Source organism: Acetivibrio saccincola (assembly GCF_002844395.1).
In the GTDB taxonomy this organism is placed as follows: Bacteria; Bacillota; Clostridia; order Acetivibrionales; family Acetivibrionaceae; genus Herbivorax; species Herbivorax saccincola.
In genome coordinates this window covers 115,343-1,038,088 of sequence record NZ_CP025197.1, presented here as the reverse complement: position 1 = coordinate 1,038,088, position 922,746 = coordinate 115,343, and the positions used below count along the sequence as shown (strand labels likewise).

819 protein-coding genes, 7 tRNA genes, 1 other RNA gene, 43 pseudogenes, 4 riboswitches and 2 other annotated features (1 of these 876 running past the window's edge) are annotated in these 922,746 nt (G+C 35.0%); of the genes and pseudogenes, 191 read left to right on the top strand and 679 right to left on the bottom strand.

What is annotated here, in order from left to right; genetic code table 11:
- Window positions 1-374: 374 nt before the first annotated feature.
- The 7 genes from HVS_RS04740 to HVS_RS04710 form a co-directional block, all read right to left on the bottom strand.
- The gene (locus HVS_RS04740; protein WP_101299700.1) at window positions 375-806 is read right to left on the bottom strand and encodes a hypothetical protein; all 432 of its coding nucleotides are present in this window, start codon (window positions 804-806) and stop codon (window positions 375-377) included.
- Between the two features lie 932 nt (window positions 807-1,738).
- Entirely contained in the window at window positions 1,739-2,413 is a 675-nt protein-coding gene (locus tag HVS_RS04735; RefSeq protein WP_101299697.1) for a hypothetical protein, read from the bottom strand.
- Window positions 2,398-3,258: an ABC transporter ATP-binding protein gene (locus HVS_RS04730; protein WP_101299696.1), complete on the bottom strand. Its 861-nt coding sequence runs from the start codon at window positions 3,256-3,258 to the stop codon at window positions 2,398-2,400. The genes HVS_RS04735 and HVS_RS04730 overlap by 16 nt, the downstream gene beginning before the upstream one ends.
- 34 nt (window positions 3,259-3,292) lie before the next feature.
- Window positions 3,293-5,341, bottom strand: a complete 2,049-nt coding sequence (locus HVS_RS04725; protein WP_101299695.1) for a hypothetical protein — start codon at window positions 5,339-5,341, stop codon at window positions 3,293-3,295.
- 66 nt (window positions 5,342-5,407) lie between these two features.
- Complete coding sequence (locus HVS_RS04720) at window positions 5,408-5,800, bottom strand: hypothetical protein (protein WP_101299694.1); 393 nt, start codon at window positions 5,798-5,800, stop codon at window positions 5,408-5,410.
- Window positions 5,801-6,230: 430 nt separating this feature from the next.
- On the bottom strand, window positions 6,231-7,622 hold the full coding sequence (locus HVS_RS04715) for an IS4 family transposase (protein WP_101298708.1): 1,392 nt from the start codon (window positions 7,620-7,622) through the stop codon (window positions 6,231-6,233).
- Window positions 7,623-7,735: 113 nt separating this feature from the next.
- Window positions 7,736-8,464, bottom strand: coding sequence for a transposase zinc-binding domain-containing protein (locus HVS_RS04710; RefSeq protein WP_242971688.1), 729 nt, complete (start codon window positions 8,462-8,464; stop codon window positions 7,736-7,738).
- Between the two features lie 34 nt (window positions 8,465-8,498).
- Here HVS_RS04710 and HVS_RS04705 point away from each other — a divergent pair, with 34 nt between their 5' ends.
- Window positions 8,499-9,035, top strand: a complete 537-nt coding sequence (locus HVS_RS04705; RefSeq protein WP_101299693.1) for a transglutaminase-like domain-containing protein — start codon at window positions 8,499-8,501, stop codon at window positions 9,033-9,035.
- A 27-nt stretch (window positions 9,036-9,062) separates the two neighbouring features.
- Window positions 9,063-9,650 (top strand): transglutaminase-like domain-containing protein, encoded by a 588-nt coding sequence (locus HVS_RS17075; RefSeq protein ID WP_242971687.1) that lies wholly within the window; start codon window positions 9,063-9,065, stop codon window positions 9,648-9,650.
- A gap of 395 nt (window positions 9,651-10,045) precedes the next feature.
- On the opposite strand, the pseudogene HVS_RS04695 reads toward HVS_RS17075, so the two are convergent.
- The 8 genes and pseudogenes from HVS_RS04695 to HVS_RS04660 form a co-directional block, all read right to left on the bottom strand.
- Window positions 10,046-11,074, bottom strand: a pseudogene (locus HVS_RS04695) (phage portal protein); the annotation flags it as partial.
- A 94-nt stretch (window positions 11,075-11,168) separates the two neighbouring features.
- Entirely contained in the window at window positions 11,169-11,591 is a 423-nt protein-coding gene (locus tag HVS_RS04690; RefSeq protein ID WP_101299692.1) for a hypothetical protein, read from the bottom strand.
- A 210-nt stretch (window positions 11,592-11,801) separates the two neighbouring features.
- Entirely contained in the window at window positions 11,802-12,155 is a 354-nt protein-coding gene (locus HVS_RS04685) for a hypothetical protein (RefSeq protein ID WP_101299691.1), read from the bottom strand.
- A gap of 50 nt (window positions 12,156-12,205) precedes the next feature.
- Window positions 12,206-13,807, bottom strand: a complete 1,602-nt coding sequence (locus HVS_RS04680; RefSeq protein WP_101299690.1) for a terminase large subunit — start codon at window positions 13,805-13,807, stop codon at window positions 12,206-12,208.
- A 106-nt stretch (window positions 13,808-13,913) separates the two neighbouring features.
- Window positions 13,914-14,138, bottom strand: coding sequence for a DUF7678 domain-containing protein (locus HVS_RS04675; RefSeq protein WP_034615564.1), 225 nt, complete (start codon window positions 14,136-14,138; stop codon window positions 13,914-13,916).
- Between the two features lie 33 nt (window positions 14,139-14,171).
- Complete coding sequence (locus tag HVS_RS04670) at window positions 14,172-14,348, bottom strand: DUF5049 domain-containing protein (protein WP_101299689.1); 177 nt, start codon at window positions 14,346-14,348, stop codon at window positions 14,172-14,174.
- Window positions 14,338-14,469: pseudogene (locus HVS_RS04665) on the bottom strand (DUF4314 domain-containing protein); the annotation flags it as partial. The pseudogene HVS_RS04665 and the gene HVS_RS04670, both read right to left, overlap by 11 nt.
- 198 nt (window positions 14,470-14,667) lie before the next feature.
- On the bottom strand, window positions 14,668-15,903 hold the full coding sequence (locus HVS_RS04660) for a transposase (protein ID WP_101299687.1): 1,236 nt from the start codon (window positions 15,901-15,903) through the stop codon (window positions 14,668-14,670).
- A 34-nt stretch (window positions 15,904-15,937) separates the two neighbouring features.
- On the opposite strand from HVS_RS04660, the gene HVS_RS04655 reads away from it, so the two are divergent.
- Window positions 15,938-16,876: a transglutaminase-like domain-containing protein gene (locus HVS_RS04655; protein WP_242971686.1), complete on the top strand. Its 939-nt coding sequence runs from the start codon at window positions 15,938-15,940 to the stop codon at window positions 16,874-16,876.
- A gap of 42 nt (window positions 16,877-16,918) precedes the next feature.
- On the opposite strand, the gene HVS_RS16680 is transcribed toward HVS_RS04655, so the two are convergent.
- The 6 genes from HVS_RS16680 to HVS_RS04625 all read right to left on the bottom strand — a co-directional run bounded on the left by HVS_RS16680 (window position 16,919) and on the right by HVS_RS04625 (window position 22,844).
- The gene (locus tag HVS_RS16680) at window positions 16,919-17,404 is read right to left on the bottom strand and encodes an Arm DNA-binding domain-containing protein (protein WP_169926528.1); all 486 of its coding nucleotides are present in this window, start codon (window positions 17,402-17,404) and stop codon (window positions 16,919-16,921) included.
- Between the two features lie 107 nt (window positions 17,405-17,511).
- Window positions 17,512-17,628 (bottom strand): NINE protein, encoded by a 117-nt coding sequence (locus tag HVS_RS17620; RefSeq protein ID WP_341456963.1) that lies wholly within the window; start codon window positions 17,626-17,628, stop codon window positions 17,512-17,514.
- Window positions 17,629-17,978: 350 nt separating this feature from the next.
- Window positions 17,979-18,527, bottom strand: a complete 549-nt coding sequence (locus HVS_RS04640; protein WP_101299686.1) for a DUF4352 domain-containing protein — start codon at window positions 18,525-18,527, stop codon at window positions 17,979-17,981.
- Between the two features lie 558 nt (window positions 18,528-19,085).
- Window positions 19,086-20,525: an ISLre2 family transposase gene (locus HVS_RS04635; RefSeq protein WP_242971685.1), complete on the bottom strand. Its 1,440-nt coding sequence runs from the start codon at window positions 20,523-20,525 to the stop codon at window positions 19,086-19,088.
- A gap of 213 nt (window positions 20,526-20,738) precedes the next feature.
- Window positions 20,739-21,050: a hypothetical protein gene (locus tag HVS_RS04630; protein WP_159063392.1), complete on the bottom strand. Its 312-nt coding sequence runs from the start codon at window positions 21,048-21,050 to the stop codon at window positions 20,739-20,741.
- A 345-nt stretch (window positions 21,051-21,395) separates the two neighbouring features.
- Entirely contained in the window at window positions 21,396-22,844 is a 1,449-nt protein-coding gene (locus HVS_RS04625) for an IS91 family transposase (RefSeq protein ID WP_101299640.1), read from the bottom strand.
- Window positions 22,845-22,878: 34 nt separating this feature from the next.
- Here HVS_RS04625 and HVS_RS04620 point away from each other — a divergent pair, with 34 nt between their 5' ends.
- Window positions 22,879-23,199, top strand: a complete 321-nt coding sequence (locus HVS_RS04620) for a hypothetical protein (protein ID WP_159063391.1) — start codon at window positions 22,879-22,881, stop codon at window positions 23,197-23,199.
- The gene (locus HVS_RS04615) at window positions 23,184-23,414 is read left to right on the top strand and encodes a hypothetical protein (RefSeq protein WP_101299682.1); all 231 of its coding nucleotides are present in this window, start codon (window positions 23,184-23,186) and stop codon (window positions 23,412-23,414) included. The genes HVS_RS04620 and HVS_RS04615 overlap by 16 nt, the downstream gene beginning before the upstream one ends.
- Here HVS_RS04615 and HVS_RS17065 read toward each other — a convergent pair.
- Window positions 23,376-23,486: pseudogene (locus HVS_RS17065) on the bottom strand (histidine phosphatase family protein); the annotation flags it as partial. The gene HVS_RS04615 and the pseudogene HVS_RS17065 overlap by 39 nt on opposite strands.
- A gap of 27 nt (window positions 23,487-23,513) precedes the next feature.
- Here HVS_RS17065 and HVS_RS04605 point away from each other — a divergent pair.
- Both HVS_RS04605 and HVS_RS17730 read left to right on the top strand, forming a co-directional pair.
- Window positions 23,514-23,720, top strand: coding sequence for a hypothetical protein (locus HVS_RS04605; protein WP_101299681.1), 207 nt, complete (start codon window positions 23,514-23,516; stop codon window positions 23,718-23,720).
- Window positions 23,721-23,733: 13 nt separating this feature from the next.
- Window positions 23,734-23,979 (top strand): transposase, encoded by a 246-nt coding sequence (locus HVS_RS17730; protein WP_101299680.1) that lies wholly within the window; start codon window positions 23,734-23,736, stop codon window positions 23,977-23,979.
- A gap of 431 nt (window positions 23,980-24,410) precedes the next feature.
- Here HVS_RS17730 and HVS_RS04590 read toward each other — a convergent pair whose 3' ends face one another.
- The 4 genes from HVS_RS04590 to HVS_RS04575 form a co-directional block, all read right to left on the bottom strand.
- Window positions 24,411-25,139, bottom strand: a complete 729-nt coding sequence (locus tag HVS_RS04590; RefSeq protein ID WP_101299678.1) for a hypothetical protein — start codon at window positions 25,137-25,139, stop codon at window positions 24,411-24,413.
- Window positions 25,140-25,398: 259 nt separating this feature from the next.
- On the bottom strand, window positions 25,399-26,250 hold the full coding sequence (locus HVS_RS04585; RefSeq protein WP_101299677.1) for a hypothetical protein: 852 nt from the start codon (window positions 26,248-26,250) through the stop codon (window positions 25,399-25,401).
- A gap of 205 nt (window positions 26,251-26,455) precedes the next feature.
- Window positions 26,456-27,538, bottom strand: a complete 1,083-nt coding sequence (gene xerA, locus HVS_RS04580; protein ID WP_101299674.1) for a site-specific tyrosine recombinase/integron integrase — start codon at window positions 27,536-27,538, stop codon at window positions 26,456-26,458.
- A 172-nt stretch (window positions 27,539-27,710) separates the two neighbouring features.
- Window positions 27,711-29,159: an IS91 family transposase gene (locus HVS_RS04575; RefSeq protein ID WP_101299671.1), complete on the bottom strand. Its 1,449-nt coding sequence runs from the start codon at window positions 29,157-29,159 to the stop codon at window positions 27,711-27,713.
- A gap of 34 nt (window positions 29,160-29,193) precedes the next feature.
- Here HVS_RS04575 and HVS_RS04570 point away from each other — a divergent pair, with 34 nt between their 5' ends.
- The gene (locus HVS_RS04570; protein WP_101299669.1) at window positions 29,194-31,389 is read left to right on the top strand and encodes a Tn3 family transposase; all 2,196 of its coding nucleotides are present in this window, start codon (window positions 29,194-29,196) and stop codon (window positions 31,387-31,389) included.
- Between the two features lie 120 nt (window positions 31,390-31,509).
- Here the strand turns inward: HVS_RS04570 and HVS_RS04565 are convergent, their stop codons facing one another.
- Window positions 31,510-32,325 carry a hypothetical protein gene (locus HVS_RS04565; RefSeq protein ID WP_242971684.1) on the bottom strand — a complete coding sequence of 272 codons (816 nt, stop codon included), beginning with the start codon at window positions 32,323-32,325 and terminating at the stop codon, window positions 31,510-31,512.
- A 117-nt stretch (window positions 32,326-32,442) separates the two neighbouring features.
- On the opposite strand from HVS_RS04565, the pseudogene HVS_RS04560 reads away from it, so the two are divergent.
- From HVS_RS04560 to HVS_RS04520, 8 genes and pseudogenes are all read left to right on the top strand, one after another.
- Window positions 32,443-33,186, top strand: a pseudogene (locus tag HVS_RS04560) (DUF4143 domain-containing protein); the annotation flags it as partial.
- Between the two features lie 449 nt (window positions 33,187-33,635).
- Window positions 33,636-35,213, top strand: coding sequence for a spore germination protein (locus HVS_RS04550; protein ID WP_159063390.1), 1,578 nt, complete (start codon window positions 33,636-33,638; stop codon window positions 35,211-35,213).
- Window positions 35,214-35,332: 119 nt separating this feature from the next.
- Window positions 35,333-35,590, top strand: a pseudogene (locus HVS_RS04545) (IS30 family transposase); the annotation flags it as partial.
- Window positions 35,591-35,997: 407 nt separating this feature from the next.
- Window positions 35,998-36,414 carry a hypothetical protein gene (locus HVS_RS04540; protein WP_101299665.1) on the top strand — a complete coding sequence of 139 codons (417 nt, stop codon included), beginning with the start codon at window positions 35,998-36,000 and terminating at the stop codon, window positions 36,412-36,414.
- A 118-nt stretch (window positions 36,415-36,532) separates the two neighbouring features.
- Window positions 36,533-37,675: an ABC transporter permease gene (locus HVS_RS04535; RefSeq protein WP_159063389.1), complete on the top strand. Its 1,143-nt coding sequence runs from the start codon at window positions 36,533-36,535 to the stop codon at window positions 37,673-37,675.
- Window positions 37,676-37,688: 13 nt separating this feature from the next.
- The gene (locus HVS_RS04530; protein ID WP_101299661.1) at window positions 37,689-38,963 is read left to right on the top strand and encodes an ABC transporter permease; all 1,275 of its coding nucleotides are present in this window, start codon (window positions 37,689-37,691) and stop codon (window positions 38,961-38,963) included.
- A 1-nt stretch (window position 38,964) separates the two neighbouring features.
- A complete protein-coding gene (locus HVS_RS04525) occupies window positions 38,965-39,681 on the top strand; it encodes an ABC transporter ATP-binding protein (protein ID WP_038290140.1) in 717 nt (238 codons plus the stop codon).
- A 25-nt stretch (window positions 39,682-39,706) separates the two neighbouring features.
- Window positions 39,707-40,123, top strand: coding sequence for a hypothetical protein (locus HVS_RS04520; protein ID WP_038290137.1), 417 nt, complete (start codon window positions 39,707-39,709; stop codon window positions 40,121-40,123).
- A gap of 105 nt (window positions 40,124-40,228) precedes the next feature.
- On the opposite strand, the gene HVS_RS04515 is transcribed toward HVS_RS04520, so the two are convergent.
- Window positions 40,229-40,441, bottom strand: coding sequence for a hypothetical protein (locus tag HVS_RS04515; protein ID WP_101299658.1), 213 nt, complete (start codon window positions 40,439-40,441; stop codon window positions 40,229-40,231).
- 187 nt (window positions 40,442-40,628) lie between these two features.
- On the opposite strand from HVS_RS04515, the gene HVS_RS04510 reads away from it, so the two are divergent.
- On the top strand, window positions 40,629-41,543 hold the full coding sequence (locus HVS_RS04510) for a spore germination protein (protein ID WP_159063388.1): 915 nt from the start codon (window positions 40,629-40,631) through the stop codon (window positions 41,541-41,543).
- Between the two features lie 189 nt (window positions 41,544-41,732).
- Here HVS_RS04510 and HVS_RS04505 read toward each other — a convergent pair whose 3' ends face one another.
- The gene (locus tag HVS_RS04505) at window positions 41,733-43,181 is read right to left on the bottom strand and encodes an IS91 family transposase (RefSeq protein WP_101299654.1); all 1,449 of its coding nucleotides are present in this window, start codon (window positions 43,179-43,181) and stop codon (window positions 41,733-41,735) included.
- Between the two features lie 34 nt (window positions 43,182-43,215).
- Between HVS_RS04505 and HVS_RS04500 the strand changes: the two genes are divergently transcribed.
- Window positions 43,216-43,665 (top strand): hypothetical protein, encoded by a 450-nt coding sequence (locus HVS_RS04500; RefSeq protein ID WP_159063387.1) that lies wholly within the window; start codon window positions 43,216-43,218, stop codon window positions 43,663-43,665.
- A gap of 26 nt (window positions 43,666-43,691) precedes the next feature.
- Here the strand turns inward: HVS_RS04500 and HVS_RS04495 are convergent, their stop codons facing one another.
- A complete protein-coding gene (locus tag HVS_RS04495) occupies window positions 43,692-44,078 on the bottom strand; it encodes a ribosomal maturation YjgA family protein (protein ID WP_101299650.1) in 387 nt (128 codons plus the stop codon).
- 434 nt (window positions 44,079-44,512) lie between these two features.
- On the opposite strand from HVS_RS04495, the gene HVS_RS04490 reads away from it, so the two are divergent.
- A complete protein-coding gene (locus HVS_RS04490) occupies window positions 44,513-44,764 on the top strand; it encodes a hypothetical protein (RefSeq protein ID WP_159063386.1) in 252 nt (83 codons plus the stop codon).
- Between the two features lie 231 nt (window positions 44,765-44,995).
- On the opposite strand, the gene HVS_RS04485 is transcribed toward HVS_RS04490, so the two are convergent.
- The 5 genes from HVS_RS04485 to HVS_RS04470 all read right to left on the bottom strand — a co-directional run bounded on the left by HVS_RS04485 (window position 44,996) and on the right by HVS_RS04470 (window position 49,443).
- Complete coding sequence (locus HVS_RS04485) at window positions 44,996-45,718, bottom strand: hypothetical protein (protein WP_101299646.1); 723 nt, start codon at window positions 45,716-45,718, stop codon at window positions 44,996-44,998.
- Between the two features lie 346 nt (window positions 45,719-46,064).
- Window positions 46,065-46,235 carry a hypothetical protein gene (locus tag HVS_RS16480; protein ID WP_159063385.1) on the bottom strand — a complete coding sequence of 57 codons (171 nt, stop codon included), beginning with the start codon at window positions 46,233-46,235 and terminating at the stop codon, window positions 46,065-46,067.
- Between the two features lie 243 nt (window positions 46,236-46,478).
- On the bottom strand, window positions 46,479-46,751 hold the full coding sequence (locus HVS_RS04480) for a hypothetical protein (RefSeq protein ID WP_101299644.1): 273 nt from the start codon (window positions 46,749-46,751) through the stop codon (window positions 46,479-46,481).
- A 96-nt stretch (window positions 46,752-46,847) separates the two neighbouring features.
- Window positions 46,848-47,822 (bottom strand): DUF4020 domain-containing protein, encoded by a 975-nt coding sequence (locus HVS_RS04475; protein ID WP_101299642.1) that lies wholly within the window; start codon window positions 47,820-47,822, stop codon window positions 46,848-46,850.
- Between the two features lie 172 nt (window positions 47,823-47,994).
- Complete coding sequence (locus tag HVS_RS04470; protein WP_101299640.1) at window positions 47,995-49,443, bottom strand: IS91 family transposase; 1,449 nt, start codon at window positions 49,441-49,443, stop codon at window positions 47,995-47,997.
- 34 nt (window positions 49,444-49,477) lie between these two features.
- On the opposite strand from HVS_RS04470, the gene HVS_RS04465 reads away from it, so the two are divergent.
- Together HVS_RS04465 and HVS_RS17060 are read left to right on the top strand one after the other, a co-directional pair.
- Window positions 49,478-50,014 carry a transglutaminase-like domain-containing protein gene (locus HVS_RS04465; RefSeq protein WP_101299638.1) on the top strand — a complete coding sequence of 179 codons (537 nt, stop codon included), beginning with the start codon at window positions 49,478-49,480 and terminating at the stop codon, window positions 50,012-50,014.
- Window positions 50,015-50,041: 27 nt separating this feature from the next.
- Window positions 50,042-50,548 (top strand): transglutaminase-like domain-containing protein, encoded by a 507-nt coding sequence (locus tag HVS_RS17060; protein WP_242971683.1) that lies wholly within the window; start codon window positions 50,042-50,044, stop codon window positions 50,546-50,548.
- On the opposite strand, the gene HVS_RS17725 is transcribed toward HVS_RS17060, so the two are convergent.
- Window positions 50,463-50,948, bottom strand: a complete 486-nt coding sequence (locus tag HVS_RS17725) for an Arm DNA-binding domain-containing protein (RefSeq protein ID WP_169926528.1) — start codon at window positions 50,946-50,948, stop codon at window positions 50,463-50,465. The genes HVS_RS17060 and HVS_RS17725 overlap by 86 nt on opposite strands.
- Window positions 50,949-50,980: 32 nt before the next feature.
- Here HVS_RS17725 and HVS_RS04455 point away from each other — a divergent pair, with 32 nt between their 5' ends.
- Entirely contained in the window at window positions 50,981-51,373 is a 393-nt protein-coding gene (locus HVS_RS04455) for a hypothetical protein (RefSeq protein ID WP_101299636.1), read from the top strand.
- A gap of 73 nt (window positions 51,374-51,446) precedes the next feature.
- On the opposite strand, the gene HVS_RS04450 is transcribed toward HVS_RS04455, so the two are convergent.
- From HVS_RS04450 to HVS_RS04370, 18 genes are all read right to left on the bottom strand, one after another.
- On the bottom strand, window positions 51,447-52,433 hold the full coding sequence (locus HVS_RS04450) for a dTDP-glucose 4,6-dehydratase (RefSeq protein ID WP_101299634.1): 987 nt from the start codon (window positions 52,431-52,433) through the stop codon (window positions 51,447-51,449).
- A gap of 15 nt (window positions 52,434-52,448) precedes the next feature.
- The gene (gene pseC, locus HVS_RS04445; RefSeq protein WP_101299632.1) at window positions 52,449-53,618 is read right to left on the bottom strand and encodes a UDP-4-amino-4,6-dideoxy-N-acetyl-beta-L-altrosamine transaminase; all 1,170 of its coding nucleotides are present in this window, start codon (window positions 53,616-53,618) and stop codon (window positions 52,449-52,451) included.
- Window positions 53,605-54,687, bottom strand: coding sequence for a UDP-2,4-diacetamido-2,4,6-trideoxy-beta-L-altropyranose hydrolase (gene pseG / locus HVS_RS04440; RefSeq protein WP_101299630.1), 1,083 nt, complete (start codon window positions 54,685-54,687; stop codon window positions 53,605-53,607). Before pseG (HVS_RS04440) ends, pseC (HVS_RS04445) begins: the two co-directional genes overlap by 14 nt.
- A 27-nt stretch (window positions 54,688-54,714) precedes the next feature.
- Window positions 54,715-54,909 (bottom strand): VOC family protein, encoded by a 195-nt coding sequence (locus tag HVS_RS17055; RefSeq protein WP_242971682.1) that lies wholly within the window; start codon window positions 54,907-54,909, stop codon window positions 54,715-54,717.
- Between the two features lie 17 nt (window positions 54,910-54,926).
- A complete protein-coding gene (locus HVS_RS17050) occupies window positions 54,927-55,115 on the bottom strand; it encodes a VOC family protein (RefSeq protein WP_242971681.1) in 189 nt (62 codons plus the stop codon).
- Window positions 55,112-56,767, bottom strand: a complete 1,656-nt coding sequence (locus tag HVS_RS04430; protein WP_242971680.1) for an HAD-IIIC family phosphatase — start codon at window positions 56,765-56,767, stop codon at window positions 55,112-55,114. Before HVS_RS04430 ends, HVS_RS17050 begins: the two co-directional genes overlap by 4 nt.
- Window positions 56,764-56,979, bottom strand: a complete 216-nt coding sequence (locus tag HVS_RS04425) for an acyl carrier protein (protein WP_101299626.1) — start codon at window positions 56,977-56,979, stop codon at window positions 56,764-56,766. The genes HVS_RS04430 and HVS_RS04425 overlap by 4 nt, the downstream gene beginning before the upstream one ends.
- Window positions 56,980-56,984: 5 nt before the next feature.
- Window positions 56,985-57,596 (bottom strand): UDP-4-amino-4,6-dideoxy-N-acetyl-beta-L-altrosamine N-acetyltransferase, encoded by a 612-nt coding sequence (pseH, locus tag HVS_RS04420; protein WP_101299623.1) that lies wholly within the window; start codon window positions 57,594-57,596, stop codon window positions 56,985-56,987.
- On the bottom strand, window positions 57,578-58,630 hold the full coding sequence (pseI, locus tag HVS_RS04415; RefSeq protein WP_101299620.1) for a pseudaminic acid synthase: 1,053 nt from the start codon (window positions 58,628-58,630) through the stop codon (window positions 57,578-57,580). The genes pseH and pseI (HVS_RS04415) overlap by 19 nt, the downstream gene beginning before the upstream one ends.
- A gap of 24 nt (window positions 58,631-58,654) precedes the next feature.
- The gene (locus tag HVS_RS04410) at window positions 58,655-59,398 is read right to left on the bottom strand and encodes a TylF/MycF/NovP-related O-methyltransferase (RefSeq protein ID WP_101299618.1); all 744 of its coding nucleotides are present in this window, start codon (window positions 59,396-59,398) and stop codon (window positions 58,655-58,657) included.
- 60 nt (window positions 59,399-59,458) lie between these two features.
- Window positions 59,459-60,769 (bottom strand): DUF4910 domain-containing protein, encoded by a 1,311-nt coding sequence (locus tag HVS_RS04405; protein WP_101299616.1) that lies wholly within the window; start codon window positions 60,767-60,769, stop codon window positions 59,459-59,461.
- Window positions 60,766-61,560, bottom strand: a complete 795-nt coding sequence (locus HVS_RS04400) for an AAC(3) family N-acetyltransferase (protein WP_159063384.1) — start codon at window positions 61,558-61,560, stop codon at window positions 60,766-60,768. Before HVS_RS04400 ends, HVS_RS04405 begins: the two co-directional genes overlap by 4 nt.
- Window positions 61,561-61,576: 16 nt before the next feature.
- Window positions 61,577-62,329 carry a cytidylyltransferase domain-containing protein gene (locus HVS_RS04395; RefSeq protein WP_101299612.1) on the bottom strand — a complete coding sequence of 251 codons (753 nt, stop codon included), beginning with the start codon at window positions 62,327-62,329 and terminating at the stop codon, window positions 61,577-61,579.
- Between the two features lie 375 nt (window positions 62,330-62,704).
- Window positions 62,705-63,472 carry an SDR family NAD(P)-dependent oxidoreductase gene (locus tag HVS_RS04390; RefSeq protein WP_101299610.1) on the bottom strand — a complete coding sequence of 256 codons (768 nt, stop codon included), beginning with the start codon at window positions 63,470-63,472 and terminating at the stop codon, window positions 62,705-62,707.
- A 54-nt stretch (window positions 63,473-63,526) separates the two neighbouring features.
- Window positions 63,527-63,742 (bottom strand): phosphopantetheine-binding protein, encoded by a 216-nt coding sequence (locus HVS_RS04385; RefSeq protein ID WP_101299608.1) that lies wholly within the window; start codon window positions 63,740-63,742, stop codon window positions 63,527-63,529.
- Window positions 63,743-63,803: 61 nt separating this feature from the next.
- Complete coding sequence (locus HVS_RS04380; protein ID WP_101299606.1) at window positions 63,804-64,814, bottom strand: ketoacyl-ACP synthase III; 1,011 nt, start codon at window positions 64,812-64,814, stop codon at window positions 63,804-63,806.
- Window positions 64,815-65,854: 1,040 nt separating this feature from the next.
- Window positions 65,855-66,352, bottom strand: coding sequence for a polysaccharide biosynthesis protein (locus HVS_RS04375; RefSeq protein ID WP_101299604.1), 498 nt, complete (start codon window positions 66,350-66,352; stop codon window positions 65,855-65,857).
- 172 nt (window positions 66,353-66,524) lie between these two features.
- Complete coding sequence (locus HVS_RS04370; RefSeq protein WP_101299602.1) at window positions 66,525-67,973, bottom strand: IS91 family transposase; 1,449 nt, start codon at window positions 67,971-67,973, stop codon at window positions 66,525-66,527.
- Window positions 67,974-68,007: 34 nt separating this feature from the next.
- Here HVS_RS04370 and HVS_RS04365 point away from each other — a divergent pair, with 34 nt between their 5' ends.
- Window positions 68,008-69,057: a DUF4349 domain-containing protein gene (locus HVS_RS04365; RefSeq protein ID WP_101299600.1), complete on the top strand. Its 1,050-nt coding sequence runs from the start codon at window positions 68,008-68,010 to the stop codon at window positions 69,055-69,057.
- On the opposite strand, the gene HVS_RS04360 is transcribed toward HVS_RS04365, so the two are convergent.
- Window positions 69,001-70,164 carry an ISAs1 family transposase gene (locus HVS_RS04360; protein ID WP_101299598.1) on the bottom strand — a complete coding sequence of 388 codons (1,164 nt, stop codon included), beginning with the start codon at window positions 70,162-70,164 and terminating at the stop codon, window positions 69,001-69,003. The two genes, HVS_RS04365 and HVS_RS04360, sit on opposite strands and share 57 nt — an antisense overlap.
- A gap of 255 nt (window positions 70,165-70,419) precedes the next feature.
- On the opposite strand from HVS_RS04360, the gene HVS_RS04355 reads away from it, so the two are divergent.
- Together HVS_RS04355 and HVS_RS04350 are read left to right on the top strand one after the other, a co-directional pair.
- The gene (locus tag HVS_RS04355; protein ID WP_101299595.1) at window positions 70,420-70,710 is read left to right on the top strand and encodes a DUF503 domain-containing protein; all 291 of its coding nucleotides are present in this window, start codon (window positions 70,420-70,422) and stop codon (window positions 70,708-70,710) included.
- Window positions 70,711-70,788: 78 nt separating this feature from the next.
- Window positions 70,789-70,864, top strand: a tRNA-Ala gene (locus HVS_RS04350).
- 1,099 nt (window positions 70,865-71,963) lie between these two features.
- On the opposite strand, the gene HVS_RS04340 is transcribed toward HVS_RS04350, so the two are convergent.
- Complete coding sequence (locus HVS_RS04340) at window positions 71,964-73,403, bottom strand: ISLre2 family transposase (protein ID WP_242971560.1); 1,440 nt, start codon at window positions 73,401-73,403, stop codon at window positions 71,964-71,966.
- Between the two features lie 131 nt (window positions 73,404-73,534).
- On the opposite strand from HVS_RS04340, the gene HVS_RS04335 reads away from it, so the two are divergent.
- From HVS_RS04335 to HVS_RS04320, 3 genes and pseudogenes are all read left to right on the top strand, one after another.
- Entirely contained in the window at window positions 73,535-74,860 is a 1,326-nt protein-coding gene (locus HVS_RS04335) for an ISLre2 family transposase (RefSeq protein ID WP_159063382.1), read from the top strand.
- Between the two features lie 211 nt (window positions 74,861-75,071).
- Entirely contained in the window at window positions 75,072-75,368 is a 297-nt protein-coding gene (locus tag HVS_RS04330) for a hypothetical protein (RefSeq protein ID WP_101299591.1), read from the top strand.
- Between the two features lie 466 nt (window positions 75,369-75,834).
- Window positions 75,835-77,319, top strand: a pseudogene (locus tag HVS_RS04320) (peptidase domain-containing ABC transporter); the annotation flags it as partial.
- Between the two features lie 198 nt (window positions 77,320-77,517).
- On the opposite strand, the gene HVS_RS04315 reads toward HVS_RS04320, so the two are convergent.
- Window positions 77,518-78,966, bottom strand: coding sequence for an IS91 family transposase (locus tag HVS_RS04315; RefSeq protein ID WP_101299585.1), 1,449 nt, complete (start codon window positions 78,964-78,966; stop codon window positions 77,518-77,520).
- A gap of 34 nt (window positions 78,967-79,000) precedes the next feature.
- Between HVS_RS04315 and HVS_RS04310 the strand changes: the two genes are divergently transcribed.
- Window positions 79,001-79,537 carry a transglutaminase-like domain-containing protein gene (locus HVS_RS04310; RefSeq protein WP_101299583.1) on the top strand — a complete coding sequence of 179 codons (537 nt, stop codon included), beginning with the start codon at window positions 79,001-79,003 and terminating at the stop codon, window positions 79,535-79,537.
- A 27-nt stretch (window positions 79,538-79,564) separates the two neighbouring features.
- Complete coding sequence (locus HVS_RS17040) at window positions 79,565-80,257, top strand: transglutaminase-like domain-containing protein (RefSeq protein WP_242971679.1); 693 nt, start codon at window positions 79,565-79,567, stop codon at window positions 80,255-80,257.
- Window positions 80,258-80,364: 107 nt separating this feature from the next.
- Here the strand turns inward: HVS_RS17040 and HVS_RS17720 are convergent.
- A pseudogene (locus HVS_RS17720) lies at window positions 80,365-80,472 on the bottom strand (hypothetical protein); the annotation flags it as partial.
- A gap of 248 nt (window positions 80,473-80,720) precedes the next feature.
- On the opposite strand from HVS_RS17720, the gene HVS_RS04300 reads away from it, so the two are divergent.
- A complete protein-coding gene (locus HVS_RS04300; RefSeq protein ID WP_242971678.1) occupies window positions 80,721-81,185 on the top strand; it encodes a transposase in 465 nt (154 codons plus the stop codon).
- A gap of 244 nt (window positions 81,186-81,429) precedes the next feature.
- Here the strand turns inward: HVS_RS04300 and HVS_RS04295 are convergent, their stop codons facing one another.
- Window positions 81,430-83,268: a transposase gene (locus HVS_RS04295; protein ID WP_159063380.1), complete on the bottom strand. Its 1,839-nt coding sequence runs from the start codon at window positions 83,266-83,268 to the stop codon at window positions 81,430-81,432.
- Between the two features lie 272 nt (window positions 83,269-83,540).
- Between HVS_RS04295 and HVS_RS04290 the strand changes: the two genes are divergently transcribed.
- Window positions 83,541-84,389: a hypothetical protein gene (locus tag HVS_RS04290; RefSeq protein WP_207654801.1), complete on the top strand. Its 849-nt coding sequence runs from the start codon at window positions 83,541-83,543 to the stop codon at window positions 84,387-84,389.
- A pseudogene (locus HVS_RS17505) lies at window positions 84,388-84,501 on the top strand (carbon storage regulator CsrA); the annotation flags it as partial. The gene HVS_RS04290 and the pseudogene HVS_RS17505, both read left to right, overlap by 2 nt.
- A 123-nt stretch (window positions 84,502-84,624) precedes the next feature.
- On the opposite strand, the gene HVS_RS04280 reads toward HVS_RS17505, so the two are convergent.
- A complete protein-coding gene (locus HVS_RS04280) occupies window positions 84,625-85,182 on the bottom strand; it encodes a hypothetical protein (protein WP_101299579.1) in 558 nt (185 codons plus the stop codon).
- Between the two features lie 448 nt (window positions 85,183-85,630).
- Here HVS_RS04280 and HVS_RS04275 point away from each other — a divergent pair, with 448 nt between their 5' ends.
- The 3 genes from HVS_RS04275 to HVS_RS04265 all read left to right on the top strand — a co-directional run bounded on the left by HVS_RS04275 (window position 85,631) and on the right by HVS_RS04265 (window position 89,669).
- The gene (locus HVS_RS04275) at window positions 85,631-85,879 is read left to right on the top strand and encodes a hypothetical protein (RefSeq protein WP_101299577.1); all 249 of its coding nucleotides are present in this window, start codon (window positions 85,631-85,633) and stop codon (window positions 85,877-85,879) included.
- Window positions 85,880-85,963: 84 nt separating this feature from the next.
- The gene (locus tag HVS_RS04270) at window positions 85,964-89,203 is read left to right on the top strand and encodes an S-layer homology domain-containing protein (protein ID WP_101299575.1); all 3,240 of its coding nucleotides are present in this window, start codon (window positions 85,964-85,966) and stop codon (window positions 89,201-89,203) included.
- Window positions 89,204-89,432: 229 nt separating this feature from the next.
- The gene (locus HVS_RS04265; protein WP_101299573.1) at window positions 89,433-89,669 is read left to right on the top strand and encodes a hypothetical protein; all 237 of its coding nucleotides are present in this window, start codon (window positions 89,433-89,435) and stop codon (window positions 89,667-89,669) included.
- Window positions 89,670-89,858: 189 nt separating this feature from the next.
- Here HVS_RS04265 and HVS_RS04260 read toward each other — a convergent pair whose 3' ends face one another.
- Window positions 89,859-91,307 (bottom strand): IS91 family transposase, encoded by a 1,449-nt coding sequence (locus HVS_RS04260; protein WP_101299571.1) that lies wholly within the window; start codon window positions 91,305-91,307, stop codon window positions 89,859-89,861.
- A gap of 34 nt (window positions 91,308-91,341) precedes the next feature.
- Here HVS_RS04260 and HVS_RS04255 point away from each other — a divergent pair, with 34 nt between their 5' ends.
- The 3 genes from HVS_RS04255 to tnpB (HVS_RS17035) all read left to right on the top strand — a co-directional run bounded on the left by HVS_RS04255 (window position 91,342) and on the right by tnpB (HVS_RS17035) (window position 92,266).
- Window positions 91,342-91,752 carry a hypothetical protein gene (locus HVS_RS04255; protein ID WP_159063379.1) on the top strand — a complete coding sequence of 137 codons (411 nt, stop codon included), beginning with the start codon at window positions 91,342-91,344 and terminating at the stop codon, window positions 91,750-91,752.
- Window positions 91,749-92,084, top strand: coding sequence for an IS66 family insertion sequence element accessory protein TnpA (tnpA, locus tag HVS_RS04250; protein ID WP_101299566.1), 336 nt, complete (start codon window positions 91,749-91,751; stop codon window positions 92,082-92,084). The genes HVS_RS04255 and tnpA (HVS_RS04250) overlap by 4 nt, the downstream gene beginning before the upstream one ends.
- A 71-nt stretch (window positions 92,085-92,155) precedes the next feature.
- Window positions 92,156-92,266, top strand: coding sequence for a transposase (gene tnpB, locus HVS_RS17035; RefSeq protein ID WP_242971723.1), 111 nt, complete (start codon window positions 92,156-92,158; stop codon window positions 92,264-92,266).
- Window positions 92,267-92,592: 326 nt separating this feature from the next.
- Here tnpB (HVS_RS17035) and HVS_RS04240 read toward each other — a convergent pair whose 3' ends face one another.
- The 3 genes from HVS_RS04240 to HVS_RS04230 form a co-directional block, all read right to left on the bottom strand.
- Window positions 92,593-93,393, bottom strand: coding sequence for an ExeA family protein (locus HVS_RS04240; RefSeq protein WP_101299048.1), 801 nt, complete (start codon window positions 93,391-93,393; stop codon window positions 92,593-92,595).
- 2 nt (window positions 93,394-93,395) lie between these two features.
- Window positions 93,396-94,754 carry a DDE-type integrase/transposase/recombinase gene (locus HVS_RS04235; protein ID WP_101299562.1) on the bottom strand — a complete coding sequence of 453 codons (1,359 nt, stop codon included), beginning with the start codon at window positions 94,752-94,754 and terminating at the stop codon, window positions 93,396-93,398.
- 169 nt (window positions 94,755-94,923) lie between these two features.
- The gene (locus HVS_RS04230) at window positions 94,924-95,517 is read right to left on the bottom strand and encodes a hypothetical protein (protein ID WP_101298571.1); all 594 of its coding nucleotides are present in this window, start codon (window positions 95,515-95,517) and stop codon (window positions 94,924-94,926) included.
- A 140-nt stretch (window positions 95,518-95,657) separates the two neighbouring features.
- Between HVS_RS04230 and tnpB (HVS_RS04225) the strand changes: the two genes are divergently transcribed.
- Both tnpB (HVS_RS04225) and tnpC (HVS_RS04220) read left to right on the top strand, forming a co-directional pair.
- A complete protein-coding gene (gene tnpB, locus HVS_RS04225; RefSeq protein WP_101299560.1) occupies window positions 95,658-95,843 on the top strand; it encodes an IS66 family insertion sequence element accessory protein TnpB in 186 nt (61 codons plus the stop codon).
- Window positions 95,844-95,938: 95 nt separating this feature from the next.
- The gene (gene tnpC / locus HVS_RS04220) at window positions 95,939-97,588 is read left to right on the top strand and encodes an IS66 family transposase (RefSeq protein ID WP_101299558.1); all 1,650 of its coding nucleotides are present in this window, start codon (window positions 95,939-95,941) and stop codon (window positions 97,586-97,588) included.
- A gap of 761 nt (window positions 97,589-98,349) precedes the next feature.
- Here the strand turns inward: tnpC (HVS_RS04220) and clpB are convergent.
- The 4 genes from clpB to HVS_RS04200 all read right to left on the bottom strand — a co-directional run bounded on the left by clpB (window position 98,350) and on the right by HVS_RS04200 (window position 105,683).
- A complete protein-coding gene (gene clpB, locus HVS_RS04215; RefSeq protein ID WP_101299556.1) occupies window positions 98,350-100,938 on the bottom strand; it encodes an ATP-dependent chaperone ClpB in 2,589 nt (862 codons plus the stop codon).
- Between the two features lie 182 nt (window positions 100,939-101,120).
- On the bottom strand, window positions 101,121-102,047 hold the full coding sequence (locus HVS_RS04210) for a DnaJ C-terminal domain-containing protein (RefSeq protein WP_101299554.1): 927 nt from the start codon (window positions 102,045-102,047) through the stop codon (window positions 101,121-101,123).
- A 216-nt stretch (window positions 102,048-102,263) separates the two neighbouring features.
- Window positions 102,264-104,513, bottom strand: a complete 2,250-nt coding sequence (gene helD / locus HVS_RS04205; protein WP_101299552.1) for an RNA polymerase recycling motor HelD — start codon at window positions 104,511-104,513, stop codon at window positions 102,264-102,266.
- A 159-nt stretch (window positions 104,514-104,672) separates the two neighbouring features.
- Window positions 104,673-105,683 carry a glycosyltransferase family 4 protein gene (locus HVS_RS04200; RefSeq protein ID WP_101299549.1) on the bottom strand — a complete coding sequence of 337 codons (1,011 nt, stop codon included), beginning with the start codon at window positions 105,681-105,683 and terminating at the stop codon, window positions 104,673-104,675.
- A gap of 699 nt (window positions 105,684-106,382) precedes the next feature.
- Between HVS_RS04200 and HVS_RS04195 the strand changes: the two genes are divergently transcribed.
- Window positions 106,383-107,843, top strand: coding sequence for a glycoside hydrolase family 130 protein (locus HVS_RS04195; RefSeq protein ID WP_101299547.1), 1,461 nt, complete (start codon window positions 106,383-106,385; stop codon window positions 107,841-107,843).
- Window positions 107,844-107,934: 91 nt separating this feature from the next.
- On the opposite strand, the gene ubiB is transcribed toward HVS_RS04195, so the two are convergent.
- The 6 genes from ubiB to recD2 (HVS_RS04165) all read right to left on the bottom strand — a co-directional run bounded on the left by ubiB (window position 107,935) and on the right by recD2 (HVS_RS04165) (window position 120,837).
- Window positions 107,935-109,626 carry a 2-polyprenylphenol 6-hydroxylase gene (gene ubiB, locus HVS_RS04190; RefSeq protein WP_101299545.1) on the bottom strand — a complete coding sequence of 564 codons (1,692 nt, stop codon included), beginning with the start codon at window positions 109,624-109,626 and terminating at the stop codon, window positions 107,935-107,937.
- Between the two features lie 133 nt (window positions 109,627-109,759).
- Complete coding sequence (locus tag HVS_RS04185) at window positions 109,760-110,797, bottom strand: glycoside hydrolase family protein (protein ID WP_101299543.1); 1,038 nt, start codon at window positions 110,795-110,797, stop codon at window positions 109,760-109,762.
- Window positions 110,798-111,005: 208 nt separating this feature from the next.
- Window positions 111,006-112,184 (bottom strand): glycosyltransferase family 4 protein, encoded by a 1,179-nt coding sequence (locus HVS_RS04180; protein WP_101299541.1) that lies wholly within the window; start codon window positions 112,182-112,184, stop codon window positions 111,006-111,008.
- A gap of 90 nt (window positions 112,185-112,274) precedes the next feature.
- The gene (locus HVS_RS04175) at window positions 112,275-113,318 is read right to left on the bottom strand and encodes a nucleotidyltransferase family protein (protein WP_101299539.1); all 1,044 of its coding nucleotides are present in this window, start codon (window positions 113,316-113,318) and stop codon (window positions 112,275-112,277) included.
- A gap of 372 nt (window positions 113,319-113,690) precedes the next feature.
- A complete protein-coding gene (locus HVS_RS04170) occupies window positions 113,691-118,517 on the bottom strand; it encodes a RecQ family ATP-dependent DNA helicase (RefSeq protein ID WP_101299536.1) in 4,827 nt (1,608 codons plus the stop codon).
- 181 nt (window positions 118,518-118,698) lie between these two features.
- Window positions 118,699-120,837, bottom strand: a complete 2,139-nt coding sequence (gene recD2 / locus HVS_RS04165; protein WP_101299533.1) for an SF1B family DNA helicase RecD2 — start codon at window positions 120,835-120,837, stop codon at window positions 118,699-118,701.
- Window positions 120,838-121,110: 273 nt separating this feature from the next.
- Here recD2 (HVS_RS04165) and HVS_RS04160 point away from each other — a divergent pair, with 273 nt between their 5' ends.
- Both HVS_RS04160 and HVS_RS04155 read left to right on the top strand, forming a co-directional pair.
- Complete coding sequence (locus HVS_RS04160) at window positions 121,111-122,841, top strand: RICIN domain-containing protein (protein ID WP_235827596.1); 1,731 nt, start codon at window positions 121,111-121,113, stop codon at window positions 122,839-122,841.
- A gap of 202 nt (window positions 122,842-123,043) precedes the next feature.
- Entirely contained in the window at window positions 123,044-124,132 is a 1,089-nt protein-coding gene (locus HVS_RS04155) for a Gfo/Idh/MocA family protein (protein WP_101299531.1), read from the top strand.
- A 72-nt stretch (window positions 124,133-124,204) separates the two neighbouring features.
- Here the strand turns inward: HVS_RS04155 and HVS_RS04150 are convergent, their stop codons facing one another.
- On the bottom strand, window positions 124,205-127,060 hold the full coding sequence (locus tag HVS_RS04150; protein ID WP_101299529.1) for a glycoside hydrolase family 9 protein: 2,856 nt from the start codon (window positions 127,058-127,060) through the stop codon (window positions 124,205-124,207).
- Window positions 127,061-127,114: 54 nt separating this feature from the next.
- Window positions 127,115-129,235 carry a glycoside hydrolase family 9 protein gene (locus tag HVS_RS04145; RefSeq protein WP_101299527.1) on the bottom strand — a complete coding sequence of 707 codons (2,121 nt, stop codon included), beginning with the start codon at window positions 129,233-129,235 and terminating at the stop codon, window positions 127,115-127,117.
- Window positions 129,236-129,793: 558 nt separating this feature from the next.
- On the opposite strand from HVS_RS04145, the gene HVS_RS04140 reads away from it, so the two are divergent.
- The 7 genes from HVS_RS04140 to HVS_RS04115 all read left to right on the top strand — a co-directional run bounded on the left by HVS_RS04140 (window position 129,794) and on the right by HVS_RS04115 (window position 136,681).
- Complete coding sequence (locus HVS_RS04140) at window positions 129,794-130,660, top strand: AIM24 family protein (protein ID WP_101299525.1); 867 nt, start codon at window positions 129,794-129,796, stop codon at window positions 130,658-130,660.
- A 39-nt stretch (window positions 130,661-130,699) separates the two neighbouring features.
- Window positions 130,700-131,275, top strand: coding sequence for a TerD family protein (locus HVS_RS04135; protein WP_101299522.1), 576 nt, complete (start codon window positions 130,700-130,702; stop codon window positions 131,273-131,275).
- Between the two features lie 569 nt (window positions 131,276-131,844).
- Window positions 131,845-132,423, top strand: coding sequence for a TerD family protein (locus HVS_RS17715; RefSeq protein ID WP_101304070.1), 579 nt, complete (start codon window positions 131,845-131,847; stop codon window positions 132,421-132,423).
- Window positions 132,424-132,601: 178 nt separating this feature from the next.
- A complete protein-coding gene (locus tag HVS_RS16470; protein WP_157942981.1) occupies window positions 132,602-132,739 on the top strand; it encodes a hypothetical protein in 138 nt (45 codons plus the stop codon).
- 212 nt (window positions 132,740-132,951) lie between these two features.
- On the top strand, window positions 132,952-133,884 hold the full coding sequence (gene speE / locus HVS_RS04125) for a polyamine aminopropyltransferase (RefSeq protein WP_242971677.1): 933 nt from the start codon (window positions 132,952-132,954) through the stop codon (window positions 133,882-133,884).
- A 439-nt stretch (window positions 133,885-134,323) separates the two neighbouring features.
- On the top strand, window positions 134,324-135,772 hold the full coding sequence (locus HVS_RS04120) for a tryptophanase (RefSeq protein ID WP_101299520.1): 1,449 nt from the start codon (window positions 134,324-134,326) through the stop codon (window positions 135,770-135,772).
- Between the two features lie 180 nt (window positions 135,773-135,952).
- Window positions 135,953-136,681: a DUF554 domain-containing protein gene (locus HVS_RS04115; protein ID WP_101299518.1), complete on the top strand. Its 729-nt coding sequence runs from the start codon at window positions 135,953-135,955 to the stop codon at window positions 136,679-136,681.
- On the opposite strand, the gene HVS_RS04110 is transcribed toward HVS_RS04115, so the two are convergent.
- Both HVS_RS04110 and HVS_RS17500 read right to left on the bottom strand, forming a co-directional pair.
- Complete coding sequence (locus HVS_RS04110) at window positions 136,678-137,160, bottom strand: methylated-DNA--[protein]-cysteine S-methyltransferase (RefSeq protein ID WP_101299515.1); 483 nt, start codon at window positions 137,158-137,160, stop codon at window positions 136,678-136,680. The two genes, HVS_RS04115 and HVS_RS04110, sit on opposite strands and share 4 nt — an antisense overlap.
- 166 nt (window positions 137,161-137,326) lie before the next feature.
- A complete protein-coding gene (locus tag HVS_RS17500; RefSeq protein ID WP_278278676.1) occupies window positions 137,327-137,449 on the bottom strand; it encodes a hypothetical protein in 123 nt (40 codons plus the stop codon).
- 229 nt (window positions 137,450-137,678) lie between these two features.
- On the opposite strand from HVS_RS17500, the gene HVS_RS17495 reads away from it, so the two are divergent.
- Complete coding sequence (locus HVS_RS17495) at window positions 137,679-137,804, top strand: hypothetical protein (protein ID WP_268876578.1); 126 nt, start codon at window positions 137,679-137,681, stop codon at window positions 137,802-137,804.
- 91 nt (window positions 137,805-137,895) lie between these two features.
- Here HVS_RS17495 and HVS_RS04100 read toward each other — a convergent pair whose 3' ends face one another.
- From HVS_RS04100 to HVS_RS03755, 73 genes and pseudogenes are all read right to left on the bottom strand, one after another.
- The gene (locus HVS_RS04100) at window positions 137,896-138,618 is read right to left on the bottom strand and encodes a YIP1 family protein (RefSeq protein WP_101299510.1); all 723 of its coding nucleotides are present in this window, start codon (window positions 138,616-138,618) and stop codon (window positions 137,896-137,898) included.
- 241 nt (window positions 138,619-138,859) lie between these two features.
- The gene (locus HVS_RS04095) at window positions 138,860-139,594 is read right to left on the bottom strand and encodes a polymorphic toxin-type HINT domain-containing protein (protein ID WP_242971676.1); all 735 of its coding nucleotides are present in this window, start codon (window positions 139,592-139,594) and stop codon (window positions 138,860-138,862) included.
- 301 nt (window positions 139,595-139,895) lie between these two features.
- Window positions 139,896-140,441, bottom strand: coding sequence for a hypothetical protein (locus tag HVS_RS04090; RefSeq protein WP_101299505.1), 546 nt, complete (start codon window positions 140,439-140,441; stop codon window positions 139,896-139,898).
- Window positions 140,442-140,718: 277 nt separating this feature from the next.
- A complete protein-coding gene (locus tag HVS_RS04085; RefSeq protein WP_101299503.1) occupies window positions 140,719-141,135 on the bottom strand; it encodes a polymorphic toxin-type HINT domain-containing protein in 417 nt (138 codons plus the stop codon).
- 426 nt (window positions 141,136-141,561) lie between these two features.
- The gene (locus HVS_RS04080) at window positions 141,562-142,074 is read right to left on the bottom strand and encodes a DUF4240 domain-containing protein (RefSeq protein WP_101299501.1); all 513 of its coding nucleotides are present in this window, start codon (window positions 142,072-142,074) and stop codon (window positions 141,562-141,564) included.
- A gap of 66 nt (window positions 142,075-142,140) precedes the next feature.
- Window positions 142,141-142,752 carry an immunity 26/phosphotriesterase HocA family protein gene (locus tag HVS_RS04075; RefSeq protein WP_101299499.1) on the bottom strand — a complete coding sequence of 204 codons (612 nt, stop codon included), beginning with the start codon at window positions 142,750-142,752 and terminating at the stop codon, window positions 142,141-142,143.
- Window positions 142,753-142,774: 22 nt separating this feature from the next.
- Window positions 142,775-145,378, bottom strand: a complete 2,604-nt coding sequence (locus tag HVS_RS04070; RefSeq protein WP_101299496.1) for a polymorphic toxin-type HINT domain-containing protein — start codon at window positions 145,376-145,378, stop codon at window positions 142,775-142,777.
- Window positions 145,379-145,503: 125 nt separating this feature from the next.
- Window positions 145,504-145,638 (bottom strand): hypothetical protein, encoded by a 135-nt coding sequence (locus tag HVS_RS17490; RefSeq protein WP_278278675.1) that lies wholly within the window; start codon window positions 145,636-145,638, stop codon window positions 145,504-145,506.
- Between the two features lie 54 nt (window positions 145,639-145,692).
- Window positions 145,693-146,172, bottom strand: coding sequence for a hypothetical protein (locus HVS_RS04065; RefSeq protein ID WP_101299494.1), 480 nt, complete (start codon window positions 146,170-146,172; stop codon window positions 145,693-145,695).
- A gap of 216 nt (window positions 146,173-146,388) precedes the next feature.
- Window positions 146,389-146,856: a hypothetical protein gene (locus tag HVS_RS04060; RefSeq protein WP_101299492.1), complete on the bottom strand. Its 468-nt coding sequence runs from the start codon at window positions 146,854-146,856 to the stop codon at window positions 146,389-146,391.
- Between the two features lie 7 nt (window positions 146,857-146,863).
- Window positions 146,864-147,094 carry a hypothetical protein gene (locus HVS_RS17030; RefSeq protein ID WP_242971675.1) on the bottom strand — a complete coding sequence of 77 codons (231 nt, stop codon included), beginning with the start codon at window positions 147,092-147,094 and terminating at the stop codon, window positions 146,864-146,866.
- Window positions 147,095-147,247: 153 nt separating this feature from the next.
- Window positions 147,248-147,529 (bottom strand): annotated as a pseudogene (locus HVS_RS17025) (polymorphic toxin-type HINT domain-containing protein); the annotation flags it as partial.
- 32 nt (window positions 147,530-147,561) lie between these two features.
- The gene (locus tag HVS_RS17020) at window positions 147,562-147,903 is read right to left on the bottom strand and encodes a hypothetical protein (RefSeq protein WP_242971674.1); all 342 of its coding nucleotides are present in this window, start codon (window positions 147,901-147,903) and stop codon (window positions 147,562-147,564) included.
- Between the two features lie 457 nt (window positions 147,904-148,360).
- Window positions 148,361-148,939 (bottom strand): hypothetical protein, encoded by a 579-nt coding sequence (locus HVS_RS04050; RefSeq protein WP_159063378.1) that lies wholly within the window; start codon window positions 148,937-148,939, stop codon window positions 148,361-148,363.
- Between the two features lie 31 nt (window positions 148,940-148,970).
- Complete coding sequence (locus HVS_RS17015) at window positions 148,971-149,459, bottom strand: polymorphic toxin-type HINT domain-containing protein (RefSeq protein ID WP_242971673.1); 489 nt, start codon at window positions 149,457-149,459, stop codon at window positions 148,971-148,973.
- Window positions 149,460-150,150: 691 nt separating this feature from the next.
- A complete protein-coding gene (locus HVS_RS04040) occupies window positions 150,151-151,590 on the bottom strand; it encodes an ISLre2 family transposase (RefSeq protein WP_242971672.1) in 1,440 nt (479 codons plus the stop codon).
- 226 nt (window positions 151,591-151,816) lie between these two features.
- Complete coding sequence (locus HVS_RS04035; protein ID WP_101304066.1) at window positions 151,817-152,272, bottom strand: hypothetical protein; 456 nt, start codon at window positions 152,270-152,272, stop codon at window positions 151,817-151,819.
- An 87-nt stretch (window positions 152,273-152,359) separates the two neighbouring features.
- Window positions 152,360-152,794: a polymorphic toxin-type HINT domain-containing protein gene (locus HVS_RS04030; RefSeq protein ID WP_235827564.1), complete on the bottom strand. Its 435-nt coding sequence runs from the start codon at window positions 152,792-152,794 to the stop codon at window positions 152,360-152,362.
- A gap of 335 nt (window positions 152,795-153,129) precedes the next feature.
- Window positions 153,130-153,420, bottom strand: coding sequence for an immunity 53 family protein (locus HVS_RS04025; protein ID WP_101299484.1), 291 nt, complete (start codon window positions 153,418-153,420; stop codon window positions 153,130-153,132).
- A gap of 20 nt (window positions 153,421-153,440) precedes the next feature.
- Window positions 153,441-153,995, bottom strand: coding sequence for a polymorphic toxin-type HINT domain-containing protein (locus HVS_RS04020; protein ID WP_101299482.1), 555 nt, complete (start codon window positions 153,993-153,995; stop codon window positions 153,441-153,443).
- 95 nt (window positions 153,996-154,090) lie between these two features.
- Window positions 154,091-154,543 carry a hypothetical protein gene (locus HVS_RS04015; RefSeq protein ID WP_159063377.1) on the bottom strand — a complete coding sequence of 151 codons (453 nt, stop codon included), beginning with the start codon at window positions 154,541-154,543 and terminating at the stop codon, window positions 154,091-154,093.
- Window positions 154,544-154,563: 20 nt separating this feature from the next.
- A complete protein-coding gene (locus tag HVS_RS04010; protein ID WP_235827558.1) occupies window positions 154,564-154,878 on the bottom strand; it encodes a hypothetical protein in 315 nt (104 codons plus the stop codon).
- Window positions 154,879-154,923 (bottom strand): annotated as a pseudogene (locus HVS_RS17010) (hypothetical protein); the annotation flags it as partial.
- 74 nt (window positions 154,924-154,997) lie between these two features.
- Window positions 154,998-155,144, bottom strand: a complete 147-nt coding sequence (locus HVS_RS16465) for a hypothetical protein (protein ID WP_159063376.1) — start codon at window positions 155,142-155,144, stop codon at window positions 154,998-155,000.
- Window positions 155,145-155,353: 209 nt separating this feature from the next.
- Window positions 155,354-155,626 carry an Imm32 family immunity protein gene (locus HVS_RS04005; RefSeq protein ID WP_101299476.1) on the bottom strand — a complete coding sequence of 91 codons (273 nt, stop codon included), beginning with the start codon at window positions 155,624-155,626 and terminating at the stop codon, window positions 155,354-155,356.
- 14 nt (window positions 155,627-155,640) lie between these two features.
- Window positions 155,641-157,215, bottom strand: a complete 1,575-nt coding sequence (locus HVS_RS04000; protein ID WP_242971671.1) for a polymorphic toxin-type HINT domain-containing protein — start codon at window positions 157,213-157,215, stop codon at window positions 155,641-155,643.
- Window positions 157,216-157,525: 310 nt separating this feature from the next.
- Complete coding sequence (locus HVS_RS03995) at window positions 157,526-157,765, bottom strand: MafI family immunity protein (RefSeq protein WP_101299474.1); 240 nt, start codon at window positions 157,763-157,765, stop codon at window positions 157,526-157,528.
- Between the two features lie 371 nt (window positions 157,766-158,136).
- Window positions 158,137-158,349 (bottom strand): annotated as a pseudogene (locus HVS_RS17005) (polymorphic toxin-type HINT domain-containing protein); the annotation flags it as partial.
- Window positions 158,350-158,387: 38 nt separating this feature from the next.
- Window positions 158,388-158,600 carry a hypothetical protein gene (locus HVS_RS16460; protein ID WP_159063375.1) on the bottom strand — a complete coding sequence of 71 codons (213 nt, stop codon included), beginning with the start codon at window positions 158,598-158,600 and terminating at the stop codon, window positions 158,388-158,390.
- Window positions 158,601-158,719: 119 nt separating this feature from the next.
- Window positions 158,720-159,361: a hypothetical protein gene (locus HVS_RS03985; protein WP_101299471.1), complete on the bottom strand. Its 642-nt coding sequence runs from the start codon at window positions 159,359-159,361 to the stop codon at window positions 158,720-158,722.
- A 17-nt stretch (window positions 159,362-159,378) separates the two neighbouring features.
- Window positions 159,379-159,699, bottom strand: a complete 321-nt coding sequence (locus tag HVS_RS03980) for a DUF6572 domain-containing protein (RefSeq protein ID WP_101304062.1) — start codon at window positions 159,697-159,699, stop codon at window positions 159,379-159,381.
- 28 nt (window positions 159,700-159,727) lie between these two features.
- Window positions 159,728-163,090: a polymorphic toxin-type HINT domain-containing protein gene (locus tag HVS_RS17610; RefSeq protein ID WP_423230880.1), complete on the bottom strand. Its 3,363-nt coding sequence runs from the start codon at window positions 163,088-163,090 to the stop codon at window positions 159,728-159,730.
- A 45-nt stretch (window positions 163,091-163,135) separates the two neighbouring features.
- A pseudogene (locus HVS_RS17605) lies at window positions 163,136-164,845 on the bottom strand (phage/plasmid primase, P4 family); the annotation flags it as partial.
- A gap of 135 nt (window positions 164,846-164,980) precedes the next feature.
- On the bottom strand, window positions 164,981-165,118 hold the full coding sequence (locus HVS_RS16675; RefSeq protein ID WP_169926535.1) for a hypothetical protein: 138 nt from the start codon (window positions 165,116-165,118) through the stop codon (window positions 164,981-164,983).
- On the bottom strand, window positions 165,111-165,500 hold the full coding sequence (locus HVS_RS03945) for a cytochrome P450 family protein (protein ID WP_101299469.1): 390 nt from the start codon (window positions 165,498-165,500) through the stop codon (window positions 165,111-165,113). The genes HVS_RS16675 and HVS_RS03945 overlap by 8 nt, the downstream gene beginning before the upstream one ends.
- Before the next feature lie 180 nt (window positions 165,501-165,680).
- Window positions 165,681-166,253 carry a HEAT repeat domain-containing protein gene (locus HVS_RS03940; protein WP_101299467.1) on the bottom strand — a complete coding sequence of 191 codons (573 nt, stop codon included), beginning with the start codon at window positions 166,251-166,253 and terminating at the stop codon, window positions 165,681-165,683.
- A gap of 14 nt (window positions 166,254-166,267) precedes the next feature.
- Window positions 166,268-166,516 carry a putative toxin gene (locus HVS_RS03935; protein ID WP_235827755.1) on the bottom strand — a complete coding sequence of 83 codons (249 nt, stop codon included), beginning with the start codon at window positions 166,514-166,516 and terminating at the stop codon, window positions 166,268-166,270.
- A 182-nt stretch (window positions 166,517-166,698) separates the two neighbouring features.
- Window positions 166,699-167,955 (bottom strand): IS110 family RNA-guided transposase, encoded by a 1,257-nt coding sequence (locus tag HVS_RS03930; protein WP_101299463.1) that lies wholly within the window; start codon window positions 167,953-167,955, stop codon window positions 166,699-166,701.
- A gap of 353 nt (window positions 167,956-168,308) precedes the next feature.
- Complete coding sequence (locus HVS_RS03925; protein ID WP_192876523.1) at window positions 168,309-168,611, bottom strand: hypothetical protein; 303 nt, start codon at window positions 168,609-168,611, stop codon at window positions 168,309-168,311.
- Window positions 168,612-168,922: 311 nt separating this feature from the next.
- Window positions 168,923-170,236 carry a phage major capsid protein gene (locus HVS_RS03920; RefSeq protein ID WP_101299459.1) on the bottom strand — a complete coding sequence of 438 codons (1,314 nt, stop codon included), beginning with the start codon at window positions 170,234-170,236 and terminating at the stop codon, window positions 168,923-168,925.
- 271 nt (window positions 170,237-170,507) lie between these two features.
- A complete protein-coding gene (locus HVS_RS03915; RefSeq protein ID WP_242971721.1) occupies window positions 170,508-172,676 on the bottom strand; it encodes a phage/plasmid primase, P4 family in 2,169 nt (722 codons plus the stop codon).
- 131 nt (window positions 172,677-172,807) lie between these two features.
- Window positions 172,808-172,948 (bottom strand): hypothetical protein, encoded by a 141-nt coding sequence (locus tag HVS_RS16455; RefSeq protein ID WP_003519487.1) that lies wholly within the window; start codon window positions 172,946-172,948, stop codon window positions 172,808-172,810.
- Window positions 172,938-173,327 (bottom strand): hypothetical protein, encoded by a 390-nt coding sequence (locus HVS_RS03910; RefSeq protein WP_101299455.1) that lies wholly within the window; start codon window positions 173,325-173,327, stop codon window positions 172,938-172,940. Before HVS_RS03910 ends, HVS_RS16455 begins: the two co-directional genes overlap by 11 nt.
- A 175-nt stretch (window positions 173,328-173,502) precedes the next feature.
- Window positions 173,503-173,730, bottom strand: coding sequence for a hypothetical protein (locus HVS_RS16995; protein ID WP_242971670.1), 228 nt, complete (start codon window positions 173,728-173,730; stop codon window positions 173,503-173,505).
- A 150-nt stretch (window positions 173,731-173,880) separates the two neighbouring features.
- Complete coding sequence (locus HVS_RS03900; RefSeq protein ID WP_159063374.1) at window positions 173,881-174,201, bottom strand: hypothetical protein; 321 nt, start codon at window positions 174,199-174,201, stop codon at window positions 173,881-173,883.
- Between the two features lie 30 nt (window positions 174,202-174,231).
- Window positions 174,232-174,366 carry a hypothetical protein gene (locus tag HVS_RS17485; RefSeq protein ID WP_014254453.1) on the bottom strand — a complete coding sequence of 45 codons (135 nt, stop codon included), beginning with the start codon at window positions 174,364-174,366 and terminating at the stop codon, window positions 174,232-174,234.
- A gap of 256 nt (window positions 174,367-174,622) precedes the next feature.
- Entirely contained in the window at window positions 174,623-174,898 is a 276-nt protein-coding gene (locus HVS_RS03895) for a DUF1871 family protein (protein WP_207654800.1), read from the bottom strand.
- Between the two features lie 12 nt (window positions 174,899-174,910).
- Window positions 174,911-178,393: a polymorphic toxin-type HINT domain-containing protein gene (locus HVS_RS03890; RefSeq protein WP_101299451.1), complete on the bottom strand. Its 3,483-nt coding sequence runs from the start codon at window positions 178,391-178,393 to the stop codon at window positions 174,911-174,913.
- A gap of 213 nt (window positions 178,394-178,606) precedes the next feature.
- A pseudogene (locus HVS_RS16990) lies at window positions 178,607-179,905 on the bottom strand (IS91 family transposase).
- Window positions 179,906-180,010: 105 nt separating this feature from the next.
- Window positions 180,011-181,387, bottom strand: a complete 1,377-nt coding sequence (locus HVS_RS03875) for a phage NrS-1 polymerase family protein (protein ID WP_101299445.1) — start codon at window positions 181,385-181,387, stop codon at window positions 180,011-180,013.
- A gap of 130 nt (window positions 181,388-181,517) precedes the next feature.
- Window positions 181,518-181,658 carry a hypothetical protein gene (locus tag HVS_RS16450; RefSeq protein ID WP_159063373.1) on the bottom strand — a complete coding sequence of 47 codons (141 nt, stop codon included), beginning with the start codon at window positions 181,656-181,658 and terminating at the stop codon, window positions 181,518-181,520.
- On the bottom strand, window positions 181,648-182,037 hold the full coding sequence (locus tag HVS_RS03870; protein ID WP_101299443.1) for a hypothetical protein: 390 nt from the start codon (window positions 182,035-182,037) through the stop codon (window positions 181,648-181,650). The genes HVS_RS16450 and HVS_RS03870 overlap by 11 nt, the downstream gene beginning before the upstream one ends.
- 195 nt (window positions 182,038-182,232) lie before the next feature.
- Window positions 182,233-182,592 carry a hypothetical protein gene (locus tag HVS_RS03865; RefSeq protein WP_101299439.1) on the bottom strand — a complete coding sequence of 120 codons (360 nt, stop codon included), beginning with the start codon at window positions 182,590-182,592 and terminating at the stop codon, window positions 182,233-182,235.
- Entirely contained in the window at window positions 182,592-183,428 is an 837-nt protein-coding gene (locus HVS_RS03860; RefSeq protein WP_101299437.1) for a polymorphic toxin-type HINT domain-containing protein, read from the bottom strand. Before HVS_RS03860 ends, HVS_RS03865 begins: the two co-directional genes overlap by 1 nt.
- An 89-nt stretch (window positions 183,429-183,517) precedes the next feature.
- On the bottom strand, window positions 183,518-183,913 hold the full coding sequence (locus HVS_RS03855) for an RHS repeat-associated core domain-containing protein (RefSeq protein ID WP_101299436.1): 396 nt from the start codon (window positions 183,911-183,913) through the stop codon (window positions 183,518-183,520).
- The gene (locus HVS_RS03850; RefSeq protein WP_101299434.1) at window positions 183,913-184,401 is read right to left on the bottom strand and encodes a hypothetical protein; all 489 of its coding nucleotides are present in this window, start codon (window positions 184,399-184,401) and stop codon (window positions 183,913-183,915) included. Before HVS_RS03850 ends, HVS_RS03855 begins: the two co-directional genes overlap by 1 nt.
- Window positions 184,402-184,547: 146 nt before the next feature.
- Window positions 184,548-185,519, bottom strand: coding sequence for a polymorphic toxin-type HINT domain-containing protein (locus HVS_RS03845; RefSeq protein WP_101299432.1), 972 nt, complete (start codon window positions 185,517-185,519; stop codon window positions 184,548-184,550).
- A 257-nt stretch (window positions 185,520-185,776) separates the two neighbouring features.
- On the bottom strand, window positions 185,777-186,124 hold the full coding sequence (locus HVS_RS03840; protein ID WP_101299430.1) for a hypothetical protein: 348 nt from the start codon (window positions 186,122-186,124) through the stop codon (window positions 185,777-185,779).
- A gap of 539 nt (window positions 186,125-186,663) precedes the next feature.
- Window positions 186,664-187,251 carry a DUF2247 family protein gene (locus HVS_RS03835; protein ID WP_101299428.1) on the bottom strand — a complete coding sequence of 196 codons (588 nt, stop codon included), beginning with the start codon at window positions 187,249-187,251 and terminating at the stop codon, window positions 186,664-186,666.
- Complete coding sequence (locus HVS_RS03830) at window positions 187,235-187,705, bottom strand: polymorphic toxin-type HINT domain-containing protein (RefSeq protein WP_242971669.1); 471 nt, start codon at window positions 187,703-187,705, stop codon at window positions 187,235-187,237. Before HVS_RS03830 ends, HVS_RS03835 begins: the two co-directional genes overlap by 17 nt.
- A 215-nt stretch (window positions 187,706-187,920) precedes the next feature.
- Complete coding sequence (locus HVS_RS03825; protein ID WP_101299424.1) at window positions 187,921-188,391, bottom strand: hypothetical protein; 471 nt, start codon at window positions 188,389-188,391, stop codon at window positions 187,921-187,923.
- 3 nt (window positions 188,392-188,394) lie between these two features.
- The gene (locus HVS_RS16670) at window positions 188,395-193,434 is read right to left on the bottom strand and encodes a phage/plasmid primase, P4 family (protein ID WP_242971719.1); all 5,040 of its coding nucleotides are present in this window, start codon (window positions 193,432-193,434) and stop codon (window positions 188,395-188,397) included.
- Window positions 193,435-193,565: 131 nt separating this feature from the next.
- Window positions 193,566-193,706 (bottom strand): hypothetical protein, encoded by a 141-nt coding sequence (locus tag HVS_RS16445; protein ID WP_003519487.1) that lies wholly within the window; start codon window positions 193,704-193,706, stop codon window positions 193,566-193,568.
- Entirely contained in the window at window positions 193,696-194,085 is a 390-nt protein-coding gene (locus HVS_RS03795) for a hypothetical protein (protein WP_101299422.1), read from the bottom strand. Before HVS_RS03795 ends, HVS_RS16445 begins: the two co-directional genes overlap by 11 nt.
- Window positions 194,086-194,265: 180 nt before the next feature.
- Window positions 194,266-194,595, bottom strand: a complete 330-nt coding sequence (gene imm40, locus HVS_RS03790; protein WP_101299419.1) for an Imm40 family immunity protein — start codon at window positions 194,593-194,595, stop codon at window positions 194,266-194,268.
- A 22-nt stretch (window positions 194,596-194,617) separates the two neighbouring features.
- Window positions 194,618-194,827 (bottom strand): hypothetical protein, encoded by a 210-nt coding sequence (locus tag HVS_RS03785; protein WP_207654799.1) that lies wholly within the window; start codon window positions 194,825-194,827, stop codon window positions 194,618-194,620.
- A 155-nt stretch (window positions 194,828-194,982) separates the two neighbouring features.
- Window positions 194,983-196,239, bottom strand: a complete 1,257-nt coding sequence (locus tag HVS_RS03780) for an IS110 family RNA-guided transposase (RefSeq protein ID WP_101299414.1) — start codon at window positions 196,237-196,239, stop codon at window positions 194,983-194,985.
- 148 nt (window positions 196,240-196,387) lie between these two features.
- The gene (locus HVS_RS03775) at window positions 196,388-197,494 is read right to left on the bottom strand and encodes a phage major capsid protein (protein WP_242971668.1); all 1,107 of its coding nucleotides are present in this window, start codon (window positions 197,492-197,494) and stop codon (window positions 196,388-196,390) included.
- A gap of 271 nt (window positions 197,495-197,765) precedes the next feature.
- A complete protein-coding gene (locus HVS_RS03770) occupies window positions 197,766-199,919 on the bottom strand; it encodes a phage/plasmid primase, P4 family (RefSeq protein ID WP_242971718.1) in 2,154 nt (717 codons plus the stop codon).
- 130 nt (window positions 199,920-200,049) lie between these two features.
- The gene (locus HVS_RS16440; protein WP_159063372.1) at window positions 200,050-200,190 is read right to left on the bottom strand and encodes a hypothetical protein; all 141 of its coding nucleotides are present in this window, start codon (window positions 200,188-200,190) and stop codon (window positions 200,050-200,052) included.
- Window positions 200,180-200,569 (bottom strand): hypothetical protein, encoded by a 390-nt coding sequence (locus tag HVS_RS03765; protein ID WP_101299409.1) that lies wholly within the window; start codon window positions 200,567-200,569, stop codon window positions 200,180-200,182. The genes HVS_RS16440 and HVS_RS03765 overlap by 11 nt, the downstream gene beginning before the upstream one ends.
- Window positions 200,570-200,761: 192 nt before the next feature.
- Window positions 200,762-201,061 carry a hypothetical protein gene (locus HVS_RS03760; RefSeq protein ID WP_069196061.1) on the bottom strand — a complete coding sequence of 100 codons (300 nt, stop codon included), beginning with the start codon at window positions 201,059-201,061 and terminating at the stop codon, window positions 200,762-200,764.
- Entirely contained in the window at window positions 201,061-208,008 is a 6,948-nt protein-coding gene (locus HVS_RS03755) for an S-layer homology domain-containing protein (protein ID WP_101299407.1), read from the bottom strand. Before HVS_RS03755 ends, HVS_RS03760 begins: the two co-directional genes overlap by 1 nt.
- Window positions 208,009-208,343: 335 nt before the next feature.
- Between HVS_RS03755 and HVS_RS03750 the strand changes: the two genes are divergently transcribed.
- From HVS_RS03750 to HVS_RS03740, 3 genes are all read left to right on the top strand, one after another.
- Complete coding sequence (locus HVS_RS03750) at window positions 208,344-211,232, top strand: S-layer homology domain-containing protein (protein ID WP_101299405.1); 2,889 nt, start codon at window positions 208,344-208,346, stop codon at window positions 211,230-211,232.
- Window positions 211,233-211,395: 163 nt separating this feature from the next.
- On the top strand, window positions 211,396-211,734 hold the full coding sequence (locus HVS_RS03745) for an SMR family transporter (RefSeq protein WP_101299403.1): 339 nt from the start codon (window positions 211,396-211,398) through the stop codon (window positions 211,732-211,734).
- Between the two features lie 98 nt (window positions 211,735-211,832).
- The gene (locus tag HVS_RS03740) at window positions 211,833-212,237 is read left to right on the top strand and encodes a GtrA family protein (protein ID WP_101299401.1); all 405 of its coding nucleotides are present in this window, start codon (window positions 211,833-211,835) and stop codon (window positions 212,235-212,237) included.
- 86 nt (window positions 212,238-212,323) lie between these two features.
- Here HVS_RS03740 and HVS_RS03735 read toward each other — a convergent pair whose 3' ends face one another.
- Window positions 212,324-214,186, bottom strand: coding sequence for a heavy metal translocating P-type ATPase (locus tag HVS_RS03735; protein ID WP_101299399.1), 1,863 nt, complete (start codon window positions 214,184-214,186; stop codon window positions 212,324-212,326).
- Between the two features lie 11 nt (window positions 214,187-214,197).
- On the bottom strand, window positions 214,198-214,566 hold the full coding sequence (locus tag HVS_RS03730) for an ArsR/SmtB family transcription factor (RefSeq protein ID WP_101299396.1): 369 nt from the start codon (window positions 214,564-214,566) through the stop codon (window positions 214,198-214,200).
- A gap of 475 nt (window positions 214,567-215,041) precedes the next feature.
- Here HVS_RS03730 and HVS_RS03725 point away from each other — a divergent pair, with 475 nt between their 5' ends.
- The 3 genes from HVS_RS03725 (at window position 215,042) to HVS_RS03715 (ending at window position 217,561) form a co-directional block, all read left to right on the top strand.
- Window positions 215,042-215,308: a metal-sensing transcriptional repressor gene (locus HVS_RS03725; protein WP_101299394.1), complete on the top strand. Its 267-nt coding sequence runs from the start codon at window positions 215,042-215,044 to the stop codon at window positions 215,306-215,308.
- 93 nt (window positions 215,309-215,401) lie between these two features.
- Window positions 215,402-215,554: a sporulation protein YjcZ gene (locus HVS_RS03720; RefSeq protein ID WP_101299392.1), complete on the top strand. Its 153-nt coding sequence runs from the start codon at window positions 215,402-215,404 to the stop codon at window positions 215,552-215,554.
- Between the two features lie 231 nt (window positions 215,555-215,785).
- Entirely contained in the window at window positions 215,786-217,561 is a 1,776-nt protein-coding gene (locus tag HVS_RS03715) for a transglycosylase SLT domain-containing protein (RefSeq protein ID WP_101299390.1), read from the top strand.
- Between the two features lie 37 nt (window positions 217,562-217,598).
- Here the strand turns inward: HVS_RS03715 and HVS_RS03710 are convergent, their stop codons facing one another.
- From HVS_RS03710 to cas1, 3 genes and pseudogenes are all read right to left on the bottom strand, one after another.
- The gene (locus HVS_RS03710; RefSeq protein WP_341456960.1) at window positions 217,599-217,844 is read right to left on the bottom strand and encodes a DUF4846 domain-containing protein; all 246 of its coding nucleotides are present in this window, start codon (window positions 217,842-217,844) and stop codon (window positions 217,599-217,601) included.
- 87 nt (window positions 217,845-217,931) lie between these two features.
- The gene (gene cas2 / locus HVS_RS03705; protein ID WP_101299385.1) at window positions 217,932-218,213 is read right to left on the bottom strand and encodes a CRISPR-associated endonuclease Cas2; all 282 of its coding nucleotides are present in this window, start codon (window positions 218,211-218,213) and stop codon (window positions 217,932-217,934) included.
- Window positions 218,214-218,236: 23 nt separating this feature from the next.
- Window positions 218,237-218,692, bottom strand: a pseudogene (cas1, locus tag HVS_RS03700) (CRISPR-associated endonuclease Cas1); the annotation flags it as partial.
- 560 nt (window positions 218,693-219,252) lie between these two features.
- On the opposite strand from cas1, the gene HVS_RS16985 reads away from it, so the two are divergent.
- The 3 genes from HVS_RS16985 (at window position 219,253) to HVS_RS03690 (ending at window position 221,110) form a co-directional block, all read left to right on the top strand.
- Window positions 219,253-219,972 (top strand): hypothetical protein, encoded by a 720-nt coding sequence (locus HVS_RS16985; RefSeq protein ID WP_235827465.1) that lies wholly within the window; start codon window positions 219,253-219,255, stop codon window positions 219,970-219,972.
- A 101-nt stretch (window positions 219,973-220,073) separates the two neighbouring features.
- On the top strand, window positions 220,074-220,310 hold the full coding sequence (locus HVS_RS16980) for a hypothetical protein (RefSeq protein ID WP_242971667.1): 237 nt from the start codon (window positions 220,074-220,076) through the stop codon (window positions 220,308-220,310).
- 2 nt (window positions 220,311-220,312) lie between these two features.
- Window positions 220,313-221,110, top strand: coding sequence for an ExeA family protein (locus HVS_RS03690; RefSeq protein ID WP_101299380.1), 798 nt, complete (start codon window positions 220,313-220,315; stop codon window positions 221,108-221,110).
- A 63-nt stretch (window positions 221,111-221,173) separates the two neighbouring features.
- Here the strand turns inward: HVS_RS03690 and HVS_RS03685 are convergent, their stop codons facing one another.
- A complete protein-coding gene (locus tag HVS_RS03685; RefSeq protein WP_101299378.1) occupies window positions 221,174-221,323 on the bottom strand; it encodes an HTH domain-containing protein in 150 nt (49 codons plus the stop codon).
- An 891-nt stretch (window positions 221,324-222,214) separates the two neighbouring features.
- Complete coding sequence (locus HVS_RS03680) at window positions 222,215-223,081, bottom strand: metallophosphoesterase (protein ID WP_101299375.1); 867 nt, start codon at window positions 223,079-223,081, stop codon at window positions 222,215-222,217.
- A 278-nt stretch (window positions 223,082-223,359) separates the two neighbouring features.
- On the opposite strand from HVS_RS03680, the pseudogene HVS_RS17710 reads away from it, so the two are divergent.
- Window positions 223,360-223,493: pseudogene (locus HVS_RS17710) on the top strand (sulfate ABC transporter ATP-binding protein); the annotation flags it as partial.
- A gap of 26 nt (window positions 223,494-223,519) precedes the next feature.
- On the opposite strand, the gene HVS_RS03670 reads toward HVS_RS17710, so the two are convergent.
- The 19 genes and pseudogenes from HVS_RS03670 to HVS_RS16235 all read right to left on the bottom strand — a co-directional run bounded on the left by HVS_RS03670 (window position 223,520) and on the right by HVS_RS16235 (window position 239,938).
- A complete protein-coding gene (locus HVS_RS03670) occupies window positions 223,520-223,945 on the bottom strand; it encodes a single-stranded DNA-binding protein (RefSeq protein WP_101299373.1) in 426 nt (141 codons plus the stop codon).
- Between the two features lie 214 nt (window positions 223,946-224,159).
- On the bottom strand, window positions 224,160-225,311 hold the full coding sequence (locus tag HVS_RS03665; RefSeq protein ID WP_101299371.1) for a DUF6198 family protein: 1,152 nt from the start codon (window positions 225,309-225,311) through the stop codon (window positions 224,160-224,162).
- A gap of 96 nt (window positions 225,312-225,407) precedes the next feature.
- Complete coding sequence (atpC, locus tag HVS_RS03660) at window positions 225,408-225,839, bottom strand: ATP synthase F1 subunit epsilon (RefSeq protein ID WP_101299369.1); 432 nt, start codon at window positions 225,837-225,839, stop codon at window positions 225,408-225,410.
- Window positions 225,836-227,242, bottom strand: coding sequence for a F0F1 ATP synthase subunit beta (atpD, locus tag HVS_RS03655; protein WP_101299367.1), 1,407 nt, complete (start codon window positions 227,240-227,242; stop codon window positions 225,836-225,838). The genes atpC and atpD overlap by 4 nt, the downstream gene beginning before the upstream one ends.
- A complete protein-coding gene (gene atpG / locus HVS_RS03650) occupies window positions 227,239-228,156 on the bottom strand; it encodes an ATP synthase F1 subunit gamma (protein WP_101299365.1) in 918 nt (305 codons plus the stop codon). Before atpG ends, atpD begins: the two co-directional genes overlap by 4 nt.
- Before the next feature lie 14 nt (window positions 228,157-228,170).
- Window positions 228,171-229,976: a F0F1 ATP synthase subunit alpha gene (gene atpA / locus HVS_RS03645; RefSeq protein ID WP_108593937.1), complete on the bottom strand. Its 1,806-nt coding sequence runs from the start codon at window positions 229,974-229,976 to the stop codon at window positions 228,171-228,173.
- Window position 229,977: 1 nt separating this feature from the next.
- Window positions 229,978-230,457 (bottom strand): ATP synthase F0 subunit B, encoded by a 480-nt coding sequence (locus HVS_RS03640; protein WP_157942971.1) that lies wholly within the window; start codon window positions 230,455-230,457, stop codon window positions 229,978-229,980.
- 13 nt (window positions 230,458-230,470) lie between these two features.
- A complete protein-coding gene (gene atpE, locus HVS_RS03635; protein ID WP_101299361.1) occupies window positions 230,471-230,827 on the bottom strand; it encodes an ATP synthase F0 subunit C in 357 nt (118 codons plus the stop codon).
- Window positions 230,824-231,624, bottom strand: a complete 801-nt coding sequence (locus HVS_RS03630; protein WP_235827542.1) for a F0F1 ATP synthase subunit A — start codon at window positions 231,622-231,624, stop codon at window positions 230,824-230,826. The genes atpE and HVS_RS03630 overlap by 4 nt, the downstream gene beginning before the upstream one ends.
- A 744-nt stretch (window positions 231,625-232,368) precedes the next feature.
- Window positions 232,369-233,808 carry an ISLre2 family transposase gene (locus HVS_RS03625; protein WP_235827484.1) on the bottom strand — a complete coding sequence of 480 codons (1,440 nt, stop codon included), beginning with the start codon at window positions 233,806-233,808 and terminating at the stop codon, window positions 232,369-232,371.
- Between the two features lie 368 nt (window positions 233,809-234,176).
- A complete protein-coding gene (locus HVS_RS03620; protein WP_159063371.1) occupies window positions 234,177-235,907 on the bottom strand; it encodes a M56 family metallopeptidase in 1,731 nt (576 codons plus the stop codon).
- Window positions 235,908-236,025: 118 nt separating this feature from the next.
- Entirely contained in the window at window positions 236,026-237,210 is a 1,185-nt protein-coding gene (locus HVS_RS03615; RefSeq protein ID WP_159063370.1) for a hypothetical protein, read from the bottom strand.
- Between the two features lie 104 nt (window positions 237,211-237,314).
- Window positions 237,315-238,133 (bottom strand): hypothetical protein, encoded by an 819-nt coding sequence (locus HVS_RS03610; RefSeq protein ID WP_101299353.1) that lies wholly within the window; start codon window positions 238,131-238,133, stop codon window positions 237,315-237,317.
- Between the two features lie 41 nt (window positions 238,134-238,174).
- Window positions 238,175-238,234, bottom strand: a complete 60-nt coding sequence (locus HVS_RS17705; RefSeq protein ID WP_423230879.1) for a hypothetical protein — start codon at window positions 238,232-238,234, stop codon at window positions 238,175-238,177.
- Window positions 238,235-238,271: 37 nt separating this feature from the next.
- Window positions 238,272-238,721 carry a S8 family serine peptidase gene (locus HVS_RS03605; RefSeq protein ID WP_101299351.1) on the bottom strand — a complete coding sequence of 150 codons (450 nt, stop codon included), beginning with the start codon at window positions 238,719-238,721 and terminating at the stop codon, window positions 238,272-238,274.
- Window positions 238,690-238,920: a S8 family serine peptidase gene (locus tag HVS_RS17480; RefSeq protein WP_101299348.1), complete on the bottom strand. Its 231-nt coding sequence runs from the start codon at window positions 238,918-238,920 to the stop codon at window positions 238,690-238,692. Before HVS_RS17480 ends, HVS_RS03605 begins: the two co-directional genes overlap by 32 nt.
- A gap of 14 nt (window positions 238,921-238,934) precedes the next feature.
- Window positions 238,935-239,105 (bottom strand): hypothetical protein, encoded by a 171-nt coding sequence (locus HVS_RS16435; protein WP_157942969.1) that lies wholly within the window; start codon window positions 239,103-239,105, stop codon window positions 238,935-238,937.
- A gap of 439 nt (window positions 239,106-239,544) precedes the next feature.
- Window positions 239,545-239,688, bottom strand: a pseudogene (locus HVS_RS16240) (UPF0236 family transposase-like protein); the annotation flags it as partial.
- 34 nt (window positions 239,689-239,722) lie between these two features.
- Complete coding sequence (locus HVS_RS16235; RefSeq protein ID WP_159063369.1) at window positions 239,723-239,938, bottom strand: UPF0236 family transposase-like protein; 216 nt, start codon at window positions 239,936-239,938, stop codon at window positions 239,723-239,725.
- Window positions 239,939-239,995: 57 nt separating this feature from the next.
- Here HVS_RS16235 and HVS_RS03590 point away from each other — a divergent pair.
- Window positions 239,996-240,819 (top strand): annotated as a pseudogene (locus HVS_RS03590) (IS4 family transposase); the annotation flags it as partial.
- Between the two features lie 284 nt (window positions 240,820-241,103).
- Here HVS_RS03590 and HVS_RS03580 read toward each other — a convergent pair.
- From HVS_RS03580 to HVS_RS03390, 43 genes and pseudogenes are all read right to left on the bottom strand, one after another.
- The gene (locus HVS_RS03580; protein WP_101299050.1) at window positions 241,104-241,394 is read right to left on the bottom strand and encodes an ArsR/SmtB family transcription factor; all 291 of its coding nucleotides are present in this window, start codon (window positions 241,392-241,394) and stop codon (window positions 241,104-241,106) included.
- The gene (locus HVS_RS03575) at window positions 241,366-241,971 is read right to left on the bottom strand and encodes a 4Fe-4S binding protein (protein WP_101299344.1); all 606 of its coding nucleotides are present in this window, start codon (window positions 241,969-241,971) and stop codon (window positions 241,366-241,368) included. The genes HVS_RS03580 and HVS_RS03575 overlap by 29 nt, the downstream gene beginning before the upstream one ends.
- The gene (locus tag HVS_RS03570; protein WP_101299342.1) at window positions 241,968-242,165 is read right to left on the bottom strand and encodes an ATP-binding protein; all 198 of its coding nucleotides are present in this window, start codon (window positions 242,163-242,165) and stop codon (window positions 241,968-241,970) included. Before HVS_RS03570 ends, HVS_RS03575 begins: the two co-directional genes overlap by 4 nt.
- 686 nt (window positions 242,166-242,851) lie before the next feature.
- The gene (locus tag HVS_RS16975) at window positions 242,852-243,061 is read right to left on the bottom strand and encodes a transposase (protein WP_235827750.1); all 210 of its coding nucleotides are present in this window, start codon (window positions 243,059-243,061) and stop codon (window positions 242,852-242,854) included.
- A pseudogene (locus HVS_RS16970) lies at window positions 243,057-243,579 on the bottom strand (IS256 family transposase). The gene HVS_RS16975 and the pseudogene HVS_RS16970 overlap by 5 nt, the downstream one beginning before the upstream one ends.
- The gene (locus tag HVS_RS16965) at window positions 243,560-243,715 is read right to left on the bottom strand and encodes a hypothetical protein (RefSeq protein ID WP_235827530.1); all 156 of its coding nucleotides are present in this window, start codon (window positions 243,713-243,715) and stop codon (window positions 243,560-243,562) included. The pseudogene HVS_RS16970 and the gene HVS_RS16965 overlap by 20 nt, the downstream one beginning before the upstream one ends.
- Window positions 243,716-243,881: 166 nt before the next feature.
- The gene (locus tag HVS_RS03560) at window positions 243,882-244,412 is read right to left on the bottom strand and encodes a reverse transcriptase domain-containing protein (protein WP_101299339.1); all 531 of its coding nucleotides are present in this window, start codon (window positions 244,410-244,412) and stop codon (window positions 243,882-243,884) included.
- A gap of 98 nt (window positions 244,413-244,510) precedes the next feature.
- Window positions 244,511-244,663: a hypothetical protein gene (locus HVS_RS16430; RefSeq protein ID WP_159063368.1), complete on the bottom strand. Its 153-nt coding sequence runs from the start codon at window positions 244,661-244,663 to the stop codon at window positions 244,511-244,513.
- Window positions 244,664-245,346: 683 nt separating this feature from the next.
- Window positions 245,347-246,396: a DUF5991 domain-containing protein gene (locus HVS_RS03550; RefSeq protein ID WP_101299333.1), complete on the bottom strand. Its 1,050-nt coding sequence runs from the start codon at window positions 246,394-246,396 to the stop codon at window positions 245,347-245,349.
- Window positions 246,397-246,431: 35 nt separating this feature from the next.
- On the bottom strand, window positions 246,432-248,780 hold the full coding sequence (locus HVS_RS03545) for a peptidoglycan-binding protein (protein ID WP_159063367.1): 2,349 nt from the start codon (window positions 248,778-248,780) through the stop codon (window positions 246,432-246,434).
- A gap of 147 nt (window positions 248,781-248,927) precedes the next feature.
- Complete coding sequence (locus HVS_RS03540; protein WP_101299261.1) at window positions 248,928-249,227, bottom strand: WXG100 family type VII secretion target; 300 nt, start codon at window positions 249,225-249,227, stop codon at window positions 248,928-248,930.
- Between the two features lie 202 nt (window positions 249,228-249,429).
- Window positions 249,430-249,738 (bottom strand): WXG100 family type VII secretion target, encoded by a 309-nt coding sequence (locus HVS_RS03535; RefSeq protein WP_101299327.1) that lies wholly within the window; start codon window positions 249,736-249,738, stop codon window positions 249,430-249,432.
- Between the two features lie 213 nt (window positions 249,739-249,951).
- Window positions 249,952-251,238 (bottom strand): hypothetical protein, encoded by a 1,287-nt coding sequence (locus HVS_RS03530; protein ID WP_101299324.1) that lies wholly within the window; start codon window positions 251,236-251,238, stop codon window positions 249,952-249,954.
- A 110-nt stretch (window positions 251,239-251,348) separates the two neighbouring features.
- Window positions 251,349-252,026, bottom strand: coding sequence for a LysM peptidoglycan-binding domain-containing protein (locus tag HVS_RS16750; RefSeq protein WP_242971665.1), 678 nt, complete (start codon window positions 252,024-252,026; stop codon window positions 251,349-251,351).
- Between the two features lie 47 nt (window positions 252,027-252,073).
- Window positions 252,074-253,879: a peptidoglycan-binding domain-containing protein gene (locus tag HVS_RS03520; protein ID WP_101299321.1), complete on the bottom strand. Its 1,806-nt coding sequence runs from the start codon at window positions 253,877-253,879 to the stop codon at window positions 252,074-252,076.
- A 154-nt stretch (window positions 253,880-254,033) separates the two neighbouring features.
- On the bottom strand, window positions 254,034-254,333 hold the full coding sequence (locus HVS_RS03515; protein ID WP_101299261.1) for a WXG100 family type VII secretion target: 300 nt from the start codon (window positions 254,331-254,333) through the stop codon (window positions 254,034-254,036).
- A gap of 202 nt (window positions 254,334-254,535) precedes the next feature.
- Window positions 254,536-254,844: a WXG100 family type VII secretion target gene (locus HVS_RS03510; protein WP_101299259.1), complete on the bottom strand. Its 309-nt coding sequence runs from the start codon at window positions 254,842-254,844 to the stop codon at window positions 254,536-254,538.
- A 131-nt stretch (window positions 254,845-254,975) separates the two neighbouring features.
- Complete coding sequence (locus HVS_RS03505; protein WP_101299318.1) at window positions 254,976-258,104, bottom strand: DUF5704 domain-containing protein; 3,129 nt, start codon at window positions 258,102-258,104, stop codon at window positions 254,976-254,978.
- Window positions 258,092-258,292 carry a hypothetical protein gene (locus HVS_RS03500; RefSeq protein WP_101299315.1) on the bottom strand — a complete coding sequence of 67 codons (201 nt, stop codon included), beginning with the start codon at window positions 258,290-258,292 and terminating at the stop codon, window positions 258,092-258,094. Before HVS_RS03500 ends, HVS_RS03505 begins: the two co-directional genes overlap by 13 nt.
- Window positions 258,289-258,504 (bottom strand): hypothetical protein, encoded by a 216-nt coding sequence (locus HVS_RS03495; protein WP_101299313.1) that lies wholly within the window; start codon window positions 258,502-258,504, stop codon window positions 258,289-258,291. The genes HVS_RS03500 and HVS_RS03495 overlap by 4 nt, the downstream gene beginning before the upstream one ends.
- A complete protein-coding gene (locus HVS_RS03490; protein WP_159063366.1) occupies window positions 258,501-259,298 on the bottom strand; it encodes a copper amine oxidase N-terminal domain-containing protein in 798 nt (265 codons plus the stop codon). Before HVS_RS03490 ends, HVS_RS03495 begins: the two co-directional genes overlap by 4 nt.
- A 182-nt stretch (window positions 259,299-259,480) precedes the next feature.
- Window positions 259,481-260,737: a hypothetical protein gene (locus HVS_RS03485; protein ID WP_101299308.1), complete on the bottom strand. Its 1,257-nt coding sequence runs from the start codon at window positions 260,735-260,737 to the stop codon at window positions 259,481-259,483.
- 116 nt (window positions 260,738-260,853) lie between these two features.
- Window positions 260,854-261,591, bottom strand: coding sequence for a hypothetical protein (locus HVS_RS03480; RefSeq protein WP_101299306.1), 738 nt, complete (start codon window positions 261,589-261,591; stop codon window positions 260,854-260,856).
- Between the two features lie 5 nt (window positions 261,592-261,596).
- Entirely contained in the window at window positions 261,597-262,913 is a 1,317-nt protein-coding gene (locus HVS_RS03475; protein WP_101299303.1) for a peptidoglycan-binding protein, read from the bottom strand.
- Window positions 262,914-263,037: 124 nt separating this feature from the next.
- On the bottom strand, window positions 263,038-263,205 hold the full coding sequence (locus HVS_RS16425) for a hypothetical protein (RefSeq protein WP_159063365.1): 168 nt from the start codon (window positions 263,203-263,205) through the stop codon (window positions 263,038-263,040).
- Window positions 263,184-263,975, bottom strand: a complete 792-nt coding sequence (locus tag HVS_RS03470; protein ID WP_101299300.1) for a copper amine oxidase N-terminal domain-containing protein — start codon at window positions 263,973-263,975, stop codon at window positions 263,184-263,186. The genes HVS_RS16425 and HVS_RS03470 overlap by 22 nt, the downstream gene beginning before the upstream one ends.
- Before the next feature lie 20 nt (window positions 263,976-263,995).
- Window positions 263,996-264,187, bottom strand: coding sequence for a hypothetical protein (locus HVS_RS03465; RefSeq protein ID WP_101299295.1), 192 nt, complete (start codon window positions 264,185-264,187; stop codon window positions 263,996-263,998).
- Window positions 264,160-264,873 (bottom strand): hypothetical protein, encoded by a 714-nt coding sequence (locus HVS_RS03460; protein ID WP_101299293.1) that lies wholly within the window; start codon window positions 264,871-264,873, stop codon window positions 264,160-264,162. The genes HVS_RS03465 and HVS_RS03460 overlap by 28 nt, the downstream gene beginning before the upstream one ends.
- An 87-nt stretch (window positions 264,874-264,960) precedes the next feature.
- Window positions 264,961-266,946 carry a glucosaminidase domain-containing protein gene (locus tag HVS_RS03455; protein WP_159063364.1) on the bottom strand — a complete coding sequence of 662 codons (1,986 nt, stop codon included), beginning with the start codon at window positions 266,944-266,946 and terminating at the stop codon, window positions 264,961-264,963.
- Window positions 266,939-267,124 (bottom strand): hypothetical protein, encoded by a 186-nt coding sequence (locus HVS_RS03450; protein WP_101299286.1) that lies wholly within the window; start codon window positions 267,122-267,124, stop codon window positions 266,939-266,941. The genes HVS_RS03455 and HVS_RS03450 overlap by 8 nt, the downstream gene beginning before the upstream one ends.
- Window positions 267,125-267,345: 221 nt before the next feature.
- Window positions 267,346-268,884 (bottom strand): FG-GAP repeat domain-containing protein, encoded by a 1,539-nt coding sequence (locus HVS_RS03445; RefSeq protein WP_101299281.1) that lies wholly within the window; start codon window positions 268,882-268,884, stop codon window positions 267,346-267,348.
- A 153-nt stretch (window positions 268,885-269,037) separates the two neighbouring features.
- Window positions 269,038-269,184: a hypothetical protein gene (locus HVS_RS16420; RefSeq protein WP_159063363.1), complete on the bottom strand. Its 147-nt coding sequence runs from the start codon at window positions 269,182-269,184 to the stop codon at window positions 269,038-269,040.
- A 96-nt stretch (window positions 269,185-269,280) separates the two neighbouring features.
- Window positions 269,281-271,617 carry a peptidoglycan-binding protein gene (locus tag HVS_RS03440; RefSeq protein WP_101299278.1) on the bottom strand — a complete coding sequence of 779 codons (2,337 nt, stop codon included), beginning with the start codon at window positions 271,615-271,617 and terminating at the stop codon, window positions 269,281-269,283.
- 187 nt (window positions 271,618-271,804) lie between these two features.
- A complete protein-coding gene (locus tag HVS_RS03435; RefSeq protein ID WP_101299276.1) occupies window positions 271,805-272,104 on the bottom strand; it encodes a WXG100 family type VII secretion target in 300 nt (99 codons plus the stop codon).
- Between the two features lie 133 nt (window positions 272,105-272,237).
- On the bottom strand, window positions 272,238-272,546 hold the full coding sequence (locus tag HVS_RS03430) for a WXG100 family type VII secretion target (RefSeq protein ID WP_101299273.1): 309 nt from the start codon (window positions 272,544-272,546) through the stop codon (window positions 272,238-272,240).
- A 143-nt stretch (window positions 272,547-272,689) separates the two neighbouring features.
- Window positions 272,690-273,841, bottom strand: a complete 1,152-nt coding sequence (locus HVS_RS03425) for a hypothetical protein (protein WP_101299270.1) — start codon at window positions 273,839-273,841, stop codon at window positions 272,690-272,692.
- 91 nt (window positions 273,842-273,932) lie between these two features.
- Window positions 273,933-274,511 carry a hypothetical protein gene (locus HVS_RS03420; protein ID WP_101299267.1) on the bottom strand — a complete coding sequence of 193 codons (579 nt, stop codon included), beginning with the start codon at window positions 274,509-274,511 and terminating at the stop codon, window positions 273,933-273,935.
- 13 nt (window positions 274,512-274,524) lie between these two features.
- Window positions 274,525-276,720 carry a peptidoglycan-binding protein gene (locus tag HVS_RS03415; RefSeq protein WP_101299264.1) on the bottom strand — a complete coding sequence of 732 codons (2,196 nt, stop codon included), beginning with the start codon at window positions 276,718-276,720 and terminating at the stop codon, window positions 274,525-274,527.
- 146 nt (window positions 276,721-276,866) lie between these two features.
- Complete coding sequence (locus HVS_RS03410) at window positions 276,867-277,166, bottom strand: WXG100 family type VII secretion target (protein WP_101299261.1); 300 nt, start codon at window positions 277,164-277,166, stop codon at window positions 276,867-276,869.
- 200 nt (window positions 277,167-277,366) lie between these two features.
- Window positions 277,367-277,675 (bottom strand): WXG100 family type VII secretion target, encoded by a 309-nt coding sequence (locus HVS_RS03405; RefSeq protein ID WP_101299259.1) that lies wholly within the window; start codon window positions 277,673-277,675, stop codon window positions 277,367-277,369.
- Between the two features lie 131 nt (window positions 277,676-277,806).
- Window positions 277,807-278,373 carry a hypothetical protein gene (locus HVS_RS03400; protein ID WP_101299256.1) on the bottom strand — a complete coding sequence of 189 codons (567 nt, stop codon included), beginning with the start codon at window positions 278,371-278,373 and terminating at the stop codon, window positions 277,807-277,809.
- The gene (locus HVS_RS03395) at window positions 278,334-278,918 is read right to left on the bottom strand and encodes a substrate-binding domain-containing protein (RefSeq protein WP_101299253.1); all 585 of its coding nucleotides are present in this window, start codon (window positions 278,916-278,918) and stop codon (window positions 278,334-278,336) included. Before HVS_RS03395 ends, HVS_RS03400 begins: the two co-directional genes overlap by 40 nt.
- Window positions 278,919-279,112: 194 nt before the next feature.
- Complete coding sequence (locus HVS_RS03390) at window positions 279,113-280,150, bottom strand: NAD-dependent epimerase/dehydratase family protein (RefSeq protein ID WP_101299250.1); 1,038 nt, start codon at window positions 280,148-280,150, stop codon at window positions 279,113-279,115.
- Window positions 280,151-280,488: 338 nt separating this feature from the next.
- On the opposite strand from HVS_RS03390, the gene HVS_RS03385 reads away from it, so the two are divergent.
- Window positions 280,489-280,716, top strand: coding sequence for an anti-sigma factor domain-containing protein (locus tag HVS_RS03385; protein ID WP_157942967.1), 228 nt, complete (start codon window positions 280,489-280,491; stop codon window positions 280,714-280,716).
- A 5-nt stretch (window positions 280,717-280,721) separates the two neighbouring features.
- On the opposite strand, the gene HVS_RS03380 is transcribed toward HVS_RS03385, so the two are convergent.
- Both HVS_RS03380 and HVS_RS03375 read right to left on the bottom strand, forming a co-directional pair.
- Window positions 280,722-281,216, bottom strand: coding sequence for a type II secretion system protein (locus HVS_RS03380; protein WP_101299244.1), 495 nt, complete (start codon window positions 281,214-281,216; stop codon window positions 280,722-280,724).
- Between the two features lie 453 nt (window positions 281,217-281,669).
- Complete coding sequence (locus HVS_RS03375) at window positions 281,670-282,782, bottom strand: TMEM165/GDT1 family protein (RefSeq protein ID WP_101299241.1); 1,113 nt, start codon at window positions 282,780-282,782, stop codon at window positions 281,670-281,672.
- Between the two features lie 172 nt (window positions 282,783-282,954).
- Between HVS_RS03375 and HVS_RS03370 the strand changes: the two genes are divergently transcribed.
- Window positions 282,955-284,310, top strand: coding sequence for a PTS transporter subunit IIC (locus HVS_RS03370; RefSeq protein ID WP_242971664.1), 1,356 nt, complete (start codon window positions 282,955-282,957; stop codon window positions 284,308-284,310).
- An 80-nt stretch (window positions 284,311-284,390) separates the two neighbouring features.
- On the opposite strand, the gene HVS_RS03365 is transcribed toward HVS_RS03370, so the two are convergent.
- Window positions 284,391-285,356, bottom strand: a complete 966-nt coding sequence (locus HVS_RS03365) for a phosphotransferase (protein WP_101299236.1) — start codon at window positions 285,354-285,356, stop codon at window positions 284,391-284,393.
- 121 nt (window positions 285,357-285,477) lie between these two features.
- Window positions 285,478-286,968: an L-fucose/L-arabinose isomerase family protein gene (locus HVS_RS03360; protein ID WP_101299232.1), complete on the bottom strand. Its 1,491-nt coding sequence runs from the start codon at window positions 286,966-286,968 to the stop codon at window positions 285,478-285,480.
- A gap of 336 nt (window positions 286,969-287,304) precedes the next feature.
- On the opposite strand from HVS_RS03360, the gene hemZ reads away from it, so the two are divergent.
- A complete protein-coding gene (gene hemZ / locus HVS_RS03355; RefSeq protein WP_101299229.1) occupies window positions 287,305-288,813 on the top strand; it encodes a coproporphyrinogen dehydrogenase HemZ in 1,509 nt (502 codons plus the stop codon).
- A gap of 23 nt (window positions 288,814-288,836) precedes the next feature.
- Here hemZ and leuD read toward each other — a convergent pair whose 3' ends face one another.
- From leuD to HVS_RS03320, 7 genes are all read right to left on the bottom strand, one after another.
- Complete coding sequence (leuD, locus tag HVS_RS03350; RefSeq protein ID WP_101299227.1) at window positions 288,837-289,361, bottom strand: 3-isopropylmalate dehydratase small subunit; 525 nt, start codon at window positions 289,359-289,361, stop codon at window positions 288,837-288,839.
- A complete protein-coding gene (locus HVS_RS03345) occupies window positions 289,361-290,662 on the bottom strand; it encodes a 3-isopropylmalate dehydratase large subunit (protein ID WP_101299225.1) in 1,302 nt (433 codons plus the stop codon). The genes leuD and HVS_RS03345 overlap by 1 nt, the downstream gene beginning before the upstream one ends.
- Before the next feature lie 375 nt (window positions 290,663-291,037).
- Window positions 291,038-291,547 (bottom strand): ferritin family protein, encoded by a 510-nt coding sequence (locus HVS_RS03340; protein ID WP_105367986.1) that lies wholly within the window; start codon window positions 291,545-291,547, stop codon window positions 291,038-291,040.
- Window positions 291,548-291,617: 70 nt separating this feature from the next.
- Window positions 291,618-293,492 carry a sialate O-acetylesterase gene (locus HVS_RS03335; RefSeq protein ID WP_202861492.1) on the bottom strand — a complete coding sequence of 625 codons (1,875 nt, stop codon included), beginning with the start codon at window positions 293,490-293,492 and terminating at the stop codon, window positions 291,618-291,620.
- A 41-nt stretch (window positions 293,493-293,533) separates the two neighbouring features.
- Window positions 293,534-294,442, bottom strand: a complete 909-nt coding sequence (locus HVS_RS03330) for an AEC family transporter (RefSeq protein WP_101299213.1) — start codon at window positions 294,440-294,442, stop codon at window positions 293,534-293,536.
- 227 nt (window positions 294,443-294,669) lie between these two features.
- Window positions 294,670-294,930, bottom strand: coding sequence for an AbrB/MazE/SpoVT family DNA-binding domain-containing protein (locus HVS_RS03325; protein WP_101299210.1), 261 nt, complete (start codon window positions 294,928-294,930; stop codon window positions 294,670-294,672).
- Between the two features lie 600 nt (window positions 294,931-295,530).
- Window positions 295,531-296,970, bottom strand: a complete 1,440-nt coding sequence (locus HVS_RS03320) for an ISLre2 family transposase (protein ID WP_242971560.1) — start codon at window positions 296,968-296,970, stop codon at window positions 295,531-295,533.
- 319 nt (window positions 296,971-297,289) lie between these two features.
- On the opposite strand from HVS_RS03320, the gene HVS_RS03315 reads away from it, so the two are divergent.
- The 4 genes and pseudogenes from HVS_RS03315 to HVS_RS03305 all read left to right on the top strand — a co-directional run bounded on the left by HVS_RS03315 (window position 297,290) and on the right by HVS_RS03305 (window position 299,890).
- Window positions 297,290-297,610, top strand: coding sequence for a YggT family protein (locus HVS_RS03315; protein ID WP_101304052.1), 321 nt, complete (start codon window positions 297,290-297,292; stop codon window positions 297,608-297,610).
- Window positions 297,611-297,714: 104 nt separating this feature from the next.
- Window positions 297,715-297,930, top strand: a pseudogene (locus HVS_RS17820) (dockerin type I domain-containing protein); the annotation flags it as partial.
- Between the two features lie 204 nt (window positions 297,931-298,134).
- A pseudogene (locus tag HVS_RS17815) lies at window positions 298,135-298,761 on the top strand (expansin EXLX1 family cellulose-binding protein); the annotation flags it as partial.
- 148 nt (window positions 298,762-298,909) lie between these two features.
- Window positions 298,910-299,890, top strand: coding sequence for a glycoside hydrolase family 43 protein (locus tag HVS_RS03305; protein ID WP_101299203.1), 981 nt, complete (start codon window positions 298,910-298,912; stop codon window positions 299,888-299,890).
- Window positions 299,891-299,957: 67 nt separating this feature from the next.
- On the opposite strand, the gene pyk is transcribed toward HVS_RS03305, so the two are convergent.
- Both pyk and HVS_RS16950 read right to left on the bottom strand, forming a co-directional pair.
- Complete coding sequence (gene pyk, locus HVS_RS03300; RefSeq protein ID WP_101299200.1) at window positions 299,958-301,703, bottom strand: pyruvate kinase; 1,746 nt, start codon at window positions 301,701-301,703, stop codon at window positions 299,958-299,960.
- A 334-nt stretch (window positions 301,704-302,037) separates the two neighbouring features.
- On the bottom strand, window positions 302,038-302,208 hold the full coding sequence (locus tag HVS_RS16950; protein ID WP_242971663.1) for a hypothetical protein: 171 nt from the start codon (window positions 302,206-302,208) through the stop codon (window positions 302,038-302,040).
- Between HVS_RS16950 and HVS_RS03295 the strand changes: the two genes are divergently transcribed.
- Both HVS_RS03295 and HVS_RS03290 read left to right on the top strand, forming a co-directional pair.
- The gene (locus tag HVS_RS03295) at window positions 302,189-303,868 is read left to right on the top strand and encodes an LTA synthase family protein (RefSeq protein WP_242971662.1); all 1,680 of its coding nucleotides are present in this window, start codon (window positions 302,189-302,191) and stop codon (window positions 303,866-303,868) included. The two genes, HVS_RS16950 and HVS_RS03295, sit on opposite strands and share 20 nt — an antisense overlap.
- 184 nt (window positions 303,869-304,052) lie before the next feature.
- Window positions 304,053-305,699 carry a cellulase family glycosylhydrolase gene (locus tag HVS_RS03290; protein ID WP_242971717.1) on the top strand — a complete coding sequence of 549 codons (1,647 nt, stop codon included), beginning with the start codon at window positions 304,053-304,055 and terminating at the stop codon, window positions 305,697-305,699.
- 85 nt (window positions 305,700-305,784) lie between these two features.
- Here HVS_RS03290 and HVS_RS03285 read toward each other — a convergent pair whose 3' ends face one another.
- From HVS_RS03285 to HVS_RS03255, 7 genes are all read right to left on the bottom strand, one after another.
- Complete coding sequence (locus tag HVS_RS03285) at window positions 305,785-306,555, bottom strand: carbohydrate binding domain-containing protein (protein WP_101299191.1); 771 nt, start codon at window positions 306,553-306,555, stop codon at window positions 305,785-305,787.
- Window positions 306,556-306,590: 35 nt separating this feature from the next.
- On the bottom strand, window positions 306,591-307,880 hold the full coding sequence (locus HVS_RS03280) for an NAD(P)/FAD-dependent oxidoreductase (protein ID WP_101299189.1): 1,290 nt from the start codon (window positions 307,878-307,880) through the stop codon (window positions 306,591-306,593).
- A complete protein-coding gene (locus tag HVS_RS03275) occupies window positions 307,877-309,244 on the bottom strand; it encodes a hypothetical protein (protein WP_242971661.1) in 1,368 nt (455 codons plus the stop codon). The genes HVS_RS03280 and HVS_RS03275 overlap by 4 nt, the downstream gene beginning before the upstream one ends.
- 85 nt (window positions 309,245-309,329) lie before the next feature.
- The gene (locus tag HVS_RS03270; protein WP_235827517.1) at window positions 309,330-309,845 is read right to left on the bottom strand and encodes a GtrA family protein; all 516 of its coding nucleotides are present in this window, start codon (window positions 309,843-309,845) and stop codon (window positions 309,330-309,332) included.
- Between the two features lie 174 nt (window positions 309,846-310,019).
- Window positions 310,020-310,775 carry an ABC transporter ATP-binding protein gene (locus HVS_RS03265; RefSeq protein ID WP_101299187.1) on the bottom strand — a complete coding sequence of 252 codons (756 nt, stop codon included), beginning with the start codon at window positions 310,773-310,775 and terminating at the stop codon, window positions 310,020-310,022.
- Complete coding sequence (locus tag HVS_RS03260; protein WP_202861491.1) at window positions 310,768-311,808, bottom strand: FecCD family ABC transporter permease; 1,041 nt, start codon at window positions 311,806-311,808, stop codon at window positions 310,768-310,770. Before HVS_RS03260 ends, HVS_RS03265 begins: the two co-directional genes overlap by 8 nt.
- The gene (locus HVS_RS03255; RefSeq protein ID WP_101299185.1) at window positions 311,798-312,769 is read right to left on the bottom strand and encodes an ABC transporter substrate-binding protein; all 972 of its coding nucleotides are present in this window, start codon (window positions 312,767-312,769) and stop codon (window positions 311,798-311,800) included. The genes HVS_RS03260 and HVS_RS03255 overlap by 11 nt, the downstream gene beginning before the upstream one ends.
- 211 nt (window positions 312,770-312,980) lie before the next feature.
- Window positions 312,981-313,160, bottom strand: a riboswitch (cobalamin riboswitch).
- Between the two features lie 372 nt (window positions 313,161-313,532).
- Between HVS_RS03255 and HVS_RS03250 the strand changes: the two genes are divergently transcribed.
- Both HVS_RS03250 and HVS_RS03245 read left to right on the top strand, forming a co-directional pair.
- Window positions 313,533-314,453, top strand: coding sequence for a M23 family metallopeptidase (locus HVS_RS03250; RefSeq protein WP_101299183.1), 921 nt, complete (start codon window positions 313,533-313,535; stop codon window positions 314,451-314,453).
- 90 nt (window positions 314,454-314,543) lie between these two features.
- Window positions 314,544-314,972, top strand: a complete 429-nt coding sequence (locus HVS_RS03245; RefSeq protein ID WP_101299181.1) for a bactofilin family protein — start codon at window positions 314,544-314,546, stop codon at window positions 314,970-314,972.
- A gap of 14 nt (window positions 314,973-314,986) precedes the next feature.
- Here the strand turns inward: HVS_RS03245 and yunB are convergent, their stop codons facing one another.
- Together yunB and HVS_RS03235 are read right to left on the bottom strand one after the other, a co-directional pair.
- Complete coding sequence (gene yunB, locus HVS_RS03240) at window positions 314,987-315,664, bottom strand: sporulation protein YunB (RefSeq protein ID WP_101299179.1); 678 nt, start codon at window positions 315,662-315,664, stop codon at window positions 314,987-314,989.
- A gap of 79 nt (window positions 315,665-315,743) precedes the next feature.
- The gene (locus tag HVS_RS03235) at window positions 315,744-316,193 is read right to left on the bottom strand and encodes a helix-turn-helix domain-containing protein (RefSeq protein ID WP_101299177.1); all 450 of its coding nucleotides are present in this window, start codon (window positions 316,191-316,193) and stop codon (window positions 315,744-315,746) included.
- Between the two features lie 280 nt (window positions 316,194-316,473).
- On the opposite strand from HVS_RS03235, the gene HVS_RS03230 reads away from it, so the two are divergent.
- Complete coding sequence (locus tag HVS_RS03230; RefSeq protein ID WP_101299175.1) at window positions 316,474-319,050, top strand: transglycosylase domain-containing protein; 2,577 nt, start codon at window positions 316,474-316,476, stop codon at window positions 319,048-319,050.
- A gap of 134 nt (window positions 319,051-319,184) precedes the next feature.
- Here the strand turns inward: HVS_RS03230 and HVS_RS03225 are convergent, their stop codons facing one another.
- The 19 genes from HVS_RS03225 to HVS_RS03135 all read right to left on the bottom strand — a co-directional run bounded on the left by HVS_RS03225 (window position 319,185) and on the right by HVS_RS03135 (window position 342,550).
- Complete coding sequence (locus HVS_RS03225) at window positions 319,185-320,324, bottom strand: TolC family protein (protein ID WP_101299171.1); 1,140 nt, start codon at window positions 320,322-320,324, stop codon at window positions 319,185-319,187.
- 11 nt (window positions 320,325-320,335) lie between these two features.
- Complete coding sequence (locus HVS_RS03220; protein WP_101299169.1) at window positions 320,336-321,547, bottom strand: TolC family protein; 1,212 nt, start codon at window positions 321,545-321,547, stop codon at window positions 320,336-320,338.
- A gap of 30 nt (window positions 321,548-321,577) precedes the next feature.
- Window positions 321,578-322,408: a glutamate 5-kinase gene (proB, locus tag HVS_RS03215; RefSeq protein WP_101299167.1), complete on the bottom strand. Its 831-nt coding sequence runs from the start codon at window positions 322,406-322,408 to the stop codon at window positions 321,578-321,580.
- Between the two features lie 84 nt (window positions 322,409-322,492).
- Window positions 322,493-323,038: an LOG family protein gene (locus HVS_RS03210; protein ID WP_101299165.1), complete on the bottom strand. Its 546-nt coding sequence runs from the start codon at window positions 323,036-323,038 to the stop codon at window positions 322,493-322,495.
- Between the two features lie 210 nt (window positions 323,039-323,248).
- Entirely contained in the window at window positions 323,249-324,430 is a 1,182-nt protein-coding gene (locus tag HVS_RS03205; RefSeq protein ID WP_101299163.1) for an oxygen-binding di-iron domain-containing protein, read from the bottom strand.
- Between the two features lie 262 nt (window positions 324,431-324,692).
- Window positions 324,693-325,223: a hypothetical protein gene (locus HVS_RS03200; protein ID WP_101299161.1), complete on the bottom strand. Its 531-nt coding sequence runs from the start codon at window positions 325,221-325,223 to the stop codon at window positions 324,693-324,695.
- 180 nt (window positions 325,224-325,403) lie between these two features.
- Window positions 325,404-327,518: an ATP-dependent helicase gene (locus tag HVS_RS03195; RefSeq protein ID WP_101299159.1), complete on the bottom strand. Its 2,115-nt coding sequence runs from the start codon at window positions 327,516-327,518 to the stop codon at window positions 325,404-325,406.
- 91 nt (window positions 327,519-327,609) lie between these two features.
- Window positions 327,610-328,041 (bottom strand): hypothetical protein, encoded by a 432-nt coding sequence (locus HVS_RS03190; RefSeq protein WP_101299156.1) that lies wholly within the window; start codon window positions 328,039-328,041, stop codon window positions 327,610-327,612.
- A 105-nt stretch (window positions 328,042-328,146) separates the two neighbouring features.
- On the bottom strand, window positions 328,147-328,923 hold the full coding sequence (locus HVS_RS03185) for a YdcF family protein (protein ID WP_101299153.1): 777 nt from the start codon (window positions 328,921-328,923) through the stop codon (window positions 328,147-328,149).
- Between the two features lie 183 nt (window positions 328,924-329,106).
- Window positions 329,107-331,512 (bottom strand): ATP-binding protein, encoded by a 2,406-nt coding sequence (locus HVS_RS03180; protein WP_101299150.1) that lies wholly within the window; start codon window positions 331,510-331,512, stop codon window positions 329,107-329,109.
- 184 nt (window positions 331,513-331,696) lie between these two features.
- Window positions 331,697-332,152 (bottom strand): ribosomal protein S18-alanine N-acetyltransferase, encoded by a 456-nt coding sequence (gene rimI, locus HVS_RS03175; RefSeq protein WP_101299146.1) that lies wholly within the window; start codon window positions 332,150-332,152, stop codon window positions 331,697-331,699.
- Between the two features lie 15 nt (window positions 332,153-332,167).
- Window positions 332,168-332,884 (bottom strand): tRNA (adenosine(37)-N6)-threonylcarbamoyltransferase complex dimerization subunit type 1 TsaB, encoded by a 717-nt coding sequence (gene tsaB, locus HVS_RS03170; protein ID WP_101299144.1) that lies wholly within the window; start codon window positions 332,882-332,884, stop codon window positions 332,168-332,170.
- A gap of 1 nt (window position 332,885) precedes the next feature.
- A complete protein-coding gene (gene tsaE, locus HVS_RS03165; protein WP_101304045.1) occupies window positions 332,886-333,359 on the bottom strand; it encodes a tRNA (adenosine(37)-N6)-threonylcarbamoyltransferase complex ATPase subunit type 1 TsaE in 474 nt (157 codons plus the stop codon).
- Window positions 333,346-334,545, bottom strand: a complete 1,200-nt coding sequence (locus HVS_RS03160; protein WP_101299142.1) for an amidohydrolase — start codon at window positions 334,543-334,545, stop codon at window positions 333,346-333,348. Before HVS_RS03160 ends, tsaE begins: the two co-directional genes overlap by 14 nt.
- Before the next feature lie 165 nt (window positions 334,546-334,710).
- The gene (locus HVS_RS03155; protein WP_101299139.1) at window positions 334,711-335,538 is read right to left on the bottom strand and encodes a hypothetical protein; all 828 of its coding nucleotides are present in this window, start codon (window positions 335,536-335,538) and stop codon (window positions 334,711-334,713) included.
- Window positions 335,539-335,640: 102 nt separating this feature from the next.
- Window positions 335,641-338,610: a chitobiase/beta-hexosaminidase C-terminal domain-containing protein gene (locus HVS_RS03150; RefSeq protein ID WP_101299137.1), complete on the bottom strand. Its 2,970-nt coding sequence runs from the start codon at window positions 338,608-338,610 to the stop codon at window positions 335,641-335,643.
- A gap of 62 nt (window positions 338,611-338,672) precedes the next feature.
- Entirely contained in the window at window positions 338,673-339,944 is a 1,272-nt protein-coding gene (locus HVS_RS03145; protein WP_101299135.1) for a vWA domain-containing protein, read from the bottom strand.
- Between the two features lie 14 nt (window positions 339,945-339,958).
- Window positions 339,959-342,064, bottom strand: a complete 2,106-nt coding sequence (locus tag HVS_RS03140; protein ID WP_101299132.1) for an S-layer homology domain-containing protein — start codon at window positions 342,062-342,064, stop codon at window positions 339,959-339,961.
- Window positions 342,065-342,370: 306 nt separating this feature from the next.
- Window positions 342,371-342,550: a hypothetical protein gene (locus HVS_RS03135; RefSeq protein ID WP_159063362.1), complete on the bottom strand. Its 180-nt coding sequence runs from the start codon at window positions 342,548-342,550 to the stop codon at window positions 342,371-342,373.
- A 274-nt stretch (window positions 342,551-342,824) separates the two neighbouring features.
- Between HVS_RS03135 and tnpA (HVS_RS03130) the strand changes: the two genes are divergently transcribed.
- The 6 genes and pseudogenes from tnpA (HVS_RS03130) to HVS_RS03105 form a co-directional block, all read left to right on the top strand.
- Window positions 342,825-343,160, top strand: coding sequence for an IS66 family insertion sequence element accessory protein TnpA (tnpA, locus tag HVS_RS03130; RefSeq protein WP_101299127.1), 336 nt, complete (start codon window positions 342,825-342,827; stop codon window positions 343,158-343,160).
- Window positions 343,161-343,231: 71 nt separating this feature from the next.
- Window positions 343,232-343,504: an IS66 family insertion sequence element accessory protein TnpB gene (gene tnpB / locus HVS_RS03125; protein ID WP_242971660.1), complete on the top strand. Its 273-nt coding sequence runs from the start codon at window positions 343,232-343,234 to the stop codon at window positions 343,502-343,504.
- 95 nt (window positions 343,505-343,599) lie between these two features.
- On the top strand, window positions 343,600-343,830 hold the full coding sequence (locus tag HVS_RS03120) for a CCDC90 family protein (RefSeq protein WP_101299123.1): 231 nt from the start codon (window positions 343,600-343,602) through the stop codon (window positions 343,828-343,830).
- Between the two features lie 57 nt (window positions 343,831-343,887).
- Complete coding sequence (tnpC, locus tag HVS_RS03115) at window positions 343,888-344,469, top strand: IS66 family transposase (RefSeq protein WP_101299121.1); 582 nt, start codon at window positions 343,888-343,890, stop codon at window positions 344,467-344,469.
- Window positions 344,470-344,675: 206 nt separating this feature from the next.
- Window positions 344,676-345,326 (top strand): annotated as a pseudogene (locus HVS_RS03110) (IS256 family transposase); the annotation flags it as partial.
- 1 nt (window position 345,327) lies between these two features.
- Window positions 345,328-346,392: pseudogene (locus tag HVS_RS03105) on the top strand (IS1634 family transposase); the annotation flags it as partial.
- 218 nt (window positions 346,393-346,610) lie between these two features.
- Here HVS_RS03105 and HVS_RS16415 read toward each other — a convergent pair.
- The 36 genes and pseudogenes from HVS_RS16415 to HVS_RS02955 form a co-directional block, all read right to left on the bottom strand.
- On the bottom strand, window positions 346,611-346,778 hold the full coding sequence (locus HVS_RS16415; protein WP_157942966.1) for a hypothetical protein: 168 nt from the start codon (window positions 346,776-346,778) through the stop codon (window positions 346,611-346,613).
- Between the two features lie 120 nt (window positions 346,779-346,898).
- The gene (locus tag HVS_RS03100; RefSeq protein ID WP_242971659.1) at window positions 346,899-347,279 is read right to left on the bottom strand and encodes a sugar phosphate isomerase/epimerase family protein; all 381 of its coding nucleotides are present in this window, start codon (window positions 347,277-347,279) and stop codon (window positions 346,899-346,901) included.
- A complete protein-coding gene (locus tag HVS_RS16945) occupies window positions 347,245-347,442 on the bottom strand; it encodes a hypothetical protein (protein ID WP_242971658.1) in 198 nt (65 codons plus the stop codon). The genes HVS_RS03100 and HVS_RS16945 overlap by 35 nt, the downstream gene beginning before the upstream one ends.
- A 56-nt stretch (window positions 347,443-347,498) precedes the next feature.
- On the bottom strand, window positions 347,499-348,242 hold the full coding sequence (locus HVS_RS03095) for a DUF1835 domain-containing protein (RefSeq protein WP_101299117.1): 744 nt from the start codon (window positions 348,240-348,242) through the stop codon (window positions 347,499-347,501).
- Between the two features lie 312 nt (window positions 348,243-348,554).
- Window positions 348,555-348,878, bottom strand: a complete 324-nt coding sequence (gene tnpA, locus HVS_RS03090) for an IS66 family insertion sequence element accessory protein TnpA (protein ID WP_101299115.1) — start codon at window positions 348,876-348,878, stop codon at window positions 348,555-348,557.
- Window positions 348,879-349,084: 206 nt separating this feature from the next.
- The gene (locus HVS_RS03085) at window positions 349,085-349,996 is read right to left on the bottom strand and encodes a sensor histidine kinase (protein WP_242971657.1); all 912 of its coding nucleotides are present in this window, start codon (window positions 349,994-349,996) and stop codon (window positions 349,085-349,087) included.
- A 14-nt stretch (window positions 349,997-350,010) separates the two neighbouring features.
- Window positions 350,011-350,781: an ABC transporter permease gene (locus tag HVS_RS03080; RefSeq protein ID WP_101299110.1), complete on the bottom strand. Its 771-nt coding sequence runs from the start codon at window positions 350,779-350,781 to the stop codon at window positions 350,011-350,013.
- A complete protein-coding gene (locus tag HVS_RS03075) occupies window positions 350,774-351,697 on the bottom strand; it encodes an ABC transporter ATP-binding protein (protein ID WP_101299108.1) in 924 nt (307 codons plus the stop codon). The genes HVS_RS03080 and HVS_RS03075 overlap by 8 nt, the downstream gene beginning before the upstream one ends.
- Before the next feature lie 83 nt (window positions 351,698-351,780).
- Window positions 351,781-352,473: a response regulator transcription factor gene (locus HVS_RS03070; RefSeq protein WP_101299106.1), complete on the bottom strand. Its 693-nt coding sequence runs from the start codon at window positions 352,471-352,473 to the stop codon at window positions 351,781-351,783.
- A gap of 292 nt (window positions 352,474-352,765) precedes the next feature.
- Window positions 352,766-353,332, bottom strand: a complete 567-nt coding sequence (locus HVS_RS03065) for a GNAT family N-acetyltransferase (protein ID WP_101299104.1) — start codon at window positions 353,330-353,332, stop codon at window positions 352,766-352,768.
- 149 nt (window positions 353,333-353,481) lie between these two features.
- Window positions 353,482-353,583, bottom strand: coding sequence for a GNAT family N-acetyltransferase (locus HVS_RS17700; RefSeq protein WP_157942965.1), 102 nt, complete (start codon window positions 353,581-353,583; stop codon window positions 353,482-353,484).
- Window positions 353,584-353,593: 10 nt separating this feature from the next.
- On the bottom strand, window positions 353,594-353,815 hold the full coding sequence (locus HVS_RS03055; RefSeq protein WP_101299100.1) for a hypothetical protein: 222 nt from the start codon (window positions 353,813-353,815) through the stop codon (window positions 353,594-353,596).
- Between the two features lie 255 nt (window positions 353,816-354,070).
- Window positions 354,071-354,205 (bottom strand): annotated as a pseudogene (locus HVS_RS17600) (arsenical-resistance protein); the annotation flags it as partial.
- Window positions 354,206-354,296: 91 nt separating this feature from the next.
- On the bottom strand, window positions 354,297-355,157 hold the full coding sequence (locus tag HVS_RS03040) for an AraC family transcriptional regulator (protein WP_101299098.1): 861 nt from the start codon (window positions 355,155-355,157) through the stop codon (window positions 354,297-354,299).
- Between the two features lie 163 nt (window positions 355,158-355,320).
- On the bottom strand, window positions 355,321-355,860 hold the full coding sequence (locus tag HVS_RS03035) for a transposase (RefSeq protein WP_159063360.1): 540 nt from the start codon (window positions 355,858-355,860) through the stop codon (window positions 355,321-355,323).
- Window positions 355,824-356,483 (bottom strand): nucleotidyl transferase AbiEii/AbiGii toxin family protein, encoded by a 660-nt coding sequence (locus HVS_RS03030; protein WP_242971656.1) that lies wholly within the window; start codon window positions 356,481-356,483, stop codon window positions 355,824-355,826. Before HVS_RS03030 ends, HVS_RS03035 begins: the two co-directional genes overlap by 37 nt.
- Window positions 356,470-357,228: a type IV toxin-antitoxin system AbiEi family antitoxin domain-containing protein gene (locus tag HVS_RS03025; RefSeq protein WP_101299094.1), complete on the bottom strand. Its 759-nt coding sequence runs from the start codon at window positions 357,226-357,228 to the stop codon at window positions 356,470-356,472. The genes HVS_RS03030 and HVS_RS03025 overlap by 14 nt, the downstream gene beginning before the upstream one ends.
- Before the next feature lie 390 nt (window positions 357,229-357,618).
- On the bottom strand, window positions 357,619-357,903 hold the full coding sequence (locus HVS_RS16230) for a hypothetical protein (RefSeq protein WP_108593932.1): 285 nt from the start codon (window positions 357,901-357,903) through the stop codon (window positions 357,619-357,621).
- Between the two features lie 82 nt (window positions 357,904-357,985).
- On the bottom strand, window positions 357,986-358,321 hold the full coding sequence (locus tag HVS_RS16940; RefSeq protein WP_242971716.1) for a radical SAM protein: 336 nt from the start codon (window positions 358,319-358,321) through the stop codon (window positions 357,986-357,988).
- A gap of 18 nt (window positions 358,322-358,339) precedes the next feature.
- A pseudogene (locus tag HVS_RS16745) lies at window positions 358,340-358,471 on the bottom strand (nitroreductase family protein); the annotation flags it as partial.
- A 132-nt stretch (window positions 358,472-358,603) separates the two neighbouring features.
- Complete coding sequence (locus tag HVS_RS03015) at window positions 358,604-359,218, bottom strand: hypothetical protein (RefSeq protein WP_101299091.1); 615 nt, start codon at window positions 359,216-359,218, stop codon at window positions 358,604-358,606.
- Window positions 359,187-360,434, bottom strand: a complete 1,248-nt coding sequence (locus HVS_RS03010) for an ABC transporter permease (RefSeq protein ID WP_101299089.1) — start codon at window positions 360,432-360,434, stop codon at window positions 359,187-359,189. The genes HVS_RS03015 and HVS_RS03010 overlap by 32 nt, the downstream gene beginning before the upstream one ends.
- Window positions 360,434-361,312: an ABC transporter ATP-binding protein gene (locus HVS_RS03005; protein WP_101299087.1), complete on the bottom strand. Its 879-nt coding sequence runs from the start codon at window positions 361,310-361,312 to the stop codon at window positions 360,434-360,436. The genes HVS_RS03010 and HVS_RS03005 overlap by 1 nt, the downstream gene beginning before the upstream one ends.
- Before the next feature lie 64 nt (window positions 361,313-361,376).
- Window positions 361,377-362,387 (bottom strand): sensor histidine kinase, encoded by a 1,011-nt coding sequence (locus HVS_RS03000; RefSeq protein WP_101299085.1) that lies wholly within the window; start codon window positions 362,385-362,387, stop codon window positions 361,377-361,379.
- A 71-nt stretch (window positions 362,388-362,458) separates the two neighbouring features.
- A complete protein-coding gene (locus tag HVS_RS02995; RefSeq protein ID WP_101299083.1) occupies window positions 362,459-363,157 on the bottom strand; it encodes a response regulator transcription factor in 699 nt (232 codons plus the stop codon).
- A 93-nt stretch (window positions 363,158-363,250) separates the two neighbouring features.
- Window positions 363,251-363,820 (bottom strand): NADase-type glycan-binding domain-containing protein, encoded by a 570-nt coding sequence (locus HVS_RS02990; RefSeq protein ID WP_101299080.1) that lies wholly within the window; start codon window positions 363,818-363,820, stop codon window positions 363,251-363,253.
- Window positions 363,798-363,953 carry a hypothetical protein gene (locus HVS_RS16410; RefSeq protein ID WP_159063359.1) on the bottom strand — a complete coding sequence of 52 codons (156 nt, stop codon included), beginning with the start codon at window positions 363,951-363,953 and terminating at the stop codon, window positions 363,798-363,800. The genes HVS_RS02990 and HVS_RS16410 overlap by 23 nt, the downstream gene beginning before the upstream one ends.
- A 2-nt stretch (window positions 363,954-363,955) precedes the next feature.
- Window positions 363,956-364,318, bottom strand: coding sequence for a BlaI/MecI/CopY family transcriptional regulator (locus tag HVS_RS02985; RefSeq protein WP_101299076.1), 363 nt, complete (start codon window positions 364,316-364,318; stop codon window positions 363,956-363,958).
- A 42-nt stretch (window positions 364,319-364,360) separates the two neighbouring features.
- Complete coding sequence (locus HVS_RS02980) at window positions 364,361-364,564, bottom strand: hypothetical protein (RefSeq protein ID WP_101299073.1); 204 nt, start codon at window positions 364,562-364,564, stop codon at window positions 364,361-364,363.
- Between the two features lie 50 nt (window positions 364,565-364,614).
- A pseudogene (locus tag HVS_RS17695) lies at window positions 364,615-364,717 on the bottom strand (M56 family metallopeptidase); the annotation flags it as partial.
- 239 nt (window positions 364,718-364,956) lie between these two features.
- Entirely contained in the window at window positions 364,957-366,078 is a 1,122-nt protein-coding gene (locus HVS_RS02975; RefSeq protein WP_101299071.1) for a HigA family addiction module antitoxin, read from the bottom strand.
- Complete coding sequence (locus HVS_RS02970) at window positions 366,047-366,394, bottom strand: type II toxin-antitoxin system RelE/ParE family toxin (RefSeq protein ID WP_101299069.1); 348 nt, start codon at window positions 366,392-366,394, stop codon at window positions 366,047-366,049. The genes HVS_RS02975 and HVS_RS02970 overlap by 32 nt, the downstream gene beginning before the upstream one ends.
- A 330-nt stretch (window positions 366,395-366,724) precedes the next feature.
- A complete protein-coding gene (locus HVS_RS02965) occupies window positions 366,725-367,750 on the bottom strand; it encodes a helix-turn-helix domain-containing protein (protein ID WP_101299066.1) in 1,026 nt (341 codons plus the stop codon).
- Between the two features lie 187 nt (window positions 367,751-367,937).
- Window positions 367,938-368,096 carry a hypothetical protein gene (locus HVS_RS16405; RefSeq protein ID WP_159063358.1) on the bottom strand — a complete coding sequence of 53 codons (159 nt, stop codon included), beginning with the start codon at window positions 368,094-368,096 and terminating at the stop codon, window positions 367,938-367,940.
- A 17-nt stretch (window positions 368,097-368,113) separates the two neighbouring features.
- Entirely contained in the window at window positions 368,114-369,256 is a 1,143-nt protein-coding gene (locus HVS_RS02960) for an ISLre2 family transposase (RefSeq protein ID WP_242971715.1), read from the bottom strand.
- 356 nt (window positions 369,257-369,612) lie between these two features.
- Window positions 369,613-371,343 carry an IS1634 family transposase gene (locus HVS_RS02955; RefSeq protein WP_101299064.1) on the bottom strand — a complete coding sequence of 577 codons (1,731 nt, stop codon included), beginning with the start codon at window positions 371,341-371,343 and terminating at the stop codon, window positions 369,613-369,615.
- Window positions 371,344-371,595: 252 nt separating this feature from the next.
- Here HVS_RS02955 and HVS_RS02950 point away from each other — a divergent pair, with 252 nt between their 5' ends.
- Window positions 371,596-373,035, top strand: a complete 1,440-nt coding sequence (locus tag HVS_RS02950) for an ISLre2 family transposase (protein ID WP_242971560.1) — start codon at window positions 371,596-371,598, stop codon at window positions 373,033-373,035.
- Window positions 373,036-373,425: 390 nt separating this feature from the next.
- Here HVS_RS02950 and HVS_RS02945 read toward each other — a convergent pair whose 3' ends face one another.
- The 9 genes and pseudogenes from HVS_RS02945 to HVS_RS16930 form a co-directional block, all read right to left on the bottom strand.
- Window positions 373,426-374,190 carry a prolipoprotein diacylglyceryl transferase gene (locus HVS_RS02945; RefSeq protein ID WP_101299060.1) on the bottom strand — a complete coding sequence of 255 codons (765 nt, stop codon included), beginning with the start codon at window positions 374,188-374,190 and terminating at the stop codon, window positions 373,426-373,428.
- 520 nt (window positions 374,191-374,710) lie between these two features.
- On the bottom strand, window positions 374,711-375,547 hold the full coding sequence (locus HVS_RS02935; RefSeq protein ID WP_101299058.1) for a sugar phosphate isomerase/epimerase family protein: 837 nt from the start codon (window positions 375,545-375,547) through the stop codon (window positions 374,711-374,713).
- Between the two features lie 420 nt (window positions 375,548-375,967).
- On the bottom strand, window positions 375,968-376,087 hold the full coding sequence (locus HVS_RS16935; RefSeq protein ID WP_242971655.1) for a response regulator: 120 nt from the start codon (window positions 376,085-376,087) through the stop codon (window positions 375,968-375,970).
- On the bottom strand, window positions 376,075-376,677 hold the full coding sequence (locus HVS_RS02925) for an RHS repeat-associated core domain-containing protein (protein ID WP_242971654.1): 603 nt from the start codon (window positions 376,675-376,677) through the stop codon (window positions 376,075-376,077). The genes HVS_RS16935 and HVS_RS02925 overlap by 13 nt, the downstream gene beginning before the upstream one ends.
- Window positions 376,678-376,893: 216 nt before the next feature.
- Window positions 376,894-378,660, bottom strand: a complete 1,767-nt coding sequence (locus tag HVS_RS02920; protein WP_235827747.1) for a M56 family metallopeptidase — start codon at window positions 378,658-378,660, stop codon at window positions 376,894-376,896.
- 12 nt (window positions 378,661-378,672) lie between these two features.
- Window positions 378,673-379,047, bottom strand: a complete 375-nt coding sequence (locus tag HVS_RS02915) for a BlaI/MecI/CopY family transcriptional regulator (RefSeq protein ID WP_157942961.1) — start codon at window positions 379,045-379,047, stop codon at window positions 378,673-378,675.
- Window positions 379,048-379,221: 174 nt separating this feature from the next.
- Entirely contained in the window at window positions 379,222-379,419 is a 198-nt protein-coding gene (locus HVS_RS02910) for an RNA 2'-phosphotransferase (protein WP_108593931.1), read from the bottom strand.
- 91 nt (window positions 379,420-379,510) lie between these two features.
- Window positions 379,511-379,801 carry an ArsR/SmtB family transcription factor gene (locus tag HVS_RS02905; RefSeq protein ID WP_101299050.1) on the bottom strand — a complete coding sequence of 97 codons (291 nt, stop codon included), beginning with the start codon at window positions 379,799-379,801 and terminating at the stop codon, window positions 379,511-379,513.
- Window positions 379,773-379,961, bottom strand: a pseudogene (locus HVS_RS16930) (4Fe-4S binding protein); the annotation flags it as partial. The pseudogene HVS_RS16930 and the gene HVS_RS02905, both read right to left, overlap by 29 nt.
- A 108-nt stretch (window positions 379,962-380,069) precedes the next feature.
- Between HVS_RS16930 and HVS_RS02895 the strand changes: the two are divergent.
- The 8 genes and pseudogenes from HVS_RS02895 to HVS_RS02875 all read left to right on the top strand — a co-directional run bounded on the left by HVS_RS02895 (window position 380,070) and on the right by HVS_RS02875 (window position 384,739).
- Entirely contained in the window at window positions 380,070-380,510 is a 441-nt protein-coding gene (locus HVS_RS02895; protein WP_159063347.1) for a transposase family protein, read from the top strand.
- 70 nt (window positions 380,511-380,580) lie between these two features.
- On the top strand, window positions 380,581-381,567 hold the full coding sequence (locus HVS_RS02890) for a transposase (RefSeq protein ID WP_242971653.1): 987 nt from the start codon (window positions 380,581-380,583) through the stop codon (window positions 381,565-381,567).
- Window positions 381,568-381,579: 12 nt separating this feature from the next.
- Window positions 381,580-381,849 carry a transposase gene (locus tag HVS_RS16925; RefSeq protein ID WP_242971652.1) on the top strand — a complete coding sequence of 90 codons (270 nt, stop codon included), beginning with the start codon at window positions 381,580-381,582 and terminating at the stop codon, window positions 381,847-381,849.
- Between the two features lie 132 nt (window positions 381,850-381,981).
- Window positions 381,982-382,507 (top strand): annotated as a pseudogene (locus HVS_RS02885) (IS21 family transposase); the annotation flags it as partial.
- A gap of 151 nt (window positions 382,508-382,658) precedes the next feature.
- Complete coding sequence (locus tag HVS_RS16395) at window positions 382,659-382,829, top strand: hypothetical protein (RefSeq protein WP_157942960.1); 171 nt, start codon at window positions 382,659-382,661, stop codon at window positions 382,827-382,829.
- A 49-nt stretch (window positions 382,830-382,878) separates the two neighbouring features.
- Window positions 382,879-383,598, top strand: coding sequence for a hypothetical protein (locus tag HVS_RS16920; RefSeq protein ID WP_235827417.1), 720 nt, complete (start codon window positions 382,879-382,881; stop codon window positions 383,596-383,598).
- Between the two features lie 101 nt (window positions 383,599-383,699).
- Window positions 383,700-383,936 (top strand): hypothetical protein, encoded by a 237-nt coding sequence (locus HVS_RS16915; protein WP_242971651.1) that lies wholly within the window; start codon window positions 383,700-383,702, stop codon window positions 383,934-383,936.
- Window positions 383,937-383,938: 2 nt separating this feature from the next.
- Window positions 383,939-384,739, top strand: a complete 801-nt coding sequence (locus HVS_RS02875) for an ExeA family protein (protein WP_101299048.1) — start codon at window positions 383,939-383,941, stop codon at window positions 384,737-384,739.
- Window positions 384,740-385,082: 343 nt separating this feature from the next.
- On the opposite strand, the gene HVS_RS02870 is transcribed toward HVS_RS02875, so the two are convergent.
- The 16 genes from HVS_RS02870 to HVS_RS02795 form a co-directional block, all read right to left on the bottom strand.
- A complete protein-coding gene (locus HVS_RS02870; RefSeq protein WP_101299045.1) occupies window positions 385,083-386,330 on the bottom strand; it encodes an HlyC/CorC family transporter in 1,248 nt (415 codons plus the stop codon).
- Between the two features lie 817 nt (window positions 386,331-387,147).
- On the bottom strand, window positions 387,148-387,882 hold the full coding sequence (locus tag HVS_RS02865; RefSeq protein ID WP_101299043.1) for an ABC transporter permease: 735 nt from the start codon (window positions 387,880-387,882) through the stop codon (window positions 387,148-387,150).
- Window positions 387,883-388,842: an ABC transporter ATP-binding protein gene (locus tag HVS_RS02860; protein ID WP_101299042.1), complete on the bottom strand. Its 960-nt coding sequence runs from the start codon at window positions 388,840-388,842 to the stop codon at window positions 387,883-387,885.
- Window positions 388,843-388,882: 40 nt separating this feature from the next.
- A complete protein-coding gene (locus HVS_RS02855; RefSeq protein ID WP_101299040.1) occupies window positions 388,883-389,251 on the bottom strand; it encodes an ArsR/SmtB family transcription factor in 369 nt (122 codons plus the stop codon).
- A 287-nt stretch (window positions 389,252-389,538) separates the two neighbouring features.
- Complete coding sequence (locus tag HVS_RS02850; RefSeq protein ID WP_159063356.1) at window positions 389,539-392,946, bottom strand: DEAD/DEAH box helicase; 3,408 nt, start codon at window positions 392,944-392,946, stop codon at window positions 389,539-389,541.
- Complete coding sequence (locus HVS_RS02845) at window positions 392,939-393,793, bottom strand: hypothetical protein (RefSeq protein ID WP_101299036.1); 855 nt, start codon at window positions 393,791-393,793, stop codon at window positions 392,939-392,941. The genes HVS_RS02850 and HVS_RS02845 overlap by 8 nt, the downstream gene beginning before the upstream one ends.
- A 590-nt stretch (window positions 393,794-394,383) precedes the next feature.
- Window positions 394,384-395,823 (bottom strand): ISLre2 family transposase, encoded by a 1,440-nt coding sequence (locus HVS_RS02840; protein WP_235827484.1) that lies wholly within the window; start codon window positions 395,821-395,823, stop codon window positions 394,384-394,386.
- Between the two features lie 167 nt (window positions 395,824-395,990).
- Window positions 395,991-396,821, bottom strand: coding sequence for a tyrosine-type recombinase/integrase (locus HVS_RS02835; RefSeq protein WP_101299034.1), 831 nt, complete (start codon window positions 396,819-396,821; stop codon window positions 395,991-395,993).
- Between the two features lie 269 nt (window positions 396,822-397,090).
- On the bottom strand, window positions 397,091-397,447 hold the full coding sequence (locus HVS_RS02830; RefSeq protein WP_101299031.1) for a hypothetical protein: 357 nt from the start codon (window positions 397,445-397,447) through the stop codon (window positions 397,091-397,093).
- A 176-nt stretch (window positions 397,448-397,623) separates the two neighbouring features.
- Complete coding sequence (locus tag HVS_RS02825) at window positions 397,624-397,959, bottom strand: hypothetical protein (protein WP_101299029.1); 336 nt, start codon at window positions 397,957-397,959, stop codon at window positions 397,624-397,626.
- A gap of 206 nt (window positions 397,960-398,165) precedes the next feature.
- Window positions 398,166-400,208: a protease Lon-related BREX system protein BrxL gene (gene brxL / locus HVS_RS02820; RefSeq protein ID WP_101299027.1), complete on the bottom strand. Its 2,043-nt coding sequence runs from the start codon at window positions 400,206-400,208 to the stop codon at window positions 398,166-398,168.
- A 24-nt stretch (window positions 400,209-400,232) separates the two neighbouring features.
- Window positions 400,233-402,788 carry a BREX-1 system phosphatase PglZ type A gene (gene pglZ / locus HVS_RS02815; protein ID WP_101299024.1) on the bottom strand — a complete coding sequence of 852 codons (2,556 nt, stop codon included), beginning with the start codon at window positions 402,786-402,788 and terminating at the stop codon, window positions 400,233-400,235.
- 13 nt (window positions 402,789-402,801) lie between these two features.
- Window positions 402,802-406,464 (bottom strand): BREX-1 system adenine-specific DNA-methyltransferase PglX, encoded by a 3,663-nt coding sequence (gene pglX / locus HVS_RS02810; protein ID WP_101299021.1) that lies wholly within the window; start codon window positions 406,462-406,464, stop codon window positions 402,802-402,804.
- A 17-nt stretch (window positions 406,465-406,481) separates the two neighbouring features.
- Entirely contained in the window at window positions 406,482-410,036 is a 3,555-nt protein-coding gene (gene brxC / locus HVS_RS02805; protein ID WP_101299018.1) for a BREX system P-loop protein BrxC, read from the bottom strand.
- 15 nt (window positions 410,037-410,051) lie between these two features.
- Window positions 410,052-410,633: a DUF1788 domain-containing protein gene (locus HVS_RS02800; RefSeq protein ID WP_101299015.1), complete on the bottom strand. Its 582-nt coding sequence runs from the start codon at window positions 410,631-410,633 to the stop codon at window positions 410,052-410,054.
- Window positions 410,634-411,230 (bottom strand): DUF1819 family protein, encoded by a 597-nt coding sequence (locus tag HVS_RS02795; RefSeq protein ID WP_101299013.1) that lies wholly within the window; start codon window positions 411,228-411,230, stop codon window positions 410,634-410,636. It lies immediately after the preceding gene.
- A 349-nt stretch (window positions 411,231-411,579) separates the two neighbouring features.
- Here HVS_RS02795 and istA (HVS_RS02790) point away from each other — a divergent pair, with 349 nt between their 5' ends.
- Genes istA (HVS_RS02790) through HVS_RS02780 form a run of 3 tightly spaced genes read left to right on the top strand, consistent with a single transcriptional unit; the run spans window position 411,580 to window position 414,211 of the window.
- Window positions 411,580-413,118: an IS21 family transposase gene (gene istA, locus HVS_RS02790; protein WP_157834867.1), complete on the top strand. Its 1,539-nt coding sequence runs from the start codon at window positions 411,580-411,582 to the stop codon at window positions 413,116-413,118.
- Window positions 413,108-413,866 carry an IS21-like element helper ATPase IstB gene (gene istB / locus HVS_RS02785; RefSeq protein WP_027621357.1) on the top strand — a complete coding sequence of 253 codons (759 nt, stop codon included), beginning with the start codon at window positions 413,108-413,110 and terminating at the stop codon, window positions 413,864-413,866. The genes istA (HVS_RS02790) and istB (HVS_RS02785) overlap by 11 nt, the downstream gene beginning before the upstream one ends.
- Before the next feature lie 57 nt (window positions 413,867-413,923).
- Window positions 413,924-414,211 carry a TIGR04540 family protein gene (locus HVS_RS02780; RefSeq protein ID WP_101299011.1) on the top strand — a complete coding sequence of 96 codons (288 nt, stop codon included), beginning with the start codon at window positions 413,924-413,926 and terminating at the stop codon, window positions 414,209-414,211.
- A 44-nt stretch (window positions 414,212-414,255) separates the two neighbouring features.
- Here HVS_RS02780 and HVS_RS02775 read toward each other — a convergent pair whose 3' ends face one another.
- The 6 genes from HVS_RS02775 to HVS_RS02750 all read right to left on the bottom strand — a co-directional run bounded on the left by HVS_RS02775 (window position 414,256) and on the right by HVS_RS02750 (window position 419,550).
- Complete coding sequence (locus HVS_RS02775; RefSeq protein WP_242971650.1) at window positions 414,256-415,065, bottom strand: TnsA endonuclease C-terminal domain-containing protein; 810 nt, start codon at window positions 415,063-415,065, stop codon at window positions 414,256-414,258.
- Window positions 415,066-415,738: 673 nt separating this feature from the next.
- Window positions 415,739-416,131 carry a 30S ribosomal protein S9 gene (rpsI, locus tag HVS_RS02770; RefSeq protein WP_101299007.1) on the bottom strand — a complete coding sequence of 131 codons (393 nt, stop codon included), beginning with the start codon at window positions 416,129-416,131 and terminating at the stop codon, window positions 415,739-415,741.
- A 27-nt stretch (window positions 416,132-416,158) separates the two neighbouring features.
- Window positions 416,159-416,593, bottom strand: a complete 435-nt coding sequence (rplM, locus tag HVS_RS02765) for a 50S ribosomal protein L13 (RefSeq protein ID WP_101299005.1) — start codon at window positions 416,591-416,593, stop codon at window positions 416,159-416,161.
- Between the two features lie 463 nt (window positions 416,594-417,056).
- The gene (locus tag HVS_RS02760; protein ID WP_101299002.1) at window positions 417,057-417,764 is read right to left on the bottom strand and encodes a hypothetical protein; all 708 of its coding nucleotides are present in this window, start codon (window positions 417,762-417,764) and stop codon (window positions 417,057-417,059) included.
- 28 nt (window positions 417,765-417,792) lie between these two features.
- Window positions 417,793-418,626 (bottom strand): ATP-binding cassette domain-containing protein, encoded by an 834-nt coding sequence (locus HVS_RS02755; RefSeq protein ID WP_101299000.1) that lies wholly within the window; start codon window positions 418,624-418,626, stop codon window positions 417,793-417,795.
- A gap of 225 nt (window positions 418,627-418,851) precedes the next feature.
- Window positions 418,852-419,550 carry a GTP pyrophosphokinase gene (locus HVS_RS02750; RefSeq protein ID WP_101304043.1) on the bottom strand — a complete coding sequence of 233 codons (699 nt, stop codon included), beginning with the start codon at window positions 419,548-419,550 and terminating at the stop codon, window positions 418,852-418,854.
- Between the two features lie 319 nt (window positions 419,551-419,869).
- Here HVS_RS02750 and HVS_RS02745 point away from each other — a divergent pair, with 319 nt between their 5' ends.
- Window positions 419,870-421,309, top strand: coding sequence for an ISLre2 family transposase (locus HVS_RS02745; RefSeq protein ID WP_235827484.1), 1,440 nt, complete (start codon window positions 419,870-419,872; stop codon window positions 421,307-421,309).
- A gap of 644 nt (window positions 421,310-421,953) precedes the next feature.
- Here the strand turns inward: HVS_RS02745 and HVS_RS02740 are convergent.
- The 6 genes from HVS_RS02740 to HVS_RS02715 all read right to left on the bottom strand — a co-directional run bounded on the left by HVS_RS02740 (window position 421,954) and on the right by HVS_RS02715 (window position 426,975).
- Window positions 421,954-422,661, bottom strand: coding sequence for a PHP domain-containing protein (locus HVS_RS02740; protein WP_101298996.1), 708 nt, complete (start codon window positions 422,659-422,661; stop codon window positions 421,954-421,956).
- Entirely contained in the window at window positions 422,658-422,987 is a 330-nt protein-coding gene (locus tag HVS_RS02735; RefSeq protein ID WP_101298994.1) for a DRTGG domain-containing protein, read from the bottom strand. Before HVS_RS02735 ends, HVS_RS02740 begins: the two co-directional genes overlap by 4 nt.
- Before the next feature lie 41 nt (window positions 422,988-423,028).
- Entirely contained in the window at window positions 423,029-424,309 is a 1,281-nt protein-coding gene (locus tag HVS_RS02730) for a [Fe-Fe] hydrogenase large subunit C-terminal domain-containing protein (protein WP_101298992.1), read from the bottom strand.
- A gap of 30 nt (window positions 424,310-424,339) precedes the next feature.
- Window positions 424,340-424,759 carry an ATP-binding protein gene (locus tag HVS_RS02725; RefSeq protein ID WP_169926551.1) on the bottom strand — a complete coding sequence of 140 codons (420 nt, stop codon included), beginning with the start codon at window positions 424,757-424,759 and terminating at the stop codon, window positions 424,340-424,342.
- An 11-nt stretch (window positions 424,760-424,770) separates the two neighbouring features.
- Window positions 424,771-425,124 (bottom strand): DRTGG domain-containing protein, encoded by a 354-nt coding sequence (locus HVS_RS02720; protein ID WP_101298988.1) that lies wholly within the window; start codon window positions 425,122-425,124, stop codon window positions 424,771-424,773.
- Window positions 425,125-425,301: 177 nt separating this feature from the next.
- Window positions 425,302-426,975: a nucleoside kinase gene (locus HVS_RS02715; RefSeq protein WP_101298986.1), complete on the bottom strand. Its 1,674-nt coding sequence runs from the start codon at window positions 426,973-426,975 to the stop codon at window positions 425,302-425,304.
- 285 nt (window positions 426,976-427,260) lie between these two features.
- Between HVS_RS02715 and HVS_RS02710 the strand changes: the two genes are divergently transcribed.
- Window positions 427,261-428,862: a peptide chain release factor 3 gene (locus HVS_RS02710; RefSeq protein ID WP_101298985.1), complete on the top strand. Its 1,602-nt coding sequence runs from the start codon at window positions 427,261-427,263 to the stop codon at window positions 428,860-428,862.
- A 155-nt stretch (window positions 428,863-429,017) separates the two neighbouring features.
- Here the strand turns inward: HVS_RS02710 and HVS_RS02705 are convergent.
- The 27 genes and pseudogenes from HVS_RS02705 to HVS_RS02575 all read right to left on the bottom strand — a co-directional run bounded on the left by HVS_RS02705 (window position 429,018) and on the right by HVS_RS02575 (window position 455,931).
- Window positions 429,018-429,093 (bottom strand) — tRNA-Lys (locus tag HVS_RS02705).
- Window positions 429,094-429,096: 3 nt separating this feature from the next.
- A tRNA-Gln gene (locus tag HVS_RS02700) sits at window positions 429,097-429,171 on the bottom strand.
- A gap of 6 nt (window positions 429,172-429,177) precedes the next feature.
- Window positions 429,178-429,254 (bottom strand) — tRNA-His (locus HVS_RS02695).
- A gap of 150 nt (window positions 429,255-429,404) precedes the next feature.
- A pseudogene (locus HVS_RS02690) lies at window positions 429,405-430,676 on the bottom strand (sulfate adenylyltransferase subunit 1); the annotation flags it as partial.
- 190 nt (window positions 430,677-430,866) lie between these two features.
- Window positions 430,867-431,667: a sulfate adenylyltransferase subunit CysD gene (gene cysD / locus HVS_RS02685; protein WP_101298981.1), complete on the bottom strand. Its 801-nt coding sequence runs from the start codon at window positions 431,665-431,667 to the stop codon at window positions 430,867-430,869.
- 27 nt (window positions 431,668-431,694) lie between these two features.
- Entirely contained in the window at window positions 431,695-432,009 is a 315-nt protein-coding gene (locus tag HVS_RS02680) for a 4Fe-4S dicluster domain-containing protein (protein WP_101298978.1), read from the bottom strand.
- The gene (locus HVS_RS02675; RefSeq protein WP_101298976.1) at window positions 431,993-433,681 is read right to left on the bottom strand and encodes an adenylyl-sulfate reductase subunit alpha; all 1,689 of its coding nucleotides are present in this window, start codon (window positions 433,679-433,681) and stop codon (window positions 431,993-431,995) included. The genes HVS_RS02680 and HVS_RS02675 overlap by 17 nt, the downstream gene beginning before the upstream one ends.
- Before the next feature lie 17 nt (window positions 433,682-433,698).
- Entirely contained in the window at window positions 433,699-434,928 is a 1,230-nt protein-coding gene (locus HVS_RS02670; protein WP_101298973.1) for an O-acetylhomoserine aminocarboxypropyltransferase/cysteine synthase family protein, read from the bottom strand.
- Complete coding sequence (locus HVS_RS16910; RefSeq protein WP_235827745.1) at window positions 434,928-435,119, bottom strand: sulfurtransferase TusA family protein; 192 nt, start codon at window positions 435,117-435,119, stop codon at window positions 434,928-434,930. The genes HVS_RS02670 and HVS_RS16910 overlap by 1 nt, the downstream gene beginning before the upstream one ends.
- A 170-nt stretch (window positions 435,120-435,289) precedes the next feature.
- Window positions 435,290-436,156, bottom strand: coding sequence for a 4Fe-4S binding protein (locus HVS_RS02660; protein WP_101298968.1), 867 nt, complete (start codon window positions 436,154-436,156; stop codon window positions 435,290-435,292).
- Complete coding sequence (locus HVS_RS02655) at window positions 436,156-436,569, bottom strand: M67 family metallopeptidase (protein ID WP_101304041.1); 414 nt, start codon at window positions 436,567-436,569, stop codon at window positions 436,156-436,158. The genes HVS_RS02660 and HVS_RS02655 overlap by 1 nt, the downstream gene beginning before the upstream one ends.
- 50 nt (window positions 436,570-436,619) lie before the next feature.
- The gene (locus HVS_RS02650) at window positions 436,620-437,429 is read right to left on the bottom strand and encodes a HesA/MoeB/ThiF family protein (protein ID WP_101298966.1); all 810 of its coding nucleotides are present in this window, start codon (window positions 437,427-437,429) and stop codon (window positions 436,620-436,622) included.
- Window positions 437,378-438,040: an ABC transporter permease gene (locus tag HVS_RS02645; RefSeq protein WP_159063355.1), complete on the bottom strand. Its 663-nt coding sequence runs from the start codon at window positions 438,038-438,040 to the stop codon at window positions 437,378-437,380. The genes HVS_RS02650 and HVS_RS02645 overlap by 52 nt, the downstream gene beginning before the upstream one ends.
- Window positions 437,985-438,824: an ABC transporter ATP-binding protein gene (locus HVS_RS02640; RefSeq protein ID WP_101298961.1), complete on the bottom strand. Its 840-nt coding sequence runs from the start codon at window positions 438,822-438,824 to the stop codon at window positions 437,985-437,987. The genes HVS_RS02645 and HVS_RS02640 overlap by 56 nt, the downstream gene beginning before the upstream one ends.
- A gap of 210 nt (window positions 438,825-439,034) precedes the next feature.
- Window positions 439,035-439,289 (bottom strand): DUF1266 domain-containing protein, encoded by a 255-nt coding sequence (locus HVS_RS02635; protein WP_242971648.1) that lies wholly within the window; start codon window positions 439,287-439,289, stop codon window positions 439,035-439,037.
- Window positions 439,290-439,351: 62 nt separating this feature from the next.
- Window positions 439,352-441,283 (bottom strand): NAD(+) synthase, encoded by a 1,932-nt coding sequence (locus HVS_RS02630; RefSeq protein ID WP_101298957.1) that lies wholly within the window; start codon window positions 441,281-441,283, stop codon window positions 439,352-439,354.
- Between the two features lie 266 nt (window positions 441,284-441,549).
- Window positions 441,550-442,842 (bottom strand): glutamate-1-semialdehyde 2,1-aminomutase, encoded by a 1,293-nt coding sequence (gene hemL / locus HVS_RS02625; RefSeq protein ID WP_101298955.1) that lies wholly within the window; start codon window positions 442,840-442,842, stop codon window positions 441,550-441,552.
- On the bottom strand, window positions 442,843-443,844 hold the full coding sequence (gene hemB / locus HVS_RS02620) for a porphobilinogen synthase (RefSeq protein ID WP_101298953.1): 1,002 nt from the start codon (window positions 443,842-443,844) through the stop codon (window positions 442,843-442,845).
- The gene (gene cobA, locus HVS_RS02615; RefSeq protein ID WP_101298951.1) at window positions 443,786-445,339 is read right to left on the bottom strand and encodes a uroporphyrinogen-III C-methyltransferase; all 1,554 of its coding nucleotides are present in this window, start codon (window positions 445,337-445,339) and stop codon (window positions 443,786-443,788) included. The genes hemB and cobA overlap by 59 nt, the downstream gene beginning before the upstream one ends.
- 1 nt (window position 445,340) lies before the next feature.
- Window positions 445,341-446,210, bottom strand: a complete 870-nt coding sequence (gene hemC, locus HVS_RS02610) for a hydroxymethylbilane synthase (protein ID WP_101298949.1) — start codon at window positions 446,208-446,210, stop codon at window positions 445,341-445,343.
- Window positions 446,207-446,692: a precorrin-2 dehydrogenase/sirohydrochlorin ferrochelatase family protein gene (locus HVS_RS02605; protein WP_101298947.1), complete on the bottom strand. Its 486-nt coding sequence runs from the start codon at window positions 446,690-446,692 to the stop codon at window positions 446,207-446,209. The genes hemC and HVS_RS02605 overlap by 4 nt, the downstream gene beginning before the upstream one ends.
- A 140-nt stretch (window positions 446,693-446,832) precedes the next feature.
- Window positions 446,833-448,017: a glutamyl-tRNA reductase gene (gene hemA, locus HVS_RS02600; protein WP_101298945.1), complete on the bottom strand. Its 1,185-nt coding sequence runs from the start codon at window positions 448,015-448,017 to the stop codon at window positions 446,833-446,835.
- Between the two features lie 152 nt (window positions 448,018-448,169).
- Entirely contained in the window at window positions 448,170-450,812 is a 2,643-nt protein-coding gene (locus HVS_RS02595) for a valine--tRNA ligase (RefSeq protein WP_101298943.1), read from the bottom strand.
- Window positions 450,813-450,826: 14 nt separating this feature from the next.
- Window positions 450,827-451,066, bottom strand: a complete 240-nt coding sequence (locus HVS_RS02590; RefSeq protein WP_101298941.1) for a hypothetical protein — start codon at window positions 451,064-451,066, stop codon at window positions 450,827-450,829.
- A 40-nt stretch (window positions 451,067-451,106) separates the two neighbouring features.
- Window positions 451,107-451,351 (bottom strand) — a binding site (T-box leader).
- A gap of 146 nt (window positions 451,352-451,497) precedes the next feature.
- Window positions 451,498-453,228: a copper amine oxidase N-terminal domain-containing protein gene (locus tag HVS_RS16905; RefSeq protein ID WP_235827471.1), complete on the bottom strand. Its 1,731-nt coding sequence runs from the start codon at window positions 453,226-453,228 to the stop codon at window positions 451,498-451,500.
- A 204-nt stretch (window positions 453,229-453,432) separates the two neighbouring features.
- The gene (locus tag HVS_RS02580; RefSeq protein ID WP_101298939.1) at window positions 453,433-455,553 is read right to left on the bottom strand and encodes a methyl-accepting chemotaxis protein; all 2,121 of its coding nucleotides are present in this window, start codon (window positions 455,551-455,553) and stop codon (window positions 453,433-453,435) included.
- A 39-nt stretch (window positions 455,554-455,592) separates the two neighbouring features.
- Window positions 455,593-455,931, bottom strand: a complete 339-nt coding sequence (locus HVS_RS02575) for a hypothetical protein (protein WP_101298937.1) — start codon at window positions 455,929-455,931, stop codon at window positions 455,593-455,595.
- A 272-nt stretch (window positions 455,932-456,203) separates the two neighbouring features.
- Here HVS_RS02575 and nagZ point away from each other — a divergent pair, with 272 nt between their 5' ends.
- Window positions 456,204-457,556: a beta-N-acetylhexosaminidase gene (gene nagZ, locus HVS_RS02570; protein ID WP_242971647.1), complete on the top strand. Its 1,353-nt coding sequence runs from the start codon at window positions 456,204-456,206 to the stop codon at window positions 457,554-457,556.
- Here the strand turns inward: nagZ and HVS_RS02565 are convergent.
- The 9 genes from HVS_RS02565 to HVS_RS02530 all read right to left on the bottom strand — a co-directional run bounded on the left by HVS_RS02565 (window position 457,548) and on the right by HVS_RS02530 (window position 467,729).
- Window positions 457,548-458,513 (bottom strand): tetratricopeptide repeat protein, encoded by a 966-nt coding sequence (locus tag HVS_RS02565; RefSeq protein WP_101298935.1) that lies wholly within the window; start codon window positions 458,511-458,513, stop codon window positions 457,548-457,550. The two genes, nagZ and HVS_RS02565, sit on opposite strands and share 9 nt — an antisense overlap.
- A complete protein-coding gene (locus HVS_RS02560; protein WP_101298933.1) occupies window positions 458,503-459,447 on the bottom strand; it encodes an OmpA family protein in 945 nt (314 codons plus the stop codon). The genes HVS_RS02565 and HVS_RS02560 overlap by 11 nt, the downstream gene beginning before the upstream one ends.
- 11 nt (window positions 459,448-459,458) lie before the next feature.
- Window positions 459,459-460,931 carry a methyl-accepting chemotaxis protein gene (locus HVS_RS02555; RefSeq protein WP_101298931.1) on the bottom strand — a complete coding sequence of 491 codons (1,473 nt, stop codon included), beginning with the start codon at window positions 460,929-460,931 and terminating at the stop codon, window positions 459,459-459,461.
- A 249-nt stretch (window positions 460,932-461,180) separates the two neighbouring features.
- Window positions 461,181-462,161, bottom strand: a complete 981-nt coding sequence (locus HVS_RS02550; RefSeq protein ID WP_242971714.1) for an FAD:protein FMN transferase — start codon at window positions 462,159-462,161, stop codon at window positions 461,181-461,183.
- Between the two features lie 468 nt (window positions 462,162-462,629).
- Window positions 462,630-464,948, bottom strand: a complete 2,319-nt coding sequence (locus HVS_RS02545; protein WP_101298927.1) for an ATP-dependent Clp protease ATP-binding subunit — start codon at window positions 464,946-464,948, stop codon at window positions 462,630-462,632.
- Window positions 464,949-465,570: 622 nt separating this feature from the next.
- Window positions 465,571-466,026 (bottom strand): ATP-binding protein, encoded by a 456-nt coding sequence (locus tag HVS_RS02540; protein WP_242971630.1) that lies wholly within the window; start codon window positions 466,024-466,026, stop codon window positions 465,571-465,573.
- A gap of 2 nt (window positions 466,027-466,028) precedes the next feature.
- Window positions 466,029-466,265, bottom strand: a complete 237-nt coding sequence (locus HVS_RS16900) for a hypothetical protein (protein WP_242971646.1) — start codon at window positions 466,263-466,265, stop codon at window positions 466,029-466,031.
- 101 nt (window positions 466,266-466,366) lie between these two features.
- Window positions 466,367-467,086 (bottom strand): hypothetical protein, encoded by a 720-nt coding sequence (locus HVS_RS16895; RefSeq protein WP_235827417.1) that lies wholly within the window; start codon window positions 467,084-467,086, stop codon window positions 466,367-466,369.
- A gap of 49 nt (window positions 467,087-467,135) precedes the next feature.
- On the bottom strand, window positions 467,136-467,729 hold the full coding sequence (locus tag HVS_RS02530) for a hypothetical protein (protein WP_101298925.1): 594 nt from the start codon (window positions 467,727-467,729) through the stop codon (window positions 467,136-467,138).
- A gap of 332 nt (window positions 467,730-468,061) precedes the next feature.
- Window positions 468,062-468,149, top strand: a riboswitch (cyclic di-GMP riboswitch).
- A gap of 111 nt (window positions 468,150-468,260) precedes the next feature.
- A riboswitch (cyclic di-GMP riboswitch) is annotated at window positions 468,261-468,348 on the top strand.
- A 16-nt stretch (window positions 468,349-468,364) separates the two neighbouring features.
- Here HVS_RS02530 and HVS_RS02525 point away from each other — a divergent pair.
- Complete coding sequence (locus tag HVS_RS02525) at window positions 468,365-469,225, top strand: transglutaminase-like domain-containing protein (protein WP_101304035.1); 861 nt, start codon at window positions 468,365-468,367, stop codon at window positions 469,223-469,225.
- A gap of 273 nt (window positions 469,226-469,498) precedes the next feature.
- Here the strand turns inward: HVS_RS02525 and HVS_RS17470 are convergent, their stop codons facing one another.
- A complete protein-coding gene (locus HVS_RS17470; protein ID WP_101298923.1) occupies window positions 469,499-470,773 on the bottom strand; it encodes an S-layer homology domain-containing protein in 1,275 nt (424 codons plus the stop codon).
- 672 nt (window positions 470,774-471,445) lie between these two features.
- Window positions 471,446-472,084, bottom strand: coding sequence for an S-layer homology domain-containing protein (locus HVS_RS02515; protein ID WP_423230878.1), 639 nt, complete (start codon window positions 472,082-472,084; stop codon window positions 471,446-471,448).
- On the opposite strand from HVS_RS02515, the gene HVS_RS16885 reads away from it, so the two are divergent.
- The gene (locus tag HVS_RS16885; RefSeq protein WP_242971645.1) at window positions 471,972-472,526 is read left to right on the top strand and encodes a hypothetical protein; all 555 of its coding nucleotides are present in this window, start codon (window positions 471,972-471,974) and stop codon (window positions 472,524-472,526) included. The genes HVS_RS02515 and HVS_RS16885 overlap by 113 nt on opposite strands.
- 96 nt (window positions 472,527-472,622) lie before the next feature.
- Window positions 472,623-473,471, top strand: coding sequence for a hypothetical protein (locus HVS_RS16880; protein WP_242971644.1), 849 nt, complete (start codon window positions 472,623-472,625; stop codon window positions 473,469-473,471).
- A 121-nt stretch (window positions 473,472-473,592) separates the two neighbouring features.
- On the opposite strand, the pseudogene HVS_RS17690 reads toward HVS_RS16880, so the two are convergent.
- Window positions 473,593-473,943, bottom strand: a pseudogene (locus HVS_RS17690) (cohesin domain-containing protein); the annotation flags it as partial.
- On the opposite strand from HVS_RS17690, the gene HVS_RS16875 reads away from it, so the two are divergent.
- Window positions 473,931-474,380: a hypothetical protein gene (locus HVS_RS16875; RefSeq protein ID WP_159063353.1), complete on the top strand. Its 450-nt coding sequence runs from the start codon at window positions 473,931-473,933 to the stop codon at window positions 474,378-474,380. The pseudogene HVS_RS17690 and the gene HVS_RS16875 sit on opposite strands and share 13 nt — an antisense overlap.
- Window positions 474,381-474,513: 133 nt before the next feature.
- On the opposite strand, the pseudogene HVS_RS17685 reads toward HVS_RS16875, so the two are convergent.
- From HVS_RS17685 to HVS_RS02495, 3 genes and pseudogenes are all read right to left on the bottom strand, one after another.
- A pseudogene (locus tag HVS_RS17685) lies at window positions 474,514-474,825 on the bottom strand (cohesin domain-containing protein); the annotation flags it as partial.
- A gap of 168 nt (window positions 474,826-474,993) precedes the next feature.
- Window positions 474,994-476,859, bottom strand: a complete 1,866-nt coding sequence (locus tag HVS_RS02500) for a cohesin domain-containing protein (RefSeq protein WP_101298917.1) — start codon at window positions 476,857-476,859, stop codon at window positions 474,994-474,996.
- A 135-nt stretch (window positions 476,860-476,994) separates the two neighbouring features.
- Complete coding sequence (locus HVS_RS02495; RefSeq protein ID WP_159063352.1) at window positions 476,995-483,537, bottom strand: cohesin domain-containing protein; 6,543 nt, start codon at window positions 483,535-483,537, stop codon at window positions 476,995-476,997.
- Window positions 483,538-484,509: 972 nt separating this feature from the next.
- Here HVS_RS02495 and HVS_RS02490 point away from each other — a divergent pair.
- A complete protein-coding gene (locus HVS_RS02490) occupies window positions 484,510-486,606 on the top strand; it encodes a glycoside hydrolase family 9 protein (protein ID WP_101298913.1) in 2,097 nt (698 codons plus the stop codon).
- A gap of 103 nt (window positions 486,607-486,709) precedes the next feature.
- Here HVS_RS02490 and HVS_RS02485 read toward each other — a convergent pair whose 3' ends face one another.
- From HVS_RS02485 to HVS_RS02460, 6 genes are all read right to left on the bottom strand, one after another.
- Entirely contained in the window at window positions 486,710-487,360 is a 651-nt protein-coding gene (locus tag HVS_RS02485) for an HAD family hydrolase (protein ID WP_101298911.1), read from the bottom strand.
- A 60-nt stretch (window positions 487,361-487,420) separates the two neighbouring features.
- Complete coding sequence (locus tag HVS_RS02480) at window positions 487,421-488,314, bottom strand: phosphatidylserine decarboxylase (RefSeq protein WP_101298909.1); 894 nt, start codon at window positions 488,312-488,314, stop codon at window positions 487,421-487,423.
- A 243-nt stretch (window positions 488,315-488,557) separates the two neighbouring features.
- Window positions 488,558-489,985, bottom strand: coding sequence for a peptidoglycan D,D-transpeptidase FtsI family protein (locus HVS_RS02475; RefSeq protein WP_235827463.1), 1,428 nt, complete (start codon window positions 489,983-489,985; stop codon window positions 488,558-488,560).
- The gene (locus HVS_RS02470; protein WP_101298905.1) at window positions 489,963-491,228 is read right to left on the bottom strand and encodes an FtsW/RodA/SpoVE family cell cycle protein; all 1,266 of its coding nucleotides are present in this window, start codon (window positions 491,226-491,228) and stop codon (window positions 489,963-489,965) included. Before HVS_RS02470 ends, HVS_RS02475 begins: the two co-directional genes overlap by 23 nt.
- 16 nt (window positions 491,229-491,244) lie before the next feature.
- On the bottom strand, window positions 491,245-491,688 hold the full coding sequence (locus tag HVS_RS02465) for an FHA domain-containing protein (RefSeq protein WP_101298903.1): 444 nt from the start codon (window positions 491,686-491,688) through the stop codon (window positions 491,245-491,247).
- Window positions 491,689-491,720: 32 nt separating this feature from the next.
- On the bottom strand, window positions 491,721-492,542 hold the full coding sequence (locus tag HVS_RS02460; protein WP_101298901.1) for a rhomboid family intramembrane serine protease: 822 nt from the start codon (window positions 492,540-492,542) through the stop codon (window positions 491,721-491,723).
- Window positions 492,543-492,745: 203 nt separating this feature from the next.
- On the opposite strand from HVS_RS02460, the gene carB reads away from it, so the two are divergent.
- Window positions 492,746-495,967 carry a carbamoyl-phosphate synthase large subunit gene (gene carB, locus HVS_RS02455; protein WP_101298899.1) on the top strand — a complete coding sequence of 1,074 codons (3,222 nt, stop codon included), beginning with the start codon at window positions 492,746-492,748 and terminating at the stop codon, window positions 495,965-495,967.
- Between the two features lie 68 nt (window positions 495,968-496,035).
- On the opposite strand, the gene HVS_RS02450 is transcribed toward carB, so the two are convergent.
- Window positions 496,036-498,342 carry a DNA translocase FtsK gene (locus HVS_RS02450; RefSeq protein ID WP_101298897.1) on the bottom strand — a complete coding sequence of 769 codons (2,307 nt, stop codon included), beginning with the start codon at window positions 498,340-498,342 and terminating at the stop codon, window positions 496,036-496,038.
- Between the two features lie 310 nt (window positions 498,343-498,652).
- On the opposite strand from HVS_RS02450, the gene yfbR reads away from it, so the two are divergent.
- On the top strand, window positions 498,653-499,255 hold the full coding sequence (gene yfbR / locus HVS_RS02445) for a 5'-deoxynucleotidase (protein WP_101298894.1): 603 nt from the start codon (window positions 498,653-498,655) through the stop codon (window positions 499,253-499,255).
- 5 nt (window positions 499,256-499,260) lie between these two features.
- On the opposite strand, the gene HVS_RS02440 is transcribed toward yfbR, so the two are convergent.
- The 5 genes from HVS_RS02440 to HVS_RS02420 form a co-directional block, all read right to left on the bottom strand.
- Entirely contained in the window at window positions 499,261-501,639 is a 2,379-nt protein-coding gene (locus HVS_RS02440; RefSeq protein WP_101298892.1) for a transglutaminase-like domain-containing protein, read from the bottom strand.
- A 31-nt stretch (window positions 501,640-501,670) separates the two neighbouring features.
- Complete coding sequence (locus HVS_RS02435) at window positions 501,671-502,948, bottom strand: DUF58 domain-containing protein (RefSeq protein WP_101298890.1); 1,278 nt, start codon at window positions 502,946-502,948, stop codon at window positions 501,671-501,673.
- Between the two features lie 19 nt (window positions 502,949-502,967).
- A complete protein-coding gene (locus HVS_RS02430) occupies window positions 502,968-503,909 on the bottom strand; it encodes an AAA family ATPase (protein ID WP_101298888.1) in 942 nt (313 codons plus the stop codon).
- Window positions 503,910-503,948: 39 nt separating this feature from the next.
- The gene (locus HVS_RS02425) at window positions 503,949-505,313 is read right to left on the bottom strand and encodes a glycosyltransferase family 39 protein (RefSeq protein WP_101298886.1); all 1,365 of its coding nucleotides are present in this window, start codon (window positions 505,311-505,313) and stop codon (window positions 503,949-503,951) included.
- 151 nt (window positions 505,314-505,464) lie between these two features.
- On the bottom strand, window positions 505,465-505,674 hold the full coding sequence (locus HVS_RS02420; RefSeq protein ID WP_202861487.1) for a DUF896 domain-containing protein: 210 nt from the start codon (window positions 505,672-505,674) through the stop codon (window positions 505,465-505,467).
- Between the two features lie 383 nt (window positions 505,675-506,057).
- Here HVS_RS02420 and HVS_RS02415 point away from each other — a divergent pair, with 383 nt between their 5' ends.
- Window positions 506,058-507,248, top strand: coding sequence for a 3-phosphoglycerate dehydrogenase family protein (locus HVS_RS02415; RefSeq protein WP_101298883.1), 1,191 nt, complete (start codon window positions 506,058-506,060; stop codon window positions 507,246-507,248).
- A 153-nt stretch (window positions 507,249-507,401) separates the two neighbouring features.
- Here the strand turns inward: HVS_RS02415 and HVS_RS02410 are convergent, their stop codons facing one another.
- Window positions 507,402-508,640, bottom strand: a complete 1,239-nt coding sequence (locus HVS_RS02410; protein WP_101298881.1) for a putative glycoside hydrolase — start codon at window positions 508,638-508,640, stop codon at window positions 507,402-507,404.
- A 366-nt stretch (window positions 508,641-509,006) separates the two neighbouring features.
- On the opposite strand from HVS_RS02410, the gene HVS_RS02405 reads away from it, so the two are divergent.
- Complete coding sequence (locus HVS_RS02405) at window positions 509,007-511,445, top strand: ATP-binding protein (RefSeq protein ID WP_101298879.1); 2,439 nt, start codon at window positions 509,007-509,009, stop codon at window positions 511,443-511,445.
- A 20-nt stretch (window positions 511,446-511,465) separates the two neighbouring features.
- On the opposite strand, the gene HVS_RS02400 is transcribed toward HVS_RS02405, so the two are convergent.
- Together HVS_RS02400 and HVS_RS02395 are read right to left on the bottom strand one after the other, a co-directional pair.
- Window positions 511,466-511,687, bottom strand: coding sequence for a hypothetical protein (locus HVS_RS02400; RefSeq protein ID WP_101298878.1), 222 nt, complete (start codon window positions 511,685-511,687; stop codon window positions 511,466-511,468).
- An 80-nt stretch (window positions 511,688-511,767) separates the two neighbouring features.
- On the bottom strand, window positions 511,768-512,742 hold the full coding sequence (locus HVS_RS02395; protein ID WP_101298876.1) for a hypothetical protein: 975 nt from the start codon (window positions 512,740-512,742) through the stop codon (window positions 511,768-511,770).
- A gap of 130 nt (window positions 512,743-512,872) precedes the next feature.
- Between HVS_RS02395 and HVS_RS02390 the strand changes: the two genes are divergently transcribed.
- Window positions 512,873-513,562 (top strand): response regulator, encoded by a 690-nt coding sequence (locus HVS_RS02390; RefSeq protein WP_101298874.1) that lies wholly within the window; start codon window positions 512,873-512,875, stop codon window positions 513,560-513,562.
- A 137-nt stretch (window positions 513,563-513,699) separates the two neighbouring features.
- Window positions 513,700-514,812 (top strand): response regulator transcription factor, encoded by a 1,113-nt coding sequence (locus HVS_RS02385; protein WP_101298872.1) that lies wholly within the window; start codon window positions 513,700-513,702, stop codon window positions 514,810-514,812.
- Between the two features lie 207 nt (window positions 514,813-515,019).
- Here HVS_RS02385 and HVS_RS02380 read toward each other — a convergent pair whose 3' ends face one another.
- The 3 genes from HVS_RS02380 to HVS_RS02370 all read right to left on the bottom strand — a co-directional run bounded on the left by HVS_RS02380 (window position 515,020) and on the right by HVS_RS02370 (window position 518,438).
- Window positions 515,020-516,387 carry a citrate/2-methylcitrate synthase gene (locus HVS_RS02380; RefSeq protein WP_101298871.1) on the bottom strand — a complete coding sequence of 456 codons (1,368 nt, stop codon included), beginning with the start codon at window positions 516,385-516,387 and terminating at the stop codon, window positions 515,020-515,022.
- Between the two features lie 33 nt (window positions 516,388-516,420).
- Window positions 516,421-517,476, bottom strand: coding sequence for a peptidylprolyl isomerase (locus tag HVS_RS02375; RefSeq protein WP_157942958.1), 1,056 nt, complete (start codon window positions 517,474-517,476; stop codon window positions 516,421-516,423).
- A gap of 122 nt (window positions 517,477-517,598) precedes the next feature.
- On the bottom strand, window positions 517,599-518,438 hold the full coding sequence (locus tag HVS_RS02370) for a stalk domain-containing protein (RefSeq protein ID WP_101298867.1): 840 nt from the start codon (window positions 518,436-518,438) through the stop codon (window positions 517,599-517,601).
- Between the two features lie 251 nt (window positions 518,439-518,689).
- Here HVS_RS02370 and HVS_RS02365 point away from each other — a divergent pair, with 251 nt between their 5' ends.
- Window positions 518,690-519,349, top strand: coding sequence for a cell wall hydrolase (locus HVS_RS02365; protein ID WP_207654796.1), 660 nt, complete (start codon window positions 518,690-518,692; stop codon window positions 519,347-519,349).
- A gap of 78 nt (window positions 519,350-519,427) precedes the next feature.
- Here HVS_RS02365 and HVS_RS02360 read toward each other — a convergent pair whose 3' ends face one another.
- From HVS_RS02360 to HVS_RS02245, 24 genes are all read right to left on the bottom strand, one after another.
- On the bottom strand, window positions 519,428-521,404 hold the full coding sequence (locus tag HVS_RS02360; protein WP_159063351.1) for an S-layer homology domain-containing protein: 1,977 nt from the start codon (window positions 521,402-521,404) through the stop codon (window positions 519,428-519,430).
- Window positions 521,405-521,704: 300 nt separating this feature from the next.
- Window positions 521,705-522,475: a tryptophan synthase subunit alpha gene (trpA, locus tag HVS_RS02355; protein ID WP_101298863.1), complete on the bottom strand. Its 771-nt coding sequence runs from the start codon at window positions 522,473-522,475 to the stop codon at window positions 521,705-521,707.
- Window positions 522,468-523,652, bottom strand: a complete 1,185-nt coding sequence (trpB, locus tag HVS_RS02350; protein WP_101298862.1) for a tryptophan synthase subunit beta — start codon at window positions 523,650-523,652, stop codon at window positions 522,468-522,470. Before trpB ends, trpA begins: the two co-directional genes overlap by 8 nt.
- A gap of 100 nt (window positions 523,653-523,752) precedes the next feature.
- A complete protein-coding gene (gene gmk / locus HVS_RS02345) occupies window positions 523,753-524,310 on the bottom strand; it encodes a guanylate kinase (RefSeq protein WP_101298860.1) in 558 nt (185 codons plus the stop codon).
- 32 nt (window positions 524,311-524,342) lie between these two features.
- Entirely contained in the window at window positions 524,343-525,431 is a 1,089-nt protein-coding gene (locus HVS_RS02340) for an AI-2E family transporter (protein ID WP_101298858.1), read from the bottom strand.
- Window positions 525,432-525,756: 325 nt separating this feature from the next.
- A complete protein-coding gene (locus HVS_RS02335; RefSeq protein ID WP_101298856.1) occupies window positions 525,757-527,046 on the bottom strand; it encodes a homocysteine synthase in 1,290 nt (429 codons plus the stop codon).
- Between the two features lie 111 nt (window positions 527,047-527,157).
- Window positions 527,158-528,207, bottom strand: a complete 1,050-nt coding sequence (locus tag HVS_RS02330) for an aldose epimerase family protein (RefSeq protein WP_101298854.1) — start codon at window positions 528,205-528,207, stop codon at window positions 527,158-527,160.
- A 107-nt stretch (window positions 528,208-528,314) separates the two neighbouring features.
- A complete protein-coding gene (gene xylA / locus HVS_RS02325; protein ID WP_101298852.1) occupies window positions 528,315-529,634 on the bottom strand; it encodes a xylose isomerase in 1,320 nt (439 codons plus the stop codon).
- A 58-nt stretch (window positions 529,635-529,692) separates the two neighbouring features.
- Window positions 529,693-531,222: a xylulokinase gene (xylB, locus tag HVS_RS02320; RefSeq protein WP_101298850.1), complete on the bottom strand. Its 1,530-nt coding sequence runs from the start codon at window positions 531,220-531,222 to the stop codon at window positions 529,693-529,695.
- Between the two features lie 46 nt (window positions 531,223-531,268).
- The gene (locus tag HVS_RS02315; protein ID WP_101298848.1) at window positions 531,269-533,440 is read right to left on the bottom strand and encodes a glycoside hydrolase family 3 C-terminal domain-containing protein; all 2,172 of its coding nucleotides are present in this window, start codon (window positions 533,438-533,440) and stop codon (window positions 531,269-531,271) included.
- Window positions 533,441-533,450: 10 nt separating this feature from the next.
- Complete coding sequence (locus HVS_RS02310; RefSeq protein WP_101298846.1) at window positions 533,451-535,502, bottom strand: alpha-glucuronidase family glycosyl hydrolase; 2,052 nt, start codon at window positions 535,500-535,502, stop codon at window positions 533,451-533,453.
- 58 nt (window positions 535,503-535,560) lie between these two features.
- Window positions 535,561-536,475, bottom strand: a complete 915-nt coding sequence (locus HVS_RS02305; RefSeq protein WP_101298844.1) for a carbohydrate ABC transporter permease — start codon at window positions 536,473-536,475, stop codon at window positions 535,561-535,563.
- Window positions 536,476-536,487: 12 nt separating this feature from the next.
- Window positions 536,488-537,477 carry an ABC transporter permease gene (locus HVS_RS02300; RefSeq protein ID WP_101298842.1) on the bottom strand — a complete coding sequence of 330 codons (990 nt, stop codon included), beginning with the start codon at window positions 537,475-537,477 and terminating at the stop codon, window positions 536,488-536,490.
- 132 nt (window positions 537,478-537,609) lie between these two features.
- Entirely contained in the window at window positions 537,610-539,298 is a 1,689-nt protein-coding gene (locus tag HVS_RS02295; RefSeq protein ID WP_101298840.1) for an extracellular solute-binding protein, read from the bottom strand.
- Between the two features lie 123 nt (window positions 539,299-539,421).
- Window positions 539,422-541,017 (bottom strand): response regulator transcription factor, encoded by a 1,596-nt coding sequence (locus tag HVS_RS02290; RefSeq protein WP_101298838.1) that lies wholly within the window; start codon window positions 541,015-541,017, stop codon window positions 539,422-539,424.
- Between the two features lie 44 nt (window positions 541,018-541,061).
- On the bottom strand, window positions 541,062-542,891 hold the full coding sequence (locus HVS_RS02285; protein WP_101298836.1) for a sensor histidine kinase: 1,830 nt from the start codon (window positions 542,889-542,891) through the stop codon (window positions 541,062-541,064).
- A 33-nt stretch (window positions 542,892-542,924) separates the two neighbouring features.
- The gene (locus HVS_RS02280) at window positions 542,925-544,517 is read right to left on the bottom strand and encodes a response regulator transcription factor (RefSeq protein WP_101298834.1); all 1,593 of its coding nucleotides are present in this window, start codon (window positions 544,515-544,517) and stop codon (window positions 542,925-542,927) included.
- A 158-nt stretch (window positions 544,518-544,675) separates the two neighbouring features.
- On the bottom strand, window positions 544,676-545,923 hold the full coding sequence (locus tag HVS_RS02275) for a hypothetical protein (protein WP_101298831.1): 1,248 nt from the start codon (window positions 545,921-545,923) through the stop codon (window positions 544,676-544,678).
- Between the two features lie 125 nt (window positions 545,924-546,048).
- Entirely contained in the window at window positions 546,049-547,071 is a 1,023-nt protein-coding gene (locus HVS_RS02270) for a sugar kinase (RefSeq protein WP_101298829.1), read from the bottom strand.
- Between the two features lie 59 nt (window positions 547,072-547,130).
- Window positions 547,131-547,772, bottom strand: a complete 642-nt coding sequence (locus tag HVS_RS02265; protein ID WP_101298827.1) for a bifunctional 2-keto-4-hydroxyglutarate aldolase/2-keto-3-deoxy-6-phosphogluconate aldolase — start codon at window positions 547,770-547,772, stop codon at window positions 547,131-547,133.
- Entirely contained in the window at window positions 547,769-548,854 is a 1,086-nt protein-coding gene (gene uxuA, locus HVS_RS02260; RefSeq protein WP_101298826.1) for a mannonate dehydratase, read from the bottom strand. Before uxuA ends, HVS_RS02265 begins: the two co-directional genes overlap by 4 nt.
- A 131-nt stretch (window positions 548,855-548,985) precedes the next feature.
- On the bottom strand, window positions 548,986-550,602 hold the full coding sequence (locus HVS_RS02255; RefSeq protein ID WP_169926532.1) for a mannitol dehydrogenase family protein: 1,617 nt from the start codon (window positions 550,600-550,602) through the stop codon (window positions 548,986-548,988).
- Window positions 550,603-550,794: 192 nt separating this feature from the next.
- Window positions 550,795-551,913, bottom strand: coding sequence for a M50 family metallopeptidase (locus HVS_RS02250; protein WP_101298824.1), 1,119 nt, complete (start codon window positions 551,911-551,913; stop codon window positions 550,795-550,797).
- Window positions 551,914-551,931: 18 nt separating this feature from the next.
- Window positions 551,932-552,834 carry a hypothetical protein gene (locus tag HVS_RS02245; RefSeq protein WP_101298823.1) on the bottom strand — a complete coding sequence of 301 codons (903 nt, stop codon included), beginning with the start codon at window positions 552,832-552,834 and terminating at the stop codon, window positions 551,932-551,934.
- A 319-nt stretch (window positions 552,835-553,153) separates the two neighbouring features.
- Here HVS_RS02245 and HVS_RS02240 point away from each other — a divergent pair, with 319 nt between their 5' ends.
- Window positions 553,154-553,798, top strand: a complete 645-nt coding sequence (locus HVS_RS02240; protein ID WP_101298822.1) for an FMN-dependent NADH-azoreductase — start codon at window positions 553,154-553,156, stop codon at window positions 553,796-553,798.
- A gap of 65 nt (window positions 553,799-553,863) precedes the next feature.
- On the opposite strand, the gene HVS_RS02235 is transcribed toward HVS_RS02240, so the two are convergent.
- The 8 genes from HVS_RS02235 to HVS_RS02200 all read right to left on the bottom strand — a co-directional run bounded on the left by HVS_RS02235 (window position 553,864) and on the right by HVS_RS02200 (window position 561,900).
- Window positions 553,864-554,061, bottom strand: a complete 198-nt coding sequence (locus HVS_RS02235) for a DUF3006 domain-containing protein (protein ID WP_101298821.1) — start codon at window positions 554,059-554,061, stop codon at window positions 553,864-553,866.
- Window positions 554,058-555,053 carry an MBL fold metallo-hydrolase gene (locus tag HVS_RS02230; protein WP_101298820.1) on the bottom strand — a complete coding sequence of 332 codons (996 nt, stop codon included), beginning with the start codon at window positions 555,051-555,053 and terminating at the stop codon, window positions 554,058-554,060. The genes HVS_RS02235 and HVS_RS02230 overlap by 4 nt, the downstream gene beginning before the upstream one ends.
- A 203-nt stretch (window positions 555,054-555,256) precedes the next feature.
- Window positions 555,257-555,484: a heavy-metal-associated domain-containing protein gene (locus tag HVS_RS02225; RefSeq protein ID WP_101298819.1), complete on the bottom strand. Its 228-nt coding sequence runs from the start codon at window positions 555,482-555,484 to the stop codon at window positions 555,257-555,259.
- A gap of 19 nt (window positions 555,485-555,503) precedes the next feature.
- Window positions 555,504-557,357 (bottom strand): heavy metal translocating P-type ATPase, encoded by a 1,854-nt coding sequence (locus tag HVS_RS02220; protein ID WP_101298818.1) that lies wholly within the window; start codon window positions 557,355-557,357, stop codon window positions 555,504-555,506.
- A gap of 40 nt (window positions 557,358-557,397) precedes the next feature.
- Entirely contained in the window at window positions 557,398-557,628 is a 231-nt protein-coding gene (locus HVS_RS02215) for an iron-sulfur cluster repair di-iron protein, ric (protein WP_242971643.1), read from the bottom strand.
- A 415-nt stretch (window positions 557,629-558,043) separates the two neighbouring features.
- A complete protein-coding gene (locus tag HVS_RS02210; protein ID WP_101298817.1) occupies window positions 558,044-559,279 on the bottom strand; it encodes an L-lactate MFS transporter in 1,236 nt (411 codons plus the stop codon).
- A 204-nt stretch (window positions 559,280-559,483) separates the two neighbouring features.
- On the bottom strand, window positions 559,484-560,731 hold the full coding sequence (locus HVS_RS02205; protein ID WP_242971642.1) for a putative bifunctional diguanylate cyclase/phosphodiesterase: 1,248 nt from the start codon (window positions 560,729-560,731) through the stop codon (window positions 559,484-559,486).
- Between the two features lie 26 nt (window positions 560,732-560,757).
- Complete coding sequence (locus tag HVS_RS02200; RefSeq protein ID WP_159063350.1) at window positions 560,758-561,900, bottom strand: histidine kinase N-terminal 7TM domain-containing protein; 1,143 nt, start codon at window positions 561,898-561,900, stop codon at window positions 560,758-560,760.
- Window positions 561,901-562,180: 280 nt separating this feature from the next.
- On the opposite strand from HVS_RS02200, the gene HVS_RS02195 reads away from it, so the two are divergent.
- On the top strand, window positions 562,181-563,320 hold the full coding sequence (locus HVS_RS02195; RefSeq protein ID WP_235827459.1) for a GerMN domain-containing protein: 1,140 nt from the start codon (window positions 562,181-562,183) through the stop codon (window positions 563,318-563,320).
- A 28-nt stretch (window positions 563,321-563,348) separates the two neighbouring features.
- Here HVS_RS02195 and HVS_RS02190 read toward each other — a convergent pair whose 3' ends face one another.
- From HVS_RS02190 to HVS_RS02175, 4 genes are all read right to left on the bottom strand, one after another.
- Window positions 563,349-563,621: a hypothetical protein gene (locus tag HVS_RS02190; protein WP_159063349.1), complete on the bottom strand. Its 273-nt coding sequence runs from the start codon at window positions 563,619-563,621 to the stop codon at window positions 563,349-563,351.
- Window positions 563,622-563,648: 27 nt separating this feature from the next.
- Window positions 563,649-563,975, bottom strand: coding sequence for a hypothetical protein (locus HVS_RS02185; protein ID WP_101298812.1), 327 nt, complete (start codon window positions 563,973-563,975; stop codon window positions 563,649-563,651).
- Window positions 563,976-564,211: 236 nt separating this feature from the next.
- Window positions 564,212-565,063: an ABC transporter permease gene (locus HVS_RS02180; RefSeq protein WP_101298811.1), complete on the bottom strand. Its 852-nt coding sequence runs from the start codon at window positions 565,061-565,063 to the stop codon at window positions 564,212-564,214.
- Between the two features lie 83 nt (window positions 565,064-565,146).
- The gene (locus HVS_RS02175) at window positions 565,147-565,830 is read right to left on the bottom strand and encodes an ABC transporter ATP-binding protein (RefSeq protein WP_242971641.1); all 684 of its coding nucleotides are present in this window, start codon (window positions 565,828-565,830) and stop codon (window positions 565,147-565,149) included.
- 340 nt (window positions 565,831-566,170) lie between these two features.
- Between HVS_RS02175 and HVS_RS02170 the strand changes: the two genes are divergently transcribed.
- A complete protein-coding gene (locus HVS_RS02170) occupies window positions 566,171-567,361 on the top strand; it encodes an FtsH/Yme1/Tma family ATP-dependent metallopeptidase (RefSeq protein ID WP_101298810.1) in 1,191 nt (396 codons plus the stop codon).
- A 7-nt stretch (window positions 567,362-567,368) separates the two neighbouring features.
- Here HVS_RS02170 and HVS_RS02165 read toward each other — a convergent pair whose 3' ends face one another.
- From HVS_RS02165 to HVS_RS02130, 8 genes are all read right to left on the bottom strand, one after another.
- Window positions 567,369-568,481 (bottom strand): iron-containing alcohol dehydrogenase family protein, encoded by a 1,113-nt coding sequence (locus HVS_RS02165; protein WP_235827452.1) that lies wholly within the window; start codon window positions 568,479-568,481, stop codon window positions 567,369-567,371.
- A gap of 46 nt (window positions 568,482-568,527) precedes the next feature.
- Window positions 568,528-569,331 carry a sensor histidine kinase gene (locus HVS_RS02160; protein WP_133161628.1) on the bottom strand — a complete coding sequence of 268 codons (804 nt, stop codon included), beginning with the start codon at window positions 569,329-569,331 and terminating at the stop codon, window positions 568,528-568,530.
- Window positions 569,332-569,496: 165 nt separating this feature from the next.
- Window positions 569,497-569,814, bottom strand: a complete 318-nt coding sequence (locus HVS_RS02155) for a hypothetical protein (protein WP_101298808.1) — start codon at window positions 569,812-569,814, stop codon at window positions 569,497-569,499.
- The gene (locus tag HVS_RS16870) at window positions 569,801-569,974 is read right to left on the bottom strand and encodes a winged helix-turn-helix domain-containing protein (protein ID WP_101298807.1); all 174 of its coding nucleotides are present in this window, start codon (window positions 569,972-569,974) and stop codon (window positions 569,801-569,803) included. The genes HVS_RS02155 and HVS_RS16870 overlap by 14 nt, the downstream gene beginning before the upstream one ends.
- A complete protein-coding gene (locus HVS_RS02145) occupies window positions 569,949-570,476 on the bottom strand; it encodes a response regulator transcription factor (RefSeq protein WP_101298806.1) in 528 nt (175 codons plus the stop codon). The genes HVS_RS16870 and HVS_RS02145 overlap by 26 nt, the downstream gene beginning before the upstream one ends.
- A 180-nt stretch (window positions 570,477-570,656) precedes the next feature.
- A complete protein-coding gene (locus HVS_RS02140; RefSeq protein ID WP_101298805.1) occupies window positions 570,657-571,646 on the bottom strand; it encodes a hypothetical protein in 990 nt (329 codons plus the stop codon).
- A complete protein-coding gene (locus tag HVS_RS02135; RefSeq protein WP_101298804.1) occupies window positions 571,636-572,418 on the bottom strand; it encodes a hypothetical protein in 783 nt (260 codons plus the stop codon). Before HVS_RS02135 ends, HVS_RS02140 begins: the two co-directional genes overlap by 11 nt.
- The gene (locus HVS_RS02130; RefSeq protein ID WP_101298803.1) at window positions 572,402-573,100 is read right to left on the bottom strand and encodes an ABC transporter ATP-binding protein; all 699 of its coding nucleotides are present in this window, start codon (window positions 573,098-573,100) and stop codon (window positions 572,402-572,404) included. The genes HVS_RS02135 and HVS_RS02130 overlap by 17 nt, the downstream gene beginning before the upstream one ends.
- A gap of 276 nt (window positions 573,101-573,376) precedes the next feature.
- On the opposite strand from HVS_RS02130, the gene HVS_RS02125 reads away from it, so the two are divergent.
- On the top strand, window positions 573,377-575,089 hold the full coding sequence (locus tag HVS_RS02125) for an AMP-dependent synthetase/ligase (RefSeq protein ID WP_101298802.1): 1,713 nt from the start codon (window positions 573,377-573,379) through the stop codon (window positions 575,087-575,089).
- Between the two features lie 155 nt (window positions 575,090-575,244).
- Here HVS_RS02125 and HVS_RS02120 read toward each other — a convergent pair whose 3' ends face one another.
- From HVS_RS02120 to HVS_RS02090, 8 genes are all read right to left on the bottom strand, one after another.
- Window positions 575,245-576,126 (bottom strand): Mrp/NBP35 family ATP-binding protein, encoded by an 882-nt coding sequence (locus HVS_RS02120; protein ID WP_101298801.1) that lies wholly within the window; start codon window positions 576,124-576,126, stop codon window positions 575,245-575,247.
- Window positions 576,127-576,467: 341 nt separating this feature from the next.
- A complete protein-coding gene (locus HVS_RS02115; RefSeq protein ID WP_101298800.1) occupies window positions 576,468-577,292 on the bottom strand; it encodes an MBL fold metallo-hydrolase in 825 nt (274 codons plus the stop codon).
- 38 nt (window positions 577,293-577,330) lie between these two features.
- Entirely contained in the window at window positions 577,331-577,684 is a 354-nt protein-coding gene (locus HVS_RS02110) for a DUF134 domain-containing protein (RefSeq protein ID WP_101298799.1), read from the bottom strand.
- Between the two features lie 91 nt (window positions 577,685-577,775).
- Window positions 577,776-578,084, bottom strand: a complete 309-nt coding sequence (locus HVS_RS02105) for a DUF5320 domain-containing protein (protein WP_101298798.1) — start codon at window positions 578,082-578,084, stop codon at window positions 577,776-577,778.
- A gap of 448 nt (window positions 578,085-578,532) precedes the next feature.
- Window positions 578,533-578,664: a hypothetical protein gene (locus HVS_RS17465; protein ID WP_278278674.1), complete on the bottom strand. Its 132-nt coding sequence runs from the start codon at window positions 578,662-578,664 to the stop codon at window positions 578,533-578,535.
- A 101-nt stretch (window positions 578,665-578,765) separates the two neighbouring features.
- Window positions 578,766-579,110, bottom strand: a complete 345-nt coding sequence (locus HVS_RS02100) for a hypothetical protein (protein ID WP_101298797.1) — start codon at window positions 579,108-579,110, stop codon at window positions 578,766-578,768.
- Window positions 579,068-580,801, bottom strand: coding sequence for a hypothetical protein (locus HVS_RS02095; RefSeq protein WP_101298796.1), 1,734 nt, complete (start codon window positions 580,799-580,801; stop codon window positions 579,068-579,070). The genes HVS_RS02100 and HVS_RS02095 overlap by 43 nt, the downstream gene beginning before the upstream one ends.
- Window positions 580,779-581,765, bottom strand: coding sequence for a copper amine oxidase N-terminal domain-containing protein (locus tag HVS_RS02090; RefSeq protein WP_101298795.1), 987 nt, complete (start codon window positions 581,763-581,765; stop codon window positions 580,779-580,781). Before HVS_RS02090 ends, HVS_RS02095 begins: the two co-directional genes overlap by 23 nt.
- A 551-nt stretch (window positions 581,766-582,316) precedes the next feature.
- Here HVS_RS02090 and HVS_RS02085 point away from each other — a divergent pair.
- The gene (locus HVS_RS02085; RefSeq protein WP_101298794.1) at window positions 582,317-582,574 is read left to right on the top strand and encodes a hypothetical protein; all 258 of its coding nucleotides are present in this window, start codon (window positions 582,317-582,319) and stop codon (window positions 582,572-582,574) included.
- Between the two features lie 74 nt (window positions 582,575-582,648).
- Window positions 582,649-582,840, top strand: a complete 192-nt coding sequence (locus HVS_RS02080; RefSeq protein WP_101298793.1) for a DUF6485 family protein — start codon at window positions 582,649-582,651, stop codon at window positions 582,838-582,840.
- An 86-nt stretch (window positions 582,841-582,926) separates the two neighbouring features.
- Here the strand turns inward: HVS_RS02080 and HVS_RS02075 are convergent, their stop codons facing one another.
- Together HVS_RS02075 and HVS_RS02070 are read right to left on the bottom strand one after the other, a co-directional pair.
- On the bottom strand, window positions 582,927-584,414 hold the full coding sequence (locus tag HVS_RS02075; RefSeq protein WP_101298792.1) for a S41 family peptidase: 1,488 nt from the start codon (window positions 584,412-584,414) through the stop codon (window positions 582,927-582,929).
- A 151-nt stretch (window positions 584,415-584,565) separates the two neighbouring features.
- Complete coding sequence (locus tag HVS_RS02070) at window positions 584,566-585,345, bottom strand: hypothetical protein (RefSeq protein WP_101298791.1); 780 nt, start codon at window positions 585,343-585,345, stop codon at window positions 584,566-584,568.
- Between the two features lie 409 nt (window positions 585,346-585,754).
- Between HVS_RS02070 and HVS_RS02065 the strand changes: the two genes are divergently transcribed.
- Entirely contained in the window at window positions 585,755-586,195 is a 441-nt protein-coding gene (locus HVS_RS02065; protein ID WP_159063347.1) for a transposase family protein, read from the top strand.
- Window positions 586,196-586,265: 70 nt separating this feature from the next.
- Window positions 586,266-587,435 carry a transposase gene (locus tag HVS_RS02060; protein WP_242971640.1) on the top strand — a complete coding sequence of 390 codons (1,170 nt, stop codon included), beginning with the start codon at window positions 586,266-586,268 and terminating at the stop codon, window positions 587,433-587,435.
- A gap of 130 nt (window positions 587,436-587,565) precedes the next feature.
- Here the strand turns inward: HVS_RS02060 and HVS_RS02055 are convergent, their stop codons facing one another.
- The 16 genes and pseudogenes from HVS_RS02055 to HVS_RS02000 form a co-directional block, all read right to left on the bottom strand.
- Window positions 587,566-588,549 carry a bifunctional DNA primase/polymerase gene (locus HVS_RS02055; protein WP_242971713.1) on the bottom strand — a complete coding sequence of 328 codons (984 nt, stop codon included), beginning with the start codon at window positions 588,547-588,549 and terminating at the stop codon, window positions 587,566-587,568.
- Window positions 588,550-588,679: 130 nt separating this feature from the next.
- On the bottom strand, window positions 588,680-588,817 hold the full coding sequence (locus tag HVS_RS16665; RefSeq protein ID WP_014254768.1) for a hypothetical protein: 138 nt from the start codon (window positions 588,815-588,817) through the stop codon (window positions 588,680-588,682).
- Window positions 588,810-589,199: a hypothetical protein gene (locus HVS_RS02050; protein WP_101298789.1), complete on the bottom strand. Its 390-nt coding sequence runs from the start codon at window positions 589,197-589,199 to the stop codon at window positions 588,810-588,812. The genes HVS_RS16665 and HVS_RS02050 overlap by 8 nt, the downstream gene beginning before the upstream one ends.
- A gap of 149 nt (window positions 589,200-589,348) precedes the next feature.
- The gene (locus HVS_RS02045) at window positions 589,349-589,735 is read right to left on the bottom strand and encodes a hypothetical protein (protein WP_101298788.1); all 387 of its coding nucleotides are present in this window, start codon (window positions 589,733-589,735) and stop codon (window positions 589,349-589,351) included.
- Window positions 589,736-589,743: 8 nt separating this feature from the next.
- A complete protein-coding gene (locus tag HVS_RS16370) occupies window positions 589,744-589,890 on the bottom strand; it encodes a hypothetical protein (protein ID WP_159063346.1) in 147 nt (48 codons plus the stop codon).
- 272 nt (window positions 589,891-590,162) lie between these two features.
- Window positions 590,163-591,420 (bottom strand): annotated as a pseudogene (locus tag HVS_RS02040) (IS110-like element ISCth6 family transposase).
- Window positions 591,421-591,769: 349 nt separating this feature from the next.
- Window positions 591,770-592,072, bottom strand: a complete 303-nt coding sequence (locus tag HVS_RS02035; RefSeq protein ID WP_041734483.1) for a hypothetical protein — start codon at window positions 592,070-592,072, stop codon at window positions 591,770-591,772.
- Window positions 592,073-592,361: 289 nt separating this feature from the next.
- Entirely contained in the window at window positions 592,362-593,675 is a 1,314-nt protein-coding gene (locus HVS_RS02030) for a phage major capsid protein (protein WP_101298785.1), read from the bottom strand.
- 316 nt (window positions 593,676-593,991) lie between these two features.
- Window positions 593,992-596,232 carry a phage/plasmid primase, P4 family gene (locus HVS_RS02025; RefSeq protein WP_101298784.1) on the bottom strand — a complete coding sequence of 747 codons (2,241 nt, stop codon included), beginning with the start codon at window positions 596,230-596,232 and terminating at the stop codon, window positions 593,992-593,994.
- 133 nt (window positions 596,233-596,365) lie between these two features.
- Complete coding sequence (locus HVS_RS16660; RefSeq protein ID WP_003513997.1) at window positions 596,366-596,503, bottom strand: hypothetical protein; 138 nt, start codon at window positions 596,501-596,503, stop codon at window positions 596,366-596,368.
- Window positions 596,496-596,885 (bottom strand): hypothetical protein, encoded by a 390-nt coding sequence (locus tag HVS_RS02020; protein WP_101298783.1) that lies wholly within the window; start codon window positions 596,883-596,885, stop codon window positions 596,496-596,498. The genes HVS_RS16660 and HVS_RS02020 overlap by 8 nt, the downstream gene beginning before the upstream one ends.
- A gap of 129 nt (window positions 596,886-597,014) precedes the next feature.
- The gene (locus tag HVS_RS02015; RefSeq protein WP_023062615.1) at window positions 597,015-597,419 is read right to left on the bottom strand and encodes a YxiG family protein; all 405 of its coding nucleotides are present in this window, start codon (window positions 597,417-597,419) and stop codon (window positions 597,015-597,017) included.
- Window positions 597,420-597,423: 4 nt separating this feature from the next.
- Entirely contained in the window at window positions 597,424-599,451 is a 2,028-nt protein-coding gene (locus HVS_RS02010) for a polymorphic toxin-type HINT domain-containing protein (RefSeq protein ID WP_479715006.1), read from the bottom strand.
- Between the two features lie 142 nt (window positions 599,452-599,593).
- Window positions 599,594-599,749 carry a hypothetical protein gene (locus HVS_RS16365; protein WP_157942906.1) on the bottom strand — a complete coding sequence of 52 codons (156 nt, stop codon included), beginning with the start codon at window positions 599,747-599,749 and terminating at the stop codon, window positions 599,594-599,596.
- A gap of 338 nt (window positions 599,750-600,087) precedes the next feature.
- Window positions 600,088-600,546, bottom strand: coding sequence for a hypothetical protein (locus HVS_RS02005; protein WP_101298781.1), 459 nt, complete (start codon window positions 600,544-600,546; stop codon window positions 600,088-600,090).
- A 1-nt stretch (window position 600,547) separates the two neighbouring features.
- Window positions 600,548-601,342 carry a polymorphic toxin-type HINT domain-containing protein gene (locus tag HVS_RS02000; RefSeq protein WP_101298780.1) on the bottom strand — a complete coding sequence of 265 codons (795 nt, stop codon included), beginning with the start codon at window positions 601,340-601,342 and terminating at the stop codon, window positions 600,548-600,550.
- Window positions 601,343-601,737: 395 nt separating this feature from the next.
- On the opposite strand from HVS_RS02000, the pseudogene HVS_RS01995 reads away from it, so the two are divergent.
- Window positions 601,738-603,026 (top strand): annotated as a pseudogene (locus HVS_RS01995) (IS110-like element ISCth8 family transposase).
- Between the two features lie 142 nt (window positions 603,027-603,168).
- Here the strand turns inward: HVS_RS01995 and HVS_RS01990 are convergent.
- From HVS_RS01990 to HVS_RS01950, 10 genes are all read right to left on the bottom strand, one after another.
- Window positions 603,169-603,957, bottom strand: coding sequence for an RHS repeat domain-containing protein (locus HVS_RS01990; RefSeq protein WP_159063345.1), 789 nt, complete (start codon window positions 603,955-603,957; stop codon window positions 603,169-603,171).
- 264 nt (window positions 603,958-604,221) lie between these two features.
- Window positions 604,222-604,698, bottom strand: a complete 477-nt coding sequence (locus HVS_RS01985; RefSeq protein WP_101298778.1) for a WapI family immunity protein — start codon at window positions 604,696-604,698, stop codon at window positions 604,222-604,224.
- Window positions 604,699-604,709: 11 nt separating this feature from the next.
- Window positions 604,710-605,318 carry a polymorphic toxin-type HINT domain-containing protein gene (locus HVS_RS01980; RefSeq protein WP_101298777.1) on the bottom strand — a complete coding sequence of 203 codons (609 nt, stop codon included), beginning with the start codon at window positions 605,316-605,318 and terminating at the stop codon, window positions 604,710-604,712.
- A complete protein-coding gene (locus HVS_RS01975; protein ID WP_101298776.1) occupies window positions 605,315-605,731 on the bottom strand; it encodes a Hint domain-containing protein in 417 nt (138 codons plus the stop codon). Before HVS_RS01975 ends, HVS_RS01980 begins: the two co-directional genes overlap by 4 nt.
- Window positions 605,732-605,845: 114 nt before the next feature.
- Complete coding sequence (locus tag HVS_RS01970; RefSeq protein ID WP_101298775.1) at window positions 605,846-606,673, bottom strand: bifunctional DNA primase/polymerase; 828 nt, start codon at window positions 606,671-606,673, stop codon at window positions 605,846-605,848.
- 121 nt (window positions 606,674-606,794) lie between these two features.
- On the bottom strand, window positions 606,795-606,932 hold the full coding sequence (locus HVS_RS16655) for a TFIIB-type zinc ribbon-containing protein (RefSeq protein WP_169926531.1): 138 nt from the start codon (window positions 606,930-606,932) through the stop codon (window positions 606,795-606,797).
- A complete protein-coding gene (locus tag HVS_RS01965) occupies window positions 606,925-607,314 on the bottom strand; it encodes a hypothetical protein (protein ID WP_101298774.1) in 390 nt (129 codons plus the stop codon). The genes HVS_RS16655 and HVS_RS01965 overlap by 8 nt, the downstream gene beginning before the upstream one ends.
- Window positions 607,315-607,605: 291 nt before the next feature.
- Window positions 607,606-607,833 (bottom strand): hypothetical protein, encoded by a 228-nt coding sequence (locus tag HVS_RS01960; protein ID WP_101298773.1) that lies wholly within the window; start codon window positions 607,831-607,833, stop codon window positions 607,606-607,608.
- A 2-nt stretch (window positions 607,834-607,835) separates the two neighbouring features.
- A complete protein-coding gene (locus tag HVS_RS16360; RefSeq protein ID WP_207654793.1) occupies window positions 607,836-609,953 on the bottom strand; it encodes a glycohydrolase toxin TNT-related protein in 2,118 nt (705 codons plus the stop codon).
- Between the two features lie 281 nt (window positions 609,954-610,234).
- Window positions 610,235-610,672: a hypothetical protein gene (locus HVS_RS01950; protein ID WP_101298772.1), complete on the bottom strand. Its 438-nt coding sequence runs from the start codon at window positions 610,670-610,672 to the stop codon at window positions 610,235-610,237.
- A gap of 189 nt (window positions 610,673-610,861) precedes the next feature.
- Here HVS_RS01950 and HVS_RS01945 point away from each other — a divergent pair, with 189 nt between their 5' ends.
- Window positions 610,862-612,244, top strand: a complete 1,383-nt coding sequence (locus tag HVS_RS01945) for an ISLre2 family transposase (RefSeq protein ID WP_101298771.1) — start codon at window positions 610,862-610,864, stop codon at window positions 612,242-612,244.
- Between the two features lie 44 nt (window positions 612,245-612,288).
- Here HVS_RS01945 and tnpA (HVS_RS01940) read toward each other — a convergent pair whose 3' ends face one another.
- The 7 genes and pseudogenes from tnpA (HVS_RS01940) to HVS_RS01915 form a co-directional block, all read right to left on the bottom strand.
- Window positions 612,289-612,468, bottom strand: coding sequence for an IS66 family insertion sequence element accessory protein TnpA (gene tnpA / locus HVS_RS01940; RefSeq protein ID WP_101298770.1), 180 nt, complete (start codon window positions 612,466-612,468; stop codon window positions 612,289-612,291).
- Between the two features lie 336 nt (window positions 612,469-612,804).
- A pseudogene (locus HVS_RS01935) lies at window positions 612,805-613,083 on the bottom strand (IS66 family transposase); the annotation flags it as partial.
- Window positions 613,084-613,676: 593 nt separating this feature from the next.
- Entirely contained in the window at window positions 613,677-614,201 is a 525-nt protein-coding gene (locus HVS_RS01930) for a hypothetical protein (protein WP_101298769.1), read from the bottom strand.
- Entirely contained in the window at window positions 614,198-625,171 is a 10,974-nt protein-coding gene (locus HVS_RS01925; protein WP_101298768.1) for a DUF3289 family protein, read from the bottom strand. Before HVS_RS01925 ends, HVS_RS01930 begins: the two co-directional genes overlap by 4 nt.
- A complete protein-coding gene (locus tag HVS_RS01920) occupies window positions 625,069-625,722 on the bottom strand; it encodes a hypothetical protein (protein ID WP_101298767.1) in 654 nt (217 codons plus the stop codon). Before HVS_RS01920 ends, HVS_RS01925 begins: the two co-directional genes overlap by 103 nt.
- A 192-nt stretch (window positions 625,723-625,914) precedes the next feature.
- Entirely contained in the window at window positions 625,915-626,040 is a 126-nt protein-coding gene (locus HVS_RS17460; protein WP_278278673.1) for a hypothetical protein, read from the bottom strand.
- A 180-nt stretch (window positions 626,041-626,220) separates the two neighbouring features.
- Window positions 626,221-627,696 (bottom strand): ISLre2 family transposase, encoded by a 1,476-nt coding sequence (locus HVS_RS01915; protein WP_101298764.1) that lies wholly within the window; start codon window positions 627,694-627,696, stop codon window positions 626,221-626,223.
- A gap of 494 nt (window positions 627,697-628,190) precedes the next feature.
- On the opposite strand from HVS_RS01915, the pseudogene ltrA reads away from it, so the two are divergent.
- Window positions 628,191-629,607: pseudogene (gene ltrA, locus HVS_RS01905) on the top strand (group II intron reverse transcriptase/maturase).
- Window positions 629,608-629,853: 246 nt separating this feature from the next.
- Here the strand turns inward: ltrA and HVS_RS01900 are convergent.
- The 3 genes from HVS_RS01900 to HVS_RS01890 all read right to left on the bottom strand — a co-directional run bounded on the left by HVS_RS01900 (window position 629,854) and on the right by HVS_RS01890 (window position 635,373).
- On the bottom strand, window positions 629,854-632,487 hold the full coding sequence (locus tag HVS_RS01900) for an S-layer homology domain-containing protein (protein WP_101298766.1): 2,634 nt from the start codon (window positions 632,485-632,487) through the stop codon (window positions 629,854-629,856).
- A gap of 29 nt (window positions 632,488-632,516) precedes the next feature.
- Entirely contained in the window at window positions 632,517-633,365 is an 849-nt protein-coding gene (locus HVS_RS01895) for a hypothetical protein (protein WP_101298765.1), read from the bottom strand.
- A gap of 532 nt (window positions 633,366-633,897) precedes the next feature.
- Window positions 633,898-635,373, bottom strand: coding sequence for an ISLre2 family transposase (locus tag HVS_RS01890; protein WP_101298764.1), 1,476 nt, complete (start codon window positions 635,371-635,373; stop codon window positions 633,898-633,900).
- Window positions 635,374-635,553: 180 nt separating this feature from the next.
- Between HVS_RS01890 and HVS_RS16355 the strand changes: the two genes are divergently transcribed.
- Window positions 635,554-635,877: a YkgJ family cysteine cluster protein gene (locus HVS_RS16355; RefSeq protein WP_159063344.1), complete on the top strand. Its 324-nt coding sequence runs from the start codon at window positions 635,554-635,556 to the stop codon at window positions 635,875-635,877.
- A gap of 208 nt (window positions 635,878-636,085) precedes the next feature.
- Here the strand turns inward: HVS_RS16355 and HVS_RS01885 are convergent, their stop codons facing one another.
- Window positions 636,086-636,289, bottom strand: coding sequence for a hypothetical protein (locus HVS_RS01885; RefSeq protein ID WP_101298763.1), 204 nt, complete (start codon window positions 636,287-636,289; stop codon window positions 636,086-636,088).
- Between the two features lie 40 nt (window positions 636,290-636,329).
- Window positions 636,330-636,911 carry a hypothetical protein gene (locus HVS_RS01880; protein ID WP_101298762.1) on the bottom strand — a complete coding sequence of 194 codons (582 nt, stop codon included), beginning with the start codon at window positions 636,909-636,911 and terminating at the stop codon, window positions 636,330-636,332.
- A gap of 511 nt (window positions 636,912-637,422) precedes the next feature.
- On the opposite strand from HVS_RS01880, the gene HVS_RS01875 reads away from it, so the two are divergent.
- Window positions 637,423-638,712 (top strand): IS110-like element ISCth8 family transposase, encoded by a 1,290-nt coding sequence (locus HVS_RS01875; protein WP_101298761.1) that lies wholly within the window; start codon window positions 637,423-637,425, stop codon window positions 638,710-638,712.
- 142 nt (window positions 638,713-638,854) lie between these two features.
- On the opposite strand, the gene HVS_RS01870 is transcribed toward HVS_RS01875, so the two are convergent.
- The 13 genes and pseudogenes from HVS_RS01870 to HVS_RS01815 all read right to left on the bottom strand — a co-directional run bounded on the left by HVS_RS01870 (window position 638,855) and on the right by HVS_RS01815 (window position 655,709).
- Complete coding sequence (locus HVS_RS01870; RefSeq protein WP_101298760.1) at window positions 638,855-639,139, bottom strand: hypothetical protein; 285 nt, start codon at window positions 639,137-639,139, stop codon at window positions 638,855-638,857.
- Window positions 639,140-639,253: 114 nt separating this feature from the next.
- Window positions 639,254-640,081 (bottom strand): bifunctional DNA primase/polymerase, encoded by an 828-nt coding sequence (locus HVS_RS01865; protein ID WP_101298759.1) that lies wholly within the window; start codon window positions 640,079-640,081, stop codon window positions 639,254-639,256.
- 121 nt (window positions 640,082-640,202) lie between these two features.
- Window positions 640,203-640,340, bottom strand: a complete 138-nt coding sequence (locus tag HVS_RS16650; protein ID WP_169926531.1) for a TFIIB-type zinc ribbon-containing protein — start codon at window positions 640,338-640,340, stop codon at window positions 640,203-640,205.
- On the bottom strand, window positions 640,333-640,722 hold the full coding sequence (locus HVS_RS01860; protein ID WP_101298758.1) for a hypothetical protein: 390 nt from the start codon (window positions 640,720-640,722) through the stop codon (window positions 640,333-640,335). Before HVS_RS01860 ends, HVS_RS16650 begins: the two co-directional genes overlap by 8 nt.
- 151 nt (window positions 640,723-640,873) lie before the next feature.
- On the bottom strand, window positions 640,874-641,185 hold the full coding sequence (locus tag HVS_RS01855; protein WP_101298757.1) for a hypothetical protein: 312 nt from the start codon (window positions 641,183-641,185) through the stop codon (window positions 640,874-640,876).
- A 19-nt stretch (window positions 641,186-641,204) separates the two neighbouring features.
- Window positions 641,205-641,705, bottom strand: a complete 501-nt coding sequence (locus HVS_RS16865) for a polymorphic toxin-type HINT domain-containing protein (RefSeq protein ID WP_278278683.1) — start codon at window positions 641,703-641,705, stop codon at window positions 641,205-641,207.
- Window positions 641,706-641,829: 124 nt separating this feature from the next.
- A complete protein-coding gene (locus tag HVS_RS01845) occupies window positions 641,830-642,231 on the bottom strand; it encodes a DUF6258 family protein (protein WP_101298756.1) in 402 nt (133 codons plus the stop codon).
- Window positions 642,232-642,245: 14 nt separating this feature from the next.
- Window positions 642,246-650,927 (bottom strand): S-layer homology domain-containing protein, encoded by an 8,682-nt coding sequence (locus HVS_RS01840; RefSeq protein WP_101298755.1) that lies wholly within the window; start codon window positions 650,925-650,927, stop codon window positions 642,246-642,248.
- A 474-nt stretch (window positions 650,928-651,401) separates the two neighbouring features.
- Entirely contained in the window at window positions 651,402-651,632 is a 231-nt protein-coding gene (locus tag HVS_RS01835; RefSeq protein ID WP_101298754.1) for a glutaredoxin family protein, read from the bottom strand.
- A gap of 13 nt (window positions 651,633-651,645) precedes the next feature.
- Entirely contained in the window at window positions 651,646-652,530 is an 885-nt protein-coding gene (locus HVS_RS01830; protein ID WP_101298753.1) for an NAD(P)/FAD-dependent oxidoreductase, read from the bottom strand.
- 121 nt (window positions 652,531-652,651) lie between these two features.
- Window positions 652,652-653,953 (bottom strand): annotated as a pseudogene (gene trxB, locus HVS_RS01825) (thioredoxin-disulfide reductase).
- Window positions 653,954-654,002: 49 nt separating this feature from the next.
- A complete protein-coding gene (locus HVS_RS01820; protein ID WP_101298752.1) occupies window positions 654,003-654,821 on the bottom strand; it encodes a TlpA disulfide reductase family protein in 819 nt (272 codons plus the stop codon).
- A gap of 195 nt (window positions 654,822-655,016) precedes the next feature.
- Window positions 655,017-655,709, bottom strand: a complete 693-nt coding sequence (locus HVS_RS01815; RefSeq protein WP_101298751.1) for a cytochrome c biogenesis CcdA family protein — start codon at window positions 655,707-655,709, stop codon at window positions 655,017-655,019.
- A 233-nt stretch (window positions 655,710-655,942) separates the two neighbouring features.
- Here HVS_RS01815 and HVS_RS01810 point away from each other — a divergent pair, with 233 nt between their 5' ends.
- From HVS_RS01810 to sleB, 4 genes are all read left to right on the top strand, one after another.
- Window positions 655,943-656,269, top strand: coding sequence for a membrane trafficking protein (locus HVS_RS01810; RefSeq protein WP_101298750.1), 327 nt, complete (start codon window positions 655,943-655,945; stop codon window positions 656,267-656,269).
- Window positions 656,270-656,313: 44 nt separating this feature from the next.
- The gene (locus HVS_RS01805) at window positions 656,314-656,712 is read left to right on the top strand and encodes a hypothetical protein (RefSeq protein WP_101298749.1); all 399 of its coding nucleotides are present in this window, start codon (window positions 656,314-656,316) and stop codon (window positions 656,710-656,712) included.
- 13 nt (window positions 656,713-656,725) lie between these two features.
- A complete protein-coding gene (locus tag HVS_RS01800) occupies window positions 656,726-657,028 on the top strand; it encodes a hypothetical protein (RefSeq protein ID WP_101298748.1) in 303 nt (100 codons plus the stop codon).
- Window positions 657,029-657,125: 97 nt separating this feature from the next.
- Window positions 657,126-657,818: a spore cortex-lytic enzyme gene (gene sleB, locus HVS_RS01795; protein WP_101298747.1), complete on the top strand. Its 693-nt coding sequence runs from the start codon at window positions 657,126-657,128 to the stop codon at window positions 657,816-657,818.
- Between the two features lie 45 nt (window positions 657,819-657,863).
- Here sleB and HVS_RS01790 read toward each other — a convergent pair whose 3' ends face one another.
- The 3 genes from HVS_RS01790 to HVS_RS01780 form a co-directional block, all read right to left on the bottom strand.
- Window positions 657,864-658,766 (bottom strand): hypothetical protein, encoded by a 903-nt coding sequence (locus HVS_RS01790; RefSeq protein WP_101298746.1) that lies wholly within the window; start codon window positions 658,764-658,766, stop codon window positions 657,864-657,866.
- 61 nt (window positions 658,767-658,827) lie between these two features.
- Window positions 658,828-660,984 carry a Tex family protein gene (locus tag HVS_RS01785; RefSeq protein WP_101298745.1) on the bottom strand — a complete coding sequence of 719 codons (2,157 nt, stop codon included), beginning with the start codon at window positions 660,982-660,984 and terminating at the stop codon, window positions 658,828-658,830.
- Between the two features lie 162 nt (window positions 660,985-661,146).
- Window positions 661,147-663,600, bottom strand: a complete 2,454-nt coding sequence (locus HVS_RS01780) for a mannose-1-phosphate guanyltransferase (RefSeq protein ID WP_101298744.1) — start codon at window positions 663,598-663,600, stop codon at window positions 661,147-661,149.
- 597 nt (window positions 663,601-664,197) lie between these two features.
- Between HVS_RS01780 and HVS_RS01775 the strand changes: the two genes are divergently transcribed.
- Both HVS_RS01775 and HVS_RS01770 read left to right on the top strand, forming a co-directional pair.
- Window positions 664,198-665,283 carry a peptidoglycan-binding domain-containing protein gene (locus HVS_RS01775; protein ID WP_101298743.1) on the top strand — a complete coding sequence of 362 codons (1,086 nt, stop codon included), beginning with the start codon at window positions 664,198-664,200 and terminating at the stop codon, window positions 665,281-665,283.
- 99 nt (window positions 665,284-665,382) lie between these two features.
- The gene (locus tag HVS_RS01770; RefSeq protein WP_242971637.1) at window positions 665,383-666,594 is read left to right on the top strand and encodes an NAD(P)/FAD-dependent oxidoreductase; all 1,212 of its coding nucleotides are present in this window, start codon (window positions 665,383-665,385) and stop codon (window positions 666,592-666,594) included.
- Window positions 666,595-666,825: 231 nt separating this feature from the next.
- Here HVS_RS01770 and HVS_RS01765 read toward each other — a convergent pair whose 3' ends face one another.
- The 10 genes and pseudogenes from HVS_RS01765 to HVS_RS01720 all read right to left on the bottom strand — a co-directional run.
- Window positions 666,826-668,301, bottom strand: coding sequence for a S41 family peptidase (locus HVS_RS01765; protein ID WP_101298741.1), 1,476 nt, complete (start codon window positions 668,299-668,301; stop codon window positions 666,826-666,828).
- A 36-nt stretch (window positions 668,302-668,337) separates the two neighbouring features.
- The gene (locus HVS_RS01760) at window positions 668,338-669,891 is read right to left on the bottom strand and encodes an S-layer homology domain-containing protein (protein ID WP_101298740.1); all 1,554 of its coding nucleotides are present in this window, start codon (window positions 669,889-669,891) and stop codon (window positions 668,338-668,340) included.
- 14 nt (window positions 669,892-669,905) lie between these two features.
- Window positions 669,906-672,875, bottom strand: a complete 2,970-nt coding sequence (locus HVS_RS01755; protein WP_242971636.1) for an S-layer homology domain-containing protein — start codon at window positions 672,873-672,875, stop codon at window positions 669,906-669,908.
- 181 nt (window positions 672,876-673,056) lie between these two features.
- Window positions 673,057-673,950, bottom strand: coding sequence for a helix-turn-helix domain-containing protein (locus HVS_RS01750; protein WP_159063343.1), 894 nt, complete (start codon window positions 673,948-673,950; stop codon window positions 673,057-673,059).
- A 70-nt stretch (window positions 673,951-674,020) separates the two neighbouring features.
- A complete protein-coding gene (gene argS, locus HVS_RS01745; RefSeq protein WP_101298737.1) occupies window positions 674,021-675,715 on the bottom strand; it encodes an arginine--tRNA ligase in 1,695 nt (564 codons plus the stop codon).
- Entirely contained in the window at window positions 675,678-676,148 is a 471-nt protein-coding gene (locus HVS_RS01740; RefSeq protein WP_101298736.1) for a YwiB family protein, read from the bottom strand. Before HVS_RS01740 ends, argS begins: the two co-directional genes overlap by 38 nt.
- A gap of 246 nt (window positions 676,149-676,394) precedes the next feature.
- Window positions 676,395-677,201: a glutamate racemase gene (gene murI, locus HVS_RS01735; protein ID WP_101298735.1), complete on the bottom strand. Its 807-nt coding sequence runs from the start codon at window positions 677,199-677,201 to the stop codon at window positions 676,395-676,397.
- 182 nt (window positions 677,202-677,383) lie between these two features.
- Window positions 677,384-678,502, bottom strand: a complete 1,119-nt coding sequence (locus HVS_RS01730; protein WP_101298734.1) for a D-alanine--D-alanine ligase family protein — start codon at window positions 678,500-678,502, stop codon at window positions 677,384-677,386.
- A 323-nt stretch (window positions 678,503-678,825) separates the two neighbouring features.
- The gene (locus HVS_RS01725; protein WP_101298733.1) at window positions 678,826-681,381 is read right to left on the bottom strand and encodes a tetratricopeptide repeat protein; all 2,556 of its coding nucleotides are present in this window, start codon (window positions 681,379-681,381) and stop codon (window positions 678,826-678,828) included.
- Between the two features lie 493 nt (window positions 681,382-681,874).
- Window positions 681,875-682,827: pseudogene (locus tag HVS_RS01720) on the bottom strand (IS110 family RNA-guided transposase); the annotation flags it as partial.
- Between HVS_RS01720 and HVS_RS17680 the strand changes: the two are divergent.
- Both HVS_RS17680 and HVS_RS01710 read left to right on the top strand, forming a co-directional pair.
- A complete protein-coding gene (locus HVS_RS17680; protein WP_101304031.1) occupies window positions 682,753-683,196 on the top strand; it encodes a transposase family protein in 444 nt (147 codons plus the stop codon). The pseudogene HVS_RS01720 and the gene HVS_RS17680 overlap by 75 nt on opposite strands.
- Window positions 683,192-684,535: an ISL3 family transposase gene (locus HVS_RS01710; RefSeq protein ID WP_341456970.1), complete on the top strand. Its 1,344-nt coding sequence runs from the start codon at window positions 683,192-683,194 to the stop codon at window positions 684,533-684,535. Before HVS_RS17680 ends, HVS_RS01710 begins: the two co-directional genes overlap by 5 nt.
- A gap of 584 nt (window positions 684,536-685,119) precedes the next feature.
- On the opposite strand, the gene HVS_RS01705 is transcribed toward HVS_RS01710, so the two are convergent.
- From HVS_RS01705 to HVS_RS01695, 3 genes are all read right to left on the bottom strand, one after another.
- Window positions 685,120-685,848 (bottom strand): dockerin type I domain-containing protein, encoded by a 729-nt coding sequence (locus HVS_RS01705; RefSeq protein ID WP_101298731.1) that lies wholly within the window; start codon window positions 685,846-685,848, stop codon window positions 685,120-685,122.
- A 123-nt stretch (window positions 685,849-685,971) separates the two neighbouring features.
- On the bottom strand, window positions 685,972-688,083 hold the full coding sequence (locus HVS_RS01700; protein WP_101298730.1) for a hypothetical protein: 2,112 nt from the start codon (window positions 688,081-688,083) through the stop codon (window positions 685,972-685,974).
- 59 nt (window positions 688,084-688,142) lie between these two features.
- On the bottom strand, window positions 688,143-688,967 hold the full coding sequence (locus HVS_RS01695; protein ID WP_101298729.1) for a copper amine oxidase N-terminal domain-containing protein: 825 nt from the start codon (window positions 688,965-688,967) through the stop codon (window positions 688,143-688,145).
- Between the two features lie 517 nt (window positions 688,968-689,484).
- Here HVS_RS01695 and HVS_RS01690 point away from each other — a divergent pair.
- From HVS_RS01690 to HVS_RS01640, 11 genes are all read left to right on the top strand, one after another.
- Entirely contained in the window at window positions 689,485-690,303 is an 819-nt protein-coding gene (locus HVS_RS01690) for a motility protein A (protein ID WP_101298728.1), read from the top strand.
- Between the two features lie 11 nt (window positions 690,304-690,314).
- Entirely contained in the window at window positions 690,315-691,109 is a 795-nt protein-coding gene (locus tag HVS_RS01685) for a flagellar motor protein MotB (protein WP_101298727.1), read from the top strand.
- Between the two features lie 57 nt (window positions 691,110-691,166).
- Window positions 691,167-692,153: a DUF1385 domain-containing protein gene (locus tag HVS_RS01680; RefSeq protein ID WP_101298726.1), complete on the top strand. Its 987-nt coding sequence runs from the start codon at window positions 691,167-691,169 to the stop codon at window positions 692,151-692,153.
- An 88-nt stretch (window positions 692,154-692,241) separates the two neighbouring features.
- Window positions 692,242-693,189 (top strand): peptide chain release factor N(5)-glutamine methyltransferase, encoded by a 948-nt coding sequence (prmC, locus tag HVS_RS01675; protein ID WP_101298725.1) that lies wholly within the window; start codon window positions 692,242-692,244, stop codon window positions 693,187-693,189.
- Window positions 693,190-693,436: 247 nt separating this feature from the next.
- Window positions 693,437-694,750: an electron transport complex subunit RsxC gene (rsxC, locus tag HVS_RS01670; protein ID WP_101298724.1), complete on the top strand. Its 1,314-nt coding sequence runs from the start codon at window positions 693,437-693,439 to the stop codon at window positions 694,748-694,750.
- Between the two features lies 1 nt (window position 694,751).
- Window positions 694,752-695,765, top strand: coding sequence for an RnfABCDGE type electron transport complex subunit D (locus HVS_RS01665; RefSeq protein WP_101298723.1), 1,014 nt, complete (start codon window positions 694,752-694,754; stop codon window positions 695,763-695,765).
- A complete protein-coding gene (locus HVS_RS01660; RefSeq protein WP_101298722.1) occupies window positions 695,758-696,333 on the top strand; it encodes an RnfABCDGE type electron transport complex subunit G in 576 nt (191 codons plus the stop codon). The genes HVS_RS01665 and HVS_RS01660 overlap by 8 nt, the downstream gene beginning before the upstream one ends.
- A 1-nt stretch (window position 696,334) precedes the next feature.
- Window positions 696,335-697,012: an electron transport complex subunit RsxE gene (gene rsxE / locus HVS_RS01655; RefSeq protein WP_101298721.1), complete on the top strand. Its 678-nt coding sequence runs from the start codon at window positions 696,335-696,337 to the stop codon at window positions 697,010-697,012.
- A complete protein-coding gene (gene rsxA / locus HVS_RS01650; RefSeq protein WP_101298720.1) occupies window positions 697,012-697,587 on the top strand; it encodes an electron transport complex subunit RsxA in 576 nt (191 codons plus the stop codon). Before rsxE ends, rsxA begins: the two co-directional genes overlap by 1 nt.
- A gap of 139 nt (window positions 697,588-697,726) precedes the next feature.
- The gene (locus HVS_RS01645) at window positions 697,727-698,527 is read left to right on the top strand and encodes an RnfABCDGE type electron transport complex subunit B (protein WP_101298719.1); all 801 of its coding nucleotides are present in this window, start codon (window positions 697,727-697,729) and stop codon (window positions 698,525-698,527) included.
- Window positions 698,528-698,783: 256 nt separating this feature from the next.
- A complete protein-coding gene (locus tag HVS_RS01640) occupies window positions 698,784-699,062 on the top strand; it encodes a hypothetical protein (RefSeq protein ID WP_101298718.1) in 279 nt (92 codons plus the stop codon).
- A 217-nt stretch (window positions 699,063-699,279) separates the two neighbouring features.
- On the opposite strand, the gene HVS_RS01635 is transcribed toward HVS_RS01640, so the two are convergent.
- From HVS_RS01635 to mgtE, 3 genes are all read right to left on the bottom strand, one after another.
- Window positions 699,280-702,582 (bottom strand): DUF5702 domain-containing protein, encoded by a 3,303-nt coding sequence (locus HVS_RS01635; RefSeq protein ID WP_242971635.1) that lies wholly within the window; start codon window positions 702,580-702,582, stop codon window positions 699,280-699,282.
- Window positions 702,583-702,957: 375 nt separating this feature from the next.
- The gene (gene tadA / locus HVS_RS01630) at window positions 702,958-703,422 is read right to left on the bottom strand and encodes a tRNA adenosine(34) deaminase TadA (RefSeq protein ID WP_101298716.1); all 465 of its coding nucleotides are present in this window, start codon (window positions 703,420-703,422) and stop codon (window positions 702,958-702,960) included.
- Between the two features lie 77 nt (window positions 703,423-703,499).
- Window positions 703,500-704,834 carry a magnesium transporter gene (gene mgtE / locus HVS_RS01625; protein WP_101298715.1) on the bottom strand — a complete coding sequence of 445 codons (1,335 nt, stop codon included), beginning with the start codon at window positions 704,832-704,834 and terminating at the stop codon, window positions 703,500-703,502.
- Between the two features lie 524 nt (window positions 704,835-705,358).
- On the opposite strand from mgtE, the gene HVS_RS01620 reads away from it, so the two are divergent.
- The 4 genes from HVS_RS01620 (at window position 705,359) to HVS_RS01605 (ending at window position 709,066) form a co-directional block, all read left to right on the top strand.
- Window positions 705,359-706,330, top strand: coding sequence for a metal ABC transporter solute-binding protein, Zn/Mn family (locus tag HVS_RS01620; RefSeq protein ID WP_101298714.1), 972 nt, complete (start codon window positions 705,359-705,361; stop codon window positions 706,328-706,330).
- A 112-nt stretch (window positions 706,331-706,442) separates the two neighbouring features.
- Entirely contained in the window at window positions 706,443-707,243 is an 801-nt protein-coding gene (locus HVS_RS01615) for a metal ABC transporter ATP-binding protein (protein WP_101298713.1), read from the top strand.
- Window positions 707,240-708,160 carry a metal ABC transporter permease gene (locus HVS_RS01610; RefSeq protein WP_101298712.1) on the top strand — a complete coding sequence of 307 codons (921 nt, stop codon included), beginning with the start codon at window positions 707,240-707,242 and terminating at the stop codon, window positions 708,158-708,160. The genes HVS_RS01615 and HVS_RS01610 overlap by 4 nt, the downstream gene beginning before the upstream one ends.
- Before the next feature lie 18 nt (window positions 708,161-708,178).
- On the top strand, window positions 708,179-709,066 hold the full coding sequence (locus HVS_RS01605) for a metal ABC transporter permease (protein WP_101298711.1): 888 nt from the start codon (window positions 708,179-708,181) through the stop codon (window positions 709,064-709,066).
- A 13-nt stretch (window positions 709,067-709,079) separates the two neighbouring features.
- Here the strand turns inward: HVS_RS01605 and HVS_RS01600 are convergent.
- Window positions 709,080-709,155 (bottom strand) — tRNA-Arg (locus HVS_RS01600).
- 138 nt (window positions 709,156-709,293) lie between these two features.
- On the opposite strand from HVS_RS01600, the gene HVS_RS01595 reads away from it, so the two are divergent.
- Together HVS_RS01595 and pepF are read left to right on the top strand one after the other, a co-directional pair.
- Window positions 709,294-712,713 carry a fibronectin type III domain-containing protein gene (locus HVS_RS01595; RefSeq protein WP_101298710.1) on the top strand — a complete coding sequence of 1,140 codons (3,420 nt, stop codon included), beginning with the start codon at window positions 709,294-709,296 and terminating at the stop codon, window positions 712,711-712,713.
- A 201-nt stretch (window positions 712,714-712,914) separates the two neighbouring features.
- Complete coding sequence (pepF, locus tag HVS_RS01590) at window positions 712,915-714,711, top strand: oligoendopeptidase F (RefSeq protein ID WP_101298709.1); 1,797 nt, start codon at window positions 712,915-712,917, stop codon at window positions 714,709-714,711.
- A gap of 53 nt (window positions 714,712-714,764) precedes the next feature.
- On the opposite strand, the gene HVS_RS01585 is transcribed toward pepF, so the two are convergent.
- From HVS_RS01585 to HVS_RS01525, 13 genes are all read right to left on the bottom strand, one after another.
- Window positions 714,765-716,156 carry an IS4 family transposase gene (locus HVS_RS01585; protein WP_101298708.1) on the bottom strand — a complete coding sequence of 464 codons (1,392 nt, stop codon included), beginning with the start codon at window positions 716,154-716,156 and terminating at the stop codon, window positions 714,765-714,767.
- Between the two features lie 152 nt (window positions 716,157-716,308).
- The gene (locus HVS_RS01580) at window positions 716,309-716,617 is read right to left on the bottom strand and encodes a type II toxin-antitoxin system RelE/ParE family toxin (protein ID WP_101298707.1); all 309 of its coding nucleotides are present in this window, start codon (window positions 716,615-716,617) and stop codon (window positions 716,309-716,311) included.
- A complete protein-coding gene (locus HVS_RS01575; protein ID WP_101298706.1) occupies window positions 716,610-716,870 on the bottom strand; it encodes a type II toxin-antitoxin system Phd/YefM family antitoxin in 261 nt (86 codons plus the stop codon). The genes HVS_RS01580 and HVS_RS01575 overlap by 8 nt, the downstream gene beginning before the upstream one ends.
- Before the next feature lie 73 nt (window positions 716,871-716,943).
- Window positions 716,944-718,509 carry a terminase large subunit gene (locus tag HVS_RS01570; protein ID WP_242971711.1) on the bottom strand — a complete coding sequence of 522 codons (1,566 nt, stop codon included), beginning with the start codon at window positions 718,507-718,509 and terminating at the stop codon, window positions 716,944-716,946.
- 448 nt (window positions 718,510-718,957) lie between these two features.
- Window positions 718,958-719,644, bottom strand: coding sequence for an ATP-binding protein (locus tag HVS_RS01565; RefSeq protein WP_101298704.1), 687 nt, complete (start codon window positions 719,642-719,644; stop codon window positions 718,958-718,960).
- Window positions 719,637-721,109, bottom strand: coding sequence for an IS21 family transposase (istA, locus tag HVS_RS01560; RefSeq protein ID WP_101298703.1), 1,473 nt, complete (start codon window positions 721,107-721,109; stop codon window positions 719,637-719,639). Before istA (HVS_RS01560) ends, HVS_RS01565 begins: the two co-directional genes overlap by 8 nt.
- 163 nt (window positions 721,110-721,272) lie before the next feature.
- Entirely contained in the window at window positions 721,273-722,364 is a 1,092-nt protein-coding gene (locus tag HVS_RS01555; protein WP_101298702.1) for a hypothetical protein, read from the bottom strand.
- A 62-nt stretch (window positions 722,365-722,426) separates the two neighbouring features.
- Entirely contained in the window at window positions 722,427-725,624 is a 3,198-nt protein-coding gene (locus HVS_RS01550) for a type I restriction endonuclease subunit R (protein ID WP_101298701.1), read from the bottom strand.
- A 30-nt stretch (window positions 725,625-725,654) separates the two neighbouring features.
- The gene (locus HVS_RS01545) at window positions 725,655-726,794 is read right to left on the bottom strand and encodes a restriction endonuclease subunit S (RefSeq protein WP_101298700.1); all 1,140 of its coding nucleotides are present in this window, start codon (window positions 726,792-726,794) and stop codon (window positions 725,655-725,657) included.
- Window positions 726,791-727,819 (bottom strand): virulence RhuM family protein, encoded by a 1,029-nt coding sequence (locus tag HVS_RS01540; RefSeq protein WP_101298699.1) that lies wholly within the window; start codon window positions 727,817-727,819, stop codon window positions 726,791-726,793. The genes HVS_RS01545 and HVS_RS01540 overlap by 4 nt, the downstream gene beginning before the upstream one ends.
- Window positions 727,809-729,311, bottom strand: coding sequence for a type I restriction-modification system subunit M (locus HVS_RS01535; protein ID WP_101298698.1), 1,503 nt, complete (start codon window positions 729,309-729,311; stop codon window positions 727,809-727,811). The genes HVS_RS01540 and HVS_RS01535 overlap by 11 nt, the downstream gene beginning before the upstream one ends.
- Before the next feature lie 13 nt (window positions 729,312-729,324).
- Complete coding sequence (locus tag HVS_RS01530; protein WP_159063342.1) at window positions 729,325-730,746, bottom strand: SEFIR domain-containing protein; 1,422 nt, start codon at window positions 730,744-730,746, stop codon at window positions 729,325-729,327.
- Between the two features lie 16 nt (window positions 730,747-730,762).
- A complete protein-coding gene (locus HVS_RS01525) occupies window positions 730,763-732,346 on the bottom strand; it encodes a restriction endonuclease subunit S (RefSeq protein ID WP_101298696.1) in 1,584 nt (527 codons plus the stop codon).
- Between the two features lie 333 nt (window positions 732,347-732,679).
- Here HVS_RS01525 and istA (HVS_RS01520) point away from each other — a divergent pair, with 333 nt between their 5' ends.
- Together istA (HVS_RS01520) and istB (HVS_RS01515) are read left to right on the top strand one after the other, a co-directional pair.
- On the top strand, window positions 732,680-734,164 hold the full coding sequence (istA, locus tag HVS_RS01520) for an IS21 family transposase (RefSeq protein WP_101298695.1): 1,485 nt from the start codon (window positions 732,680-732,682) through the stop codon (window positions 734,162-734,164).
- Window positions 734,164-734,922, top strand: coding sequence for an IS21-like element ISCth9 family helper ATPase IstB (gene istB / locus HVS_RS01515; protein WP_101298694.1), 759 nt, complete (start codon window positions 734,164-734,166; stop codon window positions 734,920-734,922). Before istA (HVS_RS01520) ends, istB (HVS_RS01515) begins: the two co-directional genes overlap by 1 nt.
- A gap of 417 nt (window positions 734,923-735,339) precedes the next feature.
- Here istB (HVS_RS01515) and HVS_RS01510 read toward each other — a convergent pair whose 3' ends face one another.
- The 36 genes and pseudogenes from HVS_RS01510 to HVS_RS01345 form a co-directional block, all read right to left on the bottom strand.
- Window positions 735,340-736,440: a hypothetical protein gene (locus tag HVS_RS01510; protein WP_101298693.1), complete on the bottom strand. Its 1,101-nt coding sequence runs from the start codon at window positions 736,438-736,440 to the stop codon at window positions 735,340-735,342.
- Window positions 736,437-737,876, bottom strand: coding sequence for a hypothetical protein (locus HVS_RS01505; RefSeq protein WP_101298692.1), 1,440 nt, complete (start codon window positions 737,874-737,876; stop codon window positions 736,437-736,439). The genes HVS_RS01510 and HVS_RS01505 overlap by 4 nt, the downstream gene beginning before the upstream one ends.
- A gap of 127 nt (window positions 737,877-738,003) precedes the next feature.
- Window positions 738,004-738,444 carry a hypothetical protein gene (locus tag HVS_RS01500; protein ID WP_101298691.1) on the bottom strand — a complete coding sequence of 147 codons (441 nt, stop codon included), beginning with the start codon at window positions 738,442-738,444 and terminating at the stop codon, window positions 738,004-738,006.
- A 28-nt stretch (window positions 738,445-738,472) separates the two neighbouring features.
- Entirely contained in the window at window positions 738,473-738,724 is a 252-nt protein-coding gene (locus HVS_RS01495) for a hypothetical protein (RefSeq protein ID WP_207654792.1), read from the bottom strand.
- Window positions 738,725-738,886: 162 nt separating this feature from the next.
- Entirely contained in the window at window positions 738,887-740,185 is a 1,299-nt protein-coding gene (locus HVS_RS01490) for an IS91 family transposase (RefSeq protein WP_101298690.1), read from the bottom strand.
- 315 nt (window positions 740,186-740,500) lie between these two features.
- Window positions 740,501-740,713 carry a hypothetical protein gene (locus HVS_RS01485; RefSeq protein WP_101298689.1) on the bottom strand — a complete coding sequence of 71 codons (213 nt, stop codon included), beginning with the start codon at window positions 740,711-740,713 and terminating at the stop codon, window positions 740,501-740,503.
- Window positions 740,714-740,981: 268 nt separating this feature from the next.
- On the bottom strand, window positions 740,982-741,158 hold the full coding sequence (locus tag HVS_RS16350; RefSeq protein WP_159063341.1) for a hypothetical protein: 177 nt from the start codon (window positions 741,156-741,158) through the stop codon (window positions 740,982-740,984).
- 623 nt (window positions 741,159-741,781) lie between these two features.
- Window positions 741,782-742,675: a methyltransferase domain-containing protein gene (locus HVS_RS01480; RefSeq protein ID WP_101298688.1), complete on the bottom strand. Its 894-nt coding sequence runs from the start codon at window positions 742,673-742,675 to the stop codon at window positions 741,782-741,784.
- Window positions 742,676-742,939: 264 nt separating this feature from the next.
- Window positions 742,940-743,833: an aldo/keto reductase gene (locus HVS_RS01475; protein ID WP_101298687.1), complete on the bottom strand. Its 894-nt coding sequence runs from the start codon at window positions 743,831-743,833 to the stop codon at window positions 742,940-742,942.
- 14 nt (window positions 743,834-743,847) lie between these two features.
- Window positions 743,848-744,537 carry a cytidylyltransferase domain-containing protein gene (locus HVS_RS01470; protein WP_101298686.1) on the bottom strand — a complete coding sequence of 230 codons (690 nt, stop codon included), beginning with the start codon at window positions 744,535-744,537 and terminating at the stop codon, window positions 743,848-743,850.
- Window positions 744,538-744,547: 10 nt separating this feature from the next.
- Window positions 744,548-745,279 (bottom strand): SDR family oxidoreductase, encoded by a 732-nt coding sequence (locus tag HVS_RS01465; RefSeq protein WP_159063340.1) that lies wholly within the window; start codon window positions 745,277-745,279, stop codon window positions 744,548-744,550.
- 68 nt (window positions 745,280-745,347) lie between these two features.
- Window positions 745,348-746,499 (bottom strand): UDP-4-amino-4,6-dideoxy-N-acetyl-beta-L-altrosamine transaminase, encoded by a 1,152-nt coding sequence (gene pseC / locus HVS_RS01460; RefSeq protein WP_101298684.1) that lies wholly within the window; start codon window positions 746,497-746,499, stop codon window positions 745,348-745,350.
- A gap of 18 nt (window positions 746,500-746,517) precedes the next feature.
- Window positions 746,518-747,588: a UDP-2,4-diacetamido-2,4,6-trideoxy-beta-L-altropyranose hydrolase gene (gene pseG, locus HVS_RS01455; RefSeq protein WP_101298683.1), complete on the bottom strand. Its 1,071-nt coding sequence runs from the start codon at window positions 747,586-747,588 to the stop codon at window positions 746,518-746,520.
- Window positions 747,589-747,595: 7 nt separating this feature from the next.
- Window positions 747,596-748,280 (bottom strand): annotated as a pseudogene (locus HVS_RS01450) (PIG-L deacetylase family protein).
- A complete protein-coding gene (locus tag HVS_RS01445) occupies window positions 748,273-748,968 on the bottom strand; it encodes a formyl transferase (protein WP_101298682.1) in 696 nt (231 codons plus the stop codon). Before HVS_RS01445 ends, HVS_RS01450 begins: the two are co-directional and overlap by 8 nt.
- A gap of 12 nt (window positions 748,969-748,980) precedes the next feature.
- Window positions 748,981-750,030 carry a pseudaminic acid synthase gene (gene pseI, locus HVS_RS01440; RefSeq protein ID WP_101298681.1) on the bottom strand — a complete coding sequence of 350 codons (1,050 nt, stop codon included), beginning with the start codon at window positions 750,028-750,030 and terminating at the stop codon, window positions 748,981-748,983.
- 108 nt (window positions 750,031-750,138) lie between these two features.
- Complete coding sequence (locus HVS_RS01435; protein ID WP_101298680.1) at window positions 750,139-750,780, bottom strand: formyltransferase family protein; 642 nt, start codon at window positions 750,778-750,780, stop codon at window positions 750,139-750,141.
- 160 nt (window positions 750,781-750,940) lie between these two features.
- Window positions 750,941-751,680 (bottom strand): annotated as a pseudogene (locus tag HVS_RS01430) (cytidylyltransferase domain-containing protein).
- 23 nt (window positions 751,681-751,703) lie between these two features.
- Complete coding sequence (gene pseB / locus HVS_RS01425; RefSeq protein WP_101298679.1) at window positions 751,704-752,717, bottom strand: UDP-N-acetylglucosamine 4,6-dehydratase (inverting); 1,014 nt, start codon at window positions 752,715-752,717, stop codon at window positions 751,704-751,706.
- Between the two features lie 134 nt (window positions 752,718-752,851).
- Complete coding sequence (locus HVS_RS01420) at window positions 752,852-754,537, bottom strand: motility associated factor glycosyltransferase family protein (protein ID WP_159063339.1); 1,686 nt, start codon at window positions 754,535-754,537, stop codon at window positions 752,852-752,854.
- 172 nt (window positions 754,538-754,709) lie between these two features.
- Window positions 754,710-755,009, bottom strand: a complete 300-nt coding sequence (locus HVS_RS01415) for a hypothetical protein (RefSeq protein ID WP_101298677.1) — start codon at window positions 755,007-755,009, stop codon at window positions 754,710-754,712.
- A gap of 59 nt (window positions 755,010-755,068) precedes the next feature.
- Window positions 755,069-756,280 (bottom strand): flagellin N-terminal helical domain-containing protein, encoded by a 1,212-nt coding sequence (locus HVS_RS01410; RefSeq protein WP_101298676.1) that lies wholly within the window; start codon window positions 756,278-756,280, stop codon window positions 755,069-755,071.
- 203 nt (window positions 756,281-756,483) lie between these two features.
- Window positions 756,484-756,705, bottom strand: coding sequence for a carbon storage regulator CsrA (csrA, locus tag HVS_RS01405; RefSeq protein WP_101298675.1), 222 nt, complete (start codon window positions 756,703-756,705; stop codon window positions 756,484-756,486).
- Entirely contained in the window at window positions 756,656-757,156 is a 501-nt protein-coding gene (gene fliW, locus HVS_RS01400; RefSeq protein ID WP_101298674.1) for a flagellar assembly protein FliW, read from the bottom strand. The genes csrA and fliW overlap by 50 nt, the downstream gene beginning before the upstream one ends.
- A 13-nt stretch (window positions 757,157-757,169) precedes the next feature.
- Window positions 757,170-757,751 (bottom strand): DUF6470 family protein, encoded by a 582-nt coding sequence (locus tag HVS_RS01395; protein WP_101298673.1) that lies wholly within the window; start codon window positions 757,749-757,751, stop codon window positions 757,170-757,172.
- Window positions 757,752-757,784: 33 nt separating this feature from the next.
- The gene (gene flgL, locus HVS_RS01390; protein ID WP_101298672.1) at window positions 757,785-758,696 is read right to left on the bottom strand and encodes a flagellar hook-associated protein FlgL; all 912 of its coding nucleotides are present in this window, start codon (window positions 758,694-758,696) and stop codon (window positions 757,785-757,787) included.
- A 22-nt stretch (window positions 758,697-758,718) separates the two neighbouring features.
- On the bottom strand, window positions 758,719-760,287 hold the full coding sequence (flgK, locus tag HVS_RS01385; protein WP_101298671.1) for a flagellar hook-associated protein FlgK: 1,569 nt from the start codon (window positions 760,285-760,287) through the stop codon (window positions 758,719-758,721).
- A gap of 6 nt (window positions 760,288-760,293) precedes the next feature.
- A complete protein-coding gene (flgK, locus tag HVS_RS01380) occupies window positions 760,294-761,763 on the bottom strand; it encodes a flagellar hook-associated protein FlgK (protein WP_101298670.1) in 1,470 nt (489 codons plus the stop codon).
- A gap of 56 nt (window positions 761,764-761,819) precedes the next feature.
- The gene (locus HVS_RS01375) at window positions 761,820-762,320 is read right to left on the bottom strand and encodes a flagellar protein FlgN (RefSeq protein WP_101298669.1); all 501 of its coding nucleotides are present in this window, start codon (window positions 762,318-762,320) and stop codon (window positions 761,820-761,822) included.
- Window positions 762,321-762,459: 139 nt separating this feature from the next.
- Window positions 762,460-762,747 carry a flagellar biosynthesis anti-sigma factor FlgM gene (gene flgM / locus HVS_RS01370; protein WP_101298668.1) on the bottom strand — a complete coding sequence of 96 codons (288 nt, stop codon included), beginning with the start codon at window positions 762,745-762,747 and terminating at the stop codon, window positions 762,460-762,462.
- 369 nt (window positions 762,748-763,116) lie between these two features.
- Window positions 763,117-763,533 carry a MerR family transcriptional regulator gene (locus tag HVS_RS01365; RefSeq protein ID WP_101304029.1) on the bottom strand — a complete coding sequence of 139 codons (417 nt, stop codon included), beginning with the start codon at window positions 763,531-763,533 and terminating at the stop codon, window positions 763,117-763,119.
- A gap of 81 nt (window positions 763,534-763,614) precedes the next feature.
- On the bottom strand, window positions 763,615-764,214 hold the full coding sequence (locus HVS_RS01360) for a ComF family protein (protein ID WP_242971634.1): 600 nt from the start codon (window positions 764,212-764,214) through the stop codon (window positions 763,615-763,617).
- Window positions 764,215-764,274: 60 nt separating this feature from the next.
- The gene (gene recD2, locus HVS_RS01355; RefSeq protein ID WP_101304025.1) at window positions 764,275-766,482 is read right to left on the bottom strand and encodes an SF1B family DNA helicase RecD2; all 2,208 of its coding nucleotides are present in this window, start codon (window positions 766,480-766,482) and stop codon (window positions 764,275-764,277) included.
- Between the two features lie 85 nt (window positions 766,483-766,567).
- The gene (locus tag HVS_RS16735; RefSeq protein WP_202861475.1) at window positions 766,568-766,882 is read right to left on the bottom strand and encodes a hypothetical protein; all 315 of its coding nucleotides are present in this window, start codon (window positions 766,880-766,882) and stop codon (window positions 766,568-766,570) included.
- A gap of 5 nt (window positions 766,883-766,887) precedes the next feature.
- A complete protein-coding gene (locus HVS_RS16730; protein ID WP_207654791.1) occupies window positions 766,888-767,163 on the bottom strand; it encodes a hypothetical protein in 276 nt (91 codons plus the stop codon).
- A gap of 11 nt (window positions 767,164-767,174) precedes the next feature.
- Window positions 767,175-768,500, bottom strand: coding sequence for an AAA family ATPase (locus tag HVS_RS01345; protein ID WP_101298666.1), 1,326 nt, complete (start codon window positions 768,498-768,500; stop codon window positions 767,175-767,177).
- Between the two features lie 251 nt (window positions 768,501-768,751).
- Here HVS_RS01345 and HVS_RS01340 point away from each other — a divergent pair, with 251 nt between their 5' ends.
- Window positions 768,752-769,126 carry a glycosyltransferase family 2 protein gene (locus HVS_RS01340; protein WP_101298665.1) on the top strand — a complete coding sequence of 125 codons (375 nt, stop codon included), beginning with the start codon at window positions 768,752-768,754 and terminating at the stop codon, window positions 769,124-769,126.
- Window positions 769,127-769,197: 71 nt separating this feature from the next.
- Here HVS_RS01340 and metK read toward each other — a convergent pair whose 3' ends face one another.
- From metK to pheA, 9 genes are all read right to left on the bottom strand, one after another.
- Window positions 769,198-770,391 (bottom strand): methionine adenosyltransferase, encoded by a 1,194-nt coding sequence (gene metK, locus HVS_RS01335; RefSeq protein ID WP_101298664.1) that lies wholly within the window; start codon window positions 770,389-770,391, stop codon window positions 769,198-769,200.
- 108 nt (window positions 770,392-770,499) lie between these two features.
- A riboswitch (SAM riboswitch) is annotated at window positions 770,500-770,606 on the bottom strand.
- Window positions 770,607-770,727: 121 nt separating this feature from the next.
- Window positions 770,728-772,539 carry an ATP-dependent zinc metalloprotease FtsH gene (gene ftsH / locus HVS_RS01330; RefSeq protein ID WP_101298663.1) on the bottom strand — a complete coding sequence of 604 codons (1,812 nt, stop codon included), beginning with the start codon at window positions 772,537-772,539 and terminating at the stop codon, window positions 770,728-770,730.
- A gap of 120 nt (window positions 772,540-772,659) precedes the next feature.
- Window positions 772,660-773,199 carry a hypoxanthine phosphoribosyltransferase gene (hpt, locus tag HVS_RS01325; protein ID WP_101298662.1) on the bottom strand — a complete coding sequence of 180 codons (540 nt, stop codon included), beginning with the start codon at window positions 773,197-773,199 and terminating at the stop codon, window positions 772,660-772,662.
- A 207-nt stretch (window positions 773,200-773,406) separates the two neighbouring features.
- Complete coding sequence (gene tilS, locus HVS_RS01320) at window positions 773,407-774,855, bottom strand: tRNA lysidine(34) synthetase TilS (protein WP_242971632.1); 1,449 nt, start codon at window positions 774,853-774,855, stop codon at window positions 773,407-773,409.
- 46 nt (window positions 774,856-774,901) lie between these two features.
- Window positions 774,902-776,239: a replicative DNA helicase gene (gene dnaB / locus HVS_RS01315; protein ID WP_101298661.1), complete on the bottom strand. Its 1,338-nt coding sequence runs from the start codon at window positions 776,237-776,239 to the stop codon at window positions 774,902-774,904.
- 6 nt (window positions 776,240-776,245) lie between these two features.
- A complete protein-coding gene (gene rplI / locus HVS_RS01310; protein WP_101298660.1) occupies window positions 776,246-776,701 on the bottom strand; it encodes a 50S ribosomal protein L9 in 456 nt (151 codons plus the stop codon).
- An 80-nt stretch (window positions 776,702-776,781) separates the two neighbouring features.
- On the bottom strand, window positions 776,782-778,797 hold the full coding sequence (locus tag HVS_RS01305; protein ID WP_101298659.1) for a DHH family phosphoesterase: 2,016 nt from the start codon (window positions 778,795-778,797) through the stop codon (window positions 776,782-776,784).
- A gap of 61 nt (window positions 778,798-778,858) precedes the next feature.
- Window positions 778,859-779,200 (bottom strand): MazG-like family protein, encoded by a 342-nt coding sequence (locus tag HVS_RS01300; RefSeq protein WP_101298658.1) that lies wholly within the window; start codon window positions 779,198-779,200, stop codon window positions 778,859-778,861.
- Between the two features lie 166 nt (window positions 779,201-779,366).
- Window positions 779,367-780,203 (bottom strand): prephenate dehydratase, encoded by an 837-nt coding sequence (pheA, locus tag HVS_RS01295; protein WP_101298657.1) that lies wholly within the window; start codon window positions 780,201-780,203, stop codon window positions 779,367-779,369.
- 412 nt (window positions 780,204-780,615) lie between these two features.
- On the opposite strand from pheA, the gene HVS_RS01290 reads away from it, so the two are divergent.
- The 9 genes from HVS_RS01290 (at window position 780,616) to HVS_RS01250 (ending at window position 789,264) form a co-directional block, all read left to right on the top strand.
- The gene (locus tag HVS_RS01290; protein ID WP_101298656.1) at window positions 780,616-780,942 is read left to right on the top strand and encodes a F0F1 ATP synthase subunit B family protein; all 327 of its coding nucleotides are present in this window, start codon (window positions 780,616-780,618) and stop codon (window positions 780,940-780,942) included.
- Complete coding sequence (locus HVS_RS01285) at window positions 780,929-782,893, top strand: V-type ATP synthase subunit I (RefSeq protein ID WP_101298655.1); 1,965 nt, start codon at window positions 780,929-780,931, stop codon at window positions 782,891-782,893. Before HVS_RS01290 ends, HVS_RS01285 begins: the two co-directional genes overlap by 14 nt.
- Window positions 782,894-782,906: 13 nt before the next feature.
- Complete coding sequence (locus HVS_RS01280; protein ID WP_101298654.1) at window positions 782,907-783,377, top strand: V-type ATP synthase subunit K; 471 nt, start codon at window positions 782,907-782,909, stop codon at window positions 783,375-783,377.
- A 31-nt stretch (window positions 783,378-783,408) separates the two neighbouring features.
- Complete coding sequence (locus HVS_RS01275; RefSeq protein ID WP_101298653.1) at window positions 783,409-784,005, top strand: V-type ATP synthase subunit E; 597 nt, start codon at window positions 783,409-783,411, stop codon at window positions 784,003-784,005.
- A 62-nt stretch (window positions 784,006-784,067) separates the two neighbouring features.
- Window positions 784,068-785,081 carry a V-type ATP synthase subunit C gene (locus HVS_RS01270; protein WP_101298652.1) on the top strand — a complete coding sequence of 338 codons (1,014 nt, stop codon included), beginning with the start codon at window positions 784,068-784,070 and terminating at the stop codon, window positions 785,079-785,081.
- Window positions 785,074-785,394, top strand: a complete 321-nt coding sequence (locus tag HVS_RS01265; RefSeq protein ID WP_101298651.1) for a V-type ATP synthase subunit F — start codon at window positions 785,074-785,076, stop codon at window positions 785,392-785,394. Before HVS_RS01270 ends, HVS_RS01265 begins: the two co-directional genes overlap by 8 nt.
- Window positions 785,395-785,489: 95 nt before the next feature.
- A complete protein-coding gene (locus HVS_RS01260; protein ID WP_242971710.1) occupies window positions 785,490-787,214 on the top strand; it encodes a V-type ATP synthase subunit A in 1,725 nt (574 codons plus the stop codon).
- The gene (locus tag HVS_RS01255) at window positions 787,207-788,580 is read left to right on the top strand and encodes a V-type ATP synthase subunit B (RefSeq protein WP_101298649.1); all 1,374 of its coding nucleotides are present in this window, start codon (window positions 787,207-787,209) and stop codon (window positions 788,578-788,580) included. The genes HVS_RS01260 and HVS_RS01255 overlap by 8 nt, the downstream gene beginning before the upstream one ends.
- 21 nt (window positions 788,581-788,601) lie before the next feature.
- Window positions 788,602-789,264, top strand: a complete 663-nt coding sequence (locus HVS_RS01250; protein ID WP_101298648.1) for a V-type ATP synthase subunit D — start codon at window positions 788,602-788,604, stop codon at window positions 789,262-789,264.
- Between the two features lie 228 nt (window positions 789,265-789,492).
- Here HVS_RS01250 and HVS_RS01245 read toward each other — a convergent pair whose 3' ends face one another.
- From HVS_RS01245 to HVS_RS01220, 6 genes are all read right to left on the bottom strand, one after another.
- Window positions 789,493-789,705, bottom strand: a complete 213-nt coding sequence (locus HVS_RS01245) for a hypothetical protein (RefSeq protein WP_159063338.1) — start codon at window positions 789,703-789,705, stop codon at window positions 789,493-789,495.
- On the bottom strand, window positions 789,662-789,871 hold the full coding sequence (gene rpmE / locus HVS_RS01240; protein ID WP_101298646.1) for a 50S ribosomal protein L31: 210 nt from the start codon (window positions 789,869-789,871) through the stop codon (window positions 789,662-789,664). Before rpmE ends, HVS_RS01245 begins: the two co-directional genes overlap by 44 nt.
- 151 nt (window positions 789,872-790,022) lie before the next feature.
- The gene (rho, locus tag HVS_RS01235; protein ID WP_101298645.1) at window positions 790,023-791,918 is read right to left on the bottom strand and encodes a transcription termination factor Rho; all 1,896 of its coding nucleotides are present in this window, start codon (window positions 791,916-791,918) and stop codon (window positions 790,023-790,025) included.
- A 280-nt stretch (window positions 791,919-792,198) separates the two neighbouring features.
- Window positions 792,199-792,870 carry a hypothetical protein gene (locus HVS_RS01230; RefSeq protein ID WP_101298644.1) on the bottom strand — a complete coding sequence of 224 codons (672 nt, stop codon included), beginning with the start codon at window positions 792,868-792,870 and terminating at the stop codon, window positions 792,199-792,201.
- Between the two features lie 232 nt (window positions 792,871-793,102).
- Window positions 793,103-793,178 (bottom strand) — tRNA-Thr (locus HVS_RS01225).
- Window positions 793,179-793,288: 110 nt separating this feature from the next.
- Window positions 793,289-793,364 (bottom strand) — tRNA-Pro (locus HVS_RS01220).
- A gap of 318 nt (window positions 793,365-793,682) precedes the next feature.
- On the opposite strand from HVS_RS01220, the gene HVS_RS01215 reads away from it, so the two are divergent.
- Window positions 793,683-796,508 (top strand): phosphodiester glycosidase family protein, encoded by a 2,826-nt coding sequence (locus tag HVS_RS01215; RefSeq protein WP_101304021.1) that lies wholly within the window; start codon window positions 793,683-793,685, stop codon window positions 796,506-796,508.
- 146 nt (window positions 796,509-796,654) lie between these two features.
- Here HVS_RS01215 and galU read toward each other — a convergent pair whose 3' ends face one another.
- Entirely contained in the window at window positions 796,655-797,524 is an 870-nt protein-coding gene (gene galU, locus HVS_RS01210; RefSeq protein WP_101298643.1) for a UTP--glucose-1-phosphate uridylyltransferase GalU, read from the bottom strand.
- Window positions 797,525-797,704: 180 nt separating this feature from the next.
- Between galU and HVS_RS01205 the strand changes: the two genes are divergently transcribed.
- Window positions 797,705-798,568 (top strand): YihY/virulence factor BrkB family protein, encoded by an 864-nt coding sequence (locus tag HVS_RS01205; protein WP_101298642.1) that lies wholly within the window; start codon window positions 797,705-797,707, stop codon window positions 798,566-798,568.
- Window positions 798,569-798,693: 125 nt separating this feature from the next.
- Here HVS_RS01205 and HVS_RS01200 read toward each other — a convergent pair whose 3' ends face one another.
- The 4 genes from HVS_RS01200 to rpsF form a co-directional block, all read right to left on the bottom strand.
- Window positions 798,694-798,957, bottom strand: a complete 264-nt coding sequence (locus HVS_RS01200) for a hypothetical protein (protein WP_101298641.1) — start codon at window positions 798,955-798,957, stop codon at window positions 798,694-798,696.
- 1 nt (window position 798,958) lies between these two features.
- Window positions 798,959-799,228: a 30S ribosomal protein S18 gene (gene rpsR / locus HVS_RS01195; RefSeq protein ID WP_101298640.1), complete on the bottom strand. Its 270-nt coding sequence runs from the start codon at window positions 799,226-799,228 to the stop codon at window positions 798,959-798,961.
- A gap of 85 nt (window positions 799,229-799,313) precedes the next feature.
- Complete coding sequence (locus HVS_RS01190) at window positions 799,314-799,739, bottom strand: single-stranded DNA-binding protein (protein WP_101298639.1); 426 nt, start codon at window positions 799,737-799,739, stop codon at window positions 799,314-799,316.
- 9 nt (window positions 799,740-799,748) lie between these two features.
- On the bottom strand, window positions 799,749-800,036 hold the full coding sequence (rpsF, locus tag HVS_RS01185; RefSeq protein ID WP_101298638.1) for a 30S ribosomal protein S6: 288 nt from the start codon (window positions 800,034-800,036) through the stop codon (window positions 799,749-799,751).
- 562 nt (window positions 800,037-800,598) lie between these two features.
- On the opposite strand from rpsF, the gene HVS_RS01180 reads away from it, so the two are divergent.
- Window positions 800,599-801,816 carry a sensor domain-containing diguanylate cyclase gene (locus HVS_RS01180; protein ID WP_101298637.1) on the top strand — a complete coding sequence of 406 codons (1,218 nt, stop codon included), beginning with the start codon at window positions 800,599-800,601 and terminating at the stop codon, window positions 801,814-801,816.
- 64 nt (window positions 801,817-801,880) lie between these two features.
- Here HVS_RS01180 and nagA read toward each other — a convergent pair whose 3' ends face one another.
- Window positions 801,881-803,050: an N-acetylglucosamine-6-phosphate deacetylase gene (gene nagA / locus HVS_RS01175; RefSeq protein WP_235827381.1), complete on the bottom strand. Its 1,170-nt coding sequence runs from the start codon at window positions 803,048-803,050 to the stop codon at window positions 801,881-801,883.
- Between the two features lie 361 nt (window positions 803,051-803,411).
- Here nagA and glgB point away from each other — a divergent pair, with 361 nt between their 5' ends.
- Window positions 803,412-805,631, top strand: a complete 2,220-nt coding sequence (glgB, locus tag HVS_RS01170; protein ID WP_101298635.1) for a 1,4-alpha-glucan branching protein GlgB — start codon at window positions 803,412-803,414, stop codon at window positions 805,629-805,631.
- A 105-nt stretch (window positions 805,632-805,736) separates the two neighbouring features.
- Here the strand turns inward: glgB and HVS_RS01165 are convergent, their stop codons facing one another.
- From HVS_RS01165 to HVS_RS01120, 10 genes are all read right to left on the bottom strand, one after another.
- Window positions 805,737-806,126 (bottom strand): hypothetical protein, encoded by a 390-nt coding sequence (locus HVS_RS01165; protein ID WP_101298634.1) that lies wholly within the window; start codon window positions 806,124-806,126, stop codon window positions 805,737-805,739.
- A 253-nt stretch (window positions 806,127-806,379) separates the two neighbouring features.
- Window positions 806,380-807,957, bottom strand: a complete 1,578-nt coding sequence (cimA, locus tag HVS_RS01160; protein ID WP_101298633.1) for a citramalate synthase — start codon at window positions 807,955-807,957, stop codon at window positions 806,380-806,382.
- A 2-nt stretch (window positions 807,958-807,959) separates the two neighbouring features.
- Window positions 807,960-809,489 carry a 2-isopropylmalate synthase gene (locus HVS_RS01155; RefSeq protein ID WP_101298632.1) on the bottom strand — a complete coding sequence of 510 codons (1,530 nt, stop codon included), beginning with the start codon at window positions 809,487-809,489 and terminating at the stop codon, window positions 807,960-807,962.
- A gap of 374 nt (window positions 809,490-809,863) precedes the next feature.
- On the bottom strand, window positions 809,864-810,865 hold the full coding sequence (gene ilvC, locus HVS_RS01150) for a ketol-acid reductoisomerase (protein ID WP_101298631.1): 1,002 nt from the start codon (window positions 810,863-810,865) through the stop codon (window positions 809,864-809,866).
- Window positions 810,866-810,873: 8 nt separating this feature from the next.
- A complete protein-coding gene (gene ilvN / locus HVS_RS01145) occupies window positions 810,874-811,386 on the bottom strand; it encodes an acetolactate synthase small subunit (RefSeq protein ID WP_101298630.1) in 513 nt (170 codons plus the stop codon).
- Between the two features lie 150 nt (window positions 811,387-811,536).
- A complete protein-coding gene (gene ilvB / locus HVS_RS01140; RefSeq protein ID WP_101298629.1) occupies window positions 811,537-813,165 on the bottom strand; it encodes a biosynthetic-type acetolactate synthase large subunit in 1,629 nt (542 codons plus the stop codon).
- Window positions 813,166-813,237: 72 nt separating this feature from the next.
- Window positions 813,238-813,485 (bottom strand) — a binding site (T-box leader).
- A gap of 123 nt (window positions 813,486-813,608) precedes the next feature.
- Entirely contained in the window at window positions 813,609-814,073 is a 465-nt protein-coding gene (locus tag HVS_RS01135) for a nucleoside deaminase (protein WP_101298628.1), read from the bottom strand.
- A 132-nt stretch (window positions 814,074-814,205) separates the two neighbouring features.
- Complete coding sequence (locus HVS_RS01130) at window positions 814,206-814,310, bottom strand: hypothetical protein (protein WP_242971631.1); 105 nt, start codon at window positions 814,308-814,310, stop codon at window positions 814,206-814,208.
- Window positions 814,311-814,360: 50 nt separating this feature from the next.
- Window positions 814,361-814,801 (bottom strand): phospholipase D-like domain-containing protein, encoded by a 441-nt coding sequence (locus HVS_RS01125; RefSeq protein ID WP_101298626.1) that lies wholly within the window; start codon window positions 814,799-814,801, stop codon window positions 814,361-814,363.
- 108 nt (window positions 814,802-814,909) lie between these two features.
- The gene (locus tag HVS_RS01120) at window positions 814,910-815,698 is read right to left on the bottom strand and encodes an S-layer homology domain-containing protein (protein ID WP_101298625.1); all 789 of its coding nucleotides are present in this window, start codon (window positions 815,696-815,698) and stop codon (window positions 814,910-814,912) included.
- 28 nt (window positions 815,699-815,726) lie between these two features.
- On the opposite strand from HVS_RS01120, the gene HVS_RS01115 reads away from it, so the two are divergent.
- From HVS_RS01115 to HVS_RS01100, 4 genes are all read left to right on the top strand, one after another.
- Entirely contained in the window at window positions 815,727-815,909 is a 183-nt protein-coding gene (locus HVS_RS01115; RefSeq protein WP_101298624.1) for a hypothetical protein, read from the top strand.
- On the top strand, window positions 815,906-816,307 hold the full coding sequence (locus tag HVS_RS01110) for a hypothetical protein (RefSeq protein WP_101298623.1): 402 nt from the start codon (window positions 815,906-815,908) through the stop codon (window positions 816,305-816,307). Before HVS_RS01115 ends, HVS_RS01110 begins: the two co-directional genes overlap by 4 nt.
- Window positions 816,308-816,486: 179 nt before the next feature.
- Window positions 816,487-817,332 (top strand): copper amine oxidase N-terminal domain-containing protein, encoded by an 846-nt coding sequence (locus HVS_RS01105; RefSeq protein WP_159063337.1) that lies wholly within the window; start codon window positions 816,487-816,489, stop codon window positions 817,330-817,332.
- A gap of 25 nt (window positions 817,333-817,357) precedes the next feature.
- The gene (locus HVS_RS01100; RefSeq protein WP_101298621.1) at window positions 817,358-819,991 is read left to right on the top strand and encodes an Athe_2463 domain-containing protein; all 2,634 of its coding nucleotides are present in this window, start codon (window positions 817,358-817,360) and stop codon (window positions 819,989-819,991) included.
- Window positions 819,992-820,339: 348 nt separating this feature from the next.
- Here HVS_RS01100 and HVS_RS01095 read toward each other — a convergent pair whose 3' ends face one another.
- Together HVS_RS01095 and HVS_RS17810 are read right to left on the bottom strand one after the other, a co-directional pair.
- On the bottom strand, window positions 820,340-820,795 hold the full coding sequence (locus tag HVS_RS01095; protein WP_242971630.1) for an ATP-binding protein: 456 nt from the start codon (window positions 820,793-820,795) through the stop codon (window positions 820,340-820,342).
- A 2-nt stretch (window positions 820,796-820,797) separates the two neighbouring features.
- Window positions 820,798-821,735: pseudogene (locus tag HVS_RS17810) on the bottom strand (transposase family protein).
- Between the two features lie 682 nt (window positions 821,736-822,417).
- Here HVS_RS17810 and HVS_RS01085 point away from each other — a divergent pair.
- The 3 genes from HVS_RS01085 (at window position 822,418) to HVS_RS01075 (ending at window position 826,738) form a co-directional block, all read left to right on the top strand.
- Window positions 822,418-822,594 carry an IS3 family transposase gene (locus tag HVS_RS01085; RefSeq protein ID WP_101298620.1) on the top strand — a complete coding sequence of 59 codons (177 nt, stop codon included), beginning with the start codon at window positions 822,418-822,420 and terminating at the stop codon, window positions 822,592-822,594.
- Between the two features lie 632 nt (window positions 822,595-823,226).
- A complete protein-coding gene (locus HVS_RS01080; RefSeq protein ID WP_159063336.1) occupies window positions 823,227-824,075 on the top strand; it encodes a copper amine oxidase N-terminal domain-containing protein in 849 nt (282 codons plus the stop codon).
- Between the two features lie 26 nt (window positions 824,076-824,101).
- On the top strand, window positions 824,102-826,738 hold the full coding sequence (locus HVS_RS01075) for an Athe_2463 domain-containing protein (RefSeq protein WP_101298618.1): 2,637 nt from the start codon (window positions 824,102-824,104) through the stop codon (window positions 826,736-826,738).
- A gap of 290 nt (window positions 826,739-827,028) precedes the next feature.
- Here HVS_RS01075 and HVS_RS01070 read toward each other — a convergent pair whose 3' ends face one another.
- Both HVS_RS01070 and HVS_RS01065 read right to left on the bottom strand, forming a co-directional pair.
- Window positions 827,029-827,829, bottom strand: coding sequence for an ExeA family protein (locus HVS_RS01070; protein ID WP_101298617.1), 801 nt, complete (start codon window positions 827,827-827,829; stop codon window positions 827,029-827,031).
- Window positions 827,830-827,831: 2 nt separating this feature from the next.
- Complete coding sequence (locus tag HVS_RS01065; RefSeq protein ID WP_242971628.1) at window positions 827,832-829,022, bottom strand: DDE-type integrase/transposase/recombinase; 1,191 nt, start codon at window positions 829,020-829,022, stop codon at window positions 827,832-827,834.
- Window positions 829,023-829,585: 563 nt separating this feature from the next.
- Between HVS_RS01065 and HVS_RS17675 the strand changes: the two genes are divergently transcribed.
- The 6 genes from HVS_RS17675 to HVS_RS01040 all read left to right on the top strand — a co-directional run bounded on the left by HVS_RS17675 (window position 829,586) and on the right by HVS_RS01040 (window position 835,053).
- Window positions 829,586-829,762: an IS3 family transposase gene (locus tag HVS_RS17675; protein ID WP_101298615.1), complete on the top strand. Its 177-nt coding sequence runs from the start codon at window positions 829,586-829,588 to the stop codon at window positions 829,760-829,762.
- 369 nt (window positions 829,763-830,131) lie between these two features.
- Window positions 830,132-831,571 (top strand): ISLre2 family transposase, encoded by a 1,440-nt coding sequence (locus tag HVS_RS01055; protein ID WP_242971627.1) that lies wholly within the window; start codon window positions 830,132-830,134, stop codon window positions 831,569-831,571.
- Window positions 831,572-832,474: 903 nt separating this feature from the next.
- Window positions 832,475-833,323 (top strand): copper amine oxidase N-terminal domain-containing protein, encoded by an 849-nt coding sequence (locus tag HVS_RS01050; RefSeq protein ID WP_159063335.1) that lies wholly within the window; start codon window positions 832,475-832,477, stop codon window positions 833,321-833,323.
- Between the two features lie 23 nt (window positions 833,324-833,346).
- Complete coding sequence (locus HVS_RS01045) at window positions 833,347-833,538, top strand: hypothetical protein (protein WP_159063334.1); 192 nt, start codon at window positions 833,347-833,349, stop codon at window positions 833,536-833,538.
- A gap of 41 nt (window positions 833,539-833,579) precedes the next feature.
- Window positions 833,580-833,753: a hypothetical protein gene (locus HVS_RS16345; RefSeq protein WP_159063333.1), complete on the top strand. Its 174-nt coding sequence runs from the start codon at window positions 833,580-833,582 to the stop codon at window positions 833,751-833,753.
- A gap of 79 nt (window positions 833,754-833,832) precedes the next feature.
- Window positions 833,833-835,053: an IS256 family transposase gene (locus tag HVS_RS01040; protein ID WP_101298611.1), complete on the top strand. Its 1,221-nt coding sequence runs from the start codon at window positions 833,833-833,835 to the stop codon at window positions 835,051-835,053.
- A 41-nt stretch (window positions 835,054-835,094) separates the two neighbouring features.
- Here HVS_RS01040 and HVS_RS01035 read toward each other — a convergent pair whose 3' ends face one another.
- The 12 genes from HVS_RS01035 to HVS_RS00985 all read right to left on the bottom strand — a co-directional run bounded on the left by HVS_RS01035 (window position 835,095) and on the right by HVS_RS00985 (window position 846,099).
- Window positions 835,095-835,340: a hypothetical protein gene (locus HVS_RS01035; RefSeq protein WP_101298610.1), complete on the bottom strand. Its 246-nt coding sequence runs from the start codon at window positions 835,338-835,340 to the stop codon at window positions 835,095-835,097.
- Between the two features lie 506 nt (window positions 835,341-835,846).
- Window positions 835,847-835,993 (bottom strand): hypothetical protein, encoded by a 147-nt coding sequence (locus HVS_RS16340; RefSeq protein ID WP_157942918.1) that lies wholly within the window; start codon window positions 835,991-835,993, stop codon window positions 835,847-835,849.
- Between the two features lie 95 nt (window positions 835,994-836,088).
- Complete coding sequence (tnpB, locus tag HVS_RS01030) at window positions 836,089-836,361, bottom strand: IS66 family insertion sequence element accessory protein TnpB (RefSeq protein ID WP_235827384.1); 273 nt, start codon at window positions 836,359-836,361, stop codon at window positions 836,089-836,091.
- A gap of 237 nt (window positions 836,362-836,598) precedes the next feature.
- Complete coding sequence (gene tnpA / locus HVS_RS01025; protein ID WP_101298609.1) at window positions 836,599-836,781, bottom strand: IS66 family insertion sequence element accessory protein TnpA; 183 nt, start codon at window positions 836,779-836,781, stop codon at window positions 836,599-836,601.
- Window positions 836,782-836,860: 79 nt separating this feature from the next.
- A complete protein-coding gene (locus HVS_RS01020; protein ID WP_101298608.1) occupies window positions 836,861-837,283 on the bottom strand; it encodes a hypothetical protein in 423 nt (140 codons plus the stop codon).
- 293 nt (window positions 837,284-837,576) lie between these two features.
- Entirely contained in the window at window positions 837,577-840,207 is a 2,631-nt protein-coding gene (locus HVS_RS01015; RefSeq protein ID WP_101298607.1) for an Athe_2463 domain-containing protein, read from the bottom strand.
- A 25-nt stretch (window positions 840,208-840,232) separates the two neighbouring features.
- Window positions 840,233-841,078, bottom strand: a complete 846-nt coding sequence (locus tag HVS_RS01010) for a copper amine oxidase N-terminal domain-containing protein (RefSeq protein WP_157942927.1) — start codon at window positions 841,076-841,078, stop codon at window positions 840,233-840,235.
- A gap of 80 nt (window positions 841,079-841,158) precedes the next feature.
- Window positions 841,159-843,855: an Mbeg1-like protein gene (locus HVS_RS01005; protein ID WP_159063332.1), complete on the bottom strand. Its 2,697-nt coding sequence runs from the start codon at window positions 843,853-843,855 to the stop codon at window positions 841,159-841,161.
- A complete protein-coding gene (locus HVS_RS01000; protein WP_101298604.1) occupies window positions 843,852-844,586 on the bottom strand; it encodes a hypothetical protein in 735 nt (244 codons plus the stop codon). Before HVS_RS01000 ends, HVS_RS01005 begins: the two co-directional genes overlap by 4 nt.
- A gap of 3 nt (window positions 844,587-844,589) precedes the next feature.
- Window positions 844,590-845,192 carry a hypothetical protein gene (locus tag HVS_RS00995; protein ID WP_101298603.1) on the bottom strand — a complete coding sequence of 201 codons (603 nt, stop codon included), beginning with the start codon at window positions 845,190-845,192 and terminating at the stop codon, window positions 844,590-844,592.
- A 63-nt stretch (window positions 845,193-845,255) separates the two neighbouring features.
- A complete protein-coding gene (locus HVS_RS00990; protein ID WP_101298602.1) occupies window positions 845,256-845,576 on the bottom strand; it encodes a hypothetical protein in 321 nt (106 codons plus the stop codon).
- 232 nt (window positions 845,577-845,808) lie between these two features.
- Complete coding sequence (locus tag HVS_RS00985) at window positions 845,809-846,099, bottom strand: WXG100 family type VII secretion target (protein ID WP_101298601.1); 291 nt, start codon at window positions 846,097-846,099, stop codon at window positions 845,809-845,811.
- A gap of 555 nt (window positions 846,100-846,654) precedes the next feature.
- Here HVS_RS00985 and tnpA (HVS_RS00980) point away from each other — a divergent pair.
- The 4 genes from tnpA (HVS_RS00980) (at window position 846,655) to HVS_RS00970 (ending at window position 848,328) form a co-directional block, all read left to right on the top strand.
- A complete protein-coding gene (gene tnpA, locus HVS_RS00980; protein ID WP_101298600.1) occupies window positions 846,655-846,990 on the top strand; it encodes an IS66 family insertion sequence element accessory protein TnpA in 336 nt (111 codons plus the stop codon).
- Window positions 846,991-847,061: 71 nt separating this feature from the next.
- Window positions 847,062-847,334, top strand: a complete 273-nt coding sequence (gene tnpB, locus HVS_RS00975) for an IS66 family insertion sequence element accessory protein TnpB (protein ID WP_235827384.1) — start codon at window positions 847,062-847,064, stop codon at window positions 847,332-847,334.
- Window positions 847,335-847,429: 95 nt separating this feature from the next.
- Window positions 847,430-847,576, top strand: coding sequence for a hypothetical protein (locus HVS_RS16335; protein WP_157942918.1), 147 nt, complete (start codon window positions 847,430-847,432; stop codon window positions 847,574-847,576).
- Between the two features lie 506 nt (window positions 847,577-848,082).
- Window positions 848,083-848,328, top strand: coding sequence for a hypothetical protein (locus HVS_RS00970; protein WP_101298598.1), 246 nt, complete (start codon window positions 848,083-848,085; stop codon window positions 848,326-848,328).
- Between the two features lie 41 nt (window positions 848,329-848,369).
- Here the strand turns inward: HVS_RS00970 and HVS_RS00965 are convergent.
- The 22 genes and pseudogenes from HVS_RS00965 to HVS_RS00860 all read right to left on the bottom strand — a co-directional run bounded on the left by HVS_RS00965 (window position 848,370) and on the right by HVS_RS00860 (window position 867,886).
- Window positions 848,370-849,633, bottom strand: a pseudogene (locus tag HVS_RS00965) (IS256 family transposase).
- A gap of 140 nt (window positions 849,634-849,773) precedes the next feature.
- Window positions 849,774-850,256, bottom strand: a complete 483-nt coding sequence (locus HVS_RS00960; protein WP_101298597.1) for a hypothetical protein — start codon at window positions 850,254-850,256, stop codon at window positions 849,774-849,776.
- 158 nt (window positions 850,257-850,414) lie between these two features.
- Window positions 850,415-850,642, bottom strand: coding sequence for an Imm74 family immunity protein (locus HVS_RS00955; protein ID WP_101298596.1), 228 nt, complete (start codon window positions 850,640-850,642; stop codon window positions 850,415-850,417).
- Window positions 850,643-850,647: 5 nt separating this feature from the next.
- Window positions 850,648-851,220 (bottom strand): hypothetical protein, encoded by a 573-nt coding sequence (locus tag HVS_RS00950; protein ID WP_101298595.1) that lies wholly within the window; start codon window positions 851,218-851,220, stop codon window positions 850,648-850,650.
- 128 nt (window positions 851,221-851,348) lie between these two features.
- A complete protein-coding gene (locus tag HVS_RS00945; RefSeq protein WP_192876498.1) occupies window positions 851,349-851,660 on the bottom strand; it encodes a hypothetical protein in 312 nt (103 codons plus the stop codon).
- A 600-nt stretch (window positions 851,661-852,260) separates the two neighbouring features.
- The gene (locus tag HVS_RS00935) at window positions 852,261-852,584 is read right to left on the bottom strand and encodes a hypothetical protein (RefSeq protein WP_101298588.1); all 324 of its coding nucleotides are present in this window, start codon (window positions 852,582-852,584) and stop codon (window positions 852,261-852,263) included.
- Window positions 852,585-852,746 (bottom strand): hypothetical protein, encoded by a 162-nt coding sequence (locus HVS_RS16330; protein WP_157942928.1) that lies wholly within the window; start codon window positions 852,744-852,746, stop codon window positions 852,585-852,587.
- 164 nt (window positions 852,747-852,910) lie between these two features.
- The gene (locus HVS_RS00930) at window positions 852,911-853,294 is read right to left on the bottom strand and encodes a hypothetical protein (RefSeq protein WP_101298594.1); all 384 of its coding nucleotides are present in this window, start codon (window positions 853,292-853,294) and stop codon (window positions 852,911-852,913) included.
- A 13-nt stretch (window positions 853,295-853,307) separates the two neighbouring features.
- Window positions 853,308-853,670: a hypothetical protein gene (locus HVS_RS00925; protein ID WP_101298593.1), complete on the bottom strand. Its 363-nt coding sequence runs from the start codon at window positions 853,668-853,670 to the stop codon at window positions 853,308-853,310.
- Window positions 853,648-853,806 carry a hypothetical protein gene (locus HVS_RS16325; RefSeq protein ID WP_157942929.1) on the bottom strand — a complete coding sequence of 53 codons (159 nt, stop codon included), beginning with the start codon at window positions 853,804-853,806 and terminating at the stop codon, window positions 853,648-853,650. The genes HVS_RS00925 and HVS_RS16325 overlap by 23 nt, the downstream gene beginning before the upstream one ends.
- A gap of 18 nt (window positions 853,807-853,824) precedes the next feature.
- Complete coding sequence (locus tag HVS_RS00920) at window positions 853,825-854,136, bottom strand: hypothetical protein (RefSeq protein ID WP_101298592.1); 312 nt, start codon at window positions 854,134-854,136, stop codon at window positions 853,825-853,827.
- Between the two features lie 128 nt (window positions 854,137-854,264).
- On the bottom strand, window positions 854,265-854,576 hold the full coding sequence (locus HVS_RS00915; protein WP_192876499.1) for a hypothetical protein: 312 nt from the start codon (window positions 854,574-854,576) through the stop codon (window positions 854,265-854,267).
- Between the two features lie 17 nt (window positions 854,577-854,593).
- The gene (locus tag HVS_RS00910) at window positions 854,594-855,478 is read right to left on the bottom strand and encodes a glycohydrolase toxin TNT-related protein (protein WP_101298591.1); all 885 of its coding nucleotides are present in this window, start codon (window positions 855,476-855,478) and stop codon (window positions 854,594-854,596) included.
- 127 nt (window positions 855,479-855,605) lie between these two features.
- Window positions 855,606-855,917 carry a hypothetical protein gene (locus tag HVS_RS00905; protein ID WP_101298590.1) on the bottom strand — a complete coding sequence of 104 codons (312 nt, stop codon included), beginning with the start codon at window positions 855,915-855,917 and terminating at the stop codon, window positions 855,606-855,608.
- 600 nt (window positions 855,918-856,517) lie between these two features.
- The gene (locus HVS_RS00895; protein WP_101298588.1) at window positions 856,518-856,841 is read right to left on the bottom strand and encodes a hypothetical protein; all 324 of its coding nucleotides are present in this window, start codon (window positions 856,839-856,841) and stop codon (window positions 856,518-856,520) included.
- A 325-nt stretch (window positions 856,842-857,166) separates the two neighbouring features.
- Window positions 857,167-857,550: a hypothetical protein gene (locus tag HVS_RS00890; RefSeq protein ID WP_101298587.1), complete on the bottom strand. Its 384-nt coding sequence runs from the start codon at window positions 857,548-857,550 to the stop codon at window positions 857,167-857,169.
- Between the two features lie 13 nt (window positions 857,551-857,563).
- Window positions 857,564-858,022: a hypothetical protein gene (locus HVS_RS00885; RefSeq protein WP_159063331.1), complete on the bottom strand. Its 459-nt coding sequence runs from the start codon at window positions 858,020-858,022 to the stop codon at window positions 857,564-857,566.
- Between the two features lie 3 nt (window positions 858,023-858,025).
- Window positions 858,026-858,289, bottom strand: a complete 264-nt coding sequence (locus tag HVS_RS00880; protein ID WP_159063330.1) for a hypothetical protein — start codon at window positions 858,287-858,289, stop codon at window positions 858,026-858,028.
- Window positions 858,290-858,411: 122 nt separating this feature from the next.
- On the bottom strand, window positions 858,412-858,795 hold the full coding sequence (locus HVS_RS00875) for a hypothetical protein (protein ID WP_101298584.1): 384 nt from the start codon (window positions 858,793-858,795) through the stop codon (window positions 858,412-858,414).
- A gap of 13 nt (window positions 858,796-858,808) precedes the next feature.
- The gene (locus tag HVS_RS00870) at window positions 858,809-862,933 is read right to left on the bottom strand and encodes a transglutaminase-like domain-containing protein (RefSeq protein ID WP_101298583.1); all 4,125 of its coding nucleotides are present in this window, start codon (window positions 862,931-862,933) and stop codon (window positions 858,809-858,811) included.
- A 23-nt stretch (window positions 862,934-862,956) separates the two neighbouring features.
- On the bottom strand, window positions 862,957-863,319 hold the full coding sequence (locus tag HVS_RS00865) for a hypothetical protein (RefSeq protein WP_101298582.1): 363 nt from the start codon (window positions 863,317-863,319) through the stop codon (window positions 862,957-862,959).
- The gene (locus HVS_RS00860; RefSeq protein WP_101298581.1) at window positions 863,309-867,886 is read right to left on the bottom strand and encodes an S-layer homology domain-containing protein; all 4,578 of its coding nucleotides are present in this window, start codon (window positions 867,884-867,886) and stop codon (window positions 863,309-863,311) included. Before HVS_RS00860 ends, HVS_RS00865 begins: the two co-directional genes overlap by 11 nt.
- A gap of 1,604 nt (window positions 867,887-869,490) precedes the next feature.
- Here HVS_RS00860 and HVS_RS00850 point away from each other — a divergent pair.
- Window positions 869,491-870,198, top strand: coding sequence for a type II toxin-antitoxin system PemK/MazF family toxin (locus tag HVS_RS00850; RefSeq protein WP_094549718.1), 708 nt, complete (start codon window positions 869,491-869,493; stop codon window positions 870,196-870,198).
- A 228-nt stretch (window positions 870,199-870,426) separates the two neighbouring features.
- On the opposite strand, the gene HVS_RS00845 is transcribed toward HVS_RS00850, so the two are convergent.
- The 9 genes from HVS_RS00845 to HVS_RS00805 all read right to left on the bottom strand — a co-directional run bounded on the left by HVS_RS00845 (window position 870,427) and on the right by HVS_RS00805 (window position 883,678).
- Window positions 870,427-871,629, bottom strand: coding sequence for a hypothetical protein (locus tag HVS_RS00845; RefSeq protein WP_101298580.1), 1,203 nt, complete (start codon window positions 871,627-871,629; stop codon window positions 870,427-870,429).
- Between the two features lie 259 nt (window positions 871,630-871,888).
- Window positions 871,889-873,601, bottom strand: coding sequence for a TnsD family Tn7-like transposition protein (locus HVS_RS00840; RefSeq protein WP_101298579.1), 1,713 nt, complete (start codon window positions 873,599-873,601; stop codon window positions 871,889-871,891).
- The gene (locus tag HVS_RS00835) at window positions 873,598-875,286 is read right to left on the bottom strand and encodes an ATP-binding protein (RefSeq protein ID WP_242971626.1); all 1,689 of its coding nucleotides are present in this window, start codon (window positions 875,284-875,286) and stop codon (window positions 873,598-873,600) included. The genes HVS_RS00840 and HVS_RS00835 overlap by 4 nt, the downstream gene beginning before the upstream one ends.
- Window positions 875,234-877,423: a Mu transposase C-terminal domain-containing protein gene (locus tag HVS_RS00830; RefSeq protein WP_101298578.1), complete on the bottom strand. Its 2,190-nt coding sequence runs from the start codon at window positions 877,421-877,423 to the stop codon at window positions 875,234-875,236. Before HVS_RS00830 ends, HVS_RS00835 begins: the two co-directional genes overlap by 53 nt.
- Window positions 877,404-878,261 carry a TnsA endonuclease C-terminal domain-containing protein gene (locus HVS_RS00825; RefSeq protein ID WP_101298577.1) on the bottom strand — a complete coding sequence of 286 codons (858 nt, stop codon included), beginning with the start codon at window positions 878,259-878,261 and terminating at the stop codon, window positions 877,404-877,406. Before HVS_RS00825 ends, HVS_RS00830 begins: the two co-directional genes overlap by 20 nt.
- A 467-nt stretch (window positions 878,262-878,728) precedes the next feature.
- Window positions 878,729-879,103, bottom strand: coding sequence for a hypothetical protein (locus HVS_RS16725; protein ID WP_242971625.1), 375 nt, complete (start codon window positions 879,101-879,103; stop codon window positions 878,729-878,731).
- On the bottom strand, window positions 879,070-879,192 hold the full coding sequence (locus tag HVS_RS17450) for a hypothetical protein (RefSeq protein ID WP_278278670.1): 123 nt from the start codon (window positions 879,190-879,192) through the stop codon (window positions 879,070-879,072). Before HVS_RS17450 ends, HVS_RS16725 begins: the two co-directional genes overlap by 34 nt.
- Before the next feature lie 119 nt (window positions 879,193-879,311).
- Complete coding sequence (locus HVS_RS00810) at window positions 879,312-882,782, bottom strand: DEAD/DEAH box helicase (protein WP_101298576.1); 3,471 nt, start codon at window positions 882,780-882,782, stop codon at window positions 879,312-879,314.
- Window positions 882,761-883,678, bottom strand: a complete 918-nt coding sequence (locus HVS_RS00805; RefSeq protein ID WP_101298575.1) for a Hachiman antiphage defense system protein HamA — start codon at window positions 883,676-883,678, stop codon at window positions 882,761-882,763. Before HVS_RS00805 ends, HVS_RS00810 begins: the two co-directional genes overlap by 22 nt.
- Window positions 883,679-883,928: 250 nt before the next feature.
- On the opposite strand from HVS_RS00805, the gene HVS_RS16320 reads away from it, so the two are divergent.
- Window positions 883,929-884,348: a hypothetical protein gene (locus HVS_RS16320; protein ID WP_159063329.1), complete on the top strand. Its 420-nt coding sequence runs from the start codon at window positions 883,929-883,931 to the stop codon at window positions 884,346-884,348.
- Between the two features lie 432 nt (window positions 884,349-884,780).
- Here the strand turns inward: HVS_RS16320 and HVS_RS00800 are convergent, their stop codons facing one another.
- A complete protein-coding gene (locus tag HVS_RS00800; RefSeq protein WP_242971622.1) occupies window positions 884,781-886,220 on the bottom strand; it encodes an ISLre2 family transposase in 1,440 nt (479 codons plus the stop codon).
- A gap of 367 nt (window positions 886,221-886,587) precedes the next feature.
- On the opposite strand from HVS_RS00800, the gene HVS_RS00795 reads away from it, so the two are divergent.
- Entirely contained in the window at window positions 886,588-887,064 is a 477-nt protein-coding gene (locus HVS_RS00795; protein WP_242971624.1) for an ExeA family protein, read from the top strand.
- Window positions 887,065-887,349: 285 nt separating this feature from the next.
- On the opposite strand, the gene HVS_RS00790 is transcribed toward HVS_RS00795, so the two are convergent.
- The 3 genes from HVS_RS00790 to HVS_RS00780 form a co-directional block, all read right to left on the bottom strand.
- Window positions 887,350-887,685 (bottom strand): hypothetical protein, encoded by a 336-nt coding sequence (locus HVS_RS00790; RefSeq protein ID WP_101298573.1) that lies wholly within the window; start codon window positions 887,683-887,685, stop codon window positions 887,350-887,352.
- Window positions 887,686-887,858: 173 nt separating this feature from the next.
- Window positions 887,859-888,167: a hypothetical protein gene (locus tag HVS_RS00785; protein ID WP_003514290.1), complete on the bottom strand. Its 309-nt coding sequence runs from the start codon at window positions 888,165-888,167 to the stop codon at window positions 887,859-887,861.
- Between the two features lie 1,662 nt (window positions 888,168-889,829).
- Complete coding sequence (locus tag HVS_RS00780; RefSeq protein ID WP_101298572.1) at window positions 889,830-891,524, bottom strand: RNA-binding domain-containing protein; 1,695 nt, start codon at window positions 891,522-891,524, stop codon at window positions 889,830-889,832.
- 507 nt (window positions 891,525-892,031) lie between these two features.
- Here HVS_RS00780 and HVS_RS00775 point away from each other — a divergent pair.
- The 4 genes and pseudogenes from HVS_RS00775 to HVS_RS17805 all read left to right on the top strand — a co-directional run bounded on the left by HVS_RS00775 (window position 892,032) and on the right by HVS_RS17805 (window position 894,536).
- The gene (locus HVS_RS00775) at window positions 892,032-892,625 is read left to right on the top strand and encodes a hypothetical protein (protein WP_101298571.1); all 594 of its coding nucleotides are present in this window, start codon (window positions 892,032-892,034) and stop codon (window positions 892,623-892,625) included.
- A 49-nt stretch (window positions 892,626-892,674) separates the two neighbouring features.
- Window positions 892,675-893,394 (top strand): hypothetical protein, encoded by a 720-nt coding sequence (locus tag HVS_RS16845; RefSeq protein WP_242971623.1) that lies wholly within the window; start codon window positions 892,675-892,677, stop codon window positions 893,392-893,394.
- Window positions 893,395-893,495: 101 nt separating this feature from the next.
- Window positions 893,496-893,732: a hypothetical protein gene (locus HVS_RS16840; protein WP_242971601.1), complete on the top strand. Its 237-nt coding sequence runs from the start codon at window positions 893,496-893,498 to the stop codon at window positions 893,730-893,732.
- A 2-nt stretch (window positions 893,733-893,734) separates the two neighbouring features.
- Window positions 893,735-894,536, top strand: a pseudogene (locus HVS_RS17805) (ExeA family protein).
- Window positions 894,537-894,852: 316 nt separating this feature from the next.
- Here the strand turns inward: HVS_RS17805 and HVS_RS00760 are convergent.
- The 6 genes and pseudogenes from HVS_RS00760 to HVS_RS00740 form a co-directional block, all read right to left on the bottom strand.
- Window positions 894,853-895,185 (bottom strand): annotated as a pseudogene (locus tag HVS_RS00760) (anti-phage BREX system Lon protease BrxL); the annotation flags it as partial.
- A 63-nt stretch (window positions 895,186-895,248) separates the two neighbouring features.
- Entirely contained in the window at window positions 895,249-896,466 is a 1,218-nt protein-coding gene (locus tag HVS_RS00755; protein WP_101298570.1) for a hypothetical protein, read from the bottom strand.
- A 26-nt stretch (window positions 896,467-896,492) separates the two neighbouring features.
- A pseudogene (locus HVS_RS17800) lies at window positions 896,493-896,675 on the bottom strand (hypothetical protein); the annotation flags it as partial.
- A gap of 683 nt (window positions 896,676-897,358) precedes the next feature.
- Window positions 897,359-898,798, bottom strand: coding sequence for an ISLre2 family transposase (locus tag HVS_RS00750; RefSeq protein WP_242971622.1), 1,440 nt, complete (start codon window positions 898,796-898,798; stop codon window positions 897,359-897,361).
- Window positions 898,799-899,222: 424 nt separating this feature from the next.
- Complete coding sequence (locus HVS_RS00745) at window positions 899,223-899,507, bottom strand: hypothetical protein (RefSeq protein ID WP_101298568.1); 285 nt, start codon at window positions 899,505-899,507, stop codon at window positions 899,223-899,225.
- Window positions 899,508-899,511: 4 nt separating this feature from the next.
- Window positions 899,512-900,420 carry a ParM/StbA family protein gene (locus HVS_RS00740; protein WP_101298567.1) on the bottom strand — a complete coding sequence of 303 codons (909 nt, stop codon included), beginning with the start codon at window positions 900,418-900,420 and terminating at the stop codon, window positions 899,512-899,514.
- Between the two features lie 525 nt (window positions 900,421-900,945).
- Here HVS_RS00740 and HVS_RS00735 point away from each other — a divergent pair.
- Window positions 900,946-901,350 (top strand): four helix bundle protein, encoded by a 405-nt coding sequence (locus HVS_RS00735; protein WP_101298566.1) that lies wholly within the window; start codon window positions 900,946-900,948, stop codon window positions 901,348-901,350.
- Window positions 901,351-901,646: 296 nt separating this feature from the next.
- Here HVS_RS00735 and HVS_RS00725 read toward each other — a convergent pair whose 3' ends face one another.
- The 20 genes from HVS_RS00725 to HVS_RS00635 form a co-directional block, all read right to left on the bottom strand.
- Window positions 901,647-902,210: a DUF2703 domain-containing protein gene (locus tag HVS_RS00725; protein ID WP_101298565.1), complete on the bottom strand. Its 564-nt coding sequence runs from the start codon at window positions 902,208-902,210 to the stop codon at window positions 901,647-901,649.
- 113 nt (window positions 902,211-902,323) lie between these two features.
- Window positions 902,324-902,551: a thioredoxin family protein gene (locus HVS_RS00720; RefSeq protein ID WP_014256055.1), complete on the bottom strand. Its 228-nt coding sequence runs from the start codon at window positions 902,549-902,551 to the stop codon at window positions 902,324-902,326.
- Between the two features lie 121 nt (window positions 902,552-902,672).
- Entirely contained in the window at window positions 902,673-903,689 is a 1,017-nt protein-coding gene (locus tag HVS_RS00715; RefSeq protein WP_101298564.1) for a permease, read from the bottom strand.
- 108 nt (window positions 903,690-903,797) lie between these two features.
- On the bottom strand, window positions 903,798-904,199 hold the full coding sequence (locus tag HVS_RS00710; protein WP_101298563.1) for an arsenate reductase ArsC: 402 nt from the start codon (window positions 904,197-904,199) through the stop codon (window positions 903,798-903,800).
- Between the two features lie 113 nt (window positions 904,200-904,312).
- A complete protein-coding gene (locus tag HVS_RS00705; RefSeq protein ID WP_101298562.1) occupies window positions 904,313-904,693 on the bottom strand; it encodes a hypothetical protein in 381 nt (126 codons plus the stop codon).
- Window positions 904,694-904,762: 69 nt separating this feature from the next.
- Window positions 904,763-905,353 carry a hypothetical protein gene (locus HVS_RS00700; RefSeq protein ID WP_101298561.1) on the bottom strand — a complete coding sequence of 197 codons (591 nt, stop codon included), beginning with the start codon at window positions 905,351-905,353 and terminating at the stop codon, window positions 904,763-904,765.
- Between the two features lie 392 nt (window positions 905,354-905,745).
- Window positions 905,746-906,180, bottom strand: coding sequence for a DUF134 domain-containing protein (locus tag HVS_RS00695; protein ID WP_101298560.1), 435 nt, complete (start codon window positions 906,178-906,180; stop codon window positions 905,746-905,748).
- Window positions 906,181-906,331: 151 nt separating this feature from the next.
- Complete coding sequence (locus tag HVS_RS00690; protein ID WP_101298559.1) at window positions 906,332-907,162, bottom strand: Mrp/NBP35 family ATP-binding protein; 831 nt, start codon at window positions 907,160-907,162, stop codon at window positions 906,332-906,334.
- A gap of 186 nt (window positions 907,163-907,348) precedes the next feature.
- Window positions 907,349-907,579, bottom strand: coding sequence for a PF20097 family protein (locus tag HVS_RS00685; protein WP_101298558.1), 231 nt, complete (start codon window positions 907,577-907,579; stop codon window positions 907,349-907,351).
- Between the two features lie 315 nt (window positions 907,580-907,894).
- A complete protein-coding gene (locus HVS_RS00680; protein ID WP_159063328.1) occupies window positions 907,895-908,344 on the bottom strand; it encodes a hypothetical protein in 450 nt (149 codons plus the stop codon).
- A 113-nt stretch (window positions 908,345-908,457) separates the two neighbouring features.
- Window positions 908,458-909,132, bottom strand: a complete 675-nt coding sequence (locus tag HVS_RS00675; RefSeq protein ID WP_101298556.1) for a hypothetical protein — start codon at window positions 909,130-909,132, stop codon at window positions 908,458-908,460.
- 173 nt (window positions 909,133-909,305) lie between these two features.
- Window positions 909,306-909,614 (bottom strand): hypothetical protein, encoded by a 309-nt coding sequence (locus HVS_RS00670; protein ID WP_003514290.1) that lies wholly within the window; start codon window positions 909,612-909,614, stop codon window positions 909,306-909,308.
- A 1,427-nt stretch (window positions 909,615-911,041) separates the two neighbouring features.
- Window positions 911,042-911,641, bottom strand: coding sequence for a recombination mediator RecR (recR, locus tag HVS_RS00665; RefSeq protein WP_101298555.1), 600 nt, complete (start codon window positions 911,639-911,641; stop codon window positions 911,042-911,044).
- A gap of 25 nt (window positions 911,642-911,666) precedes the next feature.
- Window positions 911,667-912,008, bottom strand: a complete 342-nt coding sequence (locus HVS_RS00660; RefSeq protein ID WP_101298554.1) for a YbaB/EbfC family nucleoid-associated protein — start codon at window positions 912,006-912,008, stop codon at window positions 911,667-911,669.
- Between the two features lie 89 nt (window positions 912,009-912,097).
- A complete protein-coding gene (dnaX, locus tag HVS_RS00655; protein ID WP_101298553.1) occupies window positions 912,098-913,762 on the bottom strand; it encodes a DNA polymerase III subunit gamma/tau in 1,665 nt (554 codons plus the stop codon).
- A gap of 306 nt (window positions 913,763-914,068) precedes the next feature.
- Window positions 914,069-914,332: signal recognition particle sRNA large type (ffs, locus tag HVS_RS00650), an RNA gene on the bottom strand.
- A gap of 110 nt (window positions 914,333-914,442) precedes the next feature.
- Complete coding sequence (locus HVS_RS16645) at window positions 914,443-914,604, bottom strand: hypothetical protein (RefSeq protein WP_169926530.1); 162 nt, start codon at window positions 914,602-914,604, stop codon at window positions 914,443-914,445.
- Window positions 914,605-915,211: 607 nt separating this feature from the next.
- Window positions 915,212-915,322, bottom strand: a complete 111-nt coding sequence (locus HVS_RS00645) for a cyclic lactone autoinducer peptide (RefSeq protein ID WP_242971734.1) — start codon at window positions 915,320-915,322, stop codon at window positions 915,212-915,214.
- A gap of 64 nt (window positions 915,323-915,386) precedes the next feature.
- On the bottom strand, window positions 915,387-916,247 hold the full coding sequence (locus HVS_RS00640; RefSeq protein ID WP_101298551.1) for a hypothetical protein: 861 nt from the start codon (window positions 916,245-916,247) through the stop codon (window positions 915,387-915,389).
- 187 nt (window positions 916,248-916,434) lie between these two features.
- Entirely contained in the window at window positions 916,435-916,773 is a 339-nt protein-coding gene (locus tag HVS_RS00635; protein ID WP_101298550.1) for an STAS domain-containing protein, read from the bottom strand.
- Between the two features lie 361 nt (window positions 916,774-917,134).
- On the opposite strand from HVS_RS00635, the gene HVS_RS16640 reads away from it, so the two are divergent.
- Window positions 917,135-917,275 carry a hypothetical protein gene (locus HVS_RS16640; RefSeq protein WP_169926529.1) on the top strand — a complete coding sequence of 47 codons (141 nt, stop codon included), beginning with the start codon at window positions 917,135-917,137 and terminating at the stop codon, window positions 917,273-917,275.
- Between the two features lie 182 nt (window positions 917,276-917,457).
- Here the strand turns inward: HVS_RS16640 and rd are convergent, their stop codons facing one another.
- Together rd and yyaC are read right to left on the bottom strand one after the other, a co-directional pair.
- Window positions 917,458-917,616, bottom strand: coding sequence for a rubredoxin (gene rd / locus HVS_RS00630; protein WP_101298549.1), 159 nt, complete (start codon window positions 917,614-917,616; stop codon window positions 917,458-917,460).
- 90 nt (window positions 917,617-917,706) lie between these two features.
- Window positions 917,707-918,321 (bottom strand): spore protease YyaC, encoded by a 615-nt coding sequence (yyaC, locus tag HVS_RS00625; RefSeq protein WP_101298548.1) that lies wholly within the window; start codon window positions 918,319-918,321, stop codon window positions 917,707-917,709.
- Window positions 918,322-918,494: 173 nt separating this feature from the next.
- Between yyaC and HVS_RS16835 the strand changes: the two genes are divergently transcribed.
- A complete protein-coding gene (locus HVS_RS16835; RefSeq protein WP_242971621.1) occupies window positions 918,495-918,776 on the top strand; it encodes a hypothetical protein in 282 nt (93 codons plus the stop codon).
- Entirely contained in the window at window positions 918,692-919,654 is a 963-nt protein-coding gene (locus HVS_RS00620) for a PP2C family protein-serine/threonine phosphatase (protein WP_242971620.1), read from the top strand. Before HVS_RS16835 ends, HVS_RS00620 begins: the two co-directional genes overlap by 85 nt.
- Window positions 919,655-919,782: 128 nt before the next feature.
- Here HVS_RS00620 and HVS_RS16215 read toward each other — a convergent pair whose 3' ends face one another.
- Window positions 919,783-922,113, bottom strand: coding sequence for a YcdB/YcdC domain-containing protein (locus tag HVS_RS16215; protein WP_242971619.1), 2,331 nt, complete (start codon window positions 922,111-922,113; stop codon window positions 919,783-919,785).
- Window positions 922,114-922,293: 180 nt separating this feature from the next.
- Between HVS_RS16215 and HVS_RS00610 the strand changes: the two genes are divergently transcribed.
- Window positions 922,294-922,746, top strand: partial view of an amidase domain-containing protein gene (locus tag HVS_RS00610; RefSeq protein ID WP_101298547.1) — the 5' end (the start) only. It continues 657 nt past the right edge of the window; 453 of the gene's 1,110 nt are visible here — the first part of the coding sequence; the start codon lies at window positions 922,294-922,296; its stop codon lies beyond the right edge, outside the window.

Sequence of the window (922,746 nt, the reverse complement as noted above, 5' to 3'; positions counted from 1 at the left end):
AACTTATACCAATTGCTTGATTTGACTTTTTGATACTTTCATGAATACCGATGTCTGAATGCTTAAGATAAACAAATAACATATTTATTCATAACGCCCGCATGTCCAAGAATTGTTTTTCTTATACAAGATAAGTTAAACGTTTTTCTATCCTATTTTATCACAATTTATGTTTTTAACAAGTTATTAATAAAATTTTTTTTTACATTTCATCATGAATAATATTTACAATATGATTAGTGTTATCTTTTAGTACTCATATGCAAAACCATCTACTTTTTCCAAGTATCATCTAATTGTTTCTCTCAATAATGCAAGCCATCATCAGCTTTTAAAATAAATCTGTCATTCCCATCCCATTCTAAGCAATCTATTTACTCTGGCCAAATACCTGCCACATAATTTTCCAACTCTTTGATTGCATCTTTAGATAGAAATGGCTTCACTACATCATAAAAAATATCGTTTTCTATAATTTCAACCCCATTGACAAATATGCTGTTGTTTTCTCCGCCCCACATAGAAACATCTAATAACTCACCATTTTTCTTGCTTTCAAGCACATAATACAATCGAGCATCTATATATGATTTATCTTTAACCGGTATTAAGTCATCATTTTCTATTTGCTCAAATAAAGCAATATGTTCTTTTAGACTATCGCCTTCAATAACAATTTTTTGTGCCTTGCTCGAGTTAATTAAATCATTTACACTTAAAGGTTGACGCGTAAGAATAAATGGACTCATATAATAGATCGTTAAACTAATATTTTCAACATTCTCATTTTTTATTGCTTCAGACAATTTTTTCTAAATACGTCATCCCTCCTACAACTGGTTAAAATAGTGTTAATGAGTATAAGAAAAACAAAAAGCCAAAAAATATGTTTTCTTGCGTCCATTTCTATTCCTCCATATCAAAATCATTTTCTTATTTCCTTTAAAGAAATTACTCAGCTGACCTTATTGATGTGCCTATAAATGGTAATTGGTTATGATGTATAATATACTTATTTGATTTATCCCAATTTTTAGGATTTAAATAAATCCTAAATTATAAGTATGAGTAGTTGTGTAGTGTTTAGAATTGTGCATTCTATATGTTCCTTTGTGACTATCATAATTCTTGCGTATAGGTTCAGCTAGTTGCTTCGCAATAGGAGTTTCATGTCTCTTTAAATTATCCGCTTCTATCTCATCTCTTGTTTTCCCAGAAAGAAGTCCATCTAAATCTTGTGAACATGCCCCATCTCATGAGCTAGACCAAGTGCTGCACTTTGAGTAGATGTCCCGTCAGTCATAACGAGTCCGCTTCTAATATCCCAATATATAATTTATATTTAATGACGTTATAACTCCATTTCGTTATGTATAATATTACTTTTATAAAATAGCTTATATCACCTATTTTTTATCTAATCTAATATAAGCCTCCTGTATTTGCTGTAAAATAAAAATGGTTGTTGCTGATCTAAAAGAAGATGGAACCGTTGTTGCAGTCGGTCCTTATGTTCCTAATGTCAAGATACTCGCAGAAACAATATTGCGGTACAGCAGTTTTTAAATCCGGATTTGCTTTGGCATATTCCGCATTGATTTGAATAGATTTCTATTGCAGTTTTTCCGGAGTATTACATTGCTATTCTGTTTTCTGGCTTGATATCAAAGGAATACAAAAAAGAAGAAAAATCATTCAAGAACTCATCATATCATCAAGCTACATTGTTTTAAAACATTTATCCCATTAGATACTCACGCTGTTTAATAATAAAAGCTGATATTATATATAACACCATCCCTGTTATCCAATGGGATACAGCATATTTCAATGATGATTCAAAAGGATTAGGATTAATCCAATGGCATGTATGCCATAACCAACTAGCCCCACCCCTATAAAAAAAGCTTATTGAAACCCACAAAATAGGAATACCATAACCTATTACAAGATTCTTGCTTATTAAAAATACTGTCATTCCTAATCCTGAGATAAAAAAAACTGCTCCTGAAATTAAAAACACCTCAACAATACCATATTCTAATCTATTTTCGTTACCAATAACATATACTACAAATAGCAAAGTCAAAACAAATACGGTATATAGTGCAAACAATCTTACCATTCTAAGAAAACCAAATGTAAGTCCATCTATAGGTAGAGATAGTATTAATTCTTTGCTTTCTGGCTTTACAACCTCCACATAAGCAGGTAAAATCCAAACCAATACACCAACAACAGATATAATAAATACTGTTGTCTGAAGTGAAATATATTTAGTTGCCGATCCCCCCATAAGCATTAAATGAAATATTATAGTTGCTGCAAAGGCTAATAATATAAAATATCCACCATAACCTACTGTTTTTAAATCAAAAGATAGAGGTATCATTTTATTTATGCGTTTATCCATGTCAAATAACCCTCCTCCACTGTTGGTTCAACTGCCACAGCATCTTCTGACGGTTTCACTTCAGAATAAATCCTAATTTCCAAACCATTAGCGTTTGTATTAGTTGACAATATTTTATATTTCCCATCTATTTTGTGAAAATCGTCACTGTCTACAACCATTTTCCACACCTTACCCTTTGCCATGTTCTCTAATTCTTCAAAATTATTGAATTGCTTAATTTTCCCATTATTTATTAATGCTAATCCATCACAATTATTTTTAATGTCCTCAATAATATGAGTGGATAGTAATATTGCTCTATTTGTTGCAAACTTTCTTATAAATCCTCTAAATCTAATACGTTCCTCTGGATCTAACCCAGCTGTAGGTTCATCAACCATTATAAATGAAGGATTTCCTAACATAGCTTGTGCAATTCCAAGCCTTCTTCTCATACCACCTGAAAGAGCCCCAACTTTTTTCTTATATTCATCACTTAAATTTACTTCACAAAGAATCTTTTCTATTTGTTTTTTTCTTTCAGATGCGTCTATTCCTTTTAAAACACCTATTGTATCAAGACATTCTTTTACTGATATACTTCTGTAACATCCAAACTCTTGAGGCAAGTAACCAATTTTATATCTGAAATTATCAATATTCTTTAAAACATCTTCCCCATCAAAAACAACTCTACCTTCATCTGGTGTTATAAGTCCTGCAAGAATTCTCATTAAAGTTGTTTTTCCTGCTCCGTTAGGACCTAACAATCCATAGATTCCATTTGAAACAAATAAATTAACAGAATCAAGAGCTTTTTTATCTTTATAACTTTTTGATAGTCCCTCTATTTCTAACCTCATGATTAACATCTCCCTTTCTTTTTGAAAAATAAGCTTATTCCTCCGACTTAAAAGAACTACTCAAAGAATCTATAGAATCCCCCAAGTTATTTACTGTTACCCATTTTCTCAATATTTCATATGCTATCTTGCTTATTTCTTCTTTAGATTCAGCTTTTATAAGTCTTTCAATTTCATATACATCATTTAAATCATTTTCCCAGACTATTTGTTTTTCATCATCTTCTTCCCACCACTGTATAAAGTACTCTTCCAAATCTCCTTTTTCACCAGTCTCAGCTATTTCAATCATAGTATGGAAAAGCGCCGGTGCAATACTACTTTCCATGTACAGACCTGTTCTCCAAAAACACTCCATCAGTACAATGGGTCTTAAACTCTCACATATTATTCTTATATCATCTGCAATATCAGGAGAAGCAGATAGCCATGAAGAATAATTCAAATATACTGCATCTTGATTAATACAAACAGATTTACTTAAATTAACTAAAAAAACCTGATTATATTTATTATAAGAACAATAACTCTCCTCAATTCCTAATGAATCTTTAAAATCTCTTTTATACTCTATAAATAAACTAGGTATTTTGTTTATAGATTCTTTGTAAAAATCATATATAGAAGGGGGTGCAACAAAGTGTATTCCTTCAATATTTCCACTTTTATAGTCTCCCTGTATAACTGCTGGTCCTGTTGCTTGACCATTAAATTCTGTGCCACTATCACAGGATAAATTAGTTATTATATTTCCTCTATAACTTTTTACTATAATCTCATATGGTTTTTCTCTTGCTAAACTATTAGGTAAAAAATCAACCGTAAGCACAGGAAGTATTGTTTTATGCTTCCCTAATACAGGATACCAAGGGAAATCTGGCATCAGCAACATTGTACGATCTGTTACTTCTCCAAGTAAATAAGGAAGTCTTCCTGAAACATTAATTTCAATTTCCACTTCTCCTTCTATATTGTTCTCCAAAATAATCCAATCACCATCACGAATATATTTACTATATTCAAGCCCATTAACTTTTAAATCTATGACATCAAGACTTCTATATAAGGTAAATATAATTGAATCTTTTGTAACATTATCAATATTTATTTTTGCATAATATTCTAATAAATCACCTTTACTGTCACCTATCTCTAAATGGAGCAATTTCATTTGTCCATTACTATACTCTGATTCAAGTTTCTCCTTAGCTTGTTCTAAAAGTTCTCCCCTCCATCTTCTATTATTAAGGTTCCATATAACTCCTTGAGAATGGGGTTTTGATGAAACAACCGCTAATGGTACAGAACCAATAATCAGTAAAATTGCTGTAACTCCTGCTATTTTAGCCTTAGCATTTTTAAAAGTTGTAGTACCTGAACTAAATAAATTTACAAAGATATATCCTGACATACTAAACATTAATAACCACAATTTCCTTGACAATAATCCCATGTTCATTTCAAGCCCGTAATGCACAAGACTTTGGTTACCATGGGGCTCCTCAACAAATTGACTTAATATAATTAATGTACTGTCCAAATTATTTTTAAAAGGCGAAATAACATACCATATTAATAGTAAAAGAGGCCAACCTATTATTGGTTTAAAAATCTTTTCTATAGAATATGCAATAATCCATGTAGATATCATAGGTATACCAAAATTTACACAAATATATGGTATAACTTGCAAAGCATACTTCCATAATTCATTTCCTCCATTAGCAATCCAACCTGTACACAGCATTATAAGTATAATGCAATAAACAAACGAACAAAATGACCATGCAAAAACCTTAGATATCTGACGTATCCAAAAAGCTGGCAATGTATTTATCAACTCGTCAAATTTCTCATTTTTTTCTTGTCTGGCATTTATAACCCCATAGCACATGGCTAACATTGTTAAAACCATCATAACAAAGCCACTTGTTCTTATAAATGAAAATCTATCAAGTCCATCTTGCATTACATAATATCCGTAAAACATGTAAAAAAAAGTTAGCAACAAAGGAATTATTAAATAATATCTTTTGACAAATAACTTTATTTCAAGCGTAAACATTCTTTTGAAAACTTCCATAATTGCACCTCACAAAAAGTTCAAGACCTAGACCATCTGACTAGGTCTTGAACTTATTTTTATGTATTACTGATAAACTTCAAACTCGCCTTTTCCCTTTGCTGATTTATCTCCTTCTACTCTTACATAATATCCTACATCAACTGTTCTCAAGGGGAAAGGCGGTGATGCTGTCCAAATATTAGAATTAGTTTCTACTGTCTCAAGAGTTTGATCAAACCAACCTACTCTAACCCTCATAGCCTTTGCTGTAACAGATTCGCCATTATAAGATATAACCCTTAGTCTTCCAGTTCCTGATGTACCCCATAAAGCAACCAAATTGCCCGTACTTGAAGTTTGAGTATCGCTTAGTGTAGCACTTGATGTTCCAATAAGAGCAGCACTAACAGTAACACTTCCAATAATAACACAAACTGCTACTAAAAAAAAGATTTTACTTAAATTTGTTTTTTTCATAGTTATCCTTCTTTTTCATTTTAGTTTTTTGTATTATTTTTCATATGTGTACACAATTGTAACACTTCTCATATCAGCTGATATCTTTTAAAATTATAAAAACACAGACTATATTCTGTCTATATTGATATTATATATATATATATATAATGTCAATACTTTTTTATAGTTTAAATATTTTGATAACAAAGAATTAAACACCTTTTATTCTTTATTATGTAAACTTGTATGTGATAAGTTTTTTATTCCTCATTATTCTTTCAGTAATATTTATTATTTAACATATTTTCTTCCTAAATCTTATAAGTTATTTCCTAAAAAATATATTAATTACATTTTAGTATATTATATTTTAACATTAAAAACATTAACTTGCAAAAAAATTTTACTAAAATCTAACAAATGAATGAAGCTCATAAAAATAATAATATCAACTTTCGCAGGAAACAACTGATAGCTTTGCCTTGATATAATCGGGCAAAGAAGAGACAAAGTAGCCCAAAAGTTCGTTAATTGTCTCCTTTGACAAAAACAGTTTTTCCTGTAAAGTTACTTTTAAAGCTTCTATTATGAGCTGCAATGCTTCAACAAATTTGATATCCTCAAGTTCATCGCAGCAGTAGTAGAACAAAGCACCAATCGTACGCAAATCAGTATTATTGCGGTTTTCAACCGCTAACATGATGTACCTTGAAAAAACAATAGTAGTATGGGCAACCATCATATCGTACGAACGGCCTTGGAATTCCTTTGCAAGCTTTAAGTATGACTTGCACATTTTAAAGAACACCTCGATGTCCCAGCGTTTTCCATATATCCTGATTATCTCTGACTCAGGAAGATTCATATCCGTTGAAATTAGAGCCAGCCATTTGCTCCTATTTCTTCGGTCACGTACAAAGACAATTTTTGCTGGAACAAGGTTATCTTCTTTGTCGTGCAGTTCTACCGCGACAGACGCCAAGTATTTTGCCCTTCCTCTACGTTTCCTGACAGTTCGGTATATCTCGCGTAATGATTTCTTTTCACCATTGAACGTGTAGTAAATCTTTGGCGTGTCTTTTAACATGGCTATTACATTAAGATTCATTTTGCAAATCTTGATAATAGTAGCCGGAAAGGAGAACCAACTGTCAAACAGGACGTATTTTGCCTTAATGCCCACAGACATAGCTTGTTTCAGCATTGAAAGAGCAGATTCCGGCGAAGTAGTCAAGGCATTTTGACGACGTTTAAACCCAACAGTTCTTTTATCTATACATTGTCTCGCTGGATTGATACGAACCTTTGAATTTGCTGAACTTAAGAGGTTAAAGGCTACAGGAACAAATGAATTGCCGTCTGTCCAACCAAGAGTAAGCATACGAAAGCCTTTTTTGTTTTTATTACCGTCAGCATGATCTTTGACCCAGCATAGGAGTTCTACTGCTTTGCTTCTTGTCCTGCTAAAGAAGGAATCGTCTATCACAAATGCATCAGCTCGTTCATCTGTTGTTAGTGGAGCAATATGATGGTTTATAACCTTAGCAGAAAGTAACAAGAGAAATCTCTGCCAGTTGATATGCATAGAATTCAGGAATCTGTAAGCTACATCCTTTGCAAATGGTATATCAGAATTTTCGGTTTCATAATTCATAAACAAGTTCATACCTGTAAAAACAAGTTTGAATAATACTTTGAAAACTTTGACACAAGGGACACCCTTTTCTTTATATGCATTTGCCTGTTTTAGCAATGAGCCTACAGAAAACTTTTTGAAAAAGTTATCAACTGTCATAGAAAACCTATTTTCTGCTTTCATCTTATGTGATATAATAGACATGTTCAAGAACCTCCAAAGTGTTGATTTTAATGGGTTTTATTCACTTCTATTATATCACATATAAGAGGTTTCTTGAGCTTCTTTATTGCCCAAAACTATTGATTTTTCAATGTTCACTGCACATTAACTATGTGCGAAAGTTGATTAAATTGATTAATTTTCCCCTCTTTTTTGAGCATCTTTAGTACTTCTGACTGAAAAACCTTCTCAATATCTTTTCCTTGAGGTAATACTGATTTTATAAAATCTCCGTCCCCTTTAAAACAACCATCTGTTGCAATTACATGTAAATGAGGATTAAAGTTTAAAAAATCTCCAAATGTTTGTACAGCTATAACAACACCAGGAACTGAATCTTTATCTCCAGATGAACTTTTAAGATAATCACATAAGACTTTCCATGCACATCTTGATAGTTTTGCAAGTAGCTTTCTGTCATACATAAAATAGCATCTAAGTCTTTTGGGTATACTAAAGACCCACTGCCTGTGGGAAACTTCTTTTAAAACCTCAGTGTATAAAAACTCTCCAAATTCAACTACTCTTCTCTGATGACATGAAGGACAGAACGCCCTCCGTTTACATGAAAAAGGCAATAGATACTCCTTGTTACAATCTTCACACTTAACACGGGCAAACCCTAGATGCAAATTCCCACAATCAAGGTAATCATATATAACATCTAGAATATGGGATCTCCAATAACCGTATGTATTTTGGTACCTATCATCCCACACTCTCTCCAAAACTTCAAAATTCTCTTCTACACACCTATAATAATAATTTTTCCGTGGCTCTCTTGGAGAATATATCCCCTGATTATTCGAACTTTCATAAAGCATTAGTACTCACACTCTTAAAACATATATAGAACAAATGTTCTATATATGTTTTAACACAAATATTGTATTATGTAAATCTTTTTATCATAAAATAGTAATAAAGAAAATTGTAGAGTTGGGTAAGCTTATAAAGCCTGTTCAGGCAAATCAGACTTTAGGTAGCAGTCTACCGCATAAAAATGTACAAGTTGAACCTTCTATATTGTCAAAAGATACACAAATAACCGGTATAAATAAGATGAGTTCGACGGAAAAGAAGGCTTCAGTTTTTTCAAATATACCGGCAGAAGAAGATTTGAAAGAGACTTCAGAAGCTCAATTTACAGAAGAAATAAAAGAGTTGGCTGAGAGTTTAAATTCTGTTATAGAGATTTATGAATATGTCCGGAATAATATAAATTTCGAGGCATATTACGGGTCGAGAAAAGGTGCAGTGGGAACCCTTGACCAAATGGCAGGGAATGATATTGACCAGGCATCGCTTCTTATTTCCCTTCTTCGATATAAAGGAATTCCTGCTCGATATGTGAGAGGAACAATTGAGATACCTGTAGAGAAGGTGATGGGATGAACTGGAGGGGAAACACCACAGGATGCAGTGAGAATTCTGGCATCTCTTGGAATACCAACAGTTTCTGTCGTCAGTGGCGGAAAGATATCTCACGTCAGAACAGAACACGTATGGGTTGAAGCTTATGTGCCTTATCAGTACTACAGAGGTGCAGGACCTATGAAGGGCCAAAAAATATGGGTTCCTTTAGATCCGAGCTTCAAACAGCATGAAAAAATTGAAGGCCTTGACTTGAGCAGCATTATAGACATTGATACAGAAGCTTCAATAGAGGGTTTTAAGGATGGCATCATTGTATCAGATAAATTGCTTTCAGTTTCAAGAGTAAATGTCCAGAGCGTTTCAGAAAAGATAGAGAATGTAGATGCTAAAATTGAAGAATTTATTAATCAAAAGGGTTTGGAAAAAATAAAGAGTGAGGAATTAATTGGAGGGAAAAGGATTATTCCTCAAGACCTTGATATGCTGCCTCTCTCACTTCCATATAAGGTTGATGCTGTATATGAGAAGACAAGTGTTGTGCCAAAAGAATTGAGAGAGAATATAGTATTTTCTATAGGCTCGAATTATACAGGAAGCAATGATTTTAAATATGAAGCATATATCTTAGATTAGACTGTTCTTTTGTCTACCTTCAATAGAACTTTTAACATGGTTTTTTATTCTTAACATAAATTAAATGCACTCGTGTGTAATTTTAATATAAACAGAGTAAATATTTTAGGTATTCCACAAGGGGGCGGTTATTCCTTTTATAACTACAGAAAAGGTATTCAAAAACATATTTGTTATAACCTCAAAGAATGCGAAGATAGAGTTCTAAGGATTAATATTCAAAATTCTGTGTATTATTTGCTGGGTGAATATAACCTAGAATTAGGAATTAAAAAAAGAATGAAATTGCTTTTAAAATATTAAAAAAAGTACAGAGGCCAATGAATTTACTTCTGAGGCCTCAAATATTTTCATCTCAAAAACTATTAATTTTTCAAATCTTCATACGATAAAAGCTTATTAAACACCTTCTGCTTTTCGCTTTCCGTAAGAAGAACACGGAACATGGACTGTTCCCAGCGCACAACCCACGGATCAAGTGTGTACTTCACAAACTCCAAGGACTGTTGCTCGATATTTGAAAAGCTACTTTTTTCAAGGTCAGCCAACATATGAGGCGGCACACGGAAAATACGGGCGATTTCATTGATCTGGAACTTCCGTGTTTCAAGAAACTGCGCTTGTTCGGGCGAAATGCCTATCGGCTGATACTTCATGCCTTCTTCCAAAACTGCTACCCTGTGGGAGTTTCTTGAACCTTGATAAGCAGCGTTCCAGCTGTCCTTTACCTTTTGCGGGTCTTTGATTGTGCCAGGATGTTCAAGCACACCACCCGGTGCGGCACCGTTGGCGAAGAATTTCGCTCCATATTCCTCGGTTGCAATCGCCAATCCCACGGCATTTTTAGCCATAGCAATCGGTGAGTAGCCGACAAGTCCGTCAAAGCCTAAGCCGGGGATGTGTAGGACATCGGACGGAGTAAGGTAGACCTGACTGTCCTTTCCGAGAGAAGGTGTATCTTCTCTACTGCGTTGATACAAATAGAAAAGCCGACCGTTTGCATCACGATCGACTGTCATTTTATTTGGCATTAAAGGATAGAGAGCAATAACCTCACCACGTGCATTTCGGATAATCTGGGCATAAGCATTTCCCCATAATAAAAGATGACTCATCAGTGTTTCTCGAAACGCAAATGAAGTCATCTCCGGATTAGGCTCGTCATGGAGCAGCTTATATAAGGGATGTTTCAGGTTTTTCTCCTTTCCACCTGAATCATTATATCTGTACACATGGAGCGGGAGTCCCGCTAATGTTTCAGATAATATTCTCACACAAGAGTAAACCGCCGTCATCTGCATGGCTGTATGTTCGTTAACCGGCTTTCCAGCACTTGTGCTTCCAAAAAAGAAACTATAACGGCTACCGCCAAGACTATCCTTAGGCTTATCACGCGCCTTAAATATTCCTTGTAGGATTCCCATAGACATCACTCTCCTTAAAAATGAGCTAGAAAAAAGCACCTCATATGAGATGCTTTTGAAGTTTTTATCTTACCACGGTAGATGCTCGTGGTTTTTAATAGTCTATGTCAACGATTTTTTCTTGTTTTGCTTTATCATTATTTGAGGTTTCCACTGTTATTATGTACTTACCTTTGGGTATAGATTCACCCTGTTTTGAAAATGGCTCAGACATATAGATTCCATCTTTCACTGTATCTTTGCTTGATGCAATGTAATCATTTTCTTCACTAACCACCGATATGAGAACTTCTTCTCCATCAGGTAAATCAGTTTTACCGGCGATAGTCATGTGAGTTTCCCCACCATAAGGTTTATTAAATTCAACCTCAATATCGATAGTGTACTTTGTCTCGCCAGATTCTAAGCCATCCTTAAAACCTTCTTTAGCACTACTACAACCAATAAGTACAGTAGAAATGCAAAAAATAATTAATAAAAGTACCAGAATTTTCTTCATTTTATTCTCTCCCTTCATTTTATTCTCTCCCTTAAAAGTATTATATAACCATTTTCATCAAAAGTCAAAATCCCACGATCATTTTTCCCACCAAGCACCTCACTTGAGATGCTTTTGAAGTTTCTTTTACCACTTCTTTTATATTAATCCCGCGAAGAGGCCAATAGTAAAAAAGAGGACGAACACTATGATTTCAAAGAATCATGCATGACCATATAATCGCTAGAACTATTTATTCTTTTCGTAGTCAACTAAGAATTCTTTCAACTGATCTAATCTTTTTAGGTATTCTTCAGCTCTACTATGAACTAGAGCTGAATTCCAACCCTTGGATTCAAAGTGCTTTACTAATGCCCGATGATAATTAGTTCTTCCTTCATCTTCATCTGAAATAATTTCTACTATATCAAGTCCCAAAGATGGATTGTTTCCAATAAATATTGCATCTGAAAAATAGGTATCTACAGTGTTAACATCAGGGTAATTACGATTAAGCCACTCTATAAATAGCTTTTTTAGATAATCTTTTTCTGGATTGTTTCTCTTTTTTGAAAAATCAACACGCTTTATTAATTCATACATACTAGAAACCCCCTTTATTCTGGGTTCATTATAGCACGTTCCCCAATTCATCACAAAATAAGTAAACCCCTATCATCATAAACGGAATCACCTGTATCTCCACCACATCTAATAGCTCTATCAAGTGCCATAATAGTGGCCACAGCCCCATCGATCTTCTCGGTTGATTTTTCCTTGTCAGCCTTGATATTTCCTGCAGGGTCCGTTCGGATAAATATGTTGTCCATCATCCACCGAAGGACCGGATGCCCGCCATGCGCGATTTTCTTTTCCAATGTCAGCTTCATCAGTTCTTTGGTGGGCGGGCTCATATCCTTGAAACCCTGACCGAATGGTACGACTGTGAAACCCATGCCTTCAAGGTTTTGCACCATCTGCACAGCGCCCCAGCGGTCGAAGGCAATTTCTCTGATGTTGTATTTCATGCCAAGGTCCTCGATAAGGGCTTCAATAAAACCGTAATGCACCACGTTGCCCTCGGTGGTTTGGATGAATCCTTGCTTTTTCCATACGTCATAATTCACGTGGTCGCGTCGTACGCGCAAATCGATGTTATCCTCCGGTATCCAGAAGAACGGCATAACAGTGTATTTATCATCCTCATCCAATGGTGGAAAGACCAGCACGAACGCTGTAATATCGGTGGAAGAGGAGAGGTCAAGTCCGCCGTAGCAGACACGACCTTGCAGAGCTTCCGGGTCAACTGCAAAAGCACAGGCATCCCATTTATCCATTGGCATCCAGCGGACAGCTTGTTTGACCCATTGGTTGAGCCGAAGTTGCCGGAAGCTGTTCTCCTCAGCAGGGTTTTGCCTTGCGGATTCAAATGCCGCCTTGACCTTATCCATACTGACCGTGATGCCCAGCGACGGGTTCGCCTTCTTCCACACTTTCGGATCTGTCCAATCATCTTCCAGTGCTGCTCCGTATATAACTGGATAGAAAGTGGTGTCTTTCTTTCTGCCATTTATGATATCCAGGGCCTTCTGGTGTACTTCCCAACAGATGCTGTTCTGGTTGTCCCCAGCAGTAGTTATAAGGAAATACAGAGGCTGCATACGGGCATCACCGCTACCCTTAGTCATAACATCAAAGAGTTTTCTGTTTGGCTGCGTGTGCAGCTCGTCAAACACCACGCCGTGGGTATTGAAGCCATGTTTGTTTCCGACATCGGCTGAAAGTACCTGATAAATACTGCCTGTCGGCTGATAGATGAGTCGCTTCATGGAGTCCAGGATTTTCACTCGCTTGGACAGAGCAGGACACATTCGCACCATATCCGCTGCAACATTAAAAACGATAGATGCTTGGTTACGGTCGGCAGCACAACCGTAAACCTCGGCACGTTCTTCGTTATCTCCACAGGTGAGCAACAGGGCAACAGCCGCCGCAAGCTCACTTTTTCCCATCTTCTTAGGTATTTCTACATAAGCGGTATTGAACTGCCGATAGCCGTTCGGCTTCAGAATTCCGAATACATCGCGGATTATTCGCTCTTGCCAGTCGATTAGTTCAAAAGGCTTACCCGCCCATGTGCCCTTGGTATGAGATAGTGCCTCGATGAATGCGACTGCATAATCGGCCATATCTTTGTTGTAATAAGCGTCCTTCGCTTTAAAAACAGTTGGTTTGTATTTTTTGAGTTTTCGGATATGCAGTTACCTCCTTCAAAAGGGCATAAAAAATAGACCACAATGGGTCTTTCTTAACGAAGAACAGAGCCGCAAGGCCCCATTCCGGGATTCGATTTTTATCAGGTTAGTTGTGTTCTTTCATCAGAATCGCAAGGGCAATCTCTGCATCGGAATCGAGTGGTTCTATATCCCAACCTCTGTCATAATTGGCGATGATCTCACCATCGCGTTTTAGCATGAGTTTGGAAATGCGGCCCTTTTCGATGCCGTACTGCGATCCTTCTTCAAAACACTTCACCCAGTAGTGAATGATGCTACTTCCAACCTTGATGCTTCCTTCTTTCCACATGGTAATGCTCTCCCTTCGTTTTGTATGTGTATGTTACGTCTCGCCGGTCAGGATGAAATGGGCATATTCCTTACGATTCTCTTCGAGGTACACTACCAGCTCATAAAACCCCATGTCGTTTGCGATACGCTGTACCGCCACCACATCAAACATATTCGTCAGGCCAGTGTCTCGAATAGCCAGGATCTGCGTACGCACCTTATCGTTCATCGTCGCACCTCCGGCAAAAGTCATCGCCATAGACCACGTTCAGTCCGCTGCCGCTGTCCCAGTTAACCAGGATGCTTGCGGTGTCATCCACGCCGGTTACGGTGCCCTTGGTGCCAATAGGTATAGATAGGTATTTGCTTTTTTCATAATATCATATTAAATTCTGTTTTTCACTACTAAAATCAAAAATCATCCAAAACAATATACATTTGCTTCATTTTTAAATAATAATCCCAAAATAATATTATCTTTAAGTATTGAACCTCCTGCACAAAACAAAAAATAGCACTACAAACTTAAGGTTATAAGAATTTATTCTTTAAAACCAGTCCTCATATTTTGGCATTTCATCACAAGTTTCATAATCAGGAAAAACATTATTAGAATTGTGTTCTTCATAATTACCGTCTTTATTTTTGCCCATATTTTCATTACTTTTTTCATTGTTTCCAATTAGCAATGAATTGGCCAATATAAAATGTTCAAATTGTTGTGGTATTTTGAAATGATTAGGCGGATCATGATTCTGAATTCCCCAAAGCTTCAAATGTTTCAAAATCTTCTCGATAGTTTCTTCATCCTCTACAAACGAAATTATTCTCATTTTCCCATTGCAATATTTACATTTTAGAGGATCAACATTATAAACCTTTTGAATAAGTCTTGCCCAGTTTTTACGAAAAGCTTTTTTAGATAAATCACTACTTACAATTGCAGGTACTTTATCATCTGTCTCAGCTTTTTTCCTTTGTCCTCTACTCTTATTTGAATAATAACCATAATATCTTACAAATTGCTCTCCCTTATTTGGGATATGAGTTACCAATCGTGCTAACCAATCCAAAGCATCAAAAGCTTGAATTTCTCTGCTATTTTTACCCTTGTAAATAATTTTCCCAACTTCATTTGAACTTTCTTCTGGTGGTATGTAAAACATTCTTTCCTGAGAAATTGGAGCACGAACTACATATTGAGCAAGTTTTTCAATACTCTCCTGTTCCTCTGCGTATATTGCCTCCCCACAATAAACATTAAATCCAGTATTTTCCCAACTAAGCATGTTATCTATAATAAATTGATTAATTTTCCCCTCTTTTTTGAGCATCTTTAGTACTTCTGACTGAAAAACCTTCTCAATATCTTTTCCTTGAGGTAATACTGATTTTATAAAATCTCCGTCCCCTTTAAAACAACCATCTGTTGCAATTACATGTAAATGAGGATTAAAGTTTAAAAAATCTCCAAATTCAACTACTCTTCTCTGATGACATGAAGGACAGAACGCCCTCCGTTTACATGAAAAAGGCAATAGATACTCCTTGTTACAATCTTCACACTTAACACGGGCAAACCCTAGATGCAAATTCCCACAATCAAGGTAATCATATATAACATCTAGAATATGGGGTCTCCAATAACCGTATGTATTTTGGTACCTATCATCCCACACTCTCTCCAAAACTTCAAAATTCTCTTCTACGCACCTATAATAATAATTTTTCCGTGGCTCTCTTGGAGAATATATCCCCTGATTATTCGAACTTTCATAAAGCATTAGTACTCACACTCTTAAAACATATATAGAACAAATGTTCTATATATGTTTTAACACAAATATTGTATTATGTAAATCTTTTTATCATAAAGTAGTAATAAAGAAGATTGTAGAGTTGGGTAAGTTTATAAAGCCTGTTCAGGCAAATCAGACTTTAGGTAGCAGTCTACCGCATAAAAATGTACAAGTTGAACCTTCTATATTGTCAAAAGATACACAAATAACCGGTATAAATAAGATGAGTTCGACGGAAAAGAAGGCTTCAGTTTTTTCAAATATACCGGCAGAAGAAGATTTGAAAGAGACTTCAGAAGCTCAATTTACAGAAGAAATAAAAGAGTTGGCTGAGAGTTTAAATTCTGTTATAGAGATTTATGAATATGTCCGGAATAATATAAATTTCGAGGCATATTACGGGTCGAGAAAAGGTGCAGTGGGAACCCTTGACCAAATGGCAGGGAATGATATTGACCAGGCATCGCTTCTTATTTCCCTTCTTCGATATAAAGGAATTCCTGCTCGATATGTGAGAGGAACAATTGAGATACCTGTAGAGAAGGTGATGGGATGGACTGGAGGGGAAACACCACAGGATGCAGTGAGAATTCTGGCATCTCTTGGAATACCAACAGTTTCTGTCGTCAGTGGCGGAAAGATATCTCACGTCAGAACAGAACACGTATGGGTTGAAGCTTATGTGCCTTATCAGTACTACAGAGGTGCAGGACCTATGAAGGGCCAAAAAATATGGGTTCCTTTAGATCCGAGCTTCAAACAGCATGAAAAAATTGAAGGCCTTGACTTGAGCAGCATTATAGACATTGATACAGAAGCTTCAATAGAGGGTTTTAAGGATGGCATCATTGTATCAGATAAATTGCTTTCAGTTTCAAGAGTAAATGTCCAGAGCGTTTCAGAAAAGATAGAGAATGTAGATGCTAAAATTGAAGAATTTATTAATCAAAAGGGTTAAAATAAAGAGTGAGGAATTAATTGGAGGGAAAAGGATTATTCCTCAAGACCTTGATATGCTGCCTCTCTCACTTCCATATAAGGTTGATGCTGTATATGAGAAGACAAGTGTTGTGCCAAAAGAATTGAGAGAGAATATATCAGCTTTCATTTTGTTATATGCTCTTTGCAATATCTCGCTTGATAGATCCATTAAACGAACCGAACCTACCGATAGCCCTTTAATTCTATTAAGCGTGTATTTATATTTTTCCTTTGTATTTATTTTTGTTAGCGTTGGTTCTTTGTATAGTTCATACCATTTTTTGCAGTAGGAGTATAGCGATTCGTTTGACAGGGATACATATTTGCCCCTATTTAGAGCACTTAACTCATCTTGCATAAAGGCAATTGCATCTTTTTTCTTAGAAAAATATGAAGCCTTCTGTATCCTTTTTCCGTTCTCATCTATACTTACGTCATACCGTACTTGATATTTTTTAAGTCTTTTAATATAGGTCAATGATCCTTCACCTTTTGACCTCCTCATTTATTCCACCTCTTTTTTTTGTATTTTTCTCTAAAACTCCTAACGCTCCTATTTCTTCTAGGTTAACCTAAGGCCATCCGAATCCCTGAATCCCCCCGTTAATATACTTATAATATCCAATATTTGACCAATTCCAAAAAACCAAAAGTAAGAAGCCATAAGACTCCCGTTCCCACTTTGCCAACATAAAACCTATGTATGCCACATAGTCCTAATGCCCCCAACTAGAGACAGGATTAATGCGGTGCTTCTGCTCTTAGTACTTTGGTTGGTGGCATTATTTGCCTGAGTAGTATTAACATTGTTATTTGAGATGTTTATCACTGGATGTTCCGTTGTTTTTTTTGCTTGGCTTCATTTACAATATTGGTAACGTCCGATTTACAATAGAATTTACCGTTGACTTCAACCAAACAGTCCTCACAAAAGAATTTACCGCAATAAACACACACCGATTGCTTCCTTGCCCTGATGATAAGTACAATTCATTTCAAATTACCCCCTTTTGTATTTTTCATAGATTACAAAAGCCCTGTAAGTCAGGGCCTTTGCTTTAGTGCTTATGTATATAATTTTATCTATCGAGTTTTACTATTATCACGCCACTTCCAAACAAGGAAGGATCAATCTGCAATTCGAGTCCTTCTGAGTCTTGTGGTATTTCAAAGGCAATTTCGCCCCGTAGTTTCCTACCAGGAGGTACTTCTCCATCCACAGATCCGGTTGTATCCGGTCCCAAAGTTACACTATAGCTGTAACCCTCGCTATCGAACAGCTTAAACATCATCAGAGAACTTGAGTGAAAAGTTTCCTGTCCTTTGTTCTCGATTGTAACATCTACTACATACCAGATACTGCCTTCTTTGGGTTTAATGAAGTCTTCTCCAGGAGCTTCACGAACACTGTTTACTGTATAGTGCATATCCTTAGCTTCTATTACGTCACCAATATCAAAGACCTCGGTTTGTGGTGCATCTACACCTGTACCTTCATTTGTCTCTGTTGAAGATTCGCCTGTGGTATTAGCTGTTGGCTCAACCTTTTCAGGCGTAACCGTTTCACATCCTCCAAATAAAAAAGAAAAGCAAAAACAGATAAGAAATAGCATAAACAATTTTTTCATACCTATCAACCCCCTTATATTTTTTGTCAATTATACCATATTGACTAGCTAAAATCAAACATAATATGAGTGTTGATAGCGTCAATTTATTGTAGGAAAAAGAAAAGTAGATGGCATCCCATTTTTTATTTGTGCAACTATTTCAAATAACGGTCTCTTAGTAACGAAAGTGTTTTACATCATTTTGAGCCTTATTTTCTTTTATAATTCCTCTAACTTATTGTCTATTATACCATATAACTCTTTCTTTCTATAAAGAATTCATTTTACTCAATACTTGTGACAAATTAGTACGTTTTGTTATCTATGTTCCTTCACATTTTAACGCTACTTTTAAAAGAAAAAAGTATTTCTATTGTACCATTTTCCATTTTGTCAAGGCTAAAACAAGCGGGCAAAGCCCGGCCTTGACAAGTAGTAGGGCTCCGCGGGTCATGGTACTAAAGTTTTGCTTTTTTCTTTTCTTTTTCTTTGTCTTTTTTTAGATATGTATAATTCCTATTGGATAGGCTTACTTGTAAACTTTCCCGTAATTTTTGCTTTATTATTACCTCATCCCTATCCGCATATACCTATAATACGCCTTAATTCTTTATATAAACCAGTTTTACACCCCTTATGAATAACAGTTAAATTACTATTCCATACACTCTCATACCTGTTTGATGACTTCTTTAATTCCTTAATTAATTTTTCCTGAATTTCTTGCCTACTAGATGCTAACTTTTTTTGTTTTTGTGCCATAACTATGTCATATACCTTACCGCCATTCTTCTTGTATATTATCAGCTTTGACATCTTTTCTACACCTTTTCTCGACCAGCCTTTAGGTCTTGAACTTAAACGGGATGAAAATACATGACTCACATGACCTTCAGCACTACAACCCACTATTCCTCTGTTTGACCTTATTTCTATACCATCCCAATTATTTAAAATATATCGCTTTGCATTTTTTATAGCCTTTATTTTACTTTCATTATCGCCTGTCTTTTCGATTATCTTTTTAAAAACCTTTGTTAGCTTTTTTTTATCAGATAAATTCAATGCGTCCTGTAAATCTTGGCTTATTGCTTCATCATTTAAATGTGTGGTTGCAACTCTTACGTATTTTTGAAGATGGTATCTATCAAGTACAAATTTACTTTTTGAAAGCCAGTTAACTCCTTGCCTTATCCATGACGCCCCATCTCCTGATATATACACCGTCTCTAAAAAATCAACGTCATATTGTTTATATATGTATTCCGATACTTCAAGCCACAAATTTTCTGAATTATTATACACACCCCCAAAATATCGAACATTCTTTAATACTTTTCTCTTCTTATTACTTTTTTCAAAGTCAATTCCCTCATGCACATATACAAGTTTTGGCATAATTGTATTTCTCTTACCCTTCTCATTCTGTCTTAATGTGCTTTTTTGTTGTAATGCTACATGATCCTCGTCTGCCTCAACATACAATATTTTTACTTTTCTCTTTTTATCTACTTTTATTTCAGGCTCAACTATTTCAATATTATGTATTTTATTCATCACAGCTTGTTTGCTGATTTCATCAATATATGTCGCCTTTTCTCCTGCCTTTCTGTAGCTGCTGTCAGCTGCTTCTTCTATTGCATTAATTACAACATCGGCACTTACTCTGTCATGTGGTTCTACACCTACAATCCTGTCGACCAGGTGTTGTCTATTACCATTTTCCTTATGCTTAAAATATGTCCTGTTATAACTTAGTGTTCCAAATGTCGTTAAAATAGCTGTTTTATCTTTTCTTATAATTTCCCAATACTGTTTCCTTATTTCACAGTTACGGAAATATTCATCCATATCTTCAAGCACTTCTTTAAGTATATCGCGTCCAAGTTTAAATAAATCTTCTTTTAGACCAAGAACAAGATCAGCTAAGTCTTTTCCTTCTTCAATAAAATTTTTTATCTTTTTTTCAATTCTTTTTACCCCAAATTCATTAAAATGTTGTATACTATTATACATAGAAGATGTCATCCTTTCTATTTATTATTTTTGGTTAATTAATATCTTAACAGGATGTCATCTTCTTTTCAATTATATATGGTATTTTATGTCTCATTCCCTACAATAACTTTACGCTAACATGAGTGTTTGCGTAAAAAGATGCCAAAAAACACTCGTATTATATTGAGAAGAGTCTAATTCATCCATGTTTTAATGATTGCCTCAATAGTTCTAGCTTTTTTTCATGGCTCTCTTGTATTTTTTTGAATTTTTCTTAGTTCTTTTTGAAATTCTTACAGGGATTATAATCAGTGGTTTTCTAGTGTTTTTAATCGAAACCGCCACATCTATCTTATTAACAATTTCTACAGATTTCTTTTTTGCAGTAACACCGCCTATTACAGTACCAATTGGGCGTATGAGAGAACCAATAAAAGCCCTTCCAAGCATACTTACAGTTCCCGTTTTTGATATAGAGTTTCCATTTTCATATATTTCAACACCCAGTATATCATCTCCTCTCCTTTTTAAAATCCTCTTCACAAAATAGAACATATGTTCTATAATAAATATATCGTTACCTTAGAACGAGCAGATATTTAAGGGATTTGTCCCGACTAAAGGAAAAAGACCAATTGAATCAATCCGGGGGAGAACTGAGTTTTATCCCCTGGAAGAAGTAAAACATTTAATAGATAGGTATTTGCTTTTTTCATAATATCATATTAAATTCTGTTTTTCACTACTAAAATCAAAAATCATCCAAAACAATATACATTTGCTTCATTTTTAAATAATAATCCCAAAATAATATTATCTTTAAGTATTGAACCTCCTGCACAAAACAAAAAATAGCACTACAAACTTAAGGTTATAAGAATTTATTCTTTAAAACCAGTCCTCATATTTTGGCATTTCATCACAAGTTTCATAATCAGGAAAAACATTATTAGAATTGTGTTCTTCATAATTACCGTCTTTATTTTTGCCCATATTTTCATTACTTTTTTCATTGTTTCCAATTAGCAATGAATTGGCCAATATAAAATGTTCAAATTGTTGTGGTATTTTGAAATGATTAGGCGGATCATGATTCTGAATTCCCCAAAGCTTCAAATGTTTCAAAATCTTCTCGATAGTTTCTTCATCCTCTACAAACGAAATTATTCTCATTTTCCCATTGCAATATTTACATTTTAGAGGATCAACATTATAAACCTTTTGAATAAGTCTTGCCCAGTTTTTACGAAAAGCTTTTTTAGATAAATCACTACTTACAATTGCAGGTACTTTATCATCTGTCTCAGCTTTTTTCCTTTGTCCTCTACTCTTATTTGAATAATAACCATAATATCTTACAAATTGCTCTCCCTTATTTGGGATATGAGTTACCAATCGTGCTAACCAATCCAAAGCATCAAAAGCTTGAATTTCTCTGCTATTTTTACCCTTGTAAATAATTTTCCCAACTTCATTTGAACTTTCTTCTGGTGGTATGTAAAACATTCTTTCCTGAGAAATTGGAGCACGAACTACATATTGAGCAAGTTTTTCAATACTCTCCTGTTCCTCTGCGTATATTGCCTCCCCACAATAAACATTAAATCCAGTATTTTCCCAACTAAGCATGTTATCTATAATAAATTGATTAATTTTCCCCTCTTTTTTGAGCATCTTTAGTACTTCTGACTGAAAAACCTTCTCAATATCTTTTCCTTGAGGTAATACTGATTTTATAAAATCTCCGTCCCCTTTAAAACAACCATCTGTTGCAATTACATGTAAATGAGGATTAAAGTTTAAAAAATCTCCAAATGTTTGTACAGCTATAACAACACCAGGAACTGAATCTTTATCTCCAGATGAACTTTTAAGATAATCACATAAGACTTTCCATGCACATCTTGATAGTTTTGCAAGTAGCTTTCTGTCATACATAAAATAGCATCTAAGTCTTTTGGGTATACTAAAGACCCACTGCCTGTGGGAAACTTCTTTTAAAACCTCAGTGTATAAAAACTCTCCAAATTCAACTACTCTTCTCTGATGACATGAAGGACAGAACGCCCTCCGTTTACATGAAAAAGGCAATAGATACTCCTTGTTACAATCTTCACACTTAACACGGGCAAACCCTAGATGCAAATTCCCACAATCAAGGTAATCATATATAACATCTAGAATATGGGATCTCCAATAACCGTATGTATTTTGGTACCTATCATCCCACACTCTCTCCAAAACTTCAAAATTCTCTTCTACGCACCTATAATAATAATTTTTCCGTGGCTCTCTTGGAGAATATATCCCCTGATTATTCGAACTTTCATAAAGCATTAGTACTCACACTCTTAAAACATATATAGAACAAATGTTCTATATATGTTTTAACACAAATATTGTATTATGTAAATCTTTTTATCATAAAGTAGTAATAAAGAAGATTGTAGAGTTGGGTAAGCTTATAAAGCCTGTTCAGGCAAATCAGACTTTAGGTAGCAGTCTACCGCATAAAAATGTACAAGTTGAACCTTCTATATTGTCAAAAGATACACAAATAACCGGTATAAATAAGATGAGTTCGACGGAAAAGAAGGCTTCAGTTTTTTCAAATATACCGGCAGAAGAAGATTTGAAAGAGACTTCAGAAGCTCAATTTACAGAAGAAATAAAGAGTTGGCTGAGAGTTTAAATTCTGTTATAGAGATTTATGAATATGTCCGGAATAATATAAATTTCGAGGCATATTACGGGTCGAAAAAAGGTGCAGTGGGAACCCTTGACCAAATGGCAGGGAATGATATTGATATATCTTCAAATAAGAAAAAGCCCGAAAATAGTCCGAGCTTGTTTAACCACGAAAATTATTTATATAGTTTTCAATACAACTGCATGCGTCACAATTAATACATTATTTCCGCCGGCTTTTATTATCTCATCCCAAGCATTTCTTACCCTGACTAATAACTCCTCAAAACTTTCACCATCCTCTTGCGGCTTATATAGATGAGGTCTCTCAAAAAAGTTAGTATACTGTTCAAAGTATCAGATATTTTTAAATATCTTTGGTCAGATAATAAAGAAAAAGTCAATGATGATATATTTGAGAAGGTTGTATTGAAATATCTTAAAGTTAAGGAAATAGAGGATTGTATTAATGATTTCCGTGAGATATTTGATAAAAAAGCATACCACTTCTTAATGAGTTTATAAACAAGTATAAAAAATCAAATATCAGGTCCATATCAGGATTTACAGGTGCTTAACAAAAGATAAGAAGGCTGTTGAAAATTCTGTAACATCACAATATAGTAACGGTTTTGTTGAAGGAAATAATAACAGATTAAAGTTGATAAAGCGGCAAATGTATGGAAGAGTAAAGTTAGCTTTGCTAAAAGCGAAAATAATAATTCCTTCTCTTAAAGACATTTTTTTGCTTTATCCTAGTATTACTTTTCGAATTTATAGATGATACAACAAGTTCGCAGGATTTTTATTGAATAAATATTTGAAAAACACTATACTAGATAAATACTAAACTTTTCTTTGGAGAGTGTGCTCATGAAACTTTTTTTGGCCCCAATACAGGGTATGACAATAGCATGTTACAGGAAGCTTTCTGTTCCATTCCATATTACCTCCATTTATATTAATAATATTCTTAAGACAATTCTTCAAAGCTTTGCCATATCAAAACTCCGCCATGGATGGCGGACAAATCAGGATATGTCGGAGATCGGTCCCGTGTTCCCGACGCCCCTGGGCCTTAAGACGCAGCCTGGGGCTTATGTTTTGCTTGCAAATCTTAGCCTCAGGCAAGTCGGGTCATGCATGACTTAGGCCCAGGGGTGTGGCGCGTCTGCTCCAAACTCATGCCCCGCGTGCCCTTGCGGGAACATTGTGTTAGGCGAAGTTAATTAAATCAGATATATCTTTTGAAAAGCCTAATTCATAAAACACTATCCCTAATTGGGTAATTTTAGTATGCCTTCCAAGATGAATACTATCTCCAACATCAGCCATCGCTTCAACCAAAACAGCGCCTATGGCATTAAGTCTAGTAACTGCACTTTCAAAAGAAGAACTATCTATAGTTGCATCGCTAAAAGTTTCTATATGAATCATGTCCCCATCTCTTCTGTCATATAAATATTTTAATACTATAAAATCAGACACAAAAACTAAATCCAAGCAACTGGATAATTCAATAAATTTGACCCAGTTGATTGTTCCTTCGGCATACGCTTTAAATAATCTCCCTAATATTTTTGCTTTTTTGTCATCGACAAATTTATCTAAAAGTACTGAAATCATAGTAATTACTTTGTCTCGATACTTTTTGTCCCTTTGCATTTTCTCCCTGAAAGCAATAATATTTTCTGTATTTATATCTCCCTTGTTAATTTCACTTAAGAAAACCAATAATTTTTTTAAAAAGTATTTTTCCCTGTAAGCAATACCTATTTTTACAGCGGCTACTACTGTTTTTACTATAGGAATTTCTCTAACAACAGCATCATCAAATAAACTGTCCAGCGTTATTTCACTGTAATCTATTGATAAATCGAATGATTTATTAAATATCTCCCTAAATGTTAGCTCGTTAATCGATTCAATTGGTATTAATTGCATAAACACCTCTCCAAAAAAGTAATTTCGCCTAACGGTCCGTTTTCACGAAGCCGACGAACCGGACCAACGGAGCCTTTCCCTTTAGCGGCGCTTGCCGCCCGGTGAGACGGTTTGGCAGCAATGACCCATGAGCACGCCCGAAGCGTGAAAATTTTGTTATAAGAAGTGGGGCGCACATTTTAGCTGCTTGTCCGATAAAATCCTGCTTGTTTCTTACGTAATACGCAATATATAAATAAAGTTTCTAAACTCATAATCTTCATTTGATGATAACCTCCCCTTTATAATCAACTGTACTACCCCAAATTTCATCAAACGTAACCAAGTCCCCTTTTAGGTTTCGTCCGTTCTCGCCAATTATTTCTTGTACCGAAGCGGGCTGTACATTTGCAGTTGGTGTGCTTATTTCAAGGGTATATGTACCGTTAGCAAGGGAATTCCCTTTGTTTGAAAATTGAGCTGAAGTAAACATACCATTACTAACCGATATAGAATCTTGAGCCAAATATCCACTTCCTTCTAGGGATAACATTAACTGAGTTCCTTCTGGAAGATTCGTTGTTCCCTGGATTACTACCATTCCATTGCTTATTATTGGGTTAACCGTCATAGTAACGTTTATTTCTTTATTTGGCTCTGCTTCTTTCTGTTTCATATTATCTGGAATTGGTAAAGGTTCACCCATGTTAACTTCTTTACCTTCAAAATTCCATTTCCCATTTTCCTCTTTGAACCCCAAATCAGCTAACCGTTTCACCCCAACTACATCAATTTCATTCTCAGTCATATTAATATTAATTTTCTTGTTTTCTATATAAGTATAAGCCCTATATGCCTCAATTATTGTTATATTTAATGCTTTTGAAACATCGATGTATACAAGACTTTCTGCTTTATCAACTGAATATTTTGCTTCATAGGAATCCCAAATACTGTCCATATAATCATGTATCTTTTGATATTCACTTTCTTTTGTTGAGTTTTCCGTACTTAGTGAACTTGATGGTTTTTCCGAATTACCACTTCTTGTTGTTTCGTTTTGTATAGTGCAAGCTGATATAAATAATATAACTAAGCATAAAATTAGAGAAAACTTGGTTCTTGAAAACATTAAATCATCTCCTTTAATTCATAATACATACAGAAGAATTATGATATTCATTCTAGCCACCCGGTAATAAAGCAAAACCCTGATCTTATAGGATTGAATATAGTATCCCAACGCCCCATTTCTTATAACTTCGTCATCTACGAACATAGGTTCGTAAATACTCTTTTATACATGGTATCTACGAACATAAGTTCGTGAATACCCATTATCTTTTTTCTTTATCACTCATAATTCTATCTAATGGACTTTGAATCTTTCCAAAATCCTTTTCACTTACGTGAGTATATATTTCAGTTGTTTTTGAACTTTCATGCCCTAGTAATTCTTGAATGTACCTTAAGTCTGTCCCATTTTCTAGCAAGTGCGTTGCAAACGAATGTCTCAATGTATGTACTGATACTTTTTTATTTATTCCTGCTTTAAACACAGCTTTCTCAAAAACTTTTTGTATAGATCTTTCTGTAATATGCCTCCCTTCCTTCCCACCTTCAAAAAGCCATTTTTCCGGTTTATAAATCTTAAAATAGTCTCGTAGCATTTCTAATGCTACATTGGATAAAAGGGTGTATCTATCTTTTTTACCTTTAGCTCCTTTTATGAAAATTAAATTTCTTTCACTGTCAATATTTTCTACTTTTAATTTTGCTACCTCGCTAACTCTTAATCCTGCCGAATATATCACCATAATAATTGCTTTATGTTTAATATTTTTTATTGCTTCAATAATTTTAAACACTTCAATTACACTCAAAACACTAGGTAAACTTTTCTCTTTCTTTGGTCTTGGTATATCAAAATTAAACTTATTACTTCCTTTTGTCTCTGTAAATAAAAATTTAAGAGCACTAAAAGCCTGATTAACATATGAAATTGCTTTCCCTTCTTCAATTTCCTTTATCAAATACATCCTTACATCATTTTTGTTAATGTCTTCAATTTTTCGATTGTTATAATAATCAAAAAACCTTTTAATATGATTTAAATAAGCTTTTTGTGTTTGAAAACTATAATTTCTAAGAATCAATTCATGTTTTAATTCTTCCATCATCACATCATTTAAACTATTATACTTCACTATGTTGTATACAACATTACAACTTTTAAACAACTTACATAAATTTTCAATTAATTCTTTTTTGTTTGGTATACTCCATATTTTATCAGATTTCTCCCATCTTCGTCCACTGATTTGTTTAATTTTTTCAACATTTTCAAAAGAATATGGAACCTCTACCGCTAGTCGTCCTTTAGAATAACTTTTTAATAGATAGGTATTTGCTTTTTTCATAATATCATATTAAATTCTGTTTTTCACTACTAAAATCAAAAATCATCCAAAACAATATACATTTGCTTCATTTTTAAATAATAATCCCAAAATAATATTATCTTTAAGTATTGAACCTCCTGCACAAAACAAAAAATAGCACTACAAACTTAAGGTTATAAGAATTTATTCTTTAAAACCAGTCCTCATATTTTGGCATTTCATCACAAGTTTCATAATCAGGAAAAACATTATTAGAATTGTGTTCTTCATAATTACCGTCTTTATTTTTGCCCATATTTTCATTACTTTTTTCATTGTTTCCAATTAGCAATGAATTGGCCAATATAAAATGTTCAAATTGTTGTGGTATTTTGAAATGATTAGGCGGATCATGATTCTGAATTCCCCAAAGCTTCAAATGTTTCAAAATCTTCTCGATAGTTTCTTCATCCTCTACAAACGAAATTATTCTCATTTTCCCATTGCAATATTTACATTTTAGAGGATCAACATTATAAACCTTTTGAATAAGTCTTGCCCAGTTTTTACGAAAAGCTTTTTTAGATAAATCACTACTTACAATTGCAGGTACTTTATCATCTGTCTCAGCTTTTTTCCTTTGTCCTCTACTCTTATTTGAATAATAACCATAATATCTTACAAATTGCTCTCCCTTATTTGGGATATGAGTTACCAATCGTGCTAACCAATCCAAAGCATCAAAAGCTTGAATTTCTCTGCTATTTTTACCCTTGTAAATAATTTTCCCAACTTCATTTGAACTTTCTTCTGGTGGTATGTAAAACATTCTTTCCTGAGAAATTGGAGCACGAACTACATATTGAGCAAGTTTTTCAATACTCTCCTGTTCCTCTGCGTATATTGCCTCCCCACAATAAACATTAAATCCAGTATTTTCCCAACTAAGCATGTTATCTATAATAAATTGATTAATTTTCCCCTCTTTTTTGAGCATCTTTAGTACTTCTGACTGAAAAACCTTCTCAATATCTTTTCCTTGAGGTAATACTGATTTTATAAAATCTCCGTCCCCTTTAAAACAACCATCTGTTGCAATTACATGTAAATGAGGATTAAAGTTTAAAAAATCTCCAAATGTTTGTACAGCTATAACAACACCAGGAACTGAATCTTTATCTCCAGATGAACTTTTAAGATAATCACATAAGACTTTCCATGCACATCTTGATAGTTTTGCAAGTAGCTTTCTGTCATACATAAAATAGCATCTAAGTCTTTTGGGTATACTAAAGACCCACTGCCTGTGGGAAACTTCTTTTAAAACCTCAGTGTATAAAAACTCTCCAAATTCAACTACTCTTCTCTGATGACATGAAGGACAGAACGCCCTCCGTTTACATGAAAAAGGCAATAGATACTCCTTGTTACAATCTTCACACTTAACACGGGCAAACCCTAGATGCAAATTCCCACAATCAAGGTAATCATATATAACATCTAGAATATGGGTTCTCCAATAACCGTATGTATTTTGGTACCTATCATCCCACACTCTCTCCAAAACTTCAAAATTCTCTTCTACGCACCTATAATAATAATTTTTCCGTGGCTCTCTTGGAGAATATATCCCCTGATTATTCGAACTTTCATAAAGCATTAGTACTCACACTCTTAAAACATATATAGAACAAATGTTCTATATATGTTTTAACATAAATATTGTATTATGTAAATCTTTTTATCATAAAGTAGTAATAAAGAAGATTGTAGAGTTGGGTAAGCTTATAAAGCCTGTTCAGGCAAATCAGACTTTAGGTAGCAGTCTATCGCATAAAAATGTACAAGTTGAACCTTCTATATTGTCAAAAGATACACAAATAACCGGTATAAATAAGATGAGTTCGACGGAAAAGAAGGCTTCAGTTTTTTCAAATATACCGGCAGAAGAAGATTTGAAAGAGACTTCAGAAGCTCAATTTACAGAAGAAATAAAAGAGTTGGCTGAGAGTTTAAATTCTGTTATAGAGATTTATGAATATGTCTGGAATAATATAAATTTCGAGGCATATTACGGGTCGAGAAAAGGTGCAGTGGGAACCCTTGACCAAATGGCAGGGAATGATATTGACCAGGCATCGCTTCTTATTTCCCTTCTTCGATATAAAGGAATTCCTGCTCGATATGTGAGAGGAACAATTGAGATACCTGTAGAGAAGGTGATGGGATGGACTGGAGGGGAAACACCACAGGATGCAGTGAGAATTCTGGCATCTCTTGGAATACCAACAGTTTCTGTCGTCAGTGGCGGAAAGATATCTCACGTCAGAACAGAACACGTATGGGTTGAAGCTTATGTGCCTTATCAGTACTACAGAGGTGCAGGACCTATGAAGGGCCAAAAAATATGGGTTCCTTTAGATCCGAGCTTCAAACAGCATGAAAAAATTGAAGGCCTTGACTTGAGCAGCATTATAGACATTGATACAGAAGCTTCAATAGAGGGTTTTAAGGATGGCATCATTGTATCAGATAAATTGCTTTCAGTTTCAAGAGTAAATGTCCAGAGCGTTTCAGAAAAGATAGAGAATGTAGATGCTAAAATTGAAGAATTTATTAATCAAAAGGGTTTGGAAAAAATAAAGAGTGAGGAATTAATTGGAGGGAAAAGGATTATTCCTCAAGACCTTGATATGCTGCCTCTCTCACTTCCATATAAGGTTGATGCTGTATATGAGAAGACAAGTGTTGTGCCAAAAGAATTGAGAGAGAATAGAAATTTAAAACTTGGGAAAATAAGCGATATTCCATATCAGCAGCTGTTGGATGTTTATTATAAGTATTTTCGTAAAGCAACACTTCAAGAAGCAAATAAAATTATTAGCAATGAAATGAGAGAATTATCTATTTTTCCATATTACTCTTTTGACTTAACAACTCTTTATGGAAGTGTTGATGGACAAAAGTTGGGAGTAAAACATCCTACAATAAAAGCAAGACATTCCAAAAAGTATTTTGGAAAAGGAAGAGGAATGGTTTCTTATGGGATGCTTGTTAACCATAATTATGTAATAGGAGACACCATTGGTGCTAATGAGCATGAAAGTTATTTTGTTTTTGATATTCACTATAATAACATTACGGATATTGTACCGGATGCAATTACTGGTGATATGCACAGTATTAATAAAGCAAATTTCGCTATATTGCATTGGTTTAAAGTATATTTCAGACCGAGATTTACAAATTTAGAAACTCAATTGAAACATCTTTACTGTGGGGATGAGCCTGAGAATTACCATGATTATTATATAAAGCCAGTTGGACAAACGCAAATTGATAAAAAATTAATTGTTGAAGAATGGCCTAAAATAAAACAGATTATTTTAACACTTGCAAATAAGGAAATTACACAAAATAAGATTATTAAAAAGCTTTGTACTTATAAGCAAACACGAACACTCAAAGCAATTTTTGAGTTTGATAAATTAATACGAAGTATTTATACTTTAAAGTACTTAATGGATCCTAAATTACAGCAAGATGTACATCGTTCTCAAAACCGTATAGAATCTTTTCACCAATTACGGGCTGCAATAGCAAGTGTTAATGGGAAAAAGCAGCTGAGTGGGAAAACAGATATAGAAATTGATATCAGTAACCAATGTGGACGCTTAATTGCAAATATCATTGTTTATTATAACTCTGCCTTATTATCACTTATACTTGAAAAATATAAATCCTGCAATAATACTAAAGCTATTGAAAAGTTAAAAAGAGTCTCACCTGTGGCTTGGCAGCATATTCATTTACTTGGGCATTATGCATTTTGTAGCAACAAATGTCCAATTGATTTAGAAGAGATAATATCTGTTCTTCAAATAAAATAGATGCAATTGGTAATGTTTGCAAATATCAAAAATTTGGAGGGGTTGTGCCTATAACCCCTAGATGCAAAAAAATCCCCCAAACTTTATGTAAAATAGCTTGAGGGATAATAGATTTTTGTCTTAAGTAATAATATAAGAAAATGTCACAACAGGTTCTGAATTACTGTCTGTGTTGTAATGTAGCCTTTTAAAGGTGTCCTTTAAGCCGCCTTTCATGTAATCCTTTCTTTCATAATAGAATTCCAGAATTTCATTAAATTCAGGATTAATTTCTACTTCTTCACTTGCAATAGAATGGGCAATTTCCTCCGCCGACCTTAGATCTGGCTCTGATTTATCCACTTGTTTTGTCTCGGGATTTACCTTTACTGAACCGCCTTCCCAAGGGAATATATAAGTCTGGCTCATAAAGCCGCAAATATCAGGTGTTATCAATGAATTATCCAACCAATTGTGATTAAGTGCAAACGTCACAGTGTTGCCTCTAATATTAACAAGTTCTGGATAATCATTAAATTCACTTGTATCTCCCGCGACAATTAAACCATTTTGTACCGGTGTATTTCTAATGTATTGTATGCAATCCACACCCAATATCTTTGAAATTGCTTTGCTAAGAATTTCAGAGTTTCGACTTGGCAGAATATATACTGTTGTCGGAACCTTATCTAGTTTTATAAGGTATTTCTCTAGTTTGCTTATGACCAGCTTTACTTCTTTATATGAACCGAATTTAGCTACATATCGGCCTCCTGCAACCTGTAAAGCATTTTCAGCTACGCTGTTGTCAAAATAATCGAGAATAGCACTGCCGTACTGAATGTAATGCCAAATTCGAATTATATATTCTGGATTTTGTACTGTTTTATATCTATTCAGACATTCTTCTAATTTATCAATTGCAGCAAAAACAGCTGCTATATTTTTATCTTGCATATTTAATCTATCTTTAAATTGTTTTTTTGTATTGCTGATAAATTCCTCAATTCCATCGGGCTGACTTGATAACAGTGAGCACCAATGCAGTTGGCACAAAGCCCAAAAATTATTGTCTATTACTTCGTTGGCGGTATGCCGGAGGCGGTTCAAAGCTTTGTAGATGATAAGGACTTTAACGAAGTACGTAATATTCAAAAGCAGATTTTGGCGGCATATGAGCAGGATTTTTCCAAGCATGCACCAAACGAAATCGTTCCTAAAATCCGCATGGTCTGGAACAGTATCGCTTCCCAGCTTGCCAAAGAGAACAAGAAATTCTTTTACGGTCTTGTACGTGAGGGTGGACGGGCCAAAGAATTCGAAACAGCAATAATGTGGCTTGTTGATTGCGGTCTTGTGCACAAGGTCAGCCGTGTAAATGCGGCTCGCATTCCACTCAAAGCCTATGAGGATTTGAAAGCTTTCAAACTGTATATGGTCGACGTGGGACTTCTCGGCTGTATGACCGGTTTGCGCCAGCAAACACTTCTTGACGGGAACGATTTGTTTACCGAATTCAAGGGCTCTTTGACAGAGCAATATGTATGCCAACAGTTGAAAACAATAAATGATTTAGGTGTTTATTATTACACTAATGATCGTGGCTCTTGTGAGGTTGATTTTGTTATCGATACCGGAGAACAGATCATTCCGATTGAAGTCAAAGCAGAGGTCAATCTTAAAGCCAAGAGCTTGCGGGTATATAAGGATAAATACAATCCTGAAATATCAATCCGCACATCCATGGCGGACTATAAAAAGGAAGATTGGCTTGTTAATCTGCCGCTGTTTGCAATAGAAAATGTAGTAAGCAAATAAGATATTCCATTTCAAAAGCTAAAAATCTAAAACTTGAGGGTTCTTTGCAGCAGGAGCAGTGAACCAGAACATACTTGTTAATAGAATCAAATATACCGGTAAAACTTTTTTTGAATGCAAATATAACAATCGGTATTATAAATAGGGGTTTCATATACCAGCCTAATACCTTATGATGTCTTTCAAATTTCCAATTAAAAAACACATCATTGGTCAGTAATAGTATTATGAAAAATACTATGGCAGCAACTGCAAATAACATTCCGAATATAAAATCTATTTTCTTCTTAGTAAGCCTACTTGTATTTTAATTACTTTTATTCCGGATTCCATTAAATAGTATATGTAAGAGAGAATCCACAAAGTTGTCAAAGGCTTTATTTTTCAGTTTATGAATAAATTACTGATGCATGCAAAAAATAAATAAAACTGCTTGGAAAGGATTGTTTATGTTCAGATATATTTATAGGAAAATTCGCTGTTCATTATTAAAAAATATAGAAAAACGCATGCATCAGGATGCTTTAGCGGGTAAGAACAACAGTGAACCGATATTCCCTGACTTAAAAAGGAACCTGGAAGCAATTAAAGGTATTTTGCACAACAGCAGCGATGTGACAATACACGAGTTCAACTTTGGGCATGACAGAAGATTCAAAGGTGCCGTGATTTTTATCAATAGCATGGCAGATAAGGGAGAAATCAATAAAAATATACTGGAGCCTTTAATGTATGGCGCATTACTGCTTAAGAAGGATGCGGATATAGATTTTACCGATATTGATTGCGTAAGAAAGAACTTGATTCCTATAACGGATAGCCGGAAAGTGACACTGTTCAATGATTTGATTGAATGTTTATTGGCAGGGTCAACCATTCTATTGATAGACGGCTCAAAAGAGGCTTTGGTTATCAATTCCGGGAAGCGCGAATCCCGTGCTATAGACGAACCGGTAACAGAGGTTGTTGTACGCGGGCCCAGGGAGGGCTTCAATGAAAACGTAAATGTAAGCATTGCCCTTATTCGCCGTAAAATTAAAGATCCCGATTTATGTGTAGAAAAAATGATTATCGGTGATAAATCAAAAACAGATGTATATATTGTATATATAAAAAGTGTAGCAGATCCGAAGCTGATCGAAGAAGTCAGAAGACGGCTGAACAGAATAAAAATAGATGCTATTCTGGAATCAGGGTATATTGAACAATTTATTGAGGATAGTTCCTACTCTATTTTCCCTACTGTTTCAAACAGCGAAAAGCCTGACAGGGTTGCAGCCAAAATACTTGAAGGACGTGCTGCGATTTTGGTTGACGGTACACCTTTTGCTCTTATAGTACCCATGTTGTTTATTGAAAGCTTTCAAAGCAGTGAAGACTATTATTCCAGACCGTTTCATGCAAGCATTATGCGTATAGTAAGGTTTTTGTCCTATATCATCAGTATTTTAGGACCTGCAATTTATGTGGCATTGACTGTTTTCCACCAGGAGATGATACCTACACAGCTTTTGATATCCATAGCGGAAGGACGTGAAAAGGTACCTTTTCCGGCAATTTTGGAAGCTTTTTTGATGATGTTTACCTTTGACATTTTAAGAGAAGCAGGAGTACGATTACCGAAATCGGTAGGACAAACAATCGGTATTGTCGGAGCAATTGTACTGGGGCAGGCATCCGTTGAGGCCGGGCTTATAAGTCCTATTATGGTAATTGTCGTATCTTCAACAGCCATTGCAAGCTTTACCGTTCCGGCACAGACTGATTCCGGAACGATTCTTAGGTATATATATCTTGTACTTGCCGGACTTGCCGGAGGTTTTGGTGTAATTATGGGTCTTTTGGTAACGTTGTTTCATATGGCATCTTTAAGGTCTTTCGGAGTACCGTATTTATGGCCTGTTGTACCGTTTGATTTTTCAAGTTTGAAGGATGTTTTTATAAGGATGCCCCTGTGGAAATTGAAAAAACGTACAAAGGTTATCGTTTATGACGGTTCCGATTCTTACAAACGTAATCCGGGTTGATGTAGTTACAATTAAGGAAAGCAATTGTGATTCTACATAAAAGGAGCGGGCTGCGATGGGAAATAAGATGAATTTACCGATTATGAAATTGATTTGAATTTGCTGGTTTGGATAGACAAGGGCTCAATGTATATTACGCTCATCCATATTCTGCGTGGGAAAGGGGTACTAATGAGCGACATAATGGTCTTATACGGCGGTTCATACCTAAGGGAAAAGCTATTAAGGACCTAACCCTTGAGCAGATAAAACGAATTGAAAACTGGTGTAATAACCTGCCCCGGAAGATACTGGGCTACCGTACACCGGCAGAACTATTTAACGACGAAATACAGCGTATACTTGAGATCGTTCCAGACATGCAGTCTGTTAGTTAAGGACATACATTCCAACCCTTTACGAGTATAACAGGCGGGTGAAATGGTATCAAGGGGAAAACCGCCCTTGACACCATTTCACCCGCCTGTTGAAGAATGGTTAAGGTTGGAATGATAAATATCATCAGGTTTCTTTAAAAAGTGTTGCATTTAATATTGCAATTTAAGAATCTTTTTAAAAAGAAACTATTGACAAGTAATAATATTATATTTATGCTTTATTAAGTAAATAAATAATAACTGCTATATTAAAATAAAATGCATTTTATATTAAATAATGCTTCCCAAACTAATATAATCTATGCTATATGTTTGGGGAGCAAAGAAACAGTCTACAAAGATAGGTTACCTGGGTAAACTAATGTTTTGTAGAAAAATTTATAAAAAACAAGAATGGAGGAATGACAATGAAATTAAATAAAATGAAACTAAAATTTGGTGCAGCTGTTCTTGCGGCTACAATGTCTTTAGGTATCACAGCGTTTGCAGCTAGTGGAACTATAACTTATAAAGATATTTCTGCAGAATATTCTTTGAAGTGCGATTTTGGATGGAAAATTTTTAAGGATGATGATTCTGCTAAAGCAGACACTAAAATGGTTGGCGGCAAAAAAAGTGGACATAGAGTTGCCTGCAGGCTTGAAATGTGGGAAGATAGTTCTGGTGTAACTACATACAAATATGAGAGTGATGATGTATGGGCACAGTGCAATATAACATATTCAGATGTATACTGCTTTAAAAGCAGGCATTCAATAGATAACTCTAATAATACTAAAGAGTTAGTAGTTAAGGCATTATCAGAAAAAGAGCCATTAAATTAATAGTAGCTTACTTTTTGCTTGAAAATAAACATATAGTGGTTTTACCACTATATGTTTATTTTCAAACACTGAATCTTTTAGACATTAAATTACATTGCATAGGAGTATGATAGATTTCATGAAAAAAGTAATTAGAATGTTAATCAGACAGATTACAGCTTATCCGGTTTCGTCAATTTTTATAATAATTGGATTTGTTATTTCTCTGACATTGATTTCTTTTGGCACAACAAGCATTATAGAAATGGCTGAGAAATTGTCAGCTAAATTAAATTATGAGCCTCAAAATGCTATTAAAATAAGAGTTTCTTTACATAAAGACATAGAGGAAAAGGATGTTTTAAGCTTGTTTGGCGGGATTTCTGAAAATACTGGTGTTATTTTTAATAATATTTATTCTTTTATTGATAAATTGGAAGATAGAGGCATGATAGCTATTGAAGGTGAATATTATTCAAAGGATATTGTAAGGAGATATCCTTTGCTAAAGGGACGATACTATACAAGAAGTGAGTTAAATAATGGAGATAATGTAGTTTTAATAGGAAAAGAATTGGAGAAATATAGTGAAGAAAAAGGCAAAGAAAAAATTATTATGATTCAAAATATTGAATATAAAGTTATTGGAATAATTGGAGAAAGAGAAAAAAAGTCAATTCTGGATTATAAGGTAGTTATGCCTATTACATCTATACCTGAGGTGCATAAAGACAGAATTAAATATTCAAAAGAACTTGATTTTACTATACATAGTAATTATGGCGACACATATAAAGATTATAAAATTATTCGCCAAAATATAAATATGTTTGATGCAACATCGTCGATTGAAGAAAATATTATAGAAAACGATGTGGACATTGTTACAAGTATTTTGTCAAGACCAAGTATGCAGGTTTCACTATCCGTATTAGTATATATTTTTTCAATAATAAATTGTATAAACCTTACATCTTATTGGATAAATAAAAGGAGATATGAAATAGGTGTAAGGAAAGCTTTTGGGCAAACAAACTTCGATATTATTTATCTTCTTTTTAAGGAAATGCTGATTATTTCTGTATTCTCATATATATTAAGTTTAATAATACAGTTGTTCTTAAAGCTCTTTTTTACAGAGATTATAGGGATGCAAATTGAAATATCGGTAACACACTTTTTGACTTCAGCTTTTTTTGTCTTATTATCATCAGTACTAACGGTAATTATACCTGCGTTAAAGTCGATAAAGATGCAGCCGGTTGATGCGATGAAAGTTTAGAGAGGAGACGAATATGAGTTATTTTAAGATTATTTTTTCATCTTTTCTCAAAAGAAAACTAACTTATTTGCTCATAGTAATACAGCTTGTAATCACTTTTCTTATGTTAATAAAAGTATTTACAAATATTAGTGTTTTTTACTACCAGGAAAATAGTATTAAAAAATATACGAATTTAGATATGAACAAAACAGTCAGAGTAATATTTGAATATTCAGAAGAAACTCCAAGCTTTGTGGATAAGTTTAATGTGTTAAAACAATACATTAATAGTCTTGAAGGAGTAAGAGGCTATGGCGGGTATGATGGTACAGGCATGTATATTAATGATTTGGCTGAAAACGAAGATTATATTAATTTAAATAAAAAAATATATAAGAACACTTTCAGGGAGGAAAATCCCGGTATTTCGGAAATATTTTATACCGACGAAATTTGTTACAATATTCTTGATATTGAGATATATGAAGGTAGAAGTCTTAACAAAGATGACTTCAATACGGATAATGTTGAAGAGATACCTATTTTGGCCGGTTATAAATATAAAGATATAATAAAATTAGGTACTGTGCTTACAGTCGGGGATCAAAAAGAAAAATTTAAAGTAGTAGGAATAATGAAACCAAATAATAAATGGTTTTCAGATGACGATTATATAAGACTGCCATTAGAAGATATCGACAGCAGGTTTATAATTCCATTTACTCCTACTCAAAAAAACGATTTAATGTCTACATTATGTATGCTGCATAAGATGTTTTTTGTTCTGGACTCATCAGATGATTTTTTAACGCTCTCGGAACAAATAGAAAGAAAAGCCTTGGATTTGGGACTTAAAGTGAGTTGTGTGACAATGGCCCAGGAATTACAAGAGTATAAAAATGAAAAATTAGAAACTTTTAAAATTAATATATTTATTAGTATATTCTTTATGATAGCTGCTTTATCAGGGACGACAGCTGTAATTCTATCTTCAATAATTCAAAGAAAACGTGAGTTCGGTATCAGATTGGCAACAGGCGCAAGTATAAATAGCCTTAAAATCATCATTGTAGGAGAAATTATGCTAATAACTATTATTTCAGCCATTGTAGCGTTTGCTATTTCTTACTTAAATAATTATACTTCTATCAGTTTATATAAGGAAATTGTGTTTGATTTGTTCAAGGATGAAGTGCTGCTTTTTATTCTAGCATCTATAATTATAATGACTTTTGCTTCATCTATATTGCCAATAATAAAAATAAACAGATTACAGCCGAGAGAATTGATTGGGGGAAGAGAGTGATATGGAGATAATTAGGTTAGAAAATATAGGAAAGATATATGGAAAAGACAGTTATAAAACAATAGCGCTGCAAAATGTTAATTTAAAAATTAATGCCGGTGAGTTTGTATCTATTATGGGGGCATCAGGTTCCGGAAAGTCAACTTTGCTTAATATAATTGGATGTATGGATATTCCGACAAGTGGAAGCTATTATTTGAAAGGAAGTTTAGTTAATGGATATGGTAATTCAAAACTAAGCAAAATTAGAGGTTCTGTAATTAGCTTTGTTTTTCAACATTTCGCGCTTTTGAATGAATACACTGTTTATGAAAATGTAGAGCTGCCGTTGTTAAATATTAAGATCTCAAGAAGAGAAAAGAAAGAGAGGATATACCATTATCTGGAACAGTTGAAAATTAAAGACTTGGCGAATAAAAAACCAACACAAATATCGGGAGGACAACAGCAAAGAGTTGCAATAGCAAGAGCACTCGTGAGCGAGCCTGAAATAATACTTGCAGACGAACCTACAGGTGCTTTGGATCAAAAAACAGGCATTGAACTGCTAGAGATAATGAAAGCAATAAATAATGAGGGAAAAACTTTAATAATAGTTACCCATGACAATAAAGTAGCTTCGTATTCTAAACGGATAATTACTATAACGGATGGGAAGATAGATTCAGATGTGACTAATAATAGTGACTTGGAGGAAAAGATATCAAAATCATCATAATTTATTTAAAAAGAGGGGGATAAGAATGAGAAAAAAGATAATATCTATTGTAATAATAGTGATTGTTTTAATATCATCAGCTTTATTCTTTAGTTTTAGGTATAAAAATGATGTTAAGTTAGAAGAAAATCTGGAAGGATTATTTTTAGCAGAAGATTTTGATCCAAATTATACAACTTTTTATCAGGGAATTAATATTAATAAATCCAATATAAAGGAATTGACTGTTGATTTAGAAGTTGTTCTCGATGGAGGAAGTGTTGTGTTTGAGTTGAAATCTCCGGATAATGCAGTACAATGGACAGGAACTGTAAGCAAAGAGAGTATCTTTTCTGAGCAAAAAGTAATAAAAGTTAATAACTCAATTGGAAAATGGTATTTATATTTTTATGTGAATGAAGAGACTAATGGCAAATATAGTGCTCATGTAATAGGCAAGTAAAGGAATAAAAATATATAGAATCTTGATGTTCCAAATAAATTTGATTGCCACTTTAACCGGGCTCATCGCCCGGTCAAAGTGGCAATTATTATAAATATATAAATCTTATTTTAAGCGGGATTTATCCTTTTCATCAAATCTTGGCTTTAGAACAATGGTTGCAAGAGGTGGAATGCGGAGCTTCATAGAATAAATAAATAGGGGTTTCATATACCAGCCTAATACCTTATGATGTCTTTCAAATTTCCAATTAAAAAACACATCATTGGTCAGTAATAGTATTATGAAAAATACTATGGCAGCAACTGCAAATAACATTCCGAATATAAAATCTATTTTCTTCTTAGTAAGCCTACTTGTATTTTAATTACTTTTATTCCGGATTCCATTAAATAGTATATGTAAGAGAGAATCCACAAAGTTGTCAAAGGCTTTATTTTTCAGTTTATGAATAAATTACTGATGCATGCAAAAAATAAATAAAACTGCTTGGAAAGGATTGTTTATGTTCAGATATATTTATAGGAAAATTCGCTGTTCATTATTAAAAAATATAGAAAAACGCATGCATCAGGATGCTTTAGCGGGTAAGAACAACAGTGAACCGATATTCCCTGACTTAAAAAGGAACCTGGAAGCAATTAAAGGTATTTTGCACAACAGCAGCGATGTGACAATACACGAGTTCAACTTTGGGCATGACAGAAGATTCAAAGGTGCCGTGATTTTTATCAATAGCATGGCAGATAAGGGAGAAATCAATAAAAATATACTGGAGCCTTTAATGTATGGCGCATTACTGCTTAAGAAGGATGCGGATATAGATTTTACCGATATTGATTGCGTAAGAAAGAACTTGATTCCTATAACGGATAGCCGGAAAGTGACACTGTTCAATGATTTGATTGAATGTTTATTGGCAGGGTCAACCATTCTATTGATAGACGGCTCAAAAGAGGCTTTGGTTATCAATTCCGGGAAGCGCGAATCCCGTGCTATAGACGAACCGGTAACAGAGGTTGTTGTACGCGGGCCCAGGGAGGGCTTCAATGAAAACGTAAATGTAAGCATTGCCCTTATTCGCCGTAAAATTAAAGATCCCGATTTATGTGTAGAAAAAATGATTATCGGTGATAAATCAAAAACAGATGTATATATTGTATATATAAAAAGTGTAGCAGATCCGAAGCTGATCGAAGAAGTCAGAAGACGGCTGAACAGAATAAAAATAGATGCTATTCTGGAATCAGGGTATATTGAACAATTTATTGAGGATAGTTCCTACTCTATTTTCCCTACTGTTTCAAACAGCGAAAAGCCTGACAGGGTTGCAGCCAAAATACTTGAAGGACGTGCTGCGATTTTGGTTGACGGTACACCTTTTGCTCTTATAGTACCCATGTTGTTTATTGATAGATAGGTATTTGCTTTTTTCATAATATCATATTAAATTCTGTTTTTCACTACTAAAATCAAAAATCATCCAATACAATATACATTTGCTTCATTTTTAAATAATAATCCCAAAATAATATTATCTTTAAGTATTGAACCTCCTGCACAAAACAAAAAATAGCACTACAAACTTAAGGTTATAAGAATTTATTCTTTAAAACCAGTCCTCATATTTTGGCATTTCATCACAAGTTTCATAATCAGGAAAAACATTATTAGAATTGTGTTCTTCATAATTACCGTCTTTATTTTTGCCCATATTTTCATTACTTTTTTCATTGTTTCCAATTAGCAATGAATTGGCCAATATAAAATGTTCAAATTGTTGTGGTATTTTGAAATGATTAGGCGGATCATGATTCTGAATTCCCCAAAGCTTCAAATCTTTCAAAATCTTCTCGATAGTTTCTTCATCCTCTACAAACGAAATTATTCTCATTTTCCCATTGCAATATTTACATTTTAGAGGATCAACATTATAAACCTTTTGAATAAGTCTTGCCCAGTTTTTACGAAAAGCTTTTTTAGATAAATCACTACTTACAATTACAGGTACTTTATCATATGTCTCAGCTTTTTTCCTTTGTCCTCTACTCTTATTTGAATAATAACCATAATATCTTACAAATTGCTCTCCCTTATTTGGGATATGAGTTACCAATCGTGCTAACCAATCCAAAGCATCAAAAGCTTGAATTTCTCTGCTATTTTTACCCTTGTAAATAATTTTCCCAACTTCATTTGAACTTTCTTCTGGTGGTATGTAAAACATTCTTTCCTGAGAAATTGGAGCACGAACTACATATTGAGCAAGTTTTTCAATACTCTCCTGTTCCTCTGCGTATATTGCCTCCCCACAATAAACATTAAATCCAGTATTTTCCCAACTAAGCATGTTATCTATAATAAATTGATTAATTTTCCCCTCTTTTTTGAGCATCTTTAGTACTTCTGACTGAAAAACCTTCTCAATATCTTTTCCTTGAGGTAATACTGATTTTATAAAATCTCCGTCCCCTTTAAAACAACCATCTGTTGCAATTACATGTAAATGAGGATTAAAGTTTAAAAAATCTCCAAATGTTTGTACAGCTATAACAACACCAGGAACTGAATCTTTATCTCCAGATGAACTTTTAAGATAATCACATAAGACTTTCCATGCACATCTTGATAGTTTTGCAAGTAGCTTTCTGTCATACATAAAATAGCATCTAAGTCTTTTGGGTATACTAAAGACCCACTGCCTGTGGGAAACTTCTTTTAAAACCTCAGTGTATAAAAACTCTCCAAATTCAACTACTCTTCTCTGATGACATGAAGGACAGAACGCCCTCCGTTTACATGAAAAAGGCAATAGATACTCCTTGTTACAATCTTCACACTTAACACGGGCAAACCCTAGATGCAAATTCCCACAATCAAGGTAATCATATATAACATCTAGAATATGGGATCTCCAATAACCGTATGTATTTTGGTACCTATCATCCCACACTCTCTCCAAAACTTCAAAATTCTCTTCTACGCACCTATAATAATAATTTTTCCGTGGCTCTCTTGGAGAATATATCCCCTGATTATTCGAACTTTCATAAAGCATTAGTACTCACACTCTTAAAACATATATAGAACAAATGTTCTATATATGTTTTAACATAAATATTGTATTATGTAAATCTTTTTATCATAAAGTAGTAATAAAGAAGATTGTAGAGTTGGGTAAGCTTATAAAGCCTGTTCAGGCAAATCAGACTTTAGGTAGCAGTCTATCGCATAAAAATGTACAAGTTGAACCTTCTATATTGTCAAAAGATACACAAATAACCGGTATAAATAAGATGAGTTCGACGGAAAAGAAGGCTTCAGTTTTTTCAAATATACCGGCAGAAGAAGATTTGAAAGAGACTTCAGAAGCTCAATTTACAGAAGAAATAAAAGAGTTGGCTGAGAGTTTAAATTCTGTTATAGAGATTTATGAATATGTCTGGAATAATATAAATTTCGAGGCATATTACGGGTCGAGAAAAGGTGCAGTGGGAACCCTTGACCAAATGGCAGGGAATGATATTGATATTTTTAATTAGGTTATGTATTATTATCTCACATTTTATTAGATAGAATTCTTTGAAAAAAATCTACTTTGTAATACTTCCCATACCATTAAGATGATACAACCAATTAAGTAACAGAGAATATCTTTTATATCAAAGGTAGCTCCAATAATTGTAGACAGTACTTTATTATCCTGTACATTTAAAATTTCTACAACATTAAAGTACTGCAAAATTTCTACCATTACAGAAAATATAAAAATATAAAGTGGTAAAAATTTTATTGGCTTTTTAACAAAGGACTTTATAAATGTGTATAACAAAATAACAACCAATATGTCTCCAACATATGGCCTGATAATATTGTCTCTTATAAAAAGTGCAATTATTACCTCTATAATTAAAAAAATAAAAAAAGCTATTAAATATTTTTTATTTATTCCCAAAACACAATACTCCTAAATTTCAACATCTAAGCTCACACAAAATGATGCAGCAAAAACACGGCATGTTTTATCCTTGATTGAGTTTAATCTATAATACATATTCTCATATCATCTTTTTTAGCTTTCGTTAGCTTCCCTTGTCGATAGCCAAGAAATGTCTAAAATTATTTCCAAATTTCAAAAGTAAAATTTGAATAAAAAAATACAAGTAGTATTTTTCAATAACATATTATCATAGGATATGTTGTTTGTGCAATGATTGCATTCAAAACTTAGTTTTTTATTTTTATTGGATAGACAAAATATAAAAATAATTATATACTATTTTTATATAATGGTTTTTCTTAGTTGACTATTATATAATTTACAAATAAGCCGTAACGGGTGAACGCATAAGAAGCTATAAAGGTCATTTTTCGTCTGTTTATAGAGCAATGTACAGTATGGATGGCAAACGTATACTATCTACTTCTTGGGGTAAGAGCATAACGGAATGGGATGTATTAACAGGTGAATGCATAAGAAGTATTATAAACACATCCGGATTAATGATTAGAGGCTGTTCATTCAAAGCCCTTCATAAGGATAGTGATATGTCTCAGCAATGCATGGAAATAATGGAAATGTATGGGGTAGAAGAAATTAACATTGAAGAAAATTCTGTAGAAAATGATAATTCAAAATGAACTTTAATAGATGTTAAGAACTTACATAAAATTACAGCATATATCGTACAATATATAAGAATTTACGAATTGAAAGACCTAGTAGATTAAAGACATTGAAAAATCCTCTAAATCCTCTCACGGCTAACGCATGTATGTAATTATATGGAATACATATTTAAATATTAATAATATGTAATAATATGCTAATGAAAATAAGATTTTAGTGTATATTATTTTATACAGCTTAATTTAATTCTGTTCCTTATCTTCAACTATTTTTTGATTTTCATAATCGATCTTAAAACGCTTTTTTTGTCCGTCAACTATAGCATCAAAGCTAACTACATATGCGTCTTTTGCATTAATCCGATAATTCTCAGTACCTACTTCTATTTTTATGTAAAATTTTTTTCTGAGAAAATACTGCTTATATTCTCTCTTTTCTGCTTCCTCTTCATAAATAGACAGACCATACTTACTGCCCCCTGTAGCTTCACTTAAGTAACGGCGGTTTCCTACTATCCAAAAAAAATCATAATAATAAGGTATTATAAGATAAATTTGTGAGATAATATAATCGGTATTATTATAAATATAAGCATCTCCCTGATAATAGTTATTATATTCATGAACATATTCGAACTCAATTCTAAATGGTTCAAACTTTTTTGATTCTACTACACTTGCTTTAGGAGTAGGAAGCGATGTAATTGTTGAAAATGTTGATGTAGTGTAATTTGCATTATTATGTGTAGGAAGCGATGTAACTGTTGAAGATGTTGCTGTAGTGTAATTTGCATTGTTATGTGTAGGAAGCGATGTAATTGAAGATGTTGATGTAGTTGATACAGAAACATAGGTTGTTTTCGGACTTCTGTTTTGTGAAAGAGAAAAGAATATAAGACTAATACCTATACCAAAACTAATTAACATTGTTATAGCAACTGCAATTATTGTTTGCTTTATTGTCATGTGTATATCACCATCCTAAAAGTCGCATTGTTAATATTAAAGGTAATTTTTTTGATTTATTATTAATCATATCGGAATAAAACAAGGATACTTTTATATGAAATTGGATTATATATACAGTAAGTGCTTCAAAAAATGACAGCATTAGCTTATCGCAATGATAGTTATATTGCTATACGTCATCTTTTGAAGCACTTACAAAAAGGTGTGTTAATTTTTGAATATATTCATAAATTAATTTCATACCTTTTCGAACACAAAATAAATACCCTTTTAGCACTTTTTAAAGTAACCAAAAATGTATACCTTTTTGAAATATTATAATGATATATAAATTAATAATCTATTATTGTGCTTGATTTATTTCGAACCTATTACTACATTTTAAACAGTCATAAGTATGCGTGTGTTCCGGCCCTTTTTTTGTTTTCATTTTATCTCTTGGAACATTTTGAAGGTCTCCTTTACAAATTGGGCAGTATTTTATTTCTGGTTGAGGTCCTGATATATTTGCCATTTACTTTTTCTCCTTTAGGTTTAATTATAAAAACATTCCTTACCCTTACACAACACTGATATTATTTATTTAATCTATATACGATCGTCATCATAAGTTTACGGCTATAGCGGTTCAATTTATGGATATAAAAGTTATACCACCAGGTCAGGCTTACCAACAAGATATTGTGTTAAAATTCAAGTTATAGCTTCACATTTGGATTAATAAAAAAATCGATATGGCCTTTCAAAAAAATCAATTTTATTTCTTACTCCATTTTTCAGGGTTTAAGTAATACTTTTTTTCAAAGTTACCTGTTATAGTAGTAACATTATTTGTAATATCTTCATTAGATAAAATAAATAGCCTTCTATGAAGATTATCAATTGCACAATAAACAGCATTTTCGCTAACATTCATCTTTTCTTGAACTTTTTTATATATATAAAAATTAGTTGCACTTTCGATTTCATGTAATACTTCTAGAATAGATACTTCTAGAACTTGATCACCAGTCAAATAATATTCTGTCATTGTTCATCTCTCCTTAAAATTTAATTAAGTCTTCAAAAAATTTCAACACGATTTTAACAAAATTTAAAGATACATTATTATATAGAGTATTACACATTACATATCAGCAATTTTAATACCAAGCCGCACCAATTCTTCTACAATTAAATTTCTAACAATACTATCATTTACACTATTGAGAATTTTTCCACTGAATTTTGTAATTAAATTCTTTTCGTAAGGTGCACATAGAGCTGAAACACCCTTTATCAAATGGTAAAAATATTTACCCACACTGTCTGGATGCTTATTTATAAGGTCCCTGCCCTCATTCCATAAAGCATGTATTATAAAAATATTAAATGAAATATCATTCTGAGTTATATATTCTACAACTTCGTTAAAATATTTATCAAAACAAAAAACCCAGTACATCATTTCATTTATCTCAGATGTACTAAGTTTAATGGGAATATTCCTATTACGATTACTGAAATAATCACGAATCCAATCATCCCATAGTCGATCATTTTTATTTGTATCAAGACTAGAAAGTTCTCTACGAAGTACCTTTGCAAAAATCGCTCTAACATGATCACTTACAACACTCATCATTTCTATTATCCACTTTTTATCTTTTGTTTCATCTATTTCACAAAAAATTGCAATATAAACAGCTTTATCACAAAATGCTTCAATATAATCATCATCTTCTGTCGAAATATCACTATACAATTTTTTAAAGTTATCAAACAACTTTTTTATTACACCATCATTACATTTACCCATTTTAAGGAATTCTTCCCACATTAATCTTGCACAATCTCTATCAATATTTATATCAAATGATTCAATCATCCTATCAGCTAATGCAGGTCTGTAATAATTAATAAAAGCATATTCACGTGCTATTATTGATTTCGCACCCATAGAAAATTTAGATTCATCAATAGTAACTTCTTCGACAAAATCAAATAATTTATTTGCTAGGCTAGAAGCCAACTTTTTATCGTCTTCCATGATAATAATAAATATTCTAAAAATACTCATTATCAAGTTATTTGATAATAGATAGGTATTTGCTTTTTTCATAATATCATATTAAATTCTGTTTTTCACTACTAAAATCAAAAATCATCCAAAACAATATACATTTGCTTCATTTTTAAATAATAATCCCAAAATAATATTATCTTTAAGTATTGAACCTCCTGCACAAAACAAAAAATAGCACTACAAACTTAAGGTTATAAGAATTTATTCTTTAAAACCAGTCCTCATATTTTGGCATTTCATCACAAGTTTCATAATCAGGAAAAACATTATTAGAATTGTGTTCTTCATAATTACCGTCTTTATTTTTGCCCATATTTTCATTACTTTTTTCATTGTTTCCAATTAGCAATGAATTGGCCAATATAAAATGTTCAAATTGTTGTGGTATTTTGAAATGATTAGGCGGATCATGATTCTGAATTCCCCAAAGCTTCAAATGTTTCAAAATCTTCTCGATAGTTTCTTCATCCTCTACAAACGAAATTATTCTCATTTTCCCATTGCAATATTTACATTTTAGAGGATCAACATTATAAACCTTTTGAATAAGTCTTGCCCAGTTTTTACGAAAAGCTTTTTTAGATAAATCACTACTTACAATTGCAGGTACTTTATCATCTGTCTCAGCTTTTTTCCTTTGTCCTCTACTCTTATTTGAATAATAACCATAATATCTTACAAATTGCTCTCCCTTATTTGGGATATGAGTTACCAATCGTGCTAACCAATCCAAAGCATCAAAAGCTTGAATTTCTCTGCTATTTTTACCCTTGTAAATAATTTTCCCAACTTCATTTGAACTTTCTTCTGGTGGTATGTAAAACATTCTTTCCTGAGAAATTGGAGCACGAACTACATATTGAGCAAGTTTTTCAATACTCTCCTGTTCCTCTGCGTATATTGCCTCCCCACAATAAACATTAAATCCAGTATTTTCCCAACTAAGCATGTTATCTATAATAAATTGATTAATTTTCCCCTCTTTTTTGAGCATCTTTAGTACTTCTGACTGAAAAACCTTCTCAATATCTTTTCCTTGAGGTAATACTGATTTTATAAAATCTCCGTCCCCTTTAAAACAACCATCTGTTGCAATTACATGTAAATGAGGATTAAAGTTTAAAAAATCTCCAAATGTTTGTACAGCTATAACAACACCAGGAACTGAATCTTTATCTCCAGATGAACTTTTAAGATAATCACATAAGACTTTCCATGCACATCTTGATAGTTTTGCAAGTAGCTTTCTGTCATACATAAAATAGCATCTAAGTCTTTTGGGTATACTAAAGACCCACTGCCTGTGGGAAACTTCTTTTAAAACCTCAGTGTATAAAAACTCTCCAAATTCAACTACTCTTCTCTGATGACATGAAGGACAGAACGCCCTCCGTTTACATGAAAAAGGCAATAGATACTCCTTGTTACAATCTTCACACTTAACACGGGCAAACCCTAGATGCAAATTCCCACAATCAAGGTAATCATATATAACATCTAGAATATGGGATCTCCAATAACCGTATGTATTTTGGTACCTATCATCCCACACTCTCTCCAAAACTTCAAAATTCTCTTCTACGCACCTATAATAATAATTTTTCCGTGGCTCTCTTGGAGAATATATCCCCTGATTATTCGAACTTTCATAAAGCATTAGTACTCACACTCTTAAAACATATATAGAACAAATGTTCTATATATGTTTTAACACAAATATTGTATTATGTAAATCTTTTTATCATAAAGTAGTAATAAAGAAGATTGTAGAGTTGGGTAAGCTTATAAAGCCTGTTCAGGCAAATCAGACTTTAGGTAGCAGTCTACCGCATAAAAATGTACAAGTTGAACCTTCTATATTGTCAAAAGATACACAAATAACCGGTATAAATAAGATGAGTTCGACGGAAAAGAAGGCTTCAGTTTTTTCAAATATACCGGCAGAAGAAGATTTGAAAGAGACTTCAGAAGCTCAATTTACAGAAGAAATAAAAGAGTTGGCTGAGAGTTTAAATTCTGTTATAGAGATTTATGAATATGTCCGGAATAATATAAATTTCGAGGCATATTACGGGTCGAGAAAAGGTGCAGTGGGAACCCTTGACCAAATGGCAGGGAATGATATTGACCAGGCATCGCTTCTTATTTCCCTTCTTCGATATAAAGGAATTCCTGCTCGATATGTGAGAGGAACAATTGAGATACCTGTAGAGAAGGTGATGGGATGAACTGGAGGGGAAACACCACAGGATGCAGTGAGAATTCTGGCATCTCTTGGAATACCAACAGTTTCTGTCGTCAGTGGCGGAAAGATATCTCACGTCAGAACAGAACACGTATGGGTTGAAGCTTATGTGCCTTATCAGTACTACAGGGGTGCAGGACCTATGAAGGGCCAAAAAATATGGGTTCCTTTAGATCCGAGCTTCAAACAGCATGAAAAAATTGAAGGCCTTGACTTGAGCAGCATTATAGACATTGATACAGAAGCTTCAATAGAGGGTTTTAAGGATGGCATCATTGTATCAGATAAATTGCTTTCAGTTTCAAGAGTAAATGTCCAGAGCGTTTCAGAAAAGATAGAGAATGTAGATGCTAAAATTGAAGAATTTATTAATCAAAAGGGTTTGGAAAAAATAAAGAGTGAGGAATTAATTGGAGGAAAAGGATTATTCCTCAAGACCTTGATATGCTGCCTCTCTCACTTCCATATAAGGTTGATGCTGTATATGAGAAGACAAGTGTTGTGCCAAAAGAATTGAGAGAGAATATATCAGCTTTCATTTTGTTATATGCTCTTTGCAATATCTCGCTTGATAGATCCATTAAACGAACCGAACCTACCGATAGCCCTTTAATTCTATTAAGCGTGTATTTATATTTTTCCTTTGTATTTATTTTTGTTAGCGTTGGTTCTTTGTATAGTTCATACCATTTTTTGCAGTAGGAGTATAGCGATTCGTTTGACAGGGATACATATTTGCCCCTATTTAGAGCACTTAACTCATCTTGCATAAAGGCAATTGCATCTTTTTTCTTAGAAAAATATGAAGCCTTCTGTATCCTTTTTCCGTTCTCATCTATACTTACGTCATACCGTACTTGATATTTTTTAAGTCTTTTAATATAGGTCAATGATCCTTCACCTTTTGACCTCCTCATTTATTAATTTTGAATTTACATCGGATATTTTCATGGGAACTTCTTATGTGTGCATGCTTCCTACATCGAAAAATTACGGAAGATATGCTTTATTTAAAGAGTCCGGGAATATTTATACCACTCCTCCGGTAGGTGAAACTCTTTCAACAAACGACATTCCGAATTTTTTAGGGAAAGAGGCAGCAACAACGGTTGAGGTATGGGGTGATGCCAAGCCTTCTTACAAATTTATCACTTCAATTAGGGACAGTGAAATGGTTGATAATTTTAAAAACGAGTTAAAAACATTTTATTGGGATTTGAATGAGTATGGCAATAAACTGTATTTTTCAAGGTTCGATAATGAAAACTCACAGAAAATAGAAAAGGGTACCAAATGGGAAAATTATAGTGAATGGTATATTGAAATAAAGGATAGACCATAAAAATTTTTAAAGGATGTGGTATCTGTCATTTGGCAGGTTTCCCACATCCTTTTATTTATTACCTCATACTTAATTACCTCATACTTAGAGCTTTGCCTCCGCAACACCCTGCGGTTTCAAGCTCCATCTGCTCTTTTATCCACTCGGTTGTCTTAATTATTCCCTCTTCTAAATTCGTCTTCGGCGACCATCCTAAAAGTTCCTTTGCTTTTCGATAATTACATAAAAGCTTCGGTATCTCGCTTTGAGGATGTATATGAGGAACATGCTTTATTTTACTCTTATCTTGAGCTATCAAAAGTGCCAGGTCATTTATGGTTATATCCCTTCCAAGCCCCGCATTGACTATTTCGCCGTTTACCCTGTCAGAATAACCGGCTTTTACAACAAAATCCGCACAGTCCTCAACATAAAGCAAATCCCGGGTCTGGAAGCCATCACCGTAAATATTGAGAGAAAGTCCTTCAAGGTTTCTCTTAATAAAAATCGCTACAACACCACCTTCACCGCTGGACTTTTGCATGGGGCCATAAGTGTTGAAGGGTCGTATAACCACTGCCGGCAGCTTATAGGCATACCAGTAGGAAAGCACCATATTCTCCCCTGCAATTTTGCTGCCAGCATAAGGAGAAGCCGGCTTTACAGGATGTTCTTCGGTTATCCCGTTTTCATCGGTTGCCCTGTCATAAACCATACAGGTGCTCATGAATACAATTTTGGTATTGTGTTTTCTGCATTGCTCCAACACATTAAAGGTTCCTACCGTATCATTTTGAAATGTCGTTCCAGGATCATCAATACTGTCCTGCACATTAATACTAGCCGCCAAATGATAGCAAATATCAAATTTGTTTTCGAAAAGCCTCTCAAGAGCACAAATGTCTTTTATATCACCCTCAATAAATTCAACAAAGTTGGGGTTGTCAAAAAACTCTTCTAAATTTGACACCCGGTCGTTTGAAAGGTCATCTAAACCCCAAACCCTGTGACCGTCATCCAAAAGCCTCTTAACCACCCAACGGCCGATAAATCCTGCACCGCCTGTAACCAGTATATTCAAATCACATCATCCTCTCTATATTGCATGGTTTTGGATTACCTCTTTCACATTTGAAATTACGTACTCAACATCTTCTTTTTCCATTCTAGGAAACAACGGAAGGGTTATTATGCTTTCATAAAGCTCTTCCGCTCTCGGGCATAAGCCTTTATTGTAGCCCAACTGCCTGTAATAAGGATGGTAATATACCGGAATATAGTGGACATTTACTCCTATTCCTCTTTCGTTAAGCTCTTCAAACACCTGCCTTCTGCCACAATTCATTTTTTCCAGTTTAAGCTTTATAATATACAAATGCCATGCAGAATTTGTGTTTTCAAGTTGATAAGGAGTTTCTACCTCCTCTACCGCACTGAAAGCTTCATTATATTTTCTGACATAATCTCTTCTTACGGCAAGAAACCTTTCCAGCTTGTCCAACTGGCTGATACCCAGTGCAGCCTGAATATCCGTAATCCTGTAATTATAGCCTAAATGTTGCTGCTCATAATACCACGGACCTTTATCTTTTAATAAAATATCCTTGTCCCTTGTTATACCATGGGTCCTGAAAAGTACAAGTTTCTTATATAACTCGTCATTATTTGTTGTAATTGCTCCACCTTCACCGGTTGTGATATTTTTCACCGGGTGAAAACTAAAAGTGGTCATATCTCCTATGCTCCCGATTTTTCTCCCGTTATATTCTGCTCCAAGAGCATGGGCTCCGTCTTCAATTATTGTAAGATTATATTCTTGTGCAATTTTTTGTATTTCATCCATATCACAAGGCTGACCGGTAAAGTGAACCGGAATAATAGCCTTGGTTCTTTCAGTTATCTTAGACCTTATTTCGTCCGGATCAATATTGTAAGTCTCAGGATTTATATCGGCAAATACGGGCTTTGCCCCCATATACAGCACACAGTTGGCTGAAGCAGCAAAGGTAATAGGGGTTGTAATTACCTCATCCCCCTCTTTTATTCCGGTTGCAAAACAAGCAGCATGAAGTGCCGCAGTACCGTTTGAAATTGCAACAGCATATTTTGCACCGGTGTACTGTGCCAACTTCTCTTCAAATTCCCTGATTTTCGGTCCGGTGGTTAAATAATCGCCTTTTAATACTTCAATGACAGCGTTAATGTCATCCTCATCAATCCACTGCCGTCCGTAAGGAATAAACTTTGCATTATTAATTCTGTCCATTTGTGTTTCTCCCTGTTCTCATTATTTCTTCAACTACACGCCTTACTCCTTCTCCGTCAACCAGTTTTTGCATCTTTCTGCTAACGGATACCCTCCTGTCATAATCTTTACACAAAAGCTTTAAACTATCCAATACTTTACGGTCTGAAAGTTCGCTGTACCATCCAAGACTGGTAATGTAGCCTTCAGAAGCCAACATATCCACTACTTCCCTCTGATTGTCGGCAATCACAATCCCCAAGGTAGGTGTCCCGCAGGCACAAAGCTCATACAATGTACTTCCTCCGGCCGATAAGGCCATATCTGACCTGAGCATTATTTCAGAGATCCTCGATACATTCTCATACAGAACTACGTTTTTATTGATTTTGCACAGTTTTCTAAGATTATCGACATCGGTAAACCCGCTTCCGACAACTATATTAAGCCTTATACCTTTAAATCCTTCATCCGACAGAATTATGTTAGCCAGTATTAGGCTTAGATTAAAGGGATCGGAGCCCCCCGTTGTTATCATTATTTCTTTTACTTCCCTGTTTATTATTCTCTCAGGCAAGCCTCTGAATTCATCCCTTATAAGATTGTATTTCAAGCCTAAAAGCATAAGCTGGTCATTGCTGTATCTGATATAATTTAAGGTCGTTCCGGTAATATTTCCATTTATCAAAACATCCACAGGATATGGGAATTTATTCACATCATCAATGTAGCAAAGTTTTTTTACATGGGTCTTCAACTCTAAAAAAAACTCTTCGGTTACATTGTAAGAGTCAACGATTAACACATCCAAGTTAAATGCCTTAATACCGGCTATTATCTGCTGTGCATCCTCTTTTAGCTCGGAAATATCTCCATAGGAAAAGCCTTTTGGATTTTCGCTCTTTCGGTATGGCATTTCGATAACTTCAAACCCATCCTGCCGTATTCTTGCTGTTCCCTGTTCATACCGGCTCATAAAATATACTTTGGCACCGGCATCTCTAAATCCCTTGGCCAGTGACAGGCAACGCATTATATGACCCATGCCGATATTGGTACTGCCGTCAGCTCTAATTCCTATATTCAGCATACTAACCTCTCACATATGTTATTCTCATTAAACATGTTCGTTTTCTTCTACCAGTTCAATTATTCCCATATGCTTGTTATAAAGAAATGCAACCTTATTGGAATCAATAGCAATCGCACAGGAGGGTTTCTCCATCAAAACATAGCCTTCATTTTTCAGTCTCTCAACCGCTTCATCTATATTATCAACACTATAGCATATATGATACGGAGTATTGCCCAATTTGGTAATAATGCCGTTTATTGAAGAAGCGGCATTCTCGGTGCAACCAACTCTATACAGTAATTCCCAAGATTCATAAACTGAATCATAACCCCTCTTGCTTCATCAGCTACGGTTTCTCCTACTCTCTCATATCCCAATTTTACAAATTCCTCAATGGAAACATCCATACTTTTAACTGCATAACCAAGATGGTGTATCCTCATAATATCATCAACTCCCCGAATTTCTTTCTGGAGTCTATGCTTGATTTTTCCAGATCCAGAATGTATTTTTTGTTGCCTGCTGAATCCACATCTAAAACCGAATAGCCCAATCTTTCAAAAAAATCCTTTACCGGAGCATTTTTTTCCGTGGGTTTATAGTATGTAACCAACCTTTTATATCCCGACTTTTTATATAAATCTTCAATAAAACCTATTATCTGCTCTTCGATAAACCTGCCCATAACCCTGCAGCTTAGCAAAAACGTATCCAATTCAATTTCAGTGTCGGTCTTACGTTTTGTTATTACAACACTGACCATGCCGTTATCGCCAAATCTATCACTGACATAAGCTACAAATCCTTCAAACCCCTCCTCATCTATCAAAGCCAAGAGTTCCTGTTCACTATATCTCTTTGTAGTCAAGTTGAATTGATTAGTTTTTTGCGTAAGTTGAGCAGCTCTTTGAACATTTTCTGCACTTATCCTACGAATCTCGATCTTGGTTTCTAAAGATTTTAAAAAGTCTTCATAAGAAGCACTGGATTTTTGTGCATCCCTTCGCTTCATGTTCTGACGATATATTTCGGTTTTCACCGTATCTTCATCCGTTATATCTAATGTATAAAAATAATTATGATAAAGTTCAACCGCAAAATTCAAAAGCTCCGAAGTATCTTGCGGAAAACCAGGAACCGTTACCTCAGGCAGTTCTCTTTTTACGCTTTCCCTTTCCACCGGATTATCGTCAATAAATACAATGGAATCAAGACCAATATTGAGCTCTTCGGATAAATCCCTTATGTTTTGAGATTTCAAATCCCAGTTTATTTTTAGTGCAACAAAATCTTCCTCCTTCAGTACCATGTGTTTATGTTCTCTTATAACCTTTATCGCATCATCAAAATTGTTTTTAGACACCACAGCAAGTATTATTCCTAAATCTTTTATTTCTTTCAGCTTTTTTTGAAAATCCTTATATCTGGCTCCTTCCTTATAATCCGATAGTTCTATTCCTTCCATACCAACTTCCCCTACAACACCACCCCACAAGGTGTTATCTAGGTCTAAGACCATACACTTTTTCCTTTTGCCTTTAACAGAATCAACACATCTGTTTATATACTGCTCCAACACTTTTTCTGCCTTCATCGAGAACTTTATTCCGCCTAAATACCATAACTTCTTAGAGTAAAACTGTTCTCTTCCTATATCCTCCACAATGCTTTTCAAATCAAAAACATATAGATTTCTATATTTCCTGCTTAGCAAAAAAAGGCCATCTTCCCACAGGAATTCAAGCCCTCTTTCCTTTGAGCCGGCCTTTGCACTATCAATCTTTCTTGTCCATAAATCGATATTACTTACAAAGAAGGTTATATCAGGATTGTTTTTTACTGTTTCTTCAATATAATTTATATTCATATCAATTGTGCTGTTATTTCTACTTTGACCTTTGAACATTTCTTCTCCGTCAATAATAATAAAAACCGCCTGCGGTCCAAAAGAATACAACCCGGAATTAGGGTTGATTATCTCCTGTACCCACGTTCCGTACCCTTCGGTTTTGTATACATCATTGAGCTTTGATAACCTGCCGACAAGAGAATCCAGATTTATGTTAGAAAGCACTGACAGTCTCAAAGCAATCACTCCTTAATATAATTTAGAAAATCACCAACTTTTTTTATATCCGGTACTTTTTCAAAAGGAATTTTTATGTTTAGCTGTTCTTCAACCTCAGCCACCAATCTGATGTGATTTAGTGAATCCCATGCAGGAATGTTTTCTCTTGTAGTTTCAAGACTTATACTCTCTTTATCAAGATTTAATACATCGGCCATCAATTCAATCAGTTTTTCCATTCAAATCAACCCTCCCTGTTTATAGGACCAATTCTGTCAATGTCCACTATTACCCTAATATACTTCTCAATCTTTTCCTTTTTTTGCGCCCACATGCTTTCAGTTATAGCCTGTAAAGTTATATCATCATAACCCCCAATTGTTTTTACATGCTGTTTCAATATTCCTTCCGTCACAAAACCAAGTTTCGTATGCAAACTCACAACCTTTTCATTGCTCGCAAGCGTCCTGCAAAACACTTTATTTACCTTTAAGTCATAAAACGCATGATTTAACAACGAATACTCCATAACTATTCCGAGTCCGCTATTTATAAGATCTTGCTCAATCAGGTAATAACCGAATTCAAGATTATTATTTTTTTTATCGAAATCATAACACAATACACCAAAAGGCCTGCTTCCCAAAAAGCTTATGTAATATCTTTTTTCTTTATTATTCTTCAGATGCTCAATAAATCCGGCATGTTCCTCTTCCGTAATAATCTCCTGGTTAAACATTCTTTGTCTTACAAAATCCTGATTGCGCCAGTCTCGCAAATTTTTAATATATATATCGTCAAGCTCAAGAATATTTATAAAACTTACATACCCGTCTTTCAGCTTATCATTGTCCACTTCAGCGGTGTCCCCCTTTCAATATTCTCTGACGCCTTCCTGTTTAAAACCTGTTCATAGTATTTCGGCTCCAAACCATCTGCAGGTCTTATTACTTTTATGTTTTCCTCTGTAAATGCTTCCCCCCTTTTTATATCCTTCACAACAAAAATCGATCTTCTGTGGCTGCGGCTGACAGCTTCATTTTCTGAAATACTGTAACTTACTTTCCCTATTGATTTTTCCGCAGCCCTTATATCTTCAACCATTCTTTTGAACTCGTCCGGTTCCATGGAAAAAGTAGAATCGGGACTTTTAATTTCTCTGCTCAAGCAAAAATGTTTTTCAATAATGCTTGCTCCCATGGCAACTGCCACAACTGCAGACACCGAACCTAAAGAATGATCTGACAAACCTACCGGAACATTAAATGTGTTCTTCAGATGAGATATGGTTTTTAAATTCATCTGTTCCGGTACCGCCGGATAGGCACTGGAACACTTCATAAGACAGAATTGGTTATTTCCCTGTGCCTTAATGGTTTCCACAGCCTCCTCAATTTCTCCCAAAGTTGCCATACCTGTTGACATAATAATAGGTTTTTTCTTTGACGCAATATATTTTATCAGGGGAATGTCTACAATCTCAAAAGATGCTATTTTATAAAACTCAACCCCCAGTTCCTCCAAAAAATCCACAGCCGATTTGTCAAAAGGAGTTGAAAAAAAATGAATTCCTGTTTTTTCAGCTTCTTCTTTGAGCCGTCCATGCCATTCCCAGGGGGTATTGGCCTTCTGATACAAACCGTACAAATTTTCGCCTTTCCAAGTGCCGTCATCTATATGAAAGTACTTTTTATCAGAATTTATAGTCATAGTATCCGGCGTATAAGTCTGTATTTTTATGCAATCAGCACCGGCTTCTTTTGCTGCATGTATTATTTCTACTGCTCTGTTCAAATCTCCTGCATGATTCGCAGACATTTCTGCAATAATGTAACAGGGACATCCCTCACCGATTTCCCGATTCCCAATTTTAATTCTTTTGTTCTTCATAAATCACCTCTACATATTATCTTTCTAATCAATTTCAATATAAGATTGTAATGGGCTTATCGGCAGCCTTTGTATTCTGTAAGAGCTCAGACCTAAAACTTCTTTAAGGGCTACAGTCTCTCCCGGAAAATCACTTGTGTTTAGTTCGTCAAATCCTATTATAGTTCCTTTTGTAATATGATCTTTTATTAATTTCAAACACTCCTTGGTTGGCTCATAAATATCAAAATCAAAATAAGCCAATGCAATTACAGTATGGGGATTGTTCTTTAAATACTCTTTTAAGGTTACAGTTGCATCTCCTTTAATCAATTCATACTTTTTCATGTGTGAAATTGGGCTTTCTGACTCATGATAATCCAGCACCTTCGCAAGATATTCCTCATAGTTTTCAAATACACCATAATCACCCTTTTTAAGTCCTTTGTCTATGCATGTAACCGATGGGAAACCGTTAAAGGTATCAAATCCTATAATCTTTCTGTTGTAATTAAACGGCTCGTACATACCTCTGAAATTCTCAAATAATGCAAGGTTCTGTCCCCATCTTACCCCAAACTCCATAACAACTCCATGAACATTAATTATTTTTTTATAAATCTCATTCATAAAAAGTATTCTTGATAAGGTTTGCCTGTTGGTGTAAAGGCCCAGATTTGAAAGCAATTCATTTTCCGGTATAGGACTATTCTTAAATAAATTGTAAAACTCACTACGTATACATTTCTCTTTATCACTACTATTGTTTTTTGTGCTATAAGGTGACATAAAATGTACCTCCCTGCCACTTTATTTGTTAATACACTTTTTTTCTTAATAATCTGTATATTACATCACTTCTACTGCTTCTTTAGTCAACAATCCACTACCTTCAAGTTTCTCTATAATAGGATACAAACTTCTTGCCGGCACTCCTATAATATTACTTATATCAATCAAATCGTTTTTACCATCTGCATATGCAATAAAATTCATCATATCCCTTACGATCCGACCTGAATCCTTTGTACTTAATGTAGGATATAATCCTCTCTTCCCAAGCTGAGGTTCCCCTAAGCATTTAATCTTATATTTTTCATTTCTTTCTATCAACTCTATGCATTCCTTATATATATCAAAACTTCCCTGCAATCCTTCTGATGAAACCAAATCTAAATTGTCCAATGATGTGTGATATTCAGGATACTCTCCATATTTAGTTCTCATTATACTGGCAACAGGCAAATCTATACCTGGACTGCAGTATTGACGCTCATCACTTCCTCTTTGCAGATATGAATATTGTATAAAATCCGGTTGACTGTATCTCAATACATTCAACGCCACTTTGTCAGCATAGGTATTACCATATCTGGATGGCATAAAAGAATATGCCCTGTTATCTCCTACGCATGTTAAATTATAACCGGCAATAATGTTTTCTTTCATCTCTTTATAATTCTGGCTCAAATAAGTAATCGAACCTATTGTTTCAGGTATAAAAACCAACCGATAAGAAAATTTTCGCGGCTCACTCATAACCCACTTTGCCAAATAAGTCAGAAGTACAGGACCTGACAGTTCATTATTTGCCATTGAAGGATGGCAAATATATGTCGATAAAAATATTTCTTTACTGGTTCTTCCCGGAATAATCAACTCGGCATAATTTAAATATCCATCTTTAAGGCTACTGTCAATATAAACTCTATAATTACCGTCTTTTAATTTCTTTCTTTGATTGTGCGATATGCAAAATCCCCAGCGTTCCTTATAATAAGAAGTTATGTACGGGATGGCCTCCGGCTGATCTTCTATTGAATACAAGTGAGACTCAAGTTCTTCCAAGTTGACAGTTTTATCTACCGGTATTGAATATCCTACAACATGAAGATTGTTCTTTTTAAAGTCGACTATTTTATTTCCTTCTTCATCCATAATATATGCGTCTTTTATATTCCACTCTTTAGGAACCTCCCAATCAAAAACCTTTGTTCCCGATGGTATTCCATGTATTTTTATAGGGATATGTTTTTGAATAATTCTTAATGTTTCCCTCACACCTTCTCCGGTTATACTGCGGCATATTGGAAACAATTCCTTTAATAACTGATACATATATTCCCCGACTTTTGAATAATCCATTTCAGTTGAGGTCATTTAACATCAGCCGCCCTTTCCCGTTTGTGCAACTTCTTGCCTTCATTATTTATAATGTCATCTTTTATTACCTCATAAGCCTTTTTAAGATCCACATTAATAATCTCTACGTTGTTTATCGTGTAATGCTTTGCTGCACCACTTTCTTTCATTTCGTTTTCCAAATCAAATTTAGTTTCAACTCCCAGTTCAAGATTTCTCACATACATGGAATAAGTTCTAATGCTCTCTTCTCCTTTTTCATCGATATACTTACTTGTAAAACTTTTTAAATACCTATACGGTGCTTTTTCCATTTCCTCTACATGATGCATAAAAGTGAATGAGTTTTGATATGACACCCCAATAATAAGCATTTTAGCACCATTTTCCTTCATATACGCAAAGGGAGAATCCTTCCCAAAAGAACTGATATTATTCATGTGATACAGCTTATCACTGTCTCGTCCCCATACCGCAAAAGAATATATGGGATGTTTTGTTCGTACAAAATCTTTTCTCTTTAGAGCTGCATTGCTCAATGAGCCCGTCCGAGAAACGGTGTTTTTATAATCAAAAGTTTCTCCTTTGCAAAATCCCCAGTTATAAGTTGGAAACAGTAACGTTCCTTTTTGACCTATTTTCCTGATTATACTGTCTATAAACTTGTTTGGCTCAAATTGTTCACCATTATAATAAGCATTTAATCCCAAAAGGGTTATGTCAGAACCAACCAGAAGGATATCTCCTTCATTAATGTCTAAATAATCAACTACTTTTTCGTAAGGAATATAGTCAGACAATATTCTCACCGACCTTGTAAAAATTTCATTTATTAATTATAAACCAGCTTTTTTGCTGAACATGAGCATTAATCATGCTTAACTCAGGATTAGATTTCATCAACTCTAAAACTTCATAAAGACCGAAGTTGCTGCCATACTTTTTATACAATCTATCATAAATTGCACTAATCAATGCATAATCTTCATCGGTATCCAAAGTCCACCTGAAATTAGAATAATCAACATCATTTTTATAATAGTAGATACTGTCAAAATATGTTTCATATAAATAAGGCGTAACATGCTCTCTCTGATAACTTTTTTGAGCATTATTAAAGGCGTATTCCAACATACTGAAGGAAAACACCTCAACATCCAATCCCCTTGGAAATGTCCTTTGCTCAAAATTAATTCCTGCATTCGTAACCAATGTATAATTGTTGCTCATATAGAAGTCAACAACATTATCTAATATTACCGGATCAATTAAAGGACAATCTGACATAACACGAACTACTACATCAAGATCGTTTTCTTTAGCCGCACAATAATACCTTGACAATACATCATCCTCACTACCGCAAAACCATTTTACTCCGTTCTTTTTAGCTTGTTCCACAACTACCTTGTCTCTCTCTAGTGTAGTTGTCGCAATGATTATTTCATCCGAAAGTCTTGACCGCTTTAACCTATCTATTACATGATCTATAACAGGTTTACCGCATAAATCCATCATAACCTTACCGGGCAATCGTGTTGACCCCATTCTTGTTTGTACAATAACCCCTGTTTTCATATGCTCCTCCTGGAATCATTAGTATTATCTTTCCCTTTACATAAAGTCGTTTACTTTTCTTTAATTAAAATTTCAAAAGCAATAAACCCTACAATTTATGTTCCTTTCATATATCGAGTTCAACAACTTTTTTGATTTCTCGCATGTCATCAATTTTTCATAAAGTTTTCAATTTTCTATCTTTATCGGCAAAATGATTACTATTCTTTAATAAAATTTTAATTAGTATCCATAGAAAATAGTATTTTTTAAAATTCACACTTGGGAAGCATATAGATTTTCTGTATCTTGACATTACCAATATCCATTATTCGTACTGCCTTATCTAAATTCTACATGTATTGAGTCTTTTATCGGATAAACTCAAATCAATATTTATTTCTTCAACAGATAACCGCCATCCACAACCATATTCGTACCAGTAATCCATTTTGCTGCATTAGATAGCAAAAATACTATAGGATTTGCAATATCAGCTGGCTCTCCTAAACCAAGAGGTATTTTTGACATAAGTACGTTTATTTGTTCTTCTGTAATCATTCGACTCATTCTTTTAAACATCTCAGTATTGACGTATGCTGCCACTACTGTATTAAACCTGATATTCAAAGGTGCAAATTCCAGTGCAAATGTCTTTACTACATTATCCATAGCTGCCTTGCTTGCAGCATATGCAGTTAATCCCGGAGCAGGAATGGAGCCCATTACTGAAGACACAGCCACAATACTTGCACCGTTTTTCGAGTAATTGTCTTTCTTTGTAAAACCCTTAACCAATTCAATAAAGCTGAACAAGTTTAAGTCAAAGAGTTGGCTGTAATTTTTATATTTAGTAAGTTTCAAAGGTGCCGTATAATCAATACCGGCACAATGAACAAGGCCATCCATTGGCCCTGCTTTTGCAACAATGCCATCCACTAATTCTACTATTCCGTTTATATTTGTTAAATCAAATGGAACAGAAATATGTCCTGTCCCATCCAACATATTCTTTGTATTTTCGAGATTATACTCGTTCCTGGATACAAGAACAACAAGTGCTCCTAATTGAGATAATAACTTAGATGTTTCTCTACCAATACCCGATGATGCACCCGTTACCAATATTCTTTTACCTTTAATGTCTATTGGATCATATGGCATACGTTCTCTCCAAATAATAATTTTCTAATAATAATGAATTTTACTAATACTGAACTACAAAAGAAGATCAACTAAATCTCCTATTGTCCTACAACTTTTAATATTTGAAACACTAATACTTTTATTAAATTTATCGTCTGCAAAAGCAATAAAAGCGATTACAGCCATTGAATCCCACTGTTCCAACTTGTCTAATTCAGCATCAAACCCCAAATCATCTTCTATCTCTAAATTATCCAATATCATCTTCAAAATCTCTTTTTTATCCATATTAGTAATACCTCCATTAAAAATTGAAATTCTTACTTCTTTGTTGTTTAAAATCACATTACTACAAGCTAACAACACATGCTCCCCACGAATAGCCCACCCCAAAACCAACCAGCATCAATTTGGAACCCTTTTTAATAAAACCTTTATTTAATGCCTGTGAAACAGCAATAGGAATAGTTGAAGACACTGTGTTTCCGGTAGTTTCCATATCCAAATAAAATTTTTCTTCCGGTATGTTAATTTTTTTCCTCAAATAATCCAGCATATATTTATTTGCCTGATGAAATATAAAATAATCTATATCACCCATTTCCAAATTGTTTTTTATTAGTGTTTGCTCAACAAGCTTTGGAACAACGTTTATTGTAAAGCTAAATACTTCAGATCCATTCATATACAAATTATCTTTAGAACGGATGTTTCCATTTTCATCCACATACTCTCTGGCTGTTTCATTACTTCGACTAAGTTTTAAACCTCCAGAAGGTATAATCAAGTTTTGTGCACCCGATCCATCACTTCCAAGTACAAACTCATCTATCGAACCTCCATCTGAACTTTTACATATCCATATTGCTGCGGCACCGTCACCAAAAATTGTTCTTGTACTCATATCCTTTGGATGAATATGTTTTGTATAGGTTTCAGACGTCAGTAATAGAACGTTATTAGCAATTCCTGTAGCAATTAAGCCTTTTGACAAAGCTAACCCATATATAAAGCCTGAACATCCTAAATTATAATCTAGTGCCCCACAGGTCTTTGGAATACCAAGCCTATCCTGAAGAATACAAGCAGATGTAGGAATTAAATAATCCGGACTCTGAGTACATAACATCATAAAATCAATTTTATTTCTTAAATCAGGATTCCTATTAAAAAGCTGTATTGAAGCCTTTTCAGCCAAATCTACAGCAGTATCATTGTCAGATGCAATATGTCTGCATTTTATACCTATCTTATTAAATATTTTTTCCGAATCCCACTTATCATATTCCTTTTCCAGTTCTTCATTCGTCAGCACTTTTTCAGGCAAATAATACGCAATATCCTTAATGCATATATTCATTATAAAAGACTCCCTCCTTAGAACAATTGTGCAAAGGTGTAATAATTTTAATCATTATAGATCATTACCTTGTTTATTCTTATAAATGTTTCTTCGCTTTATTGTTCAAATATTATTCTCTAAGGTAGATCTTAAAGTTTTGCGGCAGTGAATTCTCGAAGATTTTATAGTATGAAGTAACTACAAAATGTGACCATATAGTATTCCGTTTATATTTTCCGAGAAATCTTGAGCCACAACTTCTATCCCGGTTACAAGTGCATTTTGAATAGATTTTGGAACCATTTTTGCTCCCTTCGGAAGTAACAATGCCTAAAACCGTTTTATATAATTGATTAAAATTGTGTTTGTTTCTATCACTTTCTCAGGCACAAAATTACCTCCATGGAAATAGTTAGGTTCTTTATCAATTTAAACAATACCACACTCGGTTAACTTATGCTTTTGCTTCCCATCTTATTGGTAATGTAACTATTTACTTTTCAATGCACAACTCCAGTAATAGGACAAAATTAACTATTATATATGTTTACCATCTAAGTTTAACTTTATTATGCTGGTTTCAACTTTTTTGCGCTAATATTTTTATTAATAGTTTTAGTACTTACTTTAACTGCAAACCAAAGGATATGGTAAGTGACAAAAAGAAAGTGACATGGTATATCAGATAGGAATATGATAGAATCATTATAATTACGGTTGAAAAAATTGAAAAGCAATGAACCCGTCCGAAAAACGGTATTTTATAATCAAAGGTTTCTCCTTTATAAAAATCTCAGTTATAAATGGGAAACAGTAACGTTCCGTTTTGGCATATTTGCCTGATCATACTGTCATTAAATAACTTTTTTAAGTATAATTAAAGGCGTTTTCCAATGTACTGAAGGAAAACACCTCAACATCCAATCCCCTAGGAAATGTACTTTGTCCAAAATTAGTCCCTGCATTCGTCATCAAATACTAAATCATTGACAATTTATTAAATTTAAATTTCAATATATACATTGAGCTTCACAGATGTTTACATAATCAAAAAAATATTATATTATTTCTTCTTTCAATATAAGTTCCTTTAATTCCTGCTTTGTTAAAGGAATTTGGTTATGAGAAGAATAATTCTGCACCTTTGCTAAAGGAGCTCCTTCATTTTCTCCGCTGAATTTATTGGAATAAAGGGAAGGTATAACAAACATTCTGTCTAGCTCAACAGCATTTTTTGACTCCTCACATGTCATCAACTCTTCATAAAGCTTTTCCCCAGGTCTTAATCCAATCTCCTTAATTTTGATCTCCTCACTATTTACATTGTATTTTTTGGAAACCTCTTCAATGGTAACATCTACCAGATCTTTAAGACATATAACAGGCATCTTTAACACGAAAATTTCTCCCCCCTGCGCCCTCACACATGCTTCCAACGTCAAGTCTACCGCCTCAGAAAGAGTCATCATAAACCTTGTCATATTAGAATCGGTTACTGTTATTTCTTTACTTTCTAGTATTTGTTTTTTAAATAGATAGGTATTTGCTTTTTTCATAATATCATATTAAATTCTGTTTTTCACTACTAAAATCAAAAATCATCCAAAACAATATACATTTGCTTCATTTTTAAATAATAATCCCAAAATAATATTATCTTTAAGTATTGAACCTCCTGCACAAAACAAAAAATAGCACTACAAACTTAAGGTTATAAGAATTTATTCTTTAAAACCAGTCCTCATATTTTGGCAATTCATCACAAGTTTCATAATCAGGAAAAACATTATTAGAATTGTGTTCTTCATAATTACCGTCTTTATTTTTGCCCATATTTTCATTACTTTTTTCATTGTTTCCAATTAGCAATGAATTGGCCAATATAAAATGTTCAAATTGTTGTGGTATTTTGAAATGATTAGGCGGATCATGATTCTGAATTCCCCAAAGCTTCAAATGTTTCAAAATCTTCTCGATAGTTTCTTCATCCTCTACAAACGAAATTATTCTCATTTTCCCATTGCAATATTTACATTTTAGAGAATCAACATTATAAACCTTTTGAATAAGTCTTGCCCAGTTTTTACGAAAAGCTTTTTTAGATAAATCACTACTTACAATTGCAGGTACTTTATCATCTGTCTCAGCTTTTTTCCTTTGTCCTCTACTCTTATTTGAATAATAACCATAATATCTTACAAATTGCTCTCCCTTATTTGGGATATGAGTTACCAATCGTGCTAACCAATCCAAAGCATCAAAAGCTTGAATTTCTCTGCTATTTTTACCCTTGTAAATAATTTTCCCAACTTCATTTGAACTTTCTTCTGGTGGTATGTAAAACATTCTTTCCTGAGAAATTGGAGCACGAACTACATATTGAGCAAGTTTTTCAATACTCTCCTGTTCCTCTGCGTATATTGCCTCCCCACAATAAACATTAAATCCAGTATTTTCCCAACTAAGCATGTTATCTATAATAAATTGATTAATTTTCCCCTCTTTTTTGAGCATCTTTAGTACTTCTGACTGAAAAACCTTCTCAATATCTTTTCCTTGAGGTAATACTGATTTTATAAAATCTCCGTCCCCTTTAAAACAACCATCTGTTGCAATTACATGTAAATGAGGATTAAAGTTTAAAAAATCTCCAAATGTTTGTACAGCTATAACAACACCAGGAACTGAATCTTTATCTCCAGATGAACTTTTAAGATAATCACATAAGACTTTCCATGCACATCTTGATAGTTTTGCAAGTAGCTTTCTGTCATACATAAAATAGCATCTAAGTCTTTTGGGTATACTAAAGACCCACTGCCTGTGGGAAACTTCTTTTAAAACCTCAGTGTATAAAAACTCTCCAAATTCAACTACTCTTCTCTGATGACATGAAGGACAGAACGCCCTCCGTTTACATGAAAAAGGCAATAGATACTCCTTGTTACAATCTTCACACTTAACACGGGCAAACCCTAGATGCAAATTCCCACAATCAAGGTAATCATATATAACATCTAGAATATGGGGTCTCCAATAACCGTATGTATTTTGGTACCTATCATCCCACACTCTCTCCAAAACTTCAAAATTCTCTTCTACGCACCTATAATAATAATTTTTCCGTGGCTCTCTTGGAGAATATATCCCCTGATTATTCGAACTTTCATAAAGCATTAGTACTCACACTCTTAAAACATATATAGAACAAATGTTCTATATATGTTTTAACACAAATATTGTATTATGTAAATCTTTTTATCATAAAGTAGTAATAAAGAAGATTGTAGAGTTGGGTAAGCTTATAAAGCCTGTTCAGGCAAATCAGACTTTAGGTAGCAGTCTACCGCATAAAAATGTACAAGTTGAACCTTCTATATTGTCAAAAGATACACAAATAACCGGTATAAATAAGATGAGTTCGACGGAAAAGAAGGCTTCAGTTTTATGCAGTTTTTGTAGGGTCGGTAAAAGTCCCCTGTATCACTGGAGCAATAAGGGAAAACCTAAAATATGCCATATCAATGGCAGCTTTGTCAGTAATGCAAATATAAGCGTAGAAGTTGATAACTTTGATGCAGCCTACGGCAAAATCGAGTATATAATTTCCAATGTAGGATATGTCCAGGAATCAAAAATAAATAAGACAAAACACTATGTAGATAATAAAGAAGTTCTCGTTACAAGCGGAGTAATAATTATAAGAGTTGATTCAGATAAATTCAGCAGCGTACTAAAAGATATAAAAGGTCTGGGCTTATTGACTGATGAAAACATAAAAACTGACGATGTTACTGAAAAATTCTTTGATATTGATTCTAGATTAAGACTTATCAGATATGAAGAAAGCAGACTTGAAGAATATTTGAAAAAAATTCAAGACCCCGATACCATATTTAAAACCGAAAAAAGACTAACTGAAATAAGACACGAAATTGAACAACTTACTGGCACTCTAAACAAACTTTCTAACTTAGTTAAACTCTCAACCATCACAATAAACATGAATGAAAAAGCTCCCGATTCTAAAATAGAACCTGTTGAACCTACATATGTCAGCAAACTAAAAGACAACTTTTTAGATAGCCTCAGCGGAGTAATAGAATTTTTAGGAAACCTTCTTATAATCGTAGTTGCTGCATTACCGGTATTGGTACTCTTAGGACTAATGCTTCTAATAGTATACTTTGTAAGCAAAAAGTTCTTAAAGCTCAAAATTAAGAAGCCGGAGAAGAAATCTGACAATACTGAGAACGAATGATATTGTTACATATTTTAAAGAGGCAAGAAAACGTCTGGACCTCAAACTTCTTTTAGGGTATCTTTCTTGATCTTTTTTCACCATATTCATCGACATTCTCTTCAGTAACGCTAAGTTTTGTGGAGCTTGCCCAGTTCTGGTCCTGTTGGCATCTTCTCTAAATGTAACATCCAGGCTCCAATGCATGCTCTCTACACCCCAGTGCTTTCGTACTCCGCTTGCATATTCTTCAACTGTTGCGACACTGCTCAAATGGTATGCACGCTCTTCTGTCACTTTACCCTTTTTTTCACACCTGCGAATGACCATTCCTATTCCAGTAAGCTTTGTCCAATCTTTACGTGCATCCATCCATTTAATGTCCGTAGAATAATAGTACTTCCTATCTTCTATTCGTCCATGTCCTTTATCTAATGTGCGGTAATGCCCTATGCCTTGAAAATCATTTTGTTCTGCGTCTTTAAAGTATGCTTCAACTTCCTCATGCAATAGGGGATGGTTTTCTTTGAGCGATAAAACATAGTCAGCTTTTTTGGTCTTCGCTATTTTTGTTGCTATGTCTTTTTGACAACCCATAGCATCTATAGTCACAATTGCACCTTTTATAAGCAGTAAATCCAAAAGTTCAGGAATCGCAGTAATTTCATTACTCTTGTCTTTCGTTTTTACCTGTCCCATAACAAGATTGTTCTCACTGCACCACGCACTAACAATATGAACAGCTCTTTTACCCGATTTCTCATCATCAGTGCCCCGCATTGTCTTACCATCTATGGCTACAACAGTACCTTCTTTCATTTTGGTGATTTGCCTTACCCAACCCGCAAAGCACTTTTCAAACTGCTTAGGGTCTATTACATCAAAAACTCGTTTTATCGTATACCATGAAGGAATTCCGTTGGGAAGTTCTAAGTACTGACGTAGCCATTCTTCGTTTTGTGTAGCCCAGTCTTCCATGTCCAGCCACTCGTTGCAGTAGCATATGCTAGCAGCTACAGCGATGAACAGTATATCTATCAATTTATGCCGGACTTTCCCTTCCTGCCGTGGATCATATATTATTATAAAATGTTTGAAAAAGCTCCCTTTGTATAATTTCTTACCCATTTAGTATAACCCCACTTTTCATTATCTATGGGTAACATCTTACTACAAAGGCTCAATAAAGTTTATCTGTAATTTATGCCATGGCTTAATCTTCCTTCATGATTTCACCGTGGTTGCATATCATATGCAAACATAACCGTTTTTTCAGGCGGTTTATTAAATACCGGCAAGGGATTTGTGAAACATAATGCATAAAGTATGCTATAATATATAATCGTATAAACTGATACAATACTTGAGTAACAGGTGATGAATATGGTTATTGGTGTTTGCCGTGTGGTTTTATATATCAATGAGGTGTTTTCGTTGAAAGAAAAAAGGCATATTGTAAAAAGCATTGTACAAAGACTCAGATCCAGGTTTAATGCGTCTGTTGCAGAAGTTGATCTGAATGATAAATGGAAGAATGCGGTTATTGGCATATCCTGTATTTCAAATGAAGCGGCACATGTGGACAGTATGATGGCGAATATGGTAAATTTCATTGAAAATGACGGCAGGGTTGTGCTTACTGATTACAGCACTGAAAGCATATATGTGGATTAAGGTTTGGAAATTCCATAAAAAAAGGTTATTGAATTTTAACCGGAATTGTATTACAATATTCCTTGCGGTATTAATTTTGGGGCTATAGCGCAGCTGGGAGCGCGCTTGAATGGCATTCAAGAGGTCAGGGGTTCGATCCCCCTTAGCTCCACCAAATAAAGACTCTGATTTTGATACAATCGAAAACCCTTATTGCAAGGGTTTTTCGGCATTTAGAAGGATTTTATAACTCAAGGCGTTTGCATTCATCACTAGGATATAAATCTCCAAGAGAATATATAAATGACTATTATAGGAATCAGAAAAAAGTAGCCTGATGCGAAACAAAGAAGAAGTGGCGAAGCTTTCCTTTACAATAAGAGGAATCTGTATGATACCCTGCTAAAGGCGGTAGCCACCTATCGCCAGAGGCCTACCACATATAATGTGGTTGCGCTTTGGCTGCTAAAATCATACGGGAGATGCTTGTTGTCAAGGGCACTCCGGAAATAAACAATTGACCTAACGAAAGACAGAGGAATTTTGAGAATGAGGTAGTAAACTAACGTAATTGCATGTCCAGTTTAATCAGGACAGACCACATAGTGTAAAATAATTGTAGGACATTTTAAGGATAAAAAAACAAGAGATCCTCACTTTTTGATACAATAGAATCACCATCAAAAACCTTTGAAAAGGAGGATCTCTTGTGAATACTATTGTAATACAAAACTGCAAAAATTTCATCCATAAAATCATGAATGATAGCGTCAATTTATTGTAGGAAAAAGAAAAGTAGATGGCATCCCATTTTTTATACAACTATTTCAAATAACGGTCTCTTAGTAACGAGAGTATTTTGCATAATTTGCATGCTGAGCTAATTATTTTCTTTTATAACTCCTCTAACTTATTCTCTATTATACCATATAACTCTTTCTTCCTATAAAGAATCCATTTTACTCAATGATTGTCACAAATCAGTACATTTTGTTATCTATGTTCCTTCACATTTTAACGCTACTTTTAAAAGAAAAAAGTATTTCTATTGTACCATTTTCCATTTTGTCAAGGCTAAAACAAGCGGGCAAAGCCCGGCCTTGACAAGTAGTAGGGCTTCGCGGGTCATGGTACTAAAGTTTTGCTTTTTTCTTTTCTTTTTCTTTTTTTATGTTTTTTCTTTTTCTTTGTCTTTTTTTAGATATGTATAATTCCTATTGGATAGGCTTACTTGTAAACTTTCCCGTAATTTTTGCTTTATTATTACCTCATCCCTATCCGCATATACCTATAATACGCCTTAATTCTTTATATAAACCAGTTTTACACCCCTTATGAATAACAGTTAAATTACTATTCCATACACTCTCATACCTGTTTGATGACTTCTTTAATTCCTTAATTAATTTTTCCTGAATTTCTTGCCTACTAGCTGCTAACTTTTTTTGTTTTTGTGCCATAACTATGTCATATACCTTACCGCCATTCTTCTTGTATATTATCAGCTTTGACATCTTTTCTACACCTTTTCTCGACCAGCCTTTAGGTCTTGAACTTAAACGGGATGAAAATACATGACTCACATGACCTTCAGCACTACAACCCACTATTCCTCTGTTTGACCTTATTTCTATACCATCCCAATTATTTAAAATATATCGCTTTGCATTTTTTATAGCCTTTATTTTACTTTCATTATCGCCTGTCTTTTCGATTATCTTTTTAAAAACCTTTGTTAGCTTTTTTTTATCAGATAAATTCAATGCGTCCTGTAAATCTTGGCTTATTGCTTCATCATTTAAATGTGTGGTTGCAACTCTTACGTATTTTTGAAGATGGTATCTATCAAGTACAAATTTACTTTTTGAAAGCCAGTTAACTCCTTGCCTTATCCATGACGCCCCATCTCCTAATATATACACCGTCTCTAAAAAATCAACGTCATATTGTTTATATATGTATTCCGATACTTCAAGCCACAAATTTTCTGAATTATTATACACACCCCCAAAATATCGAACATTCTTTAATACTTTTCTCTTCTTATTACTTTTTTCAAAGTCAATTCCCTCATGCACATATACAAGTTTTGGCATAATTGTATTTCTCTTGCCCTTCTCATTCTGTCTCAATATACTTTTTTGTTGTAATGCTACATGATCCTCGTCTGCCTCAACATACAATATTTTTACTTTTCTCTTTTTATCTACTTTTATTTCAGGCTCAACTATTTCAATATTATGTATTTTATTCATCACAGCTTGTTTGCTGATTTCATCAATATATGTCGCCTTTTCTCCTGCCTTTCTGTAGCTGCTGTCAGCTGCTTCTTCTATTGCATTAATTACAACATCGGCACTTACTCTGTCATGTGGTTCTACACCTACAATCCTGTCGACCAGGTGTTGTCTATTACCATTTTCCTTATGCTTAAAATATGTCCTGTTATAACTTAGTGTTCCAAATGTCGTTAAAATAGATGTTTTATCTTTTCTTATAATTTCCCAATACTGTTTCCTTATTTCACAGTTACGTAAATATTCATCCATATCTTCAAGCACTTCTTTAAGTATATCGCGTCCAAGTTTAAATAAATCTTCTTTCAGACCAAGAATAAGATCAGCTAAGTCTTTTCCTTCTTCAATAAAATTTTTTATCTTTTTTTCAATTCTTTTTGCCCCAAATTCATTAAAATGTTGTATACTATTATACATAGAAGATGTCATCCTTTCTGTTAGATTTTTTTTGTATTAATATCTTAACAGGATGTCATCTTCTTTTCAATTTTATATGGTATTTTATGTCTCATTCCCTACAATAACTTTACGCTAACATCATGAATTTCATGAGCGAACCTAATGCTAAGAAACTAGAAGAACTGGAAACTGGACTAGAGACCATCACCTTTGACTTCATACTAAATATGATGAAAATCTACGTGGAAAACCTTGATAAGGAGATAAAAGCCGATAAGAAATGGCGAAGAAAAAACGGCATTGTAGTAGAGCGAAATAGTGATAAACGAGAAATCTTTACAAAGTTCGGAGTGCTCACATACCACAGGACCTACTTTTACGATAAGAAAAATGATACATATATATACCTAGTCGATACAGTCTTAGGAATAGACCCCTATGATAGAATATCAACAGCGGTAGCAGCTGACATGGTAGAATACTCCGGCGATAACTCCTACGCTAAAAGCAGTCAATATACAACCGGTGGCCTGATAAGTCGGCAAACAGTAATGAACAAAACGAGAAAACTAAAGGAAGAAAAACTAAAGATGGAAGCTGAAGGGCCAAAGCGCAAAATGCAGGTTATACACATAGATGCCGATGAAGACCATGTTGCTCTGCAGAATGGCAAAAACGCCATAGTTCCACTGATTACCATATACGAAGGCACAAAAAGAATAGGAAAACGGGGAAAATGTATAAATCCCTACCACATACATGGATACGGTCAAAATCCTGAAGAAACATGGTTAAAAGTTGCCAACTACATTTATGACAGATATGACATAGACTATTTAAAGCGCATCTATATTCACGGAGATGGTGCCCTTTGGATAAAAACCGGCCAAGAATGGTTACCCAAATCCAAAATGGTCCTAGACAAATATCACCTAAACAAAGCCATCCTCAAAGCTACAGCAGGTCAAGAGCAATACAGAAAATCAATATACAGAAGTATTTACGAAGGCAATTGGATTGAATTTTGTAAACTAGTAACAGAGCTTAAGCATGGTGTTCAAAGCCCTAAAAAGCGAGAGAGAATACATGAATTTAGAACCTACATAAAAAACAACTGGGAAGCCATCACTATATACAAAGAAGAAGGAGTAAGTGGCAGCTGCACAGAGGGTCATATTAGCCATATATTATCCAGCCGTTTTAGTTCTCGACCTATGGGCTGGAGCAAGAAAGGTCTAAAAACCATAGCAGATATAAGAATCTATTGCCAAAACGGTGGGAAGATAACTCCAAATCATTTTACAAAAGTAAATTTACAATACAAGATAAAAAAAGAAACCATAAAAAAGGGCAAAGAAGTATTTAGTAAAACTACACATGAGAAATTAAACAACATACCCGCTTTTAACATGGGTAAAAAAACTCCAATATCAACAATTTTAAAGGGCATACAACGCAGCGGGTATGTGATATAGCCCGTTGTATCAAAAAGATGGGGATACCTTTAAGTTTAATTATCCTACAACAAATTGACACTATCGACAGACCATATGGTTGTTGACAAAGGACTTTTATGTGTGTTAAAATTTAGAAAGTAAATTGGAAAAATTATTTAATCAAAATTATTAATTTTAGAATACAATTAACATTAAAAATTATAAGAAAAGTGTGGTGTATAAAATCCATATGGCTGATATAGAAACAAATAAGAGCATTACCCTTGAAAATTTGCTTAGTTTAAGAAAGAAAATGTTGAGTACTGAAATAAATGAGGAAATGATAAAAATAAGTAAGTTATTTGCAGCGAATGGAATAAAAAAAGCAGGACCTATAGTTACAACTACTTTTGCAGTACTAGAAAACAATGTTCTTGATAATGATGCTATGACTAAAACTAATAAATTTGATGATAAATTTCAAACGCATCCTTCGTTTGAAAAAAGAATAAGTTGGCTGCTAAACAGCGTTCCAAATAAACAATAAGTGGATGGTAGTTGAAATTTTAGAGTAACTATTTACTAATTAATAAATAAATGTCATGAAAAAAGGTTTGATATTGTATAGATAACAAGGAATACTTAGGGTAAATCTACAAAATAACTTGAAAGAATCAAGAAGCCAGATAAAATAAAGTTTAATAATTACTCTAACAGAAGCTTTTATTACTTTTTGTACATTTCATTAGAGGAAGGGATGGGTTTAAATATGAATATTAATTGTTTGAAATGCAATAATAAGATGACAAAATCTAGAGCATCAAGTCTTTCAGGAAAACTAACATTAATAAAGGAGCCAATTAAGTATTTTACCACTAAAGAGAGTAGCATAGTAATTCCTTATGTGTGTTCACAATGTGGTTTAGTTGAGTGGTATGTTGATAAACCACAAAACTTCAATGAGAGAACATAAGTTAAGTTAGGTTTATATTTTTAAAGGTGAGGTTTAAATTGTGCTATTTAAGAAGTATTACTGTATAAAACAATATGATATAACTGACTGTGGTGCTGCATGTCTTGCCACTATCAGCAAACAGTATGGATTGAAGATTCCAATTACAAAAATTCGTGAAGTAGCCGGGACTGACAAACAAGGGACTAATGCATATGGTGTCGTTAAAGCAGCTGAACAATTAGGTTTCACGTCTAAAGCTGTACGTGGCAATAAGGAGGCTTTTTTTTCTGAATTTCCGCTTCCTGCAATTGCCCATGTAGTGGTTGATGGAAGCTTACTTCATTATGTTGTAATTCATAAAATAACAAAAAACCAAGTAGTTGTTGCTGACCCGGGAAAGGGCATTGTCAAGTATACCCTAGAAGAGTTTTTTGAAGTCTGGACAGGTGTGCTTATTTTGCTTGTACCATCAGCACAATTCAAAAAAGGCAATGAAACAAAGGGGATATTCTCACGCTTCTTCGGGTTATTGATCCCTCAAAAGAAGTTGATTATAAATATATTTCTGGCATCCCTTATTTATACTATCTTAGGGATACTGGGGTCTTTCTATTTTAAATTCATGATGGATGATATACTGCCAAACAATTTAATGAAAACATTACATATTGTTTCGGTGGGTATCATTCTCTTAAGCATTTTCAAACTTCTGTTAAATGCGTTCCGATCACATTTGCTTCTATACCTCAGTCAAAAGCTAGACATATCCTTAATCCTTGGCTATTACAACCATGTTCTTCAACTACCCATGAATTTCTTTGGAACTAGAAAAGTTGGTGAAATTATATCGAGATTTATGGATGCATCAAAGGTGAGAGAAGCCATATCTGGAGCAACACTTACAATAATGATTGATACCCTAATGGCAATAGCGGGTGGAATAATACTCTATTCTCAAAGCTCGTTTTTATTTGCCATTGCCTTCATTATGGTTATAGCCTATGCAATCATTGTATTTTCCTTTAATAAGCCTATAAGAAAAATTAACCGGGTGCAGATGGAGAACAATGCACAGCTTACATCATATTTGGTTGAGTCCTTAAATGGTATTGAAACAGTAAAGACCTTTAACGCCGAACGTAAGGCAAATATCGAAACCGAGAAAAAGTTTGTAAAGCTTTTGAAGAGCATTTTCAAAGGTGGTTGGATAAACAATCTTGAGAATTCCCTTACAGGATTTGTTGCTTCAGTAGGAGGAATTGTAATCCTTTGGGTAGGCGCATACAGCGTTATAAAGGGTGATATGTCAGTTGGACAGCTGTTGGCTTTTAATGCATTACTAGCATATTTCCTCGACCCTATAAAAAATCTGATTAACCTTCAGCCTATGATGCAGACAGCTATTGTTGCTTCTGATAGATTGGGAGAAATATTGGATTTGGAACTTGAAAAGAGTGAAAATGAAGACAAAAAAATAGCACCAAGCACACTTAAGGGATTGATAGAATTTAAAGAGTTGGATTTTCGTTACGGTACCCGACAGTATAGATAGGTATTTGCTTTTTTCATAATATCATATTAAATTCTGTTTTTCACTACTAAAATCAAAAATCATCCAAAACAATATACATTTGCTTCATTTTTAAATAATAATCCCAAAATAATATTATCTTTAAGTATTGAACCTCCTGCACAAAACAAAAAATAGCACTACAAACTTAAGGTTATAAGAATTTATTCTTTAAAACCAGTCCTCATATTTTGGCATTTCATCACAAGTTTCATAATCAGAAAAAACATTATTAGAATTGTGTTCTTCATAATTACCGTCTTTATTTTTGCCCATATTTTCATTACTTTTTTCATTGTTTCCAATTAGCAATGAATTGGCCAATATAAAATGTTCAAATTGTTGTGGTATTTTGAAATGATTAGGCGGATCATGATTCTGAATTCCCCAAAGCTTCAAATGTTTCAAAATCTTCTCGATAGTTTCTTCATCCTCTACAAACGAAATTATTCTCATTTTCCCATTGCAATATTTACATTTTAGAGGATCAACATTATAAACCTTTTGAATAAGTCTTGCCCAGTTTTTACGAAAAGCTTTTTTAGATAAATCACTACTTACAATTGCAGGTACTTTATCATCTGTCTCAGCTTTTTTCCTTTGTCCTCTACTCTTATTTGAATAATAACCATAATATCTTACAAATTGCTCTCCCTTATTTGGGATATGAGTTACCAATCGTGCTAACCAATCCAAAGCATCAAAAGCTTGAATTTCTCTGCTATTTTTACCCTTGTAAATAATTTTCCCAACTTCATTTGAACTTTCTTCTGGTGGTATGTAAAACATTCTTTCCTGAGAAATTGGAGCACGAACTACATATTGAGCAAGTTTTTCAATACTCTCCTGTTCCTCTGCGTATATTGCCTCCCCACAATAAACATTAAATCCAGTATTTTCCCAACTAAGCATGTTATCTATAATAAATTGATTAATTTTCCCCTCTTTTTTGAGCATCTTTAGTACTTCTGACTGAAAAACCTTCTCAATATCTTTTCCTTGAGGTAATACTGATTTTATAAAATCTCCGTCCCCTTTAAAACAACCATCTGTTGCAATTACATGTAAATGAGGATTAAAGTTTAAAAAATCTCCAAATGTTTGTACAGCTATAACAACACCAGGAACTGAATCTTTATCTCCAGATGAACTTTTAAGATAATCACATAAGACTTTCCATGCACATCTTGATAGTTTTGCAAGTAGCTTTCTGTCATACATAAAATAGCATCTAAGTCTTTTGGGTATACTAAAGACCCACTGCCTGTGGGAAACTTCTTTTAAAACCTCAGTGTATAAAAACTCTCCAAATTCAACTACTCTTCTCTGATGACATGAAGGACAGAACGCCCTCCGTTTACATGAAAAAGGCAATAGATACTCCTTGTTACAATCTTCACACTTAACACGGGCAAACCCTAGATGCAAATTCCCACAATCAAGGTAATCATATATAACATCTAGAATATGGGATCTCCAATAACCGTATGTATTTTGGTACCTATCATCCCACACTCTCTCCAAAACTTCAAAATTCTCTTCTACGCACCTATAATAATAATTTTTCCGTGGCTCTCTTGGAGAATATATCCCCTGATTATTCGAACTTTCATAAAGCATTAGTACTCACACTCTTAAAACATATATAGAACAAATGTTCTATATATGTTTTAACACAAATATTGTATTATGTAAATCTTTTTATCATAAAATAGTAATAAAGAAAATTGTAGAGTTGGGTAAGCTTATAAAGCCTGTTCAGGCAAATCAGACTTTAGGTAGCAGTCTACCGCATAAAAATGTACAAGTTGAACCTTCTATATTGTCAAAAGATACACAAATAACCGGTATAAATAAGATGAGTTCGACGGAAAAGAAGGCTTCAGTTTTTTCAAATATACCGACAGAAGAAGATTTGAAAGAGACTTCAGAAGCTCAATTTACAGAAGAAATAAAAGAGTTGGCTGAGAGTTTAAATTCTGTTATAGAGATTTATGAATATGTCCGGAATAATATAAATTTCGAGGCATATTACGGGTCGAGAAAAGGTGCAGTGGGAACCCTTGACCAAATGGCAGGGAATGATATTGACCAGGCATCGCTTCTTATTTCCCTTCTTCGATATAAAGGAATTCCTGCTCGATATGTGAGAGGAACAATTGAGATACCTGTAGAGAAGGTGATGGGATGAACTGGAGGGGAAACACCACAGGATGCAGTGAGAATTCTGGCATCTCTTGGAATACCAACAGTTTCTGTCGTCAGTGGCGGAAAGATATCTCACGTCAGAACAGAACACGTATGGGTTGAAGCTTATGTGCCTTATCAGTACTACAGGGGTGCAGGACCTATGAAGGGCCAAAAAATATGGGTTCCTTTAGATCCGAGCTTCAAACAGCATGAAAAAATTGAAGGCCTTGACTTGAGCAGCATTATAGACATTGATACAGAAGCTTCAATAGAGGGTTTTAAGGATGGCATCATTGTATCAGATAAATTGCTTTCAGTTTCAAGAGTAAATGTCCAGAGCGTTTCAGAAAAGATAGAGAATGTAGATGCTAAAATTGAAGAATTTATTAATCAAAAGGGTTTGGAAAAAATAAAGAGTGAGGAATTAATTGGAGGGAAAAGGATTATTCCTCAAGACCTTGATATGCTGCCTCTCTCACTTCCATATAAGGTTGATGCTGTATATGAGAAGACAAGTGTTGTGCCAAAAGAATTGAGAGAGAATATATCAGCTTTCATTTTGTTATATGCTCTTTGCAATATCTCGCTTGATAGATCCATTAAACGAACCGAACCTACCGATAGCCCTTTAATTCTATTAAGCGTGTATTTATATTTTTCCTTTGTATTTATTTTTGTTAGCGTTGGTTCTTTGTATAGTTCATACCATTTTTTGCAGTAGGAGTATAGCGATTCGTTTGACAGGGATACATATTTGCCCCTATTTAGAGCACTTAACTCATCTTGCATAAAGGCAATTGCATCTTTTTTCTTAGAAAAATATGAAGCCTTCTGTATCCTTTTTCCGTTCTCATCTATACTTACGTCATACCGTACTTGATATTTTTTAAGTCTTTTAATATAGGTCAATGATCCTTCACCTTTTGACCTCCTCATTTATTCCACCTCTTTTTTTTGTATTTTTCTCTAAAACTCCTAACGCTCCTATTTCTTCTAGGTTAACCTAAGGCCATCCGAATCCCTGAATCCCCCCGTTAATATACTTATAATATAGTTGTTTATAAAATGCTGTAACCCTTGAAACCAAAGGGTTTTAGCAGTATATTTTTATTGTTTTCCCCCTCTAAATAGTGTAAAATATAGTTGACAAATCCAATTTTTCCACAAAAAAAGGAGGAAAACAAATGGTAAAACTTTTTAATCAAATTTCACTTTCTGACACTTTTGAAGAATGTAAAGATATCTATCAAAATGATAAACCCAAATTTCTTGAGTTACTCACTGAGCATCTTGATTTATCTTCTTTAATTCCTCAGGAATTCTACTGGGCTTACCACAAACATTTAGGACGAAATAGAGATTACTCTATCGCTTCTATGCTTTCAGCCTTAATATTACAGAAACTACTCGGGATTCCTACAGTCTCACTTTTAATAATTTTTCTTACTCTGTGCAAAGAAGCCCGTGAATTTTGTGGCCTTTCCAAAGTTCCTGACAATTCTCAGTTCACTCGTTTTAAACAAGATTTTGTTTCACATCTCGAAAATTTCTTTAATCATCTTGTAGATATTACTGAGCCTATTTGTCAGAAAATAGACCCTACTCTTGCATCAACTATCGCTTATGATACTTCCGGTATCGAAGCTTAAGTTAATTTAAGAACTAAGTTCTTTATTCCAGTAATTACAAATCAATACTTATGGGCAAAACATTATTAGTATTTTTGTCCATGGGTATTGAGTATAAATAATCCAATTCTAAAACCAAATAACTACTACTAGACCTCTACAGTTCGGAAGTTTCATTCTAAAATATGGTGCTAATGTAGAGATTAAATTTTGCAAATCAGTTTTTGGCAAAAACTTCACTTCACTCCTTTCAATGTATATAATCTCAAGCAGAATCTTTGAGTTTAGAGGTTGCTTTTTTGTTATAAAGCTTTTTTGCTAAAGAAGGATTCCTATGTTCAATAGTTGCTTGTAAAATTAAACCCATAATTTTTTTCAACATTATAACAATACAGCACAATGCAACTCTTGCAGCATACGCTTCTAAAGTTCGAAGCCTTAAATTGGACATACCTGTCCATTCTTTACCATAACCATTAGTTCTCTCAGATGATGTCCTCAATGCCTTTATCTTTTTATACTTCTTTGTGCCCCTTGGAATTTCAAGTATTAATCGAGGCAGTTCCTTTATTGTCATCCATTTTGTATACCCACACTTGTTTTTTCTATAACTACATTTACAAAGTTTGTCTAAATCCTTACTTTTCAAACACTGCTTATTACATGTGTTCTTTAATGCATTTCTAGAAGAATCAAATCCATTAGGTGTACATACTCTGCCGCAGGGAGCATATGGATAACCATTTTGGTTATATCCTCTTTTTTTCATGCTTTTCTCATCAAGCTTTTCACGTCTTTTGTTGTAGTCTATTATAGGTTTTCCATTGCCATTGCGTATATATGAATATACATACTCGTAATCATAGCCACTGTCTAACACTTGATACTCTGTTTTAAAGCTTACATGCCTTTTAAGCTCTTGATGCAGGTTAACAAATGTTTGTGCCTCACTGATATTTCCCGAACCTGTTATTACTGCAACTGGTATTTCAAGATTAAATTCAGCTTCTATACTTGTAATTATTACCGCCTTATATCCAAATACTTTTTCTGTCTTGCTTGGATTATCTTTACTACGCCTATATCCTATTCTTGCAGATACATCTTTACATGATTTGGGACATTCAAATATCAATTTTTCATTTTGATCAAGTCTAATAGCACAGGATATTACTTCAAGACTATATCCATCAGGTGATTTGAAACTTTCTCCAAATATACTGCGAAGATATTTACTGTGTGCTTTAAATTCAGATATAGTTCCTTTAATAACACGGAGCTTTATTATTGAAAAAGTCCCTATATTTTCTATTAATGCATCCTTGTCTTTTTTCTTAACCATTTCAATTATTTTTTGTATTATTTCAGTTCTTGGACACTGCATTTTCATTACTGCTACAGCTGATTTTTTATCCTTTTCTTCTATCTCTTTAACTGCTCCGTTTATGCTTGTATTTACGTCATCAACTATACTTTCAGGACAAGAAATACATTTACAGCAGTCTTCCATATAATTACACCCTCTGTATCTTGCAAATGCTTTTAACAGAGTTCCGTCAGTGCAGAGTATTTTACCTGATATGATTTCTACCATTGTAAATATCTGTACTAAAAAATTCATTATATCCTTGAATTTTTCTTCTCCCAACCTGTCTCTAAAGTTGTGAAGAGTGGCATCAGTTGGAACATTTTCAGCATCAATGCCTGTATAATATCTGTATTGAGCACCTTTTTCCTTATCCTCTAAGTCCTTCAAGAAATCTGGGTAGTATTGATACCTTTCCCATATTTTTATTACTTCTAAGAGTATTAGTGAAACTGGGTCATAACAATTTCCACCTTCAACACTATAACAATCAGCTATCAGACTTCTCACAAATGTAAAATCTATCAAACTAAACAATAGACGTAATAAACCACCTTTAATACTTCCGTCTTTATCAATATGAATCTTAAATTCTCTGTACACATAACTTGAGAGTAGTCTTTCGGGTTCTTTAGGAAATTCAACTTTTAGCTGGGTTGAAAGTTTTTCAATAGCTTGCCTAACTTCTTTCCTTATATTACTAAGCCAAAACCTCTTTACTTTTTTATTCAAATACATTATCATATCCCCCATGTTCTGAGTTTGCTTTTTAGAATAGGGGTTGGCATGATAAGTGTCAACCTTTATTTTTTTCCATAAGGTGCAAGCATGTATGAACTTTTGGGTTGATTTAATTTTCTATGTCCAATAAAATATACATATATCATTGTTTGCAAGTTCTTAAATTAACTTAAGCTTTTGTAACCGAGAATAATCCCAAGTTCATTAATTCTATTATAAAAAAGCTTAAGGCTTTCTATAAAAACAATCCAGACGTTGATGTCTACAAAATGGCTTATGGCCTTATGCCTTCTTGTGCATCTGCCAATGAAGAAATTAAGCAGCTTTACATAAACGGCTATTTCTGTTATGTTTACAAGTTTGGCATTATCACTAATGGCCTTGGTATTCCAAGAAATATAACCTTTTTAGATAATGATTTCAAGCAAAAACACCCTGAAATGCAGATTGATAAAAAATCAGATTCTCCTGATGAAGATAAATCTATTAGTGATTCAAAATCCCTTAAACCAGTACTTACAGACTTCTTCAATCTTCACCCGGATTTTAAGCCTCATACCTTTCTAGGGGACTCTATTTTTGATACCTATGCCACTTATCCCTTGCTTCTAGGTGATTTTAAATTCAAAAGAGCTCTAATCCCTCTAAACTCAAGAAACTCCAATCCTGACATCCCTGAAATTAAGTACGATGTAAACGGATGGCCACTTTGCTTTAAAGATCCATCAGTAACTATGAAACCCTTTGGATGGACCCGGGAAGCAGGACGTAGTGATAGATTTAAATGGCGGTGTCCCCTTGTAAAAAGAATTAATGGCAAATGGATTACATCCTGTGAAAACCCCTGTAACGGAAAGCCTTGTGGAAGAATAACTTACACATCTCCTGCTCAAGACCAACGCATGTATCCAGGTGCAATACGTGGCTCTGAAGAATGGATTTCGGATTACAAAATCAGAGTTGTAGTCGAAAAAAATATCCAGTATTTAAAAGAGCCCATGGCCTGTGGCAAGCTTAAAACAAGAGATAATCAAACAATCAAGGCGGACTTATACATCGCAGGCATTACACAGTTGATAACTGTAATCCTTGCAGATAAAATACATGAGCATAAGTAATGCTCCTAAAAGTGTTTCTATTTATAGAAAAGAGATATTTTTAGAAATACAGGCTGAAAATAAAAAGGCTGCCGATGTAAAGTCGGTAGACCTGAAGAATTTGTTGAAATAAACACAATTGGTTGACAAAAAGCAATAAAATGTTTTTTTGATTATTATTTTCGCTTTGAGTAAAGGTGGCTTTGCTCTTTCGCACTACTGTATGGGGATTGGTAATGTCTCTGCTAGTAACTCCTTAATTGGTATCCCAGAAATTCTCTGACATATTAATAACGTCATCATTAGAGAATTCTTTGGTAATATCAATAGTAGGGGTGGGAGACGGTATAGTCTTTTCGTCGGTATCCCAGAAATTTTCGGATTTATTAATAACGTCATCGTTAGAGAATTCTTTGGTAATATCAATAGTAGGGGTGGGAGACGGAATGCTCTTTTCATCGGTATCCCGGAAATTTTCGGATTTATTAATAACGTCATCGTCAGAGAATTCTTTGGTAATATCAATAGTAGGGGTGGGAGACGGAATGCTCTTTTCGTCGGTATCCCAGAAATTTTCGGATTTATTAACAACGTCATCGTCAGAGAATTCTTTGGTAATATCAATAGTAGGGGTGGGAGACGGTATAGTCTTTTCGTCGGTATCCCAGAAATTTTCGGATTTATTAATAACGTCATCGTCAGAGAATTCTTTAGTAATATCTACATTGTCAGAGGAATCTAAGTCAGCTTTATACTTGCATGATACAATCAACAATACAACTATTAATAGAATTGGAAATATAGAGAACTTCATGAACTTATCCTCCTTTATTATTGCTGATTAGCAATATCTTAATTACATTAATATTATATACTACTTATAAGTGAAATGCAATTTTTATTTACATATTATAACTGAAGAGTTGCAATAGTGTTGAAATAGTAAAAACTTATTTGAGCGACTTCTTTATTTCTGAATAATGATTATTTCTTATTTCCAAAGAATTGCTAAAATTTTACCAAAAAATCTATTGTATATATTATAATTTTATGGTATAATATACATGATGTTTTTCCACATATATACAACTACAATTAAATACTTATTTCTAAAGTGTAGTTTGAGTAATTTGATGGTATTAAAATTTTTATTTTTCAGTGAGATACAAAATAACTGGTGAAAGCCAGTGAAATAAAGATTTTGATCAAAATTTAATTATGTTTTAATATAATATTAAAAGATATTAAAAGGGGAGATAAAAATGAATCACAGTATTAAAAAAGTTGTATCATTCTTATTAGTTTTTACTATCCTTATTACAACCTGTACTACGGTTCTTGCTTCCACAGGTACAAGTGGCAGTATTACCGGAGGTGTAATAGACTTAAGAGTAATGATACTGGATGACACAGATTCAACCGACAAGTACGGTCAGGATCCAAGTGACATAGTTGAAAAGGTAAAGGAAAGTTTTATTGAAGCTTCAAATTACTTGTATGAAGCTACATAGGGACAGAACAGATTTGGCAAAATAACAATTTATGTTCCGGCAGCAAGAGAAGGCGGATGGCCTGAAATTCAAGGTGCACTTCCAATGGACAATTTTAACCCTGAAGATTCTGATGTTTATATAAGACCCGGAAGAGGAGCGTCTGCTAATCTTGCGGGATTTATGGGTTCAAAAGAATCGCACATGTATATTGGAATTGACAAGGCATTTGATACTAATGGAACTCATTCATTAGGGAAAACGATTGTACATGAGTTTGGACACTATGGTTACGGCCTGGGAGATGAGTATTGTGATTATGAAACCAAAAATGGAAGAAGTTATCAGGTGTTCGGCACACTTAATGCTGATGGGAGTATTACGTGGAACACTTGTGAATCGCAGGCCAGTATGTTAATGAGAGATTCTAACGGCAATACAATTACAGAAGTTGTACAAGGAGAGAATTATAGACCGAGTTATAATTCTAATGGTGCTAAAGCAAGTATTATGTGGATACAGCATGAAAGCAGCATAGTAGATTTTTGCGATAGCAGCCATAATTCATCGGCTCCCAGTCATCATAACAGAATTCATGGAAACAAATCTTGTTGGGAAGTAATGGTTGAAAATAAGAAATTTAATTTAACTGCTCCTGGGGGAAATATTCAACCAATTGAAAAGAAAGATCCGGTGTTTGAAGTAAGGCAAAATAATAAATGGAACGATATAGCTTTAGTTATCGACAAATCAGGGTCGATGAGAGGATCAAAAATTCAATTAGCCAAAGGTGCAGCGAAAATGTTTGTAGACTGTTTAGAGCTTCCGCAAGAAGGACAGTTGGGAGACGGCATTAGTGTTGTTTCTTTTGAGAACAGTGCAACATTGAATCATTCATTGACAAGAGTAGCTACGATATCGGATAAGAGTGCCATAAAATCAAAAATCGATAATATTTCTTCGGGTGGAGGAACCAATATAGGAGCTGGCTTATGGAATGCCTTAAATGACATGATATCTAAAGACTACAGAAAAGGTGCAGGAGCTATTATACTTTTATCAGACGGGCAAGCTTCTCTACCATCGACAGAGATTTCCATGCTTCAATCCGAAGGTATACCTGTATATACTATCGGAGTGGGAAGTGGAGCTGATGCGAATTTACTGACTAGTATTGCTAAAGAAACAGGAGGAGAATACTATTTTGTTTCTTCTGCTGGTGATATTAGCATGATTTACAAGACAATAAAGAATAAGTTAAGTATCTTTGACAGGCTAATAAAATTCATACGTAGAGTATTTAGTTCTATGGAAGAATCAACCGAAGTTGTTTTTGTAGATAGCTCAATGAAACAGGCAGTATTTACAATAAGTTCGGTAAATGCAGGTAATGTTTCTTTCACATTAAAAGCTCCGGATGGTACTATTTATTCTCCGGACAGCACAAATGGTGCATCTTATATGATTGAAGATACATATCAGATATATATAATAGATAATCCCCAGATAGGTGCTTGGGAGGTTAATATCAAAAACAATTCTCAAGCCAATACGGAGATTTCCTTTGATTTTTCAGGTAGAACAACTCTGTCTCTTCAAGGTAGTACAGATGATATTACATATACTTATCCGACTCCCGTTAAGATAACAGCATTATTAAGCAAAAACGGAAAGCCCGTGATAAATGCAAATGTGTATGCAAAAGTAATAGCACCTGACAACTCAGAAACAATTGTAACTCTTTATGATAATGGTCAGATGGGCGACCTTATGCCGGGAGATGGTTTATATACAGCCTTTTTCTCGGAATTCAAAGGTGATGGGGGATATCAGATATCAATCCATGCTAATAATGATGATTTAAAGGCCATAGAAGGTGAGGCTTTTGTTGATATTGAGCCTGACGAAAACGGAATGGTGAATGTGCCGGAAGTAGTTTATTTAAATGAAAATTTCACCAGGAGTCTCACTCTTCCCACCATAACTGTCAGTGGAACTTCCAACCAGGTAAGTATTGTGCAGCTTGACAATGATGTGTATACGTTGGATGAATCGAATCAGAGTGCTTTAGTGACTGTTCGAAGGAGTGGTAACCTGCGTGGAACTATGAGTGTAGATTATTCTACAAAAGACGGATCGGCAGTTGCTGATGTTGATTATGCTGCTCCCAGCGGAACACTGACTTTTGAAGCCGGAGAGGCTGAAAAAACAATTGAAATAAAATTACTTAAAGTACCTTCACAGAATGAAGCAAGAACCAAGAATTTTAAATTAACTTTGGAAAATCCGGTTAATGCTGTGCTAGGGGTACCTTCTGTTGCGGAAATATATATTAATAGAATAAAGCTTTCAAATAATGCAGATCTTAAGAACCTTGTAACCGATTGTGGTTCTTTTGATAAGCCTTTTTCACCTGATGTAACTGACTATAAGATTTCTGTTCCATATAGTACCGATAAGATTAGTGTAACTGCTTCAGTATATGATATTCGTTCTAAATTGACTATCAATGGAAATCCTGTTTTATCGGGATATCCCTCCGCAGGTATTGACTTGAATACAGGTACAAACAAGATTCCCGTTGTGGTTACAGCTGAAAACGGTGAAACAAAAAAAACATACATGATAACAGTTTATAGGGCTTCAAAGCCATCCGGTGGTACTTCTTCCGGCTCAAAAAATACTCCTGAACCTACTTCAACACCTACGCAGTCTCCTACGCCTACCCAGACATCTACACCTACATCTACACCGACTGCCACGCCGGATATTACGGAGAAACCGATTGAAGATATTCCGGGAATAAGTGGAACCGATGCAGAAGGACATTGGGCTGAACCATATATATTAGATTTGCTTGGCAAAGGCATTATAAATAAGTATCCGGACGGTTCTATAAAGCCTGATTCCGAAATAACAAGAGCAGAAGCTGTCACGATACTTGTTAACAGCTTAAATTTAAAAGCCCAAAATCCGGATAAATTAGATTTTTCTGATGCGGATGAAATTCCTGAATGGGTTAGAGAGGCTGTGGCTGCGGCGCAAGAAAATGGAATTATAAAGGGATTTGAAGATAAGAGCTTCAGGGCTGACAGCAAACTGACCAGGAATCAGGCCTGTGCCATGATAATGAATGCGTTTAATTTGGGAATTTCAGAAGGAGAAACCGATTTTGAAGATGATAAGGATATAGCCCTATGGGCAAAAGGCTTTGTTAAAAAGGCTAATGAGTTAGGAATAATTAAAGGATATGAGAATAACTATTTCTTGCCAGAAAGAATCGTCACAAGAGCAGAAATGTTCACAATGATTTACCATACGATGAAGATTGTTAATGCGGAATAAATATATTATTGTATGATGAGTATAGCAATTTAGCGGTTTTAAAATAATTTTCAAAAAGCTAAGTTCATAATAAGATATGAATTATGAACTTAGCTTTTTTAACTAATATTGCACGGATGACAGGCTTTTTGCTATTAAAATGGCAGCTTGAAACATAAGGTACATTTTAGTAATATTATATTAGTGGAATTAGAATAATTTTGAAACAGTAATATGGGAGGATTGGATAATGAACATGAAAAAATTTTTATTGATGACCGTAGCGGTTGTTATGATTATGTCAAGCTTGTTAGTAAATGCAAAGAGTATTGAGGATATAGTAGGAAAGGATCCGGATATAAACAAGGTAAATGAAAAGTTGGAGGAGCTTCAAAAATATACAGTGGAAAAGTTTTCTGATGTTAAATCCGATTCATGGTTTTTAAGCAGTGTATCAAAGCTTACGGCTTTAAAAGGGGATAGATAGGTATTTGCTTTTTTCATAATATCATATTAAATTCTGTTTTTCACTACTAAAATCAAAAATCATCCAAAACAATATACATTTGCTTCATTTTTAAATAATAATCCCAAAATAATATTATCTTTAAGTATTGAACCTCCTGCACAAAACAAAAAATAGCACTACAAACTTAAGGTTATAAGAATTTATTCTTTAAAACCAGTCCTCATATTTTGGCATTTCATCACAAGTTTCATAATCAGGAAAAACATTATTAGAATTGTGTTCTTCATAATTACCGTCTTTATTTTTGCCCATATTTTCATTACTTTTTTCATTGTTTCCAATTAGCAATGAATTGGCCAATATAAAATGTTCAAATTGTTGTGGTATTTTGAAATGATTAGGCGGATCATGATTCTGAATTCCCCAAAGCTTCAAATGTTTCAAAATCTTCTCGATAGTTTCTTCATCCTCTACAAACGAAATTATTCTCATTTTCCCATTGCAATATTTACATTTTAGAGGATCAACATTATAAACCTTTTGAATAAGTCTTGCCCAGTTTTTACGAAAAGCTTTTTTAGATAAATCACTACTTACAATTGCAGGTACTTTATCATCTATCTCAGCTTTTTTCCTTTGTCCTCTACTCTTATTTGAATAATAACCATAACATCTTACAAATTGCTCTCCCTTATTTGGGATATGAGTTACCAATCGTGCTAACCAATCCAAAGCATCAAAAGCTTGAATTTCTCTGCTATTTTTACCCTTGTAAATAATTTTCCCAACTTCATTTGAACTTTCTTCTGGTGGTATGTAAAACATTCTTTCCTGAGAAATTGGAGCACGAACTACATATTGAGCAAGTTTTTCAATACTCTCCTGTTCCTCTGCGTATATTGCCTCCCCACAATAAACATTAAATCCAGTATTTTCCCAACTAAGCATGTTATCTATAATAAATTGATTAATTTTCCCCTCTTTTTTGAGCATCTTTAGTACTTCTGACTGAAAAACCTTCTCAATATCTTTTCCTTGAGGTAATACTGATTTTATAAAATCTCCGTCCCCTTTAAAACAACCATCTGTTGCAATTACATGTAAATGAGGATTAAAGTTTAAAAAATCTCCAAATGTTTGTACAGCTATAACAACACCAGGAACTGAATCTTTATCTCCAGATGAACTTTTAAGATAATCACATAAGACTTTCCATGCACATCTTGATAGTTTTGCAAGTAGCTTTCTGTCATACATAAAATAGCATCTAAGTCTTTTGGGTATACTAAAGACCCACTGCCTGTGGGAAACTTCTTTTAAAACCTCAGTGTATAAAAACTCTCCAAATTCAACTACTCTTCTCTGATGACATGAAGGACAGAACGCCCTCCGTTTACATGAAAAAGGCAATAGATACTCCTTGTTACAATCTTCACACTTAACACGGGCAAACCCTAGATGCAAATTCCCACAATCAAGGTAATCATATATAACATCTAGAATATGGGATCTCCAATAACCGTATGTATTTTGGTACCTATCATCCCACACTCTCTCCAAAACTTCAAAATTCTCTTCTACGCACCTATAATAATAATTTTTCCGTGGCTCTCTTGGAGAATATATCCCCTGATTATTCGAACTTTCATAAAGCATTAGTACTCACACTCTTAAAACATATATAGAACAAATGTTCTATATATGTTTTAACACAAATATTGTATTATGTAAATCTTTTTATCATAAAGTAGTAATAAAGAAGATTGTAGAGTTGGGTAAGCTTATAAAGCCTGTTCAGGCAAATCAGACTTTAGGTAGCAGTCTACCGCATAAAAATGTACAAGTTGAACCTTCTATATTGTCAAAAGATACACAAATAACCGGTATAAATAAGATGAGTTCGACGGAAAAGAAGGCTTCAGTTTTTTCAAATATACCGGCAGAAGAAGATTTGAAAGAGACTTCAGAAGCTCAATTTACAGAAGAAATAAAAGAGTTGGCTGAGAGTTTAAATGTAAGCGTAAAAGAATTAACGGATATAAATACTAAAAAATTTGCTATACAATTGAATTATCAAAAGTATAGGGGGTTTTTTAATTGAATCAAATAGAGACAAATGAATATTGGAAGGATATTTTAGAAAAATTCTCAAAATATGAAGGAACAATATCTGGTTTTTGTAGAGAGTATGATGTAAATATCCATAGGTTATATTATCAAAGAAAAAAACTAAGGAAGAAAAACGAATCAATATTTCATGCTATTAATTTAAATGGTAGGAAAAATAAAATAGAGAACTCACCTGATGTAAAAAATAATCTTAACCCATCTAATGAAATAAGAATAGAAATTGGAAAGGCTAAAATATATATATCTAATTCAGATGAGTTATCTTTATCAAATGCACTAAAGGAGATAGTAAGAAGTTGTTAAATATTAATGAGATAGATACTGTATATTTAGCTAGTGGTGTCACGGACTTAAGAAAAAGTATAGATGGGTTAATGGTTATAATAAAGATGGAGCTTAAGCTAGATCCTTATGAAAAGGCACTATTTGTTTTTTGTAACAGACAGATGAACAAACTAAAAGTATTACACTTTGATAATGTGTAAATTTTCAAATTAAATTAGATAATATTTTCAAATTATTTTAGGTCAATTTTACCACAAATTAGTGAATATTTTCAAATTAAAATAGGAACGCGATAATCAAATTTTCAAATTCCAGTAGGATTCAAAATAAAATTTGGAAAAATAAGTATTGCATAACACTTTCAAATTTGTATAATAAAAATGAGCAGATTAACTGCTCTTAAAATTTTAATCAAAATATTGATAATAGAAAACTTTTAAGTATAAATTCAATAAGTTCACAACATTTATTACTTAAACGGTTTATAACCGTTGTACTAAGGCTGCCGGTTAAAGATAAAAGTATTTTAGATATCAAAATCTTTTTGTCCTTGGTATACGATTTCTTCATCTACATGCTTTTGCTTTATTGAACAAGCATACATAAGGCTTGAGGTTGCAAGACTGTTAACAAGGCGGGGTACGCCTTTTGATGCAGAATAAATAGCTTCAATTGCAGCCTGGGTAAATATATTTTCATGTAAACCGGCAGACTTTAGCCTTGTAAAAATATAGTCTGAAAGTTCCTCAGGCTTTAACCCCTGCATTACGTATTTTACGGCTATACGCTGCTTTAAAGGTGCATTTACCGCTAACTGTAATTTGTTCCTGATTTGCGATTGCCCCGACAATATTAATATAAAAGGATTTTCAGAGTCCATTTTAAAGTTAAATAAAAGCCTTAATTCTTCAAGTATGCTGTTTGACAGCATCTGTACCTCGTCAAGGATAATAACCGGAGTAATTTTTTGATTATAGTACAAAGACATTATTGCTTGTTGTATCTGATGAAACATTGTAACCTTCTTATGTGAAGGCACTTCTCCTAAAGATATTAAAAGACCCCGGTAAAAATCCATAACGGTAACTGTTGAGAGAGAAAAATAGCAGGGTTTGTAAAGTCCCGGATTTAACCCGGCTGAAAATTTTCTTAAGGCGGTGGATTTTCCCATTCCCGGTTCACCGACTAAAAGAAACATTCCCCGGATGTTTTGAATATATTTAAATCTTGAATTTAATTCCTTAATATCTTCACTTTCATAAACATCAGAAATATCAATTTCTTTTCCAAAAGGATTGTATTTTAGTCCAAAAAACTGTCTGAACATAATTATTTCTCTCCTTCCATAATTGTTTTAAATGAAATTGTTTGTTTTGATTTAGGCATGTCAGCATGTGTTACAGATACTTCGTTATTTTGTAAATCCACTATTAACTCAGAATTTTTAGGTCTGCCCCTTCGTTTCATATGGGCATTGTCATGAAAATTAACCTGCAAGGCTTCACCGATTTTCTTGCCTTCATAGTATATGAATACCGGCCAAAAAGGTATGTCAAGCCGTTGAGGGTCATATCTGACTTCAACTCTTAAACCTGCAAACTTAATGTCAGTTTCATACAGTATATTGTTTATGGAAAATGTGCCGTCATGGTTAATTTTGCGTTTTACACGTAAAAGAAGCTTTTCTTCTAACTGTGCAGGGTCAGTACATTGTTTTATTCTTGAAGCCTGTGACATAAAAAAGTCTAACGGTGTTACCCCTTTAAGTGATGAATGAGGCTTCTTATGGTAATCCTCATCAAGCCATTTCCAAAACTCAAAATTCAGGTCTTCTAAACTCTTAATTTTATTCATATTAAGTTGGGATAAAAATCTTTTTCTAACTGTTAAAAAGAACCTTTCTATTTTTCCCCGGCTATGTGCAACAAAGGGTTTCGAATGTATAAGAGCGCATCCTACGTCCGCGCACATAAATTCAAACTGCTGTGAACGGTAAATCTTCCCATTGTCCGTATAGAGCAAGGAAGGTATGCCTCTTTTTAACACCGCTTCTTTAAATGAATGCCTTAACGATTCTAAATTTTGTGTATAGTAAAATTCTCCGTGAGGTACAAGTCTTGATGCATCATCTATATATGCTAATAAGTATGTGGCTCTTTTCTTCCTGCCTTCCTGTATGTAAGGTCCATACATTAAATCCCCATACCACAACTCATTTATATATTGATGTGCAAATCTTTTAATTTCTTTTTTCTCTTCAGTTTCATAAATGCTTTCATGATTTGAAAATTTTAAAAACCTGTATAGTGTGGTAAGTGATATTTGCCCTTCTTTTAATATGCCTTTTTTTATTAGTTTATCATAGATGATTGTAGTAGGCGCTTTAGGATATTTTCTTTTCGTCTCAAGGATTTTTTCAGCAAGTTCTGTATCTATTTTTCTACAATTACCCCTGTCTTTCCGGTATCCGGGTTTTAATGCATCCAATCCTCCACGCATGTAATCACAGTACCAGGACTCTATTGTTTTAGGTGAATATTTTCTTATGCCATAGTGTGGCATTTCTACGGGTTTTGATGAAATTTGAGCATAATAGTCCTTACGATTATTCACTTGTCCATTTAGGATCGGACTTATCAGTGAAAATCTTTTTAACGCAATGGCATTTCTTACCTCTTCACTTAACATATTCCTGACCTCCTGTTGCATTTTTAGGAAGCCATGACCGGTCAGGCTGTTCTTTACCACGGATGTTACCATAGTTATTTGCTCAAGTAAAGGAAAATATGGTGTTGCGGTTGATTTCATTAAAAATTTTTCATAAGACGCTTTTTAAAATCCTATTTTAATGTTATAATCATGCTGCAAGAAATGTTTTAGCGGTAGCTTGATAGTATTTTTGAGAGAATAGTTGAATGTTGGGGAATTCTCTTACTACTATTGCTAAAACGTTTCTTGCTTTTTCTGTGTTTCCAAGTGTTTCATCCGGTAATTTCACTTTGTGTATTATTTGTCTTAATCCATTTTGTATTGTATTGAGATTTTTAATGAATTTTTTTCTGTAATAGTATAGAATTTGCCTTGAAAACTGTACGTTGTTTTTTAGATTTAGTTGTTTTATAACTGAATTAATACTACCTTTACGATAAAATAAATTATATATGTATTCAAAAATATGATTTATTGCATTAATAAATCCGGGTAAACAAAAGTTAGGAATATATGATATGGTGCATCCACATAGAGGACATATATAGCGTCTGATTACTATTTTCCCTTTATATTCTTTTGAGTAATAATATCTTTCATAGAAGCCATGTTTGCGGAAACTAACTAATTTATTGCATTTTGGATTGTGACATCTTTTAGTTGGTGGCGGTGGAAAAGGATAATTTCTCCCAAGTTTAATATATTCATGAATTCCTTCATGAACATTGAAGATATATTGCATTTTTACATCACCCTCCGCAATATATTATAAAAAATAATCCTACTGTAAAGTGAAAATATTTTTTCAAATTGCGGTAGGGTTAAAAATTTTTTTCACCTATTTTAATGTGATAAAATAAGGGTAGATTTACCTAAATTAAAATGAAAATCTACAACAATGGATTTTGGTTGTATTACTACCGATTAGAAGAAAATAAATTTAAATGGCCAATGACAAAAAATGAGGCTCTTAAAGTAGACGTAGACGAGTTAAAGTGGTTATTAAAAGGATATGAAGTAAGAACAACTTCAAAATTTAAATCCGTCAAAGGTAGAAAATATTTTTAAAAATTTTACAAACAAAACCCTTTAAAAGCTGGTAATATAAAGGGTTTTGTGATATAATATAGTTATAAAAAATAAGAGATTAGAGGTTATTATAAGTGCAAAAAATTCACGATGAAATCCAGCTTGATGAAAATACAAGAAAATTAATTTTTGATATAAATAAAGAATTAGAATCGAAAGACAAAGAATTAAAATCGAAAGACAAAGAATTAAAATCGAAAGATATAGAAATTAATGCATTAAAAATCGAAATAGAAAATTTAAAAAGTATAATTTTAAATAGAAATAAAAAGATTTTTGGAAAATCAAGCGAAAAATTTTCTGGTGAGCAATTATCTCTCTTTAATGAAGCTGAACTTTATAGTGACCTCAAGAAAGAAGAGCCAGAAAAAGAAGAGATTAAATATATACGAAACAAGTCTTCTAAAAAGAATACTAAAAAAGAGAACTTATCAGAATTAGAAAGGGTAACAATTCATCACAAACTTGAAGAAAATGAAAGGCAGTGTGATTGCTGCTCTACCCCTATGGATTTTATAGGAACTACTTCTAAAGAAATATTAAAATATATTCCAGCCAAACTATATGTAGAAGAACATATAAACTATAGTTATGCATGTAAATCTTGTCAACCAGAAGAGGAAAAAACAAATATAATTACTTCTAAAGCACCAAATACTTTACTTTCTAAGAGTATGGCCTCAAATGAAATATTAAGTCATGTAATGAGTCTTAAATATCTTTATGCGCTACCTCTATATAGACAGGAAAACTATTTTAAGATGCTTGGATTAAGCTTATCTAGACAAACATTATCAAATTGGATAGTTAGAGCTGCTAATGAATTTGAACTAATTTATAAAATAATGAAAAAAGAGTTACTTAAAAGAAATTACATTCAAGCTGATGAAACTACTTTGAAAGTTTTAGAGAAAAATGGAGATGAATCAAGAACTAAGCACTATATGTGGTTATATAAAAGTGGAACTAATATAAATCCAATAATTTTGTATGAATATCAAAGGACAGGATCAGGAATAAATCCTAAAAATTTTCTCAAGAAGTTTTCAGGATATCTTCAAACTGATGGATATGCCGGTTACAATCGAGTAAAAAATGTAAAGCAGCTTTATTGCTTAGCCCATATACGGCGAAAGTTTCATGACATAGTAATAACGCTAAGTAAGGAAGCCCGAGAAGAATCATTAGCATATAAAGGGTTTGTTTACTGTGAAAAACTTTATAAAATAGAAACGGAGCTTCGAGAAAAGTACAGTAAAAATGATGACTACTTTGACATTCGTTATAATGTCAGGCTAGAAAAATCTGCTCCCATAATTGATGAATTTATAGAATTTATAAATGCTAACATATATAATTCCTTAGGGCAAAGTGCATTAGGAAGGGCTTTAGAGTATGCAAAAAATCATGTACCAAATTTCAAGATATTTTTAGAAGATGGCTCATTAGAAATTGACAATAATGCTTCAGAAAGGGCAATAAAACCTTTTATAATTGGACGTAAAAATTGGCTTTTTTGTAAAACCGAAAAAGGTGCAAAGGCTAGCAGTATTATATATAGTATAATGGAAACAGCAAAAGCTAATAAACTAATGGTGGAAAAATATTTGACATATTTAATAAATGCCTTGTCCAATCTAAAAATAAATGATAAGTCTAAATTAAAGGATTTAATGCCTTGGTCTAAAAGTTTGCCAGATAACTTAAAAATACCTACTAAATAATTTTCATAGCTAAATATTATTAAAATTTCAACGTTCAATATAAAATAATTTTTTATAAATAAAACTATATCATTTATTAAAGTTTAATTCTAGACGTTAATTTCTTGACGCTTACGTATAATTTGTCTGCAGAGTTGACTTTTCCGGAAACACAATATATTTTGTCTCTTTTAAAGACATGTTTTTTCCTGAAGTCATAGAGTAAATAAACCCGGTTAGTGTCAAGATCCTTCATTGTAAAAATATTGTATCTATCTAATTCTTTGCAATTTATCACTACCATGTTATTAGCACTAAAATTAAACACTGCAAAGCTCCTTCATCATAAAAAATATAGAATCTTATATAGGATTTTATACGCTTCCCTGAAACTTGTATGGTTTCAGCCCGGTTGTAGGTTCCCTGTTGCTTCCCAGCATTGCAGGGTATCGGCAGAGCCGGGCCTCAATAGAATTATTGACAAAAAGCAAATTAAATTAACATTGTACTTTTATGTTTTTACTTTTTTAAATTTGCTAGACAAATAAGTATTGCCAATTATTAAAAAATTTATGTATAAAACTTTAATAATTGGCAAAACTCTATAATGAAAAACAAAATGCAGTTATATATTCTGTAAACTAAAATTAATTAATGTTTCTTGCTGAGAAGGATTTACATAAAATCTAAACCCACAAAATTATTTACACTCCCTTTTTTAAAGTGTTCAGACTGTTAATATTCAGACTGCAATATTCAAACTGTAATATTCAGGCTGTTTTTTATACCACTATCTTTAATTTATTATCCACCAGATCAATTTTTACATCTGTTCCGTCACTTATATCGCCTTTTATTATCATTCTTCCTATCTCCGTCTCCACAAACTTCTGTATATATCTTTTTAAAGGCCTTGCACCATAAACAGGGTTGTATGAATTGTCCACAATATACTCTTTAGCTTCCCTTGTCACATTAAGTTTTATCTGTCTGTCATCAAGCCTTCTTTGAAGGTCCTTTAAAATAATGTCTATTATCTGTATTATCTCGTCTTTTCTCAAAGGTTTAAATATTACAACCTCATCCACACGGTTTAAAAACTCAGGTTTAAAATGCATGTTTAAACTTTCCGTTACTTTATCCCTTACACCTTCTTCTAATTCCCCGTCTTCTTTAATGCCATCTAAAAGATACTGGCTTCCTATGTTTGAAGTCATAATTACAACTGTGTTTTTAAAGTCCACCGTTCTTCCCTGGCTGTCAGTAAGGCGTCCATCATCTAAAAGCTGCAGCAGCACATTAAAAACTTCCGGGTGAGCCTTTTCAATTTCATCAAAAAGTATTACACTATAAGGCTTTCTCCTCACTGCCTCTGTAAGCTGCCCTCCCTCATCATATCCCACATATCCGGGAGGTGCCCCGATTAATCTTGCAACTGCATGTCTTTCCATATACTCAGACATGTCAATGCGCACTATATTTTCCTCACTGTCAAAAAGAGCCTCAGAAAGTGCCTTTGCAAGCTCTGTCTTACCAACTCCCGTCGGACCTAAAAATATAAAGGAACCAATAGGTCTTCTGGGGTCTTTAAGCCCTGACCTTGCCCTTATGACAGAGTCAGTCACGGCTTCCACTGCCTCATCCTGTCCTACAACCCTCTGGTGCAGTATATTGTCAAGATTTAATAGCTTATCCCTCTCATTTTCAACAAGCTTTGTTACAGGAATACCTGTCCACCTTGAAACAATTTCTGCAATTTCTTCTTCTCCCACTTCTTCTTTTAACAAAGTCCCTTCATTTGACTCTTTGCGCTTCTTTGCTTCTTCTAACTGTTTTTGAAGTTCCGGAAGCTTTCCGTGCTTTAAAATAGCCAATTTGTCCAAATCATACTGCCTTTCAGCTTCCTCTATCTGTCTTTTCACCTCTTCAATTTCCTCTTTTAAATGCTTCTCCTTTTTAATATCTTCCTTTTCCAATTCCCACTGCGCCTTCATTCTGTCATATATTTCCTTGTTGTCTGAAATTTCCTTTTCCAATGCCAAAAGCCTGTTTTTAGAAACTTCATCCTCTTCTTTTTTAAGTGCCTGCCTTTCAATTTCCAGCTGCATTATTTTTCTGGATATCTCATCTAATTCAGCAGGCATGCTGTCAATTTCCGTCCTTATCATTGCCGCCGCCTCATCCATAAGGTCTATGGCCTTGTCCGGCAAAAACCTGTCGCTTATATACCTGTTTGAAAGGACAGATGCGGCAATAATTGCACTGTCAGTTATTCTTACCCCGTGGTGGATTTCAAAACGCTCTTTAAGCCCTCTTAAAATTGAAATTGTGTCTTCCACTGTAGGCTGGTCTATTAAAATAGGTTGAAACCTTCTCTCCAACGCTGCATCTTTTTCAATGTATTTTCTGTATTCATCCAATGTAGTAGCCCCGATACATCTTAGCTCCCCTCTTGCAAGCATTGGCTTTAGTATGTTCCCTGCATCCATTGCCCCTTCTGCCTTTCCTGCACCTACAATATTATGAAGCTCATCTATAAAAAGTATAATCCTTCCGTTGGAGCTGTTTACCTCATTTAAAACGGCTTTAAGCCTTTCTTCAAATTCACCCCTGAACTTTGCCCCTGCAATTAATGCACCCATATCAAGGGCAAATATTGTCTTGTCCTTTAATCCTTCCGGTACATCCCCTTTTAGTATTCTCTGGGCAAGTCCCTCCACAACGGCAGTCTTACCCACCCCCGGCTCTCCAATGAGCACAGGGTTGTTTTTTGTCCTTCTGGACAAAATCCTTATAGCCCTTCTTATTTCAGCATCTCTTCCAATTACAGGGTCAAGCTTCCCTTCCCTTGCAAGATCCAACAAATCACGTCCAAACCTTTTTAAAGCATCATAAATGGCTTCAGGGTTTTGGGAAGTAATTCTCTGGTTGCTCCTCACTTTACTAAGGGCAGACATAAACTTTTCCAAAGTTATGCCGTAGTTTTTAAAAATTTTCTGTGAAGGGGTACCCCTTTCCTTTAAAAGTGCTATATAAATGTGCTCCACACTTGTATAATCATCTTTAAAACGCTTTGCCTCATCCTGGGCGTTAAGAAGAATCTGGCTGAATCTTCTGGTTAAGTAAAGGTTTGAAACGCTGCTTCCATGTACACTTGGAATTCTTGAAAGCTCCTTTTCCAAATCTGCCACATACCATTCAACATCCTGACCCATATAGCTTATAAGCTTTGGTATAAGCCCGTCTTCCTGGGTTACCAGTGCATAATGCAAATGCTCCCCGTCTAATTGCTGATGGCCTTTTTTTATCGCCACATCCTGGGAAGTACTAATTGCAGCTTGGGCTCTTTCTGTAAACTTTTCTAAATTCATATTTTACACCTCCGCTTCATGCCATACTTTCCTGCTAATTTATACTTTAATCGCTTATTATACTTACAGCTTATTTATGCTTTGCCGCCTATTTATACTTTGCTGCTTATTTATATTTTGCTGCTTATTTATATTTTGCCGCCTATTTATACTCTGCTGCTTATCTCTACTTTAATACTTATTTAAACTTTATTACTTATTCTGTCCAATTCTTTGAAGAGTTTTTTCATTTCAGCAGTTATTATTTTTGGGTTAACTATACGGATTTTTATATATAAATCCCCTCTTTTACCGTTTTTGTCAATGTATCCCTTTCCAGCCACCCTTATTTTACTGTCCGACTGTATCCCCTCAGGAATTTTTATTTTTATCCTGCCATCTAATGTATCTACATCCGCTTTACCGCCTAATGCAGCAGTCCAGGGCAGTATATCTAATGTGGTTGTAATATCATTTCCCTCTAATGTATAATTACCTTCCTGCTTTATTTTCACTGACAAAATCAAATCTCCGTTTGGACCTCCGCCAGTTCCTTCCCTTCCCTGACCCTTAAGGCGTATCTTCTCACCATCTTTTACACCCTTGGGCACTTTGAAAGTTATCTTTTTCTCACCTTTTACACTTCTTAAATTCAGCCTTTTTTCAACTCCCTTGTAACCTTCCTCCAGTGATATCTCTATTTGAACTTCTACATCTTCTCCTTTTCTGGAATAACGCCCGGCACCTCTGAATTCGCTAAAAAAGCTGCTAAAATCAAATCCACTGTCCCTACCAAAAAACATATTGAAAAAATCGCTGTAGCCCTGGCTGTCCCCCGTTGTTCTGTACTCATATCTCACATTCCCGAAACCAAACTGGGAGGGATCAAAATCATATCCATCCTGGAAATTATAATGGCTTCCAAAAGTATCATATTTTTTTCTTTTTTCTTCATCACCCAAAACTTCATATGCTTCATTTACCTCTTTAAATTTCCTTTCAGCTTCCTTATTATTTTTATTTACATCCGGATGGTACTTTTTAGCAAGTTTTCTATATGCCTTTTTTATCTCATCCTGTGTAGCATTTTTATCAACGCCCAAAATTTTGTAGTAATCTTTATACTCCATTTATTTCCCTCCTTTTCCTGTAATCAATATGCTTAATTTACCATAAATCCTTTAAAATACAACACCGAATCATTAAAAAACAGAAAGTTTGACTTTGACTTTCTCTGATCTTAAATATATAATACTAGAAATTTTCAAAAAAATCAATAAAAAACTTATTTTTAAAGAAACATATATTAGAAATACACAGAAAAAATTATTTTATAAATAGAAAATCTATTTCTCAATGGAATAAAAATCCTTTCTTATATCTTTCAAGTAGGAAAATGGCTCTCCAACAAAATATATCCTTAAATGGTGCAGCGCACGGGTACATATTGTATAAAACAGTTTTCTGTCCTCCCCTAAGTAGTAATTTTCATAATTTGCATTGTAGACAAGTACAGCGTCGTACTCTAACCCCTTTATAAGATAGCTTGGAATTATAATTGTGCCCTCCGGAAATTCACTGTCCTCATTTCCCACAATATTTACATCAATACGTCCCTTTAACATGCTGTATGCTTCTTTGCACTCTGCATACGTTTTACACACAATTGCTATTGATTTGATACCCTTTTCTTCGTAGTCCTTTACATGGGCTATAATTTTATCAATAAGCTCATTTTTGTCTTCACACTTTATTAAAATTGGTTTTTCCCCTGGTCTGGACACCACCTCATAAACTTTTTCTTTAAAAAGAATATTTTGGGAAAAATCTGAAATTTCCTTTGTAGACCTGTAGCTTTTGTCTAAATTCACTATAAAAGGCGGTTCTTTTTCCCCTGTTATTTCTCCAAAAGTACCCACATTATAGTAGGGATGAATTGTTTGATTTAAATCACCTAAAATGGTAATATTGCTTTTTTCAAAACATTTAAAAAGCACTTTATACTGTATAGGTGAGTAGTCCTGAGCTTCGTCTATAATTACATGTTTTATTGCATGACTTTTTCTTACTACTTGAGAAAAGTATTCTAAGTATATAACAGGTGCGATGTCTTCATAGGAAACTATGTTATTATTCAGCCTGTTTACTGTACTTTTTCTTATATAATCTATTTCTGAAGGCAAAGAAATGCCCTTAGATACTTTGCTAAATACCTCATCATTTTCAAAAAGCATCTTGTATAAATCAATGGAGCGGTACCTTGTAAATTCAATTATTTTTGATTTTAATTCTTCAGTTTCATTTTTTACAATTGTTCTTGCCATATATCTTATTTCACCGGAAGATAAACCAACATGCTCAGGGTCATTTTCAAGTTTTTGAGCCAATTCCCTTATGGTTCTGTCATTATACTTTTCCAGCATTGTAAACAGCCTTTGACGGATTAACTTCAGGCGTTCTCCATAGGGGTATGATTTATAGCTGTCATTATAGAGATTGGATATCTCCTCTGAATTTACAATGGTCTCACCCTTATAAACTATATCAGGGAATTGCATTTTTTTGTTTTGTAAATAATCAATATAATTATCCATTAAATCCACAAATTCTTTCCCTGATTTAAACTGTATCTCCTTTGCCTTCTTTTCATCCCTGAAGCAAAGAAGTTTTTCCAGTTGGGAATTAAAACTCTCTAATTTCATATCACTGCTAAAAAATTTTGCGGCAAAATCCATAAAAGAAGTCTGCTTTATATTTTCTTCTCCTAATTCAGGTAATACATTGGAAATATAACTGCTGAATATCTTGTTGGGTGAAAAAATAATTATATTTTTAGCAGTTATTGTGTCCCTGAATCTATATAAAAGATAAGCCGCCCGGTGGAGTGCAACTGATGTTTTGCCACTCCCCGCAGGTCCTTGAACAACTAAAATAGGGCTTTCTTCATTTCTAATTACCCTGTTCTGTTCTTTTTGAATGGTGCTTACAATTGTCCTCATTTTGTTGTCCACATTTTTACTTAGGATTTCCTGAAGTATGTCATCATCTATTTTTACATCGGTATTAAACATGTATTCAATTTTGTCTTTATATATTTTAAATTGTCGCTTTAAAAGTATTTCACCTTCAATTATCCCGTCCGGACATTTATAGCTGGCATTTCCAATTTCATATTCATAGAAAATGCTGCAAATAGGTGCCCTCCAGTCGTAAATGAGTATGTCATCCTTGTAAAAGAGAGTAGAAATTCCTATATAAACCTCCTCAGCTTCCCTGTGGTCTTTTTCTAAAAAATCCACCCTTGCAAAGTAAGGAGACTTTTGGAGTTTTTCCAGTTGAGCCTTTCTCCTGTTAAAAAACTCCCGCTTTTCACTAAAATTCTTTAATATATCCAAATACTGCTTTGTTTCAACCAGCCTGTCAAAGTCATCTGTGAAATGTGCAGTGTCTTCCCACATCATCTTATTTGTAGCAATTAATTTTCCTTTGAAGCTTTCTAAGTATTTATCCATTACTTCTATATTTGCCTCAATTATTTTATATATTTTTTCAAGCCTCTGCTTCTCATATACCCAGTCCCTTTCACTTATCTGCATAATTTCCTCCTTGCAATGAAAAATAATCCTTCCAAAGTCCTTTTAAACACCTACTAAAATGCTTATCTTGTATTTCTATCTTATTATTTTTATCTCGTATCTTTATTTTATATTTTATTTTATATTTTTGCTTTATATTTTTGTACTGTATTTTAATTTTTATCTAGTATTTAATATTTCTTCGTAAACTTTAATATATTCCTTTACCATTTTTTCTTGACTAAATCTTTCTACTACAGTCTTGCGGCACTCTTTTCTGGATATCTTTTTTACATCTTTTATCTGTTCACACATTTCATCAATACTTTCTGATATAAACCCGTTTACACCGTTTTGAATTAATTCTGGCATGGAACCTTTGTTAAATGCCAATACAGGAGTTCCGCAGGCCATTGATTCAACAACGCTTAAACCAAAAGGTTCGTTGAAATTAATTGGATGAAGGAGTGCATATGCATTTCCTAAAATCTCATCTCTTTTTTCAGGTCCTACAGATCCTATGTACTCAATATCATCTCCTAAATGAGGTTTAACAAATTCTTCATAATATTTTTCATCCTGGATAATGCCGGCGATAATAAGTTTCATCCCTGCTTTTTTTGCTATTTCTATTGCTTCTTTAGCTCCTTTGTCATGGTGAATTCTTCCAAAGAAAAGAAGGTATTTCCCCTCTTCCTCTTTCAATGTGAAGTTATTAATGTCAATACCGTGATATACAGTTCTTATATAGTCAAGTTCAGAGCTTCTGTCAGCATCACTAATGGAAACGTAATAGGTTTTCTTGTTGTACTTTTTGTATACAGGCAAAATTTTAGGTGATGAAAACCCGTGAATGGTTGTAACCATAGGTGTTTTTATAAGCCCGCTGTAGGTTAAGGGCAAAAAATCAAAATTATTGTGAATTATATCAAACTCGTCTGCCTGTTCCATAATTTCAGATATGTGAAGGCATTCCCACACTTTAGGGTCTATACTTTTGTCCTCTTCATAGGGTCTTTCACAAATTCCCCTTAGCTTTGCCTTTGTTACTGAATCCTTTGTTGCATAAAGGGTTACATCAATATTTTCCTTTACCAGTCCTTCCGTCAAAAGGGACACAACCCTTTCCCACGGTCCGTAGTGCCTTGGAGGTGTCCTCCATGCAATAGGTGATAATATTGCTACTTTCATATCTAAAACCCCTTTCTACTGTGATTATTGCTGTAAAACCACTCCTATTACACAGACGCTTATCATTTTATTTTATAATATTTTGCATGTATTGTATAGTGAAATATGTATAGTGAAAAACTAAAGCTTCTACATATATTTAATTGTTCCATATTGACAATTCAACACCGGCCGCCATTCCTTCCTATTAGCTGTTTCCGTTCCAGCAGCTGTTTTTTTTACCCGTATGTCTTAGGACCGGCATGCACATTCTAAAAGTATAGCAAATGGTAATAACAGTATAAATAGTATAATATACAACATGTCAACCTCATGCCATCCAGTAAATTTATTTTTAATTTTTTGAAAACTTAAATAATAACTGAACACCTTAATATATCATAAAATTACAAGAACTAACCTCTTTAAATAGTTTATCACTTTTCCTTCATCATCTTCAAGTATTATCTGCCACCTCCACTCCATGTAATTGCGTGTTTTTTTAATCTTTCCTGTGACAAAATTTTATTTTTATATCTTTCATAAATTTGCAGGAATTTTTTTAAACTTGTAGTATCTATACAATTATGTGCGGAAAGTTCATGGAATGGCACATTTTTTTTATTATTAATAATATCATATATTGAAATTAGTATTTATTATCCGGAAAAAATATTGTATAATGAACATAGAGATGTATTTATGTAAAGGAGAGTTCATATGGCAGTAAACGTTAACCGTATGCAACCCAAATTCTTCCTAGATAAGAGCAGAGTTATCGCCAAACTATACCGCCCCAGAGAAGATGAAAGAGTAAAAAACGTCCTAAACAGAATCATGTCCTTTTCTGAAAGTGAAGTGCAGTCAATTCTTGACAAAGTTATAGAAAATTTCTCCCACAGACATAAAAATATATGGCGTATTTTTGATAGAAATTTCAATGCCATAAAGCATTTAATACCGGAAGGCGTTCATTTAAGTGATTCTAGAAGGGCACTTATCGGAGCATCTTTCACAAATGAATATTCAATACAGGCTGCTGCTTTTTTTAACCCATCCATTGTACCGCATTTTAACCAGCATGGATTGCCTGACGGCTCTTTGAGATTTATATTAAGTTTCCGCTCCACGGGCGAAAATCATATTTCTTCTATTGAATTTAGAAGCGGTGTAATTGACGAAAATCTATCCATAAAACTTGATGAAGTAAGCAGATTTGCTGAAACACCTAAGGTTTTGAAAAACCCTACTTATGACAAACACACTTTTTTAATGAAGCTTAAGGAAATGAATTGCATGGATTACCATGTAAATGAGGTCTTTTCATACCTGGGTGATAGTTTTACACTATCAGAACTTTTAGCGTCAATAAATCTTATACAAAAACGTGAAGTTTCTTTGACTTCTGCATTTGAAAAGACAATCAGTGATATAAAATGGCTGGCAGAGTCAAATTATGAAATACAATTCAGTTTTGATCAAAAATTATCAGAAAGAGTAATTGTACCTGTGTCAAGTAATGAAAGCAACGGGATTGAAGATGCAAGGTTTGTAAAATTTGTAGATGACAATGGAAGCGTTACCTATTATGCAACTTATACCGCATACAATGGTAAGAGTATTTTGCCTCAATTACTTGAAACTAAAGATTTTCTTTCTTTTAAAATGATAACATTAAACGGAAAGTCAGTAAAAGACAAAGGCATGGCTTTGTTCCCACGAAAGGTAAACGGCAAGTATATGATGATATCCAGGATAGACGGAGAACAGTTGTTTATAATGGAGTCTGACAATATACATTTTTGGAATGAACACAAGCTTTTGAAAAAACCTGAGTTTCCATGGGAAATAATGCAGATTGGCAATTGTGGTTCTCCTATCGAAACAGATGAAGGCTGGATTTTGCTCACCCACGGGGTAGGACCTATGCGTCAGTACTGCATCGGTGCAATTTTACTTGATTTAGAAGATCCTTCAAAGGTAATCGGTGTTCTTGAGGAGCCTCTTTTGACCCCGACAGAGGAGGAACGTGAAGGGTATGTGCCAAATGTGGTATACTCCTGCGGAGCTCTCCTTCATAATGACCACTTAATTATACCTTATGCAATGTCTGACACCAATTCAGGTTTTGCATCTGTACCTGTAAAAGAACTCTTTGATAATTTTAAAATGTTAAAATAAATTAGATATTCTAAGTGGTAAAAACCCCAGGTGAGAATATTCCCCTGGGGTTTTATATGTTCCGTGAATATTTCATAGTTTTTTTCATCCTTTAAGGATTTTTTGACTTTAACATTGAAATCGCCATTACAATAACTATAATTGACGCCACCGCCAAACTCACTCTTAATATTACAACATTTAAAAAGGATGTCTCACTTCCTACTCCCGCTGTAGCACTTAAACTTGAACCTATTATAATCCCGGCAATTATAATACTTATGGAAAGCAAAACCAGACTAAAGGACATCCTGTTTAACGCTCTTTCAAACCTTTTTTGTATCTCCCCTATTTCTTTAAGCTCCAGCTGAAGAGTAAAATTTTCATTTTCCATCTTCATTAAAAAATTTAGCATTGCAGAGGGAAGCTCAGACAGCAGCTCCCTGTAATTCCATAAATTCTTTCTTATATCCCTGCTTATTCTCTCTAAGGTAAAAGATTTATAAATAAGCCTTTTTGCAACTGGCTTAATAATTATAGCAGGGTTAATATCCGGGGACAGTTTTTCAAGTACCCCTTGAAGTGTGCCTAATGTCTTTGCTAAAAGTGCAAATTCCCTTGGGATTCTAATTTGGTTTGAATGTGCTATATTAAAAATCTCATAAACCGCTTCATCAATTTTTATTTCCTTTAGAGGCATTGTCAGGTATTTATCTATAATTTCATCCACATCTTTTTCAAACATTTTTAAATTACTTTTATTTTGTATTGCCCCCATATCAACTATTGACTTAACAACTAACTTGCTGTTTCTAGAGGTAACCCCTATGAAAAATTTTAATATCATATTTTTTCTGGACTCACTTAAAGTACCAACCATTCCTAAGTCTAAGAAAATTATGGTACCATCAGGTAAAATCCGTATATTCCCCGGGTGTGGGTCTGCATGAAAAAAACCATCCCTTAATATTTGATTGCAGATAGAAGTTGCAAGCCTTTCTGCAATTTCATTCCTGTCTAAACCGGCCTTGTCCAGTTTCTCATGGTCATCTATTTTAATACCTTCCACATACTCCATAGTAAGAACACGTTTTTTGGTGTAAACCCACTTCACATTTGGCACAATAACACCTTCATCCTTAGCAAAATTCTCTTTAAACCTGTCTAAATTTTCTGCTTCTTTAGTAAAATCCAATTCATTTTTAATTACTCCTTCCAGCTCTAAAACCATTTCCTTAAAGCTGTAGGTTTTGCCGTACTTGGTATGGTTGTCCACAAAACTTGCCAAGTCTTTTAGAATATTTATATCCTGCTTTATTATTTTTTCTATTTCAGGTCTTTGTACTTTAACAGCAACTTCTTGACCTGTAATAAGCCTTGCCCGGTGTACCTGGGATATGGAAGCTGCTGCTATCGGTTCTTCTTCAAATTCTTTGTAGATATTTTTCAGCTCTTCTTTAAACTCTTCTTCTATTACTTTTTTTACTTCATCAAAGGAAATTGAAGGAACTGAATCCTGAAGCTTCTTCAGCTCTTCTACAATATCTGCCGGCAAAATATCCGGCCTTGTGCTCAATACCTGTCCTAGCTTAATAAATGTAGGTCCAAGCTCTTCTAATGACAAGCGGAGCCTCTCCCCTGTAGAAAGCTTGACCTTATCACTTCTCGCATCTTCTGAATTTAATTTTTTCATTTTTAAATATTTAAAAATTCCAAGCTGGTCTAATAGCAGACCAAAACCGTGCTTTGTCAGCACTGTGATTATCTGTCTGTATCTTGTTATACTGATTTTCCTGTTTAACATAATATCATTCCTTGTTCCTTGAAAGCCCGTATTATTTTTTATATTAAAAAGTGAAATGTCTAGCTAAAACTAAATATTTAGTTTTAGCTAGAACATTTATCAACACTAATCTTTTATTTTATAACAAATACTGCTATATGTCTACAGTGCTAAGATAGGAAATATAGTAAGAAATGAGGCTTTCAGAACCTTTATTCCGGTTATACCCATCCTCTGTAAGACCGTCAAAACATCCGCCTGTTTCAGTATCTATCAGGCTTATGCCTTTAATATTTTCACCTTCATACCATTTGTGACACCTTTTTGCCTGATCTTTGTACCTTACATTGCCTGTAATATTATAACCTTCTAAATATGTTAAAACAGTTTCACAGGCTTCGACAGGCTGCTCATCAAATTTAGCAGGCTCTTTGCCCTTCATGAACCACCCGCTACATCCTACAGGCTTAAATAAACCGTCTTTAAAAGTTACACTTTCTAAAAATCCAAGGCTTTCTTCTGCAACTTCTAAAAACTCTTTATTACCTGTAACTTTGTATGCTTTAAAAAGTGACCAGGGCAATACACTGTTGCTGTAAGTTATACAATCTTCAAACCATTTCCAGTCACTGCTTCTGCTTTTATAGTAGCTGTCACTAAGTTCTTCTGCCAGTTTCAAAATATATTCCTTTAAAGAAGCATCACCTGAATACTCCATTCCTATAATGGAATAGGCTTTAGCCCTTAGGTGCTGCAGAGATGTAACGTTGGGCAGGGCTTTTTTAAATATATACCTTAAAGCCCCCTTTACTCCTGAAGGGATGTGCTGGTTGGAAATGGCATAACCTAAAGCCCAAAGTGACCTTCCATAGCTGTCTTCTGACCCCTCTTCTTCAAGCCATTTCCTGTCATAGCTCATAAAGTTTCTAAATCTTCCTCTTTCATTTAAAGCATTTAGCATGAAAGAAGAATATCTGTGTATTAAATCGAAATACTTTTTCTCCCCGTACCTTTCATACAGCATAACTGCCATAATTAAGGCACGGGCATTGTCATCAGTTGTATATCCGTATCTAGGGTCGGGCACCCCGTATTTTGAATGTTGAAATATACCTGTATCATCAGTTAAGAGGAAAATAAAATGGTCATTTATCTCTTTATTTTCTTCTTTACCTGGTAATGTATTCTCCATTACTGTATCACCTTTTGCTATTTTTTATTGTATTGCTTCTTTGCTAAATTGTGCTGCCTTTTAGCTTATCACGGCACTTTTATTACACCACTTTACTATATTTACACCACTATATATACTTTTACGCCACTACACTATTTTACGCTGCTCTACTGTTTACATCACTTTATTGCTTACACCACTATACTATTTTACGCCGCTTTACTGTTTACACCACTACACTGTCTTTCAGCCTTACTTCTTCAACCGTTTTAATGAACATTTTAGCATATTGCCTAGCAATATCTTCCCACATCATTGTCCTGCCAAGACTTAGGGTCTTGTTTTCCATTTCTTTTTTCTCTTCAGGATTTTCAATAACATATTTCAACTTTTCAGCTAAAGAATCAGAGTTCCTAAACTCTGCTAAAAGACCGCGGCCTTCTGACAGCATTTCTTCTGCATATCTATACGGGGTTGAAACTATTACCCTGCCATATCCCACAGCATAAGCAAGGGTACCGCTTACTGCCTGGTCTTTGCCTAAATACGGTGTCATATATATGTCTGACATTCTTAAGTATTGGATGATTTCATCCTTTGTAAGGTATTTATCAACAAATATAACATGATCCCCGATTCCTAGTTCGTTAACTTTGGCAATAAGCTTTTCCCTGTATTCTTCACCTGATCTCTTTTTAATAGCAGGATGTGTCTGGCCTAAAATGAGATACACCATATCCTTGTGCTCTTTTACAACTTTAGCAACTGCTTCTATTCCGTATTCAAGTCCTTTCCCAGGGCTTAAAAGTCCAAAAGTACTTATTACATTTTTACCTGAAAAACCGTGTTTTTCTTTAAGCTTTTCCCGGGACTCCAAAATCCTGTAGGGAACTCCATGGTGAATAACCTCTACCTTGGACAAATCCATTTCATAAACATCTTTTAAAAGAGGCTTTGTGTTTTTAGCCATGGTAACAACTTTTGCACTTCTTTTACCAAGCTCTCTTAACACTTCCCTTTCCTTTTCTCCCGGACATGGAAGCACTGTGTGAAGGGTTGTAACAAAAGGTATTTCTAAATTCTTTGCAAAGTCTAAAATATACTCTCCCGCTTCCCCACCAAAAATTCCATACTCATGCTCTATTACAACCAATTCTATATCGGATTTGTTTATTTGCTTTGCTGCTTTAATATAACTATTCCTGTCATACTGTGAAATTTCCATTATCACTCTATCACTATATTGATACTCATCACTATCACTTACCGCAATTACTTTAGGGCTGTCTATCAGATCCACATCGTCTAAAGCCCTGACCAAGTCCTGTGTAAATGTTGCCAGTCCACACTCCCTTGAAGGATATGTGCTCAAAAATGCCACGTTTCTTATTCTGTTTAATGTCATATCTTATACCTCCTTATTGTTCTTCAGTTAATTGTATTTTTTAATTTAAGACTGGGGAAAGACCCTGTCTTAAGGGTCCTATCCTGCAATTTATACCGCAATCGGGTGGCAAACACCTTCAGTTAGTATTACATTGCGCTCTTCAGTATTCATATCAACTTTGCAATTTGACATTATAACTGAATTGGCAATTAAAGCTCCTTTTTCCACCCTTGCATTGTCCCAAATTACACTTCCTATAATCTTTGAACTAGCGCCCACACGTGAATTGTCACCTAAAAATGTATCAGGTCCCACTACAGCATGGGCACCAATCTCAACATTCTCACCAATATAACACGGCCCTACAATTTTTGCATTTTGATGTATTTTAGCAGTACTGCTTATATACTGAGGGCTTTTCTTAAAGTCATGATTTAACATTTTAAAATCCCCGTTTAGTATGTCCTTATGAGCCTTTATATATTTATCAGGCGTTCCAAGGTCTAACCAATATGAACACTTATTATACACCGCTATTTTTTTCCCTTTTTCAAGAAGCTGAGGATACGTTTCCCGCTCTATTGAAACCGTTCTGCCTGAAGGTATTTCATTGAATAATTCCGGCTCAAATATATAAATACCCGCATTTATAAGATTTGAGTCTGTCTCATGAGGCTTTGGCTTTTCCTTAAAAGCAGTAACAAACCCTTTTTCATCATATTCAATAACCCCGTACGCTGATGGATCGTCCACTTCCGTTGTTGCTATGGTAGCAAAAGCACCCTTTTCCTTGTGCCATCTAATCATGTCTGAAATATTTATATCGCTTAATATATCTGCATTAAAAACAATAAAGGTGTCATCAAAAAACTCTTCCGCATTTTTTATTGCGCCGGCTGTCCCTAAAGGTATGTCCTCTGATATGTAGTTTATTTTTATTCCCAGCTTCTCCCCGTTGCCAAAATATTTTTCAATTTTATAAGGCTTATAGCATGTACTAAGTACCACTTCATCTACACCATGTTCTTTTAGTCTTTCTATATTCCTTTCCAACAGAGGTTTTCCAACAACTGGTACCATAGGCTTTGGCAATTCATTTGTAATGGGTCTTAGCCTGGTACCTTTCCCACCTGCTAAAAATAATGCTTTCATTGCTATCCCTCCTAAGTGCTTTTATTTATAGTGCATATATTAAATCTAATGGTGTTCATGTTTATTGCCCATTTCAGTAGTAATTCTATATACTATTCATTAGCGGTGAACCTGTTATTTATTTGCAATTGGCTAATAGACACACCTTTAAAGCTTTAATAATAAAATCAAAGCCTAAAAGCAATACAGAAATATGAAAATAGGCACTGCATTTAAAAAACAAAAATATCTTTTTACAAGTGATTGTACTAAAAAAAAACAGCATTAAAAAGAGTACTTTAGAATAAATAAATACATGCGGTTAAATAAACGATGCATTTATATTATAGACACTTGCTTTAGCACTCACTTCCTCTGAGTGCTAATACTATTTTATGTGATATTTTCCTTTTTGTCAATAGGGTTAAAAGTAAAACGTATTTCAGGAAGCACTATACGTATTTTATAATCTGAATCTTCCCTTTGCCAGTAAACGATAAATTTAATCTTTGCACCGCAGGGCACATAGCCCGCTTCATTTATAGACCGGATTTTATTTTTAAACTGTTTTGAAAAACATAAAATTTTTTGTCCCTTTAAATTGCAGCAATAATCACCGTCCACTATAAGTTCGTCCCCGGTATTAAGATTAAAAATCAGGTTTTGGGAGTGTATAAAAAAGTCCAGCCAAACATCCTTAAATCCCGGCTGTACCACCAATTCATCCGGCGGAAAATATGTATTCTCATCTTTTATTACTTCCATTTTTTCCGCCTTAATATATTTAAAATAATCCCCGTTGTGGTGAATTGTCAAATTCTCTTTTGCCCTTGTCATAGCAACGTAGAGAAGTCTCAAATCCTCATCAGACCTTATATTAAATCTGTCCAGCATCAAGTACACATTGTCAAACTCCCTTCCCTTTGCCCTGTGAAAAGTTGATACCAAAATTGTTTCTGCCCTTCCCCTATAAAAATCTTCAAGCTTTGACTCCCGGATGAAAACTTCCAAATCTGTTTTGTATTTATTTTTGTTATTTACACATTCAAAATCCTTTATAAGATTAGCGCAAATTTCATAATTGGGACTTTTAGCATAGGTTTCTTTCAGATTCCCCTTTGCTTTTTCCCAGACTTCCTCACTTATCATGTAAGAATCATCAAGTTTTAGCTGATTTAAAAAGAAACTTACCTCCAAAAGATTTTGTATGCCAAACCCTTCATTTGACTGTATTAATTTTGCCTCCATCCCGTTTTTCAGAAGCAGTGCCGTAATCTGCAGCGCCTCATCATTGGTTCTGGTAAGTACACAGGTGGAACCTGAAAGGTCTTCAGACAGTATATCTGCCACCAAAGGCGTGATAAGATTGGAACTTTTATATTCCACCAGTTTTATTTTCCCGTTGTCATTTTGAAAAGGAACAATAGGGGTGCTTTTTAGCCTGTAAGATATTCTTTTTACAAACTGGTTTGTAAAATCAACTAAATTTCTTTTGCTCCTGAAATTTTCTAAAAGTTCGTAGACTTTTGCTCCTTTTCTTTTTATCAAATATTCCATATACTTTGAGCTGGAACCCCTGAATTCATAAATATTCTGGTCATCATCCCCCACTGCAATTACCCGCATATTTTCATTGTGTTCCATCAGGGCATTTATAAGGGCAAATTCATCCCCGTCCATGTCCTGGGCTTCATCAATTACCAAAACCGTCTTTGTTATTTTCCTTCTTTCAACTTCTCCCTTTTTAATTTTTTCCACCGCTTCCCTTACTATTCTGTCCGACTTCTCCAAAGTCCCCACCCTCCCCAACAAATCAAAGGAGTAGGAGTGAAAAGTTTTTATATCAACAAAATTTGCGGCATTCCCAATAAGCCCCAACAAGCGTTTTTTAAATTCGGTGGCTGAAGACCTGGAAAAGGTGAGCATCAACAGCTGTTCATGCTTCACATCTTCCATAAGAAGAAGGGAAGCTAATTTATGAACCAAAATCCTCGTCTTCCCGCTACCTGGCCCTGCCGCCACAACAATGCACTCAGACTCTTTGTCATTTATAATTTTCAACTGTGACGGGGAAAGCTCCCCAAAAATCTGTCTAAACTTTTCCGGGGTAATATTTCTTTTAATTTCGTTTTGTCTGCCTCCTTTAAAATATTTATTTAAAAAAGAACTGTAATTAAGTTTAAAATAATCATCCACAAATTGAAGGGCTTCTTTGTAGTCCTCTATCATTTTCTTTGCATATTCCCCTACTATGTGGATTTGCTGCACTTTATTTTCATAGTATTCCCTTAGTTTTTCGTAGTGTTCCAGCCTGTATCTCTTTTTATTGTCTTTTTCTATACGCTCTATTTCCATGGGATTGTATAAAACCAAAAATCCTCCCTCAATTAACAAAATCTCTATTTTGGACAAGTAAAAAATAGCATCTTCTACGTCCTCAGTGGTTATTTCAGTTTTAAAAAGAGTTATCCTGTTTTGAAAAGCCCTTTTTAATTCAAAAACCGAAAAATTTACTACCTCCGTATTTTTATCATTTTCCTCCTTCTTTTTATCTTTACTCTTTTTATCATAAAGATATTCTAAAATAAATTGGGACAATTCATATCTTTTTGAAAGCTTTTCTTTTAAGTCTTCTATTTTGGAATTGCAGTAAATCACCATTAGATCTTTAGAGTGGCTAAGTACCTGGCTTTTTATCCAGCCTTTGATTTTCCAAAAATTTATGATGGTTTTTATGCTTTCAGAACTAATGTTTTCAATTCCTTCCTCTTCTGCCTGTTCATTTAGCTCTTTAATGTTGTAAACTTTTTCCCCGTACTCCAAATTTGACAATAAAAATTTTTCAATACGCAAAAAGGTTTTTAATATGCGTAATGCACGTTTTTCATTTGCGCCTTCCTTCATATAAATCTTTAAATCTTTTAAATCCGCCAAAATATTTTCTTCTTTAAGTAATTCTACAATCTCCACCACTTCTCTTTTTTCAAGTCCTAAATGGTCTGCTATATAGTCAATCCTTGATTCTGCTTCTTCATCACCTGGTTCTTTGGTGTATTTATTAGAAATAAGCTTTCTTATAATTCTAACTGCCTTTTCTTTTTGTTTTTTATTGAATTTGTCAGACCTGTTTATTTTAGAAATCGCCTCACATGCATTTCTTGCAAGAATGCTGTTGGCATACACCCTTGGCATGTTCTGCCCTCTTTTTATATAACCTGCATCCTCTAAGGCTGCAATGGCGGTCTTTACCCTTGTTTCTATTCCCTCAATACCGTCATCCCATCCGGCTTTCCTTGCAATTTCCAGTGCAGACTGGGAAACTTTTAACCGGAATTTTGTTATGTCTTTTATGGCTTTCCACACCTGCTGGATTTCTTTTATACTGACCTTTGTTTGGTTTAACAGTATAAAGTGCTTGTCTAAATCCTCTTCATCGAAAAGCACATAGCAGTCGGCTGTTATATTCTCATCCCTGCCTGCCCTTCCGGCTTCCTGTACGTAGTCTTCCAGTGAACTTGAAATTTCATAGTGGATAACCATTCCTACATCCTTTTTATCGACTCCCATTCCAAAGGCAGATGTAGCCACTATAATCTGAACCTGACCCTTTATAAATTCTTCTTGATTTTGGCTTCTTTCCTTTTTGTCCATTTTGCCGTGGTAAGGCTTTGCACAATAACCGTCCTGTGTAAGCCGTTCTGCCAGGTGGTACGCTCGTCTTGTGCGTGAAACATAGATAATCGTAGGGCATCTTTTTTCTTCAAGAAGTTCCCTTACACACTGGTATTTTTCCTCTTCAGACTTTTTATTAAGTACCTTGTAGCGGAGGTTGGTTCTTGAAGCATCAGCCCTGAAAACCTCCAACTCAAGAGAAAGCTTTTCTTTAAAATAATTGCATATATCTTCAATCACCCTCTGCCTTGCCGTTGCAGTAAAGCAGGAGACGGGAATTGGTTTTTGCAAATTTTTCTTTTCCATTAGTGATTTTATAAAATCCCCAATGTAAAGGTAGTCAACCCTAAAGTCCTGTCCCCAGGCTGAAAAACAGTGGGCTTCATCTATAACAAACCTGACAACATTCCGGCCTAAAAGAAGCCGTTCCATTGTCTTTGAACGCAAAGACTCCGGTGAAATGTAAAGGATGGAAGCAGAGCCGTTTTCAATCCTTTCAATGGACACTGCCCGCTCAATAGGGTCAAGGAGTCCGTTTATAGTTACCGCCTCCGTTATACCCTTCCTTTCTAAGTTGTCCACCTGGTCTTTCATTAAAGACTGCAAGGGGGATATAACCACCGTTAGACCTTTTACATTTTCTCCGCTCATTAGTGCAGGCAGTTGAAATGTAATGGATTTTCCCCCGCCGGTGGGAAATACAGCAAGAAGGGATTTGTTTTCCACGGCAGCCTTTACAGCCTTTTCCTGCAAGGGCTCACCTCCGTATTTTCTAAAAGAATCAAATCCAAAAAATTTTTTTAATCCCTTGTAAATATCATGGGCTTTATTACAATAAGGGCAGCCCTTAAGGCACGGGTTGTCCCTCAAAAGAAACATAACCTTTCTTGTTTCAGGAAACTGCTTTAACACCCAGGGAGGGGTAATTGAATATTTTATTCCCGCATTTATCAAAGCCAGACAGTATGCAAGCTCTATGGGATGGTCTGAAATTATTTTTGAAATATCGGCATTTTTACATATTTGTGCATTAAATTTATTTTCAATTAGTTTTTCTGCATTTATTTCGTTATTGTTGTATTTGATATATTCAAAAAAAGCGCTAAATTCCTTTTTGTCTTTTAATAAAATATAAAATATTTGTTTTAGTTCTTCATCTATATTTTTAAAGGCTTCAACTTCATCATAGAAAAGATCCCTTGCTTTTATTGCATCGTTTAAGGGATTGTTCATCTCCTCTGTCTGAATCTTATCGTCTTTTAGTAAAGAGTGGTAAGGTTTTGCCGGAAATAACAGAGGTGAAAGAAAAACAGTGTCAATAACCTTTAAATTACCTGTCTTTTTGCCTATCAGTGCATCTTTAATATATTTTAAATCGTGATTTAGAATATTGTGACCACAGATAAATTCAGAATCCTTTATAAAGTCAATAAAATCAGTAACAGAACCAGAGTGAAAAGGACTGCCGTCTTCCTTAATACCCCCTGTGTCAATGACCTTTCTGCTTTTTGGATGAATTTCTGTATCAATAAAAACAATTAAACTCATATTATCCCGTTTGACATTTTAATTTTTTTAATCATTGCCATTTTGTCATATTATATAATCTGTCTTATTTTATAGTCTTTCTTATTTATATTTTATAATCTTTTTTATTGGTTTTCAAACTTTTTTGCAAATTTTGCAATAAACCAAATACAATCAACAAAATAAAAATAAAAGAAATAGCCTATTCTTTGATTTTAAGTCTTTCTGAAAGCATTGTATTCCTCTCTTGAATTTTATTGTTTGAAACAGCTATAGCCACCGCCTTTTTAGTCCCCACCAGTACAAAAGCCTTCTTTGCCCTGGTGACGCAGGTATATAAAAGATTTCTTTGAAGCATCATATAATGCTGGGTTGTAAAGGGTGCAACCACAATCTGGTATTCACTTCCCTGGCTTTTATGAACTGTGGTGGCATAAGCCAAAACCACCTGGTCAAGTTCAGTTTGGTCATATTCCACATCATTTTCATCAAAGCTTATTATTAATGTTTTGTCCTCCAAGTCTATATGGGTAATGATTCCTATATCACCGTTAAAAACATTTTTATCGTAATTGTTTTTAATCTGCATCACTTTGTCATTTAAGCAGTATACCGTCCCGCCGTATTTAATTTTAACATCTGACGGATTTAACGCTTCCTGCAAAACCACATTCAAATTATGTGCTCCTGCCACTCCCCTTTGCATAGGTGTCAGCACCTGGATATCATTTACGGGATCCACATTAAAATAAGAGGGAAGCCTTCTTGTACAAAGTCCTTTAATTACTTCAGGTATTTTTTCCGGGTCTTCCTCTTCTACAAAGAAAAAGTCACTCTTTTTGCCGCATTTAAGCCTTGGCTTAATGCCTTTGTTTATAAGATGGGCATTGGTTATTATTGCACTTCCCAAAGCCTGCCTGAATATCCTGGTGAGTCTTACAAATGTTACCTGACCCGAATCAATAATGTCTTTTAAAACGTTGCCCGCCCCAACAGAGGGAAGCTGATCCACGTCACCTACCAAAATGACAATTGTCTCATCTTTTACAGCCTTTAATAAATTATACATTAATATTATGTCTACCATGGAAGTTTCATCAATTATTAACACATCACATTGCAATTTGTTTTCTGCATTTTTTTGATATCCTTCCAATGGACTGTATTCTAAAAGCCGGTGTATAGTCTTTGCCTCCATACCGGTTGTCTCTGACATTCTCTTTGCCGCCCGCCCTGTAGGTGCTGCAAGAAGCACCGTCTTTCCCATCTTTTGAAATATTTTAATTATTGCAAGGGTTGTTGTGGTTTTTCCCGTCCCGGGGCCGCCCGTTAAAACCATAAACTTTGAAGCGGCAGCCGCCTTGATTGCATCTATTTGCACCTTGTCGTATACTATATTGTATTCTTTTTGTATATCATCAATTATCTTATCTAAGTCTGACAAAGCCAACGGACATTTAGCATTTACTATTTCCCGTATTCTCTTTGCCGTTCCCGCTTCACTATGGTAAAAAGGCGGAAGGTAAATAGAATTGTTTTCATCAGGTATTACCAATTTGTCCTCTATCATTTTATCCAAAGTACCTTCAACTAAATTTTCTTCTATCTCCAGCATTTTTACCGTCTCTGATATTAGCTGCTCCCTTGTTGCATAACAGTGGCCGTCATTGGAAAGCTGATTTAGTACATAAGCTATACCTGACCTGCAGCGCTCAAATGAATTTTTATCAAATCCCAGTTTCTGGGCAATTTTATCCGCCGTCTTAAAGCCTATGCCCCAAATATCATCTGCTAAGCGGTAAGGGTTGTCCCGGACAACATTTATACTTTCATCCCCATAGGTTTTATAAATTTTTACGGCATATCCTGTAGATACCCCGTGGCTTTGCAAAAAAAGCATGACATTTTTTATTTCCTTTTGTTCCTGCCAGGCTTTTTTTATCATCTCCAGCCGTTTTTTACCTATACCTTCAACATTAATAAGTTTATCCGGTTCTTCTTCAATAACACGCAGGGTGTCTTCTTTAAAATATCTTACAATTCTTTTTGCATATTTAGGACCAATACCTTTTATAAGCCCGCTTCCTAAATATTTTTCAATCCCTGCAATAGTTGCAGGAACAACTTCCCTGTAGTCAAAGGCATTAAACTGCCTGCCGTACTTGCTGTCCATTTTCCACTGACCTTTAAGCTTTAAAATTGAACCCACATTGACAGAAGCAAGGTTTCCCACAACTGTTACCAGGTCACTAAAGCCTTTAGACTTTATTTTTATAACACAAAAACCATTTTCTTCATTTGCAAATGTAATTCTCTCAACAACCCCACTTATATACTCCATAACCCCCACCTGTATTCACTATTTATTATTAGACTAACACTTTTACGCCTGCCTTTCAACAGTTTTAAAGGACAGGGCTTTTTTTAACAAGGTTCTTTTAAAATTCGCTGCTTTTATATAATTTTCTACTTTTACATAAAAATTAATATATATCTTTAATATAAAATTAATATATATTAAAATGTATATAAGGAGCTTGACTCAAAATTAGTTGTCTCTACGAATTGTAATTTAGTGGATAATAATTATTTTTTATTTCAGGAGGGGGAAATCTTGTTTAAGGGGAAAATCTTGTCTAAAAACAAAATAAAATTATGCCTAATTATTATCACCGCCATTGTTCTTTCCGGTAGCCTAGGAAACATTTCAGGTTTGGGAAATGCTTTTGCCGAAACATCCGGCAACAATGTGATTATAAACGGGACACAGTTCAAAGACACCTCAGGCAACATCATTCATGCACATGGCGGAGGGTTTTTAAAATATGGGGATTACTACTACTGGTACGGGGAATACAGAGACCAATCAAACCTTTTTAAAGGAGTCCGCTGCTACCGTTCTAAAGATTTGGTAAATTGGGAATACAGGGGGGAAGTTTTGTCTCCTGATTCACACCCTGAGCTAAACAGGGTAAATATAGAACGTCCTAAAGTTATGTACAATCAATTTACAAAAGAGTTTGTAATGTGGATGCACTGGGAAAACGGTATCCACTATGGTGAAGCAAGGGCTGCTGTTGCATACTGCAGCACCCCCGACGGCAAATATACATATAAGGGAAGTTTCCGTCCCTACCAAAACTCAGGGGTTGAGGACCATGGTCGTCCAGGCTACATGTCCAGGGACTGTACTGTTTTTGTGGATACAGACGGAAAAGGCTACTTTTTGTCCTCTTCCAATGAAAACATGGACTTGCATTTATATGAATTAACCCCTGACTACAAAGATATTGCCTCCCTTGCTGCCAAACTATATGTGGGAAAACAAAGGGAAGCACCATGCCTTTTTAAGAGAAATGGCTACTATTATCTTGTAACATCAGGATGTACAGGCTGGGATCCAAACCAGGCCAAATATGCCTACTCAAAAGATTTAAGGAGTGGGTGGTCCGAACTTTACAATTTAGGAAACTCAACTACATACAGGTCACAGCCCACTTATGTTTTACCTGTCCAGGGTACATCCGGCACATCATACCTCTATGCAGGAGACAGGTGGGCAGGTGCATGGGGCGGACGTGTAAATGAATCCCAATATGTATGGCTTCCACTTGTATTTCTTTCTGACACAAAGCTGGTTCTGCCTTATTACGATGCCATTGAAATTAATGTCCAGGCAGGAACCATCACAGAATACATGCCGGATAAAACCCGCTACAAAATTGTAAACAGACACAGCGGCAAAGTTTTGGACGTAAAAGATTCTTCAACGGATAATGCGGCACCAATTGTACAGTGGAGTGATAACGACAGCCTGAGCCAACAGTGGTATATAGTGGACGTAGGAAACGGGTACAAAAAAATTGTAAACGCTAAAACAGGATTTGCCCTTGATGTTAAAGATGAATCCAAAGACAACGGCGGTTTGCTCATACAGTATACAAGCACCGGCGGTCACAACCAGCACTGGGAGTTCATTGATATAGGAAATGGATACTATAAGATAAAAAGCCGTGGAAGTGGTAAACTACTTGATGTATATAAGTGGTCCACCGATGATGGTGCAACCGTTCAGCAGTGGTCTGATGCAAACGGCGAAAACCAGCATTGGAAGCTGGTAAAGGTGGAGGACACCCCTCAATATATCATTGGTGATATTACAGGGGATGGTATAATTGACTCTAATGATTGCGTTTTGCTTCAAAGGTATATTTTAGATATTATTGATTCCTTCCCTAATAGTAACTGGCAAATTGTTGCTGATATTAACAAAGATGGTATTATAAATACACTGGACTATGCTCTTTTAAGCCGTCATATATTAGAAATTCAAAGCATAACCTGATTAATACGATTTCGGTTTACCTTGTATACATACCTGTTACTTATACCTGTTATGCACATATGTTATAAGTCTATTTTGCATATCCGGTGCATATTTATTACATACATACGGAATTACATACATACGGAATAATTATCAGTCTTTAAGGAAATTATATTTAGCACAAGTAATTTACACAAGCACATTTAAAGGGTGATTAAAAATGAAAAAAATCCGTCTTGGAGTAATAGGAACAGGAATGGCGTGGGAAAGACTTCATTACCCTGCTATTTCAGAACTTGGGGACAAATATGAAATAGCAGCCCTCTGCAACAGAACTTTTAAAGATGCAGAAAATTTTGCAAAAAAAATAAACCTTGATATAAAAAATGTTTATGATAACTTAGATGAAATGCTTAAAAGACCGGATATCGATGCAGTTGATATTCTCGTTCCCATTGAATACAATTATGAAATATCAGAAAAAGTTGCCAGGGCCGGAAAAGACTTCATTTGCGAAAAGCCAATGGCATCTAACATGGATGATGCAAAAAAATACTTAGAACTTTCAAAAAAGTATAATGTAAAAATAATGATTGCCGAAAACTTCAGGTACAATGAAGAGAACAATATAATAAAAGAACTTGTGGAAAGTAAAAAAATAGGGGATGTTATATACTTTATTCGTAATAATGTCAGTTGCTTCCCCTGCGAAATGACAAAGGACACCTTTGCAGCTGCTGAGTGGAGGCAGCATCCTAAATTTGAAGGGGGTGCCTTTTTAGATGCAGCCCTTCATGATATTGCTGCAATGCGCCACATTTTTGGGGCCGTACAATGCGTCCATGCCTTTGGAAAACCTCAGCCGCATGATTTTAACCCCTATTATTCTATAAACTCCAATATACTTTTTGAAAACGGTATAATAGGTCAGTATACTTATTTCCCGTCCGGAATTGAAACTCAGAAACCTCCGGTAGGATTCAGGATTTACGGAACAAATGGTCAAATATATTTAGAAGATAAATCCTGCGGGATTATAAATATCTTTTATAATGAGGGCACTTCCGAACAAATAAAATACACCCCTGAAAGAGGTTTTTACAATGAGCTTTTAAACTTTTATAATGCCCTGAACGGCACTGAGGAAATATCAGTTACACCTGAGGTTGAATACGGGGATGTTAAAATGGTTTTTGATATTTTAAAATCCATTTCAAGTAAAGAAGTAATTTATGTTGACACCCCTCCTCCTTTTAAAGATATAAAGCTAAAAGAAATTCAAGAATCCACAGCGCCTTATATACAATAGATTAAACAGATAAACCCCTGGATGTGCAGACTTTTACCAGTTAGCACATCCAGGGGTTTATTAGTGCTTTTCTTAAAAAGAATTTATAATTTCTAAAACATATCTTTGTATCAACATATAATCCATTGAATCCACAACATTATCTTTATTTACATCCGCCACTTTAATATATTTGTCATCCATAGCTTTAATTTCAAGTATATGCCTTTGCATAATGGCTAAATCTATTGTGTCTATACTTCCGTTGCCATCTACATCCCCAAGGATAACAGTACTCACCTCAACAGGCTCAATTCCGTATTTAAGCTCTCCATTTATATAAGCTGTTATTTTTTCGTTTTTGCCAAGTTCCGTCATTGTCAGTACAGCTGAATAGTCATTTTCCTGATTATAGACAGACTCACCGCATTCAATTCTAAATGGTATTTCTCCTGTACTTGCCCCCACCGGAAGCCTGCCTGCTTCACTTGTAAAGCTGATTTCACAATATGTATCTGCACCCTCAACAGGGTTTTCTATATAATGTATTTCTCCTATAACATTTCCCTCTCCAAAAGGCGCATATTCACATGTAAAAATGTTTTGTTCATTGCCGTCATTTGTGAACCAGTAGCGCAGGGTTATATCGGATAAATCTATTGGAACATTTCCCACATTCTTAATGTTAACTGCAGCACGTATTGTGTTTTGGGTATTATCTTTTGCACCGCATCTGTATTCTACATCTATTAAAGCTACTTTTTCAACCGGATTATCAGGATCATCCTCAGGTTCCGGCAATTCAGTAAGTTTTGGCGGCTCTTCTCCAAACACCTTTACACCATTTATATATACCGGTATATTCCTGTTAATTTCAAAAGTATCTGTAACACCTTTTCTACTATAGTCATTGCTTGAATCCCAGTGGGTCATATAGTTGGAGTCTTGTTTTGCTGTAAAGGAAATTTGCAATTCCCTGTCACCGTATATTTCATTTCCACTCCAATCCAATTCATAATAATATGTTCCGCCGTCATCCCATTTAAAAGGTCCTCTGTACTCTACAGGATTTTGCTGCATGGAAAGCTGTTCGTCATACTCAATGGCAAATACCACATCATCTATGCTCTGTTCATTTAATATAAGCTCACTAATGTTGAAAAAATATTTTACCATCAGTCCGGTTTGATAGCGCGGAGGCTGAGTGGTCTCATTGTGTACTCTCAATACAATTTGTGTGCTTGACTCAGTTTCCCTCTCAATACGCGACATACAGAAGTAATCATCAACTCTTTCTTCTTTATGAGGGAAATCCGGTATAGGTTCATGTCCTTCACCATAGTAATGATACAGTCCGGCACAAGCCCCTACAAAAGCGGCATTATAGTCAGAAGCTACTTCATTATACGCATATTCTGTGGTTGAATCTATGTGATAGTCATTTAAGTCCGGTCCTCCTGCAAGTGCCCCCCATAAAATATGCCTGTGTTCTTCAGGGTCATTCATACTGTTTGTCTTTGAACCGTGAGCAGCTCTGTGGTGTGGATGTTTTGCAAAAGGCAATCCCCGCTCATATCCGTAACCAACTATATATGAATATCCCATAGGGTTTCTTCCCATCAGATATTCCATCTGCCCCTTTGCCCACTCACCAAAATCCGTTCTTTCAGGATTGTATTTCATATATACAAGGGCACACAGCTGGATGGCAGTATTGTAGCGGGCAGAGCCCCATCCGTTTAACATTGTATATCCTGCAGGGGATGTTATAACGTAATTTACATCACTTGGGTCTTCATGCTTTGCCGCACCGCCGGATAAATACTCCACATTCCAGCGTGCGATAAATTTATACAGCTCATTTTCAGGAAACAGCTGATGTAGTTTTAAAAATGCACCTGCCCATACAGTGTCCCAGCAATGTGTCCATGAATTGTACCAAATATTTGTATTATAAGTTTCCGGTATAATTCTTTTTATATATCCGGTATACTCGCCACTTTCGTCAGTCGACATAATATCGTCTATGTATTCCATGTTTCCTGTACATTCATAAAGCCATGCTGCAGCCCATGACATCTCATCTTCATCATAACTGGATATGTAGTAACCATCAGCAGTACTCAAACCCCTGTATTTCTTTGCAAACTCATACAATGCCTTAGCAACGGTGAGACATTCTTCTGCATATTCCGGATCTGAATCTTTAAAAATCAAATATGATGTGCAAAGGGATGCTGCGGTGCTGGCACAAACATCACTTCCCGGAGCTTCTTCAGTTGCAAATTCCGCAGGTCTTGGAATGTAGTCAGGATACAGTTCCGGAGGACCCCAGTAAGTGTGGTCTGCATCCCCTTCCCCTATCATGTATGCAAATGCAATAACATTGCCGTCTTCATCAAGAAAGGTACACCTTAAATATGTATCTGTAAAATGTTTTAAAATTTCCAGCATATGTTCTTCTTCCCCGATTGCCTTAAAGGAGTCTCTGAATTCCAGAAATCCCCATCCTAAAGTACCGGAGGTATAACTTTGCGGCAAGCCAAATCTTACGTGGTCTCCTGCATCGTGAAACCCTCCGTGTAAATCCATTGTCCCGTCTCCGTCAGGGTCTAAAATATGCTTGTACTTTTCAATAAATTCTTCTGAAAGGTTTGACTCTGTAAGAGGAATTCTTGCATCATCTTCGTGACATGCACCCCTCCACTCAAGCCTTCCTCCGTTCTCACAATCAGCCTCCGGGCCGCATTTTTGTGCATCGTAAAAATAAATTGATTTTTGCAGCGCCTCGGCAAAGTTAAAATAATCATAGTCCTCCCAACCCGGAGCCGGGGTAAAATCCTCCGGCGGTGCTGAATGTGCAAAGCTTAAGCTGGTTAACTGTCCTAAAATAAATATAAATGTTAAAAAAATTGAAAATTTACTTCTCCCTTTTTTTATTTTTATCATAAAACATCATCTCCCCTCTGTGCTAGCGCACAATTTTAAAGTTATTATTTACCTTTACTTACCCTTAGGAAATTCAGTAATAATACCTAAAACATATCTGCTTATATAAGCATAATCCACTGTATTAACATCGCCGTTTCCGTCAACATCCGCTGCTTTTAAGGCATGTTCATAGGAAAAATCAGTTGTAATCTCTAAAAGGTATCTGGATAATAAAACACAGTCTCTGGAATCAACCAATTCATCCCCGTTTAAATCCCCTAAAAGATATTCAGACGGTAAAGGTTCTGTTGCCTCATTTCCTGAAGGATCTTTTCCATATACCATAACCCCGTCTTTGTAAATTGGTATGGTTTCTATTTTTGAATAAGTATCTGTTATCTCCTTTGTTGAAAAGTCATTGGAAGAATCCCATAATTTGTTTTCATAGAAATTTATAGCAAACTGTACATAGGTTCTTACATACAACCCTTCACCAGGGAAAGTTACCTCTACATAATAAATGTTTTTATCCTCATCCCAAGGCTTAAGCCCTGATATTTGCGCATTGGCCGGGGAATAGTACACATCTGTGGTGAATTTTGAAATATTTATTCCCTCTTCAACATACTCTGATAAATCAAGAAAGTATTTAAATGACAGTCCCTCTTCATACTGGGGCGGTGATGTAACTATATTGTACAAATTAAGGTCGATGGTAACCCCTGTTGATGTTTCTTCATATATCTTTGCTTCAATATAATATTCTGTCGGCTCACCTTCTATACCCGGAGTATCTTCAGGAAACTGATTCTGACCAAAATACTTGGACATACCTGCTAATGCACCAACAAAACCAGCATTGTAATCTAGCCCTGTCTCAGTATGAACATAAGCATCAACATCATCAGTGTATTCATCATTCATATCAGGTCCACCCACCAAAGCACCGTAAAGTATATGCCTCTGAGGCATTGATTTATGTTCATCAGCAGGCGGTCCCTCCAACCTTCCGCTTGAAGCTCTGTGGTGGGGAAATTTAGGGTAGTTTTCCCCAAAACCTACCATGTATGACATGTTTTTAGGATTATCTCCAAGAATGTAGTCAATTTGACTTTTTGCAAAATCAAGATATTTCTTATCCTTCTCCCCTGTATCCTTGTAATATACAAGCTGAACAAAACTTTCTGCTGCAGGATATTTTGCAACTCCCCAGCTGTCCAGAAATTTCAGACCTCCGGGAGTGGATCTTATACCGTTTTGCCAGTAGTCAAAATGTTCTTCGGCAATCTCCTTATACATTGGATTAGGCGACAAAGTAGCAAGCTTCGTAAATACACCAGTCATAACATAATCCCAGCACTGTGTCCAATGGTCATTAAAGCGGTTGCCGTCAGTGATGTTTTTGTCCGCCATTAATGATTCAAGGTTGTCCATGTATTTCTGGTCATTTGTAGCAACATACAGCCAGATAGAACCCCACATAAGCTCGTCCAGGTAATCCATGGGTCTGTAGTAAGTTTGTCCTTTACTGTTTCCCCTGTACTTCATTCCAAATTCATAAAGGTCTTTTGCGTATTTAAGGCACTTTTCTGCATATTCCAAATCCCTGTCTTTATAGTTTAAGTACATTAGTGCCAGGGTTGCCGCTGCACTTCCTGCCACGTCTGAACCAGGGTTCTCCGGGGTTGCAACATAATATGTAGGTCTTTCACATTTTTGAAGTTCCGGAGGTCCCCAGTACTCATGGTCTATGTCACCATCTCCCACCTGGTAATAAAATGTCTCTTTGTCAGGAAAACATCTCATAAAGTAGTCACAAAAATTTTTTAAAATATTCAGCATGTATTCATCCTGACCTTTTTCAATAAATACATCCTTAAACTCATAATATGCCCACGCAAGTGTGGACGCTGAATTACATTGGGGCAATCCGAATTTTACATGGTCCCCGCAATCGTGAAAACCGCCTGTTAAATCAAGCCCAACATCTTTTCCATCATCAACATGACATGGACCCCGCCATTTAATCCTGTTGTTTCCTGCATCAGGTCCACACCAGTTTGCTTCATAAAAGAGAATTGATTTAGCAAACGCATCCACGTAATTGAATTTTGCTTCCTCTCCCCAAACCCATTGGGGCATTATGTTTACAATACTAAGAATAACCAAGATGGCCAGGCTGACCTTCTTCATACATACACCTCCATAAAAAATTTTAAAATTATATGTAAACTTGCAATAAATGCTTCTATATTAAATGCTTCTATATTATATTTTACACTAATAAATAAAACATTGCACCAACTTTTCACCTCCAATTTCCAACCTCTAATCTCTAACCTCCCACTTCTCACCCCCCACCTCTAATAATATAATTCGCACTCTCCTTTATTTATAATGCATATACAAATAAAACACTTAAGTACCGGCTTTTTAAAAGATAGAAATAAAAAAATTTTTTCTAAAGTGATATATTTTTTGAAAAAATTGTTGAAATTTAATCTATAAAAGAATATAATATTATTGTGATTAATATGACTTTTTTATTATTCAACATATTAATCTGAAATGTAGCCCCCACTATGCTTTACATGGTTTTATCGCTCCTTTTATTTATTCTTTGACAAATTATGATAAATATTATTCTTTTGATAAGTAAACTTAATCTGCTTTTTCTGTAATGGTGATATTTATCAAGAGAATTTTGCTTTAATAAAACATACCATAATAAAAATTAAAGAGGTGAAACACATGTTTAATCTGCAAACTGTAAATGAGTTGAGTCTGTTTGCTCAAGGACAAGGTCTCATGTATGCAAAAAAAGGTGCCATGATAGCATACCAGGGACATTTTAAATTTGAAAAGCTATTAATAGGACCTGGTAAAAATCTTGTTTCAGCAATAATTAGCAATATCGCCAGAAGATTAACAGGAGAATACATGGAACTTATGAAAGTGACAGGTCAGGGAAATTGTTTTTTTGCTGAATTAGCAAAACACGTTACAGTTATAAACCTGAATCCTGGTGAAAGTATAGGTGTGGAAAGTGAAAACTTACTTGCATTTACAGATACCTGTGATTACGGTGTAAGGCCAATAGGTGTTGGAGTAATATCCCAGAAGGGTTTGTTTACTTCCAAACTTACAGGAAAAGGTCCTAATGCACAGGTGGCTGTGTTAAGTGACGGAAACCCTCTGGTTCTAGATTCTCCATGCTGTGTTGACCCGGATGCGGTAATATGCTGGACAGGTCCGGATCCAGGATTTAAACTTGATTTGAACTGGAAGACATTTATTGGGCAAACATCCGGGGAATCATATATGCTTGAATTTAAAAACCCAGGTCAAAAAGTTCTGGTGCAGCCTTCTGAAAGAGAATCAGGTCTTAAAATCGGCATTGATGATAAAAGATATAGACCGGATACCCAGTCAAGTGCGTTTCAAAATACAAGACAAAACTTGCAAAATACCTTTGGAAGCTTTAACTCCAATCAAAACCAAAGCTTTAGCAGCAATCAAGGATTTGGAGGTAACCAGGGATTTGGAAGCAGTGGAAGCGCCGGAAGTGGCGGAGGCATTGGAAATTTATTAGGTAATATATTAAGCGGGCGTTTTTAATTATTAAAAAACTATCATTATAACTTGAGGTGAAGCATTATGAATATAGTACAAAGAGACCAAAAGGTAAAGCTATCAGACTTATTGCCGGATTTTGAAGTATTGAAAGTAGGTTTAGGATGGAAAGTAGACGCTTCTGGAGAAGAATTCGATTTAGACGCCAGTGCATTTATGCTTACCCATGATAACCAGGTAAGAAACAAAAAGGACTTTGTTTTCTACAATAATTTATCCGATATATCAGGCGTCCTGCAGCACAGTGGGGACAATGTAACCGGAGGGGAAGGAGATTGTGAACAAATTACAGTAAACATGAAAGCAGTACCTCCGGAAATTGGTCATATCACATTTGTGGTGACAATCCACAAAGCCCTTGAAAGACAGCAAACCTTTGGAAGAGTTAACGATGCATACATAAGAGTTGTTGATGCCAAAACAGGAAAAGAAATACTAAGATACAATTTGGAAAAAGAGTTTTATAGTGCTACCTCTGTGGTAATTGCAGATATTGCAAAGTTTAATAACGAATGGTATTTTGACGCTGTAGGAGTACCTTTTTCAGGAGGATTAGAGGCAATTGCAAATGATTTTGATTTGGATCTTACAAAAAAATGATTTAGTAATTGCTTTTCAGGAAGGAGATAAATATGGATTTTGGAGTGAAGAATAATACCAAACCGGCTTTCTCATTTAGTTCAGGCAGCCAAAATGATAATCAAATAAATTCAGATCAGAATAATTTACAGCAAATAAACCAGCAACAAATGCAACAACCTCAAATGGCTCAGCCGCAAATGGGACAGCCCCAAATGCAGCAACCCCAGATGGCTCAACCTCAGATGGGACAGCCCCAAATGCAGCAACCCCAGATGGCTCAACCTCAGATGGGACAGCCGCAAATGCAGCAACCTCAAATGGCTCAACCTCAGATGGGACAGCCGCAAATGCAGCAACCTCAAATGGCTCAGCCTCAGATGGGACAGCCCCAAATGCAGCAACCCCAAATGGCTCAGCCGCAAATGGGACAGCCCCAAATGCAGCAACCCCAAATGGCTCAGCCTCAGATGGGACAGCCCCAAATGCAGCAACCCCAAATGCAGCAACCCCAAATGGCTCAGCCGCAAATGGGACAGCCCCAAATGCAGCAACCCCAAATGGCTCAGCCGCAAGGTGGAAGTGGCTCTGTGGGAGTTTCACTAAAAAAAGGCCAAAAGGTAAGTCTCACAAAGTTCAACAACAATTTGGACAATATATTAGTTGGATTAGGATGGGATACAGCACAAAATACCGGTATACCATATGATCTGGACGTAGAAGTTTTCATGCTGGGAGCAAATGATAAGGTAATTGGAGACGACTGGTTTGTTTTCTATAACAAACTTACCAGCCCTGATGGAAGTGTTGTACACTCCGGGGACAACAGAACAGGATTTGGTGAAGGTGACGATGAAACTATAAAAGTTCAGTTGTCAAAAGTATCACCGCAAGTTCAAAAACTTGTATTTGTGGTTACTATAGATGATGCTGTCGCCAGAGGCCATAATTTTGGACAAGTTTCCAATGCCTATATCAGGATAGTTGACCTGTCTTCCAACAGAGAGCTTGTAAGATATAACCTTACGGAATATTATCCAAATGTTATTTCCATGGTGGTTGGAGAAATCTACCGATATAATAATGAATGGAAATTTAATCCTGTGGGAGACGGTACAGCAGACGACCTAATGGGATTATGCATAAGGTACGGAGTAAGAGTACAATAAATTATGTATATAAAACAAAGGAGCTGTTGCACTAATTTATCGGTGCACAGCTTCTTTTTTTGTGCAAAGCTTTTTAAGGTCCCTCCTACCCTCCTCATTTAATTTAATGCAACCTATTTAAACAAAATCTGTCTTAATAGGTGAAGGACTCATCAAAATAAAAGAAAGGGGTAAAAACATGGAGAATTGTGAAATTATAGAGCTATACTGGGTAAAAAATGAACAGGCTGTTGAAGAAACTAAAAAGAAGTATGCCCTTGTAGTGGAATTGAGCCATGAATTGGAAAATTGCATTACATCTCCGTTTTTTGGTTGAATTACCCAGCATGCAACTGGACAATTGTCTAAAACCTATGTCGCCTATTGTGTTCCGGCAGTTTCAAAAGAGTATTTATTTAATATGCCAATGTACGGTGGAAGCTTTATCATCAGGTTTCTTATGAATATTATAAATCCGCCGGTCTTAAAGTGGCTTTAAACTGTTTATTGTGGTATAATACAAATTAATTAATTTTAAGCACATATTTTTTGGCACATAAGAGAGGAGGGAAAAAACCGGTATTTGATATTTTATACAAGATACCGGGAAAATTGGCAATGAAGGAATTAGGCAAATATTTTAAATACGAAGACGGAGACATCTGGTTTGTGGAAACTGACAGAAATAACATGAAATTAGAGTACAGGGCTAAGGAGTTAATCTCATCTGTAAAGTCACCATTCCAGCAAATAGATATAGTGGATTTATACGATTTTGGAAAATGTTTGGTGCTTGACGGGGCAATCCAATCTACAGTATTGGACGGTCATATATATAATGAAATGATTTCCCATATACCCATTGTAACCCATGATAACCCGCAAGATGTACTGATAATCGGGGGCGGGGACTGTGGTGTTGCAAATGAAGTACTAAAATATGAAGAGGTTAAGAAAGTTGATTTTGTTGAAATTGATGAATTGGTGGTAAAGGAATGTGTTGAACATATTCCCGAAATTGCGGGGACAACATCCCAAGACAACAGAGTGAATTTTATATTTACAGACGGGGTAAAATTTGTAGAAGATAAAAAAAACCTTTATGACGTGATATTAGTGGATTCATCCGACCCTGTAGGTCCGGCAGTTCAATTGTTTTCAAGGGAATTTTATCAAAATGCAAAAAATTGCCTTAAAGAAGACGGGATAATGGTATGCCAGAGCCAATCCCCCCTGTTTAATAAAGATATACTTAGAAACACCCATAAAATTTTAAATGAATTATATCCTATAGTAAGAACATATTATGCCATTGTGCCAAGCTATCCTGGCGGCATATGGAGCTTTACCCTTGCTTCTTTAAAGAATGACCCTCTTGAGGTGGATGTAATGAAACTTAAAACCAATACAAAGTACATCAATGAGGGTGTTTTTCAGTCCTGTTTCAAATTACCTAATATGTTCAAGTATGTTTTAGAATAATTTAAAAGTCTTTAGATACTACAAGGGGGCGGGAAAAAATTTTCCGCCCCCTTAAAATTATGTTCATTAAATTTATAGCCATTGAATTTTTTGATAATTAGTTATAAAATATAGTTAGTAGCATGGTATTATAGTAGAAAGTTTTGTTAAGTATGTAAGGTTTCCGGTCAACATAGTTTATACAGCTAGATAACCTTGTATGCGGGTAGCACGGTTTGCAGATTTTTTATTGCAATAATCCAGCAATACAAAGACCACATAATAATAACCATATAAGAATCAGATATTTAAAACTTTCTCTATAAATACCCTTATAAAGGGTGTTTTTGTATTTTACAGTAATTTTTAAGCATAGTACTCCATTACCCAATTAATGATTATAATACTATAATACCATCCTTAAAAATTCATATAAAAATAAATTAGGGGGTATTTATTTATGTCTGAAGTTAAATTTTTTTATGGCGGCAACGTACCTTTAGAGATGCATAAGGTAAGAATTGTACAAAAGTTAGATCTTGTTCCCATTGAACGCCGCCTTGAAGCCATAAAAGAGGCTGGTAACAACACTTTCTTATTAAAAAACCAAGACATTTATCTTGACATGCTCACTGATAGCGGTGTAAATGCCATGAGTGATAAGCAGCTGGCTGCTATGATGGAATCAGATGACAGCTATGCGGGTTCTGCATCCTATACAAGACTGGAAAACAAAATTAAAGAAATTTTTGGAATGGAATATTTTCTTCCGGCCCACCAGGGAAGGGCTTGTGAAAACATCATTTCCCAGGCATATGTTAAGCCAGGAACTATTGTTCCTATGAATTACCACTTTACTACAACTAAAGCCCATATTACGTTAAATGGTGGTACAGTTGAAGAATTAATTATAGATGAAGGATTAAAAACAACCAGTGACTATCCTTTTAAAGGCAATATGGATGTTGAAAAACTAAGAGCTCTTATTGCTAAGCACGGTCCTGAAAAAATTGCCTTTGTACGTATAGAAACAGGTACAAATCTAATCGGAGGTCAGCCTCACTCCCTTGAAAATATGCGGGAAGTTAAAAAAGTCTGTGATGAATATGGTATTATGCTTGTCTTAGATGCAAGTCTTTTAGCAGACAATCTTTACTTTATCAAAAAACGTGAAGAAGCATGTAAAGATATGAGCATAAGGGAAATTACCCGTGCTATAGCTGAACTTTCAGATATTATTTACTTTTCAGCACGAAAACTTGGATGTGCACGGGGCGGCGGTATTTGTACAAATAACAAAGATGTATATATGAAACTTCGTGAACTGGTTACACTATATGAAGGATTCCTCACATACGGTGGAATGTCCATAAGGGAAATAGAAGCCATTGCTGTAGGACTTGAAGAAACCATGGATGAAAACATGATAAATCAAGGACCTCAGTTTATTGCTTATATGTGCGAAAAACTTAAAGAACATGGCATACCTGTTATTACACCGCCAGGGGGCTTAGGATGCCACCTTAATGCTATGGAGTTTGTTGACCATATTCCTCAAAGCCAGTATCCTGCCGGTGCACTTGCGTCAGCACTGTACCTTGTAAGTGGCGTACGTGGTATGGAAAGAGGAACTATATCTGAGCAAAGAAACGAAGACGGAAGCGAACATTTTGCCAACACGGAATTGCTGCGCTTGGCTCTTCCAAGACGTGTATTCACCCTTTCACAGGTGGAATACGCTGTAGACCGAATCAGATGGCTTTATGAAAACCGCAAACTAATCGGAGGATTATCCTTTGTAGAAGAACCTAAAGTTTTACGCTTCTTCTTTGGTAAATTAGAGCCTGTTTCAGACTGGCAGACTAAATTAGTTGAAAAATTCAAAGCTGATTTTGGTGACAGTTTATAATATTTATATTATAATTTTATGTATTATTTTAAAATAATCATAATCACAAAACAAAATTAATGCTTAAAGTCATTTAGAAAACCCACGGCTTGACCACAGACTTTCGTCGCCGTGGAGTTTTCTTGATATTGGCATATAAAATGTTTTATGATAATATTTTTGTGTTTAAGGGAGGGTTTTATGATGCCTAAAGGAAGTATAGTAAATGCCGTTGCTGTAATAGCCGGTACCATGTTAGGTATACTTATAAAAGGTAAATTATCTGAAAAATTCAAAACAACCATAATGCAGGCATTAGGTTTAGCTGTTATCATTATTGGGTTATCCGGCACACTTTCTGCTATTTTCAAAGTTGCTTCAAACGGCACTCTTGAAAACAACAATATAATGACAATGATAATTTTTCTTGTTTTAGGCTCTATAATAGGTGAAGCCATAGATATTGAAGAAAAACTCAACAGGTTTGCAAACTTTGCTCAAAAGAAGCTTCCCGGTTCAGAAGGTAATTTCTCTGTAGGCTTTGTAACCGCTACCCTCCTTTTTTGTGTAGGAGCAATGGCAATTGTAGGTTCTTTAGAAGAAGGCCTGACCGGAAATGCCGATACACTTTATGCCAAGTCAATTTTGGACGGTACAAGCTCTATAATTTTCAGCGCTACTTTAGGTATAGGAGTTCTTTTTTCATCTGTTCCGGTTCTCCTTTACCAGGGCTCAATTACCCTCCTTGCAGGAATTTTAAAACCCTTACTGACTCCTGATGTGATAAATCAGATGTCCCTTGTGGGAAATATTCTTATTTTAGGTATTGGTTTAAATATCCTAAAAATCCGCACTATTAAAGTAGGCAATATGCTTCCGGCGGTGTTTTTGCCGATTATTTATTATTTAATTCGAATTTTAATTGGCTAAAAGGCATTTATATGTTTTTTCTCGTGGTCAAGCAGCCACTTTTTTCTCCACAACCCTGCTGCATAGCCGGTTAATTCCCCTCCTGCACCTACAACCCTGTGACAAGGAACTATTATAGATATCTTATTTTTGTTGTTGGCATTTCCAACTGCCCTGCAGGCATTATCTTTTCCTATCTTACAAGCAACTTCTTTATATGAAGCAACTTCCCCGTAGCCTATATTTAATAATTCCTGCCACACTTTTTTTTGAAAATCCGTGCCCTCAAGACGGATTTTGCATGTAAAATTATGCCTTTTTCCCTCAAAATATTCTTTTAATTCTTTTCTACACTTTTCCACTTCTTCTGAAAGGCAAGAAGTTTTAGATTTTTTATCAGTAAATGAAACAGAAACTATTTCTTTTTTTGTACCCTTGATTTCAAGCAATCCTATGGGAGTATCAATATAACCGGTAAAAGTTTCTTCTGTTCTGCTCATATTTACTAAGCTCCTTTAAAATAATGATACGGCATATTTAATACCATTATACTTTATGTCTCTTTCTTTTTTAACAGGTTAATAAAATAATTTATGCTTTATAAAATTTTCTAATTTACTAATTTAATTTACAATTTTGGTGGAACTTTTTACATTAGCATGCGTCTTATAAATAAAAGGAGGTTTTATAAGAGAGCTTTGAAGAGGTTGTTGATTTTTGTGCAGAATTTATAATAGGTGTTGTTGCAGCACTTCCAGCTTTATTTCTCCTTGGAATTATTTTTATCATAGTATTTCTTATATACAAAAGATTTATCAGAAAAAAAATTAAACAAAAAAGTGATAAAAAACTCAAGTATAATGATAAAATCTCCGGTTCTAATGATGAAGACCCCGGTTCTAATAATAAGGACTCTGATGTTAAGTAACCGGTTGAATGTGATAGCCTATATAAAAAATGACATTGTTTATAAAACCAGTGTATAATGTTGTCAATAAATACAAAAAGAGTTTGTGATATGCTAAAAAAATTCATAAATATTTTTCTTGTTGTAATTATGGCAACGTTAATATTGCTGCCGGAGGCTGTTTATGCATATGATGAAGATTTAGTTTCAGTTGCGGTCTTGCAAGGGTTAAAATAAACGGTAGGTATAATTTTATAAATAAAAAAGGAAGCTTATGTTTTTTAATCAATCCTATTAAAATCCTATTAATATGCTGTGTAATGTAACATTACACAGCATTCATAACACCTGCCAGCAGCAATGTTGCAAGGTATACTCCCCCTGCAATTGCATATGATTTGCCTTTGCCAAAACCACTCACTTCTGAAGTGCCTATACCAATGACAAAATACTGCCAAATAGTAAAAATTTCTACATTATTTAATACTCCATAAATAAAAGTTCCCTGTAAACTTTCAGGTATAATAACCGCCAAACTTGTTATGGAAACATCCAAAGTAAATTTCCCCATGATAAATGATACTACAGATATCACTATAAAAACCAAAAGTGATATCAATCCTGCATGGGACACAATTGATATATATTGCTTTAATTCCCCTCCGCCTTTAAATAATTTTATTATTCCCCACAATAACAGAGAGATAGTTAATATATCCAAAAGCACCGTTCCCACTGCTCCCATTATTGCCCCTGCCGCCAAAAAAATCTCCAGTATCCTTTCTGTTCCCGGAATAAGTTCTTCACCCATATTTGCCAGTTCGGTTTCTATAGCTGTCATCAACGCTTCTTTAAAAGATGGGTAGTTTAAAATCAATGTAAACAAAGGTACTATAGCACTTATTATTATCGGCAACAGTATCTTTGGGTTTTTAGCCAGCCACTTCATTACTTTCCCAGGTGATATAAAAACTCCTGTAATTCTTTCTAAAACACTCAATTCTTCTAAATCTTCTGATTGTTCCTGTCTTGCAATGTTTGCTTTATTCATATATATCCTCCTGTCTATCCCCTTCCGCTTATTATAGAGTGTAATCTTTATAAAGATATTCGTATTAATTATCTTATATTATTACTGTATTAGTTATTTTATATTATTACTTCTTTTAATTTTAGTCAATAATTCAATTTTTAACAAACAATATTCTTCAAAAAAACCCGTTCTTTCTATTTGAACGGGTTTTTTGAAGAAAACTATGAGTTACTTATCCAGAGAAGTTTCTACAGTATTTTTACTGTATAACCCACCCTTTTCCTATTACCCAAAACGGATGGGTGGGTGTTGTCTCTATCTCTTCATCTCCTACATAAATCCTTACTATAACGCCGGTTTCATTTACAAATACATTGGTTACTCTCTTAAGTCCCTTTTCTCCTGTCAGCGGGTCTTCTGAGTAAACTAAATCCCCTACCTCTATATCTTTAATTTCTTTATAGCCATCCTCCGTCTTAATTAGGGTATCCTCAGTGAAACATACCTTTCCTATTATTGTAGTCAGTATTACCGTTTCTGTAAGTACTGCCAGATACCTTGGTACCTGTTCTTGCGCCATTCCCCCGTTGATCATTTCAATACTCAAGTTAATTGACTGATAAAAGCTCCACAGGGACATGATTACTCCTATAAATGCCACTACTTCGCATGCCAGTTTTTTGGCTATTGCTTTTATCCCCAATCCTACTATCGTTCCCATTCCAATACCTATGGCCGCCTCTATCCATACATCTTCAGAGCATAATGCTGAAATGTAATCCAACACTGATACTTTATTTACTATTGCAAGGTATATTCCCGTGAAAACAGGTATTGCTATGGAAGCTATTGTGGCAGTAATTGTTATCGCCGTCATTACTCCTAAAATCGAAAAGTGTCCTGACGGGTCAATTTTATTTACCGGGTCGCAATCTGCATACAGGTATTTATGCAGGGTAATTGGGTCAGTTATAATACCTCCCCATGAATCCATTGTCAGGAATCTTCCCAATGCCGGATTCATATAAAAAATAGATATCTAAAATTTACATCGTGCCTATTTGTTAGAAAACCGGTTATTGTTCTTTTTTGTTTTGGGAATTTTTTTAATAATTCTCCAATATTCGTTTGTTTCTGTTCGATTTTATTTTAAAAATTCCCAACATAAATTGATAATAATTCAATTTATATTAGGAATTTTTTTATTTTTATACCTGCCCAACATTTATTACAAACATGAAAAAGAAAGCATATCAACTGAAATTGTATAATCTATATCTAAAATATTTATTATTTCAACGCCCATGACTAAAAAAATTAAAAAAACCGGCTTTAAAAAATTCTTTTTCATAATCCATAAGAAACTGCTTATCCCACTTTTCTCTATAAGGTCTAATGTATATTTTCCAGTATGTCTTTGGTTTCCATTGTTTTTTGCTTATTAATGCCTCTGGCAAACAATGAATAGCATCAACCAAATCATATGCTCTATCGAAATTTTTTTGTATTAGTTGTCTACATGCTTCTAAAGCTGTCTCACTTATAATTGATAAATAGCGGTTTATTTCACATAAATTATTAGTAATAAAACTGATTTCACAAACCTTTAGTGCATTTTCAAGTAACTTCTTAGTTTCCTCATACTCTTTTACAACTTCAATAATTTCCGATTTAAAAGTCTCAAATTTAGTCGAATGGCCCTCTTTTAATAATAAACAATACTTACTTATTTTTTCAAGTAAACCTATATTATAAGGGTTTTTAATACTTGAACGAATCACTATGAAAATGCGTTGAAATCCTAACATAAAGCATGTAACATTTTTATACTTCTCGTTCATTTTTATCCTCCTAATAACCAATTTGCACATCTACAGCACGGCCATTCTGTATAGCATCTTTAAGGCGATGATGACCATCAAGTACATTGCCATTTCTATCTACTATGATAGGTTTATCTCCCGCATACTTAATAGCATTCTTTTGCCTAATTGGGTCTAGTGTATCCAGATCCTTTACAGGTTTTAAGGTATTTGGATCAATGCCCTCTTGTACTGTTTTCCCTTTAGGGTCAAATTCTTTTCCAATAGGCTTCTGAGTTTTAGACGTTCCCTTTTCTCAGCAGCTATTATGTACAAATACGTCCTGCTCTGATACAAAGTAGGTATGCCAGTCTTCAACTTCAAAGTTATATACCTTTATTGGCGTATCTAAATACTCAAATCTTACTTCTTTTACTTCTCTTCCTTCTCCTGAATATAAGTATACCTTATCTCCTGCTTCTATGTCACCTGCTGCTACCCAGCCTTTTTCTATTACCCAAAACGGATGGGTGGGTGTTGTTTCTATTTCTTCATCTCCTGCATAAATCCTTACTATAACGCTGGTTTCATTTACAAATACATTGGTTACTCTCTTAAGTCCCTTTTCTCCTGTCAGCGGATCTTCTGAATAAACCAGATCCCCTACCTCTATATCCTTAATCTCTTTATAGCCATCATCCGTCTTAATTAGGATATTCCCACGTTTATCCAATACCTATGGTCGCCTCTATCCAAACATCTTCCAAAGACAATGTTACATGGTAATCCAATACTAACAATTATTGTCACCACAATGATGTTCCCATGAAAAATAGTTATTGTTATGGAGACTATCGTGGCAGAAACCGTAATCACCTTCATTACCCCTAAAATTGAAAATTGTCCTGACAGGTTAAATTTATTTACCGGGTCCCAATACGCATACAGGTATTTATATAGGGCAAAGTGCATTTTCTAGTTACTTCTTAATTTATTAATTTTATCCATTATTTTGTATGAGCATACTACAATCTTTATCTGTAACACTAGGCAAAATCTGTTAATACAAAAGAGTATAAATTTCTCTCATGATGTTGTTATTCACTCCAGTTAAGTGTCTACTAAGCTAAAACTACACAAAAGCAAAATTATAAAACATCTACTTCCAAAATTTCTTTATAAGTTTTGGAAACATTTTCTCCAGCTCTCTTTCATCCTCACTCCAATTTAATTCTATTTCGGGATACTCTGATACTTCAACTTTGTCATAAAAATCATCTTTTCCGGTTTTTAGTTTGTAGGCATCATAAGAAACAGACAGTATATCTTCAAGTTCGATATCACCGGCCTCATCTTCACTTATATCTTCAGCAAGACTCTGTGGGTCTTTTAGAGCGTTTTCGTAAACTTCTCTTCCCTGGGCTATCAACCATCCTCTAAAATAGTCAAATCCATCATCAGAACATCCACCATTTATAATATACGCTGCCGCCCAAAGTTCAGATGTGTATGAAGCAAAGTAATATGTATTGAATATTCTATCAAATTCATAGATTTCTTCTTCAGGTAACTTTGCAATATTAGAAACTAAAATCTTAATTTGCTTTTCTGGATCACCTTCACTCTTTTTTTTACTATCTTCAATTAGTTCCCAAAACTTATTTGCATCCATGATACTTCCTCCTTGTATTTGTTTTCAATAAACATTCATTAATCAAAACTCTCTGATCATAAATAATTAATCAAACTCCAGTAATTTAGGATTAATTATTAACTCTTTTTCAACTAGCCGAGCAATCCCAGTTATTGTCGTAATTCCATAAAGTCCAAGAATTTTAGGCTTGGTTTCTAACACAGTTCCATCTTCTTTACAATACCAATCTGACTTAATACCTATTCTATAAAAACCATAATCTAAATTTTTTTCATAGTCAGATATACCTGTATTTCCCACATTATAAAAGAAACCTTTATTCCAGTAACTTATATCCACAATAGCAGGTCTAATCAGTAATTGGGAATAATCCGGTTTAAAATCATCTATACTGGGTACGGTGGTTTTATTTTTAAAAATAAATACTACATTTTTTCCATGTACAAAAGTATCTTTTTCTTTATGATCTATATTTGTCTTCAGGACTTTACCGTAAAAATAAATATTTTCTCTGGGACTTAAAACAAAAACATCCCCCTCTTTTAACTTTACTTTCGTTTTTTTAATTACCCGTAATTGGTATTTCTTGGGATTTATTTGATACAATTCGTCCAGCTTTTGTTTTATGTCTGCAGGTTGTTCCGAATACCTTTTTTCCCATTCCTTCGCTAGTGGATTTTCATTTTTCTTAATCATATATATCCTCCTCTTCCCATTTTCAATTTCCAATAAAGTTCTTTGCCCATTTCAAAGCTTCTGAGTAATATTTTGATTTTGGACTTATACTATTAGCCTTATTTAGTGCATTGGCAGTACCATTTTCAATAAAATATTGTTCTATAGCCCTCGCTTGGTTTCTTGTAAGTCCAACATATTGTTCTGACAAACTGTCAAAATTTTTGCCATTATAGTTATGCTGATACAGTCGTTTATTTAAATCTTGTTTGGTAATTCCTGTATATGCTCCTTTTTCATTTTGCATTCCATAATAAACAGTATTCTCAGGATCTCCTTTATTTAGCCATTCGAGTGTTTCATCTGACACATCACAACTATTATGTACAAATACATCCTGCTCTGATACAAAATATGTATGCCAATCTTCAACTTCAAAGTTGTATACCTTTATTGGTGTATCTAAGTACTCAAATCTTACTTCCTTTACTTCTCTTTCTTCTCCTGAATATAAGTATACCTTATCTCCTGCTTCTATGTCACCTGCTGCTACCCAGCCTTTTCCTATTACCCAGAATGGATGGGTCGGTGTTGTTTCTATTTCTTCATCTCCTACATAAATCCTTACTAAAACGCTGGTTTCATTTACAAATATATTAGTTACCCTCTTTAGTCCTTTTTCTCCTGTCAGCGGGTCTTCTGAGTAAACTAAATCCCCTACCTCTATATCTTTGATTTCTTTATAGCCGTCCTCCGTCTTAATCAGGGTATCCTCAGTGAAACATACCTTTCCTATTATTGTAGTCAGTATTATCGTTGCCGTAAGTACTGCCAGGTATCTGGCTACCTGCTCCCGTGATACCCCTCCCTTTATCATATTAATACTTAAATCAATTGACTGGTAAAGGCTCCACAGGGACATAATCACTCCTATAAATGCCACCACTTCACATGCTAGTTTTTTGGCTATTGCCTTAATCCCCAATCCTAATACTGCTCCCATTCCAATACCTATGGCCGCCTCTATCCATACATCTTCCGAACACAGTGCTGAAATGTAATCCAACACTGATACTTTATTTACTATTGTAAGGTATATTCCTGCAAAAACAGGTAATGCAATAGCTGCTATTGAGACTGTATACGTTACAAGTGCCAAGGTTCCTAAAATCGAAAAGTGTCCTGACGGGTCGATTTTATTTACCGGGTCACAATCTGCATACAGGTATTTATGCAGGGTAATTGGGTCAGTTATAATACCTCCCCATGAATCCATAGTCAGGAATCTTCCCAATGCCGGATTCATATATCTTGCCCTCAAATAGTAGAAGTTTACATTTGCATCGTACTGCTCTCCTGTAAAGAGATAGTCGTTTTCTGTTGTTCCTGTCCTGGATGTCAGCATTCCAAAGGAGTCATATGTGTATGTGTCCGTTATGTTTCCATGTATATCGGTTAATGCCCTGGTACTTCCTATTCCGTCATAGTGGTAATAACTAAAACTATCCCCTCTTTTTTGGCTTATCAAATCGTCACCGTAAATATAGCTTACTGTTAAGTTGCCTTCGCCGTCCCTTTCTTCTAATACCTGGGCATACAGTCTGTTTTCATCAACCAGATAATTAGTTATATTCGTTCCGTCAACTACCTTTTGAACTCTTATACCATCTACATTATAAGCATATTCAACTGTGGATGCGTCTTTAGCACCTGTAATATTAACTTTTGTAAGCCTATTATTGTAATCATATGTATATGTTACTTCTTCTCCTGTATTTGTCTTTTTAGACAGTGTGTTTCCGTTTTTGTCATAGGTATAGACAGTCTGCCCTTCGGTTATAAGCCTGTTGTTTGCGTCATATGTGTATTCTGTCACCACACCGTTTACGGATTTTGAAAGCCTGTTTCCAACTGCATCATATGTATACTCTATTATTGTCTTGTCTCCGTCAGGGTTTTCTATTTCCTCTTTAATCAATTTGTAAGTATCATCATATGTGTATTTTATTACCCTTCCGTTGTTTTCTTCCGTCCTGATTCTGTTGCCTGCAGGACCAAGGGTATATTTATACGATGAAATTATTTCCCCTGCTTCATTGCGGTTTAGCAGGGATATCAATCTGCTTAAATAGTCATATTCATATTCGGTTGTTGTTTTATTAGGATAAGTAACGCTTTTTCTGTTGCCTATGGCATCGTATGTATAAGTAGTTGTGTTTCCGTCCGGGTCTGTAACGGACTTTAGCCTGTTTAACTCATCATATGTGTAATATGTGGTGCCTGACGGAACGGTAACACTTGTACAATTGCCGGCTTTGTCGTATGTATACGTTATTTGGGTTCCATCCGGATTTATTTGTTTTATTAATCTGTCCATCAAGTCATATTCATAATAGGTAGTACCCCTTTCATCAGTAACGGACTCCCTTTGTCCTGAAAGGGTGTATGTGTAAACTTCACTCTTTCCGTCAGGATATGTTTTCTTTATCAGGTTTCCATCGACATCGTATTCAAATTCTATTTTGCTGCCGTTAAAATCCGTTTTTGACATTACCCTGCCTTCACCATCATATGTGATTACTTCTTCATAGCCTAACGGTAGTATTTGCTTTGTTACATTTCCTATTTTGTCATATTCAAATCTCACTTTGTTTCCATTGGCATCCGTCTGGGAAATTCTATTTCCCTTAGCATCATACTCAAAGCAGGTTTCATTTCCTAACGGGTCAATAACCTTCGGTATAGTATCTTTCGCTGCTTCATAGGGTTAATTTATAAAGGCTTCAATGGCTGCATCTGCATTACGGAGCACCAGTACAGCAGCTTACCCATTAGTGCAAGGTCGGCTTCACTCTCACTGGTGCATTTGTCGCTTTGGTATTCACCGTTCCAAAGAGCCTTGAACACAGCATCCTGGCAAGTCCGATTGAAAGGTAGTCCTTTGCGTTACTGGAACAAGGATTATTTGACTTCAAAGACTTTCCTACACTCAGGGCATTTGATTTCAACATCAGCATAATCGGCATCAAATACTCTGTGATTGCAGCGGGGCATCTCACAGTATACATTTTGTTTCTTTTTGTCATTACCTTTACCCCCTTTGAATTTCTCCAAAGCTTCTATCTCTGTCATTTCACTTTCCCAGTATGCAAAGGAATCATCCTCCTGCTCTTTTTGAACACTGCCATACTTATGCCTATACTTTTCATAGAAAGCTTTGTCATCTTCATTCTTAAGCGGAATACCTGCGGAAATTTTATTCTGCAACATTGCCGCACGCTCCTTCGCTTCTGTATCAAAAGCTAACTGATAAGCCATTTCATACAGTTCCTTTGGTGGTATTGTGCCAGCCTCTGTAGTTGAAAACTCGATAAGTACTTCGGGATTACTTCCCCACACTGCTGCTTTGGCAGCGTCCTGCGCCCAGCGTTTGATAGTCATGTTCTGCTGTCCTTTGTGAGTCTAATATTGATTAAATCCGGCATTTATATAGCCTCCTTTGTTATTTGATAGATTAAATGTATCACATTATGTTTTAAATATAAGTACTAATCTTCTATTAATGTATCTACTATTTATTTTTAAGCAGAAGGAAAGACGGCTACCTGTTTATAGATAACCGTCTTCAAATAGCTATTATACTGACCAAGTAAATTTTTACGTTTGTATACCCTGCTCTTCTATGCTCATATTTATTTCTATATCAGATTTTGATGAATCTAGTATAAAAACTTCACTTCTAGCAGTGTATTTATAATTACTAGCATTTTTATATTTCAAAATATCTTCATCACTAATATCTAATTCATCTTGGTATAATTCCATGGCTGATATTGCTCGTGAAAGTGAGTTTTTATCTAGTATAATTATTTCTATCTGCGATTTACAGTCTTCTAACTCCGATGAATAATCCATTATGAACATATTTTTTTCTTTTTTAATTTCTTCGCTCAACCACCTCTTTGTGATAACAATGCGGCCTTTATCATCTGAAAGTGGCAATATAAAGTAATAATCGTTCTTATGGTTAGAAAACAATCTTACCTTTGCTGCTATTCCAGCTACTGATGTATTTCTTATCTTATCTAATATCTTTATTGTTATATTATCGGGGAATATACTCATATAGCACCTACCTTAACCTAAATATTTTTGACAAATCAACAGGTATTACCTGTTCGGTAATAAGCTCAATTCCTGTACCGCCTTGAACATTTCCACCGTACTTAAATTTTACTGCACTCATATCAAATTCCACTCTATACATAGGAGAATCTGTTGCACCAAATGGATTTTGTTTTCCTATCTGCAAACCTTTTTCTGCGCCTGAAACTGTATTATACTTATTGGGAGATACAAACACATCTTTAAGGTTTCCTGCCCTATCAGTATTTGGTATTGTACCTGTCTTTTTTATAACATTTAATTCCCCTTCACTTACATATCTGTATCCTGTAGTCTTACTCGTTCCCTTACCCTTACAACTATTATGTACAAATACATCCTGCTCTGATACAAAATATGTATGCCAGTCTTCAACTTCAAAGTTGTATACCTTTATTGGTGTATCTAAGTACTCAAACCTTACTTCCTTTACTTCTTTTCCTTCTCCTGAATATAAGTATACCTTATCTCCTGCTTCTATGTCACCTGCTGCTACCCATCCCTTTCCTATTACCCAAAACGGATGGGTCGGTGTTGTCTCTATTTCTTCATCTTCTACATAAATTCTTACTAAAACGCTGGTTTCATTTACAAATACATTGGTTACTCTCTTTAGTCCTTTTTCTCCTGTCAGCGGGTCTTCTGAGTAAACTAAATCCCCTACCTCTATATCTTTGATTTCTTTATAGCGTCCTCCGTCTTAATAAGGGTATCCTCAGTGAAACATACCTTTCCTATTAATGTAGTCAGTATTATCGTTGCCGTAAGTACTGCCAGGTATCTGGCTACCTGCTCCCGTGATACCCCTCCCTTTATCATATTAATACTTAAATCAATTGACTGGTAAAGGCTCCACAGGGACATAATCACTCCTATAAATGCCACCACTTCACATGCTAGTTTTTTGGCTATTGCCTTAATCCCCAATCCTAATACTGCTCCCATTCCAATACCTATGGCCGCCTCTATCCATACATCTTCCGAACACAGTGCTGAAATGTAATCCAACACTGATACTTTATTTACTATTGTAAGGTATATTCCTGCAAAAACAGGTATTGCAATGGAAGCTATTGTGGCAGTAGCCTTTATTGCCGTCCCTTTCCTCTAATTCCTGAGCATACAGTCTGTTTGCATCAACCAGATAATTAGTTACCTCTGTGCCGCCAACTATCTTTTGAACTCTTATACGATTTACATCATAAGCATATTCAACTACGGATGCGTCTTTAGTTCCTATAATGTTAACTTTTGTAAGCCTGTTATTGTAATCATGTGTATATGTTACTTCTTTCTCTGTTTTTTCTTATATATTTTTTAAATATCTCACTATATCATTTGTTTTGAGGATTTTAACTAAATTTCAAAAATTTGTTTTGTTATATTTACACTATCTTTTATTTAATGTTATATAATAAAAAAATTAGTATTTACAGTTAAGCACTTAAGTATTTCTTTTTTGCCCTTACTTTTTATAATTATAAATCATCTGTTGTCTAAAATCTTTTGAAATAATTTGATCCTTAAAAGATAATTTTATCCAAAACTCCAATGCATTTTCTACTGTTTCCCAAGTTTTTAAAGTGTGAGCATTTTTTATTTGATATCCCACCTGACATCCAAAAATACAAATCTCATAGCTCCTATCTCCCCAAATCGCCCATTTTGCTGACGGAACAATCCAAACAATTTTTTGCGAATTATAAAGAATACTATCTGCAACACTTTCCTCCGGATAATGCATTAAAGCCTCTAAATAATATTTTCCTAATTCATCAGTAGGTATTTTAAACCAATTAAAATAGCCAAATTCATTTAAATAATAATCAAATGGGTCTGGCTCTATTACTGCAGTTAATACAAATGGGTCATTTGTCTCTTTTGTCAATTGCTTTAGCTTTTCAGAAAATTCTTCAGTCATTGTCCAATCAAATTCTTCAAATAAAAAGTTATTGTAGCAATCCCTAAAAATATTTTCAGGAAGATCAACAGATGTTTTGAATACATTATTAATTAAATTAATAAATTTTTTATACTCATCCACATCGTATATAAATAAGTTCTTCACGTTCATACTAATTTCCACCCAACCTTATCTTTATATAAAAGGACTTACTTCCTGCTTTATAAAAATCCGCTGTTGGTCCACCAGTTGATTTAGAAAAATCTCGAAGCACATATTTTGCTCCATCTTTCTCAAGAATTATCGTTTTACCATCCTTACTTATAGACTTAGTCCAACCATTTTCTAATAAATTTTTTTCAAATTCCACTTTAGTTACATCTGTTGATTTGTTGGTGTAACGACTGCGTTTAGATGTAATATCTTCATATTTTGAACTAGTTCTGCTATTTCCCTTACCCTTACAACTATTATGTACAAATACATCCTGCTCTGATACAAAATATGTATGCCAATCTTCAACTTCAAAGTTATATACCTTTATTGGCGTATCTAAATACTCAAACCTTACTTCCTTTACTTCTCTTCCTTCTCCTGAATATAAGTATACCTTATCTCCTGCTTCTATGTCACCTGCTGCTACCCATCCCGATAGCGTCAATTTATTGTAGGAAAAAGAAAAGTAGATGGCATCCCATTTTTTATTTGTGCAACTATTTCAAATAACGGTCTCTTAGTAACGAAAGTGTTTTACATCATTTTGAGCCTTATTTTCTTTTATAATTCCTCTAACTTATTGTCTATTATACCATATAACTCTTTCTTTCTATAAAGAATTCATGATAGCGTCAATTTATTGTAGGAAAAAGAAAAGTAGATGGCATCCCATTTTTTATACAACTATTTCAAATAACGGTCTCTTAGTAACGAGAGTATTTTGCATAATTTGCATGCTGAGCTAATTATTTTCTTTTATAACTCCTCTAACTTATTCTCTATTATACCATATAACTCTTTCTTCCTATAAAGAATCCATTTTACTCAATGATTGTCACAAATCAGTACATTTTGTTATCTATGTTCCTTCACATTTTAACGCTACTTTTAAAAGAAAAAAGTATTTCTATTGTACCATTTTCCATTTTGTCAAGGCTAAAACAAGCGGGCAAAGCCCGGCCTTGACAAGTAGTAGGGCTTCGCGGGTCATGGTACTAAAGTTTTGCTTTTTTCTTTTCTTTTTCTTTTTTTATGTTTTTTCTTTTTCTTTGTCTTTTTTTAGATATGTATAATTCCTATTGGATAGGCTTACTTGTAAACTTTCCCGTAATTTTTGCTTTATTATTACCTCATCCCTATCCGCATATACCTATAATACGCCTTAATTCTTTATATAAACCAGTTTTACACCCCTTATGAATAACAGTTAAATTACTATTCCATACACTCTCATACCTGTTTGATGACTTCTTTAATTCCTTAATTAATTTTTCCTGAATTTCTTGCCTACTAGCTGCTAACTTTTTTTGTTTTTGTGCCATAACTATGTCATATACCTTACCGCCATTCTTCTTGTATATTATCAGCTTTGACATCTTTTCTACACCTTTTCTCGACCAGCCTTTAGGTCTTGAACTTAAACGGGATGAAAATACATGACTCACATGACCTTCAGCACTACAACCCACTATTCCTCTGTTTGACCTTATTTCTATACCATCCCAATTATTTAAAATATATCGCTTTGCATTTTTTATAGCCTTTATTTTACTTTCATTATCGCCTGTCTTTTCGATTATCTTTTTAAAAACCTTTGTTAGCTTTTTTTTATCAGATAAATTCAATGCGTCCTGTAAATCTTGGCTTATTGCTTCATCATTTAAATGTGTGGTTGCAACTCTTACGTATTTTTGAAGATGGTATCTATCAAGTACAAATTTACTTTTTGAAAGCCAGTTAACTCCTTGCCTTATCCATGACGCCCCATCTCCTAATATATACACCGTCTCTAAAAAATCAACGTCATATTGTTTATATATGTATTCCGATACTTCAAGCCACAAATTTTCTGAATTATTATACACACCCCCAAAATATCGAACATTCTTTAATACTTTTCTCTTCTTATTACTTTTTTCAAAGTCAATTCCCTCATGCACATATACAAGTTTTGGCATAATTGTATTTCTCTTGCCCTTCTCATTCTGTCTCAATATACTTTTTTGTTGTAATGCTACATGGTCCTCATCGGCCTCAACATACAATATTTTTACTTCTCTCTTTTTATCTACTTTTATTTCAGGCTCAACTATTTCAATATTATGTATTTTATTCATCACTGCTTGTTTGCTGATTTCATCAATATATGTCGCCTTTTCTCCTGCCTTTCTGTAGCTGCTGTCAGCTGCTTCATCTATTGCATTAATTACAACATCGGCACTTACTCTGTCATGTGGTTCTACACCTACAATCCTGTCGACTAGGTGTTGTCTATTACCATTTTCCTTATGCTTAAAATATGTCCTGTTATAACTTAGTGTTCCAAATGTCGTTAAAATAGCTGTTTTATCTTTTCTTATAATTTCCCAATACTGTTTCCTTATTTCACAGTTACGGAAATATTCATCCATATCTTCAAGCACTTCTTTAAGTATATCGCGTCCAAGTTTAAATAAATCTTCTTTTAGACCAAGAACAAGATCAGCTAAGTCTTTTCCTTCTTCAATAAAATTTTTTATCTTTTTTTTAATTCTTTTTACCCCAAATTCATTAAAATGTTGTATACTATTATACATAGAAGATGTCATCCTTTCTATTTATTATTTTTGGTTAATTAATATCTTAACAGGATGTCATCTTCTTTTCAATTATATATGGTATTTTATGTCTCATTCCCTACAATAACTTTACGCTAACACCCAGCCTTTTCCTATTACCCAAAATGGATGAGTTGGTATTGGATTTTAAAATTACCCAATTAATTAATTTTTAAAAATCTACCAATAAATATATTAATATAAATCACAAACTATAAACTGTAATAAAAAATTCCCCATCATCTTCTTCAAAAAGATGCACCTTTAATTTTTTTTCAGGATAGTTTTTTTCAAAAGATATTTCCCAAAAAAATTTCAAAATCCTTCCCAATGCTTTAAATTTTTCGTTTTCGTTTTCTGAATCAATAGTATTAATATGAAAAAAGTCTCTTATTTGATAAATGTTCATCATTTTCTCTACACATTCTTTATTATTTTGACACGATCTTTTCCAACCTTCAAAAACATTTGGAGAAAATTTATCTTTTAATAAACAATATCCTTCAATCTCCAATAATTCTGGAGAATAAAATTTAGCAAACGCCAATGCAGTATCTATATCAGCTTTTATATTTACAAAATTCCACCATGTAAAATTATCGGGATTAGCATTTTTCCATTCCAAAAACTCTCCCACTATTTCATCTTTAAATAAGCTCATAAAATCACCTTTTTCTATAAAATTTATTTTTTTCAAATATCTTTGTTTTTAAACATCATTAATCTTGATAACTGTACTGCCCATATATTATTTGGGCAGTTCCCATTCTTCAATTGCTCTCACTATGTAACGATTTAAAAAAGTTTCACCTGTTTTGGGATTCGTGTTGAAATCTGGTATTTTAACATTTGGTCTAGGAATATTACCGTGTTCCTTTCCTGTTATCCTCACTTCTTTTACAAATTCTCCGTTTGGTCCAAATTCAGTATATTTTGTAATATTCCCATTTGCATCTCTTTGAATCTCAACAGAATTGGGGTGTCCCGATTGTTTAGGCTTATTTCTAGATTTATCTCCACAGCTATTATGTACAAATACATCCTGCTCTGATACAAAGTAGGTGTGCCAGTCTTCAACTTCGAAGTTGTATACCTTTATTGGTGAATCTAAATGCTCAAACTTTAACTCCTTTATTTCTCTCGCATCACCTGAGTATAAGTATACCTTATCTCCTACTTCCATGTCACCTGCTGCTACCCAGCCTTTTCCTATTACCCAAAATGGATGGGTTGGTGTTGTTTTTTTGTAGCCATCTTCTGTTTTAATCAGAGTATCTTCCGCAAAACATATCTTCTCTATTATTTAAGCCAGATATTTAGCTGTGCTTTTAACTAAATATCTGGCTTCCTGCTATTGGAATCCCACACCGTTTATTATATCAATACTTAAATCTACTACTCCACAGGGACATAATTGCTCCTAAAAAAAATCACCTCAACACTGCACAATAGTTTCTTATATGTACTTCAATTCTTATTCCATTATAGTACCGTACCATTTTATCATATTAATTTTTATTAATTACTTTCGACCCACTGTTTAAATACAGATAACATTTCTCCGAGATTTCTAGGGCCACCAATACATTGGAAAACATTGTTTTTAACTTTACATATGAACCAATCGTTTTTATCCCTGTTAAATTCAACCTTTTTAAAATCTTTATTTTCCAAAGGCGTATCAATTAAATCAATATTAATTGTCCATCCTGGATTATCAATATTATCTATTTTAACTCCATAACAATGTTCCCAGTCATTATTACAATTGCTTAAATACCATTCTTCTATCCACTTAATTAAATCCATGAATTTATCCTCCTTTTGTTTTAGTATCCGAAAGGTATTTCCCATAGAAATGGTTCCCTAACACCCCCTAGGATAGTTTTATCATGAACGTGTGGTAATAGTTTTTCTCCTGTAACTTTATTAAAATGTGGTTTACCTGTTCCGTCAAACCTTATTTTACTTTCAAAAGGATTGGGGTTTCTTGGGTCAGTTTTTCCCCATGTTTCATAATTGGTTATTTTCCCCGTATTAGGATCTCTTTTAAATGTCGTATGAGGACCTGTAGCTTCTGCATCGGGTTTTAACTTATTACCCGATCTTCCTTTTCCATCTGCTCCCTTGCCTCCACACGCATTATGTACAAATACATCCTGCTCTGACACAAAATATGTGTGCCAGTCTTCAACTTCGAAGTTGTATACCTTTATTGGTGAATCTAAATGCTCAAACTTTAACTCCTTTATTTCTCTTCCTTCACCTGAATATAAGTATACCTTATCTCCTACTTCCATGTCACCTGCTGCTACCCAGCCTTTTCCTATTACCCAAAATGGATGGGTTGGTGTTGTCTCTATTTCTTCATCTTCTACAAACATCCTTACTATAACGCTAGTTTCATTTTCAAATACATTTGTTACTCTCTTCTAATTGCATTTTACTGCATTTTTAGAATTAATAATTTTACTATTTATTAATCTATTCCCAAAAGCTTTTTTGCATCATCTCCACTTATAGGTTTTGCTGAATTACTAGCAATTATAGTCAATGAACCATCCACTCCTAATATTTTATTATCAGACAATTCAATATGCAAATGACTAACAGGTGCACAAAAATCTTTATAATATTTAAGGATAAATGCTAAAATTACATCAACAGAATTATTACTTAAGCGTACTTTGTAACTTTTATCAATAACCTTAATTATAGAATCATTTCCCACATCTGACATGCTTATATTAACATCACAAAAAGTACTTGAAGATTTTATTGTAACAGTTTCACATAATTCTGACTTAAGTAGCTGGAGTTCCATATAAAATGAAACAATGTCTTCTGGATTTATTTCAATTATTAATTCCCAAGACTTTGATTCATAACTTTTTAATAACATCTCTCCAGTAATACTAGTATATCTTTTCACTAAAAAAACCCCTTTCATCACTACCAATATAAATGCCAGTTTTCTATTATTTCTCCTGTAATTGGATCGAGCTTCTCTAAGTGAATATGAGGTTGCCCTTTCCCATGACCTGATAATTCTCCTGGCTCACTACGATATTGCCATTTACCGTTTTGACTTCTCAGTTTATTATCTCCAATATTTACAGGATCTCTCCCAACCTTTGTTCTTGCAATTGAACGTGCTTCTCCTTGGCTGTTAAATTTCGCACCTTTTTGTGCTGTCTTATTGGATTGAAAATCTTTTGGATATTTGCCTCCACAACTATTATGTACAAATACATCCTGATCTGACACAAAGTAGGTGTGCCAGTCTTCAACTTCAAAATTGTATACCTTTATTGGTGAATCTAAATGTTCAAACTTTACCCCCTTGATTTCTTAATTAGTTAGTATTAAAATTTAAAATTACCACATTAATTAATTATAAAAAACCTAACGGTATATTTACGTAATTCTTCAAAATTATACAATTTTAGTAGTATGTTCAGATACTCACCAAAGGCTTTCTTTACCTTAAGTATGTCCCCTGAGTATATTACAAACCTGTCATCAGTTTTCAAACCTCCCTGAATCTACCCATTCTATACCTTCAACCCTGAGTGTGCTGAAATCATATAGGCGTTAGAATTAGCGTTAAAATTGTCTTTGCAACAAAGGGGTCATAATGGGAGTTGAATTTTATAAAATAACGTATTGTTTCAAAGGTTTTAGAGGAGTCATTGCTGACCCCTCTGGTTTTTAATTGAAATATGTAAAAATAGGTACAAACTCAATCATTTTGCCACGGAGCCTTGATAAGCTGTATAACTAAAGGTTTATCGCATTTATTCGCCATTCCTGCTCCATCCAAATGATAATGACTTCCCAATTGCTCATTCTCACAAAGTGTAATAATTTCTTCTACCAGTAATAGTAATCCTTCTTTATTAGCGGATAATACGATCTCATCTCTATCCGTTACTTCAATATAGCACTTACTATAAATGCCCTCTCCAAAGAGTTTTTTGTAACACATTTTCAGTTCTTTAATTTTTTCATTCAACAATTTTTCCTCCTTTAATCTGTTAGATAAATATGAATGTTGTCAGTTACTTTAAACGTCACTCTTCCATTTGGGTTAGTAATTGACTTACCAATTTCAAAATTCATATGAGGACCACCACCATGTGCACCCGTAATATCTGAATTCGTCATCCTTATCTGTCGTAATCTATCTTTCGAACGAAAAACTCCTGGTGCCACCTCTTGATACCCTGCCCCAAGAAAATTATCTGCTCCACTCAGTGCTTGATTGGTTGTCATATTTTCACCATCAATAAGGTTATTACCCCCACAGCTATTATGTACAAATACATCCTGCTCTGATACAAAATATGTGTGCCAGTCTTCAACTTCGAAGTTGTATACCTTTATTGGTGAATCTAAATGCTCAAACTTTAACTCCTTTATTTCTCTTCCTTCACCTGAATATAAGTATACCTTATCTCCTACTTCCATGTCACCTGCTGCTACCCAGCCTTTTCCTATTACCCAAAATGGATGGGTTGGTGTTGTCTCTATTTCTTCATCTTCTACAAACACCCTCACTATAACGCTAGTTTCATTTACAAATACATTTGTTACTTTCTTAAGTCCCTTCTCTCCTGTTAGTGGATCTTCCGAGTAGACTAAATCCCCTACCTCTATATCCTTAATTTCCTTATAACCATCATCCGTCTTAATCAAGGTATCCTCAGTAAAACATACCTTCCCTATTATTGTAGTCAATATTACTGTTGCTGTAAGTACAGCTAAGTATCTGGCTACCTGCTCTCGTGACACTCCTCCATTTATCATGTCAATACTTAAATTAATTGACTGATAGAGACTCCACAAGGACATAATCACTCCTATAAATGCCACCACTTCACATGCTAGTTTTTTGGCTATTGCCTTAATCCCCAATCCTAATACTGCTCCCATTCCAATACCTATGGCCGCCTCTATCCATACATCTTCCGAACACAGTGCTGCAATGTAATCCAACACTGATACTTTATTTACTATTGCAAGGTATATTCCCGTGAAAACAGGTATTGCTATGGAAGCTATTGTGGCAGTAATTGTTATCGCCGTCATTACTCCTAAAATCGAAAAGTGTCCTGACGGGTCAATTTTATTTACCGGGTCGCAATCTGCATACAGGTATTTATGCAGGGTAATTGGGTCAGTTATAATACCTCCCCATGAATCCATTGTCAGGAATCTTCCCAATGCCGGATTCATATACCTTGCTCTTAAATAGTAGAAGTTTACATTTGCATCGTACTGCTCTCCTGTAAAGAGATAGTCGTTTTCTGTTGTTCCTGTCCTGGATGTCAGCATTCCAAAGGAGTCATATGTGTATGTGTCCGTTATGTTTCCATGTATATCGGTTAATGCCCTGGTACTTCCTATTCCGTCATAGTGGTAATAACTAAAACTATCCCCTCTTTTTTGGCTTATCAAATCGTCACCGTAAACATAACTTACTGTTAAGTTGCCTTCGCCGTCCCTTTCTTCTAATACCTGGGCATACAGTCTGTTTTCATCAACCAGATAATTAGTTATATTCGTTCCGTCAACTACCTTTTGAACTCTTATACCATCCACATCATAAGCATATTCAACTGTGGATGCGTCTTTAGCTCCTGTAATTGCAACCTTTACAAGCCTGTTATTGTAATCATATGTATAGGTTACCTCTTCTCCCGTATTTGTCTTTTTAAATTTTTAAATATCTCACTACACTTCATTTATTTTAAACATCTTGACTAATCCTGGAAAAAATTAGTTTTAGCGTACAAAAAGTGTATGGCTTATTAACAGTAAAAATGTGATTGATTTATAATTTGAATTATTCAATCCATGTAATTATTGTATTATAAACTTGAATAACTACTAAGTTAATCTTTATTTACACTTATTTCTTATGTTTTAAACATCTCCACAATTTTTTATCCATATTCATAATATTTCCAATCTCTTCAATCAATGCATAATCATCTTCTGTTATAACTATTTCTTCATCTTCAATTGCACTACAAAGTTGTTCAAAAGCAATTCCCCACTCTCTATGTTCGAGATACTCTCTAATAGTTTCAATGTCGTTATGTGGTAAATTATTTCTTTTCGCAATAACTAAAATTTTATTAAAGTCCATGTAACATCCTCCTTAATATATAGGAAAGGCAGTAATTATGTCTATACCATCTGTTATAACTTTTATTTTTATACCATCCCTTATACCAACAACCTCATATCTTTGTATACTATTAATAACTCTTCCTTTTTTTTAAATTATTTCCGGTTCTGTTGCAATATCAGACACATTATGCATTACCTTATTAGCATCCCATGATTCTGGGAATACCGATTTACCGGACTTTCCAGGCCACAAATGTCCTCCACCTGTTTCATCCCATAAAGAATATGGTTTGTTCTAGAATCGCTTGCTAAATTTACAAATTCTTCAGGTTTTTCCGTTCCCTTACCCTTACAACTATTATGTACAAATACATCCTGCTCTGATACAAAGTAGGTATGCCAGTCTTCAACTTCAAAATTATATACTTTTATTGGTGTATCTAAATACTCAAACTTTACTTCCTTTACTTCTTTTCCTTCTCCTGAATATAAGTATACCTTATCTCCTGCTTCTATGTCACCTGCTGCTACCCAGCCTTTTCCTATTACCCAAAACGTATGGGTCGGTGTTGTCTCTATTTCTTCATCTCCTACATAAATCCTTACTATAACGCTGGTTTCATTTACAAATACCTTCGTTACTTTTTAAGTCTCTTTTCCCTAGTTATAGAGTCTTCTTCCGAACATAGAACTGCAAGGTATACTCCCGTGAAAATAGATATTGCTATAGAAGCTATTGCAGTAGTAACCGTTATCGCCGTCATTACTCCTAAAATTAAGAAGTATCCTGGCTGGCCAATTTTTTTCACCAGGTCCAAATCTACATACAGGTATTTATGTTTACAACACATAATTATAGACAAAAGAAAGCTATAACACCGTTATTAGCTATGCAAGGGTTAATAATTATCCACATAAGCTTATATGATGTTATAGCTTTCCTTTTTGATATATTGCCTCAGATATACAATTACTTTAACTGTTTCCCTCTACAATACATTAGAACATATTCATTAATATAAATTCCTTTGTTTTGAAATCTACCTCCTCGTCCTTGTTCTAATTCTGTATTAGCAATAATTTCAGCGGCTTCATACTTTTTCATATTAATATAAGCCAGCATTTTAAGTAGCTTCTCATCCATTATTCCTTCTTGTTTTAAAACATAGGAATCAAAACTACCATATTCGGATAAGATTTTATTTATAATTATTTTACTCTGAATATTAAAGTCATTAATCGCCTCGATACAAACTAGTTCCGCTTCATTTATGTTTGTTATTGTATATGTTTTTTCGTCCCACTGTATGGAAGGTGCAACATATGCACCATTTGCTCTTAAGCTGTCTTTTTGGAATGCGTTCTCTTTCATGTCTATAACATCCCAAAATATATTATCGTAGCAGTATAGCTTAATATTGTACCGAAGAGTTAATTTGTACTGATTATAACTGAAATGCACAAAGTATATCGCACTTATAAAATAATCATCGAGTTTTTTATAAATGCTGTTTGATACCAATTTGCATTCTGCTCGGCTTACATTTTGTTTAATACCACGCTTTACTGCCTTCTGGATTTCTTTTAAAACTTCCTTTTCCTCTTTTGTCATCTTATCACTCCTCAAAATTATACAACTATTGTTTCAATAGTAATGTGATTTTTTTTAAGCTGTTCATTGACTACATTAATAAACTTCAAGCAATTTGAAGACAATTCATATTTAAAGTGGATTTCAATACAATAATGCTCAAATTGCTTATTGGGGTATACCTCTTTATACTGCTCAGTTTCCAAAAAATTTATATAAGCATTAATCTTATTTTGCAAATGAATTATATGCTCATACTCATTTGTCCAATCAAGATGGTCTGTAATAAGTAGCATAAGTTTATTACCATCTTTGCTTATTCCTATACCATCAACTTTGTTAATATCAACTACTGACATAACTACTCCTTTCATCAATCAGATTTTTTTATGGTCTAACTATTATCACCTCTATTCCAGGAGATATTTGATAACCTCCAGTAAACATCCCTTTTTCTTTGCCAACAACGGTACCTCCACCACTAAACAATTCAGGAAATCCAATTTTTTGGTTTTGTGTTAACGGTGCTGTAGTCGACGATTTAAACTCATTTATAACAATATTTCCATTTGCATCTAACCCAATTGCATCAACTCGTATTTTTGTTCCATTAGATGTTTTAATTGTAATTTGTTCTACAGCATTTGTATTGTTGCTACTAAACTTGGCAAATTCCTGCTGCTCAAAGGCTCTTCCTTGTGCACGATTATTTGCCAATACATCAGCTTGTGAACTTCCATTAGAATTACTCTTTCCCTTACAACTATTATGTACAAATACATCCAGCTCTGATACAAAGTATGTATGCCAGTCTTCAACTTCAAAGTTATATACCTTTATTGGCGTATCTAAATACTCAAACCTTACTTCCTTTACTTCTCTTCCTTCTCCTGAATATAAGTATACCTTATCTCCTGCTTCTATGTCACCTGCTGCTACCCATCCCTTTCCTATTACCCAAAACGGATGGGTGGGTGTTGTTTCTATTTCTTCATCTCCTGCATAAATCCTTACTATAACGCTGGTTTCATTTACAAATATATTAGTTACCCTCTTTAGTCCTTTTTCTCCTGTCAGCGGGTCTTCTGAGTAAACTAAATCCCCTACCTCTATATCTTTGATTTCTTTATAGCCGTCCTCCGTCTTAATAAGGGTATCCTCAGTGAAGCATACCTTTCCTATTATTGTAGTCAGTATTACCGTTGCCGTAAGTACTGCCAGGTATCTGGCTACCTGCTCCCGTGATACCCCTCCCTTTATCATATTAATACTTAAATCAATTGACTGGTAAAGGCTCCACAGGGACATAATCACTCCTATAAATGCCACCACTTCACATGCTAGTTTTTTGGCTATTGCCTTAATCCCCAATCCTAATACTGCTCCCATTCCAATACCTATGGCCGCCTCTATCCATACATCTTCCGAACACAGTGCTGAAATGTAATCCAACACTGATACTTTATTTACTATTGTAAGGTATATTCCTGCAAAAACAGGTAATGCAATAGCTGCTATTGAGACTGTATACGTTACAAGTGCCAAGGTTCCTAAAATCGAAAAATGTCCTGACGGGTCGATTTTGTTCACCGGGTCACAATCTGCATACAGGTATTTATGCAGGGTAATTGGGTCAGTTATAATACCTCCCCATGAATCCATAGTCAGGAATCTTCCCAATGCCGGATTCATATACCTTGCCCTCAAATAGTAGAAGTTTACATTTGCATCGTACTGCTCTCCTGTAAAGAGATAGTCGTTTTCTGTTGTTCCTGTCCTGGATGTCAGCATTCCAAAGGAGTCATATGTGTATGTGTCCGTTATGTTTCCATGTATATCGGTTAATGCCCTGGTACTTCCTATTCCGTCATAGTGGTAATAACTAAAACTATCCCCTCTTTTTTGGCTTATCAAATCGTCACCGTAAATATAGCTTACTGTTAAGTTGCCTTCGCCGTCCCTTTCTTCTAATACCTGGGCATACAGTCTGTTTTCATCAACCAGATAATTAGTTACCTCTATACCGTCAACTACCTTTTGAACTCTTATGCCATCTACATTATAAGCATATTCAACTGTGGATGCGTCTTTAGCACCTGTAATATTAACTTTTGTAAGCCTGTTATTGTAATCATATGTATATGTTACTTCTTCTCCCGTTTTTGTCTTTTTAGACAGTGTGTTTCCGTTTTTGTCATAGGTATAGACAGTCTGCCCTTCGGTTATAAGCCTGTTGTTTTCGTCATATGTGTATTCTGTCACCACACCGTTTACGGATTTTGAAAGCCTGTTTCCAACTGCATCATATGTATACTCTATTATTGTCTTGTCTCCGTCAGGGTTTTCTATTTCCTCTTTAATTAATTTGTAAGTATCATCATATGTGTATTTTATTACCCTTCCGTTGTTTTCTTCCGTCCTGATTCTGTTGCCTGCAGGACCAAGGGTATATTTATACGATGAAATTATTTCCCCTGCTTCATTGCGGTTTAGCAGGGATATCAATCTGCTTAAATAGTCATATTCATATTCGGTTGTTGTTTTATTAGGATAAGTAACGCTTTTTCTGTTGCCTATGGCATCGTATGTATAAGTAGTTGTGTTTCCGTCCGGGTCTGTAACGGACTTTAGCCTGTTTAACTCATCATATGTGTAATATGTGGTGCCTGACGGAACGGTAACACTTGTACAATTGCCGGCTTTGTCGTATGTATACGTTATTTGGGTTCCATCCGGATTTATTTGTTTTATTAATCTGTCCATCAGGTCATATTCATAATAGGTAGTACCCCTTTCATCAGTAACTGACTCCCTTTGTCCTGAAAGGGTGTATGTGTAAACTTCACTCTTTCCGTCAGGATATGTTTTCTTTATCAGGTTTCCATCGACATCGTATTCAAATTCTATTTTATTGCCGTTAAAATCTGTTTTTGACGTTACCCTGCCTTCACCATCATATGTGATTACTTCTTCATAGCCTAACGGTAGTATTTGCTTTGTTACATTTCCTATTTTGTCATATTCAAATCTCACTTTGTTTCCATTGGCATCCGTCTGGGAAATTCTATTTCCCTTAGCATCATACTCAAAGCAGGTTTCATTTCCTAACGGGTCAATAACCTTTGTAACCCTTCCTGCTGCATCATATTCATAAACCGTAATTAACCCTGCCTGATCCCGCTCTGATATTTTTTGACCTATGCTGTTGTATTCATAAGATGTATAAGTGCCGTCCGGGAAAATAGTTCTTACCGGGTTATTGTCGCTGTCGTATTCAAAGGTAATAACATTTCCGTTGGCATCAATCATTTTTGTCCTGTTGCCGTTTTTGTCATACTCATATTTTGTCACGTTTCCAAGGGCGTCAATAACTTCAGTTGTATTGCCAACTTCATCATACTTATATTTTGTTACATTTCCCCGCTCATCTTTTACGGATATTATCCTGCCTAACGGGTCATATTCATTTTCAACACAAGAACCGTCAGGGTTTATAGTCTTTATCAACCTTCCCAGTTTATCATACTCATACCTTGTGGTTCTGCCCAATCTGTCCGTTGATGAAGTCTCTCTTCCTTCTGCATCATAAGTAGACTTTTCAGTGGTACCGTCAGCATATCTAACAAGTATAAGATTTCCAAAGGCATCATACTCATATTCCGTTCTGTTGCCGGTTTTATCAATAAGGGCTGATTGCTGTCCTGCCGCATTGTACTCAATTCTTATACTTTTTCCGTTGCCGTCAATCATTCCTATAAGCCGGTTCATTGAGTCATAAATATATTCTGTCTTAATTTCTTTTCCGGTAACTTTGTCAATCTCTGTTTTTGACGTCATACAACCATTACTGTTATATTTGTATAAAACTTCATTTCCGTTGGCATCCGTTTCGGAAATTTTATTTCCCATTGAATCATATTTATAACTCTTCGTATTGCCTTCAGGGTCTGTTTCTGAAATTAAATTACCTCTGCTGTCGTACTTGTAAACGGTTTCTTTACTTGCGATATCATTTCCTATCGCTTCTATTCTTTTAGCCATAAAGGTTTCGGACGGAGTATTTCTTGCATAATCTCCCAACAGTTCGGAGATGGTGTTTAGAAATGTGCTTTTTCCGTTTGCTCCTGTTCCATAAAGGACGAATAAGGCTTGCTCTGAAATATCTCCGCTTAAAGATGAGCCTACAGCTTTTTGAAGGTATCTTACAAGCTCGTTGCTTCCTCCCGTAATGGTATTCAGAAAATCCATCCATCTGGGAGCCTTGCTGCTTGGTTTATATTCAACAGGGCAGATTTTGCTCATATAGTACTCCCGCTTATGAGGAAGGAGCTCCCCTGTCTTTAAATTTACGACACCATTCTTACAGTTCAGCTTCCATATATCTGCATCCAGCTCATCTGGCATGATTACCAAGCCTTCAAGGTTTGAAGCAACATCAATCATGGCTTTAAGCCTGCCTGCGTTTTCAGACTGCATGGCATGGCGCACTAATTCTTTCCTCATGGCTTCATCTTCTATCCGGCTTGCTTCTGCGAGCATGTCTCTTGCTGTTTTTATAGCAAACTGCATAAGTTCTCCGGTTTCTCTCTTCCAGCAGCAACCGTCATATACCAACCAGTATTTGAAAGCCGGACAATACCTTATGATTGAACCAAACCGGTCACGCAGCCTTTCTGCATTACCGCTGTCTGTCCTGTGGTAATGCTTCTTCATCGGAGGATTTGGCTGGTATCGGCTGACACTGTGCGCTATCTTTTTAACTTCCGCTTCATCAAGCGGAGGATTGCACCTTGCGTTGTTTTCAGCAAGCAATGCTGCATAGATGCTCTCTTCTGTCATTCCTCTTGCCCTCATGGTTCCTGCAAGGCTTGTCAGGGTACTGTTTCGGCTGCCTTCCTTAATCTCGGCTGCAATACTGCTACCTTCAAAGGGTGTAAGCAATACTTCCACCCTTTCCATGAGCTTTAATAACCATGCTGGAGCTTCTGCCGGGGTTCTGTCAAAGGGAGAATGATCCTTTATCCATTCATACCGATTACCGCTTACATGAATGCTTGGAGATACGACAATCAGTCCACCTGTTGAACGGGTATCAAGTCCCGGTGCGAACTTTGTTTTATTAGGAATGCTCCTGCATTGAGGGTATTTAAAGATATAATGACGACCACCACTTCCTGTAACAGCAGTTACAGTGTTCTTAAGTTTTCCATGTATTGCCTCAAGTGCAGATAGGGTTTCATTGCCGCCATCGTCCACATCAAGCACCAGCCAGCCGGACTTGTCACCTGTAGGAATGCCTATATTGGCATTGGGTGTTTTCGTCCATCATTTCTTTATTTGCTCAACATCAGTAGTGGAATTCTTGTACCAGCCGGTATATAGCGGATGCTTTCCCTTGCTGTCGCAATCACTCCCTGCCTTGCAGGAGCAGGAGCCATCCGCACAAATCCAGTGCAGAGGTATAACCGGGATATTGGCTTCTGCATATTTTAATGCTGCGTCCATCATTGTCACTTTCAAATTCTCACCTCCTCCGAGAACATAAATAGAGCCTTACAAATAGTTTTTAAGACTATCTGCCAGGCTCTATAGGTGAGTCATTCGCTCCCTTTGTGGCTCTGTGCCAGATTTATTCACTTTTTACCCCGCCTTTTTCTCCAGCTTTACTTCAAAAACCTTTCTGCACACCAGGCATTTGATTTCAACATCAGCATAATCGGCATCAAATACCCTGTGATTGCAATGAGGGCAGCGTACAATGTACTTTTTCTTACTCACCTGCCTTCACCTCCGGTTTTTTTGGTTTCATGAGGCTTGCCATCTTCATCATCACTGGCTCTAATATCTCTCCAACCATGTAATGAACCGTTGGTGAGTAATTCTCCTTTGTTTCGTCAAACAACTTGGAAAGAAGGTCGTAGAGATTCTTTATGTCCTCTTCTGTGGCATCTGCTGTGCTGATTTCAATGAAAATCTTTGTTCCGTCACGCTTGGCGATATGGTCGATCACATACTTCTCCAGAGCGTATCTTGCTATGCTTGATGTGGTAACGCTTGCTTCCGGCATCTGAGCCTGAAGCTCATTAATGATGGCATCCAATTCATCCGACTGCCTTTTTGTAAGCCTTACCCGTAACATACTATCCTTTTCTGTAGACACTATTGCACCTCCTGTATTTCTTGTTGGTTTTATCGTATTACAATGTATTGCATTTTGTCAAGCATAAGTAAAAAGAAACCCGGCTTACCGTTTTATTGGCTTGCCTGGTAGGTTTTATCTCATATTATCAGTGTATACAAGAATGAAACCACTTCAGCCGAAATTGTGTGGCCTGAAATATTAGGCCTTTTCAAGCTTTTTTATTGCTTTTCGCGCTTCATTTCTGATCCATTTAATTTTATATGTTATAAATGGTTCAATATACTTTATTAAGTCCTTATCTCCAGTTTTTGAAATGCCTGAGATTGCGTGTCCAACTACATCATCATCATTTAGTAATTTTACTAATACAGATTTTACATCTTCTCTTTTAAACGCCCCTAAACCATCAACTATCATTTGTCGTGCAATACCGTGCTCCTTTTCTTGTGCTATTTTAATCATTTCTGGTAAAGATTCCTCATCTGCGATAATTGATAGACTGTTGCCAATTGCCCACTTAAAACTAACATTGTTTGATTTATAGAATTCACTAATTAATGGCTTAGCAGCTTCGACAAAGCCTTTCACCCCTAAGCATCTTACTATAAATTCCTTATCACTTTCATCAGTGACTTCATTCAAGTGTTTTAGAAGTATAGGAACTAAGTCCCTATACTTCATATTGATTTTCATTAAATCATTGATATTAGTGATTTCAACACCTTTTTCTCTAACCTCTTGAATTAACTTTTCTTTATCAAGTCTTCCCATATGCATCCTCCAAACTACTGACCAATATACTTTAGTATTATTTCACCATTTTTAATTGCCTCCTGAAGTGGTCCTGATAATTTTGCTCCTGGTCTTACTTCAAGAATAAATTGGTACCCATTCTGCTTTGCCCATGCATTAAAATCTTTTAGCTGATTTGTATAGCTTTGGCTACTAACATTTTTAATTTCTCTTAATATTTTTTGGTCATGCAAAAGCTCATCAGGAATTCTGTATTTTGCAGTACCAGATAAGGACGGTATTCGTTGTTTAGGATTTATGATTCCCGCTGCTGCTTCTCCCTCTTTCCCAAGCTGCCGTGCTAAATCTGTACCAGTACTACGCGTTCCCTCACTACAAGGACTATATCTATTATATAATTCCTGCTACCATAACTCAATCAAAAAAGAATTTTCTTCCATCGCTTTACTTCCAGAATATGAAATCAGTTCTTGTCATCAACCTTTTCATATGGCCTGTATTCAGTCTTAGTTTTCATCATGCCGTAAATTATCCTCACAAGCCGCCTTGCCACGCACACAAGCGCCTGTGGCTTGTTCTTGCCCTCTTTAACTTTCTGCTCAAAATACTCCCTGAATACCGGGTGTCTTGGCTTTCCTGAGGCCGATACTGCTACCATCTGGATTGCGAGAAAGTGAAATATCGCATTTAGTGCCCTGTTGCCATTCCTGCATCTTTGGTCTTTACCCTTTCCGGCAGAGCTGAATTGCACCGGTGCCAAGCCCATAAACCGAGCCAGCTTGTCTGAGTCAGGGAAACGGTTAATATCCCCGATTTCAGATATTATTTGCGCTTCTGTAACAAGGTCGATTCCCGGCATTGTATGTAGCTTATAGCCTGTCAAAGGTATCAGCTTTCTTAGTTCATCGTCAATTTCGGCAATCAACTCCTTGTTGTGCCTGATATCCTTTACGATGTTTCTGACTATAAAATCTCTTTCGGGCTGATAGTCCTTTCTTGTGTCTCCATCCCTTTCAATCATGGATATAATCTCATGAATGCGCTGTATTTTAAGTGCCTGATGCACCGGCTTTATTGTGTGATATATTTCTTCCGGTGTTGTGTTCCATATATACTCTGGTGACGGGTAGTTCTCCCAGAAACATAAGGCACTCTTGGAATCAATTATGGCAAAGAATTTCCTGTAAGACGGGTAGCTATAAGCAAGCTGGCTGTGGAGCTGGTTCTTGTTCATCACATTGCTCTTTACAATCAAATCCCGCCTTTTAACTATCTGCCGTATTGTCCAGAATATATCCTCATGTTTGGCATCCTGCAGAGTGTCTACCATATCCCGAAGAACCCTTGCCACACAATAGGCATCATAGGAGTCATCCTTGTAAATGATAGGGTTTGCAAGCCTTACAGCGCTTGTATATGCAGGGTTTACGTGCTTGACTTCAAACTTCCTGCCCACCAGATAGGCAGCAAGGTTTCTGCCAAAGCCTCTGGTATCTTCAAGTCCGAATACAATTTCCTTTGTCCCGCAAATCTTCCTAACATCCTCAACGAATGCAGGGTATCTGGATGGTCTGTTTTCAAAGTTAATCTCACCCAGTTTATTCATCCAGCAATCTATAACAACTGCACAGTGGGTATCCTTGTGCATATCAATTCCAACAAAGCAGGTGTTTCGTTTATGATAAATATTTATCCTCTCCTTTTCCAATGTCTCCACCACTCATACCGGCAACCTCAATTTAAGAGCGTTAGATTCGATTAGGGACATTTCTTGTAAAGAAGTGTCCTTCAACCTTAATCCTCGCAAGGGAACGCCAACCTATCTATTCCTGGTGTGACAAATTACGTGATTTAAGGCATCACGAGCCTTAGTTCATTTGATTTCAAAGGTCTTTTACTGCTTCGCATGGACACAAATTTCTTAACATTTCTGACTGATATAACTTCTGTACTTATAACTGCTGCAACCGCAACAAAATCCTCTTTATTTGCCCTTTCTGTTTCAACAAAGCTTACGGCTGCAACCTACGCTTTTACGTTTCAGGGAGCAATACAGAGTTCTTTTACTGGCTGCTAAACCTTCTTCCAGCCTTTTGCTTTTAGGCTTTCAGGTGTGTAATCATCCGGCCTGCAGTTCTCCATGGCTTTTCTGCACTTGATGTTTTCGTACAGAATAGAATCCCCTTTGAGAACCAGTTTCTTTATCCAGCCGCTGGGCAACGATTTTTCCCATACTTCACTTTGAATACTGGTAAAATACAACTCCAGAGCCCTTTCAATAATGGCATTGGCACCAGACAAACCCTCTTGTTTAGCAAGTACCTTGGCTTGATTTAATAAGGCTTCCTCTATGGTTGTGGTAATCTTTGCTCTCACGCTTTCACCCCTTCCTACGGTTAAAGCCTTTATTCCGCAGTAACATTCATCACTCTGAACCACTGATATAGCAAGTCAATTCTACTCATGAATCCAGTATTCTTAAGAGTTTCAAGAGATTAAAGCATACCAGTGGGTAAGGTCACTACCCCTGTCAAAAGCCTTTCTCAGCAGGAGCAGCACTTCCAATTTGCTCATTTCACCCTAAGTATTGCTTATGCTCAAATTGGGTTCTGTGGCAATGAAATAAGTATTCACTCATTTACCCCAAAACTGGGTTCAGTGATGACTTTGGATAAAATTTCAGCAGACTATCTCGCTTCCAGAGCTACTGCCCATGAGAGCGTTGCTCCGTTTTTCGGTGTTATAGGTTTATCCCAGGTTCCCTGACCATCTACACGCACAATCACTCTGTAGTCGGTCATATCCTCCATCCAGCCGGGAACATTGGAACGGTCAAGAGCAATCTCTTTCCTCATGCCTATGGCATACTGAGAAAGATCTGCTAGAATTAAATCTCCCTTAGCACCCAATGCGGGGCATTTCTCAGTGAATAAAACCTCTTTACCCAGAAGTGTGAATTTCCCGCTCTCTTCCCTGAATACCGGTATCTGAGCGCCACCGGTACCAATGGTGATAGTCATGGTAAGTAGTTGTGGTATTACCGATGGATTGGCGAGCCATACCGCATTGGTAAAACAGGACGGAGCAAGCCTTGAGAACATATTGACAACATTCTGATAGGTAATTGTAGCTGGTTCTTGAGAGTCCTCTTTATTTACAGTAATCAGCGCCGGGTCATTTATAATACCAAGAGGCTGGCCTTCACCGGTTCCATTGATAAATGCATAGTCCATGTACCAGCCCAAGCCTTTAATGAGTGCTCCAGCTAACATTTCTTCAAAGGACATCCCATCTGCAATAAGTTCATTGGATGCCTGTGAGAAACAAGCCAGCTTCTTGGCTTTTAACTGGATCAGCCTTAGCTTGGCTGTTTTTCGTGTGCCTGTCTGCCCTTCCTCCATCCATTCTCCTGAGATACCGCCGAATAGGTGATTGGTCCTGTCTGCTCCATCGAAGGCTGGTACTTTCTTTGTTTCACTTCCCATTGCCCATACTGTTGCTCTGGGACGGATGATTTCATTCTCCAGGGATTTATCCATCAGGAAGGCTCCGTATTCCTCCGGTACGGAATATCCGCCGAATTCAGGTATCCCTTCCACCATACTGGCATTTATTAGCCTGTTGTCGGCTCTGCCTGAGTGAAGTGTTCTCAGGAATTCATCCATGGAATGAAAACCATTGTTGCTTAAGCTCACAGTTTCGTTTCCATAGAACATCCCTCTGAATGATTTTGATACGGCTTTTGTTACAGGTGTTTTTGATTCTTCAATAGGAGATACAGCTTTTTGTGGTGTAATTAGAATTGGCTCAGAGGTTCTGATATTTAATAATTCCTCATCAATGCTTTCATTAATGCTCTTTATTTTGTCTGTGTAGCGATTAAACTGTCGCTCCTGTTCCTTCGTCAAACTTCCACCCGCTTTTTCAGCTTCCTGCAAAATGGCTTCTGCTTTTTTCACCAATTGCTTTTTCTCATGTACCAAATCTGCTATAAATCTCATGTTTAAACCTCCATTTTCATAATTGTTTTTTTGTTAATATGGTCTGGGGTTAATACCCCGTTTGAACCTGCGTTTTTTTACGCGGTGCTGCCAGCCCGTTGCCCTTATGCTTTACTGTAGAGATTTGACCTCCCCCTCCCCTCTGCATCAGGGTACTGAGATTTTACTGACGTACTGACTCTTACTGACTCTTTTTTCATAAATTTCACATAAGAAAAAATATATATAAAAATTTACGGAATTGACGTCAGAAACCGTCAGTCGTCAGTAATCACAAAAGTATCCCCTCATCCGCAAGACCAATGCCATGCCAGTCCCTGCTGCCATTGGCTCCGCTGCGTTTGACAGCAAAGCCGCGCTCCGTCATTTTTGCATTGAACAGCTTTTGACCAAGAGGATAATCTCCGTTCTCCCGGCACCATGTTTCGTAAGCGTACCTGATGCTCCGATTGGAGACTTTCCTGCCCTCCTCCACAATGCAGCATTCCTCAATGAACGATGAGAAAGTATCCATTTCCTCCCGGTACCCTTCTGTAGCTGTTTTGACTTCATCAGGCATTTCAAGTCCTTCCTTCTGCCAAAGAAAGCAGCCCTCTACTGCCCACGACAATATGCCGGACAGCTCCTCTCTCAGCTTAGCTGGTAGCTGCTTATCCTTTTTATCCTCGGGTATGGTGACGGTAAATGGAATCAGCTTAATGCGTCTCCAAATACTGTGGCTGGTATCTCTTATGACAGGTCTGTGGTTTACTACGAGAAATGGGGTAAACTGCGGCTGGAAATCAAAGTATTCTCCATAAAGGAACCTTGCTGTGATTCTGTCTCCGCCTGTAAAGCTCTTAATCAATGCCTCAGAGAGCCTTTGTCCCTCATTTATTTCTATGGCAGTAACGAGCCTTGCTCCCTGAAGCCTTGCGATATCATTTCCTATCGCTTCTATTCTTTTAGCCATAAAGGTTTCGGATGGAGTGTTTCTTGCATAATCTCCCAACAGGTCAGAGATGGTGTTTAGAAATGTGCTTTTTCCGTTTGCTCCTGTTCCATAAAGGACAAATAGGGCCTGCTCTGAAATATCTCCGCTTAATGACGAGCCTACAGCTTTTTGAAGGTATCTTACAAGCTCGTTGCTTCCTCCCGTAATGGTATTCAGAAACTCAATCCATCTGGGAGCCTTGCTTTCTGGGTTATATTCAACAGGACAGATTTTGCTCATATAGTACTCCCGCTTATGAGGGAAAAGTTCTCCTGTCTTTAGGTCTACCACACCATTTTTACAGTTCAGCTTCCATATATCTGCATCCAGCTCATCAGGGTTTATTATCAAGCCTTCAAGGTTTGAAGCCACATCGATCATGGCTTTCAGTCTGCCTGCGTTTTCAGACTGCATAGCATGGCGCACCAGTTCTTTTCTTGCAGCCTCATCCTCTATCCGACTTGCTTCTGTGAGCATATCTCTTGCTGTTCTAATAGCAAACTGCGTAAGTTCTCCGGTTTCTTTCCTCCAGCAACAGCCGTCATATACCAGCCAGTACTTAAAAGCTGGACAATACCTTATGATTGAGCCGAACCTGTCACGCAGCCTTTCTGCATTCCCGCTATCTGTCCTGTGGTAATACTTTTTCACCAGAAGGTTTGGCTGGTATCGGCTAACACTGTGCGCTATCTTTCTAACTTCCGCTTCATCAAGCGGAGGATTGCACCTTGCGTTGTTTTCTGCAAGTAATGCCGCATAGATGCTCTCTTCTGTCATTCCTCTTGCTCTCATACTCCCGGCAAGGCTCGTCAGGGCACTGTTACGGCTCCCTTCATCAATTGTTGCAGAAATACTGCTGCTCGCTCTATTCGGATTATCAAAGGGCGTAAGCATAGATTCCTTCGCTTCCATAAGCATTAATAGACACTCCGGAGCTTCTGCCGGGGTTCTGTCAAAGGGAGAATAATCCTTTATCCATTCATACCGATTACCGCTTACATGAATGCTTGGAGCCACGACAATCAGTCCACCTGTTGAACGGGTATCAAGACCCGGTGCAAACTTGGTCTTATTAGGAATACTCCGGCCTTTAGGGTATATAAATACATAGTGCCGACCTCCACTTCCTGTAACAGCAGTAACCGTATCCGGAGGTTTTCCATGTGTTGCCTCAAGTGCAGATAGGGTTTCATCACCACCATCGTCCACATCAAGCACCAGCCAGTCGGATTTCTCACCTGTAGGAATTCCGATATTGGCATTGGGGGTTTTCGTCCACCATTTCCTTATTTGCTCAACATCAATAGTGGAATTCTTGTACCAGCCGGTATATAGCGGATGCTTTCCCTTGCTGTCGCAATTTTTCCCTGCCTTGCAGGAGCAGGAGCCACCCTCATAAATCCAGTGCAGAGGTATAACGGGGATATTGGCTTCTGCATATTTTAATGCTGTGTCCATCATTGTCACTTTCAAATTCTCACCTCCTGACTTGCCGGAAAATAAATAGAGCCCGACAAATAGTTTTTTAGACTATCTGCCAGGCTCTATAGGTGAGTCATTCGCTCCCTTTGCGGCTCTGTGCCAGATTTATTCACTTTTTACCCCGCCTTTTTCTCCAGCTTTACTTCAAAAACCTTCCTGCATACCGGGCATTTGATTTCAACATCAGCGTAATCGGCATCAAATACCCTGTGATTGCAGTGAGGGCAGCGGACTGTGTACTGTTTCTTACTCACCATCCCTCACCTCCGGTTTCTTAGGCTTCATGTGGCTTGCCATCTTCATCATCACAGGCTCTAAAATCTCTCCAACCATGTAATGAACCATTGGTGAGTAATTCTCCTTTGTTTCGTCAAACAGCTTGGAAAGAAGGCCATATAGATTCTTTATGTCCTCGTCTGTGGCATCTGCGGTACTGATTTCAATAAAAATCTTGGTTCCGTCACGCTTGGCAATATGGTCGCTCACATACTTCTCCAGAGCGTATCTTGCTATGCTTGATGTGGTAACGCTTGCCTCCGGCATTTGTGCTTGAAGCTCACCAATAATCGCATCCAATTCATCCGACTGCCTTTGTGTAAGCCTTACCCGAAGCATACTATCCTTCTCTGTAGACATCATTGCACCTCCTGTATTTCTTGTTGGTTTAATTGTATCACATTGTATTACAATTTGTCAAGCATGGATAAAAAGAAAACCCGACTTGCCGTTGTATTGGCTTGCCGGGAAAAACATATGCTTAAGAAGCTCCCTGATGTAGCATACAAAGAAACCGCTAATTGGTTAATTTCTTTTAAATTTCAATATTATTCTCTAATGCATGAATGTATTTATTTATTTTTTTTTGAGTTAATTCTTTTCCATCCTCATCAATTTCTTCTAGTTCATTCATCACACTGGCAATACAATCACAATTTTCATCACAATATTCAAATAAGCCAGAAAACCACACAGTATTTACCCAATCTAGAAGCCATTGTTTAGAAATAACACCTTTTTGATAGCTCTCTAGCAGCAACAATACATGTCTATTACATACTTCTACAGGTTTATCAGTTTTTATTTTTTTAGTTCCAACGGTAGCAACTGAATCAATGTATTTTTATCTATCACTAAATCTCTGAACTGTTCAAGTATTTGAAGCACCATTATAAGTTCTTCTTCCTACAGCTTACTTTGGTTTTGTATGGACAAGATTACCGGCAGGGTCAAATGTATCTTTATAGACTTTAATAGTAGTTCCGTCTGGCGAAATTTCTTTATAGTAAATAGCTTTTGAACCTGGAACATCACCCGGCTTAGTCATCTTTGCCATATAATTACCATTCGGCATCTTCTCAACTGTAAAGTCATTGTATTTATTTGAGCCACCTTTAAAGAAGCTCTTTACATTGCTTTGAATATTTGAAGGTAAATCATCTACAGCTTTCAAATCATCTGCTTTAGAACCTGCATTTAATACCGATTGAGTACTACACGTTCCTGTAGACATAGCTTGTAATATATGTATTGTCGGCGGAATTCACAGTTTTTTAGTAAGATTTCCATAGCCGTCATATTCGTAATCAGTAATTATAGGGTTGATTACGCCGTTCTTGATATACCTTCTTGTTTCCTTTGTTATGCTTCCGTTATTGTCTATTTCATAGTAAAGCATCAAACTGCGCCCACCTACATCAGTTTGACGATTTACTGTACACTATCTCATTAATTCTGCAAAAGTCCAGAATATTTTTAGACCATTGAATAAGGAGCAGGGTCATAAACGCCCTACTCCAGCTCACACAGCCCCGCAATGGGGGGCGGGGTTGATTTCAATCGTGGTGGGATTTCACGCTTTGGAGTCGTAACGATGTTTATGGTTTACGAAAATCCGCATTTGCCAAAGAGCAAATAGGGAGCATGGGCGACCCCTATAGTGTATCCTCTGATAGAATTAAACCTGCTATTTCTACACATTTATTTACATTAAACTTAAAAACGTCATCCCCAAATTCATCAACAAACACCTTATATATGAGTCTACCAAGGGCTTCTTTATCGCATACTTTGTCGCACGAATTATAAATTTTTTCTATCTCTGTCCTGTATTCATCTGGTGGAGAATATGGAAACAAATTTATTGGATCCCAGTCATTTATAATTTTTTCGATTTTATTATATTTCACTGTCATTTTATTATATTTCACTGTCGCAGCCTCCTAATTCCCAAATAACTTGTTAACAACATTTCCCATCACTTCATCAAAGTCATACTTTGACATAACTGTTATAAGCTTTCCGTTTGGATTAACAACAGCAGCACCCTCTCTTGTCACGAACAGGTATTGTCCTCCGCTTTGTTGAAGAACCTTACCATTTCTTACCCAGTCATTAACCATATCTGTTGTTACATTTCGTTCCATCATCCTTCCTAATCCATGTTTGGAATATTGACCCCAGTCAACTTTTAACCCAGGGTTTTCCACAACCTTTCCTAATTTACCAAAATCATCTCCTATCTTTACTGAAGTCTTACTCGTTCCCTTACCCTTACAACTATTATGTACAAATACATCCTGCTCTGATACAAAATATGTATGCCAATCTTCAACTTCAAAGTTATATACCTTTATTGGCGTATCTAAATACTCAAATCTTACTTCTTTTACTTCTCTTCCTTCTCCTGAATATAAGTATACCTTATCTCCTGCTTCTATGTCACCTGCTGCTACCCAGCCTTTTCCTATTACCCAAAACGGATGGGTCGGTGTTGTCTCTATTTCTTCATCTTCTACATAAATCTTTACTATAACGCTGGTTTCATTTACAAATACATTGGTTACTCTCTTTAGTCCTTTTTCTCCTGTCAGCGGGTCTTCTGAGTAAACTAAATCCCCTACCTCTATATCTTTGATTTCTTTATAGCCGTCCTCCGTCTTAATCAGGGTATCCTCAGTGAAACATACCTTTCCTATTAATGTAGTCAGTATTATCGTTGCCGTAAGTACTGCCAAGTATCTGGCTACCTGCTCCCGTGATACCCCTCCCTTTATCATATTAATACTTAAATCAATTGACTGGTAAAGGCTCCACAGGGACATAATCACTCCTATAAATGCCACCACTTCACATGCTAGTTTTTTGGCTATTGCCTTAATCCCCAATCCTAATACTGCTCCCATTCCAATACCTATGGCCGCCTCTATCCATACATCTTCCGAACACAGTGCTGAAATGTAATCCAACACTGATACTTTATTTACTATTGTAAGGTATATTCCTGCAAAAACAGGTAATGCAATAGCTGCTATTGAGACTGTATACGTTACAAGTGCCAAGGTTCCTAAAATCGAAAAATGTCCTGACGGGTCGATTTTGTTCACCGGGTCACAATCTGCATACAGGTATTTATGCAGGGTAATTGGGTCAGTTATAATACCTCCCCATGAATCCATAGTCAGGAATCTTCCCAATGCCGGATTCATATACCTTGCTCTTAAATAGTAGAAGTTTACATTTGCATCGTACTGCTCTCCTGTAAAGAGATAGTCGTTTTCTGTTGTTCCTGTCCTGGATGTCAGCATTCCAAAGGAGTCATATGTGTATGTGTCCGTTATGTTTCCATGTATATCGGTTAATGCCCTGGTACTTCCTATTCCGTCATAGTGGTAATAACTAAAACTATCCCCTCTTTTTTGGCTTATCAAATCGTCACCGTAAACATAACTTACTGTTAAGTTGCCTTCGCCGTCCCTTTCTTCTAATACCTGGGCATACAGTCTGTTTTCATCAACCAGATAATTAGTTACCTCTATACCGTCAACTACCTTTTGAACTCTTATACCATCTACATTATAAGCATATTCAACTGTGGATGCGTCTTTAGCACCTGTAATATTAACTTTTGTAAGCCTATTATTGTAATCATATGTATATGTTACTTCTTCTCCTGTATTTGTCTTTTTAGACAGTGTGTTTCCGTTTTTGTCATAGGTATAGACAGTCTGCCCTTCGGTTATAAGCCTGTTGTTTGCGTCATATGTGTATTCTGTCACCACACCGTTTACGGATTTTGAAAGCCTGTTTCCAACTGCATCATATGTATACTCTATTATTGTCTTGTCTCCGTCAGGGTTTTCTATTTCCTCTTTAATCAATTTGTAAGTATCATCATATGTGTATTTTATTACCCTTCCGTTGTTTTCTTCCGTCCTGATTCTGTTGCCTGCAGGACCAAGGGTATATTTATACGATGAAATTATTTCCCCTGCTTCATTGCGGTTTAGCAGGGATGTCAATCTGCTTAAATAGTCATATTCATATTCGGTTGTTGTTTTATTAGGATAAGTAACGCTTTTTCTGTTACTTATGGCATCGTATGTATAAGTAGTTGTGTTTCCGTCCGGGTCTGTAACGGACTTTAGCCTGTTTAACTCATCATATGTGTAATATGTGGTGCCTGACGGAACGGTAACACTTGTACAATTGCCGGCTTTGTCGTATGTATACGTTATTTGGGTTCCATCCGGATTTATTTGTTTTATTAATCTGTCCATCAGGTCATATTCATAATAGGTAGTACCCCTTTCATCAGTAACTGACTCCCTTTGTCCTGAAAGGGTGTATGTGTAAACTTCACTCTTTCCGTCAGGATATGTTTTCTTTATCAGGTTTCCATCGACATCGTATTCAAATTCTATTTTGCTGCCGTTAAAATCCGTTTTTGACGTTACCCTGCCTTCACCATCATATGTGATTACTTCTTCATAGCCTAACGGTAGTATTTGCTTTGTTACATTTCCTATTTTGTCATATTCAAATCTCACTTTGTTTCCATTGGCATCCGTCTGGGAAATTCTATTTCCCTTAGCATCATACTCAAAGCAGGTTTCATTTCCTAACGGGTCAATAACCTTTGTAACCCTTCCTGCTGCATCATATTCATAAACCGTAATTAACCCTGCCTGATCCCGCTCTGATATTTTTTGACCTATGCTGTTGTATTCATAAGATGTATAAGTGCCGTCCGGGAAAATAGTTCTTACCGGGTTATTGTCGCTGTCGTATTCAAAGGTAATAACATTTCCGTTGGCATCAATCATTTTTGTCCTGTTGCCGTTTTTGTCATACTCATATTTTGTCACGTTTCCAAGGGCGTCAATAACTTCAGTTGTATTGCCAACTTCATCATACTTATATTTTGTTACATTTCCCCGCTCATCTTTTACGGATATTATCCTGCCTAACGGGTCATATTCATTTTCAACACAAGAACCGTCAGGGTTTATAGTCTTTATCAACCTTCCCAGTTTATCATACTCATACCTTGTGGTTCTGCCCAATCTGTCCGTTGATGAAGTCTCTCTTCCTTCTGCATCATAAGTAGACTTTTCAGTGGTACCGTCAGCATATCTAACAAGTATAAGATTTCCAAAGGCATCATACTCATATTCCGTTCTGTTGCCGGTTTTATCAATAAGGGCTGATTGCTGTCCTGCCGCATTGTACTCAATTCTTATACTTTTTCCGTTGCCGTCAATCATTCCTATAAGCCGGTTCATTGAGTCATAAATATATTCTGTTTTAATTTCTTTTCCGGTAACTTTGTCAATCTCTGTTTTTGACGTCATACAACCATTACTGTTATATTTGTATAAAACTTCATTTCCGTTGGCATCCGTTTCGGAAATTTTATTTCCCATTGAATCATATTTATAACTCTTCGTATTGCCTTCAGGGTCTGTTTCTGAAATGAACTTATCGCCCTATCGGGCGGACTTTTTTAATCCACACATTCATATGTTAAGCATGAACAAATGGGACATTCAAGTACGGGCATTAACCCCCTTGAACATTTTGTCCTTTTCTTAGTCCAACCGAAAGCCACATCTACATTGGCCTCATTCATTGTGTTCTCAAAGTGACAATGAGAACATCGATATTTGTAATATTCTGGTGCACCCCCGAAGGGTACATCCTCCTCTATCTCTTGGTTTAGAATATTTTTCATACTTTCCCTGTCTGATATTTTTCTCTTCGTCATATATTACTCCATATATCGGATGCCATATTTTCCATACTTTCATTTCACTCCCGCAAAAAGGACACTTTAACGGGTCCTTCCCACTACTTTCTTTATATCTTTGTCTATAATTCCTAGATTCAATTACTTCATAAACTCCTTGTACTGCTTTACAAAAGTTCTTAAGACCTTCTTTTATCACTTGACTCCATTTTTCATATGTTTTTGTTGCCTGCAAACCATAATATCTTATACGTTGAAATCCCTTCGGAAGTATATGCTGTACCATACGACCTATAAAGGTCAACACATCCAAACTCTCTTCTTTTCTAGCTTTTGTTTCATGATCATTATACCAATATGTTACTGTTTCACCGTCATATCTGATGATTCTCCTTACACTGATTGGTGGTGATGCCATCTACTTTGCCAAATATTTTGCAAGACCTTTTGCTTTCTCAGGTGCTTCCCCCTTACTTACATTTGCAACAAATCCCTTTGTATATAACTTATACAAATTGTCTACCATTTTATTCATCTCTTTGGTGGGTACTTGTTCTCTTATCATGTTCAATAAATGATACTGCCATTTCGTATGGATAATCTCAAAAGGCAGGTACCCCAATTCCTTCCACTCTTTCCTCTCTTCATTTATTCCTCCACTTGTCAAAAGTATATGCAAGTGGGGATTATAGTGTCCTGATCTTCCATGGGTTTGCAGCACCATTATCATGCCTATTTTCACTTTCCTTTTTACTGCTGTTCCTACTACTTCTTCCACACATCTGTAGCCTGTACGCATTAATTCAGACAATATTTCCCCGTTATGTCTATACTTATAAAATACTTCTCTTAATTGCTCTGGAATTGTCAGCACCACATGTCGGTACTTCATTCCAGACCTTAGCATCTTACTAACTTGGCTTACTACTTCATCTGTATAAACTTTTGAACACGAAAGACAAAAACAACTTTTACAGGTAAATGGTATACGCCTCATCCCCTGTCCGCATTCCATACATCTATACTCCGTATATCCTCCCTGCTCTGACCCACATAGCAATGTCTTTTTTATAACTTCTTCATAATACGGTTTGTTATACGATGGGTACTTCTTTTTGAAGTCTTCCCAGTTCTCTTCTATTATCTGCTTAAATATATTCTTGTCTTTCTTTTCTTCTTCTGTTATCACTTTTATTCTTAAAAACTATAACCCACCTTTTATACATATATTCCACTTTATTTTATACAAATTTTGCAATCCAATCAACAATTTTATTTCTCTGACATGTATTTTTTACCTACTAAGACCAAAGGCTAAAATGCAAATTCCTATACTATCAAGGTAATCCAGCCATCTTGGGCATTTAGCACTTGGATTGTAACTGGCATTGCTGATTTGAGTTATCATATAGTCGGGATTGTGTGGATAAAGCTTGTCTGATTTCAAATCAAGGACTCCATTTTGAAGGTTCAACAGCCACACATCCTTGTCAAAGTCTGCCGGAATAACAGGTATACCCTCCAAGTGCTTTGCTCCCTCAATCATTGCTTTTCTGCCCGCAATAGAGCGAGTCTTTGCTGCATGCTTCAGAAGTTTGTCTCTCTTGTCTTGATCTGTAAGCTTTATAGCCTCTGTATACATGGCTTCAACGGTATTATCCGCAAGACGGTTGATTGCTCCTGTCTCATCCTCCAGCCAAACCTTACCGTCCCAGCAGTACCAATTATTTTTAATATAACTGAAACGGATGCTGTTACCACACATGGCTACAAGCCTTCTGGCATTACCCATATCATCAAGGGTGAATTCCTGCTGTTTGCAATACTGCTCATCATCCCCGGCAGCAGTGGAGGTCAAGCCTTGCATCGCTTTCACAGCGGTTCTTTGGAGATAGTCAGACCGTTCCAGCTTGGTTGTGTGCTTGTCATCCTTTCCTGCTACATAGGGGGATTTGATAAAGGCTTCAATGGCTGCATCTATATTGCCGGAGCACCAATAGAGCAGCTTACCCATCAGTGCAAGATCTGCTTCACTCTCGCTGGTACACTTCTCACTTTGGTATTCACCATCCCAAAGAGCCTTGAACACAGCATCCTTGGCAAGTCCGATGGAAAGATAGTCCTTTGCAGAACTGATACAAGGATTGTTTGTACCAACAGATTTTCCCGATTTGGAATCGGAGAAATATTTACCAAATAACTGTTTGACTTGCTCTGTGCGCTCATTTATAGGCTTTTCATCACCATAGACATTACCTGTCATGGTAAAATACCTTTTGGCTTTATACATTTCAATAAAGCCTTTCTTCCTGCCATCTACAGGGATATCACCCTTGACGAATATATGAAATCCTTTGCCACTGGGAGAATACTCTGTGTAGCTGTCTAGCATTGCTACAATCCCAACCGCTTCGTCAGATAATGAGCCATTCTCTGCAATAACATGATCTAGATCTATACCCACAATGCCGTTATTGTTAAATTCAAAGCCGATACCGTCATAGCCTCCGCCATCCAAAGCATTCACACAATCCTCAAAACTTGCCCACGTCACAGGCTGTCCTGCCTTTGCTGGTGCTCCTGTCAACGGATTAAATGGTACCTTATTTCTATGGCATACCCATTGTGGTAACTGTTTCAATTCCTCTGGAATGTTTTCATATTGGTTCATTTTCTTTTCTCACCTCCTGTGTTGCCGGGAAAACAAATAGAGCCCGACAAATAGTTTTTAGACTATCTGCCAGGCTCTATAGGTGAGTCTTGTGCTCCCTTTGTGGCTCTGTGCCAGATTTATTCACTTTTCACCCCGCCTTTTTCTCCAGCTTTACTTCAAAAACCATTCTGCATACTGGGCATTTGATTTCAACATCAGCATAATCGGCATCAAATACTCTGTGATTGCAATGGGGGCAGTGGACTGTGTACTGTTTCTTACTCACCATCCCTCACCTCCGGTTTCTTAGGCTTCATGAGGCTTGCCATCTTCATCATCACAGGCTCTAAAATCTCCCCAACCATGTAATTAACCATTGGTGAGTAATTTTCCTTTGTTTCATCAAACAGCTTGGAAATGAGGTCATAGAGATTCTTTATATCCTCTTCTGTGGCATCTGCTGTACTGATTTCAATGAAAATCTTGGTACCGTCGCGCTTGGCAATATGGTCGCTTACATACTTCTCCAGAGCGTATCTTGCTATGCTTGATGTAGTAACGCTTGCCTCCGGCATTTGTGCTTGAAGCTCACCAATAATCGCGTCCAATTCATCCGACTGCCTTTGTGTAAGCCTTACCCGAAGCATACTATCCTTTTCTGTAGACATCATTGCACCTCCTGTATTTCTTGCTGGTTTTATTGTGTCACAATGTATTACATATTGTCAAGCGTAGATAAAAAGAAAACCCGACTTGCCGTTATATTGGCTTGCCGGGTATTAAGTATTATAATGCTTTATTTTTACTTTATTAAGCAAGGTAGTCCCTCAGATAAGATAACATTTACTAAAAATATGAACTTCTTAAAATGTTAAAGTGCCTTTATCTTTCCACACTTTAAGAGTCATTTTAGCTTCAAAACTTGGTGCCTCATTCGCAGGTAAGTTTGAAATAAACAATAATCTACTTTCTGCTTCGTCTTTCATAAAGCCTAAACCAAGACTATGCGCTGATGCCCAAGTTTGAACAGCATAATCATTATCATTTATTAGCTGCGGTAAAACTGATTCCAATATTTCTCTATTTCCCAGAAACAATTTATAAATTTTAGTTAACCTAGAATAGTATTTATTTGCTGTTTTGTGGTCACCTTCACAAGAGGCTTTCCAGTGATTAACAGCACTATTCCTGTAATCCTCAATAATTTTGCTAATATCTTTCATTATTTTATCACCCCAAATTTTTTCAGTACATCTATTCCAAACTCAAATTGTGCTTCAAAACTTTGTCCTGCCAACCAGTCTCTTACAGTCTTGCCACCAGTGAATGCTTGTTTTGAAGAATAATATCCGCTAATCTTCGCATGTGTGGCTTTGTCAACAGCAATTAGATTGTTGGTATTATGGATCTGAGTTGGGTCAAAGCCGGATTTTTTTATTTGAGATTGTTCAACAATATGATGCCACGCATTACCTTCTCCTGGTGAACCCAATGCTTTCTTAGCCTCATTAAATGTCTTAAATCCTTGTCCAGTACTACTCGTTCCCTTACCCTTACAACTATTATGTACAAATACATCCTGCTCTGATACAAAATATGTATGCCAATCTTCAACTTCAAAGTTGTATACCTTTATTGGTGTATCTAAGTACTCAAATCTTACTTCCTTTACTTCTCTTCCTTCTCCTGAATATAAGTATACCTTATCTCCTGCTTCTATGTCACCTGCTGCTACCCAGCCTTTTCCTATTACCCAAAATGGATGGGTCGGTGTTGTCTCTATTTCTTCATCTCCTACATAAATCTTTACTAAAACGCTGGTTTCATTTACAAATACATTGGTTACTCTCTTTAGTCCTTTTTCTCCTGTCAGCGGGTCTTCTGAGTAAACTAAATCCCCTACCTCTATATCTTTGATTTCTTTATAGCCGTCCTCCGTCTTAATCAGGGTATCCTCAGTGAAACATACCTTTCCTATTAATGTAGTCAGTATTATCGTTGCCGTAAGTACTGCCAGGTATCTGGCTACCTGCTCCCGTGATACCCCTCCCTTTATCATATTAATACTTAAATCAATTGACTAGTAAAGGCTCCACAGGGACATAATTACTCCTATAAATACCACCACTTCGCATGCCAGTTTTTTGGCTATTGCTTTAATCCCAATCCTACTATTGTTCCCATTCCAATGCCCATAGCAGCCTCTATCCAGACATCTTCCGAACACAATGCTGCAATGGAATCCAACACTGATACTTTATTTACTATTGCAAGGTATATTCCCGTGAAAACAGGTATTGCAATGGAAGCTACTATGGCGGAAACTGTTATCGCCGTCATTACTCCTAAAATTGAAAAGTGTCCTGACGGGTCAATTTTGTTTACAAAATCACAACCTGCATACAGATATTTATGCAGGGTAATTAGGTCAGTTATAATACCTCCCCATGAATCTTTTCTCTTAAAAAATACATTAGAGTTCCAAAGTGAAAGTTTCCATTTTATTAATATATACCTTAATACAATTAAAGTAATCAAATTCATTAAAACTCTTCAAATATTACCAAATGCTCCTTTTTATTATTATCTATAAATCTCCAATATTCATTTTTTTTATTTTTATCCGTAATTGCTTGGAACCTCAAATTTTTGCTTAACAATATATTTAAAGATCCATCTTCGCTTATATCAACATCTCTAACAGTTACTGGTAACACCTTTTTTATGAATTTTTCACACTTATCATCAAATAAAACATTATCTTCTTTTAATTGTTTTTCACCCTTCTTATTTCCTAATTCTAATATATCATTACTCGATAACAAAATATTTTCGTTTTGCATAAAACTCCAAGGACCCTGGACATGAATTGCATATTCGCTTTTTCTAACTTCTTCTCCTTTATAGTTTTTAGCGGTTATAAAATTTCCATATTGAATCCATAACATATCAGCAGCCCTGCCAATGTTAGTCATATGAATCCCTATAAGCTTTCTTTTAATTATATCTTTAACTTCAGTATAATTTATCATTTTAACCTCCCTATTGTAGGTGTTAGGTTTTAATGTAATTCATAAACCTAACACCTGTTTTTTACAACACTATATGCTAAAATTTGCTTATATGGCATATATTATCTATGATTTTTATATTTAAATACCCATACTCCTAAATATTGTTACCAAAACATATCTTTCGCTATAGATAAAATTTCTTGATATGAATAGTTTTGCCCGGTAATCTCTTCGTGTAATAATCTTTGTTGATTTTTATTTAATTTTAATTTTTTTACTATATCTCTAAATTGTTTATTTTGAGCTTGATTATTACGTGGAGTTCCTTTTTTTTGCTTATCATACCCTTTGCAACTATTATGTACAAATACATCATGTTCTGATACAAAATATGTATGCCAGTCTTCAACTTCGAAGTTGTATACCTTTATTGGTGAATCTAAATACTCAAACTTTAACTCCTTTATTTCTCTTCCTTCACCTGAGTATAAGTATACCTTATCTCCTACTTCCATGTCACCTGCTGCTACCCAGCCTTTTCCTATTACCCAAAATGGATGGGTTGGTGTTGTTTCTATTTCTTCATCTTCTACAAAAACCCTTACTATAACGCTAGTTTCATTTACAAATACATTTGTTACTTTTTTAAGTCCCTTCTCTCCTGTTAGTGGATCCTCCGAGTAAACTAAATCTCCAACCTCTATATCCTTAATTTCCTTATAGCCATCTTCCGTCTTAATCAGCGTATCTTCAGTAAAACATATCTTCCCTATTAATGTAGTCAATATCACTGTTGCTGTAAGTACTGCTAGGTATCTGGCTACCTGCTCTCTGGACACTCCTCCATTTATCATATCAATACTTAAATTAATTGACTGATAGAGACTCCACAGGGACATGATTGTTCCTAAAAATAGTACCATATTAGCTGACAGTTTTTTGGCTATTGCCTTAATTCCAATCCCAGCTACAGTACCAATTCCAATACCTATAGCTGCCTCAATCCAAACATCTTTAGAACATAATGCTGCTATATAATCTAATACCGACACCTGATTTACTATTGCAAGATATATTCCAGTGAAAACAGGTATTGCAATTGAGGCTATTGTGGCACCAATTGTTATACCTGTCATTACTCCTAAAATTGAAAAGTATCCTGATAGATCTATTTTATTTACAGGGTCACGATCTGCATACAGGTATTTATGCAGTGTAATTGGATCTGTTATACTTCCTCCCCATTAATCCAAAGACTGTAAGCAGATTGTTAATTTATACATCTTGCTTACAGTCACATATTTTTATTAAAATTCAAAGGTTTTATAGTCCGCTTTAAGTTTTTAATTAAACACTTTCCCTCATGTTAAATGCTAAAGAATTAAAGATTATACTAAACAGTATCTTGACACTGATATATCATTTCAGATGCAATTATATTTATTTTATCCCCAGAATTCATTAACACTTCAAAACTCAAATAATCTTTAGCTAGTTGAACTGTTAATTCATTAATATAAATTCCTTCACCCCAAGGTTCATAAATACTTACATCAATTTTTTTTACATTGATAAACTCCAATTTCAAAGGAACACCTTTTTCATTAGGATTCTGTAAAGTTATCGGGATAACAACTATATGCTTGTCATAATTACAATATATTTCTTTAAGCTCAGAATCATGAACATCTAAATCCTTTAGGTATTCTATTGTATTTTTATTAATTGATATTTTTTTCATTGAACAAAACCTCACTTCAATTAAATGTTATTATATTCTTTCAATATAATCAACTTTGTTTAACTTAGAAAAAATCTTAAAAAAATAATATCACCTGGCCACAAATGAGTATCTCCTGTATTCGGATTAGTAAATCTATTTTTACCATCAGGTGTTCTATGAAAGTGTTCTCCATATTTCATATCCTTATTCCATTCAAATAGAGCTTTTCCACTTTTAAGATCATGCCATTTAATTATTTCACCATTTTTATAGTCTTTTCTAATTAACCCTTATGGATTACTAGATATCTTTTTCCCACAGCTATTATGTACAAATACATCCTGCTCTGAATCTTTTAAAAAGAAAAACTTCTATGACCCATTATTATGAATTATTTCAGAAGTTTTTTAATTTCCACTGTTAAAGTCCGATAATAAAAAGAAACTTTGCAAAGCAGTTTTTAACTGTTTGTGCAACAGCTCCTTTAATTTATATTAAGCTATCATTAACTTCAAGAAATTATATTTCTATCCGAGTTCAAATGGCACTAATAGCAATTACTTCTTCCAGTAAACAACTTGTTTGTCTAAGTATGTTTCCCAATTTCTGTATAGACGTTCTTTGTTTAATTCAACTGTTCCTAAATTGGGTTGGTTGGAAGGCATATATCTAACAAAATTAGATATTGTTTCTGGAAAACCAAAATCATCATATATAATCTCAACTACCTTAAATGGGTCTGAATAATTCTCTCTATGTTCAAACACCCAACTTAGCAAAACATACATAATCTTATTTTTCGATTGCCTTTTTAACTGCTCGCATGTTAAATTTGCCAATTCCTTAATATATGGATAAATTGATTCTACTTGTATTGTCTGAGTTGGGAATAAGCATGCTAAATCAAAAATCGCCTGTGAATAATTCTCATTCTTTTCAATCTCAGCTATAGCATGTTCAATAGCTGATTGATGAGTAAAATAACCATTCTCAATTGCAAATAACATATCACTCCAGTTTAAATCAACTAATTTTAATGCATATGAATATGGTATGAAAATACTCAATGAATTCATTGGAAATTTACTTTCAAGAATTAATTTGTCTATTTGCTTATCAGTCAATTTTTTAATTTGGTACTCCATTTATTATACCCCCTGGTTTAAAAATTTGATGAGTAACTATCCCATCAGATCCTATAATATATTCAAATATTCCTGTTTTGCCATTTAATTCTCCAGAAACTTGTAATAATGTTCTATCAACACCATCACCACCAGTAATAGAAAAAGTCGTTCCCTGTGAAAGCTGACCTTCTGATAAATAGCTAGCAGAACGATGGTATACGTCAGATTTTAATCCCGAACCTGTTCTTTCAGCACTTGTTATTTTCTCAGAAGCCTCTGAAGGACTTAATGCCTTTCCCTTGCCTCCACAGCTATTATGGACAAATACATCATGCTCTGATACAAAATATGTGTGCCAGTCTTCAACTTCAAAGTTGTATACCTTTATTGGTGAATCTAAATGCTCAAACTTTAACTCCTTTATTTCTCTCGCATCACCTGAGTATAAGTATACCTTATCTCCTACTTCCATGTCACCTGCTGCTACCCAGCCTTTTCCTATTACCCAAAATGGATGAGTTGGTGTTGTTTTTTTGTAGCCATCTTCTGTTTTAATCAGAGTATCTTCCGCAAAACATATCTTCTCTATTATTTAAGCCAGATATTTAGCTTTATTTTCAGCTAGATATCTGGCTTCCTGCTCTCGTGAAAATCCTCTATTTATCATATCAATGCTTAATTTGTATACTAAAACACTTCATAAATAATAGGATTCTCATATCCTTCTAGATCCTCCTTTATCCACAATCCTTCATTTTCTCTGTATGTATGAAATCTTAATACTACATGATTATTATCAATTGATATTATAATACAAAATTTTCTTGTGCAGTACATTTTAGATAATCCCAACTTTAAATAATTAAGTATGCGGGATACCATATAAAACTCTTCTTGCTTAAATGATATATAATCAGTTATTCGAATTTCATTACATGCTACCTCATATCCAGTCCAGTCTCCACAAAATTTTAATATTTTTTCAAAGTTTATATTTTTCTCTTCTAAATCATTCTTTTCATCAAAAATAATACAATTTTTTATAATTTTTGTTTTTGATAAAATATAATCACAAAATTGTGGAATTTTATTATCATTTCTCATATTCAAAGCATTTTTTTTTAATATATCTTTCATCTTTTTATTCATATTAATCATAATTTACACTCCTAATACTTTTAATGCTTTTTTTATTCCTTGTATAAAACTTGAGTCTTTTAATAATTTTTGTATTTTATTAGGTGCTAAATTTCCTGTTTTCTGGTCATAAAATTGATTGTTATCAATATCATAATACCATTTAGTATTATTAGGCTCATGATAGTGAATCTGTCCTGGCCTCTTTCCAGGAGCTGGGTTTTCCACATCAATTCTTTCAGTTTTACCTCTACTCCAAGTAGTCTTGCTTGATGTTTGACTTCCTTTTGAACCTAACATGTCATCTCCACAGCTATTATGTACAAATACGTCCTGCTCTGATACAAAATATGTATGCCAGTCTTCAACTTCAAAGTTGTATACCTTTATTGGTGTATCTAAGTACTCAAATCTTACTTCCTTTACTTCTCTTCCTTCTCCTGAATATAAGTATACCTTATCTCCTGCTTCTATGTCACCTGCTGCTACCCAGCCTTTTCCTATTACCCAAAACGGATGGGTCGGTGTTGTCTCTATTTCTTCATCTTCTACATAAATTCTTACTAAAACGCTGGTTTCATTTACAAATATATTAGTTACCCTCTTTAGTCCTTTTTCTCCTGTCAGCGGGTCTTCTGAGTAAACTAAATCCCCTACCTCTATATCTTTGATTTCTTTATAGCCGTCCTCCGTCTTAATCAGGGTATCCTCAGTGAAACATACCTTTCCTATTAATGTAGTCAGTATTATCGTTGCCGTAAGTACTGCCAGGTATCTGGCTACCTGCTCCCGTGATACCCCTCCCTTTATCATATTAATACTTAAATCAATTGACTGGTAAAGGCTCCACAGGGACATAATCACTCCTATAAATGCCACCACTTCACATGCTAGTTTTTTGGCTATTGCCTTAATCCCCAATCCTAATACTGCTCCCATTCCAATACCTATGGCCGCCTCTATCCATACATCTTCCGAACACAGTGCTGAAATGTAATCCAACACTGATACTTTATTTACTATTGTAAGGTATATTCCTGCAAAAACAGGTAATGCAATAGCTGCTATTGAGACTGTATACGTTACAAGTGCCAAGGTTCCTAAAATCGAAAAGTGTCCTGACGGGTCGATTTTATTTACCGGGTCGCAATCTGCATACAGGTATTTATGCAGGGTAATTGGGTCAGTTATAATACCTCCCCATGAATCCATAGTCAGGAATCTTCCCAATGCCGGATTCATATATCTTGCCCTCAAATAGTAGAAGTTTACATTTGCATCGTACTGCTCTCCTGTAAAGAGATAGTCGTTTTCTGTTGTTCCTGTCCTGGATGTCAGCATTCCAAAGGAGTCATATGTGTATGTGTCCGTTATGTTTCCATGTATATCGGTTAATGCCCTGGTACTTCCTATTCCGTCATAGTGGTAATAACTAAAACTATCCCCTCTTTTTTGGCTTATCAAATCGTCACCGTAAACATAACTTACTGTTAAGTTGCCTTCGTCGTCCCTTTCTTCTAATACCTGGGCATACAGTCTGTTTTCATCAACCAGATAATTAGTTATATTCGTTCCGTCAACTACCTTTTGAACTCTTATACCATCCACATCATAAGCATATTCAACTGTGGATGCGTCTTTAGCTCCTGTAATATTAACTTTTGTAAGCCTGTTATTGTAATCATATGTATATGTTACTTCTTCTCCCGTATTTGTCTTTTTAGACAGTGTGTTTCCGTTTTTGTCATAGGTATAGACAGTCTGCCCTTCAGTTATAAGCCTGTTGTTTTCGTCATATGTGTATTCTGTCACCACACCGTTTACGGATTTTGAAAGCCTGTTTCCAACTGCATCATATGTATACTCTATTATTGTCTTGTCTCCGTCAGGGTTTTCTATTTCCTCTTTAATCAATTTGTAAGTATCATCATATGTGTATTTTATTACCCTTCCGTTGTTTTCTTCCGTCCTGATTCTGTTGCCTGCAGGACCAAGGGTATATTTATACGATGAAATTATTTCCCCTGCTTCATTGCGGTTTAGCAGGGATATCAATCTGCTTAAATAGTCATATTCATATTCGGTTGTTGTTTTATTAGGATAAGTAACGCTTTTTCTGTTGCCTATGGCATCGTATGTATAAGTAGTTGTGTTTCCGTCCGGGTCTGTAACGGACTTTAGCCTGTTTAACTCATCATATGTGTAATATGTGGTGCCTGACGGAACGGTAACACTTGTACAATTGCCGGCTTTGTCGTATGTATACGTTATTTGGGTTCCATCCGGATTTATTTGTTTTATTAACCTGTCCATCAGGTCATATTCATAATAGGTAGTACCCCTTTCATCAGTAACTGACTCCCTTTGTCCTGAAAGGGTGTATGTGTAAACTTCACTCTTTCCGTCAGGATATGTTTTCTTTATCAGGTTTCCATCGACATCGTATTCAAATTCTATTTTGCTGCCGTTAAAATCTGTTTTTGACGTTACCTTGCCTTCATCATCATATGTGATTACTTCTTCATAGCCTAACGGTAGTATTTGCTTTGTTACATTTCCTATTTTGTCATATTCAAATCTCACTTTGTTTCCATTGGCATCCGTCTGGGAAATTCTATTTCCCTTAGCATCATACTCAAAGCAGGTTTCATTTCCTAACGGGTCAATAACCTTTGTAACCCTTCCTGCTGCATCATATTCATAAACCGTAATTAACCCTGCCTGATCCCGCTCTGATATTTTTTGACCTATGCTGTTGTATTCATAAGATGTATAAGTGCCGTCCGGGAAAATAGTTCTTACCGGGTTATTGTCGCTGTCGTATTCAAAGGTAATAACATTTCCGTTGGCATCAATCATTTTTGTCCTGTTGCCGTTTTTGTCATACTCATATTTTGTCACGTTTCCAAGGGCGTCAATAACTTCAGTTGTATTGCCAACTTCATCATACTTATATTTTGTTACATTTCCCCGCTCATCTTTTACGGATATTATCCTGCCTAACGGGTCATATTCATTTTCAACACAAGAACCGTCAGGATTTATAGTCTTTATCAACCTTCCCAGTTTATCATACTCATACCTTGTGGTTCTGCCCAATCTGTCCGTTGATGAAGTCTCTCTTCCTTCTGCATCATAAGTAGACTTTTCAGTGGTACCGTCAGCATATCTAACAAGTATAAGATTTCCAAAGGCATCATACTCATATTCCGTTCTGTTGCCGGTTTTATCAATAAGGGCTGATTGCTGTCCTGCCGCATTGTACTCAATTCTTATACTTTTTCCGTTGCCGTCAATCATTCCTATAAGCCGGTTCATTGAGTCATAAATATATTCTGTCTTAATTTCTTTTCCGGTAACTTTGTCAATCTCTGTTTTTGACGTCATACAACCATTACTGTTATATTTGTATAAAACTTCATTTCCGTTGGCATCCGTTTCGGAAATTTTATTTCCCATTGAATCATATTTATAACTCTTCGTATTGCCTTCAGGGTCTGTTTCTGAAATTAAATTACCTCTGCTGTCGTACTTGTAAACGGTTTCTTTACTTGCGATATCATTTCCTATCGCTTCTATTCTTTTAGCCATAAAGGTTTCGGACGGAGTATTTCTTGCATAATCTCCCAACAGTTCGGAGATGGTGTTTAGAAATGTGCTTTTTCCGTTTGCTCCTGTTCCATAAAGGACGAATAAGGCTTGCTCTGAAATATCTCCGCTTAAAGATGAGCCTACAGCTTTTTGAAGGTATCTTACAAGCTCCTTGCTTCCTCCCGTAATGGTGTTCAGAAAATCCATCCATCTGGGAGCCTTGCTGCTTGGTTTATATTCAACAGGGCAGATTTTGCTCATATAGTACTCCCGCTTATGAGGAAGGAGCTCCCCTGTCTTTAAATTTACGACACCATTCTTACAGTTCAGCTTCCATATTTCTGCATCCAGCTCATCTGGCATGATTACCAAGCCTTCAAGGTTTGAAGCAACATCAATCATGGCTTTAAGCCTGCCTGCGTTTTCAGACTGCATGGCATGGCGCACTAATTCTTTCCTCATGGCTTCATCTTCTATCCGGCTTGCTTCTGCGAGCATGTCTCTTGCTGTTTTTATAGCAAACTGCATAAGTTCTCCGGTTTCTCTCTTCCAGCAGCAGCCGTCATATACCAACCAGTATTTGAAAGCCGGACAATACCTTATGATTGAACCAAACCGGTCACGCAGCCTTTCTGCATTACCGCTGTCTGTCCTGTGGTAATGCTTCTTCATCGGAGGATTTGGCTGGTATCGGCTGACACTGTGCGCTATCTTTTTAACTTTCGCTTCATCAAGCGGAGGATTGCACCTTGCGTTGTTTTCAGCAAGCAATGCTGCATAGATGCTCTCTTCTGTCATTCCTCTTGCCCTCATGGTTCCTGCAAGGCTTGTCAGGGTACTGTTTCGGCTGCCTTCCTTAATCTCGGCTGCAATACTGCTACCTTCAAAGGATGTAAGCAATACTTCCACCCTTTCCATGAGCTTTAATAACCACTCCGGAGCTTCTGCCAGGGTTCTGTCAAAGGGAGAATGATCCTTTATCCATTCATACCGATTACCGCTTACATGAATGCTTGGAGCTACGACAATCAGACCACCTGTTGAACGGGTATCAAGACCCGGTGCAAACTTTGTTTTATTAGGAATGCTCCTGCCCTTAGGATATTTAAAGATATAATAACGACCTCCTCTGCCGGTAACAGCAGTAACCGTATCCGGAAGTTTTCCATGTGTTGCCTCAAGTGCAGATAGGGTTTCATCACCACCATCGTCCACATCAAGCACCAGCCAGCCGGATTTCTCACCTGTAGGAATGCCTATATTGGCATTGGGGGTTTTCGTCCACCATTTCCTTATTTGCTCAATATCAGAAGTAGAATTCTTGTACCAGCCGGTATATAGCGGATGCTTTCCCTTGCTGTCGCAATTTCTCCCTGCCTTGCAGGAGCAGGAGCCATCCTCACAAATCCAATGCAGAGGTATAACCGGGATATTGGCTTCTGCATATTTTAATGCTGCGTCCATCATTGTCATTTTCAAATTCTCACCTCCTGTCGTGCTAGAAAATTTAAAGAGCCTGACAAATAGTTTTTTAGACTATCTGCCAGGCTCTATAGGTGAGTCATTCGCTCCCTTTGCGGCTCTGTGCCAGATTTATTCACTTTTTACCCCGCCTTTTTCTCCAGCTTTACTTCAAAAACCTTCCTACATACTGGGCATTTGATTTCAACATCAGCGTAATCGGCATCAAATACCCTGTGATTGCAGTGAGGGCAGCGGACTGTGTACTGTTTCTTACTCACCATCCCTCACCTCCGGTTTCTTAGGCTTCATGAGGCTTGCCATCTTCATCATCACTGGCTCTAATATCTCTCCAACCATGTAATGAACCATTGGTGAGTAATTCTCCTTTGTTTCGTCAAACAACTTGGATAGAAGGTCGTAGAGATTTTTTATGTCCTCGTCTGTGGCATCTGCGGTAGACACTTCAATAAAAATCTTGGTACCGTCACGCTTGGCGATATGGTCGCTCACATACTTCTCCAGAGCGTATCTTGCTATGCTTGATGTGGTAACACTTGCCTCCGGCATCTGAGCCTGAAGCTCATTAATGATAGCGTCCAATTCATCCGACTGCCTTTGTGTAAGCCTTACCCGTAGCATACTATCCTTTTCTGTGGACATCATTGCACCTCCTGTATTTCTTGTTGGTTTTATTGTACCACAATGTGGTACACATTGTCAAGCATAAAAAAGAAAACCCGACTTGCCGTTGTATTGGCTTGTCGGGTATTTGTTCATCTTTTACTATTTATGTATAACCATTATAGTGGCATTAATCGAAACTGTGTGGCTTATTTCTGATTATTCTGATTCAAATATAATACTATAAAGATAACAATCTCCATTATTCTTGCTGTATTCTTTAATATACTCGTGTGACTTGATCCTACTTTCTTCAATAAAGCTCTTACTTACAGTCTTATTTATATACCAGCTATCATATGTTGATTCAATTCCATTTTCATCCTGTTTATAAACATCCCCGCCAAGAATTGCATAACCTTTACTAGTTAAGAAATCTATTACTTTTAAAGCATCTTGACTTTTCCAAGCCATCTCAAATATACCTATAGGCTCAAGGCTTAGTCCTACATTCAATAATTCTTTTGGCAAACAAGTATATTTATTCATCCAATTCACCTTCCTGAATTTACTATTTATTTGGTCTAAATAATCTATGATTACACGTTACACCATCAGGCTCAATGATATATTCAAATATACCTTCTTTACCTTGGTAACTCCCTGGTATTTCAACCTTTGTTCGGACTACATTATCTCCTCCTGTTATCTGAGTAACTTTTCCATCTGCGCCAAAAGCATCTACACTTTCCGGGAAACTATGGTAATCGCCTTGCTTCATTTGTGCTTTTACTTTATCAGTGTACTTTATATTCTCTAAAGGATTAGTCTTACGCGTTCCCTCACTACAAGGACTATAACTATTATATAATTCCTGTTACCATATCTCAATCAAAAAAGAATTATCTTCCAACCCTCGGTTTCCAGAATATAAAATCAGTTCTTGTCATCAGTCTTTTCATATGGCCTGTATTCTGTCCTGGTTTTCATCATACCGTAAATAATCCTCACAAGTCTTCTTGCCACGCACACAAGCGCCTGTGGCTTGTTCTTGCCCTCTTTAACTTTCTGCTCAAAATACTCCCTGAATACCGGGTGTCTTGGCTTTCCTGAGGCCGATACTGCTACCATCTGGATTGCGAGAAAGTGAAATATCGCATTTAGTGCCCTGTTGCCATTCCTGCATCTTTGGTCTTTACCCTTTCCGGCAGAGCTGAATTGCACCGGTGCCAAGCCCATAAACCGAGCCAGCTTGTCTGAGTCAGGGAAACGGTTAATATCCCCGATTTCAGATATAATCTGCGCTTCTGTAACAAGGTCGATTCCCGGCATTGTATGTAGCTTATAGCCTGTCAAAGGTATCAGCTTTCTTAGTTCACCGTCAATTTCGGCAATCAACTCCTTGTTGTGCCTGATATCCTTTACGATGTTTCTGACTATAAAATCTCTTTCGGGCTGATAGTCCTTTCTTGTGTCTCCATTCCTTTCAATCATGGATATAATCTCATGAATGCGCTGTATTTTAAGTGCCTGATGCACCGGCTTTATTGTGTGATATATTTCTTCCGGTGTTGTGTTCCATATATACTCTGGTGACGGGTAGTTCTCCCAGAAACATAAGGCACTCTTGGAATCAATCATGGCAAAGAATTTCCTGTAGGATGGGTAGCTATAAGCAAGCTGGCTGTGGAGCTGGTTCTTGTTCATCACATTACTTTTTACAATCAAATCCCGTCTTTTCACCATTTGCCGTATTGTCCAGAATATATCCTCATGCTTGGCATCCTGCAAAGTGTCCACCATATCCCTGAGCACCCTTGCCACACAATAGGCATCATAGGAGTCATCCTTGTAAATGATAGGGTTTGCAAGCCTTACAGCGCTTGTATATGCAGGGTTTACGTGCTTTACTTCAAACTTCCTGCCCACCAGATAGGCAGCAAGGTTTCTGCCAAAGCCTCTGGTATCTTCAAGTCCGAATACAATTTCCTTTGTGCCGCAAATCTTCCTAACATCCTCAACAAATGCAGGGTATCTGGATAGTCTATTCTCAAAGTTAATCTCACCCAGTTTATTCATCCAACAATCTATAACAACTGCACAATGTGCATCTTTGTGCATATCAATTCCAACAAAGCAGGTATTTCGTTTATGATAAATGTTTATCATCTCCTTTTCCAATGTCTCCACCACTCATACCGGCAACCTCAATTTAAGAGCGTTAGATTCGATTAGGGACATTTCTTGTAAAGAAGTGTCCTTCAACCTTAATCCTCGCAAGGGAACGCCAACCTATCTATTCCTGGTGTGACAAATTACGTGATTTCAGGCATCACGAGCCTTAGTTCAAATTTCTTAATGGTCTTTTACTGCTTCGCTTGGACACAAAACCCAGAAGTGTGAATTTCCCGCTCTCTTCCCTGAATACCGGTATCTGAGCGCCACCGGTACCAATGGTGATAGTCATGGTAAGTAGTTGTGGTATTACCGATGGATTGGCGAGCCATACCGCATTGGTAAAACAGGACGGAGCAAGCCTTGAGAACATATTGACAACATTCTGATAGGTAATTGTAGCTGGTTCTTGAGAGTCCTCTTTATTTACAGTAATCAGCGCCGGGTCATTTATAATACCAAGAGGCTGGCCTTCACCGGTTCCATTGATAAATGCATAGTCCATGTACCAGCCCAAGCCTTTAATGAGTGCTCCAGCTAACATTTCTTCAAAGGACATCCCATCTGCAATAAGTTCATTGGATGCCTGTGAGAAACAAGCCAGCTTCTTGGCTTTTAACTGGATCAGCCTTAGCTTGGCTGTTTTTCGTGTGCCTGTCTGCCCTTCCTCCATCCATTCTCCTGAGATACCGCCGAATAGGTGATTGGTCCTGTCTGCTCCATCGAAGGCTGGTACTTTCTTTGTTTCACTTCCCATTGCCCATACTGTTGCTCTGGGACGGATGATTTCATTCTCCAGGGATTTATCCATCAGGAAGGCTCCGTATTCCTCCGGTACGGAATATCCGCCGAATTCAGGTATCCCTTCCACCATACTGGCATTTATTAGCCTGTTGTCGGCTCTGCCTGAGTGAAGTGTTCTCAGGAATTCATCCATGGAATGAAAACCATTGTTGCTTAAGCTCACAGTTTCGTTTCCATAGAACATCCCTCTGAATGATTTTGATACGGCTTTTGTTACAGGTGTTTTTGATTCTTCAATAGGAGATACAGCTTTTTGTGGTGTAATTAGAATTGGCTCAGAGGTTCTGATATTTAATAATTCCTCATCAATGCTTTCATTAATGCTCTTTGTTTTGTCTGTGTAGCGATTAAACTGTCGCTCCTGTTCCTTCGTCAAACTTCCACCTGCTTTTTCAGCTTCCTGCAAAATGGCTTCTGCTTTTTTCACCAATTGCTTTTTCTCATGTACCAAATCTGCTATAAATCTCATGTTTAAACCTCCATTTTCATAATTGTTTTTTTGTTAATATGGTTTGGGGTTAATACCCCGTTTGAACCTGCGTTTTTTTACGCGGTGCTGCCAGCCCGTTGCCCTTATGCTTTACTGTAGAGATTTGACCTCCCCCTCCCCTCTGCATCAGGGTACTGAGATTTTACTGACGTACTGACTCTTACTGACTCTTTTTTCATAAATTTCACATAAGAAAAAATATATATAAAAATTTACGGAATTGACGTCAGAAACCGTCAGTCGTCAGTAATCACAAAAGTATCCCCTCATCCGCAAGACCAATGCCATGCCAGTCCCTGCTGCCATTGGCTCCGCTGCGTTTGACAGCAAAGCCGCGCTCCGTCATTTTTGCATTGAACAGCTTTTGACCAAGAGGATAATCTCCATTTTCCCGGCACCATGTTTCGTAAGCGTACCTGATGCTCCGATTGGAGACTTTCCTGCCCTCCTCCACAATGCAGCATTCCTCAATGAACGATGAGAAAGTATCCATTTCCTCCCGGTACCCTTCTGTAGCTGTTTTGACTTCATCAGGCATTTCAAGTCCTTCCTTCTGCCAAAGAAAGCAGCCCTCTACTGCCCACGACAATATGCCAGGCAGCTCCTCTCTCAGCTTAGCTGGTAGCTGCTTATCCTTTTTATCCTCGGGTATGGTGACGGTAAATGGAATCAGCTTAATGCGTCTCCAAATACTGTGGCTGGTATCTCTTATGACAGGTCTGTGGTTTACTACGAGAAATGGGGTAAACTGCGGCTGGAAATCAAAGTATTCTCCATAAAGGAACCTTGCTGTGATTCTGTCTCCGCCTGTAAAGCTCTTAATCAATGCCTCAGAAAGCCGTTGTCCCTCATTTATTTCTATGGCAGTAACGAGCCTTGCTCCCTGAAGCCTTGCGATATCATTTCCTATCGCTTCTATTCTTTTAGCCATAAAGGTTTCGGATGGAGTGTTTCTTGCATAATCTCCCAACAGGTCAGAGATGGTGTTTAGAAATGTGCTTTTTCCGTTTGCTCCTGTTCCATAAAGGACAAATAGGGCCTGCTCTGAAATATCTCCGCTTAATGACGAGCCTACAGCTTTTTGAAGGTATCTTACAAGCTCGTTGCTTCCTCCCGTAATGGTATTCAGAAACTCAATCCATCTGGGAGCCTTGCTTTCTGGGTTATATTCAACAGGACAGATTTTGCTCATATAGTACTCCCGCTTATGAGGGAAAAGTTCTCCTGTCTTTAGGTCTACCACACCATTTTTACAGTTCAGCTTCCATATATCTGCATCCAGCTCATCAGGGTTTATTATCAAGCCTTCAAGGTTTGAAGCCACATCGATCATGGCTTTCAGTCTGCCTGCGTTTTCAGACTGCATAGCATGGCGCACCAGTTCTTTTCTTGCAGCCTCATCCTCTATCCGACTTGCTTCTGTGAGCATATCTCTTGCTGTTCTAATAGCAAACTGCGTAAGTTCTCCGGTTTCTTTCCTCCAGCAACAGCCGTCATATACCAGCCAGTATTTGAAAGCCGGACAATACCTTATGATTGAACCAAACCGGTCACGCAGCCTTTCTGCATTACCGCTGTCTGTCCTGTGGTAATGCTTCTTCCCCGGAGGATTTGGCTGGTATCGGCTGACACTGTGCGCTATCTTTCTAACTTCCGCTTCATCAAGCGGAGGATTGCACCTTGCGTTGTTTTCAGCAAGCAATGCTGCATAGATGCTCTCTTCTGTCATTCCTCTTGCCCTCATGGTTCCTGCTAGGCTTGTCAGGGTACTGTTTCGGCTGCCTTCCTTAATCTCGGCTATACTACTGCTACCTTCAAAGGGTGTAAGTAATACTTCCACCCTTTCCATGAGCTTTAATAACCATGCTGGAGCTTCTGCCGGGGTTCTGTCAAAGGGAGAATGATCCTTTATCCATTCATACCGATTACCGCTTACATGAATGCTTGGAGCTACGACAATCAGACCACCTGTTGAACGGGTATCAAGACCCGGTGCAAACTTTGTTTTATTAGGAATGCTCCTGCCTTCTGGGTATTTGAAGATATAGTGCAGACCGCCACCTCCGGTAACAGCGGTAACCGTATCAGGAAGTTTTCCATGTGTTGCTTCAAGTGCAGATATGGTTTCATCACCGCCATCATCCACATCAAGTACCAGCCAGTCAGACTTCTCGCCTGTAGGAATGCCTATATTGGCATTGGGGGTTTTCGTCCACCATTTCCTTATTTGCTCAACATAAGCAGTGGAATTCTTGTACCAGCCGGTATATAGCGGATGCTTTCCTTTGCTGTCACAATTACTCCCTTCCTTGCAGGAGCAGGAGCCATCCTCACAAATCCAATGCAATGGTATGACTGGGATATTTGCTTCTGCGTATTTTAATGCTGCGTCCATCATTGTCACTTTCAAATTCTCACCTCCTGTCGTGCTGAAATAAATTGAGCCCGACAAATAGTTTTTTAAGACTATCTGCCAGGCTCTATAGGTGAGTCATTCGCTCCCTTTGCGGCTCTGTGCCAGATTTATTCACTTTTTACCCCGCCTTTTTCTCCAGCTTTACTTCAAAAACCTTCCTGCATACCGGGCATTTGATTTCAACATCAGCGTAATTAGCATCAAATACCCTGTGATTGCAGTGAGGGCAGCGGACTGTGTACTGTTTCTTACTCACCATCCCTCACCTCCGGTTTCTTAGGCTTCATGAGGCTTGCCATCTTCATCATCACTGGCTCTAATATCTCTCCAACCATGTAATGAACCATTGGTGAGTAATTCTCCTTTGTTTCGTCAAACAACTTGGATAGAAGGTCGTAGAGATTCTTTATGTCCTCTTCTGTGGCATCTGCTGTACTGATTTCAATGAAAATCTTGGTACCGTCGCGCTTGGCAATATGGTCGCTTACATACTTCTCCAGAGCGTATCTTGCTATGCTTGATGTAGTAACGCTTGCCTCCGGCATTTGTGCTTGAAGCTCACCAATAATCGCGTCCAATTCATCCGATTGCATTTTTGTAAGCCTTACCCGTAACATACTATCCTTTTCTGTAGACATTATTGCACCTCCTGTATTTCTTGTTGATTTTATTGTATCACATTGTAATACATATTGCCAAGCATAGATAAAAGAAAACCTGGCTTGTCTTTTTTAGGTTAGCCAGGCTATCTCTCGGTATTTGTCTTCAATTACATGTTTTATATTTATTAAGAAATGAAAACATCATTCGCTGTTGTGTAATTTATTTTTTTATTCAACAATAATCCCTACTGCAACCTTTTTATTGCCCTCAAAAAGCTCAAATTGATTCCCTTTTACTAGATAATCAATTGGTGCATACTCAGATAAAAATGTAAAATCAACTATAGCACTATGATTTTTATCAACTTCAGAGCATACAAAATCAGCACTCCAATATTCACCATTTTTCCCTTTCATATTTTTAAATTTTACTATAGGACAATATCGTGTTCCTGCAAGAGGGGGATGCTTTCTCCCGCCATCTGAATATGAAATCCATGTAATCTGTGCTTTTACTGTTTTTTTCATTATCGTAATACCTCCTTAATAGATTGGATGATACTATTAATAAGATCTCGTTCAGCACAATATGCCGGTCCAATATTGTCTAGTTTTTCAACGAAGTACATTTGCCTTAGAGAGTCTGTAGGAACTTCAATTTCTACTATTTTGTAATTTCCATCAGGATAGAATGCTTTGCCCCATTCGACTGCGTCTTTAGTATTGGTTGCAAACCATTTGGAATCCATAGCTCTATCATATTCAGTAAACTGTCTATTACTCATTAAAGATTCGTATTCCCCTTCACTCATCACCCTATAAAGCTTTGTAGTCTTAGGCGTTCCCTTACCCTTACAACTATTATGTACAAATACATCCTGCTCTGATACAAAGTATGTATGCCAGTCTTCAACTTCAAAGTTATATACCTTTATTGGTGTATCTAAGTACTCAAATCTTACTTCCTTTACTTCTTTTCCTTCTCCTGAATATAAGTATACCTTATCTCCTGCTTCTATGTCACCTGCTGCTACCCAGCCTTTTCCTATTACCCAAAACGGATGGGTCGGTGTTGTCTCTATTTCTTCATCTTCTACATAAATTCTTACTAAAACGCTGGTTTCATTTACAAATACATTGGTTACTCTCTTTAGTCCTTTTTCTCCTGTCAGCGGGTCTTCTGAGTAAACTAAATCCCCTACCTCTATATCTTTGATTTCTTTATAGCCGTCCTCCGTCTTAATCAGGGTATCCTCAGTGAAACATACCTTTCCTATTAATGTAGTCAGTATTATCGTTGCCGTAAGTACTGCCAGGTATCTGGCTACCTGCTCCCGTGATACCCCTCCCTTTATCATATTAATACTTAAATCAATTGACTGGTAAAGGCTCCACAGGGACATAATCACTCCTATAAATGCCACCACTTCACATGCTAGTTTTTTGGCTATTGCCTTAATCCCCAATCCTAATACTGCTCCCATTCCAATACCTATGGCCGCCTCTATCCATACATCTTCCGAACACAGTGCCGAAATGTAATCCAACACTGATACTTTATTTACTATTGTAAGGTATATTCCTGCAAAAACAGGTAATGCAATAGCTGCTATTGAGACTGTATACGTTACAAGTGCCAAGGTTCCTAAAATCGAAAAATGTCCTGACGGGTCGATTTTGTTCACCGGGTCACAATCTGCATACAGGTATTTATGCAGGGTAATTGGGTCAGTTATAATACCTCCCCATGAATCCATAGTCAGGAATCTTCCCAATGCCGGATTCATATACCTTGCTCTTAAATAGTAGAAGTTTACATTTGCATCGTACTGCTCTCCTGTAAAGAGATAGTCGTTTTCTGTTGTTCCTGTCCTGGATGTCAGCATTCCAAAGGAGTCATATGTGTATGTGTCCGTTATGTTTCCATGTATATCGGTTAATGCCCTGGTACTTCCTATTCCGTCATAGTGGTAATAACTAAAACTATCCCCTCTTTTTTGGCTTATCAAATCGTCACCGTAAATATAGCTTACTGTTAAGTTGCCTTCGCCGTCCCTTTCTTCTAATACCTGGGCATACAGTCTGTTTTCATCAACCAGATAATTAGTTATATTCGTTCCGTCAACTACCTTTTGAACTCTTATACCATCCACATCATAAGCATATTCAACTGTGGATGCGTCTTTAGCTCCTGTAATATTAACTTTTGTAAGCCTATTATTGTAATCATATGTATATGTTACTTCTTCTCCCGTATTTGTCTTTTTAGACAGTGTGTTTCCGTTTTTGTCATAGGTATAGACAGTCTGCCCTTCAGTTATAAGCCTGTTGTTTTCGTCATATGTGTATTCTGTTACTACACCGTTTACGGATTTTGAAAGCCTGTTTCCAACTGCATCATATGTATACTCTATTATTGTCTTGTCTCCGTCAGGGTTTTCTATTTCCTCTTTAATCAATTTGTAAGTATCATCATATGTGTATTTTATTACCCTTCCGTTGTTTTCTTCCGTCCTGATTCTGTTGCCTGCAGGACCAAGGGTATATTTATACGATGAAATTATTTCCCCTGCTTCATTGCGGTTTAGCAGGGATATCAATCTGCTTAAATAGTCATATTCATATTCGGTTGTTGTTTTATTAGGATAAGTAACGCTTTTTCTGTTGCCTATGGCATCGTATGTATAAGTAGTTGTGTTTCCGTCCGGGTCTGTAACGGACTTTAGCCTGTTTAACTCATCATATGTGTAATATGTGGTGCCTGACGGAACGGTAACACTTGTACAATTGCCGGCTTTGTCGTATGTATACGTTATTTGGGTTCCATCCGGATTTATTTGTTTTATTAACCTGTCCATCAGGTCATATTCATAATAGGTAGTACCCCTTTCATCAGTAACGGACTCCCTTTGTCCTGAAAGGGTGTATGTGTAAACTTCACTCTTTCCGTCAGGATATGTTTTCTTTATCAGGTTTCCATCGACATCGTATTCAAATTCTATTTTGCTGCCGTTAAAATCTGTTTTTGACGTTACCTTGCCTTCATCATCATATGTGATTACTTCTTCATAGCCTAACGGTAGTATTTGCTTTGTTACATTTCCTATTTTGTCATATTCAAATCTCACTTTGTTTCCATTGGCATCCGTCTGGGAAATTCTATTTCCCTTAGCATCATACTCAAAGCAGGTTTCATTTCCTAACGGGTCAATAACCTTTGTAACCCTTCCTGCTGCATCATATTCATAAACCGTAATTAACCCTGCCTGATCCCGCTCTGATATTTTTTGACCTATGCTGTTGTATTCATAAGATGTATAAGTGCCGTCCGGGAAAATAGTTCTTACCGGGTTATTGTCGCTGTCGTATTCAAAGGTAATAACATTTCCGTTGGCATCAATCATTTTTGTCCTGTTGCCGTTTTTGTCATACTCATATTTTGTCACGTTTCCAAGGGCGTCAATAACTTCAGTTGTATTGCCAACTTCATCATACTTATATTTTGTTACATTTCCCCGCTCATCTTTTACGGATATTATCCTGCCTAACGGGTCATATTCATTTTCAACACAAGAACCGTCAGGGTTTATAGTCTTTATCAACCTTCCCAGTTTATCATACTCATACCTTGTGGTTCTGCCCAATCTGTCCGTTGATGAAGTCTCTCTTCCTTCTGCATCATAAGTAGACTTTTCAGTGGTACCGTCAGCATATCTAACAAGTATAAGATTTCCAAAGGCATCATACTCATATTCCGTTCTGTTGCCGGTTTTATCAATAAGGGCTGATTGCTGTCCTGCCGCATTGTACTCAATTCTTATACTTTTTCCGTTGCCGTCAATCATTCCTATAAGCCGGTTCATTGAGTCATAAATATATTCTGTCTTAATTTCTTTTCCGGTAACTTTGTCAATCTCTGTTTTTGACGTCATACAACCATTACTGTTATATTTGTATAAAACTTCATTTCCGTTGGCATCCGTTTCGGAAATTTTATTTCCCATTGAATCATATTTATAACTCTTCGTATTGCCTTCAGGGTCTGTTTCTGAAATTAAATTACCTCTGCTGTCGTACTTGTAAACGGTTTCTTTACCGTTTTTACTTTCTGAAATCCGGTTCCCCTTTGAATCATATGTATAGATTGATATGTTTCCTTCAGCGTCTGTATAGCTTAAAACCCTTCCCTTGCTGTCATATGTATAGGAAATTGTGTTTCCTAAAGCATCTGTCCGGGTCAACATATTGCCATAAGCGTCATAGGTATACTTTGTTTCATTTCCTAAGGCGTCAACTTCTGAAATTTTGTTTCCTTTGTCATCATAAGAAAATGAAGTTTTGTTTCCAAGAGCATCAATTGTAGTTAATATGTTGCCATCGTCATCATATTCGTATACTGTTATATTTCCAAGCCTGTCTTTTATTATCTCCTGTCTGTTTTCAATATCCCTGTCATATTCTATCCTATTTCCATTTATATCCACATGGGCAATTAACCTGCCGTTATCGTCATACTCATTTCTTGCAGGTTTAATTCCCCTTGGGTCAATTATATCAACCAAGCCGTGGCTTGAATTGTATGTAAATCTGGTAACATTGCCTTCTTGGTCGGTTACAGCAACAAGATCACCATAGGCATCATACTCATATTTTATGCTGTTCCCCATTGGGTCGGTTATCTCTGTAATCCGGCCTTCGCTGTCACGTGTAAATGTAACACTTTTTCCTGCTGAGTGAATAATACCGTCTTTTTCAAAAGTTATTGTATTCCCGTTCGGCTCGGTTATGCTCTTTACCCCGGTATTCTTGTTTATTATATATTCAGTCCCGTCTTGGGTAACAAGCTTAAAGTTTACAGGATCATATAGGTTAAAATTCCCACCTAGCAGTTCATACCCTGTACTGCCTGACATTATGAAGCAATTATTATCATCCAATGAAATCAGTTTTGAATATGTTCCATCCTTTGGAACAAACGATACCGTTGTCTCTAACAATGGTGTTAATACTTGATTGTCTGGAGTACACTTCACATAAAATTCATCTGTTCTGCCATCACTATAAGTTACGGTAATTATATGCCTTTTTGAATCAACTAGATTATAATTAGGAAGCCCTAGGGGTCCTTGAGAAGTTACAAATTTCCAGTGTTTTCCTAAAGGATAATTTGAACTTATTTTTATATCCTGTATTCCTAATGTCCAACCAATTCCAAAGTCACCTTTATCTTTATTTCTGCTGTCATAACTTCTGTTTATAACTATAGGTATTCCCGCCATTGGCAATTCAAGGTCTGTAAAAGCTAAGGAGAAATTACCCACTTTTGCTTCCCCATCAATTTGATAGGTTGTAGTTATTGTTGAAATATTTCCACTCTTATCCTCAGCAGTAAGCCTTACATCATAAATACCGTTTCTCATTAGTGTAGGATCTATTACACCAAGAACATCGTTTTCTACTGACTTAGTTCCCCTTGAAATCTCTATATAATTGTTTTCACCTTTTATTGAATACTCAAGTTTATACATAGTAAGATTTTCATCGCTGGCAGTACCTATAATTTCTGTAGGCATGGTAAGCTTTGTATCAGGTTCAGGGGATATAAATTCAACCGTCGGAGGCGTTGTGTCCCCTTCTTCTATAAATCTTATCTCTTTGCTTGAATATCCTTCGTTTCCTGCCTCATCATATGCATAGGCAACTATCTTAAATACACCTGGGGAATCTGATGTGTATTTTGTCTCATTAGATTCATTTAATTTAACAGGAACATCATTTATTTCTACTATTTTTTCCACTACTCCAACATCATCATATGCATTCAGCGTAATGGTAACTTCATCATCAACATTTAAAACATCTGCACTTGTCTTTATTTCTACAACAGGTCTCGTAAAATCACCTGTTATATCTGATGTTGGTTCCGGTTCTATAGTAGGTTCCGGTGTCGGTTCCGGAGCTTTTACATTTACACCGCCATTATTAAACGTAACAATCATTATATTTAAGTTGGCATCTATAAACTCTTCTTTAACTAACTCTACTGGACTGAATCCAATATTTTCAGTCTCATTTATTAATGCCTTTATATTCGCAAACTCTCCGTCTACTTTTATAGATCCTGATCCTGTATCATCTGAAAATACAAACCTTATAGTTCCCTCTTCTCTGTTAATAGTTGAACCAAAACTTGAAGCAGTATAATCAATTATATTTCCTGCAATAACCTCTTGTACTTCTAAAACATCAGGGTCAAAGGACAATATAAAATCACAGCTTTGTACTCCGCTTTTTGAAGCACCTTTAAAAGATACAGGAATTGTTATCTCTTCATTTATTTCTCCTTCAACTTTTCCTATATTCAGTTGCAAAGTACCCGGTGTTGGAGTCGGTGTTACAGTCGGTGTTACAGTCGGTGTTACAGCCGGTGTTGGCGTTGGAGTAGTCGTTGGTGTTGACGTCGGTGTTGCAGTCGGTGTTGACGTCGGTGTTGCAGTCGGTGTTGACGTCGGTGTCACTGTTGGTGTTGGTGTCTCTATTGGTGTTTCCGTAGGTGTTGATGTTGGAGCCGGAGTATGGGTTGGTGATGGTTTTGGCGTTGACTTACTTCCTCCTGTACTTCCACCTTTAGAAGAAGTTGAAGTTGGTGTAGAGCTTGATACCGGAGTAGGTGTAGCTGTTGGTTCCGGTGTCGCCGTTGGACTTGGAGTCTCCGGTGGAACCAATGGCAAATCATCAGGCTCCGGAACCTCAATAAAGTTTGTCACCACATCAAGCATCTTTACCGCTTCTGCCCTGGTTATTAAATTAAAAGGCCTGAAAGTCCTGTCCGGATATCCTTTAACTATTCCGTGAGATGCAAGATTTTTTATGCTTTGGTAAGCATACTCAGAAAAGGTATCTTCATCTTCAAATATTATATCTACACCCTTTTCAAAAAATTCTATATTAAAAAGATTGGCTACCAGTACAGCAGAGTCTTGCCTGTACATATTTTCCATAGGTTTAAAAGTCCCGTCTTCATAGCCGATAATTAAACCTTCACTAAAAGCATAAGACACTGCATCATAAAACCAATCATCTTTATTTACATCACTAAAACCAGGTTCTTTTATATCAACATCTTTTTTAAATATGTTTACCACCATGGCAGTAAACTCAGCCCTGGTCACAAAACTGTCCGGTCTGAACAGGCCGTCATCATAGCCTGCAACCCAGTTTTTTCTTAAAAATTTCTCTATGGTGTCCTGGCACCAGTGATTTTTTATATCGGGAAAACTTTGACTTTCCCCACTGATATTAGTATTGCTAACATTAGCATTAGATGTGTTTTGCACATCCCCACTATAAAAATTTTCTCCATAAGTACCAATTCTATTTGATGAATTTAATCCTTCAGCGGCGTGAGCCAATCCTGTCATTATCATTGAAATAATAAGCAAATAAGAAATGATTTTTGTTATTTTAGTTCCCATTTTAAAAATTACCCCCCAAAAAACATTTTTTCGAATATCATTATATAATATTATAACTTATTATGGAAGTATTTTTTTTTAATATAAGCTTGACCTTTTTATGTCTATTATTGTTGACTGTAAAATTAATTTGGTAACCTGTAATTAATTATGTCATTTTTGTATATATGTTTTGATTTTCTAGCATATAATGTACTATTGTATACTTTCATTATAATTTTTATTTTTTTACTTGAAAATAGTTAACTAAATGTATATTATAATATACAGAATAATAAATAGGAAAAACAAACCACTAGATGTAATTAAAAATTTAAAAAGGGAGTGAATGTAAGATGAAGGTTGTTTGTAAGAAAACTGCTTTTTTAATTGTTTGCATTTCTTTGCTGGTCACATCTGTATTAGGCAACGGAGTATTCGCAGACCCAGAATTTCCTGACTTCATAAAAAGTATTGAAGACATAGGAACTGATGAATTTGGAGCACCTTTAAAAAGTGTTGTTGTATCAAATGCTCAGGGCTTTTTACAGCCTAAAAACACATTTTCTATGCCCATTAATAAGTTAGAAAATTTCTTCTCTGTCTATGGTGAAGTACAAACAAACAACGGTACCGCCTCAGTTATTCCCCCAGACGACAATTTAAGAATACTTGTTGATAATGGGGAACCGGAAATAAAAAGGGCAACAATAAATGAATATATTACTAGTGACATAAATATGTTCCCTGATACTATAACACAGCCCGGCACTGTTCCAAATCCTCAAAATCCTTTCTTTGCAGGTGTTTTATATAAAGATGGGGACAGCTATTTTGAAAATGGCAAATATGTTCAATGGTACAGTGTAACTGACGATTTTAAATACTATAATTATGAAGTAACTTTTAAATACACTGAAAACGTACCTTCTGATTTAACTGTCTCTTCTCCTTTGAATAATTCTTTTACTAATAAAAACAGACTTTATATAGACGGTAATGTTAAAGACAAAAATAACAGTGATAAAATAAACATTTTTTACAACATTAAAAAAACCGGCAGCAGCCAGGATGAAGATGGTGAAACTGACGAAGAAAATGATGACAGTATATTAAATAAAGACACACAGCTTAACATAGAACCCATTATCATAGAAAATGACAGCAGCACATATACGGTGTTAGAGCATCCTTTCGATGGTTCCATCGATATTTCCGGTCTAGAAGACGGAGATTACACTATTGATTTTTGGGCACTGGATAAAAACCAATTATCTTCAGAAATTATTACAATTTCATTTACCGTTGACAGGACTCCGCCTGCAAAACCAATAATCACTCAGGATCCTGACAACGATACACCTACAAATGGCACTGTTATAGTTGAAATAGAATATCCTGATGATCCGGCAGAAAAGAAATATAAAATTGGCGATGATGATGATTGGAAAGATTATGTAGGACCTATTGAAGTAGATGAAAATGATACCATTTATGCTAAATCAGAAGATGAAGCCGGAAATGAAAGTGAAATTGCAGAACACGAAGTTACAAACATTGACACTACACCTCCGGGGCCGCCTACTATCATAACAAGTGCAGATTCAACAATTGAAATACCTATATATGTTACAATTGAACCTGGTATAGATGAAGGTTCCGGAGTTAACAGGGTTGAATTCCGCCTATATGATCCTAATAACGGCATAGAACTTGATGCTAATGTTTATGATGAAGAAGATGAATTTGATGAAGCGGACGAAGCAAATGAAGAAGCTGAAAGCGGTGAAGGGGAAAAAGCTGACCAAGGGGATGAGAATAGTGAAACGGACGCTGACGAAACTGATAATGAAGATGAATACGGTAAAGATGATGAAACTGATAGTGAAGATGAGTCCGATAAAGCTGATGAAACCGGTGAAACAGACGAAGCAGATGAAACTGACGATACTGAATTGCCAAAATGGACTATATATAAAGGCGAATTTGAAATAAACAGAATTGGAACAACCAGAATAATTGCAAGAACAATTGATAATGCAGGCAATATATCCGAAGAAGCTGTTAAAGACGTTAAAATTAGTAAAAAGCCTACTCCTTCTCCAAAGCCTTCCACTCCACCAAAGGACAATGACAGACCTCCAAGCGGTGGCGGCGGTGGCGGTAAATCTTCTGACGATGACGATACCGTAAAAGAACCAAATAACACTGTACCTGGCACTACTACCGGTTCTCCCGTGGACCTGGCGGTATTTTTGCACACTGACAAGTCAATTTATGGAGAAGGCGAAATAATAACATTTACAATAGAATACAAAAATAAATCATCAAACACAGCATACGGTGTTGCTATTGACGCAGAAATACCCAAAAACACTACCCTTGACAACCCTTCAGAAGGAGAAGTTAACGAGGATAAAAATAAAATCACATGGAAAATCGGTACTCTTTCCGGTAAAGCCTCCGGTAAAATAGAGTATACAGTTAAAGTAAATGAGTTAGACAGGGCTGAAATAAAAACAACCAATACAGCAACTATTTCATTCTCTAACTCTGCTTTAAACCCTGATGACGATACATCAACAGTATCATTCCTCCTTTATTCTGACAGGTTTAAGGATAATTATCACACAAAATATATTTACGGCTATGAAGACAATACTTTCAGACCCGGCAATAACATAACAAGAGCTGAAGTGGCTGCTATAATGTTCCACATACTTGAGTTAAAGGAAAGCGATATAGTGGCAAAAGACTATCCGGATTTAAATGAAAACCACTGGGCTTACAAACAAATACAAGCGGTGACAGGTGCAAATATCTTTACAGGATATGAAGACGGAAGCTTCAGACCTGATAATTACATAACAAGAGCTGAATTTGCTACAGTATTGGCAAATCATTTAGGTCTTAAAAATGTAGAATCCCTCAAAGTTAACTTTGCAGATATCGAAGGACACTGGGCTAAAAATTTCATAGAAGAAATATACAGGGTAAGACTTATTCAAGGATATATTGAAAATGACGTAAGAGTATTTAAACCAGACAACCACATTACAAGGGCAGAAGCTGTTACAATAATCAACAATATGCTCTTTAGAGGACCCCTCTTAGGTGCAGAAGTTCCTTTTGACGACGTACCGGAAAATCACTGGGCATACGGACATATTTTAGAAAGCTCCGTTGACCACTACTACACCAGAAATAATGATGAAACTGAAACAATAGTGTTAAAAGAAGAGTAATTTAAAGTTTTTAAAAGGGAGAGTAAACACTCTCCTTTTTTTATTTTCTTTTTTCCAAAACAATTGACATCCATAAGTATTAAAGCTTAAAATAAATAATGATATTTAGGCAAAACTATAGCAAAACTATAATTATAATAATTTTTAAGGAGTTTTAAAATTGATGCCAAAAGTATATCTGTTTTTATCAATATTATTAGGTGCCCTTGGTCAGGTAATGTTTAAAATGGGAATTGATAAAACCCAGGAGACCAATTTAAAATTTTTTCTTGAATTGGCAACAAACAAGTGGGTTATATCGGGTTTTCTCAGTTATGGTTTTAGTTTTCTCTTGTGGATGCTTGTATTAAAACATTATGACCTAAGTTATGCCCGTCCTCTTAACAGTATAGGATATGTAATTACTTATATACTGGCAATTTTAGTTCTTAAAGAAAATTTCAGCTTGCAGAGCTTTGCAGGTGTTATTCTTATAACCCTTGGAGTTATGCTGTTAAAGTGATTTTATTTAAAGTGATTTTTTATTGATAAAATAATTTGATTCATTTGTTTGGTTTTGTCAAAGTAATTTGTCAAAGTAATTTAAAGAAGGGAAGTTTTATGGAATCTATAGCTTTAAAATACACTATTTTTGCAATTATTTCAATGTTAAGCAACCTTTCCACTCAGCGCATTGTTGATTTTGCAATTGAAAATGTTATCAGCGAAAAATATGCCATCTATATATCCATGTTTTTTGGTACACTTGCCGGGCTTGTAATAAAATATATTCTTGATAAAAAATACATATTTTATTATCACACAAAAAATCAAAAGGAAAACGCAAAAAAGTTTATTTTATATTCCTTTATGGGGGTATTTACAACTTTAATATTTTGGGGATTTGAAATTTTATTTGACAAGTTGTTTGAGCATGAACTGTCTAAATATGCCGGAGCTGTTATAGGACTTTCAATAGGATATATAGTAAAATATAATTTAGATAAAAAATTTGTTTTTAAGTAAAAAGTAAAACCCTTTAAAAATCCCTTTTAAGCCCCGGCAAAAGCTACAAAATCAGAAAATTAATTATCTTAAACGGAAATCCCCGGTTAGTTTTGGGGTCTTATAATTCGCATTGCGTTTACAACCGCCAACAGTGCAACCCCCACATCTGCAAATACAGCTTCCCACATTGATGCTATGCCTCCGGCTCCAAGAAGTAAAACAGCAAATTTTATACCAAAAGCAAAAATTATATTTTGCCATACAATTCTTCTGGTTTTTTGGGCAATTTTTATTGCTGTTATAAGCTTTGAAGGTTCATCTGTCATCAGTACAATATCCGCAGCTTCAATTGCAGCATCAGAGCCAAGTCCTCCCATTGCTGCGCCTATGTCTGCCCTTGCAAGGACAGGAGCATCATTAATCCCGTCACCTACAAATAAAAGCTTTCCCTTAGGAGGCTTTTCTTTTTCCAAAAGCTCCAGCTTTTCAAATTTCTCATGGGGTAAAAGCTCTGCATATACTTTGTCCAAATTTAAAATACTTCCAACTTTTTTGGCAACATTTTCGCTATCCCCGGTAAGCATTGAAATCTTTTTTACTCCCATTTTCCTTAAATCTTCTACAGTCTCTTTGGCATCTTCTTTTAACTCATCAGATATCACCAAAACCCCTGCATATTTTCCACCTACAGCTATATGGACAGTTGTACCGATATAATCTTCCTCTTTATATTTTACATTTAATAAATTCATAAGTTTTGCATTTCCTGCATATATATCAATTCCTTTTATTTTTGCCTTTATTCCCATACCTGAAATTTCTTCATAGCTGTCAATATTGCTTCTGTCTACTTTTTTTCCATAGGCTTTTTTAATTGAATCCGCTATTGGATGAGTGGAATATTCTTCTGACATAGCTGCATATTTTAACAGTTCATCTTTGCTAAAGCCATTTTGGGGATATACTCCTGCAACTTCAAAAATTCCTTTTGTAAGGGTGCCTGTCTTGTCAAACACAACGGTATGAAGGCTGTTTAAAGCTTCTAAATAGTTCCCCCCCTTTACCAAAACACCATTTCTGGATGCACTTCCTATGCCGCCAAAAAAACCTAATGGTATAGATATAACAAGGGCACATGGACATGAAATTACCAAAAATACCAAACTCCTATATAGCCACTGGGAAAACGTAGCTTCATGGATAAGAAGAGGAGGCGCTATTGCCAGTGCTGCAGCAATTCCCACAACTGCCGGTGTGTAGTACTTTGCAAATTTTGTTATAAACTTTTCTGCAGCAGCTTTTTTGCCGGCTGCATTCTCCACAAGATTTAATATCTTAGATACTGTGGACTCTTCAAATTCTTTTGTAACTTTAACTTTAAGAACACCGTTTTTATTTATAAACCCTGAAAGAATCTCATCTCCCTCTTTAACTTCCCTGGGCACAGATTCCCCTGTAAGTGCTGTGGTATCCACAACTGATTTTCCCTCAACTACCTCCCCGTCTAAAGGCACTTTTTCACCTGGCCTTATAAGTATTATATCTTCTGTCTTTACCTCTTTAGGAGACACTTTTTTAGTTTTGTTCCCTATAACAAGGTTAGCATAATCAGGTCTTATATCCATAAGTTCTGCAATGGAATTTCTTGAACGGCTCACCGCAATATCTTGTAAAAGCTCTCCCACCTGGTAAAATAGCATAACTGCAACAGCCTCAGGATATTCCTTAATTGCAAAGGCACCTATTGTTGCAATTGCCATAAGAAAATTTTCGTCAAATATCTCTCCCCGTGAAATATTTTTAATGGATTTTAAAAGAACATCCCCGCCAATTATAATATAACTTGCTAAATATATACCAATATTAGCCCAGTAAGGAAGATCAGCTAATAAAGCTGTAAAAAAAAGAACCCCCCCAACTGCAAGTTTTATAATATTAGCTTTATCCAAGTCTATTTTTCTTTTCATATATAAATCCCTCACTTTTCTTTTACATGTAAAAGACCTGTGTTAAAAATTTCCTTTATATGTTCATCGTCCAATGAATAGTATACAACCTTGCCTTCCCTTCTAAATTTAACTAACCTGGCCTGTTTTAACACTCTCAGCTGGTGGGATATAGAGGATTGGGTCATATTTAAAAGAACTGCAATATCACATACACACATTTCGCAGTTAAGCAAGGCGCATATTATTCTTATTCTTGTACTGTCACCAAATACTTTAAAAAAGTCCGCCAAATTATATAAATCTTCCTCTTCCGGCATTATACTTCTTACTTTCTCGACTACATCTTCATGTATAACAGTGCAGTCACATTTGTCAAATTGTTTTTCCTTTTCCTCCATTATTTCATCTCCTTTTGCATTAATATTTTGCTAATTTTGTTAACTCTTTTTAATAAATTAGCATTTTATTAAATTGGTATTTTCCTAAACTAATATTTTGCTAAATTAACATTTTACTAATCAATGCTTTGGTAAATTATAAGCCGTTTAAAAAATATTGTATATATGCATTCATAAAATATTGTATATACGAATTCATATGAATATATGTTCATATGTTCATATGTTCATATGTTCAATTATTATTATATTACATTGTTAATTCCCTGTCAAGCAATATTAAAAAACAATATCCGAACTAAATCCGAACCAAGTAAAGCCATGGACTTCCGGATTTTATTCCCTGTCAAACAGTTAAAAAAAACAATAATAAAAAGCAAAAACGGGTATTATTGAATATACCCTTAAAAAAGTATAAAATATATGCAGAAACCCAAAATAAAATTCAAAATTTCTATGAAACGAGGTTTGTAAATTGGTTAAAAAAGATAAAGAAATAATGAACTTATTGAAAACTTCCAAAGGACAACTGGAAGGAATAATAAAAATGGTTGAAGATGACAGATATTGCGTTGATATATCAAAGCAAATTTTAGCTGTACAGGCCCTTCTTAGAAAAATTAATCTTAAAATACTTGAAAAACATATAAAAAACTGCGTCCGCCAGGCTTTTGTTGAAGGTAACGGTGATGAAAAAGTGGACGAAATTATTGATATCATAAGCAAATACACCAGACAATAAAACAAAAAATTTTGTAACACTTACAATACCATATGAATAATATGTACTGTAAATATCAAACATATCAACTTAAAATTGAAAGGAGCATGCAATATGTCATTTGACGAAAGAGTAGCAGTATCAGGCGGCGGAGGTTGTTTTGGCGGTTCATTTGTAATTTTCCTTATCATCCTGATTATAATTATTCTCCTACCTCTATTTGGTTCCGGATCTTGCGGAGGCTTTGGCGGTGTCGCACACGAATAAGAAGTTCTATACCAATAAAAATAAGTACTTATAAAACCATAACATTTACAAAACATGCCACAAATATTTTGAATTATTTGTGGTATTTTTTTGTTTTTGCTGACTTTTTGTCTTTTTTACTCCCATAAATGAATAAAATGTGTTAGTATATCTTATATATTAGTTTTATAGAATAATAAATATTATTTTATATTAAATATTATTTTATATAATGAAAGGAATACTAATGCTATGAAGGCTAAATTGTTGATAAGTATAACAGGTATTCTGATATTGCTGGCTGTTTTGGGCGGGGCATTTTATTATTACCGCCAACATTACCGTCAGCCTGATTACAATACTGAACTTGAAAATCTTGTTAATGAAAATGGCGAATACCAACCGGATAATGCAATAGATATTATAAATCTTTTATTGGACGTTCAAAAAGGCAGACAACAGGTGAGGGATGAGTTTTTATTAAAACTATCAAAAAACAAAAATGCAATAGGGTATTATTCAAATGTTATTTTGGCAAATAACTACAATATAAAAAACAAAGATGCTGAAGGGTTTTATGAAACTGCTTTGGAGTTATATCCTACAAATGATGTAAGATTTAACTATGCATCTTTCTTGGCTAAAAACAACAAGAGGGAAAAGGCTATAGATGAATATCTTAAAATACTCCCTCAGGAAAGGGCCTTGCAGGCACTAATAGATTTAGAAGCGGATAATGAAGAAATTTGTAAAGCCCTGGTGGAAACTAAAAGCTGGGACACCCTTGAAAATTTCACAAAACCCAGAAGTGAAAATGATTTTGTAATGAAAAAGTATTATGCCCGTGCACTTTTTGAAAAGCAGCAATATACAAGTGCTATACCGGTACTGGAAAGCTTGTATGAGCACAATCCGGAAGACAGTGATATAGGCTGGTGGTATGGCAGGGCTTTAGAGCTTACTGAAGAAACGGAAAAAGCAAAAGAAATATACTCCTCTATAGGTGAAAAAGGGGCTTACCGTTTGGGAATCATCCTTGAAAACGAAGGCATGACTGATGCTGCATTAGAAGCTTTCAAAAGCAGCAATGAAGCCGTTTCCCTTTGGAAAGCCGCACGTATGCAGGAAGAATCCGGCATGAAGGAAGCTGCACTTAAAACCTACCTTAAAGTAACGGAGCTTGAAGGTTCTTACCAGGATGACGCTGCTTACAGGGCATATATACTTTCTAAGCGCATGAATAAAAACACTGATAATTTACTGGAAATACTTTCAAAGCATCCGTCCTGGATGAAAAGAATCCAACAGGAATATTCATGGGATGATATTGTGGATATTGAATATGAAAAGCCTGAGTTTTTGGAAATGGTGGAATTATATAAAGAAAACGGACTTGAAGAGGCATCTGAAATTGAACTTTCAATAGGAAGTAAATTTGCCAAAGTGGAAGAAAAGCTTGCCCTTGGGGACTGGTACCTTAAAAAAGGTGATATTTACCAGTCAGTAGTCTGGGGACTTCGTTCCTTAAATGATAAACCAAACAGGCAGGGCTATAAACTTGCCTATCCCCTTCCTTTTGAGGAATATGTAAAAAAATCAGCTGAAAAATATAATGTAGACCCTTATTTAATCTGGGCCGTTATGAGAGAGGAAAGCTACTACAGGGCTGATGTTGTTTCATGGGCCGGTGCCATAGGACTTATGCAAATTATGCCTGCCACCGGACAAGACATTGCATCAAGACTAAATATGACAATTGAAGACAATGACCTTACCAACCCTGAAATAAATATAGAATTTGGAACATTTTACATCCGTTCTATGCTGAATATGTTTTCAGAAGATGTGGACAAAGCTTTAGCTGCCTATAACGGAGGACCCGGCAATGTTTCACGCTGGAGTAACAGTCCTCTTGGAACCTCCAAAGAAGACTTTCCCACAGCAATTACATTTTTTGAAACCCAGGAATATATAACAAAAGTTAAAAATTCTTATTATATATATAAGTGGCTCTATGAAAATGAGTAATTATAAGGAGAAGTAATTATTAATATGAGAAGGTTTACTAATCCTCTTCTGCCATATCAACAACAATAACACAATGGCCGGGAAGCGGTGCTTCCATAAACACGTCACCAATCTGCATATCTTTTACATCCACGCATTTTAGCTGTCTTTCCAAATTTACTGTATTTGCATATGCAAAAACCATATCAAAATAATTTCTAAAACTTCTAAAATCATTTGAGTACTCTGCCTGCTGTACCCAATATGCATGGTTTCCTTCAACTACAATTCTATTCCCTTCCATCCAGGTTGCATAATCTGCAACAAATGCATTTACAAATTTAAACTGTATTTTATCATAATAATGTAGATTAGTTACAGGCTGAAAAAGTTAAAAAATTAGCGATTCACTCTGCTTAATATCCTTACCCAGAGTCTCTTCTTCAAAAGTATATCTGTTTAGAAGTTTTATAATGGTTACAAAATCTTTATCTTCATCAATTACTTTTTTCAACTCATTTTTTAATTTTATGAGATTTGCAGGTGTTATATTTCCGCGAAAAACAGATTTTTGATGATGCTTAAAATACTTTTTGCATATTTTAAATACTTTATGTACTCTTTTTTCACCTATATCATAAAATAAAAAAGCATAATTATAATTATTGCTCATACAGATTCTCCTATATCAAATGGTTAAAATGGTTTGCCTTCTAAAATAAATTTAATCAATTTATACCCATCTAGTTTTATTGCATTTTTATAAGTAGTTTTTCTTTTTAACTGTTTGTGCTCAAAAACACTGTTAATTCTCTCCTCAAATGCCTGTATAAATATCTTTTTTCCAGTTTCATTAAGTATGCAATAATTTAGCTTCTTTTCAAAATGCTTTGATACCTGTATTCTTCTATTATTTACACATTCAAATATAGTTCTGAATACAATTATAGGTTTAAATGCCTCTGCTAAATCAAGACTAAGAGAAAAACGCCCCTCACTAGGTTCATGTAAAAAACTTATTGATTGGTTGAGGTGAGTATGGTAAATCTGAGTTATCGTCTTTGAATACAAAAGACTATTCCCAAAAGAAATCAGTGCATTAATGGGGTTGTCAGGTGGTCTTTTTACTCTTTTACTCATAATAAAATCTTCTAATTGTAGATTTTCATTTTAATTTAGGTAAATCTACCCTTATTTTATCACATTAAAATAGGTGAAAAAAATTTTTAACCCTACCGCAATTTGAAAAAATATTTTCACTCGCTATATATGTCCTCTATGTGGATGCACCATATCATATATTCCTAACTTTTGTTTACCCGGATTTATTAATGCAATAAATCATATTTTTGAATACATATATAATTTATTTTATCGTAAAGGTAGTATTAATTCAGTTATAAAACAACTAAATCTAAAAAACAACGTACAGTTTTCAAGGCAAATTCTATACTATTACAGAAAAAAATTCATTAAAAATCTCAATACAATACAAAATGGATTAAGACAAATAATACACAAAGTGAAATTACCGGATGAAACTCTTGGAAACACAGAAAAAGCAAGAAACGTTTTAGCAATAGTAGTAAGAGAATTCCCCAACATTCAACTATTCTCTCAAAAATACTATCAAGCTACCGCTAAAACATTTCTTGCAGCATGATTATAACATTAAAATAGGATTTTAAAAAGCGTCTTATGAAAAATTTTTAATGAAATCAACCGCAACACCATATTTTCCTTTACTTGAGCAAATAACTATGGTAACATCCGTGGGAAAGAACAGCCTGACCGGTCATGGCTTCCTAAAAATGCAACAGGAGGTCAGGAATATGTTAAGTGAAGAGGTAAGAAATGCCATTGCGTTAAAAAGATTTTCACTGATAAGTCCGATCCTAAATGGACAAGTGAATAATCGTAAGGACTATTATGCTCAAATTTCATCAAAACCCGTAGAAATGCCACACTATGGCATAAGAAAATATTCACCTAAAACAATAGAGTCCTGGTACTGTGATTACATGCGTGGAGGATTGGATGCATTAAAACCCGGATACCGGAAAGACAGGGGTAATTGTAGAAAAATAGATACAGAACTTGCTGAAAAAATCCTTGAGACGAAAAGAAAATATCCTAAAGCGCCTACTACAATCATCTATGATAAACTAATAAAAAAAGGCATATTAAAAGAAGGGCAAATATCACTTACCACACTATACAGGTTTTTAAAATTTTCAAATCATGAAAGCATTTATGAAACTGAAGAGAAAAAAGAAATTAAAAGATTTGCACATCAATATATAAATGAGTTGTGGTATGGGGATTTAATGTATGGACCTTACATACAGGAAGAGGCATACCTTCCCTGCTCTATACGGACAATGGGAAGATTTACCGTTCACAGCAGTTTGAATTTATGTGCGCGGACGTAGGATGCGCTCTTATACATTCGAAACCCTTTGTTGCACATAGCCGGGGAAAAATAGAAAGGTTCTTTTTAACAGTTAGAAAAAGATTTTTATCCCAACTTAATATGAATAAAATTAAGAGTTTAGAAGAGCCGGTATTCATATACTATGAAGGCAAGAAAATCGGTGAAGCCTTGCAGGTTAATTTTCATGACAATGCCCATATGAAACGAAGGGGCAGACCTAAAAATTCTGAGTTAATAGTGGATTTACAAAATAACGAAGTATCTGTAACACATGCTGACATGCCTAAACCAAAACAAACAATTTCATTTAAAACAATTATGGAAGGAGAGAAATAATTATGTTCAGACAGTTTTTTGGACTAAAATACAATCCTTTTGGAAAAGAAATTGATATTTCTGATGTTTATGAAAGTGAAGATATTAAGGAATTAAATTCAAGATTTAAATATATTCAAAACATCCGGGGAATGTTTCTTTTAGTCGATGAACCGGGAATGGGAAAATCCACCGCCTTAAGAAAATTTTCAGCCGGGTTAAATCCGGGACTTTACAAACCCTGCTATTTTTCTCTCTCAACAGTTACCGTTATGGATTTTTACCGGGGTCTTTTAATATCTTTAGGAGAAGTGCCTTCACATAAAAAGGTTACAATGTTTCATCAGATACAACAAGCAATAATGTCTTTGTACTATAATCAAAAAATTACTCCGGTTATTATCCTTGACGAGGTACAGATGCTGTCAAACAGCATACTTGAAGAATTAAGGCTTTTATTTAACTTTAAAATGGACTCTGAAAATCCTTTTATATTAATATTGTCGGGGCAATCGCAAATCAGGAACAAATTACAGTTAGCGGTAAATGCACCTTTAAAGCAGCGTATAGCCGTAAAATACGTAATGCAGGGGTTAAAGCCTGAGGAACTTTCAGACTATATTTTTACAAGGCTAAAGTCTGCCGGTTTACATGAAAATATATTTACCCAGGCTGCAATTGAAGCTATTTATTCTGCATCAAAAGGCGTACCCCGCCTTGTTAACAGCCTTGCAACCTCAAGCCTTATGTATGCTTGTTCAATAAAGCAAAAGCATGTAGATGAAGAATTTGAAAATTTGATTATCGCGTTCCTATTTTAATTTGAAAATATTCACTAATTTGTGGTAAAATTGACCTAAAATAATTTGAAAATATTATCTAATTTAATTTGAAAATTTACACATTAAATCTTCTTTATATCTACGTATGGTGCGCTCTTTGACCTCTAAAATATCTGCTAATTCTTTTGCTTTCATTTTACCTCTGCTTTTAAGAAGTATAAGCATATTCAATGCATTTCCGACTTGGCTCATTTTGATACCCCCTAAAAAATTAATAATATCATTAACTTAAAATTATATATTTACAAAACACATACTACACATATACTATCTAATTAGAATAGCACTTGAAATTTAAAGATTTGTATTTATTTTGTTGACAATTATTATTCTATATTACTTTTTTAGATATGTCTAGAACATTTAACATTCTTCGGCTAAACCAATGGGATTATATTTTTATACACTACTATCGTAATTGTAAATATCTTAACATAGGTTACTTTAATTGAAAAAATTTTAGCCTGGTAAATTTATTAATATTTTGACACATATAGTTTTTTTGTAAATACAATAAGCATATTTTTAAATCTCTGAACACATTATTTAAGTGCATTTACAATTGATAATACTATATATTAAAACTTTCTTTTTCTATTTTTTTGATATTTATTTATATATTTAAATAAGTCTTTATGTGAAACTCTACTTATACAATTGACCAATTATAATTTCATGAATAAACATTTACATTGTCTCTATCATTTTATTTTTCTGTAATTTTTTACTAAATACTAACTTTTACTACAAGAAAAAAACAGGAGCCCACCTATTTTTTTAATATTTTTTAATAAATATGATGCTTCTAAAAAAAGATATAAAATCAAAAATAAGGCTCTAAACACTTGGATTTTTTCCAAGTAAACCCCATTAACAAAGTCTTCTACATATGTATTTATAGCTTATAAAAACTTTTTTTGACTTTTTGGCAAAACAGTTGGAAAAAAATTTTGAATTATAGTATAATTATGACCTAGAAACATTATGTCATTTTTTAATTTCAGATTTGATGTTGGTTGAACCGGGACATGAGATGTATTTAAACAGGAAATAAAATCTAATTGAACCGGGACATGTGATGTTTTAATTACAAAGGGTAATTACCAATATCTCAGGACGGTTGAATATTCTAAGTGCAAAATTACTGTTGCCTAATCCTCTGTTTACAATTAATATTTTGTCATCAACCTGATACATGCCTCCGTCATATTCAGGGAAAAACTTCTTTTCAGGAGAAAACACCCCGCCTGCAAAAGGTATCCTTATTATACCTCCGTGAATATGTCCGGACAGGGTTAAATCCGCTCCCCAGTCAGAATAAGTATCAGCATACAGCGGATTATGAGTTAATAAAATGTTATATGAATCAGTATTCGGCTTACCTAAAATTTTCTTAATTTGTTCTTCCCCAAAAAAAACATCCTTTGTATACTCATTGCTTGAATCTTTATAATATCTAAGATTAAACCATAGCCCATACAAATTAATGCTATCCTCGCCTTTTGTAATTGTAACTTTTTCATTATCAAGAACCTTAACGCCAAATTCAGTAAGGGTGTCTGTTAACATTTTTCGTCTTTTCTTACTTAGGCTTTGTTCATGATTACCCAGAATATAGTAAGTATCATAGTTTTTGCTTATCTCCCCGGCCAAATCAGTAAACACATCAAAATCAGTATCTTTTGAATCAACCATATCACCTGTCATAACAACAATATCAGGATTTTCACCGTTAATTTTTTCCATGAGTTTAATATTTCCGTCCCCAAAACTCTTACTGTGCAAATCTGATAGTTGCAGTATCTTAAAACCATCAAAGGAATCCGGGATTTTATTTGATGTTACTTTATACCTTGATATTTCCAATAAATTATTATCAACATATATCCTTGCAGCAAATGCCAGCAATAAAATTACAACGAATAAAATTTTTCTTTTTCCAGCCTTCATTTTTTATCTACCTTTTTCTTAATACATTTACATTGTTTTTAAAGTTAAACTATCATTAAAATGGAAGTCACTGTCTGTTATTTTAACATATATACTACAGGAAATAAACCTTTTTTATTCCTAGCTTCCTCACCCTTCTATTGCTTCATCCGTCCGTCAAGATATATTTCCCCTATATTTCTTATATATAGCAGCCTGTTTTTTAAAATTTAATTCAACTAAACCGATAGAAATTATAATTTTTATAAAAAATCTATTGACATGGGATAAAATTCCGCATAAGCTACATCAGACCCCACGATATTGAAATAAGCCTTGAAGCACAGGAAAATGAGTTTATTGGGGCAGAAATTATTTTTATCAGAGCAGTAGATCCTATTTTGTCAATCTCGAGCTAAAAAGGCTGGACAGCGGTTTTATATAAAACTTAAGTTGTTGCTAAAATGGAAGATCGTCATCTTCTGCTAGATAAAAGCCTCCGCTATCCTGTACATTTGAAGTATCAAAATTGTCATTACCAGTGATATTATTGCCACTTCCTGAACTACTTTTACTATCTGCAAAGTACACTTCTTCTGCCACTATTTCAGTTATGTAGCGTCTGTTGCCTTCCGGGTCGTCCCAAGTTCTGTTTTGAATTCTTCCTACAATCCCAACTTGTTGACCCTTTTTAAAATAGTTGTTACAAAATTCTGCAGTTTTTTCCCATGCTACTACCGGAAAAAAGTCAGCCTGCTGCTCATCACCTTCTCTTGCGAATCTTCTCTTTACTGCAATTCTAAAGCTGCATACAGATTTTCCAGTTGTAGTATGCCTCATTTCAGGATCTGCTGTTAACCTTCCAATGAACATTGCTTTGTTCAACATTACCACTCCTTAAAAAGTTTATGTTTGCCTGTTATTTTAACATAACCTCTGTCTAAAATAAACAATAAAAAATAAAAAATGACAGGATAAACAGGCAGGACTAACCACAGCTATGTCAAAAACAAACAGATAACAATCAAAACCCTTAAGTCAGAGCAACCAAGGGACTAATTACAGCTATATTAATAATAAACACAGTAAATCAATCCGATTATTGACAGACACAGGTTTTCTGGCAAGTACATTTTTTTCTGTATTTGCCGTTCTTACAAATTACAACAGCCCGCTGGGCAACTTTGTGCAGCAATTTATAAAAAAGTTCCCTTTCAGCCTCTGTCATACCTGATGTCACATCTTTAGTCCAACTTGAAACAATTTCTAGTGTTTTTGGAATCATTTTGGTACTTTTCTGAGTAAGAGTCACCAAATAAGAGCGGGCATCGTCAGGATTTACCGTCTTTGATACAAAACCATTTTTTTCTAAAGGTATCAATGCTTTTGCAACGGTACTTTTATCCATCCCAAGTTCTTTACATAAGTCAGCCTGTGTCATTCCCCCATTAGCATAGAGGTGCTTCAATAATCTTGACTGTGCATTGGAAAGTCCGATTTTCATAAGCCTTTCATTTAGTTCAATATTCATTTTACGATACAATAAAGATATCGTTTTTGGAAGATCCATATGTTGTATCCCCTCATATTTTACCACTCGGCCAGGTATAGGTTTACTAATTACCCGGTCAAGTAAATTATTTAATCCTTTAATTTCTCTTAAACCGCTGATTATTTTCCCAACAAATATAGCGGCAACAACTGTACCAATTCCTACTTGGAAAAATTCCCGGTACAAAATCCATGAGCCAGTGGCTGCAATTATAGTTAATAAACTGTCAAAGACAATTTTAACTTTTCCATATTCTTTATTATATCTTACAGATATTACTTTTACCAGTGCATCTTGAGGAAGCATTATAAATTCAGCTTTAAGCATGGTGAATACACCCAAGGCAAGGGTAACAGTTCCCAAGCCACAGTAAATTACCTGTGTCCACAATGTACTGTCAGGAAAAATGGATATAATGCCGGATGTTAAATCCACAAAGAAACCGTATACAACAGTGGCGACTAACTGCATAAAATGAGAAGATCTAAACTCCTTTTTTAAAATAACCATTTGCGCTATAAAGAACAAGCCGAGTAAAATTGACATTCCCGTTCCTGTTGTTATGCCAAAATATGGACTGAATACTGCAGGGCATACACCCACCGGAGTTGCACCAAGCCTTGCTTTTATAGAAAAACTTACACCAAGGGATGAAAGAAAAAGACCTATTAACATTACTACAGCTTTTCTCGAAATCATTTTTATTTTGTAATTTATTACTTCTTTTTTGTTGCGAATTTTTAAGTCATAGATTTTTGCGATTTTTTATACCTCCCATCATTATTTTGAATTATCTTATTCTTCTACCCTGTTTTTTAAAGTATCATATTTGTCTTTTACCCGCAATCTACTCATTGCCCGTGCTAAATGTGCCTGGGCTGCATAGTACTCTTGCTTGCTTTTACTTCGCAAAAGTTCCTGCTTTGCTGCTTGTACTGAGTATTTTGCCCTTCGGGCATCTATTTCCTCCGGTCGTTCTGCTGAGCTAACCAGCAACAAAACCTCATTATTCTCCACTTTTAAAAAGCCATGGGAAACTGCTGCAACCTTCATTTCTTCCCCAGGTACCCGGTAAAAAACCGCTCCGGGAATTACTGCTATAATAATATTGCTGTGGTTAGCCATAATGCCATATTTACCCTGTGGGGTGGGTACGATTAATGATTCACAGGGACCTGTATAAAAAGGCTTGTCTGCAGCTAAAATCTTTAACTTAAAAGTCTTCACAGTATTTTTCCACTCCTTATCCCTTCAGCTTTTTTCACCACATCGTCAATTGTTCCCACATTGAAAAATGCAGCTTCAGGATAAGAATCCATTTCCCCGCTTATAATAGCTTTGAAGCCTCTTATTGTTTCATTTAGCGGCACATATATGCCGGAAACTCCTGTAAACTTTTCTGCCACATGAATTGGCTGTGATAAAAACCTCTGTATTCTTCTAGCACGGGTTACAATTTGCCTATCCTCGTCCCCCAACTCATCCATACCTAAAATAGCAATTATATCCTGCAATTCATTGTATTTTTGAAGTATTTCCTGAACCTCCCTTGCAGTTTCATAATGTTCTTCCCCCACTATGTCCGGCTCTAAGATACGGGAGGTTGATTCAAGGGGGTCAACAGCAGGATAAATACCCTGTTCTGCAACCTTCCTGCTTAGCACAGTGGTGGCATCAAGATGTGTAAAAGTTGCAGCAGGTGCCGGGTCTGTTAAATCATCAGCAGGTATATAAACCGCTTGCACTGAAGTGATGGAACCCTTATCTGTAGATGTAATTCTTTCTTGAAGTTCACCCATTTCCTCCGCCAAGGTAGGCTGGTAGCCTACTGCGGATGGCATATGACCCAGCAAGGTAGAAACTTCACTTCCTGCCTGCACAAAGCGGTAAATGTTGTCGATAAACAATAGCACATCTTTTTGCTCGCTATCCCGGAAATACTCCGCCATTGTCAAACCGGAAAGTCCCACCCGCATTCTGACACCCGGGGATTCATTCATTTGTCCAAACACCAGCGCCACTTTCCCTGCAACGCCGCTTTCCTGCATTTCCCTCCAAAGCTCATTCCCTTCACGGCTTCTCTCCCCGATGCCCACAAAAATAGAATAACCACCGTGCTTCATCGCAACATTGTGAATAAGTTCTTGAATTAAAACGGTTTTTCCAACTCCTGCTCCCCCAAAGAGCCCAATTTTTCCGCCTCTTGGATAAGGTCCTAAAAGATCTATAACTTTAATTCCTGTCTCTAATATTTCAGTAGAAGGACGTAAGCTTTCAAATGAAGGAGCCTTTCTATGAATTTCCCACCTTTTTTCTGTATCTAAAATAGGAGGACCACCGTCAATTACCTCTCCAAGTACATTAAACATCCGACCTAAAGTACATTCACCTACCGGGACACGAATACAACTCCCGGTTGCTGTTACCTTCATATTACGTGCAAGATTTTCACTTTCGCTGAGCATAATACAGCGGACTGTATTTCTTCCTACGTGCTGTGCTACTTCCATAACACGCACTTTGCCGTTTACATTGACAGTCAGGGCTTCCCTTATTTTAGGCAAACACCCTTTCTCAAATTCCACATCTACAACTGAACCGGATATCTGTACAATTTTTCCTGAGTTCACGGCTGCAACACCTCCTTTTCATGTTTTCTTCTCTGTGCTTTTGCACCGGCTATCACCTCTGTTACCTCCTGGGTGATGGCTGCCTGGCGCATTTGATTATATTCAAGAATAAGTGACTCCAAAATCTTTTCTGCATTTTTATTAGCCGAGTTCATGGCTGTCATACGGGCACTTTGTTCACTGCAAAAACTGCTAACTAAGGCACTGTAAATAAAACCAGAAAACAAACTCTTTACAACATTATTTAAAACTTCCTCAACTGAAGGATAAAATTCAAAAGGTATAGATGCTTCACCCTCTATGCCGTTCCCTGCAGAAGATACAGGCTGGTCTGGACAAAGGGGAAGAAGCCTGGTGGTCACCACTTGTGTAGTAAGGCTGTTTTCCAAATCGGTATAAATTACAAAAATTTTGTCCAGTTCTCCTTTATCAAACAACTCCAAAAGCACCATGCTAATTTCCCTTGCTCTGTCCATTGTTGGATTTTGTGCCGTAAATGAGAAGTCTTCTACAACAGGCGCTTTCTGACGTAAGAAGAACCGCTGCCCATATTCCCCCACAATAAAGAGCTTAGTATCCGGGTGCCTGGACATAAATTTTTGTGTTTCTTTAATTACGCTTTTGTTGTATGACCCAGCCAATCCCTTGTCCGCAGTAATCGCCAAAACACCATAAGCCACGTCAAGCTCATCTCTCCTGCCTGTGGGGTGAAAGTATCTGCTGTCTACATTTTCCATTCTTTGGTGCAAATGTTTGATTTCGCTTTGCAGTGCATCAAAATATGGTCTTGTGGAGTCCAATTGTTTTTTGGCTCTCTTCATCTTAGCTGAAGCAATCATGTACATGGCGTTCGTAATTTTCCTCGTATCCTGAATGCTTTTAATACGGCTTTTTATTTCTTTAGCATTTTTCATTTGTTTATCACCGCCTATTTTCCACCGCCATGAAAAATATTTAAATATTCCTGTGATATTTTTATAATTTCTTCTTTAACTTTTTCATCAAACTCGCCATTTTCAATTTTCCTTATTATATGAGATCCCTCTTTTTCAATGTAATTTAAAAGCCCATACTTAAATCCGCTAATTTTCTCAGGAGGAACACCCATCATTATGCGGTTTAGTGCCGCCACCAGAATGATAATTTGCTCATACTCCTTCATTGGACGGTGTTTTTCCTGGCGGAGTACCTGCATAAGGCTGTGACCATAGTCCAGCTGCTGCCTTGTAGTATCATCCAGATCACTGGCAAACTGCATAAAAACTTCCATCTCATGGTACTGAGCCAGCTCTAAACGGAGAGTTCCTACAGCACGCTTCATTGCTTCAGTCTGTGCATCGCCCCCTACACGGGAAACAGACAAACCAATGTTCACAGCCGGACGCTGACCGGAAAAGAACAACTCGCTTTCTAAAAATATTTGACCGTCTGTAATAGAAATAATATTTGTTGGTATATAAGCCGAAACATTACCAGCCTGCGTTTCCACTATAGGCAGTGCAGTCATACTGCCCCCTCCCTTTTCATCAGAAAGCTGTGCCGAACGTTCTAATAAACGGGAGTGAAGGTAAAAAACATCACCAGGATAGGCTTCACGTCCTGGAGAACGCTCCAGTAAAAGACTTAGAGAGCGATACGCAGTGGCGTGTTTTGTTAAATCATCATAAACTATAAGCACCCGCTGCCCCTTACGCATAAAGTATTCACCCAATGTACAACCTGCATAGGGTGCTATATACTGAAGTGGCGCAGGCTCACTTGCAGATGCATTAACCACAATTGAATATTCCATGGCACCATGCTTCCGGAGTATATCCACCGTATGTGCAACGGAGCTTGCCTTTTGACCAATTGCCACATAAATACAAATTACATTTTTGCCTTTTTGATTGAGTATGGTATCCAGCGCAATTGTGGTCTTTCCCGTCTGTCTGTCGCCTATAATAAGTTCACGCTGCCCATGGCCAATGGGAAACAAAGAATCAATTGCCAAAATTCCCGTCTCTAAAGGCTTGCTAACGGGCTTACGGTCAATAATGCCAGGAGCCGGGGACTCAATTGGGAGATAGTCCTCTGCTTTTATTGGTCCCTTGCCATCGATAGGACTTCCCAGTGCATTAATCACACGACCGGTAAATTCATCTCCCACCGGCATTCCTGCAGTTCTTCCGGTTCTTCTAACGGTGCTGCCTTCAGCAACACTTTGATCCTCATCAAAGAGAATACAGCCGGTTACATCACGATTAAGTTCCACAACCTTCCCCCGAACACCGGAGGAGAAAACCACAATCTCCCGGTAAGCAGCATTGTTAAGACCGCTTATGGTAGCAATTCCGTCACCCACCGCCAATACCGTTCCTATTTCCTGCTCCAGTGCTTTCGGAGTCCAGTTTTTTATTGTTTCTTTCATCAAAGGAATGATATTGCTGCCCCCGGCTGAAAGCTGGGCTATATCATCCTTTAATTGCTGTAATCTGCCCTTTAAACTCCAGTCGTATACAGAGTCTAGTTTCCAATTACTGTGAGGATCATCACCCTCCACCCTTCCAACTTCTATACGGAAACCATCTGACAGCTCAACGTCTTCTACCCAAGTGAGTGTAACATCACTATTATATTTTTTTCTCAAAAAACTGATGAGCTCTTGCATTTGCCTATCATTTGGAGCTTCAGCACTGTACAAAAACGCCTCAATTTTTGCGCCTTTGCTATATATTATGTTATTTATTTTCATTTCACTCCTTTTTTACAACATCTAAAAATTGGTTAAGTACACTTGACGATGATTGTGCAAGTAATTTTTCTACAGCAGAAACTGCCATATCAGCTATCTCCTGCTGTGCATCTTCTAAAATTTTAGCACGCTCTTGCCGTGCTGCTTCTTTGGCATCTGAAATTAGTTTTTCAGCCTGGATTTCAGCTTCTTGCAAAAGTTTATCAGCTGCTTCTTTTGCCTCTTTAACAGCACATGCCTTTTTTTCTTCAATCTCTTTTTCTATACCTTCCAAACGTTCTTGGTAAGATGCCTTTAAATCACCGGCTTGTTTTAATTTCTCTAATGCTTCGCTGTCTAATTTGTTATAATACCCCGCCCTTTCATCCATGAATTTTTTAACAGGGCTATATAGCAACAAATACAGTCCTAAAGTTAATATTAAAAAGTTTAACAAGTGTAAAAGTATTTGCTGCCAATCTATATTTAAAGGAATTTTCAATTTATGCCACCTCCTACAATACAAATATAATCATGATGGCAATTACCAAGGCATAAATAACAACCGTTTCTATAAATATAAGTCCTAAAAGTAAACTGGTTCTAATACTGTCTCTTGCCTCAGGCTGACGGGCAATACTTTCTGATGATTTTGCAATTGCAATACCCATGGCAATTGCTGCGGCTACAGCCCCAAGACTTATGGTAGCAGCAGCAGAAATTGCTTTTGTACTTGTAGAATCCACTGCCCCTGCTGCCACACCTTGCCCTTCAGCTGGAACAGCATATGCAATAGTAGAAACAGAAATAACGAATAATACCAATATGCAGAATAAAATTTTTTTTGGAAAAACTGATCTTTTAATTGTCATAACCCCCTAACAGCAGGCTCTTGCCTGCATATTTCTTTTTTTGTTTGTTGTTTAGGTTTTGATACCTCTCCATAGGAAGAGGATGTAAGCATAACCAATACATATGTCTGAACTAAAGCATGCACTAAAGTGAATAATACACCTATTATAATTGGTAGACCAAAGCTAAGGTACAGATAATAATAAACCAGCTCGGTTACCAGCACTCCACTGAGCATTGACCCAAACAGGCGGAAGCTCATAGAAAGAGGCATTGAAAAGTCTTTTAATGCTGTTCCCAGTCCTCTCAGGCCATTTGCCCTTATACCCCCGGACAAAATCACTGAATAGGACAGGAAGCCTAAAGCAATTGCCCCATTTATGTCTGATAGAGGTGCCGGAAGGGTAATGGAGTGCCCAGTTGTGGTAATCCCTTGAAAGCCAAGGAGTTCAAACAGGGTTCCAAAAAATATATACATACCTGCACCAAAAATATAGGCTCCCAAAAACCCATTGCGATGCGGACTGTTCTTTTTTGCAAAATTATCAAACAATCTAACCACTTCTTCCAAAATCAATTGGAATTTGCCGGGAATACGTTTGAATTTAGGAATTGCAAACAGCCGTACAATTAATGCAAAAGTCAGCATAATTGCAGTTACTGTAAATGCTGAAATAAGTCCCGGATTAACATCTTTTATTCCAAAAAAACTTATTTTATTTACATCATGCATTACGGCATCCCGCATCATTTCTTTAACTGTTTCGTGTTTTTCTGCCTGATTGTTTGTAAGTAAAACCCCTGCAAACAAGGCCAATATAACACATATCCATACGACAATAACTACTGCTTTTTTATTTTTTATCTTAAAGTACCTCCCTTCTTATAAATACATCTTTATATATTGTAAAAAAATTATCCTCTATTTAGTTGGTCTGCCAACTATATGGGCATAAAAACAGACAACCCATCAGAACATAGATAGCCCCGATTTGTTGACATGATTTGATTATACAACTTATTTTTTCCCTTGTCAAACTATTGTCAAGGTTAGATAGCGTCAATTTATTGTAGGAAAAAGAAAAGTAGATGGCATCCCATTTTTTATTTGTGCAACTATTTCAAATAACGGTCTCTTAGTAACGAAAGTGTTTTACATCATTTTGAGCCTTATTTTCTTTTATAATTCCTCTAACTTATTGTCTATTATACCATATAACTCTTTCTTTCTATAAAGAATTCATTTTACTCAATACTTGTGACAAATTAGTACGTTTTGTTATCTATGTTCCTTCACATTTTAACGCTACTTTTAAAAGAAAAAAGTATTTCTATTGTACCATTTTCCATTTTGTCAAGGCTAAAACAAGCGGGCAAAGCCCGGCCTTGACAAGTAGTAGGGCTCCGCGGGTCATGGTACTAAAGTTTTGCTTTTTTCTTTTCTTTTTCTTTTTTTATGTTTTTTCTTTTTCTTTGTCTTTTTTCCAGATATGTATAATTCCTATTGGATAGGCTTACTTGTAAACTTTCCCGTAATTTTTGCTTTATTATTACCTCATCCCTATCCGCATATACCTATAATACGCCTTAATTCTTTATATAAACCAGTTTTACACCCCTTATGAATAACAGTTAAATTACTATTCCATACACTCTCATACCTGTTTGATGACTTCTTTAATTCCTTAATTAATTTTTCCTGAATTTCTTGCCTACTAGATGCTAACTTTTTTTGTTTTTGTGCCATAACTATGTCATATACCTTACCGCCATTCTTCTTGTATATTATTAGCTTTGACATCTTTTCTACACCTTTTCTCGACCAGCCTTTAGGTCTTGAACTTAAACGGGATGAAAATACATGACTCACATGACCTTCAGCACTACAACCCACTATTCCTCTGTTTGACCTTATTTCTATACCATCCCAATTATTTAAAATATATCGCTTTGCATTTTTTATAGCCTTTATTTTATTTTCATTATCGCCTGTCTTTTCAATTATCTTTTTAAAAACCTTTGTTAGCATTTTTTTATCAGATAAATTCAAAGCCTCCTGTAAATCTTGGCTTATTGCTTCATCATTTAAATGTGTGGTCGCAACTCTTACGTATTTTTGAAGATGGTATCTATCAAGTACAAATTTACTTTTTGAAAGACAGTTAACTCCTTGCCTTATCCATGACGCCCCATCTCCTGATATATACACCGTCTCTAAAAAATCAACGTCATATTGTTTATATATGTATTCCGATACTTCAAGCCACAAATCTTCTGAATTCTTATACACTCCCCCAAAATATCGAACATTCTTTAATACTTTTCTCTTCTTATTACTTTTTTCAAAGTCAATTCCCTCATGCACATATACAAGTTTTGGCATAATTGTATTTCTCTTGCCCTTCTCATTCTGTCTCAATATACTTTTTTGTTGTAATGCTACATGGTCCTCATCGGCCTCAACATACAATATTTTTACTTCTCTCTTTTTATCTACTTTTATTTCAGGCTCAACTATTTCAATATTATGTATTTTATTCATCACTGCTTGTTTGCTGATTTCATCAATATATGTCGCCTTTTCTCCTGCCTTTCTGTAGCTGCTGTCAGCTGCTTCATCTATTGCATTAATTACAACATCGGCACTTACTCTGTCATGTGGTTCTACACCTACAATCCTGTCGACTAGGTGTTGTCTATTACCATTTTCCTTATGCTTAAAATATGTCCTGTTATAACTTAGTGTTCCAAATGTCGTTAAAATAGCTGTTTTATCTTTTCTTATAATTTCCCAATACTGTTTCCTTATTTCACAGTTACGGAAATATTCATCCATATCTTCAAGCACTTCTTTAAGTATATCGCGTCCAAGTTTAAATAAATCTTCTTTTAGACCAAGAACAAGATCAGCTAAGTCTTTTCCTTCTTCAATAAAATTTTTTATCTTTTTTTCAATTCTTTTTACCCCAAATTCATTAAAATGTTGTATACTATTATACATAGAAGATGTCATCCTTTCTATTTATTATTTTTGCTTAATTAATATCTTAACAGGATGTCATCTTCTTTTCAATTATATATGGTATTTTATGTCTCATTCCCTACAATAACTTTACGCTAACTCAAGGTTAAAGTTTTTACTTTCAAACATTACCTCGTAATCATCCGTCTTTAAGAAGTAAATGTACACGTTACTGTTCTCTTCCCTGTGTTTATATCTTGAAAAAATTCTCATATACTGCATTTAGTGTGCTAAAAACTCAAAATGCACATATGAGTTTTACGTTTTTATATTAATTGCAGCAGGTGTACCTTACTGTTTTTTGGCTTAATATGCCGTAAACTTAATTCAAGATAGAATAACAACCCTTATGGCACATAGCGTCCAAAAACAATTTTTACTTTTCCATCACTTCCGATAATAAAATCATAGTAAAAATGCTTGCAATTATCGTATTTTTTTAAAAAGCTACTGTCTAATAACGGCATTTCATAAAAACCATAGTTACTGTTATTTGGAGGTACCAACGGTACAATTTGCGTTCCGATATCCAATGGATAAGTTTCAATTTTATTTAAAACTTCAATACGAAAACCGTTAGGATTATTATCGCCTGTTCCATCAGGAATAAACTCCATCACATTTATTTTAACAGCCACAGGTTCGCCTTTTTCCATTTCAAAATCTTCTATCTTTCCGAATACTTTTTTGCCTCCCCGGGCAAGATACTGTTCCCCTTGTGTCTGCAAATCAACTACATTAAAAGGACCGCTTACAAACTTAAAGCTGTTTTTTATCTTATCAATTATATCCTTATCAACACGTTTTACATCAAAAAATATTGTAGCTCCCCTTAATGTCTCATCATCATACAAAAGCACAGGGACTTCACCATAGCTGTCTTTATATTTTCCTTCCGACTTGCCGTCAAAGTCATATGGAACTAAAGCAATTGCACCTACATCCCCCTTTCCGGTCTCATCATAAATATACCACCTAGGTTCAGACAGTGCTTCTTGTTTGATATCCCAATTGTCCGGTATTTCTACAGTAAAGAAACTTGAACCCACTACCTTAAATCCTTCGTTTGACGCCTTTGGCTTTTCATCTCCCAAAAGGCTGATACTCTTAGCCACTTTTGAAACCTGTCTGGACATAGCCATATAATCATCGCTCAATTCTTCTTCCATAGGTGACTGAACATCAGAAGGCCACCTTATATAATAGGTATAGCCATTGCCTTGAAGAAGAATTTGCTGCATCTGAGGAGCCTGCTGCATATCTTGTTCTGTTATTAATTCTCCTACATCCCTGACTATGGTAAATAAAAGACCCATACCATTATATTGCTGGTATACTTTCTTGCTGAAAAAACCAATACTGTTTTCCCATTCTTCTACTACATACCTGTCCTCCCATTCATCTGGCAGCTCTAATGAAAATCCAAGAACTTTATTTTCATAAACTATGGTCCGTTTACCTTCTGCACCGGTATTTCCATCACTTTCCGCTCCCGTTTTATGATTTTCGTCTACTCTGTTTTTTGTCTCATCTCCTGCTTCCGCTGTTTTACTGCAGCTTATACATAATCCCATGATACCTATGAGTAAAACTACAAGTATCAGTGAAATTACACCTTTTTTCTTTTTGCGCAAATCAAATAAACTAGCAAACCTTTTTTTTAGCATTTTCTTTCCTCCTCCAAAATACGTTAAAAAAACAGCCTTTGACCTGTTCCCGCTATAAACTGACATAAGTATTGCTTCACTGTAGTCCTTTCGGTAATCCACATTTTGGTTTTTAACCACTGCAGCATCACACGATAACTCTACATCTTTGTTTGCTTCCACCGACATAATATGTACTAAAGGATTAAACCAATGAGCTGCCCTGGCAAATAAAATCACTGTCTTGTATAAAATATCCCTGCGTTTTATATGAATGGCTTCATGGCGCAGTATCATTTGTAAATGTTCCTTTGTAAAATCTATATCCGGCAATAAAAGAATTGGATTCCAAAAACCTAGAACCATAGGACTTTTTATTACCTTGCATATCTTTATAGGTATATTTTTATTAACCTTTATCTCTTCTAACACCCTTTGGTAAATATTCTGTAGATTTTTGATTTTTGCTACACTCACGAGGGTTCAGTGGGCAGGGGATATAAAAAAGGTAAAAAATACAGTTTTAATAATTAAACTCTTCTTATCATGGCTATTTAATATCGTTTATAATAACACAGAACTTCTTTATATCACCATCAGTGCCTGCAATATAAAACAAAGCATAATTACTAAACCTGTCATACATAACTATGGTATTATCATGAGTATCCTCTGTACCGTCATATATTTCTATAAATTTATTGTTTTTATAGTCATAGATAAAACGATTACTAAAACCTCCTGAATTACTCCAACTAATATATTTGGAGTCAATTTTCGGGCTACACCTAACCATTTCATCTTCCTTTCTTCTATAGCAAGGTGAATCCTCATGGACAATAGTATTAAATTTTTTATCATTTAAATTCATTAAAACAACTTCGGAATTATATGCAGTCTGATTTGGTTTATTTGGTGGTACATATATTGCAACTACTTTATCTTCAAAAATATAAGCATCGTGGTAGAAATCATCCTTTGTAAGTTGCTCTGTTTTGTCTGTTTTGATATTATAAATATATAAATCACTATATTTATACCTTGTAAATCTATACTCATAATCATCATTTAGTTCTCTGAATCTGCTCCACACAATATTATCACCGTAAATGTTGCATTCCATTATTAACTCCTTTATAACGTCACTTGTCTGTGCAATAACCTTTCTTTCTTTTGATTTGATGTCGTAACAAATCAATTCGCTTATGATTTTTGCTCCCCTGAAATCATTTCTACAGTAAACAACGACATCCTCGTTAGAAATGCTAACTTTATTTGGTGTGTAGTCAATATGCATAGGCACTTCAAACTTATTGCTAGAAAACGGACTTTTGTCAATAACTATTTGTTCCCCTGTCAATATATTTTGTGCAACAATCTGCCATTTAAAAGGTTTATTTGATGTATCCATAATTAAAACTTCATTTTCAACCCATACAATCCAATCAGAATTACACGATAAGGATTTAATAAAATTGCCTTCATCTTTTACTCTAATTATTTTTTTTAGAGAGTTATTATTTATATCATAAGCATATATATCCTTCAAATCTCCCTTAACTCCAAGAAAAACGCCTTCTCTTAATTTATCATATATAAAAATGTCCGGAATCATGTCTATTATTTTATTATCCAATCTAGATTCAATCTGGTGTGAGCTTACTCCATTGCTTATGTCATTCTCATCCTTAAACAATTCTGGCTTGTTTTTAAATAAACCACTAAAATTATTCACTAATACTCCACCCAATATTATCACAAAAAACAAAAGTAGATAAACTGACTTAAAAGTCAGTCTATCTCCCTTATTATTCTCTAATTTGTCGCTATGTTTTTTTTCTACCATACTATACCCCTCGCTTGTGTAGAGTTTGCTGTGTTTCTATAGCTTGCTTTATACGTAACAGGTACAGCAGAATTTGAGTCTGATATGTAATACATCTTATTTATATCGTTATATCCATATATGCATATATAATGGGCTGCTCCATTTTTATAATGATCATGTATGGGAGTAGTTGTTGAACCATGATTTATATTACCTATAACATTAAACCCGCTACGACCATAACCCCAAGTAATATAATATACATAATCAATTGTATAAATAACTCTTGAAGCTAAAGTACTTTCCCAACCGCTAGAGGTACCCCATGATAATAAATAACCATTTTCAGGTACATATTTGTTTAGGGTGTTTTGCCATTTAGTTGCATCAAAATTAGTGCCTGCTGTAGTAGTTCCCAAATCTTTTCTCAATGTGCTCTCGGTAGGAACAGTTGCCTTAAAATTTGGATCCCAGCTATTTGTATCAACGTAACCCTTTATAAGATTTCTTGCCGCTGCCGGTCCACAAGTATATGATAAAGCCTGCCTGAATGTGCCAACAGCATTTACTTTTACTCCTCCAGCTGCAGCTATTTCAATATCACCTTTTGCTTTTTTTAGTTTTTCCCTTTTCTCTTTTACATATTTTTCAGCCTTTTTGAATTTTTCTTGTTCCTCTTTAATTTGTTCTTTTGTAGGTTTTGTAAAGCCTTGATTTATATTTGTGTATATTTCATCGTTTGTAGCCTCGCTTGAATCAACTGCATAAACATTTGTAGCTAATAAAGAAATGCAACATAAGACTATTAAGAGTTTAACCAATTTATTCATATTTATTACCTCAAAAATTTTATTTATTTCGACTTAATCTGTTATTGCTTTAGTATCATCTTACCTGTTACATGCGGTGTAGCCATAGAAGTACCGTTCATCCTCGAATAGACATCATTACTATAGGTTGAATAGATATCAATCCCTGTATGCAAAAATATCTATATTTTGTTGGACTGAAAAATCTGCGACATTGCCAGACTTATCAATTGCACCTACTGATATTACTTCTGGATAGGCTGCTGGATATAGTGCTGTACCACCATAGTTGTTTCCGGCTGCTGTAACCATTTTAATTCCTGCTTTATCTGCCTGAATAATAATGTCATGCATTGCATTGGAGCTAGATTGCATACCAAAACTCATATTTGCAATGTTTATTTTGTTTTTGATACACCAATTAATTCCTTCAATCACATTGGAAACATAACCATTTACGCTACTATCAAAAACCTTAACCGCATAAAGTTCCGCATCAGGTGCCACACCGACAACACCTACACCATTACGGGCGGCAGCAACAATTCCTGCTAAATGAGTTCCATGTCCATTGTTATCATTTGGTGCTTTCTTTTTTTTGAAAAGCATTAAAGCCGCCTTTGATATTTACTTTTAGGTCTTGATGGTTTAAATCAATTCCTGTATCAATAATTGCTACTTTTATGCTTTTACCTGTATTTGTATCCCACTGTGCAGGTGTTCCCATCCATTCAATGCCCCACGGAATGACTTCTTCTGGTGGTGACACTACACCTAGTTTTGATGGCTTTTTTCCTTCAATGGACAAGACATAGTCGCTTTCTATGTATAATACTTCTTGCTCATCCTTGAGCTTATTTTTTTAGGTGCATTAGCAACAACACCATTAATAGAGGATAATTGATTTAATTTGACTGCCCCATGCTTTTTTAGGACAAACTCCATTTGTGTATCATTTACTTTGTTTTTAAAAACAACAATTTTCCGCTCCATAGGAACTTATGCAAAAACATTTTTAGTTGCAACTGCAAAACCTAAAACTAATATACAACATAGTACTACACTGAGTAAACTTCTGAGTTTTTTTCACATTCCCAGCTCCTTCCTCAAAAAAAATTTCCCTTCACAATTGTCTAAAAGAGGTGTAAAACGAGATTAACCTCTCTTTGTGTAGTGGCTGTGTGAACTCAAGCCACGTTTACTTTGCTGGTAAGATTGGGCTTGGGTTCTTTGTATTATCATCATATATTATCATACGAATATATTATCATACGACATGGGGGGGTGTCAATACCATACTTGGAAAGATGCGTCAATTTATTGTAGAAAAAAGAAAAATAGATGACATCCCATTTTTTATTTGTGCAGCTATTTCAAATAACGGTCTCTTAACAACGAAAGTTTTTTACATCATGTTGAGCCAATTATTTTCTTTTATAATTCCTTTTCTCGACCAGCCTTTAGGTCTTGAACTTAAACGGGATGAAAATACATGACTCACATGACCTTCAGCACTACAACCCACTATTCCTCTGTTTGACCTTATTTCTATACCATCCCAATTATTTAAAATATATCGCTTTGCATTTTTTATAGCCTCTATTTTACTTTCATTTTGAAAGCCAGCTAACTCCTTGCCTTATCCATGACGCCCCATTTCCTGATATATACACCGTCTCTAAAAAATCAACGTCATATTGTTTATATATACATTCCGATACTTCAAGCCACAAATCTTCTGAATTATTATACACACCCCCAAAATATCGAACATTCTTTAATACTTTTCTCTTCTTATTTACTTTTTTTAAAGTCAATTCCCTCATGCACATATACAAGTTTTGGCATAATTATATTTCTCTTGCCCTTCTCATTCTCTCTCAATGTGCTTTTTTGTTGTAATGCTAGTTGATAACTTTTTCAAAAAGTTTTCTGTAGGCTCATTGCTAAAACAGGCAAATGCATATAAAGAAAAGGGTGTCCCTTGTGTCAAAGTTTTCAAAGTATTATTCAAACTTGTTTTTACAGGTATGAACTTGTTTATGAATTATGAAACCGAAAATTCTGATATACATTTGCAAAGGATGTAGCCTACAGATTCCTGAATTCTATGCATATCAACTGGCAGAGATTTCTCTTGTTACTTTCTGCTAAGGTTATAAACCATCATATTGCTCCACTAACAACAGATGAACGAGCTGATGCATTTGTGATAGACGATTCCTTCTTTAGCAGGACAAGAAGCAAAGCAGTAGAACTCCTATGCTGGGTCAAAGATCATGCTGACGGTAATAAAAACAAAAAAGGCTTTCGTATGCTTACTCTTGGTTGGACAGACGGCAATTCATTTGTTCCTGTAGCCTTTAACCTCTTAAGTTCAGCAAATTCAAAGGTTCGTATCAATCCAGCGAGACAATGTATAGATAAAAGAACTGTTGGGTTTAAACGTCGTCAAAATGCCTTGACTACTTCGCCGGAATCTGCTCTTTCAATGCTGAAACAAGCTATGTCTGTGGGCATTAAGGCAAAATACGTCCTGTTTGACAGTTGGTTCTCCTTTCCGGCTACTATTATCAAGATTTGCAAAATGAATCTTAATGTAATAGCCATGTTAAAAGACACGCCAAAGATTTACTACACGTTCAATGGTGAAAAGAAATCATTACGCGAGATATACCGAACTGTCAGGAAACGTAAAGGCAAAGCTATCAGTTGTTTCCTGCGAAAGTTGATTAACATAATGTTAATCTACAAGCAAAAGTTTGTAAACAGGTGGGGAATTTTCTTTCCCGAAACCGGGTAATTAAATTTTACCACTGACACACATCAATGGAACTTACGTATTTCTCTCCTGTACCGTGCCATAATATCTCCGGCGGAATAACCTCATCCAACTCCACATCTTTCTCTGTATTAAACCTATTCTATCCCCAGTAACTTATACCATTAAGGATTCACTTTCCTATCAGGTAAAAGCATATGAATTGCCTCTTATACTTTTGGGTTACAATAGGTTTCTCTGAGTACTTGAATAATCTTTTTAATCCTGTCATCCTTTATATGATAAACGTTCTGAAGACCGTATTTGTTAGAGTCTAAAATACCGTGTGCCTTTAGCATGGCTAAATTTTGAGATAAAGCCGATTGAGATATAACAGGTATTTTTTCGTGTATTTCACTAACATTCATTGGTCTTTCTATCAAATAGCATAATATCATTAATCTATGCTGATTTGCCATAACTTTAAGCAATTCAGCTATTTCTTTTGCTTGCTGCTCCATTTTGATTCACCATCCTTCTGTACTTTAGCATGCTTATCCCTTGAGTCATTGTACCCATGGGACAATAAACGCACCATGAGCGGGGTTTGAAGAAAAACATTGTTAAAAGTCCCAAAATTGTAGACGTAAGCATAACACTGTAAAATCCAAAAGCAAATTGGGCTATCCAAGGTGATACCGTACCGGTATATGCCCAATTCCAGGGAAGTTTAATTGTCCATAAAAGGGTAACAACTTCTTTCAAGTTATTAGTTCCATTATAAACCAAATAGGTAGAGAAAACCATTATACCAAACATAGTCATAAAAAATGCTAAAAAGCCGTAGCGAAACCATTTGCTTCTTATAAATGCAGGAATGTTGCGATTTGAAGATAGATTTAACCTGCCTCCTAACAATTCAAATAACTGTCCCCTTCCACAATAGCTGTTACAATATATTTTACCTTTACCTAATATGGAAAGCAATAACGGAGTAACAAAGCAAATCATCCCTATCCAGGCAAATAAAATATTGAAAAAACCTGAAACCAAATATACTGCAGAGAATATCCATAAATATTCATTCCATTTTTTCATGACGCAGCCTCCTTTTGTAAAACCTGAATTACTGAAGCAGGACAGGTTTTCTCACACTTTTTACATCCGACACATAAATCTTCATTGACATTTGCGTAAATTCCATGAAATATGGTTATGGCCTGACGCGGACAAACTTTCTCACAAACTCCGCAAGCCACGCATTCTGTTTGATTTACTACTGCTTTTTTCATGTTATTTCCCCTTTCTGTTAGTTATTTATTGTCTATATAGAATAATGATTAGGAAATAATTATATATAAGTATTTTATAATATACTTATATTATATGTATAATATATGAATGTGTCAATGAAAATAATAAAAATACCATTGGACGAAAAAAAAGTTCATAATTTCTGCTGTGTGATTCCTTAACTGATGATAGCATCATTAATTTATAAAAATACATCACTAACTTATAAAACTACAAGAGAAATTTGTATATTCACTTACTGCTACACGGTCTCCGTTCTTTCTAAAATTTTCGAGGCTCAATCAATCGTCCTTACGGACCTCGGGCCTACTGCCTAACTGTCTACGCTTAAGCATCAATTTTGTGGGTTTAGATTTTATGTAAATCCCTCTCAACAAGAAATATTAATTAATTTTAGTTTACAAAATATACAACTGTATTCTATTTTTTATTATATAGTAATGCCAATTATTGAAGTTTTATACATAATTTTTTAATATGGCAATACTTATTTGTTTAGCAAATTTAAAAAAGTAAAAACATAAAAGTACAATGTTTATTTAATTGGCTTTTTGTCAATAATTCTATTGAGGCCCGGCTCTGTCGATAACCTGCAATGCTGGGAAGCAACAGGGAACCTGATTTTCACAATGAAGGATCTTGACACTAACCGAGTTTATTTACTCTATGACTTCAGGAAAAAACATTTCTTTAAAAGGTGTAATCCTTCAATGACATTAGTTGTATAGATAATCTTTCGGATTTCTTCCGGGAACTTATAGAATGGACTTAGTACATTCCAGTTATTTTCCCAGCTCCGTATCGCAAAAGGATAGCTTTTACCCCATTTATCCTTTAATTCATAAAGCTTCTCTAAGGCAACCTCTTCATTAATAGCTTTGTAGACTTACACCAAGCCAGAATTTTGATGATTCATTTTCTCCAATCCATATACCCAGTATGTTTTTATATCCCTCAACATTAATGCCAATAACCACATAGGCTGTACAATTACATATTCTTCCTTCATCTCTTACTTTATAATGAATGGCATTCATAAAACAAAATGTATATATAGGTTCTAAGGGTCTTTGTTGCCATTCTTTTATTTCAGGAATAATACGGTCGGTAATCCTACTAACCATTTCTGCGGATATTTCCACCCCATAAAGTTCATTTAGCTGCTCTCCAATATCCCTTGGTTGACATGCCCCTTGCATATAGAGGTATTATTTTTTCTTCTATGCCGGAAACATTTCTTTGATATTTAGGTATAATTTTAGGCTCAAACTCTCCTTTACGGTTCCTTGGAATTTGAATCTCAACTTCTCCAAATTCTCTTTTTAAAGTCTTAGTAGAATAACCATTTTTACAGTTGTCGGTATTTTTTGCACTACGTTCTTCTTTTAGCATAACCAAGCTTTTCTTCTAATTCAGCTTCCATAAGCTCTTGTATAATGTCTTTAAGATAGTTCGTGACATCAGTCACGCTTTGGAAATTATTTCCCTTAACTATTGCTTTTATCTGTTCTTTTGATAATGTTGACATAAAAAATTCCTCCTTAGCTTTTATTGTTTGTAATTCTTGCCAAGAAGGAATTTAATTATTCATCCATAGTCGAGTAGACAGATATCTTGCCATATCTGCCCCCTCACAGAACCGTACGTGCCCAATTAAGGCATACGGCTCCTCATACAATCATTCGCTTTCGCTGTTAACCCATTATGTTCACATAAATTTTCCGATTCGGAAGTGGATTTAACCTAAGGTATTTCTGGAATTTTTCTTTTGTAAAACTTCTCCTTTGACTCCTTCTGTTCAGCCACTTAAATAATATCTTTATCACTTCATATTTAAATTGCTGCAACATCGGATAATTGTCCGTAATTCCGTAATAGTGATGAAGATATATGTTTGCCAATATCGGTGAAACTACTGAACCCTGGGCTGTACCCTTGTCTGTTGCTTCAAATCTACCTCTCCCCATTATCCCTGCTTTTAGAAATCTCACTATCAGCCTTTTTATGTTTGGGTTTGCTATCCTGTGTCCTATAAACTTCATCATCCATTCATGGTCAACGTTGTTGAAGAATCCTTTTATATCTGCATCAACTATATAGTTTATCTTATCTTTTATAATTGTTTTGTTTATTGCTCTCAGCGCATCATGACAGCTCCTGTTTGGTCTGAAACCATAAGAAAAGTCAAGAAAATCTTGCTCATATCTTGTCAATTTCGTTTCCATCAATCCCTACCCCTGTGTGTAGTTAATGTTTCCTTAACAAGAGCGATTGTACGTAACCTCCTTCTCTCCTCCGGCATTACCCGGCATCATTAATACTATTAGGTTATCCGACTCCCTGACAATCTTTTGACTTCCTTCCTTTTTATCGGTTGTACATCATACTTGCTTTCGCAAGAATCGTCAGGGTCTCCCGGGTTACCGTGGAGTCTTTGTACAACATGCCCGGCTCTTTGACCCCGGGGAAGCCACATCACGCTCGCCGTTAACGCTTGGTGCAATGCTGCCTTCCTGGTTTGTGAGCCAGTCGGCCTTCCCGACTTTGTAATATTTTCGAGGCTCAATCACTCGCCCTTGCGGACTTCGGGCCTACTGCCTAACTGTCTACGCTTAAGCATCAATATCACTACTGATACTCCAAGACTCGCTACGAGTTCCTCGGCTTAAGGTTTACTCGGCGGGGTTTCCACCCGCTGTACTCCACGGCCTTGCCCGGCCGCACCACAAAATTTGTTACATTCTCAATAAAAATGGGATGCCATCTACTTTTCTTTTTCCTACAATAAATTGACGCTATCTTTATAAAATATCAACTTTACACTAAAGTACATTATATTACAATATGTAAATTATTCCAATAGTTTTTTTATTTTTTCGTCCTCTTTTTGTCAAACGTACGTTCCCCTCAGAATATAAAATCACTTCTTTATATAGCTTTATTATATAGCTTTATATATATCATTAATATTTAAAAATACCGGAAGAAAAAATCCTTCCGGCATTCTTTTTAGTATTCTGATATTTATTTTTCAACCTGACTTTTAGTCTTTTTAATTATCTTTCTCCGGTTTATTAAATTTAATTTTTATTATTTCTCCCAGCCAATCTACATACTCTACTACTAAAGAATCTCCTTCAGCTCTTAATGTACTTTCTGTTATCGATATTCAAAATAAACCTCTCCCGATTGTTTATTTTCCTGAAACATTGGCTGTAACTTTCCCCATGAAGTATAAACTTTCTGATCCTTTCTTTCCAAACTCAGCAAAATATCCCCTTTTTCATACCTTTCACCCACATTGTCGGGTAAGTATGTGTCAAATACCAGATTAACAGAATTTTTATCCCCTACCGCTTTTGTTCTTATCCTATTCATTGTTTGAAAACCGTCAATACTTATATCGCCATAATATTCATTATTTTCTTTGTAAATCTTTATTGTGTAAAACAAACTTTGGTCGGGAGGAGCAGATTCAGAAAACTCAAGTACACCTTCCCACACTTGTATTTCTGAGTCAATATCTGGTTCTTCATTTGTTTGTTCCATGACTAATGTTTCATCAGCTGTACCGCCCCATTTCCAATACTGCACCCCTCCTATTTTAAGCATTAACGGAGCAGGAGAAGGTTCATCAATTTCCAAGTCTCTCAACGGGTATATAACTTCTTCATACGGTTCCACATCCACTTTTACAGTGGTGGAATTAACCAAAGAATACCCCGTTAATGAAGACGGACTTCCTGGTATAAATTCACCACCTTCCCTAATTGTTTTTTTCATAATGGTTAAATGTAATAAATCGCCGTTTATAATTTCCCAATTTCCTGAAATGTCAATAACACGTCTTTCCTCATCTGCTAAGCTGTATTTAAATATAAAAGTACCGTCTTCAGAAAAAATGTAGTAGTCACCATATGCTGCCGTCATAGAAGGGCTTCTATGCCAGCCACCTGCACCTACTAAAATTTTTCTGTATTTTTCCCTTTCATTTTTATTTTCATCTAATAAATCATTTTCTAAATCATTTTCATCCGGGGTTAAAATATTTTCATTTTCCCCCGGTACATCTTCCTTTTCTCCTGTTCTTTCATTTTCACCGGTAATCATTACGGGTCTTTTTGAATTTTCATATAGCTGACTTCCTGCTATGCCAATAAACATTCCTATGATAAGTGTTGCGAAACATAATATACACTTTTTGAACATGTATATTTCTCCTTTCCGTACAATAAAATTGATTTTTAATCATGTGTATAAAACTTATATCTATTATAATAACTCTCACTTTTATAATGTTCAAGAAAATAAACACCGTTTTTAATTGCTGAACTTCCACCTGCCTGCGATATATAAACTCCTTTGCTCGGATCATAATCACTTCCGTCCGGAGTAGGTCTGACTACTTGAACATGACCTATGCCTCCTGGTTCTTTTACTACTGATATTGTCATATATCCTTGATTAGCCCTTCTTTGAGCTTCTTCTGCACTGATTTCTCTCCATCCATAATTTGCACCCTGAGCATCTAACCAAGTTGCCAGCCTATTTGCATCAAGCTCTGTCGCATTTGCATTTGCAACATCTTGATATAATATATATCCACTGCCAAGGTTTCGTCCAATAGCTTTACCGGTTGCATCCTCCAAATTTCCTATTTCATTAATTTCTACAAACCTTGGCAATTCGACTCCCATTGCAACTGAAACATCCCATGCATATATATTGCAGAACGTAGCTCCGTTTCTTGGTTTATATCTGGGATTTGTTTCAACCATAAACTGATCTATCAATAAATTATATGCTTCCGGTGTCCTCTCTCCTGATTCATATACATATTTTGGCACTACCGCTTGATATGCTACAGTATTTGTAACATTATAATTTGAGTTTTCTTTTATTTTTGTATCCCCTGTTCTACTGTCATTTCCGGTTGGTTCATTTACAGAATTTATTATTTCATATTGATTCCTTTTAGCTATCACCCTTTGAATTGCTTCTTCTTTCGTTATAATACCGTCCTTGTTAATGTCTAAACCTGAATTGTTTTTATAAACTTTACCTTTTGTTAAGTCTGTACCGGGAAAACACTCTTCTGAACCTTTAACTCCAAGTACATAATTATTGTCTTTTCCAACTGCTATAGGCAAAAATACAGCCATATAAACATCGTATATATCATTCATTCTTCCTGAGTATGTCTTTAGATACTCATATACATAATCCAACTGTTGAATTGCTGACATATTCTTCAGTTCTTCTACCGTTGTTCCTAATCTCTCAGCTGTTGAAGGTATAAACTGAATCAGCCCGGTGGCATCTGAAGCAGGATTACGAGCTGATGGATCAAAGTTAGATTCAAAAGCAATAACTGCCATTAAATCATCCGGATTAATTTTTAGTTTTTTGCTTATTTCAAGAACCTTTTCTTTAAACTCTTCAGTAACGCACTTACCGGTCCAGTTATATTTAAAACTGTTTGAAACACTGTTATTCTGAGTAGAATTTTCTGCAGGATAAAATTCATTTGTTCCTTTTATATACGGAACTTTTTGATTTTTAAATAAATGATTCCAGGTTGTCTCTCCTACCTTGCCTTCATATTCGTCATGATTCCAAAGTCCATAATCCTCTTTATATCTGTTTACCGCTTCAAGTGTTTTTGAGTCAAATATTCCATTTACCTCTAAACCGTCTCCATACCCTAATTCAATTAATCTTTTTTGTAAAAATACTACATAAATGCTATATTCCCATGGATTATAGCTTAGTATGCCGCTTAAAACCGGTATACCCATACCATCTTTTTCTACATTGTCAATTGTAAGATAAGGTACTTTCTGATTTTTAAATAAATGATTCCAGGTAGTTTCTCCCACCTTGCCTTCATACTCACCAAAATTCCAAAGTCCATAATCCTCTTTATATCTGTTTACCGCATCAAGTGTCTTTGAGTCAAATTTACCGGTGACTTCAAGACCGTCCCCATAGCCCAGTTCAATTAACCTTTTCTGCAAAAGCGCCACATATGGGCTATACTCATCCGGATTATAGCTTAATATTCCATTTAATATCGGTAAACCTATATCATCTCTTTTTACAATTTCAATTGGTTTATTGGTTATTATAAAACCTCTCTCTATCAGCATTTTTCCTATTGAACGTACTGCCGTTCCAATTATTATAGGACTTAAAAGTATTGAATTTTTTGCAATTGTCTTTAAAAGATTTCCTAGTTTTTTACCAATTGATTTTAAACCGTTTAATATGCTTTTTATTATACCGGTCTTTGGAGTGCTGTTTTCAATTATTCTGTCTGATTCTCTTCTAAGCTCCTTTTCCATATCTTCATATTGCTTAATTGTTTCTTTTAAAAATTGTTTTACATTATTCATTATACGTTCTCTTTCGCCGACTTCTCTGATAAGGCTTGACATACTGCTGTCTATCCCGCTTCTGTTCCGGACTGTCGAATCTATATTTCTCCTTACGGTAGAAAGACTGTTCTTTATCTGTTCAAGGCTTTTTGAAAGGGAACCGACTCTTTTCTCAATATCTTTTAAAGAATCTAAGTCAATAGACATATATGACATATTTATTCCACCTTTTTTATGTTTTTTTATGGTCTTCACCATTAAATGAAAATAGTAACACAAAACCTGCCTCTTTGGCAGGACTTGTGTTTGTAAAATACAATATTTTATGGAAGTAAAGGATATATTATATATATACAGCGTATTTTATGCAAAAAGATTTGCTGTTAAGTTATTAATTGATTTATCAGATTCTGAGTATGCTTGTGCTGTTTCTTCTAAGAATTTTGAATATGATTCCACCACCTGATAATAACCTTCAAGATTGCTCTTAAATTTTTCAAACTTTGCTAAGAATGTATCTGCAGCCTCACTGTCCCACTTTTGCTTCATAGCTCTCATATCTGTTTCTATACCTTCCATTACGGATCTGAATCTTGAATTTATATTTTTTAAACTTGATGATGTTGATTTTAGCATTTCCGGCGTAACTTTAAATTCAGCCATTTTTTATTCCCCCCTTGTATTATTTTTCATAATTTAAAATGCTTACTGCTGTCTTTAACTTTACTCTTTCCCTTGTTCTTATCTTATTATTATCTTACTATTTCCTTGCTGTTGCCTTGTCCTTATCTTGTTATTGTCTTGTTATTGCCTTTCTTTTTATCTTTCTTCTTATGTTTCTTCTTATCCTTTTACCTTTTGTTTACTATCTTCCTGTTATAAGTTTTTTAGCACTGTCTCTTATGTTTGTCTCTGTCTGTCCATACACTCTTGCTGATTCTCTTAATAGTGCTGTGTAGTTTTCAAGGACTTTTTTTAAATTTTCAAACTCCTTACGGAATCCTTCTATCTGTCCTGCATAAGCCCTGTTTGCTTCCCCGGACCAGCTTTTTGACATTGAATCCACTTCACTGTAGAGTTTATTATATAAACTCACATACTCCTTTGTCTTGCCCTCTACTGAATTGGCTGTCCTTTTCAACTCCTCCGGTGTAACTGTAATTGCTCTGCTCATATTTTTACCCCCCTCATTTTTGTAATTTATTTTATGTGTATATTATAATAAATTTTTTCACCCCTGACGGATTTCCTGACGAATTGCACGATTTTTGGGATGAATTGCACTTTTTTTATTTTTCGACACTTATATTCGATTCCTGCTTCATATTCTATTCCGTTTAACTTAAAACAACCTGTGTTGCCTACTTCCCTTGTATATTCCTATAATCTAGTCAATATCTAAATTTCTGGCCAATGCCCATATTTTCAGCTTATTATCTTCACTAAAAATCCCCCAAAATTTATAATCGCCCATATCATATCTAAAACGTGTCTCTCCGCCATCTGTGGATTTTTTGTAGTTTTCCCCATAAAGTTCTTCCATTTTTTCTATTGGGTCTCCGATTTTTAATCCGCGTTCTGTGGGAATATTTCCATGTACATATATTTCGTAGATGTTGTCTTTCTTGTCAAATTCTATATGGTAATCCTTCATCCAAAACTCTTTATTTCCATAATTCCAATCATCGGGATGAGAGGTAATCTCTATTTCATTTAAAATTTCAACATTCATTTCATTTAATACCCTCTCAACTTCCTCCATAGGCATCCCTAAATACAATGCACCTTTTTCCCCATATTCAGCTTTATTAAAAAAAACTTTCTCATTGATAATTTCATAGTATTTTTCAGGCTTTTTTTCATCAAAATAAACATCTTCTATCACTCTTATGGATTTTGAATCTAATAAATGTTCCCCGTCTTTATTTGTCTCTGAAACTGAATAAGTTTTGCTGGTTTTTTCTAAAAAATCAATAATTTTTATTTCTCCGCTGGCTGTTGTATTAGAATATGCTAATATTCGTTCTTCTACAAGTTTCAGTCTTCCGTCAATCATTTTAAACTTTTCTGTAGTACCCCACCTATCCGAACTTCCTCCATAATTTTTAATTTCTAATGTTTTATTTTCTATTTTTGTTCCACTATATGGGTCACCAAATGGGCCACCATCTTCACTGCCTAATACCAGATCATTTTTATCAATTAAAATATCATATCCATTTTGTTCATTAGATAATAACACATAAAGCTGCCTGTCTTCATATGTTAAACCCGGAGTTTTTTCAACGACAACAGCGATGTCCAAAACATCATCATTGTTTAAAATACCCTTTGAAACATCAAAAATTGAGTATTCTTCCGGCAACTGTATTTTAGTATAGTCATTTAAAAGTGCACCGGCATTTTCTACTAAAATATCTTTCACTTCTTTGCCGTTAACTTCAGTAAATGCAAGTTCTTCACTGTTAATTTTTTCTTCATCTCCTGCATTTGCTTCTGTGTTCCTGTCATACTCACTGTCCTTATCTGTAACATCCTTTTCTGCATCATTATTATATTTAACATCTCCTGCATCATCAACATCTTCCGAATTTTTTGCAACACAAGATGATAATAAAGCTAAAGCCAATATAATAAATATAATCAAACAATTCTTCTTTATAATTTTTATCATCTTTAATCAAACTCCTTTCTAAAATCTATTGTATGTTTTCTGACAAACGCACGATTTTTAGAATGAAATACATTTTAACATCAATTTTTTATAAAATTAAATTTTTATAATTACTGCGTTCCCATATAACCAATTGATACATTAGAAGGTATCTGTCCATATGTAGTTCCTCCGTTTATTCCATATCCATCAATCTCAATATGATTTAAGTTATATGCTCTATATCTTACTTCATTGCCTGCATTCCCCTCAATAGTATATACTGTTTGCGTTTCAGGATCATATGCCACCACTATTCCACCATGTTTGTAATTTCTCTTTTCTTGAGATACATTATCCACATGCTCAAGTCCTTCTGAAAATATAATTGTATCTCCTGCTTTAGGAATGTATCCGGATTCTCTTGTCCTGTAATTTCCTTTATCCATGTATCCACATTTCATATAAAAGGCATGGGCCGCTTTTGGAACAACATCTCCCAGGATACCTGCCTGGTCTGCGCACCAAGATATGAACATAACGCACCAAGCTTCACCATTCATGCCATACCATTCTCCATATTTTGTTATATTCACTCCTTTCTCTGCATATCCAAATTCACCGGAAGCTATAGAAAGGAATTTATCAACATTTACATTTCCGGTTGATATTGAATTATTGTCGGTTAGTGTATTATTAACCGGAGCACTGTTGGCTTTTGGTATTTTTATTACTTGCCCTACAACAATTAAATTCACATTTTGTATTTTATTAAATCTTGCTAATTCCTCTACGCTTGTATTGAACATTTTTGCTATTTTACTTAAAGTATCTCCGCTTTTTACCACATATTCAGTTATATTAGCTGCACACTTGCTGTATCATTTCCCGAAGACGTTTCCTGCTGTTTGTTTTTGTTGCTATTACTAATAGCTCCTACTTCAGACTTATTTCCTGCACCATCATACAGTAAAGCTTTTTCATAAGTTACATTTCTTCTTTCCTTATACACACCCATTGTGCTGTCTTCCAGTGCTGCTTTATGAAGGGCTTCTAAAGTAACTTCTCCATTAGCTTGGACTTTTTCTACAATTGCTTTAGTACTTTTCGGGCTTTGATTGTATAAATCTGCAAAATACAATAAAGCTCTTGCATCAGTTATTCCCCAATTTTTTCCGACCCTAATGTAATCGCCCACATCATTAATCATTGTTTCGTTTTGAACTTCTATTCCCTCAGGAGTAGTTAATAATTTTGAAACTGCCTCAGCTTCTTTTTCATTTAAAGGACGGCTTATAAAAACACTCCTGTCCTGCATAAGTTCTTCATAAATAGTAGTACCTGTTAAAATTTGTTTAGCCTGTTCTGGATTTTTGTCTTTTATCTTTTTCAGTAAATCATGTGCTCTTACACCATACCATTGTAATCTACCAATACTCAAGGAATACGGTGCTGATGGTGAACCGGTCCCGTCTTTACGGTTAACAGTTCCGTACCCACGACTTTCATTTTCACTTATTATCTTTGCCGCTGTTTCTATAAACTCAAGTGTTTCACTTACATCTATATTTTGATTTTTATTTGAATCATGTTCATTTATTCCACCTATAAAAGGTACCTTCTGATTTTTAAATAAATGATTCCAGGTGGTTTCTCCTACCTTGCCTTCATATTCGTCATGATTCCAAAGTCCATAATCCTCTTTATATCTGTTTACCGCTTCAAGTGTCTTTGAGTCAAATATTCCATTTACTTCTATATCATCTCCGTATCCTAATTCAATTAACCTTTTTTGCAGAAATACTACATAAATGTTATATTCCCATGGATTATAGCTTAGTATGCTGTTAAAAACCGGTATACCCATGCTATCTCTTTCTACATTGTCAATTGTAAGATAAGGTACCTTCTGATTATTAAATAAATGATTCCAGGTAGTTTCCCCCACCTTACCTTCATACTCACCAAAGTTCCAAAGCCCATAATCCTCTTTATACCTGTTTACCGCCTCAAGTGTATCTGAATTAAATATACCATTGACTTCAAGACCGTCCCCATACCCCAGCTCAATTAATCTTTTCTGCAAAAGTACCACATATGGGCTATACTCATCCGGATTATAACTTAATATTCCGTTTAATATCGGTAAACCTATATCATCTCTTTTTACAATTTCAATTGGTTTATTGGTTATTATAAAACCTCTCTCTATCAGCATTTTTCCTATTGAACGGACTGCCGTTCCAATTATTATAGGACTTAAAAGTATTGAATTTTTTGCAATTGTCTTTAAAAGATTTCCTAGTCTTTTACCAATTGATTTTAAACCGTTTAATATGCTTTTTATTATACCGGTCTTTGGAGCACTGTTTGCAATTATTCTGTCTGATTCTCTTCTAAGTTCTTTTTCCATATCTTCATATTGTTTAACCGCTTCATTTAAAAATTGCTTTACATTATTCATTATACGTTCTCTTTCGCCAACTTCTCTGATAAGGCTTGACATACTGCTGTCTATCCCGCTTCTGTTCCGAACTGTCGAATCTATATTGCTTCTTACGGAAGAAAGACTGCTCTTTATCTTTTCAATGCTTTTTGAAAGAGAATTAACCCTTTTTTCTATATCTTTTAAAGAATTAATATCAATAGACATGTATGACATATTTATCCCCCCTTAGTTTGCGTTTTTTTAATGGTCTTCACCATTAAATGAAAATAGTAACACAAAACCTGCCTCTTTGGCAGGACTTGTGTTTTAAAATACAATATTTAATGGAAGTAAAGGATATATTATATATATATAGCTATAGCATATTTTATGCAAAAAGGTTTGCAGTTAAATTATTAATTGATTTATCAGATTCTGAGTATGCTTGTGCTGTTTCTTCTAAGAATTTTGAATATGATTCCACCACCTGATAATAACCTTCAAGATTGCTCTTAAATTTTTCAAACTTTGCTAAGAATGTATCTGCAGCCTCACTGTCCCACTTTTGCTTCATAGCTCTCATATCTGTTTCTATACCTTCCATTACGGATCTGAATCTTGAATTTATATTTTTTAAACTTGATGATGTTGATTTTAGCATTTCCGGCGTAACTTTAAATTCAGCCATTTTTTATTCCCCCCTTGTCTTATTTTTCATAATTTAAAATGCTTACTGCTGTCTTTAACTTTACTCTTTCCCTTGTTCTTATCTTATTATTATCTTACTATTTCCTTGCTGTTGCCTTGTCCTTATCTTGTTATTGTCTTGTTATTGCCTTTCTTTTTATCTTTCTTCTTTTGTTTCTTCTTATCCTTTTACCTTTTCTTTACTATCTTCCTGTTATAAGTTTTTTAGCACTGTCTCTTATGTTTGTCTCTGTCTGTCCATACACTCTTGCTGATTCCCTTAATAGTGCTGTGTAGTTTTCAAGGACTTTTTTTAAATTTTCAAACTCCTTACGGAATCCTTCTATCTGTCCTGCATAAGCCCTGTTTGCTTCCCCGGACCAGCTTTTTGACATTGAATCCACTTCACTGTAAAGTTTATTATATAAACTAACATACTCCTTTGTCTTACCTTCTACTGAATTGGCTGTCCTTGTCAACTCCTCCGGTGTAACTGTAATTGCTCTGCTCATTTTTTTACCCCCCTTATTTTTGTAATTTATTTTATGTGTATATTATAATAAATTTTTTCACCCCCGACGGATTTCCTGACGAATTGCACGATTTTTGGGATGAATTGCATCATTTTTTATTTTTCCACATTTTACCTTACCCTGTAGTCATCTGTAGACCTCTCATCCGTGTAGTAAAATACTACATCTCCCGGCTTAATATCAAAGACTTTTCCTGCGCTGTCAACCTTTCTGTCCTTTAGACCTTCTATTTCCCACATATTGCAATTTTCTGAAGAATAGCTTAGTAATTCTATGTCGTAATTTCCGTCTCTTCCCACTATTCTTCTTTGAACTTCAATATTAAAGTTTACAACTATGTATCCGTCCTTTAGCCATCCGTCATACTCTTCTATGCTTTTACCCGTCTTAGACAGTTCTTTTATAACATCCCTTCCTGCTTCACATACATACACTGCATTAGGTATTCCGTATTCACCGTACCATTTTTGTACGGATTTCTTTGCTTTCTCACTGTCAACTCCATATGGCAGATTTGTATCATCTCCTACAAAGGTCCTTGACTTCCAGGACAGTACAATCCTTCCGTACCAGCCGGTGTATGCATCCTGATTTCTCAATGTGCTCTCAGATACTCCTAAAATACTGCTTGTATCTTTTATTTCTTTTGCAGGTACATTGCGGTAAGAATCTCCCAGCTGCATTGTCTTTCTGTTTTTCCGGTCTTCCTCACTTCCTACTTTTATAAACTTGTCCTTTCCGTCAATTCTCTGCATGTACCAAAGGTCTACCCTCTTCCATCCCGTTCCGTCTTTTTTCACATACCTAAACTCCGGTATTATGCTTACAAAATCATCTTCCGTAAAGTGATTGCCTACTGTGTTAAGCTCAAAATAGAATTTATATCCTGATTTTAGCACTCCTAAATTAACGGCACCTGTGTGGCTTCCGTTTAGTATAGGCAGTGTAAATCTTCCTGCATCCCTCTTCTTCCTGCCGTTTTCGTCATTATCACCGGCACTGTAGTAGTTGCCTGTGTGCTCTGATGTATTTTGACCTGTTCTAAATACTTCCCTCCATCTTGGATAGTCATTTATATCTGTTATCCTAAATCCGTAAACACGGCCTATGACTCTTACCGGAACGGTATTTTCCGCTACATAGTTTACCGGTACGTTATTTCTTCTTTCTGAATTTTCCCTTCTCTGAACCCTTCCGTCATCAGGTTCTGAATTTACTGCAAACACTTTTACTTCAACATTGTAGTTTCCTTCGTCCACCCATTCAGGAAGGAAAAAGTCCAATCTAACTTCATTTCCGGAGCCGTCTATCTGACTTTCCCTTATGGTATGCCACGTACCTGCTTTTAAGTAAGTTCCGTTTTTATTTTGACCTAAATAAATGTCAAAGGGGAATCTTACCTGTATCTCCCTTATGTAGTTTGCATAATTTCTATTATACCCCGGCAAATTCATGTATCTTCCCACTATTGGGATTGTCAGGGTTGACGGTCTTCCAAGTATTAAAGACGATCTGCTTCTATCAGCATTTATCTCCTGGTTAAAACCTCTGTCATCTTTTACGGCAGGAGCACATTCAACAGGAGTATGTACTATTACCGGATTTACATCAATTTCATTTGTTATTCTTTCTCTGCTGCCGTTTATGTTTGTAACTCTCACATAGTTTATTTCTCCGCTGCTCTCATACACACCGTTTGGTGTATTAGCTTTTATTGTAAGTTCTTTGTTTGGAACCGTTCCTTTGTGTTCAAATAAAACATCTTTTCCTATACTGCCTGCAGAAGGAAGTTCCGCAGGTTCATCTGTAAATCCGTTTCTCCATCTGTTGTCTGAAACGGTATGTCCGTCAATTACCAACTTGTCATTTCTAACTCTTACATACCAAATGGCTCCTTCTGCTATTCCTCTCCACTCATTTTGAGAAATATAAGGAGTACTTGGCCTTCCTCCTCTTCCACCGTTTAGTGAAACATCCGGCAACTCAATTACAATTGTGTAACCAGGATCAATTACATAGTCCCTTGAACTGTTTTTGTTAACGGTAACATTGCTGCTCTGTCCATCCGGCCTCAGTCTCATGGTGGCACCGTCAGGCAAAGCTGACTTTCTTGTTGATGCATTTGTAAAATAGTTTGAATTGTTCCTGTCAATTTCAACTTTCGGAGGAGCATATCCTCTTGGTGTAAGGGTAATAGAACCGTTAGGCAAACATCCGTTTCTGATTACCGCATTTTCAAGACCGTAAACCTCCAAATGGTCAATTAAATAGTACAGATATTCCCTTTCAACTGTATATGTCCTTGTAATGGTCTGGCTGTCAGTTCTGGTCACCCAGTTTGGAATCCATTCCTGTCTTACAATAAATCCGTTTTCGTCACGAATATTTCTGTAATGTCCATTGTCAACTTCCCAGCGTAGATTGTATGTACGCCTTACTTCCACTGTGTATTCAACTTTATCACTTACCGGCCTGTATTCCACATCCGCCAAATATGCCGGAACATCTGTGATATTTGCGTAAAGGCTTTCTGTACCGGGTATTCCCCTTAGTACATCAAACTTTTCGCTCCCCCTTACATCAGCAGCCAATACACCTCTGCCATCAATTTCAATTTCTCTTTCTCTTCCGATATGTATGGTTACACTTGTTTCATCTTCTGCCCTAAGTCCAGCATTATATAAATCCTGGCTGAATACCCTTACCTTAAGGGTTATAAATGAACCCGGCTGTGCATAGTCAACGGGAAAAACAAATGTATTATTGGTTGTAGGATATTCATTGCCAAAATCATCAAAGTATCTACGGGCTGTTATTGCTACGTTTTCGTCATTTAATACAGCCGTTGAACCGCTTGAATCAAGGGTGACCCTCACACCTCTTTCCCCGTCTGCAAGCCTTTCGGGAGTTACATTGACAACCCTAAGGCTTGCGTTTATAGAGCCTGTATCCGGTGGAGGTAGTTCATCCGGTTCTAAAGGTGCCATTGGCACCGAAAGATACCAAATACGTCCGTCACTTGTCATATGAAACATAATCCCGCTGCCCCAGCTTACACTTGTAGGCGGCTGATATACGTGTACGTATTGATGCCACTCTCTTTCATCCAGCCTATGCTCCGGGAAATCATATATTTCGCCGTTTCTTATGCGTGATATAAGCTTTAAGCCTTCTCGGATGCTTTCTTCAAAATCCGGATTATTATTAAAATCACCTTGTGAGTTTTCTAATTGAGGCATATGGCGTGTTTTTGGATTTTTTTTGGATCTGGCTGCCAGTTCCTGTCTATCAATGGTGCATTGCCTGTAGCATCATTTCTGAATAAATAATTAGTAAAAAAATCATTGTCCATGGTATAGCCTAAGTAGCGGTAACGGTCCTGTGAAAAAGTTCCGTGGGGATCCCCATATACTATTAAGTTTCTCATACCTTCCAGATGCGGGTTGGTGGATAAATCCCTTCCACCGTGATTTTTTTGTCACTAAAATAATCGGTCCTTCTTAGCCCTTTTCTTATCAACTCTTCATTTGCAAGCCTTACCAATTCAGGTCTTGGTATATCTTCTCCTGCTGCTGCAACAATAGAACAGTGTAAAATTAAATATCCTATTACTACAATAAATAAGACAACCTTTTTCATTTTAAAATTACTCCCTCTTTCCATACCTTAATATCAAGACCCGCTCCTTTTCCAGACACAGTTATAAATTGATTATTCATTTTAAATCTCTTATATTCCAATACATACGGTCTGGTTTGTTTTAATCTGACATAGGCAAATATTTCTTTTGCAATATCTTCTCCATACCTTTCTGCAAACATTTTTTCTGCTGCATCATATCTTTTATTTAATAACTCATTATCAACTGTCCAATTAATTGACATGGAATATTCCACCCAAGTCAAATCTTCCTTAACTGTAATCCATCCAGTTACAGGATCCTTTTCAGGTGTTGCTGAAGGTGTTAGGGTAGGTATCGGAGTTGGATCTACATCCTTTATTGTTGTTATAATCACCGTTCTTGTACCTGCATCCCAGCCTACTGTTGCTCCAAGTCCTTCTGCCACATACCTTATGGGCACATATGTCCTGTCATACCGTATTATTGCCTTTGTATCCATTGTTTTGGTTATACCGTTTACTAATATCCTCTCCTGCCCTATTCTTATCAATACATTTGATTTATCCTTTGTTATATACACTTCTCTGTCTTCTGCATTCCATTCTACAGTCGCTCCTAAATCCTCAGTTACAAATCTTACAGGTATTAATGTCCTGCCGTTTTCATCTATAAAGGGCTTTGCATCAGGAAATACCACTTTCCTGCCATCTACCGTTACGCTAACATCTGTATCAGCACTTGCCGTCAATGCTCCGCCTATCAAGGTCGCCAGCATTGCTATTGCAATCAATATTATCATTAATCTTTTCATAAAATCACCCATTATTTTTTTAATATTATTAATGCTATCTTATTAATACACATATATATTTGACAGGAATTCTTCAATGCCCACAATCTTATATATATTTATAATTAATGTATAGAACGGCTCAATAATTTATAAAAATACTCACATAATCATTATATCTTTTGAGCTATTTTTCATTATATTTAATTGTATATATTCCCGTCCCATGTGTATTTTTTACCATTAACAATAAAATCAACCCATGAACTTCCTTCATTATCTATATAGCCAATTTCGTTCTGCTTTTCCAAATTTCCAGTATCAACAAATACACTAGGTAAGGGAACGTACCTATTAACTTCTCCATTACTGATAAAATAAATCCCTAAAACTGCATTTGATTGAGAAGAACTATAATATTTATGAGATAATAAGGCAATTATTTCATCTTCGCCGTCATTATTGACGTCAGCTAACGCTATCCCTATTTTAACCACTGTATCACTGCCCATTTTACCCTCTTCAATATCTTTTATTTCTTTTTCTCTATATTTTTTTATCAGTTCTCTTTCATTAGTAAAATCGGATGTCGAGAATCTTAACCATTTAACATCTTTCTCCCCTTTGCTTTCAAAACCAATCTGCCATTTCCCATCTTCAAATCTAATATTCAGCGTGTCAATAATATTTTTATTTACATCTACAACGTCTATTTCACATATATTCTCATTCAGCTTGACTTCATAATCATTTTCATTGTTAAAAGATATCTTTTGGCTATTTAATATAATTAACCCTTCACTCTCAATATTCCACCCCTTTATATTTGTCTCAATAAGCTCGGAACATGGAATCCACTCACTATTAATGTATTTTTTTGTGTCAATTCTCACATATATGCTTTCAGGTCCGTAAAGTTTATCAATTATAACAAAATAGTAATCATTGTCCTGTAAAACTATAGAATAATCTATTATTTTCGCAATATTTTCACCTATAACGGCTGAATAGATTTCCTGAACTTGAGGTATACTGTCATTCCAAGACTGGATATAAAGTTTTACAACTCCTCCCATGACAGATTGTTTTGTTCCAAACTCAACAATTCTACAATTTAGCTTGTTTAACGTATTATCATTTTTAATTTTTATGTAGAATTCGGATTCATTTCCTAAAATACTTACTAAATCTGACGAGATACTATCTTTTTGCAGGAGAATATCCACAAGTTCTTCACTTGCTGAGTGGCAAATTTCCGTTATTTGATTTGGTTGTAAATCTGAATTATATTTAGATATTTCATCTTGAAATGACTTGACTTTAATTAAATATTCATTTTCATTCATAGTGTTTTGAATGCCTTGTTGAGATCCACTATTTGAAATATGAACGTCATTTTTACAACCTGTAGTTGTAATAAGCATATAGAATATTAGGGTTAACAAAATAAACTTCTTCATAATTCCTCCAAGAATGCAAATTCTTTTTATTTTGTTTTCCAATTATAACATAAATATATGAGTCATTCAAAATAAAGTAGTGCAAAATATATTAGAATCGAATAAAACATCCTATTCTACCTATCCTTGTAGCTGACGGACATACATATACTAAGACTTCCTTCCTCTCCACAACGAAACTCAACCATAAGCGTTGCACCATCCGTATCCCTCTCGTATAACCACAACGAATCCACCGACATAACCTCTCCCTGATCAACAAATCCTGCTTCCCTAAGCTGTGCCTGATATGCTTCCATTACACTTTTATCCGAAAACACATAGCCTCCTCTCCAGGCATAACCGGGAGGCGAAAAATAATCATAGGGAATAACCGTACCATTTAACATTGGGACGGGAAACATAGGATCAGGTATATTAGCGTATAATTCCTTCTCTTTAATACTACTTATTTCCCCTGTAGCCGAGTTTATCCAAACATACACAAATGCATTTTCAACGTTTGATTCCCAATCAGAATAATCCAATAAAAAACCGTAATGCAGAATCCCTTCTTCGTACTTGTTAATGTCCGGCAGATATGATATTTTGTAGTCCTCTTCGAATTTCTTATTTAAAATAACTTCTGCCTCTTCAGCCGAAAGAATCGTTTCTTTAACTTCTAAAATCTCTTCCGGATTTTCCGGCGTTTCATGTTCTTTCACCATGGGTTCCGGCGTCGCACTTTCCGGTGTCAATTGTCCTGTCGGTTGAGATGTCGATGAAGGTTTAAGATTATTACAGCAGCCGCTATGTACCAAAGCAAACATGAGCAACATGAAACACAGCGAAAATTTAAAAATATTTCTTCTCATAATATTCATTCTCCTTTTCCCCAATTAAATGCTATTCTAGCTGCCTCATTCATTCTTTTATCCCAGTCAGAATTATTAGGAGGAGAATCTCCATAATACATACACATGTGTCCTCCCGGACCCCAACCATCTTTTGGTCTTTCATTACTTGCACTAGGCAAGCCATTACCTGGTGCAAAATTCTGTGCATGGGGACGTAAATGAATACCAACAGCTATTTGCCTGCCATCTATAGTAACAACAGCAGGGCGTGGATCCCATGACCACTCTCCATTTGGAAGGATGCTTTTTATAATCTCAACATCTTCTGCAGTAGCAGGTGACCAGTCTGTATGATAACCCGGTGAAGACGCCCAAGAAATATTAAAAGTCTTCCCTGACTGCAAATCTGTCAAAGACACGATTCGCCGTGCTCCGCCGAACTCAGCATAAACTTGAGCTTGCCCAAGCAATTCTATAGGTGCATCAGTTAAACCATTCCCTGACCCCTGAGAGTTTGCAATAACCGGTTTATCATTCCCTTGACCGCCTGTAGAATTTACTTTAGGCTCAGAAGTAAACATATGATTCCATGTTGTTTCCCCTACTTTGCCTTCGTATTCCCCGAAGTTCCACAATCCATGCTCTTCTTTGTATCTGTTCACTGCCGCTAAGGTCTCCGATCCAAAGTAGCCGTCTTCCTTTATCTTCGTATACCCACTTACTCCCGCATATATTTCGTTCAGCCTTCTCTGCATCATCAATACCTCTTCGCTGTATACATTGGGGTTATAACTCAGCACCCCGCTAAGCGGCGGTATTGAACTGTTTTCACTTTTCTCCTTTTTCTCTTCAAGAGGCTCGTTGGTAACCTTACTTCCCTCTTCCGATAATATATCCCCTACTCCTTTTATCACTGTATTGCCGATTATGGTACTGCCGATTATCACCGGTAACGATATTATCTTTTGAATAATTTCGATATTCTTCTTTATTGGTGATGTCACAGCATCAAATATCTTTGAGAATATATTCTTTTTGGGTTTAGTATCTCCGTTTATTTCGTTTACTTTGTTTTGCATCGATTTCTCAAGATCCTGATACTGCTTTATTGTTTTGCTTAAAAATTGCTTTGCTTGGTTCAAAACCCTCTCTTCTTCATCCAATTCTTTGATTAGGTTTTGCAGTTTGCTGTCTATACCGTTTCTGTTTTTTATATCCGAATCCAGGTTGCTTCTAATGGATTTAAGGTTGCTTTCTGTTTGACCAATTTTTTGGGATAGAGTACCAAACTTTTTCTCTATATCTTTTAATGCTTCTGTATCTACAGAAATTAGTGACATTGAAAATCACCCCCCTTTGCAATCCTATTGTAACCAATTTGGAATTTATTATATTTTATTGGCTTCTCGATTACAATAGTTTTTGACAAATGGTACATTTCATTGGACAAAAGACATTATTTTTCTATATTTTACCTTTCGAAGTCAACTCTTCATTTGCAATCTTCACTAATTCAGGTCTTGGAATATCTTCTGCATCTGCTGCAACAAGAGAATATGGTAGTATGAAATGTCCTATTATTTTAGGATAAATAAAACAACCCTTTTCATTTAAATTGCTCCCTCTTTCCACACATAAATATCAAGACCTACTCCTTTTCCGGCTACAGTTATAACTTGATTATTCATTTTAAACTCCCTATATTCCAATACATACTCTCTAGTCTGTTTTAATCTGACATAGGCAAATATTTCTTTTGCAATATCTTCTCCATATCTTTCTGCAAACATTTTTTCTACTGCATCATATCTTTTATTTAATAACTCATTATCTGAGTTCCAACGTATTGACATAGAATATTCTACCCACGTTCTATCTTCCCTAATTGTAATCCATCCCGTTACAGGGTCTTTCGTCGGAGCAGCTGAAGGTTTTTTTACAGGTGTCGGAGTTGGCTCTACATCCTTATCTGTCGTTATAATTACAGTTCTTGTGCTTGCATCCCAGCCTACTGTCGCTCCCAACTCTTCTGCCACGTACCTTATCGGCACATATGTTCTGTCCTCTTTTATTATCGCCTTTGTATCCATTGCCTTTGTTCTGCCGTTTACCAGTATTATCTCCTGGCCTATTCTTATCATTATATATACTCCGTCTTTTGTTATATACACTTCCCTGTCCTGTGCATTCCACTCAACCGTTGCTCCCAAATCCTCCGTTACAAACCTTACCGGTATCAATGTCCTGCCATTTTCATCTATAAACGGCTTCGCATCAGGAAATACCACTTTCCTGCCATCTACCGTTACACTTACATCTGCATTGGCATTTACCAATAATACTCCGCCTATTACTGTCACCAGCATTGTCATTACAACTATTGCTATCATTAATCTTTTCATATGAATTCACCTTTTTATGTCTAATTTTTTATTAATTCATATACATGGATATTTGGTAATTCACCAGGCTTACATTCCTTCCTGTCCAAAATTTCAATTGCTTTCTCCTTTTCTATTTTCCCTTTAAAGCTCGCAGCCTTATTGATATACTTGTCACTTTCTACATCTAACGCATCCTCTAGTTCTATTCTATCTTTGTGATTACTTCCCATAAGATCAGTTCATTATCTTCAAATATTCCCCAAAAGATATATTCCCCCATGTCATATGAAAAACCAATCTCATTATCACCTCTGATACTTTTCTCATATTCTGTACCATAAAGCTGTTCCATCTTCTCTATTGAATCACCAATTTCTAAGCCAAGCTTGGTAGGAATATATTTTCCTTCACCCGGCATATATCTTCTTATTCTTATAGAATGAAGTTTGTTTTCTTTATTGAACTCAAAACCACCACCTACAAAGTCAAAATATTTGTTTCCATAGTGCCATGAATCCGGATGGTCAGTTATCTCAATCTCTCCCAACTTGTTCCTATCTATGTTTGCAATTTCTAAGGCATTCCAAAATTCATCCATTGTCATACCTAAGTAAATAATTCCGCTTTCTGTGGCATTTAATTCATCAATAATTACTTCTCTTTCTTCTAACTCATTCGTTGATTGAATATCTTCAACTTCTTCACCTGAATCGCTTGTCGGTTGAACATCTTCATCTTTTTCTTGTAACTCATTTGTAGGCTCAGTATCTTTGACCTTTTCATTCAAATCATTTGTCGGCTCAATATCTGTAGACCATATATCCTCAATATTCGTCGGCTCTGCATTTCGTGGAACATCATAAATACATCCCGCTAAAAATATTACCATAGTCGCTATTATAAGACATTTTTTCACGCTATCTGCCCCCTGTTCATTTATTTTAATCATGTATCAACTTGGGATTTACTTTATCATTTTACATAACTGAAATCCATACAATAATTAATAAGTACTTGCTTTATAAGAATATATGTTTTCAGGAATAAAGCCATTTGTAGTCCCCCCATTTATTCCATAACCATCAATCTCTACAAATCTTAAATTGTATGCACAATATCTAACCTCATCTCCTTTGTTTCCTTCAATTGTATATACTGTCTCGGTTTCAGGGTCATAACCCACCACTATGGCACCGTGATAATATTCTTTATTTTCTCTTGATACAGGATCTGTTCCCGTCACTCCTTTTGAAAATATTATAGTATCTCCGGCACGTGGAATATAGCCCGATTCTCTTTCTCTATATCTGCCATCTTTTATGTATCCCTGCTTCATATAAAAAGCATGTGCTTCCTTTGGAACAACCGTGCCGAGTATCCCCGCTTGGTCTGCACACCAAGATATAAACATAACACACCATGGTTGCCCATTCATACCATACCACTCGCCATATGGTGTTAAATTTTCTCCCTTTTCCCTATAACCCCATTGCTCAGTAGCTATTGATAACATTCTATCAACATCTTTATTACCCGAATTTATCGAAACCCCTGAATTGTTCGATACTTTTGGAGTTTCACTAAAAGCATATTCCGGTATATCAAATATTAACTCAGCTTCAGGGAATAATTCATATACTTCTTTTATTGTAGAACATTGATTTATAGCCCATGCAATATCAGTTGCATATTGGTTGCCCAGCGGACTGACCGGCTGCCATCTCATTTTATACAATGTATTCTTTTCCGGATTGCTAATATAATTTTCTTTTATCCATTGGGCTCCTCCTATAATCGCCTTTTCAACAGAATTCCAGTTCTCACTCTTAGCTTTGTTTATAGCGTTTGCTACAGGATCACTGTCATATGCACATATTCCGAACATATTGTAGTATCCTGTATAGTTCCCGTTCTTATCCAAACCTTTTGCCAAATCGCTTGTTCCCCAACCTGTTTCAAGAGCACAGTGAGCAACAAGATACGGAAGTGCAATCCCTGTCTCTTCTGATGCCTTCACAAATGCTTCTCCCATACCGTCCAATACACCGCGACCTTTTAACAAGTCATTTAATCTGTTAATTATTTCTTCTCTGTTTTGTGGCGTTATCTCAAAACCTCCTACATTGCCCAATACCAAAAATTGATATTTGTTAACCGGATCATTCACAAAGTTATTCGGATCCATGTAATACCTTATCTCAGCCTCTGTTGCTCTTACCCATTTACCGTCTTGGCTTTTAACACAAGCATATTCGTCCTTTCCTGTTATTGGATTTTTCGATTTCGCATTATATTCATTTTTTACTGCTTCCTCAAAGGATATAGGTATTTTGTACGTAGACACTGTAATATTATCATTTGATCGAACAACCGGAGGAGTATACGGAACTTTTTCATTTTTAAATAAATGATTCCATGTTGTTTCCCCTACTTTGCCCTCGTATTCTCCAAAATTCCATAACCCATACTCTTCTTTATACCTGTTCACTGCTTCTAAGGTCTCCGGTCCAAAGTAACCGTCTTCTTTTATCTTCTTATACCCACTTACTCCCGCATATATTTCGTTCAGCCTCTTCTGCAGCATCAATACCTCTTCGCTGTATACATTGGGATTATAACTCAATACCCCGCTAAGCGGCGGTATTGAACTGTTTTCGTTTTTCTCCTTTTTCTCTTCAAGAGGCTCGTTGGTAACCTTACTTCCCTCTTCAGATAATATATCCCCTACTCCTTTTATCACTGTATTGCCGATTATGGTACTGCCGATTATCACCGGTAACGATATTATCTTTTGAATAATTTCGATATTCTTCTTTATTGGTGATGTCACAGCATCAAATATCTTTGAGAATATATTCTTTTTGGGTTTAGTATCTCCGTTTATTTCGTTTACTTTGTTTTGCATCGATTTCTCAAGATCCTGATACTGCTTTATTGTTTTGCTTAAAAATTGCTTTGCTTGGTTCAAAACCCTCTCTTCTTCATCCAATTCTTTGATTAGGTTTTGCAGTTTGCTGTCTATACCGTTTCTGTTTTTTTATATCCGAATCCAGGTTGCTTCTAATGGATTTAAGGTTGCTTTCTGTTTGACCAATTTTTTGGGATAGAGTACCAAACTTTTTCTCTATATCTTTTAATGCTTCTGTATCTACAGAAATTAGTGACATTGAAAATCACCCCCCTTTGCAATCCTATTGTAACCAATTTGGAATTTATTATATTTTATTGGCTTCTCGATTACAATAGTTTTTGACAAATGGTACATTTCATTGGACAAAAGACATTATTTTTCTATATTTTACCTTTCAAGTCCACTGGTTTTATCTCTTCTACTTTGAAAATCTCCATTATATTCCGGAATAAAAATGCTGAAAAAACAATACTCGTATCAATCCCCGTTATAAAAATTTAAAACCTCATTAAATTGACCATCTGCAAATTCTATTACAGCTAAACTTGTGTTGTGACCAAGTGCAGCTATAATTATTTCAAGCTTTCCATCTCCATTTAGGTCTATGGCAAATACCAAATAATCCGATACATATATACCGTCAACCGTCTCCTGCCCTACAATAACAGACTTACCGTCCGCTTCAACAGTTAGCTGAACATCTTTAGAATCTGAGGAATTTGCTTCATTACTTGGAGTTTCCGTTAAACGTAAAATTTCCTCTTTACCATCGTTATCCAAATCTACAGAATATACATTACTCTCAATTACATTTAAAGCCCTCGGCAATGCGTTCCAATCCCCATTTACTCCAATAAAAAAATTGTCCTCAATATTTAACGAACCCATTTTTACCTGCAATAACTGATTTCCACTAGCAGCCGAAATCATGTATGTCGGTTTTTCTCCCTTGACTGTTGCAATTAATTTCTCGGATGAATAAAGTTTATATGTCTCTCCTCCCTTTACCAAATCAATATCGACATAAACCTTATCAAACGAATCTTCCGGGAAATTGAAATCACTCAATTTATACCACTTGCCGTCTTTTGAGCCTCCTATTACATAAGCTTCGGAGAAACTTCCTCCCGATCGTTTGCGGGCAATGATCACCGGATGATATTGATTGACATTTGTATCCCCAATTTTATTTACGTCCTGAGTTGAATTTGACATATCTTCAGAATTTACTTTCATCTCTAATATAGCAACCTTTTTATATTGGCTTACTTCATATTCCATAGACTTCAGTTCATTACCGGTATACACTCTCCCTAATGCAATTCTATTCTCACTGTCTATACTAACGTCTCTTAACCATGTCTCGCCTTCTAAACTTTCAATTACTGCCTTGGTTCCAAAGTCATTATCCCTGAAATTCCTTATATAAATTTTATAAGCTCCTTTGGGGAAAAGTGTATCTTCCTTTAGGCTTCTAATTAGCTCCTTTTCAATAACTTCGATTATCTTTTTTCTTTCATCTGTAGTAATAGGATATTCAGGCTGAATTGCCTCATCCAATTCGACCTCTGCCTTTTTATATAATTTATAACCCTTAGAGTCCAACTGCATTTTCACTTTATTTATATCTGCATCTATTATGAAACTTGACATTTTATTTGAATATTCATTATTAACCGATAAAAATTCAATAGCAATGTATACTTCATCATCTGCAACTTTTACTGTTTTCTCAAGCAATACATAAATATTATTATGTTTTCTAAATATTTCCACGGGCAATTCTTGTTTTTCTAAATTTTTAAACCATGAAAAAGTACCCTTATACCAAATATCATCATTTATTGCGGTAGTAATATTTTTAGTTATAGCCATAAGCTCAATATCGATTTGCTTCGGTATTTCTATATTGTCAGTAGGGATTACCGAACCCCCACCCGAGCCTTTTGAGCATGATACATTCACAATTAACAGAGCTGCAATCAGAATTAAAGCTAGTATTTTATAAACTTTCATTTCCCCAATCCACCTCGTATAGATAATAACAGTATTTTGTACTTTATCAAACATAGACTTCAATAATCAATATTATTGCTCCATATAAATCTTTGCTCAAAGAGAAGGTGTCTTCGCCACACCTTCTCTTGAATCCACTCTAAATAGCGATTATTAATTTGCAAAGTTGAAGAATGTATTTCCTCCAAACATCTGAACATCCTTTATTGCAGCCCAATAGTAGCTTCCGTCTTTCCTAAATACTTTAACCTCATAATGTCCGTTAACAAATTTAACATAATTCTCGTTAAGCCTAGGCACAAACCAATCCGATGTATAGAAAAACTGACCTGAACCTATTTTATTCGGAATATCCGCTGTTTTACCGTCAAGTATCAGCCTGGCAATATTATAACATTATATCATTATCAAGTCAATATATATAGTTTTACCGTCAAGTATCAGCCTGGCAATATAGACTGCTTTCTTCCATTCATTTGATGATGTATCCGGATTTCTTGCTAATTTTGTTCTGTCCAATGAACCTGTGACAGCCTCAAACTGACCGGACGCCAGAGCAACACTTTTATAATCGTTGCCCCAACTACCACTATTCTTCCTGTTTATTAATGTCCATGCTACAGATTCTTGTCCATAATCACCTGCGCCACTGCAGCATTCGCCATAAATAGTTCTTGCTAAAACATCCAGTTCACTGAGCTTTCGAAGTTCTTCCACTGATGAAACTGGGGCACCTAAACCTGAAACATCAACATTCTTATATAAGTCACTTGTGATACTTGGACCTGTTGCCGGACTATTACTTAGTACCGTTAAGTATCTCGATCCGGTAGGATCAATCAAATCACGCCGCCTCTGATATTTTGTACCATCTACATAATCATATGCCGTATTAGACCTATCTGTTAAATAGCCGGATAAATCATTTCCTTTTTTATCTATACCCTGATACACCTCAAAATGTAACATACTGCTTCCGCTTTCATTGTTTGGTATAACTATGCCAACTACATCTCCCTGCTTCAACCTTGTTCCTACAGAAATATTTGAATTAACTAAAATTTCTGTATATCGAACCCATGTACCATCATCATTTTCAACGTCGATAGCTTGAGTTCCCGCGTAAAAATTCTTATCAACATACCTTACCGTTCCACTTGTCACCGCTACTACTTCTCTTCCCGGCTCAGCCAGGTAGTCAATTCCTGCATGAGCTCTAGTACCATTGCTTCTGGAAGCTCCGAATCCTCTTCCGTCTATTTCCAAATCCATGGTACAGCTACCTTTTAAAGGACTAATCCATGTATTGACCCTTTCTGCCCAAAAATCACTGATATCTCCTCCTGCCTGCATCCATTTTTCAAAAAGGAGATTATATGTCCTCTCATCCAAATACAACGTTTCGGGTAAATTATTATCCCTTTGGAACGAGTTCACTGCAGCTTTGGTATTCGGTCCCCATTTTCCATCTGCACCGGTTTTACCCACATTATATCCGAGTTTCATAAGAAATTCCTGAGCATTTTGGCATACCATATTATACCTGTTCTCATAAATATCATAAGGATTACTGCCGCCAAGTCCACCAATCGTCCCATTATTATTTACAGAAACCCGATTATTTGTTTGGGCAGTTGTAGTATTTGTCCCTTGTTGACTATCTTTTCCTCCAATATTTAAACTAAACATATGATTCCATGTCGTTTCCCCTACTTTGCCTTCGTATTCCCCGAAGTTCCACAATCCATGCTCTTCTTTGTATCTGTTCACTGCCGCTAAGGTCTCCGATCCAAAGTAGCCGTCTTCCTTTATCTTCGTATACCCACTTACTCCCGCATATATTTCGTTCAGCCTTCTTTGCATCATCAAAACCTCTTCGCTGTATACATTAGGATTATAACTCAGTATACCGCTAAGAGGCGGCACATCATCAGAAATCAAATCATCAGTTGGTTCAAAATCACCTATATAAGGCACCTTCTCATTGTTAAACATGTGATTCCAGGTAGTTTCCCCCACCTTGCCTTCATACTCACCGAAATTCCAAAGGCCGTAGTCCTCTTTGTATTTATTTACAGCCTTAAGTGTTTTAGAATCTAATCTGCCGTTTACTTTTATACCGTCTCCATAACCCAGTTCAATTAATCTCTTCTGTAAAAGTACTACATACGGGTTAAACTCAAACGGACTATAACTCAATATACCCTCTAATATTGGTATACCTTTATCATTCTTTTTTATAATCTCAGTTGGCTCGTTAGTCACTATAAAGCCTCTTTCAGCCAGTATCTTTCCTATTATAACAACCGGCGTGCCAACTATTACAGGACTTAAAAGTATTGAATTTTTTGCAATTGTCTTTAAAAGATTTCCCAGCTTTTTACCAATTGATTTTAAACCGTTTAATATGCTTTTTATTATACCAGTCTTTGGAGCGCTGTTTGCAATTATTCTGTCTGATTCTCCCTTAAGAGCCTTTTCCATATCTTCATATTGCTTAACAGCTTCTTTTAAAAATTGCTTTACATTATTCATTATACGCTCTCTTTCGCCGACTTCTCTGATAAGGCTTGACATACTGCTGTCTATCCCGCTTCTGTTCCGGACTGTCGAATCTATGTTGCTTCTTACGGAAGAAAGACTGCTCTTTATCTGTTCAAGGCTTTTTGAAAGGGCACCCACTCTTTTTTCTATATCTTTTAAAGAATTAAGGTCAATAGACATATATGACATATTTATACCCCCCTTGCTTTATGTTTTTAATGGTTTTCATCATTAAATGAAAATTGTAATATAAAATTTTAACACAAAGCCTGCTTTTTTGGCAGGACTTGTGTTTTAAAATATAATCTTTTTTCTTTCTGTACCTTTTTCTGTATTTAATGGAGGTAAAGGATATATTATAAATATACAGCATATTTTATACAAAAAGGTTTGCAGTCAAATTATTAATTGATTTGTCAGATTCTGAGTATGCTTGTGCTGTTTCTTCCAGGAATTTCGAATATGATTCTACCACCTGATAATATCCTTCAAGATTGCTCTTAAACTTCTCAAACTTTGCTAAAAATGTATCTGCGGCTTCACTGTCCCATTTTTGCTTCATAGTTCTCATATCTGTTTCTATACCTTTCATTACGGATTTGAATCCTGAATTTATATTTTTTAAATTTGATGCTGTTGATTTTAGCATTTCCGGAGTAACTTTAAATTCAGCCATTTTTTATTCCCCCCCTTGTCTTGTTTTTCCTTATTATAATCCTTACTCTTGTTATTATCTTCACCCTTACCCTTGTTCTTAGCCTGTTATTATTTTGTTATTGCCTTTTTTCTTATTTTTTTGCCTCTTTTAATTATCTTCCTGTTACAAGCTTTCTTGCACAGTCTCTTATATTTGTCTCTGTCTGTCCATACACTCTTGCTGATTCCCTTAATAGTGCTGTGTAGTTTTCAAGGACTTTTTTCAAATTTTCAAACTCCTTACGGAATCCTTCTATCTGTCCTGTATATGCCCTGTTTGCTTCCCCGGACCAGCTTTTTGACATTGAATCCACTTCACTGTAGAGTTTATTATATAAACTCACATACTCCTTTGTCTTACCCTCTACTGAATTGGCTGTCCTTGTCAACTCCTCCGGTGTAACTGTAATTGCTCTGCTCATTTTTTACCCCCCTTATTTTTGTAATTTATTTTATGTGTATATTATAATAAATTTTTTCACCCCTGACGGATTTCCTGACGAATTGCACGATTTTTGGGATGAATTGCATTTTTAATTCTATTTCTTTGCTTTTATGTATGATTTTACCTAGCTATATCAATTACATTTGTTTCTTGAGTAAATATATCTGTATAAGATATTTCCGTATCACTTATCCATTTATAATCGCCGGCCGGAGCAATAATTTTAAAATCCGGCTGACTATAGTCCATTTTCCTTATTATAAAATAGTAATCAGAACTATTTACCCATTCATAAATTGCTTTATATGAACCTCCTAAAGAAAGTTTTCCTTCTTCTTCAAATCTTTTTTCATAATACTTAATGGTTTGAAGAGTACTATTCATCTCAGATACATTTTTATCCTCATTCACGTATGAAATTTGAAATGAAGCATTTGGATCTTTATATTCAAAAAGCCTTCCTCTAAAATTAGCATAAACAGTTACTTTTCTATCATCAAAAAAATCTATAATTTCAATACCTAAAGGAGACTTTGCAATAACTCCTCCTCCATGTAAAAAATTATTGCTAAACCCATCAAAATTACTATGTTCCCCGCTTCTTAATCCATACTTTTGCAGTTTAGGAAGAACTTCTGTCAATATATCTTTTTCATATTTAGAATATTCTTTAAATTTAAAAGGCCTGATAATTATAAAACCATTTTCATCAAATCCAATATATAATTCTTTAGTTATATAATAGTATGAAGTATCAATGTTATAAGCCGGTTCTCCTAATATTTTTATGACATCATTAATGCTTGAATTTGCATTTAAATTTTCAATAACATTTTCTGAAAACCTTCTTGTTATTATATAACAGCCATTTTCCCGTATAATCCCTTCTTGATAATATTTTGGGGAATATTCCCCTTCTTCCAGCAGCTTGTGAATTTTTTTATTTAAGTTGAATTTATTTGATTCTAAAAATTTTACATCCTTCAATCCTGCTTCTTCACGTGTAATCTCCTTTAAACCAAGCATAGCTTCCTGTGTATTTATATCTTCATAATCTACTGCATAATTATCTATAGTGTCATTATCTACAGCACCTATTTTTTCAGTTATGTCCCGTTTCAAATCATTTTTAATATTTTTATTTGTTTCCTGCTTTGTATCAGAACCGTGCTTAATACCGTCTCCTGTATCATTTGCCGCACAGGATGCAAATAAAGCAAAAGTCAGTATAATAAATATACCTAAACATTTTACTTTTGTAATATTAATCACATCTATCCATCCCTTCTGTAAATTATTCGCAATTTTTAAACTTTAATTCTAATGTTTTAACTTATTCTCAAATTCTATTATACATATTTTCTTAGTCATGTGTATAAAATTTAACACCGTTTATAAAATTTTGTCCCTGTTGAGAAAGCTTACCACAATTGAAATTTTTCGATCCCGCTTGTGCCAAATATACTTCTCCACTATTAGCATTATCCGGTGCCGGTCTTACAACTACCACATGTCCTATACCATTTGGATTCTTCCATACACCAACAGTGGGCTTACCTTCATTTGCTCTGGCTTGTGCTTCTTCCGCTGTAACTTCTCTCCATCCATATTCTTTGCCTTTAGTATCTAACCAGGTTGCAATACCGTTAGCATCTAATTCTTTAGCATTCGTTACATTAGGATACTCCCTTGGTTCCCCGGTATTTATATCCACCCAGTGAGGTATTTCAGCTCCCATTGCTCTTGTAACATCCCAAAGAAAAATATTGCAATAGGTGTCACTCCAAGTTATTTCACCTGAATTTTTTCTTCTATATGGTCTGTACCTTTCGTTGTTTTCCACATCAAACTGGTTAATAACTGCATCATAGTTTTCCCGGCTTCTCACACCACTATTTACTATTTTAGGCTGTAAAGGAACCCATGCTCTTGTTTCTGTCAAATTATAATTAGAATTATATGAAAGTCCACCGGAACCACTTGAACTTGAAATTGGTGCTTTTGCTTGTTCTGCATCCTTTTTTTGTTGCAGTTCCTCCCTGACTTGTAGGCAAAGAAGTATCTGCTGTTTTAACCGGTATTTTTATTACCTGCCCTACAATAATCAAATTTACATTTTCTATATTATTAAATTTAGCCAATTCTTCAACAGTTGTATTATACATTTTTGCTATTTTAGTTAATGTATCACCACTCTTTACTACATATTCTATTACATTTGTTGTTTTTGAAACACCATTTCCGGAAGGTGTTGATTGTTGCACCGGCTGCCCGACATTATCACCACTTTTACTGTCCACATATTGAGGTATTTCAAATCTTAATTCTGCATCTGGAAATAACTCATACAATTTTTTAATAACTTCACACTGTTTTACCGCCCAAGCAACATCAGTAGCATATTGGCCTAATCCTAACGGATCAGTTGGCTGCCATTTCATTTTATATATAGTATTTTTATTGGGATTTCCCGCATAATTATCTTTAATCCAATGAGCACCTCCGACAATGGCTTCTTCAACTGAATTCCAATTAGAACTTCTGGCCTTATTTAAACCGTTTGTTAAAGGTGCATTATCATATGCCGCTATTCCATACATGTTGTGATATCCGGTATAATTACCGTTTGCGTCAATTCCACGTGCTAATTTGCTTGTCCCCCATCCTGTCTCAAGAATACAATGCGCAACAAGGTAAGGAAGTGCAAGCCCCGTTTCCTCCGCAGCTCTTACAAAAGCCGCACCCATACCGTGCAATACACCTTTACCCTCTAATATTTTATTAATTTCATCTATTAATCTAGTCCTGTTTTCATCGGTTATTTCCATGCCCGGTACGTTTTCCAATACTAAAAATTGGTATTTATAAACATCGTGATTTATAAAATTTTTAGGATCCAGATAATACCTTATATCATCTTCTGAAGCTCTTACCCACTTGTCGCCTCCGCTTTTTACACATGCATAAGTTATTTCACCAGTATTTGAAACCCATTTTGCATTATATTCATTTTTCACTGCCTGATCAAGGCTTATAGGTATCACATAAGTTCTCATTTCATCAGAAACCGGAATATTGTTCTGTGTAGAGTTTGCTACATACGGTACTTTTTGATTATTGAATAAATGGTTCCAGGTAGTTTCTCCCACCTTGCCTTCATATTCACCAAAATTCCAAAGCCCATAATCCTTTTTATATCTGTTTACCGCTTCAAGTGTCTTTGAGTCAAATATTCCATTTACTTCTATATCATCTCCGTATCCTAATTCAATTAACCTTTTTTGCAGAAATACTACATAAATGTTATATTCCCATGGATTATAGCTTAGTATGCTGTTAAAAACCGGTATACCCATGCTATCTCTTTCTACATTGTCAATTGTAAGATAAGGTACCTTCTGATTATTAAATAAATGATTCCAGGTAGTTTCCCCCACCTTACCTTCATACTCACCAAAGTTCCAAAGCCCATAATCCTCTTTATACCTGTTTACCGCCTCAAGTGTATCTGAATTAAATATACCATTGACTTCAAGACCGTCCCCATACCCCAGCTCAATTAATCTTTTCTGCAAAAGTACCACATATGGGCTATACTCATCCGGATTATAACTTAATATTCCGTTTAATATCGGTAAACCTATATCATCTCTTTTTACAATTTCAATTGGTTTATTGGTTATTATAAAACCTCTCTCTATCAGCATTTTTCCTATTGAACGGACTGCCGTTCCAATTATTATAGGACTTAAAAGTATTGAATTTTTTGCAATTGTCTTTAAAAGATTTCCTAGTTTTTTACCAATTGATTTTAAACCGTTTAATATGCTTTTTATTATACCGGTCTTTGGAGTGCTGTTTTCAATTATTCTGTCTGATTCTCTTCTAAGTTCTTTTTCCATATCTTCATATTGTTTAACCGCTTCATTTAAAAATTGCTTTACATTATTCATTATACGTTCTCTTTCGCCAACTTCTCTGATAAGGCTTGACATACTGCTGTCTATCCCGCTTCTGTTCCGAACTGTCGAATCTATATTGCTTCTTACGGAAGAAAGACTGCTCTTTATCTTTTCAATGCTTTTTGAAAGAGAATTAACCCTTTTTTCTATATCTTTTAAAGAATTAATATCAATAGACATGTATGACATATTTATCCCCCCTTAGTTTGCGTTTTTTTAATGGTCTTCACCATTAAATGAAAATAGTAACACAAAACCTGCCTCTTTGGCAGGACTTGTGTTTTAAAATACAATATTTAATGGAAGTAAAGGATATATTATATATATAGCATATTTTATGCAAAAAGGTTTGCAGTTAAATTATTAATTGATTTATCAGATTCTGAGTATGCTTGTGCTGTTTCTTCTAAGAATTTTGAATATGATTCCACCACCTGATAATAACCTTCAAGATTGCTCTTAAATTTTTCAAACTTTGCTAAGAATGTATCTGCAGCCTCACTGTCCCACTTTTGCTTCATAGCTCTCATATCTGTTTCTATACCTTCCATTACGGATCTGAATCTTGAATTTATATTTTTTAAACTTGATGATGTTGATTTTAGCATTTCCGGCGTAACTTTAAATTCAGCCATTTTTTATTCCCCCCTTGTATTATTTTTCATAATTTAAAATGCTTACTCTTGTTTTTAACTTTACTCTTTCCCTTGTTCTTATCTTATTATTATCTTACTATTTCCTTGCTGTTGCCTTGTCCTTATCTTGTTATTGTCTTGTTATTGCCTTTTTTTATCTTTCTTCTTCTGTTTCTTCTTATCCTATTGCCTTTTTTTGACTATCTTCCTGTTATAAGTTTTTTAGCACTGTCTCTTATGTTTGTCTCTGTCTGTCCATATACCCTTGCTGATTCTCTTAATAGTGCTGTGTAGTTTTCAAGGACTTTTTTTAAATTTTCAAACTCCTTACGGAATCCTTCTATCTGTCCTGCATAAGCCCTGTTTGCTTCCCCGGACCAGCTTTTTGACATTGAATCCACTTCACTGTAAAGTTTATTATATAAACTAACATACTCCTTTGTCTTACCTTCTACTGAATTGGCTGTCCTTGTCAACTCCTCCGGTGTAACTGTAATTGCTCTGCTCATTTTTTTACCCCCCTTATTTTTGTAATTTATTTTATGTGTATATTATAATAAATTTTTTCACCCCCGACGGATTTCCTGACGAATTGCACGATTTTTGGGATGAATTGCATCATTTTTTATTTTTTGACACTTTACCTTACCTCGTAGTCATCTGTAGACCTCTCATCCGTGTAGTAAAATACTACATCTCCCGGCTTAATATCAAAGCCTTTTCCTGCGCTGTCAACCTTTCTGTCCTTTAGACCTTCTATTTCCCACATATTGCAATTTTCTGAAGAATAGCTTAGTAATTCTATGTCGTAATTTCCGTCTCTTCCCACTATTCTTCTTTGAACTTCAATATTAAAGTTTACAACTATGTATCCGTCCTTTAGCCATCCGTCATACTCTTCTATGCTTTTACCCGTCTTAGACAGTTCTTTTATAACATCCCTTCCTGCTTCACATACATACACTGCATTAGGTATTCCGTATTCACCGTACCATTTTTGTACAGATTTCTTTGCTTTCTCACTGTCAACTCCATATGGCAGATTTGTATCATCTCCTACAAAGGTCCTTGACTTCCAGGACAGTACAATCCTTCCGTACCAGCCGGTGTATGCATCTTGATTTCTCAATGTGCTCTCAGATACTCCTAAAATACTGCTTGTATCTTTTATTTCTTTTGCAGGTACATTGCGGTAAGAATCTCCCAAATGGCTTTTACGCTGTCATCAACATATCCCAAGGAAATGTTTGTTATTTCACCTTTGTATATTTTGGCTATTTCCTCTAATGTTAAATTGTTTACCGGGTTATTTGGATTTACTATTACTGCTATTCCATCAACAGCTATAGGGATTTCTGTAATTCCCCATGTCTTCTCTTCCTCATTTAACTCCCTTGATGCCATACCAATATCTGCACTTCCGTCATTTACAGCCTTAATCCCGGCAGAAGAACCAACACCCTGTACATCTATTACAACTTCAGGTTCTATATCTGTAAAAGCATCTGCCAATAGCTGTGCTAACGGCTGGACAGAAGTTGAACCAACTATGCTTATATGTCCGCTTAAATCCGCTGCTTCTTGCAGGCTGTCTTCCTTTATCTCTTCTTGCCGAGTCTCCTCCCTTACCTCTTTTTTAGCGTCGTTCTTTGCACTTGCCGGATTGTCATTGTTTTCACATGCTGCAAGAACACTCCCTATTGCTAAAGGTATAATAATAAACAGTACTAATTTTTTAAAAAACTTACTCATTTAATTTCCTCCCTTAAAATTAGATTTTTTAGATGTTTACAATTTAGATATTAAACCAGCAAGTTTAAAGTTTTATTAGGTCTTTGTTAAGTTGTGTTAAGCTTATGTTAAATCTGTGTTAAATGGGAGGAAGCAAAAAAAGCACAAAAAAAAGAGCCCGTAGGCTCCAATAAATTGATGATTTTCTAAAAAAGTTAAAAAAACCACTTTATAATACCCAAAAAACCCTGCTTCCAAGGAACTCTGTGGTTTACTCCTGATTTACCTTTAAAACTGTCCAAATTATCTAAGTACCACTGGTAATTTCTCAAAAGGGCATCTTTGTTTGAATACTTTGGCTTAAATCCTAAAACCCTCTTGGCCTTTTCTATTGAAACGAAAGAATCTTTTCCGGCAGTTTCGTACACCCATGCATATAGAGGAGAAATTTTTAAAAATTCTAAAATCCTTAACGCTAAAATAGCAGGCTTTGCAGGAAATCCAATTATTCTTTTTCCAAATCCGGCTTTATCTAAAACCGCCTGATAATCTTCCCTCATTGTTGTAAACTCTTCAGCACCTATATTGAAGGTATCGTTAACTTTTTCACGTTCTAAAGTAGCTGTTAAATAAATAGCTTCACATAAATCCTCAACATCTAAAAGCTGATATCTGTTTTTACCACTGCCAATCATGGGGAAATTCTTTCCGCTGCTTGCCCAGTCATACAATAGAGCAAAAACACCTAATCTTTCCGGTCCGATAAATGATTTTGGTCTGATAACAGGAACACACATACCCTTATCTCTGTATTTTTCACAAATCTTCTCAGCCTCTATTTTTGCCTCCCCATAGGGACCTACTCCAACCAATTCATCCTCTTCCACCAATGGATGATGGTCCGGAACCCCGTAAACAGCAGTGGAAGAAATATATATTACTCTTTCTATGCCTTTATTAAAAGATTCTGACAAAACTACTTCAGTCCCGTCAACATCCGTGGAATATATATCTTCCTTTGAATAAAGGGGCAGTGCAGCTGCACCGTGCACCACTATATCAACATCCTCTAAAGACTTTAAAACTGCTTCCCGGTCTCTTACATCGCCTTTTACTATCCTGATTTTATCTTTCATGTCCTCATAATCAAAATCCATTATGTCAAGGGAAGTTACTTCATGACCCTTTTTAACTAAAAACCGTATAAGGTTTATCCCCAAAAAACCAGAACCGCCTGTAACTAAATATCTCATACCCATCCCCTCAAATCTTCTGTAATAATAAATCTTTTAATATTATACTATATACATATAATTATGTACAATGGGCACCAAATACTTGATTAGTACTGTTTTTTGACTTTATCAGTTTTTTCACTTAAAATATATTTAATTATATATTTTTTTATTTTTCATATTTTTTTAAAAAATATACCCCAAAAAAAGAGCTAATAAGCCGAATACTTACTATGTAAGGCTGAAATAAGGTTAAATACCACTGCGGTAAAACTTCCAATCTTAAAAAGCTTCAAAAGAGTTTCTAATATGTGTATTCACATTTGAAAAAGTATTTAGAAACGGAGGCACACCCTGTGAAAGGTATAGTTGTTGAAAAGGAAAAAGAATATGCAATAGTGCTAAACAGTAAGGGACAGTTCCTGATGATTAAAAATCCTCAAGACCTTAAAATAGGCTACGAAATTGACATTCCTTCTAAAAGGAAGATAGGCATTAAAACAATTTTGGCAATTGCAGCTGCATTTATGATGGTACTTGGACTGTCAGTAATCCTTTACAGCTGCCACCGCCACTTCTGTTAAAAGCATTAGTTTATATTTATTTTTGCATCATTGACATCCTTTACCGGATAAACATCACAAGTCATATTATCAGAATAAATTTCAATTTTGTAGCCTTTATGCTCTTCCCACTGTGTTGCAAAGTTGTCTGCTGAAGGCGCTTTTCCTTCTTTAGGAACAAGCAGGGGCTCAAGTTCTTCACCGTTTTTTGCATTAATAATTTTGTCTTGCAAAATCAAAATCAATTTCTCTGAATCATCGCCGTTATTTATTTTATCATTACTACTATTTGTGAGGTGCTTTAATTCGCCATCTTCCGTCAAAAACATATATGCCTCAATTGCTCTTTCAATAAGATCCGCATTCTGGTAATCAACTTTTTGACGGCTGCTGTTAAGTACCCCTGTTAAAGTCAAAAATCCAATGGCTGCAATTATTCCCAATAATGCAATCACTATAAGTAATTCTACAAGGCTAAATCCGTTTTTGTTTCTAATTACTTTTATCATTTTCTTTGTCATACATTAATCCTCCCTTGAGATAAATTACATCAAATATAAAATAATATAAAATAATATTATGTAAATTGTAATATATTTATAATAAAAAATTATTTTTCTGCATAAAATTAAGCATAATATGATTACATATTATAGCTTATGTTTACATATTTGTTTGCAAATATATTTAATTTTGCAACATAATACAAAAAACTATCTAAAAAAAAGCAATAACTACACCTTACAAATACAGCAACAGTCTTTTGCATATATTTATACAAAATTATCTTAAGTAAGTTAATATTTATTATTGTATGATAAGAACAAGGATTATTACCACAAATATTTCTAAAAAGATAAAAAACTTACCCAAAATAATACAATAGATTCCAGTTTCATTATAACATATTATATATTTATTATGCAATAATTTTAAAAATTTGAAATGACCAAAATTATAAAAAATCCTTAATTTTAAGGATTACAGCTATTAAAAATTATTTTTGCAACAACTTCATCAATCTCATACATATAATTCACATAATTTTCCCAGTTGTCTATTCTTTCAATGCTTCTTCCTAAAAGCATTTTTTCTAAATTCTTTCTTATCTGATTTATTTCCGGGCGCTTAACCAGAGTACCGTTATTTTTTATAAGCTCAAGTGTTGTTTTTAACATATTTATAATTTGTTCTCTTTCAAAAGGTTTATCAATGTCCTCTTTGCCATGCATAAAAACTTTCCGTTTTGGCAGCACTCCTTCTTCTAAAGCAGTATTTATCAGGGTTTTTGTATATCCCACTATGCACCGGTCCCCTTGGCATTTACCGCATTTTTCTTCCCCTAAACATATTTTTTCAATATCTTCCTTAGCTTTATTATAATAGTCAAATAACTCTTTTGATATCTGCTTAAATTTAGATGCACCTTTTCTTTCTGACTCTAACATTGATTTTAGCATTACTGCAAAAATAACCAGTATTATTCCTATAAATATAGAGGTATTTTGAAAATTAATATACTTCTTAGGCAGGTTGCTGTAGAGTTTAGCTATTCCGAAGATCATAAATACAAGGGATGCCATTATTTTAATCACAAGCTCCGGAACTTTGTCCCCTAGCTTTTTGCCTATGAAAATACCTACAGAACAGGTCATTATCATTCCTGAAACAGTTCCCCCAAGTATTGCTAAAGGATATAAAGTGTTAGTTGCTAAAGTTATTGCTGTTAATTGAGTCTTGTCCCCCAACTCTCCTATAAAAAATGCCAGTGCTACCGTTAATACAGGTCCGAATTTATATTTTTCTTCCCCCTCTTCTTCATCATCTTCTGTTTTTAAAGTCCAAAAAGCAAAGCAAAGAAAAGCAAAGCCTGCAACTACCTGAATTATATTTGTCGGTATAATTCCGGAAATATATTTTCCCACAATCACGCCTAAGCCGTGATTTAAAAGCACTCCTATAAAAACACCAGTCAGCACCTTCTTAACCGGAAATTTTGTGGCAAAGGCCATTGCAAGTATCTGGGTCTTGTCCCCCATCTCAGCTATAAAAATAAGAAAAAAAGCTTTCAGCATTTCCAATATCATAATATCCACACCTTAATACAGCACTTAAGATAATATTTTTTCACAAAATCAATATAAAATCAACAGGTAATTTAAAAAATCACCTAAACTCTTGATATCATCAGTACTACAAGCTATAATTAGTTTTGTTAATTAATTTATTTGTTTTTTAAACTACTATAATCACCGGGGAATGGAGAAAGAAATGGAACTTATAAAAAATGCAGCCATGTATCTTCTTAGTTTTGAACCTTATGTAATGCTGCCTTTTATTATTTTGATTTTAGCAATAATTTTTAGAATTAAGTTTTCTACAGGAATAAAATCAGCCTTCACTATAGGCATTGGGTTTATAGGAATATTTGTAATATTTGATTATTTTGTTTCAATAATCAACCCTGTTATTCAAAAACTTATATCCCGAGCCGGTCTTCAGCTTGATATTTTAGATGCAGGGTGGCCTCCATTAGCTGCCATGACCTGGGCTTTTTCCTTTGCACCCCTTATTTTGCTTATATTAATGCTTTTAAACATTGTTTTGCTTACAGCAAGGTTAACCAAAACAATTAATATAGACATCTGGAATTATTGGCATTTTATATTTGCAGGTGCATTGGTTTACAATATAACAAACAACATTTTATTATCTACCTTTGCCAGCGCAATACTATTTATAATTACAATTAAGCTGGCAGACTGGAGTGCCCCGCTTCTTCGTAAGTTTTCAGACCTAAAGGGAATTTCCGTTCCCACTCTTTCTGCTGTAGTTTGCTTTCCTTTCGGCGTTTTAGGCAACAAGCTAATTGACCGCATACCTTTTATTAATAAAATTAACGCTAATCCTGAAAAAATGAAAGAGAAAATGGGGCTTTTAGGTGAGCCAATGATTATTGGTTTTATATTTGGACTTTTCCTTGGAATTGGTACAGGCTACAATGTAAAAGAAATTATAGAGCTGGCCTTTGGTATTGCAGCTGCAATATACATACTGCCAAAAATGGCGAGCATAGTGGGGAATTCTTTAATTCCCATATCTGAAGGTATGAAGGATTTTATAAAAAAACATTTTCCCAAAACCGGGGAAACTTATATTGGTCTTGATGTGGCTGTAATAATAGGTCTTCCTTCAGTTGTTGTAACCTCAATACTCCTTATACCCACTTCACTGGTTTTGGCCTTTATTTTTCCAGGAGTAAAGTTTATACCCTTAGGTGATTTGGTAAACTTAGTGGTGGTCACTTCCTTTCTCTGTGTTGCCACAAAGGGAAATGTGGTCCGCTCTTATATTATTGGAATACCAATAGTTATTCTCCATCTTTATTTAGCTTCAAACACCGCCCATTTATATGCAAACCTTGCAGAAAGCGTTGATTTTAAGCCGGCCGGTTATGACGGTGTATTTACAAGTTTTATTGATGGTGGAAATGTACTGCGTACATGGGTTGTAAAAATGTTTTCAGGCAATATATATGCCCTGCTGCTAATCCCTGTAGTTTTGGGCATATTATATCTAACCAGAAAGCTTTCTAATAAAAACAGCCAATATTAATAATCTTTTATCAGCATAAAAACAAATCAGTGAAAATCAAATATGAATGTAAAAACAAATACAGTATCGTTAATGTAAAACTACATATTTAAACTTTCAATTACTTTGTTTATAACACGTTCACTATATTTTCCTTCATAATGCCCTAAAGCCCAGCCCTTAAAAAATCTGTAAAAATCAGCCCATGCAACATAATATAATTCCCGCCATTCTTTTTCTAGGGCATCAAAATCAATATCTTTTCCCCTTATTTTCAATGCTTTTTCAAGCTCGCCAAAGTAAAAATCCAAAATATCTCCTTCTAAAGCTTCACATTCTTCATCATATAGGCAGCTGTCTATAAAGTAAGCAACATCCTTCATGCCGCAGCCACCGCCGACATACTGGAAATCCACTGCCGCCACTCTGCTTCTGTCTTCAGAAAAACAAAAGTTTGCAATCTTTGCATCCCCATGAACAAAAGTTTTAAATTTGCATCCGTCAAGTTTTGCATCCATCTTTTTAGCTGCATTCTTAAGTCTCATATCCCTTAGGGCTTTTAATTCATCCGGTCTGGTTTCCAAATGCCAATATGTACCTTTTGACCACAACCCTTCAGGCTTCTCACCCATAAAGGCAGCATGAAAATTTGCAAGCCACTTCAAACACAGTTTTACTTCATTCCAGGTTACACTTGACATTCTCCCTTTAAACCCTGCCAAATCAAGATCTTCAAATACCATTAAAAACTCATTGTTTTGCCACTCAAATGCATACCAGTCAGCAACCCTGCAATCTTCATTACACTTTTTACTCCAATTTTTATAAAATTCCATCTCCACCTTGTAGGATTTTAGCTTCCTCCTGTAAGATATATCTGAATCCTGATTACTTCTTTTATCAGGTAAACGGACATTTTTAACTATTACACTTTTTAAAAGTGAACGGCTGAGTATGCATCGAAATATTTTGCCATAGCCACCCCAAAGGTCCTGTATTTCATGTATTTCAACTATTTCCTTTGAATTTGTTGACTTTAAAATTACTTTCTCAAAATATTTGTTCATAGCATCAAACCCCGTATGTTGTTGTAAAAAACATGGTAATCGAAAGAAGGACTTTTTCTTTCGATTACCTGTTTTTTTGCATTTGATCTTTAAATTTTAAATAAAGTATAAAAAATTAAAATTATTTAAAAGGATTTTCTGTAGGATAAAGCATCCCCTTTGGTCTGTTGAAGTATATCTCTTCAACAGGAACTCCTATATATTTAAACACTTCAAAAAGAGGTTTTCCAAAGTGACCGAATGTAACCGCCCCATGGTGAGGGAAATTCTTCTCAATCAATACATGGCGGTAAAACCTTGCCATTTCCGAAATAGCAAAAATACCAATTCCCCCAAATGAGCGTGTAGGCACCGGAAGAACTTCACCATTAGCTATATAAGCACGTAACTTGGAATCAGCTGTACTTTGAATTCTAAAAAATGTAATATCTCCCGGAATTATATCCCCTTCAAGAGTTCCCTGGGTTACCTCCTCAGGAAGGGTTCTTGCCATTATCATCTGGTACTTCATTTCATGGGATGTTAATTTACATACTGCTGTATTGCCGCAGTGAAAACCCATAAATACATCTGTAGCTGTATAGTCAAATTTGTCTTTTATATCTTCATTGTAAATATCATAAGGAACGGTGTTGTTTATATCTAATAGAGTCACCACATCCTGGGATACAACTGTTCCTATAAATTCACTTAATGCCCCGTAAATATCCACTTCACAAGAAACCGGGATACCCTTTGCAGCTAAACGGCTGTTTACATAGCATGGAACAAAGCCAAACTGGGTTTGAAATGCAGGCCAGCATTTTGCCGCAACTGTCACATATTTTCTATACCCCTTGTGTTCTTCTATCCAGTCAAGAAGTGTTAATTCATACTGGGCAAGTTTTTCAAGAATTTCCGGCTTTTCGTTACCTTCTCCTAGTTCTATTTCCATTTCTTTAACAATTTCTGGGATTCTTTTATCCCCTTCATGCTTATTAAAAGCTTCAAAAAGGTCTAATTCAGAGTTTTCCTCAATTTCCACATTCAAATTGTAAAGCTGTTTAATTGGCGCATTACAAGCTAAAAAGTTTAACGGACGAGGTCCAAAACTTATAATTTTTAAATTATTCAGTCCATAAACTGCACGGGCAATTGGAAGGAACTCATGAATCATATCTGCGCATTCTTCTGCCGTACCCACAGGATATTCAGGGATATACGCCTTTACATTGCGTAAATTTAAATTGTAGCTTGCATTTAACATACCACAATATGCATCCCCGCGTCCCTGGATAAGCCCGCCGTCCTTTGATGTTTCTTCTGCTGCTGCTATAAACATTTTAGGACCGTCAAAGTGTTTTGCAAGCAATGTTTCAGCTATTTCAGGACCAAAATTTCCTAGGTACACACAAAGGGCATTACACCCTGCTTTTTTTATATCTTCTAAAGCCTCCACCATATGAATTTCACTTTCAACAATACAAATTGGACATTCATATATGTCATCTTCGTTATATTTTTTCTTGTAGGCTTCCACCAGTGCTTTTCTTCTGTTTACAGATAATTCCTCCGGAAAACAATCCCTGCTAACTGCTACAATACCAATTTTAACCTCAGGCATATTGTTCATTTTTTGACCTCCTTCATTTTTTATTAATGTGCTAACCTTATTTTTTGTTGAAGTTATTGCTGTAACAATTGCTATTATATATGTTAATTCTACACGAGAGTTAAAATAACTTCAAGGACTACAAAGCGCCTTTATTTTTAGCTTAATTTTATAATAATTTATAAAGTTGGTTTTTATAATAATTTAAAAGTCTGTTGACTGATAAAAATAATTATAATATGCTTGTTTTATCATTATGATTATTTTATAACCGATATAATATTTTAGTTGCTTTTGTTTAGTTGCTTTTGTTACTTTTTTGTTGCTTTTCATTAGGTATAATTATAGGAGGCTAAAATGATTTTTGTGCAACTTAAAGGACATGATTATTTATATCAGGTAAAAGATATTATAAAACTATTTTTTGAAAATGATATTGTAAAAGAAAAATCAGATTTTGAAGTTAAGAAGGGAATTTTTATATATACAGAACTTAGGAAAAGAAATATCTGTTTTGAAATTGAAACCGTTATTTTAAATGATGGTTTTTGCTGTTATAAAAATATTCATCACTTTAAGCCTTTTTCTTATTTAGATGAACCTGAAGAAAAAACTATAAAAAGAGAAGTAAAAAGAGAAATTTATATTGCACTTTCAAATTTTACAAATAAAAAGCTTCCCTGGGGCTTTTTAACCGGCATAAGACCTGTAAAACTTGTCCATAAACTATTAAGCCGGGGGCTTAGTTATGAAAAGATTTGGGGAATACTTCAAGATTATTATTTTGTATCAAAGGAAAAACTTAAGCTTCTCTTTGATGTAGCAAAAAGTGAAAAGGAAATCCTCGATAACACAAAACCTCATATGATAAGCATATACATTGGAATTCCCTTTTGCAAATCAAGGTGCTTATACTGTTCTTTTACTTCTAATTCTATTGACAAGTACAAAGATTTTGTTTTAGGTTATATAGAAGCTTTAAAAACTGAAATTAAAGGGGTACAGCAGATAATCAAAGAAAAAGGGTATAAAATTCAAAACATTTATATCGGAGGAGGCACACCCACTGCAATTGATGAAAAAAACTTAGAAGTACTTTTAACTGAAATAGAAAAAACTTTTGATTTTGAAAGCATTGGAGAATATACTTTAGAAGCCGGACGGCCTGACACAATTACTAAAGAAAAGCTTTCCCTAATTAAAAACTTTAGCGTAAACCGTATAAGTATAAATCCCCAGACTATGAAGGATAAAACTCTAAAATTAATTGGCCGAAAACACACTTCACAGGATATAATTAACTGCTTCTACATGGCAAGGGAAATGGGGTTTGGAAATATCAACATGGACGTAATCGCCGGCCTTCCGGGTGAAAATATAAAGGATTTTGAAAATACAATGAATTATATTAAAACCCTTAATCCTGAAAGTTTTACCGTTCATACAATGGCAGTTAAAAGAGCATCAAAATTAACAGAGAATGCAAAATTTGACTTTGCCCCAAATAAAGAAGCTTCTTTAATGATAGACTTAGCATCTGAATATGCTAAGAAAATGAATATGCATCCCTATTATCTATACAGACAGAAAAAAATGGCTGAAAATCTTGAAAATGTCGGGTACTGCAAAAAAGGATTTGAGGGCATATATAATGTCCAGATTATGGAGGAAAAACAATCTATAATAGCCCTTGGTGCCGGTGGGATAAGCAAAGTGGTTTCTCCGGAAGATAGCAGTGTAAAAAGAGCTTTTAATGTAAAAAGTGTAGAGCTTTATATAAAAAATGTTGATGAAATGATAATGAGGAAAAAACTATTGGTAAAAAATTTTCCATATAATCAAAATGCCCGTCAAATAAAACCTTGACGGGCAAGTTTTTACATCCTTTATTAATAATGTTTATCAGCGTAGCCTACCCAGCCGCCTTCTTTTATAAGGGCTTTGTCAAATTCCCCAATGGTAAAATCAATTTCTTCACATTTGCCCTCTGATGAAATGATAATTTTGTCATTATCTACATCAATTTCTATTGTGGTGTCTTTATCTTTGTAAGTGTCAAAAAGATAGTCAATTTTTTCTTTTGGCAGTTCAATGGCAAACATCCCGCAGTTGTACATGTTTTGCCTGAATATCCTTGCAAAGTTTTCAGCAATTACAACATTAATTCCGTTTACCTCCAAAGCCCAGGGCGCATGCTCCCTTGATGAACCGCACCCAAAATTTGCCCTGGTAACTATAACTGATTTGCCTTCAATATCCCTCTTTGAGTCAAAGCCTTCTAATCTCAAATCCTCCAAAAGATATGGTTTTAAGGCATCCTTGGTAATCTCAGTTAGGTATTTTGCAGGAATTATTTCATCGGTATTTATATCATCCCTGTCTAAAAACAGTACTTTCCCACCAAAAGTTTTCATTATACCCCTCCTTCCTCAAATAAACGAGAATTGGTGATACTTCCCTTAATTGCTGTAGCCGCAGCAGTTGCAGGGCTCATTAGGTGAACCATTCCACCTTTCCCCATACGTCCGTTAAAGTTCCTGTTTGTAGTGGAGGCACATACTTCACCTTCGGCTAATACGCCGTTACTCATGCCAAGGCAAGCACCACAAGTGGGGTTTGTTACACAAAAGCCTGCATCCTGGAAAATTTCTATAATCCCTTCCTTAAGTGCAGCACTGTATACAGCCGGAGTAGCAGGGCTTACTATTCCACGTACATTATCATGGATTTTTTTACCCCTTAGGACTTCAGCTGCAACCCTAAGGTCTTCAATTCTTCCATTTGTACAGCTTCCGATATAAATCTGGTCAACTTTTGTTCCTTCCATTTCCCGCACTGTTTTAACCTGATCCGGCTTATAACCAAAGGTAACCATTGGCTCTAAATCTGAAACATCATATTCATATACTTTTTCATATTCAGCGCCTTCGTCTGATATCCATTTGGAATATTCTTTTAGTGCATCTTCTTTTGTCTCAAACTCGTCTTTTATAAACTCCCAAAGGTAGTCCACAGTTGTAGCATCCGGATAGCAAATTCCACATGTACCGCCGGCTTCTATTGCCATGTTGCACAAAGTCATCCTGGCCTCCATGGACATTTCATCAATAACAGGACCTGTAAACTCTATAATTTTATTTGTTGCACCGTTTACAGTCAACTCCTTTATTATAAATAGGATGACGTCTTTTGCATAAACACCGGGTCTTAGCTTTCCATTTAGTACTATTTTTATGGTTTTAGGGGTACGAAATGAACATACACCTTTTAGTATCCCAACTTCTAAATCCGTAGTCCCAACTCCTGCGGCAAAAGCTCCAAAAGCCCCATGAGTACAAGTATGAGAGTCCCCCATTATTACCGTGTACCCGGGTCTTACAAACCCCTTTTCTGGGAATAAAGCATGGCACACACCATTGCGTCCGATATCAAAAAAGTCCTTGATGCCATGTCTTCTGGCCCATTCACGGAGTATTTTTCCCTGCTCTGCAGTCTTACTGTCCTTTGCAGGGGATACATGGTCAATCACTGCTTTTATTTTACTTGCATCAAAAACCCTGTCCATTCCTCTTTTCTGTAAATCAGTTATAGCTATAGGCGTAGTAATTTCATGACAAAATACCGCATCAAGCTTTAGTACATGAGTGTCCGGAAAGGGCATATCCACCCTGTGGGCATCAAAAATTTTTTCTGCTATAGTTCTCTTTTCTTTCATGTCAATCATCCCTTTTTTAATATATTCTATGTGTCTTTTATACATGCCATATTCAAATTTATGTCAAATTACATATATATTTAATTAGACTTATTATAATTATAATATTTTGTTTCAAAAATAACTACCTGAAATATATCCAAAACATTATGGTTTTTTAATGATTTTTGACATTTTCCACAGGCCTTTAATAAAAAGCCCTCCTGTTAATAGAGGACTCTTTTTAGTGGGTTTTTAGTTTCTTTAGTTTTTATTTTTTAAATTTTGCTTTTTTAGCTCTTTGCTTTTTGGGTTTTGCTTTGTATGATTTTTGCCTGTTTACTCACTTTCTCATACATGGTTTTATTTGTATATATAGATTATTTCAGCATAATGTTACTTGAAAATAATGTTAGTTATATTCTTCCAATGTTTCTTTATAAGTTCCTCATACTTTTTTTGAAAAATGTCTCTGTGACTTTCTTCCCACTTTACAATCTCTTCTAAAAACTTCTTTGCTTCTGCATCTTCTGCCTCTGCTGCTGCATTTTTATAAAACATTACAAAATCGTTTTCCATATGATATGCCATTCTTATAATTGTAAGATCTGACATTTCCTTTTCATCTTCCCCTATTAAATCAGAGTTGAAGTGAATAATTGAAGGGTCTACCACTCTAGAATCATCATCCACCACCCAGGAAATTGTTAAAGGCGGTTCTTTAAATTCCAACTGTTCAAATTTATCCTTTAAAATCTCATAGTGCTCCCTTTCCATTTTAGACAGCTCACTAAACATATTTTTTATAGACTCTGACTCCACCCTATCCATGTAGTAATTATAAAAATTTTCTGCATCCTTTTCCATTTTCATGGCAAACTTAAGAATATCTTTTATTTTCTCCATAAAATTAACACCTCCGAGTGTATTTATACCCCATAACTTTAAATGTAAACACGCAATAATTATAATTTTTTTACTCCAGCTCCTCCGTTGTAAAAGGTGATGCAGGCAATCCTTCTTTGTTGTATAGGTTTGCCCTGTCCGGGCTGTTAGACCACGCATATCTCACATGCACCGGGTTATCAACTTTACCGCTGCTGACAACCACTGTATCACCCTCTATTACAGCATCAGCTTCTACAAACTTTCCGTCTTCTCCGCATATGGTAAATTCACATAATTTGTCACCTTTGCACACAAGTCCGCTTCCCACATAATCAAAAAATAGTTGGATTTTATCTCCAAGTACTTTATGACTTTTATAAATAGGCCCGCTGCAAACTAAATTTTCGCCATATGCTTTATTCATTGCCCAAAGGGCAAGTCTCTCACCCACGGCTTTTTTATTCTGGGGATGCAGTTCATTATACCCTCCCACATCAATTGTCACTGCCATTCCTGTATTAGGTATCTCCAGCGCCCTTCTCTGTCTCTCTCTTAAATGACACCAGCCGTTGCCGCCATTTGGATCTTCATAGTTTGCCAATTGGACATATAAGAAAGGTATTTCCCCCATATTCCAAGTATTTCTCCAATCTTCTATAACCGCTTCAAAAATTTCTTTATAATCATAAGGGTATCCTGTATTAGATTCTCCCTGATACCACAGTATACCTTTTATACTGTATTTGCGTAAGGGGTAAATCATGGCATTATACACGCCGGTAGGTTTATATTGAAAAAATGTAAATTCCTCAAGTCTTTCCATTTCTGTACCTACACAATATTTCCACTGACCGGTTAAATCTATTTTGCATCCTCCCAAATCCAGTTTATACGGCATATCCTTAATGAAAGAACCAATGTTGTGTGTAACAATCAACCTTACAGCTATAATGTTTTTGCCTTTTTTCAGAACATCCGCCGGAAATGTATACCTCCTTGGAGGATAGCGGTACTCTGTATTGCCGACCATCATACCATTAACATATGTTTCATCTGCATCAACTAAAGTTCCAAGAATCAACTTCACTTTTTCTTTAGAAGGTTTTTCATCTAAATATATCTCTTTTCTAAACCAAATAGAACCTTTTATCTTTTCAAGTTCAGTACCTTTAAAGCTTCTGGGCAAATAAATGGTATTCCAGTTTCTGTCATCGTACTCTTCACTAAACCAGGGAACAGTTTTTTCACAAAGGCCTTTATCTTTTTCATCTAATCTCTTATACCAGTCACTATACCGGCGTTGTTCCGTATCTATTGTGTTTTTAACATAGTCATCATCTTTACATCTATTTAAAGAAGAAAGAAACCTCTCAAACTTACTGACAGTCTTTTCGCTAAGCCATGCTTCTGCAGGCGTTCCTCCAACTGCAGTTCTGATTAAACCAATGGGAATTTTATATTTTTCATTAATTATTTTAGCAAAAAAATACCCTACTGCACTAAATTCATATACATCTTCAGGGTTTACTGAAATCCAATTGCCACCGCTTATATCCTCCTGTGGCTTATGAAAGTTATATGAAAGAGGAACAATAAAATGGCGGATATCCGGGTTTTCTGAATTTTTAACTTCATCCTCATATAAATCCAAAGTCCTTAAAATAGGCAATTCCATATTTGACTGACCACCTAAAACCCATACATCCCCAACCAATACATCCTTTATCTCCTTTTGCACGTCCTTGCAGCTTATTGTCATATTATAAGGACCACCAGGGGGTAAATTATTCAGCACTATTTCAAAATACCCGTCTTTATCACATTTTGTGCTGTATGCTTTGTCCATAAAAGTTAAAGTTATACATTCGTCAGGTATGGCATTTCCCCATATTTTAACTTGTGCATCCCTCTGTAAAACCATTCCGTCACTAATTAACGGTGATAGTTTTATGTTATTTGCCACGAAAATCCTCCTTGCCATTTTAAAAGTTTAGCAAACTTTCTTCATAGCAACCGCAGTATAATAGGAATTGTAAGCATGGACAGCAATGTGGATACCGTCACCACTTCTGAAGCAAAAAGCGGCTCAGCTTCAAATCTTTCCGCAAAAACTGCAGCATTTACCGACATGGGCATTGCCAGTACAACAATACATATATCAGAAGCTATCTTTGGTATATCTATGAACATAACTAAAAAATATGCTAAAAGCGGCATTAAAAGCAGACGCATGGCGCTCAAAACATAAGCTTGTAAATCCGATAAAGCATCTTTTAAATTAGCACTTTCAATTATAGCTCCTATTATAATCATGGACAGAGGAGTTGTCATATTCCCAATCATTTGTGCAGCATTTTTAATTGGGAATGGTACATTAATTTGAAATAAAAACACTATGATCCCTAAATACACTGCCACCATTGCAGGTGTGGTCAGCATTTTTTTTATATTAAAATCAGATTTTCCACTAAAAATTACCATTCCATACGTCCACATTACTATATTAAAAACAATTAAATACATGGATGCATAAAAAACACCTTCTTGTCCAAATATGCTGTCAACAAGTGGAAACCCCATAAACCCGCAATTGGAAAATACTATTGCAGATTTTATCACTGCCCTTTTAGCCTGCGGCTGCTTTGTAAAAAATATTTTTTCTGCAGCAAAAATAGATATTACAAAGGTAACAACCCCTAAACCTATAACATAAAGAGCATTTATTAGTTTTTCTGCTTCATACTCCATCAAAAATGATGTAAAAATCAGCAAAGGTGATGTTACCATCAGCAAAAGTTCTGATAATTTTTTATTTACTGCATCGTTAATAATCCCAACTCTTTTTGTTATAAATCCTGCCAATAACAAAATCAAAAGTGTTGAAACCTGGTCAAAAATAATAATAAAGTCCACAATCGCTACTCCTATATGTCAATAATCACTAAATCATTTTACACTAGTTAAATAAATGTATCAAGGGGAGTATAAAAAGAAAAGAAGAAAATGTAAAACATAAGTAATTAAAAGAAATTTTCTTTAAATTAAAGTTATATAAAAGCTAAAATGTATTAAAAACAGGGAATGCCACAGCTTTTACTATGTAAATTACATGTGTCATTCCCCTAAATTTTTTGTAATATTTACTTCACTTCTAAACCTGCTAATTTTGCCAACTCTATTATAGTTGCTTTGGAAACTTTTTTGCCCTTATAGTCAACTAAGTCTTCCATGCTTCCTGTAAAGATATCAGCAGGCTGGTATTTTTTTAATATTATTTTGTCATCATCTACAAAAATTTCCAAAGCGTCCTTTTCATTAATGTCCATACTTCTTCTTAATTCAATTGGTAAAACAATCCTGCCTAATTCATCAACTTTTCTTACAATTCCAGTAGATTTCACTATAATCCTCTCCTTTTCTTTTTCGACATTATGTTACAAAATTAAACTTACCATAAATATCAATTATAGTCAACATTATTTTTGATTATGATAGCGTCAATTTATTGTAGGAAAAAGAAAAGTAGATGGCATCCCATTTTTTATACAACTATTTCAAATAACGGTCTCTTAGTAACGAGAGTATTTTGCATAATTTGCATGCTGAGCTAATTATTTTCTTTTATAACTCCTCTAACTTATTCTCTATTATACCATATAACTCTTTCTTCCTATAAAGAATCCATTTTACTCAATGATTGTCACAAATCAGTACATTTTGTTATCTATGTTCCTTCACATTTTAACGCTACTTTTAAAAGAAAAAAGTATTTCTATTGTACCATTTTCCATTTTGTCAAGGCTAAAACAAGCGGGCAAAGCCCGGCCTTGACAAGTAGTAGGGCTTCGCGGGTCATGGTACTAAAGTTTTGCTTTTTTCTTTTCTTTTTCTTTTTTTATGTTTTTTCTTTTTCTTTGTCTTTTTTTAGATATGTATAATTCCTATTGGATAGGCTTACTTGTAAACTTTCCCGTAATTTTTGCTTTATTATTACCTCATCCCTATCCGCATATACCTATAATACGCCTTAATTCTTTATATAAACCAGTTTTACACCCCTTATGAATAACAGTTAAATTACTATTCCATACACTCTCATACCTGTTTGATGACTTCTTTAATTCCTTAATTAATTTTTCCTGAATTTCTTGCCTACTAGCTGCTAACTTTTTTTGTTTTTGTGCCATAACTATGTCATATACCTTACCGCCATTCTTCTTGTATATTATCAGCTTTGACATCTTTTCTACACCTTTTCTCGACCAGCCTTTAGGTCTTGAACTTAAACGGGATGAAAATACATGACTCACATGACCTTCAGCACTACAACCCACTATTCCTCTGTTTGACCTTATTTCTATACCATCCCAATTATTTAAAATATATCGCTTTGCATTTTTTATAGCCTTTATTTTACTTTCATTATCGCCTGTCTTTTCGATTATCTTTTTAAAAACCTTTGTTAGCTTTTTTTTATCAGATAAATTCAATGCGTCCTGTAAATCTTGGCTTATTGCTTCATCATTTAAATGTGTGGTTGCAACTCTTACGTATTTTTGAAGATGGTATCTATCAAGTACAAATTTACTTTTTGAAAGCCAGTTAACTCCTTGCCTTATCCATGACGCCCCATCTCCTAATATATACACCGTCTCTAAAAAATCAACGTCATATTGTTTATATATGTATTCCGATACTTCAAGCCACAAATTTTCTGAATTATTATACACACCCCCAAAATATCGAACATTCTTTAATACTTTTCTCTTCTTATTACTTTTTTCAAAGTCAATTCCCTCATGCACATATACAAGTTTTGGCATAATTGTATTTCTCTTGCCCTTCTCATTCTGTCTCAATATACTTTTTTGTTGTAATGCTACATGATCCTCGTCTGCCTCAACATACAATATTTTTACTTTTCTCTTTTTATCTACTTTTATTTCAGGCTCAACTATTTCAATATTATGTATTTTATTCATCACAGCTTGTTTGCTGATTTCATCAATATATGTCGCCTTTTCTCCTGCCTTTCTGTAGCTGCTGTCAGCTGCTTCTTCTATTGCATTAATTACAACATCGGCACTTACTCTGTCATGTGGTTCTACACCTACAATCCTGTCGACCAGGTGTTGTCTATTACCATTTTCCTTATGCTTAAAATATGTCCTGTTATAACTTAGTGTTCCAAATGTCGTTAAAATAGATGTTTTATCTTTTCTTATAATTTCCCAATACTGTTTCCTTATTTCACAGTTACGTAAATATTCATCCATATCTTCAAGCACTTCTTTAAGTATATCGCGTCCAAGTTTAAATAAATCTTCTTTCAGACCAAGAATAAGATCAGCTAAGTCTTTTCCTTCTTCAATAAAATTTTTTATCTTTTTTTCAATTCTTTTTGCCCCAAATTCATTAAAATGTTGTATACTATTATACATAGAAGATGTCATCCTTTCTGTTAGATTTTTTTTGTATTAATATCTTAACAGGATGTCATCTTCTTTTCAATTTTATATGGTATTTTATGTCTCATTCCCTACAATAACTTTACGCTAACTTTGATTATAATATATATAAAGCACTGATAAATGTACAATTATGGCAATAATAAATGCATAATGTATATAGCACTAAAAAATTTACCATATAATTTGCAATATTATGTTTAACAGGAGTAATGCTATGGATAATTCTTATAAAAAAGATAATGATAATGAATTTAAATTTAAAAAATTACATGAAAATGATGAGTATAAAATGCCCTCATGGTATTTAAAAAGTCGTCATGGAATATATTACGCCCTCGGGGTTTTGGAAGTTTTGCTTGCATTCCGTTTTATTTTTAAACTTTTAGGTGCAAACCCTGTAAGCGGCTTCGTTATATTTTTATATTCCATAACCAACATATTCACTGCACCTTTTGCAGGAATATTTGAATCCATTACAACTAACGGTCTTTCTGTGCAATCAGTTTTTGAACCGGCAACATTAATCGCAATGTTGGTTTATGGATTAATTGCCTGGGGCATAGTAAAACTTATAAAAATAAACTTATTAAAAGACAATTATGCCAAATAAATATGTCTATTAAACAAAAGATACAGAACAATACCCCCATAGTAACAAAATTTTAGATAATTCCGAATTATTATCAAAATGGTATGAAAAAATAAAAACATATTATGGGGGTATTTGTTATGAAAAAGTTTTTATGTTTGTTTTTAACTACCATTCTTATTCAAGCATTTAGTTTTGTTTCCACATGTGATAAACAAGGCTTAGTTGGGGACCTTAATGACGATGGAATTGTTAACAGTATTGATGCAACAATACTGAAAAGATTTTTATTAGAGGTTATAGACAGTTTGCCTGTTGAAAATCCTCTGTGGTATGCAGATTTGGACGGGGATGAAATGATAGACAGCAATGACTATGTAATTTTAAGCAGGTACATTCTCAATATAATTGATAAATTCCCAAAAAGCACAGTTCCTGAATCACCTACTCCTAAACCTACACCTACACCTACCTCTGAGCCTACACCTGGTACACCTGCTCCCGGACCTACTTCAGAGCCTGTTAATGTAGGAGCTTACCCGGATTGGGACAGAGTCCGCACAAGTTATGCAACATACACCGGCTCAGGATATGCAGGGGGAGCCTGCCTCCTTGATCCTATTCCGTTAGATATGGAAATAACAGCGCTAAATCCTTATGATTATAACAGCTATGGAATTGAAGCAGCACTGGCAGGGGCATACCTTGAAGTAACAGGCGTGAAGGGAACCACTGTTGTATATGTGACGGATTTATACCCGGAAGGCGGGGATGGTGCATTAGACCTTTGTCCAACATCCTTTGATAAAATAGGAAATATGGCAGACGGAAGAATTGATATCTCATGGCGGATTGTTGCCGCACCTATTGATAAAAATGTTTCATACAGAATAAAAGAGGGTACTTCCCCGTCCTGGGTGGCAATTCAAGTCAGGGACCACAAATATCCAGTTTTAAAAATGGAAATATATCAAAATGGTGAATGGCACGACATGAAGAAAATGTTCTGGAATCATTTTATTTATGAAAACGTAGATACAACCACACCTACAATAAGAATTACCGATATAAGAGGGTATGTTTTAACTGATGTAATTGACAGCCTTCCCGGTCCTGGTGAAATTGCTGAAGAAGCTTACATAGTTCCGGGTAATGTCCAGTTCCCGGATTAATATAATAAACATACTGATTATTATAACTTTTTTGTCTTATGCCTTGATTCTTTAATATGTATTGATATAATAAAAGCTGAATACTTTTGGTACAAAAAAAGTTGTACAGCTTGTTTTATAAAATTCAACAGTAAAGGAGAATGGCGATATGGCAAATTCTAGCAAACCTAACCAACCTTTAGTTACTCACATTTATACAGCAGACCCTTCTGCTCACGTGTTTGAAGGTAAGTTGTACATCTATCCTTCCCATGATCTTGATGAAGTAAGGGAATCAAATGATCTTGGGGACCAATACAATATGGAGGATTATCACGTTTTTTCTATGGATAGCATAGATTCTCCTTGCGTAGACCATGGTCAAGTGCTCCATGTTAAAGATGTGCCCTGGGCAAAACAACAAATGTGGGCACCTGATGCTGCTTTTAAAAATAATACTTATTATTTCTATTTCCCTGCAAAGGACAAGGATGGGATTTTTAGAATCGGGGTTGCAACAAGTTCATCCCCTGCAGGACCTTTTAAACCTCAAGAAAGTTATATTCCAGGCAGTTTTAGCATAGACCCTGCTGTTTTTATTGATTATGACGGCAGAGCATACATGTATTTTGGAGGTCTTTGGGGAGGACAGCTGGAAAAGTGGCAAACCGGGGAGTATAACCCTGACGGAAAAGAACCTGCTAAAGACCAGCCTGCTTTAGGACCTAGAGTAGCTGAACTAAATGATGATATGCTTACTTTTAAAGAAACACCTCAGGAAATATCCATAGTTGATGAAGACGGTAACCCTATACTTGCAGGTGATGAAGACAGAAGATATTTTGAAGGTCCATGGATGCATAAATACAACGGCTACTATTACCTTTCATATTCTACCGGTACTACTCACTATATTGTATATGCTATGAGTAAAAATCCTAAAGGACCGTTTGTATATAAGGGAAGGATACTTAACCCTGTTATAGGCTGGACTACCCATCACTCCATTGTTGAATTTCAGGGTAAGTGGTACTTATTTTATCATGACAGCTCCTTATCAGGCGGTGCTGATAACAGACGCTGCATGAAATATACAGAGATAAAATACAATGATGACGGGACCATTCAAACAATTGACCCATACAAGTAAATGGAAAATAATAACCACCCTAAAAAACGGGTGGTTATTATTTTTCTTAACAATAAATTTCAAAAAATCAATTGGAACCGTAGTACACTATTCCCCTATTTGGGTCAACTGTCACTACCGAACCGTTTTTAAGTATTTTTGTAGCATTATAAGTACCTATAATTACAGGTATCCCTAAGGCCTTTCCGACAGTTACCGTATGAGATGCCAGTCCCCCTTCTTCTACAACCAATGCAGAGGCTTTTCTGATTACCTCTATCACATCATCATTGGTATAAGGCAGAACAAGCACTTGCCCGTCAACAAACATCTCCTTTGCTTCTTCAATTGTCTTTACAACACAAACTTCTCCTGTAACAGGCTTTTTACCTATACCTGTTCCTCTAACTAATACCTTTCCTACAACATGTACTTTCAACATATTTGTTGTACCACTTACTCCAATTGGTACTCCTGCAGTTATAACAACAAGATCCCCGTTATCAACAAATTTTGATTCTAAAGCTTTTTCCACACCTGTATCAAACATGTCATCAGTGCAGGACGCCTCAGGAACTAAATATGGGTACACACCCCATGAGAGGGAAAGCTGCCTTCTTACCCTTTGGGATACTGTAGTTGCAATTATCGGGCATTGGGGCCTGAATCTAGAAATCATCCTGGCAGTACGCCCTGACTGGGTAACCGTGATAATTGCAGAAGCCTTTAAATCCTGGGCAGTTGTACAAGCCGCATGGCTTAGAGCATTTGTAACACTTGGGCTGGTATCATACTGCATTTTGGAAAACCTTTCCCAATAGTCAATGGACATTTCTGCTTTTTGTGCTATTTTTGACATGGTTTCAAGGGTTTCAACAGGATATTTTCCAACAGCAGTCTCTCCTGACAGCATAATTACACTTGTACCATCATAAATGGCATTTGCAATGTCACTGGCTTCTGCCCTTGTAGGACGTGGATTTCTAATCATTGAATCCAGCATTTGGGTTGCGGTAATAACAGGTTTTCCATTCTTGTAGCATTTTTCTATGAGCATTTTTTGCACTATAGGCACTTCTTCGACGGGTATCTCAACACCCAAATCACCGCGTGCTATCATAATCCCGTCTGAAACTTCTACTATTTCATCTGCATTTTCAATTGCTTCCCTGTTTTCAATTTTTGCAATTACTTTTATTTCCTGACCTTTATTTTCCTCAAGAACCTTCTTAATTTCTATGACATCAGAAGCCTTTCTTACAAAAGATACTGCTATAAAGTCAAATTCATTCTCTACAGCAAATTTAATATCTTCAATATCCTTTTCAGTAAGAGGCGGGAGGTGCAGGTCTACACCCGGAACATTTATACCTTTATTATCCCCTATAATGCCCCCGTTTACCACCCTGCAATATATTTTTTTGTCCTTTATCTTTTCAACTACAAGTTCAACAAGCCCGTCATTAATTAAAATGCTGCTGCCTTTTTCTACATCTTTGTACAAGTCTTTGTACGATACAGATGCTTCTTTTTCATCTCCTAATTTATCTTCACTTAAAAGTACAAATTTATCCCCTTTTTCCAATTTCACTTCTTTGTCTTTAAACTTGCCAAGCCTAATTTCCGGTCCCTTTGTATCCATAAGTAAAGCAACAGGAAGGTCTAAAGAATCCCTTACTTTTTTAAACCTTTCAACTCTGGCTTTATGCTCTTCATGGCTTCCGTGTGAAAAGTTTAACCTGGCTACATCCATTCCCTTTAACATAAGTTGTCTTAACATTTCTTCACTATCTACAGCGGGACCTAATGTGCAAATTATTTTTGTCTTTCTCATTTTACCTGTACCCCCATATATCTAAAACATTGTTATAAATTTAACTAAAAATCCCAAATGTTTTGCAATTTTTTTGCGAATAATAGTATAATAACACCTTTTTGGTTTTAGGGCAATAGAGTTAAAAACAATCCCTTTATTTGTAGATTATATGTATAAATTATTTATAACAAGGGACTATTATTTTTTAAAAGACATATATTACAACTTGAAATATTACAGGTATTTTGGTAAACTCTATAAAGTTAAATTACTTATATAAAAAACTACCATAGATTAAACTGGAAATGTCAGAAGGTGATTTTTAAATGAGAAAAATATACATATATAAAAATTACATTAACATCCTTTTAGTAGTGGCTTTATCTTTTGCCATATCAATTGTGGGAGTACAGATTTCTTCTGTTTTTTCTCTGGTAATAGTTTGGAGATTTATTAAATCCCCAATTTTATTTATTTTAAATACATTGCCTATAACTTTGTTTATGCTGTTTATCTTTTTCATAACTTCAAGAATTTGGGCATCGTTTTTCTTTGGAGGAGCACCCTTTTTAATTCTTCATTTTATAAACAGGTTTAAAATACGCCTCCGCCACGAACCCTTTGTACCGGCTGATATATACCTTGGAAACGAATCTACAAAGGTTATTAATTTGTCTCAGCTTCCATTTAACGCTAAGCTATATGGGTTGATAGCAGTATTTATTCTTTTTTCACTGTTTTTACTTTTATGTGTAAAATCCAAGCCTATGAAATTACTTCAAAGAGGCATAGGAATTTTACTTACAGTAGTGCTGTCCTTTACCTTATATAATACAATTTACAGCAATACATCACTTTATAATAAGTTTAAAATATACGGCTCCCAGTATTCTCAAATAGATGTTGTAAATTCAAGGGGCTTTATCTACTCCTTTTTAATTAAAACCCATACCTTTGATTTGCCCGTGCCTGAGGGATACTCTCCTTCAGAGTGTGAAAATATACTTTCTAAATACAATAATATAAAAGAAGATGAAAATGTTAAACTTCCTCACATCATTGCTGTAATGAGTGAAGCTTTCTGGGATATAGATAAAGTGGAGCAAATTGAATTTAATAAAGGGTATGACCCTTTGGAAAATTTTAATAAAATTACTTCCCAATCTTATTACGGCAAAATTGTTACAACTATTTTTGCCGGAGGTACTTCAGATAGTGAATTTTCTTTCCTTACAGGACATTCAAAAACCACATTAAGTGATTTTGCAAACCCATATATTAATTTAATAAGGAAAGACACTTATGCACTTCCATGGATACTAAAATCAAAAGGCTATAAGACAACAGGGTTTCATCCAGGTTTTCCATGGTTTTACAACAGGTATAATGTATATGATTATTTTGGATTTGATAATATATTTTTTATAGATGATATGGATATTGACAGGGAAAACACTTATTATGTTTCCGATATGGACGCATTTAAGTTTCTTTTGGATGATTTTAGTAGTCACTTAAATAACCATCCAGACACCCCCTATTTTAATTTTACTGTAACCATCCAAAATCACGGACCTTATGCAAATTACGATTTAGGTAATCCTGAAATTATAAAAAAAGAAAGTATAGACAGTGAGTACTACCATTTGGTTAACAACTACACCAACGGGCTTATGAGCTGCGACAAGGCTTTAGGCTATTTAGTAGGGCAGCTGGAGAAAATAAATGAACCTGTTGTTTTGCTGTATTTTTCAGATCACCTTCCACTGCTGGGTGAAAATTTTTCCGGCTATAAAGCCATGAACTATAACATCGGAACCTCAGGTGATTTAGAAGCATATTTAAACACATACGAAACACCTTATTTTATCTGGAGCAACAGTCCTGCAAAAGACCTGTTAAAAGATCAAGGAAAAACCCCCTTTGTGGGAGAAGCACCATATATAAGTGTTCACTATCTGGTATTAGAGCTTTTTGACTATATTGGTTTAAATGACATCGATTATTTTCAATACTTAAGGGAGCTTAGGGAAGAATTTCAGGTTATGACTAACAGATTTTACAAAACCAAGGATGGTGCGTATACAGAAGATTTGAATTTGGAACAGATGGAAAAAATAAATGAATATAAATTACTGCAGTATTATATGCTTTTTGATAAAAATGTTGAATCTTTCCGCTAAACTGCTGTTTATCAATATATTTTTCCGTTTTAACTTGATTTAGACCATACTTTTCTATAAAATTATAAGTAGAAGACTGTTGTTGTAAATAATTCAAGCATTTAATATGCGTGAATTATATATATTTTTTTAAGGGGGAAGTATGATTATGAAAAAAATTGTAGGTGGACTTGCCTTGTCCATAATGCTGGTTTTTCTTTTTGTTTCTTTGCCGGCAAATTCTATGGATGTAGATGCAAGTACTGTTGACCACTGGAACGATGACTGGCTGCATGTGTCAGGCAACAAAATTTACGACATGTACGGAAACGAAGTGTGGCTAACAGGCGCTAACTGGTTTGGGTTTAACTGTAGCGAAAATGTTTTCCACGGTGCTTGGTACGATGTTTATGATATTCTATGCGATGTAGCTGACAGAGGTATTAACCTTCTCAGAATTCCTATTTCCACTGAGCTTTTATACTCTTGGATGATTGGAAAACCAAATCCTGTTTCAAGTGTTACTGCAAGCAACAATCCACCTTACCACGTTTGTAATCCTGATTTTTATGACCCTGAAACCGATGGACCTAAAAATAGTATGGAGATTTTTGACATTATAATGGGGTATTGTAAAAATCTGGGTATAAAGGTTATGGTGGATATTCACAGCCCACATGCTGATAACTCTGGTCACGTGTATAATTTGTGGTATGGAATAGAAACTGAAACAGCAGGTTTTATCACCACTGAAAAGTGGATTGATACTCTGGTATGGCTGGCTGACAAATACAAAAATGACGATACAATAATTGCACTTGATTTAAAAAACGAGCCTCACGGAAAACGCGGTTATACAGGTCCAATCCCTGATGACATGGCAATATGGGATGATTCCACCCGTGAAAACAACTGGAAGTACGCTGCTGAAACATGTGCAAAAGCTATATTAAATGTAAACCCTAACTTATTAATTGTGATTGAAGGTATCGAGCAATATCCTAAAACTGAGTTAGGTTACACATTCGATGACCCTGACGTTTTTGGCGCTACAGGGGACGCTGCTCCATATCACCCTGGATGGTGGGGTGGAAATTTACGTGGGGTAAGGGACTATCCTATTGATTTAGGACCTCTCAACAGTCAAATTGTTTATTCCCCACACGAATACGGTCCTTCAGTATATCCACAACCTTGGTTTGAGAAAGACTTTACCATTAAAACCCTGGAAGAAGACTATATGTACGATACATGGGCATACATACACCATGAAGGAATTGCTCCTATTCTTATTGGTGAGTGGGGCGGTCATATGGACGGCGGGAAGAACGAAAAATGGATGACTTTATTAAGGGACTATATTGTTGAACACCGTCTACACCATACATTCTGGTGCATAAATCCTAACTCTGGTGACACAGGTGGATTATTAGGAAATGACTGGTCTACATGGGATGAAGCAAAATATGGATTACTTAAAAAAGCATTGTGGCAGGACTCTAAAGGCAGATTTATTGGACTTGACCATAGGGTACCACTTGGTAAAAACGGTATTTCCTTAGGAGAATACTACGGTATGGATCTTGATCCTATTTCTCCTACACCAACAACAAAACCGACACCAACGCCAACAACTACACCTCCTCCTGAGGATGAATTTATAAAAGGTGATATTAACGACGATGGTATAGTTGATTCCATAGATTATATGCTATTGAGCAGGATAATACTTGAAATAAAAGTAGATAATATTAATGTTAAGGCGGCAGATGTAAACAATGACGGTATAATAGATACAAGAGATGCTATTATTCTTTCAAGATATCTTCTGGAGATTATAGATTCTATATAGATTATAAATTCTATATGGTAAATGAGACACATTATAATATTTAGACAAGTACTGAAACGGCGGACAAATTTGTCTGCCGTGTTTTTTATCTTTTAAATTTAACCTTCCCTGTTTTTACATAGTAAATAAATACAGAAAGCAAAACACTCCAGGAAACCAGCAGCCAAATCCATGTATACTTACCCTCTGTATCTCTTTTTTCAGATCCGGATTGTACGTCTTCTTCAGAGGATTTTGGTGCATCTTTTTCAACAACAACTACCCTGGCTCCTTCAGGTATGCTATCTACTTTTTCCAATGCCACATCGTCAAAAAACGCCTTCCCTGTGTTCAAATTTTCATCTGCCCCTAATCTGTCATACCCTCCTAAGGCTAATATTAATTCCACACTATCCACTTCTTCCATTGTCTTAATATACAATTCAACATATTCCCATTGGTGAGTGGTACCCTTTATATCCTGGGAATAAATTGTATTCCCGACTACAGATATATTTGCACCAATTCTTCCTTCACCCACATTTTCTGTTCTTATCCAGGCAGAAAACTTATATTGTGAATCCGGTTCAACTTCTACCTTTTGAATATAGCGTGACCCCCGCTCCTCCAAATTATAAATGGCAGCACAGTTTTGCCCGCTGCGTGGATTATCTTTTTCCACTGTAAATTCAACACCGCCAGGTCCTTCACCCCATACCCAGGTTTCCCAAAACCTAAGGGCATCCCCCTCCACATCTTCAAAGGAATGGTTTTTAATTAAATTATTATTTGCAAAAACCCATTGATAAGATATTGTACACATTAGTGCTATTGTTAATATACAGGTTAATATACAGAGTATAGTTTTCTTCAGCATATAAATCTTACCTCCTAAAGCATGTCTTGCAATTTTTAGCCAACCATGTCTGCCACTTGTATCCCCAGCCTGACAGCATAGTTTTGCCCCCTGTCTTCAGGATATATCTGTGCCATACTGGCTAAAAACAAATTTTCCACGGGAGTTTTCATCTCCGGTAAAATTTTAGAATATTGCTGTACCACAACAGGCTGGGCATAGTCAGCCCTGTTTATATGCACTCTCTTTATACTTGACTTGTCAAAGTTTGGAAACATTATCTTCAGGTATTTTATAAACTCTCTCTGTATTTCTTCATCACTCATAGAATACATTTTATTCTTTTGATCAAGATACCTGGAAAGATAAACAATGTGAGAGCCATAGCCGGCATCTTTGACTAAGTTGGTATGTTCTATTAATAATACAAAAGGAAAATCTTTTCTTGCTATTGCAACCCAATAATAATCAGATAATTTCCCATCCAGTTCTAAAATCATGCAAATATTGGCCTTGTACTTTGTTTTTGAAAGCTTCTCCCTGTACTCTTTGGTAAGGGGAACATCCATTTTGTTTAAAATACCTGGTGCGGTGGTAACAATAACCCTGTCAAAATTACAGCTCTTTCCATTACTGTAAACATTCAAAGTTTTATCTTCCTGAGGCTGTATTCTGTCTACGGCACTTGAGTAATATATTTTCCCCCCGCCCTCTTTAATTTTTTCCACCAGCTTATCGTATAATATCCCAAAACTTCCCTTCATATAACCTAACAATTCTTTGTTAATGTTTTTGCCCCTTGTTGAGCCTCTAAGTTTAAATTTATTCCAAATCCAGGTACCGGATATTTTATCAGAATCACAGTCAAATTTAGAATTTAGTAAAGGACCCCAAACTTTTTCATATACATTGTTACCTGCATTTTTTATTATCCAGTCTTTAGAAGTTATATTTTCTAGGTTTTTCCAGTGCTTTATGAATTTTGCCTTAAATACAAGCATCCCCATTTTTATTCTTTCAACAAATGAAAGCTCTTTAAAAAGCAGTAAATCCACCGGGGAAGTAAAAGGATAAAGCTTTTGGTTTATATACAGGGAGTTTTTTGACTCAAGCCACATAAGCTCAGAAGACAGACCCAGCTCATCTATAAGCTTAATTATTTCTGTATCACCGGTAAATATGTGATGATAATAAACCTCCAGTTTTTCATTTCCAATGGTCATAGTCTTAGCTAAACCACCGTGGCTTTCTTCTGCTTCAAATATGGTAACCTTATGACCTTTTTTAACAAGTTCATTTGCAGCAACAAGTCCTGTAGCCCCTGCCCCCACTATGCATATATTCACAATCCCCTGTTCCTCCTTCTCTTTTTACCGGCTATAATATCCCTTACCATTAAAACAGCTGAAAAAACAACCAAAATTACAGTTAACAGTGCAAAGGGAATTGCAACCGGGTCGAACCTTTTCATCCAGTAAATTTCCTTCCATGACAGGTGGTACAAATACCACTGGTTTGCAGCAACACATATGCTTAAAACACCTAAAGGAATAAGCATCCGTTTATCCCAAAGAACACATATTGTAAGAAAAATTATAGCTGGAAGTAAATATCTTTCATGCATTCTTGTTATAAATGTAAAAGCACTTGCCATAATGAAGAAGGCTGAAAAGTACATTGCAAAATGGCTTTTCCTGTTTTTTAAAATATACACAAAAGCCAGGATTATAGAGATTAAAAACAATATATTTCCCCAGGTACTATAGGAAAATATAAAAAATGTATTTGAATCTTCTATGCTCTGTCCACCCAATAAAGTCCACAGATTAAAGGCATTGGCAGTAGCATAAGGATAGTCTTCAACACTGGCTAAGTACAGATTTGGCATCCAGCAAAAATAATCTATAGATTCTGCAATAAAATCCTTTACGACAGATGTACTCTTTAGATTCTCATAAATGTGCATATGATAATAGAACGGGTTTATAACTATAAAGTAGCAGGATAGTCCTATGGCAACAGCCACAAACGTCTCCTTAACAGCCTTTTTGACTTTCTCTTTTGTTATTTGGGAAAAATCAAATAAATCATTGTAAAAGAATATTCCCAGAGGGGTTAATAGTGCACTTTGAGGCTTGGTCAGCACTGCCAGTGAATAAAGCAAAACCGCTGTCATTTTCCGGTTCACACTAAAGGCATATATCATACCCACAAGCAGTGTTGAATATATTGAATCAAATTGCCCCCAAATGGAAGAGTTGAAGAACACACCGGGATTTAAAGCGTAAAATATGCCCAATGCAAAGGCAAGTCTTTCTTTTTCATACTTCCTGCCAATCTTATAAATTAAATAAGCGCCTGCTAAATCTGAAGCAACAGCCCATAATTTTATCAAATAAACATGGGTGCCGGCATTAAGGGAAAATATTTTAGCTATAATTCCTGTTATCCAAAGTAAATACATATATAATGGCGCATAAACAATATGAAATGTTTCATATAGACCTTTTGGACCAAGTTCAGCAAGGTACCTGCTCCATGCATAGTACCCGTTCATATCTATTTGGTAGCTTGGGATTCCTGTAAGCATCAACCTAATTAAAACTACAGCTATTGAAAGAATTGCAAAAACATCAGAAGGTATTGATTTTTTATTATCTCTAATTTTTTTGTTCTTCTTTACTTTTTTTTTTTCATTTGCTTTGCCCATTATTTTAAAACCACCTTATAATTTAATTATATTCCCATAGAAATCATATCAAATTCCAGGCATTTTGTAAATGATTTATATCTCTTTATTTGTAAATAACTTTCTTGTAAAGCACAAAATTCCAGCACACTAACATTCCCATAACCAATATTTTGGAAATCTTAGGCATTATACCAATTTTATCACTTAATAAGTACAATAATACGCTGGCTATAATTAAATTAAATATAAATAAAGCACTATACTGCTTTAATTGCTTAAATATGTTAACTTTGGATTTGAACGACCAGAATCTGTTGAGAAGAAAGTTATACCAAAATGCAACTACATAGGCAATGGCATTGGCAAGTAAATACCTGTATGTAGTCCTTTCAAAACTATCATTAATGAATTTTTCTGCAATTGTTTTTGCGGGTGTATAGCCACCTGGAGGGAATTTTACAAATATAAGTTCATTAAATATATTAAATAAAAAATATTCAATGGCAAACCCTGAAAAACCTGTAATTACATATCTTCTCATTTGGGAAAAGGTTTCGGGGGTCAGCATATCAGAAAAAAACTTGTACTTCTTTAGTCTGTTAATTATTTTTTCAATCAATATTAACTCCTCCAAATGCTACAAAATTAAAAAAACAATTAAAAACATGGTTTAATTATAGCAAGGTACACATAAAAAATCAAATTAAGCCCAAAGCATTATACATAGATAATCGGCTAAATCACCATTATTAATTAGCAATAATTAATGGCACTGCAATTATTGCCACTGCAATTATTGCCACTGCTTTAACTTACTTTTCATCCATGCGCAAACATCCATGGAATACACAAGATTAAGATTTTTTGCAGTGAGTACCTGGTGAATTGGTCCTAATCCCTTAACCTTCCCCTTATGAAGGAGCAGTGCTTCCCTGCCATATGCCTTAGCAAGGCTCAAATCATGTACCACCGATATAACTGAACGTCCCGGAACCTTTAACCACTCCTGTATCAACTCAAAAGTCTGCTTTTGATACAAAAGATCTAAATGGTTGGTAGGCTCGTCCAACATAAGAATTTTAGGATTTTGAGCAAAAAGCTGGGCAAGAAAAACCCTCCTAAGCTCCCCTCCTGAAAGGGTTAAAACCGACTGGTTTAAAAGAGGTTCCAGCCCTGTCATTTTAACGGCTTTTAGAATGTGTTCCTCATCTTCTTTACCCGGATGTGAAAATATACCCGGCGCATAGCAATACCTTCCCAGCCTGATAACTTCCCCCACTGTAAAGGGGTAGCTGACAATATTGTTTTGGGCTAAAACACCAAATATTTTTGCCCTGTTGTGCGGTTTGTATTTTTTAATGTTTTTGCCTTCAAAGTATACATCCCCTGTATAGGATACTCCCTGTGAAATGGCATTTATTATGGTGCTTTTACCTGCACCGTTTGGCCCTACAATCATAAGCCATTGTCCTTCTTTCACAGAAAAACTGACATTGTTAACTATTGTAAGTTTTCCGTACCGCACCGTTAAATTTTTTACTTCAAGCATGCCCCTTCCTCCTTGAATTATAAAATATGTAGATGAATAGTATTGCACCAATAAAGGAGGTAACCACCCCGATGGGAAGTTCTAAAGGGCTTAGTATTTTACGTGCAACAAGGTCTGCAAGCATTAGAAAAGTTGCTCCCCCAAACAAAGAGGCAGGAAGAAGCTTTTTGTGGTTTGGTCCTGTAATCATGCGCACCATGTGAGGTACCACCAAACCCACAAACCCAATTGTCCCGCCAATGGACACACAAACACCTATAAGCCCTGAAACGGCAATCATAATTATTAATTTAACCCTCTTTACATTTACCCCTACATGACGTGCATTTTCTTCTCCAATGGCAAAGGCATTTAATTCTCTTGAATGCAAAATAATAGCCCCCCCAAATACCACTAAAGCTATTAAAAGTACCAGGCCATTTTCAAAACTGCTGCCTGACAGACTTCCCATCAGCCAAAAAGTGATTTCCTTAACCCTGTCTGACGCAAATGTGGTGATAAGAGAAAGCGCACTAGATACAAACATGGAATATATCACACCAATAAGGATAATGGTATGGGTTGACAGAGAGTAGTCCATCTTGTACGAAAGTGTAAGAATTATAATAAGGGATAATAAAGCAAATAGTATGGCCATTACCATGGTACCTGTGAAAGGAAAAGAAGGTATCCTTATGCCAAAGGCAATTGCAACTACCGCCCCCAGTGACGCACCGGAGGACACACCAAGGGTTGAACCGTCTGCCAGTGGATTTCTCAAAAGCCCCTGCATGGCTCCCCCGCAAATTGAAAGGGATGCACCGGTTAGTGCAACACAAATTACCCTGGGCAACCGGATATCCAAAATAATAGACGGCATTGCTATTGTATCCGGAATAGGAATGCCCCGGATTGAATTTAATATGATGGTTGCCGTGTCCCTTATGGGAATGCTGACGCTTCCCACAGAGACACAAAGGGCAAAAGTGAAAAACACCACCACTGTAAATATTATGTATTCATAAATGCGAAAGCCCTCTTTTTTAATGTTCACCTGACTCCTCCGATTCAGTTATACTTGTAACGAAATCATATAGCATTTTTGCCCCTTCAGCAAGGCGCGGTACCGGGCGGGAAAGCTCATCATTCTGAAGGTTCAGTATTGCCCTGTTTTTAACAGCAGTTATATTTTCCCATCCCTTACGACCGGCAATTTCCTCCTCAGGTGTAGGTCCTTCCCCAAAGTACATGGCAATGGTAACAATATAGTCCGGATTGCGCTCTAAAACCTGCTCTTCTGATATTTCCCCCCAGCCTTCCACATCGGCAAAACAATTTTCAAGACCTATTATTTCTGCAATTTCATTCATAAAAGTACCGCTTCCTGCAGTCCACAGCCCATACTCTAAAGGTGAAACTTCAAAATATACGGTTTTTCCTTTCATCTGTACTTTCTTTTGTGAAACTTCATCAAAGGTTTTTTTCATTGAGTTAATGACATTTTGTGCTTCCTCTTCCCTGTTCATAAGCTTCCCAATCATATCAACGGAAGAATACACACCCTCAATATCCGTTGCCTGGGATACCACAACTTTAATTCCTGCCCTCTCAAGTGCTGCAACTTGTTCCTTTGTCTGTCCCATGGTACCCATGAGCACCACCTGTGGTTTTAGAGATATTATTTCCTCTAAATTTGTGTTTTCCCCGGTGCGCACTTTTGGCAATTCCAAAACTTCCGGCGGATAGTCACAGTACTCCCCGCGGCCAACTAGTGCTTCCCCTGCACCAATGGCATATAGAATTTCACAATCAGAAGGAGTCATGGCAATAACTTTAGTTACCGGCTCTTCTAATGTAATTTCCCGTCCCATCATATCAGTTATTGTTACTGCGCTATCATGCAAGCTTTCCGGTATCTTTTCATCAGCTTCACATCCGGCAGCAAATACAATTGTAAAAATCACAATTAAAATAAGCAAAACCGGTTTTCTTTTCCACTTAATTTTACATTTCATTTTTAAATTCCCCTTTCTTTACTTTAGATGTATATATTCTTCTATTCCAATATTCCAAATGAATATATAAGTCTCAATGAATATATAAGGCATGATTAGTATTAGATGCCACTAATATAAAGCATAACTAAAATTGCTCCCTGAAGCAGGGAGCAACGTTAATTCATGCTAAATACAAAAATAGCAATAAATATAGCTTGCCCTCCCCCCAAGTGGCATAAATGTGTAAGCAGGTCTCCCGGCTTGGCTTCATCCTAATAGGGCGCCTTCCCGCCTGTAGCAGTGGCATTTTGCCCTTTCGTCAGCTTCACGGTTATTGGGATAGCCCGGAAATTTCATCCGAATTCCCTTGGTGCAACGACGCACCAGCACTTTCGTGCGAATACACACGCTATATATCCATTTGTGACTGGTTATATTCATTTGTAAATTATTACGCAATTTATATATTACATCAATAGTTTACTGTTTTCAAGACCTCTTATTTTTAACTTTTATTTTTAATCTCTTACTTTAAACTTTTATTTTTAAGTTCTTATTTTTAAGTTTTTTTAGCCTCCAATTTTTCTAAAAAGATTTACCCCCTTGAATTAAATGCAGAAATATTGTAGATACTATATAGAGGGAAGGTAAAATTTTTATAAATTTTAGAAGATTTTTTGTTAAAAATTAAATTTGTACTTACTTTTATCATTATACAATGGTATAATAATTAGCAATGCATAATAATAACATAAAGGAGAGAATAAAAGAAGGCGATATTATGAAAAAAAGACGTGAAAAGCGGTATTGGTCCATTATGCTGGTACCACATTCAACAAATGAAATTAAGGTATTTAAAATATCATCAGTAAAATACAAACTTCTCGCCCTTGGAACAATTATTGCTACAGCTATTATATGCACCGGACTTACCATTACGTCACTTGTAGAGGAAAATAAGCATCTTAGTGAAAAAATAGCTCTGGCTAATAAATTAACCGAAGAACAGGCTCTTTTAATAGAAGAAAATGAAAAGGAAATATCCAAATTAAAGGAAGAAAAAATTAAGCAGAGCAGAATGACTGAGGAATTTAAAACATTATATAAAGATTTAACCCATAAGTACATAGAAGAAAATATGAACGAGGTTGTTGCCACCAGGTCAACAGGACGAAATGACAGGGAATTTGTAGAAAGTGCCAGCAAACTTAAATCAATATTAGAGGAACTGGAAAAAATAAATCATTCTGATGCTGAAATAACAACTGATTTAGAAGATACTCAGGCAAAATTGACAGAGTATATGAATGTTGTTCCCACTTTATGGCCTACAGCCGGTAGCGTTACTTCAGGTTTTGGCTACAGAACGGATCCTATCAGTTTTACAAGGAGATTTCATTATGGAATTGATATATCCGCTCCTTACGGAAGGGAAATTAAAGCCTCTGCAAGCGGGAGGGTAATTCTCTCAGACTGGCACGGAAATTACGGTAAAACTGTAATAATTGATCATGGCAGGGGTATAACAACCCTCTATGCCCACTGTTCAAAACTTCTTGTCAGTGAAGGAAATACAGTTAATAAAGGGGATTTTATAGCTCTCGTTGGAAGCACCGGCAGAAGTACAGGAAATCACCTGCACTTTGAAGTAAGAGTTTATGATGAAGCAGTAGACCCTATGGAATATTTAGACCCTAGATAAAAAAGAAAAAAACGGATAAAAACCTAAAAGATTTTGTTTATATTTAACTTTATTTATTATTTATTATTATATTAAATTGGAGGTCTTAATGTGTTTAAAAAGGATGTAAAAGCCCCTGATAAATTCGATACCCTTGTAGGTAAAAACACAATTTTCCAAGGTAATATTGAAACTTCCGGTACAATTAGGATTGACGGAAAGGTACAGGGAGAAATAAAAGCTGATGGAGATGTGTATTTAGGAAAAAGTTCGGAAGTTACCGGCAATATATATGCAAATAATGTTTTTCTTTCCGGTAAAGTAGAGGGAAATATAGAAGCAAGGGGCTTGTTAAATGCTTCTTCCACTGCAGTACTCTATGGAGATATTTTAGTTCAGAATTTAATAAGTTCAGAGGGAAGTATATTTGAAGGTAGGTGTAAAATGCTAGAAAAACAAAACAGTGATTCCAAGGTTAAAAATACCAGAAAAAAATCCGAAAAAAAGTCTGACAGCACTGCATATTCTGATAAAAACTAGTTTTCAATGTTTTATTAGTTTTCAATATTTTCAAAATTTAAATAATACCAAGGCACATCCCCTACAATAACTGTTTCGGCTATTGGAATGCTTGTTGTAACTTCAGTAGTTTTGTTAATAAAGGGTACTGCTATACCCACTTTTGTCTTAACAAGAAAATATATCCGGTGTTTTGTCTGGTTAATACCTGCACTGGTAAATTCCGACCTAAAGTCGGTTTCCACACTTCCTTCAGGTATTACTTTAATATTTATCCTAGGTCCCCTGGCAGAAAAAACTGACTTACCTGTAAGCACCCCAATGGGTACCCCGATTTCCACATCCCCTAAAGCATCTAATTCCTCCTGGATGTTAAGGGTCACTTTTGAAAATGTCCTGTTTAGTTTTCCCACATCCACCTGTATAGACTTGATTTTTTCAAGATCATCTTTGTTTATTTTTACAATTTCCTCATAATTTATTTCTTCAGGGAAATTATCATTAACTGCTTTTGCCACAGAATTGTTTATTATTGCCTTTATCTTATAATCTGAAAATTCTAAAAAGCTTGGCTTTATCACATTTTCAAAATATAAAAAAAGCATAATAAGTACAATCAGCATAGTTAAGGGAAATATGTACACATACAATTTTTTCCTGTTTCTCCTGACATACCATAGTCTGCTGTAGAGATTGGTTTTGGCCCTTTTCATAAAAAAACCCCTCCTTACCAGTCATACTATGATAACAAAGGGGTATTTGGTGAAAAATATTTAAAACTATTTTATAAAACTATTTTATAGCTTGAAAGTCCATATACCTCTTTAATATAGTTTCAATCTGAATATAAATATCTTCTAAAAACATCTGGTATAATTCTTCATTTTCTATAAAATATCTACACTCTAAGGATTTATCTATAATACCGCATATCTTTTTTAATGTGTCTTTATCCTCTAAAACTTTAGTATTTCTTTCTTTTGCCAAAATGAGCTTTAAAAGAGGCGGAATTTTAAAATTTGAATTTTCTTCCTGGCTTTCTATGCCTAAAAGCGTACTTAAATCAATATCAAGTTCTTTTACTATTTTTAATAAAATTTCTAATTTAGGGTTTTTCTTATGCCCGTTTTCAATTTGTGAAAGATATCCCGGGGTTATTCCGATAATTTCAGCAAAATCTGCAAGGGAGTACTTTTTCTCTTCTCTTTTTGCCTTTATTAATTCGCCAACTCTAATTTCCATTCTAACACCCCTTCAGGCTTTTATTTTATTTCCTGCCTTTAATTAAGTTTAAACAATATTATGACTTTTTTCAACATTAAATAAAATACCTATATTCTTTTTGTAAAATATGACAGCCTTTTTTCTTCTCAACTATAATGCTTTGTGTTATAATTATAAAAAGCTAAATAAATAAAAGCTAAAGAATATCTAATAATTATTTTTATTAGTGTAAAAAATTATTAGTGTAAAATATTATGAATTTTATATGCATGAATTCTGTATAAAGGAGAGTAGTTCTATGAGTAGTAAAAATACAAAATATAGGAAAGGTAAAAACCAAAAGAAAAAAGTTGGCAAATTTGTTTTTAGATTTTCTCTTTCAGTCTTTAGAATGATAATAATAATTTGCCTTACCATTTCATTTGCACTTGCAGGACTTGCAGGGGGTGCAGTTTTTGCATACATTAAAACTGCAGAAAAATTAACACCTGACAAGTTAACATTAGAGGGTTTTACATCCTATGTCTATGACTGCAATGGTGAAATGGTAATCCCATTACAGGGCTCGAAAAACAGGGACATGGTAGACTTAAAAGACATCCCTGAAAATCTTAAAAACGCCTTTATTGCCATTGAGGACAGGCGTTTTTATGAGCATCCGGGTATAGACCTGAGAAGGATAGCAAGTGCTATAACATCCGGAGGTGCCCACGGGGGTAGTACAATTACCCAACAGGTTATAAAGAATATTACAAGAAGATATGAGCGTTCTGTAGAACGTAAAGTGCAGGAATGGTGGATAGCCCTGCATCTAGAACGCAATTTAAGTAAGGACCAGATACTGGAGCTATATTTAAATATAGTTTTCCTGGCACAAAACTGTTATGGGGTTCAGTCTGCAGCTAAAACATATTTTGATAAAGACGTAAGTGAGCTTACCCTTGCAGAATGTGCAATTTTAGCAGGTATTACTCAAAACCCTGCGTACTACGATCCGTTTACAACAAACGGCAGAGAAAATATCAAAAAACGCCAGGAAGTAATACTGGGGGTAATGAAAGAACTTGGGTACATAACTGAAGAAGAATATCAGCAGGCAAAAAACGAAAAACTCCAATATGCGGATTACAACAGACGTTCTGCTGACGTTGTTACAAATCAATCGTATTTTGTGGACCAAGTTGTTATTGATGTTATGAATGATCTGATGGATGCAGGATATACCCGTGACGAAGCTTATGATACCATTTATAACGGCGGGATAAAAATTTACACCACATTAGATCCAAAAATCCAACAGGCAATGGATGAAGTATTTCTTAATGAAGAATACTTTACAAAAGTAAATACCAAAACATCCATGCCACCGCAGGCCGCAATGGTTATTATAGACCCTACAAACGGTCATGTTAAAGCCTTATACGGAGGCGCAGGTGAAAAAATAGGTTCACCACTGAACAGGGCTTCAAGCTCCCAGGTCAAAAGACAGCCGGGTTCTACTTTCAAGCCTCTTGTTGTATACGGTCCTGCAATTAATGAAAGGAAAATAACTGCTGCAACAGTTATAGATGACGCACCGGTGTATCTTAACCCTAACAATAGAAATGAAAGGTACCCCAGAAACTACGACTGGAGTTATAGCGGTCTGACCACTGCCAGATATGCATTAACAAAATCATTTAATGTGGTTGCCGGAAGAATATGGGATGAATATCTTACCCCTGATATAGCCCTTGACTATTTAAAAAAATCAGGAATTGACAGGGCAGATGAAAGGTATTTATCGGTAGCCCTGGGGGGACCAAGGGAAGGTATAAACCCTCTCCAACTGGCAGCTGCATATATTCCATTTGCAAATAAGGGACTGTACTGTAAACCTATAACTTATACCAAGGTTTTAGACATGAACGGCAACGTATTGCTTGAAAACAAGCCTCAATACACCATAGTATACGATGAAGCTACAGCATACATTATAACTGACATATTAAAGGATGTAATGACCTCCGGTACAGGTACCGGCGCCAGATTTTCAGGCGGAATGCCACAAGCAGGTAAAACAGGTACTACAAGCAATAACTATGACAAGTGGTTTGTAGGATACACCCCATATTATGTTGCTGCCACATGGTACGGATATGACCAAAATACCAGTATACAATCTGCAGAACAGGGCAGGGCTAACTTAATCTGGCGTGATGTTATGGCAAAAGTCCATGAGGATTTAGAAATAAAACAATTTGAAGAACCTCCGGGAATTGTCAAGAAGACCATCTGTACAAAATCCGGAAAGCTTGCTTCTGAGTTGTGTTCTCAAGACCCCCGCGGTTCTACAATAAGAACTGAAATGTTCATAGCAGGAACTGAGCCTAAGGACGAATGTGATACACATGTTAAGGTAAAGGTCTGTGAAGCTCACACAGATGAATATGGAAGGCCGTACCTGGCATCACTTTACTGTCCGCCGTCTTCTACAAGTGAAAAGGTGTTTGTAAAACGCCGTGTTCCTATTACAAATCCGAATGATTTTGCAGCAGTGGGGGATAAAATATACGAATGTCCAACTGAGTACTGCCCGGAACACGACCTGTATGCACCTTATAACAGAAACAACTTCCAGTACGATGATGAGGATGGAAATGAAAATAATAATTGGGACAGCAATGAAGGATATTATGAATATTTAGAACAAGAAGATAGAAACAGCAGCTATTTTAGAGACAACTACAGTAATACAAATAACAGCAAGGATAACAACAGAGATGATAGAAACAACAGGGATAATACCAGGGATGATGGAAATAACAGCAGCGGTCATATGGATAACAGAAACAGCGGCAGGGATGATGAAAAAAAAGACAGAAAAAGACGGTAGTAAAAATAATAAAAATAACCTGATGTATTGGCATCAGGTTATTTTATTTGGTTCTTTTGAGCATAGTCTATAAATTTAAATCCTATATCTATATAATAATTTATTCTATATCTATAATTATATCTTATTAATATCTATTTTTTATATAAAGCCTCGAACTCTGATTTTATAATGTTGTAATTATAAATGGCAGTATATTTGTCATAGCATGCTTCCATATAAGCTTCTTTTGCATCTAATAATTGTTCCCTGCTTATCATACCTTTTTCAAACTTAAGTTCTTCTCCTTCAAGCTTTTTCTTCTGTATATCTTCCCACTGTATTGCCAGATTTACATTTTCTTCCGAAGTCTTCAATTCATTGTATTTATTCCTTACCTGTACCTCAATACTTGTCCTGACATTTTCCAAATTAAGCTGTGCAATCTCTAAAGCCAGCATATTGTCCCTGTATGTGGGGTGCTTTTCTTCAAAGATGTCTTTTGTAATTTCCATAATCATTTCCTGGGCTTCTAAGTCCTTTTTTACCTTAAAAAACTCAAGACTTTTTTCATAAGCTTCTTCAATTACAGTATCAATACTTAGAATCCCTTCTGCATTTTTCAAAACAATCATATCCACATCCATATTTATATCCTTCACCGGCTCAAAAACCAATTGGTCTTCCACCTTTATTGGGGAATTGTCCAAGTCAACATTTAAAAGTCCTTTAAATTCAAGCTCCAATATCTCCAAATTTTTTTTAGCTTTATCTAAATCAATGGTTTTAGAGCTCACTGCAAACCTTGCATTGTAAAGGTCATTATCAGTTATTTTTCCCTCATTGTATCTGGTTTCAGCCATTTTCAGTTTCTCTTCCAATATCTTTAGCTTCTCTTTCTCAAGCTCCACTTCTTTTTCTTGAATTAATATATCAAGAGCCTTTTTATAAACTTCCCTTTTTAAATTCTCTTCGTTTATATCCTTTTCTCTCTTTGTATATTCCAGATCTGCTTTTGCCCTAAAGGGATCAACTTTTTTCTGTATTTCATTGTTATATTTTTGAGTTCTGGTGGTTGAGGAGGACAAAAACTTTGCATCCTTTTCTGCTTCCTCCAATGCATTTTCTTTAGATTCTATCTGCAAATCATCAATTTTTGACTGTCTGCTGTTTTTTAAAGCCATATCCTGAAATTTTTCTATATTCAAAAACATTTCATTCCCAACTGCCCAAACGGTTGTAAGAGACAGTGCCAATGCTATTACCGGTATAATTACTTTAATTTTTTTATTCATACTTATCCCACTCACCTTTCCTGAAAAGCCGGTCCAAGACCTGCTGCTTCTTCCAACTTCATTATTTTTGTATTATAAGCGTACATAACCAAATCAATTCCATTTCTTAATTCTTCCAGACCAATTTCCACTTCATCCATAACCAGTTTTGCTATAAATCCTTGTTCAAACTGACCTTGCAATCTTTCATAATTTTTTAGCTGCATATTTAAAGTATCGTTAAGGCTTTGAAGGTTGTACCCTTCTTTTTTAACTTCTACATACGCACTTTTAATTTCACTTTCAATATCTATTTTTGCCTGTTCAAGTTGGATTTTTAAATTTTCAAGCTGCCTTAAAGCTTCATTATACTCTTTTCTCACTTTAGTATAAGTTTCATTTACCCTGTTTTTTTCATAAATTGAAATTTGCAGCTCCGCCATTTCAATCTGGCCTTCTAAAACTACTATCTCCAATCTGTTTTCTAAAGCCTTTTCAAGGTAATATTCAAGGGGCTGTATTTTAACATCCCTTTTTAACTCTTCAAATAAAAGCTCATCATACTCAGTGTCTATTGGAACACCTAAAAATGAATTGAAATTTCTTCTCATATTTTCAAAATCCCTTTGGGCATTTTCAAAATCCTTTTGTGTCTTTAAAAACCGGTACTGGGATTCTTCAAATTCTATATTTGAAATAAGCCCGTTTTCAAAACGTACTTTATTTGCATTATGTTTTTTGCTCTCTAAATTAAGCTTCTTTTTTAATATATCGCAATTTCTCCAGGTGCTGTAAAGACCCAGGTATAAATCCCTTAATGCCAAGATAAGAATGTTTTCTGTCAGTTCCTTTTCTTTCTGGGACATTTGCCAAGCAAACCTCTGTGCAAAGGGCATAAACTCCTTTTGCATTGTCAAAAGCATTTGAACATCGTCTGGATAGTAAAAGAAAAATTCCATCCCAAATACATTGACACTTCTGCCCTCTGTGTTGATTCCCCTTGAAATTTGAACTGTATTGCTGTAGCCGTAAAATGTTTTTCTTTCCTGCAGCTGTTTTTCTTTCAGGGTTCTATTGTTCTCAATTAAAATATCCTTTGCAATATCATATGATATAATGTTTTTTTCTTTTGATACAACGCTTTCTTCTTTGACTTTTATATGGTCTTTTTCAACTTCCGCATATGTAGGCATGAGCATTCCTAACAATAAAGCTAACAAGACAATAGGTATAAATTTTCTCAAACAGCGCCCCTCCTTTTGTGGTTTTTAAATCTAAGCCTGCTTTTTCCTTACAAAAAGTGTACCCACATTTTTTCCTTCTAAAATATCAGAAATAATACTTGGTTCTTCACCATTTGCTATAACTAAATTTATTCCATTTGAAACAGCCATCTTTGCCGCAGTTATTTTGGTAATCATTCCCCCTGTTCCCCTCCTGCTTCCTACTCCGCCTGCACAGCCTTCAATTTCAGGAGTTATCTCCTCAACTACAGATATTAACTCAGAACAGGAATTTTTTCTCGGGTCACAAGTGTATAGACCGTCAATATCAGACAATATTATAAGCAAATCCGCCTTTACAAGTTCAGCTACAATGGCAGATAAGGTATCATTATCCCCAAAAGCCCTGTTAATCCCATTTTCCAATTCATCTACTGCTACAGAGTCATTCTCGTTAACAATGGGAAGTATATCCTTTTCTATTAAAGTTTCAAGGGTGTTTATAACATTTTGCCTGCTTATCTCATTTGTTGTAACATCTTTGGTAAGTAATATCTGCCCTACAAGATGTCCATATTCTGAAAAAAACTTACCGTATACATGCATAAGTTCACATTGACCCACTGCAGCCACTGCCTGTTTTTCCCTAGTGGTTTGAGGCTTTGATTTAAGTTTTAATTTACTCATACCTATTCCTACAGCACCGGATGTAACTAATACAAGCTCTTTACCCTGGTTCATTAAATCTGATAACACTCTTGAAAGTTTATCTATTTTAGAAAAATTTATTTTGCCGTTTTCATAAGTTAATGTGGATGTGCCCACCTTCACCACTATCCTTTTAGCATCAACCAGCTCACGGCGAAAACTACAACCTTCCATAAACATGCTCTCCTCACATTATATATATTTTTGCCTGTGTTTTCTTTATATTATACGCCTAAATACGCTAAATTTCAAAGAAATTTATTTATATGAATCAATGTATTCTATAGCCTCAGAAACACTTTCAGTAACAAAATACAGCTTTCTGCACTCTTCTTTTGCAAAATCTTCATTAAAAATTTTGTCAAATTGCTTTAAAATACCGTCATAATAATTGTTTATATTTAAAATTACAATGGGCTTATTGTGATACCCCAGCTGCTTTAATGTTATAATTTCCAAAAGCTCCTCTAATGTGCCAAAGCCTCCCGGTAAAGCTATAAATGCATCTGATCTTTCATCCATCATTGCCTTTCTTTCCCTCATGCCGGAAGTTACAATAAACTCATCACATTTTTCATACACAATCCCGCTGACATTCAGCGCCTCCGGCACTATTCCCACTACCTTGCCGTTATTTTCGTGGACAGCCCTTGCCGTTTCCCCCATAAGCCCAACCATTCCTGCACCAAATAAAAGGGTATCCCCTCTTTTTGCTATCTGGCACCCCAGCTCATATGCAGCCTCAAAATAAACTTTGTCTATTGTACAACTTGAAGAACTATATACGCATATAACTTTGTTCATAACAATATCACCTGATATTTTTTTTATACCTTCTATAAAAATATTATCATATTATAATAAAGAATGCACTAGAACTAGATTTTTTTTAAAAAAATTAAAGCCTGAAACCCTTATATAGCTGGTTTACAGGCTTTTTTACCCATTTAAGTTTCAAAAATGGAATTATAGATGGATTTATAGTACTTTACTACATTTTATTATTGCGTTTTATTATATTCTTTGGGCAAATTTTTCTCCAAATAAAACACATTCTTTTAGGTCTTCTTCTGTCGGTTGGTATTTCACTTTAATGGGCTCTAAATCAACTTTCATACCTATAAGTTTTAAAGTTTCGGTAATTTGGTCCGGTGCTTCCCCACTCCAGCCATAACTTCCAAAACCTGCCGCCGGTTTGTTTTTAAATTTTAAATACTTCATTGAATCTAAAACCGACGATATGGAAGCTAAAAGACCGTTATTTACAGTGCAGCTTCCTAAAATAACTGCCTTTGCTTTAAACAGCTCGGTTATTAAGTCGCTTCTGTCGGTAACGGATGAATTAAATAATTTGTATCTTATTTTATTGTTGCTAAGACCTTCTGCTATTGACAGGGCCATGTTTTTGGTAGCATCATACATCGTGTCATATATAATTACGACATAGTCCTCATTATAATCAATTTGAGACCATTCATAGTATTTATCAACAATCTGCATAGGATTGTCCCGCCATATTACCCCATGGCTTGGTGCAATAATATCTATATCAAGATTCAACCCTTTAATCTCTTCTATTTTCTTCTTTACAAGGGGTTTAAAAGGATTTAAAATATTTGCAAAATATTTAATTGCCTCCTGGTACAGTTCACACTGGTCAACCTGGTCGTTAAAAAGGGACGGTGGTGAATAGTGCTGTCCAAAAGCATCATTGGACAAAACTACATTTGCACCTTTAACATAAGTCAGCAAACTGTCCGGCCAGTGCAGCATAGTCATTTCAACAAATACAAGCTGGTTTTTTCCTATGTCTATTGTGTCCCCGGTTTTTACCACATTTATATTCCAGTCTTTGTGAAAATGCCCTCTAATGCTTTGCTCTCCCTGCTTAGAACAATATATAGGTGTATCCGGTATTCTTTCCATGAGATATGCCAGGCTTCCTGCATGGTCTGGCTCACAGTGGTTAATTATAATCATATCTATGTTTTTTAGACCCACTTCTTTTTCTAGTTTTTCTACAAATTCTTCCTTGTAGGGATCCCATACCGTATCTACCAAAACGGTCTTTTCATCTTTAATTATATAAGAATTGTAAGTAGAACCCCTGTGAGTTGAAAATTCATGACCATGAAATTGTCTAAGTTCCCAGTCTTTTATACCTACCCAATATACATTGTCCTTAACCTGTATCATATATAAATCTCCTTTCTGTTCAAAATAAGTTATAGTATATATTCCCCTTATACATTAATAATAAACTTATTTTTGTTGTATATCTGTTTCTCTTATTCCACATATTTTTCAATAATCCTTTTATATTCATAAAAAAATAATGCACTTTCCTGGTAAGCAAAAAACTCTATAGCCCGGCATTTCCGGTAACTATAGAGTTTTACTTGTTTTTACCGTTAAGTTAAGAAACTTTTTTATACTTTTTAAGTTTTTTAAAATTTAACTATTGGATTTTTTCATTTAGTTCTTTTTCGTAAGCAGCTTTATAAGTATCTCTCATTTCTTCTCTATGTTTTTCATCCTGTATTTCTATGGTAGAAGTAGGTGCTGAAGCATAATGTGCTGCTCCTTTCTCACTATATTTTGTACAAAACATATATGTCTTTCCTTCTTCCAGCAGCTTGTCGCCATCATGTAAAAATAATGTTCTTCCATCATATCCGCCTTCTTTAACTATTTTCACAACACCGTTTAATTCTCCCTTGATATTTTCATCCACTTTAACCTGATAAATGGTACATGGGATACCAGTACCCTCATGTTTTTTATTTCCGTCAACGCTCTCAACCGTTCCAATAAATACATTTTCTGAGTCCTCTACCATCACTTCATGGTCATAGATGTCTATTGCCCAAGATGCCATAAGTGGAGCATTTTCGGGCTGGGAATAATATATTCCGGCATATATCCCTATTCCTAAAACAATAACAATGAGTAGTGATATAATAATCTTTTTCATATTAATTTTTTTCATACTTTCACCCCCCCTCATCATCTACATTGTATACCATCACAATATTACTTTATATTGGCATATAATTTGCTATTTATATTATACCATATTGCAGAAAAAAACAACTAGAAATAACATAAATATTATGTATTTACCAACTAATCCATTAACCTGACAATTATGCAATTCTAAAAATAAATACTAATATATTTTTAGAATACCTTTTTCCAGGCACATAATTAAGTCAAACTTACGCCTTACACCGTTAAAATCAATTTCTACAATAACCTTGTCTTTATTTTCCTCCAAAATTGCTGCAATTACCCCTTTTCCAAAGTGCTTATGATTTACAATCATCCCTTCTGCAATGTCATTTAAAGTCTTCACTCTCATACATTCCAATACTTCATCTATAAAAATTGTCCTTTCTTCCTTAAATCCATTCCTGAAATTTGGATATATTAAATACAGATACTCCTTTGCCCTTGTAATTCCAACATAAAACAGCCTTCTTTCCTCTTCAAGAAGCTCTGCTTTATTTTCCTCTCTTGCAAGGTCAATAGCACTTTCACCCGGCAGCTCGGTGTTTAGCATATCCAGCATCATAACGCAGTCATACTCCAATCCTTTGCTTGAGTGTATAGTGGATATGGTCACTCTGGATTCCGATGACGGATTTTCTAAAAGTTCCTTTACTTCCTCAATCCTTTCCAAATAATCAGTAATTTTTTTGCATTTTAAAGCCATTACTTTCAAAACCCCAAAAAGGCTGTATATATAATCATAAAAAAGACCTGTTCCGTCACAGTATTCTTTTACATAGCCAAAATAGTTAAAGTTTTTTTCAATGTAGTTTAAAGCATCAAAAGGCTTTTTCTTAGACAGCTTTTTAAACTCACTTTTGACATTTAAAAGGGTCATTTTTCTGTATGTCTCTAAATCACTATCCTTTAAAATCCCGTCTATAACTGAATTTTTATAACCAGCCTTCAGAGCATATTCTAACATTGCTTTTGAAATATACCTGTTCATTTTGTAGTATATTCTTGAAAAAGAATCTATGTCTGTTTGATCCAGTGAAAATTTTAAAAAAGCTAAAATATCCTGTACAGCCCAGTGGTTAAAGAAAAACAATTTGTTTTGCTTTACATTAAAAGCTATTCCGTTTCTGTCAAGGGCTTCTGCCAGCGGAATAGAAGAAATATTATTTCTGTAAAGAAGGGCAATGGTAGAATCTCTTTTTTTACTCAAATGTTCATTTACCTTGTCCACAATAAAATTATACTGGGCAGTCTGATCCCTTGCCTCTATAATAAAAGGGTCATACTTATATTCATTACAAGTACTGTGTTTTTTCTCATACCTTCTGGTATTGTTTTTTATAAAATTACTGCTTACATGTACTATATTAGCTGTAGAACGGTAGTTGTTGTTAAGATAATAGAAGGAACATCCGCCAAACTGCTTTTCCACATTAAGTATATATTCCGGTTCTGCCCCCCTGAACCCATATATGGACTGGTCATCATCTGCAACTATAAAAATATTCTTTTCCTTAAAACCCGCCAAATCCCCAGGACCTGTTAAAAGCTTCAAAATTTCAAACTGAATCTTTGAAAGGTCCTGTCCTTCATCTACTTGAATAAAAGTATACCTTCCGGTATACTTTTTTAAAATACTAGGGAACTTTTTTAAAATGACATAGGCAAATGTAAGCATGTCGTCAAAATCCATCAGTAAATTTGCCTTCTTATATTCTTCGTAACTATTATATATACGGGAAAAATTCTTAATATTTGTTTCAAATTCTTGAATATTTTTTATCATTTTATTTTTTATAATGCCAATGTCATTTATGAGATTTTCAAGTTGGTCGTCATTTATCCGACTGCCGTTTATATTTTCATATATTTCTTTTAAAATCAGCCTTTTATTATTTTTTGACTCCTCATTGCCTTCAATTCTGGACAAATACTTTCCCTGCATCTTTTCATAATCTTTTACCACTAAATTGCAAAAGCTATGAAAAGTTGAAAAATGAACTTTTTTGCCTGAAATTAAATCACTGAATACTCTATTAAACCTTTTTTCCATTTCGATTTTTGCAGCCCTGTTAAATGTCAAGGTGAGAATGTTTTCCGGCTTTATTTTAAGCTCTAGTATAAGATAAGCAGTCCTTGAAACAATTACAGTGGTTTTTCCAGATCCCGGACCAGCCAACACTAGGGCTGGTCCTCTGGTATGTGTTACTGCTTCTTTTTGTTGATTGTTAAGATTTATTTTGTAGTTTTTTTCTAATACCCCAAAAAAACCCACTAGACAATCACCTTTAACTTTTCACTTTATTAATGCATATTAATTTTATATGCACTTTACATATTTTGTTATACCATATTTTTACTGCATTTTATACGGCATTGTGAACAAATGATACTATAGCTGAAATAGGTATATCTGTTACAGAGCCTACTGTATAAACAGGTTTTGAATCCCAGCCGCCGGCTGAGGAAGCACCGCCTACACTTCCTGAGCCATAGCCATAACATGAGCTGTAGCCTCCGCCATAGCCTGAACCATACCCTGAGCCATAGCCTCCACCATATCCTACGTTAAATCCTGTACAAGAATTTCCTAGTGCGCAACCTGGAGGAGGTCCAATCCTTGTAATCAGCCTTACATAAACAGGATTAACTGATAGTACAACCCCTGTAAAGCCTGCACCTGACTGTCCCCCACTGCTTGTAAAAATTGTTACTGTTTCACCAATATAATTAGCCAGTAAAGATGCAAAATTTCCAGTATAAACTGTTCCGCCGCCGTCAATTCTCTTATTAGACATCTCCATCTCTCCTTTATTACTAATTTCAGAGAAATATACTCCTTTACTATAAATTATGTTAACTTTAAGAAAAGTGTTACTAATTTAGGAGAGATGGTATATAGACTATTTATCAAAAATAAAAGACTTAATTACTGCAAAATACTCCCTTACATGACAGCTAATTAAAACCCTGGTATTTGTTTTGGTTGGAAGTCTGTAAACTGTAAATCCTACCCTCTCTGCAATCATTTTACTCCTAAACATATGAAAATTATTTGTAACAACTATTATTTTATGAGCTTCTTCACCATTTATCTCATCCAGTATTTCCTTTGAGAATTTAAAATTTTCAAAGGTACTGGTTGCCTTATCTTCTTTAATAATCCTGGAAGCATCCACCCCGTTATTTATAAGGTATTTTTCCATAGCAAAAGCTTCCGTCACCGTTTCACCCGGACCTTGCCCACCGGTGACAATCACCTTTAAATCGGGATTTTTATTAAGGTACTCAATTCCTTTATCCAGCCTGTACTGTAAAGTAAGGGGAATATAATCCCCAATAAGGCCGGCGCCAAGTATAATCATGCAATCTGCTTCTTCAATATTATCATCTTCCTGGGCATAAAAAATAATCAGTCCTTGAATAAGGACAAATGAAAGTGCAAGTAACCCTGCTAGCAAAGCAAAAACTCTCCTGATTATTTTATTTTTAATGCTAAATATATGGGTTTTACCATTAATCCTTAAAATTGCAGTTATTATCAGGCAAATCCCTGCAATAAGGATTATAAATGCACCAAAATTAAAAACTGGATTTACCCATGTAAGAATAAAAAAATTTAGTACCCCCAAAACCCCAAGAAATAAAATAACTAAGTTTATCAATTTTTTTATATTCATTTTAAACTCCTTTTTATTTAATTTCTACATTTTATTTATTTTCTACATTTCCCGGGAAATTCCCCGTGTAATTTGTCGCATTAAAAGATTTTTTAAAACATAATTTGTCTTATACTAATTTTAAATTATTTTACTCTGATTTTAATTTATTTTATACTAATTTTTGATAAATTGCAATTTACCTCATTTATTTGTTGCTTTTTCTGCCGATGCTGCTTTTGAGAATTTTTTAAGCTTCTCATATACAAGATAGTTTATCGTTCCGGGAGGGTATTTCCCATTTTTGTTTTTGGTACCTGCTTTTTTCCCTGTCAGTATTTCAATTCCCTCATCTATAGTTTTTACAGCATATATATTAAATTTCCCCTCCTTGCAAGCTTCAATCACTTCATCATTTAAAACCAGGTTTTTTATATTTTGATAAGGTATTATTACACCGTGCTGACCATTTAGCCCTCTTAATTTGCAAAGCTCAAAAAACCCTTCTATCTTTTCCGTAACCCCGCCTATAGGCTGAATTTCACCCTTTTGGTTTACAGAACCCGTAACTGCAATACTTTGCTTTATAGGAACCTCTGCAAGGCTTGAAAGCACTGCATAAAGCTCTGCACTGGATGCACTGTCCCCGTCAACAGCGCCATACAGCTGTTCAAAACAAAGGCTGGCAGTTAATGAAAGGGGCATATCCTGGGCATACTTTTGACCAATGTAACCGCTTAGAATCATAATTCCCTTAGAGTGGGAAGTCCCACTCATTTCCACTTCTCTTTCAATATTCACTATTCCCCTCTCACCCATAAAGGTGTTTGCAGTAATTCTAGAAGGTTTGCCAAAGGAATAATCCCCGGTATCAATTATTGTAAGACCATTTATTTGCCCTATCACTTCCCCTTCGGTATCTATCATTATTGTGCCCTCTTTTATAAGTTCCAATAGCTTTTTGTCATATTTGTTGGATCTGTATATCTTTTCTTGTATAGCCTTTTTAACATGTTCGCCGGTAACCAGGGAACAGCCTTCTATTTCAGCCCAGGCAACAGATTCGCTTAGTATTTCCACAATTTCATTAAACCGTGTGGAAAGTTTGGTCTGGTCTTCTACAAGTCTAGAACTGTATTCAACAACTTTTGCAACACCCGTCCTGTCAAAATGCGGGACTTTTTCACGGTTGCAAAATGCCCCTATAAACTGGGCAAGTTTTCTCATATTTACACTGTTTCTATCCATTTCTGCATCAAAGTCCACCTTAACCTTAAAGAGTTTTCTAAACTCCTCATCGTATTCGTAGAGCATTTGGTAAATGTATTCACTTCCAACTAAAATAACTTTTACATCTACAGGTATGGGTTCTGGCTTTAGTGTTGAAACAGCAATAAGCCCCATCTGCTCTTTCATGTTCTCAATGGCTATTTCCCCTGTCCTCAACACCCGCTTTAGCGCTTCCCAGGACTGGATATTGTTAAGGACATCCTTTGCCTGAAGTATTAGGTAGCCGCCATTTGCCTGGTGAAACAGCCCGCTCTTTATCATTGTAAAATCTGTTATCATAGTTCCAAACTCATTTTCATGCTCTACTTTTCCAAGGATATTATAATAGGTGGGATTATAATCAGTAACCACAGGGGCACCTTCAAGTTCACTGTTATCAACTAAAAGATTTACTTTGTACTTGTCAGTATGGGACTCATCAGAGGTTTTAAGCCATGGAAGAAGCAGCTGCTGTTCTTCTGTAAGTTCTTCATCTCTAAATTTATCAAGATTTTTTAATATATCTTCCTGTACCTTTTCAAGATAGTCTAAAACTTTTTTGTAATCCCTATACTTTTCTTTTAAATCATTTATCTGTATTCCAACTGCAAACAATGCTATTTTGTTTTCCCATTCTGAAACCCTTTCTTCTGCTTCTTTTTCTATATTTTTAATTTGCCTTATTATCTCCAACGTTTCCATCTGTATCATGTTTGACTTTTCATTTATTTCATGCTTTACTTCTTCATCTAAATTGGCATACTCTTCTTCTGTTATGGTTTTTCCCTCAATAACCGGCAGAAAATACATCCCTGCATTGGTGGTCTTTACTTTAAAACCTTGCCTTTCAGCATCTTTATTGAGTTTCTCCATTAATTCTGCCTTTTTAGCCTGGTATTCTTTTGCTATAGCGGCCTTTTCCCTTTCATAGTCTTCACTGTCAAAGGCCTTAGCTATCTCAATTTTAAGCACCTTTACAAACTCTTCCATATCCTTTTGAAATACTTTGCCAAGCCCTGCAGGGAGGTTAATAGCTTTAGGACGGTTGGAATCGTCGAAATTGTATACATAACACCAGTCATCAGGAGTTTTTGATTTCTTTGCCATTTTCTTTGCAATATTTTGGGCATAACTTGTTTTTCCGGTTCCGGTCATGCCGCACATGAAAATGTTATACCCTTTGCTTTTTATATTAAGCCCGAATTCCATGGCCTTTACTGCCCGTTCCTGACCAATTATATCATCTGAAAAAGTTAACTTAGAAGTATCTTCAAACTTAAAAAAGTCCGGTTTACACTCTTTCTTCAGCTTATTGTAGGATACTTTCTTTGTCCGTGACATACAAATTCCCCCTTTAAACCAGTTGGTATAAGGATTGGTTGCTTGAGATTGGAAAAATAAAATGCATAGATGATAAATTCAATTAATGAGTATATATTCTACTAGAATTTATAAAACCCTTTTTTATTAGACAACAAATTCATACAAGATAGTGGTCTTTTTTAAATAACTACACTGTATTTTCCTATATGTTTTCTTTCCACATAATAATGGCATCTTCCCCATTATCAGAGTAATATCCCTTTCGTATCCCTTTTATTTCAAAACCATATTTAAAATATAATTTTTGGGCGGCAATATTACTCTTTCTAACTTCTAAGGTCATCTTCTTAATGTTTTCTTCCCTTGCAATATTTATAAGATGGTAAACCAACTTCCCGCCGATACCTTTTTTTCTGTACTCAGGATGAACTGCTATATTTGTAATATGTCCCTCATCAAATATTTTCCACATTCCTGCATATGCTATTGCCCTGTCCCCTGTTTTTGCACAAATGTATCTGGTAAGGCTTTTATTTGACAATTCCCGTATAAAGGATTCTTTTGACCAGGGAACGGGAAAACATAAATTTTCAACAACCAATATATCATCAACATCTTCAATTTTCATGTAAGAAATGCTAACACATTCTGTACTCATAATTTTATACCCTTTTTAGGAATTTTTGTCAGCCGACATCTTATTTTCGTACATTCTCTCTGCCTGGGACTTTCTAAGATAAAAAGGCGTAAGCTCAAAGGAAGACTCTGTTTTCCCTTCTTTTGCCTTCATATAGGCAATTTCAGCAATAGAAGATGCCCTTTGAAGTCTCATGCTTCCCGGGGCAAATTCACAGCTGTCTTTTAGCCTGTTTTTGAAAAAATCCCTGTGGTTTTCAACCCCGTCTCCTAGAAAAATCACTTTTTTGTTTTTTTCTTCAATAATGTCAGCCAATTCATCAACAGGAAGTGCCAAATAATCACTTATTCTATTAAGTTTTCCGTCCTTTCTTTCATATAGTGCAGTGTATACTTGATTATTTCTCGCATCCATTATAGGGCAAATAATAAAATCTTCAATTAAAATATTATATGCTAAAGCATCCAATGTTGGTACACCTACAACGGGCTTAGAAGTTGCATAAGCCATAGCCTTTATTGTGGTAACACCAATTCTGAGGCCGGTGAAAGAACCCGGTCCTGTGGATACTGCAAAAATATCTATATCCGAAGGTTTTAATTCCAGTTCCTCTAAAATCCTTTCCACCATAGGCATCAGCCTTTGGGAATGAGTCTTTTTGTGGTTTACAATATATTCTCCTAAAAGTCTTTCATCCTCCATCACTGATACAGCTGCAACAAGAGATGAAGTATCTATAGCAAGTATTTTCATTTTATTTATCCCCCACTACCAATCTGCTTTTATAGTCACGGTATTTACTGCCGTTAAATACAATTTCTATAATCCTTGCATCAATTCCTAAATCAAGATTTTTTTTAATGGTAACCTGTATAACTTCCTCAGGAAGTATATCTTTTATTATGTCAGCCCATTCTATTACAACAATTCCTTCGCCATACAAATACTCTTCAAAACCAATTTCAAACATCTCCTCTGAATCAGAAATCCTGTAAACATCAAAATGATAAAAAGGCACCCTGCCACTGTATTCATTGACAATGGTAAATGTAGGGCTTGTTATATGCTCTTTAATTCCAAGGGATTTTGCAATGCCGTTTGTAAAGACAGTCTTCCCTGTCCCCAAATCCCCGTTAATACATACAATGTCTCCTGTATTTAAAAGCCTTCCTAAAGCTTTTCCAATTTCAATTGTCTCTTCCTGTGAAAATGTTTTAAATTCCTTCATCATCTTTTCTTTCATAAACTACCTTTCCGTCAATAATTGTAGTTATCACTTTAGATTTGTATTCAAAAGGATGCCCGTCAAATATAATTATATCCCCGTCTTTTCCGGCCTCAATGCTTCCAACCCTGTCTTCAATGCCACTTAAAAGTGCTGCATTAATTGTTATGGCTTTTAGTGCTTCTTCTTCATCCATCCCTTCCCTTACTGCCATTGCAGCACATACAGTCAAGTACTGTATAGGTGTACATGGATGGTCCGTCATTATAGCTACTTTAACGCCGGCCTTAGACAAAATCCCGGGAGTCTTTGCAGTTAAATTTTTTAGCTCCACCTTAGACCTGTCGGAAATAAAGGGACCTATTATAACCCCCACACCTTCTTCACACAGTATGTCCTTTATTAAGTGTCCTTCTGTACAATGTTCTATTGTTAACGCTACATTAAATTCTTTGGCAATCCTTATTGCAGTTAAAATATCGTCTGCCCTATGGGCATGGGCTTTAAAAGGTATTTCCCCATCCAGCACCTTAAGCAACGCTTCAAGCTTCATATCATAATCAGGCTTATCATTGTTTGCCTTGTCATCATTGTATTTTTGAAGGGCTTCCCTATACTCTTTTGCCAAAATTAAATTTTCCCTAAGCAGTGCCGCAGTAGCCATACGGGTTGACGGAGTTTGTTTTTTTTCTCCGTATACAATTTTGGGATTTTCCCCAAAAGCTACTTTTACAGCAACGGGATTTTTTATAATCATTTCTTCTATCCGTCTGCCATATGTCTTTAGTGCTGCAAATTGACCGCCTATTACATTTGCACTGCCGGGACCTGTAACAACTGTGGTAACACCGTTTTCCCTGGCCTCAACAAAAGATCTATCCATATGGAATATACCATCTATAGCTCTTAAATGAGGGGTTATAGGATCTGTCATTTCATTTGTGTCATCCCCTTCAAAACCTATAGAGTCTTCACACATTCCCACATGACAGTGAGCATCAATAAATCCAGGAAGTACATATTTCCCTTCTGCATCGATAACAGTTATGTCACTGCCTTTTAATTCATTTTCCTTTAATTCTTTTATATCCCCTGCCTTTATTATTTTTTTCCCATCTATTAAAATATATCCTTTTTCATAGTTTTCTCCTGCCATTGTAAGTATTTTGCCATTTTTTATAAGTAACATGATCCCCTCCACAAATATTATTAAATATCTATACCATTTTATTATATTACAATTTTAAATACAATGGGAAGTTGGATTTAACGGTATCATTATATGACTGCAAGACACAAGGCTTATATCCTTCTTTTGAATATCATAGGATATTATTAAGGATTTAGAATGTTATTAATCAACTTTGTATTGCAAAGTCTCGGGATCAAATACGTACCTTGCCTGAACCCAAGTATCTTCAACTCTTGAGATAATAATTACTATTCCATCATCATCCATTCCGCTGTAACGGATAATATATTTTCCATCATCAATTTTATTACTATTCACACCGTTTATATCTCTGACAATCTCCATACATCTGGCTATATTACTATATTGATCCAGCCTTATAAACCCCATATATACTGTTTTATCATCATAAATAAAATCTACTGAAACAGAGTATCTATTATGTCCAAGTTTTATTTTTATGCTTTTTATTTCTCCATCCGCATCATTAAATAAAGCCCCGTCTAAATCATTAATTATAGCTGTACCCTTTTCATCAAAAGCCACTTTAAAAGTACCTTCAAATGTTCTACTAATTCTGGACATCATCCAAATATAAACTTGGGGTTCATTTTGTTCATTTAATGTTATTTCCATACGCCCCTTTTTATCATCATCAGTATCTTCTATCACACTTCCTTCCACATCTTCTATAACCTCAGTGTTGTTTTGGCTTATCCATTCTCCTAAATAATTTCCTATATATTCAATCTTATTTACTTCTACATTATGGGAGGGTTCAGGTATCGGAGTCTCTACACTGTGAATATAAGGTTCAGATGTCGGAGTCTCCGCAGTTTTCATTGTGTTTTCAGACCCTGGACTTGGTATTATGTCTTTTATGTCCGTCGTTGAAGTCACTTTAACCTCATTGTCAGATTTTATTTTACAGCCTGGGATTAAAATTACTATGATTACCGTAAAAAATAATGTTTTAAATATTTTTGACATATAGACCCTCCTCTAATGTTTTTTATAAAATAGTAGTTAGCTTTAGAAATTCAAGGTTTAATACCTTGAATTTCTAAAACATTATAAAATATCAAATCATTGTTATTCTTCCGAAAATCTAACTTTAACTCTAAAGTATCTTTTCAAATTTTGGCCGTAGTTGTTTACATCCATCGGCAGTGATTTAATTGAAGCTTGATATTTGGTATTTGTCTTGGCATCATGATATTCAAATCTATCAGGTTTATTGTATTCCTTTATAACCTTTACATCTCTATATGGAACAACTACATCCTTTCCATCTTTATTTATAACGAATTGAGCACTGCTTTTTATTCTGCTGTATTGCGGGTCATTTAGGCTTTGATTAAATTTGCTGATTATTACTCTTCCGGTCACATAGCAATTATCCATTTCTCTGAGTTTATCAAGCGATTCACTGTTCCCATCATCCCCCCAAAGACTTTTAACCTCAGGCGTTCCATAAGCTGAACCAGCAGCATGTATAAACATAGGTAAACCGTCCGTGTCCTTTCCTATATACATCCCAACATGTGTAAAATTTTCATTATAGACAAGGTCACCGGGTTTTGCTTGAGATCGATCTATCTCTTCCAACCAGATTCCATCTTTTTGTGCATATGTTGTGTTTCCAATATCTATACCGGTTATTTGGTAATATACCCATTGCACATAACCGCTGCAGTCTCGCCCATAGGGTACATTTTTTCCGGTTGACCAATTGCCTCCTACCGTAACTTTCTCGGTTTTCCCCCAATTCTTATGATAACCTGAATATGCTCCGCCATCTCTTCCAAAATTTCCTCCCCAGAAATAATGTAAGGGGTCACCATTATGTACTGTCAATAATTCTTTTGCTTTATTTACCAGATCATTTCTCGACTTGTTAATAGACATCCATTGGGATGAATCTGTTGATACCCACTCATAGTATGAATAATTCCCTGTATCCTTCAATACATATTTACCTTCTCCTGGTTTAGTAAGTTTCCAAGAACCGCTTTTGAGTAAATTAAACATTTCTTCATTTACTTCGCCAGTTATTTCTTTAGCATTATTCTGTTGCTGATACAGCTTTACAACGGCTGTTGTCCGTCGACCATAATGGGAGTCTACTTCTAATGATAGCATACTTTTTAAATCCGGTGAAAGATTATTATTTAGTAACGTCTGTACTTGATAAATTAAGTTACTGGTATCAGCATTGTTTGCCTTCATCTGATACTTTAAAGGAAAAGAAATCGAAGGTGAATCATCTAACACTGCTGTTATTAAACTATATCCACTCAACCAAGTATTATTATCAGACCATACTTTACCATTAGATGTTTCAATAAATTTTACTTTCGGCAATTCATACCCAGCTTTTATTGGAGTTTTAATAGTCTTAACAAACTCAGAATATTTCTCACTTGGGTTATTACCATTGTTTTCAACAATCTCATCAAATATTGTTTTGACTTTGCTCCACCAGTCATTATCTTCAGCATACATGCCCATTGTAGATACTTTAGTTATAACCCCATTTTCAATAGTTGCTCCTAACGTACAATAGTTTAGGAACTGATATAAATCTCCTTTACCCTTTGTAATATTAGCATTTCCTTTAGTCTTAGCAAGAGATTTAATACTATCTTCAAATTGCTTCCAATAATATTTATAGGCATTTAATTTCTTTACACCATGGTTTTCCAATGCTGCTGCGATATCTTTTTCAAAGTCAGGTTGGACATAATTTCCCCCATATTTATCTTTTACCTCCGAATTAGTATTAAAACTTCCTGTTCCTTCCTGGTAAATTATGGCTAAGAGCATTCTTTGGTCTACTCCATATTTCTGATACATCCCACCCTTATTATATAATTTTTGAACTTTAGTATCATCCCATGTTAACGCAGCTATTACTTTATGTTTAGTATTATATGCGCTAGGTGCTTTTGAACCTGCCAAATCTAAATATTTTTGAGCAACTTCAGTTTTTATTCTTTCATTTATTCTTTTTAGCCTTATTGTTAAATTTTTGCTTGCTTCTTCAAGCTTAGTCAGATTAGTTCTATTTAAATCTTTATCAGACAAATATGATAACCTATCTGTACCACCCTTGTGAAAATTCCATTTCCCACTTGGCAAGGCTGTTGGGTCTATTATATATTCTGCTTCAACAACAGGGCTGTTTTCATACTTTATATTCCAAGCAAATACCTTTAAGGTAGTAGTCTTATCTATAACAATTCCTCTAGTTGCATCGTACCTTTGCGAACTTAATGTTGGTGTAGTTCCATCTGTTGTATAATAAAAGTATGAACCAGGTGATTTGCTTGATAACCTTACTACTTGCTTTTCATTATAGCAACCCGGTTCCACTGAGAACTCAGGAACAGCCGCTTTATTTTTTATTGAAAACTCCTTATGATATGTTTCATGTATTTTTTTCCCTTCGGAATCAAATGCTTTTGCATAAAGCTCATATTTTCCATTCTTATACTGTGTTGAATCAAATGCATAATTATATGATATAGTCCCATCAATAGGATTAATAATTCCAATTTCTTTTTCTGATGCGATATATCTTCCGTACTCTGGGACATAATCCGGAACATCGGTTGTATCTCCCATTAAATATACTCCTATTTTCTTTACATTGTTATCATACTTTCTTATTGTAAAATTATGCGTTCCTTCAATTACAGACGTTGTTAGTCCACTTAAAGTTATTGAAGTTGAATTTACTATAAACGCCATTTCTGTCGAAGTAAAAGGTTTTTGTGTCCTGTCTTTGTAAATTCCAAGTACTCTAAAATACCGTAAACCCTGTCTTTCCTGAGTCCCGGGATCTAGTATCCAAATTGTTTTCTTGTACCTGTCAAAACCTTTTCTTTCAGGTTCACTATCTCCAATATTATGATCGAAATTCATTGAAAATCTGCTTATATAATCAGGATTAGCGAGGATATCCCTTGACTGAATCCAAGCCCCGCCAGGTAATCTGAATTGTAATAATATGTAATCAAATTTATCTTTTAATTTAGGAGCAACATCAGCTGTAAACAAAAATGGGTCTGTTACATTTCCTTCTAGCGGAGTTACAGTTAGGTTTACAATACCATCAGGAGTTAATGGATTTTCATCTTCTGAATCAATATTCCATCATCATCCGTATCTGCCTTTGCAGGATTTGATCCAAAAGTCCAAGCATTAAATTTATATGAAGGACCTGTAGGCATTTGTATAATAATTTCCACTTCTTCAATGAGTTCCTGGCTGTCTGGAATTCCATCTCCATCTGTATCAGTAATAAGATCATTTTTATCAGGATATTTGTTTAATTTAACTGCAGTTCCATTTGATAAACGGATCCAGACACCATCTCCCATAGTCCCTGTTGCAATACGATCTGATAATTGAGAAAGCACATTGTAAAAATTACTGTATAAATCTGCCCATATACCTGTTGTAGCCATATATAAATCTTCGTAATGATCCATATGAGTTTTTCTACTTACCACTGAAACGCATATTCTGTCATCAATAAGTTTATGTGTAACATCTGAAAAAGTTGCTATACCTTCATAACGGGAACCAGGTTTTGTTGTAGCATCTGTAAATACAATAATAAACTTAGATGCATAACTTCTAAAATCCATTCTTCTTGCTGCTTCAAGTGCATCTACAGTTGTTTCAGGAGAATCTCCTCCTCCTGAAGCTTTTAAATTACTCATCGTTTCTCTAAAATCCGATACAGTCTCATGCCATTTCCATACTTTGGTTGAATCCAGTCCATCCTCATAAATATCTTTATATTCAACAATCCCTAAACGCACATCAACGTCTTTTAATGCAAGCATATCCACAAAGCTGTTAATATTTGTTCTAACGTTGTTAATTGTACCTGACATTGAACCTGTTGTATCAATTACAAAAACAATATCTGCAACACCACGTTCAAGCTTACTCTCTTCATTATGTACTTGCATTTCTTCCGCATATTTTGTTATATCTATAACTCCATAAATACTAAAATGTGTCACGTTTGAATATATTTCCAATTCATCAGCGTTTATTTCTGTATCTAATATTTCTATAGCATTAATTTCTTTGTTATAGTAAAAAATCCTGAGATTGTTGATGTCTTCTTTTGATATAAATTCAGGATTTAAACAGAACTTTATTTCTGCTGTTTCAAATTTTGAACTTGTTTCTATCTCTATAGGGTATCCTATTATTATGCTTTCAAATTCTTTGATTAGTGGATTTGCTAAAGCATTATAGACTTCAGTAGTTTTATTTATATCTCCTGTCCCATTAATGGTTATTGAAGGTACTGCAACGTTATTACCATCGTCCAGATGCTTAATATTTTCATAGTCTAAACGCTGTTCTACCATATTAGCTATATCGTCTATTCCACCATTATTATTCCACCATTATCAGGATCATTTGGGTCTGTTCCTCTCATTATTTCTTCAAGATCATCAGTTCCGTCATTGTCTGAATCTCTTAACAGAGGATTTGTACCAATTTCAATCTCATCGCCATCTGATATGCCATCTCCATCGGTATCATAACACAGTGGATCTGTTCCGTATATGTATTCTTGAAGATTTGTTAATCCATCTCCATCCGGATCCTTGTCGGCATCACTTATACCATCATTGTAGGTATCATAAGCGGAAGGGTTCGTCATAGACGAATATAGCTCAAACCCATCGGGCAAACCATCACCGTCTGTATCATGATTTAATGGATCTAATATTACATAACTCCTAGGTATATACTCATAATACCACATGTAATAATCTCTATCATCTTCATTTGTTAAATCAAGATCAGGCGGAACATAATTATCATCTTTGTAAATTACTCTTAAAGCTCTAGCTATATCCGGTTCCAACTCGCTTTTTAATTTCTTTGTAAAAGATATGGCGCCCTCGGAATCCATATCACGAACATATACATATAACACTTCATCCCCATCGCTTATTTCATCACCGTCTGTATCGTATTTAAGGGGATCTGTCTCATAAATGTATATCTCATCCCAATCAGTCAAGCCATCACCATCTGTATCAGGATTGTTCGGGTCTGTTCCAAGAAGTTTTTCAAGATAATTTGATAAACCGTCATTATCATCATCTCCTTCTTGAACAATGTCTATCCATCCCATGTGCCGCTTTCCGGACTTATCTGTTATATAAATTTCTACAGTAACACAAAGATATTTTGCGGGAAAGTCCTTGATTGACCAGTTTGTAGTATTGGTGTTCTTATCATATGACCCTTTTGTTATTGCGGGGTAGGATGAATCCTTATCCTCTTTCCCCTCATAAAACACCGAATAAGATATTTTATCTATTTCTTTGTTTGTAAATACACCTGATATATCTACATGGCTTTCATAGGTATAATACCGTGAGCTACCCATTTGCGGTGAAGTTATAATCACCTTTGAATCATCTGCTCCTGTCTGTATATTTGATGAACTTTCTCTAAAAAAAACCTTTATTGGATTATATGCCGTTTTATTATCACTATCATCTTTAACTACAACATTAAAGTAATATGTAGTCCCTGAGGCTAATCCCTTTATCTCTTTTGATTCTATATCTTTTTCATATTCACCGATTAATGTTCCATTTGTTAGTACACCTTCAATATTTGAAATATTATCCTTTCTTGATAAATATACTGCATACCTTAAATTTTCCTTTGCTGTTTTATCATCAAAAGCTTTATACCAATTTAGAGTTACACTTGTTGAACTTTGATTATATATTGTTATATCTTTGTTTTCAACTATCGGAGCCATATCATCTAATTCCGCAGATGCAGAATGTAAATAATTTTTAACGTAATTAGCAAGCAATGCAAATGCCTCTCCTCTTAAAGCAAATCTTTGAGGGGCAAAAGTTCCATCCGGATATCCATTCACTATTTTTTTTGATCTACAAACCAATATAGGTATGAAATGCCACTCACCTTCTTTAACATCAGAGAATAATTTTGATTCATAATCAATATCCTTTTCACTCCAGTTATTAAATTTCATAATTAAAGCGGTTATTTCTGCTCTTGTAATTGGATTATTTGGCTTAAATGAACCATCAGGGTATCCGGATAAAATACCAATACTTGAAGCTTTATCAACTATTTCTTTATACCATTCGCCTTCTTTTACATCTATAAATGATTTTACATTTTCATTTGTAAATTCAATATCAGGTCTTGAGTTAATTAATACTGTCAAAAATTCAGCTCTTGTTATGAACTCTTGTGGTTTTATAACATATCCATCATCGGCAATATAACCTTTTGCTAATCCTTTGTTTGCTAAATAGTTTATAGAGTTTTCCGCCCAGTGACCTGAAATGTCTTTAAATTGTACATTATTCTCTTCAACTTTCTCTGATACTACAGAATTATATGCAAAAACCATACCACCTGCCAGTACCTGAACTAGCGTAGCAAGAACAACTATAAGTGCTATTATTTTTTTCTTATTATTCATTTTAATCCCCTTTCAAAATAGAAAATAACATAATTAAAAAATTGATGTAAGTGTTTCTCTTTAAAGCGATCTTTACTGTTTCTTTGTACCAATTACTTTCTCTTACATCTGTAAATGGCTTTAAGTTTTGAGTTAAGTAATACTGTTTTTTTCTTATTTCATTCAAACTCCCTTTTCCGTAATAATAAAATTTTTAAATTTAGTTTCCAATAAAAAGCGATTTTAATTATACTTTATCATACCATAAATACCATTGTCAATCTATACCTTGGTGTTTTTTGTTAACTACAGTTCCAATCCGTGAAATCATCTACTGTGTAGTCCTGAATAAGTTTTCTCACCCTCACGAATCCGGTATTGGGCTGCATAGCTTTTTAGAAGTTCCAATATTTTTTCACGTTCTTTTGATGTACCTTTGTATATGTCCCATCTAATTTCAAAAACACGCTCATAATGATAGCCATCCCTAACCACTTCTCTCGTCAAAAGTGAATACAAAAGTGAATATAAGCTATCCAGTGATAACCTCCGTGGCTTAAAACTATCTCCTCCGATTGCATACTTTCTAATTTCTTCTAAATCTTCTTTGTTTAAAACAGTATTTACAAATTCTTCACCTTGTATCCTGTAAATAAATTCACCTTTTTTTGATAAATGAATTTCTATATCCTTATATGGTAAGCGTAAAAGAATTAACGGATATAAATACTAAAAAACTTGCTATACAATTGAATTATCAAAAGTATAGGAGGTTTTTTAATTGAATCAAATAGAGACAAATGAATATTGGAAGGATATTTTAGAAAAATTCTCAAAATATGAAGGAACAATATCTGGTTTTTGTAGAGAGTATGATGTAAATATCCATAGGTTATATTATCAAAGAAAAAAACTAAGGAAGAAAAACGAATCAATATTTCATGCTATTAATTTAAATGGTAGGAAAAATAAAATAGAGAACTCACCTGATGTAAAAAATAATCTTAACCCATCTAATGAAATAAGAATAGAAATTGGAAAGGCTAAAAAATATATATCTAATTCAGATGAGTTATCTTTATCAAATGCACTAAAGGAGATAGTAAGAAGTTGTTAAATATTAATGAGATAGATACTGTATATTTAGCTAGTGGTGTCACGGACTTAAGAAAAAGTATAGATGGGTTAATGGTTATAATAAAGATGGAGCTTAAGCTAGATCCTTATGAAAAGGCACTATTTGTTTTTTGTAACAGACAGATGAACAAACTAAAAGTATTACACTTTGATAATGGATTTTGGTTGTATTACTACCGATTAGAAGAAAATAAATTTAAATGGCCAATGACAAAAGATGAGGCTCTTAAAGTAGACGTAGACGAGTTAAAGTGGTTATTAAAAGGATATGAAGTAACAACAACTTCAAAATTTAAATCCGTCAAAGGTAGAAAATATTTTTAAAAATTTTACAAACAAAACCCTTTAAAAGCTGGTAATATAAAGGGTTTTGTGATATAATATAGTTATAAAAAATAAGAGATTAGAGGTTATTATAAGTGCAAAAAATTCACGATGAAATCCAGCTTGATGAAAATACAAGAAAATTAATTTTTGATATAAATAAAGAATTAGAATCGAAAGACAAAGAATTAAAATCGAAAGATATAGAAATTAATGCATTAAAAATCGAAATAGAAAATTTAAAAAGTATAATTTTAAATAGAAATAAAAAGATTTTTGGAAAATCAAGCGAAAAATTTTCTGGTGAGCAAATTATCTCTCTTTAATGAAGCCATCACAAACTTGAAGAAAATGAAAGGCAGTGTGATTGCTGCTCTACCCCTATGGATTTTATAGGAACTACTTCTAAAGAAATATTAAAATATATTCCAGCCAAACTATATGTAGAAGAACATATAAACTATAGTTATGCATGTAAATCTTGTCAACCAGAAGAGGAAAAAACAAATATAATTACTTCTAAAGCACCAAATACTTTACTTTCTAAGAGTATGGCCTCAAATGAAATATTAAGTCATGTAATAAGTCTTAAATATCTTTATGCGCTACCTCTATATAGACAGGAAAACTATTTTAAGATGCTTGGATTAAGCTTATCTAGACAAACATTATCAAATTGGATAGTTAGAGCTGCTAATGAATTTGAACTAGTTTATAAAATAATGAAAAAAGAGTTACTTAAAAGAAATTACATTCAAGCTGATGAAACTACTTTGAAAGTTTTAGAGAAAAATGGAGATGAATCAAGAACTAAGCACTATATGTGGTTATATAAAAGTGGAACTAATATAAATCCAATAATTTTGTATGAATATCAAAGGACACGATCAGGAACAAATCCTAAAAATTTTCTCGAGAAGTTTTCGGGATATCTTCAAACTGATGGATATGCCGGTTACAATTGAGTAAAAAATGTAAAGCAGCTTTATTGCTTAGCCCATATATTATAATTGGACGTAAAAATTGGCTTTTTTGTAAAACCGAAAAAGGTGCAAAGGCTAGCAGTATTATATATAGTATAAGAGAATGTAACAAATTTTGTGTATGAATGAATAATTAAATTCCTTCTTGGCAAGAATTACAAACAATAAAAGCTAAGGAGGAATTTTTTATGTCAACATTATCAAAAGAACAGATAAAAGCAATAGTGAAGGGAAATAATTTCCAAAGTGTGACTGATGTCACGAACTATCTTAAAGACATTTTTAAAGACATTATACAAGAGCTTATGGAAGCTGAATTAGAAGAAAAGCTTGGTTATGCTAAGGAAGAACGTAGTGCAAAAAATACCGACAACTGTAGAAATGGTTATTCTACTAAGACTTTAAAAAGTGAATTTGGAGAAGTTGAGATTCAAATTCCAAGGGACCGTAAAGGAGAGTTTGAGCCTAAAATTATACCTAAATATCAAAGAAATGTTTCCGGCATAGAAGAAAAAATAATATCTCTATACGCAAGGGGCATGTCAACCAGGGATATTGGAGAGCAGCTAAAGGACCTTTATGGAGTGGAAATATCTGCGGAAATGGTTAGTAGGATTACTGACCGTATTATTCCTGAAATAAAAGAATGGCAACAAAGACCCTTAGAACCTATATATACATTTTGTTTTATGGATGCCATTCATTATAAAGTCAGAGATGAAGGAAGAATATGTAATCGTGCAGCCTATGTGGTTATTGGTGTTAATGTTGAGGGATATAAAGACATACTGGGTATATGGATTGGAGAAAATGAATCATCAAAATTCTGGCTTGGTGTAGGGAGTATCGAAAGAACACAGACCCAATCCAATTGTCCAGATGGGACTTTTTACAGACAGAAATGCTATTCCTATTACCTATCAATTGTTTCCTGGTAATACTAACGATTGCCTGACCTATCGCCCTAACTTTTCTAGAATAAAGAAGGAGTATGGTCTTGGCAGGGTAGTCGTTGTAGCAGACAAAGGTATGTGTACCGGCGACAATATTTGGTACACTCTTTCTGCTAAAGATGGCTATGTGTTCAGCTTGTCGGTGCGAGGCGCCAACAAAGAGATGAAGGATTATGTTTTGAAAGAGGAAGGCTATGAATGGATTGGGAATGAATACAAGAGGAAATCCCGCCTTTACCCCAGAACCATTTGGGTAACTTCTAATTCAGGCAAAAAAATGAAAAAGATTGTACATGAAAAGCAGGTTATATTTTACAGTGAGAAATATGACAAAAGGGCAAAAGCAGAACGTGCAGCAGTTATTGCAAAAGCACAGGATCTTATATCTCATCCCGGCAAATATTCAAGAAGCACCTCCTTCGGTGCGGCGGGCTATATCAAAGGGATTGAGTTTGACAAAGACACCGGTGAGATTCTGACACCCTCAAAATCACTTTCAATTGATTGGGATAAAATCAAAGAAGAGGAAGCTTTTGATGGATACTATGCCATAGTTACAAGCGAGCATAAAGAAAGTGATGACAGAATTATTGAAATGTACAGAGGGTTATGGAAGATTGAGGAGACATTTCGGGTTACTAAAAGCGATTTGGAGGCTCGTCCGGTATATGTATCGAGGGAGGATCATATTCAGGCACATTTTCTTACTTGTTTTGTAGCACTTGTGATTGCCAGGATTCTCGAAATGAAAATGGATCATCGCTATAGTATTGGGAAAATGCTTAAAAGTCTCGATAAATCAGAGTGTACGCTAATAAAAGCAAACCTCTATTTGTTTGATTATTTCGATAATGTCTTGGAGGATATCGGAAACAAATTTGATATTGATTTTTCTATTAGAAGTCGGACTTTAGGTGACATTAAAAAAATTTTAGCCAAAACAAAAAAATGAAAAATACACTACAACTTTTTGTGAAACTAAAGAGCCCTAGAACCTTTGAATTTCAATGGTTTCGGGCTCATTTTAATCCATTTTGCTGCAAAACTCAGGTTATATTATACCCAATTTTATTAAATTTAACAACTATATTGAGAAATTATCACAAATTACTTGCTTTTTTTAGATGCATTTATTATCGTTCTAGTGCCTAGTCTATCTTTAATGCTATTTTATATAATCATAAACATTCTTTCCTCGCTTAAACCGATAAAAGTAGTATCTTTATATCTATTTTGCCAAATCACAGCATTATCAATTTCCTGTATATCTTCTGGGCTTATTTCATCTATATTAAGGGTTTTTTTGTTAGGCTGAAAAGCAGAACAAATCTGTTCCACTCCACCGTTTGCGCAAATCAGCTATTTATTTTGCTGAAGTCTCGGTTGTTTTAAAAAACGCCGTTTACAAAAACAAATCTACCTTTTCAAATTACTCAATAATCAATAGGCTTAGCTGCTTTATATAAACAGCATTTTGATTTTTTCATTTGCCGCTTTTAAAAACTCCTGTGCTGAAATATCAGAATACATTTCTGAAAACTCGTTAGTTACTTCAAGCGTAACAGCACCGCGGTATGTTGTTTTCTTTATCTTTCTTACTACTATGTCCCAGTTTATTGTGCCCTCGCCCGGAATTCTGTGTTGATCACCGGTTCCATCGTTATCATGCAAATGTAAAGCCATAAGCTTATTGCCATACATGCTTAATAAATCTGTACCTTTTGAGTAACAGTTTTCATGCCCACTATCATAACAAAATCCAAGCCTGCCGGATTGAATATTTTGAAATACGAATTGCAGGTATTCAGGCCTTTTTAAGTTTTCCAGCGCTATGTTCACATCTCGCTAACCCAGGCAAAAAATTCTTATCACCTACATAATCTGCATATTCATCTCCCCACCAAAAAAGCACGCTATTAAACCCAGCTTCCCTTATTAACTTAAATCTCTCTTCATTATCTATACGGTATCCGAACCAATCATGTATACCTGTCTTAACCATAATTAACACCTCTCTGTTTTCAAAATGCCTATCTAAATTTAACTCCGATAATTTTTTTAATGTGCCGTATCACAAAAATTAACTACTTTATTGTATTTTTTGCATCTATTTATAATTGCTCGCAATGGTGCATTCTCTTCCATTAAGCCGTGCCAGCGGTCACTAATAATTCTCTTTTCTATATTAGTTAATTGTTTTTCAAAAGGTAAAAATTGATAAAACTTACCTGCATCAACTTCTCCCCAGTGACTGTACTCTACTGTTTCATTCTCAGATATTGGATAATATTCAGGTAAAGAAACAACACTTATATTGCAGTCAATATTTCTTAATAAATGGCATACATAGTAAAATCCACAGGCAGAATAAGGAGCGCTGCTTTTCCATATTCGTATTGGTATGCCATCCTTTGCAGCAGACAACAGCTTCTCCATATCCTTGCGTTGATCCTGGAAAAACTGTTCTTGCTCCTTATTGTCAAAACCAAATCTTCCCCACACTTTTCGGAAAACATTTTGACGCTCATTTCCGTCAATTTCACCCGAAATATCTCCAATATCAAGTAAAAAGCCTATATTGACAATATCTTGGTGGTTTCCCCCAACTGCTTTTTCTTCAAAATGTTTCTCTGATTCAGCTTTGGTTGTTTTTTTTTCAATATAGCCAACAACTTCACCAGGCATATTTTTTATGTTATATTTTTTTGCTGCTTTAATTAAACCTTTCTCACTGTCACTAAATAAAACTTCAAGCATAGTTTCACCTTCTATTGAAAATACCTGCATATATTCTTTCTTCATTTTGGGAGAAGTAACAGTAATACCATCCCCTAGTCATTGTCACATCTCGTACCAGTTGTCTTATCTATAAGTCCATTTTTTGGCAGTTGCAAATAGACGTTAACCATAAGAACTGTCCCTATGGTAACAAAAATCTTTATATTGACAATATCTAGATTACCAAAAAAATTTCAGATTTACATATTGGATAAAACTTTTTTCATGCATAACCCCGACTGGTCCAGCAGTTTTACCATTTTCTATATAAGCATATGCTCTCAAATTTGAAAATTCTTGAACTCCTTTGTTAAAGGTATTTTTTCAGATACAACATCAACAATTTGCCTTAAGTTCAATTTTCGGACCATTATTATGGCAACCGTTTACTTCTATAGATATGCCTTCATTTGTATATTGCGGTTTTTCCGGGTTCAGTTTAACCCATCCATCCGGTATATACTTTGTGGATTCCTCTGCTATTGTTAATTCACTTAAGGCTTTCTTATGTAATTTACGTTGCCAATAAAAATATGCGTACCTACTTATTCCTGCATCTTCACAGAACTTCTTGACACTTTTACCGCTCTCGCTTCTGGCATTTATTATTTGTACCCATTGACTCAACCGGTATTCTTTTGCAATCTTTCGTGTATTCATACAATCACTCCTGTCTTGGTTGAAAAAGTTTATACACTTTTTGCACTTTTTTAAGTTTTTCACAATTTTTTCAACCGGTTTTCCATGATTGTACTACTTAAAGTCAAATAATCCATGTGCGGTTCAATTTTACGCTTACATTAATGCTTTAATAAGTAAACTTATTTCTATTAGAATAGACTTTAAGGCTTTAACTGCTAGCTTATTTATTCTATCAGTGGCCAACTGCATTTCATATGTAAGTATTCATCCTTCAATTCAGCAGAAAGCTTTCCATTCATTTTATCCATTAAACTCTTTGAAATAGATAAGCCTAAGCCTGTACCATTACCTGAGCGTGTTTTGTCTGCCATGTAAAATCTATCAAAAAAAAATTCAATATCCCTTTCTGTTAGATCCTTTATATCATTACTTATGGTCAAAATTACAGTTGTCTTAGACCTTTCAAGTGATATACCTACATTTTCATAGGAATATTTAATAGCATTAGTAGCTAGGTTCTCTATAACCCTTTTTATAGCAGACTCATCAGCCATAATACTAATTTTTTCTTTTGGTATTTCAATACTTGGAATTATTTGTTTTTCATTAAATTGATTATATAAGTTCATAATAGTTTCTTCAACAATATTATTTATATTTAAACTTTCTAATTTTAAGCTATAGTCAACAGATTCAATAATAGAAAGCTCAAAAAAATCATTTAATAATATCTGTAATCTTTTTGTTCTATCCTTAGCAATTTTTAAATATTGATTTCTTTCTTCCTCTGTGACTTCATCACCTTCCATTAGTTGAATATATCCTAAGATAGATGTTAAGGGTGTTCTTAAATCATGGGAGATATTTGCTATGGCTTGTCTTAGTTCTCTTTCTGCAAATTTCTTCTCAGCATTTGATTGAATATGTAGATCTATCAAATTATTAATTTCACTAGCAATACTTTCTATCTCCTTGTCTAATAATATTATATCTATTTTCTTGTTAGTTTTTCCTATATTATAATTTCTTAATTGTTCTGTTATACTTTTAATTTGTTTTTTTACAAATAATAATTGGGTAAGAAAAAATATTAATAATAAACTTAAAATAATTATTATATATATCACTTTTCTCACCCACTTTCATATTATTATTTAATTTCTTGTTTTTTAAAAATCCTACTGCCACAATAAGACATTATAATTAATGTTCCTAGAGAAATTAATATATTCTTTCCAATTTCATTAGATGTAATAGAAGGACTAAATGCTTGATAAATTTGATAGAATATAGAATTTTCATATATGCTTCTAACTACTTCATATTTTAAGACTAATGTTTTTTCAATTACAAATAATATAATAGTCATAATAATAGCAATAATTATGGTCTTTCCACTTTCCTTAGTTAAAGAAGCTATAAACATTATAATTGATGAATAAGCTATTATAATCAAAGTGTATAAACTAAAGGATCTTAATAAATATATAACTGTTGTGCCGGTATAAATCTCACTACGGCCTAATAAAATAGTTTCAACTACAACTGTAATTAATGGCAACATTACAGCAGTAATTACTGCACCTAAAGAAAAAACAATTAATTTCGCTAAATAAATATGACTTCTTTTGTTTCCACTTAATATCTGATTTTTAATAGTACCTGTAGTATAATCTACATTAATAAAAAAACCAGCTAATGTACTTATAATTAAATTAAAAATCAGTGGTAATTTTACCATATCCATAGCATTATACTCTTTTAATCCTACATTATAAAAACCCGTATTATTCATCTGCCACCAGTCTATTATAACTAAATAATTAGCCAATGCATAAAAAGCTGTTACTATTCCCATCAAAACCCAAAATGTATTGTTCCTTTTTAACTTAAATAGTTCAGCTTTAATTAGATTAATCATTACCAACACCTCCCACAAGTTTTGTAAAATAACTTTCTAAGTCATCACCTGTTTGTGAAAAGTGCTCTATAATAAGATTATTTTTAGTCAATGCTAAGGATACTCTTTTTATATCATTAAGATGACTATATAATTTTATAATTCCATCTGGCATAATTTCAAAATCCGTTGCATTAAGTTCAGATTCCAATACTGTAGCTCCCTTACCAGGATTATCAACCTTAATTCTTAAATATTGCCTACATTTTTGATTTAATTGTAATGCTGTAATCTGTTCTATAAGTTTTCCCTTATGAATAATACCATATCTTGTGGCAAGTTGGTGTAGTTCACTTAATATATGACTAGATATTAAAACAGTCATTTCCCTTTCTTTATTTAGCCTTTTTATAAGTTGACGAAGTTCAACTATTCCCATTGGATCTAAGCCATTTGTAGGTTCATCAAGGATAAGGAATTCAGGATCACTTAAAAGTGCAATGGCAATTCCCAATCTTTGCTTCATACCTAATGAAAAGTTTGCAACCTTTTTTCTTCCTGTGTTTTTTAATCCTACTAATTCTAAAGTCCTCTCACTACATTTTTTATCTGGAATTCCCTTTTGTAAGCGATGTAATTCTAAATTTTCATAGGCTGACATATTTGGAAATAAAGCAGGATTTTCAACAACTGCCCCTACTCTTTTAATAGATTCTACTAATCCTTTCTTGCTACTTTGTCCAAATAATTCTACAGTTCCTTTAGTGGGAAATGTAAGACCTGTAGCGATTCTTAGTAGTGTTGTTTTCCCAGCACCATTTTGTCCAATAAATCCATAAATATCACCCTTTTTAATCTCAAGATTTATATTATTAAGGGCAAGGTTTTTTACATATTTTTTATAAAGGTTATTAGTTCTTAATATATATTCACTCATTGCATTTTCCTACCTCTCTTATGTTATATTCCTAATATAATAATTAATCCATAAGAGAACTTTAAAAAATCATTAAGAAAATCTTAATTTTTTAATCTATATCCCATGCCCCAAATAGTTTCAATATATTCCTCCTCCGGATTAACTTTTGATAATTTGTTCCTTATATGGCTCATATGAACATTAACTGTATTATCATCTCCTAAAAAATCATCTCTCCATATACTTTCGTAAATATTGGATTTTGTAAAAATCTTTTTTGGAGATTGCATTAAAAGCAATAATATTTCATATTCACGGGCTGTTAACGTTACTTCAACTCCCTTTACTGTAACTATTTTTGATTCCAAATCAAGGCATATATCCTTATGGGTTAAAATATTTCTTTGTTCAGGACCTGCTGAATGCTTATATCTCCTTAATAGAGAATCAATTCTTGCTGAAACTTCTTCAATATCAAAAGGCTTAGTAATATAATCATCTGCCCCTGTCCTTAGGGCATTCACCTTAGTTTTAGCTTCTCCCTTAGCCGAAATAATAATCACAGGTACTAAGCTATTTTGCCTAAGCTTTAAAAGAACTTCTTCACCTGTAATTCCTGGAAGCATCAAATCAAGAAGTACCATATCCCACTCTTGTTGTTCAAGATAAATCATTGCTTCAGTTCCTGAATAAGCAGCTTGCGCTGTATATCCGCTCTTTTCTATAATATTACATAACAAATTATTTATATCATTATCATCTTCTACAACTAAAATTTTTATTTCTTTTTTCATAATACCATCCTTATGGTTTAATTAGTAAACATTTAACTGAGTAATCAGTTTTGTGAATGATAAAATATAATTGACAGTTTTCGGTCAATAAGATTTTACGGTTTTTACAAGTATCTGTCAATAACAACGTTGGGAGGATTGATTTAAAAGCATCTGTTCGCGGGAATATGCGATAGAATCTTAGATCCTATACCCTTATTCTGATAATCTGATGAAACACATTATCTATGAATTATATGACATATTTTGGCGTAAGATAAAAGATAAGGATTTACAGCCTTTTTAAATCCTACTATTTCTTAACCCTTGATAGAGTAGAGCAGTAGAGTTGCCACCGCTCCTTTGTCATATAGTTTGTATGGCCTATTCTGGTCTCTCCCATAAGTGGTATCGGTACTTCTTTGCATGTATGATGGTAAACAAATCCGACTTTCTCTTGTACTCTTTTTGATCTTGTATTGCCTTCATAATATCCACACCATATTACATTCATGTTTAAATCTTCAAACCCATGACGAATGAGCTCTCTTGCTGCTTCAGGAATAAGTCCCTGTCCCCAAAACTCTTTTCCTATCCAGTAACCCAATTCACATTCATCATCTCTTTTGGTCATATCTGTACTTCCATTAAGTTTCAGTTCAATACAGCCAATCGCTATATTATCAGTTTTTAAACATACAGCATAGCACTCTGGCCCACAAAAAACGTTTTTTATAACATCACGGCTTTCATCAATACTCTTATGAGGAGGCCAGCCAGCAATAGGTCCAACATCAGGGTCTTTTGCATATTTAAATAAACTCTCTGCATCCGTTTCTTTCCACGGACGTAATATTAGTCTTTCAGTTATGAATTCCATAATCACAATGCCTCCTGTCATATTCTAATAAAATTACAATTTATATTTTCTTCTTTGAACTATATTTCCTACTGCTGCGATGCTTACCTTCATCATGTGAATGATAAACCACCGGCAACCAGTGCTTTAGTATATCATTTATTTGTAGTCTAAGTAAATCCTGCTAATCCTTTTTCTTTTATGTAGCTTTCAACTGTATTCAAAAGAGCAGTTCCACATCCATACCCTTGTTGTTCAGGTGATACAAACAATTCTTCAACTTTAATAAATTGATATCTGCGAGCAAATTTTCAACATCTGTACATGGGAATAAGCATTAAAGCCACGCTCCTTGATTTTTTCAGCAAGATAATTGCTAGTCTCCCTAAGCCTTTTACTTACTGCATTGTACTCGTCATAATACTCTTTTGATGGATCACTTGTTGTGCTGGGAAACACCTGTAAGGCAATAGCATTTCCATATATTATAAAATCCTGTTTCAATATAATTTATACTCCTTCTTTCGACATTAATACCACTGTTTCCACATGCAACGAGCGGAGTGGATTGATGTCTTTTACACTATCGGTAGGCGGAAACATATCGACATATATAATTATAACACCAACTGCTAGATTTGTAATTGGCGTTATAATTATTATGACTTTAGTTTTGCTTTTAACTCTTTTATTTTTGTTTCTGTTGTTGATATTACTTTTTTAAATTCCTCATCACTTTTACCTGGCTGTCTTTACTAATATCAACATATTTTCAAAGTAATCGAGTCCTCGCTTTTTTGTGATGTAATTACGGGTAATTATACCACCAGCCAGCGGGATAACAACAAACAATACTACTGATAAGACAAGAGTGTTCCAGGGTATGGTTACACCACTTTCTTGTCACTTTTTAAGATTTTACCTGTATTGTATATGAAAAGGGTACTTAACTAGGAAGTTCCCTCAATCAAAAATATTTCTGTAATTAATAGTCTTTTTTCTTTACCGGAATCCAGATTTCGCTTCGATACTTTGGATTTCCAGTATCAGGACTCTCGTTCCACAAAATTTCAGGACCTGGGGCTGCCTCATACCCTGAAGACGGAAACCACTCTGAGTATATTCTTCCCCACACATTTTGAAGTGTTTCCGGAAATGGTCCAATCGATTCAAATATAGCCCAGGTACTACCATCAATTTCTAATACATCAAAATCTGCAGTTTCATTACTTGTTGTTGCTACCCCGATGTAATGGTCTAATTCTCCTTTCTCTTCCATTCTACCTTCCGGAAAATTAGCTGAAGCACTAATAATACCTGTTGGTTCTACATTTGAAATTGCTTTTAACTGTTTAATAACCTCTGGTGTTAAAAGTTCGGTCATTTTTGCAATCTCCGGATTTACACCATTAAAAATAATTGGAACTCTCTTCTTAAATCCTACGATCTTAAAATGTCCTTTCTCAACAATACGATAGTTCATTTCGCATCCTCCTTTAATTGATAATTGAAAGGTCATTCGAGGATAGGCTTTTAACTGTGTGTTCTCACTTCTTGCTTCAGAAGGAAGAATGCCATGCAGGGAATGAAAAGCACGAGAGAATGCATCAGCTGAATCATAACCATATTTAACAGCAACATCGATTATTCTCAAATTTGTACCTTTCAAATCAAGGGCAGCCAGCGTTAATTTCCTTCTTCGAATATATTCTGACAAACCAATTCCTGATAAGAAAGAAAACATCCTTTTAAAATGATACTCTGAGCAGCAAGCAATTTTTGATACTTCACTATAATCAATATCATCAGTTAAGTGCTCCTCAATGTATGCCATTGCATTATTCATTGAACTTATCGCCCTATCGGGCGGACTTTTTTAATCCACACATTCATATGTTAAGCATGAACAAATGGGACATTCAAGTACGGGCATTAACCCCCTTGAACATTTTGTCCTTTTCTTAGTCCAACCGAAAGCCACATCTACATTGGCCTCATTCATTGTGTTCTCAAAGTGACAATGAGAACATCGATATTTGTAATATTCTGGTGCACCCCCGAAGGGTACATCCTCCTCTATCTCTTGGTTTAGAATATTTTTCATACTTTCCCTGTCTGATATTTTTCTCTTCGTCATATATTACTCCATATATCGGATGCCATATTTTCCATACTTTCATTTCACTCCCGCAAAAAGGACACTTTAACGGGTCCTTCCCACTACTTTCTTTATATCTTTGTCTATAATTCCTAGATTCAATTACTTCATAAACTCCTTGTACTACTTTACAAAAGTTCTTAAGACCTTCTTTTATCACTTGACTCCATTTTTCATATGTTTTTGTTGCCTGCAAACCATAATATCTTATACGTTGAAATCCCTTCGGAAGTATATGCTGTACCATACGACCTATAAAGGTCAACACATCCAAACTCTCTTCTTTTCTAGCTTTTGTTTCATGATCATTATACCAATATGTTACTGTTTCACCGTCATATCTGATGATTCTCCTTACACTGATTGGTGGTGATGCCATGTACTTTGCCAAATATTTTGCAAGACCTTTTCAGAAAGGATACTATACTTTTTCACATTATATAAATCATAAAAATCCCTTGCCGCAAGACGGTTAAACAAGGCTGCTGTTTTAGCAGCTAAAAGCTCGATATAGTGTAATGTTTTAACTTCTCCCCTAATGCCAAAAATCTCTGTATTTATTTTTCTCATCACAGGTAGCCAAATATGATGTCTTAAGGAATAGTTGATTTCAATTTTTATATTATCATAATTACTCGCATTGTTTTGGAAACGAGCTACAATGGATTCCAAAGCAAAATAATCTTTGGATTTTTTCGAAATACCATATCCTTCCCTCTCTAAGTATCCATGTAGTATTTCTCTTACCCTTATCCGTTCCTCAAGCACCTTCTCTCTGTTATCATAGGAGTGAAAATCCAGATCGATATCCACAGATAATCTGGGCAAAGCAAAAACGGTTAGGTTTAAAGCAGTTCCGCCCTTTAGAACTAATCGCTCTCTTAAAAAAGCATTGCTATTTATAAATTCCAGTATCAATATTAGTCGGTGAACTTTCTCTATTACATCTTTGTGAAATCCTGTCTTTTCAGAAAGTTCGAGGTAATATTTTTTATCTGACCTAAACAAAAACATCACCCTTTCCTTCCAGAGGTTTTGGCACTATGAGACTCCAGCGTTTTATGAGTATACCGTTACCGTTTTTTGCTTCTTCATCTAAATAACTTTTCGTATTCCCTGTCCTTTTTTCTATCTGACTCAAAAAACCATCTGTTATCCCTAAAGACTGCTGATATCGTTCCAGAAAATAACCTGCTTTTTTATAAAGTATCTGTTTATCATACATTTCAAGATATTTTGCCAGTTTTGCTTCATCAAGAACCCTGCATATTTTTATTATCTCATCCAGCTCATAGACACCGCCGCAATAATCTAATCTATCCAGTGAATCAACAACTGTTCTTTCAAGGTCCGTAAGCCTAATTTTATTATTCAGACGGTAGTGAGTAATTCCTTCCTGAATTCCTATGCCTACATATTTGTATAAAACGCCTTCAAATTCAAAATCAGATATCTTTTGCTCGGATGCTACATATACTAAAAAACTTACTTGGTGGGATAATCCATGGACCTCAAAAGCAGAGTGGTAAGTCAAATAAGCATTATTATTTATTTTGCTTGCAACTAAATACCGGTCAGCCGTAGCTTCTCTGTTTTCCAAGTTAACAGCACAATACAAGTTTCGACGCACATGTTTTATAAGGCCTTTTTTTACATATGAATTTAATATGACTTTTGCATTTTCTGTGCTCCCTACAACTTTTTGAGCATCTTCAAGGTTAAACACCTCAAGTTTCAAAAAATCTTCGTAATACTTCATATTAATCACTCGGTTTCATATTTTTCTTTTAGGTTAATAATATCATTAACTTTCCAGTATAATTTAATACTATTATAATTTAAGTTTTGTATTTTTACAATAGATTAATAAAAACATTAACTTTATAATATAAAAATGAAACTGAAGCATTTATAAATCAACTACTTAAGAATAAAAACCTAAAATTGTAACAGGACATTAAAAAAGCTATCCAATTCTGATCAGTTATTTTTTCTAGCTCTTATAAGTAGAAAATTAGGTTTATGAATGCATTTTTTGTATGAGGGATATTTATTTGCCTGCAGGCTTTTTGTAACTCTTACTGGTAATGAGGCTGTATAAGTGCATTGTTTTGTTTTCTTCTTTACGATTGCACCGTTCCTAAACTGTTTAATATTTATAATGGTTTACCGGCTTCAGGTCAGCAAGGTCCAGCCCTAACTCCAAAACCAGGTAATTCCTTATATCATAACACAGATCGCATTTTTCTACATACTCTTCTCTTGGCTTATATCCATATTCCTTTACGGCAAGTTCTACAAAGCCGCCTATACCTTCAGATTTCAGACTGTTAAATATCGGGTATTTTCCAGGGTCTGCCCCATGCACCAGTTCCCTTAAAGGGATTGAAAAGCCCGGGCACGACTGGGGAATGAAGTTTCCGTACAGAGGCATCAATATCATCCCAGAATTCCATCAACCAGGGAAATACGTTCATTCCCGCCTTTGAACAGGCCTTAATTAAAGCTTTCACCTTCTAAAACGGAATATATTCATTGTGGAACGGGTCTATGGATATAAGCAGTGTGTTTACCCCGTGATCTTTTAACTCTTTAAGTATGGCATTTGTTGACGTTTCATCCCTGTACCACGAGGAATTTGTTTCAATATATTCAATTTCAATATTGTTTTTCCGGGCAGCATCAAGAACATCCAGAATTTTATCAGGCTTAATAAGGGGCTCTCCGCCACCGATATGCACATGATAGCAGCCTAAACTTCTTAATATATAAAATACCTCATCCGCCACAGCAGATGTCATATAGTCATCAGGCCACTTTGGAGAACAGGAATAACAGCAGTGTCTGCACATAGAAGTACATTTATAATTTGCTCGATGTATCCAGCAGCTTCCCAGCCCTAAAGAATGAGCGGCGAGCATCATATTGCCTAAAACAAGGCTGTCATCGTACACATAGGTTGGAATTGATTTGTCTGCAAGAACAGGAATCACTACCGGTGCGATGAGTACCCTCCATAATAAATTCTGAGATAACTGTATCACCGTCAGCATATTGACGAATAACTGCCAACTTGACCATCTTAACTCATTATAACATCTAACTTACTAATTCTACTAGAGTATTCCATTAATTTATTTTCTATTAGCATATAACCCAACAGTTAGAAATATTATAGCTATAAAAATATTTAGTCCTATTTTAGGTTCAAGACCATACCTTAATCTAAAAAGATAAAAGTCTCCAAGGACTTTCCAATTAGGCATCCAATTTAGTAAATAATATAGTATTGGAACTAAGTATACCCCTATTAAATTAGAACTAATACCAAATGCAAAAAAACCTAACGACCCTAACAATAACCCTAATGAAAATGATTGAAAGAAATATAATGCCATTTCCACTTGGGAGTCTGTAATTTTTATTAATGCAATAAATAAAAAGGTAAGCATTCCATAGATAAATATTCTTAATATTAGCCTTATTAAATAAGTTGTAAGAATACCGGTTGACTTTGAGCGTATAACATCCTCTATTCCATAATCCATTTCATATTGAAAGCATGGAGAAATTAATATTATTCCCATTAACGGCAAAAATCTTTCCACAATCATAATCACTATATCCTTCTTTAACTCCACCAGTCCAAATAGCACAAATATTAATAAATACACAATAAAAGAGGTAATAATCGGACCATAGGTATGATGTTTAATCTCATTTTTTATTATTTTTCTTGCTGCTTCCACTATAAATCTCCCCTTTTCTCTTTTTATTGTATATTTTTATAGATATTAGAACTAGAATTGCACTTATTGTTATATAAATTCCACGATTTAATAGGACTATATGAATATTATTTAGATAAACTTTCGTATCACCTAAAATGTTGTGTCTTAGGAATAACTGAAAACCATATCCACCCCGCATGTTAGCTTCGCTTCCAAACATGGCTATAAACCACCAGCCTAACATAGCTATAATTCCTACAGGAGAATTTGTTAATATTGTTGTAAACATACCAACTGACAAAACTACCATTAAAGTTGGTATCAGCCAAAGGAAAGAATATTTATAAAAGGCAAAAGGGTCAGTGTTTTCTATTCCGTTTACACCTATAATTTTTATATTATAGAAAGTTGCCATAAGCATAATAATAAATGTAAATAATATAAGCATTGCAAAAAATCTTGATAATATAAGCTTAGATGAAGATGCTTTTTTTGAATACAGTGTATGACTTATATTTGTTTTTCTGTCCTGATACCAAAATGCTACCACTAAAAATATAGGTAAAAATCCAACTGCTATTCCTGCATAATCACAAAATAGCCTGGCAAAAGCACCGGTTATTTTATCTTTGTAAAGCATATCGTTGTATTCCTGTAAAGCTTCTTCATAACTCTTAGGAATTCTCCCAAACCTTGAAGCAATGAGTCTTTTTGAATAAGGACTGCCTCCTCCAAGTAATTGGTCTACTTTATCCATTAAATTTAAATAATCATCATCAGTTATATTGTTTTTGGTGGAATTTACCACTTCATCTACCTCTTCAGGGAACAATACCTTATCCCCTTCTATGGCACTATGGCCAGATTCTGAAAAACTTTGAATAGATTTAATTTTTTCAATTGACATGCCTGTTAGGGCTGATAAAAGCTTCTCCATTGCCTCATTTTTCTTTGTATTCAATTCTATATTTCTATAAAATCCATAAGGATAAGTAGTATATCTATTGTTTGAGTACTCTGCTAATAAATTTACTAAGGATTGCTGACGAATTACACTCATGTCCTCTGTGATAGATGTTCCATAACTTTCTTGTCCCGGGACCGGTTTTTTTATGCTCCACCCGGATGCATCCCCTGAAAATTGAGAGTTAACAAAAAGAAACAGTACTATACTAACAATCCAAAAGAATGGATTTTTTAAACATCGTCTGATTTCCAATATAAAAAGTCTCATTATTTGGTTCCTCCTATATCATAGAGTAAGTTTAAATATCCATCTTCAATGGTAGGATTTACCGGCACAAATTTGTCATCCGGTTTTCCTTTAAAAAGCAATTTCATTTCTACATAATCTCCAAAATCCTTTTGTGCAGTTATTACATACCGATTCTTAAAATCATAAATTTGAGATTTTGGTACTTTTACCTCATAGGTAAATCCTTTAGCAGAATCTACAATTTCCTTTGTAGTTCCATCAAATATGATTTTTCCATTGTTTAAAACGGATAATCGGTTACAGGTCATTTCTATATCTCCAACGATATGAGTAGATAAAATAACTATCTTATCTTCAGCTAAATTAGACAATAGATTCCTAAATCGAATTCTTTCTTCAGGATCAAGTCCGGCTGTAGGTTCGTCAACAATTAATACCTTTGGATTATGAAGTATTGCTTGAGCAATACCTAATCTTCTTTTCATTCCTCCGGATAAAGTCTTTATCTTCAAATTCCTGTCCTCTTTAAGATTTACAATTTCTAAAATCTCTTCTATTCTCTTCCTCAACACTTTAGACCTCATTTCCGATAATGTTCCTAAATAGTCCAAAGCCTCATCCACTTTCATATTAGGATACATATTAAATTCCTGCGGTAAATACCCAATTATAGAGCGTATATCTTTTTTGTTCTCACTTAAAATACCACATATGCTTATTTCCCCGGATTTGATGGGAACCAGCCCAACTAATGCCTTCATCAAGGTAGATTTGCCGGCTCCGTTTCTTCCTAAAAGGCCAAACATACCCCTATCTATTGTTAGAGATACATCAAATAATACTTGTTTATTTCCATAGCTAACATTTAAATTTTTTATTTCAATTCTTTCTGACATAAAAATACACTCTCCTTTTCTTTAAGAAGAGTGTAACAAATAATTTTCAATTCTTTTTCAAGTTCTATAAATTAATTATCATTTCTACCAATGCTCCATTATTGTGATTTTTTATTATTAATTCTCCACCATGCTTCTTTAGTATATGTTTTGTTATATTTAGACCTAATCCCATATTTTCGGACTGTGAATTCTCTGAATAGAATTTTTGAGTTGCATACTTAAGGGCTTCTCCGCTAAATCCTTTGCCATCATCTTTGATGGATATTAACATTTTTTTATCCTTTACTTCTATATTTATATAGATATTTGAATTTGCATAGGTTAATGCATTATTTAATACATTCTCAAAGCCTTCTTCTATGTGATGTGTATCAATATTTATGATTATATCTTCTTTAGGAATAATCCAATGGATATGTTTATTGGAATTTAACATTTTAACATTATTCTTTAATGTTTCAATAAAATCCAAAATATGAATAGACTTTTTGTTTATTTTTAATTGATCCATAGACTGCAGATAATTAACACGATCTAAATATTTTTCTATCCGAATTAAATTCTTCTTTATAGACTGTATAGTTTCTGATTTTATATTGTTATCACTTTCTATATCTATCATTTCTAATATATCTACGTTGCCCTTTACTATAGCTAGAGGATTTTTCATATCATGGCTCATAGATGACACCATGTGATTAAAAGCATCATATTGATTCCAAACCTTAATCTTTTCTTCCTGCAGGCTTTTCATCTCATTGGTAATCTTTTTACATGCAAATATAAGCTCATTGTCTCCATCAGGTATATCATCAATATTATCTTCTCTGATATTACAAATATAATTAATTGGCTCCCGTAATTTATGTAAATAATATATATAAAATCCAATTAAAGAGAATAATATGCTATGGATAATTACAGCAAGGTCTTTATAAAGAAACAGCACTTTATACATATAGTTTTTAAAACCGGATAAATTCTGTTTTGATGGAGTATAATATTCTCTTCCATCTATAATATCACTTCTAATATATTTATTTATACTTTTGAACTCATAGTTTTCAATCAAAATGGAAGTTATCTTAGCCAGAGCAATACCTAATATCAGAAATATTAATAAATAAATAACAAAACTCTTTTTTAGACTCCATTTTGATGAAAGATTTTTTTACCAACCCATTTGTACCTTACTCCCCAAACAGTTTGTATATACTCTTTATCTGTAAACTCTGATATTTTAGCCCGAATTTTTCGAATATGCTCAGCCACTACAGAATTATCTCCCATTGCCTCATAACCCCATAAAGATATATATATCTTTTCACGGTCAAAAACCATTTTAGGATGGGATGAAAGCAGCTCAATTATATCAAATTCCGTCTTAGTGAAGATTATTTCTTTCCCTTTATAATGAACAGTTCTTGAGCTATAGTCAATTATAAGTTGTGATGATTTATTAGCTGCTGCCATTCCTTTTCGTTCTTCTCTTTGCAAATGAGAGTAGACTCGGGCATATAGCTCATTTAAGGAAAATGGCTTTACAATATAGTCATCCCCGCCTATCATTAATCCCTTAACTCTATCGGTTTCAGAGCCTCTTGCAGTTAAAAACAGTATTGGGGAAGTTGTTTTATTACGAATCTCTTTACATACTCCAAATCCATCAATCCCCGGCATATTTATATCTAAAAGTATGATATCAGGATTTTCTTCTAACTTGTCCAAAATTCCTTCACCACTATATGCTTCAATAGTATCAAAGTCCTTTAACCTAAAAAAATTCCTCAACATATTTACCATATCTAATTCATCATCAATAATTAAAATTTTCTTTTTCATATATATCACCAGTTTAAGTATATCTTATAAATTCCAAGATTTTATCAACTTAATACATTTTAGTTTTCATATACTAGGGCTCAATATATGTTGTTATCTGTAAATTTTTATCTCTGAAATACAAGTATCATTATATTTATTACCCGGGTAGACTTCTAAAATTGTTATTATTATATTCTTAACATCTATAACTTTTTCAAAATCAATTATCTGATAATCAAAAATTCCATCTTCAAGGGATTTTTCAATTGTTTTTTCTCCCGAAGCATGAATTCTACCAATTTTCCCATATAGATTTACCAGATATCTTTGCCTTATCTCCAGATCTATAATTTCATCAGTATAATAATCTCCTATTAATTCCCTAACCTTTGTAAAAGTGTCGTATTCCCCTTTGATTTCCCCTACATCAATACCATCATATTTCCCAATTATTTTGTTGGATAATGTATATTGATCAGTGATTTTATCAGCAAGTGTATCAGCAAACAGTATAAATTCTTTGATATCATCTAAAGTAAAATCAGAACCCGTTTCTATATTTTCTATAGAAATATTGGTGTTATCTTCATCAATTTCTACCTGATTTATTTCATTATTACATCCATTTAAAATTAATATAATTAAAATTAGTAAACTACTAAATGATATTTTTATTCTCAACATATTTTCTCCTTTTTGTTGCTATTTTCTTTTCACATAAGTAAAACACTAAAAAATTTTCAAAATCTATTATAGTATAGCCAATGAGATAGTCAAAATCAAAGTATTTATGAGTAAGAAATAGTTCACTCATTGCTATACCTTCTTGTGCTCATCAATCAATCTTTTTAACTCTTCGGCTTGATGATTAGTTAATTTTTTACCACTGATAAAAGATGCTAGAAATTTTGGCAGTGACCCTCCAAAGGTATCCTCTACAAAACGAATACTTTGCTTGGCATAATATTCATCCTTTGAAATCAGAGATGAAACCACAGCATTTTTATTTTGAAAAATGCCTTTTTCACATAGCTTTTTAAGTACTGTATATGTTGTGGACTTTTTCCAATTCATTTCTTTTTCACATAGCTTGACAAGATTGCCTGAGCCAATCGGCTCGTTCTGCCAGATTAATTCTGCAAACTTTTCTTCACTTTCTGTAAGTTTGTATTCTTTCATAACAAACCTCCTTAGTCTATAAGACACCGACTTATGTACAATCTATACTACATAGACTGATTCAGAACCATTACTATAGCTGGCTCCACCTCTATCAATATTACTTGATTCGTTTTCCATCTCCTTATTGCTATTAAATAAATAAATATCTATTGCTTCATCGTCTATTATCATTCTCTTCCTTATAGTTGGAATGAAGTCCTTTGCAACATCAATAATTTCATAACTATACCCCTTTTTCTTCATGACCTTTTTAAATTGCTCAATACCAAATTTCGGAGCATTTGTATTCCACGCATAAGGCTAAACATGCTCTCAAAGGAGAATGGAATTAAAAGGCGAAAAGCAACCACACCCCATAAGGCTCATATTTAAAACAGTAAGAAACATTTCACTCATTGCTGCACTCCCTGGTCTATTTGATATAGACTTTGTATTATAAGTCTATATCAAATAGACCAAATTGTCTAGGTATTTATAAAATTTGCTGGTCTAATTGGAAAAACACATGGTAATTGGTTGTTTGTAAAATATCTATGGGTAAGTGACATAACATTGGAAGTGCTATTTTAAAATCAGGTTAAAATTTCTCATGCCGATAATTTCAGGATTAAGCAGCTTCACCATTTCCTCTACGCTTAACAGCAGTTTGATTGGACTTGCCTTCTTTCAATCTCATCAAGTTCATATCTGACTTTTTCATCTGAAAAACAATGATATTCTATATGCTTTTCTCGCTGCAATCTTCCAATTAAGATAAATGACGGTATTTTCATTTTTTCACATAATTCCTTGATTGTTGAAAGCGAAAAATCCCCAGACTTAACAAGTTTTTTGTATATAATCGGATCTATCAAAAAATCTGCTGCAAATTTATCTGCTTTAATTTCGGTTTCATTTTCAACTCCTTCGTAATCAATCAAACGATCTTTTATGTCACCATTTATTATATGCCCAATTTCATGGAAAAAAGTAAACCAAAAAACATCTGCAAATTTTCTTCGTAAAGTCATTATAAGACTTAGTGTACCATCACTATCTTTCTTAATCACACCTTGAACAGGTGCTCCTGTAAAATGCTTGACTATAGCAAATTTAATCCCACATTCAGCTAGATATTCTTTCAACTTGATATGAATTGTTTCAATATCTTCAAATGTAAGGGCTCTGATTAAATGAAGCTTCTCTTTTAATAACTCAATATTCAACTCAACATCTAATTGCTGACTTTTTGTGATTAAATCAATAATTCTAAGCCAAGTAAATAGAATATCTGCCTCAATATTATCAGAGGATGATAAACGGTAAGCACCTAACTGTGAGATTTCACTAATATGAGTCAGCTTGCTTATATTTAATAGCTTTCTCCATTCAATAACTAAAAGTGAACCTTCTATATCAGAAGCAATTAGACCAATTTCTTTAGCATAATCTGTTAGCTTTTTTATTTTTTGCAGAATATTAATTTCTTCACTAGATATTTCATTTAACTCCTCATAATCTGCCAATTCCTTTTCATAGTTAGACTGGAGATTTATCCAGAAGCTTGCATCAACCCCCAATGCATATTCTAGTTTTTTTGCAAATGAAACAGATATAGGTTTTTTACCTTTGACAATATTACTGATATAGGGTTCTGTTACGCTTGTTCGTATAGCTAACTCTCGTTGACTCATTTCTTTATCTTCCAACATTTCTTTTAAAGTTTCTCCCGGATGTATAATAAGATCAGGAGATAAACCAATTAATTTTTCCGCCATGATAATCCACCACTCCCTTAATAATTACTGTTTCACATTTTTTTAGCTCTTCAGGCTCTAAGTTTATTGAATCTGGCTTGATTACAAGTCTAACATTGCCAGTTATGCTAATCCCATAATATCCTTTCAAATTTCCAGTTAACGGGTGGGGTTTCCCTAGCCCGGTCATTAGATAAATACTATAGTTAGGAGACGCTTTTAGCTGATCTAATCTTTTCTTGATAGTTTTTGTTTTTTCATATCCAATTTTCTTTTTCATTAATTCAAAATTAGTAAAAATTTCTTTAACAGAATCATTCTCATATTCAAATAGCACCTATAATAATCCCCCTCAATTAAATTAACCTTTTAGTTAACTTAACTTTTTGGTTAATTATATTATATAATAGTTTGCCCTTTCTCGCAATAAAAATATCAAATTTTTTTGAAAAATTTCTTTTATTAAAAAGCTAAAAGCCTTTTTTTATCATAAACAGAGTTTTCTAAACCACCTTTTCAGATTGCTCGGTTAAGAGCCATAATAGTAGCAACAGCTCCATCAATTTAGTAAAAACTTTTATTGTAAAATTGAGCACTTATGCAATTAAACATAAATATTATTAAAAGTTATCACTAAGCTAATCTATCAACAAGTTTGAATTACTTCTTACCAACTCCTGCCAACGTTTATTTTTTTCATATAGCCATATGTTTCTTTATCACAGAAATTAGTCAGCAAGTTCTTACGCAGTTCTGTAATAAATTTTTCATCTAGTTCTTTAAATTCCATATGCTCATATAAGGGGGCCTTTGTAAAAGCAGATATTTTATCAACACTAGCAAGCATTCTCTCCATCGTTTCTATAGTTGCTTCCACATCTTTCTCTGCTGTTGCCAAGTCAAGTCTACACGATGCCTCATAGTATTCGCCCATTTCAAAAATCTTTGCTAATTCTCTTTGCTTCTCAACAAGTATAAAGGCTTTTTCCCTGTCTTTATCCTGCATAGCTAATACATACATACTTTGAAATACCATACTCATCATTTGATAACCCGAAAACAGTAATTCTTCATATGCCTTATAGGCATCATTCACCCGATTTGTATTGCTATAAATAAATGCTTGTTTTCTCTTTCTCTCCGGATCCTGGCTAGAAAAATATTTCAGATACTCCTCTGCTTTCTCGTACTGTTTCTTCCTTGAATAAAATCCAAATAACGAATCAGCTGCTCTATTCCTAATATTTTCATCCTCGCTATCTAATGCACGTACATACCAATCGTTTATATAAGCTTCATATTTCTCTGAATCCGGAATGTTTTTTGCTAAACGCCATGCATCAAAAATCAGTGCCATTTGCCAAACTAACTGTTCACAATTAGGATATTGCTCGATTTTCCCTTTTGCCCACTGAAATGCCTCTTCATAGGTTTCGTTTTTTAATTTGGCGTCAACTTCATGAACAATACTGTTTATCTCTTCTACTGTAAGCTCTTCTTGAAAAGACAGTAGAGTATCCAGAGTAATGTTGAGCAATCTGGCAATAGGAGCCAATAACATAATATCGGGCTGTGAAATTCCATTTTCCCACTTATTAACTGCCGGAGCTGTGACTCCAAGGCGATTTGCTATTTCCTCCTGAGTCATATTTTTTCTTTTTCTGTACTTTCGTATTACTTCACCTATCTGCATGTAAATAACCTCCTGATTCTGTTATGATAAGCACTGGCATTTGCTACTTTAATCATAACAAGAATCATCATATCTAACAATTGAATATACGTTAATGTTTGTGTCAAGTAAAAGTGTGCAACTTTTCTATCTTTCCTGAAAACAATTTAATTTGACTTTTTAAACAGGCTAAACAGGCTTTGCTCCGTTAAAATTTATTTAGTAATACATCAAAAATATAATTACTTTTTTTTGCTTCAAAACCACACCAATTTAAAGTGGCAAGGTCCAACAAACTCCTTATATAGGCTTCTAATAGCCAATTTAACCCTACAAAAGCCCTCACACAGTTTTCTTTTTCTAACAAGCTCAAGCAAATTCATTTTAGCGATAAGTTAAACTATTAAAATCCTGTATATTAAAAATATTACGGATGGCTCGTCTACCATTTGTCATTTTGCAACCAGTGAAGGGAATAGTACCTAGATTTCTGTATTCTAACCCTTGGGGTGGTGTGGGTATATCTAGTTCTTTTTTATCTTTGTAACTGATGATGCCATCTTCGTTATTTCTGATATAGGTTTCAAGGTTGTTTAGTTTTTTAATCTCACTAATAAGCCCACCACATTCATATCTCAATTCCTCTATTTTCTCGTACACCCTATCAAATTGACCAGTTTTAAGCCACCTTTTGATATGATATCTTGCTTTTTTATCAGATACATTTCTTACTATGCTTTGAGAAAGATGATATGGGTCAAGCTGAAAAACCCCTGTTTCTGGGTCATGAGCATGCTTAATCCATGCGGCCGCCCCATCCCCATTTAAAATACGATATTTTATTTCATCCACATTATATTTAGTTGCAACCTTAGCCTCTCTTAGCTCTTGAAATTCACTAGGTTTATGATATCCAGCATAAACCATCTTGCCAATTGTTTTATATTCTTGCGAAGATGGGTACCTTGGAGCCCATCCTTCATAAGCTATGCCTATTTTTAGTTCTTTACGACCATTTCCCCTCTTCTTTCTACTTCTACCTTGCATGGATAACCAAACACCATCTGCTTCTTCAAAAAGAACAGGTACCTCTTTAGTGCCATTTAACTGGTGATTTTTATAAGCCTTAATTTCTTCATATTCAGCTTTCTTTTGCCTTTGCCCCGCAGTTTGAATTACATCCCAGACCCCCTGATGGCTTATTGTTTGGTTTGTTAACTCCGAAATAGTTTGAGCCACCTGACGGTAAGATTTTTGGCAGCTAAGTTCTAATATTTTTTCTGCTAAATTAGGAGATATCAACCCTATTGTTTCAAAACCAAGGAATTGGTCAAGTAAATACATATGCTGAACTTGACCATTTTCATCTGTTTTTCTATAAACATTTCTTTTTACAGTAACTTCACCCATTAAAGTTTTCAAAGTAGTTATTTTTTTACCTCCATGCCGTAATTCCTTTTTGTTTCTATTCTCGGCAAGCTGTTTGTCTGTTTGCTCAAGAAACTCTTGTAGAAAGCCTTTGGCTATTTTACACCCATTTCAAAAAAAAATCTTTCTAAATCCTTGAATGTTATTTCTTTTTGATTTAAAATATTCATATCACGTCACCTCATTTGATGGTATTTTCAACTAATCAATATACAGGAAAGACGTGATTATGGGAAGGGGTTTTTTAACTTCTTCCCATATTTTTTTGAAAAATTGCATACTTTAATTTTACTCTAAGTTTGTAAATTTGACAAAAAAGTTTCATAGCTTTCTTGACTGCATACATATTATGTTATATAATCCTATCTTTGACACTTGTGAGACAATAAAACTCTGGTAAACCTAGTGATACAGGCATTCCAGAGTTTTTGTGTTTTTTAGAAAGTGCGTAATATTTAATTCTTTTTCATATTTTTGATAATATTTTTCATTACTTTGTTACTAACAATTTCAGTATCAGTTCTAAAACCGAATGCATCATGTAAAGCGTCCGTAAAATCAGTTCTGGTATATGTTGGAACATATCCTTCGGTAGGGATGTGATAAAAATTCATATTCCTTAAGCCACTTGTAATCTCATGGCAAGTGAACTTTTCACCTAGGATTTTTTCGAGGTATCTATATACAACTAGTGCAAGAAAACATGTAGTAAAATGCGCCTGTATCCTATCGTCTCTGCTTAAATAGACAGGTCTAGCCTTAAATTCATATTTCATGATTTTAAAACATTCTTCAATTTCCCAACGTCTGTGATTGATCTTTGTGATAGTTGTAGCATCGTCTTCAAGGTTTGTACATACTGCATAGAATCCATCGTACATTTCTTCATTTGCTACGGCATCTCTATCTAGGCTATATATCACCTTATCAGCTATTTCACCATCCTTAGTAATATTGGTTGATGAGATAAAGCGTTTATAGTCATTTTGATTCTTCTTAGTTATATCTGAAGGCCTGGTCTCAACTAATTTAGTTGCGCGGTCTAATTGCTTGCTTCTAATCTGTCTTTGATAATCTCTGTATTTCAAAGAATAAGTGACAATAAGTTTTTGTTCCAAACCATCTTCTTTTATCCAACGTTCTTTGTAAAAAGTATCTGATTTGTGCTTTTCATAGAGTTCTTCGTCTTTATCCAATAAACTAATGTCATATGAATCATTGCCATCATGAATATGCCAACCTGTGGGAGCAAGAGCCCATTGCTTTAAGTGTTTTTTCAGCTTTTTTACAGATTGGGTAGTTATGAATGCTCTTCCATCCCTGTTGTTAAACTTGCGATTCTCTGTTGATGATAAACCAGCATCGGTACACACAATAAATTTCGATAGCTCAAAATCTTTGAGAATCTTTTTCTCTAATGGTTTAAGTGTTGTCTGCTCATTTGTATTGCCACTATGGATACTGAATGCAAGAGGGATGCCATCACCATCCATGAATAATCCCATTCCCACAATTGGATTAGGCTTATGATCCTTACCAAAGCCATATTGCTTAAGACCGTCTTCCTCCTCAATTTCAAAGAAGTAGTTAGTACAATCATAGTAAAGAATGTGGTCGTTTCTTTTAGAAACAGATAAACTGTTTTCATAAAGTTTTGACTGAATGAAATCTGTTTCTTTAGAGACTACCTCTAAAGCTCTGTATATCTGATGCAATTCAAAATCAGGTTGTTCTAACAGGCAGCTTGATTCCTGACATGTATTAAGTTTTGAGGAGGGAAAAAGGATTCTTCCATAAATCAGCCTTGAAAGAATGGAATCTAGATTATATGTAAATTTATACTTAGTAGAAATGTCTTTACAAATCTTGTGTAATCCTAACTGATGATATATTTGTTGTAGAAACAAATAACCACCATTAAAAGATTTCTGCACTCCCTTTTCAATTTGTCTTGACTGGCTATACTTTACAATAACATTTCTGGATTGCTCTTTTTCTTTCTTATTTAGTTCATCAACATATTTTTTTGCCCATTCAATGGGGTCTTGGCCGTTTAATTTTTTTTCTAATTCTTTTACTGTGCCAAGCTTTTCTACAACCTTGGATGAACGTACACCATTTTCATAGGTAGACTTTATTACATAAAGTGAAGTTGAATTTTTAGATTTTGATATTGATAATCTCATAGGGCCACCTCCTTAAATTCCTTATATTATATCATATTACCAAATATTACGCAATACCTAAATAGAAAATTTGACAAAAAAAATAAAGCCCTATAAGGCTTTCAGCGATTTTTTAATTATCTAAGTGTCAAAGGTTAGCGTAAAGTTATTGTAGGGAATGAGACATAAAATACCATATAAAATTGAAAAGAAGATGACATCCTGTTAAGATATTAATACAAAAAAAATCTAACAGAAAGGATGACATCTTCTATGTATAATAGTATACAACATTTTAATGAATTTGGGGCAAAAAGAATTGAAAAAAAGATAAAAAATTTTATTGAAGAAGGAAAAGACTTAGCTGATCTTATTCTTGGTCTGAAAGAAGATTTATTTAAACTTGGACGCGATATACTTAAAGAAGTGCTTGAAGATATGGATGAATATTTACGTAACTGTGAAATAAGGAAACAGTATTGGGAAATTATAAGAAAAGATAAAACATCTATTTTAACGACATTTGGAACACTAAGTTATAACAGGACATATTTTAAGCATAAGGAAAATGGTAATAGACAACACCTGGTCGACAGGATTGTAGGTGTAGAACCACATGACAGAGTAAGTGCCGATGTTGTAATTAATGCAATAGAAGAAGCAGCTGACAGCAGCTACAGAAAGGCAGGAGAAAAGGCGACATATATTGATGAAATCAGCAAACAAGCTGTGATGAATAAAATACATAATATTGAAATAGTTGAGCCTGAAATAAAAGTAGATAAAAAGAGAAAAGTAAAAATATTGTATGTTGAGGCAGACGAGGATCATGTAGCATTACAACAAAAAAGTATATTGAGACAGAATGAGAAGGGCAAGAGAAATACAATTATGCCAAAACTTGTATATGTGCATGAGGGAATTGACTTTGAAAAAAGTAATAAGAAGAGAAAAGTATTAAAGAATGTTCGATATTTTGGGGGTGTGTATAATAATTCAGAAAATTTGTGGCTTGAAGTATCGGAATACATATATAAACAATATGACGTTGATTTTTTAGAGACGGTGTATATATTAGGAGATGGGGCGTCATGGATAAGGCAAGGAGTTAACTGGCTTTCAAAAAGTAAATTTGTACTTGATAGATACCATCTTCAAAAATACGTAAGAGTTGCAACCACACATTTAAATGATGAAGCAATAAGCCAAGATTTACAGGACGCATTGAATTTATCTGATAAAAAAAAGCTAACAAAGGTTTTTAAAAAGATAATCGAAAAGACAGGCGATAATGAAAGTAAAATAAAGGCTATAAAAAATGCAAAGCGATATATTTTAAATAATTGGGATGGTATAGAAATAAGGTCAAACAGAGGAATAGTGGGTTGTAGTGCTGAAGGTCATGTGAGTCATGTATTTTCATCCCGTTTAAGTTCAAGACCTAAAGGCTGGTCGAGAAAAGGTGTAGAAAAGATGTCAAAGCTGATAATATACAAGAAGAATGGCGGTAAGGTATATGACATAGTTATGGCACAAAAACAAAAAAAGTTAGCAGCTAGTAGGCAAGAAATTCAGGAAAAATTAATTAAGGAATTAAAGAAGTCATCAAACAGGTATGAGAGTGTATGGAATAGTAATTTAACTGTTATTCATAAGGGGTGTAAAACTGGTTTATATAAAGAATTAAGGCGTATTATAGGTATATGCGGATAGGGATGAGGTAATAATAAAGCAAAAATTACGGGAAAGTTTACAAGTAAGCCTATCCAATAGGAATTATACATATCTAAAAAAAGACAAAGAAAAAGAAAAAACATAAAAAAAGAAAAAGAAAAGAAAAAAGCAAAACTTTAGTACCATGACCCGCGAAGCCCTACTACTTGTCAAGGCCGGGCTTTGCCCGCTTGTTTTAGCCTTGACAAAATGGAAAATGGTACAATAGAAATACTTTTTTCTTTTAAAAGTAGCGTTAAAATGTGAAGGAACATAGATAACAAAATGTACTGATTTGTGACAATCATTGAGTAAAATGGATTCTTTATAGGAAGAAAGAGTTATATGGTATAATAGAGAATAAGTTAGAGGAGTTATAAAAGAAAATAATTAGCTCAGCATGCAAATTATGCAAAATACTCTCGTTACTAAGAGACCGTTATTTGAAATAGTTGTATAAAAAATGGGATGCCATCTACTTTTCTTTTTCCTACAATAAATTGACGCTATCAATTCCAATATAAACCTTGCAACTGAATAGCTAATAATATATATATATATTGTGCCTATAACAGGTCCTTTTTTCCGCAAGTATATAAGAAGTACGGCTGCCAATATGAAATTAAAAACAGCCTCAGTTAATTGAACTGGAAATAGACCTATGTTATTGGGGGCAAAAAGATTATTGTGATATACTATACAAAAAATCCCACTATATTTTACACCATAACAGCATCCTGTCAAGTGGCAGCCAATACGTCCAAAAGCATGAGCCAATGGAATGCATGGCACCACAACTCTAATAATTTTAAGAACATCTAATTTATGTACTTTTCTGACTACAGGCAAAGCTACAATGCCATTAATCAACCCACCAAAAAATACAAAGCCGCCTGACATTAAATTATTAAGATAGTCAGGCTCCATAATCCTTGAGCAATCAATTTGGTCTGCAATAACAATTAAGTATAAAACTTTTGCTCCTAATAAGGCAAAACCACCTACATAAGCGAAAAGTATTATAAAGTCTTCAAAAAGTATATTATACCTTTTAGTTAATACAAATCCCAAGGCACCTGCCATTAATATTGCCAATACCAACATAAATCCATAGTAGGGTATGAATATATTACCAATATAAAAACCACTTAACATCTAAACTACCTCATTCCTGATTTTGTCTGTTATGAAATACAATATACTATCATAGGCAGTAAAAAAAGGAAGCATATAACACACTTCCTTTTCTATTTAAGAAAGACTAAAATTTAGATAACACTAAATAAAATTAAGATCCAGTACTTGATAATCCAGCAATGCATGCAGCACATGCTATGTATAAAACTGCACTTAGTATTAAGCCTACAATTGAAAGTACTAAGCCAGCTGTTGCAATGCCTTTGCTATCCGGATTTTTTCTGCCTAAAGCGCCAAGAACAATACCAATGATACCCAGGATAATTCCAAGCTAACCTAGGGCACCTGCACTAAATAAACCTATTAGTGTTGAAAGAATACCTAATACTAATGACGCAACTCCCATTTTTTCCTCCTTAAGCTCATAGATTTTTATAGTTTATAAATTCATATGTAGCTTTATTGAATTCTTGTTAGTAAACTACTTTTATGTATGCATCTTGTGTATATTTCACTATAAATTTCTAATATAAAGGAGCTAGCAGGTTCTAACACCGGCTAAAGCAGCCTGTTCCCTTACATAATTTGCTGCCTTTTTATAGCTTTCAAAATCAGGCAGATGTTCTACAAACAATGTTGTATCTGGCCCTAGTGACTCACATAATCTGGCAACTTTCTGATAATTTATCCTTCCTTTTCCCGGCATAACTTCACAGATTACCGTAGTATAGGAATACTCCATAATTACATCTTTACCATGTATGCTTTTAATATACCTGCCAAGTTTAGTAAAGCATTCTTCAATAAATTCATCACAGAAGAGATATCTTTTAGGACAATTTATCATATTAACAAAGTCTAAATGCACTCCAAAAGCTTTTCTATCTACATCTTTAATCAATTGAAGGTATTCATCCGGTGAATCAGGTACCATCCAAGGCATGGTCTCTATCGCATAAAAGGTCCGCTTTGGCTTTACGGCATCAATAATCTCTCTTATTGAATCAACAATCAATGCATAGGTATCCTTTGAATAATTTTCTTTATAAAAACCATCCCAAATTTCTCCTCTGCTTCCTGTTATGTTTACACAGCAATTTGCACCCAGCTCTTCTGCCAATTCCAATTGATTTTTACAATACTCCATTGCTTCCTTTCGTTCATCTTCATTTATGGAAATAACATTTTTCCAGGCACCAACTTCGCCAATTACTAAATCGTGTTCCCGGACACATTGCAGGTAAGCCTGCCTCTCTTCCTTGCTTGCGCGGTAATCAATAGGCGCCAGAACTGTCCTGTATCCCAATTCTTTTACTAATTTATACCATTCTTCCGGATTGCTATAGGGTTTTTCTATTCCTCCACCAATTCTCAAAACTATCTCTCCTTTATAAATATATTTTATGCTTTAATTAAAGTTGCTATTCCCACTTGTAATTCATTATGTCTTTCTGTATTTTAACAGCAAATATACCAAAAATATCATTTCCATCTTCTATAGTTATATATTCTTATAATTATGGCTAGTGTATTCTCTTATATAATTTATTTAACTACATATTATAAACTCTATTATTATAGATTATTTCTTTCCCTTTATAATGAACAGTTCTTGAGCTATAGTCAATTATAAGTTGTGATAATTTATTATTTGCTGCTATTTCTTTTCGTTCATCTCTTTGCAAATGAGAGTAGACTCGGGCATATAGCTCATTTAAGGAAAATGGCTTTACAATATAGTCATCCCCGCCTATCATTAATTCCTTAACCCTATCGGTTTCAGAGCCTCTTGCAGTTAAAAACAGTATTGGGGAAGTTGTTTATTACGAATCTCTTTACATACTCCAAATCCATCTATCCCCGGCATATTTATATCTAAAAGTATGATATCAGGATTTTCTTCTAACTTGTCCAAAATTCCTTAAATACGGTTTTAATTCCTTCTATTGGATTCCCAAAAGGTATGCCAAAAATTCCTATATAATTATGTCCTGTTGGGTCATAGTACATTATAGGGTTATAAGCGCAGTAAGCATACAAGTTAAGTGACAACGGATCCATTGGGTCTCCCCTGTATGTATCCTCCTGCAAGAACCTTGCTATCTTTGGATCATACATTCTTGCATTGAGATAATACAGCCCTGTCTCTTCATCATACTGATATCCTGCATAAGTTATATTGTTGTTTACATCTCCTGTAGACTCCAATATATTGCCAAATGCATCGTAGTAGTATGTTGCAGCCACTTCTCCCGTTGCCGCATTAACCAATGCCGTAACGTCTGCATGACCGTTGTACATGTAGTAGTATGACTCACCGTCAACAGTCCTCATAAGCAGATTTATTCCATAGAGGTTTCTGGCAATTTGATTTCCGCTTCCGTTTCCCTCTAAGATTACCTTGTCATACTCATATAAATATCTTGTCAAAGAACCGTTTACTGATTTTGCTACCCTTAAACCTTCACCATTGTAAGTGTTTATAACGGTTTTCCCACCGGCCACGGTTTTAATTAACTGATTCTTTTCATCATAGGTATTGCTCTGTACATTGCTGCCATTTGTTGTAGCTGCAAGCTGGTTACCGTTATTGTCATATGTATATACTGTCGTTTCCGTTACACTTCCGTTAACTCTTGTAACTACCCTTATTAAACGATTTTGTTCGTTGTTTTCATAAGTATTAACTATTGTTTCTCCGTTATACCTAATTGTTTCGGTTTACTTTTTGGTAAAACTTTCCACACTGCTAAACTCTGAATCACGGCCTCTACTACCATATTTGTCAAGGTCTTCCAATGAAGTTTGCAGTTCTCCCTCACTATTATATAACTTCATGTCTTTTACATCTGAAACACCCTCTAATACAATTATATAACCTTTATCCCCTGTAACTGTTTCCTTTATGGATTCTCCGTTTTCAAATTCAGTTATAATATAATCAAAAGAAACTTCTTTTGATTCATCCGTCCCCGGAAGCCATGTCCTGTCTCCCAGTACACCGAACAAAATTGTGTTATTTTTATAGACTACGCTATTTATGACAAAAGCCATACTCATTGGAATATCTCCAAATACCGTCTTTGAAACTGTATACCTATCATCAGTTTTTTGTAATAAATGCAATTCACTTTGAGGGTGTCCTTCCCCATCATAACATTTAGCAAGAACAAGATATTTATCCCCAAATGCCTTTATTTTATAAATGGTTACTTCAAATTCTCTTACATTATTAGAACTAAGATTAAGATCAGTCACAATAATATAATTATCCCTTTGAACTGCTTCATATCCCTCCCTATAAGCCAGCCTTTTTTGATAATAGTCCATTACAGCCTCTTTAATTTCTTGTTCAATAAAATTATCATCTCTTTCACCTGTAGTCTCATTGCAGCTTATACATAAACCCATAATACCTAAGAGTAAAACTACAAGTATTAATGAAATTATACCTTTTTTCTTTTTACGCAAATCAAATAAAATTGCAAATCTTTTTTCAAGCATCTTCTTTCCTCCTCCAAAATACGTTGAAAACACTGTCTTTCTTCTATTCCCTTTATAAACTGACATAAGTATTGCCTCGCTGTAATCTTTGCGATAATCTACGTTTTGATTCTCAACCACTGCAGCATCACAAGACAATTCTATATCTTTGTTTGCTTCCACCGACATAATATGTACTAAAGGATTAAACCAATGAGCTGCCCTGGCAAATAAAATCACTGTCTTGTATAAAATATCCCTGCGTTTTATATGAATAACTTCATGGCGAAGTATCATTTGTAAATGTTCCTTTGTAAAATCTATATCCGGCAATAAAAGAATTGGATTCCAAAAACCTAGAACCATAGGGCTTTTAATTGCATTGCACATCATTATAGGTACATTTTTATTAACATCCATATCTTCCAACACTCTTCTGTAAGTGTCCAATAGTTCCTCATTTGTAGCATGCCATGAGGAAAATTTTATTTTCCTGCGGTATGAAAAATATATAATCAGATGGTATGATAAAAATAAAATACCGCCTAATATCCATACGATGCTTAATATTTTTATTGTGTTAAAACCGTCAGGGACAGGTACTTTATGATGTGTGGTTTCATTATTAGAAAACACCGGGGAATTTTCAGTATAATTTTTGTCACCGGAACTCTCAGAATTCTCATCTATTGTATTTTTATCCGGCCTTCCCTCAATTTCATACGATCTTCCCTCTATTTCTTTATCTTCCTCAATTGATAGCCGTACACTTTGATGGTGATTAACGCTGTTTATAGTTTTTGTGGTCTCAGATTGATACAGCTGTATGGGAGCATCAGGCAATGAAATGTTGAAAGGTATCAGAAGTCGTATTGTCAAAACCAACCACACCCAATATCTCCACTTAGCGGTATAGTTTTTGTCCAAAAGTTTTGAAAAAACAAGCAATAGTACAATTATAACAGACACAGTCAGGGTGATTTCCACAATGGTTTGAAAAAGCATTTCAACCACTTACTACACCTCCCCCTTTGATTTTTCTTCAATAAACTGCTTTAATTCTTCTAAGTCTTCATCGCTGATTATCTGATCTTGATACAATGCTGCCACCATATTTTTTATGGAGTTATTGTAAAACTTTTTTAAAAAATTTTCGTTTTTTAATTTCATGTAATCCTCTTCCATCACCAAAGGGGTATAGATATTGCTTTTGCCCTGGCTCTCACATTTTAAAAAACCTTTATCAACTAATCTGGCAAGAAAATTTAGCACAGTGGTTTTTGCCCAGTCTTTCTCACTCATTGCTTCCCTCACATAATTAGAATTAACCGGTCCATCGGCTCTCCATATAACCAGCATAATCTCCAATTCACTTTCAGACAGCCTTTTCATGCTCATTCTCCTCCTTATATGTTCAATCTTTAAAGTGTTTTCAGCACTGCTAAAAACCATGTCCTGTCATTTAGTACACTAAATAATATAGAGTTTTTTCTTTCGCTCTACATATGCAGAACATCATTTTAATTGTATTCTACATCTGTAGAACATAATTGTCAAGGGAATATTTTATAAATTTTCATATATGTGATTATAGGCGGGTTTTGGTCTGCGGGTACCAACCTTGATTGCTGTTTCTTCATCCTTGGATAAATGCACATACAACCTGCTCTTTGGTATTAATCCCTGCACATCAATGGAACTTACGTATTTCTCTCCTGTACCGTGCCATAATATCTCCGGCGGAATAACCTCATCCAACTCCACATCTTTCTCTGTCTTAAACCTATTCTATCCCCAGTAACCTATACCATTAAGGATTCACTTTCCTATCAGGTAAAAGCATATGAATTGCCTCTTATACTTTTGGGTTACAATAGGTTTCTCTGAGTACTTGAATAATCTTTTTAATCCTGTCATCCTTTATATGATAAACGTTCTGAAGACCGTATTTGTTAGAGTCTAAAATACCGTGTGCCTTTAGCATGGCTAAATTTTGAGATAAAGCCGATTGAGATATAACAGGTATTTTTTCGTGTATTTCACTAACATTCATTGGTCTTTCTATCAAATAGCATAATATCATTAATCTATGCTGATTTGCCATAACTTTAAGCAATTCAGCTATTTCTTTTGCTTGCTGCTCCATTTTGATTCACCATCCTTCTGTACTTTAGCATGCTTATCCCTTGAGTCATTGTACCCATGGGACAATAAACGCACCATGAGCGGGGTTTGAAGAAAAACATTGTTAAAAGTTCCAAAATTGTAGACGTAAGCATAACACTGTAAAATCCAAAAGCAAATTGGGTGTCAGTGGTAAAATTTAATTGGTTCTTTCCAGGGTTAATTGAATTAAATGACAATATATGATAAAATAAATGAAAATTAAACAAAAGAAAAGAGGATTATATTCCATGGATGAATTTATTAAACAATTAGACCCAAACTTAGACTATATTAGTCATGAAATAAAAGATGGCAAATGCTATATAACAGTAACTTCCAATCGAAAAGAAGTAACATGCCCATTTTGTGGCTGGCCATCATCCAGAATACATTCCACATATAACAGAACCTTTCAGGACCTTCCAGTACAAGGTAATAAGGTATTTATTATTATACGTAACAGAAAATTTTTTTGTGATAATTCTGATTGTAATCATACTACCTTTGCAGAAAGGTTTGATTTTATCTCCTATAAAGCGAAGAAAACCCGCCGTCTTGAGGATGAAATTGTGCGACTATCAATAAATTGCAGTTCCATTACAGCATCAAAAATACTAAAGGAAAATGTTGTGGATATTGGTAAAAGTACAGTTTGTAATCTTTTAAAAAAAAGAAACACCGGTAATTGATAAAAAGACTATAACAGCTGTTTGTATTGATGATTTTGCTATTAAAAAGCGTAGAAGCTATGGAACAATTATGGTAGACATTTTTACGCATCAAATACTTGATATGATTGACTCAAGGGATTATGAGACTGTTTGTGAGTGGTTAAAATCATATCCAAATCTTCGTATAATATCAAGAGATGGGTCTGTCACCTATAATAATGCAATTACAGGTGCACACCCGGAAGCTTTACAAATAAGTGACCGTTTTCATTTGCTAAAGAATTTGACTTCCTATGTAACAGAGTATCTAAAAAAGAGATTAAAACCGCAAGTTTCAATACAATCTGTCAGTCAGGAAATTAAAGAGGTAGAAACAATAAAACAGGCGAATGAGAACAGAAAACTCACATTGAAAGAAAAATATGAAAAGATAAAACAACTTTCATTAGAAGGAAGATGTAAGACAGAAATTTGCCGAAGCTTAAATATGGATATACGAGCTTATGATAAATTAATAGCAATGACCCCTGAAGAAAGGGAAAAGTTGTTCCAGACAAAAAATATGATCATACATGAAGAAAAAGTAAAGCAAAAAATGGAACGTATAAATGAGGTGCGGGAGTTAAAGAGAATAGGTTTGAGTAATATAGAGATATCCAAACGTACCGGACTTGATAGAAAAACAGTTAGAAGATATCTTGATGAAAACTTTAATCCGGTTCATGCTTCCTATGGCAAAAAGAGAAATGGGAAACTGACACCATATATAAAAACGATTGACGAATACCTTGAGAGAGGAATGATGGGTTCATATATTGTGGAAAAGATACATGAAATGGGATATGATGGTTCGTCATCAACTGTGCGGCATTATATGACAGACTGGAAGAAACGGAGAAAAAAATATTACGATAGAAGTAGAGAAGATGGGACAAAAACAGAAATAATAAAAAGAGAAAATATATTTAAGCTATTGTACCACCCAATAGAAAAAGTAAAAATAATCAGTGAGAAACAATTTGAAATGATATGCAAAGAATATCCGTTTTTTGAAAAAATATATAAAATAACATAGGAATTTAAGGATATGCTAACTAATAAAAATATTGAAGCCTTCGATAAATGGATAGAGCGGGCTAAAAATCTAAACATATCGGAAATAAACAGTTTTATAAATGGAGTTGAACGAGATATGGAGGCTGTAAGAAATGCGATAAAATATGAATATAGTAATGGGCTTGTAGAAGGGTGTATTAATAAACTAAAGGTAATAAAACGAATTATGTATGGCCGTTGTAGTTTTGAAACATTAAAAACCAAAATTCTCCAGCTTGAAAAAATGAGGTTATTCAACTAACTATGGAAAGAACCATTTAATTACCCGGTTTCGGGAAAGAAAATTCCCCACCTGTTTATAAACTTTTGCTTGTAGATTAACATTATGTTAATTAAACAAGTGGGAGTTGATTATAAAATGTTGGGGGTAGCAATGCATACAACAATACAAACTTTATCAAAAAAAAGGGTATAACAAAACACAAATTGCAAAAATACTTGAAATTGACAGAAAGACTGTAAGACGGATTCTTAATGAACTTAATGAGAAAGGGTGTGTTGAGAGAAAAGAAACTTGTTCAATACTTGATCCATATAAGGAATATATTCAAATACAAGTAAATAAAGACTTAAAAGCAATGAGAATCTACCAGGACTTAGTACGAGAATTTGGATTTCAGGGCAGTTATGATACTGTAAAAAAATATGTTGTTAAAATAAAAAAATCTCCACCTAAAGCATATATGGTACTACACAGTCTTCCTGGTGAAGAGGCACAAGTGGACTTTGGCTATATAGGCAATATTAAACTGCCAGATGGTAAGTATAAGAAGGCTTGGATTTTTGTAATGGAACTCAGCTATTCCAGATATATGTATGTTCAAATCGTATTTGACCAGAGTGTTTCCACATTCATAGATTGTCACAAAAAGGCGTTTAAATATTTTGGAGGAGTACTGTAGATTTTTATTTTAATTTAGGTTAATATACCCTTATTTTATCACATTAAAATAGGTGAAAAAAATTTTTAACCCTACCGCAATTTGAAAAAATATTTTCACTTTACAGTAGGATTATTTTTTATAATATATTGCGGAGGGTGATGTAAAAATGCAATATATCTTCAATGTTCATGAAGGAATTCATGAATATATTAAACTTGAGAGAAATTATCCTTTTCCACCGCCACCAACTAAAAGATGTCACAATCCAAAATGCAATAAATTAGTTCGTTTCCGTAAACATTATCAAGCTACCGCCAAAACATTTCTTGCAGCATGATTATAACATTAAAATAGGATTTTAAAAAGCGTCTTATGAAAAATTTTTAATGAAATCAACCGCAACACCATATTTTCCTTTACTTGAGCAAATAACTATGGTAACATCCGTGGTAAAGAACAGCCTGACCGGTCATGGCTTCCTAAAAATGCAACAGGAGGTCAGGAATATGTTAAGTGAAGAGGTAAGAAATGCCATTGCGTTAAAAAGATTTTCACTGATAAGTCCGATCCTAAATGGACAAGTGAATAATCGTAAGGACTATTATGCTCAAATTTCATCAAAACCCGTAGAAATGCCACACTATGGCATAAGAAAATATTCACCTAAAACAATAGAGTCCTGGTACTGTGATTACATGCGTGGAGGATTGGATGCATTAAAACCCGGATACCGGAAAGACAGGGGTAATTGTAGAAAAATAGATACAGAACTTGCTGAAAAAATCCTTGAGACGAAAAGAAAATATCCTAAAGCGCCTACTACAATCATCTATGATAAACTAATAAAAAAAGGCATATTAAAAGAAGGGCAAATATCACTTACCACACTATACAGGTTTTTAAAATTTTCAAATCATGAAAGCATTTATGAAACTGAAGAGAAAAAAGAAATTAAAAGATTTGCACATCAATATATAAATGAGTTGTGGTATGGGGATTTAATGTATGGACCTTACATACAGGAAGAGGCATACCTTCCCTGCTCTATACGGACAATGGGAAGATTTACCGTTCACAGCAGTTTGAATTTATGTGCGCGGACGTAGGATGCGCTCTTATACATTCGAAACCCTTTGTTGCACATAGCCGGGGAAAAATAGAAAGGTTCTTTTTAACAGTTAGAAAAAGATTTTTATCCCAACTTAATATGAATAAAATTAAGAGTTTAGAAGACCCGGTATTCATATACTATGAAGGCAAGAAAATCGGTGAAGCCTTGCAGGTTAATTTTCATGACAATGCCCATATGAAACGAAGGGGCAGACCTAAAAATTCTGAGTTAATAGTGGATTTACAAAATAACGAAGTATCTGTAACACATGCTGACATGCCTAAATCAAAACAAACAATTTCATTTAAAACAATTATGGAAGGAGAGAAATAATTATGTTCAGACAGTTTTTTGGACTAAAATACAATCCTTTTGGAAAAGAAATTGATATTTCTGATGTTTATGAAAGTGAAGATATTAAGGAATTAAATTCAAGATTTAAATATATTCAAAACATCCGGGGAATGTTTCTTTTAGTCGGTGAACCGGGAATGGGAAAATCCACCGCCTTAAGAAAATTTTCAGCCGGGTTAAATCCGGGACTTTACAAACCCTGCTATTTTTCTCTCTCAACAGTTACCGTTATGGATTTTTACCGGGGTCTTTTAATATCTTTAGGAGAAGTGCCTTCACATAAGAAGGTTACAATGTTTCATCAGATACAACAAGCAATAATGTCTTTGTACTATAATCAAAAAATTACTCCGGTTATTATCCTTGACGAGGTACAGATGCTGTCAAACAGCATACTTGAAGAATTAAGGCTTTTATTTAACTTTAAAATGGACTCTGAAAATCCTTTTATATTAATATTGTCGGGGCAATCGCAAATCAGGAACAAATTACAGTTAGCGGTAAATGCACCTTTAAAGCAGCGTATAGCCGTAAAATACGTAATGCAGGGGTTAAAGCCTGAGGAACTTTCAGACTATATTTTTACAAGGCTAAAGTCTGCCGGTTTACATGAAAATATATTTACCCAGGCTGCAATTGAAGCTATTTATTCTGCATCAAAAGGCGTACCCCGCCTTGTTAACAGTCTTGCAACCTCAAGCCTTATGTATGCTTGTTCAATAAAGCAAAAGCATGTAGATGAAGAAATCGTATACCAAGGACAAAAAGACTTTGATATCTAAAATACTTTTATCTTTAACCGGCAGCCTTAGTACAACGGTTATAAACCGTTTAAGTAATAAATGTTGTAAACTTATTGAATTTATACTTAAAAGTTTTCTATTATCAATATTTTGATTAAAATTTTAAGAGCAGTTAATCTGCTCATTTTTATTATACAAATTTGAAAGTGTTATGCAATACTTATTTTTCCAAATTTTATTTTGAATCCTACTGGAATTTGAAAATTTGATTATCGCGTTCCTATTTTAATTTGAAAATATTCACTAATTTGTGGTAAAATTGACCTAAAATAATTTGAAAATATTATCTAATTTAATTTGAAAATTTACACATACCCTTAACTTACTTTATTATTCTAATCTTTTCTATCCTGCTCCCATTTACATTTTCTACAATAAATTTTATATTTTCATATTCTATTTCTTGTTTTAATTCCGGGATTTTATGGACAAGACCAATTACAAATCCTGCTATAGTATCAAAGTCCTCTGACTCTATATGAGTTCCTATCAAGTCATTAATTTCTTCTATCCTGGTATTTCCATTTACCACATATTCATTTTCTTTTATTACTTCTATATCATTTGTTTCCTTGTCATATTCGTCTTCTATATCCCCTACTATTTCCTCTATCAAGTCCTCCATGGTTACTATACCTTCAGCCCCGCCATATTCATTTACAACAATCACCATATGGATTCTGTTTGCTCTCATCTCTTCAAATAAATCCTTTGTAGGCTTAAACTCATAAGTAAAATGGGGCTTACGGATATATTCCCTTAGATCAAAGCCAGCATCTTTTTGACCTTGTAAAAATACCAAATCCTTTACATATAAAATACCGATTATATTATCTATTGTATCTTCATATACCGGTATTCTGGAATACTGCTCTTCACTAATTATGCGGATAACCTCTTCATAAGATGATTTTACATCTATAGCCACCATCTCTGTACGTGTAATCATAACATCGTTAACCCGGGAATTGCTAAAATCAAAAACATTATATATCATATCTTTTTCTTCGCCTTCTAAAACACCTTCTTTGTGACTTACACTAACTATTGTTTTTAATTCTTCCTGGGTGATAAAAGGCTGGTTTTTATCTACATGTCCTCCCAATATTTTAATCATAAAATTAGTTACTTTAGACAAGGCAAAGCTTATAGGAGATAAAACAGTCATGCAGAATTGAACAAAACCAGACAACCTTACTGAAAGCTTCTCTGCTTTCTGCGCTGCTAAAGATTTTGGAGTTATTTCTCCAAATATAAGTATTAATAAAGTCATTATCCCTGTTGCTATACCCACTCCACTGTTGCCAAATTTTTCAATAGCTAAAGATGCCATCAACGATGATGCAGCTATATTTACTGCATTATTTCCTATAAGTATAGAACTTATAAGTTTATTTGGATCGCTTAATAATTTGTTAATTCTATCTGCACCTTTTTCCTTATTTTCAACCATTTGTTTAATGCGAATTTTACTCAATGACATTAAAGCTGTCTCAGATGCTGAAAACATAGCAGATAAAGTTAAACACACAATTAATGTAACAATCTTCCACGATATACTCGGATCCAAAAATTGTCATCCTCCTAGAATTAAGTTTTGCTTTAATTATAGTTTATATTGCTAATTTATTCAATGGATTTTTTACAGTTTTTATACTTACACAATATTTTGTAATAAATTTATAATGCATTTTAATAAAACATTATGTAAAAACCGCCAAAGGTAAATAGCCTGTGGCGGTTGTACTCTTGCAATAAGTAAACTTTGTAATTGTAAACAAACTCGAGTGTAATGAAACACCAATTGTGTAGTTACAAATAAGTTTGCTCACGTAGTTACAAAGTTTGCTCACGTAGTTACAAAGTTTGCTCGTGTTGAAATGTAGTTGTTTCAAGGCTTCTCGCTGTTTATTTCCTTCGAGTAACAAAGTTTGCTCGCGGGTTGCCTTTACTGAGAAAATATAAAAAAAGATATAAAAAATGAGAAAATGACAAGCGAGTTTGCTCGTGAGCAGTGAAGAATGACAAAGTTTGCTCGTGGAAAAATAAGGACAGTGATACGCAGGGTATAACCTACGGGAGGAAATATCGAAACCACCTACACATACGAATTATACAGGCTTACGAGGGATTAAAACTGCGTCCGGATTTAATAATTTATACATTCTTATATGCTTTTTACACAACAAAAAACCGCCAAAGGGAATGAACCCCCTGACGGTTGGCGCTTGCGATAAGCAAACTTTGTAATTGTAAACAAACTCGTGTGTAATGAAACAAAGAACATTTAATTATTCATTGAACATCATTCTCTAAATTATATCAAACTTTAATATTTTCATTTATTCACATTAGTAGATCTTATTTCACTGAGTTTCTAAAACTAATTAATGAATCCACTTTTTATTAATATTTCTCAAACACAAGTAAAATAATAATAAAACAAAAACTAACATGATAAAAACACTAAATGTAGTTGTAAAGATAGAATTACCTGTAATCATGCCATTAAGTATATCCGTTCCGTAGGTCAGAGGTAAACAAAATGATATTGGTCTTAATATGACTGGCAACTTATCAATCGATATAAATAAGCCGCATAAAAATAACATTGGAAATCTAAAAAAGTTTGAAAATGTTTGGGCCTCAAATACTTCCTTCGAAGATACAGCAATTAGCAACCCCAGTAAAGCAGAAGTAACTGCTATTAAAATTACTGCAACAAGTATAACTCCCCAGTTAATTTCCATTAAATTCATAAAGAATGCTGCAAAGATAACTGGTACAAATGCATTGAGAATTCCAAATAAGATTGCTCCTAGAATTTTAGCAATGACTAAGGCACTTATACTTATCGGCGCAACTAACAACCTGTCAAATGAGCGACTTCTTCTCTCAAATGTGATTGTGACAGCCAGCATTGAAGTAGTCCCAAACAACACGCTCATTGCCATTAAGCCTGGAAGCAACTCTGCAATTCCAATATCTCCTTGTGAACGGATAAGTTGCATTAGTGTCCAAGAAAGTGGAAATATAATTCCCCAACTGATGTTAGGTGGTTTTAGATAGTAATTATTTATATCTTTTTTTAGGATATTCCAAAATGCAATTAAAGTTTGCATCTATTTCCCCACCTTTTCATTTTTTAGTTTTGAGGCCTCAATACCCGTTATTTTAACAAATACATCTTCTAATGATGGTTTTACTTCTTTTGCTTCGTAAACAGAAATACCTTTACTGTCAAGTAGTTGTAAAATAGGAGATAAGGCAATACGTTCTTTAGAAATAATTAGGCAAGAATTTTCATCTGGAATATGTATACTGCAATTTACAAGATTATTTTCTAGTTCCTCCTTCATCTCTTTTATGCTGTTGTCAAGTTGCAACCTAATTTTATGTTCACGTTCTGCGCTTTCCATCAATTCAGTTACCGTACCATTTTTTACAATCTTACCATCTACAATAAAAGCAATCCTATCACAGATTCTTTCAGCCTCTTCAATATAATGTGTGGTAATAAAAATAGTTTTATCTTGTTTTTTTAGGTCCAATATTAGTTCCCTTATTTGTCTTGCACTTTCAATATCTATGCCTGTTGTAGGTTCATCTAAAAATAATATTTTAGGATCGTGTATAATTCCAGCGGCTATTGTGAGTTTTCGTTTCATTCCTTTTGAATACGTTTTGAAAGGACGTTTCCCTGCTTTAGTTAAATTAAATTGTTCCAACAACTCCGTTGCTCTTTTTTCACGCTCTGCTTTACGTATCCCATATAACGAAGCACAAAAGCAAAGGTTATCAAAGCCGTCCATTTCATCATATAAATTATTTTCATCAGGAATAATTCCTATAATTTTTTGGACTTTTTTAATGTATTTTATCGCATCAATTCCATCAATCACTATGTGGCCGCTAGTAGGCCTGGACAGCCCAATCATCATATTAATTGTTGAGGTTTTTCCTGCTCCATTGGGACCTAAGAAACCAAAAACTTCGCCCTGTTCAATATTAAAAGAAACTCCATTAACTGCTTGAATTTCTCCATATACTTTTTTAAGATTTGTGACATTGACAATTTCCATGATTGTCTACACATCCTTCCTCTCTATGTTCAGCATAATATTAGGACTGTACTTCATTAGAACACTTATGACCCCTACTTTGTACATGACACATCTTCCGTTCAAAAGATTCACACCCTACATTTTCAGGATTACAAACTTTCCGTTCAATTACAGCAAGTTCTTCAATTTTAGAAGAGAGTTTATGCAGGGTGTTTCTGTCTACATCATAATGCATGTAGTAACCCTTTTTCACTCCTATAAGCAGACCTGCTTCCCTTAAAACTTTTATGTGCTGTGATATTGCCGATTCCGACAACTCAAGTTTTCTTGACAATGCTCTTACGCAATAATTATGTTGTAAAAGTAATTTAAGCATTTTAAATCTCGTTTCATCGGCTATGGCTTTAAGTACCTTTGTTATCTTCATATTTAACCTCCATTCTATTTAATTAAGTATCTACTTAATTAAAGTATATACCCACTTTTTATTTAAGTCAATACTTAATTAAATTCAACCCCTTCACCCTTGACCCTGATCTCATAAAATCTTACATTTTGGAGTTTTTGGGTCAAAAAGTCCATTTACACAAAAGTTTTTTCAATTTTTACACATAAAAAAACCGCCAAAGGGAATTCTCCCCCCTGACGGTTGGCGCTTGCAATAAGCAAACTTTGTAATTGTAAACAAACTCGTGTGTAAATAAACAAAGGAATCTACTTTATTATATATAAGTAACATACACGTTCTCCCTTATCAACTTTATTGAAGACCATCCATGCTTTTTTATTAATAATAAAGTCGTTTATTATTTCTGTTTGCCCCTTTGGAACATAACCTAACATTTTATTATCTAATGATAATATCTTAATTGCATTAGGATCATATTGATTTTCTGGTTCATGTATTAATATTAATGGTTCACCCCTAACCAAATATTTTCTATCATACATACCATATCCTTTTATTGAAACAGACACTATATCAATTTCTAATTTGATCTCTCCAAGTATTGATTTCTTATAATCATTCCACATTTGTTTTTCATGTTTACTTATCTTAATATTTCTATCTTCAACATCTACAAGAGTGACAGCAGATGCCCAAGAATAGAATAATTGTAGGTCATACTCTACTAACTGAGTATGCAATTCAAATAAAGTATGAACTTTTATCAGCAATTCTCTTTCGTACAGACCACTTTCTAATATTTCAATCATATTTCTATTATATACACCAAACTTACAATATGCTGGTAAATAACTAAAATCTGTCAACAATCTAATAAAGTCACTATTATAAGGTAGTTCATCAAGTTGATCCAATAATAACCTTTCAAAAATTTGATATATTATACTAAATGCCCATGCTGATTTGTATACAATATTTTCACTGATAAAATTTATACAATTATCATAGTTGCCACCAAAATATTGTTCACATATATCTTTATAGGATGAAAGAAATATCCAAGAATTTATACAATTGAATATAAACTCTCCGTCCTTATCTATATAAAACTCAGGAATATTCTTAACACTGTCGATTAAACTAATAAAATGCTTATTTAATCTATTACTTTCAAAAACCGAACCTATATTGTTATTATAAAATTCAATAATGGCTTCATAAATAACAATTGAACTATCTAGGCTTAAACCCGATTGTTTAAGTATCTTTCTCATAGAAGTATCTTCAATGGCTGAAATCTTAAACTTTATTGCAGCAACCATTTCTTTTGTAAATGACTTTAAATCATTCTTATCTTCTTCAGTTGCTTCTACACTAAAAAATAGTGAGTTTATTATACTATCATATGATTCATCTTCCTCAAGCAAACCAGTCTGCTCCAAATCAAATATAATAGAGTTATATGTCCTAATTAGTTCTTTTTCTTGCCTGTCAAGATCAGATTCCTGCTTTTTTAAAACCTCAATCAAATTTTGAATTGTGCTTTTAACTACTATATCTTCAGTATTAATAGATAAATATTCACTGTTTATTCTATCAATATATCTTTCATTATAATTTTGCGAGTATTCAGATTTTATCGGCAATGCTAATACAACGTATCCTTCAGTTTCTCTCATTGCTCGACCTGCTCTTCCAACTAGATTTTGGAAATCAGCAGGTGTTAAGACATTACCTCCAACGTTTAAAGAACCAACAATGATAGTGGAAATGGGAAAATTAAGTCCCTGTGCTAATGTGCTGGTTGATGCGAGAACCTTTATAATTCCTCTTTTAAAATATACTTCAATAACTCTCTTTACATTATCTGGTAAATTTTTGTGGTGGTATGCTATTCCCTTTTTTATAGAATTTACAAGATAATGGTCGACCTTCATGGTTAAAGCAACATATTCTGCTATATCTTTTAAAACTAATGCTTCATGTGTTGAAATCATTAAATCTTTTTCACACATAGCATTACAAAATGATTTAAACCATCTTGTATTTGGTAAATAGACTAATACATTTCCTATGTTAGCAAATCTCTCTGATAAGTCTGCACAGAAATTCTGCATTCTATAATACTTTGACTTATTAGTTAATTGTCTTTCAATTGTTGGAAGTTTAATATTGCCTACGCCATCATTTTCATAAAATATTCTTAAGTTACTATCAATAGTCTCATTATATTTAGTTGTTCTACCTTTTGAAGGCATACTTCTCTTAAAATACCCTATAGATTTCACTTGCCTCGTTGGCCTGCAATCTATATTTGAGTAATCACAAGTTATATCTTCACCTATCCACTTTTTAAATGAAAGTATATTAGGCAAAACAGCAGATAGAAATACTAATTTAGGTTGATTTCCGATATTAAAACACTTTATTTTTGTAACAATTAACTCCAATAATAGACCTCTGGATCCTTGTGAAATATTTTGGAACTCGTCAAAAATAAACAATTTACATTTTTTAATAAAATCGTCTTCTCTTCTTATTAAACTGTCTAATTTCTCTTGAGTTACAATTATTACTCTTGATGTATCAAGTTGATTTTCTTCAATATCTGAGTTGATAACATCATATCCAGATATTAAAGTTTCTACATTAAGATTCATCTTACCTAATATACTATTTAAATCATTTCTAACCTGATTTAACAAAGCATTCGTAGGTACTACATATACACATGTAGCATCTTCAGTCTCTTCCAAAACTTTTAATATGGTTAATTGTGCTATCAAACTTTTTCCAGAACTTGTTGGAATATGAATTATCTTGTGTTCATTTGTAAAAAGTGAACATTCTACAATTTCTCTCTGGTGTTCCCATAGTTCAAAAAGAGGTCTTTCCTGATCTTCTACAAACAATTTTATAGTATCAGGACTTAGAAATGGGCCTAAAACTTTCCACATGGAATTTCTAACAGAAACATTTATGTGCTTAATAAGAACTTTTATTATCCATATTTCTCTGTAATAGTCATTGTCTAGGCAATATTGTCTTATCTCTTCCAATTCTTTCACTGCATGTGCAATTAACTTTTCATTTCCTGTTTTAAAATAGTTTATCATTTTTAATGTTTGTAAAAATATTTTAATCAATACTTTATTGAGATCATCTTGAATATCCCCTTTTTTAATGCTTACTAGGATGTCAGTCTTCTTATTTTCTACAAACTTATAATCTTTTGCCAAATATGCATTAAGTAAAAGTAATATCTTTTCTTCAATAGTATTAATAGTGATGAAACCATCTACATATTTTTTGAAAAGCACAAATGATTTAGCAGGATTCTTACCTATGGATGCACATGCTATTGCCATAAATGTTAATTCAAAGTATTCATTCTTATATCTATCATAATCCTTTTGATATATTTTGCATAACTGTTCAAAAATATTTTGACATAGAGTAAATATAGTCTTTCTTGATTCTGGCTCAATATCTCTTAAAAACAGGTCATCTATAACTATATCAAAAAGGTATAGGGCTATTTCTTTAAGTTTCTTTAAATCTATGTACTCAATAGTATCGATATCATTATCAATACTTAATAAATACTTTGTAATTAAAAAATGAATTTCATTTATTCTATGATTAATTTCTATATGATTCTTATAACCATTCAACCCTTGGCATAGTGATTCAATGGTAAGCAAATCAGACATAATATTCACCTGCCAATTCATTTTCTAAATTAATATCGAAAGTTGAAACGTATTCTTTCAAATCCCCAATTGGTACCATGCGTACTATCTTTTCTGCATTATCTGCAAAAGGTTGAGTAAATATATTTAACCTTCTTCCACGAGTTTCTCCATACATATCTTCATATAACTTCCAATCAATTATCATTGCCACTCCAAAAGATAAAAGAGAATCTGGCTTTAAGGCAGATAATCGTATTTTCTTTATATCCTCTAATCTCAAATTAATACCTCTGCTATGCTGTATCAAGTCAGTTACCTGATCTAATATCCCAATTACTTCTACAGACGAAAAATCATTCTTTCTGATCTCTGCTGCTCTTGTTGATGGTCTGTTTTCTGTGCATTTAGCACTCCATATCCTTAGTATTATTTTGCTTTCATTATTATATCTTAGTTCCCATCTGTCAGTGCCTTGTTCAGAAGCATTTCCCCTCTTAACAGGTTGAAATAAAATAGGCTTAGAATCAAAAGTTTCACATAGCCAAGTACATATACTTTCTCCGATTAAACCTTTTATATTATTTTCTTTATTTTCTCTTTCAAAAATGTTTGAAATGATTTGTGATACTAACTCTCTATTTTCTGGCGAAATGTTACTTATACAAATATTTTTATCATCATCTATTAGATAATCCTTTGAAATATTTTTACTTAGAAAATACGATAGAAAGGCATTTTTAAACTCTTCCATCTTTAATTCTTTATCTAATTCTTTATCTGCTTCTTTTTCGTCAATAATATAATCAAACCTTATATAATACTCAATATACTCTTCTCTCTTAATCTCTTTTAACCACCTTCTCATAGTATCCCCCTAACACCCTCAGTTCTACATAATTTAATTATACAACATATAGAAATATTTTGTCATTTTCTCTTAAAAAAATGATAGCGTCAATTTATTGTAGGAAAAAGAAAAGTAGATGGCATCCCATTTTTTATTTGTGCAACTATTTCAAATAACGGTCTCTTAGTAACGAAAGTGTTTTACATCATTTTGAGCCTTATTTTCTTTTATAATTCCTCTAACTTATTGTCTATTATACCATATAACTCTTTCTTTCTATAAAGAATTCATTTTACTCAATACTTGTGACAAATTAGTACGTTTTGTTATCTATGTTCCTTCACATTTTAACGCTACTTTTAAAAGAAAAAAGTATTTCTATTGTACCATTTTCCATTTTGTCAAGGCTAAAACAAGCGGGCAAAGCCCGGCCTTGACAAGTAGTAGGGCTCCGCGGGTCATGGTACTAAAGTTTTGCTTTTTTCTTTTCTTTTTCTTTTTTTATGTTTTTTCTTTTTCTTTGTCTTTTTTCCAGATATGTATAATTCCTATTGGATAGGCTTACTTGTAAACTTTCCCGTAATTTTTGCTTTATTATTACCTCATCCCTATCCGCATATACCTATAATACGCCTTAATTCTTTATATAAACCAGTTTTACACCCCTTATGAATAACAGTTAAATTACTATTCCATACACTCTCATACCTGTTTGATGACTTCTTTAATTCCTTAATTAATTTTTCCTGAATTTCTTGCCTACTAGATGCTAACTTTTTTTGTTTTTGTGCCATAACTATGTCATATACCTTACCGCCATTCTTCTTGTATATTATTAGCTTTGACATCTTTTCTACACCTTTTCTCGACCAGCCTTTAGGTCTTGAACTTAAACGGGATGAAAATACATGACTCACATGACCTTCAGCACTACAACCCACTATTCCTCTGTTTGACCTTATTTCTATACCATCCCAATTATTTAAAATATATCGCTTTGCATTTTTTATAGCCTTTATTTTATTTTCATTATCGCCTGTCTTTTCAATTATCTTTTTAAAAACCTTTGTTAGCATTTTTTTATCAGATAAATTCAAAGCCTCCTGTAAATCTTGGCTTATTGCTTCATCATTTAAATGTGTGGTCGCAACTCTTACGTATTTTTGAAGATGGTATCTATCAAGTACAAATTTACTTTTTGAAAGACAGTTAACTCCTTGCCTTATCCATGACGCCCCATCTCCTGATATATACACCGTCTCTAAAAAATCAACGTCATATTGTTTATATATGTATTCCGATACTTCAAGCCACAAATCTTCTGAATTCTTATACACTCCCCCAAAATATCGAACATTCTTTAATACTTTTCTCTTCTTATTACTTTTTTCAAAGTCAATTCCCTCATGCACATATACAAGTTTTGGCATAATTGTATTTCTCTTGCCCTTCTCATTCTGTCTCAATATACTTTTTTGTTGTAATGCTACATGGTCCTCATCGGCCTCAACATACAATATTTTTACTTCTCTCTTTTTATCTACTTTTATTTCAGGCTCAACTATTTCAATATTATGTATTTTATTCATCACTGCTTGTTTGCTGATTTCATCAATATATGTCGCCTTTTCTCCTGCCTTTCTGTAGCTGCTGTCAGCTGCTTCATCTATTGCATTAATTACAACATCGGCACTTACTCTGTCATGTGGTTCTACACCTACAATCCTGTCGACTAGGTGTTGTCTATTACCATTTTCCTTATGCTTAAAATATGTCCTGTTATAACTTAGTGTTCCAAATGTCGTTAAAATAGCTGTTTTATCTTTTCTTATAATTTCCCAATACTGTTTCCTTATTTCACAGTTACGGAAATATTCATCCATATCTTCAAGCACTTCTTTAAGTATATCGCGTCCAAGTTTAAATAAATCTTCTTTTAGACCAAGAACAAGATCAGCTAAGTCTTTTCCTTCTTCAATAAAATTTTTTATCTTTTTTTCAATTCTTTTTACCCCAAATTCATTAAAATGTTGTATACTATTATACATAGAAGATGTCATCCTTTCTATTTATTATTTTTGGTTAATTAATATCTTAACAGGATGTCATCTTCTTTTCAATTATATATGGTATTTTATGTCTCATTCCCTACAATAACTTTACGCTAACTAAAAAAATGACCATGGCTGGTTACCATAGTCTAAATATTGAAATATCATAATTGGTTTACTTTATTTCTCATTGATTCTCTACTCGGATTTAAATAAAGAAGTGTTGTATGAATGTTGCTATGCCCTGCTAGGTATGCGACCTCGTGAACCGAAAGCCCACCTTCTAATGCAATTGTGCAGAAAAAATGTCGTAATGTATGAGGCGTGATCTTATCGCTATACTTATTAAAAACCTTATTAACTGTTGACCTATGAATCACATTACCATTACTATTTGCAAATAAATATGAACTTTCACTTTCTCTCACTCTTAAGAACTCTCTTATACTATTAATAATCTTATCATTTAAATAAACAACTCTGTCTTTATCTCCCTTACCCATAACCTTTAACTCTCCAACTGATAAATTGAAGTCTGTTAACTGAATATGAAGTGCTTCACTAATCCTTAGACCTGCGTATGCTAACAATGTCGCCAAACAATAAATATCCCGGTGCCCATCTTGTAATAGTTGTTGTCTAAAAGCATCTACTTCCTGTTTAGTTATATCCGAAGGATTTGCATATGTCTGCTGAACCTTAATATTATCCTTCTTTGAAACTACTTGGTCCTGTTGTATGCCATTCTCAACTAAAAATTCATTATACTTTATTAATGCACTGATCTTGCAATTTATTGTTCTCCCATTATCTTTCTTTATGTTACGAAGATAACTGATATAATCTAAGACGTTTTCCCGGTATAGCACCGAACATTCTCTGTCAAAGGACTCCAAATACCATTGGCAATAACCTTTAATATGCAAATAGTAACTATTAATAGTGTTTTTACTTTTTCCTTGTAATGTTAAATACTCTCTAAATGCCTCTAACAAAATTTCACCTCCATAAATTATGTTGCCAATCAAGTTTCTAAATTCCCGAAAATTATGTTGAATTTATATATCGATGTTACCGCTTTTTGAAACTAAAGTCAGGTCCTTCGGCAGCATAATTTATATTATGTTGAAATATTTTTTAGCCCTAATCTCTTCGTAGGCTAAGTATTACAAATATAAATTAGGGTAATCTACGAAAGCAGTTGCAATTTAAAAAGGAGTCTAGGCTTATAGCCCGACTCCCTACATAACCCTTTATAACCTTTTCATTGCTCTGAAGTAGTTTCTGCCTCATCAATTTCTTCTAAATCACATAATTTCTCATACAGAGTTTTTAGTTCAGCAAATTTTTGCTCTTCTAATAGTTCCACATTACCTGACTCTAAAACTTCCTGTAATGCCTCTTCTTTACTTACTATATAGGCATAGTCTTTTGAGCCTTGAATTTGAGAACCTATAATAATAACAAACCTGCCGTCTTTTAACTTGGTAATGCCTTTATGCATTCCTAAACCTCCATTACCCCAGTTACGTCCATTCCAGTAATCTAATTTTTCATTATATTTTACTCTGGCAACAATCTTATTGCAAAATTCACTTTCATAAACATTAACCCTTCTCATTAAAACATCTCTCCTTTCTAAATAAACAAAAAACTAACACGGCAAAACCCTCTTTTCCGGGCAAATTTGCTATGTTAGTTTACTTTGATTTAAGATTATTTTATTATCACTTATAATGATATTTCAAACTACTCATTCTGTCAAATTTTTTGGCAGCAATATTTTGAACAATTTTCCTAAATCCCCTTATCACCTCTACTTATCAGATAATCTATTAGTTCCTTGTAATCCTCATCATATTCACTATTTTCATGGTCATGACCATACTCTTTTCTAATCTCCAGTAAAACATTATAAATTTCACCTTCTTCATATGATTCCTTGACTTCAACAAATTTGAAAAGCCTGTGTTCATCAAGACTGTCCCTATGTTTATAGGCTAAATAATAATAATGTTTTGTTGGCATTAGTGATATAAAATGGCCATTAAATCCAAAACCATGAACGCATTTATAAGTATCTAATAGTGACTCGGATAGTTCTAAAGCATCTAAATTCTTAATTTCATGCATAATATTCCCTCCCGTTCTCTAATTTGTTTAAAGCGTATACAGTGTACCATCACTTTCTTATAACTTCCATACTTGATATCTATTTGTTGCATGAAACTATAATTTTTCATCCTTTTATTTTACATCTACAACAAAAATAAAAGCCAAGGGCAAATTGCCTTTGACTTTAACATCTCACAAACTATATTCAACTCCATTTATATATGTTATTCAACTCCCAATGCTTTGTATACTGCATCTTCAGGGCTTTGGTAAAAAGATATCTGAAATTTAGAAAATAACTCTGGCGGAACTGTGTTAATGTCTGCGGCAGAAGCCATAGGTAGGAGTACTTTTTTCGCTCCTGCATCAAAACAAACTTGAAGTGTAGATGCCAGTTCCTCCACCTTATTAATGGTTCCCCCTATGCTCATTGAGCCCAATACCACCAGTTGACTTAATACAGGTTTTTTTAATGCTCCAGAACAAAGGGCAATAAAGGCTGCTAAAGTCAATTGCGAAGTCATACCAATCCCCTGCAAATCTTGAACATGCATTAAAAAGTCATTGTTGTTTAAAGAAATTGCTCCACTAATATTCTTTTTGTTTGCTTTAAAATAGTTAAAGGCAGTATTTAAATTCTCCCTTGCTTCCCTACTAGTCCCCAATCCTGTCCGTTCAAACTTCCCCGTCCCAGAGACAACCTCGGTTTCTATTTTATATACTCCGATCATCCCTGAATCACCATGGGCAACTGTATAAATATGTCCTGGTTTTCCCATTCCTTCAGGTATCAGTTTGTCGCCACCTTGTTCTGGAACCGATACGAATTCTTCCTCAAAGGTTTCATTATCTATGTAGGAAAAATGAACATCGTAAAACTCCATGCCACCAATTTTCTTTAATTGTTCTTTTACTCGTCTTCTTCCAACTAAGGCATACCTTAGGATTTCCTCTATATCTTCTTTATTAAATTCCCCATGGGGATAAATTAATTTGATCAGTCCTGATACAGTTTTCCTTACCGCAATAACATCTCTTTGGTTTAGGTTGTTGCCAAGTCTAAAGTATTTATCTATACTATCGCCATAGGATCTTTTTCTCATTTCCCTAAAAAACTCTGCAATATAGTCAGTAATAAAGCCATATTCATTAGTAAAAAACTCTGGCCTATATTTAGGTATTTCCCAACCTGGAATATAATAGTGCATTCTATCAAAAAAAGCAGAGTCGTATGCCATTGCCTCTGGAAATGGTTCAAATAAATGGGATGTTTTTAAAAGAACGTCCACAGATTGATTGATGTTACCAACAAAAACCATAGAGGCAGAAGCATTCTTCAATTCTTTTCCCCTGGCAAACGAACCTGAAGCCATATAATCCTTCATAATCTGAATACCGTCTTTATCTTTAAAGGTAATTCCAGCCACTTCATCAAAGGCTACTACATCCCATAAGCCGACTAATCCGATTTTCCTGGTGTTCATATTGTAAAATAAATTGGCTACAGTAGTTTGTCCCCCCGATATTAGAATAGAGTTTGGGGATATTTCCTTATATATATGAGATTTACCTGTCCCTCTTGGCCCCAATTCACAGAGATTATAGTTGTTCTCAACAAGAGGAATCATTCGGGCAAGAAGGTGCCACTTAACTTTTTCCTCTAATTGAGTAGGTTCCATGCCCACGGATCTTAAAAGGATATCAATCCATTCATCCTTGGTAAAATATTTTCTTCCACTCAATATCTCATCCATATCCAAGTTTGGAATTTGAATGGGTTTTAAACTATTTATAATAAAAGGGTTCGCATTCCTTAACTCTTCGTCATAATAGTATTGAATTTTAAGAATGCACCATATACCACCAGCAAGAAGTTTCTCAAATTCTTTCACATAATTCGCTTCTACTTCTACGCCCTTTAACCCTAAATTAGAAAACTCTGCCTCATAAACGTCTCTCTTTTCATTGAGCCTTACGGTCAACTTATCAATGACTGTATACTGACCTAATTCTCGAATTTTGGATTTAATCTTTTCCGCTTCATCTGGCCTAACATAATTTTCTGCAAGTATTGCTTTTACTCTATTAACTCCTTCATTTATGGAATCTTCATCATCAGTAGCACAATACATGCCAAGTAAATATTCAAGGACGTATATGGGGACATTTGCCCCTTCTTTTATTTTTTGAGTTAGATCCTTACGGACAACCCTGCCCGGAAAGTATTGATTCAATTTTTTATTTAAATCTCTATTGTCCCTGTCCACTGCCTTTTCACCACCTTTGCAATTTTATAAACCAAAGTCATCTGTAAATAGCAAATCTATCGTAAAAGGTATTCGCTCATATATTTTTTCTACGGTTTCATCTTCATCTTCTAAAATTAAATAATATTCCTTGTTCTTGTCATAAGCCATATCCCTTAATGTAAACTTCTCTCTATAAGTGCGGTTTTCAGGGTTTTTCGACCTACTATCAGCAATTATAATGTTTTCATTAGAGATACGGTTACCTTCTTTATCTACAAAATAAAGTTTTAGTTTTAATGGCACTTTCTTTTCGTCTACCACTTCTGTTTGGAAAAACTCCAAATAGGTGATTCTATTTGTAATCTTCCTTGAAATATTGGTTAACTTCACTTCGACCTTAGTGGCTTTATACTCATCTTTACGGATATTCTTAAATCTTATTACAGGAACAATTATCTCCTGCAAAGATGCTCCACCATGGACATAATTGGCTCCTGCCCCTTGAACCTTGTATCTAATCATACCTTTTGGAACAATGGCTTTTAATTTTGTCTCCTGTCCAAAAAGATATTTCATAGAAATAGGTAATGTATCTGGAATATCTTCATCAATTTCTGCAAGCATATATCTCCTGCCGGCATCTATGGTTTCAGCATCAAATCTGCTAATCTTGTCTACTTCTGTTAATTGAGAACGTCTGTATATGAAACCATGATCTGCAGTAATTATTATGTTTGTAGCACTTACATGGTTTATTAGGTTTTTGATTAGCGATACTAAATCTTCAAAACCCTTTTCTACGGCATCAAAAACCTCTCTTTCCGTCTGAGGCACTTCCCCAACGGCATCTATTGTGTCATGGTATATATAAATTAGTTTTTTCCCTTCAAAGGCTTCCTTGTAATCTGCCCTACGCATATCTACCATGTCACTAAATGATATTGCCTGAGTATTATCACTATAATTGGCGATTATTTTTCCCCTATTTGCTGTTCCCTGGGTACTGATACCGTCAATAATAATATCTGATTTATCATTGACCACCAATTCCTTTCTTGGAAGCAAACTTGCCATACCATATTTTGTAGTTGAAGGGATGACTCCTTGCATAAACTCAATCTCTGCCATACCCCTTACCTCTTTATTAATTAGATTAAGGAGTTCTCTTGCTGCTTCATATCTTAAAGCATCGGAAATAATTACAAATACTCTTTCGTTATTCCTTGTAAATGGAGAAACAATGTCTTTGTAAAAATCCCTTTGTTGTTTAATACCTACTAAAGAGTATTCTTCTAACATTTCCTCCTGAACCGCTGCGGACCATTTTATTGAGAGTTCATTCAGATACCAATGGGTATAGGTGTTTTCAATTCTCTCTGCAAGTTTTTCAAAAGGATCTTTGTCAGTAACTTTATCGTAATGAAGATAAAACTTCCTGTAGAAATAGTCCATTAAATAATATTCTTTAGTATAAGCAGTAATCAAATCATGGGCAGTTTCAGCCTTAATAACTCCACCAATTCTCTTTTCCATTTCAAGGAGTTCATTAGCAAAGTATAAGGCTTCATATTGATTTCTATATGTTTCAAACCAATGGCTTGTCCTTCTTTTATTGATTAATTTACGGTATCTATCAAATTCTCCGACACCTTCTACTAAGTTCCCAATTATCCTATCCATTATTGCTTCATCAAAAGCCCTCAATGTATCACATTCAATATATTTATCTATATCCCATTTATCTAAATAACCTTTTACATTTAATGTTTCCTGGGCTCTGTCTGCCAGTAAATCGTAGTATTTACCATCGGTGGAATGATTCATGAAGTTGCTTATAAATACTATGGCATCTGACCTTTTAGGAGATACATACTCTTCCCATGTAGTTGGCATATCCTCTTCGAGAGTATAAGATAAGTGAGTAACAAGAAGCATAATCGTTAATTTTTCTAATGATCTCTCCTCATAGTTATATCCATATCTTTTCTCAACTAAATCCCAAAAGGCATCTATATTACCAAAGTTCTCAATAGCCTCTAGATATTTATTTTCTCCTTCTAATTCCTCAATCAAAACCTTTTTTACAACTTGTTCAAAATCTGCTACAGGTAATCTGCATAGAGCAGATAGAACTGCTATATCTACCTTTTCTTTAGTAAATTTATCTATATGGTAGGAGGCAAACTTTCTATATCTTTCTTTATTCCCAAAGAATTTTAGATATCCCTTGAAAACATTTCTTAATGAAGGATCCCCCACCTTGAAATCCCTCATGATTAAAGTTGCCTTGTCAGTCGAAAACTCCTCACTGTATTTCAGAATATCCAACAGCCAATTATCCCGTGGCATTGGTTTAGATGAAGGGGAGTATAAGAGATAATTAGATTCAGTATCTTCTTTTTCAAGAAGATACTTTATATAGAAGGAATTATTATCAGCAAGTTTGATAATCTTGGCATTATCCAATTTAAGTTCTTCAATATCTTCAGCAAATTCTCCCTCATCATCATACCAAAAAACAATATTTCTCTTTTTCCCTTCCACAGGTTCTTTATTAAATATTTCTTCTAATATTTTTTTTACTTCCAATAAATTCATATAGTCACCTACTTTATATCTTCGCTAATAAATCTGCTTTTAGCGGCTTTCTGCCTTTTCCTTGAGGTATTTCTACCCCTTGGAATTTAGCATAATTAACTTTAACGCCATCATCTAAATCAATCTCAATCCTTTGATTGGCCATATGGGCTATGGCCTCATCATATAACCTACATTCCTCAATCTGCTTTAAAATTGTCTCTTTCTTTTTCCTTGCAGCAGCCTTTTCCCTTTGAGAGATATCCGAATCTATTAAAATATCAAGATGGTTTATTTCTGCTTCATACTTTTTCTGCAAACTATGCAAATAATCAGTCCTTACCCTTGCAACGGTAGAAGGATCGTAGCGGTGCATGTAAATAAGGGCTTTAAACCCATCCTGCCTTCCACTATCAAAGAGCCAATAAATAGGTCGCTTTTTATATGTTCTTACATGGTCTTTATAGAAGTCTTTTAAAAAGTATCTTCTAATAGCCTGTCTTGAAGTTTCATTGGCCTTCCTACCTAAAGTTTCAGCAATATAGTCTAGATTTTCCTCCAATGTTTCTTCACCAAAAGATACCTTTACGAACTCTACAAAACGCTCCAGAATACCATCTTCAAAATAATCTCCATCAACAATAGGAATAACATTATGTTCTACTATGTTTACTCTCGACTTTTTCCAACCTTCTTTAGTCTTAATCTCCCATTGTCCATCACGCAGCCTAAACTTATCATCAAAGTCTCCACCAGCATATATTAGACCTTCTTCATCTAAAGAGTAGCGTCCAAACATGCAGCCTGCGGCATATGAGATAAAGGATTTAATATCTCTTTCTCTGTCTGCTTTACTTATGGTTATATCCTCATCTGCTACTTCAGGAGTAAGTTCATCTTGTAGTCCATAGATTTCAATGAAAATACGATTTAGTTCCTCCTCGTTAGCCTTAAGTTGGTTAAATTGATTTTCAGCAAAATTAGACCAGTTGGTAAATGCTCCCTCTATTGTATCCGCCTCTTTTTTATGGGTTAATAGTGGATGTTTTTTAAAGTCCCATGAGGTTTCAAAGGAATCCCAGTCAGTTTTTGATATTTTTACATTCTCAATAGTAGTATTAGATATTAAGTTTTTTACTGTTTTATCAGTTTGTATTATAGGAATTCGTTTTAAATCACCTACTTGTGTTGTCAAAGTAGGATTTAATGCATCTATATATTTGGGGACAACCTTTGAATTTAAAAAGGCCAAAACATAATATATATTGTCTTTATTAGGAAATCCGCTAGATCCTTTGACATCAAAAACAAATCCTTTATCACAATACCTTCCTGCAAAGTTTCTCCCAGATATATCGGACCATGTGATACATTGTTTAAAGTAAAATTGTCTAGATGGCAATTTATTGCCTTGATTTGCCAGTATATCAAAATTAGGTTTATCGAACCTAATTAAAAAATCATTGTTACCGAACCATCTTCTTTGTTTCCCCCCCTTATTATATGGTGCAAATTTACTTTTTGACTCATGAAAATTTTCTATAGAATCAAAACCAAATCCGATATCACAAAACTTAATTTCATGCCAAAACCTTAGAAAAACTTCATTATTACCAGTTGCTAAGCCCTGTCTTGGTATGCCAACCTCTTCGAACTTTTTATTACATATAAAAGATGTTTTCATCTTATCACTTATCCAGTACGAAAACGGAAATCCCTCAATCTGTTTAAAATCGGAATTTTTATACTTGGAATAATGATAATTTGAATTCAATAAATCTGCTTCCTTTTGTTCCCCTGGTAAATCAGTTAATCTTATAAATAAACCTTTATAATCATTAATTAATAACTTCCTCATTATAAATGTTGTCGTTTGTACTACCTCTCCACTTAACTCTGGAAACACTCCCGATCCCAAATGTGCCATGCAAACTATATTAATATTATCTAGGAGCATTTCACGTAGATACTTAAAATCATCAGTAAACATAAACGATTGTTGGGTTATCATAGATACAAATAACTTATTTTTTGCATACTCTAGACACTTTTCTATAAAACACGCATATAAATCTGCTTTAGAATAAGGGTAGTTCTTTTCAGTAAATTTTTTAATTGAACTATTCATACTTTTTCTGCTTCCCATATACGGCGGATTAGTCACAACCACATCATATTTTTGACTCATTATCTTTGCCTGTTGAATCAATGGTGGGATTTTTTCTAATATTATCTCTCTATACTGCAGTTCAAAAAGGTCTTCTGGAACATTACTCCTTATCTCTTCAATCCTTTTTTCTAAAGCGTCAAAATCTATTTTTTTCACATCTAAAATTGAGCCATATTCTTTTGCGTCATGGAAGACTTCGATTAGGTATTCAACGTCCCCCCTGTGAATATGTTTTTCTAGTTCAGTCTCTTTTGGATTAACCAAATATTCGATAGCCTCTCTAGGAATATCGTTACTTTCCTGAATAGAGCACAAGTTCATCTTTGGTTTGTGCCTAAAAATCCTTCTATTTTTACTTCTTGCCTTCATTAAAAGTGCAAAAGTGGCTAATTGGCCTGCACGATCGTCTATATCAAGACCATAAAGGTTCTTTTCTAATATAAGAGTAGGTATTTCTCTTTCTGAATAACCTGCAGATAGGTATATCTCATATAGAACATCAAAAGCGTAAACTAATATATGGCCACTGCCCATGGCAGGGTCCAATACCTTAATATCTTCTGGATTTAAGTTGGGGTCTTTGAGTGCATCTAATTGTTTTTGAACTTCCGGTTCTTGTTCGGCTTCTTCCAAATAATATTTCCATTGAGCCTTTAATTCTTCATTTGGATGGGATTCCAGCCATAGCCTACCTAATGAATTCTCTACCATATACTTTACTATCCATTTAGGTGTAAAAAGTTGGGTAGCAGCAGGGATATTTTCCTTTGTAATCTTCTTATTCTTTTTAAGGCCTGCAAAAACTTCATCTTTCTTTTCAGAAATATAATACTGATATAGCCAACCAATAATTTCTATACCGTGTTCTCCCTTTTCTTCTTCCTGCTTCTGTTCTTCCTCATTTAGTTCTATTTTCCAATCATATTCCTCTATTTCTTCCACTAAATCTCTGATTACAGAGCCTTCAGCAAGAAGTTTGTCAGGAAGGAGTAATTCCGTATAGTCAGCGATTTCCTCAAACACAGAAGGCATAATTTTGCCTAATTGATTGCATTGCTTAACTAACAAATACCTATATAAATCCTCTGTATCGTTACTGTCTTGAAGTCTATACACTATTTCAGGATCAAGATCTAAGTCTATGTTTAGAGCCTCTTGGATAATATCAGGCTCAGTCTTACCTTCTTCTATTGAGGATAGTACCCTAACTCCAGTAGGAAGATAGTTGTTAATTTCCATGAAACGCAGAGCAATAAAACGGTTAAACCATGTATAGGCAACCTCTTCTATAACTTGTTCAAAGCCCTTATATTTAATATTTTGAATCAACTTATCACGCTGCTTTAATTCATATTTCTTAAAGGTTTTGCCGTTTTCTCTACCCTTTACTCTAAAACCACCCTCAAAGGTTTCTATATCTAAGATCTTATCTTTTGTTATCCCTATCTCATAGGCCTTATGGGTTATATCTTCTATTAGTTTACGCCTTGCTTTTACCGCAAAGTTTCTAATGGCTGTTTTATCCACTATATCCCCTCCTCAACTTAAATTAATTTCAATATGGTATTTTCCTTTAGTTCCGTTTTTAATTGCTTTCTTAAATAATCAAGAAGTTCTTCTATATCTTCTTCACTTTCAATGGTTTTGGCACCATGGAATATATTGGCTATACTTATATTGACAGTTTTTTTAGGTGTATAAACTCCATTGCCTTCCCCAGTGGTAACTGGTTGTTTTTCAATATCCCTTTCTTTGCTCTTTTCCAAGGCAGTTTTCTTAATTTCCTCAAAACATCTCATTTTCAACCTATCTGACTCTTCCTTCATGGCGATGGCTTCATAGAAGTTGTGAGATGAATCTAATCTGTCCAAAAGTTCCCTAAATTTATTGTTAAACTTACCTGATAACTCATCCTTAAAATCATACAAATCCAGTTCATCTTTTACCTTATTCCAATCACTTTCTATTACAGCCCTTACAGGTTTACACTCTTCTTCTAACAAGATAGCAAATCTGCTAACAAAGTCATTTATTAGACTAGGTAATTTTGAAATCTGATTATATGGTTTTGCTGATTTAACTATTGTTTCTATTTCTTTAACAAGGTTTATGGTTTCTGAATCTAAAACATAGGTTTTGTTCTTTTCATATATATTGAGTTGTTTAAGGGCTTTATCAAACTGCTCTTTTTGGTTTTTAAAGAATTTTTTAACGTCAAAAACTTCTTCCTCATAGTCCATTAATTCTTCTTTTACTTCATATAGTTTTTCAAAGAAGGCTGTAGCATCACTAATCTGCAAAATGTCCTCGAAAAGACTCTTGCCTCTTTCTAACACATCTTTACCGGGATAATTTCTCTCTTCATAACGGACTAACAGTTCTCTTATATTTGATAATTCATAGTTAGATAACTCCTTGAAACGAATCATTAATCCATCTTCATCGCCTGGTACTGATGCATAATTGAAAACTTCTCTAATTAACATTCTGGCGTTATTTAAATACTTTTCAGGGGTTTTAGTCCTTTTCTTTATTAGCAATCTATCTATATAATCTTTTTTCGTCATATATTGGATTAGGTTATTATCAGAAGTATTAAGATATTCGCTGCCTAATTGTATCTTAATTTCCTGTGCTTTAAATAATCTAATCACAATACCTCTAATATCATCTGGCAACCAACCATAAGGGGGCTTAGAAAATAGTTCCAATAGGGTCTTCATAGTTATGGGAATATGCCTTTGAGTGTTTCTTTCAATATAATAGAGCACTTCGTCTATGGCTAGTTTGTTTGGGATTTCTTCCTCTCCAAATATATTTATCTGTGTATCCTCATCAAGCAATAGATCATGAAGTTCTTTGGTGCTTTCAATAAAATCAGTAATATAGTTTAACTTGTCATAGATATTTTCAATAAGTATTTTCAACCCACTGTTTATTCTTTCAACAGGATTTTTTGATTTTATATCAATTTTTTGCATATTTACATAGAAGTCTGCTTCTTGCAATGCTTCCTTAAGTAAGGATACAACTCTGTCCTTTCGCTCAGCAACTTCTCTTGATTTTCTTATCTTTATTTCTTCAATTTCTTCCGTTTGTATAGTACCTGCTTTCCTTGTAAGGTAGGTCTGTATCTTTAATATATTCTCCATCTCTTCAAGGAAAGAAGTATCTTGAGGTAGTTTAATTATTAGATTATTTTCTCTGGCTGACATCATTCTTAATTCATGGTCAGTAAGTTCAACACCAGTATCATAATAAGGGGTAATTACTTTTACTCCTATATCGTGTTTTTGGGAGGACATATACCTATCGTCTATGATTTTGTTAAAATCAAAATGGTATCTAACGTTATAGCGAAACTTCTTTTCACTGTAAATTCCTGTGTATATTTCCTCACCAATCTTCAATATTATCTCACTGATATCAATTGAAATATTTTGTATTTCTTTATTTACATCCTGTTCTTCATGAGTTAAGAAGATATACTCATTTCCATTTTTCTGAACCAGTGTCTCTTTTACAAGCCTGTCCAAAGATGCTTCTATTTTTTTCTTTAATTCAATTTTGTCTTCGTCAATATTTGAAACCATTAATGTTGCAATGTTTTCCAAGTTCTTTGGCATTTCTTTTACCCATTTTATTAAGAATAGGACCTTTAGTACTTCCACATCCATATCATTAAGCCTATCGTTATCTTCCGCATGAATAAAAACTGTCTTGATATTATGATCCAAGAAAGTCTCTATAGTTTCGTAGAATGCGGAAAATGGTACTAATGCTCCCACTTCTTTATCCATATATTTGATAGCAGCCTCTTGAAATGCAGATAAAAGAGACCTCTCTCCTTCTGAAAGATGTTTTCCACTAGCACCATGCTGTCTAATTGCTGTAAAAACAGACTGCAGTAATCTAAATTGATAAGGTATAAAAGGATACACATCTACAAAGTCTTCTGCTGTTTTGAAGATTTTCATTTCCGGTGTATCAGTGGAAAAGGTGATAAGATTTTTTATAATTGCTTCCTTGTCTGCATAGTAAAGTTTTAAGGTCTCTTTAGCGGTTTCGTTCTTATAAAGGATTCTCCTTTTAATTACTTCATCCACGTTGGCACTGGATAAACTAAGCCTTGTATTAAATCTGCCTTGGATTTTAGAAAAGTCATTACCCCTTACCTTCGTAACAGTATCTATATCTTGCTGTGAGGTTACAATAACCCACGCTTTACCCCCACAATAAGTTCCTAAATCTTCAACAACTGTCTGCAGGTTAAGCATTAAGCCTACATCATCCCCTATGTATTGACCCATCTCATCCACCAAAAAGATGACATGGTGCTCTCTGTCCTTGGACTCAATATATTCTTTTACTTTATTAGCGAACTTTTCGACACTTAAAGAGTAGTTATCTTCAGCCTTATTGTACCAATTTCGGGCTGCTTCTATACTCATTTTAGTTGTATCTGCCAGTGCCTGAACTATATTATCTTCTTCAAAATAAAAATCTTCTCTTGCTTCAATCCATGATTCCCCTGATAATTCCTCAAATCTTGACTTAAAGGCTTCATAAGAACCTTCTTTAACCATTTGTGCTTCAAGATCTGCAAGCCATGGCAAAGACCCGCAGAAACCTTGCATTTCATTGAACACTTTATTGAATACATTAACTATTGATTCCTTATTAGTTCTAGAATCTGAATCGGCTTTTGAATCTATGTTAAATAAAATAACATCGGCACTTACATCCCCTGAGGCTTTGATATCTGCTAAAACAGAAGCATCCTCTATTTTATCGTCAAAATAGGATATAGCACGTTTACCCTTTACCTCTTTATTCTCAAGAAGATAAGATAAAATCTTTAAGAAATGGGATTTACCAGAACCAAAGAAGCCTGATATCCAGACTCCCATTTTGTCAGTATAATTATTAATCGCTTCTCTGTAGGCCTCAAAAAAGGTACTAAAATGTCTAGCCAATTCTCTAGTAACTACATATTCCTCTAACTCTTGATGAACATTGGCATCATCATCTTGTCCAATCTTGATAACTCCCTTAATATCCCTATCAATATCCCTATAAAACATTTTCTTTATTTTCATAGTTAAATATCCTCCTTATCTTTCCACCAGTTTAAAAGCCCTATAGTAGTTTTGGTCAGAAATTTTATCAAATAGGTTTAAATCTTGTCCTGAATAAGTTCCAGGATAAAACATGATTAAAGGTACATGATCTATTACAGAATGTAGAACATTTAAAATAGTGTGAGATCGGATAATTGGCCATATTTTCCCCACACCTGTTAAGAAAACAATATCATTTTCCTGTACTCTTTCTCTGATATACTCTACAACTAAATCATTTTTCTGGGTGAGTCTTAAAGTATTCTTTATAGGCTTAAGGATTGCATCTGTACCTTTTTTCTTCTCCATTTCAAAGACTTTTTTCAAATATCCCTTTTCCGCTAATATTTCAATCATTATTTCATAAAGGTCAATTTCTCTAATAGAAAAATCCATTCCATCATTATTTATTTTCTGCTTTAAGAACTTTATATGTTCTCTAACAATGATTTCATCCTCAGGATCATAATCAAAAATATAGTAGCCTATTTCATTGCCTAATCCTTTGTTCTCCCTAAATCTTTTATCTGTAATAATAGGTAGAATTTCATCAAGCCTTTCATAAATGGTCTTCATTTATATCCCTCCTAACATGGCCTGCAGGTATATGCCATCACCTTTTGCATTTAAATGATCTATTAATTCTTGCTCCATTAAGGGTCTGGTTATTTCAACATCTTTTTTATTCTTCTTTACAAATCCGGCTTCAGTTAAGATTCTTTTGTAAACCTGCTTTAATTTATAAAAGGTATAATCTTTCCACTCTGCCACTTTTTGATTTTGTTCTGCTTTTCTTTGAAAGAAAATAGCAAAATCCTTATCTGTAATTAAATAATCTCTTATAAGGTATTTCTCTCTATATACCTCCTGCATAAACTCAAAAAAAAGCCTGTCTGTTTTCAAAATAGCATATAGGGCTATCTGTTTGCTTGTTTCAAGATTTCCATTTACCAATTTATCAAGTAACATTTCATCCAAGGCTTCTAGTCTTTCCGAAACGGTTGAAGCAATTTCCTTAATTCTGTTCTCTGAATTTAATGAAAATATATTTTCTACTAATGCTTTTTGTCTTATATCATCTATAGAAAACCCTTGTAAATAAAGGCTTGCAGCCTTTTTCAATTCTAAATAAAGATACGATCTTGCCTTAATTGTTGACTTATATTCTAACATATTTTACCATATCACCTCTTTTTCATGGCCATTTTTTATATAAACATTATATCACTATTTAATCATAAATGCATTGAAAAACCAGAATTAATTGTGAGTTAATTCTTTAATATAAAATCCTCCCCTTATAAAACTTGAAATATTGCGATTAAAAAGAGATTAGATTTTTTATCTCTTTTATTCAATTTTTTCTCCTTTGCATATTTCGGGCACATCCGGACACTGATTCCGACAACATGCGGACAGCATTTCGGAATTATCCGGACAGCGTAACGGCACATCCGGACACCTTGTCGATTTACTAAAATATAGGTACTCTTTAATCAGAATGATTAAAGGGGGCCAATCGATGAGGAGGCTAGATATGATAAAAGCAAGAGAAATTTTAAGGCTTAAATACGAAATAGGATTATCCCTAAGAGAAATTGGCCAAGCTTGCAATTGTGGCAAAACAACAGTATCAGAGGTGCTTAAAAGAGCAGAAAAGGCAAATATAACATGGCCAATCGAACTTAGTGATAAACAGTTAATGTCCATGCTATACCCACCTACGAACACTAGAAAATCCGTTCCAGAGCCTGATATGGAATATGTTTTCTATGAAATGAAGAAAAAGAATGTGACTTTGATGCTTTTGTGGGAAGAATATAAGGAAAAGCATCCGGATGGAATCATGTATACTCAATTCTGTGAGAGGTATAGGAATTTCAAGAAGCTGAATAAAATATCCCTACACAAACACCACAAAGCCGGTGAAGAAATGGAGGTTGACTGGGCTGGTGATACCCTGTCCTATGTAGATATTAATACAGGTGAATTAAAGCCTGCATACATTTTTGTTTCTGTACTTCCTGCAAGTCACTATCCCTTTGTTTATGCTTACAGTGATACCAAAATTGAAAGTTGGATTGATGCTCATGTAAGGGCATATGAGTACTATGGTGGGGTTCCTAAAATAACAATACCGGATAATACAAAGACTGCAGTTATCAAACCAGACCGTGTAGAACCTTTAATAAACAGAAACTACAAAGAAATGGCCTTACACTATAGAACGACCATTGTACCTGCCAGAGCAGGTAAACCAAAAGATAAAGCTTCAGATGAAAACATGGTAGGTAATGTTTCGAGAAGAATAATGGCAGCACTTAGAAATAGACAGTTTTTTAGCATATATGAAATAAATCAAGCAATTTCAGAAGAGCTAGAAAAGTTTATCAACAGACCATTTCAGAAAATGGAGGGCAACAGGAAGACGGCTTTTGAAAAAATAGATAAACCTTGTCTGCAGCCATTGCCGGCAACAAAATATGAGTATTGCGACTGGGTGGAAACAAGAGTTGCATTTAATTATCATGTTGAATATAAAGGGTTTTTCTACAGTGTTCATTACTCCTATGCAAATCACAAATGTTGGGTTAGGGCATCTTCAAAAACTATAGAAGTATATATAGGAAACGAGAGGATAGCGGTACACACCAGGAATTATGACAAATTTAATCGGTACAGAACATTAGAGGAACATATGCCCGAAGAGCATAAAGCAATTTATGCATGGAATTCTGAACGTTTTCTATCGTGGGCAGAAAAAACCGGTCCTAATACCCGGGAATTAATCAAAAAGATTCTTGAAAACAGTGATTATCCTGTTCAGGGTTATCGCGCTTGTATGGGTATTATGAGGCTTGCTAAAAGTCATTCAGCCGAAATAATGGAAACTGCCAGTAAAGAGGCTATAGATAAAAATGTTTTCTCATTCAAATATTTTAATATTATCCTTAAGCAAGTTATTAACAATTCCTCAAAGAAGCAGGCTGATACAATTATTCATCATGAAAATGTAAGAGGAAGCAGTGCTTACTCAGGAGGTGGTATATATGTTAATTAACCCAACTATAGAAAAATTAAGAGATATGAAACTTAAAGTTATGGCTCAACTACTGAGTGATTCAGATCCGGCTTTAAGAGAGTTGTCTTTCGAGGAGAGGCTCGGTATTATGGTTGAAAAAGAATGGGAGTCAAGAAAAAACTCAAGAATCAAAAGATATATACATAAAGCATCTTTTAGTATTAATGCATGCATTGAGGATATAGACTATACTTCGGACCGGAAGATTGATAAAAAGACTCTGCAAACTCTTTCTACCTGTACCTACATTATTCAGAAATTAAATATAGTGATTACAGGAAAAACCGGAAGCGGAAAAACATTTTTAGCATGTGCATTGGGTAACAGTGCTTGCCGTCATGGTTATACCGTTAAATACTACCGTATTCCGGAACTCTTACTTGAAATACAAGATGCGAAAAATGAAAATATATATAGCAAGTTTATGAACCAGCTTCAAAATGTAAAGCTTTTGATTTTAGATGATATAGGATTAAAATCATACACATTAGAAGAAAGCAGGGATATACTTGAAGTTGCAGAAAGCAGATACAATAAAGCTTCTACGATTCTTTCCGGACAGATTCCTCATACTCATTGGTATGATTTGTTTCCTGACCCTACAATAGCAGATGCAATTATGGACAGGATAGTTCATAATGCATATATCCTTGCTCTGGACTCAAAGAAGTCTATGCGGGAGGTAATGGCTGAAAAGATGATTAGAGAAGCAGAACATAGTGATTAATAATAAAAGATATTGCAAACAGGAAGAATTTGAGGTACAATTACGGTACAAAAATGGGTGCAAAAATACGAAAATCGTACGGAAAGTAGGTGCAAAATGGCGTTTCTATTGTATCCAACTACAGTTAAAATGCTTGCTGGAGAAATAAAATCTGCTTGTGATGCTTACCTATCTAGGAAAATAGGGCTTGAAGAACTGAAAAAGCTAGTTTTACACTACGCAAATAGCTACCCGGAAATGCTTTTTAATGCTCAGGAGTTGAACCCTACCGTGTTAAACCGTATAGGTAAAAAGAGGGCTAATCTTTTAAATAAAATACTTGAGGGGTATCAGTATAAACTTTAACAAAATGCGAAAAGAATTGCATTAAGTACAGCTTTTTTATAAAATCAAATTAAATGACAAGGTGTCCGGATAGTCCGGTTTAATGTCCGGATGTTTCCGGAACTGCCGTCCGGATAATCCGGAATACGCAATTCATTCATATCAATGTAAATATGTTTAGATGCTAGAAGGTATTTAAAAATGAATAAGCCTGTTCCATCTGATACATTATTTTCTTTATCAAAGTCAGAAGTTATTTTTCTGATTGAATGTTTATTATCTCTAAATTTATCAATTAGAATGTTGCAATAATTCTCTAATGAATTTTCTGTTAAGCCTCTTTCTTCATAGGTATACAAACTTGAGTGTATCCACTCTATGTTTTTTACCATTTTAGTAGGTATTTCTTTTTGGGTAATTATGCCAAAATCAATTTGTTTTGCTGCCCAATATCTTCTTTCTATTTCCAGTCTTTCTAGCACCGACTTTTTCCCTAACTCACTCGATGATTTTACTGTCCTTGCAATATATTTGTGATTTCGTAAAGTTAGTAGAAATGTAGTTGTTAGTATATATGGAGGCTCTTTATTAATAAAAAACTCTTGCTTAAGGTCTTTATTGTCTTTTACCACCTCTACTAAATCTAAAAGTGGATAATGTTCTCTAATATCTACTATTTCATCATCCCATTCAAACATATAAAAACATCTGGTTTGAATATCTGAAAAGAAATGATGTATTCTGTTTGTCTTCCAGCCTTTTATACGTGAAACCCTGCCTTTTGACGGGAAGTCTTGTATGGATAACCAGGGCTTATAGGAGGCTAATTGACCTGCACCACGGTTTTCAGACAGGAATCTTTTATACTTTGCCATAGTCCAAGAAGTATCTCTTTTGGCCATATAAACCTTCCTTTCTTTCATACTTCTTGGATGTGATGTTAACGTAGTATACTGGGATTTTCAACAGGGATAATGCTTTATTTTATATAGAAAACTTATTAAACGGCTGAATATTAGCGTTTGCTTACTATAAAATTTTTTCTGAAATTTACCCTTATTTTTGTGCCATTTTTTATTTATTACTATGTTCAGTTACAAATAAGTTTGCTCACGGAGTGACAAAGTTTGCTCGTCTGGTAAGCGAGTGGTTGCAATGCTTCTCGCCCATAAGTTACTTTGAGAGACAAAGTTTGCTCGCGGGTTTTATTACCTTAAAAAATATAAAAAAAGATATAAAAAATGAGAAAATGACAAGCGAGTTTGCTCGTGAGCAGTGAAGAATGACAAAGTTTGCTCTTGGAAGGTAATGAGTATTCATACGCAGGGTATAACCTACGGGAGGAAATATCGAAACCACCTACACATACGAATTATACAGGCTTACGAGGGATGAAAACTGCGTCCGTTTAGCATATTTTTATTTATTTCTATATCTATTTTTGAACACAAAAAAACCGCCAAAGGGAATTCTCCCCCCTGACGGTTGGCGCTTGCCATAAGCAAACTTTGTAATTGTAAACAAACTCGTGTGTAATGAAACAACCAATTATCTCTTTGAGAACTGTGGAGCTCTTCTCGCTTTTTTGAGACCGTATTTCTTTCTTTCTTTCATTCTTGGGTCTCTTGTCAGATAACCGGCTTTTTTCAATGCTGGTCTTAATTCTTCGTCCACCTTTAATAAAGCCCTTGCGATTCCGTGCCTTATAGCACCTGCCTGACCTGTAAATCCTCCACCGCTTACTTTACAAAGAACATCAAATTTGCTTAATGTATCTGTAAGCAGTAAAGGTTGTCTGACTATAACTTTTAATGTTTCCAGTCCAAAATAGTCATCAAGGGTTCTGTCATTTATAAGAATCTTTCCATTTCCTGGAACGAGCCTAACTCTCGCTACTGATTTTTTTCTTCTTCCGGTACCATAATACTGTACTTTTGACATAGAAAAAACTATACCTCCCTTCCAAAATTAAATATTTATTTCTAATACTTCAGGTTTTTGTGCTTGGTGTGGATGTTCTGAGCCTCTGTAAACCTTGAGCTTCCTGAACATTGCCCTGCCGAGGCTGTTTTTAGGAAGCATTCTCTTTACAGCTATTTCAATAGCTTTTTCAGGATTTTTAGCCATAAAGTGTCTGTACTTAACCTCTTTTAATCCACCCGGATACATGGAGTGCCTTCTGTAAAGTTTCTGATCCAGCTTCTTACCAGTGAGAATAACTTTTTCTGCATTTAATATTATCACATGGTCTCCTGTATCAACATGTGGAGTGTATTCTGGCTTATGCTTTCCTCTTAGAATTTTTGCCACTTCACTAGCCAGCCTTCCTAGTACTTTACCTTCAGCATCAACAACGTACCACTTCCTCTTAACTTCGTTGGGCTTAGCCATAAAAGTTTTCATGAAACCTCTTACCTCCTTAACCGAAACCATATTTATAGAAAATTTTATATCAGTTCAAATCAAATAGAACCAATTAATCATACCTAAATATTTTAATACAGGGCTTGGAGTGTGTCAAGTAATTTTTTAAATAATTTAATTTATCATTACATTTCTTTATTTTTTGACGTATTAATTCCTCATACTCTTGTATAATCCGTCTTCATTTCATTTTTTAAATTATCAGATTTGAAACTTATTGACACGGCAATGTAAGACGTGAATGCACTTTAAGGGGATATAAACGGTAATTTAAATTATGTCTTAATAAAAAACTATGCATTATTAATTGTCTTTTAATATGTTTTATTTAAAAGACATATGCTTGATTATAATCAGGTTATGACTGGACTATGGCTGGACTATGATCGGACTATAGCTAAATTACAGTTAAAATACAAAATAATAACTAAATGACCAATAGCTAAAAAACCTTTGTTTTCATTAACTTTATAAATGCAACCAAAAGTCCAAAAGAATATACTATGGAAATTCCAAAGGCAAGAAATAAAGGCACCATATCTTTTGACCCCGCAAAATTAGTTATCCTGTCAACAACAAGGGAAACGGGCGGCAAAATATAAAGCACCCATTTAGTAGCAGGGCTTTTTAATATTATCGCCTTTTGCACAACAGAAACCAGCACAATAATTATCAGCATCAAAACCGCAAACTGCCTGTTTTTAAATAATCTTGAGTTAAATAAAACAGAAACACAAATTCCCAAAAATCCTAATAGAAGATGACCTATTAAAGCAACTATTATGTACCCAAAATTTATACTACTATTAAAGAAGCCAAATATAGCCGGATAAAGCACAAGTATAAAACTCATTATAGAAACAATAATCCAGACAAAAAATACTTTTGAAAAATAATAAAGATTATCATTTCTAAGACTTAATAAAACAATTTGCTGCTGTACCGGATCTTCAATTTCCATAAAGCTATAAGCTACCAATACAGCAATTATAAAAGTGAGCATTGCTGTCATTCCATATGTATTCATTACCTCAAGAGGCTTTGTGGCATACAAAACTGCAAATGCTGCCAGGTAAATCACCAATGGCACAATAAATTTATGTGATCTGCTAAAATACCGGAAATTATAAAACAAAAGCTGCTTAATCATATTCAAAAATCCCTTTCCTTCACAAACATCAATCGGTATATTCCATAACACTGTTTACAGATATAATATAGCAGTCCCTGTCCAGCAATTTTTTCAATAACTCGTTGCTATACTGTGCTTTTACATAAACATGAACCTGGTCTTTTAGTACATCACTTTTAATAACCCCGTCCATCCTGTCTAATGTATTCAATAATATAGGATCATCTTCACATTTAAACTGAATAACTTTGGTTGTATATTCCCTGCTGCTGTGTATGGTTTTGTTAGATATAACAATAGCCCTGTCTGCCAGCTTCTCTATCAGGTGGTTTTCATGGCAGGCTATTGCAATAGAAACACCTTCTTCCCTAAACTCCTGCACTGCTTCTACAAACCTTTCCTGAGATTCTAAGTCCTGTCCTGAAAGAGGCTCGTCCAAAAGCAATACATCCGGCTTTGTCATTAATGACTGGATAACAGCCACCTTTTGCATGGAACCCTTTGAAAGATATTTTATCATTGTATTTTTCATAAGCTGCATATTAAACCTGTCAAATAATTTTTCAATATGCTCTTCTATTTCAGACTTTGAAAGTCCCTGAAATGTCCCTATATGGTAAAGGTACTCAGCAGGGGTAAAATTCATTTTTGGAAAATGTTCCGGCACATAATTTATTTTTATATTGTTTTTTTGCAGTCTCTTACCACTTGTTACTTTGGTAAGACCTGCAATAACCCTTAAAAGGGTACTCTTACCAGAACCATTTGCTCCAATAATGCCTATGGATTGTCCCCTTCTAATGGCTAAATTAACTTCTTTTAAAACAATATTGCCACCATAATCTTTAGACACATTTTCAAGTTTAATTAAATCTTCCATATGTTCCCCTTACCAGAAATATTTATTGCATACACAAAGATATACGCATTGTAAATACAATTATAAATAGAATAAGTTAGTAAGTCAAGAATCCATAATCTTTATGCCCGTTACTCTCAAAAAGAATTTCCACTTGCTTTTTTTATTGAAAATAAGCTGTTTTTTAAAATGGTAATATTGAGATAACTTTTTTTACAACTTCTACAGAAACTTTTAAAAACAATCTCACTTTTCTGCTTTAAAATTCTCAATTAAAAATTCGTATGGAATAACAAACCGTTGATTGTTGATAAAAATTTCCTGGGTACCATCATCAAAGTCCACTTTTTCATCTATCCCTTCCGCTTCTTTTAAGTGCTTAATTTCTTTATGGATGTTTTCCATTTTTCTGTCCAATTCTGCCACTGAATCCGCTGCTGCTTTTAGCTCTCTCATCAACCTTTCCGGAATGTCTTTGTCGTATTTGTAATAAATTTTGTGCTCAAGACTTGCCCAAAAATCCATTGCAATTGTTCTTATTTGTACTTCTACATAAGTTTCTTCTCTTTTGCCAGATACGAAAACAGGAACTTTTAATATTAAATGAAGGCTTTTGTATCCATTGGTTTTTGGATTTTTTATGTAATCTTTGCATGCAACTAATTTTATATCCTTTTGGGCTTGCAGCATCTCACTTAATTCATATATGTCTGAAATGAAAGAACAGGTAATACGCACTCCTGCTATGTCTTGAATATTCTCCCTTATTGAAGAAAGTGAAATGTCGAAACCTTTTCTTTTAAGTTTTTTGAAAATGCTCTCCGGGGTTTTCAGCCGTGATTTAACATGTTCAATAGGGTTATAATCGTGAATCTGGCAAAATTCATGTTTTAAAATTTCAATTCTTTTGTTAAATTCATCTAATGCGAGTTTGTACCTCATCATAAATCTTACTAACTCTGTCTTAATTTCCTCAAAATCTTTAAAGTCTTTGCACTCTTTTAAATCCAATTAAACCCATCTCCCATTATTTGTATAAATTATTAACATATTATTAAAAACACTTCTATTATTATTTTAAATGCTAAATATGAACAAGGTATGAATAAACCATTTTTTATTTAAAAATTTTAAAAAATTTTAGTTAGCGTAAAGTTATTGTAGGGAATGAGACATAAAATACCATATATAATTGAAAAGAAGATGACATCCTGTTAAGATATTAATTAACCAAAAATAATAAATAGAAAGGATGACATCTTCTATGTATAATAGTATACAACATTTTAATGAATTTGGGGTAAAAAGAATTGAAAAAAAGATAAAAAATTTTATTGAAGAAGGAAAAGACTTAGCTGATCTTGTTCTTGGTCTAAAAGAAGATTTATTTAAACTTGGACGCGATATACTTAAAGAAGTGCTTGAAGATATGGATGAATATTTCCGTAACTGTGAAATAAGGAAACAGTATTGGGAAATTATAAGAAAAGATAAAACAGCTATTTTAACGACATTTGGAACACTAAGTTATAACAGGACATATTTTAAGCATAAGGAAAATGGTAATAGACAACACCTAGTCGACAGGATTGTAGGTGTAGAACCACATGACAGAGTAAGTGCCGATGTTGTAATTAATGCAATAGATGAAGCAGCTGACAGCAGCTACAGAAAGGCAGGAGAAAAGGCGACATATATTGATGAAATCAGCAAACAAGCAGTGATGAATAAAATACATAATATTGAAATAGTTGAGCCTGAAATAAAAGTAGATAAAAAGAGAGAAGTAAAAATATTGTATGTTGAGGCCGATGAGGACCATGTAGCATTACAACAAAAAAGTATATTGAGACAGAATGAGAAGGGCAAGAGAAATACAATTATGCCAAAACTTGTATATGTGCATGAGGGAATTGACTTTGAAAAAAGTAATAAGAAGAGAAAAGTATTAAAGAATGTTCGATATTTTGGGGGAGTGTATAAGAATTCAGAAGATTTGTGGCTTGAAGTATCGGAATACATATATAAACAATATGACGTTGATTTTTTAGAGACGGTGTATATATCAGGAGATGGGGCGTCATGGATAAGGCAAGGAGTTAACTGTCTTTCAAAAAGTAAATTTGTACTTGATAGATACCATCTTCAAAAATACGTAAGAGTTGCGACCACACATTTAAATGATGAAGCAATAAGCCAAGATTTACAGGAGGCTTTGAATTTATCTGATAAAAAAATGCTAACAAAGGTTTTTAAAAAGATAATTGAAAAGACAGGCGATAATGAAAATAAAATAAAGGCTATAAAAAATGCAAAGCGATATATTTTAAATAATTGGGATGGTATAGAAATAAGGTCAAACAGAGGAATAGTGGGTTGTAGTGCTGAAGGTCATGTGAGTCATGTATTTTCATCCCGTTTAAGTTCAAGACCTAAAGGCTGGTCGAGAAAAGGTGTAGAAAAGATGTCAAAGCTAATAATATACAAGAAGAATGGCGGTAAGGTATATGACATAGTTATGGCACAAAAACAAAAAAAGTTAGCATCTAGTAGGCAAGAAATTCAGGAAAAATTAATTAAGGAATTAAAGAAGTCATCAAACAGGTATGAGAGTGTATGGAATAGTAATTTAACTGTTATTCATAAGGGGTGTAAAACTGGTTTATATAAAGAATTAAGGCGTATTATAGGTATATGCGGATAGGGATGAGGTAATAATAAAGCAAAAATTACGGGAAAGTTTACAAGTAAGCCTATCCAATAGGAATTATACATATCTGGAAAAAAGACAAAGAAAAAGAAAAAACATAAAAAAAGAAAAAGAAAAGAAAAAAGCAAAACTTTAGTACCATGACCCGCGGAGCCCTACTACTTGTCAAGGCCGGGCTTTGCCCGCTTGTTTTAGCCTTGACAAAATGGAAAATGGTACAATAGAAATACTTTTTTCTTTTAAAAGTAGCGTTAAAATGTGAAGGAACATAGATAACAAAACGTACTAATTTGTCACAAGTATTGAGTAAAATGAATTCTTTATAGAAAGAAAGAGTTATATGGTATAATAGACAATAAGTTAGAGGAATTATAAAAGAAAATAAGGCTCAAAATGATGTAAAACACTTTCGTTACTAAGAGACCGTTATTTGAAATAGTTGCACAAATAAAAAATGGGATGCCATCTACTTTTCTTTTTCCTACAATAAATTGACGCTATCCGGTAGGGTTAAAAATTTTTTTCACCTATTTTAATGTGATAAAATAAGGGTAGATTTACCTAAATTAAAATGAAAATCTACAGCTTACTTTTTTGAATGCTTTTTTGTATAATTGCACAACGTTTAATATACTTTCCTATCCACCCAAAGTTTCAATCAGACACTCTGTACTTATTTCTTCTAGGTCAATAAAACTTACAGGTTCTAAAATATCCCCTAAGCTATGGGCGTCAGATGACTGGATAAACTTATAACCCTTATATTTTTCACCATTAATATATTGATTCTTATTACACTTTTTTGAAATTTCCAGGAATTTAAAGTCTAAATTATCCGGTATCATACCAAGATTAGATACTATACTGTATGAATCCCTGTCGATATGGGCGGGTATTACAACACCTTTAAGATTTGAAACACAGCTTATTGCTTCTTCTATACTAAGGTTTGCAGCGGTCAGTAAAAGCCTGTCAACATGTTTTACAACATTATCATTTTCATCCATTACAATTTGCTCGCCAAAAATATCTTCCCTGTTTTTTATATCCGGAAGGTAATTGTACACTATTTCCTGTAATTTTAAAACGTCCTCTATGTGTTTAAAAAGACATATTAAATGAACCTCTTCACGGGTTTCTAATTCCATGCCGGGTACTGCAACAATTCCTTTTTCCTTTGCACAATTCATTACAGCAAGGCAGTTTTCAGCAGAATTATGGTCGGTAACGGCTATAATATTTAAGCCTTTTAGCCATGCCATGTTTACAATATTGTTTGGGGTCATTTCATTTTCCCCGCAGGGTGAAAGTGCCGAATGAATATGCAAATCATAATACGCCCTCATAAAATCTTACCTGCTTCACATGCTATTTCAAATGATGTTTTTTCACTGCTTAAAATCGCAATACCCTCTTTTGAAGCCCTTTCTATTGTAGCTTGCTCAACTTCAATATTTTCAGGGATAATAATACATGAAACTTCAGCCAGCAGCGCAACCGCTACTACATTTACATGTGTATGAACTGTAATCCATGCGTTCCCTTTTTTTGCTTTAGACATAACCCAGCTTAGTAAATCACATATATACATGCCTTCTACTTCTTTGTCAAGAGTATCTTCACCTGTAAGCAATTTCATCCCCATGCGTTTTGCAAATTCTTCAACTTTCATTTTAAAGCACCATTCCTTTCATCTGGCATAAACTGAATTTTTTAACCTCCCAAATCCATCATCCGGTTTTTTAAATCCCTTATCTTTTCCCTTAGTTTAAATATACAGTCAGTCTCATTTGCATAGCCTCTTACTATATCTTCAGCAAGTGCCCTGCAAGTAGGTGCACCGCATGCCCCACAGTCAAGACCCGGAAGCCCTTTTTCAATTTTTTCAAGCTTTTCAAGCTTTCTCATAGCTACAGCAAAGTCTGTATCCAGCTTCATAACAGGTCTGTACTCAACATCCCCTTTCCAGACCAAATCATAATCATATTTTTCTTCATAGTTGGCATTAAAGCCTTTACTTTTTGCTTCATCAATAACTTTTTTTAATCTGGTCTTTGCTACATAAAGATTTTCGACAGTTAAAGGTCCTCCAATGCATCCCCCTTGGCATGCCAAAGTTTCAACAAAGTCCACATCTTCTAATTTATCATCTTCTAACTGCTCTAAAATGGTAATTACATTGTGAATTCCATCAACTGCAAGAAAATTATCTGTGCCCAGAGCAATGCTTTCTCCGCCTGAATTTGCCCACCTGATTCCTACAAAACCTGCCTTTTCTAGGTCTTCAGCTTCTTCAAGCTCATTGAGATTGGTTAATATTTTTTTATACATATCTTCTATGGACAAAGCCCCGTCAACAGAAGATTTTTCTTTTTCATAAGGTGCTTTAATGCTTGTCACTTTAGCCGCACAAGGAGTTATAAAAAAAACCCCTATGTCTTCTATTGGAATGCCTTCACTTTTTGACACTTCATCTTTTACCATCTTTGCCGCAAGCTCCATAGGTGATTCTAATTTTAAAATATTGTCAATAAGACTTGGGAATCTCACTTGTATAAGCCTTACTACAGCAGGACAGGCAGAAGAAATCATAGGTTTTTTATGGTTTGATTCTTTAATAAGTCTTTTAGTTTCTAATGTTATTATTTCAGCAGCTCTTGCAACTTCAAACACATGATCAAAGCCACACTTTTTTAGCGCTGTCAAAAGATGATTTCTGGACTTGATGGATTTAAACTGTCCATATAAAGTTGGTGCAGGTATTGCCACTTTGTATTTAAATTTGTTTAAATCGTCAAAGGAATCAGTAATTGCCTTCTTGGCATGGTATGGACAAACCCTTATACACTCCCCACAGTCAATGCACCTTTCATTTATTATCCTGGCCTTGCCTTCCCTTACTCTTATTGCCTCAGTGGGGCACCTTTTTATGCAATTTGTACAACCCATGCACTTATTTTCATCTAAAGTAACTGAGTGAAAATATTTAATCATTATATCATCCTCCATACAGCAGGAAAACCCCTATGCCTGTTTAAGGAATATTGTAATCTCAACTGTTGTGCCTTTGCCCACTTCCGTCTTTATATCAAGTTTATCAGAATACCTTTTCATATTAGGTAGTCCCATTCCTGCTCCAAAGCCCTGCTCTCTTATTTCATCAGGGGCTGTTGAATAACCTTCTTCCATTGCCTTATCCAAATCAGGTATTCCCGGTCCCTGATCCTGTATCTTTATAAGGATTTTTTCACTGTCTATTTCAAGCAAAGCCTTTCCCCCATCTGCATGAATTACTGCATTCATCTCTGCTTCATACATGGAAATAGCTGTTTTTTTAACTATCAGTGGATCAACTCCCAGCTGTACCAGCATTCTTTTCACACTGCTGGAAGCTTCCCCGGCAGCTGCAAAATCATTAGCAGGTATAACAAATTCCCTAGTCATTACACTCCCACTCAATCCCAAACACCTCTTCCTTGCAATCCCTTACTATAGAGCTTGCCACATGCTATAAACATAGGGTGTTTTGTTGTGAGTATAGTCATGCCCGCTTCTTCTGCCAGGCTGATTATATTTTTCTCAGGCCTTTTTCCCCTAACGAAAACAACAACACTAATATCCATCATTTCTGCAGTCCTGATAACTTGTGGATTTACAAGACCTGTAAGCAAAACAACATTTTCCTTTACATAAGCCATAACATCACTCATTAAATCTGCTCCACAGGCTGATTTTATTTCCATATCCAGATTTTCTTCTCCGGTTAAAATCTCAGCATCCAAAATATCTATTATTTCTCTTACTTTCATGTATTAACCACCTTTTTTATTTATGCAGTTATAATATTTTATTTAGTCTCGTCCTGCTATATTTTTTATGGGGTTATATAATTATAACACATTGTTATGGATGTAACAATGTGTTATAAAAAGCAGGAGATGTACAAATAAATTTTCACAAACAACTCTCACAAACAAACTTATTTTTTATGTGTAAAAACAACTGCCACCTATAAACTCTCTTATTATTGAATTGGTTGGTATCTCTTTTGAATCTATCGGCAAAAAGTTTCCTAAAAATTCAATAAGCCTTTTTGCTTCTGAATATTCCGGCTGTGATTGATCAATCTCCATCAACAATGGCTCTGCCAGCACTTTTAAAACACCCAGCTCAAATATCAGTGATGAATTAAACATAACATCACTTTCTTCCTGGAAGGGGAAAATGTTCTTCTCCTCTCCCCTTCTTACAGAAGGCCATCTGTTTATGGTATTTACAGCGCTACAGCTTCTGAATTGGTGGTCTCTCACTATTCTTCTTATAAACCTGGTGTCTGTAGTGGGAATTCTGTTGTGGTCATCAATATTCATTGAAGTTAGAGCACTTATATATATTTTAAATTTCTTGCTTCTTGGTATAGAAGCTGTAAGCCTGTCATTTAACCCGTGTATTCCTTCAATTATAAGGAGCTGGTCATCGTCAATTTTCAGCTTCCTTGTAAAACTTTCCCTACACCCCTTCGGAAAGTTAAATATAGGGGCATCAACTTCTTTTCCTTCTATCAACATGGCCAGATGCTCATTGAATAGTTTTAAATCAATGGCCTCTAAAGCCTCAAAATCATATTCACCATTTTCATCTTTAGGGGTTTTTTCCCTGTCCACAAAATAATCATCCAAGGAAATTGTAACAGGTCTTAGCCCATTTACCCTAAGCTGTATAGATAGTCTTTGAGCAAAAGTGGTCTTGCCTGAAGATGAGGGTCCTGCAATGAGTATCACTTTTTTCTTATCTTCATTAAAAGCTATCATATCTGCAATTTGTGCTATTTTTTTCTCATGCAGGGCCTCTGAAATACGTATTATTTCATTTATAGAACCTTTTTTTACAATGTCATTTAATGACCCCACATTTGCAGCACCAAGTATTCTCACCCAGTTTTTATACTCTTTGAAAATATTAAAGAGTTTCTTTTGTTCTTTAAAAGGGGGTATTTCCTCTGGTTCTGTATTTTGAGGATACAGCATAATAAGTCCTGAGTGGTAGTGCTTTAACTTGAAATATTTTAAATAGCCGGTATCAGGAACCATGTATCCGTAAAAATAATCCTCAAAGCCGTCACATTCATATACAGTCACATACGGCTTGTTTCTGTGCTCCACTGCATTATATCTGTCCATTCTTCCTATCTTTTTAAATAATTCCTTGGCATCAGATATTGACATTATTTTCTTTACAAAAGGAAATTTTTGATCTACAATTTCCCTCATTCTCTTTTCTATCATTTCCACTTCTTCAGGGGTAAGTTCTGCTTCCCCTTCTATTTCACAGTAGAGCCCCTTACTTATGGAGTGGCATATGATAACTTTTCTTTCAGGAAAAAGGTCATTTACAGCTTTTATTAATATAAAATTTAAGCTTCTCCTGTATATCCTCATTCCATCTTCATGGGTTAAATCAATAAATTCCACCCTACAGCTTTCGTATAGATGATAGCTTAACTCTTTGATGTCATTATTTACTTTTGCAGCAACAATTACCGATTTGTATTTATCTTGATAGTCCTTGCTAAGTTCAAGAAGGGATATTCCTTCAAAAACTTCCTTTTCGCTGTTGTCAGGAAACATAACTTTAATAACATTTAAATTGTTCTCTTTCATGGCATTATCCCCTTACCACATAATATTAGTGTTACCAACCTATAACGTTAACTTTTCTTATTTTAAATCTTTTGCTTTTTAAAAAGGACTTTAGTTTTTCAGACAAATTTCCGATATCTACCCTTATATACTATTCTATGTCTATAAACAAAAATCCTCTTTTTTTGTCTTAATGACAAAAATAAATTCTCCAATTAATATTTAAATAAACCATTTGACAGAATATTAAACAATAATATAAAATAAACCTGTTTGAAAATAAAACATGTAATACGAGGTAAAAGTATGAACCTGAAAGATATAATTTCTAAAGAAGTAGACAGGCGGAAGACATTTGCAATCATATCGCACCCTGACGCCGGTAAAACAACATTGACAGAAAAGCTTTTGCTTTACGGGGGCGCTATAAGGCTTGCCGGCTCCGTTAAGTCCAGAAAGACAAATAAATATGCAGTTTCTGATTGGATGGAAATTGAAAAACAAAGGGGTATTTCTGTTACATCAAGTGTACTGCAATTTGAATACGGAGGGTATTGTATAAATATACTTGACACCCCCGGCCACCAGGATTTCAGTGAAGACACTTACAGAACCCTTATGGCAGCAGACAGTGCAGTTATGCTTATTGACGGTGCAAAAGGTGTGGAAGAACAGACGATAAAGCTATTTCATGTCTGCAAAATGAGAGGTATTCCTATATTTACTTTTGTAAATAAAATGGACAGAGCAAGTAAAGACCCCTTTGAGCTAATGGAAGAAATTGAACAAGTTCTCAAAATACGCTCCTATCCCATAAATTGGCCAATAGGAACTGATGGAGATTTTAAAGGGGTTTATAACAGGGAACTGGCTCAAATAGAGTTGTTTGAAGGGGGCAAACACGGTCAAAATATTGTTTCATCCACTAAAGGAAGTGTTGAAGATAAAGTATTTTTAGATCTTTTAGGGGAACACTACTATAATAAACTATGTGAAGATATTGAGCTTCTTGATATAGCCGGGGATGAGTTTGACAAAAAAAAGTTTGATTCCGGCAATCTCACTCCTATATTCTTTGGTAGTGCCATGACCAATTTCGGGGTACAGCCTTTTTTAGAAAAATTCTTACAGCTGGCCCCCAAACCGGGTATTAAAGATTCTTCAGAAGGTCCGGTTATCCCGGAATCAGATAAGTTTACAGGCTTTGTGTTTAAAATTCAGGCAAATATGAACCCTGCCCACAGGGATAGAATTGCTTTTATAAGAATTTGTTCAGGGCGTTTTTCTAAAGGTATGTCAGTTTACCATGTGAGAGAAGGAAAAGAAGTGAAGCTTTCCCAACCCCAGCAATTTATGGCCCAGGATCGCACCATTGTGGAAGAAGCTTACCCGGGAGACATAATAGGAGTATTTGATCCTGGAATATTCCAAATAGGTGATACTTTAAGTGAAGGAAATGCCAAACTGGAATTTGAAGGAATACCTGTTTTCCCTGCTGAGCACTTTGCAAGGGTTATTCCTGCAGATACCATGAAGAGAAAGCAGTTTTTAAAAGGCATCAACCAACTGGCTGAAGAAGGGGCTATACAGGTATTTAAACAAATTGATATAGGTATTGAAGCATTTATTATCGGCGCTGTAGGTGTACTGCAATTTGAAGTTTTGGAATACAGGCTTAAAAATGAGTATGGTGTGGATTTAAAAATTCAAAAACTTCCTCACAGATTTGCCCGCTGGATAGCGGATAGCACAATAGATCCCAGAAAACTTACTCTTACAAGTTCAACTATGATTGTTCAGGACGAAGAGGAAAGATATGTTCTTTTATTTGAAAATGAATGGTCTATCAGTTGGGCTAAAGAAAAAAACAATTCCCTGGAACTACATGATATTGCAAAAAAGAGTTGAACAAAGAAAACCAAATTAACATAAAAGTATCAAATATGCTTTTACAGGCATTATAAGAGGAAAAAGCAAAAGCCTCTTGATTGAAACTTTATTCCCGTCAATCAAGAGGCTTCTGCTTTTAGTTTTGTCCGTACAGAACATTACTTTAATTATTTTGGTGAGCCATGAAGGAATCGAACCTTCGACACCTTGATTAAAAGTCAAGTGCTCTACCGACTGAGCTAATGGCTCAAATGGCTGGGATGCAAGGATTCGAACCTTGGAATGCCAGAGTCAAAGTCTGGTGCCTTACCGCTTGGCTACATCCCAACAAAATGGGGTGAATAATGGGATTCGAACCCACGACCTCCAGAGCCACAATCTGGCGCTCTAACCAGCTGAGCTATATCCACCAAAAGCGTTCCTGTGAAACAGGCACAACGCTATTTTAAGACAGATATGATTAATTGTCAAGTACTATTTTTAATATTTTTTATTTTTCCGGTAAAAAGTTTAAATATGAGGCTCTTTAGCATGTATAAATTTTTGGATTCAAACCATTTAAATGTACTTGTATTATATTTTTCCTCTGTTTTAGCCCTCGATATTATTCCACCCCCGCAAACATCATACCCGTCAACTATTACAAATCTCCCTGTATTTGGATTTGAACTAAAACTATCAAATACAACCTTTTCCTTTAATTTTAATGTAACCTCTGCCACATCATTTGTTTTAACCTCTCCTACATTTTCTATTGCCTTTAAAGTGGTGGCGTCAATTACTTTATCAATTGAGTGTATTTCACCTTCAACCTCTTGTGTTACCAGTTTTATTTTGTACTTTTTGTTTTTTACAAGGGGGTTTTTACCCAGCCAGAATACATTAACTTTAAGGAAATCAGAAGCTGAAGGGGCATTTTCTCTGTGTGATATAATCTCCCCTCTTTTATTAAAAAACTCATCTTCTAAAGTAATGCCTACAGACTCACCTGCCACCGCCTCTTTTAAAGGTTTTTTTACATTCCAGCCTTCTATGGACTTTATTTTGGTGCACTTGCCCTCCGGGGATATAAGTATTTCATCCCCCACTTTGAGTTTTCCGGATTCAATTCTTCCTGCAACTATCCTTCTGCTGTCAAATTTGTACACATCCTGTATGGGAAATCTTAAAGGTTTATCTTCAAGGGCATTATCTTTTTCAAAAAGGTCTAATGCATCTAAAAGGGGTTTTCCCTTATACCACTTCATTTTATCAGAAGGCTTTGTAATGTTTTCCCCGTTAAATGCTGATACAGGTATATATTTTAGTGGGAATACATTTAGATTATTTAAAAATTTATCCATATCCTTTTTTATCTGATTAAACTTAATTTCTGAATAGTCAATAAGATCCATTTTATTCACTATTACATATATCTTTTGTATCCCAAGAAGGGAAAGAATATATCCATGTCTTTTTGACTGTTCCTGTATTCCTTCATTGGCACATATAATAAGCAGTGCGGCTTCTGCATTTGCAGCCCCTGAAATCATGTTTTTTAAAAACTCCCTGTGACCCGGGGCATCAATTATAACATAATTTCTTTTTTGGGTGTGAAACTGAATTTGCGTAATGTCTATAGTTATACCCTGCCTCTGTTCTTCTTCAAATGCATCTAAAAGGTATGCATACTCAAATGGCTTTCCTGTTTCTTTTGAAATTCTTTTTACCTTTTCTACAGTACCTTCAGGAAGAGCTTTTGTATCGTACAAAAGCCTTCCAATCACTGTGGATTTTCCATGGTCAACATGACCTACAACAACTATCTTTAATATCTCTTTTTTTGCATCCATTTTGCATCCTCTCCCTTTTTACCATATATCCTCAATATGCATCCTCTTTATAAATCATCATTCTATATTCCCACTGCACACCTTCATTACATGCCATCATGGCATATTCTCATTACATACCTTCACTACATGCCATCAGTGCTTATCCTCATTACATACCTTCATTACATATCATCATTTCATATCCTTTCTACATATATCCGGCTTTTCTCAGCTTCTGCATAGCATAGGCATCTTCCTGATCCTGTGCCCTTCCGGCTCTTTCGCTTATTTTTGTGTTTTTTAATTCCTGTATAATTTCCTCAACTGTTGAAGCATTTGAATCTATCTGTCCTGTACATGGGGCACATCCAAGGCTTCTGTACCTTTTTCCGTTTCTGGAAAAGTACAAGTCAACTAAGGGAATTTTCTCCCTTTCAATATAGCTCCAAATATCAATTTCATTCCAGTGAAGAATAGGGTGTATTCTTATGTGGTTTCCCTTTGGAAAGTCTGTTTTAAACTGATCCCACAATTCAGGGGGCTGGTTTGTATAATCCCACTCAGAGTCCTTGTTTCTCTCACTAAAAATCCTCTCTTTTGAGCGGGATCCTTCTTCATCCCTTCTTATCCCTAAAATCAAACCTTCAAATTTATATTTTGATACCACCTCTAAAAGAGGATCTGTTTTAAGTGCTTTACAGCATACAAGCCTCCCTTTGTCCGGTCCCATTCCTTCACTTAATGCCTTTTCATTTTTGTGTACTATAAGCTCTATATTATAATCCTTTGCTATCCTGTCCCTGTATTCAATCATCTCGGGTATTTTATAAGAAGTGTCTATGTGTATGAAGGGAAAGGGACAGTGGCCGAAAAACGCCTTTTTCACAAGCCAGAACATCACAGTGGAATCTTTTCCGATAGACCACAGCATAGCCAGCTTTCCAAACTTTTTATATGCTTCCCTCAATATATAAATACTTTGGGCTTCCAAACGATCCAGATGATCCATAAATACAACCTCCTTTTTATATGCATTCTAATATGCATTTGCTTTGCTTTTATCAATGATTATGATTTTTTCTTCCCCTCTTGGATTTTTAATAATCCAGTGCATTAAGTTGCCTTCTTTTTTCACATGAAGGGTGCTGCCTCTTCCTCCAATATCAGCCCCCAAAAAATACCTAATTGCATTAAAGGAACATTCCTTTAAACATGAGGTGCAGCCCCAGCAGTCTTTAGGGTACCTTATTACGGTTTTCCCCAGGCTGTCAGGGTAAAGAAGGTTTCCCGGGCATACCTCCCGGCACCGACCGCATGCAGTACACTTTTCACTTTCAATCATAATGCTCATAAATATCATCCCTTTTTACCAAATTCCTGAATACCACCTTTATCTCCCCGTTTTCATACCTGGAATTTATAAATTTTAAGAAATTTTCATCATCTTTTTCAGGGTAGTCTTTATTCTCCTGAAAAGCACGCCATCTTGTTTCTTTTCTCTCTTCTAAATGCCTTATAAGTACTTTACAAACAAACAATCTGTCTATCACTTCAAAAATAAGCATAAGTTCGTGCATGTCTTTTGCCTTTAAACCCTTTGAAAGTTCTAAAAGTTCATCTATTTTTAGTTTTGCAATTTGAAGTTTTTTAAGGTTATAGGAATACCCGTCACAGATGCCGCCGGCATACTGATCCATCACCTTTTGCATAGCCTCTTCAATTTCTTCTATGCCATAAATACCTGACTTATCTCCTAAAAAACTTTCCACCTGTTTTTGCTTCTTTTCCACTTCGCCGTCGTCTATTTCTTCTTCTTTTTTATCCTTTATGTATTCCAATGCGGAAAGGGCAGCTATTTCAGCTTCCGCAAAACATCCTGTCACGTACTTCTGAGGTGCTCCCCCTGCCACATCCCCTGCTGCATACAGTCCTTTAAGGTTGGTGGCTCTCTTTGTATCCACCCAGTACCCGCTTCCTGTATGTCCTCCCGTTATATAGGGCTCGGTGCCTTCAATTTCAACATCACTAAAAGAAGGGAGACTGTTTGTTTCAATCCATTTTAAAGTCTGGGCAGGAGCCATGTTAAGATACGCCTTCAAAAGTTCCTCCTCTTCTTTTTTAGAAATCCCCGAGGTCTTTAAAAAACATGGTCCCCTCCCCTCTTTGTTTTCCTCAACTGTTGAAAAAAGTCTCATTGAAGTTTTATTTGAACCGTATTTTTCCTGGTATTCCTCCCCGTAACCGTTTACCTGAGGCGCCCCTACCCCCTGGGCAATTGTACCCGTGGGGGCTATGGTATCCTTACACCTCAGGGCAATAAATCTCATTTCAAAGGTTGTCATTTCCGCCCCTGCCCTTATTCCCATTGCATATCCTGCCCCAGTGTTAAATGGACAGTACCACATTTTATGCCTTGAAAATCCCGGATTGTTTGGCCTGTAAAGACCTGCTGCCCCGCCTGTGGCACATATAACCGCCTTTGCTAAAATTACATAAAATACTTTTTCTCTGTTTGAAAATCCGTACGCTCCTATAATTTTCTCGTCCTTTTTTATATAATCTATTATGTTTACATAGTTTAAAACTTTTATATTTTTGTTCTTTTCTACAGCCTCAGCTAAAATGGGTTTTATATTTTCCCCGTTTATTTTTATGTTTCTATTGCCCCTTGAAACGTACTCCCCTTTTTCATCCTTTTGTATAACAAGACCTAAATTCTCTATCTTTTGTGTTACACTGTTAAGCCTTTTGGAAATTGAATAAACAAGGTCTTCCCGTATCAAATCTTCCGAATCTTTTTTTACATATTCTAAATAGCTTTCAGGAGTCTGCCCCTTTACTATATAGGCATTTAAGGCATTTACCCCTGCCGCTAAACACCCGCTTCTTTTTATATTTGCCTTTTCTGCAATTATCACTTTTAAGTCAGAGTTTTCCCCGATGGTAATTGCCGCAAAGCATCCGGCTGTTCCCCCGCCGATAATCAATATATCCGTCTTTAGCTTCTTGGTTTGTAATTTCAAACATCTCACCACCTTTTTTAAAGGCTTTTTAAAGCCTGGTCAAAATCTTCTTTTATATCTTCTATATCCTCAATACCTACACTGATTCTCAATAAATCATCATATACACCCATCATTTGCCTCTCTTCACAGGTATTTGTCGCATAAATTGTTGATGCAGGGTGAATTACAAGGGTTCTTACATCGCCTATATTTGCAAGGTTTGAAGGGAATTTCAAAGAATTTATAATTTTAAATGCGGCATCCTTAGTCCCAACCCTTATTGTAAGTATTCCTCCAAATTTCCCGTCAAACTGTTCATTTGCCCTTTTAAAGTACTTGCTGCTTTTTAAACCGGGATAATTAACTTTTAGCACTTTTGGGTTTTTTTCAAGGTACAGGGAAAGCTCCTTTGCATTTTCACAAATTCTCTCCATCCTGATACCAAGGGTTTCAAGACCTATGCTGCTTAGGTAAGCATTAAAGGGGGAGAGGCATGCGCCAATGTCTTTAAACAATCCTTTCCTAAGTTTTGCAAGGTATGTGAAAACCCCAAACTTCTCATATTCCTTTAAAGTGTCATACTTTTTAAAATCCCATTTAAAATTTCCTCCGTCAACAATTACACCTCCGATGGTGTTGCCGCTTCCGCTTATGTATTTTGATGTGGAGTGCACAACAATATCTGCACCAAGTTTTAAAGGTCTTATTAAGTAGGGAGTGGCTGCGGTGTTGTCAACTATAAGGGGTATTCCCTTACTGTGGGCAAGTTTTGCCAATTCCTTTATATTGGGTACATCAAGCCTGGGATTTCCTATGGTCTCAACAAAAATCAGCCTGGTATTTTGGTTAACGGCCTTTTCAAAACTTTCTACCTCACTGTCCTCTGCATACCTTGTCACTATCCCATAGTCAGATAGGTTTTTAAACAGAGAGTGGGTGCCGCCAAATATGCCGCTGCCTGATACTATTTCATCACCGCTTTTTAATATATTTAAAACCGCCAAAGTAATAGCCGCCATTCCCGACGAACAGGCAACCGCCCCAACCCCTCCCTCTAAAAAAGCAATTCTTTTTTCAAAGGATTCCACTGTAGGGTTGTTTATTCTTGAATATATAAACCCTATTTCACTTCCTTTGAAAATATTTTCTAGCTTCTCCGGGCTCTTTTGCTCAAATGAAGTAGATTGGTATATTGGGACCTGGGTTGCTCCGGTTTTTTCATCACATTTGAAATTGCCGTGTAAAAGTGCCGTGTTAAACCTCATTATAAGTCACCTTTCTTTACCAGTATTGTAAACGTACCGTCATTATTTCTCTCAACTCCAATAACCATGTGACCTTCTTCCTTTAAGCTCCTTGGTATATTTTCAACCGGCTCCCCTTCATTCATTTTAATTTTCAGTATACGCCCCGCTTCAATTTCTTCCATAGCCGCCTTTGTCTTTACAAAAGTCATAGGGCACACTACATCAGTTATATCTACAAAGGCATCCCATTCAGCCTCCCTCTTTACTTCACCTTTAATTCCGCTTCTAACCTCATCTTTAACCTCGTTTTTAACTCCATCTATAATCCTGTTTTTAACTTCTTCTTTTACCCCGTTTTTTATCTCACTTTTAACCTCACTCATTTTAAAACCCCCTTCAGTTTTTCCTCTAAAACCTCCCATCCCACTCTGTTTAATGTGTGGCCAAATCTTTCGTTTTTTCTGCCATGCTCTTCATAAAATTCAAAAGTTGCTTTAATTACTTTGTGCAAATCTTCCATGGAAAAAATCATAGGCAAAAGCTGTCTTCCTATTTGAATGCTGTTTCCAAATAAACCTCCGAAGTACAGTATAAATCCTGCTTCTCCTTCCCATGCATCGGTGGGGCACCCCTTGACGCATCTTCCGCAGTACACACAGCTTTTTTCGTCAAACTTAAGGGCTCTTTTTTCTTTATCAACTTCAATTGCCCCCACAGGACATACTGCCTGACACAGCCCGCAGTATATGCACTTTTCCCACACCCAGCGGGGTTTTAATCCCCCTTTAATACCCATGTCATTTTCCTCTGCTTTAAGGCAGTTGTTTCTGCATCCGGTAATTCCAAATTTAAATTTGTGTGGAAGTTCCCTTGCATAGTACCTGATGTCAAGCTCTTTTGCTATACCCTCTGAATCTATAAGACCACTTGGGCAAATTTTACATCCCTGACATGCGGTTACCGTCCTTACCCTCGGTCCACAGGCACCTGGCTGCAGCCCTACCAGGGAGAGTTCTTTTTTCACTTCTTCCACATCTTCAAGTTTTATAAAGGGTATTTCAATACTCTGTCTTGCTGTCATGTGCACATATCCTTTTCCGTACTTTTGGGCTATTTCATATACTTTTTTTAGTTTTTCTGCCTCAAGATACCCACCTGCAACCCTAATCCTAAGTGAAAACCTATCCTTTTGAACCGTCTTCATAAAGCCGCCTTTTTTAAGCTCTTTGTAATCAGTTCCGGTCATCATTCCACCTCCTCTATTTCTTCCTCAATTACCTTCCCGTCTATAATTTGAAAACTTTTTAAAAGAGGTCTTCTTCTGTCCGTTAAAGATAAAATCATATAACTCATGCTTTTGTCGTATGCAAGTCTTTTATCTTCTTCAGATGGTCTTGGAGGTGTTTGAGGATGACTGTGAAAATTTCCAATCAGCACAAAATTATTTTTTCTCATATCCCTCACTGCATCAAACTGTTCCTTTGGATCCATTGAAAAATGCTCAGGACTTTTATCAATGTTGGTTAAAAGATACACCTTTTGTATAATTTTTTTATCCCCTTCTATGGTGCCCGCCACAAGTCCACAGGCTTCATTTGGAAGTTCTGATAGTGAATGGTCTAAAATTGTTTTAAAATGCTTTTTGCTCAATACAATCACTTTATCCCCCCTTACTTTGTCCAGGACAACAAATTTGCTTTTTTGCTTTTTTAATTTGTCCGGCACTGTACCTGTTGATAGTCAATCAGTTCAGTAATTACAGGATTTTCGCCGCATATTTCACAGTTACCGTTGTGTGAAAGCTTTATTTTTCTAAACTCCATATTAAGGGCGTCATAAGTCAGTAAGTATCCATTTAGTAAGTCACCGGTACCTAAAATGTACTTTATTGCCTCTGTTGCCTGTATCGTTCCTATTACTCCTCCCATAACCCCAATGACTCCTGCCTGCTTACATGTAGGAACTGCATCCGGAGGAGGGGGGTTTCTAAAAATACATCTGTAGCATGGACCTTTCCCTGGGACATATGTCATTGTCTGCCCTTGAAATCTTATTATCCCTGCGTGTGAAAAGGGTTTGTTTAATAATACACAAGCATCATTTATTAAAAACTTTGCAGGAAAGTTATCTGTCCCGTCTATTATAAAATCATAATCTTTATCTTTTATAATGTCAGTTATATTGGATGAATTTACCCATTCCCTATAGACAACTGTATTTACATCCGGGTTCATTTCAGCTATTGTCTCTTTTGCTGATTCCACCTTGTGTTTTCCCACATCTTTTGTTAAATGTATTATCTGCCTTTGAAGGTTTGACAGCTCAACTACATCAAAATCCACCAAGCCTATAGTTCCCACCCCTGCTGCTGCAAGAAACATAGCCGCAGGTGCTCCCAAACCTCCTGTTCCGATTATAAGTACTTTTGATTGGAGAAGTTTTTTCTGACCCCTTATTCCAACTTCTTTCAGGATAATATGCCTTGAATACCTTTCAAGCTGCTCATTTGTAAAACCCATACACCGCTTCCTCTTGTGGCTAGGAGCATTTCTCCTGACATTAGCGCTCTCCAGGCAAAAAGCCACCCCTGCTTCAGCCCTGATATGATACCCGGAAGACTTGCCGGGATAATTACATTGATATAAGCCTTTACCCCTTTAGCTCCCAGGCTTTTTGCAGATTTTATATAAACAGGGTTTATATTATTGATGCCTGATATGGTTCCTAATGATATTGCAAAAATAGAGCCAATGGCAATTACAAATATAACAGCCTTTTGGTTTTCTCCAAACCACAGTATTGCAAAAGGAAGCCAGCATACATTAGGAAGAGTTTGAAGCCCCAACAAAAGCCCGATTAAATTTTCATTGAGGAATTTAAAATGAGTTATTATAAATCCGGTTAAAATCCCCAAAACAATTGATATAGCATATCCTATAAACACTGTGTTGAGACTGTCTGCTATATAACTCCAAAGCTTAGTTGATGTAAATAAAACAACCAGCCTTTTTATAACTTCTAAAGGAGATGGAAAATAATTAACATTCCAAAAGCTAAAATAAACAGTTCCTCCTCTATAAGCCAATTCCCAAAGTATCACCAGCACCAGATAAAACAGTACCTTTTTCAATGTACCAATCACTGTCAAATTCGCTCTTTGCAACTTTTCCCACCTCATTTTTAAGCTGATTTTTTATTTTCCTGGCATAGTAGTTGATATCCGGGTTTTCAGGGAGCCTTGGTCTTGAAAGCTGTATAGCATATTCTTTTTTTATTTTTCCGGGAGATGAAGTCAAAACAATTACCCTGTCCCCTAACAATACAGCTTCCTCCACCATATGGGTTACAAATATGATTGTTTTTTTGGTTTTCCACCATATTTGCTGCAGTTCAAGCTGCAGGATGCTTCTTGTCTGGCTGTCTAAAGCTGAAAAAGGTTCATCCATCAAAAGTATTTCTGAATCCAGTGAAAGAGCTCTCGCTATTGCAACCCTCTGCCTCATGCCCCCTGACAGTTCATGTACATATGAATTTTGAAATTCTGTAAGATGCACCAGTTTAAGATACTCTAAAGCCCTTTCTCTTCTTGCTTTTTTTGGTACTCCCGCCATTTTCATACCGAATTCCACATTATCAATAACCCTGAGCCAGGGAAAAAGCGCCCCGTCTTGAAAAACCATTGCCCTGTCAGAACCTGGATTTGTAACTTTAGTGCCGTTTATAATTACCTGCCCCGTTGTTGCCTTTTCAAGACCTGCAATTATGTTTAAAAGAGTGGACTTGCCACAGCCAGAAGGACCTACAATGCAAATAAACTCACCTTTTTTGATACAAAGATTTATTTTGTTAAGAGAAGTATTTGTTTTGTTTTTTGAACTATAAATTTTGCTTATATCCTTTACCACCAGCTCCATGCCTTCACCTCATTTATTATTCATATCGGTTTACTAGGTTTTGATTTGTTTTTTAGCCCTGTCATAGTTCTTAAGCACTATAACAGGGTTTGTTTTTAATTCCTAGTAAACTTATATGTTTTATTGGATATTATTATTTTAATACGCACAGAAATAATTGTCAATAGTTTTTTTATTTTTTAATTGTATTATGTTATAAAAAAATATACATTAGAATTTCTGATTCCAATCAAGGTTTTTAAAATAACTTTCCGGATATGTAAGTAATTTTTTAAGCCGCATTAACAACATATCATAATAGTTTTTTTCAATAACATCTACGTAAAATAATATACCTACTGTGCTGGAAATAGCAAATTCACAAAAACCGGAATAATATTTTTGAGCCAGCAAGGCAGATTTCTCCAAATACTTATGAACTTTATTTTCATCAATATAGCCTAAAAATCCCCCCAGCCTGCACAAACTTGTATAATTACTCAGATCAAAAGCATATATTCCGGCTCTGGGAAGAAAAAAGTATGGTTTTACTCATTATTTAGTTCATCAATCCAGGAATTAACTTGTGCATCACTTGGCATCCGCCAGTCCCCTCTAGGTGATAAGCTTACTGTACCCACCTTTGGCCCGTCAGGCATGCTGGATCTTTTAAACTGATGAGTAAAGAATCTCTTTAAGAAAAACAGGAGCCATTTTTTTATTTCATCTTCCCTGTACTTATCGGAAAATGCCTTCTTTGCCAGAAACAATATTTTTGACGGCGCGGCACCGTACCTTATCATGTGGTAGAGGAAAAAGTCGTGGAGTTCATAAGGTCCTATAACTTCCTCCGTCTTTTGCTTTATTTTTCCCTTGTCGTCAGGGGGGAGGAGTTCAGGGGATATAGGGGTATTAAGTATCCTCAATAATACATCCTTTACCCTTTCATCCAAAACATTATCCGCCGCCCATCTTAATAAAAATGCAACAAGGGTCTTTGGCACACCGCAGTTTACAGAGTACATGGACATATGATCCCCGTTATAGGTACACCACCCTAAAGCCAGCTCTGACATATCTCCCGTTCCAATAACAAGGCCGCCCTCTTTGTTTGCAATATCCATGAGAATTTGTGTGCGTTCACGGGACTGGACATTTTCATACGTTATATCATGGGTATTTACATCATGCCCGATATCTTTAAAATGCTGCAGGCAGGCAGGTTTTATATCTATGTCCTTTAAAGTTGCATCAAGGGATTTAATAAGCTCTAAAGAGTTTTGGTACGTTTCTTCAGTGGTCCCAAACCCCGGCATTGTAACTGCAATAATATTTTTTCTGGGTATTTTAAGATGGTCAAAAGTTTTTGCCGTTACCAAAAAAGCCAGAGTTGAGTCGAGACCTCCGGATATGCCGATAACCGCCTTGTCCCTTTTTGTATGCTTCATTCTCTTTGCTAAGGCAGCTATTTGAATTTTAAAAACATCACTGCATCTTTTAGCCCTTGCACCTAAATCACAGGGAACAAAAGGATGAGGCTCTATGTCTCTTGTAATATCATCTGCTTCAATATTGTTTAATTTAAATTGTATTTTTCTGAATTTCATATCTTTTAAATAGCCATACTCCATATAGCTGGTATTTCTGGTCCTGTAGTTAACAAGCTTTAAAAGGTCTATTTCAGAGTATATCATCTGGTCTTCAACAAATCTTTCTGACTGGGAAAGGATTGTTCCGTACTCGGATATAATACAGTGCCCTCCAAAAACCAAATCCGTTGTTGATTCACCCACTCCGGAAGAACTGTAAACATAGGCTGCTATGCACCTTGCTGACTGCTGTTTTACCAGTTCCCTTCTGTACTCATACTTTCCTATTATTTCATTGCTGGCAGAAAGATTAAACAATACGGTTGCCCCGTGCATAGCCTGAAAACAGCTTGGTGGGACTACCGACCACAAATCTTCACATATTTCAATTCCAAAACAAAGCTCTTTATTTTTTTCTTCTTCAAATAACAAATCAGCACCAAAAGGAACTTCCTGTCCTAAAATATCAACGGTATCCCATATGGAGTTTTTAGAGGAAGAAAAATAGCGCCATTCATAAAATTCACTGTAATTTGGTATATAGGTTTTTGGCACAACCCCCAGTATCTTTCCCTTTTGTATAACAACTGCACAGTTAAATAACTGGTTATCCTTTAATACAGGAATCCCAAGTATGGATATTATGTCCAGTTCCTTGGTTTCATCCAGTATTTTATTTAAACACAAAAAAGCATCCTTTATAAGTGCATTTTGATAAAATAAATCCCCGCAGGTATATGATGTTATGGAAAGCTCCGGGAATAACAAAATCTTAATTTTTTCTTCTTCTCCCTTTTTTATCATTTTTATAATTTCACGGGAATTATAGCGGCAGTCTGCAACTTTAAGCTTCGGAACTGCCGCCCCCACTCTTACAAATCCGTATTTCATATAAAATCACCCTTATTTTTAAAAATAACCTTAAATTATTTATTGTAAGCTTTTATCGTCGATTTTATAATCAGTTTATTTCCTTAATTTAGTTTACCATATTTATTTTTAAATATCCATTCTAAGACTTTTATCTTCTTTATTTAGTGGTCTTTTTCTTGTAGTGGTCTTTTTCTTGCCCTTTTTCTTCTGTTAAGTAACCCGGTTTCTTTTAAACAGTCCAACTCTTTTTAATAACTCAACTCTTTTAAACATCCCCGCTTTTTTTAATAACCCAACTCTTTTAAATTGCCCAATACCTTCCTTGCGGCATCTAATGTTTTGCAAATATCCTCTTCTGTATGGGAATAGCTTATAAACATGGCTTCAAACTGGGAAGGTGCCAGATAAATCCCCTCTTTCAGCATATAGTTGAAGTACTTTGAATAAAGCCCGGTATCGCTGGTTTTAGCCTTTTTATAGTTCTCCACACATTCCTTTGTAAAAAATACACTTACCAAGGAACCTACCCTGTTAACCCACATTGGAAGCTCAAGTTCCCCGGCTGCTCTTTTAAAACCCTCTTCTAATTTTAATGCCAAATTATTAATTTTATTGTATATTTCTTTGTTTTCACTTAGAATTTTAAGCTGTGTATAGCCTGCTGTCATGGCTATGGGGTTTCCTGAAAGGGTACCTGCCTGATAAACACCTCCTAAAGGGGATACACACTCCATTATTTCCCTCCTGCCTCCATAGGCACCAACCGGCATACCTGCCCCTATTACTTTCCCGAAAGTAACTATATCCGCATCTACACCGTAAAATTCCTGGGCTCCTCCAAAGCAAAGCCTGAATCCTGTAATTACTTCATCAAATATTAATAGGGCGTTGTTTTTGTCGCAAAGCTTCCTAAGCCCGGTCAAAAAATTTTCTTCAGGGGGTATAACTCCCATATTAGCTGCAACAGGTTCTATAATTACCCCTGCTATTTCATCTTTATTTTCACAAAATAACCTCTCCACACTTTCTATATCATTATACACGGCAACTAAAGTATCTTTGGCTGTCCCATGAGTGACACCCCGGCTGTCGGGAGCTGACAGGGTTAAAGCACCGGAGCCCGCCTTTACCAGCATACTGTCCCCGTGGCCGTGGTAGCAGCCTTCAAACTTTATTATTTTGTCTTTCCCGGTATATCCCCTTGCCAGCCTTACAGCACTCATTACAGCTTCCGTCCCGCTGTTTACCATCCTCACCATGTCTACATTAGGTACTGAACTTGTAATTAACTCTGCCGCTAAAACTTCAATTTCTGTAGGCGCTCCAAAGCTTAGGCCGTTATAAATTGCACTTTCGATGCTTTTTGCAATTTCAGGATGGTTGTGACCTAAAATAACCGGTCCCCAGGAACATACATAGTCTATATATTCATTACCGTCAACATCGGATATTTTTGAACCTTCCCCCTTGCTTATAAATAAAGGATTTCCCCCAACTGCCCCAAAAGCCCTTACAGGGCTGTTGACTCCACCGGGCATTACCTTTTTGGCTCTTTCATATAAAGAATTTGAATTCATCTACCCAATATCCCCCTTCCTTATTGCCTCAGAAAGTTCCTTTGCATAATATGTTATCAATATATCTGCACCTGCACGGTAAACTCCCACGGCACTTTCACACATTACAGGGTACTCATTTATAAACCCGGCTTTTGCCGCTGCCTTTATCATTGCATACTCACCGCTTACACTATAGGCTGCTACAGGAAGGTTTGTATTATTTTTAACCTCTTTAATAATATCAAGGTAGGACATTGCAGGCTTTACCATAAGTATATCCGCTCCCTCTTTTACATCAAGAAGTGCCTCCTTTACCGCCTCCCTTACATTATGATAATCCATCTGATAACTTTGCCTGTCCCCAAAGACGGGGGCTGAATCCACAACATCCCTGAAAGGACCGTAGTAAGATGAAGCATATTTAACTGCATAGGACATTATGGGTATGTGGCTGAATCCGTTTTCGTCCAAAGCCCTCCGGATTTCACCTACCCTTAAATCCATCATATCGGAGGGAGCCACCATATCTGCACCGGCTATAACATGGGATAGTGCAGTTTTCGCCAAATATGGCAGTGTCTCGTCGTTTAAAATTCTGTCTCCCCTTACCAGACCACAGTGCCCGTTATCGGTATATTCACACAGGCATACATCTGTAATGACCATCATTTCAGGAAAACGTGATTTTATTTCTTTAACCGCCTTCTGTACAACCCCGTCTTCTGCATATGCACCGCTGCCTTTCTCATCCTTTGTTTTTGGAATTCCAAATATAAGAACAGCGCTTACCCCAAAGCTTAATGCCTCTTCAATTGCATAGGCTACAGTGTCCGGGCTGTAATAGAAATGTCCTTCTAAAGATTTAATCTCTTCTTTGATATTGCTGCCTTCTTTTATGAATATTGGCAGTACCAAAGATTTTGGGGAAATTCTTGTTTCCCTTGTAAGGTCTCTTATGTTTTTATTTTCCCTCAGCCTTCTTGGCCTTATCTCTCTTCCACATATTCCTGCTTTTTTCATTGCATACCTCCAAAATCTTACTAATCATACTTGCAACTGTTGCTTCATCAGAAACAAAATGCCTGATACCATATTCTTTAGCCTTTAAGGCGGTTTTTTCACCTATACAAATGCCTGTTACCCTGGACAAATCCACCTTTGGCATGGACTTTACAAATGCTTCAACTGTGGAGCCACTGGTAAAAGTCACTAAATCAATTTCATTCTGTTCAATTAATTCCTGCATATGCTGTGCATTTTCATTTTTAAATAATGTATTGTAAATTGGGATATCTTTAAACACAATACCCCCCTCACTAAGTATATTAGGGATTTCTTCCGTACCCCTTAAAGCCCTTACAAGTAAAACTTTTTCCCATTTCTTTGTCCTTTCTAAAAGCCCTTTAGCCAAATTTTCACCATCAAAAACATCCGGTACAAAATCCGCTGTTATACCGCGTTCTTTTAAAGACTGTGCCGTCTTAAGACCCACTGCGGCAATTTTAATATCTTTTAGCACCCTAAAATCCATATTTTCCTTAAGAAGATATTTAAAAAATGCATCAACACCGTTTTTACTTGTAAATACCATCCAGCTATAGCTGGATATGCAGTTAATTTCATTTTTTAAAATTTGATTATCCGTCATTTCCTGTATTTCTATACAAGGATAATCATAAACTTTGCATCCAAGTTCTTTAAGCTTTGTACTAAGCTCATTTCCCGATTCTTTAGGTCTTGTCACAATGATTTTTTTCCCAAAGAGAGGTCTTTTATTAAACCAATTATATTTATCAGCAAGCTTACACACCTCTCCCACCACAATTACCGAAGGGGATTTTATCTCTTCCACCGTTGCCCTTTCATAAAGGTTTTCAATGGTTCCTGCAACCATACGCTGATTTGGGCAGGTTCCGTTTTCTATAATGGCTGCCGGTGTATCCTTGTCCATACCAGCTTTAATGAGCCCATCCATAATTTCTTTTAAAGAAGCCACCCCCATTAAAAACACCAAAGTGCCTCCCGCTTCACAAAGGGCTTTGTAATTTATCTTTAGTTCTTCATTTTTCTTTTGATGTCCGGTAATTATATGAACGCTGCTGCAAAAATCCCTGTGGGTAACAGGAATTCCCGCATAAGAAGGAACGGATATGGCAGAGGTTATCCCCGGCACCACCTCAAAAGGTATATTGTTTTCAAAGAGAAGTTCCAGCTCTTCTCCACCCCTTCCAAACAAAAAAGGGTCTCCCCCCTTTAGCCTTACCACCATGTTGCCTTCCTTTGCTTCCTTTAGCAATATATTATTTATCTCTTCCTGAGGCACTTTATGATTACCGGAATGTTTTCCCACATCAATTTTTTTTGTTCCTTTTGGTATTAAATCCAGTATCTCCGGCGATACAAGCCTGTCATACACAACCACATCTGCTTTTTCAATATATTCTTTTCCCCTAAGAGTCAATAGCCCGACTTCCCCGGGACCTGCCCCCACCAATGCCACAAATCCTTTTGCCACTTTACTTCTCTCCTTTAAGCTTTTGTGCCAATGCTATTCCTATTTTTTCTGCATCTTTTATTTCCCCTGACATACTGCCCTTTCTCACAATTCCTTTTTCCTCATTGACATATAAACCGCTTAAAACAAATTTTCCCTTTTCAATGCGTGCATATGCGGCTACAGGAGAAGAACAGCCCCCATCTAATGCAGCTACAAAAGCTCTCTCCCCCAGAGATGTCTTTTCCGCCTCTTCACAGTGAAATCCTTTTAAAAAGTCAACATTTTCACCTTTCCTGGCCTGAACTGCAATAACCCCCTGACACGCCGCCGGCATAATCTCTTCCGGTGAAAAATACTTATTGATTCTATGTGTAAGACCAAGTCTTTTTATACCTGCTGCAGCCAAAACAAGGGCGCTGAATTCCCCGTCATCAAGTTTTTTCAGCCTTGTAATGACATTTCCCCGGATTGGGGCTATATTTGTATATCCTAATTGGGATAATTGAATGGTTCTTCTTTTACTTGAACATCCTACAGGCTTTGCCTCATCCCTTTTGGCTTTTGGAAGTATAAGAACATCCCGCTCGTCTTCCCTTTTAGACACCGCCACTATCGGCAAATCCGGGTTTACCTCCATGGGCACGTCCTTATAACTGTGCACCGTTATATCCACCAGGTTATTTAAAAGGGCTTCATCCAATTCCTTTACAAAAAGTCCTTTGCCTCCCACTTTATCAAGGGTTTTGTCCAATATTTTATCCCCTGTGGTTTTCATAGTTACAAGACGGGTTTTTATGTTTTTATCAAAACTTTCTATCGCATCCATAACAATCTTTGCCTGGATAATTGCAAGTTTGCTGTCCCTGCTTCCCACTCTTATTATTCTCATTCCGTAATACGCCCCTTTTTAAAAAAGTCCCTTATTTTTGCAGCCTTTTCTTTTACCATGCTGTGATTATTTCCATTATTTGAGATCATTCCTCCTATTATATCTTCATCAGAAAATATAGCCGGAAAGAAAAAGTCACTGTTTTCTTTGTTATCCGCTGTATTTACAAGAATTTTTAATTCTCTTGCTTCCTTTGCTACAGCTTCATTTACGCTCTTTTTGTCTGTTGCGGCAATAACCATATATGCCCCTTTGATATCCCCTTTTTTGTATTCTCTTTTAATTATATTTATTTTACCCTCATGATATATTAATTCTAATTCTTTTTTTACTTCCGGAGCTATCACCGTTACTTTTGCGCCAAATTTTATAATTACTTTAATACGCCTTAAGGCAACCTTTCCCCCGCCTACCACTATGATTTTTTTGTCTTTTAAATTTACAAAAAGGGGGAAATGAGAATACTCCCTTTTATTTTTCAAATTATCACATCCTGTTTAACCCGGTATTATATCATTTTGATAAAACAACTTTTTTTATAGCTGCATTAATGATGTAACTATTCTATTTATAAAATTTTATTTATAAATCTTACTGATAAAGCTTATTGATAAATTTAAATTTATCTTTTTGACATTATTCCCTCTTTTATTTTTAAAAACATTTCCTCTTTTATATCATCCTTTATAGAATACATAATATAATCAATGGTTTTTGATATGGCTTTTTCTATCTTCTGCTCTTCCGTTAAATGCTTTTGTAAATTCTCTTTTACTTTTTTAATTGTTAAATTTTTAACACTGGCTATGTCCCGGGAATATCTATGCATGGCAAACCATTCATAAAATTTTTTCATTTGCTTTTCAACAATGGCATCTACAATTTCAATTTCCGTACTGTTATCTTTTAACCCACAGCTTCCAATGGTATCAATGTTATAGTGTTTTATTCCTTCAATTGTACTTACAGCCGGCTCCACATCCCTTGGAACCGCCAAATCAATTATATAATCAGGAAGTGCCTTACACTCCTTTAGCATTTGATAAGTTATTGTGTAGTGAGGACTTGATGTGGCACTAATTATCCCATTAACCTTATTAAAATACTCCTGCCGCAAATTGTAGTTTACAGGAATACAGCCATCTGGCACAGTAGCATTCCCGGGTTTCCGGGTTCTAAGGGTGACATATACCTCACATCCTGATTGATTTAAAAGGCTGCATACACTTCTTCCCACTTCACCTGTGCCTATTACAAGGACTTTAAAGCTGGGACTTTTTTTAATATCATCTTGTAAAAGTTCCACAGCTTTTTTGGCAACGGAAGGGCAGACACTTCTTAGATAAACACTGGATTTAACTTCTTTTGCAGAAGTTATTGCATAACGGAACAGAGTGTTTAGCACCGACCCGCTTACATTTTCTTCCCTGGAAATTTCAATGGAATTTCTTACCTGGGAAATAATCTGGTCTTCCCCAAATATCATTGAATGAAGGCCACAAGCTACTTCCATCAGGTGCTTTACTGCTTCTTTCCCTTCTTTCATAAAAAAAAACTTTTTATATTCCCTAGCATCAACTCCTGCATATTTGCACAAAATACCAACAGGGTCAATGGTATTTTCTTTTTTATTACTGTATATGTAAATTTCTGTTCTATTACAAGTGCACAGCAATACAACATCTATGTGGAAGTTTCTATTTATGTCTTTTATTATCTCCCTGACTTTACTTTTTGTAAAACTGAATTTTTCCCTGTACCCAATCTCTGCAGTACGGTAATCAATTCCTGCCATTATTATACCCAAAATAAAGTTCCCCGCTTTCTTGTGGAAAATTTTTAATTTAAAATTTATAATCTACCTTCAGTATTACCCATTTTTTAATTATTCTAACGGTGGCATAAAATAATATACAGAATATAAATTTTAAAAAATGGCCAGCAGCTGGCCATTTTTTATTACTTTTTAAGGCTGTTTAATCTTTCTAACACCTTTTCATACATCTCCTGATATTTTTCTTTCTTTTCACGCTCAGCATTAACCACTTTTTCAGGTGCCTTTGAAATAAATCCTTCGTTAGAAAGCTTTTTATTTACTCTGTCAAGCTCTTTTTCAAGGTTTTCCTTTTCCTTTTCAAGCCTTTCAATTTCCTTTTCAATATCTATTAAATCCTCAAGGGGAATAAATACTTCCACCCCTGCAAGGACAGATGTCACTGCATCAGAAGGTATACCCGATTTATCTGGCTGTATAATAATCTCTGAACTATAGCCTAATGTTTTGAAAAATCCTTCTCCCTCTTTTAATATTTCCTGCTCCCTTATGGCCGGGGCAACAAATATGGCCGTCGCCTTCCTTGACGGTGGTACATTCATTTCTGCCCTTATATTTCTAATGCTTTTAATGATGTTCATTATAAGCTGCATTTTATTTTCTTCTTCTTCAAAATTATATTTCTCCTCATACAAAGGCCATTTTGAAATCATTATACTTTCGTCTTCATTTATAAGGTGCGAATAAATCTCTTCAGTGATAAACGGCATATATGGGTGTAAAAGCTTCATGGATGTACCTAATACATAGTTTAATGTATACTGAGCTTCAAGCCTTGAATCAGACTCTCTGTCATAAAGTCTTGGCTTTACAAGTTCAATATACCAGTCACAAAACTCATCCCATATAAATTCATACACTTTTTGCAGTGCTATACCAAGTTCAAATTTTTCCATATTTTCTGTAACTTCTTTAGAAAGGGAATTCACCCTGCTTAATATCCATTTGTCAGCTATTGTAAATTTCTCCGGGTTTACTTTTGAAAAATCAATATTATCATCAAAATTCATAAGAACAAATCTGGATGCATTCCAAATTTTATTTGCAAAATTTCTGCTAAATTCAACTTTATCATCTGAAAATCTCATGTCATTTCCTGGTGAAGTACCTATTGTAAGGGCAAATCTTAATGCATCCGTCCCATATTTATCAATTATTTCCAAAGGATCTATACCATTACCCAAGGATTTACTCATTTTTCTTCCCTGGGCATCCCTCACGATACCATGTATAAAGACGTACTTAAAGGGTATCTTCCCTGTATGCTCTAAAGCTGAGAAAATCATTCTCGCTACCCAGAAAAATATTATATCATAACCTGTAACAAGTACATCTGTAGGATAAAAGTATTTTAAATCCTCTGTCTCTTCAGGCCATCCTAAAGTTGAGAAAGGCCAAAGGGCAGAGCTAAACCATGTGTCAAGAGTATCCTCATCCTGTTTTATCCTTGTGCTGTTACACTCAGGACAAACATCCGGCATTTGGTGTTCCACCATCATATGCCCACATTCCAAACAGTAATATGCAGGAATTCTGTGACCCCACCAGAGCTGCCTGGAAATACACCAATCCTGTATGTTTTCCATCCAGTTAAAATATATCTTTGAAAATCTTTCAGGCACAAATTTTATAGAACCGTTTTTAACTGCCTCTATCGCAGGCTTTGCCAAAGGCTCCATTTTAACAAACCACTGTTTCGAAATTATAGGCTCTACTACAGTATTACACCTGTAGCATTCTCCCACATTGTGGGTATGATCTTCTACTTTAACCAGCAAATCAAGGTTTTCAAGATCCTTCACAATCTGCTTTCTGGCTTCATACCTGTCCATTCCGCTGTACTGGCCTGCAAGCTCATTCATTGTTGCATCATCATTCATAACCTTTAGTTGCGGTAAATTGTGCCTAAGTCCCACTTCAAAGTCATTAGGGTCATGGGCAGGAGTAATTTTAACAACTCCGGTACCAAACTCCATATCAACATATTCATCCGCAATTATAGGAATTTCCCTGTTCACTAAAGGAAGAATTACAGTCTTTCCTACAAGATGCTTGTACCTTTCATCATCAGGATGTACAGCCACCGCCGTATCCCCAAGCATTGTTTCAGGTCTTGTTGTGGCAATTACCAAATACTCGTTGCTGTCCTTTACAGGGTATTTAAAATGCCAGAAATGCCCCTGTTTTTCATTATGCTCAACTTCCGCATCTGATATGGAAGTATTGCATTTAGGACACCAGTTTATAATTCTCTCTCCCCTGTAAATAAGACCTTTTCTATAAAGCTTTATAAATACCTCTTTTACAGCGTTGGAAAGTCCTTCATCCATGGTAAATCTTTCACGTTCCCAATCACAGGAGCTTCCTAGTTTCTTTAATTGTTCTACAATCCTTCCCCCGTACAGTTCTTTCCACTTCCATGCCCTCTTTAAAAACTCTTCCCTGCCTATTTGTTCTTTGGTAATTCCTTCTTTAGCCATAGTCTCAACAATTCTTGCTTCTGTAGCAATACTTGCATGGTCAGTTCCTGGAAGCCATAGGGCACAATAACCCTGCATTCTCTTCCACCTTATTAAAATGTCCTGCAAAGTGTTGTCAAGAGCATGACCCATGTGTAGCTGCCCCGTTATATTTGGCGGCGGGATAACTATTGTAAAGGGTGTCTTTTCCTTATCAATTTTTGCATGAAAATAGCCTTTTTCCATCCATTCACTATAAATCCGGTCTTCAACCTGTTTAGGATCATATGTCTTTGCTATATTACTCATCTAAAAACCTCCATTTATTTAAATGCTATTAAAACCAAAATTACACCGGGTAATGCTAAAAGCAGCCCTGTTATTTTTGTATTTACTTCTGCCCTGTTAAATTTATATTCCAAAATCTCTTCTTCCTTCATTTGGTGTTCAAAATCACACTCAACCTTTTCATGGAGATTGAATTTTTTAACTATAAATTTAGAAAAAATAGCACAAGAAAATCCAGGTATTAATAAAATTATTGATAAAATTTTTAAAAACAAATCCTCCCTCCTCTTAAATAAAAAAATCCTCTCATCCTAAAAAATGGACGAAAGAATGTTTCCGCGGTACCACCATATTTCCCAATTATAAATACACCTGAGTTATGTATATAATTGGACCCTCTATCGGAATAACGGCTCTTTACCGCCACAGTCTACTGCTATTTCAACTGCAGAGCTTCTAAGCTACCTTCGACAGCTGTTGCTTATAGAAAACTTTCAGCCTAAGGTTTTCTATCTCTTTTTAAGCCAGCACTGTCTACTCCTCTTAATCATCGCCTTTTCATTATTTACATTATTAATAAAAATAATAAATGAATTTTTATTATCTGTCAAGGCAATAAAAGAACCTTCTTGTAATTTATATAAAACAAAAAAAGTTGTGTAGAAAGTTTTTAACCCCTCTGCACAACTTCTTTTTTAAGGATTTATTAGAATTTAAAGATAATTACTGTCTTTGTTTCTCCATCCCAGTCAACAACTGCACCCATTGCTTCTGATACAAATCTTATTGGAACCATTGTACGGCCTTCAATAACATTTGCAGGTACATCAAGTTCATATACTTCTCCATTGACATAAGCTGTTGTTTCTCCTATTTTCAATACTATTTCATTATCCCCGTCTACAATTGTAACTGTCCTTGTTTCATGTTCGTATCCTACATCTGCTCCCATTTCCTCTGATATAGCCCTTATTGGAACCAGTGTTCTTCCATCAATAATTTGAGGAACTACATCAGGAAATTCAATATAGCTTCCATTTAAAATAACATTGATTCCGTCTTTTACCGGTGGCTCTACAATTGTATCTGAAGGAATTTCCCCACCAATTACTGAACCCAAAATACCAGCCAGTTCTGCAAATAAATCTATAGAGTTTTCTTCTGTTATTTCAGGTATTTCTACATCAATTTCTTTGTTTATATTGTAAATTGAACTTTCATAATTTATACCTAATTTAATTTTGCCGTCTACAATGTCTTCTTCATTTTCTGCAACTTCATCGTCTTCAAGATATAGATCATTTTCCGGAAGTAGACTAACTTTATTTTCAAGTTTTCCTGCTCCTAAATCTATATTCTCCAAGTTTAATACAGCTTTTTGCCATTGTGCAAAATCTATTTCTATATCTATAGCATGTTTTTGTTCTACCACACAGCCATCTTTATTAATAAAGTAAGTGGATGTAATTCCTTCTTCCCCAAGTATCTTCGCATCTTTCAAAGCTTCAAATACTTTTGATACAGCTTTTCTGTACTCTGGGAATTCTTTAGAAACTTCAGCCAGACCTTCATCTATTTCCGCCATAGCTTCTTTTATAGCTGCTTCCTGGTCAAATTCCTCACCAATGCCTCCTCCAAGATCTTGATAAAGCAACTCGTAATTAACAAGGCTTAAGGAAGTTTCCATGTAGTCTCTGAATAATTCCAATGTTTTATCTTGTAGTATAACATCGTTAATTATAGCTTCCATAAATTTTTTGAAGGATGCATCATCTAATTTTACTTCATATTTTGTAGCACTTTCCCCTTTACTTGTAGTTCCAGTGCCTTTCTTAACTGCAACTTCCATTCCCAGATCTAAATCAGCAGCACTGGATTTTATATAATCAAATATCATATCAAAAATTTCTTTCCCTATATTTTCTACATTGCTATAGTCTACAAATGCATCTACTTCTTCAAATAAATTGTCATAATTGATTACTATGTATTTTCCTGCGTATTCACCATTAGCTAATGAAGCAAGTAACAATTCCGGAACTGTGAATATAATCTTCATTGAAGGCTTATCACCTGAAGCATCTACATCTGCCCAAAAGCTGAAGTTAGCCTTTGTATCTGCTATTTCCAGTTCATAATCAACTGCTGCTTTTGCCTTTTGCCCTTCCTCATCTGACCATGCTTTTTGATTTGCAACCAATTTTATTCCATCTAAATACACAGCCAATTCCTTTAAAACTTCCTGAACCTCTTCATTACTACTTTCGCCGCTAAAGCTTATTTCCAATGTTGAAGTACCTTCATAGGATTTTAATTGGTTTGTTGTGGTAATAAGTGAGTCAATTAGTTCAATTTCGCTTGTTGTACAGCCAGCCAATGCCATTGATGCAAGTACTAAAACCATTACTACTGCTAATACTTTTCTTAATTTTTTCATATAGTTACCCTCCTTGTATTAAATATAATTTTATTCTTTATATTAAAGCATTTTCACAAATTAATGTGTTAATACTTTAACACAATGTATTATATCATAAATTTTTAGAAATTGTAAATATTTTTAAAAAAAAAATAATAAATTTTTTAAATCTTTTATAATAGAATTAAAAATTTTAACCTTTGGTCTTTAAAACAATTTTATTCAATATTTTTCAAAATCATTTTTAAATCCATCATTCTTTTCCATATCTGTATTTGAACTATTATTTTGGTCAGTTAACTGCTCTAACATTTTCATTATTTCCGGATTTAAGCCCTTTTTGTCTGTTTTTTCTACATCTTCAGACTTTGCTTCAAATCTTTCCACCAATTCTTTCATTACCTGCGCATGGCTAGAAAGTTCTTCGCTGGCCGCCGCCGCTTCTTGTGAAATTGCAGAATTTGTCTGAATTACTTGGGAAATCTGATTTATGCTCTCATTAACCTGAGATATGGCTGTAGCTTGCTGGTTAGAAGATTCAGCAATGTTTCTTACATAGTTAAATACCTCATCTATATCTTCAACAATCCTGTTTAAAGCTTCTGCAGTTTTATTTGCAATTTCAGTACCGGAATCCACTTTTTCAATAGAGCCTGCAATAAGAGCAGATGTTTCCTTCGCAGCATCAGAGCTTTTGCCTGCAAGATTCCTTACTTCTTCTGCAACCACTGCAAAACCTTTACCGTACTGACCTGCCCTGGCTGCCTCCACCGCCGCATTTAAAGCTAAAATATTGGTCTGGAATGCAATTTCATCTATAACTTTTATTATTTTTGATATATTACTTGAGGCCTCATTTATCTCATTCATTGCCTGAAGCATTTCCTTCATTTTTTCATTCCCTTCAACAGCGGTATTTTTAGCTGTCAAAGCCAATTCATTAGCCTGATTTGCGCTGGCAGCATTCCGCTTGGTTTGCTCTGAAACCTCTTCCATAAATGAACTAATCTCTTCTATAGAACTTGCCTGTTCTGCTGTTCCTTCTGATAAAGACATACTGGTCTCGGACACCTGATTTGCTCCTAATGCAACTTGTTCTGCCGCAACATTAATTTCGTATAAAATTTTATTAAAAGATTCTATAATCAGATTTAAAGAATCCTTTATTTCCACAAAGTCACCTTTATAATCTCCCTTGATGGCTATATTTAAGTTCCCCTGTGACAATTGTGTCAACACATGGGTAATTTCGCCAATATAGTTTGATAATGTTATTACTGTCTTGTTCAGGGCGTTCTTAATGATGGCATGTTCCCCTTTATAAATTCCTTTTACATATTCTTTTAATGAACCTTCTGAAAGCTTTTGAAGCACCTCTGATGCCTCTTCTACCGGTTCTAATACAGCATCTAAAGTATTGTTTACACCTTCAATTACCTCTTTGTAAACACCGCTGAATTTTTCTGTATCCCCTCTTGTACTAAGTTCTCCTTCTATAGCCGAATTTGTCAGCATTTCTGTTTCTTTAACCAAATCAGAAAGCGTATCGGCCACAAGGAGCATACTGTTTGAAAGGATGTCCTTTTCTGATTTCGGCTCTATATTTACATTTAAATCTCCATTTGCTATTTTTTCTGCTACTTCCGCCTGATGCATTACATTATCTATCATTCTTCCAAAAGAATCAATAAGTTCCCCTATTTCATCCTTTGAGGATGATTCAATTGAAATATCCACATCCCCTTCTGCCAATGTATTTGAAACCTGTACAAGCTGCTTTAACGGCTTTGTTATAACCTTCTTTACAAAAAACCATACAAAAATCAATAATAAAATTTCCAATATAATTGTAGCTATGGAGATATGTAGTATGGTTCTGTTTTTTACCACTGCAACCTCGTCATATTTCTGTCCTGCAAAAATAACACCTATTGTCTGATTTTTTTTATCTATTAAAGGCTTATATGCTACCACATATTCTGCCCCAAGAATTTCTGCATTTCCAGAATACTGCTCATTTTTTACCAATACCCTGTCTGCTATTTTACTATCTAGTTTTGTACCTAATATCCTTTTTCCATCCATCTCAATGGTGGTATTATGCCTTACATCTCCTAAAAACAGCGTAAGCTCAGTTTTATAAATTGATTTTAACTCGTCTAAAAGCGCCAGGTTGTCAAGACTGTACCCAAGGGAAATAACACCAATCAACCTTCCCTGTTCCCCATATACCGGCACCCCTGCCCGTGCAGCAAATTCTACCAGACTGCCTTTTTCTATTGTTGTAAAGGCTTCACCTTTAAGGGCAGACTGCACATTGTCCTGATTAATTATACTGTCCAAAGTGCCATCAGAAGTAAAGGTACTGGCTATAACTGTTCCTTATGTGTCTGCTACTTTTATAAAATCCACTGCCATCTTTTCCTTGAATGTGCCGATAGTATCAGATAAAAGATTTGCATTTCCTTCTGCTAAGCCTCTTATTATATCCGGGTGAGCAGCCAAAACATTTGCAAATTCCAATGCATCTTTTTGCAATTTGCCAAGCTCAGCTTCCAGTCCTTCCATTCCTTTAATTACCTGCTGCTCGCTAAAATTGTGAATAAAATAGCTAAATTGGCTTGTGGCTAAAGTTACTATTATTGCTATTGTCAAAACAAATGCAACTGAAACCCCCAACATCAATTTTACCCCTATTTTTTGATTTCTTAAAAAACTCATTCAAACATCTCCTTCTCTGTATTTTTATATAGTATTTTTTATATATAAATAATCTTTAATATGTATATCGGCACATATTATATAATCTTCATACATAGTAGTATTCCAAAATATAACTGATATGCGGGTTAGAGTAAAGTTATTGTAAGGAATAATACATAAAATATCATATAAAATTGAAAAAAGATGACATCCTTAATGTTATTGATAAAATTTATCCCCATTGATAAAATAGATAATGTGAAAGTAAAGAAATTAAAGGTTGTGTTAATTTGAAAAAAATAAATTCTTTAAAAATATTCATGCTTCTTATTTTATTATTTGTCTTTTTATTTACTGGATGCAGCGTAAACCAAAGCCCGGATCTTCCCCAAAATACAGAAAAACATCCTGAAGGTGCGGATATGGACATGGATACTAAAAGAGATATAAATACAGATACGGATATGGATGCGGATGCAAATTCAGATATAGATTTAGATAAAGATGTACATTCAGATTCGGATAAAGATGTGGACCTTGATGCGGATTCAGATGTAAATTCAGATATAGAATCAGATATAGATCCAGATATTATAGACAATTTAGTTTCCTCAATGACATTAGAAGAAAAGATAGGACAGCTTTTTGTTGTCGCATTTAGAAAAAACGGTGAAGACAAAAACCTTTATGAAATGGATGAGCATGTTAAGAATCAAATAGAAAAGTTTAAAATAGGGGGTGTTGTATTATTTAGTGAAAATATAAGCACCAGGGAGCAAACATCAAATTTAATTAAAAGTATGCAGTCTGTAAGCAAAATACCCCTATTTATCTCTGTGGATGAGGAAGGGGGACGAATAAGCAGACTTGGAAGCAATCCTGAAATGGGAATTACAAAACTTCCTCCTGCAAAAGAAATAGGTGAGACAAATGACCCGGACCTTGCATACCGCCTTGGAAGAAAGTTGGGAAGTGAGCTTTATAGCCTTGGATTTAACATGAACTTTGCCCCCGTTGCCGATGTAAATACCAACCCCCAAAATCCTGTTATAGGTGACAGGGCATTTAGCTCTGACCCCCAAATAGCAGGAATAATGGTTGAACAGTTTGTAAAGGGGATGCAAGAACAAAATATAAGTTCCGTTTTAAAACACTTTCCCGGACACGGAGATGCTTCTGAAGATTCCCATAAAGGGGCGGTTGTAATAGAACACAGTATTGAAAGACTTAGGGAGATAGAATTTGTCCCTTTTAAAAAAGGAATATCTTCAGGTGTTGATGCCATTATGACAGCCCATATAATACTCCCTGAAATAGAACCGGATAATTTGCCTGCAACTCTTTCAAATAAAATATTAACAGGTCTTTTAAGAGAAGAACTAAATTTTGGCGGACTTATAATAACCGATGCTTTAGAAATGAAAGCCATAAAAAAACACTGGTCTTCTGGTGAAGCATCAGTTATGGCATTTAAAGCAGGTGCAGACATTCTCCTTATGCCCGAATCACTAGAAAAAGCGTATAATACCATCCTTGAGGCTGTTTTAAACGGGGACATTGCAGAAGAAAGAATAGATAAATCTCTTTACAGGATACTTAAAGTTAAATACAAAAGAGGCATATTAGAAGGTATGCTAAACTGACTCTGCATATCCATATAACTCCAGTATTTGTTTGTCCCGTTTTGAAAGTTTAACATTATTTTTATCTCTAAAAATTAAAAGAGTCTGGGCAACAACTTTATCTATCCATCCTGATTTTATAAGCTTTTTGCAGCAATCATAAACAGAATTGTCGTAAAAGGAATTTTCCTTACACCAATATATATACCTCCACATTATTTCAGGTTCTAATTTTTTATTGTATTTATTTGCCAAATTGTATATCTCTGATGTTTTTTTAACATCCCCCTTAAGCATGGATGCCAATAATATTATCCCTGCATATTCATCTGAACAATTGGAAGGGGGAATTGATGTAAACTTTTTGGCAATATTCATATCATAAACAAGTTTATTACCTGAATTTGATAGGTTGTTTAAAATATCCCATCTTAATTGATCATCCAGCCCGTCCCAGTACACACAGGTTTTGTACATCTGTGTAACAAAAATGTTATTTTCACCGGTTTTTAAATAATACATGCACAAAATAATCTTTAAAACTATATTGCTGGACTCCTTTGGTACCAAGTCTCTTGCATATCTCATAGTGTGCTTTAAAAACATACTTTTAAGAAAACCTATGGAGCCTGTTCTGAAGAAATCACTTTTACTATAAAAAGAGCTTACACCCCGGACAAGCTTAACCCTAAATATATAGTTTTTATTAATATCCTGCCGGTGTTTAGAAAAGAGATACACTGCTTTTATAAACTTTTTTCTGTATACATATAATTCTATAAGGGCTATTATGGCACGGGTATAATTTTCATCAACAGAAAGGGCCTTTTTAAAATAGTTTTCCGCAGTATTATATTTTCCAAGGCTGAAATAAAGCCTTCCTAAACAATAGAAGCCATAAGCTTTATTGGGATTTTCCTTTACATACTGCTCATATTTTACTATTCTTATATCTATTTTTTCAGTTTTATTCTTCATATATATCACCATGTATCAAGCTAAGTTTTTCACTGGTTTCTTTAAGATAATCCTCTATTATATCTTGAATACTTGAGTCTTTAATAGCTATTTTTATCTCTATTCTCCTGTTCCTCTGCCTTGCGGTTTCACTGATTCCCAAAGCTATTGGCCTGAATTTTGAAAATCCCACCGTTGCAAAGAAACCGGCATATTTTTTCTCTAGTTGGGGATTTGAACTCATAAGGTAATTTACAACTTCAGCTGAACGCTTTGCAGACAATTCCCTGTTATAACTTGAGGTGCCCACATCATCAGTGTGCCCTTCTATATTTATTGAGTCAATATAGTTTCTTATATCCCTGTCATCTAAAATTTTTTCAAATGCTATTGCAAACTGGTCTAAAAGTTCTCTCCCTTCCGGCTTAATTTCATAGGAATCCGTTTCAAATACAAGACTTTCATTTATAATAATATTTGCATTATCCCCTATGGTGACCAGTTCTTCCCCTCTTGCTGTTGTTCTTCCTAACTCGCTTTCTATAGAGTGTTTTACTTTTTCCAGAATATCCAAACGAAGAACTGCTATTGACTCAAGTTTTGAACGCAATTCATTTAATTCACGGTTGCTGTTTAAAATTATTTTACGCTGCTCATAAATTTCCTTTTGTGAATTTGCTAAATCATCTTCTATCCTTTCTGCTTCAGCTTTAACTTTTTCCAGCTCTGCTTTTTGAATGGCTAACTCATTTTCAACATTTTTAAGTTCTAATTCTTTTACTTCTAACTTCGCCACATTATGCAGTAATCTGTTTCCGGTAACCATATTTTGTATATATGCTAATAACATTAGAAAAAACAGTATTAGGGCAATTGTTGACATAACATCTGTAAAAGAAGGCCAAAAATTTGGTGTTTCGTAATCCCGTTTAAAATTTCTTCTTCTGGTTTTCATTAAGTTTCACCTCAATTATTTCTTAAAAGCCTTTTTACATCGTCTAACTGTTTATTTATCTGGGCTGATGCATTTTCATGGTATGTTATCATCTGGTCAGGAAGCATTGTAATTGTTTTAGCTAATAATTTTTCATTTTCCTTAAATTCATCCATAATGGTAAATATTTCTTTTAAAATACCATCCATACTTTCAACTACTTTTTGGGATACAACTTTGCCGCTTTCATCTAAGCTCTTTGAAAAGGCCTCTGCTGTTTTTTCTCCTAACAGGTCAATTTCTTCTCCTAACTTTGTCATTAAACCGTTTATTTTATCATGATATTCTTTTATTTCCTCAGTCCTGACACTTAAATCAGCTTTAATTGTTTCACTTAATTCATTAATTGTAGATACTGTATTCTTCACTTCTACAACTATATTTGATATATCATAAATCACCTGACGGTTATATTCAGTCATTTCCTCCGCAGCATCCTTTATATCTTTAGAGAAATTTTCAATTGAACTGTAGTTTTCAGAAATAATTTCAGATGTATCTGTCAGAGCTTCGGTAACTTTTATAAAGCTTACATCCATTTTCTCTATATTATTCCTGAGATTGTTGTTAAATTCAGTAAAATCCTTTATATTTGATGCAAAGTTTTTGAGGGATAAATCAAACTTTTCTACAGTATTATCCAATGCTTTAGAAGTAACATTTACGTCCATTACCACACTGGTAAGACTTTCCCCAAAAGACCGGACAGTTTGTTTTAAAGTGTTTTCTATTTTTTCTCCAAATTCTACAAATGTCTCCCTCAATATCCTGTTCATCAAATTGTACTCTGTCTCTTTGTCCTTTGCAATAACAAGGGATACTGTATTGTCCAGATACTCTTCAATGCGAACCATTAAAGTCTCCCTGGCTTCTTCCACACTGAATAAAACATTAAAAATGGTAAACAATATTGAAGTGGCTATTCCAAAAAGGCTTGTGGTAAATGCTACCCCCATGCTGTACACAGAAGGAATAAGCTCATTTAAAAAACCTGTGGAAAATGTAGGATCTGTAACTGCATCTGACTCCATTATTTTTCTAAACACAGTTACTAAATCAGTAACAGCCAAAGTCAAGCCAATAAATGTTCCTAAAAGACCAAGGGTTATTAATATTGAAACGGTGTGTTTAATAAACCTTTCAAATACAATACAAGTACGGAGATTTGTATTAAAACAATTTTCTATTATAGCCTGGGTATTTACCTCATTATAATTAACTATAGCAGTGTCTTTGTAGGATTGTGCTATTTTATTTAGTAAAGGGCTTTTAAATTCCCCTTTTTCATTATCTTTATTTTTCTCTAAATCATTTTGGATGGAAATGTATCTTCTTCTAACTATTAAGTTAATGGTACATGAAAATATAAAAACAGAAAGAATGATAAATATTATAGCCACACCTATTGGATCTAAATTTACTATCATGTCGGTAAAAAGACTCATGTATACCACTCCTATTATTAAAATTAGACAACAAAAAAACTTTTTTTGAACTGACTCCTATGCAACTTATGCAAAAACTATAAATTCATTTCAAACCGGATAAAACTAAAGATGAAAACATGATGAAAATATAGTCTTTTATTATTTTGCTATGAAGATTTTAACAAGGCAAGTTTACATTGTGTGGTCGGTTGAATCTAAATATATAATATCATATTTTTTTAAAATGAGATATACTTTTTATAAAATTCATTGGTTATACTCTTTTTTTACTATATCCACCTTATCCTTAAGCCCTTCAGTGGTATATACATATTTATCCTTAGTAACAATTATTCCTTCAAATCCATAAGCTTTTTCCATTATTTCAAGTCCTTCATCTACACCTAATACAAAAATTGACGTTGCCAAAGCATCTGCATCAATGGAGCTTTCTCCAATAACCGTCGTGCTTATTACATTTGCTTCAGCAGGACAACCTGTATAGGGGTTAAATATATGATGATAGCGCTTGCCGTCTATTTCTACATAACGCTGGTAATCCCCGGATGTAACAACGCTTAAATCCGAACCTTCAATTACAGCAAAATATCTGGAACCTTCATTTTGGTACCTTGGATCTTCAATTCCAATTCTCCACAGACCACCTTCCGGCTTGTTTCCAATTACTGCAATATCCCCTCCCATATATATAAGGGCATGTTTTATTCCACCTTCTTCTAAAATTTTTCTAACCTCATCCACCGCATATCCTTTTGCAATTCCACCTAAATCAATTGCCATTCCTTCCATTTCTAAAAAAACCGTCATGTCATCAAGATTAAGCTTTATTTTTTTATAATCCACCAAATTAAGGGTTTCATTTATTTCCTCTTCTGTTGGTATATTTTTATTCCCATTGTTTATATTCCACAGTTTAACCAGCGGATATATTGAAATATCAAATGCCCCGTTGGTCAGTTCCCCATATTCTAACGCCTTTTGAACGACAAAAAAAGTATCCTCATGAACTTTCACAGGTCTCTTCCCTGCATTTTGGTTTATTAATGAAACATCACTTTCTGAAATTGTAACACTCATTTTGTTTTCTATATCGTATATTCTGTTTATGGCCTTTTGTAAAACCTTTTCGGCTTCTTCATCCCCATATACAGTTATATTTATTACTGTATTTAATGCAAATATCTCTTTTTGTATTTTCTTAACCTTAGGGCTGCAGCCTGATAGCATTAATAGCAAAATTATACAAATGATTCTTATAAAAAAGATATACTTTTTATCATTTTTTATTTTTAATATCATTATTTTTCATCTTCCTTATGTTTTTCATTTTGTCTTTCATATTCTTATATTTTCACATTGTCTTTTATATCCTTTTTATTTATTTATTTTTATATCCCTTTTTTATATCCTTATATTTTATCTTTTTACTCATTTTCTCTTATTAGTTATTTTAGTTTTGTATTTAACACATTTTCTTCATATATTAAAATATAATTTCTTTTTTTTTAAATATAATTTTTTTATATTTAATATAATTTTAATAATATTTCTTTATTTAAATGATATAATATATCTAAACCTTTGTTAACAATTTTTCATACACAACCTCTATATTTTATAGATTTTCAAGATAAAAAGCGTTTATTTTAAATTTATCTCAAAATAAACGCTTTTTGTCGTTAAAAAATGCCAATATTATTTGAATTTTATTTCTTCTCCTTCCATGTAAACCACAATACTGCTTCCTTCTTTGTACTCCCCCCTGATATACATATCTGCAAGTTCATCTTCAATATATTTTTGAATGGTTCTCCTTAAAGGGCGTGCCCCATATTTAGGGTCATAACCTTTTTGAAGTATAAAATCTATAACCGGCTCTTCTATTTCTATTGTCATATTCTTTTCTCTAACTTCATCTTCTATTTCTTTAAGCATAAGTTTGACTATTTCCTTAAGCTCGTCTTTTTTCAACCGGTCAAATACAATTATTTCATCTATCCTGTTTAAAAACTCAGGTCTGAATATTTCTTTCAAAACATCTTTTATTTTGTTTTCCATGACAGCATAGCCGTCACTTCCAAAACCTATCCCACTTGCCTTGTTACTTGTTCCCGCATTAGAAGTCATTATAATTATGGTGTTTTCAAAATTTACCAACCTACCTTGGCTGTCAGTTATCCTGCCATCTTCAAGTACTTGTAAAAACATATTAAATACATCCGGATGGGCTTTTTCTATTTCATCCAGCAATATAATAGAATATGGATTCCGCCTCACCTTTTCGGTAAGCTGTCCGGCATCATCATAGCCTATATATCCCGGAGGTGCACCAATTAATTTGGCAACTGCATGTTTTTCCATGTATTCTGACATGTCAAATCTTATTAGGGAATCTTCGCTGCCAAAGATCTCCTCTGCAATTGCTCTTACCAGTTCAGTTTTACCTACACCTGTCGGACCTACAAATATAAAGGATGCAGGTCTTTTTTTCTTCTTAAAATCTGCCCTGCTTCTTCTTATAGCTTTAGAAACACTTTTAACCGCATTATGCTGCCCTATTATTCTTTTGTGAAGGCGTTCTTCTAATTTCAAAAGTTTCTCTGCTTCCATTTCAGTAAGTTTTGTAACAGGTATACCGGTCCAGGTTTCTATCACATGTGCAACATCATCCGGAGTAATATACACATCTTTAATCTTTTCTTCCATTTCTTCTATTTGACTTAAAAGCTTGCACTCCCTTACCTTTAAATCTGCAGCTTTCTGATAGTCTTCGATAGAATCTGCCGACACTGCATTTTCTTTCTCTTCCTGTACACTTTTCAGCTCTTCTTTTAGCATATCAAGTTTTGCTAATTCTACATTTTTTATATTAGCCCTTGAACCTGCTTCATCCAATATATCTATTGCCTTATCCGGCAAAAACCTGTCATGGATATACCTTTCTGAAAGATTTACAGTTAATTTTATTATTTCATCGGTTATTTTCACCCTATGAAAATCCTCATAATAATCCTTGATTCCCCTTAATATTTCAATTGTCTCTTCAATGGACGGTTCTTCAATAATTACCGGCTGAAACCTTCTTTCCAGCGCAGCATCTTTTTCAACATATTTCCTGTACTCATTAAGAGTTGTAGCACCTATAACTTGTATTTCACCTTTAGCAAGAGCAGGTTTTAATATATTAGCTGCATTCATTGCACCTTCTGCTTCCCCGGCCCCGATAATATTGTGAAGTTCATCTATAACCAATATTATATTTCCTAATGTCTTGGCTTCTTCTATAATTCCTTTCATCCTACTTTCAAATTGTCCCCTAAACTGTGTTCCTGCTACTACACTTGTTAAATCAAGTAAATACACTTCCATATTAAAGAGTTTTACCGGCACTTCCCTTTGGACAATTTTAACTGCAAGCCCTTCAGCAATTGCAGTTTTTCCCACACCTGGTTCTCCTATTAATACAGGATTGTTTTTATTTCTCCTGTTAAGTATTTGGATAATTCTATCTATTTCTTTATCCCTGCCTATGATCCTGTCTATTTCATTGTTACGGGCTTTTTCAGTAAGATTGTCCCCATAGGTATCTAAATATTTTTTTCTTTTAGTTGCCTTTTTTTCTTGTGTTTTTATTTTTTTGTTATTTTTAAAATCCCTTCCTCCGTCTTTCTCTTCATTTATTTCACTATTTTTTGAATTTTTATTTCCTTCCCTTCTAAATAAATTCTTATTGAATATGCCTAAAAACGGGTTTGCAGAGTTTGTAAATTCCTCCGGCATATTATCAACAAGGTCGCTAATATTCATATCTTGTATAAAATCCTTCATCTGCTTGCTTAAATCATCTATTTCTTCATCAGATATACCTGTTTGTTCAAGTATCTGGTTTATTGGCTGGATCCCATTCTTTTTTGCACAAGAAATACACATTCCTTCCTGAGTTTGTTTTCCATCTATTATTTTTGTTATAAAAACAACCGCTATATTCTCTTTGCAAATAGAACACATCATCATGTTAAAACACTCCCATCTGTAGCATACTCCGTTTTAAAGTATAAAACCGTTTTAGATGCATTAAAAACCAATCTATTTAATCACTATAAAGGTGCATGCGCTGTATGCATAGATTTACATAACACCAATAAATTCCCAGTCCCTCGCATTTTTTTTCTTAACTAAAGTATAGCACACCGCAACAAGTGGTGCAAGAATCCAGTTACAGTTAAAATGCATTAATTACAGTTATTGTAAATTTTTAAATTAAATTAGATAATATTTTCAAATTATTTTAGGTCAATTTTACCACAAATTAGTGAATATTTTCAAATTAAAATAGGAACGCGATAATCAAATTTTCAAATTCCAGTAGGATTCAAAATAAAATTTGGAAAAATAAGTATTGCATAACACTTTCAAATTTGTACAATAAAAATGAGCAGATTAACTGCTCTTAAAATTTTAATCAAAATATTGATAATAGAAAACTTTTAAGTATAAATTCAATAAGTTTACAACATTTATTACTTAAACGGTTTATAACCGTTGTACTAAGGCTGCCGGTTAAAGATAAAAGTATTTTAGATTTCAAAGTCTTTTTGTCCTTGGTATACGATTTCTTCATCTACATGCTTTTGCTTTATTGAACAAGCATACATAAGGCTTGAGGTTGCAAGACTGTTAACAAGGCGGGGTACGCCTTTTGATGCAGAATAAATAGCTTCAATTGCAGCCTGGGTATATAGTACAAAGACATTATTGCTTGTTGTATCTGATGAAACATTGTAACCTTCTTATGTGAAGGCACTTCTCCTAAAGATATTAAAAGACCCCGGTAAAAATCCATAACGGTAACTGTTGAGAGAGAAAAATAGCAGGGTTTGTAAAGTCCCGGATTTAACCCGGCTGAAAATTTTCTTAAGGCGGTGGATTTTCCCATTCCCGGTTCACCGACTAAAAGAAACATTCCCCGGATGTTTTGAATATATTTAAATCTTGAATTTAATTCCTTAATATCTTCACTTTCATAAACATCAGAAATATCAATTTCTTTTCCAAAAGGATTGTATTTTAGTCCAAAAAACTGTCTGAACATAATTATTTCTCTCCTTCCATAATTGTTTTAAATGAAATTGTTTGTTTTGATTTAGGCATGTCAGCATGTGTTACAGATACTTCGTTATTTTGTAAATCCACTATTAACTCAGAATTTTTAGGTCTGCCCCTTCGTTTCATATGGGCATTGTCATGAAATTTAACCTGCAAGGCTTCACCGATTTTCTTGCCTTCATAGTATATGAATACCGGCTCTTCTAAACTCTTAATTTTATTCATATTAAGTTGGGATAAAAATCTTTTTCTAACTGTTAAAAAGAACCTTTCTATTTTTCCCCGGCTATGTGCAACAAAGGGTTTCGAATGTATAAGAGCGCATCCTACGTCCGCGCACATAAATTCAAACTGCTGTGAACGGTAAATCTTCCCATTGTCCGTATAGAGCAGGGAAGGTATGCCTCTTCCTGTATGTAAGGTCCATACATTAAATCCCCATACCACAACTCATTTATATATTGATGTGCAAATCTTTTAATTTCTTTTTTCTCTTCAGTTTCATAAATGCTTTCATGATTTGAAAATTTTAAAAACCTGTATAGTGTGGTAAGTGATATTTGCCCTTCTTTTAATATGCCTTTTTTTATTAGTTTATCATAGATGATTGTAGTAGGCGCTTTAGGATATTTTCTTTTCGTCTCAAGGATTTTTTCAGCAAGTTCTGTATCTATTTTTCTACAATTACCCCTGTCTTTCCGGTATCCGGGTTTTAATGCATCCAATCCTCCACGCATGTAATCACAGTACCAGGACTCTATTGTTTTAGGTGAATATTTTCTTATGCCATAGTGTGGCATTTCTACGGGTTTTGATGAAATTTGAGCATAATAGTCCTTACGATTATTCACTTGTCCATTTAGGATCGGACTTATCAGTGAAAATCTTTTTAACGCAATGGCATTTCTTACCTCTTCACTTAACATATTCCTGACCTCCTGTTGCATTTTTAGGAAGCCATGACCGGTCAGGCTGTTCTTTACCACGGATGTTACCATAGTTATTTGCTCAAGTAAAGGAAAATATGGTGTTGCGGTTGATTTCATTAAAAATTTTTCATAAGACGCTTTTTAAAATCCTATTTTAATGTTATAATCATGCTGCAAGAAATGTTTTAGCGGTAGCTTGATAGTATTTTTGAGAGAATAGTTGAATGTTGGGGAATTCTCTTACTACTATTGCTAAAACGTTTCTTGCTTTTTCTGTGTTTCCAAGAGTTTCATCCGGTAATTTCACTTTGTGTATTATTTGTCTTAATCCATTTTGTATTGTATTGAGATTTTTAATGAATTTTTTTCTGTAATAGTATAGAATTTGCCTTGAAAACTGTACGTTGTTTTTTAGATTTAGTTGTTTTATAACTGAATTAATACTACCTTTACGATAAAATAAATTATATATGTATTCAAAAATATGATTTATTGCATTAATAAATCCGGGTAAACAAAAGTTAGAAATATATGATATGGTGCATCCACATAGAGGACATATATAGCGTCTGATTACTATTTTCCCTTTATATTCTTTTGAGTAATAATATCTTTCATAGAAGCCATGTTTGCGGAAACTAACTAATTTATTGCATTTTGGATTGTGACATCTTTTAGTTGGTGGCGGTGGAAAAGGATAATTTCTCCCAAGTTTAATATATTCATGAATTCCTTCATGAACATTGAAGATATATTGCATTTTTACATCACCCTCCGCAATATATTATAAAAAATAATCCTACTGTAAAGTGAAAATATTTTTTCAAATTGCGGTAGGGTTAAAAATTTTTTTCACCTATTTTAATGTGATAAAATAAGGGTAGATTTACCTAAATTAAAATGAAAATCTACAAGTTATCAAATGGTTTTGATAGCAATTATATATTTAAGTTTAACACTAAATTTGATATGAGCAAATAGGAAATCAACAAGTCAAATAGAAAGTCAACAAGTAAGAATTAAAAAATAAGAAATATATTGAAAAATCCTTTGTTTTGTTATATAATATATGTATACAAGTTAATAATTATATTTTGAAAAGGGCAAATCTATCGAAAGGTAGAGGCGCAAAGCTACGGGTCTAAGGTGATACCATCACTATGACAGCCGGGTTGCCAAAATAAGAGTATGATGTACGTTTACAAGCTCTGTCTGGTAGTCCGGTCAGGGCTTTTTGGTTTTCTAAAAAACAAAAAAACACATCATACATCCTTTCGATAATAATGTACCCTTTCGATAATAGCAAACTCAATGAAAATTGAGGACGCAAAGCCACAGGTCTTCGGTTGATTTACAACCAAGACGGCTGGGTTGCCGAAAAAGGGAGGAATTGTTATGAGAAAAAGTCTTAAACTTATTACTATGCTTTGCATAGTAGTAACAATGTTTGTAAATGTCTCATTCGCTACATCTACATCTACAAATACTACGTACACCCCAGGTTTTATGCGGATTAACAAAGTAACTCTCCAAAATATCCCTCCAAAAGTTGAAGGTAAAGTTACTCTCACAGGAACGACAGAAAATGCAAAAATAAAAATTCTTGTGGTTAAGGATGAAATCCAGCGCTGGTATGATGTTAAACTTGAAAATGGTGCTTTTCAAGAAGAAATATGGCTGATTGATGGAACAGGAAATTATACAGTTTCAGTATTAGTTCATGTGGTGGACAGGAAATACCGTTACGGTCCCACTGTAAAAGTTGAAAATCTAACTGAAGTTAACAGGTTTACAGTTCCTACATTACATGTTGAAAGCAATCATGAAGAAATTATTCAACTGGCAAATGAACTAACTAAAAATGTTAAATCTGACTTGGAAAAGGCACGACGGATTCACAATTGGGTATCATCAAATATTACATATGATTATGAAAAATATTACAGGCAATTAGAGAAAAACTTTGATAATGAGTATGGAGCTCTGCATGCCTACAGAACCCGCACAGGGGTATGTTATGATTACTCTAATTTAGTTGCTGCTTTAGGAAGAGCCGCCGGTCTACAGGTGAAAGTTATAAAAGGTAATTATACCGCCCCTGGCCGCAATGAGCTTCATGCATGGAATGAAATATACATTTCAGAAGAAGACAGGTGGATCACATTAGATTCCACATTTGCTGCATCATCTGTAACAAGAGACTATTTTGACAACAGTGCTGATTTTATATATCATGAAAAACTTGATGTTTATTAAAAAAAGATAATCAAAAGCCCCTTTTCTCATCAAGGGGCTTTGATATGCTATATCTTCATATAATATATCTTATGTAATATTTCGAATAATGTTTTGAAAATGTCTATATAATACTTATATAATATTTTATTATAATTAATATCTTATATGCTGTTATATAATATTTCATATGCTTCATTTTTAATTAATATTTTTTATATGTTTTTTTTAATTTTATTTTATATATATTTTTATTTATATAACACAATATTATTATATGATATAAGGACACTATTAATTCTCAATTTTTTCTAAAAAAACTTCCCGTCCTTCTTCGTCAATGTAATACCTGTGAGTAATAGCTCCTTTCGCTATATCACCATAAGCCCAATATGTGCTAGGTACATCTGGAAAGTTTTCCTTAACTCCGTACAATGGACCTCTGTTTAACGCCCTGTTAATTAAAGCAACACTTTCAGCACGTTTAATGCTGTTCTGAGGTTTAAAAGTCCCATCCGGATAACCATTAATGTAACCGGAATCTGATAATTTTTCAATGTATTTTTGAGCCCAATGTCCTATACAGTCATCAAATTTATTCTTTACTTGTTGAGGTTCCTCCATTTCCAGGTATTTAAGTACAACTGTTGAAAACTCAGCTCTGGTGATTCTGTTGTTGGGCTTAAATGTTCCATCCGGATAACCGCTAAACAAACCTAATTCTGAAACATACCTGACAGCCCACGCCGCCCAATGGTCATTTGGTAAATCAGTATAACTAATACTGCTCTTAGGCTGGGCATTTTGGTCTACCTCTAATAAATTAGCAAAAATAACTGCTGCCTCTGCCCTGGTTATGCTGTTTTCAGGTTTGAAATTTCCGTCTGGATAGCCCTTTAAATACGCCTTATGTATACCTTCCTTCCTGCTGCCTGGTATCAAACTATCCGGCTCATTCTGGTCATTAACATCTGAATCTTCATTATCTGAAATCTCATCTTGAGCATCATCCTCATCATTGTCCGTCGGAGCTATATCCTTTCCACCACTAACTTTCACTCCACCTTTTACAAAATCAGTTGGCAACAATACCAAATCATATCCAGAAATAGTTAGCCTAGATGTCAGCTCAATATAGCTCATTCCATTTTTGGCAGAATCATTAACTTTAAATACCAATATTATAAAATCCCCGTCTTCTTTTATTAATTCTTTGCCTACCCCTGTTTCATCCACAAACATTACTGCCACTTTTCCCGGATCATTTATATTATACCTAAAATTTATGTTAGGATTTGTAACTATTTTTCCTGGTTTTAATTCCACAATTTCTAATACATCTTTATCATATTTCAGTCTAAAATCGCAATTGTTAATTCCTGAATCAGGTAAGTTTGAAAATGATACTGGAACTTCTATTCTCTCCCCGACTTTAGCTTCTACAGTTGCCACTTTTACACTTATGTTACTATTTGCCATAGCTGGTATACTAAATAATGATATACTAATTAAAATACTCACTATTATAAAAACAGAAATATAAGCAATTGATATTTTTTTTACTTTCATTGCCAGACCTCCCTAAAATAAATAAACCAACATACTCATACTATTTTTCTTCATATATTTCTTTTAGTTAATTGTTACTTATTTTTTGCAGTTCTATATGGTGTTGTTTTTATGCAGATAATGTTTAATTCTAGCATTCTTCTTTTATAGTGCCGTAATTCTATAATAATATGTTGCAATTCCTTTCCTAACTTTAAAACACCCCCGTTTATAAAATTCTAGACCTTGTCTTATTATTGATTCTGACTACCTCTTAAATATATCAATTCACCTCCGGAATAAAACATGTTTGGTAAGTTTATTGCTCCATTGAACTCTAAATATGACATTTTAAGAGTTTGCCGGAACTTTTTATGAAGACTGACTATTAAAGCAGACTTGCCAAGTACCTTTAAAATTTAAACATCTGAGAAATCACGGGAAAAATACATATTACAGTTTTAAAAGAATATCACCGTCATCTGACATCAACTTCCCCTAAAATAATTTAATTTTTATATAATTAATTATGTAGCCTTGAAAATGATTATATAAAAATTATAAGGCATTTTTAGTAAAACATCAAGATGCCTTTGATAATATTTTGATATCCCGTATCTAAGTTTTAAGACAATAATATAAAGGTTGCTGTGTCAATTTTTATGACACAGCAACCTAAATGTTTTCTAATTTCTATTTTTCTAATATCTCTACAAGTACTTCCCGTTTATCTTCATCTATTCTATATCTATGATCAAGCGCACCTTCTGCGATATCGTAGAATGCCCAGTGTTTTTCTGTAACGTCTTCAAATATTTGTGGTGCTCCGTATAGCGGTCCTCTTTCTAGTGCTCTGTTCATTAGGGCAACAGTTTCAGATCTTAATATCTTATTCTCAGGCTTAAATGTTCCGTCTGGATAACCACTAATGTAACCAAGCCTTGTAAGCTGTTCTATATAGTTTTCAGCCCAGTGTCCCTTTGCATCTTCAAACGTGAATTCACTAAATTGAACTTCACTGATGCCTCTAACTAATTTTAAGAACTTAAACACTGCAGTTGAAAACTCAGCTCTTGTTATGTTTTGGTCAGGCTTAAATGATCCATCCGGATAACCTACAAATAAGCCTTTATCTGATGTAAGCTTAATTGCCCATGCTGCCCAGTGACTGTCATCTACGTCTGTATATTTGTTTCCTATCAACAAGTTAGAATCTGCGTTGTATCCTAATATTCTGGCAAATATCGCAGCAGCTTCTGCCCTTGTTATATTCTGGTTAGGTCTGAATAAACCGTCCGGATATCCACTTAAGTACGCCTTATGCTCACCAATAGAAGGACCACCCGGGATTGTTGGAGTTGGCTCTTCTATATCAGATGTTGGCGTTGGTGTTGGTGATGTTGTTGGTGTTGGCTTCGGTGACGTTGTTGATGTCGGTGTTGGTGTTGTTGTCGGTGTTGGTTTCGGTGATGTTGTTGGTTTCGGTGATGTCGTTGGTTTTGGTGACGTTGTTGGTGATGGTGATGTTGTTGGTTTCGGTGACGTTGTTGGTGTCGGTGATGTTGTTGGTTTCGGTGACGTTGTTGGCTCTGGTGATGTTGTTGGTTCTGGCGATGTTGTTGGCTCTGGTGATGTTGTTGGTTCTGGTGATGTTGTTGGTTCCGGTGATGTTGTTGGCTCTGGTGATGTTGTTGGTCCGGTGATGTTGTTGGTTCCTGGTGATGTTGGTTCCGGCGTTGTTGCTGGTTCTGGCGTTGTTGTTGGTTCCTGGTGATGTTGTTGGTTCTGGTGATGTGTTGGTTCTGGCGTTGTTGCTGGTTCCTGGTGATGTTGTTGGTGTCGGTGATGTTGTTGGTTCCTGGTGATGTTGTTGGTTCCAGGTGATGTTGTTGGTTCAGATGTGCTGGTTCTGGTGATGTTGTTGGTTCTGGCGTTGTTGTTGGTCTGGGTGATGTTGTTGGTTCTGGTGATGTTGTTGGTTCTGGCGTTGTTGTTGGCTCTGGTGATGTTGTTGGTTCCGGTGTTGTTGTTGGTGTCGGTGATGTTGTTGGCTCTGGTGATGTTGTTGGCTCTGGTGATGTTGTTGGTTCTGGCGTTGTTGTTGGCTCCGGCGATGTTGTTGGTTCTGGTGATGTTGTTGGTTCCGGTGATGTTGTTGGCTCTGGTGATGTTGTTGGTGTCGGTGACGTCGTTGGCTCTGGTGATGTTGTTGGTTCTGGTGATGTTGTTGGTTCTGGTGATGTTGTTGGTTCCGGTGATGTTGTTGGTTCTGGTGATGTTGTTGGTTCTGGTGATGTTGTTGGTTCTGGCGTTGTTGTTGGTTCTGGTGATGTTGTTGGTGTCGGTGATGTTGTTGGTTCTGGTGATGTTGTTGGTTCTGGTGATGTTGTTGGTTCTGGTGATGTTGTTGGTTCTGGTGATGTTGTTGGTTCTGGTGATGTTGTTGGTTCTGGTGATGTTGTTGGTTCTGGTGATGTTGTTGGTTCTGGCGTTGTTGTTGGTTCTGGTGATGTTGTTGGTTCTGGTGATGTTGTTGGTTCTGGTGATGTTGTTGGTTCTGGTGATGTTGTTGGTTCTGGCGTTGTTGTTGGTTCTGGTGATGTTGTTGGTTCTGGTGATGTTGTTGGTTCTGGTGATGTTGTTGGTTCTGGTGATGTTGTTGGTTCTGGTGATGTTGTTGGTTCTGGTTCTCCTGCTATCAGTGGCTCTGGCTGTATAACAACGTAATCATACACCTGGCGACCATACCAATTAAACAACATTGTTCCTTCTATTCCAGTTGACATTGACTCGGTGTTTTCAAATCTAATTACTGTATCTTTTTCTTGCAGAACTTTAAACCCTAGTTGTCCTAATACTCCAGATTCTTCAGCTACTCCTGAAGCCTCATAGCTTGGAAGATCCACATACATTGCTACATAACCTGCTATACCTTCTGAATAATTAGTACTTACATATGTAATTAAATCGTATTTTCCCTCTACAATGATTTCCCTATTTAAGAGCATATCCCTACTGCCTAATCTTTCACCTTCTAGATTAACTATTTCCAGTACTTCTGGATCGTATACTATGTTTATGTGATATCCTGCAAAATAAGGTATATTCTCAACTCTAAACGTACCTACTACTATATCTCCTTCTTTTATATACTTCTGACTTAAGTCCAAAGTTATATATGATTCAGGCATTGTTGTTGGCTCTGGTGACGTTGTCGGCTCTGGCGATGTTGTTGGTTCTGGTGACGTTGTTGGCTCTGGTGATGTTGTCGGTTCTGGTGATGTTGTCGGTTCTGGTGACGTTGTTGGCTCTGGTGACGTTGTCGGCTCTGGCGATGTTGTTGGTTCTGGTGACGTTGTTGGCTCTGGTGATGTTGTCGGTTCTGGTGACGTTGTTGGCTCTGGTGACGTTGTCGGCTCTGGCGATGTTGTTGGTTCTGGTGACGTTGTTGGCTCTGGTGATGTTGTCGGTTCTGGTGATGTTGTCGGTTCTGGTGACGTTGTTGGCTCTGGTGACGTTGTCGGCTCTGGCGATGTTGTTGGTTCTGGTGACGTTGTTGGCTCTGGTGATGTTGTCGGTTCTGGTGATGTTGTCGGTTCTGGTGTCTCTTCTTCCTCGTCAGTTATAACTATCTCCCCTGGCTGTACTACTTTATAGCCTGATATCCTGTTTCCGTCCCAATCAAATAATAATGTACCTGTTGTACCATTTGGCATTGTCTCTGTATCTTCAAACCTAATTTCTGTTTTACCTGCTTTTTTAGCTTTAAACTCTATTATGCCAAATACCCCTGTTTCTTCAGGATTACCATCGCTTCTGTAGTCATCTAAGTACTGATAAACTTTACCAAAGTTTAGTAATCCCTTCTCAGGATCATTTGCTGATTGATCCACACTGCCATACTCTTTGTTATTTAATATTTCTCCCGCTTGCGGTACTGGATCTATTACTTCTAACATCTCAGGATCATACTTTATATTTACTTGATATCCTGCAAAGTGAGTTATATCCTCTACCTTTAATGATACTGTTATAATGTCTCCTACCTTTGCAGTTGTCTTATCAAGTTCCATCTCTATCTTTCCTGAAGTACCGCCTTCTTCTGTTATAACTATCTCCTCTGGCTGTACCACTTCATAGCCTGATATCCTGTTTCCGTCCCAATCAAATAATAATGTACCTGTTGTACCATTTGGCATTGTCTCTGTATCTTCAAACCTAATTTCTGTTTTACCTGCTTTTTAGCTTTTAAACTCTATTATGCCAAATACCCCTGTTTCTTCAGGATTACCATCGCTTCTGTAGTCATCTAAGTACTGATAAACTTTACCAAAGTTTAGTAATCCCTTCTCAGGATCATTTGCTGATTGATCCACACTGCCATACTCTTTGTTATTTAATATTTCTCCCGCTTGCGGTACTGGATCTATTACTTCTAACATCTCAGGATCATACTTTATATTTACTTGATATCCTGCAAAGTGAGTTATATCCTCTACCTTTAATGATACTGTTATAATGTCTCCTACCTTTGCAGTTGTCTTATCAAGTTCCATCTCTATCTTTCCTGAAGTACCGCCTTCTTCTGTTATAACTATCTCCTCTGGCTGTACCACTTCATAGCCTGATATCCTGTTTCCGTCCCAATCAAATAATAATGTACCTGTTGTACCATTTGGCATTGTCTCTGTATCTTCAAACCTAATTTCTGTTTTACCTGCTTTTTTAGCTTTAAACTCTATTATGCCAAATACCCCTGTTTCTTCAGGATTACCATCGCTTCTGTAGTCATCTAAGTACTGATAAACTTTACCAAAGTTTAGTAATCCCTTCTCAGGATCATTTGCTGATTGATCCACACTGCCATACTCTTTGTTATTTAATATTTCTCCCGCTTGCGGTACTGGATCTATTACTTCTAACATCTCAGGATCATACTTTATATTTACTTGATATCCTGCAAAGTGAGTTATATCCTCTACCTTTAATGATACTGTTATAATGTCTCCTACCTTTGCAGTTGTCTTATCAAGTTCCATCTCTATCTTTCCTGAAGTACCGCCTTCTTCTGTTATAACTATCTCCTCTGGCTGTACCACTTCATAGCCTGATATCCTGTTTCCGTCCCAATCAAATAATAATGTACCTGTTGTACCATTTGGCATTGTCTCTGTATCTTCAAACCTAATTTCTGTTTTGCCTGCTTTTTTAGCTTTGAACTCTATTATACCAAATACCCCTGTTTCTTCAGGATTACCATCGCTTCTATAGTCATCTAAATACTGATAAACCTTACCAAAGTTCAGTAATCCCTTCTCAGGGTCATTTGCTGATTGATTCACACTTCCATACTCTTTGTTATTTAATATTTCTCCCTCTTGCGGTACTGGATCTATTACTTCTAACATCTCAGGATCATACTTTATGTTTACTTGATATCCTGCAAAGTGAGTTATATCCTCTACCTTTAATGATACTGTTATAATGTCTCCTACCTTTGCAGTTGTCTTATCAAGTTCCATCTCTATCTTTCCTGAAGTACCGCCTTCTTCTGTTATAACTATCTCCTCTGGCTGTACCACTTCATAGCCTGATATCCTGTTTCCGTCCCAATCAAATAATAATGTACCTGTTGTACCATTTGGCATTGTCTCTGTATCTTCAAACCTGATTTCTGTTTTGCCTGCTTTTTTAGCTTTGAACTCTATTATACCAAATACCCCTGTTTCTTCAGGATTACCATCGCTTCTATAGTCATCTAAATACTGATAAACCTTACCAAAGTTCAGTAATCCCTTCTCAGGGTCATTTGCTGATTGATTCACACTTCCATACTCTTTGTTATTTAATATTTCTCCCTCTTGCGGTACTGGATCTATTACTTCTAACATCTCAGGATCATACTTTATGTTTACTTGATATCCTGCAAAATTGGATATATTTTCGACTTTTAGTGATACCGATATAATGTCCCCTGTCTTCACAGTTGACTTATCAATCTCCATTTTTATAACCGGCGTTGTATCTGCAAAAACTGGGTTTGTCGAAATGCATGATAATAATACTAGTATGGTTAAAAATAATGAAATCACTCTACTTTGCTTCATAAAATAAATATCCCCCTATCAACAGCATATATAAAAATATTGGGTAGTATTAAAATACCTTCCCATTTTTATACCTGCAATTTTATTTATCTTGAGGAAGGAGCTTAAGAGCTCCTCCCTCAAGTATTTTTATTATTACTTACCATAATGTGATGAGTTTTTATCAAAGTTTTTTATAATTATTACTATGTCTTCCATGTTTACAGCGCCGTCTTTATTTATATCTAACTCTTCACTAAACTTCTCGTTTCCAGTTACTGTATTATATGCCCCACCTACTAATGCTACGTCTGACAAGTTAAGCATTCCGTCTTCTGTAATGTCTCCAGCCCAGATTAGTAATGGTGATGATGAAGTAGATACTTGAGTATCTTTGTTACCTGCTACAACTAAGCTTCTAGTTATATAATATTGTTTTGATATTGTTATTGTATATCCATCTTCATTTCCTGGTACCTCGCTAATTTCGAAGTATCCGTTAGCATCAGTTACTGCATAAAGTTCTGTTCCTTCAACTTCTACATTGAATCCTGATAATAGTTCAGCTTTTACTGAGGAGTCATATTGGAAATCTGGTGCAACATAGCCTGAGATAGTATATCCTTCTGAAGGTTCAACTACTTCTTTTCCTACATTTACTCCTCCGGTTACAAATGTTACTGGTATTTTATTTAAGTCGTAGTCTGCAAATACATATTGGCTAGCTACATCTATTACTGTTAAGCCTTCTGGAGCATCTTCACTTACTTTTACTGTTAATATTGCAAATACTCCGTCTGTCTTAATCATGCGGTCACCTAATCCTGTTTCATCTACAAACATAAATGCTACTCTTGCATCACCTTTTACTATGTTTGACTTAAAGTCTTGTGCACCGTTTATCACTATTGGTCCGGCTTCTACTTTTTCTATTGTAAGAACGCTATCATCGTAAGTTATTCTAAAGTCACAATTGTTTATTCCGCTTGATGGTACATTGTTAAAGCTTATTGGTATTTCTATTGTGTCGCCTGCTTTCGCTGCTACTGTACCTATTATTACTCCAAATCCGTCTGGTAGCTGTGTTGGTTCTGGTGATGTTGTTGGTTCTGGTGATGTTGTTGGTTCCGGTGAAGTTGTAGGTTCTGGTGATGTTGTTGGCTCTGGTTCTTCTCCTACATTTACTCCTCCGGTTACATATGTTACTGGTATTTTGTTTAGATCATAGTCTGCATATACTCCTTCTTTTGCTACTGTTATTTCACTTAGTCCGTTTGGTGCTGTTGAGCTTACTTTTGCCTTCAATACTGCAAATACTCCGTCTGTCTTAATCATGCGGTTACCTAATCCTGTCTCGTCCACGAACATGAAGGACAATCTGCCATTGTCTTTATTTATATATGACTTAAAGTCTTGTGCACCGTTTATTATTATCGGTCCAGGTACTATTTCTGTTACATCTACTACATCTGGATCATACCATAGTATGAAGTCACAGTTGTTTATTCCACTTGATGGTACATTGTTAAAGCTTATTGGTATTTCTATTGTGTCGCCTGCTTTCGCTGCTACTGTACCTATTATTACTCCAAATCCGTCTGGTAGCTGTGTTGGTTCTGGTGATGTTGTTGGTTCCGGTGAAGTTGTAGGTTCTGGTGATGTTGTTGGCTCTGGTTCTTCTCCTACATTTACTCCTCCGGTTACATATGTTACTGGTATTTTGTTTAGATCATAGTCTGCATATACTCCTTCTTTTGCTACTGTTATTTCACTTAGTCCGTTTGGTGCTGTTGAGCTTACTTTTGCCTTCAATACTGCAAATACTCCGTCTGTCTTAATCATGCGGTTACCTAATCCTGTCTCGTCCACGAACATGAAGGACAATCTGCCATTGTCTTTATTTATATATGACTTAAAGTCTTGTGCACCGTTTATTATTATCGGTCCAGGTACTATTTCTGTTACATCTACTACATCTGGATCATACCATAGTATGAAGTCACAGTTGTTTATTCCACTTGATGGTACATTGTTAAAGCTTATTGGTATTTCTATTGTGTCACCTGCTTTCGCTGCTACTGTACCTATTATTACTCCAAATCCGTCTGGTAGCTGTGTTGGTTCTGGTGATGTTGTTGGTTCCGGTGAAGTTGTAGGTTCTGGTGATGTTGTTGGCTCTGGTTCTTCTCCTACATTTACTCCTCCGGTTACATATGTTACTGGTATTTTGTTTAGATCATAGTCTGCATATACTCCTTCTTTTGCTACTGTTATTTCACTTAGTCCGTTTGGTGCTGTTGAGCTTACTTTTGCCTTCAATACTGCAAATACTCCATCTGTCTTAATCATGCGGTTACCTAATCCTGTCTCGTCCACGAACATGAAGGACAATCTGCCATTGTCTTTATTTATATATGACTTAAAGTCTTGTGCACCGTTTATTATTATCGGTCCAGGCACTATTTCTGTTACATCTACTACATCTGGATCATACCATAGTATGAAGTCACAGTTGTTTATTCCACTTGATGGTACATTATTGAAGCGTATTGGTATTTCTATTGTGTCGCCTGCTTTCGCTGCTACTGTATCTATTATTACTCCAAATCCGTCTGGAAGCTGTGTTGGTTTCGGTGATGTTGTTGGCTTTGGTGATGTCGTTGGTTGTGGTTCTGCTCCAACATCTCCTCCAGTTACATATGTTACTGGTATTTTGTTTAGATCATAGTCTGCATATACTCCTTCTTTTGCTACTGTTATTTCACTTAGTCCGTTTGGTGCTGTTGAGCTTACTTTTGCCTTCAATACTGCAAATACTCCATCTGTCTTAATCATGCGGTTACCTAATCCTGTCTCGTCCACGAACATGAAGGACAATCTGCCATTGTCTTTATTTATATATGACTTAAAGTCTTGTGCACCGTTTATTATTATCGGTCCAGGCACTATTTCTGTTACATCTACTACATCTGGATCATACCATAGTATGAAGTCACAGTTGTTTATTCCACTTGATGGTACATTATTGAAGCGTATTGGTATTTCTATTGTGTCGCCTGCTTTCGCTGCTACTGTATCTATTATTACTCCAAATCCGTCTGGAAGCTGTGTTGGTTTCGGTGATGTTGTTGGCTTTGGTGATGTCGTTGGTTGTGGTTCTGCTCCAACATCTACTCCTCCAGTTACATATGTTACTGGTATTTTGTTTAGATCATAGTCTGCATATACTCCTTCTTTTGCTACTGTTATTTCACTTAGTCCGTTTGGTGCTGTTGAGCTTACTTTTGCCTTCAATACTGCAAATACTCCATCTGTCTTAATCATGCGGTTACCTAATCCTGTCTCGTCCACGAACATGAAGGACAATCTGCCATTGTCTTTATTTATATATGACTTAAAGTCTTGTGCACCGTTTATTATTATCGGTCCAGGTACTATTTCTGTTACATCTACTACATCTGGATCATACCATAGTATGAAGTCACAGTTGTTTATTCCACTTGATGGTACATTGTTAAAGCTTATTGGTATTTCTATTGTGTCGCCTGCTTTCGCTGCTACTGTATCTATTATTACTCCAAATCCGTCTGGAAGCTGTGTTGGTTTCGGTGATGTTGTTGGCTTTGGTGATGTCGTTGGTTGTGGTGTACCTCCAACATCTACTCCTCCGGTTATATATGTTACCGGTATTTTGTTTAGATCATAGTCTGCATATACTCCTTCTTTTGCTACTGTTATTTCACTTAGTCCATTTGGTGCTGTTGATTTGATTGTTGCTTTAAGTACTGCAAATACTCCGTCTGATTTAATCATTCGGTTACCTAATCCTGTCTCGTCCACGAACATAAAGGACAATCTGCCGTTGTCTTTATTTATATATGACTTAAAGTCTTGTGCACCGTTTATTATTATTGATCCAGGTACTATTTCTGTTACATCTACTACGTCTGGATCATACCATAGTATGAAGTCACAGTTGTTTATTCCGCTTGATGGTACATTATTGAAGCGTATTGGTATTTCTACTTTATCTCCGGCTTTTGCTACAACTGTATCAATTACTACTGTAAATCCATCTGGCATTGGTGATGATGTAGGTTGTACTGAACCTCCAACATCTACTCCACCTTCATTATATCTTGCTGGTATTTTATTCAGGTCATAGTCTGCAAATACTCCTTCTTTTGCTACTGTTATTTCACTTAGTCCATTTGGTGCTGTTGATTTGATTGTTGCTTTAAGTACTGCAAATACTCCGTCTGATTTAATCATTCGGTTACCTAATCCTGTCTCGTCCACGAACATAAAGGACAATCTGCCGTTGTCTTTATTTATATATGACTTAAAGTCTTGTGCACCGTTTATTATTATTGATCCAGGTACTATTTCTGTTACATCTACTACGTCTGGATCATACCATAGTATGAAGTCACAGTTGTTTATTCCGCTTGATGGTACATTATTGAAGCGTATTGGTATTTCTACTTTATCTCCAGGATTTGCAGCTACTGTAGCTATATCTATAACCAATGCTCCTGGTGGTACTGTTGGGCTTGGTGACGTAGTTGGTTTTGGTGATGTTGTTGGTTTTGGTGATGTTGTTGGTTTTGGTGATGTTGTTGGTTTTGGTGATGGTTGTTGTGAGCCACCTGGTTCTACACCCCATACTAATTGACCGTTTATGTAAGCTGTTACCTTATCCCACTCAGTATAACCGGATGCATTTGCATTAAATGAATAGTCATTTGACTGGTTATAATTTGACCAATCATTCTTAGCAAATCTTCCTTGTATTTCAACAGGTCTGTTTGCTTCTAAGGTTCCTGCTGAACTTGAAAAACTAATTTCTAGATAATGGTCTGCATTGCTTGCACCACTGCTTATTGATGAAAACTTACCAGTTACAGCTGAAGTTATTGCCTCATATTGATTACCTGTTTTAGCTGCATGGTCACACCAGAAAGTCTGTGACTGATTTCCATCAATTGTGAAGTAATACCTTAATGTAACATCAGCTAAATTAATCGGTGTGCTTCCAGTATTAGTCAATCTAAATTGTGGATGTATAGAACTACTGCTGGAAGCTCTGTTTGAGTTATAGAACTCAACTTTTAGATTTCCTGATGGTTGTTGTGGTGATGGTGATGTCGTTGGCCTTGGTGATGGTGATGCAGTTGGTTTTGGTGATGATGTTGGCTGTGTTGAAGAACCTAAGTTAACTCCACCTTCTACAAATTTAACTGCTATTTTATTTAAATCATAATCTGCAAATACACCTTCTTTTGCAACTGTTATTGGTGCAGCTGCATTAGTCAATACTTTTGCTGTTATTACTGCAAATACACCGTCTGACTTAATCATGCGGTTACCTAAACCTGTCTCGTCTACAAACATGAAGGACAATCTGCCGTTGTCTTTGTTTATATATGACTTAAAGTCTTGTGCACCATTTACTATTATTGAGCCTGCACTAATGTTAGTAACTTCAATCACACTTGGCTCGTACCATAGTATGAAGTCACAGTTGTTTATTCCGCTTGATGGTACCCCCGTCAAATATAGAGGTATCTCAACTGTTTCACCTACGCTCGCATCTACACTTGCCACTGTCAATGTTGTTCCGTCACCTGCTGGTGGTGTTGACGGTGTTGGCTTTGGTGATGTTGTTGGTGATGTAGTTGGTTTTGGTGATGATGTTGGCTGTGTTGAAGAACCTAAGTTAACCCCACCTTCTACAAATTTAACTGCTATTTTATTTAAATCATAATCTGCAAATACACCTTCTTTTGCAACTGTTATTGGTGCAGCCGCATTAGTCAATACCTTTGCTGTTATTACTGCAAATACACCGTCTGACTTAATCATGCGGTTACCTAAACCTGTCTCGTCTACAAACATGAAGGACAATCTGCCGTTGTCTTTGTTTATATATGACTTAAAGTCTTGTGCACCATTTACTATTATTGAGCCTGCACTAATGTTAGTAACTTCAATTACACTTGGCTCGTACCATAGTATGAAGTCACAGTTGTTTATTCCGCTTGATGGTACCCCTGTCAAATATAGAGGTATTTCAACTGTTTCACCTACGCTCGCATCTACACTTGCCACTGTCAATGTTGTTCCGTCACCTGCTGGTGGTGTTGACGGTGTTGGCTTTGGTGATGATGTTGGCTGTGATGAACTTAAATTAACCCCACCTTCTTCAAACTTAAATTGTATTAGATTTAAATCGTAATCTGCAAATATTCCTCTTTTGTCGGTAGCTAAAGATATAACAGCTGGCTGCTCCTTTAAAACCTTTGCTGTTATTGTTAGATATACCCCGTCTCTGTCAATCATACGGTTGCCGACGCCTGTTTCGTCTACAAACATTGTTGATATTCTGCCTGCAGAAGCATTTACGTATGATTTAAAATCCAGTGAACCACCTTTAATTATGTCTCCTGGTTCTACTTCCACTACCTCCAGCACACTAGGATCATATGTAAGTACAAAGTCACTATTGTTTATCCCCTTTGCTGGCACCCCTGAAAGTTCCACTGGTATTTTTACTGTTGTTCCAGCACTACCCTGGACACTTCCAACTTTTACTGTTAGTTCTTGAGATGCCAAAACCAATGAATTTGGTATAACCCCTGCTGCAAATATAGCGGTTAGCATCGCAACAACTACAAGCATACTGATGACTTTTTTCATTACCATTCCTCCCATAAAATTAATGATGTATGATCTTAATAAAAAGACCTTTAAAGGTATTTATAAGTAAATACCTTATATACTTAATTTAAAGCAAATCAAAATAAAGCAATGTTAATAACATGCATAATGTCACTTGCCACATGTATGTCACTTGCCACATGTGAGTTTTTATTTTTTTAATACCAGAGAGTTTGTAACAAGACTAGAGATTGAATTGAATGTAATAACAATTGTTATTATGGTTGTTATGTAGATGCTGGTTCTTTAGAACAATCAATCCTGCAACTGTTTTGAATTCTGTATTGTAATCAGACTATGTTTTTAAACAAAAGTACTCCTCTAGTATATATCTCTATAAGGATTTAATTGTAGTATAGATTTGATTTTTCCCCCAGATTCCTCCCTAATCAAAAATTTTATTTATATATTAACTTAGTATTAACGGGAACAAAAGGCTTATAACATAATTAAAATGTAAAAACCAACATATAAGACATACAAATAAAACTAATCCCCTTTTTCCCCTTAATACATAGTTGTTATCAAAATACTCTATTTTTAATTTCATTATATATTAAATTTGATTTTGTTTCAACATTTTTTCAAAATTAAAGCGTTTGTTTTTATTTTATAATTAGATTCTTAAATTAATATTTGGAAAAAAATTTTTTTAATCCTGTGTCCTCCTTACATATCTTTCGTTAATAATATTTTTTTTGTGTACATGTACGTACTTTTATTTTTGTAAGTAAATTTTGTTAGAAAAAGTGATAAATAGTATAGACAATTATAAAGTATTTAATGGGTATTCCACCTGACATTATACCTGAAATATTTTCCTTTGAAAAAACATTGTTTTTTTGTTTTTTGCTAGATGTGACAATGCAAATAGTATATAATTTAATTATAGGCTAACAGAATAAAATTTTTATTTAAATTATATATTTTTTAATAAAGGAGGATATTTAAATGAGAAAAGTTGCCAGTGTTTTTTTGTCTTTAGCTATGCTAATGGTATTTTTAATCCCTCTAAACATTTCTGTAACATCAGCTAAAGAGTCTTTCAACTACGCTGAAGCACTTCAAAAGGCCATCTACTTCTATGAATGCCAGCAGGCCGGTCCACTTCCTTCCTGGAACCGTGTCCAGTGGCGTGGGGATTCTACTCTTAATGACTATGTAACCGGCGGCTGGTATGATGCCGGAGACCACGTAAAGTTTAACCTGCCTATGGCATACTCAGCTGCAATGCTTGGATGGGCCTTATATGAATACCCTGAAGGTTTTGACAAGTCAGGACAAAGAATTCATATGGAAAATAATTTAAGATTTGTCTTGGATTATTTAGTTAATTGTAACAAAGGTTCAAGTGTAGTATATCAAATAGGGGATGGCGCTGCAGACCACAAGTGGTGGGGACCTGTTGAAGTTATCGAAAAGGAAATGGAACGTCCTTATTTTACCGGCAGAGGCTCTGCTGTAACAGCGCAAATGGCAGCAGCCCTGGCTATAGGTTCAATAATTTTTGATGATGACGTTTATCTTGATAATGCAAAAAGTTTATTCAAACTTGCAGATACTGAAAGAAGTGATGCTACATATACTGCTGCAGCCGGATTTTACGATTCCTGGAGCGGATTCTGGGATGAACTTACCTGGGCTGCAACATGGTTATATCTTGCAACTGATGATATTTCTTATCTTGAAAAGGCAGAATCTTACACAGAATTTTGGAATACCGAGCAACAAACTGATATTTGGGCATATAAATGGGGACATTGCTGGGATGATGTATTATACGGAACCCAGATCCTCCTTGCAAGGATAACTAATAAAGATGAATATAAAAAAGCCTGTGAAAGACATCTGGATTACTGGACAACCGGATATGACGGCAACAGGATAAGGTATACTCCTAAGGGTCTGGCCTGGCTTGATCAATGGGGAGCACTGAGATATGCAACAACCACTGCATTTATAGCAAGTGTTTATGCAGATTGGGAAGGTTGTTCACCTGATAAAAAAGCAATTTATGAAAATTTTGCTAAAACCCAAATAGATTATGCTTTGGGAAGTACAGGAAGAAGCTTTGTTGTAGGCTTTGGAGAAAACCCTCCTCAAAGACCGCATCACCGTACTGCCCACGGTGCCTGGGCCGACACTGATAAAGAGCCTCCTTATCACAGACATGTACTCTACGGCGCATTAGTGGGAGGACCTAATCAAAATGACCAGTATACTGACAAAATTGATGATTTTGTATGCAATGAAGTGGCTTGTGACTACAATGCAGGTTTTGTAGGTATTCTTGCAAAAATGGTTTCCCTTTACGGCGGAACTCCTGATGAAAACTTCCCGCCATTAGAAGAACCTGAAGATGAATTCTTTGTAGAAGCCAGCATAAACTCAATGGGACCAAATTATACTGAAATCAAAGCAGAATTAAATAATAGATCTGCATGGCCTGCAAGAGTAATTAAAGATTTATCATTTAATTACTATGTTGACCTAACAGAAGTTTTTGAAGCGGGTTATGGTGTTGAGGATATAAAAGTTGAGCTGCGTATGGCAGAAATACCTGCAACCATTACCCAATTGCAACACTATTCAGAAAATATATATTATGTGAAAATATCTTTTAAAGACGGTACAGATATTTTCCCCGGAGGGCAATCTGAATTCAGGCGTGAAGTACAGTTCCGCATCTCAGGACCTCAGGGGACTGACTTTTGGAATCCGGACAATGATTTTTCATACAATGGGCTTGTACGTGACCATGTAGTAACAAAAACTGAATATATGCCTGTGTACGATGGTGCAACAAAAATATTTGGTTTAGAACCTGAGTCATCAGAAGAGCCTCTCTTACTAGGGGATCTTAATGACGATGGTATTATCAATACTTCCGATTACTCTCTACTGACAAGATATGTATTGGAAATAATATCTGAGTTTCCGACACCTAAAGGAACATCAGCTGCAGACCTTAACAGCGACGGAATAATTGATTCCCTTGACTGTACTTTAATGCAAAGGTATATATTAGAAATAATAGATAAATTTTGAACCGAGTATGAATTTTAAGGGGTCATTTCTAAATGACCCCTTTTCTATATTCCCTTCCCATTACTTACTTTAAAAAATATAAAAATTTAAATTCTATTAATTGTTATTTGTTGTTTATTAATTTTTTAATATGCTCTTTTGCATCAAAAAGACTTTCTGCCACATAGTTTACAAAACTAAAGTCCTGTTTGTACGTATATTGATTTGGAATTGCAATGGTATAACAACCTGCTCTAACTCCTGCCAGCGCACCATTGCTCGAATCTTCAAGAACAACCGTCTCTGATGGCAATGCCTGGAGTTTTTCCATTGTTTTTAAGTATATTTCAGGATTTGGCTTCCCGTTTATTATTTCATCTGAAGGCTGTAAAATTTCAAAATTGTTTTTTATATCCAGCCTGTCTAATACTATTTGCAAAAACTTATGGGGAGAACCTGTTGCTATTGCAAGTTTCATTTTATCTTTAAACTCCTCTAAAATATCAAAAAGCCCTGGCATAGGAACAAGCTCTTTTTTTAGCTTTTCAACAAACAGTTCATCCCTCATTTTCAAAAGCTCTTTTGGAGGAATATCAATATTTAAATCTTCTGCAAATATTTCCATCGCCTCTATAGGCTTTCTCCCCATCATTTTCCATAGCGTTTCATCTTCTACCTCTTTGTTAAATTTTTTAGCTATAATTCTTTCTGTATCAAAATACAATCCCTCTGTATCAACCATCAAACCATCCATATCAAATATAATTGCTTTCATCTTTCTTTATCATCCTCTTTTTTATTTTATTTTTTAATTCTTTTAAATTTAATTTCTAAATTATATTTTTACACTCCTCCCTATCACTTCCCCTGCCTTTATTTTAGACTCATATCCTAATTTTGTTTGATATAATATGTCTTCATCAAGTTTAACACGGTCTTTTTTAATTAAAATTATTATGGTTGAACCTCCAAATTTAAAAAACCCTTTTTCACTGCCCCTTTTAATAAATTCTCCTGGTTTGTATGTCTGAACAATTGAGCCGACACAAGCAGCTCCAACTTCAACATATATTAACTCCCCATAATTTTTAGAATCTAAAATGCTGTATTCCCGTACATTTTGGCAGAACACCTTTGGATAAAAGGACAAAGCCATAGGATTAACTGAATAATAATGTCCCTTTATCCTTTTACTTTCACTGCATACACCATCATCAATGAAATGAAATCTATGATAATCCGTAGGATTTAGCCTTAATACTATAACAGTTCCCCCATCATACTTTTCTATAATTTTGTTTTCAGGTATTAAGTCTTTTAATGTATAACTAATCCCTTTTATCCCGATATTTTTGTTTATATCTACATTCATCCATCCCTGGACCCTTCCATCCCCCGGCGACAAAAACAATTCCGGCTCTTTTGGGAAAGGTCTTGCACAAGGCTTTATTTTTCTGGTAAAAAAATCATTAAATGATTTAAAATCCTTTAGTTCACCACAAAATTCTGACATGTCAATATCATACTTTTCTATAAACTTTTTTATTTTTGCAGCACTAATTCTGCTATCACATAGTATTCCGGCCAGTACAGAATATATTTTTCTTTTTAATACCAACTCCAATCCTATTCTGCCATAGCTTGTGGTATATAGAACTTCTATAATTTTTCCCCCTGCTATTTTTTCTATATCGTATTCTTTAGTTTGTCTGTTGTATACTTTAATCATTTTTAAAGCACCCTGATCCTACGATCTATATTTTTAAAAATATTACGTTTCAAAAATCATTCTTCTTCAATATATTAATAAATAATTGTAAAAAAGACAACTTCTAAAAACATGGCAAATTAATAAGAAGGAGTGTAAGGAGTGTATAAATAAAAACATAAAACATATAATATAGACATGTTCTTCGTAGCACACACCGGAGAACCCTTATAAAACACCAGGGTATTTATTTGTCCTGGTGTTTTAATGTTTTTCTATGCTTTGTAAATACTCACTTATAATTCTTTTTGCAATGGGTGCAGAAACACCCCCGCCGGAACCTCCATGTTCAACAATAACCGCCACTGCTATCTTAGGATCTTCAACCGGTGCAAATCCGATAAACCAGGCATGTTCCCCACCTTTGTTTTTTTCTGATAAATGGTTTTCTGCCGTACCTGTTTTTCCGGCAACACTGATGCCTTCTATTTTGGCATTTGCACCTGTACCATTTTCTACAGCTTCATACATCATATCTTTAATAATATCCGCAGTTTTTGCCTCCATAATTTTATACATTACATTAGACTTAAAATCTTTTATCTTTTTCTCCTCCGGTGACATAACTGATTTTACCAGTACAGGTTTCATTACATCGCCGCCATTAGCAATACCTGCTGTAAGCATAGCCATGTGAAAGGGGGTAAAAAGCATTTCCCCCTGCCCAATAGCCACCGCTGCCATATCGTTCTTCCCCATGGTATCGTAAGGGAAAATGCTTTTATTCACAGGAATGTCAAATTCTATATCCCTGTTCATGCCTATTCTGTCAGCTAATCTTTTTAGCTGGTTACTTCCAAGCTCAACCCCTATTTGTGAATAGACAACATTACTTGAAGCGGCAAGGGCTTCTTTTATGCCTATATTCCCAAGAGCTTTTTCCCCGGCATTTTTTATTTCATACCCGTCAATAACCACTTTTCCCTTATCTTCATATGTCTTTTTATCCAATCCCTTTTCAATTGCCCCGGCAGATATAATAACTTTATAAACCGAGCCTGGAGGATAAAGACCTTGGGTTGCCCGTGGCAGAAGAAGAGCCTCTTCTGATTCTGCAATACTTACCCAGTTTTCTTCAAGCCACTTACTATTGGCATTAAAATCCGGCTTACTTACAAGGGCAAGTACTTCCCCTGTTTTAGGATCAATAGCCACAATGGCTCCCTTTTTATCTTTTAAAAGATTACCGCCTAATTCCTGAAGCTTATGGTCTAATGTAAGATAAATGTCATTCCCTCTGCTTTCCCTGTCAACCATCCCAAACACCTGGCTGTAATTATCAAGACCTAATAAATAACCATTATAAGCTGCTTCTATAAGTGATTTTCCATAAATCTTAGAATTATAGCCTATAACATGGCTGTACAAAGCCTCATATGGATATATACGCTCATATGACTCGCCACTCTTTTCACTATATGCCAATACAACCCCGTTTCTATCAAATATGCTGCCCCTTAAGGTGTTTTCTTCTATTTCACTGTTTCTCCTGTTATAAACATTTTGCATAAGTTTTTTGCCTTGAAAAATTTGTAAATAAGTTAAATATGCTGTTATGGCAAAAAATATTGAACACATTGCCACCAGCACCCTAATGATTTTTTTGTTTTCATCCATAGTTTTCACCCTCACTGCTAAAGTCCCCTCTTGATATTGCCTGTAAAATACCTAAAATAATAAAACTTGTAACTAAAGAACTTCCCCCATAACTTACATATGGCAGAGTTGTACCCGTCAAAGGAATAAGCTTTATTACCCCTCCAATAATTATAAAGGTTTGCATTCCAATTAGAAGAATAAGTCCTAGTACCACTATCTTCTCAAATCTTCTCTTTATGTTTAAAGCAATTTTAAAAGCTCTGTAGCACAAAAGCATGTATAGCAAAACCACTGCCACTCCAGTTAAAGTTCCCATTTCTTCACATATTGCAGAAAATATAAAATCTGTACTGGCAAATGGAATCATATATGGTTTTCCCATTCTCAATCCTGTCCCAAAAAAACCCCCGGAGCCTATTCCAAACAGCGACTGAGCTATCTGATAACCCTTCCCTAAAATATCCTCCCATGGATTAATCCAGATTTCAACCCTCACCCTTACATGATAAAAAAACTTATATGCTATCAGAGCAGTTGGCAGAAGCAAACCACAGTTTAAAATCAAAAACTTGTAGCCTTCACTAAAAATATAGAGAACAAAAAGGTATACCAGCAATAATATCGCTATAGTTCCCCAGTCCCTTTGCAAAGCTAAAAATCCTACATTTAAGTAAGTAATAAACATTAATAATACCCTGTTCATGAAAATTTTATTTTTTTCACCAATATTAGATTTCTGAAAAAATAATTTGTCCCGACTTTTAAAATAACTTCCCAAGAAGAAAACATATAATATTTTATTAAGTTCTGAAGGCTGAAAACTAAATCCCGCTATTATAATCCAGTTTTTAGCCCCGTTAATTGTGGTACCAAAAACAAGAGTCAAAATATACAAGAGAATAGGTGCAACTATATAGAGGTAATAATATTTATGCCATTTATCTATCTTCAGATATAAATAATAACATGTAAAAAATGCAATAATACCTGTAAGCATCCAAATAACCTGTTTAACCGCCAATCCTGAATCCAGCCTGTATATCATCATAATGCCAATACTTAAAAGCATTGATACAATTAGAAAAAGATAACTTTCCCCAAATCTCTTTTTTATAATGACGGTATAGGATATACAAATCATTGCCAACACAATAAAACACATTAAAAAGGCATGGGAATTATATGGCTCTTCCCTGAATGCCAAAAAAGTATAACCTATAATATTGGCAAAAATAATCATACTTAAAGGCACATAGCCGGCTATTTTTCTAAACATAAAAACACCTCATCTGCTACCCCTTGACAAAAATAAATTCAATTTGTCCTATTTTTATTATATCGTTATCCTTTAACAAATTCTTGCTATTATTTTCAACCCTTTTCTCATTAATAAATACTCCGTTTTTGCTGTCTAAATCCCTTATATAAACCTCTCCCCTTTCTAAGATAAACTGGGCATGAATACCTGATATAAAAGAATCCTTTATAACAATGTCATTTTTATCCTGGCGCCCGATTGTCATACTTTTAGACAGTACATAAATATCTTCAACTTTAAAAGGAAGAAGTTCCCTTCTGGTTTTTAGCCTTAAAGTTGGAAATCCTTTGTCCAGATTAACTTTACTGACATTCATAGACTTTATATCAAGATATATAAGGCGTATAATGCTAAAAATAAACAAGTATATAACAGATGCAAAAACTACTTTTGCAATTAGCAATACCACCTCAACCATTTCCCCCACCCCTTTATAAAAACCAATTAATTTTAAGTGGTATGTTTATGATTATTTATATGTTCTTGGCAATACTCATAATCACTACCGCATATTTTGCAATATCCAAAAAACATATTTGGAAATTCCCTGGATGTTTTTCCACATTCCCGGCACTTATGAACAAATTCAATTTTTTTTGGAGGTGTTATAACTTTAAATTTTCTACGTTTACGTTTTTTTGAATAAACAGATATAAAACCGGATGCTTTAGGATAAATCTGTTTTTTCCAAAGATCCCCTCCAAAAAATATAATAAAGTTTGAAAGAGAAAGTACCGCTGCTATCTTATTTTCTATACTGTCAAAAATCACAGTAAGTACTACAAAAAATACATTAAACCAGGCTAAATATTTTACCTTCACAGGTATAATAAAAAATAAAAGCAGTTTGAAATCAGGATATAAATATGCAAATGCAAGGAATATAGATAAATTTAAATATACATTGGAAGCGGAACCTGCAATAAAAGCTGATATAATTGCAGACAATACGCCTATAAAATAATATAAATTAAATCTGAAACTTCCCCATATATTTTCCAGCGAGCTTCCAAATATATACAATATGTATAGTGCAAATATTACAAATATGCTGCTGCCCGGAGGTATAAAAATAAAGGTTATAAGCCTCCACACCTGCCCCTGCAAAATCATGTCACGGTTAAGGGTCAGCATATCATAAACAATAAGAGCTAACTTCAAGCTTAAATTTACCACTACAAATATAAATGCCGCTGCAATAACAATATACTTTATAAGCCCTCTTATTGCAAACCGGCTGTATTTTTGTTCAAGCCTGTAAATCCAATTCAAAGTTAAACAATCCTTTCAAATTAAGTTAATACTACTTTTTATTCTACATATTTTTTAAATTCCCTTTTATAATAAGTTGGAATTTAGACTCTTTAAAATAAATTAAAATTTCTAAAAAAAATACTGTTTCTTTATGTAACTTAGTGTATAATGGTTAAGAAAATAATTTATTTTAAATTATATATAAGTAAGGAGTCAATAGTATGCCAAAACTTAGTGACATTAACAAAATAATGATTATTGGTTCCGGTCCTATTATTATAGGCCAGGCCTGTGAATTTGACTATTCTGGAACCCAAGCATGTAAAGCCCTCAGAAACCTGGGGTATAAAATTGTACTGGTAAATTCAAATCCTGCAACAATTATGACGGACCCTGGCATTGCAGATGCCACCTATGTGGAACCGTTAAATTTAAAAAGAGCAACGGAAATAATTGAAAAAGAACGTCCTGATGCCCTGCTTCCCAACTTAGGGGGACAATCAGCTTTAAACTTGTGTTTAGAACTTTCCAAAGCAGGGGTTTTAGAAAAATACGGCGTTAAGGTAATTGGTGTTCAGGTGGACTCCATAGAGCGGGGAGAAGACCGTATAGCCTTTAAAGAAGCTATGAACAAGCTGGGAATTGAAATACCCAGAAGTAAACCGGCATATAGTGTTGAAGAAGCAGAAAAAATTGCTATGGAGCTAGGCTTTCCGGTTGTAATCCGTCCTGCATACACCATGGGCGGAACGGGAGGCGGTCTGGTATATAATTTGGAAGAGCTGAGGGTTGTAGCCGGACGTGGTATTGCATCCAGCATGATTGGACAGGTATTGGTGGAGGAGTCTATATTAGGATGGATAGAACTGGAGTTGGAAATTGTCCGTGATTCTAAAAACCAAATGATAACAGCATGCTTCATTGAAAATATCGACCCGGTAGGGGTTCACACCGGGGATTCATTTTGTTGTGCACCTATGCTTACGATAAGCAAGGATGTTCAAAAAAGACTTCAAAAATATGCATATGATATTGTGGAACACATGCAGGTAATTGGAGGTACCAATGTCCAGTTTGCCTATAACCCTGAGACAGACCGGATAGTGGTTATTGAAATTAATCCAAGAACTTCCCGCTCCTCTGCACTGGCGTCTAAAGCTACTGGATTTCCCATTGCTTTTGTATCTGCTATGTTGGCTGCCGGGTTAACTTTAGATGAGATTCCCTATTGGCGGGACGGTACACTGGATAAATACACCCCTTCTGAAGATTATGTGGTTATTAAGCTTCCTCGCTGGAATTTTGAAAAATTTAAAGACGCAGAAGATAAACTTGGTACCCAAATGAAAGCAGTGGGAGAAGTTATGAGTATTGGTAAAAATTATAAGGAAGCTTTTCAAAAAGCTGTACGTTCCCTGGAAATTGGCCGTTATGGATTAGGTTTTGCCAAAGATTTTAATAAGCGTTCTTTAGAAGAACTTATGCAAATGTTAGTAGAACCTACCAGTGAACGCCAGTTTATTATGTATGAAGCTTTGAGAAAAGGTGCTACAGTGGATAAGCTTCACAAAGTAACCGGCATTAAACACTGGTTTATTGAACAAATGAAAGAAATGGTTTTATTAGAGGAAGAAATTTTAAAATATAAAGGCGATACTCTGCCTGATGATTTACTAATCCAAGCTAAAAAGGACGGTTTTTCCGACCGCTACCTTGCAATGCTTTTGGATGTACCTGAAAAGGAAATTCGACAGCGCCGTGTATCCTTAGGTGTAGTTGCCGGTTGGGAGGCTATTCCTGTAAGCGGGGTTGAGAATGCTGCTTATTATTATTCATCATACAATGCACCGGACAAAGTTCCTTCCTCAAGCCGCAAAAAAGTAATGGTATTAGGAGGCGGTCCTAACAGGATAGGACAGGGAATAGAATTTGATTACTGCTGTGTACATGCAGCTTTTGCCCTCCGTGATATGGGTTATGAAACAATTATTGTAAATTGCAACCCTGAAACGGTATCTACAGACTATGACACTTCCGACAAATTATACTTTGAACCTCTTACAGTTGAAGATGTCCTCAGTATTTATGAAAAAGAAAAACCTTTAGGAATTATTGTTCAGTTTGGTGGACAAACCCCTTTAAATATTGCTGAGGAATTAGAAAAGGCAGGAGCCAAAATTTTAGGTACCCCCCCTGAAGTCATTGATCTTGCAGAAGACAGGGACAGATTCCGCCAAATGATGGATAAACTGGGGATACCAATGCCTGAATCCGGTATGGCAAGCAATTTGGATGAAGCCCTTGCTGTGGCAAACCGCATCGGTTATCCTCTGATGGTACGTCCGTCATATGTACTTGGGGGACGTGGAATGGAAATTGTCTATGACGAGGAAATGTTAAAGACATATGTATCATCTGCAGTTGGTGTTACTCCTGAAAGACCTATTTTGATAGACAGGTTTTTAAGCAATGCCATTGAAGCTGAGGCTGATGCTATAGCCGACGGGGTAGATGCCTTTGTTCCTGCAATAATGGAGCATATTGAGCTGGCCGGAATTCACTCAGGAGATTCTGCCTGCGTTATTCCTACAATAAGCATTCCCGAAAAACACCGTGAAACCATTTATGAATATACAAGCAAAATAGCTAAAGAACTTAAAGTGGTTGGGCTTATGAATATACAATACGCCATTTCTGATGACAAGGTATATATTTTAGAAGCAAACCCCCGTGCTTCAAGAACAGTACCCCTTGTATCAAAAGTATGTAATGTTTCCATGGCAAGTATTGCCACTAAAATAATGATGTTAAATGAAACAGGTGAAAAATCAAACATTAGTACTTTTACTCGCAAAGAAATACCTCATTTCGGAGTTAAAGAAGCCGTGTTCCCATTTAATATGTTCCCTGAAGTGGATCCCCTTTTAGGTCCTGAAATGCGCTCTACAGGGGAGGTATTGGGAATAGCTGACTCTTTTGGTCTTGCATTCTTTAAATCACAGGAAGCCACACAAGTTCCCCTTCCTACATCGGGAACAGTGCTGATAAGTGTAGCAGACCGGGATAAGGATGCTGTACTGGAAGTTGCAAGAAAATTCTCAAAACTTGGGTTTAATATTAAAGCTACTAAAGGAACCCATCTTTTCCTTAAAGAAAACGGTATAGATTCAGAAGTGATAAAAAAACTTAATGAAGGACGACCTAACATTGTAGACGGAATTATGAACAAAGAAATAAATTTAGTTATAAACACCCCCTCCGGCAAACTAAGTAAATACGATGACTCCTATATACGTAAAGCAGCAATAAAATATCATACGCCTTATATTACCACCATTACTGCAGCTTTGGCCAGCGCCAAGGGAATAGCTGCCTATAAAGAAAATCACGGAAAAGGCGGCGGGGTAAAATCCCTCCAAAGTTATCATTTAGATATTAAATAAAATTAATAAAATTAAATAAAAAAATGAGCCTTAAGGCTCATTTTTTTATTTAATTTTATCTGCAAATTTTATAATTTCCTTTCCTCCCACTGATTTTTGGTAATTAACACCTTCCTGGGCTTACTTCCTTCAAAAGGCCCTACAATCCCCTGTTCTTCCATTATGTCCAATATTCTTGATGCCCTTGAATATCCTAATTTAAACTTTCTTTGTATCAGTGAAGTAGATGCCTGTCCCTGCTCAATAACCATATCTATTACCTGGGGCAATATCTCATCATCAAAGCCATCCCCCTGCCTTACCGGTTCTGCCTTACTTTCTATTTCTTTTAAAATATTTTCATCATACCGGGCAATTGCTCTTTGTTTAATAAATGAAACTACTGATTCCACCTCTTTGTCAGTTATCAAAGCCCCTTGAACTCTTACAGGCTTTGACATTCCCAAAGGACTAAATAACATATCCCCTTTTCCTAAAAGCTTTTCTGCCCCTGCCATATCTAATATCGTTCGGGAATCAACCTGGGAGGAAACTGCAAATGATATCCTTGAAGGAATATTGGCTTTTATAACACCTGTTATTACATTTACAGAAGGTCTTTGGGTTGCAATTACCAGGTGCATTCCCGCAGCCCTTGCCATCTGGGCTAATCTGCATATACAATCTTCAACATCATTAGGAGCCACCATCATAAGGTCAGAAAGCTCATCTATAATTATTACTATTTGTGGAAGGGGCTCTTCTCCTTTTTTTGTCATTATGTCGTTATAGCCTTTTAAATCCCTTACACTGTTTTCTGCAAAAAGCTTGTACCTGTTTGTCATCTCCTGTACTGCCCAATTTAATGCCCCCGCTGCCTTCTTAGGATCAGTTACCACCGGGATTAAAAGATGTGGTATCCCATTATATATTCCTAATTCTACCATCTTAGGGTCTATCATTAAAAATTTCACTTCCTCCGGAGTAGCCCTGTATAGCAAACTGATTATCAATGCATTTATGCAAACACTTTTACCCGACCCGGTAGCACCTGCAATGAGTAAATGAGGCATTGAGGCAATATCTGCTATAACTGATGTACCGGCAATATCTTTTCCCACTGCAAAAGCAAGTTTTGAAGGATAATTTAAAAATTTATGGCTTTCAATCACTTCCCTTAGCAATACCGGCATAACCTTTTTATTCGGGACTTCAATACCAATAGCCGATTTCCCTGGTATGGGCGCCTCTATTCTCACACTAGGTGCAGCAAGATTTAAAGCAATATCATCTGTAAGATTTACAATTTTACTGACTTTAACCCCATAATCAGGCTGAAGTTCATACCTTGTTACTGACGGCCCTTTACTTATATTTATAATTCTGGCTTTAACCCCAAAGCTATTTAGAGTATTAATGAGTTTTTCAGCATTTTTCCTGGCATTAAATTTTGCTAATGCATAATTTTTTCCATAATCAGGTTTTTCTAATAAGTCTATTGGGGGATACTGTATATCATCCGGCATATACCTTTCTGCATTAGCTTTTTCTATATCAACTGACACATCACCTTTTTCATTTGCCTCTTTCATAACGTCTGATATGTAATCTTTTCTATAGACTTTTTCTATAACATCTGATGCGTCACCTTTTTCATTTGCCTCTTCCATGACATCTGATGCATCATCTTTCTCATTTGCTTTTTCCATAACATCTGATGCATCATCTTTTTCGTTTGCCTCTTCCATAACATCCGGTACAGCATCTTTTTCATATACTTCTTTCATAACATCTAGTATGCTGTCTTCTGCATAAACTTCTTCTACATCACCTAGCCTATCATCTTCTTCCCCTTCTTTTATGCTGTTTTCAATTTCTTCCTTTTTTATTTCTGCTTTTGTATTATCAATAATTCTCCTGAAAACAGAAGCCGAATAATCAAGTGCTTCAATCCAATTATGCACTTTTTCCCTAAGCTCCTCATCTTCATCTTTTAAAAACGGTTTTTTATTCCCTGAAGAAAGCTCTTCCTCATCCCTCTCTATAATAAAATTTATGTTTTTGTCATCATACCTTTTTAACCTGTAATTTCTTTCTTCATTAAAAATATCATTATTTTCATTGTAATTTACTCTTAGGTCACTGTAATTGGGTTTTAGATTCTTATATTCAGTATTTTCAAGTTTGCTTTTAGCAGTTTTTTTAACAGCCTTTCTTTGCATATTTAAATAAACCGGCAATAACACAATAATAGCTAAAAGCAGAATTCGTAAAACAGTACTTTTAAATATAAAAACTGCTCCCATTAACAAAAGTTCAATTAAAATAATAAAAACACGCCTTTTTTTTGTTTTATTGTTTTTTCTTTTGTACATTGTTTTTTTCTCAGATGCCATAAGACCAGCTACCACCTTTACTCTATCATAGGCAATTTGGGGAATGTAGTTAAAAGACACTATAAGTGCTGTATTTATTTTCTACAAAAAAATACATAAACCCTAGTATAACTATACCACAAAATTTCATCATCCTCAATTACTGATAAATACCTTTTTTTAGCAGATAAAATAAAAAGCATATTTAAAAATTACATGCTATAATAATCTATGTAAATTCTAATTAGTAATTATATTTTTAATTTTGTTTGCATTAATTTTATCAACGCTTTTTTAAACTTATCATTATAAGGGAAGGACTGATTTTAATATGAAAGAAAAACAAAGCAAAAAAACAAATTCTTATAACTTCATGGCTTTTTTATCAAGGCTCAAATATATAAACCGCTGGAGCCTTATGAAAAATACCTGTACAGAAAATATTGCCGAACACAGTCTGCAAGTTGCAATGATTGCCCATATCCTGGCTGTAATTAAAAATAAATATTTTAATGGAAATGTAAATGCTGAAAGATGTGCACTTTTGGCTCTATATCACGATGCAAGTGAAACAATAACCGGAGACCTTCCCACCCCCATTAAATATTTTAATCATGAAATGAGAGAAGTTTTTAAAAATATAGAAAATAAGGCAAATGAAAAAATTATTTCTATGCTCCCTGAAGACTTGCAAGATGTATACAGGGATATTTTTACTCAAAATGACGGGGAAGAGTGGATTTTGGTAAAAGCAGCTGACAAAATTTCTGCATATATAAAATGCATTGAAGAGGAAAAATCAGGCAACAACGAATTTAAAGAAGCAAAAAAATCATTATATTCACACATATCAAAACTAGGACTTTCAGAAGTTGACTTTTTTATGGAAAAATTTGTACCGGGGTTTTATCTCTCCCTTGATGAATTGAAATAAAATTTTTAAATAAACATTGATTTTAATTTCCCACTATTCCTTTTTACATGCTTTTTAATTTCTTTAAAGGTATCCACCCCTCTTTTTATATCCTCCCTGGCAGGTTCTATTCCTCCATATTTACATTTATTAAAACTATGTACAAAACTATATATGTCTATGTTTTGCTCCTTTAAAACCCTGGCTGCATAGCTCAAAGGGGTTTCGTGTTTTTTTATACCTGAGCCGGTCTTTTTTAAAACAAAGTTTATTTTTTTAAAAATACTTTCAAGGGCTTTTTTCCCATCGTACTTATAAACTCTCTTTTCCCATATCCTATATTTAACATAAATAAATAATCTTACAAATATCCAAAAAACAATAATCAAATATGGTACCAGCAAAAGTTTTATCCACAAAGGTGCATCTAAAAAGACAGTCCAAATATAAGAAACCATAGCCTTTATCTTTTCTGCCATATTTGACAGAAACAATATAAATTCACTATCGCTTTCATCTGAAACAGTGGGTTCAAATATCATCCACCCATAACCCGCTATATATACTTCCGGAAATGCATGACCGTGTTTTTCCTTTACAACATATTTCCCTGTTTCTTTATCCAGTTCCTTTGCAACATATCCTTCCACATACCTTGCAGGAAGACCTGCAGCCCTTGCTAAAATAACCATTGCAGTTGCATAATGAACACATATCCCTCTTTTGCTTTCAAAAATAAAGAAATCAACATAATCCCTTGTATTGGGATTTTTGGGAGGAGCTAAATCATATACATATCCTGAATTATGAAAAAACTGTTCTATTGCCAAGGCTTTTTCATAATCACTGGTTTTTCCTGCAACAATTTTTTCTGCCAATGTGTATATGCGTTTTGGCAATTTCTCTGGAAGACTGGTAAAATTATCATATGCAATATTCATCTCTTCTATAATTTCATCCAGTATCATTTTCTCTTTGGCAGTAAAATTGGGGTTTCCTTCCCGGTATCTTAAAATTTCAACACTCTCATTTTCTTCTAAAATATAATCTTTGTACTCTAATAACAAATTCACCATTTCTTTATTTAGTAATCTCATAATTTGAAACTGTTTTGATGAATAAGGTAAGTCTTTAGAGACATAATTGAAGCTATACCTGTCATATGTGTAAGAGCTTTCTTTTTTATCTAAAAAACAAAAACCAAGTTCATTTTTATATACTTTTTTGCCTCCAATAAGTTTTACATCTGTCACTCCGTCAGTAGTCACAAAAATCCATTCTATAGGATAGTTTGACTCAATGACTGCTTCCCGTTCTTTGTTTGAAATTAAGGTATACCTTTTGCCGGCAGCAATATCAATTAATTTATCAAGTCTCCCGTCCACCCCTTCTACATGTTCTAACCTTTCAAAAAACCTTACAATGGCATCTATTTTCATAAGCCTTGTAATATTTTTATCTAATTGATGTCCTTCTGTTAAAGATTTGTTTTCTAATATCCACCGGTTTTTCTCATATTTATCCCAGCTTCCGTTTTTTAAATAAAGGGGTTCCTGTGCTTCAACTTCAAACAATACATTTTCCGTTAAGGGGGCAGTAAGTGCACCAATATACCTGTTTCCGCCATAATCCATAGGATTAAACAATCCTAAAAGTTCTTCGTTTTGTATTATATTTTGAATTGCAAAACTTCCTGTCTGTATAGCCTGGCTTATTACCCTGTCTAACTCTGCAAGTTTAGGCTTTGTATTGGGTTTTGGAAGTAGTATGGAAAAAAATACAGGAATTAAAACGAAAAAGGTAATTGAACTAAAATACCATTTATTAATTTGAAATAAACCTTCATTGTGACTAAAAGTACTATCCCTTCTGGTTTTGTCTATATACAGCATAAAAAATAAAACAAGAAAAATTACAAAAACAATTCCAACACTGTTATCTACATTTGTAGACTGAAACAGAAAAGAAACAATACTGATTAAAAAAATGGAAAATATTCTAAACCGTATACATGTAAAATAAAAAACAGTGCATGCAAAAAAATACGTTGCCAAGAGTGTGGTCCCATAACAAAATCCTGCAATATCAGGTATGATCTCTCCGGAAGTAACCTTTATAAACCATATAATAAAGTCTGACCGGTATGCAGCCTGGACTTCCCCTATAATGGCAAAGCTAACACCTGCATAAATAAAGCTTACCAGGATAAAAAGCACTCCACCTTTTATACCTTTGCCTTTTAAATATATGCATACAGTAAATAAAAAAACATTTGTCAGTAGTATAATTACAAAAATTTCTATCATAAATACGCCAAACAAAGAATTCATTGACCAGTAAGCGGCTGTAACTGAAAACAAAAAAGGCAGTATATAATTTTTATAATCTTTTAATTTGTCCTTCATGGCATAATCACCTTACACAAAGTAGTAAAAATTATAAAAAAGCTTTATTAAGGTCCTCTCTAACATCTATCACCCAAAGATTATCCAGCATCATTTTTGAATACAAAACATCTCTTTTCTCGCTTTTATTGTCATTAAAGCCCTCTACCATCACTAAATTTACAGCAGCTCCGGAACTTAGAAGTTTACTAATTTCATTTGCCAAAATATCATCTTCCGTTCCTGTAAAAATAACGGTGTCGCCAATTTGAGAGTGGCGTTTATCCCCATCCCGGGTCAAAATATCTATAGATGGGATTCTGCTTAATTCAGGATCTGAAGACTTCCTGAACTCAAAATGTGCAAGTTTGTGCTTAAGCCACGAAATGCTTTTTTCATCTTTGAGAGAGTATTTATTCCATTTATCTCCTTCAAGGAGACATATGTCAACTTCTTTTCCAAATGCAGCATTGATATTTGCTATTGCAATTACCCCTTCAAGTATTTTTTCTTCAATCATTAAAATTTTTTCTGTATTTTGTTTTTTTTCATCTTTTAGTGAATCTCTCTCTATTTCTGCTGCATTTATATATGGATCTATAATAAGAAGTTTTTTGCCGGTACTGCTTCCTTCATTTTTTCTAACCATTAAAGTTTCATACTTGGCAGAAAGCTTCCAATGTATTTTCTGCAAAGGATCCCCAGGTACATATTCCCTAAATTCATACCCTGGCTCGCCGCTCCATACTAAAAGGCTTTCAGACGGGTTTTCCGTATCTTCTTTTACATTATTTGAATTCCTAAGTATTTTACTGCTGGGTTTAATATTAATAAGCTTAGGGGTTACCACTATCTCCCCGGTACTTTGCTTTTTCCTGTCTTCTTTTAAAAGAGGGATTTTAAAAAAACCCATATAATCTTTTAATACAACGTTTTCTACACCTATCTTGGCTACACCTCTGTATTTTGCCTTATATTTAACCGTTATAGTTTTTGATTGCATAGGTCTTAAAAAAATGCATATATTACCAGGATGAGAAATATTAAGATTTACCGGCTCAACAAAGGAAATAATTAAAAATGGGACAGGAAAAACAGATTTATTTTTTATAGTCAGGTTAACATCCGCTATAGCATCTCTTTCAAGTTCCCCACTTGGTATTTGAAATAAAATCTCAATTTTAGACTTTACAGGGTATGTAAAGATTGCAGAAAACACAGGCACGAATATAAGGGCATATAACATCAATATGCTGGATTCCCCGGCAAGTATATAATTATATAAAAATACAAGTACTATTATTAAAAAATACACAAAAAACTTAACCATAGCAACATCCCTTAATGCATTATTGTGCCAGCTCTAAAACAGGAACTTCTACATTTAAAAGCGCTTCTTTTACAACATCATCAGAAGTTATATTATTCATCTTTGCTTCCTGATTTATAATTATCCTGTGGGACAAAACAGGTATAGCCATTTGCTGTATATCATCAGGCAAAATATAATCCCTTCCGTTAATATATGCCCAAGCCTTTGAAGCCCTGTACAGACTAAGACTTCCCCTTGGACTTCCCCCTACAACAGCGTATTGGTTTTTTCTTGTTTCATTTACAATATCAATGATATATGATTTTAAAGAATCTTCTACTTTAACTCTTTTTACTTCTTCTTGTAATTTAAGTATATCAGAAATACTGCAAACAGGTTGTAATTCATCCAGGGGATTTTCTGCCCCAAATCTGTCAATTATAAGTTTTTCTTCATCTTTTTCAGGATAGCCTATGGACAATTTTATAAAAAACCTGTCCATTTGTGCTTCCGGCAATGGGTATGTTCCAAAACTTTCAATGGGGTTTTGAGTTGCCAGCACCATAAAAGGTTTAGGCAGCGGGTAAGTTTTTCCATCCACCGTTACTTGATACTCTTCCATTATTTCTAATAAACTGGATTGGGTTTTAGGTGAAGCCCGGTTTATCTCATCTGCCAACAAAAAATTACACATAGCTGCACCTTCCCTATATTCAAATTCCCTTGTGGAAGGATTGAACATTGAGAAACCCATTATGTCCGAAGGCATTACATCGGGAGTAAACTGGATTCTGTTAAAAACACCGTTTACAGAACGGGCAAGACATGCTACAATCTGGGTTTTCCCAACTCCAGGAACATCTTCTATTAATACATGACCGTTGTTTAATAGTGCCACAAGAAAGTGTTTTAGTACAAATCTCTTGCCTACTATGACTTTTTCCATATTATCCAGCAGTTCTTTCACTCTTTTATTCACTGCCAACACTCCTGATTCTCTTTATTTTTAAAAGCAATTTTAATAAACCCCGCCTTGAAGAAAAGATATAGTGTAATAACCTAAAAAAACAAGGGATGTAAATGTAAGTGCAAAATCCATATATTTGCTTTTCCGTGACATAATAGCAATTAATATGTGTACAGGAAACAGACAAAGGAGGTACCTTCCCCCGCTTATCAGCCAAGTGGTGGAATATATCATAACGGTATATAACAACATATACAAAATATATGACCCCCGTACTTTTCTAAATGCATATATCATTAAAAGCACCACTATAAAAATTAAAGCCAGCTGGGGAAGCCATATGGAAACTTTAGTAAGACCGGAATAAGACTCCCTTGTCATATAATCAAAATGATATTTTAATGTATCATGTATTAAATTAAAATTATGATGCCAGTATGAAGACTGGTGTTCAAGAAACTTAAACCAACTACCTGTTACAAGTTTATTCAAAGTAAGATATGCACCAAAACCTAAAGGTATGGGAATAATGTATGTAAATTTTTTCAAAAATTCAATAAAGAGTCTTTTTTTGTTTTCTAAAGCATAGCGTATATTTTGGATTTTTAAAGACATAAGGACTTCAACAACAGCCGGTGCAAAAAGAATAATTCCCTGGTTTTTTGTAACGGCTGATAAAAAACCAAAAAAACCTGCCAGAAGCCAATTGTTTTTTCTTAAGTAATAAAAGCACATAATTGAAAGCATCATAAAAAGACTCTCGGTATATACTATTCCAAAGAAAAAGGAAAAAGGAAAGATTAGCATATATTTCACTGCTGCAAAAGCCGTTTTGTCATCAAAATCTATACTCACTAATTTATACAAGTAATATGAAGCAAAACAATTACATACATTGGATATAATTATCCCTGATAATATAGAATTTTGGGTAAAAAAGTTAAGAATCTTCATTAGAAAAGGATACAGGGGATAAAAAGCAATAAAAATCTTAGCCGTTCCTTCATTAACATACCAGTTTTCAGCTAAATATATATAATGGGGCGAATCCCACCTTACCCATAACTTTTCAAAGCTTTTAAAAAAACCTTGCATATCTCCTTCATTAAAATAATTCCAAAGAAAAGCAAACATAAAAATAATTAACCTTGAAAATAGCGTTATGGCAGCAATAGAAAAAAACAGCTTTATATTTTTTTTTTCTAATTTATTAGTGGGAATTTTCTTTAAAAAGTTAAATTTTTCACCGAAAGAAGATATATTAGATAAAAACTTTTTATTAACCTCTGTCAGGGCGTTTAAATTAATAAGTCCTGCCTCTTTAAGAATCTTTATAACTACAAAAACACCTATAAGAACTAAAGATATTGTAATTGTATATATATATATATCTGCAAAAAAACTGCCAGCATTCATTTTAATCCCCCTTTTTTATGCACATTTTCATTTGAAAATATTTTAAAATTAATACATTTTATACAAAACTGTCGGATTTAGCTTTAAGTAAAATAACACACTGTACATTAATGTCTAACATAGCAAATTGTATCACTTTTTTAATGTAAAATCAAATACCTTTAGGCTTAAGAGGCTTCCTATTTCCATCCTTGTCTACAATAACTACAGAGCTTAGAGTGTTTTTAAAATTTACCCTGAAATTTTGTAAATATTTCTGCCTCAAAAGTTTTTGTTCTTCTTTTTCTTTGTCTGTCAATCCCTCCGCAGTTTTTGACTTTCTTGCAAGTTGATTTATCCTCTCTATTAAATCCTTATCCAAAATAACCCTCCTCTTTAATTTTATACGTCATTTTAGGTAAAATCTTGTGTCTCAAGATTTTTATGACTTTCATACAAGTTCTTTGTAATTATTAAAAAACAAATTACAAACAAAAAGCTTATTACAATATAACTATTATAATACATATTCATGGACTTGTATATTCAATTAGGTATATTTATCATTTTTAATAATATTTTAATAATAAAAAGTTCGTTAAACTATTGACAATCTCATTAATTTGTTGTAAATTTCAAATATATACTTAAATATTCGTATGTTTATATTATAACATAAATTTATATTTAAGAAGAATAGTATGTGAGAGGCTGCAATTTTAATTTAACAGCTATAAAATAAAATTTTATGGGTAGGTGAAAAAAATGTTTACTATTCAAACTCTAGACAAGATTTCAGCAAAGGGTTTGGAGCTTTTTCCAAGGGATCAATATGAAATAGCAACTGAAATTTCAAATCCTGATGCAATAATTTTAAGAAGTACTAAAATACACGATATGGAGCTGCCACCTAAGTTAAAAGCAATAGCCAGGGCTGGTGCCGGTGTTAACAACATTCCTATAGACAAATGCACAAAAAAGGGAATTGTTGTATTTAATACTCCGGGAGCTAATGCAAATGCAGTTAAAGAACTTGTCCTTGCAGCTTTACTTTTAGCTTCAAGAAAAATCCATGATGGAATATCATGGGCTCAGTCCCTTAAAGGAAACGGGGATCAGGTACCGGCACTTGTTGAAAAAGGAAAATCCCAGTTTAAAGGTCCTGAAATTAAAGGAAAAACACTTGGGGTAATAGGACTTGGCGCTATAGGTGTAATGGTTGCTAATGACGCTTTAGCACTTGGGATGAATGTAATAGGCTATGACCCTTTCATCTCAATAAATTCTGCGTGGGAACTTTCAAGTAATGTTGCAAAGGCTTCAAGCCTTGACCACTTGCTTTCCGTTTCAGATTACATTACAATCCATGTGCCTTTTAATGAAAACACAAACGGTATGATAAATAAAAACACTCTAAAAATCATGAAAAAAGGCGTAAGAATATTAAACTTTGCAAGAGGCGGATTAGTTGACAACAAAGATATTTTAGAAGCTATTGAAAACGGCAAAGTAGCATGCTATGTGACAGATTTCCCGGAAGAAGAGTTGTTGGGAAATGAACGTATAATAGCTATTCCCCACTTAGGAGCTTCTACTCCCGAGTCTGAAGAAAACTGTGCCCTTATGGCTGCAAGTCAACTCAGGGAGTTTTTGGAAAAAGGAAATGTACGGAATTCTGTTAACTATGCTAATTGTGAGCTTCCTTTCTCCGGTGACACTAGAATAATAAGTGCTCATGATAATATTCCTAATATGTTAGGTCAAATTACTACAATACTGGCACAAAACAATTATAATATTGCAGATATGATTAGCAAAAACAAAGATAAAACCGGCTACACAATAGTAGACGTTAATGGAAAAGTTTCACCGGATATAATTGAAAAAATTAAAGCTGTTTCAGGAATAAACATGGTAAACGTTATAGATATATCAAATGGCAAAAATTCAGATTAAAATTATGTTAAATTAATAAATATCTCTCTGACCGTAGATAAAAAACCGTCCAATGTATAAAGCAATTGGACGGTTTTTAATATTTCATCTTTTAATACCCGGATTTAACGCTTGTAATTATCAATTTTTAATTATTAATTTTAATTGTAATTTTTAATTATCAATTTTTTCATAAGCATCTTCACTGTAATTGTTAAATGGATCCCAGAAAAACCATTCTTCAAACCCTGCATCATAAACAGCTTGTATTTGCTGTTTTGCCTGCTCTGTACCGTACTTCTGGTAATTTCCCTGTTCTATCCAGGAAGCGGTAAAATCCTGTAAAAACGGCCTTATAATAGGTGTGTGTCCTTCCACCTTTTCATACCTGGATTTTGCCTTTAGAAGGGTATTTAAAACCACTCCGTATGGATCTAAATCCGGCTTTGGAAATACTACTCCATTAATAGATTGCCCCAGAGCATAGTGAGAAGGATATATCATGGGAGATATATAATCCAGGTTCTCCCCAATAAGCTCAAAAACCTGTCCTATACCTTCTGTATCCCCGGTAGTCTCACAAACAATTGCAAATATATCACCGGATAGTATTTCACCTTTCAGCTCCTGCCTTGCATATGCTAAAAAATCATTTATAACTTCAGGTGCTTCCCTGTCATCTTTACTTTCAAATACCATTTCACTTCTTCTTCCATCCGGAAATCTTATATAGTCAAATTGTATTTCATCAAATCCCCTGTCCAATGCCTCCCTTGCAATATCTATTGCATACTTCCAGCACTCTTCATTATAAGGATCAATCCAGTTTGTTCCATTAAATACATACAATCCCCCGTCTTTATTTTTTATAGCATACTCAGGTTTTTTTTCTGCAAGAATGGGATCTTTAAAAACCACTATTCTCCCAATAGCATATATATCATTTTCTTTTAATTTTTGTGTAACTTTATCAATATCAAACCTAACTTCAACTGCTCCTATTTCATGTGCCAATGAGACATTTGAATTGTACCCTACTGTACCGTAGTCATTTTTTAAATCTATAACATAAGCATTTATTTCAGTGGTTTTTGCAAGTTCAATATAATGGTCTAACCTTGCCCCGGCTGTAGATGCAGTTAAATATAGCCCTCTGGCTTTAACTCTTTTTTTGTGCCCGTTATTAAATGGGGTACCGTCTCCTTCCTCTTCTGCCACTTCTTCCTCTTCCTCAATTTCTTCAAAATCATCTGTATTTTCCTCTTCATCACCTTGAGTTCCCGGCGTCTGGGTTTCTTCAGTCCGGATATCCGGGTCTTCTGTACCGGTATCTGAATTACATCCGACAAACACCATAACTAGAACACTAACTATAACCAATAGCCAAATTCTTTTTGCAATAGTTTTTTTCATAAAAAACGACCTCCTGTTGATTATTAGATATTAAAAAATGCCCTAAAAAAATAAATACGGAGATAAATATAAAGATTGCTGTATAAACTACCAGTGTAAATATTTTAAAAACTATTATAAACTGCAAAAAATAACATAAATCTACGAAAAGTACTAAGAATCTATAAAATAAAATTTACAAAAGAACAATTTACATTTAAACTTTATCAAATAAAAAAGAAAAATGCAATAATCCAATTTATTCTGTAGAAAAATATTTTGACACACAGTCTTTATGTATATATAATTTAATTATTAATCAATATTTATAACTGCCCTAAATATAATATGCCTATAAATAAGCGTACTAAACAGGAGAGATAAATAATGAAGTGCAGCTTTAAAAATATTTTAACCTCATTGCTTTTATTTTTTATTCTTTTTGCCTTTATACCTGTTTATTCCACTTCCTCTGATAATAATGCTAACGGCCAAAATACACACATTACTGATTACAATGCTTACACTACTTTGAATGAAAACTGGCAGTATCATATAGGCGATTTATTAGCAGAAAGCCTCAGTCTTTCCCCTGAGTCCCCGGAATATAATCTGAAGTGGAATAATATTGAAAATATATCAAGCTATATACAAAGACCTAAAAATTGCAATACTGTCTGGCTCAGAATAAAAATACCCGAAGCCGGCTGGCTGTCTCCGGCAATTTATTTTGAGGAAATTTATGGTGAGTCCATTTCAGTATACATAAACGGAAGGTTTATTTTTGACAACAGGAACTTGCATTCAAACACTGACAAAAATTCTTTCATTGTCCCCCTTATTCCTGACGACTACGGACACTATTTATATATACGGATATCTTTGGATTTATATCACAGATTTGGACCTGTCAAAAATGTATATTTTGGGGATTATAAAAAAATATCTTCCTTGTTTTCAAAAAAGGGATATGTCAGTGAAGTAATTGGGTTTTCATTGATTTTTTTGGGTATAGTTTTGCTTATAGCTGCATTTCTTATTGTAGGTCTCAGTAAAAAAATAGTTATCTCCCTGTGCCCTGTATTAATATGTATGGGGCTTGTGTATATTGTACAATTTTCTAATTTTATAGAAAAATTCCCTGAATTTGATTGGGTGTATGATGGATATTTTAGTATTCTGGTATTGGGCTCCTTATTTTCAATAACTTATTTTTACAAGCAAATATTTGGGGAAGGATACAAAAAAATAATCAATATATCTCTGAAAATAAATATAATTGTACTCTTTATAATGTTTTTGCATAAAATAGATGTCATTATACTAGGTTACCACCCTTATGTTTATCTGCTTGGAGGATGGTCATTAATCAGCATGATAATACTTGTAGCAACCGCTATATATAATTCTTACAAAGGAAACACCGATGCCAAAATATTTATGGCCGGTCTTTTTGGATTTGCAGGTATTCTCATCGCTGAAATGTTCGTATTTTTATTTTATTCCAATAATTATAGGTTTTCACTTTTTCAGTGGGGTATTCTTATTTTTATATTTTCACAAATAATTATTTTAGCAAGAAAAATCACTTCTCTTCACAATAAAACTATTCTTTATTCAAAGCGGCTTGAAAAAAAGAATGCCCAATTGGATTTAATGTGGAATGAAGTTAAAAAATCCAGGGACAGGCTTGCTGAATTGAATAAAACTTTAGAAGATAAAGTTCTTGAAAGGACCCGCCAGCTTAAAGAGGCAAATACTGAACTTACCTTACTTAATGAAGAATTACATGCCTCAAATATAGAACTTATTGAAACTTTAGAAAAGCTGAAAAGTACCCAGGAACAACTGATAAAATCAGAAAAAATGGCGGCGTTAGGTCAGCTTGTTTCCGGAATTGCACATGAATTAAATACTCCTTTAGGGGCTATACAGGCATCCATTAATAATATGGAAGGATATATTGAAAATATCATCAACTCCCTGTCCGGCTTTTTAACGGTTGCTACACCTGAAAAAATTCAAATGCTTTTATTCCTTATTAAAAATTCAAAAAACAATAATATTTATATTTCCACAAAAGATGAACGGAAGCACAAAAGGGCTATTTTAAAAGAACTAAACCAGCTGGGAATAAAAAATGCACACAAATTAGCAGAACAGCTTACGTCTTTAGGTATATCAGATTATAAACCATACATTAAAATTTTAGAAAACCCTGAATTGCACGTAATAGTGGAAGTAGCCTATTTAGTGACAAACCTTAAAAATAGTTCACACACTATATCATTAGCCGCAGATAAAACCTCTAAAGTTGTATTTGCACTAAAATCTTATTCCCACCAAAGCAATTCAACTGACAAAGAAGATACAGATGTAATTCAAACCATCGAAACTGTACTTACAATATATAATAATAAAATCAAGCCAGAAGTGGAAGTTGTAAAAAATTATTCTGATATCCCTAAAATTAAATCCAATGCCGATGAACTTACACAAGTGTGGACAAATATAATTCATAACGCCCTTCAGGCAATGGAATATAAAGGAGTACTTACAATAGATACAACTGTAAAAGACAACTGTATAGTTGTGTCAATTACCGATTCAGGTCCCGGAATTCCTGACGGCATAAAGGATAAAATTTTCCAGCCTTTTTTTACAACCAAACCTTTAGGTGAAGGAACCGGACTAGGTCTCGATATTGTAGCCAGAATCATCAATAATCATAATGGAAAAATTGAAGTGAGCACTGAACCTGGCAAGACAACCTTTTCTGTTTATATTCCAATAAATAAAACACTTGATGATAAAAGCACTGGTTAAGATTTAAATGCTTTTGTTATTTACCAGTTGTAGTCCCCTCCGGCAGGTGTATTGCCTGAATACGGTATTACAATATAGAATAGGTTTGGTTTTTCTTCAAGAACTATTATTTCGTTATTCCCTGTAGATATGCCAAATTCCCTTTCAATGGTTTTGTTAGGTTCTTTTAATAAGTTTCGCTTAAACTCTTCATCAGAAACAGCCCTTTTTATTATCTTATCCCTAAGCTCTTCTGCTTTCATTTTACTGCCTCCTTTTCTTATTGATTACTATATACTGTTATGTTTTTTAATGACGGGTAAAATGCCAAGCAGCCCTCACTTCAATTGCTTTTATTGAAAATGTTTTTATCAACCCAGTTAAAAAAACCGCCTAATTTTACTTCCTTCCTTCTTTCTAAATAAATTTCCATTTGAGACTTCATAAACTTCAATATACTGTCATTAAATTCTTTTATATACATGTTTTTATCCCCTATTATTAAGTCTAATTTGTGGGAATTTTTAACTAAGAGCATATATAAATCATTTAACAGGCTTCCAAAAATCATCTCTTCTTTTACATCAAATTCCCTTATATCCTTATAACACTTTAACTTCCTCTTTTTTGTAAATTCCTTGAGTAAAATATTACCATTACCTCTTTTAAGGTCTTTTTTCCAATCTATGTAGTCATCTGCCACCTGAAGTGAAAATAAAACCCTGTCAACCGCCTTAAAATACATATCCAGTAATTCTTCCTTTTTAGCTAAAATACAAATTGCCGCCACAGCAATTTTGATAAGCTCTGCTTTACCTGAAATTAAAGACACCATTTTATCACTATCCAGTGGCATACTATTGTTTATATTTATTTTTTCATCTAAAATAAATTTGCTCCACTTTTTCATATAAAAATTATAATAATCCCATATCTTTTCATACCCCTTAAAAACTTCCCTGTAAATGGACATAAATTCTGAAAAGTATAAATTTCCAAGTATTATCATTATAGGAATATCCTCATCCTCTATTTCCCTGTCAATTATGTCATCTTGTATAAATGCAAATAACATCATAAATATGTTTGCAACGGTTATTTTTATACATATTTCTTTTTTAAGATGGCATTTGTCATTTATCCAAAAGGAAAGTAAATAGCATATATAATTTTTTGAAGCATTTTCTTCAAATACATTATATCTTTTAAGGTTTTTTAGTCCTGCATCATTTAACCCTTCAGGATATTTTGATATAATTTCACGGCATATTTTAAATACTTCTTTTAAATCATTATAAAAATCATAAAAAAACCTCATATTATCGATATCCTTTCATTTTTCTACGTTTTTACACCCATTTTGGTCATTTCTATTTAAATATTTGCAAAAATATTATATAATTATATCGGTAGTTATTATTTATAATTAATATTTTTGGAGGGATTTAGTGAATTGTGAATTCTCCAACAATTCTGCAATTATTTTAGTAGATGATGAAAAAATTGTTTTAGACAGCTTAAAATCAGAATTAGCAACGTATATTGATGATAAATATACTATTGAAATTTCAGAAAGCGGTTCAGAGGCTCTTGAATTGGTAGATGAGCTCCTAAATGAGGGTTATGATATCCCTGTTATTATTTGCGACTATATAATGCCAGGAATGAAAGGCGATGTCTTACTCAGCAAAGTTCACCAAAAATCTCCGGATACATTTAAAATATTGCTCACCGGACAGGCTGTTCTTGAAGGAGTAGCAAATGCAATAAATAATGCAAATCTTTACAAATATTTTGACAAGCCTTGGGACAAAGAAGAACTAAAAAAAGCTGTAATTGATTCTTTAGAGTTGTATCATATAAAAAAGAAGCAGCATAAAAACTTACAATTTCTTTCCGGCAAGGAAACGCAAATAAAAGAGAAAATACAAAAAACAAAAAACTCTCTTATAGAGAAGCAATGCCTGAATCCTGAGGAAGCAAATAAAATTATAGCGGATTTAAACACATTAAAAGAAATGTATACAACAGTGTTAAAACTAAAAAATATGATTAATTTGTGCGATGCTGAAAAAATATCCGGTATTGAATCAGAAGTAAACAAGCTTAAAGATATGTTAAAATTGGTGGAACAATAATTCAAAAATATTAGTTTGTCTTTATATTAGCCTCTGTTTAAGCTATAATATATTATTTGAAACTTGTATGAAAAGATTGGGAAAATTTGATTATATTTTTCCAAAGTAAATAATATTTATTGGATGGAGATAGCATTATGGGAATTCCGGTTGTTTTGTGCGTGGATGATGAAAAAATAGTTCTTGACAGTCTTAAAAAACAACTTGAAGTTAAATTCAACTACGCTTTTCAAGTTGAAACTGCCGAAAGTGGTGAAGAAGCATTAGAACTCATAGAAGAGCTGATGTCTGAAGGCAAGGAAATTCCTGTAGTAATATGTGATTATCTCATGCCACATATGAAAGGTAATGTATTGTTTAAAAAGATAAAGGAAATTTCTCCTTCTACTTCCTGTATATTGCTTACAGGTCAGGCAACCCTTGATGCAGTAAAAGACATGGTTAACAGCGGAGTAATAAACAAATTTATACAAAAACCCTGGGATATAGATTTATTATCTTCTCTAATTGAAGATATTTTTCATAAAAATGCATCTGATACTAATAATGAAAGTTGTAATAACTCTGAAATATCCTCCATTAAATCCTATATAAAAAATGCTTGTGAAAAAATTAACTCTGCACTTATGACTATACAGCAAAATATTGAAGCCATTAAAAAAGTAAGCAAAGAATTGCCTGTAGATGATTTAAATACCTCTACAACAGTTAATGATTTTTATTCTAAAACTTCTAAAGTTCTTGATAATATTTTATCAGAATTTTTATTAATTCAAAAAAATCATAAAGTGTTTCCTGAAAGGGGTTCCGGTTCGGATACTGATAACGACGACATGGAACTTATTTATGATTGTATTTCAAATCTGATGGAAAGAGTAAGTAATATAGAAAAAAAGCTCTCTTTGTGCAATGAAAAAATTATTGCATGGAAAAATGAAGAAATGTTTATCCTTAATATACATGATATTGTCTATTTTACATCTGGAAAGAGATGCGCTGTTGCAGTAACAAACAATGACCAATACACCGTAAAAGAGACTTTGGACTTTTTAGAAGACCAATTAAAAGACTCTAACTTTTTCAGATGCCACAGATGCTATATTGTCAATATAAATCACATAATAAAGCTGACCCCTTGGTTTGGCTCTACCAGTTATGTTGCTAAACTAAAGGGCTTAGAAGGCGATATCCCGGTAAGTAAAGCTAAATTTAGAAAACTAAAAGAATTACTTGGATTAGAATCAAAGTGATTCTTTTAGTTCCTCAAAATCAAAGATGTGAAACATTCATTTCACATCTTTGACAAATCTACTGGAATTGTTTTTGTTTAATTTATATCGCCGTACTTATATTATATTATATTATATTTATTTTTTCCTGTACTTAAATGTGCTTGAAATGTACAAAATCCGTCCTCAATGGAATTATTTTTGCAGTATATTTGATTTAGGCTGAATTTACCTTTTGTCTATTTTTACATAATCCCTTCTTTTAGCAACACTTTTGTATGCAGGTCTGATTATTTTCCCTTTGTTTGACAATTCTTCGATTCTATGAGCACTCCATCCAACCACCCTGGAAATAGCAAATATAGGTGTGTATAGTTCAGGAGGAATACCTAACATTTTATATACAAATCCGGAGTAAAAATCTATATTTGCACTTACTCCCTTATATATTCTTCTTATCTTTCCTATCACTTCAGGAGCTATCTTTTCCACTTTTGAAAACAAATTAAATTCATCTTCACATCCCTTGCTTACTGCAAGCTTAGAAGCATATTCTTTAAGTATCACTGCCCTGGGGTCCGATACAGAATAAACAGCGTGTCCCATTCCATAAATCAAACCCGATTTGTCAAAGGCTTCCCTCTTTAAAATTTTATCAAGGTAGTTTGCAATTTCTTCATCATCATTCCAGTCTTTAATATTTTCTTTAATATCTTCAAACATCTGAACAACTTTTATATTAGCCCCGCCATGTTTTGGACCTTTAAGTGAACCTAATGAAGCTGCCATAGCAGAATAGGTATCTGTTCCCGTTGAAGTTACCACGTGAGTTACAAAAGTAGAGTTATTTCCCCCTCCATGTTCAGCATGAAGTACAAGGGCAAGGTCTAAAACCGACGCCTCTAGCTTTGTAAATTTACTGTCCGGTCGCAGCATATGTAAAATGTTTTCTGCAGTGCTAAGGTCTTCTCTGGGGCTGTGAATAAAAAGACTTTTGTCACCATGATAGTGAGAATAAGCCTGATACCCATATACAGCCAGCAAAGGAAAACGTGCAATCATCTGGATGCACTGCCTTAGTACATTTTTAATAGAGGTATCATCTGGCATATCATCGTAACTATATAATGCCAGCACACTTCTTGAAAGGACATTCATTATATCCTTACTAGGTGCTTTCATTATCATGTCGCGTACAAAACTTCTGGGAAGTTTTCTATAACTTGCTAGAAACTCCTCAAAAGATGCCAGCTGCCTTCTGTCAGGCAACTCACCAAATAATAACAGGTAGCAGGTTTCTTCAAAACCAAAACGCCCTTCACTGGTAAAACCCTCTACCAAATCTGCAATATCTATCCCTCTGTAAAGCAGTCTGCCTGGAACCGGTACCATTTCATTTTCATCAATAATATATGAATGTACTTCACCTATTTTGGTGAGTCCTGCAAGCACACCTCTACCATTGATATCTCTCAATCCCCGTTTTACATCAAATTTGCCATATAATTCAGGGTCAATAGCGTAGCTTACCTCAGCTAATTCCGACAACTCATTTAACATCTCATTATCATAAAAGTCTTTTACAGGTATCGTCATAAATTGTACCTCCTAATTATCTTTTAAAGAATATTATTCTATCATATTAAGGGAGTCTATTAGTTCCTGATTAATTGTAAAGTCTTCTTCTTTCCACTGTTTTAATCTTTTTTCAAACTCTTCCTGCTGCAAAACATACTTAATTCCCTCTGAAGCAAAATCAAAACCATGTTTTTCACTAAGCTTAAGTATCATAAAACCTGCAGGTACTTCCAACATGGTAAGTTCACCTACACTTGCACTAAAAGCCCACTCTTTTAAGTCCTCCCTGGCATTCTTTCTGGAAAAAGTAAGCTTATTGCCATATAGCTTTACTTCCGGGTCCTCATTATATTCCTGAGACAAAGCATCAAAATCTTCACCATTTTGAGCCATATTTAAAACATTTTCAGCCAACTTTCTCTTTTCTTCTATTTCTTCTTCCGTAAGAGGATCTTCATCAGGGTACGTTTCTGTGAGAATTAAAATATACTTTATAGTCACCATTTCAACTTCATCAATATTTTCGTTATAGTATTTTTCTATGTCCTCTAAAGGAATTTCAATGTTTTTAACAGCTTCTTTTTTATATTTTGCTGAAAGCACAAGTTCTTCATTTATCTTTCTATAGTCTTCTAAACTCATGCCAAAATTTGTATTAAGTGTAATTTCGGCAAGGTGCTCCCCTCCGTTTGTTTCAATATATTGTCTTAAAAGTTCATCTATTTCCTCATTATCTTCCTCATCTAGCTGGATATTTTCTTCTTTTGCTTTACTGATTAATATCTTCATTTCTATTAAGTCCTCTAAAGACTCCTTCTTTATTACGTCTTCCCTTTTTTTACCTTCAAACTCTGTTTCCCAAAACTCTTTTACCTGCTTTTTATCTGTCCTGTCTACATTGGCATCTTCTTCCCACACATTTCTTATATGATTAAAAACAAATCTTAACTCCGGTACTGTTATTTTTTCACCTGCAACTTCTGCTATAATGTTGTTTTCATCCACTTTTTTATTCTCGTCCCCATCAGTCTTTTTATTTGAACATGAAACCAGAGAAAAAGTAATAACAGTTAATAAAATAAAACTTATAAATTTACTATACTTCATAATAACCCCCGCAATATTTATTAATTTTCTTTCTTGCATAAATTTCTTTCTTTTTTAACAACAACTTAATAAATTTATTATAAGCAATTTAAAGCTAATTTGAAATAAATTTTTTTTAACATTTAATAATAAAAATACATACCGTCTATAATCTTGTGAAGGGTAACGCTTCTGCTTTTAAAAGGTACGTTATTAAAAAACAAGGCATTACCTATATTGTTAATTCCCTCTAATGCCATTTTGGCACTTGTAATGCATTCCTTTGATGGTACCATTTCTTTAAAACCTGGCCTGTGTGCAGGTGGAAACTGGACACTATAATTTGTATCAAAAATGACATCGTAGATGCTGTTTGGAAAACGTGGGCTTTCTTTTCTGTTTAACACCACATTTGCTATTGCAAGTCTTACATCTAATGACAGCCCGCCGCCTTCAACATTTACTATTCTAGCAAGCCATATTAAATCTTCATCTGTGTATTCCCTTTCGTAAATATATTCCTGTGGTACTTCAATGCCTTCCTTTTCAATTATTACAGAAAACACCAAATCATCCCACTCCACAGAACAACCTAAGTTTTCTGCAATAAACCTTATAGGAATCATTATGCGCCCGTCCACAATCTCAATATTTGTGTCTATATGCTGTTCTTCACCATTTACTAAAATTACATTGCTACCTGCAAACATTTCTATATTATTATCATCACAAGATACACTTGCCTTTTTCTCTTCCTGGTTCCATTGTACATCTGCTCCTAATGCTTCTGCTACAAAACGCAGCGGTACATAAGTCCTTCCATTAGCTATGTATGGTTGCACATCCATCTTGATGTAATTGCCGTTTATCTCTACAGTGATAAATATCTGCTTTGAAACTGCTGCATAAACTTTTTTCCCCTGCGCCATAGCAAATACACAAAAAAATAATAGCAACACTATGGCCAGTCTTCCCCACCTCATGTTAAAATACCACCTTTACTATTTTTTTATTACATTAAAATTATTATATTATCGATTTTATAATAACCTTAAGACTATGTCAATAAAACTTCCAAACAAGGCTCCTCATAAACGGTATTTCCTGAGATTGTTTTTTGTAACTTATGGTATATTAAAAATATAGGTTTACATAATGAGTTTACTTATGTATAATACCAGTATTGTAATGCTGGATGCCCCTAAAAATGCCAATCCTAGAAAGGAGGATACAGATGAATGTTAAAAGAGTATTTTTGTTGCTGATAATTATAGTTCTATGCTTAATGCAAACTATAGCAGCACACGGGAGTTCATCGTATACAAACCTTAAATTTGGAAGCAGGGGGACAAAAGTTGTACGGCTTCAACAAGCCTTGCAAAACAAAGGTTATTACAAAAGCTCTGTAGACGGTATATATGGAAAAATAACCGAAAGAGCGGTAATTAATTTTCAATTGGATAATAAAATCAGGATAGACGGCATTGCCGGAAAACAGACAAAGTCCTTGTTATACTCCTCTGCTTACTCAGACGCCGTGTACTGGCTTTCAAGGATTATACATGCAGAAGCCCAAAGTGAACCTTATGAAGGAAAAGTAGCCGTGGGAAATGTTGTGTTAAACAGAGTAAAATCCCCTGGGTTTCCAAATACAATATACGGGGTAATTTTTGAATATTACAAAGGCATACCCCAGTTCACTCCTGTTGCCAACGGCACAATTTACAATACACCTTCCAAATCCAGCATGCAAGCTGCTAAAGATTCATTAAACGGGGCAAGACCTGTTGGGGATTCATTGTATTTTTTTAATCCCTCTAAATCAGCAGGAACATGGATAGTGAAAAACAGACAGTATTATAAGAGAATTGGCAACCATGTTTTTTATAGGTAGTGCAAATTTTTAAGGGGGTCTTAAAATATCAAGATCCCCCTTATTTTTATTTCCCAAAGTATTCACCATAAAAAATTATTAATTTCCCAAAAAACTAAAGTGCATATAGTCCCTGTTGTGGCTTCCCCAGGCATCGCCGCCCCATGCCCATTGGTAAGACTTAAATATTCTAACCACTGAGCCGTCTGCCGGTATGGAGTATGGATTTACCCCCGGCTGCCAATGTCCCTGGGTAACTGCCACCCCGTTTATTACCTGGGGGTTTTCCGCCCAGTTTATATCTATGGCAGTCCCGTAATTGTGTTCTGAAATTCTGTTGTTGGAGCCGTACGGTGGTCTCCAGGTATATCCCACCACCGATTTAATGGGGAACTTTTCTTCGTGCCGGTATATTAAATCAAATATCTCCAAAGTCTCATCTGCAATTTTCTTGTTAACCGTCAACTTTAGTGTTTTTGTAATTTTCTCCCCTGTATTAGGGTCAAAATCCCAAACTTTAATATCAATATCCACCATATTGGCATCTGCTTCTTCTTTGGTTTTATAAAACTTATATGTACCATCGCTGTTTTTGCCAAAAATATATTCAAGTCTCAATTCTCTGAGTTTTCTTTTGTCAATTCCGGAAGAGCCACCTCTGGTGGCAGGAATTAAATAACCTTCATCAGCATAGTTCTCAGCTAAAAACTCTTGAAATGAATTCCCTTCATCTTCTAAATGCTCCTGGTTATAAAAAGGTCTGGATGAAAGAATATCTGTTGTAACACCGCTTATAAGGACATTTTCAATAATGGTGCAAACTTCAGCCCTGGTTACATTTGAATCCGGACCGAACGTACCGTCTTCATAGCCCCTGATAATGCCTTTTAAGTAGCACTGGGCTATTAATTCTTTTAAAGGCTCAGAAATTGATTGTGAATCTTTAAAAACGCAGTCTACAACTGAAGGGTTGGTATATGAATTATTAAGTCCTGCTGCACTTGCAATAACAGCAGTTGTCTCTTGCCTGTTGGCAGGTGTGTCCGGACTAAAAATATCATCCTCTATAAATATAAAATGATTAGATACCTCTGCTATAAATTTTTGCGCCCAATGCTTTTCTATATCAGTAAACTTCTTTTCATCATCACTTTCACTTTCTTCACCTGATGAAAAATTAAAAGCATTGAAGACAATTGCTGAAAGCTCCGCCCTGGTTACAGGACTGTCAGGACAGAAGGTCCCGTCAGGAAAACCTTTTATAATGCCCAATGAATACATGCGCATAATTGTGTCTTTAGCCCAGTGATTTTGTATATCTGAAAATGTATTTGACTTTGTACCCGGAAAAACAAAATTGTCTTTTTTTATGGCTGTCCTATTAAATAGTGAACCGGTATCTTCTTCTACAGTAAGCTTATACACTTCTTTCATACCATTTTTAAAATGTATTTCAAATGTAAATTCCCCTGAATTAGCCGGAATCCCTGTAATGCATCCATCTTTTGTAATTTTTAAGCCTTCCGGTAAGTCTATGTCACTAAAATTGACATTTTTATAATCATCATTTATAAATACTTCTACAGGTCCATATTGGTGACCTTTATAGGCATTTGGCAAAAATTTAACTTCCTCAAAACCATTATCTTTTTTATTTATTTCTATTTCTAAAGCTAAAGAAGGGTCATCAAATTTAACCCATCCGCCGTTTTGCTTTTTATAACAAATGAAAACACTATATTTTCCTGCTTTTTCAAAGGCAATATCCCCTTTAAAATGATATGACTTGCCAGGCTCAATTACAACAGACCTGAACCATTGGGAATTTGAATACTGATCCTCTTCATTGACTGCTGCCGCTGTTATAGAATCTATGTAAATTGGATTTTTGCCTTTGTTTTTTATGGAAAATACAACTGTTATCTTTTGATTCTCATAATAGGGCTCCCTCTCCATAATGGCAACCGGTGTAATTATCTCTAAGTTTTCCTCCTCCGGTTTACTTATACCTGAAACTTTTACACTGGTCATAATAAAAACAAAAACAAAAAAAATAGCCAATACTTTTCTTTTCATAAAAATACCACCTATATTCATCTTTTGTTAGTAATATTATTTTACCTAAAATGATAATACACAGGGTATTACATTAATCTTAAAAATATCATGTAATAACAATTAATATACTTTATCACATACTCTTTATTATAGTGCTTTATAAGCTTAATGTAAAGATTCTTAAAATCAATTTAATAATAAAATACCGCATATTTAAATCAGGCAATAAAAAAATTTTTAAGAATGTTTTTATTGCCTGATTCAGTAAAGTTTTATCATTTAGTAAAGTTTCTTTATCATTGGAGTTAATTTATAAAACTAGCTAATGGCTCTCTTTATTTCCCTCACATATTCCAGTACATGGGGAATGCAGTTTTCCCCGTATTTTCCTATGATTTTTACAATAGCACTTCCCACAATCACCCCATCGGAAATTTTGCTCAATCTTGCCGCCTGCTCTGGAGTGGAAATTCCAAACCCCACTGCACATGGAATATCATTTTCCTCTTTGGCTATTTTAATCATTTCCTCCACATCACTGCCTATATCCTCACGGACACCTGTTACCCCCATTGAAGAAACACAATACAAAAACCCTTGTGCTTCACGGGAAATGGCACGTATACGGTTTTTTGAAGTTGGGGCAATCATGGAAATAAAGTCAATCCCGTATTTTGATGAAAAGGGAAGAATCTCTTCTTTTTCTTCGAAAGGGATATCAGGAATGATAACTGCTGACACATCCACTTCTTTGCACTTTCTCATAAACTTATCAGTTCCATAGGTAAATACAGGATTGGCATATGTCATGAAAGCTATTGGAACGCTGCATGTCTTTCTAATATTTGATACCATATCAAAAATTTTATCAGTGGTGGCTCCCGCCTTTAATGCACGGTAGCTGGCTGCCTCTATTACCGGTCCTTCTGCAACCGGGTCAGAAAAGGGTATGCCAAGTTCAATTAAATCTGCACCTGCATCAGCCATCTTTATTACCAGTTCTTCAGTAGTTTTAAGGTTAGGATCACCCGCCGTAATAAATGGTATAAAAGCTTTTTTATTTTCAAATACCTGCTTTATTTTACTCATATATTTCTTCCCCCCTATAACGGGCTATTGCAGCCACATCTTTATCCCCTCTTCCGGAAAGAGAAATTACAATTATCTGGTCTTTTTTCATTTTTGGTGCAATTTTTTTTGCATAGGCCACTGCATGGGCGCTTTCAATTGCTGGAATAATTCCCTCTGTCTTTGAAAGGTATTCAAAGGCTTCTACTGCTTCTTCATCAGTAACAGCCACATATTCTGCCCTTCCCATATCTTTCAAATTTGCGTGTTCCGGTCCCACTCCAGGATAGTCCAGCCCTGCAGAAATTGAATAAACAGGTGCAATTTGACCGTATTCGTCCTGGCAAAAATACGACTTCATTCCATGGAATATGCCAAGGGTTCCAACTGTCATGGTAGCTGCATTTTTATCTGTATCCACACCATGCCCTGCAGCTTCACATCCTATGAGCCTAACTTCTTTATCTTCAATAAAATCATAAAACAGTCCTATGGCATTGCTGCCGCCTCCAATGCATGCCATTAAAACATCCGGCAGCTTTCCTTCTTTTTCTAAAATTTGTTTTCTGACCTCCCTGCCTATAATGCTTTGCATATCCCTCACAATTGTAGGAAAAGGGTGAGGTCCCATTACAGAACCCAATACATAATGAGTGTCCTCCACTCTCCTTGCCCACTCACGCATTGTTTCATTAACTGCATCCTTCAGGGTCTGGGTCCCGCTTGTAACGGTGTGTACTTTTGCCCCTAAAAGCTTCATCCTAAAAACATTTAATGCTTGTCTTTCTGTATCTTCCTTACCCATGAAAATTTCACATTCCAGCCCTAAAAGTGCCGCTGCCGTTGCAGTTGCCACCCCGTGCTGTCCTGCCCCTGTTTCTGCAATTACACGGGTTTTCCCCATATATTTTGCAAGAAGTACCTGACCTAATACATTGTTTATTTTATGTGAACCTGTATGGTTAAGATCCTCCCTCTTTAAATAAACTTTTGCCCCCCCTAAATCCTCAGTCATTTTCTCTGCATAGTAGAGAAGTGACGGTCTGCCGGCATAATTTTTTAATAAATCTTCCAGCTCTTTAAGAAAAGCCTGGTCTTTTTTAAATTTCTCATAGCTTTCTTCAAGTTCATTAACTGCATTCATAAGGGTTTCCGGAATGTACTGTCCCCCATGGATGCCAAATCTTCCCTTCGGCATAAAATACCCTCCTTTGTATAAATGTATAAATATAAAAAATGATTAAGAAGCTGTCTGTAAAGTCCCCCAGTTTCCATTAACTAAACCTACGCAAAGAACCTTAGTTTTGAGAGTTTAATTTTTTATATTCTTTATCAATTATATTTTTAATTTCAGCAACTGCTTCTTCTAGTTTATCATTTATTACAATATATTGATAGTTCTTAGACATTTCTTCTTCATATTCGTACCTGGCAATTCTCGTTTCAATTCTTGTCTCCCCCCGTGACTTAAGCCTCTCAATAAGCTGTTCTTTTGAAGCAGGTTTTATAAATATGGTAACAACTTTTGGTAGTTTTTTTACTAAAACCTGGGTACCGTCCACATCAATATCTTTTATGAGAACTTTTCCGCTTTTAAGCTTTTCTTCAACAACTTTTTTAGGGGTTCCGTAATAATACCCATGGACTATCTGATACTCCAAAAGCTCCTCATTTTTTATCATCTGTTCAAACTCTTCTTTTGTTACAAATGTATAGGGCTTCCCCGGTTCTTCACCAGGTCTCATTTCCCTTGTGGTCATAGTGGGCATTAGCTCAATATTGCTGTTTTCTTTTGATATTTTGTTAATAACTGTATTTTTACCTACTCCGGAACTTCCTGATAAAATAACAAGCATTTATAACACATCCTTACTATAATATCTTTATTTTATTCTATACCTCTGTTTGCTGTTTGAATTTTTGCTTTAAAGGATTTTCTTAGTTCTAAAACATGTTTAACTATTACTATTATAGTTGCCGTCAAAGGCACACCTATTATCATACCAATAATACCAAAAGCTTTTCCAAAAAATAAAACTGAAAACATAACTAAAAGAGGGTGCAGACCTACACTGCGGGACATAACCTGGGGAGAAATAAATGCAGATTCTAACTGCTGTACAATAACTATCATTATGGCAACCCACAAAGCCTTTATGGGACTATCCATAATAGCAAGGATTACCGGCAATATTCCTCCTATCCATGGTCCAAAATAAGGGATAACATTGGTAATTCCTGCCACCAGTCCAATTGTAAGGGAGTGGGGAACCCCCAATATTTTGCATCCCACACCTGTAAGTATGCCAACAAAAACAGCTATTACCAGCTGTCCCCTTATAAAACCGCCTAACACAGTATCTATTTCCTTTGCAATTACCTTTAATTTATCCCTTTTATTGTTATTTATAGGTTTCATAAATGTATTTATAATTATATCTTTATCCTTAAGATAATAAAAAGCAATTATAGGCGTCAGCACTATGTCTAAAAGTGTGCCTGTACCTTCCACTATTATAGTTGAAAGTTGACTAAAGGCATTACTTATGACTTTTGCAATTTTCTTTAATTCATTGTCTATGTTTATATAATCGTACAACACTTCGGGTATTTTAAACAAATTTCCCGACTTGAAATCATCTATGGCTTTATTTACAAAATTAAAAATTGCAGGAATTTCCTCTGTGATAAAAACAGATATATCTTTTGCAAATTTAGGTATAATTATCGCAAATATGGATACAACAAAAATACAAATTGATAAAAAAACAATCAGTATTGCAAAAACCCTTTTCACTTTTCCCTTTTCAATAAAGTTTACCAAAGGATTTAAAATATATGCAAGAACCAAAGCATAAATAAAAGGTCTTATCACGTTCACGAAACTTTGACCAAGTATTATAATAACCACCAATACACATAGAATTAAACCAATGTCCAATAATATATAACGCTTTCTTTTAAGTAGATCAATCATTTGTACTCCTCATATTCCTTGACTTTTGTGATAAATAATTTCAATCTTTGACCTAATTATGCATCAGATACAATTTAATTTCATTATACTGATTTTTTAAATATATAGCAAGTTAAAAAAAGAGGCTGTGCACTAGTTTATCAGTGCAGCAGCCCTGTTTCTAAATACTGGTATTTATTTTCCCATATGCTATATACTTTTATACTGCATTTATTCTGGTCATACATTATTTATTGGGTCATATATTCCCGTTAACTGTTTATATATTCCAGTTTGCCATTCCCGGTGTACTGCCCATTAATTCTTGCAATCCTGCTTATATAATCTACTCTACTGCTTTTTTTAGTGCCTGGTCCAAGTCATAAATAAGATCCTCCGGATCTTCAATTCCAATGGAAAGTCTTATCTGGTCCGGAGTAACCCCTGCAGCCTTTTGGTCCTCCTCTGAAAGCTGTCCGTGAGTAGTAGTTGCAGGGTGAATTACAAGGGATTTTGCATCTGCCACGTTTGCCAATAGGGAGAAAATTTCCAAACTGTCAATAAACTTCTTAGCAGACTCTACTCCGCCCTTAATTCCAAAGGTAAATATAGAGCCTGGTCCCTTTGGAAAATATTTCTGTGCAAGATTATAGTACTTGCTGTCTTCGCTGCCCGGATAATTAACCCAAGCCACATTGGGATGATTCTTTAAAAACTCAACGATTTTTTTAGTATTGGAAACATGCCTTTCAACCCTTAAGGACAAAGTCTCAAGACCTTGAAGGAGCAAAAAGGAATTAAACGGGCTGATTGCAGCACCGGTATCCCTTAATAGCTGCACCCTTACTTTAGTAATATACGCTAAGGGACCAAGGGCTTCAGAATATTTCAATCCGTGATAACTCATGTCCGGCTCTGTAAATTCCGGAAACCTGCCGCTTGCTGCCCAGTCAAATTTACCTGAATCAACAATGAGTCCCCCTATTGAGGTACCATGACCACCAATGAATTTTGTTGCTGAATGTACAACTATATCAGCCCCAAACTCAAAAGGTCTTATCAGGTAAGGTGTTCCAAATGTGTTGTCCACAATTAAAGGTACCCCGTTTTCGTGGGCAATTTTTGCCACTTCCTCAATATCAATTATATTGGAACTTGGATTTCCTATGGATTCTATAAATACCGCCTTTGTTTTTTCATTAATTGCTTTTCTGAAATTCTCAGGATCGTCCGGATCAACAAAAACCGTATTTATGCCATACTTAGGTAATGTAACGGAAAATAAATTATAAGTACCTCCATACAAAGTGCTTGCTGATACAATCTCATACCCTGCTCCTGCAATATTCATTACTGCATAAGTTATGGCAGCAGAACCTGAGGCAACTGCCAAAGCCCCCACCCCTCCTTCAAGGGCTGCAATTCTCTTTTCTAAAACATCAGTGGTAGGATTCATTATTCTGGTATATATATTGCCGGATTCTTTCAATGAAAAAAGATCCTCAGCATGTTGTGCATCTTTAAATACATATGAAGTAGTCTGATAAATTGGAACTGCCCTAGAGCCTGTTGCAGGGTCAGGTTCTTGACCTGCATGTACCTGCAAAGTGTCAAACTTAAATTTTCTATCCTTCATATTATTCACTCTCCTAACATTTTTACATATAGGTTTAATTGACTAATGCCAACTAAACCTATATGTTTTATATAATAATACATGTCAGGAGATACTTTGTCAATACATTTTTTATAAAAATTTATATATGGTTTTATGCTGATACTTTTCTCCTGCTTTTAGAATTGGTGAGGGAAAATGTTTGTGCTTCAATGCGTTGGGAAAATACTGGGTTTCAAGACAAAATCCGCTTCTTTTGCTGTATTTTACACCGTCTTTCCCCATTTTTGAATCTACGATATTATTCCCCGTATAAAACTGCACTCCCGGCTTTGTGGTATACACTTCCATACGCCTTTTACTAACCGGGTCAAACACCTCTGCCGCTTTTTCCGTTATACCTTTTGTATTTAAAACCCAGTTGTGGTCAAATCCCTTCCCGTAAGTAATCTGGATATCCTCCATTTCAATTGCATCTTTTATTGGTTTCATTTTCCTGAAATCCATAGGAGTTCCTTCCACGTCCCTTATTTCACCTGTAGGTATTGAGTATTCATCTATAGGAGTAAACTTGTCTGCATTAATCATAACTTCATGATTTAATATATCCCCATAGCTGTGACCTGAAAGATTAAAATAAGAATGATTTGTGAGATTTACCACTGTGTCCTTGTCAGAAATCGCTTGGTATTCTATAGAAAGGGCGTTGTCCTTTGTTACTTTGTATATTACCGTTACATCAAGATTGCCTGGATAGTTTTCTTCCCCGTCCTTACTTCTATAAGTTAATTTAAGTGCTTCCACACCATCTTCTTCAATTATTTCTGCATTCCAAACCACACTGTCAAAACCTATATTGCCGCCGTGAATATGGTTTTTTCCCTCATTTTTCACCAGATTATATACTTTCCCGTTAAGTTCAAAGGATGAATTTTCAATCCTGTTGGCATGCCTTCCGATTATCCCGCCAAAATAACAGCTGTTTTTAAAATAATTGTGAAGGCTGTCATAGCCTAAAACAACATCATCAATTTTCCCGCTACTGTCCGGAACAAAAAGGGATACAACTATACCTCCGTAATTTGTTATTTTAGCCTTCATCCCGGAATCATTAGACAGCGTGTATATGTCTATATTATTAAAATCTTTTCCGTCTGAAAATTTTTCTTTAATAACACCCATAAGTATTTCCTCACTTTTTATTATTTTATTGTTAGTAAAAGACTGCTTCAAAAGCAGTCTTTTACACTTAAACAAGGGAAGTATGATATGAAATTTGATTTTAAGTGTTAATCTTCTAAAATGTACTGGTTAAGTATAGCTTCAAGAACTTCTTGTCTGCCTGAAACATTTTTAATCTGATCATTATTGAGTGCATATTCTTCCAGCTCTTTAAATCCAACTTTTCCTTCTACAATGTCTTTTCCTATGCCGCTTTCATAGCTCTTATATCTTTCCTCAATAAATTTATCGAATTTACCATCCTTAACAATTTTATTTGCAATTTTAAATCCTTTAGCAAATGCGTCCATACCTGCGATATGAGCATAGAAAAGATCTTCAGGCTCAAAGGAACCTCTTCTTACCTTAGCGTCAAAGTTTAATCCTCCTGTTGTAAACCCGCCTGCTTTTATAACTTCATACATTGCTAAAGTAGTATCGTAGATATTAGTTGGGAACTGGTCGGTATCCCATCCTAATAGCAGGTCTCCCTGGTTTGCATCTATACTTCCAAGTATTCCGTTTATTCTTGCAACACGCAGTTCATGTTGGAAAGTATGAGCAGCTAAAGTAGCATGATTCGCTTCTATATTCATTTTGAAATGCTTATCTAATCCATATTTTAGTAAGAAGCCATATACAGTTGCAGTATCAAAGTCATATTGATGTTTTGTAGGCTCCTTTGGCTTAGGCTCAATTAGCAGCTGGCCTTTAAATCCAATTTCTTTTGCATAATCAACAGCCATTTGTAAAAATCTTGCCATATTGTCAAGCTCAAGTTTCATATTGGTATTGAGAAGTGTTTCATAACCTTCTCTGCCGCCCCAGAATACATAGTTTTCCCCTCCAAGCTCAAGGGTAATTTCCATTGCTTTTTTTACCTGGGCTGCTGCAAATGCAAATACATCTGCATTTGGAGAAGTAGATGCCCCATGTACAAATCTAGGGTGACCAAATGCATTTGTGGTACCCCACAAAAGTTTTACATCGCTGTTTTTTAAATATTCTTTTATTTTTGCAACTATTTCATCAAGCCTTTTGTTTGTTTCTCTTAGTGTAGATGCCTCAGGTGCTATATCCCTGTCATGGAAACAGAAATACGGAACACCCAGCTTTTCACAAAACTCAAAATTTGCCTCTACTTTTGCCTTAGCAAGATCCATAGGATCTGTTATATCATCCCAAGGTCTTATAGCTGTTCCAGCTCCAAAGGGATCCACACCTACGCCTTGGTAAGTATGCCAGTAAGCAACTGCAAACCTTAGATGCTCTTTCATTGTCTTTCCGTCAATTACTTCATCCGGATTGTAGTATTTAAATGCTAATGGATTATCTGAATCCTTTCCTTCATATTGTATTTTTGAAATGTTTTTAAAAAATTCTGCCATTTTTACTCCCTCCCGGTTATTTTAAAATTTTATATACTGCATTTTTCTATTACCTAAATTATTCAATTATATCAGCTAAATCATAAAAATCCTTTTTAAGTGAATTATAAAGTCTCTTGTACATATTATAATACTTATTGTATTTATCGTACAAGTCCTTATTTGCATTTTGTACTGTTTTTACTTTAATAACAGCATCACAAGCCTCCGGCACACTGCTGTAAACACCTGTTCCTACACCCGCAAGGAGTGCAACACCAAGAGCGGGGCCCTCACTTGAGCTTATTGTCACAATGTCTGTTCCAAATACATCTGCCTGCATCTGGCGCCATAATTTACTCTTTCCGCCGCCTCCGGAAGCCCTTACCTGGGAAACATCTATTCCCATGCCTTTAATTATTTCCAGACAATCCCTGAGGCTGTATACAACCCCTTCCATGACTGACCTTATAAAATGTGGTTTTTCATGCTTTGCAGATAGTCCGAAAAATACTCCCTTTGCCCTAGGGTCAAGATGGGGCGTCCTCTCCCCCATGAGATATGGAAGATAAATAAGACCACTGCAGCCAGGCTCCACATTTTCCGCTTCCTGATCCATTAGTATATAAGGGTCGGTATCCATAAGCTCTGCAGTTCTCTTTTCTTCTATGCAGAAATTATCCCTAAACCATTTAAGAGACAAGCCTGCTCCCTGGGTAACCCCCATTACATGCCAGGTGTTGGGTACAGCGTGGCAGAAAGTATGCACCCTTCCTAAGGGGTCTATTGTTACACTATCTGAGAACGCAAATACAACTCCTGAAGTACCAATGGTTGAAGAAATAACCCCTGGTCTTACTATTCCATTTCCAACCGCACCTGCTGCCTGGTCACCACCACCACCTACTACCGGTGTTCCTTCTTTAAGTCCGGTTAACTCAGCTGCTTCTTTGTGGACTTTTCCGGTTATTTCATAGGATTCATATAAAGTTCCCAGCATACTTTTATCTATCTCAAGCTTTTCTAATACCTCGTCACTCCACTTTCTATTTGGTATATCCATTAGCTGCATACCGCTGGCATCGGATACTTCAGTGGCAAATTCCCCGGTTAGGCGGAATCTGATATAGTCCTTTGGAAGAAGTATTTTTTTCACCTTTTCAAAAATTTCCGGTTCATTATTTTTTACCCATAGTATTTTAGATGCAGTAAATCCGGTTAATGCAGGATTTGCTGTTATCTCAATAAGTCTTTCCTTTCCTATCATTGAAGTAATCTGTTCACATTCTAAATAACTTCTCTGGTCGCACCAGATTATTGCCCTTCTTAGTACATTTGAATCCTTATCCAGCAAAACAGCACCATGCATTTGTCCCGAAAGACCCACACCTTTAATTTCAGATGCATCAATCCCGCTTTTTGCTATAACCTGGTTTATTGACTTATACGTAGCCCTCCACCAGTCTTCAGGATCCTGTTCCGCCCATCCAACGTTGGGCTGATATAAAGGATATTCTTCCAATGCACTGGCAATTGTATTTCCTGCTTCATCAAAGAGTACTGTTTTTGTACCCGATGTACCTATATCTACTCCTAGTAAATATGCCATTTTTATCCCCCCTGCATAATCTTAGTATTTGACCTCTCAAGATTTATCAGTATTCTATTTCAAGCATATTCCCTACAACTTCAAAGGAAGCTTCTTCCACCTTAGTTCCTGTAAGTTCCTGGCTTCTCTCATCCGGCTGGCTTCCGCCAACAAATATTTTAAATGTACCTGGTTTTATCATGCGCTTTCCTTCTTCATTTATAAAGGACAACTGCTTTTTTGTTAGCTGGAATTCAACAGTCTTTTCCTCACCAGGTGCTAAATTAATCCTCTTAAAACCTTCCAAATGCCATCTTGGAGCTTCCGGATTGTCAACTTCTTTTACATACAACTGTACAATTTCATCAGCTTTAAAACTGCCTGTATTTTTTACCTTTACGCTGCATTCTATGCCCTCTCCCACATTAACCTTATCCTTTGAAAGGGTGAGATTGCTGTACTCAAACTTTGTATAGCTTAAGCCATAGCCAAAGGGATAAAGGGCTGGATTCTTCATGTATTTATATGTGCGGTTTTCCATTGAATAATCCCTGAAATCTGGCAGTTCTTCTGTTGTCCTGTAAAAGGTTACCGGCAGTCTTCCGGAAGGGCTGTACTCACCAAATATCAGTGAAGCAATTGCCTTTCCTCCTTCTGCTCCCGGATACCATGCTTGTATAATTGCAGGTACATTTTCATCTGCCCATGTAACTGCCAATGCACTGCCTGCCAAAAGTACTAAAATAATGGGCTTTCCGGCTTTGTGAACAGCTTCCAAAAGTTCCTGCTGAAGCCCTGGAAGATTTAAGTCAGGCTTGTCACCACCGGCGTAGTCATTGGACACATCTCCCTGTTCTCCTTCAATGGTTGCGTCAAGACCTAAGCACATAACTACAACATCGGCTCTTTCTGCAACAGAAACCGCTTCTGCAAAACCTGCACCTCTTTCAGCTAAAGTAGGTTTCTCCTTGTACAAGTGACAGCCTTCAGCGTAGTATATCCTGGTATCTTCAGAAACAACCTCCCTGATTCCATCCAGTACAGTAACATATCTTGATGCATCTCCGTAGTAATTACCTATTAATGCATCCCTACTGTTGGCATTAGGTCCGATTACCGCAATTGATTTTATTTTGTTTTTATCTAATGGCAATAAATTGTTGTCATTTTTCAAAAGAACCAATGATTTTTTTGAAACCTCAAGGGCAAATTCCCTGTGTTCCTTGCAATCATTTATTTCATACGGTATCTTTGCATAAGGTACATCTTCTTCATCATCAAACATTCCAAGCTTCATTCTTGTAATCATTAATCTGATTACCGCCTTATCTATAGTTTCCTCATCCACAAGGCCTTCTTTGTGGGCTATTAATAAATTCCCGTACATATTGCCGCAGTTTAAATCACATCCGTTATTGACTGCTAATGCAACTGATTCAGGAGCGGTTTTAGTAACCATGTGGGTTTCATGGAAATCTTTTATAGCCCAGCAGTCAGAAACTACATGGCCGGTAAATCCCCACTCATCCCTTAATATATCCTGAAGCAGTGTTTTGCTGCCGCAGCAGGGCTCACCATTTGTCCTGTTGTATGCCCCCATAACAGCTTCAACTTTTCCTTCCACTACGCAGGCTTTAAATGCAGGAAGATATGTCTCCCGCATATCTTTTTCTGAAGCAATTGCATTAAACTCATGCCTCTCCAGCTCAGGTCCGCTGTGTACAGCGAAGTGCTTAGCACAAGCAGCAGCCTTTAAGTATTTTTCATCATTTCCCTGTAGTCCTTTTATAAAGGCAACTCCCAACCTGCTTGTCAAATAGGGATCCTCACCATATGTTTCATGTCCCCTTCCCCATCTTGGGTCTCTAAAAATATTTACATTAGGAGACCAAAAGGTCAGCCCTTTGTATATTCCATAATCTTCCTTTCTCTGAGACTCATGAAACTTGGCTCTCCCTTCTGTGGAAATAACATCCGCAACTTTGTATATCAGTTCGTCATCAAAAGTTGCAGCCATACCAATAGCCTGGGGAAACATTGTTGCAGTTCCCGCCCTAGCAACTCCATGAAGGGCTTCGTTCCACCAATTATATGGCTTTATACCAAGCCTCGGTATTCCTGGAGCGCTGTGCAGCATTTGCATTACCTTTTCTTCAAGAGTCATCCTTGAAACCAGGTCTTTAGCTCTTTCCTCAAAACTAAGTTCTTTATTCTTGTAAGCAGGTACCTGATTCTCCATAAAAACCTCCTTAGTAAATTTTTCTATTTAGTTGGTCTTTTATCCCCGTCTTTCTGTAAAAATAAGTATTTATTACATCCCGCCATTCTTTTGAATGTTCCAGCTGCATATTAAGTCTTTCCAAAACATGATTAAAAGATTCTTCTTCTATTTTTCCTTTTAAACCCTGCCACTTTTTAATAAGGTCTTCCTCAACTTGCTCCACACCCTCAAAATGAGTGTTATAAATGTGCTGGATCAGGGTTGTACCTGATTTTAACTTATAACTATAAGGCACACGGTGAAAGAAAAGAAGCAGTTCTTCAGGGCATGTATTTATATCTTCGTAAATCTCCATGACCTCTTTGCTATACTGGGCTGTATACCCTGTCCCAGATTTTACTGTACGATCCACACCAATTCCATGGATGTCTGCTCTGTGATAGGTTCCCCATTTATCGTATTCATACCCGTCTACATTAGGTCCGTAGTGGTGTCCGGGATTTACCATCCACCCTATACCCAAAGGTGTGGTGTATTTCTCATAAATACTCCAGGATACAAGGAGCATGTGGGATATAGTGTCAACTACATCTTTTTCATTGGAAAAAGTCATTCTAACCCACTCATCAGTTATGCTCTCTGATGATAAATCCGGATTCCATGCAAGACGCCCATACCCGTAAAAATTTGCCTGTGCCAGCTGGTGCCCTGTCCAATTTGCATCGTTTCCTATATTGGCAACAGCCGCCATGCCACTGTATTTGTTTTTGTAAAAAGAACCACTTAATATTTCCTTAACAGTTACACTTTTGCCACCTATTCTCGTATCAAAATCCAGCACCTCTTTCCACATTGGAACAAGGTAGCACAGGTGTATTTGCTGGCCTGTATATTCCTGGGTTATTTGAAATTCAACTACATGATTTGTATTCTCCAGCCCGCCAATAAGAGGAGAAACCGGTTCTCTTACCTGAAAATCCATAGGACCGTTTTTAATTTGCAAAATTACATTGTCGTGGAATAAACCGTCTAAAGGCTTAAAATTGTCATATGCTGCCTTTGCCCTGTCTGTTTTTGTATCTCTCCAGTCCTGTAGGCAGTTATAGACAAAACATCTCCATATAACAATCCCGCCAAAAGGTTCTAATGCTTCCGCCAGCATATTAGCACCATCTGCATGGTTTCTCCCGTATGTAAAGGGACCTGGCCTGAACTCTGAATCTGCTTTTACTAAAAACCCTCCAAAATCGGGGATATACTCATATATTTCCTCTGCTTTGTCTTTCCACCACTGTTTTACCCTTTCATCTAAAGGGTCAGCGGTATCTAAATCCCCAAGTTCAATGGGGCTTGCATAATTTATACTTAAATAAAGAGTTACGCCGTAATTTCTAAATATTTCTGCAAGTCCTGCCACATCTTTTAAATATTCTTTTGTAATGAGCCTGGTCTCTGTTTGATGTACATTTACATTATTAATTACAACCCCGTTTATTCCCACTGATGCTAAAAGCCTGGCATAGTCGGTTATTCTGTCCATGTTATTTACAATTTTATTTTTTTCAAAAAAAATAGATTTTCCCGCATACCCTCTTTCAATGCTGCCGTCCATATTGTCCCAGTGATTGATAATTCTTAGAGGGTTATGGGGATTATCAATTAAATAGAAGTTATCAATATCTCTTTGCATTTGCATAAACCTTAGAAATGCAAATGCTCCGTATAAAATACCTTTTTCTGTTTTTGAAGCTATAATAATAAATCTTTCTTTCTCTTTATCAATTGTTTTTATAATATAGCCGTCTTTACATACCTTTTCTTTTTCAGATTCTAATATCTCTCTATCTATATATTCATTCTTACCCAATATACCCAACATAATAAATGATGAACCCCTGGGAGTTTTCGAAATATTTGGTTTTGTGCCTAACATACTAAATAACCCGTTAGTTAATTCAGCTTTAGCTGAATTAACTATTGGTGTATACATATCAGTAACAATTTGGCTGCACAGTCTGATGTAGCTATCCATAAGTTCTTTATTTTTTATTTTGTCATACCTTAGCCAGCATCTGTACATTTCTTTTTTTATCTCTCCCTATAAGTTTACTTTGCCCCGTTTAAAACATTAATGGTAGTTATTCTTTTACTCCTCCAACATTTAATCCTGCAATAAAGTATTTTTGCAGCAGTGGATATACGCAAAGTATTGGCACCATTGCAATTATAGTAATAGCAGCCTGGAGAGTTACCGGAGTTACCAAGCTGGATGCCATCTGACCGGCTGTCGCACTGGTAGCTCTCTGTGCACTACTTTGGCTAAATGAAGAAGCCAAAAGTTTTTGAAGTTCATATTGCAGTGTACTAAGTTCCTGCTTTGACGGTGCATATAAATATGTGTCAAACCAGCTGTTCCACTGATATATTATTGTAAACATACCAACAACGGCAAGGGCTGGTTTTGCAAGAGGGAAAATAATACGTATAAATATTTTAAAATCCCCTGCGCCATCTATTCTTGCAGACTCTACAAGACTTTCCGGTATGGTATTTATATAAGTTCTTACAACTATAACATTAAATGCTGATATCATACCTGGGATTATATAAACCCAAAAACTATTTAAAAGTCCAAGTTTTTTAATCAAAAGATAGTTAGGTATCAAACCTGCGTTAAAATACATTGTCAAAACAAACACAACTGTGATAAATTTATTTAGCACATATTCTTTCCTGCTCAGGCAATATCCCATCATGGCTGTGAGAAAAACGTTTATAGCAGCAGCTAAAATGGTCCTGGCAACAGATACAAGGAATGCATTAAAAATTGTCCCGCCAACAAATACAGTTTTATAGTTTTGCAGTGTAAACATCCTTGGCCAAAGGCGTATTCCCCCTCTTAGTGCATCAATACCATCATTAAATGACACGGCAAGAGTATTTAAGAAAGGGTATAATGTAGAAATAATCAAAAACGTCATAATAAGAAAGTTAAAAACATTAAATGCTATATCAGCTACGCTGTATCTCTTTTTTCCTATTTTAACATACATACTCCCACCTCCTTATATAAGCCTTTCTTCCCCGAGTTTTTTTGCTATGGCGTTTACGCTAAATACCAGGAATATACTTACAACTGTCTTAAACATACCTGCAGCTGTAGCTAATGAGAAGTTACTCTGCCTGATACCGTACCTTATTGCAAATACGTCAATTGTTTCAGACCATGCAATGTTACCAGGTCTTTGAAGCAGTAACTGGAACTCAAAACCGCTTCCGCCGGTCCCTGCACTCAAAAGGTGTGCAACATTCATTATCAATAGCACCATAAAAGTGGATTTGATTCCTGGTAAAGTTATATAGCGCATTTTTTTGAACCTTCCGGCTCCGTCAATTTCCGCCGCCTCGTAAAGATGAGGGTCGATGGCTGCCATTGCACCAAGATAAACTATTGCATTAAAACCTACATTTTTCCACACATTGGCCACTCCAAATATGGTCCAGAAGTGCTTACCTTCCGCCAGCCACAACTTTGGCTGATCTATTATTCTTAGAGCAAGAAGTATTTCATTAACTATACCGTTATTTAAAAGAGCCTGGGACACCATTGTTGCAGCAATAACCCATGATAAGAAATAAGGTAAATAAGATATAGTTTGAACTACTTTTTTAACAAATAAATTCTTTATCTCGTTTAATAAAAGTGCCAAGGCTATAGCTGTAACGAAGGAAAGAACCAGATTTATTAGACTCATGGCTACTGTATTTCTTAAAACCCTTCCAAAGTTGGCACCTTTAAATAAGAATTTAAATTGCTCTAAGCCCACCCATTCCTGATTAAATATGGTAGCAGTAGGGCTTGGTCTGTATCTTTGGAATGCCATCAGCCATCCATACAGCGGTATATAGTGAAATATTATAATATATATAAGGAGTGGGACAGACATGAGCATAAGCTGTCTCTGGCTTTTTATTTTTTCCCACTTTTTTCTCCTGGCACTTTTCTTTACTACCATGGTATTACTGATACCTGTAGATAAGCTGGAATCTTGCATATAAACACTCTCCTAATTATAAACTAAACTACCCTTATAACAAATAATATATTAAAATTTTATTTCCTATATTTTCACAAATAGGGGAAGGTATCATGATACCTTCCTCTATTTGTTTTTCCAAATGTCAATTTACTTAGCCCATTCTGTCATTCTTCTCTGTATACCTTCATTTATATGTTTTTCAAATGCTTCTATATCTAACTCTTCATGTTTTTTAACAAAATCTGCCCACAAAGATTCAAATTCAGATGTAGGAGCCATTATAATCTGTGGTAAATACTCAAATGCTAAGTCCTGCATCTGCTGTGAGACAGTAGCCGGTACACTGTTGGTTGGTATATTGATTGACCAAGCCGGGAAGTACAGTGGGTTTTCAGGTGGTGTTGAGTGCAACTGTCCCTGAGTTTGAACGCCGTATGCTGTAAGCAGTTCTTTTTCAGGCTCTGTCAATCCTTCAAAATATTCTATTGGCTGCAATCCAGGTGATGTTGCATTGCCGTCAGAATATGTTCCTTCTAACTTAGGTGCAAATTCAAATAAGTCATCTGCTTTATTTGCAAGTTTCCAGTCAGGGCTTTGCTGTTCTTTTCTCATTTGGTCATTTCTATAGAACATTCCGTCTTCGTCAACAAGGTAATCTATACCCTCTTCACCCCACTGGAGAAGCTTTTGCCACTCTTCATCCAACAAGGCCTCAAATAGTCTCATTACTCTGTCAGGATCCTTACAACTTGTAGTTATCGCAAAACCACTGTTAACGTTAAGCTCCGGACGTGTCAGATACCAGTCTCTTATGCTTTCATCAAAAACAATCGGAACCGGCATGTACATTCTATCGTATTTTCCTTGCTGGTGCAGAGCTTCGTTTGCTTTATTAAAGTTCCAGCGCTGGTCGAAAAGACCTAAAACAGCTCCACTTGCAAGTTTTTGTATATATTGGTCAAAGTCAATAACGAAGCCTTCCGGATCCACCAAGCCATTATTATACGCTTCATTAAGTTTTTTGAAGTATCTCTTTGAAATATCTTTGTGCTGATATACTTCAGCTACTTTAGTTTCCTGGTCTACTATGACAATACCGTCATTAGGAGCTCCTGCAAGGTGTGATGGAGCGTTTCTCAATGTCCAGTCTCTTCCACGGTCTGTTAATACAATAAATCCTATTGTCTTTTGACCGTCAATTTCTGGATATTTTTCTACGTACTTTTCAATTAAATCAAAGTATTCATCTAATGTCTTAATTTTTGGATAACCAAATTCTTTTAGAACTGCAATTTGAATCCAGAATGCCGGACCCCAGTTTTCATTCTGACGGTGTTCACCGTAGTGTACACCATAGTTTGGCATAATGTATACGTGCCCATCATCATGTTTTATTCTATTGATTAATTCACCATAGTGTCTGTTAAGGTTTGGAAAATTTTCTTTGTCATTGATGTACTTCTCTAGTGGAATAAATGCTCCTGCATCGATGAACTGGTTTGCTTCATTGGATTGTACACCTATAATATCCGGGTACTCTCCACCTGCTGTCATTGTTCCAACTCTTTCTCCTATTTCTCCCACAACATATTCAAATTGAAATTCTACATTAAATGCTTCTTTAATCTTTTGATAGATTCTGTTGTCTTTTGTGGGATTAGTTCCTGCACGGCTGATAAAGGCAGTTATTGTCATAAGATTTTCTTTGCCTCCGCCATCGTTGCTGGATGTAGGAGATGGTTCTCCGCGATCGTCTTTCTTACAACCTGCAAGTACAAAGGACAATGCAAGTACTACAGAAAGACAAATGATCAACAATTTCTTGCTATTTTTCATTGCTTTTCCCCCTTAGTGATAATTTGTACACTGCTTTTTTAAAAGCGTGCACTACTTGTATTTTATTATACAATTATTTATCGGCTTTTTGATTTCACAAATTAAAGATGTATACCCTAAAAATTAAACTTTTTTAGAATTGGTTTTATAATCGGCAGGCTTTGTCCCGGTGTTTTTTTCAAAGTATTTTAAAAAGGTATTGTAACTGGAATATCCCACTTCCCTTGCTATTTCCGATATCTCCATTGTTGTCTCTTCTAAAAGTCTCTTTGCTTCATCTATCCTCATCTGATGTACATAATCACTAAACCTCATTCCAAATGTTTTTTTAAATAACTGTCCAAGATATACAGGATTTATATAAAGTTCTTTTGACATCTCTTTTATGGTAATAGGCCTTTTGTAATTTTCCCTTATATATTCCTCTATTCTGTAAGTATTTTCATCAAGGTTTTCTCTGTTCTTCTTTCCTAATACCCTGCAGCAGTGCTTACAGTGGTGAATAACAGCCTTCTTTAACTGTGAGATTGAATTTTCCCTGTTTTCCAATTCTGATATGTCAATTTTAAAATTTTCCTCATCATCTGTTTTTCCTATTATTTTATTGCTCCGGTAAATAATATTATTAACATAGATTTGTACTATTTCAGGGTCTAATAACTTCTTTTTAAAAAATGCAAACTCTCTTTGTATAATTCTTTCAACCTTTTCTTCATCAATTTCTTCTATTGCCTGGATAACGGAATTAATAAATTCACTGTTTAAAAAATTGTAGTTAAAATTAACATCTTTAACTGCATGATAAAATACCACACTGTTTAAGTCCGAATAAAAACTGCGTTCTAACGCTTTAAGTGAAGTATTATAGGCTTTTTTTATCTCTTTTAAGCTTTTAATATGAATACCTACGGAAATCTGATAGTCAAAACCGTATTTTTGTCTTATGGGTTCTGCTATCTCAATTAATATATTTTTAACATGATTGTAATTTGGCTTTTCAGCTAAAATCCCTATAAACAGACCAAAAGTATTTGCACTATGGTTAATGACAAATAACTCTTTATTTTTTTCAATTGATAAATTAGCAATTTCCCTCATATATTCTGCAACTACATTTAAATCTTCTTTTTCACGGCTGCTGGCACAATACTGCCTGTCAGCACAGTCAGGTATTATTCTCAGCAGGGCATAATACCAGACTTTTGCAGGATTTTCATTAAAGGCACAATTATAAATGTTTATAAGCTCATGGTAGTTTCCGTCTTTCTGAGTTAGTTTTTTAATTAAACTGCTTATTGACATATGGGCTTCTTCTGTTTTTTGCAGTTGGCTTTTCTTTTCTTCATTAATTTCAGTATAAAGCTCCTTTAATACCTGATGCATTTCTTCTTCAAATACAGGTTTTAACAAATAATGCCTTACACCAAATTCCATTGCTTTTTTAGCATATTCAAATTCACTGTAGCCACTTAGTATTATAAACTTTATACTGCTGTCTATTCTCTTTTTTACAATTGATATAAGCTCTAATCCATCTATTACAGGCATCCTGATATCTGTAACCACCACATCAGGTTTTACATTTTGTATTATAGATACAGCTTCTTCCCCATCGGCAGCTTCACCGCAAATTCTATATCCCATTTTTTCCCATTTTATATTATTCTTCATACCTTCTATAGCCAGTGGTTCATCGTCTACAAGTAAAACCTTTAACATTTTAAGGTGACCTCCCGTTTAAATTTTTACAGATATCCTGCACTTTACATGTCTTTTTCGTTTGATAAATCAGGAAGTTTGCTCTCAAGTGGAATTATAAAGCTTACATCCGTGCCCTTTCCCTTTGTGCTTTGGATGAAAAATTTAAAATCCTCACCATAATACAACTTAAGCCTTCTGTATACATTTTTTATGCCGATACTTCCTATTGTATATATATCTTCTTCTAAGTTCTCTAATATTTCCCGTATTTTTTCCTCAGGAATACCTACTCCGCTGTCTTTTACAGATATTTTTAATTTTTTTTCAAAATCCCCTTCCCCTTTATAAAGCTTTACTTCAACAGTAATACTCCCATGATCTTTTTTCGGCTGTATACCATGCTTACATGCATTTTCCACCAAAGGCTGTATACTCATTTTTGGTATTTTGTAATTTTTTACATCATCATTTGCCAATATTTCATATTTGAATTTCTCTACAAAGCGGAACTTTTCTATTTCCAGATACATTTCTATGAATGATATTTCTTCATCCACTGTAACCAAATCATCTTTCCAGCTAAGGAGTCTTCTAAGAGTCTTGGAAAGATATCCTATTACATCAATTATCTCTGTATATCCATTTCTTTTACTTACAATCAGTATTGCATTTAAAGTATTAAACAAAAAGTGGGGATTCATCTGGCTTTGGAGAAAATTAATTTCAGCCTGTACCCTTTCCAGCTCCAAATCCCTTTTTTGAATTTCGAGTTTGTAAACATCATTTATAAGGTTATTTATTCTTTTAGCCATTTTGTTAAAATTGTTTATTAACTGCCCGATTTCATCCTTTCCTTCATTTAAGGATATAATGTCCATCTGTCCTTCTCCGAATTTGGACATGTGACTTGAAAGTCTTTTTATCCTGTAATTGTATGAGCTTAAAATTATATATACTAAAATGCCCGAAATAAAAATGCTTATAAATGCAAGAAGCAAAATGAAATTTCTGGACTGTTTCATTGCCATATATACTTTTTCTTCATTTGGAACTCCTACAAGCCTCCAGCCTTTCATGTAGGAAGCTTCCCCAAGATTGTAGTCAAGCAAAAGTTCATCATCCTGAAACAAATCATCAAAATTTACAAATCTATAACCACTGCCTCCTTCATATATATGTTCATCATTAGAAGACAAAACCACTCTTCTTTCATTATCAACTATATATAAATTTAAATAATCTTCTTCCCTTTTTAATGTATTTCGGATCCAAATTGTATCAATGTCAATCCTGAGAACCCTGTCATGCATACCTCTTTGAAACCCGTCCATAGTCCTTATAAGACTTAAGAATTCTTTGTATTTGCCACCGCCATATTCCCTGGGCTCAACAAATGCATACAGCACAGGCTTTCCGTCAACTTCCCTGTTTTTCTTATACCAAGGGCTTTCTCTTATTTCATCGTCTATTACAATAAAATGCCCACCTGAATCTATAGTTCTGTTTGAGGTGTATATTGTTATATTTGAGATATTTTTGTAAATAGCCAAATACCTTCCTGCCCTCTCCCTTAATGAGCTGATAAATACACCGTAATACTCGCCTTTTTTGTAATACCTGTCCAGTTCCCTGTATATATCTGCATCGGTATATATGGAATGACTCACTGCAACACTTTCTCTTATTGCATTTACAATATCTGTTTTTGCCCTTTCGTAAGAAATTTTAAAGTTTTCTTCTTCCCTTTCCCTTACAGTTCTTGATAAGTTATTTAGAAAAATTAAATTCACTGTTAGTATAGGAAGTATTACACATAAGAAACTTACTAGAATAAATTTTGTATTGATGGGTATATCATCTATTTTGCTAAAAATACGCAATCTAAACTTCACAAAACCCCGCCTTTTCTCTCTGAATCAGATTTTCTAATATTTATGCAAACTAACTAAAAAGTCATTTTTAAACTCTGATGGGGAGAAATTTGTAAAGCTTTTAAATTTAGATGTAAAGTATTCTGTACTGCTATACCCCACACTTCTTGCCACATCAGATATTTTCATATTTGTTCTTCTCAAAAGTTTTTTAGCTTCCTCTATCCTCACCTGGTGCAAATATTCATTAAACTGCATTCCTGTAACCTGTTTAAACTTCCTGCCAATGTATACAGGATTAACATATAGATGTTTGCCTATTATTTTTAAATTTATATCTTTATTGTAATTTTTCTTAATATACTGCTTCATTTCAGCTATAATATCCTTTGAATTGCTTGTTGTAATGGACTCTATATACTGTCCTAAAAACATGCATAAGTCAGTTGCTTCTTTTTTAAGCTCTTCTATAGTAGATTTTTCTATTTTTTTGTTAAAATCCATTAATTTGTTGGTAAACTCCTGCACATTCCCCTTCATTTCCTGTACATATCTTATGAATTCCAGTTCTAAATTTTCTATATAAATTTTAATTAATTCCGGCGCTGTAAGGTCCTTTGAAAAATCATGGAATAAATTTTTTATTTTTCTTTTTATTCCTTCAGTATCATTTTCCCTTATGCAATCTTTTAGCCCATCAATATCTATTTCAAGTAAATTATGATTCATTGACATGTTTTTTATGTTTTTGTAAAAAATAATACTCCCTATGTTTTTAAAAAATTTATAACTTATGGCCAAGTCTACTTGCTTATAAAGTTCTGCAAGGGATTTTATACCAGCCACCGGTTCGCTTATAGCAATTGAAGCACTGCAGTCTAATTTTTCTTCTATCATTTCTTTTAAATTTTTAGCATATCCGCAAATTGTATCGTAAATGTCCATACTTTTAGAAACAAGAATGCAGAATCTGTTTAAATCATCTTCAAAAACTTTTAAATCAAACTTATTATTCATACTGCTGTTGATTATCTTTTTTATTTTTTCCCTAATTTCCTTAAGCTGTACTTCATCAAACTCACTCATCCACTTGTCAAAATTATCAATTTCCAATAAAAGCATTTTTATTTCTTCATTTTCATCCAATTCCAATATAAAATTAGCACGTTTAATATCTGACTCTGTAGCCTCCCCCTTTAATATGCTGTTTATAGCGCTTTCAGCCACAAAGGACAATTGTCTGTTTCTTGATTCTTCATCTTTTCTTTCTTCTAAAATCTGGCGGCTTACTTTTTCTATTGCCTGGTTCAGCTCATCTTCATCTAAAGGCTTTAAAATATAGCTGTTTACACCATACTTCATGGCATTTTTAGCATATTCAAACTCATCGTAGCCGCTTATTACGATAAATTTAGCCCTTATATTTGAATCTTCATATACGGTTTTTATAAGCTGGATACCATCCATTACAGGCATTTTTATATCTGTAACTACCAAATGGGGATTGCATGTCCTGATTATTTCTAAAGCATCTTCACCATTTGAAGCTTCGCCACAAATTGAAAAGCCATACTTTTCCCAGTCAACCATAATCCTAAGTCCTTCAAATACATATGGCTCATCATCAACAAGCAGTACCTTTAACAACTAAATTCACCTACTTAACACATTATCCTGCTAAATACATATATATTAAGTGTACAATTTTTATAGAATTTTATCAACGCCCCATTCTTTTAAATTTACATAACACCCTTTGCTTTTCCAGGCTTTTAAAGCAAAAACTGCATTTATTAGAATGATTTTTATTTTTCTAAAAACCTCCAAAAATTACCTCCAAATAAATTATTTGCATCTCTTTCTATTTCATCCACTGATATTTTATAGCCTTCAGATATTAAATCGCTGTACTTATTAACCAACACACCTGCTATAACTTTTTTTGAGTGCTCCCATTTGCTTATCAGCTGTTCAAACACCCTGCAGTCAGAATGCTGGGGGATGAAGGAATTACCTAGCCATTCGATTCTCATATTGGTTATAAACTCTATTAAAGAAGGGGAGTTTAAAAACCACCAGCATCCGAATATCATTAAATTTTTGAATTTTCTTGCAGTGACGGTAAGCTCCTGCTGGTTTTCTAAAGAGAGCATTGTAACAAGGAATTTATTTCCAGGGTACTTTGAGCATAAGTATTCTAAAGACTCAATACCGGCTTTTTTAACAGAATCCCCTGCAAGATGAAGCTCCGGGTTTACCGCCCTTTTTACCCCTATCATAAGCGCAAAGGGGATATTTTTTTTCTTACATACGGGAAGTACACATTCTTCTATTATTTTAGCCCGGTATGAGCCGTCAGTCATGCTAAAGTCAGGGGGAAGGGATGCTGCACAGTAAAGGGCATCCATTTTTTCTATATAGTCAGTGAGGAATTTTTGTATTTCTTCAATTACCGGACCGCATAAGTCTTTTCCCACATTATAGCCTAGTTTTCTTATATCCGTAAAGCTTTCTTCCCACGAATTTAAAACCCTGTCAAGCCTAAGAGCCGCCTTAAACCTTTCATCCTCTACATATGAGTTTTCCCACACCTTTCTCTCCGCATCATCTAAAGGGTCATTGGTCATTACTACACATTTCAGCTTTGCAATTTCAAATACTTCATCTATGTAGTCTGAAAGGTTTATGGACCTGAAAAAATTTCTGTAGTAATTTATATCTTTAACATTTACATCAAGCCCCAGCCTGTTAAATATTGTTATTATAGATCTGGCTGACTCGCTTACAGGGGTATTTTTAATAAACAATGTATCCCACACAAACTCTGCCTGCTGACTTTTATTCATACTGAAAAAGCTATTATAATCCATATCTGTGTATCTTATGGCTTCGGCAATTAAATAATGATATGTCAGAAGATGGTCAATGCCATAAAGAAACAAATCCCCAAAACATTCAGAAAATAAATGTGTATGGATATCAGTGATATATGTAGAATTTATTGCTTTTTTCACAACTTCTTTTATATTTTCCCTGTTTACAATCTCCCTCATTGTGTTTCTCCTTCTTTAATTAATTTTTCATTAAGCAAATTACATTAAGCAATTTAGTTTTGTTGATAATAGCTTTAATTTTTGCTTATAATAGCTTTAATTAATAACTTTATGTCCGGATTTTTTTATCTTTGAACCCTTCCTGAACCGTCACCTTTTATAAGGGTCTTTACTTCATCAACAGTAACATGATTAAAATCCCCTTCAACGGAATGCTTTAGGCATGATGCAGCAACTGCAAATTCTATAGCTTCCTGTAAATCATACTGATTTATAAGTGCGTATATAAGACCTCCTCCAAAGGAGTCCCCTCCGCCTACTCTGTCTACAATATTTATGAAGTATTTTTTTGAAAAATAAAACCCGTCTTCAGCATACAGCATAGCACTCCAGTTGTTGTGGGAAGCGGAAAAACTCTCTCTTAACGTAATTGCAACTTTATCAAAATTAAACTTCTCTTTAAGCTTTTTAGCAACCTCTTTGTACCCCTCAGTATCCAGCTGTCCTCCTGTAACGTCTGTATTTTCTGCCTTTATCCCAAATACTTTTTCTGCATCTTCTTCATTTGCAATGCAAAGATCCACATACTCCATAAGCTGTCCCATTACTTTACCTGCTTTTTCCGTTGACCATAAGTTTTTTCTGTAGTTTAAATCACAGCTTACTGTAAGTCCTTTTTCTTTAGCCTTTATACACGCTTTTTCTGTAATCTTCCGGACATTTTCGCTTAATGCAGGAGTAATCCCTGTAAAATGAAACCATTTGGCTCCTTCAAATATAAAGTCCCAGTCAAAATCCCCTTCACCGGCAGTTGCTATGGAAGAATTTGACCTGTCGTATATAACCTTTGAAGGCCTTTGAGATGCCCCTTTTTCCAAAAAATATATTCCAAGCCTGCTTCCACCTTTTACAATGAAGTCTGTATTTACACCATACTGCCTTAAACTGTTTATAGCTGCCTGACCAATGGAATTATCTGGTATCTTTGTGACAAAAGCAGCATCCATACCGTAATTGGCAAGGGAAATACTTACATTTGCCTCCCCTCCCCCATATGTGGCATCAAAGGAGTTTGCCTGTACAAATCTTAAATATCCTGGTGGTGAAAGCCTGAGCATTATTTCTCCAAAGCATATTATTCTTGACATTCTCATACCTCCGGACAAAATTTTATTTATCTTTTGTTTTGCTGTATTTCGCTAAAATATTAACCTCTCGCAAGCTTTATTTTATTAATAAACTCTTTTGCAGTTTCAGTTATAGATCGGTAATCGCCGCTTTTGGCGCCCTTTGTCAAACTTCCCCCTGCACCTACAGCAACGGCACCCGCCTCTATCCACTGGGAAACGTTTTCTAAATCCACACCCCCTGTAGGCATTAAAGACGCATAGGGTATAGGTCCCCTCACTGCTTTGATGAATTCAGGTCCTAATACTTCCCCCGGGAAAACCTTTATTATATCAGCGCCTGCCTCTAAACACTCTACAACTTCTTTAATGGTCATTGCACCCGGCATACAGGGAACTCTGTATCTATTGCAGAGGTACACCACATCTTTATTTAAATATGGTGTCACAATATACCGTGCCCCTGCCAAAATAGCAACCCTGGCAGTTTCTGCATCCATAACGGTTCCTGCCCCCAAAATAATTTCCTCATCAGTGTATTCAGAGCTTAATTCCTTCAAAATTTCCGTTGCCCCGGGCACAGTGTATGTAATCTCTATTGCACACACTCCTCCCTCTATACATGCATCAACAATTTTAAAAGCCTCTTCTTTTGTCTCTGCCCTCACTACGGCAACAAGCCCGCATTCTTTTATTCTATAGAGTATTTCCTCTTTATTCATGCTTTCCGCTCCTTTTTAGACTTATCTATAGCTTCCCACAGCCCGTTTATATATGCAGCTCCTAAAGCCCTGTCATAAAGACCGTATCCCGGTCTTGCTCTTTCCCCCCAAATCATCCTACCGTGGTCAGGCCTTATGTAGCCTTTAAAGCCTATATCGTAAAATGCTTTTACAATTTCATACATGTCAAGTGAACCGTCACCGGACAAATGTGAAGTCTCGTGAAATGTCCTCTCTGATACAAATTTAATATTTCTTATATGGGCAAAATGAATTCTTCCCATTTTTCCAAAATATCTTATCATATCAGGAATGTCATTATCCGGATTCGAACCTAAGGAGCCTGTGCATAAAGTAAGACCATTATACGGGCTATCTACAAGTTTTACAAGCCTTTCAAGATTGGCTTTGGATTTTACAATCCTCGGAAGATCAAAAAGATTCCATGGTGGATCGTCAGGGTGGATGGCCATTTTCACATCCACTTCCTCACATACAGGAATTATACATTCTAAAAAGTATTTTAAATTTTCAAAAAGCTTTTCCTCATCAACATCCTTATATTTTTCAAGGGTATCTTTCAATTCTTTCAGCCTGTAGGGCTCCCACCCCGGCAAACTAAAGCCCTGTGAGCCCTCTTCCATATCTTCAACAAGTTTTACAGGGTCAACTTTGCTTATAATGCTGTTGTCATATGAAAGAACCTCTGAACCGTCTTCTAATTTTTTGGCCAGGTCGGATCTAAGCCAATCAAACACAGGCATAAAGTTATAGCAAATCACCTTTATTCCTGCTTTGCTTAAATTCTTTATAGTCTCAATGTAATTTTCAATATACATGTCCCTTGTGGGAAGTCCTAATTTTATATCTTCGTGTACATTTACACTTTCTATTACTTCCAGCTCAAGCCCGGCATCATTAACAGCGGTCTTTAGCCGGTTTATTTTTTCCAAAGGCCAGACCTCACCCACGGGAATATCAAAAAGCGCTCCCACAACCCCTGTCATCCCAGGTATCTGCTTTATCTGCCAAAGCTCTACGCTGTCATCCTTTTCCCCAAACCACCTGAATGTCATTTTCATCTGTAAAATCTCCCTCCTTAAATGCCTTTTTTAAACCTTTTTGTAGGTTTTTACACGCTTGTGCAGTTTACATATTTGCACTGTTTACATGTTTGTGCTGTGTCTTCCAGCATGTTTCCTTTGTAATGTTTTTATTCATCTAAATATTTTGCCAGTACATTTCTTACTGCATTTTTACCTGTAATCATTTCTTTAAAATACCCTTCTATTTTTTCTGCCAGTTTAACTTCATAAAGGTCTACTCCAAATATCTTTTTGTTTGATAAAATTGGCTTTAATTTACTTCCTACAGAGTCCGGATTTCCTATTTCTATTCCTTCTAAATGTTCTTTGAGCTCTTCTAACATAGGGTCAGGGCTTAACTCAAACTTTTCCCCCTTATCATTTATTCCAAGTAAATACCTGAGCCACCCTGCAATTGCCAGAGGTATATATTTTAAATCTTCAACATTCAAATCTTCACGGGAAGCATATGTCTTTATTGTCTCACCAAATCTTATACCAACTTTCTGTGAGGTATCTGTGGCAATCCTTTGAGGAGAATCCGGAATAAAGGGGTTTTCAAGTCTTTTATTTATCACTTCATCTATAAAAGCTTTAGGATCTATTATTCCAGGATTTACAACAACAGGCATTCCTTCAACATAGCCTATTTTTTCCACTAATTTTCTTAAATGTTTGTCTTGCATTTCATGGGCTATCAGTTTGTAATCCAAAAGGCATCCAAAAACCGCCAGTGCTGTATGAAGTGGATTCAAGCATGTTGTTACCTTCATTTTCTCCACCATGTCCACAGTTTCCCGGTCTGTAAAAAGAACTCCCGCTGCCTCTAAGGGCATGCGCCCGTTTGGAAAATCATCTTCTATGACAAGATATTCAGGTACTTCGGCATTTACAAAGGGAGCAATAAATGTATTTTTGCCGGTACAAAGTATCCGGGCATCTTCAAATCTAATTTTATTTAAGTGGTCTTTTATTTTTTCAGAAGGCCTTGGAGTTATTTTATCAATCATGGTCCAAGGAAAAGAGACTTTTTCCCTGTCATTAAGATACTCTAAAAACTCCCTTTCCACATGCCCGTTATCTACCCACTTTTCAGCCACAGTTAAAAAGGCATTTTTTAAAACATCCCCGTTGTGGGAACAGTTGTCCATGCTGACAAAGGCAACCGGCAATTTCCCGTTTTTATATCTTAAATATGCCAGTGCTGTAACTTTAGAAATGAAATGCTTTGGACTTTCAGGTCCTCTTTTGAAATCATTTATAACATCAGGTAAATAGTTTTCTGATATGTCTGTCAGTGAATAACCTTTTTCGGTAACTGTAAAACTTACTACTTGAAGGGATTTGCTCTTAAATATATCTTCTAGCCTTTTCCAGTGTTTCTCCCTTGAAGTGTCCCCTACAAGACTTTCTGAAATACTGGCTACAACCTTTTTTCTCAGAGTTCCGTCCGGTTCCATAAGCACTAATAGACTTAAATTATCATAGGGCTCATATATGCAGTCTATTATTTCATGGTCATATGTCTCCACTGCAACTATCCCTGTCCGGGCTTTGCCGGAATTTAAAAGCTCCTGCTGCAAAACCGCTATAAATCCCCTGAAAATATTCCCTGCTCCGAAATGAACCCAAGTGGGATTCTCCTTTGTCAAAGCTTCCATTTTTTCAATATCAAATTTGGGAAGTTCAATCCCTGCATTTTCCCATGCCTGTCTTTCTTTTATTGCGCCTTTACTTAACTTCATCATATATCCCGCCAATCTTTCTGTGCATTTTATCTGTATTTATATTTATTTGTATTTTCATTCCAGTGGTATTTACACTGTATTTGTTATTTGTACCCTGCTTACTATTTACATTGTATTTTACTGTACAGTCTTTTATTTTCCCAACTTAAATTTAATTTTATATTTATAATCCATTTGTTTCAACTGCTTTTAATTATTACCCATTATATCGATAAGTCTTTTAACTAGTTTTTCTTCAATTAAAGCCTGACCCCTTACAGGAAATCTGTCAGCAACCTCTAAAGCGCTTTCACACAAAAATTTTGCCACGTTTATATTTTTGTTTACATAATATTCATAATAAGCTTTTACCCTTAAACCATTCATATCCTTGTCATTTTTTAATACTTTTTCGGCCTTTTTGTAGTATTCTTCCGCCTCTTCCCTATCCCCGTCTATACAGGCATTATAACAAATTTCATAACAGGCATGGGGAAAGAGCTGACCGGGAATATAGTTTATCCACTGCTTCATTTTCTTTATGTATTTAGAACGGTTTTCATCATCATCCGTATCTAAAGCTTTAAAATACGAGTAAAATAAAAGGGTCACGTCTAATGCATCAGGCTGGTAGATATTAAAATCTGACGGGACATCCAATTCCCTTAGTGGCTTTCCTGCAGCAAACTGGGAACACAGCCTGTTGACTTTCATAAGCTTTTTTGAAAAAGGATTTCCAAATATTATGCTCCATATTATTTTCCCATCTGAAGGATTATTCCCTGAAAAGAAGGGAATTAAATTGACTATTCCTAGTAAAATGGAAAACACTGAAATCATGGTTAAAGACATGTTTAACAAATCTTGTGGTTTTGCTGCTTTTTTAATGACTATTAAAGCAATTCCAAACAATATATTAAATAAAATCCCACCTGAATAATAAAGTAAATGCTTCCAACGGGGTATCTCTTTTTCCTGAGGTATCATTGCACAAAGCCCCATGTACCCGAAATTTTTCATAATGGAAAACTTAATCTTTCCATTTTCGCTATTTAATGTAAGAAAACCTACCCTGTAAGAAACAAATTTGTACCCGTTAAGTTTTCCCAATATCAAATGTCCTGCCTCATGTATGTTAACAGAAATGAAAAGTCCTGTAATTACATAAAAAAAACACAAAAAAAGTTCAGTAAAACCCCAGTCGCCGAAGAATAACCTGTCAACTAAAAAAACCCCCGTAGCAATGCCTGATAATACCGCTATTAATGCCGGCAATATAAGCACTATACCCTCTGTTTTTTTCTTCTTGACTTCTCCTGTTTCACCCATAACGACCCTCCGTAAAATTTAAAAAAACTCCTCTTTCTCTTCTTTTGTATAGAATAATTTTAAACTCTCCTCTTCTGCCAAAGGAACCTGGGCTTTTAAAAGATATATTCTTGCATTGCTTCTGTCAATCTCGGCCTTTTCTTCTAACTCTGCTATTTTCTGTGGTATGCCTGCATCTTTCACCATTTGTTTTATATCTTTATACATTTCATAGCTTCCATAGAGAAACTGGCTTTCATATAGAACCTTAGAAGCTATCATAGACTTAAAGTCTTTAAACTCCAGCTGTTCCCTCACTTTAGAAATGTCCTTTACTACATAGTCAATTTCTTCATTGTAGCTAGGGTTTTTTAAAAGAAAATTTTTCTTGTTATATATTAAAAGATCAATATTATTAACCAGACTGTCTGGAAGACCTTTGGTAACCACCACAATATCCAAATCTGAACCTTTAACTAATTTTCCCGTGGAAGATTCCGGCCTTGGCTCTAAATGAGCCATTTCAAACACCACATCTCCTGCAATCAAAAAACATACGTATTTTTTCAGCACTTCTGCATTTTCACTGGTTTCAACAATCTGCTTCATCACCTCATAGGCTAAGCGGAATTTATTTCTACTAATTTCAATTATGGTTTTATTAAGATTCTTAATTTCTTCTGATATTTTTTCCAAATCTTTTTTCAGACCAACAATGGTATAGGAGTAAAATTCCCTCACTATAGAGGGGGATAATCTGGCATATCCTTCTACCTGCTTGTCAAACCTTAAATACCTTTTTCCAATTGTCTTTGTTATTATTTTCTCATTGGTATTGCAAATTTTCCACAAATAAAAATCGTCAAGCCTCGCCTTTTGCTGCAGTTCTTTTCCTGTCATGGGACCATATTCTTCTAAAATTTTTAAGACTTTATCTTCCATGTTTTTACCTCTTTTAGTTTTTTTGTGCTTTTATCTAAAAAATAAATATAACCAATTCTATAACAATGTATGCAAATATAAACTTTTGTATTGTGAAATATCAAAATAATTAAAACATATAAACAACAAAGCCATATAAACAAGGTATATATGTATTATATATATGTATTATACATATGTATTATATATCTATATTATATATCTGTATTATTATCTATATTTTATTTTACAATAAAAATTAAATCAAGGTTAAGAATAAAGAGTATTAAAAAGGCACACAATAAGTTAGCGTTTATCAATGTGTAGAAGGTGAAATTTAATGAAAAAATTACTCTATATTATTGGAAATTCAAAAAAAGAAGAAGAGTCTTCCAGTAGAACGGTAAGCAGAAGACTGGTAAATGCAATTTTGGAAAAAATAGATAATGTAGAGCTGGAGGAATTAAATCTATATGAAGAACATATTCCACAGTTAAAAGGCTGCTATTTTGAAAGCAGGAGTGCAATTGTAAGTGTTGAGGCAAGAAGCAGCCTTACCAAAGAGGAGCAAAGGGAAGTTGCTAAAATTGAACAGCTGTGCGACCAGTTTAAATCAGCGGACATTTATGTTCTGGCTGTCCCCATGTGGAGCTTGTCCTTCCCCGCCCCTGTAAAGGAGTATATAGACTGTATTATCCAGACCGGAAAAACCATCGCATTTAAAAATAATAAACCCTATGGTCTTATAAATGATAAGCCAAGAACTTTTATCTATGTCCAATCTTCCGGAGCCAGCATCCCATGGCTGTTAAAACCAGCCCTTTCTAAGGGATTGAACTATGTACAGGACATTATGAAATTTATAGGCATCAGCAACTTCTATGAACTATTGGTTGATGGAACGGGAGATACAGAAGAAGAAAGACAAGAGGCAATAAAAAATGCTACAAGTAAAATACCCCAGCTTGTTGAAAAATTGCTTTAGAAAACATCTAAAAAATTATTATAAAGTGGGCTGGCGTCCCCTTTTTTCTTTGTGCTTTGGTAATTTTATTCCCATAATTTATCCATTAATTTTTGAATTCTTTCTTTTCGTTTGTCTGTCTCTTCTGTATCAAGTTCAATTCTAATCACCGAACCTTCCTTTGCCCCCTTAGGCAGTAATTCTACAGGCATACTACATACCCTTTTGTCTTCAAGTTCTACAACGGCATAATTTCCTTCAAACCTGTCAATTACAACTTTCATATGTTTTCATCTCCTTTTTTATCAAATTTTATTGTCTCTCCGTCACTTGTTGCTATAACAGTCCCGTATTCATCTGTACGGAATATTTCCACCCCAAAGGTTTTAAGCCTGTTTAATACTAAATTATCCGGATGTCCATATCTGTTATCTTTGCCCACACTGATAACAACATAATCAGGACTTACTTTTTTTAAGAATTGAGCTGTAGTGGATGTTGCACTTCCATGATGTCCTACTTTTAGTACATCAGCTTTTAAATCATAGCCTTTTGAAATCATTTCCTGCTCTGAAACACTTTCAGCATCACCTGTAAAAAGGAAGGATGTGTTTTTGTAAGTAAGCTTAACAACTGCAGAATAATTGTTAATTTCATCATAAGTGTGACTGTTGGGTGCTAATATCTCAATTTTTAAATCCGGATCTACCTCAATATTTGTGCCAGCAAAAGCAGTTGTCACTTTTAAGCCTTTATTATCTATGGCATTAAGAACATCTTCAAAGGTTTTGGTTGTGTGGGAAACTTTTGGCATGTATATCTTTCCGATATTAAAGCTATTTATTACAGCATCTAAACCTCCGATATGGTCCTCATGGGGGTGCGTTCCCACTACTGCATCGATTGTATCAATTCCCTGGGATTTTATATAGGATACAACGGTATCTTCATGGGTGTTTTTTCCCGAATCAATTAATACAGCCTTTTGCCCGGGTGTCTTAATTAAAATACAATCTGCTTGTTCCACGTCTAAAAAGTGTACTTCCAAGGGCATAAGATTTTTTTCATTCTCCGGCATTGCTGCTGGCATTTCATCAGATGAACCTTCCGAGATACCAGAAGATTTGTCTTCGGGCATTGTTGGGTTCATTGGAGAGGACAAGTCAACATTCCCGTCGCTATCATCCGGTGCAATGTTAGAAGTACCCCCGGAGCTGCAACCTATGAAGCCTACAAGTAGTACAAAAGTCAGTAAAACTATCCACAGTCTTTTCATAACAGTATCCCTTCCTTGTTGTTTTCTACAATAATATCATATTTTTTTTACATACACTATACAATTTTTTAATAATATAGGATTATCTTCATATTTATAAAAAATGCCTGTTGATAAAAACAAAAAAAGACCCCGGCAAAATTAATGCCGGAAACCTTTAGAATATAAGCTTTTGAAATACAACCTTCAGAATATATTTTCTTTTATTTTACTTTAGATTTCATTACCTGGTATCCAAGGGCGGTAATAGCCTTTTCAACCTCTTCAACTGAAGTTTTTTCATCATCAAAATCAAATTTTACTTTACTTGAATTAAACATTACCTTTACACTGTCCTTATCCACACCCGGTACAGATTTTGTTGCATTTTCAACTTTTAAAATACATGATGGACAAGTTAATGTCTCCAATTGAATTGTTGCTTTTTTCATTTTTATCTCTCCTTTGTAATTAATATTTTAATTTATAACGTAAAAGCCTCATTCCATTAAAGATTACCACTAATATACTTCCTTCATGTGCCAACATACCTATGGTCATATTCATCCACTCACTTAAAAATACACTTGCAAGAAGTATTACTATAACTCCCACTGCAATAATAATATTCTGGCGCATATTTCTTGCTGTTGCTTTTGCCAAACCCAAGGCATGAGGCAGGCGGCTAAAATCTGAATTCATCAGGACAACATCTGAAGTTTCAATTGCTACATCTGTGCCGCCTCCCATTGCAATTCCAACCTGTGCAAGTACCAGTGACGGGCTGTCATTTACCCCGTCTCCAACAAATGCAACAATCTGCCCCTTTGCTATTAATTTCTCTATATATGCTGCTTTATCCTCTGGAAGCATATTTTCATGTGTTTCTGTAAGACCAAGTTCTTTTGCCACTAAATCAACTGTTCCCTGGTTATCACCTGACAGCACCACCAGGTTTTTGACTCCTAATTTTTTTAATTTTTGAAGGTCTTCTTTAACACCTTCACGAATCTGGTCCCGTATGCCCATTAACACTTTCAGTTCACCATCCACTGCTGTAAGGACAAGGGAGTTTCCTCTCTCCTGGAAAGATGAAATATCTGCTTTAGCTTTTTCACTTAAAGGAACATTTTCCTTAACCATTAATGAAACATTGCCTACAGCAACCCTATGTCCGTCTACATAGGCAACAATACCACTTCCCTTTACAACATCTGTTTTTTCAACTGTATACAGTGTTGTGTCCCCAATATATTCTACAATTGCTTTGGCTAACGGGTGGTCTGATTCTTTTTCAACACTTGCAAGGTAGCTAAGTACTTTTTCAGTATTACCGCCATAAACTTCTTTGTCTATAACTTTAGGATTTCCTATTGTTAGCGTTCCTGTTTTGTCAAATACTATGGTATCAACTTTGCTAAAATCACTGATAATCTCACTGCCTTTTAAAAGAACACCATGCCTTGCCCCGTTACCAATACCCGCTACATTTGAAACTGGCACCCCTATAACCAACGCACCGGGACATCCTAAAACCAATATTGTAATTGCAATCTCAACATCCCGTATAATTAACCACACCATAAAAGCCAGCACCAGTACCGCCGGGGTGTAATATTTTGAAAACCTGTCAATAAAACGCTCTGCTTCAGATTTTGAGTCCTGTGCTTCTTCAACCAGTTCAATAATTCTTCCAAAGGTGGTGTCTTCGCCAACGCGGTTGGCAATAATTTGAATGGTTCCATTTTCTAAAATTGTACCTGCATACACACCTGAATCTTTCTTTTTGCTTACAGGGACAGATTCTCCGGTTATACTGGCCTCATTTACATATCCTTCCCCGGCAAGCACTGTACCATCCACGGGAATTTTACTGCCTGTTTTAACAAGGAGGACATCACCTACATCCACTTCATCTACTTCCACTTCTTCAAACTCACCATTTTCCATCAGCTTCAAAGCACTTTCAGGAGCCATCTCAGTTAGTTCTTTAATTGCAGAACGGGTTTTGTTTAATGTACGCTGTTCTAAAAAAGAACCAAAGAGAAACAAGAATGTTACAATGGCTGATTCCTCCAGATTCTTAATTAAAAATGCCCCAATAACAGCAATGGTAACCAAGACATCTATACTAATTACCTTAACTTTTAGTGCCTGAACTGCTTGAATTGCAATGGGAAGCACACCTAAAACAGATGCTATGGCTAAAGAACAAATAGCAATCATTTGGTTTTTAAAAACTAGTTTACTGACAAATCCAATTACAATTAAAATTATACTTATTGTCATTATGTGGTTTTTCTTGCTTAATATAAATCTTTGCACAGAAAGCCACCTGCCTTCTCTTTTGGTAGTTTGCATTTAATTAAATTTGGTAAGCACTGTCAAGCTCAGCTAACATATTATAAACAGCCTCATAGCTTTCGCATACATCTTCAGGTACTTGGTAATTGTCTGTAATTTCCCGGAGTTTTGCAAATTCATCATTTAAATCAGGCTTATCAGATGATGCTTCTTGTATTTTCCCACTGATTACATCAAACAATTTATGAACTTCATAAATTTCCGGGTGGCTTTTCCCATGAACCTTTGCCACAATTAGGAACATATTGTTTTAATGTTGGAAAATGTTTTTTTACCGCTTCTTCAAAAGCTATTTTTTTAGTCATTTTTTACCTCCTGTTTTTTAATGAATAAATTGTCAAAATTCTTCCCATAGTTTTAGATAATTGTGTATTTTTTCATAATTCTCTGTCTTATGACAATATTATACTATATATAATAGCGTTTGTATGTTGTTTTTGCAACACATGGAGCTTTTTTTTAATTTTTTAATGTTTTTATCCAAAAAACTAGCTAATCCTTGGTTTTCCTTGTACCGGCAAAATAAAAAATATAGGAAGTCCAAAAATACTTCCTATATTTTTATTCCTATATCTATTATTTTTTATATGTGTTATTTTTTGCCGCCTTTTTTTTTTGCCGACCCTGTTATTTTGTGTTTTTTGTGTTTACCCTGCCTTTTTGCTGACCGGTTTAACAAGAAGCACCATAATAATTGCAACGGCTGCAGCTAAAGATGCTATAACAAACGCCGGGAACATAAGGTTAATATCATCTTTTGCGATATCTTTATAAATACCTGCGATGATTGAAGACGCAACAGCACCTATCCCAAAACCTATCAAAACTATACCGTAGTTTGTTGCATTGTATTTTGTGCCAAAAAGTTCAGCCGTGTAAGCAGGAAAAGTACTTAGAAAACCACCGTAGGCAAAACCAATACAAGCTATAAGAACATATATCATATAGCCCCCTGCAATATTAACACAAAGAGATAGAACTGCCGTCAAGGCTAAAAGAAGAATAATAGTTTTCTTGCATCCTAATTTATCTGAAACACCACCCCAGAAAAGCCTTCCAAATGCGTTGAACATTGTAATTGCAAAAACACCAATGGTAGCAGTTTCAGCAAGACCACGGGCTATTGCAATAGGTTTTGCAAAACCAATCATCATAAGCCCGCCCATACATGCAAGCATTAATGAAAATGTGAGTAAATAAAGCTGGGGTGTTTTTATAACTTCTAAAGTTGTCAGAGCCACAGTGTCAGTGGCAGATACTTTTGGCGTCCATCCTTCAGGTTTAAAACCTTCGGAAGGATTTTTAACCATAAGACCACCAACTGTACACACAATTAAAAATATAAAAGAGAGTATTCTAAATGAAAGAAGCTCCCCCTGACCTGGAATACCCTTTCCCAGTGTACTAATGATGGCCTCAACAATAGGCGTAAAGACAACACCGCCAAATCCAAGGGCGGAAACTATAATACCTGTAACAAAACCTCTTTTGTCGGGAAACCACTTTTGAGCACATGCAATGGTTGTAGAATAAGTAAAGCCCATACCTATACCGCCAAGGACTCCATATGTGAGCCATAATAACCATGGTACTGATGACGTGGTAAATGAAGCTACAAAAAAGCCAATGGACAGTATTAAACCACCAATTATAACTGTTATTCTCGGACCTATTTTGTTCTGCAGTGTCCCGCCTATGGTACCGCCTATGCCTAGCAAAGCCAATAGAAGTGAAAATGTAAGTGCTGCATCTGCATTTGACCCACCAAATATACTTGAAGCTATCCCATTCTGGAATACACTCCAAATATATGCCGTCCCAAGGCATAATTGGATCGCAATTGCCGCAATAACTGGAATAATGCGATTGTACTTTTGTTTCATTTACTTCTCTCCCCCATAAATATTTTTTATATAATGAACTGCGTTTTCACGCAACCCAATTATACCTAGAGGGTAAATTTTAAATTAACCGTCAATTAAGGATACCATAAATATAATACAGGAGATTATGGCATGTCAATAAAATAATAAATGTTTATTATTTTATTGACATTTGGGGTAGTGATTTAGAATTAGTATAACATATTATCGATATGCTTCCATTATGTCTAATTTTTCAATTTCACTTGCAGGCATTGGCTTATAAAAATAGTAGCCTTGAACTATATCACATCCATTATCTCTTAGAAATGTAAACTGTTCTTCTGTTTCTACTCCCTCTGCCAGCACCTTGACATTAAGGTTTTTGGCAACTTGTATGATACTCTTAATAATTGCCCTGTCCTTTTGTGATTGGGAAGTAATTCCATGTACAAAGTCCATGTCTATTTTAAGCAAATCAATGCTAAATGTTTTTAGTCTGTTTAATGATGAGTATCCTTTACCAAAATCATCTATCGATACCGATATCCCAAGGTTTCTGATATCTTTTAAACGCTTTAAAATATTGTAATCCTCATTAAATGCAATAGATTCAGTAATTTCAATCTGCAAATTTTTAGGGTTCATTTTGGTAGCATATAATATTTCGCTTATCTTTTCAGCAATGGTAATATCTTTTAATTGCTCTATTGATAAATTTACAGAGAGAGTAATGCTTTTATTACCACTTTTATTAAATTCTTTGAACTCTTTACATGCTGTCTTTATAACCCATAATCCAATGGGTCTAATTAAACCTGTTTGCTCTGCCATAGGTATAAAAATATTTGGGGAAACCATCCCGTACTCTCCGTTGTTCCAGCGTAAAAGTGCTTCAAAGCCAATTATTTTTTGGGTCTTTACATCAACCTGGGGCTGGTAATGTAAATACAGTTCATTTTTATCAAGGGCTCTGTATAAGCTGTTTGTTAATTTCATCTTTTTTGTTGCTTCTTCTTTCATAGCCGGCGAACAATAAATAATTTGGTTCTTTCCTCCTGCTTTTGCCTCATACATGGCAATATCCGCATTCTTAACCAGCGTCTCAGGGTCTTCACCATCAACCGGATATACAGCTACTCCGGCACTTGCAGTCATAAAATATTCAATATCCTGAACATGTATACATTGGTCAAAAACGCCAATAATTCTATCTGTAATCTTTTTAAGTTCTTCCAGCCTTTTTATATTTGTAATCAATATGAGAAATTCATCAGCACCAAACCTGGCAATGGTATCCTTTTCCCTTAAACAGGATGACAGCCGTTCTGCCGTCATCTTTAATACACTGTCGCCGGTTGAGTGACCCATTGTATCATTGATGGATTTAAATGAATCCAGGTCAAGAAATATTACACCCAACAAAGTAGCATCTTTCTTTGCTTCCTGAATTGAACTTTCAAGTTTTTCCATAAACCACTCTTTATTATGAAGTCTCGTTAATGAGTCATAATAAGCCATATGATACAATTTTTGTTCAGATAATTTAAGAATATTTCTCTGTTCATTGATTTCTCTGATATTTGCAGCGGTTTTTTTTTATACATACCTATAAGCACTATAATAAAAAGTGTTGATAAATGGGAAATTGTTGCCGGCAAAGGTCCAACTGTTTTGAGCCTGATTATAAAAGATAAAGTAAACAGCAAATTGAGTGCGTTTATCAAAACAGCTGCTATAAATCCAGGTTTATCTTCCTTAAGTACCATATAGATTGATAAAAGCATTTGTAATTGGGTTATTATTCCTCTCAAAGTATGTCCATCTACAATTGCTAATTTGAAAGTACTGGGTAATTCCGTTAAACGTATCTGCAAAAATGTAAGAACTATGTATGCGACAACTTCCATTATTACAAATGAAAAACGGCTTTTTTTCTCAGTAGGCTTAGATATAATAAAACCATATTTTGTAATAGCCTGGTATATTACAGCAATTGGCATTAATAAAATAATAGGAGCTATTTGAGGAATATCGCTTATCATTACATCGCTAATTGATGCCAAAAGGAAAGTAATGGTAAAAGATAGAAAAAGAAAACGTGACTGAACCTTTATCTTAGAATCTGATGATTTTATACCCCACCTCAACAACAGCACCAGCCCTGTAACAGTATAACTTATATAGTAAATATAGAAGAACCAGTCCCACAAATTATTCTCAGCCACGTTGATCCAGCCAAATTGTGTAAGATGAAGGTTGTAGGGTTTTTTATTGAGACCGGTTGGAAGACCAAAAACCAGTATACATAAAGCTGCAGGTAAATATAACAACAGGCGGGACCACCTTTTTTTAATTAAAGCATGATTATCTGTGATAATTAATATAAAGTGAAAAATAATTGCATATGCTGACCCCCAGCCAAATGACGCAAACCGCCTCCAAAATTCAGCGGTTACAACATCTGGTGCAACCGTTGCAAAACCTAGACCAACCGTCCAAATATTAACCGACATAATCAGTACTAAAAAAATCTTGTTAGCCAGTGCTTTATGATTATTAATTATTACTAATATTCCTAAAACTGTGGAAACAACACATACAGAAATAAAAAGAATTAGAAAAATTGATGGATAATCCACGATCTTTACCTCCCTGGTTTCTAAAGAACACGCCATCTAATTAATATATCGGCAATCTAATTAGAAAACTACAGTAAAAACTACGTCTAAATTACACAAAAAGACATAGCCCTCGCTACAAAAAAATTGTTGATTTATACTTAAAATCACTATAGGGGCTTTTTATTTACGAATCAAAGGTATATAATAATCTGTATAATATAAAAAACTAAGCAGACTATATATATTTAGGAAGTATAGAAAGTAAAATATCAATAAAAACGTAATGGAGGCAATTGATATGAATAAATACATAAAACCAGTTTTGATATCTGCAGCAGTACTTCTTGTAGTAACAACGGCAATAGTATTTGCGGTAAATATTGATAAAATCAAAGGATCAACCAACAACGGGAGCAGTGAGGAACCTAGTCCAACCGGCCGGATTGGCCTTAAAACTCCTAATGCAACTGTTTCTCCTGAAAATACAGTACCGGCAACTCAAGAACCTTTAGAAAAAAGAACAATTACCCTTTATTTTGCAAATTCCAATGCAGAGAAAGTTGTTGCTGAGAAAAGGGAAGTTGAAACAGAAAAAGACACACAAATGGAAAGATTAGTATTTGAGGAACTGCAAAAGGGTCCAAAAAGTGAAAATTTACATGCAACAATACCCCAGGGAACAAAGCTCTTATCCACATCAACCAAGAACGGTACCTGCACACTGGATCTTTCCAAAGAGTTTGTTGATAACCACCCTGGAGGCTCGGCAGGAGAGTTAATGACTTTATACTCAATAATTAATACCATGACAGAACTTCCTGGCATCGATAAAGTACAGTTTCTCATTGAAGGACAAAAGCAAGAAGTATATATACATGCTATATTTAATGAACCCTTCAAAAGAGATGACAGTATTATTGAAAAAAATTCGGGTGAGACAAAAGTTAAAGTTGAAACCAGGTCTCAAATAGCCATTAAAGCTATTAAAGAAAAGGACATGGAAAAGTTAGCATCTATGGTGCACCCTGTAAAAGGTGTACTGTTCTCCCCATATTCCCACATTGATCCGGAAAAGCATAAAGTGTTTACAAAGGATCAATTTAAAGGTCTGTTGGAATCAGAAAAAGTATATAATTGGGGAAGTTATGACGGTTCAGGTAATCCAATTGAATTAACATTTAAGCAGTACTACGATAAATTCATATATGACCATGATTTTGCCAATGCAGAAAAAGTGGCATACAATGAAATACAGTCATATGGAAATACCATTGTCAATATTTTGGATGTTTATCCTGAAGGTAAATTTATAGAGTACTATTTTCCCGGAACCAAAGCTCATGATGGAGCGGATTGGGCAAGTCTAAGACTGGTTTTTGAAGAGTATGACGGTGAGTGGTACCTTGTATGTATTGCCCATGGTGAATGGACTATTTAAAACATTGAATTCAACAGTGTAAATCTGGTCAGGTCTTAGTATTGAAGTTGACAATAAATTTGTAGAATGGGATACAAAAAACATTTGTGTTTCCCAATGATTCAATGGAATAGGGAATCGGCACATTTATGCCCTTACGCTTAAAAAGAATTAATCCTTCATTGCGGGCATCAACTACATTTTCAGTATTATCCACCTTTATCTCTTTATGATAATCCACAGTATATTCAAAATTATAATTCTCAAAAAATTGATTAATTTTTTCCACACCATTATCTTCAAGATACTTAATAATACTCATATTATTTTGGTTATAGGATACAACAAGTTAAATAAACGGATTAACATATATTGAATTTTTCATGTAATCAAACCACTTACGCAAAATACTGTTGTTTGAAAATCCTGTGTTAAAATAAACGGTCCTTAAAAAAAGTATATCATTTTTTAAATCTGTATAAGTATTTTTTTCTGTAATATACGACTTTGCCGTTGAACCCATTCTCTCAAGCAATAATTTTTTATCAACATATAATTTTTCATTAATTATTCCCTCTTCTATATGAAATTCTAATAGGTAATGAATTTCCTTATTTTCAATAACAAAAAAATATTGTAAGGAAAACTCCGGATCGTCACAAAAAAGGCATTTCATTAACGGCACGGGATAATATGCTTCCCTAAAAAACTTATCTATAAAAAACGATCTCCAAAAAGCCTTTCAATTAAGAAACGGATTACTAATAAAACAAAAGAATATATTCTTAAAAAAAACCCACTGCCGCAGCAAAAGCAATGGGTTGATCCGGCTTTCAATACAAAAAACTTGTTGCAATGTTAATTTGTGATGAAAATACTGTTTTATTCAAAATATGCCATGCATCCTCATTGTCAAGACCTCACCTTACATTTTGAAACAACTAAAACCGAAAGAAAGTAAAAAACAACCAATGTTCCAAACAATATTGCCAGGTAAAGCCAAAACGGCATGATATTGCCGCCCACTTCAAATTCAATTCCCATAAATGCCTTGATATCCGCCGGAATATGTTCAAGAGAAATTGCTTCCTGCACCATTACCTGACGAAGAGCTGCAGCACCGTGGGAAATGGGAAAAATCTTTATTACATTTTGAATGAACACAGGCAAGTTGCCAATGGGAACATAAACGCCGGTTAAAAATCCAATTAAAGTTCCAATTAATATTGACAAATTGCTAAATGCATTCATGCTTTTGATGAATGTCACAAGCAGGAAAACAATTGCACTGGATGCTCCCACTGACAAGACAATTATACCCAAAGCTTTAAGCAGCCCATGCAGTGAAAGAAATTCCCCACCAAGCATAACAATATATAGCTCTCCAAGTAAAAAAGTAAATACAGACATAATAAGTCCGATAACAACCGATGAAATAATGTAGGCAAGAACCAGCTTTGAGCGTGGTATGGGTGAACTCTCAAAGTCTTTAGAAATATTTTTTGCCTTATCCTCAACCATAATCCCAAAGCCTCCAAGACAAGTAGTCATGGTGGCTGAGGCAATAACGCCGGCCATTACCCAGGAATCTGTGAAAAACCTGGCAACCGCATCAGAGAAACCTTCTGCAGTTTGGGCAATCATTTTCCCAAGAAACAATACATACAGCAAAATAATAATTAAAACACCAAGGAGAGAAAAGAAAACAGCGGCTTTGTCCCGGAAATAGAGCTTGAGATTGCGTATCACCATGGCTTTTAGCATTTATCCCATCTCCTTTCCCGTTATTTGAATAAAAACTTCGTCCATAGTTCCGTTTAAGACCTGGAAATTCATAAGATTACCACTTAATTTATTAAGAAGAGGTAAACTGTCAACGGTTTCTTCCAGATTGACAACAATTTCCCCGTTTTCCTCCCGGTACTTGACTTTTCACTTTCCAAAACTTCCTTTGCCTTTTTTCTGTCTTTTGGAACAAAACGCAGGGTATCCGTTGCATACCGGCTTTTAAGTTCTGCAGGTGTACCTTTTGCAACAATCATCCCATCGTCTATAACTACCACATAATCAGCCAGCGCTGCTTCTTCCATGTAATGCGTCGTTAAAAATACAGTCATGCCCATACTTTTTTGCAAGTGCTGAATTGTTTCCCAGACATTTTCACGCGTTTGAGGATCAAGACCGGTTGTTGGTTCATCCAGAAATAAAATGTCAGGCCGGTGAACAAGTGCCCGTGCAATAGCAGTGCGCCGGCGTTGCCCGCCTGACAGTTTGCTATACGAGCGGTTTGCCAAATCAGTAATTTTCACCGCATCCATTGCCTTTTCCACCCGCTCTTTTATTTCTGCCTTCGTACCTCCATATAAACTTTCCCTTGTCATCAAGTTTTCCTTTACCGTCAAAAGTTCATCCAGATAATTGTCTTGAAAAACAATGCCTATGCATTTTTTAATTGAAATATCATCAACACCTACTTTAAAACCTTTTACTTGAATTAAGCCCTCATCCATTGGAAGCATTGTTGTAATCATGTTAATGGTGGTGGTTTTCCCGCACCGTTTGGTTCTAGAAATGCAAATAATTTCCTTTCTCAGCATAAAAATCAATTCCTTTAACCGCATAAATTTCACCATAGCGTTTTTTTAACCCCTGTACTTCAATAACTTTATTCAAATATAATCCTCCCCCTGCAATTCCTTATATCATGCCTATGCTTTTTTGTATTAAAGTTGATGTTAATAAATATTTATATTGGAATAAAATTTATAAATTGTATTATAGCAAAAATTTTGAATAATATAAATGCTTTTGCTATAATTGAATTTAAATAAATTTTTAATTTGAATATATTTTAAACAAAGGGGAAACAAAATGAAAAACAAAAAAAATATACTGATTATTTCTATGGTTATACTTGCAGCGGTCATCGGCATATCTTTTTATTTTGAAAAGGATAACTCCCAATATATGCCCTACCCTGAATTCTACAACCATGTGGAAAAGGGCAATGTGATTTCTGCCAAAATTGCAAGTGATAAAGTAAAATTCTGCTTAGACTGTGAGGAAACAGAATATCATACTGACAATCCGGAATTAGATTCTTTTAAAGAGTTTTTACTCCTAAACGGGGTTAAAGTTACCTCAGAAGAAGATGTGGATACAATTTTATATACAGTTGTAGACATGATTTTTTATGTCATCTTTTTTGGGATTATAATATTTGGCTTATATAAACTTTTTGATTTTAGAAAAAACACATTTAAAGTTATCCGCAATAACAATACCAAATTTTCAGATGTGGCAGGCATGGAAGATTTAAAAAGAGATATGCTTCAGGCTGTGAACATATTAAAAAACCCACATAAGTATGCGGCAAAGGGTATACGCCCCATAAACGGTATTTTACTTGAAGGAGACCCCGGAAACGGAAAAACTTTGTTTGCAAGGGCATTAGCAGGGGAGGCCAAAGTTAATTTCATTGCAACCAAGGCTACGGATTTTCAAAGTGCAATTATGTCCATAGGACCTGCCAAAATCAAAGCCCTCTTTAGAAAAGCCCGAGCCAACAAACCCTGCATAATATTTATAGATGAATTTGACGGAATAGGAGAAAAGCGTTATTTTTCCGGAACTGGAATCGACAAAGAAAACAACAGAATTATTGCCGCAATGCTAAATGAGATGGACGGATTTACCCGTGAGGAAGGTGTTATGGTTATTGCTGCAACTAATAACTATCAGGCTCTTGACGAAGCTTTGGTGCGTGCAGGAAGATTTGATAAAAAATACACCGTTCCTTACCCTGATTATAAAACCAGAATTGAACTGATAAAAATACATTCTAAAGACAAAAAATTTTCACAAGATGTATCAATTGAAGAGATAGCCTCTAAATTTGAGGATTTGAGCTGTTCCCAAATTGAAACAATACTTAATGAAGCCGCAGTAATTGCTGCCGGACAAGGACAGGAAGAAATAACAAAAAATCACCTGCAGGAAGCCGTAAGGAGGATATGCAATGTTGCACCTGCACACCGTTCCGGCTATATCCGCAGGCAATAAAAACGTATTATTTTTTCAAAAGACTATTGCTGTAAATGTTTACAAGAACCTCAAGTTCTACTTCCTGCGGGTGATTCTTCAATTTCTTTTTATTGAGCATTAATTTTTTTGAATATTCATAAATTTCCTCTTCCGTTATGTCTATTTTTACATCTATTAATCTTTTGAGAATGTCTTCTAATTCTTCTAAACTGCCAACACCTAAAAACCTTAACATTCTTTCTATCTTTGTCTTGTTCTTAAAGGATTTTAAGTACTCCACTGTCAAAACACCATTGGCAAGTCCGTGGGGAAGCCCTTTAAAATAAGTGAGGGGATATCCCATTCCATGAGGCAGGGATGTACCGGTTTGTGCAATTTGTACCCCGGCTAAAGTTGATGCCATCATAACTTTGTTTCTAAACTCCGGGTCTAAATCCTTATCTACTAATTTTTTAAAACAGTATCCAAACAGCTCAAAACCCTTTTCACCATAGATATCTGACATATAAGTGCTGTTTGTGTTCAGATAACCTTCAACTAAATGGGTAAAGGCATCAATAGCAGTATTTACAGTGATATCATAGGGCAGGTTGTATGTATATTTACAATCTATAAAAGCGACTTTTGGAAATATGCTTTGTCCTAAGTTTTTCTTTGTCTTTTCCTGATGAGAAGTCACTATGCTGTATTGGGTGACTTCCGAGCCTGTCCCTGCAGTTGTCGGCACAGCCACCACGGGGATGCTGTTAAGCTTCCCGCTGCCAAATATATTATTTTTATTGATTTGGGGGTTTTTTATAAATACAGCCATGGCTTTTGCAGCATCCATAGGTGAACCGCCCCCAATTCCAATTACAAAGTCAACATTGTAATCCTTTCCTATATTGCTTCCTTTTTCTATGGTTTCTAAAGAAGGATTCTCCTCCACCTCATCAAAAAGAACATACTCTACTCCGGTTTCTAAAAGGGCTTTTACCACATCATCATATGAACCGTTCTCTTTTGCAGAGCGCCTTCCTGTAACAATTAAAGCCCTGCTGCCTATTTTGCCAAATACTTCTTTGTTTTTTAAAATTACATCTTTGCCAAAATATATTTGCGTTGGCATACTGTATTTAAATTCCATACTAAAATCCATAAAGACACCACCCCGTCAAAATAATATGTTTGTCTTACACTGCTTCTTACGTTGTTTTTTTATTATTACGTTTTTTATTTTTTATTATTTTATTTTTTTGTCTCTTTATCTTTATATCATTTTTTATCTTTATTTTAAACTTACCGTCATATTCTATATCCCATCCATGAAGTTCCACAATCCTTTTTACATTGGCAAGGCCGATACCCCGCAGTTTTTCTCCAGTCCTGCTCTCTTCCCCTGTTACCATAGGGTCCCACATATAATCCCTGATTTTTTCCGGAACCCCTACACCGTCATCATATATAATAAGCATTTTGTCTTTATTATCCCATTCAACAAATATATTAACAGGTTTATTATTGTGATAAACTCTGTTTTGAAGTAAGTTTTCCAGTACCCGTGCAAAAAGCTTTTTGTCATATTTGGTGATAAACTTAGCATCATCACTTATTTCTACATTTATAGAAGCATCATTTTTTACAAACCATGAATAATTTTCTCCTATAAAACGCCTTACTTCTTCCAGTACATCCCCTTCTTCAATTGAAAATATGCCTTCATCCCCTAAGGTTGTAAGGCTTAGCATATTTTCAACCCTTTCTTTCAAAATTATCCCGTTACTATAAATAACTTTATAATAATCCCCAACTTCATTTTCCTTTACAATCCCGTCTTCTAAAGCTTTAGAATAAGTAATAATTGTTGACAATGGAGTTTTTACATCATGGGCAAGCCCTCTTAAAAACATACTTTGTCTTTTGTTTTCTTCCGCCTTTATTAAATTAAACTCAAGCTTTAATCTCCTGGTAAGCCTTTTTATTATTAAATATATCAAAAAAATGTACACAGCCCCTCCCAGTATAAAAAGTACCTCTGAATAAGGAAATCCGTTTCCCACGGCTGCTATGTTTAAGGTGGGTACTTTTGAAAAACCAAAGAGGGATATATTATAATAAGCTTATTACCGTCCACGGTACCGTACGAAAAGGCGGTTTTATCATTATGCCTTATATCAACATAAATCCACAAGTTCTATATAAGTATAATTCTTTTTATCATCCTCTTGATAATAGGATTTTACAACATTTCCTTCATTATCTACAACAATGCCCCAGCCTCCAATTTCATTAATAGCTTCCCAGTCTAAATCATCTGGATTTACCTTCCTTGATATTGGAACAAGGGAATTTATATTTTTTCCTGCAGTAGAATACAGCACAAACGCCACTACAACAAATAAAAATAAAATATTTATAACAATAAATGAAGCTGCAAACTTAAATGTATTTTTTAAAATATTCCTCCGCCTGTCCATGTCAACACCCTTCATCCATCATATACCCCAAACCCCTTATGGTTAAAATTTTTGGGGTGTTGGGTTCACCTTCTATTTTATCCCTCAAATTGCTTATATGCACCATTATGGTGTTGTCATCTCGAAAATACGGCTCATCCCACAAATATTCATATATTTCCTGCTTGGTAAACACCTTGCCCGGCCTCTATAAACAATGTAAGCAGTTTATATTCCTTTGCCCTCAGCTCAAGAATTTTGTCTCCTAAATATACCACCCTGTTTTCCACATCCCATTTAAGGGAACCCACTACTATTTGTTTTTTCATACTTCTTTGATTTCTGCGAAGGACTGCCATAACCCTTGCCACAACTTCACCCGGATCAAAGGGCTTGGATATATAATCATCACCGCCTAAATTAAGGCCTTTAATTTTGTCCTCCACTTTTCCCCTGGCAGAAAGAAATATAACCGGAAATTTTCTGTCCTCTCCTAAAGCATCCAGCACTTCAAATCCGTCCATCTCAGGCATCATTATATCAAGAATCATAAGGGATATATCTTTTTCTTTTAATATTTCCAAAGCCATTTTTCCGTTTTCTGCTTCAATTGTTTCATAGCCGGCATTCTCTAAATATAGTTTTATAACCTTTCTAAGTTCTTTAGAGTCGTCAACAATCATTATTGTATCTTTCAAATGCTCACCCCTTTTCCCTTAATTTATAGTAAAGCAGTAAATCTGTCAATGTATTGATAAAAATAAAGATGCATTATTAGATTCATCAATATATACATTAGTAGATACATTAATAGATGCACTAATAAAAGTGCTAATAGATATACTGGTAATTAATAAAGATGTATTAATGAAAATATGCTAATAAGGATGCATCAATAAATCCGTTAATGTACTCTGAGAATTAAATAAGTTTTCTTTCCAGTCATTGTCTTGAAAGTTGCTGTTCTTATCAAGAATCAGGCATTTTATTCTTCCTGTGGTATAAAATTTTGAAACTCCTTTTGAGTATATTACACTAACGGAAATTTCGTCAACTTTTCCCGTCAGAATGTCCATAATTTTATCTTCTATGTACCGAGCTGTCCCCTCCACCAGCTCCCTGTCATTTTCCATTTTAATATAAAAATCAAAATCATCCCCCAAAACTTCTTTTAGATATTTTACTCTTCTATTATGGCATTTCACCCAGCCTTCTTTATTATTGTTCTTAAAATAATCCATCAGACTTTTCTCTTCTTCCGTCCACAGCTTACGATATTTAATGTCATTATCCAGCAGGTACAGTATATTTAAAAATTTTTCATAAGAACTTGAATTTTCTTTATTATCTTCACTATGGGGATTTAATTCAGGTGAATTATTTGTTTTATGTATATTGTTTGCTTCAAATTCATTATTTGCCTGAAAACTATCTATATCTGATATAATGCCCCTTTCAATTTGAAAAGCATGAAAACCTTCATGAAAAAGGGCTTTAATATAATGATATTCCATTTTCTCACTGCTCATATTCCCCATAACGTTAAGAACCTGACTCAGCATTGATTCAGGCAGTACTTTAACCACAGGCTGCCCTTCTTCAACCCAGGCGGTAAATGCCAATACTTCTAAAGTAGGTTTTTTTTCAATTATATCCCCTTTAAAGTATCTAAATTCCACATTTTCATAATTAACATCTATAGGGTATTTGCCAAGTTTGTACCCTGGCCACAATTCCAGCTTTGAATCTATTTCCAATGCCTTTTCTATTAATACCAGGGTATCTTTATCCATATCATCTGTTTTGGTAAAGTACATCCCTGAAACTAAAACTATTCCTGTCAGTAAATAAATTAATTTAGTTTTCATTTCTCGCCACCACCTTGACTGTAAGGTACGTAATTCCTATCAAAGCCCACAGGTAAAACAAGCTGCCAAATAATTTGCCGTAGTATAATTTCCCATGGTCAAAAAACTCCCACATAAAAAAATCCCTGATTAGATTTCCAAACTGGTCAAGAGGGGGGATAAGTTTTAGAAAAAAACCTGCCACACTGCCAAACATCCCGCCTTTATTTCCTACTAAAAGCTGTAAAGTCCCTCTTACGCTTCCTAAAGCAACTGCCAACACCCCCAAAAGGGCAGCCACAGCGGAGGGCAGTATCAATGTCAGCAGTGATACCAATACCGTTAAAGTCATTATTGTAAGGAGGTAGAGAAATACAGCGGTTATAAAGCCTAAAACAGTTATGTTCCCGCCTTTAATAATTATTTGAATAAACATGCCTGTACAAAAAATCAAAGCCATTAAAGAAGTAACTATTACATTCCCGGAAATTAAACTTAAATACTGTTTTTCAAGAGTCAAACCGTGCAGTTTCAGGAGTTCCCTTTTGGTTCCCTGCCTGTGATTTGATATAATATTCATGGATATGGAAACACCCGCTAAGGACGCAATAACAGAAAGTATCTTCCATTGAATCCCGTAAACGGCATGGTCTGAAGTGGCCTGAACCCCGTTTACACTAAACTCTAGCTGAAACAAAACTATAAGTGTTATTATGGTTCCTAATATTCCAAAAATTATAAACGAATTCTTCTTTATATTTTCTTTTAAATGCAGTTTAATTACAGCTTTCATGCTTTACCTCCTTTGCCGTTTCAATAAACATATCCGCCAGTGTAGTACTTTTAAAATCCTCTTTTGTAAATTCCCTATATACACTTTCATCCATTATGATAATCCCTCTGTCCGCAACCCTTTCCACGTCATAAAGCAGGTGGGAGTTTAGCATTATGGCCTTTCCTTCTTTTTTTAATTCCCCTATCAAATCCTGCATTTGCTGCTGACCTAGAAAATCCTGCCCTGCAGAAGGTTCGTCCAGTAAAAGTATATCCGGGTCTCCTATTAGGGACTGGGCAACTGCAAGCCTTTGCTTCATTCCTTTAGAATAATTTTTAACCAATGTATCTTTACTAAGTACAAGACCTACTCTTTCCATTAAATTTACACTTTCTTTTCTGTATACGGACTTTTTCATTTCCCTTACTTCCATGTAGTATTCCAATACCTTGCGGCCTGTTAATATTTCCGGAAACACAGGGGTTTCCGGTGAATACCCTATCTTAACCCCCTCTTCTTTAAAATACTCCCCTTCAAAATCCTTATCCCACTCAAGTATTATCCGCATAAGAGTGGTTTTTCCAACGCCGTTAGGACCTATCAGGGCAAATACCTCACCCTTTTTAAGTGCAATATTTAAATTGGTGAATATTTTCTTTTTTCCAAAGGATTTTTTTATTCCTTTCATTTTGAGTATCATTTTTATCACCTCAAATACATTATAAAATATGTGTCTTTAACCACCCTTAGATAAACCTTAAATTAACCTTAAATAAAATCTTCTGTAAAAATTCCTTTGATTGGATAAACTTTTGGTTTGTATATAACTTTTAGTACTTGCATAATTTTATACTAATAAATAAATCCAATCATTTTTTAAAGATTTTTTGCTGATAGTATTGTATAATAATTATTATTAAAGCTTTACAGAAAAACTTTACTAGGGTACAACCTATTTTGTGGAGGTAAAATTATAATGAAAAACAGTAAGTTATATGAAGTAAGACCTATTAAGGATTTAAAGGATATGCTAAATTCCAGTGCGGAGATATACGGGGACAAGGCGGCTTTTTTATCAAAACCAAAGGGCAAATCCCAATATTTTCCCATATCATATAAACAGTATAAATCCGATGTAGACGCCATGGGAACGGCTTTTATTGACCTTGGACTTAAAAATAAGAAAATTGCTCTAATAGGTGAAAATCGCTATGAATGGTCTATCACATATCTTTCAGCTGTAAACGGGACAGGGGTTATTGTGCCTTTAGATAAAGAACTTCCTGCAAACGAAATTGAACTACTTCTAAAACGCTCTAAGGCAGATGCCATTATCTACTCAGACAGTGTCAGGGATAAAATAGAGCCTCTTTGTGAAAAAGACACTTCCATAAGATATTTTATCAGTATGGACAGGGAAGAAAACCAGGGAAACATATTATCATTCCATTTACTTTTACAAAAGGGGCATAAACTTTTAGAAGAAGGAAGACGTGAGTTTATTGATACAAAAATAGATGCTGAAGAAATGAGCATACTTCTCTTTACTTCTGGAACTACCGACACTGCCAAGGCTGTTATGCTGTCTCACAAAAATATAGTGGAAAATTTAAAAGGTATGTGTTCCATGGTTTATATTGATGAAAAGGATACATTTTTATCAGTGCTCCCTATTCACCACACCTATGAATGTACCTGCGGTTTTTTGTGTCAGATATACAGGGGCTGTACCATTGCATATTGTGAAGGATTACGTCATATAGTTAAAAACCTTAAAGAATCCAAGACTACAATTATGTTGGGAGTGCCTTTGATTTTTGAATCCATGTACCGTCAAATAATGAACAAGGCCATAAAATCAAAGGGAGAGAAAAAGATTAAGTTTGCAATTAAGCTTAGCAATGCTTTAGCTAAAATTGGAATTGATATTCGCAAAAAAATATTCAAAGAAATTCATGAGGCTTTAGGCGGGCATATAAGGCTGCTAATCAGCGGTGCTGCAGGTATTGACCCTCAGATAGCTAAGGGGTTTAGGGAACTTGGTATATCATTAATACAAGGATATGGTCTTACTGAATGTGCTCCTATAGTTGCACTAAACCGTGATGTTTACTATAAAGATGAGGCTGCCGGACTGCCACTTCCAAATGTCCGGGTTGAAATTGACAGTCCTGATGAAGACGGCATCGGTGAAATTAAGTGTAAAGGCGGAAATGTTATGCTGGGCTATTACGAAAATTCTGAGGCCACAAAAGAAGCTATCAGGGACGGATGGTTTTACACAGGTGACAGCGGTTTTCTCGATGAAGACGGATTCATTCATATTACCGGACGCAAAAAGAACGTAATTATCACCGGAAACGGAAAAAATGTTTTCCCTGAGGAAATAGAAACTTTGTTAAACAGAAGCCCGTATATCAAGGAGTCTTTGGTTTATGGAAAAGGCCAGTCTGACGGCGATACAGTAATATGTGTAAAAATAGTTCCCGATATCGACAAAATAAAAGAAGATAAAGAAAATAACCTTATCCCGGATGAATCTGTGGAAAAGATTATTGAAAAAGAGGTTAGAAATGTAAATAATGCTCTGGTAAGTTATAAACATGTTAAGGAAATCAGCATTCAGGAAGAGGAGTTTATTAAAACAACAACAAAAAAAATTAAGCGCCATGAAGAATTAAAACAATAGTATATTGTATAGTTTTGCGGGAGATGATATTTGCCGGTCCGTCGCAAGTTCAACGGGAACGCAGTATTTTTATCTGCCTATACTTTTTTCTTTATATGTAAAAATAAATAGTACCTACACCTTATGATGTAAGCACTATCTATCAGCATACTACATTAACCCCCTAATATCTTTGCAACAGGGTCAAGCCAATTGCCCTCAAATAGCTCTATCATGCCTTTATCACAGGCAGCAGAGATCTTCGGATCAATTGGAATTTTTGCAAGCACCTTTAAATTGTGCTTTTGGGCAATTTCGTCAATATGGCTGTCCCCAAAAATTTTGTGTTTGCCGCCACAGTCCGGACATTTAAAATAGGACATATTCTCCACCAGACCAATGATAGAAATATGCATAAGCTCAGCCATTTTAACTGCTTTTGATACAATCATTGATACCAGTTCCTGGGGCGAAGTAACAATGATAATCCCGTCAACGGCAATGGACTGAAACACCGTAAGAGGTACATCGCCGGTTCCCGGGGGCATATCAATGAACATAAAATCCACATCACTCCATATAACATCCGTCCAGAACTGCTTTACTGTATTGCCAATTATAGGTCCTCTCCACACCACAGGATCGGTATCATTTTCTAAAAGTAAATTAATGGACATGATATCAATACCTGTCTTGGTTTTAACAGGGAACAGTCCAAATTCACAGCCTGATGCTTTTTCTTTGATACCAAAGGCTTTTGGAATTGAAGGTCCTGTAACGTCCGCATCTAAAACAGCGCTGTTATAACCCAGCCTTTTCATTGTAACTGCAAGCATGGAGGTTACCAGGGATTTACCCACACCTCCCTTACCGCTTACAATCCCAATAACTTTTTTGATTCTGCTCATTTCATGGGGTTTTTCGGAAAAATCATTGTGCTTTTCTTTAGATTTTGCATTTTCTTTTAACTTTGCATTTCTTTCTTGTTCTGCATTTTCTTTTATTTCTGCACAGTTCTCTGTGCAACTGCCACAACCTTGATTACATTTTTCACTCATAATCTTAGCTCCCCTTTTTCTTATAATTTTGTTGTGCTTAATTTTGAACTTACTTGTATTTTACCGGTTTTGCTTGTATTTTACCTGCTTTAATTTTATTTTACCACTTTAATTGCATTTTACCGCTTTAATTGTATTTTACCTGCTTTAATTGCATTTTACCGCTTTAATTGTATTTTACCTGCTTTAATTGCATTTTACCGCTTTAATTGTATTTTACCGCTTTAATTGTATTTTACCTGCTTTAATTGCATTTTACCGCTTTAATTGTATTTTACCTGCTTTAATTGCATTTTACCGCTTTAATTGTATTTTACCGCTTTAATTGTATTTTACCTGCTTTAAATTTTTATTTCACTTCCTGCTGACAGATAACCAATCCTATCCCCCATAACAGCTTTAAGTCTTTTATAGGGTTCTATACCTGTACAGTGGCAGGTGTAATATTTTCCATTGGTATCCATAAAAAATTTGCCTATCCTGCCTACAGTGTCAAGGCTTTCGTTGTCTTCTCCTGAACGGTTGGAAAGATGAAATCCCCCTATTACATAATCAGGCATACACCCTTTTAAATTATAAAAATGCTGCAAAATATTTGTAATGCCGTTATGTGCACAGCCTACCACTAAAAAGTTTTTTTCATTCTCTTCAATTATAAGATTTTGCTCATGGAGAAAGGTATCTTGAATCATTTTACCCTTTTCCTCCATATACAGTCTGTTATTTGATGCCGGAGGCGGCTCTGTTTTGGTAATATTTGAAAACACCCGTATGCCGTCCCTGATAACAAAATTATTTGACGTAAATACAATTTGACTGTTTTCTTTTAGTTCTTCTTTTAAGCCAATATACTCAAATTTATCATTTGATCGCAGGGCATAGTATTTTCCAAATGCCAATGGATGAAGAAAAACCTGTGCCTTTGTATTTTCACGAAAAAAAGCCTCAAGTCCCCCGCCATGGTCGTAGTGGCCATGGGAAATTAATAAATAATCTACATGAGAAATATCAACTTCCATCTTTTTTGCATTTTCAAAAAACAGTTCACTTGCCCCGGTATCAAATAAAATTTTACAATCATTTACCTCTATATAAAGGCTAAGGCCGTGCTCACTGCCAAATTTCTTTGATATGGATGTGTTTTCCGCCAGTGTTTTTATAATCATAATTCTCTCCTTATTCAAACATCAAATCCACTGTCTTTTTATAAATTTCTTTTATAGCCGCGTCTGCGACACCCCCGTCCGCATCCGTTTCCAAGTCCCTCACAAAGCCTGTATTCGCCGCCCTCTATTAAAAGTATTTTCCCATTTACCAGCGACTGGGCTATTTTCTTTCTTGCTTCTGCATAAATACCCTGAACAGTGGTACGTCCCACATTCATCTGCCTGGCACACTCTTCCTGGGTAAAACCCTCTAAATCAATAAGCCTTATGGCTTCATATTCATCCACAGTCATCTTTACACAGTGTTCACCGCCCACATTTAAATCAAGAGGTCCAAACTTGTTGCTTTCAGGCAGGCTGCATACTTTTCTCCACTTTATCGGCCTTGGCATATTTTATTCACCTCACTTCTTACAATACCAGGTATCTGGCTGCACATTGTTGCAAGGCAGGCAACAGCCTGCCTTTTAATTTGTAACAGGACTAGTCTTTAAATTTTTCAAGGCGCTTTTTTATACTGTCAAGCCGGCTTTCAAGAAATTTAGCCTGATTTTTAAGGAACTCCTTTTCATCAGCATCTGATGCAAAATATGCCCCTTTTTCATTCTGGTTTCCACAGTGCACCCATCTTGGCAAGCCGGTAGCACAAAACATCCGTCTAAATCCTCTTCCCCGGCCGAATCCTCCTGCTGAATTTGCATAGCCCGGAGCTGTAAAACCGGCACAAAAACCTGCGCCTCGTCCTGTCACCGGACCCATTCCCATAGGCCCCGTTCCGTCTCCTCTTGGCATAATTTCACCACCTTTGTGTTATTTTTATTTTCCGTTGCAGTTTAATACCTGTACCTGGCCACTGTCACCAGGTCTTTTTTCCCATGGCATGCCATTAAAATATGTGCTTCTGACATATGTCATTTATTTTATATTATACACTATGTTTTTGACATATGTCAATAACTATTATAAAAAAATTCGAGGGTTTTCTACAGATCCTCAATACCCCGGAAGTAATGTTCTATCATATCCAGATCCATACATAAATATAAGGTGGTCTCCGTCATGTCCTTTTATAAAGACGGAATCTAAATCTATTTTTAATAGTATCATATTTTATGTAAATCTCGTCTTAGCAACCATTAGTTACTTGCATTATCAATTTTATTCCCTTTTCCGTAGCTCTTTGAGTCATTTCGTCAATTGTATTGGCAAGATTGTAAACCATACTTTCCACCTCCGTAGATCACGATTTTTCCAGTATGTCATCTATCTTAAAACGCAATTCTTCTGATATCCTCGGCTTTAATATCCATTTTAGCCAACCTTTAAATAAACCAAATTCCTCTTCCGACAGGTCCCCTAATATCTCTATCATTTTTACCAACCTGTCCTTTAACTGTTCAGAATCTATTTTCTGGTCAAATAAAAATACAACGGTTATTCTTTTTGGTAAAATATTTAATTATTTATCTTTAATTAATTTGTATCATCATACATAGAACCTTTTACCGTAATAATAATCTCATCTAAAGGCACTATTCCTTTTAAGGTACCAAGCAAATTATATGCATTATTTATGCTTGTAAAATTATTACTTGCAAGGTTTATATCCGCCATCCATACCCTTATGTAATACTCTCCGTCAGGCATGTGTGCATGGGTATAAAAATTTATATTGTCTTTGTTTACTTTAATTGTGATTTCCGTAGTTTCGGTTATTTTGTACATGCTCTGGCCTTCTTTTACATATTCCCTGTATTTAAAATTATCCCTGCTGTCTAAAGTACCTGATTCACTGTAGCCTTTATGTGGCACATCCATCTTATCACGTCAAAAGTATAAGGTTCACTCTGCCATAAAAGTCTCTTTTGCAAGTACATGTTTCCGTTGTTCTCTATTTTATTTTCAAAACTTGGTGGTTTTAAATCCTTTTTGCCGTTATATATGTAAGCATTTATAAATATTCTATCACTTCCTGGATTAAACGGCGCCTTTGCCACACCTTCAACTTCTATTTCATCTTCGTCATACAGACCGGTATCTCTTTTGTAAACATATGTCCTTCTTACCTCTCCACCGTATGTAAATTCCCCGTCTAAAACTTTTGGTTTTCTAGGATCAGGTAAATTAAGCCACTTTTTATTTAAAGGGTCATCTCCAAAAACAGGCCTTTCCACAGTTGCCGTTACATTAGGGTTTAATTCTATCGTATCGCTGTTTTCACTAACACCAATTGTTTTTGGGCTGTATGATTTGAATAGTTTAATGCCTTTTAATATTTGAGAATCTTTTTGCTCTATGTTTAAACTTCCTGTAGCAAGGCTTCCTTTTTTCCATTCACCCCGTGGTTTAGTTAAACGGGCGGTGATGTCTTCGCCTTCAGCTAAAGGAAAGCGTATTTTTCTTGACAGTGCATTATATGGTAAATCAAATGTCCTTTCTGTTTCATATTTTTTCACCAAGTGTATTGCAAAAGACTCGGAGTCCAAAATATTATTATTAAGATATTTTTCCACTGGTTCTTGTCCGTTTTCATTTATTTTAAACTGTATTCTTACATCACTTTCCGGCATTTTAAAAATTGCATAAAACAGTGCTTCTCCTCCTGCCGGAATTTTTACTTCTCCTTGTTTTTCAGAAGCATTTCCTAAAAACTCAGCATTTATTTTATTGCCTTTTTTATCTGTAATTTCCCACTCATAGTTTGTTTTTATTTCTTCTTCAAAGGTGGAATTAACTACGACACTTACTAAAACTTCGCTGTCTTTTACAGCACCTGAAGGTATTTCTTCAAAATTTGCAGACAGGTCATTTCCCGGCGAGTAAAAGGTCAGTACAATTGGATAGTCAAAACGAAAGCCTACAGCTGGAATTTGTATGTCAAGTGTGTCCCCTATTATATATTCAAAATTAATTTCATCTCTTTTATAAAAATTAAGCTTTGGTTTGCCTTTAAAATATATCTTTCCATTTTTGAGTTCTATAGAAGGTTTTTCATAAAAGATATCATATATGATCTTATATTCATCCGTCACTGGATTTTTTAAAGTCGTTAAACAAACTACCTTTAAATCCTCAGCTTTTATTAGCTTCTCGTATATCTTAGAATCCAGTTCACGTTCAATTACAAACTCTCCCTTAATTTTATCTGCTAAAGCATCTTCATCAGTCAAATCAAAGTTTAAATCAGTATCATAAATTTTTATGTCTTCATAACTCCAATACCCTCCACTGTGATGCCACATTTCAATATATTCTTCAAGTTTAATGGGTTCACCTATACGACCTATCTTTGGTATATCATCTACTCCGTCAATTAAAACTTCAATATTTATGTTACCTCCCTGGGCTTTTACATAATCATTAACTAGTAATATACCAACAGCAATGAGAACCATAAATAATACTATTGTGAAAATCACTTTGTTTTTCACTATACTATTGTGAAAATCACTTTGTTTTTCACTGTTGTTTTCACCTGCTTTCTTTTTACCATTGAAACATTTTTTCAAAGTTAAAAATGTCGGTATATGAAATTCGTTGGTCAGTAGCTGACTCCGGAACAAAGTTTGCTCTTCTTGTTGTACCATCACTTAATGCTCCGTCAATAACATAAACAATATTTAATATTCCTAAATCTTCTTTTATTTCTTTATTTCGTACTGCAATAACTATATTAAAACCTTCAATATCATTTATATCTATTAGTCCTGTTGTATCCTTTTTGAAAGTTCCTTCTCGAGGTATATCAAACCCTGGTACCCTGGTTCCTGGAGCAAAAGAACGTTTTGCTCCACTTTTAAGAATTATACCAATCCCTAACGACCACTCAAATTCCTCCGGTATTTCGGGATACTCACCTACAATATAATACTTACCATTTTCTTTCACAAAAGCTAACTGGTCTGCCATCTTCAATAAAAACTCCTGGGACTTCTCTATTGTCATCCTTCCAAATTCATCAACATCTGTTGCAGGATTAAAGGCAATGCCGTCATAATACCTTATTTCCCCCTCTTCAGGACTTGGAGTTGGCACAGTTCCTCCTGTTGTTATATACACAGTCCTTATGGAAGCATTCCACTCAACATTTGCACCTAAACCCTCACTTACAAACCTTACAGGTACAAATGTCCTGTCTTCCAATAAAAGCACAGTTGTGTCCATTTCCATTGTCTTGCCGTTAACTGTATAATCTGATTTACCTACCACCAAAGTTATTTTATTTCTTCCCTGTTCTATAGTGACCGTCTTTGTTTTGCCGTCCCATCCTACATCTGCTCCCAATGCCTCACTTACAAATCTTACAGGTACCTGTGTACGTCCAATTTCATCTATAAAGGGCTGAGCATCCGGAAAGTTTATCCTATTGCCGTTTACCACCACACGAAGAGGTATTTTTGCAGCAAAAATATTTACTGTTAGTATTGTGCTTACAACTGTTATTAGTACTAGTATAAAAGCAATCTTTTTCATTTTTTCAAACCTCCATATGAATTTTTTAAAAATATACTTGTATATTAAAAAATTTTGAATTTCTTACTTTTAGAATTTAAATGTATTTATTATCATCTAATGTTTTTATCGTATTATTTGTGGTTTTTGTTTACATTTTTATATACTCTTATATTCTCTCTTTCACTAATTAAGATATTTCTTAAAATATTATCCGTGTTTATCTGATAGTTCCTACGTAAGTTTATTTTCTTCCGGTATCTCCACCACATTTACCTTCGTTACACTATATGTTACTGTATTTCTTTATCCCTTTGTTTACAACTAAATCCTTTCTCTCAATTTCTTTTTTGTTTTTTATACCAATTAATATTATATATTACTAACAGGCGATTTTCACTTGTTTTTAAAATCAAGTAAAATTGTTTACGGTAATTATATGGTAATTATATAATTAATAGAGTATATAAGGTAAATAGGGCCAGTTTTATACTAATATTTATTTAATTATAGAGAGGATATCATATGGTTTATTTAGAGCCAGGCATGTCAAAGTAAGAGTTTTTGGATTTATGGATTGTATGGATGAGATAAATGATTATAATACGAAGATTAGAAAAGATTTTTACATATTAAAAGAGCGAGAAGAGGGAAAAGCACACAGGGTGGTGTTTAAGGACTTAAATAAAATCCTGCCTGTAAATAATATTAAAAACGGAAATCTCAATATGGATCTTAGTAAAGTCCATGAAATTTCTTCAGCACCTTTGGTAATTCGCAGTTTAAACCTAAACATCCTATCATACTCTTCCTCTCATGATGCTGCCTGAATTCATTTGTTTATTGAAACGCAGCAGGTTTTTTATTATAATGATTGTGATAATTTAATTTTGGAGGGGTTAAAATGGCTTGCAATAATACCATCAATTGTACTTGCACATATACATCATGTTCACGCCATGGCAAATGCTGTGAATGTGTTGCATACCACCGCAGAAGCGGAGAAGTGCCGGGATGCTTCTTTTCCAAATCCGGAGAAAAAACTTACGACAGGTCAATTGAAAATCTTTATAATGATTATAAAAAGAATGGTTAAGACGGCTTTTTTGCCGTCTTTGTAAGTTAGTTCTCCTAAAATTGCACCTTAAAAAGGCACTTCCCTTAAAACTTTACATCTCACATCTATTTTTCATTAAGCAATTTATACAATTTTTCCATAGCAAGCTCACTCTTGCATTCAATATCCGGGTAAACAAGATCATCTGTACATTCCTTATCTGCACGATAAAACCGTTTTGTAGATATTTGCATATACAATTGTGAATTAGGTAATTTAAAAACCGCAATTTCACCATAACCGTTCGGATCGTTCCCCGGTGCTTCCCCTATAATAGTTCCTAAGTTATTATCTTTCACAAATTGTGCAAACATCATGGCAGAACTAAAGGTACGTGCTGACGTTAATAGATATAGATTACCGCTAAATAGCAAATCTTTATATTTCTCATTTTTAGAAATTCCGCTTCCAATTTTCAGATATATAAAACCCAATCTCCAACCCATGGACCCTACTTTGTAACTGTCAACATCCAAATATCTGATAAATTCATTTGCAACCAGACTACTTCCTCCTCCGTTATATCTTAAGTCAACTGCCACATTGCCGATTCCCTTATCTTTTATTTCTTCAAACATTCTTCTCACACAGCTTACGTATTCATCATTATATTTACACTGATCAAGACGCAGTATTGCAATATCCTTTTCTGTATCAATTTCATAATTTACAAAACTTCTCTCTGATGTTTTTGCATTGTCAATATCATTAAATTCGGCATATTCATCCCACGGAAGAAAATCATTCAAATAACAAGTTTCAATACGTGTCCTTCCATCTGCCGAAGTCAGTGTATACTCCACTCCATCATCTATGTCAAATCCTAAATAATCTATCCCGGCTTCGGTAACAATATCATCAGACAATAATTCATATTCCCATGACGTTGCCTCAAAACTGTAATAACCGCTCATTTGCTTGAGAAGTTCATCTATTGAAATACCGTTTACCGCTGTTATTTCATACCCTTCATAAATCCATTTATGATAATACTTCATTATTTTTCTGTCTTCATAATTACCGGTAACAAAGGTATGACCGTCTTTTAGAATTGAAAAGATGGACTCTGTCTCTTTTGCCAGTTCATTCACACTTATTTCATCCCATTGTTCAATCCTCTTTTTTACAATTTCATACTGTCTGCTGATATCATCCGGAACTCCTTTGTATAAAGCAGGATGAAGTTTTCTTAAGTATTTCATTGCATATTTCAAATCTTCCTTTGCCTCATCGGAACTAATCTGATAATTATATGATTTGGAATAATAATTTACATCTTTACGAGATGAAATACTATTCCAATATGGATTGCAATAGCTTCCAAAAATTGATACCACCACTGTAAACAAAGCCAAAACATTAACAATTGCTTTTGCCGTCTTTTTACTCCGGTCTTTTACTAAAAATAAAACAGAAAAAACAATCACCATCAATGAGGCAATTGCACACACCAACTCAGGAAAATTAAAATTTATTAATAAAAGATTTGCAGGAATTAGACTAACGGCCATTATATCAAATAAAATACTTAATAAAAAGTATCTCTTTCTCATTTAAAATTCTCCCCATAATTTATTTAGATTCTCGTTATGCATATCCAAACTAATTATTAGATTCTATTGCTGTACAAAAGAAATGATTACATGGCATAAATACCAAATTCCATTATATGCGAAAAAGTTAATAATATCAATATTTATTTCCTTATCCAAGCATAAGCCAAAAATACTCCGGATATAAACTCCAGGATTTTGTATGTCTGTCATACTGCCAATATGTTACTATAAATCCAAGCCTGTCAGCGTGGGAAGTTCCGGCTACAGCGTTTTGTGCCATCAACCTATATGGAACAATTCCGTCGTCTTTGACAGGGTACAGATGAGGCTGGTAAATAACAAATCCTTCTAGAGGTTTTATAAGCCTACCCCTGCTGTCATAAACCCTTCCTTCGTAAAATTCCTTTCTGTCACTTACATCCACTATATAAAATTGATTAAGTTTGTCACTTTTAACAAGGACTTTGTAATTGTCCATATATTTAACTTTAAACTCTAAGGGTTTCATAAGATCCACAAATTGCTCAGGACCGAGAAAATATTCAACATTGTTATTGTAGAATGATATCACATAATAATATGTCAGTGCCCCGCTTCCCCCAACAGGAAGACCTACCATAATTTCTTTTGAAGTATAGCTTGTAAAACTACCTAAAAATATCCATGGATTTAAGGACATATTGTAATCAGAATACAGAGGGATAACATGCCATTGCTTGGTACTGCCGTCCTGCACCATTATCCTGATGTTTTCATAAAAGTTATTCTCTCCTTTTTCACCTACCAGATAAACTATATCAGGTATCCCGTCACCGTTTACATCCCCTACCTGTCTGTCAAGGGTGTAAACATTCTGCCTGTTGGCATAATTTAACCCATTATCTGTGTAATTCCCATAAAAATTAATATACGGATTTGTATAGTACATTGTTGACCTCCTATATACATTTTTTTAATGTATTATATGAAGGTCATGAAATTAAGGAAACAGATAACAGCAACTCAGCCAACATATTTTCCACATCGGTAAAGAATTAACTTATTTCCTCTTCACGCCTGTTTTTAAAATAAATAATCAGGTAGAATAGCTGGTACAAAAAACATATTGGCAATATTGGTATACCAATGCAAAGGTGAATTGTGTCCCAGATTAATATATCAAAAAATGCCTCTATACCATATACGTTATTCCCTCCATGATAAGATGCAATCCAATTGCCTTCGCTATACCTGTAAATTTTCAAATTAAATTGGTTCTTTCCAGGGTTAATTGAATTAAATGACAATATATGATAAAATAAATGAAAATTAAACAAAAGAAAAGAGGATTATATTCCATGGATGAATTTATTAAACAATTAGACCCAAACTTAGACTATATTAGTCATGAAATAAAAGATGGCAAATGCTATATAACAGTAACTTCCAATCGAAAAGAAGTAACATGCCCATTTTGTGGCTGGCCATCATCCAGAATACATTCCACATATAACAGAACCTTTCAGGACCTTCCAGTACAAGGTAATAAGGTATTTATTATTATACGTAACAGAAAATTTTTTTGTGATAATTCTGATTGTAATCATACTACCTTTGCAGAAAGGTTTGATTTTATCTCCTATAAAGCGAAGAAAACCCGCCGTCTTGAGGATGAAATTGTGCGACTATCAATAAATTGCAGTTCCATTACAGCATCAAAAATACTAAAGGAAAATGTTGTGGATATTGGTAAAAGTACAGTTTGTAATCTTTTAAAAAAAAGAAACACCGGTAATTGATAAAAAGACTATAACAGCTGTTTGTATTGATGATTTTGCTATTAAAAAGCGTAGAAGCTATGGAACAATTATGGTAGACATTTTTACGCATCAAATACTTGATATGATTGACTCAAGGGATTATGAGACTGTTTGTGAGTGGTTAAAATCATATCCAAATCTTCGTATAATATCAAGAGATGGGTCTGTCACCTATAATAATGCAATTACAGGTGCACACCCGGAAGCTTTACAAATAAGTGACCGTTTTCATTTGCTAAAGAATTTGACTTCCTATGTAACAGAGTATCTAAAAAAGAGATTAAAACCGCAAGTTTCAATACAATCTGTCAGTCAGGAAATTAAAGAGGTAGAAACAATAAAACAGGCGAATGAGAACAGAAAACTCACATTGAAAGAAAAATATGAAAAGATAAAACAACTTTCATTAGAAGGAAGATGTAAGACAGAAATTTGCCGAAGCTTAAATATGGATATACGAGCTTATGATAAATTAATAGCAATGACCCCTGAAGAAAGGGAAAAGTTGTTCCAGACAAAAAATATGATCATACATGAAGAAAAAGTAAAGCAAAAAATGGAACGTATAAATGAGGTGCGGGAGTTAAAGAGAATAGGTTTGAGTAATATAGAGATATCCAGACGTACCGGACTTGATAGAAAAACAGTTAGAAGATATCTTGATGAAAACTTTAATCCGGTTCATGCTTCCTATGGTAAAAAGAGAAATGGGAAACTGACACCATATATAAAAACGATTGACGAATACCTTGAGAGAGGAATGATGGGTTCATATATTGTGGAAAAGATACATGAAATGGGATATGATGGTTCGTCATCAACTGTGCGGCATTATATGACAGACTGGAAGAAACGGAGAAAAAAATATTACGATAGAAGTAGAGAAGATGGGACAAAAACAGAAATAATAAAAAGAGAAAATATATTTAAGCTATTGTACCACCCAATAGAAAAAGTAAAAATAATCAGTGAGAAACAATTTGAAATGATATGCAAAGAATATCCGTTTTTTGAAAAAATATATAAAATAACATGGGAATTTAAGGATATGCTAACTAATAAAAATATTGAAGCCTTCGATAAATGGATAGAGCGGGCTAAAAATCTAAACATACCGGAAATAAACAGTTTTATAAATGGAGTTGAACGAGATATGGAGGCTGTAAGAAATGCGATAAAATATGAATATAGTAATGGGCTTGTAGAAGGGGTGTATTAATAAACTAAAGGTAATAAAACGAATTATGTATGGCCGTTGTAGTTTTGAAACATTAAAAACCAAAATTCTCCAGCTTGAAAAAATGAGGTTATTCAACTAACTATGGAAAGAACCAATTTAATTTGAAAATTTACAGCATATCTCTTGCTGTTCTAATAGCAAACTGCGTAAGTTCTCCGGTTTCTTTCCTCCAGCAGCAACCGTCATATACCAGCCAGTACTTGAAAGCCGGACAATACCTAATGATTTCACCAAACCGGTCACGCAGCCTTTCTGCATTCCCGCTGTCTGTCCTGTGGTAATGCTTCTTCCCCGTAAGATTTGGCTGATATCGGCTGACACTGTGCGCTATCTTTCTAATTTCCGCTTCATCAAGCGAAGGATTGCACCTTGCGTTGTTTTCTGCAAGCAATGCTGCATAGATGCTCTCTTCTGTCATTTCTCTTCCCCTCATGGTTCCGGCAAGGCTCGTCAGGGTACTGTTTCGGTTGCCTTCCTTAATCTCGGCTATACTACTGCTACCTTCAAAGGGTGTAAGCAATACTTCCTCCCTTTCCATGAGCTTTAATAACCATGCTGGAGCTTCTGCCAGGGTTCTGTCAAAGGGAGAATGATCCTTTATCCATTCATACCGATTACCGCTTACATGAATGCTTGGAGCTACGACAATCAGACCACCTGTTGAACGGGTATCAAGACCCGGTGCAAACTTTGTTTTATTAGGAATGCTCCTGCATTGAGGGTATTTAAAGATATAATGACGACCACCACTTCCTGTAACAGCAGTAACCGTATCCGGGAGTTTTCCATGTGTTGCTTCAAGTGCAGATATGGTTTCATCACCGCCATCATCCACATCAAGTACCAGCCAGTCAGACTTCTCGCCTGTAGGAATGCCTATATTGGCATTGGGGGTTTTCGTCCACCATTTCCTTATTTGCTCAACATAAGCAGTAGAATTCTTGTACCAGCCGGTATATAACGGATGCTTTCCCTTGCTGTCGCAATTTTTCCCTGCCTTGCAGGAGCAGGAGCCACCCTCATAAATCCAGTGCAGAGGTATAACGGGGATATTGGCTTCTGCATATTTTAATGCTGCGTCCATCATTGTCATTTTCAAATTCTCACCTCCTGTCGTGCTAAAAAATTTAAAGAGCCTGACAAATAGTTTTTTAGACTATCTGCCAGGCTCTATAGGTGAGTCATCTGCTCCCTTTGTGGCTCTGTGCCAGATTTATTCACTTTTACCCCGCCTTCTTCTCCAGCTTTACTTCAAAAACCTTTTTGCACACCGGGCATTTGATTTCAACATCAGCATAATCGGCATCAAATACTCTGTGATTACAGTGAGGACAGCGGACAATGTACTTTTTCTTACTCACCTGCCTTCACCTCCGGTTTCTTAGGCTTCATGAGGCTTGCCATCTTCATCATCACAGGCTCTAAAATCTCCCCAACCATGTAATTAACCATTGGTGAGTAATTTTCCTTTGTTTCGTCAAACAGCTTGGAAAGAAGGTCGTAGAGATTCTTTATATCCTCTTCTGTGGCATCTGCTGTACTGATTTCAATGAAAATCTTGGTACCGTCACGCTTGGCGATATGGTCGCTCACATACTTCTCCAGAGCATATCTTGCTATGCTTGATGTTGTAACACTTGCTTCTGGCATTTGTGCTTGAAGTTCATCAATGATGGCATCCAATTCATTCGACTGCCTTTGTGTAAGCCTTACCCGTAACATACTATCCTTTTCTGTAGACATCAATGCACCTCCTGTGTTTCTTGTTGGTTTTATTGTATCACATTGTATTACGATATGTCAAGCACAGATAAAAAGAAAACCCGACTTGCCGTTTTATTGGCTTGCCGGGTATTGGCTTGCTACTGCGCTTTCAGTTGAGTAGCCCATTATTATAGTTTTGTGATTACTAGTTCTTTTGCTATAACCTCTATAACAATATCTTGCAATGGTAATACAAAGTGTTTTACGTCTCGAAGAATATGGCTATTATGATATGCTATATTTTTCCCTAATTGTTCAATCCAAGGTGAATTTTCAATTTCCAAAATATGCCTATGGAATCTTCCATCTCGATAACAGTATTCATGAAAATAATCTCTACTTGATACGCAATCAATAGTTACGACCTTAAACGCTATATATGGTTTTATGAGTATCCTGTAGCGTTCTTCTTCAATATTATCAATATCGATTTCAATTGAATAAGGATTTAATACTATGTTCTCCATTGGTGTTGTATGGAATTCATATTCTTTTTTATAGATTAAAATATTCATATAACCTCCTACCTTCCTCTTACTCTTATTGTGACTCCACCATTGTTTGTTGTCATTTTCCAAGCTTCATTGGCAATTTCCTCAGGGGTTGCCCATACATAATTAATATTATCAATTCCCGCTTCTTTAAAGGCATATAGTCGTCTATTATCCAAAGAATAAATCACCCCATCTTTTTCAAATATACGGATTGCTGGCACATCATTAGGAGATATTTTTCCTGATTTTAACCCATTAATTAAATCATCAACGCTAGAACCATCCTTGAAGGTTGCTGAGATACTGTCTTGAGTAAAACGTATATCTTTAGAAGTTAGAGTGCTACGCGTTCCCTCACTACAAGGACTATAACTATTATATAATTCCTGCTACCATATCTCAATCAAAAAAGAATTATCTTCCATTGCTTTGCTTCCAGAATATGAAATCAGTTCTTGTCATCAACCTTTTCATATGGCCTGTATTCCGTCTTGGTTTTCATCATACCGTAAATAATCCTCACAAGCCGCCTTGCCACGCACACAAGCGCCTGTGGCTTGTTCTTGCCCTCTTTGACCTTCTGCTCAAAATACTCCCTGAATACCGGGTGCCTTGGCTTTCCTGAAGCCGATACTGCTACCATCTGGATTGCAAGAAAGTGAAATATCGCATTTAGTGCCCTGTTGCCATTCCTGCACCTTTGGTCTTTGCCCTTTCCGGCAGAGCTGAATTGCACCGGCGCCAAGCCCATAAACCGAGCCAGCTTGTCTGAGTCAGGGAAACGGTTTATATCCCCGATTTCAGATATTATCTGTGCTTCTGTAACAAGGTCAATTCCCGGCATTGTATGTAGCTTATAGCCTGTCAAAGGTATCAGCTTTCTTAGTTCATCGTCAATTTCGGAAATCAACTCCTTGTTGTGCCTGATATCCTTTACGATGTTTCTCACAATAAAATCTCTTTCGGGCTGATAGTCCTTTCTTGTGTCTCCATCTCTTTCAATCATGGATATAATCTCATGAATGCGCTGTATTTTAAGCGCCTGATGCACCGGCTTTATTGTGTGATATATTTCTTCCGGTGTTGTGTTCCATATATACTCTGGTGACGGGTAGTTCTCCCAGAAACATAAGGCACTCTTGGAATCAATCATGGCAAAGAATTTCCTGTAAGATGGGTAGCTATAAGCAAGCTGGCTGTGGAGCTGGTTCTTGTTCATCACATTGCTCTTTACAATCAAATCCCGCCTTTTAACTATCTGCCGGATTGTCCAGAATATATCCTCATGCTTGGCATCCTGCAGAGTGTCCACCATATCCCTGAGGACCCTTGCCACACAATAGGCATCATAGGAGTCATCCTTGTAAATGATAGGGTTTGCCAGCCTTACAGTGCTTGTATAGGCAGGGTTAACGTGCTTGACTTCAAACTTCCTGCCCACCAGATAGGCAGCAAGGTTTCTGCCAAAGCCTCTGGTATCTTCAAGTCCGAATACAATTTCCTTTGTCCCGCAAATCTTCCTAACATCCTCAACGAATGCAGGGTATCTGGATGGTCTGTTTTCAAAGTTAACCTCACCCAGTTTATTCATCCAACAATCAATTACAACTGCACAATGTGCGTCCTTGTGCATATCAATTCCAACAAAGCAGGTGTTTCGTTTATGATAAATGTCTATCCTCTCCTTTTTCCAATGTCTCCACCACTCGTACCGGCAACCTCAATTTAAGAGCGTTAGATTCGATTAGGGACATTTCTTGTAAAGAAGTGTCCTTAACCTTAATCCTCGCAAGGGAACGCCAACCTATCTATTCCTGGTGTGACAAATTACGTGATTTCAGGCATCACGAGCCTTAGTTCAAATTTCCTAATGTTCTTTTACTGCTTCGCTTGGACATAAATTTCTTAGTGCTTCTGACCAATAAATTTCTGTATTGATAACTGCAGCAGCCTTTCAAATTCCTCTTATTTGCCCTTTCTGTTTCAACAAAGCTTACGGCTGCAACCTACGCTTTTACGTTTCAGGGAGCAATACAGAGGCCTTTTCCCCGGCTGCTAAACCTTCTTCCAGCCTTTTGCTTTTAGGCTTTCAGGTGTGTAATCATCCGGCCTGCAGTTCTCCATGGTTTTTCTGCACTTGATGTTTTCGTACAGAATAGAATCCCTTTTGAGAACCAGCTTCTTTATCCAGCCGCTGGACAACGATTTTTCCCATACTTCACTTTGAATACTGGTAAAATACAGCTCCAGCGCCCTTTCAATAATTGCATTGGCACCAGACAAGCCCTCCTGTTTAGCAAGTGCCTTAGCTTTGTTCAATAAGGCTTCCTCTATGGTTGTGGTAATCTTTGCTCTCACACTTTCACCCCTTCCTACGGTTAAAGCCTTTATTCCGCAGTAACATTCATCACTCTGAACCGCTGATATAGCAAGTCAATTATGCTTTAGAAAGCAGTATTTCTATCAGTTTTAGAATTGAGCACCACCCCTGCCAAAGCCTCTTGTAGGAGGAGCAGCACTTCCATTTTGCTCATTTCACCCTAAGTATTGCTTAGCCTCAATTTTGTTTCTATGGCAATGAAATAAGCATTTACTCATTTACCCTAAAACTGGATTCAATGGTTGCTTTGTCTCAAATTTGGGTAGACTATCTTGCCTCCAAAGCCACTGCCCATGAGAATGTTGCTCCGTTTTTCGGCGCTATAGGTTTATCCCAGGTTCCCTGACCATCTACACGCACTATCACCCTGTAGTCGGTCATATCCTCCATCCAGCCTGGGACATTGGAGCGGTCAAGAGCGATCTCTTTCCTCATGCCTATGGCATACTGGGAAAGATCTGCAAGGATTAAATCTCCCTTAGCACCCAATGCGGGGCATTTCTCAGTGAATAAAACCTCTTTACCCAGAAGTGTGAATTTCCCGCTTTCTTCCCTGAACACCGGTATCTGAGCGCCACCGGTACCAATAGTGATGGTCATGGTAAGTAATTGTGGTATTACCGATGGATTGGCAAGCCATACCGCATTGGTAAAGCAGGACGGAGCAAGCCTTGAGAACATATTGACCACGTTTTGATAGGTAATTGTGGCTGCTGATTGAGAGTCCTCTTTATCTACAGTAATCAGCGCCGGGTCATTTATAATACCAAGAGGCTGTCCTTCACCTGTTCCATTGATAAAGGCATAGTCCATGTACCAGCCCAAGCCTTTAATAAGCGTTCCGGCAAGCATTTCTTCAAAAGACATCCCATCTGCAATGAGTTCATTGGATGCCTGTGAGAAGCAAGCCAGCTTCTTGGCTTTCAGTTGAATCAGCCTTAACTTGGCTGTTTTTCGTGTGCCTGTCTGTCCTTCTTCAAGCCATTCGCCCGAGATGCCGCCGAATAGGTTGTTGGTTCTGTCTGCTCCGTCAAAGGCTGGTACTTTCTTTGTTTCACTTCCCATTGCCCATACCGTTGCTCTTGGACGGATGCTTTCATTCTCCAGGGATTTATCCATCAGGAAGGCTCCGTATTCCTCCGGAACGGAATATCCGCCGAATTCGGGTATTCCTTCCACCATACTGGCATTTATTAGCCTGTTGTCGGCTCTGCCTGAGTGAAGTGTTCTCAGGAATTCATCCATGGAATGAAAACCATTGTTGCTGAGTTTTACTGTTTCATTGCCATAGAACATCCCTCTGAATGATTTTGATATAGCCTTTGTAACCGGAGTTTTTGTTTCTTCCACAGGAGATACAGCTTTTTGTGGCATATTCAGAATTGGCTCAGAGGTTCTGATATTTAATAATTCCTCGTCAATGCTTTCATTAATGCTCTTTATTTTGTCTGTGTAGCGGTTAAACTGTCGCTCCTGTTCCTTTGTCAAACTTCCACCCGCTTTTTCCGCTTCGTGAAGAATAGCTTGTGCTTTCTCCACCAATTGCTTTTTCTCATGTACCAAATCTGCTATAAATCTCATGTTAAAACCTCCATTTTCATAATTGTTTTTTTGTTAATATGGTCTGGGGTTAATACCCCGTTTGAATCTGCATTTTTTTACGCGGTGCTGCCAGCCCGTTGTCTTTATGCTTTGCTGTAGAGATATGACCTCCCCCTACCCCTCAAGTCCACTGTTCTTAATGCTTTCACACAATTCACCTCCTTTAATGTTTAAATATTTATTCTTATATTGTTATGGGTTTAGAGTTGTGATGTGTTTTTGTAAAAGTCTATATAGAAAATTAATATATAAAAGTTACTGAAATTTCCATCACAACCCACCATCTCACCACACACTATTTGAGAAAATCAATTTCTTCAAAGTCCTGCTTGGCATTTTCATATGGCTTTGTGAGTTCAATGTTGAGGTAAACCACCCCAGTCCTGCAGTTCCGTTTGTTAAGGTAGCGGTTCATATCTCTTCCAAACTTTGTATTGCTGAGAACATACTCACCATTTTCACTACACCAGTGGGTGCAAACCTTGTACAAATCCAATGCCCCGACACTGCTGTTATTCTTGGGCTTTGTGCAATCATCCAAGAATTTCTGCATTATGTCCATTTCGCATCGGTAGTCCGTTGTAGCCAATTTCATTGTTTCCGGCATTTCCAAGCCCTCTTTCTGCCACAGCTTTAATCCCTCCAATGCCCAGTTCAATATTCCATCTATCTCTTTTTCACGAAGGAAGTCCTTCAAATGAGGGTCACGCTTCTCTGGGGGAAAATATACTGTGAAGGGTAGCAGCTTAACTCTGCTCCAGATACCCTCGTCATTGCCGGATATCTGGGGTTTGTAATTTGTATTAATCCAAAGCTTAAACTCGGGGCGGTATTCAAACTCTTTTCCATAAAGGAATCTAGCTGTAACCATGTCACCCCCTGTAAGCTGCTTAATAAGGCTTTCATTGAGCCTTGAGTTTTTCTGTGGTTCTGCTGCATTAACAACTCTCGCACCTTTGAGCCTTGCAATATCGGGATTGGCACCGCTGCCGGATACATTTTTGAGCATTAGGCTGTCTACCTGTGCAGTTTTGGCATATGAACCTAAAAGATGTATTAATGTTTCTGCAAAGGTTCCCTTACCATTGCGCCCAGTGCCATAGAGGATGAACAGGCATTCTTCACCTGTAATACCTGTAAGGGAATAGCCGACAGCCTTTTGCATGTATTTCATAAGGTCTGCATTGCCATCAGTTACTTTATCAAGGTAATCAAGCCACCTTGGGCATTTAGCACTTGGATTGTAACTGGCATTGCTGATTTGTGTTATCATATAGTCGGGATTGTGTGGATAAAGCTTGTCTGATTTCAAATCAAGGACTCCATTTTGAAGGTTCAACAGCCACACATCCTTGTCAAAGTCTGCCGGAATAACAGGTATACCCTCCAAGTGCTTTGCTCCCTCAATCATGGCTTTTCTGCCGGCAATGGAGCGGCTCTTGGCTGCATGTTTCAGTAATTTATCACGCTTGTCTTGGTCTGTAAGCTTTATAGCTTCCGCATACATAGCCTCCACTGTTTTATCAGCAAGACGGTTGATTGCTCCTGTTTCATCCTCCTGCCACACCTTACCGTCCCAGCAGTACCAGTTGTTTTTGATATAGCTGAAGCGGATGCTGTTACCACACATAGCAACCAGCCTTTTGGCATTCCCCATATCGTCAAGGCTGAGTTCCTGCCGCTTGGAATATTGCTCATCATCCCCGGCAGCAGTGGAAGTCAAGCCTTGCATTGCTTTCATAGCGGTTCTTTGCAGGTAATCTGACCGCTCCAGCTTGGTTGTGTGCTTGTCATCCTTTCTTGATGCATAGGGGGATTTGATAAAGGCTTCAATGGCTGCATCTATATTGCCGGAGCACCAATAGAGCAGCTTACCCATCAGTGCAAGGTCTGCTTCACTCTCGCTGGTACACTTCTCACTTTGGTATTCACCATCCCAAAGAGCCTTGAACACAGCATCCTTGGCAAGTCCGATGGAAAGATAGTCCTTTGCAGAACTGATACAAGGATTGTTTGTACCAACAGATTTTCCCGATTTGGAATCGGAGAAATATTTACCAAATAACTGTTTGACTTGCTCTGTGCGCTCATTTATAGGCTTTTCATCACCATAGACATTACCTGTCATGGTAAAATACCTTTTGGCTTTATACATTTCAATAAAGCCTTTCTTCCTGCCATCTACAGGGATATCACCCTTGACGAATATATGAAGTCCTTTGCCACTGGGAGAATACTCTGTGTAGCTGTCTAGCATTGCTACAATCCCAACCGCTTCGTCAGATAATGAGCCATTCTCTGCAATAACATGATCTAGATCTATACCCACAATGCCGTTATTGTTAAATTCAAAGCCGATACCGTCATAGCCTCCGCCATCCAAAGCATTCACACAATCCTCAAAACTTGCCCATGTAGCTAGCTGACCTGCCTTAGCTGATGCTCCTGTCACCGGATTGAAAGGCACTTTATTTCTATGACATACCCACTGTGGTAATTGCTTCAGTTCCTCTGGAATGTTTATAAACTGTTTCATTTCTTTACTCACCTCACTTCACTTGCCGGGAAAATAAATAGAGCCCGACAAATAGTTTTTTAAGACTATCTGCCAGGCTCTATAGGTGAGTCATTCGCTCCCTTTGTGGCTCTGTGCCAGATTTATTCACTTTTTACCCCGCCTTTTTCTCCAGCTTTACTTCAAAAACCTTCCTGCATACCGGGCATTTGATTTCAACATCAGCATAATCGGCATCAAATACCCTGTGATTGCAGTGAGGGCAGCGTACAATGTACTTCTTCTTACTCATTCGCCTTCACCTCCGGCTTCTTTAGCTTCATGAGTCTTGCCATTTTCATCATCAGAGGCTCTAAAATCTCCCCAACCATGTAATGAACCATTTGCGAGTAATTTTCCTTGGTTTCGTCAAACAACTTGGAAAGAAGGCCATATAGATTCTTTATGTCCTCTTCTGTGGCATCTGCTGTACTAATTTCAATGAAAATCTTGGTACCATCACGCTTCGCGATATGGTCGCTTACATATTTCTCCAGAGCGTATCTTGCTATGCTTGATGTGGTAACACTTGCCTCCGGCATCTGAGCCTGAAGCTCATTAATGATAGCGTCCAATTCATCCGACTGCCTTTGTGTAAGCCTTACCCGTAGCATACTATCCTTTTCTGTGGACATCATTGCACCTCCTGTATTTCTTGTTGGTTTTATTGTATCACATTGTACTACGTTTTGTCAAGCATGGATAAAAAGAAACCCAGCTTACCGTTTTATTGGCTTGCCGGGTATGTAACAATAAATCAGAAATTATGCTTTAAAAGTCCTACCGTTCACTGACAAACTTTTAGCCTCAATAAATAAATATGAGCTCCAAATCTCTAATACAAAATTAGCTGATGCATACCAGTTCTTTGTCCACTTTTCTCGCTGTGATTCTATAATAATATTTCCGATTCCCTCCTTAATGTAATGTATTGATGTCAATTCGAGATAGTCGCCTTCATCATACGGTTCAATTTGTAGCCTTTCATCGCCTTCATTATTGGAAAAGAAATAAGCAGATACTCCCTCAAATATCACCTCATATTTTAACACACTTGCATTTTCAATTACTTCTATATCTAATGAAATAGAATGCTTTAGTAAATTAAAATCTATTCTTTTAATAGATCCCGCCCATAATAAGTTTAATGTTTCAATTAACTCGCTCATTCTCTCACCTACCTATATTATTTATTATTTTAGTTATTTGCTCCAGAAAAGAATCAGTCATATCTATATGTGTAAGTGCCCGATCAGAAGATAATAAACCGTCAAGTGTATATGAGCCCTTTCCGTCAATACTAACTCTGAAGTATGGTTGAGTACGTCCTCCAGAACCTTCATTCATAATTCTAACTACTATAGGCTTATTGCCTCCTGCTGGATTAGGAATCTCAACCTTATATCCATTCTTTAATTCAGTTAATTTGCCATTAAACTGCTTAGCAACAGATTGGGATGCATTTTGAGTATTCGTGAACCCAGTACTACGCGTTCCCCTATTACCAACTCCTGTGTTACCATTCCCATCATAATTCTTCGCATTATGTACCAAAACTCCCTGTTCTGTCACATAATAAGTATGCCAATCCTCTACTTCAAAATTATATACCTTTACCGGTCTGTCGAAAACCTCTATTTCAACTTTTTCTACAGTTTTCAACTCACCTGTATAAAGCCTTAATACATCTCCTGTTTTTAATTCACCGGCCTCTATCCAGTCCTTGCCTTCAACCCAGAACGGATGCGTATCAGTAGTGTTTATTTCCTCACCATCAACATATACATGAATAAGCTTGTGTACTTCCCTCACAAATACTTTAGCAACTTTCTTTAAGCCTTTTTCGCCTGTCTCAACATTCTCTGAATATACAAAATCTTCTTCCTGTATATCCTTTATCTGCTTATAGCCATCTTCCGTCAGCACTAGAGTTTCCTCTGTAAAGCAAGCCCGCTTATCCCATACTCCTTTCTTTAGTTCCCAAAGCGTTAAAATTACAAATGTTGCTCTAAATGCTGCCTGATCATATTCTCCGTTCTTAATTGAATCGTATACACCTTTTATGCCGTTTCCAAGCCCAAAGGCTATAAATACCGGTCTTAGCCTGTTTATCATTGCCAATGGACCTAATAAGAAGCCAGTTATTCCTCCGCTTAATATTCCGTTTACAATATCCTCTATAGTGCCTCCACCCAGCCAAGCATCAATACCTCCAAAAATCATACCTCTTACCAGGCCTTTTAAAGCATTTCTCAGTATGGTAATTCCAATACACTTCCAATTAACTGAGCTTATGATGCCCTGTATGGTCTGGGTAGTCGCAAGCTCCTGAATGGAAAAATATCCGGACGGATCAATTTTGTTTACCGGGTCTGCATTTGCATATAAGTATTTGTGCAGACTTAACGGTTCAAACATAAACCCGCCAAATGGATCCGCCGTTATGAATCTTCCTACCGAAGGATCCATATATCTTGCTCTCAGGTAATAAAATCCTATATTTGCATCATACTGTTCTCCGGTAAACAAAAATTCGTTTACAGTGTTTCCTGTACTTGATATTATGTTCCCAAAAGCATCATATGTATAGGTATCGGTTATACTCTGTGTTTCATCAGTTAAAAGTCTGGTACTGCCAAGTCCGTCATAATGGTAATAACTTTTCACTCCGTTTCTTGACTGTAGAATAACCCCCATATCGCTGTGCACATATGCCGCAATTAAATTACCGTCAGCATCCCTTTCTTCCAATACCCTGGCATACAATGTGTTTAAATCCACAACATAATTTATAACATTTACTTCATCTATAACTTTTTGTACCCTGTTTCCAAATACATCATAGGTGTATTCAACCCTGTTTATTCCTTGTATAGTTGTTGTTTTAGAAAGAATAAGCCTGTTTTCATAATCGTATTCATAAATTGTGGTTTCATCCGGACCGGTTTTACTTATAAGGTTACCGTTGTCATCATATGAGTACTTACTTTCTCCTTCTGTCAACAATCTGTCATTTTTGTCATACTTGTATTTGGTTATAACTCCATCGTCATTCTTTTCAAGCCTGTTGCCTACTGCATCATAAGTATAGCTTATGACCCTTGTTTTACCATCAGACTGAGTAATTGTCTCCTTAACAAGCCTGTATAATTTGTCATATTCATAATCAACGGTCCTGCCTGTATTTTCAACTACTTTTATCCTGTTACCTGAAGGTCCTATATAGTTTATTCTTTCAAAGAGTTAACAGTCTAAAGTTTCTTCTAGCCATAAGCTTAACAACTCTTATGTAAATGTTTGTATATTATGGTAGCTGATAAAATTATATTTATGAAAATCTAAACTATACAGCTGTCTCAAAGCTTGGTTTCCCATCCCAAGTCTGCAATACAGCAAGCATTCTCATTCTGAATTTTGCATCTTTGCAATCTCTATATAAAGCTTCAAGTTCTTCATATGTGTTAATTTTTTCACTTATTTCAAGCTTTCTTCTACTCATAATATCAAATCCTTGCTATACAAATATTTTGATATAATGATATCTTATAATTACTATTGGTTTTATACAGGTAAACTAATGTAATTATATTTAATTATGTATTTATGTAAACCTAAACTTTGCAGCACTTACAAATAGATTAAATCTTCCTTTCCTTGAAACTATTGCTCTATTTTGAGAAAATTTAAAAGCTATCTTCATCCGAAATTCAAATCATTTACTCTTGACTTTCCTCTATCTTCGATAAACAAAGTACGAAGAGTTACAAATCATATTATATTCAAGGACTTTATATCAAATTATAATTTACTTAGCAGATGTTGCATTCATTTTAACAATCAGCTTATTTCATAAACCGTAATAAAAAGCTCTCCATCATTTTCCTCAAAAACTTCCACTTTTACTTGCTTATCTGGATATCTGCGACTAAAACTCATCTCCCAAAAAAATTTTAGCACATTTCCAAGAGCTTTTAATTTTTCATCAATATTCTCTATATCCTGAGCATTTATATGAAAGAAATCTTTTAACTGGTAAATATTCATCATCTTTTCTACATCAATTTTACTATTATTACATTCTTTTTTCCAAAACTCAAAAAGTTTTTTTGAGAATTTATCTTTTAGAAGGAAATAACCTTCAATATTGATAACTTCTGGTGAGTAAAATTTTGCAAAAGCTAATGCAACATCTAAATCAGCTTTCATATTTACAAAGTTCCACCAAGAAAAATTATCAGGATTCGCGTTTTTCCATTCAACATATTCTTTTATTAATCCATCATCAAATAATACCATTTTACTCACTCCCCATATATTTTGGAATCTCCCAAGGTTCAGCAGGTCTTACTTTATATCCATTATGAAATATTTCTCCTGTCTTTGGATTAACATTGAAATTTGGCTCTTTTACATTCGGTCTAGGTATATTTCCATGCTCTTTTCCTGTCAACCTAACCTCTTTAACAAACTCACCATCTGGACCATATTCTGTATACTTGATTATGTTTCCATTGGCATCTCTCTGAATTTCAACCGAGTTAGGTGTACCTTGCTGTTTTGGCTTGTTTCTAGGCTTAGGTTTATTAGTATTTCCAGTTTTACCATTCCCATCATAATTCTTCGCATTATGTACCAAAACTCCCTGTTCTGTCACATAATAAGTATGCCAATCCTCTACTTCAAAATTATATACCTTTACCGGTCTGTCGAAAACCTCTATTTCAACTTTTTCTACAGTTTTCAACTCACCTGTATAAAGCCTTAATACATCTCCTGTTTTTAATTCACCGGCCTCTATCCAGCCCTTGCCTTCAACCCAGAACGGATGCGTATCAGTAGTGTTTATTTCCTCACCATCAACATATACATGAATAAGCTTGTGTACTTCCCTCACAAACACTTTGACAACTTTCTTCAAGCCTTTTTCGCCCGTTTCAACATTCTCCGAATATACAAGGTATCCCTCCTGTATATCCTTTATCTGCTTATAGCCATCTTCCGTCAGCACTAGAGTTTCCTCTGTAAAGCAAGCCCGCTTATCCCATACTCCTTGTACAATTAATATTGTTATTTCATCAGTGACTTTTGCCACTGTTCGACCCTGTTAACATAATGTCATATTTGTTGCTTTTCTAAACATCAAGCACTTCTATGTGCCATCCCCTAGGGGATGGCGGCGGCTTTCAAATCCTGCCGCCTGCGGTTCCCCATCTATAACCGCTTGCTAGCTTTCGTCTGGCCTGAACCTTGTCAATCATGTATAATATTTTCCGGACTTGGAGAGTGTTTGTAATCACTCCTGGGACGGACCTTATTGGGCCGACTACCCGTAAGAAAGAGTATTTATCCATTCCGGTAAGTCTAAATGATTTGGCTGGTTGAGGCCAGCATTTCAGCTGGCTCCTCGTGTCACACGCAAGGTTGTTTACTTACATGAGAAGGAATGGAGTCTTTTAAGTCCATTAATCTTACAAAGGAGGCATTTTTATGAATTTTAGACCCATCGCCGGAATCGATGTCGGCAAGTTCTTCAGTGAGATGGCAATTCTTTCTCCATCCAATGAAGTAATTGCCCGCATGAAGATCCGCCATGATTCCAGTACTGACGTTGAAAGAGCCGTTGAATTACTGAAAAAAACGGAAAAGGACTTTGATTCTAGGCCTTTCGTCGTCATGGAATCCACTGGACACTATCACAAAATCCTTTTCCATTCACTTTATAAAGCTGGATTTGAGGTTTCTGTCATAAACCCCATCCAAACTGATTCTATCAAAAATATTGGAATAAGGAAAGTGAAAAATGATAAAGTGGATGCCCGGAAAATTGCTCTGCTATACAGATTTCAGGAGCTTAAAACTACCAATATCCCCGACGAGGATATTGAATGTCTGCGAAGCCTTTGCCGCCAGTACTACAAGCTCTCTGACGAACTTACTGCTTACAAAAACAGGCTTATGGGTATTGTTGACCAACTCATGCTAAACTTCAAGGATGTATTCCCTAATATCTTTTCAAAGGCTGCTCTTGCAGTATTGGAGAAATATCCTGCACCTGTGCATATTCTTAAAGCGAACAGAAACAAGTTGATTGCACTGATACAGAAGAATTCCCGCAGAAGCCTTAAATGGGCAACTGCAAAGTATGAGCTTTTGAATTCCAAGGCCAAAGAATTTGCACCTTTAAGCATTAGTAACTCTTCAAATGTTGCCATGCTTGGTGTGTATATCTCTATGATTAAAACCTTGGAAGAAAACCTTGAGAAAGTCCTCAAAGCCATTCGTTCATTGATTATTGAAGTATGGCAAAGGACATGCCCATGCTGGCACTGACTCTCGAGCTTCTACAAAGCATTCCAGGTATAGGACTTATCTCTGCTGTTACCATTCTGGCTGAAATTGGCGACTTTTCAGCCTTTTCAAAGCCAGGCAAGCTAGTTGCTTATTTCGGTATTGACCCCTCTGTAATGCAGTCCGGAGAGTTTACCGGCACACAAAACAAGATGTCAAAAAGGGGGTCAAGACTGCTTCGCAGAGTACTTTTCACAATTGCTCTTGCTAATATCCGCACCAAGCGGGACAAAACAGCTTGCAACCCTGTACTGATGGAATATTACAAAAACAAATGCCAGAGCAAGCCCAAGAAAGTAGCTTTGGGGGCTGTTATGCGTAAGCTTGTTAATTATATTTTTGCTGTTCTTAGGGATAGAAAGCCTTACGAATTACGTTCTCCCCAAGAGCACGCGCAAATGCTTGCAGCGAAGCACACAGCAGCTTAGTAGTACTTGTACTCGATGTTTAGTTTTCAAAGATCAATTTACTATTTCAGGCCAGCTATTTTATGTCTACTAATCTTAGGTGGTCTTGTCGTTGTGCCTTTTTTCGCTGTCAGGAGTTTTAGAAAATTCTTAAAATTTTTTCTTAAAAACTCTTGACTTTAATTAGCTGGTCTTTCTTTAGTTCCCAAAGCGTTAAAATTACAAATGTTGCTCTAAATGCTGCCTGATCATATTCTCCGTTCTTAATTGAATCGTATACACCTTTTATGCCGCTTCCAAGCCCAAAGGCTATAAATACCGGCCTTAGCCTGTTTATCATTGCCAATGGACCTAATAAGAAGCCAGTTATTCCTCCGCTTAATATTCCGTTTACAATATCCTCTATAGTGCCTCCACCCAGCCAAGCATCAATACCTCCAAAAATCATACCTCTTACCAGGCCTTTTAAAGCATTTCTCAGTATGGTAGTTCCAATACACTTCCAATTAACTGAGCTTATGATGCCCTGTATGGTCTGGGTAGTCGCAAACTCCTGAATGGAAAAATATCCGGACGGATCAATTTTGTTTACCGGGTCTGCATTTGCATATAAGTATTTGTGCAGACTTAACGGTTCAAACATAAACCCGCCAAATGGATCCGCCGTTATGAATCTTCCTACCGAAGGATCCATATATCTTGCTCTCAGGTAATAAAATCCTATATTTGCATCATACTGTTCTCCGGTAAACAAAAATTCGTTTACAGTGTTTCCTGTACTTGATATTATGTTCCCAAAAGCATCATATGTATAGGTATCGGTTATACTCTGTGTTTCATCAGTTAAAAGTCTGGTACTGCCAAGTCCGTCATAATGGTAATAACTTTTCACTCCGTTTCTTGACTGCAGAAGGATAGACATAGAAATTGCATCAAAGTCATTATTATTCATTTCAAATTTATATTTTTTATTATCAAGCCTAAAAAATGAAGTAAAGTTTCTGCAATAATCCTTTTCATTATGAACCAAAATTTCTTTCTCTGATACATAGCAATATCAACCAAAAAACTCAAAAACAAATCACTAGTATAAATATTCACATACAACAATTGAAAATATGAATAGAGGCTATAACCTCACAACTAAACGGATTATTGCCTCTTTATTCAACCTGTCAATCTTCAGGCGAAATACTAGTTAATATTGTTTATTTAATCAAAAATCCATCAATTGTCTAAGCTGCCCTTTTATCTCGTTTGTAAATTTGATAAACGAATCTAATTTTACTATAAACCTAAAACCTTTATCATAACCACTTACTTTACCATTAGTAATAGTTCCCATATTTATCCATATTTCTATATATATTTCTTCATCCTCCAATGGGTCATATATTATGAGGTCAAAATAACGTTCAGTACTTGAGAACTCAAATTTATCAAAGCTTTTTTTGAATATTTTACTGTTTGCGATTTGTTCAAATTTTGTAATTAAATTTTTAATCTCATATACAGTAAAAGTTGCACCCATGTCAGGTATATAAGCATATCGCTCCCCTCCAACATTCAAGACAAATTCGAATGGAATCCAATTCTCATAATCTTGTCTTGAGAACTGAACATCTAAAAAATTATTATCAATTATGTTTAATTCTAATGAAACATTACCTTCTCTATCGTTCAGCTTAGGCATAAAACTCCCCCTTAGTCTACAGGTAACGAACTAAAGCCACTATTATTATTTAACATTTTTACAACATCCCCCCAATTTCTTAACGATTTAGTATTTCCTCCTACCGTTGATATTATTTTACCCTCACTATTAGTTATAACAACATCATAATAATTACCATTCTTTTTTGCATATACTGTTCTACCCCCCGATTGATAGACTTTGTGCGAATAATTTTGCTTAATATTATTTATTTTTTCATCACTAAATCCACGCTGCTGAGCTCTTTCTTGCCCATGTTTAGTTTTATCAACATTACTTGTTTCTCGATTACCAGAACTAGCGTTACCATTCCCACCACAATCCTTCGCATTATGTACCAAAACTCCCTGTTCTGTCACATAATAAGTATGCCAATCCTCTACTTCAAAATTATATACCTTTACCGGTCTGTCGAAAACCTCTATTTCAACTTTTTCTACAGTTTTCAACTCACCTGTATAAAGCCTTAATACATCACCTGCTTTTAGTTCATCGGCCTCTATCCAGCCCTTACCTTCAACCCAGAACGGATGCGTATCAGTAGTGTTTATTTCCTCACCATCAACATATACATGAACAAGCTTGTGTACTTCCCTCACACAAACACTTTAGCAACTTTCTTCAAGCCTTTTTCGCCCGTTTCAACATTCTCCGAATATACAAGGTATCCCTCCTGTATATCCTTTATCTGCTTATAGCCATCTTCCGTCAGCACTAGAGTTTCCTCTGTAAAGCATGCCCGCTTATCCCATACTCCTTTCTTTAGTTCCCAAAGCGTTAAAATTACAAATGTTGCTCTAAATGCTGCCTGATCATATTCTCCGTTCTTAATTGAATCGTATACACCTTTTATGCCGCTTCCAAGCCCAAAGGCTATAAATACCGGTCTTAGCCTGTTTATCATTGCCAATGGACCTAATAAGAAGCCAGTTATTCCTCCGCTTAATATTCCGTTTACAATATCCTCTATAGTGCCTCCACCCAGCCAAGCATCAATACCTCCAAAAATCATACCTCTTACCAGGCCTTTTAAAGCATTTCTCAGTATGGTAATTCCAATACACTTCCAATTAACTGAACTTATGATGCCCTGTATGGTCTGGGTAGTCGCAAGCTCCTGAAATTGTCAGTGGTAATGCTTCTTCCCCGTAAGATTTGGCTGGTATCGACTGACACTGTGCGCTATCTTTCTAACTTCCGCTTCATCAAGCGGAGGATTGCACCTTGCGTTGTTTTCTGCAAGCAATGCCGCATAGATGCTCTCTTCTGTCATTCCTCTTGCTCTCATGGTTCCTGCAAGGCTTGTCAGGGTACTGTTGCGGTTTCCTTCCTTAATCTCGGCAATAATACTGCTACCTTCAAAGGGTGTAAGCAATACTTCCTCCCTTTCCATAAGCTTTAACAGCCACTCCGGAGCTTCTGCCGGGGTTCTGTCAAAGGGAGAATGATCTTTTATCCATTCATACCGATTATCGCTTACATGAATGCTTGGAGCTGCGACAATCAGACTACCTGTTGAGCGGGTATCAAGTCCCGGTGCAAACTTGGTCTTATTGGGAATACTCCGGCCTTGAGGGTATTTAAAAACATAGTACCGACCTCCACCTCCGGTAACAGCAGTAACCGTATCCGGAAGTTTTCCATGTGTTGCTTCAAGTGCAGATATGGTTTCATCACCGCCGTCATCCACATCAAGCACCAGCCAGTCGGATTTCTCACCTGTAGGAATGCCTATATTGGCATTGGGGGTTTTCGTCCACCATTTCCTTATTTGCTCAATATCAGAAGTAGAATTCTTGTACCAGCTGCTATATAACGGATGCTTTCCCTTGCTGTCACATTGTTGTCCCTTCTTGCTGGAGCAGGAGCCATCTTCACAAATCCAGTGCAATGGTATGACCGGGATATAGGCTTCTGCATATTTTAATACTGCGTCCATCATTGTCTTTTTCAAATTCTCACCTCCTGTCATGCTGAAAAATAAAGCCTGACAAATAGTTTTTAAGACTATCTGCCAGGCTCTATAGGTGAGTCATTCGCTCCCTTTGTGGCTCTGTGCCAGATTTATTCACTTTTTACCCCGCCTTTTTCTCCAGCTTTACTTCAAAAACCTTCCTGCATACCGGGCATTTGATTTCAACATCAGCGTAATCAGCATCAAATACTCTGTAATTGCAATTAGGGCAGCGGACAATGTACTTTTTCTTACTCATTCGCCTTCACCTCCGGCTTCTTTAGCTTCATGAGTCTTGCCATCTTCATCATCAGAGGCTCTAATATCTCTCCAACCATGTAATGAACCGTTGATGAGTAATTCTCCTTTGTTTCGTCAAAAAGCTTCGAGAGAAGGTCGTAGAGATTCTTTATGTCCTCTTCTGTGGCATCTGCTGTACTAATTTCAATGAAAATCTTGGTACCGTCACGCTTGGCAATATGGTCGCTTACATATTTCTCCAGAGCGTATCTTGCTATGCTTGATGTGGTAACGCTTGCCTCCGGCATCTGTGCTTGTAACTCATCAATGATAGCATCCAATTCATCTGATTGCCTTTGTGTAAGCCTTACCCGAAGCATACTATCCTTCTCTGTAGACATTATTGCACCTCCTGTATTTCTTGTTGGTTTAATTGTATTGCAATGTATTACAATATGTCAAGAATGAATAAAAGAAAACCCAACTTGCCGTTATATTGGCTTGCCGGGTATTAGTTTTATTCTATATTTTTGCATTTTCATTAACATTATTTATAGCTGGACTTTTGATTTAAATATGATATTTTATACCCATGTTATAATCATTCTCGTTGAAATAGATCTTTTAGAATGAAACAACTGTGGTGTTACATAAAAGCTTACCAGTAGTTTTCTTAGTTTTATGGTATTAAGTTATTCATTCACATAGAATCCATAAACACAGTTACTAAATTCTCCAGCAGCAAATGTTAATACTTTCCCTCCAATATTTACATTATAAATATTCATTTCATGCATTTGATTATATATTGGATCTAAAACTTTTATCTTTTTATTTGTAGGTTCCCATCTATAATCAAATATATTAACTCCAAACAATTCACAATCTCCTTCAATTCCTGATTTAACAAATTTCCACATAACTATGGCAACCTCCTTAAATGTCCTGACCTTATCAGTTCTTCTATCGATTGAGGAAACTGGTACTGTATACCTCCGCCAGGCTGATCAAACCAAGGAGCTATTTTACCTGATTGAACGTCTATTGGTTTAACGACCTCATAAACATTGTATGGTCGAGCATCAGATCCGGGAGGTAATGAACGATTTGTATATGGAGTACCTTTCGGTGAAACAAATTTTCCAGTTTCTCCACCATATCTATCCACAATTGTACCTGGCTTTAATGTTTTTGTTGTGGGTGTTCCATCAAAGCCATTATTGGGGGGCCATTTTATATTTCCTGCTTCATCAACCCATTGAGTACTACGCGTTCCCTTATCACCAGCAAAAGTTCTATTGTTCTTATCAACAATTTCCGCTTTTGGAGTATTACTACCAACTCCTGTATTATTCCCTTTTCCACCAAACATCACTGAGCCTGACTCATCTTTTAGAATCCTTTTTGCCGCATCAATTACTTTATTCGTTGTTTGCTTTATACTATTATTAACCTTTTCATCTAACTCATTTATCTTTGTTCTAAATTTTGAATTTCCATATCCAAAGGCTGCACCTGCAGCTGCGCCTGTTATACCACCAATTAGTGTATCTTTTGCCAGACTTCCAAAATCAAAATTTTCTTTTGCTTTACCATCATCTGTTTTTCCTCTTGCTAAATCAAAGACCTGACCTGTTACATTTGCTGCAATACTTCCTGACGCTCCTGCCGCACCACCTACTATTGCTCCTTGTGCTGTTTGTTGCATTGCTTGTGATGATATGTTTGAGGTTACGTTAGCTGCTGCACTACTAACTAGCTTTCCTGCTCCAAAGCCTACTCCTGATGCCACGGTTGAAACCACAAGTTCCTTAACACTGAAATCTTTAAATCCGCTATTTCTAATTGTCTGATTTGCAACGTTTCCAACAGCTCCAGATGCTACTCCTACCGCAGCTGTAGCTACCAAACTACCCCCCATTGTTAAACCAGCCGTTCCACCAACAACAGCACCTTGTGCTCCAGCTCCCAGATATCTCTTCCAGTTTCTTCCCGAGAATTCACCTTTAAAAGCATCTACTACTATTGATGAACCTGCACCTATTAAAAACCCTAACCCTGCACCTATTGCTCCTGAAACAAGGTTAATGGCATGGCCTGTTGGATCATAATAGGTTATTGGGTTATTATGTCCGTATGCATACAAATTCAAATTAAGCGGATCCATTGGGTCTCCCCTGTATGTATCCTCCTGCAAGAATCTTGCTATCTTTGGATCATACATTCTTGCATTCAGATAATACAGCCCTGTCTCTTCATCATACTGATATCCTGCATAAGTTATATTGTTGTTTACATCTCCTGTAGACTCCAATATATTGCCAAATGCATCGTAGTAGTATGTTGCAGCCACTTCTCCCGTTGCCGCATTAACCAATGCCGTAACGTCTGCATGACCGTTGTACATGTAGTAATATGACTCACCATCAACAGTCCTCATAAGCAGGTTTATTCCATAGAGGTTTCTGGCAATTTGATTTCCGCTTCCGTTTACCTCTAAGATTACCTTGTCATACTCATATAAATATCTTGTCAAAGAACCGTTTACTGATTTTGCTACCCTTAAACCTTCACCGTTGTAAGTGTTTATAACGGTTTTCCCACCGGCCACGGTTTTAATTAACTGATTCTTTTCATCATAGGTATTGCTCTGTACATTGATGCCATTTGTTGTAGCTGCAAGCTGGTTACCGTTATTGTCATATGTATATACTGTCGTTTCCGTTACACTTCCGTTAACTCTTGTAACTACCCTTAATAAACGGTTTTGTTCGTTGTTTTCATAAGTATTAACTATTGTTTCTCCGTTATACCTAATTGTTTCGGTTTCCCTGTTGCCTGATGCATCGTATGTATACTCGGTAACTCTTCCGTTTGGCTCAGTTACAGTCTTAAGTCTGTTTAGTTTATCGTATGTATAGGTTGTTTTACCCTTGTTTACTCCGTTTATAACTTCTACCTTTTCCGTTTGGTTTCCTGCTGTATCATATTTATACGTATAGGTATCCATTATACTTCCGTCTGATTTTTTGTTTGTCAATACTCGTTAAATTTTGGCTCAAGTTTAAACCATATTGAATTTTTAAATCCCACAAGTAGTACATCTGTACTCTATTCCCTTTTAATAGGACTTGATTCTAAAATTGGATTACCCACACCCTCATTTTTTAAATGTTAATAATGGCAGGGTTGATTATATTTTTATCTCATGGCAATACAAATGGTATTAGCATTATAAATTTTTTAGCTTTATGTGTTAGCGTTACAAACCGCAATGCGTTTTGTGAATTTCTAAGTAAGTCCCCTATTACACAATAAAAGTTATTCTTCATTAGAACATAATTTTTGAATATTATTTATATTTTTTTTCAATATAGTACTGTACTCATTCATAAGTGCTATTATTTTGCGTTCATTTTTGTCTTTTTGTTCTTTTCTAATATCTATAATTCTTGTCCATTCTTCATCCATTATTTTACCTGACTCAAATAATTTTTCTAAATGAGTTCGAACTTGTTTACCTTTATTCATATAGTACCCGCTTGGCAGTTTTCCGTCTTCAAGGACTGTAACAAGTACAAACACATCTAAATCTCTATAATCTACTTCAAACTCAATAGCATGATCTCTATTTGAAGAAATATAACTTAGGGTATAATCCCAAACATCACTCTTTTCAATAAAATTATCATACCCTACTTCTTTTAGGAAACTAGTGTTTTCAATTATCAAATTTTTTATTTTTTCTTTTTTATCCATTAATATACCTCCACTATCTATCAAAATCTTTAACTCCTCCAGAAAGACACCCATCACGTTCAAATACCTTCTTGTAGTTACCATAGTGTAAAATAATTGTAGGACATTTTAAGGATAAAAAAACAAGAGATCCTCACTTTTTGATACAATAGAATCACCATCAAAAACCTTTGAAAAGGAGGATCTCTTGTGAATACTATTGTAATACAAAACTGCAAAAATTTCATCCATAAAATCATGAATTTCATGAGCGAACCTAATGCTAAGAAACTAGAAGAACTGGAAACTGGACTAGAGACCATCACCTTTGACTTCATACTAAATATGATGAAAATCTACGTGGAAAACCTTGATAAGGAGATAAAAGCCGATAAGAAATGGCGAAGAAAAAACGGCATTGTAGTAGAGCGAAATAGTGATAAACGAGAAATCTTTACAAAGTTCGGAGTGCTCACATACCACAGGACCTACTTTTACGATAAGAAAAATGATACATATATATATCTAGTCGATACAGTCTTAGGAATAGACCCCTATGATAGAATATCAACAGCGGTAGCAGCTGACATGGTAGAATACTCCGGCGATAACTCCTACGCTAAAAGCAGTCAATATACAACCGGTGGCCTGATAAGTCGGCAAACAGTAATGAACAAAACGAGAAAACTAAAGGAAGAAAAACTAAAGATGGAAGCTGAAGGGCCAAAGCGCAAAATGCAGGTTATACACATAGATGCCGATGAAGACCATGTTGCTCTGCAGAATGGCAAAAACGCCATAGTTCCACTGATTACCATATACGAAGGCACAAAAAGAATAGGAAAACGGGGAAAATGTATAAATCCCTACCACATACATGGATACGGTCAAAATCCTGAAGAAACATGGTTAAAAGTTGCCAACTACATTTATGACAGATATGACATAGACTATTTAAAGCGCATCTATATTCACGGAGATGGTGCCCTTTGGATAAAAACCGGCCAAGAATGGTTACCCAAATCCAAAATGGTCCTAGACAAATATCACCTAAACAAAGCCATCCTCAAAGCTACAGCAGGTCAAGAGCAATACAGAAAATCAATATACAGAAGTATTTACGAAGGCAATTGGATTGAATTTTGTAAACTAGTAACAGAGCTTAAGCATGGTGTTCAAAGCCCTAAAAAGCGAGAGAGAATACATGAATTTAGAACCTACATAAAAAACAACTGGGAAGCCATCACTATATACAAAGAAGAAGGAGTAAGTGGCAGCTGCACAGAGGGTCATATTAGCCATATATTATCCAGCCGTTTTAGTTCTCGACCTATGGGCTGGAGCAAGAAAGGTCTAAAAACCATAGCAGATATAAGAATCTATTGCCAAAACGGTGGGAAGATAACTCCAAATCATTTTACAAAAGTAAATTTACAATACAAGATAAAAAAAGAAACCATAAAAAAGGGCAAAGAAGTATTTAGTAAAACTACACATGAGAAATTAAACAACATACCCGCTTTTAACATGGGTAAAAAAACTCCAATATCAACAATTTTAAAGGGCATACAACGCAGCGGGTATGTAATATAGCCCGTTGTATCAAAAAGATGGGGATACCTTTAAGTTTAATTATCCTACAACAAATTGACACTATCAAATATTGATTCGTTTTTCTTCCTTAGTTTTTTTCTTTGATAATATAACCTATGGATATTTACATCATACTCTCTACAAAAACCAGATATTGTTCCTTCATATTTTGAGAATTTTTCTAAAATATCCTTCCAATATTCATTTGTCTCTATTTGATTCAATTAAAAAACCTCCTATACTTTTGATAATTCAATTGTATAGCAAATTTTTTAGTATTTATATCCGTTAATTCTTTTACGCTTACTTTTTTCATAATATACCCCTCTTTTACAGTATTGTTTTATCAAATAAATTGTAAATTTTCAAATTATTCTAGGTCAATTTTACCACACAACAGGTGAATATTTTTAAATTAAAACAGGAACATATTAATTATATTTTAAATTTTAGTAGGATTCAAAGTGAACTAAATAGCCAGGCTTCCCCAGATTCGGCATTTGTGTAAATACCCACGTTAAGTACTCATAAGTACTCATAAGGATTTAACCTGTTTTCAATTTTCTCCGAAGGTGGTCAAGACAACCTACTACTATTATGTTATCCGACAATTTGTGATAGGCTTCATACCCATCAGTATGTAAATAGCCACTGAATCTTTCTAAAAACTCCTTGGGCCGGTTATACTTCCTATCCGGCTGATAATCAAAAAGTACTACCTGTTTTTCTGCTTCACCACTGGTCCTATATAACCACATATAGCTTTTTGACTGGGCTGCCTTCCCAGGCTCTCTTAACACCTGCACCGTGGTCTCATCTGCATGTAAAACCTCGTGTTCCAAAAAACTCCATAAAATCAATGTTTTTCGGGTGTTGTTGTCAATAATAATTGGTTCTTTACAGCGTTAGTTGAAACAGTGCGATTTTATTATTCCAAATCTTCTATCTTCCATATTCATATTTGTTTTTTCAACTTACTCTAGGAAGAACCAATTAAATTTTACCACTGACATACTTCCTTTTATGGAATCAATATAAATATGTAATTCTCCAACTTCTTTTAAATACTCTATTTTTTATATACATTGGCTCTTCAATATTCAGTGCTTGTGCAAACAAAAATTCATCAGTAAACATCCTACATCACTCTATATATTTTAATGCTATTATATCGTATCTTTTTTAAAGTTAAATATTTTCTATATCCATATTTTCTATTTTATTCCTTGCTGTTGCCCATGCAAAACAGCGTGGAACCAGTAGGTGATAGAAAACTTTTCTATCACCTACTTAATTGCGCTATTTCCAATAACTTTAAAAAAACCTCTTTTACGCTTATATTGCATGTAGCACTTGTTTTGCTTGTTAAATATTAGCTCATATTTTAGCCCTATTAATTTTTTACAATCTACAACAACATCATAACATATTTTTATTCTTCATATTCTAGCTCTTCAACTATATCTCCATAATTGAATATTCCTTTACTTCTTTTCAAAGAAGAATATCTTATTTTACCTGAAAAATTCCTTCCATCATATATAGCCATAATCATGTCATCTTTATGATATTCAATCCTATCCACATCGAAATAACCTTCATTAGGTTCCCAATTTCTCGGTAAATACCTGCTTTCTCTATAAAAAAACATTGTGAAATAAGTATTTTCATAGTCACTCAGATCCTCTAAATAAAAGTTTTCTTTGTAAAAGCGTTCACCTACTTTTTTTAGTTCCTCTAAGTCTTCCGGAGGATTTATTATCATATAATGCCTTGTTATATGATGAGCGCCCGTATAAGAAATATAATCTTCATCCGGATGTATTTGGATAAATTCTATCTTTTCATCATTTGCATTTTTATTTTTTAATGTAACTAAAATCAAAATCAGTAGCAAAACTGCAATAAGACCTATGGAAATAAAAGTTATACATTTAGAAACCTTTATTTTACTCATTTATTTATCCTCCCACTAAATTCAACATCAAATTGAATTACTGTAATAAATGGCTTATACTTTCCTTCATAACCATCATAGTGCTGTAACATAAACCATTCTCTAAACCCGGACCTTTGACCGTGTTTTTCAATATCAGGAGAATCAAGCCCAAAATTATCATAAATATTGAATTGTAAAATTCCTTTAAATGTTTCACCATCAAATTCATACTCTCTAATTATTACATTATTTGACCAAGTATCATTTATAGCCATAGTTAGCCCTGTTGCTTTATTCCGCATTGTATTGAAATATGGTTGCGTCACGTTATCTTGAATCTTATCATGATACTCTGTATCTTTTTCATAGTTTATCTTAGTTACATCCCCTCCATGTTTTTGTAATTCTTCAATAACTATCTTTTTTATTGATTTTATATATTCTTTTGTTCTTTTATGTTTCTTTACTTTCTTTGTAAGAACTTCATTTGAATATTGTTCTTTGTCACCTTTTCTAAATGTGTCTATCATATCTAAAACCACTTTTTCTAAGGAAAACATTGAATTTGTTTTTCCCCTTTTTTCAAGTTTCTTGAATAAATAATCAGGATTACTAGCATTTTTTAGCTGTTCTTCAAATGAAGATGAAAGATCAAGAAGTTGTTCTCTACTAAAATCGTTAAATTTCAAATCATCAGCAATAGTACCATCAGAATTTAAACCTTTCTTTCTTTGAGATTGGAATACTATTACTACATTTTTATACTTATCACGTATAAGATTTGCCTCTTCGTGTCTTTTATTCCTTAATTCTAAATATTTTTCTGATCCATAACTGATATAAAGTTGATTCAAAATATGCCATTCTCTACCTAATAAAACAAGTCTTTCGTAATCCTCTAATTTCCAATATTCATAGGCATATCTTTCTTCTATTTCATCTATCCAGTGCCCTGTTGGGTCGTAGTAAACAATAGGATTATAAGCACAGTAAGCATACAAGTTAAGTGACAACGGATCATTTGGGTCTCCCCTGTATGTATCCTCCTGTAAGAACCTTGCTATCTTTGGATCATACATTCTTGCATTGAGATAATACAGCCCTGTCTCTTCATCATACTGATATCCTGCATAAGTTATATTGTTGTTTACATCTCCTGTAGATTCTAATATATTTCCAAATGCATCGTAGTAGTATGTTGCTGCCACTTCTCCCGTTGCCGCATTAACCAATGCTGTCACGTCTGCATGTCCGTTGTACATGTAGTAGTATGACTCACCGTCAACATCTCTCATCAGCAGATTAATTCCATATAAGTTCCTTGCTGTCTGATTTCCGTTTCCGTCTACTTCAAGTACTACTTTGTCATACTCATAAAGATAGTTTATTGTCTCTTGTCCTGTACTCTTTCTTATTCTCCTTCCTTCACCGTTATACGCATATGTTACCGTATCTGTATCTGTAATTGCTTCTATAAGCCTGTTAAATGAATCGTATTTATACTCTGCAATAACTTCTGTAACTCCGTTTTCTACCTTACTTACTTTTATTTGATTTCCATTCTCATCGTAATCATATTCTATTGTTTCTGCTCCTAGTATTTCTATTTTTGTCAATAAGTTTTTGTCGTTGTAGTAATAAGTTTTATTAATTGTTGTGCCAGATTCTGTTATTGTTTCTGTTTTTCTATTCCCTGCTGCATCAAAGGTATATACAGTTTCTCTTCCATTTGGCTCTATTACCTTCTTTAGTCTGTTTAACCCGTCATACTCAAAATCTGTTCTGCCCTTTAACACTCCATTTACAATTTCAATCTTTGCAATCTGATTACCTGCTTTATCGTAACGATAGTCAAATCTTTCTAATTGAGATACTGCTGTTTCTCCACTACTTGTTATCATCATCTTGCGAGTTAATAATATACGCAACAGACCATCGTCGTAATATGTGTAAAACTGCTTATATCTATATGTATTAGACCCTTCAGTAAATTGAGGATGACTTATGCTCTCTCTTGCTCCATTGTCATAATAACTATATTCTGTTAGTTTTGTAGGATCCACATTAGATATTGATGAACCTGATACCAACTCATCATCTACTACATATTTCAACCTCCCTGCCTTATCATATACCTTTGTTACTGCATTTCCTCTGTTATCCTCACTCACTTCTGCAGTTAAATAATCATTTCCATCAGATACAATTATATCATATTCATACAAGGCTTCGCCACTTATATTTCCTACATTTTTACTTATTGTTCTGTTTAATTCATCATAAATACGTATTGTTTCCCCTGTGCTGTCAGTCATTTTTATTTGGTTTCCGTTGGCATCGTATTCATATGATATTTCTACTCTCGAATATCGTGGGTTAGTTGCCATCTCTTTCATAAGTCTTCCATGAATATCATATTCATATGTAACTTCCGTGCCCAAGAAAAGAAGAATTTGATATCTGTTTCTTCCAAACTTTTTACGAAGCTCTCCTTTTGCATTATATTTATACTCTTCAAAAGTTGTACTGTCATCTTCACTTCCATTGTGATCTATCTTCTTTGTCATAAGATTTGATGCATTATATTGATACGTTGTTGAAAGAACTAAATCTCCATTAACATCAAACATCTCTTGTTTTACCATGTTACCGTTTAAATCATATTCATAGTTTGTATTTTGACCTATTGCATCAACTACATAGTCAAGTCTGTCAAATTCATCATATACATATGTTGTCTTATTATTTTCACCATCTTTTTTAATCATTACATTTCCTGCAAAATCATATGTATTGCTCTCTGTTCGTCTTTCTTCAAGTGAAAGTTCCGGATATATTGTTTTTATAAGTCTACCGTTTTTGTCATATTCATAATCTGTTCTTTGGCTCAATGCATCAAATGAATATATTTGACGATTACTTTCATCATATATGATTTTTTCAATTGACACATCATAAGCATCTTTTTTCTCTATAAGCCTGTTAATTTCATCATATACATTTTCTTCAGTGCTTACAGCCGTGTTCCCGCCTCTTGTCACTGAATTTGTAGTTGTCATTAGATTTCCATTTTTATCATATGTATAGCTTTCAATATGCTCTATTGTTTCGCTACCCTTTATTACCACTTGTTTCTTTTCTATAAGCTTGTTTAATTCATCATATTTATACTCTGTCTTATTTCCTCTTCCGTCAATTTCAAACCTTACATTTCCATTTGAGTCATACCGTGTACCAACCGTTATAGATTCCGTTCCGTCAATTTTTTGTGAAGTTTTAGATTGAAGTCTTCCTGTACCATCATATTCATATAAAATCTCTTTGTCGTAATTGTCACTTTCTCTTCTTAAATTCCTCGCAGCATCATATTCATAATTTACCCTATATGCTGAAGTACCATCTATTTCCATTGTGCTGTCAATTGGATATTTTACTTCTTTCAATTCGCCTAATGAATTGTATTTATATTTTGTTGTATTGCCATTTCCGTCAATGTGAGATATCAAATTACCCAAAATATCGTATGAATTTTCTTCTATAAGTTCCCCGACCTGTCTTGGATCAAAAGAATCTGTTGTTCCTCTTCCTACCCATTTTCTAGTCACGTTATTCAAATAGTCATAATCATATGCTGTTTTTGAATAGAATATTCCCTTCGGATGACCATTTGCAATCGTATTGCCTTTAAGATTTGTTTCAACTGTTAACCTTCCTAGCCCATCATACTCATATCTTGTTGTATATCTCCCAATCTCAGCTGCTTCAGGGTCAATAACTTTTGTAACCATGTCTGCAAGATTGTACTCATATTCTATATAGTATCCATCCTGATATCCTACTCCGTCCCATTCTTTTATCTTGTTACCATAGTTATCATATTCATATTTTCTTATTACCATGTTTATATTTGATGTCTGTTTTTGTGGATGTGAACTTGAAGTAAACTCAGTTAAATCACCCATATATCTTTTTTCTTTTAACTGATTTTCTTCATACACATATACAGTTCTGTTCATTTGGCTTATATCTGCCCCTGCAACGTAATTATCAGGTGACACTTCTGCAATAACTCTTCCTGCCCAGTCGTAATATACCACACTTACTACACTTTCCCCGTTCAGGGTCTGTACCATCTTTTCAACAAGCCCGGTATCTTCATATGTATATGTGTATTCTGTCACATTTCCTCTTCCGTCTATAACTTTTACAGGTCTTCCTTCCCAATCATACTCTGTTTCTGTTATTATATCCTGAACAACCGGCTGTGAACTACTGCTTCCTTCAGGGATAATACTTCCTTTTTCAATTGTCTTTATGACTCTGCCATAGTCATCATATTGATGTTTTTTTATTACTTCAGTTCCATATTCTTCAATTATTTCAAAATCATTTCCTAGATTTAGCTTTTTAGCCCCTGTTGTTTCTTTTATTGTATTTCCATCAGCATCATATTCATATTCTGTAACTATGGCAAATGCTCCTGTCTCGTCATCAGGTATTTCGTAAACTTCATCTGCCCATACAAATTCATACTTAACATCAGGCAATCCCAAATGGTTGTTTTTATATTTAGTAATTCTAACTTCATTTCCAACCTCTATAGTCTCTTCACTCAAATTACCATCATCATCATAATTATAATTGGAAAGCTTCGTCACTGTAACAGTTGGAGTAGCTTGTCCACCCTGATATACATATTTTGCATCTTGGACGAATACCTCTTTTAATCTTCCCATATTATCGTATTCATAAATTTTTCCAATATATGTTGATGGGTTTTCAACTATCGGTACTTTTTCCAGTCCAGTAAATTCTCCCTTTAAAATTCCTGCAGGAGTGTATTCATATTTTGTCCTGGTGTAGTATATCTCACCGTTTTTCTTTTCAATTGGAGTTCTCTTTGCAGTTATTCTTCCTAAACCATCATAGGCATACCAAGTAATTTTATCTCCTCTTATTTCTTTCATTAATTTATTATTTTTAGAATACTCCTTTACAAGGGGTTCTTCTATACCCTCTTCTTCAATTGTTTCTGTGTTTGCTTTATAGTCCCTTATTACTTTTGTAGTTATGTATTTATCCTGTTCATCCTCATAATAAACTCTCTTCTCAATCACATTGTTTTTTAAATTACTTCCTGTTTCACGTTCAGGCATGGTATAAAAGTACTCTTCCAGTACAACACCGTCATCTTCATTTGGACCTTTTTTATAAGTAAGTTTCTTGATCCTATTCATTTTATCATATTCAGTTACGTAGGTATCTCCATTAGGCTTTATCTCTTTTTGTAAATTTCCTGCATTGTCATATTCATATCTCGTAATATATATATCTCCGGTTGTTAATTTTTCAATCTTCTTTACAAGCTCATTTCTTAAATTGTATTCATATCTTGTTTCATATTCCTCACCTTCTTCATACTGCTTAGGTGTTACCTCTCTTATTATGTTTCCGTAACCATCTTCCTCTGTCAATGTTATGCTGTTCCTTCCCTTTCCATCACTTACTATTATTTTTTTCACCCTGCTTTCATTCTCATCCTCATCTTTATATTGATAGATTGTTTTAAAGCCCATCTGTGTAGTCTTCTCTACAACTCTTCCAATACCATCGTAAACATATTTTGTTTCATTTCCATCTTGATCCTTTACTGCTTTTAAATATCCATTCGTATAATATTCAAATTCGGTAATTACTCCATCTGGATTTGTAACTGTTTGTACAAGTCCTTTTATAATATGGTCAGGGTTGTATGTATATTCAGTTACAGCATAAACTTCTTTTCCATCATCAAGGTCAATTCGTTCTTTTTTCATAACTAATTTTACTCCGTCATATACGTATTCTGTTTTAGAATCTGTTATATTATTTGCTTTTTTCTCTTCTACTTTTATAAGGTTGTTTTTACTTTGATCCAAATTATCTAGAACCAAGTTAAAATCATATGAATATTCAGTATAAGGTGCATCTACAGTTGCTACCGCACTTGCATCATAGCGTTCGGTTTCTTTTACAAGATTTCCGTTTACATCAATTTCACGCATAGTAGTATAGCCGTATTTATCTTTTACAAAATATCTTGTATCTTTATTTCCTATTATTTTTATAGCTTCATCCATGCCAATGTTTGTTATATTTGTCCAAGCACCATTGTATTTTATCTCGTATTCATACTCAATTATACCACCATCCGGGTGTTCCTCTTTTATGGGATGTTTTAAAAAGCTGCTATATTCTATAGTTGTAGCTACGTTATTTTGGTCTATAAACTGCCTCTTTACAGAGCCTATTACTTCACTTCCTGTGCCAGGTTCAGCATTCTCATCCATATTTACATCTAAGAAGAGCCAGTATTTTACTTTCTTGTATGCATCATCTTGTTTATATATTCTTTCGTACTGATCATAATAATTTGTTAATATCACCTGGTACTCCTCTACAATTGTACCGTTAACCTCTTTTTCCACCTGTATTTCTACATTTTTCAATCTTCCTATATTAACACTTAGTTTCTCTAAATTCTCATCATTAACATTATTACCTGGATCATCATCAGTAAAATCCTCAGAAGTATAATAAGTATATCTTGTTCCCTTTCCGTATTCATTTATAACTTCTTGAAGCTGTCCATCATTATTTAATTTGTATTCAAATGTCCTACCTTCATTATCTGTTGCTGTTATGGTTTTCTCCAAATCATTATAATCAAATCTCAAATACCTTCCTGCTCCATCACTTATTTCGTTAATCCTGTATATTCCATTTTGCAAACTTCCACTTACATTCAGTGTATTTTCATACTTATCCTTAATTACCGACAATCTGTACAAGTTGTCTCCTGAACTTTTTGTATATTCATACTTTGTCATATCATTTTTAACCAAAATATATTTATCATTACTTTTGAAAAGTTTGCTATAATTTCCATATGAGGATATGTATTCACCGGTATCAGGATCATAATCAAACACCAAACTCCTTCCGGCTTCTGTTTTTATCTCAACACCTGATGGAATAATATTAATATAATTTTTATGTACGTAATACTCACCGTTTGATAAATATACTTTATACCAGTTTCCATTATATGTTTTAGCATGACCGTTTTCAATTTCAAGATTTAATATAGAATCCCTTGGTGCAAGTCCTATTGAATTATAATTTGTACTAGGTCCGGTTCTGACATTTAAATAAGATGCTGTAACCCGCCCATAATTTTGTTTAATTTCTAAATAGGAATCGTAATTGAATCTCCAGCCTTTTCCTATAAATGTCTCTTCATCCTTGTCCATTGAATTATATGTTCTTTGTAAATTAATCGGTACACCTGGTGAATCTATGCTCAAATCAGTTATACTTTCATAAAAATCACCCGACAAAATCCTGTCGCCCACGGTATTTTTTGTTATTGAACCGGCATACATCCTTAATCCCGGCATTTCACCAACAACATATTTTAGTGATCTTTCCATAAGTCCATTTTCATCTTCTCCACCAATTAAGTATATTTGATTATAAACCACTGCTGTTCCAAATGAACTCCTTGGTTCAGGAATTTTTTTGTGTTTACCACCATCATATATCGGTCTTAGTATATTATGGGAATCTACCCATCCTTTTTCAGGCTTTTCAGGATCAAATACCTCTACAACAGATAAATGAGATTTGCCGTTAAATCCTCCAAGTGCATATATTTTACCGTTTATAACTTCGGCACCCAAATAAGCTCTTGGATATTTTAACTGAGCACTTATAGTTTCCCATTGACCCGAATCAATATTATATTTTTCAACTGTGGATAAATATTCTCCTGAATTATTTTTACCTCCAATGACATATATATTTCCATCAAACACAACTGCTGCAGCTCCACGTCTTGCAACTGACATACTTTCTCCTTGACTCCACTCATTGTCAATAATGTCGTATACTTCCAAAACATCACTGCAGCCCTCACTGTTATATCCACCTATCACATATATTTTATTTCCCGAAGCTACTACTGCCATCTCCGCTCTGGGTGTCATATTTCCATTGGCATTAATTATGTTTCCTGTCTGTGTTACTACTGAAAAATTTTCAATGGTTCCTTCATAACCATTACTGCTTTGACCACCTAAAATATATATCTGATTATCAATTTCAACAACTCCCATATTTCTTCTTGCACTCTGCATGCTCATTTGCCTGCCGGTCCATTCTCCTTTAAGAGGGTCATATTCATTTATAACGTTATAAAATACACCGTCCTTATATCCACCTAAAGCATATATTTTTGCATAAACGGACACAACTCCTATACCATGCCTTTGTATAGGTATATTAGGCACTTCTTCAGGTTCTTCAGGCTCATAGGAAAACCTTTCTATTAAATTTCTCCACGCTTTTGTTGAATCCTTCTCTATCAATATAAGTTCATATCCTATTTCAAGTGGCTTAGTAATAACAAGATTTTCAAAAAATGAATGTTCATAATTACTCTGTACAACTGCTCTGTCAAACCATATTGTTTGTTTATCAGGACCACTTAAAATTGTTGTATGATTTTCAGCGGTAGCAAAATTTCGAGGATCACCAATCATATCATTACCTATTAACTGATAAAAATTTCTAAGCACCTCAAATCTGCCGTTGGTAAGACATGGGGCACCATCTCCACCCTTTTCAATTTCTGAATTATTTTTATGGTCTATCTTTGATATAGTTTCAAAATTACCATTAACCAGAACATAGTCATTTTGGTTTCTCATAACAAGTCTGCTATACTCAGACATTTTAAAATCTCCCCATACCACCAATGTGCCTCCACCTATATTGAGTGTACAATATGCTTGAGAATCTGAAGGATCTGACGTTAATGTAAGATTTCCTTTTACAATAAGTGTATGGCCATTTAGATCTATAACTCCCCTGTCATAGACCAAGTCACCTTCTATTTCAACATCTTTAGTTAATTTTATTATATCAGTTTCCAAATCAATTACTGCTGCATTACTAGGTTTGGACTCAACCACTATTTGATACGGACTTACACTATATCCTGTTACAGTAACAATTGGCATATAGCCTTCAATATCTGTAATTGCATATGTAAGCGCTGTTGTAGTTCCAACTTCATGACCATCTACATATATTTTATATCCTTCAAAAAAACTGCTTTCCTCGCAATAAGATTGTCCCCATGTTAATACTATCTCTGATTGACTATTCAAAGTCCATTGAAGATTTGTAGGGGGTGTAGGAAGCATACGTGATTTTGGAAAATCATCTATTACTTCCGTTAACACCCTGTTCATTGCTACATAGTCATTAGAGTTTATTAATCCATCAGCAGTTACATCACCTGCCCAATAATCATCTTCTACAGGAAATGTATCTATTATTTCCTGTATATATCTGTCCATCAAAACATAATCTATACTATTAAAAAGACCGTCTCCACTTACATCTCCTATTCCATCTTCCCTGACATTCATAGTGTTTATTCTTTCAGGCTCAACATATGTATCCCATCCTCTTAAGGAATAATTATCCCCTGTAAAAATAATTCCGGATTTAAATACCACATTTTCAATTCCATATACTCTATTGTCTTCTCCTACTTTTGCAAAGGACCAACCACTGCTAAAGCTTGTCTGAGTTACTCCGCTAAAAGAACTGTTAAGTTCAAATGTTAGCCTAACCACTTCTCCTGATTGGATTAATGGTTGATTACATTCTTCTGACTCATCTATATATAATATTTTTAGACCTCTTGATACTTCTGCAACTTCTATCTTTGCAGAAGCAACGTTTATAATGCTTCCAGCCTCAAATCCTTTATATGTCATTTCTGTTTTATCATAATTTACTATAAAATCAAAACCGCTTATTCCTTCTTCAGGAATATTGTTTATATTTATTGGTATTTCTATTTCCTGACCTGGCTCAGCCTTCATACTGGATATTTCTATTGTAAGCTGCCCTTCATCAACAAATTCTTCACTACCATCATCATTACTTTCAGGTGGTTCATTTAATAATGCTGCTCCTGCATTTAATCTCCCCGAAGTAGAAACTTTCCCAGAGAGATGTTGCGATTTCGTCACATTACCAAGTATTCTATCTTTTATCTCCGCTGTGCTTAAACTATTATCCATGCTTTTTATAAGTGCTGCTACACCTGCAACATGAGGAACTGCAACTGATGTTCCACTAAGATAATCATACTCACCTTCTGGAACTGTACTTATAATTGAAACCCCTGGTGCAGCAATATCTATACTTTCTCCATAATTAGAAAACGGTGCTAATCCACCATTATTATTTATAGCTGCAACTGAAATTATATTACCAAGATCGTAGGCAGCCGGATATACTGGCTCTATCTCTGTATTTTGACCAAAATTGCCTGCTGCACAAACAAACAGCCCCTCTGTTTGTTCTATTACATCCTTGAGTGCCTGATTATAATGTAAAGATCCCCAACTACAGTTAAAAATTGAAGCTCCCATGCTGGATGCGTATTCAATTGCTTTTATTGCATCTGAAGTTCTTCCTGTATTTCCTTCCATGAATTTAACAGGAAGAATTTTTACATTTGGAGCTACACCTGCTATTCCTTCTCCATTTAATGAAGCAGCAACAATACCGCTTATATGCGTCCCATGAAAATCATGTTCAGAAGAATCATAAACACTGTTGTCATTGTTTACAAAGTCCCACCCGTTTTTATCATCTATTAAATCATTACCATCTGTATCTTCGCTGTCTAACTCTTCATTAACATTTATAAAGATATTTTCTTCGATATCAGGATGTTTAATATCAACTCCGGTATCTATAACGGCAACTATAACATCATTTCCACCATAAGTAATATCCCATGCATTTTGAATGTTTATATCTATACCCTGTGTTCCGTTAACTCCTTTAATCTCTTGTCCGTTATTAAAAAGTGCCCATTGCTGATTAAAATACTCTTCCTGCGGCAAATCAAATGATTCCAAATATAATCAGGTTGAGCATATAAAACATCCAAATTATTATTTAAATCCTCCAGGACAGATTCTAATTTATCTTCACTTTTAATTTCTATTTTCTCCATTTGGAGTCTTTCACTAAGCCTATGGGATTTGATTTGAGAAATGCTGTTTTTTGAAGAGATTTGAGTTTTTATTTTGTCAGCATTTTTAATATCTTTATAAACTACTATTATTCCATTATCTTTTTTATCTTCTTTTTCAACATAATCTTTTTCTTTATCAATCTTTTCATCTTTTTCTAAATTATTTTCTTTTTCATCTTTGGTTTTATCTTCATCATCTTTCTTACTTTCTTCTAAAATGCCTTCCTTTTCAATATAATCTTTTTCTTCTTCAGGCATTTTATTTTCTGGCTTCAAATCATTTATTGTTACATTTTTTTCTTTTACTTCTTCTCCAATACTAAGTTGTTCCCCTTCGCTGAATGCAAAAATATTTACCACAGATGTTAAAAACATGTTGAAAGTAAGTACCATAACTATTACTATAGAAATAGCCTTTCTTTTTGTAAACATTTTTCTGCCTCCCTTAAAATTATATTATATTTTAAATTGCATTGGAACCTTTATTTTTTTAACGTTTGTGTCAAGTAAAAGTTGGCAATGATCTCTTCATCCTGTTATTTTATTGGTTTACTTGCTTTGAAGGTCAATGTGAAATCCTCATACTTTTAATTTAGTGAACTTCTTTCTGGAAAGTTTGGCTTGTTATGCATTAAAAACCCACTTTTTTACTATGCAGCATAGTTCCACACATTTATTCCACGATCCTCTTGACAACAAGCCTCTTACAGCATGTTTTGAGGCATCAGCGGCATCAACCATTCTGAACAAGGAGATATTCTATGTAAGTATGTCTGATGCTTGGCATAGAAGCCTAACATGCTGATTACTCATTGTCAAGAGGCTTTCGCGGCATAAACACTACTTTTTATAATTTAATCAAGTTAACCTGTTTTCTTAATATCATACAGGAATACCTCATTGTAAATGTGCTTAAATATCTTTTCTACTTTATCGATATATTAATTCTGTTGCACATCGATCATTAAAAATATTTCTAATAGCCTTCCTGCCCTCAGTAACTGCACATCCTTCAAATGGACGAGTCGCTTCATGAATTTTATATGTTTTTTGCTTTTTTAGTTTACTCGGAACCTTACTGGCAACCCTTTTGATAGCATCCACAATTTCTTCAAACTTCTGTTCAGGAATAACCCCATATAGTAATTTGTCTATAGTGGTATAAAGACTGCCACTGAATTTCTCTGCAAGAATCTTCGAAAGATTGTTTGCCCCTTTTATTGACCAACTCATTTTCCTTCCTTTCATTCGTTGAGCCAATACATCGCATATATTGTGTTCCATCGTGCCTAAATGCCTGTATAAAAGCCCTTCCGGTGCTTCTGGCATCTTTATGTCTTCTCTTAAATGGTAAGGTCTTAATCCCTCCTTATTCGCCGTTAAATATCCCTCAAGCGTCTTTAACTTCTTAACAGGCAATTCTTCTCCACCACATTCATACATAAGTTCCTTTATGCGTTCTAAGGCTTTCTCTTCCTCACCCTCATGAAGCTGCTTTATCAGCTTTACGGCTTCTTTTTTGTCCGGTACATTCCTCAAAACAGCCTGGCTCTTGTGGAAGGGATCTAACTGATAATAGACACCCTCCTCGCCAAGCCCTTCTTTTATCCAACTTGCTCCATCTCCATTAACAATCTTAGTTTCAATTTCATCCACATTATACTCTTCTGCTATCTTTGTATCTCTAAGTTTCTTGAACTTACGGGAATCAGTAAACCCAGCACATACACGTTTGTTTTTTAACAAATAGGCTTCTTTCTTCCCACTTCTCCTGACCCATCCTTCATACGTCACTGAAAGCTTCAACTCTTTCTTTCGACCCTTTTTAGGCTTGTCTTTTCCTTGCATGCAGAGCCAAACACCATCTGCTTCTTCAAACAATACCTTTACTTCTTTTTGGCCATTAAGTTTACAATCCTCATATTGCTTAATTTTTTCATCTTCATGTTTCTCAATCCGCTGACCTAACTCCTGCACTATATTCCAAACAGCCATATGGCTTACATCCTGGTTCGTCATTTCTTTTATGTTCTGTGCAGCCTTACGCATAGAAACGTTTGTTGCATTTTCAACCATCTTCTCAACAAGGTTTGCAGACATGTGACCTATAGTTTCCATTTCCAGATATTCATCAAGCAAATATCTGTAGCTTTTCTTCCCGTTTTCATCAACATATTCATAAACCCTTCGATCAATCTCCACGGGTCCCATGATTGTCTTAATACAAGTATGCTTGAACACCTTGAATCTAAAAACTTTTTTATCCCTTTTCTCCAAAAGCATTTTATCTAAATTTGTCAGAATCTCTGTCATCATCTTACATGCCTGTTCACAGGCATATTTATATATTTTTTTCTCTAAATCCTTGAAATTAACACCGTTTCCGTTTACACTTAGGTTATACATAAATCTACTCCTATCAATGTTTTTTTTTCCGTCAATTAACATTATACAGGATGATTTATGTATATGGGAGATATCTTCGGATATCTCCTAATTATGTGTGCCCAGCATGGGCAACAACTTGGTGGTGAAAGTCCACTACGGGCTTGGTAGTAGGAACCGTTAGCCAAGAGCAAGGGTGTCCACGGCGACGTGGAATCTGAAGGAAGCTGGAGGCAAAATCCTGAACCGACGAACAGAAATCACATCAGGCTGAAGTAGAGCGGATGAGTTTGCATAACAAAACGAAGTCCAATACTACCCGAACTCTACACAGTAAATGTGGCGGTTGCATGGGAGGAAGGTTGTTGCTCTTACCTGGGGAGGTCTCATGGACATGGGGAAACAGAGTATGAACCATGGTTGAAACAAGATTTGTCATGAGAAGTCAGCAGAAGCCATAGTACTATGAGAATCTAGATATCATAGGAAGGGCTGAATCATAGGAGATGAAGTCAATGAAAATTACTGAGAACACGTTAATATGCAGAAAACAGAATAAAGACACCATCATCAGCTGTGGGAATAGTGTGGAACACGAAAGACGCAGAAATGGGCAGAGTGATTCAAGGATGATTGAAAATGACAACATCAACACAAACAAACCAACAGAAAGAATGTTAGAAAGAATCCTATCCAGTGGCAATATGAATGAAGCCTATCAAAAGGTAAAGAGAAATAAAGGAGCAGGTGGAGTTGACCAAATGGAAATGGATGAACTTCTAGAACATTTAAAGACACACCGGGAGGAAATTCTAACATCCTTACTGAAAGGAAGCTACAAACCATACCCGGTTAAACGTGTAGAAATACCAAAAGAAAATGGTAAAACACGCAAACTGGGGATACCCACCTTAAGAGATAGAGTAGTCCAACAGGCAATTCTTCAAGTATTAAGTCCAATATACGAAAAGCAATTTGTAGAAACAAGTTATGGATTTAGACCTAATAGAGGATGTCACGATGCCCTAAAGAAATGCCAGGAATACGCAAATCAAGGATATTGGTATGTTATCGATATAGATTTAGAAAAATTCTTCGATACAGTGAATCAATCTATGCTAATGGAAATTCTATCAAGACTAATAAAAGATAATAGAGTTTTATCTTTAATCCAAAAGTTTCTAAATGCGGGAATCATGGATAGGGGGATGTTCATAAGAAGCGACGTGGGAGTTCCCCAAGGTGGACCAATTAGCCCGCTTTTAGCTAATATCATGCTAAATGAGTTAGACCAAAAGCTTGAGGAATGGGGCTATCGATTTGTAAGATATGCCGATGACCTTATGATATTTACAAAGAGCAAGAGAGCTGGACAACGGCAATTTCAAAGGGTCAGCAAATTCATAGAAGGTAAATTGAAGTTAAAGATAAACAAAGAGAAAACTTCAATAACTAGACTTAATCAAATTAAATATCTAGGATATGGTTTCTATAGAATAAAAGGCAAATGCAGATTTAGAGTTCACCCTAAAAGCATAACAAAATTAAAAGATAAACTAAGAGAGACAACAGGTAGGAGTAACGGTATGAGCATAGAAGGAAGGAAAACTAAACTTAATCAAATTATTCGTGGATGGGTCCGGTATTTTAAGCTGGCAGACATGAAAGCGATTATGCAATCCATAGATGAATGGTTAAGGAGAAGGATTCGGATGATAACATGGAAAAGATGGAAGAAGGTCAGGACGAAATTCGAAAATCTTCGGAAGTTAGGAGTAGCTAAAGAAAAAGGCATGGGAATGGGCTAACACAAGAAAAAGCTACTGGCACACAGCCAATAGCTGGATTCTTGCAACAACTCTAACCAATGCCAGGTTTGAAAAGCAAGGGTATTTAAGTCTTCTTAAATATTACCTTGAAGTTAGAGTGTAAACTATGAAACCGCCGTATACGTGAACCGTACGTACGGTGGTGTGGGAGGTCGGTAAATAAAATAATTATTTACCTCCTACCCGATTTACTTGTCTTGCCAACTATAATTATACTCTAAGATCAAAAAAGGTTAATGTCAAGTATAAGTTGGCAATTTTTTTACACTTACAAAATTCAGGTATAAATTAAGGGTTAGGAATTTTTGGTTTTCCCTAACCCTTTTTGCTATTATAGGTAAATTAAAATTCAGTTATTGATATATTTATAAATAATAGCTGCGGCTTCTGCAAGGGTAATATTATTAAGCGGTCTGAAAGTATTATCAGGATAACCTTGTACAAGTCCAAGTTCATTTGCTCTGGCAACAAATCCTCTTGCATAGTTGTGAATTTCACCCTTGTCATTAAATGGTAATATTTTATCTGACTCTCCTAAACCAAACGCATTCACTAGCATAGTTACCATTTCTTGACGATTGCATTTATTATGAGGTTTAAATGTGTTATCGTCATATCCGTGTATAATCCCATTTTCTTTGGCTATAAGTACATACTCATATGCCCAACTAGGAATCTCATCTGCATCTGCAAATTCCAATGTTTCTTGACCGGAAGCAGAAAGTCCCAAGGTTTTTACTAAAATAACCGCCAATTCCGACCTTGTAAGGTTTCTGTCAGGTCTTACCATTCCATCAGGAAAACCAGCTATTATTCCTAATCTATTTAACTTCATTATTTGTTCTTCTGCCCAATGACCTTTTATGTCTGAAAAAGCTTCTGGTATTTCTTCTTCTGGTTTTACAATATCTTCATCCTCTTTGTCTGTGTCTTTTTTCTCTTCTCTTTCCACAAGTATTGTATATTTTTTTGTATTTCCTGCCTCAGAGGTTACTATAACATTTACTGTATTGATACCTACTTGAAGAGCATCTGCTCCTTCAATTCTTACCTTAGCTGAATCATCTTCAGCTACAGCTTTAACTTTTACACTTGTTGTATTATTATCTACCACAGCATCATAAACTAATACATTTGCTTTGAAATCAGGTGAAATATCTACCCCTTCAATAGAAAGATATCTAAGATTAGCATTATTAGATTTTATTTTTGTACTTCCTTTAACTCTTTTATATGAATCACTTACAGAGATTTTTACTGTATCTGTAAACCCACCGTCATTGGTTACAACTGATATAGTCGTTTCTCCTTCTTTTAGAGCTTTAATATTACATTTTAACCCATCCGGTTCTATCGATACAATTGATGAATCCTCCACATACCACAAAACTTTTTGATTGTCTGCATTATAAGGATTTAAAACGGCTCTGATTGTTGTTTTTTCTCCTGTAGGTATTTTAACATCACCTTCTGCTATTATTACTGAATCTACGGATATTATTCCCCTTTTTGCAACAGTAACATTAAACTTGGTTTTTATTCCTTTTGAAGTTTTTGCTGTTACTTGAACAGTTCCCTCAGATAACCCAATTATTACGCCGTATTCATTTATTTCAATTATTCCCAAATTTTTATCATATTCGTAAGTAATTTTCTCTTCTATCACATCATCCGAATCAAATTTTGGCTCAATAACTACTCTTTCTCCCGGTTGCATTATTATGTCATCTACATAAATAGATTTTGCTTCTTTGGATACAGTTACAATACATTTTAAAATTATATTTCCGTCAGTCGCAGAAACAATTGCCCTTCCATAACCTTTCGCAGTAACTTCTCCTTCTTCTGATACAGTTACAATCTCTTCGCTTGAAGAACTCCATGATACTTTTGACGCCACTTCACCGGTAATATTTATTTTTTTAGATTCTCCAATTTTAGTTAAGTCTAATCTGTGATCAATTTCCCAATCAACATTATATTTAACCGCTTCATCTGCTTCTTTCTCACTTAATGAACCAATATTTTCAGGTGTTACTTCTTTTTCTGTCATATCTAAAGTAATAACATGACCGGTTTCATCTTTATCATTTTTAAAATATGTAGCTGATGCTGTTACTTCTCCATCTTTATTTAATGTAGATATTTCTGTTCCAAACTGTAAATCCTCATCTCCCAAATATTTAAACACTACTTTATAACCGCCGTTAGGTATATAAATAATAGCATTTAACCCTTCTTCAAAATCAGATGCTGTGGAATAAAAGCTAAATCCTTCTTTGTCAAATCCTTCAGTTTCAACGTAGGAAAAAGTATATTCTTCACCATCAAAGACAAATGTATTCTTAACATTTCTTATTGAGGCAACAACATTTCCATCTTTATCTTCAATAAAAACCTCTACATTTTGAGGACTTTCCATATAAAGCTTTATATCATTCTTAACCAATAAATCTATCATTTCATTCATATTAGCTATACCATGAGTATTAGCTACTTTATAATTTGCATCTGTCAGCACCACTGCAAATTTATATGCTTGAGAACTCCAAAGCATTGTATTCTTGTCATCCACAAGATAACCCAGACCGTCAATTACAGTCTCCGGTGTATCCCCTCCACCATCAACATTTAATTTACCAAGTGTCTCAATCATATCTTTTGTTGAATAGTGCCATGTTGAACCCTTTAATTTATGTACCTTTGTTGAATCAATACCGTCCGCACTAATATCACGGTACTCTATAATTCCTATTCGCAACTCTATTCCTTTTTCTTCTAGATAAACTGCAAAATCTGATATGTTTCTCTTTACATTATCAATGTATGGACCCATTGAACCAGTTGTGTCAATAACAAAAGCCAAATCAACTTTCTCTTTTAATTTGTTTTGTGATCCTGAAACAGTCATTCCAGATAATGATGACATTAGTACCGCAATTACTGTAATAATCGAAAACAGTACTTTAAAATTTCTTTTCATAAAATATCAACTCCTCTAAAATTTATTTTTTAATTATTTTTATTTGCTTCTATAAATGCTATTTCCCGTATATTTGTAACATCAAACTTAACTAACAGTTTAGTTTCTTTAGTCTCCGGTATGTACTCATATAAGCATGTAAAACTCTTTTTTTTAGGACTATTATCTATGGTTTTAAATATTATTCTTCTATTTGCATACATAATACCAAAATAGAAAATTTCTTCATTAAGTTTTTCTTTTATACTATCATATAAGTCAGGATATTCACTAATAATCACCTTGCCTTCTAAATCTCCTATATCTTCATCTATATAGTGGAAAAAAATTTCTTCCGATTTATTTGTGTTTGTATTATATCTAAATGTATGAACTTTTTTATCCTCATCAACAAAAATGTAATAAATATCGTCCTTAAAAGGAAATACCTTTGTTATATTAATATCATTATATTTATCATTTGTGCTTATAATTTTTTGTTTTGCCTCTTTGTAAATTTCCCTTTCACCATATAAACTTATCAATTCATTGTATTCTGACTCTTTTATGCTTTCTTTAACGCCGTATTCTGTCTTTACTTTATAATATCTGTAGTTATCTATCATCATCATTCCGGATTTTTGAGTGCAGACAATCATATCGGCAGGTTGGTTTTTAATATAATTATACATTAAAACATTTCTAACTGAAATTGCTATTAAAATAATGGCAAAAGCAACTGCTGTTATTTTTATTATTTTTTTAACTTTTTTTTTGCCCATTTCGTCTAAATTATTTTTATAGTGCCTGAGAAAAATAAATATCCCTGCTATTAATAAAAGAAATAAAAAAAGTGCTGCCAATCCTCCATAATTTATTGACGCCTCTTCTACTATCATAAATTCACCCCATCTACCTTTTAGCCAAAAGTTGTAATTACATTTTTTATAATTATATCATTTAAAATCCTAAAACTCAATAATCTTATCCAAAAAGTTTGTGTCAAGTAAAAGTTGGCAATGATCTCTTCATCCTGTTATTTTATTGGTTTACTTGCTTTGAAGGTCAATGTGAAATCCTCATACTTTTAATTTAGTGAACTTCTTTCTGGAAAGTTTGGCTTGTTATGCATTAAAAACCCACTTTTTTTACTATGCAACATAGTTCCACACATTTATTCCACGATCCTCTTGACAACAAGCCTCTTACAGCATGTTTTGAGGCATCAGCGGCATCAACCATTCTGAACAAGGAGATATTCTATGTAAGTATGTCTGATGCTTGGCATAGAAGCCTAACATGCTGATTACTCATTGTCAAGAGGCTTTCGCGGCATAAACACTACTTTTTATAATTTAATCAAGTTAACCTGTTTTCTTAATATCATACAGGAATACCTCATTGTAAATGTGCTTAAATATCTTTTCTACTTTATCGATATATTAATTCTGTTGCACATCGATCATTAAAAATATTTCTAATAGCCTTCCTGCCCTCAGTAACTGCACATCCTTCAAATGGACGAGTCGCTTCATGAATTTTATATGTTTTTTGCTTTTTTAGTTTACTCGGAACCTTACTGGCAACCCTTTTGATAGCATCCACAATTTCTTCAAACTTCTGTTCAGGAATAACCCCATATAGTAATTTATCTATAGTGGTATAAAGACTGCCACTGAATTTCTCTGCAAGAATCTTCGAAAGATTGTTTGCCCCTTTTATTGACCAACTCATTTTCCTTCCTTTCATTCGTTGAGCCAATACATCGCATATATTGTGTTCCATCGTGCCTAAATGCCTGTATAAAAGCCCTTCCGGTGCTTCTGGCATCTTTATGTCTTCTCTTAAATGGTAAGGTCTTAATCCCTCCTTATTCGCCGTTAAATATCCCTCAAGCGTCTTTAACTTCTTAACAGGCAATTCTTCTCCACCACATTCATACATAAGTTCCTTTATGCGTTCTAAGGCTTTCTCTTCCTCACCCTCATGAAGCTGCTTTATCAGCTTTACGGCTTCTTTTTTGTCCGGTACATTCCTCAAAACAGCCTGGCTCTTGTGGAAGGGATCTAACTGATAATAGACACCCTCCTCGCCAAGCCCTTCTTTTATCCAACTTGCTCCATCTCCATTAACAATCTTAGTTTCAATTTCATCCACATTATACTCTTCTGCTATCTTTGTATCTCTAAGTTTCTTGAACTTACGGGAATCAGTAAACCCAGCACATACACGTTTGTTTTTTAACAAATAGGCTTCTTTCTTCCCACTTCTCCTGACCCATCCTTCATACGTCACTGAAAGCTTCAACTCTTTCTTTCGACCCTTTTTAGGCTTGTCTTTTCCTTGCATGCAGAGCCAAACACCATCTGCTTCTTCAAACAATACCTTTACTTCTTTTTGGCCATTAAGTTTACAATCCTCATATTGCTTAATTTTTTCATCTTCATGTTTCTCAATCCGCTGACCTAACTCCTGCACTATATTCCAAACAGCCATATGGCTTACATCCTGGTTCGTCATTTCTTTTATGTTCTGTGCAGCCTTACGCATAGAAACGTTTGTTGCATTTTCAACCATCTTCTCAACAAGGTTTGCAGACATGTGACCTATAGTTTCCATTTCCAGATATTCATCAAGCAAATATCTGTAGCTTTTCTTCCCGTTTTCATCAACATATTCATAAACCCTTCGATCAATCTCCACGGGTCCCATGATTGTCTTAATACAAGTATGCTTGAACACCTTGAATCTAAAAACTTTTTTATCCCTTTTCTCCAAAAGCATTTTATCTAAATTTGTCAGAATCTCTGTCATCATCTTACATGCCTGTTCACAGGCATATTTATATATTTTTTTCTCTAAATCCTTGAAATTAACACCGTTTCCGTTTACACTTAGGTTATACATAAATCTACTCCTATCAATGTTTTTTTTTGTCAATTAACATTATACAGGATGATTTATGTATATGGGAGATATCTTCGGATATCTCCTAATTATTTACTTGTCTTGCCAACTATAATTATACTCTAAGTTTTACATATCATTTACCCACACAAAATAGCGAAGCACCATAAATATTTTCAAATGCAAATACCGTGTCCATTTTTATTAGAATCAGGAGATTGCTCTATATATATTGTAAGACCACAAGCATGTAGAAAACATATTATTTTTGGGAATCCATCTACTTGTGAATATAATCAAAAACAGAATACTTATTCAGGAGGAATTACAAAAGCATTAGAGGATATTACAATTCAAATGTCATCCAATATTTTTAAAGATAAATTTGTACTCACAAAACATACTTCAACAACTCAAGAAATTGTTTTCATGGTTAAACATTTAACACATTGGTTTTCAAATGGTTTTAAAGATATAGATTTTAATAAACTTAATTCTATATAATAATAAAACAACTACCATTAATTTGTTTTGGCGAAGCTATAATAAATAACTTATATTATTTGAACCTTGAAAAAATGGCACTGGTGAAAGTGTCTATATATATTAATGAAGAAACTCTGACAGTTAAGGAATATAAGTATGATCAAATAGATAAAAAAACTAACATTTAAACAATATCTAAATGTTAGTTTTTTATTATTAAAAGCTTCTATTTTATTACAAAGAGTGTAATTGATACTGCTAAAAGTAAAAGTGAAATGGTTATCATAACAGCATATTTTTTTATTATCTTAGTTTTTGCTTTAGAATCACCTTGAAGCTTTTTGTACTGTTTAATTTCTCGAAAAATCGATATTCCAATAATACTCAAAACAAAAATGGGAAGGGCATACTTCACGTATAATTGCCACATTGATTTACCCTCCTTAATAAATTATTTTGTTACATTTTAATTACTGAGGTGTAATGTTAAAAACCAATAACCATGTCATTTCGACATACACACCTCTACCATGGTTATTGGCGTCTAAGCGAGATGATAATAGCCAAAAATATGCCGATGATAATCCTGGTGGAATTGCTGGAACAGCACCAAAGTACGCTGCCACTAATGTAATGCCAGAACCTACAGAAGCACAACTATTAAAGTCAGCAGACATTCTTTGTGTTTCACAATCACAGGCATACCTACTATATCCCCACCAATGATATGATACACTTGTATTCATACCACCGCCACAACTCCACCAATGACCAGACCTAAGTGCTAAAGTATTATTACTTTCTATCTCCAAACTTTCGTTTGCTGTTAGTTCTCCAGTTTTAATTAAGGAGTTAATATGCTTTAAGTAATCTTCCTGCCCGTTTAACAAAGAGTTATTAACGCCATCAGCTTTTGCTTGTTTTTTATCAATTTCAAAGAATCCTTTTTTGTTAACAGATATGTATTTTTCTAATGTAAGGATGTCGTCTTTAGTAAAAGTTAATGTACCAATATCACTATATGCATTGTCAGAAATTTCAAAAGCAAACAAATTTAACGATAGTTAAACAACTAAAGCTACACTTAAAATCATACTTATTATTTTCTTCATAATTAATATACTCCTTGTACAATTAACATTGTTATTTCATCAGTGACTTTTGCCACTGTTCGACCCTGTTAACATAATGTCATATTTGTTGCTTTTCTAAACATCAAGCACTTCTATGTGCCATCCCCTAGGGGATGGCGGCGGCTTTCAAATCCTGCCGCCTGCGGTTCCCCATCTATGACCGCTTGCTAGCTTTCGTCTGGCCTGAACCTTGTCAATCATGTATAATATTTTCCGGACTTGGAGAGTGTTTGTAATCACTCCTAGGACGGACCTTATTGGGCCGACTACCCGTAAGAAAGAGTATTTATCCATTCCGGTAAGTCTAAATGATTTGGCTGGTTGAGGCCAGCATTTCAGCTGGCTCCTCGTGTCACACGCAAGGTTGTTTACTTACATGAGAAGGAATGGAGTCTTTTAAGTCCATTAATCTTATAAAGGAGGCATTTTTATGAATTTTAGACCCATCGCCGGAATCGATGTCGGCAAGTTCTTCAGTGAGATGGCAATTCTTTCTCCATCCAATGAAGTAATTGCCCGCATGAAGATCCGCCATGATTCCAGTACTGACGTTGAAAGAGCCGTTGAATTACTGAAAAAAACGGAAAAGGACTTTGATTCTAGGCCTTTCGTCGTCATGGAATCCACTGGGCACTATCACAAAATCCTTTTCCATTCACTTTATAAAGCTGGATTTGAGGTTTCTGTCATAAACCCCATCCAAACTGATTCTATCAAAAATATTGGAATAAGGAAAGTGAAAAATGATAAAGTGGATGCCCGGAAAATTGCTCTGCTATACAGATTTCAGGAGCTTAAAACTACCAATATCCCCGACGAGGATATTGAATGTCTGCGAAGCCTTTGCCGCCAGTACTACAAGCTCTCTGACGAACTTACTGCTTACAAAAACAGGCTTATGGGTATTGTTGACCAACTCATGCTAAACTTCAAGGATGTATTCCCTAATATCTTTTCAAAGGCTGCTCTTGCAGTATTGGAGAAATATCCTGCACCTGTGCATATTCTTAAAGCGAACAGAAACAAGTTGATTGCACTGATAAAGAAGAATTCCCGCAGAAGCCTTAAATGGGCAACTGCAAAGTATGAGCTTTTGAATTCCAAGGCCAAAGAATTTGCACCTTTAAGCATTAGTAACTCTTCAAATGTTGCCATGCTTGGTGTGTATATCTCTATGATTAAAACCTTGGAAGAAAACCTTGAGAAAGTCCTCAAAGCCATTCGTTCATTGATTATTGAAGATATGGCAAAGGACATGCCCATGCTGGCACTGACTCTCGAGCTTCTACAAAGCATTCCAGGTATAGGACTTATCTCTGCTGTTACCATTCTGGCTGAAATTGGCGACTTTTCAGCCTTTTCAAAGCCAGGCAAGCTAGTTGCTTATTTCGGTATTGACCCCTCTGTAATGCAGTCCGGAGAGTTTACCGGCACACAAAACAAGATGTCAAAAAGGGGGTCAAGACTGCTTCGCAGAGTACTTTTCACAATTGCTCTTGCTAATATCCGCACCAAGCGGGACAAAACAGCTTACAACCCTGTACTGATGGAATATTACAAAAACAAATGCCAGAGCAAGCCCAAGAAAGTAGCTTTGGGGGCTGTTATGCGTAAGCTTGTTAATTATATTTTTGCTGTTCTTAGGGATAGAAAGCCTTACGAATTACGTTCTCCCCAAGAGCACGCGCAAATGCTTGCAGCGAAGCACACAGCAGCTTAGTAGTACTTGTACTCGATGTTTAGTTTTCAAAGATCAATTTACTATTTCAGGCCAGCTATTTTATGTCTACTAATCTTAGGTGGTCTTGTCGTTGTGCCTTTTTTCGCTGTCAGGAGTTTTAGAAAATTCTTAAAATTTTTTCTTAAAAACTCTTGACTTTAATTAGCTGGTCTTTCTTTAGTTCCCAAAGCGTTAAAATTACAAATGTTGCTCTAAATGCTGCCTGATCATATTCTCCGTTCTTAATTGAATCGTATACACCTTTTATGCCGCTTCCAAGCCCAAAGGCTATAAATACCGGTCTTAGCCTGTTTATCATTGCCAATGGACCTAATAAGAAGCCAGTTATTCCTCCGCTTAATATTCCGTTTACAATATCCTCTATAGTGCCTCCACCCAGCCAAGCATCAATACCTCCAAAAATCATACCTCTTACCAGGCCTTTTAAAGCATTTCTCAGTATGGTAATTCCAATACACTTCCAATTAACTGAACTTATGATGCCCTGTATGGTCTGGGTAGTCGCAAGCTCCTGAAATTGTCAGTGGTAATGCTTCTTCCCCGTAAGATTTGGCTGGTATCGACTGACACTGTGCGCTATCTTTCTAACTTCCGCTTCATCAAGCGGAGGATTGCACCTTGCGTTGTTTTCTGCAAGCAATGCTGCATAGATGCTCTCTTCTGTCATTTCTCTTCCCCTCATGGTTCCGGCAAGGCTCGTCAGGGTACTGTTGCGGTTTCCTTCCTTAATCTCGGCAATAATACTGCTACCTTCAAAGGGTGTAAGCAATACTTCCACCCTTTCCATAAGCTTCAACAACCATGCTAGAGCTTCTACCGGGGTTCTGTCAAAGGGAGAATGATCTTTTATCCATTCATACCGATTATCGCTTACATGAATGCTTGGAGCTACGACAATCAGACTACCTGTTGAGCGGGTATCAAGTCCCGGTGCAAACTTGGTCTTATTGGGAATACTCCGGCCTTGAGGGTATTTAAAAACATAGTACCGACCTCCACCTCCGGTAACAGCAGTAACCGTATCCGGAAGTTTTCCATGTGTTGCTTCAAGTGCAGATATGGTTTCATCACCGCCGTCATCCACATCAAGCACCAGCCAGTCGGATTTCTCACCTGTAGGAATGCCTATATTGGCATTGGGGGTTTTCGTCCACCATTTCCTTATTTGCTCAATATCAGAAGTAGAATTCTTGTACCAGCTGCTATATAACGGATGCTTTCCCTTGCTGTCACATTGTTGTCCCTTCTTGCAGGAGCAGGAGCCATCTTCACAAATCCAGTGCAATGGTATGACCGGGATATAGGCTTCTGCATATTTTAATACTGCGTCCATCATTGTCTTTTTCAAATTCTCACCTCCTGTCATGCTGAAAAATAAAGCCTGACAAATAGTTTTTAAGACTATCTGCCAGGCTCTATAGGTGAGTCATTCGCTCCCTTTGTGGCTCTGTGCCAGATTTATTCACTTTTTACCCCGCCTTTTTCTCCAGCTTTACTTCAAAAACCTTCCTGCATACCGGGCATTTGATTTCAACATCAGCGTAATCAGCATCAAATACCCTGTAATTGCAATTAGGGCAGCGGACAATGTACTTTTTCTTACTCATTCGCCTTCACCTCCGGCTTCTTTAGCTTCATGAGTCTTGCCATCTTCATCATCAGAGGCTCTAATATCTCTCCAACCATGTAATGAACCATTGGTGAGTAATTCTCCTTTGTTTCGTCAAAAAACTTGGAAAGAAGGTCGTAGAGATTCTTTATGTCCTCTTCTGTGGCATCAGCAGTGTTGATTTCAATGAAAATCTTGGTACCGTCACGCTTGGCGATATGGTCGCTCACATACTTCTCCAGAGCGTATCTTGCTATGCTTGATGTGGTAACACTTGCCTCCGGCATTTGTGCTTGAAGCTCACCAATAATCGCATCCAATTCATCCGACTGCCTTTGTGTAAGCCTTACCCGTAACATACTATCCTTTTCTGTAGACATTATTGCACCTCCTGTATTTCTCGCTGGTTCTATTGTATCACAATGTATTACATATTGTCAAGCATTGATAAGAAAAAAGGCCACACCAGTCGAAACTGTGTGACCTCTCTTAAGAGTATTAAGAGTAGAATTTATTAATTAGCCAATACAATTATTCTTCTAATTGCCCGTAATTATTGTTTATTTCAGTCAATTTTATAAATAATGCTGATGGCGTTTCCATATTCCATCCCCATACCTTAAAAGCATAAGCGAAAGAATTCAAATATCTTTCTGACTGTATCGGCAGATTATTCTCTTCAATTCTTTTTAATAATTCTTTTAATTCAGGCAAAATGACACTTTCGAGTTGTTCTAGAGTACTCTCCCCATTAATACCATTCTTTCTTTTGGTGATCTCTACATTACACATCTCAATGCAATTTTTAATATCAGCTTGTAAACTACTAATTGGATATTTCATTTAATTTCCTCCCTATTATCTATTTTGGAATTACAACTGTTGGATTAGGAACATATATTTGATACCCACCTCCAGGCTGTCCAAAATTAGGTGCTACCGTACCCTCAAGTATTGTTGTACCTTTCGGTATAATATAAGTATCAACATATTGATATGTGTTTCCAGCTGGTAATGCTAAGTCTGCTGCTGGATTTGAAGTTAAGTTTGGAGTATACCAATAGCTCTTTCCACTTGATGTTCCTCCATGATAGCGATATACTGTTAAATCTTTTGTTAAGGTTGTTGCTTTAGCATCAGATGTAAATGCATTTTTTACGTTTTGTTGGAAATTGGGGTTTACATTTGCTTTTATAAAATCATCAACAGTACTACGCGTTCCCTTATTACCAACTCCTGTGTTACCATTCCCATCATAATTCTTCGCATTATGTACCAAAACTCCCTGTTCTGTCACATAATAAGTATGCCAATCCTCTACTTCAAAATTATATACCTTTACCGGTTTGTCGAAAACTTCTATCTCAACTTTTCCTATTGTTTTCAGCTCACCTGTAACAACACTAAATGCTGCATAGTCATATTATCAAACAAAAGAAAGGCGGTCATCATAAAGACAACCGCCTTGTTATGCCAGCAAAATAAACTTAATCCTGTATTCTTACATCTGGCTTTGTAGGATCTAAGAGATAAACCCCTTCTCCAATTATCCGTATTGTTAAATCATGTGTTAATGCACTGGCATCAACATAACTTGTTTCGATGACAAATTCATAAACACCATCATGCTCATTAGCGTATACATCATATATTTGGTCATTAGGTAATAGTCCTGATTCATCCAAAAACACTTTTTTTATATCGGTAAATACGAGAATACCATTTTCAATGTCCTCATCTGTATAATAATTCCACTCCCCAGATTTGTCTCTAATACGGGATACTTGATTAATATGTAATTCAACTTTATTATTGGCACTATCAAGTAATAATTTAGTGCAATACCTATCTCCAAAATATAATGTTTTTAAAAAATCAATTGCATTCATTCGTATTCTCCTTTTTAATAAACTTTCCAATGAGCATCTGGACTATTCCAAGGTACTATATTACCATTTACATCAATTGAAGGGCCTTGGCCACTCATTCCTGGGCCAGTACCTTGAAGATGACCATGACCATGTGGCGTAGATGAACTTCGTGGATGCCCATTAGGATTATATCTTTGATAATTAGAACCGTTAGGATATAAAGTATGGGTATCTACACCACCTCTTCCTGCTGGAACAGTACTTCCTCCCTTAGGTTCAATCATAACATTTCCTTTATTATCCGCAATAAATCTTCCTACCTCATGACCAGTATTTTTATCAACAGTAGGTCCTGGTTTTCTACCTCTATTTACTTTCTTATTTGTAGATCCGCTATTCCCATCATAATTCTTCGCATTATGTACCAAAACTCCCTGTTCTGTCACATAATAAGTATGCCAATCCTCTACTTCAAAATTATATACCTTTACCGGTCTGTCGAAAACCTCTATTTCAACTTTTTCTACAGTTTTCAACTCACCTGTATAAAGCCTTAATACATCTCCTGTTTTTAATTCACCGGCCTCTATCCAGCCCTTGCCTTCAACCCAGAACGGATGCGTATCAGTAGTGTTTATTTCCTCACCATCAACATATACATGAATAAGCTTGTGTACTTCCCTCACAAACACTTTAGCAACTTTCTTTAAGCCTTTTTCGCCTGTCTCAACATTCTCTGAATATACAAAATCTTCTTCCTGTATATCCTTTATCTGCTTATAGCCATCTTCCGTCAGCACTAGAGTTTCCTCTGTAAAGCAAGCCCGCTTATCCCATACTCCTTTCTTTAGTTCCCAAAGCGTTAAAATTACAAATGTTGCTCTAAATGCTGCCTGATCATATTCTCCGTTCTTAATTGAATCGTATACACCTTTTATGCCGCTTCCAAGCCCGAAGGCTATAAATACCGGCCTTAGCCTGTTTATCATTGCCAATGGACCTAATAAGAAGCCAGTTATTCCTCCGCTTAATATTCCGTTTACAATATCCTCTATAGTGCCTCCACCCAGCCAAGCATCAATACCTCCAAAAATCATACCTCTTACCAGGCCTTTTAAAGCATTTCTCAGTATGGTAGTTCCAATACACTTCCAATTAACTGAGCTTATGATGCCCTGTATGGTCTGGGTAGTCGCAAGCTCCTGAATGGAAAAATATCCGGACGGATCAATTTTGTTTACCGGGTCTGCATTTGCATATAAGTATTTGTGCAGACTTAACGGTTCAAACATAAACCCGCCAAATGGATCCGCCGTTATGAATCTTCCTACCGAAGGATCCATATATCTTGCTCTCAGGTAATAAAATCCTATATTTGCATCATACTGTTCTCCGGTAAACAAAAATTCGTTTACAGTGTTTCCTGTACTTGATATTATGTTCCCAAAAGCATCATATGTATAGGTATCGGTTATACTCTGTGTTTCATCAGTTAAAAGTCTGGTACTGCCAAGTCCGTCATAATGGTAATAACTTTTCACTCCGTTTCTTGACTGTAGAATAACCCCAATATCGCTGTGCACATATGCCGCAATTAAATTACCGTCAGCATCCCTTTCTTCCAATACCCTGGCATACAATGTGTTTAAATCCACAACATAATTTATAACATTTACTTCATCTATAACTTTTTGTACCCTGTTTCCAAATACATCATAGGTGTATTCAACCCTGTTTATTCCTTGTATAGTTGTTGTTTTAGAAAGAATAAGCCTGTTTTCATAATCGTATTCATAAATTGTGGTTTCATCCGGACCGGTTTTACTTATAAGGTTACCGTTGTCATCATATGAGTACTTAATTTCTCCTTCTGTCAACAATCTGTCATTTTTGTCATACTTGTATTTGGTTATAACTCCATCGTCATTCTTTTCAAGCCTGTTGCCTACTACATCATAAGTATAGCTTATAACCCTTGTTTTACCATCAGACTGAGTAATTGTCTCCTTAACAAGCCTGTATAATTTGTCATATTCATAATCAACGGTCCTGCCTGTATTTTCAACTACTTTTATCCTGTTACCTGAAGGTCCCAGTGTATAAGTATAGGAAGACAGTACAGTACCGTCGTCTTTTATGTTCTCAAGCTTAATTAATCTGTTCAGGTCATCATAGGTGTATTTTGCAGTGGTTCCGTTAGGCTTTATTTCTTTTATAAGGTTTCCTACTTCATCATATTCATATTTTGTTATGCCTCCCCACTGGTCTTCAACAGTGGATAACCTGCCTATTTCATCATATGTATATTTAATAGTACCGGCTTTGCTGGTAATGGTCTCTACATTACCTTGTTTATCATATGTGTAAAACACCTTTGTACCATCAGGATCTGTCTTTGATTTAAGCCTGTTTGCTTCATCGTACTCAAAAACAGTTGTTCCTCTTTTGTCTGTGACGGTACTTAAATATCCGTCTTTTGTATAAGTATAAGTTTCTTTAGAACCATCCGGCAAAATCTTTGCCGTTAACTGCCCAACCACATCATACTCATATTTTATTTCATTTCCGTTAAAGTCAGTCTTTGAAATTAAATTGCCTTCCGCATCATATACAAAACTTTCTGACATTCCTAAAGGAAGAGTCCTTTTTATCATCCTTCCCAAATTGTCATACTCAAAAGTTGTTACATTACCGTTTGCATCTTTAATTGATATAAGGTTTCCAATTTCATCATAACCATATACGGTTTTGTTTCCTAAAGCATCTGTTATTCTAATAAGATTTCCAGATCCATCGTAATCAAAAAGTGTTATATTTCCTGCTTGATCCCTTTTTGATATTATATTTCCCTCTGCGTCATACTTAACTTCAATATAAGACCCATCAGGATATATAACCTTAGTCTGATGACCGTTCCCATCATATTCAAAGCTTGTGACATTACCCCTTGCATCAATCATTCTCTTAGGTCTTGGACTGTTTTCATATTCATATTTCGTTATGTTTCCAAGGGCGTCTTTCACTTCTATGTTTCTGCCAAGGGCATCGTATTTATATTCCGTTGAATAACCTCTTCCATCCGTTACTTTGACTACTCTGCCCAATGCATCATACTCAAAACTTACATATGCACCGTCAGGGTATATTTCCTGAATTACCCTTCCAAGCTTGTCATAACGGAATTCAATTCTTTTACCCTCAGGGCTTATAGCTGCTGTATTTCTTCCTTCCAAGTCGTATTCAAATCTTTCTTCTGTTCCGTCCGGATATTTAATCCTTATAATATTGCCAAACACATCATAATCATATTCCGTCCTTCTGCCAAGACGGTCAATCATTGCAGAAACTTTCCCGATTTCATTGTACTCTGCTTTAGATACATTACCGTTGCCGTCAATAGTCTGTATAATATTACCAAGACTATCATAAGTATTTATTGTAGTAACCGTAACCATTCCTTCTGAAGTTGTCCTGGTAGTGGTTGTGCTAAGGCACCTGCCATTGTCATCATATGTAAATGAAACAACATTTCCGTTTGGATATGTTACACTTACCGGATTACCGTTGTTGTCATAAGCAATTTGCACCACCCTGCCCAACCGGTCGGTTACGCTTGTTGCAAGTCCTTTAGAGTTGTAACCAAACTCAATTGAATGGCCAAGAGGATCTGTAACCTTTTTTAAATTTCTATTATCATCATAAGTATTAGTAATTATATTTCCTTCAAAATCTTTTATGGTAAGTACTTTACCTTCATTATTATAAGTACAGTCAATGGAATTACCCATGGAATCCTTCTTCTTTAGGAGGTTTCCCTTTTCATCGTAAACAAACTCAAAGGTGTTGCCTAATGCATCTGTTTCGGTAAGCTTGTTCCCGTTTTCGTCATAAGTAAAGGTAGTTTTATTCCCAAGGACATCGGTGATACTTGAAATATTTCCCTTTTCATCATATTCGTAGACGGTAATATTACCTAATCTGTCCCTTATAATTTCCTGCCTTTTGCTCATGTCCCTGGAATACTCTATTCTATTACCCTCGGCATCAATATGTGCAACAATCCTTCCCTCATCATCATATTCGTTACGGGCTACCCTTACACCACGTGGATCAATTATATCCACCAATCCATGATTTGAATTATATGTAAATCTTGTTACGTTTCCTCCCTGATTCGTAACTTTTACTAAATCCCCGTAATGATCATATTCATAGTTTATTGTATTACCCATGGGATCGGTTATTTTTGTTATCCTTCCCTGACTGTCTCTTGAAAAAGTTACACTTTTCCCTGATGAGTGTATAATACCGTCCTTGCTATAAGTAACCGTATTTCCATTGGTATCGGTTATACTCTCAACACCTTTTTCCTGGTCAATAATAAATACCATACCATCTTTTGTCGTTAATTTATAACGGTTTGGATTATAATATTCAAGGTCATAAGTATAAAAACCATCCTCTAAAACCAAAACCGTGTTATCTATTCCTATAGCTTCGAGTTTAGAGTACGTTCCCGGCTTTGGAGCAAAAGATACTTCCGTTTGCTGAATCTTCATAAAAGGCTGAGAAGATAGTGATAGAACCATTGTAAATTCATCTGTTTTACCATCAGGATAAGTAACCGTTATACTATGGGGATGTTTTTCATAAAGACTGTATGTTCTGGTAAATACAGTCCCACTTGACTGTTGTCCCCAATACTGTCCCGGTACAACATTTTCCTCAATACGTATATCCTGAATATCCATTGTCCATCCTATTCCAAAGTCACCCTTTGTCTTGTTGCGGCTGTCATAAGTACGTGAAATGGTTATAGGCAATCCCGCCATAGGAATAGTAAGGTCATCAAAGGTCAAGGAGAAATTCCCAACCTTCTGCTCTCCTTCAATCATATATGAAACGGTACAGGTTGATACAATCCCTCCTTCATCATATGCAGAAAGCTTTATGTCATATTGGCCGTTCCGCATCACAGTGGCATCCAGTCTGCCCAGCACTCCGTTTTTGACCGGAGTATCTCCCTCAGCAAATTTAATATACTGGCCTTTTCCTTTTTCCGAATATTCCAAAACATATTTTACAAGGTTTTCATCATATGCGGTACCAATAATATCCATTTGAGATGTTATCTTTGAGTCCTCAACCGGACTTTCAATAGCTACCTCCGGAGCTATATTGTCAGCCTTTCCCTTTACAAACAAATCTTTTTTTGCATATCCCTCATTGCCCTGGGTATCAATGGCAATGGCATTAACTTCAAACATGCCTGTCTTATCTGCCTTAATAATCCCTATTCCATTTTCATCTAAATCAACAGGCACTCCGTCATATTGTGCGCTTACAGACTCTACTTTCACATTGTCTGTGGCTGTAACACGTATTGTTACCTCACTGCCTTTGTCTACAACTGTTGAACTCATTTCCAAAATTACAACAGGCTTCTCATAATCAATATCAATAGTTGGTGTCGGTGTTAACTCCGGTGGCGTTGGTGGCGTTGGTTCCGGAGCTTTTACATTTACACCACCATTATTAAACGTAACAATCATTATATTTAAGTTGGCATCTACAAACTCTTCTTTAACTAACTCTATTGGACTAAATCCAATATTTTCAGTCTCATTTATTAATGCCTTTATATTTGCAAATTCTCCATCTATCTTTATAGTTCCTGACTCTGTATCATCTGAAAATACAAACCTTATAGTCCCCTCTTCGCTATTAATAGTTGAACCAAAACTTGCAGCAGAATGTTCAATTATATTTCCTGCAATAACCTCTTGTACTTCTAAAACATCAGGGTCAAAGGACAATATAAAATCACAGCTGTGTACACCACTTTTTGAAGCACCTTCAAAGGATACAGGAATTGTTATTTCTTCTTTTATCTCTCCTTCTACTGTCCCTATATTTACCTGTAAAGTGCTTGGTGTTGGTGTTGGTGTTAGTGTAGGTGTTGGGGTTGGGGTTGCTGTTGGTGTTGGTGTTGGCGTTGGTGTTGGTGTCGGCGTGGACGTTGGTGTCGGCGTCGGTGTTGGTGTTGGCGTCGGTGTTGACGTCGGTATTGGCGTCGGTGTTGATGTCGGTGTTGGCGTCGGTGTTGATGTCGGTGTTGGCGTCGGTGCCGGCATACCTGTCACAACAGCCTCAACAACTGACTGTGAAACCTTTCCTCCGTCCTTTGCCTTAAACTCAATAGAATACTTGCTCGGCTCACTAAACACAGCCTTTGCCATAAAGCTTTCGGCATTCGTTAAACTCACTTTGTCGGAATTTTCCCCAACAGCTCTCCAGTCAAAAGTCATTTTTCCGTCTGGAATACAGTCATCACTTACCTTGCTGATAAGCCATGCGGGTTTGCCCACTGTTCCCGACACTGGCAACACTTCTTCAATTATCGGTGCAGCATTTTTATACGCCGGAATCTTATAACCCTTCTCTGCGATAGTAATATCATACAATTCTGGACTGAAACCATCGCTCGAACATTTAAACTCAACCTCAAGCTTGACATACCTTCCGTCGGGTATGTCAAAATTGCTGTAATTTGACACGCTCACCGGGCTGCTATAGGTTTTTCCGTCCTTGCTGCTGGAAACCTTGACCTTGAGTGTTCCGTCATTATATATTTTACCGTTCCACCAAACGCATCCCCACTTCGTTGTGCTGCGTTTACTGTCGAATACCGCACTCCAGCTTCCTTCATCACAATATCTGCTTACCGGAAGCAAGACATCGTCGGTGTAAACCTCAATCAATTTATTATCTTTGTCCTGATATTCAAGCTTTGTATCCTTCATCAATAGAACCTTTGACGCATCAAGCAATCCGTTAAACTCAAAGGATATCGATATGTTCCTTTCTCCTCCGATGACGAGGTTGCCATAGCTCCATTGATATGTTTTGCTTCCATCACTGTTATCAATAACATTTGAAGGTGCAGGGCTGATTCCGTCCCCTACTATATAATCCTCTATCGTCGTTTCCAATACTAAATTCTTCCCCGCAGTATCAAAAATCTGTTTTCCCGCTTCAAACATCATTTCTTCCAGTTCTTCCATGGTCGGACTGAAAGAATATCCTGCCTCTGTGGCGTTTGAAATATTCTTCAATAAATCCTGATCCGCTCCGCTTCCAAGTCCTACACAATATATTTTTATGCCTTGCTCTTTTGCCGTTGCTGCTTGCCGCAATATTTCAGAAGAACTCCACCTATTGTCTCCACCGTCCGTGAGCAATAAAATTGCCTTCTGCCGCCCGGCATTACTTTTTTCTTCTAAAATCTCTATCGACTCGCTTATCGCTACACCAATAGCGGTGCCATCCCATGGAGACGCGGGTGTATTATCAATGCTTTGTTTTAAAGCTTCTTTATCATCGGTCAATCCCTGCTGTATCCATACACTTCCCGCAAACTCAACTACTGCCGCCCTGTCAAAGGATTGCATCAAGTCTATAACTTTTTTTGATGCTTCTTTTGCATAGTCCAACCGATTGGGCTTTTCCACCACATCATCAGTATTTCCCCACTCCATGCTTCCCGAGTCATCTATTGCTATTACCAGGTCTATAGGATCCCTTTCAATTACCAACGGATCCCCTAAACCCTTTAAACCTATATTCACTTCCACTGTATCGCCGGACGGCATCAACACTGATTTTGCCACACTCTGAACAACCTCTATGTATAAAGAATCCTGCTTTTCTCCATATACATTCTTCAATCCTGTGCCTTGATCAACCTTCCTGTCTCCAAGCACTAATTGATCCTTTATCCTCAAGCTCACATTATCCAACTGTCCTTCATTGAAATCCTCCGAACTTGTATACGTACGATGTACAGGTTCAGGTTTCTGTGTTGGATCTGTTTTTGGCTCCCTTGGCGAACCACCTGACGGTTTAGAAGTCGGTGTCGCTGTAGGCGTAGCCGTTGGACTTGGGCTAGGTGTATCTGGTGGTGCTACTGGTATCGTCTCTTCTGGCTCTGGAACTTCAATATATTTTGTCACCACATCAAGCATTTTTACTGCTTCTGCCCTTGTTATTAAATTAAATGGTTTAAAAGTTCCGTCAGGATAACCCCGAACTATTTCATGAGATGCAAGATTTTTTATGCTCTGATATGAGTACTCAGGAAATGTATCCTCATCTTTAAATTCAAATTCTTCTGCACCTTCAAAAAAATTCACTTCAAAAAGTTTTGATACAAGTACAGCTGCATCCTGCCTTTGCATATTTGCCATTGGTTTAAATGTTCCATCTTCATATCCTGCTATTAAACCTTCACTTGCTGCATAAGATACTGCATTATAAAACCAATCGTTTTTAATTACATCTGTAAAACTACTTCCTTCTATTTTTTTTTCTTCTTTAAATATGTTTACAACCATAGCTGTAAACTCTGCTCTGGTTACAAACCTGTCTGGTCTGAACAGACCGTCATCATAGCCTGCAACCCAGTTTTTTCTTAAGAATTTCTCTATGGTGTCCTGGCACCAGTGATTTTTTATATCGGGAAAACTTTGATTTTCCCCACTGATATTAGTATTGCTAACATTAGATGCGTTTTGTACATCCCCACTATAAAAATTTTCTCCATAAGTACCAATTCCATTTGATGAATTTAATCCTTCAGCGGCGTGAGCCAATCCTGTCATTATCATTGAAATAATAAGCAAATAAGAAATGATTTTTGTTATTTTAGTTCCCATTTTAAAAATTACCCCCCATTAAAATACATATTTTTTAAATAACATTATATAATGTAATAACTTATTATGGAAGTACATTTTTGTAAATTTAACCTAATCTCTTTTTATTTATTAATTCTTTTAAAAAAATAGTGAATAGCATAGTTATGTTTATTTGTAAATTCATTTCAATTTATAAATTCTTATTATCAGTTGTTTTTATATTATATTTAGTTATATTTATAAGTACTATAATAATTTTTCTTATTTTCTGCATTTGTGCACACCTGGTGTTTTATTATTAAACCTTACTTTAAAACGGATTTTTCAAGACTACTTACATCTGTTAGGTTTTTACATCTGTTATTCAATCAAATCTGAGGGCATCAACAATTTTAATTACATTTCGGTAAAAAATTTATTAAAAAAAGACTGTGCACTAATTTATAGCGCTACAGTCCTTTTGTCCTATTAAAAATATAAAGCTCCTTTAAATTATCCTGAAATCAGGCTGTCAAGCCTTGCTTTATCAAAACCTACTATTATTTCACCGTTTACATCAATTACAGGAACGCCTCTTTGACCGGATTTGTTAATCATTTCCATAGCTGCATCCCTGTCCTTTGAAACGTCAAATTCCTCATATTGAACATTTTTCCCGTCAAGATACTTTTTTGCCTGTATGCAATACGGACATGTTGGTGTTGAATAAATTTTAACGTTCATTGTAAAACCTCCTTTAGTTTTGTTGTTGTAAACTCCTTACATACTCTATGATTTTCCTGCCTGCAACGGCTCCCTGACCAACAGCCGTTGATATCTGTTTAAAAGCTCCTGTACAGTCCCCTGCTGCAAAAACCCCCGGAATGTTTGTCTGCTGATTTTCATCCACTTCTATAGCATTATTATCGGTGATAATTCCAAGTTTTCTTGCAAAATCTGCGCTTGAAGGGCTTTCATAAGCTACAAACAAACCGTCAATATCCTCACTGGTTCCGTCTTTAAAAAATATTTTCTGTAAAGCTTCTGCACCGTCAAGCCTGTATATTGGCTTGGTAACTATATTAAACCTTTGGGCTTCTTCCTGGTATTTTCCCTTTGCTTCAAGCTCTTTTCCATTTGTAAATATGGTTATGTCCTTTGTAAATGCCTCCAATTCAATTGCTTCATGAACAGCAAAGTCGCTGTAGCCTAATACACCTACCTTAAGGTTGTTGTAGAAAAAACCATCACATGTACTGCAATAGCTTACACCCCTGCCTTCAAAATTTTCTAAATTCTCTATCCTCACTTTTTTTTGCGGCTGACCTGTAGCTATTAGTACTGCTTTACCTTCATACTGCCCCTCTGAAGTAAAAACTTTAAAATTTTCATCCTGCTCTATTGAAATAACCTTATCATTGAGTATTTCAACCCCTAGTCTTGCTGCCTGTTTTTCCCCCTCTTCTAAAAGCTTTTTGCCGCTTATCACCTCAGAAAAGCCATAATAGTTTTCTATTTTTTCCGCTTTTTTAAGGGAGCTGTCATTTTGCCCTATTACCAGGGTTTTTAAATTTGATCTTACAGTATATAAGGAGGCTGATATACCTGCAGGACCTTTCCCTATTATTATCACATCATACATATTTTATTATCCCCTTGTTTATTTTTTTGTCTGGTATAATTTGGAAATTTTGGTGTTTTTGGTTCACCAAATTGTTTCTCGCTGCATTTTATATTTATTGTATATTTTGAGTGAATATTTTTCAAGCCTTGCCGGCAAAAATAAGCTGTTTTTCCGCTAAATACTTCTCCACAATAACACCTGCCACCACTCCGTCACCTGTAGCAGTAGCTATCTGTCTCACTTTTTTCTCCCTGACATCCCCCACTGCAAATACTCCGGGAATGTTTGTCTGCATATCTTCATCAGTAATAATATATCCCCGCTCATTCATTTTTACTTTACCTTTAAGAAAATCTGTCTTAGGTTCCATTCCAATGTATACAAAAACCCCGTCTGTTTCAATTTCCTGCGTTTCCTTTGTATTCACATTTTCTATTAATACCGCCTTTACAAAATTCTCTCCTATAATCTTTTTCACTTGGCTGTTCCAAATAATGCTTATATTTGGGTTTTTGAACAATTCTTCCTGAGCCGCTTTTGAAGCTTGAAAATGGTCCAGCTGATGAATAAGGGTAACGTGCTTTACATACCTGGTTAAAAAAACAGCTTCTTCAACGGCAGAGTTACCCCCGCCCACTACAATAACATTTGCATCCTAGTACATAGCCCCGTCACATGTGGCACAATAATGTACACCACGCCCTCTGAACTCCCTTTCTCCTTCTGCAGGAAGTTTTCTGGGGGTAGCGCCTGTTGCAATAATAACCGACTTTGCATAATAGTCGGTGTCATCTGTTTTTACAAACTTTTCTTCTCCTTCTAAGTTTAATTCAGATACTTCCTTCATATCATCTATAATTGCCCCAAAGTCCTCTGCTTGTTTTTTCATATTGTCCATTAAATCTATACCCCTTACCACCCCGTTTGTGCCAGGGTAGTTTGCCACGTGAAAAGTTGATGCCACCTGCCCGCCAACAAGCCCTTCATCCACAACCACCGTAAACAGCTTTGCACGGGCAGTATATATAGCCGCTGACAGTCCGGCAGGTCCCCCGCCTAAAATCAGCACATCACAATATACCTTTTCCCTTTCCTTCCTTGAGCAAATGCCCCCGATGACGTTTTCAACCCCGGCCCTAAGTTCAGGATTGCTTATATACCCGTTCAGCCTTGAACATACCTCTTTGCCGTCTCTAAAGAGAAGCACTGTAGGGCTGCTCATAACATTGAGTTTTTCTGCCAGTTCCCTGTTGTGCTGACGGTATATTTTCACAAACTTTATTTTGTCACTATACCTTTCAAAAGTCCTTTCAAAAACAGGTGCAAAGGCATAACAGGGCGGGCAGTCATCGGAATAGAAATAGAGAATTACAGGTAAATCACTTTTAAGAACCACATCTTCAAAGTCTTCAGCATTGATGTATAAAATACCGTTTTTCATAACACACCTCTCCATAAATGTTTATTAAGTTCCGGTTTGTTATAAAGTTCTATTTATATGTTTCAATTGCCTTCAAAATAAAATCTTTATTTACCATTCCTGAAATACCGTCTATAATATATCCTTCTTTGTCTATAAAATATGTTGTAGGTATACTCCTTATACCATAACTTTGGGCAGCAAACCCCTCTGTATCAAACAGAACCGGAAGGGTAAACCCGTTTTTATTTATAAATTCTCTGGCTACCTCTTCTGTCTCCCCCCTGTATCCGTTTGTCAAATTAACAGTTAGTATAACCACATTGTCATCTTCCTTAAGCTCCTTGTTTACACTGTCAAAATCCGGCATTTCAGCAATGCACGGCGGGCACCAGGAAGCCCAGAAATTTAAAATAACAAGTTTTCCCCTGAAGTCTGAAAGGGAAACCTCATCCCCGTTAAAGTCCTTAAGTGTAAAGTCAATGGATTTAATCCTGTTTGGATTTACATCTTCATTTACACCTTTATTTGTATCTTCGTTTGCATCTTCATTTACATCTTTATTAATACCTTCGTTTGCACCTTCATTTACACCTTTGTTTGTATCTTCGTTTACACCTTCGTCTGTGCCTTCATTTATATCTTCATTCTCGTCCGCATTTACATCTTCATCCCTTTGCCTTGCATCCTCGCCTGCATCATTATCGGCAATTTTTGTATTTTCTTTATCTTCTTTGTCTTTAAAAAACATATCTGTAACAACGGAATTAGCATCACCAATGTAATTGTAAATAAAATAGGAAGAGGCTATCAGAACAACTAATACAGCCAGCCATACAATTACCTTCTTTTTTGCATCCACAGTATTTTCATTCTTTTTGTTATCCATAATATCTCCCTTTCATATAAATTTTAATATATTAACTTTTATAAATTATAACTTATTAAATTTAATAATTTTTAACTTATTAACTTGTACATAAATATACATGTTACACACGGATTTACACATTAATGCATATACAATTTATCATATATAAATTATCCAATATACATTTATTCATATATATAAATATATGGATGTTTAAAAATTAAATCTAATTAAATCAAAAAACATAGCAACTCCAAAAGCCACCAGCAAAATGCCGGAAACGGTTTTTATTTTATTGCTGTGTTTTTTTATAAAGTTAAAAGCACCTTTAAGGCTTTCAAACATTAGCGCTGATATTATAAAGGGAAGCCCAATCCCTGCTGAATAAACAAGGAGTAATGTTATTCCGCTTAGTATAGTCTCAAGATTTGCAGCTTTAGCTAAAACAGCACCTAATATTGGTCCTGTGCACTGGGTCCAGCTAAATCCAAAAACCATCCCTAAAAGGGCAGAACTAAAGAATTTTAAATTGTTAAACTGATAATTCAATCTTCTTTCTTTCATTAAAAATTTAAAATTTAGCATACCCATATAGGATAACCCGAATATAATAATTAAAATGCTGCTTACTTTTCGCAAAATATCGTTATTCCTACTTAAAAAACCTCCTATAAAGGTGGCGCTGGCTCCTAATACGGTAAATAGCACGGTAAATCCCAATACAAAACCTAATGAATTAATTAAAAGCCTCCTTTTATTTTTCCCATTACCGTCCTCATGCTTTAAATCCCCTTCTGAATCCGCTCCCATAAGGTAAAAGAAGTAAACGGGTATAAGAGGTAAAACACATGGTGATATAAATGTAGAAATTCCCTCTATAAAAGCAAGTAAATAAAGTTTAAACAATAAAACTCACCCTTTTCAAAAGTTTAGCCCTAACTTCCTTATAACATTAGATACCACTTTCTTTTTAATTCTAACACCTTTATTTTAAATTTTTTTAAATTAATATTTAAATAATTATTTAAATAAAATAATGTTCTAATTATACACGTTACTAAATATAAATAAAACAAATAAAGCAAATAAAAACCTGTAAAAAATAAAGAAATATATTTTTAACAGAAAGGATTGATTACATGAACGATTCATTTAATAAAAAACTGTCAGAACTTTTGGGAAAGATGGATGAAAGAATACTTAAGGCAAAGATTAATTCCGCCCTTGAAATGTTGAACAACGGTGAGTACGAAGAAATTGCAAAAAAGATTAATAAAATGGACAAAGACGAATTAATTGAAAAAATGGACAGCTTTGATGTATCAAAATTAAAAGGTTTAAATATCAACAAAGAGGAAATAAAGCAAAAAATTAATTCTGCTGATATTGATAGACTGGCAAGGCTTATTGGGGAAAAAGGAGATATACTTGCTGAAAAATTTAAAGAATTACTAAGCCAAATTTAATTTGTTTTAAAAAACGTACCTTAACAGGGAGGCGGATTTGTCCTATGAATAACAATTTCAACAATAATGTAAAACAGTTAGGGGATATTTTAGCCAATGAAAATATATCAGAAAGCCTTATAAATATACTTTCTCTCTTGGCTAATTCCTCTAAAAAAGAAAAACCTCCTGAAGAGACAGAGAAAGAAAACCACCATAAAGACAGCCAAAATAATCAAAAAAACAAATCAGAGGAAGATTTTTATAATAATGATGAATTGGTGCGTAAAGTAAAAAGTATAATGAATGATGCAAACAGCCTTAACGATCCTAGAATTAATCTTTTAACTGCAATAAAACCCTTTTTAAACAGCAGCAGGCAAAAAAAGGTGGGGGATTGCATAAAACTATTTCAAATGTTTCACTTAAGCAACGTAATGGCAGATATTGAAAAAAGCATGTGAAGGGGGGACTGAGATGCTATATAGTATGCTTCCTAGGTACAGAAGGTACCCCTTAAAAAGACCACGCAGCTTTATGTATAATAAATCTTCCCCCGGCAGTGATGCAAAAAAAATAGATGATATCCCTCTCCCAAATGAAGCTGATACCGTGAGAAAAAAAAGTAAGGGGTTGTCCCTTACCGATTTTCTCTCAAGACGCTTTCAAATTGATGAAATAATATTGCTTGGATTAATTTTTTTACTTTTAGAAGAAAAAATAAATGATGATTTTTTATTGATAATACTCATATACCTTCTGATTGCCGGAATGAATTAAAATATCCTCCTTTGTTTTTATTTTTTGCATTAATAATAATTTCACTAAAAAAAAGACAAAATAGATACTGCAAGTAATAACAAAGGAGGATGGTTTTTTGCGCAAAAGAAATTTATTAGCAAGCATAATACTTATTATCACATCGATACTTGCAGGTACACTATATACTTATAAAGACGGTATTTTTGATTTGTACAGGTACAGCCGCAGTGCTGTATCCTATTACGGCTCAAGAAGCCAGGAAGTTGTAGAAATTCAAACCCGGCTAAAAAAATGGGGATACTATGACGGAAAAATAGACGGGGTTTATGGTATAAAAACTTACAGGGCAGTAAGAAAATTTCAGGCCAAAAACGGTTTAAAAGTGGACGGGGTAGCGGGCTCACAAACTTTGGCAGCACTGGGCATCCCCACAGGCAGTACCGGACAGAGCTCAGACAACAACAATTTAAATCTGCTGGCACATATAATACATGGTGAAGCAAGGGGTGAGCCATATGTGGGTCAGGTGGCTGTGGGAGCAGTTATACTAAACCGTGTACGGGACAGCAGGTTCCCCAATACCATCGCAGGCGTTATCTACCAGCCTGGAGCCTTTGAAGCAGTAGCTGACGGACAAATTAATCTTCCTCCTAATGAAACTTCATATAAGGCAGCCCGGGATGCTTTAAACGGATGGGATCCCACCGGCGGGGCAATTTACTACTACAATCCGGCAACAGCCAAAAGCAAATGGATATGGACAAGAGAGATAATCACAACTATAGGAAAACATAACTTTGCAAAGTAAAGAAATAAAAATACTAATAAAACAACCTAAAGGGGTACTTCCTCTTTAGGTTGTTTTTGTTATTATCCTCTTTTTAAACTGTTGAAACTTTGAAAACACAAATACTATTAAAATGGTAAACAGAACCGTTTTAACAACCCAATTTAACAAAATCAAAATTAAAAATCTTAAAAAACCAACTCCCTGACCTCCTGCCATAAGGGAGTTCAGCAGTATAAGCAGCAGCTGAAAAGAACAAAAAGCTACATCAAACACCACTAAAAAGGAAACTATTTCCCAAAAAAAAGTGTCTGCTGCCCTTTTCCCAATTGCAAAAGTCTTTCTTTTAAAATTAAATGTTGCAGGATACCAAAACAATATATATGTTCTAAAAAACATAAACCCAAAAAACAAAACAACAGCTGTAATTACTGTAAGCACAATAGCCAAAGGTAAAAAGTCAATTTTCCCTTCTATCTGTCCTCTTAAAACAGCTATGGCAGGAACTGTCACAACCGTCATAAACCCAATAAATAAAATGCTGTATAGTATTGTGGAAGCTGACATTAGTGACATTTTCAAAAAATGCTGCTTTATACCCGTTAAGTACTGGCTTTTTAAAAATTCAGCTTTAAAAACCCCGTCCTTGGGCCGGGCTTTTTTGGACAAAAAATTATTTAATGAATAAAAAACCGCTGAAAATATAAGTCCAAACAAAATGCCACATGCTGCTATGCCAATAATCACGTATATTAAATATTTAACCTTAAATAAATATTTAAAAGCAAGCTGGATAATATAAATTACAATTTCCAATACACTTCCGCTTTTAAGCACAGACATGCCTAAAACCAGCGGAAAGAAAATAAAATATTCTATTATACAGTAAACCAGCGTCATTAAACTGAAAATTATAACCAAATCATACCGCTTAAAAAACGGTTTAACTGCAGCTACCAACTTATCCATAAAATCTCCCCTATATATCTCCTGTCCAAAAAACTAAACTTAATTATATCACACCAAAAGGTCACCTGCAATGCCTCATAGACAGGGATATTCTCTTTCTTTTTACATCAACTTCAAGTACCCTAACCTTTACAATATCCCCCACAGCCACTATATCCATTGGGCTTTTCACATATTTATCACTTAATTCAGAAATGTGCACCAAACCATCCTGATGAACGCCTATATCAACAAAGGCACCAAAGTCAGCAACATTCCTTACGGTACCCGTCAATTCCATACCGGGTCTTAAATCCTCAATATCAAGTACATCTTTTTGAAATATTGGCTTTGGAAGCTCATCCCTTGGGTCTCTTCCAGGCTTTAACAGCTCATTCACTATGTCCCGCAAGGTAGGAACCCCAACTCCAATCTCTTCCGCCAGATTGGATATCCCCCTTTTATCCACCTCTTCTTTAAATTTGGCAAGCCTTTTTTCCTTCACATCTTCTAAAGTATACCCCATTTTCTCAATAAGCTTTTGGGCAAAATCGTAGGATTCCGGGTGCACGGAAGTATTGTCTAAAATATTGTCCCCCTCCGGTATTCTTAAAAAACCTGCACACTGTTCAAATGCCTTTTCCCCAAGTTTTTTTACTTTTTTCAGCTCTTTTCTGTTTTTAAATTTTCCGTGTATCTCTCTGTACTCCACTATATTTTTTGCAACAGTGGAATTAATACCTGAAATGTAGGACAAAAGTGAACTGGAAGCAGTGTTTAAATCTACACCAACGCTGTTTACACAGTCTTCCACCACTCCTTTTAACGTCTCTCCCAACCTTTTTTGATTCATATCATGCTGGTACTGTCCCACACCTATTGCCTTTGGATCTATCTTAACAAGCTCTGCTAAAGGGTCCTGGAGACGCCTTGCTATTGACACCGCACTTCTTAAGGAAACATCAAAATCCGGAAACTCTTCTGCTGCAAGCTTTGAAGCTGAATACACAGAAGCACCCGCTTCACTGACAACCATGTAGTATACTTCCCTGTCCAGCTCCTTTATAAGATCTGCAATAAAAATTTCCGTCTCCCTTGAAGCCGTACCGTTTCCAATGGAAATCAAATCAACATTATGCTTGTTTATTAACTCAGTGACATTTTTTTTAGCCTCTTCTGTTTTGTTTTGGGGAGGTGTGGGATAAATTACACCCACATCCAAAACCTTTCCTGTATCGTCAACAACAGCAATTTTACACCCTGTCCTGTAGGCCGGATCCACTCCCATTACTATCTTGCCCTTTACAGGAGGCTGAAGCAGAAGATTTTTTAAATTCAGTGCAAAAACCTTCATAGCCTGTTCCTGGGCAGTATCTGTAAGCTCATTTCTAACTTCCCTTTCAATTGAAGGGAAAATCAGCCGCTCATAGGAATCCTCCATAGCCTCTTCAACATATTTAGAAGCAGGCACCGGCGGGTTTTTTATAACCTTTCTTTTCAGGTATTCAAGTACCTTTTCCTTTGGCACCTCTATTTTTACCTGTAAAAACTCTTCCTTTTCACCCCTGTTTATGGCAAGAATCCTATGCCCGGGTATTTTAGAAACCGGCTCTGAAAAATCGTAATACATGTTATATACGGAATCCTCTTCCTTTTTGGCCTTTGACACAATTACCCCTGACTGGGTAAATATTTTTCTAATATCTTTTCTAAATTCAGCATTGTCAGAAATTTCTTCTGCAATAATATCCATGGCACCTTTCAGGGCTTCTTCAACGGTATTTACTTCTTTTTCAGCATTTATAAAAGTCTTTGCTATCTCTTCCACAGGGGCATTTAATGGCTCCTGGGAGAAAATCATATCCGCTAAAGGTTCAAGACCCTTTTCCCTTGCCACTGTAGCCCGGGTTCTCCTCTTTGGTCTGAAGGGTCTGTATATATCTTCAACTTCCTGCAGCGTAACAGCCTTTGAAAGATTATTTACAATATCCTCTGTAAGCTTCCCCTGCTCTTCAATTAACCTTTTAACTTCTTCCTTTCTTGCCTCTAAATTCCTTAAATAAACCAGTCTTTCATGAAATTCCCTTAAAGTCTGGTCATCCAGCTCGCCGGTCATTTCCTTTCTGTATCTTGCAATAAAGGGGATGGTATTTCCCTCATCTATTAACTTTATTGTATTTTCCGCTTGAAAAGGCTTTATATTAAACTCTTTAATCAGTGCCGAAACAATATCCGCCATCAAAAATCCTCCATTATTTCATTGTGTTCAAAATATTATTGAGTTCAAAATTTTTATTGTGTTCAAAAATTTTATAGTGCTTAAAAATTTCATTGCATGCAAATTGTTTTTTACAACAATTCTAAAAAATTATATCACAATTTTATTTCTTGTAAAAGCAGGTTATGTATTTTGGGAATTTATAATTTTCTTTATTTTTTCTATGTACTTTTCAGATATTTCCTCTGCAATTTCAGCACTTTCCCCTTCTGCATAAACCCTGCAAAGGGGCATGTCTGCATCCGGCAGCACAAGTGCCCAGCCCTTTTCAAAAATAAACTTAACCCCGTCTAATAATTCAACTTTTTCCCCTTCCTTTTCAGTTATAAGGGTTCTCATTACACGCCCTTTTAGCTCCCACGGGCAGAATATCTTTTTCTTGCTTAAATAAAACTTCGGAATTTCCTCTAAGGAATCTGTCAAAGTAGTATTTTCTACACACAAATACTCAATTATTTTCACAAGACCTGCTAAGGCGTCAAAATTAAGCAAAAATTGATTCATGTCCTTTTTATTTTTAAATAAATTGTGATTTAGCATCTGCTCCATTACTGCCTGGGGTGAAGTCTTTGTCCTAACCACTTTTCCGCCGTACTTTTCTGCTATAATTTCAATTACGGAAGGGGCAGTAATAGGCACCACCACATTGGACTCAGGGGATGTTTTAAATGTAATTAAAGATGTCAGTGCCAAAAATAAATCATCTTCTACAATGTTCCCGCACCTGTCTACAAAAACAAGCCTTTCCCCGTTGCTGTCTATATAGGCTGCAAAATTAGCATCGCTGCTTTTAATCTCATCTACAATGGCAGCATGCTCACTTAAATTTGCAGAAGAAAAACTTACAACCCTGCAGCCTAAATCCGTAAGCATGGGCACCACTGTTGATATAACAAAATCAGAAGGGGAAACAATGCAAAGCTTTGGCGGATTCTTTCTAATGGTTTCCACATCCACTTCATTTAAAATGGACTTTACATAGTAGTTTTTAAAATCAGTTATATTATTGAGCCTGCTGATTTCTTCCCCTGAGCAGCGCTTAAAGTCTTCACGGAAAAAAGAATTTTCAATTTTTCTCTCCATTACCCTGCTTATGCTGGCTCCTTTAGAGTCCATAAAATCCACTTTCAGTTTATTTGGATTGTCATCTGCATTTTTTATATGTATCCCGCCTTCTACAGAGAGAAAGCTTATTGCATGACGTGATATAGGAGTAAGCAAACTGCTTAGGTTAAAAACTTCAATTCCCACAGACAAAATACCCGATATAAAGGCGTGCTTAAACATTCTGGCCGAACTTGATGTTGTAGAGCTTACAACAATTTTTGAGCCTTTTTTTAAGACAGAGCCATAGGCAGCCCCAAGCCTTGTGGCAAACTCCGGGGTTATGTCCACATTAATAATGCCGGACAAGCCGTTTTCTCCAAAAATACCCCTGGAATACTTTGAACCCCAGATTATATTTCTGTCAACCACCGCTAAAGGCTCCACTGTTTTTTGAGGCCATATTTTAACATTAGGCTTTATAATTACCCTTTCGTTTATGATACAATTATCGCCTACCACTGCATTTTCATACACATGGACATAGTGCTTGAGATTGGAGTTGTTGCACAGTATAGCCCCCCTGATTTGAGAGCCCTTCTCTATGTAGTTGCCGTCCCACACAACACTTCTCTTTAGGGAGACATCCTCTTCAAGGACATTATTGTTCCCGATAATGCAAAAACTGTCCACCACAGCCCTTTTTTCTATCTGGCAGTTTTTACCTATGAGACAGGGGGCGTTAATTGTGGCACCAGGGTCAATTATAGTGCCGCTTCCCACAAAAACCCCTGGTTTAATCTCTTCTGCTTCCATATCTATATCAATCTTTTTTTCCAAAACATCATAATGTGCCTGGAGATATGCCCTAAGGTCTCCTATATCGCACCAGTAACCGTCAGTTACATGCCCAAAAATAGGTTCCCTTTTCTTTAGAAGCATAGGAAATAAATCCTGGCTAAAATCTGTCTTTTTATTCTTTTCAAGATATCTTAAAACCCTGGGTTCTAAAATATAAGTCCCTGTATTGACGGTATCGCTGAAAACTTCCCCCCAGCTGGGTTTTTCTAAAAAACCCTCTATATTGCCGTTTTCATTGGTTATCACCACCCCGTATTCTAAGGGGACATCAACCCTTGTAAGAACCAGTGTGGCCAGGGATTTTTTTTCTCTATGAAATTCAAGTGCCTTTGTAATATCCATATTGGTGAGGGAATCACCACTAATTACAACAAATGTTTCATCAAGAAATTCTTCAGCGTTTTTTACGCTTCCCGCTGTGCCTAAGGGAACATCTTCGGTAAAATAGTAAATATTTACCCCGAAATTTGACCCGTTGCCAAAGTAGTCTTTTATTTTTTGGGGCAAGTACGCTAAAGTAACAGCTATCTCTTTAATTCCATGTTTCCTTAAGAGGTTGATAATATGCTCCATAACTGGAACATTCACTATGGGCACCATAGGCTTGGGAATATCACAAGTAAGAGGTCTCAACCTTGAACCTTCCCCACCCGCCATAATTACAGCTTTCATCTTAAAGTTCATCCTTTCACTTTTCTGTCCATTTAATATATGACCGTTTTTTCATTGACTTATAGCAGAACAGATAAAGTAGAAATAGTTTTTAAATATATCACTTTAGCCGAACTTAGAATATATTATAACTATAATAGAAAAAATTACAATTAAATACGATATTGTAATTACGAAAAGTTATATCTGTGTAATCTAGTGATTATATCTATGTAATTTAGTAATTATGTCTATGTTATCTAGTAATTACATTTTTGTATTATAAATATATATTCAATAAAACTTAAAAAAATCCTTTTTTGTTAAGATAAAAATTTGTGTTTATTTTGCCAATTATCCTTTACTTACACCTGATAATTTTGATAGAATATACAAGGAGGCTTACTTTGTTTACTCAATATGTACATGAGTTAATAGTTAAATACATATTTTTTGTGTTTATTATGTACGTATAAAATGATACAATGTTGTTGTTGGATTCTTTAGGTTATATTATCTGGAGAATCCAGGTAAAAAGTATAAGATTAAATCTTATGCTACAAAAGATACAACTTACTGCTTGACGTAAGTGAAACACAAAAAGGGGGATCATTTTTAATGCTTAAGAAATCTGTTCTGGTTGTGTTGGTCTTGTCAGTCTTACTCATTAGCCTTTCTGCTAATATCTTGCCTGTTTCCGCTCAATCCCGGCTGCTTAAAGAAGGCATGAGTGGAAGTGATGTTACAGCATTGCAAAGAGACTTAAATACTTTAGGATACCTGAATGTAAATCCTACAGGATATTTTGGTTCCCTTACAAAGGCTGCTGTTATAAAACTGCAGGGAAGGTATGGAATTGCCCAGGACGGAATTGCAGGACCTGTTACAATGTCCCTTATAAACAGACTTATAAATGAACAGGCCAGCGCTACAAGATCCGGCGGAGGAACCATCTTAAAGGAAGGCATGAGCGGTTCTGCTGTTACAGCATTGCAGCAGGATCTAAAAACACTGGGTTACTTCCATGTAAATCCCACAGGATATTTTGGAAGCCTTACAAAAAGTGCTGTAATAAAGCTTCAGGCAGATAACGGCATTGCCCAGGACGGAATTGCAGGACCTGTTACAATGTCGGTGATAAACAGGCTTTTAAATGGTAAGAGTGCTGCAAGCCAAATTACACCAGCTACAAGATCAAGTTCTGGTTCAGCAACAAAAGGAAACTATCTGGTTTCATGGTTTGGAGGAGCAGAAAATATCTTCTCTATAGGAAGCACAGCTCAGGTTTATGACATTTGGAGCGGGCGCACATTTAATATAAAAAGGACATATGGGTACAACCATGCAGACGTAGAAACCCTTACTGCAGAAGATACAAAAATATTGCTTCAAATATACGGTGGAGCATGGAGCTGGGCCAGAAGACCTGTTATTGTTACGGTAAACGGGCGTAAAATGGCAGCTTCCATGGCAGGTATGCCTCACGCAGGTGTAGACAGTGTAGCTGCAAATGCATACATACAATCCAGAAGCGGGGGATATGGTCCCGGCTACAACTTAGATGCGGTAAAGGGCAATAATATGGATGGTGTCTTTGATATCCATTTCTTAAACAGCAAAACCCACGGAACAAACAGGGTGGACACCAACCACCAGAATGCTGTTAAAACTGCTGCAGAATGGGCAGAGAAAAACAATTTTTAAGTATAAAATACTAAAAAGGGCACCTCAGGTGCCTTTTTTAGATATTTTTTATGACTTTTTTAATATACGGTAATAAAGATACACAGTACTAAGGGCGGGGTGATTTTTTTGCGCTACGTAATTTTGGGAAATGGTGCTGCAGGAATCTCTGCTGCAGAAACTCTCAGAAGTTTAGATGAATTAAGCGAAATAACAATAATAAGTGAAGAAAATGTACCTACATACACTAAATTTTTGCTCCCTGACTATGTGGGGGGGAGACTTCCCAGAGAAAAACTTTTTTTAAGAAGCATGAAAAATTATGAAGAAAATAAAATCAATCTTATGCTTAATAAAAAAGTTGATAAAATTGATGTAGAAAACAAGTGCATAAAACTTAACTGCGGAACTATAGTAGAATACGACAAACTTCTTGCTGCCACCGGTGCAAAACCTGTAATTCCTAAAATTGACGGGTTGGAAAACTCAGATTACCTTACCATAAACACCATTACCGATGCAGATATTATAAGAAACAGGGCATCTGCAGGAAAAAACGCGGTGATAGTAGGCGGGGGGCTTACAGGTGTGGAAACAGCCTATGCTTTAAAAAACCTTGGTATGAACACCACCATCGTGGAAAGGGAAGACTCTATACTTCCCCAGCACTTAGACAGTATGGGTTCAGAAATTTTTATAAACCAGGTGCAGGAAGACGGCATAGATGTTTTGCTTTCTAAAAACATGGTATTTGTATCTTCTGGAGAAGAAAAATATGTGGAGTTTTCAGACGGGGAAAAAATAAAATATGATATGTTGGTTATAGCCATAGGAACAAGACCCTGCCTTGACATATTTGAAGGAACGGAAATTAAGTGTCAGAGGGGTGTTCTTGTAAACCGGTATTTAGAATCATCAGTTAAAGATGTTTATGCAGCGGGAGACGTATCAGAATCCCAAAGTTACCAGGCAAGGGGATATGTTTCAGGGTACATATGGTCAAATGCCCTTACCCAGGGTAAATGTGCTGCTTTTAATATGGCGGGTCAGCCAAAAGAATTTACAACTTCTGAAGCTGCCAGCAGCGCCGTCAGGCTCAGGGACGTGCCCCTTATTTCAATGGGACTTGTAAAGCCCGATGAAAAGGATTTTGAGGTGGTAGTAGAGCTTGACAAAGAATCCAATATGTATAAAAAGATTGTTTTAAAGGACAATAAGGTTAAGGGAATGATTTTTATAGGTGATGTGAAAACCGGAAATATAATTGCAGATTACATTCGGAAATATAAAGATATTTCTGACATTAAGCACCTGATTTTCTCCGGCAGCTGATAGCTTTTTTGTAAAATGAATTGATTTTTGTAACATTTTCCAATGATTTTTTGTGCATTAAGATTAAATGCATTAAGATTTAAAACATTAAGAAAATTAAATAACATTAAGAAAAAAGTATATATAAGAAAGGTGGTATAATGAATTTTATCATTTTACCACCTTATAAATTTCTTTGTTTATTTAAATATGTTTTTATATTTTTTCCCTGTATTTCTTAGACTTTTGGAGTCAAAATCTGGATGACAGTATTTTTACCGCTTGGTAATATTGAAGGTCCTGTTCGGGTATAACTTTTTGAAACTTTGCATTTAAAACATCCTGGGTTGAAAAGTCAAGCACACCATAAGGATAGAGACCTGAATCCTTTTGAAATTCAGCAATGGATTTAAAAGTTATTTCATCCATAAAACCATCCATATTGCCAACTTCATACCCGAGTAAAACCAACATTTTTTTTGCATTATAAACATCAATGCTTTCTGAGCCCAAGCCTGGCTTATCAGTTTTACTTAATAAGCTGATTGTGCTTACATCAACACCCTTTATCACATTTTCCACAAATACATCCGGTTCTAAGCCTACCCCGTCTATCATTCTTCCCTTGGGTGTATAGTATCTTCCCACCGTCATTTTTATCCACCCGATTATTTCATTATCCGGCGGGTAAAATTTATGTTTTTTCAATATATCATATGCATTTATAAAACTTGTTCCGTACTCATCTTTGTACTTCTTATAAGCCTTTGGTGTTATAATGGGAAAAATGCTTTGAACTTTAGCCTTTCCGTATGTCTTTGTTCCCACTAAAATTCCCGCTTCCCTGTCCTGTATAGCACCGGCCAGTATTTCAGATGCACTGGCACTCATTTCATTTACCAGCACCACCAGTTCATATTTGGGCTTTAAAAGTTTTGAAGTATATATCTGATCCCTTTCAGACTCTGACTTAAACTCCAAGCGGGTAATAAGACCTATAGGCACAAATTTCTCGGCAATTGCAACTGCCTGACCCACTTCCCCGCCAGGATTATCCCTTAAATCAAGTATTATTTTCTTTATATTGTTTTCATCCATCTCCTTTAAAGCTTCGTTAATAAAGCTTTTGGCGTTGGAGTTAAAGGTTTCAAGCTTAATGTAGCCAATATCATTTTCTATTCTGTACTCACCGGGTTCTATTTTTATTTCTTCCCTTACAACTTCAATTTCTATAAGCTGGCTCATATTTTCCCTGACTATCCCAAGGGTCACCGTTGTTCCCTCTTCACCTTTTATCATTGAAGCCACTTCATCAGCGTTTTTATTGGAAACATCCACACCATCCACTTTTTTAATGATATCTCCTTTTTTAATACCTGCTCTCTCTGCAGGTGAGGATTTAAACACTTTTACAATAACTATTTCCTCATCTGATCTGTTAAAGGAGATTCCTATTCCCTTATAAGTACCTTCAATATCATTTAAGTAGTCCTCTGCCTCTTCCTTTGTGTAGTACAGGGTATAATCATCCATGGTATCAAACATGCCCCTTAAGGCACCTTCTAAAAGCTCTTCTCTGGATATATCCCCACTGTAACTATCCTCTATCATATCCATAACACTGTTAAAATAGTCTGAGTCTAGGTACCCGTCCTCTGCAAAGCTTACTCCTGTCATTAAAAAACAAACCATCATTGTAATTGCTACCATTAATTTTACTTTTTTCATAAATTGCTCCCCCTTTTTAATAATGTTCTAAATGTTTTAATAGTTGATTATTCTTTCCCTATAATCTTTCTTCAAATCTTCCCTCATATAATTTATGTATTTATTAATTATAACTGCAGCCCTGCCTTTAGTAATATACTCCATAGGTTTTAAATACCCTCTTTCATCCCCTATTATTAATCCTATTTTTTGTGCAACATAAACTGAATTTCTTGCATACTTGGGAATATCGCTGTTATCTTTAAAAATAGTAATGGCGCCATCCTGCGGGGCAAGATTTTCTAAACCTAATGTACTGATGATAATGGTTATGGCATCAGCTGTAGTAATATAATCTTCAGGATAAAACCTTCCATCCCCTCTTCCGCTTATTATCCCCCTATCAAAGGCACTGTTTATGCTGTCATAGTATTTATGATTTTTGGAAACATCAAAAAACCTCTGGGTTGTTTCCTCTTCATTATTTCTATTATTGGTATTCACCCGCCTATTTACCCTTGAATCAACCAACGCCGGGTCTTGCGGCACTTCCCTGGCTGCCCTCACAATGGCATCTGCAAACTCTGCCCTGGTCATAACCTCCTGAGGATTAAACCTTGAAGCATCTCCTGTAAAAACCTCAAGGCTGTAAAGTGCCATTATGTCCCTGTACGCCCAGTGCCCCCTTAAATGGTTCAAATCAGGTACAAGGAGTCTTTTACTTGAAGGAAATGTTTCTATTTGTAAACTGTCCTTTATTTCAACTATCCTGTCTGTAGATATTCCCTCTGAATCAAATTCAGGAAGCCTTGCTGTATACTGAAGAACACTGTTGTTGTGCTGGGTCTCAAGAAACCCTCCCTCAAAACTTATGGTCTGAGGCTCATTTTCAACATACCGCATGTTTTGGCTCGTTGTTGTGGACAGGGTAACACTTGCAGTGCCCCCCCATTTATCTGTATAATCACCTGTTGTGCTTTGGCTTTGAATAACATAGTCTAATATCTGGGTTTCAGCTGTGCCCCAGTACTGGTTGTATCCATAAAACTCCCCTGAAATATCCACAGTTACAGTGCGGCCGCCGGCACCATTTCCCAAACGATACGTCTTTCTGCCCCACATATTCCCTGCATAGTAGTCCACAGCAGGCTTTGAATGCTTTATATTTGTCTTTGTGTAGTCATAGTTTTCAAGTCTGTACATTTCATTTCCAATTCTTATTATTTCGCTGTACCCGTCATTTAACCTTGTCTCCTCTATTGTTTGACCTTTTTCCTTTTCACTCAGTGTGGTGCTGTGTGACAGGGCTCTGTTTAAAGTTGCAGAATATTCAGCATTGCTAAGCCTGTAGGTATAATTTGTAGTCATTACATTTTCCCCTGTGTTCCTGTCCTGCCTTAAATTTTTGGTAATTGTAACGGTTCCCTCAAATACTATAGGCTCACCTGTTATAAATACCACTTCTTTGTACTCAAAAGTGGTTCTCCCTGGCGCCTGACCGGAGGAAATCCCTCCTTCATAACCTGAATCCCCAATTCTTGCTGAACTAATTTCCATTATACCAAATATAAGTATTAAAATCAAAACAATACTCATTAGTTTTTTTAACATATTGCATCCCCTCTTTATTCGGCAAATATAATGTATCCCTCTTCACTGTCTTCTCTCTTAAGCACCCTTACCCTGTCGCCTGTCTTTAAATCTGACGCCTTTGCAACGGTGTTATTTTTTAAAATAATGCTGTTATTTAAAATATTGATATTTATAATTCTGTCTTTTGTATCTTCCCACATAAAGGTTGAAGGGTTGTATTCCTTTGCATCAATGAGGGTAAATCCGTGAACCTGCTGTACTCCTAATTCTTCACCCTCTTCATTTACCGTCCTGTCAGCCACTATTTGGTATATTTCACCTTTCACGTTTACATTTCCATAAGGTGCAGTAGTTATAAGTACTGCATCGGTACCGTCTGCCAGTATATAAACAGTCCTGTCTTTAAAGCTGGATTCCCCAAAGTCCAGGAAATTTCTCTGACCGATTATACCTGTATCATCCACTATTTTGGTGTCATATGTAATTAAAAATGTCTTAGGAGTATTGAAAAATTCCCAATTTAAGCCGTCAAATCTGGAAAAGGACTCAACGGTTACACTGGTATTTCTTTCTATGGAAGCTATCCTTCCACGGTAGATATCAATAAAATCCGGATTAAACCTGTCATTTATGGCAACAATCCCTGCATAGTATTCCCCGTCCTCATAGCCCCTGCTTGCAATTATATATGCTGCATCATCTTTGGTCACACTGTTTGCAGAAACAAGCCTGTTGTCCTTTATAATTATAGTGCCTTTATTATATTTTATGTTTTTGTATTCCTTTTCTAACACAAATCCTTCAGATGTGCTCCTTAAAATGGTATCATCAAAAACAGCGGCTTCCCTGTCATTGGAATTTCTAAATGATACAATTACAGCCTTTTCCTTCTTGCCATAATCCTCCCTTGCAGCTATATATGCTTCCCTGTCTTTGAAAAGCCTTTTTACATCATCTTTATATATATTTTTGTCATTATAGACAAAGGTGCTTTCACTGTCTAACTCCATGGAATAAAAGCCCTTTTGCCCTGTCCTGTTCCATTTTCCGTTTTGGAAAACCTCCAGATTTCTCAATACAAGCCTTCCTGTAACCTCATCTAATCCATCCACTATCCCTTTGTATATATTGGAAATGTAAAGACCGCTTCCGTCAATTGTAATTTGCTTCACCTGAGTAAACCGGTCTGTAATATTTAAAATAAGCTTTACCCTGTCCCCTTCTTTTAGGGCATCATAATCTGCAACCCTTTTATTTAAAACAATAAGGGGATTATCTATTTCCAGTATTTGCTGAATACCTTCATCATACATTACAACTATGCTGCCCTGCCTTTTGGATATAATTTTACCGTACTTTGCCATGTAGTTGTCCACAGCACTTATTATTTCAATATCTCCATCATCATCAAGTTTAATATATGCAGAATCCCCGGGCTCTATATCCTCAATATCCCCTTCTCTTCCGTTTTTAAGGACTTTAATCTCCTTTGGGTTTTGATAGCTGTATGTTTTTATAAAATTAATTTTTTCTAAAGGGGATGTTCTATAGTCAAGGTTTGAATCATTGTAAAGAGTTATATATCCTAAATGAGGGTTGTTTTCCTCAACAATGCCGTTTACCACTCCCTGCTCTTTAAATCTTAAATCCACCGTTTTTATTTTTGTAACTATATTATCCCTTAAGGAAATTATTGCATCTTCACCGCCACGGATGTTTTCAATACCGCTTATCCTTCCGTCAATATAAACTTCTATGCTGTTACTTAAAACATAGGTTATATCCACATCCCTACCTTCTGAGTTAAAAGAAAAATTCCTGCTTTCAATGTCCACAGTGGGATAATTTAAATCAAAAATTTTGGAAATGTTAATGGTTCCATTTTCTATGCCGTTTATTTTTCCAACAATATATTTTGTATCAGTTGTATTTGAAATAACATTTATAAATTTAACTTTTTCATCTGAGGATACAATGTATTCAATCCTGTCTCCTTCTTCTAACAATCTGCCGTCTCCGATTGCTCCCTTTTTATATACAATAAAATCGGCATATTGACTTCTTACAGGGGAACCGGTATGTTCATTTATGCTCCCTCTTCCTTCTGAAAATTTGGCAACTATATGGTGCAGGCTGCCATTGCTGTTTCTTACGGCAAATGTATTTTTAAATATGCCGTCTCCGCCGGTATAGTCCCTTGAACTTTTTATACTCTCTATAGTACCTATTTTCTTTTCATATTCTAAAAGAGGATATATATAAGAAGAGGAGTTTTTTATTATCTGTGCCATTTGCTCCCTTGTAATTGAGGAAAGAGGTCTGAAATACCCGTTTCCCATCCCGCTCATAATGTTATTTGCCAGCGCAGCCTCTATATAAGGTACCTTGTGAGGGTCGGCAGCCGTCCAGTCCAGGAAATTATTAAATATCTCCTGCTGCTCATATACAGGCTGTATTCCAAGTGCCATAACCATCCATCTGGCAACTTCCTCTCTTGTTGCAGGACTCCTGCGGAAAAAACCTCCTTCAGGAATTTCACTTTCATCTAATGCTGTTGCATGTTCATAATCCTGCCAGGTTATAAGGTCGTCTTCCGCCGCAAGTCTTAAATATCCTAAAGACCACATGTTAAGGGCGTTTCTTTCCCTTTCATCATTAGCCTTCGCACTGTCCAGGGCTACCGCCACCCTCTGTGCCTCTTCTTCCCTTCCTGCCGCCCTGTAAATCATTGCTATGGCCTCTTCTTTTGTCACATTGTTTCTACGGCCAAAAACCCTGTTGCCATACCCTTTTATAAACCCTAAGGCACTTACTTCGTAAATGGCTTCTTTTGCCCAGGTACCTGAATTTCTCACATCATTAAAATCAATATTATTTAAAATTGCCGGAGCATTTTCAACACCTTCAAAAACCCTCTGGGGTACTTCCTGGGAATATGATGTAAAAGAAAACAGTGACAGTATTAATGATATTATGTAAAGTTTTATTATTTTTTTACGCAAAATGCAACACTACCTTTCTCCTTAAATGTTGCCCTAATTTTAAGAATACAGTCCCATTGTCTATATCGGCTAATTTTTGAGAATTTTTATTAATAATTTATTACAGGCAAAAAAAAAGAAGGTATAGATAGAATAATTCCCAATGACAAAAAAAATTAGGATTTACCTAAAATTATTTAATTTATACATATCTGTGCTTTTTTCTAAATTCTAAAGGAGTGGTGTTTGTGTGTTTTTTGAAAACATGACAAAAATATGGGGTGTTTTCAAAACCACATTGACGGGAAATTTCAGAAACCGGATGGCAGGTCTCTGCCAAAAGCTTCTTTGCTTTGTTTAATTTAACCTTTAATATAAAATCATGGGGAGTCATCCCTATGTTTTTAGTAAAAACCTTGTGAAAATGACTTGGGCTTAAATTTGCAATTTTTGAAAAATCACTTAATAACAGCTTTTTATCAATATTATCTTCAATATACTTTATAACCTCTTTTAGAGATTCAAAATGATGGGACATAGGTATAGTATTGTTTTTAAAAGGATCCGTTGAATTCTGGTAGAGATAGCATATTAAATTTAATATTTTTGTTTTAAGGCTTAAATCAGATATTTCTGTTGGTGTAATAAATTCTTTAAATATTGATTCAAACAGGTATTTTGTTTTTTCTTTGTTTAGTGGCTGGAAAATTTGTGGTATTTTTTCAAGAATATCATTTTCACAATAGTTTTGAAAGTTCTGGTTGTTGTATACATAATACTTATTAGGATTTTTTCTGGTGTTATTTAACATGTCGACAGCAATCAGATAGCAGCTGTAAGGCATAAAACCCTGGGTGTACTGACCGGGCTTTCTGTAAATAACATCTCCTTCTTTTAGTTCGTAATGTTTGTCATCAATTATCATAGAAGCGCCGTCGCTATACAAAATATATTCAAATTCATAGTCATATACGTACCGTTCTTTTAACGCATATCCCTTTGGCATTTGTTCAACCTGGGAAAATAAAGCCGCTGTAAGTACCTTAGGTGAAATTTCCTCATCGGTGACTTTTACTCTTTTTAACTGAATACCCATATATTTATCCCTCCACATACAATAAAAGCTTTGGGTGCGTAAAAGCACCCTCGCTTTTAAAGCATTCTAATTACATCTTGTCCGGGGCATTTATACTAAGCAGCTCTAATACATTCCGTATAACAATTTTTGTACTGTCAACAAGTATTAGTCTTGCATTCATTATTTCCTCTTCTTCACCTTTTACCCTGCAGGCGTTGTAGAAGCTGTGAAATGCTGCAGCAACATCATAAACATAACGGGTCAGCCTGCTTGGCTCTAACGTCTCAGCAGTAAGTCTTATCTCTTCCGGATACTGGGCAAGCTTTTTTAAAAGCTCTATTTCTTCTTCCTTATCCAGCAAAGAAACATTCACCTCATCAACATCAGGAACTTTTATCCCTTCACTTTCTAAAACTTTTAGCATGCTGCATATTCTTGCGTGGGCATACTGCACATAGTAAACAGGGTTTTCATTGGACTGTTTAACTGCCAAATCCAAATCAAAATCCAAGTGGTTTCCTGACGCCTTGGTATTAAAGAAAAATCTTGCTGCATCTCTTCCCACTTCTTCTAAAAGGTCTGTCAGGGATATTGATTTTCCTGTCCTCTTTGACATTCTGGCAATTTCACCATTTCTATATAGGCGTACCAACTGGAATATTACGATATCAAGCTTGTCCGGGTCAATTCCAAAGGCCTCCACCCCGCATTTCATCCTAAAAACATGCCCGTGGTGGTCAGCACCCCAGAGATTTATCACCCTGTCATAATTTCTTTTTAAAAACTTATTCCTGTGGTATGCAATATCTGCCAGAAAATATGTGGGTACCCCGTTATTTCTTACTATAACCTCATCCTTTTCAGCCCCAAACAAAGTGGCTTTAAACCAAAGGGCTCCGTCCTCTTCCCTGGTATAGCCCTTTTCCTTTAAGTACTCTAATGTCTCTTCTATTTCACCGCTGTCGTATAGGGATTGCTCTGAAAACCATACATCAAATGTGACCCCGTATTCCTCCAAGGCCTTTTTAATTCTTTCAACATTTTTAGGAAGAGCGTACTCAACAAGGGCTTTTCTCCTCTCGCTGCTGTCAACATCAAGAAGCTTGTCCCCATGTTCTTCTATATAATTTTTCATATGCTCTATTATGTCTTCCCCATGGTACCCGTCTTCAGGGAACTCAACGGCATCTTCCCCCTTTAAAAGCTGCAGGTACCTTGCTTCAAGAGATATGCCGAATTTCTCTATTTGATTCCCGGCATCATTTACATAAAATTCTCTTGTAACGTCATATCCTGCCCTTTCAAGGACACTGGCGATACAGTCTCCCAGCGCCCCCCCGCGGGCATTTCCCATGTGGAGCGGCCCTGTAGGATTTGCGCTGACGAACTCAACCATAACTTTCTGGCCGCCCCCTACATCTATCCTTCCGTACTCTTCCCTTAAACGCTGTATATCCTTCAAGGAATCATACAGCCAATTATTGTTCAGGTAAAAGTTTATAAAGCCCGGACCTGCAATTTCAACTTTTTCAATATATGTACCTTCAAGGTCCATATTTTTAACAATGATTTCTGCTATCTGCCTCGGAGCCTTTTTAGCCATTCTGGCTGTCTGCATGGCTATATTTGTAGAAAAATCCCCATGGGACTTTTCCTTTGGAATTTCTACAGTTACCTCCTCTATTTCAAACTCCGGGAGTTCCCCTGCCTCCACAGCTTTTGAAACAGAATTTCTTACCGCATCATCAATTTGTTTCCTTATGTTCTCCACTATATTTACCATCTAACTGCCCTACCTCTCTTATAAACATATGAAAATCATTTTGTCCCGATTTATTATCATCTATATCCAATTCATAGTCAACCCTTACTTCCCCGCCTTCGTCATCCACATCCACCAATACAACATTTGTAGTTACCCCCACTGTAAAAGTACCGTACTTGGTATCGTAGTATGACACATGCTTCTGCCCCTGTTCAAATATAAACTGGGTATTCACCGAACCAAATCTCATTAAAGTAACTACCCCGTCTTCTCCTATTTTTAAAGTTGTTGTAGTTCCTTCCATTCCTGTAACTTTGCTTTCTTTGTACGTAACATAATAAGTATTGCCTTTTTTGTAGTATTTACCCTCTGTAACCAATTCAAGTGTATTTATAACTCTATTACCTGTAGTTTGAATCCCTCTTACAGAAATAATAACATTTTTATTCATAATGCATCTCCTCCATTTTACAAAGGTTTGATACCCTGTCCTTTAGGGTACATACCTTCTCTAGTTTAATACTTTCCTGCCTGCATTTTTTAAGCTTTTCCTGTGTTGTTTGCTGCAAAAAAGTTGCTTAAAGTAATACCTTAAAGAATTGCTTTAAAGTGATGCTTCAGGGTTGTACTTCATGGCTGCATTTCATTGCTACGTTTTATACCGGTGCTCTATTGTAATGCTTTGTAGTTGTGGTTTTTAATATCTTTCAATATCCACTCTTTCAGCAGAACGTATTTTCCCGTTTAAAATGGAATTTCCCAGAGATTCAAACTTCTTTACACTATCACTTGTATAATACCTGTATACAGGTGCAACATTTTTATCCCTCTCAATTTTTCTTACATCTATAACCTCCTTTACCACCTTAGCAACTTCTAAAGCTGAATTTACAAGCTTAACACCATCCCCCATAACTTTTGAAATAACATTTTTCAAAAGAGGATAGTGGGTGCATCCTAAAACCAGTGTGTCAATACCCTTTTCCTTCAAAGGTTCCATATACTCCTGCGCTATCCTGTATGCAATGTCGTTATCCCACCAGCCTTCTTCCACCAGCGGAACAAACAGAGGACATGCCTTTGAGTGAACTTCAACAGTTGAATCCAGGCGCTTTATAGCCTTTTCATACACACCGCTTTCAATTGTGGCAATGGTGCCTATTACCCCAATCTTTTTGTTTTTTGTCTCATTTACGGCTGCCACAGCCCCTGGCTGGACAACCTCTACAATTGGTATATCAAAGTTGTTCTTTACCAGTTCAAGACTGCATGCACTAGCTGTATTGCAGGCAATTACAATCATCTTTATATCCTGGTTTAAAAGAAAACGTATGTCTTGAAATGTGTACTTTATGACAGTTTCCTCAGATTTAGTCCCGTATGGTGCCCTACCACTGTCTCCAAAGTAAACAATACTCTCTAAAGGAAGTAAATTATTTATTTCATTTAAAACAGTTAATCCCCCTAATCCTGAATCAAAAATACCTATCGGTCTGTTATCCATGTGTATTCCTCCAATAATCTTGCTGCATCCGGCCCCTTTCTAAGCTTTAAACCCTTCTTTATAAAAGCCCTTCTTTAAAATCTATAAAATCCTTCTCCTAATTTTAAAAGTTAATTTTAATGCTTAATTTTAAAACTTAATTTTAATACCTAATTTTTGAATTATAATGCCAATATGCATTTTTATGCATCCACTTGCCTTATATTGTCTTTAAATCTTTCTATTGCTAAATCAATAAGTTTTTCAATAAGCTCACTGTAAGATATTCCTGACTCCTGCCAAAGCATAGGATACATGCTTATATCTGTAAAGCCCGGAAGTGTATTTATTTCATTTATAAATACCTTCATACTTTCCCTGTGAACAAAAAAGTCCACCCTTGAAAGGCCGCTGCAGTCCAATGCTTTATATGCCCTTATGGCATATTCCCTTATCTTCTCCACAATATCCTTTGGAAGGTCTGCAGGTATCAATATTTTAGACTTATTGTCAATGTACTTTGCATTATAATCGTAAAATTCATTGCTAGGTACTATTTCACCTACAGTTGATGCTATAGGCTGATCATTTCCTAATACGGCACATTCAACTTCCCTTCCGTCTATAAACTCTTCCACCATTACTTTTCTGTCATATTTTGCCGCATAATCCAATGCCTTTTTAAGGTCATTCCTGTCTGCTGCCTTTGAAACACCTACTGACGACCCTGCATTAGAGGGCTTTACAAAAACAGGATAGCTGAATTTATCTTCTACTTTTTGTGCAATACCCAAAAAATCATCGGCAATTTCCTTCCTGGTAAAGTACAGGTAATCTGCCTGGGGTATTCCTGCCTTTTCAAATATAATTTTTGCATAAACCTTATCCATGGCTAAAGCAGAACTTAAAACCCCACAGCCTACATAGGGTATTCCTGCCAGCTCCAAAAGCCCCTGTATAGTGCCGTCCTCTCCATTGCACCCGTGAAGAACCGGGAAAACAACATCTATCTTAATTTTTTGGCTGTCTAAAGCCTCATCTCCTACTAGAATATTACCCATAACGGAGTTAATTAAAACATTGTCCCCTGTATGAGTTGCTGCGTTTTCCCTGAGAGCTGCCTCTTCCCATTCCCCTGAAGAAATTTTTTCAACCGGTCCGTTATATGGAAGCCACTTACCTTCTTTTGTTATCCCCAACATAAAAACATAAAATTTTTCATAATTAATATTTTTCAATATAGAAGTTGCTGATATCCTTGAAATTTCATGCTCTGATGATTTACCGCCAAATATAACCAAAACCTTTTTTTTGTGGCTCATTAAAATTCTCCCCTTTATATCAGTTTCCTCTGATAAAATATATATTTTTAATTTTACTATTTAAGTACACTAACTTCAAGTTTTACTATGAAACTTTAATGTAAACCATTGAAGTTTTATCTAATATTAATATCGGAATTTTCTTAAAAAAATACAGCACAAAATAAGCTTAGGATAATATTTCTAAAAAAGTTAGTTTGTCTCTTTGGTTGGTCAGTAAACTATTTATTCAGCAAGCTTTTACAAGCTATTTTTATTCAACATATATTTATTCAGCGAGCTATTTTCGAACTATTTATTCAATAAATTATTTATTAATCAAATTATTTATTCAGTAAACTATTTATAAAGTGCCTTGGGAACTCTATTCTGTAATTTAGTTTTCTTGCCAGTTCCAATAATTCCTCCTTGTAAGGTGTCTGCTGTTTTTCCAACGCCAACAAAATAAGCAGTTTTTCATTAGGATACACTCCTATTTCATTTATGTCCTCCATAGTCCATTCTATCTCTCCTGAAAGACATTCTGCAGCTTTTTTATATAAAATATCATTTTCTTTATATTGCTCTATAACATAATTAAGATACTCAGATGCTTTTTCAGCATCGGTTTCTGCCAAATGAAGCAGGAGCAGGTAATAACTTCCCAGCTCATCATTTATCGCAATATCTGCCGCCCTGTCATAGTCACCGTTAATAAAGGCATGTTCAAATGCCATCACTGAATTATCATCCCCCATATTTTCAAGTATGGAGGCATAAGTATGTACGTCACCTGAGCAATAGGCAATTACTCCTTTAAGGTAGCTATCCCAAAGCCGGATTGTCTCACTGTCACTATCTTTTATTCTTTCCAAATAATTTGAAACAGCCTCCTCTGCAGCGGCAACATCACCTTTATGCATATGTAAAACTACTTCTCCTAAAACCAAACTGCCATTATAAGGTTCTCTTCCTTGAAGCACTTTGTTTCTTTCCATCAAGTCATCATACATCTTAAGTGAAAGCATAATTTCTTCCATAACATAGTTAAAACTTTCTTGACCTTCCCTGATATCCACAGCTTTTTTTACATAATCATAAGCCTTCTCAAAATTCCCCATGCCAAAATTTATGTAACCTAATATATAATAACCAAAGGCAGAAGGGTTGTCACCTTCAATGGATCTCTCCAATAAACTCAATCTTTCCTGAAAATTCTCTTCAATCCTGCTTAAAAGGTAATAAAGTTCATTATTATCTTTTTCATTTTCTAAATATCTGGTGTATTCCTCTTTTAAATTGTATGAAGGATGATTTGACTCCATGTAATCCTGATAACAAATATGTAAATTCACCAATACCGGTCTTTCATCTAATTTACTTCTTAAAAAATCTAAATATTTGTCTTCATCCTGGTAATATGAAAGCAGCTGAAGGCTTCTTTCATTATCAGGATTGTACACAAGTTTTGATTCTATATGAGAAAGGGCATCTTCATGGTCAACACTTCCTAAAACATACATATAGCTAGATAAAGACAAAAAATCTTCCATCAGAGCCAGACGTGTTTTTTTCTCTTTCTTAGAGCTGAGTTCTAAAGTTTCCGGAAACTCCTCAAATAGAAAATTCACCGGTTCCAACTCATAAAAATACCTGCCGGTGTAATATTCATACCAACTTTCGTCATACTCCGGCAATTCCCCTCTATAATCATCTACTACATATATTGTTTCTTCTCGCAAAAGCACAGCCACTTTGTCAGGATTTAAAATGCGCAATTTCCGTATAAAGGGTCTTTTCCAAAACGGGGTATTAATTTCAAACTCAAACTCCCCTTCAATTATATCAGATTCTACAATATTGACCTTTGTAGTGCCTTCCGGTACTTTAATTTTTTCCGTACTCATAGGCAAAAGTTTTATTTTTTCCCCATTTACTTCAATGCTATAGGAGGTATTTAATCCGTTTATCACATACACTGTCCGGGACAGCCCTGCAAAATATGAAATCAGTGTATATATCAGTATCATACCTGTAATAAATATTAAAGGCATAACTTTAGGAAGTATAAATGAAATATTTGAGCTTCCTTCCTTTTTTCTGTCCTGGATTGGGGAAATTAAATTCCCTTTAATTCTCTTATTGCTGTTATAGTGCCGTTGTGTTCTCTTTTTATACCTTTTAAATTCTATATTGTCTGCTATATCCGGGTAAACCTCTTCTATTTTGTTTATTACTTCCAATGCATTATCGTGTTCCCCAATAAACTGGTAGGATTCAATTAGTAAAAAAATATAATAAAGCTTGGATTCATCTGGATAATCAAAAATATGGGTAAGATAGCTTTTAGCTTCGTCAGGCTTAAGATTTTTAGCTAATGTCTCAGCTAATTCCTCTTTTACTCCCACATCTTCTTTTATTAGAAGGGAAGCTTTAAAGGCTCTCTCTGCTTCATCAAACTGATTAAGGAAAAGATGGGTTTCTCCCCAAAATTTCAATATTTGAGGGTCATTCATGCAGTAATTTTGAATGTCCTGCTCTAAAGATTTCAGTAGTTCAACATCCCTATAGAAAACTATTGACTCAAAAAGTTTCTTTGCTTTTTCAACATTACCCGGCTCTTGAATCCATGAATTATATAGTTCTTCGCCAGCCTCTTTTTTCATTCTCTCCCACTCTGAAAGTTTAATAACTCTGTGTTTCCTGCATACTGAACATTCATCAATTATTTTCTTTTCACCTAAAGGCAATACAGGAATATAAAGAAAAACAAAAAACTTAGTTGTATCATAAGTTTTAAGGGTAGAAGGTTTATTACAAAATTCGCAAATCCCTTCACGTACATGTTCATTTTTTTTACCATAATACCAAGTACCAATACCATTATAGGTATGCGGCATAGTACAACACCTCCACAAAATACTCAAAAACATAAAAAAACATTTCTCATAATATTATTATATTTATTCAATTATATATCTAAAATTAGATAATTCCAACAGTTTTTTTAAGGTTTTGCCACCGATTTATAATTGCTTTTTTCTTTTTTTAATTAAAATCATATTTAACTTTTTGTTTACATTTTTATGCAGATATTTTTATAGCAGCAATCAAGACACTTCATGTAATAGATAAATCTTTATACATTTTTGTTTATTATTACTTCATATAAGAAAATTTTCGTTTTTTACATTCTATTTTGATCCCTGTCTTGCTTAAAATCCCACTTCAACTGTCCTTTAGTAAACTCGGGTTGTTTATAAAATCGCCTAATCCATTTAGATTTTTCAAAGTACTACCCGTTCCCTCACTACAAGGACTATATATATTATATAATTCTTGTTACCATATCTCAATTAAAAATCCAAATACTTCTAACTACTTCTTTTTCTCCTATGACTTCTCATACGGTCTATACTCTGTCTTGGTCTTCATCATTCCGTAGATTATCCTCACAAGCCTTCTTGCTATGCATATTAGAGCCTGTTGCTTGGCTTTACCCTCTTTAACCTTCTGTTCAAAATACTCTCTGAATACTGGATGTCTTGGCTTTCCTGACGATGATATGGCTACCATTTGTATAGCCAAAAAATAAAATATAGCATTCAACTCTCTGTTGCCATTTCTACACCTTTCTTCCTTACCTTTGCCTGCTGAACTAAAATGTACAGGGCCAATCCCATAAAGCGAGCTAACTTATCTGAATCTGGAAATCTATTAATATCGCCAATTTCAGATACAATCTTTGATTCTGTAATAAGGTCTATCCCTGGCATAGTTTGCAACTTATACCCCGTCTGTGGCAATAATTTTCTTAACTGCACTTCTATGTCTTTTATTAGTTCCTGATTGTTCTTAATATCTTTTACGATATTCCTCACAATAGAATCTCTTTCTTCCTGATACCCCTTCTGTGTATTTCCATCCTTTTTAATCATATCGATAATTGCATGAACACGTTCTATCTTCAATGCCTGATGTACTGCTTTTATTGTTTTATAAATTTGTTCTGGTGTAGTACTCCAAATATGCTCTGGTGAAGGATAGTTTTCCCAAAAACATAGTGCACTTTTGCCATCAACCTGTGCAAAGAACTTCTTATAGGATGGATAACTATAAGACAACTGGCTATGTAATTGGTTTTTGTTCATAACATTGTTTTTTACTATCATATCTCGCCTTTTTGCCAACTGCCGAATTGCCCAGTATATATCCTCATGTTTTGCATCCTGTAATGTATCCATCATATCCCTTAATACCCTTGCAACACAATAAGCATCATAAGAATCATCCTTGTATACAATAGGTTTTGTACCACATATTTTCCTGATATCCTCAACAAATGCTATATAACAGTAACTTCCAATCGAAAAGAAGTAACATGCCCATTTTGTGGCTGGCCATCATCCAGAATACATTCCACATATAACAGAACCTTTCAGGACCTTCCAGTACAAGGTAATAAGGTATTTATTATTATACGTAACAGAAAATTTTTTTGTGATAATTCTGATTGTAATCATACTACCTTTGCAGAAAGGTTTGATTTTATCTCCTATAAAGCGAAGAAAACCCGCCGTCTTGAGGATGAAATTGTGCGACTATCAATAAATTGCAGTTCCATTACAGCATCAAAAATACTAAAGGAAAATGTTGTGGATATTGGTAAAAGTACAGTTTGTAATCTTTTAAAAAAAAGAAACACCGGTAATTGATAAAAAGACTATAACAGCTGTTTGTATTGATGATTTTGCTATTAAAAAGCGTAGAAGCTATGGAACAATTATGGTAGACATTTTTACGCATCAAATACTTGATATGATTGACTCAAGGGATTATGAGACTGTTTGTGAGTGGTTAAAATCATATCCAAATCTTCGTATAATATCAAGAGATGGGTCTGTCACCTATAATAATGCAATTACAGGTGCACACCCGGAAGCTTTACAAATAAGTGACCGTTTTCATTTGCTAAAGAATTTGACTTCCTATGTAACAGAGTATCTAAAAAAGAGATTAAAACCGCAAGTTTCAATACAATCTGTCAGTCAGGAAATTAAAGAGGTAGAAACAATAAAACAGGCGAATGAGAACAGAAAACTCACATTGAAAGAAAAATATGAAAAGATAAAACAACTTTCATTAGAAGGAAGATGTAAGACAGAAATTTGCCGAAGCTTAAATATGGATATACGAGCTTATGATAAATTAATAGCAATGACCCCTGAAGAAAGGGAAAAGTTGTTCCAGACAAAAAATATGATCATACATGAAGAAAAAGTAAAGCAAAAAATGGAACGTATAAATGAGGTGCGGGAGTTAAAGAGAATAGGTTTGAGTAATATAGAGATATCCAAACGTACCGGACTTGATAGAAAAACAGTTAGAAGATATCTTGATGAAAACTTTAATCCGGTTCATGCTTCCTATGGCAAAAAGAGAAATGGGAAACTGACACCATATATAAAAACGATTGACGAATACCTTGAGAGAGGAATGATGGGTTCATATATTGTGGAAAAGATACATGAAATGGGATATGATGGTTCGTCATCAACTGTGCGGCATTATATGACAGACTGGAAGAAACGGAGAAAAAAATATTACGATAGAAGTAGAGAAGATGGGACAAAAACAGAAATAATAAAAAGAGAAAATATATTTAAGCTATTGTACCACCCAATAGAAAAAGTAAAAATAATCAGTGAGAAACAATTTGAAATGATATGCAAAGAATATCCGTTTTTTGAAAAAATATATAAAATAACATGGGAATTTAAGGATATGCTAACTAATAAAAATATTGAAGCCTTCGATAAATGGATAGAGCGGGCTAAAAATCTAAACATACCGGAAATAAACAGTTTTATAAATGGAGTTGAACGAGATATGGAGGCTGTAAGAAATGCGATAAAATATGAATATAGTAATGGGCTTGTAGAAGGGTGTATTAATAAACTAAAGGTAATAAAACGAATTATGTATGGCCGTTGTAGTTTTGAAACATTAAAAACCAAAATTCTCCAGCTTGAAAAAATGAGGTTATTCAACTAACTATGGAAAGAACCAATTAAATTTTACCACTGACAGTTAATGAAGGCGAAATTATTGTAGCATTAAAAAAATATAGTGTTAGACGTTTAGAGGAAACCACTAAATTGCTAAATCGATTTAGAAAGATAAAATTGTTTGGTAGTTAGTATATTTTAAATTATTAAAAGCTTTTGTTTATTTATACAGGATACTGACAGAATGAAGAAGCAGTGCATTATTACCTCAATAAAAGAATGTATGTTCCAAAAACATCAAGGTTTTTTGCAGGAGGATACTTACCGGGGTGTTCTAAATGCCCCGTTGATTTTAAATCTTTATACATATTGAAATAATAACCCTATATAGTTTTAGAAATGATTATCCGTTGAAATGGAAGGGTACAAGTACAATTTAACAAATAGCGGAATTAGCAGGTTTAGATGAAACAATTATCTGGCGTCATGATAAATATAAAAACTAATAAGGCTTGAATAAAAAAATGTATCTATACAGGCAATTTTCATAAGTCACATAAAAACTCCCCATTTGCTAATGGGGAATTTTTATAATAGTGAGGAATGATTCTTACTAATAGGAATAATTTCCTATCTACCCACAAAAATTTGTACGATAACTAAACCACGTATTGGGCAGCGGATAGCACCGATACCTATATAATTATACTTTGGGTCAGTTATTATTTCATTATACAAATCAATTTGGATTAATTGATTAAATGAAGAAGTTGCATTTAGTGATATTGATACTGTTTCGGTTGCATATTTAAAAGGTATATTAAAATGATTAAGCAGTTCACGTGTTGTTCCATATGTTGGTGAAATAGATGAAAAAAAGAAATCATCAACCATTTCTTGCGATTTTATTCGTGCAACATCGACAAGGTCTTTATCACACTCAAAAGGTTCGATACCTGCATTTAGACGTACTTCGTTAATAAGATCGAATAAAATTTTTTCAGAATTAGTCAAATATGATGAGGGACTTGTATTGTCAGGAGGATTTTGTATAGGAAATTCACTTATGATTTGAAGAACATAACGTTGAAGAATTGAATAATCTATACTGTCTATAATACTATCACAATTTAAATCTGCAGATTTTGGATGAGCTAGGCTGTTAATAATATTAAGTATAAATCTTTTTAACAAAGTGACATCAGTGCTATCTATGTTTCCGTCACCGTTTATGTCTCCGTAGGTGATTGAATTACTATTTGCACTTATTACGTGAACATTGTTTAATAAGAAAACAGAAATTAATAAGAAAACAGATAAAATACAAACGCAATTTAAACTCTTAAATATTTTTTTCATATAGTAAAACCCTCCTTTGTTAACCCCACCACTTAAAATAAAAAATATGGGGAAGTCACCTCTTTTCTGTGGTTTAGACAAACATAAAAAGCCTAGGCTTGCAGCCTGGGCTTTTTATCAAAATTAGTTCAAATCTATTAAGTGGTTAACTTCAATGTCTGCATCTTCAAATATTTGTGTAAAATTATACAGCGTATCGGATTCGTCTTTGACAACATAATTAATTTTTGCATGATCGCTAGGTAAATTAATTGTTCCGGTTATAGTAGGTGGGTCATTGTTCCATCTGATATTTTCAAATGGATTATCTGGATCATCTGGTTTATCTGGATTTACTTTTACTAATAATTTTAAGAATATAGATTTAGATAATTTTAAGGATCCATCTTCTTTTAGCAAATCAATGCTTGAAGCATTAGGAATATTAAAGGTAATAGTATTTTCGTCGGTAATTTCAAAAGAATTTACGTCTAGATAATCTTCATTGTCAAGATCATTTCCAAAACCATATTGCACGCCTGTAACTACAAAATTTAATGGCAGTTGGGCTTCAAAAGTAGCACTGTTTATAGTAAGTGATTCAAAAACAGGAGCTTCAGTAGTTTCTTTTAAAGGAGAAAGATTTAATGAATCTAAGTTGAAGTCGATTTCATTAAGTGTGTCAGGTCGTTTATAGTTTCCAGCAGAAATACCTATAGAATTTGCAACATTGTGTAAATTAGGCACTTCTTCTTCCCCGACATTAAGAGCTTCGGTTAAATCAACAAATATTACTTGGATATTTTCAGTGTTATTATGTTCGATAACTTTCTTTGCATATTCAATTGCCTTATCAGCATCATCAGGTATTTGGTATCCTTGGGCATTGCCGGTTAATAAAAACTCATCATTAGTAACGGAGACAGTGGTATATGTGTTTGGTGTTTTAGCTGTAAAAATAACTATATTTTTAGAAAGACTGGTGGAACTGCTCAGGTGGTGGTAAGCATGTCTTAAACCATCACCTAAATTAACATTTAAATCATTTTCCTCTCTATGATTAGCTCTGGTTGCAAAAGTAATAGTTGTGGAGTTTGTATATTCACTAACGTCATTTATAAGATTATTTACACTTTCTAATACTAAAGGAGCAGATTCAGTGAATATTCTTTTTTTGATTATATCACTGGGTTTATCATCCTCTGGGTATTTGAATTTAAAATCATTTTTAATTGACAGGTCTTTTCCTATAAAACTACCAATAAATTCAGCACCACTTTGCCCTTGAAATTCCATTTTTCCTTTAGGTGCCAGTGCCATACCTTTGAATTGGTTTTCTTCTAATTGAATACATATGTTTCCGTTTGCGGAAATTAAATTAACATCATCAATTTCTTCCATTTTCTGACCTTGAAGTGTTACATTACCTGTTGCCATAATGAAAGCGTCTTTTATTTCACCTAATAGCTCAGGAGCTTGACGTACCCCTTTTCCGGTAGATATCACTAAATTACCATCAAAATACATATCAGAATCTATAACAAATGTTCCATCACCTTCAATCATAAAGCATTTTTCACCATTCCATTCTTTGTAATATAATTGAACACCGCCATTTAAGTTTATAGGTAAGGAATTTATTAATTCTTGATCATCTTTATCAAAAACCCTGAAACCGTGTAGTCCATCTAATCTAGATGCGTTATTGGTAATTGAAGTCATAAGCATTTCTATTTCGGAGACACCATATGAATTTTCTTCATCCGGGAACCAGTGATCAAACCTGTTTAAATCCTCACCTGTTACGCGAGTTCCGTTTTTTGGAGGCTGACCATTCCAATCTTCACATTCATAAGTAGAGTTTATTTGTATGTTGGAGTCATCATTATTAACTGTTTTCTTTGAAAAGAACTTTCCGTCTACTGTTGTTCCGTATCCTATAATATCAGTATTATTTCTTGAAAATAAAACGTGATCAAAAGGTCCATCACCTATAGGAACTTCTTTTAAATTAAAAGATGAATCTATCAAGAAAACAACATCTTTGTTTGTTGGTTCAAGAGGAATATCTATTTTTCCACTTTGTTTATAGGTAATATTCGTTGAACCTCCCAGAACTGTAGGGGCACCAGGAATTACTTCTGAATCAAAAATAATAAACTCTTCATCTAAAGCATTTACTAAGATGTTAAAACTGAACAAAATGCTTATCACAATAAATAAGCATGTAAATCTTTTAAGAAAAATTGTTTTCATACATTATACCTCCTTTATTTTTATAATACCATGTAAACAATAGCACATAACATATTACATTATAATTCGTATTTTACTACTGTTTTATATGTTCCGTCATCTTGAAGAAAATTAACAAAAATATATTTAGGTTTATGATTTGAAAAGTTATAATGTGATGCAGTATATTCATATAAATCCGAACTATTCTTGTTATATATTGGAACAGATATTAGTGATTTATATGCATTATAATAAACTTCTACACGCATACCTTCCAAATTTAAATTAGTTGTTCCTTTTACAATTACTTTTCCGTCTTCTTCTTTAGTTATACTATCAACTGTAAACACTATATCCTTATATGATGCTTTTTCACCTAATTTGTAAGTTGTCTTTGTTGTGCCACCAGGTCCGCCCGGTATCTCTTGTGGCGGATCTTCCACCAAATACGTTATTGTTACAGTCCTTGTTGCAGCATCCCAGTCTACTTCTGCCCCGACACTTTCACTTACAAACCTTAATGGAACAAATGTCCTGTCATCAGTTATTTCAGGAGCCACATCTAAAGTGTGCTCTACACCGTTTACAACTGCAGTTTTTTGCCCTATGGTAAGTTCCATAACTGTTGTATCATTTTTAGCATGTACTGTACGTGTTTTGTTGTCCCATGTTACTTCCATTTGGAGTTTTTCAAAAATTCTTCTAAATGGAATTAAAGTCCTGCCTTCTTTAATGTAAGGATAAGGGTCATTTGCATCAGTTCCAAATTCCATTACTTCTCCGTTGACAATGATTGTGATGTTGTCAGGATTAGCATATACGTCAGGTGTCAAAATGAATGTGTTTAAGAACAGTAAGCAAGCGACGACAGAAAGCACAGTCAATAAACTTAGCTTTTTCATGTTTCTTTCCTCCCCAAATTATATATTCGCATAAGTTACGTGTTTTATATCTTATAATATGTAATTGTAATAACAACGTAGAATAGAAAATAGAATTGGTAAACCGATAACCACATGGATTGGATTGTAGATTGGTTTATAGGTTAGCTCATAGATTGGTTTGACGGTAATGCAACCAATAAGATATATATTAACGTAAAAACTATATAAGACCATTTTTCATTTATCATTTTTAAAATGGTCCGGCAAATAATATTTTAATTATATCCCTCCTTTACAATTACATTATTTATAGTACGTGGAATAATCTGCATACATCTTATGTCCCAATTATTATAGTATTTCTTATATTTCATTATACATCAAAACCAGGGAAAAATAAAGATTATTTTGCCAAAAACAAAGGAAAATCAATATTATTTCATGATTCGGATAAAAAGTCTAAATTTAATGATGGGAATTTCCGATATGTGTTTTAGGAAATAAAAAATTATTAAGGATAGAAGGGGAAGAAAACGTGGATATTGCAACTTTAATAGGTATAATTGTAGGAGTAGCATGTATTATAGTAACAATAGTTTTAGAAGGCAATATACTGGTATACTGGAGTCTTACATCTGTCTTTGTTACAGTGGGTGGAGGTATAGCTTCAATCCTTGTTTCCTACCGCATTGGCGAAATTGCCAAAGTTATGAAAGTAGTTGTCAAAGTCTTTAAAGGAAAGGAATTACAGCCTCAGGATACAATAAGACTTCTTGTGGATCTTTCTTTAAAGGCGAGAAAAGAAGGGCTGCTTTCCCTAGAAGCAGACCAGGAAAACATTGAGGACAGTTTCTTAAAACAGTCACTGCAGCTGGTTGTTGACGGGGTTGAGCCTGAAGTTATAGTTGAGTCTATGGATTTAGAAATTGAAAATATGCAGATGAGACATAGCAAAGGGGCTGGAATTTTCAGAAGTTTAGCATCACTGTTTCCTGCATGGGGTATGATAGGAACTCTTATAGGTTTAATAAACCTCTTGCAGTCTCTTGATGACCCGTCTAATATCGGACCTGCCATGGCATTGGCGTTGATAACCACTTTGTACGGAAGTGTTCTCGCAAACTTTATCTGCACCCCTATTGCGACTAAGTTAGAGCTTAAAAGTAAAGAAGAAATACAGGAAAAAAGAATGATTATAGAAGGAATTTTGTCTATACAATCAGGTGAAAACCCAAGGATATTAGAACATAAATTAAGGACGTTTTTATCCCCACAGCAAAAAGAGCAATATGACAGAGAGTCAGAACAAGCTGAATCCAGAAGTAGTCAAATAAAAGATGCTGTTACTGAGTGAGGTTTTTGATTATGAGCAATAGAAGAAAATATCAGGTAGAAGAAGAAAAATCCCAAGGTGCACCGGAGTGGATGGTCACTTATAGTGATATGGTGACTCTGCTTTTGTGCTTTTTTGTCCTCCTGTATTCTATGGCTGTCATTGACCAGCAAAAATTTGAGCAGGTGGCGGAATCCTTGAGGAATGCTTTTTTAAGCAGCGGTGGAGAAATTTTTGAACACAATAGCGGTAAGGATGTAATGGATATGTTGAATGACTCTGATGAAAGCAGTCTTAATGACAGTAACATAGAGGATGGTAATAATTTGGATGATAATTTGGATGATGATTTGGCAGCTAAACTGGAGGCAGAAAAGAAACAAAAAATGGAGGAATTCATAGAAGAAATAAAAGAGTATATTGATGAAATGGACTTAGACGAACATGTCAAAGTTATTGAAGAAGAAGAACAGGTAATTTTAAGAATAGATTCAGTTATTCTATTTGATCTTGGAAAAGCAGATATTAAAGAATCCGGAAAGGATACTTTAAGAGATGTTGGAAAGCTTTTAAAGGAAATTGATACAGAAGTGGTTGTACAGGGTCATACTGATAATTTGCCTATAAACACCACCCTGTTTCCGACAAACTGGGAGTTATCCACTAAAAGGGCTACCAATGTTGTTTTATTCCTTGTAGAAGAAAGTAATTTAGACCCATACAAACTTACAGCCACAGGAAATGGAGAGTTTAGACCTATTGCCCCTAATGATACCCCTGAAAACAGGCAAAAAAACAGAAGGGTAGATATTGTTGTGGCTAAATAAAAAAGAGTGTAGTATAATGTTAGTTGTAAATACAATTAACATTAGAGGGGTTTAAAAATGAATAAAAACAATAATATATATAAACCAAAGCATAAAACAAGTATAGGGGGGCAGGCTCTTATTGAGGGTCTAATGATGATAGGTCCTGAAAATGCAGCAATAGCAATAAGAAAGCCCGACGGGGAAATTATAATAGAAAAACGTCCCACACCTAAAAAAAGTGCATTTTCAAAAATTCCAATTATAAGAGGTGCGGTGGGGCTTTTTAAACAAATGGTTTTAGGGTTTAAAGCTCTTATGTTTTCGGCGGAGTTTGTAGATATAGAAGAAGATATAAGTGAGGATGGGAAAGAACAAAAACCTTCTAAAATAGATATTTTTTTAGAAAGAGTGTTTGGGGATAAACTTAAAGATATATTGATATATTTTTCAGTTATTCTTTCCCTTTTCTTTTCAGTGGGATTGTTTATACTTTTGCCAAATTTTTTGTCAGAGCTTGTTTTAACCAAAATATTTGAATTTGAAAAGGGGTCTAAGGTTTTACTTTATAATATTTTTGAGGGATTTATCCGTGTCTTTTTATTTTTCCTCTACCTTTACTTTGCATCTAAGCTTAAAGATATAAAAAGGGTATGGCAGTACCACGGTGCAGAACACAAAACCATTCACTGTTATGAAAATGAGGAGGAGTTGACAGTTGAAAATATCAAAAAATATCCTACGGCTCACCCCCGGTGTGGTACTTCATTTCTCTTTACCGTTATGATTGTGAGTATACTTGTTTTTTCAGCTACAGGAAGACATGAGAATATTTTGATAAATCTTATTATGAGGATTGTGCTTTTGCCCCTTGTGGCAGGTATATCCTATGAGATAACAAGGTTTGCAGGTAGAAGCGACTCTAAGATAGTGGGAATTGTCAATGCCCCGGGTCTGCTGTTTCAAAAGTTTACCACCAGCGAACCTGATGAAGACCAGATTGAAGTTGCAATAGAAGCTATGAAAAACGTCCTTGTAGAAGACAGGGAATTGGATAAATGGTAAGGGAATAATAATGAGAAATAACTGCGAGGAATAACAGTGAGGAATAATAGTGAAGAATAACAATTAGGGTATAATAGTGGAGGAAAAAATGATTTTAAAAGATGTTTTAAAAGAGGGAGTAAATTTTTTAAAATCTTCAGGAAATGAAGCCCCGGCATTTGAAGCTGGGGTTATATTATGTCACGTATTAAAATGCCGGAAAGTATTTTTATATACCCATGATGATTATAATTTAAATGAAAAAGAATACAGGGAATATATTGAGGCTGTTAGAAAAAGGGCTAATGGTGAGCCCCTTCAATATATTACCGGGCATCAGGAATTTATGTCACTGGATTTTAAAGTAACTCCTGATGTATTAATACCAAGGCAGGATACAGAAATTTTGGTTGAAAGCGTCCTTGAATATGCAAAGGATGAAAAAGTTACAAAATACATAAATGTTAAAGATTCAAAGGATATAGAAGATACAAAGCATATAGAAAGCACAAAAAATACAAAAGATAGCAGCATTGATATTTTAGATATTGGAACGGGTTCAGGCTGCATAGCTGTGAGTCTTGCCCATTATATAAAAAACAGCAGGATAGTTGCCGTAGATATTTCACAAAAAGCCTTAGATGTTGCAAAATATAACGCCCAAAAGAATAATGTGGCAGATAGAATAGAATTTATATGCGGGGATATTTTTACAGGTCTTAAAAATATTTTCCGGGGCGGCAAAAAGAAGTTTGATGTAATTGTTTCAAATCCTCCATATATAGCATCTCATGAAATTCCCTATTTAGAAAAACAGGTAAAAGACTTTGAACCTTTAAAGGCATTAGACGGGGGAGATGACGGTTTGGATTTTTACAGATTTATAGTAAAAGAGGGGGTAAATTTTCTAAAAAGAGAAGGACTTTTAGCTTTAGAAGTTGGAATAAACCAGGCATGGGATGTTTTAAAGATGATGGGAGAAAAATACCTTAACATTAAGGTAGTAAAAGACCTATCAGGTATAGAGCGGGTGGTAATGGGCTTTTTTAGATATTAATCCAATAATAAGAACCAAAAAAACTAAATATAAGTTTGACTTGTAGCAAAGTAATAATTATAATTAAAAAAGAGTAATAATTAAAAAGTAATGCTTATAAAGAGTTCTTTTTTTAGGTTATTTTTAAGACACATGATTTCCCACGGCAATTGTTTTGTACTTCTACACATATAGAAATTTAAATATTTTTAATATTTATATATATTTTTGCAATTTATAAATTTGAAAATTTAATGGGGTTGTTTATATGTTTAAGAGGTTTTTTAAAGGGGGAGTGGCAGTGCCCTATGAGAAAAACACTGCCAATTGTGAAACAATTAAAATGGATGTGCCAAAGAAAGTTATAATTCCAATGCTACAGCATATAGGAGCTCCATGTAAACCATGTGTTGCAAAAGGAGATGTGGTGAAAGTGGGGCAGGTGATAGGGGATAGTGATGAATTTATATCAGCTCCTGTTCATTCCAGTGTTTCCGGAACGGTAACCAGTGTGGAGCCATTACTTTACCCCGGAGGTGTCTTTGTCAACTCTGTAGTAATAGAAACTGATGGAAAACAAGAAATTTTTGAAAAAATTGCACCTCCCAGAATTTCCAACACAAAGGATTTCATAAAAGCTATAAGAGAGTCAGGACTTGTCGGTCTTGGCGGTGCAGGATTTCCTGCCCATGTAAAGCTTTCCGTGCCTCCAGGTAAAAAGATAGACACTTTAATAATCAATGCTGCAGAATGTGAACCGTATATTACTTCAGACTACAGGGAAATAATTGAAAATTCATGGAATGTTATTGGCGGTATCAATACAGTTATGGAATTTCTAAATATAGAAAAAGTTATTATAGGAATTGAAGATAACAAGCCTGAAGCCATCCATGAAATGACAAAAGTAGCAGATACCAGTGACAGGATAAGTGTAATGAAATTAAAGTCACGGTATCCCCAAGGGGCTGAGAAGATGCTTATTTATGCCACTACCGGAAGAAAAGTTCCGCCAGGAAAACTTCCGGCAGATGTGGGCGTAATAGTTATGAATGTAAACAGTGTTTCTTTTGTAGCAGAGTATGCAAAAACCGGTATGCCCCTTATTAAAAAAAGAGTTACAATTGACGGGGGTGCGGTGAATAAGCCTTGTAATGTGGAGGTTCCCATTGGTACTTCCCTTAAAGACGTATTTGATTTTTGCGGCGGCTTCAAAGAAACGCCTAAAAAGGTTTTGATGGGTGGACCAATGATGGGAATTGCCCAGTTTTCCCTTGAAACCTCTGTTGTAAAGCATACCAATGCATTGCTAGCCTTTACTGAAGAGGAGTCAAATCTTCCGCCGGAAGGTCCTTGTATAAGGTGCGGAAGGTGTGTAAGGGCATGTCCTATGAACTTATTACCTCTTAAATTAAGCAAAAGTTCATTAAGGGAAAATATTGAAGAATTAAATAAATATCATGTAAACGATTGTATTGAATGTGGAAGCTGTTCTTATGTCTGTCCGTCTAAAATACATTTAGTCCAGTCAATAAGACTTGGGAAAGCACAGATCAGGGCAGCTATGAAAGGAGGAAAGTAATATGGAGAACAGATTTGTGGTATCTTCCTCGCCTCATATAAGAGATAGCGTAAATACCAGAAGGATTATGCTAGATGTAATAATTGCCCTTCTGCCGGCCTCTGTAGCAGGGATTTATTTTTTTGGATTAAGGGCATTAGCTGTTATTTTAGTTACCGTTTCATCATGTATAATATCAGAATATTTAGCCAGGAAGGCTATGAAAAGAAATTGTACAATCGGGGATTTAAGTGCAGTGGTAACAGGTCTTTTACTTGCATTAAACCTTCCTCCTACCATACCTTTTTGGATAGCTGCCATAGGAGGAGTTGTTGCTATAGTAGTAGTAAAGCAAATGTTTGGCGGTTTAGGCCAGAATTTTATGAACCCGGCTTTGGCGGCAAGGGTGGTTTTGCTTGTGGCGTATACAGAGCAGATGACTAATTGGGTAAATCCAAGAGGCGTTGATGCAATTTCCACTGCAACGCCTTTAGAAGTTTTAAAAAGTAGTTTAGTGGAGACGGCTGTAGACGCTGCAGGTAGTGCAACACCAGCGGCTGAGGTTGCTTTGCAGGCTGCAGAGATGCCCACATACCTTCAGCTGTTTTTAGGCCAGGTTGGGGGATGTATTGGAGAGACATCGGCCCTGGCTTTACTTTTAGGGGCTTTATACCTTTTAGCAAGAAGGGTTATAGGACTGCAAATTCCACTAACCTTTATTGGAACTACCGCATTGTTTACATGGATTTTTGGGGGGTCAACCCTGTTTACAGGGGATTTTTTATACCATATACTTGCAGGGGGCTTGATTCTGGGAGCTTTTTATATGGCAACTGATTATGCAACATGCCCTGTAACAAATAAAGGACGTATTATAATGGGTATAGGCTGTGGAATTCTCACAGGAATTATAAGGCTTTACACAAATTATCCTGAGGGAGTTTCTTTTGCAATAATTTTTATGAATGTAGTTGTGCCCCTTATTGACAGGTTTTTGGTTCCAAAAAGCTTTGGAGGTGGAAAAAAAGTTGCGTGATATAATTAAGTCTGGATTAATTCTGTGTGTTATAAGTCTCACGGTTGCGCTGACTCTTGCTTTTACCTATTCAGCCACCAAAGATACCATTGAACTTAGGAAGTTGGAAAAAGCAGAAGAAGCAAGAGGTTTGGTTATGTCCTATGCAGAGAGTTTTGAAAAAGTGGAAAATTTAGATCTTTCATCAAGCATGGTAAAAGCAGTTTATAATGGTATTGCTGACGGCAACGTAGTGGGAAGAGTTTTTGAAGTTGAAGGAAGCGGTTATGGGGGACCAATACAGATAACCGTTGGAATAGATAATGAAGGACGTATAACAGGTATAAACATAGGTGACAATACTGAAACACCGGGACTTGGGCAAAAAATTACCAGGGAAGATTTTTTAAATCAATTTAAAGGTATTTCATCTGAGAAATCTTTAAAGGCGGTTAAAAATCCTTCTGATAAGGAAGAGGAAATTCACATTGCAAGCGGGGCAACTGTTTCCTCCGAAGCTGTTGTTGATGCCGTTCAGGCTGCAATGGATTTGAACCGGGAGATTATTAGTGGTAAGGGGGATTTATAGTATGAGTGGTAAAAATACCAGTATTAAAAATATTTTTACAAATGGTTTAATAAAAGAAAATCCTGTTTTTAAGCTGGTGCTGGGCACATGTCCTACTTTGGCAGTAACTACTTCAGCAAAGAACGGAATTGGAATGGGACTTACAGCTACAGCAGTTTTAATTCTTTCTAATGCGGCTATTTCCCTTACAAGAAAGCTGATACCGGATAAAATCAGGATTCCGGCATACATCACAATAATTGCAGGAATTGTAACTTTAGTCCAGTTTGTTCTACAGGCATATTTTCCGGAAATAGATAAAGCGTTGGGAATATTTATACCTCTTATAGTTGTAAACTGTATTATTCTGGCCCGGGCAGAGGCTTTTGCCGGCAAAAACGGGGTAATTGCATCTATGGCTGACGGTTTGGGTATGGGGCTAGGTTTTACACTGGCACTATTGATAATAGGTTCTATAAGGGAACTTCTTGGAAACGGAACATGGTTTGATTATGAAATTACAGCGAATATTTTTCCACCGGCTTCAATAATGGTGTTGGCACCAGGAGGTTTTTTAACTTTTGGAATAATTATCGGGATTATAAATAAAATTTCTGCATCCAGGATAGAAAACAAGGGATGTTCTGCATGTCCCATGCCTTGTGATCTAGCTTCCGGTGAAAGGGAGGTTCAAGGATAATGAAGGAGATATTAATAATTGTTTTAAGTGCTGTATTGGTTGAGAACTTTGTACTGACAAAATTTTTGGGCATATGTCCATTTATTGGCGTTTCAAAAAGGCTTAATACTGCCATTGGTATGGGTGGGGCAGTAATTTTTGTATTGACGTTGTCATCTGCCATAACAAAACTGGTGTATGATCTTTTACTAGAGCCCTATGGTCTTGAATACCTAAACACCATTGCATTTATACTGATTATTGCATCTTTGGTTCAGTTTGTTGAAGCTGTGTTGAAAAAGGTTTTTCCACCACTGTATAAAGCTCTTGGAATATACCTTCCTCTTATAACCACTAACTGTGCAGTACTAGGTGCGGCTCTTATGGGAATAGAAAGAGGGTATAATCTTGGGGTTACAGTGCTCTTTGGATTTGGAGCAGGATTAGGTTTTACCCTTGCCCTTGTGCTTTTTGCCGGAATTAGAGAGAAACTTGAAGAAAACGACATACCTGAATCTCTAAAAGGTTTTTCAATATCACTTATAGCAGCGGCTTTAGTTTCATTAGCCTTTTTTGGATTCCAGGGATTGTTTTAGCTAAGATTTTTGAAGGTTTATATTTTAAAGATTTATATTTTAAAGGCGTATTTTAAAAACTTATAAGGTTTATTTTAAAGATTTCTTTTAGTTTTGTTTTTACAAGACAGAAGTTGAATTTATAAGGGGTTGTTGAAGTATGGTTGAAAATTTGATTATATCTGCTTCGGTGGTAGGAGGTCTTGGACTTCTGTTTGGACTTGGACTATCAGTTGCATCAAAAGTTTTTGAAGTTAAAGTTGATGAAAGAGTTGCGAAAGTAAGGGAACTGCTTCCGGGGGCTAACTGTGGTGCCTGTGGGCAGTCAGGATGTGATGCCTATGCAGAGTGCCTTGTGGAGGGAAAATGCGACATAAACAGCTGTCCTGTAGGAGGGGAAGAGCTTGTAAAGCAGTTAGGAGAAATACTTGGTGTAGAAGCTGCCCCCACTACAGCAAGGACGGCAAGGGTTAAATGTTCCGGGAAGTATGAAAACTGTAAGCAAAAATTTGATTACTCAGGTGTTGAAGATTGTATTGCAGCCGCAAATTTGTACGGTGGACCGTCTGCATGTACCTATGGCTGTGTAGGTCTTGGGAATTGTGTCAGGGCATGTCCTTTTGATGCAATAGTTATAATTGACGGTCTTGCAAAAGTCATTGAGTCTAAGTGCAAAGCTTGTGAAAAATGTGTTGCAGCATGTCCTAAAGGTATAATAGAGATGGTTCCAAAGTGCAATGAATATACCGTGGCATGTAAAAGTTTGGATAAGGGAGCCGTTGTAAGAAAAAATTGCAGTGTAGGCTGTATAGGGTGCAGGAAATGTGCAAAAGTTTGCCCTGTTGATGCAATAACATTTGAAGGAACACTGGCTAAGATAAATCCTGATGTTTGCACCAACTGCGGTGAGTGCATGAAGGCTTGTCCTGTAAATGCTATAAAATTATACAAATGTCAATAAAAATAGGGGGCAGGGTTTGGGACGGAAAAAAATATTCAAAAAAATTTTAATTTTTTTGAATAAATAACCCTGTTTTGGGTCAATACTATAAATGACCTCACAAAATACATTTTGACCCCCTTTACATGGTTAGTTTCTTCTTGACAGAAACTAACCCTTTTTTTATTCTTTTTTATATAGATAATTTACTATACCAAATTAGTATAATAATTTAAAATTGAAAAATTGAAAAATTATTTACAATATATATATATGTATGTTATTTAAAAGTTTTACTAAAACAATTTTTATTAGTTTATTTTCAGTACTATTACTGAGTAATTTAGTTTTTGCAGATTTTGAATACGCTAAAAAATTGATTGAAAATCAATCTTTAGACTTGTCACTAGAAAGTGAAGAAATTAAGAATTTGACAGATATTAGATTTATAGATAAGAGAGACAACCTTAATAGCCATTTGCTTAGAACAGTTGAGAATTTGAAAATTAACACAAAAAGTGCTATTAAATTGCTTCCAGGAGTCCTGATGGCTTAGTCACTATTTCCCATGACTTTGGTCACTTTTTTTCGTGACCTTAGCCACTGTTTTTTTAAAAAACATGACTTTAGTCACTATTTAACCATGACTAAAGTCATGTTTTTGCACAATTTAGTTCTTAGCTTCAGATTCATATACAAAAAGAATAATTTGCCGTCTCACCTGCACTAAAATTGGGCTCTTGAATTTAAACTGCCGCAAAATACCCGTTATATCAATAACCCTTATACAGAGGAATGGTAAACTCTATCCTGCTTTCTTTATTTCTTCTATATTCTTCAGGCATAAAAGGCTGGGTCATAAAAAGATATTTTATTGAAACAGTGGCCTCTACCCTTATATATGTACTGCAATTAGACATGCTGAAACTAACATCCCCTGTTTCCTTCCTCATATTCATCTCAATTAAATCTGCAATTCTCTTTAATTTTTTCTCGCCACTTTCAAAAAGCAGAAGCAGCCTTAAATAGTCACTGTAATTCATTGAAACCAAAGAGGCCTTTAAATTTGTCTCCATCTTTCCCTTAGATAAATTGACACCACCGGCACCTTTTCCTATGGTTCCCGGGCTATTTCCTATGGAATCTATAATTTCATTTACTTTTTCTTTTCCTTCCATTGCTGCTTTTGAAATAACTTCATTAAATTTCTCTTTCAAACGGTTAAGACTTTCTTGTATCATTCCTTTTATCTCTTCTTTTATTTTTTCCTTTGTATTTTCTATGGTATTAAAAATCAAACTGTTAACCATCAAACTTGTCTCTTCAACTGTAAAACTTCCTATAGTCTCTCCCTTTGAAATCAACATTTTCAGTTCTTTCACCGCATCTTCCACTTTCATTCCTTTAAATACCTGAAACTCCTCACATCCATGGAAAAGTTCGGTAAAATCAGCACCCATAATTATATCTTTACTTAGGTCAAAATCCCCTAAAGTGCTGTTTTTAAAAATACTAATTTTATTGTTTAACAAACTCTCAACATGATTTCCAATGCTATTTATAATATTACCTACTTCCCCCTCTAATTTCACATTAATACTCTGTTCTAAATCTTTGAAAATATTTTCCGCTGAATGCATACCTTCCCTTATTGGATTTTCTATATGTATGAAAGCTTTATCTACAAGGGCATCTACCTTTGACAGTATATAATCTTCTAAAACATCTCCTGCATTTCCTACATACCCGGCTACCATACCTTCCGCCTGGCTAATTAGATATCCTGATACTTCCTTTGCCTTCTTTTTTGCTTCTTTTTCAAAAATTTCCCTGATTTTAGTTCCCATGTTTTTAGGATCGGTTATCCATGTGTTGCGGGTTTTGAATATAGGTATACTTTCCCCTCTCATTAATAAACTCACATCAAACATAGACTCTGCCATTGCCCATCCCATCATAATCAGTGTGTGAACAATGGGAACTCCTATTGCAGTCCAACCTGCCACAGCAGTTGCTGTTTTTAACGCTGCATTTACCTTTTGCGGATCTGTATATATTGCTATTGCATTTAGTGCAAACCTTATAAGTGTTATCTGGGCTTTGACTCCTAAAATGTTTATGGATTCTTCCTCTGAACCTATTAGTATATATTCTACATCTGCATTGTTTGCATCAAAGAAAGCAGGTCTTTCTTTCATAAGTCTCCCACGTAAATCATAGTCCTTTTCTGGGTTTGTGGTGTAATTCAAAAAATTTCCCATTATATATTCATTTATATACATGTCGTCCCTGACTTTTGTTACACCATCTACAAATAATTCTGCCATTTTGGAAAATAAAGAAAGTGCTTTCTTTACTGAGCCGGACTTTGAAAAAGACATACTGCCTGCGTCAAAATCCTCCAAACCTTTGCCGCCACTATAAAGAATATCATTACTGTACTCGCTGCTGGTATACTCCATTTCTTCCATTATTTTTAGTATTCCCTCAATGATTTTTTCATCATTTTCTATAACGTCAATGTCAGTAGGTCTGTATCCTTCTTTAGACGGGGCATCCTTTGGAATTTCCTTTAAATTCTCTTCTATTTTATTTTCATCATCTTCTACCCCGCCGCTTTTAACAAATTCATTGAAAAAATCCCTGGGGTCTTCTTCATCATCTGACTTTTCAGAAATGGCACCTTTGTCCACATAATAGTCTATGGCATTGCCATTTTCCATACCTTTATAACTTTTTATTTGTTCTTTTACAAACCCTGTATTTAACTTTTCCTTTACTTCATTTAAACCAGGTACCCTGCCGGAAAAATCATCTAAAGTAAGCTTATCCGCCTTACTTTCTTCTATATTCTTCTTAATGCTTTCAAGTATGGACAAATTATGCTTAACCTCATCTATTTTAGGGTTTATATCCTCTGCAGATATTGTTTCTTTTTTGCTTCCTAAATCCATTCTTGTAAAATCGGAAAATTCATTCACTTCTCCTTCAAGTTCTTCATTTATACTGTCAATTTTTTTAACTGTTCTTACAGACTTATCCCTCACAGTTTCAAGGGAAGATACCGTATCTTTTGCTGTATCTATAAATTTTTTCAGATTGTTTAGTATTTTATTATTTATTTCACTTATTTTGCTTCTTTTGCTGTTTAACTCTTCCTTCTTGGTATTTAGCTTGCTTTCTTTTTCTTCTTTTTCTGCTATTTTGTCCTTAATGCCCTCCTGAAGTTCATTTACTTTCTCTCCAAGCAGGCGTATTCTCTCTTCTTCTGCTGAAGTATCAGGAGGGGTCTTATCTTCTGCAAGGGCCTCCAGCATCTTTTGCATTAATTCCGTTTCTATTTCCATTATTTCATCTTGATATTTTTCGATTTCATCAGTAACACTTTTAAGATCATCATCCAGCTCTTCAATTTCTTTTTCCAGCTCTGTACAGTCTTTTTCTAAACTTATTGCATCTGCAACATGCTCTGCCAGTTCTTCATACTTAGAAGAAACATCCAAATCCCTTCCAAAGCTGTTTACAGTTGCCATATTGTCAGAAGCCTTTATTTGATGTTTCTTTATATCTGTAAGATCTTCGTCAACATCTATTTTCTTTTCCAGAATATCTGTCTGTTTTTTAAAATCACCAAATATTTTAAATTTATCCATAAGACCTGTGGCCAATGCCTTTGGTCCCCTGTATTTCATATATTCTAATATTTGAGCCCGCAAAACCTCTGGCTCTGATAAATTGTACACAGGCTGGACTTTTAAATCCTCCACCCTGTAATCATATAAATCCAGAGGTGGTATTTCTTCCTTTCCCCCAAATCCGAAAAAATCCAGGAAGGAGGCTTCCTCTTCATCTTCAATGCCCCTTACCATTAAATTTCTTTCAAAATAATACAAAATCCCGTCCTTTAACACTTCCGGGTCGCTATCAGACAGAGCCATAAGTCCATAAAGCTCCTTTAATTTGTAATTGTAATTGGCAAGAGCAGATTTTGAAGAACTGTCTAAAGCACTTTCCACCTGGGTTTTAGAAAAATTAAGCCTTGTACCGTCCACCAACACGCCCGCTAATACAATCATGACCAGCAAAACTATACACAAAAAAATGGATATTGCGCCTTCATTCCTTTTAATAAATTTCATTTAAACCAGTCCTTTGTTATGTAGTTTTCTTATTATATGGTTTTCATTATGTAATTTTCTTTAACCTTAGCTTTTTGCTTTTTTGCTGCCTGATTTGAATTAATGCGTTTTTTGAATTAATACTTTTATTGCTTTTTTAGCTTTTTTCTTTTGCTGTTGGTGTTAGAAAAATTCCGGATACTTTGTTTCAGATTTTTAAAGACTTTCTTAAAAAAGAACAGAACTTTTATAGAGAATAACATTATAGACCATAATATTATTATACATATTATAGAAAATAAAATCAAGTGTTCAGGTTTTATGTAAGCTCATTTATCCTTTGCGCAGTTTTTTAAAAAAATCTTTAAGGATACCTGAACACTCTTCACTTAAAATTCCATAGGTTACTTCAACTTTGTGATTAAACCCGGGAACTCTTAATAAATCCACAACTGAACCTGCTGCCCCTGATTTAGCATCCAAAGCGCCTATAAAAAGCCTCCCTATCCTTGACTGGATTATAGCTCCTGCACACATTGGGCAGGGCTCTAGAGTTACATACATATCACAGTTATTGAGCCTCCATGTGTCAAGTTTTTTACAAGCCTTCTTTATCGCAGATATTTCAGCATGGGCTGTAGGGTCTTTTTTTAACTCTTTTTCATTGTGCCCCTTAGATATTATTACGCCATCCTTTACTATAACAGCACCTATGGGGCATTCTCCCTTGTTATAAGCTTTTTTTGCTTCCTTCAGTGCCTCATTCATAAACCGGTGCTGCGTTGCTTCTTCATACATAAGGTATGTATCCCCTCCGTTCCTGTTTTTATAAAACGGTTTTATCCCGTATACCCTGCACTTTTTTCCTGCTGTTTCTAAGAAACCAGAAGCAGCGATGCAATTGTAAAAAATATAATAAGGGCTATTGAGTCCACCATAGTTGTTATAAGAGGACTTGCCATTATCGCAGGGTCAAGCTTTAACTTTTTTGCACAAAGGGGCAAAATGCCGCCCAGCATTTTAGCCACAAGAATAGTTGCCATAAGTGTTAGTGTAACGGTTAAAGCTACTCCAAAAGGCCTTCCGGATATAAAATATATTCTTGTAAAATTCAAAACAGCAAGTATAGGACCCACGGTAACACCTATACGGATTTCTTTCCATATTACCTTAAGTAAATCCTTAAAATTCACTTCACCTAAAACAATACTTCTTATTACTACGGTAGATGCCTGTGCCCCTGCATTTCCTCCTGTATCCATAAGTAAAGGTATAAAGGCAGAAAGACCAAATAGTTTTAATTTGTCGTCAAAGCTCACTATTATAAATTCAGTGAGTGTTGCTGAAATCATTAGAAATATAAGCCATACTATTCTTTTACGTGCAAGCTTGAATATTCCTGCAGTTATATATTCTTCGTCTGTGGGCTCCACCGCACCCAGCTTATAAATATCCTCTGTAGCCTCTTCTTCAATTACATCCACTATGTCGTCAACTGTAATTATACCTACAAGCCTGTGTTCATTGTCAACTACCGGCAGTGCAAGTAAATCATACCTCTTAAACAAATCTGCTATATCTTCCTGGTCGTCATGGGTATTGACACACATGGGTTTTTTCTTCATTATGTCTCCCACTTTAACTTCCCCGTCAGCCAAAACCAGATCTTTTAAAGAAATGGTACCTTCTAAATGCCTCTCTGCATCTGTAACGTAGCAGGTATAAATGGTCTCTTTGTCAGGTGCATTTTTCCTAACACTTTCAAGGGCTTCCTTAATGGTCATTTCCTTCTTTAAGTCTACAAACTCAATTGTCATCAGGCTTCCAGCAGAATAATCAGGATACATCAAAAACTGGTTTATTAATTTCCGCTCAACTTCACTTGTATTCTTAAGTATTTTTTTTACTACATTTGCAGGCATTTCTTCTAAAAGGTCAACTTTATCATCAAAAAACAAATCTTCCAAAATACTTCTAAGCTCTGATTCATTAACCAAATTAAATAGTACTGCCTGCCTTTCAGCTGAAAGATGGGCAAATACCTCTGCCGCCATACCTTTTGGCAAAAGCCTGAATATAAGCAGGGATTCTTTTTCCTCTAAAGTATCTAAAAAATCTGCTACGTCAATAGGTGGTATATTTATCAAGTCTTCTTTTAAAATAGAGTATTTTTTTTCACTTATCAGCTTTTTCTCTCTTTCAATATCCATTGTAAACACCTCTCTTACTTTCAAAAAACTAAAATTTCTAACAATAATAGACATAAAGCCATACTGTATAATACTCAAAGCTATTATATAAAGAGTATGGCACAACAATAGCAAGTAAGAAAATTTTCTGTAAACGAAAACTTTCTTTAAATCAAAGTGTTAATAATAACTTAACTGGAATTAATTAATAGTAGTATTATGCTTTAAATTGAAAATACCATACACAAATTTGGTTAAGGAAGGTTAATCACTTTTATATGAATAAAAGTGGTAGAACGTTCCTTCTATACCATGATGTTTTAATAATGCTATACTTATAAATGGGCCCAGGATCCATTTCTACCACCTCCGTTAATATAATCTTTCTTTAGAACCTGCCTTGTAATTATACTATACCCGAATTATGTTTTCAATAAAAATTTTACTTTTACAAAATGTCTATAAGTAACCCCCACCCTTAGGAATGCATATAATAGACTAAAATTTTGTTAATCTACTTTGCATATTAAAAGGGGGATGGACAAATGAAAAATGCTCTTTTGTGCATATTTGGCTCTCTTATTTTAATCACCGGCTTTTTTGGCTTGTATATTTATTTTTCCAATACAGGTAAATGCAATTCCAATAGATATGATTTTTGTCAAGGTAATGAAAGTTTAAGGGTTGTTACAACTACAACCATGCTCACAGATTTAGTTAACATTTTAGGGAAAAATATTTTAATAGTGGATGGATTAATGGGACCTGGTGTAGATCCCCACCTTTACCAGGCTACTGAAAGTGATGTAAAAAAACTTCAAGAGGCAGACGTTATTTTTTACAACGGCCTTCATTTAGAGGGTAAAATGTCTGATTTATTTGAAGAAATGTCCAAATTAAATATACCAACATATGCAGTTACCAATGCCATAGACACTTCAAAGCTCCTTACTCCAGAGGAAGGTCTTGAAAAAAATTATGACCCCCATATATGGTCTGATGTCCGGCTGTGGAAAGAAGTTGTGGAGTTTGTCAAAGAAAAGCTTATGGCATTAGACCCTGAAAATGCAGAAATTTATGCCGATAATGCCGATAGTTACTTAAAAGAACTGGATGAACTGCAGGAATACATAGAGAAGAAGCTTTTGGAAGTTCCAAAAGAAAAAAGAATTTTAATAACAGCCCATGACGCATTTGCTTACTTTGGCAATGCATACGATTTCACAGTCATTGGCCTTCAGGGAATCAGCACAGAGACAGAAGCAGGAATTTTAGATGTAAAAAACTTAGCAGAATTTATACTGCAGCATAAAGTACCTGCAATATTTGTTGAGACATCGGTTCAAACCCGCCACATTGAGGCACTTCAGGAAGCTGTTTTGTCAAGAGGGTTCAATGTAAAAATAGGGGGAAAACTCTTTTCAGACTCCCTGGGAGACCCTGATGAAGCAGAAGGGACATACACAGGAATGATAAAACACAATGTTGATACCATTGTAGATGCCCTGAAACAGTAGAGCATAATAAATAAAACATATTAAATAAACCGTATAAAACAGCAAATTAACTTAAATTAGTATAAAAAATCAAAATAACATATAAAAAATAAAATATTAAGAGGTAGTAATCATGTGTAAAAAAGTATTAGAAGTAAATTCACTTACCGCAGCATACGGTGATAAACCTGTGCTGTGGGATATAAATATAGATGTACCTGAAGGTATTATAATGGGAATTATAGGTCCTAACGGGGCCGGTAAAAGTACCTTTATAAAGTCTTTGCTGGGTCTTATAAAACCTGTGGCAGGAAGGGTAAAAATATACGGCAAACCCTACAAGAGTGTAAGGAAAAAAGTTGCATATGTTCCTCAAAGGGAAAGTGTGGACTGGGATTTTCCCACAACAGTACTTGATGTGGTTACAATGGGGCTTTATGGCAGTATTGGCTGGATTAAAAGACCCGGTAAAAAAGAAAAACAGCTGGCATTAAATGCATTGGGGAAACTTGGCATGAAGGAGTACTGCAACAGACAAATAAGCAAATTATCAGGAGGACAGCAGCAGCGTACTTTTTTGGCACGGGCTTTGGTGCAGGATGCTGACCTCTACCTGATGGATGAACCATTTCAAGGGGTGGACGCCCTCACTGAAAAAGCAATAATAAATCTTATTAAAGAGCTAAAAAATAAAGGAAAAACAATTATAGCCGTCCACCACAATTTAGAAACCGTTGTTGAGTATTTTGACTGGGTAATGATGTTAAATGTAAAGTGTATTGCATTAGGTCCCTGTAAAGAAGTGTTTACAGAAGAAAACCTGGCTGAAACTTACAGCTCCCCTGAAATCCCCTGTCAAAACATCATAATAGAGAATGAAAAAAGCATCTATAAAAGCACCAAAAGCGCCCTATTAAGGGGTGAAAAAATATGATTGGATATCTGCTTTCAATATTTCAGGATTATACGTTGAGGACTGTTTTATTGGGCTCCGGAATACTAGGAATTACCTCAGGCATCTTAGGAACATTTACACTTTTAAGAAAACAAAGCCTTTTAGGAGATGCCGTTTCACACTCTGCCCTTCCTGGTATAGCTATTGCATTTTTACTTACTAAAAGCTCTTCTCCTGTTGTGCTTTTATCAGGTGCTTTAATTTCCGGGTGGGTTTCCTCTTTATGCATGATGTTTATTGTAAAATATTCCAAAATAAAATACGACGGGGCTCTTGGAATTGTATTGTCTGTTTTTTTTGGTTTTGGGTTGGTAATGTTAAGTGTTGTACAAAAGCTCCCTAATTCCAGGCAGGCTGGGCTGAATAAATTTTTATTTGGCCAGGCTGCGACCCTCCTTAAAGAAGACATTATTACAATGGGCATTTTAAGTGGCATAGCCCTTATCATAACCTTTGTCTTCTGGAAAGAGTTTAAACTCCTTGTATTTAACCCTGAGTTTGGCTATACCATTGGCCTTCCTATGAAAAAAATAGATATCCTGCTCACTTGCCTTATAGTTGTGGCAATAGTTACAGGTCTTCAAACGGTAGGAGTTGTGCTGATGAGTGCCATGCTCATTGCACCTGCCTCTGCCGGCAGGCAGTGGACTGACAGGCTGGAAATAATGGCTGCACTTGCAGGGTTTTTTGGGGCGGTATCAGGCATAACAGGGACATTAATAAGCAGCAAAACCCCTAATATGCCCACAGGTCCGGTAATTGTTCTTATTAGTTTTGCACTGTTTGCATTTTCCCTTTTATTTGCACCTAAAAGGGGTATAATAAGCAGACTTATTTCTGCTCACAAAAATAATCTGACTTTTAAAAATAATTTGAAAACTACAATCAGAAGGTAAAGTTAGAAGGTGATTTATATGATTAGCCCTCAGTTTGAAATTCAATTAATAGCTGTTGTTACAAGTCTTGCCTGCACATTGGCAGGCACTTTTTTAGTGCTTAGGAAAATGGCAATGATGAGTGACGCCATAAGCCATTCTATTTTAGCAGGAATTGCAATTGCCTTTTTGTATACAAAAGATATCCACTCCCCTCTTCTTATAGTAGCAGCCACCGCCACAGGATTAGTTACGGTCTTTTTAGTTGAAATTTTGAAAAATACAAATCTAGTTTCTGAAGATTCCGCCATAGGTCTTGTTTTTACTTCACTTTTCAGTGTTGGTGTAATTATCATTTCAAAATATGCCCGGAATGTCCACCTTGATACAGATGCAGTTTTGCTTGGTGAAATTGCCTTTGCCCCCTTTAGAAGGTTTTATATTGGAAATATTGATTTAGGACCAAAATCCCTTTACATCATGACAGCTATACTTATCGTTAACATTTTGTTTATCTCTCTTTTTTATAAAGAATTAAAAATATCAGCCTTTGACCCGGGGCTTGCCTTTGTATTGGGATTTAGCCCGGGCATAGTCCACTATGGGCTTATGACGGTTGTTTCTATAACTGCCATCGGGGCATTCGATACAGTGGGCTCAATACTTGTAGTGGCTCTTATGGTTGTACCCCCGCTAACAGCGTATCTTTTAACGGATAAACTAAAGTTTATGATACTAATAAGTGCCATACTGGGTATACTTTCAGGTATTTTAGGCTACCAGGCTGCACATCTTCTGGACGTTTCAATTTCCGGCTCTATGGCAACTGTTTCTGGCATAATGTTTTTCCTTGCATTTATTATTTCTCCTCAAAAGGGAATTATAGCGGCTTTCAGGCAGTATAAAAAAGTAAAAACCTCCTCATAAATTGAGGAGGTTCTGGTACGCCCGAGACGATTCGAACGTCCGAATGCAGGTTTAGGAAACCTGTGCCTTATCCACTTGGCCACGGGCGCATAACTAAATAATCATTTTTGTATCATTTCTGAAACATAAATATTTTAACATGTGAAAATAAAAAAATCAATAGTTATTATTTTTTTGATTGAATATATCGATAAAAGAATAGAGGTCTTTAATATGGAGGGTACTTTATGAAGAAAAAAATGTTTTCTGTAATTATTTTGCTTATATGTATTTTTGCCATATCCAATGTGAATGCCTCTTTGGGCTTAAGAGCAAAGCCTGCTGCCCTAAACTCTGATACCCAGATTAATATTAGCTGGGATTCAGTGGCAGATGCATCTTATTATAAGGTATATAGAAAAGAGTACACAGGCGATGATAATAACGATGATAATGATGAAGGTTATGTGCTGCTTTCAATTATCAATGTGGATAAAGAAAAAAATTATTTGTATTTTGTTGATACCGGGCTTTTGCCTAAAACTAAATACAAATATAAAGTTGAGGCAGTAAAAATAAACCCTCAAGATGAAGAGGAAATTATAAAATCTGAAACATGTACCGCTGAAACCAAAGAAATGCAGGCACCTTCCATTGTGTCATGGAACCTGGATTTAAATAACAAGATAATAAATTTAAAGTGGATTAATAATTCCCTTGCTACCAAATACACTGCCATATACAATGAAGCGGGGGAAGAAATGGCGTATTTAGAAGGGGACGGGACTTCCGTAAGCTTTTTTGACCCTTCCATAACACCGGGGACAACAAATAAATATACAATTACCTCTTTTGCCATTGTTATTGAAGAACAGGACCCGGCGGACGACTCTGATGACGACCTGGCAGACGAACCTGGAGACAACTCCGGTAGCGGGCTGGCGGACGGCTCCGGTGATGACTCCGGTGGTGGCTCCGGCGGCGATACTGGTGATGACTCAGGTGACGGCACTGGAGATAGCTCCGGCGGCGGCTCCGGTGACGACACTGGTGATAACTCAGGTGACGACACAGGTGATAGCTCCGGTGATGAATCTGATGACGACTCTGCAGGAGATTCTGCAGACATTAACGGAAAAAAGGCTTCATCAAACTTTGAAATAACTCCCATTAAACTTCCGAGCATCACAGCAAAATTGGACAAAGGCTATGTTTTAATTTTCTGGGAAAAACACCCTCAAATACAGCAGTTTAAATTAGAAAGAGCCAAATACATGGATGAATTCTGGGGAAACTGGGAAGTTGTGGGCGTAGAGTTAAAAGAAGATACTACATCAATAAAAGACAGGATTTCGGATAATGGTATATACAGGTACAGACTTAAAATAGATACTGAAAATTATACAGGGGTTAGTAATATTTCCAAACCAATAACCAACATTACTTCACCTTCAAATTTACAGTGTGTGCCTGTAAGTCCCGGAAGGATTGACCTTAGCTGGACCAATCCTCCTTTGGGGGATTTTACCATGCTGGTACAGCGGAAAGATTCCGGCAGTTCAAGCTACAAAACCATAGCCCAGGTGGACAGCAATATAACCTCCTATTCTGACACAAAGGATATTGAAACAGGTAAAACCTATTATTATAGAATTACTGCCATAGACAGCAGCGGAAATACATATTCAACCCGGGAATACAAAATATCTGCTGATGTACCTGATTCACCTAAATACCTTACCATTGATATAAATTCTCCTACAAGCTTTACTTTAAACTGGAATGATAATTCAAATAATGAATCAGGCTTTATTATTGAAAGAAGGACAGGCAATGGAAGCTTTGCTGAAATAGCAACTGTGTCTGCAAACACCACATATTATACAGACAGTACTGTTACTTCAAGTTCAAGCTATACATACAGGGTCACTGCCTTTAATCCCTTTGGAAAAGCCCGCTCTTACACTAATGAGGTGGCAGCATCCGCTTCCCTTTTAATGGAGCCGCCTGTATCTCTTATTGTAACCCCTGTATCTTCAAGGCAAATTGATCTGTCCTGGACATATGCTGACTATTCAAATCACGGCACCGTCATTGAAAGAAAGAGAGGCAAAGACGGTGACTGGCAGATAGTGGATATATTGGACACCGGTTTTAGCAGTTACAGCGATACAAATCTTAGTTCTGATACAGAATATTTTTACAGGGTTAAGGCAGTAATCGGTGAAAATGTGTTTTCAAGACCTTACCCCAGGGAAGAGGCTGAAAACGGAGTTTATACAAAGCTATTGACCCCAAAAGATTTAAAAGCAACCTGGCAGTCTTCCGGAATAATTAAGCTGGAGTGGTCAGGTATTTTGTCCTTTGACAGTGAGCTTATAATAGAGAGAAAAACTGAAAATTCAAATTTTGTACCCATTGAAACCATATCTCCTTATGATTTAAAATGGTATGATACCGAAGTGGAAAATGACAGAAACTATACATACAGGGTTAAGTCAGTCAACTCATACAATTCTTCAGATTATTCAAATGAAGCTTCTGTTGAGCCTTTAACCCTACCTGTACCTGAAAATTTTATAGTGGTGGTATTATCAGGGTCTGAAGTTGTTATTGAATGGGAATATGATGAGGATAGGGAGATATCCGGTTTTAAGCTTGAAAGAAGAACAGACCCGGATGGCAGATGGAGGGAAGTGGCTTCTTTGGGTAATAAGGTAAGAAGCTACAGAATAAAAGATTTAGATCCTGATGAAGTTTATTATTTCAGAATCGGGGCATACCACTCTTCCATGAATTTAAAATCATATACCCAGCCTGTTAAAGTGCTTATAAATACAGTTAAACCCCCATCTGACCTGATTGTAACCCATATACGGGACAATCAATACCTTCTTGAATGGAAGGACAATTCAGAGAAGGAAGAGGGATTTATTATAGAAAGAAGACATGGCAGCAAAGACTTTGTTGAAATAGGCCGTGTAACGGAAAACACCCGGAATTTTACTGACTCGGGTCTTGAATTTAACTCAATATACTACTACAGGGTACGGGCATACAACTCAAATGTACAGTCAGCTCACACCAATACAGTTGCGGTAAGAACCATACTTAAAAAGACATTTGGTGATTTAGACTCCGTCCCCTGGGCCAAGACTGCCATAAATTCTCTATTAGGTATGGGAATAGTAAAGGGAAGGTCAGAAGAAATTTTTGCACCAAATGATAATATAACCCGTGCTGAATTTATAAGCCTTGTGGTAAAGACCTTTGAGCTTGACAGAATACCTATAGGGACTTTTTCAGATGTACGACCTGAACACTGGTATTACAGGGATGTAATGATTGCCCAAAACATGGGGATTGTATCTGGTGTAGGCAACAACTATTTTCATCCCAACCGACCCATAAAAAGAGAAGACATGGCTGTAATACTTGCCAGAACATTAAGAATTACAGGAAACCCTCTTCCTCATAAAGATACTTCAATACTGGAGAAATTTTCAGACAGTCATTTAATATCCGACTATGCCCTTTCAAGCCTTGCGGTAACTCACGGCGCAGGGATAATAAACGGTAAAGGCAGCGGTATCCTGGCACCAAAGGATTTTGCAACCAGGGCGGAAGCCGTGGTAATGCTCTACAATATTCTATTTAAACTGGATTAAATTAATTTAGGCTCTCCTTGTACTTTGAAAATTTATTTTTATACTAAAGCCGCCAAACCCGTCTCCTTCTTTGTTGCTATTATTTTATTATAATTCCTGAGAAAGGAAAACACATCAATTAACAAATTGCTCCTTGGTAAATATGATACAATAGGTTATAATATTTTGTATATAAATACAACAAACAGGAGGAGTATTACCATGGGTTCACTTCCAAAAAGAGATGAAATAGACAAGAAGTATAAATGGAATCTTGAAGATATATATGAAAATGTTGACATTTGGGAGGAGGACTTTAAGAAAATAGAAAATAGCATTGATAATATAGTTAAGTACAAAGGTACGCTGCAGGAAAGTGCGGAAAAACTTTTGGAATGCCTTAAACTAAGAGATGAACTTATGTCTTCCTGCGAAAAACTTTTTGTCTTTGCAAGAATGAAAAAGGACGAGGACAATGCTGTCTCCCTGTACCAGGGTCTTGCTGACAGGGCTTCAAACCTTTATACAAAAATTTATGCTGCCACCTCCTTTATCGTTCCTGAAATAATAGCAATGGAAGAAGATGTTTTGAAAAAATACATTAACTCACTTGACGGGCTTAAAATATATCAGCACCACTTCAACGAAATTTTAAGACAAAAGGAACATGTACTGTCAGACAAAGAAGAAGAACTTTTAGCCCTTACTTCTGAATTTTCAGGTTCTTCAAGAGAAATCTTTACAATGTTCAATAATGCGGATATAAAATTTCCCTTTATAAAAGATGAAGACGGAAAGGAAACGGAACTTACAAAGGGAAGGTATATTATGTTTTTGGAAAGCAGGGACAGAAGGGTTAGAAAAGATGCATTTTATGCTCTTTACGATACATATCAAAAATATAAAAATTCTTTTGCTGCCATGCTGTCCGGCTCTGTAAAATCAGATAAATTTTATGCTGCGGCAAGAAAATACAACTCTTCTTTGGAGGCATCCTTAGATGAAGACAACATAAACACTAAAGTTTATGACAATTTAATTGAAACTGTGGACAAAAACCTGCACCTTCTTCAAAGGTACTTAAAACTCCGCAAGAAAGCATTAAAGTTAGATGAGCTGAATATGTATGATCTTTATGTTCCCATTGTTGAAACACCTAAAAAGGAATTTCCCTATGAAGACGCCTTAAAACTAGTTGAAAACGGTCTTAAGCCTTTAGGGGAAGAATATATAAAATACTTAAAAGAAGGATTTACAAACGGATGGATAGATGTTTATGAAAACCAGGGCAAAACCGGCGGGGCATATTCCTGGGGCAGCTATAAAACCCATCCTTATGTTCTTTTAAATTATCAGGGAACTATAAACGATGTATTTACCATTGCTCATGAAATGGGGCACGCCCTTCACACTTATTACACAAACAAAACCCAGCCTTATATATACTCAGAATATAAAATTTTCGTAGCAGAGGTGGCATCTACCGTAAACGAATCCCTGCTTATAAGGTATATGCTGGATAATACAGATGACAAAACGGAAAAGGCATATCTTTTAAACCACTATTTAGAACAGTTCAGAGGCACTGTTTTCAGGCAAACTATGTTTGCGGAATTTGAAAAAATAATTCACGGAAAATATCAAAACGGTGAAGCCCTTACGGCAGAAAGTTTAAGTAAGATATACCTTGACCTTAACAAAAAATATTTTGAGCCGGAAGTAAACGTAAACGAGGACATTAGTATAGAGTGGGCAAGGATTCCTCATTTTTACACGAGTTTTTATGTTTATAAATATGCAACGGGATTTTCAGCTGCCACAGCCATTTCAAATATGATTTTAAATGAAGGTTCTCCTGCAGTAGAACGGTATATTGAGTTTTTAAAAGGAGGTAATTCAGATTATCCTTTGGAACTTCTTAAAAAAGCCGGAGTGGATTTATCCACGCCAAAACCGGTGCAGGATGCTTTAGATGTATTCGAAAAGACGGTTGAAGAACTTGAAAGCATATTAGTTTAATAGTCGAAAACATTGTTAACCAAATAAATTAAGTATACATTTTAATAAAATTATCAACTTTCGCAGGAAACAACTGATAGCTTTGCCTTGATATAATCGGGCAAAGAAGAGACAAAGTAGCCCAAAAGTTCGTTAATTGTCTCCTTTGACAAAAACAGTTTTTCCTGTAAAGTTACTTTTAAAGCTTCTATTATGAGCTGCAATGCCTCAACAAATTTGATATCCTCAAGTTCATCGCAGCAGTAGTAGAACAAAGCACCAATCGTACGCAAATCAGTATTATTGCGGTTTTCAACCGCTAACATGATGTACCTTGAAAAAACAATAGTAGTATGGGCAACCATCATATCGTACGAACGGCCTTGGAATTCCTTTGCAAGCTTTAAGTATGACTTGCACATTTTAAAGAATACCTCGATGTCCCAGCGTTTTCCATATATCCTGATTATCTCTGACTCAGGAAGATTCATATCCGTTGAAATTAGAGCCAGCCATTTGCTCCTATTTCTTCGGTCACGTACAAAGACAATTTTTGCTGGAACAAGGTTATCTTCTTTGTCGTGCAGTTCTACCGCGACAGACGCCAGGTATTTTGCCCTTCCTCTACGTTTCCTGACAGTTCGGTATATCTCGCGTAATGATTTCTTTTCACCATTGAACGTGTAGTAAATCTTTGGCGTGTCTTTTAACATGGCTATTACATTAAGATTCATTTTGCAAATCTTGATAATAGTAGCCGGAAAGGAGAACCAACTGTCAAACAGGACGTATTTTGCCTTAATGCCCACAGACATAGCTTGTTTCAGCATTGAAAGAGCAGATTCCGGCGAAGTAGTCAAGGCATTTTGACGACGTTTAAACCCAACAGTTCTTTTATCTATACATTGTCTCGCTGGATTGATACGAACCTTTGAATTCGCTGAACTTAAGAGGTTAAAGGCTACAGGAACAAATGAATTGCCGTCTGTCCAACCAAGAGTAAGCATACGAAAGCCTTTTTTGTTTTTATTACCATCAGCATGATCTTTGACCCAGCATAGGAGTTCTACCGCTTTGCTTCTTGTCCTGCTAAAGAAGGAATCATCTATCACAAATGCATCAGCTCGTTCATCTGTTGTTAATGGAGCAATATGATGGTTTATAACCTTAGCAGAAAGTAACAAGAGAAATCTCTGCCAGTTGATATGCATAGAATTCAGGAATCTGTAGGCTACATCCTTTGCAAATGGTATATCAGAATTTTCGGTTTCATAATTCATAAACAAGTTCATACCTGTAAAAACAAGTTTGAATAATACTTTGAAAACTTTGACACAAGGGACACCCTTTTCTTTATATGCATTTGCCTGTTTTAGCAATGAGCCTACAGAAAACTTTTTGAAAAAGTTATCAACTGTCATAGAAAACCTATTTTCTGCTTTCATCTTATGTGATATAATAGACATGTTCAAGAACCTCCAAAGTGTTGATTTTAATGGGTTTTATTCACTTCTATTATATCACATATAAGAGGTTTCTTGAACTTCTTTATTGCCCAAAACTATTGATTTTTCAATGTTCACTGCACATTAACTATGTGCGAAAGTTGATTTAATAATTACAACAATTTGGCATAATCCCTGGCGCCGTAGAAGAATCGTAAAACAATAACCGTTTTATTGGTCTCATCTATTTTATAGACAAGGATATAGTTTTTTATGATGGCCTTGCGGTACCCTTCTTTTTCCAACCGGCTATCGTTACATTTGGAATACATCACCGGATTGCTTTTCAGATAGCCGTAACACTTGTCAACCTCGTAAAGAAAATCTGACGCAGCCGCCGGATTTGCCAATTGGATGGCAATGTACGATATAATACTATCCAAATCCTGATGAGCAAGTTCTGTGACAACCAGCTTATACATTGTACTTTTCTTTTATACTCTTCAGAGATTCATCCCCGTCAAGTATTTTCCCCTCCGACAATTGCTCTTCAGCAACATTCAGCTTACGGTACACATCGGACATGAACATCTTTTCTTCATACATTTTCATGCTCATGATAACCATATCCCCGTATCCGTTTTTAGTTACAAAAATAGGCTCATCCGATTCATGGCACATCTGTGAAATCTCACTTGTATTTTTTAAATCGCGAATTGGAATAATTTTTGGCATAATTATTTGACCTCCTTTTGTGTCCCTATTATACCATAATTATGCCTCAAAAAGCAACCATTTATTCGCTTAATTATATAAATAAAAGCCCGCGTTCATCATAAACTGAACCGAAACTCTCTCTGCTATGTCGTAAAGCGCAGTCAAGCGCCATAATAAGCGCAACAGCGCCGTCTATTCTCTCGCTGGATTTTTCCTTATCAGGCTTTATGTTTCCGGCCGGGTCGGTTTTGACAAAGATATTGTCCATCATCCAGCGCAGCACCGGATGTCCGCCATGGGCAATGCGTTCTTCCAATGTCAGCTTCATCAGTTCCTTTGTAGGCGGGGACATGTCCTTGAAGCCCTGACCGAACGGAACGACGGTAAAGCCCAAAGCTTCGAGGTTCTGCGTCATCTGCACCGCGCCCCAGCGGTCGAAGGCGATTTCTCTGATATTGTATTTCATGCCAAGCTCCTCAATAAAAGTCTCGATGAAACCGTAATGCACCACATTGCCCTCGGTGGTGTATAAAAAGCCCTGCCGCTCCCAGACGTCATATGGCACATGATCCCGCCGCACGCGCTGGTCGATATTGTCCTGCGGTATCCAGAAAAAAGACAGGATCTGATATTTGTCCGATTCATCCAGCGGCGGAAACACCAGTACAAAGGCGGTAACATCAGTTGTGGATGACAGGTCAAGCCCGCCGTAGCAGATGCGACCGCGCAAGCTTTCCGCATCGACGGGGAAGGCGCACCTGTCCCATTTGTCCATAGGCATCCAGCGCACCGATTGCTTCACCCACTGATTTAAGCGGAGCTGACGGAATAAATTTTCCTCTGCGGGGTTTTGCTTGGCATTTTCACAAGCCACCCTCAGTTTTTCGATGTCCACTGTAATGCCTAATGACGGATTGACCTTTCTCCACACCTTTTCACTTGCCCAGTCGTCTGTATCGGCTGCGCTGTAAATAACCGGGTAGAAAGTCGGGTCTATCTTTCGTCCCTGCAGGATATCTTCTGCCTTTTGATGCACCTCCCAGCAGATGGAATTGCGGTCGGTGCCAGCGGTTGTAATCAGGAAAAACACCGGCTGTTTTCTTGCATCACCAGATCCGTGAAGCATTACATCATACAGATCGCGGTTCGGCTGCGCATGCAGCTCATCAAATACCACGCCATGGACATTCAGCCCATGCTTCGTATACGCCTCCGCCGAAAGCACCTGATAGAAGCTTCCAAGCGGCCTGTATACCAGCCGTTTCTGCGACAGCATCGGTTTAATCCGGGACTTTAATGCCGGGCACTGCTCCACCATGTCCACCGCTACGTCAAACACGATGGAAGCCTGCTGCCGGTCTGATGCGCAGCCATACACCTCGCCGCCATGCTCGAAATCGCCGCAGGTCAGGTATAAGGCGATGGCCGCCGCAAGCTCGCTCTTCCCCTGTTTTTTTGGGATTTCTACATAGGCGGTGTTGAACTGCCGGTATCCGTTCGGTTTCAAGACGCCAAATATATCCCTGACAATCTGCTCCTGCCAGTCAATGAACTCAAAAGACATTCCGTACCATTCGCCCTTGGTATGCTTCAGGCAGTTGATAAAAGCAACGGCGGCGTCCGCCGCTTCCTTGTCGTATCGGGAACCTTCCGCCATAAACTTTGTTGGTTTATATCGCTTTAACTTCCGCAGCTTTGCCGCCTCCTTTCCAAGAGAATAAAAAAGAACCTCCAAGTAAAAAAGGAGATTCTTTTCGCAATTGCTATTATTCTTTACCTTATTATTTCGTATCTGTTTCCGTGGGCCGGATAAGCATAGCTCACATTATACTCACAAATTCGTCGCCAGCTTTCCTTAATTGCCGGGTTGTTATATGCCTCGGCACGTTTGAAACTGCGATTTTTCGCGCGTGACCCCCCGCCCGTTTCCGGGATGAAAAGCGGTAGAAATTTAGATCCCCCTACCCTATAAACTGCAGAAAATCTCAAAAGCTAAGCAGTTCTTTGAATTTCATGAGATTTTTTGCATCTATTTTAAGCCGTTTTTCGGCATTGTTTTCAAACGAGGTATTTGCCCCTGTTAAAAAAGAAGTGAGTGTTTTTATTTACTTGTCAGTCAAACGAACAATTTGACAATTGACCGTCATTCTGTCCAATAAAGTCTGGCAAAGATGCTTGTCTTCGGCTGCATCTATCCATGCCGACAGTTCACGATTGGTTATAAAAATAATGCTTCTGGTTTCATTAAGAAAGGTAACTGCCCGGTAGAAAACCTGCAGTTCTGCCCTGGTTGGTTCCACATAAAAGACATCATCAATAATAATTAAGTCACATTCCTGCATATAAGAAAAGATCGCTTCTGCTTTTGGATTTGTGGCTTTCTTTTCTGCCACTGCGATAAAATTATCAAAAGGCGCATAATAGGTTTTATATCCATTGCTGATTGCAGTTTCTCCAAGCTGCGCTGCAAGACCACTCTTACCCGTCCCGCATTTTCCCAGCAGGATTAAGTTTTGCTCTTCCTTAATCCATGTCAGGTTGGATAACTGTTTAATCTGCCATTTTAAGCCCTTGTTTGAGTTCGATGCGTCAAATGCTTTGTTTGGAAGCTTACTTGCCTTCCTCAGCTTGGTGTGTTTTTGTCTGGCCCTAATCTCCAATTCTTTTTCTAACACCATCTTAAGATAGTCAAGGTTTGATAGTTTCTCATCGTTCAAATCAATGTATCCCCTTGCGATATTCCAAAGATTAAGTTTTTGAGCTAATTCACGGATTTCTGTTATATCAGCCATCGATTTCCCTCCTTATTTCTTTACTCCTCGCCAAATGGTTAAAATACTGCTGATTCGGCAAAAACTTCTTAGCTATATGCTCTCCGTACTGATACATGAGATAAGCCAAAAGCTCATAGGCACTGCAGCGTTCAGTATCAATGCAGTATTCTATTCCATCAAGCAATTGTCCAATTGTATAAAACTTTGTCATCCGGTATAATCGAATGCAATGTGTATTAAAATATTTCGGCTGTTGCTGCTCCATCCGGCGAATGAATTCCTGAGCTATTTGGTATTCTGCAAAATATTGTTTTATGATGGTTAAAGAAACCCTGTCTCTCCTGTAATTTTCTTCTGGTTTGAACAACTGCCCGGTATCTTCTGTGACTGGATATTTAGCCAATAAATCATTTGTTTCAGCATCATAGAACAAAAGCATTTCACCATCATCTTCGATGCGAATGCGTTTATGAGCATCCATCATACCTGTATTAATCTGATAACGGTTGCCTTTATAACTTACCACTCCATCCTTATCAAAGGAGGCAACAGTGCTTGATACTTCGGAATAAGGTTTGACATGGAACAGGTATTTTTGCTCTTCCATGAACATTTCACGCGGCACTTTTCTGGTCACAGTATGTATTCGCCCGTTGCCTTCCCTATCTAACCATGCAAGGGCAGCACTGTTAAGGCTATCAATTCCGGTGTATATCCTGCCCTCAAGAAAACTTTGCTTTATGTATCCAATCACCTCTTCAACCTTGCCTTTACTTTGAGGATCTCTTGGTCTACATAGCGAAACACTGTAACCTATACGCCTAACATATTCTTCAAAGGCTGGTACGAATATGATATTCCCCAGATTTTCACTGACTACATAGACACGGTCAATGTCATAAAGAATAGTCTGTGTTCTTCCTCCAAAATATTGGAATGCATAGTTATGAGCTTTAATGGCTGTTTTGGTTGTAAAGGGATCTGGTGAAAAATAAACAAATTTCATTCTGCTATAACTCAGCACCATGCAAAAGAAATATATTCGTACAATTCGCCCGTACATATCCTTAAGTTTGTATTGACCAAAATCCGCCTGCGCTTCATATCCCGGTGGAGAAATTTCACGGGGTGAGGTTTTACGTTTACTGGCATGCGGATACCCGTGCTGTTCCCTTAAGGCTTTCATATAGCGGTAGAATGTAGCTCGTTTAACTTGTAGATCAGGGAAGGCCTCCACCAATTTGAGATAGATGTTTGTATCCCTCATTTGTGGACAAATTTTCAAATGTTCCAGTATGTACTGACGGTAGTTATCCATGTGGTACCTTTCCTTTTCAGCTTCCCTTACATAATCTTCTTCGCTCATATTCCAGTATTTGCTGACAGAAGAATAGGTTATCCCCAGTGCTTTTGCGGTTTTTGTCTGAGCAAGTCCAAGTGCTTTGTACTCCAGGATTTTTCGGTATTGCTCGATTCCAATCATTTTTGATTTCCTCCTTTGGTTTTTGTGTTATTAAAGTCATAATACCTATATTAGTACAAGCATAGGCATCACCTCCTTGTTAGGAGTCTATAAACCAGACTTAATTATATAAACAAAAAACACCCATCGGGTGTTCTTGTAAAAAATCTAAAAAATGATAATTTTATTTTTCATTTTGCAATCTTGATATCCATCGTGCAAAGGGTTCTCTATGTCGTTCATACCACTGGCTCGTAGCTAAAAACTTCATCCCGTTGAACTTAAAAATTTCTTTCCAGTACCGGCCATAAATTCCATCCTTAATTTGAGCTGAAATATCTTCATTGTCTTTATAATTTTTAAGAAGCGGGTAATCTATTCCCAATACTTCTTTCGACCATTGCTTTGACTGCATTTCACTTATTTCTTTATCAGTAAAACGATATTGATGGTTTGATAGCTCCCTAAGGGTTTGACGAACATATTTTCCAATTCTCGTTTCGTCATGGTTTTCTCTTTGGTCTGGATTGTATTCATCATTTGCTTTATCACTTTTATGTAAAGGGGTGTAATCTGCTCGTAGATATACGTAATAATCGGTTAATTTTATATCGAATTTCCGTAGAAGTTTTCTGATAAGATTTCTTATACTGTTGGCACTTAAGTTAGTCCAAACATATATGTCTATGTTCTTCATTTTTTCATTTTTTCTATCGACATATTTTCTGCTAAAGTAAGAAACCTTTCTTCCTTTCATAACGGGATCATCAATAAACTCACTAAACTTAGTGGCATCTATCTCTGCCAACAAATCACATGTTTGCAGCAGCAAATCCTTCCAATCTTTAGCTGTATATCGATTATTATTAAATGAAAAAGCGACCACCTTTTTATGGGTAAAATCTTCATAAAGGGTATGAGGAATGGAAGAATCAACGATATAATCCGAATAATTTGGTATAGTTTTCTGTTCATCTATTTCGTCGAGTTCTTCATCAATTTCGTCATCATCGGCCTCTGCATCTATGTTGAGCAAAGATGTATACTCATTGATTGTCTCCTGAATTGTTGACACTGTTTTAGAAAACTCCCATAATTCCATTCCTTTGTCAAATTCCTTATTCTTATGGAATTCTGCAATTGACTTATTTGTGCTGCTCATCAGTCCATCCAGAGCAAGGTTTAGCAAATCCAACGCATCAGAAATTTCAGTTGCATCCTTTGGAAAATACCGTTTAATAATTTCTATTATTCGGATTATATCGTCCTGTGACATTTTACACCATCCCCTCTTAATTATAATTTTAACTTATATTCACCATAAAACTATAATTATTACTATATGTCAAAACTATCCTCCGCTACTTTTGGCAGATCTTCTTTTTCAAGCTGGTACTGATACCTAACCCCGGAACTCTCGTTTTGACACATAAGCTTGGCCTGTTCCATTACGATTTCTACAGCCTTTGGTGTTTTGTCCGGAGGATAACCATAGCGCTTAAGCAGCCTCTTTATAATCATTTTCATCTTGGCTTGCACACTGGCACGTATAGACCAGTCAATGCTTAAGTTCTTACGTATTGCTTCGGTCAAGTCCCTAGCTATTTGTTTGAGGATATCGTCACCCATAACCTCTTTTGCAGATTCATTTTCAGCGAGGGCATCATAAAATGCCAGCTCATCTTCAGTAAGGCCTGTGTTTTCTCCACGTTTATGGGCCTCATTAATTTCCTTTGCAAGCTGTATAAGCTCCAGAATAACTTGAGTGGTTTCTATTGTGCGATTCTGATACTTTCTGATGGCATTCTCCAAAAGCTCTGAAAATTTTCTGGACTGAACTAGGTTCCGTTTTGAGAATGTCTTAATTTTGCCCTTAAGTAATCTATTAAGAAGTTCGACAGCAAGGTTACGCTGTTTCATGTTACGCACTTCTTCCAGGAACTCATCTGAGAGTATAGCAATATTCGGCTTGTTTAGCCCAACGGCATCCAAGACATCGATAACCTCATTGCTGGATATTGATTTGGAAACAAGTTGGTTAAGTTGTGCTTCAATTTCCGCAGCAGTTTTCTTCTTGGAATTTTCAGGTATAAGCTTGATAATACCGGATTTTACTGCTTTATGGAAACCTACCTCAAGATTTAGTTTCTCAGCAATATCAGTAGTCGCGCAAAGGGAGTAAGCTCTTGACAGCTCACTGACCAGCTTAAGATAATCGTTTTTGCGCTCCTCGCGCAATCCAATGATGTAGTCGATTGTTTCAACAATGGCAGACATTCTTTCGGAAGCAGAGCCGGTAAAGAACTTCTGATAATCATGACCATGAAGTAATTCCTTAATCAGTTCATACTTTTCAACAAGGACTGCCGCTGCCACTTCAGTGTCAACACCAGTCTTTTCCCTGTCGCTTTCGGTATAATCATTGAGTGCATTCTTAAGATTTTCGGCAATGCCGATGTAGTCTACAATCAATCCTCCCTGCTTCTCTTTGAATACACGGTTAACGCGGGCGATAGCCTGCATAAGATTGTGTCCCTGCATGGGTTTGTCGATATACATGGTGTGCATGCTGGGCACATCAAAGCCTGTCAGCCACATGTCACGCACAATGACCAGCTTCAGTTCGTCCTTGTTGTCTTTCATTCGCTTGGCAATACGCTCCCTGGTAGCTTTTGTACCAATGAAAGGCTGCCATTCCTTTGGATCAGAAGAACTACCGGTCATGACTACCTTGATAACACCTTTGTCAATGTCGTCTGAGTGCCATTCAGGACGCAGTTCAACAATGGCTTTATATAAGTCAATTGCAATTCTACGTGACATAACCACGATCATACCCTTGCCCACTTCAGTTTCCTGAGCAGCAAGGCGCTTTTCAAAGTGCTCCACAATGTCTTTGGCAATGGCTTTAACCCGTTGCTCGGCACCAACGATGGCTTCAAGTCTTGACCATTTGGTTTTGAGCTTTTCTTTCTGAGTATACTCCTGGTACTCGGTGATTTCTTCGTATTCATCATCAATAACAGGCTTAAGCTCATCGGGCAGTTCCAGCTTCACTATCCGGCTTTCATAGAATATGCGTACCGTTGTTCCATCCTCAACAGCCCTGGTCATATCGTAAATGTCGATATAATCGCCAAAAACTGCTCTGGTATCCTTGTCAGCAAGAGATATGGGTGTACCGGTAAATCCAATGAAAGACGCATTCGGAAGGGCATCACGCATATATTTTGCATAACCGTATTTTACATCAGCTTCTGTATCACCCTTAACAATTTCCGCCCTGAATCCGTATTGGCTTCGATGCGCTTCATCAGCGATAACAATTACATTTTCCCGGTCTGTTAAAACCGGTACGCTGTCTCCTTTTTCTTCAGGAGCAAACTTGTGTATGGTTGTAAAGATAATACCTCCCGATTCCCTTGTCAGGAGCCTTCGAAGATCCGCCCTGTCCTGAGCCTGAACCGGTTCCTGGCGTAGCAAATCTTTTGACTTGGCAAAGGTGGAAAACAGCTGGTCGTCAAGGTCGTTACGGTCGGTAATCACTACTATAGTAGGGTTGTTAAGTTCTTTTGACAAAACAAGCTTTCCAACATAGAAGACCATGGAAAGACTTTTACCGCTTCCCTGGGTATGCCAAACAACACCGATTTTACGATCACCCTCAGTGATGGCAGCTCTTATTGTGCTTTCAACCGCCTTGTTAACAGCATGATATTGATGGTAACCTGCAAGAATTTTATATGTGTCCTTTCCGTCTGTCTGGAACAGTATAAAGTTCTTAATGATATCAAGCAGGCGTTCCTTTTCAAACATGCCTTTGATCAAGACTTCAAGCTGTGGGCGGCTTAAAGGTGCTATTTCATCCCCATCAATCGTCCTCCACATCATGAACCGGTCTTCATCAGCAGTGATTGTGCCTGCTCTTGCATTAACTCCATCGGATATAACTGCAAAAGCATTATAAGTGAATAAAGATGGAATGGTGCTTATATAATTCTGGATTTGATTATATGCATCAGATATTTCTACATCCTCATTGGCCAGGTTTTTAAGTTCGATAACTACAAGGGGGAGACCATTTACAAACACCACCACATCAGGACGCTTTTCAACCCTGTTTTCAATAACAGTGAACTGGTTAACAGCCAAAAAATCATTATTTTTAACTTCTTCAAAGTCAAAAATCCTGACCTGCTTGCTGACTATCCTGCCATCATTAGCTCTGAAGGTAGCATTCACTCCATCTGTGACCATCTTCTGAAAAAGATGATTATTGTCAATCAGGGCAGGATTAAGAGGCACAAGGATTTGATGCAGGGCATCATCAAGAGCTTCCTGAGGCAAATCAGGATTTATCCGCTTTAAGGCATCTTTTAGCCGCTCTTCCAGAATAACATCTGAATAATCGGAACGCTCAGGATAATCCCCACCAGGCGAGATATCAGGTGCAAAAGCGGTTTCATAACCAAGTTCTTCAAACCATTCCAATGCAGCCTGTTCTAATTCATCCTCATATATATTATGGCTAGGCATATGGTTTCCCCCTTTCTATCACATTCAATCTTATACAACCTCTTCCACTGGTACTCTTATCTCACCGCTCATCAACTTAGGTAGCAAAGTATCGCGAATTTCACTAAGAATACTAATTTCTTCTTCTATTTTGCTTTTCGCCATAATTAAGCCTTCAAAAATATAATTATACTCTTCAACGATTTCAGCATATGGATATACTACTTTTATTTTAGAAAACTCATCAAAGTTTAGCGTTTGTCTTACAGATCCTGACGCTCGAGTATTAACTTCTTTTTTAAATCTTTCAGTTCTTGTTAACATCTTAAAAAACCATTTATATTTTTGATCAGTTCTAAATACAACATAAACAGGACTAACACACCCTGTGTAAGAGAATTCGTTTATTCCAATTGAGCCAATATTGATTCTTGCAGGATTGTATGCGAAGTCGAACGGCTTAACAACAATATACTTAGAAATATCTCTGCTAAAAACTTGTTTTGTAAAATAATCCTCAGATAATACTAAATCTCCTGTCTTAACTGCTGAAAAAACAGGTATTTTTCTATCCTTAACCCTTTCTCTTATTTCCTCTGTAATTTCGCCTAATTCAACAACTCTCCACCCCTTAGGTATCAGCCCCAGTTCGCTTTCTTCAAACTCCCCATCCTTAAACGGCTCAAAATCCACAAACCAGGACTTGAAGATCGCCTGAGCCATTTCTTCAAGGGTTTTGTTGATTTGGTTGTTAAGCTCGATCATATCGTCAAGGGCCGATAGTGTGGCGGCGATGGCTTTTTGCTCCGCAAATCGTGGCATAGTCGTTGTTAGACCTTTTAATATTCCCTGTGTCAAAAGCGGTTGTGAACTTCCAATGTGCATATCATTTAAATTCGTATGCTTAAGTATATAATACATGAATTTACAAGAAACATTAGTTTTTGCTTTTGCTAATATGGCATTATCTGATATCCAGCATTTTTTGTTTTCGTAAAAAACATTGCCACAATAAGCACCAACACGACCTATTATAAGGCTTTCACCTTCAGTATTATAGCTATTGCAATAACTCAAAATACCATTCCCACCATAAACTGGTATATTTCCACTTTCCGTCGGCCTTTTCTTACCGTTATAAAAACTAAGAACCTCATCTAAATTAGTTTCTCTCCACTCACTTACACTCACACCTCATCACCCCCGCTGCTCTTTTTCTTCCCTGTCAGCATCTTCGCAGTCTTATCTATGCTCTCCAAGAAGTGCCTTTCCACCGCTGAAAGCTCGTTTTTGGTCCGTTCCTTATATTTTTCATACTCTTCTATTGCCTTTTGAGTAGCTTGCTGATGACTGATCCTTCCTGCATGAGTTAGAATCTCATTGTCGCTCATCTTAAGAAACTCGTCCAGTTTTTTTACCCAGTCTGCCATGTACATGGGTTTTCTGCGCATTGCCTGAAGCTCGGCAAATTCGATATAAGCATTAACAATGCGGTTAAGTATCGCCAGCTCATCTTCCGTAAGGTAGTTTTTTGCAATCAGTGCTTCAGATTTTGTTGGCTTTGAACCTGTAAAATTGGTCATTCCCATAAAAGGCTTATTGCCATCTGCTCTCTGATACACTATTTCAGCCGCTGTATGCCCATGAGCTGCCCAGTGCATTTTATTCTGAACCGTTTGAAAAAACTGCTGTGAAATTGCCGCATCGGGTGAATAGTCAATGCTGGTTGCATAGATGTCCAAAATCTTCCGATAAAATACTTTCTCACTGGAGCGGATATCCCGGATACGCTCCAATAATTCCTCAAAATAATTACCGCCCCCTGCTCTTTTGAGCAGATCATCATTCATCGTAAAACCTTTTATTATGTATTCCTTTAATCTTTGGGTAGCCCAAATTCTGAACTGCGTACCTCTGTGGGACTTGACACGGTAACCTACGGAGATTATGACATCCAGGTTATAATAGTCCACATTATAGGTTTTTCCGTCTGCAGCAGTTGTTGCAAAATTTGCAACAACTGATTTTTCGTCCAACTCACCTTCAGAAAAAATATTCTTGATGTGACGCGAAATTACAGACTTATCTCGCTGAAACAGCTCCGCCATCTGATTCAATGAAAGCCAAACTGTTTCGTCCTCCATTCTTACTTCAATTTTCGTTTTCCCATCTTCAGTCTGGTACATTAAAAATTCAGTATTATCGTTAAAAGTCATAACCGATTGCCCCCAGTCTTTTGCGGATTTCGTCTTCCAAAGACTTACGCTTTGCAAACATCTCTGCAAGTTCTCCGGTCAGCCTGGTCATCTTTTCATCGAAAGGCTCCCCGTCATCAGCTTTTTCCTCAATCCCCACATACCTACCGGGAGTAAGAATATATTCATGGGAGCGAACTTCATCCAGAGTGGCAGATTTGCAAAATCCCTTGATATCCTCGTACCCTTCACCTTTTTTCCACCTATGGTAGGTGTCGGCTATATATTTTATCTCGGTTTCATAGTCAAGTTCCCTGTGCTTGCGGTCAATCATTGTCCCCATCTTACGGGCATCTATAAAAAGGATTTCGTTGCTGCGATCCCGGCCATCGGATTTTTTATTTCTTGTCAGGAACCACAGACATGCAGGAATGGTGACATTATAAAAAAGATTTGGTGGCAGAGTGATGATACAGTCCACCAGCTTGTCTTCAATAATGTTCTTTCTTATTTCGGCTTCACTTGTTGTATTGGTGGACATTGCACCGTTGGCCATGACAAAGCCTGCTACCCCGTTCGGTGAGAGCTTGGAAATAATATGCTGTATCCAGGCGTAGTTGGCGTTCCCTGCCGGTGGCATGCCATATTTCCAACGGACATCATCAACAAGCCTGTTAGCTCCCCAGTCTTTGATGTTAAAGGGGGGATTTGCAAGTATATAATCCGCCTTCAGCATCTTATGAAGGTCATTGGAAAATGTATCTGCATCCCTTTCTCCGAGATTTCCGTCAATTCCTCGAATAGCAAGGTTCATCTTGCATAGACGCCATGTGGTAGCGGTATACTCCTGCCCAAATATATGGATATCATCCTTTCTTCCGCTATGCTCTTCAACAAATCTCTGGCTCTGCACAAACATGCCGCCGGATCCGCAACAGGGGTCATACACCCTGCCTTTATATGGTTCTATCATTTCAACAAGCAGTTTTACAATTGAGGGCGGAGTATAGAATTCACCTTCCGAAGAGCCAAACTTCCCAAGGAAGTATTCATAAACCCTACCGAGAACATCCTGTGCCCTTGCTTCTTTATCGCCAACTTTGAAAGAAAACAAGTCTATAAGCTCACCTAGCTTGGTTTTGTCTATCTCCGGGCGAGCATAGTTTTTAGGAAGCACTCCTTTAAGAGAGGCGTTCTCCTTCTCAATGGCTATCATGGCTTCATCAATAATTTGTCCAATTGTTGGCTGTTTTGCATTTGCTTTTATATAATCCCAGCGGGCCTCTTTTGGTACGTAAAAAACATTTACCTCAGTATAAGCATCTATATCTTCCTCAAAGCCTTCTCCTTCTGCAACCAGCTCATTATATCTCTCTTCAAAAGCATCGGAGATGTATTTAAGGAAAATGAGTCCCAGTACCACATGCTTATATTCCGATGCTTCAATGTTGCCGCGCAACTTATCTGCCATTTCCCATAGGTTATTTTCAAAACCTAATTTTACTGTTGCCATTTTTATCCTCCTCTTATGGTAAAGTTGCAATTTCATTAATACTTATTGTCGAAACTATTGAAGGTGCGCTATCAAATGCATTATTATAACTCACTTCTCTTTTATAGTCATTTTTTTCAGCAATTTTCTTTAGTCCTTCAACACTTGATGCACCATACATTATCATTGCTTTTTCACAATATTTGCGTGAAACCAACTTTCTCCACATTGCACCAGAATCTTCGTTATAGACATATGTCATAGGAAACCACTTATTATCGGTATAAATTTCTCCTAGTTGGCATAGCAGCACGTCAGCTTCTACTAACTTTTTCTTAGATAACACAGGTAATTTTTCTCGTTCCATCAGCATCTCAGCCGTAAGGCTGAATAACCTTGGATTGTCCGATTTTGGTTTTATTATCTCTTCAAGGGATCGTAAATATGGCCTAAACTTTGTAAAATCAGCAGGTTTCTCATCGCTAAATAAGCTAGACTTTAAGAAGTAGGTATTACTGACTATACCTTTGATGTTTTCATATCTTTCATAATGTAGTAAAACTGAAATAGTACATATGAACATTTCCCAAATTATAAATTTAAAATGATCATATTCAAATTCGGTATACGAGCTTTTATTCTCTTCTGTATATACATTGTTGTATATAGATTCAAAGTATTGGGGAATTATATTCGAAATATCTGCATCTGCATAAAGAAGTGTTTCTAAGAAGTCCAAATAAATATCTCTCAAAGGCTTCATTTCGTTAATTTTCTTAACGATTTCTTCTGACATATCACCTTTTGCTTCAGTTATTCTCAGCTCATTCATTACTTCACAAAATGAATCAATAAATCGCTTAATCAATATCATGAATTTCCCTTTTTTATCATATTGAGTTCCTTTTAATTGCTTAATAATATCCTTAAGTAATGAATAATCAGTTGTTTCATCAAGTATCCATTCAGGAATTCTCCCGACACCAGGCTTCTTAAACATTGGTTTATTATGTATATTTCGCAAGAGTTTTTCATATTCATTTTCGAAATCTTCTTCAGAAGATAAATTAATATAGATACGAGATTTTATATATGCTGGTAAGCACGGATTTCTACATTCATCGTATTCAAAAACAACTGGTATAAATTTGTCCTGATTTACACTTCCATATATTTCAGGTGAAATAATTATTGTTTCATCTCCTACTCCACCCCTACGAGAGTTGGCTTTCTCCGCGTACATTTTGTCCGATATTATTAAAACCCTGTCTATATCATTAGATGTAACAGCTTGCTCCATAAAAGCATATTTATCCTGTCCCTCCTTTAAATCCCATTTATCTATGATAACTTCAACTCCATGGCTCATTAATCGTGTAGCTAAATTTAGAACTTTCTCTTCATGTTCTGGTGATGACCATGAGTAAGAAATAAATACTTTTGGCGTTTTTTCCAAAGTAAATCCTCCTCCCTTATAACAACCTTTTATAGATTTTTTCTTTCTCCGCAGCAAAACGTTCTTCGGCTTTGCTGATTGTCTCCCGATAAAGATTTATTTCAGCATTATAATGCGATGCTATCTCTTTCTGTTCTTCCATACTCAGTAAAGGTATTTCCATTTCAGCAATGTCCGTAGGATTTATATTTACAATAGTTGTTCCTCGTTGAAAGCTTTTTATGAGCGCGGTTCCCACCGGACTTTCAAAGAATATCTTAAGATAATCACTGAGGATTCTATGATTTGGTCTAATAACAATAACATTAGCTGATGCTATAACGATATTCTTTTTCCTACGAAATACACCTGTTTTAATAGCTGTCCCCCTGCAAGATAGTACTATATCCCCGTCCATCAGTTCATAGCGTTTGATTTTCCGTTCTTCTTCGTCAATACTGTCCATATCTGAATAATCTATACCGCTATCAGTTATGTTTGAAATGTTCAGCACCTTAATTTTCCCGGGCTTCACATCTTTTTTTAAGATTGATTTTCCCCTGAAGACCTCAGCAACTTCATGTAGTTTTACTCTTTCAAGTTTTGATGACTTATACTTTTTGATATTCTCGTCATCATCTTCAAGTATGAGTTCAATACGCCAATCCTCATGATTGGAAAATTCTTTGCTCCCCACCACTTTCACTTTATCGATATATAGGCCGTTATCATAACCTAAATAACCTACGTTCACACTTTCTTTTTTCGCAACACCTATTCTGAGCATACAGGTCTTTATACTGGTATATGGTCTGAAAGTACCTTCAGGAAGACTGTAAATGCCCTCCAATTGATAATTGGTCATAATATGCTCGCGCAGCTTGGCTTCTGAACCGCTTGAAAATGTTATCTTTGCTGGTAGCACAGTCACGAGTGTACCATTTTTCGATAAGTGCCTAAGTAAATTATGTGTTGCTATAATATCTGGTCTTGAAGACTTGAATTTGTTGTTTAAAGATTCAATTTTTCCACCAAAATCAGGCAGGGAATAAATAAAGTCAAAACGTGTGTCAATAAGAAGTTCCTGGTATATAGATTGATTAAGTATGCTGACATTCTTGTATTCTTCAAATCCCATCTTAAGCAACATAAACATTAGTGCATTTGAGGTGGTAAATACTATGTTGCTTGACTTATGTTTATCCACAAAGTTTTTAAGACCTGAAAGGCTTTTCTCTGCTTCGGTAATAAGAATCGTCCGAGCATTTACTTCCTCTGCCATGCTACAAATATATTCCGTCAAATAGGCAGGAGAGAATATCTGGCCAAAGCGGTCATTTTGATAAAGTTTAAGAGTGAACTCAATAAGATCTATATTATGAGCAACTTTATAAACAGTAGAGAAAAAATCCCTGTCTCCCGGAAAGTATCCCAGTATTGTATTTTCTGTAGACTGCTTCATTAATTCAAAAAGCTGCTCTTCATCCTGATTGGATTTTTTCTGAGATTTCATTGCTTTCGCTGTAAGTTTAACACGCAGCATTTCGTTTAATAATTGCTCTCTGGAGGTTATACCGCGAATGGTAAACAAATTAATAAAGTAATCTATTGATGTATTCACGTTTTTCCTCCTTTCTATCAATATGTGAAAACCTTCCACTAATAGTAGTGTATCAATTAAATTTTAATATGTCAATACTAAAATTTAATATTGGTAATTTGAAGCTTTAAAAACATATAAAACATGCTAGACAAGAGAAAAAATATTTATATACTTTACATCCATCCTGTCTCCTCAACCCTATGAAAAATACTCGTTATCTATTCTGTCAACTCAACCCTATGTTAATGTTATTCTAATATTGTACCACATACCGGTAAAAAAATAGGCCACCTTAATCAAATTTCCTGTATGATTATGTTGAAGAATCATTATCGTACAGGAGGAAAGGATATGATTAAGATGGCACAATTAGAGGATATCAGAAAAATGTACTTTATAGAAGACCTAAGTATAAGAGAAATAAGTAGAAGAACTGGAATGCATAGGGATACAATCTCGAAATATATCTCTATGAAAGAACCAAAACCACCAAAATATAAGTTAACAAAAGAACGTAAGCATCCTGTATTAGACCCATACATCCCAATAATTAAACAAATAATAGAAGAGGATAAAACCAGACATCGCAAGCAACGTCACACAGGAACAAAAATATTTGAGATACTAAAAAAGGAAGGCTTTACAGGTGGATACAATACTGTAACGGACTATCTAAGGAAGGAATATAGAAAACAAAAAGAAGCTTTTCTACCACTGGAATTCGAATTGGGAACTTATGCAGAAGTAGACTGGACAGAAGCATATTTTTATCTTAAAGGCAAAGAGACTAAGGCACATATTTTTGTAATGAAACTGAGAGGTTCAGGCGGTTTTTATGTAAGAGCGTATCCTTTTGAAAAACAAGAAGCTTTCTTTGATGGACATATCAAATGTTTTGAGTTTATGAACGGGGTGCCATACAAAATAGCATATGATAATTTGAAGACAGCAGTAAAGAAAATACTTGGAGGCAGTAACAGAGAAGAGCAGGAACAATTCATCTCCTTACGTACCCATTACCTTTATGAATCCACTTTTTGCCGACCGGCAAAAGGTAGTGATAAAGGTGGCGTAGAAAATGCAGGTAGAGAGGTTGTCCGAAGGTTTTTCGTTCCCTACCCTGAGGTTGATTCTTTTGAGGAATTGAATGAATATCTGCATAAAGAATGTGTTAAACTTTTGGAAAAGAATCCAAAATGGGAAGCTGAACGGGCTGCATTGAGGCCATTGCCAAAGATAAGGTTTGATGGTGCAAGATATAAAGAGGCAAAGGTAAATCGCTATTCGATGGTGCAGTTTGAAACAAACCGGTACTCTGTTCCCACGATATATGTAGGAGAGAAAGTTACTGTTAAAGCAACAGCGGATGAAGTAAAAATACAATACAAAGGAACAATAATAGCGAGCCATCCCAGGATATATGGCCGGAATCAGGAGCAAATAATACTGGATCACTATTTGGAACTTCTGCTGCAAAAATCCCGTGCATTAGACAACACAAAAGTATATAAGCCCCAAACTCTGGCACCTATTTATGAACAGTACCGCCGGAGCTTAAATGCCAGAAGTCCAAAAGGTAACCGAGAATTTGTAAGAATACTTATGCTGCACAGGGATTATCCCCCTGCATTAGTGACTGAAGCCGTTGAAATTGCTATGGCATACAATGTATACAGCTATGACGGCGTATTGAACATATTAGGGCAGCTAATGGTTTCAAATATACCTGAGATAAATCCAGTCAGTAAAGACAAGCTTCAGAATATCCCCGAGGTAGTTGTAATATCCCCTGACCTTAGTAAATATAGAGTTCTCATGCCAGGAGGTGGACAATAATGCCGGTCAACAAAATGCTAATCGAAGCTTATTTAAAAAAGCTGAAAATGCCCCAGGCTGCAAAAACCTATGAATCCCTGGCAAGAGAAGCAGCGGACAATAATTTGGATTATGAAGAGTACCTGCTGTGTGTATTGGAGCAGGAAGTGCACCAGCGGGAAAACAATCGGATCCAGAGAGGAATACGACAAGCAAACTTTCCAGTAATAAAAACACTTGAAAGCTTTGACTTTCTTGCTATACCATCCCTAAATAAACCAAAGGTACTGAAACTTATGCAGGGAGAATATATCCGAAGAAGAGAAAATGTCCTGTTGGTAGGTAACTCTGGGGTTGGTAAAACCCATATTGCGATTGCTCTTGGTTATGAGGCATGCCGACAGGGCATGAAGGTAAAGTTCTACACAGCAGCTGGTTTAATTAATGAACTGCTCGCTGCTCAGCAGGAATATCGTCTCAATAAGCTTGAAAAACAATGGATGACACCGCATTTAGTGATTCTTGATGAATTAGGCTATGTACCTTTCAGCAAAGTTGGGGCAGAATTGCTCTTTCAGTTTTGTTCTTCCCGATATGAGAGAGGCAGCCTGATTATAACTACAAACTTAGAATTTCCAAAATGGACGGAGGTGTTAGGTGATGAACAAATGACAGCCGCCTTGCTTGACCGTTTGACTCATAATGCACACATACTGAACATTAATGGGGAAAGTTACAGGTTTAAGCAGGCTCTTTCGAGACAGGCAGATGTTGGATAATTTTTTACGAATTGGTGGCCTAATTTACTCCGGTAACTGACCTAAATTTTTATTGACATTTACAGCCCTATCTATTTTTGAGTTAAATTTCACTCAAAAAATACCCCCTCGATATGTTCCCATGTACGTATTTTGGACCTTTAGGTTGAGTAGACAACTTGGATGTACTTCCGGAAACCTAGTAAAATAAAGGCTTACAGCCTTGACATCAATACTACGCACTCCACATGCAACGAGCCGGGTGGATTGATGTCTTTTACATTGTCGGTAGTCGGAAACACGTCAAAGGCTCTTTTTGCACTATCGGTATGAGGGAACATATCCAATACACTCATAAAATATAAAGAATGTTTGATTTAAATGGGCACACTACAAACATTTATAGGCAAGAATCTTCCCAGTATCTGAATATTGCTATCAACCTTTTTCTAAACGATACTTATGCTCAAGTGCATCAGTTACTGTTCCAATAATTGAAAATTCAAAATCCTGCTTTGACATTTCTATAGAAGACAAGAACTTCTTGTTTCTTTTGAAAGACTTCCATAATAGGATCTTATCTTTTTCATCAAGATTTATCTTATACAAGAGATTGGAGAGGGAAACAATCAAAGATTTCTGCTTATCATCAAACTTCTTTTTACTGAAAGCTATGTATTCCTTCAAATCACTTATGTCGTATTTTGGTTGCAATCCAATTATCGGATTAACCAACAATTGAGTAGAGGAATTCATCAGATTTACATAAGAACCCAATTCATATTGCTGTGCCTCTGTCATTAAGCTGTAGTCCAGACCAAATGTTCTTGTTCTTTCGCTTGCACAATTGAGTTTTTGGCTTTCATCTTTAATACGGCTTATTCGCTCATTTATTTCTACAATAGCAAGTTCGTATGATTTAACATCACGCTTGCTGATGAGGGTGAAAATCTCCTCAAGACGGTTCTGATCACTTTTCCCTTTCCATAGCAGAAGTCCGCTACTCACAAGTGCAACCCCGCCAATCGCCCAACCTACAGGTCCGGCAAGAGCAAGAAATGCTTTACCAGCAGCCATTCCTCCACCACCGGCCGCAAGCGCACCTCCGCCCAACCAAGCTAATGCCGCATTGGTAGCTGCCGCGCCACTCAATGTAGATATGGCTGTTCCTGTTGAAGCAATACCGAATGTTGTCGCAATTCCCATTGCGGCAGTAGGACCAAGAGCCGCAACTGCGATTCCCGCACCTACACCAGCAGCACCTTTCCCAGCATTTTTTGCGACGGCATTTTTGTAATCTGATTCAATCTTTTCTGCTTGCTGTTTCCAGTTCAGACGGATTTTTTTCAGTTTTTCATACTCAAATCGTTTCTCGCTTGGAACATTTCTAATATCGTCAAAGAGTTTTTGTAAGATGTTCAATTCATTATAAAGCTGACTCGTGTGTGTACCCAACTCGCTAATTTTATCATTTGTCTTCTTGATAGCCGATTCTGCCTGCTCTTGGGCAAGTTTTAACCTCGATTTTTTCTTGCTCATTGTCTGTTACCCCCAAAATATAAATCTATATCGGATTTTGTTCTAAGTATATTATTATCAGGGACCTTTCTGAGTTCTGCCAATCGGACAGATTTTTGGAATGCCTGAACATACATATCGCTATTCTTAAAGTCATCAATAAAATCTACAAGATACTTATCATCGTATAACTCCGATAATAATGAGAGTCCGTTCAGATAGTTTTCTACGATGGTTATTTCTCTTCTTGCAAACTGAGCTTCGGACTCAGCTTTTCGTATTACAACGACCCGCTTTGCTTCTCCATACAATGAAATTGTGAAACGGCCCACCCCCACTATGTTAAGCCGAAGGAAAAATTCAGTCACATTGAAGGTACCACCTCCGGTTAAGAAGGCCCGTATGGTTGCATCGCCAAGATTCATCATGCAGAAGGTGCCGTGTGCTATTGTAAGCATTCTTTTTACGGTGGGATTTGAAAATGGCTCACAAGCTTTCCACATTGCGGATGCCGAACGTTCTTCTTTGTCTGTTGTTACGAAATATTTTACCAATCGCCTTATCGCATATACCAACCTGACAATAATTTCATTGATAAAGACTGGAATGACCTGGGTGGCTTGAAAGCGGATATCGTATCCTTCTTTGTATATGCTCAGAGCCAGCTCATTTATTGTGTTTTCAAACTGTAAAACGGGAATGTTCAGTTTTCTCTTTATTGCAATAATATCGTTCGTCCAAGCCCAAAACGGAGAAGGTATTCCCATACCTCGTCCTTTACTGCTGGATGATCCAGACATATCGGAAATCAAATGACCAAACCAGTTGACGAACCCACAAAATAATTTTTCTGGAACATTACTGCCGCGAAGTTCAAATTTTCCATCAGCATTCTGTAAAGATATCAGTTCTCCTCCAGAAACAAAGTGCGATTGATTTGTAAACTGATCTAATATCGAAAAAAACAAACCAAGCAAAGTCGGATTATGACCAAGTGATTTGAAATGATGATTTGAAGGACTCAAGTCAAATACTATACTTCCAGCATCACCGGCTCCGCGCTGGTCATATGGAATTTTAAATTTCTTCTCAAGAAAGCTAATTGCTGATGACAGTGAATCACTTCCTTTGCCTTCCCATCCGCAAAGTTTAGCGAAATCAGTTGTCCGATTTGCAAACCACTTATCAGTAACATCTCCAGCCGGTGACTCTCCAGGTTTTCCAACTAGGAAAATATCAATGATGCCACAGAGAACTCCTGAACTTGCAGCCAGCGCATAATCTAACTTATCACAGTTCGGTTTAAGACTCTCAACTGACATGATTGTCTCTTTCAGATTCTGAATTTCAGTTTCCGCAGATATTAATGCTGTTTCGATGTAAGATGAAAAGCTAAATCCATCGTCAGCAACACTCATTCTAAGAACGAATTGGTCTGCTCCTTCTGTTTGATTCATGCTGTTATACTCCCTCCCTTTCCTTTTTGTTTGCGTTATATCTGAATATCTGTTTGAATTTTATTTTTAGGTTATCAATCTCCTTGGGGGGTAAAGCCTAAAAAGTCAATAGCCCCGACATCTTAAATCACCTTTCATTTTTCCAATGAGAGTTGTTTAAAATCTCATATAAGATTTGAATTATTCTAGGAGCATAGCTTTCAAATACTATTGTCCAAGTTCCCGGTTCTGCAAAGGGAAGAGCTTTACCATCAGTACCCTCTAAACAATATTGGTATGCATTTCTGTGTGTCATGATATTTCTTATGCCTCTGATACCAGATTCTTTGCTAGCTAGAAAATCATAATCTTCTTCGGATAGAATATTATTATTTTTTAAATCGGACAAATCCTGTAAAAAGTTTTGATTATAATTTTCTCTTACAGATTTACAGATTAACTCCATCGCATTAAATAAAACTAATATAGCAGCATAATCTTCTTCATTATCATGTAAACGCAAAGAAGTAAATAACATATCACCATAATAGTGTGAATATTGCCAAATCTCATCAATCAATTTATTCACAAATATCCCCCTTCTTCAATTAAATACTTCAAATCTCGATTATGTAATATTTACGACCGTCGCTTAAATCCTGCCAGATAAAATCATATCTGCTTGTTAATGCAATGCTATCTTTATTTTTTCCTACACCTGTTGGCTTAAAAATACAACCGTAAACAGAATATTCTTCTCTAAAAAACTTATATATACCTTCATTGTTGCGCCCTTCATAGAAAGGTCTATCTGAAACAATAGCAACAGCAGCTGTTTTAGTAAATCCTCGGTTCTTAAGCTCCTCCATGAACTTATCGCCCTATCGGGCGGACTTTTTTAATCCACACATTCATATGTTAAGCATGAACAAATGGGACATTCAAGTACGGGCATTAACCCCCTTGAACATTTTGTCCTTTTCTTAGTCCAACCGAAAGCCACATCTACATTGGCCTCATTCATTGTGTTCTCAAAGTGACAATGAGAACATCGATATTTGTAATATTCTGGTACACCCCCGAAGGGTACATCCTCCTCTATCTCTTGGTTTAGAATATTTTTCATACTTTCCCTGTCTGATATTTTTCTCTTCGTCATATATTACTCCATATATCGGATGCCATATTTTCCATACTTTCATTTCACTCCCGCAAAAAGGACACTTTAACGGGTCCTTCCTACTACTTTCTTTATATCTTTGTCTATAATTCCTAGATTCAATTACTTCATAAACTCCTTGTACTGCTTTACAAAAGTTCTTAAGACCTTCTTTTATCACTTGACTCCATTTTTCATATGTTTTTGTTGCCTGCAAACCATAATATCTTATACGTTGAAATCCCTTCGGAAGTATATGCTGTACCATCCGACCTATAAAGGTCAACACATCCAAACTCTCTTCTTTTCTAGCTTTTGTTTCATGATCATTATACCAATATGTTACTGTTTCACCGTCATATCTGATGATTCTCCTTACACTGATTGGTGGTGATGCCATGTACTTTGCCAAATATTTTGCAAGACCTTTTGCTTTCTCAGGTGCTTCCCCCTTACTTACATTTGCAACAAATCCCTTTGTATATAACTTATACAAATTGTCTACCATTTTATTCATCTCTTTGGTGGGTACTTGTTCTCTTATCATGTTCAATAAATGATACTGCCATTTCGTATGGATAATCTCAAAAGGCAGGTACCACAATTCCTTCCACTCTTTCCTCTCTTCTTTTATTCCTCCACTTGTCAAAAGTATATGCAAGTGGGGATTATAGTGTCCTGATCTTCCATGGGTTTGCAGCACCATTATCATGCCTATTTTCACTTTCCTTTTTACTGCTGTTCCTACTACTTCTTCCACACATCTGTAGCCTGTACGCATTAATTCAGACAATATTTTCCCGTTATGTCTATACTTATAAAATACTTCTCTTAATTGCTCTGGAATTGTCAGCACCACATGTCGGTACTTCATTCCAGACCTTAGCATCTTACTAACTTGGCTTACTACTTCATCTGTATAAACTTTTGAACACGAAAGACAAAAACAACTTTTACAGGTAAATGGTATACGCCTCATCCCCTGTCCGCATTCCATACATCTATACTCCGTATATCCTCCCTGCTCTGACCCACATAGCAATGTCTTTTTTATAACTTCTTCATAATACGGTTTGTTATACGATGGGTACTTCTTTTTGAAGTCTTCCCAGTTCTCTTCTATTATCTGCTTAAATATATTCTTGTCTTTCTTTTCTTCTTCTGTTATCACTTTTATTCTTAAAAACTATAACCCACCTTTTATACATATATTCCACTTTATTTTATACAAATTTTGCAATCCAATCAACAATTTTATTTCTCTGACATGTATTTTTTACCTACTAAGACCAAAGGCTAAAATGCAAATTCCTATACTATTAAATTAATCTAGACAACCTAGGAATATAAATAATTCTGTGTATCAGTATTCTTAATACGTTCTGTTTCCAAACCTACTTAATTGAAGTCTATATGAATTCCTTCTTTTTTTAAAAAACCCAAACAAAGAACAACGACCTCATGATCGCTGTTCTTACCTACATACCTACTTAAATATCTTCTTCAACAAATCCCCAATACCAAAGGTTGTTTTCCTATATACCTTATTGTATGCAGCCTTCTTAGGGTTTCGTATCCACCCTGTGCCCTTTTTACCATACAAAGGGTTCACTGCACTTTTAGCCTTTCTCTTTATCTTTCCTGTTGTTCTAGCTTTTATGCTTTTCTTTAAGCTTGGTTTTCGTGGACCTATTTTCATGTTCATCACTCCTATTTATTTAAATCAAAACGAACCAGGCTACTTTAGCATCAAGTTTTTAACTCAGTTCAAAAAACATTATAGCTTAGATAAATGATCTTTGAAGCTGCTCAACTACATTCTTATACCTTTCTCTTATTTCTTTTTCTTTATGTAAAGATTTTAAAATCATTTTTTACCGATATAAAATTGTCATCTGCATCTTATTTTCTCTGCAATAAAAGTAAAAGATACTTTAATCTTATTAATACTTTCACTTAATTTAATTTTAGTATTGTCTATCTTCTGGATAGTCTACAATGCTATGCCCTATAACATCTCCATCTAATAAACCCCATTCGCCCCAGTGAACAACCACCTGAATAGCTTCATCCTCATCATCTCTTCCCTCAAAAATAAAATTGGGTACATATATGCTCTTAAATGGCACTTCATATCCTTGCATATCATATCTTACAGTTTTACTCCTAATTCTTTATCTTCCCAAATATAACACTCCGGAGTACTTCCGTGATAAGAATAACTCAAAGATGTAGACATGTAAATAAACCTCCTCTGATATTTTTAATAACATTTTGCTTTAAATTGTCCTACCTATAGAATCTCATTTTTTTGAAAATTTAAATGTTAGTTGACTTGTAGGAAAACTTTTCTTTTTTCTTGTATCGGCTAATTATTTCAAAAATTTAGTGAGAAAATTCTAAATTATCTGCTATATGGATTGAGAGACCCTCAAAATAGTAAAGTTACCTCCTTGCAATATATCTAAATTAAAAGGAGACAACTTTCTTTACAGCATTAATAACATATTCTACATCTTCATAAAATTTTAAGACTAAATATACTTTTGATTTTTATAGTATTTAATTTTGATTTAAACATTGTCAGCGATCACTTAAAAGAATTGTTATAAAATTGCACCCTATCAAAAAATAGAGCACTAAAATATGATAAATTTAATGGATAAAAGTAATAACATAGTGTTACTTTTATCAGTTTTCTAAACTTAATATTTATAAACTAAACTTTCCACTCTATATATTCCACAATTGTTTAAATATTATCTATTTACAAATCTAAAAATTTTGTTGCAATAATAGCATTTTGAGGCAATAAGCAAGGTATTTCCTCAATTATAGGATAAACAAGAAAACTCTCCTCTGAAAAAAACACATTATCCTTTTTGATAAGATCTGTTCTAGTAACAGGACAGCATAAAGGCCTTTTGCTTTTCTTTTCAGGTTTTTTTCGTATAATAATTAAACCTGTGGGGTTTAATGGATTTGCAGATACATCAAATAATCTATGCTCAATAATATCATACCCGTTTTCTTTTGCTGTTGAATATAAGTTTTTAACATATCCATGATACTCCATCCTTCTTCTTCCTTCTTCGCATGCAAATTCATAAGAGGGTTCTAATAAAATTAAATACTTATTTGTGATACGATACAACTCCTCAAGTGCTTCTTTTTCTTTACCCCCATTAGGTTCAATTGAATGAGCAGTATAGACTATATCTATTGAATTATCTTTTAATGGCGTCGAAAACAAATCACCTGTGAATAGACATACATTATTTATACCAGTTTCTTTTAAAAATTTATTAGCATATTTAATTCTAGACCAAGATATATCAAATCCATACCATTTACTTAGTTCTTTTTCTACCTTTTTAAATAAAGGTCCTAAAGTAGTTCCCTCACCCACACCTACTTCTAAAATAGAATTACAGTCTTCTAAATTGTTAATTATATTAGCAAGACAAGAACAAAAATTTTCCTTTTGTTTTGGATCTTTTTTATAAGCCTTTGTATAACTACCTGCCTGAAAATCGTAACTAATCATAATGTCTTCAATAGAATTATTTGTTCTACCATCAATTTCTTTTAAGTATTTTATAATATTTTTATTTTCTAAATGTATCTCCTTAATCTTACTCATCATCTTTATTTTATCCATTCCATTCCTCCGTTTGTCTTTTTATTTTTGAATATTTATTAATCTACATTTACATTTGGCATTCCAAATCTTTTTTAGTCAAAATAAAAGAACTACCTGTCTAAAAAAGTTTGTATCTTAACAGTTTTTATCACCTAACTCTATCTATCTATTCTAACAAATAACTACTTAAGTAGTTTCACTTATCTTTTCTTTAAAAATGATACGTACAGTTTCCTTCTATCTCGCCACTGTATAATTCTTATAAAAAAACCCTTCCCATTACTAACATTTCCACAATCTTGGATCAATTATTTCCTTTTCAACATCGGTATAATTTTTCATTGCAAATTCTTTAATTAACTTATACTTATCTGTATAATCTGAATAGAAGTTTCTTATATTTTGATCAATTTGCTCTTCTGTCTCGCAACCTACTAAAACATAATTAATCTCTGTATGCGATTTTATATATTGCATGGCTAAATTACTAATGTCCATGTTATTCTCCTCAGCAAATTCCAAAAGTTTGCTAACATACTGGTATGTTTTAGGATGTATTTTGTCTAAAGCATCCTTTTTAAGAAATAATAAACCCTGTAAATAAATACTTCTCACAAATACTTCAATGCCTTTTTCTTTAGTACGTTCTAATATAGAATCCTTTATCCACCTTAAGTCAAATATATTGAAAGGTATTTGAACTATATCAATAAATCCTTCACTATTGTTAAGTATATAGTCAAGCTCATAAGTATCATATATAGAAACTCCTATCTTTTGAACTTTTCCATTCTCCTGGTTTTGTTTTAAAATTTTTATAATTTCAATGTTATTTTTATAATCCTCAAAACTATGGAGAAAATAATAGTCAATTTTTTTGACTCTTAAATTATTCAATGATTTTTCGATATATGCTTCAACTTGGTCTTTTAAATTTTCACAATATTTTAATTTAGGCAACTTTGTGGCTATTTTAAAATAACGATTTGTGCGTGACATAAATTCTCCAATTATCAATTCAGAATTCCCATATGCTAATGCAGTGTCTACCATATTTACTCCATTTTCAAAGGCTTTTTTTAAAATGTTAAATCCTTCTGAGAAAGAGGGCTTACCAGATATGTTATTTACACCATAGTTCATTCCTAATTGTGCAGTGCCCAATACAAGTTCCATAATTAATATCTCACCTAAATTCTTTTGTTTTCTTGTAAAAACTGAATAATATCTTCAGTTAAGAAATATTTATTTTTATGGTACAAATTCTCGAATATTTCTTTTATGTGGTTGTAATCTTCTTGTGTATCTAATGTCCATCTTAGATGTGAATAATTATCGTTTCCTTTTATGCTTACTATCTTAAATAATTCTTTATTTTCTCTTATATAAGGGGTTACATGTTCCCTCTCATATTTATCTTTCGCATTAAAAAAAGCTTCCTCTAGTACCTGAAAAGTAAAACATTCACAATCTAATCCATATGGATATGTTGAAGGCATGTTATTACAACTATAATCCGCATTATGTATAATTAAATTCTCTACTATTTTATCTATCAGCCTATGATCGGTTAAAGGATTATCACTTGTTATCCTAACAATAATATCCGATTTAAAATGCAAAGCTGTCTTGTAATATCTCTCAAGTACATCTTCTTCACTTCCTCTAAAAACCTTGATATTCTCCATCTCACTAATATCTACAATCACTTCATCGCTAGCCTTATCAGTAGTAGCAACTATTATTTCATTTACCTTTTTAGCTTGTTTAACTCTGTTTATTACATGCACCAATACAGGTAACCCACAAATTTCTTTAAGTACTTTTCCTGGGAGACGGCTAGAACCAGTCCGTGCTTGAATTATTGCAGACACTTTCATACAAATCCTCCTAAATATATTGGCCATTATCAACTTGTATTATCTGTCCTGTAATATTATCTGCTTTCTCACTAGCAAGAAATTCAACAACATATGCAATTTCCTGTGGTGTAGATAGTTTTCTTATCGTGCACTCATTGAGAACTAATTTCCTAATTAACTGACTTGTATTTTTCTGCCCATCAGTATCAATAAAACCCGGTGCAACAAGGTTTACATTTATATTATATTCACCTAATTCTTTAGCAATAGTCTTTGTGAAGCCTATAATTCCTGCTTTTGCAGTACTATAGCTAACACTTCCTTCCCTACCTCTTATACCGTTTATTGAACCTATATTTATTATCTTGCCTTTTTTATTTTTCATGAATATATCTACAACTGCTCTTGTATAATTAAAACAAGAGCCCAATGTATTAGTTATTCCAAAATTCCAGCTTTCTAGATCCATTTCCCATATTGGTTTATCTTTTGCAGAAGCCACATTATTTAAGAGAACCCCTAGACTTCCATATGTAGATACAACCTCTCTAACAACTTCAAATGCCCTTTTATAATCTGATGCATCTGCTCTTAAAGGCAAAACATTATCGCCATATAACTTACAGATCTCTTTTGCATTTTCTTCACTATTTAAATAAGTAAAAGCAACCTTATACCCATTATTAATAAAGTTTTCGACAATAGCTCTTCCTAACCCTCTACTCCCTCCTGTAACAAGTGCTACTTTCTCATTAGCCAATACCAACACCTCCAGTTTTATTTCCTATATTTAAATTTTAAAACCAAAACAGGGTAAGGTTTTATGTCTTAAAGCACAACTTTCTTTACAGCATTAATAACATATTCTACATCTTCATCATTCATTTTAGGATAAAGGGGCAGTGTAATTATTTCTTCATATAATTTCTCTGCATTTTTACATATACCTTTTTTATATCCCAACTTTTTATAATGGCTCAAATAATACACTGGTATATAATGTACATTTACGCCTATGTCCTGGGAAATTAAAAAATCATATATTTTTCTTCGGCTCATACTTAACGTATTTAAATCAAATTTAACTACATAAAGATGCCAACTTGAGTTTCTATCCTCTTTTTGAAAAGGCACAATTACACCATCTAACTCTTTAAAAGCTTTATTATATATCTCTGCAATTTCTCTTCTTCTGGATAAAAATTTATCTGATTTTTTTAATTGACTCAAACCCAATGCACATTGTATATCCGTCATACGGTAGTTATAGCCTAAACATAACTGGTCATAAAACCAGAGACCTTCATCAGCATTTTCAAAAAGTTCTCTTTTTCTTGTAATGCCATGTGTCCTGAACAATAATAATTTTTCATACAATTCTTTATTATTTGTTGTAATCATACCGCCTTCTCCTGTTGTAATATGCTTTACAGGATGAAAACTAAATATAGTCATATCTGACAAATTTCCAATTCTTTTTCCTTTATACTCTGCCCCTAATGCATGAGCCGCATCTTCAATAACCATCAAATTATATTTTTGTGCAATTTTATGTATTTCATCCATATCGCAAGGTTGACCAGTAAAATGAACAGGTATAATTGCTTTTGTTTTATTTGTAATATTTTTTTCTATTTCTTTTGGATCTATATTATATGTTCTTTCATCTATATCTGCAAAAACCGGCTTTGCACCTTGATACAATACAGCATTAGCTGATGCAGCAAAAGTAATGGGCGTTGTTATCACTTCATCCCCTTCTTTTATCCCTGCTGCAAAACAAGCTGCATGTAAAGCAGCTGTACCATTAGAAATTGAAACAGCATATTTAGCTCCAGTATAATCTGCAAATTTTTTTTCAAATTCCAAAACTTTAGGTCCTGTAGTTAAATAATCAGATCGGAGTACATCCACTACAGCATTAATATCATCCTCATCAATCCACTGACAGCCATATGGAATAAATTTATTATCACTCATAAATAACCACCATCTTTCTTAAAATAACATTTCTCTTATAACATTTACAACTCTTTTAGTTCCATTTCCATCTACTAATCCTTGTTGCCTTTTTACCATCTCTTCCCTTGTTTCAAAACCATGTATAATTTCTTTTATAGTATAATTAACATTTTCTTTTTTTAGCTGATGATACCAACCTAAAAATTTTATATATCCAAGTTCGTCCATCTTTTTTGCAACAAATTCCTGGTTATCTGCCAAAACAAAACCTAAAACAGGAGTTCCACATGCACAAAGCTCATATAAAGTGCTTCCACATGAAGACAGTGCTATATCACAATAAAGCATTATTTCAGACATCTTCACGACATTTTCATGGAGAACAATGTTTTTATACTGTCTTTGTTTTTCTTTTAATTCTTGTTTGTTTTGAAATCCGACTCCTATTATTCCATGAATCTCTATGCCATCTAGTGAATTATCACTTCTAATTATATCTATTAATAACTCCATAGTTCTAAAAGGATCTGAACCACCTGTTGTAATCATTATTTTTTTTACTTCTTTAGATACGGCCCTTTTAGAAATGTTTTTAAATTCGTCACGTATTAAATTATAAGAAGGACCTAACAAAAACTTCTGATTTTTAAAATAAGATTTATAATCAAGATACTTCCCAGTAATATTACCATTTATAACCACATCAACAGGATAAGGAAAAGCATTTACATCATCTATATAAACCAATATTTTCACATACGGTTTTATCTTCAAAAAATATTTTTCAGTAACATTATATGAGTCTATAATTAAAACATCTAGTTTACAAATTTCAATCAATCTGATTATTTCCTCTGATTCTTCTTCCAATTCCAAGGAATTCCCATAGTAAAATTCTTCCTTAGGTTCTTGTTCTTTTTGTTCATCATATGATAGTTTCTTTAGATTAAATCCATTTTCCTCTATTGCAAAAATTCCTTGCTGGTATTTGCTTATAAAAAATACGTTACTTCCTGCATCTTTAAAACTCCTTGCAAGTGATATGCAACGCATTATATGGCCCATTCCGATATTTTTACTACCATCCACTCTTATTCCTACATTCATTAGACCATTACACCACTTTTCTAATAAGTTCAAAAGCCTCTACATAAGTTTTACCAACTACTGTTCCCCATCTAGCAGCTATTATTTCAAGTGCTTTTAAAGACCTTGGATGAGGATATTCCCTTATTTCTGATTTATAACATTCCATAGCTTTAAGTTTTTCATCTATAGTATCCTCTATATCCACAAAAACATTAGGCTTAAAAGTATTACTTCCATACTCAAAGTTCCATTCTGTAGAAGAAGGTGTCTCAAAACAATATACTTCTTTCACACAACAACCCTCTAAAGGTCTTGTAGCTGTAATAACTGCCTCAAAAGTTCTCCTATGGTCAATATTTAAGTCTCCATAATGATGTGTATATATTATTTCAGGCTGTATTTCCATTATATATTTTTCTACTTCTTTTATAATGTCTAGTAAATCTATTGAATCAAATCTATTATCCGGAAAATTTGAAAAAAAATACTTTTTTAAAACCAATTATCTCTGCTGCTCTAAGTGCTTGTTTTTTAATATCATCAACAGCATTCTTATCCCCTTTTTCTCTTTTCTCTGCCCTAGACGTAATTCCTTCACCTAATATAACACATTGTACATCATCACCTAAGTTTGCGTGTTTTCTGACTGTACCTCCTAATCCAAGTATCTCATCATCGGGATGAGCTGCTAGCACTAATATCTTACTCATTTTCTTCACCATCCACAATAATTTCAACATCAGCAATAATCCTATCATTTTTTAAAGATGACCTTGAAAACTCCAGTCGGTAATTCCCAAACTTTATAAATGCTTTTGGATATCCTTCTGCATCAAGCATTCTAATGTAATCATATATTTTTCCCAGGCTAAAATCAGCATGTATTTCGCTTTGTTCAGGTTTTCTTCTTTTAAACTCTACAACTTCTCCTTCTTGCTTTTGAGGTAAAGGTTTTTTTTCAAGAATCTCCGGAATCATTTCATTAAATATTATGTTAGAAGCCCGTATAAAAATTTCTTCAGCTGTACCATATAAATCAAGGTGCTTTTTTAAAAATATGTCCCCTGTATCTATTCCTCCATCTACTCGTATGGCAGATATTTTCGTGCTTTTATGTCCTCTTTCAATAAGATTTTGCAATGGGCTCCCGCCTCTCCCATAAGGTAAATCAGTCATGTGAAAAACTACACAAGTATAATTTTTAAAAATATCATCTGGAATAATCCAAGACCAATGTGGGAAAAAAATAATCTTAGGGTTTAATTTTTTTACCACTTCTAAAGTCAGGTCATTTTTATTTGTAATAATAAATGCATTATATTTATCTTTATTATTTTTTTTAAAACGGTTTGCATTTTTAATGTTCCATGATTTTATAGTGGCAATAATTATGTTCATAACTTACCTCCATTAGTCAACCATATTCCAGCAAAGTGGTTCACCCTTTTCAATATCCTTTGATGCCTTTTTACCAATAATATCTTCATAATACTTTGGAGAAAGACCATAACCAGGCCGTATAACTCTAATATTCTTTTCAGTAAAAATTTCTCCTTCTTTTATATTCTCAACAACAAATATAGATCTTCTAAATACTTGACTGGCTTTTTCCCTTTCCGAAATATCATAACATACCTTACCTATAGCCTTTTCTGCCGCTCGTATATCTTCAACCATTTTTTTAAATTCACTTGGCTCCATAGAAAATGATGCATCAGGATTCTCTATTTCCCTACTTATACAGAAATGTTTCTCGATTATTTTAGCTCCCATTGCTACAGCTGCAATTGCCCCAACAGAGCCCAATGAATGATCTGATAAGCCTGCAGGAACACCAAATGTTTTTTCTAAATGTTTTATCGTCACAAGATTCATATCATCTGAAACTGCTGGATAAGCACTGGAACATTTAAGCAAACATAAATTTTTATTGCCTGCTTGCCTTACAGCTTTAACTGCCTCTTCAATTTCTCCTAATGTTCCCATGCCAGTAGACATTATAATAGGCTTTCCTTTTGAAGCTACATATTTTATTAAAGGTATATCTACAAGTTCAAAAGATGCAATTTTGTAAAAATCCACTCCCAAATCTTCTAAAAAATCCACAGCTGTAAAATCAAAAGGAGTTGAAAGAAAATCAAGTCCTACTTTTTCAGCTTCCTCTTTAAGCTGTTTTTGCCATTCCCAAGGAGTGTATGCTTTTTGATAAAGGTTATACAAATTTTCCCCTTCCCATGTTCCACTTTTTATTTTAAAATAATCTTTTTTAGAATCTATTGTCATTGTATCCGGAGTATAAGTCTGTATCTTAATACAATCTGCTCCACTCTCTTTGGCAGCATGAATAATTTCTATAGCCCTATTTATATCTCCCGCATGATTAGCAGACATTTCAGCAATAATATAAACTGGACAGTTTTTTCCTATGTATCTGTTCTTTATTTTTATTGGTTCTATCATAAACATACTCCTTTTATGTTAAATCTATTTCTACTTTATTAACATACATCTGTTTTTTATGGTTAAAATTCCTTTAAAGATTCAACACAGCTGACTCTCGCACATAGATCATTTGTCCTTATATATTTTTAGTATGTATTTATGCCCATTCTTGTAAAAAAAAGCCGGGTATTTTTCATTATCTACAACTCTTAATAAATTAAATTGTTCATCTATAGTCTTATTTATATCTAATTCACTATCTTTAGGAGTTCTTTTTCTATAGAAACTTTCTTCTCCTTCCTGTGGTTTTCCTTGCATTTTAGAATAATTATCAATGAATTTCAAGATTAACTCATTTGTTTTCTTTCCTTGCAAATGCTTTATTTCTGACAACAATTCTGTTCCATCTAACTCAATATAGTCCTGTAAATAAATATCCCCCGAATCAACATTTTTAGCAGCTTCAAATAAAGTAATGGGTATTCTGTTCTTTCCCTCTAAAATCATCCATGTCAGAGGACTCCATCCCTTTCCTTTTGGTAAATCACTTTCATGCACCACCAAATTGTTTCTATTTAAACTTAAATACTCTAGAGGAATAATTTTTTCACACCCCAAAAAACAAGCAATATCACCTTTTTTAATATCTTTATAATTATTAATAAAACTAACCAAATGACCTCTCTTTTGTATCTCATCCTTTAACTGAAGCAAATATGGTACAATCCAACTATCTGGATTATCACATAATAAAGTTATATTTAACATCTTATCACCTCTAATAACTTATTTTTTCTTGTCTTATACATCTATTAATTTCTAATATTTAAATTTAACAAAATTTGTTGTTTTGTAAAACTCACGTTAATTTATAAATAATGCTCTCATTATACCTTTGTAATACGACCAGACAACTTAAATTCCTCTTTCATCTACTGATAATTTTTTGTTGCACATTTTTATTAATTTTAAATAACTCTGGCATATTATCAAACAACTTTAAAATATCATTAAAATAAAAATTATGCTTTCTTTTATAAAGCTTTTATATATTATTTCTATAAGCTTATAATCCTCCTCTGTATCTAAAGTCCACCGGTATTTTGAATAATCTATATCGTTTTTGTAATAGTATATATTTTTACTGTTTTCATATATAAATGGAGTTACATGCTCCCTCTGATACATTTCTTTTGCTTCTTGAAAAGCTTTTTTTAATATATCAAAAGAAAAAACCTCTACATCCAATCCTCTTGGATAGGTTCTGTTTTCCGGATAAATACCTGCATTAGTTACTAAATCATAATTGCTATTTAAATAAACCTTTATAACTTCATCAACTATAAAAGGATCAATTAATGGACAATCAGAAGTAATTCTTACAATTACATCAGCTTTATTTTCTTTTGCTGCTTCATAATATCTTCTAAGCACATCATCTTCACTGCCTCTATATACTTTAGCTCCATTTTCTAAAGCTTCCCTTAAAATAATATCATCTTCTTTAAATTTTGTGGTAGCTATAACAATCTCATCAATATATTTAGACTGCCTCACTCTTTCTATATCATGAGCAAGCACCGTCTTGCCACATAGATTTTTCATTACCTTTCCCGGCAGCCTTGTAGAACCCATTCTTGCTTGTATTATTGCAACTACTTTTTTCATATAGTCACACCTTTTTTATATTTTTAATCTTCAATATTTAATAACTCTAGCCTTTTTCTCAAATCCTCAACGCTTAGCCATTCTTTATTTGTTCCGGAATTATATTCAAACCCGTCTTCAATTCTTTTCCCACCATTTTTAAAATGCTTATCTTTAGACCACCAATCAAAATTAGGATATACTATATAATGTTTTTCATATTCAAAAGCATTTCTGCTGTCATCCTTTGTAATCATAACTTCGTGAAGCTTTTCTCCTTCTCTTATGCCAACTTCTTTCAACTCACACTCCGGAGAAATAGCTTTAGCCAAATCTACAACTTTAAAAGATGGTATTTTTGATACATATGTTTCTCCACCTTTTGATTCTCTGATTGCTTTAAAAACAAGTTCAACTCCCTCTTCCAAAGTAATCCAAAAACGTGTCATACGAAAATCCGTTATTGGAAGTTCTTTTTCTCCTTTTTCAATACATGATTTAAAAAACGGAATTACAGATCCTCTGCTTCCTGCAACATTTCCATAGCGTACAACTGAAAACACAGTTCCTTTTTCTCCTGAATAGGCATTGGCAGCAGTGAATAACTTATCAGATACAAGCTTTGTTCCCCCATAAAGGTTTATAGGATTTACAGCTTTGTCTGTAGATAAAGCAACAACTTTCTTTACTCCTCTGTCAAGTGCTGCATCAATCACATTTTGAGCACCGTGTATATTTGTTTTTATAGCTTCAAAAGGATTATATTCGCATACCGGTACTTGTTTCATAGCTGCTGCGTGGATTACATAGTCTATATCTTTAAAAGCTCTGTATAAACGGTCTTTATCTCTTACATCCCCAATGAAAAACCTGAGCTTTGACATTTGTTCTGACGTTAATTTTCTACTAAACATATTTCTAACTACAAACTGTTTATATTCATCTCTGGAATAAACAACTACTCTGCGTGGATTGTATTTTTTGAAAATCATTTCAATAAACTTTTTTCCAAAAGAACCTGTTCCACCTGTAATTAATATAGAAGCGTTATCTAACATGTATAACTCTCCCTTCCTCATTTGTTAATACGATTAGGAACCTTCATATAAATATCTTAATATGTGTTTAAATTAAACATGCGAAGTGTACAAATATATCTTTAATCTACAACTGCAAAAAGTATTATTTTACACTACTGAGAAACTGTTTTGTAATTAATTACACACCTTTCATGCTGTAAATTTAATTTCAAACATTCCTTTATTAACTCTGCATATTCATATATTTCTGTAATAACTAATAGACTAACTTTTTCCAATGAATCTATTCTTTTTTTATCATCTTTTCCGCGATACCCATATACAATGCCATAAGACTCAATTATTTGATGAAGTGCCGGTAAAATCACTTTCAAAGAAACTTCACTCTCAGCATAAGTTTTCCCAAGATCATTTATTTCTTCTAATTCTCTTAATGTTCTTTCCTTAGCTATATTTTTTTCCTTATATCTTTGTAATTTTTTAATTCTTCTTATAACATTCTCACTTATTCTTAATACTTCATTAAAATCCATAATCATTTCACTAAAAATATCTCTATATTTTTCAAAAGCTATGCCCCCTTCACAATTGTACCTCTCGTTTATCTCTTCAATTTCAGATTGGATGTTTTCTATTTTATTTAATAATTTTGTTTCGCTATCTAAAGTTGAATTAACAAAACCCTCAATATTTAATCCTCCTTCTGTTGCATTTACAACTGGAACGGAACTATAAAACTTATAGAGCCTCTCAAAAAGATTCTTCATTCCAAGGTATGGTCTGGTAGTATAAACTTCATTACCAAATATATCAAAGGTTTTTATATAACCCTTTTTATTTAAATTAATATCATCATTATTCCAAGAACCTTTTGCATAGTTTTTTCCTCCTGTATAACATAAATCCTGCCCTATTATAATAATTTTAGAACATCCTGATTTACACAATAAGTCAAATGCAACATTTGCAACAGAAAATCCACTTCTTATTGTAATTAAATTTTCCTCTACTTTTGTTCTTAAATATTTTTCTAATGGCATAGTATTTAGATGAAAACTAACTTTAGGTCCTCTATATTCTGGCAATATTTCATGATATATTGAATTAGAATATAATAAAATAGAATTAGAAGTATCAATGCCTTCAAAAATTTTCATTTCATTTTCTCCACCGTCAATAGCCACTCTAAAATGAGGTACTATCCCATTATTGTGAAGTATTTTTATAGCACTTCCTACTGCCACAATTATAGCTTTGTCTTTTAAATCTTTTAATAAATGCATATTTTTATTCAAAGAAGGTCCTGCTGAAACAAGAATTGCTGGTCTGTCCTTAAATATAGAAGCTATCTTTTCAAATTCAAGGGTTTTGTTGTGAATATTGTTAAAGAAATTTATTGTATCTCTGTTGCTAATAAATTTTAAAGTGGCTGTGTTAACAATTGTGTTACGAAGGTTCTCTATAATTTTTTTATGCAAAAATTCAAAATATCCCTCATAAATAGTTCTGTATGAAATATTTGATACAATTTCAACTCCTAAATTCAAATACTTTTTAAACTCCCCAATTAAAAATTCAACAGCTTCCTCAGGACTTTTATTAATTAAAAGCATAACACTTTTTATGTTAGAGTTTAATTCCCTAAAATCGATAAATTTTAACATCTCCCTGAAAAACTCAAGATTTGGCTCGACAATAACAAGGTGCTTTAAATGTGGAAAATTCTTTTTTATATACGGAAAATAATATCCTGCACCCATTCCAAATAAAATTAATGCACTAGCACTTTTATCTGCCTTTTCAAAAACTTTTTCAGTCTCCCTTTCAATATTATACATACTGTGTATAAAGCATCTACTTTTTTCAGTCTCCAATATATAATTAAATTGTCCCTGTACTTTTTCTATCTTTGTTTCATATAGAGGTTTTTCTGAAGTGATAGTTTTGTATAGTACAGGACTTCTCTTTTTAAAAAACAATAAATTTTTCCGATATAAATCAGTCATATATTCAGCCTCTCTTCTCGTTTTTTATAAATGGAGCAAGTTCATATTCTATTAAATCAGCTAATAAAAGGTAATCTTTGTTCGCAAGGGCAATATTCATATATGAAAACACTTCATTTAAAATCTTTACTTCATCTTTATCGGCTTCTTTAAACAAAGACATTAATTTTTCAATTAATCCTTGTATACTACTTTTTACTTTATTTATATCATACTCAAAAATATATTCTTGAATGTTTTCTAGTCCTTGAAGTATACTCATACTTTTTATTCTCCCATTCTCTTCTATAATAATAACCTTCAAAAAAGAGGAGATAAAATCTCCTCTTTTTTTGAAGTACAACAATATTAAACCAATTACAATTATCTTAATAACTGTAGCACACCTTGAGGAGCTTGGTTTGCTTGTGCAAGCATCGCTTGAGCTGCCTGCTGTAATATGTTTTGTTTTGTAAATTCCATCATTTCCTTAGCCATGTCTACGTCTCTGATTCTTGATTCAGATGCTTGCAAGTTTTCAGCAGACGTGTCTAAGTTTTTAATTGTATGCTCCAGACGGTTTTGCATAGCACCTAGTGCAGATCTTTGAGTAGATACCTTTTCAAGTGCATTATTAACTGTTTCTATAGCTACTTGTGCTCCAAATTTACTGGATATGTCTATTTCATCAACACCTAATGCAGCCGCTCTCATATCACCAATTGATATAAATGCTGTTTGACCTGCATTAGCACCTATTTGTGCCATTATTGAATCGTCTAATGCATCTGATGCTTCTTCAGCTGCACTGAATACAAAGGTAATACTCTCTCCAACTTTCATATTTTCATGTAATGTGAGACCAGTAGCAAGGTTAATAGTAACACCGCCAGTAACATCTACCATGCTTGAACCAAATGTAATGCCACCTCCATCAGCTGTAAATGTAATTTCTGTTGTTTCTTTTCCATCTGGACCAATTACCTTGTAATTAGTAGCTGCAAATTCAGCAGTTCCATTATTACCTGTTTTATGATCTACTTTAATAATCATATACGCACCATCAACTAGTGTGCTCTCTTTGATCGTAGCAAGTGCACTAGTGCCCACATTCAAAGTAAGTGCTGAGTTATTATTAATCCTCATACTTCCATCAACTGCTTCTTTAACACCTTTAGCTGAGCCATCTAAAAGCTTCTTGGTGTTAAATTCAGTTGTGTTACCTATTCTATCCAACTCAGAAATAAGCTGCTTAACCTCATTTTGAAGTTCTTTTCTGTCTGAGTCTGTGTTTGTATCGTTCGCAGCCTGTACCGCTAGTTCTCTCATTCTTTGAAGGATCGCATGAGATTCTGTCAATGCTCCCTCTGCTGTTTGGATTAATGATATTGTGTCTTGAGCATTTCTTGATGCTTGAGTAAGACCTCTTATTTGACCTCTCATTTTTTCAGAAATTGCAAGACCTGCAGCGTCATCACCAGCACGGTTAATTCTAAACCCTGATGATAACTTTTCCATTGATTTTGAACTTGCAGTATTTGTGATTCCTAGTTGTCTGTGTGTGTTAATAGCCATTAGGTTATTGTTGATACGCATAATAAAATACCTCCTTGTTTTTTTAGAACCAACCGTCCTTGATTGGCTCTGTTTTTGATTTATATAAAAAGCCTTTCTATGTGTGTGATAAGGCTCTTTATATCAGTTTCCTATTTTATATATCGTTATAAATTATGATTAACTTTATACTTTTTTTAAGAAAAAATCCGAATTGTAAATTGAATTGAAAAAGAAGCTATGTGCTATTCGTTCTTTAATAAATCCTTTAGATTCACTTTCTTTACATCTGCCGCCTTTTTGTTTTCAGCCTGGATTTCAAGGTAAATTTCTTTTCTGTGAATTGAAACACTTTTAGGGGCATTGATACCTATACGTACCTGATCCCCTTGTATATCAACAACTGTAATTTCTATATTATCGCCTACCACTATAGACTCGTTTCTCTTCCGTGTCAACACCAGCACCTATTTTTACCTCCTGTCTTTGCAGTTCATCTACAATATAGTGTCTCACAGAATATCTGTCTGTGTCAAGAATAACCTGCATACCTTTATTATTTTTTGTATTGATAATAATAGGTGCTTTAAGGTTCATACTGATTTTTTCAACTTCTTCCCTTACAACCACTATGGATAGTACCATTATATCCTCCGGTTTTTCTATTTCAAGCTTCTCCACAGCCTCCTTTGGTATTTCACCGTCATAATCAGGGACAATCATGATAGGGTCTACCATTGCAAAGGCTAAGTCAGGGTTGTCAATGCTCTGCATCCACCTGAAAGGGGATTTGTCATCTCCCTCATACAGGACGATAAACCGCTTTTCATTTTCAAACCCTGGTATACCGTCTTCAAAGTTTATTATCTTCTTCTCATCAATATTAATTTCTCCAAAATGTTTTGTTTTTAAAAGCATTTTCTCCTCCAATTTACACATATTGATCTATATTGTTCCCTACATACTCTATTTCCACAGAAGGATATTGGATCATATATATATTAACCTTTCCCGGTATATACTTTGTATCGTAAGTGTGGGGTACAAAATTTATTTTTACTTTGTCAAAAAAGGCATTTGGTCCTCCGGCAAGTTCTACCTTCACTTCTCCTTCTTCAACTGTTATTTTGGGTCTTGCCTTCGGAATAAAGTCTATGTTAAATTCCCTTTGTTGGACATACACAGCCTTTTCTCCAAATTCAACAATAGGGTCTTCTTTTATATGTATTGCAGCTAACCTGTCACCTTCTTCCGCTTTTTCTGCAATGTACTCCATAACCCTTTGATATCCCACCTGGGCAATTTCCACTGCCAGATCCAAATTGTTTTTCCGCCCGGCACTTGCAAATGCCTCATACTGATCTATTTTTATCTTTGGCTTCTCTGTCTCTATTTCCAATAGGGCTTGCTTTTGCCTGATTTCCATCCTGGCAGGATTGCTTTTCCTTTCAAGCCTTGCATTTATTGTCTCTATGCCAATTTTAGCATCAGTGGTGGTAATTCTGATATCCATATATAACACCTCTGAAATTTATTGCCCAAAGCCCTACCTTAAAAAGTCCATTAAAGTTGGTTGAATTATTCTTGCACCACCTGCTAAAGATGCCCTGTACACATTTTCCTCACTCTTTAGAAGCATAATGTTTTCAGCCTGGTCTATGTCTTCATTTTCACTCATAAGTTTTGTAAAGTTATAAATATTTTTACTGAGCCTGTTTTCTGTAAGTTCAAGCCTGTTGTATCTGGCACCAACGTCAGCACGCACCCTTGCAATATTATCCATATGTCCATCTATATCGTCAATAAACCCGCCTACTGTACTGTGGTCACCGGCTTCCAGTGCCGTAATAAAATTATTAAAAAGCTCTAACATAGTGGGAGTACTTCCGGCTGCTGCATCTGCCCCACTGTTAAAAACATTACCGCCTGTTAAATTTATATGAATATCGTCTCCTATATCAACTTCATACACTATTTTTTCAACATCATTATTTACATCAATTACAAAATTGCCATCTTCATCCAAAAGTTTTTGATCAGTTTTAAACCCGGAAAAAATATATCTTCCTGAATATGTAGAATTTGCAACTTGAATTAACTGATGCTTTAATTGCTTAACCTCTTCTGCTATTTTTTGAGTATCATCCGGGGTTTGGGTTCCATTTGCCCCCTGGACTGCCAACACCCTTGCCCTGTGCAGTATATCGGTGATATTAGCCAACGCAGACTCCGTTATCTCCATCCAGGACATGGCATCCTTTACGTTTCTGTCGTACTGCTCCAATCGTGATACATCTGTCCTGAGCTTTAAGGCCCTTGCCGCAACAACAGGGTCATCTGAAGGAACATTTATTTTCTTCCCTGTAGCAAGGCGGTTTTGGTATTTTTCCATTCTCCTAAGGTTTGCACCTATATTGTTTATCATATTATTTATAAGCATTCTGTTTGTAACTCTCATGTTAACCCCTCCAAGGCATTATCTATACTCCAAGCCTGTTAACAAGCAAATCGTATATTTCAGCCATTGTATTTATCATTCTGGCAGCTGCTGTATATGCGTGCTGATGTCTTACCATATCTGCCATTTCTTCATCCAAAGATACTCCTGAATGTGAAAACCTTCTGTTTTCAATCTGCCTCAATATGGATTTTTGATTGTCTGTAATCCTGATGGCCTGCTGTGAATCAATTCCAATGGTGGATACTATAGATACCATATAGTCTTCCGGCGCGCCCTCTGAAAACATGTGGGGGTTGTGCCTCATTTTTATCAGTTCATTTAAATTAACTATATTACCTATCTCATAAGGTTTGTCTGCTGCTGCTATTTTATTTAAATCCTCCAAAATATCAGCTGACAGTGAAAAGTTTTTGGCAGTTATTTTTTCATAGGCGTCAGTTAAATCCATAGCAAAATATTCACTGTTTACAGGGTTTCCGTCTTCTCCTCTCATTGTAAAAAACCTTATTCCTGTAACCGGAGGATCTCCTTCATAAGATAGCCCGTATCCATCCACATGCCCCGGACCATCAGTACCATCTATATATCCCTCATTAAACGCCATGGCAAAAGTCCTTACAAACTCATTTAGCCTCCTTATGTAAAAAGGTATTCCCTTATATGCCGGAGTTCCGTTTATACCCTCATTTCCGTCCCGCACATCTAAAAGTCCTCTTAATTCCCCGCTTTTTATGTTAAGGTAGTTTCCGTCTGCCCATCTAACTTCAAAAAGCTTTTCAATGTCCTCATCATTTAACTTCTCTTCCCTCTGAATTACTGCAAGGGGGCTAAAGTCAAAATGATCTATAAACGCTTTGCCGCTTATGGTGATAACCATGTGTATGTCGCTTCTGCCGTCCGGAAGTTTTCCTACCACCACTTCATTTACATCTATATTTATAATTTGTGAAAGCTGGTCTATTAAAACAGTTCTCTTATCCCTTAAATCATTTGCCAGATTCCCGTCCAGTTCAGAAGTGTATATCTGCTTATTCAGCTGCTGGATTTGAAGACCTAAAGAATTTATTTCAGCCACCTTGGTGTCTATCTGATGGTTTATATCATATTGAAGCTCCTCAAAATAACTTGCCAGACTGTTAAAGTATTTTGTAAGGGTTTCACCTGTTTGCCTAACTAAAGTCCTTACCGCAAGGCTTCCGGGGTCCTTTGAAAGCTCCTGGAGCGAATTAAAAAACTCATCTAATATTACATTAAAACCGCTGTCTGATGGTTCATTTAACATGGCCTCAATATCAGACAATACCGTCTTTTTTGCCCGCCACTCGCTGTAAGATGTGTTTTCACTCCAGTATTTAAAATCCAAATACTCATCCCTTAGCCTTTTTATTGAAATAACCTCAGAACCTGTACCCAGCATTCCCGTACCGTTTAAAAGGGGTATGGGTCTTGAGGCAACCTGTTCTGTTACCTGCCTGGAATAGCCTGGTGTATTCACATTTGATATATTGTGGTTTATAACATCCAAATTCCTCTGGGATGTATAAAGTCCCCTTAGTGCAACGTTAAGCCCGAAAAAAGACGCTCTCATAATTTATCACCTTCCTGTGATTCCCATTCTGTTCACTATGGTATCTATCATTTCATCTAAAACATTCATTACTCTTGCAGAGGCAGAATATCCAAACTGGTACTTCAACATATTTGACATTTCTTCATCTAAAGATACGCCCATAATGGACTGTCTTTGCGACTCTGCAGAAACAACCAGCATATTTTGGTTTTCACTTATTCTTATAGCCTCTGAACCTCCATTTCCCACACCAAGTATTATTGACTGGTAATAGGAATCAAAGGTGAGCAGCCCTTTGTCGTCTTGTATTAATGCAAGCTGCCTTAAATTTGCAATTTGTAAGCTGATGGTATTGTCCCCGCTGTCCCCGTTTGCTGATGCAACTATATTATTTAAATCCAACAGAGTATCGTTTAGCTTTATATTACCCATCCTTATGGGATATGCCGGGTTTATGGGGGCGAAAAAATCTTCCCCGTCAGACGTATTTCCCAAAGTTCTTCCACTTTTATGAAGATCGTTTATTTCTTTGACAATGGTGTTTACCAGGTAGTCTAACCTTTTCTTTAAATTAGATACTATATCCAATGAGTTAAAATCTTCATACTGTATAGGAGTCTCAGGATGTATATATTCACCCCTGGACTCTAAAAGTCCCTTTATTATCCCGCTTTTAACAGGCAGCTCTATGCCTTCCGGATCTTCCAGCATAGGAGTGAAAAATATATCACCGGGTTCCTTTTCCTTTGCACAAATATTGGTGTTATCACCTTTGTACACGAGGAAATATCCGCCGCAGGTTACGGCAAGCTGGCCGTCCTGCATTTCTGTTACATCTATATTAATAAGTTTTGACAGCCTGTCTAAAAGTACATTTCTCTGGTCTCTATAGTCATTTGCCCTGTCATTTGTTGACTCTACCTTTAATATCTCCACATTAAGGCGTGCAATTTGGCGGGTAATGTCATTTACCTCTTCTATTCTCACCTGCAGTTCTGAGTTTAAATCATGCTGAAGCCTGTCAAGCTGCATACCTACATGATTTATATTGTATACAAGGGATTCCGCCCTCTGCCTTACCAAAGCCCTGGCTGTAAGGCTGCTGGGATCTTTAGAAAGCTCCTGCCAGGAATCCCAGAATTGATTCAGTACTTCCTGCAACCCACTTCCTAAAGGTTCTGCCAAAATAGCTTCTATATCATTAAAAGTTTTTGCCCTTGTTTCCCAATATCCTAAAATTGTACTTTCCTGCCTGTATATATTGTCCAAAAACATATGTCTTATCTGCCTTGTTTCCTGTATACTTGCACCAAGCCCGATTTGATATTTGCCGCCACTTACGCCGATATACGGTCCTGTGGCAATGACGGACTGCTGCCTGGAGTAGCCGGGTGTGTTTACATTTGATATATTGTGACCTGTTGAAAAAAGACCTCTTTCATTTACATTCATTCCAGAGCGGGCTATTTCAAAAGCTCCAAATCCAGCTGACATAGTATTTTTACCTCCAAGTATGGTTTATCATAGTTTTCCGTCAATAGCTTTATAGTTTATAGCTTTATATCCATAAATGTCCTTTTACTTCCTCCACTTACTTCCCCGTCATTGTTGTAGTTATTATTAGTTTCGGATGCTGCAGACAAAATGTTTAGGGAAAAATCAATATAATCAAGAGAATTTTTTATTAGTTTTGAATTTAGCTGATTAATTTCTTTAAGTTCTTTTAAAATATTTTCCAATTTAGTTTTGCATTCAATAAGTTTTTTTGAGTTTTCCTCATTTAAATGTTTTGACAATTCAGTAATTGTAAGTTCTGAAGGCTTAATATTCAACTGGTCCGCTATTTCCTCAACACATTTTTCACGCAAAGTTTCCAGTTTTCCCAAATTTACCACAAGGGACTGCTCAATTTTAGTGATTTTTTCAAGTTCCGCTACCTTTCCTTCAATGACTATATCCTTCTTTTCCCTAGACAGCTTTAGGATTTCTTCGTAAATACGGGTTTCTTCATTTAAAACATTAAAAAGGGCATTTAACTTTTCATATTCCATGTATTTACACCACCTAAAGATTATTTTATAAAATATATTTTATATCACATAATATTACAGGGCTTTTAAATAAACTTTTGCGGGAAAACCGGTAAATGAATTTACCGTTAACCCGCAAACATCAGTTATTTGAATGAATTTATATTTTCTTTTCAGTGATTTTCCTGAGTATACTGTCTGCAATATCTTCCCCGCTTACTTTATAGTCACCGGATTGTATTTGTTTTTCAATCTTTTCCACTTTGTCCTTTCTAATGTCAGGTACATTTTTTAATGCTTTCATAACTGTCTGGAACTCTCTTCCCTGTGATGAGATGGATACCACATCTTTCTTGTAAATAACTTTGTTTACCACATCTGCCTTGCTTATGTTCTTCTGACTGTCGTATACTTTGGGTACTTTGGGGATTTCTCCCTGAATTTTCATAGGTACCACCTACCTCCTTCTAAAAATTTTATATATTTAACACTTTATGTGCTAAAATACCATTCACTCTAAAACTTATACATACCGGACTATTCATACTGGATATAAACTGCATATGTAATTGTGTTTTTGCTGTATAGTTAAGAGAGAGGATGTATATTTAACTGCACTTTATAGTGTTAGTATCATGTTTAGTATGTTTAGTATACTTAGTATGTTTTGTATGTTTTGTATATAAAAACATCTCCCCTTCATAAATATTATCGTCAATACAAAAAATAATTTAATACATTTTTTGTTTTTTATCAATAACTTATACTCTTGTCCTAAAAAATGTATCTATATGGTAATAAAATAACAGCAGTAAAATTAGTCCCTTCTATTGAGATATCTCATTGCCCCGCCCATCTTTTTCTTATTTTCTTCAACTTCAGGTTTTTTCATCTGACTGCTCACTGACTTAATATCCCTTACAAGCTCATCAGAACACTCCTGGCAAAAACGCCCGGTTCTAATTGACTTACCGCATATTTCACACTCTAACAGCAAATTGCCCTCATCGCCTATTATTTCTAAGCGTCCTTCCCTGAGGTAAGTCTTTATTTTTCTTACGCTTATTTCTAAGTCGTTTGATATTTGCACAACAGAAGCCCCGGGATTTTCATAAAGGTATTCCTTCACCCTTTTAAAATCTTCTTCGTCCTTTTTACTGCAAGTAGGACAAACAGGCTTTCCTATATATGCAAATATTTTTCCACAACTTCTGCAATTCCTCATTTCCATAATATTCAACTCCCACAATCCATGCATTTCTATTATGTATTTCGTCATATATAATAAAAAACTTTATTAGTATAATAAAAATTTTTACACATTTCTTCCTGTTGCCAAAACAGCAACAAAAACTTTCTCTGCCCCTGCCTCCTTTAATACACGGCTGCACTCATTTAACGTACTTCCTGTGGTCATTACATCATCAACAAGAAGTATGCTTTTGCCTTTTATTTTAGAAGGATGCACCACCAAAAAGGCCCCTTTAACATTGGATTCCCTCTTATATTTAGGCAAAAGGCTTTGACTTTCAGTATTTCTTATTCTTTTTAAAACGTGGGATTGTTCTTCTGTTTCTAATAGCTTCCCCAATTCTTTTGCAATAAGATATGCCTGGTTGTAGCCTCTTTTTTGTTCTTTATTTCTATGAAGAGGCACACTTAGTATCATGTCCGTATTTTGAAGGATTTCTGTTTCTTTTATTTTCTCTGCCAAGAGTCTTGCAAAAACCCTGTAATAGGACATTTTACCGTGGAATTTGTATCTGGTAATAGCATTTTTTACAATGCCTTTGTATTTAAAGAGACATAGTATTCCATCATAAAAATCACCGGGCTTAAGGGATATTTCTTCATTAAGAAAAGGGATTTTAGATGGACAGTCAGAACATATAAATTCTTCACTTTTAATATCCAAAATGTCATTGCAAAATATACATTTTGGCGGAAATAATAAGTTTTTTAACCATTTAATCAATTATACCACCAGCGAAATTAATTTTCCCACCAAATCTGAATTTCTATTGGTCTCCCTGTCATTTTGAATCATATCTTCAAGGCATTTTTTAGAACCTACCAGAATAACTAAATTCCTGGCTCTTGTAACAGCTGTATACAGTAAATTTCTTGTCAAAAGTACCGGGGGACCTGAAAAAACAGGCATTATTATTACCGGAAATTCACTTCCCTGGCTTTTGTGAACCGTGACGGCATATGCCAGCTCTAATTCATCTATAATTGTAAAGTCGTAGCTGACTATTTTTTCATCTTCAAAACACACAACCACTCTTTGCTCTTCATTGTCTATTTCACATATTATGCCTGTATCTCCGTTAAAAACTCCTGTACCATTTTCAAGGGAGTTGTCTTTCTTTTCCCATTTTAAATTATAGTTATTTTTTATCTGCATTACCTTGTCCCCTTCACGGAAGGAAAAATCCCTGAAGACCTTTTCCCTTTTGTTTTTATCCTGGGGATTTAATATTTCCTGAAGTTCTTTGTTTAAATTTGAAACTCCAACTATTCCCTTTCTCATAGGTGTCAAAACCTGAATATCCTTCATCGGGTCAAAACCGTAACAATTAGGTATTCTTGTGCCGCAAAGTTCCAATATGGTTTTTGCAATTTCCATAGGGGTATTTCTTGACACCAAAAAGAAATCCTTGTCCTTTTCGTTTAGAACAACATCTTCCCCTCTGTTTATACAGTGGGCGTTAACAACTATCATACTCTCCCGGGCTTGCCTGAATACTTCTGTCAGTTTTACCGTCTTAATAATACCGCTTTTTATAATGTCACTTAAGACATTTCCTGCACCCACCGGGGGGAGCTGATCCACATCTCCTACAAGTATCAGCCTTGTACCATACGCTATGGCTTTAAGCAAATTGTTCATAAGAAGTATATCCACCATAGACATCTCATCTATTATAACCACATCCGCCTCAATGGGGTTTCCTTCAGTCTTCATAAACACAAGCTGATCCCCGTCCCCAACATACCCTATTTCTAAAAGTCTGTGTATGGTTTTTGCCTCATATCCTGTGGCTTCCGTCATTCTCTTTGCAGCCCGGCCTGTTGGGGCTGCCAATGCAACCTCATACCCTTCACCATCTAACAGGCTTATTATTGTCTTTATAATGGTGGTTTTACCCGTTCCGGGACCTCCGGTAATTACCAGCACACCGTTTGTTAAGGCTTCCCTTACCGCCTCTTTTTGTTTATCGGCAAGTATTATCCCTTCTTTTTCCTGGATAGCTTCAATTTTTTTATCAAAATCCTTTAAATCAAATTTAAACTCTGCCATGGACAGGTTAAAAAGCCTTCTGGCAACACCAAGCTCTGCATTATAAAATGCACTTAAATACACTCTGTTGTGGTCTTCACATTTTTCCACATAAACAGACTTGTCCATTACAAGGGATATAAGGACATTGTCAATGTTGGAAATATCAACATCCAAAAGATTGGAAGTGTATTCTGTCAAGTTATCACTTCTCACAAAAGTATGTCCTGCCGCTGCTGCCTGGGACAGCACATACTTTATACCGCTTGCAATTCTGTGTTCTGAATCAGGCGCAATTCCTATGGTTTTTGCAATCCTGTCTGCAGTTTTAAATGTTATTCCATGTATTTCTTCTGCAAGTATATATGGATTTGATCTGATTTTTTCAATTGTACCGCTTCCAAAGTGCTTGTATATTTTAGCAGAAAAGCTTGGGCTTATTCCATATTCCTGCAAAAACATTACCACATCTTTAAGTTCCTTCTGCTCTGCAAATATCTCTCCTATTTTCAAAGCCTTTTCCAGCTTTATACCCTTTATAGTTGCCAACTCTTCTGGATGGAATTGGATTATATTTAAAGTATCCTCCCCGAATCTTTTTACAATTTTTCTGGCGGTGGCAGGTCCCACGCCTTTTATAAGTCCTGAGCCTAAATACTTTTCAATGGCTTCAATTGTCTTTGGGAGGGTTTTTTCATACATCTCAACCTTAAGCTGTTCGCCATAATCCGGGTGATTCACCATTTTGCCGGTAACTTTCAGCGTTTCTCCCACGTTTATAAATGGCATGAAACCTACAGCTATTATGGTTTCCTCATCGTTTTGTATTTCGCATACAGTAAATCCGTTTACTTCGTTTGTGAATATTATTTCTTCAACCACACCCTCATAAGTAACCAACATATATACACCCTTATCACATATAATTTATTTTATTATAACACAGCAGTAAAGCAGCGACAATTAGGGTGTAAAATAAGGTTTTCTATGCTTTTTCTAAACAAAATTCAATAAATATATCCATATTTGTATCCTTAACTGATTTTAAATTTTTGCAAAATGTTTTCAATTCTACTTCTTCCGATGCAGTATACTTACTTGAAGTGGGAAATATTCTAATATATTCTTTCTTTCGTTCACTTCCTTTTTTATCAAATTTTATATTGGCTTTATCCAATACATCTTCAAGTGCCGGACTGTTAAATATTGGGACGATGTAGTCATATGCCCAGTGGCCTCTAAACATCGATTTATTTATGTACTCTTCTTTTTGTTTTTCTGTACAATCATCTGTATCCATTATTGTTAATATTTTGAAATCAGACGAAATCCTCTTTTTCTTTTTTCATATACAATCTCCACGTCACAAAAGTTTTTTAAGAATGCATTCATCGTTCGAAATCTGGAATCGTTTAAAATATTCATTAAACTGGTAATCTGTATTGATTTTTCTCCTTTTTTATCGCTTATTATTTCTATTTTCAATCTTAAATTGGATTTTATGTATTCGCACATCTGCTTTTCAGATTTTCCATGTACTATAACAATGGCTTTTAAATTGCAAGGCTTAAATTTTGCCATTTCACCCCCTTCTATTCCATTATCTCTAACAGTTCTTCAAAATCAATATCCCTGGTAAATGGTATTCCGCCATACATCCCTTTTAAATATCTATTTCTGTAATTCAAATTTGGATGAGTTCTGTCCTCAAATTCTACAATTGATACTAATTCTTTATTTGCATCTTTATCCACAAAAAATGTGTAAATATATTCCGGATTAATGTCCGGTGATTCCAAAAACATGGTATTGTGTGTTGTAATGATTAATTGACCTCTAGTTGAGTCGGAAATATTGCATAAAACATTATTAATAAGCAAATCATGGATACCTGTATCTAATTCGTCAATAATAACGGTTCTTCCTTCAACACTCATCAAAAGAAAGGGCATTATTTGCAATAAAGCTTGTGTTCCCGTGGACTCTAATTCGTAGCTTATATCAACAATTTTTCCATACATCATTTTTTTAAAGAACAAATTATACTTTATTTTTCCATCAATTTTTTCCCGTTTGTAATAAGCTTCTTTAATGTCTGAATACGCCAGTGTAAAAAACTCATTTATCATTTTTTCTGCTTTATTTAACTCTTCTTCATCTTCAATGGATATTACTCCCTCATCAAGATCTTTAAAAATTTTATGGCGAAGTCCTCTAAAACCTCTTTCTATACCATATCCTGACTTTACACGGACGGACATTAAAATGAATGATACCAGTACTTCATAAAGGCGCTCATTAATCCTTTGCTTTACATATCCATCAGCTTTATCCTCAATTTCAAAAATAAGAATTGACAAAAAGCTATGCTTACCATTGTATTTTTCTAATAAATCATAAAACTCCTTTAAGTATTCACCATCTTTAAATATTTTCTCATTAACTTTGATCTTGTCTCCAGCTATTTCAAAAAACAGAGTTCTATTTTTATTTAACACATATTCTAATTTTTCATGAACAATTTTGCTGTCATCATATTCTATAAGATATCTCCCATGTTTGTTTTCAATTACAAATTCAAACTCAAGAACCATGTTTTCAGTAGAATTAATTGTCTTGCAACTTTTAATAATTGATTCTGTATCTTTTAAATTTTCAGCAATCCATTTTCTGAATTCTTCATCATGTATTAAATCTTTTAAATCATTCCTGTCTATAAGCTTCTGTAATTCTGTCCTTGCCAACATGGTACTTAACGATTCGCATAAGGTAAAAAATACTGACGCAAAATTGGATTTTCCTACTCCGTTTTCACCATATATAACAACTAAAGGTTTTGGTTGTTTTTTCTTGGCAGATAAATCAACATCCAAATTAATTAGAGATTTATAATTTTTAATTTTCACACGTGTAAACATTTCATCACCCCTCTATATTCTACACATATTATACGCATTTATGTTATAAATTATAACACATTTTAATTTTTTATCAATGTTTATTATGTGATTTTTATTTATTAAATGGAATATTAATTTCTTTGTTTCATTAATTTTGTTCTATTTTTAAAGTAAATTCAATTTCTATACTAAGTACACTAAGTAACATCCGTGCCCTAAAATTCATATACTAATACAACTAAAACTGCATTATTTAGGAGAGATGAGCCTTGAGTGAAAAGATTTTTGAATTTATAATGGTTATCCTTGCTACATACGGACTTATTACAGTTATTTACGATCTGATTTTAACAATAAAAAACAAATCAAAATACAAAAACTCAATGATTAAACTTGTGCTAATTGTAAAAAACCAGGGAGATACCATTGAAGGGGTGCTTAGAAATGTCCTTCCAAGAAACTTCATTAGAAAACTCATGCCTGGGGGAAAGCTCACCATATTAGACATGGGTTCCAAAGACGATACACTGGAAATACTTCAAAAACTAGAAATAGATTACCCCTGCCTGGAGGTTTTAAAACAAAGTGAAAAGGAAGCTATTTTTAATTCCTTTGAAGAAGAAGGAAAGTTGGAAGTCAACTAAAAAAAAGAGTTTCTTCTCCCTTTCATTTTTAAAAGCAAGAAGAAACTTTTTTCCCTGTCTTTTTAAAATTATTACATTTTTGCTGCCTCTTCACGAAGCACATCTGCCTTGTCTGTCCTTTCCCAGGGCAGGTCTAAATCTGTTCTTCCAAAATGGCCGTATGCTGCCGTTTGCTTGTATATAGGTCTTCTTAAATCTAGAGTCTTTATTATGCCTGCCGGCCTTAAATCAAAATGCTTTTCAATCAATTTTTCTATTTTTTCTTCGTCTATTGTACTTGTTCCAAAAGTATCAACCCTTACTGATACAGGTCTTGCAACACCTATTGCATAAGCCAGCTGAACTTCACACCTTTTAGCAAGTCCTGCTGCCACTATATTTTTTGCAACATAACGTGCTGCATATGTTGCTGAACGGTCAACTTTTGTGGGGTCCTTTCCTGAAAATGCCCCTCCACCGTGTCTTGCAAATCCACCATAAGTATCTACAATTATCTTTCTTCCGGTAAGACCAGCATCCCCTTGAGGTCCTCCTACAACAAACCTGCCTGTCGGATTAATGAAAAACTTGGTGTTGTCATCAATTAAATCAGAAGGTATTACAGGCTTTATAACATGTTCAATAATATCTTTTTTTATTGTTTCTAAATCAACATCTTCACTATGCTGGGTAGAAATTACCACAGTGTCCACCCTCACCGGCTTGTCCTCTTCATATTCAACTGTCACCTGGGACTTCCCATCAGGTCTTAGATACTTAAGTATGCCTTCCTTCCTTACATCTGCAAGCTTTTTTGTAAGCTTGTGTGCTAAAGAAATTGGCATGGGCATCAATTCCGGAGTTTCATCACAAGCGTACCCGAACATCATTCCCTGGTCACCTGCGCCAATTGCTTCAATTTCTTCCTCTGATATTTCCCCTGTCTTTGCTTCTAAAGCTTTATCAACACCCATAGCTATATCAGGTGACTGTTCATCTATTGCAGTCAAAACAGCACATGTATCCCCGTCGAATCCAAACTTTGCCCTGTCATATCCTATCTCTTTTATCGTCTGCCTTACAATCTTAGGTATATCTACATAACAGCTGGTTGTAATCTCGCCTGAAACAAGAACCAGCCCGGTTGTAACCGCCGTCTCACAAGCTACTCTCGCCATAGGATCTTCAGCATAAATCGCATCCAACACCGCATCAGATATCTGATCGCATATTTTGTCCGGATGTCCTTCAGTTACGGACTCAGACGTAAATAATTTTCTCGCCATCTCCAAAACCTCCTTAATTTAAGTGTCCCCCCTGGACACTGTTTTAAACATACTTATAAAGTTGCCATAAAAAAACCTCTTTTTTTAAAAAAGAGGATTAATCACAACTCCTCATCTTTCAGGGTCTTTACCCTGTAGGAATTGGCACCGTGATACCACTGGTTCCGGTTGCCGGGTTTCATTGGGCCCATTCCCTCCACCTCTCATGATAAGGCTTTTTATATTTATTTTTTACAATGCATAATTTATCATATCCACCCTGTTTAGTCAAGATATTTTTAAACCAAAATTTTGTTTCACTATTGATAATTAAATTCATATTCTTTTATTTAATTATTATGTTGTACTGCTAATAATCTCTTCAAATTCCTGTCCATCAATTTTTTCTTTCTCTATCAATGCATTAGCTACTGCATGAAGTGTATTTATATTATCCTTTAGTATTTTCATTATTTTTTCATAGCATGTATCTATTATGTGTTTAACTTCTTTGTCAATCTGCGCTGCTATTTCTTCACTGTAATTTCTTGTCTGGGCAAAATCCCTTCCTATAAACACTTCGTCACTTTCATTGCCGAAAACTAAGTTTTTAAGGTTGTCACTCATTCCGTACTTGGTTATCATGCTTCTTGCTACCCCGTTTGCCATCTTCAGATCCTGGTAGGCTCCTGTGCTTATCTCACCAAGTACAAGCTGCTCTGCAGCCCTTCCCCCTAATGCAACGGTTATCTTTTCTAAAAGGTGGGATTTTGTATTGTAGTTTTTGTCTTCATCAGGTTTATGAGCAGTATAACCCCCGGCCATACCTGAAGGTATTATTGATATTCTGTCTACCCTGTCAGTTGTGGATACGTATTTTACAGCCATAGCATGACCTGCTTCATGGTAAGCTGTAAGCCTCTTTTCTTTATCACTCATAACCCTGCTCTTCTTCTCAGGTCCCACAACAACCTTAAACACAGCTTCTTTAATTTCTTCCATGGTTATCTTCGTCTTTTCAGCTCTTGCCGCTAAAAGGGCAGCCTCATTAAGAAGGTTTTCCAAATCTGCACCTGTAAAGCCCGGTGTACTTTTTGCCAATTCATCCAGCCTTACATCTTCAGATAACGGCTTACCCCTTGCATGAACTCTTAAAATTTCTTCCCTTCCTTTGATGTCCGGTAAGCCCACCACAACCCGCCTGTCAAATCTTCCGGGTCTTAAGAGGGCCGGGTCTAAAATATCAGGTCTGTTGGTTGCCGCCAAAATAATTACTCCTTCATTTACACCAAAACCGTCCATCTCAACAAGGAGCTGGTTTAGCGTCTGTTCACGCTCATCATGGCCACCGCCAAGTCCTGCACCACGGTGTCTTCCAACGGCGTCAATCTCATCTATAAAAATAATACATGGTGAATTCTTCTTTGCCTGTTCAAAAAGATCCCTTACCCTTGATGCACCAACACCTACAAACATTTCCACAAAATCAGAACCACTTATGCTGAAAAAAGGAACTCCTGCCTCCCCGGATACCGCTTTTGCCAATAGGGTCTTACCTGTTCCCGGAGGTCCTACCAATAGCACTCCCTTAGGAATTCTGGCTCCTAATTCAACAAACTTTTTAGGGTTTTTCAAAAACTCTACTATTTCCTGTAGTTCCTCTTTTTCTTCCTTTGCTCCTGCCACATCGTTGAAATTAACTTTCTTTTTATCATCAATGGTCATCTTTGCCCTGCTCTTACCAAAGGACATAACCCTGTTTCCCCCTCCGCCCTGGGACTGCTGGAGGAAGAATATCCAAAAAAGCACAACTATAACTATTAAGCCCAGTGTAGGTATCATAGCTACCCACCATGGGGGTGTTGAAGGCTCTTTAAAAATGTATACAAAGCCACCTTCCTGGGTGTAGTATTCTTCTACTTGCAGGGAAAATAAGTGCACATCAGGTATATACACCGTCCTGGTCCTGTTTGGTCCTTCTCCTTTCAACAATACTGTAGCAGCATTTCCCTCAAGCTCAATTTTTTCCACATTGCCGTTTTTAATTTGCATTAAAAGTTCAGAATAGTACATATCATCGGGCTTTCCGCCACTTTGAAAAAATATGAGAACTAACATTAGTATTATAAGCAATACTATATAAAAGCTCATGTTCTTAAAATGTTTCAAATAGCTCCCTCCTTAACCTTGTAAATAACCACCTCTTGTATAACCTATACATCCTTTAAATTATTCTACAAATACAACAAAAAATCAATATAAAAAACATTAAAACCATTTTTTTAATGTTTATTCATAATAAATATGCGGTTTTAGTACACAGACATCCGGTAAATTTCTATATCTTTCTGCAAAATCCATTCCATAACCAACTACAAATTCATCCGGTATTTCTATTCCCTTATATTCTATTTCAATTTCAACTTCTCTTCTGGAAGGCTTATCTAGTGCAGCACAGCATTTTACATCTTTAGGTCCCCTTGCTTGAAAAAGATCTTTCAAATATTTCAATGTAAGCCCTGAATCCACCAAATCTTCAACTATTAAAACATGTTTTCCCATTACGTCAATATCAACATCTTTCATTATACGCACTACACCGGAGGAACGGGTGGAATCACCGTAGCTGGAAACTGAAATAAAATCCAGGTCCAAAGGTATGTCTATATGCCTTATGAGGTCTGATAAAAACACCACGCCTCCTTTTAATACGCCTATCAAAACAAGCTTTTTCCCTCTGTAGTCAGCTGAAATTCTTTTCCCAAGTTCTTCTGCACTTTTTTGCAGCTCTTCCCTTGTAATTAAAACTTTTTCAATATCCTCAAGCATGTTTACCTCCAGTTTTTAGCCATTACTTTTTTATTTTTTAAATTGTATTTTTGATCAATTTTTTATAATCTGTATTACAATTTATAATATTATAATCTTTTTCTATAATCCTTTTATAATCAATATTATAATTTATAATTTAATTTATAGTCAAATTTATAATTTCAAGTCTATAATTAATTTTTTTAAGTTTTAATTTTTAGAATTTTAAGTTTCAAGTTTTATAAATTCAAGTTTTAATATTTTTTGGGTGTCTTTGGTAATTTTGAATTTATCACTTATAACATATCCTATAATCCACACTATTTCCTTGCCTTTTGCCACAAGTGGAATGTGGTTCCTTATATCTATCGGTATTTTTTCATCAATAAAATACTTTTTTAATTTTTTAGTGCCATTTGAGTTAACGGGCTTAATTATATCCCCGCCCTCCCTTTTTCTTATATTTATTCCACCCTTAAGCTTGTCATAATCAAAATATTGAACTTTAGAGGTTTTCTGATTTTTTTTATAATCTGCTGTATTTAAACCGTTAATTATACTTGCCCTTAAAATAAACTTATCTTCCTGTACTAAAGTATCTCCTGGTATATTTAGCTTTACATTGTAAAGATTAACCTGTGGAAAACCTTTGAATTGATACACCTTCAAAGTCCGGTACGATTTTTCAACCCTAATCTTGTGGGGGAGATGTATCACTGCCCCAACCCTGCCATCTAAAGCCAGCCCGATAGCATCATCAATGTGTATACTTTCTATACCTCTTATAAATCCTGTCACTTCTTTTATTGCCTTTCTCAAAATCCTCCCCTTAACACCCTTATGATAATTATTAAATATTTCTGTATTTAATTCTACTTCTCCTTCACTTCTTTTTACTAAAGCTTTATTATACAATTTATCTGTATAATATTCAATAAAATCATTTTCATTTTTAATTATTTCAGACATTTTTACAAGTTTTGATACAATGTCTGTACTAAAACTCTCATTAATGTAGGGTATCAAATCAAGCCTTATTTTGTTTCTGGTATAAATTGATTCTAGATTTGTCCTGTCAATTCTAGGCTTTAACTTGTATTTATTACAATACCCTTCAATTTCCAATCTGTCAATACCAAGGAGGGGCCTTATAATTTTGCCTCTTTTAAAATCCATGCCTCTAAGGCCTGAAAGCCCTGTACCCCTTATTATGTTCATAAGTACCGTCTCTGCCTGGTCATTTTTGTTGTGTGCAACAGCTATTTTATCTCCATTAAATTCTTTTGCCGCCTTTTCAAAAATCCTGTACCTTTCCTCTCTTCCTGCTTCTTCTATGGAAAGCTTTTTCTTTTTTGCAATATCCGCTAAATTAATTTGTTCTGTCCTTAAGTCAACATTTAGCTTTTTGCAAAGGATTTTGACATATTCTTCATCATCAAAAGAATCCTGACCCCTTAGCATGTGATTTACATGAACTGCTTTAATCTTAATATTCATAATCTTTTCAATGCTTTTTAGAACATGAAGAAGGCACACCGAGTCCGGACCGCCGGATAAGCCCACTACTACGGTATCCCCTCTCTCAATAAGATTTTTATCCTTTATATCTTTCAAAACTTTTTCTACAATAGCATCATTTATCATACCATTTTCATTAATATTATTTTCAATCATAATGAGTAAATATAACTCCCCTGTCCTTTATTTTGCGCTTCATTTTCTACTCCCGGAACTTTTCTAAATTGGCAAATTTAGTGTACTGGCCAAGCCATGCCAATTCAACAGTTCCGGTGGAGCCATTTCTGTGCTTTGCAATTATTACCTCTGCTACATTCTTTTTTTCAGTCTCTGGATTATAATAATCGTCCCTGTATAGAAACATTACAATGTCTGCATCCTGCTCAATGGCACCTGATTCCCTTAAATCACTTAATATAGGCCTGTGATCCCCTCTAAGCTCCGGTGCACGGCTAAGCTGGGATAGTGCTATAACAGGAACGTTTATTTCCTTTGCAAGAATTTTTAAAGACCTGGATATTTCTGATATTTCCTGCTGTCTGTTTTCACTCCTGCCCCTTCCTTGCATAAGCTGCAAATAGTCAATTACAACAAGTCCAAGGTCTTTTTCAATTTTCAGTCTCCTGCATTTTGCCCGTATTTCTGCAGCTGTAACCCCAGGGGTATCATCTATAAAAATGGGGGCATCAGAAATAGGTCCTAACGCTTTGGCTATCTTTTGCCAATCACTGTCTTCTAACTGACCGGTTCTCATTCTCTGGGCATCCACCATGGCTTCACAGCACAGCATCCTGTTGACAAGCTGCTCCTTTGACATCTCAAGACTGAATATGGCAACCGGCACCTGGGAGTGAATTGCCGCATACTGTGCAATATTTAAAGCAAAAGAAGTCTTTCCCATGGCAGGTCTTGCTGCAATTAAAATTAAGTCAGAATTATGAAGCCCTGCCGTCTTATGGTCAAGATCTATAAAACCTGTTGGTATTCCTGTAACACTTCCCTTACTGTTATAAAGCTCTTCCAACCTGTCAAATGTCTCAATCAGTACATCCTTTATCTGGGCAAAGCCCTGACTGTTTCTTCCCTGAGAAATGTCAAAAATACCTTTTTCTGCTTTGTCCAGTATATACTCCACTTCTTCTGCTTGTTCATATCCCATATTAATTATTTCAGAAGAAATTTTTATAAGTTTTCTCAATATGGATTTTTCTTCAACAATTTTTGCATAGTGCTTTGCATTGGCGGTGGTTGGAACTGCATTAACCAGACCGGTCAGGTATTCCAACCCTCCCACGGCATCTAAAGAACCCCTTATTTTAAGTTGTTCAGAAACTGTAATTAAATCAATGGGCTCCCCTCTTTCGTACAAATCCATAATAGCCTCAAAAATTTCCTTGTGGTCATCCCTATAGAAATCTGATACATCAATTATTTCCGTTATAGAGGACAAAACCTCTTTGTCCAAAAGAGAAGCACCCAAAACTGACTGTTCAGCTTCTATACTCTGGGGAGGCACCCGCCCTAATGAACTTAAATCCATATTATTTTACCCCTCTTCACCTTGCTCCACTTTAACAGTGATTTTACCTGTTACACCGGGATATACTTTTACTTCACCTTCATATGTCCCCAAAGCCTTTATGCTGTCCGGAAAATTAATTTTTTTCCTGTCTATTTTTATATTGTGTTTCTTTTCCAGCTCATCTGAAACATCTTTACTTGTAATGGAGCCAAATAATTTCCCGTTTTCACCTGCTTTTACTTTAAACTCTACAGTAATTTTTTCAAGCTTTTTGCAAAGTTCCTTTGCCTCTTCAAGCTCTTTGCTCTTTCTCTTCTCCTCTGCTTTCTTTTTAATTTTCATTTCATTCACGTTTTTTGTATTTGCCTCTACTGCAAGACCCTTTGGAAGCAAAAAGTTTCTTGCATATCCGTCACTTACATTTACCAATTCATCTTTTTTACCCAAACCCTTTACATCTTCTTTTAAAATAACCTTCATATTACCTCTCCTCCAAACTATATACTTATCCAAATTATACTTATCAAAATTAAGGTTTTTTGCGGTTTTGTGTTATCATGCTACTCCTTTTTACTGTTATCCGGTGTTTCCTCCCTGTACTCATCTATGGCCTTTTTTAATTTTTCAATGGCCTCCTCAGTGGAAACACCTTGAAGCTGGGCACCTGCAAAGGTTAAGTGACCTCCTCCTCCAAGCTTCTCCATTATAATCTGTACATTTATATCCCCTAAGGATCTTCCGCTTATTGAAATACCCTCATCTATATTGCAAAGCACAAAGGCTGCCTGAATCCCCTTAAGGTTTACAAGCTGGTCTGCTGCCTGTGCAGCTATTACAGTTGCATTTTTTATATCAGGGGGACAAACTGATATGGCAATGTTTTCACTGTACATCTGTGCATCTTTAACGGCATTTGAAATATGGGTGTATGTATCCAAATCATTTTGAAACATTTGTTTAACTGCAACGGTATCCACCCCTTGCCTTCTTAAAAATGCAGCCGCCTCAAATGTCCTGACTCCAGTCTTAAATGTAAAGTTTTTTGTATCCACAACTATTCCTGCATACAGTGCTTCCGCCTCAATGGGGGCAAGTTTTATCTTTTCTTCAACATACTGTAAAATTTCTGTAACCAACTCACAAGTTGAGGAGGCGTATGTCTCCTGGTATGTAAGTACTGCATTTTGCAGATAATCAACCCCCCTCCTGTGGTGGTCAATGACAACTATCTGCTCTGTATATTTTATCAAATCCGGTGCTTCTGTAAAGCTGGGTTTGTGTGTATCCACAATAACCAGCAAAGTCTTTTTGTTTATTTTTTCAAGGGCATCCCCGGTGGATATAAACAAACCCTCATATTCCTTGCTGCTTTCAATTTTAGAAATCATGCATTCAATATTGGGGTTTGACTTATTTAAAACAATATTAGCTTCCTTCCCTCTTTTAGTTGCAATGCTGTAAATCCCCAAAGCAGAACCAAGGCAGTCTATATCACAATTTTTGTGTCCCATAATTATAACCTCTGATGCCTGGTCAATAAGCTCCCTTAGTGCAAATGCAATTACCCGAGCCTTTACCCTGGTTCTCTTTTCAATCTCCCTAGTTTTGCCACCGTAGAAGGATATTTCCTCCCCGTCCTTTATAACAACCTGGTCTCCCCCTCTTCCTAAGGCAATATCCAGTGCAGCATTTGCATGGCGGAATTTATCCAAAAGGGAACCTTCCCCTTTCCCGATACCAATACTTAGTGTAACGGGTATTGTATTTCCAACATTTATTTCTTTAACACTGTCCAAAATGTCAAACTTTTTCTCCTGAAAGGTTTTTAGATATTTGTTTTCAAAAATAAACAGGTATTTGTCCCTTTCGTACTTTTTAACAATCCCATTGGCATATGCAGTCCAATTATTTATTTTAGTTTCTATTTCTACAACCATTTGGGGTCTTTTGGTGTCTTCAGTACTCTGCATCAAATCATCATAATTATCTATAATAAAAACACCCACCACCGTTTTCTCGTCATCATATGTTTTTTTCAGGTTTACCAGTTCTGTATTATCAATAAAATACAGAAGCAGTATAATTTCATCTTCATTAATCCTTTTATCAACTTTTATAAAATTCCCTAAAACACAATAATTTCTATCGTGTATTTTGATTTCATCGGAAAAATTCATAGTTTCATTTGAAAAACTTTCGGGATTTAAGTCTTTTGTAAAAGTCTGTATTGCCTTTTCCAGCAATTCCTCCCCTTCAAATATTTTCTTAAAAGAGGAGTTGTACCAGATTATAGTCCCGTCCAGCTCAATTAACACCAGGGGCATTGGAAAATTCAGTAAAGCATCCTTTGTTGCTACATCAATATTGAATGTAAGGTTTTCAATATATTGGGTTATTTCCTTTTTTCTCTTATAATTATATCTAAAGTGATAGTACAAAAGGAATAAGAAAAATACAAACCCCGGTGCTGCAACCTTTATTTCTAAAAAAGCAATTATTGTTAATAGTAAAAGTATTACAAAAAGATAAAAACCTGCTTTTTGTATAAAGATTCCTGTAAACTTTTTTCCCTTCATTATTTCTTCTCCTGTATTTCTTAAAGCATGCCTGTTTTTTAAAAATAATGCTTATATTAAATCAGCTTATGTTGCTCATTCTTGAAGAGTCAAGATGTTTTGCAAGTTCTGACAAATCACCGTAATGCTTTTCTATATCGGTATTTTCTATAAGTCCGAGCTTTACTTTATTTCTTATTTTTATTTCAATTGCATTATAATTTATGCCCAGCCGTCTTCCTAAAAGGTAGCATATTAAAATGATGTTTGACAAAGTATCTGCCACTGCATCGTGGACCTCTTCTTTCATCCCGTTTACCAGTACCTTAAAAAGAGCGGCAATATCGGCAAGCAGCTCACTCTTTAACCATTCTATAATTTTTATATTTCTTGTAATGTCAATTTCTCTGTCAAAAAAAGCCATGTAATCACTCCAAATGTTTCTATTTTGGTGGTATGTCTGATACTCTTTCATTATTATAGCATTAAATATTTATTACGTGTGAAATTTCCCAAAAACAATATCATACTCCTAATACGCATTATGTGTATTTATGATATTCTTCCAATAAGCATTATACGTTTTTATGCTACTCTTCTAATACGTATTCAGGATATGAGCCTAAAAATTTATAAAAAGACGTTTTTCTCTTTACCATTGTCAAAGCATCCCTTACATTATCTTCTTCAATATGCCCGTTTAAATCCACAAAAAATATGTAGCTTCCAAGCTTATCTTTTACAGGTCTTGATTCAATCCTAGTCATATTAATATCCAAAAGGTTAAATATGTCAAGTATCCTGTAAAGACTTCCCGGTTTATTGGCAGTTGAAAAAACTATGGAGGTTTTGTTTCTTTGCTTTCTTTCCCCGCCTTTTTTGGATATGATTACAAACCGTGTTAAGTTATTAAAATTATCCTGTATGGCTCTGTCTATAACCTCTAAATTGTAAACACCGGCTGCAGTAAGAGGTCCTATTGCCCCCATGTCCCCTTCGCCTTCTGAAACTTCCCTTGCAGCTTCAGCGGTACTGTAAACGTATTTTATTGCGGCAGCCGGAAATTTAGAATCTAAATATTTCCTGCACTGCCCGATAGCCTGGGGATGGGACAAAATAAGCTTTATGTCTTCTGTTTTTGTGCCTTTTTTTACCATGAAATTTTGATTAACTGCTATAATTATTTCACCCTTAATTTTAAGGTTTACATCTGTGGCAAGCATATCTAAAGTAACACTTACTGCACCCTCAATGGAATTTTCTATGGGCACTACAGCCTCATCCACTTCATCTTTATCCACTGCATAAATTAAATCAGTCATGGTGCTGTAAGGGCATTCACAAAAACCATCTCTGCCGTTAATGTATTTAATGGCAGCTTCTTGGGAAAAAGTCCCCCTTGGACCTAAAAAACCTACCTTTATCATAATGTCTCCTTAAAATATTGCTTTATTTTTTTATAATTTTGTATAATTTATTTTCTAATCTATAGATTTCTATAGATTTTATAATAACATTATTTTTTCACTTTTCCAACAGTCTTACGGGTAAAATTATGTTTATAATATCAAAAAAATTAAGTGCTGTGCAAGGATTTTTTAAAGAAAAATGTTTTTGTATATTTGTTTTAATGCCTTGATATAAATTGATTATGGTGATATATTATAGAATAAGTAATTAATATTTGAGAATGTTTTCCTGTCCTTTTGAAGTTTAGAATTTTAAAAATTTTTTTAATAATATATATTTTTTGATAATGTATAATATGTAATGGTCGATATAATTTATTGAGAAAAATTACTCATTTCTAATAAATAACAGGCGATAGGTGGTGATTTTGTGTCAATTGATTTAATTAAATCCATCAAAGAAGCAGAAGATAAGGCAGAAGAAATCAAGAAAAAATCCTTAGAAGACTCAAGACAGATTATTTCCGATGCAAGGGAAAAAGCAAAAAAAATTATTGAAGAAGCAGAGGAAAGTGCCGAAAAAGAGGCTAAGGAGATTATTGAAAAGGCAAAAATTTCTGCAAATAAGGAAATTGAAAAGCTCAAGGAAGAAGTTTCAAAAGAATGCGACACCATTAAAAACAGTTCCAGAAAAAATTTAGACAAAGCAGTAGAGATAATAATAGGAAGGATTGTGAAGCCTGATGGCAATAGTTAATATGAATAAATTGTCACTAATAGGCCTTAAATCAGATAAGGAAAAAATTCTTGAGACCTTTATGAAGATGGGCGTGGTGGAAGTTACAGACCTTAAGGAAGAAATGTCCTCAGAAGAATGGGGTAAACTGGTTTCAAATGAAGATAATGCTAGGGAAATATCTGAGTTAAATTCTAAACTTGATAAAATATCAGCCTCAATCGAATACCTGTCAAAGTTTGATAAAAGAAAAAAGGGACTTTTCTCTTCAAAAAGAAAGGTAAGTATTGATGACTATAACACTGTAGTTAAAAATCAGGATAAACTTTGGAAAGTTATTGACGATATTTCTGAATATGATAAAAAACTCTCAAACTTAAAATCTGAAATAAATAAAAATACAAATCTTATTTTAAATTTAAAACCTTGGGAAAAACTAGATATTCTTCTTGATATGGCAGGTACTAAAGAAACCACCGTCCTTACCGGTGTGGTTCCTGAAATCGTTAATACAGACAGATTAGGTGAGGAGCTTTCTAATGAAGTCCCGGAAAGCTATTTTGAAGTTGTAAGCAAAGACAGAGAACAAAGTTATCTTCTTGTTATTTACTTAAACTCAAAAGCTGAGGATGTTATGAGAGTACTTAAGCAGTACGGCTTTAGTAAATCTTCTTTAGAAAAGTTTTCTGGAACTTCCAACGAAAATATAAAAAGTCTTTCAAAAAGTATCAAGGACCTTGAGAATGAGATTTCTTCCATAGAAGAAAAAATATCTTCTTTTGCAGATTATCAAGGGGATCTTGAAATTCTGCACGACTATATACTTGTTGAAAGGGACAGAAAAAAAGCAGCAGGTATTACACTTAATACTAATGACTCTTTCTTTCTTCAAGGATGGGTGCCGGAAACTTCGGCAAACCAGGTAAAAGAAGTTATTGAAAAAAAATTTGACTGCTTTTTAGAAATTACCGAAGCTGGCGAAGATGAGGATTTTCCTATCCTTCTTGTTAATAAGGACTTTGCAAGTTCTGTAGAGTCTATAACAGAGATGTACAGTCTTCCAAACAGGAATGAAGTGGATCCAAATGCCATAACCGCCCCGTTTTTTGTGCTGTTTTTTGGGCTGATGTTAGGAGACGGCGGCTATGGTCTTATAATGGCAGCTGTTTCAATATTTGTGTTATTAAAGTTCAAATTGGAGGAAGATACCAAAAAGTTTATGAAGCTCATGATGTATTGTGGTTTTGCCACAATGCTATGGGGGGCACTTTTGGGAGGTTGGTTTGGAATTGAAGCTTTAGGGAAAACTGCCCTATGGTTTAACCTTACAGACGAACCTCAAAAAATGCTTAGCTTCTCCCTTCTTTTTGGTGTCATCCACATCTATGCGGGACTTGGTGTAAAAGCCTATAACCTTTACAGGCAAAAAAAATACTTAGACATTATATTTGACGTGTTTTTCTGGTATGTAATGTTTACAGGTTTTGCACTCTTCCTGCTTCCATATATCCCTATAGTGGATAAAGAAGCTGTCACAGGACTGGTTAGACTGGGTAAATATCTTCTTGTAATTGGAGCTGTACTCCTTATTCTAACTCAAGGTCGCCATAACAAAAACATAATAGGAAAAATTATAGGCGGTGTTTCAAGCCTTTATGATTTAATAGGATTTTTAAGTGACCTTCTATCCTATTCAAGACTTTTAGCCCTAGGCCTTGCAAGTTCAGTTATAGCAGCAATTGTCAACCAATTAGCTTTAATGATGGGATTTGGTAATATTTTGAAAGTGGTATTTGTTGTAGCAGTTTTAATTTTTGGACACCTGTTTAACTTTGCAATAAACGCCCTTGGGGCATATGTGCATTCAAGCAGGCTCCAGTATATTGAGTTTTTTGGGAAGTTTTATGAGGGTGGGGGCACAGCCTTTGAACCCTTAAAAGTAAATACAAAATACATCAATCTAAAATACTAGGAGGTAGAAAATTATGAAGGAATTTTTAACAGATGGTAATTTTTGGGCAATATTAGGAGCTACAATAGCATTTTTTTTGGCAGCTATAGGTTCATCCAAGGGTGTTGGAATAGCCGGACAGGCTGGTGCCGGTGTTTTAACTGAAGACCCTGGGAAATTCGTTCCTGTTATGATTCTGGAAGCTCTTGCCAGTACCCAGGCGATTTACGGCTTCGTTATTGCCTTTTTAACCATTGGTAAAATTGATATATCTACAGCTATGGCTTTAAAAGACGGATTTGTACTGTTCTTTGCAGGAATCCCTGTTGGAATTGTAGGTTTGGTATCAGGTATTATTCAGGGAAAAGTTGCCGCTGCAGGAATACACATGATAGCTAAAAGACCAGAAGGTTTAGGTAGGGCTATTACTCTTGCACTAATGGTTGAGATGTTTGCTATTTTAGCTTTCATAATTTCATTCTTAATGTTAGGTGAAGTTGGTTAATGGTTAATACTAATAAAGGAGTGTCTCCTATATGTCGGGAATAAACAAAATTAAAGAAAGGATACTTGAAGAAGCCCGCCTGCAGGCAGAAGAAACTGTTAAAAGGGCAGAAGAGGAAGCATCCGAAATAATAAATAGTGCTAAAAAAGAAGCTGAAGAATTGAAAAAACAAATTATAGATAAAGCAAATTCAGAAGCCTTGGAAGTGAAAAAGAGACTAAAAGCAGGGGCTGAGCTTGAAGCCAGAAAACAAAGGCTTCAAGCCAAGCAGGAAGTTGTTGAGGAAGCATTCAGTCAAGCAATTAAAAAGCTGAACAGTTTGCCGGATGACCAATATTTCTCTATTATTGTTGATTTAATTGTAAATTCAGCCTCAAATGACTCAGGAGAAATTATACTGTCCGGAAGGGATAAAGAGAGACTGCCCTCTGACTTTGAGGAAAAGGTTAATAAAAACCTTTCCTCAAAAAGAAGCAGTGGAAATTTCACCCTTTCAGATGAAACCAGGGACATTAACGGCGGATTTATTTTAAAAATGGGCAATGTAGAAATTAATAACTCCTTTGATGCAATAATAAGAATGAAGCGCAATGAAATTGAGGCAGATGTCATTGCCTCCCTGTTTTAATTTCGAAAAGTATTCTAAGCTTTGCTACTTAAACTTATTATTGCGGAAAGGAGGAGTGTGACTTGGCATTTGCTAAAAAAATAGATAATTCAAAGTATATATATGCCGTTTCTAGAATCAGGGCTATAGAAAAAAAGCTTTTAACTAATTCCAGCTTTGAAAGAATGATTGAATCAAAAACTCCTGATGAAGCCCTGAAAATACTAATAGAAGCAGATTACGGCTATGGAACCGATGTAAAAGCTTTTCAGTATGAAGTGCTGTTAAAAGAAGAATACAATAAAGTTTATGAACTTTTAAAAGAACTTGCTCCGGAACCTGAAATAATAAATATGTTTTTAATTTCCAATGACTATCACAACATTAAAGTGTTTTTAAAATCAGAGTTTTCAGGTCAGGAAGCAACGGACATTATAACAGAACCTGGTTCTATTCCGGCAAATTCACTTAAAGTAATGATTCAGGACAGGAATTTTAAAGATATGCCTGAAATTATGGGAAATGCAATAGAAGAATGTATAGAAACTTTTGGTTCTACCAAAAATCCTCAAATCATTGATTTAATAATGGACAGGGCGCATTTTACCCATATGAGGGAAATAGCCGGGGCTTCGGGAAGCAGTTTTTTAAATGAACTGGCTGTAATGATGATTGACATTTGTAATTTAAAAATTTTCCTGAGGATAAAGAATCTTAAAAAAACATGGGATTTTCTTCAGAAGGTTTTAATCCCCGGAGGGGAAATTGACAGCAAAATATTTGTAGAAAATCTAGACAAACCATTAGATAACCTTTTAGAAGCTCTAAAATACACTAGATACGGTGAGTTATTAGAAAAGAGTTTTGAAAATATTGAGTCCACAAAAAGTCTTACAAAATTTGAAAAACTCTGTGATGATTTTATACTTTCTTATGTAAGAAAAACTAAGTTTATAATTTATGGTATAGAGCCTCTGATTGGTTATTTAATTGCTAAGGAAACAGAGATTAGAAATGCAAGGATTATTATGGTAGGTAAAATCAATAACATTCCAAGTGAAAAAATCAGAGAAAGGCTGAGAGAAGCTTATGTATAAAATAGGTGTTATAGGTGATAAAGATAGCATTTTGGGCTTTAAAGCTGTGGGAATCTCTGTTTTTCCTGTGTCAACACCTGAAAAAGCCCAGGAGGTGTTGGAAAAAATAGCAGATGACCAATATGCCATTGTATACATTACCGAACAATTGGCTGAAAAAATTGTCTCTACCATTGATGAATACAGCGAAAGAAGATTTCCTGCAATAATCCCCATACCAAGCAACGCGGGTTCTTTGGGAATTGGTTTGCAGGGAATTAAAAAAAGCGTGGAACGTGCAGTTGGTGCAGATATATTATTTAAAGACGAATAAATTGACGGATAAAATATTGATGAAAGAAGGGATGAGGATTGAGCAGCAAAGGAACAATAGTTAAAGTCTCTGGCCCTTTGGTAATTGCTGAAGGTATGCGCGACGCAAATATGTTTGACGTTGTCCGCATAAGTGAACACAAACTAATAGGCGAAATAATAGAAATGCACGGGGACAAAGCTTCCATCCAGGTTTATGAAGAAACTGCGGGATTAGGACCCGGGGAGCCTGTTGTTTCAACGGGAGTTCCCCTCAGCGTTGAGTTAGGACCCGGGCTTATTGAAAATATGTTTGACGGGATTCAAAGACCTCTTGAAAAAATGCGTGAAATAGCCGGAAGCAACATAACAAGGGGTATAGATGTTACTGCTTTAGACAGGGATAAGAAGTGGAAATTTGTACCCACAGCTAAAAAGGGACAAAAAGTCTTCGGCGGCGATATTATAGGCACCGTTCAGGAAACAGTTGTTGTAGAACATAGGATAATGGTACCCCACGGTGTCAGCGGAACAATTGAAGAAATTAAAGAAGGGGAATTCACCGTTACCGACACCGTTGCTGTAGTAAAAAAGGATAATGGGGAAAATGTAAATATCCAGATGATGCAAAAGTGGCCTGTCCGTGTAGGCAGACCCTATAAAGAAAAATTGCCCCCTGACACACCACTTATAACAGGTCAAAGGGTAATAGATACCTTTTTCCCAGTTGCTAAAGGCGGTGTTGCAGCAGTACCCGGGCCTTTTGGCAGCGGTAAAACCGTTGTACAGCACCAGCTTGCAAAATGGGCTGATGCGGAGATAGTTGTATATATAGGCTGCGGTGAGCGTGGCAATGAAATGACAGACGTTTTAACGGAATTTCCGGAGCTAAAGGACCCAAAAACCGGAGAGTCCCTGATGAAGAGGACAGTTTTAATTGCAAATACATCGGATATGCCTGTTGCTGCCAGGGAAGCCTCCATATATACAGGAATTACCATTGCAGAATACTTCAGGGATATGGGCTATAGTGTAGCTCTGATGGCAGACTCCACTTCCCGCTGGGCGGAAGCTTTAAGGGAGATGTCTGGAAGACTTGAAGAAATGCCTGGTGAAGAAGGTTACCCTGCATATCTGGCATCAAGACTTGCACAGTTTTATGAGAGAGCCGGAAGGGTTATAAATCTTGGCTCAGATGGAAGAGAAGGGGCTCTTACAGCCATAGGTGCAGTTTCACCACCCGGAGGAGACCTTTCCGAACCTGTTACCCAGGCAACTTTGAGAATAGTGAAGGTATTCTGGGGACTTGATTCCTCTTTGGCATACAGGCGCCACTTCCCTGCAATAAACTGGCTTTTAAGTTATTCCCTCTATCTTGACAGATTGGATAAGTGGGCTAATGAAAACGTGTCTAAAGAATGGGGAACCCTCAGGGCAGATGCAATGAGGCTTTTGCAGGAAGAAGCGGAGCTGGAGGAAATTGTAAGACTTGTTGGTGTGGACGCTCTTTCCGCCGGTGACAGACTTACTTTAGAGGCTGCAAAATCCATACGTGAAGACTATCTTCACCAAAACGCTTTTCACGATGTGGATACCTATACCTCCCTCAACAAGCAGTTTAAAATGCTGCATCTTATAATGAATTTTTACTACTTAGGCAAAAACGCCATTGAAGCAGGTGTAAGTATAAAAGATTTATTTGAAATACCTGTGAGGGAGAGAATCGGAAGAGCTAAATATACAGCTGAAGACCAGGTGGATACTGCTTTTCCTAAAATTGAAGCAGAGCTTAAAGAGCAAATAGAAGCCCTCATATCCAAGGAGGTGGATAAGAATGCTTAAAGAGTATAAAACTATAGAAGAAGTTGCAGGTCCCCTGATGCTTGTTAAAAAAGTTGAAGGGGTAAAATACGGGGAACTTGGAGAAATTGAGCTTTCAAATGGTGAAATAAGAAGATGCAGGGTTCTTGAAATAGATAGAGATAATGCATTGGTACAGCTTTTTGAAAGTTCTGCCGGTATAAACTTATTAGACAGTAAAGTGAGGTTTTTAGGAAGAGGTATAGAACTTCCTGTGTCAATAGACATGCTTGGAAGGGTTTTTAGCGGAATTGGTGAGCCGGTAGACGGAGGACCTAATATAATTCCTGACATGCGCATCGACATAAACGGTGTTCCTATAAACCCGGCTGCAAGAAATTACCCGTCAGAATTTATTCAGACAGGTATTTCCGCTATAGATGGTTTAAATACCCTTGTAAGGGGACAAAAACTTCCCATATTTTCAGGTTCAGGACTTCCTCACGCACAGCTGGCGGCACAAATTGCAAGGCAGGCAAAGGTTTTAGGTACCGACAGTAAGTTTGCCGTTGTTTTTGCTGCAATTGGTATAACTTTCGAGGAAGCTGACTATTTTATCACTGACTTTAAGAGAACAGGTGCTATAGACCGTACCGTTTTATTTATAAACTTAGCAAACGACCCTGCCATCGAGCGTATATCTACTCCAAGAATGGCACTTACCGCTGCCGAGTACCTTGCATTTGAAAAAGACATGCATGTACTTGTAATTTTAACTGACATAACCAACTATGCTGAGGCTTTAAGGGAAGTTTCCGCTGCAAGAAAAGAGGTACCCGGAAGAAGAGGTTACCCAGGTTATATGTACACCGACCTGGCTACTTTATACGAAAGGGCAGGAAGAAAAAGAGACTCTGAAGGAAGTATTACTCTAATACCAATACTGACTATGCCTGAAGATGACAAAACACATCCTATCCCGGACCTTACAGGTTATATAACTGAGGGTCAGATAATATTAAGCAGGGAGCTTTACAGAAGTGGTGTAATGCCTCCTATAGATGTTTTGCCTTCCCTGTCCCGTCTAAAGGACAAAGGTATAGGGGAGGGTAAGACAAGGGAGGACCATGCAGATACAATGAACCAGCTGTTTGCTGCATACGCAAGGGGTAAAGAGGCAAAGGAACTGGCTGTAATATTAGGTGAGGCTGCCCTGTCGGATATAGATAAGCTGTATGCTAAGTTTGCAGATGCTTTTGAGAAGGAGTATGTATCCCAGGGCTTTGATGAAGACAGATCTATTGAAAAGACGCTGGAAATAGGCTGGAACCTTCTTTCAATACTACCCCGCTCTGAGCTTAAACGTATCAGGGACGAATACCTTGATAAGTATCTGCCTGAAAAATGATTATAAAAGGAGTTAATCATTATGGCTATAATGCTGCGGGTAAACCCCACCAGAATGGAGCTGACCCGGCTTAAAAAAAGGCTTGCAATTGCAAGAAGGGGTCATAAGCTCTTAAAGGATAAACAAGATGAATTGATGAAAAAGTTTCTTGACTTGGTTAAACGGAATAAAGAGCTGAGAGAAAAAGTGGAAGGCATGCTTATGAAAGTCCATGAAAACTTTCTTATAGCAAGGGCTGTTATGTCTTCCGAATCCCTTGAGGGTGCTTTAATGTTCCCAAAACAGAGCATATCCTTAGATGTGTCTTCACAAAATGTAATGAGCGTATCTGTGCCTGTTTTTAATTACAATTTGTCCAGCACGTATGAAAGCGATATATATCCTTATGGTTTTGCATCCACATCCGGGGAACTAGACGCTGCTATCGGCACATTATCTGAAGCACTCCCCTTTATGCTGGAGCTTGCACAGATGGAGAAGTCTTCCCAGCTTCTTGCCCAGGAAATTGAAAGGACAAGAAGAAGGGTTAATGCACTGGAATATGTATTAATACCTCAACTTACCGAGACAATCAAGTATATTACAATGAAACTTGAAGAAAATGAAAGAGGTAATCTTGTAAGGCTTATGAAAGTTAAGGATATGATGATAGAAGAAGCAAGAAAGTCAGCTCATTCCCGTTAGAAAATACAAGTTATATCATATTAAAAAATAACTGCCAATATTATAGAGAAGGCAGTTATTTTTTATTTACATTTTATGTATGCAAAATGATAAAAAAATGAGAGCTCTGGTAAGCTCTCGAACAAGGGGAGTAACTTTGAGAAAAAGAAGTTACTCTATGTAATGATACCACATATATCACTAAATAATCAAGATGTTTTTATAAATTTTTTTACTTTTTTAATTTTTTTATTTATCATGCTTTACAATACTTTGCAATTGTTGTGATAAATTACTGCGACATAATATAATATCTCCGGGAAATACTTGGGCAATATTTGTCATTTTCCCGCCAAAAAAATTAAGACAAGAGAATACCTCTTGTCTTGGCTCTTTAACTTTTGTTTTGTTGATATCTTTAGTCTTCGTTTTTAAATCCATATCTTTTATTAAATTTCTCAACACGTCCTCCAGTATCCACCAGCTTTTGCTTACCAGTGTAAAATGGATGACAACTGGAACATATCTCTACATTCACATCTTTCTTTGTGGAACCTGCTTCATAAGTAGCACCACATGCACATCTGATAGTAGTTTTTGAATACTCTGGATGTATACCTGCTTTCATTTTCTTCACCTACTTTCAAAACTTTATGAAATTAATTATATAATCTAAAATACTTGTATTAATTTTAAAACAGATAAAATAACACAACATACAGTAGCCTATAACAAAACACAAAAAGTATTTTATCATAAAACAAGGATATGTGCAAGAACTATTTATCTAGAAATGCTAAATTAAGGCTGCTAATAAACTCCTCATTATTTTTCGTTTGTACCAGCCGGTTAATTAATATCTCTGTCACTTCAGCAGTCCCCATATTGCTCATAGCCTTTCTTATAGCCCACACTCCCTCAAGTTCTTTCTGGCTAAGCAGCAATTCTTCTCTTCTTGTACCTGATTTATTTATATCTATTGCAGGGAATATTCTCTTCTCAGACAGTTTTCTATCTAAGTGAAGTTCCATATTACCTGTACCCTTAAATTCTTCAAATATAACATCATCCATCCTGCTTCCGGTTTCTATAAGGGCAGTAGCTATTATTGTAAGACTTCCGCCGTTTTCTATATTCCTGGCAGCACCAAAAAATCTTTTTGGCTTGTGCAGTGCACCTGGATCAAGCCCACCGGAAAGAGTCCTTCCTGTCGGCGGTATTGTAAGGTTGTATGCCCTTGCAAGCCTGGTAATACTATCTAACAATATTACAACGTCTTTCTTTTGTTCAACAAGCCTTTGAGCTCTTTCTAAAACCATTTCTGCAACTTTTATATGATGTTCAGGAACTTCGTCAAATGTAGAATAAATAACCTCACCCTTTATAGAACGCTGCATATCTGTTACTTCCTCAGGTCTTTCATCAATAAGCAGCACAATAAGCTCCATATCAGGGTAATTATTTGTAATGGCATTTGCCACTTTTTTAAGCAATACCGTCTTACCCGCTTTTGGAGGTGAGACAATCATACCACGCTGTCCCTTACCTACCGGCGCAATTAAATCAATTAATCTGGTTGACAATTCTCTTGGAGTTGTTTCAAGGGTAATCCTGCTATCCGGATATATAGGTGTCAGATACTCAAAAGGTACTCTTTTAGCTGCTACCTCAGGAGGGTCCCCATTAACCGTTTGAACATATAATAAGGCTTGGAATTTCTCCCCCTCTTTTGGTATCCTGCCCTTTCCCCTTATCTTATCACCGGTTTTCAAATTAAAACGTCTGATTTGTGATGGTGAAACATAAACATCTTTAGGTCCTGACAGATAATTATCGCTTCTTAAAAATCCATAACCATCTGGTAAAACTTCTAGTACTCCCTCAACAGGATCATCACTTTCTATCTTTTCCAGTCCGTTAGGATAACTGGAGCTTTCTGTCTCTTTCTTACCCTCTGTTTTCTTTTCCTGCTTACTTTCCTGCTTAGAAGTGATTTCACCGGTCTCCTGTTTAGTCTCTTGCTTGCTTTCCTGTTTAGCTTCTAGTGTTGTTTCTTCTTTAGCCTCTAGTTTAGTCTCTTGCTTAGTTTCCTGTTCAGCTTCTTCTTTGACTTCCTTTTTAGCCTCTTGCTTAGCTTCCTTTTCTTTCTCTTCTTTCTTCTTGTCTTCTGCAACTTCTTTATTTTCTTCTTTTTCTTTAACTTCTTCTTTAGCTTCCTCCCCTTTAACCTCTTCTTTTACCTCTTTTTTTGGTTCCTCAGAAACTTTGACTGTTTTAGGTCTCCCCCTCTTGGATTTTCTCAACACAGGAACTTCTTCTTTTGACTCTTCTTTGGCTTCTTTAGTTTCCTTTGTCTCTTTAGTTTCTTCTTTTTTTGCTCCTTCTTTCTTTGTTTCTTCTTTCTTTGTTTCTTCTTTTAATTCCTTAACATCTTTAGTCTCTTCATCTTTCTTTTTGGATTTCTTTTCTTTTTCTGTATCGATATCTGATTTTTCGGTCTTAGTTTCTGTATCGCCTGACTTCATGGTTTCTTCAACATTTTCAATCCCTTGGGACTGATAAATTCTTTCTATAAGCTCACTCTTTCTCAATCTGCTAATGCTTTTTAATCCCAGCATCTTTGCAATGTACCGTAGATCTTCAAGCGTCTTATCTTTTAGATTAATACCCTCCATATCACACCACCTTACTTGAACATAGTTATATATATAAATTAATAGGGAGTTCACCATAGCTAGATTATAGTATGCAAAACCCTTGTATGGAAGAAAGGCTAGTACTTTGAGGAGAATCTCAGAGTATCTCTGCAAACCAGCAATAGTATTATATCAGTATTTATAAAATTTGTCAATTGAAATATTTTATAAATTAAAATAAAATAATTTGATGTAATATTAAAAAATCTCCGCAATTAATCTTTGTATTTAATCTTTTGTAATAATCATAGAATTATATCTATAAAATTCTTCCATCCCTCTTAACTGTAGCCGGCTCTATTTTTATATCTGCAGGCTGCCCGTCATTTATAAGCATAATTTCTTTCCGCAGTAAATTAACCTTTAAGTGCTCGTTAGATGAAGCGTATATAATTTTACTGCCCGGACATAAATTACACTTTAAATAAATTTTATCAGAAAACAGAAATAATTCAATATCATTACTTCCACATTCGCAAAATAAATTACCCCTTTCAGCTATATCATGGATAAGATTTAATGAATCCAGCATAACCTGGGTATTGGCAAAATAATTATCATAGCCAAGTCTGTCTATCAACTCATCATATTCTCTCTCTAAGCTGTCTATTTTTTTTCTTACTATTTTGTCACTCCCGATAAAACACTGCTTTATGCCTGTATTCGGGCAGTTGAAAGTATAAATTTCCTGAGCAATAAATTCTTTTGTACTCATTAAATAAACATGACTGGTTCCACATCCTATACATGGTACCATAATTTTAAAAACTGTAGGGCTTTCTTTTCTTATTACCAGTGATGCTCCCCTGCAACGGCAAGTAAAAACAATATCTTCTTTTTGTGGTATTTCAAAAAGGGATACAGTGTTAAACTGGAATGTGCCACATGAAGAACACTTGTAAGCAAGGGTTATACCAGTATCAATTATCATATCACCCACCTCTATATATGTAATTCGTTAATCAAACAAAAAATCCTCTTTTTATTTTTCTATTCTGAAAATACATTTCAGGAATAAATGAAAAGAATATAAGCCCTATAGAAATGGTTTCCACTAATTTTGTATTTTAAACCCCTCAAAAAATTATATTTAAAAATTTTAAAAAAAATTTAATAGAAAAAACAAAAGACTTTGCACCTTATACGCAAAGTCTTCTTAATTTTGGAGCTGGTGGACGGATTCGAACCCCCGACCTGCTGATTACAAGTCAGCTGCTCTACCAACTGAGCTACACCAGCGTAAAATATAAAACATAATGCCTTTTAAATTATAATGTTTTTTAAATATCCTTGTATAAGAAAAACCTTCATTTAAATAGAAAGAGCCGCTTTACCCAGTTTAAATTTACTGGTCGGGGTGAGAGGACTTGAACCCCCGGCCCCATGGTCCCAAACCACGTGCGCTACCAGCTGCGCTACACCCCGAAAACTTTTAGCGACAAAAAGTATTCTACTACACCGGATATGATAATTCAAATTTGGTATTCCCCCATTTTTTTAATATTATACTGCTAATTCTCCATCAATCTCTTATTTTCGCTTATTTTCTCAAATGTAAGTAAGAATTTTTAAAAATAACGTTACACCTTTGTAACATAATGTTAACTTGCCTCCTGTATATATATACCTTATAATTATTTTTAAAGTTATTTTTTATACAGGAGGGTATAAATTAGTAACTTTATGGAAAATCTGAAATTAAAATTGATAAAACACATGTCAAAAACTAATGAGGTGGAGAGCATGAGGTACATAAGAAAAAAAATTACAATTCTTTTAATTCTGGCAGTTGTGTTTGCATCCTTTTTTAGCGGCGCACCTGTCCATTCAAAGGTTATTTATCAAACGGTTACATCTGAAACCATTACATCCGGTGTTGTTTTAGAAAGAATAACCAGATTTACAGATGAAGGATGGCTAAAAATCAATGTACTAAGGGCAAATCTTAATAACCCCAATGTGCACATTGATACTCTTACCAATAAAGACTCAATAAAAAATCTTACAAATACAAAAGAACTTGCTGAATCCCACAATGCAGTTGCCGCTGTAAATGCCGGGTTCTTCAATTGGATGAGTGAAACAGGGAAAGCTTCTCCTGACGGTCCTTTAATACAGTCCGGAGAACTTATTTCGGCTGATCACGAATATAACAGATATAATAACTCAATGGGAACTTTTTCAATAGATAAAAATAATAATGTCTTATTTGATTTTTGGAAAACAGATTTAGAATTAACAGCCAGCAACGGAAATACCATGACCATTACACAATATAACAAGGCAAGTTTTAAAGATTACACTGATGTGGTAATGTGGTGCAGGAAATGGGATGAATATTCCTTAGGGGCCAGTGAAAAATATCCTGATATAGTTGAAATGGTTATTGAAGGTCCCTTTGTTACAGAAATAAGAGAGGGAATGCCCCCTGTTAAAATTCCTGAAAACGGTTATGTCATTATTACAAGGGGCAAAAATGCAGAGTTTATCAAGAATAATTTTAAAGTAGGAAGTCCTGTACTTCTTTCTATGACAACCAGACCTGATTGGGAAAATATGAAAATGTCTGTAACAGGAAGTGCTATTCTTGTGAAAAACGGGAAAATACCTTCACCTTTTTCTTTCGACATAGCGGGAAGGCATCCCCGTACAATGGTGGGAAGCTCAAAGGATGGAAAAGAACTGATTCTTGTTACAGTGGACGGCCGCCAGCAAGGAAGTATAGGCATGACCCAGACTGAAGCTGCAGCCCTTATGCTGGAACTTGGCGCATATAATGCGCTGAATTTAGACGGCGGCGGTTCTACTACAATGGCTGCAAGAAAACCGGCAACGGAAAATATAGAAATTGTAAACAGTCCTTCTGATGGTTCACCTAGAAGAATATCAAATGCAATAGGTATTTTTTCAACTTTTCCGCCTTATCCGTTAGAAGGCTTTATAATTGATACAGTGGACACCAATGTTTTTGTAAACACTTCCAGGGAGTTTAAAGCTCTCCCCTATGATGCTTATATGAATCCCATTAAGATAGATCAAAGTCAGTTAAAGTGGAGTGTTTCAGGGGTGGAAGGGTATTTTAAAGGCAATGTATTTTATCCTGAGTCAACAGGTACAGCTACCATTACTGTATCCTCAGGAAGTGTGAAATCATCTATAAAAGTAAATGTACTGCCACCTCCGGGTGAGCTTATACTCAGCTCAAATTCCCTTAAAATCAATGTTGGTCAAAGCAGGAGTCTTTCTGTAGTTGGTAAAGACAACAACGGCTATTCTGCCCGTATAAGCGCCAAAGATGTAGACTGGTCCCTGACAGGGGATATCGGGGAACTGGATTTAAATACATTTACTGCTTCAAAAGCAGGAACCGGTTATATTACAGCATCATTAGGTGATGTAAAGGCACATTGTGCAATTTCTGTTGCCCTTGAAACCAATCATGTAATAGGCTCCTTTGACAAATTAGAGGGCACTTTTACCTCTGTTCCTGAAACTATACCCGGAAGCTATGAAATTACCAAAGAAATAGACAATAAAGTTACCGGGAAGCTAACTTACAATTTTAACACCACCGAGGGAACAAGGGCTGCCTATATAGTATTCCCGGATGAAGGGATAGATTTAAAAGAAAACACCACCAAGATAGGTTTTTGGGCATACAACCCCCATGAAAATTCCAACTGGCTGAGGGGGGAAGTGGTGGACGCCAATGGAAACAAGCACTTTATTGACTTTTCTAAAACTTTAGATTGGACAGGGTGGAAGTATGTGGAGGCTTCTGTTTCAGGCATAAATTCACCTAAAAAGCTTACAAGGATATATGTTGTTCAGGTTAATCCTATAACAAGCTCAGGAAGCCTGTATTTAGATGAACTGACTATAACCACCGCTACTTATCCGGTTATAGATAAAAACCAAATACCAGAGGATACTCTTCCTGTATACGAAGCAAATAAAAATGTAAAACCTTCAAAAGACGATGACTATAAAAAATTCATTCTGTTTGGAAATAAGGATACTGCCAACACCCTTTTAGAAAACCTTCTGTTTATGAATTTGTACGAAAAGGCAACCCAAAGCAGTATAAGTGAAGATTTAAATGAAGATGCAAATGAAAATGAAATTGAAATAAAATTTTTAAAAGACTACAATACCTACAGGGCTTATGATTCCAATGGCTGCCGTTTTATCGAGCTAAATACATCTAAAAACAGCATAAGGACAAGTGCACAAGGACAATGGCAGTGGTTTTTAAAACAGCTTGATTCTTTTAACGGCGACAATTTGTTTATATTTATGGAAAACGCTCCAAATAAGTTTTCTGACAGCTTAGAAGGGAATTTGTTTAAAACGGTACTTTCTGAGCACAAGGATAAAATCAAAAATATCTGGGTGTTTTTTAACGGTACTGAAGACAATGTTTTTATGGAAGACGGTGTAAAATATATAAGTTCTGCAGGGCTTAATATAAATAACCTGACTCCGGATAATGCAGACACAGTAAAATACATTGAAGTTACCGTTGTTAACGGCGAACCAACATACCAGATTAAAAATGTAATAAATTAAGGACTAAATATGATAAATTGAAATTTAATTAAGTGCTAAATATCAAAGGATTTTAACGTCAAAAGATTAAAGAGAATATAAAGAGGGCGGTATTTGCATGAAATTAGTTTCCACAATCCGCCCTTTTTTAAAAGTTCTTTTTATATTTACAATTGTTGCACTATTCTTTTCAGGTAATCGGTGAATTCATCTTTTAGTTCATCCCTTTTTAGGGCAAATTCCACCGTTGCTTCTAAAAATCCAAGTTTATTTCCCACATCATAGCGCTTTCCAATAAAGTCATAAGCATATATAGCTTCTTCCCCTATAAGGTTTTTTAAAGCGTCGGTTAATTGGATTTCTCCTCCTTTTCCCGGCTTTGCGTTTTCAAGATGTTTGAATATTTGAGGTGTGATTATGTACCTTCCAAGAATGGCTACATTAGACGGTGCCTCTGACTTTTCGGGTTTTTCCACCAAATCCTTTACTTTATACACCCTGTCATCCACCGGTCTGCATGCTACAATTCCATACTTTGAAACATCTTCATCCGGGACGGTCTGAACACCTAAAACAGTGGTTTTGTATTCATTGTATATATCTATCATTTGTTTCAAGCAGGGAACTTCTGAATCTACAATATCGTCACCTAATAAAACAGCAAAAGGTTCATTTCCTATAAAAGATTTGGCACAATAAATAGCATGTCCCAATCCTTTGGCTTCCTTTTGCCGTATATAGTGTATATCCACTAAATTTGAAATATCCTGCACTAAACTGAGAAGTTCTCTTTTTCCTTTATTTTTAAGTTCGTGTTCCAGCTCATATGATTTGTCAAAATGGTCTTCTATAGCTCTTTTATTCCTTCCTGATATAATTATTATGTCTTCAATTCCGGATTTAACTGCTTCCTCTACTATGTATTGGATTGTCGGCTTGTCCACTATAGGCAGCATCTCTTTCGGCTGTGCTTTTGTAGCGGGCAAAAACCTTGTGCCTAAACCTGCTGCAGGTATTATTGCTTTTCTTACCTTCAAATTAAATACACCTCTTTCCACATTTTGAATCTGTCTGGCAATTTAAATCTATCTAATATTTATTTTATCAAAGAAATACCTATATTCCAACAATTTAAAAAATTATATGTGAATTAAGGTGTTATAATACTAAATTTAGATATATAATAAATATAGATTTTTCAAAGGAGTGCTGTATAAATGTTCTTCCTTAACACAAATAATACCCTGTTTGCAGTTATAAAGAGAATGTATTCACGCTTTAAAGATAACAACATCCCTGCTTTTGCATCGCAGCTTACATATTCATTTATTTTATCTTTTTTTCCTTTTTTGATTTTTTTGCTTACCCTAATAAGCTATACTCCGGTAAATAGTGAAAAACTTATGGCTTTTTTTTCAGACACACTGCCCCAGGTATCCTATAATATTGTGCTAAATACAATTAACCAGGCTATTGCCTCCCGCCAAAGCACCCTTTTGCCAATTGGTATGATTACAACTATATGGATGTCTTCAAATGGGATGAACGCCGTTATAAGCGGTTTAAATAAGGCTTTTAACCAGAAAGAATCTCGGTCCTTTTGGAAAGTCAGGGGTATTTCCATTATTGCCACTCTTTTTTTGGCAATTGCAATTCTCTTTTCCCTGGTACTTTTGGTGTTTGGTGAAATTGTGGGTAAAAAGATATTTCAATTTCTTGGTATTTCCCATCTCTTCATTGGAGTGTGGAATATTACACGGTATATAATTACTTTCTCCTCTATGACCATTGTATTTTCTCTTTTGTACCGTTTCACACCCAATAATCCCCCAAGTTTAAAAGAAGTTATTCCTGGTGCTATTTTTTCAACATCAGGCTGGATAATTGTTTCCCTGCTCTTTTCCATATACGTTAACAATTATAGCAATTACTCCAATATGTACGGAGGTATCGGGGGAATTATCATTCTCCTTATATGGCTTTACTGGATAAGTGTTATAATACTTCTGGGAGGGGAGCTGAATGCTTCTCTTATCTCTATATGCGGAAAAGACAATACAGAAGACGGCAAAAGAAAATAAAAATACGCTTCTCTTACTCCATCTCCTATTTCACCATACATACAAACTTTATCCCAATTTTTGAGGGATAGTTTCATTTAAAGTATCTGCAATTTATATATATGTCATTTTACTTTTGCTCCATATTATATACCTCCTGGAGCATTTTCAAAATCTTTTTGCCTAAATCTACTACCTGCTTTATATTCTATTTTAAATCTTGCTGAACTTAAGGGAATTACCTTCATACCCCACAATAATAAAAAAGTCCTTTGTCCTGGCTGTCCTCGTGCTACACACGCCCTTAACAGCCAGTCCGAAGGACCTTTGCGATTTCTTAATGAGTTGTTGTATTTTATCAAAAGAATTTGCACAATTTCAGGATTATATAATCCTAAGGTGAACAGCATTCTAGTCTGAAGTATATGGCAACAGTGCAATATGTCTTGCTCTTTTTATAGCAGTTGTCATTTGCCTTTGATGTTTCGCACAGTTTCCGGAAATCCTTCTTGGCAGAATCTTTCCTCTTTCAGTAAGAAACTTTCTTAATTTTGCGATATCTTTATAATCTATTACAACTGTCTTTTCAGCACAAAATGAACAAACTTTTTTCTTAGCTCTTCTTATTTTTAAAGCCCTGTTTTCATCCTTGCTGCTCTTATCCTTTTTCTGAGTTGTCATTATTCAATGCTCCTCCTTTCCTTCCTAATTTCCAAAACAACTGTAACCTTGCAAAAGAAATATTACAAACAATATATCTGATCTCTTAAAACGGCAGTTCATCGTCATCATCAATGGGAACAAATCCTTCAGAAGGCTGTTCAGATACAGCCATAGGGCTGTAATCATCAACATTATAAGAACCTTCTGCTTTTTTGCTCTCGGCAAAATAAGTTTCTTCTGCAATAACTTCAGTTATATAATGTCTTTTTCCTTCATTATCGTCCCATGTTCTTGTCTGAAGCCTTCCTACCACTACTATCTTCTTGCCCTTTTGAAGATATTTAGAGCAAAATTCCGCATTTTTGTTCCATGCAACGATAGGAAAAAAATCCGTCTGTTTCTCCTCATTTTGCCTGGAAAAACGCCTGTCCACAGCTAAGCTGAAACTGCAAACCGGAATATTGTTTGTATTTGTGTACCTCATTTCCGGATCCTTTGTAAGTCTGCCCATTAAAATAACTTTATTCATAATATCACCTTAGTCTTTTCTTTTAACAATAATATACTTGATAATTTCTTCAGTTATTTTGTACACTCTGTCAAGCTCTTGGATAAATTCCGGTTTAGCTACAAAATGCATCAACACATAATATCCTTCGCTGTGGTAATTAATTTGATAGGCTAACTTTCTTTTTCCCCATTCGTCAATGTTTTCTAATTCTGCTTCAGACTCTACTAAATTTTTAATTTTATCAATTATGGATTTAGTCGCTTCTTCATCTAATTCAGGATTGACAATAAAAATACTTTCATATTTTCTTAACACCTTCTTCACCTCCTCCCGGACTAACGGCCCTGTTTTCAAAGAACAGGGCAAGGATTCCACGAGGTAAGATTATATCATATAATTACCTGTATTGCAACTTATTTTTGCGATTTTCCCCTGAATATTTTTTCTCCTTATATGATTTTAACCTTAAATGATTTTTTTAAAATAAATAAAAATCTAAAATTTCCGATATATATTACAAAAATAAAAAATTTTATTTTAAAAAATACTGCTAAAAAGCTGTAAATTCAGCACTTTAGAATTTATTGCTATATAATGGGTTTATAAAACTGTTTCCAAAAACCAAGTTGTGTGCTATTATAGTAGTATCACAATAAAAATATAAAATGTAAACTGGCAAGTATCTATCTGGGGGAGTTAATGTTTTAGTTGCTTTTGTTAAACCGACAAAGAACAGGACATTGTGTTTGATTTTCTTAGCATCTTTCGAGATTAAAAGTTAATCATTACAAGTTATCCGCTACTATACGTACTTTGCATTTTTGTGAATATTTAGCTAATTTGTAATGCTAAACATCCTTACGGGAAGGGTGATGATGTGTTTAAAAAGTCTCCTTTGAAAAAACGCTTAGGAACCTTTAGCCTGACAATTATAGCAATACTTGCTGCTATAGCTCTCTCTGTTCCTACTTATATTGTTTTTGACTGGTGCAGCAACAATGTCAAGTTAAGCTTAACATTGCTTGCTACTATATATTCGGGAATTTTATATCTAGTTATTGTTATAATTTTAGGTATATTATTAACTATTTTGTCAAAGCAACATGCTCATGCTAAGGAATTGAAGAATTTTAAAAACTTTACCGACGTTTTACATAGATCATCTTCTGAAATAGAAGTGTATGAAACTTTATATACTTTTGTAAGGAATATGCATTTAGTTAATCATGTTACATTGTTTTACAGAAATGACAGGTCAGTTAATGATATTACATGGCAAAGGATAACAAATGAAAGAATGCCCCTTTGCCGGATGGAACCCAGATACTGTCCTTTAATAAAATATGGGCGTGAATGTTATGTAAAAAATATTGCCACTGACATAACATGTGCTTTCCAGCTTCCTGAACACAAAACAGGAAGTTATGTCTGTCTGCCTATAACTAATGGGAATCTCACACTGGGAATACTTCAGCTTTACACAAAATCCAGGTATTTCTTTGACGATACAATTATATCTAAATTAAAATCATACATTGAAGTTGCCAAACCGATAATAAGCAGTAAGAGGACACTTCACCAGCTTAACAAAAAGGCAACCACAGATAAACTCACTAAATTATATAATAGAAGTTTCCTTGAACAGTACCTGGAAAATCAAATTGAAACATCAAGTAAATTAAGCATCATTATGCTTGACATTGACCACTTCAAACGCATTAATGACACATACGGTCACGCAGCCGGTGATGAAGTGCTTGTGGTGTTCTCACAGGTTATATTAAGATGCCTCAGGAGAACTGACTTGGTGGCAAGATACGGTGGAGAAGAGTTTGTAGCTATTTTACCTGCTACAGATACCGGGACGGCTATGGCTATTGCCGAAAGAATCCGGGAGTCAGTTGCTTTAGAACCTATGCCTAAAATCAACAACATCCAGATTCCAAATATAACCTGCAGCCTTGGGGTCAGTGCTTTCCCAATGTTTGCAACAAATAAACAAACCCTTTTAAAAACCGCCGATGTAGCTCTCTATAAGGCAAAACAGGCGGGCAGGAACTGTGTCAAATTGTATATGAAGGAAATGGGGTTATAGTATATCCAGATAATATATTTAGACGGTATATCCACACTTTAAACGGTAGATTCATACTTTAAGTTTAAGCTCTGTATACTATATTTCCTTCTGCTATGGTTGCCAATAAATTTAATTTTTTATCCATAATTATAATATCAGCATCCTTACCACATGTAAGGCTTCCTTTTTTATGATAAATCCCTGCTACCTTTGCAGCATTTGCAGAGGTCATTTTTATGCAGTTTTCAATAGGAACCCCCCACCTTCCAACCATGTTTTTAAATATGTCAATCATGGTAACAACACTTCCTGCTATAACCCCGTTTTTATGCTTTGCACATCCATTTTCAATGTACAATTCTTTTCCTGCAAAAGAGTATTCACCATTTCCGGCGCCTGCGGCAATTATAGAATCTGTTATTAAAACTATATTGTCTATAGGTTTACATTTTAAAACTATTTTTATCATTGCAGGGTCAATGTGAACCCCGTCGCATATAAGCTCTACAGTTATATTATCTCTTTCTAAAGCTGCACCTGCAATACCGGGGTCTCTGTGGTGGATGCCGGCCATGGCATTAAAGAGGTGGGTCACATGGCTAAATCCCTTTTCAAAAGCATGCGCAGCCACTTTATAGTCCGCTCCTGTGTGCCCTGCAGAAAAAACTATCCCCCTTCTTTTAAAATGTTCTATAAAGGAAATTGCATTTTCTGCCTCAGGGGCAACTGTTACTATTTTTATATTTCCCCCTGATTCATGTATAAACCTTTCCAATAGGGAGACAGAGGGTGGAATTATATGCTCTTTTGGATGTGACCCCTTGTACTTTTGGCTTATAAAAGGTCCTTCCATATTAATGCCAATTATTTTGGCACCGGGGATTTTATTTTTAGATGGCTTATTTATCTTATTTATATATTGATTTATATTTCTTACTGCATTCATCATATCTTCTAAAGGAGCAGTCATTACCGCCGGCAAAAAAGCCGTCACACCCTTTGATACAAAAAAACGGGACAAGCTTTCAAGTTCCCGGCATTTTGAATTCATTATGTCGTATCCCCCACCCCCGTGGGTATGTATATCAATAAAACCCGGCAAAACCCAAAAACCTTCAGCGTCTATAACTTCACACCCATTTTTAGATATACCCCTTCTGATATCTGCAATTTTACCATCTTTAATTAATATGTCTTTTTTCTCAAAACTATTATTATCATAAAACACCAATCCGTTTTTTATTAATTTCATATTAAACACCAAACCCTTATATAAGTGTATTTATAGAGAATATTTTCGCTTCATTTGCATATAATATTTATTGTGTATTTTAAAATAAAATAATTTTTTTTGCAAATAATATAAAAAAATAATAAAATATATTTGAAATGTCCACTTAAAATGTGGTATTATTATACTTGGTGATAAATAAATTTAAATACGATGTAATATTTTGTCATTAAACCCGTTCTAGTTGTTCATAAAAAATCGGTTATTTGTCCCTTTATTATCAAGCAAAACCTTATTCTTTACTATTTGGATTTGTTTAATATTAATAATAAAAAAATATAATGCTTATACTAAAAAAAATACAAAAAAAGAGGTATGAATTATGGTAAAAACAACTGCAAATTATGATGAAGTTTTAAGAGTTATTAATGCTGAACACCCGGATCCTTTCAGTGTTTTGGGTATGCACTACTTAGAACATGAAGACTCCGTTGTAGTACGTGCTTTTTATCCAAACGCCAAAGAAATAAACGTAATTGATATCTCTAGCAGTGAAAAGTACAATATGGACTTAGTGGATGAAAAAGGTTTCTTTGAAGTTTTGTTAGAGGGCAGATCGGATTTTTTCAAGTATATTTTAGAAGTGACAGATGATACGGGACACACCTTTTCTACCTACGATCCCTATAGCTTCCTGCCTGTTTTGACGGACTTTGATTTACACCTTTTCAATGAAGGCAATCACCACAAAATATACGAAAAATTAGGTGCCCATCTAATGACTATAGACGGCATTCAGGGTACCTTATTTGCAGTGTGGGCCCCTTGTGCAAAACGTGTAAGTGTTGTGGGAGACTTTAACCAATGGGACGGCAGAAGACATGCCATGAGAGCCAGGGGTTCATCCGGCGTTTGGGAGTTATTTATTCCCGGCGTTAAAGAAGGGGATATATACAAATATGAAATTAAAACCCCTCACGATGAATTGTACGTTAAAAGTGATCCCTATGCCTTTTATGCTGAGCTAAGGCCAAATACCGCTTCCATAGTGTACGATCTTGAAAACTACGAATGGAATGACCATGAGTGGATGAAGAAAAGGGACAAGGAAAATAATTTTGATAAACCGGTCTCCATATACGAAGTTCACTTAGGCTCATGGAAAAGGGTTTCAAATGACGAAAACGGTTTTTATACATACAGGGAGTTGGCAGATCAATTAGTAGAATATGTAAAGGAAATGGGATACACACATATTCAACTTCTTCCTGTGGCAGAACACCCCTTTGACGGCTCCTGGGGATATCAAATAACAGGCTATTATGCTGCAACAAGCAGATATGGTGAGCCAAAGGACTTTATGTATTTTGTAGATAAATGCCACCAAAACGGAATAGGCGTACTCCTTGACTGGGTACCTGCACACTTTCCAAAGGACGGACATGGTTTGGCAAGATTTGATGGGACGGCTCTTTATGAGCACTACGATCAAAAGCAGGGAGAACATCCCGACTGGGGTACCCATATATTTAACTATGGACGACATGAAGTCAGAAACTTTTTAATATCAAATGCACTATTCTGGCTTGACAAATACCATATAGACGGACTCAGGGTTGACGCGGTTGCATCAATGCTGTATCTAGACTACGGTAAAAAGGACGGGGAATGGATACCTAACCGCTGGGGTGGAAAAGAAAACGTTGATGCCATAGAGTTCCTGCGCCAGTTAAATTCCACGGTATTCAGCTATTATCCGGGGGTTATGATGATTGCTGAGGAGTCTACTTCCTGGGCTCTTGTCACCAAGCCCCCCTATGTAGGAGGTCTAGGATTTTCCTACAAATGGAATATGGGCTGGATGAATGACTTTTTACGCTATATGAGTATGGACTCTATATACCGCAAGTACCATCAAGATCTTATAACATTTTCACTTATGTATGCTTTTTCAGAAAACTTCATACTGGTTCTTTCCCATGACGAAGTGGTACATGGAAAGTGTTCAATGATAGAAAAAATGCCCGGGGACTACTGGCAAAAATTTGCAGGACTGCGTGCCTGCTATGGATATATGTATGGACATCCCGGAAAGAAACTTTTATTCATGGGCGGTGAATTTGCTCAGTTTATTGAATGGAATTATAAACAAAGTTTAGACTGGTTTTTACTTGACTATGACATGCATAAAAAAATGCAAACCTATGTAAAAGACTTAAATCACTTGTATAGAAATGAAAAGGCTTTATATGAAGTTGATTTCAACTATGAAGGCTTTGAGTGGATAGACTGCAATGACAGGGAACACAGCATAGTATCCTTTATAAGAAAGGGTAAGGACTGGCGTGACTGTTTGATATTTTTATCTAATTTCACTCCTGTCCCACACCACAACTACCGTATAGGAGTACCTTTTGATGCTGAATATACAGAAATTTTTAACAGCGATTGGGAAAAATATGGTGGAAGTAATGTAGGAAACTTTGAACCATTAAAAGCAGAAGACCAGCCTTTCCACAACAGGTCGTATTCCATAAGCCTTACTGTACCACCTCTGGCAACTATAGTTTTAAGACCTGAATTAAAACAAATAAAAAAATAATAATACACATATAATAATAGCTATATACGTCTAACTATATATAGCCCAAGAAAAACCCTAATCAAAAAAGCCCTGATGTTTAAACTAACATCGGGGCTTTTGCCTTTACATACCGTTTATAAAATTTACATGCTCTTTTATTAAATGAAAGTCTCCTGTACATATCAGTAAAACGGCTATTATATATTTTTGAACTGTCTCTATTTTCTTCCTCGGTATTTTTAAATATTTCTCTATTTCATCCATTGGCAAGGTCTTGCTTTCTTTAGTTTTTTCCAACATTCCCCTCCTGGAAAGTATAAACCTTACCACCTGGGATACCATAAGGCGTGCACTTTCTTGTTTGGGTGATTCCTTAATAAGGTCAAAAAAATGTATCTCCCACTCTTTAAGCTGTTCCTTAAGCTGCTGTAATTCCAGTCTCCGGTGTTCCGCCAATTCTTCTTCATTATCTTTGTTTTTTTCAACACTTTCATTTATAATATCCGGGTACATAGGTTTGCCTCCTTTTAATTGTTCTGATTGCCCTGATTATACTGGTTATTTGATTATACTGGCTGTTTGATTATCCTGGCTGTTTGATTATCTTGGCTATGTGATTATCTTGGCTGCTTGATTGTCTTGGCTATGCGATTATCTTGGCTGTTTGATTATCTTGGCTGTTTGATTATCTTGGCTGTTTGATTATCTTGGCTGTTTGATTATCTTGGCTATGTGATTATTCTGGCTATGTGATTATCCTTGGTTGTTATTCCGACTGTCCCAATTCATCCCTAATGAGTTTATATTCAATTGAATCAACCAATGCCAGCCAGCTGGCTTCAATAATGTCCGCCGATACACCTATTGTAGTCCACACATCTTTTCCATCTGTTGACTCAATCAGAACCCTAACCTTTGCAGCTGTTGCAGAATCAGAGTCAAGCACCCTTACCTTGTAGTCTGTAAGCTTCATATCTTTTATTTGAGGATAAAATCTCTTTAAAGCTTTTCTTAAGGCATTGTCCAAAGCATTTACCGGACCGTTTCCTTCAGCAGCTGTCATTTCCTCCTGGCCATCCACACTGATTTTTATTATTGCAGAGGAATTGGCACTACTAATAGGAGGCTCACTTACCAACACTTTAAATTCTCCTAATTCAAAATGAGACTTATATTTACCTAATATCTTGCGTATTATAAGCTCTAAAGAACCCTCTGCCCCTTCATACTGATAACCTTTAAATTCCATTTCTTTAACTTTTTTCAATATCTCTCTAGTATAAGGTGAATCTTTTGTAATGGTTTTGTCAAAGGTATTTATAAAGTTTAGCAGAGCACCTCTTCCTGCAACCTCTGATATGAGGAACATCCTTGTATTTCCAACAGCTTCAGGGGCTATATGCTCATATGCAGAAGGATTTTTATTTACGGCATCAGCATGCATACCTGCTTTGTGGGCAAAAGCATAATTACCCACATAAGGAGCTCTGTCGTCGTGCAAAACATTTGCAATTTCGCTAATGTATCTGGATATTGTTGTGAACTCTGAAATACTTTCTTCCAATATACAGCTGTATCCAAGCTTTAACTGCAAATTGGGTATTATTGTAGTCAGGTTTGCATTACCTGTTCTTTCTCCATATCCGTTCATAGTCCCCTGCACCTGGACAGCTCCTGCCTTAACTGCCATAATGGAATTTGCAACTGCCATACCGGTATCATTGTGACAGTGTATACCAATATCCTCTTTAAACTCTTTTACCACCCTGGATGTTATTTCATATATCTCGTCAGGGAATGTTCCTCCATTTGTATCGCAAAGACATAAGCAGTCAGCACCTCCCTCAGAGGCAGCTTTAAGGGCTTTCATGGCATACTCAGGGTCTTCTTTATATCCGTCAAAAAAATGCTCAGCATCAAATATCACTTCTTTATTTTTGCTTTTGAAGAAAACTACAGTGTCCCGGATCATATTTAAATTTTCTTCTAATGTGGTTCTTAAAATTTCTTTAACCTGGAATCCCCAGCTCTTGCCAAATATTGCTACAGCAGGTGTGTCTGCCCTCAAAAGGGACTGGACATTTGCATCCTCTTCCACAGAAACATTAACCCTGCGGGTACTTCCAAAAGCTACGATTTTTGAGTGTTTGAGATCCAGCTTTTTTACCCTTTCAAAAAACTCCAAATCCTTAGGGTTTGAACCCGGGTTTCCTGCTTCAATATAACTTACGCCCATACTGTCTAATTTTTTAACAATTTTCAATTTGTCCTCAACACTAAAGGAGATCCCTTGGGCCTGTGCCCCATCCCTGAGGATGGAATCATATATATAAATTCTTTTCAAATTTACTTCCCTCCTAATAATTTCTCCTCGCTGATTATCTTGTTGATTGCATTCAAGTAGGATTTTATACTAGCTTCTATAACGTCAGTACTTATTCCCCGTCCCAGAACCGCTATATCATCTTTGGAAATTTTCACTGTAACCTCACCTAATGCGTCTTTACCCTCTGTTACAGATTCTAAGAAGTAATCTTCAAGTTTGAAGTTCATTCCAACTACTCTTTCCATTGCATTAAATGCGGCATCTATAGGACCATCGCCTGTTGCAGCCTCTGTAATAATTTCTTCACTCTTTTTAAGTGAAATGGTAGCAGTTGCAACGCTTTTGTTTCCGCTGGTAATCTGAAAGCTTTCCAATTCGTATACTTCAGGTACTTTTGATACTTTCGCACCTATCAAGGCTTCAATATCCTTGTCTGTAACGGTTTTCTTCCTGTCCGCCAAATCCTTAAACATTTCAAAGGCCTTTTGTATTTCCTCATCAGTAAGGTTATTATACCCAAGTTCTTTAAGTCTCTCTTCAAAAGCATGACGTCCTGAAAGCTTTCCTAATACCATTCTGTTTGTAGAAAGTCCTATGGATTCAGGGGTCATTATTTCATAAGTGGTCTTTTCAGCTAAAACGCCATGCTGGTGAATTCCTGACTCATGGGCAAAGGCATTAGAACCCACTATTGCCTTGTTTGGCGGAACTTTAACACCTGTCAGGCTTGAAACCAATTTACTTGTTCTGTATATCTGTGTTGTGTCAAAATTGTGAGTTACATTGTAAAAGTCCTTTCTTGTTTCCAAGCCCATTATTATTTCTTCAACCGCTGCATTACCTGCCCTTTCACCCAAACCGTTTATTGTACCTTCTATCTGGGTAGCCCCGTTTAATATAGCAGACAATGAATTTGCTACAGCCAATCCCAAGTCATTGTGGCAGTGGACACTAATATCTGCTTTGTCAATGTTGGGCACATTCTCTTTGATTGCTTTTATTAAGTTTCCAAATTCAATAGGTGTTGCATAACCCACAGTATCAGGTATATTAACAACAACAGCCCCTGCGTCTATTACTTTTTCCAAAACTTTAAACAAAAATTCCGGTCTGGTCCTGCTGGCATCTTCCGCTGAAAACTCAACATGACTACAGTATTTTTTAGCGTATTTAACCATTGCTACAGCCCTTTCAAGGACTTCTTCTTCGGTCATTTTAAGTTTATACTTCAAATGTATATCTGAAGTTGCAATAAAAGTGTGTATTAAAGGATTTTCTGCCTCTTTAACAGCTTCCCATGCCCTGTCAATATCCTTTTCCAATGCTCTTGCAAGGCTTGCAACAGTGGCATTTTTCACATTTTCAGCAACTGCCTTTACTGCTTTAAAATCCCCGGGAGATGCAATGGCAAATCCGGCTTCTATAACATCCACCCCAAGTCTCTCCAATTGCTTTGCAATCTCCAGTTTTTCATTAATATTTAAATTAACCCCCGGTGTTTGTTCCCCGTCCCTAAGTGTCGTATCAAATATCTTTATTCTTCTTGACATATAGATACCTCCAATTTCACACTTTCAATCTCATATTTATAAATAGCTTTAAAATATATAAATAATTTTAGTTCATTTAAGTAATTTTAATTTATTTAAGCTATCAGCCTTTTGTATAATTTATAAGGCTTTTGTATAAGCTTTATATAGTTTTTGTATAAACTTTATTTTAGTTTGCGAAGAAAAAATATTTCTTCGCAAACCGTATATCTCTTTTACTTTTACATATTTCTCTTTTTGTTTTATACATTTAGCCTCTATTGCTTTTTATCTCTATACTTTTATATTTTTATTGCTCTTATCCATTTGTCCCTTTATTCTTATCTCTTACCTTTTTTTAGCCGGCTGTTTTTTATTTAGCTTTTGATTGGCTTTTATTTGGCTTTTTTCAGCCAGCTCATCATTTTTCTAAGCTCAGCCCCGACTTTCTCCACCTGGTGCTCCCTTTCAATAGCTCTCATTGCCAGGAAGTTAGCCCTTCCACCTGAATTGTTTTCAGAAATCCAGTTTGAAGCAAATTTACCGTTTTGTATTTCTTCAAGTACTTTTTTCATTTCCTTTCTGGTCTCTTCAGTTATAATTCTCTTACCTGTAATATAGTCTCCATACTCTGCTGTATCACTGATTGAGTATCTCATATAAGAGAGACCGCCCTGTACTACCATGTCTACAATAAGCTTCATCTCATGTATGCACTCAAAATAAGCTATTTCAGGCTGATATCCTGCATTTACCAATGTTTCGAAACCAGCCTTCATAAGTTCACTAACACCACCGCAAAGTACTGCCTGCTCACCAAAAAGATCGGTTTCTGTCTCTTCTTTAAATGTTGTTTCGATGATACCAGCCCTGCCGGCACCGATTCCTGCTGCATATGCAAGAGCATAATCTTTAGCTTTTCCGGAAGCGTCCTGATGTATAGCTATTAGTGAAGGTACACCTTTTCCTTCCTCATACTGGCTTCTCACAGTGTGACCAGGTCCTTTAGGTGCAACCATTATAACGTCCACATCTTCAGGTGGCTGGATTTGATTGTAGTGAATGTTAAAACCGTGAGCAAACATCAATACATTACCAGGCTGTAAATTGTCTTTTATACACTCTTCATAAATCTGCTTCTGAACCTGGTCAGGAACAAGAAGCATTATTAAATCTCCAATCTTTGCAGCCTCAGCGGTATCAACCACTTTTAGCCCGTCATCAATTGCCTTTTGCCTGCTTTTAGATGAAGGGTGCAATCCAACAACAACCTCTACCCCACTGTCTTTTAAGTTTTGTGCATGAGCATGACCTTGGCTGCCATATCCTAAAATTGCCACAGTTTTTCCTTTCAATAATCCTAAATTACAATCACTTTCATAGTACATCTTCGCCATTTTACAAATCACTCCTCATCATTATTGTTAACTCTTATATGTTTATTGCCTCTTTCGAGAGCAATTGTACCTGTTCTAACAGTTTCTTTAATGCCAAACTGTTTTAGCATGTCTTCTAGAGCCGCCACCTTGTTGGTGCTTCCGGAAATTTCAATTGTCAATGTGTCCTGTGATACATCAATAATATTAGCCCTGAATATTTTTACAATCTGGACAATCTCTGACCTTGTGGAAGCATCAGCTTCAACCTTTATAAGCACAAGCTCCCTTTCTACAGATTCCTCCTTGCGGAGTCTCTTTATTTTTATTACATCAACAAGTTTATTAAGCTGTTTGCTAACCTGCTCAACAATGTACTCGTCACCATCTACAACAATGGTTATTCTTGAAACTTCAGGATTTTCTGTAACACCAACTGCCAAACTGTCAATATTAAATCCTCTTCTGCTAAACAGTCCCACTACCCTGGACAAAACCCCCGGGTGGTTTTCAACTAAAACCGATAGAATATGCTTTCCCATTAATATACCTCCTTCAAATAAAATTTCCCACATATATACTTTAAACGCATATATATTTTACATAGTTTTTAATAAATTTTATAATAAACCCAATATGCCTGTTAATGTTATTCTGTTCTGAATAAATTCTTTAAATCCACTGTATTTAATCTACAGCGTCGGCTCTTCAGGGTTTGTTATACATTCTAAAAGATACGGCTTGTCGTCTGAAAGCATTTCTTTTAGTGCCTCTTCAATCTGGGAATTATCGCTGATTCTTCTGCCTTTAAATTCATATGCTTCAAACAGCTTTATAAAATCCGGATTCCCGTCTAAAAACACTTGTGAATAACGACCGCAATACCTTTGCCTTTGTATTTCACGTACAAGCCCAAGCCTTGAATTGTTAAACAAAATAATTTTAACCCCTATACCGTTTTGCTTCATAGTTCCAAGCTCATTCATGGACATTTGGAAACTACCGTCACCTGATATACAAATAACTTTTTCCGAAGGCTGCCCCACCTTTGCGCCTACTGCGGCAGGCAATCCATAGCCCATTGTACCCATACCACCGGAGGTTATGAATTTGCCCGGTTTTTTAATCCCTACCCAGTTTGCAGCCCAAATCTGGTTTTGCCCGACTTCCGTTGTAATAATAGTGTTTTCATCTATGCACTCTGTCAACATGGACAGAAGATATTTAGGATTTATAAAACCGGATTCACTTTTAACCTCTGCATTTAATTTGCGCTCTTCTTTTATTTCTTTTATCTTGTTTACCCATTCATCTGAATCTGCTTTTTCTGCCATATTTATAAGCTGCTGCAATACAAGTTTTACATCACCTGTAACAGGTATGTCTACCCTGATGTTTTTGCCTATCTCTGCCGGGTCTATATCAATATGAACTACTTTGGCATTGTCTTCTATTTTATGAGGGGCACCTACTGCCCTGTCTCCAACCCTTGCGCCCATGATAATTAATAAATCTGCCCTGTGGATGGCATAGTTTGCAGCATATACCCCATGAGAGCCCAGCATTCCTAAATTTAGCGGATGGTCATATGGTATTGAACCAATTCCCATAAGTGTAGTTGTTACAGGTATATTGCATTTTTCTGCAAGTTCTACAAGTTCATTTGCCGCATCTGCCCTTATTATTCCGCCACCTGCGCATATAATAGGTCTTTTTGCTTCAGATATAGCTTCTGCAACTTTCTTTATTTGAAGGTAGTGACCTTTGTACTTTGGCTTATATCCCCTGATATCAACATCTTCAGGGTATTCAAAATCCAATTCCTTTGTCTGCATATCAACAGGTATATCTATAACTACAGGTCCTGGTCTTCCTGTAGAGGCTATATGAAAAGCTTCTTTGATTATTCTTGGTAATTTGTTCACATCTTTTACAAGGTAACTATGTTTGCAAAAGGAAGCTGTTGCACCTGTTATATCCGCTTCCTGAAAAACGTCACGGCCTACCAGCTCTGATGATACCTGACCTGTAATTGCAACCATAGGTATTGAATCCATATATGCTGTTGCAATTCCTGTAATAAGATTAGTAGCTCCGGGACCCGATGTGGCAACGCATACACCTGTTTTACCAGTTACCCTGGCATATCCATTCGCTGCATGAGCCGCCCCTTGCTCAGATCTTGTAAGTATGTGTTTGATCCTGGAATCCACTAATGCATCATAAAAGGGACATATAGCTGCTCCCGGGTATCCAAAAATGATATCCACATTTTCATTTTCCAACGACTTTACTATTGCCTGTGCTCCTGAAATTCTCATAATCAACACCTTCTTTTAATTTATAATTCCCTTTTAAGAAAAACTAAACCCTTCCTCCATGCAAACATTATTTGCAGGGACGAAGGGTTTTAATCCCACGTGGTACCACCCTGTTTCAGCACACCTATAAAATGCGGTATGCCCTCTACAGAGCATATGTAATGCTCCTTAACCTTAACGCTGGTCAACGTCATTGCCTACTACAATTTCAGCAATGAAGCTCCGGAACGAGTTATACATATATGCTACCCACTGATTTCCACCAGCCATCAGCTCTCTATAAGTAATAGCATATATCTTTTTTCCTTCATAGCTTTATGGCCTTTTAAACTGCTTTTTTTGTATAGTTAGTATCCATTCTACCAGCGCTTTAACTTAATGTCAATATGTTTTTTCAAAATTTTTATAATTTGAATTTTGTCTATGAGTTTTGTCCAATAAGTCTAATACTGAACTTTATCTTCTTTAGCCTCCCACTCCTTAAAAGCCTTAATGGCCAAATCCCTTCCCATTTGCTTTAAAGCAACTTGTTTTTCTTTTGCGACACCTTTTATTACATCATATATATAGTTGTCATCAAAGCCAATGCCAGCGGCATCTTCCCTGGTGCAGCCAAAGTATACTTTCTTTATTTTAGCCCAGTGCACAGCTGCAAAGCACATGGGACAAGGTTCACAAGAGGTATAAAGCTCAGAGTCTGAAAGGTCAAATCTCCCAAGCTTTTTAGAAGCCTCTCTTATTGCTATCATTTCTGCATGGTCTGTAGGGTCATTGTTTTTTATAACTTCATTGTGAGCCTTTGAGATAATCTCCCCATTTCTTACTATCACAGCTCCAAAAGGCCCTCCATGATTTTCTCTTACACCTTTTAGAGCTTCTTCCACAGCTTCTTTCATAAACTTGTCCATAATAACCGTACCTTTCTGTTTGTAATATATTCATCTTTTTAATGGAATTTTATTTTTCCATACATCATTTTACCATAAAATCCTACTGTACTCTAGTATTTGTGTATTTTTTTACTTTTATAAACTTGAATTTTAAACTTCATTGATATCTCCTTTCACCCACAGTCTTTTATAAATTCCGGGAGAAGTGAATTCAATTAAACCAATATCACGTAATTGCTGCAATATCTGACGCACCTTAGCCTCCCGGTTATGATTACGGGGATAAGCCTCTTTTAATTGCTCTGCTATAAAATTTTGCCTACCCTATCATCTTTGATTATTGAGTTATATTCGGATACCGATGAATCAACCAAGTCCATATCATCTGTCTGCACACTGCATTCGAGATTTTTTTGAAGACCTGATGTGGTTAAGTTTGCGGACGTTATAATACATTTTTTATTATCAAAAATATATAGTTTTGCATGTAGTGTTGTACAATTATAAACTGGGCCGTTTTTTAAAAATTCTTCTATTGCACCAATATCTGATGTCCTTCGATGAAAGCTTTGCAAATTTATATTTGTGATTAATTGCATTGATAATCCCCTATCTGCTGTTACGGAAAAAATATTATCAACAATTTCCTGCTTCACAAAGGGCGCACATAACATTATATTTTGCTGGGCATCTGCACACATCTTAAAAAATTCATCATAAATCGGCTGTGTAGTAACTTTAATCATCTTCTCACCTCCGCTGTATCAAGTCTTTCTCATTCAAATTTAACTTCATCACAATCTTTTAAAATGATTTTAATGCTTATATTCAGCTCCTTTTGCTGCAGCTTCAATCTACGCAAATGCCCAGTGGGTTTTAGCAACATCTGGGAAAGTCTGTTTTTTCTGCTCTATATCATCAATAGGTCTTCTAAGCAACATCTTGTTAATCATCACCACTGCTTCTGCCCGGGTTATGTTTCTGTTAGGCTGATAGCTTCCATCCCCATACCCTTTTACTATGTCAAACCTGTATATGCTTTCAATACAGTTCTGCGCCCAGTGTTCCTCTAAGTCGTTAAAATGCTTCTGTATCGGCTCTGCATCCTCACATCCTAAGAATTTGAATATAACAGCCGCCATTTCAGCCCTTGTTATATAATCCCCCGGACGGAACTCCCCGTTTCCATACCCGGTAAACAAACCTGCATTTGTTACAGCCTCTATATATCCTGCAGCCCAATTATCAGACTGTACATCTCTATAAATTGTCTGAGAATTTTTACTTATCTCAAGTCCCAGCGCCTTCGCAAATATTGTTGCTGCTTCAGCTCTTGTTATTGGGTTATCAGGTCTAAAGGTTCCATCTGCATAACCTTGTATATACCGGCTGTGTACTTCTTCTGACTCATAGCGACCGGAGTACAGCAACACTTCAATATTCGATTTGGAATATCCCTCGTTCTTTATACCTTCAATTTGTGTTACTGCAGCCCTTACCGTTTCTATGATCTCTGCTTCCTCAAGGCTGTTGATCCTAACTTTAAAGGATATGCTTCCCATTTCGTCTTCTTTAATTTGAGATATATTCCATACAACCCTTTCTCTATCCACTTTTCCTCCACCGGACTTTATCACTTTCATATGCTCAGGAATAACCACTTCAATAGCTATGTTGAATAGTATTTCTTTTAATCTGTTTTTAAAAGAAGGGAAAATAGATTTAATTAATGAGGATAATGAAGCTGAACTATTAACAGGACCTCATAATGCTGAATGGGTTTTAGTTAGAGGTGGTTTTGTTATGGAAGATTCTTTTGAATTTAGCTATAGTAAGTGGAGGGAAGTAAAATGAATGAATTAAGCAAAGAACTTCAAGAACAAGGACTAGAAGGAAGACTATTAAATACATTAATATATTTAAATATTGAATGGAGTGTAGCTAGAGATGGATTATCACTTAGAGAAATATTAGAAAGCCTTGGTGAAATTTACGACTCCCCCGATGGTACTATATGCGAAGAGAAATATGCTATGTATAAGGAATTATACTTTGAAGACTCAATGAAATTAGGCAGAAGAGATAAAAAATCTGAAACTGGCTTTAAAGAAGGTTCCGAAGAAGACTATGAAAATAGGCTGCGTCAATATAGAATTAAAAAAAATGCAGTTAAAAATAATGAGAGATTAGCCAACATGACCATAGGAAATCAGAGCTGGAATATGGGTGATATTAGGAATAAAAGGAATTGAAATAAGTCTCACGGAGGTATTTTTAAAATTTATGTCTGAAGCAGAAAAGGCACTGGTAAGGCTAAAAAATTAAGCAGGGAAGCAAATAGTTTTGCTTGATTATAAAAATAAAGTTAAAATAAAATTTTGTAGATATATATTATATATCATGTAAAAAATGAAAAATGGGAGGAAATAAAATGAAAAAAATAGTTTTATTTATTACAGTATCAGTTATTATGTTAATGGCTTTTACAACAACACCCTTTGCTCAATTGCCTCTTCGTGTGGTGGTAAACGGCAATAGGGTGAATTTCCCGGATGCAGAGCCGTTTATAGACGACAACGGCAGGACACAGGTACCGGTGAGGTTTGTAAGTGAAGCATTAGGGGCAGAAGTAGGCTGGGAAGGAAGCACAAAGACGGTTACAATATCCCAGGGAGATAAAGAAATAAAGATAGTAATTGGAAAAAAGGACTATACAATAAACGGTGAAAAGAATCTAATGGATACAGAAGCGTTGCTGAAGGAAGACAGGACCTTTGTACCGGTGAGGTTTGTAAGTGAGGGGTTAGGTGCAAGGGTGGATTGGGACCCGGCTGTAAGGACGGTTTATATTGATACGAGAGAAAAAGGTGACTCTAAGGATGACATACCAAAGGATGGAGGGTTTGAAGAAGTAAATGGATTTTTAGTACCAAAAGATACAAATATAATAGTTGTAAATTCAAGTAGTGACATAATAGAAACAAGTATATCTATAAATATTTTGAGGCCAAATTTTGAACAGCAAATTGGAGATTTGGTGTTTGTAATAGAAAGCAGATTTGGTAAAGATATAGCAAACGAAATAGAAAAACATGTTAGACAAAAGAAAAGCAGATGGACTTATTTGCCTGAAAAATACATTTATGTAAAAGAAACAAATCAGTACATATGGATATCAAGATCAGAAGCTGGAGATATACCAATAGATATTATGGTTCCAGGATATGTACCTGATACAAGCCAATACGATGATATTGTAGTTGAGTGGGGAAATTGATATTATAGAGCGGCAGGTGTAAAAGGTGAAAAAGCATATAATTAAAATACTGATTATTTCTTTACTAATACAGATGATTAATATTACAGTATCAGCAAGCAGCACTAATATAAAAACAGCTCAAGAATCTCTTAAAGTAGCTAATGATTTCTTGGAAGAGAATCTTGGCTATTGTAACTATTATGGAGAGAAGAATGTAAAAGGACACGAAATAAATCAAGTATTAGCTGTTAAAGGTACTCCGGCCTTTAATAACATGTCTATTTTTGTGTATGGTAGTGAAATTAGTGCTAGTAGTGATGCTATTAAAAATGCTGCGATTAAAGTAATTCAAAGACCTGATGAAGAAGGAGTTCCTCAATACAGATGTTTAGGATATACGGTTGAAGGTGATTTGTTTGCAAATCCTGTATTTCCACCAGATTATCCTCCAAGTCAGAATGTAGAAACTCTTAATGGAAGGTGGGTTAGAGATCCTTGGAATCACAAACATCCCTACATTCAGCAGTGGATAAAAACTAAAGATTTTAGGCCTGATATGTTATATAAATCAACCGGACGGAGGGATTTCTTTGCCGCAAATATAGTTGACGGTCCGGAGCCCCAATATTTTTCTGACGGAGGTTCTGTTGAAGATTATGTACATATAATCCAGCCCCCTACAATGTATTCATGGGGGCTGGGAATAGGTTTTTATTTTCACAACAATGGTCAAAATTTAAGATACAAAACCTTTCTCCTTATGCCGTTTGAAATGTTAAAAAAAGATATTTCCGTTCAAGCAGAATCCATTCCGGTTGGTGCCGGAGCAGGAAGAAAAGTTTTAGTTGGAATAAATGTAAAGTCTACATTTACCGAGGATGAGACAGCAGATTATGAATGGGAAATTATAAAGAAAAGTGATGGCTCTAAAATACCTGTAGAATATTTAGGACATGCAACCAAAGAAAAGGGCAAAATCACCATTCCCGGTGAAAATGAAAGATTGATGTATGCAAGTTTTAGTATGCCTGAAGATGATGTTTTAGTGCGTTTTGTTATAAATGAAGACGGTACAAGCCCTGAAGAAAAATATTTAGGAAACAATGTATTTGAAGCAGAAATAAAGTATGTTGAGAGTATTTTTGAATATGATGAATATGACATTCCTTACAATGTACTCTCAAGAGACTTTAGTTTTAATCTTTCAAAAAGACCTTCCGTGGCTGATTTAGGGTCTGCCAGAGGAAGCTGGAGCGGAAATATAACGGGAGAGTTTAAAATAATAAGAGATCCAAGAGACGGGTTGTTTAGAAAGTATTCTGAACAAAATAATCCTCCTGTCAATGAAGTGAGAAGAAGCAGAGTTGAAAGAAATCCTATTGTAAATTTCACCATTGAAAGAAGGGATTTTGGAGATGATCCTGAAGGTAGGAAATGGCTTGACATAAATTCTTCAACCCCGGTGGTTAAAAATGGCCGGCTTTTCTCTGAAGGTTATATACAAGGATGGGATGTTTATGAGTGCGGTTTTGAAGATTGTGAATTATGCCCTCATAAAGTACTTAGAACTGCACCGTTTAACGAAGTAACAAAAGATTTAACGTTTAATGTTTATGTATATAATGGAATGAAAAACATTCCGTCAAAAAGCTTTAGAAATGAAATAGAAAACAACAGGGTAGATTCTCTTAACAAAAAAATGTATTGGGAAAGTGAGCCGTATAATTTTAATGTAATCAGATGGATGTGCCGTTTAGACTCCAACGGAAAAGAATACGGCTGGACACCTATTGACGGAAAATATCAAAGAACTTTTAAGCAGCAAAACAGTGGAGATATACAAATAAAAATAAATAGTCCTATGGAAATTGAATATATGCAGGCAAGGGAAGCAGCAAGGCAAGGTATAAACAGAAAAGACCTGTATGACAAAGCTGTATTTCCAACGGATATAGATCTACAAAGATTTGAGTACCCTATAAAGTCAGGATACTACTTTAACCCTGCCGGAAAATATTCTTTTAAAGTGGAGACGGTAACATACAAGCCTGTGCCTTATGATACACAGGAACACAAAGATATTGTAAACGCCGTTATAAATTCATTTAACTACGAAACAGACCTTATGTACATAAATGACTACAGGGAAGCTGTAAATATAAAAGGAGAACTGCTGCCTGAAAGGGGAAGTACTTTCAGTACACGTCCGGGCAGATTGACGGCACGGGATAACATAGGTATAAACGGGATAGAACTTGTGACGGTGTTAGACAGAAATAGCGATGAGTTACGTTATACAAAAAAAGTTGAAGAAATTTACCATGAACATATAAGTGGAGGAAATACACATGAATATTGGAAAATGGTGATGGAAGGATATGCAGAATCTAACACTTTAAGCAGCAGGGATAATTACAAATACAGAGAGTATGTAAAGCCAGGACAAAAAATGTACAAAATAACAGAAACTACAGAGGTGGATATTATTATAAACAAGGACAATATAAACACTTTTACACATGCACATATGCCGGATGGTGAGTATTACATAAGAGTGTGGATGGACAATATTGATTTAGGAAGCAGCAGCCATGCATATAGCTCATTAGGTACATTAAGCGGGGTAATGCTTGATGAAATGTATATTACGGTAAAAGGCTCTATGTATGATGACTAATTAGGTCAATTTTACCACAAATTAGTGAATATTTTCAAATTAAAATAGGAACGCGATAATCAAATTTTCAAATTCCAGTAGGATTCAAAATAAAATTTGGAAAAATAAGTATTGCATAACACTTTCAAATTTGTACAATAAAAATGAGCAGATTAACTGCTCTTAAAATTTTAATCAAAATATTGATAATAGAAAACTTTTAAGTATAAATTCAATAAGTTTACAACATTTATTACTTAAACGGTTTATAACCGTTGTACTAAGGCTGCCGGTTAAAGATAAAAGTATTTTAGATATCAAAGTCTTTTTGTCCTTGGTATACGATTTCTTCATCTACATGCTTTTGCTTTATTGAACAAGCATACATAAGGCTTGAGGTTGCAAGACTGTTAACAAGGCGGGGTACGCCTTTTGATGCAGAATAAATAGCTTCAATTGCAGCCTGGGTATATAGTACAAAGACATTATTGCTTGTTGTATCTGATGAAACATTGTAACCTTCTTATGTGAAGGCACTTCTCCTAAAGATATTAAAAGACCTCGGTAAAAATCCATAACGGTAACTGTTGAGAGAGAAAAATAGCAGGGTTTGTAAAGTCCCGGATTTAACCCGGCTGAAAATTTTCTTAAGGCGGTGGATTTTCCCATTCCCGGTTCACCGACTAAAAGAAACATTCCCCGGATGTTTTGAATATATTTAAATCTTGAATTTAATTCCTTAATATCTTCACTTTCATAAACATCAGAAATATCAATTTCTTTTCCAAAAGGATTGTATTTTAGTCCAAAAAACTGTCTGAACATAATTATTTCTCTCCTTCCATAATTGTTTTAAATGAAATTGTTTGTTTTGATTTAGGCATGTCAGCATGTGTTACAGATACTTCGTTATTTTGTAAATCCACTATTAACTCAGAATTTTTAGGTCTGCCCCTTCGTTTCATATGGGCATTGTCATGAAAATTAACCTGCAAGGCTTCACCGATTTTCTTGCCTTCATAGTATATGAATACCGGCTCTTCTAAACTCTTAATTTTATTCATATTAAGTTGGGATAAAAATCTTTTTCTAACTGTTAAAAAGAACCTTTCTATTTTTCCCCGGCTATGTGCAACAAAGGGTTTCGAATGTATAAGAGTGCATCCTACGTCCGCGCACATAAATTCAAACTGCTGTGAACGGTAAATCTTCCCATTGTCCGTATAGAGCAGGGAAGGTATGCCTCTTCCTGTATGTAAGGTCCATACATTAAATCCCCATACCACAACTCATTTATATATTGATGTGCAAATCTTTTAATTTCTTTTTTCTCTTCAGTTTCATAAATGCTTTCATGATTTGAAAATTTTAAAAACCTGTATAGTGTGGTAAGTGATATTTGCCCTTCTTTTAATATGCCTTTTTTTATTAGTTTATCATAGATGATTGTAGTAGGCGCTTTAGGATATTTTCTTTTCGTCTCAAGGATTTTTTCAGCAAGTTCTGTATCTATTTTTCTACAATTACCCCTGTCTTTCCGGTATCCGGGTTTTAATGCATCCAATCCTTCACGCATGTAATCACAGTACCAGGACTCTATTGTTTTAGGTGAATATTTTCTTATGCCATAGTGTGGCATTTCTACGGGTTTTGATGAAATTTGAACATAATAGTCCTTACGATTATTCACTTGTCCATTTAGGATCGGACTTATCAGTGAAAATCTTTTTAACGCAATGGCATTTCTTACCTCTTCACTTAACATATTCCTGACCTCCTGTTGCATTTTTAGGAAGCCATGACCGGTCAGGCTGTTCTTTACCACGGATGTTACCATAGTTATTTGCTCAAGTAAAGGAAAATATGGTGTTGCGGTTGATTTCATTAAAAATTTTTCATAAGACGCTTTTTAAAATCCTATTTTAATGTTATAATCATGCTGCAAGAAATGTTTTAGCGGTAGCTTGATAGTATTTTTGAGAGAATAGTTGAATGTTGGGGAATTCTCTTACTACTATTGCTAAAACGTTTCTTGCTTTTTCTGTGTTTCCAAGAGTTTCATCCGGTAATTTCACTTTGTGTATTATTTGTCTTAATCCATTTTGTATTGTATTGAGATTTTTAATGAATTTTTTTCTGTAATAGTATAGAATTTGCCTTGAAAACTGTACGTTGTTTTTTAGATTTAGTCGGTTTATAACTGAATTAATACTACCTTTACGATAAAATAAATTATATATGTATTCAAAAATATGATTTACTGCATTAATAAATCCGGGTAAACAAAAGTTAGGAATATATGATATGGTGCATCCACATAGAGGACATATATAGCGAGTGAAAATATTTTTTCAAATTGCGGTAGGGTTAAAAATTTTTTCACCTATTTTAATGTGATAAAATAAGGGTAGATTTACCTAAATTAAAATGAAAATCTACACTCAACCTTGAAGAAGGACGTGATATATGGAATCCGCTTCAAGACAAAAAAAGAGACTAGGAAGGTGATAATTAACTATATAGAAGGTTTTTATAACTCAAGGCGTTTGCATTCATCACTTGGATATAAATTGCCAAGAGAATATATAAACGACTACTATAAGAATGAGAAAAAAGTGGCCTAGTACCGATATCGCAGGAGTGGCGGAGCTTCCCTTTACAATAAGAGGGACCCGTATGATATCCTATTAAAAGGCGGCAGCCACCTGTTCCCAGAGGCCTACTACATATAATGTGGCTCCGCTCTGGCTGCTTTAATCATATAGGAGATGCTTGTTGTCAAGGGCACTCCGAAAACAAGCAATTGGTCTAACGAAAGACAGAGAAATTTTGAGAGCGAGGCAGTAAACTGACGTAATTGTATGTCCAGTTTAATCAGGACAGACCAAAGAAAGAGTTATATGGTATAATAGACAATAAGTTAGAGGAATTATAAAAGAAAATAATTAGCTCAACATGATGTAAAACACTTTCGTTACTAAGAGACCGTTATTTGAAATAGCTGCACAAATGAAAAATGGGATGTCATCTACTTTTTCTTTTTCCTACAATAAAATGACGCTATCGCGGTAGGGTTAAGAATTTTTTTCACCTATTTTAATGTGATAAAATAAGGGTAGTTTACCAAATTTAAAATGAAAATCTACAGTAGCAGGGAAGCAAATAGTTTTGCTTGATTATAAAAATAAAGTTAAAATAAAATTTTGTAGATATATATTATATATCATGTAAAAAATGAAAAATGGGAGGAAATAAAATGAAAAAAATAGTTTTATTTATTACAGTATCAGTTATTATGTTAATGGCTTTTACAACAACATCCTTTGCTCAATTGCCTCTTCGTGTGGTGGTAAACGGCAATAGGGTGAATTTCCCGGATGCAGAGCCGTTTATAGACGACAACGGCAGGACACAGGTACCGGTGAGGTTTGTAAGTGAAGCATTAGGGGCAGAAGTAGGCTGGGAAGGAAGCACAAAGACGGTTACAATATCCCAGGGAGATAAAGAAATAAAGATAGTAATTGGAAAAAAGGACTATACAATAAACGGTGAAAAGAATCTAATGGATACAGAAGCGTTGCTGAAGGAAGACAGGACCTTTGTACCGGTGAGGTTTGTAAGTGAGGGGTTAGGTGCAAGGGTGGATTGGGACCCGGCTGTAAGGACGGTTTATATTGATACAAGAGAAAAAGGCGACATAAAGGATGACACCCCAAAGGATGGAAGTATTATAGAAAAGTATGGCTATTTAGTGCCAAATGATACAAACATAATAATTGCAAAACCCCAAGGAAGTGACAAAGTAGAAACGAGAATGTCTATAAATTTTATGAGACCAAATTTTGAAAAACAAATTGAAGACTTAACATTTGCATTAGAAAATAAGTTTGGTAAAGATATAGCAAATGAAATAAGAAAACATGTTGAACAAAAGAAAAGCAGATGGCATCAATTACCTGAAAAATATATATATGTAGAAAAAACTAATCAATATATTTGGATAAGAAAATCAATAACAGAGTCTATATCGATAGATATTTTTCATCCTGGATATATACCTAATACAAGTCAGTACAATGATGTTGTAGTTGAGTGGGAAAATTAATAACGATGAAACGGCAGGTGTAAAAGGTGAAAAAGCATATAATTAAAATACTGATTATATCTTTACTAATACAGGTGATTAATATTACAGTATCAGCAAGCAGCACTAATATAAAAACAGCCAAAGAATCACTGGATATTGCCAATAAATTTTTAGAAGAAAATGTACTGGGATTTTACGGATATTATGGAGAAACGAATATAAAGGGAGATAAAATAAATGAAGTATTAGCTGTAAAGGGTACTCCGGCTTTTAGTGATATGCCTATTTTTGTATATGGCAGTGAGGAAAAAGCCAGTATTGATGCTGTTAAAGAAGCTGCAATTAAAGTAATTAAAAGACCCGATGAAGAAGGAGTTTCTCAATACAGATGTTTAGGTTACACTCTTAATGGAGATTTATTTGCAAATCCTGTATTTCCACCTGATTATCCCCCAACACAGAATGTTAAAACTCTCAACGGAAGATGGGTTAAAGAACCGTGGGACCATAAACATCCTTATATTCAACAGTGGATAAATATGATAGATTTTACACCGGAACAATTATTTGAATTAACCGGACGGAGGGATTTCTTTGCCGCAAATATAGTTGACGGTCCGGAGCCCCAATATTTTTCTGACGGAGGTTCTGTTGAAGATTATGTACATATAATCCAGCCCCCTACAATGCATTCATGGGGGCTGGGAATAGGATTTTATTTTCACAACAATGGTCAAAATTTAAGATACAAAACCTTTCTCCTTATGCCGTTTGAAATGCTAAAAAAAGATATTTCCGTTCAAGCAGAATCTATTCCGGTTGGTGCCGGGGCAGGAAGAAAAGTTTTAGTCGGAATAAATGTAAAGTCCACATTTACTGAGGATGAGACAGCAGATTATGAATGGGAAATTATAAAGAAAAGTGATGGCTCTAAAATACCTGTAGAATATTTAGGACATGCAACCAAAGAAAAGGGCAAAATCACCATTCCCGGTGAAAATGAAAGATTGATGTATGCAAGTTTTAGTATGCCTGAAGATGATGTTTTGGTGCGTTTTGTTATAAACGAAGACGGTACAAGCCCTGAAGAAAAATATTTAGGAAACAATGTATTTGAAGCAGAAATAAAGTATGTTGAGAGTATTTTTGAATATGGTGAATATGACATTCCTTACAACGTACTCTCAAGAGACTTTAGTTTTAATCTTTCAAAAAGACCTTCCGTGGCTGATTTAGGGTCTGCCAGAGGAAGCTGGAGCGGAAATATAACGGGAGAGTTTAGAATAATAAGAGATCCAAAGGACGGATTGTTTAGAAAATATTCTGAACAAAATAATCCTCCTGTCAATGAAGTGAGAAGAAGCAGAGTTGAAAGAAATCCTATTGTAAATTTCACTATTGAAAGAAGGGATTTTGGAGATGACCCTGAAGGACGAAAATGGCTTGACATAAATCCTTCAACCCCGATGGTTAAAAATGGCCGGCTTTTCTCTGAAGGCTATATACAAGGATGGGATGTTTATGAGTGCGGTTTTGAAGATTGTGAATTATGCCCTCATAAAGTACTTAGAACTGCACCGTTTAACGAAGTAACAAAAGATTTAACGTTTAATGTTTATGTATACAATGGAATGAAAAACATTCCGTCAAAAAGCTTTAGAAATGAAATAGAAAACAACAGGGTAGATTCTCTTAACAAAAAAATGTATTGGGAAAGTGAGCCGTATAATTTTAATGTAATCAGATGGATGTGTCGTTTAGACTCCAATGGAAAAGAATACGGCTGGACATCTGTTGACGGAAGATATCAAAGAACTTTTAAGCAGCAAAACAGTGGGGATATACAAATTACAATAAAAAGTCCTATGGAAGTTGAATATATGCAGGCAAGGGAAGCAGCAAGGCAAGGTATAAACAGAAAAGACCTGTATGACAAAGCTGTATTTCCAACGGATATAGATCTTCAAAGATTTGAGTACCCTATAAAGTCAGGATACTACTTTAACCCTGCCGGAAAATATTCTTTTAAAGTGGAGACGGTAACATACAAGCCTGTGCCTTATGATACACAGGAACACAAAGATATTGTAAACGCCGTTATAAATTCATTTAACTACGAAACAGACCTTATGTACATAAATGACTACAGGGAGGCTGTAAATATAAAAGGAGAACTGCTGCCTGAAAGGGGAAGTACTTTCAGTACACGTCCGGGCAGATTGACGGCACGGGATAACATAGGTATAAACGGGATAGAACTTGTGACGGTGTTAGACAGAAATAGCGATGAGTTACGTTATACAAAAAAAGTTGAAGAAATTTACCATGAACATATAAGCGGAGGAAATACACATGAATATTGGAAAATGGTGATGGAAGGATATGAAGAGTCAAATACTTTAAGCAGCAGGGATAATTACAAATACAGAGAGTATGTAAAACCGGGACAAAAAATGTACAAAATAACAGAAACAACAGAGGTGGACATTATTATAAACAAGGACAATATAAACACTTTTACACATGCACATATGCCGGATGGTGAGTATTACATAAGAGTGTGGATGGACAATATTGATTTAGGAAGCAGCAGCCATGCATATAGCTCATTAGGTACATTAAGCGGGGTAATGCTTGATGAAATGTATATTACTGTAAAAGGCTCCATGTATGATGACTAATTAGGTCAATTTTACCACAAATTAGTGAATATTTTCAAATTAAAATAGGAACGCGATAATCAAATTTTCAAATTCCAGTAGGATTCAAAATAAAATCTGGAAAAATAAGTATTGCATAACACTTTCAAATTTGTACAATAAAAATGAGCAGATTAACTGCTCTTAAAAATTTTAATCAAAATATTGATAATAGAAAACTTTTAAGTATAAATTCAATAAGTTCACAACATTTATTACTTAAACGGTTGATAAGCGTTGGGCTAGGGCTGCCGGTTAAAAACAAAAGTATTTTAGATATCAAAATCTTTTTGTCCTTGGTATACAATTTCTTCATCTATATGCTTTTGCTTTATTGAACAAGCATACATAAGGCTTGAGGTTGCAAGGCTGTTAACAAGGCGGGGTACGCCTTTTGATGCAGAATAAATAGCTTCAATTGCAGCCTGGGTAAATATATTTTCATGTAAACCGGCAGACTTTAGCCTTGTAAAAATATAGTCTGAAAGCTCCTCAGGCTTTAACCCCTGCATTACGTATTTTACGGCTATACGCTGCTTTAAAGGTGCATTTACCGCTAACTGTAATTTGTTCCTGATTTGCGATTGCCCCGACAATATTAATATAAAAGGATTTTCAGAGTCCATTTTAAAGTTAAATAAAAGCCTTAATTCTTCAAGTATGCTGTTTGACAGCATCTGTACCTCGTCAAGGATAATAACCGGAGTAATTTTTTGATTATAGTACAAAGACATTATTGCTTGTTGTATCTGATGAAACATTGTAACCTTCTTATGTGAAGGCACTTCTCCTAAAGATATTAAAAGACCCCGGTAAAAATCCATAACGGTAACTGTTGAGAGAGAAAAATAGCAGGGTTTGTAAAGTCCCGGATTTAACCCGGCTGAAAATTTTCTTAAGGCGGTGGATTTTCCCATTCCCGGTTCACCGACTAAAAGAAACATTCCCCGGATGTTTTGAATATATTTAAATCTTGAATTTAATTCCTTAATATCTTCACTTTCATAAACATCAGAAATATCAATTTCTTTTCCAAAAGGATTGTATTTTAGTCCAAAAAACTGTCTGAACATAATTATTTCTCTCCTTCCATAATTGTTTTAAATGAAATTGTTTGTTTTGATTTAGGCATGTCAGCATGTGTTACAGATACTTCGTTATTTTGTAAATCCACTATTAACTCAGAATTTTTAGGTCTGCCCCTTCGTTTCATATGGGCATTGTCATGAAAATTAACCTGCAAGGCTTCACCGATTTTCTTGCCTTCATAGTATATGAATACCGGCTCTTCCAAACTCTCAATTTTATTCATATTAAGTTGGGATAAAAATCTTTTTCTAACTGTTAAAAAGAACCTTTCTATTTTTCCCCGGCTATGTGCAACAAAGGGTTTCGAATGTATAAGAGTGCATCCTACGTCCGCGCACATAAATTCAAACTGCTGTGAACGGTAAATCTTCCCATTGTCCGTATAGAGCAGGGAAGGTATGCCTCTTTTTAACACCGCTTCTTTAAATGAATGCCTTAACGATTCTAAATTTTGTGTATAGTAAAATTCTCCGTGAGGTACAAGTCTTGATGCATCATCTATATATGCTAATAAGTATGTGGCTCTTTTCTTCCTGCCTTCCTGTATGTAAGGTCCATACATTAAATCCCCATACCACAACTCATTTATATATTGATGTGCAAATCTTTTAATTTCTTTTTTCTCTTCAGTTTCATAAATGCTTTCATGATTTGAAAATTTTAAAAACCTGTATAGTGTGGTAAGTGATATTTGCCCTTCTTTTAATATGCCTTTTTTTATTAGTTTATCATAGATGATTGTAGTAGGCGCTTTAGGATATTTTCTTTTCGTCTCAAGGATTTTTTCAGCAAGTTCTGTATCTATTTTTCTACAATTACCCCTGTCTTTCCGGTATCCGGGTTTTAATGCATCCAATCCTCCACGCATGTAATCACAGTACCAGGACTCTATTGTTTTAGGTGAATATTTTCCTATGCCATAGTGTGGCATTTCTACGGGTTTTGATGAAATTTGAGCATAATAGTCCTTACGATTATTCACTTGTCCATTTAGGATCGGACTTATCAGTGAAAATCTTTTTAACGCAATGGCATTTCTTACCTCTTCACTTAACATATTCCTGACCTCCTGTTGCATTTTTAGGAAGCCATGACCGGTCAGGCTGTTCTTTACCACGGATGTTACCATAGTTATTTGCTCAAGTAAAGGAAAATATGGTGTTGCGGTTGATTTCATTAAAAATTTTTCATAAGACGCTTTTTAAAATCCTATTTTAATGTTATAATCATGCTGCAAGAAATGTTTTAGCGGTAGCTTGATAGTATTTTTGAGAGAATAGTTGAATGTTGGGGAATTCTCTTACTACTATTGCTAAAACGTTTCTTGCTTTTTCTGTGTTTCCAAGAGTTTCATCCGGTAATTTCACTTTGTGTATTATTTGTCTTAATCCATTTTGTATTGTATTGAGATTTTTAATGAATTTTTTTCTGTAATAGTATAGAATTTGCCTTGAAAACTGTACGTTGTTTTTTAGATTTAGTCGGTTTATAACTGAATTAATACTACCTTTACGATAAAATAAATTATATATGTATTCAAAAATATGATTTACTGCATTAATAAATCCGGGTAAACAAAAGTTAGGAATATATGATATGGTGCATCCACATAGAGGACATATATAGCGAGTGAAAATATTTTTTCAAATTGCGGTAGGGTTAAAAATTTTTTTCACCTATTTTAATGTGATAAAATAAGGGTAGATTTACCTAAATTAAAATGAAAATCTACACTCAACCTTGAAGAAGGACGTGATATATGGAATCCGCTTCAAGACAAAAAAAGAGACTAGGAAGGTGATAATTAACTATATAGAAGGTTTTTATAACTCAAGGCGTTTGCATTCATCACTTGGATATAGATTGCCAAGAGAATATATAAACGACTACTATAAGAATGAGAAAAAAGTGGCCTAGTACCGATACCGCAGGAGTGGCGGAGCTTCCCTTTACAATAAGAGGGACCCGTATGATATCCTATTAAAAGGCGGCAGCCACCTGTTCCCAGAGGCCTACTACATATAATGTGGCTCCGCTCTGGCTGCTTTAATCATATAGGAGATGCTTGTTGTCAAGGGCACTCCGAAAACAAGCAATTGGTCTAACGAAAGACAGAGAAATTTTGAAAGCGAGGCAGTAAACTAACGTAATTGTATGTCCAGTTTAGTTAGCGTAAAGTTATTGTAGGGAATGAGACATAAAATACCATATAAAATTGAAAAGAAGATGACATCCTGTTAAGATATTAATACAAAAAAAAATCTAACAGAAAGGATGACATCTTCTATGTATAATAGTATACAACATTTTAATGAATTTGGGGCAAAAAGAATTGAAAAAAAGATAAAAAATTTTATTGAAGAAGGAAAAGACTTAGCTGATCTTATTCTTGGTCTGAAAGAAGATTTATTTAAACTTGGACGCGATATACTTAAAGAAGTGCTTGAAGATATGGATGAATATTTACGTAACTGTGAAATAAGGAAACAGTATTGGGAAATTATAAGAAAAGATAAAACAGCTATTTTAACGACATTTGGAACACTAAGTTATAACAGGACATATTTTAAGCATAAGGAAAATGGTAATAGACAACACCTGGTCGACAGGATTGTAGGTGTAGAACCACATGACAGAGTAAGTGCCGATGTTGTAATTAATGCAATAGAAGAAGCAGCTGACAGCAGCTACAGAAAGGCAGGAGAAAAGGCGACATATATTGATGAAATCAGCAAACAAGCTGTGATGAATAAAATACATAATATTGAAATAGTTGAGCCTGAAATAAAAGTAGATAAAAAGAGAAAAGTAAAAATATTGTATGTTGAGGCAGACGAGGATCATGTAGCATTACAACAAAAAAGCACATTAAGACAGAATGAGAAGGGCAAGAGAAATACAATTATGCCAAAACTTGTATATGTGCATGAGGGAATTGACTTTGAAAAAAGTAATAAGAAGAGAAAAGTATTAAAGAATGTTCGATATTTTGGGGGTGTGTATAATAATTCAGAAAATTTGTGGCTTGAAGTATCGGAATACATATATAAACAATATGACGTTGATTTTTTAGAGACGGTGTATATATCAGGAGATGGGGCGTCATGGATAAGGCAAGGAGTTAACTGGCTTTCAAAAAGTAAATTTGTACTTGATAGATACCATCTTCAAAAATACGTAAGAGTTGCAACCACACATTTAAATGATGAAGCAATAAGCCAAGATTTACAGGACGCATTGAATTTATCTGATAAAAAAAAGCTAACAAAGGTTTTTAAAAAGATAATCGAAAAGACAGGTGATAATGAAAGTAAAATAAAGGCTATAAAAAGTGCAAAGCGATATATTTTAAATAATTGGGATGGTATAGAAATAAGGTCAAACACAAGAATAGTGGGTTGTAGTGCTGAAGGTCATGTGAGTCATGTATTTTCATCCCGTTTAAGTTCAAGACCTAAAGGCTGGTCGAGAAAAGGTGTAGAAAAGATGTCAAAGCTGATAATATACAAGAAGAATGGCGGTAAGGTATATGACATAGTTATGGCACAAAAACAAAAAAAGTTAGCAGCTAGTAGGCAAGAAATTCAGGAAAAATTAATTAAGGAATTAAAGAAGTCATCAAACAGGTATGAGAGTGTATGGAATAGTAATTTAACTGTTATTCATAAGGGGTGTAAAACTGGTTTATATAAAGAATTAAGGCGTATTATAGGTATATGCGGATAGGGATGAGGTAATAATAAAGCAAAAATTACGGGAAAGTTTACAAGTAAGCCTATCCAATAGGAATTATACATATCTGGAAAAAAGACAAAGAAAAAGAAAAAACATAAAAAAAGGAAAAGAAAAGAAAAAAGCAAAACTTTAGTACCATGACCCGCGAAGTCCTACTACTTGTCAAGGCCGGGCTTTGCCCGCTTGTTTTAGCCTTGACAAAATGGAAAATGGTACAATAGAAATACTTTTTTCTTTTAAAAGTAGCGTTAAAATGTGAAGGAACATAGATAACAAAATGTACTGATTTGTGACAATCATTGAGTAAAATGGATTCTTTATAGGAAGAAAGAGTTATATGGTATAATAGAGAATAAGTTAGAGGAGTTATAAAAGAAAATAATTAGCTCAGCATGCAAATTATGCAAAATACTCTCGTTACTAAGAGACCGTTATTTGAAATAGTTGTATAAAAAATGGGATGCCATCTACTTTTCTTTTTCCTACAATAAATTGACGCTATCCCAGTTTAATCAGGACAGACCAAAGAAAGAGTTATATGGTATAATAGACAATAAGTTAGAGGAATTATAAAAGAAAATAATTAGCTCAACATGATGTAAAACACTTTCGTTACTAAGAGACCGTTATTTGAAATAGCTGCACAAATGAAAAATGGGATGTCATCTACTTTTTCTTTTTCCTACAATAAAATGACGCTATCGCGGTAGGGTTAAGAATTTTTTTCACCTATTTTAATGTGATAAAATAAGGGTAGTTTACCAAATTTAAAATGAAAATCTACAGTAGCAGGGAAGCAAATAGTTTTGCTTGATTATAAAAATAAAGTTAAAATAAAATTTTGTAGATATATATTATATATCATGTAAAAAATGAAAAATGGAAGGAAATAAAATGAAAAAAATAGTTTTATTTATTACAGTATCAGTTATTATGTTAATGGCTTTTACAACAACACCCTTTGCTCAATTGCCTCTTCGTGTGGTGGTAAACGGCAATAGGGTGAATTTCCCGGATGCAGAGCCGTTTATAGACGACAACGGCAGGACACAGGTACCGGTGAGGTTTGTAAGTGAAGCATTAGGGGCAGAAGTAGGCTGGGAAGGAAGCACAAAGACGGTTACAATATCCCAGGGAGATAAAGAAATAAAGATAGTAATTGGAAAAAAGGACTATACAATAAATGGTGAAAAGAGTCTAATGGATACAGAAGCACTGCTGAAAGAAGACAGGACCTTTGTACCTATAAGGTTTGTAAGTGAGGGGTTAGGTGCAAGGGTGGATTGGGATCCGGCTGTAAGGACGGTTTATATTGATACGAGGGAAAAAGGCGATTCTAAGGATGACATACCAAAGGATGGAAGTATTATTGAAGTAGATGGGTATTTAGTGCCAAATGATACAAATATAATAATTGCGAAGGCTCAAGAAAGTAGAATTGTGGATACACATATTTCTATAAATTTTATGAGACCAAATTTTGAAAAGCAAATTGAAGACTTAACATTTGCGTTAGAAAATAAATTTGGTAAAGATATAGCAAATGAAGTGAGAAAACATGTTGAGCAAAAGAAAAGCAGATGGCATTACTTGCCTGAAAAATACATATATGTAGAAGAAACGAATCAGTATATTTGGATATCAGAGTCAATAACTGAAGGTATACCAATTGCTATAATGGTTCCCGGATATGTACCTGATACAAGTCAATATGACGATGTTATTGTAGAGTGGGAAAATTAATTATGGAACGGCAGGTGCAGAAAATGAAAAAGTACATAATTAAAACACTAGCTATATTCATTATATTGCAAATGATTAACACTACTATATTATCAGGTAGCACTAATATAAAAACAGTTGAGGAATCGCTGGATATTGCCAATAAATATTTAGAAGAAAAAGTACTAGGGTTTTATGGTTATTTTGGAAAAAAGAGTTTAATGGAGATGAAATAAATGAAGTATTAGCTGTTAAAGGTACTCCGGCCTTTAGTGACATGCCTATTTTTGTATATGGCAGTGAGGAAAGAGCCAGTATTGATGCTGTTAAAAAAGCTGCGATTAAAGTGATTAAAAGACCCGATGAAGAAGGAGTTCCTCAATACAGATGTTTAGGCTACACTCTTAATGGAGATTTATTTGCAAATCCTGTATTTCCACCGAGAATGTAACAAATTTTGTGTATGAATGAATAATTAAATTCCTTCTTGGCAAGAATTACAAACAATAAAAGCTAAGGAGGAATTTTTTATGTCAACATTATCAAAAGAACAGATAAAAGCAATAGTGAAGGGAAATAATTTCCAAAGTGTGACTGATGTCACGAACTATCTTAAAGACATTTTTAAAGACATTATACAAGAGCTTATGGAAGCTGAATTAGAAGAAAAGCTTGGTTATGCTAAGGAAGAACGTAGTGCAAAAAATACCGACAACTGTAGAAATGGTTATTCTACTAAGACTTTAAAAAGTGAATTTGGAGAAGTTGAGATTCAAATTCCAAGGGACCGTAAAGGAGAGTTTGAGCCTAAAATTATACCTAAATATCAAAGAAATGTTTCCGGCATAGAAGAAAAAATAATATCTCTATACGCAAGGGGCATGTCAACCAGGGATATTGGAGAGCAGCTAAAGGACCTTTATGGAGTGGAAATATCTGCGGAAATGGTTAGTAGGATTACTGACCGTATTATTCCTGAAATAAAAGAATGGCAACAAAGACCCTTAGAACCTATATATACATTTTGTTTTATGGATGCCATTCATTATAAAGTCAGAGATGAAGGAAGAATATGTAATCGTGCAGCCTATGTGGTTATTGGTGTTAATGTTGAGGGATATAAAGACATACTGGGTATATGGATTGGAGAAAATGAATCATCAAAATTCTGGCTTGGTGTAATGAATGATCTTAAAAATAGGGGTGTACAGGATGTAATGCTATTTTGCGTGGATGGACTTACAGGACTGAAAGAAGCTATAAATGCTGCGTTTCCTATGGCAGAAATACAAAGATGCATAATACATCAACTGCGTAATTCCTTTAAGTATGTATCCTGCAAAGACATAAAAGCCTTTAGTAATGATTTTAAAAATGTCTACAAAGCTATTAATGAAGAGGTTGCCTTAGAGAAGTTTTATGAATTAAAAGAAAAATGGGGAAAAAGCTATCCCTTTGCGATACGGAGCTGGGAAAATAATTGGGATGTACTAAGTCCATTCTATAAATTCCCAGAAGAAATCCGAAAGATTATCTATACAACTAATGTTATTGAAGGATTACACCGGCAGTACCGTAAGGTAACAAAATCAAAAACTATGTTTCCATCAGATGATTCTTTAGAAAAAATGCTATATATGGCTTCAAAAAATGTGATAAAAAAATGGACCCAACGTTATAAAAATTGGGATAGGGTATTGAATCAACTGATAATTCAATACCCAGGACGCCTTGACAATTATGTTAGTTAAAACAGAAAGACAAATAAAGTATTAAGTGTTCCTTGAAAACTTTATATGGCGGTTTTACTATGTTTAATATCTTCCTTTGAATTTTCAAGTACAAGGTATAATTTGTCTGCAGAGTTGACTTTTCCGGAAACACAATATATTTTGTCTCTTTTAAAGACATGTTTTTTCCTGAAGTCATAGAGTAAATAAACCCGGTTAGTGTCAAGATCCTTCATTGTAAAAATATTGTATCTATCTAATTCTTTGCAATTTATCACTACCATGTTATTAGCACTAAAATTAAACACTGCAAAGCTCCTTCATCATAAAAAATATAGAATCTTATATAGGATTTTATACGCTTCCCTGAAACTTGTATGGTTTCAGCCCGGTTGTAGGTTCCCTGTTGCTTCCCAGCATTGCAGGGTATCGGCAGAGCCGGGCCTCAATAGAATTATTGACAAAAAGCAAATTAAATTAACATTGTACTTTTATGTTTTTACTTTTTTAAATTTGCTAGACAAATAAGTATTGCCAATTATTAAAAAATTTATGTATAAAACTTTAATAATTGGCAAAACTCTATAATGAAAAACAAAATGCAGTTATATATTCTGTAAACTAAAATTAATTAATGTTTCTTGCTGAGAAGGATTTACATAAAATCTAAACCCACAAAATTATTTACACTCCCGCCAGATAACTTAAAAATACCTACTAAATAATTTTCATAGCTAAATATTATTAAAATTTCAACGTTCAATATAAAATAATTTTTTATAAATAAAACTATATCATTTATTAAAGTTTAATTCTAGACGTTAATTTCTTGACGCTTACCATTAATTTCTATATCTTTCGATTTTAATTCTTTGTCTTTCGATTCTAATTCTTTATTTATATCAAAAATTAATTTTCTTGTATTTTCATCAAGCTGGATTTCATCGTGAATTTTTTGCACTTATAATAACCTCTAATCTCTTATTTTTTATAACTATATTATATCACAAAACCCTTTATATTACCAGCTTTTAAAGGGTTTTGTTTGTAAAATTTTTAAAAATATTTTCTACCTTTGACGGATTTAAATTTTGAAGTTGTTCTTACTTCATATCCTTTTAATAACCACTTTAACTCGTCTACGTCTACTTTAAGAGCCTCATCTTTTGTCATTGGCCATTTAAATTTATTTTCTTCTAATCGGTAGTAATACAACCAAAATCCATTATCAAAGTGTAATACTTTTAGTTTGTTCATCTGTCTGTTACAAAAAACAAATAGTGCCTTTTCATAAGGATCTAGCTTAAGCTCCATCTTTATTATAACCATTAACCCATCTATACTTTTTCTTAAGTCCGTGACACCACTAGCTAAATATACAGTATCTATCTCATTAATATTTAACAACTTCTTACTATCTCCTTTAGTGCATTTGATAAAGATAACTCATCTGAATTAGATATATATATTTTAGCCTTTCCAATTTCTATTCTTATTTCATTAGATGGGTTAAGATTATTTTTTACATCAGGTGAGTTCTCTATTTTATTTTTCCTACCATTTAAATTAATAGCATGAAATATTGATTCGTTTTTCTTCCTTAGTTTTTTTCTTTAGTTTTTTTCTTTGATAATATAACCTATGGATATTTACATCATACTCTCTACAAAAACCAGATATTGTTCCTTCATATTTTGAGAATTTTTCTAAAATATCCTTCCAATATTCATTTGTCTCTATTTGATTCAATTAAAAAACCTCCTATACTTTTGATAATTCAATTGTATAGCAAATTTTTTAGTATTTATATCCGTTAATTCTTTTACGCTTACCATATAGTTACTGGAAGACCTGGAAGCCTTATTTTTGAATATTCTGAAATACTTATATCAGGTGTTACACTGTTTGGCACTGGTCTTCCTCCTGGTCTGTAAAACACCTTGCTTTTTGGATGAATTTCTTTCACTATTTCAGTTAATTCCTTTTCAATTCTTTCTTTCATATGAAAATCCATATAATTGTCAACTATAGCTCCTGTTTCATTATACCTTTGTACCACTATCCTGTGGTTAGGAAATTTCTCTGATTTTACTATCATCTCTGTATAAGGTGCTGTCCATACTTCTGTATTAATACTCACAAACTCAAACTCCTCATTATATTTCTCCCTCATATGCTCCGTCATCATATCCTTTACTGAACCTTCTTTCTGCACAACATCTTTATTTTTACTATCATTGCTATTTGACATACATCCTGCACATTGCCCAGCATTGTGTATTATTGATACTATACCTATTGCTATTTTTCTTTACCATGCATTACTAACCCTCCGTTTTTATTTGGCTTTGAATATTTTCTTGAGAATCCATTATAACCTCTCTAAAAGTATGAAATAGGATTTAAGTTGCCATTTGTCTACGTTTCGTGGGCTTTTAGTCACTACTGGCATTTAAAACAATGACTTTGAAGTCACTTTTATCCGTGACTAAAGTCATGTTTTCATTTAAGATGCATCATAAAAATAACAAATACAATAAATTATTAATCATCGTACATAGAACCTTTTACCGTAATATACATTTCATCTAGCATTACCCCGCTTAATGTACCCAATGAGCTATATGCATGGCTGCTGCTTCCTAAATCAACATTATCCATCCATACTTTTATGTAGTACTCACCGTCAGGCATATGTGCATGTGTAAAAGTGTTTATATTGTCCTTGTTTATAATAATATCCACCTCTGTAGTTTCTGTTATTTTGTACATTTTTTGTCCTGGCTTTACATACTCTCTGTATTTGTAATTATCCCTGCTGCTTAAAGTGTTAGATTCTGCATATCCTTCCATCACCATTTTCCAATATTCATGTGTATTTCCTCCACTTATATGTTCATGGTAAACTTCTTCAACTTTTTTTGTATAACGTGACTCATCACTATTTCTGTCTAACACCGTCACAAGTTCTATCCCGTTTATACCTTTGTTATCCCGTGCTGTCAGCCTGCCCGGTCGTGTACTGAAAGTACTTCCCCTTTCAGGCAGCAGTTCTCCTTTTATATTTACAGCCTCCCTGTAGTCATTTATGTACATAAGGTCTGTTTCGTAGTTAAATGAATTTATAACGGCGTTTACAATATCTTTGTGTTCCTGTGTATCATAAGGCACAGGCTTGTATGTTACCGTCTCCACTTTAAAAGAATATTTTCCTGCAGGGTTAAAGTAGTATCCTGACTTTATAGGATAGTCAAATCTTTGAAGATCTATATCCGTTGGAAATACAGCTTTGTCATACAGGTCTTTTCTGTTTATACCTTGCCTTGCTGCCTCCCTTGCCTGCATATATTCAATTTCCATAGGACTTTTTATTGTAATTTGTATATCTCCACTGTTTTGCTGCTTAAAAGTTCTTTGATATCTTCCGTCAACAGGTGTCCAGCCGTATTCTTTTCCATTGGAGTCTAAACGGCACATCCACCTGATTACATTAAAATTATACGGCTCACTTTCCCAATACATTTTTTTGTTAAGAGAATCCACCCTGTTGTTTTCTATTTCATTTCTAAAGCTTTTTGACGGAATGTTTTTCATTCCATTGTATACATAAACATTAAACGTTAAATCTTTTGTTACTTCGTTAAACGGTGCAGTTCTAAGTACTTTATGAGGGCATAATTCACAATCTTCAAAACCGCACTCATAAACATCCCATCCTTGTATATAACCTTCAGAGAAAAGCCGGCCATTTTTAACCACCGGGGTTGAAGGATTTATGTCAAGCCATTTCCTACCTTCAGGGTCATCCCCAAAATCCCTTCTTTCAATGGTGAAATTTACAATAGGATTTCTTTCAACTCTGCTTCTTCTCACTTCATTGACAGGAGGATTATTTTGTTCAGAATACTTTCTAAACAACCCGTCTCTTGGATCTCTTATTATTCTAAACTCTCCTGTTATATTGCCGCTCCATTCTCCTCTTGCAAAGCCTAAATCAGCCACGGAAGGTCTTTTTGAAAGATTAAAACTAAAGTCTCTTGAAAGTACATTGTAAGGAATGTCATATTCATCATATTCAAAAATACTCTCAACATATTTTATTTCTGCTTCAAATACATTGTTTCCTAAATATTTTTCTTCAGGGCTTGTACCATCTTCATTTATAACAAAACGCACTAAAACATCATCTTCAGGCATACTAAAACTTGCATACATCAATCTTTCATTTTCACCGGGAATGGTGATTTTGCCCTTTTCTTTGGTTGCATGTCCTAAATATTCTACAGGTATTTTAGAGCCATCACTTTTCTTTATAATTTCCCATTCATAATCTGCTGTCTCATCCTCAGTGAATGTGGACTTTACATTTATTCCGACTAAAACTTTTCTTCCTGCTCCGGCACCAACCGGAATGGATTCTGCTTGAACGGAAATATCTTTTTTAAGCATTTCAAACGGCATAAGGAGAAAGGTTTTGTATCTTAAATTCTGACCATTGTTGTGAAAATAAAATCCTATTCCCAGCCCCCATGAATGCATTGTAGGGGGCTGGATTATATGTACATAATCTTCAACAGAACCTCCGTCAGAAAAATATTGGGGCTCCGGACCGTCAACTATATTTGCGGCAAAGAAATCCCTCCGTCCGGTTGATTTATATAACCGGTTTGGTATGAAATTTAATCCCCTTATCCACTGCCGGATGTAAGGATGATTATGATTCCATGGTTCTTTTACCCATCTTCCATTAAGAGTTATTACATTTTGACTTGGAGGATAATCAGGTGGAAATGCAGGATTTGCAAATAAATCTCCATCGATAGTATAGCCCAAACATCTGTACTGAGGAACTCCTTCTTCATCAGGTCTTTGAATTACTTTAATCGCAGCATTTTTAACTGCATCACTACTAGCACTAATTTCATTACCATATACGAAAACAGGCATGTTACTAAAAGCCGGAGTTCCTTTTACAGCTAACACCTCATTTATTTTATCTTCTTCAACATTCGTATCTCCAAAAAAATTATAATAACCAAGATTCTTTCCTAACCACTCATTAGCTAAATCAAGTGACTCTTGTGCTGTTTTTACTTCAGTATTCGAAAATACAATAATATTAAGGTTTTGCATAAGTATGGCTAATATTATTGCATAAACAATATACTTTTTCATCCTTTACACCCGCCATCCCTTATTTTCAAAATTCCCACTCTACTACAACATCACTATATTCATCTGTATTAGGTACATATCCTGGAACCATAACTTCTATTGATATACTATCCGTCTGTGATTCTCTTATCCAGATATATTGATTTGTCTCTTTTACATATATGTATTTTTCGGGTAAGTGGGTCCATCTACTTTTCTTTTGTCTAACATGTTTTTCTATTTCGTTTGCTATATCTTTACCAAATCTGCTTTCTATCGCAAAAACAAGATCTTCAATTTGCTTTTCAAAATCCAGTCTTAAGACACTTATAAGTATACTTGTTTCTATAATACCGTTATTTGACTTTGAAATTATTATATTTGTATCATTTGGCACTAAGTATCCATCTTCTTCTATAATACTTCCATCCTTTGGTGTGTCATCCTTTATGTCGCCTTTTTCCCTAGTATCAATATAAACCGTCCTTACAGCAGAATCCCAATCTACCCTTGCACCTAACCCCTCACTTACAAACCTTACAGGTACAAAGGTTCTGTCTTCTTTCAGCAGTGCTTCTGTGTCCATTAAATTCTTCTCACCATTTATTGTATATTCCTTTTTTCCAATTACTATCTTTATTTCTTTATCTCCCTGGGATATTGTAACTGTTTTTGTTTTTCCTTCCCAATCTACTTTTGCCCCTAACGCTTCACTTACAAACCTCACCGGTACCTGTGTCCTGCCGTTGTCGTCTATAAACGGCTCTGCATCCGGAAAATTCACCCTGTTGCCGTTTACCACCACACGAAGAGGCAATTGAGCAAAGGATGTTGTTGTAAAAGCCATTAGCATAATAACTGATACTGTAATAAATAAAACTATTTTTTTCATTTTATTTCCTCCCATTTTTCATTTTTTACATGATATATAATATATATCTACAAAATATTATTTTAACTTTATTTTTATAATTAAGCAAAACTATTTGCTTCCCTACCTGCCATAGCTTCTATTCTTTTATACTCTACACGAGCATTGTCTAACGCTTTTGTTTTTCTTTCAATCATGTCGGTAATTCGTCTAGTATCAGCTTTTATGTTATCACAAATTCTATTAATTTCTCGTATTCTCTGCCTTACATAATATTCATTATATTTCCTCTCCGTATCAGATGTTAAATTGTTTACATCCTTTAGCATGTAATGTATCTTTTCTCCCCATTCTCTTTCTAGGTCTTTCATCTTCTTTCTCAAATCTTCTAATCTTGCTAAATCTACTTTTAAATTTTTTATATACGTTACTCCTATAGTTCTAATTACACTGTTTCTTAAAGTCTTAAGTACATGTTCTTTTTTATCCCTAATACTTTTTACTGTTTCCTTTTTATAATCTATAACATACTTAACTGCACCTTCAAATTTCTCACGCATAGTTTTTATTTGTTCCCTTATATTGTCTGTAACTTCTTCGACTTTTTGACTTGCTTTTTTAGTTACTTTGTTCCATGCATTCGCCACTTCTTTTTTGCAGTATTTTGCAAAATTCTTTATTCCATTTACCACACTTGCAATAAAGCTCGAAATAGCTCTTTCTGCTTTGTTTTTAAAATCTTCCATCGCTTTTATTCCTGTATGTACAGCATCTTTTATGTTATTTGCTATACCCAATACATAATCTTTTAGTCTTACCAATGCTTTTTCTGCCTCAGATACAAATCTTAAAAATGTCTCTTTAAGATTTACTCTAAATTCCTCTATTTTAGTTCCTGCTTCTTTTATCTTATCTACTACAAGACCTATTCCTCTTATACACTCAGTTGCCGCTCTATTGGCAAAGTTAACTGTAGTCGTTTTGACCATGTTACCCAAATTGACAACTTTGTTTACTCCTGTTTTTAACCCTTCATATCCTTTTCTTATTATGTTTTTACCATTATTTATTAAGTTATTTACTCCATTTGTTACCTTCTCAACTGCACTGTTCCATGCATTCTTAACTGTATTTTTACAAAAACTCGCAAATTTATCTATACCATCTTTTAGATTGTTAAAAAAGTTGGTTACAACTGTGTTGAGCTTATTTTTGAAATCTTCTATTTTCTTAACTACATTTTCTATTACATTTTTAGATGCATCTATTACATCATCTATTATATGTCCAACATATATAATCATTCTGTCAAAGGCTGCCCTTGCTTCTAAAATAAATTTACAAAATGCTCTTCCTAAAGATTGTCCATAATCAATTAGAATTCTTCCAAATTCCTTGGACTTTTCCAAAATAAAATTACCTAGCTTTTTCAAACTCTCTAATGCTTTTAACGCAGCATTTTTAATGTTTCTAAATCCTATTCTTATAACATCATCCGAAAATAACCCAGGACATATTCTTGACAAAGCATTAGCAGCTAAAAATTCAGCTATAACTCCATGTTTTTCTCTAATCATATCTAATGACGCTTCACTTGCCATATCAGCTAAAAGGGGTGTTGACAACAAGGTTGCTAACTTATCAGACCATGATGCCACACTTTCTCCATCTACAGTTTCATTATCACCCTGCATAAATGACATTATAGTACTAAAAATTTTATCTCTGTATTCAGGAGGCAATTCTAAAGCTTGTCTAGCAAAATTCTCAACAAACAAAGATAAATAACCTTGTTCCACTTGCATTGCAAATTCCCCATCTTCTGTTAAACACGAATCTGGAAAGTGTAGTTTTGCAACATCAGAGATGCCTGTAATATTTTTTATAAATTCTAAAACATCTTTAGGGCTATTTATATTTAGTGGAATCTCTGATGGAATTACAGTTTTAAAATAAAAACGGTTTTCATCTGGAATTATATATATGCCAAGGGGATTTACAAAGTCATTTTCTCCATTAAAACTATAAAGTTTTTTTAATGATTCATTGTAATCATCAAATCTTTTCTCAAAAGCTTCTATAGCTTCGGGAGAAAAACCCTGACCATCATAGCTAAAGCAATATTTTATTAAATCTCTATATTTTGAATTTACAGTTGTATACTGTGCCTTATTACCACCTTTTGAATGACCTGTAATAGTAATTTCTATATTCTTTTTATGATAGTTGTTTTTTTCCACTATATAATCAAAGTATTCCATTGCCTGTTTTTGTTGTTGAGTTTCATTAACTAATCCTATAAGTCCTTCGGAATTGTCTCCCCATTCTCCGGAGGCTGTTCCTCTATACACCACTATTATATTCCCGTTTTCGTCCTCAAATGTACATGCATTAAGACCTTTTCTGTCATTGAATTTATCACCCATATTCCAGCTCTGATTTCCTATAGTCATATTGGCTAATCTTTCATTATTTTCAACTGCATTTTTTAAAATTCTATATTGACGCATCCTATTTTTATAGTCTTCTTCGGAACCTTCTTTAAAGCCAGTTTCAGATTTTTTATCTCTTCTGCCTAATTTCATGGAGTCTTCAAGGTATAATTCCTTATACATAGCATATTTCTCTTCGCAGATAGCACCGTCGGGGGAGTCGTAAAATTTACCAAGATTATTTATTATGTTGCGAAGGCTCATTCCATCTCGGGCGTCAGTCCATTCAATATTTAAATATATTAATGTATTTAATAACCTTCCTTCTAATCCTTGTTCCTGGAGTTCTGGATTTAATTCATTCATTTTATCTCCCTCCATTCATAGTAACTAAATTCAAAAGAATCTCCCATATTAAAATTACCTCTAATTAAAACCCATTCAGCATTATGAGGTCCTGTTAATACTTCAGTTTCGTTATCCTCATTAATTAAATCTATTTTACCCTCTTTTATATAGAAAACATCTAAATTACATATATACTTTTTCTCTTCTAAAACTTTTCGAAGTTCTTCTATTTTCTCTCCCTTATTTGTTTCATAATCAGGGTCTTCAATACATATAGTCACTGGAAGACCTGGAAGCCTTATTTTTGAATATTCTGAAATACTTATATCAGGTGTTACACTGTTTGGCACTGGTCTTCCTCCTGGTCTGTAAAACACCTTACTCTTTGGATAAATTTTTTTCACTATTTCAGTTAATTCCTCTTCAATCCTTTCTTTCATATGAAAATCCATATAGTTGTCAACTATAGCACCTGTCTCACTATATCTTTGTACTACTATCCTGTGGTTAGGAAATTTCTCTGATTTTACTATCATCTCTGTATAAGGTGCTGTCCATACTTCGGTGTCAATGTTTACAAACTCAAACTCTTCGTTATATTTTTCTCTCATATGCTCCATCATCATATCTTTTACTGAACTTTCTTGCTTCACAACATCTTTTTTACTATCTTTGCTATTTGACATACATCCACACACTCCTATCGCTAATATTATTGATATTATACCTATTGCTATTTTCTCTATCATACTTTAATCCTCCATTTCAAGTTCTTCTTCAAAGTTGAATTCCGGAAATCCAATTTGAGAATAAATTAAGTCCTGTATTTTCTCATTTACTTTTTTATTTATTTCTGCCTTTTCTTTTTCTAATATTTCATCTACCTTTGTAAAAAACTCATTAATTACACTGTTTACATCAAATGCCGTTTTGCCCATTGTAAATAAAACCAAACCTTTTAATATGATTTCAACACTTTTACAGCATTCTTCTACTATTTCAACTGCTTTTTCTGTAACTTTCTCCACCTCCAAATTAAACTCTTCTTCATTGCTTTCTATGTCCCCTTCAAATTTTATATTATCTCTGTTTTCAGCCAGCTCTTTTTTCATGTATTTTATAACATTTCCCATTGCTTCTCTAGTTTTTTCTTTATCTAAATCATTCACTTTTAAAAGAATTGAATGTATATTTTTTGCAACAAGTAATTCTTCATCATTTGATTTAAAAAATATATTAAATATTTCTTCATTAATAGTACCTTCTGTATCTTCAAGCCAATTTTTTAATTCTAAAAATTCCTTATCCTCTTCACCAGTTCTCTGTTCTTCATTAATCGCCTTTTCTTCCTTCATGAAATCCCCCCCTATATATTATTAAATTAAGTTTTAATTACGTTTTTTGTCTTTTATTAATTGCTATATAAATCTATTAGCTTTCTCCTGTTCTCTCTTCTTTTTTTCCAATTCTAATTTACGTCTTCTTTCATCGTCTGCATGTTTTATATCTGATGCTAAGCTTCTTAGCTGGGATTTTAAGCTGTTTATGTTGCTGTATGTTCTGTTTGTAATTTTTTCAATTTCTGACAAACTAGCATCAACAGACTTGACTGCCTCACCTTTCCACCAAGTCTTACTTTCTTCTACCGCACCTTTTAACATATTTTGTTTTTTCTTCAAGTCACTTTCTACTTCATTAACTCTTCTTATTGTACTTTGTACAGCATTTTGTGTACTCATAATCAGCCCTCCATTACTACTTTATAAATAACTTAGTTCTTCTGCTAAACTATATATTCTCTCAAATATACTAAGAATACATAGTTTAACAGGTAAAAGTATTAGAACTTCACCTGCTAGTGCTTTTTAACATATGAATTTCTAACCTTTTACACTGTTAAAAATACATTTTTTGTTTATGCCCTGCACACTCTAGAAATAATTTCTGTTGCAGAACATCAAACTAAAATCATTACTTTCTAAGTTGAGAAGCTATGTCACGTTCACTCTGTTCTTTAATTTCTGCAATTTTATCTAATTGCATGCTAATGTTATGTACACACTCCACTAGCTTATCAAGACTTGGCTTCAAACTGTTAAACTCATCTACAAAAGCTCTTGCAGAATCACCTTCCCACCAGCCTTCAACTGATTTAATTTCCCTGTCAAGCTGATTGATAATATCTTTTGCTGCATCTCCTTTGTTTTTTATTGATCTTGCCACACCTCTCGCTTGTTCAGGACTAAAACTTATCCTTGCCATATATTTCACCTCCTTTACATAATTAAGTCGGTGTTCAGCAAAGCTGAACCCGTTGATATTACTTAATTTATACTAACTGAAAACAAGTAACTTCACCTCCCGGCTTCCAAACCTTCTATAATATCGATCTAGAAAGGGGATGAGGTCATTTGTTGTCACCAAACCAAAGCCATTTAGCTTATAAATTAAATCTTTTTGGGCATATCCGCCAGAATGACAGGATAGCCAAGGTTATTTCAAAGATTAACCTTTCATGTGTTTATATCCAACTTTCATCAGATTACTGAACACCTACACAACTAAAACTAATTATAGCAACTAAAAGATTAAATTGCAAATGCCATTAGTCACTTTTTTCCGTGACTTTGGTCACTTTTTTTCGTGACCTTAGCCGCTGTTTTTTTAAAAACCATGACTTTAGTCACTATTTAACCATGACTAAAGTCATAGTTTTACATAATTTAGTTTTTGAGTAAGCGTAAAAGAATTAACGGATATAAATACTAAAAAACTTGCTATACAATTGAATTATCAAAAGTATAGGAGGTTTTTTAATTGAATCAAATAGAGACAAATGAATATTGGAAGGATATTTTAGAAAAATTCTCAAAATATGAAGGAACAATATCTGGTTTTTGTAGAGAGTATGATGTAAATATCCATAGGTTATATTATCAAAGAAAAAAACTAAGGAAGAAAAACGAATCAATATTTCATGCTATTAATTTAAATGGTAGGAAAAATAAAATAGAGAACTCACCTGATGTAAAAAATAATCTTAACCCATCTAATGAAATAAGAATAAAAATTGGAAAGGCTAAAATATATATATCTAATTCAGATGAGTTATCTTTATCAAATGCACTAAAGGAGATAGTAAGAAGTTGTTAAATATTAATGAGATAGATACTGTATATTTAGCTAGTGGTGTCACGGACTTAAGAAAAAGTATAGATGGGTTAATGGTTATAATAAAGATGGAGCTTAAGCTAGATCCTTATGAAAAGGCACTATTTGTTTTTTGTAACAGACAGATGAACAAACTAAAAGTATTACACTTTGATAATGGATTTTGGTTGTATTACTACCGATTAGAAGAAAATAAATTTAAATGGCCAATGACAAAAGATGAGGCTCTTAAAGTAGACGTAGACGAGTTAAAGTGGTTATTAAAAGGATATGAAGTAAGAACAACTTCAAAATTTAAATCCGTCAAAGGTAGAAAATATTTTTAAAAATTTTACAAACAAAACCCTTTAAAAGCTGGTAATATAAAGGGTTTTGTGATATAATATAGTTATAAAAAATAAGAGATTAGAGGTTATTATAAGTGCAAAAAATTCACGATGAAATCCAGCTTGATGAAAATACAAGAAAATTAATTTTTGATATAAATAAAGAATTAGAATCGAAAGACAAAGAATTAAAATCGAAAGATATAGAAATTAATGGTAAGCGTCAAGAAATTAACGTCTAGAATTAAACTTTAATAAATGATATAGTTTTATTTATAAAAAATTATTTTATATTGAACGTTGAAATTTTAATAATATTTAGCTATGAAAATTATTTAGTAGGTATTTTTAAGTTATCTGGCGGGAGTGTAAATAATTTTGTGGGTTTAGATTTTATGTAAATCCTTCTCAGCAAGAAACATTAATTAATTTTAGTTTACAGAATATATAACTGCATTTTGTTTTTCATTATAGAGTTTTGCCAATTATTAAAGTTTTATACATAAATTTTTTAATAATTGGCAATACTTATTTGTCTAGCAAATTTAAAAAAGTAAAAACATAAAAGTACAATGTTAATTTAATTTGCTTTTTGTCAATAATTCTATTGAGGCCCGGCTCTGCCGATACCCTGCAATGCTGGGAAGCAACAGGGAACCTACAACCGGGCTGAAACCATACAAGTTTCAGGGAAGCGTATAAAATCCTATATAAGATTCTATATTTTTTATGATGAAGGAGCTTTGCAGTGTTTAATTTTAGTGCTAACCACATGGTAATGATAAATTGCAAAGAATTAGATAGATACAATATTTTTACAATGAAGGATCTTGACACTAACCGGGTTTATTTACTCTATGACTTCAGGAAAAAACATGTCTTTAAAAGAGACAAAATATATTGTGTTTCCGGAAAAGTCAACTCTGCAGACAAATTATACCTTGTACTTGAAAATTCAAAGGAAGATATTAAACATAGTAAAACCGCCATATAAAGTTTTCAAGGAACACTTAATACTTTATTTGTCTTTCTGTTTTAACTAACATAATTGTCAAGGCGTCCTGGGTATTGAATTATCAGTTGATTCAATACCCTATCCCAATTTTTATAACGTTGGGTCCATTTTTTTATCACATTTTTTGAAGCCATATATAGCATTTTTTCTAAAGAATCATCTGATGGAAACATAGTTTTTGATTTTGTTACCTTACGGTACTGCCGGTGTAATCCTTCAATGACATTAGTTGTATAGATAATCTTTCGGATTTCTTCTGGGAATTTATAGAATGGACTTAGTACATCCCAATTATTTTCCCAGCTCCGTATCGCAAAGGGATAGCTTTTTCCCCATTTTTCTTTTAATTCATAAAACTTCTCTAAGGCAACCTCTTCATTAATAGCTTTGTAGACATTTTTAAAATCATTACTAAAGGCTTTTATGTCTTTGCAGGATACATACTTAAAGGAATTACGCAGTTGATGTATTATGCATCTTTGTATTTCTGCCATAGGAAACGCAGCATTTATAGCTTCTTTCAGTCCTGTAAGTCCATCCACGCAAAATAGCATTACATCCTGTACACCCCTGTTTTTAAGATCATTCATTACACCAAGCCAGAATTTTGATGATTCATTTTCTCCAATCCATATACCCAGTATGTCTTTATATCCCTTCATTTTCTCCAATCCATATACCCAGTATGTCTTTATATCCCTCAACATTAACACCAATAACCACATAGGCTGCACGATTACATATTCTTCCTTCATCTCTTACTTTATAATGAATGGCATCCATAAAACAAAATGTATATATAGGTTCTAAGGGTCTTTGTTGCCATTCTTTTATTTCAGGAATAATACGGTCAGTAATCCTACTAACCATTTCCGCAGATATTTCCACTCCATAAAGGTCCTTTAGCTGCTCTCCAATATCCCTGGTTGACATGCCCCTTGCGTATAGAGATATTATTTTTTCTTCTATGCCGGAAACATTTCTTTGATATTTAGGTATAATTTTAGGCTCAAACTCTCCTTTACGGTCCCTTGGAATTTGAATCTCAACTTCTCCAAATTCACTTTTTAAAGTCTTAGTAGAATAACCATTTCTACAGTTGTCGGTATTTTTTGCACTACGTTCTTCCTTAGCATAACCAAGCTTTTCTTCTAATTCAGCTTCCATAAGCTCTTGTATAATGTCTTTAAAAATGTCTTTAAGATAGTTCGTGACATCAGTCACACTTTGGAAATTATTTCCCTTCACTATTGCTTTTATCTCTTCTTTTGATAATGTTGACATAAAAAATTCCTCCTTAGCTTTTATTGTTTGTAATTCTTGCCAAGAAGGAATTTAATTATTCATTCATACACAAAATTTGTTACATTCTCCATAATCCAGCCTTAAAGAATTATAAATGTCATCATAATTTTTAAGCTGCTTTACATCCTGTGCTTTAGTAATATGACCTCCAACTCCCTTATACTTCCACTAATGTAATTAGCAATGTCTCCCTGTGGTATAACTTTCTGCATAATCGTTTCTTCCGTAGACATTGGTATTGCATCACGTATTGCTTTCATTGCCGCTCTATCAGCATCTGAAAGTAAATCCGCCGGTAATGCCATTAATTCATTAAACCTGTCTATACTCATTCCAACATTATCAAGGACTGATGCCATATCATCCATAAAACCGGGCATCTCTTGCATTATGGCTCTTGTGTATTTTGCATTTTCAACAGCTTTAGCTACTTTCTCTGCCGATTCACGTCCGGTAATTCTAAAATTATCATAATCAGATGGTTTTATGCCTAAGTCATCAAGCTGCTTAATTAAATCCGGATCTATATTCTTGGAAATCGCCTCTAATGCATCATTCCCATCCCCCGATGCCACTTCTACTGTATCATTCTTACAATCCAAATTCTTAAGCACCTTTAAAAAGTCATTGGAATAATTGCATTAATCATCTCTAAGCTTAGCAAATTGTTGTCTTAAATTATGAATATATGACTATGTAAAAAGCAACCCTGAAACTGTATTATTACAGTCAGGAAAGTTCAATAAATATTCTCACTTGTTTATTCAAATTCTATTTTAAAATTTGCTTTTTCAGCCTCTTCAATTACATGTTTAATAATTAAATCACGCGTTTCTCTATCAATAATCTCATTTTCATATGGTTCTTCCCATTTCTTAATCGAATTTTTATAAGCTAAAAATCCATCTGAAAGTAACTCACCTCCAATTCTCACTATTCTCCCATTATATTCTACTCTTATATATGAACTAGTTCCACCTAATATCATTATTTTCACCTCGTAAAAATTACAGTCTCTACTAATGTTTCAGGGTCTATAACTGTTATTTTTGTAACATTTATATTATTCGTCAATGCTGGTAGTTCATATTGTAACCATATACTATCTTCTCTAACACTACTTCCAATAACAGCCCATACCTCACCTGAAGCTTGTTGTGCATACTTAAGAGAGGCTTGTCTCCATATTTCTACTGATTTCGCATCATTGATATTCCACTCCGGCATATTAATACCCTTTGTTTCAATAATTTTTTCGATAGTTGTTCCACCTCTTTCCCTTGCTATTTCCAAAGCTCTATCTGCCACACCTATACCATTAGTCTTTCCAGACCAAAAGAATGCTATGTTTTTTTCTGTTTTTAGTAGATATGCAAATTTCTCGACTTCCGCGGCAGCTTCTGCTACCGTTTCTGCCGATTCACGTCCGATAATTCTAAAATTATCATAATCAGACGGTTTAACACCAAAGTCATCAAGTTTCTTAATTAAATCCGGATCGATATTCTTAGAAATCGCCTCTAATGCATCATTCCCATACTTTATTATAAATATTTCTAATAACAAAAATAATTACTGTACTAATTTTTTTATATAAAAGACAATGGGAGGACTTATTGTAGTACCTCCCATATTTAGTTATGAAATGTTAACTTTCATATTTTAATTCTGCAAAACATCTGAATAATGTAATGCTATCCTTTTTTGTTTTTTAATTCTTCCTCACGTTTTAATCTTTGTTGTTCTTTAAATTTTCTATGCCTCTCCTGACTTCTCTTTTCTGAACGAAGATAGTATAGTAATAATTCGCATGCATCACTTTCTTTATCAAATGTATCAATTACATTATACCCTCCTCTTTCAAAAGACTGATATAACTGCCATTTTCCATCAACCAGACGTATTCCAAGTTCATTATGCCTCATAGGTCTATCACCTAAATTGTAATTGTAGGAAAAAGATTCCCAGCTCTCAACTTCTTTTCTGACCTTTTCTCTGTCTAGCATACTTATCGCCTCCCTAACCAGCAATCCTGTACTCACCAATTACAAATCCATCCCCTTTTGCCATTTAGCACTACCAAATTCATCAACAAATGATGGGCTCTTTATAACCTGCATATCCGATAACATTACTCCATCGACTTTAACATAATTATACAAATTATCTCCAAGTCTTGCAAGTTTTCTTAATTTACTGCCGGTAAAGTTTAGTACACTCTTTGACCTTAGCCATTCAAGACCACTTTTATTTTTCTATATTATGTATAAACTCATAAGGGTAAACAAAAACTAAACAACTGAGATACTTTATAATTATCATCAATAATAGATTTACTGTGCTAAAATTGCCGCTATAACATACATTTGCATTATTTTCACTACATCCCATATTTCCAAGATCTAAACTAATCAAAAATAAGGTATTTACCTCTATAAACGATGTTCTTCCTGCAATGCCACCGATTATCATATAGTCTCAGCCTGTCAGTTTAACTGATGATATAAAAAAATATATTGTATTCTTATGAAAAAAGCTGTGCACTAAAATACTTCAGTGCAGCAGCTTCTTTAAAAATTGATAATGAGTTTAAATAAAATTTTTATTTATAATATCGATATATTAAACTTTTCTTTACAAAGTTCATCTATTCTGACTACTTCACCCCACGCTCCTCCTTCATAATTCCCACATGCCCATTCAAAATAATTCATCAGCTTTTCCTTATTGTTTATCAAAGTTTGCCTAAGCTTCTTAAGCACTTTATCCCTGTCAATAACAAAGGATGATCTACCATCATGTTCATATCGTAATTGATTAAACACTAAAAATAATGCTACATAAATATCAAAAGGCTCCCCATCCATCATTTCCAATATAGTATCTTCAAACATTTTGTCTAATCCTAATTCCGGATTCTCTTTATACACCTAATAAATACCCCAAGGTATAATTTTTGTCCAATCCGTAAGAAGATGGGCAGGCGTCCAAGGCTCCATTTCGACTCTATACCCATCTCTGCCCTGCAAATATTTAATTATTTCGTTTTTTTCAATAGCTTTCAACAATAATTCCTTTTCCTTTCTCACCATTTCACTCACTCCAATCAAAAAAATCGACTATCCTGTATTCATCGGTATTAGGTACATGATTTATAACTGCCTCCGATACTCCTCCTGAGGTAAATCCGCCCGGAGTAAAAAAGTCATTTTTAAAAAACCCCGAACTATATTGTTATAGTCGAGGTTTTTAAAAATTATCTAGGTTTTTTTTCCTCATATATCCTTGTTACATCACTTTTATCAACCCATTTCTCGTATACTCCTTTATCCACAATTTTCATTCCAAGACTTTCAAAAACTCTATAATCTCCTATTACACCACTCAAAAGAATTTTATCTCCATCTTCCTTTATTGCTTGTAATTTTATTCCTTTATATTCCGCATAAGTACTAATACGATATATTTCTTCTAATTCACTCCTATGGACGTACTTAAAGTATATGGTTCCTTTGTACAAGGAAAAACCCTTTGACACATCATTAGGATCTTGTGAACGCAGTACAATAACATTTGATTCCTCACTTATACCAGCTTCATATTCCTTTCCCTTGTATATGGCATAAATATCATTTCTCACTTCTATCCCCTCCTTACTCTAGTATATCAACAAATCTTGCTGCAACTTTATTATAAACCGCTACTAAAATTTCAGCTCCATCCTTTGTAATCATGTAAAGTTCCGCTCCATCCTTCAAAGCAACACGATCCTTACACAGAAATTCAGGAATTACTTGACCATTAGTAGCAGCTGTAAAACCATTTCCTGTGAACGGTGGTCCGGCAACAGCATTTCCTCCCATTGCTTGACTATATGGAATCTCTATTTCTGATATATCCGGTGTTTTAAACTTTATTACTCCAACACATTTATCAGTAGCCGGATTAAATTCTGAACCCCCATAATCCAGCCTTAAAGAATTATAAATGTCGTCATAATTCTTTAGCTGCTTCATCCTGTGCTTTGGTAATATAACCTCTAACTTGATTATACTCTCCACTAATGTACTTAGCAATGTCTCCCTGTGGTATAACTTTCTGCATAATCGTTTCTTCCGTAGGCATAGGTATTGCATCCCGTACTGCTTTCATTGCCGCTCTATCAGCATCTTAAAGTAAATCTGCCGGTAATGCCATTAATTCATTAAACCTGTCTATACTCATTCCAACATTATCAAGGACTGATGCCATATCATCCATAAAACCGGGCATCTCTTGCATTATGGCTCTTGTGTATTTTGCATTTTTAACAGTTTTAGCTACTTTCTCTGCCGATTCACGTCCGGTAATTCTAAAATTATCATAATCAGACGGTTTAACACCAAAGTCATCAAGTTTCTTAATTAAATCCGGATCGATATTCTTAGAAATCGCCTCTAATGCATCATTCCCATACTTTATTATAAATATTTCTAATAACAAAAATAATTACTGTACTAATTTTTTTATATAAAAGACAATGGGAGGACTTATTGTAGTACCTCCCATATTTAGTTATGAAATGTTAACTTTCATATTTTAATTCTGCAAAACATCTGAATAATGTAATGCTATCCTTTTTTGTTTTTTAATTCTTCCTCACGTTTTAATCTTTGTTGTTCTTTAAATTTTCTATGCCTCTCCTGACTTCTCTTTTCTGAACGAAGATAGTATAGTAATAATTCGCATGCATCACTTTCTTTATCAAATGTATCAATTACATTATACCCTCCTCTTTCAAAAGACCGATATAACTGCCATTTTCCATCAACCAGACGGATTCCAAGTTCATTATGCCTCATAGGTCTATCACCTAAATTGTAATTGTAGGAAAAAGATTCCCAGCTCTCAACTTCTTTTCTGATCTTTTCTCTGTCTAGCATGGTTATGCCTCCTTACATTAAAATATTTCATCAATAAATCCTAAATCTTCAAAAAATCTAAGTGGCAAAGGAAGCTGCCATTGAGTGGCTGCTTCATCAAGAGGAAAGTTGGAATCAAATGCCGGAGCAATTTTTCCTTCAAATGTCTTTATGTCATCAAATCCTATATTATACGTTTTCATATAATTAATTATATCTTCTTTCAAAGCCGGATCAGTGCAATTCTGAATTGCATCAGGCAACTCACTAAAATCCCTGATAATCTCGTACTTATGATAAGCATATGGATTTTCTATATAAGGCAGAGACCTCTTATCATAACTAAAACTTACACCATCTTCAACAGGAGAAACAAATCTGCCGTCTGCGGTTCCATACCTGTCAAATACAAGCCCATTATTGGGACTTATTTCTTCCTTAATTGGCAATCCCGTAATCTCATCAATTACAAATCCATCACCTTTTGGCCATTTAGCACTGCCAAATTCATCAACAAAGGATGGGCTCTTTATAACCTGCATATCCGGCAATACTACTCCATCGTCTAATGCCTTCTCAAACAAAGTCGCCTTAGCGGTTACTTTATCATAAACTGACATTGCACTGTCATCTATATTCTTTAACATTGACTTAATTCTTATATCATCCAGTCCGCTAAATGATACACTTCTAATTGCATCAAGTGCATCATCCAGATGGGTTATCTCTTTAAGAGAATTGCCCATTTCAACAGCTTTAGCTACTTTCTCTGCCGATTCACATCCGGTAATTCTAAAATTATCATAATCAGATGGTTTTATGCCTAAGTCATCAAGTTTCTTAATTAAATCCGGATCTATATTCTTAGAAATCGCCTCTAATGCATCATGCCTATACTTTGTTATAAATATTTCTAATAACAAAAATAATTACTGTACTAAATTTTAATATAAAAGATAATGGGAGGATTTATTGTAGTTCCTCCCATATTTAGTTATGAAATGTTAACTTTCATATTTTAATTCTGCAAAACATCTGAATAATGTAATGCTATCCTTTTTTGTTTTTTAATCCTTCCTCACGTTTTAATCTTTGTTGTTCCTTAAACCTTCTATAGTACTCTTGAAAATCTTTTTCAGACCGAAGATAGTATAACAATGCTTCACATGCGTCACTTTCTTTGTCAAATGTATCAATTACATTATACCCTCCTCTTTCAAAAGACTGATATAACTGCCATTTTCCATCAACCAAACGTATTCCAAGTTCATTATGCCTCATAGGTCTATCACCTAAATTGTAATTGTAGGAAAAAGATTCCCAGCTCTCAACTTCTTTTCTGACTTTTTCTCTGTCTAGCATACTTATAGCCTCCCTAACCGGCAATCCTGTACTCACCAATTACAAATCCATCCCCTTTTGCCATTTAGCACTACCAAATTCATCAACAAATGATGGGCTCTTTATAACCTACATATCCGATAACATTACTCCATCGACTTTAACATAATTATACAAATTATCTCCAAGTCTTGCAAGTTTTCTTAATTTACTGCCGGTAAAGTTTAGTACACTCTTTGACCTTAGCCATTCAAGACCACTTTTATTTTTCTATATTATGTATAAACTCATAAGGGTAAACAAAAACTAAACAACTGAGATACTTTATAATTATCATCAATAATAGATTTACTGTGCTAAAATTGCCGCTATAACATACATTTGCATTATTTTCACTACATCCCATATTTCCAAGATCTAAACTAATCAAAAATAAGGTATTTACCTCTATAAACGATGTTCTTCCTGCAATGCCACCGATTATCATATAGTCTCAGCCTGTCAGTTTAACTGATGATATAAAAAAATATATTGTATTCTTATGAAAAAAGCTGTGCACTAAAATACTTCAGTGCAGCAGCTTCTTTAAAAATTGATAATGAGTTTAAATAAAATTTTTATTTATAATATCGATATATTAAACTTTTCTTTACAAAGTTCATCTATTCTGACTACTTCACCCCACGCTCCTCCTTCATAATTCCCACATGCCCATTCAAAATAATTCATCAGCTTTTCCTTATTGTTTATCAAAGTTTGCCTAAGCTTCTTAAGCACTTTATCCCTGTCAATAACAAAGGATGATCTACCATCATGTTCATATCGTAATTGATTAAACACTAAAAATAATGCTACATAAATATCAAAAGGCTCCCCATCCATCATTTCCAATATAGTATCTTCAAACATTTTGTCTAATCCTAATTCCGGATTCTCTTTATACACCTAATAAATACCCCAAGGTATAATTTTTGTCCAATCCGTAAGAAGATGGGCAGGCGTCCAAGGCTCCATTTCGACTCTATACCCATCTCTGCCCTGCAAATATTTAACTATTTCGTTTTTTCAATAGCTTTAAACAATAACTCCTTTTCCTTTTCCACCATTTCACTCACTCCAATCAAAAGTATCAACTATCCTGTATTCATCGGTATTAGGTACGCGATTTACAACTGCCTCCGGTACTCCTCCTGAGGTAAATCCCCCCGAAGTAAAAAAGTCATTTTAAAAAAACCCCGAACTATATTGCTATAGTCGGGGTTTTTAATAGTTATAAAGGCTCTTTTTCCTCATATATCCTTGTTACATCACTTTTATCAACCCATTTCTCGTATACTCCTTTATCCACAATTTTCATTCCAAGACTTTCAAAAACCCTATAATCTCCTATTACACCACTCAAAAGAATTTTATCTCCATCTTCTTTTATTGCTTGGAATTTTATTCCTTCATACTCTGCATAAGTAGTAATACTATATATTTCTTCTAATTCACTTCTATGGACATACTTAAAGTATATGGTTCCTTTATACAAGGAAAAACCCTTTGACACATCATTAGGATCTTGTGAACGCAGTACAATAACATTTGATTCCTCACTTATACCAGCTTCATATTCCTTTCCCTTGTATATGGCATAAATATCATTTCTCACTTCTATCCCCTCCTTACTCTAGTATATCAACAAATCTTGCTGCAACTTTATTATAAACCGCTACTAAAATTTCAGCTCCATCCTTTGTTACCATGTAAAGTTCCGCTCCATCATTCAAAGCAACACGACCATTACACAGAAATTCAGGAATCGCTTGACCATTAGTAGCAGCTGTAAAACCATTTCCTGTGAACGGCGGTCCGCCAACAGCATTTCCTCCCATTGCTTGACTATATGGGATATCTATTTTCGATATATCCGGTGTTTTAAACTTTATTACTCCAACACATTTATCAGTAGCCGGCTTAAATTCTGAACCCCCATAATCTAGTCTTAAAGAATTATAAATGTCATCATAATTTTTAAGCTGCTTTACATCCTGTGCTAAGGGAGATTCACCTATATGCTCTTTTCGTAATTGAAAGTACACTACAGATAGTGCTACATAAATATCAAAAGGTTCCCCATCCATCATTTATAATATAGCATCTTCAAACATTTTGTCTAATCCTAATTCTGGATTTTCTTTATACACCTCATAAATACCCCAAGGTATAATTTTTGTCCAATCCGTAAGAAGATGGGCAGGCGTCCAAGGCTCCATTTCGACTCTATACCCATCTCTGCCCTGCAAATATTTAATCATTTCGTTTTTTTTAATAGCTTTCAACAATAATTCCTTTTCCCTTCTCACCATTTCACTCACTCCAATCAAAAGTATCAACAATCCTGTATTCATCGGTATTAGGTACACGATTTATAACCGCCTCCGGTACTCCTCCTGAGGTAAATCCGCCCGGAGTAAAAAAGTCATTTTAAAAAAACCCCGAACTATATTGTTATTGTCGGGGTTTTTAATAGTTATAAAGGCTCTTTTTCTTCATATATTGCTGTTACATCACTTTTATCAACCCATTTCTCGTATACTCCTTTATCCACCATTTTCATCCCAAGACTTTCAAAAATTCTGTAATCGCCTACTATGCCAACTAAAAGTATTTTACCTCTATCTTCTTTCATCGCTCGTAATTTAATTCCTTTATAATCTGCAAAAGTACTGATACGATATACTTCTTCCAATTCACTTCTTTGGACACGCTTAACATATACAATTCCTTTGTACAAGGAAAAACCCTTTGACACATCATTAGGATTATATGAACGTAGTACAATAACATTTGATTCCACACTTCTGCCAGCTTCATATTCTTTTCCCTTGTATACAGCATAAACACCATTTCTCATATCTATCTTCTCCTTACTTCAATATATCAACAAATCTACCTAAATCTTCACTATAAATCGCTACTAAAATTTCAACGCCATCCTTTGTTACCATGTACAGTTCCGCCCCATCATCAACATCAATAAAACCATCAATTCTAAATTCAGGAATCGCTTGACCATTAGTAGCAGCTGTAAAACCATTGCCGGTAAACGGTGGTTTATTAACTACATTTCCTCCCATATCAGGACTATATGGGATATCTATTTTCGATATATCCGGTGTTTTAAACTTTATTACTCCAACACATTCATCAGTAGCCGGATTAAAATCGGAATCCACATAATCCAGCCTTAAAGAATTATAAATGTCATCATAATTTTTAAGCTGCTTTACATCCTGTGCTTTAGTAATATAACCTCCAACTCCCTTATACTCTCCACTAATGTAATTAGCAATATCTCCCTGTGGTATAACTTTCTGCATAATCGTTTCTTCCGTAGGCATAGGTATTGCATCACGTATTGCTTTCATTGCCGCTCTATCAGCATCTGAAAGTAAATCCGCCGGTAATGCCATTAATTCATTAAACCTGTCTATACTCATTCCAACATTATCAAGGACTGATGCCATATCATCCATAAAACCGGGCATCTCTTGCAATATGGCTCTTGTATATTTTGCATTTTCAACAGCTTTAGCTACTTTCTCTGCCGATTCACGTCCGGTAATTCTAAAATTATCATAATCAGACGGTTTTATGCCTAAGTCATCAAGCTGCTTAATTAAATCCGGATCTATATTCTTAGAAATCGCCTCTAATGCATCATCCCCGTACTTTGTTATAACCTCTACTGCATCATCGCCGTATTTTATAGCATGCTCTACTACGTCATCGCCGTGTATTCTTGCTAAATCTACCAACTGGTCGCCATAGTAGTATATCGCTGTTAGACCTTCTTCACCATACTTACTTATTGCCCTGACCGCTTCATCTCCATGCTTTGCTATTAACTCTACTGCATCATCACCGTATTTTATTGCATGCTCCACTACATCATCGCCGTGTATTCTCACTAAATCTACCAACTGGTCGCCATAGTAGTATATCGCTGTAAGGCCTTCTTCACCGTACTTACTTATTGCCCTGACCGCTTCATCTCCATGCTTTGCTATTAACTCTACTGCATCATCACCATATCTTGATATAGCCCTTACTGCATCATCACCGTGTTTCGTTAGCACATCAGCTATATCATCACCATACTTAAATATTCCTTCTATTATTTCATCCTGACACCCGGAATACTTAAATGCAGTTAAAAACTCATCAGTATAATTATACAAATTATCCCCAAGTCTTGCAAGTTTTCTTAACTCACTACCAGTAAAGTTTAGTACGCTGTTTGTATTTAGCCATTCAAGACCGTTTTTGCCCCATTTTTCTGCATATTCCCGTATGATATCGTTTGATACTCCGGCTTTGTTTAATTTCCTATATGATTTGCTAAGTTCAAAAGGAGTCATTTCTTTTAGCAATTTTTCGGCAGTCTCTTCACCCAATGCCCCTATAAGTTTTGATACAACTACCTTTTGAGCTAAAAATTTGACAAATTTTCCTAATCCAACAACGCCTAAAGTTATTCCGGCATTAAATATCGCATTGTTAATGAGTTTATCTCCTGCTTCTCCATCACCTTCAACGTAGTCTATGTACAGGTCTAAAATCTCTATTAAACTCATAAGAATAAATGAAAGCAAAACAACTGCGACACACCCTATAGCTAACGCTATTACAAAATTTACCGGTGCTAAAGATATCGCTATTATGAACATTTGCGCAATTTCTACTAAATCCCATATTACAAGGCCTAAATCAAGTAGAAGAGCAGTGTTTACCATAACAGACGATGCTCCTCCTGCAATACCACCGCTAATCATGTAGCCCGCTGCACCGGTGTGAGGATCCATTACAATATAGCCTGCACCGTTCCAGTCTCCTAACTGAATTTCCTCTGATGCTGCAATTACAATTTTCCCGCTGTTTATTGCATTGCTTATTTCTTCCATTACACTGTCGCTTAAATTTAATTTATCCCTTTTCTCTGCAAAATCCACCTTGGACAAAGTATAAATAGGAATATCCTGTTCCTGCGCTATCTCCATTACCTTAATTGTGGATACTGCTTCAACTCCCGTTGCCTGTTCCCATATGCTGTGCTCCAGTGCAGAACCCATTATTCCGGAAATGATCATGTAATTTCTGGAAGCATCCTTGTTTCCATTTCTACTTACCACCGAGTATACATTTCTGTCGACGTCTATATAAAGTCCGCCGCCTGTCAGCTCAACAGGTGCCATAAATAGATAATTTACATTCGCCCTTACTCCTGTTATACACTGACTTAGCTGCCTTACCGAAGATACATTCATATTCTCTGCAAGCAATTCATCCATAAAACCAAGTTCTGCAAAATATGCCTTGGCTATAAAGTTAAGTATTTCTCCCAATTGCTCATCAGAATATATTTTATCTTCAGTATACTCTATGCCCCCAAGTTTACTTGATATACTGTCCAACTCATAAGCAGAAATCTTTTGATAGTTAAATCCTACATTATAGAAAGACCCTGCAATTACATCATTCTTTACTAATTCCTCAGACTGTCCCGCTGACTTCATACCTATCTCAAACTGTTGCCTGTAGCCTAAACCTATCGGCTTACCTTTTGCCACCGTTTCGCCGTCAATCTTCAATACCGGCACCATCTCCACAAGATATGGAGGTGCGCTGAATATATCGCCGTATTCCTTTATAATATTTGCATCTCCCTGTGTTGCAGGCTCGTAGGAAAGCGTCACCTTCTTGTTGAAAAGATCCACTGCCTTATACTTCACGTTAAAATCTCTAGGACCTGTAAAATTCAAACCAAAGGCGTCTTGTCCGTATACCCTGAAGCTAACCATATCCGAGTATTCCTCAGAAACTTTGCTAAACCTTTGTTTACCACCTCTGGTTTTATAAGGCAACGATAAGGGAAGTAACTCTATTTCTCGGGTTGCTATCCTGCTTCCTCCAAAAACCTCTAAATACGTCCTATCCTCTAAATTGTTATTTACAATGTATTCCTGAAGCCTTTCCACCGCATCATCTATTAAATCTTCATATAATTCTATATCAACGCTAGAAACTTTTTCGGTCTCTTCATCAACTATCTCCACTGCATCACTGATTGAATCCCTGTCAACTTCTATAACATCTTCTATAGTTGTAATTCCTTCAACTCTCTCATATTCCTTAAATGAAGGATCCAGAGGTACCCATATTTTTTCTCCTTCATTTTGCGTTCCCCTGTACCTTCCGTAAGGCACATATGCTTCAACCCATACATGTTCCATGCAAACAGCGATTATTTTACCACCTGACACTATGGTGGTAACGGGAATACCCGCAGCCGCAAGAATTTTAGCTGCCGCCTCAGGTGTCTCAGCCTGTGCCCATTCCATTGCTTTATCTATGTCAATTTCAGCAAGTCCTCTTACATATCTTGCCGGTATATTTTTATATCTTAACATTGCTATTAAAAGGGATGCCTGATCGTAATCATTACCTGATTTTTGTGCCAAAGCCCCAGAAGCACCTTTTCTTGAGCCATAATAAGGTTCAAAATCAATATTGTTCCTTACATATTCATACATATCAACAACGGAATCAAGGGATTCTGCCAACTCTTTTATTTCCAGGTTCAGTCTTGTTTCGTCAGTTTCCGCCAAATCTTCAGATTGAGGCTCTATGGGGAGTTCTTCATAGTTCCCTTCTTCAATCCCGCTTATATAAAAAGCTGCTGCTTCTCCTCCCGTTGACACAACTTTAGGCTCATTAGACACATTTCTGTGTGGCAACTCATTTCCAATGGGGTTTTCCGGCTGCTCACCAAAGAAAGAACTTTCCACCTCTTTTAGAATTGCCTCTATTCTTGCTGTCTCTGGTTCATCAAAATCATCAATACCCTCTGATATTTGTTTTAATTCTTCCAATGACTTTTTAAATTCTGAGATTTTTGATGTTACCTGAGCTCTAAACTCTTCATTCTTCTTTGTTGCTTTTTTGTTATTAAGTTTTTTTAATGTTTTTTCGTTTTCGTCTAATTCCTCCAAAATTAGTCTGTTGTAGTCTTCTATTAGTCTGATGGTATCATTTGTATTCTTTTTAAACTGAACGAAATCTTTATTTTCATATATTGTTTCAGCAAATTATAATTCAAACTTAACTCCACTGCCAAACTTCCAATTGGCGTATTGGGTTTTAGCGGGGACTCAAAACCGGCATCACCCGAAAGGCTTCCGGATACCGTCAAATCCCCTTCAAAATCCAGCAAACTCTTTTCAAAAGTCATCAAATCAGTTTGCATTCCTGCATAATATGCTGCCCTGCCGGCACTCACACTGGCAGCCGCAACTTCCTTAGAAGAAAGCACATAAGTCAAAGTTAAAACTAAAACCAAAACTATAGAAACACTTCTTGTAAATCTATTATTCAACATTGTTTACCCCCCTCACATTTAACATATAAATTTCATTGCCGTCATCATCAAGATTTAGTATGTGGTCTCTTGACGCTTCTTCAATATGGCCGAAAGCCCAATGGTCGGTTTCCACATCAACAAAAGAACTCTTTTCAACCTTCAAAGGTCCTCTATAGAGCATTTTGTTAATTAATGTAACCGCCTCGGAACGTTTTATCTTTTCATCCGGCCTGAAGGTTCCGTCTTCATAACCTGCTATAATTTTGTACCTGTTCACTTCTTCAATCAGATTCAGTGCCCAGTGCCCTTCAATATCACTGTAATGTATTTCAAAAGGCGTAACTTCCTCAAGTTTTAAATACTTTGCAACAACCACCGTAAATTCCGCCCTTGTAATTTTTGCATCAGGATGGAAAGTATTGTCTTCATAACCCCTGAACAATCCTGCATCCGTTGCCGCCCTAATGGCTCCTGCAGCCCAATGACTTGGGCTCACGTCAGAATACGCGGTCTGTATGTCTTCTTTTATTTCCAGATTCATAATTTTTGAGAACATTGCTGCAACTTCCGCCCTGGTCACTTCTCTTTCAGGTCTGAAGGTTTTGTCTGGATAGCCGCAAATGTATGCTTTGTGCAGTATTTCACCATTTTCATCCCAACGCAGCATAACATTTATAGTGGAACTGTCATCCTTTGTATTTACCAACTGTTTTTCACTGACTATAATTGCCGTATTGGAAACTATAACCTCCGGTTCTTTGAAATCACCCACCAAAACGGTATATACTTTCTCACCTTCGCCCATTTCAGGCAAACCAGATATTTTCCACGTTATGGCTTCTCCTGTAACTTCTCCTCCTCCACTGTCCACAATGGAAGTATTAATTGGTATTTGTGCAACAATTTTAAACTCATCCACAGGTTTATTTCCCATATTCTTGTACTTAACTGTGTAGGTAATTATCTGTCCTTTTGTATACACCTGCTTGTCGGAGCTTATGGAAACCGCCAAATCCAAATTCAAGCTTTTGGGTATTTCATCATCGGGTTCTTCTATAATGTCATCAGCCCCTTTATCATTTGAACCTTTAGGCTTGCCGGAACCTGAACTGCTTCCGCCTTCTTTTACAACGGTAAAATATCCGCTTCCCAGATTAATTACCGTTTCGTTTGGCAATTCCACATTGTATACAACAAGGTATCTGCCTTTTTCCAATTTTCCATGCTTCCACGTTATGTCTTTAGTATCGTAATCATCTATTTTAAGATCCACATAATCGGTAATTGTGTCCATAACCTCACCGGTACGCGGGTTTATAATGCTTACGCTTCTCTTTGCTGCTACTATATCCATATTTCCTGAATTGGACAATTCAATTTTCATATTTACATTTTCTGTTGGATAAATTTCTTTTGTCAGCACATCCAAAGAACCAATGATACCATACCCCGTGGTGTGGGTTCCCAACAACTCAATTACAACCGAATCCTCACACAGTTTATCCTTTCCGTAAACCGCCGAGGTAACGGTATAAAGACCGGGCTCAATTTTTCCCGTATCCCACAGGCTCTTTCTTGTTTCCATATCATTAAAAAGAATTTCGTCAATTGTATTTTCATTGCCCCATACAACTTCATCCCTGGAATTGGTAATAACCGTCCTTATGGATAAATTCCTCGCTATTGCATTTGTGCTGGGATTATACACAGTATCAATAATGCTTACCTGTTCTCCCGGATAGTACTTTGCCTTATCAGTTGCCACTTTATTTGTAACATCTTTATCAGGCACAATTTCAAAACTTCCCGTTTGTGTAGATATTATTTTGTCTTCTTCACTCCAGGTTACCCTCACCATATATATACCTGCTATATAGTCAGCTGTATTCCAGCTGAAATCGTGGCTCAGCGTTTCCTCCGGCTTCCATCTGACACTTTTGCCTTCGGAAATCACCTCAATAACATTGTAATCATCATCCAGAATTTCAACCCTGCCCGTCAAATCACAGGTATAAGATGTTAAATTTTTTGAATTGACGGTTATTTTTACATCTTCACCAATAAGGTACTCACTTTTATCAGTTTCAATTTTAGTATCAACCTTATACTTGTTTACTTCTATGCTTTTATCAGGAAGCTCCAGTTCCATAAGCGTGCCGTTTGCATCATAATAGGTTATCTTTGTGTTTTGGGTAAGTTGAACAACTGTATCGGATATAAGGTTTTCTCCCTCAAAGGTAATATGTATATATTTTTCCTGTCCCATAATTAACCTGTCATAATTCCATGTAACAACCGTATTGCCGTCCGCATCGGCTGTTATGGAAGAAGGCGCAGGTTCAATTGTTTTTTCATTTATCTTTAACCTACTTTCAGGAATTGTAGCCTCAACTACAATATCCCTTCCTGATGTATCAAATATTTCCCCGGCTATCTCCGTCATCATGTCAACAAGCTCATCGGGTGTAGGACTGTATCTGTAATCTCCTCCTGTTATGCGTGCAATATTTTTAAGAAGTTCTTCCTTTACTCCTCCAAGTCCAAGGGTAAATATGGTTATGCCTTTTTCCGACGCCAGGTTTGCCTGTTCCAAAGCCAAGGATACATTGCTGGCCCCGTCTGAAAGAAGCATAAACACCTTTTTGCTGTCTGAATTCCCTGCTGCTTCAACAATCTCCATACCCTTGGCAATACCTTTATCTATGTTTGTACCTCCCCCACTGCCAAGGCGGCTTATTACTTCTTTTAAAAGTTCCTTGTCAGAGGTAAAATCCTGGCGCAAATATGCAGTACTGTTAAAGTCAATAACTGCACAGCGGTCCTGGGGAAGAATCAAGTCAACAATAATCTTTGCTGCTTCCTTAGTCTTTGACCAGGGTGTCCCGCCCATACTGCCGGATCTGTCCAAAATCAGCACAAGGTCAATGGGATCCCTATCAGGAACTTCCGGAACCCCTTCTCCAAACAGCTTATATGTAAGTGTTACACTGTCTTTTCCGGGGTACAGAACTTCTTTGTTAAGGCTTTGCTCTGCATCTATTCTTGTCGGCGGAGGCGGTGGCTGAACTTTAAAAGTCCCTTCAACTTCACCTGCTTTGTAAACGCCGTCAAATATTTCCGTTCTTATTACATATTCATTATGAGAACTTACATCAGGCTTAAAGCCTTGCACATTCACCGTTTTTACCTGTTCTGCTGCCTTATATTCCAATGTATTTTCATACAAATCAACCAAATTTCCGTCGGCATCATAAATTGAAGTAACCGCTTTTAGCTGTTTATCCACATTGGATTCAACATAAAATGCAGTCCTGATATCCACCGTTACAGCTTTAAAATTGGTTGACCGTGGATTTACCGTCATAACAATATTTCTAATATTAAAAGAAGGCTTAATCAAAAATGTCTTTTCAAAGCTCTTAATTACTTTTCCGCTCTTGTCCTCTTTTACCTGAGCAATAACGGTATAAATTCCAGACTCACAGGTCATGGTATTCCAGCTTAGAGAATCTCCCACTTCAGAATACAATATGTTTCCATGAGGTCCTTTTATAAACTGTACCTGCTTTGCCAAAGAATTGTCATATTCACTTATAACTTCTGCTTCCAATTCCTCATAAGAATTAAAGCTGTAAATTTCCGTCCTGTCCTCTTTGTCCTTTCTGAAAATCTTTATGTCCTTTATGTCAGCATGAGGAAGTTCTTCTTTCTCACTTAATGCCTTTACTGCAAGAATTGTCAGGTACGGACTGTCATACCAGCTTCCGTTTTCCTTTTGTAAAGCTTTAATTTCATTTTCTGCAGCTAAAACCGCCTCTTCTCCCAGTGTCTTTATTACCGCACGGTACGCCGTTAACGTATCTGCCAATCTTTCCTCATCCTTGCCCCATGTTCCGTCTTTTTGCTGTTTTGAAACAAGAAAATCCCCTGCTTTTCTAAGCGCCGTTTCAATATCGCTTGAAGTAAGGTTTGTCTTTAAATTAAACTTATTAAGGCATAAAACCACTTGGGATGTAAGCATTACAGATGCTTCCCCACCGTGAACATACGCCCAGCCTCCCTTTTCATTTTGGGAGTTTACAAGGTAAATTACCCCGTTTTTAACTGTTTCCAAATCTAGTTCATTTTCTTCAAGTAAGGAGTTTATTACAAGAACTGTATCTAAGACATCACTTTCAAAATTATCTGCCACTCCCCAGCCTCCGTCGGCTTTTTGGCTTGAAATAATGGCTTTCAGCAGTTCCTGCTTTTTATCTTCTTCTCTTATAAAAGGCAACACTCTTGCCATATAGTCAATATTGTTTGTTTTTTGAGACTCAAGCCAACTTTGTGCTTTTTCCAGGCTCTCAGCCTTTGTTGACTTTTCTTTTAAATACCCTGCTATTTCAGCGGTATCCACAATGGCTGCAAATTCGCCTTTTCCCCAAAAACCTTTCGGATTCTGGTTTGCAACCAGCCACTCCACTGCCCTGTCTATTCGGGTTTTTAAAGAAATGTTTTCAGAAATGTCTTCTGCAAATACAGGTGGTGTAAAGATGGTTACCACCAAACAAATAACCAAACAAAAAACAACAGTTTTTCTCATTTTATATCTCCCCCAAAGATTTTTTTATTAATTTATTGTTTTTTTGTAAATCGCTTTTCTCTCTATTTTTTAACGCTCCTGCACAATTAAATATTTCTTTTTATCTCACCTCCTAACACTTCATCAAAAAAACAACAGTATAATTATATACTATTTTTTCCAAAAAAGGTGGTCCTATTTTGTAGATTTTTAAATTAAAAACACAAGAGAAAAATTCTTGTTTGTCAAATTTATTATTCCTTTTCCTACATTTCTATTTTTTATGAAAATAAAGTTCTTTAAGGAGTTTAAGCAGGAATAAGGATTCTGTTAAATCCTCGACTTTTGTCCTAATTATATTCCTTATAAAAAAACCATAGTTCCAAGGCACATATATACCTTTTCCCTATGGTTTTTGTAACAACTTTTATGTAACCCAAATAAACTTCTTTCCTTTTTCAAATAAACTCCTTTCACAAATCCCCCTCAAACCCTTGAAAATACTGGCTTGTTATTCTCTTCCAATCTCCCATTTAATTCCTTTTTCCTTATTCCTTACTTCCTAAAGTCCTTTCATTCCTCAATTTTTAGGGCAAAAAATGAAAATAAAGTGCTTTTAGAGAAAAGGGTTAAGGGGGGGAGGATTAAGGGGGGATTTTGTCCATTTTTCATTTCATTTTCTTTTCTATTCAATCTTCCAATCCATTGATTTATCTTAATTTCGGCCTTGCTCCTTATTCCTTATCCCTTAAAACTAATACATAAAAAACATGGCCTACAGGACATTCTTTTGCCCTAATAAACCATGTTTTCTGATACAACTTTATTTACTCCGTTTCATACATTTGAAAAATGAAAGGAGTTTATTTGATTTATACATAGATACAGGGATTAGGTAACAGGTAATAGGTTAATAATATTTTCACCGTTGTTTACCGAATACATGACTATCTTATGAATAAAAGTTTTATATTCCTGTACAACAACTCTATAGATTTTCATATACCTGCCTCTGTTCTCTATATCTATAACCAGTATAATAAGTTCTTTATCATTCTCGGTAAAAATAACTCATCCCCAACTCTAAGTCTATAATACTCATAGCCTTTTAACTTCTTTACATCGCCCTTAGGCAATCCATAAATAGCAGACAATATTCTCTTTCTTTGCTGAGTATCCCTAATATTAAACTTCATGCATTTTCGCTAATGTTAATTTTGTGGTTCCAATTGATTAATTTCTAATTCCATTAGGATTGTTGCATGTTGATAAATTCAAGTTCTTAAAATTATAATTTCTAGCGTATCAGGTTGGACTTATTCAATATTACCCTTAAATATCTGTCATTTTAAATATATCTTACCTGATTTTTTCTTGATATCTATTAAACGTTTTCGAAGTATCTACATGTAAATCGTTTAACTCTAATAATATTATTTCAATTGCATCCTTATTCATTTTTCTTTCTCATTTTTAAAAAAACAAATCCCAGGTCTCATCCCCTCCGTAAAATTTATTATAAAATACAAATATATTAAAATTTACATTATAATACATTAAAACTGTTAATTAAACTTTTTTCGTGGTATAATGTCCCTGATGTGTAGAAAGGGGGCGAAGTATGTTTGGAAATCAAAGAATTAAAAACTCAACAAGATTTAGAGAATAGTTTAACTCAGGTCTTAAATGAACTTAAAAAAACAATTTTGAATGATTTAGATTTTAAACAAGCAAAACTATTAACTTATTGGTTAAACGACTGGAATGAAAAATTTTTAAAAAATGAGAAACAGTTTGACCCGAAAAAACTTATAAAATATAGAAGAGGCAATATTGTATCCGTTCATTTAGGCTATAACATTGGCTCAGAACAAGGTGGACTTCACTATGGCTTAGTAATTGATAATAATAATGAAAAAAGTTCTAAAGTAATAACAATTATTCCTTTACGTTCTCTAAAAGATAATGAGAAACCAGAAGATATTGATGACAGGTTTGAACTCTATTTAGGTGATGCGATACTTACAGATAAAATTAAATTTTTAGAAAACCAAATAGCCTACTTAGATGAGCAAATAAAACAGTCAACAATTAAAGATAAAAGTCATATATTATGTAGTAGAAAAAGGGATAGATATATGAAAGAATTGAATAATCTAAAAAAAGGTTCTGTAGCCATAGTGTCCCAGATAAGGACAATAAGCAAAATGAGAATTTATGAACCTATAAAAGCCTATCATTCTTTAAGCAATTTTATACTTAGCACCGATAAATTAAATGAAATCGATAATATGATTAAAAAATTATTTTTAGGGAAAACTATCGATACATGAAAATTTTGATAGAGGTCTTGACGAAATTATAAAAATGTATTAAAATTTAATTACTAAAACAATGTTCTTTAAGGTTTTCTTAAAGAACCGTCCATTTGGACATCACGAATACAAAAAATTATTTTAAGAGCCCCTTAGCCATATGCTAAGGGGCTCAAACGTTATCCCTGTCACTTATAATACAGTTCCTCCTATATTGATAAATACATGAATTTTATTGTTAATATATTAATATAGAATTACATGACTATCATAAATATGACATCTACCTTCATATTTAATACACTTATTTTCTTTAGTATCTGTAATATGGACAAACTCATAGTAGTTATCCTCTGTGTCTTCAATCCATTGTGAAATAATCAAATATCTATTATTTATATATTCTTCAAAGGATATGTTCCTATCTTTTTTAAAACATAAATTATAATCACAATTATAGATTCCTTTAATCTCTATAGAATCATCTGATTCTATTTCTTCATATATTTTATTATTATCATATATTAATCTACCCTTAACATCTTTGTGGTTTATTTCCTTCACAACAGTAGATTCAAAATTTGTTTTATTTATCGCAAATATCTTCTCTATTTGAGTTATAAAATCCTTTTCTCTAAAATATATATTTTTGTCATCCATTCCAAGATATCTTACCCAGCCATTAATATGCCTTTTACAAATAACCTTAAATGGTACATTTTGTTCGCCAATTTTAATAGTTTTTACAAAATCATTTATGTTGATTAAATACAATGCCTCTATTTCTTTAACTAAATCCTTACTTAACTTGTTTGATTGAATTAAATTATAAATATCTTCATACTCCCAATCATCCATATAAGTCTCATTAAATATCAAATATTGTTGATTGTCGTGTATAAATGTAGGTAATTTATTTATTAAACCATGTACTACTGAAAGTCCATCCACTAACCTCAAGTCTTTTATAAAATATATTTTATCCTCTGATAAGTCACATAAATAAAGGTAATGACTATACCCCTTCTCCTTATTTTCAGTATATTTCCTTTCATTCATTTCATCTATATCCCCATAGAATACGAAGTAACGGTTGTTGATTGATATTGGAATAGAAGTGATTTCCTCCTTAATCTCAAAGGAGTTCATTGATTTAATTTTCTTCGTTATCTTGTTTAAGATATCTATCTCTACTTTATGTGGAAATTTCATCTTAATTATGAAAATCTCTTCTCCAAAAATATAAGCATATTGATTATAAAACTCATAATGAGGAATTTCATATCTATATATTTCTTCTACAGTATTCGAATTAAGGTTATATCTGCTAATACAATAATAATATTTTTCTTCTATTTTATTGTCTTTTGAAAATATGATTTCATTAGTCTTATAATCTAATATCCTTGTATTTAAACCAGAATAAGGTCTTAAATCAATAATCTCCACTAATATACCCTCCTCAATGATTACTTTAAAATAAAATTTATTTTAATTTCTACTTATGATATGTCTCATTATATCTTATTTTCAACACTGGTTCCATTGGTGATGGTTTGTGATTTTTTAAGTAGAACACTTTTAAAGTATCGTCTTAAGTTTTCTATTATCGCTTAAGCACTAGGATGAGTTTCACAAACTCAGTATTATATGCCTTCTCAATAATACCTAAACATGCAATGTCTTATCCTTATATGTAGTCTTGAACCTACCATTTAAAATTACAATCATATCCTTTATTCTTTAATACCTGTTCTATTTCCTTATAAATTACTTTCATATATCTTGTTTTAACACCTGCTGTTTCTGCCAAATTCCATAATGTCATCTCTTTTCCCTGTTTTTCTAATTCTTCGATACCCCATTTTATTTTTCTTATATGGTATTCCTCCATACTTTCCAATTCTGATTCTATATATGATTTAGTCATAGGCAGTTTTTCTCTTTTCTTAGAGAGCCAACCGCTAATCCCTAATTTGCTCCCGATGGTTGTCCAAGTTATCCTTTCAGGCTTACCTTCTTTCATTTCCTTTACCACTTCCTTCACTCTTGGAAGTAGTTCAGCATCCCTTTTAGCCCAATCAACAGTATTGGTTGCTGTTTTTATTCTGCGATAGTTTTGTTCCAACCATTTACTATCATATCTTTTTAACCATGTATATAATCCATCATTTTTTCTTCTTATCTGGTTACTACTTATATTAGCATACTGAACATGAAGTTGAAGCCATTTCCTCCTGAATTCTTCTCGTTTAATTTTAAATTCTTCAGTGTCAGTATACTTTTTGTGAAGGTATTTTCCACCTCCGTTAAACTTCCAAAATGGTTCAATTCCAAGTCTATCGATACTTTTTCTAATTGTCTTGGTGGATGATTTTAACACATCTGCAATTTCTCTTATAGATAATCCTGACTGGGCAAGTTCTATCAGTCTCTGGTCCCACAGTTCCTGATAAGTATCAATATTATTCTCATCTTCATCATTAAAACCAAGTTTTATATTAAACAAATCAGCGACAGGAATATCAAGAAACCTCGCTAATAATAGATATCTTACTGTATAAGTTGTTCTATTATTTTTTCGTATCATATCTGATAGCCAACCTCCACTATTATTTGATACAGGAGATTGAACTAGTTGTAAATATTCATGTCCATAAAAGTCCACAAAGTCTTGCTTTAATTTCTTCTGGTGAATATAGTTATTCATTCTTGCATAGCCTTTTTCAACTAACTTAACCCGGAACTGACTTTGAAACCATTCAGGCTCTTTAAATCCAAACTGATTGTTTAAAAGTATTTCTGCATCCTCTGCCATCCAAAGCATCTTCTTCATTAAATCATCTGGGTAATTTATTTCTTTTTCTACTTTACAATTCTCCTTAGATGCACTAATAAATCTCTGTCTGTTTCCTGCTCTAATAAGTTCCGTACTTTTATAAAGGGGTATTTTATGTTTTGGACATACAAATACCCCCGTAATTTGATGGCTTCTGTGCCAGTATGGCTCTCCAAATGTTTCTATATCTTCTTTGAAACACTCAAGGCAAAATCTAAAATACTTATTTAAGGTAATGGAATTTGATATTAAACCTATTCTTATGTAGGAAACAGCACCCTCACCGTTTCTCATAGTTTGAATTATTTTTTTAGCACGTTCCTGAGGAATAAATGCTGCAAGAAATGGAAATAAGGTGTGCTTAAAGATAAAGTATTCTGCTGTATATTTTGTATTTACAGGCATATTTCTGATTAACGCATCCAGTTGTGTAGGCAGTTCCATTGCTGCTATACAGTTCCTTGTTCCAAATAAATCCTCAAAATTATGTATCTCTCTTATATTCCCGCTTCTCATGCAGTAGCGTGCCAATGTACTGTATAAAAGTTCGTCTGGATAAGGTGTTGGAAAGAAGTTCATCATACCACCTCCCTGGAAAAAATATCATCTTTAAAACTTATAATATACCCAGATTCTTTTAAAACCTCATAAGCGCTTTTATTATCCTTTTTCCCCTGTTCAACAACAGTCCGGATATCAAGTAGATTTGCCGTACTCTGTTTTTCCTTTCTTCCTTTTACCTTCCTTATTCCCTTTTTCTCTGGCTCTTCCTTCATGCCTTCATCTTTAAACAGCGCCATCGCATCTTCCACCATGCCCTCTGCACTTACATCCTGATTTTGAGAAGGCATGGTATCAATTATTTTCTGAGCCTTCTTAGCATCCATTCCTAAATCAACAAGTTTTACTACGGCTTCCTTTTTCTCCTCCATGAGGTTTTCCTGCTTCATTTTGTTTTGCCTTTTCTTTATTTCCTTTGCCCGCAAATCCAGGTTAATAGATTCTTTGGTTCGGGTTAAAAAGTCATCGAAATCAATACCTGTCATGCAGATATCTTCATATTTAGCAATTTCTCTGATGTTGCCAGTCTTTAAAGCAGTCAGCATTGGCTGTACTAATTTTAAGTTTTCCTTCGCCGCCTTCCTAATAATATATGGAGTTATCTCTTCCTTTCCTGATGAAATGGCGTAGGCTTGAGCAATAGCATAGACTTTTTTTAATAAATCAGGTATCCCCTGCGTTTCTTCATATAAAATACTGCTTATTTCAGGAGTAAAGGGAGTTTCTTTCCTCGTCCACTGGTAGTGCCATATTGAACTTACTAATAAATCCCACACCTCATCTTTTTGAATCCTGTCGCATACCATATCGCCGCCAAGACCTGACCCTCTTCGTGCCTGCCTGAATTCTCCTTGAAATATCTTAATAGCCGCTGGTGTTCCAACTAGAACAATTGATGTGTTTACATTATTTACAAGATTCACAAAGAAATTCAGCATTTTTTCACTTCCTCCCGATTTAGCCATGCTTAAATGCTGGATTTCATCTATCACTAATAAGCCTAAAGAGCAATTTCTTACTACCTGATTCATTACTGTCATCATTGCATCTGCTGTTGCCCTTGTTTTCATCATCTTTTGATAATAGTTGGTTCCCAACAGCCTGTCTATTTCTGAAAAAAATTCATACAGCAATCCCTTAATGGACCCGTCATGAGGACATTCTAATTTTACCCATACTACCTGATATGCTGAAAAAGGAATGCCCCTATACTCCGAATGAACAATAATTTGTGGGTACATATTTAGTATACGCTTCAATGAAGATGTCTTCCCTAATCCCGATATGCCTATAAGCGTAAATCCAAAGGATGATGGATAAAATCCGTCATCATCCTTTGGATTTACAGGATTCGTTCCATAGTAGTCTCTGCAAAAGCCCTGAGCCAGTTTACTTTCAAACGGATTTCGGAAAACATACCCCTGACGCAGGGCACGTGATATCTTTCTTTCCAGTTCTATATTCATTGGTATGGGCTGAAAGACTTGAAAGAGCCTGTCTACCATATAAATTCTGTAGTGGCTGTCCAACTGTCTTTCATTTTGAAGGTATTCAGGATAAAAAGCCAGTTTCTCTACTACTTCATGAGGAGAAAGAAGATTTGGAAGTGCTTCTATGAAAGGATTATCCTGATAATCTGGTATTACCTGTTCCTTATATTCTGCTTCTTCTGCCATGCTGCCATTCGGAATTATTATCTTCTTCACCCTTCAGCACCTCCTTCTGCCTTTTAAAAAGCAACTGCAGGGTATTTATCCCATCTTCAAAATCTGCTTCATTAAACACGCTGCTATCATAATCTTCTTTGTTATTTCCTAGTTTAAATGCTTCTTCTGCCCTTCTTGCTGTTTTTTCAATCTTCCTGTTTCCCCTTATACTTTTTATCCTCTGCCTGTCGCTCTCTGCAGTACTTGTCTCCCTTTTATAATCTTCATCCGCCTGTTTTACGATATCTTCTATTTCTGCAATTAGTTTTGTTTTTGCCTGTGCCACCGAATCTTTACTTTTCTCTTTCTGCATTCTTTCTATCGCTAACAAATACTCTATTTCCTCAATTGCTTTATCTTTATATCTGGTACTGCTCTCTATTAAAAAACATTTCTCATATTCTTTGGGATTATCGCCACAGACATAAATGCAGTTCATATTGCGTGGGTCGTAACTTATCTTTACTCTCCACATTCCATTTGTCCGTGCATTTGCAAATACATCATTTTTTAGCATGTTCGAAGATGCATAATACATATCTTTATATTTTATTCCTTTTTCAGTAACTACCGCTGTATCAGAAGGCATAAGGGCCAATTTAACAATGTCCTCCGATATACTCCGCAGGGTTCCTCCCCTGTTTGCAATTCCCCAGTTCCAAAGTTCAATGGGAATACAAGGGACATCATCCTCCACCATCATCTCGTCCCGCTTATAGTAATCTAAGTGATAATAGTTATTGTGGTATAAAATGCACTTTATCATAATCTGTGTAAACTGGTATAAATCAAGTTTTGCTTTCAATCGGTAGTCCTTGTCCCCTCTTTCCCTGCCGTCTAAATCTACAGCACCAGGTAAAAATGGTTTTACTCTCTCATTGGTAAGGCTAAAGAACCGTTCTACCGCTGATTTCAAGTCTGCACGGTATGGAGGTGTATTCTGCACTTTTATATTCAGCATGTTTATAAGATTCTCAATATTTCCTCCTTCCAGTTCTCCTCTATCAGCAATAATAGCCTCTGGTAAGTAGTGGACTGGCCAATCCTTCTCCTCTATTTCAATACCGTACTGTCTGCAATATTCTACTTTATTCATAGTTGCATTTAAAAGCGCCATCATGGCACCAGTATAGGAACCGCTCTCCAGACCTATATAGATTCCGCATATCATACGGCTAAACTTGTCAATTACTGCATAAATGGCAGGTCTGCCTATGACCCAGTTTCTATTAAACCTTGATACTAAGTAGACATCACCTACCTGGCAGTCTATTTCAAAAGTTCCAGGCTGTATTACTCCGCTTAAAGCACTTCCCGTTATGGCCCTGTACTGCTTTAAAAATTTCTTGTTGCTATAGCGGCTAGTTATCTCTTTTTTTATATTACGCTCCTTCTCAAACCAATATCTGAACTGGCCAAAACTCGGAATCTCTGATTGAGGTTTTATGACAGGTATCTTTACGCCATTTTCTTCTTTAAAGCCGTCTGTAAAATATTCTTTCCTCATCAGTTCATATGTCAGCGTAAGAGAGTTTTTTGCTGCAGTGTAATAATATTTATTAACAGCAATGCGGAAAATTCTTTTAATGTCCTCGGTTACATTTACCCCTTCTCCATTTATGTCCTGATACTTCCTTGGCCTGCCCCTTTTTGCATTTCCAGCCTTCCTCTCTTTACCTTTTCCCCCGCAGTTCCTATAGTCTGGTATTAAGGCATTAGGTGTTTTCCCTCTTTTCCAGTACCTCTTAATATACTCAAACACCCACAATTCACTAATGTTATATGCTTTAGAAGCCTCACGAACTGCCTTCCTCCTGAAAGAAGACTGATAAATTTCTGGTTCCTTAGCCACCATATCATTAATCACTGCCCAAGCCTTGTCCCTCATCTTTCTATGTTTTTCTGGAATATCTTCTTCCTTTAATATAACTGCATATGCATCATCTTCTTTAATAACTGCCCTTCCATCTATTAGCGCACTATCTATGTCTGCAGTACTGCGCAGATATGGAGCGCTGTTTTTGTTAACATCAATAACATACACTAATTCTTCATCCATCCAAAGTACTCTTTCTATGCTGGTACTTTCACTTTCATCCTTCCATTCGATTAGCGAATTAACTGTATACTTTAACAACCTCATGCCCTCCTTTACCGCTTATTTCAGGCAGGCGCAGTGAAGAACCACTCTCATTGAGATTGATAGGCTTATCCATATTAAAGGCTATCCTTTTGCCTGCTATTAAATGCTTAAACAGCAGTAACCCTACCCCTGCATCCAAGGAATAGTCCTTTTCAAATTCTGATATAATTTTCCTGATATTCTGCTGATTATCTATAAGCCTATATAAAAGTCCATCTAGTAAATCATTAAACTCATCGATGGAAAGTCTGTTGCAGCCATCGGAAGTCATCGCCGAATGAATCCACTCTATATTTTTTGCCCTAACATCGTTGATGTCCTTATTTGTCACAATACCCCAGTTAATTCCTTTAGCAGTCCAGTATCTTCTTTCAATCTCCAGTTTTTCAATTGTAGTCTTTTTTGATAATTCCGATGCATATTTTATGCTTCTTGCAGCAAAACTCTTTTGTCCGTCAGGATTTAACAGCGTAATTAGAAATGTTGTAGTTAATATGTAGGGTTCTTTTGTTTTCTTATCTATAAATTTGTCTAGTTTTAAATCCGATGTATTTTTCAACACTACTTCTAAATCTATAAGAGGATAATGCTCCCGAATATCAATAACCCTTTCTTCCCAATCTAATAAATAGAAATATTTTAATTGCGTATCTGAGAAAAAATGATGAATTCTATTGGTTGTCCATCCAAAAACTCTCGTTACCCTACCCATTGATGGAAAGTCCTGAATCGTCAACCAGGGTTTATAGTTTTCTCCTTCTCCCTGTCCTCTGCCCTCTTTTAGCCATCTATCTAATTTATTTGAATCCCAGTTATTACTTCTTTTAGCCATCTTGTTCCCTCCATTTAATTTAGAAATTGCAAACAAAAAAATGCCACTGACTCAAGGCATCGTTAAGATGTCTGTGTCAATGGCATTTTAATCCATTTATGCTGTGTATTTTAATTTTATCATAAAATAACTTTATTTTAAACGTTAAATTTTAATTTGAAATAGGTTGTAGTGGCCAAGTAAAATTCTATGTATTACTTGCGCAAGGAGGCATTTAAGTATCATGAGAGGAAGTATTTTTAGAACTATAAGATTGCTTATACTAGCAAACATATTCTTAATACCCTTTTCAATCGCCGTTCAAAGTATTGTCATACGATTTATTATCGGCTTATTAATAGGTTTTTCATTCATTATACTACTATCCTTTACCAGCAAAATACAAAGGATGTATGAAAAGGGTAAATTGAAGTAATAAAAAAGGCATTGGTAGAATTTAGCACCTATCAATGCCTTTTTTCATTGATTCACTGGAGTATACTGCCTTTAATTTTGTAGTTTTTTATATAATCCCAATATGCTTTTACTTCATCGCTGTCTAGCATTTCAAAGATGCCCTCAATGTAATCATAAAAATCCTTGTATGTCTTGCGGATGAAAGGTCGCAATTCTTCTCTTAAATGCGGTAAAAAATAATTGCAAAACACCAAATCCCTTAAAACCAGGAACTCTGCAATACTTGTTTCTAAAATAACTTCTTTTTGATTATATGGTTCGGCTATAAGAATATATAGTTTAACCATTAACATCTCGACATTACTTATATATTCATATATTGCAAAGTTATTTACTTCCTCTTCTACATTGCTTAATACTTCACGAAGTCTATCTGCCTGCTGCAATAAAGCGCATAGTAATATTTTTTAGGAATTACAACTTGAATATTTTCTTCATTGAATTTTGAATAAATTTCTTCCGATTTTAAAAGCATAAAATAAGCCCTCCTTATATCTATAAAATTCCTATTTCTAAACTGTGTATAATATAAAGAGGGATACACATTCTTATCAAGTTTGATAATCAATTAAATAAATACTAATACATTTTCTTTTAATTATTAACTTTTATCATTATTTTTACTGTTCTTGGTGCTAACCTAATAATTTCTACTTCTAAAATATGGTCACCTTGAATATACTCAAATATTTCTTCTGAATATTCAGCAGGCACATATCCAATTTTTTCTCCCTTATTAGTTCTAACTTCAATAGCAAATTCATCGTATAAGTTTTTAGGCTCATGATTTAATAACAGTTGCGTATTCTTATTTATACTTTTATTTCTGTACAAATTGAAATAATCATAATACCGTAAACCTCTTACATCACATCTAATTTTACCTGTGTCTTTCAGAAATGAAGTTCTCTTTCTCAATTTAGTTCTAACCCTCGCAATTTGCCTTATAGAAATATCATCTATTCCTTTTATCCCTTTTTCTAACTCGTAAAATCTCTTTTCTAAAATCCACTTATCTATAGTCCATTCAGGGTCTTTGGACGAATCATTCTCGTACATCGCTGCCAATGTATTAGCCAATTCTCGAGATTCAATACCTAATGTACATAATTTGACTGCTTCCAAATTCTCCACGCCATATTTTATTTTAGCAGGTAAATCCTTCAAGATAAAATCAGCAAACATTAATCTATCTTTGGCTAAAGCATATAGAGAACTAAAAGCCCAAGGTAGTTTATATAAAAACATATCATTGATATAATTGACACAGGTCTGAGTTCTGTTTGAGATATTATTGTCTTCATAGAATATAGAGTCCCGAATTTTGAGAAAACTTTCACCACTAATCCAACTTATAAAAGCCTTATAATTGTCGACTTTATAGTTAACGTTTTTATTGCCCACTTTATAAAAGTATTGTTTAGGACTTATTTCCTTTAATTCAATTATCTTTTTAAATATTTCTGGAGTAATAATTTTTTGTAAATCAAAATCGAATCCACTTTCATTTTTTGAAATCTCGTCAACAATTTCTAATAAAACACGATTGGACCTAAAACTTAGTCCCGTCCTATTAAATTTTTCAATAATGCTTTTATCCAATTCCCTAACAAAGTTATAATACTTAATACACACTTTATCAAACTTATCTAATACTTTATCATCTGCTTGTTTTGCAAATAGTGAATGTTTTAATAGTTCATATAAATCGTCATAACCATTTATATAGTCTATATGCTCTTCATATAAACTAAAAATAAATACCTGTAACCTATCAATAAAATCTAATAGGGATTTCTCCACATCCTGTATGGATATTTCTATTACTTCCTCTAACTGGTCGATAATTGAGTATATTTTATCAAATTTTTCAATCATCGAACTTGAAACATTAGTTTCTTGAGATTCGCAAAATAAAAGTCGTCTGAAGTAACTTATTTTATCATTATTAAAATAGTATTCTGGATGACAAATTAAAAATATATTTCCTTCAGTATCAATATAGGCTCTTCCAGCCCTGCCAACTATATTTTTAAAATCTGCAATGGATAATTTATGTTCTCCTCCATACGATGTAAAAGAACCTAAAACAAAATTTTTGATTGGTAAATTTACCCCATCAGATAATGTTGTGGTACATGCTAAAACATTTATTAAATTTTCTTTATATGCTTTTTCTATTTCTTTTCTTACTTCAATAGGTAAATCTCCATGATGATAAGCAACCCCATATAATATGCTATTGACTAGAGGATGTTCACTTCCTAGTCGGCTATCTAAAAATTCTTTTAGTTTATTTATTCTCACATCTTCTTTCAAAGGAAGATATTTTTCAGCATATTCAATGAAACGCTCTAAATCTATTTTGGTAAAAAAATATACCAACACTTTACCGTTATTCAATGTATTGATGAACTTAAAACAACGGTCATATTTTGTATCATATTTATTATTGCTTTTTTTCCACCGCCTATTTGAATTTTTATATTCAACTATTATATCTGTAATTACGTCTTCTATAGCCCTTCTTCTTTCAAGATATTTATAAATAAGGCGATATGGAGTTATTTTTTGTCTTTTTTTATCACTAATTCTTATATATTTAGTACGGTCAGTATCAGGAATTAATACACCATAAACTCTCCTGCTTGGAGTCCATTCCGATACTATAGGCCTAAACTCATCATTTTCGAGCCAAACATTAACTTCTTCACTATTGCTAACAATAGCCGACATTAGAATAATTTTAAAACTATATTGTTGTTGTTTAATCATAAACCATGTAATTAGTGTTTCTAACAACCAACCCCTACTGTTATCAGCCACTTTATGAAACTCATCGAAAATAATTAACTTTATTCTTTCAATAAATTCTTTATGTCTCCGTAACAATAAATCAAGTTTTTCAGGAGTTACTACAAGAACATTTGCTTGGCTTAATAAATCATTCTCATATTCATTTTCATCGGTATCAAGAACTGATGTAACATTATATCCAATTTTTCTTAACCTATAGAACAAGTTACCTTCAATCTCCGACATAAGTGCTCGTGTTGGGGTTACATATATACATACCTTATCTTCCGATAACTGTAGCGACTTCACTATCGCTAATTCTGCGACAAAACTTTTTCCTGCACTTGTAGGCATAGAAATAAGTACTCTTTTTATATTTTCGCTAAGATAATTAAATCCTTTATTATTGCATCTCAAAGCATCTAATTGGGATTTCCATAATTCATATACATTTCTACTATCATACTTTGTGAGAACTTTTATATATTCATTTGTAAAGCCTTCACGTAGAAGTATTGACCACACACTTTTACTGTGCATTCTGTGTAACACTTCACTCAATAATGAAATATAAAATAAGGTCTCTATATCATCTAGTTGTATTAAAAAATTCTTTAATTCTTCCATATTTTCAAATATGATTTTATTATCAAGCCCGTCAACAAATGAACGAGCATTTAAGATTAAGATTCTGTTTAAAAAATCCCATATAGTATTTTTAGATAATTTAATTGATAAATCCAGTTGATTTCTATCTTTATATATTGTTTTAAATTCTCTACCTAAAGTAAGACAAATATATATCCATGATTTTTTTACATCAATACCCAAACTGGGTATTTTGTCATTTTCAATAATCGACTTCAACCTTCTACCTATGACCGCTGCACTTGCTTCTTTATCTGACAAACTGTATGAAACTGATGAATAAAATAAGTACTGTCGCTTTTTTTCAAAGTCTTCAAACTCTACATCTGCAAGCAACTCAAATATTAGACCAGCAATATTTAACCCTTCGATATAAAAGTCTTGAGTATATCTTTTCATTTCTTCACTTGTTACATTTGTTAACAAGGAAAGTAAATACATTGAAATACTTTCCATAGAAGTACGGTCTATATTATCTACTTCTTTTCTATTAAGTATAATTCTTTGTATGTAAAAATGAAGGTCAATAATAACTTCCCTAACCCTTTCAACTTCTTTTTTATTCTCGATAATATCTTTTAAGCAAAGATATAACTTATTCATATCGATAATTTTGTCCATATTACTTCCAACACTCTTTCTTTAATATCTTTCATTCCTTTAATTCCAATTAATTTTATTCTTCTACACTCACTGCTATCATATAAATGAGTTACACATTTAGCACGAAAGTTTTGAAATACAGTTTTTCGTGGAGGAGAGTTTCTCCCATAATTAATAACCCCCGCAAATCTTTTATGTTTTGTTGGATTTTTATTCATAAAGTATATGGGCATTCGGTTTATAAATTTCTTTAAATCTTCCGGTGCGCTATACTTCGTCCGTTCTTTAAAAGCATTAATTGTTTGATGTATTAGATGCACAGGTCTCTCTATTAATGAATCAAGAATTTTGTCAGGGTAATCATCAATTGTATCATCAGTAGTTTTAACTTCGCCAATAATAAAATAATAGTCAGAATCACATTTTCTAATTTCAACATAATCTAAGCCTGGTTGCTTCGAATATGTTTTTGGGCAACTCGGTTCAATTATTACCTTTTCATCTTCAAGACATTGTTCTCTTACAATATAAAACAATACCTCACCAAAATATCCATTAAATGCTTCTCGGTCTAGAGATTCAATATAATTTTTTGTTTTATTATACTTAGACTGGCTTATCATCCCATCAAAAAAAATATACTTAGCAAGGCGCTCTTTTTCTTCTTTCTCTAATTCAATTTTATTACCAATTGCTTGCTGAAATTTATAACATAAATCTTCACCATTATCTTCCAATATCAATTCCCCATTACACCGTAATCTACAAATTAACTTAGCGAATTCAACTATAAAACGCTGTACATCATCTTCTTTTAAATCTTTTTTCCAAAGCAGTGTAATTGTTCTGCATTTATTATGCTCATAGTACTCACTTATATTAAACCAGTTATGTAAATCAGGAAATTGTTTCATAATAGTCTAACCCCACAAAATCTATTTATAGTTTATATTAATTATAGGACAAGTTTCATAATTTTTCCACAAAATTTGTCAACAAAACTATCTTGAATGTAGATTTTCATTTTAATTTAGGTAAATCTACCCTTATTTTATCACATTAAAATAGGTGAAAAAAATTTTTAACCCTACCGCAATTTGAAAAAATATTTTCACTTTACAGTAGGATTATTTTTTATAATATATTGCGGAGGGTGATGTAAAAATGCAATATATCTTCAATGTTCATGAAGGAATTCATGAATATATTAAACTTGGGAGAAATTATCCTTTTCCACCGCCACCAACTAAAAGATGTCACAATCCAAAATGCAATAAATTAGTTAGTTTCCGCAAACATGGCTTCTATGAAAGATATTATTACTCAAAAGAATATAAAGGGAAAATAGTAATCAGACGCTATATATGTCCTCTATGTGGATGCACCATATCATATATTCCTAACTTTTGTTTACCCGGATTTATTAATGCAATAAATCATATTTTTGAATACATATATAATTTATTTTATCGTAAAGGTAGTATTAATTCAGTTATAAAACAACTAAAGATAGCGTCAATTTATTGTAGGAAAAAGAAAAGTAGATGGCATCCCATTTTTTATTTGTGCAACTATTTCAAATAACGGTCTCTTAGTAACGAAAGTGTTTTACATCATTTTGAGCCTTATTTTCTTTTATAATTCCTCTAACTTATTGTCTATTATACCATATAACTCTTTCTTTCTATAAAGAATTCATTTTACTCAATACTTGTGACAAATTAGTACGTTTTGTTATCTATGTTCCTTCACATTTTAACGCTACTTTTAAAAGAAAAAAGTATTTCTATTGTACCATTTTCCATTTTGTCAAGGCTAAAACAAGCGGGCAAAGCCCGGCCTTGACAAGTAGTAGGACTTCGCGGGTCATGGTACTAAAGTTTTGCTTTTTTCTTTTCTTTTTCTTTTTTTATGTTTTTTCTTTTTCTTTGTCTTTTTTCCAGATATGTATAATTCCTATTGGATAGGCTTACTTGTAAACTTTCCCGTAATTTTTGCTTTATTATTACCTCATCCCTATCCGCATATACCTATAATACGCCTTAATTCTTTATATAAACCAGTTTTACACCCCTTATGAATAACAGTTAAATTACTATTCCATACACTCTCATACCTGTTTGATGACTTCTTTAATTCCTTAATTAATTTTTCCTGAATTTCTTGCCTACTAGCTGCTAACTTTTTTTGTTTTTGTGCCATAACTATGTCATATACCTTACCGCCATTCTTCTTGTATATTATTAGCTTTGACATCTTTTCTACACCTTTTCTCGACCAGCCTTTAGGTCTTGAACTTAAACGGGATGAAAATACATGACTCACATGACCTTCAGCACTACAACCCACTATTCCTCTGTTTGACCTTATTTCTATACCATCCCAATTATTTAAAATATATCGCTTTGCATTTTTTATAGCCTTTATTTTATTTTCATTATCGCCTGTCTTTTCAATTATCTTTTTAAAAACCTTTGTTAGCATTTTTTTATCAGATAAATTCAAAGCCTCCTGTAAATCTTGGCTTATTGCTTCATCATTTAAATGTGTGGTCGCAACTCTTACGTATTTTTGAAGATGGTATCTATCAAGTACAAATTTACTTTTTGAAAGACAGTTAACTCCTTGCCTTATCCATGACGCCCCATCTCCTGATATATACACCGTCTCTAAAAAATCAACGTCATATTGTTTATATATGTATTCCGATACTTCAAGCCACAAATCTTCTGAATTCTTATACACTCCCCCAAAATATCGAACATTCTTTAATACTTTTCTCTTCTTATTACTTTTTTCAAAGTCAATTCCCTCATGCACATATACAAGTTTTGGCATAATTGTATTTCTCTTGCCCTTCTCATTCTGTCTCAATATACTTTTTTGTTGTAATGCTACATGGTCCTCATCGGCCTCAACATACAATATTTTTACTTCTCTCTTTTTATCTACTTTTATTTCAGGCTCAACTATTTCAATATTATGTATTTTATTCATCACTGCTTGTTTGCTGATTTCATCAATATATGTCGCCTTTTCTCCTGCCTTTCTGTAGCTGCTGTCAGCTGCTTCATCTATTGCATTAATTACAACATCGGCACTTACTCTGTCATGTGGTTCTACACCTACAATCCTGTCGACTAGGTGTTGTCTATTACCATTTTCCTTATGCTTAAAATATGTCCTGTTATAACTTAGTGTTCCAAATGTCGTTAAAATAGCTGTTTTATCTTTTCTTATAATTTCCCAATACTGTTTCCTTATTTCACAGTTACGGAAATATTCATCCATATCTTCAAGCACTTCTTTAAGTATATCGCGTCCAAGTTTAAATAAATCTTCTTTTAGACCAAGAACAAGATCAGCTAAGTCTTTTCCTTCTTCAATAAAATTTTTTATCTTTTTTTCAATTCTTTTTACCCCAAATTCATTAAAATGTTGTATACTATTATACATAGAAGATGTCATCCTTTCTATTTATTATTTTTGCTTAATTAATATCTTAACAGGATGTCATCTTCTTTTCAATTATATATGGTATTTTATGTCTCATTCCCTACAATAACTTTACGCTAACCAACTAAATCTAAAAAACAACGTACAGTTTTCAAGGCAAATTCTATACTATTACAGAAAAAAATTCATTAAAAATCTCAATACAATACAAAATGGATTAAGACAAATAATACACAAAGTGAATTACCGGATGAAACTCTTGGAAACACAGAAAAAGCAAGAAACGTTTTAGCAATAGTAGTAAGAGAATTCCCCAACATTCAACTATTCTCTCAAAAATACTATCAAGCTACCGCTAAAACATTTCTTGAAACAAGCAATAATGTCTTTGTACTATAATCAAAAAATTACTCCGGTTATTATCCTTGACGAGGTACAGAAGCTGTCAAACAGCATACTTGAAGAATTAAGGCTTTTATTTAACTTTAAAATGGACTCTGAAAATCCTTTTATATTAATATTGTCGGGGCAATCGCAAATCAGGAACAAATTACAGTTAGCGGTAAATGCACCTTTAAAGCAGCGTATAGCCGTAAAATACGTAATGCAGGGGTTAAAGCCTGAGGAACTTTCAGACTATATTTTTACAAGGCTAAAGTCTGCCGGTTTACATGAAAACATATTTACCCAGGCTGCAATTGAAGCTATTTATTCTGCATCAAAAGGCGTACCCCGCCTTGTTAACAGTCTTGCAACCTCAAGCCTTATGTATACTTGTTCAATAAAGCAAAAGCATGTAGATGAAGAAATCGTATACCAAGGACAAAAAGACTTTGATATCTAAAATACTTTTATCTTTAACCGGCAGCCTTAGTACAACGGTTATAAACCGTTTAAGTAATAAATGTTGTAAACTTATTGAATTTATACTTAAAAGTTTTCTATTATCAATATTTTGATTAAAATTTTAAGAGCAGTTAATCTGCTCATTTTTATTATACAAATTTGAAAGTGTTATGCAATACTTATTTTTCCAAATTTTATTTTGAATCCTACTGGAATTTGAAAATTTGATTATCGCGTTCCTATTTTAATTTGAAAATATTCACTAATTTGTGGTAAAATTGACCTAAAATAATTTGAAAATATTATCTAATTTAATTTGAAAATTTACAACATCTACAGAATAAAATTTATCATCATATACATTATATCTTCTAGGCCAATATTTACCTTCTATGTCTTTCTGATATGTAGAGACGAATATATTATCGTAATCAAATTGTGGCTCTTTTAATACATATTTATTCGTTATATAATTAATAAATTCTGTTTCATTCACATTCAAAATATAATTTTCTGACTCTCTTTCAATTTCATCCTTTATGGCAACTATCTGCTCACGTTCATAAGTATCAAATTCTTTTTCGCCAAATAATTGAAAATATTGTTTGTTAAAATACAATTTTATTCCCCCCTTAACTCGCAGTTATTAAAATAAAAACCTTCTAAATCAACTTATATCACTTATTAAATCGTATTATAGTAAGACTGTAATGCCTCAATTTTAAATTTATTGCTTGACATGTTTGTCACTGGTGCTATTGTCTTATACCCAAAACCCACTCTTGACTTTAACTATTTGATAATCCTAATATTTGTTTCTGTAACTATTATGTCCTCAGGATTAAACCCCTTATCCCATATGCTGTTGGCTTCTATAAAAATAGATTTTTCCTTTTTTGTTACAAAGCCAGCCAGCATATATTTTTTGCCATCCTCTATATATGGAGTATAAAATACCATCCTTTTATCCAGACTTAGGTCTTTTTCCTTTTCTTCAATGTGAGAAAGGATATTTTGTTTTGCCTTATTAAAATCCAAACCAAGTTGTTCTAAATTGCTAAAAAATCTGTTTGAAAAATTTATTACTTTTTTTCTTTCCATAATCTTCACCCTTTCATATAAAACCTATTTATAACCATGAACTTCACCATTTATTTGCAATATAACACAATTCTTATTATTATTTCAATCATAACAAATGCTTCTGCAGTATATTTATTAAGAATTTATATAAAATAGCATTCATCATATATCTATAAATTCAAACAACCAAATATGTTTTTTCAACTTTGTTTTCATTTTATTAGAACTTTATCAGTTATAAATTTGTTTTTCTTTTTTAAAATTATCATGCTTCAATTTTTAAAAACAGAAAAAGCAGAGCATGTTCTATAGGAAATGCAAATAAAGTCCTTGCATCAACTCCCTACAATTACCAATCACTTTATCCATTAAACCCATATCAAATCTCGTATTTCCAATATTTGCCCTTGTTCCTTATACCTTTCAATACCACAACTTTATTTTTATTATAAAAGAACTTTAACATCCGTAAAAATACCTTTTCTTTTTCTATAATTTCTTCTTCATCATTTCTGAAACAGAAAAAATATGCCAAGTTATTATAAAAAGTAAATAATGTCCTTATCCCTTTACCCTTTTATCCACATCTCCCTAATATTTTTTATACTTTATCCCCATTCTTGTATCAAGAAATGTGGATAAAATCTTAATATAAGGACTTTATTTTCATTTTGATAGAACTTTACCGCTTATGAAACAACTTTTCTGTTTATAAGAATTTTTATCCATATGATTTTTGGAAACAGAAAAAAAGCCCTATGTTATATCTAAAAAGTAAATAATGTCCTTTCATAAAATTCCTTTATTTCCCTTTTCCCTTAAAGCCTAAAAATACATGAAAGCCAATATTCTCAATACTTTCCCTTATTCCTTATCCCTTTAAATAATACAACTTTATTTTATTTTTGAAACAACTAATTAAGCCCTATTTTCAGCCTGAAATATTTCCTATTTTCCTTACCCCCTTTTTCCTTAATCCTAACTATATGTAATCAAAACAAACTCCCATCAAAATTCAAATAAACTCCTTTCACAAATCCCCCTCAAACCCTTGAAAACACTGGCTTGTTATTCCCTTCCAATTTTCCATTTAATTCCTATTTCCTTATTCCTTACTTCCTAAAGTCCTTTCATTCCTCAATTTTTAGGGCAAAAAATGAAAATAAAGTGCTTTTAGTATTGAGGGTTAAGGGGGGAGGATTAAGGGGGGATTTTGTCCATTTTTCATTTCATTTTCTTTTCCATTCAATCTTCCAATCCATTGATTTATCTTAATTTCGGCCTTGCTCCTTATTCCTTATCCCTTAAAACTAATACATAAAAAACATGGCCTACAGGGCTTTTCTTCTCCCTAATAAACCATGTTTCCTAAAAGTACTTTATTTACTCCTTCTCAAACATTTGAAAAATGAAAGAAGTTTATTTGATGTAGACATAAGATATAGGCACGAGAGGTAAAGGAATAAGGATTAGTCAAATTAATTTTTATCATGTGATTTCACTTTAAAAGTTTCACAGTACCCATTTATCTAATTCACCTATCATAAACAAATAATTACTGCTCGATATAACTTTAGTTTCACCTGATTTGAATTGCATCAAAAACAATTTGTCGCAATTAAATGATTCAATTATTTTATAATTGCGACATAATAATGAATCATTTGTTTGCCTTTAGTTTTACTCATCTCTAGATAAACAATAATATGCCCCTCTACCACTACCCTTAATCTGAACACCATCCGCTTCTAACTCACGCATAAGCCTTAGTACTTGTTGCCTATCCATACCCGTCATATGTCTTACTTCTGCATTAGTAAGGTTCCTTTCCTTTAGTATGGATAATATTCTCATTTTAATAGCCTCTTTATCAAGCCTTTTATCCCTATCGTATTCTATTCCTTTTTGCAGCATCGAATAAACTTCCCGAGTCAAAGAATAGTATTTCTTTTTAACAGTACCCCCTGATTTTATAAGTTTTAAACTATTCTCCATATAACTAAGTATTTCCCTAACTTGTTCTATACTTCTCTGACATATATGAGCAGCATTATACGTGTCTATTTCCCTATGTCTAAGAAGATAGTTTAAAATAATCAAGTGGTCAACATCAACTTCAATTCCTTTAGAATTTAAATCTTTTATAAAATTTCTGAACTCTGGAACTATTGTTGATGCAATAAGGGTTAATTCGATGCATTCTCCTATTTCATTATATTGCGGGGGTTCTTTCCCTTCTATTAACAAAGACTTATAAATTCTCGGAACTCCAAGATTACTTCTATTTACGAGTCTCAGTTTATCCATTAAATCTGTAAGATGCAAATTTCTTGCTACAGGTGGGTGATGAAGTATATTACTCGGAGAAATACCTCCAATAAAATTACCTGGGTTTGTAATAATCAATTTATCTTTATAATCTTTCAGCATAACACTTCCTGGAATTCTATAATCCCTATGTATAAATGCATTAAGTAATGCTTCTCTTAATGCTATTTTAGGATATGTAGAAAATTCAGGATGTAAGAAACCAACCTCAACAATGGTTGTCGGATTTTCAGTAGCCATATATCTTTCTAATTCATATAAACCTATTGGTATTGCTGAATTTTCACCATACTTTATACTATAATCTGTGCTACTTATCATTCTTCTAAAATCCCATCTATGATTTGGGATATATTTTGAAAGTGCCTGAGTATTCCCGACAATCAATAGTCCCCCAAAGGTTAGTTTCCCATCTTTTAGCGCTCCTATGGACTTTAACAAATCCTCATCAGACATTTTTATTAATGTATCTGGAGCATGTTCTTCAGCCATTATCATTCTTACTCTTTCCATAGCAACTGGAGAGAAGCAATCTTTCCAGTATTCATCTACTAAATTTGATGTAAAGTCTGAAACTCCAGTTTTAGCAAAAAGTTCTCTTCTCATAGACCCCGTAAGTGGTCTGCAATCTTTACCTACTCTTATTGTAGCACTTCCATTTGTTTCTGTATAAGGCGGCATACCAGGATATATATTCATTACCAATATTCTTCCATGCCCTTCGGGTACTTCAATCCAATCAAATGTCGGAGTAATATGGGGGTCAGTCCTTTCGTATACTGCTTTTTGCATCAAAAATGCATCAACAATAGGAGGAACACCTATTATTGCATTTTTTCTTCCTTTAACTTTATCTCTTATCCCAAATACAACTGTTCCTCCTCCACCATTAGCCATACAAACAGCCATCTTTACTGCTAGATTTATATTATCGTTTAGACTTTTTTCTACCCACTCTTTAAAGTCTAAATCTTGTGCTTCAAAATCATCTGCAATATTTCCTTCTAGCAAATCTAGAATTTTTAAAATCTCATCTTTTGTCCTCAAGTTCTGACCTCCTCCTATGCTTACTTTTGCAATTAAATGCGACATGATGCATTTTAATTGCATCATTATCTATATTATTGCATCATTTCTATATATAATGCAATAATAAAACACAGCATTCTTCTATCATTATACTTAAAATCCTATTTTTCCCTCTATAATTTCTATTAATCTATTGATTTACTATGTTTTGGTATCACTCCTTATTCAATATCATATTTAATATTTAAAACGTGACCTGTATGATTCATTTACCCCAATAAACCATATTTTGCTTCAACTTAAATATTTGCAAAATAAAAAAATTTAATTGATGCAGACACAGATACAACAAAGAATTATGAAAACAAGTATTGTAGATTTTCATTTTAATTTAGGTAAATCTACCCTTATTTTATCACATTAAAATAGGTGAAAAAAATTTTTAACCCTACCGCAATTTGAAAAAATATTTTCACTTTACAGTAGGATTATTTTTTATAATATATTGCGGAGGGTGATGTAAAAATGCAATATATCTTCAATGTTCATGAAGGAATTCATGAATATATTAAACTTGGGAGAAATTATCCTTTTCCACCGCCACCAACTAAAAGATGTCACAATCCAAAATGCAATAAATTAGTTAGTTTCCGCAAACATGGCTTCTATGAAAGATATTATTACTCAAAAGAATATAAAGGGAAAATAGTAATCAGACGCTATATATGTCCTCTATGTGGATGCACCATATCATATATTCCTAACTTTTGTTTACCCGGATTTATTAATGCAATAAATCATATTTTTGAATACATATATAATTTATTTTATCGTAAAGGTAGTATTAATTCAGTTATAAAACAACTAAATCTAAAAAACAACGTACAGTTTTCAAGGCAAATTCTATACTATTACAGAAAAAAATTCATTAAAAATCTCAATACAATACAAAATGGATTAAGACAAATAATACACAAAGTGAAATTACCGGATGAAACTCTTGGAAACACAGAAAAAGCAAGAAACGTTTTAGCAATAGTAGTAAGAGAATTCCCCAACATTCAACTATTCTCTCAAAAATACTATCAAGCTACCGCTAAAACATTTCTTGCAGCATGATTATAACATTAAAATAGGATTTTAAAAAGCGTCTTATGAAAAATTTTTAATGAAATCAACCGCAACACCATATTTTCCTTTACTTGAGCAAATAACTATGGTAACATCCGTGGTAAAGAACAGCCTGACCGGTCATGGCTTCCTAAAAATGCAACAGGAGGTCAGGAATATGTTAAGTGAAGAGGTAAGAAATGCCATTGCGTTAAAAAGATTTTCACTGATAAGTCCGATCCTAAATGGACAAGTGAATAATCGTAAGGACTATTATGCTCAAATTTCATCAAAACCCGTAGAAATGCCACACTATGGCATAAGAAAATATTCACCTAAAACAATAGAGTCCTGGTACTGTGATTACATGCGTGGAGGATTGGATGCATTAAAACCCGGATACCGGAAAGACAGGGGTAATTGTAGAAAAATAGATACAGAACTTGCTGAAAAAATCCTTGAGACGAAAAGAAAATATTCTAAAGCGCCTACTACAATCATCTATGATAAACTAATAAAAAAAGGCATATTAAAAGAAGGGCAAATATCACTTACCACACTATACAGGTTTTTAAAATTTTCAAATCATGAAAGCATTTATGAAACTGAAGAGAAAAAAGAAATTAAAAGATTTGCACATCAATATATAAATGAGTTGTGGTATGGGGATTTAATGTATGGACCTTACATACAGGAAGAGGCATACCTTCCCTGCTCTATACGGACAATGGGAAGATTTACCGTTCACAGCAGTTTGAATTTATGTGCGCGGACGTAGGATGCGCTCTTATACATTCGAAACCCTTTGTTGCACATAGCCGGGGAAAAATAGAAAGGTTCTTTTTAACAGTTAGAAAAAGATTTTTATCCCAACTTAATATGAATAAAATTAAGAGTTTAGAAGAGCCGGTATTCATATACTATGAAGGCAAGAAAATCGGTGAAGCCTTGCAGGTTAATTTTCATGACAATGCCCATATGAAACGAAGGGGCAGACCTAAAAATTCTGAGTTAATAGTGGATTTACAAAATAACGAAGTATCTGTAACACATGCTGACATGCCTAAATCAAAACAAACAATTTCATTTAAAACAATTATGGAAGGAGAGAAATAATTATGTTCAGACAGTTTTTTGGACTAAAATACAATCCTTTTGGAAAAGAAATTGATATTTCTGATGTTTATGAAAGTGAAGATATTAAGGAATTAAATTCAAGATTTAAATATATTCAAAACATCCGGGGAATGTTTCTTTTAGTCGGTGAACCGGGAATGGGAAAATCCACCGCCTTAAGAAAATTTTCAGCCGGGTTAAATCCGGGACTTTACAAACCCTGCTATTTTTCTCTCTCAACAGTTACCGTTATGGATTTTTACCGAGGTCTTTTAATATCTTTAGGAGAAGTGCCTTCACATAAGAAGGTTACAATGTTTCATCAGATACAACAAGCAATAATGTCTTTGTACTATAATCAAAAAATTACTCCGGGTTATTATCCTTGACGAGGTACAGATGCTGTCAAACAGCATACTTGAAGAATTAAGGCTTTTATTTAACTTTAAAATGGACTCTGAAAATCCTTTTATATTAATATTGTCGGGGCAATCGCAAATCAGGAACAAATTACAGTTAGCGGTAAATGCACCTTTAAAGCAGCGTATAGCCGTAAAATACGTAATGCAGGGGTTAAAGCCTGAGGAACTTTCAGACTATATTTTTACAAGGCTAAAGTCTGCCGGTTTACATGAAAATATATTTACCCAGGCTGCAATTGAAGCTATTTATTCTGCATCAAAAGGCGTACCCCGCCTTGTTAACAGTCTTGCAACCTCAAGCCTTATGTATGCTTGTTCAATAAAGCAAAAGCATGTAGATGAAGAAATCGTATACCAAGGACAAAAAGACTTTGATATCTAAAATACTTTTATCTTTAACCGGCAGCCTTAGTACAACGGTTATAAACCGTTTAAGTAATAAATGTTGTAAACTTATTGAATTTATACTTAAAAGTTTTCTATTATCAATATTTTGATTAAAATTTTAAGAGCAGTTAATCTGCTCATTTTTATTATACAAATTTGAAAGTGTTATGCAATACTTATTTTTCCAAATTTTATTTTGAATCCTACTGGAATTTGAAAATTTGATTATCGCGTTCCTATTTTAATTTGAAAATATTCACTAATTTGTGGTAAAATTGACCTAAAATAATTTGAAAATATTATCTAATTTAATTTGAAAATTTACATTCAGCCTCGTAGACATCCTTCTTTTCATTAAGTTTTACACTAACCTTATCAATAACGGTATACTTTCCTATTTCCCTAATCTTGGATTTTACCTTCTCGGCTTCATCAGGACGCACAAAATTTTCAGCCAGAATTCTTTTTACTGTTTCAACACCTTCGGCTATACCTTCTTCATCATCTGTGGCGCAATACATGCCCAAAAGATATTCAAGAACATATACGGGCACGTTTGCACCTTCTTTTATCTTTTTTGTTAAGTCCTTTCTTACAACCCTGCCGGCAAAATATTGATTCAGTTTCCTGCTTAATTCATCCACTCTTTCAACCCCTTAACTATACTTTATATTCCTAATAAAGTATAACAATATCTTTAAAAGGTTCTAAGACACTTCTTCTCCTAAGTAATACAATCCTTCATCTTTTACGATAAATACTTGCTCCCCCTTATTAAAGGATATTAGATTTCTTACTGAATCAATTGTATTTATTACACTCTTCTCAAAGTCTTCCATCCTTTTTACAAAGTTAGTATCAAATTTTCCTTTCTCATTCCATACTTTATCTTTATTAATAATTGCTTTACGTTCAATTTGTTCTAATACCCCTGAATATTTATTAATGATATCTCTATTAAACGTAACTGAATCTATAAAGTGAATGTTTAAATCTTCTATTAAGTTATTGCAGTATTCATCATCATAAATCTGGGCTAACTGCATCTCATACATTTTGCCTATTAACAATAATTCAAAACATATATGCTGTTGAACAAGCAATTCTGATACCTCAATCTCAACTTTTTGCACCTCATTAACTCTTTTACCTGTAGTTCTATTATTGCTGATAATACTGTCTAATTCTGCATTCTTTCTTTTTATTGTACTTTCATAAAATAGTAGATTTTGTTTTAGTTCTACTAAATAAGACTGCAAATTAGTCAATGTAGCAATTCTCAAATCAGAATTATTTATTATAATATTGAGATTATTTCTGATATAGGTATAGAAACCAAATATCGCCTTGTTTTTCGCTTTTTTATCATCTAAAAACATCGATATTATTTCTCTTACATCCTTTGATATACTTTCTAAAGACTTATCTATTCTAGCCATAAAATACTGACCCGTAATTGCGGATATTACTGTAAATACCATTACAGGTGTTAACGACAAATTCTGCAATTCAACCAAACCAGCATGAGTATTTCCGATTTTGCCATTATTAACTAAAGGAGTACCTAGCATTCCATTCTTATATCTCATTAACTCTCCTACTGCCCCTTCAGGAAAAACTACTTTATAAGCACCCTTTAGCATCTCTGATTGTTTTGCAGTTTGTACTATAGGAAGATATTGCATGAGACTCATAATCTTCTCAGAACTACCAATTGGTCTTAAACTTTTTGTTTCGTACTTGTTTGGACTATCAATTAATGACTCTACATGTAAAAATGGTTTATTATCAATTGGATTTACAAACTGTAATGAATTTTTTAGTTCCTGTTCCTCTTCTGGTTGGTTTTTAATTTCTGACTTGATTTCTTCAATATTCTTCAGAATTTCATCTATTCCCAATAACCTCTTAATATACTTCTTCATAATATTGGCCTCCTTTCAACCATTTGTTAAAACCCAAAGTCATCATTGGATATTGCTATATCGATAATAAACGGTATTTTATCATATATCTTTTCTACTGTTTCCTCTTCATCTTCCATGATAAGATAATACTTTTTGGTTTTGTCATACTTTCTGTTTTTTAATACAAACTTTTCTCTGAAACTTCTGTCCTCATAAGTTTCAGACTGTAGATTTTCATTTTAATTTAGGTAAATCTACCCTTATTTTATCACATTAAAATAGGTGAAAAAAATTTTTAACCCTACCGCAATTTGAAAAAATATTTTCACTTTACAGTAGGATTATTTTTTATAATATATTATAATATATTGCGGAGGGTGATGTAAAGATGTCACAATCCAAAGATAGCGTCAATTTATTGTAGGAAAAAGAAAAGTAGATGGCATCCCATTTTTTATTTGTGCAACTATTTCAAATAACGGTCTCTTAGTAACGAAAGTGTTTTACATCATTTTGAGCCTTATTTTCTTTTATAATTCCTCTAACTTATTGTCTATTATACCATATAACTCTTTCTTTCTATAAAGAATTCATTTTACTCAATACTTGTGACAAATTAGTACGTTTTGTTATCTATGTTCCTTCACATTTTAACGCTACTTTTAAAAGAAAAAAGTATTTCTATTGTACCATTTTCCATTTTGTCAAGGCTAAAACAAGCGGGCAAAGCCCGGCCTTGACAAGTAGTAGGGCTTCGCGGGTCATGGTACTAAAGTTTTGCTTTTTTCTTTTCTTTTTCTTTTTTTATGTTTTTTCTTTTTCTTTGTCTTTTTTTAGATATGTATAATTCCTATTGGATAGGCTTACTTGTAAACTTTCCCGTAATTTTTGCTTTATTATTACCTCATCCCTATCCGCATATACCTATAATACGCCTTAATTCTTTATATAAACCAGTTTTACACCCCTTATGAATAACAGTTAAATTACTATTCCATACACTCTCATACCTGTTTGATGACTTCTTTAATTCCTTAATTAATTTTTCCTGAATTTCTTGCCTACTAGCTGCTAACTTTTTTTGTTTTTGTGCCATAACTATGTCATATACCTTACCGCCATTCTTCTTGTATATTATCAGCTTTGACATCTTTTCTACACCTTTTCTCGACCAGCCTTTAGGTCTTGAACTTAAACGGGATGAAAATACATGACTCACATGACCTTCAGCACTACAACCCACTATTCCTCTGTTTGACCTTATTTCTATACCATCCCAATTATTTAAAATATATCGCTTTGCATTTTTTATAGCCTTTATTTTATTTTCATTATCGCCTGTCTTTTCAATTATCTTTTTAAAAACCTTTGTTAGCATTTTTTTATCAGATAAATTCAAAGCCTCCTGTAAATCTTGGCTTATTGCTTCATCATTTAAATGTGTGGTCGCAACTCTTACGTATTTTTGAAGATGGTATCTATCAAGTACAAATTTACTTTTTGAAAGACAGTTAACTCCTTGCCTTATCCATGACGCCCCATCTCCTGATATATACACCGTCTCTAAAAAATCAACGTCATATTGTTTATATATGTATTCCGATACTTCAAGCCACAAATCTTCTGAATTCTTATACACTCCCCCAAAATATCGAACATTCTTTAATACTTTTCTCTTCTTATTACTTTTTTCAAAGTCAATTCCCTCATGCACATATACAAGTTTTGGCATAATTGTATTTCTCTTGCCCTTCTCATTCTGTCTCAATATACTTTTTTGTTGTAATGCTACATGGTCCTCATCGGCCTCAACATACAATATTTTTACTTCTCTCTTTTTATCTACTTTTATTTCAGGCTCAACTATTTCAATATTATGTATTTTATTCATCACTGCTTGTTTGCTGATTTCATCAATATATGTCGCCTTTTCTCCTGCCTTTCTGTAGCTGCTGTCAGCTGCTTCATCTATTGCATTAATTACAACATCGGCACTTACTCTGTCATGTGGTTCTACACCTACAATCCTGTCGACTAGGTGTTGTCTATTACCATTTTCCTTATGCTTAAAATATGTCCTGTTATAACTTAGTGTTCCAAATGTCGTTAAAATAGCTGTTTTATCTTTTCTTATAATTTCCCAATACTGTTTCCTTATTTCACAGTTACGGAAATATTCATCCATATCTTCAAGCACTTCTTTAAGTATATCGCGTCCAAGTTTAAATAAATCTTCTTTTAGACCAAGAACAAGATCAGCTAAGTCTTTTCCTTCTTCAATAAAATTTTTTATCTTTTTTTCAATTCTTTTTACCCCAAATTCATTAAAATGTTGTATACTATTATACATAGAAGATGTCATCCTTTCTATTTATTATTTTTGCTTAATTAATATCTTAACAGGATGTCATCTTCTTTTCAATTATATATGGTATTTTATGTCTCATTCCCTACAATAACTTTACGCTAACCCTGATTCTTCAATTATCCATAGAAATCTAGGTTCCTTTAAGTCCCATACTTTTTATTCCAGTACCTAAATGTTCTATTAATTGTTATACTTTTCTTTCATTAGTTTTTATTTTTTCTTAGACTTGTTATTAATATGTCTTTCTTTAGTAAGCAAAAATTATAGTAAATTTCGCAGTATTTAACTACAATATAAAATATGTTTGTTTATCTTAAAAGCAAGAAAAACGGCAGTTATAAAGCCTGCCGTTCTATATTTAATATGTTAAATATCAATGTTTTCATTAATATATTTTCTTTGGTTTTCATAGACTATTGAACATATCGAAAATTTCCTTTGGGAGTTTCTGCTCATTGTTCTCAGCCTTATTTATGTCGATACCGTTTATGCCGCATTCAAGAATCGCTTCCTTTATAATCTCTTTAATTTTTTCCTTATCAAGAATCATCTTATTCTCTTTCTCCAAATAATTTATTACTGCCTTAATGACATAATCTGTTTTATACTTTTGTGCAGAAAGTATGTTATATACCTTCACATCATCCTCTCTATCTAAAGAAAAAGACAAATTTATCCGTTTTGTTGCCATAGTATCACCTTCTTAATTCCTGCTCAAGTAGAATCTTATAACCACGTGCATTGGCAAACTGGTCAAGAAAATCCGCATATTTTACTCTACTGGATTCTTCGATGTATCTCTTTAGTAACATACTTCCCCCGCCAGTAAAAACAGTAGCGTTGCGAAATTCAAACCCATACTCTTGGATTTTCGATAATAAATTTTCTGTGTACTCTTTTGCTATGGCTTCAACTATTTCTTTAACATCCGCTTCAAAAATGACTGGTTCTTTGCCTGCTATTATATCCTGTACCTGGCCTTCAGTAAGCCTGATGTTCATTTTTAATAGTTCCTGTTGAACATTTGCAATTAACGTAATGATTCCATCAGGAAGTGAGTAACATGATTTACTATCAATCATACCGTTCTCAACTCTAAAAATATCAACAGTATAGCCACCAATGTCTATTATGTTGCATAGGATATTCCTATAGTTATTAAATACCGTAATAAGTGAAGCATACCCTTGAGGATATACTTTGCAATTAACAATATCTACTTTATAATCTTTTTTATTAAAATTAAATTCTATGTTCTGCCTTAAAAAGTATTCTCGAAACTTTTTCTTAAAAATTCCATAATTGACTATCGGGAGCCCAACTCCAATGATTACATCCACATCTCCTTCTACTCCTGCACTATCTATTGCATCTGCTATTGCTGGTAAAGACAAGATGAAAGCATCTTGGTTGACTGTTTTGTCCATTTGAACACACAGTCTATTGCTGCCTATACTATAAAATTTACCTTCATAAACTAACAAATTATTAGTTGAGATTGGTTCATAGTCAAATTTAGTAAAACCAGACGCGCTAATATAACCTTCGCTTGTTTTTGTACATTTGTTACCATTATCAAGACCTAATAAAATCCTATTGCTCATAACAATTCCTCCAATCTTGTGGTTTAGTTCGTTATAGTTCTTTTAATAAATCACTTTTTATAATTTCAAGTATTTCTACAATAAAAAAATTGCTTACCTGTTAATAAGGTAAGCGTAGGAATTTATTTTAACGGAGGTATATAATGTTAATTTATTTAAAATACCTTATTATTAAGGACAATTTTTTTATAGTAAATCATCTAATACAAAGTCAAGTATTTTTGTTTACCCTTATATTCTGAATCCTTTTTCCCTTTCCACTTTACCTTTCTCTATATTATATATGTATTTAGTAAATTTGCCCAAATCCTTGATATTACAATGCTTAAATAGATTTTAAGCGTCAAATTCATGTTAGGATATTAGTTCTAAGGTGAAAGGGCTAAGGATTAATTATGCATTATATGTCTCCTTAACCCTTTTAACCTTCAGTAATTACTTAGCAAAAATTCTTCTATCAGAATTTGACTTCTCCTTAATAATCCGTATGATGTTAAAAATCAAAATTTGAAAGGATGAATTTACATGAGTCAAAGTTTAATTGTAAAGGATTTTAAGACGCTTAAGGTTTGGCAAAAGGCGAATACATTGGAGCAGGAGATAGGGGAATTGGTTAAAGGGTTTCCAGGATATGAGCAGTATCGGCTTACTGACCAAATCATTAGAAGCAGTCGAAGTATTTCCGCAAACATAGCCGAAGGAAATACCCAACTGTTTATAAAGCGGGAATTATTCCATGCCAACGCTGCTCTTGGCAGTTGTGGCGAAACGAGAAACCATTTACTTACCGCATATCAGAACAACTATATAAGTGAAGAACAATACAAAATTTTAGATGAGAAATTCCTTGAAGTAATAAAAATGCTGTATGGCTATATAAAGATGTTAAAATCTTGTTTAGATAATGAATCAGTTACAATTGACCCCTAATATTTTATAATCTTTACATACTCCATAATATTTTCACCTGCTATTTGCAAAGGCGATGATTGCGCAGTATCACATACTTTTGGTGGACTTAAAATTCACCTAGAAAAAATTTTTACAAATGAATAAGTTTGAACTTTACAGACTGTTATAAAAAATGCCTTGGAAAGACTGCTAAATCTCCAAAGCATTTAAAAAATCATAATAGCCCTATTTATAGAAAGGTTCATATGGTCAAGATGTTGATGTGCTTAGGCTTTAATCTTCTTCTATATTAAATCGCACATTAGTCCTATCATTTATTCACAATTCTTATTTTTCTCAATCGATTCAAAAAATCGACGTAAATTTTCCGGTAATTGATATGCTTCCTTACCAACTCTATTATTTAACTGTGCTTTTTTGTCACTATATACTTCACGAAGTATGGCATCAATTATCATTGCTTTTGGAGGAACATTATATTCTTTACCTTTGTACACCCACACACGGCAGTCCACTTCATCCCCGCACAAATCGCCACATGATTCACAAAGTGATTCTCTCATTTCCAGTTGTATATCATTTCCATTAATACGGATAGTAGGTGAACTCTCAAATCTATACTGTATGGCCTTTTCCTTACTATCAATATGAATTTTATTTACAACAACTTCTATGCCCGCTAATTCAAGCACTTTAGCAACGTCCTTAATGGCTTCTTCAAGACTGCTCTCCGTGCCCTGGCATCTTGTACATATACTTAAATCTAAAAACAAAAAATCAATTATTATTTTTTTCTTTTCTTCTTCATAATTTTGCTCTTCACACCCGCAACTCGTACTACAGCATGTATTATTTCTTTGAGTTTCACAACATCCCATAATAAAAGCCTCCTTCTTTATAACGCCTAGATTCATAAGAAAATTTTTCGGTTGTAGTAAAATTTTCTTACATTAGCGGCGTTTCAATGAGGCGGAAATATGCTCCCGCCTCGTTATAAATATCTTTTAATATCCTCTACCGACGGAACTCTTCCCATAATCTTTACCTGTTCATCTACTACAAGTGCAGGTGTTCTCATTACACCATATGCCATAATGTCCTTAAAATCCTCTACTTTTTCAATAGTGGCTTCAAGTCCCAGTTCCTTTACAGCCTCTCTGACATTAGCCTCTAATTTCTTGCAATTACAACATCCTGAACCCAAAACTTTAATTACCATAATAAATCCTCCTCATCAATCAATATTTTTCCGTTATTGTCGTCCTTCCGCAATATTCTTTTATACTGATTCCACGCCTTATAATTTTTTAATAATCATCATTTCAAAATGAATCACTGCTTTACACAAAAATATATGAGAAAGCATTAAATAAATATCCAATGATAATAATTCCTACTGCTACAATGGATACAAAGATTGCTAAAAGTTTAGGCTTTACTACTTTGCTGAGCATAATTATTGAAGGCAGGGACAGGGCCGTTACCCCCATCATAAATGACATTATAGTCCCCAAGTCCACTCCTTTTGCAAATAACGCTTCGGCTATTGGCAGAGTACCGAATATATCAGCATACATTGGAATACTCACTATAGTAGCAAGCAACACTGCAAATGGATTGTTTTCTCCAATTACATTTTCTATGACTGACTGGGGAATCCAGTTATGAATGGCCGACCCTATACCTACACCGATTAATACGTATAGCCAAACCCTTTTGATAATATCTCTAACCTGTTCCTTTGAATAAGATATTCTTTCTCTACGAGTCATTTCAGGTACTTCTGCATCAACATCTTCGATTTCCCTTACATATCCTTCTACATATTTTTCAAGTCTAAACTTTTCTATTAAAGTTCCTCCAATAACCGCCAAAATCAAGCCTACTACAACATAGGCTATAGCAATTTTAGGACCAAAAAATGACATTAGCAACATCAATGATGCCAAATCTACCATTGGCGAAGATATTAAGAAAGAAAAGGTTATGCCTAAAGGCAATCCAGCCGAAGTAAAACCTATAAAAATTGGTATACTGGAGCAACTGCAAAAGGGAGTTATCGTACCAAGCAGTGCCCCAAGTATATTCCCTTTAATGCCTTTTATCTTTCCGAGAATCTTCTTTGTCCTCTCTGGCGGAAAATAACTCTGGATATAGGATATGACAAATATTAATAGTGATAATAATATAAATATTTTAATTGTATCGTATATAAAAAAGTGAATACTTCCGCCTATCCTTTCGCTAACAGGTAAACCAAATACTTTTTCCACAAGAAGTCTTACCAATTCTGAAAGCCATCTCATTTTTAATAGTTGGTCATTTAACCAACCGAATATCATGGCTAATATGTTCATATGAAAACATCCCCTTTACCCCTTACACACTTCAAGTTATTTTTCAACATGTTTGCACTTTTCAACTTCACTGCAATTCTCTTATTTTGATTAATTACATACCGCTTATCAAATCTGATTGTTCTTTACTCTCTGTATTAAATCCTCGACTTTTTCCTTAATTATATCTCTTGTTTTTCTGTAATCCTCTATTGGTCCGCCTGATGGGTCGGTAAGCCCCCAATCTTCTATATGCTGGCATGGTACATAAGGGCATTCTACATTACATCCCATCGTTATTAATATATCTACTTCCGCCGGAATATCACTTAATAGTTTCGGATGATGGTCACTCATATCCACTCCTGCTTCTTCCATTACCTGTACTGCCAGTGGCTTCACTTCAGGGTATTTTTCCGTCCCTGCCGAATATGCTTCTAATACGTCACTTCCCAACTTCTTTGCCCAACCTTCTGCCATTTGAGAACGGCAGGAATTATGTACGCATACAAAGGCAACCTTCCTTTTCATATGTTTTATATTCTCCTTTCATCAGCCTACTTGAACCGAGTGCATTGTGTTGCCGGCTATCCTAACAAATTCAAACATATTCGGGTCTTTAACCAAATAAACCTATCTCGTGATTATTTGAAAATTGCGCCATCAGGAACATTAGCGTATGATGGGATTTTTGACGATTCTGCCGCATTAAAAATCAGTTGGTCATCCTTTATTTTAAACACATATTTGAATTTTCCATCATCTGTTTTAAGAATCAAATTATCATCATTTACTTCGTAAGAACCAATTGCAATATAACTGCTCAACGCAGAATAATTAAAAGTAAATCTATTATTATCTTTCAAGGATACAGAGGGTTTGATAGGTTCTTGTGATTCTTGCATTACATAAACACGAATAGGTAAATATTGTTCCGCTGTTTTAGTGTTATAAGTACCAGAACATCCAACCAAGATACATATTAAAATCAGTAATATAAATTTCATAAAATAAAGTTTTTTCATGTTCCTACCTCTCACTGCCTAAAATAAAATTTGCCTTTTATACTTACATATATCATAACTCTGCTCCTTTTAATTGCTATAAAGATTTCTATAATAATCTTTATATTCTTTTATAATCTTTGTCCATTTAATTAACCTTTCACCCAAGTAATCAGGCTCTATACTGTTACCATTCAATCTAATAATACATACATATTCTTTTCCTTCTTCATCAATACAGATTTCATTATCATATCCATTCTCTCTTAAATATTCAAAAAAATATGTTTTCTTTAAACCTCTTCTTCCTATAGTAAAATTTCCATAATGCCTTATCTCAATCAAACTATCATCCTCATATACTCTTGTGCTAAATCTTTTTGAAAAATAATACGGTAAATTTACCTCTAAAGTTTGTCCCAAAGAATTGTAATTTTTTTCAGGAAATACTGTTGTTAAAATTGCACTTCTATTAATTTCTCCCGTTGAAGCATTAGCCCATTTTGTTGTTGCTACCAAGATGCTATCCTCTTTCTGCCTAATTTCATAAGTATCTAATCCTTCTTGTGTACCTGATGGATTACCCCACCTTCTTTTCCCCACTTTTTTGAAATTTGTAATTCCATTTTCTAAAATATTAAATATCTCTTTTATTCTTTTTTCACTATCAACCTTATTCATTTAAATCCCCCTTACTTAATTTGTTGAATTAATAGAACCTCCAACAAAATATAGTATTATCTATAATTATATCATATATCTTCCATATGTGTTTTTCTTGTTATTTAAACTAATATTCATTTAATTAGAATTCTATAGAATTATCAGAATATCCTCTTTACACTTTAATACCTTTTTGACTTCCTCGTAAATTCCTTTCAGATAAAACAAATCAATCCCTTGTAATCCATTATCATGGTTATTACAAAGGATTTTATTTTTATCGCTTTATTCATCATTTACCCTTTCCACTTTTCACTATAAAGGTAACATCTTTATTCGCATCCATCAGCCATACAGGTTTGCGGACTTAAAAGGGAAAAAGTTTATTTTTAGGCACAATAAACATAAGTCTATTTCCTACACCATCTATGGCAGAACCTTTTCTTTCTCTCACAAATCACTTCACTCGAACCACAAGAAGGGCACGTATATTTATCATGTTCATAATTCAAATCATAAACCTCACCACAATTTAAACATTTAAATCGGCATAAACCTGAAGTATAATCCCCTCCGCTTATATGTATTGCATTGCCTTGCGTCAGCGCTATTGCTACTTTCTTCCTTGCACTGTCTATAATGTTTTGAAAAGTCTGTCTTGAAACCTGCATCCTCTCGGCACATTCTTCCTGGCTAAGTCCTTCAATATCTTTTAACCTCATAGCCTCAAGTTCTTCAACCTTAAGAATAATTTCCTCTACTTCATTCCTTCTTTTTCCTAGGGGTATGAAGTAAGTACTTTCCGGAAAAAATTCAACCCTTCTGCATTTTATAGGCCTTGGCATTTCTTCACCTCCCTGCATCTTTGGATAACCCAATAACCAATATCATTTTAGGAAATCAGACAAAAATCCAGGTCTACAGCCTGGATTTTGAGTTGAATTCCTTGCTTGAAACTACTTATTTTGTGGAATACAATTCCTATTATCTTTTTATTTATTTCTCATTTACTGAAAGTATCACCTTTTCGGTAATATCACTTATTGTCTCATCCAATACTGCATTTTGTATTCCTACGTCTTTCTTGGATATATTGGCTATATCGCTGCACATAGGCAATTCACCAAGTAGTTTTAAGTTTAATTTGCCTAAAAAATCTTCTGTATTCTCACTATCAAATATTCTGATTTTATTTTCACAATCAGGGCATATAACATAACTCATATTCTGGACTACACCGATAATCTTGATATTCATTCTTCTAACCATATTCACTGCTTTTGCGACTATCATGGAGACTAAATCCTGAGGTACTGATACCATCACTATCCCATTAATAGGAATAGACTGCATCACCGTTAGCGCAACATCTCCCGTCCCTGGAGGCATATCTATGACAAGATAATCGAGGTCGCCCCATAAGACATTAGTCCAGAATTGTTTTACCATCCCTGCAATTAAAGGCCCCCGCCATATAACAGGCTGTTCTTCATCCTCCATCAGTAAATTCAGCGACATAACCTTTATTCCATTTTCATTTGTAACCGGTATAATTCCCAGTTCATTTGACTGGGCTTTCTTATCTTTTACTTTAAGGAGCCTTGGAATGCTAGGTCCTGTAATATCCGCATCCAGGATTCCTACTTTATATCCTTTTTTATTTAACTCTTCCGCAATAAGAGCAGATATCGTTGATTTACCAACGCCTCCTTTTCCACTCATCACACCTATTATTTTCTTTACAAAATTATATGGATTATTTTCTATCATACAATTCCCTTGGTTTTTACAATTCCCTTTTGTAGGACAATTTCCACAGTTAGGTATTTTAATCGCCTCCTATTTATAATTGGCATTTGCCAATTATATTATACATTCATAGTTTGTTATTGTCAAATGCCAGTCATTCATAAATTTTATATGGATAATGTAAAATAAAGAAACTTACAGTAAATGTAATCTTTTTACATGACACATTTTCCGTAATGCTAACAAAATAGATAAATATTTGAATTATTCTGATAAATCCCCACCGCTATAATCTATAACAATTTTTCTACAATCATCACAGCAATATGCTTCAACACATGAACCTTTTAGAAAAGAAAACTCAGACAGAATAATTGCTTCCTTACTAAATTGAGCAGTTGCAAAAAACTTTCCTTTTTTAGGTTTCCAACTAATTTCATTTTGGCTCTGAATTACTCCGTATCTCATTTCTTTACCACAGTAAGGACATATCATAAATTCATCTCCTAAAATAATAAAGTCTTTATTCGCATAATTCTACAAGTGTATACCACATACCTTTATTTTTCACTATAATTTATATAAAAACATCTACTTTTCTATCTCTTCATTTCCCTTGTACCCCCCTAAAGATGTATATAATTACTCTATTACGCTCCAGCCCCAACCCCTCAAAACTTTATCCTTCTCTCCCTGAAAATCAAAAATCCCACAGTAAAGCAGGGGTTATTCTGCATCTACTGCGGGATTCTTGAATGAACTTTATTTTTACAGAGAGAAGTTATTATCATGGAGTAGAACTTATTTTAGTTATATACTAGGAATATGAAACAGTAAAACTGCAACTTTTACCTCTCGATTCTTATCTCCGTTAATGTGAAATCTATAGTTAAACCAAGAATCATTCTGTTTATTCACAAATCCCAAATAATTTGGATATTGGTTTGTCGTTTCCTCAACACTCTTCAACACAGCGGAAAAATCTTTATTTTGCACAAAAATAATTACTGCAGTCTTTGAATCCCTCCATGTCAAATATCCAAGCAATTGAGTGATTGTCGCCAGATAATTTTTAGGTCCCTTCCAGAACTTGCATTCTGCTATAAATATATTCGAGTTATTATACCTTATTAAAATATCTGTTTTCCCAGATTTATTGAATGTCTCTCCTGTGGCAGACCATTCATACCTTGGTTGGAGGAACAATAAAAAATGGTCTCTTAAATGCTCTTCTTCTTTTCCGGAATATATTGAAGGCATACGTTCAAATTGCTTTCCAACATCGTATATTGTGGCTAGTATATCTTCATATATACCAGGGTCTAGCGTTGGTTCAGGTGTAAATCCCTTTTCTGTAACACTTGGCTTTAGAACTATTTCTTTTTTGATTTTGATATAGGCACAGAAAAAGTTTTTGAAATATTATCTACTTTTTTTATGGGTACACCAAGTGCTGCAAGCATATTATTTTTCTCTAATATTTTTTGTTTTTTTGATTGTAGAGTAGATTTTATGATATTATATAACTTGTCGTTATATTGTTGTATATTCCCGAGTAAATTATTCAATTGCTGATTTAGATTATTAACAAAACTTTCAAACTCTCTTTTAACTTTACTAGCATCTTTTTCAAAACTAATTATCTCATAACATAAACATTGTTCTTCTATATATACTTTTTCAGTCCAGAGCATTCTAGGATTAGGTGTGTATTTTAACAATTCAGACATTCCAACAAAGGGAATATGATATACTATTACATCTACAGAATAAAATTTATCATCATATACATTATATCTTCTAGGCCAATATTTACCTTCTATGTCTTTCTGATATGTAGAGACGAATATATTATCGTAATCAAATTGTGGCTCTTTTAATACATATTTATTCGTTATATAATTAATAAATTCTGTTTCATTCACATTCAAAATATAATTTTCTGACTCTCTTTCAATTTCATCCTTTATGGCAACTATCTGCTCACGTTCATAAGTATCAAATTCTTTTTCGCCAAATAATTGAAAATATTGTTTGTTAAAATACAATTTTATTCCCCCCTTAACTCGCAGTTATTAAAATAAAAACCTTCTAAATCAACTTATATCACTTATTAAATCGTATTATAGTAAGACTGTAATGCCTCAATTTTAAATTTATTGCTTGACATGTTTGTCACTGGTGCTATTGTCTTATACCCAAAACCCACTCTTGACTTTAACTATTTGATAATCCTAATATTTGTTTCTGTAACTATTATGTCTTCAGGATTAAACCCCTTATCCCATATGCTGTTGGCTTCTATAAAAATAGATTTTTCCTTTTTTGTTACAAAGCCAGCCAGCATATATTTTTTGCCATCCTCTATATATGGAGTATAAAATACCATCCTTTTATCCAGACTTAGGTCTTTTTCCTTTTCTTCAATGTGAGAAAGGATATTTTGTTTTGCCTTATTAAAATCCAAACCAAGTTGTTCTAAATTGCTAAAAAATCTGTTTGAAAAATTTATTACTTTTTTTCTTTCCATAATCTTCACCCTTTCATATAAAACCCATTTATAACCATGAACTTCACCATTTATTTGCAATATAACACAATTCTTATTATTATTTCAATCATAACAAATGCTTCTGCAGTATATTTATTAAGAATTTATATAAAATAGCATTCATCATATATCTATAAATTCAAACAACCAAATATGTTTTTTCAACTTTGTTTTCATTTTATTAGAACTTTATCAGTTATAAATTTGTTTTTCTTTTTTAAAATTATCATGCTTCAATTTTTAAAAACAGAAAAAGCAGAGCATGTTCTATAGTAAATGCAAATAAAGTCATTGCATAAACTCCCTACAATTTCCAATATTTTTATACCTTAAAATCTTACCAAACCCCGTATTTTCAATATTTCCCCTTGCCCCTTTTACCTTCTGATACCACAACTTTATTTTTATTATAAAAAAACTTTAACATCCGTAAAAATACCTTTTCTTTTTCTAAAATTTCTTCTTCATCATTTCTGAAACAGAAAAAATACGTCAAGTTCTTATAAAAAGTAAATAATGTCCTTATCCCTTTACCCTTTTATCCCCATTTCCCTTGTATTTCATATGATTTATCCCCATTCTTGTTTCATAAAATGTGAATAAAATCCTAATACAAGAACTTTATTTTGTTTTTGCAACTACTTTTCAGCAATAAAAGGACTTTTTTGTTTCTTACAATTTTAACTATGCTATTTTTTGAAACAGAAAAAAAGGCCTATGTTGTATAGTAAAAGTAAATAAAGTACTTTCACGATTTCCCTTTAATAACCATAATCCTTTAACCTTAAAATCCAACTAACCCTTGTATTATCAATACTTTCCCTGATTCATTATTCCTTTCACTACAACTACTTTATTTTATTTTTACAACAACTAATTATGGCCTAAATTCTTTCAAAATTTTTTCCTATTTCCTTACCCCTTTTTCCTCAATCCTAACTATATGCACCTCAAACAAACTTCTTTCCTTTTTCAAATAAAGTCCTTTTATAGACAGCCCTCAAACCCTTGAAAACACTGGCTTGTTATTCCCTTCCAATTTCCCATTTAATTCCTATTTCCTTATTCCTTACTTCCTAAAGTCCTTTCATTTCTCAATTTTTAGGGCAAAAAATGAAAATAAAGTGCTTTTAGGATTGAGGGTTAAGGGGGAAGGATTAAGGTGAGATTTTGTCCATTTTCCCTTCCATTTTCAATTCCATTTAATCTTCTAATCCATTGATTTATCTGGCTTTTAACCTTATTCCTTGTTCCTTATCCCTTAAAACTTCTAAACAAAAAACATGGCCTACAGGGCTTTTCTTCTCCCTAATAAACCATGTTTTCTAATACTACTTTATTTACCCCGTTTCATACATTTGAAAAATGAAAGGAGTTTATTTGGGTTATATAACTTTATTTACTTCTTATATCTCCCGCCTGCCCTCTAAAGCTTTAGACAGCGTAACCTCATCTGCGTACTCCAAATCGCCCCCCACAGGTATTCCGTGGGCAATCCTGGTTATCTTAATTCCCAAGGGCTTCAAAAGCTTTGATATATACATTGCTGTTGCTTCCCCTTCAATATTAGGATTTGTTGCAACTATAACTTCCTTAACAGAACCGTCCTGTATCCTCTCTAAAAGCTCCTTTATCCTGATATCCTCAGGACCAACCCCGTCCATTGGGGAAATAACCCCATGGAGCACATGATAAAGACCTTTAAACTCCTTTATTCTCTCCATTGCAACAACATCCCTGGGATCTTCCACTACACAAATTAAAGAGGCATCTCTTTTTTGGGAATTGCAAACAGCACATAAATCTAAATCCGTTAAATTTCCGCACACCCGGCAGTATTTAATTTTTGCCTTTGCATCAACAATTGCATTTGCAAGCTTCTCCGCCTTTTCCTTTGGCGAATTTAAAACATAAAAAGCCAATCTTTGTGCAGTTTTGTGACCTATGCCAGGAAGCTTCTCAAATTCTTCTATAAGTCTGGCAATTGGTGCTGCATAAAAACTCATTTATATTCCCCTTGTCTTTACTTATTTAAAACAAACCTGGTATTCCGGCTATTCCGCCTGTTATTTTACTCATTTCATTAGTTACCATCTCATCAGCTTTTCTCAAAGCTTCATTTGCTGCAGCTAAAATAAGGTCTTGCAGCATTTCAACATCATCAGGATCTATCACTTCAGGTTTTATAGTTATATCCTTAATTTCTTTTCTGCCTGTTGCCACAACAGTAACCGCCCCGCCTCCTGCAGAAGCTTCCACCTCTCTGTCTTTAAGCTCTTCTTGCAGCTTCTCCATTTCCTTCTGCATTTTTTGTGCCTGTTTCATAAGATTAGCCATATTTCCGCCCATTCCCGGGAATCTGCCTTTTGCCATAATTCTATACCTCCAATTATTTTTTTCCTATAAACATTATATATTAATATGAACATAAAATACTAGACTTTTATAGCGTTATTTAAATTTTATTCATCAATTATATTTAAACCGGCATCAAACTCTTTTGCAATGATCTCTGCCTTTTTTAGAAATTCGTCCTTTTCTTCATTTTTATTATCAATTATTTCTGCTGCATCAATACATTTAATTTTCACTTTTCTTCCTAAATGTTCACACAATTTTTCCTCGACAAATTCAATATTTTCAGGCATTTTTAAAAACATATCCTTTACAGATTCCTGTCCCTTGCTAAACACCACTCCTATAAACCTGTCATCAATCTCAACAATTTTTGTATTCATAAGCCATATATACAATGACATTCTTCCAAAGTCTTTAATTTCCTTTAGCACATCTTTCCAAACCTCAAGTCCCTTCATGCTTCCAGCTGTCCTTTGATTCAAGCCGCCTTTTTTTTCGCCGGCATTTTTAGAAGCCTTGCCACCTTCTTCACTGTCATAACCTTTAGAAAACTCTTTTGCCCCTTCAAGATTCTTCCCCGCACCTGAATCCCCTTTTATGGAAATCCCTTTAGCCAGAAGATCAGATAGCTTTTTCTCTAAAGAGTTTACTCTTTCTGCTATAAATGAGCCCTTTAAATTTAAACTCTCCTCAGACAATTTTATAAGTGCAGTCTCAAGTAAAATCCTTGGATGGGCTGACCATTTTAAGGAAGCTTCTAAAGCAGACAGTTCTTTAATTGCAGCTACCATTTCAAATGTCTCTAGCATCTTACACTGCTCTTTCATTCTTCCGATTGCATCTTCTGATGCATCAATTATTTCCTCCGGATTTTTAGTTGTACTGCAAATAAGAAGATTTCTATAATAAAAAATCAAATCAGATACAAACTGGCTGATGCTTTTCCCATCCATAACAAGCCTGTCTATCTGCTTTAAAACATCTTCCACCTGTCTGTTTATTATATATTCCACCGTTTCAGAGATAAAAGTATCTTTGACTATCCCGGTTATTTTTAAAACATCTTCATGGGTAAGCTCTTCCTTACCCAGTGAAATACACTGGTCCAAAATACTAATGGCATCCCTTAGAGCTCCGTCTGAAAGTTTTGCAATGAGAATTGATGCCTCTCTTTGAATTTTAACCCCGCTCTCTCCGGCAATGTACTCCACTCTCTTTGCAATGCTTTCTACAGGAATTCTCCTGAAATCAAACCTTTGGCACCTGGACAATATTGTAGCCGGAAGCTTGTGAGGCTCTGTAGTAGCCAGTATAAAAATCACATGGGACGGAGGTTCTTCCAAAGTCTTTAAAAGGGCATTAAAAGCCCCGGTGGAAAGCATGTGAACCTCATCTATTATATAAACACGGTATTTTGCTTTAGAAGGTGTATAAACCACTTCATCCCTTATATCACGTATATTGTCCACACTGTTGTTTGAAGCAGCGTCTATTTCTATTACATCTAAAATACTACCGTTTAGAATGCCCTGGCATATTTCACACTTATTGCAAGGATCTCCCTCCACAGGGTTCAGGCAATTTACAGCCCTGGAAAAAATTTTGGCAGTTGTAGTCTTTCCTGTACCCCTTGTCCCACAAAAAAGGTATGCATGAGCTATCCTGCCCGTAATGACGGAATTAGTCAGGGTTTTCATAACATGTTCCTGTTCAACAACGTCCTTAAAGGTCATAGGACGCCACTTTCTATAAAGAGCTAAATAAGACATATTCCCACCTTCTAAAAAAACGTATGTAAACCCCCGGATATCATCAACGGGATATTATGCAAAAACTAAAATACTAAGCCATCTAAAATGTAAAACTATAACATAAAAATTAAACTGTATAAACCATATAAGTAAATTATATAAATAAACTATATAAGTAAATTATATAAATAAACTATATAATTAAGCTGTAAATTTAATCAACAAAAAACAATCTATAAAACAAAAATAAAAACTAAATTATAATAAAATAAGCTATTTAAACATTTAAATAGCTTTAAAGTCCTCTCATATTTATATATACGGCCGTGCACCTTCCATCGACATTGCATTTATAAGCGAACCGGTACAGTTAGCTCAAACCAGGCTATCCCACGGCACACGTGAGGGCCTACTTACCGCTGCTTTCTTCCGAACCTGACGGGGTTCATAGGGTCACGTTGCGTAGGACCCGGTCATCATTGCCACTTACACAGGCCAGACCTTACAAAAACAAGCCTTAAGAAGGAATTCAACCCTGCTACAGCGGATTGCAGGTACAGGGCACCGCTACCTCCCCGTCTAGCACGGCCAAATATTAAACTTTAGTATGAGCAGTGACTATTTAAGGTCACCTATACATTATACTTAATATTTATCAATACTTCAAGTGATTTCAGATAATAATAATATGGAATTTTTTATATTTCACTTTTGGGTTTTGTATTTTTTTCATTGGTATTCAATCCGGTTTTGGCTGTACTGCTCTCAATAAAATTAGTATGTGCCTTGGTATACCTGTCAAGAACCTTTTTGTCATTTTTACTTAAGCATGTACTTGAATGTTTTGCTTCCCTTCTCAAAATATCACTTCCTTAAACCCGTATTTTCCACTAAACATACACTGTCCTTATTTCCCTGGAAAAATACCATAATACCAGATGCACTATAAATGGACTGTACTTATAAGATATGTTTTTTAAATTAAAAATATACTAAAAGTTCTATAAACCAAAAAACTGCATATATTGATAATATCAAGATATTATCAATAACGCAGTTTTCTGTGCAAAGTTTGACTCGAATGGTAATTTATCAAGGATTTATTGTAGCAGTGTTCTTAATATAAATATAATAATTAATTACCTTTAATTAATTTAAGTATCCGCCTTGTATTAACCTAAAGCATTTATGAAAATAAACCTTTGATTATATTAATTTTACTACACTTTCATGATTTTTATATTAATTTTGCGTGAAATGCACTTATAATGACTTGAAATGCCTTTTTTCTCTTATGAACCAATTAAAAAAGGCATTTATTTTTTGAAAATACCTTTTCGTGCTGATAATTCCGGCACGCAAAAAAGGTATCTTCCTGGGAAGATACCTTATATTATTAATCAAACTTTATATTAAAAACCTTCTCTCTCTACAATTTGAGTAAATGGTGATTAGCCGTCTGTCCGGTTACTTGCTTAGTGACTTTGGAGTCCTTGGTTGATAAAAGAAGAAGAAGCACGCTGTACTGGAAACTAATGTTGCAACTACGAATAAGATTGATGAAATTACACCTAGCATTTTACGTTTCATACTATCATCCCCTATATTTTTTTTATTTAATAAATGAAACCATAATATGATTTCATTTATTAGCCTTGTTGGTGATTCTTATCATTCCGCTGTTTATATCATCTTTTATAGATTCCAAGGCACTTTTTAGTTCATCGTATCTCTTCTCTTCAACTAAGGAATATAAATAATTGATGTTTTGGATTATCTCTCTACCGTCATATTGTCTCTTTTGCTCTTCTTCTCTCTGTATATGTTCTCCCATCTTGATTACGCTTTTTACAACCAAAGCTGTAAACGTGATGGTGATAATAACTGCTAGAATAACCAGCAGCAAATTCTCCTGTGAGTACAAAAACTCAATATTTCTAACAACAATTGTATATATAATAATCAACTGTAAGAATGCAAATATTAGCTGCAATATCAAAAATCTTATACGACTTACATAATGTTTTTTCACATTCTTTTTGCCTAAATACCGGATATTTATATCTAATCTATATATAACATATACAATGGCACCTATCACTATAAAGTATTGTATCGCAAAGAACAGTAAGTAAAGATTTTCTTCTTTAAACTCTGCTTCTGTAAGACCTGTCCACAGGCATAAGATATTGAACATTGCCCCCTGAATAGCTGCGAAAATAATCATCGTGACCAAACAACTTACAACTGATTCAAGTACATTTACCCTGTATAGGAAATATATCAGCGCTGCAAATATCAGAACCTGTGGTATCATGGTATATACGTAACTCCCCAGAAGCATTTGTAGAATTCTGAAAAATAATGCTGCAAATAAACCGACGAATAGTACATTTCTGAATCTGGCTGTTTCTTTCTTTCCAAGGATCACCCAAGCAAATAACGCCATCATAAACTGTTCTGGAACTGAAATTGCAATAATCTCAACTAAAGGTGTCTCCATATATGATTTCCTCTCTCTTTGTTAATTTTAATCTATCATATCATTGTACAACCTTCAACCTTAAAACACAAAAAGTTGTTATTCGACTTTTTTTTAACTAAATTAACTAAAAACGCAACAATTTGTTGCGTTTTTAGTGAAGCTTTATTGGTAAATTAAACCACATGTTTGTTGTTTCCTGCTATTTTTAATTCAAACTTGCTAAAGCTTCATTTTCAGTATCGTAAATTTCTATAAATCTATCAAGCCTTGTTACCTCAAACAACTTAGTTATATCTGGCGTAAGGTTGCAGAGTATCATTCTTCCCTTTTTCTCTTTAAATTTCTTATAAGTATCAATTATTATTCCCAATCCTGCACTGTTCATGTATGCTACCCCGTCCATACTAATTACAACCGGCTTTCCTTCATTTTCTTTTGCTACATTGTCAAGCAAATCCTTAAATTCGTTCTGAGTTGAAATCCTAACCTGCCCTGTAAGCTTGATGACTTTTACACTGTCCACCTCTTTTACTTCAATCTTCATAATAAAGACCTCCTCTAAGATTTCATTTAGTTAGAACTACTTACTACATCGGATAATTAACTGTATTTATTAAATGCTGTCAACACCTAGCAAATCATCAAGTTAACAAATGTTGATAATTTTTGTGTAGCATTTTGTCAGTGTAGAAAAGTAATAATTGATAATATAAATAATTTACAAAATTTCATCTTAGGTTCTATTATATATTACAAAATATTATCTTTCAACAAAATTATAATATTCAAATTATGGTAAATTTAGTTTGATACATTTTGATACATTTTTTAGTTAAGTGTACAAATTTTTTGCCGATATTATATGTGTGAGTATAATGTACCTTACATAAGATAGGAGGTTTAATATGTCTTACACAGGAAAAAAGGCTAAGTATTTTGATAGTGATGTACTGGTATTGGCATGGCAGGAAGATGAAGTTTTAATTTTCATTGAAGAAGACTATATTAAATGGGTGGACAGCTCACTGGTAGAATTCATTCAATAGACCTCCAAATTCCGCTAAAATCTACTAAAATCCGCTAAAATCCCGCTAAAAACACTTAGTCATAATATACCTCTTAGCTCTTAGTCATAACATACCTTTTATCTCAAAAACAAAAAGACTACCTCTAATTACTAGAAGGCAGTCTTTTTATCTCACCAAAAAGCACTAAAGTACCCTATACTTTAAGCCTTTTCAAACATATCCTTTCCAACACCACATACCGGACATACCCAGTCATCCGGAATATCCTCAAAAGGTGTACCCGGTGCAATACCGCTGTCAGGATCTCCTTCTGCAGGGTCGTATATGTATCCGCATGCTGTACAAAGATATTTATCCATTTGTCATCAACTCCTATTTAGATTTTTAATTCCATTATATATTTCTCTTGTATTGAGTATAATTCCTTTTTTTTTATGTTATTTTTTTATTTATTTTTCTCCTGTATGCTTTTTGCATAGCACAGAACTAAAGGCAGGGTCCCTGTTAGCCTTCCACAATATATACCTTATGCCGGTGGAAATCATATCTGCCATTTTCATAACTACACTAAGCCGGGTGTTTTGCAAAATTAAATAGTCCATAAACCCGCTGAAATTAACAATTCCGGTTATATACATATCCCCCACTGGTGCAAGATCTTTTTTTACACCGGCACCTGGTTTTATAGGACCTTCCCCCACTGTTATCAAACCCACATGGTCAAGTCTGCCAAGACATGCATCAATGGCGATGATAAACGGTCTTTCATAGCTTCTAAATATATCCTCCATTACTCTGTCTATATTTTTTGCGTGTACCGGCTCATCTAAATTCCCGTGTATATAGACATTTTTATAATTTAAATCCCTCATTTTGTAGCCAATAAGGGGACCTAAGCTGTCTCCCGTTGATCTGTCCGTGCCAATACACACAAATACAATGGATTTGTACCCGTTTTTCATTGAATCCCTTATAATTTCATAACAAGCATCTGTAAACCTTTTAAAAGCACAACTTTTATTTGTATCAATGTAAACCTGTTTATAAAGTGGCTTTAATAACATACATACTCTCCCTGAAGTAATTTTTTGTACTTATTATATTATTACCTAATGCAGTTATAATATTACTTTATTATCCTTCAAGATTTCAAACCCGGATTTAATTGATATTAAAATTCAAGTTTGCTATAATAAACAAAACGTTATTTTATAGTTAAAATCAGAGGTTAAAATAAATGAAAAAAGCAAATAACGACAAAGATACAATTTATACTGACAAAACTATTTTTAAAAATATAAGTCATGAAAAATTTATTGAACATATTATAAACGGTATGCAGGACTGGGTCAGGGTTATTGATATAGATGATAATATTATCTATATTAACAGGGCGATGTCTAAAGCTCTAAAAGGCTCTTTCATAGGGGAAAAATGCTACAAAGCTTTGGGCAGAGGGACAAGCCGTGCAAAAACTGTACTTCAAGAAAAGCTGTATTTAAGGGTGTTACCCAAATAAAAGAAGAAATAATTCAAAACAAAACTTTTTCTGTAATGAGCTCCCCTATAAAAGACGATAACGGAAAAGTTATAGCAGTAGTTGAAGTTCTCCGTGACATCTCCTCTTTAAAGGAACTGCACAAAAAAATAATTGACCAAAACAAAAAACTTAAAAATGAACTTTACATGGCAAGAAAACTCCAGGAAAGCCTTTTGCCAAAAGATTTTTCCTCTGATGCAGTAAAATATTCATATGTTTATAAGCCCTGTGAGGCACTTGGCGGGGACTTTTTGGATATATTTGAAATTGACAGTGATAATATAGGTCTTTACATTGCAGATGTATCCGGGCATGGTCTTTTAGCTTCAATGCTTACCATATTTATAAGGGCATCCATCAATAAAAACCAAAAATCTCCATCAGCAGTGCTAAAACAGCTGTTTAAAGAATATAACAAGACCTTTAACGGAAATACCGAAAAGTATATAACTGTTTTCTACACCATAATAAATACAAAAGACAAAACAATTACATATTCAAATGCAGGACATAATGTTGCACCTATTTTGTTTAACACTTATACCGGAAGATTTGATTTATTAAGAATGCCGGGAATACCTATAAGCAACTGGGTGGAAAATCCGGATTATCAAGAAAAGCAAATAACTTACGAAAAAAATGAGCGGCTTTTTCTTTATTCAGATGGTATCATTGAATTAAAAAACAGTCAAAACAAGCAATATGGTGAGGAAAGGCTTTTGGATATACTGCTTAAAGACACTTCCCCTCCCGAATCCACTTTAAATAAAATAATGGAGGATGTATCCCGGTTTACCAGGCTCAGTGATTTTAAAAAAATATGCGATGATATTACCATGATACTTGTGGAATTTTAGCTTAAATTTTAAAGGGTATGGGCTTTAAAGCCCATACCCTTTAACTTTATCTCGGTTTAACTAAATTCTTAATTATATTCCGGTTGAATATTGGTTCAATTATAATGTTTATTGGCTCTTGTAATATTTTAAGGTAATACTTTAAGGGAGTTGTAAATTATAATTATTGCGTCTCCTCTTTTTAGTTCTTCTTTAGGTCTGAAATAATTTCCATAGCCGTTTACTATATTGAAGCCTTTTGCCAATACAACATAGCCTATAAGGTCTGCATCAATTTCATCTTTATCTAAAAAGTCGCAATTGAATATATCTTTTAAATCCGCAACTTTGTCGTATTTTAATGTTCTTATTACAAACTTAACACTTTCTTCCCTGGTCAGTGGTGCTTCAGGATTTTTCTCATCTTCTTTTACTATGCCTTCTCTTATTAGTAAATTATAAAGTCTTTCTGTTTCTGAATTATTTTCTAAAGCAGTTTTATTGTAAAAATCATATCCTCTGTCTATTATCTGGGATATTAGCAATAGAAAATCTTTCTGCTTGATTTTTTCATTTGGTCTGAAGGTTGGACCTTCTAATGCAATACCTATTTCAGCAAGTGTCTCTATCTGCTCTTTTGCATAATGGTCGGATATATCTGTATATTCAACAGGTGCTTTTTCCACATAAGGCTCTCCATCGGCATTTAACAGCTCTCCTGTGAAGGCATCAAGTATTGAAGGTTTATCAGTGTTAACAGCATAAACTAAGTTTACAGACTTCTTTGCAGCACGAGGTACAGGCATTGGCATTACACTAGTAACTGCCTCACCGGCTGCACTGTCAACTGCTGTATCAGTTGCCGCATCAATTTCTGCACTTGCCACAGCATCAACCGCTGCGTCAGTTGCCGCATCTATTTCTGCACTGGCTACCGCATCAACTGCCACACCTGCTGCTTCAGCTACAGCCCTGGCCTTTTCAGAGTTAACATATGGTAAACCCATCTGTCTATATTCTAATTTTAATCCCACATTTTCAAAAAACAAATTATATGCTTCATCTATAGGTAAAACACCTTCAGCTAAAGGAATTTCTACTTCCTGCCAGTTCATATAAAATCCATATATTTTTCCATTTATACCGTCAAATCTTACATTAATGTAGTTATCTACAAATGGTATGCCATTTACTACTCTTACATATTTAAAGTTGTATCTGCCTGTTTCATTTTCCATTATAATTATATCTCTGTCTGATTTTTCGTACTTTGTGTTTTTAAATTTTTCAGGGTGTATCTTTTCCAAAAATTCTTCCACAACTTTCTTTGCTTCTTCCTCTGTGAATTTCTTCTCTCCTTCCACCATTGGATAACTAATGTCAAAGTTTAATATTTCACCGGTATTAGCATTAAGTGAAACATTTATATATTTATAATCTTTTGCTTCCCTGTCTTCTTTTAAAAGATATAAATCCCATATATAATTTCTCTCAAAATCCCAACCTCTTCTAAGGCTTGCACCATCAAGTATGAAGCTGTCGTCTATTTCAAATATTTCAAATTCCCTTGCTATTTTTTCTGCCTCTTCCTGGGTTATCAGCTCACCTGATTCTTCTATTGATTTAATTTCTTCAGGAGTAAGAATTACCTTTTCTGCTGCAACATCTACTCCCCTTTCTCCCATTCCGCCGGCAGGCATACCTTCATAATATATATCTCTTGAAATCGGTGCAGGATTTATTACCTCCCCGCTGATTGCATCTATCACATACTGGCTGCTGTAAACAGGAGTATATGCAAGGTATACTTTATCCCCTGCCAAGTTGTAAGTAAGCTTTAGGCCAAGTTCTTCCCTGTATACTTTTTCAGCTTCCTCTAAGCCTATTGCATCATCAGCCTTAGGAAATTCAACATCATAAGCCCATGTTTTGCTGTAACTTTGAATTTCGCCTGTATCATAATTTACTGAAACGTTAATATTATTAAAGGGAACAGGCACCCCGTCATGTATTGCTATGTAATAAAAGTAATATGATGTTTCTCCCACTGACCTTTGACTGCTTTCCACAAGTTTTAAACTGTCAAATAAATCCTGTGAATTTAATTTTTTAATAAAATCCTCTGCTATTTCTTGAGCTTTGCTCCTGCTTACATTAGGCAGTTTCTTGCCCATCCCCGTGCCGGTATAGTTATAATTATAATTGTAGTACCTTAAAATATCTCCTGAATCGTCCATCATTACATTTATGCTGCTTTCATACATGTCTTTCCTGGTCCATCTAAAATCCCATACTCTTTTGCCGCTGTAAGTGCTTACACCGTAGTTAAACTCTGTATACTCTTCTGAAATTTCCAGCAAACCCTTTGCAAATTTTATTGCCTCTTCTAAACCCATGCCTTGTTCAGCATGAATAAAACCAGGTATGCCCGCTGCAAAAACCATAATAATGGCTAAAATTAATGACACCTTTCTTTTCATTTTACATCCTCCTATTGTTTTATAATTCATAAATATATTGTACCTTATTATTGTTTGACGGTTAAAAAACAAAAAAGTTTCAATAATTAGAAATGTTTTTTTTATTTTCTCATATAAATTTATAAGAATACCTTAAAATACTTTTTTAATTTTTCTTAAAACCCTGGAGGTATATTTTAAATGTTTTTCTTTTTAACTGTAAAAAAAACTTTCATAATATCAGTAACATTTGTATTTATTATGTGTATTTTCAGTATAACATTATATAATAATTCCAAGGCTTTACCCACAATTTTTATAAGTGATGAACACCAAAACATGATAGAAAAAATTTTTTACATAAGAAACAATGCATTTTTAGAAAAAGACTTGGAAACTTTGGAATCACTTTATAATAAAGACACCAAACTTGGCACCTGGGCATATGAGCATCAGGCAATTAAAATGAAGTACCTTCACAATTGGGCAGACAAACAGGGTATTGTTTTTAACGATATTGACACCAAAGTGGTAATCAGGCATATAAAGGACGTAGAGTCCGGCTACCAGTACAACCTTATAGGCTGTACTGAATATAAGTACTCCTACATTAACGAGCCGGAAGTTGAAAACTTATTCAGGATTGGCACTTAC

What these genes read in the sequence shown, in the direction of transcription:
- HVS_RS04735 (WP_101299697.1), bottom strand. Translation starts at nt 2,413, where the DNA reads ATGGATAAACGCATAAATAAAATGATACCTCTATCTTTTGATTTAAAA.
- HVS_RS04730 (WP_101299696.1), bottom strand. Translation starts at nt 3,258, where the DNA reads ATGAGGTTAGAAATAGAGGGACTATCAAAAAGTTATAAAGATAAAAAA.
- HVS_RS04725 (WP_101299695.1), bottom strand. Translation starts at nt 5,341, where the DNA reads ATGGAAGTTTTCAAAAGAATGTTTACGCTTGAAATAAAGTTATTTGTC.
- HVS_RS04720 (WP_101299694.1), bottom strand. Translation starts at nt 5,800, where the DNA reads ATGAAAAAAACAAATTTAAGTAAAATCTTTTTTTTAGTAGCAGTTTGT.
- HVS_RS04715 (WP_101298708.1), bottom strand. Translation starts at nt 7,622, where the DNA reads ATGTCTATTATATCACATAAGATGAAAGCAGAAAATAGGTTTTCTATG.
- HVS_RS04710 (WP_242971688.1), bottom strand. Translation starts at nt 8,464, where the DNA reads ATGCTTTATGAAAGTTCGAATAATCAGGGGATATATTCTCCAAGAGAG.
- HVS_RS04705 (WP_101299693.1), top strand. Translation starts at nt 8,499, where the DNA reads ATGTTCTATATATGTTTTAACACAAATATTGTATTATGTAAATCTTTT.
- HVS_RS04690 (WP_101299692.1), bottom strand. Translation starts at nt 11,591, where the DNA reads ATGAAGGGAGAGAATAAAATGAAGAAAATTCTGGTACTTTTATTAATT.
- HVS_RS04685 (WP_101299691.1), bottom strand. Translation starts at nt 12,155, where the DNA reads ATGTATGAATTAATAAAGCGTGTTGATTTTTCAAAAAAGAGAAACAAT.
- HVS_RS04675 (WP_034615564.1), bottom strand. Translation starts at nt 14,138, where the DNA reads ATGTGGAAAGAAGGAAGCATCAAGGTTGGAAGTAGCATCATTCACTAC.
- HVS_RS04670 (WP_101299689.1), bottom strand. Translation starts at nt 14,348, where the DNA reads ATGAACGATAAGGTGCGTACGCAGATCCTGGCTATTCGAGACACTGGC.
- HVS_RS04660 (WP_101299687.1), bottom strand. Translation starts at nt 15,903, where the DNA reads ATGCTTTATGAAAGTTCGAATAATCAGGGGATATATTCTCCAAGAGAG.
- HVS_RS04655 (WP_242971686.1), top strand. Translation starts at nt 15,938, where the DNA reads ATGTTCTATATATGTTTTAACACAAATATTGTATTATGTAAATCTTTT.
- HVS_RS16680 (WP_169926528.1), bottom strand. Translation starts at nt 17,404, where the DNA reads ATGAGGAGGTCAAAAGGTGAAGGATCATTGACCTATATTAAAAGACTT.
- HVS_RS04640 (WP_101299686.1), bottom strand. Translation starts at nt 18,527, where the DNA reads ATGAAAAAATTGTTTATGCTATTTCTTATCTGTTTTTGCTTTTCTTTT.
- HVS_RS04635 (WP_242971685.1), bottom strand. Translation starts at nt 20,525, where the DNA reads ATGTATAATAGTATACAACATTTTAATGAATTTGGGGTAAAAAGAATT.
- HVS_RS04625 (WP_101299640.1), bottom strand. Translation starts at nt 22,844, where the DNA reads ATGCTTTATGAAAGTTCGAATAATCAGGGGATATATTCTCCAAGAGAG.
- HVS_RS04620 (WP_159063391.1), top strand. Translation starts at nt 22,879, where the DNA reads ATGTTCTATATATGTTTTAACACAAATATTGTATTATGTAAATCTTTT.
- HVS_RS04605 (WP_101299681.1), top strand. Translation starts at nt 23,514, where the DNA reads ATGAGGTCTCTCAAAAAAGTTAGTATACTGTTCAAAGTATCAGATATT.
- HVS_RS04590 (WP_101299678.1), bottom strand. Translation starts at nt 25,139, where the DNA reads ATGCAATTAATACCAATTGAATCGATTAACGAGCTAACATTTAGGGAG.
- HVS_RS04585 (WP_101299677.1), bottom strand. Translation starts at nt 26,250, where the DNA reads ATGTTTTCAAGAACCAAGTTTTCTCTAATTTTATGCTTAGTTATATTA.
- xerA (WP_101299674.1), bottom strand. Translation starts at nt 27,538, where the DNA reads ATGAAAAAAGCAAATACCTATCTATTAAAAAGTTATTCTAAAGGACGA.
- HVS_RS04575 (WP_101299671.1), bottom strand. Translation starts at nt 29,159, where the DNA reads ATGCTTTATGAAAGTTCGAATAATCAGGGGATATATTCTCCAAGAGAG.
- HVS_RS04570 (WP_101299669.1), top strand. Translation starts at nt 29,194, where the DNA reads ATGTTCTATATATGTTTTAACATAAATATTGTATTATGTAAATCTTTT.
- HVS_RS04565 (WP_242971684.1), bottom strand. Translation starts at nt 32,325, where the DNA reads ATGCAAGATAAAAATATAGCAGCTGTTTTTGCTGCAATTGATAAATTA.
- HVS_RS04550 (WP_159063390.1), top strand. Translation starts at nt 33,636, where the DNA reads ATGTTCAGATATATTTATAGGAAAATTCGCTGTTCATTATTAAAAAAT.
- HVS_RS04540 (WP_101299665.1), top strand. Translation starts at nt 35,998, where the DNA reads ATGAAATTAAATAAAATGAAACTAAAATTTGGTGCAGCTGTTCTTGCG.
- HVS_RS04535 (WP_159063389.1), top strand. Translation starts at nt 36,533, where the DNA reads ATGAAAAAAGTAATTAGAATGTTAATCAGACAGATTACAGCTTATCCG.
- HVS_RS04530 (WP_101299661.1), top strand. Translation starts at nt 37,689, where the DNA reads ATGAGTTATTTTAAGATTATTTTTTCATCTTTTCTCAAAAGAAAACTA.
- HVS_RS04525 (WP_038290140.1), top strand. Translation starts at nt 38,965, where the DNA reads ATGGAGATAATTAGGTTAGAAAATATAGGAAAGATATATGGAAAAGAC.
- HVS_RS04520 (WP_038290137.1), top strand. Translation starts at nt 39,707, where the DNA reads ATGAGAAAAAAGATAATATCTATTGTAATAATAGTGATTGTTTTAATA.
- HVS_RS04515 (WP_101299658.1), bottom strand. Translation starts at nt 40,441, where the DNA reads ATGTTATTTGCAGTTGCTGCCATAGTATTTTTCATAATACTATTACTG.
- HVS_RS04510 (WP_159063388.1), top strand. Translation starts at nt 40,629, where the DNA reads ATGTTCAGATATATTTATAGGAAAATTCGCTGTTCATTATTAAAAAAT.
- HVS_RS04505 (WP_101299654.1), bottom strand. Translation starts at nt 43,181, where the DNA reads ATGCTTTATGAAAGTTCGAATAATCAGGGGATATATTCTCCAAGAGAG.
- HVS_RS04500 (WP_159063387.1), top strand. Translation starts at nt 43,216, where the DNA reads ATGTTCTATATATGTTTTAACATAAATATTGTATTATGTAAATCTTTT.
- HVS_RS04490 (WP_159063386.1), top strand. Translation starts at nt 44,513, where the DNA reads ATGTACAGTATGGATGGCAAACGTATACTATCTACTTCTTGGGGTAAG.
- HVS_RS04485 (WP_101299646.1), bottom strand. Translation starts at nt 45,718, where the DNA reads ATGACAATAAAGCAAACAATAATTGCAGTTGCTATAACAATGTTAATT.
- HVS_RS16480 (WP_159063385.1), bottom strand. Translation starts at nt 46,235, where the DNA reads ATGGCAAATATATCAGGACCTCAACCAGAAATAAAATACTGCCCAATT.
- HVS_RS04480 (WP_101299644.1), bottom strand. Translation starts at nt 46,751, where the DNA reads ATGACAGAATATTATTTGACTGGTGATCAAGTTCTAGAAGTATCTATT.
- HVS_RS04475 (WP_101299642.1), bottom strand. Translation starts at nt 47,822, where the DNA reads ATGAAAAAAGCAAATACCTATCTATTATCAAATAACTTGATAATGAGT.
- HVS_RS04470 (WP_101299640.1), bottom strand. Translation starts at nt 49,443, where the DNA reads ATGCTTTATGAAAGTTCGAATAATCAGGGGATATATTCTCCAAGAGAG.
- HVS_RS04465 (WP_101299638.1), top strand. Translation starts at nt 49,478, where the DNA reads ATGTTCTATATATGTTTTAACACAAATATTGTATTATGTAAATCTTTT.
- HVS_RS17725 (WP_169926528.1), bottom strand. Translation starts at nt 50,948, where the DNA reads ATGAGGAGGTCAAAAGGTGAAGGATCATTGACCTATATTAAAAGACTT.
- HVS_RS04455 (WP_101299636.1), top strand. Translation starts at nt 50,981, where the DNA reads ATGGGAACTTCTTATGTGTGCATGCTTCCTACATCGAAAAATTACGGA.
- pseC (WP_101299632.1), bottom strand. Translation starts at nt 53,618, where the DNA reads ATGGACAGAATTAATAATGCAAAGTTTATTCCTTACGGACGGCAGTGG.
- pseG (WP_101299630.1), bottom strand. Translation starts at nt 54,687, where the DNA reads ATGCTGAATATAGGAATTAGAGCTGACGGCAGTACCAATATCGGCATG.
- HVS_RS17050 (WP_242971681.1), bottom strand. Translation starts at nt 55,115, where the DNA reads ATGAGGATACACCATCTTGGTTATGCAGTTAAAAGTATGGATGTTTCC.
- HVS_RS04425 (WP_101299626.1), bottom strand. Translation starts at nt 56,979, where the DNA reads ATGGAAAAACTGATTGAATTGATGGCCGATGTATTAAATCTTGATAAA.
- pseI (WP_101299620.1), bottom strand. Translation starts at nt 58,630, where the DNA reads ATGAAGAACAAAAGAATTAAAATTGGGAATCGGGAAATCGGTGAGGGA.
- HVS_RS04410 (WP_101299618.1), bottom strand. Translation starts at nt 59,398, where the DNA reads ATGTCACCTTATAGCACAAAAAACAATAGTAGTGATAAAGAGAAATGT.
- HVS_RS04405 (WP_101299616.1), bottom strand. Translation starts at nt 60,769, where the DNA reads ATGACCTCAACTGAAATGGATTATTCAAAAGTCGGGGAATATATGTAT.
- HVS_RS04395 (WP_101299612.1), bottom strand. Translation starts at nt 62,329, where the DNA reads ATGAAAACAGGGGTTATTGTACAAACAAGAATGGGGTCAACACGATTG.
- HVS_RS04390 (WP_101299610.1), bottom strand. Translation starts at nt 63,472, where the DNA reads ATGCCATATGATCCAATAGACATTAAAGGTAAAAGAATATTGGTAACG.
- HVS_RS04385 (WP_101299608.1), bottom strand. Translation starts at nt 63,742, where the DNA reads ATGGATAAAAAAGAGATTTTGAAGATGATATTGGATAATTTAGAGATA.
- HVS_RS04380 (WP_101299606.1), bottom strand. Translation starts at nt 64,814, where the DNA reads ATGAATATATGCATTAAGGATATTGCGTATTATTTGCCTGAAAAAGTG.
- HVS_RS04375 (WP_101299604.1), bottom strand. Translation starts at nt 66,352, where the DNA reads ATGAAAAAAGCAAATACCTATCTATTTAAAAAACAAATACTAGAAAGT.
- HVS_RS04370 (WP_101299602.1), bottom strand. Translation starts at nt 67,973, where the DNA reads ATGCTTTATGAAAGTTCGAATAATCAGGGGATATATTCTCCAAGAGAG.
- HVS_RS04365 (WP_101299600.1), top strand. Translation starts at nt 68,008, where the DNA reads ATGTTCTATATATGTTTTAACACAAATATTGTATTATGTAAATCTTTT.
- HVS_RS04360 (WP_101299598.1), bottom strand. Translation starts at nt 70,164, where the DNA reads ATGGGTAAGAAATTATACAAAGGGAGCTTTTTCAAACATTTTATAATA.
- HVS_RS04355 (WP_101299595.1), top strand. Translation starts at nt 70,420, where the DNA reads ATGGTTATTGGTGTTTGCCGTGTGGTTTTATATATCAATGAGGTGTTT.
- HVS_RS04340 (WP_242971560.1), bottom strand. Translation starts at nt 73,403, where the DNA reads ATGTATAATAGTATACAACATTTTAATGAATTTGGGGCAAAAAGAATT.
- HVS_RS04335 (WP_159063382.1), top strand. Translation starts at nt 73,535, where the DNA reads ATGAGCGAACCTAATGCTAAGAAACTAGAAGAACTGGAAACTGGACTA.
- HVS_RS04330 (WP_101299591.1), top strand. Translation starts at nt 75,072, where the DNA reads ATGGCTGATATAGAAACAAATAAGAGCATTACCCTTGAAAATTTGCTT.
- HVS_RS04315 (WP_101299585.1), bottom strand. Translation starts at nt 78,966, where the DNA reads ATGCTTTATGAAAGTTCGAATAATCAGGGGATATATTCTCCAAGAGAG.
- HVS_RS04310 (WP_101299583.1), top strand. Translation starts at nt 79,001, where the DNA reads ATGTTCTATATATGTTTTAACACAAATATTGTATTATGTAAATCTTTT.
- HVS_RS04300 (WP_242971678.1), top strand. Translation starts at nt 80,721, where the DNA reads ATGGTAAAACTTTTTAATCAAATTTCACTTTCTGACACTTTTGAAGAA.
- HVS_RS04295 (WP_159063380.1), bottom strand. Translation starts at nt 83,268, where the DNA reads ATGTATTTGAATAAAAAAGTAAAGAGGTTTTGGCTTAGTAATATAAGG.
- HVS_RS04290 (WP_207654801.1), top strand. Translation starts at nt 83,541, where the DNA reads ATGGCTTATGGCCTTATGCCTTCTTGTGCATCTGCCAATGAAGAAATT.
- HVS_RS04280 (WP_101299579.1), bottom strand. Translation starts at nt 85,182, where the DNA reads ATGAAGTTCTCTATATTTCCAATTCTATTAATAGTTGTATTGTTGATT.
- HVS_RS04275 (WP_101299577.1), top strand. Translation starts at nt 85,631, where the DNA reads ATGAATCACAGTATTAAAAAAGTTGTATCATTCTTATTAGTTTTTACT.
- HVS_RS04270 (WP_101299575.1), top strand. Translation starts at nt 85,964, where the DNA reads ATGGACAATTTTAACCCTGAAGATTCTGATGTTTATATAAGACCCGGA.
- HVS_RS04265 (WP_101299573.1), top strand. Translation starts at nt 89,433, where the DNA reads ATGAACATGAAAAAATTTTTATTGATGACCGTAGCGGTTGTTATGATT.
- HVS_RS04260 (WP_101299571.1), bottom strand. Translation starts at nt 91,307, where the DNA reads ATGCTTTATGAAAGTTCGAATAATCAGGGGATATATTCTCCAAGAGAG.
- HVS_RS04255 (WP_159063379.1), top strand. Translation starts at nt 91,342, where the DNA reads ATGTTCTATATATGTTTTAACACAAATATTGTATTATGTAAATCTTTT.
- tnpB (WP_242971723.1), top strand. Translation starts at nt 92,156, where the DNA reads ATGGTTATAATAAAGATGGAGCTTAAGCTAGATCCTTATGAAAAGGCA.
- HVS_RS04240 (WP_101299048.1), bottom strand. Translation starts at nt 93,393, where the DNA reads ATGTTCAGACAGTTTTTTGGACTAAAATACAATCCTTTTGGAAAAGAA.
- HVS_RS04235 (WP_101299562.1), bottom strand. Translation starts at nt 94,754, where the DNA reads ATGTTAAGTGAAGAGGTAAGAAATGCCATTGCGTTAAAAAGATTTTCA.
- HVS_RS04230 (WP_101298571.1), bottom strand. Translation starts at nt 95,517, where the DNA reads ATGCAATATATCTTCAATGTTCATGAAGGAATTCATGAATATATTAAA.
- tnpB (WP_101299560.1), top strand. Translation starts at nt 95,658, where the DNA reads ATGAAAATCTACAACAATGGATTTTGGTTGTATTACTACCGATTAGAA.
- clpB (WP_101299556.1), bottom strand. Translation starts at nt 100,938, where the DNA reads ATGAATTTAGAAAAGTTTACAGAAAGAGCCCAAGCTGCAATTAGTACT.
- HVS_RS04210 (WP_101299554.1), bottom strand. Translation starts at nt 102,047, where the DNA reads ATGGAGTATAAAGATTACTACAAAATTTTGGGCGTTGATAAAAATGCT.
- helD (WP_101299552.1), bottom strand. Translation starts at nt 104,513, where the DNA reads ATGCAGATAAGTGAAAGGGACTGGGTATATGAGAAGCAGAGGCTTGAA.
- HVS_RS04200 (WP_101299549.1), bottom strand. Translation starts at nt 105,683, where the DNA reads ATGAAAGTAGCAATATTATCACCTATTGCATGGAGGACACCTCCAAGG.
- HVS_RS04195 (WP_101299547.1), top strand. Translation starts at nt 106,383, where the DNA reads ATGGCAGTAAACGTTAACCGTATGCAACCCAAATTCTTCCTAGATAAG.
- ubiB (WP_101299545.1), bottom strand. Translation starts at nt 109,626, where the DNA reads ATGTTAAACAGGAAAATCAGTATAACAAGATACAGACAGATAATCACA.
- HVS_RS04185 (WP_101299543.1), bottom strand. Translation starts at nt 110,797, where the DNA reads ATGGAGAATACATTACCAGGTAAAGAAGAAAATAAAGAGATAAATGAC.
- HVS_RS04180 (WP_101299541.1), bottom strand. Translation starts at nt 112,184, where the DNA reads ATGACATTAAACAGAATAAGAAACGTGGCATTTTTGAGCACATATCCT.
- HVS_RS04175 (WP_101299539.1), bottom strand. Translation starts at nt 113,318, where the DNA reads ATGAAAGCATTATTTTTAGCAGGTGGGAAAGGTACCAGGCTAAGACCC.
- HVS_RS04170 (WP_101299536.1), bottom strand. Translation starts at nt 118,517, where the DNA reads ATGAGTTTAATTGTTTTTATTGATACAGAAATTCATCCAAAAAGCAGA.
- recD2 (WP_101299533.1), bottom strand. Translation starts at nt 120,837, where the DNA reads ATGGAGTATATAAGTGGGGTTGTTGAGAGAATTACATTTGCAAATGAA.
- HVS_RS04155 (WP_101299531.1), top strand. Translation starts at nt 123,044, where the DNA reads ATGAAAAAAATCCGTCTTGGAGTAATAGGAACAGGAATGGCGTGGGAA.
- HVS_RS04150 (WP_101299529.1), bottom strand. Translation starts at nt 127,060, where the DNA reads ATGATAAAAATAAAAAAAGGGAGAAGTAAATTTTCAATTTTTTTAACA.
- HVS_RS04145 (WP_101299527.1), bottom strand. Translation starts at nt 129,235, where the DNA reads ATGAAGAAGGTCAGCCTGGCCATCTTGGTTATTCTTAGTATTGTAAAC.
- HVS_RS04140 (WP_101299525.1), top strand. Translation starts at nt 129,794, where the DNA reads ATGTTTAATCTGCAAACTGTAAATGAGTTGAGTCTGTTTGCTCAAGGA.
- HVS_RS04135 (WP_101299522.1), top strand. Translation starts at nt 130,700, where the DNA reads ATGAATATAGTACAAAGAGACCAAAAGGTAAAGCTATCAGACTTATTG.
- HVS_RS16470 (WP_157942981.1), top strand. Translation starts at nt 132,602, where the DNA reads ATGGAGAATTGTGAAATTATAGAGCTATACTGGGTAAAAAATGAACAG.
- HVS_RS04120 (WP_101299520.1), top strand. Translation starts at nt 134,324, where the DNA reads ATGTCTGAAGTTAAATTTTTTTATGGCGGCAACGTACCTTTAGAGATG.
- HVS_RS04115 (WP_101299518.1), top strand. Translation starts at nt 135,953, where the DNA reads ATGATGCCTAAAGGAAGTATAGTAAATGCCGTTGCTGTAATAGCCGGT.
- HVS_RS04110 (WP_101299515.1), bottom strand. Translation starts at nt 137,160, where the DNA reads ATGAGCAGAACAGAAGAAACTTTTACCGGTTATATTGATACTCCCATA.
- HVS_RS17500 (WP_278278676.1), bottom strand. Translation starts at nt 137,449, where the DNA reads ATGATAAAAATAATTCCAAGGAGAAATAAAGCTGGAAGTGCTGCAACA.
- HVS_RS17495 (WP_268876578.1), top strand. Translation starts at nt 137,679, where the DNA reads ATGCTAAAAAAATTCATAAATATTTTTCTTGTTGTAATTATGGCAACG.
- HVS_RS04100 (WP_101299510.1), bottom strand. Translation starts at nt 138,618, where the DNA reads ATGAATAAAGCAAACATTGCAAGACAGGAACAATCAGAAGATTTAGAA.
- HVS_RS04095 (WP_242971676.1), bottom strand. Translation starts at nt 139,594, where the DNA reads ATGGATTCATGGGGAGGTATTATAACTGACCCAATTACCCTGCATAAA.
- HVS_RS04090 (WP_101299505.1), bottom strand. Translation starts at nt 140,441, where the DNA reads ATGAACGAGAAGTATAAAAATGTTACATGCTTTATGTTAGGATTTCAA.
- HVS_RS04080 (WP_101299501.1), bottom strand. Translation starts at nt 142,074, where the DNA reads ATGGATGCAAATAAGTTTTGGGAACTAATTGAAGATAGTAAAAAAAAG.
- HVS_RS04075 (WP_101299499.1), bottom strand. Translation starts at nt 142,752, where the DNA reads ATGATTAAGAAAAATGAAAATCCACTAGCGAAGGAATGGGAAAAAAGG.
- HVS_RS04065 (WP_101299494.1), bottom strand. Translation starts at nt 146,172, where the DNA reads ATGACTATCAAACGCTGGGCGCAGGACGCTGCCAAAGCAGCAGTGTGG.
- HVS_RS04060 (WP_101299492.1), bottom strand. Translation starts at nt 146,856, where the DNA reads ATGAGTATATTCCCCGATAATATAACAATAAAGATATTAGATAAGATA.
- HVS_RS04040 (WP_242971672.1), bottom strand. Translation starts at nt 151,590, where the DNA reads ATGTATAATAGTATACAACATTTTAATGAATTTGGGGTAAAAAGAATT.
- HVS_RS04035 (WP_101304066.1), bottom strand. Translation starts at nt 152,272, where the DNA reads ATGAGCTTATTTAAAGATGAAATAGTGGGAGAGTTTTTGGAATGGAAA.
- HVS_RS04030 (WP_235827564.1), bottom strand. Translation starts at nt 152,794, where the DNA reads ATGGAAGTAGGAGATAAGGTATACTTATACTCAGGTGATGCGAGAGAA.
- HVS_RS04025 (WP_101299484.1), bottom strand. Translation starts at nt 153,420, where the DNA reads ATGGATTTAATTAAGTGGATAGAAGAATGGTATTTAAGCAATTGTAAT.
- HVS_RS04020 (WP_101299482.1), bottom strand. Translation starts at nt 153,995, where the DNA reads ATGTTTGTAGAAGATGAAGAAATAGAGACAACACCAACCCATCCATTT.
- HVS_RS03995 (WP_101299474.1), bottom strand. Translation starts at nt 157,765, where the DNA reads ATGGACTTTAATAAAATTTTAGTTATTGCGAAAAGAAATAATTTACCA.
- HVS_RS16460 (WP_159063375.1), bottom strand. Translation starts at nt 158,600, where the DNA reads ATGTGTTGTAAACATAAATACCTGTATGTAGATTTGGACCTGGTGAAA.
- HVS_RS03985 (WP_101299471.1), bottom strand. Translation starts at nt 159,361, where the DNA reads ATGACAAAAGAGGAAAAGGAAGTTTTAAAAGAAATCCAGAAGGCAGTA.
- HVS_RS03980 (WP_101304062.1), bottom strand. Translation starts at nt 159,699, where the DNA reads ATGTCAGTAGTTGATATTAACAAAGTTGATGGTATAGGAATAAGCAAA.
- HVS_RS17610 (WP_423230880.1), bottom strand. Translation starts at nt 163,090, where the DNA reads ATGATTGACGGCAACGGAAAAAGTATAAGAATTGAGTACAATGCGGCA.
- HVS_RS03940 (WP_101299467.1), bottom strand. Translation starts at nt 166,253, where the DNA reads ATGGGAAGACTTGATAAAGAAAAGTTAATTCAAGAGGTTAGAGAAAAA.
- HVS_RS03920 (WP_101299459.1), bottom strand. Translation starts at nt 170,236, where the DNA reads ATGAGATTTATAGCAGATTTGGTACATGAGAAAAAGCAATTGGTGAAA.
- HVS_RS16455 (WP_003519487.1), bottom strand. Translation starts at nt 172,948, where the DNA reads ATGGTGAGTAAGAAACAGTACACAGTCCGCTGCCCTCACTGCAATCAC.
- HVS_RS03910 (WP_101299455.1), bottom strand. Translation starts at nt 173,327, where the DNA reads ATGTCTACAGAGAAGGATAGTATGCTTCGGGTAAGGCTTACACAAAGG.
- HVS_RS03900 (WP_159063374.1), bottom strand. Translation starts at nt 174,201, where the DNA reads ATGTCTACAGGAACGTGTAGTACTCAATCGGTATTAAATGCAGGTTCT.
- HVS_RS17485 (WP_014254453.1), bottom strand. Translation starts at nt 174,366, where the DNA reads ATGCTTTACTATGAAATAGACAATAACGGAAGCATAACAAAGGAAACA.
- HVS_RS03890 (WP_101299451.1), bottom strand. Translation starts at nt 178,393, where the DNA reads ATGGGAAATAAAATTTCCGAAACGGATGCCAACGGAAATGAAGTTTTA.
- HVS_RS03875 (WP_101299445.1), bottom strand. Translation starts at nt 181,387, where the DNA reads ATGAACCAATATGAAAACATTCCAGAGGAATTGAAACAGTTACCACAA.
- HVS_RS16450 (WP_159063373.1), bottom strand. Translation starts at nt 181,658, where the DNA reads ATGGTGAGTAAGAAACAGTACACAGTCCACTGCCCCCATTGCAATCAC.
- HVS_RS03870 (WP_101299443.1), bottom strand. Translation starts at nt 182,037, where the DNA reads ATGTCTACAGAAAAGGATAGTATGCTTCGGGTAAGGCTTACACAAAGG.
- HVS_RS03865 (WP_101299439.1), bottom strand. Translation starts at nt 182,592, where the DNA reads ATGAAAGATATTAGCAAAATTATTGAGGATTACAGGAATAGTGCTGTT.
- HVS_RS03860 (WP_101299437.1), bottom strand. Translation starts at nt 183,428, where the DNA reads ATGATAAAGGGAGGGGTATCACGGGAGCAGGTAGCCAGATACCTGGCA.
- HVS_RS03855 (WP_101299436.1), bottom strand. Translation starts at nt 183,913, where the DNA reads ATGAATTTGATTACTTTAATTGTATTAAGGTATATATTAATAAAATGG.
- HVS_RS03850 (WP_101299434.1), bottom strand. Translation starts at nt 184,401, where the DNA reads ATGATAAATTATACTGAAGTTAAAGATATAATTAAAAGAAAGCTTATA.
- HVS_RS03845 (WP_101299432.1), bottom strand. Translation starts at nt 185,519, where the DNA reads ATGACAGGTATAACAATTGGTGCCACAATAGCCTCAATTGCAATACCT.
- HVS_RS03840 (WP_101299430.1), bottom strand. Translation starts at nt 186,124, where the DNA reads ATGAAAAAAATATCAATTAATAAAAATACAATAGAATACCTAAAGGAT.
- HVS_RS03835 (WP_101299428.1), bottom strand. Translation starts at nt 187,251, where the DNA reads ATGGAGTACCAAATTAAAAAATTGACTGATAAGCAAATAGACAAATTA.
- HVS_RS03830 (WP_242971669.1), bottom strand. Translation starts at nt 187,705, where the DNA reads ATGGAAGTAGGAGATAAGGTATACTTATACTCAGGTGATGCGAGAGAA.
- HVS_RS03825 (WP_101299424.1), bottom strand. Translation starts at nt 188,391, where the DNA reads ATGATTAATATGAATAAAAAGATGAAAGATATATTAAAAAAAAATGCT.
- HVS_RS16670 (WP_242971719.1), bottom strand. Translation starts at nt 193,434, where the DNA reads ATGACAATGATGGACGCAGCATTAAAATATGCAGAAGCCAATATCCCG.
- HVS_RS16445 (WP_003519487.1), bottom strand. Translation starts at nt 193,706, where the DNA reads ATGGTGAGTAAGAAACAGTACACAGTCCGCTGCCCTCACTGCAATCAC.
- HVS_RS03795 (WP_101299422.1), bottom strand. Translation starts at nt 194,085, where the DNA reads ATGTCCACAGAAAAGGATAGTATGCTACGGGTAAGGCTTACACAAAGG.
- imm40 (WP_101299419.1), bottom strand. Translation starts at nt 194,595, where the DNA reads ATGAATAAATATACTTGTTTGCCAAAAGAATTATTGAATGTAGGACTA.
- HVS_RS03785 (WP_207654799.1), bottom strand. Translation starts at nt 194,827, where the DNA reads ATGAAGCAAGGCGATTACCATAGTTTCCCGGAAAGTGTAGATGCTTTT.
- HVS_RS03775 (WP_242971668.1), bottom strand. Translation starts at nt 197,494, where the DNA reads ATGAGATTTATAGCAGATTTGGTACATGAGAAAAAGCAATTGGTGAAA.
- HVS_RS16440 (WP_159063372.1), bottom strand. Translation starts at nt 200,190, where the DNA reads ATGGTGAGTAAGAAACAGTACACAGTCCGCTGCCCTCACTGCAATCAC.
- HVS_RS03765 (WP_101299409.1), bottom strand. Translation starts at nt 200,569, where the DNA reads ATGTCTACAGAAAAGGATAGTATGTTACGGGTAAGGCTTACAAAAATG.
- HVS_RS03760 (WP_069196061.1), bottom strand. Translation starts at nt 201,061, where the DNA reads ATGAAAAAAACAGTAAAAGCACAGATTACATGGATTTCATATTCAGAT.
- HVS_RS03755 (WP_101299407.1), bottom strand. Translation starts at nt 208,008, where the DNA reads ATGGGAACTAAAATAACAAAAATCATTTCTTATTTGCTTATTATTTCA.
- HVS_RS03750 (WP_101299405.1), top strand. Translation starts at nt 208,344, where the DNA reads ATGAAGGTTGTTTGTAAGAAAACTGCTTTTTTAATTGTTTGCATTTCT.
- HVS_RS03745 (WP_101299403.1), top strand. Translation starts at nt 211,396, where the DNA reads ATGCCAAAAGTATATCTGTTTTTATCAATATTATTAGGTGCCCTTGGT.
- HVS_RS03740 (WP_101299401.1), top strand. Translation starts at nt 211,833, where the DNA reads ATGGAATCTATAGCTTTAAAATACACTATTTTTGCAATTATTTCAATG.
- HVS_RS03735 (WP_101299399.1), bottom strand. Translation starts at nt 214,186, where the DNA reads ATGAAAAGAAAAATAGACTTGGATAAAGCTAATATTATAAAACTTGCA.
- HVS_RS03730 (WP_101299396.1), bottom strand. Translation starts at nt 214,566, where the DNA reads ATGGAGGAAAAGGAAAAACAATTTGACAAATGTGACTGCACTGTTATA.
- HVS_RS03720 (WP_101299392.1), top strand. Translation starts at nt 215,402, where the DNA reads ATGTCATTTGACGAAAGAGTAGCAGTATCAGGCGGCGGAGGTTGTTTT.
- HVS_RS03715 (WP_101299390.1), top strand. Translation starts at nt 215,786, where the DNA reads ATGAAGGCTAAATTGTTGATAAGTATAACAGGTATTCTGATATTGCTG.
- HVS_RS03710 (WP_341456960.1), bottom strand. Translation starts at nt 217,844, where the DNA reads ATGGAAGGGAATAGAATTGTAGTTGAAGGAAACCATGCATATTGGGTA.
- cas2 (WP_101299385.1), bottom strand. Translation starts at nt 218,213, where the DNA reads ATGAGCAATAATTATAATTATGCTTTTTTATTTTATGATATAGGTGAA.
- HVS_RS16985 (WP_235827465.1), top strand. Translation starts at nt 219,253, where the DNA reads ATGAAATCAACCGCAACACCATATTTTCCTTTACTTGAGCAAATAACT.
- HVS_RS16980 (WP_242971667.1), top strand. Translation starts at nt 220,074, where the DNA reads ATGAATAAAATTAAGAGTTTAGAAGAGCCGGTATTCATATACTATGAA.
- HVS_RS03690 (WP_101299380.1), top strand. Translation starts at nt 220,313, where the DNA reads ATGTTCAGACAGTTTTTTGGACTAAAATACAATCCTTTTGGAAAAGAA.
- HVS_RS03685 (WP_101299378.1), bottom strand. Translation starts at nt 221,323, where the DNA reads ATGAGCCAAGTCGGAAATGCATTGAATATGCTTATACTTCTTAAAAGC.
- HVS_RS03680 (WP_101299375.1), bottom strand. Translation starts at nt 223,081, where the DNA reads ATGAAGGCTGGAAAAAGAAAAATTTTATTCGTTGTAATTTTATTGCTG.
- HVS_RS03665 (WP_101299371.1), bottom strand. Translation starts at nt 225,311, where the DNA reads ATGATTTCGAGAAAAGCTGTAGTAATGTTAATAGGTCTTTTTCTTTCA.
- atpG (WP_101299365.1), bottom strand. Translation starts at nt 228,156, where the DNA reads ATGAAAAATGCTAAAGAAATAAAAAGCCGTATTAAAAGCATTCAGGAT.
- atpA (WP_108593937.1), bottom strand. Translation starts at nt 229,976, where the DNA reads ATGAAAATAAATAACATAATATATAGCAAAGGCGCAAAAATTGAGGCG.
- atpE (WP_101299361.1), bottom strand. Translation starts at nt 230,827, where the DNA reads ATGACAATTAAAAGATCAGTTTTTCCAAAAAAAATTTTATTCTGCATA.
- HVS_RS03625 (WP_235827484.1), bottom strand. Translation starts at nt 233,808, where the DNA reads ATGTATAATAGTATACAACATTTTAATGAATTTGGGGTAAAAAGAATT.
- HVS_RS03610 (WP_101299353.1), bottom strand. Translation starts at nt 238,133, where the DNA reads ATGAATAAATTGGTTAAACTCTTAATAGTCTTATGTTGCATTTCTTTA.
- HVS_RS03605 (WP_101299351.1), bottom strand. Translation starts at nt 238,721, where the DNA reads ATGCTTTTCAAAAAAAAGAAAGCACCAAATGATAACAATGGACATGGA.
- HVS_RS16435 (WP_157942969.1), bottom strand. Translation starts at nt 239,105, where the DNA reads ATGGAGCGGAAAATTGTTGTTTTTAAAAACAAAGTAAATGATACACAA.
- HVS_RS16235 (WP_159063369.1), bottom strand. Translation starts at nt 239,938, where the DNA reads ATGAGGGAATTGACTTTAAAAAAAGTAAATAAGAAGAGAAAAGTATTA.
- HVS_RS03580 (WP_101299050.1), bottom strand. Translation starts at nt 241,394, where the DNA reads ATGGAGCAGCAAGCAAAAGAAATAGCTGAATTGCTTAAAGTTATGGCA.
- HVS_RS03575 (WP_101299344.1), bottom strand. Translation starts at nt 241,971, where the DNA reads ATGAAAAAATGGAATGAATATTTATGGATATTCTCTGCAGTATATTTG.
- HVS_RS03570 (WP_101299342.1), bottom strand. Translation starts at nt 242,165, where the DNA reads ATGAAAAAAGCAGTAGTAAATCAAACAGAATGCGTGGCTTGCGGAGTT.
- HVS_RS16965 (WP_235827530.1), bottom strand. Translation starts at nt 243,715, where the DNA reads ATGTCAACATTATCAAAAGAACAGATAAAAGCAATAGTTAAGGGAAAT.
- HVS_RS03560 (WP_101299339.1), bottom strand. Translation starts at nt 244,412, where the DNA reads ATGGAAACGAAATTGACAAGATATGAGCAAGATTTTCTTGACTTTTCT.
- HVS_RS16430 (WP_159063368.1), bottom strand. Translation starts at nt 244,663, where the DNA reads ATGTGGCTTCCCCGGGGTCAAAGAGCCGGGCATGTTGTACAAAGACTC.
- HVS_RS03550 (WP_101299333.1), bottom strand. Translation starts at nt 246,396, where the DNA reads ATGTTCAAAAAGTGTATATTATGTTTCGCAACACTTATCATAGGAATG.
- HVS_RS03545 (WP_159063367.1), bottom strand. Translation starts at nt 248,780, where the DNA reads ATGTCATATATGTCTATTGACTTAGATTCTTTAAAAGATATTGAGAAA.
- HVS_RS03540 (WP_101299261.1), bottom strand. Translation starts at nt 249,227, where the DNA reads ATGGCTGAATTTAAAGTTACGCCGGAAATGCTAAAATCAACATCATCA.
- HVS_RS03535 (WP_101299327.1), bottom strand. Translation starts at nt 249,738, where the DNA reads ATGAGCAGAGCAATTACAGTTACACCGGAGGAGTTGAAAAGGACAGCC.
- HVS_RS03530 (WP_101299324.1), bottom strand. Translation starts at nt 251,238, where the DNA reads ATGATAAAAATTATAAAGAAGAATTGTTTGATTATATTTATTATATTG.
- HVS_RS16750 (WP_242971665.1), bottom strand. Translation starts at nt 252,026, where the DNA reads ATGTTCAATACAAGCGTAGAGGAATTAGCAAGATTTAATAAAATACAA.
- HVS_RS03520 (WP_101299321.1), bottom strand. Translation starts at nt 253,879, where the DNA reads ATGTCATACATGTCTATTGATATTAATTCTTTAAAAGATATAGAAAAA.
- HVS_RS03515 (WP_101299261.1), bottom strand. Translation starts at nt 254,333, where the DNA reads ATGGCTGAATTTAAAGTTACGCCGGAAATGCTAAAATCAACATCATCA.
- HVS_RS03510 (WP_101299259.1), bottom strand. Translation starts at nt 254,844, where the DNA reads ATGAGCAGAGCAATTACAGTTACACCGGAGGAGTTGACAAGGACAGCC.
- HVS_RS03505 (WP_101299318.1), bottom strand. Translation starts at nt 258,104, where the DNA reads ATGCCTCAATTAGAAAACTCACAAGGTGATTTTAATAATAATCCGGAT.
- HVS_RS03500 (WP_101299315.1), bottom strand. Translation starts at nt 258,292, where the DNA reads ATGAGAAACTTAATAGTATATGGGGATCCCCACGGAACTTTTTCACAG.
- HVS_RS03495 (WP_101299313.1), bottom strand. Translation starts at nt 258,504, where the DNA reads ATGAAAAAGGTTGTCTTATTTATTGTAGTAATAGGATATTTAATTTTA.
- HVS_RS03490 (WP_159063366.1), bottom strand. Translation starts at nt 259,298, where the DNA reads ATGAAAAGATTAATGATAATATTGATTGCAATAGCAATGCTGGCGACC.
- HVS_RS03485 (WP_101299308.1), bottom strand. Translation starts at nt 260,737, where the DNA reads ATGAAGAAGTTTATTTTGTTAACCCTAATATTCTATATGCTTATTACA.
- HVS_RS03480 (WP_101299306.1), bottom strand. Translation starts at nt 261,591, where the DNA reads ATGAGAAGAAATATTTTTAAATTTTCGCTGTGTTTCATGTTGCTCATG.
- HVS_RS03475 (WP_101299303.1), bottom strand. Translation starts at nt 262,913, where the DNA reads ATGTCACTAATTTCTGTAGATACAGAAGCATTAAAAGATATAGAGAAA.
- HVS_RS03470 (WP_101299300.1), bottom strand. Translation starts at nt 263,975, where the DNA reads ATGAAAAGATTAATGATAGCAATAGTTGTAATGACAATGCTGGTGACA.
- HVS_RS03465 (WP_101299295.1), bottom strand. Translation starts at nt 264,187, where the DNA reads ATGGGAAGTAATCACAAAGATAGAATAGAACTAGAGGATGCGTTAGAT.
- HVS_RS03450 (WP_101299286.1), bottom strand. Translation starts at nt 267,124, where the DNA reads ATGTCACTAATTTCTGTAGATACAGAAGCATTAAAAGATATAGAGAAA.
- HVS_RS03445 (WP_101299281.1), bottom strand. Translation starts at nt 268,884, where the DNA reads ATGAAAGTTTATAAAATACTAGCTTTAATTCTGATTGCAGCTCTGTTA.
- HVS_RS03440 (WP_101299278.1), bottom strand. Translation starts at nt 271,617, where the DNA reads ATGTCATATATGTCTATTGACCTTAATTCTTTAAAAGATATAGAAAAA.
- HVS_RS03435 (WP_101299276.1), bottom strand. Translation starts at nt 272,104, where the DNA reads ATGGCTGAATTTAAAGTTACTCCGGAAATGCTAAAATCAACAGCATCA.
- HVS_RS03430 (WP_101299273.1), bottom strand. Translation starts at nt 272,546, where the DNA reads ATGAGCAGAGCAATTACAGTTACACCGGAGGAGTTGACAAGGACAGCC.
- HVS_RS03415 (WP_101299264.1), bottom strand. Translation starts at nt 276,720, where the DNA reads ATGTCATACATGTCTATTGATATTAATTCTTTAAAAGATATAGAAAAA.
- HVS_RS03410 (WP_101299261.1), bottom strand. Translation starts at nt 277,166, where the DNA reads ATGGCTGAATTTAAAGTTACGCCGGAAATGCTAAAATCAACATCATCA.
- HVS_RS03405 (WP_101299259.1), bottom strand. Translation starts at nt 277,675, where the DNA reads ATGAGCAGAGCAATTACAGTTACACCGGAGGAGTTGACAAGGACAGCC.
- HVS_RS03395 (WP_101299253.1), bottom strand. Translation starts at nt 278,918, where the DNA reads ATGAGTAAGTTTTTTAAAAAATTAGTACTGTTTATTATTATACCTTTA.
- HVS_RS03390 (WP_101299250.1), bottom strand. Translation starts at nt 280,150, where the DNA reads ATGAGATATTTAGTTACAGGCGGTTCTGGTTTTTTGGGGATAAACCTT.
- HVS_RS03380 (WP_101299244.1), bottom strand. Translation starts at nt 281,216, where the DNA reads ATGACAAAGAAAATGATAAAAGTAATTAGAAACAAAAACGGATTTAGC.
- HVS_RS03375 (WP_101299241.1), bottom strand. Translation starts at nt 282,782, where the DNA reads ATGATATTGGAAATGCTGAAAGCTTTTTTTCTTATTTTTATAGCTGAG.
- HVS_RS03370 (WP_242971664.1), top strand. Translation starts at nt 282,955, where the DNA reads ATGGAGAAAGAAATGGAACTTATAAAAAATGCAGCCATGTATCTTCTT.
- HVS_RS03365 (WP_101299236.1), bottom strand. Translation starts at nt 285,356, where the DNA reads ATGAACAAATATTTTGAGAAAGTAATTTTAAAGTCAACAAATTCAAAG.
- HVS_RS03360 (WP_101299232.1), bottom strand. Translation starts at nt 286,968, where the DNA reads ATGAACAATATGCCTGAGGTTAAAATTGGTATTGTAGCAGTTAGCAGG.
- hemZ (WP_101299229.1), top strand. Translation starts at nt 287,305, where the DNA reads ATGATTTTTGTGCAACTTAAAGGACATGATTATTTATATCAGGTAAAA.
- leuD (WP_101299227.1), bottom strand. Translation starts at nt 289,361, where the DNA reads ATGAAAACTTTTGGTGGGAAAGTACTGTTTTTAGACAGGGATGATATA.
- HVS_RS03345 (WP_101299225.1), bottom strand. Translation starts at nt 290,662, where the DNA reads ATGAAAGAAAAGAGAACTATAGCAGAAAAAATTTTTGATGCCCACAGG.
- HVS_RS03340 (WP_105367986.1), bottom strand. Translation starts at nt 291,547, where the DNA reads ATGGAGAAAATAAAAGATATTCTTAAGTTTGCCATGAAAATGGAAAAG.
- HVS_RS03320 (WP_242971560.1), bottom strand. Translation starts at nt 296,970, where the DNA reads ATGTATAATAGTATACAACATTTTAATGAATTTGGGGCAAAAAGAATT.
- HVS_RS03315 (WP_101304052.1), top strand. Translation starts at nt 297,290, where the DNA reads ATGCCCTCATGGTATTTAAAAAGTCGTCATGGAATATATTACGCCCTC.
- HVS_RS03305 (WP_101299203.1), top strand. Translation starts at nt 298,910, where the DNA reads ATGGCAAATTCTAGCAAACCTAACCAACCTTTAGTTACTCACATTTAT.
- pyk (WP_101299200.1), bottom strand. Translation starts at nt 301,703, where the DNA reads ATGAGAAAGACAAAAATAATTTGCACATTAGGTCCCGCTGTAGATAGT.
- HVS_RS03295 (WP_242971662.1), top strand. Translation starts at nt 302,189, where the DNA reads ATGCTGTTTATCTTTTTCATAACTTCAAGAATTTGGGCATCGTTTTTC.
- HVS_RS16950 (WP_242971663.1), bottom strand. Translation starts at nt 302,208, where the DNA reads ATGAAAAAGATAAACAGCATAAACAAAGTTATAGGCAATGTATTTAAA.
- HVS_RS03290 (WP_242971717.1), top strand. Translation starts at nt 304,053, where the DNA reads ATGCTGGTTTTTCTTTTTGTTTCTTTGCCGGCAAATTCTATGGATGTA.
- HVS_RS03285 (WP_101299191.1), bottom strand. Translation starts at nt 306,555, where the DNA reads ATGCTGAAGAAAACTATACTCTGTATATTAACCTGTATATTAACAATA.
- HVS_RS03275 (WP_242971661.1), bottom strand. Translation starts at nt 309,244, where the DNA reads ATGGGCAAAGCAAATGAAAAAAAAAAAGTAAAGAAGAACAAAAAAATT.
- HVS_RS03265 (WP_101299187.1), bottom strand. Translation starts at nt 310,775, where the DNA reads ATGCTTGAAGTAAAAAATTTAACGGTGCGGTACGGAAAACTTACAATA.
- HVS_RS03255 (WP_101299185.1), bottom strand. Translation starts at nt 312,769, where the DNA reads ATGAAATGTAAAATTAAGTGGAAAAGAAAACCGGTTTTGCTTATTTTA.
- HVS_RS03250 (WP_101299183.1), top strand. Translation starts at nt 313,533, where the DNA reads ATGAAAAAAAGACGTGAAAAGCGGTATTGGTCCATTATGCTGGTACCA.
- yunB (WP_101299179.1), bottom strand. Translation starts at nt 315,664, where the DNA reads ATGAAAAGGGCCAAAACCAATCTCTACAGCAGACTATGGTATGTCAGG.
- HVS_RS03235 (WP_101299177.1), bottom strand. Translation starts at nt 316,193, where the DNA reads ATGGAAATTAGAGTTGGCGAATTAATAAAGGCAAAAAGAGAAGAGAAA.
- HVS_RS03230 (WP_101299175.1), top strand. Translation starts at nt 316,474, where the DNA reads ATGAGTAGTAAAAATACAAAATATAGGAAAGGTAAAAACCAAAAGAAA.
- HVS_RS03225 (WP_101299171.1), bottom strand. Translation starts at nt 320,324, where the DNA reads ATGAATAAAAAAATTAAAGTAATTATACCGGTAATAGCATTGGCACTG.
- proB (WP_101299167.1), bottom strand. Translation starts at nt 322,408, where the DNA reads ATGGAAGGTTGTAGTTTTCGCCGTGAGCTGGTTGATGCTAAAAGGATA.
- HVS_RS03210 (WP_101299165.1), bottom strand. Translation starts at nt 323,038, where the DNA reads ATGAACAAAGTTATATGCGTATATAGTTCTTCAAGTTGTACAATAGAC.
- HVS_RS03205 (WP_101299163.1), bottom strand. Translation starts at nt 324,430, where the DNA reads ATGATACAGGTTAAGGACAATGTATATTGGGTAGGTATAAAAGACTGG.
- HVS_RS03200 (WP_101299161.1), bottom strand. Translation starts at nt 325,223, where the DNA reads ATGAAAAAAATTAATATGAAAAAGATTATTATATCACTACTCATTGTT.
- HVS_RS03190 (WP_101299156.1), bottom strand. Translation starts at nt 328,041, where the DNA reads ATGTCTAATAAGAGAATTGACGGCGGCGGAACAGTTTATACTGGAAAT.
- HVS_RS03185 (WP_101299153.1), bottom strand. Translation starts at nt 328,923, where the DNA reads ATGAATATAAAAAAATTGATAAACTTAGTTATTTTATTTCTTGGGGTT.
- HVS_RS03180 (WP_101299150.1), bottom strand. Translation starts at nt 331,512, where the DNA reads ATGTCACGGACAAAGAAAGTATCCTACAATAAGCTGAAGAAAGAGTGT.
- rimI (WP_101299146.1), bottom strand. Translation starts at nt 332,152, where the DNA reads ATGAGTACAGAATGTGTTAGCATTTCTTACATGAAAATTGAAGATGTT.
- tsaB (WP_101299144.1), bottom strand. Translation starts at nt 332,884, where the DNA reads ATGAAAATACTTGCTATAGATACTTCATCTCTTGTTGCAGCTGTATCA.
- tsaE (WP_101304045.1), bottom strand. Translation starts at nt 333,359, where the DNA reads ATGAAGGAATTTAAAACATTTTCACAGGAAGAGACAATTGAAATTGGA.
- HVS_RS03160 (WP_101299142.1), bottom strand. Translation starts at nt 334,545, where the DNA reads ATGTTACTTATAAAAAATGGCAAAATACTTACAATGGCAGGAGAAAAC.
- HVS_RS03155 (WP_101299139.1), bottom strand. Translation starts at nt 335,538, where the DNA reads ATGTCAAAAATATTTAAAACATTATTTTTTACGGTAATCATAGTAATT.
- HVS_RS03145 (WP_101299135.1), bottom strand. Translation starts at nt 339,944, where the DNA reads ATGGTAGAACAGCGTTTAGACTATGAAAATATTAAGCATCTGGACGAT.
- HVS_RS03140 (WP_101299132.1), bottom strand. Translation starts at nt 342,064, where the DNA reads ATGAATAATAAGAAAAAAATAATAGCACTTATAGTTGTTCTTGCTACG.
- tnpB (WP_242971660.1), top strand. Translation starts at nt 343,232, where the DNA reads ATGGTTATAATAAAGATGGAGCTTAAGCTAGATCCTTATGAAAAGGCA.
- tnpC (WP_101299121.1), top strand. Translation starts at nt 343,888, where the DNA reads ATGGATTTTATAGGAACTACTTCTAAAGAAATATTAAAATATATTCCA.
- HVS_RS16945 (WP_242971658.1), bottom strand. Translation starts at nt 347,442, where the DNA reads ATGGTTAAGACAGGTATACATGATTGGTTCGGATACCGTATAGATAAT.
- HVS_RS03095 (WP_101299117.1), bottom strand. Translation starts at nt 348,242, where the DNA reads ATGAAGAAAGAATATATGCAGGTATTTTCAATAGAAGGTGAAACTATG.
- tnpA (WP_101299115.1), bottom strand. Translation starts at nt 348,878, where the DNA reads ATGAATACACGAAAGATTGCAAAAGAATACCGGTTGAGTCAATGGGTA.
- HVS_RS03080 (WP_101299110.1), bottom strand. Translation starts at nt 350,781, where the DNA reads ATGATTAATCTAATTAAAGCTGAACTATTTAAGTTAAAAAGGAACAAT.
- HVS_RS03075 (WP_101299108.1), bottom strand. Translation starts at nt 351,697, where the DNA reads ATGAGTGAATATATATTAAGAACTAATAACCTTTATAAAAAATATGTA.
- HVS_RS03070 (WP_101299106.1), bottom strand. Translation starts at nt 352,473, where the DNA reads ATGAAAAAAGAAATAAAAATTTTAGTTGTAGAAGATGATAATGATATA.
- HVS_RS03065 (WP_101299104.1), bottom strand. Translation starts at nt 353,332, where the DNA reads ATGGAATTCATAACTGAAAGACTAATATTACGTCCGTGGAAAGAAACG.
- HVS_RS03040 (WP_101299098.1), bottom strand. Translation starts at nt 355,157, where the DNA reads ATGAATAATGCAATGGCATACATTGAGGAGCACTTAACTGATGATATT.
- HVS_RS03030 (WP_242971656.1), bottom strand. Translation starts at nt 356,483, where the DNA reads ATGTTTTTGTTTAGGTCAGATAAAAAATATTACCTCGAACTTTCTGAA.
- HVS_RS03025 (WP_101299094.1), bottom strand. Translation starts at nt 357,228, where the DNA reads ATGAAGTATTACGAAGATTTTTTGAAACTTGAGGTGTTTAACCTTGAA.
- HVS_RS16230 (WP_108593932.1), bottom strand. Translation starts at nt 357,903, where the DNA reads ATGCCTCTGTACGGAAACTTCATTCCCCAGTCGTGCCCGGGCTTTTCA.
- HVS_RS16940 (WP_242971716.1), bottom strand. Translation starts at nt 358,321, where the DNA reads ATGTGCAGACACTGCTGTTATTCCTGTTCTCCAAAGTGGCCTGATGAC.
- HVS_RS03010 (WP_101299089.1), bottom strand. Translation starts at nt 360,434, where the DNA reads ATGAGACTTTTTATATTGGAAATCAGACGATGTTTAAAAAATCCATTC.
- HVS_RS03005 (WP_101299087.1), bottom strand. Translation starts at nt 361,312, where the DNA reads ATGTCAGAAAGAATTGAAATAAAAAATTTAAATGTTAGCTATGGAAAT.
- HVS_RS02995 (WP_101299083.1), bottom strand. Translation starts at nt 363,157, where the DNA reads ATGAAAAAGAAAATTTTAATTATTGATGATGAATTAGATATGGTAAAT.
- HVS_RS16410 (WP_159063359.1), bottom strand. Translation starts at nt 363,953, where the DNA reads ATGAGTGAACTATTTCTTACTCATAAATACTTTGATTTTGACTATCTC.
- HVS_RS02985 (WP_101299076.1), bottom strand. Translation starts at nt 364,318, where the DNA reads ATGAAAGAATACAAACTTACAGAAAGTGAAGAAAAGTTTGCAGAATTA.
- HVS_RS02980 (WP_101299073.1), bottom strand. Translation starts at nt 364,564, where the DNA reads ATGAAGAAAAAGGGGTATAGTTATGAAATTATTGATGTTGCAAAGGAC.
- HVS_RS02975 (WP_101299071.1), bottom strand. Translation starts at nt 366,078, where the DNA reads ATGGCGGAAAAATTAATTGGTTTATCTCCTGATCTTATTATACATCCG.
- HVS_RS02965 (WP_101299066.1), bottom strand. Translation starts at nt 367,750, where the DNA reads ATGCAGATAGGTGAAGTAATACGAAAGTACAGAAAAAGAAAAAATATG.
- HVS_RS02955 (WP_101299064.1), bottom strand. Translation starts at nt 371,343, where the DNA reads ATGAGATTATCAATATCAAAATCTAAAAATTCAACTTCACTTTATGTA.
- HVS_RS02950 (WP_242971560.1), top strand. Translation starts at nt 371,596, where the DNA reads ATGTATAATAGTATACAACATTTTAATGAATTTGGGGCAAAAAGAATT.
- HVS_RS02945 (WP_101299060.1), bottom strand. Translation starts at nt 374,190, where the DNA reads ATGTTAAGTGGTTTTTATATTGGTAATATATTCATACCCTACTATGGA.
- HVS_RS02920 (WP_235827747.1), bottom strand. Translation starts at nt 378,660, where the DNA reads ATGCTTTTTCAAACCATTGTGGAAATCACCCTGACTGTGTCTGTTATA.
- HVS_RS02915 (WP_157942961.1), bottom strand. Translation starts at nt 379,047, where the DNA reads ATGAAAAGGCTGTCTGAAAGTGAATTGGAGATTATGCTGGTTATATGG.
- HVS_RS02905 (WP_101299050.1), bottom strand. Translation starts at nt 379,801, where the DNA reads ATGGAGCAGCAAGCAAAAGAAATAGCTGAATTGCTTAAAGTTATGGCA.
- HVS_RS02895 (WP_159063347.1), top strand. Translation starts at nt 380,070, where the DNA reads ATGGATGAATTTATTAAACAATTAGACCCAAACTTAGACTATATTAGT.
- HVS_RS02890 (WP_242971653.1), top strand. Translation starts at nt 380,581, where the DNA reads ATGGTAGACATTTTTACGCATCAAATACTTGATATGATTGACTCAAGG.
- HVS_RS16925 (WP_242971652.1), top strand. Translation starts at nt 381,580, where the DNA reads ATGCTAACTAATAAAAATATTGAAGCCTTCGATAAATGGATAGAGCGG.
- HVS_RS16395 (WP_157942960.1), top strand. Translation starts at nt 382,659, where the DNA reads ATGCAATATATCTTCAATGTTCATGAAGGAATTCATGAATATATTAAA.
- HVS_RS16920 (WP_235827417.1), top strand. Translation starts at nt 382,879, where the DNA reads ATGAAATCAACCGCAACACCATATTTTCCTTTACTTGAGCAAATAACT.
- HVS_RS16915 (WP_242971651.1), top strand. Translation starts at nt 383,700, where the DNA reads ATGAATAAAATTAAGAGTTTAGAAGACCCGGTATTCATATACTATGAA.
- HVS_RS02875 (WP_101299048.1), top strand. Translation starts at nt 383,939, where the DNA reads ATGTTCAGACAGTTTTTTGGACTAAAATACAATCCTTTTGGAAAAGAA.
- HVS_RS02865 (WP_101299043.1), bottom strand. Translation starts at nt 387,882, where the DNA reads ATGCAAACTTTAATTGCATTTTGGAATATCCTAAAAAAAGATATAAAT.
- HVS_RS02860 (WP_101299042.1), bottom strand. Translation starts at nt 388,842, where the DNA reads ATGGAAATTGTCAATGTCACAAATCTTAAAAAAGTATATGGAGAAATT.
- HVS_RS02855 (WP_101299040.1), bottom strand. Translation starts at nt 389,251, where the DNA reads ATGAAGATAACAAAGGTACTTAAAGCCATAGCCGATGAAACGAGATTT.
- HVS_RS02850 (WP_159063356.1), bottom strand. Translation starts at nt 392,946, where the DNA reads ATGTCTGATTTGCTTACCATTGAATCACTATGCCAAGGGTTGAATGGT.
- HVS_RS02845 (WP_101299036.1), bottom strand. Translation starts at nt 393,793, where the DNA reads ATGAGAAGGTGGTTAAAAGAGATTAAGAGAGAAGAGTATATTGAGTAT.
- HVS_RS02840 (WP_235827484.1), bottom strand. Translation starts at nt 395,823, where the DNA reads ATGTATAATAGTATACAACATTTTAATGAATTTGGGGTAAAAAGAATT.
- HVS_RS02830 (WP_101299031.1), bottom strand. Translation starts at nt 397,447, where the DNA reads ATGAGAAGGGTTAATGTTTATGAAAGTGAATTTTGCAATAAGATTGTT.
- HVS_RS02825 (WP_101299029.1), bottom strand. Translation starts at nt 397,959, where the DNA reads ATGCATGAAATTAAGAATTTAGATGCTTTAGAACTATCCGAGTCACTA.
- pglZ (WP_101299024.1), bottom strand. Translation starts at nt 402,788, where the DNA reads ATGAATTTATTGGAAGTAAAAAAAATATTAGAAGAAATATTTAATAAA.
- brxC (WP_101299018.1), bottom strand. Translation starts at nt 410,036, where the DNA reads ATGAAAATAAAGAAAATGTTTTATAGGGATATTGATAGGGATATTAAG.
- HVS_RS02800 (WP_101299015.1), bottom strand. Translation starts at nt 410,633, where the DNA reads ATGAAGACCATTTATGAAAGGCTTGATGAAATTCTACCTATTATTACA.
- HVS_RS02795 (WP_101299013.1), bottom strand. Translation starts at nt 411,230, where the DNA reads ATGTTAGAATATAAGTCAACAATTAAGGCAAGATCGTATCTTTATTTA.
- istA (WP_157834867.1), top strand. Translation starts at nt 411,580, where the DNA reads ATGAGGAGGCTAGATATGATAAAAGCAAGAGAAATTTTAAGGCTTAAA.
- istB (WP_027621357.1), top strand. Translation starts at nt 413,108, where the DNA reads ATGTTAATTAACCCAACTATAGAAAAATTAAGAGATATGAAACTTAAA.
- HVS_RS02775 (WP_242971650.1), bottom strand. Translation starts at nt 415,065, where the DNA reads ATGGCAAAGTATAAAAGATTCCTGTCTGAAAACCGTGGTGCAGGTCAA.
- rpsI (WP_101299007.1), bottom strand. Translation starts at nt 416,131, where the DNA reads ATGTCAAAAGTACAGTATTATGGTACCGGAAGAAGAAAAAAATCAGTA.
- rplM (WP_101299005.1), bottom strand. Translation starts at nt 416,593, where the DNA reads ATGAAAACTTTTATGGCTAAGCCCAACGAAGTTAAGAGGAAGTGGTAC.
- HVS_RS02760 (WP_101299002.1), bottom strand. Translation starts at nt 417,764, where the DNA reads ATGATTAAGCAGCTTTTGTTTTATAATTTCCGGTATTTTAGCAGATCA.
- HVS_RS02755 (WP_101299000.1), bottom strand. Translation starts at nt 418,626, where the DNA reads ATGGAAGATTTAATTAAACTTGAAAATGTGTCTAAAGATTATGGTGGC.
- HVS_RS02750 (WP_101304043.1), bottom strand. Translation starts at nt 419,550, where the DNA reads ATGATGAGGTACAAACTCGCATTAGATGAATTTAACAAAAGAATTGAA.
- HVS_RS02745 (WP_235827484.1), top strand. Translation starts at nt 419,870, where the DNA reads ATGTATAATAGTATACAACATTTTAATGAATTTGGGGTAAAAAGAATT.
- HVS_RS02740 (WP_101298996.1), bottom strand. Translation starts at nt 422,661, where the DNA reads ATGAGGGCGTATTATGATTTGCATATTCATTCGGCACTTTCACCCTGC.
- HVS_RS02735 (WP_101298994.1), bottom strand. Translation starts at nt 422,987, where the DNA reads ATGAAAGTTGAAGAATTTGCAAAACGCATGGGGATGAAATTGCTTACA.
- HVS_RS02730 (WP_101298992.1), bottom strand. Translation starts at nt 424,309, where the DNA reads ATGATTAAATATTTTCACTCAGTTACTTTAGATGAAAATAAGTGCATG.
- HVS_RS02725 (WP_169926551.1), bottom strand. Translation starts at nt 424,759, where the DNA reads ATGACTAGGGAATTTGTTATACCTGCTAATGATTTTGCAGCTGCCGGG.
- HVS_RS02720 (WP_101298988.1), bottom strand. Translation starts at nt 425,124, where the DNA reads ATGAAAGTAAGAGAAATAATAGATATTTTGGATGCTGAGATTTTAACC.
- HVS_RS02715 (WP_101298986.1), bottom strand. Translation starts at nt 426,975, where the DNA reads ATGAAAGAGAACAATTTAAATGTTATTAAAGTTATGTTTCCTGACAAC.
- HVS_RS02710 (WP_101298985.1), top strand. Translation starts at nt 427,261, where the DNA reads ATGAACCTGAAAGATATAATTTCTAAAGAAGTAGACAGGCGGAAGACA.
- cysD (WP_101298981.1), bottom strand. Translation starts at nt 431,667, where the DNA reads ATGGATCATCTGGATCGTTTGGAAGCCCAAAGTATTTATATATTGAGG.
- HVS_RS02680 (WP_101298978.1), bottom strand. Translation starts at nt 432,009, where the DNA reads ATGAGCATTATGATTGAAAGTGAAAAGTGTACTGCATGCGGTCGGTGC.
- HVS_RS02670 (WP_101298973.1), bottom strand. Translation starts at nt 434,928, where the DNA reads ATGAGGTTTAACACGGCACTTTTACACGGCAATTTCAAATGTGATGAA.
- HVS_RS16910 (WP_235827745.1), bottom strand. Translation starts at nt 435,119, where the DNA reads ATGACTTTTGTAAAGACAAAGGCGGCTATGGAAGAAATTGAAGCGGGG.
- HVS_RS02660 (WP_101298968.1), bottom strand. Translation starts at nt 436,156, where the DNA reads ATGACCGGAACTGATTACAAAGAGCTTAAAAAAGGCGGCTTTATGAAG.
- HVS_RS02650 (WP_101298966.1), bottom strand. Translation starts at nt 437,429, where the DNA reads ATGGGTTTTACAAATGAGCAGCTTGAAAGGTATTCAAGGCATATTATC.
- HVS_RS02640 (WP_101298961.1), bottom strand. Translation starts at nt 438,824, where the DNA reads ATGGAGCTGGTGGTAAAGGATATAAGCAAAATTTATAGTTCAAAAAAC.
- HVS_RS02630 (WP_101298957.1), bottom strand. Translation starts at nt 441,283, where the DNA reads ATGAAATACGGATTTGTAAGAGTGGGGGCGGCAGTTCCGAAGCTTAAA.
- hemL (WP_101298955.1), bottom strand. Translation starts at nt 442,842, where the DNA reads ATGAATTCAAATTCTTTATATGAAAGAGCCAAAAAGGTAATGCCCGGT.
- hemB (WP_101298953.1), bottom strand. Translation starts at nt 443,844, where the DNA reads ATGAAAAAAGCAGGAATATGTGGAAGAGAGATAAGGCCAAGAAGGCTG.
- hemC (WP_101298949.1), bottom strand. Translation starts at nt 446,210, where the DNA reads ATGAGAATAATAAGAGTGGGAAGCAGGGACAGCAAACTTGCAATTATC.
- HVS_RS02595 (WP_101298943.1), bottom strand. Translation starts at nt 450,812, where the DNA reads ATGAGTAATATAGCAAAGACATATGATCCTAAACAGGTTGAAGACCGG.
- HVS_RS16905 (WP_235827471.1), bottom strand. Translation starts at nt 453,228, where the DNA reads ATGAAAAAATTAAGAAAAGTATTAGCAGTAGTAATGGTTTTAGTACTT.
- HVS_RS02575 (WP_101298937.1), bottom strand. Translation starts at nt 455,931, where the DNA reads ATGAGTTTTTTAAGAAATCAAAAAATAGGGGTAAAATTGATGTTGGGG.
- HVS_RS02565 (WP_101298935.1), bottom strand. Translation starts at nt 458,513, where the DNA reads ATGAAGAATAAAACTGAAAAAATAGATATAAGAATAGTAAAATATGAG.
- HVS_RS02560 (WP_101298933.1), bottom strand. Translation starts at nt 459,447, where the DNA reads ATGAAAACCAGAAGAAGAAATTTTAAACGGGATTACGAAACACCAAAT.
- HVS_RS02555 (WP_101298931.1), bottom strand. Translation starts at nt 460,931, where the DNA reads ATGAGTCTTTTTACCGACATGATAGTAAATTTAGATCCAATAGGTGTG.
- HVS_RS02550 (WP_242971714.1), bottom strand. Translation starts at nt 462,161, where the DNA reads ATGCTATCAGGCTGCAGCCCTAAGGTTAAGAAAATACAAAAAGAGATA.
- HVS_RS02545 (WP_101298927.1), bottom strand. Translation starts at nt 464,948, where the DNA reads ATGATGATGTGTTCTATTTGCAAAGAGAATATAGCGGTTGTTTTTATA.
- HVS_RS02540 (WP_242971630.1), bottom strand. Translation starts at nt 466,026, where the DNA reads ATGTTCAGACAGTTTTTTGGACTAAAATACAATCCTTTTGGAAAAGAA.
- HVS_RS16900 (WP_242971646.1), bottom strand. Translation starts at nt 466,265, where the DNA reads ATGAATAAAATTAAGAGTTTAGAAGAGCCGGTATTCATATACTATGAA.
- HVS_RS16895 (WP_235827417.1), bottom strand. Translation starts at nt 467,086, where the DNA reads ATGAAATCAACCGCAACACCATATTTTCCTTTACTTGAGCAAATAACT.
- HVS_RS02530 (WP_101298925.1), bottom strand. Translation starts at nt 467,729, where the DNA reads ATGCAATATATCTTCAATGTTCATGAAGGAATTCATGAATATATTAAA.
- HVS_RS02525 (WP_101304035.1), top strand. Translation starts at nt 468,365, where the DNA reads ATGAGAAAAAGTCTTAAACTTATTACTATGCTTTGCATAGTAGTAACA.
- HVS_RS17470 (WP_101298923.1), bottom strand. Translation starts at nt 470,773, where the DNA reads ATGAAAGTAAAAAAAATATCAATTGCTTATATTTCTGTTTTTATAATA.
- HVS_RS16875 (WP_159063353.1), top strand. Translation starts at nt 473,931, where the DNA reads ATGATTCAGGCATTGTTGTTGGCTCTGGTGACGTTGTCGGCTCTGGCG.
- HVS_RS02500 (WP_101298917.1), bottom strand. Translation starts at nt 476,859, where the DNA reads ATGAAGCAAAGTAGAGTGATTTCATTATTTTTAACCATACTAGTATTA.
- HVS_RS02495 (WP_159063352.1), bottom strand. Translation starts at nt 483,537, where the DNA reads ATGAAAAAAGTCATCAGTATGCTTGTAGTTGTTGCGATGCTAACCGCT.
- HVS_RS02490 (WP_101298913.1), top strand. Translation starts at nt 484,510, where the DNA reads ATGAGAAAAGTTGCCAGTGTTTTTTTGTCTTTAGCTATGCTAATGGTA.
- HVS_RS02485 (WP_101298911.1), bottom strand. Translation starts at nt 487,360, where the DNA reads ATGAAAGCAATTATATTTGATATGGATGGTTTGATGGTTGATACAGAG.
- HVS_RS02480 (WP_101298909.1), bottom strand. Translation starts at nt 488,314, where the DNA reads ATGATTAAAGTATACAACAGACAAACTAAAGAATACGATATAGAAAAA.
- HVS_RS02470 (WP_101298905.1), bottom strand. Translation starts at nt 491,228, where the DNA reads ATGTTTAGAAAAATAGCCGGCTATGTGCCTTTAAGTATGATTATTTTT.
- HVS_RS02465 (WP_101298903.1), bottom strand. Translation starts at nt 491,688, where the DNA reads ATGGTTGAGGTGGTATTGCTAATTGCAAAAGTAGTTTTTGCATCTGTT.
- carB (WP_101298899.1), top strand. Translation starts at nt 492,746, where the DNA reads ATGCCAAAACTTAGTGACATTAACAAAATAATGATTATTGGTTCCGGT.
- HVS_RS02450 (WP_101298897.1), bottom strand. Translation starts at nt 498,342, where the DNA reads ATGGCATCTGAGAAAAAAACAATGTACAAAAGAAAAAACAATAAAACA.
- yfbR (WP_101298894.1), top strand. Translation starts at nt 498,653, where the DNA reads ATGAAAGAAAAACAAAGCAAAAAAACAAATTCTTATAACTTCATGGCT.
- HVS_RS02440 (WP_101298892.1), bottom strand. Translation starts at nt 501,639, where the DNA reads ATGAAGGACAAATTAAAAGATTATAAAAATTATATACTGCCTTTTTTG.
- HVS_RS02435 (WP_101298890.1), bottom strand. Translation starts at nt 502,948, where the DNA reads ATGGTTAAGTTTTTTGTGTATTTTTTAATAATAGTACTTGTATTTTTA.
- HVS_RS02425 (WP_101298886.1), bottom strand. Translation starts at nt 505,313, where the DNA reads ATGAATGCTGGCAGTTTTTTTGCAGATATATATATATATACAATTACA.
- HVS_RS02415 (WP_101298883.1), top strand. Translation starts at nt 506,058, where the DNA reads ATGTTTACTATTCAAACTCTAGACAAGATTTCAGCAAAGGGTTTGGAG.
- HVS_RS02410 (WP_101298881.1), bottom strand. Translation starts at nt 508,640, where the DNA reads ATGAAAAAAACTATTGCAAAAAGAATTTGGCTATTGGTTATAGTTAGT.
- HVS_RS02405 (WP_101298879.1), top strand. Translation starts at nt 509,007, where the DNA reads ATGAAGTGCAGCTTTAAAAATATTTTAACCTCATTGCTTTTATTTTTT.
- HVS_RS02400 (WP_101298878.1), bottom strand. Translation starts at nt 511,687, where the DNA reads ATGAAAGCAGAAGAGCTTAGGGATAAGATAATAAAAAGGGCTGTTTCT.
- HVS_RS02395 (WP_101298876.1), bottom strand. Translation starts at nt 512,742, where the DNA reads ATGAGGTTTTTTTATGATTTTTATAATGATTTAAAAGAAGTATTTAAA.
- HVS_RS02385 (WP_101298872.1), top strand. Translation starts at nt 513,700, where the DNA reads ATGGGAATTCCGGTTGTTTTGTGCGTGGATGATGAAAAAATAGTTCTT.
- HVS_RS02380 (WP_101298871.1), bottom strand. Translation starts at nt 516,387, where the DNA reads ATGACGATACCTGTAAAAGACTTTTATGATAATGAGATGTTAAATGAG.
- HVS_RS02375 (WP_157942958.1), bottom strand. Translation starts at nt 517,476, where the DNA reads ATGAAGTATAGTAAATTTATAAGTTTTATTTTATTAACTGTTATTACT.
- HVS_RS02370 (WP_101298867.1), bottom strand. Translation starts at nt 518,438, where the DNA reads ATGAGGTGGGGAAGACTGGCCATAGTGTTGCTATTATTTTTTTGTGTA.
- HVS_RS02365 (WP_207654796.1), top strand. Translation starts at nt 518,690, where the DNA reads ATGAATGTTAAAAGAGTATTTTTGTTGCTGATAATTATAGTTCTATGC.
- HVS_RS02360 (WP_159063351.1), bottom strand. Translation starts at nt 521,404, where the DNA reads ATGAAAAGAAAAGTATTGGCTATTTTTTTTGTTTTTGTTTTTATTATG.
- trpA (WP_101298863.1), bottom strand. Translation starts at nt 522,475, where the DNA reads ATGAGTAAAATAAAGCAGGTATTTGAAAATAAAAAAGCTTTTATACCA.
- trpB (WP_101298862.1), bottom strand. Translation starts at nt 523,652, where the DNA reads ATGCCGAAGGGAAGATTTGGCATCCATGGGGGACAGTACATTCCGGAA.
- gmk (WP_101298860.1), bottom strand. Translation starts at nt 524,310, where the DNA reads ATGCTTGTTATTTTATCAGGAAGTTCCGGAGTAGGTAAAAATACAGTT.
- HVS_RS02340 (WP_101298858.1), bottom strand. Translation starts at nt 525,431, where the DNA reads ATGATTGATCTACTTAAAAGAAAGCGTTATATATTATTGGACATTGGT.
- HVS_RS02335 (WP_101298856.1), bottom strand. Translation starts at nt 527,046, where the DNA reads ATGAAGGATAGAAAATTTAAGTTTGACACTTTGCAGGTACATGCAGGT.
- HVS_RS02330 (WP_101298854.1), bottom strand. Translation starts at nt 528,207, where the DNA reads ATGGGTGTTATTAAAGAAAAATTTTCAGACGGAAAAGATTTTAATAAT.
- xylA (WP_101298852.1), bottom strand. Translation starts at nt 529,634, where the DNA reads ATGGCAGAATTTTTTAAAAACATTTCAAAAATACAATATGAAGGAAAG.
- xylB (WP_101298850.1), bottom strand. Translation starts at nt 531,222, where the DNA reads ATGGCATATTTACTAGGAGTAGATATAGGTACATCGGGTACAAAAACA.
- HVS_RS02315 (WP_101298848.1), bottom strand. Translation starts at nt 533,440, where the DNA reads ATGGAGAATCAGGTACCTGCTTACAAGAATAAAGAACTTAGTTTTGAG.
- HVS_RS02310 (WP_101298846.1), bottom strand. Translation starts at nt 535,502, where the DNA reads ATGTACAGATGCTGGCTAAGGTATGACAAAATAAAAAATAAAGAACTT.
- HVS_RS02305 (WP_101298844.1), bottom strand. Translation starts at nt 536,475, where the DNA reads ATGTATGTTAAAATAGGAAAAAAGAGATACAGCGTAGCTGATATAGCA.
- HVS_RS02300 (WP_101298842.1), bottom strand. Translation starts at nt 537,477, where the DNA reads ATGCAAGATTCCAGCTTATCTACAGGTATCAGTAATACCATGGTAGTA.
- HVS_RS02295 (WP_101298840.1), bottom strand. Translation starts at nt 539,298, where the DNA reads ATGAAAAATAGCAAGAAATTGTTGATCATTTGTCTTTCTGTAGTACTT.
- HVS_RS02290 (WP_101298838.1), bottom strand. Translation starts at nt 541,017, where the DNA reads ATGTTAAAGGTTTTACTTGTAGACGATGAACCACTGGCTATAGAAGGT.
- HVS_RS02275 (WP_101298831.1), bottom strand. Translation starts at nt 545,923, where the DNA reads ATGAGGGAGATTGTAAACAGGGAAAATATAAAAGAAGTTGTGAAAAAA.
- HVS_RS02270 (WP_101298829.1), bottom strand. Translation starts at nt 547,071, where the DNA reads ATGTCAAGAATAATATGCTTTGGAGAAATAATGCTCAGGCTTTCACCA.
- HVS_RS02265 (WP_101298827.1), bottom strand. Translation starts at nt 547,772, where the DNA reads ATGAATAAAGAGGAAATACTCTATAGAATAAAAGAATGCGGGCTTGTT.
- uxuA (WP_101298826.1), bottom strand. Translation starts at nt 548,854, where the DNA reads ATGAAAATGACATTCAGGTGGTTTGGGGAAAAGGATGACAGCGTAGAG.
- HVS_RS02255 (WP_169926532.1), bottom strand. Translation starts at nt 550,602, where the DNA reads ATGAAGTTAAGTAAAGGCGCAATAAAAGAAAGACAGGCATGGGAAAAT.
- HVS_RS02250 (WP_101298824.1), bottom strand. Translation starts at nt 551,913, where the DNA reads ATGGGTGAAACAGGAGAAGTCAAGAAGAAAAAAACAGAGGGTATAGTG.
- HVS_RS02245 (WP_101298823.1), bottom strand. Translation starts at nt 552,834, where the DNA reads ATGGAAGATAAAGTCTTAAAAATTTTAGAAGAATATGGTCCCATGACA.
- HVS_RS02240 (WP_101298822.1), top strand. Translation starts at nt 553,154, where the DNA reads ATGAAAAAATTACTCTATATTATTGGAAATTCAAAAAAAGAAGAAGAG.
- HVS_RS02235 (WP_101298821.1), bottom strand. Translation starts at nt 554,061, where the DNA reads ATGAAAGTTGTAATTGACAGGTTTGAAGGAAATTATGCCGTTGTAGAA.
- HVS_RS02230 (WP_101298820.1), bottom strand. Translation starts at nt 555,053, where the DNA reads ATGAAAAGACTGTGGATAGTTTTACTGACTTTTGTACTACTTGTAGGC.
- HVS_RS02225 (WP_101298819.1), bottom strand. Translation starts at nt 555,484, where the DNA reads ATGAAAAAAGCAACAATTCAATTGGAGACATTAACTTGTCCATCATGT.
- HVS_RS02210 (WP_101298817.1), bottom strand. Translation starts at nt 559,279, where the DNA reads ATGAAACAAAAGTACAATCGCATTATTCCAGTTATTGCGGCAATTGCG.
- HVS_RS02205 (WP_242971642.1), bottom strand. Translation starts at nt 560,731, where the DNA reads ATGGAAAAACTTGAAAGTTCAATTCAGGAAGCAAAGAAAGATGCTACT.
- HVS_RS02195 (WP_235827459.1), top strand. Translation starts at nt 562,181, where the DNA reads ATGAATAAATACATAAAACCAGTTTTGATATCTGCAGCAGTACTTCTT.
- HVS_RS02190 (WP_159063349.1), bottom strand. Translation starts at nt 563,621, where the DNA reads ATGAGTATTATTAAGTATCTTGAAGATAATGGTGTGGAAAAAATTAAT.
- HVS_RS02185 (WP_101298812.1), bottom strand. Translation starts at nt 563,975, where the DNA reads ATGAAATGCCTTTTTTGTGACGATCCGGAGTTTTCCTTACAATATTTT.
- HVS_RS02180 (WP_101298811.1), bottom strand. Translation starts at nt 565,063, where the DNA reads ATGCTAAAAGCCATGGTGATACGCAATCTCAAGCTCTATTTCCGGGAC.
- HVS_RS02175 (WP_242971641.1), bottom strand. Translation starts at nt 565,830, where the DNA reads ATGATTACAACAATGCTTCCAATGGATGAGGGCTTAATTCAAGTAAAA.
- HVS_RS02170 (WP_101298810.1), top strand. Translation starts at nt 566,171, where the DNA reads ATGAAAAACAAAAAAAATATACTGATTATTTCTATGGTTATACTTGCA.
- HVS_RS02165 (WP_235827452.1), bottom strand. Translation starts at nt 568,481, where the DNA reads ATGGATTTTAGTATGGAATTTAAATACAGTATGCCAACGCAAATATAT.
- HVS_RS02155 (WP_101298808.1), bottom strand. Translation starts at nt 569,814, where the DNA reads ATGAAGGGTGTTGACATGGACAGGCGGAGGAATATTTTAAAAAATACA.
- HVS_RS02140 (WP_101298805.1), bottom strand. Translation starts at nt 571,646, where the DNA reads ATGAAAACTAAATTAATTTATTTACTGACAGGAATAGTTTTAGTTTCA.
- HVS_RS02135 (WP_101298804.1), bottom strand. Translation starts at nt 572,418, where the DNA reads ATGAAAGCTGTAATTAAACTGCATTTAAAAGAAAATATAAAGAAGAAT.
- HVS_RS02130 (WP_101298803.1), bottom strand. Translation starts at nt 573,100, where the DNA reads ATGATACTCAAAATGAAAGGAATAAAAAAATCCTTTGGAAAAAAGAAA.
- HVS_RS02125 (WP_101298802.1), top strand. Translation starts at nt 573,377, where the DNA reads ATGAAAAACAGTAAGTTATATGAAGTAAGACCTATTAAGGATTTAAAG.
- HVS_RS02120 (WP_101298801.1), bottom strand. Translation starts at nt 576,126, where the DNA reads ATGAGTGAAAAATGTAATCAAGGTTGTGGCAGTTGCACAGAGAACTGT.
- HVS_RS02115 (WP_101298800.1), bottom strand. Translation starts at nt 577,292, where the DNA reads ATGATTATAAAAACACTGGCGGAAAACACATCCATATCAAAGAAATTT.
- HVS_RS02110 (WP_101298799.1), bottom strand. Translation starts at nt 577,684, where the DNA reads ATGCCAAGGCCGATAAAGTGGAGAAAAGTATGCAGCCTGCCTGAAAGC.
- HVS_RS02105 (WP_101298798.1), bottom strand. Translation starts at nt 578,084, where the DNA reads ATGCCAAGAGGAGACGGAACGGGGCCTATGGGAATGGGTCCGGTGACA.
- HVS_RS17465 (WP_278278674.1), bottom strand. Translation starts at nt 578,664, where the DNA reads ATGATAGAGATATTAGGGGACCTGTCGGAAGAGGAATTTGGTTTATTT.
- HVS_RS02100 (WP_101298797.1), bottom strand. Translation starts at nt 579,110, where the DNA reads ATGGATGTGCCACATAAAGGCTACAGTGAATCAGGTACTTTAGACAGC.
- HVS_RS02090 (WP_101298795.1), bottom strand. Translation starts at nt 581,765, where the DNA reads ATGAAAAAGATTGCTTTTATACTAGTACTAATAACAGTTGTAAGCACA.
- HVS_RS02085 (WP_101298794.1), top strand. Translation starts at nt 582,317, where the DNA reads ATGGATTGTATGGATGAGATAAATGATTATAATACGAAGATTAGAAAA.
- HVS_RS02080 (WP_101298793.1), top strand. Translation starts at nt 582,649, where the DNA reads ATGGCTTGCAATAATACCATCAATTGTACTTGCACATATACATCATGT.
- HVS_RS02075 (WP_101298792.1), bottom strand. Translation starts at nt 584,414, where the DNA reads ATGAGAAAGAGATACTTTTTATTAAGTATTTTATTTGATATAATGGCC.
- HVS_RS02070 (WP_101298791.1), bottom strand. Translation starts at nt 585,345, where the DNA reads ATGTACTATACAAATCCGTATATTAATTTTTATGGGAATTACACAGAT.
- HVS_RS02065 (WP_159063347.1), top strand. Translation starts at nt 585,755, where the DNA reads ATGGATGAATTTATTAAACAATTAGACCCAAACTTAGACTATATTAGT.
- HVS_RS02060 (WP_242971640.1), top strand. Translation starts at nt 586,266, where the DNA reads ATGGTAGACATTTTTACGCATCAAATACTTGATATGATTGACTCAAGG.
- HVS_RS02055 (WP_242971713.1), bottom strand. Translation starts at nt 588,549, where the DNA reads ATGACAATGATGGACGCAGCATTAAAATATGCAGAAGCCAATATCCCC.
- HVS_RS02050 (WP_101298789.1), bottom strand. Translation starts at nt 589,199, where the DNA reads ATGTCTACAGAAAAGGATAGTATGTTACGGGTAAGGCTTACACAAAGG.
- HVS_RS02045 (WP_101298788.1), bottom strand. Translation starts at nt 589,735, where the DNA reads ATGAATATTTTAATCTATAAAAAAGAATATGAATTCCATACAACACCA.
- HVS_RS02030 (WP_101298785.1), bottom strand. Translation starts at nt 593,675, where the DNA reads ATGAGATTTATAGCAGATTTGGTACATGAGAAAAAGCAATTGGTGGAG.
- HVS_RS02025 (WP_101298784.1), bottom strand. Translation starts at nt 596,232, where the DNA reads ATGAAACAGTTTATAAACATTCCAGAGGAACTGAAGCAATTACCACAG.
- HVS_RS16660 (WP_003513997.1), bottom strand. Translation starts at nt 596,503, where the DNA reads ATGAGTAAGAAGAAGTACATTGTACGCTGCCCTCACTGCAATCACAGG.
- HVS_RS02020 (WP_101298783.1), bottom strand. Translation starts at nt 596,885, where the DNA reads ATGTCCACAGAAAAGGATAGTATGCTACGGGTAAGGCTTACACAAAGG.
- HVS_RS02015 (WP_023062615.1), bottom strand. Translation starts at nt 597,419, where the DNA reads ATGAGCGAGTTAATTGAAACATTAAACTTATTATGGGCGGGATCTATT.
- HVS_RS16365 (WP_157942906.1), bottom strand. Translation starts at nt 599,749, where the DNA reads ATGAGTAGAAGAAAGCTTGAAATAAGTGAAAAAATTAACACATATGAA.
- HVS_RS02005 (WP_101298781.1), bottom strand. Translation starts at nt 600,546, where the DNA reads ATGGTATTATTTGATGATGGATTAATAAAAGAATATGTTGAATGGAAA.
- HVS_RS01990 (WP_159063345.1), bottom strand. Translation starts at nt 603,957, where the DNA reads ATGAATAATAATGACTTTGATGCAATTTCTATGTCTATCCTTCTGCAG.
- HVS_RS01985 (WP_101298778.1), bottom strand. Translation starts at nt 604,698, where the DNA reads ATGCCTAAGCTGAACGATAGAGAAGGTAATGTTTCATTAGAATTAAAC.
- HVS_RS01975 (WP_101298776.1), bottom strand. Translation starts at nt 605,731, where the DNA reads ATGATTTTTGGAGGTATTGATGCTTGGCTGGGTGGAGGCACTATAGAG.
- HVS_RS16655 (WP_169926531.1), bottom strand. Translation starts at nt 606,932, where the DNA reads ATGAGTAAGAAAAAGTACATTGTCCGCTGCCCTAATTGCAATTACAGA.
- HVS_RS01965 (WP_101298774.1), bottom strand. Translation starts at nt 607,314, where the DNA reads ATGTCTACAGAGAAGGATAGTATGCTTCGGGTAAGGCTTACACAAAGG.
- HVS_RS01960 (WP_101298773.1), bottom strand. Translation starts at nt 607,833, where the DNA reads ATGTGGAAATTTGTTAAATCAGGAATTGAAGGAGATTGTGAATTGTTT.
- HVS_RS01950 (WP_101298772.1), bottom strand. Translation starts at nt 610,672, where the DNA reads ATGGATAAAAAAGAAAAAATAAAAAATTTGATAATTGAAAACACTAGT.
- HVS_RS01930 (WP_101298769.1), bottom strand. Translation starts at nt 614,201, where the DNA reads ATGAGTAAAATAAAGGTTTCTAAATGTATAACTTTTATTTCCATAGGT.
- HVS_RS01920 (WP_101298767.1), bottom strand. Translation starts at nt 625,722, where the DNA reads ATGTTTACAAAAAGAAAGGCTATTTCTATAGTAATAGTTATGGTACTT.
- HVS_RS01915 (WP_101298764.1), bottom strand. Translation starts at nt 627,696, where the DNA reads ATGTATAACCTAAGTGTAAACGGAAACGGTGTTAATTTCAAGGATTTA.
- HVS_RS01900 (WP_101298766.1), bottom strand. Translation starts at nt 632,487, where the DNA reads ATGAAAAGAAATTTTAAAGTACTGTTTTCGATTATTACAGTAATTGCG.
- HVS_RS01895 (WP_101298765.1), bottom strand. Translation starts at nt 633,365, where the DNA reads ATGATAGTAGAAGAGGCGTCAATAAATTATGGAGGATTGGCAGCACTT.
- HVS_RS01890 (WP_101298764.1), bottom strand. Translation starts at nt 635,373, where the DNA reads ATGTATAACCTAAGTGTAAACGGAAACGGTGTTAATTTCAAGGATTTA.
- HVS_RS16355 (WP_159063344.1), top strand. Translation starts at nt 635,554, where the DNA reads ATGCAAATACCGTGTCCATTTTTATTAGAATCAGGAGATTGCTCTATA.
- HVS_RS01885 (WP_101298763.1), bottom strand. Translation starts at nt 636,289, where the DNA reads ATGTGGCAATTATACGTGAAGTATGCCCTTCCCATTTTTGTTTTGAGT.
- HVS_RS01875 (WP_101298761.1), top strand. Translation starts at nt 637,423, where the DNA reads ATGAATTTTAGACCCATCGCCGGAATCGATGTCGGCAAGTTCTTCAGT.
- HVS_RS01870 (WP_101298760.1), bottom strand. Translation starts at nt 639,139, where the DNA reads ATGATTTTTGGAGGTATTGATGCTTGGCTGGGTGGAGGCACTATAGAG.
- HVS_RS16650 (WP_169926531.1), bottom strand. Translation starts at nt 640,340, where the DNA reads ATGAGTAAGAAAAAGTACATTGTCCGCTGCCCTAATTGCAATTACAGG.
- HVS_RS01860 (WP_101298758.1), bottom strand. Translation starts at nt 640,722, where the DNA reads ATGTCTACAGAAAAGGATAGTATGTTACGGGTAAGGCTTACACAAAGG.
- HVS_RS01855 (WP_101298757.1), bottom strand. Translation starts at nt 641,185, where the DNA reads ATGAAATATCCAATTAGTAGTTTACAAGCTGATATTAAAAATTGCATT.
- HVS_RS01845 (WP_101298756.1), bottom strand. Translation starts at nt 642,231, where the DNA reads ATGAATGCAATTGATTTTTTAAAAACATTATATTTTGGAGATAGGTAT.
- HVS_RS01840 (WP_101298755.1), bottom strand. Translation starts at nt 650,927, where the DNA reads ATGGGAACTAAAATAACAAAAATCATTTCTTATTTGCTTATTATTTCA.
- HVS_RS01835 (WP_101298754.1), bottom strand. Translation starts at nt 651,632, where the DNA reads ATGAACGTTAAAATTTATTCAACACCAACATGTCCGTATTGCATACAG.
- HVS_RS01830 (WP_101298753.1), bottom strand. Translation starts at nt 652,530, where the DNA reads ATGTATGATGTGATAATAATAGGGAAAGGTCCTGCAGGTATATCAGCC.
- HVS_RS01820 (WP_101298752.1), bottom strand. Translation starts at nt 654,821, where the DNA reads ATGGATAACAAAAAGAATGAAAATACTGTGGATGCAAAAAAGAAGGTA.
- HVS_RS01810 (WP_101298750.1), top strand. Translation starts at nt 655,943, where the DNA reads ATGAACGATTCATTTAATAAAAAACTGTCAGAACTTTTGGGAAAGATG.
- HVS_RS01805 (WP_101298749.1), top strand. Translation starts at nt 656,314, where the DNA reads ATGAATAACAATTTCAACAATAATGTAAAACAGTTAGGGGATATTTTA.
- HVS_RS01800 (WP_101298748.1), top strand. Translation starts at nt 656,726, where the DNA reads ATGCTATATAGTATGCTTCCTAGGTACAGAAGGTACCCCTTAAAAAGA.
- HVS_RS01790 (WP_101298746.1), bottom strand. Translation starts at nt 658,766, where the DNA reads ATGGATAAGTTGGTAGCTGCAGTTAAACCGTTTTTTAAGCGGTATGAT.
- HVS_RS01785 (WP_101298745.1), bottom strand. Translation starts at nt 660,984, where the DNA reads ATGGCGGATATTGTTTCGGCACTGATTAAAGAGTTTAATATAAAGCCT.
- HVS_RS01780 (WP_101298744.1), bottom strand. Translation starts at nt 663,600, where the DNA reads ATGAAAGCTGTAATTATGGCGGGTGGGGAAGGTTCAAGGTTGAGACCT.
- HVS_RS01775 (WP_101298743.1), top strand. Translation starts at nt 664,198, where the DNA reads ATGCTTAAGAAATCTGTTCTGGTTGTGTTGGTCTTGTCAGTCTTACTC.
- HVS_RS01765 (WP_101298741.1), bottom strand. Translation starts at nt 668,301, where the DNA reads ATGAAAAAAGTAAAATTAATGGTAGCAATTACAATGATGGTTTGTTTT.
- HVS_RS01760 (WP_101298740.1), bottom strand. Translation starts at nt 669,891, where the DNA reads ATGTTAAAAAAACTAATGAGTATTGTTTTGATTTTAATACTTATATTT.
- HVS_RS01750 (WP_159063343.1), bottom strand. Translation starts at nt 673,950, where the DNA reads ATGGGTATTCAGTTAAAAAGAGTAAAAGTCACCGATGAGGAAATTTCA.
- argS (WP_101298737.1), bottom strand. Translation starts at nt 675,715, where the DNA reads ATGGTAAATATAGTGGAGAACATAAGGAAACAAATTGATGATGCGGTA.
- HVS_RS01740 (WP_101298736.1), bottom strand. Translation starts at nt 676,148, where the DNA reads ATGAATAAAAATGTTATTATTTCTGTAAGAGGGATTCAAACTACAGGT.
- murI (WP_101298735.1), bottom strand. Translation starts at nt 677,201, where the DNA reads ATGGATAACAGACCGATAGGTATTTTTGATTCAGGATTAGGGGGATTA.
- HVS_RS01730 (WP_101298734.1), bottom strand. Translation starts at nt 678,502, where the DNA reads ATGAGCCACAAAAAAAAGGTTTTGGTTATATTTGGCGGTAAATCATCA.
- HVS_RS01725 (WP_101298733.1), bottom strand. Translation starts at nt 681,381, where the DNA reads ATGCCGCATACCTATAATGGTATTGGTACTTGGTATTATGGTAAAAAA.
- HVS_RS01705 (WP_101298731.1), bottom strand. Translation starts at nt 685,848, where the DNA reads ATGAAAAAAATATTTAAGAGTTTAAATTGCGTTTGTATTTTATCTGTT.
- HVS_RS01700 (WP_101298730.1), bottom strand. Translation starts at nt 688,083, where the DNA reads ATGAAAACAATTTTTCTTAAAAGATTTACATGCTTATTTATTGTGATA.
- HVS_RS01695 (WP_101298729.1), bottom strand. Translation starts at nt 688,967, where the DNA reads ATGAAAAAGCTAAGTTTATTGACTGTGCTTTCTGTCGTCGCTTGCTTA.
- HVS_RS01685 (WP_101298727.1), top strand. Translation starts at nt 690,315, where the DNA reads ATGAGCAATAGAAGAAAATATCAGGTAGAAGAAGAAAAATCCCAAGGT.
- HVS_RS01680 (WP_101298726.1), top strand. Translation starts at nt 691,167, where the DNA reads ATGAATAAAAACAATAATATATATAAACCAAAGCATAAAACAAGTATA.
- prmC (WP_101298725.1), top strand. Translation starts at nt 692,242, where the DNA reads ATGATTTTAAAAGATGTTTTAAAAGAGGGAGTAAATTTTTTAAAATCT.
- rsxC (WP_101298724.1), top strand. Translation starts at nt 693,437, where the DNA reads ATGTTTAAGAGGTTTTTTAAAGGGGGAGTGGCAGTGCCCTATGAGAAA.
- HVS_RS01665 (WP_101298723.1), top strand. Translation starts at nt 694,752, where the DNA reads ATGGAGAACAGATTTGTGGTATCTTCCTCGCCTCATATAAGAGATAGC.
- rsxE (WP_101298721.1), top strand. Translation starts at nt 696,335, where the DNA reads ATGAGTGGTAAAAATACCAGTATTAAAAATATTTTTACAAATGGTTTA.
- rsxA (WP_101298720.1), top strand. Translation starts at nt 697,012, where the DNA reads ATGAAGGAGATATTAATAATTGTTTTAAGTGCTGTATTGGTTGAGAAC.
- HVS_RS01645 (WP_101298719.1), top strand. Translation starts at nt 697,727, where the DNA reads ATGGTTGAAAATTTGATTATATCTGCTTCGGTGGTAGGAGGTCTTGGA.
- HVS_RS01640 (WP_101298718.1), top strand. Translation starts at nt 698,784, where the DNA reads ATGTTATTTAAAAGTTTTACTAAAACAATTTTTATTAGTTTATTTTCA.
- HVS_RS01635 (WP_242971635.1), bottom strand. Translation starts at nt 702,582, where the DNA reads ATGATTGTATTAGCGGGCGTGTTGGTGGACGGTACAAGGCTTAATTTT.
- tadA (WP_101298716.1), bottom strand. Translation starts at nt 703,422, where the DNA reads ATGTATGAAGAAGCAACGCAGCACCGGTTTATGAATGAGGCACTGAAG.
- mgtE (WP_101298715.1), bottom strand. Translation starts at nt 704,834, where the DNA reads ATGGATATTGAAAGAGAGAAAAAGCTGATAAGTGAAAAAAAATACTCT.
- HVS_RS01620 (WP_101298714.1), top strand. Translation starts at nt 705,359, where the DNA reads ATGAAAAATGCTCTTTTGTGCATATTTGGCTCTCTTATTTTAATCACC.
- HVS_RS01615 (WP_101298713.1), top strand. Translation starts at nt 706,443, where the DNA reads ATGTGTAAAAAAGTATTAGAAGTAAATTCACTTACCGCAGCATACGGT.
- HVS_RS01610 (WP_101298712.1), top strand. Translation starts at nt 707,240, where the DNA reads ATGATTGGATATCTGCTTTCAATATTTCAGGATTATACGTTGAGGACT.
- HVS_RS01605 (WP_101298711.1), top strand. Translation starts at nt 708,179, where the DNA reads ATGATTAGCCCTCAGTTTGAAATTCAATTAATAGCTGTTGTTACAAGT.
- HVS_RS01595 (WP_101298710.1), top strand. Translation starts at nt 709,294, where the DNA reads ATGAAGAAAAAAATGTTTTCTGTAATTATTTTGCTTATATGTATTTTT.
- pepF (WP_101298709.1), top strand. Translation starts at nt 712,915, where the DNA reads ATGGGTTCACTTCCAAAAAGAGATGAAATAGACAAGAAGTATAAATGG.
- HVS_RS01585 (WP_101298708.1), bottom strand. Translation starts at nt 716,156, where the DNA reads ATGTCTATTATATCACATAAGATGAAAGCAGAAAATAGGTTTTCTATG.
- HVS_RS01580 (WP_101298707.1), bottom strand. Translation starts at nt 716,617, where the DNA reads ATGTATAAGCTGGTTGTCACAGAACTTGCTCATCAGGATTTGGATAGT.
- HVS_RS01575 (WP_101298706.1), bottom strand. Translation starts at nt 716,870, where the DNA reads ATGCCAAAAATTATTCCAATTCGCGATTTAAAAAATACAAGTGAGATT.
- HVS_RS01570 (WP_242971711.1), bottom strand. Translation starts at nt 718,509, where the DNA reads ATGGCGGAAGGTTCCCGATACGACAAGGAAGCGGCGGACGCCGCCGTT.
- HVS_RS01565 (WP_101298704.1), bottom strand. Translation starts at nt 719,644, where the DNA reads ATGGCTGATATAACAGAAATCCGTGAATTAGCTCAAAAACTTAATCTT.
- istA (WP_101298703.1), bottom strand. Translation starts at nt 721,109, where the DNA reads ATGATTGGAATCGAGCAATACCGAAAAATCCTGGAGTACAAAGCACTT.
- HVS_RS01555 (WP_101298702.1), bottom strand. Translation starts at nt 722,364, where the DNA reads ATGTCACAGGACGATATAATCCGAATAATAGAAATTATTAAACGGTAT.
- HVS_RS01550 (WP_101298701.1), bottom strand. Translation starts at nt 725,624, where the DNA reads ATGCCTAGCCATAATATATATGAGGATGAATTAGAACAGGCTGCATTG.
- HVS_RS01540 (WP_101298699.1), bottom strand. Translation starts at nt 727,819, where the DNA reads ATGACTTTTAACGATAATACTGAATTTTTAATGTACCAGACTGAAGAT.
- HVS_RS01535 (WP_101298698.1), bottom strand. Translation starts at nt 729,311, where the DNA reads ATGGCAACAGTAAAATTAGGTTTTGAAAATAACCTATGGGAAATGGCA.
- istA (WP_101298695.1), top strand. Translation starts at nt 732,680, where the DNA reads ATGATTAAGATGGCACAATTAGAGGATATCAGAAAAATGTACTTTATA.
- istB (WP_101298694.1), top strand. Translation starts at nt 734,164, where the DNA reads ATGCCGGTCAACAAAATGCTAATCGAAGCTTATTTAAAAAAGCTGAAA.
- HVS_RS01510 (WP_101298693.1), bottom strand. Translation starts at nt 736,440, where the DNA reads ATGAGCAAGAAAAAATCGAGGTTAAAACTTGCCCAAGAGCAGGCAGAA.
- HVS_RS01505 (WP_101298692.1), bottom strand. Translation starts at nt 737,876, where the DNA reads ATGAATCAAACAGAAGGAGCAGACCAATTCGTTCTTAGAATGAGTGTT.
- HVS_RS01495 (WP_207654792.1), bottom strand. Translation starts at nt 738,724, where the DNA reads ATGGAGGAGCTTAAGAACCGAGGATTTACTAAAACAGCTGCTGTTGCT.
- HVS_RS01485 (WP_101298689.1), bottom strand. Translation starts at nt 740,713, where the DNA reads ATGAAAATAGGTCCACGAAAACCAAGCTTAAAGAAAAGCATAAAAGCT.
- HVS_RS16350 (WP_159063341.1), bottom strand. Translation starts at nt 741,158, where the DNA reads ATGCAAGGATATGAAGTGCCATTTAAGAGCATATATGTACCCAATTTT.
- HVS_RS01480 (WP_101298688.1), bottom strand. Translation starts at nt 742,675, where the DNA reads ATGGATAAAATAAAGATGATGAGTAAGATTAAGGAGATACATTTAGAA.
- HVS_RS01475 (WP_101298687.1), bottom strand. Translation starts at nt 743,833, where the DNA reads ATGGAACTTGTATTGGGCACTGCACAATTAGGAATGAACTATGGTGTA.
- HVS_RS01470 (WP_101298686.1), bottom strand. Translation starts at nt 744,537, where the DNA reads ATGAAAGTGTCTGCAATAATTCAAGCACGGACTGGTTCTAGCCGTCTC.
- pseC (WP_101298684.1), bottom strand. Translation starts at nt 746,499, where the DNA reads ATGAGTGATAATAAATTTATTCCATATGGCTGTCAGTGGATTGATGAG.
- pseG (WP_101298683.1), bottom strand. Translation starts at nt 747,588, where the DNA reads ATGAATGTAGGAATAAGAGTGGATGGTAGTAAAAATATCGGAATGGGC.
- HVS_RS01445 (WP_101298682.1), bottom strand. Translation starts at nt 748,968, where the DNA reads ATGAACATAATTATTGCCACTATAAAATCATGGAACATTAAAAATGCA.
- pseI (WP_101298681.1), bottom strand. Translation starts at nt 750,030, where the DNA reads ATGATAGAACCAATAAAAATAAAGAACAGATACATAGGAAAAAACTGT.
- HVS_RS01435 (WP_101298680.1), bottom strand. Translation starts at nt 750,780, where the DNA reads ATGTTAAATATAACTTTATTATGTGATAATCCAGATAGTTGGATTGTA.
- pseB (WP_101298679.1), bottom strand. Translation starts at nt 752,717, where the DNA reads ATGTTAGATAACGCTTCTATATTAATTACAGGTGGAACAGGTTCTTTT.
- HVS_RS01420 (WP_159063339.1), bottom strand. Translation starts at nt 754,537, where the DNA reads ATGTATAATATTGAAAGGGAGACTGAAAAAGTTTTTGAAAAGGCAGAT.
- HVS_RS01410 (WP_101298676.1), bottom strand. Translation starts at nt 756,280, where the DNA reads ATGCGTATCAACAATAACCTAATGGCTATTAACACACACAGACAACTA.
- fliW (WP_101298674.1), bottom strand. Translation starts at nt 757,156, where the DNA reads ATGCTTTTAAAAACAAAACATTTTGGAGAAATTAATATTGATGAGAAG.
- HVS_RS01395 (WP_101298673.1), bottom strand. Translation starts at nt 757,751, where the DNA reads ATGGATATCAGAATTACCACCACTGATGCTAAAATTGGCATAGAGACA.
- flgL (WP_101298672.1), bottom strand. Translation starts at nt 758,696, where the DNA reads ATGAGAGTTACAAACAGAATGCTTATAAATAATATGATAAACAATATA.
- flgK (WP_101298671.1), bottom strand. Translation starts at nt 760,287, where the DNA reads ATGAGAGCGTCTTTTTTCGGGCTTAACGTTGCACTAAGGGGACTTTAT.
- flgK (WP_101298670.1), bottom strand. Translation starts at nt 761,763, where the DNA reads ATGTCAGCTGGATTTGGAGCTTTTGAAATAGCCCGCTCTGGAATGAAT.
- HVS_RS01375 (WP_101298669.1), bottom strand. Translation starts at nt 762,320, where the DNA reads ATGGAATATGAAAAGTTAAATGCCCTTTTTAATGTTTTAAATGAAGAA.
- flgM (WP_101298668.1), bottom strand. Translation starts at nt 762,747, where the DNA reads ATGAAAATTCAGGGAGAAATCCCCAAAGTACCCAAAGTATACGACAGT.
- HVS_RS16735 (WP_202861475.1), bottom strand. Translation starts at nt 766,882, where the DNA reads ATGGATACAGATGATTGTACAGAAAAACAAAAAGAAGAGTACATAAAT.
- HVS_RS16730 (WP_207654791.1), bottom strand. Translation starts at nt 767,163, where the DNA reads ATGGCAAAATTTAAGCCTTGCAATTTAAAAGCCATTGTTATAGTACAT.
- HVS_RS01345 (WP_101298666.1), bottom strand. Translation starts at nt 768,500, where the DNA reads ATGTTTACACGTGTGAAAATTAAAAATTATAAATCTCTAATTAATTTG.
- metK (WP_101298664.1), bottom strand. Translation starts at nt 770,391, where the DNA reads ATGGCGAGAAAATTATTTACGTCTGAGTCCGTAACTGAAGGACATCCG.
- hpt (WP_101298662.1), bottom strand. Translation starts at nt 773,199, where the DNA reads ATGCTTGAGGATATTGAAAAAGTTTTAATTACAAGGGAAGAGCTGCAA.
- tilS (WP_242971632.1), bottom strand. Translation starts at nt 774,855, where the DNA reads ATGATTGAAAATAATATTAATGAAAATGGTATGATAAATGATGCTATT.
- dnaB (WP_101298661.1), bottom strand. Translation starts at nt 776,239, where the DNA reads ATGGATTTAAGTTCATTAGGGCGGGTGCCTCCCCAGAGTATAGAAGCT.
- rplI (WP_101298660.1), bottom strand. Translation starts at nt 776,701, where the DNA reads ATGAAGGTTATTTTAAAAGAAGATGTAAAGGGTTTGGGTAAAAAAGAT.
- HVS_RS01305 (WP_101298659.1), bottom strand. Translation starts at nt 778,797, where the DNA reads ATGAAGGGAAAAAAGTTTACAGGAATCTTTATACAAAAAGCAGGTTTT.
- HVS_RS01300 (WP_101298658.1), bottom strand. Translation starts at nt 779,200, where the DNA reads ATGGCTTTTTTTGACAGAGAAATTGACATTACAAGAAATATAAAAATT.
- pheA (WP_101298657.1), bottom strand. Translation starts at nt 780,203, where the DNA reads ATGATAAAGGTAGGTTTTTTAGGTCCAAGGGGGACTTTTTCCCAAGAA.
- HVS_RS01285 (WP_101298655.1), top strand. Translation starts at nt 780,929, where the DNA reads ATGGCAATAGTTAATATGAATAAATTGTCACTAATAGGCCTTAAATCA.
- HVS_RS01280 (WP_101298654.1), top strand. Translation starts at nt 782,907, where the DNA reads ATGAAGGAATTTTTAACAGATGGTAATTTTTGGGCAATATTAGGAGCT.
- HVS_RS01275 (WP_101298653.1), top strand. Translation starts at nt 783,409, where the DNA reads ATGTCGGGAATAAACAAAATTAAAGAAAGGATACTTGAAGAAGCCCGC.
- HVS_RS01265 (WP_101298651.1), top strand. Translation starts at nt 785,074, where the DNA reads ATGTATAAAATAGGTGTTATAGGTGATAAAGATAGCATTTTGGGCTTT.
- HVS_RS01260 (WP_242971710.1), top strand. Translation starts at nt 785,490, where the DNA reads ATGCGCGACGCAAATATGTTTGACGTTGTCCGCATAAGTGAACACAAA.
- HVS_RS01255 (WP_101298649.1), top strand. Translation starts at nt 787,207, where the DNA reads ATGCTTAAAGAGTATAAAACTATAGAAGAAGTTGCAGGTCCCCTGATG.
- HVS_RS01250 (WP_101298648.1), top strand. Translation starts at nt 788,602, where the DNA reads ATGGCTATAATGCTGCGGGTAAACCCCACCAGAATGGAGCTGACCCGG.
- rpmE (WP_101298646.1), bottom strand. Translation starts at nt 789,871, where the DNA reads ATGAAAGCAGGTATACATCCAGAGTATTCAAAAACTACTATCAGATGT.
- rho (WP_101298645.1), bottom strand. Translation starts at nt 791,918, where the DNA reads ATGGAGGGTATTAATCTAAAAGATAAGACGCTTGAAGATCTACGGTAC.
- HVS_RS01230 (WP_101298644.1), bottom strand. Translation starts at nt 792,870, where the DNA reads ATGATAATTGATACTGGTATAACCCTTGCTTACAAGTGTTCTTCATGT.
- HVS_RS01215 (WP_101304021.1), top strand. Translation starts at nt 793,683, where the DNA reads ATGAGGTACATAAGAAAAAAAATTACAATTCTTTTAATTCTGGCAGTT.
- HVS_RS01205 (WP_101298642.1), top strand. Translation starts at nt 797,705, where the DNA reads ATGTTCTTCCTTAACACAAATAATACCCTGTTTGCAGTTATAAAGAGA.
- HVS_RS01200 (WP_101298641.1), bottom strand. Translation starts at nt 798,957, where the DNA reads ATGCTGTTCACCTTAGGATTATATAATCCTGAAATTGTGCAAATTCTT.
- rpsR (WP_101298640.1), bottom strand. Translation starts at nt 799,228, where the DNA reads ATGACAACTCAGAAAAAGGATAAGAGCAGCAAGGATGAAAACAGGGCT.
- HVS_RS01190 (WP_101298639.1), bottom strand. Translation starts at nt 799,739, where the DNA reads ATGAATAAAGTTATTTTAATGGGCAGACTTACAAAGGATCCGGAAATG.
- nagA (WP_235827381.1), bottom strand. Translation starts at nt 803,050, where the DNA reads ATGAAATTAATAAAAAACGGATTGGTGTTTTATGATAATAATAGTTTT.
- glgB (WP_101298635.1), top strand. Translation starts at nt 803,412, where the DNA reads ATGGTAAAAACAACTGCAAATTATGATGAAGTTTTAAGAGTTATTAAT.
- HVS_RS01165 (WP_101298634.1), bottom strand. Translation starts at nt 806,126, where the DNA reads ATGTACCCGGATATTATAAATGAAAGTGTTGAAAAAAACAAAGATAAT.
- HVS_RS01155 (WP_101298632.1), bottom strand. Translation starts at nt 809,489, where the DNA reads ATGTCAAGAAGAATAAAGATATTTGATACGACACTTAGGGACGGGGAA.
- ilvC (WP_101298631.1), bottom strand. Translation starts at nt 810,865, where the DNA reads ATGGCGAAGATGTACTATGAAAGTGATTGTAATTTAGGATTATTGAAA.
- ilvN (WP_101298630.1), bottom strand. Translation starts at nt 811,386, where the DNA reads ATGGGAAAGCATATTCTATCGGTTTTAGTTGAAAACCACCCGGGGGTT.
- ilvB (WP_101298629.1), bottom strand. Translation starts at nt 813,165, where the DNA reads ATGAGAATTTCAGGAGCACAGGCAATAGTAAAGTCGTTGGAAAATGAA.
- HVS_RS01135 (WP_101298628.1), bottom strand. Translation starts at nt 814,073, where the DNA reads ATGGACAAGTTTATGAAAGAAGCTGTGGAAGAAGCTCTAAAAGGTGTA.
- HVS_RS01125 (WP_101298626.1), bottom strand. Translation starts at nt 814,801, where the DNA reads ATGATTAAAGTTACTACACAGCCGATTTATGATGAATTTTTTAAGATG.
- HVS_RS01120 (WP_101298625.1), bottom strand. Translation starts at nt 815,698, where the DNA reads ATGAAAGTGATAAAGTCCGGTGGAGGAAAAGTGGATAGAGAAAGGGTT.
- HVS_RS01115 (WP_101298624.1), top strand. Translation starts at nt 815,727, where the DNA reads ATGTTGAATAGTATTTCTTTTAATCTGTTTTTAAAAGAAGGGAAAATA.
- HVS_RS01110 (WP_101298623.1), top strand. Translation starts at nt 815,906, where the DNA reads ATGAATGAATTAAGCAAAGAACTTCAAGAACAAGGACTAGAAGGAAGA.
- HVS_RS01105 (WP_159063337.1), top strand. Translation starts at nt 816,487, where the DNA reads ATGAAAAAAATAGTTTTATTTATTACAGTATCAGTTATTATGTTAATG.
- HVS_RS01095 (WP_242971630.1), bottom strand. Translation starts at nt 820,795, where the DNA reads ATGTTCAGACAGTTTTTTGGACTAAAATACAATCCTTTTGGAAAAGAA.
- HVS_RS01080 (WP_159063336.1), top strand. Translation starts at nt 823,227, where the DNA reads ATGAAAAAAATAGTTTTATTTATTACAGTATCAGTTATTATGTTAATG.
- HVS_RS01070 (WP_101298617.1), bottom strand. Translation starts at nt 827,829, where the DNA reads ATGTTCAGACAGTTTTTTGGACTAAAATACAATCCTTTTGGAAAAGAA.
- HVS_RS01065 (WP_242971628.1), bottom strand. Translation starts at nt 829,022, where the DNA reads ATGAAATCAACCGCAACACCATATTTTCCTTTACTTGAGCAAATAACT.
- HVS_RS01055 (WP_242971627.1), top strand. Translation starts at nt 830,132, where the DNA reads ATGTATAATAGTATACAACATTTTAATGAATTTGGGGCAAAAAGAATT.
- HVS_RS01050 (WP_159063335.1), top strand. Translation starts at nt 832,475, where the DNA reads ATGAAAAAAATAGTTTTATTTATTACAGTATCAGTTATTATGTTAATG.
- HVS_RS01045 (WP_159063334.1), top strand. Translation starts at nt 833,347, where the DNA reads ATGAAAAAGTACATAATTAAAACACTAGCTATATTCATTATATTGCAA.
- HVS_RS16345 (WP_159063333.1), top strand. Translation starts at nt 833,580, where the DNA reads ATGCCTATTTTTGTATATGGCAGTGAGGAAAGAGCCAGTATTGATGCT.
- HVS_RS01040 (WP_101298611.1), top strand. Translation starts at nt 833,833, where the DNA reads ATGTCAACATTATCAAAAGAACAGATAAAAGCAATAGTGAAGGGAAAT.
- tnpB (WP_235827384.1), bottom strand. Translation starts at nt 836,361, where the DNA reads ATGGTTATAATAAAGATGGAGCTTAAGCTAGATCCTTATGAAAAGGCA.
- HVS_RS01020 (WP_101298608.1), bottom strand. Translation starts at nt 837,283, where the DNA reads ATGTCAAATAGCAATGATAGTAAAAATAAAGATGTTGTGCAGAAAGAA.
- HVS_RS01015 (WP_101298607.1), bottom strand. Translation starts at nt 840,207, where the DNA reads ATGAAAAAGTATATTGTTTATGCAATAATATTAGCCATACTTATGCAA.
- HVS_RS01010 (WP_157942927.1), bottom strand. Translation starts at nt 841,078, where the DNA reads ATGAAAAAAATAGTTTTATTTATTACAGTATCAGTTATTATGCTAATG.
- HVS_RS01005 (WP_159063332.1), bottom strand. Translation starts at nt 843,855, where the DNA reads ATGAATGAATTAAATCCAGAACTCCAGGAACAAGGATTAGAAGGAAGG.
- HVS_RS01000 (WP_101298604.1), bottom strand. Translation starts at nt 844,586, where the DNA reads ATGATAGAGAAAATAGCAATAGGTATAATATCAATAATATTAGCGATA.
- HVS_RS00995 (WP_101298603.1), bottom strand. Translation starts at nt 845,192, where the DNA reads ATGAAGGAAGAAAAGGCGATTAATGAAGAACAGAGAACTGGTGAAGAG.
- HVS_RS00990 (WP_101298602.1), bottom strand. Translation starts at nt 845,576, where the DNA reads ATGAGTACACAAAATGCTGTACAAAGTACAATAAGAAGAGTTAATGAA.
- HVS_RS00985 (WP_101298601.1), bottom strand. Translation starts at nt 846,099, where the DNA reads ATGGCAAGGATAAGTTTTAGTCCTGAACAAGCGAGAGGTGTGGCAAGA.
- tnpB (WP_235827384.1), top strand. Translation starts at nt 847,062, where the DNA reads ATGGTTATAATAAAGATGGAGCTTAAGCTAGATCCTTATGAAAAGGCA.
- HVS_RS00955 (WP_101298596.1), bottom strand. Translation starts at nt 850,642, where the DNA reads ATGATATTAGGTGGAACTAGTTCATATATAAGAGTAGAATATAATGGG.
- HVS_RS00945 (WP_192876498.1), bottom strand. Translation starts at nt 851,660, where the DNA reads ATGCTAGACAGAGAAAAGGTCAGAAAAGAAGTTGAGAGCTGGGAATCT.
- HVS_RS16330 (WP_157942928.1), bottom strand. Translation starts at nt 852,746, where the DNA reads ATGGTGAGAAAGGAAAAGGAATTATTGTTGAAAGCTATTGAAAAAAAC.
- HVS_RS00925 (WP_101298593.1), bottom strand. Translation starts at nt 853,670, where the DNA reads ATGAAGCAGCTAAAGAATTATGACGACATTTATAATTCTTTAAGGCTG.
- HVS_RS16325 (WP_157942929.1), bottom strand. Translation starts at nt 853,806, where the DNA reads ATGAAAGCAGTACGGGATGCAATACCTATGCCTACGGAAGAAACGATT.
- HVS_RS00915 (WP_192876499.1), bottom strand. Translation starts at nt 854,576, where the DNA reads ATGCTAGACAGAGAAAAGATCAGAAAAGAAGTTGAGAGCTGGGAATCT.
- HVS_RS00905 (WP_101298590.1), bottom strand. Translation starts at nt 855,917, where the DNA reads ATGCTAGACAGAGAAAAAGTCAGAAAAGAAGTTGAGAGCTGGGAATCT.
- HVS_RS00885 (WP_159063331.1), bottom strand. Translation starts at nt 858,022, where the DNA reads ATGGATGGGGAACCTTTTGATATTTATGTAGCACTATCTGTAGTGTAC.
- HVS_RS00880 (WP_159063330.1), bottom strand. Translation starts at nt 858,289, where the DNA reads ATGAATACAGGATTGTTGATACTTTTGATTGGAGTGAGTGAAATGGTG.
- HVS_RS00875 (WP_101298584.1), bottom strand. Translation starts at nt 858,795, where the DNA reads ATGAGAAATGGTGTTTATGCTGTATACAAGGGAAAAGAATATGAAGCT.
- HVS_RS00865 (WP_101298582.1), bottom strand. Translation starts at nt 863,319, where the DNA reads ATGTTGAATAATAGATTTACAAGAAGTGTTTCTATAGTTTTGGTTTTA.
- HVS_RS00860 (WP_101298581.1), bottom strand. Translation starts at nt 867,886, where the DNA reads ATGAGAAAAACTGTTGTTTTTTGTTTGGTTATTTGTTTGGTGGTAACC.
- HVS_RS00840 (WP_101298579.1), bottom strand. Translation starts at nt 873,601, where the DNA reads ATGATGAACTTCTTTCCAACACCTTATCCAGACGAACTTTTATACAGT.
- HVS_RS00825 (WP_101298577.1), bottom strand. Translation starts at nt 878,261, where the DNA reads ATGGCTAAAAGAAGTAATAACTGGGATTCAAATAAATTAGATAGATGG.
- HVS_RS17450 (WP_278278670.1), bottom strand. Translation starts at nt 879,192, where the DNA reads ATGCTTTTAAAATCGGAAGAAATTTATTCAAAATTCAATGAAGAAAAT.
- HVS_RS00810 (WP_101298576.1), bottom strand. Translation starts at nt 882,782, where the DNA reads ATGGACAAAATTATCGATATGAATAAGTTATATCTTTGCTTAAAAGAT.
- HVS_RS00805 (WP_101298575.1), bottom strand. Translation starts at nt 883,678, where the DNA reads ATGAAACAATTTCCTGATTTACATAACTGGTTTAATATAAGTGAGTAC.
- HVS_RS16320 (WP_159063329.1), top strand. Translation starts at nt 883,929, where the DNA reads ATGCAATATATCTTCAATGTTCATGAAGGAATTCATGAATATATTAAA.
- HVS_RS00800 (WP_242971622.1), bottom strand. Translation starts at nt 886,220, where the DNA reads ATGTATAATAGTATACAACATTTTAATGAATTTGGGGTAAAAAGAATT.
- HVS_RS00785 (WP_003514290.1), bottom strand. Translation starts at nt 888,167, where the DNA reads ATGGAAAGAAAAAAAGTAATAAATTTTTCAAACAGATTTTTTAGCAAT.
- HVS_RS00775 (WP_101298571.1), top strand. Translation starts at nt 892,032, where the DNA reads ATGCAATATATCTTCAATGTTCATGAAGGAATTCATGAATATATTAAA.
- HVS_RS16845 (WP_242971623.1), top strand. Translation starts at nt 892,675, where the DNA reads ATGAAATCAACCGCAACACCATATTTTCCTTTACTTGAGCAAATAACT.
- HVS_RS16840 (WP_242971601.1), top strand. Translation starts at nt 893,496, where the DNA reads ATGAATAAAATTAAGAGTTTAGAAGAGCCGGTATTCATATACTATGAA.
- HVS_RS00755 (WP_101298570.1), bottom strand. Translation starts at nt 896,466, where the DNA reads ATGAAGAAGTATATTAAGAGGTTATTGGGAATAGATGAAATTCTGAAG.
- HVS_RS00750 (WP_242971622.1), bottom strand. Translation starts at nt 898,798, where the DNA reads ATGTATAATAGTATACAACATTTTAATGAATTTGGGGTAAAAAGAATT.
- HVS_RS00745 (WP_101298568.1), bottom strand. Translation starts at nt 899,507, where the DNA reads ATGGCAACAAAACGGATAAATTTGTCTTTTTCTTTAGATAGAGAGGAT.
- HVS_RS00740 (WP_101298567.1), bottom strand. Translation starts at nt 900,420, where the DNA reads ATGAGCAATAGGATTTTATTAGGTCTTGATAATGGTAACAAATGTACA.
- HVS_RS00735 (WP_101298566.1), top strand. Translation starts at nt 900,946, where the DNA reads ATGAGTCAAAGTTTAATTGTAAAGGATTTTAAGACGCTTAAGGTTTGG.
- HVS_RS00725 (WP_101298565.1), bottom strand. Translation starts at nt 902,210, where the DNA reads ATGGGATGTTGTGAAACTCAAAGAAATAATACATGCTGTAGTACGAGT.
- HVS_RS00720 (WP_014256055.1), bottom strand. Translation starts at nt 902,551, where the DNA reads ATGGTAATTAAAGTTTTGGGTTCAGGATGTTGTAATTGCAAGAAATTA.
- HVS_RS00715 (WP_101298564.1), bottom strand. Translation starts at nt 903,689, where the DNA reads ATGAACATATTAGCCATGATATTCGGTTGGTTAAATGACCAACTATTA.
- HVS_RS00710 (WP_101298563.1), bottom strand. Translation starts at nt 904,199, where the DNA reads ATGAAAAGGAAGGTTGCCTTTGTATGCGTACATAATTCCTGCCGTTCT.
- HVS_RS00705 (WP_101298562.1), bottom strand. Translation starts at nt 904,693, where the DNA reads ATGAAAAAACTTTATTTTATGAAATTTATATTACTGATTTTAATATGT.
- HVS_RS00700 (WP_101298561.1), bottom strand. Translation starts at nt 905,353, where the DNA reads ATGAATAAGGTTGATAGTGAAAAAAGAATAAAAGAGATATTTAATATT.
- HVS_RS00695 (WP_101298560.1), bottom strand. Translation starts at nt 906,180, where the DNA reads ATGCCAAGGCCTATAAAATGCAGAAGGGTTGAATTTTTTCCGGAAAGT.
- HVS_RS00685 (WP_101298558.1), bottom strand. Translation starts at nt 907,579, where the DNA reads ATGATATGTCCTTACTGTGGTAAAGAAATGAGATACGGAGTAATTCAG.
- HVS_RS00680 (WP_159063328.1), bottom strand. Translation starts at nt 908,344, where the DNA reads ATGCCTTCAATATATTCCGGAAAAGAAGAAGAGCATTTAAGAGACCAT.
- HVS_RS00670 (WP_003514290.1), bottom strand. Translation starts at nt 909,614, where the DNA reads ATGGAAAGAAAAAAAGTAATAAATTTTTCAAACAGATTTTTTAGCAAT.
- recR (WP_101298555.1), bottom strand. Translation starts at nt 911,641, where the DNA reads ATGAGTTTTTATGCAGCACCAATTGCCAGACTTATAGAAGAATTTGAG.
- HVS_RS00660 (WP_101298554.1), bottom strand. Translation starts at nt 912,008, where the DNA reads ATGGCAAAAGGCAGATTCCCGGGAATGGGCGGAAATATGGCTAATCTT.
- dnaX (WP_101298553.1), bottom strand. Translation starts at nt 913,762, where the DNA reads ATGTCTTATTTAGCTCTTTATAGAAAGTGGCGTCCTATGACCTTTAAG.
- HVS_RS00645 (WP_242971734.1), bottom strand. Translation starts at nt 915,322, where the DNA reads ATGCTAGGTGTAATTTCATCAATCTTATTCGTAGTTGCAACATTAGTT.
- HVS_RS00640 (WP_101298551.1), bottom strand. Translation starts at nt 916,247, where the DNA reads ATGGAGACACCTTTAGTTGAGATTATTGCAATTTCAGTTCCAGAACAG.
- HVS_RS00635 (WP_101298550.1), bottom strand. Translation starts at nt 916,773, where the DNA reads ATGAAGATTGAAGTAAAAGAGGTGGACAGTGTAAAAGTCATCAAGCTT.
- HVS_RS16640 (WP_169926529.1), top strand. Translation starts at nt 917,135, where the DNA reads ATGTCTTACACAGGAAAAAAGGCTAAGTATTTTGATAGTGATGTACTG.
- rd (WP_101298549.1), bottom strand. Translation starts at nt 917,616, where the DNA reads ATGGATAAATATCTTTGTACAGCATGCGGATACATATACGACCCTGCA.
- yyaC (WP_101298548.1), bottom strand. Translation starts at nt 918,321, where the DNA reads ATGTTATTAAAGCCACTTTATAAACAGGTTTACATTGATACAAATAAA.
- HVS_RS16835 (WP_242971621.1), top strand. Translation starts at nt 918,495, where the DNA reads ATGAAAAAAGCAAATAACGACAAAGATACAATTTATACTGACAAAACT.
- HVS_RS00620 (WP_242971620.1), top strand. Translation starts at nt 918,692, where the DNA reads ATGCTACAAAGCTTTGGGCAGAGGGACAAGCCGTGCAAAAACTGTACT.
- HVS_RS16215 (WP_242971619.1), bottom strand. Translation starts at nt 922,113, where the DNA reads ATGAAAAGAAAGGTGTCATTAATTTTAGCCATTATTATGGTTTTTGCA.